The 907057-nt window shown below is 64.5% G+C and carries 844 protein-coding genes, 5 tRNA genes, 1 other RNA gene, 7 pseudogenes and 1 riboswitch (2 of these 858 only partly in view); of the genes and pseudogenes, 403 read left to right on the top strand and 454 right to left on the bottom strand.

The features are described 5' to 3' along the window. From DCG74_RS12665 to DCG74_RS12650, 4 genes are all read left to right on the top strand, one after another. Nucleotides 1-813, top strand: the 3' portion of a protein-coding gene (locus DCG74_RS12665) for an SDR family oxidoreductase (RefSeq protein WP_172784679.1). 462 nt of this gene lie to the left of the window's left edge; only the last 813 of its 1275 coding nucleotides appear in the window; its start codon lies off the left edge, out of view; its stop codon occupies nt 811-813. Beyond that, nucleotides 813-1292 (top strand): DUF2269 domain-containing protein, encoded by a 480-nt coding sequence (locus tag DCG74_RS12660; protein ID WP_172784680.1) that lies wholly within the window; start codon nt 813-815, stop codon nt 1290-1292. The genes DCG74_RS12665 and DCG74_RS12660 overlap by 1 nt, the downstream gene beginning before the upstream one ends. A 137-nt stretch (nt 1293-1429) precedes the next feature. Next, nucleotides 1430-1882, top strand: a complete 453-nt coding sequence (locus tag DCG74_RS12655; RefSeq protein ID WP_172784681.1) for a YidB family protein — start codon at nt 1430-1432, stop codon at nt 1880-1882. A gap of 40 nt (nt 1883-1922) precedes the next feature. Continuing rightward, nucleotides 1923-2186, top strand: coding sequence for a GlsB/YeaQ/YmgE family stress response membrane protein (locus DCG74_RS12650; RefSeq protein ID WP_172784682.1), 264 nt, complete (start codon nt 1923-1925; stop codon nt 2184-2186). Between the two features lie 187 nt (nt 2187-2373). On the opposite strand, the gene DCG74_RS12645 is transcribed toward DCG74_RS12650, so the two are convergent. After that, nucleotides 2374-3579: an LLM class flavin-dependent oxidoreductase gene (locus tag DCG74_RS12645; RefSeq protein ID WP_172784683.1), complete on the bottom strand. Its 1206-nt coding sequence runs from the start codon at nt 3577-3579 to the stop codon at nt 2374-2376. A gap of 268 nt (nt 3580-3847) precedes the next feature. Between DCG74_RS12645 and napE the strand changes: the two genes are divergently transcribed. From napE to DCG74_RS12615, 6 genes are all read left to right on the top strand, one after another. Beyond that, complete coding sequence (gene napE, locus DCG74_RS12640) at nt 3848-4033, top strand: periplasmic nitrate reductase, NapE protein (protein ID WP_018318384.1); 186 nt, start codon at nt 3848-3850, stop codon at nt 4031-4033. A 26-nt stretch (nt 4034-4059) separates the two neighbouring features. Then, nucleotides 4060-4389, top strand: a complete 330-nt coding sequence (locus tag DCG74_RS12635; RefSeq protein ID WP_172784684.1) for a chaperone NapD — start codon at nt 4060-4062, stop codon at nt 4387-4389. 16 nt (nt 4390-4405) lie between these two features. Then, on the top strand, nt 4406-6919 hold the full coding sequence (napA, locus tag DCG74_RS12630; protein ID WP_172784685.1) for a nitrate reductase catalytic subunit NapA: 2514 nt from the start codon (nt 4406-4408) through the stop codon (nt 6917-6919). Next, a complete protein-coding gene (locus DCG74_RS12625; protein ID WP_172784686.1) occupies nt 6916-7386 on the top strand; it encodes a nitrate reductase cytochrome c-type subunit in 471 nt (156 codons plus the stop codon). Before napA ends, DCG74_RS12625 begins: the two co-directional genes overlap by 4 nt. Continuing rightward, nucleotides 7383-8036, top strand: coding sequence for a NapC/NirT family cytochrome c (locus DCG74_RS12620; RefSeq protein ID WP_172784687.1), 654 nt, complete (start codon nt 7383-7385; stop codon nt 8034-8036). Before DCG74_RS12625 ends, DCG74_RS12620 begins: the two co-directional genes overlap by 4 nt. Nucleotides 8037-8294: 258 nt before the next feature. Then, nucleotides 8295-9410, top strand: a complete 1116-nt coding sequence (locus DCG74_RS12615; RefSeq protein WP_172784688.1) for an ATP-dependent RecD-like DNA helicase — start codon at nt 8295-8297, stop codon at nt 9408-9410. 130 nt (nt 9411-9540) lie between these two features. Here the strand turns inward: DCG74_RS12615 and DCG74_RS12610 are convergent, their stop codons facing one another. Then, nucleotides 9541-11229, bottom strand: a complete 1689-nt coding sequence (locus tag DCG74_RS12610; protein ID WP_172784689.1) for a caspase family protein — start codon at nt 11227-11229, stop codon at nt 9541-9543. A 266-nt stretch (nt 11230-11495) separates the two neighbouring features. Here DCG74_RS12610 and msrA point away from each other — a divergent pair, with 266 nt between their 5' ends. The 4 genes from msrA to DCG74_RS12590 all read left to right on the top strand — a co-directional run bounded on the left by msrA (nt 11496) and on the right by DCG74_RS12590 (nt 13432). After that, complete coding sequence (msrA, locus tag DCG74_RS12605; RefSeq protein WP_172784690.1) at nt 11496-12200, top strand: peptide-methionine (S)-S-oxide reductase MsrA; 705 nt, start codon at nt 11496-11498, stop codon at nt 12198-12200. A gap of 30 nt (nt 12201-12230) precedes the next feature. After that, the gene (gene msrB / locus DCG74_RS12600) at nt 12231-12650 is read left to right on the top strand and encodes a peptide-methionine (R)-S-oxide reductase MsrB (RefSeq protein ID WP_172784691.1); all 420 of its coding nucleotides are present in this window, start codon (nt 12231-12233) and stop codon (nt 12648-12650) included. Nucleotides 12651-12756: 106 nt separating this feature from the next. Then, on the top strand, nt 12757-12921 hold the full coding sequence (locus tag DCG74_RS12595) for a DUF3309 family protein (protein ID WP_172784692.1): 165 nt from the start codon (nt 12757-12759) through the stop codon (nt 12919-12921). Between the two features lie 223 nt (nt 12922-13144). After that, on the top strand, nt 13145-13432 hold the full coding sequence (locus tag DCG74_RS12590; protein WP_172784693.1) for a hypothetical protein: 288 nt from the start codon (nt 13145-13147) through the stop codon (nt 13430-13432). 224 nt (nt 13433-13656) lie between these two features. On the opposite strand, the gene DCG74_RS12585 is transcribed toward DCG74_RS12590, so the two are convergent. Both DCG74_RS12585 and DCG74_RS12580 read right to left on the bottom strand, forming a co-directional pair. Then, nucleotides 13657-14199 carry a DUF4112 domain-containing protein gene (locus DCG74_RS12585; protein WP_172784694.1) on the bottom strand — a complete coding sequence of 181 codons (543 nt, stop codon included), beginning with the start codon at nt 14197-14199 and terminating at the stop codon, nt 13657-13659. Between the two features lie 45 nt (nt 14200-14244). Then, nucleotides 14245-14670, bottom strand: coding sequence for a DUF5413 family protein (locus tag DCG74_RS12580; protein ID WP_172784695.1), 426 nt, complete (start codon nt 14668-14670; stop codon nt 14245-14247). Between the two features lie 143 nt (nt 14671-14813). On the opposite strand from DCG74_RS12580, the gene DCG74_RS12575 reads away from it, so the two are divergent. From DCG74_RS12575 to DCG74_RS12565, 3 genes are all read left to right on the top strand, one after another. Then, nucleotides 14814-15056 carry a cysteine rich repeat-containing protein gene (locus tag DCG74_RS12575; protein ID WP_172784696.1) on the top strand — a complete coding sequence of 81 codons (243 nt, stop codon included), beginning with the start codon at nt 14814-14816 and terminating at the stop codon, nt 15054-15056. 35 nt (nt 15057-15091) lie between these two features. After that, nucleotides 15092-15307, top strand: coding sequence for a hypothetical protein (locus DCG74_RS12570; protein WP_172784697.1), 216 nt, complete (start codon nt 15092-15094; stop codon nt 15305-15307). Nucleotides 15308-15566: 259 nt separating this feature from the next. Beyond that, entirely contained in the window at nt 15567-15839 is a 273-nt protein-coding gene (locus DCG74_RS12565) for a hypothetical protein (RefSeq protein WP_246570588.1), read from the top strand. A 127-nt stretch (nt 15840-15966) separates the two neighbouring features. Here the strand turns inward: DCG74_RS12565 and DCG74_RS12560 are convergent, their stop codons facing one another. Then, complete coding sequence (locus tag DCG74_RS12560) at nt 15967-17556, bottom strand: hypothetical protein (RefSeq protein ID WP_172784699.1); 1590 nt, start codon at nt 17554-17556, stop codon at nt 15967-15969. Nucleotides 17557-17593: 37 nt separating this feature from the next. Then, nucleotides 17594-18886, bottom strand: a complete 1293-nt coding sequence (locus DCG74_RS12555) for an adenylosuccinate synthase (RefSeq protein ID WP_172784700.1) — start codon at nt 18884-18886, stop codon at nt 17594-17596. 424 nt (nt 18887-19310) lie between these two features. Here DCG74_RS12555 and DCG74_RS12550 point away from each other — a divergent pair, with 424 nt between their 5' ends. Further along, nucleotides 19311-20243 carry a DMT family transporter gene (locus DCG74_RS12550; protein WP_172784701.1) on the top strand — a complete coding sequence of 311 codons (933 nt, stop codon included), beginning with the start codon at nt 19311-19313 and terminating at the stop codon, nt 20241-20243. A gap of 167 nt (nt 20244-20410) precedes the next feature. On the opposite strand, the gene DCG74_RS12545 is transcribed toward DCG74_RS12550, so the two are convergent. Beyond that, nucleotides 20411-20812 (bottom strand): DUF1330 domain-containing protein, encoded by a 402-nt coding sequence (locus DCG74_RS12545; protein ID WP_246708776.1) that lies wholly within the window; start codon nt 20810-20812, stop codon nt 20411-20413. Between the two features lie 93 nt (nt 20813-20905). Here DCG74_RS12545 and DCG74_RS12540 point away from each other — a divergent pair, with 93 nt between their 5' ends. Both DCG74_RS12540 and DCG74_RS12535 read left to right on the top strand, forming a co-directional pair. Then, nucleotides 20906-21841, top strand: a complete 936-nt coding sequence (locus DCG74_RS12540; protein ID WP_172784702.1) for a DMT family transporter — start codon at nt 20906-20908, stop codon at nt 21839-21841. A gap of 98 nt (nt 21842-21939) precedes the next feature. Further along, complete coding sequence (locus DCG74_RS12535; protein ID WP_172784703.1) at nt 21940-22917, top strand: tripartite tricarboxylate transporter substrate binding protein; 978 nt, start codon at nt 21940-21942, stop codon at nt 22915-22917. Between the two features lie 111 nt (nt 22918-23028). Here the strand turns inward: DCG74_RS12535 and DCG74_RS12530 are convergent, their stop codons facing one another. Further along, complete coding sequence (locus tag DCG74_RS12530; protein ID WP_172784704.1) at nt 23029-24714, bottom strand: methyl-accepting chemotaxis protein; 1686 nt, start codon at nt 24712-24714, stop codon at nt 23029-23031. 250 nt (nt 24715-24964) lie between these two features. Between DCG74_RS12530 and DCG74_RS12525 the strand changes: the two genes are divergently transcribed. The 5 genes from DCG74_RS12525 (at nt 24965) to DCG74_RS12505 (ending at nt 30859) form a co-directional block, all read left to right on the top strand. Next, a complete protein-coding gene (locus tag DCG74_RS12525) occupies nt 24965-26008 on the top strand; it encodes a C-terminal binding protein (protein WP_172784705.1) in 1044 nt (347 codons plus the stop codon). Between the two features lie 85 nt (nt 26009-26093). Continuing rightward, on the top strand, nt 26094-27434 hold the full coding sequence (locus DCG74_RS12520; RefSeq protein WP_172784706.1) for an ABC transporter substrate-binding protein: 1341 nt from the start codon (nt 26094-26096) through the stop codon (nt 27432-27434). 133 nt (nt 27435-27567) lie between these two features. Continuing rightward, nucleotides 27568-28524, top strand: a complete 957-nt coding sequence (locus tag DCG74_RS12515) for a carbohydrate ABC transporter permease (protein ID WP_172784707.1) — start codon at nt 27568-27570, stop codon at nt 28522-28524. A gap of 52 nt (nt 28525-28576) precedes the next feature. Continuing rightward, complete coding sequence (locus DCG74_RS12510; RefSeq protein WP_225112986.1) at nt 28577-29419, top strand: carbohydrate ABC transporter permease; 843 nt, start codon at nt 28577-28579, stop codon at nt 29417-29419. 84 nt (nt 29420-29503) lie between these two features. Then, complete coding sequence (locus tag DCG74_RS12505; protein ID WP_172784709.1) at nt 29504-30859, top strand: esterase-like activity of phytase family protein; 1356 nt, start codon at nt 29504-29506, stop codon at nt 30857-30859. Nucleotides 30860-30984: 125 nt separating this feature from the next. On the opposite strand, the gene DCG74_RS12500 is transcribed toward DCG74_RS12505, so the two are convergent. The 6 genes from DCG74_RS12500 to DCG74_RS12475 form a co-directional block, all read right to left on the bottom strand. Further along, nucleotides 30985-31815: an energy transducer TonB gene (locus tag DCG74_RS12500; RefSeq protein ID WP_172784710.1), complete on the bottom strand. Its 831-nt coding sequence runs from the start codon at nt 31813-31815 to the stop codon at nt 30985-30987. After that, nucleotides 31815-32255: a TonB system transport protein ExbD gene (gene exbD, locus DCG74_RS12495; RefSeq protein WP_172784711.1), complete on the bottom strand. Its 441-nt coding sequence runs from the start codon at nt 32253-32255 to the stop codon at nt 31815-31817. Before exbD ends, DCG74_RS12500 begins: the two co-directional genes overlap by 1 nt. A 3-nt stretch (nt 32256-32258) precedes the next feature. Beyond that, nucleotides 32259-33035: a tonB-system energizer ExbB gene (exbB, locus tag DCG74_RS12490; RefSeq protein ID WP_172784712.1), complete on the bottom strand. Its 777-nt coding sequence runs from the start codon at nt 33033-33035 to the stop codon at nt 32259-32261. Between the two features lie 25 nt (nt 33036-33060). Beyond that, a complete protein-coding gene (gene hutX, locus DCG74_RS12485) occupies nt 33061-33570 on the bottom strand; it encodes a heme utilization cystosolic carrier protein HutX (RefSeq protein WP_172784713.1) in 510 nt (169 codons plus the stop codon). A 29-nt stretch (nt 33571-33599) separates the two neighbouring features. Continuing rightward, complete coding sequence (locus tag DCG74_RS12480) at nt 33600-33935, bottom strand: antibiotic biosynthesis monooxygenase (RefSeq protein ID WP_172784714.1); 336 nt, start codon at nt 33933-33935, stop codon at nt 33600-33602. A gap of 136 nt (nt 33936-34071) precedes the next feature. Next, nucleotides 34072-36468, bottom strand: a complete 2397-nt coding sequence (locus DCG74_RS12475) for a TonB-dependent hemoglobin/transferrin/lactoferrin family receptor (protein WP_172784715.1) — start codon at nt 36466-36468, stop codon at nt 34072-34074. A 263-nt stretch (nt 36469-36731) separates the two neighbouring features. Here DCG74_RS12475 and DCG74_RS12470 point away from each other — a divergent pair, with 263 nt between their 5' ends. Genes DCG74_RS12470 through DCG74_RS12455 form a run of 4 tightly spaced genes read left to right on the top strand, consistent with a single transcriptional unit; the run spans nt 36732 to nt 39809 of the window. Further along, complete coding sequence (locus DCG74_RS12470; RefSeq protein ID WP_246504594.1) at nt 36732-36938, top strand: hemin uptake protein HemP; 207 nt, start codon at nt 36732-36734, stop codon at nt 36936-36938. Between the two features lie 5 nt (nt 36939-36943). Continuing rightward, nucleotides 36944-37894: a hemin ABC transporter substrate-binding protein gene (locus tag DCG74_RS12465; RefSeq protein ID WP_172784716.1), complete on the top strand. Its 951-nt coding sequence runs from the start codon at nt 36944-36946 to the stop codon at nt 37892-37894. After that, on the top strand, nt 37891-38976 hold the full coding sequence (locus DCG74_RS12460) for an iron ABC transporter permease (RefSeq protein WP_172784717.1): 1086 nt from the start codon (nt 37891-37893) through the stop codon (nt 38974-38976). Before DCG74_RS12465 ends, DCG74_RS12460 begins: the two co-directional genes overlap by 4 nt. Continuing rightward, nucleotides 38973-39809 (top strand): heme ABC transporter ATP-binding protein, encoded by an 837-nt coding sequence (locus DCG74_RS12455; RefSeq protein ID WP_172784718.1) that lies wholly within the window; start codon nt 38973-38975, stop codon nt 39807-39809. Before DCG74_RS12460 ends, DCG74_RS12455 begins: the two co-directional genes overlap by 4 nt. Nucleotides 39810-39905: 96 nt before the next feature. Here DCG74_RS12455 and DCG74_RS12450 read toward each other — a convergent pair. Beyond that, nucleotides 39906-41584 (bottom strand): annotated as a pseudogene (locus DCG74_RS12450) (mucoidy inhibitor MuiA family protein). A gap of 180 nt (nt 41585-41764) precedes the next feature. Beyond that, on the bottom strand, nt 41765-42373 hold the full coding sequence (locus tag DCG74_RS12445) for a response regulator transcription factor (protein ID WP_172784719.1): 609 nt from the start codon (nt 42371-42373) through the stop codon (nt 41765-41767). A gap of 201 nt (nt 42374-42574) precedes the next feature. On the opposite strand from DCG74_RS12445, the gene DCG74_RS12440 reads away from it, so the two are divergent. Then, nucleotides 42575-43603: an AraC family transcriptional regulator gene (locus tag DCG74_RS12440; RefSeq protein ID WP_172784720.1), complete on the top strand. Its 1029-nt coding sequence runs from the start codon at nt 42575-42577 to the stop codon at nt 43601-43603. A 2-nt stretch (nt 43604-43605) separates the two neighbouring features. Here DCG74_RS12440 and DCG74_RS12435 read toward each other — a convergent pair whose 3' ends face one another. Further along, the gene (locus DCG74_RS12435) at nt 43606-44817 is read right to left on the bottom strand and encodes an NnrS family protein (RefSeq protein ID WP_172784721.1); all 1212 of its coding nucleotides are present in this window, start codon (nt 44815-44817) and stop codon (nt 43606-43608) included. A gap of 129 nt (nt 44818-44946) precedes the next feature. Between DCG74_RS12435 and DCG74_RS12430 the strand changes: the two genes are divergently transcribed. After that, complete coding sequence (locus DCG74_RS12430; protein WP_172784722.1) at nt 44947-45657, top strand: Crp/Fnr family transcriptional regulator; 711 nt, start codon at nt 44947-44949, stop codon at nt 45655-45657. 107 nt (nt 45658-45764) lie between these two features. Here the strand turns inward: DCG74_RS12430 and DCG74_RS12425 are convergent, their stop codons facing one another. Together DCG74_RS12425 and hemN are read right to left on the bottom strand one after the other, a co-directional pair. Next, entirely contained in the window at nt 45765-45962 is a 198-nt protein-coding gene (locus tag DCG74_RS12425; protein ID WP_172784723.1) for a DUF1858 domain-containing protein, read from the bottom strand. 199 nt (nt 45963-46161) lie between these two features. Further along, a complete protein-coding gene (gene hemN, locus DCG74_RS12420) occupies nt 46162-47514 on the bottom strand; it encodes an oxygen-independent coproporphyrinogen III oxidase (RefSeq protein ID WP_172784724.1) in 1353 nt (450 codons plus the stop codon). Nucleotides 47515-47678: 164 nt separating this feature from the next. On the opposite strand from hemN, the gene DCG74_RS12415 reads away from it, so the two are divergent. The 5 genes from DCG74_RS12415 to DCG74_RS12395 all read left to right on the top strand — a co-directional run bounded on the left by DCG74_RS12415 (nt 47679) and on the right by DCG74_RS12395 (nt 53104). Beyond that, complete coding sequence (locus tag DCG74_RS12415; protein WP_172784725.1) at nt 47679-47879, top strand: hypothetical protein; 201 nt, start codon at nt 47679-47681, stop codon at nt 47877-47879. Between the two features lie 306 nt (nt 47880-48185). Further along, the gene (gene nirK, locus DCG74_RS12410) at nt 48186-49280 is read left to right on the top strand and encodes a copper-containing nitrite reductase (RefSeq protein WP_172784726.1); all 1095 of its coding nucleotides are present in this window, start codon (nt 48186-48188) and stop codon (nt 49278-49280) included. Between the two features lie 57 nt (nt 49281-49337). Next, nucleotides 49338-50216, top strand: coding sequence for an SUMF1/EgtB/PvdO family nonheme iron enzyme (locus DCG74_RS12405; protein ID WP_172784727.1), 879 nt, complete (start codon nt 49338-49340; stop codon nt 50214-50216). Nucleotides 50217-50376: 160 nt separating this feature from the next. Next, nucleotides 50377-51402, top strand: coding sequence for a Fe(3+) ABC transporter substrate-binding protein (locus DCG74_RS12400; RefSeq protein ID WP_172784728.1), 1026 nt, complete (start codon nt 50377-50379; stop codon nt 51400-51402). 115 nt (nt 51403-51517) lie between these two features. Then, nucleotides 51518-53104 carry an iron ABC transporter permease gene (locus DCG74_RS12395; protein ID WP_172784729.1) on the top strand — a complete coding sequence of 529 codons (1587 nt, stop codon included), beginning with the start codon at nt 51518-51520 and terminating at the stop codon, nt 53102-53104. 90 nt (nt 53105-53194) lie between these two features. Here the strand turns inward: DCG74_RS12395 and DCG74_RS12390 are convergent, their stop codons facing one another. Both DCG74_RS12390 and DCG74_RS12385 read right to left on the bottom strand, forming a co-directional pair. Further along, nucleotides 53195-53845 carry a 3-oxoacid CoA-transferase subunit B gene (locus DCG74_RS12390; protein ID WP_172784730.1) on the bottom strand — a complete coding sequence of 217 codons (651 nt, stop codon included), beginning with the start codon at nt 53843-53845 and terminating at the stop codon, nt 53195-53197. 18 nt (nt 53846-53863) lie between these two features. Continuing rightward, on the bottom strand, nt 53864-54571 hold the full coding sequence (locus tag DCG74_RS12385; RefSeq protein ID WP_172784731.1) for a CoA transferase subunit A: 708 nt from the start codon (nt 54569-54571) through the stop codon (nt 53864-53866). Nucleotides 54572-54859: 288 nt separating this feature from the next. Between DCG74_RS12385 and DCG74_RS12380 the strand changes: the two genes are divergently transcribed. The 6 genes from DCG74_RS12380 to DCG74_RS12355 all read left to right on the top strand — a co-directional run bounded on the left by DCG74_RS12380 (nt 54860) and on the right by DCG74_RS12355 (nt 61969). Beyond that, nucleotides 54860-56758, top strand: a complete 1899-nt coding sequence (locus DCG74_RS12380; RefSeq protein ID WP_172785219.1) for an AsmA family protein — start codon at nt 54860-54862, stop codon at nt 56756-56758. Between the two features lie 6 nt (nt 56759-56764). Then, on the top strand, nt 56765-57469 hold the full coding sequence (locus DCG74_RS12375) for a LysR substrate-binding domain-containing protein (protein ID WP_306558282.1): 705 nt from the start codon (nt 56765-56767) through the stop codon (nt 57467-57469). Nucleotides 57470-57663: 194 nt separating this feature from the next. Continuing rightward, nucleotides 57664-59049 (top strand): ABC transporter substrate-binding protein, encoded by a 1386-nt coding sequence (locus tag DCG74_RS12370; RefSeq protein ID WP_172784732.1) that lies wholly within the window; start codon nt 57664-57666, stop codon nt 59047-59049. 97 nt (nt 59050-59146) lie between these two features. Then, entirely contained in the window at nt 59147-60019 is an 873-nt protein-coding gene (locus DCG74_RS12365) for a carbohydrate ABC transporter permease (protein WP_172784733.1), read from the top strand. After that, entirely contained in the window at nt 60016-60867 is an 852-nt protein-coding gene (locus DCG74_RS12360; RefSeq protein ID WP_172784734.1) for a carbohydrate ABC transporter permease, read from the top strand. Before DCG74_RS12365 ends, DCG74_RS12360 begins: the two co-directional genes overlap by 4 nt. A 115-nt stretch (nt 60868-60982) precedes the next feature. Next, on the top strand, nt 60983-61969 hold the full coding sequence (locus tag DCG74_RS12355; RefSeq protein WP_172784735.1) for a hypothetical protein: 987 nt from the start codon (nt 60983-60985) through the stop codon (nt 61967-61969). Here the strand turns inward: DCG74_RS12355 and DCG74_RS12350 are convergent. From DCG74_RS12350 to DCG74_RS12330, 5 genes are read right to left on the bottom strand one after another with little or no spacing between them, the layout of a single operon-like run. Continuing rightward, a complete protein-coding gene (locus tag DCG74_RS12350; protein WP_172784736.1) occupies nt 61908-62720 on the bottom strand; it encodes an ABC transporter permease in 813 nt (270 codons plus the stop codon). The two genes, DCG74_RS12355 and DCG74_RS12350, sit on opposite strands and share 62 nt — an antisense overlap. Nucleotides 62721-62724: 4 nt before the next feature. After that, complete coding sequence (locus tag DCG74_RS12345; protein ID WP_172784737.1) at nt 62725-63639, bottom strand: ABC transporter permease; 915 nt, start codon at nt 63637-63639, stop codon at nt 62725-62727. Further along, entirely contained in the window at nt 63636-64808 is a 1173-nt protein-coding gene (locus DCG74_RS12340; RefSeq protein ID WP_172784738.1) for an ABC transporter ATP-binding protein, read from the bottom strand. Before DCG74_RS12340 ends, DCG74_RS12345 begins: the two co-directional genes overlap by 4 nt. Nucleotides 64809-64860: 52 nt before the next feature. After that, complete coding sequence (locus DCG74_RS12335) at nt 64861-66339, bottom strand: glycerol-3-phosphate dehydrogenase (protein WP_172784739.1); 1479 nt, start codon at nt 66337-66339, stop codon at nt 64861-64863. Nucleotides 66340-66373: 34 nt separating this feature from the next. Next, entirely contained in the window at nt 66374-69061 is a 2688-nt protein-coding gene (locus DCG74_RS12330) for an EAL domain-containing protein (RefSeq protein ID WP_172784740.1), read from the bottom strand. 214 nt (nt 69062-69275) lie between these two features. On the opposite strand from DCG74_RS12330, the gene DCG74_RS12325 reads away from it, so the two are divergent. Next, nucleotides 69276-70400: an NAD(P)/FAD-dependent oxidoreductase gene (locus DCG74_RS12325; protein WP_172784741.1), complete on the top strand. Its 1125-nt coding sequence runs from the start codon at nt 69276-69278 to the stop codon at nt 70398-70400. Nucleotides 70401-70545: 145 nt separating this feature from the next. On the opposite strand, the gene DCG74_RS12320 is transcribed toward DCG74_RS12325, so the two are convergent. Further along, nucleotides 70546-70725 (bottom strand): YdcH family protein, encoded by a 180-nt coding sequence (locus tag DCG74_RS12320; RefSeq protein ID WP_025034152.1) that lies wholly within the window; start codon nt 70723-70725, stop codon nt 70546-70548. 330 nt (nt 70726-71055) lie between these two features. On the opposite strand from DCG74_RS12320, the gene DCG74_RS12315 reads away from it, so the two are divergent. The 3 genes from DCG74_RS12315 to DCG74_RS12305 all read left to right on the top strand — a co-directional run bounded on the left by DCG74_RS12315 (nt 71056) and on the right by DCG74_RS12305 (nt 71953). Further along, nucleotides 71056-71262 (top strand): YdcH family protein, encoded by a 207-nt coding sequence (locus DCG74_RS12315; RefSeq protein ID WP_008546179.1) that lies wholly within the window; start codon nt 71056-71058, stop codon nt 71260-71262. 123 nt (nt 71263-71385) lie between these two features. Next, nucleotides 71386-71604 (top strand): hypothetical protein, encoded by a 219-nt coding sequence (locus DCG74_RS12310; protein ID WP_007596256.1) that lies wholly within the window; start codon nt 71386-71388, stop codon nt 71602-71604. 97 nt (nt 71605-71701) lie between these two features. After that, complete coding sequence (locus tag DCG74_RS12305; protein WP_172784742.1) at nt 71702-71953, top strand: hypothetical protein; 252 nt, start codon at nt 71702-71704, stop codon at nt 71951-71953. Here the strand turns inward: DCG74_RS12305 and DCG74_RS12300 are convergent. Beyond that, nucleotides 71950-72660: a GGDEF domain-containing protein gene (locus tag DCG74_RS12300; protein ID WP_172784743.1), complete on the bottom strand. Its 711-nt coding sequence runs from the start codon at nt 72658-72660 to the stop codon at nt 71950-71952. The genes DCG74_RS12305 and DCG74_RS12300 overlap by 4 nt on opposite strands. A 142-nt stretch (nt 72661-72802) precedes the next feature. On the opposite strand from DCG74_RS12300, the gene purE reads away from it, so the two are divergent. Next, nucleotides 72803-73291 (top strand): 5-(carboxyamino)imidazole ribonucleotide mutase, encoded by a 489-nt coding sequence (gene purE / locus DCG74_RS12295; protein ID WP_172784744.1) that lies wholly within the window; start codon nt 72803-72805, stop codon nt 73289-73291. Further along, on the top strand, nt 73288-74394 hold the full coding sequence (locus DCG74_RS12290) for a 5-(carboxyamino)imidazole ribonucleotide synthase (protein ID WP_172784745.1): 1107 nt from the start codon (nt 73288-73290) through the stop codon (nt 74392-74394). The genes purE and DCG74_RS12290 overlap by 4 nt, the downstream gene beginning before the upstream one ends. A 43-nt stretch (nt 74395-74437) precedes the next feature. On the opposite strand, the gene aqpZ is transcribed toward DCG74_RS12290, so the two are convergent. Further along, on the bottom strand, nt 74438-75160 hold the full coding sequence (gene aqpZ, locus DCG74_RS12285) for an aquaporin Z (RefSeq protein WP_172784746.1): 723 nt from the start codon (nt 75158-75160) through the stop codon (nt 74438-74440). Nucleotides 75161-75419: 259 nt separating this feature from the next. Here aqpZ and rpsU point away from each other — a divergent pair, with 259 nt between their 5' ends. Together rpsU and DCG74_RS12275 are read left to right on the top strand one after the other, a co-directional pair. Then, entirely contained in the window at nt 75420-75716 is a 297-nt protein-coding gene (gene rpsU / locus DCG74_RS12280) for a 30S ribosomal protein S21 (RefSeq protein ID WP_008546194.1), read from the top strand. Between the two features lie 101 nt (nt 75717-75817). Next, nucleotides 75818-76468, top strand: coding sequence for a tetratricopeptide repeat protein (locus DCG74_RS12275; RefSeq protein WP_172784747.1), 651 nt, complete (start codon nt 75818-75820; stop codon nt 76466-76468). A 26-nt stretch (nt 76469-76494) separates the two neighbouring features. Here the strand turns inward: DCG74_RS12275 and DCG74_RS12270 are convergent, their stop codons facing one another. From DCG74_RS12270 to DCG74_RS12215, 12 genes are all read right to left on the bottom strand, one after another. Next, the gene (locus DCG74_RS12270; protein WP_172784748.1) at nt 76495-77400 is read right to left on the bottom strand and encodes a hypothetical protein; all 906 of its coding nucleotides are present in this window, start codon (nt 77398-77400) and stop codon (nt 76495-76497) included. A 92-nt stretch (nt 77401-77492) separates the two neighbouring features. Beyond that, nucleotides 77493-77777: a cupin domain-containing protein gene (locus DCG74_RS12265; protein ID WP_172784749.1), complete on the bottom strand. Its 285-nt coding sequence runs from the start codon at nt 77775-77777 to the stop codon at nt 77493-77495. A gap of 12 nt (nt 77778-77789) precedes the next feature. Continuing rightward, the gene (locus DCG74_RS12260) at nt 77790-78887 is read right to left on the bottom strand and encodes a calcium:proton antiporter (protein ID WP_172784750.1); all 1098 of its coding nucleotides are present in this window, start codon (nt 78885-78887) and stop codon (nt 77790-77792) included. 134 nt (nt 78888-79021) lie between these two features. Further along, a complete protein-coding gene (locus DCG74_RS12255) occupies nt 79022-80491 on the bottom strand; it encodes a sodium:proton antiporter (RefSeq protein ID WP_373569518.1) in 1470 nt (489 codons plus the stop codon). Next, complete coding sequence (locus DCG74_RS12250) at nt 80451-81248, bottom strand: alpha/beta hydrolase (protein WP_172785221.1); 798 nt, start codon at nt 81246-81248, stop codon at nt 80451-80453. Before DCG74_RS12250 ends, DCG74_RS12255 begins: the two co-directional genes overlap by 41 nt. A gap of 211 nt (nt 81249-81459) precedes the next feature. Beyond that, entirely contained in the window at nt 81460-82857 is a 1398-nt protein-coding gene (locus DCG74_RS12245; RefSeq protein WP_172784751.1) for an NAD(P)(+) transhydrogenase (Re/Si-specific) subunit beta, read from the bottom strand. 39 nt (nt 82858-82896) lie between these two features. Further along, complete coding sequence (locus DCG74_RS12240; protein ID WP_014492434.1) at nt 82897-83214, bottom strand: proton-translocating transhydrogenase family protein; 318 nt, start codon at nt 83212-83214, stop codon at nt 82897-82899. A gap of 11 nt (nt 83215-83225) precedes the next feature. Next, a complete protein-coding gene (locus DCG74_RS12235; RefSeq protein WP_172784752.1) occupies nt 83226-84353 on the bottom strand; it encodes a Re/Si-specific NAD(P)(+) transhydrogenase subunit alpha in 1128 nt (375 codons plus the stop codon). Between the two features lie 137 nt (nt 84354-84490). Further along, nucleotides 84491-84643 carry an aa3-type cytochrome c oxidase subunit IV gene (locus tag DCG74_RS12230; protein WP_008136857.1) on the bottom strand — a complete coding sequence of 51 codons (153 nt, stop codon included), beginning with the start codon at nt 84641-84643 and terminating at the stop codon, nt 84491-84493. Between the two features lie 97 nt (nt 84644-84740). Next, nucleotides 84741-85136 carry a type II toxin-antitoxin system death-on-curing family toxin gene (locus DCG74_RS12225; RefSeq protein WP_172784753.1) on the bottom strand — a complete coding sequence of 132 codons (396 nt, stop codon included), beginning with the start codon at nt 85134-85136 and terminating at the stop codon, nt 84741-84743. A 13-nt stretch (nt 85137-85149) separates the two neighbouring features. Then, entirely contained in the window at nt 85150-85374 is a 225-nt protein-coding gene (locus tag DCG74_RS12220; protein ID WP_124162834.1) for an AbrB family transcriptional regulator, read from the bottom strand. Between the two features lie 99 nt (nt 85375-85473). Further along, nucleotides 85474-87396, bottom strand: a complete 1923-nt coding sequence (locus DCG74_RS12215; protein ID WP_172784754.1) for a M3 family oligoendopeptidase — start codon at nt 87394-87396, stop codon at nt 85474-85476. 127 nt (nt 87397-87523) lie between these two features. On the opposite strand from DCG74_RS12215, the gene DCG74_RS12210 reads away from it, so the two are divergent. From DCG74_RS12210 to DCG74_RS12200, 3 genes are all read left to right on the top strand, one after another. Further along, on the top strand, nt 87524-89020 hold the full coding sequence (locus tag DCG74_RS12210; protein ID WP_172784755.1) for a sigma-54 dependent transcriptional regulator: 1497 nt from the start codon (nt 87524-87526) through the stop codon (nt 89018-89020). Between the two features lie 351 nt (nt 89021-89371). Further along, a complete protein-coding gene (locus DCG74_RS12205) occupies nt 89372-91546 on the top strand; it encodes a murein L,D-transpeptidase (protein ID WP_172784756.1) in 2175 nt (724 codons plus the stop codon). Between the two features lie 287 nt (nt 91547-91833). Then, nucleotides 91834-93426, top strand: coding sequence for a DUF882 domain-containing protein (locus DCG74_RS12200; RefSeq protein ID WP_257187564.1), 1593 nt, complete (start codon nt 91834-91836; stop codon nt 93424-93426). A 78-nt stretch (nt 93427-93504) separates the two neighbouring features. Here the strand turns inward: DCG74_RS12200 and DCG74_RS12195 are convergent, their stop codons facing one another. From DCG74_RS12195 to DCG74_RS12185, 3 genes are all read right to left on the bottom strand, one after another. Further along, complete coding sequence (locus DCG74_RS12195; RefSeq protein ID WP_172784758.1) at nt 93505-95271, bottom strand: adenylate/guanylate cyclase domain-containing protein; 1767 nt, start codon at nt 95269-95271, stop codon at nt 93505-93507. Between the two features lie 86 nt (nt 95272-95357). Further along, a complete protein-coding gene (locus DCG74_RS12190; RefSeq protein ID WP_018641571.1) occupies nt 95358-95630 on the bottom strand; it encodes a DUF2312 domain-containing protein in 273 nt (90 codons plus the stop codon). A gap of 195 nt (nt 95631-95825) precedes the next feature. Then, nucleotides 95826-96131 carry a DUF1244 domain-containing protein gene (locus DCG74_RS12185; protein WP_172784759.1) on the bottom strand — a complete coding sequence of 102 codons (306 nt, stop codon included), beginning with the start codon at nt 96129-96131 and terminating at the stop codon, nt 95826-95828. Nucleotides 96132-96261: 130 nt separating this feature from the next. Here DCG74_RS12185 and DCG74_RS12180 point away from each other — a divergent pair, with 130 nt between their 5' ends. Both DCG74_RS12180 and pyk read left to right on the top strand, forming a co-directional pair. Beyond that, complete coding sequence (locus DCG74_RS12180; RefSeq protein ID WP_257187563.1) at nt 96262-96885, top strand: DUF1036 domain-containing protein; 624 nt, start codon at nt 96262-96264, stop codon at nt 96883-96885. After that, a complete protein-coding gene (gene pyk / locus DCG74_RS12175) occupies nt 96882-98318 on the top strand; it encodes a pyruvate kinase (RefSeq protein ID WP_172784761.1) in 1437 nt (478 codons plus the stop codon). The genes DCG74_RS12180 and pyk overlap by 4 nt, the downstream gene beginning before the upstream one ends. 152 nt (nt 98319-98470) lie before the next feature. Here pyk and DCG74_RS12170 read toward each other — a convergent pair whose 3' ends face one another. Continuing rightward, nucleotides 98471-99151 carry a TetR/AcrR family transcriptional regulator gene (locus tag DCG74_RS12170; protein WP_063694085.1) on the bottom strand — a complete coding sequence of 227 codons (681 nt, stop codon included), beginning with the start codon at nt 99149-99151 and terminating at the stop codon, nt 98471-98473. 524 nt (nt 99152-99675) lie between these two features. On the opposite strand from DCG74_RS12170, the gene DCG74_RS12165 reads away from it, so the two are divergent. The 9 genes from DCG74_RS12165 to DCG74_RS12130 all read left to right on the top strand — a co-directional run bounded on the left by DCG74_RS12165 (nt 99676) and on the right by DCG74_RS12130 (nt 106922). Then, on the top strand, nt 99676-100095 hold the full coding sequence (locus DCG74_RS12165) for a CopG family transcriptional regulator (protein WP_172784762.1): 420 nt from the start codon (nt 99676-99678) through the stop codon (nt 100093-100095). A 3-nt stretch (nt 100096-100098) separates the two neighbouring features. Next, entirely contained in the window at nt 100099-101283 is a 1185-nt protein-coding gene (locus DCG74_RS12160) for a PHB depolymerase family esterase (RefSeq protein ID WP_172784763.1), read from the top strand. A gap of 358 nt (nt 101284-101641) precedes the next feature. Further along, complete coding sequence (locus DCG74_RS12155; RefSeq protein ID WP_172784764.1) at nt 101642-102163, top strand: phasin family protein; 522 nt, start codon at nt 101642-101644, stop codon at nt 102161-102163. 76 nt (nt 102164-102239) lie between these two features. Then, a complete protein-coding gene (locus DCG74_RS12150; RefSeq protein ID WP_172784765.1) occupies nt 102240-103046 on the top strand; it encodes a transglutaminase family protein in 807 nt (268 codons plus the stop codon). A gap of 276 nt (nt 103047-103322) precedes the next feature. After that, nucleotides 103323-103499 (top strand): VOC family protein, encoded by a 177-nt coding sequence (locus DCG74_RS38990; protein ID WP_337993334.1) that lies wholly within the window; start codon nt 103323-103325, stop codon nt 103497-103499. After that, entirely contained in the window at nt 103484-103819 is a 336-nt protein-coding gene (locus tag DCG74_RS12145; RefSeq protein WP_246708778.1) for a hypothetical protein, read from the top strand. The genes DCG74_RS38990 and DCG74_RS12145 overlap by 16 nt, the downstream gene beginning before the upstream one ends. Nucleotides 103820-104092: 273 nt before the next feature. Then, on the top strand, nt 104093-104485 hold the full coding sequence (locus DCG74_RS12140) for a hypothetical protein (protein ID WP_172784766.1): 393 nt from the start codon (nt 104093-104095) through the stop codon (nt 104483-104485). A 111-nt stretch (nt 104486-104596) separates the two neighbouring features. Further along, nucleotides 104597-105226, top strand: coding sequence for a TerC family protein (locus DCG74_RS12135; RefSeq protein WP_172784767.1), 630 nt, complete (start codon nt 104597-104599; stop codon nt 105224-105226). Between the two features lie 229 nt (nt 105227-105455). Then, nucleotides 105456-106922, top strand: coding sequence for a CHASE3 domain-containing protein (locus DCG74_RS12130; protein ID WP_172784768.1), 1467 nt, complete (start codon nt 105456-105458; stop codon nt 106920-106922). A 127-nt stretch (nt 106923-107049) separates the two neighbouring features. Here DCG74_RS12130 and DCG74_RS12125 read toward each other — a convergent pair whose 3' ends face one another. Both DCG74_RS12125 and DCG74_RS12120 read right to left on the bottom strand, forming a co-directional pair. Then, the gene (locus tag DCG74_RS12125) at nt 107050-108279 is read right to left on the bottom strand and encodes a glycosyltransferase family 87 protein (RefSeq protein ID WP_172784769.1); all 1230 of its coding nucleotides are present in this window, start codon (nt 108277-108279) and stop codon (nt 107050-107052) included. Between the two features lie 160 nt (nt 108280-108439). Next, on the bottom strand, nt 108440-108604 hold the full coding sequence (locus DCG74_RS12120; RefSeq protein WP_172784770.1) for a Flp family type IVb pilin: 165 nt from the start codon (nt 108602-108604) through the stop codon (nt 108440-108442). 353 nt (nt 108605-108957) lie between these two features. Between DCG74_RS12120 and DCG74_RS12115 the strand changes: the two genes are divergently transcribed. The 4 genes from DCG74_RS12115 (at nt 108958) to DCG74_RS12100 (ending at nt 113907) form a co-directional block, all read left to right on the top strand. Further along, nucleotides 108958-110448, top strand: coding sequence for a hypothetical protein (locus tag DCG74_RS12115; RefSeq protein ID WP_172784771.1), 1491 nt, complete (start codon nt 108958-108960; stop codon nt 110446-110448). A 44-nt stretch (nt 110449-110492) separates the two neighbouring features. Continuing rightward, nucleotides 110493-112055, top strand: coding sequence for a hypothetical protein (locus DCG74_RS12110; protein WP_172784772.1), 1563 nt, complete (start codon nt 110493-110495; stop codon nt 112053-112055). A 164-nt stretch (nt 112056-112219) separates the two neighbouring features. After that, nucleotides 112220-113215, top strand: coding sequence for a glycosyltransferase family 2 protein (locus DCG74_RS12105; RefSeq protein WP_172784773.1), 996 nt, complete (start codon nt 112220-112222; stop codon nt 113213-113215). Nucleotides 113216-113223: 8 nt separating this feature from the next. Next, complete coding sequence (locus DCG74_RS12100; protein ID WP_172784774.1) at nt 113224-113907, top strand: class I SAM-dependent methyltransferase; 684 nt, start codon at nt 113224-113226, stop codon at nt 113905-113907. Nucleotide 113908: 1 nt separating this feature from the next. On the opposite strand, the gene DCG74_RS12095 is transcribed toward DCG74_RS12100, so the two are convergent. The 11 genes from DCG74_RS12095 to tolQ form a co-directional block, all read right to left on the bottom strand. Further along, entirely contained in the window at nt 113909-115345 is a 1437-nt protein-coding gene (locus tag DCG74_RS12095) for a hypothetical protein (RefSeq protein ID WP_172784775.1), read from the bottom strand. A gap of 182 nt (nt 115346-115527) precedes the next feature. Then, the gene (gene ftsH / locus DCG74_RS12090) at nt 115528-117450 is read right to left on the bottom strand and encodes an ATP-dependent zinc metalloprotease FtsH (protein ID WP_035998585.1); all 1923 of its coding nucleotides are present in this window, start codon (nt 117448-117450) and stop codon (nt 115528-115530) included. Nucleotides 117451-117729: 279 nt separating this feature from the next. After that, nucleotides 117730-118785, bottom strand: coding sequence for a tRNA lysidine(34) synthetase TilS (gene tilS / locus DCG74_RS12085; protein ID WP_172784776.1), 1056 nt, complete (start codon nt 118783-118785; stop codon nt 117730-117732). Between the two features lie 64 nt (nt 118786-118849). After that, nucleotides 118850-119932 (bottom strand): tol-pal system protein YbgF, encoded by a 1083-nt coding sequence (ybgF, locus tag DCG74_RS12080; RefSeq protein ID WP_172784777.1) that lies wholly within the window; start codon nt 119930-119932, stop codon nt 118850-118852. Nucleotides 119933-120139: 207 nt separating this feature from the next. Continuing rightward, entirely contained in the window at nt 120140-120628 is a 489-nt protein-coding gene (pal, locus tag DCG74_RS12075; protein ID WP_018641585.1) for a peptidoglycan-associated lipoprotein Pal, read from the bottom strand. 256 nt (nt 120629-120884) lie between these two features. Further along, nucleotides 120885-121616 (bottom strand): hypothetical protein, encoded by a 732-nt coding sequence (locus tag DCG74_RS12070; protein WP_172784778.1) that lies wholly within the window; start codon nt 121614-121616, stop codon nt 120885-120887. A gap of 151 nt (nt 121617-121767) precedes the next feature. Next, the gene (locus DCG74_RS12065) at nt 121768-124098 is read right to left on the bottom strand and encodes a bifunctional diguanylate cyclase/phosphodiesterase (RefSeq protein ID WP_172784779.1); all 2331 of its coding nucleotides are present in this window, start codon (nt 124096-124098) and stop codon (nt 121768-121770) included. 253 nt (nt 124099-124351) lie between these two features. Next, on the bottom strand, nt 124352-125698 hold the full coding sequence (gene tolB / locus DCG74_RS12060) for a Tol-Pal system beta propeller repeat protein TolB (RefSeq protein WP_172785222.1): 1347 nt from the start codon (nt 125696-125698) through the stop codon (nt 124352-124354). Nucleotides 125699-125739: 41 nt separating this feature from the next. After that, on the bottom strand, nt 125740-126699 hold the full coding sequence (locus DCG74_RS12055; protein WP_172784780.1) for a protein TolA: 960 nt from the start codon (nt 126697-126699) through the stop codon (nt 125740-125742). A 4-nt stretch (nt 126700-126703) separates the two neighbouring features. Further along, nucleotides 126704-127156 carry a protein TolR gene (gene tolR, locus DCG74_RS12050; RefSeq protein ID WP_172784781.1) on the bottom strand — a complete coding sequence of 151 codons (453 nt, stop codon included), beginning with the start codon at nt 127154-127156 and terminating at the stop codon, nt 126704-126706. A 43-nt stretch (nt 127157-127199) separates the two neighbouring features. After that, nucleotides 127200-127916: a protein TolQ gene (gene tolQ / locus DCG74_RS12045; RefSeq protein ID WP_172784782.1), complete on the bottom strand. Its 717-nt coding sequence runs from the start codon at nt 127914-127916 to the stop codon at nt 127200-127202. Nucleotides 127917-128344: 428 nt separating this feature from the next. On the opposite strand from tolQ, the gene DCG74_RS12040 reads away from it, so the two are divergent. After that, nucleotides 128345-128860 carry a DUF2231 domain-containing protein gene (locus DCG74_RS12040; RefSeq protein WP_172784783.1) on the top strand — a complete coding sequence of 172 codons (516 nt, stop codon included), beginning with the start codon at nt 128345-128347 and terminating at the stop codon, nt 128858-128860. An 11-nt stretch (nt 128861-128871) separates the two neighbouring features. Here DCG74_RS12040 and DCG74_RS12035 read toward each other — a convergent pair whose 3' ends face one another. Next, nucleotides 128872-129639, bottom strand: coding sequence for a serine acetyltransferase (locus DCG74_RS12035; protein ID WP_172784784.1), 768 nt, complete (start codon nt 129637-129639; stop codon nt 128872-128874). A gap of 311 nt (nt 129640-129950) precedes the next feature. Here DCG74_RS12035 and DCG74_RS12030 point away from each other — a divergent pair, with 311 nt between their 5' ends. Next, complete coding sequence (locus DCG74_RS12030) at nt 129951-131114, top strand: fatty acid desaturase (protein ID WP_172784785.1); 1164 nt, start codon at nt 129951-129953, stop codon at nt 131112-131114. Between the two features lie 160 nt (nt 131115-131274). Here DCG74_RS12030 and DCG74_RS12025 read toward each other — a convergent pair whose 3' ends face one another. The 4 genes from DCG74_RS12025 to DCG74_RS12010 all read right to left on the bottom strand — a co-directional run bounded on the left by DCG74_RS12025 (nt 131275) and on the right by DCG74_RS12010 (nt 133578). Further along, nucleotides 131275-131766, bottom strand: a complete 492-nt coding sequence (locus tag DCG74_RS12025; protein WP_172784786.1) for a DUF2852 domain-containing protein — start codon at nt 131764-131766, stop codon at nt 131275-131277. Nucleotides 131767-131887: 121 nt separating this feature from the next. Next, nucleotides 131888-132628 carry a TetR/AcrR family transcriptional regulator gene (locus tag DCG74_RS12020; RefSeq protein WP_172784787.1) on the bottom strand — a complete coding sequence of 247 codons (741 nt, stop codon included), beginning with the start codon at nt 132626-132628 and terminating at the stop codon, nt 131888-131890. A 127-nt stretch (nt 132629-132755) separates the two neighbouring features. After that, the gene (locus DCG74_RS12015) at nt 132756-133121 is read right to left on the bottom strand and encodes a YciI family protein (RefSeq protein WP_172784788.1); all 366 of its coding nucleotides are present in this window, start codon (nt 133119-133121) and stop codon (nt 132756-132758) included. Nucleotides 133122-133173: 52 nt separating this feature from the next. Continuing rightward, the gene (locus tag DCG74_RS12010; protein WP_172784789.1) at nt 133174-133578 is read right to left on the bottom strand and encodes a YciI family protein; all 405 of its coding nucleotides are present in this window, start codon (nt 133576-133578) and stop codon (nt 133174-133176) included. A gap of 265 nt (nt 133579-133843) precedes the next feature. Here DCG74_RS12010 and DCG74_RS12005 point away from each other — a divergent pair, with 265 nt between their 5' ends. The 3 genes from DCG74_RS12005 to DCG74_RS11995 all read left to right on the top strand — a co-directional run bounded on the left by DCG74_RS12005 (nt 133844) and on the right by DCG74_RS11995 (nt 135956). Next, nucleotides 133844-134632, top strand: coding sequence for an SDR family NAD(P)-dependent oxidoreductase (locus DCG74_RS12005; RefSeq protein WP_172784790.1), 789 nt, complete (start codon nt 133844-133846; stop codon nt 134630-134632). A 165-nt stretch (nt 134633-134797) separates the two neighbouring features. Beyond that, on the top strand, nt 134798-135235 hold the full coding sequence (locus DCG74_RS12000; protein WP_172784791.1) for a hypothetical protein: 438 nt from the start codon (nt 134798-134800) through the stop codon (nt 135233-135235). A 376-nt stretch (nt 135236-135611) separates the two neighbouring features. Beyond that, complete coding sequence (locus tag DCG74_RS11995) at nt 135612-135956, top strand: hypothetical protein (protein WP_172784792.1); 345 nt, start codon at nt 135612-135614, stop codon at nt 135954-135956. Between the two features lie 104 nt (nt 135957-136060). Here the strand turns inward: DCG74_RS11995 and DCG74_RS11990 are convergent, their stop codons facing one another. The 4 genes from DCG74_RS11990 to DCG74_RS11975 all read right to left on the bottom strand — a co-directional run bounded on the left by DCG74_RS11990 (nt 136061) and on the right by DCG74_RS11975 (nt 138864). After that, complete coding sequence (locus tag DCG74_RS11990; protein WP_172784793.1) at nt 136061-136474, bottom strand: VOC family protein; 414 nt, start codon at nt 136472-136474, stop codon at nt 136061-136063. Between the two features lie 25 nt (nt 136475-136499). Then, complete coding sequence (locus DCG74_RS11985) at nt 136500-137039, bottom strand: SRPBCC family protein (RefSeq protein WP_172784794.1); 540 nt, start codon at nt 137037-137039, stop codon at nt 136500-136502. Between the two features lie 173 nt (nt 137040-137212). Beyond that, nucleotides 137213-138499, bottom strand: a complete 1287-nt coding sequence (locus DCG74_RS11980) for an RNA polymerase sigma factor (RefSeq protein WP_172784795.1) — start codon at nt 138497-138499, stop codon at nt 137213-137215. Next, nucleotides 138496-138864 (bottom strand): YciI family protein, encoded by a 369-nt coding sequence (locus DCG74_RS11975; RefSeq protein WP_172784796.1) that lies wholly within the window; start codon nt 138862-138864, stop codon nt 138496-138498. The genes DCG74_RS11980 and DCG74_RS11975 overlap by 4 nt, the downstream gene beginning before the upstream one ends. A gap of 140 nt (nt 138865-139004) precedes the next feature. Here DCG74_RS11975 and DCG74_RS11970 point away from each other — a divergent pair, with 140 nt between their 5' ends. After that, nucleotides 139005-139970, top strand: coding sequence for a glyoxylate/hydroxypyruvate reductase A (locus DCG74_RS11970; RefSeq protein ID WP_172784797.1), 966 nt, complete (start codon nt 139005-139007; stop codon nt 139968-139970). A 108-nt stretch (nt 139971-140078) separates the two neighbouring features. After that, on the top strand, nt 140079-142046 hold the full coding sequence (locus tag DCG74_RS11965) for a methyl-accepting chemotaxis protein (protein WP_172784798.1): 1968 nt from the start codon (nt 140079-140081) through the stop codon (nt 142044-142046). A gap of 1 nt (nt 142047) precedes the next feature. Here the strand turns inward: DCG74_RS11965 and DCG74_RS11960 are convergent, their stop codons facing one another. Beyond that, nucleotides 142048-142734: a TetR/AcrR family transcriptional regulator gene (locus DCG74_RS11960; RefSeq protein WP_172784799.1), complete on the bottom strand. Its 687-nt coding sequence runs from the start codon at nt 142732-142734 to the stop codon at nt 142048-142050. 107 nt (nt 142735-142841) lie between these two features. On the opposite strand from DCG74_RS11960, the gene DCG74_RS11955 reads away from it, so the two are divergent. Further along, a complete protein-coding gene (locus tag DCG74_RS11955; RefSeq protein WP_172784800.1) occupies nt 142842-143486 on the top strand; it encodes a glutathione binding-like protein in 645 nt (214 codons plus the stop codon). A gap of 71 nt (nt 143487-143557) precedes the next feature. On the opposite strand, the gene DCG74_RS11950 is transcribed toward DCG74_RS11955, so the two are convergent. From DCG74_RS11950 to DCG74_RS11930, 5 genes are all read right to left on the bottom strand, one after another. Beyond that, nucleotides 143558-144322 carry an ABC transporter substrate-binding protein gene (locus DCG74_RS11950; RefSeq protein WP_172784801.1) on the bottom strand — a complete coding sequence of 255 codons (765 nt, stop codon included), beginning with the start codon at nt 144320-144322 and terminating at the stop codon, nt 143558-143560. A gap of 17 nt (nt 144323-144339) precedes the next feature. Then, complete coding sequence (locus tag DCG74_RS11945; protein ID WP_246708779.1) at nt 144340-144633, bottom strand: cytochrome c; 294 nt, start codon at nt 144631-144633, stop codon at nt 144340-144342. A 136-nt stretch (nt 144634-144769) separates the two neighbouring features. After that, complete coding sequence (locus DCG74_RS11940; protein WP_172784802.1) at nt 144770-146488, bottom strand: PQQ-binding-like beta-propeller repeat protein; 1719 nt, start codon at nt 146486-146488, stop codon at nt 144770-144772. 431 nt (nt 146489-146919) lie between these two features. Next, nucleotides 146920-148578, bottom strand: a complete 1659-nt coding sequence (locus DCG74_RS11935) for a hydantoinase B/oxoprolinase family protein (protein ID WP_172784803.1) — start codon at nt 148576-148578, stop codon at nt 146920-146922. A 2-nt stretch (nt 148579-148580) separates the two neighbouring features. Next, nucleotides 148581-150665, bottom strand: coding sequence for a hydantoinase/oxoprolinase family protein (locus DCG74_RS11930; protein WP_172784804.1), 2085 nt, complete (start codon nt 150663-150665; stop codon nt 148581-148583). On the opposite strand from DCG74_RS11930, the gene DCG74_RS11925 reads away from it, so the two are divergent. Continuing rightward, nucleotides 150588-152063, top strand: a complete 1476-nt coding sequence (locus tag DCG74_RS11925; RefSeq protein ID WP_172784805.1) for a hypothetical protein — start codon at nt 150588-150590, stop codon at nt 152061-152063. The two genes, DCG74_RS11930 and DCG74_RS11925, sit on opposite strands and share 78 nt — an antisense overlap. Before the next feature lie 60 nt (nt 152064-152123). Here DCG74_RS11925 and DCG74_RS11920 read toward each other — a convergent pair whose 3' ends face one another. From DCG74_RS11920 to DCG74_RS11905, 4 genes are all read right to left on the bottom strand, one after another. Continuing rightward, complete coding sequence (locus DCG74_RS11920; RefSeq protein WP_172784806.1) at nt 152124-152945, bottom strand: NAD-dependent protein deacetylase; 822 nt, start codon at nt 152943-152945, stop codon at nt 152124-152126. A 76-nt stretch (nt 152946-153021) separates the two neighbouring features. Continuing rightward, nucleotides 153022-154821 (bottom strand): cation:proton antiporter, encoded by a 1800-nt coding sequence (locus tag DCG74_RS11915; RefSeq protein WP_172784807.1) that lies wholly within the window; start codon nt 154819-154821, stop codon nt 153022-153024. Nucleotides 154822-154952: 131 nt separating this feature from the next. Next, nucleotides 154953-155789, bottom strand: a complete 837-nt coding sequence (locus DCG74_RS11910) for an SDR family oxidoreductase (protein ID WP_172784808.1) — start codon at nt 155787-155789, stop codon at nt 154953-154955. Between the two features lie 69 nt (nt 155790-155858). Then, complete coding sequence (locus tag DCG74_RS11905; protein WP_172784809.1) at nt 155859-157178, bottom strand: solute carrier family 23 protein; 1320 nt, start codon at nt 157176-157178, stop codon at nt 155859-155861. A gap of 127 nt (nt 157179-157305) precedes the next feature. On the opposite strand from DCG74_RS11905, the gene DCG74_RS11900 reads away from it, so the two are divergent. Further along, nucleotides 157306-158640, top strand: coding sequence for a dicarboxylate/amino acid:cation symporter (locus DCG74_RS11900; RefSeq protein ID WP_172784810.1), 1335 nt, complete (start codon nt 157306-157308; stop codon nt 158638-158640). 258 nt (nt 158641-158898) lie between these two features. Here DCG74_RS11900 and DCG74_RS11895 read toward each other — a convergent pair whose 3' ends face one another. Genes DCG74_RS11895 through DCG74_RS11855 form a run of 9 tightly spaced genes read right to left on the bottom strand, consistent with a single transcriptional unit; the run spans nt 158899 to nt 167037 of the window. Beyond that, nucleotides 158899-159246 (bottom strand): RidA family protein, encoded by a 348-nt coding sequence (locus DCG74_RS11895; RefSeq protein WP_025034068.1) that lies wholly within the window; start codon nt 159244-159246, stop codon nt 158899-158901. Nucleotides 159247-159261: 15 nt separating this feature from the next. Continuing rightward, nucleotides 159262-160383, bottom strand: a complete 1122-nt coding sequence (locus tag DCG74_RS11890) for an FAD-binding oxidoreductase (protein ID WP_172784811.1) — start codon at nt 160381-160383, stop codon at nt 159262-159264. After that, complete coding sequence (locus DCG74_RS11885; protein WP_172784812.1) at nt 160380-161798, bottom strand: NAD(P)/FAD-dependent oxidoreductase; 1419 nt, start codon at nt 161796-161798, stop codon at nt 160380-160382. Before DCG74_RS11885 ends, DCG74_RS11890 begins: the two co-directional genes overlap by 4 nt. After that, a complete protein-coding gene (locus DCG74_RS11880) occupies nt 161795-162091 on the bottom strand; it encodes a (2Fe-2S)-binding protein (RefSeq protein ID WP_172784813.1) in 297 nt (98 codons plus the stop codon). Before DCG74_RS11880 ends, DCG74_RS11885 begins: the two co-directional genes overlap by 4 nt. 27 nt (nt 162092-162118) lie before the next feature. Next, nucleotides 162119-163255 (bottom strand): FAD-binding oxidoreductase, encoded by a 1137-nt coding sequence (locus DCG74_RS11875; RefSeq protein ID WP_172784814.1) that lies wholly within the window; start codon nt 163253-163255, stop codon nt 162119-162121. A gap of 8 nt (nt 163256-163263) precedes the next feature. Beyond that, on the bottom strand, nt 163264-164070 hold the full coding sequence (locus DCG74_RS11870) for an ABC transporter permease (protein ID WP_172784815.1): 807 nt from the start codon (nt 164068-164070) through the stop codon (nt 163264-163266). Continuing rightward, nucleotides 164067-164942, bottom strand: a complete 876-nt coding sequence (locus DCG74_RS11865; protein ID WP_172784816.1) for an ABC transporter permease — start codon at nt 164940-164942, stop codon at nt 164067-164069. The genes DCG74_RS11870 and DCG74_RS11865 overlap by 4 nt, the downstream gene beginning before the upstream one ends. After that, nucleotides 164939-165979: an ABC transporter ATP-binding protein gene (locus DCG74_RS11860; RefSeq protein WP_172784817.1), complete on the bottom strand. Its 1041-nt coding sequence runs from the start codon at nt 165977-165979 to the stop codon at nt 164939-164941. Before DCG74_RS11860 ends, DCG74_RS11865 begins: the two co-directional genes overlap by 4 nt. Nucleotides 165980-166002: 23 nt before the next feature. Beyond that, a complete protein-coding gene (locus DCG74_RS11855; protein ID WP_172784818.1) occupies nt 166003-167037 on the bottom strand; it encodes an ABC transporter substrate-binding protein in 1035 nt (344 codons plus the stop codon). A gap of 275 nt (nt 167038-167312) precedes the next feature. On the opposite strand from DCG74_RS11855, the gene DCG74_RS11850 reads away from it, so the two are divergent. Beyond that, nucleotides 167313-168212 carry a LysR substrate-binding domain-containing protein gene (locus tag DCG74_RS11850; protein WP_172784819.1) on the top strand — a complete coding sequence of 300 codons (900 nt, stop codon included), beginning with the start codon at nt 167313-167315 and terminating at the stop codon, nt 168210-168212. Between the two features lie 187 nt (nt 168213-168399). Here DCG74_RS11850 and DCG74_RS11845 read toward each other — a convergent pair whose 3' ends face one another. Genes DCG74_RS11845 through DCG74_RS11810 form a run of 8 tightly spaced genes read right to left on the bottom strand, consistent with a single transcriptional unit; the run spans nt 168400 to nt 176496 of the window. Next, nucleotides 168400-169773, bottom strand: a complete 1374-nt coding sequence (locus tag DCG74_RS11845; protein ID WP_172784820.1) for an amidohydrolase family protein — start codon at nt 169771-169773, stop codon at nt 168400-168402. Then, nucleotides 169770-171353 (bottom strand): ABC transporter substrate-binding protein, encoded by a 1584-nt coding sequence (locus DCG74_RS11840; RefSeq protein ID WP_172784821.1) that lies wholly within the window; start codon nt 171351-171353, stop codon nt 169770-169772. The genes DCG74_RS11845 and DCG74_RS11840 overlap by 4 nt, the downstream gene beginning before the upstream one ends. Next, entirely contained in the window at nt 171353-172237 is an 885-nt protein-coding gene (locus DCG74_RS11835) for a polysaccharide deacetylase (RefSeq protein ID WP_172784822.1), read from the bottom strand. The genes DCG74_RS11840 and DCG74_RS11835 overlap by 1 nt, the downstream gene beginning before the upstream one ends. Next, the gene (locus DCG74_RS11830) at nt 172224-173039 is read right to left on the bottom strand and encodes an ABC transporter substrate-binding protein (RefSeq protein WP_172784823.1); all 816 of its coding nucleotides are present in this window, start codon (nt 173037-173039) and stop codon (nt 172224-172226) included. The genes DCG74_RS11835 and DCG74_RS11830 overlap by 14 nt, the downstream gene beginning before the upstream one ends. A gap of 16 nt (nt 173040-173055) precedes the next feature. Next, entirely contained in the window at nt 173056-173820 is a 765-nt protein-coding gene (locus DCG74_RS11825) for an amino acid ABC transporter ATP-binding protein (protein ID WP_172784824.1), read from the bottom strand. Then, entirely contained in the window at nt 173817-174674 is an 858-nt protein-coding gene (locus DCG74_RS11820) for an amino acid ABC transporter permease (protein WP_172784825.1), read from the bottom strand. Before DCG74_RS11820 ends, DCG74_RS11825 begins: the two co-directional genes overlap by 4 nt. Further along, complete coding sequence (locus tag DCG74_RS11815; RefSeq protein ID WP_172784826.1) at nt 174671-175498, bottom strand: ABC transporter substrate-binding protein; 828 nt, start codon at nt 175496-175498, stop codon at nt 174671-174673. The genes DCG74_RS11820 and DCG74_RS11815 overlap by 4 nt, the downstream gene beginning before the upstream one ends. Nucleotides 175499-175539: 41 nt before the next feature. Continuing rightward, nucleotides 175540-176496 carry an N-carbamoyl-D-amino-acid hydrolase gene (locus DCG74_RS11810; RefSeq protein WP_172784827.1) on the bottom strand — a complete coding sequence of 319 codons (957 nt, stop codon included), beginning with the start codon at nt 176494-176496 and terminating at the stop codon, nt 175540-175542. Nucleotides 176497-176648: 152 nt separating this feature from the next. Here DCG74_RS11810 and DCG74_RS11805 point away from each other — a divergent pair, with 152 nt between their 5' ends. Together DCG74_RS11805 and DCG74_RS11800 are read left to right on the top strand one after the other, a co-directional pair. Continuing rightward, nucleotides 176649-177575: a LysR family transcriptional regulator gene (locus tag DCG74_RS11805; protein ID WP_172784828.1), complete on the top strand. Its 927-nt coding sequence runs from the start codon at nt 176649-176651 to the stop codon at nt 177573-177575. A gap of 28 nt (nt 177576-177603) precedes the next feature. After that, nucleotides 177604-178317, top strand: coding sequence for a type 1 glutamine amidotransferase (locus DCG74_RS11800; protein WP_172784829.1), 714 nt, complete (start codon nt 177604-177606; stop codon nt 178315-178317). Nucleotides 178318-178511: 194 nt separating this feature from the next. On the opposite strand, the gene DCG74_RS11795 is transcribed toward DCG74_RS11800, so the two are convergent. The 7 genes from DCG74_RS11795 to DCG74_RS11765 all read right to left on the bottom strand — a co-directional run bounded on the left by DCG74_RS11795 (nt 178512) and on the right by DCG74_RS11765 (nt 183805). Next, nucleotides 178512-178979 carry a nuclear transport factor 2 family protein gene (locus DCG74_RS11795; protein WP_172784830.1) on the bottom strand — a complete coding sequence of 156 codons (468 nt, stop codon included), beginning with the start codon at nt 178977-178979 and terminating at the stop codon, nt 178512-178514. 78 nt (nt 178980-179057) lie between these two features. Beyond that, a complete protein-coding gene (gene ybgC / locus DCG74_RS11790; protein ID WP_172784831.1) occupies nt 179058-179507 on the bottom strand; it encodes a tol-pal system-associated acyl-CoA thioesterase in 450 nt (149 codons plus the stop codon). Nucleotides 179508-179575: 68 nt separating this feature from the next. Then, complete coding sequence (locus tag DCG74_RS11785; RefSeq protein WP_172784832.1) at nt 179576-180496, bottom strand: metallophosphoesterase; 921 nt, start codon at nt 180494-180496, stop codon at nt 179576-179578. A 129-nt stretch (nt 180497-180625) separates the two neighbouring features. Beyond that, nucleotides 180626-181660 carry a Holliday junction branch migration DNA helicase RuvB gene (gene ruvB / locus DCG74_RS11780; RefSeq protein ID WP_172785224.1) on the bottom strand — a complete coding sequence of 345 codons (1035 nt, stop codon included), beginning with the start codon at nt 181658-181660 and terminating at the stop codon, nt 180626-180628. 20 nt (nt 181661-181680) lie between these two features. Next, nucleotides 181681-182298, bottom strand: coding sequence for a Holliday junction branch migration protein RuvA (ruvA, locus tag DCG74_RS11775; RefSeq protein WP_172784833.1), 618 nt, complete (start codon nt 182296-182298; stop codon nt 181681-181683). After that, nucleotides 182295-182822, bottom strand: a complete 528-nt coding sequence (gene ruvC, locus DCG74_RS11770; RefSeq protein WP_172784834.1) for a crossover junction endodeoxyribonuclease RuvC — start codon at nt 182820-182822, stop codon at nt 182295-182297. Before ruvC ends, ruvA begins: the two co-directional genes overlap by 4 nt. A gap of 236 nt (nt 182823-183058) precedes the next feature. Beyond that, nucleotides 183059-183805, bottom strand: a complete 747-nt coding sequence (locus DCG74_RS11765; RefSeq protein WP_172784835.1) for a YebC/PmpR family DNA-binding transcriptional regulator — start codon at nt 183803-183805, stop codon at nt 183059-183061. A gap of 220 nt (nt 183806-184025) precedes the next feature. Here DCG74_RS11765 and DCG74_RS11760 point away from each other — a divergent pair, with 220 nt between their 5' ends. Then, on the top strand, nt 184026-185774 hold the full coding sequence (locus tag DCG74_RS11760; protein WP_172784836.1) for a methyl-accepting chemotaxis protein: 1749 nt from the start codon (nt 184026-184028) through the stop codon (nt 185772-185774). A 120-nt stretch (nt 185775-185894) separates the two neighbouring features. Next, entirely contained in the window at nt 185895-187319 is a 1425-nt protein-coding gene (locus DCG74_RS11755) for a methyl-accepting chemotaxis protein (RefSeq protein WP_172784837.1), read from the top strand. Nucleotides 187320-187524: 205 nt separating this feature from the next. On the opposite strand, the gene DCG74_RS11750 is transcribed toward DCG74_RS11755, so the two are convergent. From DCG74_RS11750 to DCG74_RS11730, 5 genes are all read right to left on the bottom strand, one after another. Then, nucleotides 187525-188349, bottom strand: a complete 825-nt coding sequence (locus tag DCG74_RS11750) for a TIGR00282 family metallophosphoesterase (RefSeq protein ID WP_172784838.1) — start codon at nt 188347-188349, stop codon at nt 187525-187527. Further along, the gene (locus tag DCG74_RS11745) at nt 188327-188923 is read right to left on the bottom strand and encodes a 5-formyltetrahydrofolate cyclo-ligase (RefSeq protein WP_172784839.1); all 597 of its coding nucleotides are present in this window, start codon (nt 188921-188923) and stop codon (nt 188327-188329) included. Before DCG74_RS11745 ends, DCG74_RS11750 begins: the two co-directional genes overlap by 23 nt. 181 nt (nt 188924-189104) lie before the next feature. Next, a non-coding RNA gene (gene ssrS, locus DCG74_RS11740) (6S RNA) lies at nt 189105-189265 on the bottom strand. 294 nt (nt 189266-189559) lie between these two features. Further along, nucleotides 189560-189943, bottom strand: coding sequence for a cell division protein ZapA (locus DCG74_RS11735; protein WP_035998340.1), 384 nt, complete (start codon nt 189941-189943; stop codon nt 189560-189562). After that, nucleotides 189940-190260: a DUF4164 domain-containing protein gene (locus DCG74_RS11730; protein WP_020608063.1), complete on the bottom strand. Its 321-nt coding sequence runs from the start codon at nt 190258-190260 to the stop codon at nt 189940-189942. The genes DCG74_RS11735 and DCG74_RS11730 overlap by 4 nt, the downstream gene beginning before the upstream one ends. A gap of 371 nt (nt 190261-190631) precedes the next feature. Here DCG74_RS11730 and tkt point away from each other — a divergent pair, with 371 nt between their 5' ends. The 8 genes from tkt (at nt 190632) to DCG74_RS11690 (ending at nt 200189) form a co-directional block, all read left to right on the top strand. Further along, nucleotides 190632-192617 (top strand): transketolase, encoded by a 1986-nt coding sequence (gene tkt / locus DCG74_RS11725; RefSeq protein ID WP_172784840.1) that lies wholly within the window; start codon nt 190632-190634, stop codon nt 192615-192617. A 148-nt stretch (nt 192618-192765) separates the two neighbouring features. Next, entirely contained in the window at nt 192766-193773 is a 1008-nt protein-coding gene (gap, locus tag DCG74_RS11720) for a type I glyceraldehyde-3-phosphate dehydrogenase (protein WP_172784841.1), read from the top strand. Nucleotides 193774-193920: 147 nt separating this feature from the next. Continuing rightward, nucleotides 193921-195117, top strand: a complete 1197-nt coding sequence (gene pgk / locus DCG74_RS11715; protein WP_172784842.1) for a phosphoglycerate kinase — start codon at nt 193921-193923, stop codon at nt 195115-195117. Between the two features lie 41 nt (nt 195118-195158). After that, a complete protein-coding gene (gene fba, locus DCG74_RS11710) occupies nt 195159-196226 on the top strand; it encodes a class II fructose-bisphosphate aldolase (RefSeq protein ID WP_172784843.1) in 1068 nt (355 codons plus the stop codon). Between the two features lie 261 nt (nt 196227-196487). Further along, nucleotides 196488-197513: a class I fructose-bisphosphate aldolase gene (locus DCG74_RS11705; RefSeq protein ID WP_172784844.1), complete on the top strand. Its 1026-nt coding sequence runs from the start codon at nt 196488-196490 to the stop codon at nt 197511-197513. Between the two features lie 3 nt (nt 197514-197516). Then, the gene (locus DCG74_RS11700; RefSeq protein WP_172784845.1) at nt 197517-198236 is read left to right on the top strand and encodes a thiamine phosphate synthase; all 720 of its coding nucleotides are present in this window, start codon (nt 197517-197519) and stop codon (nt 198234-198236) included. Between the two features lie 8 nt (nt 198237-198244). Further along, nucleotides 198245-199318, top strand: a complete 1074-nt coding sequence (locus DCG74_RS11695; RefSeq protein WP_172784846.1) for a tetratricopeptide repeat protein — start codon at nt 198245-198247, stop codon at nt 199316-199318. A gap of 85 nt (nt 199319-199403) precedes the next feature. Then, nucleotides 199404-200189: an inositol monophosphatase family protein gene (locus DCG74_RS11690; RefSeq protein WP_172784847.1), complete on the top strand. Its 786-nt coding sequence runs from the start codon at nt 199404-199406 to the stop codon at nt 200187-200189. 115 nt (nt 200190-200304) lie between these two features. On the opposite strand, the gene DCG74_RS11685 is transcribed toward DCG74_RS11690, so the two are convergent. The 3 genes from DCG74_RS11685 to DCG74_RS11675 form a co-directional block, all read right to left on the bottom strand. Beyond that, on the bottom strand, nt 200305-203466 hold the full coding sequence (locus DCG74_RS11685; protein ID WP_172784848.1) for a multidrug efflux RND transporter permease subunit: 3162 nt from the start codon (nt 203464-203466) through the stop codon (nt 200305-200307). A gap of 158 nt (nt 203467-203624) precedes the next feature. Next, the gene (locus DCG74_RS11680; RefSeq protein ID WP_172784849.1) at nt 203625-204818 is read right to left on the bottom strand and encodes an efflux RND transporter periplasmic adaptor subunit; all 1194 of its coding nucleotides are present in this window, start codon (nt 204816-204818) and stop codon (nt 203625-203627) included. A gap of 231 nt (nt 204819-205049) precedes the next feature. Further along, nucleotides 205050-206069 (bottom strand): cyclopropane-fatty-acyl-phospholipid synthase family protein, encoded by a 1020-nt coding sequence (locus DCG74_RS11675; protein ID WP_172784850.1) that lies wholly within the window; start codon nt 206067-206069, stop codon nt 205050-205052. A gap of 167 nt (nt 206070-206236) precedes the next feature. On the opposite strand from DCG74_RS11675, the gene DCG74_RS11670 reads away from it, so the two are divergent. The 4 genes from DCG74_RS11670 to DCG74_RS11655 all read left to right on the top strand — a co-directional run bounded on the left by DCG74_RS11670 (nt 206237) and on the right by DCG74_RS11655 (nt 209170). Next, nucleotides 206237-207253 (top strand): flagellar motor protein MotA, encoded by a 1017-nt coding sequence (locus tag DCG74_RS11670; RefSeq protein ID WP_172784851.1) that lies wholly within the window; start codon nt 206237-206239, stop codon nt 207251-207253. 155 nt (nt 207254-207408) lie between these two features. Continuing rightward, nucleotides 207409-208437, top strand: coding sequence for a peptidoglycan -binding protein (locus tag DCG74_RS11665; RefSeq protein WP_172784852.1), 1029 nt, complete (start codon nt 207409-207411; stop codon nt 208435-208437). Next, entirely contained in the window at nt 208437-208883 is a 447-nt protein-coding gene (locus DCG74_RS11660) for a GNAT family N-acetyltransferase (RefSeq protein ID WP_172784853.1), read from the top strand. Before DCG74_RS11665 ends, DCG74_RS11660 begins: the two co-directional genes overlap by 1 nt. 71 nt (nt 208884-208954) lie before the next feature. Next, the gene (locus tag DCG74_RS11655; RefSeq protein ID WP_172784854.1) at nt 208955-209170 is read left to right on the top strand and encodes a hypothetical protein; all 216 of its coding nucleotides are present in this window, start codon (nt 208955-208957) and stop codon (nt 209168-209170) included. Nucleotides 209171-209286: 116 nt separating this feature from the next. Here DCG74_RS11655 and DCG74_RS11650 read toward each other — a convergent pair whose 3' ends face one another. After that, nucleotides 209287-211137 carry an ABC transporter ATP-binding protein/permease gene (locus tag DCG74_RS11650; protein ID WP_172784855.1) on the bottom strand — a complete coding sequence of 617 codons (1851 nt, stop codon included), beginning with the start codon at nt 211135-211137 and terminating at the stop codon, nt 209287-209289. Nucleotides 211138-211335: 198 nt separating this feature from the next. Between DCG74_RS11650 and rpmE the strand changes: the two genes are divergently transcribed. Next, nucleotides 211336-211563 carry a 50S ribosomal protein L31 gene (gene rpmE, locus DCG74_RS11645; protein WP_027573780.1) on the top strand — a complete coding sequence of 76 codons (228 nt, stop codon included), beginning with the start codon at nt 211336-211338 and terminating at the stop codon, nt 211561-211563. Between the two features lie 199 nt (nt 211564-211762). On the opposite strand, the gene DCG74_RS11640 is transcribed toward rpmE, so the two are convergent. Further along, on the bottom strand, nt 211763-212272 hold the full coding sequence (locus DCG74_RS11640; protein WP_172784856.1) for a DUF1465 family protein: 510 nt from the start codon (nt 212270-212272) through the stop codon (nt 211763-211765). 591 nt (nt 212273-212863) lie between these two features. Next, on the bottom strand, nt 212864-213055 hold the full coding sequence (locus tag DCG74_RS11635; protein WP_172784857.1) for a DUF1192 domain-containing protein: 192 nt from the start codon (nt 213053-213055) through the stop codon (nt 212864-212866). A 118-nt stretch (nt 213056-213173) separates the two neighbouring features. Between DCG74_RS11635 and DCG74_RS11630 the strand changes: the two genes are divergently transcribed. Then, on the top strand, nt 213174-214172 hold the full coding sequence (locus tag DCG74_RS11630) for an NAD(P)H-quinone oxidoreductase (RefSeq protein WP_172784858.1): 999 nt from the start codon (nt 213174-213176) through the stop codon (nt 214170-214172). A 153-nt stretch (nt 214173-214325) separates the two neighbouring features. Beyond that, nucleotides 214326-217202 (top strand): EAL domain-containing protein, encoded by a 2877-nt coding sequence (locus DCG74_RS11625; RefSeq protein WP_172784859.1) that lies wholly within the window; start codon nt 214326-214328, stop codon nt 217200-217202. Nucleotides 217203-217327: 125 nt separating this feature from the next. Here the strand turns inward: DCG74_RS11625 and DCG74_RS11620 are convergent, their stop codons facing one another. Further along, nucleotides 217328-217591, bottom strand: a complete 264-nt coding sequence (locus DCG74_RS11620; protein ID WP_035998268.1) for a hypothetical protein — start codon at nt 217589-217591, stop codon at nt 217328-217330. A gap of 146 nt (nt 217592-217737) precedes the next feature. On the opposite strand from DCG74_RS11620, the gene DCG74_RS11615 reads away from it, so the two are divergent. Then, nucleotides 217738-219234, top strand: a complete 1497-nt coding sequence (locus tag DCG74_RS11615; protein ID WP_172784860.1) for a diguanylate cyclase — start codon at nt 217738-217740, stop codon at nt 219232-219234. A 121-nt stretch (nt 219235-219355) separates the two neighbouring features. On the opposite strand, the gene DCG74_RS11610 is transcribed toward DCG74_RS11615, so the two are convergent. Next, the gene (locus DCG74_RS11610; protein WP_172784861.1) at nt 219356-220231 is read right to left on the bottom strand and encodes a UTP--glucose-1-phosphate uridylyltransferase; all 876 of its coding nucleotides are present in this window, start codon (nt 220229-220231) and stop codon (nt 219356-219358) included. 207 nt (nt 220232-220438) lie between these two features. On the opposite strand from DCG74_RS11610, the gene DCG74_RS11605 reads away from it, so the two are divergent. Together DCG74_RS11605 and DCG74_RS11600 are read left to right on the top strand one after the other, a co-directional pair. Further along, entirely contained in the window at nt 220439-221821 is a 1383-nt protein-coding gene (locus tag DCG74_RS11605; RefSeq protein ID WP_246708780.1) for a lytic murein transglycosylase, read from the top strand. A gap of 170 nt (nt 221822-221991) precedes the next feature. Continuing rightward, a complete protein-coding gene (locus DCG74_RS11600) occupies nt 221992-223704 on the top strand; it encodes an SGNH family hydrolase (protein WP_172784863.1) in 1713 nt (570 codons plus the stop codon). Between the two features lie 134 nt (nt 223705-223838). On the opposite strand, the gene DCG74_RS11595 is transcribed toward DCG74_RS11600, so the two are convergent. Both DCG74_RS11595 and DCG74_RS11590 read right to left on the bottom strand, forming a co-directional pair. Further along, complete coding sequence (locus DCG74_RS11595) at nt 223839-224213, bottom strand: CsbD family protein (protein WP_172784864.1); 375 nt, start codon at nt 224211-224213, stop codon at nt 223839-223841. Between the two features lie 79 nt (nt 224214-224292). After that, nucleotides 224293-225030 carry an SDR family NAD(P)-dependent oxidoreductase gene (locus tag DCG74_RS11590; RefSeq protein WP_172784865.1) on the bottom strand — a complete coding sequence of 246 codons (738 nt, stop codon included), beginning with the start codon at nt 225028-225030 and terminating at the stop codon, nt 224293-224295. Nucleotides 225031-225130: 100 nt separating this feature from the next. Here DCG74_RS11590 and DCG74_RS11585 point away from each other — a divergent pair, with 100 nt between their 5' ends. Both DCG74_RS11585 and DCG74_RS11580 read left to right on the top strand, forming a co-directional pair. After that, nucleotides 225131-225910 (top strand): SDR family NAD(P)-dependent oxidoreductase, encoded by a 780-nt coding sequence (locus tag DCG74_RS11585; protein ID WP_172784866.1) that lies wholly within the window; start codon nt 225131-225133, stop codon nt 225908-225910. Nucleotides 225911-226006: 96 nt separating this feature from the next. Further along, nucleotides 226007-226894, top strand: a complete 888-nt coding sequence (locus DCG74_RS11580; RefSeq protein ID WP_172784867.1) for a TauD/TfdA family dioxygenase — start codon at nt 226007-226009, stop codon at nt 226892-226894. A gap of 188 nt (nt 226895-227082) precedes the next feature. On the opposite strand, the gene DCG74_RS11575 is transcribed toward DCG74_RS11580, so the two are convergent. Then, the gene (locus DCG74_RS11575) at nt 227083-227724 is read right to left on the bottom strand and encodes a YqgE/AlgH family protein (RefSeq protein WP_172784868.1); all 642 of its coding nucleotides are present in this window, start codon (nt 227722-227724) and stop codon (nt 227083-227085) included. A 142-nt stretch (nt 227725-227866) separates the two neighbouring features. Here DCG74_RS11575 and DCG74_RS11570 point away from each other — a divergent pair, with 142 nt between their 5' ends. Further along, on the top strand, nt 227867-228706 hold the full coding sequence (locus DCG74_RS11570) for a protein-disulfide reductase DsbD domain-containing protein (protein ID WP_172784869.1): 840 nt from the start codon (nt 227867-227869) through the stop codon (nt 228704-228706). A 145-nt stretch (nt 228707-228851) separates the two neighbouring features. Continuing rightward, nucleotides 228852-230210: a flippase gene (locus DCG74_RS11565; protein WP_172784870.1), complete on the top strand. Its 1359-nt coding sequence runs from the start codon at nt 228852-228854 to the stop codon at nt 230208-230210. Between the two features lie 114 nt (nt 230211-230324). Here the strand turns inward: DCG74_RS11565 and DCG74_RS11560 are convergent, their stop codons facing one another. From DCG74_RS11560 to cysG, 12 genes are all read right to left on the bottom strand, one after another. Then, complete coding sequence (locus tag DCG74_RS11560) at nt 230325-231113, bottom strand: 3-hydroxybutyrate dehydrogenase (protein ID WP_172784871.1); 789 nt, start codon at nt 231111-231113, stop codon at nt 230325-230327. Between the two features lies 1 nt (nt 231114). Continuing rightward, on the bottom strand, nt 231115-232290 hold the full coding sequence (locus DCG74_RS11555; RefSeq protein WP_172784872.1) for a patatin-like phospholipase family protein: 1176 nt from the start codon (nt 232288-232290) through the stop codon (nt 231115-231117). 78 nt (nt 232291-232368) lie between these two features. Further along, nucleotides 232369-232872 carry a CAP domain-containing protein gene (locus tag DCG74_RS11550; protein WP_172784873.1) on the bottom strand — a complete coding sequence of 168 codons (504 nt, stop codon included), beginning with the start codon at nt 232870-232872 and terminating at the stop codon, nt 232369-232371. A 107-nt stretch (nt 232873-232979) separates the two neighbouring features. After that, the gene (locus DCG74_RS11545; RefSeq protein ID WP_172784874.1) at nt 232980-234014 is read right to left on the bottom strand and encodes a sulfate/molybdate ABC transporter ATP-binding protein; all 1035 of its coding nucleotides are present in this window, start codon (nt 234012-234014) and stop codon (nt 232980-232982) included. Further along, the gene (gene cysW, locus DCG74_RS11540; RefSeq protein ID WP_172784875.1) at nt 234004-234915 is read right to left on the bottom strand and encodes a sulfate ABC transporter permease subunit CysW; all 912 of its coding nucleotides are present in this window, start codon (nt 234913-234915) and stop codon (nt 234004-234006) included. Before cysW ends, DCG74_RS11545 begins: the two co-directional genes overlap by 11 nt. A gap of 9 nt (nt 234916-234924) precedes the next feature. Next, on the bottom strand, nt 234925-235761 hold the full coding sequence (gene cysT, locus DCG74_RS11535) for a sulfate ABC transporter permease subunit CysT (protein ID WP_172784876.1): 837 nt from the start codon (nt 235759-235761) through the stop codon (nt 234925-234927). 36 nt (nt 235762-235797) lie between these two features. Continuing rightward, nucleotides 235798-236805, bottom strand: coding sequence for a sulfate ABC transporter substrate-binding protein (locus tag DCG74_RS11530; protein WP_373569517.1), 1008 nt, complete (start codon nt 236803-236805; stop codon nt 235798-235800). 114 nt (nt 236806-236919) lie between these two features. Further along, complete coding sequence (locus DCG74_RS11525) at nt 236920-237645, bottom strand: phosphoadenylyl-sulfate reductase (RefSeq protein WP_172784878.1); 726 nt, start codon at nt 237643-237645, stop codon at nt 236920-236922. Then, the gene (locus DCG74_RS11520) at nt 237642-238157 is read right to left on the bottom strand and encodes a DUF934 domain-containing protein (protein WP_172784879.1); all 516 of its coding nucleotides are present in this window, start codon (nt 238155-238157) and stop codon (nt 237642-237644) included. The genes DCG74_RS11525 and DCG74_RS11520 overlap by 4 nt, the downstream gene beginning before the upstream one ends. Then, nucleotides 238144-239799: a nitrite/sulfite reductase gene (locus DCG74_RS11515; RefSeq protein ID WP_172784880.1), complete on the bottom strand. Its 1656-nt coding sequence runs from the start codon at nt 239797-239799 to the stop codon at nt 238144-238146. Before DCG74_RS11515 ends, DCG74_RS11520 begins: the two co-directional genes overlap by 14 nt. Before the next feature lie 11 nt (nt 239800-239810). Further along, nucleotides 239811-240128 carry a DUF2849 domain-containing protein gene (locus DCG74_RS11510; protein ID WP_172784881.1) on the bottom strand — a complete coding sequence of 106 codons (318 nt, stop codon included), beginning with the start codon at nt 240126-240128 and terminating at the stop codon, nt 239811-239813. Then, nucleotides 240125-241549, bottom strand: a complete 1425-nt coding sequence (cysG, locus tag DCG74_RS11505; RefSeq protein WP_172784882.1) for a siroheme synthase CysG — start codon at nt 241547-241549, stop codon at nt 240125-240127. The genes DCG74_RS11510 and cysG overlap by 4 nt, the downstream gene beginning before the upstream one ends. Before the next feature lie 235 nt (nt 241550-241784). Between cysG and cysD the strand changes: the two genes are divergently transcribed. The 4 genes from cysD to DCG74_RS11485 all read left to right on the top strand — a co-directional run bounded on the left by cysD (nt 241785) and on the right by DCG74_RS11485 (nt 247341). After that, nucleotides 241785-242579 carry a sulfate adenylyltransferase subunit CysD gene (gene cysD, locus DCG74_RS11500; protein WP_172784883.1) on the top strand — a complete coding sequence of 265 codons (795 nt, stop codon included), beginning with the start codon at nt 241785-241787 and terminating at the stop codon, nt 242577-242579. A 19-nt stretch (nt 242580-242598) separates the two neighbouring features. Continuing rightward, the gene (gene cysC, locus DCG74_RS11495; protein ID WP_172784884.1) at nt 242599-244515 is read left to right on the top strand and encodes an adenylyl-sulfate kinase; all 1917 of its coding nucleotides are present in this window, start codon (nt 242599-242601) and stop codon (nt 244513-244515) included. A 297-nt stretch (nt 244516-244812) separates the two neighbouring features. After that, on the top strand, nt 244813-246978 hold the full coding sequence (locus tag DCG74_RS11490; RefSeq protein WP_172784885.1) for a malate synthase G: 2166 nt from the start codon (nt 244813-244815) through the stop codon (nt 246976-246978). Between the two features lie 162 nt (nt 246979-247140). After that, nucleotides 247141-247341: a CsbD family protein gene (locus DCG74_RS11485; protein WP_008546815.1), complete on the top strand. Its 201-nt coding sequence runs from the start codon at nt 247141-247143 to the stop codon at nt 247339-247341. Nucleotides 247342-247402: 61 nt separating this feature from the next. Here DCG74_RS11485 and DCG74_RS11480 read toward each other — a convergent pair whose 3' ends face one another. Beyond that, complete coding sequence (locus DCG74_RS11480; protein ID WP_130363252.1) at nt 247403-247558, bottom strand: Thivi_2564 family membrane protein; 156 nt, start codon at nt 247556-247558, stop codon at nt 247403-247405. A gap of 272 nt (nt 247559-247830) precedes the next feature. Between DCG74_RS11480 and DCG74_RS11475 the strand changes: the two genes are divergently transcribed. Continuing rightward, nucleotides 247831-249924: a methyl-accepting chemotaxis protein gene (locus DCG74_RS11475; protein WP_172784886.1), complete on the top strand. Its 2094-nt coding sequence runs from the start codon at nt 247831-247833 to the stop codon at nt 249922-249924. Between the two features lie 47 nt (nt 249925-249971). Here DCG74_RS11475 and DCG74_RS11470 read toward each other — a convergent pair whose 3' ends face one another. After that, complete coding sequence (locus DCG74_RS11470; RefSeq protein WP_172784887.1) at nt 249972-250622, bottom strand: DUF2865 domain-containing protein; 651 nt, start codon at nt 250620-250622, stop codon at nt 249972-249974. A gap of 16 nt (nt 250623-250638) precedes the next feature. Further along, nucleotides 250639-251451, bottom strand: coding sequence for a L,D-transpeptidase (locus tag DCG74_RS11465; RefSeq protein WP_172784888.1), 813 nt, complete (start codon nt 251449-251451; stop codon nt 250639-250641). Nucleotides 251452-251657: 206 nt separating this feature from the next. Here DCG74_RS11465 and DCG74_RS11460 point away from each other — a divergent pair, with 206 nt between their 5' ends. The 5 genes from DCG74_RS11460 to DCG74_RS11440 all read left to right on the top strand — a co-directional run bounded on the left by DCG74_RS11460 (nt 251658) and on the right by DCG74_RS11440 (nt 255788). Continuing rightward, complete coding sequence (locus tag DCG74_RS11460) at nt 251658-252770, top strand: AI-2E family transporter (protein ID WP_172784889.1); 1113 nt, start codon at nt 251658-251660, stop codon at nt 252768-252770. Between the two features lie 78 nt (nt 252771-252848). Beyond that, nucleotides 252849-253220, top strand: a complete 372-nt coding sequence (locus DCG74_RS11455) for a YqjD family protein (protein WP_172784890.1) — start codon at nt 252849-252851, stop codon at nt 253218-253220. A gap of 88 nt (nt 253221-253308) precedes the next feature. Beyond that, nucleotides 253309-253764, top strand: a complete 456-nt coding sequence (locus DCG74_RS11450) for a hypothetical protein (protein ID WP_172784891.1) — start codon at nt 253309-253311, stop codon at nt 253762-253764. Between the two features lie 188 nt (nt 253765-253952). Beyond that, entirely contained in the window at nt 253953-255095 is a 1143-nt protein-coding gene (locus tag DCG74_RS11445; RefSeq protein ID WP_172784892.1) for an OpgC domain-containing protein, read from the top strand. Between the two features lie 84 nt (nt 255096-255179). After that, nucleotides 255180-255788: a TetR/AcrR family transcriptional regulator gene (locus DCG74_RS11440; RefSeq protein WP_172785225.1), complete on the top strand. Its 609-nt coding sequence runs from the start codon at nt 255180-255182 to the stop codon at nt 255786-255788. A gap of 211 nt (nt 255789-255999) precedes the next feature. On the opposite strand, the gene DCG74_RS11435 is transcribed toward DCG74_RS11440, so the two are convergent. From DCG74_RS11435 to urtA, 16 genes are all read right to left on the bottom strand, one after another. Next, nucleotides 256000-257661: an HWE histidine kinase domain-containing protein gene (locus DCG74_RS11435; protein WP_172784893.1), complete on the bottom strand. Its 1662-nt coding sequence runs from the start codon at nt 257659-257661 to the stop codon at nt 256000-256002. Between the two features lie 300 nt (nt 257662-257961). Beyond that, nucleotides 257962-258585, bottom strand: coding sequence for an urease accessory protein UreG (ureG, locus tag DCG74_RS11430; RefSeq protein ID WP_172784894.1), 624 nt, complete (start codon nt 258583-258585; stop codon nt 257962-257964). 39 nt (nt 258586-258624) lie between these two features. After that, the gene (locus DCG74_RS11425) at nt 258625-259353 is read right to left on the bottom strand and encodes an urease accessory protein UreF (RefSeq protein ID WP_172785226.1); all 729 of its coding nucleotides are present in this window, start codon (nt 259351-259353) and stop codon (nt 258625-258627) included. Then, on the bottom strand, nt 259334-259945 hold the full coding sequence (locus DCG74_RS11420; protein ID WP_172784895.1) for an urease accessory protein UreE: 612 nt from the start codon (nt 259943-259945) through the stop codon (nt 259334-259336). The genes DCG74_RS11425 and DCG74_RS11420 overlap by 20 nt, the downstream gene beginning before the upstream one ends. A gap of 12 nt (nt 259946-259957) precedes the next feature. Next, on the bottom strand, nt 259958-260257 hold the full coding sequence (locus tag DCG74_RS11415) for a putative quinol monooxygenase (protein ID WP_035998129.1): 300 nt from the start codon (nt 260255-260257) through the stop codon (nt 259958-259960). A 130-nt stretch (nt 260258-260387) separates the two neighbouring features. Then, a complete protein-coding gene (gene ureC / locus DCG74_RS11410; RefSeq protein WP_172784896.1) occupies nt 260388-262103 on the bottom strand; it encodes an urease subunit alpha in 1716 nt (571 codons plus the stop codon). Nucleotides 262104-262137: 34 nt separating this feature from the next. Beyond that, the gene (locus DCG74_RS11405; protein ID WP_172784897.1) at nt 262138-262677 is read right to left on the bottom strand and encodes an HD domain-containing protein; all 540 of its coding nucleotides are present in this window, start codon (nt 262675-262677) and stop codon (nt 262138-262140) included. A 13-nt stretch (nt 262678-262690) separates the two neighbouring features. Beyond that, nucleotides 262691-263779 (bottom strand): patatin-like phospholipase family protein, encoded by a 1089-nt coding sequence (locus DCG74_RS11400; protein ID WP_172784898.1) that lies wholly within the window; start codon nt 263777-263779, stop codon nt 262691-262693. 51 nt (nt 263780-263830) lie between these two features. After that, entirely contained in the window at nt 263831-264136 is a 306-nt protein-coding gene (locus tag DCG74_RS11395) for an urease subunit beta (protein WP_026202067.1), read from the bottom strand. A 109-nt stretch (nt 264137-264245) separates the two neighbouring features. After that, a complete protein-coding gene (locus DCG74_RS11390) occupies nt 264246-264548 on the bottom strand; it encodes an urease subunit gamma (RefSeq protein ID WP_007605424.1) in 303 nt (100 codons plus the stop codon). Between the two features lie 38 nt (nt 264549-264586). After that, nucleotides 264587-265417: an urease accessory protein UreD gene (locus DCG74_RS11385; protein WP_172784899.1), complete on the bottom strand. Its 831-nt coding sequence runs from the start codon at nt 265415-265417 to the stop codon at nt 264587-264589. Between the two features lie 38 nt (nt 265418-265455). Beyond that, the gene (gene urtE / locus DCG74_RS11380) at nt 265456-266151 is read right to left on the bottom strand and encodes an urea ABC transporter ATP-binding subunit UrtE (RefSeq protein WP_172784900.1); all 696 of its coding nucleotides are present in this window, start codon (nt 266149-266151) and stop codon (nt 265456-265458) included. Nucleotides 266152-266154: 3 nt separating this feature from the next. After that, nucleotides 266155-266916, bottom strand: a complete 762-nt coding sequence (gene urtD / locus DCG74_RS11375) for an urea ABC transporter ATP-binding protein UrtD (protein WP_172784901.1) — start codon at nt 266914-266916, stop codon at nt 266155-266157. Between the two features lie 6 nt (nt 266917-266922). Beyond that, nucleotides 266923-268092: an urea ABC transporter permease subunit UrtC gene (gene urtC, locus DCG74_RS11370; RefSeq protein ID WP_172784902.1), complete on the bottom strand. Its 1170-nt coding sequence runs from the start codon at nt 268090-268092 to the stop codon at nt 266923-266925. Further along, nucleotides 268089-269696 (bottom strand): urea ABC transporter permease subunit UrtB, encoded by a 1608-nt coding sequence (gene urtB, locus DCG74_RS11365; protein ID WP_172784903.1) that lies wholly within the window; start codon nt 269694-269696, stop codon nt 268089-268091. The genes urtC and urtB overlap by 4 nt, the downstream gene beginning before the upstream one ends. A gap of 84 nt (nt 269697-269780) precedes the next feature. Further along, complete coding sequence (urtA, locus tag DCG74_RS11360) at nt 269781-271103, bottom strand: urea ABC transporter substrate-binding protein (protein WP_172784904.1); 1323 nt, start codon at nt 271101-271103, stop codon at nt 269781-269783. A 479-nt stretch (nt 271104-271582) separates the two neighbouring features. On the opposite strand from urtA, the gene DCG74_RS11355 reads away from it, so the two are divergent. From DCG74_RS11355 to DCG74_RS11345, 3 genes are all read left to right on the top strand, one after another. After that, a complete protein-coding gene (locus tag DCG74_RS11355; RefSeq protein WP_172784905.1) occupies nt 271583-273166 on the top strand; it encodes a DEAD/DEAH box helicase in 1584 nt (527 codons plus the stop codon). A gap of 23 nt (nt 273167-273189) precedes the next feature. Continuing rightward, nucleotides 273190-273477: a translation initiation factor IF-1 gene (gene infA, locus DCG74_RS11350; protein WP_035998101.1), complete on the top strand. Its 288-nt coding sequence runs from the start codon at nt 273190-273192 to the stop codon at nt 273475-273477. Nucleotides 273478-273732: 255 nt separating this feature from the next. Further along, complete coding sequence (locus tag DCG74_RS11345; RefSeq protein ID WP_014439634.1) at nt 273733-273945, top strand: cold-shock protein; 213 nt, start codon at nt 273733-273735, stop codon at nt 273943-273945. An 87-nt stretch (nt 273946-274032) separates the two neighbouring features. Here DCG74_RS11345 and DCG74_RS11340 read toward each other — a convergent pair whose 3' ends face one another. From DCG74_RS11340 to DCG74_RS11325, 4 genes are all read right to left on the bottom strand, one after another. After that, nucleotides 274033-274647, bottom strand: a complete 615-nt coding sequence (locus DCG74_RS11340) for a TadE/TadG family type IV pilus assembly protein (protein WP_172784906.1) — start codon at nt 274645-274647, stop codon at nt 274033-274035. 23 nt (nt 274648-274670) lie between these two features. Next, complete coding sequence (locus tag DCG74_RS11335; protein WP_172784907.1) at nt 274671-275252, bottom strand: TadE/TadG family type IV pilus assembly protein; 582 nt, start codon at nt 275250-275252, stop codon at nt 274671-274673. A gap of 208 nt (nt 275253-275460) precedes the next feature. Beyond that, nucleotides 275461-275964, bottom strand: a complete 504-nt coding sequence (locus tag DCG74_RS11330) for a pilus assembly protein N-terminal domain-containing protein (protein WP_172784908.1) — start codon at nt 275962-275964, stop codon at nt 275461-275463. A 150-nt stretch (nt 275965-276114) separates the two neighbouring features. Next, entirely contained in the window at nt 276115-276942 is an 828-nt protein-coding gene (locus tag DCG74_RS11325; RefSeq protein WP_172784909.1) for a sterol desaturase family protein, read from the bottom strand. Between the two features lie 271 nt (nt 276943-277213). On the opposite strand from DCG74_RS11325, the gene DCG74_RS11320 reads away from it, so the two are divergent. The 10 genes from DCG74_RS11320 to DCG74_RS11275 all read left to right on the top strand — a co-directional run bounded on the left by DCG74_RS11320 (nt 277214) and on the right by DCG74_RS11275 (nt 286145). After that, nucleotides 277214-277378 (top strand): Flp family type IVb pilin, encoded by a 165-nt coding sequence (locus DCG74_RS11320; RefSeq protein WP_106941836.1) that lies wholly within the window; start codon nt 277214-277216, stop codon nt 277376-277378. A 77-nt stretch (nt 277379-277455) separates the two neighbouring features. After that, complete coding sequence (locus DCG74_RS11315) at nt 277456-277596, top strand: hypothetical protein (protein WP_172784654.1); 141 nt, start codon at nt 277456-277458, stop codon at nt 277594-277596. Between the two features lie 121 nt (nt 277597-277717). Continuing rightward, nucleotides 277718-278242: a prepilin peptidase gene (locus DCG74_RS11310; RefSeq protein WP_172784910.1), complete on the top strand. Its 525-nt coding sequence runs from the start codon at nt 277718-277720 to the stop codon at nt 278240-278242. A gap of 129 nt (nt 278243-278371) precedes the next feature. After that, entirely contained in the window at nt 278372-279169 is a 798-nt protein-coding gene (gene cpaB / locus DCG74_RS11305; protein WP_172784911.1) for a Flp pilus assembly protein CpaB, read from the top strand. After that, nucleotides 279166-280656 carry a type II and III secretion system protein family protein gene (locus tag DCG74_RS11300; protein ID WP_172784912.1) on the top strand — a complete coding sequence of 497 codons (1491 nt, stop codon included), beginning with the start codon at nt 279166-279168 and terminating at the stop codon, nt 280654-280656. Before cpaB ends, DCG74_RS11300 begins: the two co-directional genes overlap by 4 nt. 20 nt (nt 280657-280676) lie before the next feature. After that, a complete protein-coding gene (locus DCG74_RS11295; RefSeq protein WP_172784913.1) occupies nt 280677-281411 on the top strand; it encodes a CpaD family pilus assembly protein in 735 nt (244 codons plus the stop codon). After that, the gene (locus tag DCG74_RS11290) at nt 281408-282676 is read left to right on the top strand and encodes an AAA family ATPase (protein ID WP_172784914.1); all 1269 of its coding nucleotides are present in this window, start codon (nt 281408-281410) and stop codon (nt 282674-282676) included. Before DCG74_RS11295 ends, DCG74_RS11290 begins: the two co-directional genes overlap by 4 nt. A 21-nt stretch (nt 282677-282697) precedes the next feature. Further along, nucleotides 282698-284167 carry a CpaF family protein gene (locus DCG74_RS11285; protein ID WP_172784915.1) on the top strand — a complete coding sequence of 490 codons (1470 nt, stop codon included), beginning with the start codon at nt 282698-282700 and terminating at the stop codon, nt 284165-284167. A 16-nt stretch (nt 284168-284183) separates the two neighbouring features. Continuing rightward, nucleotides 284184-285161: a type II secretion system F family protein gene (locus tag DCG74_RS11280; RefSeq protein ID WP_172784916.1), complete on the top strand. Its 978-nt coding sequence runs from the start codon at nt 284184-284186 to the stop codon at nt 285159-285161. Nucleotides 285162-285170: 9 nt separating this feature from the next. Next, nucleotides 285171-286145 (top strand): type II secretion system F family protein, encoded by a 975-nt coding sequence (locus tag DCG74_RS11275; RefSeq protein ID WP_172784917.1) that lies wholly within the window; start codon nt 285171-285173, stop codon nt 286143-286145. 49 nt (nt 286146-286194) lie between these two features. Here DCG74_RS11275 and DCG74_RS11270 read toward each other — a convergent pair whose 3' ends face one another. From DCG74_RS11270 to DCG74_RS11260, 3 genes are all read right to left on the bottom strand, one after another. Beyond that, a complete protein-coding gene (locus tag DCG74_RS11270; RefSeq protein WP_172784918.1) occupies nt 286195-287022 on the bottom strand; it encodes a tetratricopeptide repeat protein in 828 nt (275 codons plus the stop codon). Between the two features lie 80 nt (nt 287023-287102). Then, nucleotides 287103-288626, bottom strand: coding sequence for a metallophosphoesterase (locus DCG74_RS11265; RefSeq protein WP_172784919.1), 1524 nt, complete (start codon nt 288624-288626; stop codon nt 287103-287105). A gap of 269 nt (nt 288627-288895) precedes the next feature. Beyond that, the gene (locus DCG74_RS11260) at nt 288896-289099 is read right to left on the bottom strand and encodes a hypothetical protein (protein WP_172784920.1); all 204 of its coding nucleotides are present in this window, start codon (nt 289097-289099) and stop codon (nt 288896-288898) included. 199 nt (nt 289100-289298) lie between these two features. Between DCG74_RS11260 and DCG74_RS11255 the strand changes: the two genes are divergently transcribed. Continuing rightward, nucleotides 289299-290672 (top strand): M17 family metallopeptidase, encoded by a 1374-nt coding sequence (locus DCG74_RS11255; RefSeq protein WP_172784921.1) that lies wholly within the window; start codon nt 289299-289301, stop codon nt 290670-290672. Further along, nucleotides 290665-291507 (top strand): C40 family peptidase, encoded by an 843-nt coding sequence (locus tag DCG74_RS11250; RefSeq protein ID WP_172784922.1) that lies wholly within the window; start codon nt 290665-290667, stop codon nt 291505-291507. The genes DCG74_RS11255 and DCG74_RS11250 overlap by 8 nt, the downstream gene beginning before the upstream one ends. A gap of 102 nt (nt 291508-291609) precedes the next feature. Here the strand turns inward: DCG74_RS11250 and DCG74_RS11245 are convergent, their stop codons facing one another. From DCG74_RS11245 to DCG74_RS11220, 6 genes are all read right to left on the bottom strand, one after another. Beyond that, nucleotides 291610-293247, bottom strand: coding sequence for an ABC transporter ATP-binding protein (locus DCG74_RS11245; protein ID WP_172784923.1), 1638 nt, complete (start codon nt 293245-293247; stop codon nt 291610-291612). A gap of 5 nt (nt 293248-293252) precedes the next feature. Further along, nucleotides 293253-294431, bottom strand: a complete 1179-nt coding sequence (locus tag DCG74_RS11240; RefSeq protein WP_172784924.1) for an ABC transporter permease — start codon at nt 294429-294431, stop codon at nt 293253-293255. After that, the gene (locus DCG74_RS11235) at nt 294431-295540 is read right to left on the bottom strand and encodes a microcin C ABC transporter permease YejB (RefSeq protein WP_172784925.1); all 1110 of its coding nucleotides are present in this window, start codon (nt 295538-295540) and stop codon (nt 294431-294433) included. Before DCG74_RS11235 ends, DCG74_RS11240 begins: the two co-directional genes overlap by 1 nt. A 2-nt stretch (nt 295541-295542) precedes the next feature. Further along, nucleotides 295543-297429, bottom strand: coding sequence for an extracellular solute-binding protein (locus DCG74_RS11230; RefSeq protein WP_172784926.1), 1887 nt, complete (start codon nt 297427-297429; stop codon nt 295543-295545). Between the two features lie 14 nt (nt 297430-297443). Then, nucleotides 297444-299360 (bottom strand): extracellular solute-binding protein, encoded by a 1917-nt coding sequence (locus DCG74_RS11225; RefSeq protein WP_172784927.1) that lies wholly within the window; start codon nt 299358-299360, stop codon nt 297444-297446. Between the two features lie 210 nt (nt 299361-299570). Beyond that, on the bottom strand, nt 299571-300125 hold the full coding sequence (locus DCG74_RS11220) for a cytochrome c family protein (RefSeq protein ID WP_172784928.1): 555 nt from the start codon (nt 300123-300125) through the stop codon (nt 299571-299573). A gap of 233 nt (nt 300126-300358) precedes the next feature. Between DCG74_RS11220 and DCG74_RS11215 the strand changes: the two genes are divergently transcribed. Both DCG74_RS11215 and DCG74_RS11210 read left to right on the top strand, forming a co-directional pair. Further along, nucleotides 300359-301099 (top strand): 3-deoxy-manno-octulosonate cytidylyltransferase, encoded by a 741-nt coding sequence (locus DCG74_RS11215; protein ID WP_172784929.1) that lies wholly within the window; start codon nt 300359-300361, stop codon nt 301097-301099. 21 nt (nt 301100-301120) lie between these two features. Beyond that, complete coding sequence (locus tag DCG74_RS11210; RefSeq protein WP_172784930.1) at nt 301121-301978, top strand: prephenate dehydratase; 858 nt, start codon at nt 301121-301123, stop codon at nt 301976-301978. A gap of 154 nt (nt 301979-302132) precedes the next feature. Here the strand turns inward: DCG74_RS11210 and DCG74_RS11205 are convergent, their stop codons facing one another. Then, entirely contained in the window at nt 302133-303152 is a 1020-nt protein-coding gene (locus DCG74_RS11205) for an LLM class flavin-dependent oxidoreductase (RefSeq protein WP_172784931.1), read from the bottom strand. Between the two features lie 374 nt (nt 303153-303526). Here DCG74_RS11205 and metF point away from each other — a divergent pair, with 374 nt between their 5' ends. Both metF and metH read left to right on the top strand, forming a co-directional pair. After that, on the top strand, nt 303527-304447 hold the full coding sequence (gene metF / locus DCG74_RS11200) for a methylenetetrahydrofolate reductase [NAD(P)H] (RefSeq protein ID WP_172784932.1): 921 nt from the start codon (nt 303527-303529) through the stop codon (nt 304445-304447). A 6-nt stretch (nt 304448-304453) separates the two neighbouring features. After that, a complete protein-coding gene (metH, locus tag DCG74_RS11195; protein WP_172784933.1) occupies nt 304454-308296 on the top strand; it encodes a methionine synthase in 3843 nt (1280 codons plus the stop codon). Nucleotides 308297-308584: 288 nt separating this feature from the next. On the opposite strand, the gene DCG74_RS11190 is transcribed toward metH, so the two are convergent. Beyond that, complete coding sequence (locus tag DCG74_RS11190; protein ID WP_172784934.1) at nt 308585-309214, bottom strand: glutathione S-transferase family protein; 630 nt, start codon at nt 309212-309214, stop codon at nt 308585-308587. A gap of 133 nt (nt 309215-309347) precedes the next feature. Beyond that, nucleotides 309348-309650, bottom strand: a complete 303-nt coding sequence (locus DCG74_RS11185; RefSeq protein ID WP_057028173.1) for a helix-turn-helix transcriptional regulator — start codon at nt 309648-309650, stop codon at nt 309348-309350. Between the two features lie 27 nt (nt 309651-309677). Here DCG74_RS11185 and DCG74_RS11180 point away from each other — a divergent pair, with 27 nt between their 5' ends. Together DCG74_RS11180 and DCG74_RS11175 are read left to right on the top strand one after the other, a co-directional pair. After that, nucleotides 309678-310661: a threonine/serine dehydratase gene (locus DCG74_RS11180; protein ID WP_172784935.1), complete on the top strand. Its 984-nt coding sequence runs from the start codon at nt 309678-309680 to the stop codon at nt 310659-310661. Between the two features lie 11 nt (nt 310662-310672). Beyond that, nucleotides 310673-311107, top strand: a complete 435-nt coding sequence (locus tag DCG74_RS11175; protein ID WP_172784936.1) for a DUF6636 domain-containing protein — start codon at nt 310673-310675, stop codon at nt 311105-311107. A 222-nt stretch (nt 311108-311329) separates the two neighbouring features. Here the strand turns inward: DCG74_RS11175 and DCG74_RS11170 are convergent, their stop codons facing one another. The 3 genes from DCG74_RS11170 to DCG74_RS11160 all read right to left on the bottom strand — a co-directional run bounded on the left by DCG74_RS11170 (nt 311330) and on the right by DCG74_RS11160 (nt 314395). Continuing rightward, nucleotides 311330-311923, bottom strand: a complete 594-nt coding sequence (locus DCG74_RS11170; protein ID WP_172784937.1) for an N-acetyltransferase — start codon at nt 311921-311923, stop codon at nt 311330-311332. 221 nt (nt 311924-312144) lie between these two features. Continuing rightward, the gene (gene glpK / locus DCG74_RS11165) at nt 312145-313650 is read right to left on the bottom strand and encodes a glycerol kinase GlpK (RefSeq protein ID WP_172784938.1); all 1506 of its coding nucleotides are present in this window, start codon (nt 313648-313650) and stop codon (nt 312145-312147) included. 352 nt (nt 313651-314002) lie between these two features. Then, nucleotides 314003-314395: an endonuclease domain-containing protein gene (locus tag DCG74_RS11160; RefSeq protein WP_172784939.1), complete on the bottom strand. Its 393-nt coding sequence runs from the start codon at nt 314393-314395 to the stop codon at nt 314003-314005. 100 nt (nt 314396-314495) lie between these two features. Here DCG74_RS11160 and DCG74_RS11155 point away from each other — a divergent pair, with 100 nt between their 5' ends. Together DCG74_RS11155 and DCG74_RS11150 are read left to right on the top strand one after the other, a co-directional pair. Beyond that, complete coding sequence (locus DCG74_RS11155) at nt 314496-315905, top strand: MBOAT family protein (RefSeq protein WP_172784940.1); 1410 nt, start codon at nt 314496-314498, stop codon at nt 315903-315905. Between the two features lie 29 nt (nt 315906-315934). Continuing rightward, the gene (locus DCG74_RS11150) at nt 315935-316804 is read left to right on the top strand and encodes a hypothetical protein (RefSeq protein ID WP_172784941.1); all 870 of its coding nucleotides are present in this window, start codon (nt 315935-315937) and stop codon (nt 316802-316804) included. Here DCG74_RS11150 and DCG74_RS11145 read toward each other — a convergent pair. The 6 genes from DCG74_RS11145 to DCG74_RS11120 form a co-directional block, all read right to left on the bottom strand. Next, nucleotides 316785-317558: an SDR family NAD(P)-dependent oxidoreductase gene (locus DCG74_RS11145; RefSeq protein WP_172784942.1), complete on the bottom strand. Its 774-nt coding sequence runs from the start codon at nt 317556-317558 to the stop codon at nt 316785-316787. The two genes, DCG74_RS11150 and DCG74_RS11145, sit on opposite strands and share 20 nt — an antisense overlap. Nucleotides 317559-317728: 170 nt before the next feature. After that, the gene (gene pimD / locus DCG74_RS11140; RefSeq protein ID WP_172784943.1) at nt 317729-318871 is read right to left on the bottom strand and encodes a pimeloyl-CoA dehydrogenase small subunit; all 1143 of its coding nucleotides are present in this window, start codon (nt 318869-318871) and stop codon (nt 317729-317731) included. Between the two features lie 164 nt (nt 318872-319035). Beyond that, nucleotides 319036-320226, bottom strand: a complete 1191-nt coding sequence (gene pimC / locus DCG74_RS11135) for a pimeloyl-CoA dehydrogenase large subunit (RefSeq protein ID WP_172784944.1) — start codon at nt 320224-320226, stop codon at nt 319036-319038. Nucleotides 320227-320242: 16 nt separating this feature from the next. Continuing rightward, nucleotides 320243-321430, bottom strand: a complete 1188-nt coding sequence (locus DCG74_RS11130; protein WP_172784945.1) for an acetyl-CoA C-acyltransferase — start codon at nt 321428-321430, stop codon at nt 320243-320245. Next, nucleotides 321427-323109 (bottom strand): dicarboxylate--CoA ligase PimA, encoded by a 1683-nt coding sequence (gene pimA, locus DCG74_RS11125; protein WP_172784946.1) that lies wholly within the window; start codon nt 323107-323109, stop codon nt 321427-321429. The genes DCG74_RS11130 and pimA overlap by 4 nt, the downstream gene beginning before the upstream one ends. A 159-nt stretch (nt 323110-323268) precedes the next feature. Next, a complete protein-coding gene (locus DCG74_RS11120) occupies nt 323269-325365 on the bottom strand; it encodes a 3-hydroxyacyl-CoA dehydrogenase NAD-binding domain-containing protein (RefSeq protein ID WP_172784947.1) in 2097 nt (698 codons plus the stop codon). Nucleotides 325366-325495: 130 nt separating this feature from the next. On the opposite strand from DCG74_RS11120, the gene DCG74_RS11115 reads away from it, so the two are divergent. The 10 genes from DCG74_RS11115 to DCG74_RS11070 all read left to right on the top strand — a co-directional run bounded on the left by DCG74_RS11115 (nt 325496) and on the right by DCG74_RS11070 (nt 336827). Beyond that, nucleotides 325496-326362, top strand: a complete 867-nt coding sequence (locus DCG74_RS11115; protein ID WP_172784948.1) for an IclR family transcriptional regulator — start codon at nt 325496-325498, stop codon at nt 326360-326362. Between the two features lie 66 nt (nt 326363-326428). Continuing rightward, complete coding sequence (locus DCG74_RS11110; protein WP_172784949.1) at nt 326429-327226, top strand: ABC transporter ATP-binding protein; 798 nt, start codon at nt 326429-326431, stop codon at nt 327224-327226. Continuing rightward, nucleotides 327223-327936 carry an ABC transporter ATP-binding protein gene (locus DCG74_RS11105; protein WP_172784950.1) on the top strand — a complete coding sequence of 238 codons (714 nt, stop codon included), beginning with the start codon at nt 327223-327225 and terminating at the stop codon, nt 327934-327936. The genes DCG74_RS11110 and DCG74_RS11105 overlap by 4 nt, the downstream gene beginning before the upstream one ends. Before the next feature lie 13 nt (nt 327937-327949). Beyond that, nucleotides 327950-328828: a branched-chain amino acid ABC transporter permease gene (locus DCG74_RS11100; RefSeq protein ID WP_172784951.1), complete on the top strand. Its 879-nt coding sequence runs from the start codon at nt 327950-327952 to the stop codon at nt 328826-328828. Nucleotides 328829-328830: 2 nt separating this feature from the next. After that, nucleotides 328831-329850, top strand: coding sequence for a branched-chain amino acid ABC transporter permease (locus DCG74_RS11095; protein WP_172784952.1), 1020 nt, complete (start codon nt 328831-328833; stop codon nt 329848-329850). 30 nt (nt 329851-329880) lie between these two features. Further along, complete coding sequence (locus tag DCG74_RS11090; protein WP_172784953.1) at nt 329881-331116, top strand: ABC transporter substrate-binding protein; 1236 nt, start codon at nt 329881-329883, stop codon at nt 331114-331116. Between the two features lie 117 nt (nt 331117-331233). Beyond that, nucleotides 331234-332460: an ABC transporter substrate-binding protein gene (locus DCG74_RS11085; RefSeq protein ID WP_172784954.1), complete on the top strand. Its 1227-nt coding sequence runs from the start codon at nt 331234-331236 to the stop codon at nt 332458-332460. A 254-nt stretch (nt 332461-332714) separates the two neighbouring features. Beyond that, entirely contained in the window at nt 332715-333941 is a 1227-nt protein-coding gene (locus DCG74_RS11080) for an ABC transporter substrate-binding protein (RefSeq protein ID WP_172784955.1), read from the top strand. 182 nt (nt 333942-334123) lie between these two features. Next, entirely contained in the window at nt 334124-335353 is a 1230-nt protein-coding gene (locus DCG74_RS11075) for an ABC transporter substrate-binding protein (protein ID WP_172784956.1), read from the top strand. Between the two features lie 190 nt (nt 335354-335543). Continuing rightward, nucleotides 335544-336827, top strand: coding sequence for a glycerate kinase (locus DCG74_RS11070; RefSeq protein ID WP_172784957.1), 1284 nt, complete (start codon nt 335544-335546; stop codon nt 336825-336827). A 129-nt stretch (nt 336828-336956) separates the two neighbouring features. Here DCG74_RS11070 and DCG74_RS11065 read toward each other — a convergent pair whose 3' ends face one another. Beyond that, nucleotides 336957-337478 (bottom strand): MarR family winged helix-turn-helix transcriptional regulator, encoded by a 522-nt coding sequence (locus DCG74_RS11065; RefSeq protein WP_172784958.1) that lies wholly within the window; start codon nt 337476-337478, stop codon nt 336957-336959. Nucleotides 337479-337653: 175 nt separating this feature from the next. Here DCG74_RS11065 and DCG74_RS11060 point away from each other — a divergent pair, with 175 nt between their 5' ends. Genes DCG74_RS11060 through DCG74_RS11050 form a run of 3 tightly spaced genes read left to right on the top strand, consistent with a single transcriptional unit; the run spans nt 337654 to nt 341197 of the window. Further along, on the top strand, nt 337654-338694 hold the full coding sequence (locus tag DCG74_RS11060; RefSeq protein ID WP_172784959.1) for a branched-chain amino acid ABC transporter permease: 1041 nt from the start codon (nt 337654-337656) through the stop codon (nt 338692-338694). Between the two features lie 5 nt (nt 338695-338699). Beyond that, on the top strand, nt 338700-340469 hold the full coding sequence (locus DCG74_RS11055; protein WP_172784960.1) for an ATP-binding cassette domain-containing protein: 1770 nt from the start codon (nt 338700-338702) through the stop codon (nt 340467-340469). Continuing rightward, nucleotides 340466-341197: an ABC transporter ATP-binding protein gene (locus tag DCG74_RS11050; protein WP_172784961.1), complete on the top strand. Its 732-nt coding sequence runs from the start codon at nt 340466-340468 to the stop codon at nt 341195-341197. Before DCG74_RS11055 ends, DCG74_RS11050 begins: the two co-directional genes overlap by 4 nt. A gap of 178 nt (nt 341198-341375) precedes the next feature. Here DCG74_RS11050 and DCG74_RS11045 read toward each other — a convergent pair whose 3' ends face one another. Then, nucleotides 341376-342017 carry a pyridoxamine 5'-phosphate oxidase family protein gene (locus DCG74_RS11045; protein ID WP_172784962.1) on the bottom strand — a complete coding sequence of 214 codons (642 nt, stop codon included), beginning with the start codon at nt 342015-342017 and terminating at the stop codon, nt 341376-341378. 122 nt (nt 342018-342139) lie between these two features. Between DCG74_RS11045 and DCG74_RS11040 the strand changes: the two genes are divergently transcribed. Then, entirely contained in the window at nt 342140-343024 is an 885-nt protein-coding gene (locus DCG74_RS11040; RefSeq protein WP_172784963.1) for a LysR family transcriptional regulator, read from the top strand. Nucleotides 343025-343206: 182 nt separating this feature from the next. Here the strand turns inward: DCG74_RS11040 and DCG74_RS11035 are convergent, their stop codons facing one another. After that, complete coding sequence (locus DCG74_RS11035; protein WP_172784964.1) at nt 343207-343626, bottom strand: PaaI family thioesterase; 420 nt, start codon at nt 343624-343626, stop codon at nt 343207-343209. A 573-nt stretch (nt 343627-344199) separates the two neighbouring features. On the opposite strand from DCG74_RS11035, the gene DCG74_RS11030 reads away from it, so the two are divergent. The 4 genes from DCG74_RS11030 to DCG74_RS11015 all read left to right on the top strand — a co-directional run bounded on the left by DCG74_RS11030 (nt 344200) and on the right by DCG74_RS11015 (nt 347751). Then, entirely contained in the window at nt 344200-345216 is a 1017-nt protein-coding gene (locus tag DCG74_RS11030) for a TRAP transporter substrate-binding protein (RefSeq protein WP_172785227.1), read from the top strand. Nucleotides 345217-345420: 204 nt separating this feature from the next. After that, on the top strand, nt 345421-345957 hold the full coding sequence (locus tag DCG74_RS11025; RefSeq protein WP_210268232.1) for a TRAP transporter small permease: 537 nt from the start codon (nt 345421-345423) through the stop codon (nt 345955-345957). Nucleotides 345958-345959: 2 nt separating this feature from the next. Next, the gene (locus DCG74_RS11020) at nt 345960-347279 is read left to right on the top strand and encodes a TRAP transporter large permease (protein WP_172784965.1); all 1320 of its coding nucleotides are present in this window, start codon (nt 345960-345962) and stop codon (nt 347277-347279) included. Nucleotides 347280-347289: 10 nt separating this feature from the next. Beyond that, nucleotides 347290-347751, top strand: a complete 462-nt coding sequence (locus tag DCG74_RS11015; protein ID WP_172784966.1) for a DUF3237 domain-containing protein — start codon at nt 347290-347292, stop codon at nt 347749-347751. A gap of 83 nt (nt 347752-347834) precedes the next feature. Here the strand turns inward: DCG74_RS11015 and DCG74_RS11010 are convergent, their stop codons facing one another. From DCG74_RS11010 to DCG74_RS11000, 3 genes are all read right to left on the bottom strand, one after another. Next, entirely contained in the window at nt 347835-348041 is a 207-nt protein-coding gene (locus DCG74_RS11010; RefSeq protein WP_018648496.1) for a hypothetical protein, read from the bottom strand. Between the two features lie 118 nt (nt 348042-348159). Then, the gene (locus tag DCG74_RS11005) at nt 348160-348435 is read right to left on the bottom strand and encodes a YiaA/YiaB family inner membrane protein (RefSeq protein WP_172784967.1); all 276 of its coding nucleotides are present in this window, start codon (nt 348433-348435) and stop codon (nt 348160-348162) included. Nucleotides 348436-348487: 52 nt separating this feature from the next. Beyond that, nucleotides 348488-349183 (bottom strand): PspA/IM30 family protein, encoded by a 696-nt coding sequence (locus DCG74_RS11000; protein WP_172784968.1) that lies wholly within the window; start codon nt 349181-349183, stop codon nt 348488-348490. 103 nt (nt 349184-349286) lie between these two features. On the opposite strand from DCG74_RS11000, the gene DCG74_RS10995 reads away from it, so the two are divergent. From DCG74_RS10995 to DCG74_RS10980, 4 genes are all read left to right on the top strand, one after another. After that, nucleotides 349287-349919, top strand: a complete 633-nt coding sequence (locus DCG74_RS10995; RefSeq protein WP_172784969.1) for a TetR/AcrR family transcriptional regulator — start codon at nt 349287-349289, stop codon at nt 349917-349919. A 69-nt stretch (nt 349920-349988) separates the two neighbouring features. Next, the gene (gene hydA / locus DCG74_RS10990) at nt 349989-351443 is read left to right on the top strand and encodes a dihydropyrimidinase (protein WP_172784970.1); all 1455 of its coding nucleotides are present in this window, start codon (nt 349989-349991) and stop codon (nt 351441-351443) included. 120 nt (nt 351444-351563) lie between these two features. Beyond that, nucleotides 351564-352841: a DUF892 family protein gene (locus tag DCG74_RS10985; RefSeq protein ID WP_172784971.1), complete on the top strand. Its 1278-nt coding sequence runs from the start codon at nt 351564-351566 to the stop codon at nt 352839-352841. Between the two features lie 128 nt (nt 352842-352969). Next, nucleotides 352970-354592, top strand: coding sequence for an ABC transporter substrate-binding protein (locus DCG74_RS10980; RefSeq protein ID WP_172784972.1), 1623 nt, complete (start codon nt 352970-352972; stop codon nt 354590-354592). Here DCG74_RS10980 and DCG74_RS10975 read toward each other — a convergent pair. Continuing rightward, nucleotides 354589-355932, bottom strand: a complete 1344-nt coding sequence (locus tag DCG74_RS10975; protein WP_172784973.1) for a glycoside hydrolase family 3 protein — start codon at nt 355930-355932, stop codon at nt 354589-354591. The two genes, DCG74_RS10980 and DCG74_RS10975, sit on opposite strands and share 4 nt — an antisense overlap. Before the next feature lie 187 nt (nt 355933-356119). Between DCG74_RS10975 and DCG74_RS10970 the strand changes: the two genes are divergently transcribed. The 3 genes from DCG74_RS10970 to DCG74_RS10960 are packed head-to-tail and all read left to right on the top strand — an operon-like array spanning nt 356120 to nt 359922. Then, entirely contained in the window at nt 356120-357622 is a 1503-nt protein-coding gene (locus DCG74_RS10970; RefSeq protein WP_172784974.1) for a DUF4173 domain-containing protein, read from the top strand. Nucleotides 357623-357634: 12 nt separating this feature from the next. Continuing rightward, nucleotides 357635-358339 (top strand): response regulator transcription factor, encoded by a 705-nt coding sequence (locus tag DCG74_RS10965; RefSeq protein ID WP_172784975.1) that lies wholly within the window; start codon nt 357635-357637, stop codon nt 358337-358339. Continuing rightward, on the top strand, nt 358336-359922 hold the full coding sequence (locus tag DCG74_RS10960) for an ATP-binding protein (RefSeq protein WP_172784976.1): 1587 nt from the start codon (nt 358336-358338) through the stop codon (nt 359920-359922). The genes DCG74_RS10965 and DCG74_RS10960 overlap by 4 nt, the downstream gene beginning before the upstream one ends. On the opposite strand, the gene DCG74_RS10955 is transcribed toward DCG74_RS10960, so the two are convergent. After that, a complete protein-coding gene (locus tag DCG74_RS10955; protein ID WP_165935896.1) occupies nt 359919-360059 on the bottom strand; it encodes a hypothetical protein in 141 nt (46 codons plus the stop codon). The genes DCG74_RS10960 and DCG74_RS10955 overlap by 4 nt on opposite strands. A gap of 79 nt (nt 360060-360138) precedes the next feature. Here DCG74_RS10955 and DCG74_RS10950 point away from each other — a divergent pair, with 79 nt between their 5' ends. From DCG74_RS10950 to DCG74_RS10935, 4 genes are all read left to right on the top strand, one after another. Beyond that, on the top strand, nt 360139-360708 hold the full coding sequence (locus tag DCG74_RS10950; RefSeq protein ID WP_172784977.1) for an alpha-ketoglutarate-dependent dioxygenase AlkB: 570 nt from the start codon (nt 360139-360141) through the stop codon (nt 360706-360708). A gap of 236 nt (nt 360709-360944) precedes the next feature. After that, nucleotides 360945-361874: an alpha/beta hydrolase gene (locus tag DCG74_RS10945; protein WP_172784978.1), complete on the top strand. Its 930-nt coding sequence runs from the start codon at nt 360945-360947 to the stop codon at nt 361872-361874. 138 nt (nt 361875-362012) lie between these two features. Beyond that, on the top strand, nt 362013-363239 hold the full coding sequence (locus DCG74_RS10940; protein WP_172784979.1) for an ABC transporter substrate-binding protein: 1227 nt from the start codon (nt 362013-362015) through the stop codon (nt 363237-363239). A gap of 272 nt (nt 363240-363511) precedes the next feature. Then, nucleotides 363512-364603 carry an enolase C-terminal domain-like protein gene (locus tag DCG74_RS10935; RefSeq protein ID WP_172784980.1) on the top strand — a complete coding sequence of 364 codons (1092 nt, stop codon included), beginning with the start codon at nt 363512-363514 and terminating at the stop codon, nt 364601-364603. A gap of 9 nt (nt 364604-364612) precedes the next feature. Here the strand turns inward: DCG74_RS10935 and DCG74_RS10930 are convergent, their stop codons facing one another. From DCG74_RS10930 to cpdR, 5 genes are all read right to left on the bottom strand, one after another. Then, on the bottom strand, nt 364613-365035 hold the full coding sequence (locus DCG74_RS10930) for a RidA family protein (protein WP_172784981.1): 423 nt from the start codon (nt 365033-365035) through the stop codon (nt 364613-364615). Nucleotides 365036-365245: 210 nt separating this feature from the next. Then, the gene (locus DCG74_RS10925) at nt 365246-365572 is read right to left on the bottom strand and encodes a hypothetical protein (protein ID WP_172784982.1); all 327 of its coding nucleotides are present in this window, start codon (nt 365570-365572) and stop codon (nt 365246-365248) included. Further along, on the bottom strand, nt 365569-366042 hold the full coding sequence (locus DCG74_RS10920) for an L-2-amino-thiazoline-4-carboxylic acid hydrolase (RefSeq protein WP_172784983.1): 474 nt from the start codon (nt 366040-366042) through the stop codon (nt 365569-365571). The genes DCG74_RS10925 and DCG74_RS10920 overlap by 4 nt, the downstream gene beginning before the upstream one ends. A 286-nt stretch (nt 366043-366328) precedes the next feature. Then, nucleotides 366329-366403: transfer RNA gene (locus DCG74_RS10915), tRNA-Val, on the bottom strand. Nucleotides 366404-366475: 72 nt separating this feature from the next. Then, nucleotides 366476-366835, bottom strand: a complete 360-nt coding sequence (gene cpdR / locus DCG74_RS10910; protein ID WP_007597092.1) for a cell cycle two-component system response regulator CpdR — start codon at nt 366833-366835, stop codon at nt 366476-366478. A 333-nt stretch (nt 366836-367168) separates the two neighbouring features. Here cpdR and DCG74_RS10905 point away from each other — a divergent pair, with 333 nt between their 5' ends. The 3 genes from DCG74_RS10905 to DCG74_RS10895 all read left to right on the top strand — a co-directional run bounded on the left by DCG74_RS10905 (nt 367169) and on the right by DCG74_RS10895 (nt 370365). After that, nucleotides 367169-368059, top strand: coding sequence for an N-formylglutamate amidohydrolase (locus DCG74_RS10905; protein WP_172784984.1), 891 nt, complete (start codon nt 367169-367171; stop codon nt 368057-368059). Between the two features lie 524 nt (nt 368060-368583). Beyond that, entirely contained in the window at nt 368584-369366 is a 783-nt protein-coding gene (hisN, locus tag DCG74_RS10900; protein WP_172784985.1) for a histidinol-phosphatase, read from the top strand. A gap of 21 nt (nt 369367-369387) precedes the next feature. Beyond that, nucleotides 369388-370365, top strand: a complete 978-nt coding sequence (locus DCG74_RS10895) for a tripartite tricarboxylate transporter substrate binding protein (protein ID WP_172784986.1) — start codon at nt 369388-369390, stop codon at nt 370363-370365. 175 nt (nt 370366-370540) lie between these two features. On the opposite strand, the gene DCG74_RS10890 is transcribed toward DCG74_RS10895, so the two are convergent. After that, nucleotides 370541-371431 carry a LysR substrate-binding domain-containing protein gene (locus tag DCG74_RS10890; RefSeq protein ID WP_172784987.1) on the bottom strand — a complete coding sequence of 297 codons (891 nt, stop codon included), beginning with the start codon at nt 371429-371431 and terminating at the stop codon, nt 370541-370543. 148 nt (nt 371432-371579) lie between these two features. On the opposite strand from DCG74_RS10890, the gene DCG74_RS10885 reads away from it, so the two are divergent. After that, nucleotides 371580-372332, top strand: coding sequence for a sulfite exporter TauE/SafE family protein (locus DCG74_RS10885; RefSeq protein ID WP_172784988.1), 753 nt, complete (start codon nt 371580-371582; stop codon nt 372330-372332). 5 nt (nt 372333-372337) lie between these two features. Here the strand turns inward: DCG74_RS10885 and DCG74_RS10880 are convergent, their stop codons facing one another. Further along, nucleotides 372338-372970 (bottom strand): LysE family translocator, encoded by a 633-nt coding sequence (locus DCG74_RS10880; protein WP_172784989.1) that lies wholly within the window; start codon nt 372968-372970, stop codon nt 372338-372340. 235 nt (nt 372971-373205) lie between these two features. Between DCG74_RS10880 and DCG74_RS10875 the strand changes: the two genes are divergently transcribed. Together DCG74_RS10875 and DCG74_RS10870 are read left to right on the top strand one after the other, a co-directional pair. Continuing rightward, nucleotides 373206-375002, top strand: coding sequence for an adenylate/guanylate cyclase domain-containing protein (locus DCG74_RS10875; RefSeq protein ID WP_172784990.1), 1797 nt, complete (start codon nt 373206-373208; stop codon nt 375000-375002). 150 nt (nt 375003-375152) lie between these two features. Then, nucleotides 375153-377927, top strand: coding sequence for a di-heme-cytochrome C peroxidase (locus DCG74_RS10870; protein WP_172784991.1), 2775 nt, complete (start codon nt 375153-375155; stop codon nt 377925-377927). A 169-nt stretch (nt 377928-378096) separates the two neighbouring features. Here the strand turns inward: DCG74_RS10870 and DCG74_RS10865 are convergent, their stop codons facing one another. Then, complete coding sequence (locus DCG74_RS10865) at nt 378097-379044, bottom strand: alpha/beta fold hydrolase (RefSeq protein ID WP_172784992.1); 948 nt, start codon at nt 379042-379044, stop codon at nt 378097-378099. A 217-nt stretch (nt 379045-379261) separates the two neighbouring features. Between DCG74_RS10865 and DCG74_RS10860 the strand changes: the two genes are divergently transcribed. Together DCG74_RS10860 and DCG74_RS10855 are read left to right on the top strand one after the other, a co-directional pair. After that, nucleotides 379262-379726 (top strand): Hsp20 family protein, encoded by a 465-nt coding sequence (locus DCG74_RS10860; RefSeq protein WP_035997846.1) that lies wholly within the window; start codon nt 379262-379264, stop codon nt 379724-379726. Nucleotides 379727-379878: 152 nt separating this feature from the next. Then, nucleotides 379879-380649, top strand: coding sequence for an alpha/beta fold hydrolase (locus tag DCG74_RS10855; RefSeq protein WP_172784993.1), 771 nt, complete (start codon nt 379879-379881; stop codon nt 380647-380649). Between the two features lie 62 nt (nt 380650-380711). On the opposite strand, the gene DCG74_RS10850 is transcribed toward DCG74_RS10855, so the two are convergent. After that, nucleotides 380712-381470 (bottom strand): hypothetical protein, encoded by a 759-nt coding sequence (locus DCG74_RS10850; protein ID WP_172784994.1) that lies wholly within the window; start codon nt 381468-381470, stop codon nt 380712-380714. 490 nt (nt 381471-381960) lie between these two features. Between DCG74_RS10850 and gltB the strand changes: the two genes are divergently transcribed. Beyond that, nucleotides 381961-386706, top strand: coding sequence for a glutamate synthase large subunit (gene gltB / locus DCG74_RS10845; RefSeq protein WP_172784995.1), 4746 nt, complete (start codon nt 381961-381963; stop codon nt 386704-386706). Nucleotides 386707-386852: 146 nt separating this feature from the next. Then, on the top strand, nt 386853-388304 hold the full coding sequence (locus DCG74_RS10840) for a glutamate synthase subunit beta (RefSeq protein WP_172784996.1): 1452 nt from the start codon (nt 386853-386855) through the stop codon (nt 388302-388304). A 201-nt stretch (nt 388305-388505) separates the two neighbouring features. Here the strand turns inward: DCG74_RS10840 and DCG74_RS10835 are convergent, their stop codons facing one another. Further along, nucleotides 388506-390248, bottom strand: coding sequence for an outer membrane beta-barrel protein (locus tag DCG74_RS10835; protein WP_172784997.1), 1743 nt, complete (start codon nt 390246-390248; stop codon nt 388506-388508). A gap of 191 nt (nt 390249-390439) precedes the next feature. On the opposite strand from DCG74_RS10835, the gene DCG74_RS10830 reads away from it, so the two are divergent. Beyond that, a complete protein-coding gene (locus DCG74_RS10830) occupies nt 390440-391447 on the top strand; it encodes an SIS domain-containing protein (RefSeq protein ID WP_172784998.1) in 1008 nt (335 codons plus the stop codon). A 116-nt stretch (nt 391448-391563) separates the two neighbouring features. Here DCG74_RS10830 and DCG74_RS10825 read toward each other — a convergent pair whose 3' ends face one another. After that, entirely contained in the window at nt 391564-392115 is a 552-nt protein-coding gene (locus DCG74_RS10825) for a carboxymuconolactone decarboxylase family protein (protein ID WP_172784999.1), read from the bottom strand. 71 nt (nt 392116-392186) lie between these two features. Here DCG74_RS10825 and DCG74_RS10820 point away from each other — a divergent pair, with 71 nt between their 5' ends. Continuing rightward, nucleotides 392187-392525, top strand: a complete 339-nt coding sequence (locus tag DCG74_RS10820) for a helix-turn-helix domain-containing protein (RefSeq protein ID WP_172785000.1) — start codon at nt 392187-392189, stop codon at nt 392523-392525. Between the two features lie 117 nt (nt 392526-392642). On the opposite strand, the gene DCG74_RS10815 is transcribed toward DCG74_RS10820, so the two are convergent. From DCG74_RS10815 to hemH, 4 genes are all read right to left on the bottom strand, one after another. Further along, nucleotides 392643-393086 (bottom strand): NfeD family protein, encoded by a 444-nt coding sequence (locus DCG74_RS10815; RefSeq protein WP_172785001.1) that lies wholly within the window; start codon nt 393084-393086, stop codon nt 392643-392645. Nucleotides 393087-393111: 25 nt separating this feature from the next. Then, entirely contained in the window at nt 393112-394110 is a 999-nt protein-coding gene (locus DCG74_RS10810; protein WP_172785002.1) for an SPFH domain-containing protein, read from the bottom strand. A gap of 229 nt (nt 394111-394339) precedes the next feature. Next, nucleotides 394340-395317, bottom strand: coding sequence for an ABC transporter substrate-binding protein (locus DCG74_RS10805; protein ID WP_172785003.1), 978 nt, complete (start codon nt 395315-395317; stop codon nt 394340-394342). A 10-nt stretch (nt 395318-395327) separates the two neighbouring features. Continuing rightward, complete coding sequence (hemH, locus tag DCG74_RS10800; RefSeq protein WP_172785004.1) at nt 395328-396365, bottom strand: ferrochelatase; 1038 nt, start codon at nt 396363-396365, stop codon at nt 395328-395330. An 80-nt stretch (nt 396366-396445) separates the two neighbouring features. Between hemH and DCG74_RS10795 the strand changes: the two genes are divergently transcribed. Continuing rightward, complete coding sequence (locus DCG74_RS10795) at nt 396446-396844, top strand: MAPEG family protein (RefSeq protein WP_172785005.1); 399 nt, start codon at nt 396446-396448, stop codon at nt 396842-396844. Between the two features lie 7 nt (nt 396845-396851). Here DCG74_RS10795 and DCG74_RS10790 read toward each other — a convergent pair whose 3' ends face one another. From DCG74_RS10790 to DCG74_RS10775, 4 genes are all read right to left on the bottom strand, one after another. Next, a complete protein-coding gene (locus DCG74_RS10790) occupies nt 396852-397289 on the bottom strand; it encodes a thioesterase family protein (protein WP_172785006.1) in 438 nt (145 codons plus the stop codon). A 171-nt stretch (nt 397290-397460) separates the two neighbouring features. Next, a complete protein-coding gene (locus DCG74_RS10785) occupies nt 397461-398588 on the bottom strand; it encodes a nickel/cobalt transporter (protein ID WP_172785007.1) in 1128 nt (375 codons plus the stop codon). Next, complete coding sequence (locus tag DCG74_RS10780; RefSeq protein WP_172785008.1) at nt 398585-399223, bottom strand: DUF1007 family protein; 639 nt, start codon at nt 399221-399223, stop codon at nt 398585-398587. The genes DCG74_RS10785 and DCG74_RS10780 overlap by 4 nt, the downstream gene beginning before the upstream one ends. Next, a complete protein-coding gene (locus tag DCG74_RS10775; RefSeq protein WP_172785009.1) occupies nt 399223-401304 on the bottom strand; it encodes a M3 family metallopeptidase in 2082 nt (693 codons plus the stop codon). Before DCG74_RS10775 ends, DCG74_RS10780 begins: the two co-directional genes overlap by 1 nt. Nucleotides 401305-401440: 136 nt before the next feature. On the opposite strand from DCG74_RS10775, the gene DCG74_RS10770 reads away from it, so the two are divergent. From DCG74_RS10770 to DCG74_RS10750, 5 genes are all read left to right on the top strand, one after another. Beyond that, on the top strand, nt 401441-401695 hold the full coding sequence (locus DCG74_RS10770; protein WP_172785010.1) for a hypothetical protein: 255 nt from the start codon (nt 401441-401443) through the stop codon (nt 401693-401695). 688 nt (nt 401696-402383) lie between these two features. Next, nucleotides 402384-403526 (top strand): type III PLP-dependent enzyme, encoded by a 1143-nt coding sequence (locus DCG74_RS10765; RefSeq protein ID WP_172785011.1) that lies wholly within the window; start codon nt 402384-402386, stop codon nt 403524-403526. A gap of 134 nt (nt 403527-403660) precedes the next feature. Beyond that, nucleotides 403661-404248: a GNAT family N-acetyltransferase gene (locus DCG74_RS10760; RefSeq protein WP_172785012.1), complete on the top strand. Its 588-nt coding sequence runs from the start codon at nt 403661-403663 to the stop codon at nt 404246-404248. Between the two features lie 146 nt (nt 404249-404394). Continuing rightward, a complete protein-coding gene (locus tag DCG74_RS10755) occupies nt 404395-404784 on the top strand; it encodes a RidA family protein (protein WP_172785229.1) in 390 nt (129 codons plus the stop codon). A gap of 78 nt (nt 404785-404862) precedes the next feature. Further along, the gene (locus DCG74_RS10750; protein ID WP_172785013.1) at nt 404863-406305 is read left to right on the top strand and encodes a homospermidine synthase; all 1443 of its coding nucleotides are present in this window, start codon (nt 404863-404865) and stop codon (nt 406303-406305) included. Between the two features lie 151 nt (nt 406306-406456). Here DCG74_RS10750 and DCG74_RS10745 read toward each other — a convergent pair whose 3' ends face one another. The 11 genes from DCG74_RS10745 to DCG74_RS10695 all read right to left on the bottom strand — a co-directional run bounded on the left by DCG74_RS10745 (nt 406457) and on the right by DCG74_RS10695 (nt 414626). Continuing rightward, complete coding sequence (locus tag DCG74_RS10745) at nt 406457-406795, bottom strand: hypothetical protein (protein WP_172785014.1); 339 nt, start codon at nt 406793-406795, stop codon at nt 406457-406459. 94 nt (nt 406796-406889) lie between these two features. Then, nucleotides 406890-407606 carry an MgtC/SapB family protein gene (locus DCG74_RS10740; RefSeq protein WP_172785015.1) on the bottom strand — a complete coding sequence of 239 codons (717 nt, stop codon included), beginning with the start codon at nt 407604-407606 and terminating at the stop codon, nt 406890-406892. A 132-nt stretch (nt 407607-407738) separates the two neighbouring features. Continuing rightward, the gene (locus DCG74_RS10735; RefSeq protein ID WP_172785230.1) at nt 407739-408758 is read right to left on the bottom strand and encodes a WD40 repeat domain-containing protein; all 1020 of its coding nucleotides are present in this window, start codon (nt 408756-408758) and stop codon (nt 407739-407741) included. Further along, on the bottom strand, nt 408758-409807 hold the full coding sequence (locus DCG74_RS10730; RefSeq protein WP_172785016.1) for a GTP-binding protein: 1050 nt from the start codon (nt 409805-409807) through the stop codon (nt 408758-408760). The genes DCG74_RS10735 and DCG74_RS10730 overlap by 1 nt, the downstream gene beginning before the upstream one ends. Nucleotides 409808-409863: 56 nt before the next feature. Continuing rightward, nucleotides 409864-410727 carry a metal ABC transporter substrate-binding protein gene (locus DCG74_RS10725; protein ID WP_172785017.1) on the bottom strand — a complete coding sequence of 288 codons (864 nt, stop codon included), beginning with the start codon at nt 410725-410727 and terminating at the stop codon, nt 409864-409866. 2 nt (nt 410728-410729) lie between these two features. Beyond that, entirely contained in the window at nt 410730-411599 is an 870-nt protein-coding gene (locus tag DCG74_RS10720) for a metal ABC transporter permease (RefSeq protein ID WP_172785018.1), read from the bottom strand. Between the two features lie 6 nt (nt 411600-411605). After that, complete coding sequence (locus DCG74_RS10715) at nt 411606-412361, bottom strand: metal ABC transporter ATP-binding protein (protein WP_172785019.1); 756 nt, start codon at nt 412359-412361, stop codon at nt 411606-411608. Between the two features lie 2 nt (nt 412362-412363). Further along, a complete protein-coding gene (locus tag DCG74_RS10710) occupies nt 412364-412606 on the bottom strand; it encodes a hypothetical protein (RefSeq protein ID WP_172785020.1) in 243 nt (80 codons plus the stop codon). A gap of 56 nt (nt 412607-412662) precedes the next feature. Further along, nucleotides 412663-413163, bottom strand: coding sequence for a hypothetical protein (locus DCG74_RS10705; protein WP_172785021.1), 501 nt, complete (start codon nt 413161-413163; stop codon nt 412663-412665). Beyond that, nucleotides 413160-413771: a permease gene (locus DCG74_RS10700; RefSeq protein ID WP_172785022.1), complete on the bottom strand. Its 612-nt coding sequence runs from the start codon at nt 413769-413771 to the stop codon at nt 413160-413162. Before DCG74_RS10700 ends, DCG74_RS10705 begins: the two co-directional genes overlap by 4 nt. 258 nt (nt 413772-414029) lie before the next feature. Next, entirely contained in the window at nt 414030-414626 is a 597-nt protein-coding gene (locus DCG74_RS10695) for a superoxide dismutase (RefSeq protein WP_172785023.1), read from the bottom strand. A gap of 245 nt (nt 414627-414871) precedes the next feature. Between DCG74_RS10695 and DCG74_RS10690 the strand changes: the two genes are divergently transcribed. From DCG74_RS10690 to DCG74_RS10680, 3 genes are all read left to right on the top strand, one after another. Next, on the top strand, nt 414872-415399 hold the full coding sequence (locus tag DCG74_RS10690; RefSeq protein WP_172785024.1) for a GNAT family N-acetyltransferase: 528 nt from the start codon (nt 414872-414874) through the stop codon (nt 415397-415399). An 82-nt stretch (nt 415400-415481) separates the two neighbouring features. Beyond that, nucleotides 415482-416867, top strand: a complete 1386-nt coding sequence (locus tag DCG74_RS10685; RefSeq protein ID WP_172785025.1) for an MATE family efflux transporter — start codon at nt 415482-415484, stop codon at nt 416865-416867. Nucleotides 416868-416975: 108 nt separating this feature from the next. Next, a complete protein-coding gene (locus DCG74_RS10680) occupies nt 416976-417410 on the top strand; it encodes a DUF2147 domain-containing protein (RefSeq protein WP_172785026.1) in 435 nt (144 codons plus the stop codon). Here DCG74_RS10680 and DCG74_RS10675 read toward each other — a convergent pair. From DCG74_RS10675 to DCG74_RS10635, 9 genes are all read right to left on the bottom strand, one after another. Continuing rightward, entirely contained in the window at nt 417407-418558 is a 1152-nt protein-coding gene (locus DCG74_RS10675; protein ID WP_172785027.1) for a DUF3095 domain-containing protein, read from the bottom strand. The genes DCG74_RS10680 and DCG74_RS10675 overlap by 4 nt on opposite strands. Before the next feature lie 265 nt (nt 418559-418823). Next, nucleotides 418824-419033, bottom strand: coding sequence for a hypothetical protein (locus DCG74_RS10670; RefSeq protein ID WP_172785028.1), 210 nt, complete (start codon nt 419031-419033; stop codon nt 418824-418826). 126 nt (nt 419034-419159) lie between these two features. Continuing rightward, entirely contained in the window at nt 419160-419882 is a 723-nt protein-coding gene (locus tag DCG74_RS10665) for an SDR family NAD(P)-dependent oxidoreductase (protein ID WP_172785029.1), read from the bottom strand. After that, complete coding sequence (locus DCG74_RS10660) at nt 419875-421257, bottom strand: class I adenylate-forming enzyme family protein (protein WP_172785030.1); 1383 nt, start codon at nt 421255-421257, stop codon at nt 419875-419877. Before DCG74_RS10660 ends, DCG74_RS10665 begins: the two co-directional genes overlap by 8 nt. Next, complete coding sequence (locus DCG74_RS10655) at nt 421244-421489, bottom strand: acyl carrier protein (RefSeq protein WP_015688794.1); 246 nt, start codon at nt 421487-421489, stop codon at nt 421244-421246. The genes DCG74_RS10660 and DCG74_RS10655 overlap by 14 nt, the downstream gene beginning before the upstream one ends. Nucleotides 421490-421633: 144 nt before the next feature. Beyond that, a complete protein-coding gene (locus tag DCG74_RS10650; protein ID WP_172785031.1) occupies nt 421634-423448 on the bottom strand; it encodes a long-chain-acyl-CoA synthetase in 1815 nt (604 codons plus the stop codon). 210 nt (nt 423449-423658) lie between these two features. Then, on the bottom strand, nt 423659-423937 hold the full coding sequence (locus tag DCG74_RS10645) for a DUF3551 domain-containing protein (RefSeq protein WP_172785032.1): 279 nt from the start codon (nt 423935-423937) through the stop codon (nt 423659-423661). 176 nt (nt 423938-424113) lie between these two features. Beyond that, nucleotides 424114-425991 (bottom strand): molecular chaperone HtpG, encoded by a 1878-nt coding sequence (gene htpG / locus DCG74_RS10640; protein WP_172785033.1) that lies wholly within the window; start codon nt 425989-425991, stop codon nt 424114-424116. A 108-nt stretch (nt 425992-426099) separates the two neighbouring features. Then, nucleotides 426100-426522 carry a hypothetical protein gene (locus DCG74_RS10635; RefSeq protein WP_172785034.1) on the bottom strand — a complete coding sequence of 141 codons (423 nt, stop codon included), beginning with the start codon at nt 426520-426522 and terminating at the stop codon, nt 426100-426102. Between the two features lie 400 nt (nt 426523-426922). Here DCG74_RS10635 and DCG74_RS10630 point away from each other — a divergent pair, with 400 nt between their 5' ends. From DCG74_RS10630 to DCG74_RS10620, 4 genes are all read left to right on the top strand, one after another. Next, on the top strand, nt 426923-428131 hold the full coding sequence (locus DCG74_RS10630; RefSeq protein WP_172785035.1) for a site-specific integrase: 1209 nt from the start codon (nt 426923-426925) through the stop codon (nt 428129-428131). 199 nt (nt 428132-428330) lie between these two features. Continuing rightward, nucleotides 428331-428546 carry a helix-turn-helix domain-containing protein gene (locus DCG74_RS38985; RefSeq protein ID WP_172785036.1) on the top strand — a complete coding sequence of 72 codons (216 nt, stop codon included), beginning with the start codon at nt 428331-428333 and terminating at the stop codon, nt 428544-428546. 67 nt (nt 428547-428613) lie between these two features. Then, nucleotides 428614-428829 carry a hypothetical protein gene (locus tag DCG74_RS10625; protein ID WP_172785037.1) on the top strand — a complete coding sequence of 72 codons (216 nt, stop codon included), beginning with the start codon at nt 428614-428616 and terminating at the stop codon, nt 428827-428829. A gap of 39 nt (nt 428830-428868) precedes the next feature. Then, nucleotides 428869-431040 (top strand): AAA family ATPase, encoded by a 2172-nt coding sequence (locus DCG74_RS10620; RefSeq protein WP_172785038.1) that lies wholly within the window; start codon nt 428869-428871, stop codon nt 431038-431040. Between the two features lie 374 nt (nt 431041-431414). On the opposite strand, the pseudogene DCG74_RS10615 reads toward DCG74_RS10620, so the two are convergent. Then, nucleotides 431415-432570 (bottom strand): annotated as a pseudogene (locus DCG74_RS10615) (IS3 family transposase). A gap of 121 nt (nt 432571-432691) precedes the next feature. On the opposite strand from DCG74_RS10615, the gene DCG74_RS10610 reads away from it, so the two are divergent. Both DCG74_RS10610 and DCG74_RS10605 read left to right on the top strand, forming a co-directional pair. Beyond that, the gene (locus DCG74_RS10610) at nt 432692-432925 is read left to right on the top strand and encodes a hypothetical protein (protein ID WP_172785039.1); all 234 of its coding nucleotides are present in this window, start codon (nt 432692-432694) and stop codon (nt 432923-432925) included. Nucleotides 432926-434013: 1088 nt separating this feature from the next. Beyond that, a complete protein-coding gene (locus DCG74_RS10605; RefSeq protein ID WP_172785040.1) occupies nt 434014-434520 on the top strand; it encodes a cupin domain-containing protein in 507 nt (168 codons plus the stop codon). A gap of 243 nt (nt 434521-434763) precedes the next feature. Here DCG74_RS10605 and DCG74_RS10600 read toward each other — a convergent pair whose 3' ends face one another. Then, nucleotides 434764-436554, bottom strand: a complete 1791-nt coding sequence (locus DCG74_RS10600; RefSeq protein ID WP_172785041.1) for an adenylate/guanylate cyclase domain-containing protein — start codon at nt 436552-436554, stop codon at nt 434764-434766. A gap of 434 nt (nt 436555-436988) precedes the next feature. Here DCG74_RS10600 and DCG74_RS10595 point away from each other — a divergent pair, with 434 nt between their 5' ends. Both DCG74_RS10595 and DCG74_RS38980 read left to right on the top strand, forming a co-directional pair. Beyond that, the gene (locus DCG74_RS10595) at nt 436989-437231 is read left to right on the top strand and encodes a hypothetical protein (protein ID WP_172785042.1); all 243 of its coding nucleotides are present in this window, start codon (nt 436989-436991) and stop codon (nt 437229-437231) included. Continuing rightward, nucleotides 437140-437523, top strand: a complete 384-nt coding sequence (locus tag DCG74_RS38980) for an ABC transporter substrate binding protein (protein ID WP_373569516.1) — start codon at nt 437140-437142, stop codon at nt 437521-437523. Before DCG74_RS10595 ends, DCG74_RS38980 begins: the two co-directional genes overlap by 92 nt. A 796-nt stretch (nt 437524-438319) precedes the next feature. Here the strand turns inward: DCG74_RS38980 and DCG74_RS10585 are convergent. Continuing rightward, nucleotides 438320-438496 (bottom strand): hypothetical protein, encoded by a 177-nt coding sequence (locus tag DCG74_RS10585; protein WP_172785044.1) that lies wholly within the window; start codon nt 438494-438496, stop codon nt 438320-438322. Nucleotides 438497-439410: 914 nt separating this feature from the next. Next, nucleotides 439411-439596, bottom strand: coding sequence for a hypothetical protein (locus DCG74_RS10580; protein ID WP_172785045.1), 186 nt, complete (start codon nt 439594-439596; stop codon nt 439411-439413). Nucleotides 439597-440128: 532 nt separating this feature from the next. Here DCG74_RS10580 and DCG74_RS10575 point away from each other — a divergent pair. Beyond that, the gene (locus tag DCG74_RS10575; RefSeq protein ID WP_246708784.1) at nt 440129-441901 is read left to right on the top strand and encodes an adenylate/guanylate cyclase domain-containing protein; all 1773 of its coding nucleotides are present in this window, start codon (nt 440129-440131) and stop codon (nt 441899-441901) included. 997 nt (nt 441902-442898) lie between these two features. Here the strand turns inward: DCG74_RS10575 and DCG74_RS10570 are convergent. Next, nucleotides 442899-443819 carry a serine protease gene (locus tag DCG74_RS10570; RefSeq protein WP_172785046.1) on the bottom strand — a complete coding sequence of 307 codons (921 nt, stop codon included), beginning with the start codon at nt 443817-443819 and terminating at the stop codon, nt 442899-442901. Nucleotides 443820-443966: 147 nt separating this feature from the next. On the opposite strand from DCG74_RS10570, the gene DCG74_RS10565 reads away from it, so the two are divergent. The 3 genes from DCG74_RS10565 to DCG74_RS10555 all read left to right on the top strand — a co-directional run bounded on the left by DCG74_RS10565 (nt 443967) and on the right by DCG74_RS10555 (nt 449056). After that, nucleotides 443967-447311, top strand: a complete 3345-nt coding sequence (locus tag DCG74_RS10565) for an adenylate/guanylate cyclase domain-containing protein (protein ID WP_172785047.1) — start codon at nt 443967-443969, stop codon at nt 447309-447311. Nucleotides 447312-447390: 79 nt separating this feature from the next. After that, nucleotides 447391-447807: a hypothetical protein gene (locus DCG74_RS10560; protein ID WP_172785048.1), complete on the top strand. Its 417-nt coding sequence runs from the start codon at nt 447391-447393 to the stop codon at nt 447805-447807. A gap of 19 nt (nt 447808-447826) precedes the next feature. Beyond that, entirely contained in the window at nt 447827-449056 is a 1230-nt protein-coding gene (locus DCG74_RS10555) for a tetratricopeptide repeat protein (protein WP_172785049.1), read from the top strand. A gap of 1051 nt (nt 449057-450107) precedes the next feature. Here the strand turns inward: DCG74_RS10555 and DCG74_RS10550 are convergent. The 7 genes from DCG74_RS10550 to DCG74_RS10520 form a co-directional block, all read right to left on the bottom strand. After that, nucleotides 450108-451370: a S8 family serine peptidase gene (locus DCG74_RS10550; protein WP_172785050.1), complete on the bottom strand. Its 1263-nt coding sequence runs from the start codon at nt 451368-451370 to the stop codon at nt 450108-450110. A 39-nt stretch (nt 451371-451409) separates the two neighbouring features. Then, nucleotides 451410-454031: an ATP-binding protein gene (locus tag DCG74_RS10545; protein ID WP_172785051.1), complete on the bottom strand. Its 2622-nt coding sequence runs from the start codon at nt 454029-454031 to the stop codon at nt 451410-451412. Beyond that, nucleotides 454028-455782: a serine protease gene (locus DCG74_RS10540; protein WP_172785052.1), complete on the bottom strand. Its 1755-nt coding sequence runs from the start codon at nt 455780-455782 to the stop codon at nt 454028-454030. Before DCG74_RS10540 ends, DCG74_RS10545 begins: the two co-directional genes overlap by 4 nt. A 6-nt stretch (nt 455783-455788) precedes the next feature. Then, nucleotides 455789-458542 carry a phospholipase D-like domain-containing protein gene (locus tag DCG74_RS10535; RefSeq protein WP_172785053.1) on the bottom strand — a complete coding sequence of 918 codons (2754 nt, stop codon included), beginning with the start codon at nt 458540-458542 and terminating at the stop codon, nt 455789-455791. 84 nt (nt 458543-458626) lie between these two features. Further along, complete coding sequence (locus DCG74_RS10530; protein WP_172785054.1) at nt 458627-459730, bottom strand: patatin-like phospholipase family protein; 1104 nt, start codon at nt 459728-459730, stop codon at nt 458627-458629. A gap of 257 nt (nt 459731-459987) precedes the next feature. Then, the gene (locus DCG74_RS10525) at nt 459988-462108 is read right to left on the bottom strand and encodes a hypothetical protein (protein WP_172785055.1); all 2121 of its coding nucleotides are present in this window, start codon (nt 462106-462108) and stop codon (nt 459988-459990) included. A gap of 481 nt (nt 462109-462589) precedes the next feature. Then, the gene (locus DCG74_RS10520; RefSeq protein WP_172785056.1) at nt 462590-464161 is read right to left on the bottom strand and encodes an ATP-binding protein; all 1572 of its coding nucleotides are present in this window, start codon (nt 464159-464161) and stop codon (nt 462590-462592) included. A gap of 85 nt (nt 464162-464246) precedes the next feature. Between DCG74_RS10520 and DCG74_RS10515 the strand changes: the two genes are divergently transcribed. After that, entirely contained in the window at nt 464247-466535 is a 2289-nt protein-coding gene (locus tag DCG74_RS10515) for an AAA family ATPase (protein ID WP_172785057.1), read from the top strand. Nucleotides 466536-466653: 118 nt separating this feature from the next. Next, complete coding sequence (locus DCG74_RS10510) at nt 466654-467541, top strand: endonuclease (RefSeq protein ID WP_175421746.1); 888 nt, start codon at nt 466654-466656, stop codon at nt 467539-467541. Between the two features lie 187 nt (nt 467542-467728). Here the strand turns inward: DCG74_RS10510 and DCG74_RS10505 are convergent, their stop codons facing one another. The 5 genes and pseudogenes from DCG74_RS10505 to DCG74_RS10485 all read right to left on the bottom strand — a co-directional run bounded on the left by DCG74_RS10505 (nt 467729) and on the right by DCG74_RS10485 (nt 473230). Next, the gene (locus DCG74_RS10505) at nt 467729-468454 is read right to left on the bottom strand and encodes a hypothetical protein (RefSeq protein ID WP_172785059.1); all 726 of its coding nucleotides are present in this window, start codon (nt 468452-468454) and stop codon (nt 467729-467731) included. 646 nt (nt 468455-469100) lie between these two features. Beyond that, nucleotides 469101-469868 (bottom strand): IS21-like element IS1631 family helper ATPase IstB, encoded by a 768-nt coding sequence (istB, locus tag DCG74_RS10500; RefSeq protein WP_172785060.1) that lies wholly within the window; start codon nt 469866-469868, stop codon nt 469101-469103. After that, nucleotides 469846-471629, bottom strand: a pseudogene (gene istA, locus DCG74_RS10495) (IS21 family transposase). Before istA ends, istB begins: the two are co-directional and overlap by 23 nt. Before the next feature lie 66 nt (nt 471630-471695). Then, nucleotides 471696-472133, bottom strand: a complete 438-nt coding sequence (locus DCG74_RS10490) for a hypothetical protein (RefSeq protein ID WP_172785061.1) — start codon at nt 472131-472133, stop codon at nt 471696-471698. Nucleotides 472134-472990: 857 nt separating this feature from the next. Further along, complete coding sequence (locus DCG74_RS10485; protein ID WP_172784655.1) at nt 472991-473230, bottom strand: hypothetical protein; 240 nt, start codon at nt 473228-473230, stop codon at nt 472991-472993. A 5-nt stretch (nt 473231-473235) separates the two neighbouring features. Between DCG74_RS10485 and DCG74_RS10480 the strand changes: the two genes are divergently transcribed. The 4 genes from DCG74_RS10480 to DCG74_RS10465 all read left to right on the top strand — a co-directional run bounded on the left by DCG74_RS10480 (nt 473236) and on the right by DCG74_RS10465 (nt 479315). Next, complete coding sequence (locus tag DCG74_RS10480) at nt 473236-473874, top strand: helix-turn-helix domain-containing protein (protein WP_172785062.1); 639 nt, start codon at nt 473236-473238, stop codon at nt 473872-473874. A 301-nt stretch (nt 473875-474175) separates the two neighbouring features. Continuing rightward, a complete protein-coding gene (locus tag DCG74_RS10475) occupies nt 474176-477166 on the top strand; it encodes a DEAD/DEAH box helicase (protein ID WP_172785063.1) in 2991 nt (996 codons plus the stop codon). A 299-nt stretch (nt 477167-477465) separates the two neighbouring features. Beyond that, the gene (locus tag DCG74_RS10470) at nt 477466-478644 is read left to right on the top strand and encodes a hypothetical protein (RefSeq protein ID WP_172785064.1); all 1179 of its coding nucleotides are present in this window, start codon (nt 477466-477468) and stop codon (nt 478642-478644) included. A gap of 209 nt (nt 478645-478853) precedes the next feature. Continuing rightward, nucleotides 478854-479315, top strand: a complete 462-nt coding sequence (locus DCG74_RS10465; RefSeq protein ID WP_172785065.1) for a DUF4145 domain-containing protein — start codon at nt 478854-478856, stop codon at nt 479313-479315. Between the two features lie 564 nt (nt 479316-479879). On the opposite strand, the gene DCG74_RS10460 is transcribed toward DCG74_RS10465, so the two are convergent. After that, nucleotides 479880-480512: a nuclear transport factor 2 family protein gene (locus DCG74_RS10460; RefSeq protein WP_172785066.1), complete on the bottom strand. Its 633-nt coding sequence runs from the start codon at nt 480510-480512 to the stop codon at nt 479880-479882. Nucleotides 480513-480670: 158 nt separating this feature from the next. After that, nucleotides 480671-481477, bottom strand: a complete 807-nt coding sequence (locus DCG74_RS10455) for a response regulator (protein WP_172785067.1) — start codon at nt 481475-481477, stop codon at nt 480671-480673. 231 nt (nt 481478-481708) lie between these two features. Between DCG74_RS10455 and DCG74_RS10450 the strand changes: the two genes are divergently transcribed. Then, nucleotides 481709-481942 carry a NepR family anti-sigma factor gene (locus DCG74_RS10450; protein WP_025032292.1) on the top strand — a complete coding sequence of 78 codons (234 nt, stop codon included), beginning with the start codon at nt 481709-481711 and terminating at the stop codon, nt 481940-481942. Continuing rightward, nucleotides 481942-482490, top strand: a complete 549-nt coding sequence (locus DCG74_RS10445) for a sigma-70 family RNA polymerase sigma factor (protein WP_018316216.1) — start codon at nt 481942-481944, stop codon at nt 482488-482490. Before DCG74_RS10450 ends, DCG74_RS10445 begins: the two co-directional genes overlap by 1 nt. A gap of 102 nt (nt 482491-482592) precedes the next feature. Here DCG74_RS10445 and DCG74_RS10440 read toward each other — a convergent pair whose 3' ends face one another. The 3 genes from DCG74_RS10440 to DCG74_RS10430 all read right to left on the bottom strand — a co-directional run bounded on the left by DCG74_RS10440 (nt 482593) and on the right by DCG74_RS10430 (nt 494165). After that, complete coding sequence (locus DCG74_RS10440; RefSeq protein WP_172785068.1) at nt 482593-483291, bottom strand: nitroreductase; 699 nt, start codon at nt 483289-483291, stop codon at nt 482593-482595. Between the two features lie 139 nt (nt 483292-483430). Further along, nucleotides 483431-485662: a CHASE2 domain-containing protein gene (locus DCG74_RS10435; RefSeq protein WP_172785069.1), complete on the bottom strand. Its 2232-nt coding sequence runs from the start codon at nt 485660-485662 to the stop codon at nt 483431-483433. Nucleotides 485663-485810: 148 nt separating this feature from the next. Then, complete coding sequence (locus tag DCG74_RS10430; RefSeq protein ID WP_246708786.1) at nt 485811-494165, bottom strand: VCBS domain-containing protein; 8355 nt, start codon at nt 494163-494165, stop codon at nt 485811-485813. A 655-nt stretch (nt 494166-494820) separates the two neighbouring features. Here DCG74_RS10430 and DCG74_RS10425 point away from each other — a divergent pair. After that, nucleotides 494821-495552 (top strand): transglutaminase-like cysteine peptidase, encoded by a 732-nt coding sequence (locus DCG74_RS10425; protein ID WP_172785071.1) that lies wholly within the window; start codon nt 494821-494823, stop codon nt 495550-495552. Nucleotides 495553-495736: 184 nt separating this feature from the next. After that, nucleotides 495737-496852 carry a lysozyme inhibitor LprI family protein gene (locus DCG74_RS10420; protein ID WP_172785072.1) on the top strand — a complete coding sequence of 372 codons (1116 nt, stop codon included), beginning with the start codon at nt 495737-495739 and terminating at the stop codon, nt 496850-496852. Nucleotides 496853-497042: 190 nt separating this feature from the next. On the opposite strand, the gene DCG74_RS10415 is transcribed toward DCG74_RS10420, so the two are convergent. The 6 genes from DCG74_RS10415 to DCG74_RS10390 all read right to left on the bottom strand — a co-directional run bounded on the left by DCG74_RS10415 (nt 497043) and on the right by DCG74_RS10390 (nt 503810). After that, entirely contained in the window at nt 497043-498242 is a 1200-nt protein-coding gene (locus DCG74_RS10415; RefSeq protein ID WP_172785073.1) for an ABC transporter substrate-binding protein, read from the bottom strand. A 75-nt stretch (nt 498243-498317) separates the two neighbouring features. Continuing rightward, entirely contained in the window at nt 498318-500156 is a 1839-nt protein-coding gene (locus DCG74_RS10410) for a long-chain fatty acid--CoA ligase (protein WP_172785074.1), read from the bottom strand. A 74-nt stretch (nt 500157-500230) separates the two neighbouring features. Next, a complete protein-coding gene (locus DCG74_RS10405) occupies nt 500231-501019 on the bottom strand; it encodes an ABC transporter ATP-binding protein (RefSeq protein WP_172785075.1) in 789 nt (262 codons plus the stop codon). A 3-nt stretch (nt 501020-501022) separates the two neighbouring features. Then, complete coding sequence (locus DCG74_RS10400) at nt 501023-501781, bottom strand: ABC transporter ATP-binding protein (protein ID WP_172785076.1); 759 nt, start codon at nt 501779-501781, stop codon at nt 501023-501025. Further along, a complete protein-coding gene (locus tag DCG74_RS10395) occupies nt 501778-502929 on the bottom strand; it encodes a branched-chain amino acid ABC transporter permease (RefSeq protein WP_172785077.1) in 1152 nt (383 codons plus the stop codon). Before DCG74_RS10395 ends, DCG74_RS10400 begins: the two co-directional genes overlap by 4 nt. Nucleotides 502930-502934: 5 nt before the next feature. Continuing rightward, entirely contained in the window at nt 502935-503810 is an 876-nt protein-coding gene (locus DCG74_RS10390) for a branched-chain amino acid ABC transporter permease (protein WP_172785078.1), read from the bottom strand. Nucleotides 503811-504083: 273 nt separating this feature from the next. Between DCG74_RS10390 and DCG74_RS10385 the strand changes: the two genes are divergently transcribed. The 7 genes from DCG74_RS10385 (at nt 504084) to DCG74_RS10355 (ending at nt 509768) form a co-directional block, all read left to right on the top strand. Then, entirely contained in the window at nt 504084-504833 is a 750-nt protein-coding gene (locus DCG74_RS10385; protein WP_172785079.1) for an ABC transporter ATP-binding protein, read from the top strand. Continuing rightward, nucleotides 504830-506356, top strand: coding sequence for a permease (locus DCG74_RS10380; protein WP_172785080.1), 1527 nt, complete (start codon nt 504830-504832; stop codon nt 506354-506356). The genes DCG74_RS10385 and DCG74_RS10380 overlap by 4 nt, the downstream gene beginning before the upstream one ends. Before the next feature lie 67 nt (nt 506357-506423). Further along, the gene (locus DCG74_RS10375; RefSeq protein WP_172785081.1) at nt 506424-506678 is read left to right on the top strand and encodes an AbrB/MazE/SpoVT family DNA-binding domain-containing protein; all 255 of its coding nucleotides are present in this window, start codon (nt 506424-506426) and stop codon (nt 506676-506678) included. Beyond that, nucleotides 506675-507070 (top strand): type II toxin-antitoxin system VapC family toxin, encoded by a 396-nt coding sequence (locus tag DCG74_RS10370; RefSeq protein WP_172785082.1) that lies wholly within the window; start codon nt 506675-506677, stop codon nt 507068-507070. Before DCG74_RS10375 ends, DCG74_RS10370 begins: the two co-directional genes overlap by 4 nt. A 65-nt stretch (nt 507071-507135) precedes the next feature. Continuing rightward, on the top strand, nt 507136-507948 hold the full coding sequence (locus DCG74_RS10365; protein ID WP_172785083.1) for an MBL fold metallo-hydrolase: 813 nt from the start codon (nt 507136-507138) through the stop codon (nt 507946-507948). A 65-nt stretch (nt 507949-508013) separates the two neighbouring features. Then, entirely contained in the window at nt 508014-508535 is a 522-nt protein-coding gene (locus DCG74_RS10360; RefSeq protein ID WP_172785084.1) for a hypothetical protein, read from the top strand. Between the two features lie 180 nt (nt 508536-508715). After that, on the top strand, nt 508716-509768 hold the full coding sequence (locus DCG74_RS10355; protein WP_172785085.1) for an amidohydrolase: 1053 nt from the start codon (nt 508716-508718) through the stop codon (nt 509766-509768). Nucleotides 509769-509850: 82 nt separating this feature from the next. Here DCG74_RS10355 and DCG74_RS10350 read toward each other — a convergent pair whose 3' ends face one another. Then, complete coding sequence (locus tag DCG74_RS10350; RefSeq protein ID WP_172785086.1) at nt 509851-510306, bottom strand: cupin domain-containing protein; 456 nt, start codon at nt 510304-510306, stop codon at nt 509851-509853. Nucleotides 510307-510542: 236 nt separating this feature from the next. Between DCG74_RS10350 and DCG74_RS10345 the strand changes: the two genes are divergently transcribed. Continuing rightward, entirely contained in the window at nt 510543-511097 is a 555-nt protein-coding gene (locus DCG74_RS10345; protein ID WP_172785087.1) for a hypothetical protein, read from the top strand. 181 nt (nt 511098-511278) lie between these two features. Here the strand turns inward: DCG74_RS10345 and DCG74_RS10340 are convergent, their stop codons facing one another. Further along, entirely contained in the window at nt 511279-512535 is a 1257-nt protein-coding gene (locus DCG74_RS10340) for an aminopeptidase (protein ID WP_172785088.1), read from the bottom strand. A 113-nt stretch (nt 512536-512648) separates the two neighbouring features. Further along, nucleotides 512649-514010, bottom strand: a complete 1362-nt coding sequence (pcaB, locus tag DCG74_RS10335; protein ID WP_172785089.1) for a 3-carboxy-cis,cis-muconate cycloisomerase — start codon at nt 514008-514010, stop codon at nt 512649-512651. 322 nt (nt 514011-514332) lie between these two features. Between pcaB and DCG74_RS10330 the strand changes: the two genes are divergently transcribed. Then, on the top strand, nt 514333-515889 hold the full coding sequence (locus tag DCG74_RS10330) for a winged helix-turn-helix domain-containing protein (RefSeq protein WP_172785090.1): 1557 nt from the start codon (nt 514333-514335) through the stop codon (nt 515887-515889). Nucleotides 515890-516006: 117 nt separating this feature from the next. Continuing rightward, complete coding sequence (locus tag DCG74_RS10325; RefSeq protein ID WP_172785091.1) at nt 516007-517587, top strand: GMC family oxidoreductase; 1581 nt, start codon at nt 516007-516009, stop codon at nt 517585-517587. A 3-nt stretch (nt 517588-517590) separates the two neighbouring features. Here the strand turns inward: DCG74_RS10325 and DCG74_RS10320 are convergent, their stop codons facing one another. From DCG74_RS10320 to DCG74_RS10270, 11 genes are all read right to left on the bottom strand, one after another. Continuing rightward, nucleotides 517591-518289 carry a hypothetical protein gene (locus tag DCG74_RS10320; protein WP_172785092.1) on the bottom strand — a complete coding sequence of 233 codons (699 nt, stop codon included), beginning with the start codon at nt 518287-518289 and terminating at the stop codon, nt 517591-517593. 89 nt (nt 518290-518378) lie between these two features. After that, nucleotides 518379-519092 carry a hypothetical protein gene (locus DCG74_RS10315; protein ID WP_172785093.1) on the bottom strand — a complete coding sequence of 238 codons (714 nt, stop codon included), beginning with the start codon at nt 519090-519092 and terminating at the stop codon, nt 518379-518381. Nucleotides 519093-519224: 132 nt separating this feature from the next. Further along, nucleotides 519225-519473, bottom strand: a complete 249-nt coding sequence (locus tag DCG74_RS10310) for a hypothetical protein (protein WP_172785094.1) — start codon at nt 519471-519473, stop codon at nt 519225-519227. A gap of 134 nt (nt 519474-519607) precedes the next feature. Then, nucleotides 519608-520573, bottom strand: coding sequence for a nitronate monooxygenase family protein (locus DCG74_RS10305; protein ID WP_172785095.1), 966 nt, complete (start codon nt 520571-520573; stop codon nt 519608-519610). A 446-nt stretch (nt 520574-521019) separates the two neighbouring features. After that, the gene (locus DCG74_RS10300; protein ID WP_172785096.1) at nt 521020-521793 is read right to left on the bottom strand and encodes a thioesterase family protein; all 774 of its coding nucleotides are present in this window, start codon (nt 521791-521793) and stop codon (nt 521020-521022) included. Between the two features lie 22 nt (nt 521794-521815). Beyond that, entirely contained in the window at nt 521816-522784 is a 969-nt protein-coding gene (locus tag DCG74_RS10295; RefSeq protein WP_172785097.1) for a nitronate monooxygenase family protein, read from the bottom strand. 267 nt (nt 522785-523051) lie between these two features. Then, on the bottom strand, nt 523052-524452 hold the full coding sequence (locus DCG74_RS10290; protein ID WP_172785098.1) for an aspartate ammonia-lyase: 1401 nt from the start codon (nt 524450-524452) through the stop codon (nt 523052-523054). Between the two features lie 30 nt (nt 524453-524482). Then, complete coding sequence (locus tag DCG74_RS10285) at nt 524483-525022, bottom strand: hypothetical protein (RefSeq protein WP_172785099.1); 540 nt, start codon at nt 525020-525022, stop codon at nt 524483-524485. Between the two features lie 45 nt (nt 525023-525067). After that, nucleotides 525068-525649, bottom strand: a complete 582-nt coding sequence (locus DCG74_RS10280) for a YqaA family protein (protein WP_246570560.1) — start codon at nt 525647-525649, stop codon at nt 525068-525070. Between the two features lie 67 nt (nt 525650-525716). Further along, nucleotides 525717-526121, bottom strand: coding sequence for a phosphoribosyl-ATP diphosphatase (hisE, locus tag DCG74_RS10275; RefSeq protein WP_172785232.1), 405 nt, complete (start codon nt 526119-526121; stop codon nt 525717-525719). A 118-nt stretch (nt 526122-526239) separates the two neighbouring features. Next, nucleotides 526240-526599, bottom strand: a complete 360-nt coding sequence (locus DCG74_RS10270; protein WP_172785101.1) for a hypothetical protein — start codon at nt 526597-526599, stop codon at nt 526240-526242. Between the two features lie 226 nt (nt 526600-526825). Between DCG74_RS10270 and DCG74_RS10265 the strand changes: the two genes are divergently transcribed. From DCG74_RS10265 to DCG74_RS10245, 5 genes are all read left to right on the top strand, one after another. Continuing rightward, nucleotides 526826-527875, top strand: coding sequence for an ABC transporter substrate-binding protein (locus DCG74_RS10265; protein ID WP_172785102.1), 1050 nt, complete (start codon nt 526826-526828; stop codon nt 527873-527875). A gap of 82 nt (nt 527876-527957) precedes the next feature. Further along, nucleotides 527958-529754, top strand: coding sequence for a glucan ABC transporter ATP-binding protein/ permease (locus DCG74_RS10260; protein WP_172785103.1), 1797 nt, complete (start codon nt 527958-527960; stop codon nt 529752-529754). A gap of 192 nt (nt 529755-529946) precedes the next feature. Continuing rightward, nucleotides 529947-531434 (top strand): D-alanyl-D-alanine carboxypeptidase family protein, encoded by a 1488-nt coding sequence (locus DCG74_RS10255; protein ID WP_172785104.1) that lies wholly within the window; start codon nt 529947-529949, stop codon nt 531432-531434. A 190-nt stretch (nt 531435-531624) separates the two neighbouring features. Beyond that, nucleotides 531625-533310, top strand: coding sequence for a long-chain fatty acid--CoA ligase (locus tag DCG74_RS10250; RefSeq protein WP_172785105.1), 1686 nt, complete (start codon nt 531625-531627; stop codon nt 533308-533310). A gap of 235 nt (nt 533311-533545) precedes the next feature. Then, on the top strand, nt 533546-534031 hold the full coding sequence (locus DCG74_RS10245; protein WP_172785106.1) for a peroxiredoxin: 486 nt from the start codon (nt 533546-533548) through the stop codon (nt 534029-534031). A gap of 110 nt (nt 534032-534141) precedes the next feature. On the opposite strand, the gene rnhA is transcribed toward DCG74_RS10245, so the two are convergent. The 3 genes from rnhA to ispH are packed head-to-tail and all read right to left on the bottom strand — an operon-like array spanning nt 534142 to nt 536561. Then, nucleotides 534142-534606, bottom strand: coding sequence for a ribonuclease HI (rnhA, locus tag DCG74_RS10240; protein ID WP_172785107.1), 465 nt, complete (start codon nt 534604-534606; stop codon nt 534142-534144). After that, on the bottom strand, nt 534603-535586 hold the full coding sequence (locus DCG74_RS10235) for a homoserine kinase (RefSeq protein ID WP_172785108.1): 984 nt from the start codon (nt 535584-535586) through the stop codon (nt 534603-534605). The genes rnhA and DCG74_RS10235 overlap by 4 nt, the downstream gene beginning before the upstream one ends. 6 nt (nt 535587-535592) lie before the next feature. Further along, entirely contained in the window at nt 535593-536561 is a 969-nt protein-coding gene (gene ispH / locus DCG74_RS10230) for a 4-hydroxy-3-methylbut-2-enyl diphosphate reductase (protein ID WP_172785109.1), read from the bottom strand. Between the two features lie 265 nt (nt 536562-536826). On the opposite strand from ispH, the gene DCG74_RS10225 reads away from it, so the two are divergent. Next, nucleotides 536827-537522 carry a DUF1013 domain-containing protein gene (locus tag DCG74_RS10225; RefSeq protein ID WP_172785110.1) on the top strand — a complete coding sequence of 232 codons (696 nt, stop codon included), beginning with the start codon at nt 536827-536829 and terminating at the stop codon, nt 537520-537522. Between the two features lie 103 nt (nt 537523-537625). Here the strand turns inward: DCG74_RS10225 and DCG74_RS10220 are convergent, their stop codons facing one another. The 5 genes from DCG74_RS10220 to DCG74_RS10200 all read right to left on the bottom strand — a co-directional run bounded on the left by DCG74_RS10220 (nt 537626) and on the right by DCG74_RS10200 (nt 543432). Beyond that, entirely contained in the window at nt 537626-538372 is a 747-nt protein-coding gene (locus tag DCG74_RS10220; RefSeq protein ID WP_172785111.1) for an OmpW family protein, read from the bottom strand. 186 nt (nt 538373-538558) lie between these two features. Continuing rightward, nucleotides 538559-538828, bottom strand: a complete 270-nt coding sequence (locus DCG74_RS10215) for a hypothetical protein (protein ID WP_172785112.1) — start codon at nt 538826-538828, stop codon at nt 538559-538561. A 230-nt stretch (nt 538829-539058) separates the two neighbouring features. Beyond that, nucleotides 539059-540969: a propionyl-CoA synthetase gene (locus DCG74_RS10210; protein ID WP_172785113.1), complete on the bottom strand. Its 1911-nt coding sequence runs from the start codon at nt 540967-540969 to the stop codon at nt 539059-539061. A gap of 190 nt (nt 540970-541159) precedes the next feature. After that, nucleotides 541160-542545: a tetratricopeptide repeat protein gene (locus tag DCG74_RS10205; RefSeq protein ID WP_172785114.1), complete on the bottom strand. Its 1386-nt coding sequence runs from the start codon at nt 542543-542545 to the stop codon at nt 541160-541162. 128 nt (nt 542546-542673) lie between these two features. Continuing rightward, complete coding sequence (locus DCG74_RS10200) at nt 542674-543432, bottom strand: tetratricopeptide repeat protein (RefSeq protein WP_172785115.1); 759 nt, start codon at nt 543430-543432, stop codon at nt 542674-542676. A 107-nt stretch (nt 543433-543539) separates the two neighbouring features. Here DCG74_RS10200 and DCG74_RS10195 point away from each other — a divergent pair, with 107 nt between their 5' ends. Together DCG74_RS10195 and DCG74_RS10190 are read left to right on the top strand one after the other, a co-directional pair. Next, nucleotides 543540-545117: a sodium:proton antiporter gene (locus DCG74_RS10195; protein WP_172785116.1), complete on the top strand. Its 1578-nt coding sequence runs from the start codon at nt 543540-543542 to the stop codon at nt 545115-545117. 162 nt (nt 545118-545279) lie between these two features. After that, nucleotides 545280-546050, top strand: a complete 771-nt coding sequence (locus DCG74_RS10190; protein WP_172785117.1) for a hypothetical protein — start codon at nt 545280-545282, stop codon at nt 546048-546050. 60 nt (nt 546051-546110) lie between these two features. Here DCG74_RS10190 and DCG74_RS10185 read toward each other — a convergent pair whose 3' ends face one another. The 5 genes from DCG74_RS10185 to DCG74_RS10165 form a co-directional block, all read right to left on the bottom strand. After that, entirely contained in the window at nt 546111-546917 is an 807-nt protein-coding gene (locus tag DCG74_RS10185) for an SDR family NAD(P)-dependent oxidoreductase (RefSeq protein WP_172785118.1), read from the bottom strand. 11 nt (nt 546918-546928) lie between these two features. Beyond that, entirely contained in the window at nt 546929-547348 is a 420-nt protein-coding gene (locus DCG74_RS10180) for a DUF1850 domain-containing protein (protein ID WP_172785119.1), read from the bottom strand. Further along, entirely contained in the window at nt 547309-549417 is a 2109-nt protein-coding gene (locus DCG74_RS10175; RefSeq protein ID WP_172785120.1) for a TRAP transporter permease, read from the bottom strand. The genes DCG74_RS10180 and DCG74_RS10175 overlap by 40 nt, the downstream gene beginning before the upstream one ends. Nucleotides 549418-549572: 155 nt before the next feature. After that, nucleotides 549573-550520, bottom strand: coding sequence for a TAXI family TRAP transporter solute-binding subunit (locus DCG74_RS10170; RefSeq protein ID WP_172785121.1), 948 nt, complete (start codon nt 550518-550520; stop codon nt 549573-549575). A gap of 312 nt (nt 550521-550832) precedes the next feature. Further along, nucleotides 550833-551312, bottom strand: coding sequence for a hypothetical protein (locus DCG74_RS10165; protein WP_172785122.1), 480 nt, complete (start codon nt 551310-551312; stop codon nt 550833-550835). A 193-nt stretch (nt 551313-551505) separates the two neighbouring features. Here DCG74_RS10165 and DCG74_RS10160 point away from each other — a divergent pair, with 193 nt between their 5' ends. Next, on the top strand, nt 551506-551811 hold the full coding sequence (locus tag DCG74_RS10160; protein ID WP_172785123.1) for a hypothetical protein: 306 nt from the start codon (nt 551506-551508) through the stop codon (nt 551809-551811). Nucleotides 551812-551942: 131 nt separating this feature from the next. Here the strand turns inward: DCG74_RS10160 and DCG74_RS10155 are convergent, their stop codons facing one another. Then, nucleotides 551943-553160, bottom strand: a complete 1218-nt coding sequence (locus DCG74_RS10155) for a hypothetical protein (protein ID WP_172785124.1) — start codon at nt 553158-553160, stop codon at nt 551943-551945. A gap of 56 nt (nt 553161-553216) precedes the next feature. Continuing rightward, entirely contained in the window at nt 553217-553846 is a 630-nt protein-coding gene (locus DCG74_RS10150) for a CoA pyrophosphatase (RefSeq protein WP_373569526.1), read from the bottom strand. Nucleotides 553847-553913: 67 nt separating this feature from the next. Between DCG74_RS10150 and DCG74_RS10145 the strand changes: the two genes are divergently transcribed. The 6 genes from DCG74_RS10145 (at nt 553914) to DCG74_RS10120 (ending at nt 558680) form a co-directional block, all read left to right on the top strand. Then, on the top strand, nt 553914-554339 hold the full coding sequence (locus DCG74_RS10145) for a PaaI family thioesterase (RefSeq protein ID WP_172785126.1): 426 nt from the start codon (nt 553914-553916) through the stop codon (nt 554337-554339). Between the two features lie 179 nt (nt 554340-554518). Further along, nucleotides 554519-555541 carry an aldo/keto reductase gene (locus tag DCG74_RS10140; protein WP_172785127.1) on the top strand — a complete coding sequence of 341 codons (1023 nt, stop codon included), beginning with the start codon at nt 554519-554521 and terminating at the stop codon, nt 555539-555541. A gap of 14 nt (nt 555542-555555) precedes the next feature. After that, the gene (locus DCG74_RS10135) at nt 555556-556869 is read left to right on the top strand and encodes a tetratricopeptide repeat protein (RefSeq protein ID WP_172785128.1); all 1314 of its coding nucleotides are present in this window, start codon (nt 555556-555558) and stop codon (nt 556867-556869) included. Nucleotides 556870-557066: 197 nt separating this feature from the next. Continuing rightward, on the top strand, nt 557067-557645 hold the full coding sequence (locus DCG74_RS10130) for a hypothetical protein (protein WP_172785129.1): 579 nt from the start codon (nt 557067-557069) through the stop codon (nt 557643-557645). A gap of 55 nt (nt 557646-557700) precedes the next feature. Then, the gene (locus DCG74_RS10125) at nt 557701-558048 is read left to right on the top strand and encodes a DUF3088 domain-containing protein (RefSeq protein WP_172785130.1); all 348 of its coding nucleotides are present in this window, start codon (nt 557701-557703) and stop codon (nt 558046-558048) included. A gap of 338 nt (nt 558049-558386) precedes the next feature. Beyond that, nucleotides 558387-558680, top strand: coding sequence for a hypothetical protein (locus DCG74_RS10120; RefSeq protein WP_172785131.1), 294 nt, complete (start codon nt 558387-558389; stop codon nt 558678-558680). 44 nt (nt 558681-558724) lie between these two features. Here DCG74_RS10120 and DCG74_RS10115 read toward each other — a convergent pair whose 3' ends face one another. The 19 genes from DCG74_RS10115 to DCG74_RS10025 all read right to left on the bottom strand — a co-directional run bounded on the left by DCG74_RS10115 (nt 558725) and on the right by DCG74_RS10025 (nt 575378). After that, on the bottom strand, nt 558725-559996 hold the full coding sequence (locus DCG74_RS10115) for an NAD(P)/FAD-dependent oxidoreductase (RefSeq protein WP_172785132.1): 1272 nt from the start codon (nt 559994-559996) through the stop codon (nt 558725-558727). 9 nt (nt 559997-560005) lie between these two features. Further along, nucleotides 560006-560713: a RibD family protein gene (locus DCG74_RS10110; protein ID WP_172785133.1), complete on the bottom strand. Its 708-nt coding sequence runs from the start codon at nt 560711-560713 to the stop codon at nt 560006-560008. A 19-nt stretch (nt 560714-560732) separates the two neighbouring features. Next, nucleotides 560733-561395 carry an FABP family protein gene (locus DCG74_RS10105; RefSeq protein WP_172785134.1) on the bottom strand — a complete coding sequence of 221 codons (663 nt, stop codon included), beginning with the start codon at nt 561393-561395 and terminating at the stop codon, nt 560733-560735. 191 nt (nt 561396-561586) lie between these two features. Beyond that, a complete protein-coding gene (locus DCG74_RS10100) occupies nt 561587-561835 on the bottom strand; it encodes a hypothetical protein (RefSeq protein ID WP_172785135.1) in 249 nt (82 codons plus the stop codon). Nucleotides 561836-562004: 169 nt separating this feature from the next. Beyond that, a complete protein-coding gene (locus DCG74_RS10095; RefSeq protein WP_172785136.1) occupies nt 562005-564572 on the bottom strand; it encodes an EAL domain-containing protein in 2568 nt (855 codons plus the stop codon). Between the two features lie 354 nt (nt 564573-564926). After that, a complete protein-coding gene (locus DCG74_RS10090) occupies nt 564927-565706 on the bottom strand; it encodes a DUF2182 domain-containing protein (RefSeq protein WP_246708787.1) in 780 nt (259 codons plus the stop codon). 59 nt (nt 565707-565765) lie between these two features. Next, nucleotides 565766-566398, bottom strand: coding sequence for a DUF1326 domain-containing protein (locus DCG74_RS10085; protein WP_172785138.1), 633 nt, complete (start codon nt 566396-566398; stop codon nt 565766-565768). A gap of 249 nt (nt 566399-566647) precedes the next feature. After that, nucleotides 566648-566723 (bottom strand) — tRNA-Phe (locus DCG74_RS10080). A gap of 186 nt (nt 566724-566909) precedes the next feature. Further along, entirely contained in the window at nt 566910-567092 is a 183-nt protein-coding gene (gene yacG / locus DCG74_RS10075; protein ID WP_172785233.1) for a DNA gyrase inhibitor YacG, read from the bottom strand. Nucleotides 567093-567247: 155 nt separating this feature from the next. Beyond that, nucleotides 567248-567877 (bottom strand): Maf-like protein, encoded by a 630-nt coding sequence (locus DCG74_RS10070; protein ID WP_172785139.1) that lies wholly within the window; start codon nt 567875-567877, stop codon nt 567248-567250. A 273-nt stretch (nt 567878-568150) separates the two neighbouring features. After that, nucleotides 568151-568618, bottom strand: coding sequence for a low molecular weight phosphatase family protein (locus DCG74_RS10065; RefSeq protein ID WP_172785140.1), 468 nt, complete (start codon nt 568616-568618; stop codon nt 568151-568153). A 72-nt stretch (nt 568619-568690) separates the two neighbouring features. Then, a complete protein-coding gene (locus DCG74_RS10060) occupies nt 568691-569188 on the bottom strand; it encodes a UPF0262 family protein (protein ID WP_172785141.1) in 498 nt (165 codons plus the stop codon). Next, on the bottom strand, nt 569185-570480 hold the full coding sequence (gene hisD, locus DCG74_RS10055) for a histidinol dehydrogenase (protein ID WP_172785142.1): 1296 nt from the start codon (nt 570478-570480) through the stop codon (nt 569185-569187). The genes DCG74_RS10060 and hisD overlap by 4 nt, the downstream gene beginning before the upstream one ends. Before the next feature lie 145 nt (nt 570481-570625). Continuing rightward, nucleotides 570626-571069, bottom strand: coding sequence for a DUF2948 family protein (locus DCG74_RS10050; protein WP_172785143.1), 444 nt, complete (start codon nt 571067-571069; stop codon nt 570626-570628). A gap of 141 nt (nt 571070-571210) precedes the next feature. Further along, the gene (locus tag DCG74_RS10045) at nt 571211-572035 is read right to left on the bottom strand and encodes an alpha/beta fold hydrolase (RefSeq protein WP_172785144.1); all 825 of its coding nucleotides are present in this window, start codon (nt 572033-572035) and stop codon (nt 571211-571213) included. Nucleotides 572036-572193: 158 nt separating this feature from the next. Then, the gene (locus DCG74_RS10040; protein WP_172785145.1) at nt 572194-572703 is read right to left on the bottom strand and encodes a hypothetical protein; all 510 of its coding nucleotides are present in this window, start codon (nt 572701-572703) and stop codon (nt 572194-572196) included. A gap of 295 nt (nt 572704-572998) precedes the next feature. Beyond that, nucleotides 572999-573307: an EthD family reductase gene (locus DCG74_RS10035; protein ID WP_172785146.1), complete on the bottom strand. Its 309-nt coding sequence runs from the start codon at nt 573305-573307 to the stop codon at nt 572999-573001. A gap of 137 nt (nt 573308-573444) precedes the next feature. After that, entirely contained in the window at nt 573445-575151 is a 1707-nt protein-coding gene (locus DCG74_RS10030; protein ID WP_172785234.1) for an FAD-dependent oxidoreductase, read from the bottom strand. A 38-nt stretch (nt 575152-575189) separates the two neighbouring features. After that, nucleotides 575190-575378 (bottom strand): hypothetical protein, encoded by a 189-nt coding sequence (locus DCG74_RS10025; protein WP_172785147.1) that lies wholly within the window; start codon nt 575376-575378, stop codon nt 575190-575192. Between the two features lie 315 nt (nt 575379-575693). On the opposite strand from DCG74_RS10025, the gene DCG74_RS10020 reads away from it, so the two are divergent. The 4 genes from DCG74_RS10020 (at nt 575694) to DCG74_RS10005 (ending at nt 578768) form a co-directional block, all read left to right on the top strand. Further along, nucleotides 575694-575768 (top strand) — tRNA-Thr (locus DCG74_RS10020). A 63-nt stretch (nt 575769-575831) separates the two neighbouring features. Further along, a complete protein-coding gene (locus DCG74_RS10015; protein ID WP_172785148.1) occupies nt 575832-576182 on the top strand; it encodes a RidA family protein in 351 nt (116 codons plus the stop codon). Between the two features lie 848 nt (nt 576183-577030). Beyond that, nucleotides 577031-577459: a nuclear transport factor 2 family protein gene (locus DCG74_RS10010; RefSeq protein ID WP_246708788.1), complete on the top strand. Its 429-nt coding sequence runs from the start codon at nt 577031-577033 to the stop codon at nt 577457-577459. A gap of 331 nt (nt 577460-577790) precedes the next feature. Then, nucleotides 577791-578768, top strand: a complete 978-nt coding sequence (locus DCG74_RS10005) for an ABC transporter substrate-binding protein (RefSeq protein WP_172785149.1) — start codon at nt 577791-577793, stop codon at nt 578766-578768. Between the two features lie 515 nt (nt 578769-579283). Here the strand turns inward: DCG74_RS10005 and DCG74_RS10000 are convergent. From DCG74_RS10000 to DCG74_RS09965, 8 genes are all read right to left on the bottom strand, one after another. Then, nucleotides 579284-579760 carry a Crp/Fnr family transcriptional regulator gene (locus DCG74_RS10000; protein WP_172785150.1) on the bottom strand — a complete coding sequence of 159 codons (477 nt, stop codon included), beginning with the start codon at nt 579758-579760 and terminating at the stop codon, nt 579284-579286. A 304-nt stretch (nt 579761-580064) separates the two neighbouring features. Further along, nucleotides 580065-580853 carry a class I SAM-dependent methyltransferase gene (locus DCG74_RS09995; protein WP_172785151.1) on the bottom strand — a complete coding sequence of 263 codons (789 nt, stop codon included), beginning with the start codon at nt 580851-580853 and terminating at the stop codon, nt 580065-580067. A gap of 99 nt (nt 580854-580952) precedes the next feature. After that, nucleotides 580953-581591: a ferric reductase-like transmembrane domain-containing protein gene (locus DCG74_RS09990; protein WP_172785152.1), complete on the bottom strand. Its 639-nt coding sequence runs from the start codon at nt 581589-581591 to the stop codon at nt 580953-580955. A 13-nt stretch (nt 581592-581604) separates the two neighbouring features. Further along, on the bottom strand, nt 581605-582108 hold the full coding sequence (locus tag DCG74_RS09985; protein WP_172785153.1) for a Twin-arginine translocation pathway signal: 504 nt from the start codon (nt 582106-582108) through the stop codon (nt 581605-581607). A 127-nt stretch (nt 582109-582235) separates the two neighbouring features. Further along, nucleotides 582236-582997, bottom strand: coding sequence for a metalloprotease (locus DCG74_RS09980; RefSeq protein WP_172785154.1), 762 nt, complete (start codon nt 582995-582997; stop codon nt 582236-582238). A gap of 12 nt (nt 582998-583009) precedes the next feature. After that, on the bottom strand, nt 583010-583555 hold the full coding sequence (locus DCG74_RS09975) for a hypothetical protein (RefSeq protein WP_172785155.1): 546 nt from the start codon (nt 583553-583555) through the stop codon (nt 583010-583012). Between the two features lie 70 nt (nt 583556-583625). Beyond that, nucleotides 583626-583910, bottom strand: a complete 285-nt coding sequence (locus DCG74_RS09970) for a hypothetical protein (protein ID WP_172785156.1) — start codon at nt 583908-583910, stop codon at nt 583626-583628. A 3-nt stretch (nt 583911-583913) separates the two neighbouring features. Next, nucleotides 583914-585056, bottom strand: coding sequence for a hypothetical protein (locus DCG74_RS09965; RefSeq protein ID WP_172785157.1), 1143 nt, complete (start codon nt 585054-585056; stop codon nt 583914-583916). A gap of 541 nt (nt 585057-585597) precedes the next feature. Between DCG74_RS09965 and DCG74_RS09960 the strand changes: the two are divergent. Next, nucleotides 585598-586604: pseudogene (locus DCG74_RS09960) on the top strand (LLM class flavin-dependent oxidoreductase). Nucleotides 586605-586745: 141 nt separating this feature from the next. After that, nucleotides 586746-587474 (top strand): LuxR family transcriptional regulator, encoded by a 729-nt coding sequence (locus DCG74_RS09955; protein WP_172785158.1) that lies wholly within the window; start codon nt 586746-586748, stop codon nt 587472-587474. 30 nt (nt 587475-587504) lie between these two features. On the opposite strand, the gene DCG74_RS09950 is transcribed toward DCG74_RS09955, so the two are convergent. From DCG74_RS09950 to DCG74_RS09925, 6 genes are read right to left on the bottom strand one after another with little or no spacing between them, the layout of a single operon-like run. Further along, nucleotides 587505-588380: an amidohydrolase gene (locus DCG74_RS09950; protein WP_172785159.1), complete on the bottom strand. Its 876-nt coding sequence runs from the start codon at nt 588378-588380 to the stop codon at nt 587505-587507. Nucleotides 588381-588393: 13 nt separating this feature from the next. Continuing rightward, a complete protein-coding gene (locus tag DCG74_RS09945; RefSeq protein ID WP_172785160.1) occupies nt 588394-588789 on the bottom strand; it encodes a RidA family protein in 396 nt (131 codons plus the stop codon). Between the two features lie 25 nt (nt 588790-588814). Continuing rightward, nucleotides 588815-589618 carry a 2-oxo-hept-4-ene-1,7-dioate hydratase gene (gene hpaH, locus DCG74_RS09940; protein WP_172785235.1) on the bottom strand — a complete coding sequence of 268 codons (804 nt, stop codon included), beginning with the start codon at nt 589616-589618 and terminating at the stop codon, nt 588815-588817. Nucleotides 589619-589621: 3 nt separating this feature from the next. Next, nucleotides 589622-590482: a fumarylacetoacetate hydrolase family protein gene (locus DCG74_RS09935; protein WP_172785161.1), complete on the bottom strand. Its 861-nt coding sequence runs from the start codon at nt 590480-590482 to the stop codon at nt 589622-589624. A gap of 52 nt (nt 590483-590534) precedes the next feature. Continuing rightward, the gene (locus tag DCG74_RS09930) at nt 590535-591152 is read right to left on the bottom strand and encodes a flavin reductase family protein (RefSeq protein WP_172785162.1); all 618 of its coding nucleotides are present in this window, start codon (nt 591150-591152) and stop codon (nt 590535-590537) included. 3 nt (nt 591153-591155) lie between these two features. Beyond that, on the bottom strand, nt 591156-592121 hold the full coding sequence (locus tag DCG74_RS09925) for a tripartite tricarboxylate transporter substrate binding protein (protein ID WP_172785163.1): 966 nt from the start codon (nt 592119-592121) through the stop codon (nt 591156-591158). Nucleotides 592122-592253: 132 nt separating this feature from the next. Between DCG74_RS09925 and DCG74_RS09920 the strand changes: the two genes are divergently transcribed. The 4 genes from DCG74_RS09920 to DCG74_RS09905 all read left to right on the top strand — a co-directional run bounded on the left by DCG74_RS09920 (nt 592254) and on the right by DCG74_RS09905 (nt 595968). Further along, nucleotides 592254-593054: an IclR family transcriptional regulator gene (locus DCG74_RS09920; RefSeq protein ID WP_172785164.1), complete on the top strand. Its 801-nt coding sequence runs from the start codon at nt 592254-592256 to the stop codon at nt 593052-593054. A 259-nt stretch (nt 593055-593313) separates the two neighbouring features. Beyond that, nucleotides 593314-594609, top strand: a complete 1296-nt coding sequence (locus DCG74_RS09915; RefSeq protein ID WP_172785165.1) for an O-acetylhomoserine aminocarboxypropyltransferase — start codon at nt 593314-593316, stop codon at nt 594607-594609. A gap of 4 nt (nt 594610-594613) precedes the next feature. Continuing rightward, the gene (locus DCG74_RS09910) at nt 594614-595396 is read left to right on the top strand and encodes an alpha/beta fold hydrolase (protein WP_172785166.1); all 783 of its coding nucleotides are present in this window, start codon (nt 594614-594616) and stop codon (nt 595394-595396) included. Nucleotides 595397-595464: 68 nt separating this feature from the next. Then, nucleotides 595465-595968, top strand: coding sequence for a DUF6496 domain-containing protein (locus DCG74_RS09905; RefSeq protein ID WP_172785167.1), 504 nt, complete (start codon nt 595465-595467; stop codon nt 595966-595968). 14 nt (nt 595969-595982) lie between these two features. Here the strand turns inward: DCG74_RS09905 and DCG74_RS09900 are convergent, their stop codons facing one another. Beyond that, nucleotides 595983-596936, bottom strand: a complete 954-nt coding sequence (locus DCG74_RS09900) for an aliphatic sulfonate ABC transporter substrate-binding protein (protein ID WP_172785168.1) — start codon at nt 596934-596936, stop codon at nt 595983-595985. Between the two features lie 21 nt (nt 596937-596957). Beyond that, the gene (locus DCG74_RS09895) at nt 596958-597179 is read right to left on the bottom strand and encodes a hypothetical protein (RefSeq protein WP_172785169.1); all 222 of its coding nucleotides are present in this window, start codon (nt 597177-597179) and stop codon (nt 596958-596960) included. On the opposite strand from DCG74_RS09895, the gene DCG74_RS09890 reads away from it, so the two are divergent. Both DCG74_RS09890 and DCG74_RS09885 read left to right on the top strand, forming a co-directional pair. Beyond that, entirely contained in the window at nt 597178-597498 is a 321-nt protein-coding gene (locus DCG74_RS09890) for a hypothetical protein (protein ID WP_172785170.1), read from the top strand. The two genes, DCG74_RS09895 and DCG74_RS09890, sit on opposite strands and share 2 nt — an antisense overlap. Nucleotides 597499-597563: 65 nt before the next feature. After that, complete coding sequence (locus tag DCG74_RS09885; RefSeq protein WP_172785171.1) at nt 597564-598295, top strand: SDR family NAD(P)-dependent oxidoreductase; 732 nt, start codon at nt 597564-597566, stop codon at nt 598293-598295. A 175-nt stretch (nt 598296-598470) separates the two neighbouring features. On the opposite strand, the gene DCG74_RS09880 is transcribed toward DCG74_RS09885, so the two are convergent. The 9 genes from DCG74_RS09880 to phnG are packed head-to-tail and all read right to left on the bottom strand — an operon-like array spanning nt 598471 to nt 605477. Beyond that, nucleotides 598471-599082 carry a pyridoxamine 5'-phosphate oxidase family protein gene (locus tag DCG74_RS09880; RefSeq protein ID WP_172785172.1) on the bottom strand — a complete coding sequence of 204 codons (612 nt, stop codon included), beginning with the start codon at nt 599080-599082 and terminating at the stop codon, nt 598471-598473. A 12-nt stretch (nt 599083-599094) separates the two neighbouring features. Then, a complete protein-coding gene (gene phnN / locus DCG74_RS09875; protein ID WP_172785173.1) occupies nt 599095-599706 on the bottom strand; it encodes a phosphonate metabolism protein/1,5-bisphosphokinase (PRPP-forming) PhnN in 612 nt (203 codons plus the stop codon). After that, nucleotides 599703-600851, bottom strand: coding sequence for an alpha-D-ribose 1-methylphosphonate 5-triphosphate diphosphatase (locus DCG74_RS09870; protein ID WP_172785174.1), 1149 nt, complete (start codon nt 600849-600851; stop codon nt 599703-599705). The genes phnN and DCG74_RS09870 overlap by 4 nt, the downstream gene beginning before the upstream one ends. A 12-nt stretch (nt 600852-600863) precedes the next feature. Next, nucleotides 600864-601562: a phosphonate C-P lyase system protein PhnL gene (gene phnL / locus DCG74_RS09865; RefSeq protein ID WP_172785175.1), complete on the bottom strand. Its 699-nt coding sequence runs from the start codon at nt 601560-601562 to the stop codon at nt 600864-600866. A 22-nt stretch (nt 601563-601584) separates the two neighbouring features. Beyond that, nucleotides 601585-602382, bottom strand: coding sequence for a phosphonate C-P lyase system protein PhnK (phnK, locus tag DCG74_RS09860; protein ID WP_172785176.1), 798 nt, complete (start codon nt 602380-602382; stop codon nt 601585-601587). Next, on the bottom strand, nt 602375-603271 hold the full coding sequence (locus DCG74_RS09855) for an alpha-D-ribose 1-methylphosphonate 5-phosphate C-P-lyase PhnJ (protein ID WP_172785177.1): 897 nt from the start codon (nt 603269-603271) through the stop codon (nt 602375-602377). Before DCG74_RS09855 ends, phnK begins: the two co-directional genes overlap by 8 nt. Next, nucleotides 603268-604383 (bottom strand): carbon-phosphorus lyase complex subunit PhnI, encoded by a 1116-nt coding sequence (locus DCG74_RS09850; RefSeq protein ID WP_172785178.1) that lies wholly within the window; start codon nt 604381-604383, stop codon nt 603268-603270. The genes DCG74_RS09855 and DCG74_RS09850 overlap by 4 nt, the downstream gene beginning before the upstream one ends. A 4-nt stretch (nt 604384-604387) precedes the next feature. Then, nucleotides 604388-604996: a phosphonate C-P lyase system protein PhnH gene (gene phnH, locus DCG74_RS09845; RefSeq protein WP_172785179.1), complete on the bottom strand. Its 609-nt coding sequence runs from the start codon at nt 604994-604996 to the stop codon at nt 604388-604390. Between the two features lie 4 nt (nt 604997-605000). After that, on the bottom strand, nt 605001-605477 hold the full coding sequence (phnG, locus tag DCG74_RS09840) for a phosphonate C-P lyase system protein PhnG (protein WP_172785236.1): 477 nt from the start codon (nt 605475-605477) through the stop codon (nt 605001-605003). 119 nt (nt 605478-605596) lie between these two features. On the opposite strand from phnG, the gene phnF reads away from it, so the two are divergent. Then, a complete protein-coding gene (gene phnF, locus DCG74_RS09835; protein ID WP_172785180.1) occupies nt 605597-606325 on the top strand; it encodes a phosphonate metabolism transcriptional regulator PhnF in 729 nt (242 codons plus the stop codon). 122 nt (nt 606326-606447) lie between these two features. On the opposite strand, the gene phnE (DCG74_RS09830) is transcribed toward phnF, so the two are convergent. From phnE (DCG74_RS09830) to phnC, 4 genes are all read right to left on the bottom strand, one after another. Then, nucleotides 606448-607296 carry a phosphonate ABC transporter, permease protein PhnE gene (phnE, locus tag DCG74_RS09830; protein WP_172785181.1) on the bottom strand — a complete coding sequence of 283 codons (849 nt, stop codon included), beginning with the start codon at nt 607294-607296 and terminating at the stop codon, nt 606448-606450. Continuing rightward, entirely contained in the window at nt 607293-608177 is an 885-nt protein-coding gene (phnE, locus tag DCG74_RS09825; RefSeq protein ID WP_172785182.1) for a phosphonate ABC transporter, permease protein PhnE, read from the bottom strand. Before phnE (DCG74_RS09825) ends, phnE (DCG74_RS09830) begins: the two co-directional genes overlap by 4 nt. 77 nt (nt 608178-608254) lie before the next feature. Further along, a complete protein-coding gene (gene phnD, locus DCG74_RS09820; protein ID WP_172785183.1) occupies nt 608255-609190 on the bottom strand; it encodes a phosphonate ABC transporter substrate-binding protein in 936 nt (311 codons plus the stop codon). 66 nt (nt 609191-609256) lie between these two features. Continuing rightward, nucleotides 609257-610066 carry a phosphonate ABC transporter ATP-binding protein gene (gene phnC, locus DCG74_RS09815; protein WP_172785184.1) on the bottom strand — a complete coding sequence of 270 codons (810 nt, stop codon included), beginning with the start codon at nt 610064-610066 and terminating at the stop codon, nt 609257-609259. A 174-nt stretch (nt 610067-610240) separates the two neighbouring features. Here phnC and DCG74_RS09810 point away from each other — a divergent pair, with 174 nt between their 5' ends. The 3 genes from DCG74_RS09810 to DCG74_RS09800 are packed head-to-tail and all read left to right on the top strand — an operon-like array spanning nt 610241 to nt 612819. Continuing rightward, complete coding sequence (locus DCG74_RS09810; protein ID WP_172785185.1) at nt 610241-610912, top strand: chloramphenicol acetyltransferase; 672 nt, start codon at nt 610241-610243, stop codon at nt 610910-610912. Beyond that, nucleotides 610909-612102 carry an alpha-D-ribose 1-methylphosphonate 5-triphosphate diphosphatase gene (locus DCG74_RS09805; protein WP_172785186.1) on the top strand — a complete coding sequence of 398 codons (1194 nt, stop codon included), beginning with the start codon at nt 610909-610911 and terminating at the stop codon, nt 612100-612102. The genes DCG74_RS09810 and DCG74_RS09805 overlap by 4 nt, the downstream gene beginning before the upstream one ends. An 18-nt stretch (nt 612103-612120) precedes the next feature. Further along, the gene (locus DCG74_RS09800; protein ID WP_172785187.1) at nt 612121-612819 is read left to right on the top strand and encodes a DUF1045 domain-containing protein; all 699 of its coding nucleotides are present in this window, start codon (nt 612121-612123) and stop codon (nt 612817-612819) included. 129 nt (nt 612820-612948) lie between these two features. Here the strand turns inward: DCG74_RS09800 and DCG74_RS09795 are convergent, their stop codons facing one another. Together DCG74_RS09795 and DCG74_RS09790 are read right to left on the bottom strand one after the other, a co-directional pair. Beyond that, complete coding sequence (locus DCG74_RS09795) at nt 612949-613536, bottom strand: hypothetical protein (RefSeq protein WP_210268235.1); 588 nt, start codon at nt 613534-613536, stop codon at nt 612949-612951. A gap of 83 nt (nt 613537-613619) precedes the next feature. After that, nucleotides 613620-615020 (bottom strand): selenium-binding protein SBP56-related protein, encoded by a 1401-nt coding sequence (locus DCG74_RS09790; RefSeq protein ID WP_172785189.1) that lies wholly within the window; start codon nt 615018-615020, stop codon nt 613620-613622. 48 nt (nt 615021-615068) lie between these two features. Between DCG74_RS09790 and DCG74_RS09785 the strand changes: the two genes are divergently transcribed. Next, nucleotides 615069-615215, top strand: a complete 147-nt coding sequence (locus DCG74_RS09785; protein ID WP_172785190.1) for a hypothetical protein — start codon at nt 615069-615071, stop codon at nt 615213-615215. 236 nt (nt 615216-615451) lie between these two features. Here the strand turns inward: DCG74_RS09785 and DCG74_RS09780 are convergent, their stop codons facing one another. The 5 genes from DCG74_RS09780 to DCG74_RS09760 all read right to left on the bottom strand — a co-directional run bounded on the left by DCG74_RS09780 (nt 615452) and on the right by DCG74_RS09760 (nt 620609). Further along, complete coding sequence (locus DCG74_RS09780; RefSeq protein WP_172785191.1) at nt 615452-616390, bottom strand: dihydrodipicolinate synthase family protein; 939 nt, start codon at nt 616388-616390, stop codon at nt 615452-615454. A 127-nt stretch (nt 616391-616517) separates the two neighbouring features. After that, nucleotides 616518-618599, bottom strand: coding sequence for a methyl-accepting chemotaxis protein (locus tag DCG74_RS09775; protein ID WP_172785192.1), 2082 nt, complete (start codon nt 618597-618599; stop codon nt 616518-616520). A 121-nt stretch (nt 618600-618720) separates the two neighbouring features. Continuing rightward, on the bottom strand, nt 618721-619491 hold the full coding sequence (locus tag DCG74_RS09770; RefSeq protein ID WP_172785193.1) for an enoyl-CoA hydratase: 771 nt from the start codon (nt 619489-619491) through the stop codon (nt 618721-618723). Nucleotides 619492-619505: 14 nt separating this feature from the next. After that, the gene (locus DCG74_RS09765) at nt 619506-619955 is read right to left on the bottom strand and encodes a MarR family winged helix-turn-helix transcriptional regulator (RefSeq protein ID WP_172785194.1); all 450 of its coding nucleotides are present in this window, start codon (nt 619953-619955) and stop codon (nt 619506-619508) included. A 45-nt stretch (nt 619956-620000) separates the two neighbouring features. Then, the gene (locus DCG74_RS09760; RefSeq protein ID WP_322619105.1) at nt 620001-620609 is read right to left on the bottom strand and encodes a TetR/AcrR family transcriptional regulator; all 609 of its coding nucleotides are present in this window, start codon (nt 620607-620609) and stop codon (nt 620001-620003) included. A 141-nt stretch (nt 620610-620750) separates the two neighbouring features. Here DCG74_RS09760 and DCG74_RS09755 point away from each other — a divergent pair, with 141 nt between their 5' ends. From DCG74_RS09755 to DCG74_RS09745, 3 genes are all read left to right on the top strand, one after another. Beyond that, nucleotides 620751-622001 (top strand): HlyD family secretion protein, encoded by a 1251-nt coding sequence (locus DCG74_RS09755; RefSeq protein WP_172785196.1) that lies wholly within the window; start codon nt 620751-620753, stop codon nt 621999-622001. Then, nucleotides 621943-623568 (top strand): DHA2 family efflux MFS transporter permease subunit, encoded by a 1626-nt coding sequence (locus tag DCG74_RS09750; RefSeq protein WP_172785197.1) that lies wholly within the window; start codon nt 621943-621945, stop codon nt 623566-623568. Before DCG74_RS09755 ends, DCG74_RS09750 begins: the two co-directional genes overlap by 59 nt. 109 nt (nt 623569-623677) lie before the next feature. Next, on the top strand, nt 623678-625399 hold the full coding sequence (locus DCG74_RS09745) for an ATP-dependent Clp protease adaptor ClpS (protein WP_172785198.1): 1722 nt from the start codon (nt 623678-623680) through the stop codon (nt 625397-625399). Nucleotides 625400-625446: 47 nt separating this feature from the next. Here the strand turns inward: DCG74_RS09745 and DCG74_RS09740 are convergent. The 8 genes and pseudogenes from DCG74_RS09740 to DCG74_RS09705 all read right to left on the bottom strand — a co-directional run bounded on the left by DCG74_RS09740 (nt 625447) and on the right by DCG74_RS09705 (nt 636437). Then, nucleotides 625447-626432: pseudogene (locus DCG74_RS09740) on the bottom strand (tannase/feruloyl esterase family alpha/beta hydrolase). A gap of 87 nt (nt 626433-626519) precedes the next feature. Continuing rightward, the gene (locus tag DCG74_RS09735; protein WP_172785199.1) at nt 626520-627974 is read right to left on the bottom strand and encodes a GntP family permease; all 1455 of its coding nucleotides are present in this window, start codon (nt 627972-627974) and stop codon (nt 626520-626522) included. A 3-nt stretch (nt 627975-627977) separates the two neighbouring features. Continuing rightward, a complete protein-coding gene (locus DCG74_RS09730; protein ID WP_172785200.1) occupies nt 627978-628997 on the bottom strand; it encodes a patatin-like phospholipase family protein in 1020 nt (339 codons plus the stop codon). A 110-nt stretch (nt 628998-629107) separates the two neighbouring features. Further along, the gene (gene serA / locus DCG74_RS09725) at nt 629108-630352 is read right to left on the bottom strand and encodes a phosphoglycerate dehydrogenase (RefSeq protein ID WP_172785201.1); all 1245 of its coding nucleotides are present in this window, start codon (nt 630350-630352) and stop codon (nt 629108-629110) included. A 124-nt stretch (nt 630353-630476) separates the two neighbouring features. Then, the gene (locus DCG74_RS09720) at nt 630477-631709 is read right to left on the bottom strand and encodes a rhodanese-like domain-containing protein (RefSeq protein ID WP_172785202.1); all 1233 of its coding nucleotides are present in this window, start codon (nt 631707-631709) and stop codon (nt 630477-630479) included. A 76-nt stretch (nt 631710-631785) separates the two neighbouring features. Next, on the bottom strand, nt 631786-633006 hold the full coding sequence (locus tag DCG74_RS09715) for a PepSY domain-containing protein (protein WP_172785203.1): 1221 nt from the start codon (nt 633004-633006) through the stop codon (nt 631786-631788). Nucleotides 633007-633008: 2 nt separating this feature from the next. Beyond that, nucleotides 633009-635348 carry a TonB-dependent siderophore receptor gene (locus DCG74_RS09710; RefSeq protein WP_172785237.1) on the bottom strand — a complete coding sequence of 780 codons (2340 nt, stop codon included), beginning with the start codon at nt 635346-635348 and terminating at the stop codon, nt 633009-633011. 204 nt (nt 635349-635552) lie between these two features. Beyond that, complete coding sequence (locus DCG74_RS09705) at nt 635553-636437, bottom strand: dihydrodipicolinate synthase family protein (RefSeq protein ID WP_172785204.1); 885 nt, start codon at nt 636435-636437, stop codon at nt 635553-635555. 178 nt (nt 636438-636615) lie between these two features. On the opposite strand from DCG74_RS09705, the gene DCG74_RS09700 reads away from it, so the two are divergent. Together DCG74_RS09700 and DCG74_RS09695 are read left to right on the top strand one after the other, a co-directional pair. Further along, entirely contained in the window at nt 636616-638028 is a 1413-nt protein-coding gene (locus tag DCG74_RS09700; protein ID WP_172785205.1) for an FAD-binding oxidoreductase, read from the top strand. A gap of 7 nt (nt 638029-638035) precedes the next feature. Continuing rightward, a complete protein-coding gene (locus tag DCG74_RS09695; protein ID WP_172785206.1) occupies nt 638036-638710 on the top strand; it encodes a GntR family transcriptional regulator in 675 nt (224 codons plus the stop codon). Here the strand turns inward: DCG74_RS09695 and DCG74_RS09690 are convergent. Continuing rightward, a complete protein-coding gene (locus tag DCG74_RS09690; RefSeq protein ID WP_172784656.1) occupies nt 638707-638844 on the bottom strand; it encodes a hypothetical protein in 138 nt (45 codons plus the stop codon). The two genes, DCG74_RS09695 and DCG74_RS09690, sit on opposite strands and share 4 nt — an antisense overlap. 224 nt (nt 638845-639068) lie before the next feature. Between DCG74_RS09690 and DCG74_RS09685 the strand changes: the two genes are divergently transcribed. After that, entirely contained in the window at nt 639069-641090 is a 2022-nt protein-coding gene (locus DCG74_RS09685) for a YgiQ family radical SAM protein (RefSeq protein WP_172785207.1), read from the top strand. Between the two features lie 625 nt (nt 641091-641715). Next, the gene (locus tag DCG74_RS09680; protein ID WP_172785208.1) at nt 641716-642573 is read left to right on the top strand and encodes an HD domain-containing protein; all 858 of its coding nucleotides are present in this window, start codon (nt 641716-641718) and stop codon (nt 642571-642573) included. An 830-nt stretch (nt 642574-643403) separates the two neighbouring features. On the opposite strand, the gene DCG74_RS09675 is transcribed toward DCG74_RS09680, so the two are convergent. Further along, complete coding sequence (locus DCG74_RS09675; protein ID WP_246708789.1) at nt 643404-643661, bottom strand: hypothetical protein; 258 nt, start codon at nt 643659-643661, stop codon at nt 643404-643406. Between the two features lie 379 nt (nt 643662-644040). On the opposite strand from DCG74_RS09675, the gene DCG74_RS09670 reads away from it, so the two are divergent. After that, a complete protein-coding gene (locus DCG74_RS09670; protein WP_172785209.1) occupies nt 644041-644475 on the top strand; it encodes a hypothetical protein in 435 nt (144 codons plus the stop codon). An 80-nt stretch (nt 644476-644555) separates the two neighbouring features. Here the strand turns inward: DCG74_RS09670 and DCG74_RS09665 are convergent, their stop codons facing one another. Then, nucleotides 644556-644894 (bottom strand): hypothetical protein, encoded by a 339-nt coding sequence (locus DCG74_RS09665; protein ID WP_172785210.1) that lies wholly within the window; start codon nt 644892-644894, stop codon nt 644556-644558. Between the two features lie 269 nt (nt 644895-645163). On the opposite strand from DCG74_RS09665, the gene DCG74_RS09660 reads away from it, so the two are divergent. From DCG74_RS09660 to DCG74_RS09640, 5 genes are all read left to right on the top strand, one after another. After that, complete coding sequence (locus DCG74_RS09660) at nt 645164-645433, top strand: hypothetical protein (RefSeq protein ID WP_172785211.1); 270 nt, start codon at nt 645164-645166, stop codon at nt 645431-645433. A gap of 164 nt (nt 645434-645597) precedes the next feature. Next, nucleotides 645598-646353 (top strand): outer membrane protein, encoded by a 756-nt coding sequence (locus DCG74_RS09655; protein ID WP_172785212.1) that lies wholly within the window; start codon nt 645598-645600, stop codon nt 646351-646353. 268 nt (nt 646354-646621) lie between these two features. Then, nucleotides 646622-647137 carry a Spy/CpxP family protein refolding chaperone gene (locus DCG74_RS09650; RefSeq protein WP_172785213.1) on the top strand — a complete coding sequence of 172 codons (516 nt, stop codon included), beginning with the start codon at nt 646622-646624 and terminating at the stop codon, nt 647135-647137. Between the two features lie 275 nt (nt 647138-647412). Continuing rightward, a complete protein-coding gene (locus tag DCG74_RS09645; protein WP_246571939.1) occupies nt 647413-647931 on the top strand; it encodes a hypothetical protein in 519 nt (172 codons plus the stop codon). A gap of 177 nt (nt 647932-648108) precedes the next feature. Continuing rightward, nucleotides 648109-649494, top strand: coding sequence for a TAXI family TRAP transporter solute-binding subunit (locus DCG74_RS09640; protein WP_172785214.1), 1386 nt, complete (start codon nt 648109-648111; stop codon nt 649492-649494). 608 nt (nt 649495-650102) lie between these two features. Here the strand turns inward: DCG74_RS09640 and DCG74_RS09635 are convergent. Together DCG74_RS09635 and DCG74_RS09630 are read right to left on the bottom strand one after the other, a co-directional pair. Continuing rightward, the gene (locus tag DCG74_RS09635) at nt 650103-650624 is read right to left on the bottom strand and encodes a DUF4188 domain-containing protein (RefSeq protein WP_172785215.1); all 522 of its coding nucleotides are present in this window, start codon (nt 650622-650624) and stop codon (nt 650103-650105) included. Nucleotides 650625-651436: 812 nt separating this feature from the next. After that, nucleotides 651437-651718: a hypothetical protein gene (locus DCG74_RS09630; RefSeq protein ID WP_172785216.1), complete on the bottom strand. Its 282-nt coding sequence runs from the start codon at nt 651716-651718 to the stop codon at nt 651437-651439. Nucleotides 651719-652353: 635 nt separating this feature from the next. On the opposite strand from DCG74_RS09630, the pseudogene DCG74_RS09625 reads away from it, so the two are divergent. Beyond that, nucleotides 652354-652449, top strand: a pseudogene (locus DCG74_RS09625) (DUF599 domain-containing protein); the annotation flags it as partial. A 159-nt stretch (nt 652450-652608) separates the two neighbouring features. On the opposite strand, the gene DCG74_RS09620 reads toward DCG74_RS09625, so the two are convergent. Both DCG74_RS09620 and DCG74_RS09615 read right to left on the bottom strand, forming a co-directional pair. Then, nucleotides 652609-655788 carry an FG-GAP-like repeat-containing protein gene (locus DCG74_RS09620; RefSeq protein WP_257187560.1) on the bottom strand — a complete coding sequence of 1060 codons (3180 nt, stop codon included), beginning with the start codon at nt 655786-655788 and terminating at the stop codon, nt 652609-652611. A 387-nt stretch (nt 655789-656175) separates the two neighbouring features. Next, nucleotides 656176-657309 carry a helix-turn-helix transcriptional regulator gene (locus DCG74_RS09615; protein ID WP_172786748.1) on the bottom strand — a complete coding sequence of 378 codons (1134 nt, stop codon included), beginning with the start codon at nt 657307-657309 and terminating at the stop codon, nt 656176-656178. 863 nt (nt 657310-658172) lie between these two features. On the opposite strand from DCG74_RS09615, the gene DCG74_RS09610 reads away from it, so the two are divergent. The 4 genes from DCG74_RS09610 (at nt 658173) to DCG74_RS09595 (ending at nt 662599) form a co-directional block, all read left to right on the top strand. Then, nucleotides 658173-658559: a nuclear transport factor 2 family protein gene (locus DCG74_RS09610; protein WP_036035076.1), complete on the top strand. Its 387-nt coding sequence runs from the start codon at nt 658173-658175 to the stop codon at nt 658557-658559. Nucleotides 658560-658784: 225 nt separating this feature from the next. Beyond that, nucleotides 658785-660809, top strand: a complete 2025-nt coding sequence (locus tag DCG74_RS09605; RefSeq protein ID WP_172786747.1) for a GAF domain-containing protein — start codon at nt 658785-658787, stop codon at nt 660807-660809. 295 nt (nt 660810-661104) lie between these two features. After that, on the top strand, nt 661105-662148 hold the full coding sequence (locus DCG74_RS09600; RefSeq protein ID WP_172786746.1) for a transglycosylase: 1044 nt from the start codon (nt 661105-661107) through the stop codon (nt 662146-662148). 229 nt (nt 662149-662377) lie between these two features. After that, nucleotides 662378-662599, top strand: a complete 222-nt coding sequence (locus tag DCG74_RS09595; protein WP_172786745.1) for a hypothetical protein — start codon at nt 662378-662380, stop codon at nt 662597-662599. A gap of 433 nt (nt 662600-663032) precedes the next feature. Here the strand turns inward: DCG74_RS09595 and DCG74_RS09590 are convergent, their stop codons facing one another. Continuing rightward, nucleotides 663033-663272 carry a hypothetical protein gene (locus DCG74_RS09590; protein WP_172786744.1) on the bottom strand — a complete coding sequence of 80 codons (240 nt, stop codon included), beginning with the start codon at nt 663270-663272 and terminating at the stop codon, nt 663033-663035. Between the two features lie 215 nt (nt 663273-663487). Between DCG74_RS09590 and DCG74_RS09585 the strand changes: the two genes are divergently transcribed. Continuing rightward, nucleotides 663488-664090, top strand: coding sequence for a PAS domain-containing protein (locus DCG74_RS09585; RefSeq protein WP_172786743.1), 603 nt, complete (start codon nt 663488-663490; stop codon nt 664088-664090). 158 nt (nt 664091-664248) lie between these two features. Here DCG74_RS09585 and DCG74_RS09580 read toward each other — a convergent pair whose 3' ends face one another. Then, on the bottom strand, nt 664249-664542 hold the full coding sequence (locus tag DCG74_RS09580) for a DUF718 domain-containing protein (RefSeq protein WP_157283331.1): 294 nt from the start codon (nt 664540-664542) through the stop codon (nt 664249-664251). A gap of 20 nt (nt 664543-664562) precedes the next feature. Between DCG74_RS09580 and DCG74_RS09575 the strand changes: the two genes are divergently transcribed. The 4 genes from DCG74_RS09575 (at nt 664563) to DCG74_RS09560 (ending at nt 669710) form a co-directional block, all read left to right on the top strand. Then, the gene (locus tag DCG74_RS09575) at nt 664563-664754 is read left to right on the top strand and encodes a hypothetical protein (RefSeq protein ID WP_172786742.1); all 192 of its coding nucleotides are present in this window, start codon (nt 664563-664565) and stop codon (nt 664752-664754) included. A gap of 251 nt (nt 664755-665005) precedes the next feature. Continuing rightward, nucleotides 665006-666967, top strand: a complete 1962-nt coding sequence (locus DCG74_RS09570; protein ID WP_172786741.1) for a LuxR C-terminal-related transcriptional regulator — start codon at nt 665006-665008, stop codon at nt 666965-666967. A gap of 746 nt (nt 666968-667713) precedes the next feature. Next, complete coding sequence (locus tag DCG74_RS09565; RefSeq protein WP_172786740.1) at nt 667714-668577, top strand: L,D-transpeptidase; 864 nt, start codon at nt 667714-667716, stop codon at nt 668575-668577. 110 nt (nt 668578-668687) lie between these two features. Continuing rightward, on the top strand, nt 668688-669710 hold the full coding sequence (locus tag DCG74_RS09560) for an LLM class flavin-dependent oxidoreductase (RefSeq protein ID WP_172786739.1): 1023 nt from the start codon (nt 668688-668690) through the stop codon (nt 669708-669710). A 223-nt stretch (nt 669711-669933) separates the two neighbouring features. Here the strand turns inward: DCG74_RS09560 and DCG74_RS09555 are convergent, their stop codons facing one another. Both DCG74_RS09555 and DCG74_RS09550 read right to left on the bottom strand, forming a co-directional pair. Then, on the bottom strand, nt 669934-671253 hold the full coding sequence (locus tag DCG74_RS09555; protein ID WP_172786738.1) for an aminotransferase class V-fold PLP-dependent enzyme: 1320 nt from the start codon (nt 671251-671253) through the stop codon (nt 669934-669936). Between the two features lie 195 nt (nt 671254-671448). Further along, complete coding sequence (locus DCG74_RS09550; protein WP_172786737.1) at nt 671449-672702, bottom strand: diguanylate cyclase; 1254 nt, start codon at nt 672700-672702, stop codon at nt 671449-671451. Nucleotides 672703-673061: 359 nt separating this feature from the next. Here DCG74_RS09550 and DCG74_RS09545 point away from each other — a divergent pair, with 359 nt between their 5' ends. Next, nucleotides 673062-673565: a hypothetical protein gene (locus DCG74_RS09545; RefSeq protein ID WP_172786736.1), complete on the top strand. Its 504-nt coding sequence runs from the start codon at nt 673062-673064 to the stop codon at nt 673563-673565. 37 nt (nt 673566-673602) lie between these two features. Here the strand turns inward: DCG74_RS09545 and DCG74_RS09540 are convergent, their stop codons facing one another. Beyond that, complete coding sequence (locus tag DCG74_RS09540) at nt 673603-673980, bottom strand: hypothetical protein (protein ID WP_172786735.1); 378 nt, start codon at nt 673978-673980, stop codon at nt 673603-673605. 26 nt (nt 673981-674006) lie between these two features. Here DCG74_RS09540 and DCG74_RS09535 point away from each other — a divergent pair, with 26 nt between their 5' ends. Further along, nucleotides 674007-674435, top strand: a complete 429-nt coding sequence (locus DCG74_RS09535; protein WP_172786734.1) for a hypothetical protein — start codon at nt 674007-674009, stop codon at nt 674433-674435. 96 nt (nt 674436-674531) lie between these two features. Here the strand turns inward: DCG74_RS09535 and DCG74_RS09530 are convergent, their stop codons facing one another. The 7 genes from DCG74_RS09530 to DCG74_RS09500 all read right to left on the bottom strand — a co-directional run bounded on the left by DCG74_RS09530 (nt 674532) and on the right by DCG74_RS09500 (nt 683369). Then, nucleotides 674532-674990: a hypothetical protein gene (locus DCG74_RS09530; RefSeq protein ID WP_172786733.1), complete on the bottom strand. Its 459-nt coding sequence runs from the start codon at nt 674988-674990 to the stop codon at nt 674532-674534. A gap of 10 nt (nt 674991-675000) precedes the next feature. After that, nucleotides 675001-675219: a hypothetical protein gene (locus DCG74_RS09525; RefSeq protein WP_172786732.1), complete on the bottom strand. Its 219-nt coding sequence runs from the start codon at nt 675217-675219 to the stop codon at nt 675001-675003. A 113-nt stretch (nt 675220-675332) separates the two neighbouring features. Beyond that, the gene (locus DCG74_RS09520; RefSeq protein WP_172786731.1) at nt 675333-676892 is read right to left on the bottom strand and encodes a hypothetical protein; all 1560 of its coding nucleotides are present in this window, start codon (nt 676890-676892) and stop codon (nt 675333-675335) included. 57 nt (nt 676893-676949) lie between these two features. Continuing rightward, a complete protein-coding gene (locus DCG74_RS09515; RefSeq protein ID WP_172786730.1) occupies nt 676950-678113 on the bottom strand; it encodes a glycoside hydrolase family 5 protein in 1164 nt (387 codons plus the stop codon). A gap of 2 nt (nt 678114-678115) precedes the next feature. Further along, nucleotides 678116-680260, bottom strand: coding sequence for a GumC family protein (locus DCG74_RS09510; protein WP_172786729.1), 2145 nt, complete (start codon nt 680258-680260; stop codon nt 678116-678118). A 167-nt stretch (nt 680261-680427) separates the two neighbouring features. Continuing rightward, a complete protein-coding gene (locus DCG74_RS09505) occupies nt 680428-682038 on the bottom strand; it encodes a gamma-glutamyltransferase family protein (protein ID WP_172786728.1) in 1611 nt (536 codons plus the stop codon). Nucleotides 682039-682058: 20 nt separating this feature from the next. Continuing rightward, complete coding sequence (locus DCG74_RS09500) at nt 682059-683369, bottom strand: aspartate aminotransferase family protein (RefSeq protein ID WP_172786727.1); 1311 nt, start codon at nt 683367-683369, stop codon at nt 682059-682061. A 98-nt stretch (nt 683370-683467) separates the two neighbouring features. On the opposite strand from DCG74_RS09500, the gene DCG74_RS09495 reads away from it, so the two are divergent. Then, a complete protein-coding gene (locus DCG74_RS09495) occupies nt 683468-684331 on the top strand; it encodes a LysR family transcriptional regulator (protein ID WP_172786757.1) in 864 nt (287 codons plus the stop codon). A 30-nt stretch (nt 684332-684361) separates the two neighbouring features. Here DCG74_RS09495 and DCG74_RS09490 read toward each other — a convergent pair whose 3' ends face one another. Both DCG74_RS09490 and DCG74_RS09485 read right to left on the bottom strand, forming a co-directional pair. Beyond that, entirely contained in the window at nt 684362-685405 is a 1044-nt protein-coding gene (locus DCG74_RS09490; RefSeq protein ID WP_172786726.1) for a zinc-binding dehydrogenase, read from the bottom strand. 15 nt (nt 685406-685420) lie between these two features. Beyond that, nucleotides 685421-686086: a class I SAM-dependent methyltransferase gene (locus tag DCG74_RS09485; protein WP_172786725.1), complete on the bottom strand. Its 666-nt coding sequence runs from the start codon at nt 686084-686086 to the stop codon at nt 685421-685423. Nucleotides 686087-686362: 276 nt separating this feature from the next. Between DCG74_RS09485 and DCG74_RS09480 the strand changes: the two genes are divergently transcribed. Then, on the top strand, nt 686363-686689 hold the full coding sequence (locus DCG74_RS09480) for a hypothetical protein (RefSeq protein ID WP_172786724.1): 327 nt from the start codon (nt 686363-686365) through the stop codon (nt 686687-686689). A gap of 33 nt (nt 686690-686722) precedes the next feature. On the opposite strand, the gene DCG74_RS09475 is transcribed toward DCG74_RS09480, so the two are convergent. Further along, nucleotides 686723-687622 carry a hypothetical protein gene (locus DCG74_RS09475; RefSeq protein ID WP_172786723.1) on the bottom strand — a complete coding sequence of 300 codons (900 nt, stop codon included), beginning with the start codon at nt 687620-687622 and terminating at the stop codon, nt 686723-686725. Between the two features lie 300 nt (nt 687623-687922). Here DCG74_RS09475 and DCG74_RS09470 point away from each other — a divergent pair, with 300 nt between their 5' ends. From DCG74_RS09470 to DCG74_RS09460, 3 genes are all read left to right on the top strand, one after another. After that, nucleotides 687923-692746: an NAD-glutamate dehydrogenase gene (locus tag DCG74_RS09470; RefSeq protein ID WP_172786722.1), complete on the top strand. Its 4824-nt coding sequence runs from the start codon at nt 687923-687925 to the stop codon at nt 692744-692746. Nucleotides 692747-692783: 37 nt separating this feature from the next. Further along, a complete protein-coding gene (locus DCG74_RS09465; protein WP_172786721.1) occupies nt 692784-693104 on the top strand; it encodes a hypothetical protein in 321 nt (106 codons plus the stop codon). A 283-nt stretch (nt 693105-693387) separates the two neighbouring features. After that, nucleotides 693388-693723 carry a hypothetical protein gene (locus DCG74_RS09460; protein WP_172786720.1) on the top strand — a complete coding sequence of 112 codons (336 nt, stop codon included), beginning with the start codon at nt 693388-693390 and terminating at the stop codon, nt 693721-693723. A 36-nt stretch (nt 693724-693759) separates the two neighbouring features. Here the strand turns inward: DCG74_RS09460 and queD are convergent, their stop codons facing one another. The 3 genes from queD to DCG74_RS09445 form a co-directional block, all read right to left on the bottom strand. Further along, complete coding sequence (gene queD, locus DCG74_RS09455) at nt 693760-694116, bottom strand: 6-carboxytetrahydropterin synthase QueD (protein WP_172786719.1); 357 nt, start codon at nt 694114-694116, stop codon at nt 693760-693762. Between the two features lie 82 nt (nt 694117-694198). Next, nucleotides 694199-694275: transfer RNA gene (locus DCG74_RS09450), tRNA-Arg, on the bottom strand. Between the two features lie 269 nt (nt 694276-694544). Next, the gene (locus DCG74_RS09445; protein ID WP_172786718.1) at nt 694545-696044 is read right to left on the bottom strand and encodes a HAMP domain-containing sensor histidine kinase; all 1500 of its coding nucleotides are present in this window, start codon (nt 696042-696044) and stop codon (nt 694545-694547) included. A 349-nt stretch (nt 696045-696393) separates the two neighbouring features. Between DCG74_RS09445 and rpmH the strand changes: the two genes are divergently transcribed. The 10 genes and pseudogenes from rpmH to DCG74_RS09395 all read left to right on the top strand — a co-directional run. After that, nucleotides 696394-696528, top strand: coding sequence for a 50S ribosomal protein L34 (gene rpmH / locus DCG74_RS09440; protein ID WP_008542748.1), 135 nt, complete (start codon nt 696394-696396; stop codon nt 696526-696528). A 27-nt stretch (nt 696529-696555) separates the two neighbouring features. Next, on the top strand, nt 696556-696942 hold the full coding sequence (gene rnpA / locus DCG74_RS09435; protein WP_172786717.1) for a ribonuclease P protein component: 387 nt from the start codon (nt 696556-696558) through the stop codon (nt 696940-696942). A 16-nt stretch (nt 696943-696958) separates the two neighbouring features. Beyond that, complete coding sequence (gene yidC, locus DCG74_RS09430; RefSeq protein WP_172786716.1) at nt 696959-698830, top strand: membrane protein insertase YidC; 1872 nt, start codon at nt 696959-696961, stop codon at nt 698828-698830. Between the two features lie 140 nt (nt 698831-698970). Beyond that, complete coding sequence (gene yihA / locus DCG74_RS09425) at nt 698971-699624, top strand: ribosome biogenesis GTP-binding protein YihA/YsxC (protein ID WP_172786715.1); 654 nt, start codon at nt 698971-698973, stop codon at nt 699622-699624. Beyond that, nucleotides 699624-699989 carry a DUF423 domain-containing protein gene (locus DCG74_RS09420; RefSeq protein WP_172786756.1) on the top strand — a complete coding sequence of 122 codons (366 nt, stop codon included), beginning with the start codon at nt 699624-699626 and terminating at the stop codon, nt 699987-699989. The genes yihA and DCG74_RS09420 overlap by 1 nt, the downstream gene beginning before the upstream one ends. Before the next feature lie 241 nt (nt 699990-700230). Continuing rightward, nucleotides 700231-701118: an acetylglutamate kinase gene (gene argB / locus DCG74_RS09415; RefSeq protein ID WP_130363552.1), complete on the top strand. Its 888-nt coding sequence runs from the start codon at nt 700231-700233 to the stop codon at nt 701116-701118. Between the two features lie 185 nt (nt 701119-701303). Beyond that, nucleotides 701304-702290, top strand: a complete 987-nt coding sequence (locus DCG74_RS09410) for a DUF1036 domain-containing protein (RefSeq protein ID WP_172786714.1) — start codon at nt 701304-701306, stop codon at nt 702288-702290. 14 nt (nt 702291-702304) lie between these two features. Then, on the top strand, nt 702305-702997 hold the full coding sequence (locus tag DCG74_RS09405; RefSeq protein WP_172786713.1) for a pyrimidine 5'-nucleotidase: 693 nt from the start codon (nt 702305-702307) through the stop codon (nt 702995-702997). A gap of 234 nt (nt 702998-703231) precedes the next feature. Beyond that, nucleotides 703232-704077, top strand: coding sequence for a 2,3,4,5-tetrahydropyridine-2,6-dicarboxylate N-succinyltransferase (gene dapD, locus DCG74_RS09400; RefSeq protein ID WP_172786712.1), 846 nt, complete (start codon nt 703232-703234; stop codon nt 704075-704077). 146 nt (nt 704078-704223) lie between these two features. Continuing rightward, nucleotides 704224-704712: pseudogene (locus DCG74_RS09395) on the top strand (DUF805 domain-containing protein); the annotation flags it as partial. Between the two features lie 195 nt (nt 704713-704907). On the opposite strand, the gene DCG74_RS09390 reads toward DCG74_RS09395, so the two are convergent. Continuing rightward, a complete protein-coding gene (locus DCG74_RS09390; protein WP_100235986.1) occupies nt 704908-705168 on the bottom strand; it encodes an accessory factor UbiK family protein in 261 nt (86 codons plus the stop codon). Nucleotides 705169-705364: 196 nt separating this feature from the next. Between DCG74_RS09390 and lgt the strand changes: the two genes are divergently transcribed. From lgt to DCG74_RS09355, 7 genes are all read left to right on the top strand, one after another. Further along, complete coding sequence (lgt, locus tag DCG74_RS09385) at nt 705365-706210, top strand: prolipoprotein diacylglyceryl transferase (RefSeq protein ID WP_172788748.1); 846 nt, start codon at nt 705365-705367, stop codon at nt 706208-706210. A 20-nt stretch (nt 706211-706230) separates the two neighbouring features. Beyond that, entirely contained in the window at nt 706231-707349 is a 1119-nt protein-coding gene (locus DCG74_RS09380) for a class I SAM-dependent methyltransferase (RefSeq protein WP_172788749.1), read from the top strand. After that, nucleotides 707346-708113, top strand: a complete 768-nt coding sequence (gene pgeF / locus DCG74_RS09375) for a peptidoglycan editing factor PgeF (protein WP_172788750.1) — start codon at nt 707346-707348, stop codon at nt 708111-708113. The genes DCG74_RS09380 and pgeF overlap by 4 nt, the downstream gene beginning before the upstream one ends. A gap of 113 nt (nt 708114-708226) precedes the next feature. Next, nucleotides 708227-708844: a hypothetical protein gene (locus DCG74_RS09370; RefSeq protein WP_172788751.1), complete on the top strand. Its 618-nt coding sequence runs from the start codon at nt 708227-708229 to the stop codon at nt 708842-708844. A gap of 194 nt (nt 708845-709038) precedes the next feature. After that, entirely contained in the window at nt 709039-709992 is a 954-nt protein-coding gene (locus tag DCG74_RS09365; protein WP_172788752.1) for a ribose-phosphate pyrophosphokinase, read from the top strand. A gap of 222 nt (nt 709993-710214) precedes the next feature. After that, complete coding sequence (locus DCG74_RS09360; protein WP_172788753.1) at nt 710215-711243, top strand: putative zinc-binding metallopeptidase; 1029 nt, start codon at nt 710215-710217, stop codon at nt 711241-711243. Next, the gene (locus DCG74_RS09355) at nt 711240-712274 is read left to right on the top strand and encodes an ATP-grasp domain-containing protein (RefSeq protein ID WP_172788754.1); all 1035 of its coding nucleotides are present in this window, start codon (nt 711240-711242) and stop codon (nt 712272-712274) included. Before DCG74_RS09360 ends, DCG74_RS09355 begins: the two co-directional genes overlap by 4 nt. A gap of 113 nt (nt 712275-712387) precedes the next feature. Here the strand turns inward: DCG74_RS09355 and DCG74_RS09350 are convergent, their stop codons facing one another. Next, nucleotides 712388-712945 (bottom strand): 6,7-dimethyl-8-ribityllumazine synthase, encoded by a 558-nt coding sequence (locus DCG74_RS09350; RefSeq protein WP_036027167.1) that lies wholly within the window; start codon nt 712943-712945, stop codon nt 712388-712390. A gap of 78 nt (nt 712946-713023) precedes the next feature. After that, nucleotides 713024-713182, bottom strand: a riboswitch (FMN riboswitch). Nucleotides 713183-713616: 434 nt separating this feature from the next. On the opposite strand from DCG74_RS09350, the gene DCG74_RS09345 reads away from it, so the two are divergent. Both DCG74_RS09345 and proC read left to right on the top strand, forming a co-directional pair. Continuing rightward, nucleotides 713617-714117, top strand: coding sequence for a YbjN domain-containing protein (locus DCG74_RS09345; RefSeq protein ID WP_172788755.1), 501 nt, complete (start codon nt 713617-713619; stop codon nt 714115-714117). 188 nt (nt 714118-714305) lie between these two features. Beyond that, on the top strand, nt 714306-715130 hold the full coding sequence (gene proC / locus DCG74_RS09340; protein WP_172788756.1) for a pyrroline-5-carboxylate reductase: 825 nt from the start codon (nt 714306-714308) through the stop codon (nt 715128-715130). Between the two features lie 124 nt (nt 715131-715254). On the opposite strand, the gene DCG74_RS09335 is transcribed toward proC, so the two are convergent. The 5 genes from DCG74_RS09335 to DCG74_RS09315 form a co-directional block, all read right to left on the bottom strand. Next, complete coding sequence (locus DCG74_RS09335) at nt 715255-715647, bottom strand: thioesterase family protein (RefSeq protein ID WP_172788757.1); 393 nt, start codon at nt 715645-715647, stop codon at nt 715255-715257. Nucleotides 715648-715743: 96 nt separating this feature from the next. Next, a complete protein-coding gene (locus DCG74_RS09330; RefSeq protein ID WP_084299094.1) occupies nt 715744-715992 on the bottom strand; it encodes a tautomerase family protein in 249 nt (82 codons plus the stop codon). 55 nt (nt 715993-716047) lie between these two features. Next, nucleotides 716048-717562: a histidine--tRNA ligase gene (hisS, locus tag DCG74_RS09325; RefSeq protein WP_172788758.1), complete on the bottom strand. Its 1515-nt coding sequence runs from the start codon at nt 717560-717562 to the stop codon at nt 716048-716050. A gap of 201 nt (nt 717563-717763) precedes the next feature. Beyond that, nucleotides 717764-718288 carry a YegJ family protein gene (locus DCG74_RS09320; RefSeq protein WP_172788759.1) on the bottom strand — a complete coding sequence of 175 codons (525 nt, stop codon included), beginning with the start codon at nt 718286-718288 and terminating at the stop codon, nt 717764-717766. 264 nt (nt 718289-718552) lie between these two features. Further along, the gene (locus DCG74_RS09315) at nt 718553-719635 is read right to left on the bottom strand and encodes a branched-chain amino acid aminotransferase (protein WP_172788760.1); all 1083 of its coding nucleotides are present in this window, start codon (nt 719633-719635) and stop codon (nt 718553-718555) included. Between the two features lie 338 nt (nt 719636-719973). Here DCG74_RS09315 and DCG74_RS09310 point away from each other — a divergent pair, with 338 nt between their 5' ends. The 3 genes from DCG74_RS09310 to DCG74_RS09300 are packed head-to-tail and all read left to right on the top strand — an operon-like array spanning nt 719974 to nt 722651. After that, nucleotides 719974-720516 (top strand): MarR family winged helix-turn-helix transcriptional regulator, encoded by a 543-nt coding sequence (locus DCG74_RS09310; protein ID WP_172788761.1) that lies wholly within the window; start codon nt 719974-719976, stop codon nt 720514-720516. Then, nucleotides 720513-721244: a response regulator gene (locus DCG74_RS09305; RefSeq protein ID WP_172788762.1), complete on the top strand. Its 732-nt coding sequence runs from the start codon at nt 720513-720515 to the stop codon at nt 721242-721244. The genes DCG74_RS09310 and DCG74_RS09305 overlap by 4 nt, the downstream gene beginning before the upstream one ends. A gap of 18 nt (nt 721245-721262) precedes the next feature. Further along, nucleotides 721263-722651: an ATP-binding protein gene (locus tag DCG74_RS09300; RefSeq protein WP_172788763.1), complete on the top strand. Its 1389-nt coding sequence runs from the start codon at nt 721263-721265 to the stop codon at nt 722649-722651. Between the two features lie 176 nt (nt 722652-722827). Here DCG74_RS09300 and DCG74_RS09295 read toward each other — a convergent pair whose 3' ends face one another. Both DCG74_RS09295 and DCG74_RS09290 read right to left on the bottom strand, forming a co-directional pair. Beyond that, complete coding sequence (locus DCG74_RS09295; protein WP_172788764.1) at nt 722828-723358, bottom strand: DUF3617 family protein; 531 nt, start codon at nt 723356-723358, stop codon at nt 722828-722830. 45 nt (nt 723359-723403) lie between these two features. After that, on the bottom strand, nt 723404-723712 hold the full coding sequence (locus DCG74_RS09290) for a hypothetical protein (protein WP_172788765.1): 309 nt from the start codon (nt 723710-723712) through the stop codon (nt 723404-723406). Nucleotides 723713-723894: 182 nt separating this feature from the next. Here DCG74_RS09290 and DCG74_RS09285 point away from each other — a divergent pair, with 182 nt between their 5' ends. The 4 genes from DCG74_RS09285 to DCG74_RS09270 all read left to right on the top strand — a co-directional run bounded on the left by DCG74_RS09285 (nt 723895) and on the right by DCG74_RS09270 (nt 726637). After that, the gene (locus DCG74_RS09285) at nt 723895-724356 is read left to right on the top strand and encodes a hypothetical protein (RefSeq protein ID WP_172788766.1); all 462 of its coding nucleotides are present in this window, start codon (nt 723895-723897) and stop codon (nt 724354-724356) included. Nucleotides 724357-724472: 116 nt separating this feature from the next. Further along, nucleotides 724473-725165: a ribonuclease T2 gene (locus tag DCG74_RS09280; protein ID WP_172788767.1), complete on the top strand. Its 693-nt coding sequence runs from the start codon at nt 724473-724475 to the stop codon at nt 725163-725165. Between the two features lie 129 nt (nt 725166-725294). Further along, entirely contained in the window at nt 725295-726155 is an 861-nt protein-coding gene (locus DCG74_RS09275; RefSeq protein WP_172788768.1) for a 23S rRNA (adenine(2030)-N(6))-methyltransferase RlmJ, read from the top strand. A gap of 266 nt (nt 726156-726421) precedes the next feature. Further along, nucleotides 726422-726637, top strand: coding sequence for a cold-shock protein (locus DCG74_RS09270; protein ID WP_008544396.1), 216 nt, complete (start codon nt 726422-726424; stop codon nt 726635-726637). Nucleotides 726638-726708: 71 nt separating this feature from the next. Here the strand turns inward: DCG74_RS09270 and DCG74_RS09265 are convergent, their stop codons facing one another. Then, nucleotides 726709-727332: an outer membrane protein gene (locus tag DCG74_RS09265; RefSeq protein WP_172788769.1), complete on the bottom strand. Its 624-nt coding sequence runs from the start codon at nt 727330-727332 to the stop codon at nt 726709-726711. Between the two features lie 248 nt (nt 727333-727580). Between DCG74_RS09265 and uvrC the strand changes: the two genes are divergently transcribed. From uvrC to DCG74_RS09230, 7 genes are all read left to right on the top strand, one after another. Then, nucleotides 727581-729641 carry an excinuclease ABC subunit UvrC gene (uvrC, locus tag DCG74_RS09260; protein ID WP_172788770.1) on the top strand — a complete coding sequence of 687 codons (2061 nt, stop codon included), beginning with the start codon at nt 727581-727583 and terminating at the stop codon, nt 729639-729641. A gap of 96 nt (nt 729642-729737) precedes the next feature. Beyond that, nucleotides 729738-730355, top strand: a complete 618-nt coding sequence (gene pgsA, locus DCG74_RS09255) for a CDP-diacylglycerol--glycerol-3-phosphate 3-phosphatidyltransferase (protein WP_172788771.1) — start codon at nt 729738-729740, stop codon at nt 730353-730355. Next, entirely contained in the window at nt 730352-730603 is a 252-nt protein-coding gene (gene moaD / locus DCG74_RS09250; RefSeq protein ID WP_172788772.1) for a molybdopterin converting factor subunit 1, read from the top strand. The genes pgsA and moaD overlap by 4 nt, the downstream gene beginning before the upstream one ends. 4 nt (nt 730604-730607) lie before the next feature. Then, nucleotides 730608-731075, top strand: coding sequence for a molybdenum cofactor biosynthesis protein MoaE (locus DCG74_RS09245; protein WP_172788773.1), 468 nt, complete (start codon nt 730608-730610; stop codon nt 731073-731075). Further along, nucleotides 731075-732034: a 50S ribosomal protein L3 N(5)-glutamine methyltransferase gene (gene prmB, locus DCG74_RS09240; RefSeq protein ID WP_172788774.1), complete on the top strand. Its 960-nt coding sequence runs from the start codon at nt 731075-731077 to the stop codon at nt 732032-732034. Before DCG74_RS09245 ends, prmB begins: the two co-directional genes overlap by 1 nt. A 91-nt stretch (nt 732035-732125) precedes the next feature. Continuing rightward, nucleotides 732126-732710 carry a phage holin family protein gene (locus DCG74_RS09235; protein WP_172788775.1) on the top strand — a complete coding sequence of 195 codons (585 nt, stop codon included), beginning with the start codon at nt 732126-732128 and terminating at the stop codon, nt 732708-732710. Further along, nucleotides 732710-733840, top strand: coding sequence for a YihY/virulence factor BrkB family protein (locus tag DCG74_RS09230; RefSeq protein ID WP_172788776.1), 1131 nt, complete (start codon nt 732710-732712; stop codon nt 733838-733840). Before DCG74_RS09235 ends, DCG74_RS09230 begins: the two co-directional genes overlap by 1 nt. Before the next feature lie 47 nt (nt 733841-733887). On the opposite strand, the gene DCG74_RS09225 is transcribed toward DCG74_RS09230, so the two are convergent. Beyond that, on the bottom strand, nt 733888-734727 hold the full coding sequence (locus DCG74_RS09225) for a class I SAM-dependent methyltransferase (protein ID WP_172788777.1): 840 nt from the start codon (nt 734725-734727) through the stop codon (nt 733888-733890). A gap of 313 nt (nt 734728-735040) precedes the next feature. Between DCG74_RS09225 and DCG74_RS09220 the strand changes: the two genes are divergently transcribed. Both DCG74_RS09220 and DCG74_RS09215 read left to right on the top strand, forming a co-directional pair. Further along, entirely contained in the window at nt 735041-736519 is a 1479-nt protein-coding gene (locus tag DCG74_RS09220) for an EAL domain-containing protein (RefSeq protein ID WP_172788778.1), read from the top strand. Nucleotides 736520-736534: 15 nt separating this feature from the next. Then, on the top strand, nt 736535-737389 hold the full coding sequence (locus DCG74_RS09215) for a TIGR01459 family HAD-type hydrolase (protein ID WP_172788779.1): 855 nt from the start codon (nt 736535-736537) through the stop codon (nt 737387-737389). 140 nt (nt 737390-737529) lie between these two features. On the opposite strand, the gene DCG74_RS09210 is transcribed toward DCG74_RS09215, so the two are convergent. Continuing rightward, nucleotides 737530-737925, bottom strand: coding sequence for a response regulator (locus DCG74_RS09210; protein WP_008567674.1), 396 nt, complete (start codon nt 737923-737925; stop codon nt 737530-737532). Between the two features lie 230 nt (nt 737926-738155). Between DCG74_RS09210 and DCG74_RS09205 the strand changes: the two genes are divergently transcribed. The 7 genes from DCG74_RS09205 to arfB all read left to right on the top strand — a co-directional run bounded on the left by DCG74_RS09205 (nt 738156) and on the right by arfB (nt 747159). Further along, entirely contained in the window at nt 738156-739139 is a 984-nt protein-coding gene (locus tag DCG74_RS09205; RefSeq protein ID WP_172788780.1) for a bifunctional riboflavin kinase/FAD synthetase, read from the top strand. Nucleotides 739140-739341: 202 nt separating this feature from the next. Further along, the gene (gene ileS / locus DCG74_RS09200) at nt 739342-742350 is read left to right on the top strand and encodes an isoleucine--tRNA ligase (RefSeq protein ID WP_172788781.1); all 3009 of its coding nucleotides are present in this window, start codon (nt 739342-739344) and stop codon (nt 742348-742350) included. A 10-nt stretch (nt 742351-742360) separates the two neighbouring features. After that, on the top strand, nt 742361-742855 hold the full coding sequence (gene lspA, locus DCG74_RS09195) for a signal peptidase II (RefSeq protein ID WP_172788782.1): 495 nt from the start codon (nt 742361-742363) through the stop codon (nt 742853-742855). 97 nt (nt 742856-742952) lie between these two features. Further along, nucleotides 742953-743678 carry a hypothetical protein gene (locus DCG74_RS09190; protein ID WP_172788787.1) on the top strand — a complete coding sequence of 242 codons (726 nt, stop codon included), beginning with the start codon at nt 742953-742955 and terminating at the stop codon, nt 743676-743678. 188 nt (nt 743679-743866) lie between these two features. Next, on the top strand, nt 743867-745261 hold the full coding sequence (locus tag DCG74_RS09185) for a M16 family metallopeptidase (protein ID WP_373569515.1): 1395 nt from the start codon (nt 743867-743869) through the stop codon (nt 745259-745261). Further along, a complete protein-coding gene (locus tag DCG74_RS09180; RefSeq protein WP_172788783.1) occupies nt 745258-746622 on the top strand; it encodes a pitrilysin family protein in 1365 nt (454 codons plus the stop codon). The genes DCG74_RS09185 and DCG74_RS09180 overlap by 4 nt, the downstream gene beginning before the upstream one ends. A 120-nt stretch (nt 746623-746742) precedes the next feature. Further along, on the top strand, nt 746743-747159 hold the full coding sequence (gene arfB / locus DCG74_RS09175; protein ID WP_172788784.1) for an alternative ribosome rescue aminoacyl-tRNA hydrolase ArfB: 417 nt from the start codon (nt 746743-746745) through the stop codon (nt 747157-747159). 58 nt (nt 747160-747217) lie between these two features. On the opposite strand, the gene DCG74_RS09170 is transcribed toward arfB, so the two are convergent. Continuing rightward, the gene (locus tag DCG74_RS09170; protein WP_172788785.1) at nt 747218-747526 is read right to left on the bottom strand and encodes a hypothetical protein; all 309 of its coding nucleotides are present in this window, start codon (nt 747524-747526) and stop codon (nt 747218-747220) included. A 317-nt stretch (nt 747527-747843) separates the two neighbouring features. Here DCG74_RS09170 and mutL point away from each other — a divergent pair, with 317 nt between their 5' ends. Continuing rightward, nucleotides 747844-749658: a DNA mismatch repair endonuclease MutL gene (gene mutL / locus DCG74_RS09165; protein ID WP_172788786.1), complete on the top strand. Its 1815-nt coding sequence runs from the start codon at nt 747844-747846 to the stop codon at nt 749656-749658. Between the two features lie 326 nt (nt 749659-749984). Here mutL and rsmD read toward each other — a convergent pair whose 3' ends face one another. Further along, nucleotides 749985-750542, bottom strand: coding sequence for a 16S rRNA (guanine(966)-N(2))-methyltransferase RsmD (gene rsmD, locus DCG74_RS09160; protein ID WP_172789726.1), 558 nt, complete (start codon nt 750540-750542; stop codon nt 749985-749987). 1 nt (nt 750543) lies between these two features. After that, nucleotides 750544-752571, bottom strand: coding sequence for a pseudouridine synthase (locus tag DCG74_RS09155; RefSeq protein WP_172789727.1), 2028 nt, complete (start codon nt 752569-752571; stop codon nt 750544-750546). A 117-nt stretch (nt 752572-752688) separates the two neighbouring features. On the opposite strand from DCG74_RS09155, the gene DCG74_RS09150 reads away from it, so the two are divergent. Beyond that, complete coding sequence (locus tag DCG74_RS09150) at nt 752689-753147, top strand: nucleoside deaminase (RefSeq protein ID WP_172789728.1); 459 nt, start codon at nt 752689-752691, stop codon at nt 753145-753147. A 102-nt stretch (nt 753148-753249) separates the two neighbouring features. Here DCG74_RS09150 and DCG74_RS09145 read toward each other — a convergent pair whose 3' ends face one another. Together DCG74_RS09145 and purD are read right to left on the bottom strand one after the other, a co-directional pair. Continuing rightward, a complete protein-coding gene (locus tag DCG74_RS09145) occupies nt 753250-754152 on the bottom strand; it encodes an alpha/beta fold hydrolase (protein WP_172789729.1) in 903 nt (300 codons plus the stop codon). Nucleotides 754153-754352: 200 nt separating this feature from the next. Further along, nucleotides 754353-755636: a phosphoribosylamine--glycine ligase gene (gene purD / locus DCG74_RS09140; RefSeq protein WP_172789730.1), complete on the bottom strand. Its 1284-nt coding sequence runs from the start codon at nt 755634-755636 to the stop codon at nt 754353-754355. A 132-nt stretch (nt 755637-755768) separates the two neighbouring features. Here purD and DCG74_RS09135 point away from each other — a divergent pair, with 132 nt between their 5' ends. The 4 genes from DCG74_RS09135 to DCG74_RS09120 all read left to right on the top strand — a co-directional run bounded on the left by DCG74_RS09135 (nt 755769) and on the right by DCG74_RS09120 (nt 757996). Next, nucleotides 755769-756110 carry a hypothetical protein gene (locus DCG74_RS09135; protein ID WP_172787178.1) on the top strand — a complete coding sequence of 114 codons (342 nt, stop codon included), beginning with the start codon at nt 755769-755771 and terminating at the stop codon, nt 756108-756110. 146 nt (nt 756111-756256) lie between these two features. Then, nucleotides 756257-756625, top strand: coding sequence for a hypothetical protein (locus DCG74_RS09130; protein ID WP_172787177.1), 369 nt, complete (start codon nt 756257-756259; stop codon nt 756623-756625). An 8-nt stretch (nt 756626-756633) separates the two neighbouring features. After that, entirely contained in the window at nt 756634-757185 is a 552-nt protein-coding gene (locus DCG74_RS09125; protein WP_172787176.1) for a hypothetical protein, read from the top strand. Between the two features lie 4 nt (nt 757186-757189). Beyond that, entirely contained in the window at nt 757190-757996 is an 807-nt protein-coding gene (locus DCG74_RS09120) for a Swt1 family HEPN domain-containing protein (RefSeq protein WP_172787175.1), read from the top strand. A 135-nt stretch (nt 757997-758131) separates the two neighbouring features. On the opposite strand, the gene DCG74_RS09115 is transcribed toward DCG74_RS09120, so the two are convergent. Further along, nucleotides 758132-758335 (bottom strand): hypothetical protein, encoded by a 204-nt coding sequence (locus DCG74_RS09115; RefSeq protein ID WP_172787174.1) that lies wholly within the window; start codon nt 758333-758335, stop codon nt 758132-758134. 71 nt (nt 758336-758406) lie between these two features. On the opposite strand from DCG74_RS09115, the gene DCG74_RS09110 reads away from it, so the two are divergent. Next, nucleotides 758407-758649, top strand: a complete 243-nt coding sequence (locus DCG74_RS09110; protein WP_172787173.1) for a hypothetical protein — start codon at nt 758407-758409, stop codon at nt 758647-758649. Nucleotides 758650-758685: 36 nt separating this feature from the next. Here the strand turns inward: DCG74_RS09110 and DCG74_RS09105 are convergent, their stop codons facing one another. The 3 genes from DCG74_RS09105 to DCG74_RS09095 all read right to left on the bottom strand — a co-directional run bounded on the left by DCG74_RS09105 (nt 758686) and on the right by DCG74_RS09095 (nt 760900). After that, complete coding sequence (locus DCG74_RS09105; RefSeq protein WP_126259030.1) at nt 758686-758985, bottom strand: transcriptional regulator; 300 nt, start codon at nt 758983-758985, stop codon at nt 758686-758688. Between the two features lie 4 nt (nt 758986-758989). After that, nucleotides 758990-759544 (bottom strand): hypothetical protein, encoded by a 555-nt coding sequence (locus tag DCG74_RS09100; RefSeq protein ID WP_172787172.1) that lies wholly within the window; start codon nt 759542-759544, stop codon nt 758990-758992. 345 nt (nt 759545-759889) lie between these two features. Then, nucleotides 759890-760900, bottom strand: a complete 1011-nt coding sequence (locus DCG74_RS09095; RefSeq protein ID WP_172787171.1) for an alpha/beta hydrolase — start codon at nt 760898-760900, stop codon at nt 759890-759892. Between the two features lie 137 nt (nt 760901-761037). Between DCG74_RS09095 and xseA the strand changes: the two genes are divergently transcribed. Further along, the gene (gene xseA / locus DCG74_RS09090; protein ID WP_172787170.1) at nt 761038-762657 is read left to right on the top strand and encodes an exodeoxyribonuclease VII large subunit; all 1620 of its coding nucleotides are present in this window, start codon (nt 761038-761040) and stop codon (nt 762655-762657) included. Between the two features lie 272 nt (nt 762658-762929). Here xseA and DCG74_RS09085 read toward each other — a convergent pair whose 3' ends face one another. Next, nucleotides 762930-763073 (bottom strand): hypothetical protein, encoded by a 144-nt coding sequence (locus tag DCG74_RS09085; protein WP_172787169.1) that lies wholly within the window; start codon nt 763071-763073, stop codon nt 762930-762932. 61 nt (nt 763074-763134) lie between these two features. Beyond that, nucleotides 763135-763929 carry a dienelactone hydrolase family protein gene (locus tag DCG74_RS09080; protein ID WP_172787168.1) on the bottom strand — a complete coding sequence of 265 codons (795 nt, stop codon included), beginning with the start codon at nt 763927-763929 and terminating at the stop codon, nt 763135-763137. Between the two features lie 293 nt (nt 763930-764222). Between DCG74_RS09080 and DCG74_RS09075 the strand changes: the two genes are divergently transcribed. The 5 genes from DCG74_RS09075 (at nt 764223) to DCG74_RS09055 (ending at nt 767605) form a co-directional block, all read left to right on the top strand. Then, nucleotides 764223-764447, top strand: a complete 225-nt coding sequence (locus DCG74_RS09075) for a DUF2093 domain-containing protein (RefSeq protein WP_172787167.1) — start codon at nt 764223-764225, stop codon at nt 764445-764447. 437 nt (nt 764448-764884) lie between these two features. Further along, nucleotides 764885-766120 carry a TadE/TadG family type IV pilus assembly protein gene (locus DCG74_RS09070; RefSeq protein ID WP_257187559.1) on the top strand — a complete coding sequence of 412 codons (1236 nt, stop codon included), beginning with the start codon at nt 764885-764887 and terminating at the stop codon, nt 766118-766120. Nucleotides 766121-766194: 74 nt separating this feature from the next. Then, nucleotides 766195-766635 carry a TadE/TadG family type IV pilus assembly protein gene (locus tag DCG74_RS09065; RefSeq protein WP_257187558.1) on the top strand — a complete coding sequence of 147 codons (441 nt, stop codon included), beginning with the start codon at nt 766195-766197 and terminating at the stop codon, nt 766633-766635. After that, a complete protein-coding gene (locus DCG74_RS09060; RefSeq protein WP_257187557.1) occupies nt 766632-767009 on the top strand; it encodes a TadE/TadG family type IV pilus assembly protein in 378 nt (125 codons plus the stop codon). Before DCG74_RS09065 ends, DCG74_RS09060 begins: the two co-directional genes overlap by 4 nt. Nucleotides 767010-767419: 410 nt before the next feature. Beyond that, complete coding sequence (locus tag DCG74_RS09055) at nt 767420-767605, top strand: hypothetical protein (protein WP_246708894.1); 186 nt, start codon at nt 767420-767422, stop codon at nt 767603-767605. A 257-nt stretch (nt 767606-767862) separates the two neighbouring features. On the opposite strand, the gene DCG74_RS09050 is transcribed toward DCG74_RS09055, so the two are convergent. The 7 genes from DCG74_RS09050 to DCG74_RS09020 all read right to left on the bottom strand — a co-directional run bounded on the left by DCG74_RS09050 (nt 767863) and on the right by DCG74_RS09020 (nt 774167). After that, nucleotides 767863-768198, bottom strand: a complete 336-nt coding sequence (locus tag DCG74_RS09050; RefSeq protein WP_172787163.1) for a GYD domain-containing protein — start codon at nt 768196-768198, stop codon at nt 767863-767865. Nucleotides 768199-768459: 261 nt separating this feature from the next. Then, nucleotides 768460-769476, bottom strand: a complete 1017-nt coding sequence (lpxK, locus tag DCG74_RS09045; RefSeq protein ID WP_172787162.1) for a tetraacyldisaccharide 4'-kinase — start codon at nt 769474-769476, stop codon at nt 768460-768462. Next, nucleotides 769469-770815, bottom strand: a complete 1347-nt coding sequence (locus DCG74_RS09040; protein WP_172787161.1) for a 3-deoxy-D-manno-octulosonic acid transferase — start codon at nt 770813-770815, stop codon at nt 769469-769471. Before DCG74_RS09040 ends, lpxK begins: the two co-directional genes overlap by 8 nt. Beyond that, entirely contained in the window at nt 770778-771497 is a 720-nt protein-coding gene (locus DCG74_RS09035) for a lysophospholipid acyltransferase family protein (RefSeq protein ID WP_172787160.1), read from the bottom strand. The genes DCG74_RS09040 and DCG74_RS09035 overlap by 38 nt, the downstream gene beginning before the upstream one ends. After that, nucleotides 771494-771736 (bottom strand): DUF4170 domain-containing protein, encoded by a 243-nt coding sequence (locus DCG74_RS09030; protein WP_172787159.1) that lies wholly within the window; start codon nt 771734-771736, stop codon nt 771494-771496. The genes DCG74_RS09035 and DCG74_RS09030 overlap by 4 nt, the downstream gene beginning before the upstream one ends. Nucleotides 771737-771797: 61 nt before the next feature. Continuing rightward, nucleotides 771798-772604 (bottom strand): 3'(2'),5'-bisphosphate nucleotidase CysQ, encoded by an 807-nt coding sequence (locus DCG74_RS09025; protein WP_172787158.1) that lies wholly within the window; start codon nt 772602-772604, stop codon nt 771798-771800. Nucleotides 772605-772775: 171 nt separating this feature from the next. Beyond that, nucleotides 772776-774167, bottom strand: a complete 1392-nt coding sequence (locus DCG74_RS09020) for a TldD/PmbA family protein (protein WP_172787157.1) — start codon at nt 774165-774167, stop codon at nt 772776-772778. A gap of 263 nt (nt 774168-774430) precedes the next feature. Here DCG74_RS09020 and DCG74_RS09015 point away from each other — a divergent pair, with 263 nt between their 5' ends. Further along, nucleotides 774431-774949, top strand: a complete 519-nt coding sequence (locus DCG74_RS09015) for a DUF6101 family protein (RefSeq protein WP_172787156.1) — start codon at nt 774431-774433, stop codon at nt 774947-774949. A 123-nt stretch (nt 774950-775072) separates the two neighbouring features. Here the strand turns inward: DCG74_RS09015 and ubiA are convergent, their stop codons facing one another. Further along, nucleotides 775073-776035: a 4-hydroxybenzoate octaprenyltransferase gene (ubiA, locus tag DCG74_RS09010; RefSeq protein ID WP_172787155.1), complete on the bottom strand. Its 963-nt coding sequence runs from the start codon at nt 776033-776035 to the stop codon at nt 775073-775075. Nucleotides 776036-776177: 142 nt separating this feature from the next. Next, on the bottom strand, nt 776178-776843 hold the full coding sequence (locus DCG74_RS09005; RefSeq protein ID WP_172787154.1) for a hypothetical protein: 666 nt from the start codon (nt 776841-776843) through the stop codon (nt 776178-776180). A 210-nt stretch (nt 776844-777053) separates the two neighbouring features. On the opposite strand from DCG74_RS09005, the gene DCG74_RS09000 reads away from it, so the two are divergent. From DCG74_RS09000 to DCG74_RS08975, 6 genes are all read left to right on the top strand, one after another. Further along, nucleotides 777054-777809, top strand: a complete 756-nt coding sequence (locus DCG74_RS09000) for a 16S rRNA (uracil(1498)-N(3))-methyltransferase (protein ID WP_172787153.1) — start codon at nt 777054-777056, stop codon at nt 777807-777809. Nucleotides 777810-777940: 131 nt separating this feature from the next. Continuing rightward, complete coding sequence (locus DCG74_RS08995; RefSeq protein WP_172787152.1) at nt 777941-779092, top strand: ATP phosphoribosyltransferase regulatory subunit; 1152 nt, start codon at nt 777941-777943, stop codon at nt 779090-779092. Between the two features lie 3 nt (nt 779093-779095). Further along, complete coding sequence (gene hisG / locus DCG74_RS08990) at nt 779096-780073, top strand: ATP phosphoribosyltransferase (protein ID WP_172787151.1); 978 nt, start codon at nt 779096-779098, stop codon at nt 780071-780073. Between the two features lie 97 nt (nt 780074-780170). Next, a complete protein-coding gene (locus tag DCG74_RS08985) occupies nt 780171-781217 on the top strand; it encodes a glycosyltransferase family 2 protein (protein WP_172787150.1) in 1047 nt (348 codons plus the stop codon). Then, nucleotides 781214-782059, top strand: a complete 846-nt coding sequence (locus tag DCG74_RS08980) for a ChbG/HpnK family deacetylase (protein WP_172787149.1) — start codon at nt 781214-781216, stop codon at nt 782057-782059. Before DCG74_RS08985 ends, DCG74_RS08980 begins: the two co-directional genes overlap by 4 nt. A 124-nt stretch (nt 782060-782183) precedes the next feature. Beyond that, nucleotides 782184-782990, top strand: coding sequence for a DUF2076 domain-containing protein (locus tag DCG74_RS08975; RefSeq protein WP_172787148.1), 807 nt, complete (start codon nt 782184-782186; stop codon nt 782988-782990). A 648-nt stretch (nt 782991-783638) separates the two neighbouring features. On the opposite strand, the gene DCG74_RS08970 is transcribed toward DCG74_RS08975, so the two are convergent. Beyond that, nucleotides 783639-784454: a L,D-transpeptidase gene (locus tag DCG74_RS08970; RefSeq protein ID WP_172787147.1), complete on the bottom strand. Its 816-nt coding sequence runs from the start codon at nt 784452-784454 to the stop codon at nt 783639-783641. A 316-nt stretch (nt 784455-784770) separates the two neighbouring features. Between DCG74_RS08970 and DCG74_RS08965 the strand changes: the two genes are divergently transcribed. Beyond that, nucleotides 784771-785556 carry a protein phosphatase CheZ gene (locus tag DCG74_RS08965; protein ID WP_172787146.1) on the top strand — a complete coding sequence of 262 codons (786 nt, stop codon included), beginning with the start codon at nt 784771-784773 and terminating at the stop codon, nt 785554-785556. 166 nt (nt 785557-785722) lie between these two features. Here DCG74_RS08965 and DCG74_RS08960 read toward each other — a convergent pair whose 3' ends face one another. Beyond that, nucleotides 785723-786244, bottom strand: coding sequence for a hypothetical protein (locus DCG74_RS08960; RefSeq protein ID WP_172787145.1), 522 nt, complete (start codon nt 786242-786244; stop codon nt 785723-785725). Nucleotides 786245-786558: 314 nt separating this feature from the next. Here DCG74_RS08960 and groES point away from each other — a divergent pair, with 314 nt between their 5' ends. From groES to DCG74_RS08945, 3 genes are all read left to right on the top strand, one after another. Beyond that, a complete protein-coding gene (groES, locus tag DCG74_RS08955) occupies nt 786559-786855 on the top strand; it encodes a co-chaperone GroES (protein ID WP_025033779.1) in 297 nt (98 codons plus the stop codon). Nucleotides 786856-786969: 114 nt separating this feature from the next. Then, nucleotides 786970-788601, top strand: a complete 1632-nt coding sequence (gene groL, locus DCG74_RS08950) for a chaperonin GroEL (protein ID WP_172787144.1) — start codon at nt 786970-786972, stop codon at nt 788599-788601. 200 nt (nt 788602-788801) lie between these two features. After that, complete coding sequence (locus DCG74_RS08945) at nt 788802-790010, top strand: hypothetical protein (RefSeq protein WP_172787143.1); 1209 nt, start codon at nt 788802-788804, stop codon at nt 790008-790010. 127 nt (nt 790011-790137) lie between these two features. Here the strand turns inward: DCG74_RS08945 and DCG74_RS08940 are convergent, their stop codons facing one another. Both DCG74_RS08940 and DCG74_RS08935 read right to left on the bottom strand, forming a co-directional pair. After that, nucleotides 790138-790536, bottom strand: a complete 399-nt coding sequence (locus tag DCG74_RS08940) for an META domain-containing protein (protein ID WP_172787142.1) — start codon at nt 790534-790536, stop codon at nt 790138-790140. A 131-nt stretch (nt 790537-790667) separates the two neighbouring features. Continuing rightward, nucleotides 790668-792332 carry an L-lactate permease gene (locus tag DCG74_RS08935; protein ID WP_172787141.1) on the bottom strand — a complete coding sequence of 555 codons (1665 nt, stop codon included), beginning with the start codon at nt 792330-792332 and terminating at the stop codon, nt 790668-790670. Nucleotides 792333-792646: 314 nt separating this feature from the next. Here DCG74_RS08935 and DCG74_RS08930 point away from each other — a divergent pair, with 314 nt between their 5' ends. Continuing rightward, nucleotides 792647-794398 (top strand): ABC transporter ATP-binding protein/permease, encoded by a 1752-nt coding sequence (locus DCG74_RS08930; RefSeq protein WP_172787140.1) that lies wholly within the window; start codon nt 792647-792649, stop codon nt 794396-794398. Nucleotides 794399-794703: 305 nt separating this feature from the next. Here the strand turns inward: DCG74_RS08930 and DCG74_RS08925 are convergent, their stop codons facing one another. The 5 genes from DCG74_RS08925 to DCG74_RS08905 form a co-directional block, all read right to left on the bottom strand. Then, nucleotides 794704-795717: a TorF family putative porin gene (locus DCG74_RS08925; protein ID WP_172787139.1), complete on the bottom strand. Its 1014-nt coding sequence runs from the start codon at nt 795715-795717 to the stop codon at nt 794704-794706. A gap of 449 nt (nt 795718-796166) precedes the next feature. Next, nucleotides 796167-796514, bottom strand: coding sequence for a histone (locus DCG74_RS08920; RefSeq protein WP_172787138.1), 348 nt, complete (start codon nt 796512-796514; stop codon nt 796167-796169). An 85-nt stretch (nt 796515-796599) separates the two neighbouring features. Continuing rightward, nucleotides 796600-797922 carry a glycolate oxidase subunit GlcF gene (glcF, locus tag DCG74_RS08915; protein ID WP_172787137.1) on the bottom strand — a complete coding sequence of 441 codons (1323 nt, stop codon included), beginning with the start codon at nt 797920-797922 and terminating at the stop codon, nt 796600-796602. Next, the gene (locus DCG74_RS08910) at nt 797919-799157 is read right to left on the bottom strand and encodes an FAD-binding protein (RefSeq protein ID WP_172787185.1); all 1239 of its coding nucleotides are present in this window, start codon (nt 799155-799157) and stop codon (nt 797919-797921) included. Before DCG74_RS08910 ends, glcF begins: the two co-directional genes overlap by 4 nt. Before the next feature lie 52 nt (nt 799158-799209). Then, complete coding sequence (locus DCG74_RS08905; protein ID WP_172787136.1) at nt 799210-800703, bottom strand: FAD-linked oxidase C-terminal domain-containing protein; 1494 nt, start codon at nt 800701-800703, stop codon at nt 799210-799212. A gap of 229 nt (nt 800704-800932) precedes the next feature. On the opposite strand from DCG74_RS08905, the gene cycA reads away from it, so the two are divergent. After that, complete coding sequence (gene cycA, locus DCG74_RS08900; protein ID WP_172787135.1) at nt 800933-801328, top strand: cytochrome c-550 CycA; 396 nt, start codon at nt 800933-800935, stop codon at nt 801326-801328. A 119-nt stretch (nt 801329-801447) separates the two neighbouring features. On the opposite strand, the gene DCG74_RS08895 is transcribed toward cycA, so the two are convergent. Next, nucleotides 801448-802404, bottom strand: coding sequence for an alpha/beta fold hydrolase (locus tag DCG74_RS08895; RefSeq protein WP_172787134.1), 957 nt, complete (start codon nt 802402-802404; stop codon nt 801448-801450). 328 nt (nt 802405-802732) lie between these two features. Between DCG74_RS08895 and DCG74_RS08890 the strand changes: the two genes are divergently transcribed. Further along, nucleotides 802733-802915 carry a hypothetical protein gene (locus DCG74_RS08890; RefSeq protein ID WP_172787133.1) on the top strand — a complete coding sequence of 61 codons (183 nt, stop codon included), beginning with the start codon at nt 802733-802735 and terminating at the stop codon, nt 802913-802915. A gap of 7 nt (nt 802916-802922) precedes the next feature. Here the strand turns inward: DCG74_RS08890 and DCG74_RS08885 are convergent, their stop codons facing one another. The 3 genes from DCG74_RS08885 to ykgO form a co-directional block, all read right to left on the bottom strand. Continuing rightward, nucleotides 802923-803183 (bottom strand): hypothetical protein, encoded by a 261-nt coding sequence (locus DCG74_RS08885; RefSeq protein ID WP_172787132.1) that lies wholly within the window; start codon nt 803181-803183, stop codon nt 802923-802925. A 124-nt stretch (nt 803184-803307) separates the two neighbouring features. Further along, the gene (locus tag DCG74_RS08880; protein WP_172787131.1) at nt 803308-803943 is read right to left on the bottom strand and encodes a tetratricopeptide repeat protein; all 636 of its coding nucleotides are present in this window, start codon (nt 803941-803943) and stop codon (nt 803308-803310) included. Nucleotides 803944-804058: 115 nt separating this feature from the next. Beyond that, entirely contained in the window at nt 804059-804184 is a 126-nt protein-coding gene (ykgO, locus tag DCG74_RS08875) for a type B 50S ribosomal protein L36 (protein ID WP_006611362.1), read from the bottom strand. A gap of 338 nt (nt 804185-804522) precedes the next feature. Between ykgO and DCG74_RS08870 the strand changes: the two genes are divergently transcribed. After that, nucleotides 804523-805407, top strand: a complete 885-nt coding sequence (locus DCG74_RS08870) for an amidohydrolase family protein (RefSeq protein ID WP_172787130.1) — start codon at nt 804523-804525, stop codon at nt 805405-805407. Between the two features lie 167 nt (nt 805408-805574). Here the strand turns inward: DCG74_RS08870 and DCG74_RS08865 are convergent, their stop codons facing one another. Further along, on the bottom strand, nt 805575-806309 hold the full coding sequence (locus DCG74_RS08865; protein ID WP_172787129.1) for an SDR family NAD(P)-dependent oxidoreductase: 735 nt from the start codon (nt 806307-806309) through the stop codon (nt 805575-805577). Nucleotides 806310-806468: 159 nt separating this feature from the next. Here DCG74_RS08865 and DCG74_RS08860 point away from each other — a divergent pair, with 159 nt between their 5' ends. The 3 genes from DCG74_RS08860 (at nt 806469) to DCG74_RS08850 (ending at nt 814089) form a co-directional block, all read left to right on the top strand. Continuing rightward, complete coding sequence (locus DCG74_RS08860; protein WP_172787184.1) at nt 806469-806840, top strand: helix-turn-helix domain-containing protein; 372 nt, start codon at nt 806469-806471, stop codon at nt 806838-806840. Between the two features lie 189 nt (nt 806841-807029). After that, nucleotides 807030-810440, top strand: a complete 3411-nt coding sequence (locus tag DCG74_RS08855; protein ID WP_172787128.1) for an AAA family ATPase — start codon at nt 807030-807032, stop codon at nt 810438-810440. A 238-nt stretch (nt 810441-810678) separates the two neighbouring features. After that, nucleotides 810679-814089, top strand: coding sequence for an AAA family ATPase (locus DCG74_RS08850; protein ID WP_172787127.1), 3411 nt, complete (start codon nt 810679-810681; stop codon nt 814087-814089). A 164-nt stretch (nt 814090-814253) separates the two neighbouring features. Here DCG74_RS08850 and DCG74_RS08845 read toward each other — a convergent pair whose 3' ends face one another. Then, nucleotides 814254-814949, bottom strand: a complete 696-nt coding sequence (locus DCG74_RS08845) for an alpha/beta fold hydrolase (protein ID WP_172787126.1) — start codon at nt 814947-814949, stop codon at nt 814254-814256. 111 nt (nt 814950-815060) lie between these two features. Between DCG74_RS08845 and DCG74_RS08840 the strand changes: the two genes are divergently transcribed. Next, on the top strand, nt 815061-815984 hold the full coding sequence (locus tag DCG74_RS08840) for a LysR family transcriptional regulator (protein WP_172787125.1): 924 nt from the start codon (nt 815061-815063) through the stop codon (nt 815982-815984). A 53-nt stretch (nt 815985-816037) separates the two neighbouring features. On the opposite strand, the gene DCG74_RS08835 is transcribed toward DCG74_RS08840, so the two are convergent. The 3 genes from DCG74_RS08835 to DCG74_RS08825 are packed head-to-tail and all read right to left on the bottom strand — an operon-like array spanning nt 816038 to nt 817707. Beyond that, a complete protein-coding gene (locus DCG74_RS08835) occupies nt 816038-816739 on the bottom strand; it encodes an aquaporin (protein WP_172787183.1) in 702 nt (233 codons plus the stop codon). 1 nt (nt 816740) lies between these two features. Continuing rightward, on the bottom strand, nt 816741-817229 hold the full coding sequence (locus DCG74_RS08830; RefSeq protein ID WP_210268372.1) for a DUF3237 domain-containing protein: 489 nt from the start codon (nt 817227-817229) through the stop codon (nt 816741-816743). A 43-nt stretch (nt 817230-817272) separates the two neighbouring features. Then, entirely contained in the window at nt 817273-817707 is a 435-nt protein-coding gene (locus tag DCG74_RS08825) for an ester cyclase (RefSeq protein ID WP_172787123.1), read from the bottom strand. 115 nt (nt 817708-817822) lie between these two features. Between DCG74_RS08825 and DCG74_RS08820 the strand changes: the two genes are divergently transcribed. The 4 genes from DCG74_RS08820 to DCG74_RS08805 all read left to right on the top strand — a co-directional run bounded on the left by DCG74_RS08820 (nt 817823) and on the right by DCG74_RS08805 (nt 820708). After that, complete coding sequence (locus tag DCG74_RS08820; protein WP_172787122.1) at nt 817823-818434, top strand: TetR/AcrR family transcriptional regulator; 612 nt, start codon at nt 817823-817825, stop codon at nt 818432-818434. A 127-nt stretch (nt 818435-818561) separates the two neighbouring features. Further along, nucleotides 818562-819293: a haloacid dehalogenase type II gene (locus tag DCG74_RS08815; protein WP_172787121.1), complete on the top strand. Its 732-nt coding sequence runs from the start codon at nt 818562-818564 to the stop codon at nt 819291-819293. Between the two features lie 41 nt (nt 819294-819334). Further along, a complete protein-coding gene (locus tag DCG74_RS08810; protein ID WP_172787120.1) occupies nt 819335-819817 on the top strand; it encodes a YbaK/EbsC family protein in 483 nt (160 codons plus the stop codon). A gap of 45 nt (nt 819818-819862) precedes the next feature. Further along, complete coding sequence (locus tag DCG74_RS08805) at nt 819863-820708, top strand: adenylate/guanylate cyclase domain-containing protein (protein ID WP_172787182.1); 846 nt, start codon at nt 819863-819865, stop codon at nt 820706-820708. Nucleotides 820709-820761: 53 nt separating this feature from the next. On the opposite strand, the gene DCG74_RS08800 is transcribed toward DCG74_RS08805, so the two are convergent. After that, nucleotides 820762-821118, bottom strand: coding sequence for a hypothetical protein (locus DCG74_RS08800; RefSeq protein ID WP_172787119.1), 357 nt, complete (start codon nt 821116-821118; stop codon nt 820762-820764). A 96-nt stretch (nt 821119-821214) separates the two neighbouring features. Then, nucleotides 821215-822201, bottom strand: coding sequence for a tripartite tricarboxylate transporter substrate binding protein (locus DCG74_RS08795; protein WP_172787118.1), 987 nt, complete (start codon nt 822199-822201; stop codon nt 821215-821217). Nucleotides 822202-822346: 145 nt separating this feature from the next. Here DCG74_RS08795 and DCG74_RS08790 point away from each other — a divergent pair, with 145 nt between their 5' ends. Further along, nucleotides 822347-822604 carry a hypothetical protein gene (locus DCG74_RS08790; protein WP_172787117.1) on the top strand — a complete coding sequence of 86 codons (258 nt, stop codon included), beginning with the start codon at nt 822347-822349 and terminating at the stop codon, nt 822602-822604. Between the two features lie 104 nt (nt 822605-822708). Here DCG74_RS08790 and DCG74_RS08785 read toward each other — a convergent pair whose 3' ends face one another. Together DCG74_RS08785 and DCG74_RS08780 are read right to left on the bottom strand one after the other, a co-directional pair. Beyond that, the gene (locus tag DCG74_RS08785) at nt 822709-823200 is read right to left on the bottom strand and encodes a transposase (protein ID WP_210268371.1); all 492 of its coding nucleotides are present in this window, start codon (nt 823198-823200) and stop codon (nt 822709-822711) included. A 171-nt stretch (nt 823201-823371) separates the two neighbouring features. Beyond that, nucleotides 823372-824307, bottom strand: a complete 936-nt coding sequence (locus DCG74_RS08780; RefSeq protein ID WP_172787115.1) for a LysR family transcriptional regulator — start codon at nt 824305-824307, stop codon at nt 823372-823374. A 119-nt stretch (nt 824308-824426) separates the two neighbouring features. Between DCG74_RS08780 and DCG74_RS08775 the strand changes: the two genes are divergently transcribed. The 3 genes from DCG74_RS08775 (at nt 824427) to wrbA (ending at nt 826661) form a co-directional block, all read left to right on the top strand. Further along, entirely contained in the window at nt 824427-825179 is a 753-nt protein-coding gene (locus DCG74_RS08775; protein WP_172787114.1) for an SDR family NAD(P)-dependent oxidoreductase, read from the top strand. A gap of 33 nt (nt 825180-825212) precedes the next feature. Beyond that, entirely contained in the window at nt 825213-825911 is a 699-nt protein-coding gene (locus tag DCG74_RS08770) for a pirin family protein (protein ID WP_172787113.1), read from the top strand. 150 nt (nt 825912-826061) lie between these two features. After that, complete coding sequence (gene wrbA / locus DCG74_RS08765) at nt 826062-826661, top strand: NAD(P)H:quinone oxidoreductase (RefSeq protein WP_172787112.1); 600 nt, start codon at nt 826062-826064, stop codon at nt 826659-826661. A 37-nt stretch (nt 826662-826698) separates the two neighbouring features. On the opposite strand, the gene DCG74_RS08760 is transcribed toward wrbA, so the two are convergent. Then, the gene (locus tag DCG74_RS08760; protein ID WP_172787111.1) at nt 826699-827175 is read right to left on the bottom strand and encodes an Lrp/AsnC family transcriptional regulator; all 477 of its coding nucleotides are present in this window, start codon (nt 827173-827175) and stop codon (nt 826699-826701) included. A gap of 122 nt (nt 827176-827297) precedes the next feature. Here DCG74_RS08760 and DCG74_RS08755 point away from each other — a divergent pair, with 122 nt between their 5' ends. Beyond that, nucleotides 827298-827837, top strand: coding sequence for an alpha/beta hydrolase (locus DCG74_RS08755; RefSeq protein ID WP_172787110.1), 540 nt, complete (start codon nt 827298-827300; stop codon nt 827835-827837). A 21-nt stretch (nt 827838-827858) separates the two neighbouring features. On the opposite strand, the gene DCG74_RS08750 is transcribed toward DCG74_RS08755, so the two are convergent. From DCG74_RS08750 to DCG74_RS08740, 3 genes are read right to left on the bottom strand one after another with little or no spacing between them, the layout of a single operon-like run. Next, nucleotides 827859-829004 carry a GNAT family N-acetyltransferase gene (locus DCG74_RS08750; RefSeq protein WP_172787109.1) on the bottom strand — a complete coding sequence of 382 codons (1146 nt, stop codon included), beginning with the start codon at nt 829002-829004 and terminating at the stop codon, nt 827859-827861. Continuing rightward, entirely contained in the window at nt 829001-830353 is a 1353-nt protein-coding gene (locus DCG74_RS08745) for an O-antigen ligase (RefSeq protein ID WP_172787108.1), read from the bottom strand. The genes DCG74_RS08750 and DCG74_RS08745 overlap by 4 nt, the downstream gene beginning before the upstream one ends. A 3-nt stretch (nt 830354-830356) precedes the next feature. After that, the gene (locus tag DCG74_RS08740) at nt 830357-831460 is read right to left on the bottom strand and encodes a glycosyltransferase (protein WP_172787107.1); all 1104 of its coding nucleotides are present in this window, start codon (nt 831458-831460) and stop codon (nt 830357-830359) included. A 250-nt stretch (nt 831461-831710) separates the two neighbouring features. Here DCG74_RS08740 and DCG74_RS08735 point away from each other — a divergent pair, with 250 nt between their 5' ends. Further along, the gene (locus DCG74_RS08735) at nt 831711-832697 is read left to right on the top strand and encodes a glycosyltransferase (RefSeq protein WP_172787106.1); all 987 of its coding nucleotides are present in this window, start codon (nt 831711-831713) and stop codon (nt 832695-832697) included. Between the two features lie 11 nt (nt 832698-832708). Here DCG74_RS08735 and DCG74_RS08730 read toward each other — a convergent pair whose 3' ends face one another. Continuing rightward, nucleotides 832709-833737 (bottom strand): glycosyltransferase family 2 protein, encoded by a 1029-nt coding sequence (locus DCG74_RS08730; protein ID WP_172787105.1) that lies wholly within the window; start codon nt 833735-833737, stop codon nt 832709-832711. A gap of 322 nt (nt 833738-834059) precedes the next feature. Between DCG74_RS08730 and DCG74_RS08725 the strand changes: the two genes are divergently transcribed. The 5 genes from DCG74_RS08725 (at nt 834060) to DCG74_RS08705 (ending at nt 839895) form a co-directional block, all read left to right on the top strand. After that, nucleotides 834060-834854, top strand: a complete 795-nt coding sequence (locus DCG74_RS08725; RefSeq protein ID WP_172787104.1) for a bifunctional 2-polyprenyl-6-hydroxyphenol methylase/3-demethylubiquinol 3-O-methyltransferase UbiG — start codon at nt 834060-834062, stop codon at nt 834852-834854. Nucleotides 834855-835145: 291 nt separating this feature from the next. Beyond that, nucleotides 835146-837521, top strand: coding sequence for an exopolysaccharide transport family protein (locus DCG74_RS08720; protein ID WP_172787103.1), 2376 nt, complete (start codon nt 835146-835148; stop codon nt 837519-837521). Next, the gene (locus tag DCG74_RS08715) at nt 837514-838317 is read left to right on the top strand and encodes a WecB/TagA/CpsF family glycosyltransferase (RefSeq protein ID WP_172787102.1); all 804 of its coding nucleotides are present in this window, start codon (nt 837514-837516) and stop codon (nt 838315-838317) included. Before DCG74_RS08720 ends, DCG74_RS08715 begins: the two co-directional genes overlap by 8 nt. 19 nt (nt 838318-838336) lie before the next feature. Further along, complete coding sequence (galE, locus tag DCG74_RS08710) at nt 838337-839329, top strand: UDP-glucose 4-epimerase GalE (protein WP_172787101.1); 993 nt, start codon at nt 838337-838339, stop codon at nt 839327-839329. 224 nt (nt 839330-839553) lie between these two features. Then, a complete protein-coding gene (locus tag DCG74_RS08705; RefSeq protein ID WP_172787181.1) occupies nt 839554-839895 on the top strand; it encodes a hypothetical protein in 342 nt (113 codons plus the stop codon). On the opposite strand, the gene DCG74_RS08700 is transcribed toward DCG74_RS08705, so the two are convergent. After that, nucleotides 839869-843975: a GAF domain-containing protein gene (locus DCG74_RS08700; RefSeq protein WP_172787100.1), complete on the bottom strand. Its 4107-nt coding sequence runs from the start codon at nt 843973-843975 to the stop codon at nt 839869-839871. The two genes, DCG74_RS08705 and DCG74_RS08700, sit on opposite strands and share 27 nt — an antisense overlap. Nucleotides 843976-844315: 340 nt before the next feature. Further along, entirely contained in the window at nt 844316-844771 is a 456-nt protein-coding gene (locus DCG74_RS08695; protein WP_172787099.1) for an Lrp/AsnC family transcriptional regulator, read from the bottom strand. A 152-nt stretch (nt 844772-844923) separates the two neighbouring features. On the opposite strand from DCG74_RS08695, the gene DCG74_RS08690 reads away from it, so the two are divergent. Next, nucleotides 844924-848373: an indolepyruvate ferredoxin oxidoreductase family protein gene (locus DCG74_RS08690; protein WP_172787098.1), complete on the top strand. Its 3450-nt coding sequence runs from the start codon at nt 844924-844926 to the stop codon at nt 848371-848373. Nucleotides 848374-848560: 187 nt separating this feature from the next. On the opposite strand, the gene DCG74_RS08685 is transcribed toward DCG74_RS08690, so the two are convergent. Beyond that, complete coding sequence (locus DCG74_RS08685) at nt 848561-849472, bottom strand: LysR family transcriptional regulator (protein WP_172787097.1); 912 nt, start codon at nt 849470-849472, stop codon at nt 848561-848563. A 214-nt stretch (nt 849473-849686) separates the two neighbouring features. Here DCG74_RS08685 and DCG74_RS08680 point away from each other — a divergent pair, with 214 nt between their 5' ends. The 3 genes from DCG74_RS08680 to DCG74_RS08670 all read left to right on the top strand — a co-directional run bounded on the left by DCG74_RS08680 (nt 849687) and on the right by DCG74_RS08670 (nt 853086). Then, on the top strand, nt 849687-850868 hold the full coding sequence (locus DCG74_RS08680; protein ID WP_172787096.1) for an HlyD family secretion protein: 1182 nt from the start codon (nt 849687-849689) through the stop codon (nt 850866-850868). A 117-nt stretch (nt 850869-850985) separates the two neighbouring features. Further along, the gene (locus DCG74_RS08675; protein ID WP_172787095.1) at nt 850986-852599 is read left to right on the top strand and encodes an MDR family MFS transporter; all 1614 of its coding nucleotides are present in this window, start codon (nt 850986-850988) and stop codon (nt 852597-852599) included. 25 nt (nt 852600-852624) lie between these two features. After that, the gene (locus tag DCG74_RS08670; protein ID WP_172787094.1) at nt 852625-853086 is read left to right on the top strand and encodes a carboxymuconolactone decarboxylase family protein; all 462 of its coding nucleotides are present in this window, start codon (nt 852625-852627) and stop codon (nt 853084-853086) included. Between the two features lie 134 nt (nt 853087-853220). Here DCG74_RS08670 and DCG74_RS08665 read toward each other — a convergent pair whose 3' ends face one another. From DCG74_RS08665 to DCG74_RS08640, 6 genes are all read right to left on the bottom strand, one after another. Beyond that, nucleotides 853221-854081 carry a D-amino-acid transaminase gene (locus DCG74_RS08665; protein ID WP_172787093.1) on the bottom strand — a complete coding sequence of 287 codons (861 nt, stop codon included), beginning with the start codon at nt 854079-854081 and terminating at the stop codon, nt 853221-853223. Nucleotides 854082-854270: 189 nt separating this feature from the next. Further along, nucleotides 854271-855002, bottom strand: coding sequence for an amino acid ABC transporter ATP-binding protein (locus DCG74_RS08660; protein ID WP_172787092.1), 732 nt, complete (start codon nt 855000-855002; stop codon nt 854271-854273). Between the two features lie 12 nt (nt 855003-855014). After that, on the bottom strand, nt 855015-855707 hold the full coding sequence (locus DCG74_RS08655) for an amino acid ABC transporter permease (protein ID WP_172787091.1): 693 nt from the start codon (nt 855705-855707) through the stop codon (nt 855015-855017). Between the two features lie 3 nt (nt 855708-855710). Beyond that, nucleotides 855711-856442 (bottom strand): amino acid ABC transporter permease, encoded by a 732-nt coding sequence (locus DCG74_RS08650; RefSeq protein ID WP_172787090.1) that lies wholly within the window; start codon nt 856440-856442, stop codon nt 855711-855713. A gap of 129 nt (nt 856443-856571) precedes the next feature. Beyond that, the gene (locus DCG74_RS08645; RefSeq protein ID WP_172787089.1) at nt 856572-857483 is read right to left on the bottom strand and encodes an amino acid ABC transporter substrate-binding protein; all 912 of its coding nucleotides are present in this window, start codon (nt 857481-857483) and stop codon (nt 856572-856574) included. A gap of 87 nt (nt 857484-857570) precedes the next feature. After that, the gene (locus DCG74_RS08640) at nt 857571-858956 is read right to left on the bottom strand and encodes a M20 family metallopeptidase (RefSeq protein ID WP_172787088.1); all 1386 of its coding nucleotides are present in this window, start codon (nt 858954-858956) and stop codon (nt 857571-857573) included. 270 nt (nt 858957-859226) lie between these two features. Between DCG74_RS08640 and DCG74_RS08635 the strand changes: the two genes are divergently transcribed. After that, nucleotides 859227-860606 (top strand): LLM class flavin-dependent oxidoreductase, encoded by a 1380-nt coding sequence (locus tag DCG74_RS08635; RefSeq protein WP_172787087.1) that lies wholly within the window; start codon nt 859227-859229, stop codon nt 860604-860606. A 114-nt stretch (nt 860607-860720) separates the two neighbouring features. On the opposite strand, the gene DCG74_RS08630 is transcribed toward DCG74_RS08635, so the two are convergent. The 4 genes from DCG74_RS08630 to DCG74_RS08615 all read right to left on the bottom strand — a co-directional run bounded on the left by DCG74_RS08630 (nt 860721) and on the right by DCG74_RS08615 (nt 865976). Then, nucleotides 860721-862382, bottom strand: coding sequence for a thiamine pyrophosphate-binding protein (locus DCG74_RS08630; protein ID WP_172787086.1), 1662 nt, complete (start codon nt 862380-862382; stop codon nt 860721-860723). A gap of 106 nt (nt 862383-862488) precedes the next feature. Further along, nucleotides 862489-862992 carry a GFA family protein gene (locus DCG74_RS08625; RefSeq protein ID WP_172787085.1) on the bottom strand — a complete coding sequence of 168 codons (504 nt, stop codon included), beginning with the start codon at nt 862990-862992 and terminating at the stop codon, nt 862489-862491. 252 nt (nt 862993-863244) lie between these two features. Beyond that, the gene (locus tag DCG74_RS08620) at nt 863245-864360 is read right to left on the bottom strand and encodes an alkene reductase (RefSeq protein WP_172787084.1); all 1116 of its coding nucleotides are present in this window, start codon (nt 864358-864360) and stop codon (nt 863245-863247) included. A 119-nt stretch (nt 864361-864479) separates the two neighbouring features. After that, nucleotides 864480-865976 carry an aldehyde dehydrogenase family protein gene (locus DCG74_RS08615; RefSeq protein WP_172787083.1) on the bottom strand — a complete coding sequence of 499 codons (1497 nt, stop codon included), beginning with the start codon at nt 865974-865976 and terminating at the stop codon, nt 864480-864482. 180 nt (nt 865977-866156) lie between these two features. Here DCG74_RS08615 and DCG74_RS08610 point away from each other — a divergent pair, with 180 nt between their 5' ends. From DCG74_RS08610 to DCG74_RS08585, 6 genes are all read left to right on the top strand, one after another. Then, nucleotides 866157-867002 (top strand): SDR family NAD(P)-dependent oxidoreductase, encoded by an 846-nt coding sequence (locus DCG74_RS08610; protein ID WP_172787082.1) that lies wholly within the window; start codon nt 866157-866159, stop codon nt 867000-867002. A gap of 125 nt (nt 867003-867127) precedes the next feature. Beyond that, complete coding sequence (locus DCG74_RS08605) at nt 867128-867937, top strand: crotonase/enoyl-CoA hydratase family protein (protein WP_172787081.1); 810 nt, start codon at nt 867128-867130, stop codon at nt 867935-867937. A gap of 10 nt (nt 867938-867947) precedes the next feature. Beyond that, entirely contained in the window at nt 867948-869831 is a 1884-nt protein-coding gene (locus tag DCG74_RS08600) for a feruloyl-CoA synthase (protein ID WP_172787080.1), read from the top strand. A gap of 233 nt (nt 869832-870064) precedes the next feature. Then, nucleotides 870065-870826: an SDR family NAD(P)-dependent oxidoreductase gene (locus DCG74_RS08595; protein ID WP_172787079.1), complete on the top strand. Its 762-nt coding sequence runs from the start codon at nt 870065-870067 to the stop codon at nt 870824-870826. Between the two features lie 117 nt (nt 870827-870943). After that, entirely contained in the window at nt 870944-871363 is a 420-nt protein-coding gene (locus DCG74_RS08590) for a thioesterase family protein (RefSeq protein ID WP_172787078.1), read from the top strand. Between the two features lie 90 nt (nt 871364-871453). Next, the gene (locus DCG74_RS08585; protein WP_172787077.1) at nt 871454-872605 is read left to right on the top strand and encodes an ABC transporter substrate-binding protein; all 1152 of its coding nucleotides are present in this window, start codon (nt 871454-871456) and stop codon (nt 872603-872605) included. Nucleotides 872606-872861: 256 nt separating this feature from the next. Here the strand turns inward: DCG74_RS08585 and DCG74_RS08580 are convergent, their stop codons facing one another. Continuing rightward, nucleotides 872862-873590 carry a glutathione S-transferase family protein gene (locus DCG74_RS08580; RefSeq protein WP_172787076.1) on the bottom strand — a complete coding sequence of 243 codons (729 nt, stop codon included), beginning with the start codon at nt 873588-873590 and terminating at the stop codon, nt 872862-872864. A 38-nt stretch (nt 873591-873628) separates the two neighbouring features. Beyond that, nucleotides 873629-873922, bottom strand: coding sequence for a hypothetical protein (locus DCG74_RS08575; RefSeq protein WP_172787075.1), 294 nt, complete (start codon nt 873920-873922; stop codon nt 873629-873631). 127 nt (nt 873923-874049) lie between these two features. Here DCG74_RS08575 and DCG74_RS08570 point away from each other — a divergent pair, with 127 nt between their 5' ends. After that, on the top strand, nt 874050-874748 hold the full coding sequence (locus DCG74_RS08570) for a YafY family protein (RefSeq protein WP_025033709.1): 699 nt from the start codon (nt 874050-874052) through the stop codon (nt 874746-874748). 5 nt (nt 874749-874753) lie between these two features. Continuing rightward, nucleotides 874754-875068 (top strand): YkgJ family cysteine cluster protein, encoded by a 315-nt coding sequence (locus DCG74_RS08565; protein WP_172787074.1) that lies wholly within the window; start codon nt 874754-874756, stop codon nt 875066-875068. Here the strand turns inward: DCG74_RS08565 and DCG74_RS08560 are convergent. Together DCG74_RS08560 and DCG74_RS08555 are read right to left on the bottom strand one after the other, a co-directional pair. Beyond that, nucleotides 875065-875460: a hypothetical protein gene (locus DCG74_RS08560; RefSeq protein WP_172787073.1), complete on the bottom strand. Its 396-nt coding sequence runs from the start codon at nt 875458-875460 to the stop codon at nt 875065-875067. The two genes, DCG74_RS08565 and DCG74_RS08560, sit on opposite strands and share 4 nt — an antisense overlap. A 193-nt stretch (nt 875461-875653) precedes the next feature. Beyond that, on the bottom strand, nt 875654-876001 hold the full coding sequence (locus DCG74_RS08555; protein WP_172787180.1) for a DUF3307 domain-containing protein: 348 nt from the start codon (nt 875999-876001) through the stop codon (nt 875654-875656). Between the two features lie 398 nt (nt 876002-876399). Here DCG74_RS08555 and DCG74_RS08550 point away from each other — a divergent pair, with 398 nt between their 5' ends. The 4 genes from DCG74_RS08550 to DCG74_RS08535 all read left to right on the top strand — a co-directional run bounded on the left by DCG74_RS08550 (nt 876400) and on the right by DCG74_RS08535 (nt 880326). Then, entirely contained in the window at nt 876400-877845 is a 1446-nt protein-coding gene (locus DCG74_RS08550; RefSeq protein WP_172787072.1) for a TAXI family TRAP transporter solute-binding subunit, read from the top strand. A gap of 193 nt (nt 877846-878038) precedes the next feature. Next, nucleotides 878039-878257: a hypothetical protein gene (locus DCG74_RS08545; protein ID WP_035997220.1), complete on the top strand. Its 219-nt coding sequence runs from the start codon at nt 878039-878041 to the stop codon at nt 878255-878257. 161 nt (nt 878258-878418) lie between these two features. Continuing rightward, nucleotides 878419-879525, top strand: coding sequence for a cyclic nucleotide-gated ion channel (locus DCG74_RS08540; RefSeq protein WP_172787071.1), 1107 nt, complete (start codon nt 878419-878421; stop codon nt 879523-879525). A gap of 15 nt (nt 879526-879540) precedes the next feature. Beyond that, nucleotides 879541-880326 carry an enoyl-CoA hydratase/isomerase family protein gene (locus DCG74_RS08535; protein ID WP_172787070.1) on the top strand — a complete coding sequence of 262 codons (786 nt, stop codon included), beginning with the start codon at nt 879541-879543 and terminating at the stop codon, nt 880324-880326. Nucleotides 880327-880335: 9 nt separating this feature from the next. On the opposite strand, the gene DCG74_RS08530 is transcribed toward DCG74_RS08535, so the two are convergent. Next, nucleotides 880336-880980, bottom strand: a complete 645-nt coding sequence (locus DCG74_RS08530; protein WP_172787069.1) for a glutathione S-transferase family protein — start codon at nt 880978-880980, stop codon at nt 880336-880338. Nucleotides 880981-881066: 86 nt separating this feature from the next. Here DCG74_RS08530 and DCG74_RS08525 point away from each other — a divergent pair, with 86 nt between their 5' ends. Next, nucleotides 881067-882047, top strand: coding sequence for a YafY family protein (locus tag DCG74_RS08525; RefSeq protein WP_172787068.1), 981 nt, complete (start codon nt 881067-881069; stop codon nt 882045-882047). 136 nt (nt 882048-882183) lie between these two features. After that, the gene (locus tag DCG74_RS08520) at nt 882184-882432 is read left to right on the top strand and encodes a hypothetical protein (RefSeq protein WP_027574962.1); all 249 of its coding nucleotides are present in this window, start codon (nt 882184-882186) and stop codon (nt 882430-882432) included. Nucleotides 882433-882488: 56 nt separating this feature from the next. On the opposite strand, the gene DCG74_RS08515 is transcribed toward DCG74_RS08520, so the two are convergent. The 3 genes from DCG74_RS08515 to DCG74_RS08505 all read right to left on the bottom strand — a co-directional run bounded on the left by DCG74_RS08515 (nt 882489) and on the right by DCG74_RS08505 (nt 885414). Further along, nucleotides 882489-883436 (bottom strand): fatty acid desaturase, encoded by a 948-nt coding sequence (locus DCG74_RS08515; RefSeq protein ID WP_172787067.1) that lies wholly within the window; start codon nt 883434-883436, stop codon nt 882489-882491. 15 nt (nt 883437-883451) lie between these two features. After that, on the bottom strand, nt 883452-884468 hold the full coding sequence (locus DCG74_RS08510; protein WP_172787066.1) for an alpha/beta fold hydrolase: 1017 nt from the start codon (nt 884466-884468) through the stop codon (nt 883452-883454). Between the two features lie 142 nt (nt 884469-884610). Further along, nucleotides 884611-885414: an MBL fold metallo-hydrolase gene (locus DCG74_RS08505; RefSeq protein ID WP_172787065.1), complete on the bottom strand. Its 804-nt coding sequence runs from the start codon at nt 885412-885414 to the stop codon at nt 884611-884613. A 186-nt stretch (nt 885415-885600) separates the two neighbouring features. On the opposite strand from DCG74_RS08505, the gene DCG74_RS08500 reads away from it, so the two are divergent. Then, a complete protein-coding gene (locus DCG74_RS08500) occupies nt 885601-886800 on the top strand; it encodes an MFS transporter (protein ID WP_172787064.1) in 1200 nt (399 codons plus the stop codon). 203 nt (nt 886801-887003) lie between these two features. After that, entirely contained in the window at nt 887004-887954 is a 951-nt protein-coding gene (locus tag DCG74_RS08495; protein ID WP_172787063.1) for an AraC family transcriptional regulator, read from the top strand. A gap of 36 nt (nt 887955-887990) precedes the next feature. Here the strand turns inward: DCG74_RS08495 and DCG74_RS08490 are convergent, their stop codons facing one another. The 3 genes from DCG74_RS08490 to DCG74_RS08480 form a co-directional block, all read right to left on the bottom strand. After that, the gene (locus DCG74_RS08490; protein ID WP_172787062.1) at nt 887991-889604 is read right to left on the bottom strand and encodes an acyl-CoA synthetase; all 1614 of its coding nucleotides are present in this window, start codon (nt 889602-889604) and stop codon (nt 887991-887993) included. A gap of 122 nt (nt 889605-889726) precedes the next feature. Continuing rightward, nucleotides 889727-890215 carry a DUF2059 domain-containing protein gene (locus tag DCG74_RS08485; RefSeq protein ID WP_172787061.1) on the bottom strand — a complete coding sequence of 163 codons (489 nt, stop codon included), beginning with the start codon at nt 890213-890215 and terminating at the stop codon, nt 889727-889729. 41 nt (nt 890216-890256) lie between these two features. Continuing rightward, nucleotides 890257-891468 carry an OpgC domain-containing protein gene (locus DCG74_RS08480; protein WP_172787060.1) on the bottom strand — a complete coding sequence of 404 codons (1212 nt, stop codon included), beginning with the start codon at nt 891466-891468 and terminating at the stop codon, nt 890257-890259. A 542-nt stretch (nt 891469-892010) separates the two neighbouring features. Here DCG74_RS08480 and DCG74_RS08475 point away from each other — a divergent pair. Further along, nucleotides 892011-892430 carry a RidA family protein gene (locus tag DCG74_RS08475; RefSeq protein WP_172787059.1) on the top strand — a complete coding sequence of 140 codons (420 nt, stop codon included), beginning with the start codon at nt 892011-892013 and terminating at the stop codon, nt 892428-892430. Between the two features lie 100 nt (nt 892431-892530). On the opposite strand, the gene DCG74_RS08470 is transcribed toward DCG74_RS08475, so the two are convergent. After that, the gene (locus DCG74_RS08470) at nt 892531-893427 is read right to left on the bottom strand and encodes an alpha/beta fold hydrolase (protein WP_172787058.1); all 897 of its coding nucleotides are present in this window, start codon (nt 893425-893427) and stop codon (nt 892531-892533) included. Nucleotides 893428-893642: 215 nt separating this feature from the next. Here DCG74_RS08470 and DCG74_RS08465 point away from each other — a divergent pair, with 215 nt between their 5' ends. Together DCG74_RS08465 and DCG74_RS08460 are read left to right on the top strand one after the other, a co-directional pair. Continuing rightward, nucleotides 893643-894338: a DUF899 family protein gene (locus tag DCG74_RS08465; RefSeq protein ID WP_172787057.1), complete on the top strand. Its 696-nt coding sequence runs from the start codon at nt 893643-893645 to the stop codon at nt 894336-894338. A gap of 345 nt (nt 894339-894683) precedes the next feature. Then, nucleotides 894684-895595 (top strand): NmrA family NAD(P)-binding protein, encoded by a 912-nt coding sequence (locus DCG74_RS08460; RefSeq protein WP_172787056.1) that lies wholly within the window; start codon nt 894684-894686, stop codon nt 895593-895595. Nucleotides 895596-895951: 356 nt separating this feature from the next. On the opposite strand, the gene DCG74_RS08455 is transcribed toward DCG74_RS08460, so the two are convergent. Both DCG74_RS08455 and DCG74_RS08450 read right to left on the bottom strand, forming a co-directional pair. Continuing rightward, the gene (locus DCG74_RS08455; protein WP_172787055.1) at nt 895952-896728 is read right to left on the bottom strand and encodes a cyclase family protein; all 777 of its coding nucleotides are present in this window, start codon (nt 896726-896728) and stop codon (nt 895952-895954) included. Nucleotides 896729-896801: 73 nt separating this feature from the next. Beyond that, nucleotides 896802-897791: a fumarylacetoacetate hydrolase family protein gene (locus DCG74_RS08450; protein WP_172787179.1), complete on the bottom strand. Its 990-nt coding sequence runs from the start codon at nt 897789-897791 to the stop codon at nt 896802-896804. Between the two features lie 88 nt (nt 897792-897879). On the opposite strand from DCG74_RS08450, the gene DCG74_RS08445 reads away from it, so the two are divergent. From DCG74_RS08445 to DCG74_RS08425, 5 genes are read left to right on the top strand one after another with little or no spacing between them, the layout of a single operon-like run. Beyond that, the gene (locus DCG74_RS08445) at nt 897880-898830 is read left to right on the top strand and encodes an ABC transporter substrate-binding protein (RefSeq protein ID WP_172787054.1); all 951 of its coding nucleotides are present in this window, start codon (nt 897880-897882) and stop codon (nt 898828-898830) included. An 11-nt stretch (nt 898831-898841) separates the two neighbouring features. After that, nucleotides 898842-899546 (top strand): GntR family transcriptional regulator, encoded by a 705-nt coding sequence (locus DCG74_RS08440; RefSeq protein ID WP_172787053.1) that lies wholly within the window; start codon nt 898842-898844, stop codon nt 899544-899546. After that, complete coding sequence (locus tag DCG74_RS08435) at nt 899543-900349, top strand: ABC transporter ATP-binding protein (protein WP_172787052.1); 807 nt, start codon at nt 899543-899545, stop codon at nt 900347-900349. The genes DCG74_RS08440 and DCG74_RS08435 overlap by 4 nt, the downstream gene beginning before the upstream one ends. Continuing rightward, complete coding sequence (locus tag DCG74_RS08430; protein ID WP_172787051.1) at nt 900346-901110, top strand: ABC transporter permease; 765 nt, start codon at nt 900346-900348, stop codon at nt 901108-901110. The genes DCG74_RS08435 and DCG74_RS08430 overlap by 4 nt, the downstream gene beginning before the upstream one ends. Then, the gene (locus DCG74_RS08425; RefSeq protein WP_172787050.1) at nt 901107-901874 is read left to right on the top strand and encodes an ABC transporter permease; all 768 of its coding nucleotides are present in this window, start codon (nt 901107-901109) and stop codon (nt 901872-901874) included. Before DCG74_RS08430 ends, DCG74_RS08425 begins: the two co-directional genes overlap by 4 nt. Before the next feature lie 78 nt (nt 901875-901952). On the opposite strand, the gene DCG74_RS08420 is transcribed toward DCG74_RS08425, so the two are convergent. After that, nucleotides 901953-902029, bottom strand: a tRNA-Met gene (locus DCG74_RS08420). A 421-nt stretch (nt 902030-902450) separates the two neighbouring features. On the opposite strand from DCG74_RS08420, the gene DCG74_RS08415 reads away from it, so the two are divergent. Next, on the top strand, nt 902451-904043 hold the full coding sequence (locus DCG74_RS08415) for a GMC family oxidoreductase (protein ID WP_172787049.1): 1593 nt from the start codon (nt 902451-902453) through the stop codon (nt 904041-904043). A gap of 152 nt (nt 904044-904195) precedes the next feature. Here DCG74_RS08415 and DCG74_RS08410 read toward each other — a convergent pair whose 3' ends face one another. After that, nucleotides 904196-904957: an SDR family oxidoreductase gene (locus DCG74_RS08410; RefSeq protein WP_172787048.1), complete on the bottom strand. Its 762-nt coding sequence runs from the start codon at nt 904955-904957 to the stop codon at nt 904196-904198. A gap of 121 nt (nt 904958-905078) precedes the next feature. On the opposite strand from DCG74_RS08410, the gene DCG74_RS08405 reads away from it, so the two are divergent. Together DCG74_RS08405 and DCG74_RS08400 are read left to right on the top strand one after the other, a co-directional pair. Continuing rightward, complete coding sequence (locus tag DCG74_RS08405) at nt 905079-905591, top strand: CvpA family protein (protein WP_172787047.1); 513 nt, start codon at nt 905079-905081, stop codon at nt 905589-905591. A gap of 126 nt (nt 905592-905717) precedes the next feature. After that, entirely contained in the window at nt 905718-906500 is a 783-nt protein-coding gene (locus DCG74_RS08400; protein ID WP_122405833.1) for an SDR family oxidoreductase, read from the top strand. A 184-nt stretch (nt 906501-906684) separates the two neighbouring features. Here the strand turns inward: DCG74_RS08400 and DCG74_RS08395 are convergent, their stop codons facing one another. Beyond that, nucleotides 906685-907057 carry the 3' portion of a DUF3775 domain-containing protein gene (locus DCG74_RS08395; RefSeq protein ID WP_172787046.1) on the bottom strand. Its footprint extends 104 nt past the window's final position, so 373 of the gene's 477 nt are visible here — the last part of the coding sequence; the start codon falls outside the window, past its right edge; the stop codon is at nt 906685-906687.

Below are 907057 nucleotides of genomic sequence, written 5' to 3'. Positions count from 1 at the left end.
TTGCGAGGACTGGCGGCGCTGCCGATTCTACCGGTCGTGCCCGACACGGCGGCGATTCAACCGGTGCATCTCGACGACGTCGTTGAGACCGTGCTGTTCTTTCTGCAGCCGGGCGCGCCTTGCCGCATCGCCATCGATCTGGCCGGCCCACGGCAGATCGCCTTCAGCGACGCGGTCGGGCTGTTTCGGACCTGGCTGCGCTGGAGGCCGGCGTACCGCCTGCAGCTGCCATCCTGGGCAGCTTCGGTTGCTTTCCGCGCGGGGGACGTTGCGCAGATGCTGGGATGGCGAACGCCCATCAACACGACGGCACAGGCGGAAATGCGCCGCGGTGCGACCGGCGATCCCGAGCCCTGGCGTCGATTGACCGGCACTCCACCGCGCGATCTCGAAGTCGCGCTCGCACGCGAGCCTGCGTCGGTGCAAGAACGATGGTTTGCACGGCTGTATACGCTCAAGCCGCTGATCTTCGGCGTCTTCGGCGCGTTTTGGATCGCCACAGGCATCATCTCGCTGAGCGCGGGCTGGAATATCGGCATGTCGTTGCTGCTTGAAGGCGGGCTGCAAGGGAACGTCGCGGCGCTCGTCGTCACCGCGGGCGCGCTCGCCGACATCGTCATCGGCCTTGCCATTCTCTGGCGGCCTCTGAGCCGCTACGGACTCTGGGCAGCACTGATCATCTCGCTCACCTATGCCGTGATCGGCACCGTCCTGGTGCCGCGACTGTGGGCCGATCCGCTGGGACCGATGCTGAAGATCTGGCCGGTGATCATGCTCAACCTGGTCGCCATGGCGATCCGGGAGGATCGCTGATGCTCTACTTCCTCGTGAAGATGGCGCACATCATCGGCGCTGCCGTGCTGCTCGGCACCGGGGCCGGGATCGCCTTCTTCATGCTGGTGGCGCATCTGCGCGGCGACCCGCGCGAGATCGCCGGGGTTGCGCGGACGGTGGTGCTGGCCGACTTCCTGTTCACGGCGAGTGCCGTGATCCTGCAGCCAATCACCGGCACGTGGCTCGCCTGGTCGAGCGGGTATTCCCTCGGCGACGGCTGGGTGGCGGCGTCGATTGCACTGTATCTCGTGACCGGCGCCTTCTGGCTGCCGGTAGTGTGGATGCAGATGCAGATGCGCGATCTCGCCGTCGCAGCGGTCGCTAGCAACAGCGAGCTGCCCGCCCGCTATAACCATCTCTTCCGATGGTGGTTCGCCTTCGGCTTTCCGGCTTTCGCGGCCGTGCTGATCATCTTCTGGCTGATGATCGCCCGTCCGGCCATTCCATTCTGGGATTAGATCGGCGCCTTCCAGCTTGATTGGCTTCTCATTGCGCCTGCTTCCAAATGACCGGCGCCGGATTCGGCAAGCTTCAGGAACAGAACCGGACCGGCCGAGTTCGACCTGTTTGGCGCTACATACAATGGAGTTACACGATGAGCCGCGGAATGCCGTCGATGACCGCACTTCTCGGACTGCTCGCAATCGCGGGATATCAGAATCGGGACAAGCTGGCGGAGTTGCTCAGAGGTCCGGGGGCCGGATCCCTCGAACCGTCCAGCGGCCAACAACCGCTTGGCGGCCTGCTCGGAAACCTGACTGGCATGCTGAGCGGGGCCGGGGTTGGAGGACTATTGCAGGGAGGAATTGGCGAGCTGCTGGAGAGATTCAACCAAAACGGCCACGGTGATGCAGCCCAGTCGTGGGTCGGCACGGGGCCGAACAAGGACATCTCGCCCCCGCAATTGCGGGAAGCAATCGGGCCCGACGTGCTGGACAAACTCGAGAAGGAGACCGGGCTTTCGCAAGAGGAAATTCTCGCGAGGCTCTCGCGCGAGCTGCCGCAGGCGGTCGACAAGTACACGCCCGAGGGGCGTCTGCCGAGCTGACGGCCTCGTCATTGTCGCCATTGATCAGGAGGAGTGGAGAATGGGAATTATTTGGACGATCATCATCGGCTTTATCGCGGGCATTATCGCGAAATTCATCATGCCGGGTGACAATGAACCCTCCGGGTTCATTCTCACGACCATCCTGGGCATCGTTGGTGCCTTCGTTGCCACTTACCTTGGCCAGGCCCTAGGCTGGTACCGTCCTGGAGAGGGTGCCGGGCTGATCGGCGCGGTCGTCGGCGCCATCATCGTCCTCTTTGTGTATGGTCTCTTCGCCGGACGACAACGGCGCGCGATCTGAAGAGCAGCAGGCCGGCCCGGTCGGTGGCGACCTGCGTGCGAGCCGATGAGACCTGCCCAAATCCCAGCGGGCGAAGGGGCGCCATTGACCGCAGCCCCTTCGCTTTCTTCGTCTCAAGGAGACTGCACCCCGGCTCGGGCAGCTGCCGCAGCAGCGCCAGGAAGCAGGGCCTGTCGTTGCTTACACGCTACCCCGCCGCCGCCTTCGCGGGTGCCACGTTGATCGCCAGCTTGCCATAGCGGTCCGTAAAGGCCTCGGTGTCGATCTCTTCCAGCTCGATCTCGCCCCTCATCACGCCCTGCTTCCAAGCCGCCTGCGCCGGATCGTCCTGGAACTCCGGCATCACCTCGCGGCCGAACAGCTCGAGCGATTCGCAGATGTGCTCGTGGCTGTTCTTGCCGGCCTGGTTGAGCAGGATGACCTGGTCGATATGCGAGGATTGGAAGCGCTTCAGCTTCTTCCGGATCGTCTCGGGCGAGCCGATCAGGCCGCCGCGCAGCGCCGCCTCCTGGGCTTGCGGATTGTCGCGCTTCCACTTGTTGTACTCGTCCCACATGTTGACGGTGTAGGGCGCGGGACGCTGGCGGTTCTGCGCGGCGCCGTAGAAACGCAGCGCGAACTGGAAGAAGGTGGCGCCGTCGGCGCGCGCACGCGCCTCCTCGTCCGTCTTGGCGCACATGAAGAACGAGACCAGCGCCATGTTGGGATTGATCTCGTAGTCGGCGAGCCTGTGCAGACGCTTGGTGATGGCGTTGTAATAGGCGTGCACCCAGGCGTGCGCGGCATCGGCGCTGACGAACTGGAAGCCGAGCGCGCCGAAACCGTGGCGGCCGGCGCGCTCGATGGTCGGCAGCTGCGAGCAGGCCATCCATAGCGGCGGGTGTGGCTTCTGCACCGGCTTCGGCACCACATTGCGCAAGGGGATGTCGAAATATCTACCGTGATGCTCGCTGCCGGCGTCCTTGAACATCGGGAAGATCGCCGCGACCGCCTCCTCGAACACCTCCTTCTTGGTCTCCATGTCACGGCCGAACGGCTCCAGCTCGGTGATCGAGGCACTCTCGCCCATGCCGAACTCACAGCGGCCGTTCGAGAGCAGATCCAGCACCGCGACACGCTCGGCGACGCGCGCCGGATGATTGGTGGTGAGCTGGAGGATGCCGTGGCCGAGCCGGATGTTCTTGGTGCGCTGGCTTGCCGCAGCCAGGAACGATTCCGGCGAGGGCGAGTGCGAATATTCCTCGAGGAAGTGATGCTCGACCACCCAGGCATGGTCGTAGCCGAGCCTGTCGGCGAGCTCCATCTGCGAGAGCGCATTCTGATAGAGGGCGAGCTCGTCGCCGGCCACCCAGGGCCGCGGCAGCTGCAGCTCGTAGAAGATGCCGAACTTCATGGCGTTGCTCTCTCCCGCTTGTTCTTGTTGAGCTCATCTTAATGGGTGAGGCGAAGCTGTCTACGCAGTGGCAATTCCGCTGCGCGGGAGAATGATTTCGTCGCCCGGCCTGCGGGGCGGGGCTCGTCTTGCCCCGGGCGCTGCGACATCCGCGCAAGCGGCAGGTTGATCCAGATCAACGCCGTGGCGGCCCGGATGCATCAGAAGTGCAGCAAGGCAACGGCCCGGATGCCGTCCCGATTCCCATCCCATCCCGAAGAGACCGAATATGTCGGCCCCTGACGACACGACGTCGCGCGTGCGCCGTAAGCGCATGGAGATTTTTGCGTTCCTGTTCCTGACCGCGATCGTGATGCCCGTCCTCGCGGTCGGGACGGTCGGCTCCTATGGGCTCGGCGTCTGGATCTACCAGATGTTCGCCGGCCCTCCGGGCCCGCCACCTTCCCCGCATTGATCCGCTCAAAGCGAAAGACAGGCATCATGGCCCAAGCCACATTCAAAAGCGCCAAGCTCAACCGCCGCGCCCTGATCACCGGCCGCGCGCTCGCCGCCGACCGCATCGTGACGCCGCCGGGCGCCGAGATCGCCAGCATCATCGTGCAGGCGCGGCCCGAGCGCCTTGCCGAACTGGAAGCGGAGATCGCAGCGCTTCCCGGCTGCGAGATCCATGCCCGCGACGCGCGCGGAAAGCTCGTCGTCGTCGCCGAAGCGCCGGATGCCGGCAGCCTCGGCACCATGCTCAACACCATCCAGTCGCTGCAGCACGTCTATTCCGCGGCGCTGGTGTTCCATGCCATCGAAACGACTTAAGGGCCGGAGAGCCATCATGACATCGCCGAAGCTCGACCGCCGCCAGATGCTCAAGCTCGAAGCCGCCGCGATCGCCGCGGCTGCCGCCGGCCTTCCCGCACCGGCGCTCGCCGCCAACCTCGCCGCCGAGCGGGAGGTGAGCGAATTGAAATGGGACAAGGCCGCCTGCCGCTTCTGCGGTACCGGCTGCTCGGTGATGGTCGCGACCAAGGACAACCGCGTCGTCGCCACCCACGGCGACATCAAGGCCGAGGTCAATCGCGGCCTCAACTGCGTCAAGGGCTACTTCCTCTCCAAGATCATGTACGGCCACGACCGCCTGACGCAGCCGATGCTGCGTAAGACCAATGGCAAGTACGACAAGAACGGCGACTTCACGCCGGTGTCCTGGACCGAAGCCTTCGACATCATGGAGCTGAAGTGGAAGGAGGCGATCAAGAAGCGCGGGCCGAACGGCGTCGCCATGTTCGGCTCCGGCCAGTGGACGATCTGGGAGGGCTATGCGGCGTCAAAGCTGTTCAAGGCCGGCTTCCGAACCAACAACATCGACCCCAATGCGCGGCACTGCATGGCCTCGGCGGTCGCCGGCATGATGCGCACCTTCGGCATCGACGAGCCGGCCGGCTGCTATGACGACATCGAGGCCACCGACGCCTTCGTGCTGTGGGGCTCCAACATGGCGGAGATGCACCCGATCCTGTGGACGCGCGTCGCCGACCGCCGGCTGTCCGCGCCGCATGTCCGCGTCGCCGTGCTCTCCACCTTCGAGCACCGCTCGTTCGACCTTGCCGACATCGGCATGGTGTTCGTGCCGCAGACCGACCTCTACATCCTCAACGCCATCGCCAACCACATCATCAAGACCGGTCGCGTCAACAAGGATTTCGTCGCCGCGCATACCGTGTTCAAGCGCGGCCAGACCGACATCGGCTACGGATTGCGGCCGGAACACCCGCTGCAGAAGAAGGCGACGGGCGCCGCCAAGGCCAACGACTCCACCGACATGAGCTATGACGAGTTCGTCAAGTTCGTCTCGGAGTATACGCTGGAGAAGGCGGCGCAGATGTCGGGCGTGCCGCTGAACCGGCTCGAAGCACTGGCCGAGCTCTATGCCGATCCGAAGACGAAGGTGGTCTCGTTCTGGACCATGGGCTTCAACCAGCACACCCGCGGCGTCTGGTGCAACAACCTCGTCTACAACATCCATCTTCTGACCGGAAAGATCTCCGCGCCCGGCAACAGCCCGTTCTCGCTGACGGGCCAGCCCTCAGCCTGCGGCACCGCGCGCGAGGTCGGCACCTTCTCGCACCGCCTGCCCGCCGACATGGTGGTGACCAACAAGGCGCATCGCGACCACGCCGAACACATCTGGCAGCTGCCGGAAGGCACCATTCCGGACAAGCCCGGCGCCCACGCCGTGCTGCAAAGCCGGATGCTGAAGGACGGCCTGATCAACGCCTATTGGGTCCAGGTCAACAACAACCTTCAGGCCGGCCCCAACGTCAACGAAGAGACCTATCCGGGCTTCCGCAACCCCGACAATTTCATCGTGGTCTCGGATGCCTATCCGACCGTGACGGCGCTCGCCGCCGATCTGATCCTGCCGACCGCGATGTGGGTGGAGAAGGAAGGCGCCTACGGCAATGCCGAGCGGCGCACGCAGTTCTGGCACCAGCTCGTCACCGCGCCGGGCGAAGCCAAATCCGATCTCTGGCAGCTCATGGAATTTTCAAAACGCTTCAAGATCGAGGAGGTCTGGCCCGCGGAGCTGATCGCCAAGAAGCCGGAATATCGCGGCAAGACGCTGTTCGACGTCCTCTACAAGAACGGCCTGGTCGACAAATTCCCCGTGACGGAGGTCGAACAAGGCTACGCCAACGAGGAAGCCAAGGCGTTCGGCTTCTACGTGCAGAAGGGACTGTTCGAGGAATATGCCCAGTTCGGCCGCGGCCACGGCCACGACCTCGCGCCATTCGACACCTATCACAGGGAGCGCGGCCTGCGCTGGCCCGTCGTCAACGGCCAGGAGACGAAGTGGCGCTTCCGCGAAGGCAGCGACCCCTACGTCAAGCAGGGCACCAACGTGCAGTTCTACGGCTATCCCGACGGCAAGGCCCGCATCTTCGCGCTGCCCTACGAGCCGGCGGCGGAATCGCCCGACAACGAATATCCCTACTGGCTCTCGACCGGCCGCGTGCTGGAGCACTGGCATTCCGGCACCATGACGCGCCGCGTGCCCGAGCTGTTCAAGGCCTTTCCCGAAGCCGTCTGCTTCATGCATCCGGACGATGCGCAGGACATGAAGCTGCGACGCGGCGACGAGGTGAAGGTGGTCTCCCGCCGCGGCTTCATCCGCGCCCGCCTCGAGACGCGTGGCCGCGACCGGCCGCCGCGCGGCCTCGTGTTCGTGCCGTGGTTCGACGAATCCAAGCTGATCAACAAGGTGACACTCGACGCCACCGATCCGATCTCGCTGCAGACCGATTTCAAGAAATGCGCCGTGCGCATCGAGCGGGTGAACATGTCATGATGAAACGATCCGCAATCATCCTGCTCGCCTTCGCGATCGCAGCGGGCACGGGCTCGCTGACGGCGCAGACCGTGACCTCCGGCCTGCGCGGCCCGACCCCGCTCAACGACGAGGGCCCGGCGCCGCCGATGCTGCCGAACCGCAACACCTCCGAGAAGGAGGTGCGCAACTATCCGGAGCAGCCGCCCGTCATCCCGCACAATATCGACGGCTATCAGGTCGACCTCAACGGCAACAAATGCCTGTCCTGCCACGCGCGGGCGCGCACCGCCGAGTCGCAGGCGCCGATGGTCTCGATCACGCACTTCATGGATCGCGACGGCCAGTTCCTGGCCTCGGTCTCGCCGCGCCGCTTTTTCTGCACCGAATGCCACGTGCCGCAGAACACCGCCAATCCGCCGGTCAGCAACGATTTCACCGACATCGACACGCTGCTGTCGCGTGCAAGTCCGGGTGGCCGGCGATGACGACGACTGCTGACGAGCCCAATGCGGAGCTGAAGGCCAAGCGCGGCTTCATCGCGCGCAGCTGGGCATTTCTGCTCGAGCTCTGGCAGGTGCTGACCCGGCCGAGCTCGGTGTTCGCCCTCGGCACCCTGGTGCTGGCCGGTTTCGTCGCCGGCGTGATCTTCTGGGGCGGCTTCAACACCGCGCTGGAAATCACCAACACCGAAAAATTCTGCACCGGCTGCCACGAGATGAAGGACAACGTCTACGCGGAGCTGAAGTCGACCATCCACTTCTCCAACCGCTCCGGCGTGCGCGCGACCTGCCCGGACTGCCACGTGCCGCACAACTGGACCGACAAGATCGCGCGCAAGATGCAGGCCTCCAAGGAGGTCTGGGGCAAGATCTTCGGCACGATCGACACGAGAGAGAAATTTAGGGATCACCGGCTCGAGCTCGCCGCGCATGAATGGGCGCGCTTCAAGGCCAATGATTCCCTGGAATGCCGCAACTGCCACAGCGCCGATTCCATGGACATCACCAAGCAGTCGCCGCGGGCCTCGGTGGCGCACCAGCGCTTCCTGTTCACCAAGGAAAAGACCTGCATCGACTGCCACAAGGGCATCGCCCACCAGCTGCCCGACATGCGCGGCGTTCCCGGCTGGCAGTAGGGCTTGGCGAGGCCTGAGCAAGCGCCTCGTCCTTCGAGACGACCGCTTTCAGCGGTCTCCTCAGGATGAGGCTGAGCGGCATCTTCGCCTGCCGAAACTGCTGCCACACACTCCGCCCTCATCCTGAGGGCCCGCCAAAGGCGGGCGTCTCGAAGGATGGGCCGCGGGGAACGGCCTCCCTACGCTTGAACGGGCGGGCCGAATGGTTAGTTTTGGGGGAAGGCGAATCGCCTCATTCGCCGCTCCCTCAAGACAGACATGGCCACTTTCACCCCGCATCAGGATGCTGCGCTCAAAGCCGTCGGCGACTGGCTCAAGGCCAGGCCGGGACGGGGCGGCACGCCGCCGGTGTTCCGCCTGTTCGGCTTCGCCGGCACCGGCAAGACCACGCTGGCGCGGCACATCGCCGAGGGCGTCGACGGCGAGGTGAAGTTCGCCGCCTTCACCGGCAAGGCGGCCCTCGTCATGCGCAACAAGGGCTGCGACGGCGCCTCCACCATCCATTCGCTGATCTACCGCGCCCGCGAATCCGGCGAGGAGCAGCCGAGCTTCGAGTTGTGGGACGATGCGCCGGCCTCGAAAGCGAAGCTGATCGTGATCGACGAATGCTCGATGGTCGATGCCGAACTGGGTCGCGACCTGATGTCGTTCGACTGTCCTCTCCTCGTGCTGGGCGATCCCGCGCAGCTGCCGCCGATCCAGGGCGGCGGCTTCTTCACCAACACCACACCCGACGCGATGCTGACCGAGGTGCATCGCCAGGCCCAAGACGACCCGATCGTGCGGATGTCGATGGACGTGCGCGAGGGCCGCGAGCTCGACATCGGCCGCTACGGCGAGAGCGAAGTGGTGTCGCGGAAGGAGCTCGACCCCGATCGCGTCATGGGCGCCGACCAGATCCTGGTCGGCCGCAACAACACGCGCCGCGCCTACAACATGCGGGTGCGCCAGCGCCAGAACATCGAGGATCCGTTTCCGGTCGCCGGCGACAAGCTGGTGTGCCTGCGCAACAACCGCAAGAAGGGCCTGTTCAACGGCGGCCTGTGGCGCGTCAAGTCGCGCAACACCTCGCGCTCGAAATCGCGCATCCTCTCGATGCGGCTATCGCCGGACGAGGATTTCGGCCACAAGGTGACCAAGGTCTCGGTGCGCGCCGATTGCTTCGAGGGCGGCGTCGAGCAGATCGCCTGGGAGCAGCGCAAGCCCTATGACGAGTTCGACTACGGCTACGTGCTGACCGTGCACAAGTCGCAGGGCTCGCAATGGGACGATGTCGTGCTGTTCGACGAGAGCTTTGCGTTCCAGGATTCGCGGGCACGGTGGCTGTACACGGGGATCACGCGAGCGGCGAAGCGGTTGAGCATCGTCGTCTAGAGTCCGCTGCCGTAGGGTGGGCAAAGCGCAGCGTGCCCACGCACTATTGCTTGAGGAGAGAGATCGTGGGCACGGCGCGTTGCGCCTTTGCCCACCCTACGGCACCGCAGATGTGGCGCGAGTATTCCCCTCACTTCCCCGCGACGAAGTAAAAATCCTCGCGGCCTGGCGGCGACCCATATGTGAACGGCTGCTGCCCGTGCTTGGTCGCGGCCCAGACGTCGTCGCGGACGATGTCGAACAATTTTCGGATCTCGACGCGCGGCTGCTTGATCTCGCGGGCGAGCGCGGTGGCGAACGGGCTGTTGGCGGCACCGTCGCCGTCCATCGCGGTCTCGCCGTGCTTGGCGGCGTAGACCACCATGAAGCCGGCACCGGGCTCGATGTTGGAAAAGCCCTTCTCCACCAGCTTCAGCGACAGGGTGCGTTGCATGGCCGGCGCGAACGGATTGTCGCGGCAGGCATCGAGGACAACGAGGCGGACTTTCCGCGCGGCGCCGACCGCAGCGATCACCTGCTCGAGCGCGACGGCCTCGGTCTCGGCGTCCTTGTCGGCGGTGAGCCTGGCGTCGACCGGAACGAGATAGTTTACCCCGCCGATCTCAAAACCATGGCCGGCATAATAGACCACGGCCCAATCGGCTTTTTCCGCTTCCTCGGCGAAGGCCTTCAGGGTCTGAAAGAACGTATCGCGGGTGAGGTCCTTGGTGTCGAGCACGGTCTGAAAGCCGAGGTCGCGCAGCACGCCCGCGATCAGCTTCGAATCGCGCGGCGGATTGGGCAGCGGGTGGGCGTTCTTGTAGGCGCCGTTGCCGATCACAAGCGCGACGCGACGGCCGGTCGTCGCGCCCGCCGCTTCTTTCGGCGACAGGGCGGCGAGCCGCTCCTGCGCGATGGCGCGGGCGCGCGCAACCTCGGTGTCGTCGAACCTCGTCAGCGAATAGGCCGCGGCGCGATAATCGGCGCGGGCCTGCGCGAGATCCTTCCGCCGCTCGTAGATCTGGCCGCGGCCGGCATGGGCGCGGACGTTGTTCGGGTTGATCTGGATGGCCGTGTTGTAATCCTTCAGCGCGGCGTCGAGATCGCCCTTCATCATGTTGACGTCAGCGCGGTTGTTGATCGCGAACACGTTCCTGGGCTGCTTCTCGATCAGGCCGTTGCAATCGGCCAGGGCGCGGTCGAACTTGCCCATCATGCCGTAGGTGACGCAGCGATTGCCGGCGATCTGCGGCGCGGCCGCATCAATCTTCTCGGCCTCGGCGAAATCGGCGATGGCGCCGTCGAAATCCTTCATCAGCGTGCGCGCGCGGGCGCGATTGGTCCAGGCGAGCAGGAATTTGGGCGTGTACTTGATCGACAGGCTGAAATCGTCGATCGCGCTCTGCAGCGCGCCGCGGCGCGCGTGGATGACGCCGCGGTTGTTGTAGGGAACGCCATAGGCCGGGCGCTTCTGGAGCGCGAGGTTGTAGTCGGCCATCGCGAGATCCTCCTGTCCGCTGCGCTCATAGGCGAGGCCGCGCAGGTTGAGCGCGACGACGTTGTCCGGATCGAGGTCGATGGCCATGGACAGCGTCTCGATCGCGTGGACATGGTCGCGCTTGTTGAGCAGGATATTGCCGCGCACGGACAGGGCGATCGCCTTGTCCTTGCCGGTGAGACGATCGGCGTTCAGCAGGTTCTCGCAAACCGTGGCGCGGGCCTGCAGCTCGGCCTGACGGTCGCGGCACAAAGCGAGATCGTCGCCGGGTTGGGGATCGGCCGCGGCACTGCAAGTGCCGGCGGCGAGGACGGCGAGGATCAGGAATACGACGCGCAGCATGTTGTCAGGCCAGCTCCAGCCACCATTTGGTCGATCGTCGATCGCGCCGGTTCATCTAGCGCGGAGTTCCGCACCCCGCCAAGCGGGCCGGTTGCCGCGTCACCCCTGCGCGTCCTCACGGTCTCGTGTCCGCCCCGGCGTAACAATCGGCGGCTCGGCCCGTATCTCGGATGATGCGAAAACGCGGCGGGGCAGGCTGTTCGCCCGGTCCCGTCCACCCTAGACTGTCAGACCTCCCAAAAGAGGATTGCCGAAAGAGGATTGCCATGCGCCGAACCGCCCTCGCCACCCTGCTCGCCGCAACCACCGCCGTGACGCTGGCTTTCTTGATGCCGTCCCGGGCCGCGGAGGAGGCGGTCGTGATCCCAGCTCCCGCATTGGACGCTTCGCCCGCAAGCGGCATCCAGACCGCCGTGCTCGCCGGCGGCTGCTTCTGGGGCGTGCAAGGCGTCTTCCAGCACACGGCCGGCGTAGTCAACGCGGTGTCCGGCTATGCCGGCGGCACCAAGGCGACCGCAGACTACCAGGCGGTGTCGAGCGGCCGCACCGGCCATGCGGAATCGGTCGAGATCAAGTACGACCCGAAGAAGATCTCCTACGGCAAGATCCTCCAGATCTACTTCTCGGTGGTGCACGACCCGACCCAGCTCAACCGCCAGGGCCCCGACGTTGGCCCGCAATATCGCTCGGCCATCTTCACCACGTCGGACGAGCAGAAGAAGGTGGCGGAGGCCTATGTCGCCCAGCTCAACGGCGCGAAGGTGTTCAACAAGCCGATCGTGACCAAGATCGGCGCGCTGGAGGCGTTCTATCCGGCGGAGGCCTATCACCAGGACTATCTGACGCTGCACCCGAACCAGCCTTACATCGCCTATAACGACATCCCGAAGGTCGAGAACCTGAAAAAGCTGTTCGCGGATAACTACATTGAGAAGCCGACGCTGGTGAATGCCGGCAAGGCCACCAACTGATCGAAAGATCACCAAAGCAACGGGAGACCCATGCCCGACACCAAGACGAAAGCGACCGAGGACAAGGTCATCAAGAGCGAAGAGCAGTGGCGGCGCGAGCTATCGCCGATGCAATACGCCGTGCTGCGCGAGAAGGCGACCGAGCGTCCCTTCTCGGGCGAATATGAGCACGAGCACCGTGTCGGCACCTATGTCTGTGCCGGCTGCGGCAACGTGCTGTTCGAGTCGGATGCCAAGTTCGATTCCGGCTGCGGCTGGCCGAGCTTCACCCAGCCGGCGGCCGAGAGCCACATCGACGAGGAGCGGGACACCAGCCACGGCATGATCCGCACCGAGGTGCTCTGCTCCAAATGCAGTGGCCATCTCGGCCACGTCTTCCCCGACGGCCCCGGGCCGACCGGCCTGCGCTACTGCATCAATTCCGCGGCGCTGAAGCTCGAGCCCAAATAACGCGGCGCGCCGCCGGGTTCCCCCGTGGAACCCGGCGGCGCGATGTGCTTTTCTGCTCTGGCGGTGCGGCCGATGATCGCATTCGGCGGCCGCCAGGGAGGATGCCATGACGCTTGGGACCATCCTGATCATCCTGGTGATCATCTATCTCGTCGGCGGCCTGTCCGGACGGTTCGGCGGCTACGGCTATGGCCTTGGTCATTCCGGCATGGGGATCGGCGGGGTCGTGCTGGTCATCCTGGTCGTGCTGCTGCTTCTTGGCAAAGTTTAAACCATATAAGTTATTGAAATATAAAGATTTTATTGGTCAGCGGAGCTGCCATGCGCGGATTCATCATCTCGCATCGCGGGGGTCGCATTTTTGTCAAATCGGCCTATATTAGAGGGATATTAGAGGGCGACAATGACATGTGGCGGGCCCGCTCGATTGCGGCCCCTGCCCTCCCCAACCCCACGCGCTTAAAGCCCCAGAGAAGATCACGAGGTCTTTGACCATGCGTCCACTGCGTCCGTTCAACTTCAACACCTCCGCCGAGCTCTTCCCCGCCGCCATCCGCAAGAAGAAGCGCGCGGGCTTCACCTATCGCCGGTTCGGCACGGCGGCCGAGGCCGTGCAGTTCGCGATGGAGCAGTTGCCGACGGACTCGCTGAACGGCGCCTATCTCCAGGTCGAGGAAGCGCGCTTCGACCAGAACGGCATCCGCTCGCTGTACGAGAGCGATGCCTTCCCGCTGCCCCGCCGGCCCAAGCCGGCCGCGGAGACCGACGCCGACGCGGCGTAAGCTTTCGCAACAAAGTTCGATGTGCGCAGAAGGCGCGATGGCCGAAAGGTCGTCGCGCCTTTTGTGTTTTTGGGCTGTCCGGCCGTCATTGCGCGCGCAGCGAAGGAATCCAGAGTCCCTCCGCGGAGAGATTCTGGATTGCTTCGCTGCGCTCGCAATGACGACTCTGGGAGATCCGGCGCATTGTCGACCAGTCGGACTCGCGGCGAGCGCTCTCAGCCAGACTACATCCGCGGCTGCTTTTCCAGCCAGCGGCGCAAGAGGCGGACGTTGCGCATGTTGGCGCGGAACATGACGTCGAAGGCGTCGCCCGCGAACGGGACGAGGCCGACCACGCCGTCGACCGCGACATTGCCGAGCATGCGCGCCGTGATGTGCCAGGGCGCGCCCAGCGCGCGGGCCTCGCGCACCAGCCACAGCGAGATCGCGGTGGTGATGATGTCGCCGACGACGGGGATCAGGCCGATCAGCCCGTCGATGCCGTAGCGGATGTTGGTGCCGGGCAGGATGAAGGCGACGTCGAGCAGCTTGGCGATCGCCTCGAGCCGTGCGATCCGCTGCTCGCGGGTCAGATTGCCGAACGGGCCGCCTTGACCGAACTCGAAGCGGAACTCGCGAAATCCCTGCTCCAGCCTTTCGGGCCTGATCTCGTGGCCTTCCTGGTCGATGATCGGCCCGCGGGCCTCGTCGCGCGAGAAGCGCGCACGCGAGCTGCTCCCGGAACGGGATTTGCGCGGAGCGAGGATGTCGTCGTCGGGCATGCCCATGGCCTCGAGTGAACGCGCCAGCGCGGCGGAGGTTGCTGCCGCGCGTCAGGTCGGCGCCGGCGCGGCTTGCGGCTCCTCGACATAGCGATGCACGAGCCAGGACGAAATCACCGCCGGCACGAAACCCACGAGCCCGTACAGGATGAACTGCACCGCGCCCGAATCCGGCCCGCGCGAGCTGTAGGTGAGCGAGGCCAGGACGAAGGCGAACAGGCCGACCAGGAGCATCCGCAAGCCGGGACCGATCCGGCGGATGTGGAGCAGGATGTCGTCGACCGCGCCGATCATCAGCGAGGGGAGGAAGCCGAACAGGTAGCTGTATTGCAGAGTCTTGAAGAACACCGCGAAAAGCTTTCCGACCTCGGCGAGATTGGTCTGCGCCCAATAGCCGGACTGGTAGGTCGTCGTCAGCAGCAGCAGGAACCCGCCGACGAACGGGCCGACCAGCGCAAACACCAGATAGCGTTTCATCAAGCACCTCACACTTTGCCGGCGTTATAGCAGCGCAGCGGGAACCTTGAACAGCGGGCGCCGGGCGCCATAAGGGGAACAAGTGGCAAGGCGATGAGTTCATGCTGGACCTGAATTCAACCCCTGACAGACTGGAGCCGCCGATGGCCCGCAAGATTCTCCTGGCGACGATCGCGCTGGCGGCCCTCAGCGGGCTGTCGACGTCACCCACGTTCGCCCAAGGCCATATGGGCACGCCGCAGGAGCAGCAGGCCTGCTCGCGCGATGCCCAGCGCTTCTGCCGCAAGGACCTCGGCAATGACGGCGCGGTGCAGAGCTGCCTGCAAGCCAATCGGGCCAAGCTGTCGAAGCCCTGCAGCAAGGTGTTTCAGAGCCACGGCATGTGAGGACGAACCCATCCCCGCGAATGGAGCGCGAAGCCATGTTGCACGACGAAGAGCTCTCGATCCTGCGGGACATCAGCCAGTCCGTCGCCTTCGCCGACGACCGGCAGGGCAAGATGGGGCAATTGATCGCCGACGGCTACGTGATGAAGGACGGCGATCTGTTCGAGCTGACGCCCAAGGGCGTCACCGCCGTCGAGGAACACGCCGCGTCGCTCGGCGCGAGCGATGCGGAACAGGCACGGGCGTCGTAGGCTGGCTGATCTGATCGCGCACGAGTGACTGGCGTGCAACAATTGCGAATTCCTTTGTGCCGGCCATTGCGGGCGCGTGACATTGGCGCATACTTCGCTCGGGCGGCGCAGCACTTTCGATTCGAGCATCACGAAATCGAGCGACCACATGCGGGATTGAAGCTCCCGGCGTGAAGGCTGTGACATGCGGCAGATCAAGCCGCGTGCGGCGCCCCAAAACCAAGTGGCTCAACCCACGGAACTCGGGGACGCAACCTTCATGACGCGCTATCAGACCATCACCTCTCTCTTCGCCTTCGCCACTACCTTCGTACTCCAGACATCACCCAGTCTCGCCTTCTCGCAACAAGCCCAGCAGATGTGCTCGGGTGACGCGATGCGGCTGTGCTCCAGCGAGATTCCCGACATCCCGCGCATCACCGCCTGCATGGTCCGGAACAAGGCCCATGTCAGCCCCGGCTGCCGCGCCGTGATGGACCGCGAGCACGCCGCCGCGGCGGCATCGCGCAAGCGGGAAGCCGCGGCGCAGTAGTCGTTCCATCCAAGATGTCATTCCGGGGCGGTGCGCAGCACCGAGCCCGGAATCCATCGGGCGGCATGTGACACGGTGAAATGGATTCCGGGCTCGCGCTACGCGCGCCCCGGAATGACAGAAGGGCTCAATCGCCCCACTGCGCGAAGGCGTCGTTGAAGGCGCGCTCGCCGGGGGCGCCCTTCTCGATGGCGATGATGGCGCGGCGCTGGTTGGCGTAGACCAGCGGCACGTCGAACCAGGAGCGCTCCTTCAGGAGCTGGACGTTGCGGGCGCGGTCGGCGTCGACATTGGAGAGGCCGACCAGGAAGAAGCCGTCGGTGACCTTGACCGCGAGGCCTGCCAGCGGCGTGCCGCGGGCCTGCTCGTTCGACTTCATCAAGATGCCCGGCACGTTGGAGACGCTGCCGCCGGGGAAATCCTGCGGCAGGATGAAGGTCAATTCCGCGGTGTGGCTCGCCGGCAGCGAGGAGTCGGTGTTGCGGCGGAACGACATCGTCATCTTGAACTTGCGGTCGGGGATCTCGATGTCGGCGCGCACGGCGAGGTCGGCCTTCTGGTTGCCCGAGGCCTTGATCGGCTCGAGCCGCCACACCACCGAGCCGACATATTGCTTGCCCTTCGGGTCGGACGGATCCTCGTCGTAGAGCACGACCTTCTGCGCCACCGGCGCGACCGGCTGGTCGCTGGCCGAGGGCTGACCGACGCGATCGGGAATCTTGGGCTTGCTCTGCGGCTGCGCCGGGGTCGGCGTATCAGCCACTTGCGTCGCGGACGGCTTGAGAAAGCCGTTGACGATCTGGACCAGCTGCTTGCCCCAGAGGATGCCGGCGCCGACCAGGATGAGCACGATGCCGACGGCAATCGCGCTCTTGAACGGAAAGGCGGAGCGGGTGCGGGCGCGCTTCTTGACGTCGCGGTCGGGGGCAATGCGCGCACGCGGCGACGGCGGCTGCGGCGTGTAGCGCTCGGCCTCCTCGATCGACTCGTCGTAGGAATAGGGCGCCTCGGATTCGCCGGTGCGGTTTTCCAGGCTCGGCTCCAGCCGGTCGAATTCCGGCGAGGGCGAGGGCACGTTGGCGTAGGTGCGGCGCGCGGCGCGGCTGGCCTGCGCGGCGGCACCGCCGAGATCATTGGCATCGGCCGTGATGTCGCGGAAGCCGCGCACGCCGGGCGAGGACGGCAGCGGCGGCGGCGGTCCCACATCGGGCGGACGGCGCGCACCCTGGCGATCGCGCCCGGCCGGCGGCTCGGGCGGCGCGGGGGGAGGACCCGACGGGCGCGGGGCGTCGAAACGGGGCGCGCGCGGCGGACGCGGTGCCTCGCCCTGGTCGTCGACGTTGAAGGACGGGCGGTCGGCGCGCGGCGGCGTCGGGGCCGGACGCGTGCGCGGCGGCGCCGCAGCCGGGTTGCCCTCGGTGGCACGGGTGCTGGCGCGGCGGAAGGCATCGCCACTGCCGCCGCTACGGGCGCCGCCACCGGGACGCGAGGCCTCGCGGGCACGCTGGGCGGCCTCCGATTCGACCTTGCGGACGGCCTCCTCCAGCGACAGCCGTTCGCGGGTGATCTCGGATTCGGAGAGCGGCGGCTGCACGCTGCGCAGCTGCGCGATCAGGGCCGTGCGCGCCCGCTCATAGAGCGCGCGACGGCTTTCGCCGGGAGCGTTGGGGTCCAGGGCGGCAATAGCGCGGGCGATCAGCGGGTAGTAATCAGCCATTTCTACTCAACTATACGCGCGTCCCGGTAAGATATCGTTAAGCCTCAAACGGATTTTGCACCAGGATAGTATCTTCGCGTTCCGGGCTGGTGGAAAGCAGCGCAACCGGACATCCCACCAATTCCTCGATCCGCCGGACATATTTGATGGCCTGCGCCGGCAGGTCGGCCCAGGACCGCGCATTGGCGGTCGGCTCCTTCCAGCCCTCGATGGTCTCGTAGATCGGCTCGACGCGGGCCTGCGCGCCCTCGCCGGCCGGGAAATGGTCGATCTCCTTGCCGTCGAGCTTGTAGCCGGTGCAGACCTCGATCGAATCGAAGCCGTCGAGGATGTCGAGCTTGGTCAGCGCGAGGCCATTGATGCCGCAGGTCCGGACCGCCTGGCGGACCAGCACGGCGTCGAACCAGCCGCAGCGGCGCGGGCGGCCGGTATTGGTGCCGAACTCGCGGCCGCGCTCGCCGATCTTGCGGCCGATCTCGTTGTCCTGTTCGGTCGGGAACGGGCCCTGGCCGACGCGGGTCGTGTAGGCCTTGCACAGGCCGAGCACGTAGCCGACCGCGCCCGGTCCGAGGCCGGCGCCGGTCGCGGCCTGGGCCGCCACCGTGTTGGACGAGGTGACGTAGGGATAAGTGCCGTGGTCGACGTCGAGCAGCGCGCCTTGCGCGCCCTCGAACAGCATGCGCTTGCCGGCGCGCCGCTCGATATCGAGCAGCCGCCAGACCGTCTCGGCATAGGGCAGCAGCTGAGGCGCCATCGCCATCAGCTCCTTCAGGATCACGGCGCTGTCGAATTCCGGCAGGTTGAGGCCGCGGCGCAGCGCGTTGTGGTGCGCCAGCAGGCGGTCGATCTTGTGCGGCAGCGTCTGATGATCGGCGAGATCCATCAGGCGGATGGCGCGGCGGCCGACCTTGTCTTCATAGGCCGGGCCGATGCCGCGGCGCGTGGTGCCGATCGCGGTCGCGGCGCTGGCGGATTCGCGATGCGCGTCGAGCTCGCGGTGCAGCGGCAGGATCAACGTGACGTTTTCCGCTACACGCAGATTGTCGGGGCTGACATCGACCCCCTGCGACCTGAGCCTGGCGACCTCGTCGAGGAAGGCGGCGGGGTCGAACACCACGCCGTTGCCGATCACCGACAGCTTGCCTTCGCGCAGCACGCCGGAGGGCAGGAGCGCGAGCTTGTAGGTCTTGCCGTTGATCACCAGCGTGTGGCCGGCATTATGGCCGCCCTGGAAGCGGACGACGATATCCGCCTGCTCCGACAACCAGTCGACGATCTTGCCCTTCCCTTCGTCGCCCCATTGGGCGCCGACGACGACAACATTGGCCATTCGCGGGTAATCCTGTTCAATCTGTCTCTAGAAGGCATGATCCTCGCGGAAAACCGGTGCCCACTCTTCCGGGATCATGCCTGCGCCCAGCCCAATCGGCGGCCGGAGCCGCCCGCACGCAAGGCAGCCAACCGGATAAAGGAAGCAGCCCCTCTAGGCAAGCAAGAACGGGGCTTTTTCGGGGTCCAAAGCCCGGTCCAAGCCCTTGATATCCGCGGAAAATCCCGACCCTTGCGGGCCGGCGTAGGCGGCTTCGACCAAAGCGTGAGAGGCCGCCTTCGCCGCTGGCATGGTCGCGATGCGTCCGCCCCCCGTTGCTGCAACCTCGTTTTCCGTGTCTTTGGACCTGCCGGGTGGATCAGCCGGCCCGGACCTCGCCGGGCCGGAGGGCTCGGCGTACTCGACGCGGGGCCCAACCATCACAATGTCCGCCACCGGCCACACCACGCATGCGGAAACATCCGGCCACAGCTGGATCGCCAACCAGCCTTACCTGCTGCTCAGCATCACCGCGCTGTGCTGGGCCGGCAACGCCATCGTCGGGCGGCTCGCCGCCGGCCACATTCCGCCGGTCACGCTGTCGTTCCTGCGCTGGTTCTTCGCCTTCCTGCTGGTGCTGCCGTTCGCCTGGAAGCACCTCGTGCAGGACTGGCCGGCGATCCGCGGCAAGCTCGGCCTGATGATCACGCTCTCGATCACCGGCATCGGCGCCTTCAACACGCTGCAATATTGGGCGCTGGAGCATACCCAGGCGCTCAACACGCTGCTGCTGCAATCGGCCGCGCCGCTGCTGGTGGCGCTGTGGTCGCTGGTCATCCTCGGCATCCGTCTTACCGCGGCTCAAGCCTTCGGCGTTCTGCTGTCGATGTGCGGCGTGCTGACCATCCTGCTCCACGGCGATTTCACCACGCTGTCGAGCATCGACTTCAACAAGGGCGACCTGATCTTCCTGCTCGCGCTCCTGATCTTCGCGCTCTATTCGGTGCTGTCATTGAAGCGGCCGCCGATGCACGGCCTCTCGTTCCTCGCCTTCACCTTCGGCTGCGGCGCCGCCTGTCTCATTCCGCTGGAGATCTGGGAACTGTCGGCACGCCCGGTGATGAAGCTCGACGGGCCGAACCTCTTGACCCTGTTCTACGTCGCCGTCTTCCCCTCGGCGCTCGCCTATCTCTGCTTCAATCGCGGCGTGCGCCTGATCGGCGCCAACCGCACCGCGCCCTTCTTCCACGTCGTGCCGGTGTTCGGCTCGATCATGGCGATGGTGTTTCTGGGCGAGCACCCGCAGGCGTTCCACTTCATCGGCTTTGCATTGGTGCTGTCGGGCGTGTTCGCGGCGTCAAGGAAGCAGACGACGTAACTCGCCTCGTAGGGTGGGCAAAGCGAAGCGTGCCCACGGCTTCTGCTGTGCGGGGTCATGGTGGGCACGGCGCAAGTGCGCCTTTGCCCACCCTACGAGTCTGCCCGCCTTCAACTTCGATGTGCGAATGCCGTAGCCTCCAAGGGAGGGTAAGCAAGATCGCCCCGCTACTTCGTCCTGAACTTGCTGTAGGCCTCGCTCGTCGCGATGATCACGTGCTCGGCGCAGCCGTTGACGCGATGCGGATCGGCTTCGCGCTCGTAGGCTTCCGACGTCATCATGTCGAGAAAGGTCGAGACGGACGGGTAATGGACCAGCGCGACGAAGTCCCAGTCGTTGCCCGCGTGAGGACCAAGCGCGACCGCCTTGGCTTCACCGGTCCAGAGCAGCGTGCCGCCGCGCGCCTTGATCATCGGCACCGCGATCGCGCTGTAGCGCAAATATGCGTCCCAGCCCGACCCGTTGCCGTCGCGCGAGCGCGCGTGGAAGCGCATCAGGTTCAGCATCACCACCGGCGCATTCGGATCGAGCCGCTCCAGACCCTCGATGTTCAACATATTGACCGCCAATGGCACCTCCTTAAGGCTCGGCTGCATTGTAGCATTGCGGCGCTGTGACTTGTGCCACGACGCCGATCCGGCGCAAGCTTGCACAAAACGCCCATGACAATTGCTTCGCCCGCGCCACCGGCCACCAATCCGGCCAGCTGGCTCAACAACCAACCTTATCTGCTGCTCAGCCTGAGCTCGCTGTTCTGGGCCGGCAACATCGTGCTCGCGCGCCATGTCGGGGCGCATGTTCCGCCGCTGACGATCACCACCATCCGCTGGTTCGGCGTGTTCCTGATCCTGTTGCCGTTCGCCTGGCCGCATCTGAAGCGCGACTGGCCCGCCTTGCGCAGAAGCCTGGCCCTGATGCTGTTCCTGTCGCTCGTCGGCTTCGCCTTCAACAACGCGATCTCGTACTGGGCGCTGCAATACACCGAGGCGCTGAACGCGCTGCTGATCCAGTCGGCGGGTCCGCTGTTCGTGGCGCTGTGGTCGCTGGTGCTGTTCGGCGTGCGGCTCACCGGCGCGCAGCTCGGCGGCATCGCGATCTCGCTGCTCGGCGTGCTGATCATCATCCTGCGCGGCGATCTCGCGGCGCTGGCAAGCATCAGCTTCAACAGGGGCGACATCATGTTCGCCTCCTCGCTGGTGGCGTTCGGGCTCTACTCGGCCTTCATCCCGCGCCGGCCGAAGATCCACCAGCTCTCGTTCCTGTCCTTCACCACCTGCTGCGGCGCGACGATGCTGCTGCCGACCGCGATCTGGGAGGCGGCAAGCGGCAGCGTGCTACAATTCGACGCGATCACGCTGGCGACGCTGGGCTACATCCTGATCTTTCCCTCCACCCTCGCCTATCTCTTCTTCAACCGCGGCGTGGCGCTGATCGGGCCGAACCGGGCGGCGCCGTTCTTCCATCTGGTGCCAGTGTTCGGCTCGGCGCTGGCGATCCTGCTGCTGGGTGAGAAGCTCCAGCCGTTCCACCTGATCGGTTACGCCCTGGTGCTCGCCGGCGTCGTGCTTGCATCGCGCCGGGGCTCGGCGATGAAGTAATTCCGCGCGACGGACGCGGTCACGACCTATAGCCATCTTCCGATTCCCCTTTGGACAAGCTAGGTTCCCCGCCAACCAAAAAGAGGGAACGACCAGACATGATTTCAGGGCTGATCCGAAACCTGCGGACCGTCGCCGTGGCCGCGCTGTGCCTCACGGCAGCATCCACCGCTCACGCCGACACCTATCCCAGCCGCAACATCACGCTGGTGCTGCCGTTCGCGGCCGGCAGCGGCACCGACACCACGACGCGGCTGATCTCGCAGCATCTGTCGCAGGCGCTCGGCGTTCCCATCGTGATCGAGAACAAGGCGGGGGCCAACGGCATGCTGGCCGCGACCTATGTCGCGAAGGCTGCTCCCGACGGCTACACGCTGCTGGTGACGACCAACACCACGCATTCGGCCAATCCCTATCTGCTCAAGAGCCTCACTTACGATCCGGTCAAGGATTTCACCCCGATCGCCCGCACCGGCGATCTGCCCTTCATGCTGGTCATCAATCCCGATGTGCCGGCCAAGACGGTCGGAGAGCTGGTGGCCTACGGCAAGGCCAATCCGGGCAAGCTGAGCTACGCCTCCGGCTCGTCCTCGGCGATCGTGTCGGGCGCGACCTTCGCGCACAATGCCGGGCTCGACCTGCTGCACGTGCCCTACAAGAGCTCGCCGCCGGCGCTCAACGACGTCATGGGCGGCCGCGTCTCGATGATGTTCGTCGACATCCTGACCGGCCTGCCCCACGTCAACGGCAACGCCCTGCGCGCGCTCGCGGTCACCACCAAGGACCGCTCGCCGCTGGTGCCGCATTTGCCCTCGATGCAGGAGGCCGGCGTGCCGGACTTCGACATCTCGTCATGGCAGGGCTATTTCGGCCCCGCCGGCATGCCGAAGGAAATCGTGACGCGGCTCAACACCGAAATCCGCAAGATCATCGAGAATCCGGAGGTCAAGGCCAAGCTCGCCACGCTCGGCATGGACGCCTTCTCCGGCACGCCGGAGCAGCTCGGCACTTTCGTGAACGAGCAGCTGGTGCTGTGGGAGAAGCTGATCACCAACGCGAAGATCGAGAAGCAGTAGCGCGGTCTCGTAGGGTGGGCAAAGCGTAGCGTGCCCACCGACCGTCGCGAATCAAAAGAAAAGGTGGGCACGACGCTTCGCGTCTTTGCCCACCCTACGAATACAGCGCACTTACGCCGCGCGGACCTTGGCGAGGAAGCCATCCACGGCATTGCGCAGCGCGCCGGACTGATTGTCCAGCTCGCGGGCGTTGCTGAGCACGTCGGTGGCCGCGCTGCCGGTCGCTTCCGCGGCCGAGGTGACGCTGCCGATATGGGCGTTGATCTCGCTCGATCCGGCTGCGACCGACTGGATGTTGCGCGCGATCTCGCGCGTCGCTTCGCCCTGCTGCTCGATCGATGCGGAAATGCCGGCGGTGATCTCGCTCATCTCGGCGATCGTCTGGGTGATGCCGGAGATGGCCGCCACCGCGTCGCTGGTCGAAGTCTGCATCGCCGCGACCTGGGCGGAGATCTCTTCGGTCGCCTTCGCCGTCTGGTTGGCGAGCGCCTTGACCTCGGAGGCGACCACGGCGAAGCCGCGGCCGGACTCGCCGGCCCGCGCCGCCTCGATGGTGGCGTTGAGCGCGAGCAGGTTGGTCTGCGCCGCGATCGAGTGAATGAGCTTGACCACCTCGCCGATCTTCTCGGCTCCGGTGGAGAGCTCCTGCACCGTGGCGTTGGTGCGCTCGGCATCGGTGACGGCACGGCTCGCAACTTCAGTCGAGCGCGTGACCTGGCGAGAGATTTCCGCAACCGAGCTCGACAGCTCTTCGGCGGCGGCCGCAACGGTGCCGACATTGCCGGACGCCTTCTGCGAGGCGGCACCGACGGTCGCCGCGCGCGAAGAGGCGTCGCTGGCGGTCGCGGTCATCGATTGCGCCGTGGCCTGCATGCCGGCTGCGGCCGAAGAGACCGAGCGGACGATGCCGTTGACGCTGCGCTCGAAGTCGTCGGCGATGTCCTCCATGGCGCTGCGGCGTTCCGCCGCGGCGCGTTCCTTGGCGTCCGCCTCGGTCCTCTCGAGGTCGCGGATGCGGACCGCGTTGTCCTTGAAGATCTGGACGGTCGCCGCCATCGCGCCGACCTCGTCGCCGCGGCCGACGCCGGGGATATTACCCTCGAGCTTGCCGTCGGCGAGATCCTTCATGCGGGTGCCGAGCCGGGCGAGCGGAGCACTGATGCTGCGGCCGATCAGCCAGGCGACGCTGCCGGCAACGATGACGATGCCGAGCACCGCCAGTCCGAGCAGCCAGTAGACCGGGCCCATCTTGGCGTCGATGTCGTCGAGATAGGCGCCGGTGCCGAGATACATGTCGAAGCCGGGCACCGCGACGGCGTACCCGATCTTGCGGATCGGCGTTTCCTGGCCGGGCTTCACATACTCATAGTGAAGCAGAATCTCGCCGTTGGCCTTGACGCCGTTCATCAATTCCAGCGACAGCTTGCGGCCGTTGGTTACGACGTCCATTCGGTTGGTGCCGATCACCTTCGGATCGGGCGCGAGCTGGGTGAGACCGTCATAGGACGTGCCGAACAGGTAGCCGGCACCCTTGTCGTAGGTCATCGCGTTGCCGTAGCGGCGAAGCTCGGCCATCGCGGCGTCCTTCGTCATCTCGCCGGCATCGACGCGCTTCTTCAACGCGGCGGCATAGTTGCGCGCCAGCTCGACGATCGCCTTGGCCTGGTCGATGCGCGCATTCACCATCTCGCGCTTCATCAGGTAGCCGGCGAGAACTCCGGAGATGCAGAGGCCGAACAGCGTGACGCCGACGAGAATGCCAAGCTTCGGCGCGATCTTCAGATTGCTCAACTTCACGGGTTAGCTCCGGCAATAATGGTACGGGCGCACGACGAGATCGATCAAATTCGAATCAAGGTTTAGTGGCGGAGCCCTTAGCAAGTTACTTACGTACCTCCGTAAAAGCCCCGACCTTTGCTCGGAAAAGCGGAAAGATACCTCGCTCGCGACAACCATGAATTGTACGCGCCCGCCCCGATTTCGCGTAAAAGACGCAAAGGCCCGTCACGAAGGCGGGCCACGACAAGAAACCAATCGGGAGCAGAGAATGCCGAAATACAGGGTGGTGACGCCGAAGGGTGCGAGCTTCACGGTCGCGGGCAGCGATTATTCCTATGAGCGCGAGGCGCTCGATCCGATCGATGCCGAGATCATCGAGGCGCCGGCCGACGAGGCCGGGTTCATCGCCGCCGCGAAAAATGCCGACGCGATCTACGCCAAAGGCATCCCGATCACCAAGTCGATCATCGACGCGCTCGAGAGCTGCAAGGTCATCACGCTCGGCTCGGTCGGCGTCGACAGTGTCGACGTCAAGGCCGCCACCGCCCGCGGCATTCCGGTCACCAACATCCCCGACACGTTCATCGAGGAGGTCGCTGACCACGCCATGATGCTGCTGCTCGCGGGCTTCCGCCGCCTGGTCGAGCAGGACCGCATGGTGCGCGACGGCCGCTGGGCCGAGGGCCGGCCGGCCCTGCTCAAGATTCCGAGGCTGATGGGCCAGACGCTCGGCTTCATCTCATTCGGCCGGGTCGCGCGTGCGGTTGCAAAACGCGCCGCGCCCTTCGGCCTGCGCATGATGGCCTACGATCCCTTCATCCAGGAAACGCTGATGTACGACCACGGCGTCATCCCCGCGACGCTGGGCGAGGTGCTGTCGCAGTCCGACTTCGTCTCGATGCATGCCCCTGCAAGGCCCGAGGTGCACCACATGCTGACCGAGAAGCACTTCCGGCAGATGAAGAAGGGCTCGATCTTCATCAACACCGGTCGCGGCGCCACGGTGGACGAGGAGAGCCTGATCAAGGCATTGCAGGAGGGCTGGATCGCGCACGCCGCCCTCGACGTGCTGGAGAAGGAGCCGCCCTCGCACAACAATCCGCTGCTCGGCATGGAGAACGTGACCCTGACCGCCCATGTCGCCTCGGCCTCGGCACGGTTCGACGAGGCGCGCAAGCGCCGCGTGGGCTACGAATTGTCACTGGTGCTTCAGGGCATGTGGCCGGTAAGCTGCGTCAATCCGTCGGTGCTGCAGAACACCGCGCTCCGCCGCTGGCAGCCCGTCAGCATGGACCGCGGACCGAACAGCTAGGCGGCCGGCGCAACAGCGCCCACGACCGAAACGGCCCTTCACCGGCGATCAACGCCGGGAAGGGAGACATCATAGGGAGGAACTGATGAGGAACGACATCACACGTCGTGATGCCTTGGCGCTGGGCCTGTCCGCTGCAACGCTCGCGGCCACCGGTGCTGCAGCGCAAACATCCAATATCAAGGCTGCCGACGTCACGGCACCCAAGCTCGAGATCGAAAAGGGCGCGTCCTTGCGCATGCTGCGCCCGGTGCGTTTCGTCCAGGCGGACGAGGACGTGTTCCGCGCCAATGCCGCAAAGTTCACCAAGGACACCGGGGTCGAGGTCAAGGTCGACTTCGTCGGCTGGGAAGACATCAACCAGCAGACCGCGGTGACCTCGAATTCCGGCGCCGGCCCCGACATCATCATCGGCTTCTCCGACGCGCCCCATATCTACATCGACAAGCTGATCGAGCTCACCGACGTCGCCGACTATCTCGGCAAGAAGTATGGCGGCTGGCTGCCGCTGGCGCAACGCTACGGCAAGAAGAACAAGAGCGAATCCTGGATCGGACTGCCGTTCGGCGCCACCGCGGGTCCCCTGATCTACCGCAAGTCGGTCCTGCAATCGGTCGGCTTCGACAAGGTTCCGGAAGATCATGCCGGCGTGGTCGACCTCTGCCGCAAGCTGCACAAGGCCGGCAAGCCGGCCGGCTTCGCGCTCGGCAACGCCAAGGGCGACGGCAACGGCTTCGCCAACTGGGCGCTGTGGTCGCACAACGCCTCCCTGCTCGACGAGGAGGGCAACGTCACCATCAACAGCAAGGAGACGATCGCCGCGCTCAACTGGGTCAAGGAGCTGTATCCGACCTTCATCGCCGGCACGCCGTCCTGGAACGACGTCAGCAACAACCGGGCGTATTCCTCGCAGGAGATCGCGCTGACGGCCAACGGCGTCTCGCTGTACTTCTCGCTGAAGAACGATCCGGCCACCAAGGCCATCGCCGAGGACAGCGAGCATCAGCTGCTGCCGAAGGGCCTGGCCAAGGTCTCGCCGATGGCGGGCCTGACATTGAACGCCATGGTGTTCAAGCACAGCCCGTACCCCAACGCCGCCAAGGCCTTCCTGCAATACATGCTGGAGAAGGACCAATACGAGCCGTGGCTCAATGCCAATTCCGGCTACTGGTCCCAGCCGCTGGCCGCCTATGCCGAGGCTGCCGTGTGGTCGCAGGATCCGAAGGTGAGCCTGTTCAAGAACACGATGAACAGCACCTATTATGACGGCTACAAGGGGCCGATCTCGACGGCGACCGGCGCGGTCAGCGCCGATTACGTGCTGATTCAGATGTGCGCGTCCGTCGCCACCGGCGCTGCCACGCCGGAAGCCGCGGCCGCCGAAGCCGAGCAGCGCTGCAAGCGCTACTTCCGACGGCAGAAGTGACGGCCGATAGGCCGTCATTGCGAGGAGCCCTTGCGACGAAGCAATCCAGACTTTCACCGCGGAAGCAGACTGGATTGCTTCGCTTCGCTCGCAATGACGGCGTGTTGAATTTCAAGAACAGGACAACACACTAATGTCCGTGACCACCCTCTCCTCCGCCCCACTGGCACAACGGCAGCCGAACTGGATCGTGCGGCTGTTCGACTACAAGCCGTTCCTGATCGCGATGTGCCTTGCGCCCGCGCTCGGGCTGCTCACCGTGTTCCTGACCTATCCGCTCGGGCTCGGCGTCTGGCTCGCCTTCACCGACACCACGATCGGCCGGCGCGGCATCTTCGTCGGGCTCGAGAATTTCCAGTACCTGCTGACCGATCCCTTGTGGTGGAACGCGGTATTCTACAGCGTGTTCTACACGGGGGTGGCGACCGTCGGGAAATTCGCGCTCGGCTTCTGGCTCGCCCTGCTGCTCAACAACCATTTCCCGTTCAAGAGCCTACTGCGCGCCATCGTGCTGCTGCCCTGGATCGTCCCGACAGTGCTCTCGGCGCTGGCGTTCTGGTGGATCTACGATCCGCAGTTCTCGATCATCTCGTATCTCCTGGTCGACGTTCTGCACTGGAAGTCGAGCAATATCGACTTCCTCGGCTCGCCCTGGCCGGCGCGCTTCTCGCTGATCGCCGCCAACATCTGGCGCGGCATTCCCTTCGTCGCGATCTCGCTGCTGGCGGGCCTGCAGACCATCTCGCCCTCGCTCTACGAGGCCGCGATGCTCGACGGGGCCAGCGCCTGGCAGCGCTTCCGCTACATCACCTTCCCGATGATGATGCCGATCCTCGCCATCGTCATGACCTTCTCGATCATCTTCACCTTCACCGACTTCCAGCTGGTCTACGCCATCACCCGCGGCGGCCCGGTGAACTCGACCCACCTCTTGGCGACGCTGGCGTTCCAGCGAGGCATCGCCGGCGGCGAGCTTGGGGAAGGCGCGGCGATCGCAGTGTCGATGATCCCGTTCCTGGTGTTCGCGACGCTGTTCTCCTATTTCGGCCTGGCGCGCCGCAAATGGCAGCAAGGAGAGGCCAATGACTGACTCCGTCGCGCAAGGCTCCACCGTCGCCGACGCAAAAGCGCCGCCCGATACCATGGCCTGGGATTCCGGGCTGCGGCGGCTGATGATGATCTACCTGCCGCTCGGCTGCTTCGTGCTGATCCTGCTGTTTCCGTTCTACTGGATGGCGATCACCTCGTTCAAGCCGAACGCGGAGCTGATGAACTACCGGGACAACAACCCGTTCTGGATCTCCTCGCCGACGCTGGCGCACATCAAGCATCTGTTGTTTAACACCGCCTATCCGCAATGGCTGAAGACGACGATGCTGGTCGCGATCGGCTCGACCACGCTGTCGCTGATCGCGAGCACACTGGCGGCCTACGCGATCGAGCGCCTGCGCTTCCGCGGCAGTCCCTATGTCGGCCTCGGCATTTATCTCGCCTATCTGGTGCCGCCATCGATCCTGTTCATTCCGCTCGCGACCGTCGTGGTGCAATTCGGCCTGTTCGACTCGCCGCTGGCCCTGATTCTGGTCTATCCGACCTTCCTGGTGCCGTTCTGCACCTGGCTCCTGATCGGCTATTTCAAGTCGATTCCTTACGAGCTCGAGGAATGCGCGCTGGTCGACGGCGCGACGCGCCTGCAGATCCTGCGCCGGATCACGCTGCCGCTCGCGGTGCCCGGGCTGATCTCGGCCGGCATCTTCTCCTTCACGCTGTCCTGGAACGAGTTCATCTACGCGCTCGCCTTCATCCAAAGCGGCGCCAACAAGACGGTGCCGGTCGCGATCCTGACCGAGCTCGTGACCGGCGACGTCTATCAATGGGGCGCGCTGATGGCGGGATCGCTGCTCGGCTCGCTGCCGGTCGCGATCTTCTACTCGCTGTTCGTGGATTATTACGTGTCATCGCTGACGGGGGCGGTAAAGGAGTAGACGAAGCTGCGGCCTTTGGCCCGGCTTCACAATCCTGCAACATGCGATCCGCATAAGCGTTGCGTCCGCCAACAGGAGACGCACATGCGCGCAACTTTTCTTTGCACCGTCGCCACGATGATTCTCACCGCGAGCACCGCGCTCGCGCAGAGCGAGGGCGAATTCCCCGCCAAGCTCGCCGGCCACGTGGTGATGCCGGCTGAAACGTTCATCGAGGCGCCGGCCGATGCCCCCGCCGATCTCAAGGCGGGAGGCAAATATACCACCGGCAAGCGGGTCGACGCGCCCGGCACCGTCATGGGCAAGTCCTTTGAACGTCCGACCGGCGTGTCGCTGCCGTTCAAGGGCCAGCCTCTGCAGGGCCATTCCGGCATCAAGACCATGCCCGACGGCACGTTCTGGGTCCTCACCGACAACGGCATGGGCGCGCGCGCGAACTCGCCGGATTCGATGCTGTACCTCAACCGCTACAAGATGGATTGGGCCAGCGGCAAGATCGAGCGGCTGGAGACCATCTTCCTGCACGACCCCGACAGACGCGTGCCGTTCCGCATCGTGCATGAGGACACCCAGAAGCGCTATCTCACCGGCTCCGATTTCGACACCGAAGGCTTCCAGATCGTCGGCGACACCTTCTGGATCGGCGACGAATTCGGCCCCTATATCCTGAAGGCGGACAAATCCGGCAAAATCCTCGGCGTGTTCGACACGGTGGCCGACGGCAAGCCGGTGCGCTCGCCCGACAATTGGGCGGTGGGAACGCCAGCCGCGCCGGGCGCGACCTACACCAACGTCAATCTCCGCCGTTCCAAGGGCTACGAGGGCTTCGCCGCGTCGAAGGACGGCAAGTTCCTCTACGGCCTGCTCGAGGGACCGCTGTGGGATGCCGAGAAGAAGGATTGGGAGAAGGTCGACGGCAAGGAAGCCTCCCGCATCCTCGAATTCGACGTCGCCGCGGAGAAATTCACCGGCCGCTATTGGCAATATGTGTTCGAGCAGAACGGCAACGCGATCGGCGACTTCAACATGATCGACCAGGCCTCCGGCCTCGTCATCGAGCGCGACAACGGCGAAGGCACGGCCGACAAGGCCTGCCCGCAAGGCCAGCGCGGCGAGAACTGCTTCCCCGACCTCGCCAAGTTCAAGCGCGTCTACAAGATCGAGCTCTCCGACGCCAATGTCGGCAAGCCCGTGCGCAAGATCGGCTATGTCGACCTGATGAAGATCAGGGATCCCGACAAGAAGGCGCGCAAGTCGCTCAACGAGGGCGTCTACACCTTCCCGTTCTTCACCATCGAGAACGTCGATCGCGTCGACGACACCCACATCATCGTCGGCAACGACAACAACCTGCCGTTCTCCTCCAGCCGCGATCCCAACAAGGCCGACGACAACGAATTCGTGCTGCTCGAGGTCGCGGATTTCCTGAAGGCGAAGTGAGCGCCCCACCCTCATTGTCATCGCCCGGCTTGACCGGGCGATCCAGTACGCCGCAGCAGTCCTGATGAATCTCGCTGCCTCTGGAATACTGGATGCCCCGCCTTCGCGGGGCATGACACCGAGGGCTACCTCACCGTAAATGCCACCGGAATCGTGAAGCTCATCGCGCCGTTCTTGATCTCATCCGGGATCGGCGGGAACGGGGAGGCCTGGCGGAGCATGGACATCGCCTGGGCGTCGAAGGCGGCGATGCCGGACGCACCACTGAGGCGGCTCGACGTCACCTTCCCGCTGCGGCTGATGGTGAAGCTGAGCCTTGCAACGCCGCGCTGGCCGCCGCCGCCGGCCGGATAGGAATGGAAGCGCATCAGATGCGCGCGGACGCGTTGGTTGAAGGATGCGACCGCGGCGGCCGTCGCACCCGCACTCATGGCGGATGCCATGGGCGCCTCTCGCTCGGCGCGCGGCGGTGCGGTGGTGCGCGGCGCCGGAATTGCGTCCGACGGCCTCTTTGCCTCACGTCGAACCACCTTCGGCTTCTCCTGCGCGGGCTTTTCGACCGGCACGATTTTCGCCGGCGCGGACCTGGCGGGCGTCGGCTCGAGCTTCTGCTCCGGCGGCGCGACCACCTCCGGCCTTTCCTGCGGCGGCGTCGGCGCGATGGTCTCCTCGACGGCCTGCTGCTGCACCGGCTCCGGCGGCGAGGCATCCGCCTCCTGCATCAGCGGCCCCGGCGCGACGTCGTCCAGCGTCGGCTGCGGCGCCGATGTCACCGGCGACATGTCGACCATGATCGCAGGCAGGCTGACGCCCTGCTCGGGCTGCGTCCTGAGCCAGCTCATTGCAAGCAGCGCGGCAGCGACATGCAGCGCCACGATCACGCCCGCCGACAGGCCCCAGCGCGCGCCGTCGCGCTCGCCGAGCGGCTCGTGCAGGGCGAAGGCATTCGCGGCCATCAGCTGCGTCCGTCGAGGCCGACAAGGGCGACCTTGAGATAGCCGGCGTTGCGCAACGTGTTCATCACCTCCATCAGCTCGCCATAGGAGACGGCCTTGTCGGCGCGCAGATAGATGCGCTCGTCCTTGCGGCCCTTGGTGGCGGCATCGAGCGAGGTGCTGAGCACGTCGCGAGCGACGATATCCTCACCGACCGCGATCGAAAGGTCCGGCTTGACCGTGACGAAGACCGGCTTGTCGGGCCGCGGTGCCGGCTCGGCCGCCGTTGCCGGCAGATCGACGCCGATGTCGACGGTGGCAAGTGGCGCCGCCACCATGAAGATGATCAGGAGCACGAGCATCACGTCGATGAACGGCGTGACGTTGATCTCGTGCGTGACCTCGAGCTCGCCGGCATCGCCGCGCGAGCCGAGCTTCGATGTCCCGAGCCTGGCGGCCATGGCCTACTCCGCCGCTCGCGCCAGACGGAAATGGCCGTGGTCGCGCTGGCGGCTCACCAGCAGCATGAGCTGCGCCGAGGCGTCGCCGAGCAAAGCGCGGTAATTGGCGATGCCGCGGACGAGGTGATTGTAGATCACCACCGCCGGAATCGCGGCGACGAGACCGAGCGCGGTCGCGAGCAACGCTTCGGCGATGCCGGGCGCGACCACCGCAAGACTGGTGGTATGGCTCTCGGAGATGCCGATGAACGAATTCATGATGCCCCAGACGGTGCCGAACAGGCCGACGAACGGCGCGATGGCGCCGATGGTCGCGAGCACGCCGGTGCCGCGCGCGATCTGCCGGGCCATCGCCGCCTCGACCCGTTCCAGCCGCAACGCGATGCGCTCCTGCAGGCCGTCATCGACGATGCCGCCGGAGAGCTCGGCCTCCCTGGCGCAGGACTGGATCAGCTGCGCGACCGCATCGCGCGCGTCGCCGGTCCGTGCGCATGCTTCGGCCAGCGTCATGTTGCCCTCGAGGGCACGTGTCCGCTGCACGGCGAGCAAGGCCTTGCGGCGCAGCTCGACGGTCTTGGCGAGCCACACCGTCCATGTCACCAGCGAGGCGATGGCGAGGCCGACCATCACGACCTTCACGACGATGTCGGCACCGAGAAACATGCCCCAGGGCGACAGATTGCGCGGCAACAGCGCCGCGTCGATCGCGAAGGCCGGAGCCGGCGCGAGCGCCAGCGCGATTGCTGGGATCACATGCCGAAGCCTAGACTTGCTCTGCATCCTGATCTCCCCAGGTTGAAGCAAACTAGAGTGCGGGCGCGATCCGGTCCGCAAGCTGCCGGAACCGTGCCAGCTGATCCGCCCGCAGCGCCCTCGTCTCGTCGCGGCCGACGAAGACCTTGAACATGATGCCGCCGTCGGCGTTCACGAAGGCGACGAAGGCCGACACCTTGCCCATGAAGGGCCGCTCGACGAAGGCAATTCCTGCGCAGCGCTCGTGGCGGAGATGACCGTGCAGGCCCTTCGGCTGCATCAGGTTGAAATAGCCGCGGCCGACCTCGCCCGCAGAGATCGATCCCGTGAACTCGAAGATCGCGTCATCGGTGTGCACGATCAGCGTCACCTCGCCCCATTCCGAAATGTCCTGCATGGCGGCGGCGAAATGCTCGCCGCCTCCCATGCGCACCATGGACCGCGGCAGCGCCTCGATCACCGCGCGCGGGGTGACCTTGCGCTCGCGCGCAACGTCCTCGACCACCGCGCCGGGATTGTCGGCCATGTACGCCTTGAGATCGGCGAGTTCGGTGCTCAGCATGTCCGGCTTCCTTTCGTGATCGGCCGCGATCAGGCCGCCGCGCTCGCCTTGCGCTCGGTCATGATGACCTCGAAGCCTTCAAACTTCGGATGACCGAGATAGAGGCTCTCGCCGGTCTTGTTGTCGGCGCGCGCATGAGCGCGGCGGAATTCCTCCGAGCGCGTCCAGGCCTCGAAGGCCGCCTTGTCGACCCACACGGTATGCGAGGAATACAGCGTGTGGTCCTCGGCGACCGGCCCCTTGAGCAGATGGAATTCGACGAAGCCCGCCATGCTGCCGAGATAGGACTCGCGGGTCCGCCAGACGGTTTCGAACGCGGTTTCCGAGCCGGGCTTCACCTGGAAACGATTCATGGCGATGAACATTCGACTTTTCTCCTGTGACTTGTAGATCGGCAATTGCCGATCGGATCTTTCATGACGGATCGAAAGCCACGCTGACGCATCAGCGTGGCTTTCGAGATCAGCTCGGCATCCCTGGAGAGAACCTCCGGTGTCTCCCTCAGGTGCCGCCAAAGTGGTACTTGAGACCTCCCTTGATCACGAGCCCGGCACCGGCGCTCGCCCACTTCACGTCATTTTGCGTGTCACCCGTGCTACCGACCGGAATGGCGTACGGCCGATAGTAGCGGTTGAAGAGGTTCTCGACCGAGAAGTTGAGCGTGAGATCGCGCGTCGGGTGATACTGCGCGTAAAGATTGACGAGATCGTACGACGTCGCCGGCGTGTAGGTCCTGGGGATGTCGTAGTTGGCGATTGCCGACGTCCACATCATCGAAAGGATGAGGGTGCGGTCGAGCAGACGCACGCCGGCCGTCGTCGTGATCTTCTGCGGCGGAATGCTGTAGAGGCCGAAGCCGGTCTGGAGATTCTTTCCGCTCTGATAGGTCCCGGAGAGGCCGAAGAACCACAGGTTCGCGTCATACATCGCCTCGGCCTCGACGCCTTGAATAAGCGCGGACGCCACGTTCTGATACTGCAGGAACGGGAGCACCGTGATCGACGGTGCCGGTGGCGGCCCGGTCGGGACCACGAGCGGGTTTCCGTAAGCGACCTGATCGATGAAGTCGCTGATGTCGTTGCGGAACACGTTGATCTTGCCGCGCAGCGTGTCGCCCGCCGTGAAGAGATCGTTCTTCTTGATGTTGAAGCCGATCTCCTTGTTCTTGCCGATCTCGGGGCGCAGGTTTGGATTGGGCACGAAGCAGAAGGTCGAATCCGCGCCCGGTCCCGGCGTGCCCGACGGACAACGGAAGAACGAGTCGTTGACCGTCGCGCCGGCATGTGGCCCGCTCACCAGCGTCTCCGTGATCGAGGGCGCCCGATAGCCTTCCGCGTAGCTGGCATAGGGGGTCACCACAGCGGTCGGAACGAGAGCAACGGTGATCTTCGGCGACAGGCGATCGCCGCCCGACGACGAGGACGCCGAGGAAAGCTGATAATTGTCGTAACGGAGCGCACCGATCACCTCGAGCATCGAGGTGTAGTTCGCCCTCCACTGCACGAAGCCGCCCGATACTGTGCGCTGACCGCCGGGGGTCGTGACCTCGGATGTACCGGTCCTGTCTTGAGATGACACCTTGTCCTGGAACGCATCCAGACCGTAAGTCACCGCGTGGCGCCAGCTTCCCGTTTCGAAGCGCGTCGTGTTGTGCACATCGATGCCGATTGTATCGAGCAGGTATCCGCGATTGCTCCCGATGCATCCCGAGACGGCGTTGCCGGGCACGCCGCCGCAATAAACGGAGGGCGTCGCAGTGGTGTGCCGGGTCTTGATCTGGTCGTTCTCGGTGCGATTCCAGTAGATCTTGGCATCCCAGTCGAACCACTGATCGTCCGGCTGCGCGTATTTCCAACCGAGCGTCGTGGTGTAATTCTTCACGTTGGACGCGTAGATGGATGTGCCGCTCAGATTGTTCGTGCCGTTCGCATTGGTCGAATTGGGATCGCCCGCGCGCCGCGGTGGTTGGCCCACACTGAAGATGTCCTCCTGGAAGATGGCGCCGAGCTTGACTTCGTGGCCGTCGGCCGGACGAACCGTCAGCTTGGCGATGCCGCTACTCAGACGGTTGCCAGTGTTTGCGACTTCATAGCCAGTACCGTCCTTGTAGCTCTCCTGAGTCGAATAGGTCCCCCCTGCGAATACGTCGACATTGGGATTGACGTGAACACCGCCAAAGGCGGATCCGAGTGCGCGTCCGTAGTTGCTGCCGAGGATGGTTTTCACGTCGACGCCCCAGCGCTCTCCCACGCGGACAACGTCCTCGATGTCCTTGGTGCGGAACGAGGCCACGCCGCCGATCGCACCGGAGCCGTAGATGTTCGCGGTCGGCCCGCGCACGATGTCGATGCCGCTGATCAATTCCGGATTGAGGAAGAACGAACCATTGGCGAAGTGACCGGTGCGCTGGTAGTTCTGCCGCGCGCCGTCGACCACGACGGCAACGCGGCCGAAATCCTGGAGGCCGCGAATGTTGATCGAGGTGGCCGGATCATCGCCGCGATTCTGAACCCAGACGCCGGGCAAGTTGTATATGAGATCGCCGATGGTGCTGGCTTGGCGGGCTTCGATCTGCTCGGACGACACCACACTGACCGGCGCCAGCGCGTCGACGGCGCGCTCTTCCGTCTTGGTCGCCGCAGCCGTGATGGTGTCGAGCACCTGAACGGGTGCCGTGCTGCCAGCCTGGGCGCGCGCATTCAGGGCGTCAGGCGTCGGCTGCTGTGCGACTTGCGGCTTCGCAGGCTTGCGCTTGGCCTGTTTCGGTCGTTCGGAGGACGCGTTTTCACTCTGCGGCGATGCGGTCTGCGCGAGACTGCCTTCCGCCGTCATTGCCGCAATTGAAACCACCGACGCGCCCAAAATCAGGGCGCGCGCATACCTAGCCCCGTCAGCCATATCAGCCCCAGCCTGCACTTCACTTTGGTTTTTGATGTCGTCTGGCTGGCGTGCGCTCGCAACGCGAGCGACTGGCTGGCTGAGTGTCTCGAGAGGCGGGCGAGTTCCCCGCTGCCAGAAATGGTTACGTGGCAACACTCTGACGGTCAATGACATCAGGTTGCAGTTTATATCGATTGTAAACTGCGAACGTTGGAATGCGCTTGGCGCCGCCTGTACAAACGGGCGGTACTCCAAGTTTTCGAAAGCGCATCACACCGACTATGTCAGCAACATCAGGAGACAGCAGCGGCAGCGCGGCAGGGCCGGCACAAAGCCCTTCCGCAACAACGCGAACGCTCACCATGCGCGGGAGCCGCATCGACAGCCGCGAGCTGTTTGCCGCCGAGCGCGAGATCATCATTGCGCATGGCGAGGACAGTTATCGTCTCCGCCTGACCTCGCAGAACAAGCTGATCCTGACGAAGTAATTGCAATGACATCTTGCCGCACCCTCGCCAGTCTTCTGCTCTCCGGTGGAATCGCGTTCGCGTCTGCTGCGCACGCCGCGGGCATCACCGTGCATGACGCGCGCAATCGCGACGTCACTGTTGCCGATTTTGCCCGCACGGTGTCGATCGGCGGCGCCATCACCGAGATCCTCTATGCGCTGGGATTGGAAAGCCGGCTGGTCGGCGTCGACACCACGAGCCTTTATCCGGCGGCGGCGCTGCACGACAAACCCAATGTCGGCTATATGCGCCAGATCTCGGCCGAGGGCGTGCTCGGTCTCAACCCGACGCTGATCCTGGCGATCCAGGGCTCGGGCCCGCGCGAGACCATGGACATCCTGGAGACGGCGCAGGTGCCGCTGGTGCTGGTGCCCGAGACCTTCTCCGAGGAAGGCCTGATTGCGAAGATCAAGCTGGTCGGCCACGCCATGGGCGTCGATGCGCGTGCCGAATGTCTCAGCGCCGCGGTCGGCGCCGATCTTGCGCAGCTCCGCGCGCTGCGCGCCAAGGTGACGAAGCCGGTGCGCGTGATGTTCGTGATGTCGCTCCAGAACGGGCGGGCGATGGTGGCGGGCCACAAGACCGCGGCCGACGAGATCATCCAGCTGGCGGGCGCGGCCAACGCGGTCGACGATTACGACGGCTACAAGACCATCGGCGACGAGGCGATCGTGGCCGCAAAGCCCGATGTCGTGCTGTCGATCGAGCGCGGCAAGGAATCGCTGCAGGCCGATGCAGTCTACACGCACCCCGGCTTTGCGCTGACGCCGGTCGCGGCCAACAAAAGCTTCATCACCATGGATGGGCTCTATCTACTCGGCTTCGGGCCGCGCACCGCGGCGGCGGCGCGCGATCTCTCGGTCAAGCTCTACCCGGCCCTGGCTGCGGGCGGCGCGTTCACGTCGGCGCTGTCGACGGCGAATTGCCGGCAATGAGCGTGGCCGTCGGCATCGAAGCACGGAGGGCGCGACGCCGCGCGGGACGGCGGGCCGCATCGTTCGCGATTCCCCTTCTGCTCGTGGTGCTGGTGATCACCGCGATCGCCGCCCTGACGGTCGGCGCCGCCGGCATCCCGCTCTCCCGGCTGCCTGCCGCGCTGGGCTTGGCCGGCGAAAGCACGGCCATGACGGCACGCGACCAGCTCGTGCTGTTGTCGATCCGCATCCCCCGGATCGCGGCGGCTGCGATGATCGGCGGCCTGCTTGCCGCGGCCGGCGCGATCATGCAGGGGCTGTTCCGCAACCCGCTCGCCGATCCCGCCCTGGTCGGTGTCTCCAGCGGCGGCGCGCTCGCGGCCGCAAGCGCGATCGTCTTCACCGATTCCCGCTTCGGCGAGGCGCTGCGCTTTCTCCAGACCGAGCTGTTGCCGCTGGCGGCCTTCGCGGGCTCGCTGGCGACCACCGCAATCCTCTACGGCATCTCCAGTCGGTCGGGGCGCACCTCGATCGCGATCTTCCTGCTCGCCGGCGTCGCCATCACCGCGATCGCCAATGCGGGCATCGGGCTGCTGGTTTTCATGGCCGACGATCGCCAACTGCGCGACATCACGTTCTGGATGCTGGGCTCGATGAGCGGCGCGACCTGGACCAAGGCCGCCGTGCTCGCGCCGGTCCTCATTGCCGGACTCGCGGCCTGCGCCTTCATCGCCCGCGGTCTCGACCTGCTGGTGCTCGGCGAGGCCGATGCCTTTCACGGCGGCGTCGATGTCGAGCGCCTGAAGCGGATCTCGATCGTGATCGTCTCGGCCATGACCGGCGTCGCGGTGTCGATCAGCGGCGTCATCGGCTTCGTCGGCATCGTGGTGCCACACCTGCTCCGTCTCGTCATCGGCCCGGCGCATCGCCTGCTGCTGCCGGCCTCGGTGCTATCAGGCGCGATCCTGATGGTCGGCGCCGACACGCTGGCACGCACCATCGTGGCGCCGGCGGAGATGCCGATCGGCATCCTGACCGCGGCCGTCGGCGCACCCGTCTTTCTTTTCATCCTGCTGCGGCAGCGCGGGCTCGCAGCGCTATGACAGCGGTGCTCGAGGCACGACACTTGGGCAAGCGCGCCGGCCGCGCGACATTGCTCGACGGCGTCGACCTGACGGTCGCGGCCGGCGAGATGGTCGCCATCATCGGCCCGAACGGCGCCGGCAAGTCGACGCTGCTGCGGCTGCTCTCCGGCGATCTCCGTCCGAGCGCCGGCGAGGTGCGGCTCAAGCAGCGCGACATCGGCAGCTTCACGCCGCGCGAGCTCGCCGCGCGCCGTGCCATGCTGTCCCAGCACATCAACGTCACCTTTCCCTTCACCGTCGAGGAGATCGTGCTGATGGGCGCGGGAGAGCGCAGCTTGCGCGAGGCTGGCCCGCTCGTCGATGCCGCGCTGGACGAGGTCGGCCTGTCGCATTTCCGCGAGCGGCAATTGCCGACGTTGTCAGGCGGCGAGCAGCAGCGCGCTCATTTCGCCCGCGTGCTGGTGCAGCTCGCCTGCGGCGAGGCCGAGCACGGCCCCGGCCTCCTCCTGCTGGACGAGCCGACCTCGAGCCTCGATCTGCGTCACCAGATCGATCTCGTCGAAGCGGCGCGCCGCCGGGCGGCTGCGGGCACCGCCGTGATCGCGATCCTGCACGATCTCAACCTCGCGATCCGCTTTGCCGACCGACTGGTCGTGCTGGCCGGCGGCAGGCTCGCCGCGGACGGCCCCCGCGCCGATGTCGTCACACGCGAGAGGATCCGGGAGATTTTCGAGATCGACGCGCTCGTGCATCAGGCCGACGGCGTGCCGTATGTGCTGCCGCAGTCGATGCGGGCTGCCCCTCACCTCTCCCCAGCGGGGAGAGGTCGGATTGCGCAGCAATCCGGGTGAGGGGCCGCAGCGACACGTGAGGATGTAACCCCTCACCCGAAACGCATCTTCGATGCGTTTCGACCTCTCCCTATGGGAGAGGTGAAGGCACCACCTCTACCCCGCCGGCACGATCACCATGCTCTTGTCCTTCGGCCAGCGGACGCGCCAGGCGAAGTTGATGTCGCGGGCCTCGCCGGGCTTGGCGTCGAACGACCATTCCAGCACGCCGCGCTTGTCGCGGATGTTGGTCGCGGTCGGCTGGGTGCTCGAGGGCAGCAACTCGACGACGATGTCCTCGTTCTCGCTGACCGGCAGCTGATCCTCGATCGCGACGCGAATCGGGAAATCATGGCCGTTGCGGATCGTGGTCTTGAACGAACGCTCGTCGGTCTTCGACGTCGTGACCAAGAGGCCGGCCGAACCTTCGTTGCGCTTGAGCACGGCGCGCTCGATCTTGACCTTGTCGTCGGCGCCGAAACCGAGCCGCACAATGTCGTCCTTGGCGGACGCCGTGATCTTGCCGCGGCCGACGAAGGTACCGTCGCGGTAGATCGCGACCTTGCCCGGCAGCAGCGTCGTGTCGTCGGTCTGCTTGAAGCTGGCTTCGAGGAACGCGGTCGGATCCAGCACCGGCGCGGCGCGCACCGCGAGATCGGCGGGCACGTTCACCGAAGCGATGCGGAGGCTCTTGGCGCCCTCGGCGGCGCCGAGGCTGACGCGGCCGGGAATCCTGAAGGTCGCCTGGAAGTCGCCGATCTCGGCGATGGCCTGCTGTTCGTCCGCCCGCTCGCGCGACTCGGCCGCCTCTGCGATCTTGGCCATGGCGGGCGATTGCGCCTGGCGCGTCATTGGCGCGGGCCGCGCCAGATCGGAGACCGAACCTGCTGCCAGCGGCTTCGATACCTGCGGATATTGCGCGATCAGCGAATGCAGCTCCGGGGCACTGCCGCCGCGGCTGATGCGGGTCGTGAAGACGCCGAGCGTCACGTTCGACCAGTCCTCGCCGGTGGATTGCGTCACCTCGGCGCGACGAACCAGTTCGAGCTGCGGCTTGCGATCCCTGGCGCCGGTGTCGAGCCGGGCGTCGTAGAGCGGCACCCAGCGTGCGTTGCGCACGGCATAGGTCACCCGCAGCGTCGCCTTGGTCGCAGCGGCCGAGGCGACGTCGATCCGCACTTCCAGCTTGCTCGGCGGCTTGGCCGAGCGCTCGGCTTCCAATTCCGCGATCTGGCGGTCGAGCTCGCGCTGTTTTCGCGTCGCATCGCGAATTGCGCTGTCGGCGGTCGCGACCTCCTCGGCGACCGCGGCAAAGGCCGCGCGCCATTCGGCGATCGGGCGCGCCTCGCCCTTCTCGCCGAGGCCGGCCGGCGAAGCTTCTGCAAAATGCTGCGCGAACTTGCGCCGGGCATTGGCCGAGTCGATCGCACCCTGCAGGTCGGCCCGTTGATCCCTCAGCGCTTCGAGGCGCTTGTCGAGCTCGGGTGGTTGACCGGCGGCGCGGCCTTCGGCGGGCGCGCATCGATCGTGCCGATCGTGAGCTTGGCGCCCGCCTCGCCTTCGACGCGGAGGGACGACGGATCGAGCGAGAGTGGAAAATCCTTGGCGACCAGCGTCGAATCGCCGGAGGCCAGATCCAAGGAAATGACGCGGGTGATGGTGGCGCCGTCGGGATAGACGGTCACCGTGTCGATCGCCGACGTGGCGTCCACGTTGGCCGCCCATGACGGCGACGCGAGGGCCGTAGTCACCAGGACCAGGCCCGTGGTTGCCAAATATCTGGCGGTGATGCGCATGAAGTCCCTCCTGCCGGTATCGCCGCGCCGCCAGCCGGACGCGCGCGATGAAATGCCTCGCCATCGTGGTTGGACGCGGCAGGGAAGGAACTGGTTCGATTGAGGTATCCATGGGGCACGGCCGCGGCGGCACCATGGCCGCGGAACGCTCGGGTGATCCCGGCAGCTTCAGGCCTGGGTCTACGAGCCTTGGCCGAAGATGCGCCGGAGCAGATCGGTGACGTTCTTGGCGCCGGCTTTCTTCAGGATGCTGGCGCGGTAACCTTCGACCGTCCGCGCGCTCAGATGCATCCGCCGGGCGATCCCCTTGTTGGTGAGGCCGGCGGCAAGATGCTCGAGCACATCGGCTTCGCGCGCGGTCAGAGGTTCGCAGCCCGGCAGCCAGCGTTGCCGGATCGCGCCGGGTTGCGCGAATTCATCGATGGCGGCATCGATCCGGCCGACGATGTCGTGGGTCCGGAACGGCTTTGCGATGAAGTCGGTCGCGCCGCTCTTGATGGCGTCGACTGCCATGGCAATGCTGCCGTTCGCCGACGTCACCAGCACCGGCGCCATGCAATTCTCCTCGCGCAACCGCCTGAGCACGTCGAGAGCGGAGCGATCCGGCGGCATCTCCAGCAGCACACAGGCCGGCATCCGGGCCTTGGCTTCCGAGAGCAGAGACGCGCCATCGGCAAAGCAGATCACGTCATAGGCGCTCTGCTCAAGCGCGGCGGAAAGTTGTTCGCGGAAGGCGGCGTCAGTGTCGATGACGAAAACCTCGCCCTTGGAAAGCATGTTCCCCGGCATAGTCCCGATCCAGCAATGTCTTGGTCAAATGGCCCGAGACGGCCGGAGGCTCCGTCGCGCCCCGCCGTCGTGCGCACGGCATTCACGCCAGTGCTTCGGTTTCTCTTATGTATGCGCCACCCGGTTCCCGGATTTGACGGATTGAGACAGAAACTTTACATTTCGGGACATCTGCGGGAATGGCTGGCAGGAACGGGTCGCATGACCGACCTCATTCGCAGCGCAGGCTTGAGCTATTACCCCGAGGTCGCCCGGTCGGTCGGGCTCGACCCCAACCAGATGATGCGCAAGGTCAGGCTGCCGCTGGCCTGCCTCGACAAGCCGGACATCCCCATCGCCGTCACCGGCCTGCGCCGCCTGCTCGAATTATCGGCGGCGGCGTCCGGTGCCGAGGATTTCGGCCTGCGTCTCGCCGAGCGCGGCGGCCTCACCAATTTCGGCGCGGTCGGCCTGATCGTGCGCGAACAGGCGACCGTCGGCGAAGCGATCGAGGCGTTCTCGCGTTTCATCCACATCTATCATGACGGCATGCGGCTCGACGTCATGCGCGACAAACGGACCGTGACCATCACGCTGCATTTGCGCGGCCGGCAGCCGCGCGCGCCGAGGCAGTCGATCGACATGGCGCTCGGCAGCGTCCACCGCATCATCCAGTCGCTGTTCGGCGGCGATTGGCGGCCGCTGGAAGTGCATCTGCATTACCCGCCGCCGCACGACCGCAAGCGCTACCGCGACTTCTTCGGCTGCCGGGTGACCTTCAATGCGGATGATGATGCGATCCTGCTGTCGGCGCAGGACCTGGAGCGCCGGATTCCAAGCGCGCATCCCTTGATCGCGAATTACTTGCGCAAGCGGATCGAGGCGATCGAGACCAGGCCGGCAAGCTGGGAGGCGAAGGTCGACGAGGTGGTACGGACGCTGCTCGCCAGCGGCGATTGCACGGTCGAGCGCGTCGCCGAGCATCTGGCCTGCACCCGCCGCACCATCCACCGGCGCCTCGCCGCATCGGGCACAAGCTTCTCGGCCATCCTGGACGCGCAACGCGCCGATCTCGTGGTCCAGCTGATCGAGGATCCCGCCCGGCCGCTGGCCGACATCGCGGTGCAGCTCGGCTTCTCCGCGCAGAGCGCCATGGCGCGCTGGTTTCGCGGCCGCTTCGGCTGCACCATCACCGATTGGCGCAAGGGCGTGCGGCCTCCGTCAGCACAGCCCTCGGCGACTGCCGCCTGAATTCAGCGCGCGGGAGCGGGCACGCCCATCGTGGCGAGCGCCCGCCGCCCGCTGCCGGCGAGCAGCGGACCGAACGCGACGGCAAATCCGAGGAAGGCGATGATCCAGCCGCAGGCGGCAATGTGCAGCAGCACATCGTTATACGCGGGCGACACGACGGCACCGACGCGGGCCAGGGCCGCGATGATGATTGCAGCATAGATTCCCTGGATCGCAGGCGAAGCCGTCAGCGCCTGTCCGGTATGGCCGAGGCTCGCGCGGGTCATCATCGCGAGCGTCATCGTTCCCGCCGCACCTGCCATCCAGGCGTGGATCCCGGCGCTTGGCGGCAGCTCGCCCAAGGCGGCCACAGCATTCAGGATGAAGCCGAGCGGCACGAAGACGTAACCGACATGCAGGATCAGCAGCAGCCGCTCGCGCGTGGTGCGATCGCCGGCCCAGCGTGCAAGCCGAACCAGATGCAGCACGCCAACCACCGCCATCGCGACGCCGGCGATCATGTTCAGCGGCGCCACGATCCACGCGATCAGCGCCAGCGCGCTCAAGCCGATCACTGCGCCGTCAAATCGTCCGAACGGCACCGGCAGACGGCCGGGATTGAACTTGACTAGCCAGTTTCGGGTGAAGCTCGGAATGATGCGGCCGCCGATCAGGCCGATCAGCAGAATGACCACGCCGATGCCGACGCGGATGCTGACGTCGGCCGCGCCTTCGTAATGCGTTTCGACGTGGAAGGCGACGTTGCCGGCGAGCAGAACCAGCACCAGCCCCACCACGGGCAGGTTGCGCCAGTTGCCGCCCGCGATGATCTCGCGCGTCGCGGCCGCTACGACCAATGCCAGGAACGCCGCATCAACGACCAGCGCAAACGCCCAGCCGGTATTCGCCGACAGCGTCACCACGACGCGCCCGGCAAGCCAGACCGTCAGCAACGCCGCCAGCGGCCCGCCCTGGATCGGCAGGCGCCCGGTCCAGTTCGGGATTGCGGTGAACAGGAACCCGGTGATGACAGCCGGCAGGAAGCCGTAGAGCATCTCGTGGATGTGCCAGTCGCGCGGCGCGAACGCGGAGCTCACCGACAATTCGCCGTAGAACATCGGCAGCCAGGCCAGAATCGAGAGCGATGCCTGGATTGCGGCGAGCAGGAAAAACGGGCGAAAGCTGTTCGCAAACAGCGGCCAGCCCGCAAAGTTGCGGGATCGGGCGCCAGCCATGGGGTCAACTCCAATCGATTCAGACCGTTACCTTGAAAAATACTGCCGCCGGGCCGCCTCGTTTTGCGCTAACGCAAACTCGTTGACGATTGCAGGTGCCATCACACTCCCTGATGCCAAGGAGGCAGAATGGCCAAGGTCGACACATCGCTGGTTGCGCATTTGCCGCTGTTTGCGGGGATGACGCCGGAAGCTCTCGACGAGATCCTGCGTGAGGCCCGCTCGGCGCGCTATCCCAAGAACAGTGCGATCTTCGAGCAGGGGGCGGACGCGCAGTCCTTCTTCCTGCTGCTGCACGGCCATGTCCGCGCGGCTAAGACCACGCCGGCGGGCGAGCAGATCGTGGTGCGCTATGTCGCGCCCGGTGAGACGTTCGGGCTCGCGATGGCGATCGGAGCCGCGCGGTATCCGGCGACGGCGATGGCGGTCGACGACAGCGTGGTGCTGATCTGGCCAAATTCGGCCTGGCCACGCCTGGTCGAGCGTTTTCCGGCGCTTGCCGCCAACACGCTGCAGACCGTCGGCACGCGGCTACAGGAAAGTCACACCCGCATCCTGGAAATGTCGACGCAGCAGGTCGAGCAACGCATCGCGCACGCGCTGCTGCGCCTCGCCAAGCAGTCCGGCAAGAAGCTCGACCACGGCATCGAGATCGACTTCCCGATCAGCCGCCAGGACATCGCGCAGATGACCGGCACCACGCTGCACACCGTCAGCCGCATCCTGAGCGGCTGGGAGAGCCAGGGCCTCGTCGAGAGCGGCCGCCAGCGCATTATCCTGCGCGAGCCGCACAAGATCGTGGTGCTGGCGGAGCGGAGCGCCGACAGCGGCGCGGCGTGAGAACTGACACCTCTTCCCTGAAGATAGGGATGAGGCGCGCTTCCGCTTACGGCGAAAGCGCGCCCTCATCCGGGAATCAGCGCACACCTGCGCGATTCCTGACCGTTTCACGCCGGCACGCACTCGCTCAGCGCGGCGAGGAACTTCTCACGGTCGATGCCATGCTCGCGGCAGGCGTCATCGACCGTGTGGAAGGTCGCGATCGGACAGCCGACGCAAGCCATCCTGAAGGCGAGAAACACGCGGATCGTGTGCGGCGCCGATTGCATGATGTCGTCGACCAGATCGTTGGATCGGAAAGGCATGGACAACTCCATTCCGATTGACGATAGCGGCGTGGGCGGAAGTCTCTTTGTTGAAGCGCAAGCTGGTGCCAGTTCCTCCGCCGTCATTCCGGGGCGCGCCGCTTGGCGCGAGCCCGGAATCCATTGTGCAGCGGATTACGTGGAAGGATGGATTCCGGGCTCGCGCTTCGCGCGCCCCGGAATGACGGGAGGAGAGACCTCACACCGCCCGACTGTGCAGCTGCTTGCCCGGATCCAGATGCGCATCGAACGCGGCGGCGACGCTGCGGACCAGGAAGCGCGAATCCCCGGCGACGGCGAGCCGCTCGCCGTCCAGCCTCACGACGCCGTCGGAGATCAGCGGCTTCAGACGAGACGCCGCTTTCAGCATGGCGCCGGCCTCCGCGCCATGGCGCGCGCAGATGTCGCCGAGATCGGCACCGAACTCGCACATGATGCGTTCGATGATGTCGGCGCGCAGCCGGTCGTCATCGGTGAGGCCATAACCCTTCGCGGTGGCGAGGCGGCCGGCCGCGATGCTCTGCGCATAGCCGCCGATCTGCACCTCGTTCTGGACATAGCCCTGCGGCAGGTGCCCGATCGCGCTGGCGCCGAAGCCGAGCAGGACTTCACTCCGGTCGGTGGTGTAGCCCTGAAAGTTGCGCCGCAGCGTGCCCTGCTCGAACGCCACGGCCATGGCATCGTCGGGCCGGGCGAAATGGTCGAGCCCGATCTGCACGTAACCGGCTTCCTTCAGCGCATTGGCGATGGCGCAGGCCTGGTCGTGGCGCGCAAGGCCGTCGGGCAAGACGGCCTCGTTGATCATGCGCTGGTGCTTCTTGAACTGTGGCACGTGAGCATAGCCGAACACCGAGAAGCGGCTGGGCGCCAGCGCGAGGCTGCGCCGTACCGTCTCCAGGCACGAGGCCACTGTCTGGTGCGGCAGCCCGTAGATCAGGTCGAAATTGATGCCCTCGATTCCGGCGCCGCGGAGCATCTCGACCACGGACGACGTCTGCTCGAAGCTCTGCACGCGGTTGATCGCCCGCTGCACCACGGGATCAAAGCTCTGCACGCCGAGGCTCGCGCGGTTGACGCCCGAGAGCCGCATCGCCTCGACCATGTCTGCGGTCAACGTGCGGGGATCGATCTCAACCGCGATTTCCGCCGACGGCAGCACGAAGAATTCCTGGCGCATCGTCGCCATCAGTTCGGCAAAGGCGTCCGGCGCCATGATCGTCGGCGTACCGCCGCCGAAATGGATGTGCTCGACCTTGATGCGGTGGCCGATGGCTTCGGCGGTCAACGCGATCTCGCTGCGCAGCATCCGCTGGTAGCCGGCGACGAGATTGTCGCGGCGGACGATCTGGGTATGGCAGCCGCAATACCAGCACATCTCGCGGCAGAACGGCACGTGCAGATAAAGCGAGGCGCTGGCGGCCACCGGCAGCTCCGCCAGCCAGCGGGCATAGGTGTCCGGACCGATCGCGGGCGTGAAATGCGGTGCGGTCGGATAGCTGGTGTAGCGTGGCAGGCGTTCCTCGCCGTAGATGGCCGCAAGATCAGCTCTCATGAGTTACCCATTCGTAAACGTCCGCCGCGCAAGACAATCGCGGCAAATCACGGAATGAATTCAGATAACCCGGATCCGCGGCAGCGACTTTGCGCTCGCGCAAAGCGCGAGGGCCCCGTCTCGGCCATGGTGAGCGATATTCGCGGCCATCCGGAGCGTTTGCCATGGGGCTTTTCGCACTCGAACTCATTCTCTCCCTGCTCGACGTCCGCGGCCATATCCCGCGTTTCGACGACTTCCGGCCCGCGCCGGCCGCGCCTGCCCCGGTCGGCGTGGTGCGCGCCCTGGCTGCCGCAATCGCCGTCTTCGTCGCGCTGGCGCTGGCGATCTGGGGATTGGTCTGGCTCGCCGTGAATCTGCTCTGACCGGCCGTCCGCCAAACCTCCTTCGCGATCTCACCCACGCGCGCATGAGCCGGGGCGAGATCGCATCCAACTTGAACATGCAAACGAATTGCCGCTGACGTCGATGCGGTTGCGCTGACGCTCGGCCTGGATCGGCATCGCCCCTGCGGATGCGGTCAGCCGGTATCGCCGATTCGCTATTCGAGAACCCAAGTCCTGTTGCGGCGGTGAATCCGGCGGAAGCTTGTCGCAGCGCAAACACGCTTGCTGTAACAGGCGCACACTGCACTCCGTCATCAAAACCATTTCAGATGAAGGATGCTTCCGATGTTCACCCGCAGAGCCGCATTGATCAGCGCCGCCGCGACCGCCTTGATGTTGGCGACGCCGGCTTTCGCTGCCAGCGATCTCAAGCTGCCGCGTCAGAAGGTGGAGCTGGTCGCTCCGCCCTTCGTGCACGCGCACGAGCAGGCCACGACACAGGGCCCCAAGATCGTCGAGTTCAGGATGACGGTCGAGGAGAAGAAGGTCGTCATCGACGACAAGGGCACCACCTTCCAGGCCATGACGTTCAACGGCTCGATGCCGGGCCCGCTCATGGTCGTGCACGAGGGTGACTATGTCGAGCTGACGCTGGTCAATCCCGCGACCAACACCATGCCGCACAACATCGACTTCCATTCCGCGACCGGCGCGCTCGGCGGCGGCGAGCTGACGCTCATCAATCCCGGCGAGCAGGTCGTGCTGCGCTGGAAGGCGACCAAGACCGGCGTGTTCGTCTATCACTGCGCACCGGGCGGCCCGATGATCCCCTGGCACGTCGTCTCCGGCATGAACGGCGCCGTGATGGTGCTGCCGCGCGAGGGGCTGAACGACGGCAAGGGCCACGCGCTGAAGTACGACAAGGTCTACTATATCGGCGAGCAGGACATGTACGTGCCGCGCGACGAGAAGGGCAATTTCAAGTCCTACGAATCGCCGGGCGAAGCCTTCACCGACACCGAAGAGGTGATGAAGAAGCTGATCCCGACCCACGTCGTGTTCAACGGCAAGGTCGGCGCACTCACCGGCAAGAACGCGCTCACCGCCAAAGTCGGCGAGAACGTGCTGATCGTGCATTCGCAGGCCAATCGCGACAGCCGCCCGCATCTGATCGGCGGCCACGGCGACTATGTCTGGGAAACCGGCAAGTTCGGCAACGCGCCCGAGGTCGGGCTCGAGACCTGGTTCATCCGCGGCGGATCGGCGGGAGCTGCGCTGTACAAATTCCAGCAGCCCGGCATCTACGCCTATGTCACGCATAACCTGATCGAGGCGGCCGATCTCGGCGCCACCGCGCACTTCAAGGTCGAAGGCAAGTGGAACGACGATCTGATGATGCAAGTGAAAGCACCTGCGGAAATACCGGCCGCCACCAACTAGACGCGACAAGGGGCCGGTCATCACCGGCCCCTTTTTTCCTTCTGCGGAGGATGGACCGTGCTGATCGCGTTCAAGCTCAAACTGGCACTCGCCTGCGCGGCCGGGCTTGCGGGGCCGCTGGCCGTTACGCCTCTGGTCTCTGGAATGACGACGCGCCATGCGGGAGGTGAGCCGGCCTTGGTCGAGGTTGCCGCCGGCAGCTTCTCCTATCGCGAAGCCGGCGATTTCACCCGCGACGGACGGCAGGCGGAAGCGCCGCTGCGCCTCATGCGGATGAACCGGCCGCTGCGCATCATGCGAAATCAGGTCGCCTCATCCGACTATCAGCTCTGCGTGCTGGACGGCGCCTGCCGTTCGCTCGACCGCGACGTCGTGGTCGCGCCCGATCGTCCCGCAGTGCAGGTGAGCTTTCACGATGCCGAAGCCTATGCAGGCTGGCTGTCGCGCAAGACCGGCCACCATTACCGCCTGCCGAGCGACGACGAATGGGCCTTTGCCGCCGGCTCCAGATTCCGCGATGACGGTGTACCGGTCGATGCAAGCGACCCTTCGAAGCGTTGGATCAGCCGCTACGAGCGCGAATCCGAGCGCGACCTCTCCGACACCACGGCCTATCGCTTCGGCAAGTTCGGCCCGAACGAGCACGGCGTCGAAGACCTCGCCGGCAATGTCTGGGAGTGGACTTCGACCTGCTTCGTGCGCTCCCGCGTCGACGTTTCAGGCAATCCCGGCCGCGCGACCGTGAATTGCGGCGTGCGTGTCGCCGAGGGCGCGCACCGCGCCTATGTCACCGACTTCATCCGCGACGCCCGCGCCGGCGGCTGCGCCCAGGGCGTGCCACCCGCCAATCTCGGCTTCCGCCTGGTGCGCGAGGAAACGTCGTGGCTGGCGAGTGTCTCGCAGCGCGCGAGCAAGACGAGGCCGCCAAGATCGTAGGGCGCCAATCGTTTCCGATGACCTTCTGGTATTAGAATGAGTCTAAAAGGTACTTTGGAATTGCTCTAAGCTTATGCCGTCGCGACATCGCGTCGCTGACTTTGTTCCAACGCCTGCGCTACTCAATCGGCGTTCAATCGCGCGCCTGGGAGCAGCCCTTATGATCTATCTTCGCGTCCTCGCCGCGTCTGCGGCGGTGTTGAGCCTGACCACGTCTTTCGTGTCGGAGGCAGCCGCCAATGGCGAGGTCAACGTCTATACCTACCGCGAGACCAAGCTGATCCAGCCGCTGTTCGATGCGTTCACCAAGGACACGGGCATCAAGGTCAACGTCGTCTCCGCAAGCTCCGGTCTGGAGCAACGCATGAAGGCGGAAGGGGCCAACAGTCCGGCCGACGTGCTGCTGACGGTGGACATCGGCCGCATCGACGAGGCCGTGCAGGCCGGCGTCACCCAGCCGATCAAGTCGGAGGCGGTCGACAAGGTCGTCCCGGCGCAGTATCGCGATCCGGACGGACACTGGGCCGGCATCTCCATGCGCGCGCGCGTGATCTATGCCTCGAAGGATCGTGTCAAGCAGGACAAGATCACCTATGAGGAGCTCGCCGATCCCAAGTGGAAGGGCAAGATCTGCATTCGCTCGGGCCAGCACATCTATAACAACGCGCTGTTCGCGGCCTACACGGCCAAGTACGGCGAGGCCAAGGCCGAGGAATGGCTGCGCGGCGTGAAGGCCAACCTCGCGCAGAAGCCGTCGGGCGGCGATCGCGAAGCCGCGCGTGACGTCGCCGCTGGCAGATGCGACATCGGCATCGGCAACACCTATTACTGGGCGCTGATGATGAACAACGATCCCGAGAAGAAGCCGTGGGCGGAGGCGACCCGCGTCATCCTGCCGACCTTCGAGGGCGGCGGCACTCACGTCAACCTCTCCGGCGTGCTGCTCGCCAAGAACGCGCCCAACAAGGCAAACGGCATCAAGCTGATCGAGTGGCTCGTCAGTGAGCAGGCGCAGCAGATGTATGCCGACCAGAACTACGAATATCCGGTTCGGAGCGGTGTCGCCGTCAACGCGACCATCGCGGGCTACGGCAAGCTCGGCCCAGATCCGTTGCCGATCGCAAAGATCGCCGCCAACCGCAAGGCTGCGGCCTCGCTGGTGGACAAGGTCGGCTTTGACAACTGATCTCTGGCGGCCCACGTCTCTTACACTGGGAGAAACTTCGGACGCACGGCCTCGCTCGAGACGCCGTGCCCACGCCGGGCGCGCCGCAACCGCAATCGCGATCGCAACCGCGATCATGGTCGCGGCGCCCGTGATCTCGATCGTTTCGCTGGCTCTGCAGCCGGCGCCCGATGTGTGGCACGACCTGATCAGCTACGTGCTGCCGGCCGCCCTGCTGGATACCGCGCTTCTGCTCGTCGGGGTCGGCGCGGTCACATTACTGATCGGCGCCGGCACTGCATGGGTGATATCGCGCCACGATTTTGCCGGCCGGGGCATGCTCCTGTGGCTGATGCCGCTGCCGCTGGCGATTCCGACCTATCTTGCGGCTTACGTCTATGCCGACCTGTTCGAGCCGCTTGGCCTCGTGCATCGCACCCTGGCGATCTGGCTGCCGCTGCGCGATGCACTCGGCCATCTGCCCAACCTGCGCTCGCTGCCGGGCGCCATCTTCGTGATCGGGCTCGTGCTCTATCCTTACGTCTATCTGTCGGCCCGCGCGACGTTCCAGGTTCAGTCTGCCGAATTCGCCGAAGCGGCTAAGACGCTTGGCGCCGGCCGATGGACCGTTTTCTGGCGCGTTTCACTGCCAATGGCGCGACCGGCGCTCGCGGTCGGAGTGGCGCTGGTCGCGCTCGAAACGCTCAACGACATCGGAGCCAGCGAATATCTCGGCATCCGCACGCTGACGGTCTCGATCTTCACCACCTGGCTCAACCGCGGCAGCCTTGCCGGTGCGGCACAACTGGCATGCCTGATGCTTGCAATCGTCGCCGGCCTGATCGCGATGGAGCGTTACGGCCGTCGCAACGCCAGCACCGAGTTCTCGGCCGAAAGCCCGCATGTGAGGCAGCGAACCCCGCTGTCGGGTGCAAGAGCGTCGATCGCGTTCGCGGTCTGCGCGCTGCCGGTGCTGATCGGCTTCGTGGTACCGCTGCTCTATCTGGCGCATCAGGCTCTCGGTCGCGGACTGCTTGCAAATTTCGACCCGCTGCTGTGGCGCCACACCTTCCATTCGTTTGCCTTTGCAGGGCTCGCGACGCTCATGGCGCTGATGCTTGCGCTCGCTACGACGATCGCGCACCGCTTGCGGCCGGATCCTCTGCGATATGTCGCGCTGAGCATCGCGCAGGCCGGATACGCGCTGCCGGGTCTCGTCATCGCTCTCGGCCTGCTCACCCCGGTCCTGGCGGTCGACAATGCGCTGAGCGCGGTCGCGACCTGGACCGGACGTTCCCTTCCCGGGCTGGTCCTGGTCGGCTCCGGGATGGCCGTCGTGATCGCCTACACGATTCGTTTTCTGGCTGTGCCGGTCGGCATGATCAAGGCCGGGTTCGACAGCATTCCGAGCGACTATGACGAGAGCGCACGCGCGGTCGGCGCAGGCCAGGCAGTCATCTTGAGGCAGATCTATCTGCCGTTGCTCCGGCCCGCGATGCTGGGCGCCGTCATCATCATGTTCGTCGACTGTCTGAAGGAGCTCCCGGCAACGCTGCTCTTGCGGCCCCTCAACGTCGAAACACTGTCGACGTCGATCTACCAATACGCCAGCCGCGGCAATTTCGAGGACGGCGCGCTGGCGGCGCTCCTGATCATCGTCGCCAGCATCGGCCCGGTTGCCTGGCTGACCCGGTTCTCCGAAGTGCCGAGCGGCCCCGCTTGATGGGATGCCCCGTCGTCCGCGCATTCACGCCATCGCCCGCATTCAGGGGAGTTGGGACGCACGGACCGCAGTGATGCGCCCGTTTCTAGCTTAGGTGTTCTTCAGCGCGACGCGGAATTCGGCTTCGGTCTTGGCCTTGACCTCGTCGAGCGAAACGCCGTCGGCGAGCTCGATCAGCGCCATGCCACCGGTGCCATGCTTGTCGATGGTGAAGACGGCGAGATCGGTGACGACCATGTCGACCACGCGTTCGCCGGTCAGCGGCAGGTTGCATGTCTTCAGAAGCTTGGGGCCGTCCTTGGCCGAATGCTCCATCACCACGACGACGCGCTTGACGCCGGCGACGAGATCCATCGCGCCGCCCATGCCCTTGACCATCTTGCCGGGGATCATCCAGTTGGCGAGATCGCCGTTCTGGGCCACCTGCATGGCGCCGAGGATCGACAGATCCATGTGGCCGCCGCGGATCATGCCGAAGGAATCCGCGCTCGAGAAATACGAGGTCGAGGGCAACTCGCTCACGGTCTGCTTGCCGGCGTTGATGAGATCGGCGTCTTCCTCGCCCTCATAGGGGAACGGCCCCATGCCGAGCATGCCGTTCTCGCTCTGCAAGGAGACGTCCATGCCGTCGGGGATGTAGTTCGAGACCAGCGTCGGGATGCCGATGCCGAGATTGACGTAATAGCCGTCGCGCAATTCCTTCGCGGCGCGCGCGGCCATCTGTTCACGGGTCCAGGCCATGTGAGTCTCCTGTTGCGCTTAGGCGGCGGTACGCGGGCGGGTGTTGCGGAATTCGATGCGCTTCTTGGCCGTGCCGACCTCGACGATGCGCTTCACGAAGATACCGGGCGTGTGGATGTGGTCGGGATTGAGTTCACCGGCGGGAATCAGGTGCTCGACCTCGGCCACCGTGATCTTCGCGGCGGTCGCCATCATCGGGTTAAAGTTGCGCGCGGTCTTGCGGTAGATCAGGTTGCCGGCGGTGTCGCCCTTCCAGGCATGCACGATGGCGAGGTCGGCGAACAGGCCGCGCTCCATCAGATACTTCTCGCCATCGAATTCCTTCACTTCCTTGCCTTCGGCGATCAGGGTGCCGACGCCGGTCTTGGTGTAGAAGGCCGGGATGCCGGCGCCACCAGCGCGGATGCGCTCGGCCAGCGTGCCCTGCGGATTGAATTCGAGTTCCAGCTCGCCGGCGAGGTATTGCTGGGCGAACAGCTTGTTCTCGCCGACATAGGACGAGATCATCTTCTTGATCTGGCGGGTTTCGAGCAGGCGGCTGAGGCCGATCCCGTCGACGCCGGCATTGTTGGAGACCACGGTCAGGCCCTTGACGCCGGAGTCCCGGATCGCGTCCGACAGCTCCTCGGCGATGCCGCAGAGGCCGAAGCCGCCCGACATGATCATCATGTTGTCCTTGAGAATGCCTGACAGCGCCGACTTGGCGTCGGGATAGACCTTGTTCATGCAAAAAACCTCGACTGAACCTTCGGCTGGCGGGCGTCGCGCCTCATTGGCGGCGATTATTAGGCGAAATCGTCCGAAGCCGTCAATGATACGGGGTTCTCCGCTCCGCCCCCGGGTGATAGAAGCTGCCCATGCCGTGGGCATAACCGTGCAGCGGCCTTGAAAGCGTCAAGAAAACCCATCAAGTTGCGGCACTTAACACCATAGGATCTGGGCGTCGGCACGCAAGCTTTCGCGGCCCGCCCTTCTGGCTCCAACGACCAACCCGATCAGGACATGCCATTGACCATGGCCCAAGGAATGAAGCGCCTCGGGACGCCGATCGCGGCGCTGCTCGGCATCGCGCTGATCGCCCTGATCGCGACCTCCTGGCTCATCAACCGCGACGCGCTGCGCAAGGCGGTCGAGGCGCAGATCCGCGACGTCACCGGTCTCGAGCTCAATGTCGCCGGCAGCATCGACATCTCGGTGCTTCCGGCGAGCTACATCTCCTTCCGCGACGTCGGCCTCAAGGGCGGCGGCACCAGCGCTCCCGCGCTCCAGGTCGACGTGCTCACCGCGAATTTGCGGCTGCTGCCGCTCTTGCTGCAACGTTTCGAGATCGCCGACCTGACCCTGCTGCGGCCGCGTATCCACGTCAGCCTGCAGCCGGACGGCGAGAGCAACTGGACGCCCTTCATCCAGACCATCGCGCGCACCATGAAGCCCGGAGCCGAGAACCAGGTCTCGTTCTCCGAAATCCGGATCCAGGACGGCGTGCTCGATTACGAGGACGTTGCCACGCATGCCACCGAGAAGCTCGAGGACATCGACCTGTCGCTGGCCTGGCCTTCGATCTCGCGCTCCTTTGCCGCGACCGGACAGTTCGACTGGCGCGGCGAGCGCGTCGACGGCTCGATCAGCTTTTCCGACTTCGTCGCCGCCCTCTCCGGGGACCGCTCCGGCCTGAAGGCGCGCATCGCCAGCGCGCCGCTCAAGCTCGCCTTCGACGGCAGCGTCGCCAACCGCACCAGCCCGATGATGGAGGGCACGCTCACCGTGGACAGCCCGTCCTTGCGCAACGCGCTGCGCTGGACCGGACAGCCGCAGCCCGGCAGCGGCGGCTTCGGCCGCTTCGTGCTGAAGGCGCGCGCCAACGTCGTCGGCGCCTCGATCGCGCTCACCAATGTCAATGTCGAGCTCGACGGCAATGCCGCCGAGGGCGTCATGACCTACGCCAATAACGGCCGGCAGACGCTGCAGGCGACGCTCGCCGCCGACGCGCTCGACTTCACGCCTTATATCTCGACGTTCCGCCTGCTCGCGAGCGGCGCGCGCGACTGGAACAGGCAACTGTTCGATCTCAACGGGTTGTCGACCACCGACCTCGACATGCGCCTGTCGGCGGCAAAGCTGACGGTCGGGCCGACCAAGCTCGGCCGCACCGCGATCGGCGCCAATGTGCGCAATGGCACGCTGGCGCTCTCGGTCGGCGAGGCGCAGGTCTATGGCGGGATCGCAAAGGGATCGTTCGGCATCGCGCGGTCCGATACGGTCGCCGACATCAAGGCGCAATTCCAGTTCACCGACGTCGATCTGCAGGCCTGCGCCAACGAGCTGTTCGGCCTCAACAAGCTGTCCGGCCGCGGCAACATCAACGTCTCGCTCTTCGCCTCGGGCTCGAGCCCGTTCGGCCTCGTGCAGTCCCTCGACGGCAGCGCCACCGTGACCGGGCACAACGGCGCGATCTCGGGCTTCAATGCCGAGCAGCTGCTGAAGCGGCTGGAGCGACGGCCGCTGTCGGGTGGCGGCAATTTCCGCAACGGCTCGACGCCATACGACAATCTCACCATCTCAGTGAAATTCTCCGACGGCATCGCCACCGCCGAGGACATCCGCATCGAGGGTCCGGCGGCCAAGATCACGCTGACCGGCACCGCCTCGGTGCCGGCGCGCGAATACGACATGAAGGGTGTGGCGAGCCTCAACACGGCGTCCGGCTTTCAATTGCCCTTCATGGTGCAGGGCCCCTGGGACGACCCGCTGATCTTTCCCGATCCCGAAAGCCTGATCCGGCAGTCGCCTGCAGCGTCTCCCTTCCTCGATCTCCTCAAGCAGCGCATCACCGGGGGCGGAAAACGTCCCGACGGATCGCCGACGGCGGAGAATGCCAAGGAAAACGCCAAAGAAAACGCCAAGTCCAACTGAGGCAAGATCCGGCACGACCTCACGCGGCCGATTGGGTCGTCGAGATCCAGCTCTTCTCCCGCACCAGGGGCGCTGCAGCGATCGTCGGCGCGGCCGCGGTCGCGGGCGTGCTGCCCTGGCCGAGCTACCTCGCCTGCTCCGTGTTCGCGCGGCGAGGTCGATTTCGGCATCAATTTCATCGGGGCTTCGCATGCCGAGATCGAGTTCGAGAAACTGGTGGAGGACCCTTTCGTCCTCGCCTGCCGTCACGACCATTCGCTAGCGTCGCGCAAGCAGGTCAGCTGGCCGGAGATCGTGCCGCACCGGGTCATCACCGTCGGCCGCAACAGCGGCAATCGTGCGCTGATCGACAATGCGCTGGCGCGGCACGGCTTGCAGCTGAACTGGTCCTATGAAGTGGCTCACCTCTCCGGTTCGCTTGGCCTGGTCGAAGCGGGTCTTGGCATCGCCGTGCTACCGAAGCTCGCGACGCCCGCGGCCGGCCATCCGATCATTCAGACCATTCGCCTGATCGAGCCGGAAGTGTCGCGCACGATCGGCATCGTGCGCAGGCGCGGAGCGACTCTGTCCCCTCATGCCAGCCAGTTTCTCAAGATGTTGCTCGAGGCATGGCGCTCTCCTGCTCGCACGAGCGGGCAAGGCAAGCCGCGCGCGCGATCGGCTGACACGAGCCCGACTGCCGCTTCCGCCGGCATCAAGGGGAAGCGCTGACGAGGCCAGACACCGCGAGGCGAATTGATTGGCATGTATTGATGCGGCCTTTGGATCGATGCGCGAATTCGCGTCTCCAGAGCCTCGCTCCAACCGCGACATAGGTCTGACAAGAAGCCGCTAGATCGGATGACGGCCATGCGCTAGTGTTTTATACGACCGGTTAAAACACCGGCCGTTTGAGGGAGAAAAACGTGAAATCCAAGGTTATTCGCGCAGTTTCATTGGCGGTCGCTGCGGCTGGGCTATTTGCCGCCACCGCACCCGCCTTTGCGCAGCAAAAGACGATTACGGTTTGGTGGGTCAAGGGCTTTTACAAGTCCGAGGACGAAGCGCTCGCCGAGACGATCAAGAAGTTTGAAGCCAAGACCGGCATCAAGGTCGAATTGTCGCAGTACGCGATCCAGGACATGATCCCGAAGACCGTCGCGGCGCTCGATGCAGGCACCGTGCCCGACGTCGCCTATTCCGACAGCTACGACGTGCAGGTACAGGGCAAGTGGGCCTATGAGGGCAAGCTCGAGGACCTCTCCGGCGTCATGGAGCCGATCAAGGATCGGTTCGTGCAGAACACGCTCGACGCCTCGATTCTCTACAACGACGTCACCAAGAAGAAGGCCTATTACGGCTTTCCGCTGAAGCAGCAGAGCATGCACGTTCAGATCTGGAACGACCTGCTGGAGAAGGCCGGCTTCAAGCTGAGCGACATTCCGAACGATTGGGCGGGCTACTGGACCTTCTGGTGCGACAAGGTGCAGCCGGCGATCCGCAAGGCGACCGGCCAGCGCCTCTACGCCGTCGGCCAGCCGATGGGCGTGGAATCCACCGACGCCTTCCAGTCGTTCTACACCTTCATGGACGCCTATCACGTCAAGCTGGTCGACGACGACGGCAAGCTGCTGGTCGACGATCCCGCGGTTCGCGAGAACCTGATCAAGGCGATGAAGGACTACACCGACACCTACATCAAGGGCTGCACCCCGCCGTCCTCGACCACCTGGAAGGATCCCGACAATAACGTCGCGTTCCACAACAAGACCATCGTGATGACCCATAACTTCACGATCTCGATCGCGGCGAAATGGTTCGAGGATTCCCAGAACCAGAACCTCACGCCGGAACAGCGCGAGGCCGGCAAGAAGGCCTATGAACAGGACATCATCACGGCCTCGTTCCCGAAGGCGCCTGACGGTTCGACCATCCGCTACCGCTCCGACGTCAAGACCGGACTGATGTTCACCGCGGCCAAGAACAAGACCGAGGGCAAGCAGTTCATCAGCTTCCTGCTGCAGGAAGAGAACATCCGCCCCTACATCGAGGGCGCGCTCGGCCGCTGGTTCCCGGTGACGAAGGAAAGCCAGGAAAGCCCGTTCTGGCAGGCTGACAAGCACCGCAAGGCCGTCTACGCCCAGTTCAAGGGCGGCACCGCAGCGTTCGACTTCACCAAGAACTGGAAGTTCACGATTCTCAACAACGAGAACGTGTGGGCGAAGGCGATGAACCGCGTCGTCAGCGAGAAGGTTCCGGTCGACAAGGCCGTGGACGAGCTGATCGCCCGGATCAAGCAGGTCGCGGGCTAAGGTCCATCCCTCTCTCCCCGTGGCTCGCTGGGAGTGGTAAACGACAAACACCGGCCGCCTCGTGCGGCCGGAAGTCCTTTCAAAGAGTTTCGAAAGAATGGCGATCACGCTCTCTGGCGATCAGGCAATCCCCGGCCCGCCCCTGTCGTCGCGGCTGACCCCGGCGCAGGTCTGGGGCATCATCCTGCTCGCGCCCTATCTGCTCGTCTTCCTTGCCTTCGTCGTCTATCCCGTTTGCTATGGGCTCTGGCTGGCGCGGGCGCCGTCGAATTACGTGGCGCTGTACAACGACCCGATCTTCGCGCGCGCCGCGATCAACACGCTGATCTTCCTGGTCATCGGCATCAACATCAAGATGCTGATCGCGTTGTTCCTGTCCGGCTTCTTCGCGCAGCAGCGCCCCTGGATCAGATGGCTTTCGGTGATCTTCATCCTGCCCTGGGCGGTGCCGTCGATCCCGACCATCCTGTCGGTGCGCTTCATGCTCAATCCCGAATGGGGCGTGATCAATCACCTAATCTTCTCTTTCACCGGCGACGACGGTCCGAACTGGCTGAACGACCCGACCGTGGCGCTCAGCATGGCGATCGGCGTTCACATCTGGAAGTCGCTGCCGTTCTGGACCCTGATCCTGATCACCGGCCGTCTCGCGATCCCGCACGATCTGTTCGAGGCCGCGGAGGTCGACGGCGCGAGCTGGTGGCAGAAATTCCGCTACATCACTTGGCCGTCGATGCAGACGCTGTACGTCACCTGCACGCTGCTCTCGATGATCTGGACGCTGGGCGACTTCAACAGCGTCTACCTGCTCACCGGCGGTGGACCTGCCGACCTCACGCACGTGCTGGCGACGCTCGGTATCCGCTATCTCCGGCTCGACCAGCTCTCGCTCGCGATGGCATCCATCGTCTGCGCGATGCCGTTCGTCCTGCCGCTCGTTTACTTCATGATGAAACGGTTGTCGCGATGAAGCTCCCCTCTCTCCGTGACGTCGCGACGGAAGCGCGGCTGCTGCTGATCGGCATTCCCGTTTTCCTGTGGACGATGATCCCGATCTACCACATGTTCCTGTTCGCGATCTCCCCGAAGGAGGACGCGTTCTCGGGCAAGCTGTGGCCGGACCATCCGACGCTGCACAACTTCGAGATCGTGTTCAAGCAGCAGCATTATTTCCTGCGCGACTTCTACGTCCAGTTCTGGAATTCGACGCTGATCGCGGCTTCCGTCGGCGCGCTGACGCTGGTCATCGCGACCGCAGCCGCGTTCTCGATCTCGCGGCTGAAGGTGCCGGGCGGACGCGCGGTGCTGAACCTCGCGCTCTTCACCTATTTCATTCCGGCGGCGTTCCTCGCGGTGCCCATGTATCGCACCATGGGCAATTACGGTCTGCTCAACAATCACTGGTCGCTGATCCTGGCCATGGTGACGATCGCGAGCCCCTACGCCATCTGGGTGCTCAAGCAGGCCTCCGACAAGCTGCCGGTCGAGCTGGACGAGGCCGCGGTGATGGACGGCGCCACCACCCTGCAGATCTTCCGCCTGGTCTACGTGCCGCTGATGATGCCCTCGCTGGTCGCGATCGGCACCTATGCGGTGCTGCTGGCCTGGAACGAATATCTCTACGCGTTCCTGCTGCTGTCGAACGACCGCGAGATCACCCTCCCCGTCGCGCTCGGCAACTTCCTCGCCGCCGACGACTCGCCGTGGGAGCTGCTGATGACCACCGGCTTCATCTACGCGCTGCCGCCGGCCGCGGTCTATTACGCCTTCCGCCGCTACATGGTGGGCGGGCTCACGGCGGGCGCGGTGAAGTCCTGACGCAACACGACGCAAGGGGTCGCCGCAAGCAAAGCGGTCGAGCAACGGCGTGGGCAATTGAAGATTGTCCACGCCTCATCTAACCTCCGGGTTCCCAAAGGCGGGGCCCGGCATCATGCGAAGCAACGACGCGATCCATCTCGGCCTGATGCTGCTGGCGCTCGCGGCCGCCTATCTGGTGCCGTTCGAGCTGTTGCTGCTGGCCTATGTCGTGCTCGGCCCGGCGCATTATTTCACCGAGATCTCGTGGCTGCATGACCGCAGCTACTACCTGCCCCATCGCGGCATTGCGGCGGTCCTCGCCATCGTCGCCGTGGTCGCGGCGCTGATCGACAACGCCTCGTGGTTCGGTTTTGCGATGTGGGCCGCGCTGGTCGTCTGCGCCATGCTGGCGGCGACCGCCACCGCGATCGAGAGCATGCTGCTGTTCATGGTGGCGCTTGCGCTGTCCGCGATCATGTATTCGAGCGGCTCCTCGCTCGCCGTGATCGGCATCCTGATTCCGACACTGATCCACGTCTCGCTGTTCACGCTGATCTTCATGGTGCTCGGCGCCTACCGGTCCGGCAGCCGCGTGCAGGCCGCGCTGGTGGTGGTCTATCTCGCCGCAATCGCCGCGATCCTGCTGCTGCCGCCCGCCGCCGAAATCCGCATCGCAAGCTTTGCCCGGGTCGGGCAGGACTATTTCGGCAATGTCGGCCCGGCGCTCGGCCGGCTGTTCGGCGTGCCGGGGCTCGTCCTCGACACCAGGCTGACCAGCCTGCTCGCCTTCGTCTACACCTATCACTACCTCAACTGGTTCATCAAAGCCGACGTGATCCGCTGGGCCGAGGTGCCGAAGGCACGGCTCGCGGCAATGGCCGCGGCCAGCGCGGCGGCGACCGCGCTCTATTTTTACGACTATGCTTTCGGGTTCACTTTCCTGCTGGCGCTCAGCCTCATTCACATCCTGCTGGAGTTTCCGCTCAATGCGCTGGCGCTGCGCCAGCTCGGCGCGGCCATGCAGGACGCGGCCCGCGCGCGGTTCGCCGCACGACCGGCTACAGCGGCGCCGCGCTCTCGCCCTGCGAGCTCGACAGCTTCGAAGCGAGCGAGGCGATGACGATGACGACCGCGATCAGGGCGATCACCAGCGTGCAGATCGCGTTGATCTCGGGCTTCACGCCGAGCCGCACCTCCGCATAGATGCGGATCGGCAGCGTCGCCGAGCCCGGGCCGGTGGTGAAGCTCGCGATCACGAGGTCGTCGAGCGACAGCGTGAACGCCAGCATCCAGCCGGCGACGATCGCCGGCGCGATCAGCGGCAGTGTCACGGCGACGAACGCGCGCACCGGGTCGCAGCCGAGATCCATCGCCGCCTCCTCCAGCGAGCGATCGAGCGATCCGAGGCGCGACTGCACGACCACCGCGACGAAGCACATGGTCAGCGTGGTATGGGCGATCGTCACCGTCCAGAAGCCGCGCTCCGCGTTCAGCGCGACGAACAGCAAGAGCAGCGACAATCCGGTGATCACTTCCGGCATCACCAGCGGGGCATAGAGCATGCCGGAGAACAGGGTGCGGCCGCGGAACCTCTCGCCGCGCGACAGCGCCACCGCCGCCAGCGTGCCGAGCAGTGTCGCGACGGTCGCGGAGGCGACCGCAACCCGCAGGCTCATCCAGGCCGCCTCGATCATGGCGCGGTCGTTGAAGAACTCGTGATACCAGCGCAGCGACCAGCCGCCCCACACCGTCACCAGGCGCGAGGCGTTGAAGGAGTAGAGAACGAGGATGAGGATCGGCAGATAGAGGAAGGCCAGCCCGAGTGCCAGCGAGGCGATGTTGAAGCGGGACAGGCGGGCGACCTTGCGCATCGTCTCAACGCCCCTGTTCCAGCTGCCGCTTCTGCAGCCGCTCGTACAGCAAAAGCGGCAGCAGCAGCACGACCAGCAGCACGATCGCAGCAGCGGAGGCGACCGGCCAGTCCTTGTTGGTGAAGAATTCGAGCCACAGGGTTTGGCCGATCATCAGCGAATTGGATCCGGCCAGAAGATCGGGAATCACGAACTCGCCGACGATCGGGATGAAGCACAAGAGCACGCCGGCACCGACGCCGGGCAGCGACAGCGGGAAGGTGACGAGCCAGAACACCTGCCAGGGCGGCGCGCCGAGATCGGAGGCCGCCTCCTCCAGCGCCGGCTCCATCTTGGCGAGCGTGGCATAGAGCGGCAGGATCATGAACGGCAGATAGGAATAGACGATGCCGATATACATCGCAGTGTCGGTGGAGAGCCACACCACGGGCTGGCTGACCAGATGCAGCGCGAGCAGGACCTGGTTCAGCAGGCCGTCGTGCTGGAGGATGTTGATCCAGGCGTAGATGCGGATCAGGAACGAGGTCCAGAACGGCACGATCACCAGCACCATCGCCACCGCCTGCCAGCGTTTCGGCAGCCGCGCCATGCCGTAGGCGATGGGATAGCCGATCAGGAGCAGCAGCGCGGTGGCGGTGATGGCGACGGTGAGGCTGCGCACATAGGCGAAGACGTAGATGTCGTCGGAGCCGAGCAGCTTGAAATTGTCGACCGAGAGCGCTGCGAACGCCGCCTTGAGAGCGTCCCATCCCGCCGTCACGTCGAACACCGGCGCGTAAGGCGGCTGCGCGATCGCGGTCTGCGACAGGCTGATCTTGAGCACGAAGGCGAACGGCACCAGGAAGAACAGCACCATCCAGACATAGGGCGCGATCGCGGCGAAGCGCGCCGGCCTTGCGAAGATGCGGCGCGAGCTCATGATTGCAGCACCACGCAATCATCAGGCGTGAACCAGGCGACGACATGCTGGTTCAGGCTGTAGGCGTCGACGTCGAGCCGCGCGCTGTTGGCGACCGACGCCTGCAACATTCCGCCGGTGTCGAGCTTCACCTTGTAGGTGGTGGTGCCGCCGAGATAGCAGATGTCGGCGATCACGCCGTCGAGAGTGTTGATCGCCGTCTCACGACCGGCCTCGCTGACCGGGGCGCGGCGCGACAGCTTGACCTTCTCGGGACGGATCGCGACCGCCAGTTTTCCGGTGCCGACGGCTTCGCGTGGCTCGGCCACCACCAGCGCCCCCGCATCACGCGTGCCGATGACCAGACGATGACCGTCGCGCAACTTGGACTCGCCGTCGAACAGATTGATGTCGCCGACGAACTCGGCGATCCAGCGCGAACGCGGCGCCTCATAGAGCTCGCGGGGGCTCGCGACCTGGGCGAGCTTGCCTGATTTCATCACACCGATCCGGCTCGCCATCGTCATCGCCTCCTCCTGGTCGTGGGTGACGATGATGAAGGTCATGCCGAGCCGCCGCTGCAGCTCCATCAGCTCGGCTTGCGTGCTCTCGCGCAGCTTCTTGTCGAGGGCCGCGAGCGGCTCGTCGAGCAGCAGCAGTTGTGGGCGGCGCGCCAGGGCGCGGGCCAGCGCCACGCGCTGGCGCTGACCGCCGGACAGCTGGTCCGGCTTGCGCTTTTCCAACCCTTCGAGCTTGACCAGCGCGACCATCTCCGCCACGCGCGTGGCGATGTCGGCGCGCGGCATGCCGGCGCGCTTCAGGCCGAAGGCGATGTTGTCGCGCACCGACAGATGTGGGAACAGCGCATAGTTCTGGAACATCATGTTGATCGGCCGCTCATGCGGCAGCGCCTGCGCGATATCCTTGCCGCCGAGGAGGATGCGCCCCTCGTCCGGCGCCTCGAAGCCCGCGAGCATGCGCAAGAGCGTGGTCTTGCCGCAGCCGCTCGGGCCGAGCAGCGCGAAGAACTCGCCGGCGTTGATATCGAGCGACACCCCGTCGACGGCGCGGAATGTGCCGAAGGTCTTGGCAACGCCCTCGATGCGCAGCAGCGGCTGGCCGACCGCCGGAAATGATTCTCCGCCAGCCGGTTCAGCCGCAACGTTCGTTCCGGGCAATTCTTCCGCCATGGTCCCTGCCAACCCCGATTCCGCCGCACGCTAGCGGCCGATCGTGTTTAGCTCAACCGGTTCGGGATGAAACGCTCTCGCCCGCCATGAACGCCGCCAGCGCCTCACGGTCCGCGGCGGGCATGGTCAGGCCGAGCTTGGAACGGCGCCACAGAACGTCATCCGGAAAGCGCGCCCATTCACGGCTCATGAGATAGCGCACCTCGGCGCCGGTCAGTTCGGGTCCGAAGGCCGGGCCAAGCTCCTCGCGTGTCCTTGCTTCACCAAGCATGGCCGACAATCGCGAGCCATAGGCGGCAACCAGGCGCTGGGCTTCCGGCTCCGACAAGAAGCGCCAGCGCTCGCGTGCGAGGTCGACCTCGGTGTCGAAACGGTCCCAGGCGAAATCTCCGCCGGGCAGCGCTGCGCCGGCGGTCCAGGGCGGCGACATCGGGTAGAACGGCGTCAGCTTCGTCACCGCCCGCTCGGCGCGCCGGCGCGAGGTGGTGACGTCGCCGCCGAACATCGTGATCAGCGGCGCCTTGCGCCGACGCGCATGGAACAGGGTCGTGCCCTCGCGTTGCCGCGCGGACGCCGGCCTCAAATTGACGCCCGAGACGGTCCGGACCACGTCGGTCGGGACGATGCGCTCGCGAAAGTAGCGGCTCGCCGCTTCGCAGAGATAATCGACGTCGGCACCGCGCATCGCCACGATGGCGGGGTCGCCGGTGAAATCATGCGTGACCGTGCCGATCAGCGTGAACGCGCGCTCGAACGGGCTTGCGAAGATCAGCCGGCCGTCGCTGTTCTGGAACACGTAGACATTGTCTGAATCGAACAGCCTGGGCACGATGATCTGGCTCATCTGCATGGCCGTCACGGCGGGCTGCGGCTGGCGCAGGACCGTCTCCGCGACGATCGAGGTCCAGCCGCCACTGGTATTGGCCAGCGCCCTGGCTGTGATGGAGCGGCGGTGGCCGCGATCGACCACGGCGAGCCGCCAGATGTCGGTTCGGTCGGCACGCACGCAGCGTGCGCCGGTCCGGATCGCCGCACCACGCTCGGCGGCGTCCAGCGCCGTGAGCACGACAAGGCGCGAATCGTCGACGATGCAGTCCGAATATTCGAACGCCGTGCCGAACGGGCGCTTCAGCGCGTTGCCGACCGGGTGATGGGTGATGTCGAGGGTCGCCGACGCGGGCAGGCCGCTCCTGCCGGCGAGGCCGTCATAGAGAAACAGGCCGGCCCGCAGCAACCAGGGTGGACGCTCGTCTACATGCGCGGGAATCACGAAACGCATCGGCCGGACCAGATGCGGCGCGATCCGGAGCCAGATCCGGCGCTCGGCCAGAGCCCGGCGCACCCGCCAGAAGCCGCGGCGCTCCAGCACTGAGAGATCGCCGTGGATCAGCCGCGGTGTGGCCGACGACGCCGCGCCGCCGAGATCGCCCTGCTCGAACAGGATTACCCGCAGGCCGCGGCCCGCCGCATCGCGGGCGAGGCTGACGCCGTTCAGGCCGCCGCCGATGATCGCGAGATCGTAATCCGCCATGAAGCCGTCGAATGGGAGCGAAGCGCTCCCATCACTAGCCGGTCTTCAGCGCAAGCTCCATCGCTTCGTCGCGGCCGACGAGGCCGGCATATTTGCCGATCGGCAAGGGCTTGCCGAGCAGGTAGCCCTGCACGCCGTCGCAGCCCTCCTTGGCGAGGAAGGCGAGCTGGTCGACCGTCTCGACGCCCTCGGCGATGATCGACATTTCGAGGCCGTGGCCGAGGTCGATGACGGCGCGCACGATCGCCGCCGATTGCGGGTTGCGGCCGAGATTGATGATGAAGGCGCGGTCGATCTTGATCTTGTCGAACGGAAACGCCTGGAGATAGCTCAGCGAGGAATAGCCGCTGCCGAAATCGTCCATGGAGATGCGCACGCCGAGCGCCTTCAGGCGGCGCAGCAGCGCGAGACCGCGGTCGAAATCCTCGATCAGAACACCCTCGGTGATCTCGAGCTCGAGCCGGCCGGGTGCAAGGCCCGTCTCGAGCAGGATCGAATGGACGAGGCCGACCACGTCGCCGTGCATGAACTGCGCCGGGGATAGATTGACCGCGACCTGCAGCGGCTTCGGCCAGGACGCCGCCTCGCGGCAGGCCTCGCGCAGGATCCACTCGCCCATCTCGACGATGAGGCCGCTTTCCTCGGCGATGGGAATGAACTCGGCCGGCGAAACCTGGCCGCGCACCGGATGCTGCCAGCGCGCCAGCGCCTCGAAGCCGATGATCTCGCTCTCGGCGACGCTGTGGCCCGCGGCCCCTTGCGGCTGGAAGGCGAGCGCGAGCTCGCCGTTCTTGACCGCCATGGACAGGTCCTGGTGCAGCACGCGGCGGTCGCGAATCTGCTGGTCCATCTCGGGCTGGTAGAGGCTGATCGTGCCGCGCGACTTCTGCTTGGCGCGGAACAGCGTGGCACCGGCATTGGCGAGCAGCGAGGCGCCATCGGTGCCATTGTGGGGGAACACCGACATACCCGTGGTGATGCCGGCGCGGACCGGACGGCCGTCGATCTGAAAATCCTTCGCGACGGCTTCGGCGATCTGCTGCGCCAGCGCGAGGCCGGCCTCGGGCTGCTTGCCGTCGATGATCAGCCCGAACTCGTCCCCGGACAGGCGCGCCACCACGCCGCCGCGCGCGGAATCCTGGAGCCGATGGGCGACCTCGATCAGGAGCTTGTCGCCGAGCGCATGGCCGAAGACGTCGTTGACCTCCTTGAGGCCGTCGAGGTCGACGCAGAGCACGGCGAACTCCTCGCCGGTGCCCTCGCAGGCCTCGATCATCTGGGTCAGCGCCTGCAGGAAGGCGGCGCGGTTCGGCAGATCGGTGAGGCCGTCGTGATAGGCCATGTGCGCCATGCGCGACTCGGTCTGCCGGCGGTCGGTGACGTCCTCGTGGGTCTTGATCAGATATTGCGGCTCGCCGGCCTCGCTGAGCACGGTGGCGCGGCGGGTGAGGAACAGCCGCAGGCCGTCCTTGGTCGAGATCGGATGCTCCTCGGTGATCATCCCGCGTTTCTTGATCGCGGCCTCGTCGCGCGCGACGATCAGCTTGGCTTCCTTGGCGTTGAAGATGTCGGTCGCGGTCAGGCCGGTGGCTTCTTCGCGGCTGCGGTTGAGGATCGTCTCGGCGCTGCGGTTGGCGAGAAGATAGCGGCCGTCCTTGACCTGCTCCACGATCAGCGCAACCGGGATGTTGTCGACCACGAGCTCGAGGAACTTCTTGGTGCTCTCCAGCTCCTCCGACAGCGAGCGGCGGTCAGTGATGTCCTCGAACACGATGAGCAGAAATTCGGGCTTATTGCTCTCGTTGCGGACCACGATCCGGATCGAGGCGACCGTGCGCTGCGCGCCGGCACGATCCACGTCGAACTCGTTGCGGTACTGGCCATCCGGCGAATTGAGTGCCGCCTCGTCGGCCGCCTCGATGCTCGCGGCCGAGGCCGATGCAAACAGCTCCCGCGCATTCCTGCCGACGGCGAAGTCCCGCGACAATCCCCAGAACTTCTCATAGGCGCTGTTGGCGAAGATGTAGCAGCCGTCCTCGATGTTCTTGGCCGCCACGCAGGCCGGCACATGGTCCAGCACCGTCTCCAGGAACTGCTTGGTGGAGGCGAGCTGCCGCGACAGCCTGCGCTCCTCGCTGACGTCGAGATGGGTCGCCACCGAGCCACCGTTCGGCAGCACGAAATATTTCACCAGGATGGCCCGTCCGTCGGGCAGCTCCGTGATCAGGCCGTTGACGCTCGATGCCTTGTCGTAGAACTCGGCGTCGGAGGCGGCATTCAGCACCCCGCGCCTGCGACGAAGCTCGAGAAGGTCGTGGCCATTCATGCCAGGCCGGACTTCCGACCGCGTCAGGCCATAGATATCGAGATAGCGGTCGTTGCAGAAGATGATGCGGCGCTGCGCATCCGTCATCACCACGCCCTGGTTGAGATTGTTCATGGCGGAGGAGATGAAGGCGTTGCGCCGCAGCTGCAAACGCCTGGACCGGCGCAATGAGGAATGGATCCACAGCCCGATCGCGGCGAGGAACGCGCAGACCACGATGCCGGCGATCAGGGCTTCCCAGATCACGCCCGGATCAAGCCCGGTGAGATCTGCCGCCACGGCAAGGCTGTCCGATGCCGCAAAGGCGCGCGCAGGCGCGCCCGTGCCGGCCAGGCATAGGAGGGCCTGCACAGCAATCGAAAGCGTGCTGCCCACGTGCCAGTTCTTCTCAGCCATCAGCCACCCGCGATTTCAACGTCGGATTGTCTGGCCTCGCGGGTTTGGATCGGGTAAACGCCTGAGGGAACAACAGAATAATGTCACGTGAAATACGGCAATTGCCCTGACATGATAAACGCCTTCTTAACGGAAGCCTTAACGGAAGCCCCGCCTGCGCGCCCCTGCCCGGGCCATACGCCACCGGTGCTTCCAACTGGTATCCTGCACAACCATGGATAGGGTCGACTGCGTCGTCATCGGAGCCGGCGTGATCGGTCTCGCGGTGGCCCGAAAGCTCGCCCAGGCCGGGCGCGAGGTGATCGTGCTCGAGGAAGCCGAGGCGATCGGCACCGTCACCTCCTCGCGCAACAGCGAGGTGATCCATGCCGGCATCTACTACCGCGCCGGGAGCTGGATGGCGCGCATGTGCGTGGCCGGCAAGCACGCGCTCTACCGCTACTGCGACGAGCGCGGCATCCCGCACAAGAATTGCGGCAAGCTGATCGTCGCGACCAGCCCGAAAGAGACCGAGAAGCTGCAATCGATCAAGGCGCATGCCGAGGCCAACTGCGTACTCGACATGCAGCTGCTCTCGGGCGAGGCCGCACGCGCGCTGGAACCTGCGCTCGCCTGCGACGCCGCGCTGCTGTCACCGTCGACGGGCATCATCGACAGCCACGCCTACATGCTCTCGCTGCGCGGCGAAGCCGAGGACGCCGGCGCGGCTTTCGCGTTTCACACTCCACTGATCCGTGCCAAGGCGGCGGCCGGATTCATCGAGATCGATGCCGGCGGCGAGGCACCGATGACGCTGCAATGCAGCCTCCTCGTCAACGCCGCGGGGCTGTCGGCGACGCATGTGGCGCGCAGCATCGACGGCATGCCGCTGGACCGGATTCCAGCGGCCTATCTCGCCAAGGGAAACTATTTCAGCTGCAACGCCAAGGCGCCGTTCTCGCGCCTGATCTATCCGGTGCCCGAGCCCGGCGGATTGGGGGTGCACCTGACGCTGGACATGGCAGGACAGGCGCGCTTCGGGCCTGACGTCGAATGGATCGAGACGATCGATTACGAGGTCGACCCCTCACGCGCCGAGCGGTTCTATCCCGCGATCCGCAAATACTGGCCGACGCTGCCTGACGGCGCGCTGATGCCGAGCTATTCCGGCATCCGCCCGAAGATCGTGCCCCCGGCCGTGGCCACGCAGGATTTCTTGATGCAGGGCCCGCGCGATCACGGCGTTGCAGGCCTGATCAATCTGTTCGGCATCGAATCGCCGGGATTGACGTCCTCGCTCGCGATCGCCGATCACGTCGCCGAGCTCGCAGACATCGAGAGCGCTTCGAGAAGCGGATAAGTGTTGGTGTCGAGACCACGCGTCCAAACAAGAGTGGCCGCCGCGCAAACCTGTTGCACGGTGCACACCTTGCAGCAGGGATGAGCACGAATGCTCTCATCCCTGCGTGAAGGATGTGATCAACTCTACACTGTCACGGGGGTTACTAGTGGAGCGTGTCGCCTTGCTTCAGACGCTCGATCTGGTCCTTGACCATCAACTTCCGGCGCTTCAACTCAACAATTTGCAGGTCGTCTGTTGAAAGGTGCACGAGAGCTTCGTGCAATTCGTTTTCGAGAAGTTTGTGCTTCCGTTCCAATTCAACGAGATGTGCCTGAATTGTCATTCGAAACCTCCTCGGTAGGGTTGAACCTCAGGATTCGATCCGGACGCCTAAGTCTACATCACCGATTCGTCCTGTCGATGGGTAACCGTCGTCGCCGCGTCATTTTTGAAAGTTCATATGTAACGAAGCGTGACTAGGGGAACCACGCCGGAAAAATCCATGATTATCAATGCGCCGGCGCCACGCCGCAGCTCCTCGCAGAAATATCTTGCGGGAGATCGGCGATGCGGGATCGCAGATCGCTTGCGATCACGCGGCGCAAGGACGATAATTTCCACAGGGCATCCACAGCCCAGATCTCACGCCTATCGGTTTTCGGCCACCGCAGACATGACCAATGAAGATGAGCGTGAGCTCGAAGCCGAGCTCACCCGGTTGCAGCAGGAACACCGAGATCTCGATGCGGCGATCGATGCGTTGCATCAATCGCCTGCCCCCGACCTGTTGCGGCTACAGCGCCTGAAAAAGCGCAAGCTGTTGTTGCGCGACCGCATCGCTTTCATCGAAGACCAGATTACGCCCGACATCATCGCCTGAGCCGGTCTCGCGCGGCGCCCGCCGCTTCCGAATCCGCTTGACTCAATAAGAACAAAATAGGAACATTCGCGGGCGCCCCACCACCTCAGAGAACGCTCAAGACAACACACGAGGACAACGCAGATGTCGGCGACCGCCCTTCTCGACAACAGCCATTATGAGCAGGCCTGCGATCAGGCGATCGCGATGTGCGACGGCAATCTGCGCAGCACCATCAAGGCGCTGATCATGGCCAACGAATATCTGGAAGCCGAGCTGGAGGAATTGCAGGCGGCGATTTCCGCGGGCTGCATTCCGGAGACTTCGCGCAGCAAGATGCGGAGCAAGAGCAGCGCCGCCTGATTTTCAAAGCGCGAAGAGACCGCGCTTTGTTTTAAGCATGATCTTGTCGGAAAACCGCTTCACACTTTTCCGGATCATGCTCCATCGGAGCAACGCCATGTCGGATGTGACCTATTACGTTGCAATGCCCTTTTTGATCGATGATGACGGATCCCCCGTCGCAGGCGCGGCAGAGGAGTGTCAGTCCTCGACGGCGGCGCTGCGACGCGCAGAGATTCTGGCGCGCGGCGCCGGCCATATCGGCGCGGTCGCATTCAGCCGCAGCGGCGATCCCATGACCGGCGAGTTCGGGGATGCGACGCTGCTGCGCAAGTTCGGCAACGTGCCGGAAGATCTTGCAACCCTCTAGACTAGCGCTCGCTGCGGACCCTGATCCGCCGCCTCGTGCCGGCGGTGCGCCTTGCGCACGTACATGGCGGCATCCGCCTCCTCCAGGGCGCGAGCTGCCGCGGACTGCGGACCGAGCAGGGCGACGCCCGCCGAGGCGCCCGCGGTCACGTGCTGGCCGCGAAAGACGAAGGACAATTCGTCGATCGCCTGCTCCAGGGCGGCGGCCTTCGCCTTGGCATCGGTCTCGCTGAGATTCCAGAGGAGCAGCGCGAACTCATCGCCGCCGAGGCGGCCGACCACGTCGGAGGCGCGGACCTGTCGCGTCAGCGTGGCGACAATCGCCTTGAGCACCTCATCGCCAGCGGCGTGACCGAAGGAATCGTTGATCGGCTTCAGCCGATCGACGTCAAGCACGATCAGCGCCCCGCTGGCGCGGTAGCGCTTCATGTAGGCGATGGCGCGCACAAGCTCGCGCTCGAAACCGCGCCGGTTGGGGATATCGAGCAGGAAATCGGTGTCGGCGGCCGCCTCGAGTTCCGAGATCCGCAGCAGGGCTGCCTTGAGCTTGCTCCTGAGGCCGCGAATGGCCGCCTTGCTGTCGCCGGCAGCAGGCGCTCCGCGCAAGGCCGGTTTGGCCGCGCGGCTCGAAGCGGCTTTGGATCGGCCGGCGCTGCTGGTCCGGCCCTTTCTGGCCTTCGCAGAGCTCGCCCTTTTTGGTTTCTTCATGGGCATCCTGCTCAATGAAGGCTTGCGGGGATTCACCAAGACAGGATAGTGGATTCCCTTCTCCTTGCCACCGCCTTGCGAGCCGCCGGCCGGAAACGTTAATCTGGCCTATCTTTCTGTTTTTCTGGGCACAATTGACGTCATGACCGCGCCAATCGCCATCATCATGGGCAGCCAGTCGGACTGGGACACGATGCGCCACGCCGCCGACACGCTCGACGCGCTCGGCATTGCCGCCGACAGCCGCATCGTCTCGGCCCACCGCACACCCGACCGGTTGTTCGCCTTCGCCAAGGGCGCCAAGGCCGCGGGTTACAAAGTCATCATCGCCGGGGCCGGTGGCGCGGCACATCTGCCCGGCATGGCGGCAGCGCTGACGGAACTCCCAGTGTTCGGCGTTCCCGTCGAATCCAGGACGCTCAAGGGCGTCGATTCGCTCTATTCGATCGTCCAGATGCCCGCCGGCATCCCGGTCGGCACCCTCGCCATCGGCAAGGCCGGCGCGATCAATGCCGCGCTGCTGGCGGCCGCCGTGCTGGCGTTGTCCGACCCGGCCCTGTCGGATCGCCTCGCCGCCTGGCGCAAGGCGCAAACCGAGGCGGTCGCCGAGCGCCCGGAGGACCAGGCGTGACGGACAACAGGCACGTGAAGCTGAAGCCCGGAGACACCATCGGAATCCTCGGCGGCGGACAATTGGGCCGGATGCTGGCCATGGCCGCGGCGCGGCTCGGCCTGCGCTGCCAGGTGTTCTCGCCCGATCCGGATTCGCCGGCCTTCGACGTCGTGCTGAACGCGACCTGCGCCGAATATGCCGACGTCGAGGCGCTCGAGTTGTTCGCGCACGATGTCGACGTCATCACCTATGAATTCGAGAACGTGCCGGCGGCAGCCGCGCTGGTGCTGGACGCGCGCCGCCCGGTGCTGCCCAATCGCAAGATCCTCGAGACCACCCAGGACCGGCTCGCCGAGAAGGATTTCGTGACGCGGCTCGGCATCGGCACTGCCGCCTATGCCGACGTCACCTCCGTCTCCGCGCTGCGCGAGGCGATCGCCAGGATCGGCCTTCCGGCCGTGCTGAAAACTCGCCGCTTCGGCTATGACGGCAAGGGCCAGGCCATCATCCGCGAGGGCGACGACATCGCGAAAGTGTGGACCAGCCTCGCCACCAAATCGGCGATCCTGGAGGCCTTCGTGCCCTACGAGCGCGAGATCTCCGTGATCGCCGCGCGCTCCGCCACCGGCGAGGTCGAGTGCTTCGACGTCACCGAGAACGAGCACCGCGACCACATCCTGAAGATATCGCGCGCACCCGCGCCGATCCCGGATGCGCTCGCCGAGGAGGCGCGCAGCATCGCCGGCAAGATCGCAAGCGCGCTCGACTATGTCGGCGTGCTGGCGGTCGAGATGTTCGTGCTCGCCAACGGCACCGGGCCGAAGGTGCTGGTCAACGAGATCGCGCCGCGCGTGCACAATTCAGGACACTGGACGCTCGACGGCGCGTCCATCTCGCAGTTCGAGCAGCACATCCGCGCCATCGCCGGCTGGCCGCTCGGCAAGCCGGTACGCCACGGCGACGTCGTCACCATGACCAACCTGATCGGGGACGAGATCAACGACTACGAAAAGTGGCTGAGCGTGCCCGGCGCGACCGTGCACATCTACGGCAAGGGCACGCCGCGCCCCGGCCGCAAGATGGGCCACGTCACCGAAGTCAGGCCGCCCCGGGACGAGTGACGGGATCGCAGCAAAGGCTGCAATCCCGCCGGGTGCTTTTCGATTACGCCGTCTTCACGCCCGCAACGACGCCGGTGGGCTCCTCGCTGAGCCAGCGATAGATCACCCCGCCGAGCGCACCGCCGATCAGCGGCGCAACCCAGAACAGCCAGAGCTGCGACAGCGCCCAGCCGCCGACGAACAGCGCCGGGCCGGTGCTGCGCGCCGGGTTCACCGAGGTGTTGGTGACGGGAATGCTGACGAGATGGATCATCACCAGCGCGAGCCCGATCGCCAGCGGTGCGAAACCCGCCGGCGCGCGGCCATGGGTGGCCCCCATGATGATGAACAGGAACATCATGGTCATCACCACCTCGGTGAGGAAGCACACGATCATGCTGTACTGGCCGGGCGAATGCGCGTCATAGCCGTTGGAGGCAAAGCCCTTGCCGACGTCGAAGCCGGGCGCCCCGCTGGCAATGACATAGAGCAGCCAGGCGGCAATGATCGCCCCCGCCACCTGGGCGACGATGTAAGGCAGGACCTGCCCCGCCGGAAAACGGCCACCGGCGGTAAGACCGACCGTGACGGCCGGGTTGAGATGGCAGCCGGAGATGTGGCCGATCGCATAGGCCATGGTGACGACGCTCAATCCGAAGGCCAGGGACACGCCGACCAGCCCGATTCCCACCTGCGGGAAGCCGGCCGCAATCACCGCGCTTCCGCAGCCCGCGAATGTGAGCCAGAAGGTGCCGATGGCTTCGGCAGCATATTTTTTGATGTCCATTGTGGTCCCCTCATTGCAAGATTCCGGAACAAAGCTCCGGCGCGGCCCCGTCCTCGGCGCCAAACCGCCCAAATCGGGGCCGCATGGAGGTATTTTCGCCGCATTTAATGGCCGAACTTGGCCCGAAAACCCGCTTGGCCGGTGGACATCTGCTGTTTTGTCTGATACATCCGCGCGCTCAAGGTTAAGGGCTTGCGCGTTTCGCCATCCCCTTTGACTTACCAGAATTCAAATCCGATCCACTTGAAGAGGATGCCGCGTGCAGGTTCTCGTTCGCGATAACAATGTTGATCAAGCCCTCAAGGCGCTGAAGAAGAAGATGCAGCGCGAGGGAATTTTCCGCGAGATGAAGCTCCGCGGTCATTACGAGAAGCCCTCCGAGAAGAAGGCCCGCGAAAAGGCCGAAGCCGTGCGCCGTGCGCGCAAGCTCGCCCGCAAGAAGCTGCAGCGCGAAGGCCTGCTGCCGATGAAGCCGAAGCCGGTGTTCGGCGCCGGCCCGGGCGGCGATCGCGGCGGTCGTGGCGGCCCCGGTGCAGGTCCGCGCGGACCGCGCTGATCCGATTCAGCAAGACTTCAGTTTTCGATGACGCGGGCCCCAGGCCCGCGTTATTGTTTTGAGGACTTGTCGGATCAAGCTCTAGCGCGAGCGAACCGTAGATGGCCTCCCCTTTCCCTCAGCGCGGCTTTGCGCGACGGCGTCGGATCTGGCAGCCGCCGCTCGCGGTGGCGTTGACGGGAATCGCGCTGTGCGGCTGCTCGTTCGATCTGGGATCGCTGATGCCGGAGAAGGACAAGCCGCAGGAAGCGCCCAAGGCCGCCACGCCGGCCGAGAGCGCGGTAAGCGCCGGCAACGTCACCGAAGCCCAGGCCCATACCGCGAAGGCCCAGTCCCTGGCGAAGTCAGGCGAGACCACGGCAGCGCTCGACGAGTTCAACCGCGCGGTCGGCCTCGATCCCTATAATGCGCAGGCGCTCTATGGCCGCGCCCTGATCTACCAGGGCAACAACCAGCACGACTTCGCGATCGCCGATTTCAGCGCGGCCAGTGGCCTCAACCCGCAAAAGGCCGAGCCGCTGCTCGGCCGCGCCACCAGCTATCTCGCGCTCGGCAAGGTCAAGGAGGCCGCAGCCGATCTCGATGAAGCCTCCGAGGCGGATCCGCACAATGCCCAGGTCTGGACCGCGCGCGGTCAGGCCTATGAGCGGCTGGGTGACAAGGCCAAGGCGGCGGCGTCCTACACCAGGGCGGTCGCGCTTCGTCCACGCGACGAACCCGCCCGCAGCGGTCTCGCCCGCGTCGGCGGCTGACCGTTTGGTGTAGCCTGAGCGTAGTTCTAGTCGGGCGTAGCGCTCTTGGGCAGAACGGCGTTGAACATCGACTTCATGCCCGACAGCATCTCGTCGGCGACATTGGTCTTCTTCGGCCGCGGCATGGAGGCGCCCGCATCGGCACGCAGGTCGAGCGGTGGCGCGATCACCGGCACGGGAATGTCGGCCGGCGGCGTCACCCGATTCGGATCGTCGTTGCCGACCGAGGCCGTGTAGGGCGGATTGGAGCCCGCATTGCCATAGGCCTCGGGCGAAGGCGTCGAAACATTGATCGGCGGCGGCAGCGGACGGACCGGGGACGGCTCCACATTCACGACCCGCGGGGCCTCCGGCGTGCGGGCAGCATCCCGCACCGCAGGCTCGGCCGGCTTGGTCTCCGAAGCGCGAGCCTCGGCAGGCTTGGTTTCCGACGATTTGGCCTCGGCAGCCTTGCCCTCGGGCGATTTGCGCAGGCGCTCGATCGCAGCACGCGCCAGATCGTTGGCGTCGGGAGCCGGGGAAGCCGCCGTCGGGGCTGAATTGGCCTCAACCACCGGAGCAGCGGCAGCCGGTGCGGATTTCGCCGCGGCCTTGTCGCGGGTAGAGGGTCGGCCGCGCGGGGCGGCGTCAGCGGGAGCCACGTCTGCGGCCTTGGTCTCGGCGGCCGGCGGACGATCGGCCGGCTTCTCGGCTGCCGCCTTGTCCGTCACGCTCTTCTCGGGAATGCCCTTGGCCTTGACGCCAGGCGCGGGAAGGTTGGCGCTATCGGTCGGCTTGCCGTCGCCGCCGGTCTGGGCAGGCGCGGTCACGGCGGCTGGGGTGTCGGCGGCCGGCTTGGCGTTGATGTAATGATTGACGATGTAGGCCCCGATGATCGTCGCGAGCACCGAGGGGAAAATATCCATCGAAATTTTTGCGAGGTATTTCAGCATTCCGACCACTCCCCGCGCGACCTGATGCGGGAACTTTAGGGCATTGTGAGGGATCAACTGCGACGGATCGATGGCAAAGGGTGGCGCGCCCCCTAGCGTTTCAGCTCAATTTCAAGGAACACGATCTCAGTTGAGGTTTCGTTAAGTACGTCATGCTGGACGCCGGCCTTGCGGAAATAGGATTTGCCGGCGGAAAGCTGCGCCTTGGACCGTTCGCCATTGGGCGCCACGATGGTCATCTCGCCGGCGGCGACCGGAACGATCACATAGTCCATCCCATGGGTGTGATGGCCGGTGGCGCTGCCGGGGGCAAGCCGCCATTCGGTCACCCGGACCTCTTCGTTGTCGATCTGGACGTCGGACTTGGCGGCAAGCACCGGGAGCTCCTTCTAGGGCACGAAAACCATGAACACGTAGACGGCAAATACCACCATATGCACCAGGCCGAACAGGACGTTGGTCCTGCCCGTGCCGAAGGTCAGCATGCTCAGGAAGAAGGTCAGCAGCAAAAGGACGCTGCCCTGGGCGCTGAGGCCGAGCTCGAGCTCCTTGTCGAGCGCATAGGTCGCGACGCCGACGGCAGGAATGGTCAGGCCGATGGTCGCCAGCGAAGAGCCGAGGGCGAGATTGATGCTCTTCTGGAGGTCGTTCCTGCGCGCCGCCGCGACGGCCGCAACGCCCTCGGGCATCAGGATCAGCAGCGCGACCAGAAGGCCGGCGAAGGCCGGTGGCGCCCCGATCCTGGCGCCCACGGCATCGACCACCAGCGAGAATTTCTTGGCGAGCAGCACGACCGCCAGAAGCGAGACCAGGAGCAGCACCACCGTGAGCGCGAGTGCCCCTGCAGACACGTGCGCCGCCCCGCCCTCGCCGTCGGCACGTTCGTGCACGAAGTAATCCTTGTGCAGGACGGTCTGGGTATAGAGAAACACCGCATAGAGCGCCAGCGTGACCACGTCGACGAAGCCGAGCTGGACCGCCGAATAGACCGGCCCCGGCGTGGTGGTGGTGTAGTTCGGCATGATCAGCGTGATGGTCGCGAGCGCGAACAGGACGCTGAGATAGACGTTGGCGCCGGAGAGCTGAAAGCCCTGCTCGCGATAGCGCAGGCCGCCGATGAAGATGCAGAGCCCGACCAGGCCGTTGCAGACGATCATGACCACGGCGAACACGGTGTCGCGGGCCAGTGCCGGGGCAGGCTTGTCGCCCAGCATGATCGTGGTGATCAGCGCGACCTCGATGATGGTCACCGACAGCGTCAGCACCAGCGTGCCATAGGGTTCGCCGACCCGCTCCGCGATCACCTCGGCATGATGAACCGCAGCGAATACCGTGCCGAACAGGATGACCAGGAGGACGATTGCGAAGAGCAGTCCGCCAAACGACAGCGTGAACACGTAACCCGTCGCGCTGACGGCCGCGAACAACAGCACGGCCAGCGCCGGAAAGACCCAGGCCGACCGGGGCATCGGATCATGCGCGCTCATCCACCGGCTCCAATCTCAGCATGATCCGGAAAAGTGTGTTGCGGTTTTCCGATATGATCATGCGCAATCGAAAAACCGAGGTGCGATGAAATTCATCGCAGCTCGGCCGAGCAGTAGCAAATCGGCCGGCAGATTCAATGCCAGTGCAGGATCGGCGCGACCGGCAGGAACGTCAGCAACAGGAACAGCGGGATCAGCACGGCGCCCGCGCGCAGGAGATAACCGAAGAAGCTCGGCATCTCGATGCCGTTCTCGCGGGCGATGCTGCTCACCATGAAGTTCGGCGCGTTGCCGATATAGGTGAGCGCTCCCATGTAGACGGCTCCCATCGAGATCGAGGCGAGCGTGCCCGAGAGCTCATGCATCAGCACCTGCGGGTCGCCGCCGGCGAGCTCGAAGAACAACAGATAAGTCGGCGCATTGTCGAGGAAAGCCGACATCAGTCCGGTGAACCAGAAATAGGCGACCTCGCGCGGGGTGCCGTCCGGCGCCGTCACGGCCGACAGCAGCCAGGCGAACGCGCCGTGATGGCCGGCATTGAGCATGGCAATGACCGGGATGATGGCGACGAAGATGCCCGCGAACAGCTTTGCGACCTCGCGGATCGGCTCCCAGGTGAAGCCGTTGGCCTGCCTGTGCTCGTCGGGCGTCAGCCATACCGACAGCGCCGCGATGGCCAGCAGCGCCAGATTGCGAACGAGGTCCTCCAGGTCCAGCCTGGTGCCGAGAACATCGAACGCGATGCCGGGCCTCCACATCGCCGAGGCGAGCAGGCTGGCGACGATGGCTGCGATCAGCACCAGATTGACGAGGCCGCGGATGCGCAACGGCTCGCCACGGCCTGTGTCAGTGGGAGGCTCGCTACGAAAGCGCCAGACGTCGATGACGGCGAAGATCGCGAGCAACAGGCCGGCAACCAGCGCGGTCTGCAACCAGATGGTCCGCGTGGTCCAGAAGAAGTCGACACCGTGGAGGAAGCCGACGAAGAGCGGGGGATCGCCGAGCGGGCTCAGCGCGCCGCCGACATTGGCCACCAGGATGATGAAGAAGATGACGACATGGGCGTTGTGGCGCCGCAGCCGATTGGCGCGGATCAAGGGGCGGATCAGGATCATCGCGGCACCCGTGGTTCCGACGATGCTCGCCCCCAACGTGCCGAGCGCGAGGATGCCGACATTCGCCGCCGGCGTGCCCTTGATGTCGCCCGTGATGAGAATGCCGCCGGCCACGACATAGAGCGCGAACAGCAGCACGATGAAGCCGAGATATTCGGCGAGGATGGCATGGACCAGCGCCGCCAGCATCGCCATGCCGCCGGCGAAGACGACGAGCGCGGCGAGCGCCAGCAGCGACCAGGCAGCTGTGATCTTGCCGTAATGGTGATGCCAGATCTTCGGCAACAGCAGCGGCCCCAGTGCGATCGACAGCAACAAGCCGGCAAAGGGCAGCGCATGGGGCCAGCGCATCGCCGCGCCGTCGAGCCCGGTCGCGGCAAGCGCATTCTGCGGCAGAAACGTCAAGCAGGAGACGGCGAGCGCGGGAACGTAACGTTGAGCCAAGCCGTCAGTCGCCAATGAAGCCTCTCGCCGTTTCGATCGCGCCATATTGATCGAGATTGTCGTGCCCGCCGCCCTCCATGCGAACGAACCGCTTGGGCTCGCGGGCGAGTGCGAACAGACGCTCTCCGAAGATGATCGAAATGACAAGGTCATTGGTGCCATGCATCACCAGGAGCGGCACCGTGACGCGCGAGATGCGCTCGTCGGAGGGAAACGGGTCGCGCATCAGCAGGCGCACCGGCACGAACCGGAACGACGAAGCTGCAATGTCGGCCGTCGACGTATAGGGGGCTTCCAGGATGAGCTTTCCAATGCGCTGCTCCGAGGCGAGCGCGACCGCCACGCCGGTCCCGAGCGAAAAGCCCCAGGCGACGATTCGTTCCGCCGCGTAGCGCGCGGTCGTGAAGGCGTAGGCGGCCGCGGCATCGCGCAACAGGCCCTCCTCGCTGGGCGCGCCGCTGGAGCCGGCATAGCCGCGATAGGACAGCGCGACGAGGCCGGTACCGTCTGCGGTCATCGCCTTGAAGCGGCCGACAGGACCGGCGAGAAAATCACCATTGCCTGGAAAATACAGGATCACGGGACGACCGGGTTTCGCCGGCACGTGCCAGACGATGACCTTCTCGCCGTCCGAGGTAGTCAGGACATGCTCTTCCGCCTCGGGAAGGCCCGCAGCATCGGGTGCGGTGCGACCGACGGGCGGGATCGGAAACAGCATCTCGCGCTGGCGGAGATACAGCACGACGAGACCGGCAAGATAGACGGCCCCGAGCAGGATGACGGTCCATTTGACGATGGTGATCATTGCGCGGCCGGCCCCGATCCAGACTAGGGCTTGCGACGGCTCCGCAGCAATTTCATGACGTCGGGCCGGAGACTCGCCGGAACGTCGCGACAGCCGCACGCCGCCTTGTGGGCAGCGTGCCAGGCGATGCGCTGCTCGCGCGTCGCCTTGGGCGGCATGCGATGGGACCGGTGCCAATCCTTGTTGATGGCCAGGGGTCCCTCCCTCGCTACATCGCCTTGACGATGTTCTCGGTGACCTTCTTGGCGTCGCCGAGCAGCATCATCGTGTTGTCGCGGTAGAACAGCGGATTGTCGATACCGGCATAGCCCGAAGCCAGCGAGCGCTTGATGAACATCACCGTGCCGGCCTTCCAGACCTGGAGCACCGGCATGCCGTAGATCGGCGAGGACTTGTCCTCTTCTGCGGCCGGGTTGGTGACGTCGTTGGCGCCGATCACGAAGGCGATGTCGGCCTGCGCGAATTCGGAGTTGATGTCTTCGAGCTCGAACACCTCGTCATAGGGAACGTTGGCTTCGGCGAGCAACACGTTCATGTGGCCGGGCATGCGGCCGGCGACGGGGTGAATGGCGTACTTCACCTCGACGCCTTCCTTCTTCAGGATGTCGGCCATCTCGCGCAGCGCGTGCTGGGCCTGCGCCACCGCCATGCCGTAGCCGGGCACGATGATGACCTTGGAGGCGTTCTTCATGATGAAGGCCGCATCGTCGGCCGAGCCGAGCTTGGCGGGCTTCTGCTCGCCCGTACCGCCGCCGGCCGCAGCGGTCTCACCGCCGAAGCCGCCGAGGATGACCGAGATGAAGGACCGGTTCATCGCGTGGCACATGATGTAGGACAGGATCGCGCCTGAGGAGCCGACCAGCGCGCCGGTAATGATCAGCGCGGAATTGCCGAGCGTGAAGCCGATGCCGGCCGCGGCCCACCCCGAATAGGAGTTCAGCATCGAGATCACGACCGGCATGTCGGCGCCGCCGATCGGGATGATCATGAGCACGCCGAGCAGAAGCGCCAGGATGACGTTCAGCCAGAAGAACACGGGGCTGCCGGTGACGACGAGACCGACGATGCAGGCGACCAGCGCCACCGCGAGCGCGATGTTGATCACGTGGCGGGCCGGCAGGATGATCGGAGCGCCGCTCATCCGCGCCGAAAGCTTGAGGAAGGCGATCACCGAGCCGGTGAAGGTCAGCGCGCCGATGGCGACGCCGAGCGACATTTCGACCAGGCTCTGAGTGTGAATATTGCCCGGCGTGCCGATGTCGAACGCCTCGGGCGCATAGAACGCGCCGGCGGCGACCAGCACCGCGGCCATGCCGACCAGCGAGTGGAAGGCCGCGACGAGCTCCGGCATCGACGTCATGGGCACGCGCCGCGCGATCACCGCGCCGATCGCGGCGCCAATCGCGATGCCGACGATCACCAGCACCCACGCGAGACCGTCAGCCGGCGGATGGTTGGCAAGCGTGGTGGCGACCGCGATCGCCATGCCGATCATGCCGAACAGATTGCCCTGGCGCGACGAAGCCGGGCTGGATAGCCCACGCAGCGACAGGATGAACAGCACTCCCGCCACGAGATACAGAAATGCAGAGAGGTTGGCGCTCATCTCAGGTCCCCATTGATCCCATCAGCCCGAGGTGGCCGCTCACTTCGACTTCTTCTTGTACATCGCCAGCATGCGCTGGGTGACAAGGAAGCCGCCGAAGATGTTGATGCAGGCAAAGATCAGCGCGACGAAGCCGAAGGCGCGCGCCCAGCCGGAGCCGCTCGAAACATTGGCGACGCCGCCGGCAAGCAGCGCACCGACCACGATCACCGAGGAGATCGCGTTGGTCACGCTCATCAGCGGCGTGTGCAGCGCGGGTGTCACCGACCACACCACGAAATAGCCGACGAAGACGGCGAGGACGAAGATCGACAGCCGGAAGATGAAGGGGTCGACGACCTGTGCAGCGTGCTCCATAACGGGTCTCCTTAAGCCTTCGGCTGGAAGTTCGGGTGGATCACGGCGCCGTCCTTGGTGAGCGCGGTGGCCTTGACGAGCTCGTCGTCCCAGTTCACGGCGAGCTTCTTCTCGTTCTTGTCGACCATGGTCTCGATGAAGGAGAACAGATTGCGGGCATAGAGGCTGGAGGCCGAGGCTGCGACGCGGCCGGCGACGTTGGTGTAGCCCACGATCTTGATGCCATCGAGGTCGATGACCTCGCCGGCCTTGGCGCCCTCGACATTGCCGCCGCGCTCGACGGCGAGATCGACCAGCACCGAGCCGGGCTTCATCGATCTCACCATGTCGGCACTGACGAGCTTCGGCGCCGGCCGGCCCGGAATCAGCGCGGTGGTGATGACGATGTCCTGCTTCTTGATGTGCTCGGCAGTGAGCGCGGCCTGCTTGGCCTGGTACTCTTTGGACATTTCCTTGGCGTAGCCGCCGGCGGTCTGTGCGTTCTTGAACTCCTCGTCCTCGACGGCGAGGAACTTTGCGCCGAGCGACTCGACCTGTTCCTTGGTTGCGGGTCGGACGTCGGTCGCGGTCACCACGGCGCCGAGACGGCGGGCGGTCGCGATCGCCTGCAGGCCGGCGACGCCGACGCCCATCACGAACACCTTGGCGGCGGGTACGGTGCCGGCCGCGGTCATCATCATCGGAAAGGCGCGGCCGAAGGCCTCGGCGCCCTCGATCACGGCACGGTAGCCGGCGAGGTTGGCCTGCGAGGACAGCACGTCCATCACCTGCGCGCGGGTGATGCGCGGCATCAATTCCATCGCGAAGGCCGCGACGCCCGCATCCGCGATCGTCTTCAGCGCGGCCTCGTTGCCGTAAGGGTCCATGATGGCGATGACGAGGGCGCCGCGCTTGTACTGCGCAAGCTCGGATGCCTCGGGACGCTTCACCTTGATGATGATGTCGGCGTCCTTGAGCGCGTCTGCGCTCACGGTGGCGCCCACGGCGGTGAATTCGGAATCCGGAAGGCCCGACTTGATGCCGGCACCCGGCTCGACGGCGATCTCGGCGCCGAGCGCCTTGAATTTTTTCACCGTATCAGGCGAAGCGGCGACGCGCGGCTCCGACGGATCGATTTCCTTGGCAACGGCGATCTTCATAGGCCCTCCGGCGACGCGGGACAAAGCGCGCACGCGAACTTAGCGTTACTCCCGCAACGTTGGATACCGGTTTTAGAACCGGCTTGAATGCAAATTTTATGGGCACCGACAGCGCTGGCGGTGCGGCAACGGACGGATCAGGTGAGGAAGATCGCCATCAGGATCACGATGAGCGCGACCGAGGCCGTGCCGTATTTCACCAGTTTGATGAAACCCTCATAGGTCTGCTCGTGGGCAACGTAGTCGTTGCCGTCGGCAGTGGTGTACGCCACTTCGCTATGATCAGCCATGGATTGTCCCCAGTCGAACGTCGAATTCTCGGGCTGGGATACCTGAAAGATTTAGACAGGGCAACGGCACCGAAGCGGGGTTTTCCCGCAAATCGGGTCATTTGGAATTCCAATTGTCGCGAATCCAGCGCGTCAGGCTCTGCTCGCTGACTTCGCCGGCGGCGAGCGAGAGGATGATCGTCGTCGCCTCCGCAGGATCGGGACTGAAGGCCACGCCGTTCTTATGAAGGAAGACCATCATCACCATGAAGGCGATGCGCTTGTTTCCGTCGACGAATGCATGGTTCTTCGCGAGGCCGAATGCATAGGCTGCAGCGAGTTCGTCCATCGGCGCCCGTTCATAGCGCCGTTTATTGAGCGGGCGCTCCAGCGCGGAGCGCAGCATGCCCTCGTCGCGCAATCCCGGCGCACCACCGAAGCGCCGGAGTTGGCGGCCGTGAATTGCGACAGCCTGCTCGTAGGTCACCCAGAGCGGCTCCTGAGGATCGCTCATGCGCGTCGCCGACTTATTTTGCGAGAGCAGCGAGCGTGTCGCGATACTTGTCCATCACCTCGTCGGCGATTTCCATCGTCCGCTCGAAGTCGGGATCGTAGGGCAGCAATTGAAAACCACCGCCAGGCAATTCCACGACGTGCAATTGCTGCCCCCGCTTGAGATCGAGGCGCTGCATCAATTCACGGGGCAGCAGCAGGCCATCGGAATTGCCAATCTTCTTGATCTCGATTTTCATGACATGGGCTCCAGCACGTTATACATATGTATAACATCGCCGAAGCCCTAGTTCAACAGATGTTTTACGCGCGCCCCATCGCCAAAAGCGCCGCGCGCCTCAGCCCATCGCCTCGAGTTCGTCGATCATCCCCGCGATGACGCTGAGCCCGCGGTCCCAGAACTTCGGGTCCTTCGCATCGAGCCCGAACGGGCGCAGCAGCTCGGAATAGTGCTTGGTGCCGCCGGCGGCGAGCATGTCGAGATAGCGCTCGGCGAAACCCTCGGCCGCGTTCTCGTAGACCGCATAGAGCGAGTTCACGAGACAGTCGCCGAATGCGTAGGCGTAGACGTAGAACGGCGAGTGGATGAAGTGCGGGATGTACATCCAGTAGTTCTCGTAGCCCGCCTTGATCTCGATCGCCGGCCCCAGGCTCTCGCCCTGCACCGACAGCCAGATCTCGCCGAGCCGCGTCGCGGTGAGCTCGCCGTTCTTGCGCTCGGTGTGGACCGCGCGCTCGAAGGAATAGAACGCGATCTGCCGAACCACGGTGTTGATCATGTCCTCGACCTTGCCGGCGAGCAGCGCCTGGCGCTGCTTTGCGTTCTTGGTCTGGGCCAGCAGTCGCTTGAAGGTGAGCATTTCGCCAAACACGCTCGCGGTCTCCGCCAGCGTCAGCGGCGTCGGCGCCATCAGCGCACCGTTCTTTGCCGCGAGCACCTGATGGACGCCATGGCCAAGCTCATGCGCGAGGGTCATCACGTCGCGCGGCTTGCCCTGGTAGTTCATCAGCACGTAAGGATGAGCCGATGGCGTGGTCGGATGCGAGAACGCCCCCGGCACCTTGCCCGGCCGCACCGGCGCGTCGATCCAGCGGTCGGTGAAGAAGCGCTCGGCGATATCGGCCATTTTGGGCGAGAAGCCGCGATAGGCCGTCAGCACCATGCTGCGCGCTTCCGGCCAGGCGATGACGTCAGTCGCCGCAAAGGGCAGCGGCGCGTTGCGGTCCCAATAGGCCAACCGCTTCTTGCCGAACCATTTCGCCTTCAATGCGTAATAGCGATGCGACAGCTTCGGATAGGCTGCGCGCACCGAGGCGACCAGCGCGTCGACGACCTCGCGCTCGACGCGATTGTTCAGATGGCGGGAATCGGCAACGTCCTTGAAGCCGCGCCAGCGGTCGGAGATGTCCTTGTCCTTGGCGAGCGTGTTGGTGATCAGCGCAAAGGTGCGCTCATTGGCCTTGAAGGTCTTCGCCAGCGCCTCCGCCGCGCTCTTGCGCTTGGAGCCGTCGCGGTCTTGCAACAGGTTGAGCGTCGGCTCGATCGCGAGCTCCTTGGTGCCGAGCTTGAAGCGCAGGCTGGAGATGGTCTGGTCGAACAGACGGTTGAAGGCCGAATAGCCGGTTTGCGCCTTCTCCAGGAAAAGCTGCTCGAGCTTGTCGTCGAGCTGATACGGCTTCTCCTTGCGCAGATCCTCGATCCAGGGACGGTAGTGCGCGAGCTCGGCGGCCCGCATCGCGCGATTCAAAATATCGTCATCGATCCGGTTGAGCTCGAGCGCGAAGAACAACAGATGCGTGGACGCAGCCGTCAGCCGTTCGGACACATCGCCGTAAAACTTTGAAATCGCAGGGTCCACGCTGTCGCCGGCATGGACGAGGCCGGCATAGGAGCCGAGACGGCCGGCGAGATCGTCGATCGCCTCATAGCGTCGCACCGCTTCGGCGAGCCATTTTCCGCCATCTTCGTTTGCTGTCCCTGTCGCCAGCTTGCCCTTGTAGTCCGTCTCGAAGGCGACGCAGTCGGCATCCATCTTTTCGAGATCGCGCGCCACTTCCGGCGCGTCGATCCCGGAGTAGAGGTCGGCCAGGTTCCACTCGGGAAGCTTGCCGGTCTTGCTCGCAGCTTTGGAGGGTCTTGCCTTGGCGACGGATTGTTTGGTGCTTGGCTTACGGAGAGCGGGCTTGCTGAAAGCGGACTTCTTGAGAGCGGTCTTCTTAAGAGCGGGCTTGTTCGAGGCAGACTTGGAGCGCGAATTCATTGTGTGGGAAACCTGTGTTCAACAATCGCGGCGGCGGGCGGGGGCATCAAGGATTAAGCGTGCGTTAATCGGCTTCGGCCAGAGTGCCCCGATTCGAGACAGATAGTAGTAGCGTGCGGGGAACACCATGGCTGCCAGTATTTTGATCGCCGACGACGACGCTGTAGCCCGCCGGCTGGTCGAGAACATGGTGCAGAAATGCGGCTATGAGACGGTCGTCGTGGACTCCGGCGACGCCGCAATCGCCGCCCTCACCGCTCCCGACGGACCAGCCATCGACGCCGTCATCCTCGATCTCGTGATGCCCGGCCTCGACGGCATGGGCGTATTGGCCAAGATCCGCGAAGCCGGCCTGAGCGTCCCCGTCATCGTGCAGACCGCCCATGGCGGCATCGACAACGTGATCTCCGCGATGCGCGCGGGCGCGGCCGATTTCGTCGTCAAGCCGGTCGGCGTCGAGCGGCTCCAGGTCTCGCTGCGCAACGCGCTCAACACGTCCGCGCTCAAGGGCGAATTGCAGCGCATCCGTCACAGCCGCGAAGGACGGCTCACCTTCTCCGACATCATCACCCGCTCCGAAGCGATGGCGGGCGTGATGCGTGCCGCCCAGAAGGCGGCAAACTCCGCGATCCCCGTGCTGATCGAGGGCGAGTCCGGTGTCGGCAAGGAGATGTTCGCGCGCGCCATCCATGGCAGCGGCGAGCGCAAGGCCAAGCCGTTCGTCGCGGTCAATTGCGGCGCGATTCCAGACAACCTCGTCGAGTCCATCCTGTTCGGGCATGAGAAGGGCGCCTTCACCGGCGCCACCGAGCGGCACACCGGCAAGTTCGTCGAGGCTCATGGCGGCACGCTGTTTCTGGACGAGGTCAGCGAGCTGCCGCTGACGGCGCAAGTGAAGCTGCTGCGCGCGCTCCAGGAAGGCGCCGTGGAATCGGTCGGCGGCCGCAAGCCGCTCAAGGTCGACGTCCGCATCATCTCGGCCACCAATCGCAAGCTGCTGGAGCGGGTCAAGCAGGGACATTTCCGCGAAGACCTGTTCTATCGGCTGCACGTGTTGCCGCTAACGATCCCCTCGCTGCGCGCGCGGCGCGAGGATATCCCGCATCTGCTCAGGCATTTCATCGCGCGCTTCGCCGCCGAGGAGAACCGCCCGATCACCGGGATCAGCGGCGAGGCGGTGGCCCACCTTGCCCAGCTCGACTGGCCCGGCAACATCCGCCAGCTCGAGAACGCGGTCTACCGCGCCGTGGTGATGAGCGACGGAGACCAGCTCGCTCTCGGCGACTTCCCGCTGCTCGCCTCGCAGCCACATCCCGCCACGGAAATTCCGACCGCCCCGCTGATGCTCGAGCCGGCGGCGACGCCCTCCCTGGTGTCGGGTAACGAAATACCAATCGCTCCGCTCCCCCTGGTGGGAACGCTCTCCATGCTCACTGCGACCGGGGATGTCCGCCCGCTGGAAGACATGGAGAACGAGATCATCCGTTTCGCGATCTCGCACTATCGCGGCCAGATGTCCGAAGTGGCTCGCCGCCTCAAGATCGGCCGCTCGACGCTCTACCGCAAACTCGACGAGGCCGGGGTTCCCAGCCATGGCGGCAAAAGCGGTGAGGAGACGCACTGAGCCCAGCGTGAATGGGGGTTCGCGCCGCGGTGCGAGACCGCTCTAAGCCGTTCGCGTGCCGACGGAATTCGTCTGCGATTTGAACCGTGACTTGGAAGTGACAGACAGAGGGAAAAGCGCGTGGCAGAAGCGTACAATCCGTTGCCAAGAGGCTCCCTTGAAGTCAGTTTGTCGTGAGTCGTCCCGGGTAGCGCTGGCTGCAAAATCGGGGCCTGTATATCGTCTGCGTCAGAATCGTTGCGTGCAGGCGTGCAACTTTCGAGAGGCCGGCGCGGTTTTAGCCGTAACTCATCACTAGGCGATAACGAAGCTGTTCCACGAAGGAACAGCTCACCCGAGGGGTGCGACACAATGCGTGACTGTTTGAACCATCGTGTGGGCTTTGACCGTGTCTTGATGACGGTCGCGGCAACCTTCCTCACGGTGTCGGCCAGCTCGGCCCTGGCGCAGGATCAGGTGCGCAGCAGCGCCGCCGAGCTCGCGATCGAAGCTGCGATCCCGCGCCCCGAGCCCGCAAACGTCCCGCCCCCGACTGCAGCCGACATCAAGCTCGACACCACCGCCACGGTGCAGGATTCGACGAAGGACGCTGCGAGGGACTCCGCCAAGACGGACGTCGCACCAGCGCCGGACAAGGTCGAGACCAAGCCGTCCGACGTTGTCACCACACCCGCGCCAGAAGCGCCGAAGAGCGAGACTGCGAAGACCGAGCCGGCAAAGACCGAGCCTGCCAAGGCCGACACCGCGACCGCCACCCCGGCGGCTCCCGCAGCACCGGCCGCCGAGCCGGTGAAGGCCGCAAGCACCGTGCCCGCCGCCGACCAGCCGGTCGCGGACAGGCTCAAGGACATGATCGGCGCCAAGACCTCGCGCCATTTCGACCGCAAGAACGAGCGGGCGGCCGTCGAGAAGTTTTACGGCGCGCGCGACTTCGCGCCGGTCTGGACGCAAGGCGGCAGCCTGACTGCTGCGGCCAAGGGCGTGATCGCGCGGCTCAAGGACGCGGCCTCCGACGGTCTCAATCCCGCCGACTATCCGGTGCCGGATTTCGCCGCCGCCACGACGCCCGATGCGCTGGCCGATGCCGAGCTCAAGCTCACCGCCGGGATGTTCGACTACGCCCGCCACGCCCAGAGCGGCCGCATGCATTGGTCGCAGGTCAGCGGCGACATCCTCTATCCCGAGCACCCGGTCGAGCCCGGCGAGGTACTCGCCAAGGTCACGACCGCGAGCGACGCCTCCGCGGCGCTCGACAGCTACAACCCGCCGCACAAGCTCTACAAGGAGCTGAAGGCCAAGCTCGCCGAGCTGCGCGGCCAGGGCAGCGGTCCGGTGATCGAGATCGCCGACGGTCCGGCGCTGAAATATACCCCGGCCGGCAAGAAGCAGGCTGAGATCGTCGTGGAAGATCCGCGCGTGCCGCAACTGCGCGCCAAGCTCGGCCTCGCCGAGAATGCCAGCGACACCCGCTACGACGCTGCGGTGGCCGAAGCCGTGCGCAAATTCCAGACCAGCGTCGAGCTGAAGCCGACCGGCATCCTCGACGACAAGACGGTCAAGGCGCTCAACACTCCCAAGCGCGACAAGCAGATCGACGTGGTGCTGGTGAACATGGAGCGCTGGCGCTGGCTGCCGCGCGACCTCGGCACGCCGGCGCTGGGCGATGCCTATGTCATCCTCAACATTCCGGACTTCACGCTGAAGGTGATGCAGCGCGGCCAGCAGGTCTGGACCACCCGCGTCGTGACCGGCAAGCCGGGTTCGCATGCGACCCCGCTGCTCACCGAGACGATGAAGTACATCACGGTCAATCCGACCTGGAACGTGCCGCCGTCGATCGTCTACAACGAATACCTGCCGGCCCTGCAGCAGGACCCGACCGTGCTTCAGCGCATGGGCCTCAGGCTGGAGCAGAACCGTGACGGTTCGGTGCACATCTCGCAGCCACCCGGCGAGGCCAACGCGCTCGGACGCATCCGCTTCAACTTCCCGAACAAGTTCCTGGTCTATCAGCACGACACGCCGGACAAGCATTTGTTCGCCCGGGACGAGCGCGCCTTCAGCCATGGCTGCATGCGCGTGCAGAATCCGGATCAGTACGCCTCCGTGCTGCTCAACATCGCCATGCCGAACGAGAAGTACACGCCGGAGCGCGTGCGCAGCATGTACGGCAAGAGCGAGATCGACCTGAAATTTCCGACCCCGATCCCGGTCAACATCACCTATCAGACCGCGTTCGTGGACGACGCCGGCAAGTTGCAATTCCGCAAGGACGTCTATGGCCGCGACGCGACCATGATCAACATCCTGAAGAACAACCGCGGCAAGGACCTCGAGGCCGTCGTGGCGCATTCCCAGCCGAGCTATTCGCGTCCGGCGACGACGCTGCCCTCCGGGGTGGCCGTGGCTAACAGCGGCTTCGGCTCGTCCGGGCCCAATTTCTTCGAGCGGCTGTTCGGGGCGCCCACCCAGGCCGCGCCGCCGGCGCCGGTCGGCCGCCGTCCGCAGCGGGTGTTTACCCGCTGAGCCTCGCTCGGCACCCTTGGCTTACAGGAATTATGTAATGAAATCAGCGGCCTCATCCCTCGGATGGGGCCGCTTAACGTTAACCATGCTGCGACCCGCCCTGGGGCGGCGGGCGTTTTTTTGCCACAGTCAACGGCTTAGGATCGTATTCTGACTTGGTTTGGGGGCGGGAAGGTCAACGTCAAATTAACCTTCTCGCTTTAAGAAAGCGTTCATCCTCTTTCGCGCTGCTAACGGGGTTGGCGGGAGAGTCCATTTGAACGCTCGTCGACTGGGTGGGCTCATACGTGCTGACTGGTCTCGCACGCCAACTTGCTGTGCTGTCGTTGTCCCATGCGGGCGTGAAGGCCGGATCCCGGATCGGCCTCGCGGCTGCATTGCTGCTTGCGGCCGCCGGTTCGGTTCATGACGCCGCCGCGCTGAACGAGACCAAGACGCTCTCGTTCCACCACACCCATTCCGGCGAAGACCTCACCGTCACCTTCAAGCGTGACGGGCGCTATGACGAGGCGGCGCTGAAGCAGCTCAACCATTTCCTGCGCGACTGGCGCACCCAGGACGAGACGGTGATGGACCGCCGCCTGTTCGACATCCTCTGGGAAGTCTATCGGGACGTCGACGGCAAGCAGCCCATCCAGATCATCTCCTCCTATCGCTCTCCCGCCACCAACGCCATGCTCCGCCGCCGCTCCTCCGGCGTGGCGCGCGCCAGCCAGCACATGCTGGGACATGCGATGGACTTCTACATCCCCGGCGTGCCGCTGGAGCAGATCCGCTTCGCGGGCCTGCGCCTGCAGCGCGGCGGCGTCGGCTTCTATCCCACCTCCGGCTCGCCTTTCGTGCACCTCGACACCGGCAGCGTCCGGCACTGGCCGCGCATGACGCATGACCAGCTCGCGCGCGTGTTCCCGGACGGCAAGACGGTGCATCTGCCAACCGACGGCGTGCCGCTGAAGAACTATGAGCTCGCCAAGGCCGAGATCGAGCGCCGCGGCAGCGGCGACGATGCCGGCAGCAAGCCGAATTTCTTCGCCGCGCTGTTCAAGGGCAAGTCGGCAGCTCCGGCCGCCAGCGACGAGGATGACGAGGGCGCGCCCGCTCCGGCCGCGAGGCCGGCGGCACCGACCGTCGTCGCAGCCACCGCCAAGCCCGCAGAGCCGGTGCCGACGCCGCGCGCCAAGCCGCAGATCGCCACAGCGATCCAGCTCGCCTCGGCCGATGCGCAGATCGTCGCGCCGCCCAAGCCGAAGCCCGCGCCCGTGGCTGACAAGCCCGCTTCCGGCAAGCCGGAGACCCCGGCCGACATCATCAATGCGCGCGGCCTCTGGGATGACGTTCCTGCGACGCCGCAGCAGGCGACGCCGGCGCAGGTCGCAGCGCTGAAGGCGCGCCAGGCGCTGGCTGCGGCTACCGATCCGCAACCAACAGCGAGCGTGCCCAACGCGGCCCTCCAGGCCCTGGCTTTCGCGCCGGCGGCCTCGCCGGTCGACCGCGCCAATGTCGTCGCCGCTTCCGCGCCGATCCCGCGCACCGCCCGTCCCCGCAGCGTGGCCCAGGCAGCGGAGATCAACACGGTGGTCGGCAAGAGCATCGACGGCAGGATCGCAACCGCGACCCGCCTCTCCGCGGCCAAGGGCGAGAGCATCTGGCTCAAGATCGTGATGCTGTCGCCGAGCGCCAGCCGCGCGATGTCGGTGACGCTGATGGGCGAACTCGATACCGCGGCGCTGCGCGGCTATTTCGTCAAGCCGAAGGCCGTGATCGCGATGGGCTTCTCCGACGATCCGATGCTGGGCCTGTCCTGCGACAATTTCTCGGGCAGCGCGACCGCAAAGCTCGAGACGACGTCGTTCGTCGTGCGCACCGCCGCGCTGCGCTGAGGCGCATAGCGACCTCCACGAATTCAGTCTCGTAGCCCATCTTGCGATGATCGTAGGCAGTCTCCGCCGCGCGCCAGATCAAGCCGGCAGGCCTGCCCGAAGAAGGCCTGCCTCATAGCGCTGACGATCGACCTGCTGCTTGTAATGCTGGGTAGCAAGATGATTGGCCACCGAGAACGCCGGCTCACGCTTGAGAACTTCGGCCGCGTGCGCACCGGCAGCCACTGCATTGCCCATCTGCGCGAAGATCCCGGCAAGGAACGCATGATGGGTGTGATCGGGACGTGAGATCCGCGAGAAAGCTTCGGCGGCTTCGGCGTATTTCTCGGCACAGTAATAGGCACGCCCGAGATGGCTCCAGAATCGTTCCGGGTGATATGGGTTGAGCCGCATCGCCTTCTTGATCCAGTCGATGCCCTCCTCCGGCCTCCCCAGCCAAGTCAGCAGTTCGCCCTGCTGCACCACCACGAGATCATAGTTCGGGTTGAGCGCGAGCGCGCGTTCCTGATGGTAAGTGGCCTTATCATGGTCGTCGCGATTCAGATTGAGTGCCGCGAGGATGCGATGGACGTCGCTGTCATTGTCGTCGAGGACCAGCGCGGTTTCCAGCTCTGAAGCCACCTGCTCAAAGGTAGCGTCGCGATCCGCGCACCAATTATAGACCCAGGTCTGGCCCAGAACGCACGCCTTCCACGCATGCGCGTGCGCATAGCTGGCGTCGAGTTCGAGCGCCCGGTCGAGCAGAAGCTGCGCCCGTGCATTGTCTTCGCGATTGGAGCGATGGTGCAAGACCTTCGCGGCCAGCACGCATTCGTAGGCCGCCATATTGTCCGTCGGCTTGCGGTTCGCGCGATCGTGCGTCGCCGCCTCGACGCGGCCGGGCAACGTGGCAGCGATCGCCCGGGTCATCTCGTCCTGGATAGCGAAGATGTCCTTGAGCTCGCCGTCGTAACGCTCGGCCCAAATGTGCCGATCCGTCTCCGCATCGATCAGCTGCACGGTGACGCGGACGCGATCCCCGGCCTTTCGCACGCTTCCCTCGATGACGTAGTCGACACCGAATTCGCGGCCAACATCCTGTACCTTGACCGACTTTCCCTTGTACACGAAGGTCGAGTTGCGCGAGATCACCAGCAGGTCGTGGAAGCGGGAAAGCTCGGTGATGATGTCCTCGGTGAGACCGTCTGCAAAGAACTCCTGCTCCGGATCGCCGCTCATATTGGCGAACGGCAGCACTGCGATCGACGGCTTCTTCGACTTGCCCGTCGGCTTTGCGGCGGCCGTCGCACCGGCTGGCGTGCTTGCCGGCGCATCCTCCAATCGGATCCGGTAGACGCGGATGGCGCGCGCGATGTTCTTGACGTTCTGCTCGCCGATGTCCTCGAATGCGACGCCATCGAGCCGCTCGCCCAGCTGGTCGCGAACCGCGCTGGAGATGCAGATTCCTCCAGGCTCGGCCAGCGTCTCCAGCCGCGCCGCGACGTTGACGCCATCGCCGAAAATGTCGTTCTGATCGACGATGACGTCGCCGAGATTGATGCCGATGCGGAATTGGATCCACCGCGGCGGCGCGACATCGGCATTACGCCGCGCCATGCGGCGCTGAACCTCGGCCGCGCATAGCACCGCATCGACGACGCTGTGGAATTCGGCGAGCATGCCGTCGCCGGTCGTCTTGATGATACGGCCGCGATTCTTCGCAATGGCGGGATCAATGAGTTCGACACGATGGGTCTTGAGGCGCGCAAGGGTGCCGGCCTCGTCGACCTCCATCAGCCGGCTGAAGCCGACCATGTCGGCGGCAAGAACCGCGGCAAGCCTGCGCTCTGGTCCCGGCACATCCATCGCTCGGTCCCTTCACCGAGCAATCTAGCAGATGCCGAGATTTTGCCCAAGCTTGATGCGCTGCAACGCCGAGGGGGCGAGACGCCTCAGAGCATCCCCAGCGCCTGCATGTAGGTTTCAAGGATCGTCTCGGCCTCGGCACGCTCGTTGGGGTCCTGCTTGCGCAGGCGCACGATGGTGCGCAGCGCCTTGACGTCGTAGCCGTTGCCTTTGCTCTCGGCATAGACGTCGCGGATGTCGTCGGAGATCGCCTTCTTCTCTTCCTCCAGCCGCTCGATGCGCTCGATGATGGATTTGAGCTGGTCCTTGGCAAATTTCGTCGCGGGCTCGTCGTCGCGGACGGCGGCGGAGGTGGCCATCTTGGTACTCCCAATGGAACTGGCAAAACGAGGTGACGCCGGCATCCCTCACCGCGCGTGCTGGGTAGACCCTTAGGGTCGGCGCTCCCAGCGTTCAAGCAAGCATCACGCTCGTCCACAGCGCGCCCACACCTTCCTGCACTGATGCAAAGAAAGCTGTTGTGTGGTGCGACTCAGGGCACCGCGATGTTCCGTTCAATGCCCGTGGGGATGGACCTTCTTCATCGCCTCGATCTGCTCGGGCGTGGCCGTGCCCTGATGCTTCGCCTTCCAGGTCTCGTAGGGCATGCCGTAGACGGCCTCCCGGCTCTCGTCCTTGCTCAAGGCGACGCCCTGGGCATCCGCGGCGTCCTTCAGCCAGTTGGAGAGGCAGTTGCGGCAGAAACCGGCCAGATTCATCAAGTCGATGTTCTGGACGTCCGTCCGGCTCCGCAGATGCTCGACCAGGCGCCGGAAAGCGGCCGCCTCGAGCTCCGTTCTGGTTTTGTCGTCGATGGCCATGGCTGTCGTCCTTAACCGTGCCGGTGGAGGTTAGCGTTAGGGGATCAGGTGGGTGCTGTCACAGATTTTGCCATATCGCGGCGCAAAGGGGCCACGGCCGGGCTGGCCCCGGCCCAACGCCAAATCGTCAATGATCTGGTATAGCTTCCGCGACGACGAGCCCGCGACGAAATTTGCCAAGGACCAGCTCAAATCCATCATCTCCCTGCCCGCCCGGTTGGTCCCGGTGCTGGTGGTCGCCCTGCTGTGCCTTGCCGCCAGCCCCGCCTCCGCCGATTTCCGCCTCTGCAACAACACCTCGAGCCGGGTCGGGATTGCGCTCGGCTACAAGGATGCCGAGGGCTGGACCACCGAGGGCTGGTGGAACATCTCGTCCCGCTCCTGCGAGACGTTGCTGCGGGGCACGCTGGTCGCCCGCTATTACTACATCTACGCCATCGACTACGACCGCGGCGGCGAATGGTCGGGCCAGGCCTTCATGTGCTCGCGCGACAAGGAGTTCACCATCCGCGGCACCGAGGATTGCCTGGCGCGCGGCTACGACCGCACCGGCTATTTCGAGGTCGACACCGGCGAGCAGCGGGCCTGGACGGTGCAGCTGACCGACGCCAACGAACAGCCGGCGCAGCAACGCGTGCCTGGCCTGCCCGGTCCGGTGGGCCCGGGCGGGGTTCCGGGTTTGCCCAATAGCCCGCCCGGTGCTACGCCCCCGGGCTCGCCCGGCCTGCCACCCCCGCCTGGAAATAAGCCATGAGGCGTCTTCGCCGTATCAAGATTCTCGCGACCCTGGGACCGGCCTCTTCAGACCTCGCGATGATCCGCCGCCTGTTCGAGGCCGGCGCTGACCTGTTCCGCATCAACATGAGCCACACCCCGCATGACAAGATGCGGGAGCTGGTCGCGACGATCCGCAACGTCGAGTCTAGCTACGGTCGGCCGATCGGCATCCTGGTCGACCTGCAGGGCCCGAAGCTGAGACTGGGCTCCTTTGCCGAGGGGGCGATCCAGCTCCAGAACGGCCAGACCTTCACGCTGGATTCCGACAAGGCGCCGGGCGATGCCACGCGCGTCAATCTCCCGCATCCGGAGATCCTGGCCGCGCTGCGGCCCGGCCATGCGCTGCTGCTCGACGACGGCAAGGTGCGGCTGATCGCGGAGGAGACCTCGAAAGAGCATGCGGTGACCCGTGTCGTGGTCGGCGGCAAGATGAGCGACCGCAAGGGCGTCAGCCTGCCCGACACCGATTTGCCGGTCTCGGCGATGACGCCCAAGGACCGCGCCGACCTCGAGGCCGCCCTCGTCACCGGCGTCGATTGGATCGCGCTGTCCTTCGTGCAGCGCGCCGACGACGTGATCGAGGCCAAGAAGATGATCCGCGGCCGCGCCGCCGTGATGGCCAAGATCGAGAAGCCGCAGGCGATCGACCGCCTCGCCGACATCATCGAGGCTTCCGATGCGCTGATGGTGGCCCGCGGCGACCTCGGCGTCGAGCTGCCGCTGGAGCGGGTGCCGAGCCTGCAGAAGCAGATGACGCGGATGGCGCGCCGCGCCGGCAAGCCGGTGGTGATCGCGACCCAGATGCTGGAATCGATGATCCAGTCGCCGGTGCCGACCCGCGCCGAAGTCTCCGACGTCGCCACCGCGGTCTATGAGGGTGCCGACGCCATCATGCTGTCCGCGGAATCGGCCGCCGGCAAATTCCCGGTCGAGGCGGTCTCGACCATGAACCGCATCGGCGAGGAGGTCGAGCGCGACCCGACCTACCGTTCGGTGATCATGGCCCAGCGCCCGGCACCGGAATCCACCGCGGGCGATGCCATCGCCGACGCCGCCCGGCAGATCGCCGAGACGCTCGACCTGCCGGCCTTGATCTGCTGGACCTCGTCGGGCTCGACCGCCGTGCGCGTGGCGCGCGAGCGGCCGAAGCCGCCGATCGTGGCGATCACGCCGAACATCACCGCCGGCCGCCGGCTCGCGGTTGCCTGGGGCGTGCATTGCGTGGTGGCGGAAGACGCGCGCGACCAGGACGACATGGTCAGCCGCGCCGGCCAGATCGCGTTCCGGGACGGCTTCGTCCGCGCCGGCCAGCGCGTGATCATCGTCGCCGGCGTGCCGCTCGGCATCCCCGGCACCACCAACATGGTACGGATCGCCTCGGTCGGCCCCGAGGGCGACGCCAACCTGTAAGCCTCGCCAGAGGCCGCCAAACACAAAGTCGAAAAACAACCCCATGCACAGTAGCCGGCTGCTTGGCCGGATTTGCCGGGGTTTTGCGAAAAGGCATGCTCAGGCAAAGGCCTGAGCGCGATCACCTCGCCGCCGCACGCGCGGCACGATTTCTACGCGCCGACCAGCGCCTTGGTCGTCGGCAGCAGCGTCTGCTGGACCACGAGGCCGCGGGCGCGGGCGTCCATGACGCCGACGGCGCGCAGCGCCAGCAGCGTCACCGTCTGCACCGCATCGCGCATCTTGACGGGATCTTCGAGATTGTCGGGCGCGAGCGGCCCAACGAGAGCCTCATGCAGCGCCCCAAGCAGCGCGGTGGCGGCGAGCGCGGTGTCCTGCGCCGGCAGATGGCCGGCGCGCACCGCAGCGTCGATCCGGGAGGCGATCTCGCCGGCGATCTCGCGCCGGCTAGCGAGGCGGGAGGCGCTGACATCGACATCGACCGGCTCGGCCAGGATGCCCCAGGCCAGCCTACGCTGCGACAGCGTATGGACCGCCACTGTGGTGACCGCAGCCGCCAGCGCCGAGGACGGCCCCGGCGCGGCATCGGCCGCCCGGCGGATCGCCGCGAGCTCGTCGCGGGAGACCTCGGCAATGAGCTCGGAGATCAGCTCGGCCTTGGAGGGGAAATAGCGATAGACGGTGCCGGCTGCGACATTGGCCCGGACCGCGACCGGCGCGATCTGCACCGCCGCCATGCCCCCTTCCGCCGCTGCCTCCCGCGCTGCCGCCAAAATCGCGCTGCGCCGCGCCGCAAGGCGCTTCACCACTTGATGCGTCCGCCGATAAACCATGGCGCGCTTCCTGTCCCACACACGCCGGCCGCACGCCCTGCGGCCGAACGCTTCTCACGCAAAAGATGCAAATCGCCCCGCAAGGACTGAACAACTATTCAGGATGAATGACAAGATGAGAAATGCGTGAAGCGCCATGGTGAGCGGACGGGGGCGCCAAGCCTGCGTCGGCGCCATCCCTGTCGAGGCCGCCTTCCGAGGGTGGCAGTTTGCCAGGAGCAGAGCGGAATCAGCGTCACGTCTGCCGGTACGATCGATCTCCAGCGAACCTTCGCGAGGCCGAACGAGTAGGGTTGGAGGACCTGGACCGCCGTTCACAATGAGCTCGGTAGTCGCGGCAGAGGTCGTGCGGCATGCGCGCCATCCGGAGCTCCGCCGAGGTCATCGAGACGCCGGCCCGCTGCAGCATCCAGTCTCGTGCTCTTGGGCGCGGATCTATCCGCTCTATCCCTTGAAAGAAGCCTACGAGCATCTAGATAGCATCCATATGCCATCCATACGGATGGTAAGAATGGATGCTAGCCATGGCCGATAATGTGCGCGAGCTGCGCCCCAAGGTCCCCGACACCGAGAAGATCACGATCAACCTTGGCTATGTCGACCTCGGTCATGTCGATCTCATGGTGCAGGAAGGGTTCTATTCGAACCGGACCGATTTCATTCGGACAGCAATCCGGAACCAGCTCGAGCGCCACGCGGAGGTCGTCAGACAATCCACGGTCCGGAAGAACCTAGACCTCGGGCTGCGCAACTACGCGCGCGAGGATCTCGAAGCGGCGCGCCGCGCCGGCGAGATGCTGCAGATCAATGTTTTGGGCTTGGCCACTATCGCCCAAGACGTCACTCCCGAGTTGGCTCGCGCCACGATCGCGTCGGTCTCGGTGCTGGGGGCCCTCCACGCCACTCCCGCGGTCAAGGCCGCTCTCGCCGACAGAATGAGGTGAACGATGCTGAATCAAGACATAGTCCGCGAAGCAACCCGCCTTACGCGTGCCGGCCAACTGGTCGAGGCCACCGCGCTCCTGCAGCGCATGCTCCAGGGCGGTTACGCTCCAAGACCGGAGTCTCGTAGCGCCGCTCAGGCTCGGCTTCCGCTCGATCCGCTTACTATCGACGCCACTGCCGACGTCGTCGAGGAGCGGGAAGCTCCGCCGATCTCGCCGGCCCGCTCTGCTCAGGGACGCAGACGCGCTTTACCGCTCGACGGCATGCGGGATTTTCCCGGGGTCGGCCTGCGAAGTCCGATCACGCGCGCTCCCCTGTCCCCATCGGACATCGTGCCCGAGGGCACACAATTTATCGCCGGTACCTTCAGTAACGCCGCAGGAAGCCGGACCTACAAGCTGTTCATTCCAAGCCGCTTTCAGGGACAACGTCCCCTGATAGTCATGCTTCATGGCTGCACCCAGTCGCCGGACGATTTCGCGGCCGGCACCCGGATGAACTTCCTGGCGGAAGAGCAGAATTGCTATGTGGTCTATCCTGAGCAGCCGAGCGGAGCCAACCAGTCGAAGTGCTGGAACTGGTTTCGCACCGGCGACCAGCGTCGCGGCGGGGGCGAGCCGTCGATGATCGCCGGTATTACCCGCCAGATCATGCGCGAGCATCCGATCGATCCGAAGCGCGTATACGTCGCGGGTCTGTCGGCCGGCGGGGCCGCCGCCGCGATCATGGGCGCAACGTATAACGACCTGTACGCGGCCGTCGGTATTCATTCAGGCCTCGCGTGCGGGGCCGCGAGCGATCTTCCCTCCGCGTTCGTCGCCATGCGGCAGGGAGGCGGCTCCAAGGCAAATGCGGATGGCAAAACTTCTGTGCCGACCATCGTTTTCCATGGCAATCGCGACACTACGGTGCATCCAAAGAATGGCGATCAGATTATCGAGCAGTCCGCCAGGGCGACGAGGCCGACGACGAAGGTACTTCGCGGACGCGTACCCCACGGCCATGCCTATACTCGTACCGTCCTGATCGACGGGGCCGGTCGGGCGATCTCGGAACACTGGGACATCGATGGCGCCGGACACGCGTGGTCAGGCGGCAGCCCCGCCGGGTCTTACACTGATCCGCAAGGGCCGGATGCCACAAGGGAAATGCTGCGCTTCTTCCTCGAGCATTCGCTCGGCGGGTAACCCAGCTTCACAGGGCGCTCGGGTCCTCGAGCACGTCGCCGAGCTTCCGGATCAGCTTGCCGGCCTCTATCCGCCAGTCTCGCGATCAAGGCACGAATGCGAGCGTAGTCGCCGCAACTTAAAGCAGTCTCTGGAGAGCACAACGAGCGGAGAGCTGATTGTTCTCAGATCGACACCCGTTGAGTATAGGTCTGGAAGATCGCCAGCTATACGCTTGTTGGTTGGAGTTGCGACATCGCAGAGCGTGCGATTGATCTCGGGACTCCAACAATGCGCGGGTTGGAACGCCAGCTCACAAAGCCTGTTGTCCGTTCAGAAATGACCGTTGTGGTCGCACCCCATTTTATTGGAGCGTCAGATGAGCAAACGCAAACCGGCATCAGCCTCAAAGCGCGCCCGCAATCCGAAAATGGCCGTGCGGACCGAACGGAACAAACAGGCCGTTGTTAGAAGCCCGAAAGAGAATTTTCTTCGCTCGGTTGCGGCAGTTTCGATTGAACCGCCTCTTAAGCTTCAGGATGATCCTAACCACGAGGTTCCTACCATTGAGCCTCGGGTGGATGCCTTGCCAGATGACGTCAGTCAGAGAATGACGGAAAGCGATCAAACGAAGAGCTTTGTTTTAGCCACGGCAAACATGCAGGCATATCAAACGAAGCTTTTTGAGGTCGCCCGAGCCAACGTGCAATTTGCTTTTGAATTTGGCCTGAGATTTGCGACGATCGGGTCACCGACTGAATTTTTCGGCGTCCTTGCGGAGTTTACAAGCAGACAGGTCGATATGTTCGGGCAGCATTCGAAAGAATTGGCGGCATATCCATTCTGGCGCATCGAGCCGCCCCGTTCGCAAGTCACCAAGGAAGCCTCTAGTTTGAAGTAACGGACGCCGGCCGCCGTTGCCAACACGATCATCCCCGCAGCCATTCGAGTTGATGCAGTCGAGACAGGCCCGAAGGATGAAAATACGGGTTGGCTTCGAAATGATCTACGACTTCCAGCAAGTCACACCATTGATTGCTATCGTCGGTATGCATTTTACCCGGGCATCCGACATCATTGTGCCGGATTACCTCATCACCGAGCCTTCCGTCCCGATCTCGCCCTACCGCGACGGCTTCGGAAACTGGTGCAGTCGGTTCGTTGCGCCCGCCGGCCGCATGCGCCTTTCCGCCAACGGTACAGTGCGCGATAGCGGTTTGCCTGATGTGATCGCGCCTTCCGCCACGCAATACGCGGTCGAGGATCTTCCACCTGATACCATCGTTTATCTGCTTGGCAGCCGCTACTGCGAAACCGATCGGCTTTCCGACATCGCATGGAAGCTGTTCGAGAATGTGGCGCCGGGTTGGCCACGGGTCCAGGCGATCTGCGATTTCGTGCACAATCACATCGCGTTCGGCTACGAGCACGCGCGGGCCACCATGACGGCTTGGGAAGCATTCAACGAGGGCGAGGGCGTCTGCCGCGACTATGCGCATCTTGCCATTGCATTCTGCCGTTGCATGAACATTCCAGCACGCTATTGCACCGGCTATCTCGGCGACATCGGCATCCCGCCGCCCCACGCTCCCGGGGACTTTGCAGGCTGGTTCGAAGCCTATCTTGGCGGTCGCTGGTACACATTCGATGCACGCAACAACACTCCGCGAATCGGCCGCGTCCTGATCGCGCAAGGCCGCGATGCGGCGGATGTTCCGATCGCCCAAACTTTCGGACCCAACACGCTCGTCAGCTTCAAGGTGTGGGCTGATGAACTTGTATAAAGCGCTCGCCTTGGGCGATTGGGTACGAGGCGGCTGAGATTGATCTCGGCTGATTGCTTGGAAGACTGTTACACAGTTCGCATCACCGCCCGAAGTCCAGCTCGTACTTCTCGCAAAGAAGGGCCAACAGGTCGTTCGTGAGGAAATAGAATTCGAAGAAGATGATGGTTGGCAAGAGATACAGCCCCGTCTCAGAGCTCAGACTTTGCAACGTCCTGCTCTATTGCAGCCCAAGGATGCCAGCCAAGACGATGACCAGGAGCACTGCGGTGAAGATTGCTTCCAGCCAAGGACCTGGAGCGCGCTCGGGCTTTCTACTCCGAAAAACTCGGTCTCGACCCGGTCGAACAGCGCGAGGGTGGATTGCGCTACGTCTGCGCATCTGGCGAGTTTGCGATATTCATCTCGGCCGGGGTGCAATCCGGCAGCATACGCAGATGGGCTGGGAAGTAGAGGATATCGACGCAACAGTGCGCGAACTTCGCGCGCGGGGAGTCAAGTTCGAGGAATATGACCTTCCTGGTCTGAAGACTGCTAACGGGATCGCCGAGATCGCCGGCAACTACGCCAGCAAGGGTGTCGCTCAGCGAGGCGCTGGTTCCGCGACAGCGAAGGCAATCTTCCTGGTATCGGACAGCCAGTTCGATCCTGACGTTCCAGTAGAAGATCGATGCGCGTGCGGGCCGAACGGATCGTGGTCATGTTGCCGCGCGGCCAAAACGCGCGCGACCATCAGTAGCATTGTGCTTCTGACTGCAAGGGTCGTCTTTTAAGCGGTGAAATCTGTCGATCGTGGGTGCGCTCTCGAGAGAGGCCAGCACATGATTGAGCTTTGGAACAGATGGTATGAGACCTTGGCCTCCGTCGAGGGGCTGGCAGCCGTTGTCATTGTTGCCGTAACGACCGCTGGCGTTCTTACGTTGATTGAGGGTCGGCGGCATAGGACAACAAGACATTCATTTGAGAGGCGGAAAACGCCCAAGTAGACCGGATAGTTCAACGAGTAGATGGCTCCTACATAAAGCGCTCGTATGCAGGAGGATCAAATGATCGCTTCTCATGCAAGTTGGAACAGGAATGCGCCTTGGCGGGACACATTCTGCTTATTCGCGTTGTTGAGCATCCTGGTCGCGACTCCCGCCCTCTTTATGATCCTCCTGCTGGATTCCCAACTCGTCTTACCAGCGCTCAGTCTTCTATTTTTCTCAGACGCGATGATCACCGCGCTCTTGGCCTGGGCAAAGCCCGAAGATGTAACGCCAGAACATGTAACGCTCTGGGATATCGCAGGTGCATTCACCATGATGTGTTGCGCCGCAGCGATTTTTGGCGAACCAGATCAAGTCGCAATGCTTTTCGGGGCGCCGGTCGGACAGCATTCGGACGCCGTTTTGGGAGATCGTCACCTGGCGCCCGGATTGCCGGCGACGTCGGACTAGAGCTGAATTGGCCGCTCTGTTTTGGATGGTAACGCGCATCGGTCAATCCATAAGAACGTATGCGACCATCGCTCGGAGTTGCCATTTCCCTGGCATCGGGGACCATGATCCGTGTTAGATTCTCTCAATACGGACGTTCTTAGCGTACTCTTGCAGGTCGTTCTAATCGACCTTGTGCTCGCCGGCGATAATGCCATCGTCATCGGCCTTGCCGCGGCGGGACTTCCTCAGGCCCAACGAAGCAAGGCGATTTTGATCGGTATAGTCGCCGCGACGATACTGCGCCTTCTGTTAGCCGGGATAGCGACGCAGATCCTGCAGATCGTCGGCCTCCCGCTCGCCGGCGGGATCCTGCTATTGTGGGTATGCTGGAAAATGTGGCGAGAGTTGCGCACGTCCCCCTCGGGCCCCACCGATAGGAAAGGGGCAATTGAAGCAATCCCGGAAAGCAAACCTCGTAAAACACTCATCCAAGCGAGTTGGCAAATTATCGTTGCCGACGCTTCGATGTCCCTCGACAATGTTCTGGCCGTCGCAGGGGCTGCGCGGGAGCATCCATTGGTCCTGATCTTCGGCTTGGGCCTTTCCATCGCGATGATGGGAATGGCCGCTTCCTTCATTGCCCGCCTTCTGGAGACTCATCGCTGGATTGCTTACGTCGGTCTGGCCGTCATTCTCTACGTGGCACTTGAGATGATCTTTCGCGGAACATTGGATGTCATGAAGGTCGCGTCGATATGACGGCCCTGTTGTGTCCGACGGCACGGCAACATTTCCCCCTTGCCCGACGAGACACTGACTGCGCTCCACTCCGGAGGCTGCGCCGCTTTGCCCCGTCACGGTCCCATACCAATTCTTGCGAATGCCATCGCTTGGGAGCAATCTCGAGCTAACTGTCTGGTCGGTCGCGGACTTCGGCCTTGAGGGTCAGGTGCCCCAGTTTTCGAGTCTACTGATTTTGCACAAATTGATGGCGGCATTTGCAGCCGTGGTAGCGGTCATATTCGTGAGCGGCGCAATCGTCTACGACAGACTTAGCGTGATCGAAGAGGCCAAAAACCGGCGGGTCCACACCACTGACGTGTTGGACACGCTAGAGGCGGCAGTAGCCGCAGCGCTGGATCAACAAACTAGCCTACGCGGCTATTTGATCAGCGGCGACGAGAAATTCCTGGACCCGTACCGCAGAGGCAGCGCCGACTTCAGCGCGGCAATCCGAAAATTGAGAGAACAGACTTCGGATAACCCAGACCAGCAAAGTCGTCTCGATGAATTGAACAAGCTGGCGATGACGTGGCGCGTCGAGACCGCCGAGCGGGAGATCACGCTGATGGCGGATCCCACGACGCGGGAGCAGGCGCGCACGTTGGAGGGGGCGACCGGCAAAGCTGCCATGGACGCAATCCGCGCCAAGGCGCGCGAAATCGAGAAGGTTGAGCGCGATCTGTTGGCAAGGCGTGACGCCGTACAGAACTCGGCATATGCTACTGCATACACGGCAACCGTGATGGGCGCCGCAGCCTCACTCATGATCGCAGTGTTGATGGGCATACTACTCACACGCGCGATCGCGCGGCCGATCACACGCATGACCGGGGCTATGGCAGCACTTGCCAAGGGAGACACGAGCATCGACGTGCCCGGAATTGACCGGCGTGACGAAATCGGCGCAATGGCGGCCGCGGTCAATGTTTTCAAGAAAGGCATTGTCGAACGCCAAAGGACACAAGTCGAGCTCGCTCATGTCAGTCGCGTAGCGACAATGGGCCAGCTGACGGCCTCGATTGCCCATGAGATCAATCAGCCGATCTCGGCCGTGCTTAGTAACGCCGACGCCGCCTTGAACTGGCTCGCCGCGGACCCGCCAAACCTGGGCAAGGGCCGCGAGTCCCTCCACCACATTGTCACAGATTGCCAACGAGCTGGCGACATCGTCCACCGGATCCGCGATATGGTGAGGAAAGCGCCGGTGCCCAAAAGTCGGCTCGACGTCAACGCAGCCGTTCTGGACGTCATCGCCATGGTCCGGAGCGAGGCGGTGAGGCATGGAATCTCGGTACAGATGCAATTCGCTGAGGATCTGCCGCAAATCGAAGGTGAGCGCATTCAGCTGCAGCAAGTGCTCCTTAATCTGATCCTCAATGCCGTGGAAGCCATGAACAGCCTCGAGGACGGCAAGCGGGAGTTGCAGATCAGTACCGAAAGAGACGTTGCAGGCAGCGTGCTCGTCGCTGTACGGGATTCGGGCCCGGGGATCGAGCCGACGAGTGCGGAACGTGTTTTCGACGCGTTTTACACGACCAAGTCCGACGGCCTGGGCATGGGGCTTGCCATCTGTCGGTCGATCATTGCGGCTCATGGCGGACGGTTGTGGGTCACCGTGAATAAACCGCGGGGCGCCGTCTTCCAGTTTACCCTCGCTCCCCTCCAGGACTAGATGACGCCACTTGCCCTGCGCGGCTGCTGAGTTTTGCGGCCGATGCTCGGGTTGCGCGAGATGGGCCCGAGGGCTCACACGCCCCTCGCGTCTCACCCGGAGCCCGATCAAAGCGTAATCGAGCTTCTCAGCTCGTTCGCGCGATCGCGGGCTGCGCCGATGCGGCCTCGGCGGTCCGCCAGGCTGCACAGCGTCCGAGGATCAGCCCGAACACGATCAGGATTGCCGGGAAGCCGACCGGTTGCCCGAGAAACAGGAAGCTCGCAAGCAGCGCAAAGACGAGCGCCAGCGCCATCACCTCGTGGCGTGCGAAACCTTCATCGAGCCCGGCGCGGATGAGGAACGCCACCGCGATGCCCAGCACGACCAGATCGTACATGAAGAGATAGGGCGTCGTCAGCAGCGTCGCCGTCGCGAGCATCGCCGCCTTGAGGGCGTGGGGCAGCCGGCTCCTCCACACCACGGCCAGCACGACGGCAACGGCTGCGGTCAACACCCACTGGAAGACCCATCCGAGCTGCTCGGTGCCGCCGACATAGCGCACCAGCGCGAAGATGCTCTGCATCTTGAACCAGGGCGCCCTGCCTTCGGTCAGGAAGGCCTGGGAGAACATCGGGATCCAGTGGAAGAACGCCTGCCAGCTGTCGGTGCCGAAGGCGAACCAGGACACTACAGCGATCGCAGCGGTGACGATTGCGGCGGTGAACAGCACGGTCCATTCGGCGGCGGCGAGCAGTGCAAGCGGAAACAGGAGTCCGTATTGCGGCTTGTAGCTGAGCAGGCCGAGACAGATTCCGGCCAGCATCGGCCGTGTCGGCAACAAATAGAGCGTGCCGCCGATCAGCGATGCCGTGAGGAAGCCGTTCTGCCCGACCAGGATGTTGAGGAAGGCGGCCGGAAATCCAATGGCAATCACGAGGCCCGCATTGCGCCCGATGATCGCGCGCATCACGGCGAGATACGGCACCATGCTGAACGCGGCCCAGCCGATGAAGGCGATTGCATAGGGAAATTGCGCAAGGAACGACGCGACGAACAGGAAGGGCGGCGGATAGTGCCAAGCGAAATGGCCGACGAAATCCTGCTTGAGCAGCGCAAGCTCGACCTGCTTCTGAATGTCCCAATCCCAGGCCTGCGCGGGATGCCCCTCGAGCGCCAGTCTTCCGGCCGCCCAGACATTGACGAAATCAGTGGGGATGCCGCGTCCGTCGGCGTCGAAGATCCAGAGATGGGTGAGATAGGCCGTCGGAAAATACGCCAGCGTGACGATCGCCAGCACGAAGGAGATGTTGACGAGGATCGCAGGGACCGCATCGTGACGGCCGACGGCTGGCGGGACGGACGAAGCTTCGGCCATGCGGCTTCCTTACGCGATACGCTGACGCAGATGCGTTCAAGCCATACACCCGAGTGGCTTGAAGGAGGCTTAAGCCCGATCGTCGCGCCTCGCGCCGATACCGGCAAAGCAAAAGAGCCCCGTCGATGACGGGGCTCTTCGCTATTTCGCTTGTCGAGCCTTACTTGAGGCTGGTCGAGATCGAGGTGAACTTGGCGTTCAGCGTGGTGCCGAGGTTGTTGACGACGGTGATGATCGCCAGCGCGATGCCGGCAGCGATCAGGCCGTATTCAATGGCGGTGGCGCCCGATTCATCCTTCATGAAACGCGCAACGAGGTTCTTCATAGAGTGCTCCAAATGAGTACACGAGGCTACAACTGATCTGGTCTCTTCGGCTTCCCAGCGCCGCCCGACCATGGGAACGAAACGTAGAGGCAAAGAATTGCGCCGCAGTTAATTCGACTGCGTAAACACTGAGCGGATTGCGTGTATTGGCCCATGGTAAATCCAAGTTCGAAACAATCCGTTAAATTGTAAATATTTGACGCCGGTCTGGCGCGACCGGTTTACCCGAAGTTATGACCGGCGTGGTCCAATGCCGCCCGCTCGGACTGAAGCGCGGCGAGATGGTGCGCACGCAGCCCGCCGGGTCCGGATCATGGCCGGACCGGCAAGAACAACCAGGACGACGAGGCGGCATGTCCCTTTCCTTCGCCAACAGCATCGCGGTGCAGGGCCGCGCACGCGCCCTGGTGCCATTGTGCGTCGGCGCCGGCGCCTATCTGTTCTTCCTGTTCCTCGGCGACACGCTGCTTCAGGATTCCGACTCGTTCTGGCAGATCAAGATCGGGCAATGGATCCTCGATCACCGCGCCATGCCCATGATCGACTTCTATTCCTTCACGCGGACGGGCGCGCCGTGGATCTCGACGTCCTGGCTGTCGCAGGTCGCGTTCGCCTTCTCCCATGCGCAATGGGGCTGGGCGGGTCCCGTCATCCTCACCGCGGCCGCCGTCGCGCTCACCGTCGCAATCTTCGTCCATCTGCTCGAGGCGCATCTCGAAGCCCCGCGCGCGGTGCTGTTCGCGATGCTGGCGCTGCTGCTGTCGATCCATCACGTGCTGGCGCGCCCGCATATTCTGGCGCTGCCGGTGATGGTGGCGTGGGTCGGCTTGCTGATGGCGGCTGCAAGCCGCAGGAGCGCGCCGTCCTGGACCTGGCTGCCGCTGATGGCGCTCTGGGCGAACCTGCATGGCGGTTTCGTGCTGGGGCTCGCGCTGATCGGACCGATCTCGCTCGAAGCGGTCGAGCATGCCGAGAAGGGCCGGCGGCTTGCCCTGTTCATGCGCTGGGTGCTGTTCGGAATCGGGGCGCTGATCGCGAGCTGCTGCACGCCCTATGGCTGGCGAACGCTGCAGGGCGCGACCAACATCCTCAGCCTCGGCGAGCTGCTGACGTTGATCCTCGAATGGATGCCGGCCAACTTCGCCACCTTCACCCCGTTCGAAGGCGCCCTGCTCGCCCTGATCGCATTCGGCTATTATCGCGGCCTGGTGCTGTCGGCGCCCCGGATCTTCCTGATCCTGTTCCTGACCTGGAGCGCGCTGAGCCATGTCAGGAGCATCGAGGCATTTGCATTCCTGGTGCCGCTGGTGCTGGCAAAGCCGCTCGGCGAGATGTTCCCGCAGCCGGCGCCTGAGGCCGCCGGTTCCGAAAGCTGGCCGGGCCGCACCCTCACAGCACTCGGCGTGCTGATGATCATGGCGGCAAGCTGGACCTCGACCTCGCTCTACATGGGGCACCACCGTTTCACCTTCACCATGACGCAGACGCCGGTTGCGGCGGTCGATCTGCTCGAGCAACGCAAGGTGCAGCGCGTCTTCAACGCCTACCAGTTCGGCGGCTATCTGATCTCGCGCGACATCCCTGTTTTCGTCGACGGCCGTGCCGAGCTCTACGGCGAGAAGTTCATCATGGACTTCTTCAAGGCAACCGAAGGCAAGAAGCCCGAGCTGCTGCCGCGTCTACTGGAAGAATACAAGATCGATGCGACGCTGCTGGGCGCCGATGCGCCGGGCCCGCAGATCCTCGACCAGCTCAAGGGCTGGAAGCGGATCTATGCGGACGACATCGCCGTGATCCACGTGCGCGACACCGCAGACAGCACGATTGCGGCGCCTGCGAAGTGAGGACCGGCTCCAGCGCGCGTCGTCGGCCTCAGCGGCTCCATCACATGGTTCCTTTCAGCAAGCCGACCCTGACAGATCTGGCTCGTCCCGACCCGGACCGAGCCGTGGCGATCATCGTGCTTACGATGCTGGCGGCGGTCTCGTTTGTTCCGGTGCTGCTGACGCCCATTCCGGCGATGGTCGATTATCCCAATCACCTCGCCCGCATGTACATTCTGAGCCAGAACAGCACCCCGGGGGCCAATCCGTATTACGAGGTGAGGTGGGCCTTCTATCCCAACCTCGGAATGGACCTGCTGGTCCCGCAGCTGGCGCGGCTGATGAGCGTCGAGAACGCCACGCGGCTGTTTCTGCTGCTGAGCCAATTCCTGATCGTCACCGGTGCGCTGCTGATCGAATGGGTCAGGAAGGGGCGCATCCATCTCGCCGGCTTCGCCGCGCTGGCTTTCCTCTACTGCCTGCCGTTCAGCTGGGGCTTCGTGAATTTCGAGTTCGGGCTCGGCCTCGCGCTCTGGGGCATCGCCGTCTATCTGATGCTGGCCGAGGGCCCCTGGCCGCTGCGCTTCGCCGCCAATCTGATCTTCGTCGCCGTGCTCTATGTCGCGCATTTCTTTTCGCTCGGCATCTACGGCGCGACGCTTGGCCTCTTCGAACTGTCGCGCATCCGCCGAGGGCAAGTCGCGTATCCGATCGCGGCCGCGCGGCTTGGCGCGCTCGCCCTGCCGGCGCTTGCGCTGCTTGCGATCATGCATGTGACGGCAGGCTCGATCGGAAGCGAAGGCAACAGCTGGTTCGCCGCATTCAAGCCGGTCTGGCCGCTGCGTATCATGAACGGCTACAATCTGACGATCGCGGCGATAACCGGCCTGGCGCTGATGACCGGTTTGCTGTTCGCCGCAAGGCGCGGCGTTCTCCGACTCGAGCCGGCGGGGATCTGGCTCGCGATCGGCTTCGTGCTGCTTTACCTCGTCATTCCCTCAAAACTATTCGGAACCTCGTTCGTCGACCTTCGCATGATTCCCGCCGCGGCGCTGATCCTGCCGGCGTTCTGCTCGCTGTCATTGCCGAGCCGGGCCTGGAGAATGGCTGCGCTCGCTGCGATCAGTGGCATCATATTGCTCAATGTCGCCGTCGTTCTGGCGGTCTGGCTGCCTTACCGCGCCGACTATGCGGCGATGATCGCCTCGTTCCAGAAGATCGATCGCGGCTCGCGCGTTCTCGTCGGCAGCACGGACGACAAGGGAGATCCACCCTTCGCCGACCTCACCTCCTATCCTATGTATTATGCGCCGACGCTGGCGGTGCACTATGCCGACGCGTTCGTGCCCAACCTGTTCACCGAAACCGGCAAGCAGCCGGTGCGGCCGCGCGAGGCGGTGCGCAATATTGCCATTCCCTATGGCGGGCCGGTGCCGTCGGGCCTGCTTGCCGCGATCGCGGCGGGCCGGCCGCCGGCGGACGCTCCGCAATTCGTCCGCACCTGGCACCGGGATTTCGACTACCTCTATGTGCTGGGATCGCCGGCCGCAAATCCGCTGCCGGATCGGCTGGAGGTGCTGGAGACATCGAAGCGATTCGTCCTTTACAGGATTCGCCGCACGCCCTAGCGCGAAGCCGCGCCGGCAAAAGCGTGGTTAACCGCACTTCACCATTCCGGTCCGCCGCCCTCACCCATGTTCGGGGCGATAGACCCTTAACGGTTGCGGCAAGGCGGCCTTAACCACCTGCTCATAGACTTCCGCCCCTGCAACCCCAGCCGGACTCCTTTCGCATGGCGGCCAATTCCAGATCGATCCGCTACAGCCTCGTCATCCCCGTGTTCAACGAGGAAGCGGTGTTGCCGGTGCTGCTGCGCCGGCTCGACCAGGTCATGTCCAAGCTGGACGGGCCGGCCGAAGCGATCTTCGTCGACGACGGCAGCAGCGATTCCAGCTCGATCGTGCTGCGAGCGCTCGCCGCGCGTGACGAGCGCTTTCGCTATATCGGCCTGTCGCGCAATTTCGGCCACCAGATCGCCATCACCGCCGGCATGGACGCCACGCAGGGCGACGCTATCATCGTCATGGACGCCGATTTGCAGGATCCGCCCGAAGTGATCGAGCAATTGATCGCGAAGTGGAAGGAAGGCAACGACATCGTCCACGCCCGCCGCCTGTCGCGCGAGGGCGAAAGCCGTTTCAAGCGAGCGACCGCGCATCTGTTCTACCGGCTGCTCGGCAGGATGTCCTCCGTCGGCATCCCCGCCGATGTCGGCGACTTCCGCCTGATCGATCGCAAGGTGCTCGACGCGCTCATGCAAATGCCGGAGCAGGATCGCTTCGTGCGCGGCATGATCGCCTGGCTCGGCTTCCGCCAGGCCGAGGTCGCCTTCCATCGCCTCGAGCGCGCCGCGGGCGAAACCAAATACCCGCTGTTCAAGATGGTTCGGCTGGCGGTGAACGCCGCGCTCGGCTTTTCCGATCTGCCGTTGCGGCTGGCGATCTGGTGCGGATTGACGGTCTCCGGGCTCGCGCTGCTCTACGGCGGCTGGGTGGTCCTGTTGTGGCTCAGCAAGGACAGCCATCTCGTGACCGGCTGGTCCTCGACGATCGTCGTCGTGTCGCTGCTGTGCGGCATCAACATGCTGATGACGGGCATCGTGGGACTCTATGTCGGCCGCATCCATGCCGAGGTGAAACGCCGCCCGCTCTACGTGGTGCAGGCACGCATCGGATTCGATCGCGGCGAGACCGCGGTGACACCCGCGATCCACGCCGTCAACGAGTGACCCAGCGCATGGCCGAACTGTTCGACGGCTATCACGACAATTACCGTGATGTGGTCCAATCCTCGATCGACTTCTCAGGCCTGCCGCATGATTTCTTCATGCGCGCGAAGGCCGACCTGCTGCGCGATCTGATCGCGCAGCGGCTCGGCGCGGAAAGGCCCGACATGCTGGACGTCGGCTGCGGCGTCGGCAGCCTTCATCCGCTGCTGCACGGCATGGTCGGCCGCCTCAGCGGCATCGACGTCTCGTCCGCCAGCCTGATTCAGGCGCGCACTCACAACGCCGCGGTCGACTACCGGGAGTATGACGGCCGCACCTTTCCGTTCGCCGACGCCAGCTTCGACCTGGTCACGGCCATCTGCGTGATGCACCATATCGTGCCGGCCGAATGGGCGCAGTTCATGGCCGAGATGCTGCGGGTGACGCGCCCTGGCGGGCTCGTCTGCGTGATCGAGCACAATCCGTACAACCCGCTGACGCGCCTCGCCGTTGCGCGCTGCGAGTTCGACCGGGACGCCGTGTTGCTCGGCGCCGGCACGACCCGGAAGCTGATGGCGGCGAGCGGCCTGCGCGAGATCGGCGCGCGGCATTTCCTGCTGCTGCCCTGGGACACCAAACCGGCGCGGCGCCTCGAAGGCGCGCTGAGCGGGGTCTGGCTCGGCGGCCAATACGCCGCGTTCGGGACCGCTTGAATTATTGCGGCGTCGCCCGCCGCTTGTGCACGACCGCCACATCGTCGCCGTAGACACGCTGCCATTCGGGCAGCCGGTCGAGCAACGCGACGGCCGGTGTGCCAGGCGCAAGCAGCGTCGCGCCGATCTTGTACTCGTCGAGCAGCTTGAGAAGATCTCCGAGGTCGACCAGCGCCAGCGCACGGTTGTAGCGGTCGATGAACGGCCCGCCGTAGAGCTCACCGCGGCCATCGATGAAGGTGGGAATGCCGGCATAGATCAAATAGCCACCGAAGGAATAATCGTTGAGCACGCGCTCCGCCTTGGCAAGGCCAGCCCGGGCGATGGCGGCTTCCGGGGTAATGATGGGCGCGGGCCGGATGTCGCGCGCCAAAGCCAGGCCGCTGATCGCGGCCAAGACGCCGAACGCGGCCAGATTCAAGCCGCGCGCGGAGCCGTCGCTCTCGCTCGGCCCGCCGAACGTGCGGCCCAGCGGGGCCGCCAGATAGAGCGGCGCCAGCATGGCCAGCAGATCCGCATTGCGCATTTGCGCAAGCGCGAAATGAAGCAGGCCGATCACCACCAGGGTCCGCACCACCGGCAGCGTCACGCCGCGCGAGAGCGCGAAGATGCTCCCCAGCAGCAGCAGTTCGAAGCCGCCGACATGGCTGAAATCCTGCGGCCGCCATTCCGCGATCCAGGCGAGCGCGGAGCCGAGGCCGAGCGTGGTCAGCGGCATCAGCAGCGGTTCCGGGCCGTGCGGCGTCAGGCAGGACGCCGCCAGGGCAAGCGCCGAGAACGGCAGCCATCGCAGCAGCACGCGCGGCCATTCGCTTCGCTGTTCGCGCAGCAGCGCCTCGAGCACCGCCGGGCCAATCAGCCCGAGCGCCAGCACCACGCTGCCATGCAGGTTGGTCCACAGCACCAGCAGCGGCAGGGCCCAATAGGGCGGAGGCGTGCTGCGGTCCATGCAGCGAACCAGCGCGGCCGCCCAGGTCACCATCAGCGGCAGCACGAGGACATGGGGCCGCGCCAGCATGTGCGGCGCCAGCAGAACGATGGCCGCGATCACCATCAGCATGGTCAGGGCCGGCGAAAGCTCGCGCAGCAGGAAGAACGTGAGCAGGCCAAAGGCGAGTGCTATCGCCGCGGCGGCGATGGCGACGACGCCCGGCCAGCCGGCCAGCGCGTAGACGGCGGCATAGATGACCTCGGACAACCATTCGAAGGTGATCCAGGGCGCGCCGTGCTTCGAAAATGAAAACGGGTCGCTCGTCGGCAGGGTGCCATGCGCGATGATCCAGCGTCCGACCTCGATGTGGGAATAGCTGTCGGGATCCCCAAGCAGCCGCGGCCCGATGGCCAGCAGCACGGCATAGAGCAACAGCCCCACCGCCCAAGGGAGCGCTGCACGCGCCGAAAACGGTTGAACCGCGCTGTGGACGACCTGATCAGTCATGGCGGGCCAAGGTAGGCCGCAAGCGTTAAGTTCTTCTTTAGGGTTTCGCGCATTTGCCCCGGAGCGCAAATGCGCTTCTGCCGCCCGCTTCAGGCCGCGCGCGCTGGCTTGCGCCCCGGGGGCCAGCCAACAAAAAACGCGGCGTTGCCGCCGCGTTTTTCAATCTCAGTTGCCGCTTGGAATTACGCCTGCGGCTGCGGCTCGAGGCCGGGATCCGGATCCGGACGCGGGCGCGGCTTGCCGGCCGGGGGCACGGCGGAGGCGCGCGGGGTGGTCGGCTCGAGCACGGACTCGCGGTTCGGCTTCTTGCCCTTGAGCAGGTCGACGATCTCATCGCCGGTCAGCGTCTCGAACTCGAGCAGGCCCTTGGCCAGCGTCTCGAGATCGGCGCGCTTCTCGGTGAGGATGCGGGTCGCTTCCTTATAGCCTTCCTCGACCAGGCGCTTGATCTCGGAATCGATCTTCTGGACGGTGGCTTCGGAGGCGTTCTGCGTGCGCGACACCGACATACCGAGGAAGACCTCGTCCTGGTTCTCGCCATAGGAGACGGTGCCGAGCTCTTCCGACAGGCCCCAGCGCGTCACCATCATGCGGGCAAGGCGCGTGGCCTGCTCGATGTCGGAGGCCGCGCCCGAGGTCACCTTCTCGCGGCCGAAGATCAACTCTTCGGCGACGCGGCCGCCCATCATGATGGCGAGGCGCGAGGTCATCTGCTCCAGCGACATCGACAGCTTGTCGCGCTCGGGCAGCTGCATGACCATGCCGAGGGCACGGCCGCGCGGGATGATGGTCGCCTTGTGGATCGGATCGGTCGCGGGCACGTTGAGGCCGACGATGGCGTGGCCGCCCTCGTGATAGGCCGTCAGCAGCTTCTCTTCCTCGGTCATGACGAGCGACTTGCGCTCGGCGCCCATCATTACCTTGTCCTTGGCCTCCTCGAACTCGGCCTGCGTCACCATGCGCTTGTTGCGGCGGGCAGCGGTGAGTGCGGCCTCGTTGACGAGGTTCATCAGGTCGGCGCCGGAGAAGCCCGGGGTGCCGCGCGCGATGGTCTTGAGGTTGATATCGGGGGCCAGCGGAACTTTACGAACATGCACCTTCAGGATCTGCTCGCGGCCGACGACGTCGGGGTTCGGCACCACGACCTGACGGTCGAAGCGGCCCGGACGCAGCAGCGCGGGATCGAGCACGTCGGGACGGTTGGTCGCGGCGATCAGGATCACGCCCTCGTTCGCCTCGAAGCCGTCCATCTCGACCAGCAGCTGGTTCAGCGTCTGCTCGCGCTCGTCATTGCCACCGCCGAGGCCGGCGCCACGGTGACGACCGACGGCGTCGATTTCGTCGATGAAGATGATGCAGGGCGCGTTCTTCTTGGCCTGCTCGAACATGTCGCGGACGCGGCTGGCGCCGACGCCGACGAACATCTCGACAAAGTCCGAACCGGAGATGGTGAAGAACGGCACGTTGGCTTCGCCCGCGACCGCGCGCGCAATCAGGGTCTTACCGGTGCCGGGAGGGCCGACCAGCAGCACGCCGCGCGGAATGCGGCCGCCGAGGCGCTGGAACTTGCCGGGATCGCGCAGGAACTCGACGATCTCCTGCAGGTCCTGCTTGGCCTCATCCACGCCGGCGACGTCCTCGAAGGTGACGCGGCCATGGGCCTCCGTCAGCATCTTCGCACGCGACTTGCCGAAGCCCATCGCCTTGCCGGCGCCGCCCTGCATCTGCCGCGACAGGAAGATCCAGACGCCGATCAGCGCGATGAAGGGCAGCCAGGAGACCAGCAGCGAGACGAACCACGGCACGTTGTCGCCGGGCGGCTTCGCGGTGATCTGCACCTTGCTGTCATAGAGGCGCTTCACCAGCGTCGGGTCGTTCGGCGCGTAGGTCTGGAAGCTGGAACCGTTGGTGAAGGTGCCGTGAATATCCGGCCCCTGGATCACGACGTCGCGCACATTGCCGCGGTCAACCTCGCTCAGCAGCTGCGAGAAGGCGATGTCCTGCGAGGAAGCCCGCTGACCCGGATTCTGGAAGAGCGTGAACAACGCCAACAGCAGCAAAACAATGATGACCCAGAGGGCGAAATTGCGCAGATTGGCGTTCATCGATCTTCCTTCGTGGTCGCGCGGATCGCGGCCCTGATCCTTGGGTCGTTACTTCCGTCAATGCGAGGAAATCCCAAGGAATCCTCATCGTTGGACGCATACAATTTAGGTGCCGCCCCGGTCGCTGCCAAGGGAACGAGATGGGACTATTTATCCCATCTTACCGCGATTCCCGCTGAAATAATGGCGCCCAAACCGGGGTTTTTCCTGCCTGGTTAAGGTGGCCTGACGGGCACGGACGCGAATTGACCGGTGTCATGATCCGCTTCTCTGTCGCGCTCATTTGCCCTTGCGCCGCCGGGCCGGCGCCGGCGCGATCTGGATACGCCCGCCGGCAAGGCTGATCAAGGCTCCCGCAAGGGTTTGCTTCAGGACCGGCCGGCCATTTGCGGCTGCACGGGGGCTGGCGGCCGCCCGATCAAGCACGGACATCAGGGTTTCGACCTTGCCGAGTTCCGCCGGCCCTTCATGACCGAGCGCGTTGATGGCCCGCAGCAGCAGCCGCAGCCGCACCTCCTCCGGCAGGGCGGCAAAAGCCGAGGCCTCGAAGCTTCGGACGCCCACCTGCGGCGCATCGCCGCGATCCCGCACGCGGAGGAAGCGCTCGGCGCCGTCGGCGAGCACCTCGATCGCCGCGTTGGCCCGCGCCAGCCTTGCCGCGAGCCGCGCCAGATTTCTGGCATCGCCGCCCTCGGCTGCGAGAAGCGGCAGCAGCGCGCGCAGCCGCGGCCGGGTGAAGGCGGCGTCCCGGTTGCTGGGGTCCTCGGCAAAGCCGATCTTCGCCCGCCGCAAGGTCGCGATCAGCTGCGATTTGGGGACATCGAGCAACGGACGCGCCAGCACGATTCCCTCGCGCGCGGTGAAAGGAGCCATGGCCGAGAGCCCGGCAAGTCCGCTGCCGCGGAACAGGCGCATCAACAGGGTCTCGGCCTGATCGTCACGGGTGTGGGCCGTCAGGACATGGCTCGCGCCGGCGGCACGCGCGGCCTTTGCAAGCAGACGGTAGCGGGCCTCGCGCGCAGCGGCAGGCAACCCCGTCTTCGGCTTTTCACCGCGCCAGCGCAGAGTCCGGTGCGGCAATCCGAGCGCGGCGGCGAGCCGCTTGACCTCGCGCGCCTCGCGGGCGGCTTCCGGGCGCAGGCCGTGATCAATCGTCACGACCGTGATTTGCGGGGCTCGCGTGAGGCTGCGCTGCCAGCGCGCCGCAAGCCACATCAGCGCAACCGAATCGGGCCCGCCGGAGACCGCGAGCACCAGCGCCGGCGCATCTTTCAGGCCCGCGAAGAGCCGCCTCGCCTCGCGCGCCGAGATCGGTGAATTGTCGTCGTCTGACATGACGCTGCAATCGTCCGCGGATGGACCGAGTGTTTAGCGCAACGCCATCGGTTTTGTCAGCGGATCAGCACTTCACCCGCTTCTGCTCGCGATCGACGGTGGCTTTGACGCTCGCCGAGGCGCGCGGATATTTGCGGCCGATCTCGCCGAAGGCGGCGCAGGCGGCCTCCTTCTCCTTCAGCGCGGCGAGCGACTGGCCGAGCCGCAGCAGCGCATCCGGCGCCTTGGCCGATTTCTCGTATTTGGTGGTGACGGCGAGGAAGGCTTCCGCGGAATCGCGATATTGCTGGCGCTGGAAATAGCTCTCGCCGAGCCAGTATTGCGCGTCGCCGAGCAGCGGGTCACTCGGATATTTCTGAGTGAAGTTCTTCATGGTCTGCTCGGCCAGCGCGTAGTCCTTGCGCTGCATGTAGCCGATGCCGAGGTCGAACTCGTCGCGCGGCGTCGCCGAGGGCGGCAGGGTGGCCAAGGCAGCGCCCCCGGCCGGTGCGGGATAACCCGATTGCGCCGGCGGATAGCCGGGCTGCGCGGCTGGCGGCACACCTTGCTGGTAGCGGGGGCTGGTGTTGGCGAGATCGAGCGGCTCGCCGGCATTGCGGCCGCCGCCGGGCGTGACCGCCGGCATCGGCTGCTGCCCGCCGCCGAGTGCGCGCGGCGCACCGGGCGCGTTCGGGTTCTGGTTGGGGTCGAAGGCATCGCCGCGGCGGCGCGTGCCGGGTGCGCCGGGCGTCGGCTGCTCCTGAACGATCGGCGCGGGCGCGGCGATCTGCGGCTGCTCGTAAGCAGACTGAGCGGCCTGCTGTTGCGACGGCGGCTGGCGGTAGCCGGGCGCGGCCTGACCTGGTGCAATCTGGCTCGGGGCGATCTGCGCCGGCGGCATCGCCGCGACGTTGGGTGCCTGCCCGGGCGCGGCTTGCGCGCCGCCCTCGAGCGCCCGCAGCCGCTCTTCGAGCTGGCGGTTGCGATATTGCAGCTCTTCGTTCTGGCCGGTGAGCTGGCGCAGCCGGTTCTCCAGCCGCTCGATCCGCATCTCCGGGTCGGCATCTTCCGACTGCCCGTAGCCCGATTGCGCAAGTGCGGGCGAGCACAAGGAGAGCAGCGCGGCGGTCGCCACGGTGCCGGTAAAGACCTTAAATCTGGATGACATCTTGCCCTGACGACGAAAGCGAAATGGCCTGCGACGGAACCCTCGACGCGCCACACATTGAAGTGGAGTACGCCAAAAATGTGACTGATACCAAGGGGTTTTCAGTCACAGAATGCTGAAACGAAACCGGCGCCCGAGAGGGCGCCGGCATCATCCAATTCCCAAGCTGAACGGCACCTGACTGACCGCCCGCGACCTGACCGATCGTCAGGAGCTCGCGTTCAAGACAGTGACTGCGCGGCGGTTCTGCGACCAGCAGGAGATGTCGTTACAGACGGCGACCGGCCGCTCCTTGCCGTAGGAGATCGTGCGCATGCGGTTCGGGTCGATGCCGCGCGAGGCGAGGAACGAACGCACCGACTGGGCACGGCGGGCGCCGAGCGCGATGTTGTATTCGCGGGTACCGCGCTCGTCGGCATGACCTTCGATGGTGAAGGAGTAGCGCGGATAGGTCTGGAGCCACTGCGCCTGCTTCTCCAGGGTCACGATCGCCTGCGGGGTCAGATCGGTCTGGTCGCTTTCGAAGAACACGCGGTCGCCGACATTGACGACGAAGTCCTGCTGGCTGCCCGGCGTCGCCGCATTGGCCATCGCATCCGTCGCGGCATTCTTGTTGGCGCAGGCGCCCATCGACAGCGCGACGGCGAGCACCGCGGCCAGCTTCAATCCCTGGAGGATACGCATAGGATGTTTCATTCCGGAGCCTCCACGCTCACGTTAGTCCACTGCTGTCCGGTCTACAGGGGGTTGGTTAAGCGAACGTTCCGTCAACCTTGACGGAACCTTGCCACAGCCGGTCAAATGCCCCCAACCAGCGAAAAGCAAACGCCATGGTTAATGGGTTGTAAATGTGGCGCAAGGGTGAAGGCAAGCCGGTCGATGATCAAAACACCGTTCCGCCAGGATCGACCCCGGCGGCCGAGCGGCTGAAGCCGCTCACGGACTGAAGAGTTCAGGCCGGCGCAGCCGCGCCGGCAACGAGAACCGGCCGCGATGGGGCGATCCGGGGGGTGCTACGTTCGAACAGCATCCGCCGCTCGAACGCACTGGATCGCATGATGGGAAAACGCGTGAGGATCTTTTCCCGGACTCTAGGATAGTCCGAAGCCATCAGGACGGCTTTCTTGGTCGGCCAGCCCGGAAACGAACGCGGCTCGGTGAGAGTCTCGGACAGGAACACGCGGCGGTAGAACGCCTGATGATCGGTGCGCACCATCGAGAGTCCGACATCGGCGTTGAAGTGCTCGCAGGCGACGAAGGGAAGCCGCACCGTCAGATAAGGCAGTTCGGGGAACCGTTGCTGCATTTCCGGATCAGCGACGAATCGACAGGGGTCGATGAAGACCTCGCCCCGGTCCAGGCGCGGATGCAGCACGTCACCGAACACCTCTGTCGTGTAGGACATCCGCCATTCGAATGTCAGAACGTGGATGCGGACGGCACTGCAGAGTTCGTTGTCGACGTAGACTCCGAAATTCCAGACGTTGGGCGCGTCGTCGAAACGGTCGGTCACCCGCTGGGATTCCGACGGCGGAATCAGCCCGGCGTGCAAATAGGCATGGTAACGCATCCGATGGAGGCGATCCTTGTCCTCTTCCGTTTCGATGAGCCGATAATCCACACGCTCAAACAGCGCGGCTCCGCGTGGAACAAGCGCCGTTTGCGGTTCGGCCCCGGACTTCATCGATAACCCCTACGCTGCAAGCAACTTCTGCGAGTGAGCACAAGTTAATAGTTCCTTAAAGAAATTGCAAAGCGTTAGAAACGTTAGGGTTAACCTTTTGCGCCCCGTAAAAACACCGACAAGAAGAGCCTTTGTGAAGTCGGAAGGGAGGTCAGGCGATCGATCGCGCCGAAGCCGCGAGGGACTGATCGTTGCCGCCGCGAACGCCGTAGGAGGCATTGAGCAGCTGACGAATGCGCACGGCAGGGACTGGCCGGCTGAACAGGTATCCCTGCGCTTCGGTCACTGTCCCGTCGGCGTTGATGAGCTCGAGTTGCTCGTTGGATTCAATTCCTTCCACCACCACCGACATACCGAGGTCGGCGGATAGCCGCGCCACCCCCCGCAGCAGCGTCAGCGGACGGTCCGAGTCGATGCCTTCCAGGAAGGAGCGGTCGATCTTCACCTTCTGCATGGGGAAGTTGTGCAAATAGCTGAGGCTGGAATAGCCGGTGCCGAAATCGTCCAGCGAGATGCGCACGCCGAGCGCGTGCAATTGCGACAGGATGTCGTGCGTCAGCTGGGTGTTGCGCAACAGCGAAGACTCGGTGATCTCGATCTCGAGCCGATGCGCCGGCAGGCCCGACACTTCGAGGGCATAGCGGATTTCACTCAGGACGTCGCGCTGGTGGAATTGCTGCGGCGAGAAGTTGACGGCGACGCTGACGCCTTCCGGCCACTTCATGCATTCCACGCAGGCGCGGCGCAGGATCCAGCGGCCGAGATCGACGATCAGGCCCATGTCCTCCGCGACCGGGATGATGTCGATCGGCGACACCGTGCCGCGCACCGGGTGATTCCAGCGCAGCAGCGCTTCGCAGGTGGTGATCTTGCCGGACTTCAGATTGACCAGCGGCTGATAGAACAGCTCGAACTCCTCGTTGGCGAGCGCCTTGCGCAGGTCGAGCTCGAGGATGCGGCGGGCCTCGACGGTCGCCGCCATCTCGTCGCGGAAGAAGCAGAAGGTGCCGCGACCGTCGGCCTTGGCACGGTACAGCGCCATGTCGGCATTCTTGAGCAGCGTGTCGGCGCTGGTGCCATCCGGCGAGGTCAGCGCGATGCCGACACTGGCGCCGATCTCGACCAGGTGATTGTCAATGCGATAGCGCTCGCTCAGCCGCTCTACGATGCGGCGGGCGAGCGCCGCCGCGTCCTCCGGCGAAGCGAGGTTCTGCTGGAACACGACGAACTCGTCGCCGCCGAAGCGGGCGACGAAATCTTCGGGCCGCAGCATCTCGCGCAGGCGGTTGGCCACCGCACACAGGAGCTGGTCGCCGCAGGGATGGCCGAGCGTGTCGTTGACCTGCTTGAACTGGTCCAGATCGATGAACAGCAGTGCGGAGAGCCGCTCGGCATGATGCGTGCTCGCCAGCAGTCGCTCGATCTCGTCGCGGAAGCTGACGCGGTTCGGCAGCGCCGTGAGATCGTCGAAGCGGGCCAGATGGCTGATCCTGGCCTCCGCCGTGCGCCGCTCCGTAATGTCCTCGAGCAGCACCACCGCACCGCCGTCAGCCATCGGCTGTACGGTCCATGACAGCGAACGGTTCCTTTGTGAATCGGGGTCGGCGGTGATGATCTCTTTCGCATGCGCGTTTTCGATATCGGCAATGATCGCAGCGCCGCTCGCGGCCGAGATCGATCCCCCCTCGACACATGCGGCGACGATGTCGCGCGCTGTCATGCTGCTCTGGGTGAGATTGCCGGGCAGTTTCATCATGGCAGCAAAGCGGTGGTTCATCACCGCGAGCTGGCCGTCGATGCGAAACATGCAGAGCCCGTGCGGCATGTTGTTGAGCGCCGTGTCGAACTGGCCGGCGAGCGCAGCCTCGCGTTCGCGTGCGACAACCGCGCGCAAGAATATCTTGTGCAGATTGCCGGACAGCCGCATGACCGAAAGGAGGAACGCGGCGCAGACGACGGACATCGCGACGTAATAGGGCGTGCGGTGCAGCGCCAGCGCGATCACGGCCGGTCCGAAGATCAGAGTGGCTTGCAGACGAAATATCCACTGCCGTCCATAAGCTCTCCCGGCCCCTCCCGCCACGATTCCGGTGGTGACCGAGAGCGCAATCATGTGGGCGACGGCATCTTCATTGCTCAACAGCGTCGTGGAACACCAGAGACCGATTACGGCCGCCTGAATGAGCGCTCCAATCTGGTAGCGCTTCTGCCAACGCGCCGCTCGTTCGGCGCTCAGAACCGATTTTTGAGCCTGGTATCGACTGAGATCGAAAGCGCGTATAGCTCCCGCAAGAATGAGAAGCGGAACAAAGCCCCAGAGCAGCACCTGTCCGGTCTTGAGCGCCGTCAGCGAGGCCGAGAATGCCGAGAACACAATGCCGGTAAGCACCGTGCCGGGAGCTTCGAACAGCGAATCGGTCAGCGCCGCCGAGATCGTCGGCGAGGCCTGGTCCGGCTCTCTGCTCTGGCTTGCGAACTGCATTGGTGTTTGTACGCGCGTCCTGTTTGCCGCGTACTTTTACCCACTTCAGGTGAAGCCTTTCTGAGGGAACATCGTTAAAGTCGAGTTGTTTTCGGCAACGACGAAATGGCTTTCGCCTGATATATCAGGCAGGTAGGAAACTCTTGCCGGGGCCCAAGGTGAAGGAAGTGTTGCCCTTCGTAGAGAACGCGGAAAAATCGGCGCGTTTTTTCGAAAACATCGCGCGTCTGAACGCGCGATGTTTCAGATGTCGTCAGCCCGAGGTCGAGGACAAGAGCGGCGACCATGCCGGGTCCGAGGCGAAGCCCGGCGTCGGCACCTTCAATTCGTTGCGGCCGGAGATGTCGACCGAGTACAGCGACGGCCCGCCGTTGCCGCCGGGATCGCGGAAGAACATCAGCACGCGGCCGTTCGGCGAGAAGGTCGGGCCTTCATTGTGGAAGCCGGAGGTGAGCAGCCGCTCGCCCGAGCCGTCGGGCTTCATGACGCCGATCGCGAACTGACCGCCGCCCTGCCGGGTGAAGGCGATGTAATCGCCCTTCGGCGACCACACCGGGGTGGAGTAGCTGGCGTTGGTGTCGTCCTTGGAGAAGGAGATGCGCTGCGCCTGTCCGCCACCCGCACTCATCACGTAGATCTGCGACCTGCCGCCACGATCGGACTCGAAGCAGATCCGGCTGCCATCGGGCGAATAGGACGGCGAGGTGTCGATCGCCGGCGTGTCGGTGAGACGCGTGGTCGAGCGCGAGCGCAGATCCATCACGAACAGGTTGGAATTGCCGCCCTGCTGCAGGCTCATGATGACGCGCTGGCCGTCCGGCGAGAAGCGCGGCGCAAAGGTCATGCCGGGGAAATTGCCGACGATCTCGCGCTGGCCGGTCTCGATGTTGTAGAGATAGACCTTCGGATCACCCTGGCCGAACTCCATGTAGGTGATCTCTTGCGAGTTCGGCGAGAAGCGCGGCGTCAGCACGAGGTCGGAGCCGCGGGTCAGATAGCGCACATTGGCGCCGTCCTGGTCCATGATCGCGAGCCGCTTGACGCGGCGCTCCTTCGGCCCGGTCTCGTCCACGAACACGACGCGGCTGTCGAAATAGCCCTTCTCGCCGGTCATGCGCTCGTAGATCTGGTCGGAGATGATGTGCGCGATGCGGCGCCAATATTCCGGCGAGGTGAAATATTGCTGGCCGGCGAGCTGCTGGCCGGAGATGACGTCCCACAGACGGAATTCGGCCTTGAGACGGCCGTCCGGCTGCCGCGTCATGCGGCCGGTGACGAGCGCCTGCGCGTTGAGGGTCTTCCAGTTCTGGAATTGCGGCGCGACGTCCATGTTGCTGATGCGCTCGATGAAGGCGGCCTGGTCGATCGGCGCGAACAGGCCCGAGCGCTTCAGATTGTTGGTGATGACCTGCGTGACGCCGTTGCCGACGTCGCCGTCGGACGGCGAGCCCGGCAGGAAGCTGGTGATCGCGATCGGGATCGGCTGGAATGCCGTGGGATCGATGCGCAGGCGCCCCTCCTGCCCTTGAGCGAAGGCGCGTCCGCTCCCGAGCATCGCGAGCGTCGATCCGGTCAGGGTCATGAAGCGGCGGCGGTTCATCGAGCTCACGTCATTCATCGCAGAATTCTTTTGTTCGGATGTCACAACATATCTTTCAGGCCGAAAGTCATCGGAATGAGCTTCCAGCTCTCGTACTGCTGCTTCGGCATGAAGGAATAGACCTGGCACTGCACGATGGCACGCTTGGCGCTCTCCGCCACCGCCTGTGCGATCGACCGCGACGGTCCACGCACTGCGACGACGATCGGCTCGGAGGCGAGCGATCCGTCGATCTTCATGGGAATGTCGATGTCAGCCTCGTACTGATCGGCATCCTGCCCGTTATAGGTGGGGGTGAAGCAGCGCTTGACGGCGCCCTGGAATGCACCGCGCCAGGTCGCGACATTGTTGGCGGCCGTCCCGGTCGCCGCCCCCAGCGATGCCGACGCGTTCAGCGTCGACCCGGCGAGCTCGTGCCGGGTCGCGGCGCGCTTGTCGAGGTCGCGCTGGATCTGCGCGGGATCGAAGGTGCGCTCCTTGGGCTTGGGCTGCTGCTGCGGCTGCACCGCGGCGACCTTCTGCTCCACGGGCTTCGGCGGCGGCTTCTTGGTCTCCATCTTCTTCTGCAGCTCGGCGATCGGATCTTCCTTGGCCGGATCAGGCTTCTTGTCCTGCGGCTTCGGCTCTTCCTTCGGCTTGGCCTCGGCGACGGGCTTGGGCGGCTCCGGCTTCTTCTCGACCGGCTTCTCGACGGGCTTCGGCGGCGGCTCCGGCTGCGAGTTGGTCTTGATCAGCTCTTTTTTCTCGGTGACCTTGCCGACGGCGTCTTCCTCGGGCTTCGGTTCGGCGATCTTCTCGACCTTGGGTTTCGGTTCTTCCTTCTTGCCGGTCTTCTGCCCCGCCATCATCTTGGCGAGCTGATCGGTGGAGATGATGTCGACCGGAAGCGACTCCTCCGGCGCGATGTAGGCCTTGCTGCTGAAGGTGACGAGCCCCCATCCCAGCACGAGGACATGCAGGGCAATCGACGCAACGAGTGTCTTGTCGACGTTCACCTTCACGGCCTCAAGACCCCTGATCCGCTTCCGTGACGAGCGCCAGCTTCTTGAATCCGGCGCCCGAGAGCTGGCCCATCACCTTGGCGACGGTGCCGTAATCCGCCTTCTTGTCGGCGCGCAGATAGATGCGCTCCTCGAGGCCGCCGCGCGCATCGGTGATCGCCTTCAGCTTCGGGATCAGCTCATTCAGCGCAATCTCGGTATCGTTGATGAACACCTTGCCCTTGATGTCGACCGACATCTGGATCGGCTTCTGGTCGTTGTTTTCGAGGCTCTTGGCATTGGTCTGGGGCAGGTCGAGCGGCACGCCGACCGTCAACATCGGCGCCGACACCATGAAGATGATGAGCAGCACCAGCATGACGTCGACCATCGGCGTGACGTTGATCTCGGCCACGACCGGCTTGCGCCGGCCGCGGCGCCCGCCGCCGCCGGACGAACTCGCAACGTTCATGGCCATGATCGCGTGCCCAAATTGCCCTTCACACTATACATGCCGTCGTTCAGCCCCGCTCGTCGATCTGACGGGACAAGATGGCTGAAAATTCATCAGCAAAGCCCTCGAGCCGCTGGGCCTGCCGGTTCACCTCGGAGGTGAACTTATTGTAGAAAATAGTGGCAGGAATGGCGGCGATGAGGCCGACGGCGGTCGCAAACAGCGCCTCGGCGATGCCGGGGGCAACCACCGCCAGAGAGGTATTTTTCGACGCCGCGATCGACTGGAAGCTCGACATGATGCCCCAGACCGTGCCGAACAGGCCGACGAAGGGGCCGGCGGAGCCGACGGTCGCGAGCACCAAGAGGCGCCGTTCCAGCCGCTCCACCTCGCGCGCGATCGAGACGTTCATCACCTTGTCGATGCGCATCTGAAGCCCTGCGACCGAGCGGGCATGGCTCTCGAACGAGCGCTTCCACTCGCGCATCGCCGCCACGAAGCAGGCCGCCATGGAATGCGTCGGCTTGGCCGACAGCGTGCGATAGAGCTCCTCGATCGACTCGCCGGACCAGAACGCCTGCTCGAACCGGTCCATCGAGCGGCGGGTGCGCGCGTAGAGAAAGATCTTGTCGATGGCGATCGCCCAGACCCAGACCGAGCAGGACAGAAGTCCCAGCATCACCGCTTTCACGATCCAGTGAGCCTGCCAGAACAGCGCAATCAGCGACACGTCGGCGGAGGCAGCAACCGGAAGGGCTGACTGAGCCAATTCGGCCGGATTCATAAGCAGTATCCTCTCAAGGCGATCGTTACCTAATGTCCTTCGGCCAGCAAATCTCAGCCGGTATTCCCCAACAGCCGCGCTGGACCCGCGCGGCCGGCAAGCCCGCTCAAAGCCTTGTCTTTCTGGGGTGCAGGGCTAGTCCAAAGCCGGCCGCCTGCATTCCCCGCCAAGATGTCAAAACTAAGGGGCCTCGACCCCAGGCCTTGACGTCGGGCTCCGGGCACGCCTGTCCAGCCTTACCAGAGCCCGCCGATGGTTAATGCGGGGTTACCGGCGGCGCATCTGGCTGCGGGAAAGGCAGTTCGCACAGGGGGATGAAGGACGCTGCGTCGCGCCCGGAGCACGGGTTCCGCGTCCATGGTACGGCCGGAGGAACCAGCTTTCGCCCCAAAAATTGTCCGGAAAATCACTTTCAGCGAGGTCTTGCCATGTCCATCAACCCCAAGACGACCGCCGCCATCGGCGATCACCCGCTCCACCCCATGCTGATCCCGTTCCCGGTCGCGTTCCTGGTCGGCGCGCCCATTGCCGATCTGGCGTTCATCGGAACCGGTGACAGTTTCTGGGCGCGCGCCGCGATGTGGCTGATCGGCGCCGGCGTCGTCATGGCGCTGGTTGCCGCCGCAGCCGGCTTCACCGACTTCTTCAGCGAGCCCCGCATCCGTCGCCTGAACGATGCCTGGTATCACATGGTCGGCAATCTCGCCGCGGTCGTGCTGGCCCTGGTCAATTTCTATCTCCGCTACGCCCAAGGCGCGGAGGCGTCGATCAAGCCGTGGGGCGTCGTGCTCTCCCTGGTCGTGGTCGGCATCCTCCTGTTCACCGGATGGAAGGGCTGGGAGATGGTCTACCGCCACCACGTCGCGGTGCTGGATGCGCCGGGCCAGACCAGCTCGGAGCCGGTCAACCCGCATCACGGCGGCGAACATCGCCGCGCCGCGTAAGCGAGGGCCCTTCAGGCGGCCGATGCTGCCTCGGGGCAGTTGGTCAGCCGCGCGGGATTGCCGACCGCCGTGCAGCCAGCGGGGATGTCGCGCGTCACGACCGTGTCGGCGCCGATCTTGGCAAAATCGCCAATAGCGATGTCGCCGAGAATGGTCGCGCCCGATCCGATGAAGACGCCGCGGCCGACCCGCGGCGAGCGTGTCGGCAGCTCGCTGCGACGGCCGATGCTGACGTTCTGCAGGATGGTGACCTCGTCGCCGATGACGACGTTGGCGCCGATCACGATGCCCGTGGCGTGGTCGAGATAGACAGCCGATCCGATGCTGGCGGCCGGATGAATGCTCACCTGCAAGACATTCGACGCCTCGTTCTGAAACAGCAGCGCCGCATCGATTTGGCCACGATGCCACAGCCAGTGCGAGACGCGCCAGGCTTGCAGCGCGACGTAGCCCTTGTAGTGCAGCAAGGGCGGCAGCAGCTCGGCGATGGCGGGATCGCGAGATGCGATGGCCTGCAAGTCGCGGCTGGCGGTCTCGATCAGGTCCGGCTCGCCGTGAAAGGCGTCGCGGGCAAAGGATGCGAAGCGCGCGCGTTCGGCGGCATTGCTGCCGAGGCGCTGGCCGATCAGATCGGATAAGGCTGCGGCAAAATTATCATGAGCGAGAATGGCGCCGGCGAGCGCCTTGCCGAACACGGGATCGGCAGCGGCCGCGCGCTGCGCCTCGCTGCGAAGTCTCCGCCAGAGGCTGTCGCCCGCCATTGTCGCAGCTTCCGCCATTGCCGCCTCCGGTATTCTTGCGCGTCCTACTCAGGTGCCGAATATAGGACGTGGCTGGCCCCCGCGCCACGGCGCACGCGTGGCCCCCAAACAGCATGCCGCAGCTCCCCGTGAGGCTACGAGCTTGCATGCCAGGCACCCCCGACCATATAGTTCGCTTGCTATTCGGCCGGCGCTGCGTTGGCCGGGGATGTACACGCAGAGCATCTCAAGCCCCCGCGGTGGTCCGCCATCCGCGGGTTTTTCGCACCCGACGTCCTGCGCGGCCGATGCGAATACCCGATCCCCCTCACCCAAGGTCACGCCAAGACATGTCGCCCAACGCGCTCGCCGACGACCACCATGACGACGTCATGTACCCCTCCGCCATACCGTTCGTGCTGGTCCATCTCGGCTGCTTCGCGGCCATCTGGTCGGGCGTCACCTGGCAGGCCGTCGCGATCTGCGGTTCGTTGTACGTCGTGCGCATGTTCGCAATCGGGGCAGGTTACCACCGCTATTTCTCTCATCGGGCCTTTGCGACAGGGCGCGCGTTTCAATTCATCCTGGCCTGTCTCGCGCAGAGCAGCGCACAGAAGAGCGTTCTGTGGTGGGCGGCCAAGCATCGGCACCATCATCTCCATTCCGATACCGAATTGGACGTGCACTCACCGCGCCAACGCGGCTTCCTGTACAGCCATGTCGGCTGGATTTTTTACCGGCAGCACGACGCGACCGACCTCGTGAAGGTCGGCGATCTCACGGTCTATCCGGAGCTGATGTGGCTGCATCGGCTGGAGCTTCTGCCGGCCGTCGTGCTTGCAGCGCTCTGCTTCCTGGTTGCGGGCTGGTCAGGTTTGATCGTCGGCTTCCTCTGGAGCACGGTGCTGGTCTATCACGCGACCTTCTGCATCAACTCGCTGGCCCATGTCCATGGACGCAAGCGCTACGTGACAGGCGACGATTCCCGCAACAACTGGCTGCTGGCCTTACTCACCCTGGGAGAGGGCTGGCATAACAATCACCACGCCTACCAGAGCAGCGTGCGACAAGGCTTTCGCTGGTGGGAGGTCGACGTGACCTATTACATCCTGAAGGTCCTGTCCTGGTTCGGCATCGTCTGGAACATGAAGGCGCCGCCCGAACTGGTGCTGCGCAACGAGCAGCAGCTCGGCGCACGGGTCATCAACAGGGCAGCCCGCCAGCTCGCCGGACAGTTCGACGCTCACGCGCTGGCGCACGCGATCTCGTCGGCGCTGCACAGGGCCGACATGGCCCAGCTGCAACTGCCGACGCTGCACGACATCTTTAATCGCGCCCACGAGAGCGTCGATGCGCTGACGCATCTGCATCTGCCGAAGATCCCGACCCGCGACGAGTTTCTCGCCGAAGCCAGGGCGATGTTCGCGCGAACGCGATCGCTCAACGAGATTGTGGACCACGCCTACGAGCATTTCCTGACGTCGGTTCGCGCGCAGCTCGCCACCGCGCGCTGACCAGGGTGACCTGCAAGGCCATCTGAACGTCGCGGCTGCCCAGCCGCACTCCCCCCAAGAACCAAACCGCCCGCCTGCGGGTTGCGCAGGCGGGCGGCTCGGGGCCATCAGGACTTTGGGGGCATGCGCCTGAAGGCTTTGAGAGGTGGACTTCTTCGGATCAACCCTGCTGCTGGTCGGTCGGCGGCGGGGTCGGACGCGTCTTGTGCTGCGCCATGAACTGGTCGAACTCTTCCTTGTCCTTGGCGTGACGCAGGCGGGTCAGGAAATCCTTGAACTCGCGCTGCTCTTCCTCGAGGCGCTGCAGCGTCTCGGCGCGATATTCGTCGAAGGCGCGGTTGCCGGAGGACGGCGGGCCGAAGCCAAAGCCGAAGCCGCGGCGATCCATGCGGTCGCGCATGCGATCCATCTTGTACTGCATCTTTTCCATCTTGTTCTGCCAGCGATCCTGGTGGCTCCAGCACGACATTCTTCTGCTCCCGAGTGTGAAAAAGAGAAGGGCAAGTCCGATCGGCCACCAGATGATGAAGCCGAGAATGGTCACGGCGATCCAGCCGGGATGCCAGGGCGTATCGAGCATGCGGGGGCGCTCGTACTGTTGGTATTGGTCCGAAGGGCCGCGCCATCGATTGACATCAGCGGTGTAGGCCATTTCCCATCTCCATCACGGCAACTGCGCCGTTGTGAATGTAAATAACATTTACATAGCTAGACTATCCCGCGATTTTGTCAAGCTGGCCGCCAGACACGCCCGCGTGATTATTCGCGCAATCTTATTTCGGCTTGCCCCAGGGACCGCCGGGCGGGACGCCCGAACCGGAGGGAGCCTCCGGCGGCACCGGCGGCGGCGCGGCGCCCTTGCCCGCAGGACGGCGGTCGGTCGGGAAACCGAGGCCGCGCAGATAGATCAGCACTTCGGCCTCCAGCAGCTCGTCCGGCGACATCGGCAGCTTGCGTCGCGCGGCATCGCCCCGCGAGAACAGCGAGGCCACGCCATGCGCCATCGACCAGATGTGCAGCGCCATCATCATGGCCGGCGGTCGGGGCGTGCCGGGCGGCGTTAGCGCGGCGAGCCGCTCGGCTGCGGCTCGGATGATGTTGAAGGCGCGTTCGCTGGCCGCCTGAAGTGCGGCATTGGCATCGACCGGCACGCCAGATTCGAACATCGCATTGTAGAAGGCCGGCTCCTCGCGGGCGAAGGCGAGATAGGCCTTGCCGACGCGCTCGAACGCGGTGACCGTATCGGGCCGCCCGTCGTCCCAGGCCGCGGACAGGCGCGCCTCGAACTGCTCGAAGCCGCGCTGCGCGATCGAGGACAACAGCTCCTCACGATCGCGGAAATGCCGATAGGGCGCCGCCGCACTGACGCCGGCCATGCGCGCGGCATCGGCGAAGGTGAAGCCGGCAGCCCCCTTCTCGGCGATCAGCCCGAGGGCCGCCTGCAACAGGGCTTCCTTCAGATTGCCGTGGTGATAGCCGCGCTCGGCGCGGCGCTGCTCCTTGCGCCAGCTCATGTGAACGACCTTTACATGAGCCGGGCGCGAAGGTCACTAGCGGCGATGGGGCGTGATTAACCCCGTAGTCTCCGCAGTCGTTCCGAAGTGGCTCGAAGAGCCGCCCCGGAATGACGATCGCCGGAAGCTACATCTGCGGAATCGGCAGCACGGGCATGACCTCGATGGCCTCGCCCGGGAAGATCGCAAAATGCGGGTGGTTCTCGAACAGCTTTGCAGCGTCCTCCTGCGAGGCGGCGCGCACCACCGTGAAACCGGTCAGCGCGTTGCTGATCTCGGTGATGCCATTGGCGTCGATCCTACGGGTCTTGCCGAGCGGGCCGCCCATCTCGACGATCACGGCTTTGTGCTTCTCGACCCAGCCTTGCCAGGCCGCCATGCCCTCCTGCTCCTTCGCCTTCCGTTCGGCCTCGGGCAGTGCTCGCCACGCCGCCATTTTCGATCCCGTCGTGCTGCCGAGATAGATGGCGAGGAATTTGTGTTCGGTGCTCATGGTTTTCTCCTGGGGTTGAAAGATTGGGGACATCACGCAGCGGCTGTGTCGTCTACGTCTTCAGGTCGCCAAACCCGGCGAGGATCTCCTGCACCTCGGGCGAGTAATCGGCGATCTCGTGCACCTGCCGGATTTCGACGATCTCGTTCGGCGAAGCCGGGCACTTCCTGGCCCACGCGATCGCTTCCTCGCGCGAGGCGACCTCGATCATCCAATAGCCGCCCAGGACTTCCTTGGCTTCCGCGAAGGGCCCGTCGGTCACCACAGGCTTGCCGGTCGCGAACGAGACGCGCGCGCCGGTCGACGGCGGGTGCAGTCCGTCCAGCGTGATCAGCACGCCCGCATCCTTCAGCGCCTCGTTGTAGCGCATCATCGCCGCAACGCGCTCGGGATCGAGCTGCACCTCCGGCGGCGCATTCTCGTAGCCGAGCGGGATCATCAGCATCATGAATCGCATGGGGCTCCTCGCTGTCAGTCCATTCCGATATGTCCTGCGGGCGGAAACGGCTGGCCCGCGCTCCCCTCCAAGACGAACGACCTTCTGCCGGGCCGACAGCGGGACAGAAATTATTTGGAGGCCGCGGGCGCAGCCGCGTCTGGCGCATTCTGGGCCACACCGGGCTCGATCGGCACGGCGCGAGGCCTTTCATGCCGAAACGAAAGCGCAGTAAAAGGGGCCGGCGCTCTCGCACGCCCCTCCCCGACACAGGACAGATCAGCCGATGCCGCAAGCCACGCAAAAAGTCGCCCTCGTCACCGGAGCCGCCCGCGGCATCGGGCTTGCGACCGCGAAGAAGTTCCTCGCAGAAGGCTGGCGCGTGGCGCTGCTCGACATCGAGGGCGAGCTGCTCGGCCGCGCGGTTGCCGAGATCGGCCAGAGTGAGGCGACGCTGGCGCTCACCTGCGACGTTTCCGACGCGGCCGCAGTCAGCCATGCGATGACGGGGATCGAGCGGCGGTTCGGCCGGTTGGATGCGCTGGTCAACAATGCCGGCATCGCCGTGTTCGCGCCGCTGATGGAGACGTCGGAGGCCGACTGGCGCCGCGTGCTCGAGGTCAACCTCACCGGTCCGTTCCTCTGCACCAAGGCGGCCGTGCCCTTGATGCGCGACGGCAATGGCGGGGCCATCGTCAACATCACCTCGATCTCGGCCGTGCGCGCCTCGACGCTGCGCTCGGCCTACGGCACCAGCAAGGCAGGCCTTGCGCACCTCACCAAGCAGCTCGCAGTCGAGCTCGCCTCGCTCAACATCCGTGTCAACGCGGTCGCGCCGGGACCGGTCGACACCGCCATGGCCAAGCAGGTGCACACCAAGGAAATCCGCGCCGACTATCACGACGCCATTCCGCTCAACCGCTACGGCCTGGAGGAGGAACTCGCGGAAGCGATCTATTTCCTGTGCTCGGGCAGCGCGAGCTACATCACCGGCCAAATTTTGGCCGTGGACGGCGGCTTCGATGCGGCGGGTATCGGCCTGCCGACGCTGCGCGGGCAGAGGCGCAACGGGTAGAATTTGTAGGGGTGGGTTAGCGCTGCGGCTGCGCGAAGCGCGGTCGCGGCGCGTAACCCACCACTTCTCACGCGGTCAGAAAGATGGTGGGTTACGCCAACGGACTGCGCTTCGCGCATCCGTCGGCTAACCCACCCTTACGGAATCGAGTTCGTGGAGAGTACCATGCAACGCATCACCTTCCTCAAAACCCTGATGCTTGCATCCGCGCTGCTCGTCGCCGCGCCGGCGGCGGCCGAGATCCGCATCATCCAATCCCCGGGTGGACAGGTCGGGCCGTTCCTCGATCTGTTCGAGAAAGTGCGCGAGAGCGGCGAGCGCGTCGTGATCGACGGCCCCTGCCTGTCCGCCTGCACGCTGGTGCTGAGCATCGTGCCGGGCGAGCGCATCTGCGTCACCAAGCGCGCCGTGCTCGGCTTCCACGCCGCGCGATCGGTGGACCGGCGCGGCCGCTTCTATGCCGAACCGGAAGCATCGGTCGCGGTGCTTGCCGCCTATCCAGGCCCGGTGCGCGACTGGATCAGCCGCCGTGGCGGTCTTAGCTCGCGGCTGCTCCTGTTGAAGGGGCGCGATCTCGCCGCGATCTATCCGCGTTGCCGCTGATACAGCCGGCAGCCGCCAACCGCTTTCAAAAGAGCGTCTGGATCACCGGCGCCAGCTTCGCGCTGGCGCAAATGAGCATTCCCCAGAGAGCAAAGTTGATCTGTAGCGCCGCCGCCATCGGTCGCTCCCCTTCCACGTGACGTCCATCCCAGTTTGTAGCTTTTATGACTCACCAATAGCGATTCTGACGTGCATATCACAGCCCAATATTGCGCCAATTGTTGTGCGATGCAGCCGGCGCCTCACTGCGTCCGCAAAGTGATGCGAAAGCACGACTCATATTCGGCCATGCCGGCAAGCTTGTTTTGCCTTGAGTTCCATTGAACCGATGAGGCGCGTGTCTCTCGCGCGCCGCTTATGGAGGCAAAAGCCCGGCATGATTCGACACGGCTTCATCGTGCTTACTTTTTGCACAGCGCTGATCGGCTGCGCAGAGGCGCAGGAGCGCCGCGCCATCGCATGGGATGGTCTCGGCAAGGATCCGAACCGTCCGCATGTCGCCAAGCGGCGCGTCACGACCGGCGCGCCGGCCCCAAGTGATCCCAATCAGGAGCGGGAAAAGGTGCTCGGCACATTGCGCCCATATTCCGAGGCGTGGTGGGCGGTCCAGGACGAGATACAGGCGGAGAACGACAAGAAGCTCGGCGCCAAGCTCGTGATCTGTCCTCGCTGCGTGGAATCGTCGCCGCCGCGCGAGGACGTCACCGGATCAATCCGGTGAGAGGAGACACGGCCGATCGACTCGTGACGTAACGAAGCGTACGTCCCCTCTCCCGCAGCATTGGAGAGAGGGGATCGCAACGCGACGGATCGCGCTCGCGCCCGTCACATGCCTTCGGCCGGGCAATTCACCATCCAGGGAATGCCGAACTTGTCGACGCACATGCCAAAGCCCTTGGCCCAGAACGTCTTGCTGAAGGGCATGGTGACGCTGCCGCCGTCGGCGAGCGCGTTGAACTTGCGCTCGCCATCTGCAGGATCCTTGACCGTGAGCGAGATCGAGAAGCCCTGCGGCTTGTGAAAGTGCTCGGCCGGCGCGTCGGAAGCCATCAGCACGCTGCCGTCGGGGAGCGACATGCGCGCATGCATAATCATCTTCTCGCGGCCGGGCGCGGCCGGCATCTCCGGCGGAGCATCCGATGCGCGCATCATTGCGTCGATCTTGCCGCCGAGAACCTTGGCGTAATAGTTGAACGCCGCTTCGCAATTGTCCTGGTAGAACAGATAGGGATTGAGCATCGTTTCTCTCCTCTTCGTTGCAGTCCTATTGCTTCTCGGTGAGCTTCTTCAGGCCGGCGAGGCCCGCCTCGAAATCCTTGCCGATCATGCCGTCCATGTTGATGAACACCTGCATGACCTTGGACAGGAACGGGGCCGGACCGTACATCGCCCATGTGACGAGTGTGGCATCGCCTTGCGGCACAAAGGTGAACTCGGCGGTGTTGTGGCTTTCGAACGGCCGCTCGAAATCGAGCTTGATGCGGAGCTTGGAGGGCCCGTTCGCCTCCAGGATCTCCATATGGCCGGCGCCGACATTGTTGTTGCCGTCCCAGGCATAGGTCGCACCCTTGCCTTCAGCGGTTCCGCCGAACGTCCGCTTCATGGCGGGATCGCGGGTCTCATAGGGCGACCAGGCGGTCCAGCGATGGAAGTCGGCAACCAGCGGATAGATCGCAGCGGCCGGCGCCTTCACGGCGAGCGCGCGCTCGACACGGAGCGTATCGGGTTTGGTCAGGGCAAAGACGAGGACCGCGGCAATGCCGACGGCGAGAACGATGGCGATGACGGCAATGGCTTTCAGCATGAGGGCTCTCCTGGATACGGGATTAAGACGAAGGAGAACGGCTGGGGCCGACAAGACGGAAACGGAATTATTTCAGCGTCATTCCGGGGCACCCGAAGGGTGAACCCGGAATCTCGAGATTCCGGGTTCGATGCTTCGCATCGCCCCGGAATGACGGTTTAGGGGCACCTGCCCTACTTCGTCTTCGCGCTTTCCTTTGCCCTCGGCTGGCTGTCCCGGATCAGGCGATCGAGATGCATGCGGATGTGGGCGGCTTCGGCCGAGGTGTTGGCGAGCGCAATGGCGCGGTCGAAGGCGATTCGGGCTTCGTCGTTGCGGCCGAGCTGCATCAGGAAGGCGCCGCGCACGCCGTAGAAATGGAAATAGTTGGCGAGCTTCGGCGCCAGCGGCTCGATCAGTTCGAGCGCGGCCTGCGGCCCGCGCACCTTGGAGACCGCGACCGCCCGGTTGAGCGTGACCACCGGCGAGGGCTGCACCACTTCGAGCGCGCCGTAGAGCAGGTCGATCTCCGTCCAGTCGGTCTCCTCCGGCGTCGCTGCGCGCGCATGCAGCGCGGCGATCGCGGCCTGGATCTGGTAGGGCCCGCTGCGGCGGTGGCGCATCGCCTTGTCGATCAGCGCGAGGCCCTCCGCAATCATGGTGCCGTTCCACAAGGACCGATCCTGATCGTCCAGCAGGATCAGCGAACCGTCCGCGGCAAAGCGCGCGGCGCTGCGCGCGTGCTGCAACAGGATCAGCGCGGTCAGACCCATGATCTCCGGCTCGCTCGGAAACAGCCGCAGCAGCAGCCGCGCCAGCCGGGTCGCCTCCTCGCACAGCGGCTTCCTGATTTCAGCCGTGTCGCCGCTCGCCGAATAGCCTTCGTTGAAGATCAGGTAGATCATCGCCGCGACGCCGGCGAGCCGTTCGGAGCGCTCGACCGCGCCGGGCGCCTCGAACGGTGTCCCGGCCTCGGCGACCTTTGCCTTGGCGCGCGTGATGCGCTGCTCCATCGCCGCTTCCGAGACCAGGAACGCGCGTGCGATCTGCTTTACCGTGAGGCCCGAGACGATGCGCAACGCCAGCGCGATCTGCTGCGTCGCCGGCAGTCCTGGATGGCAGCAGATGAACATCAGCCGCAAGATGTCGTCGCGATAGTGCGAGCCGTCGAGCCGCTCGGCCAGCGCGCCTTCGGCGTCGTCGAGATCGGAGATCGCCTGGTCGTCCTCCGGCAGCGGCTGCTGCCTGCGCGCGCGTCGCACTTCGTCGATCGCAACGTTGCGGCCGACCATGATCAGCCAGGCCGCGGGATCGCGCGGAGGCCCGTTCTGCGGCCAGGTCTTCAGCGCGCGCAGGCAGGCGTTCTGAAAGGCCTCCTCTGCGGTGTCGAGATCACGGAAATAGCGCAGCAGCGCGCCGACCGCCTGGGGTCGCGCCGAGGTCAGCGCAGTCTCGATCCAGGCGGTATCGGCCTCGCTCACGTCAGGTTTCCTCCGGGCCGGAACACGCCGACGGGACGCACCTCGTAGGCGCCGCCGGGGTTGGCGGCAGCCAGCTCGCGTGCGACGTCGAGGGCGTCGTCGAGGTTCTTGCAGTCGACGATGTAGAAGCCGAGCAGCTGCTCCTTGGTCTCGGCATAGGGGCCGTCGAGCACCAGCGGCGGGTCCTCCTTGCGCAGGGTCGCCGCCGCAGTCGTCGGCAACAGCCGCGCCACCGGCCCGAGCCGGCCCTGCTTGGTGAGCTTCTCCTGCACGACGGAGAGCTTCTTCATCACGGCCTCGTCCTGGTCCTTGCTCCAGGAGCCGACGAAATCCTCATCGTGATAGCAAAGAATGGCGTAAAGCATGGCCGGCACTTCCCTCGTCTGTTCTGAAGACGCGCCAATATGCCCCGCGCCGACAGCGCTGCGGAAAAAAATTGCAAGAAAAATCCGGCAGATCGTGCCAAGGAGGGCTTTCTCGAGCGGAACCTGAAGAGGCACTTCGAATGACCATGGGCACACTGGCCGTCCTGATCAACAGCACGCAGCAGAACTGGCTGCCGGAGCGCTGGAAAGCCCGGTTTGACGCCGTCTGCGGGGACCGCCGCGTGGTGCTGCTACCGGACGCCGGGCTCGATCCGGCGGAGGTGCATTATGCGGCGGTGTGGAAGCCGGTGCCGGGCGATCTCGGTGCGTTCCCAAATCTGCGGGCGATCTTCAACCTCGGGGCGGGCGTCGACGCGCTGATGGCCGACAAGAGCCTGCCCGAGGTGCCACTAGTGCGCGTCGCCGTGCCCGATCTCACCAACCGCATGACCGAATATGTCGTGCTGCACGTTCTGATGCATCACCGCCAGGAGCTTTACCTCCGACAATCGCAGCGCGAGAAGCGCTGGGAGCCCAGATATCAGTGGCCGGCCAGCGCGATCACGGTCGGCGTCATGGGACTGGGCACGTTGGGCGCCGACGCGGCCGACGTGCTGCGGCGGCTCGGCTTCCGGGTCGCCGGCTGGAGCCGCAGCCCGCGCACGATCGACGGCGTCGAATGCTTCCATGGCACGGCCGGCATTGACGCATTCCTGCGCGCGACCAATATCCTGGTCTGCCTGCTGCCGCTGACATCAGACACGCACGGCATCCTCAACCGTGACGTCTTCGCAAAGCTCAACCGCAGCAGTCCGCTCGGCGCGCCGGTGCTGATCAATGCCGGGCGCGGCGGCCTGCAGAACGAGGCCGATATTCTCGCCTGCCTCGACGACGGCACGCTCGGCGCGGCCTCGCTCGACGTCTTCGTGCAGGAGCCGCAGCCAAAGGACAGCCGGTTCTGGACCCACCCCAAGGTGGTGCTGACGCCGCACAATGCCGCCGACACCGACGCGGATGCGATCTCGGCCTATGTTGCCGAGCAGATCGCGCGGTTCGAGGCGGGCGGCGCGCTGGAGAACGTGGTGGACCGCGCAAGGGGCTATTGAGACCGCCTGAGAGGCGCACGACCGCGCGCTCCGCCGGTATCCCATTCACGCTCTCTTAGCGAGAAGTTGATAGGCGTTGTTAATCAACGCTCAAACAACGAGTCGGACATGCGGGCGAGTCTCGGTCTCAGGATGCGGATCACGGTTGCGCTGGCGGTGACGGCCGCAGCGACCACCCTGTTTGCCGTGCTCGGCGCGATGTGGATCATCGGCGGGATCATCGACCGCGCCGACCAGCGCGAGCTGCGCAGCCATTATGATGCCCTGTTGTCGCGCATCGCCGAGGAATCCCGCCGCGCCGCCGCCATGAGCACCGTAGTTGCCGCGATGCCGGCGACGCAGGATGCAATGGCGAAACAGGACCGCAACGCGCTCGTCACCCTGTTCGGCCCGGTGTTCACCGCGACCAAATCGGAGTACGGCGTCGAGCAGTTCCAGTTTCATGTGGCGCCGGCAACCTCGTTCCTGCGCGTGCACCAACCCGCCAAGTTCGGCGACGACCTCTCCGGCTTTCGCAAGACGGTCGTCGCCTCCAACCAGGACCGCAAGGTCGTGGTCGGTCTCGAGGGCGGCGTCGCCGGTCTCGGCATCCGCGGCGTGGTGCCGATCGCGCAAACCGGCAAGCATCTCGGCAGCGTCGAATTCGGCCTGAGCTTCGGCCAGTCCTTCCTCGACGACTTCAAAGCCAACCGCCATGTCGACATCGCCTTCCATCTCGCCGATGGTTCGGGCTTCAAGCTCTTTGGCGGCACGCTGAAGGGCAAGAGCTTCTTCGATGCGACCGATTACGGCCGGGCCACCGGCGGCGACTTCACGGTGCGGCAGGGCAAGCTCGACAGCACGCCGGTCGCCGCCCTGCTGGGACCGGTCAAGGACTTTTCCGGCAAGCCGCTCGGCGCCGTCGAGCTGGTGATGGACAATGCCGACTATGTCGCTTCCGCCGATCGCGCGTGGTGGCTTTCGCTCGGGATCGCCGCGCTCGGGCTCGTGCTGGCCGCGATCGTCGGCTATCTGATCGCTCGCAGCATTTCGCGTCCGATCCTGTCGATCACATCAGTGATGCGCGAGCTCGCCGACGGCCGGCTCGACGTCGAAGTTCCCGTCAGCACGGCGAATGACGAAGTCGGCGCGATGGTGAAGGCGGTCGGGGTGTTCCGCGACAATGCCGTGAGCTTCGGCAAGCTTCAGGCCGAGCAATTCGAGGCCAAGGCCCAGTCCGAGGCGGAGAAGCGGCGGACTTTCGCGGCGCTCGCCGACAATTTCGAAGCCAGCATCCGCGACGTCGTCACCACGGTGTCCTCGGCCGCGGTCGAGATGGAGCATACGGCGCGATCGATGTCGGCCATCGTCGAACAGTCGCGGCAGCAGACCCGGATGGTGTCGTCGGCCTCGGCGCTGGCCTCCGAGAACGTGCAGACGGTTGCGGCAGCCGCCGAAGAGCTATCCTCGTCCATGACCGAGATCAGCCGCCGCCTCGCCCATGCGACCGAGGTGGTCGGCAAGGCGGCCAGCGACGGTCAGCGATCGAACGCGCGTGTGCAGAGCCTCGCCGACGCCGCGCAGAAGATCGGCGACGTCGTCTCCTTCATCAACGGCATCGCCGGTCAGACCAACCTGCTGGCGCTGAACGCGACGATCGAAGCGGCGCGCGCGGGCGAAGCCGGCCGCGGCTTCGCCGTGGTGGCGTCCGAGGTGAAGGCGCTGGCAACCCAGACCGCGAAGGCGACCGAGGAGATCGGCGCACAGGTCACCGCCGTGCAGGGCGAGACGTCAGGCGCGGTTGACGGCATCCAGTCGATATGCGCAACCATCCAGCAGGTCGACGAGATCTCGGCCGCGATCGCCGCCGCCGTCGGCCAGCAGGGCACGGCAACGCAGGAGATTGCGCAAAACGTCCAGCAGGCCGCGGCCCGCACCGGCGAAGTCTCGCAAAACATTGCGGGCGTCACCGACGGCATCGCAGCGACGGGTACCGCCGCCGAAGAGGTGCTGGGCTCGGCGGTCGAGCTTGCCAAGCAATCGCAGCGGCTGCGCGAAGAGGTGGATCGTTTCCTCGCGCAGATTCGCGCGGCGTAGCTCAGGCCCTGGTCCCAGCTCCCACCATCACGTCGATTGCGCCCTTCACGATCGCCTCCAGCTCCTTGCGCGGCACGCGGGCGCGCGAGCGGATGGCAATGGTGTGGACGGTGGCCGATGCGATCTGCGCCAGCGCGAACGGATCGGCACTCTCCGGCAGCTCGCCTTTCTCCTTGGCGCGGCGGAAGCAACTGGCAAACGCCTTGTCGAGCCCGGTGAGGCCGTCCAGCACCATGGCGCGGATCTCGGGATCGCCGACCGCCTCGGAGGCCGCGGTCACCACCGTGAAGCAACCGCGCGGTCCGGTGTCGCCGGACAGATAGATGTCCAGCGCGGAAGCGTAGATGCGCTCCAGCCGCTGCCGCAGCGGCATCTCCTCGCGGAAGATCGCGACCATCGCCGCGCCCGCCTCGTCGCGATAGCGCTGGTAGCTCTTGATGTAGAGCTCGCGCTTGTCGCCGAAGGCGCCGTAGAGGCTCGGCCGGTTCATGCCGGTGGCTGCGCTGAGATCGTCCAGCGAGGTGGCCGCGAGACCCTGCTTGCGGAACAGATCGAGCGCCTTGCCGAGCGCGACATCGGGCTCGTAGGCGCGCGGGCGCCCGCGGCGCTTAGGCTGGCCGCGGCGCTCGGGTTGACCGCGGGATTCGGGCTGATTGGCAGCAGCTGGCGGCTTCGATTTTTGTACCATTTCGCAAAATAATCCTTGACCGCATCCATATTATGCAAGATGGTACAAAAATCAATCTGGCCAGGTTGAGCGACACCCAAAGAGGAATTGCCCAAGGAGGCTACCAGATGGATCTCTATTTCTCGCCGCTTGCCTGCTCGATGGCGACGCGCGTCGCATTGTATGAAGCCGGCGCAGAGGCGAATTATCTCGAAGTCGATCCGCCGACCAAGAAGGTGCTGAACGACGGCTACGACTTCCGCACCGTGAATCCGATCGGCCTCGTGCCGACGCTGCGCACCGACGAGGGCGTGGTGCTGACCGAGAACGCCGCCATCCTGCAATATGTCGCGGACCGTTTTCCGCAATCCGGTCTCGGCGCCACAGTTGGCATCGAGCGCACAAGGTTGCATCAGTGGCTCTGCTTCATCGGCACCGAGCTGCACAAGGGTCTCTTCATTCCCCTGCTCGACCGCAAGGCGCCGCAGGAAGCCAAGGCGTATGCGCTGGAGAAGAACCTGTCGCGGCTCGACTATCTCGACAAATACCTCGAGGGACGCGAGTTCCTGCTCGACCATTTCAGCGTGGCCGATGCCTATCTCGCCACGGTCATCAACTGGACCATGGCGACGCCGCCGATCGAGCTTGCGAAATGGCCGAACGCGAAGGCGTATTACGAGCGCCTGCGTCAGCGGCCGTCATTCGCGAGGGCGGTCGCCGAGGAGTTCGAGCTGTACAAGGCCGAGCTCGCGCGGAAGAAGGCGGCGGCCTGAGGCTCCGTATTCGCGCGGCAGCGATGCTATCCCGGCTCAGTCGGGACAGCGTCGCTTCGTCGTGCAGCGCGCTATCTCGGCGCCTGCAGCGTGATGCCGTAGCGGCGATAGATCCGGTCGATCGTGCCGTCGCTGCGCAGCCGTTCCATCGCTGCGTCGACGGCATCGCGCAATGCATCGTCCGGGCGGACCATGCCGACGCCGACGTTCCAGTTCAGATCGGCCGTGCTCTCATCGCGATCCAGGATCCGGAGCGGATTGTCCGGATGGGTCAGATTGAAATAGCTCGCCGCAGTGGGCGTGACCGCGGCGGCATCGATCTCGCGGTTCGATACGGCCTCCAGGCTGTCGCTCTCGAAGCCGAAGGTCGATATCGGCACGCGCCGCTGACCGATGATCATGGCTGCGATCGATCCAACCTGCACGCCCACCTTGGTCGACCCGTTGAGGCTCGCGAAGGACGTGAGCGTGCTGGATGAAGGCACGGCAAGCGCGACGCCCGTGCGATAATATGGTTTGGAGATTCTCAGGCGGGTTTCGCCTTGCGCTTCGCGATCGGCGATGACGTCCAGAAGAATGTCGCAGCCGGCGCTGCGCATCTGGTACTGCGTGATGATCCAGTCGAGCCTCAGGGAGACACCGAGCTCGCGTGCCAGAACCCGGCCGAGCTCGATCTGGAAGCCGGGCGGATCGCCGGTCTTGTGCGCGAAGGGAAGCGAATTGGGATGTGCGCAGAGCCCGATCACGCCGCTGGAGCGGATCGCCTCCAGGGTTCGCGCCGACGCCGGCCCCGACAGCACGATGGCGGCGACGATAACAGGGACAAATGCCTTCATGCCGCGCTCTCTGCGGTTCAACCCTCGCGCGGTTTCAGGGCGCGGATGTATTTGACCATCTGGTCGATCTGGGCGTCGGTGAAGGCGCCGTCGAAGGCCGGCATCGCCCCCTGCTTGCCCTGCTTGATGCGATTGCGAATGAAGTCGTCGTCGCGCGGCGAATTCATCAGTTGCGGCCCTTTGCCGGCGGCACGGCCACCGTCAGAGTGACAAAAGCCGCACGTCCCCGCGAACACCTGCTCGACCTCGAACGCCGCGTTCTCCGGCGCGGGCGTGGCGGATTGTGCCTGGGCCAGCGCAGCCCACAGCAACGAGGCGCCCAGCCCCGCCGGAATCGTTTTGCAAGGCAGTCTCAACAGCTACGCTCCATTCCTGATCCACGCACGGCCGCGACGTCGATCGAGGAGCGGGCTTGCGCCCGCTCCATGACCGAACATCTGCGGCAGACTATTTCAGGCTGAAGACGACCAAGGCGCCGTCGTCACGCGGCATGCTCTTGTAGACGCCGCCGAAGTTCGGCGCATATTCGTCTGCCAGCATCCCGCCGAAGCCCGCCGTCACGGCGATATATTGCTTGCCGCCGACGGAGTAGCTGACGATGCCGCCCTGATGGCCGGTTCCGTTGTTGTGCTTCCACAGCTCAGCGCCGGTTTCGGCATCATAGGCGTGCAGCACGCCGCGGGAATCAGGCACGAAGACGAGGTTGCCCGCGGTCGACAGCACGCTTCCGAGCGGAGGCTCGGGATAGCGAACTTCCCATTTCTTCGCGCCCGTGATGGGATCGCGCGCGTCGAGGTGTCCGTAGATCTCACCGCCCGGAGGCGGCACCATCTTGAAATCGGCACCGATGTTGAGCTGGGCCTGCGGCGCTGTGACCGGGGTCGTCTTCTGGATATCCAGCGTCATGCACCATTCCTGTCCGATCTTGTAATAGAGACCGGTCTTGGGGCTGTACGAGCCGGCGTTCCAGCTGATGCCGCCGCCGATGAACGGACACAGCGGTGGTTCGGTGACCTTCCCGACCGGGAAGTCGCGACGGCCGATCAGCGCGCCGGTCTTGGGATCGATGTCCTTCACGAAGTTGATGTTCTCGACCAGCCGCCAGACGTTCTTCACGGCGAGATTGCGGTCGTAGACGAAGACGAAGCCGCCCTTGTTCGGATGGACCACGTATTTCTGGCCGTCACGCTCGAGCATCACGAACTCGCCGACGGAGCTGTCGAAGTCCCAGGCATCGTGCGGCAGTTCCTGATGGTAGAATTTCAGCTTGCCGCTATCGATGTCGAGCCCGATCACCGAGCTGGTGTAGAGATTGTCGCCGGGACGCGCGCCCTGCGCCTTGTAGTCTGCGCCCGACCAATCGTAGAGCGGCGCCGGGTTCGCAGTGCCCCACAGGATGGTGTTGGTCTCGGAATCGTAGGTGCCCGGCATCCAGCCGCCACCACCGCCGGTGCGCCAGGACTCGTTGCCCCAAGTCTTCATGGCCTCGTCGGTGCCTGCGACCGTCAGGAACTCCCACTTCTTCTTTCCCGTCGCGGCATCGAGCGCGAAGATCGGGCCGCGGCCCGGCCATTCGCCGCCTTGCGCGCCGATGATCACGCTGCCCTTGGCGTAAAGCGGCGCGCCGGTGAAGCCGACCGTGAGCTTCTGCGAGTCGAGCAGCCTGGTCTCCCAGAGAACCTTTCCGGTCTTGGCGTCCAGCCCGAAGGCACGTCCATCCATCGTGCCGACGAAGACCTTGCCTTCGCCGAGAGCGACGCCGCGGTTGTAGGGCGAGTGGGTCTGCCGGCTGATCAGCGCTTCATCCAGCTCCGGAAAGAACGACCAGATGACTTCGCCGGTCGCGCCGTTCAGCGCGAAGACGCGGCTGTAAGAGCCCGAATAGTACAGCACGCCGTCGGCTACGAGCGGCATCGACTGCAGCCCGCGCGTCGAGCGTCCGGGAATGTGCATCCACGCCACGCCCAGATTGCCGACATTGCTCGCATTGATCTGCGCAAGCGGGCTGTAGTGATGAGATTTGTACGAGCCGTGATAGGTGAGCCAATCGTTCTGCCCGGCGCTCTCGATACGGGCCGTATCCACGGACTGAGCCAATGCCGCCGTCGCTGCAAACGTCGCAACGACAACGACAGGCAAGACCGAGCTGAGCCACTGTTTCCTCATTTGCACTTCCTCCCGCTCTTGTGTTTGTTGATTGCGTCTCGTGAACGCCGCCGCGAGGGATTATTTGCAGTTCAGTGAGCGTCGATCGTCCTCCATTGGACCGAATCGTCAACAGACGTCCCCTCGCTCGGCGCATCGCGCCGAGGAGCCACGTTCACCGGAGTGGTTGCTATTGTACTTCTGCTTGCCGCTACAGTGTACGACGGATCAAAGAACGTGCAAACACGGAATGCGCGCTGAAGGCGATTTGATGCAGGGCAACTTGAAACGGCAGCGGCGCTGACCGTTTTTGGTTTTGAGCGGCCAAGTTTCTCGGAACGAGCCGCCTTATCCGTAGAGCACCTTCGGCAGGATCGTGACGATGCCGGGCCATAGCGTGAGCAGCAGCACGAAGGCGATCATGATCTCCGTTTACCAAGCGCGTCGATGCATCAACGCGCGTACCCATAAACCTTGACGGCGTTCTCCGACGACACGAGACCGCTCGCGATGTCGTCGTTGACGGCCGCGCGATCGCGCTCCCGGGGATCGCCGATGCCGGCGCCGCCGGGCGTCATCACAACCAGTCGATCGTCCGGCGGCACCTGCTGGAAGCCCTTGCCGCGCAGTTTCTTGCCGGACTTGAGGCCGACATAGCCGGCCTCGCCGTTCCGGCCGCCGTCGCGCCCGCGCGGCGGATGGTCGATGCGGTCGAACGCGGCGAGGATGTCGAACGGCGCATCGACGCCGCTGCCGACCTCGATGATCTGGCCGAGGCCACCGCGGGTGCGCCCTGCCCCGCCGGAATCCGGACGCAGCTCCTTGCGCCAGAAGATCAGCGGCGTCTGTGTTTCCGCGATCTCCACCGGCGTGCCGCGCACGCCGCTCGGGTAAGCGGTGGCCGACAATCCATCCTTGCCGAAGCGCGCGCCGGTGCCGCCATTCGAGGTGACCGCCATCGAGAACCCGTAATTGCCGCCGGCGCCGCTTCGCGTCTGGCCGCGGACGTTGAGATTCCACAGGCACGAGGTGCCTTCCGCGGGCACGCGCTCGGGAATGATCTGGCGTAGGCAGCCGAACACGACGTCAGGCAGCATCTGGCCGATGACGTGACGCGAAGCGACCGGCGCGGGCTTCGGGGCATTGAGGATGGCACCAGCCGGCGCCGACACGGTCAGCGGCGAGAGCGAGCCGGCATTGTTCGGGATCTGCGAGGCCACGACGCAGCCGAGGCCGAACACGGTGTAAGCCGTGGTGTAGGACAGCGGCACGTTGATGCCGAACTTCGAGGCGGCGGATGTGCCGTCGAAATCGACGTGGATGCCGGTCTCCGAGATCGTCAGCGTCGCGGCCAGCGTCACTGGCGCATCATAGCCGTCGACCACCATGGTGTTGCGCCAGCTGCCCTTCGGCAGCTTTGCGATCTCGGCCAGCACGGCCTCGCGCGAGCGCTCGCAGATGTAATCGCCGAGCTCGTCGAGCGTGTCGATGCCGAACTCCGTCATCATCTCGACCAGGCGCTCGCAGCCGACGTCGTTGCAGCCGGCGAGCGAATAAGTGTCGCCCTCGGTATCGATCGGCAGGCGTGTGTTGGTGCGGATCATCGCCATCAGCGTCTCGTTGACGACGCCCTGATCGATCAGCTTCAGCATGGGGATGTAGAGCCCCTCCATGAACACGTCGGTGGCGTCTGGCCCGAAGCCGATGCCGCCGATGTCCATGAGATGGCTGGTGCAGGAGAACAGCGCGACGACCTTGCCGTCCTTGAAGCAGGGCGTGGTGACGACGAAATCGTTGAGATGACCGGTCCCCATCCAGGGATCGTTGGTGATGTAGGCGTCGCCCTCCTTCATCGTCTCGATCGGGAAGTGAGCGATGAAGTGCTTGACCGATTCCGCCATCGAGTTGACGTGGCCGGGCGTGCCGGTCACCGCCTGCGCCAGCATCCGGCCCCTGAGGTCGAACAGGCCGGCCGAGAGGTCGCCGCATTCGCGCACGATCGGGCTGAAGGCGGTGCGCAGAAGCACCTGCGCCTGCTCCTCCACCACGGCGATCAGCCGGTGCCACATGATCTGAAGGTCGATCAGGCTCGCGCCATTTGCCTTGCTCATGATCAGGCCGCCTTTCGTTCCATGACGATGCTGCCTGCACCGTCGATATGGGCGTCGAAACTGGTGGAGACGAAGGTCGAGGTCTCGTCTTCCGCGATCACGGCGGGACCCGCGATGGTCGCCCCCGGCGCCATGTCCTCGCGCCGATAGAGCGGGATCTCGATCACTTCTCCGGCCCGGCCGTCGAAGAATTTTCGACTGCCCGACGCCTTGGCCGTGGCCTTGCGCTCGACAGCCGCAACGGCAGGCGGATTGCGCGCCTCCGTGGTCGCCAGGACCGACCAGCTCAACACCTCGATCGCCGCGCCCGGAATCGGACGTTCGAACATCGCCGAATAGTCGGTTTCGAACTGCTGACGCAGGGAGGCGAGATCGGCCGAGGTGAGCCGCCGGTTCGGCAGCTCGACCGAGATCTCGTGACCCTGGCCAACATAGCGCATGAAGGCGGCGCGGCGCTCGCGCACCGGTGCGCCGGCAGCTCCCGGCTCGACCAGCGCACGTGCTTCGGTTGCCATCTCCTGCAAGAGGTCGGAGACCGCCTCGGTGTCGAAATCATCGAGGCGGACGTGCCGGCTGCGCACCAGCTCATAGGCGATCGGCGCCGCCAGAAAGCCGACCGCCGAGCCGACGCCGGCATTCGACGGCACGATCACGCGGGAGACGCCGATCTTCTCGGCGACGCGCGCCGCATGCAGCGGCGCAGCGCCGCCGAAGGCGATCAGCGTGTGCTGGCCGACCACCGCGCCGCGCTCGACGGCGTGCACGCGCGCCGCGCTCGCCATGTTCTCGCAGACGACCTCGTGCACGGCATAGGCCGCAGTTTCCGCCGACAGGCCGAGCGGCGCACCGACATCGCGCAGCAGCGCCTGTTTCGACAGCTCCGGATCGAGCTTGATCGTGCCGGCCGCAAAGGCGTCAGGGTCGATCATGCCGAGCGCAACGTCGGCATCCGTCACCGCCGGACGCTGGCCGCCGCGGCCATAGCAGGCCGGGCCCGGCTCCGACGAGGCGCTCTCCGGGCCGACGGTGACGCGCTTCATCGCGTCGACATGGGCGATCGAGCCGCCTCCGGCGCCGATCTCGACCATCTCGATCACGGGGATGCGCACCGGCAGGCCGGAGCCCTTGAGGAAGCGCGCGGCACGATCGACCTCGAACACGCGTGAGGTCTCGGGCTGGTATTTCTCGATCAGGCAGATCTTCGCCGTGGTCCCGCCCATGTCGAAGGAGAGCACCCTGCTCTCCCCGAGCCGCGCCGCGATTTGCGCCGCGAAGATCGCGCCGCCGGCAGGACCGGATTCGACGAGACGCACCGGAAAGCGTCGCGCCGTCTCGATCGAGGTGACGCCGCCACCCGACGTGACGAGATAGATCGCGCCGCGAAACTGCTCGACCTGCAGGGCGTCGGCCATGCGGGCGAGATAACCGTCGATCAATGGCTGCACATAGGCGTTCGCAACGGCTGTGGAGGTGCGCTCGTATTCGCGGATCTCGGGACACACCGCCGACGACACCGTCACCGAAATGCCGGGCATCTCTTCCGCGATGATTGCGGCCGCGCGCCGCTCGTGCTCGGGATTGGCGTAGGAGTGCAGGAAGGCGATCGCGACGCTCTCGACGCCGAGCTCACGCAATTTCGGCGCCAGCGCGCGCACGGCCGTCTCGTCGAGCGGGAGGCGGACGCCGCCATGGGCGTCGATGCGCTCGGGCACCGTGAAGCGGAGGCTGCGCGGGGCCAGCGGCTTCGGCTTGTCGATGCCGAGATCGTACTGGTCGTAGCGGCTCTCGGTGCCGATATCGAGCACGTCGCGAAAGCCTTCGGTTGCGACCAGCGCCGTCTTGGCGCCGCGCCGCTCGATGATGGCATTGGTCGCGAGCGTCGTGCCGTGGATGAAGACGTCGATATCGCTGATATGGGCGCGTGCATCGGCAAGGATGAGCCGCATGCCGTCCAGCACCGCCTGCTCGGGCCGCTGCGGCGTCGTCAGCACCTTGCGGGTTTTGCGATCTTGTCCCACGTCCAGCACGATGTCGGTGAACGTGCCACCGATATCGACGGCAAGCCGCACCTCGGCTCCCTCAAGCATTCCAATTTCTCCGTGCTGGTCGTCAAGACTAGGTCCAAAAAGCGCAGCAATTCCCGTGCCATGAGGCATGCAGGCAGCGCTGTGCCCGGCTATTTTGCGCGGCACCTATGCAATAGGCAAGGCGTGTTCGCGCCTGAGCGATCAGAGCAGGAATGCAAGCGCCGCTTCGCAGCGCTCCTCGACCTGACGCGCGAGGAGATCGCCGGCGCGGCGCGACCAAGCAGCGGATGCGTTCTGCCTTTACCAAAGATTGCATCCGTGATTATTTTCCCGCAGCAGCCATTCCCAGGAGTGACTTGCATGGCCGACGATACTCCGCTCGAGGAGCGCAAATTCCTTTTCGAACAACAGCGATGGCGCGACGAGCTCCCGCTCAAGCGGTTGGAACTCGAACAGAAGCTTCGCGAGAACGGCTGGCTTGCCCGGGCATTCTCGCCGCTGACGACGGCCCTGATGGCGGGGGTTCTGACCATCTTCGGATCCGTGGTCGCGACCACGATGCAGAGCCGCAATTCACTCGAGCTGGAAACCAGGAAATTCGAAAGCACCAAGCAGTTGGAAAGCCAGAAGCAGGAGCACGAATTGATCCTGAAGATGGCCAGCGTCGGTGACGTCGAGCAATCCCGGAAGAACATTCGATACCTTGCTGAAACCGGACTCATTACAGACAAGGCGCTGGTCACGAGAATCCTTGCAAGAACGGATGCGCCCGTTCTCCCAGCGCCGGCCGGGGCAGCCAACTTCCCTGTTCCCGACTCGCTATCCCGGAGGCTTTCGCCGAGAGCACTTGAAATGATAGCGAGCTTTGAGGTTCTCGGCCGCGAGAACTACGAAAAGACTTATGCGCATCCAACTTGGACAGGCATGGGCGGCGTCACCATCGGGATCGGTTATGATCTGGGTTCGGTGTCTCCAGGCCAGATGAATCAGGACTGGGGCGGCCTGATTGCCTCGGCCGACCTGAACCGGCTGACAACAGCTGTCTCGATCAGAGGGCAAGCCGCGCGCGATCTCGCAAACAGCTTGCAGGACATCGTGATCGATTGGGATGACGCGGTCATTGTATTCGGCAAGCAGATCGAACGCTGGTCGAGCCTGGTTGACGGGCGCCTGCCAAATGCCCGCGAGCTTCCTCCCGATTGCTACGGAGCGATCCTGTCGATCGCATACAACAGGGGCCTGTCCTTCGACTCGCAAGGCGATCGCTACATCGAAATGCGAGCCATCAAGGAGCTGATCGAGAAACGGGAGTTTGACAAGATTGCCGATCAGATTCGGGCGATGAAGAGACTATGGCCGACCGTCTCCGGACTACAGCAGCGCCGCGACAAGGAGGCAAAACTTTTCGAAGATGGGCTCGCGCGTGCCGGCAACAAGGCCGCAATTGCTCCAAACTAGACTTGCTACGGTGCCGGGCCGAGCCTGATCAACAGCCAGGCCACCCTGCTGGCCATGCGCTCAGAGCAAAAACGCCAGCGCCGCTTCGCAGCGCTCCTCGACCTTCAGCGTCAAGAGATCGTCGGCGCGGGTGCGGCCGAGATTGACCGCGGCGATCGGAATCTGCCGTTTCGCGGCGGCCTGGACGAAGCGAAAGCCGGAATAGACCATCAATGACGAGCCGACGATCAGCATGGCATCGGCCTGCGCCAGATGATCCTGCGCCGTGGCCACCACCTCGCGCGGCACGTTCTCGCCGAAGAACACCACGTCGGGCTTGAGGATGCCGCCGCAGGCCTCGCAAGGCGGCACCTCGAAGGAGGAAAAATCCTCGTGCTCGAGATCGGCGTCGCCATCGGGTGCGTCCGCGGCATCCAGCGTCAGCCATGCCGCATTGGCGCGGCCGAGAGCGTGCTGGAACGCGTCGCGAGGGGTCTTGCGACCGCAGCCCATGCAGCGGACCAGATCGAGCCGGCCGTGCAGGTCGATCACCTGCCGGTGGCCGGCCGACTGATGCAGCCGGTCGACATTCTGCGTCAGCAACATTCCGCATCGCCCATTCGCCTCGAGCCGGGCCAATGCGCGATGCGCATCGTTCGGCCTCGCCTGACCGAACCGCCGCCAGCCGATCAGGCTGCGCGCCCAATAGCGCCGGCGCGTAGGCGCGTCCGACATGAAGGCCTGGAAGTTGACGGGCTGGGTCCGCTTCCAATTGCCCTGGCTATCGCGATAATCGGGAATGCCCGAATTGGTGCTGCAGCCGGCGCCGGTCAGCACGAACAGGTTCTCGTGCCCCTCGATAAAATCCTGGAGCGATCTGTTTCCCGGCGCAGCATTCGTCATGGCGCAGATGTAGTTCGCGCAAGTGCATTTTGCCAGATCACGAGCGTCGGCGGCGCACAGCCGTCCGGACGAGTGGCTATCGTGAGGACCGGCGCCCTGTGAGATCGGGCGGAGGAGCCTTCTCTTGTCCGGCGATGCGGGCGGCCTGCTGCAGCGTGCGCCGGAATTCGTCCCGCTTCTCGTGCACCGAGGCGATCGCATGACCGACCGCAACGCCGAGGCCGACCAGCGCGGCTTCGGAGAGCTGCAGGCTCGCCTCGATCGTTTCCGGCACCGCATCGGTTGCGCCGATCGCATAAAGGTGGCGGGCATGATCGGCGTCCCGCGCGCGTGAAACGATCAGCACATCCGGCCGCACCGCCCGGATCCGCTCGACGACGGCGTCGATCGCCGGCCGTGATTGGACGGTGATGATCACGCCGGTCGTCTGCATCAGGCCGCAGGCTTCGAGGAATCCCGGTTCTGTCGCATCGCCGAAATAGACTCTGTGGCCGTCGCGGCGGTCGCGCGCCACGCTGGCGGCCTCGTGATCGACGGCGATGTAGTTCAGGCCGTGGCTTGTCAGCAGCGAGCAGACGACTTTTCCAACACGGCCGTAGCCGACCACGATGGCTTGCGCCTGATCGCCGGGCGGCCGAACCGCAAGCTCGGGATCGGGCGCGCGTTCGCTGCCCAGCTTCGCGGCCAATTTTCGTCCGAGAATACTCAGAAGCGGTGTCAACGCCATCGTCACGGCGGTGACGGCCACGGCAAAGCTCGATACGCGGGGCTCGATCAGGTTGCCGGCCGCCGCCATTCCGATGCTGACGAAGGCGAATTCGCCGACGGGGCCCAGCAGAAAGCCGATCTCGATCGCCGCCGGCCATGACAGCCTGAAGAGGCGGCCTAAGATGATGAGCACGATCGCCTTGCCGACGACAATGCCGATAACGGCCGCCAGCAGCCAACCGGGCTCCCGCGCGAACACGCGGAAGTCGATGGCCATGCCGACGGTGAAGAAGAAGATGCCGAGCAGCAGGCCCTTGAACGGCTCGACGGTGGCCTCGATGGCCTTGCCATACTCGGTCTCCGCCAGCATCAGTCCTGCAACGAATGCTCCGAGCGCCATCGATAGGCCGGCCTGGTGGGCGGCAAGCCCTGCGCCGACAATGACGAACAGGGTCGCGGCAACGAACAACTCCGTCGAATGGGTGCCTGCAACCATCTGGAAGAGCGGACGCATCAGCAGCCGTCCAATCAGAATCAGGAAAACGACTGCCAGCACGGCCTTCAGGATCGCCGTGGAGATGTGCGCCACGACCGAGCCGCCGCTGCCCGCGCCGAGCACCGCGACAAGGACGAGGACGGGGACCACGGCAAGGTCCTGAGCCAGCAGCACCGCGAAGCTGGCGCGCCCGGCTGTGGTCGCAAGCCGCCTCTCGGTGGATAGAAGCTCGAGCACGATCGCAGTCGAGGACAGCGCAAGGCTCGCCCCGAGGATAACGGCCGTATCGGAGCTCTGCCCAAAGAGAAGTGCCACGCCGAAAATCATGGCCGAGGTCGCAAGGACTTGCAGGCCGCCAAGCCCGAACACGAAGCGTCGCATCGTGACGAGCCGGCGCAACGACAGCTCGAGCCCGATCAGGAACAGCAGGAACACGATGCCGAGATTGGCGATACCCTCGACGTTCTGCGCGTCCGTCACCGTGAACCAATACAGGAATGGGATGTCGCGAACGAGCGAGCCGAGCCCGAGCGGACCGAGAATGGCGCCGGCGCCAAGATAGCCCAGCACGGGATTGATGCCCCAATGCCGGACCATTGGCACCACCACGCCGGCGGTCCCGAGCACCACCAGCGCGTCGCTATAGGCATTGATGTTGATGGTTGTGGTCACGAGCCCGTCATGTGTCGGCGTCTGCCAATAGCGGCAGCATCGTCCACGGTCGATAGCACACGGCGCCGCAGACCCCCAACCGGACCTGCCCCTCCATCCCGCGCGAGGGACGCGTCATCCCAAGCCGATTCTCAGCTTGCCCAGTTCTCCCTAAACTCTGGAAACAGCGTGAGACCCCCGCAGGCATAGATGGTCTGCCCGGTGATATAACTGGCATCGTCGGAGGCGAGGAAGGCGAACACGGCGGCGATCTCTTCGGGCGCGCCGACGCGCCCCATGGGAATATGGGAGGTGACGACGCCGCGCTTTGCGGGATCTCCCGTCCAGGCGGCGTTGATCGGCGTGTCGATAGCGCCGGGACCGACCGCATTGACGCGGATGCCGTGCCGCGCGAATTCGAGCGCCAGCGTGCGGGTGAGACCGGCCATACCGCTCTTGCTGATGGAATAGGCGAGATAGCCGGGCTTCGGGATGATCTGGTGGACGCTGGAGCAGTTGATGATGCTGCCGCCTGCCCCGCGCGCGACGAAATGCGCCAGCGCCTTCTGCGCACACAGCACGGCACCGTTGAGATTGACGTCGATGATGCGGCGGTAGGTTTCGACGTCGAGCGCCTCGCTCGGCGATTCCCGCTGGAAGCCGGCATTGTTGACGAGGCAGTCGAGGCGCTTGAAGCGCGCCAGGACCGTCTCGAACATCGCGGCGATGTCCTGCTCATTGCCGATATCGGCCTTGACGACGATGTGGTCGAGCCTGCCGTGGCCGCGATCGCTCGACGCGCTTCGTGCAAGGGCAAGGGTCTCCTCGGCATTGCCGGCGTGATCGAAGTAGTTGATGGCGACAGTCGCGCCTTCCTGCGCCAGCCGGATGGCAACGGCGCGGCCGATGCCTTGCGAGGCGCCGGTCACCAGCCCGTATTGGCCGACGAGGCGCGAGGGAAACGAGGTCGAGCGTTCGGTTTGCGGCATGTGTTCTCTCCGGGATGCACCATCATGGATGGAACCGGCGATTTGTTCCATCCCTTGCAGTGCTGGGATCTAGTCGGCTCGCTGCGCGAGCGGCGAGGTCAGGATCTGATAGAGGATGATCGCGCCGAAAGTCGCGGTGCCGATGCCGCCGATCGTGAACGCACCGAATTTGAGCGTGAGATCGCCGGCACCTGCGGTCAGCGCCACCGCGACGGTGATCAGGTTCGCAGGGTTGGCGAAGTCGACCTTGTTCTCGACCCAGATCCGCCCCGCCATCGCGGCGATCAAGCCGAACAACACGATTGAGAGGCCGCCGATGACGGGACCCGGGATCGACAGGATCAGCGCGCCGAATTTCGGCGAGAAGCCGAGCAGGATCGACACCAAGGCTGCGAACGCAAACAGCAGGGTCGAATAGACCTTGGTCGCCGCCATCACGCCGATGTTCTCGGCATAGGTGGTGACGCCGGTGCCGCCGCCGCAGGCCGCCACGATGGTCGCGAGGCTGTCGGCGAACAAAGCGCGGCCGAGATAGGCATCGAGGCTGCGGCCCGTCATGGCGGCGACGGCCTTGATGTGCCCAAGGTTCTCGGCAACGAGAATGACCGCAACCGGCGCGATGAGGAAGATCGCATCGGCATGGAAGCTCGGCGTGGTGAAGTTCGGCAGGCCGAGCCACGGCGCGGCCGAGAGCTGGGTGAAGTCGATCGGCTTACCGAAGCCGAGGCCGTTTGCGAACAGCAGATACAACAGATAGCCGCCGGCCGCGCCGAGGATGATCGGCAGGCGGCGCCACAGGCCTGGCGCTGCAACGGCCACCACGCCGATGATCAGCACGGTGGCGAGCCCGATTCCCGTGTCGAAGGCACTCGCGCTCACCGCCTTGACCGCCACCGGCGCGAGATTGAGGCCGATCGCGGCGACGACAGCGCCGGTGACGGCCGGCGGCAGCAGCCGCTCGATCCAGCCGACGCCGGACCACATCACGACCAGCGAAATCAGGCCATACAGCACCCCGGCGCCGACGATGCCGCCCAGCGCGACCGACAGGTTTGGGTTCGGCCCCTGCCCGGCATAGCCGGTGGCGGCGATGACGACGGCGATAAAGGCGAAGCTCGAGCCGAGATAGCTCGGCACGCGCCCGGCAACGACGAAGAAGAAGATCAGCGTGCCGACGCCCGAGAACAGAACTGCAACGTTGGGATCGAACCCCATCAGCAGCGGCGCGATGATCGTCGCGCCGGACATCGCGACGCAATGTTGAAGACCCGAGACGATGGTCTGCCCCCAGGACAGCCGCTCCTCCGGCATGATCACGCCCGAGGTCTTGAGCTTCCAACGTGGAAAATAGCCTTGCCCCTGCTCGCCCGAGCCTGTTGCGATCGTCATGTTCCCACCCAAGTTGCGGCGCAACGATCGATGGTCGTGCCAACAGACAAAAATGTGATTATCGCTTCTGCGGCGCCCATCACATGATGCAAATCGTGCACGATCAATCCGTTCCCGAGCCTGCATTATGACACAGATCGCAATTCCGTCAGCCATCCAGCGCCGGCACCAGCCCTGGTACAAGATCCTCTACGTCCAGGTGCTGATCGCGATCGTGCTCGGCGTGCTCATCGGCTATGTCTATCCCGATCTCGGCAAGGCCTTGAAACCGCTCGGCGACGGCTTCATCGCGCTGATCAAGATGATGATCGCGCCCGTGATCTTCTGCACCGTGGTGCACGGCATCTCCTCGATGGGCGATCTGAAGCGGGTCGGTCGGGTCGGGCTGAAATCGCTGATCTATTTCGAGACGGTCTCGACCGTGGCCCTCGCGGTCGGCCTTTTGGTCGGCGAGATTCTCCAGCCCGGGCACGGCTTCAATATCGATCCGGCCACGATCGACCCGAATTCGGTGGCGACCTACGTCACCAAGGCCAAGGAGGAGGGCATCGTCGCCCATCTGATGGCGATCATTCCCGACAGCTATCTGGGCGCGATTGCGCGCGGCGACCTGCTCCAGGTGCTGCTGATCTCGATCCTCTCCGGCTTCGCCATCGCCTTTCTCGGCAAGGCCGGCGAGCCCATTGCGGACGCGATCGACAAGGCGGCGAAGATGTTCTTCGGCATCATCCGCATCATCGTGCGCGTCGCGCCGATCGGCGCCTTCGGCGCCATGGCGTTCACCGTCGGCGCTTATGGTCTCGGCTCACTGCTCAATCTCGCCGCCCTGATCGGCACGTTCTATCTGACCAGCATCCTGTTCGTGCTGATCGTGCTGGGCTCGATCGCCCGGCTCGCCGGCTTCTCGATCCTGCGCTTCATCGCCTATATCAAGGACGAGCTCCTGATCGTGCTCGGCACCTCGTCCTCCGAGACCGTGCTGCCGCAGATGATCCAGAAGATGGAGCATCTCGGCGCCTCACGCTCCGTGGTCGGCCTCGTCATCCCCACCGGCTACAGCTTCAATCTCGATGGGACCAACATCTACATGACGCTGGCGACGCTGTTCCTGGCGCAGGCAACCAACACCCATCTGACCATCTGGCAGGAGCTCGGCATTTTGGGCATCGCCATGATCACCTCCAAGGGGGCCTCGGGCGTGACCGGCGCTGGCTTCATCACACTCGCCGCGACGCTGTCGATCGTGCCTGATATCCCGATCCAGTCGATCGCGATCCTTGTCGGCATCGACAAGTTCATGAGCGAATGCCGCGCGCTCACCAATCTGATCGGCAATGGCGTCGCCTGCGTCGTCATCAGCATCTCCGAAGGCGAGCTCGACCGCGACGCGCTGCACGAGACCATGGCGCATCCGCTGGAGATCGGCGAGGCGCTGGAGCCGGGCGGAGGCGCGGCGTCGTAGTCCGCGCAGTCGGTGAGCAGACGACGCCTAGTTCCAATGCGGTAGTTTCCCGGAGTAGAAAATCGATGCGGTCCGCGTCACAACAATGGCGTTGGGATCACGGATTGATACTCATTCTTTCCGCCCGACGCGCTGGGGGCAGGGCGTCGGGCTTTTGAAAATCATTACCGCATGCGATCTGGCGGCGGGTCGAATTCCCTCTCATGAATGCGCTGACAAGATCGGGCGATCGCCCGATCTCGGTCCCGCCGATCGCGATCAGCCCTTCAGCGCGGTCACCACCACCTCGATCAGCGCGCCGCCGCCAAGATCGGCGACGCCGACGGTGGCGCGGGTCGGCAGGTTGTCGCCGAAGAATTCGGTCCAGGCCGCGTCCATCTCCTTCTTCTTGGAGAGATCGGTGACAAAGATCGAGGCGCTGACCACGCGCGACTTGTCGGTTCCCGCTTCCTTCAGATAGCCGGCGATCTTGCCGAGGATGTTGCGGGTCTGGTCCCCCATCGAGACCGAGGTGTCGTCGGCGATGGTGCCGCCGAGGAAGACGAAGCCATTGGCTTCGACGGCGCGGTGCATGATGGGCGTGCGGATGCTGCGGGTGATGCTCATGATGTCCTCTTCTTTTTAGAGCGTGGAGCGGTGAAAGCGGTCGATGCCGAGATCGCTGACGCGGGTCTGGGTGCCGCCGTTGACGATCAGCTCCGCCATCACGGCGCCGGCGCCGGGGCCGAGCTGGAAACCGTGCAGCGAGAAGCCGAACTGGTGATAGAGGCCCTTGTGACGGGAGCTCGGCCCGAACACGGGGATGTCGTCCTTCATCTTTGCTTCGATGCCGGCCCAGGCGCGGACGATGGTGGCGCTGCGCATCACCGGGAACAGCTCGAACACCGTTTGCGCGCTGGTCGCAAGGCTCTTCCAGTCCAGCACCGTCTCGTTGCGATCCTGATAGGGCGTCGCCAGATGGCCGCCGCCGATCAGCACGGTGCCGTTCTTGAACTGCTTGAACGACAGTTTTCGCCCGCGCAGGATCACGACGGGATCGATGAAGTGCGGCACGCGCGAGGTGATCATCAGCATCGGCGCCACGGTCTCGACCGGCACGGGTTCGCCGAGATCAGCCGCGATCTTGCCGGCCCAGGCGCCGGCGGCGTTGACCAGCACCGGCGCGGCAAAGCTCTCCGAACCGACATCGACGTGCCAGAGGCCGTCGCTATAGCGGATGTTGCCGGCGGCCACGCCTTCGCGCACGGTTGCACCGAGCTGCTCGGCCTTGCGGCGGAACGCCGTTGTCGTCTGCGCCGGATTGGCTGCTCCGTCGCGGCGGGAGACCACGCCACCGGGACAGGTCTCGGCCACCGCCGGCACGAGCCGGCGCAATTCCGCGGCGTCGATCAGTTCTTCGTGGGTAAAGCCCAGCGCATTGAGCTCGGTGACACGCGCACGGCAGACGGCGAGCTCGTCCTCGTTTTCGGCGACCAGCACCTGACCGTAGCTCTCGAAGCTGCAATCGTCGTCGAGGAGGTCCGAAATCTTCTCCCAGATGCCCATGGAGCGGATCGAGAGTGGGATTTCTGGAATGTGCCGGGCGAGCTGGCGAACGCCACCGGCGTTGACGCCCGAGGCGTGACGGCCGGCATAGTCCTTTTCGATCAGCAGCGGCTTCAGGCCGGCGAGACACAAATGCAGCGTGGTCGAGCACCCGTGGATGCCGCCGCCAATGACGATCGCATCCACGTTTCGTGTCATCCGCGCACCACGGCCTTGACGTCGGCCTCGCTCTTGGGAACAGCGGCGAGCTCGGCCAGCGTGATCGGCTTCACCGGCGCGCGCAGCCGGTAGTAACCGATCTCCTGCGGGGTCTTGCCGCGCGCCTGCGCCATCAGTTCGGTGACGGTGAGGCCGCAGAGCCGGCCCTGGCACGGGCCCATGCCGGTGCGGCGATAGGCCTTGAGCTGGTTCGGCCCGGTCGCACCGATTGCGACGGAATCCAGAACGTCCTTGGCGGTCACCTCCTCGCAGCGGCAGACGATGGTATCGCCCGCGGGAATGCGGAACTGCGGCGCCGGGCGGAACAGCGTGTCGAGGAAGACGCGGCCGCGCTCGGCCCTGGCGAGGTCGGAACGGAGCGTCGCCATTGCGGGAAGTCTTGCGGCAGAAGCGGGCGCCAGTGCTTCCACCGCGGCGCGCGCGGCAATGAGACCGCGCACCACAGCGGCATTCGCGCCGCCGATGCCGGCGCCATCGCCCGCGATCGCAATGCCCGCGACCGACGAATTGCCGCTTGCATCGAGCACCGGCGACCAGCACAGCTGCAAATCATCCCAGCGATGCTCGATGCCGGCCGACATCGCCAGATTGACGTTGGGCACGACGCCCTGATGCAGCAGCAACAGATCGGCCGGAATGGTCTCGCGCTTGCCGCCGGCGACATAGCTGACGCTCGCGAGCTGGCCGTCGCCAGCCGCGGCGAGCTCGGTGACGCCCGAGACGACCTGCACCTTCGCCTTCACCTCGCGCATCATCGAGAGGCCCTTGGCGAAATAGGGCGACGTCAGGAATGCAAAGGCGTGCGGCAGCGCCGCGAGATAATTGCCGCGCTCGGTGGTGTCGAGGATGCGATCGATGCGGCCGCCGAGCCGCAAAATCTGCGCGGCGAGCAGCCAGAGCAGCGGCCCCTGCCCTGCGATCACCGTGCGTCCGTCGGGCACCAGGGCCGACGATTTCAGCATGGTCTGGGCCGCGCCTGCGGTCATCACGCCCGGCAGCGTCCAGCCGGGAATCGGGAACGGCCGCTCAAGCGCGCCGGTCGAAAGGATCACGCGCTTGGCCTTGACGAAGGCCGAGGCGCCGCCGATCGAGACGGCGATGTCGAGATTGCGGTCGAGACTCCAGACCGTGGCACGCTGGATCATTTCGGCATTGCTCGCGCGCAGCGACTGCACGAGATCGGCCCCGACCCAATAGTCCGGGCCGAGCTGGTTGCGGTCCGTCACGGGTGTCGAGGCGATCGCCCGAAACACCTGACCGCCAGGGCCGATGTTCTCATCGAGCAGCAGCGTCGACAGGCCGGCCTCGGCAGATGTGGCCGCAGCGGCGAGGCCGGCGGGCCCGGCGCCGATCACCACGACGTCGTAATTTTCGCGCTTGGGAGCCACACTCATCTTCCGATCTCCCGCTTGCCCTTCTGAATCTCGATCTGCATGCCCTCGGCGACGGGCACGAGACAGCCTTGCCGATTGCCGACGCCGTCGATGGTGACGAGGCAGTCGAAACAGACGCCCATCATGCAGTAGGGCAGACGCGGTGCGCCGCTGACTGCGGTGGAACGCCGTGCGTCAACGCCGGAGGCCAGCAGCGCGGCCGAGACGGTGTCGCCCTGGCGCGCCGCAACGGCAACGCCGTCGACGAAGATCTGCACCTGTGGGCGCTTGTCCTGTTCGGATCGTCTAAACATGGGATGCCCCTTGGCTCCTTGTGATCTCTAGTAGCCGCTGCTGTTGGCAGCGCCTGCGCCACCAAAGCGGCTGGCGGAGAACGCACCAACCAGCTCCGGCTCGAGCGCGCCCTGCGCCACCATGCGCGCAATCTCGAAGGCATGGTTGGAAGCCAGCGTCACGCCGGAATGGCAACAGGCGACGAAGGCGCCGGGATGCGTCTCCGACTGGTCGTAGATCGGAAAGCCGTCCTGCGGCATGACGCGAATGCCCGACCAGCTCCGGACCACGTTGAGCCGCGACAGATGCGGGAACATCCGCTGCGCGCGATCAGCCATCACGCCGCTGATCGAAGGCTTCAGCGTGCGATCGTCGAGCTCGTCCTCCTTGCTGTCGCCGATCATCACCGTACCCTCGTCGGTCTGACGGATCGTGGTCAGCGGATGCGGCAGGAACGGCATGGTGCGCTCGGTCACCACGACTTGGCCACGGGTCGGGCCCATCGGAGCAAAGAGGCCGACCATCGGCGCGAGCGTCTGGTTGACATTGCCGGCGGCGAGCACGATCTTGGCGGCACGCAGCTCGCCCTTAGGCGTCGTCAGGCGAAATTCGCCGCCGCTCTTGCTGATCGCCGAGACCGGACGCTCCGGAAAATAGTCGATGCCGAACGCAACGAAGCCGGTGTGGAAGGCGCGGAACGTGCGCAGCGAATTGACATGGCCGTCGAGCGGACAGTAACTGCCGCCGGAGACCTCGGGCCCGATCAGCGGCAGCGCCTTCTTCAGCTCGGACGGCCGCAGCATTTCCATCTTGTAGTCGGCCGCGCCGGCCTGGTTGTGCATGCGCTTGACGAGCTCGGTGCGCTGGCCGAATTCGTCCTCGCCGAGGGTGAGGTGAAAACCGCCATTCTGCTGAAGGGCAACGTCGAGGCCAGTCTGCTGCTTCAACTCGGAGGCAAGCCGGCCCCATGCCTGCGAGGCCTGCACGGTCCACACCGTATAGGCGGGCATGCCGAGCCCCTTGCTCTGCACCCACACCAGCGCGAAGTTCGCGCGCGAGGCGCGCTTGGTGATGTCGCCTTCGTCGAGCACGGCGACCTTCTTGCCGAGCCGGCCGAGGCCCCAGGCAATGGCGGAGCCGAGCAGTCCGCCGCCGACGACGGCGACGTCGTAATCCGTTCGCATAGGTTCTCCTATCGTCCCGTATCGCCCTTGCCGGCGAGCACACGGTCGAGCCCGTAGAAGCGGTCGAGCAGAATGAGGGCGGTCATGGTGATCGCGATCACGCAGGCCGAGACCGACGTCACCAGCGGATCGATGTTGTCCTGGATGTAAAGGAACATCCGCACCGGCAACGTCTCGGTGCCCGGCGCGGCGAGGAAGACGGTCATGGTGAGATCGTCGAAAGACTGGATGAAGGCGAGCGCCCAGCCACTGATGACGCCGGGCAGGATCAGCGGCAAGGTCACGCGGCGGAACAGCGTCCAGCCGCCCGCACCGAGCGAGACGGCAGCCATTTCGACCGAGCGATCCATGCCGGTCGCAGCCGCCAAGGTCAGCCGCAGCGCGAACGGAAACACGATGATGACATGGGCGATGATCAGCGCTGCAAAGCTGCCGCCGAGGCCCGCCGAGGTGAAGAAGCGCAGGAAGGCGATGCCGAGCACGACATGCGGGATCATCAGGGGCGACAGGAACAACGCCGCCAGCGCATCGCGGCCGCGAAAGCGATAGCGCGCGATTGCCAGCGCCGCCGGTACCGCGAACAGGAGCGCCACGAGCGAGGACAGCGCGCCGAGGCCGAGGCTGACCCAGAACGCGTGGATGAATTCGGGATAGTTCAGGATGGTCCTGAACCAGCGCAGCGAAAACCCGTTGGTCGGTAGCGACAGAAACCCTTCGGGGGTGAAGGCGACGAGGCAGACCACTAGGATCGGCGCCACCATGACGATGACGAAGATGGTGTGGAAGATCAACGCGAGCGGACCGTTCTGCCTCATCGGAACACCTCGGCATAGCGGCGCTCGATCAGCGCATTGCTGCCGACCACGATCAGCACCAGCGCGACCAGCAGCAGCGTTGCGACCGCAGCTCCCAGCGGCCAGTTCAGGGTGTTGAGGAACTCGTCATAGGCAAGCGTCGCGGCGACCTTGAGCCGGCGGCCGCCGATGATCGCCGGTGTGGCGAAAGCGCTGGCAGAGAGCGAGAACACAATGATGGCACCCGACAGCACGCCCGGCATGATCTGCGGCATGATGATTCGGCGGATGATGGTCGCGGGGCCCGCGCCGAGCGACATCGCGGCATTCTCGATCTGCGGGTCGAGCCGCTGCAGCGCCGCCCAGACCGAGAGCACCATGAACGGCATCATCACATGCGCGAGCGCGACCACCATGCCGGTTTCGGTGAACATGAACGGAATGGGCGAACGGATCGCGCCGAGCGACATCAGGAGCTTGTTGACGAGACCGTTGTTGCCGCCGAACAGCAGCGCCCAGCCGAGCGTGCGCGCCACGACGGAGATCAACAGCGGTCCGAGAATGACCAGCAGGAAAAAGCTCTTCCAGCGGCCGCTCATGCGGTTGAGGATGTAGGCTTCGGGCGCGCCGAGCAGCGCGGTGAGCAGCGTGGTCAGGATCGCGATGCGGAACGTCCGCCAGAACATCTCGGCGTAATAGGGATCGGTCGCCATCTCGTGCCAGTTCTTCAGGATGAAGACCGGCTCGATGCCCTTGTACTGGCCCCAATCGTGGAACGACAGCATCACCGTCATCGCCAGCGGAATCAGCAGCACGCCGGCGAACAGCATCAGGGCGGGCGCGGTCAGCGCCCACGGCGCGCGTAGGCTGCGCTCCTCGGCGGCCATGCTCATGTGCCGGCCCTCGCGCGCACGCTCATGTCCTCGGCCCGCCAGGTGAGGCGAACCGCGTCGCCTTCGTCCGGCTGCGCCTGCCCATCGTTCTGACGGATGACGATCGCCGGGCCGCATTCGCTGTCGCACTGGAACAGCCAGTGATTGCCCTGGAAGATTCGCGTGATGATTTTTGCGCTGAGGCCGGTATCGCCAAAGCCGATTCTTTCGGGCCGAACGCTGACGGTCACGGGCCCGCCAAGCGCGGCCGGCGCCGGTGCGCGCCAGGAGCCCGCCACCAGTTGCGTCGGCGAGACGGTCCGGTCGATGGTTCCGGCAAAATCGTTGGTCTTGCCGAGGAATTGCGAGACGAAGGCGGAGGCCGGCTTCTCGTAAGTCTCTTGCGGCGTGCCGATCTGCTCGATCTTGCCCTGGCTCATCACCACGATGCGGTCGGACAGCGACATCGCCTCGTTCTGGTCGTGGGTGACCAGGATCGTGGTGGTGCCGACGGTGCGCTGGATCTGGCGCAGCTCGATCTGCATCTCCTCGCGCAGCTTGGCGTCGAGGTTCGACAGCGGCTCGTCGAGCAACAGAACGCTCGGCTTGATCACCAGCGCACGCGCCAGCGCCACGCGCTGCTGCTGGCCCCCGGACATGCGGCGCGGATGACGGTCCTCATATCCGGCGAGCCCCACCATCGCGAGCGCGGCGCGCACGCGCTCGGCCCGTTCGGTGCGCGGCACGCCACGCATCTCCAGGCCAAAGGCGACGTTCTCCGCCGCGGTCATGTGCGGAAACAGAGCGTAGCTCTGGAACACGATGCCGAGGCCGCGCTTGGCCGGATGGATCGCGGTCAGGTCCTTGCCCTCGAGGCGGATCGCGCCGCGCGTGGGATCGAGGAAGCCCGCGATCATCTGCAAGGTCGTGGTCTTGCCGCAGCCGGACGGGCCGAGGAAGGAGATGAACTCCCCCTTCCCCACCGACAGGCTGAAGTCGTCAACCACAGTCTGCGTGCCGAACTGCTTGGCGACCCGATCGAGCTCGAGATAGGCCATGGCGCTGTCTCCGCGGCGACCGATCAGCGCTCGACCTCGCGATTCCAGCGCTTGGTCCACTCCTCGCGCTTCTCGTTAATCACGGTCCAGTCCGGATTGTAGAGCTTCGCCGCGCGCTCCCCGATCGGCGCCATCTTGCCGAGCTCCGGGGGGATCACCAGCGATTTCAGCACCGGGCCGTAGCCGTAATCCTTCAGCATCACGAGCTGGATCTTTGGATCGAGCAGCATCTTGACGAAGCTCGCCGCCAGCGGCGAAGCATTGGGCTTGTTGATCGGACACGCCGTGGTCAGCAGCGTCGCCGCGCCTTCCTTGGGGTAGACGAAGTCGACGGGAAAGCCGGTATTGGCAAAGCTCTGCACGCGGCCGGTGCCCCACACCGCGATCACGGCCTGGCCGGACTGGAACAGCTCGGTCATCTTGCCCGGCGACGGCTCATAGGCCAGCACGTTCGGGTTGATCTGCTCCTTGAAGATCTTGAAGCCGGAATCGACGTTGGTCTCGCCGCCGCCGTTCATCTTCGACAGCATCACCAGCGCTTCGAGACCGTAGGTGTTGTTGATCGGCGGGATCACGAGCTGTTTTGCGTATTTCGTGTCCTTCAGGTCGTTCCACGAGGTCGGCGGCGCCCAGCCCTTCTCCTTGAACACCTTGGTGTTGTACATCAGGCCGGTGGCGACGATGCCGATCGCGACCGCGCGATCATCCTTGAAACGCGCGGTGTCGTAGAGATCGGCGGGCAGGCCGTCGAGCTTGCCGCAGAAGCCGAGCTGGATCGCCTGGTACATCGGGCCGTCATCGACGATGGCGACGTCGATCTGCTGGTTGCCCTTCTGCGCCTGGAGTTTGGCCAGCGTGTCGGTGGAGTTGCCGGCGACGTATTCGACCTTGACGCCGTTCTCCTTCTCGAAGGCCGGGATCACCTCGTCGCGGATGGTCTTCTCGAACGAGCCGCCATAGCCGGCGACATAGAGCGTTTTCTGCTGGGCCCAGGCGACTGATGGGGAGGCAATGAGCGCTGCGATGCTGACCGCGGTCAGAAGGCGAAAAGTCTTCATGTGGACCGATCTCCAATACCGGAATGAGGTGACGTGCCGACGAGTCTCGCTGGCTGAAGCACCTTCCGCATTCCCTTCCGCGCAAACCCTCTCCGATCAGGGCTCCGGCCCCTGTTCGGCGGGTTTTTGGCGCGATCTGGAGGTTTGAACCCCTCCAATCTGCCGAAAAAGCGGGCTGTCTCCAGTCCTGATGAAAAAGATCGCAACCTATACTTCCATCGTCCAATGAATAATGGCACCCTCTGCATGCCAAAATGTTATGATTGGAATCGGGAATGGCGCGGATCAATTCGCGGCAGGTGGAGGCCTTCCGCGCGACAATGCTGACGGGCAGCGTGACCGAGGCCGCGGCGCTGATGAAGGTGACGCAGCCGGCCGTCAGCCGGTTGCTGCGCGACCTCCAGGCCCTGCTGAAAATGGAGCTGTTCGAACGGCGCGGCACCGGCCTGGTGCCGACCGCGGCGGCGATGGCGCTCTATACCGAGGTCGAGCGCTCCTTCGTCGGCCTGGAGCGCATCACTGCGGCAGCAGAAGAAATCCGCGGCCGCCGCACCGGCTCGCTACGCATCGCAGCACTGCCGGCGCTGTCGAACGGCTATCTGCCGCGGCTCACCGGTCACTTTCTGAAGGAGCGGCCCAACCTCAACCTGGCCTTCTTCGGTGTCATCTCGCCGATCGTGGTCGACTGGGTGCTGAACAATCAATGTGACGTCGGCTTTGCCGAGGTGCCGATCGCGCATTCCGGCCTGCCGAGCCAGCGGCTGCCAGCGCCAGCGCGCGTTGCAGTGCTCCCGACCGGCCATCGCCTCGCGGAGAAGGAAGTGCTGGAGCCGCGCGATTTCGAGGGCGAGACCTTCATCTCGCTGTCCGCGGGATCGTCGAGCCGTCATCTCGTCGACCAGGTCTTCCATCGCCATGATGTCCGCCGGGTGCTCAGGGTCGAAACCACGCTGTCGGAGATCATGTGCGGCATGGTGTCGTCGGGGCTCGGCGTCGCGATCTGCGATCCCTTCACGGCGCAGGAATTCGCAACGCGCGGCGTCGTCGCGCGCCGCTTCCTGCCGCGCATCGACTTCGAATTCTCCGCGGTCTTTCCGGCGCAGCGCAGTCCGTCGCCGGTCGCGCTGGATCTGGTCGAGACCATGCGCAAGGCGCTGGTGGAGTTTGAGGATTAGGGCTTGGATTTGAACAGTGCAGCTACAGGCTCGCTGCAACCTCTCCCGCTTGCGGGAGAGGTCGGCGCGTAGCGCCGGTAGAGGGCTCTCTCCACACTGAGAGTGTCCTATGAGGAGAGAGCCCTCTCCCCCGCCCTCTCCCGCAAGCGGGAGAGGGAGCGCACCGTCGTCGTGGCGTCAGCAGCGCTCAGCCGTTGAACGCCGCCTGTGCCTCCGGCAGATCCCAGATCTTGCCGATTGCGGCGGTGCCGGCCGCAATGATCGCCGCTTCATCCGCGCCGAGATAGCGTCCCTCATCGACCAGCACGCGGCCGTCGACCACGACCTGATCGATATTGGCGCGGTTGGCGAGCGCGATCAGCGCGCGGCGCGGATCGAACAGCGGCTGCAGATGCGGATGGGTGAGATCGACGACGGTGAGATCGGCGGTCGCGCCCGGCTCGATGCGGCCGAGATCGGGCCGCTTGATGACGTCGGCGGCCACCGCCGTGTTCGCCTCGATCAGCTCCGGCGAGTTCGCGACATCTGGGCGCGCCGAAGTGATCTTGGAGATCAGCGAGGCCGCATTGAGCTCGCCGAGCAGGTCCATGTTGTAGCCGTCGGTGCCGACCACGGTGCGCACGCCGTGCTCGGCGAAGCGGCTGAACGCCGCGGTGATGCCGGCACGCGCGAACACGCGCGGGCAGTTCAAGACGGTCACGCCGCGCGCAGCCATGAGCTTGAGATCGTCGTCGCTCGAGAACATGCAATGCGCCGCCATCAGATCGGGCGCGAGCAGGCCGAGCCAATCCAGATATTCTGCCGGGGTGCGGCCGCCATAGCGCTTGCCGATGGTCTCGACCTCGGCGCGGCTCTGCGCCATGTGCGTGGTGATGGGAACGCCGAGCTCGCGCGCCCGCGTGGCGCAAGCCTTCAGGAGATCGGGACCGCAGGTGTCGGTGGCGTGCGGGCTCATGGCAAGGCTGATGCGGCCGTCGCCGCGATTGTTCCAGCGCTGATAGAGCGCATCCCATGTCGCCATGTCCGCGGCACCGTCATCGCCGGAATATTGCACCACGCCGTCCGGGCCAGCCTTGGCATCGGAGGTCGAGAACAGATAGGGCGCGCCGTAGAAGCGGATGCCCATCTCCTCCGCCGCGTCGAACATTTCGGGGATCGAGTTGCGGAACGGCTCCATCACGGTGGTGGCGCCGCCCTTGAGCAGCTGGAGGATGCCGAGCCGCGCCACCGCGAGCCGTTCCTCCGCCGACAGGATGTCGGCGCCGCGCTTGGTCAGCGGCAGCAGCACCGTGTAGACGATGCTCTGGTTGTTCTTGCGGCCGTTGCCGTCCTCGGTGTGACTGCGCGCCACTGCTTCCGAAAAGCAGTGATTGTGCAGGTTGAGCAGACCGGGCAGCACGAAGCGGCCCGGGCGGTCATAGACCTGATCCGCGCTCGGTCTGTCGCGCGTGACTGCCGCGATCTTCTTGCCTTCGACCAGAACCCAGTGGTCGCGCAGCACGTCCTGCACGCCGTCTTTCCGTGACAGCACGTAGCTGCCGAAGATCGCTGTTGTGCTCATGCGGGGCGCACGTTCCAGAACACGGCGGTGCCGTCGAGAACGCCGGTGATCGCCTTGCGATAGGCGGTCGGCTGCTTGTACAGGCCGATCGGAATATAGGGGATTTCCTCGAACGCCACCGCCTGGATCTCGCGGCAGATGCGCTGCTGCTCGGCGAGCTCGGAGGCCGCCAGCCATTGGCTGCGCAACGCGCCCATCTTCGTGCTCGCATACCAGCCGGCGACCTTGCCTTCGCCGCGGATGTTGGTGTTGCCGGCCGGGTTGAGCCAGTCGATGCCCTGCCAGTTGCCGACCGCGGCGCTCCAGCCGCCCTGCGGAAGCGGATCCTTCTTCAGCTGGCGCTGCAGTACCACGGCGAAATCGAGGCCGGCATATTCGACGTTCATGCCGGCCTTGCGCAACGAGTCCACCGCGATCTCGCCGAGCGGCTTTTGCGCCAGCGAGTTGGTGGGCACGAGCAGCACGATCTTCTCGCCGTTATAGCCGGCGGCCTTGAGGTCAGCCTTGACCTTGTCGTAGTTGCGCGGGCCGCGGAACACGTCGAGGCCGACGTCGTTTGCCATCGGCGTGCCGGGTGCGAAATAGCCGATCGGCGAGACCTGGAACGCCGGATCGGTGCCGGCGACGGCCGTCATGAACGCGGACTGGTCGATCGCCCCCAACAGCGCGCGGCGGATGGCGGGATTGTCGAACGGCGGCTGCAGGTGATTGAGGCGCAGCATGCAGGCGTAGCCTCTGGGATCGAGGATTCGCGTCTCGATATCGCCGGCCGCCTTGATCACCGGGAGCAGATCGTGCGGCGTGGTTTCCTGCCAATCCTGCTCGCCGGTCTGGAGCGCGGCGACGCCGGTGCCGGCATCAGGCGTGGTTGTCCAGACCACGCGGTCGTAGTGCACGATCTTCGGCCCGGCGGTCCAATCCGGCTTGCCGTCGGTGCGCGGCTGGTAGCGCTCGAACTTGGCATAGGCGTTGCGCGCGCCCTGCACGCGCTCGTCGGCGAGATAGCGGAACGGGCCGCTGCCGATCACCTCGGTCAGCGGCTTGAACGGATCCTGGCTCGCCAGCCGCTCCGGCATCATGAAGCAGGCATTGATCGCGGCCTTGCCGAGCGCCTGCGGCAGCAGCGGGAACGGGCGCTTGAGACGGAAGCGGATGGTGCGGTCGTCGACGGCCGAGAGCTCGGCGGTCGCCTCCATCAGCTCGCCGCCAAAGCCGTCACGCGCGGCCCAGCGGCGAATGCTGGCGACGCAATCGCGTGCCAGCACGCGCTCGCCATCATGCCAGAACAGACCATCACGAAGCGTGAGGTCCCACTGCAGCTGGTCGCCAGAGATGGCTTGGCCCGACAGCATCTGCGGCGAAACCTGGAGCGAGGAGCTCATGCCGTAGAGCGTGTCGTAGACCATGAAGCCATGGTTTCGCGATACCTGCGCGGTCGAATAGATGGGGTCGACGAAAGCGAGGTCGATGACCGGGATGAAGCGCAGCGTGGACCGCGATTCAGCGCGGACAATGCCGGGCAGCGACAGCGCCGGCAGCGCCGCGCCAGCCTTCAGGAGCGAACGGCGGGAAATGGACATTAGCGGTTACCGGCCTCGTGGCGCAGGAAGTTCTCCGCGATTTTCTCGCCGGTGGTGATCCAGACATCCGGGCACGATTTTGCGTAAGTGAGGAACTCGCGCAGCAGGCGCAGCCGCATCGGACGGCCGCTGCATTGCGGATGCAGCACGGTCGTCACCATCGCACCCCAGTCGCGGACCTCATCGAGCTCGTCCTTCCACATCGAGAGCACGTGCTCCTTGGGGAAGATCGAGCGCGGGCTGAAGCGGGCGGACAGGCCGTGCATCCAATCATCGTAGCTCGCGGTCACCGGCAGCTCGATCGTGCCGGGCTTGCCGTCGGCGAGGCGATGGCGATAGGGCCTGACGTCGTCGCGGAACGAAGACGTATAGACGATGCCGTGGCGCACCAGCGCGACGCGCAGCTCCTCCGTGAACTCGCCATAGGGCGCGCGATAGCCGGTCGGCTTGACGCCGAGCCGGCGCTTCAGCGCCTCGAAGCCGCGCTCCAGCTCCTCCTCGATCCAGGGATCGCCGGGATCCGGCAACAGATGGTGATAGCCGTGATGGCCGATCTCGTGGCCGGCCTTCAGGATCGATTCCGCCATCGCCGGATGCGCGTCGACCGACCAGCCCGTGACGAAGAACGTCGCCTTGAGATCGAGCTGGTCGAGCAGCTCCAAGAGCTTCGGCGTGCCAACGCGCGCCTCGTAGCCGCCATAGCTCATGGTGATCAGCCGCTGCGCATGCACCGCATCCTTGCTGGTCCAGGCGCTCTCGGCGTCCACGTCGAACGACAGGAACATCGCCGAATTGTACGGCTTCGGCCAGGGATATTCGGGCGCGGGATCCGCGGTGTTGGCCGGAACGAGCGGAATGCTCTGGAGTGCCTTACTGTCCAGCATTGATGGTCGCCTTCTCGATTGCGTTGTCGCTCAATTTCCACTTCGCCAGCAGCGTCTTGTAGGTGCCGTCCGCAATCAGCGCGTCGACCGCCTCCAGCATTGCCTGCTGCAATGCCTTCTCCTTCACCGGCAGAGCAATGCCGGTGAATTGCTGCGCGATGGGCTCGCCCACCGTCGCATAGGTGTTGGGCTCGAGGTCTATGATGTAGGGCAGCGTCTCGTTGCCCTGGGCGGCGGCATCGATGCGGCCTTGCCGCAGCTGGGTGCGCGCGTCGGCCGAGCCGTCGGTGCCGACGACCTGGATCGGATTGCTGCCGCAATTCTTCTCGCTCCACGCCGCGATCTGGGCCGGGAACATGGTGCGGCGGCTGGAGCCGACCTTCTTGCCGCACAGTGACGTCGCATCCTTGAATTCCGCCTTGCGTGACGCCTGCACGAAGAACTGCGGGCCGCTGCGCAAATAGTCGACAAAAGAGGCGGTCTCATGCCGGCTCGCATAGTCGGTGAAGCCGGACAGGATGGCATCCACCCGCCCCGTCGAAATCGACGGCATGAATTCGGCAAAGCTGGTCTCGGTCCATTCGATCTTGAGGCCGAGCTTGCGGCCGATCGCCTCGCCAAGATCGACGTCGAAACCGGAGAGCGCGTTGGTGGCGGGATCGCGGAACTCCATCGGCGGATAGTTCGGCACGATCGCCACTTTGAGGCTGCCTCGCTTGGCGATGTCAGGCGGCAATTCGGCCGCCATCGCCGACGCGCTCATGCCGCCCAGGAACGCCGCCGCAAGCAAAAGTCTCTTCATCACCACGCTCCCAGTTTCAGATCACTGCCGAAAGAAATGCCTTGGTGCGCTCCTCGCGCGGCGCGCCCAACACGTCGGAGGCGCGACCCTGCTCGACGATCGCGCCCTGATCCATGTAGACGACGCGGTCGGCGACCTCGCGGGCGAAGCCGAGCTCGTGCGTCACCACCATCATGGTCATGCCGCTTCGCGCCAGCTCCTTCATGACCGCGAGTACCTCGCCGACCAGCTCGGGATCGAGCGCGCTGGTGGGCTCGTCGAACAGCATCAGCATCGGCTTCATGGCGAGCGCCCGCGCGATCGCGACGCGCTGCTGCTGGCCGCCAGAGAGCTGCGCCGGATAGGAATCCGCCTTCGCCGCCAGCCCGACGCGACGAAGCAGCTCGGTCGCCTCGGCGCGCACCTCGTCCAGCTTGCGCCCCTGAACCTGGGTGGGGCCTTCGGTGATGTTCTCCAGCGCGGTCTTGTGCGGAAACAGGTTGAAACGCTGGAACACCATGCCAGTCTTCAGCCGCTGCCGTCCGATCTCGCGCTCGCTGAGGCGATGGAGCCGTCCGCCGTGCTCGCGCACGCCCAGAAGCTCGCCGTCGAGCCAGATGCCGCCGGCATCGATGGTGGTAAGCTGGTTGATGCAGCGGAGCAGCGTGGTCTTGCCCGAGCCGGAGGCGCCGATCAGGCACATCACCTCGCCGGGCCAGACGTCGAGCGAGACGTTGTTGAGAGCCTGAAACTCTCCAAAGTTTTTGCTGACGGAGCGGATGGCGACGAGGGGTTTTGTCATCGCGCCAGCCGCAATGTGCCGCGTGCAAAGCGGCGTTCGAGCAGCATCTGCAGCGGCGTCAGGATCGAGACCACGAGCAGATACCAGAGCCCGGCGACGATCAGGAGCTCGATCACGCGCGAATTGGCGTAGTAGATGTTCTCGGCATTGTGCAGCAGCTCCGGATACTGGATCACGCTGGCGAGCGAGGTCGCCTTCACCATGCTGATGAACTCGTTCCCGAGCGGCGGGATCACCACGCGCATCGCCTGCGGCAGCACGATCCGCCGCAGCGCGCGCAGCCGTCCCATGCCGATCGCCTGCGCCGCCTCATACTGCCCGATATCGACCGACAGCATGCCGGCGCGCATGACTTCGGAGGTGTAGGCGCCCTGGTTGATGCCGAGCCCAAGCAGCGCGGCAAGGAACGGCGTCATGACGTCGACCGCGCGCGCGGACCACAGGCCGGGAATGCCGATGGTCGGAAACACCAGCGCGAGGTTGAACCACAGCAGCAGCTGCAGGATCAGCGGCGTGCCGCGGAACAGCCAGGTGTAGCCGGCGGCGACCGACTTCAGCACCGGATTGGGCGACAGCCGCATGATCGCGACGACGATGCCAAGAAAGATGCCGAGCATCATGGCCAGCACCGCCATCACCATGGTGTTGACGATGCCTTCGAGGATGACCTTTGCGGTCAGGAAGCGGCTGACATAGGACCATTCGATCTGGCCGTTCGCAAAGGCGCGCGCGATCGCCGCCAGCACGAGGACGATCAGGGCCGCGCTGATCCAGCGAAACCAGTGCGGCTCGCGCGCGATCCGCATGCCCGACAGATCGGGAAAGCCTTGCGCGAGTGCTGGCGCCGGCCTCATTGCGGCGCCGCATTCAGCATGGGCTTTTCGACCGCATTGGCCCCCAGGCCCCATTTGTCGAGAATGGCCTTGTAGGAGCCGTCGCCGATCATGGCGGCGAGCTTCTCGGTCACCACCTCGCGCAGGACCGCGTCGTCCTTGCGGAACATGATGCCCTGATATCCCCTAGCGAAGGCCTCGCCGACGATGCGGTATTTGCCGGGCTCCTGGGATTGCGCATAGGGCAGCGTCTCGCTGCCCTGCACGGCGGCGTCGATGCGGCCCTGCTTGAGCTGGTTGCGGACGTCGATCGAGTTCTCGCCCGGCACGTACTGGATCGCCGGCTTGCCGGCCGCCTCGCAATTCTGCTTGCTCCACTTCTCGATCTCGACCGGAAAGCTGGTGCTGCGGGTGGTACCGACTTTCTTGCCGCAAAGATCGGTCGCGTCCTTGGCGGCGTTGTCGGCCATCACGAAGAACTGCGGACCGGTTGCGAGGTAATCGACGAAATCGGCGGTCTCGCGCCGCGAGGCCCGATCCGAGATGCCGGAAATGATGAAATCGGCGCGCTTGGTCTGGAGCGAGGGGATCAGCTCGGCGAACGGCGTCTCGCTCCAGACGATCTTCAGCCCGCCGAGCCGCTTGGCGAGTTCATTGGCGAGATCGATGTCGAGCCCGACCAGCTCATTGGTCGCGGGATCGCGATACTCCATCGGCGCGTAAGTCGAGTTGACAGTGAGCTTCAACGTGCCCGCCTGCTTGATCTCCGCCGGAAGCTCGGCTGCCTGCGCCGATGTCGCGGCAGCCAGGGCTGCCAGGCTGAGGAAATACGAGAGGCGTGTCATGTCAGCTCCTTTGGCTGGCGCCGCGACCGGCCGGCTGAAAATCAATCCGCGTCGAGAACGGCCGGCTCGATGACGCCGGCACGCTCGGTGATCACCCTGTATTGCTCGGGCCGCCGGTGGGCGGCGAAGTTGAACATCTTGTCCTTGCCCTGGCGGCAGAGGTCGAGATCGATGTCGGCGACGATCACCTCGTCGGCCAGCGTCTGCGCCTGCGCCACGATGCGGCCATTGGGATCGACGATGCAGGAGCCGCCGATCAGCCCGGAGCCGTCCTCCTCGCCCGCCTTCGCCACCGAGATCGCCCAGGTCGCGTTCATGTAGGCGTTGGCCTGCGTCACCAGCGTCGAGTGGAAGGTGCGCAAGGCGCCGTCTTCCGTCGTGCCGCCGTTGGGATCGTAGGCCGCCGAATTGTAGCCGATGCAGACGAGCTCGACGCCTTGCAGACCGAGCACGCGCCAGGATTCCGGCCAGCGGCGGTCGTTGCAGATCATCATGCCCATGATGGCGTGGGCCCAGGACGAGCCGGCGCGGAAGGCGGGAAAGCCGAGGTCGCCATAGTCGAAGTAGCGCTTCTCGAGTTGCTGGTAGCGCGCGCCCGGACGTGGCTCGACCGAGCCCGGCAGGTGCACCTTGCGATAGCGGCCGAGAACCTCGCCGTCGCGATCGACCAGGATGGAGCAATTGTAGCGCCGGCCCTCCGGCGTCAGCTCGGCGTAGCCGACATAGAAGCCGACGCGCAGCGCACGGGCGCGGTCGAACAGCTTTGCCACCGCGGGGTTCGGCATGCCGCGCTCGAAATACCGGTCGAGCGCCTCGCCCTCGAGCAGCCAGCGCGGGAAGAAGGTGGTGAAGGCGAGCTCCGGAAACACCACAAGGCTCGCACCCCGACCGGCCGCCTCCTCCAGCATGTCGAGCATCCGCGACAACGTATGCTCGCGGCGGTCTGCTTTTTGCGTCGGCCCCATCTGAGCGGCGGCGGCGCGAAGGACACGAACCAAGATTGCCTCCAATCTGTGCGCAAGTGCCGCCTCAATGGGCGAGCGAACCCTTTGATGCGACGTGCATATCTGCTGCCATTACGGGGAAGCGCTGCTGCAAAATCAATTCGCTTTGCTATGATGTTTTGGCTCAGACTATAATCGGTAGTGATATGAACCTGCGTCAGCTCGAGATCCTGCGCGCCGTCATCCGGCACCGCACCACGGTGGCGGCGGCGGACGAGCTTGCGCTGTCGCAGCCCGCGGTCAGCAATGCGCTGAAGACGATGGAGACGCAGGCCGGCTTTGCGCTGTTCGAGCGCGTCAACAACCGGCTGTTTCCAACCGCCGAAGCGATGGCGCTCTACAAGGAGAGCGAGGCGATCTTTGCGCTGCACGCCAAGCTCGAGAACCGCGTGCGCGATCTGCGCGAGAACCGCTCCGGTCATCTCGCCATCGTGGCGACGCCGCCGCTCGCCTACAGCATCATTCCGTCCGCGCTGTCGGGCTTCCTGCGCCGCCGACCGGAGACGCGGGTGTTCTTCGACGTGCGGCGCTATGAGGGGATCATCGAGGGCGTACTGAGCCGTGTCGCCGAGCTCGGCTTCGCGCTCGGACTGACGCACCATCCCGGCATCGCGCATGAGGTGGTGCACACCGGCGAGATGGTGTGCGTGCTGCCGCCGCAGCATCCCCTCGCGGAACGACCGGTGATCACGGCCGCTGATCTCTCCGGCCTTCCCTTCATCGGGCTCGAACGCGGCACGCGGCTCGGCGAAGCCGTGCGCGACAGCTTTGCACGGGCCGGCGCGCCGTTCCGGCCGACGGTCGAGGTGCGCTACTGCAACACGGCTTGCGTGCTCGCCGCCGCCGGCGTCGGCGCCGCGGTGGTCGATCCCTTCTCGCCGCGGCAGAACGGCGGCAGCGGCCTCGTCGTCCGTCCGTTCACGCCGACGACGCAGGCGGTCGCCTACATGCTATGGTCGGAAGCCGAGCCGCTGTCGCGTCTGGCCAAGGCCTTTCTCAACGAGATCCGCAAGGAGAGCGCTCTGCTCGAGCGCACAGCGCCGCACCAGCAACATGGGGCAGAAGGCGGCTGAGCTTCGCAACCTTTTGCCTGGGAGGCCCATGGCACGCATCACCATCATCGAGACCGGAGAGGTCCCACAAAAATACCGCGAGCGCCACGGTTCATTTCCGGACATGTTCGCGCGCATGATCCGCGCCGAAGATCCGGCCGCGACAGTCGAGGTCGTCAGCATCCCCAACGGCCATGCGCTTCCCGATCCGGGCAACCTCGAGGCCGTCCTGATCACCGGCGCGGCTGCCGGCGTCTATGACGGGCTCGACTGGATCGCGCCGCTGGAAGATTTCGTGCGGACGGCCTACGCCAACAAGACTCCGATGGTCGGTGTCTGCTTCGGCCACCAGCTGATCGCGCAGGCGCTCGGCGGCACCGTGCGCAAGTCGGAGAAGGGCTGGGGCATCGGCCGGCACGTCTATCAGGTGCTGCCGGAGAACGGAGTGGTCGACGGCGAAGCGGTCGCCATCGCCGCCTCGCATCAGGACCAGGTGATCGAGCCGCCGAACGACGCGCTGACGATCCTCTCGTCCGACTTCACCCCGCATGCCGGCCTGCTCTATGCCAACGGCGCAACGCTGACCGTGCAGCCGCACCCGGAATTCGACGTGGGGTTTGCGCAAGTGTGCTGCGACCTGCGCGACGGCAAGGCGCCGGAGGAAGTCGTTGCCACGGCGCGGGCGTCGCTGGCGGAGCCGATGGACAGCGCCAAGCTCGGCGGAGCGATTACGCGGTTTCTGGCGAGGCGCGCGGCGCCTTAGTTCGCAACCATCACCACGCCGACCTTCCCTTCTCCCCTTGCGGGAGAAGGTGGCGCGAAGCGCCGGATGAGGGGTCTCCCTCCACCAACAAGATGTTCACGAGCAGAGAGATACCCCTCACCCGTCTCGCCGCTGCGCGGCGAGCCACCCTCTCCCGCAAGGGGAGAGGGTGAAGCAGCGCCGCTGGTGAAAATTCAGAACGGGTCGCGTCCCAACCCCGGCACATCGGCCGGCCGCGGGCCCGGCGCCGCCCAGTGAAAGCGGCGGTCTTTCTCTGCAATCGCGATGTCGTTGATCGACGCCTCGCGGCGCTTCATCAGGCCGTGCTCGTCGAACTCCCACTGCTCGTTGCCGTAGGAGCGGTACCACTGCCCGCTTGCATCGTGCCATTCGTACTGGAAGCGCACCGCGATGCGGTTCTCGTCGAAGGCCCAGAGGTCCTTGATCAGGCGGTAGTCCTGCTCCTTCTCCCATTTGCGGGTGAGGAAGGCGACGATGGCCTCGCGGCCCTGAAACACTTCCGAACGGTTACGCCAGCGGCTGTCCTCAGTATAGGCGAGCGAGACCCGCACCGGATCGCGTGAATTCCAGGCGTCCTCGGCCATGCGGGCCTTTTGCGCGGCGGTCTCGCGGGTGAAGGGTGGAAACGGCGGGCGCGACATGATGGCCTCATCGGTTGATCGGACCGCGAATGTATCGTCGCAATCGGCAGAGTCGATAGGCCATCGCCGATCGAGCGATCACGAAACCAGATCGGCCTTCATCAGCTGGCGGATCGACTTCGGAATCGGCTGGGCGCGGCCGCCGCTGATGAAGGCAACGCGGACCTCGGCTTTCACCAGCACATCGTCGCCGCGTCGCACCTCCTGCGCCAGCATGATGGACGCCCCCTTCACAGCAACCGGCCAGGTCACGACATCGAGCACGTCGTCCATTCGCGCGGGCTTCAAGAAGTCCAGATGCATCGAGCGCACCACGAAGGCAAAGCCCGTGCCTTCCGTCTCGGTCTGCTCGAACAGCGCCTGCTGCTCGGCGCCCATCAGCCTGAGATGATTGGTGCGTCCGCGCTCCATGTAGCGCAGGTAATTGGCGTGATAGACGATGCCGGAAAAATCCGTGTCTTCGTAGTAGACGCGGACCTGCATGTGGTGGCGGCCGTCGCGGATCTCGCCGTCGAGATGAGCTGTCACGTCGCGAGCCTCTTCGCTTGTCGGTAACCGGCTCGTTTTGCGCAAAAACGGCCGGAGGCGCAAGCGTGTTAGGACACAACCAGCCCTGACCGTCCCAGCGTCACCTCGACGATCTCGGGCGGCACGCCGAACCGGAGCGGCATGATGCTGCAACCAAGGCCGCCCGAGACGATGAGGTCGCATTTCAGGCGGAAGTGGCCATAGGCGAGCCGCAGGCCGTTCTTGGGCGAAACCGCAGGCGACCAGCCGAGCAGGCGGACCTGGCCGCCATGGGTATGGCCGGACAGTTGCAGCGCGACGCGCGCGGGTACCAGCGGCGCGATGTTGGGCTCGTGCGCGAGCAGGATGACCGGCGCATCGTCGGTGATCTTCGCCAGCGTGGCGCCGAGATCGTCGGCGCCGAGCCTGTGTACGCGGCCAAAGCGCCTGGCTGGATAATAGGCCAATTGGTCGCCGAGCCCCGCGAGCCAGAACGGACGGCCATTCTTGGTCAAGCGCACGACGTCGTTCTCGTAGACGGGGATGCCGGCCGCCTCCAGCGCACGATGCGCGATGGTCGGCCCGTGCCCTGCCTGCTGCACGGTCCTGTCGTCCCAATAGTCGTGATTGCCCATGACGGCATGGACGCCGAGAGGCGCCTTCAGGCGCGCCAGCACCCTCGCCCATTCGCTCGACGGAATGAAGCGCGTGACGTGGTGAAGGCCGGCGACATAGTCGCCGAGCAGCACGATGAGATCGGCGTTGAGCGCATTGGTCCGGTCGACGATGCCCTCGATACGCTCCAGCGACATCCAGGGATCGCAGGCATGGATGTCGGCGATGGCCGCAATCTTCAGCGGAAAATCCGCCGGCCACTGCCGCGGCGTGGGATGATAGCGCGTGACGCGCAGCCGCAGCACCGGCTCGACGCCGACGCCATAGGCTGCAGTCGAGACGCCGAGGGCGGACAGGCCGCCGATGGAACGAATGAGATGACGGCGCGTGATCATGGAAGCCCGATGATGATGCGACGTCTTGATGATATCCGATTGGAGCGGAATTGGGGTGCGTTCGTGCAGATCGTTTGCACGAGATTAACGGAAATTCATCAAAGCCGGAACGGCGCGCGGTTCAGCAGATCACTCGTCGCTGTCATCCGTGCCGAACAGACCGAACTGCGCCGCCGCATCGCGCGAGGGTTCGGCGATGCCGAGATGACGGAAGGCGTGCGAGGTCAGCAGGCGGCCGCGCGGGGTGCGCTGCAGATAGCCGCACTGGATCAGATAAGGCTCGATGATGTCCTCGATGGCATCGCGCGGCTCCGACAAGGCCGCGGCCATGGTTTCGACGCCGACCGGGCCGCCGCCATAGTTGAGCGCGATGGTCGTGAGATAGCGGCGATCCATGGCGTCCAAGCCGGCGGCATCGACCTCGAGCGCGCTCAGCGCGTGGTCGGCGATCTTGCGGTCGATCTTGTCGGCATCGGCCGCGGAGGCGAAGTCGCGCACACGGCGGAGCAGGCGGCCAGCGATGCGCGGTGTGCCGCGGGCGCGGCGCGCGATCTCGTTGGCGCCGTCCACGCTCATGCCGACGTTGAGCACGCGTGCGCCGCGGCTGACGATGCTCTCCAATTCCTCGATCGTATAGAAATTCAGCCGCACCGGAATGCCGAAGCGGTCGCGCAAGGGATTGGTGAGAAGGCCGGCGCGCGTGGTGGCGCCGACCAGGGTGAATTTCGACAGCTCGATCTTCACCGATCGCGCTGCCGGGCCCTCGCCGATGATGAGGTCGAGCTGAAAGTCCTCCATCGCGGGATAGAGCACCTCTTCCACCGCCGGGCTGAGGCGATGGATCTCGTCGATGAAGAGCACGTCGCGCTCTTCGAGATTGGTGAGGAGCGCGGCGAGGTCGCCGGCCTTGGCGATCACCGGTCCCGATGTGGCGCGAAAGCCGACGCCGAGCTCTTTCGCCACGATCTGCGCCAGCGTGGTCTTGCCGAGGCCGGGGGGACCGACGAACAGCACGTGATCCAGCGCCTCGCCGCGCTTGCGCGCGGCCTCGATGAAGATCGAGAGATTCTTGCGCGCCTGCTGCTGGCCGACGAAATCGGACAGCGATTGCGGCCGCAGCGCGGTGTCGCCGACATCGTCGCTGCGGCGCTCGGGCGAGACCATGCGGTTGGCTTTGGGGTCGCTCACTTCGCGAGCTCCTTCAGCCCGAGCCGGATCAGCTGCGCCGTCTCGGCGCCCTCACCCGCACTGCGCGAGGCCGAGGCAATCGCCGCGGCGGCTTGCGGCTGGCCATAGCCGAGATTGATCAGGGCGGAGATCGCATCCGCGACGGGGCGCGGCGCGCGCTGGTCGTCGACGGCACCGGCGAGATGCACGACGGCGGGATCGACATTGGCGAAGGCCGGCGCCTTGTCCTTCAATTCGGTGACGATGCGCTCGGCGACCTTGGGGCCGACGCCGGGCGTGCGCGCCACCGCGGCCTTGTCGCGCAGCGCGATGACGTTGGCGAGATCGGCCGGCGACAGCGTGCCGAGCACGGCGAGCGCGACCTTGGCACCGACACCCTGCACGGTCTGCAGCAGGCGAAACCATTCGCGCTCCTGATCGGTACGGAAGCCGAACAGCTTTATCTGGTCCTCGCGGACATAGGTCTCGATCGACAGCACCGCCGCTTCGCCCGGCGAAGGCAGATGCTGCAAAGTGCGCGACGAGCAATGCACCTGATAGCCGACGCCGCCGACGTCGAGGATGACGAAGTCCTCGCCGTAAGAATCGATCAGCCCCTTCAGCTTGCCGATCATATCCCCACCACCTTCAGCCGCAGCGCGGTGCTCTGGCGGTGATGGGCGTGGGTGATGGCGATGGCGAGCGCGTCGGCGGCGTCCGCGGACGGCGGCTCGGCCTTCGGCAGCAGGATCTTCAGCATCATCGCGATCTGTTGCTTGTCGGCGTGGCCGGCGCCGACCACGGTCTTCTTGATCTGGTTCGGCGCGTATTCGGCGACAGAAATGCCGAACATTGCGGGCGCAAGCATGGCGACGCCGCGGGCCTGGCCGAGCTTCAGCGTAGCAACGCCGTCCTTGTTGACAAAAGTCTGCTCGACCGCGGCTTCCATCGGCTGGTGGCTGGAGAGGACGGAAGCAAGCCCCTCATGGATCGCGAGCAGCCGGCTCGCCAGCGGCAGATCGTCCGGCGGTTCCACCGAGCCGCAGGCGACGTAAATCAGGCGATTGCCCTCGGCCTCGATCACGCCCCAGCCGGTGCGGCGCAGGCCGGGGTCGATGCCGATGATGCGAACGGGGCCGCGAATCGGGAGCGCAGTCATGGGCCAGTGATAGCGGCTGGCCGCGGGATGCGAAACAGAAACAGAACGGAAGTAACAGGGGAAAGGCGGTCTCGTGCCCCGGGCGCGACGCAGCGCGAAGCGGTGCGCCGCTGAACCGGGGCCCATTTCGCGACGGATGCTGAGAGAACCATGGGTCCCGGCTCTGCGCAGCAGCGTACCGGACGATGCTGCGCAGAGCCGGGACGCTGCTGCGCGTCCGGGACACGACAGCGGCGTCAGCCGCCCATCTTCGCAACAAGTGCGTCCGACACCTCGAAATTGGCGTAGACGTTCTGGACGTCGTCGTGCTCGTGGAGCAGGTCCATCAGCTTCAAGAGCTTCTCGCCGGTCTCGTCGTCGACCGCAACCGTGTTCTGCGGCTTCCAGATCAGCGCGGCCTTGCGCGGCTCGCCGAACTTGGCTTCCAGCGCCTTGGCAACATCGCGATAGCCTTCGGTCGAGGCGTAGATCTCGTGGCCGCCCTCGCCGGAAACGACGTCGTCTGCGCCGGCCTCGATCGCAGCGTCCAGCACCGCATCGTCGGATGCGACGCTGCGGTCGTATTCGATGACGCCGGTGCGGTCGAACATGAACGAGACCGAGCCGGTTTCGCCGAGATTGCCGCCGGACTTGGTGAAGAAGGAGCGGATGTCGGAGGCGGCGCGGTTGCGGTTGTCGGTCAGCGCCTCGACGATGACGGCGACGCCGCCCGGGCCATAGCCCTCGTAGCGGATCTCGTCATAGTTCTCGCCATCGCTGCCGAGCGCCTTCTTGATGGCGCGCTCGATATTGTCCTTCGGCATGTTCTCCTGGCGCGCCGCGATCACGGCGGCGCGCAGGCGCGGGTTCATGGCAGGGTCGGGCGTGCCCAGCTTGGCGGCGACGGTGATTTCCCGCGCCAGCTTGCCGAACAGCTTCGACTTCTGGGCATCCTGCCGCCCCTTGCGGTGCATGATGTTCTTGAATTGGGAATGTCCGGCCATGCTTGGTCTCGTGAGGGAAGCGTGCGTCAAGGTGAGTGCGGGAAGCGCGGCCTTATAGGCCGCCCACCCACCGGAATCAAAGGGCTCGGCTGCTCCTAAGGTAGCCCCTGTAAAGGTAGCCGCCGTAATGGCGCCTGCCTAGACGTCGGGCACCGTTAACCCTGATTTCATTCCGACTTGCGAAAATAGCGCCCGACCGTTCCCCGACAAGAGAGAGCTGATGGCGTTCGGACTATTTCGGAAGCGTCTGCCGGACACGGCCGCGCCTGCGGCAGCCCCGGAGGCTGCGCAGCCGGCGGCCCCTGCCGCACCCGCCCCGACCGCCGAAAGTGATTCGGCCCGGGAAATCCTGGAATTGCTGGAACTCGAGCTCGGCGCCATGATCCGCCAGCTCGAGCGCGCCGCCAATTCCGTCGCCGGCGGAGCCGATGCAACCGCCGCGACGCTCGCCGCCATTCGCGACCGCACCGACGCCCTGACCGGCCGGACCAACGCGGCGCAATCGACCGCCTCTACCTTCGCCCATGCCGCCGACAAGTTCACCCAATCCGCGCAAGGCATCGGCGCGCAGGTCCGCGAGGCCGGCAAGCTCGCCGACGAGGCCAGCGCCGCCGCGCAGGAAGCCCGCGCCAATGTCGACCGCCTGCGCGAATCCTCCGCCGCCATCGGCAACGTCGTCAACCTGATCGCGCAGATCGCGCGGCAAACCACGCTGCTCGCGCTCAACTCGACCATCGAGGCCGCGCGCGCGGGCGCCGCGGGAAAAGGCTTTGCCGTCGTCGCCACCGAGGTCAAGGCGCTCGCGGTGCAGACCCAGAGCGCGACGGAGGAGATCACAAAGAAGATCGACGCGCTGCAGCGCGACGCCGCCGGCTCGGCGGATGCGGTGCACCGCATCTCGCAGGCGATCGAGGCGATCCGCCCGGTGTTCGACACCGTCAACGGCGCGGTCGCCGAGCAGAACGCCACCACCAGCGAAGTCTCCGGCAATGCCGCCAGCGCCTCCGAGTTCATCATCTCGGTCGGCGAGAGCGCGGCCGAGATCGACGCGGCGACCAAGGCTGCCGAGACCCATGGCGAGAGCGTCGCCAGCGCCGGCAAGGCCGTCACCACCTTCGCCCAGAAGCTGAAATCGCGCTGCGCCGTGCTGCTGCGCCAGAGCGAGCACGACGACCGCCGCAAGACCGAGCGGCTGCCCTGCCATCTCAGATTCGAGACGGCGCGCGGCGTGATGCCGGTCTATGAAATTGCAATGGAGGGCGTGCTGATCGGCGGCGCGGACGCAAGCCGGCTCGCGACGCAAGCCACGGTCGAAGGCAGCCTAGAGGACATCGGCGCCTGCCGCCTGCGCGTGGTCGAGCAATCCAAGGCCGGCGCCCGCGCGCAATTCGTCGGCGCCACCGCCGCGCTCAACGAGAAGATCGAGGACAAGCTCTGGTCGATCCATGAGGAGAACACCGAGCTCGTCACCCGTGCCATGGAAGCAGGCAATGCGCTGACGAAGATATTCGAGCAGGCGGTTGCGCGCGGCGAGGTCGGAATCGAGGACCTCTTCGACACCGACTACGTGGAGATTGCCGGCACCAACCCGCAGCAATACCGCACCAAATATCTCGACTGGGCCGACCGCGCCCTGCCGCCGTTCCAGGAAGCCTTTCTGGCGAGGGAGTCGCGGATGGCGTTCTGCGCCATGGTCGACCGCAACGGCTTTTTGCCGGTGCACAACAAGATCTATTCGCATCCGCAGCGGCCGGGCGACGTCGCCTGGAACACGGCCAACAGCCGCAACCGGCGCATCTTCAACGATCCGGCGGGGTTAGCTGCCGCACGCAACCTGCGATCGTACCTGGTCCAGAGCTATGCGCGCGACATGGGCAACGGCAACACGGTGATGATGCGCGAGATCGACGTGCCGATCCGCGTGCAGGGCCGGCACTGGGGCGGCTTCCGCACGGCCTACAAGCTATAACACCCCGCGCCTGCACTCCTGGGCAAGACGCCGGGCGCGAATCATCCTCTAAGGTCGGAGCTAGGAATCGGAATGCCGCCAAGGAGCCGATCAACGGCTCCGACTGGAGAGAGCCCGTACATGTCCTTTGCCCAACTTGCCGTGTTGGACACTGCGTCCAACCGGACGCTCGCCGAACGCCTGATCGACCAGCTCGCCGACCGCATCGGCGGTCTCGGCGTCGAGCTCGCCGATATCGCCGGCAACGTCCAGGAAGTCGCCAACCGCGTCGCGAGCCAGTCGGAACGGTTTCACCATCTGCAGAAGACGGCCGAGACGATGGTCTCGGCCAACCACGACATCGCCAACGCCTCGCAGGCGGTGCAAAGCACGACGTCGGCTGCAGTCGGCGAGATCGCGCAGTCGCGCGGCGCCGTCGACACCGCGGTCAGCCACATCTCCGAGCTCGTCGCCGCGGTGGAGCGGATCGAGGCCCGCCTCAGCGCCGTCGGCGCGGCGCTGGCGCAAGTTGCGAAGGTCTCCGGCTCGATCGAGGCGATCGCGAAGCAGACCAATCTGCTTGCGCTCAACGCCACCATCGAGGCGGCGCGCGCCGGCACTGCCGGCCGCGGCTTCGCGGTGGTCGCAAGCGAGGTCAAGAGCCTCGCGGAGGCCACGCGCCAGGCCACGCATGAGATCTCCGACACCGTGCGCGATCTCGACGGCCAGATCGAAGGCCTGATCGGCGAGAGCAGCGACGCCTCGCAGCGCGCCAAGACCGCCGGCGAAGGCGCGCAAGCGATCTCCGGCATCATTTCGCGCGTGCAGCAGGGCTTCGCCTCCGTCGAAGCCGAGATCGACGGCGTCGCGCGCGCGGCAACCTCCAACCTCGGCCATTGCGACACCGTGATCAGCGAGCTCAACGAACTCGCCAAGGGCGTCGACCTCTCCTCGCGCGACCTTCGAAGCGCCGACGAGCGCGTGGCGAAGCTGCTCGATACCTCCGAAGGCCTGATCGCGCTGATCGCCGACAGCGGCGTCGAGACATCGGATGCGCCGCTGATCCGCGTCGTCATCGACACCGCGAAGCGGATCTCCGCCGAGTTCGAGGCTGCGATCGACCGCGGCGAGATCACGCTCGACCAGCTCATGGACGAGAATTACCGCGAGATCCCCGGCACCGATCCGAAGCAGTACAACACCGCCTATGTCGACTTCACCGATCGCATGCTGCCCGCGATCCAGGACCCGATCCAGACATCCGACCCGCGCATCGTGTTCTGCGTCGCCTGGGCAAAAGGCGGGTACCTGCCGACCCACAATCCGAACTACCGCCTGCCGCAGGGCAAGGACCCGGTCTGGAACAACGCCAATTGCCGCAACCGCCGCCTGTTCACCGACCGCGCGGTGAAGAAGGTCGCGGCCAACACAAAACCCTTCCTGCTGCAAACCTATCGCCGCGACATGGGCGGCGGGCAGTTCGTGCTGATGAAGGACCTGTCCTCGCCGATCATGATCCGCGGCAAGCACTGGGGCGCCTTCCGGATGGGCTTTCGGCAGGGCTGACGAGGGCGCTCCAGCGTCCTCAAAACAAAAAGCTCGAAAACAACCCCATGCACAGTAGGCGGGGTGTGCGGAATCAACGGCTTACGCTGGCGGGCCCTGGCGCGCGTTGACTCGTCGGGCAAAACAGGGGTAGAATGCTAATATTCCGAAATTTCCGCGCCTGCCTTCTCCCGCAAGGAAAGTGCAGCGGAATTCATCGCGCCAGCTAGCTCAACCAGAACTTCGGCGTTGTCGGCTCCAGCCTTCCACCGACGCGCACCGGGGCGACCTTCAGCGCGAGCCCCGTCGCATCATCCGTCTCCACCGCAACGCCGCTGAGCGTCGCGGCGCCTGCGGCGGGCTCGAAGCGGCTCGACGGAATTCCTGATGTGAACCGGCGCAGCGGTTCTTCCTTCTGCATGCCGATGATGGAATCGTAATCGCCGGTCATGCCGGCGTCGGTCATGTAGGCGGTGCCGCCTGCGAGGATCTGGTGGTCGGCGGTCGGCACGTGCGTGTGGGTGCCGACGACGAGGCTGGCGCGGCCGTCGCAGAAGAAGCCGATGCCCTGCTTCTCGCTGCTCGCCTCGCAATGGAAATCGACGACGATGGCGTCGGCGGCCACACCGAGCGGACAGGCCCCCAACTCGCGCTCGAGTGCGGCGAATGGATCGTCGAACGGGGTCATGAAAACGCGGCCCAGCGCGTTGACGACGAGGGCGTGCTTGCCGTTCTTGGTCTCGACCAAGGCGGCGCCGCGGCCGGGCGTGCCGCGCGGATAGTTGGCGGGGCGCACGAGGCGGTCGGCGCGCTCGATGAAGACGAGGGCCTCGCGCTGGTCCCAGGAGTGATTGCCGAGCGTCACCGCATCGGCGCCGGCCTCGAGAAACTCCTGGTAGATCGCTTCCGTGATGCCGAAGCCGCCGGCCGAATTCTCGCCGTTGACGACGACGAGATCGAGCGACCAGTCCTTGACCATGCCGGGCAGATATTCGGAGACGGCCTCGCGCCCGCTACGGCCGACGACATCACCCACGAAGAGAATTCGCAACTTCAGAACTCCGGAAATCGAACACGTCCGATTCCGTTAGCACATAATCCAGCGCCACGTCGTGGGATAGTGCCGGAACCGCCTCGATCTCCTGCGCTGCAAACGCAAGGCCGATGCCGACGATGTGCTTGGCTTTGCGCAAATGCGCGAAGGTGAAATCGTAATGGCCCGCGCCATAACCGATGCGATGGCCGAGGCGGTCGAAGGCGGCGAGCGGCGTCAGCATGATGTCGGGGATCACTTCGGCGGCGGCCGGCGACGGCTCGGGAATGCCGAGCGGGCCGAGCATCAGGCGGTCGTTCGGATGGAAGAGACGGAAGATCAGCGACTGGCCGCGCGCGGTGACGCAGGGCAGCGCCAGCCTGGCGCCCTCTTCCGCGAGCTTCGTGAGCAGCGGCATCGGATCGATCTCGCTGCGGATCGGCGAATAGCCGGAGACGATGCTGCCCGGCAGCAGCGTGAACGGCAGCCCGCGCTTGGCGAGCTTTGTGGCGGCAGTGGCGCGCTTCTTCTCGCTCAGCGCATCGCGCTTGGCGAGGGCCTTGGCTCGGAGCTCGGCTTTGGAGTTCGACATGCGCTTTGGTCCCCCACGTCATCACCCGCGAATGCGGGTGATCCAGTATTCCAGAGGCAGTGGTGATTCACACAAAGGCCGCGGCATACTGGATGCCCCGCCTGCGCGGGGCATGACACCTACTGATTTGCCGCAGTCATTTCGACAGGCACGAATCGACAGGCAACCAAGCAAACAAAAGTGCGAAGCCGCGGACGCCGTTGAAGCACTCGATCCCGGAGTTCCCTACGAAAGTAGGTGGGCACCATATGTCCGAGCCCACGGGCCCGGCCAGGGACAGTTCCCTAAAGGATCGATAAGGCCCCGGGGATATATGGCTCCTGACGCACGTCGCAGCCTCGCGCGGCCAATGTAACAACGATACTGACGAATCGCCAGTGCGACGAGCGGGGCGCTTTCTTACCCTCCCCTGGAGGGGTCCGGGACGAGCGAAGCTCGCCCGTGGGTCGGCTCACATGGAGCGCAGCGAAATGTGAGACGGGGTGGGGGTGACGGTCTCTCCACTCGAACAGTGCCCGTGGGGAGAGATCACCCCACCCCGCTCGCGCTGCGCGCGATCGACCCTCCCCCTCCAGGGGAGGGTAAGGCGCGCGGCCCCGTCGAGCCTAACAATTTGGTCGAGTCTTCCGAAGAGCTTCAGCCGATCGCGATGCCGTTGCCTACCGTCCGGTTCAGCACCTGCGTCGACTTTTCGATGCGCTCGGCGGCGGCATTGAGCGCGTTGACGACCGCGGTCTGCGTCATGCGGGCGCGCTCGACGGCGGCGTTGCGGAAATCCCTGAGCTCGGTCAATTCCTGCTCGAGGGTGCGGACGCGGTTGGTGGTGTCGATCAGCTCGTCGCAGACGGTCAGCGCGGCCATCACGGTGAGCCGCGCATCGCCGATCTCGCCGAATTTTCCGCGCAGCGACTGGATACGCGTCTCCAGCGTTTCGGCGAGCTTGAGCAGCCGCACCTCCTGGCCCTCCTCGCAGGCCATGCGGTATTGCCGGCCATTGATGGTGACGTTGATGTGGCTCATCCGTCCTCTCCGGTATCGAGCACCGAGCGTATCGTGACGATCGCGGAATCCAGCCGGTCGGAGATCTCGCGATTGGTGCGCTCGAGCTTGCGTGCCTTCACCAGCGCACCGTCGAGCTCGTCGGCAAGACGCGAGCGATCCGCGCCGAGCGCCTGGATTCGCGCCGCAAGCTCGTTCTCGTCGCGATCGGCGTCGCGCCGCCGCTCCACCGCACTTTCGAGCGCGTCGAGCGCCGCCATCAGTCTGCGGGTCGCAATCTCGATCTCGACGGCGGAAGACTCCGTCATGGCGGAACTGTTGGATACGCGATCGTTCATGCAGCTAGCGGCGGAACCTGGCGGCCTTTGCCCAGTGGCCTTTCCCTGGAGCTTGCCGTCCGGCAAAAGACTCGGTTCGGCAAGCGGTTAGAAGCAGAAATTTACGTGGCAAGCTAGCCAAGCGCAACGCCGCCGCAAAACTATGCACCGATCTATCGGGATGACGTCGTGCTGATTCGTCCATTCCGCCCGGCGCGATCCGAGCGGAAACCGATGTCCACACGGGCAACTTTTGCGGCCAAACCGGCGTTTGATTGCCTTGGACTCCCGGAACCGAGGTGCTATCCCAGCCCCGACCTTCAGTGGCCGCCAGGCTCCTCCCCGCGCGGGCAACCACCGCCAAGCGCCTCTTTTCAGACGGATTTTCAGACATGACGCAGGTCGATCACACCCGTATGGCCAACGCGATCCGCGGCCTTTCGATGGACGCTGTCGAGAAGGCGAAATCGGGCCATCCCGGCCTGCCGATGGGCGCCGCCGACATCGCCACCGTGCTGTTCACGCAGTTCCTGAAATTCGATGCCGCCGCGCCCGCCTGGCCGGACCGCGACCGCTTCGTGCTCTCGGCCGGACACGGCTCGATGCTGCTCTATTCGCTGCTGTATCTCACCGGCAATGCCGAGATGACGCTGGACCAGATCAAGCAGTTCCGCCAGGTCGACTCGCTGACCCCCGGCCACCCCGAGAACTTCCGCACCAACGGCATCGAGACCACCACCGGCCCGCTCGGCCAGGGCATCTCGACCGCGGTCGGCATGGCGCTGGCCGAGAAGATGCTGGCGGCCGAGTTCGGCAAGAAGATCGTCGACCACCACACCTATGTGCTCGCCTCCGACGGCGACCTGATGGAAGGCGTATCGCAGGAAGCGATCGCGATGGCCGGGCACTGGAAGCTCAACAAGCTGATCGTGCTCTACGACGACAACGGCATCTCGATCGACGGCCCGACCTCGATCGCCGATTCCGTCGACCAGGTGAAGCGCTTCAAGTCGGCGGGCTGGGCCGCCGAGAAGATCGACGGCCAGGACCAGGCCGCGATCGCCGACGCCATCACGCGCGCGAAGAAATCCAGCAAGCCGACGCTGATCGCCTGCCGCACCACGATCGGCTTCGGCGCGCCGAACAAGGCCGGCACCTCGAAGGTGCATGGCGAGGCGCTCGGGGCCGACGAGCTCAAGGCCGCCAAGGAAAATCTCGGCATCGCGCTCGAGCCGTTCGCGGTCGCCGACGACGTGCTGAAGGCCTGGCGCGCAGCCGGCGACCGCGGCGCCGCGGCGCGGCAGGAATGGGAAGCACGCCTCGGCGAACTCGGCAGCCGCAAGCGCGCCGAGTTCGAGCGCCGCCTGCGTCATGAGCGTCCGGCCTCGCTGGCAAAGGCCGTGCGCGCTTACAAGAAGGAGCTGCTGGAAAAGCCGATGATTGCGGCAACCCGCAAATCCTCGGAAGCCGTGATCGAAGTCATCGCCGGCGCCATGCCGATGGAATTCCTCGCCGGCTCGGCCGACCTCACCGGCTCCAACAACAACAAGGCGAAGTCCGCGACCGCCTTCTCGGCCAAGACGCCGAAGGGCCGCTTCATCCATTACGGCATCCGCGAGCACGGCATGGCCGCCGCGATGAACGGAATTTTCCTGCATGGCGGCTTCGCGCCGAATGGCGCGACCTTCCTGGTGTTCACCGATTACGCGCGGCCTGCAATGCGCCTTGCCGCCTTGATGGGCTCCGGCGTCGTTTACGTCATGACCCATGACTCGATCGGCCTCGGCGAAGACGGCCCGACCCATCAGCCGGTCGAGCATCTCGCTGCGCTCAGAGCCATTCCCAACATGCGCGTGTTCCGTCCCTGCGATGCGATGGAAGTCGCCGAGTGCTGGGAGCTCGCGCTCAACCGCGTCGACGGCCCGACCGTGCTGGCGCTCACACGGCAGAACCTGCCGCAGCTGCGGACCACCGCACCGAACGATAACCCTTGCGCGGCCGGTGCCTATGAACTGGTCGCCGCCCAGGGCGAAGCCAAGGCGACGCTGTTCGCCTCCGGCTCCGAGGTCGAGATCGCGGTTGCGGCCCAGAAGCAGCTGGCGGAACGCGGCGTCGCCTCGCGCGTTGTCTCCGTTCCCTCGCTCGAGCTGTTGTTAGCGCAACCAGAGGCGAAGCGCGCCGCCATCATCGGCGACGCGCCGGTGAAGATTGCGATCGAGGCCGCGGTGCGCTGGGGCTGGGATGCCGTGATCGGCCAGGATGGCGAATTCATCGGCATGCATTCGTTCGGCGAAAGCGGCCCCGCAAAGGAGCTTTACAAGCATTTCGGCATTACCGCCGAGGCCGCGGTTAACGCTGTGCTGAAGCGCGTTTCCTGAGAGTTGAGCTTGCCGCAAAAAAGGACTACCTAATCTCCCATATGATCAAGCACCGCCCGGCCGAACCGGGCGTCCGCCCCTAAAAAACCCTCGCAGGCGCGTATAGCGCGTTGTGCGGGATGACAACGGTCATTGAAGGAGACGAAACATGGTAGTCCGCGTCGGAATTAACGGTTTTGGCCGCATCGGCCGCAACGTCCTGCGGGCTATCGCCGAGTCAGGCCGCAAGGATATCGAGGTCGTCGGCATCAACGACCTCGGCCCGGTCGAGACCAACGCCCATCTCCTCCGCTTCGACAGCGTCCATGGCCGCTTCCCCGGCACCGTCACCGTCGATGGCGATTCCATCAGCCTCGGCAACGGCAAGATCAAGGTGACCGCCGAGCGCGATCCCTCGAAGCTGCCCTGGAAGGATCTCGGCGTCGACATCGCGCTGGAATGCACCGGCATCTTCACCTCGAAGGACAAGGCTAGCGCGCATCTGACCGCCGGCGCCAAGCGCGTGCTGGTCTCCGCCCCCGCCGACGGCGCCGACGCCACCATCGTATACGGCGTCAACCACGACACGCTGACCAAGGATCATCTGGTCGTCTCCAACGGCAGCTGCACCACCAACTGCCTTGCGCCGGTTGCCAAGGTGCTGAACGATCTCGTCGGCATCGAGACCGGCTTCATGACCACGATCCACGCCTATACCGGCGACCAGCCGACGCTGGACACGCTGCACAAGGATCTCTACCGCGGCCGCGCCGCTGCGATGTCGATGATCCCGACCTCGACCGGTGCCGCGAAAGCGATCGGCCTCGTGCTGCCCGAGCTGAAGGGCAAGCTCGACGGCGTCGCGATCCGCGTGCCGACCCCGAACGTCTCGGTCGTCGACCTCAAGATCGTCGCCAAGCGCTCAACCGACGCCAAGGAAGTCAACGCGGCGATGAAGCGCGCCAGCGAGCAGCAGCTCAAGGGCATCCTCGGCTACACCAGCGCGCCCAACGTCTCGATCGACTTCAACCACGACCCGCACTCCTCGACCTTCCACGAGGACCAGACCAAGGTGCAGAACGGCACGTTGGTGCGCGTGATGTCCTGGTACGACAACGAGTGGGGCTTCTCGAACCGCATGGCGGACACCGCCGTCGCGCTGGCGAAGGTGATCTGATCGGGGTCTCGTGTCCCGGACGCGGTGCAGCGCCTCAGCGCTGCTCCGCAGAGCCGGGACCCATTCAACCGCGGGACTCGCTGTCATGTGGGTCCCGGTTCTGCAGCGCATCGCTCCGCTGCTATCGCAGCGCCGGGGACAAGAGAGATGACCAACAAATTCCGTACCCTCGATGACGTCGACGTGAAGGGCAAGCGCGTGCTGCTGCGCGTCGACCTCAACGTGCCCATGGAGAACGGGCGCGTCACCGACGCCACCCGGCTCGAGCGCGTTGCGCCGACCATCACCGAGATCGCGGACAAGGGCGGCAAGGTCATCCTGCTCGCGCATTTCGGCCGGCCGAAGGGCCGCGACGCCAAGGACTCGCTGAGGGCCGTCGCCGAGGCGCTGGCGAAGGTGGTGAAGAAGCCCGTTGCGTTTGCCGAGGATTGCATCGGCGAGCCCGCGGCCAAGGCGGTTGCCGACCTGAAGGACGGCGACATCCTGTGTCTGGAAAACACCCGCTTCCACAAAGAGGAAGAAAAGAACGATCCCGGCTTCGTCGCGGAGCTCGCTAAGCTCGGCGACATCTGGGTCAATGACGCGTTCTCGGCCGCGCACCGCGCCCACGCCTCGACCGAAGGCCTCGGCCACAAGCTGCCGGCCTATGCCGGCCGCACCATGCAGGCCGAGCTGGACGCGCTGGAGAAGGCGCTGGGCTCGCCGACCAAGCCTGTCATCGCCATCATCGGCGGCGCCAAGGTCTCGACCAAGATCGACCTCTTGGAAAACCTCGTGACCAAGGTCGACGCGCTCGTGATCGGCGGCGGCATGGCCAACACCTTCCTGCACGCGCAGGGCGTTGCGGTCGGCAAGTCGCTGGCCGAGAAGGATCTCGCACCGACCGCGCTGCGCATCATGGAGAAGGCTGACGCCGCCAATTGCGCCATCATCCTCCCTGTCGACGCCACCGTCGCCTACCACTTCGCCGCCAACGCGCCGTCGCATGCCTATGGGCTCGACGCGATCCCGACCGACGGCATGATCCTCGACGTCGGCCCGCAATCGATTGCGCGCGTCCACGCCGCGATCGACGATGCGGCGACGCTGGTCTGGAACGGACCGCTGGGCGCGTTCGAGATGCAGCCGTTCGACCGCGGCACGGTCGCGGCCGCCAAGCACGCCGCCGAGCGCACCAAGGCCAAGAAGCTGATCTCGATCGCGGGCGGCGGCGACACCGTCGCCGCGCTCAACCAGGCCCACGTGGCCAGTGACTTCACCTATGTGTCGACGGCCGGTGGCGCGTTCCTTGAATGGATGGAAGGCAAGCCCCTGCCCGGCGTTGAAGTTCTGCGTAGCAAGTAATCAAGCGGCCCTTGCAGGCCCCCAACGGGAGACAAAGACAGATGGCTCGGATCACGTTACGTCAATTGCTCGACCACGCGGCGGAGAACGATTACGGCGTACCGGCCTTCAACATCAACAATATGGAGCAGGCGCTGGCGATCATGGACGCGGCCAACCAGGTCGACGCGCCCGTCATCATCCAGGCCTCGCGCGGCGCGCGCTCCTACGCCAACGACGTCATGCTCAAGCACATGATGGACGCGGTGACCGAAATCTATCCGCACATCCCGGTCTGCGTGCATCTCGACCACGGCAACGAGCCGGCGACCTGCATGACCGCGATCCAGGCCGGCTTCACCTCCGTCATGATGGACGGCTCGCTCAAGGCCGACGGCAAGACCCCCGGCGACTGGGGCTACAATGTCGGCGTCACCAAGACGGTGACCGACATGGCCCATCTCGGCGGCATCTCGGTCGAGGGTGAGCTCGGGGTGCTCGGCTCGCTCGAAACCGGCATGGGCGACAAGGAAGACGGCCACGGCGCCGAAGGCAAGCTCAGCCACGACCAGCTCCTGACCAATCCGGACGAGGCCGTGAAGTTCGTCCAGGAGACCAAGGTCGACGCGCTCGCGATCGCGATGGGCACCTCGCACGGTGCTTACAAATTCACCCGCAAGCCCGACGGCGACATCCTCGCCATGAACGTGATCGAGGAGATCCACCGCAAGCTGCCGAACATGCATCTCGTCATGCACGGCTCCTCCTCGGTGCCGCAGGACCTGCAGGACATCATCAACGCCTATGGCGGCAAGATGAAGCCGACCTGGGGCGTGCCGGTGGCCGAGATCCAGCGCGGCATCAAGAACGGCGTGCGCAAGATCAACATCGACACCGACAACCGCATGGCCATGACCGGCCAGATCCGCAAAGTGCTGAAGGACAACCCGGAAGAGTTCGATCCGCGCAAGTACCTGAAGCCGGCGATGGAGGCGATGACCAAGCTGTGCAAGCAGCGCCTGCAGGAGTTCAACACCGCAGGCCAGGCCTCCAAGATCAAGAAGGTGCTGACCACCGCCGAGATGGCCAAGCGCTACGCCAAGGGCGAGCTGGACCCCCGCGTCGCGTAAGCGATCGCGAGGTGGCGTAAACCAGTGCACCTCTCTCCGTCATTCCGGGGCGCCGCAGAGCGGCGAGCCCGGAATCCATAACCACAGCCTGGGGTTATGGATTCCGGGCCTGCGCCTTCCGGCGCATCCCGGAATGACAGTCTTTTTGTGGCACGACATTCCCTCCCCCCCTTTACCCTGCGACGAACGATAACTCGGCAATTGCCCGAGAACGGTCTATTTTCACGGGCAAGGGCAGAATCGTTTTGGGAGGACCTCTCGATGAATCTGACTGAGCTCAACAGAATCGCGACCGCCATGGTCGCGCCGGGCAAGGGCATCCTTGCCGCCGACGAATCCTCCGGCACCATCAAGAAGCGCTTTGACGCAATCGGCGTGGAATCGACGGAAGAGAACCGCCGCGACTATCGCGAGATGCTGTTTCGCTCCAAGGACGCCATGAGCCAATACATCTCGGGCGTGATCCTCTATGACGAGACGATCTGGCAGAATGCCAAGGACGGCACGCCGCTGGTCAAGCTGATCGAGCAGGCTGGCGCCATTCCCGGCATCAAGGTCGACGAAGGCACGCAAGGCTTACCGATGTGCCCGGGTGAGCTCGTCACCGTCGGGCTCGACAAGCTCGCCGAGCGCCTGAAGAAATATCACGAGCGCGGCGCGCGCTTCGCCAAATGGCGCGCGGTGATCGACATCGGCAGCGGCATCCCCTCGATGACCGCGATCAGCGTCAATGCCCACGCGCTGGGCCGTTATGCCGCGCTGTGCCAGGCCGCGCAGATCGTGCCGATCGTCGAGCCGGAGGTGCTGATGGACGGCGACCACGACATCGACCGCTGCTATGAGGTGACGCAACGCGTGCTCAACAAGACCTTCCAGGAATTGCGCGTCCAGCGCGTCGCGCTCGAAGGCATGGTGCTGAAGCCGAACATGGCGATCTCTGGCAAGAAATGCGCAAAGCAGGCCTCCGTCGAGGAGGTCGCGGAGAAGACGATCCGGCTGCTGAAGGCCTGCGTGCCGGCGGCGGTGCCAGGCATCGCCTTCCTCTCCGGCGGCCAGTCGGACGAGGAGGCAACCGCGCATCTCAACGCCATGCACAAGCTCGGTCCGCTGCCCTGGGGCCTGACCTTCTCCTATGGCCGCGCGCTGCAGGCCGCGCCGCAGAAGGCCTGGTCCGGGAGGCCTGAGAACGTCGCGGCCGGCCAGCGCGCCTTCAGCCATCGCGCGCGCATGAACGGCCTCGCCTCCAAGGGCGAATGGCAAAGCAGCCTGGAACAGAAGGCAGCCTAGACCTTGTCGAACAAACCGCTTCCGCCGCGCCCGGCGCCGCGTCTCTATCTCGCGACGCCCGTCGTCGATGATCCCGCGACGCTGGTCGCCGCGCTGCCCGAGCTGATCGCGTCCGCCGACGTCGCCGCCGTGCTGCTGCGGCTGAAGGAAACCGATCAGCGCAGCATGACCTCGCGCGTCAAGGCATTGGCGCCGCCGGTGCAGAAGGCGGGCGCGGCACTCCTCGTCGACGGCCACCCTGATATCGTCGCGCGCGGCGGCGCCGACGGCGCGCACCTGCCCGGCATCGCCGCGCTGAAGGAGGCGCTGCCGTCGCTCAAGCCAGATCGCATCGCCGGTGTCGGCGGGCTGACGACGCGGCACCATTCCATGGATGCGGGCGAGATGGGCGCGGATTATTTGCTGTTCGGCGAGCCCGATGCGAAAGGCCAGCGTCCCTCGGCGCAGGCGATCGCCGAGCGGCTGGACTGGTGGGCCGAGCTGTTCGAGCCGCCCTGCGTCGGCTTTGCCATTTCGCTGGACGAAGCCCACGACTTCGCCCTCAGCGGCGCCGATTTCGTGCTGGTCGGCGACTTCATCTGGGCCGATCCGCGCGGCCCCAAGGCCGCGTTGATCGAGGTCGATGCCGCGATCAAGAAGGCCCATGCGACGGCGCTGGCCGGCCAAGATCCTGCGAGCCAAGATCCTGCGAGCCAAGATCCTGCGCGCCAGGAGCACGGCTAGCGCCCGACATGAAGCTCCCGTGCATCACCATGCTGGCCACGCTGCTGCTGACCGTCCCTGCGGCCGCGCAGCTGCAGATCAACCCGCCGGCGACGACGCCGAGCGCACCGGCAGAGAAGCAGAAGCCGAAGCCGCCCGCGCCGGCCAAGAAGAAGGAGGCCGCGCCGGCGCCGAAGCCCTCTTCATCTCCAAAGCCGTCCGCCTCGCCCAAGCCGGCAACCGTGATCCCCGCGCCGCCGTCCGACGATCCCAACGTCGATCTGGTGTTCGGCGCCTATCAGCGCGGCCAGTACAAGACGGCGTTCGAGCTCGCCACCGCGCGGGCGCAAGGGGGCGATGCCAAGGCGATGACCATGCTCGGCGAGCTCTATTCCAACGCCATGGGCATAAGGCGCGATTACGCGAAAGCGGCCGAATGGTACAAGCGCGCCGCCGATTCCGGCGATCGCGAGGCGATGTTCGCGCTCGCCATGCTGCGCATTTCCGGCCGCGGCGGCCCGGTCGACAAAAACGAGGCAGTCAAGCTGATGGCCTCCGCCGCCAAGCTCGGCGAGCCCAAGGCGGCCTATAACCTCGCTCTGCTCTATCTGGACGGCCAGACGCTGCCGCAGGACATCAGGCGTTCGGCGGAGCTGCTGCGCCAGGCCGCCGATGCAGGCCTGCCCGAAGCGCAATACGCGCTCGCGACCTTCTACAAGGAAGGCACCGGCGTGCCGAAGGACCCCGAGCGCGCGGTGCGGCTGCTGCAGGCCGCCTCGCTCGCCGACAATGTCGATGCCGAGGTCGAATACGCCATCGCGATGTTCAACGGCACCGGCACGCCGAAGAACCAGCCGGCCGCCGTCGCCCTGCTCCGCAAGGCCTCCCGCCAAGGCAGCGCGATCGCGCAGAACCGCCTCGCATGGGTGCTGATCAACGGCGTGGGCACGCCCGTGGACAAGATCGAGGGCTTCAAATGGCACCTGGTGGCCAAGACATCAGGCAAGGGCGACCCCGAGCTCGACAAGCAGCTCTCCGATCTGCCGGCCGATGACCGCGCCAAGGCCGAGGCCGCCGCCAGGAAGTGGCTCGGGTCCAAATGACTTGACGCGGGGCCCCTCACGGGGCACCCAGTCCCCCAAACAGGCGTGTTTCCGCGCCCCTCTCCCCGATCAAGACCAGAAGCACATGCTGTATTCCGCCACTATCAACGTCATGGTCAAGGCCGCGCGCCGCGCCGGCCGCAGCCTCAAGCGCGATCTCGGCGAGATCGAGCATCTCCAGGTCTCGCTGAAGGGGCCGGCCAATTTCGTCTCGCTCGCCGACAAGCGCGCCGAGGAGATCCTCTACCAGGACCTCGCCAAGGCCCGCCCCGGCTACGGCTTCATCGGCGAGGAAGGGGGACAGCGCGAGGGCACCGACAAGAGCCACACCTGGATCGTCGATCCCTTGGACGGCACCACCAACTTCCTGCACGGCATCCCGCAATTCGCCATCTCGATCGGCCTCGCCCGCGAAGGCACCGTGATCGCGGGCGTGATCTACAACCCCGCCAATGACGAGCTCTACATCGCCGAGCGCGGCAAGGGCGCCTTCCTCAACGACCAGCGCCTGCGCGTCGCCGGCCGCCGCCAGCTGAGCGAATGCGTGGTGGCCTGCGGCCTGCCCCATATCGGCCGCGGCGATCACGAGGAATTCCGCCGCGAGATGACCGCGATCCAGGACCGCGTCGCCGGCCTCCGCCGCTTCGGCGCCGCCTCGCTCGATCTCGCCTTCGTCGCCGCCGGCCGCCTCGACGGCTATTGGGAGCGCGATTTGCAATCCTGGGATATCGCCGCCGGTATGCTGATGGTGCGCGAAGCCGGCGGCACCGTGAGCGATATCGCCACGCCGGGCGACCCTCTGGTCACGGGGCACGTCGTGTGCGGCAATGAGTACGTGCACGGGGAGCTGGTGAAGATTTTGCGGAGGTAATCTCCGCTCGTCATTCCGGGACGCGCCTCTCGGCGGGCCCGGAATCCATTCATCGACTGTGATTGCGGCTTGATGGATTCCGGGCTCGCGCTACGCGCGCCCCGGAATGACAGCTTCAGTGGCCCTGCGACGCTGGCGCCGGCCGGCCGTGCGCTTCGGCTTCCCGCGCCGGCGCTGGCTCGCGATCCCCCGCCAGCACGCGCTGCACGGAGACGAAGAACACCGGCACCATCAACAGCGCCAGGATCACCACGGCGATCATGCCGCCCATCACGACTGAGCCGAGCGCCTGCTGGCTGGCGCCGCCGGCGCCGTGGGCGATGGCCATCGGCAGCACGCCGCAGATGAAGGCGAGGCCGGTCATCAGGATCGGGCGGAAGCGCAGGCGGCAGGCCTCGATGGTGGCTTCGACCAGCGGCTTGCCTTCCTTCCGCAGGTCCTTCGCGAACTCGATGATCAGGATCGCGTCCTTGGCCGCAAGGCCGATGATGGTGATCAGGCCGACGGTGAAATAGACGTCGTTGGGCAGGCTCCGCAGCGTCGCAGCCGCGACCGCGCCGACGATGCCGAGCGGCACGGTGAGCAGCACCGCGAGCGGAATGGTCCAGCTCTCGTAGAGCGCGGCGAGGCACAGGAACACCACGAACACCGACAGCGCCAGCAGGAACGGCGCCTGCGAGCCCGACAGCTTTTCCTGCAGCGACTGTCCGGTCCATTCGTAGCCGAAGCCGCGCGGCAGTCTGCCGGCGAGCCGCTCCATTTCCGAAATGGCGTCGCCCGAGGTGAAGCCGGGCCTGGCTTCGCCGGAGATGCGCACCGCCGGATAATAGTTGAAGCCGGCGATCTGCGTCGGGCCGCGCGCCCATTCCACCGTGGCAAAGGACGAGAACGGCACCAGCTGGCCGCGGCTGTTCTTGACGTTGTAATTGAGGATGTCCTCGGTCCGCATGCGGTCGCGCGCGTCTGCCTGCACCACGACGCGCTGCATGCGGCCGCGGTTCGGGAAGTCGTTGATGTAGTTCGAGCCGAGATTGGTCGAGATGGTGTTGTTGATGTCCTCGAAAGTGACCCCGAAGGCGCCGGCCTTCTCGCGGTCGATCATGAGATTGACCACCCCCGCCTCGGGCAGGCCTTCGATATAGACCTTCTGCAGCACCGGGCTGGCATTGGCCTCCGCGATCAGCTGGTCGGCGGCGCGCATCAATTGCTGATAGCCCTTCTGGCCGCGGTCCTGCAGGCGGAACGAGAAGCCGGACGAGTTGCCGAGATTGTCGATCGGCGGCGGCTGCAACGCCGAGATCTTTGCGTCGCGGATCGACGAGCCCAGGTCGCGGTTGATGTCGTTGACGATCGCAGCAGCGGAATCTTTAGGCCCGCGCTCCGACCAGTCCTTCAGCGTGATGAAGGCCTGCGCGGTGTTCATGCCCTGGCCGGAGAAGCTGAAGCCGGTGAGGAAGGTGACGTTGTCGACGCCCGGCCGCTGCGCCAGATATTTCTCCACCTTCTCGATCACGGCTTCCGTGCGGGCGTAGGACGAATCCGACGGCGTCTGCACGTCGGTGGTGACGAAGCCCTGGTCGTCGACCGGCAGGAAGCCGCCGGGCAGGTTGACGAAGGCCCAGGACAGGCCGACCAGCAGCGCGGCATAGACCAGCATCAGGCGGCCGGTGCGGTTCAGCGAGAAGCCGACGGTGCGCGAATAGCGCTCCTTGCCGCCTTCGAGCATGCGGTTGAACCAGCCGAACACGCCTCTCTTCGCATGACCGTGGCCGGCCTCGACGGGCTTGAGCAGGGTCGCACACAGCGCCGGCGTCAACGACAGCGCCAGGAAGGCGGAGAAGCCGATCGCGGCGACCATGGTGACCGAGAACTGGCGGTAGATGATGCCGACCGAGCCCGGGAAGAACGCCATCGGCACGAACACCGCCATCAGCACCAGGGTGATGCCGATGATGGCGCCGGTGATCTGCGACATGGCTTTCCGCGTCGCTTCCTTCGGCGGCAGGCCCTCCTCGGCCATGATGCGTTCGACGTTCTCGACCACCACGATGGCGTCGTCGACGAGGATGCCGACCGCGAGCACCATGCCGAACATCGAGAGCATGTTGATGGAGTAGCCGGCGAGCAGCAGCGTGGAGCAGGCGCCGAGCAACGCCACCGGCACCACGATGGTCGGAATGATGGTGTAACGGATGTTCTGGAGAAATAAGAACATCACCACGAACACCAGCACCACGGCCTCGACCAGCGTCGACAGCACCTTCTTGATCGAGGCCTCGACTACGGGCGTGATGTTGTAGGGGATCTCGTAGCTGATGTTGGCCGGGAAGAAGCGCGACAGCTCCTTCATCTTGGCTTCGACCGCGCTCGCGGTGGCCAGCGCGTTGCCGGTCGGCGACATCAGCACCGAAAGACCGGCGGTCGGCTTGCCATCGAGGCGGGTGTTGAACTGATAGCTGAGGCCGCCGACCTCGACGCGCGCGACGTCGCGCAGGCGCACGGTCGAGCCGTCGGCATTGGCGCGCAGGATGATGGCGCCGAACTCGTCCGGCGACGACAGCTGGCCCTTGACCAGCACCAACGCCGAGGTGCGCTGGTTCGACGTCGACGGTTCGGCGCCGATGCTGCCGGAGGCGACCTGCGCGTTCTGCGCGGTGATGGCCTTGTTGACATCGTCGGCGGTCAGCCCGTAGCCGACGAGTTTTGCGGGATCGACCCAGACACGAAGACTGCGCTCGGTCGAATAGAGCGTGGCGCGGCCGACGCCGGGAATGCGGCGGATCTCGCCGAGCACGTTGCGGATCATGAAGTCGCCGAGGCCGACTTCATCCAGGCTGCCGTCGGTCGAGTTCAGCGTGATGATCTGCAGCACCGCGCTGGAGGCTTCCTCGATCAGGATGCCCTGCTGCATCACCGCGCGCGGCAGGCGAGCCTCGACCCGCTTGATCCGGTTCTGGACCTCGACCGAGGCGGCGCTGGTATCGGTGCCCGGCTGGAAGTTGGCGATGATCTCGACCTGGCCGAGCGAGTCGCTGGTCGATTCGAAATTGAGGATATTGGCGGCGCCGTTGAGCTCCTCCTCGATCAGCCGCGTGACGCTGTTGTAGAGGTTTTCCGGCGAGGCGCCGGGATAGCTGGTCGAGACCGAGATCGAAGGCGGCGCGATGATCGGATATTGCGCGATCGGCAGCAGCGGCACCGCGATGGCACCGATCAAGCAGATGAACAGCGCAACCACCCAGGCGAAGATCGGCCTGTCGATGAAGAAACTCGGCATTGGCCGTTTATCCTCGTTGTTTCGTTAGATCCTCATGGCGAGGAGCGCGGAACGCGCGTCTCGAACCATGAAGGCCCGGCTCTCTCCCGGCCATCCTTCGAGACGCCCGCTTCCAGCGGGCTCCTCAGGATGAGGACGACACTTGCAAAGCCGTCCGGTTACCGCGTGAGCTTAAGGGCGTGCCGGTTGTCCGCGGTCGCGTCCGCCTCGGACCAGGATTGCGGCTGGACCTTGTCGCCGGCCGCGAATTTCTGGAAGCCTTCGACCACGACCTTGTCGCCGGCCTTCAGGCCTTCGGTGACGAACCAGAGGCCGTCCTGCACCGATCCGGTGCGCACCGGCTGCACCGCGATGTGGTTGTCGTCCTTGACCACGAACACCTCGCTGCCGCCGCCGCCGTTGCGCTGGATCGCCTGCTGCGGCACCGCGATCGCGTCGGAATCGAGACCCTGGTCGATCCGGACCCGCACATACATGCCCGGCAGCAGCTCGCGCTTGGGATTGCGGAACTCGCCGCGCAACGTCACCTGGCCGGTGTGGGCGTCGACCTTGGCGTCGGAGAACAGCAGCTTGCCGTCGAGCGAATAGATGGTGTTGTCGTCGAGCACGAGGCGCACCTTGGCGGCATCGGCGGCGATGCGCTCGAGGTCGCCGGTCTCGAAGGCACGGCGGAGCTGGTTGAGCTCGGTCACCGACTGGGTGAAGTCGGCATAGATCGGATCGAGCTGCTGGATGGTGGCGAGATTGGTCTCGTTCTGCACGGCGAGCGCGCCCTCGCTGACGAGGGCCGCACCGACCACGCCGTCGATCGGCGCGCGAACGGTGGCATAGTCGAGATTGAGCTTGGCCCGCGCGAGCTCGGCCTTGCGGCCTTCGACCTCGGCATGGGCCTGGCGTTCGGCCGCGATCGCCTTCTCGTTCTCGGCTTCAGGGGCGGCGCGATCCCTGGTCAGGGTGGCGATACGATGCGCCTGTTGCCTGGCCTGCATCAAAGCCGCTTCGGACTTGGCCAGCGCGGCCTCATTCGCCATCACCTCGACCTCGAACGGGCGCGGATCGATGCGGTAGAGCGGATCGCCGGCCTTCACCTCGCTGCCCTGGCGGAACAGGCGCTCGACCACGATGCCGGACACGCGCGGCCGCACGTCGGAGACCCGCGTCGGCGCGATCCGGCCCGGCAGCTCGCGCACCACGGCGCGGGACTGCGGCTTGACGACGACGATGCTGACGTCAGGAGCGGGCGGCTGGGCGGCGGACACCGCGGAGCTGGATTCGTCGCAGCCTGCCAGAAGCGGCGCAAGGGCCGCGAGCATCATTGCAACGCATGCCGATCGCGCGCGAAGTCCGGACATGAAGTGGGGTGCCCCGATGTTGTTGAAACTGATCGTGCTCGCGCACGGCCCGTTCTGGACCTTTTACACGCGACTGATGCCGCCAAAATAGAATGCATCTGCTGCGATGCAACGCATGGCGCGGGCGGCTCATTGTCACACAGCTTATGCTGCTGAGATCAGAAGGCTTTTACGGTGTCACTTGATTGTGAGTCGGGGTCCACCGGCGCGTGCTGCGACGGAACATCGCAATTACTCGGCGGCCTTCATCCGGTAGTGGCTGACGCCCCATTCGGTTCCATCGGCGTAGCCGAACAGGCCCGAGGTCGCGAGCAGGAACCAGCGCCAGCGACGGATCCAGAGAGCGGCCTCCTCGCTATAGACCCTGCGCAAGGATGCCTCGATGGCCTCGCGATGCGCATCGAAATTGGCGAGCCAGTCGTTGGCGGTGCGCTGGTAATGCGTCCCGCTCCAGCACCATTCCTTCTCGACCGCGAAGATATCGTCGAACTGCCTGACCAGGTGATGGCTCGGCATCAACCCGCTTGTATAGAGGTGCTGCGCGATCCAGTCGTCGCGATCGGCGGGGTCAAGCAGATGCGAGCCGGAACGGTGGGTGACGACGTGCATGAAGAACCGCCCCTCCGGCGTGAGCCATGACCGCGCGCGCGTCATCAGCTTGCGCCAGTTGCGCATCTGCTCGAACATCTCGACCGAGACGATGCGGTCGAACTGCCCCTCGGGCGCGAACACGTTCATGTCGGCCGTGACCACGCGCAGATTGAGCAATCCGCGCAGCCGCGCCTCCTCCTCGACATAGGCGCGTTGCGCCTGTGAAGTCGCGACCGCCGTCACCCTGGCGTGCGGAAACTGCCGCGCCATCCACAGGGACAGCGAGCCCCAGCCGCAGCCGAGCTCGAGGATGGTCTGGCCGTCGGCCAGGCCGGCATGCTCGACGGTCTGGCGCAGCGCCTCCTCCTCCGCCTCCCGCAAGGTGGTCGCGCCGGTCTTGTAGAAGCAGGAGGAGAATTTACGGTTGGGACCGAGCAAATCGGCGAAGAAGGCGGCAGGCACCTGGTCATGCCCGGCATCTGTACCCTCGGCGATCGGCCGCAGCATCATCCGGCCGGCAAAGGCGGCATCGTCGCCGGCGCCCAGGGCGGACAGGCGCGTCGCCATGCGGGAGCACAGGCGCTGGATCGCGGCGCGGATCACCACGTCCGGCAGCGGCACACGCTCGGCAGTCCCGATGATCGCGGAAACGACGCTCATGCGCCCCCCGAATGGCGAAATTCTGCAGAGACCTGCTTATCAAAGCGCCGCTTCCGGTCCGGGTTCCCCGAGCTGTCCCCGAAATCGGCGCATCCGGCGCTTTTTTTGGGCCGGCGCTGTGCCATAGTGCGCGCCGCAAGCAAGCTTACGTAACGGATGATACTGGCATGCGGTCTGGCACTTCCCGATCAACCATGGACATCGAGTACACGAAACTGTCCTCGCCCAGCGTCTTCCTGGTGCGGATGCTGGTCTTCCTGGTGCTGTGCACGCTGGTGGGCGTGGTGCTCTACAAGCAGATCATCCAGGCCTTCTTCGCCAATCCCGGGCTCAATGCCCTGATCGGCGGCGTGCTGTTCATCGGCATCATCCTCGCCTTCCGCCAGGTCATCCGGCTCTATCCCGAGGTCTCCTGGGTCAACAATTTCCGCGTCGCCGATCCCGGCCTGGCGCCGTCCCGTCACCCCAAGCTGCTGGCGCCGATGGCGGCGATCCTGGGTGGGGAGCGCTCGGGGCGGATGACCATCACCCAGACCACCATGCGGCACCTGCTCGATTCGATCGCGACCCGCCTGGACGAGGCCCGCGACATCTCCCGCTACATGACCGGCCTGCTGGTGTTCCTCGGCCTGCTCGGCACCTTCTGGGGCCTGATCGAGACGGTCGGCTCGGTCGGCAAGGTGATCGACGGGCTCAAGGTGGGGGGCGATTCCGGGGCGCTGTTCGACACGCTGAAGGAGGGCCTCGCCGCCCCGCTCGGAGGCATGGGCATCTCGTTCTCCAGCTCGCTGTTCGGCCTCGCCGGCTCGCTGATCCTCGGCTTCCTCGATCTGCAATCGAGCCAGGCGCAGAACCGCTTCTACACCGACCTCGAAGACTGGCTCGCCACCACCGTGCGCGAATACGGCAATGGCGATGTGCCCGCCGCCGCCTCCGGCGGCGGTGTCGCCAGCGGGGAGCTTCAGGCCGCGGTCGAACGCCTGCGTTCCGTGTTCGAGGAAGGCAGCGCCGGCCGCGGCACCACGGCGGCGATGGCGAGCCTTGCCGAAGCGATCCAGGCGCTGGTCTCACACATGCGCACCGAGCAGCAGATGATCCGCGAATGGGCCGACGGCCAGGGCGAGCAGAACCGCGAGATCCGCCGCCTGTTGGAGCGGATCGCGCGCCAGCCCGAGAAGAGTTGAGGGCTGGCTGAACCATCGTGCCCCGGACGCAGCGCAGCACGCAGTGATGCGCTGCTGAGCCGGGGCCCATTTGACGAGTGAATCTGGGTCCCGGCTCTGCGAAGCAGCGTTGCACGCTGCATCGCGTCCGGGACACGAAAGAAACGGAGACGTTAATGGCTCTAGCGCGCGGCCGCCGCAGCGAAGGCGCCTTCAATTATTGGCCCGGCTTCGTCGATGCGCTGTCGACGCTGGTGCTGTCCATCGTCTTCCTGCTGTCGGTGTTCCTCGTCGTGCAGTTCTTCCTGTCGCAGGAGGTCACCGGCAAGGACAAGGCGCTGGAGCAGCTCAACGCCAAGATCGCCCAGCTCAACGAGCTGTTGTCGCTGGAGAAGCTCGGCAAGCTCACGCTCGACGACCAGGTCTCGCAATTGAAGGCCGGGCTCGCCTCGGCCGAGACCGAGCGCGACCGCATCAAGGGGCTCTATGACGGCCTCGCCGCCGCCGGCAACGACGCGCAAGGCAAGACCGCCGAGCTCGGCAAGGCGCTGGATTCCGAGAAGGCGGTCTCGGCGCGGGCGCTGGCGCAGATCGAGGTGTTGAACCAGCAGATCAGCGCGCTGCGCCGGCAATTGGCGGCGCTGGAAGAGGCGCTCGATGCCTCCGAGAAGCGCGACAAGGAATCGCAGAACCGCATCGCCGACCTTGGCTCGCGCCTGAACGTCGCCCTGGCGCAGCGCGTGCAGGAATTGTCGCGCTACCGCTCGGAATTCTTCGGCCGGCTGCGCGCAATCCTCGGCAACCGCCCCGACATCCGCATCGTCGGCGACCGCTTCGTATTCCAGTCCGAAGTGTTCTTCGACACCGGCCAGGCGGTGCTGCTGCCCGAGGGCCGCGCCGAGCTCGACACCTTGGCAGCGGCGCTGATCGAACTCGACAAGAAGATCCCGAGCGACATCCCCTGGGTGCTGCGCGTCGACGGCCATACCGACGTGCGCCCCGTCAACGGTCCGAACTTCAAGTCGAACTGGGACCTGTCCGCGGCGCGCTCGATCTCGGTGGTGCAATATCTGGTCTCGCTCGGCGTGCCCGCCCAGCGCCTCGTCGCCGCCGGCTTCGGCGAGTTCCAGCCGCTCGATACCGGCAACACGGAAGAGGCCTACAAGCGCAACCGCCGCATCGAGCTGAAACTGACGGAGCGGTAGTGAGCGCGCTCCACCTCCGCCCCTACGCGGCCTCCGACGAGGCCGCCGCGATCGATCTCTGGCATCGCACCTGGCAGCAGGCCTATCCGCAGATCGACTTCGCGGCTCGGCTGGACTGGTGGCGCGAGCGCTGGCTGAGGGATCTGGTGCCGAAGGCCCAAATCGTGGTGGCGGAACAGAACGGCGCGCTGACCGGTTTCGTCACCATCGACGGCGAGGGCTATCTCGACCAGCTCGTGGTCGATCCCGCGCATTGGGGCTCGGATGCGGCACGGCTGCTGGTGGATGAAGCCAAGCGGCTGTCGCCTTCGGGCGTCACGCTGCTCGTCAATAAGGACAATGCCCGCGCCATCCGCTTCTACGAGCGCAACGGCTTTGCCCATGCCGGTGACGACGTGAATCCGACCTCGGGCCGGCCGGTGTTGAAGATGGTGTGGCGGGCGTGAGGCCTGTCACATCGGGGATCCCAAGGCGCCGGTTATTCGTTGTCTCAAGGCATGGCCGATGGAGACGATCGATGAAGCTGAGCGAGCTGGCCAAGGGGTCCTCGGTGATGCTGGGCGTCATCGTCGCCGGCTATGTGTCGACGACCTATGTCGACCAGCGCTTTGCGACATCGAGCGCCCCTGCGCAGACGAACAGCCCTGAGGGATCAGCCTGCGTCGAAGCAGACGGCAGCTGGAAGAACTGGCCCTGGCCGAACGTGCCGGCGCTGTCACCGAAGTGCCGGTAACGTGCGAAGCTCCCTCCACACGTCATTGCGAGCGCAGCGAAGCAATCCAGAGTCTTTCCGCGGAAACAGTCTGGATTGCTTCGCTGCGCTCGCAATGACGAGAGTGAGGCGACGCCTCACGCCCCCTCGAACTGCAGCCGCGCCAGCCTGGCGTAGAGCCCGTTCGCGGCCACGAGCTCGGCATGCGTGCCCTGCTCGACGATCTTGCCCTGGTCCATCACCAGGATGCGGTCGCAGGAGAGCACGGTGGCGAGGCGATGGGCGATCACCAGCGTAGTGCGGTGGCGCATCAGCTCTTCCAGCGCGGTCTGCACCAGCGTCTCGCTTTCGGCGTCGAGCGCGGAGGTGGCTTCGTCCAGCAGCAGCAGCGGCGCATCGCGCAGGATGGCGCGCGCGATCGCGATGCGCTGGCGCTGGCCGCCGGAGAGCGTCACGCCGCGCTCGCCGAGCGCCGTCTCGAAACCCTCGGGCAGGCGGCGGATGAATTCGGCGGCATGGGCGAGCTCGGCGGCGCGCTCGACCTCGGCATCGGTCGCATCGGGCCGGCCGAAGCGAATGTTCTCGCGGGCGCTCGCGGCGAACACCACGGAGTCCTGCGGCACCAGTGCGATGCGCGCGCGGAAATCCCCGGGGTCGGCGGACTTGACCGGCACGCCGTCGAGCGAGATCGACCCGCTGCGCGGATCGTAGAAGCGCAGCAGCAGATGAAAGATGGTGCTCTTGCCGGCGCCGGAGGGACCGACGATCGCGACCTTCTCGCCGGGGCGCACGGTGAACGACACCGCGTCGAGCACCTTGACGTCGGACCGTGCCGGATAGGCGAAGCTGACCCGATCGAAGCCGACCTCGCCGCGCGCCGGCACCGGCAGCGCAAGCGGCGCCGCAGGCGCGGCGATCTCGGGCTGGACGTGGAGGATCTCGAACAGGCGCTCGGCTGCGCCCGATGCGGCCGAGACCTCGCCCCAGACCTCGCTGAGCTGGCCGAGGCCGGCTGCGGCAAACACCGCATACAGCACGAACTGGCCGAGCCGGCCCGGCGTGATCGCGCCGGTGAGCACGTCATGCGAGCCGATCCAGAGAATGGCGACCACGCTTGCGAACACGATGAAGATGATGATTGCCGTCAGCACGGCGCGGGCCTGGGTCGAGGTGCGCGCGGCTTCATAGGCCTGCTCGACCTCGCCGCCGAAACGCTTCTCGGCAAATTGCTCGCTGGTATAGGCCTGCACAGTGCGGATCGCGCCGACCAATTCGCCCGCATAGGCGGAGGCATCGGCGAGCGTGTCCTGCGCGTTGCGCGACAGGCGCCGCACCCAGCGCCCGAACGCCACAAGCGGCAGCACGATCAGGGGAATGGCGAGCAGCACGAAGCCGGAGAGCTTCGGGCTCGTGATCACCATCATCGCCGTCGCGCCCAGGAACATCATCAGGTTGCGCAGCGCGATCGAGACGGAGGCACCGACGGCCGATTTCAGCTGGGTGGTGTCGGCGGTGAGGCGCGAGATCAGTTCGCCGCTGCGCGCGGAATCGAAGAAGGCGGGGGACAGCGACAGCAGATGGGCGAAGACGTCGCGCCGGAGATCGGCGACGATGCGTTCGCCGATCGTCATCACGAGGTAGTAGCGCGCGGCACTGGCGATCGCGAGCACGGCAACGACCGCGAGCATGACCGAGAAGTAGCTGTTGATCAGCTCGATGCCCTCGGGCGTCAGGCCGAAATCGATCATCCTGCGCACCGCGACCGGCACCAGCAGCGTCGTCAGCGCGGCGATCGTGAGCGCGACGAAGGCCAGCGCCGCGCGGCCGCGATAGCGGATCACATAGGGCGCGAGCGCCAGCAGCGGCCGCAGCTTGGCGCGGCCCTTGGCCGGCGCTTCGATCAGCTCGGCCTCGATCGAGGGGGTGTCCGCGGCGTTCATTGCGGGCTGATCGACATATTGGTCATCAAGCCGTTCCACTGCGCTCATGAGATCCGACCCATTGCATTCGTTTGCTCCCAATAGGCCGGTGCATCAGTAGTGGCAAATCCGGGAAGTCCCTTAGGGCAAACCCCCGGTTCACCGCGGCAGCATGGCTTGTTTTGCCGGGTTTCGTGAGGTATAGAGCCGCCCAAATCCGTCATTCGCGAGCCACCCAAGAAGGCGCCGGAGCGCCGAGGAATTGCCATGAAAGCCGAAATTCATCCGAATTATCATACGATTAAGGTCGTCATGACCGACGGAACCGAGTACCTGACCCGCTCCACCTGGGGCAAGGAAGGCGACACGCTGAACCTCGACATCGACCCGAAGTCGCACCCGGCCTGGACCGGCGGCTCCGCCCAGATCATGGACCGCGGCGGCCGCGTCTCGCGCTTCCAGAAGAAGTTTTCGGGCTTCCTCAAGAAGGATTGAGCCGGCCGCAGGGCTGGACACGAAAACGCCCCCGGGGAGACCGGGGGCGTTTTTGTTTTGGGGCCGGTCGTCGGCCAAGGCCGAGGACTCGCAGGGTGGGCAAAGCGAAGCGTGCCCACGACCTCTATTGTGATCCCAAGAGAGAGATGGTGGGCACGGCGCTTTGCGCCTTTGCCCACCCTTACGGCACCGGTGCGACCTACCGCTCGAACGCGGCCTTCAGCGCGTTGAGGTGCGGCACCAGCGGATTGCCGATCGCGGCCTGCTCGGCCGGCGGGGTATGGATCGTGCTGTCGAGGCGGCGGACACGGGTCTGCAGGCTCATCGAGCGATGGATCAGGTCCTGAAGCTGTGCGGGCAACTTCTCGATGGTGTCGGCCGGGCCGGGATCGGCGGCGGTGAGCTTGACCTTGGTCTTCTCACGGTTGGCCTGGCTCAGCGTCATCTCGCCTTCCTTCACCGCGCGGTGCAGCAGCAGCCAGGAGGCGAGCTGCATCAGACGCGTGGTGAGGCGCATGCTCTCGGTCGCGTAGGTGAGGCTGACGGCGCGGTCGAGCGCCTTGGCCTCGACGCGGCCAGCGCCGTCGAGATAGGCGGCGGTTTCCTCGACGAGGTCCATGCCCTCCCGGAACAGGCTGCCGAACGCCGCAGAATTGGTGAATCGCTCGCTGAGCTGAACGAGAGCGCCTTCGGCCTGCAAACGTTCCATGGTTAACGCCTCTTACGCAACTGTTTGACTGCCCGGCTTTGGCGCCGGCTTATGATGAACAAATCATTGCGCGGGCGAGAGGCGGAGTCCAGTGACAAGCGCGGATATGGTTTCCGCGGGTCAATCCTTCGGAATGCAACCGGACGGGGATGCTAGACAGCGGGAGCGGAAGCAAAAAAAGAGCCGCCGGAGACCGGCGGCTTTGAAAGTTGATAACAGGGAGGCGTCAAACAGAGTGGACAGGAGCCACTCGGTGTCCAAACGAGGACAGTTCCAGTCATAAACCCGAAAGCTTAATCCGAAGTAAACGAGCTAATTTTTTGGGATTTCGTTAGCCATGTCGGCCAGTGGCCGAATGAAGCGCGGAACAATCTTCAGCCGTCATTCCGGGGCGCGACGACGTCGCGAGCTACGATGCGCAATTGCGCATCTGAGAATCCATAGCCCCAGGAAGATGGATTGGCCCGCCTGCCAGTTTCAACGGCTTGTGGTTATGGATTCCGGGCTCGGCGCTGACGCGCCGCCCCGGAATGACGAGGCGGAGAAAGTTCGGCCCACGCGTCCGGGACGACAGTCGTTGTGGGGCGACTGCTACGACTTGAAAATGCTGTTCGCCGCATCGCGCGAGGCGCGCTTCTTGGTGGCGGCTTCTTCCAGTCTTGCGATCTCGGTCTTGAGCAGCGCGACACGCTCGGTCAGTTCCTCCACTGACAAGAGTGAGAGGTCCTGTCCAATCTCATGGCTGATCTTCTTGCGCGGGCGGTCGTCGTCTTCCATCGGCATCGTCGTTCCTCCTCTCGTCCGCGGACCGGACCACATGGCCTAAGGCGGTTGCCAGCCTGCACCGCGCTGGCTAAGCAAGGGCCTCGTTTCCTCCCGCACCTTTGCTCAAGGACACATCATGGACAAGCTGCCCGCGCAAATGACCGTGGTCGCCATCTCCAAGCCCGGCGGGCCGGAGGTGCTGGTGCCGGAGCAACGCAGCGTTCCGCAGCCCGGTCCCGACGAGATCCTGGTCAAGGTGATGGCAGCCGGAGTCAACCGGCCCGACGTGGCGCAGCGCTCCGGCGCCTATCCGCCGCCGCCCGGCGCCAGCGACCTGCCCGGCCTCGAGATCGCGGGCGAAGTCGTCGCGGTCGGCAGCAATGCCAAGCGGCACAAGGTCGGCGACAAGGTGATGTCGCTCGTCGCCGGCGGCGGCTATGCACAGTACTGCATTGCGCAGGATGCCCAGGCGATGAGCGTGCCGCCGGCGCTGTCGATCAAGGAAGCCGGCGCGCTGCCGGAAACCCTGATGACGGTCTGGCACAACGTGTTCGAGCGCGGCGGCCTCAAGGCCGGCGAGACGCTGCTGATCCATGGCGGCTCCTCCGGCATCGGCACCATGGCCATTCAGCTCGCCAAAGCCTTCGGTGCGAAGGTGTTCGTCACCGTGGGATCGCAGGACAAGATCGATGCCTGCCTCAAGCTGGGGGCCGACCGCGCCATCAACTACAAGAGCGAAGACTTCGTCGCCGTGATCAAGGCGGAGACCAACAACGTCGGCGTCAACCTGATCCTCGACATGGTCGCCGGCGACTATGTCGACCGCAACTATGATGCCGCCGCGGTCGACGGGCGCATCGTCCAGATCGCGACCCTCAACGGCCCCAAGGTCAGCGTCAACATCGCCAAGGTCATGGTCAAGCGCCTGACCCATACCGGCTCGACGTTGCGCCCCCGTAGTAGTGCGGACAAGGCGGCGATGGTGGCCGCGATCGAGCAGAAAGTGATGCCGCTTTTGCGCGAAGGCCGCATCAAGCCGGTGATGGACAGCACTTTCCCGCTGGAAAAGGCGGCAGACGCCCACCGGCGCATGGAAACCAGCGCACATATTGGCAAAATTGTGTTGGAGGCCTAGGCCACCGGCCCACAGGGCAAGCCGGAAACCCTTTGATTTTCCTCGCTTTCGTGGCATCTATCGCGACGCACCGAACCACATCGGTTCGGTCTGAAATCGCCTTCTAGATTCGCCTTGCACTGACGAGTTTGCGTCGAACGCGGAGAACTGACCTTGCGTCTGATCAGGTGCCTCGCGCCCATCGCGCTGGGCCTCATGATTCTCGTCGCCGCGTATCCCGCGCGCGCGCTCGACGCCGTCAGCGTCCGTGGCGACGCGCCCGCGATCGACCTCACCAGCGTGCTCGAGCATCAGCGCAGCGATGCCGATCGCATCCAGGTTTCCACCGCGCCCGGCACCGACGGCATCGTCCGCCGCATCGAGGTGCGCGCCCGGGAGGGCGGCCAGAACTGGGTGGTGTTCGCGCTCGCCAACAACACCGACGACCAGCTCGACCGCCTGATCGTCGCCCCGCATTACCGCATCGTCTCTTCGGGATTGCTGTGGCCCGACCTCGGCCTGTCGCGCATCGCGACCATCACGCCCTCGATCGGCGACCGGCCGGAACGGCAGGAAAGCGCCACCGCCGACGTGTTCCGCATCACGCTCGACCCCGGCGCCGTCGTCACCTTCGTCGCGGAGCTGCGCACCGACAAGCTGCCGCAGCTCTATCTGTGGGAGCCGGAAGCCTACAAGGACAAGGTCAACTCGTTCACGCTGTACCAGGGCATCGTGATCGGCATCTCCGGCTTGCTCGCACTGGTGCTGACCATCCTGTTCGTGGTGAAGGGCAGCATCATGTTCCCGGCCGCGGCAGCGCTGGCCTGGGCGGTGCTGGTCTATATCGGCGTCGATTTCGGCTTCTGGGGCAAGGTGCTCGACATGTCGAACAACGCCGAGCGCATCTGGCGCGCGGCGGGTGAGGCGATCCTGGCGGCGACGCTCTTGGTGTTCCTGTTCGCCTATCTCAATCTCAGCCGCTGGCACGTGCGCTATTCGCACATCACGGTCGGCTGGCTCGCCTTCCTCGGCTCGCTGGTGGCGCTCGCCCTGTTCGATCCGGCAGTGGCCTCCGGCATCGCGCGCATCTCGCTGGTGCTGATCGCCTTCGCCGGCTTCGCGCTGATCGTCTATCTCTCCACCCACGGCTTCGACCGCGCCGTGCTCTTGATCCCGACCTGGTTCCTCCTGGTGGTCTGGGTGGTGGCGGCCGGCATGACGGTCGCGGGCTCCGTCACCAACGACATCGTCGGCCCTGCCCTGCTCGGCGGCCTCGTGCTGATCGTGATGCTGATCGGCTTCACGGTGATGCAGCACGCCTTTGCCGGCGGCGGCGCCAGCACCGGCGTCGTCTCCGACATCGAGCGGCGCGCCCTGGCGCTGGCCGGCTCCGGCGACCTGATCTGGGACTGGGACGTCTCGGCCGACAAGGTGTTCACCAGCCCCGAGACCGAAGCCCTGCTGGGACTGAAGCGGGGCACGCTGGAAGGGCCCGCCGCCTCCTGGCTCGAGGTGCTGCATCCGCTCGACCAGGACCGTTTCCGCGCCGCGCTCGACAGCGTGCTCGACCAGCGCCGCGGCCGCCTGGTGCAGGATTTCCGCCTGCGCACCCCGGACGGCCACTTCATGTGGTTCGCGCTGAAAGCGCGCCCGGTGGTCGGCTCGGACGGCGAGGTCTCGCGCGTGGTCGGCACGCTCACCGACGTCACCGAGCTGCGCAATGCCGAGGAACGCCTGCTGCACGATTCCGTGCATGACAATCTCACCGGCCTGCCCAACCGCAAGCTATTCATGGACCGGCTGAATGCGGTCGCGCATTTCGCCAAGACCATGCCGACGCTGCGGCCGACGCTGATGGTGATCGACCTCGACCGCTTCAAGCAGGTCAACGATTCCGTCGGGATTGCGGTCGGCGATTCCATCCTGCTCACTTTGGCGCGCCGCCTCACCCGCATCCTGAAGCCGCAGGACACGCTGGCCCGGATGGCCGGCGACCAGTTCGGCCTGATCCTGCTGTCGGAGCAGGACCCGGCGCGCATCACCGCTTTTGCCGAAACCATCCGCAAGACCATCCGCGCGCCGATCGCCTTCAACGACCGCGAGATCTTCCTCACCGCGTCGATCGGCCTCGCGCTGTCCGATCCGCAAACCCAGCTCACGGACGAGATCATCAAGGATGCCGAGCTGGCGATGTATCATTCCAAGCGCATCGGCGGCGACCGCATCGACGTCTACAAGCCGGCGATGCGCGCGCGGAAGACCGACCGCCTGACGCTGGAGAGCGAATTGCGGCGCGCCATCGAGCGCCAGGAGATCACGATCCTGTACCAGCCGATCGTGCGGCTCGAGGATCGATCCGTCGCCGGCTTCGAGGCGCTGGCGCGCTGGGATCATCCGAAGCTCGGACGCATGGCGCCCTCGGAGTTCATCTCGATTGCGGAAGAGACCGGCCTGATCGTCGACCTCGGCATGTTCGTGCTCGACCAGACCGCCAAGCAGCTTTCGGTGTGGCAACGCGCGATGCGCTCGCGCGAGCCGATCTTCGCCTCCGTCAACGTCTCGTCACGGCAGCTGCTGCGCCACGATTTGATCCACGACATCCGCACCGTGCTGTCGCGCTCCTCGGTGGCGCGCGGCACGCTCAAGCTCGAGCTGACGGAATCGCTGGTGATGGAGAATCCGGAGCACGCAGCCCAGATGCTGACCCGGATCCGCGAGCTCGGCACCGGGCTGTCGCTCGACGATTTCGGCACCGGCCATTCCTCGCTGGCCTATCTGCAGCGCTTCCCGTTCGACACCATCAAGATCGACCAGTCCTTCGTGCGCACCACCAGCCGCGGCACCCGCCCCGTGATCCTGAAGTCGATCATCGCGCTCGCCCACGATCTCGGCATGGACGTCGTCGCCGAAGGCGCCGAGACGGATTCGGACGCCGTCGAGCTCTACCAGATGGGCTGCGAATACGCGCAAGGCTTTGCCTTCGGCGAGCCGATGGACGCGGACGCGGCGATGCGGCTGCTTACGGAAGTGCGGCTGGAAGCGGCGAGCTGATTGCTCTCTTACCCTCCCCTGGAGATATCGTAGGGTGGGCAAAGGCGCACTTGCGCCGTGCCCACCATCCTTGCACCACGGCAGCAGCAGTGGTGAGCACGCTTCGCTTTGCCCACCCTACGATACTATCGCCGCCGCTCACCCTTCTGCTTCCTGAACCTTACGCTCTGGCCGTCCGGCATGCGCGTTGCCACGAAGCCGGCGGCGAGGCAGGCTTCGCGTTGCGGCATCTGGATGTCGGGGCTGCGCAGGCTGTCCCACCATGAGGCACGCTGGGCCGCGCGCGGCAGCGCCGCGCCGATGATCTCCTCGATCTGCTCGAAGCTCAGCACGAGCTCCTCCTGCTTCTGCCGCAGCAGATAATCGCGCAACGCATCGTAGTCGTTCACACTCGTCCTCTCGTCCGGGGCCGAAGATCAGGCCTGCTCAAAACCGTCAGCCGCATAAACCGATTCTTAACTCATTGCAGCAGCGCCGTCGCGGCTTAAACACTACGCAAGCTTTCGGGCGCATCCACTATGGACAGGAGCGAACAATGTTCTCTGGATGGCGCGACGTTGCGGCCCGCCGGCCGTGGCGGATTTCGGCGAAGCTGCTGATCATCTCGTCCGTGGTGACGGTGATCGGCTTTTCCGCCATTTGCGTCAACGTCATGCTCGACATGCGCCGCGGCGAGGAGGCGCTCGCCCGCCAGACGCTGGAAAACCTTGCGACCACGATCGAGTCCGACGTCAGCCGCAACGTCGAGATCTACGATTTGTCGCTGAAGGCGGTCGCCAGCAACATGCTGCTGCCCGAGCTGGCGACGGTCTCGAAGCCGATTCGTCACCTGATCCTGTTCGACCACGCAACCACCGCCAGGCATTTCGGCGCCATCCAGGTGTTCGACGCCGAGGGCCGGCTGACCATCGACGCCTCCACGCTCGATCCGCTGCCGGAGGACCGCAGCGAGGAAGACTATTTCAGGGTTCACCGGGACAATCCCGGCGCGGAGCTGTTCATCAGCCGTCCCATGCTGTTTCGCGGCGCCTACTCGATCGTGCTGAGCCGGCGCATCAGCGACGCGGACGGCGGCTTCATGGGCGTCGTCGCCGGCTCGATCCGCTTCAGCTATTTCCACGAATTGTTCGATCGGCTCAACCTCGACCCCGACGACACCATCACCGTGCTCAAGCGCGACCGCACCATCATCATGCGGCGGCCATTCGATCTCGACGTCATCGGCACGAACCTGAACGACCGCCAGAACTGGAAGGCCGACAATCTCAGGGTCGGCGCCTCCTATTCGGGACAGGGCCCGGTCGATCCGACGCCGCGACTCTATGTCCGCAGCAAGAACAATGGTCCGCTGTTCGTGGTCGCCGGCAAGCCTTTGGCCGCGGTGTTCGCGCTCTGGCAGAAGGAGGCGATCCGCATCGGCGCCGTGGTGCTGGCGCTCGCACTGTTCGTGCTGGGATCGACGCTCGTGCTCGCGCGCGAAATCGGCCGGCGCGCCGAGGCCGAGCGCAAGCTCGAGGAGTTGGCGACGACGGACGCGCTCACGGGCCTGAAGAACCGCCGCAAGTTCGATTCCGTCATCGACGTCGAATGGCGGCGCGCCATGCGCCAGAAGGCGCCGATCGCGCTGCTCATGATCGATGCCGATCATTTCAAGGCCTACAACGACACCTTCGGCCATCAGGCCGGCGACCAGGTGCTGGTCGGCATCGCCATCTGCATTTCCGATTCGGTGAGCCGCGCCGGCGACTGCGCGGCGCGCTATGGCGGCGAGGAATTCGCCGTGCTGCTGCCGAACACCTCGGCCGCCGATGCCTTCAAGGTGGCGGAGACGATCCGCCTCAAGGTGCAGGGCTGGTCCGACGATCAGGCGATGTCGACGGTGTCCTGCGGCATCGCCAGCCTCGTCCCCGCCGCCGGCATGGACTGGGCGCTGCTGGTTGCCGCCGCCGACAAGGCGCTCTACGCCGCCAAGGCCGGCGGGCGCAACCAGTCGGTGGTGGCGAGCCTGCCGCAGCTGTCGCTGGTGGCGTGAGGCGCTGTTCTCTCGCAGTCATTGCGAGCGAAGCGAAGCAATCCAGATCGTCTCCGCGGAGGTAGCCTGGATTGCTTCGTCGCTTCGCTCCTCGCAATGACGAGCAGAGAGATTGCGGCGGCTACTGCCCCAGATACTTCTTCATCTCGGCGATCAGGCCGTCGCGCAATTCCGGGCGCTTCAAGCCGTAGGCGATGTTGGCGCGCAGGAAGCCGGGCTTGGAGCCGCAATCATGGCGCTCGCCCTCGAACTCGACGCCGTAGAATTTCTGCGTCTTGGCAAGCCCGATCATGGCGTCGGTGAGCTGGATCTCGCCGCCGGCGCCGCGCTCCTGGGTCTCCAGGATCTTGAAGATCTCCGGCTGCAGGATGTAGCGGCCGGTGATCGAGAGGTTGGACGGCGCCGTGCCCTTGGCCGGCTTCTCGACCATGCCGTCGACCTCGAACATTTTGCCGTTGCGCTTGCCGACGCCGCAGATGCCGTATTGGTGGGTCAGATGATCGGGCACCGCCTCGACCGCGACCAGATTGGATTTTTCGCCGAGCGAGGACGCCATCTCGATCATCTGCTTCAGGCAGCCCGGCGTATTGAGCACGAGCTCGTCCGGCAGCACCACGGCGAACGGCTCGTTGCCGACGATGTCGCGCGCGCACCAGACCGCGTGGCCGAGGCCGAGCGGCGCCTGCTGCCGGGTGAAGCTGACCGCGCCGGCTTCCGGCTGGTTCTGCGCCAGGATGTCCTGCTCGGCTTTCTTGCCGCGTGCGGCCAGCGTCGCGTCGAGCTCGAACATCCGGTCGAAATGATCCTCGATGACAGCCTTGTTGCGGCCGGTGACGAAGACGAAGTGCTCGATGCCGGCTTCCTTCGCCTCGTCATAGACGTACTGGATCAGGGGCTTGTCGACGATGGTCAGCATTTCCTTCGGCATTGCCTTGGTGGCAGGCAGAACGCGGGTGCCGAGGCCGGCGACGGGGAATACAGCTTTGCGAATCTTCATGGGATCGATCGAATACCTTGGGGCACATGGGACGGGAGCAATGGCATTCTTGCTAGCCTGTTTGCAGCCGCCAACAAAGGCGGATGTGGGGCCTCGCCCCGACAGAGTTAAGAAAAAGGCCGTCACCAAAATTTCACCTTTGTTAAGCTATTGGCAACGCTAACCAGGCCTCCTGTGGCGGGTTTTCAGGCCGACGGGTGGGATATGATGCAATCAATGGCAGGACTGGCGAGACGTGCTGGCGGCGCAGTCGTTGCGGCCGCTTTGCTGCTGCCGGCCGGCGCGCAAGCGCAGGCACAGAACGGCCTGTCGAACCTGTTCGGCGGCATCTTCTCGGGATCGAACCCGGCACCGGCGCAACCCACACCTGGCCCGAGCGGCGCGCCGACGGGAGCATTGCCCTGGAGCGGCGAGGACGGCGCCTCCGGCCATCCCTTGATGACGGCCGCCGCGATCCGCGAGGCTGCCGGCAACTTCAACAATTGCGTCGCTGCGATGTGGCCCGATGCTGCACGGCGCGGCGTCACGCAGGAGAACTTTCAGCGCTTCACCGCCGGACTCTCGCCCGACCTGCGCATCATGGACCTCATGGACTCGCAGCCGGAATTCACCAAGTCGATCTGGGACTATCTCGACATCCTGGTGAACGACAACCGCCTCGCCAAGGGCCGCGAGGTCCTCGCCAAATACAAGGCGCAGTTCGACGCGACTGAGAAGGCCACCGGTGTCGACCGCACCATCATCGCCTCGATCTGGGGCATCGAGTCCAATTACTCGACGCAGATGGGCGACCGCAGCGTGCTGCAATCGACCGCGACGCTCGCCTGCATCGGCCGTCGCCAGGCCTATTTCAAGGACGAATTCCTCTCCGCGCTGGAGATCCTCAACCGCGGCGATCTGCGTCCGGAGCAGCTGCGCGGCTCCTGGGCCGGCGCCTTCGGCCCGACCCAGTTCATGCCGACCGCGTTCAAGCGCTTCGCGGTGGACGGAGACGGCGACGGCCGGCGCGACGTCGTCGACAATCCGACCGACCTGATTGCCTCGACCGCCAACAATCTGAAGAAGGACGGCTGGCAGCCCGGCCAGACCTGGGGCTACGAGGTCGTGGTGCCGCAAGGCTTCAACTACATGCTGGCCGACCGCGCCAAGGCGATGCCGATCGCGCAATGGGAGAAGCTCGGGCTCAAGCGTCCGAACAACCAGCCCTTCCCGCAGCCGGCGGAGAAAGCTTACCTGCTGGCGCCGGCCGGCGCGCAGGGACCGGGCTTTCTGATGCTGCAGAATTACCGCGTCATCATGAAGTACAATCCGGCCGAGGCCTATGCGCTGGCGATCGGCCATTTCGCCGACCGGCTGCGCGGGGGACAGCCTTTCGTGCAGCCCTGGCCGCGCCAGGAGCGCGAGCTATCGCGGACCGAGCGGCTGGAGCTGCAGCAACTGCTGGCCCAGCGCGGCTTCTACAAGGGCACCCCGGACGGCCAGTTCGGTGGCATGACCAGGGAGGCCTTGCGCAACTTCCAGGCCTCGATCGGGGCCCCCGCCGACGGTTTTGCCTCGTCCGACGTGCTGGACCGGCTGCGCGGGCGGTAAAATCGCGCCTGAAGTAACCTTGAAGGCGGATTTTGCCTGAAAACCTTGACCGGGACTGGTGTTCCCCGGTCTATGGACAAGAATCTGCGATGGAATTTGCCCGTTTGGCGCCTGATTCCGTTATTATATGAAGCTAACTCCGATCCTCCATTGCGCGCGCCCGAGATCGCATGTCGAAGAAGTCCCTGTTCAAGGCGCTGACCGAGACCGGCCCGTTGATCGCGCTGGGGACGGCGCTTGCGATCCTGGTGTCGGTGGCGGCACCGGCTTCGGCACAGTTCTTCAACTTCCCCGGCTTCGGCGGGCCGCCGCAGCGTTCGGCCCCACCACCGCCACCCCGGGGCGGCGGAGGTGGCGGCTGGTTCGGCGGCGACTTCTTCGCACCATTCCAGCAGCAGCCGCAGCAAGCGCCGCGCCAGGATTTTTCGCGCGCGCCGGCACCGGCCAAGCGCGACACCATTCCTGAGAAGAACGTGCTGGTGATTGGCGATGCCATGGCCGACTGGCTCGCCTATGGCCTCGAAGACGCCTACGCCGAGCAGCCCGACATGGGAGTTATCCGCAAGCACAAGACCACGTCCGGCCTGATCAAGTACCAGCCCAAGGGCGAGCCCGCGGACTGGGCCGCGGCGGCCAAGGGCATTCTCGAGACCGAGAAGCCCGACGTGATCGTCGTCATGCTCGGCCTCAACGACCGCGTCGCGATCCGCGAGCCGGCCGCCGACAAATCCGACAAGGCAGCCGCGGAAAAAGACAAGGACAAGAAGAACGACAAGGGTGGGCGCGCCAAGCCACCGGCGAAGCCCGGCGATGCCAAGCCCGACACCGCCGCCAAGCCGGACGACAAGCCTGCCGATGCCGACCTGCCGCAGGACGACGCCGACAACGCCGACACGCCGGCGGCCGCGCCGGAAAAGACTGCGCGCAACCCGAACGGCCTCTATGAATTCCGCGACGAGCGCTGGGTCGAGCTCTACGGCAAGAAGATCGAGGAGCTCGCGGGTGTGCTCAAGGCCAAGGGCGTGCCCGTGCTCTGGGTCGGCCTGCCCGCAGTTCGCGGACCGAAGGGCACCGCGGACACGCTGTTCCTGGATTCGCTGTATCGTGAGGGTGCGGCCAAGGCCGGCATCACCTATGTCGACGTGTGGGACGGCTTCGTCGACGAGGCCGGCCGCTTCCTGCAGAAGGGCCCGGACTTCGAAGGCCAGATCCGCCAGCTCCGCAGCTCCGACGGCGTCTACTTCACAAAGCCGGGCGCGCGAAAACTCGCGCACTATGTCGAGCGCGAGATCACGCGCCTGCTTGCAGGACGCTCCGGCCCGATCGCGCTGCCGAGCGAGCCTGCGACCCCCGACACCAGCGCCGAGCCGGGCAAGCCCGCGCCGCGGCCGCTGGCCGGGCCAATCGTGCCGCTGGTTGCAGCCTCGATCTCGACCGATCAATTGCTGGGCGGACCAGGCACGCGTCCCGCCGCCGTCGATGCGCTCGCGGCAAAGACCATGGTGAAGGGTGAGCCGCTGGCAGCTCCCGCCGGCCGTGCCGACGATTATGCCTGGCCGCGCCGGGAAGTCGGCCGCGAGCAGGCCAAGGGCGATACGCCGATGGCGGCAACGATGCCGGACGGCGGGGCGGCTCAGGGCGCACCGGGCGCGGCCGCCGCGATCGCGCCGCCAAAGCTCGCGCCGAAGAAGCCGCCGCTCCCGCCACAGCAGCCGGCCCAGGCAACGCCCTCGTTCAGGGATTTCTTCGGCTTCGGCTCGCCGCAGCCCCCGCCGGCCCCGCGCCAGCTGGCGCCGGCACCCGGACCGCGCAATCCGAATCCCAATCCTGGGGTCCCGCGTCCGCCGGGCAACGTTGGCCGCTCGGCCGAGATGTTCCGGTAATCGTCTCTGACGATTTCAGATGTCATTCCGGGGCGCGCATAGCGCGAACCCGGAATCCATCGTGCCACCGGCAATGTTGATGAATGGATTCCGGGCTCGCGCCAAGAGGCGCGCCCCGGAATGACGCACGACAATCAGCCGTAATAGCGCCAGCGTGACGGCGGGCGACGGGCGGGACGCGACATCAGAAGCGCCAGCGCGAAGCCGATGCCGCCGGCAACCAGCAGCGCGCCGAGCGGGTTGTCCTGCACCTTCTGCGCGATGGCCTTCGAGCCGTCGCGGAAAGTCTCGCCACTGTTCTCATAGGCATCCTTGGCATAGCCCGCGGCCGTGTCCGTGGCCTCGCGCACGGCATCCTTGGCCTGGCCGTAGAGATTTTGCACCGTGCCCGCAGCTTCCCGCGCCTTGCCCGACGCCTGCGTCTTGGCATCGCCTGCCATGTCGCCGATCGCGCCTTCCGCGCGCCCGGCATATTCCTTCGCCGATCCAACAATCCGATCCGTGTCCATGATGATCCTCCTCGGTGGTCAGCCGAAGTAACCGATCAGACGCAGCGCGGTTCCTTGGCTTGGCCTACAGAATCTTGGCCTACAGAATCAGGCCGCCATCGACGACCAGCGTCTGGCCGATGATGTAGGACGACAGCGGCGAAGCCAGGAACAGCGCCGCGCCCGCCATGTCGGCCGGCGTGCCCAATCGCCGCAGCGGGATGCGTGCGAGTGCGCCTTCCAGCCGCTTCGGATTGTCGGTCGTCACCTTCGTCATCTTGGTATCGACGAGCCCTGGCGCGATGCCGTTGACGCGGATGCCGTCCTCGGCCCAGGCCTCGCCCAGCGTGCGCGTCAATCCGACCGCACCGGTCTTCGAGGCATTGTAGGCGGGATTGCCCATGGTGGAATGATAGGCCGCAGTCGAGGACACGATGATCAGGGCGCCCTTCGCATCCCGCAACATGGAATGAAAGCGCGTCGCGCAGGCCATCAGACTCATCAGATTGACCTCGACGACCTTGCGGAAACCCGCCATCTCGAATTCGCCGCGGCGGTAGATCACCGCGCCCTGCGCGAGCACCAGGACGTCGAGACGTTCGAACGACGGCTTGAACGCTTCGATGGCATTGGGATTGCTGACGTCGAGCTGCGCGTAAGCAAGACCTTCGAGATCGGAGCCTTCCTCGGCCGAATATTCCGTTGCGTGAGCACGCGTGCCGCAGACCGCAATTGTTGCGCCCTTGGCGCGAAAGGCCTGCGCGATGCCGTTGCCGATGCCGCTGGAACCGCCGACCACCAGCACCTGCTTGCCTGAGAAATCGAGCTCGTTTGCCATTCGCGGCCTCCCCTGTTGTTTTCTGCTTGTTTGACCTGTCTGCGGATCGATGCCAGCCTTGTCAATCATAACAAGAACCAGCTCGGCGCGAGGAAGCAGCATGTCCGACTTCAGGGAGCTCAGCCGGTCCGTGAAGGGCCTCACCGTGCTCGTCACCGGCGCGGCCAGCGGCATGGGGCGCGCCATCGCGCGCATATTCGCTAGCGAAGGTGCGAATGTCGCCGTCACGGATTTCGACGAGCATGGCGCGCAGGACGTCGCCAAGGAGATTGCGGCGAGCGGTGGCACGGCAAGGGCGTGGAAGCTCGACGTCGCCGAAAGCGGCGAGATCAAGCGCGTGGTCGGCGATGTCGCCGCGCATTTCAGCGGTCTCGACATCGTCGTCAACAATGCCGGAATCTCGGTGCGTGTCGCAATCGACGATGAGGCCTATGAGGACGCCTGGGCAAAGGGCATCGCCGTGATGCTGACGGCGCATCCGCGCATCATCCGCGCCGCGCTGCCGCATCTGCGCAAGTCGAAGAGCCCGCGCATCGTCAACATCGCCTCGACCGAGGCGCTCGGCGCCACCGCCTTGCACAGTCCGTATTCGGCTGCGAAGGGTGGCGTTGTGAGCCTCACCCGCTCGCTCGCGGTGGAGCTCGGCCGCGAGGGCATCACCGTCAACTGCATCTGTCCCGGACCGATCCGCACGGGAATCACGGACCGCATCCCGGAGGAGCACAAGACCATCTACGCCAAGCGCCGCACCGCACTCGGCCGTTACGGCGACCCTGAAGAGGTCGCGCATATGACGCTGAGCCTGTGCCTGCCCGCGGCGTCCTTCCTCACCGGCGCGGTGATCCCGGTCGACGGCGGGCTGATGGCGCGGAACGCGTGAGAGCCATGCGCGCAGCGCGTTGACATCGCCGGATGCGGGAGTCATTTTTTCCACAAACAGAGCGGGGAAACCGCTCGTCAATGCGGGAGGAACGCCATGACCATCGCCATCCGGCAGCTTCAGAAACATTTCGTCGGCGAGGTATCCGGCCTCGATCTGCGCAAGCCGCTCACGCCGGATCAGGCGCGCGAGATCGAGGCCGCCATGGACAAGTACGCCGTGCTCGTCTTCCACGATCAGGACATCACCGACGAGCAGCAGATGGCGTTCGCGCTGAACTTCGGCCAGCGCGAGGAAGCGCGCGGCGGCAACATCACCAAGGCGGATGAACACCGCCTCACCTCGGGCCTGAACGACGTCTCCAACCTCGGCAAGGACGGCAAGCCGCTGCCGAAGGACAGCCGCGCCAATCTGTTCAACCTCGGCAATTGCCTGTGGCACTCGGACAGCTCGTTCCGCCCCATTCCCGCAAAGTTCTCGCTGCTGTCGGCGCGCGTGGTGAACCCGAAGGGCGGCAACACCGAATTCGCCGACATGCGCGCGGCCTATGACGCGCTCGACGACGAGACCAAGGCGGAGATCGAGGACCTCGTCTGCGAGCATTCGCTGATGTATTCGCGGGGATCGCTCGGCTTCACCGAATACACCGACGAAGAGAAGGAGATGTTCAAGCCGGTGCTGCAACGGCTGGTGCGCACGCATCCCGTGCATCGCCGCAAGTCGCTGTATCTGTCATCGCATGCCGGCAAGATCGTCGGCATGAGCGTGCCCGAGGGGCGGCTGTTGCTGCGCGATCTGAACGAGCACGCCACGCAGCCTGAGTTCGTCTACGTGCACAAATGGAAGCTGCATGACCTCGTGATGTGGGACAACCGCCAGACCATGCACCGGGTCCGCCGCTACGACCAGTCCCAGCCCCGCGACATGCGCCGCGCGACGGTGGCGGGGACGGAGCCGACGGTGCAGCAGCAGGCGGCGGAGTAAGGCGCTGTCGTCGTGGTGAAGGCAGCAACGACAGAGTTGCAGACGACAGGGCGCGGGCGTTTCAACACACTCCGTCATTGCGAGCGAAGCGAAGCAATCCAGAATCCCTCCGCGTCGGGCTTCTGGATTGCTTCGTCGCTTCGCTCCTCGCAATGACGTGGTGGGAGGCCAGCTACACTCAGCGCCAGCTACGCGTGCCCGGCCTCGTTCGAGAGCATGCCGGGATCGATGCCGATCTTCTGCAAGGCGCGGTTGTACTTGTCGTCGACGTCGTCGCCGAAGATCAGATCCGCATCCGCGTCGCAATGCAGCCAGCCGTTGCTCTGGATCTCCGTCTCGAGCTGGCCCGGCGCCCAGCCGGCATAGCCGAGCGCGAGGATGGCGTGCTTGGGGCCGGAGCCGTTGGCGATCGCGCGCAGAATGTCGACCGTCGCAGTCAGGCAGACGCCGTCATCGATCCGCAGCGTCGCGTTCTCGATGTAGAAGTCGCTGGAATGCAGCACGAAGCCGCGCCCGGTGTCGACCGGGCCGCCGCGCAGCACCTTCATGCTTTCGGCGTTCTCCGGCAGCTTGATGTGCTCGCCCTTCTTGATGATGCCGAGCTGCTGCAAGAGCTCGGGGAAATCGATGCTGCCGGCGGGATGGTTCACGATGATGCCCATCGCACCTTCCGCCGAATGGGCGCAGAGATAGATCACCGAGCGCTCGAAGCGGGAATCGCCCATCACGGGCATTGCGATCAGGAGCCGGCCGTCGAGATAGCCGGAACTGGGCAACGCGGCGCCCGAGCTGCGGGTGCTTTCGCCCGTCCTCTTGCCTGTGGGAGCCATCGCTCAAGCACTCCGGTTTCAATTCCTATCCTGATGTCGGGCCGGTCGGCTGTCAAATCAAGGCTTGCGGCGACTTGATTCAAGTGCATCCATCACACGCAATTCAATGGTTTGGCCCGGGGCCACCCTGTAAAGACGTGCTATGCTTACGAGAGTTCCCCTGCGTGCGGCGATTGGCGTCGCAACAACCCTGCTCGCGTCGGCGCTGGCCATCGCCGCCCGTGCCGATGACGCCTCGCCTTGGCAGCGCGACGGACATTCCGCGGTGCGGCTGCTGGCGGGATCGCGCAGCGGCGCGGTTTTGCTCGGCGGTATTGCCTTCCAGCTCCAGCCCGGCTGGAAGACCTACTGGCGGTCGCCCGGCGATTCCGGCGTTCCACCCCGGTTCGACTTCTCGAAGTCCGATAATGTCGAAGCGGTGACGGTGATGTGGCCGGCACCGCTGAAATTCGACGACGGCGCGGGCGGCCATTCGATCGGCTATCGCGACCAGGTCGTGCTGCCCCTGCGCATCGTCGCCAAGGCCGCGGACAAGCCGGTGACCTTGCGCGCGGAGATCAACTACGCGGTGTGCGAGAAGCTCTGCATTCCCGTGGAGGCCAGCGCCGAGCTCGGCTTCAACAGCGTCGCCTCGACCGAGGATGCGAACTTGCGTGCCGCGCTCGACACCGTGCCGAAGCCCGCCAATGTCGGCGACCCCAATCCGCTCACCATTCGCGACGTCAAGCGTGACGGGCCCAAGAACGTGGTGGTCGACGTGGTGACGCCGGACGGCCGCAAGGTCAATCTGTTCGTGGAAGGCCCGACACCCGATTGGGCGCTGCCGATTCCGGCGCCGGTGCAGCACGGCCCGCCGGGGGTGATGCGCTTCTCGTTCGAGCTCGACGGATTGCCGCCGGGCGCCAAGCCCGAGGGCGCCGCGCTGAAGTTCACGCTGGTCGGGCCGGAGAAGGCGTACGAGTTCAATACGAATTTGGAGTGAGCCAGGTCAACGCGAGTGAGTTGCCGGGCTCCCGCTCCAGCCGAGAGTGGGCCACGGCACCCCGCCCAACCGAATCTTAACGAATCGTTGCTAGTCCCTCACCTGCCGCTGCAGGTCGCCCTGGGGATTCTTCGAATTGGCCGTGATGGATGCACCACCCGCAACGACCGGACCGGCCGGCCTGATTGCGCGGCTGCGCGCCAAGCTCGCGGGCGGATCGAGCGAGGCGTCGCTGACGCGGCGGCTCGCCGGCACCATCTTCGTCATCCGCGTCATCAGCGCCGGCCTCGCTTATGTCTCGCAGGTGCTGCTCGCGCGCTGGATGGGTACGTCCGATTACGGCATCTACGTCTATGTCTGGACCTGGGTGCTGCTGCTCGGCAGCATGATGGATTTCGGCATCTCGGCCTCGGCGCAAAAAATCATTCCGGAGTACCGCGCCAGCGGCGCGCAAGCGCTGCTGCGCGGCTTTCTCTCCGGCAGCCGCTGGCTGACCTTTGCCGTGTCCACGCTGGTGTCGCTCGGCCTTGCCGGCATCGTCAAATTGCTGTCGCCCTGGATCGATCCGGCCGAGGTGCTGCCGCTCTATATCGGCTGCATGACGCTGCCCGCCTTCGTCGTCGCCAACACCCAGGACGGCATCGCGCGCTCGCACGACTGGATGCAGCTCGGCCTGATGCCGCAATTCATCATCCGCCAAGCGCTGATCATCGCCATCACGGCGCTCGCCTTCCTGCTCGGCTATCACCTCGGCGCGGTCGCCGCGATGGTGGCGAGCCTGGGCGCGGTGTGGATCGCGATGGCCGGGCAGATGGTGGTGCTAAACCGCAAGCTCGCCGATCACGTCACACCGGGACCGAAGGTCTATGACGTCAAGGGCTGGCTCGCCGTCTCGCTGCCGATCCTGCTGGTCGAGAGCTTCTACCTGCTATTGTCCTACACCGACGTGCTGGTGCTGCAGCAATTCCGTCCCTCCGACGAGGTCGGCGTCTATTTCGCCGTGGTGAAGACGCTGGCGCTGGTCTCGTTCATCCATTACGCGATGTCGGCGACGACGGCGCATCGCTTCGCCCAATACAATGCCAGCGGCGACAAGGCGCGCCTGTCGGCTTACGTCGCGCACGCCATCAACTGGACGTTCTGGCCGTCGCTGGCCGCGACCATCGTGCTGCTCGCGCTCGGCAAGCCGCTGCTGTGGCTGTTCGGACCGCAATTCATGATCGGCTACGACATCATGTTCGTGGCCGCGATCGGCCTCGTGGTCCGCGCCGCCATCGGCCCGGTGGAGCGGCTGCTCAACATGCTCGGCCAGCAGAAGATCTGCGCGCTGGCCTACGCGCTGGCCTTCGTGATGAATGTCGTGCTCTGCATCGCGCTGGTGCCGCGCTACGGCGGCCACGGCGCGGCGGCTGCGACCTCGATCTCACTGAGCTTCGAGACCGTGCTGCTGTTCTGGATCGTGCGGCAGCGGCTGGGGCTGCACGTGCTGGCGTTCGGGAAATAGCGATAGCAATTCGTAGGGTGGGCAAAGCGAAGCGTGCCCACCGCTCTTTCTCAATCGCGGAAAAATGGTGGGCACGGCGCTTACGCGCCTTTGCCCACCCTACGGCCTCGCCTCTTACTCCGCGGTCCAGCCGCCGTCGATCGAGAGGTTGGTGCCGGTGATCTGGGCGGCGTCGTCGCTGCACAGGAACAGCGCGAGCGCGGCGACCTGCTCGGAGGTGACGAACTCCTTGGTCGGCTGCGCATCGAGCAGGACATCGTTGATGACCTGCTCGCGCGTCAGGCCGCGCGCCTTCATGGTGTCGGGGATCTGCTTCTCCACCAGCGGGGTCCAGACATACCCGGGGCTGATGCAGTTGCAGGTGATCTTGTGGGTCGCGACTTCCAGCGCCACGGTCTTGGTGAGACCGGCGATGCCGTGCTTGGCCGAGACGTAGGCCGACTTGAAGGGCGAGGCCACCAGCGAATGCGCCGACGCCGTGTTGATGATGCGGCCCCACCCCTTCTTCTTCATGCCGGGCACCGCGGCGCGGATGGCGTGGAACGCCGAGGACAAATTGATTGCGATGATCTGGTCCCATTTCTCCGGCGGGAATTCCTCGATCGGCGAGACGAACTGGATTCCGGCGTTGTTGACGAGGACGTCGACCGATCCGAACGACTTCTCGCCGAGCGCGATCATGCCGGCGATCTCGGCGGGCTTGGTCATGTCGGCGGGGGAGTAGACCGCCTTCACGCCGAAATCGTTCTCGATCTTGGTGCGCTCCTTCTCGATGTCCTCCGGCGCGCCGAAACCGTTTATGACGACATTGGCACCGGCGGCGGCGAAGGCGCGTGCGTAAGCGAGCCCAATGCCGCTGGTCGATCCGGTCACGACGGCGTTCTTGCCTGACAGAGTACCCATTCTATTCACTCCTTTTTGCCGGGGGCGCGGTGACGTCCCCCGTGAGATCGTAGGTCACCATGGTCTCGCCGGACTGCGGCCGCTCCAGCCAATCCTTGTGGCGCATCGACAGGTGCACGTCGCGCACGCCGGCTTCCCAATGCTCGACCATGGCGACGTGCGAGAAATCGTAATCCTTGGACGAGGATTCGTAGTTCTTGCTGCGGTAGATCAGATGCACCACGGTGACGGTGCTTTCGCGCGACACTTTCGCCAGGAATTCGACGGAAGGATCGTTCCTGAGGTAGTCCGGCAATTTGCCGATCAGATCGCGCACCGCCCTGCGGGCGTTGTGCAGCTGCTTGTTCTTGTCGGTGTTCATCCGCGTGCGGCTGGAATAGCGGATGTCCTTCTCGCGCTCGGCGGCCTCCAGCAGCGAATTCGGCAGGTCGCCACGCGCGGAAAACAGATCGACCTGGAAGATCAGCATGTCGCGTGCGACCTCGGCATCGAGCACGTAGTCGAGCGGGGTGTTGGAGGCGATGCCGCCGTCCCAATAATGCTCGCCATCGATGACGACGGAAGGAAATCCCGGCGGCAGCGCGCCGGAGGCCATGATGTGTTCGGGGCCGATCTTCTTGCCGCGCTTCTTGAACTCGTAATTGTCGAAATATTTGAAATTGCCCGAGGTGACGCCGACCGCGCCGACCGACAGGCGTGTCTTCAGATCGTTGATGCGGTCGAAATCGACGAGACGCTCCAGCGTCTTCTTCAGCGGCGCGGTGTCGTAATAGCTTTCCGCTTCGGGATGCCCCGGCGGCCACAGCGGCGCCGGCGGAATGCGCGGCGTGAAGAAGCCGGGCACGCCGAAGGTCGCGATCAGCGCAGCACTGGTGGAATTGAACAGCTCGCGGCTGTGGTCGCTCTTGCCGACCGGCTTCCACGGCACCGGGGCCGACACCATTTCCCAGAATTCCTTGAGCCGCTCGACGCGGGCGCGCCCCTCGTTGCCGGCGATGATGGCGGCATTGACCGCGCCGATCGAGATGCCGGCGACCCATTCCGGATCGAAGCCGTAGCCGCACAGCGCCTGAAAGGCGCCGGCCTGGTAGGAGCCGAGCGCGCCGCCGCCCTGGAGGACCAGAACGCGTTGCGCATTCGCGGGGACGCTGGCGGATTCCGGGCTATGATCGGTCATATGGGAACAATAGCAAAAGGCTGGCCACCGTGGCGACACTCCGCCGCGGCGTCAATGCATCCCGGGATCAAGTCTGGCTTATCGCGGCTCCGTCGAGGCCAGGATCATGGCCCAGAACACCTTGTATTTGGTGCCTGGAGCATAGCTCGCCGCGATGCCTAATTTTGTGACACCGCCCTTGAGCATGTTGGCGCGGTGCGGAGGCGAGTCGCGCCAGCCGGAAAACGCTTCCGCCAGCGTATGATAGCCGGCCGAAATGTTCTCGACCGCCACGGTGGCAGGATAACCGCCAGAGGCCAGACGCTTGGCCAGCGGCGCGCGGACGTCGTGGTCCATCTTGTTGGCCGCCGCCATCGCGCCCGACTGGGATTCGGCGAGCCTGGTCAAATCCGGATCGACCACGACCGTGCCGAGCCCGTTGTTCTGGCGGTATTGCGAGATCATGATCGCAGCCGCCTGGACGTCGAGCTTCGAGCCCGGGACCGCCATGTCGGCATACATCGACGGCTGCTGGACCGGTGCTTCGTTGCCGGCGCAGCCGGCGAGCAGCAACATGATGAGAATTGCGGCCGCAGCGCGCATGAATCGGGGCCCCCAAATGAGGGGCCGTTGTTGCATACCAACAATGGCTGAAAGGTGAATATTGAAGAGAATTTGAGCCGTCATTCCGGGGCGGAATGACGGTAGACTTAGCCCGCAAATATCCGGTAGCGACGCGGATTGAGACCGATCGTGTCGCCGGCGCGCAGTTCCTTGTCGCGGGGGGCGTCGATCTCGATGGTCTCGCCGCCGGACAGGGCCACCTCCGCCCGCTGCACCGGGCCGAAATTGCGGACATGCTGGACCGCACCCTCGAAGGCCCCGCTGCCGGGCGGGCCGACCAGCATGTCATGTCGCCGTACGAACAGCTTTGACGCGCCAGGCGTCAGGCCCTCCGCGGCGAGCTGAAGCGGCCGGTCGCCGAGCCTGATCACGCCGCCTTCGACCTGGACCGGCAACTCGATGGACTCGCCGATAAAGCCGTGAACGAAGGCGCTCGCCGGCATTTCGTAGACATCGTCAGGCGAGCCGACCTGCTCGATCCGGCCCTTGTCCATCACCACGACGCGATTGGCGACTTCCAGCGCCTCCTCCTGGTCGTGGGTGACGAAGATCGAGGTGACGTTGATCTCGTGATGCAGCGAGCGCAACCATTTGCGCAGCTCTTTCCGGACCTTGGCATCCAGCGCGCCGAAGGGCTCGTCGAGCAGGAGGATGCGCGGTTCGATCGCGAGCGCGCGGGCGAGCGCGATGCGCTGACGCTGGCCGCCGGAGAGCTGGCTGGGATAGCGGTCGGCGAGCCAATCGAGCTGCACCAGATCGAGCAGCTCCTTGACGCGCGAGCGGATCGCGGCCTCGTCCTTTCGGACCGCGCGCGGCTGCACGCGGAGGCCGAAGGCAACGTTCTCGAACACCGACATGTGGCGGAACAGCGCATAGTGCTGGAAGACGAAGCCGACGTGGCGCTCGCGGGCGCCTTGCGCCAGCGCGTCCTCACCGTTGAAGAAGACTTCGCCCGAGTCCGGCCAGTCGAGGCCGGCGATGATCCGCAGCAAGGTGGTCTTGCCGGATCCGGAGGGGCCGAGCAGCGCCAGCAGTTCGCCGTTGTCGACCTTGAGGTCGACGCCGTCGAGAGCGGCAAAGCTGCCGAATTTCTTGACGAGATTCCTGACTTCAATCGTCACTGGCGTCTTGTCCTTCGTCGAGATGACGTTCGAGAATTGTTTTTGCGATGAGCGTGATCAGCGCAAGCATTGCGAGCAGCGAGGCGATCGCGAAAGCGGCGACGAACTGGTATTCGTTGTATAGGATCTCGACCAGAAGCGGCATGGTGTTGGTCTCGCCGCGGATGTGGCCGGAGACGACGGAGACCGCACCGAACTCGCCCATTGCGCGCGCGTTGCAGAGCAGGACGCCGTAGAGCACGCCCCATTTGATGTTGGGCAGGGTGACGCGGAAGAAGGTCTGCAGCCCGGAGGCGCCGAGCGAGATCGCGGCCTCCTCCTCCTGCGTGCCCTGCTCCTGCATCAGGGGAATCAGCGCGCGCGCCACGAACGGGAAGGTCACGAAGGTGGTGGCGAGCGCGATGCCGGGAACCGCGAACAGGATCTGGATGTCGTGCTCGCGCAGCCAGCTGCCGAAAAAGCCTTGCGCGCCGAACAGCAGCACGAAGACGAGGCCCGAGATCACCGGGCTGACCGAGAACGGCAGGTCGATCAGCGTGATCAGGAAGGTCTTGCCAGGGAACTCGAATTTCGCAATCGCCCAGGCGGCGACGAGACCGAACACCAGATTGAGTCCGACGGAAATCGCCGCGACGATCAACGTCAGCTTGATCGCCGCCATCGCCTCCGGCTCGGCGAGCGCGGCGAAATAGGCGAGGATGCCCCGGGAAAACGCCTGCGCGAACACGACGACGAGCGGCAGCACGACGAAAACGGTGAGAAACAGCACCGCCAGCGTGATGATGGCGATGCGGACGGCGCGCGGCTCGGTGCGCAAATTGTTCCGCGCTGCCGCCGCGTGAGCGCGTGCCTTCGAGTCGGAGGCCGAGAGCGACACGGAATCTGCGATCTGCATCGTCATGATCCGCCCTCAGCGCGCCGGAATCCGGCTCCGCGCCCAGCGCTGGAGCCGATTGACCGTGAAGATGATGACGAAGGAGACGACCAGCATGACCACCGCAATCGCGGTCGCATCGGCGTAGCGGAATTCGGACAGGCGTATCACGATCAAGAGCGGCGCGATCTCGGAGACGTTGGGCAGATTGCCGGCGATGAAGATCACCGAGCCGTATTCACCGACCGCGCGGGCGAAGGCGAGCGCGAGGCCCGTGAGCAGCGCCGGGGCGAGCGAGGGCAGGATCACGCGGACGATGGTCTGCCAGCGGCTGGCCCCCAAGCTGCCGGCTGCCTCCTCGATCTCAGGGTCGAGATCCTGGAGCACCGGCTGCACGGTGCGGACAACAAAGGGAATGCCGATGAAGATCATGGCGACGAAGATGCCGACCGGCGTGAACGCCACCTTGATGCCGAGCGCGGCGAGCGGCGCTCCCAGCCAACCTTTCTCGGCGAACAGCGCCGTCAGCGCGACGCCGGCCACCGCCGTCGGCAGCGCAAACGGCACGTCGACGATGGCATCGAAGATGCGACGGCCGGGGAAGCGGTAGCGCACCAGCGCCCAGACGATGATGCTGCCCATCACCAGGTTGACGCAGGCCGCCGCAAAGGCGAGGCCGAACGAGACGCGGAGCGCGTTCAGGGTGCGGCGGCTGGAGAGGATATTCCAGAACTGCTCGGGGCTGAGCTCGAGCGATCTCAGGAACAGGCCCGCGAGCGGAATCAGGATGATCACGGACAGCCAGGAAAGCGTCAGTCCCATGGTGAGACCGAAGCCCGGCAATGTCCGGCGTCGTGCTGCGAGTGCGCTCACCAGGCCCCCTGCTAAAGCCTCTACGACAGCGCCCGATCAGTTCTTGTAAATCTGATCGAAAACGCCGCCGTCTGCAAAATGTTCCTTCTGTGCCTTGGTCCAGCCGCCGAAGACGTCGTCGATCGTGAACAGCTCGACCTTGGCGAAGGAATTTTCGTACTTTTTGGCGGTCTCGGCATCGCGCGGACGGTAGAAATTGCGCGCGGCGATCTCCTGCCCTTCCTTGGTGTACCAGTATTGAAGGTAGGCGTCGGCCGCGTTGCGGGTGCCCTTTTTGTCGGCAACCTTGTCCACGATCGCGACCGGCGGCTCGGCGAGGATCGACTGCGGCGGTGCGATGATCTGGAATTTTTCGGGACCAAACTCCTTGAGCGCAAGATAAGCCTCGTTCTCCCAGGCGAGCAGCACGTCGCCGACGCCGCGCTCGACAAAGGTCACAGTGGCGCCCCGCGCGCCGGTATCCAGCACCGGCACCTGCTGGTAGAGCTTTCCAATGAAGTCCTTGGCCTTGTCGGTCGAGCCGTACTTCTTCTGCGCAAAGCCCCAGGCGGCCAGATAATTCCAGCGCGCGCCGCCCGATGTCTTCGGGTTCGGCGTGATGACGGCAACGCCCGGCTTGAGCAGATCGTCCCAGTCCTTGATGCCCTTGGGATTGCCCTTGCGCACCAGGAAGACGATGGTCGAGGTATAGGGTGATGAATTCTGCGGCAGCCGCTTCTGCCAATCCGCCGCGGTGAGACCCTTGTTCGCGATCGCGTCGATGTCATAGGCCAGCGCAAGCGTCACCACATCGGCCTGCAAGCCGTCGATCACCGCGCGTGCCTGCGAGCCGCTGCCGCCGTGCGACTGCTTGATCTCGACGCTCTTGCCGGTTTCCTTCTGATAGGCGGTCGCGAACGCCTTGTTGAACTCGACATAGAGCTCACGCGTCGGATCGTACGACACGTTCAGCAAATTGATGTCAGCGGCCAGAGCCGAGCCTGCCCAGAACCCCGTCGCGAGCAATCCCGCGGCGAGCGGAACGATACGGCGCATCATGTCCATCTCCATTCACCTCGACGACATCGGCGTCATCGACGGCAGGCATAACTCGCGGCGAAACGCTCTTGTGTCAACGGAACCTGATTTTCTTGTTCGCAGCGTGGCAGCGCGACTGTGCTACGAAGTCTTCATCGTGTGGATGCCGCATTCTGTCTTGGCTCTGCCACGCCAGCGGCCGGCGCGTGCATCCTCGCCCTCAGCCGTTCGGCTGGTGCAAGGCATACACCCAACCGACAGGAATCCTGACGCAGCCAGAGGGTGTCGCGGCAATTTGGCGCGGGAGAAGATCGCCTCGATCTCCTCGCGCGAGACGTTGGCGAAGGGATTGAACTTCAGCCGCGCGCCATCGTCCTCGACGACCGGAATGTCGGCGCGCGCATTGCCCTGGAAACGCTTGCGGCCGTTGAGCCAGGCGTCGAATGGTTTCAGCGCACGCGCCAGCGGCTCGACCTTGCGGATGCGGCAGCAGGCGTCGGGATCGGAGAACCAGAGGTCGCGGTCGGGATCTTCGCGCAACAGCGTCTCCTCGGCGGGCTTGATCGAGCGGACGTCCTTCAGGCCCAGCGTCGCAATGAGGGTATCGCGATAGGCCAGCGTCTCCTCGAACAGCCAGCCGGTGTCGAGAAAGATCACGGGGATCGCCGGATCGACGTCCGCCATCACCTTCAACAGCGTCGCCGATTCCGTGCCGAAGGAGGACACCAGCGCAAGCTTCTCGCGCCCGACCGTTTTCAGCGCCGCGGCAATGACCTCCGCGGGCGAGGCATCGCGCAGGGCGCGATCGAGCTCGTCCGCCGAAGGCAGCGCAGACACGGGCGAAACATGTGGCGCGATCGCGTTCACGTGCCGACCCCTTCGGAGTGGCGCAGCTGCATGCGCCGGTGCAGCGCGGTGATGCGGCCATCGCCGGTCGGCTGGTAGAACACCGAATAGCGCTTGGCGGTCTGCATGAAGGCTTCGGCGTCGGCCTGCTTCTTGACCTCGAAGGCATCGAAGCCGGCCCGCAGCATGAACACGAACTGGTCGCGCAGCACCTGACCGGTCGCGCGCAATTCGCCGCGGTAATTGTAGCGTTCGCGCAGCAGCCGCGCCTGGCTGTAGGCCCGTCCGTCACGGAAGGTCGGGAACACCAGCGCGACGGCGGCGATCTTGCCGAGATACGGCACGAGCTCGCTGATGTCGCGACTGTTGGGCCAGATCACGCCGACCTTGCCCGAACGCTTGAGCAAGCCCTCGGCCTCGCCGAGGAAGCGCTCGGCGGGCACCAGGATGTCGCCGCCCTCGGGCAGCGGCGTGTCGACGGCGAGCTTGACAAAGCTGTCATCGACGATCTTTCCGCCGTTAACGAGTGGCATAGACGCGCTCCTTGAAGGGTTCGACGCCGAGGCGCTTCACCGTGTCCATGAACAGCTCTTCCGGCCGCTCGCGCAGCGCGAGATAAGCTTCCACGATGTCCTCGACGACGTCGGCGACCTCGTCGAACTTCACGCCGGGACCGATCAGGGTGCCGAGCGCCGCATTCTCGTCCGCACGGCCGCCGATGGTGATCTGGTAAACCTCCTCGCCGTTCTTCTCGACGCCGAGAATGCCGATATGGCCGACATGGTGATGGCCGCAGGCATTGATGCAGCCGGAGATGTTGATGTGGAGACGGCCGATCAGGTTGGCCAGCTCGTGGTTGGCGAAGCGCCGCGTCAGCTCCTGCGCGATCGGAATCGAGCGCGCATTCGCCAGCGAGCAATAATCGAGCCCCGGGCACGCGATGATGTCGGTGATCAGATTGACGTTGGGCGTCGCGAGCCCGAGCTTGTCGAGCGCCTTCCACAGCGCCGGCAAATCGCGCTTGGCGACGTGCGGCAGCGCCAGGTTCTGCTCATGGCCGACGCGGATCTCGCCGAAGGAATATTTGTCGGCGAGATCGGCCAGCGCATCCATCTGCTCGGCCGTGGCGTCGCCCGGAGGCCCGCCGGTCGGCTTCAGCGAGATCGTGACGATCGAATAGCCCTGCACCTTGTGCGGCGCCACCGAGTTCTTGCGCCACGCCTCGAAGTCCGGATCGGCCGCGGCCTGGCGCAGCTCGTCCGGCATGTGCGGCAGCTTCTCGTAAGGAGGATAGGTGAAGCGCGAGCGGATGTCCTCGATCACCTCGTCGTCGATCTGGAGCGAGGAGTTACGAATGTGCTGCCACTCGTCCTCGACCTCGCGCGAAAACTTCTCGATCCCGAGCTCGTGCACCAGGATCTTAATGCGCGCCTTGTAGATGTTGTCGCGGCGGCCGTACTGGTTGTAGACGCGCAAGATAGCCTCGATGTAGCTGAGGATGTCGCGTCCGTGCACGAAGTGCTTGATGGTCTTGGCGATGAACGGCGTGCGGCCGAGACCGCCGCCGACGAGAACCTCGAAGCCGGTCTCGTTCTTCTCGTTCTTGATCAGGCGCAGGCCGATGTCGTGGATCTTGATCGCGGCGCGGTCGTGGTCCGAGGCGGTGATCGCGATCTTGAACTTGCGCGGCAGGAACGAGAATTCCGGATGCAGCGTGGTGTGCTGACGGATCAGCTCAGACCAGATGCGCGGATCCTCGATCTCGCCCGGCGCGACGCCGGCCCATTGATCCGAGGTGACGTTGCGCATGTTGTTGCCGGAGGTCTGCATCGCGTGGATGCCGACCTTGGCGAGGTCTTCGAGCGCATCCGGCAGCTCGGCGAGCTTGATCCAGTTGAACTGGATGTTCTGCCGCGTGGTGAAGTGGCCATAGCCGCGGTCGTATTTGCGCGCGACATGGGCAAGCGCCCGCATCTGGTTCGTCGCCAGCGTGCCGTAGGGAATCGCGACGCGGAACATGTAAGCGTGCAGCTGCAGATAGACGCCATTCTGCAGACGCAGAATCTTGAACTCGTCCTCGGTGAGCTCTCCGGACAGGCGCCGCTTCACCTGGTCGCGGAACTCCGAGACGCGCTCGTTGACGAGCGTGCGGTCGATTTCGTCGTAAGCGTACATAAGTGCGTGCCTTAAACCTGGGCCGGCTGTCCGATTGTGACGCCGGTGCGGCGAATCTGTTCGCGCAGATTGCCGGGCAGGACCTTGCCATCGTCGCCGATCTCCACCGGCGCGATATAGGGGCCGATGGCGCCGACGTCATCGGCCACGGCTTCCGCAAGCAACGCCTTGGCCTCGTCGGAGTTGCGCACGATGGCGGCTTCCGATAGCTCGGCGGACCAGCTTTTGGCGGCGGTGCGGTAGACCACGATGCCGTCCCAGGTGCGGTTGGCCGTCACGACCGAGGGGCCGGCGATCTTGATCTTCTTCTGTTCGAGCGGAGAGGTCATTCGGCTGCATCCAATAGGTCAGAGATGATTTGCTTGGGAGTCTGGCGGCGATGCGAACCGGCATGCCGGACCACGTCGCCGATGATGAGGATGGCGGGACCGCCATGGATCCGCCGCACCAGTTCCGGCAGGTCGCGCAGCGTGCCGATCGCGCCTTGGGCCTCGGGTCGCGTGACGCGGGCGAACACGCCGACCGGCGTCTCCGGCGAGCGACCGGCCGCGAACAGGCCGGCGCGCACGGCGGGCGCTGCGGTCACGCCCATGTAGACCACGACGGTCATCTTCGTGTCGGTCAGCGTCGACCAATCCACGTTCTCGGCATCGCGCGACTTGTGCGCGGTGAGAAAGGTGATGCGGGTCGCTTCGTGACGATAAGTGAGCGGCACCTCGAAATCGGCAGCGGCGCCTAGGCCTGCAGTGATGCCGGGAATGATCGAATAGGCGACGCCGGCGGCGCGCAGCGCTTCCACTTCTTCGCCGCCGCGGCCGAATACGAAGGGATCGCCGCCCTTCAGCCGCACGACGCGCTGGCCCGATTGCGCGGCCTCGATCATGCGCTTGTTGATGGCGTCCTGGCCGATGCCGGGCTTGCCGACGCGGCGGCCGACCGCAACGCGCGCGGTGTCGCGGCGAATGCGATCCAGAATCTCGGGCGAGACCAGTTCGTCATGGAAGACGATGTCGGCGTCCTGCAGCGCGCGCAGCGCCTTGATGGTGAGCAGATCCGGATCGCCGGGGCCGGCGCCGACCAGCGCGACCGAGCCTTCCGGCTTGTCGGCGCGCGCGAAGGCGGAGGGATCGGAGATTGCCTTGAGCGATGCGTCCGCTTCGCTCTTGCGGCCGGCGAGCACGGCGGCGCCGATCGGACCGTCGATGACGCGCTCCCAGAAGCGGCGGCGCAGCGGAAACTCGGCGATGCGCTCGTTGATGGACTTGCGGAAGGTGCCGATGAACTCGGCGAGTTCGCCGATGCGCGCCGGCAGCAGCGCCTCGATCTTCTCGCGCACGCGCCGCGCCACCACCGGGGAGGTGCCGCCGGTGCCGACCGCGACCACGACGTCGCCGCGATCGACGATGGCCGGAAAGATGAAGCTGGAATGCTCGAGGTCGTCCATGACGTTGACGGGAAGGCCGAGCGACTTGGCGCGAGCCGACATGGCCACACCGACATCGCCTGCGCCCGCGCAGACGACAGCGATGACCCCTGAAAGATCGGCCGTGAGCGGATCGCTCGCCGCGATCTCGATGCGGGCCGCATCTTCGGAGCCCAGGCCGAGGTCATGATTGCCGTCGATCGCATGCACGCGCAGCCGCGCGCCGGCAGCGGCGAGCACGCGCAGCTTGGCGCGCAAAAGCTCGCCCGCGCCGATGAGAATCACCGGGCCGGCCTTGAGATCGAGAAACACCGGCAAGAACCGCATGCGATACTCGCTTCCCCACAAACGGGGTTGACTGGAATTATTTTCTATATATGTCTCGTTTCGAGCGCGCAAAGAGAAATTTTTTTCTTCTCTTCTGCACCGCAACTATAGAATTTTCGCCTCCAAACGCAAAGTGGCAGAGATGCATCTTCTCAGGACGGATTCCGGTGCAGATGGGCAGAACTTTCGCGCGCCCATTTACGAGCAAATTCCAGTCGGGCTGACCGCCCCGAGCATGGATCATCTCGATCAGCTCGAAGCGCAGAGCATCTACATCTTCCGTGAGGCCTTTGCCCGGCTGAAGAAGATTGCCCTGTTGTGGTCGCTCGGCAAGGACTCCAACGTCATGATCTGGCTGGCGCGGAAAGCCTTCTTCGGCAAGATGCCGTTCCCGGCCCTTCACGTCGACACCGGCAAGAAGTTTCCGGAGATGTATCGCTTCCGCGATCATTACGGCAAGGAATGGGATCTCGATCTGCGCGTCGAGCCCTGCCCGCCGATCGATGCGGTCGACCCGACGCTGCCGCCGGCCGCCCGTTCCGCCGCGCGCAAGACCGAGGGCCTCAAGATGGCGCTCGCAAAGTATGGCTTCGACGGCCTGATCGCCGGCATTCGCCGCGACGAGGAAGCGACCCGCGCCAAGGAGCGCGTGTTCTCGCCGCGCGGGCTCGAAGGCAATTGGGACGTGCGCGACCAGCCGCCGGAGTTCTGGGACCATTTCAACGCCTCGCCGCCGCAAGGCGCGCATTTGCGCATCCATCCGATCCTGCATTGGACCGAGGCCGATATCTGGGCCTACACCAAGCGCGAGAACATTCCGATCATCCCCCTGTACCTCGCCAAGGACGGCAAGCGCTATCGCTCGCTCGGCGATCAGGACATCACCAACCCCGTGAATTCGACGGCGTCCAGCATCGACGAGATCCTGATCGAGCTCGAGCAGACCAAGGTGCCGGAGCGCTCGGGGCGCGCGCTCGACCACGAGACCGAGGACGCCTTCGAGCGTCTGCGCGTCGCCGGCTATCTCTGATCAAGGACGCTTTGCGGCTATGAACATGATCGTCACTCCCGCTTCGCCTGCGACCCCGAACGGCACCACGCGTCCGCAAGTGCGCATCGTCATCGTCGGCCATGTCGACCACGGCAAGTCGACGCTGGTCGGCCGCCTCTTGCATGAAACCGGCAGCCTGCCCGACGGCAAGCTCGAAATGCTGAAAGCTGTCAGCGCGCGGCGCGGCATGCCGTTCGAATGGTCGTTCCTGCTCGACGCGCTGCAGACCGAGCGCGACCAGGGCATCACCATCGACACCACGCAGATCCGCTTCCGCACCAATTCGCGCGACATCGTGCTGATCGACGCGCCCGGCCACGCCGAATTCCTGCGCAACATGATCACCGGCGCCTCGCAGGCCGACGGTGCGGTGCTGATCATCGATGCGCTGGAGGGCGTGCGCGACCAGACCAGGCGGCATGGCTATCTCCTGCATCTGCTCGGCGTGAAGCAGGTCGCCGTCGTCGTCAACAAGATGGACCGCGTCGATTTCTCCGCCGCACGCTTCAAGGACATCAGCGACGAGATTTCCGCGCATCTGAACGGCCTCGGCGTGACGCCCACGGCCGTGATCCCGATTTCCGCGCGCGACGGCGACGGCGTCGCCGAGCGTACCGACCGCATCGGCTGGTACAAGGGGCCGACCGTGGTCGAGGCGCTCGATCGCCTCGAGCCGGCGCGTCCGCTGGAAGCGCTGGCGCTGCGGCTGCCGGTGCAGGCGATCTACAAGTTCGACGACCGTCGCATCGTTGCCGGCCGCATCGAATCCGGCAGCCTGATTGCCGGCGACGAGATCGTGATCATGCCCGCGGGCAAGATCGCGAAGATCAAGACGGTCGAGAGCTGGCCGGTGACGCCGGTCGCCAGCCGGCAGGGCGCGGGCCGCTCGGTCGGCATCACGCTCGACCGCGAATTGTTCATCGAGCGCGGCGACATCATCGCGCATGTGGGCAGCGCCCCGCGCGAGACGCGGCGGCTGCGCGCGCGGATCTTCTGGCTGCACGACAAGCCGCTCGCCAAGGGCGACCAGCTTCTGGTGCGCTGCGGGCCAAAGGAAAGCCGCGCCACCGTTGTCGCGATCGAGAAGGCGGTCGATCCCGGTGAGCTCTCGAGCAGCGAGAACAAGGCGATCGGCCGCAACCATGTCGGCGAGATCGACATCTCCCTGTCCAATCCGATCGCGACCGATCCCTACACCGAAAATCCGCGCACCGGCCGCCTCGTCATAGAGGTGTCCGGACGCATCGCCGGCGGCGGCCTGGTGCTGTCGGTCGATGCCGGCCAGCGTGCCGTGCCGGTCGACATCGTGCCGGTGGAATCGGCGCTGCGCAGCGACGAGCGCTCGGCGCGCTATCGCCATAACGGTGCCGTGGTCTGGCTCACCGGCCTGCCCGCCTCCGGCAAGTCGACGCTGGCGCGGGCGCTGGAGCGGCGTCTCTTCACCAATGGCGGCTCGCCGATCCTGCTCGACGGCGACACGCTGCGTGCCGGGCTCAACAGCGATCTCGGCTTCTCCGCCACCGATCGCAGCGAGAACATCCGCCGCCTCGCCGAGGTCGCGACACATCTCGCCCGCAACGGCCACATCGCCATCGTCGCGGCGGTCTCGCCCGCGCGCGAAGATCGCGCCGCCGCGCGCCGCATCGCCGATACCGCGTTCCGCGAGATCCATGTCGCGACCCCGGCCGAAGTGTGCGAGGAGCGCGATCCCAAGGGCCATTACAAGAAAGCCCGCGCCGGCGCGCTCGCCTCGTTCACCGGCATCGGCAACGATTACGAGAAGCCTGAGGCTGCCGAGCTCGTGATCGACACGTCGAAGCGGACCGTGGCCGAGGCGGCTGACGAGATCGAGCAGATGCTGAAGACATCAGGCGTGCTGTTCGACGAGCTCGTGGACCTCGCTGCGAACATTTGAGGTCGCCCCAGTCTCCGCTGTCGTCGCCCGGTGTGAACCGGGCGACCCAATATTCCAGAGACAGCGTTGGGATACGGAGAAGCCGCGGCGTACTGGATTCCCCGCTTTCGCGGGGAATGACACCGGTGCGTGGGGCTTCTCCCACCTTCTCTTGACATTTTGACAAGCCCCCGGGGGTCTTCTCACCGCCCTGATTTTGGGGCTAATAGGTCCGGAAAGCCGCCCCGCGTGGGCGCATTTTGCTGCTGTCGGGTCAAAAGCAGCCAAAAACAGCCATTTCCAACAAGAAAGCCCATCATGAAACGCGTCGACGCCCACGGATTGAAGATCGCCCCTGTTCTGTTTGACTTCATCGCCAAGGAAGCCGCCCCGAAAACGGGAATCGCGCCGGATGCGTTCTGGGCCGGGCTTGCCGGCATCATCAAGGAGCTGGGACCGAAGAATCGCGAGCTGCTCGCGTTTCGCGACAATCTGCAGGCCAAGATCGACGACTGGCACCGCGCCAACAAGGGCAAGGCGTTCGACCTCGATGCCTATACCGCCTTCCTGAAGGAGATCGGCTATCTCGTGCCGGAGCCGGCGACGCAGAAGGTCGAGACCGCCAATGTCGACGAGGAGATCGGCAAGATCTGCGGCCCGCAGCTCGTCGTGCCGCTCACCAATGCGCGCTACGCGCTGAACGCGGCGAATGCGCGCTGGGGCTCGCTCTATGACGCCTTCTACGGCACCGACGCGATCCCGCATGATCCTTCCGAGAGCGGCAAGGGCTACAACAAAGCGCGCGGCGACAAGGTGATCGCCAAGGCCAAGGCGTTCCTCGACAACGCCGTGCCGCTCGCGACCGGCAGCCACACCGACGTCACCGCCTACAGCGTCGTCGCGGGCCAGCTCGCAGTGAAGCTGAAGAGCGGCAACGCCACCGCGCTGAAGCACGCCGCACAGTTCGCCGGCTTCCAGGGCGATGCCGCCGCGCCGAGCGCCGTGCTGCTCGTCAACAACGGCCTGCATATCGAGGTCAAGATCGACCGCAGCAGCGCGATCGGCAAGGACGATCCGGCCGGTGTCGCCGACATGATCATGGAGGCCGCGGTCTCGACCATCCTCGACATGGAGGACTCGGTCGCCGCGGTCGATGCCGAGGACAAGGTGCTGGTCTACCGCAACACACTCGGCCTGATGAACGGCACGCTGTCGGCCGATTTCGAGAAGGGCGGCAAGACGCTGACGCGTTCGCTCAATTCCGACCGCCTCTACAAGACGCCTGACGGCAAGGGCGAGGTCAAGCTGCACGGCCGCAGCCTGCTGTTGATGCGCAATTGCGGTCACCACATGTTCACCGACGCGGTGCTGGACGAGAAGGGCGAAGAGGTTCCGGAAGGCCTGCTCGATGCCGCCGTCTCGGGCCTGCTCGCGATCCACGACCTCAAGGGCCATTCGAAGGTCAAGAACAGCCGCACGGGATCGGCCTATATCGTCAAGCCGAAGATGCACGGCCCGGACGAGGTCTCGCTGACCTGCGAGATCTTCGACCGCGTCGAGAAGATGCTGGGCCTGCCCGAGAACACGCTCAAGGTCGGCATCATGGACGAGGAGCGGCGCACCACCGTCAACCTCAAGGCCTGCATCCAGCGCGCCTCCAAGCGCATCATGTTCATCAACACCGGCTTCCTCGACCGCACCGGCGACGAGATCCACACCTCGATGGAAGCGGGCCCGATGATCCGCAAGAACGAGATGAAGGCGCAGGCCTGGATCAAGGCCTACGAGGACTGGAACGTCGACATGGGCCTGACCTGTGGCCTGCCGGGCCACGCCCAGATCGGCAAGGGCATGTGGGCCGCCCCCGACAAGATGGCGGACATGCTGGCGCAGAAGCTCGGCCATCCGCAGGCCGGCGCTACCACCGCCTGGGTGCCCTCGCCCACAGCGGCGACGCTGCACGCGCTGCACTACCACCAGGTCAACGTGATCGCGCGCCAGGAAGAACTCGCCAAGGGCGGACCGCGGGCAAAACTGTCCGACATCCTGACCATTCCGGTGTCGAAGTCGAACTGGGCGCCCGATGACGTCAGGCAGGAGATCGACAACAATTGCCAGGGCATTCTGGGCTATGTCGTGCGCTGGATCGACCAGGGCGTCGGCTGTTCCAAGGTGCCCGACATCCACGATGTCGGCCTGATGGAAGACCGCGCCACCTTGCGCATCTCCAGCCAGCACCTCGCCAACTGGCTGCACCAGGGCGTCATCACCGAGGCGCAGGTGATGGAATCGCTCAAGCGCATGGCGGTCGTCGTCGACAAGCAGAACGCCGGCGATCCGATCTACAAGCCGATGGCGCCCGCCTTCGACGGCGTCGCCTTCAAGGCGGCCTGCGAACTCGTCTTCAAGGGGCGCGAGCAGCCGAACGGCTACACCGAATACATCCTCACCGCGCGCCGCCGCGAAGCCAAGGCTCTTGGATAAGAGGCTCTTGGATAAAGAGGCGCTGGGCTGAACGAAGTCACGGAACCGTCAAAAGCCCCGGCCCGCGCCGGGGCTTTTTTCTTGCGCGAAACGTCGCGGCTTGGCGCGGAACAGGCTGCGTGCGCCTCGCGTTGTCGGGCCATCAACCCATGGGAGATGGTCATGGACTGGAATCGGATCGAAGGAAACTGGAAGCAGTTCAAGGGATCGGCCAAGGAGAAATGGGGCAAGCTCACCGATGACGACCTCCAACTGATCGAGGGCCGCCGCGAGCAGCTCGAGGGCCGGCTGCAGGAACGCTACGGCAAGGCCAAGGACCAGGTTCGTCAGGACGTCGACGACTGGCTGAAGTCGCTGCACTAGCGCAGCATGAACGAAGCCCCGGCTCAGGCCGGGGCTTTTTGTTTGGGAGCAGTAGCCCCCGCTAGAATACTGTCAGATATTTCAGCAGCGACACGACGCCGATGATGATGACGATCACGCGCGCGATCTGCTTGGCGCGGCCGTCCATCGGCAGCATGTTGATCAGATAAAGCACGAGAATGACGACGAGAAAGGTGACGAGGACGCCGATCAGCATTGCAGGGACCCCCCTTCTGGCAAATTGCTAACGATGTCCTAACGCTGGCCTCGCGCGCTGGTTCCATCAACGCAACCCATTGCAACTTCTAGTAAATGCGTATTTTTACCGGTAGCTTGGCTGCCTAAAACTTTACCCTTTTCCTCTCACATGCAGAAACCGTCTGGCCATGAGGCGCCAACGGCATGTGATTGCCGATGCCACAGGGCTCCTCCTTTTCGATTGTTGCCGGGCGCCCTCCGCGAACTCGACATGGAAATTGGGGGACCTCGATGCTGAATCGTCTGACCGTATCCGCGCTGCTCAAGGCCGTGATCGCGATCACGTCGGTCTGCGTGGTCGTTGCGCTCTCGCTCACCGCCTACGCATCCTGGGATCGTGTGAGGACCGCCAGCCGGATCTCGCAGATCGCGGACGCGTCCGCCGACCTGTTCAAGGCGATGCACAATCTGCGGACCGATCGCTCCACCAGCAACAGGCTGCTGAACGCGACCACGCCAATGGACGCGGACATCGAGAAATATCTGCGCGCGATCCGCGACGCCGAGATGCCGGCGATGGCGCATGCGCTGGAGCTGTTGCCGGCCATCGACTTTCCGCAATCCGGCACGCTGGTGCCGGAGCTCGCGCGCCTCTACAAATCCGCGAGCGAGCAGCAGAAGCAGTTCTGGGAGGACGTCGCCAAGCCCAAGGATCAGCGCCGCGCCGGCCTGCCGAAGGAATACATGGAGACGACGCAAGGCCTGCTCGACACGCTCGACAAGCTCTCGAGCGTCCTGGCCGGGACCGTCAATCACCAGGACGCGGCGATCGATCAGCTGCTGTCGATCAAGCAGAACGCATGGCTCTTGCGCAACACTGCCGGCGAAGCCTCGCTCATCGTCTCGACTGGCCTTAACGCCGGCAAGATCACACCCGAGGCTCACCAGTCCTACACCCAATATGTCGGCGGCACGGCCGCGATGTGGAAGGCGCTGGAATTGTCGGCATCGGGCATGCAGCTGCCGTCCGCACTGTCATCCGCCATGACCGCGGTCAAGTCCGCCTATTTCGATCCGCAATATCTCGCCCTGCGCGACCGCCTCGCGGAGACGCTGGTGAAGGGCGACAAGGCCGAGATGACAGCCAATCAATGGACCCCGGTCACGGTCGGTCGCCTGTCCAATGCCGTCGCAGTGGCAGAAGCCGCCCTCGACGCCGCCAAGGTCCATACGCTGGAGCAACACGGCGCCGCGCAGCGCGCGCTGATCGTGCAGCTTGGGCTCCTGGCGCTCGCCATTGGGCTTGCCGTCGGCGCGACCATGCTGGTCAGCCGCCGCGTCATCACCCCGCTCAACACCATCCGCGACGCCATGCTCGAGGTCGCCGGCGGCGACCTCGCCGTCGACAGCGGCTATCTCGACCGTCATGACGAGATCGGCGCACTGGCCGGCGCACTGGAGACCTTCAAGCAGCAGGCGGCCGAGAAGCTCAAGATCGAAGAGCAGGAGCGTGAACGCAATGCGGGCGCCGCCGCCCGCCAGCGCGTGGTCGAGGCCCATGTCGGCGAGTTCGAGAGCGCCGTGCGCAAGTCGTTGGGCGAGCTGAGCGAGGCCTCCGGCGAGATGCGCAAGACCTCGGGCGACCTGTCGGCCGTCTCGCGCCAGAGCAATGAACGCGTCGAGATTGCCGGCAAGGCCTCGAACGAGGCCTCCACGAGTGTCGAAAGCGTCGCGGCAGCGGCCGAGGAGCTCTCGGCCTCCATCAACGACATCAGCCAGCAGGCCGCGCATGCCGCGGGCATCGCCAGCCGCGCCGTCACCCAGGCGCGCGAAACCGACGGCACCGTGCAGGGCTTGGCGCAGTCGGCGGGGCGCATCGGCGAGGTCGTCGGCCTCATCAACACCATCGCGGCGCAGACCAACCTGCTCGCGCTCAACGCCACGATCGAGGCGGCGCGCGCCGGTGATGCCGGCCGCGGCTTTGCCGTGGTCGCCTCCGAGGTGAAGTCACTCGCGAGTCAGACCGCGAAGGCGACCGAGGAGATTTCCGAGCAGATCGCCGACATCCAGAAGGTTGCGGGCGATGCCATCAACGCGATCCAGGCGATCGGCGGCATCATCGGCGAGGTCAACGAAGTTGCGACCGCCATCGCGGCCGCAGTGCAGGAGCAAGGCGCCGCTACGCAGGAGATCACCCGCAGCACGCAATACGCGGCGCAGGGAACCAAGAATGTCTCGGACAACATCACCGGCGTGAAGGCCGATGCCGACACCGCAGCCGGTGCCGCGGAGAACGTGAAGCAGGCCTCCGAGATGCTGGAGACGCAAAGCCGCCAGCTCGGTCAGCAGGTCAGCGATTTCCTGGGCAAGATCCGCGCGGCGTAGGGCACGCCGGCTCCGCGCGTCGCGAGGACGCCGTTCGGAAGCCGAAGCTACTCCTTCGCCACCACGGGGACCTGGCGGAATCTGGCGCGCACCGATTCCGGCAGCGGCGAGAAATTCATCGCGACACCGCGGCGGTCATTGGCGTTGCGGCTGGCGACCACGAGGCCGCCGGCTCCGGCGACGATGTCGCCCTTGCGCAGGGTCGGATCGTCCTCGACCTTGACCGATGCGAGCCCGACCGGGTCCTTGCCGTTGCAGGTACAGCCCGCGACGATCTCGTTGCGAAAGCGGAACGCGTTCGGCAGGTCGGAATAGGACTTTCCGTTCTCCGTAGAGGCGTCGTCGATATTGCTGCCATAGACCAGCGAGGTTTCCGCGGCTGGGCAGAAGCTCTTGCAGGATTGCGCCTTGCTCTCGGAATCGCTGCCCTGCGCCGGGAAATAGCGGCCGTCACAGCCGCGCACGCAATAGGCCGCGCCGCCGCCATAGGAGGCCCGCTGACGCGGCCCATCGTAGCGCGGCCCATCGTCATTGGGGAACGGCATGCGGATTTCCGGCGGCGGCCGCATCCGGAAGCCGCCGAACAATGCCGAGAAGAAATCCTCCGCATGCGCCGACGGCGCCGATGCAAGACCGGCGGAGATCGCGATCAGGATCACCGTTCCGCCAGTCCATTTGCCAATCAGGCGTCTGCTCATATGACCTCGCTCACGCTTAATTCACGGCCGACGACGTGATGTTCAACGCCTGCCGACCCGAGGGCAGCGTCGTCACGGCCGGCCGCCTGCGCACGGGCTCGCCGGCCTTGTCGCCTCCTCTGGCCATCAAGGGCGCGTTCTTCGGCAGCACCACGACCTTGGCGCCGACATTAACGCGATTGAACAGGTCGATGACGTCCTCGTTGGTCATGCGGATGCAGCCCGAGGAGACGAACTTTCCGATGGTGGAGGGATCATTGGTCCCGTGGATGCGGTATTGGCTCGAGCCGAGATACATCGCACGCGCACCGAGCGGGTTGCCGGGGCCGCCGGCGACGAAGCGCGGCAGATAGGGCTGGCGCGCGATCATCTCGGCCGGCGGATGCCAGTCCGGCCACTCGGCCTTGCGACTGACGCTCTGCACGCCCGACCAGGTAAAGCCCTGGCGGCCGACGCCGACGCCGTAGCGGATCGCGCGGCCGCCTCCGAGCACGTAATAGAGATAGGTGCTGTTGGTATCGATGACGATGGTACCGGCCGGCTCGCTCCTGTCGAAGCTGACGATCTGCCTGCGCAGCCGGTCGGGCAACTGAGCATCTTCGTCGGCGAGCTGCGGCGCCTCGTTGAGGTCATCCTGCGAATAGGCTTGGCCCTGCGAGTACTGGCCCTGCGAGTACAGGTCCTGCGGGTACACCCGCTGCATCGGCGCATAGCCGAAGGTTTGCGCGCTCGCGGTGCCCATGGGCGCCATGAGCAGAGCGGTTGCGAAAGCGAATGCGCCGACGGCGCGCGGCGAGAAGCTGCGACGGACTGCAAACAACTTTGTCATGAGCTGCCCCGTTGGATATGCATCAGGTGATGCGCTGCCCAACAAACTCCGCCGGCTGGATCGAAGTTCCGTTGCCGCGTGCGGCAGCGACGTCACAGTCAAGCGAGCCATCGTTCACGAAGCCGCGATGGAACCGGCATACCGCCCACGCGTTGTGAGGTCATCAATGGGCGCGCGGATCGCGGATTCCGTGCGGGAGAGATATTGTGCGCGTCCTACCCAGTGACCGTTTGATTTCCGGCAACGGCGAAGGCGAACCGCTCCCCGAGAGCCATGTCGAGCTGCCGCCGGTGATCCGCCGCACTGAATTCGTCGCGTTCGCGCTGGCCGGCCTGTTGCTGATTGCCATCGTCGCCGTGCTTTATGTCGGCAAGGCGTTCTTCCTGCCGGTCGTGATGGCGTTCGTCACCGGGACCATGCTGTCTCCGGCGGCCACCTTCCTGGAGCGGAGCAAGGTCCCACGCAGCCTTGGCGCCGTCCTGATCGTGGTCGCGGTGACCGCGGTGGTCGCCTTCGTCGTGGCGCTGATCGCTTCGCCGGTCATGGCATGGAGCACGCGCCTGCCGGAGCTCGGCGCGCAACTGCGGGACAAGCTGCACGTGTTCGATCGGCCGCTTGCGCTCTGGCGGGAGATGCAAGCCATGCTCGGCGGCTCGGAGGGATTGCCGAGCATCCACATGCCCAAGGTGGAGTGGGTGCAGCCGACGCTGGAATTCCTGTCACCGACCTTTACCGAATTTCTGCTGTTCTTCGTCACCCTGATCCTGTTCATCGCAAGCTGGCGCGACCTGCGGCGAGCCATGATCATGACCTTCAGCGATCGCGACGCGCGGCTGCGCACGCTCCGGATCCTCAACGAGATCGAGGTCCATCTCGGCAATTATCTGCTGACCGTCACCCTCATCAATGTCGGCGTCGGCGTCGCCACCGGCCTGATCTGCGCGCTTACCGGAATGCCCAATCCGGCCGGGCTCGGCGCGCTGGCGGCCACGCTCAACTTCATCCCCATCATCGGGCCCGTGGCGATGTTCGCCGTGCTGGTCGTGGTGGGGCTGATCGCCTTTCCCACCATCGGCGGCGGCCTGATGGCCGCGCTCGCCTTCGGCGGCCTCACCTTTCTGGAGGGGCACTTCATCACACCGACGATCATTGGCCGGCGGCTCGCCCTGAACGCGCTCGCCGTGCTGCTCGCGCTCGCATTCTGGACCTGGCTGTGGGGGCCGATGGGCGCGTTCCTGTCGTCGCCGCTCCTGATCGTCGCGCTGATCCTGAAGGACCACCTGTTGCCGGAGAATTCGCCGCAGCTTCCGCAAGCCTGACCGGTTTCAGCGAACGGAACTTACCCGGCGACGAAACGTTCTCCGCCCATCTCAGCCGTCAACAGTTCGGAGCTCCCGATGTCCACGCCCAATGCCGAAACCGGGATGAGAGACTGGACCGACAAAGCCACCCGAGACCGCCTCGAAAAGGATGTAGCAGCCGTGAAAAGCGATATCGCCGCCCTCACCGACCAGATCACCGACGCGCTCAATACTTTCGCCAACTCCACCAGCAAGCAGGCTCGCCGCGGCTATCGCCAGGCGCGCGAGAACATGGATTCCGCGATGGACGACATGTCCGAGCGCGGCAGCGCGATGATGGAAGCCGCACAAGACGCCTACGGCTCGATCGAAGAGACGCTGGAAGATGCGATCACGCAGCGGCCGCTGGCGACCGTCGGGCTGGCGCTCGGCATCGGCTTCCTGATCGGCGCCGCCTGGCGCCGCTAAGGATGCCGGCGTTCATTTGAGACGGCAGCGACACGCGGCCGCTGTCGGCCCGTGACGATTCGGCTGGCGGGGATTGAGGAGCAAGGCCATGTTTCAGCGCATCATCGACAGCATCAGTGCATCCACCGGCACGACTGTTCGGCTGACCTCCCTGGCCGCGGGCGCTGCCTTCGCGCTGCTCGTGACGACGGGCTTCCTCTGTGCCGCCGTCTTCATCTGGGTGCTGCAGAAATATGGCCCGGTGCAGGCTTGTCTTGCCGGCGCCGGCATCTTCTTTCTGCTGACGTTGGCCGCGGCAGGCTCCTATTGGGGCTACAAGCGCGAGGTGCAGAAGCGCGCCCAGATCGCGGCCGAGCGCGCGGCGAAATCGGCCGCGCAGAGCATGCTTGCAGATCCGATGCTCCTCGCCACCGGGCTTCAGATCGTTCGCGCCATCGGGGTGAAACGATTGTTGCCGATCCTGGCCATCGGGGGCGTCGCCCTCGGCATCCTGGCGAGCCGCGCCGGCGTGGCCGACGAGGTGTCGGCGGAGCCTGCCGAGTAGCGATCGGAGCGGGTTAGAAAATTTCGTCCTAAGTCCTTTGGGCGCATCTATCCCAATTCGATAGAGGGCGAGGGCCGCATTTCTGCGCGGTTCGGCGCGATTGTCTTGCCGCTCACGCAAACGCTACTCGGATGGGCAGGCGATTGCCGCTAAAAGCATCGTCCTGATTCCCAAAGCTATTTTACTTAATGAAACCGTCCGTCAAGGCGAACCTCGCCGCATTCCAGCACGACGCCAGGCTCTATCTGACGCTCGGCATCGCCAATTGGTCCATCTTCGTCGACCATATTCCGAACAACGTCGTCAACCTGCTGACGCTGCGCAATTTCGGCTTCAGCGGCGCGGCGGACCTGTTCGTGTTCGTGGTAGGCTACGGCGTTGCCATCATCCACGGCAGGATGGCGCTGGAGCGCGGCTATGTGGTCGCAGCGACGCGCATCTTTCGCCGGGTCTGGCGGCTCTATGCCGCCTATGTCGTGCTGTTCGTGATCTATATCGACGCCATCGCCTATGTCGCCTCGCAATCGATGGCGCCGGAGATCATCCACGAATACAACATCTCCGGAATTCTCGAGCACCCGCTGCGCATCCTGGTCCGCGGTCTCGTGCTCCAGGAAGAGCCGCTGAATCTCGACCTGCTGCAGCTGATGATCCCGCTGATGGCGTTCTTTCCGCTCGTGCTGTGGGGCCTGTTGCGGGGGCCGAACCTGACGCTGGCGACATCGGTCGCGCTGTATCTTGCTGCGCGCTGGTTCGGCTGGAATTTTCGGATCTATCCGGACGGGGAATGGACCTTCAATCCGCTGTGCTGGCAGCTGCTGATGGTGCTGGGCGGCTGGTTCGCCGTGACGGGTGCGCCGGGGCGGGCGCTGCGCGGCATGTCCTGGCTGCGGATCCTCGCAGGCGCCTATTTGATCTTCGCGATGGCCGTCACCTTGATGCGCCATTCGCCGACGCTGTCCGCTTACCTGCCGGATCTCCTCCTCAACAGCATCGCGCCGGCCGACAAGGAAAACCTCGCGCCCTATCGCGTGGTCCACTTCCTGGCCCTCGCGTTCATTGCGACCCATCTCATTCCGGCCGATCACCCCGGCCTGAGATGGAGACCGCTGCAAGCGGTGATCGCATGCGGTGAGGAATGGCTTGCGGTATTCTGTGTCGCCGTGTTCCTGTCCTTCGCCGGCCACCTCATCCTGATCACCGGGCCGAACTTGGTGGTGATGCAGGTGGCGGTGAGCATCACCGGCTTCGCCGCGATGACCGGGCTCGCCTACTACATCGCCTGGTCGAAACGGCAGGATCTGCCGGCAGCCCTGCGGCGGCAGGCGTAGAGCCAAAAAAGCGTGCGATTCTGCTAGGCCGAAAGCCGCCCCTGCGGTATGCCGGGACTCTGCGTGAGGAGACCGGGCGTGGCGATGGCGAAAGACGGGCGTGAAGAGGCGGAGAGCGCGCCCCGGCGCGGCCGGCCAAGGTCGATCGAGACCACCAACGCCATCCTCGAAAGCGCCTATGCACTGATGGCGACCACCGGCCTTGCCGCCACCACCATCGATGCGATCGCGCGCCACTCCAGCGTGTCGAAGATGACGATCTACAAATGGTGGCCGTCGCGGGAAGCGCTGCTGATCGACGCATTCCTCCACCATGCCGCGCAGATGCTGCCGCTGCCGCCTGCGAGCGCCGGCACGCCCGCGGCGCGCGCGCGGCGCCACGCCACCGCCTATGCCGAGGCGCTCCAGGGCGAATTCGGCAAGGTGCAGCTCGCCGTGATCTCAGAATGCATTTCCAAGACCGGCTCGGCCGAGCTGTTCTACGCCCGCTACTTGCAATTCCGCCGCGACGCGCTGGTGGACATGATCGCCGCCGGCCAGAAGGACGGCAGCATTCAGGCCGAGGGTCCCCCTGAGAATCTCTACGACGCGATCTATGGCAGCCTGTTCTACCGCTACATCTTCGGCATCGCGCCGATCACACCTGGCTACGCCCGCAACCTCGTCGAGCTGGTGTTGCGACCGAAGAGCTAAAGCGCGATGCGATGAGGCTTGATCGCTCCAACGACGGAGCTGGGCTCCCTCTCCCGCTTGCTTGCGGGAGAGGGTTGGGGAGAGGGTGTTTCCGCAATGGGACAGTCCCCTAGAGGAGAAAGCCCTCACCCGCGTCTACGGCGCGACCTCTCCCGCAAGCGGGAGAGGTGAACGAGCCGCGGCAATCGATTCGACCTAAAGCCATTCCGCTCTAACTTCGCGCCGGCCTGACCGGCGCCGAGATCTTGTCCGTGCGGTCGCGCTCGGTCATGTCGACCACCGTCTCCATCGGCGCGGTCAATTCATAGACGTAGGAGACGTCCGTGAAGAAGCGCTTGGCGGTCCCCCCCAGCGCCTCGGGCGCGACGCGGTCGAGCAGGATCAGGCCGAAATCGGAATCGGGCCGCCGCGTCGCCTCGCTGGTGTTGAACTCCTCCCAGCGAAAATGGAAGACCTCGTGGCCATCTTCGCCCGTCACCGTCCAGTTGGCTGTGATGTGGGGGTGCTTGCCGACCAATGACAGGCCCTCGTCGGAATGCGAGGCGAGCTCGAAGAACAGCAGCGACAGGCTCTGCGCCGCTCGCGCGCTGACCGCGATGTCGGGGCCGGTGACCGCGATGCGATCGGCATGCGGAATCGCGCGCGCCTCGAACAGGCCCTTCAACTTGACGCCCTGCCACTGGCTCTCGCTAAGCAGCGACACCACGTTGGACATGGCGTGGATGCGTCCGATCAGGAGCTCGCGCGCGCTGTCGATGTCCGAACCGTGGCGCAAGGTGCGCGTCACGATCGACTGGATCACCGCCAGGATGTTCTTGACGCGGTGGTTGAGCTCGTCGATGACCGCGGTCAGCCGGCGCTCGAAGCCGATCCTGACCTGGATCTCCCGGCTAAGCCGCAGATTGTTGTAGGCGACATAACCGAACAGGCCGCACACCATTGCGGTGATGGCAAAGCCGATCGCCGCCACGATGATCGCGGTCTGCTCGGCGCGGCGCACCGAATTGGTCTTCGCGTAGTAGCCGAGCTGCCAATCGCGGCCGCCGAAGCTCACCGTGCGCGTCGCCGACGGCGCCGGCCCGTCCGCCGCCGCCATCCGCGTCGAGACCACGCCCTGATCGTTGGCGATCAGCTCGCCGCCGTCCTTGCGCGGATCCCTGAGCGCCACCGCGAACAGCGACATGTCGTCATTGGCCAGCATCAGCGAGGCGAGCTCGTAGGAAAACGTCACGAACCCGGCGGGCTCGGTCGCTCCCTCGGGAATGACGGGCGCAGCCACGATGATGCCGATCGCTCCGTTTCCGCGGATCAACGGCACCGGGTCCGAGGCAACCGACCTCTTCTCGGTGCGCGCGCGCGTCAGCATCGCGCTGCGAACCGGATCCTGATCGTAGCTGCGGCCGGGCAACATCCTGGTCTCGTTGCTGCGCGGCTCGAGATCCAACAGTACGTCGATCGGCTGGGTGACATCGGCAGGGTTGATCGGCTTGTCGTCATACGAGCGGATCTGCGGAGTCGGGAAGCCGGCGCCAGCGAGGGCGGCCTGCGCCGCCGCAAGCTCGTCCGGCTTCAACCGGGCGACCCACCCAGCCACCACGAAGTCGGTCTTGAAGGCGTAGATCGCCGAGCGCAGCGGCTCCAGCATGTTCGGCTTGATCACCGACGGCGCGCGGAACAGGCCTGAGGCGACACGCGCGAGCAGCTCCCGCTCGGTCAGGCGGTCCTGGACCAGGCTCGCATGCACATCGATCGCACGCGCCAGCGCGATCCGGTCCAGCGCCAGCTCCTGGTCGTGGACGCGATAAGCCGCAAGCCCGGAGAGCAAGGCCCCGAGCAGAGCGATGAAGCCGATGATGAAACCCAGCCTGACCACGCGATTACTCAGGCGAAAGCAGGAGGTCGGCAATGAACACGGAGCACATGAACGCCGCTCGAACGGCCATGGGCCGAAGCAGGGTAAACCCCAGTGCCGGAGATAATGAAGGAGGAGGCATCAGTACGCAACTTGGGTCGCCTGAAAAGCTTAATCCGTCCGGCCGATGGTCTGGCCGGGATGAATTCGCCCCGGGCGCCGGAGGTAGTTAATCCCCGTGTCCCAAATTTGTTCCGCGGGTTGCGGCGTGGCCCAGCTCGTTAACGGCGAAAAACACCTGCGCCAACTGGTCGCGTCCGGTCAGCCCGCCCGTTTCAGGCCGCCTTTGGCCTCGATGAAGCCGACGATGTGGTCGAGCCCCTCGCTTTTCTTGAGGTTGGTCATGACGAAGGGCCGCTCGCCGCGCATGCGCCTGGCGTCCGTCTCCATCTTCTCGAGGGAGGCGCCGACATGGGGCGCGAGGTCGGTCTTGTTGATGACCAGGAGGTCGGACCGGGTGATGCCGGGGCCGCCCTTGGACGGGATCTTGTCGCCGGCGGCGACGTCGATGACGTAGATGGTGAGGTCGGCCAGCTCCGGGGAAAAAGTGGCAGCAAGATTGTCGCCGCCGGATTCGATCAGCACGAGGTCAAGTCCGGGAAACTTGGCGCGCATGTCCGCGACCGCGGCGAGATTCATCGAGGCATCCTCGCGGATCGCCGTGTGCGGGCAGCCGCCGGTCTCGACGCCCGCGATGCGATCCGGCGTCAACGATCCCGAACGCACCAGGAACTCCGCATCCCATTTGGTGTAGATGTCGTTGGTGATCGCCGCAATGTCGTAGCGCTCGCGCATGGTCTTGCAGAGCAGGTCCATCAGCGCGGTCTTGCCCGATCCGACCGGACCGCCGACGCCGACACGCAAGGGACCGTGAGATTTCGCCATGTGACTTGTTCTCTCCTGATGACTTGAAGGCCGCACCGCTCACGACCGAAACAACCGGGTATATTGCGTCTCGTGCCGCAAGCTGGCGAGGTCGGCGCGGAACGTCGCGCTGCCGAGATCGTCCAAGTTTGCAGCCAGCGCGCGATTGGCGGTGGCGGCGACGGCGGCTTCCAGCCTCACCAGCACACGCTGGCTATCGGTCTGGCCGAGCGGAATGAGCCGGCTGGCCGCGGAAATCCAGTTCGAGACCAGCGCATGCAGGAAGGCGTGCAGCGTCGGCGCCAACGGCACGGCGTGCATCGCGGCAACGACGCCGACCGCGACCGGATAGATCAGTGGCGCGCTGCATGCCGCGACCGTGGCATCCAGTCCGTCGGCATCCCACGCGGCGCGGGCAATGTCGATGAAGGCGCGGCCCTGCGAGGTCGTCTCCAGCTGCCGCTCGCGCGACGGCACGAAGGCGCTCGCAAGCTCGGCGATCTCGTTCAAAGCGGCCGTCTCGCCCGATTCCGTGGCGCGATAGGCGTGGACCAGAAACGTCGCGTCACAGAAGCCCGAGCCGTCGGCGAGCATCGCATCGAGCCAATCCGCCAGCGTCGTCGTGTCGGTGACGTCGCCGGTTTCGACCGCCCATTCGATGCCGCTGGAATAGGAGAAACCACCGACCGGGAACGCCGGCGAGAGCCAGGTCATCAGCCGGTACAGCGCCGCCGCCTCGCCCTCGGCAAGATCACCGGCGCCGACCGGCTCATTTGTGGTCATGAGCATGCTTGTGGCCGTGGTGATGATCGGGATGATCGCAATGCTCGTCGTGGTGATGGTGGTGCTCATGGCCATGGTCGTGCGCGGCATGATCATGGTGGTGGCCATGGTCATGGTGATGATGGCCGTGATCGTGATGCGCATGGTCGTGTCCATGCGCATGGCCGGCATCGGCATAGGCGCCGCCTTCGGGATCGAACGGCGCTTCGATCTCGATCACACGCGCGCCGAGGCCCTTCACCATCGCCTCGATGACGTGATCGCGGCGAATACGCAGGGCCTTGGCCAAGATCTGCGTCGGCAGGTGACGGTTGCCGAGATGCCAGCCGACGCGGACGAGGTGGTGCGGATCGCGGCCGCGGATTTCCAGCAGCGGCTCGGGCGCCGCGACCACCTCGATCAGCCTTCCATCCTCAAGCACCAGCGCATCGCCGCCGCGGAGCGCGACGGCATGCTCCAGGTCGAGCAGGAATTCGAGGCCCCGCGTTCCCGTCATCGCCATGCGACGACGGTGCCGGTCGTCGAAATCGAGCACGACCGTGTCCACTGGTGCTTCCGTGAAGCGGTGCTGTCCCCTGACCTGCGTCGCCCGGATCATTCGTCGTCCCTCTTACCGTGTCTCGACCTTCTCGGGCGTGATGTATTCGATCTTCGGCGGCGCCGTGAAGCATTTCACCGCAACGCGGCCGAACGTCTTCATGTGCTCGGCAGCGCGATGCGGCCCCAGCGCCTCCATATTCTCCCACTGCTCGACGAACACCATCTTGGCAGGGTCCGTGACGCTCTCATGCAGATCATAGGCGATATTGCCGGGCTCCTTCCGCGTCTCCTTGATGCAGGCGGTGGCGGCCGCGATGAACTCGGCGCGCGTCTCGGGCTTGATGGTCAGGGTGGCAACGACGTAGATCACGAGAAATCCTCCCGGCTTTTCTTCTAAAGGGTTACGATACCGGGCGGGACATTAGACCAGGCGGGACCGAACGCAAAACCGCAAAAAGCCATCCCCGGACACCGCCGGGGACATGCGTTGAGGCGCTATTTCAGTACATGAAATATCGCTGCGCCATCGGCAGCACCTCCGCCGGAGCGCAGGTCAGGAGTTCGCCGTCGGCCCGCACTTCATAGGTCTCAGGATCGACCTCGATCTTGGGCGTCGCGTCGTTGTGGATCATGCTCTTCTTGGAGATCCTGCCGCGGGTATTCTGGACGGCATAGAGCTTCTTCTCGATGCCGAGCTTTCGCGCGAGGCCAGCTGTGATAGCGGCCTTGGAGGTGAACACCACCGAGGATGCCGTACGCGCCTTGCCGAACGCGCCGAACATCGGCTGGTAGTGCACCGGCTGCGGCGTCGGGATCGAGGCGTTGGGATCGCCCATCGGCGCCGCGACGATGGTGCCGCCCTTGACGATGCAGTCCGGCTTGACGCCGAAGAAGGCCGGCGACCACAGCACGAGATCGGCGAGCTTGCCCTTCTCCACCGAGCCGATCAGCTTCGACACGCCATGCGCGATCGCGGGGTTGATGGTGTATTTGGCGATGTAGCGCTTGACGCGGAAATTGTCGTTGTCCTTGCCGTTGTCCTGCGGCAAGGCTCCGCGCTGCTTCTTCATCTTGTCGGCGGTCTGCCAGGTCCGGATGATGACCTCGCCGAGCCGGCCCATGGCCTGCGAGTCCGAGGACATCATCGAGAGCGCGCCGAGGTCGTGCAGGATGTCTTCGGCCGCGATGGTCTCCTTGCGAATGCGGCTTTCGGCGAACGCCAGATCTTCCGCGATCGAGGGATCGAGGTGGTGGCACACCATCAGCATGTCCAGATGCTCGTCGATGGTGTTGCGGGTGAAGGGGCGCGTCGGATTGGTCGAGGACGGCAGCACGTTCTTCAGGCCGGCGACCTTGATGATGTCAGGAGCGTGGCCGCCGCCGGCGCCTTCGGTGTGGAAGGCGTGGACGGTGCGGCCCTTGAAGGCCTTGATCGTGTCCTCGACGAAGCCGGATTCGTTCAGCGTGTCGGTGTGGATCATCACCTGGATATCGTGATCGTCCGCCACCGACAGGCAATTGTCGATCGCGGCCGGCGTGGTGCCCCAATCCTCGTGCAGCTTCAGCGCACAGGCGCCGGCCTTGATCATCTCGACCAGCGCGGCGGGCCGTGAGGCGTTGCCCTTGCCGGAAATGCCGAGATTGACCGGGAAGGCGTCGAACGACTGGATCATCCGCGCGATGTGCCAGGGCCCCGGCGTGCAGGTGGTCGCGAACGTCCCGTGCGAGGGGCCAGTGCCGCCGCCCAGCATCGAGGTGACGCCTGACATCAGCGCGTGCTCGATCTGCTGCGGACAGATGAAATGGATGTGGCTGTCGAAGCCGCCGGCCGTGAGGATCTTGCCTTCGCCCGCGATCACGTCGGTGCCGGGTCCGATGATGATGGTGACGCCGGGCTGGATGTCGGGATTGCCGGCCTTGCCTATGCCTGCGATCAGGCCGTCCTTGATGGCAACGTCGGCCTTCACGATGCCCCAATGGTCGACGATCAGCGCGTTGGTGATGACCGTGTCGGCCGCGCCCTGCTTGTTGGTGACCTGCGACTGCCCCATGCCGTCGCGGATCACCTTGCCGCCGCCGAACTTCACCTCCTCGCCATAGGTGGTGAAATCCTTCTCGACCTCGATGACGAGGTCGGTGTCGGCCAGCCGCACCTTGTCGCCGGTGGTCGGGCCGAACATGTCGGCATAGACGGAACGCTTCATCTTGACGGACATCACAAGCCCCGTTTGCGATTGAATGTCTGGTTGGTCACAGCAAGGCCTTTGCTGCTTTCACGGCATCGTCGAATTTTTCGTCGAGCCATGCATTGCCGCCGCGGCACCCCGCCACGACCTGCGTGGCCCAGCCGATATAGTCGGCGAGTTCCTCGCGCTCCTCGGCGCTCGGATCGGTTTGAATGCGCGCGCCCGTATTGCTGATCTTGTCGGCGATCTTGATCAGCTTGGCGCCCGGCGATTTGTGGGGCGCGTCGTCGATCTGCTTCTGCCGCCGCTTTGCCTTCGGCAAGCTCATGTCGTCGGTGCACTCGGCAACCAGCGAGGCGACACGCTCGGAAAATCTCTGCGCGAGCTCCTCGCGCGTGGTGTCAGTGTCCTCGATCGAATCGTGCAGCCAGCCGGCCGCAACGAGCTCGGCATCGGCACCGTCGGTCGCGGTGGCGAGCAGGTTCGCGACCTCGGCGAGATGATTGATATAGGGCTCATTGCCGCGGCCCTTGCGCGCCATGCCGTTATGACGATGCGCAGCGAGCTCGGCAGCTTCTGAGACGAGGCGGATCGGGGAAATCACTGGAGCCTCCTGGTCAATGAAGCACCGGCAGCAGACCGCGCGTCCTGAATACGTCCTGCAGCTTCAATCGCGCAAGCTTGTATCCGGCCTCGCGACGCCGCTGAATTCCCGCGGCCGAAAAATCGCGAAAAGCGCCGGAGTCCCGGGACTCCGCGGAAAGACCGGCTTTCTTCATGAGACCCGCATCGGCCAGGTCGATGTTGGTGATGGCGCCCAGGGTCTTGAAACGCTGCGCACGCGAGACCTTGTCAACGAGCTGCGGATCCCGCGCCTCTACGGGAACGGCGGCGTAGAGCGCCTCCACGGTCTGCAACAATTCATTGATGACCGCTGCGTTCGCACCGTCCTGGCGCAGGCGGTTGCCATAACGCAGCTCGCTCAAGCGATCATTGACCTCGATCATGTTCTTTGGCGCCGCACGCTTGCTTCGAAACAAGTTCATCACGACCAGGATGCGATCGACGTCGTCCGATCCGGAAAACGCATCAATCGCATCGCCGAGCGGCGTGTTGTCGACTATGCCGCCGTCCCAGAAATTCGCGTCGCCGATTGGCGTCGCCGGAAATCCGGGCGGAAGGCTGCCGCTTGCCAGCACATGGCGAGGACCGATCTCGGTCCGCTTCTCGCCCTTGTGCGGATGGTTGCAGAAACGCACCAACTCGCCGGACGACACGTCCACTGCGGTGACGACGAAGGTGGTCGGGCTGTTGTTCAGCGCCGTGAAATTCACGTGTCTCGCCAACGTCCCGAGCATGGGCTCGGTGTTGTAGAAATTGGTCCAGCGGAAGACATTCCAGTAGTCATAACGAGGCTTGTAGAAACCGTGCACGCGGAACAAAGCGAAATCCTGGCTGGCGATACCCCACCAATAATTCCGCGACTCCAGCGAAAGCTCCGACCACAGCAATTGCAGGCGCCTTTTGGCATCGGCCCGATCGGTCGCGCCAACCACGCAGGCCGCATTTATCGCGCCAATGGAAACCCCGGTGACCGCGGCCAGCGTAACGGTCCTGCCCTCGGCATGGATCGCATCCATCAATTCCAGAAGCGCCTCGATCGCGCCGAACTCATAGGCCCCAAGCGCACCGCCGCCCTGGAGCACGAGTCCAATCTCGACCTTGTCCTTGAGGACGGTATTCATGGCAGGCCTGCCCTACAGCTTCCCCATCACATCCCCGCGGAAACCGTAGATCGTCTTCTTCCCCGCCATGGCGACGAGTTGCACGTCGCGGGTCTGACCGGGCTCGAAGCGGACGGCGGTCCCGGCGGCGATGTCGAGGCGCATGCCGCGGGCCTTCTTGCGGTCGAACTTCAGCGCCGGGTTGGTCTCGAAGAAATGATAGTGCGAGCCGACCTGAATCGGGCGGTCGCCGGTATTGGCCACAGTCAACGTCACGGTCTTGCGGCCGGCATTGAGCTCGATCTCGCCGTCTTGGATGAAGAGTTCACCGGGGATCATGTTTTGCATTCCTCTGTCATTCCGGGGCGGCCCGAAGGGCCGAAACCCGGAATCTCGGTCAACAATCTCTGGATTCCGGGTTCGCCCTGCGGGCGCCCCGGAATGACACTTAGCGGATCGGCTCGTGCACCGTGACGAGCTTGGTGCCGTCAGGAAAGGTCGCCTCGACCTGGATGTCGTGGATCATCTCGGGGATGCCCGGCATCACCTGGTCGCGGGTCAGCACCTGCGCGCCGGACTGCATCAGCTCGGCGACGGTGCGGCCGTCGCGGGCGCCTTCGAGGATGAAATCGGAGATGATCGCGATCGCCTCGGGATGGTTGAGCTTGACGCCGCGGTCCAGCCGGCGCCGGGCCACGATTGCCGCCATCGAGATCAAAAGCTTGTCCTTTTCGCGGGGAGACAGGTTCATGCGACATCTCTTCCGTTCAGCACGTCAATTCAACCAGTCTAGTTCAACCAGAGCCGCGGCAGGGCCGCACCGGTGCGTGCCAGCACCGTCATCATGTCGGCGCGCAAGCGCGCCGCATCTTGGGCACAGAACCGCGCCATTGCAAAGCCATTCCAGGCCGAGATTCCGACCTCGCCGGAGAACGATTCCGACGCCTCCCGGATGCGCTCGACCAGGGCCTCGTCGCCGGGCACGATCAGGGCTGTGCCGATCGCCGCGCCACCCTTGGCGACCGCGGGCCGTGCAAGCTTGCCGCCGATGTCGCCGTCGAGCCGGACCGTCTCTGCGAACACCAGCCGGCCGCCACGGCGCAGCCGCCAACGGTCGATGAACTCGCCCTGCTCCATCCGCTCGCCCATGGCGGTGCGGCCGAACACCACGATTTCGCAGAGCAGGAGCGAGGCTGCCTCGTCGAGATCGATGTCGAAGCGGCGCTGCACGCGGGCGCGGTCGAACAGAATCGTCTCCTGAGGCAGCCAGGCAAGATGCGCGCCCGCGCCGACCTTCAGGGCGATGTTGAGCTGCGCCGCAGCTCCGGGCGTGCGATAGACCTTTTCGGCGGCCGCTGTGGTCAGCGTCAGCCGCGCTCCATCCGCCGCCGCTATCTCGACATCGAAGCGATCGCCACCAGCAACTCCGCCGGCCGTATTGACGAACACGCCGGACAGACCCTGATCTTCCGGCGAGGGAAAGCGGACGCGGAGCGAACCGGATTCATGCAAGGCGCCGCGACGCGTCACGCCGGCGCGCGCATGCACGTCGAAGCGCACCGCGCCACGGGCGCGGTTGGCCTCGAACAGCGTGGATGTGGCTGACAATTCGCTGCGCATCCGTCTCCCCCAGCCGGTCGCGGCAGGTCTTTGCCGGCTTACAGCGCCATCTGGCGGCTAATCTCGCCCGGATCGAGATTGGAGCGGTCGCAGGTGAACTTCACCGCACCGCGATCCATCACCGCGAAACTGTCGCCGAGTTCGCAGGCAAAGTCGAGATATTGTTCGACCAGCACGATGGCGATGTTGCCGAGATTGCGCAAGTAAGAGATGGCGCGGCCGATGTCCTTGATGATCGAGGGCTGGATGCCTTCGGTGGGCTCGTCGAGCAGCAGCAGCTTCGGCCGCATCACCAGCGCGCGGCCGATCGCGAGCTGCTGCTGCTGGCCGCCGGAGAGGTCGCCGCCACGCCGGCCGAGCATGGATTGCAGCACGGGAAACAGCGAGAACACGTCGTCCGGAATGTGCTTGTCCTCGCGCTTGAGCGGACCGAAGCCGGTCTTGAGGTTCTCCTCGACACTCAGCAGCGGAAAGATCTCGCGGCCCTGCGGCACGAAGCCAATACCCTTGCGCGCCCGCTCATACGGCTTGAGGCCGGTGATATCGCTGCCGTCGAACACGATTGCGCCCGAGGAGATCGGATATTGCCCGACCATGGCGCGCAAGAGCGAGGTCTTGCCGACGCCGTTGCGCCCGAGCACGCACGTGACCTTGCCGGGCTCGGCCAAGATCGAGACGCCGCGCAGCGCCTGCGCCGCGCCGTAGAACAGGTTGATGTCCTTGACCTCAAGCATCGCTCAGCGTCCCAGATAGACTTCGATGACCCGCTCGTTGGACGAGACCTGGTCGATGGTCCCTTCCGCGAGCACCGTGCCTTCGTGCAGGCAGGTGACCTTGACGCCGAGCTCGCGCACGAAGGTCATGTCGTGCTCGACCACCATGACGGTGTGGGTCTTGTTGATTTCCTTCAGCAGCTCGGCGGTGAGGTGCGTCTCGACGTCGGTCATCCCCGCGACGGGCTCGTCGACCAGCAGCAGTTTCGGATCCTGCGCCAGCAGCATGCCGATCTCGAGCCATTGCTTCTGGCCATGGCTGAGGCTGCCGGCGAGGCGGTTGCGCGCCTCGGTGAGACGGATCGTCTCCAGCACCTTGTCGATGCGCTCGGACTCCGCCTTGCTGCCGCGCCAGAACAGCGTGCCGCGGACCGAGTAATCGACATTGAGCGCCAGCAGCAGATTGTCCTGCACGGTCTGGCTCTCGAACACCGTCGGCTTCTGGAATTTGCGGCCGATGCCGAGCTCGGCGATACGGGTCTCGTCGAGGCGCGTCAGGTCGGTGATGCCGTCGAACAGCACGGTACCTTCGTCCGGCTTGGTCTTGCCGGTGATGATGTCCATCATCGTGGTCTTGCCGGCGCCGTTCGGCCCGATGATGGCGCGCATCTCGCCGGGCTCGAGCGTCAGCGACAGATTGTTGATGGCGTGGAAGCCGTCGAAGGAGACGTGCACGCCGTCCAGATAGAGCATCGCGGAGGTCGCGCGGGTGTCCATGACGTTCATGACCGCTTACTCCGCCATCTTGGGTTCGGTGACGCCGTCTTCGGCCGCGGCGCTCGCGGTGGTCGCGGCGGTGCGTTTTTCCTTCGACTGATCCCACCAGGCGTTGAAGGTGCCAACGATGCCCTTGGGCAGCAGCAGCGTCACCAGGATGAACAGCGCACCCAGCATGAACAGCCAGTACGGCGCCAGCACGCCGGAGGTGAAGAACGTCTTGGCGTAGTTGACGACGACGGCGCCGAGCGCGGCGCCGACCAGCGTGCCGCGGCCGCCGACCGCGACCCAGATCACCGCCTCGATCGAATTGCCCGGCGCGAATTCGCTGGGGTTGATGATGCCGACCTGCGGCACATAGAGCGCGCCGGCGACGCCGGCCATGCAGGCCGACACCGTGAACACGAACAGCTTGTAGGATTCGACGCGGTAGCCGAGGAAGCGCGTGCGCGATTCCGCGTCACGCACCGCGATCAAGACCTTGCCGAGCTTGGAGGAGACGATGGCACGGCAGATCAGGAAACCGACGATCAGTGCCAGGCAGCTCAGCGCGAACAGCGCGGCGCGCGTTCCCTCCGCCTGCACGTTGAAGCCCAGGATGTCCTTGAAGTCGGTCAGGCCGTTGTTGCCGCCGAAGCCGAAATCGTTGCGGAAGAAGGCGAGCAGCAGCGCATAGGTCATCGCCTGCGTGATGATCGACAGATAGACGCCGGTGACGCGGGAGCGGAAGGCGAGCCAGCCGAAGCAGAAGGCGAGCAGGCCTGGCACGACCAGCACCATCAGCGCGGCGAACCAGAACATGTCGAAGCCGTACCAGTACCAGGGCAGCTTCTGCCAGTTCAGGAACACCATGAAGTCGGGCAGGATCGGGTTGCCGTAGACGCCGCGGGTGCCGATCTGCCGCATCAGGTACATGCCCATGGCGTAGCCGCCGAGCGCGAAGAAGGCGCCGTGGCCGAGCGAGAGGATGCCGCAATAGCCCCAGATCAGATCGATCGCGAGCGCCAGGATGGCGTAGCAGACATATTTGCCCCAGAGCGCCACGAGATAGGTCGGCACTTGCAGGAACGAGCCGGCGGGCAGCAGCAGGTTGGACAGCGGTATCAGCACGCCCAGCCCGGCGACAACCAAGAGGAAGATCGTCGCGCCGCGGTCCAGCGATCGCGTCAGCATGTGAGGGGTCATGCTTCCACCGCACGGCCCTTGAGCGCGAACAGGCCGCGCGGCCGCTTTTGAATGAACAGGATGATGAGAACCAGGATCGCGATCTTGCCGAGCACTGCGCCGGCGACCGGCTCCAGGAACTTGTTCGCGATGCCGAGCGTGAAGGCGCCGACCAGCGTGCCCCAGAGATTGCCGACGCCGCCGAACACCACGACCATGAAGCTGTCGATGATGTAGCTCTGGCCGAGATTGGGGCTGACATTGTCGATCTGCGACAGCGCCACGCCGGCGATGCCGGCAATGCCCGAGCCGAGGCCGAATGTGAGCGCGTCGACGCGCGAGGTGGCGATGCCCATCGAGGCCGCCATGCGGCGGTTCTGCGTCACCGCACGCATTTCGAGGCCCAGCGCGGTGTAGCGCAACATCGCGAGCAGGATCGCGAACACGGCGAGCGTGAAGACAAGGATCCAGAGCCGGTTGTAGGTGATGGTGATCTGGCCGAGCTCGAACGCGCCGCTCATCCAGGAGGGGTTGCCGACCTCGCGGTTGGTCGGGCCGAACATGGTGCGCACCGCCTGTTGCAGCACCAGCGACAGGCCCCAGGTCGCGAGCAGCGTCTCGAGCGGGCGCCCGTAGAGGAAGCGGATGATGCTGCGCTCGATCAAGACGCCGATCGCGCCTGCGACGAGGAAGGCAAGCGGCACGGCGATCAAGAGCGAATAGTCGAACAGGCCGGGATAGCGGGTGCGGATCACCTCCTGCACCACGAAGGTGGTGTAGGCCCCGATCATCACCATCTCGCCATGCGCCATGTTGATGACGCCCATCACGCCGAAGGTGATGGCGAGCCCGATCGCGGCGAGCAGCAAGACCGAGCCGAGCGAGAGGCCGTACCAGGCATTCTGCACCATCGACCAGACTGCGAGCGAATTCTGGATCGAGCCGATCGCGCTCGCGGCGGCCTTGGTCACCGAGGCGGGCTGCTCGCCCATGCCGGTGAGCAGCGCCAGCGCATCCTGGTCGCCACGCGCCTTGATGGTTGCGACCGCTTCGAGCTTCTCGACCTCGGTGGCGTCGGACTTGAACAGCAGGATCGCAGCGCGGGCCTCGCCGAGCGCCGCCTTGACGGATTTGTTGGTTTCCTTGGCAAGCGCGGCATCGACCGCCTCAAGCGCGGTCTCCTCGTGCGACTTGAAGACGGACTGCGCCGCCTGCAGGCGCGCTCCCAGATCCGGCGACTGCAGCGTCAGGCTGCCGAGCGCGGCATCGACGCTGCGGCGCAGGCGGTTGTTGAGGCGAACCGCGCTCGCACTGTCGGGAACGCTGGCGACGGCCTCGCCGGTCGCAGCGTCGATCGACTTGCCGTCGGCACCGGTGACGTAGACCTTCTTGCTGTCGGGATCGGCCATGAGACGGCCGTCCTGGAGCGCACTGATGATCGGAAAAGCCAGCTTGCTGCCGCTGCCCGCGATCGCACCGATCGCCTCTTCCGTGTCGGAAAAATCATCATTGGCGAATTTGGCGACCGCGTCCTCGAACGGACCGGCGAAGGCCGGCAGCGCGAACGCAATCAGAAACAACGAGAGTGCAAGCGAACAGAGACGGGCGGACAAATGGGCTGGCACTGTGAATGACCCCGGCAGAAATGAGTGGAGAAGGCGGCGGGATCGCCGCCCTCTCCGGTCTTGCAATGGAGCGTCAGATCGGGATCAGGAGCCCGAGCCGAGGCACTTGTTGGTCTTGGTGTTGAAGTTGCCGCACTTCTTGCCGACCCAATCGCCGATCAGGTCCTTGGAGCCGTCGAGCTCCTTCGACCAGGCATCGCCGGGGACGAGGCTCGGGGTCTTCCAGACCACGTCGAACTGGCCGTTGCCCTTGATCTCGCCGATGAACACCGGCTTGGTGATATGGTGGTTCGGGAGCATCTTGGAGGTGCCGCCGGTCAGGTTCTTGGCTTCGATGCCCGGGAGAGCGTCGATCACCTTGTCGGGATCGGTCGACTTCGCCTTCTCGACCGCCTTGACCCACATGTCGAAGCCGATCACGTGCGCTTCCATCGGATCGTTGGTCACGCGCTTCGGATTCTTGGTGTAGGTCTGCCACGCCTTGATGAACTTCTCGTTCTCCGGCGACTTGATCGACTGGAAGTAGTTCCAGGCGGCGAGGTGACCGACCAGCGGCTTGGTGTCGATGCCGGCGAGCTCTTCCTCACCCACCGAGAACGCGACCACCGGGATGTCCTTCGCCTTGATGCCCTGGTTGCCGAGCTCCTTGTAGAAGGGAACGTTGGCGTCGCCGTTGATGGTCGAGACCACCGCGGTCTTCTTGCCGGCCGAGCCGAACTTCTTGATGTCGGCCACGATCGTCTGCCAGTCGGAATGACCGAACGGCGTGTAGTTGATCATGATGTCTTCCTGGGCGACACCCTTCGACTTCAGATAGGCTTCCAGGATCTTGTTGGTGGTGCGCGGATAGACGTAGTCGGTGCCCGCGAGCACCCAGCGCTTCACCTTCTCTTCCTTCATCAGATAGTCGACGGCGGGGATCGCCTGCTGGTTCGGCGCAGCACCCGTGTAGAAGACGTTGCGCTCGCTCTCCTCACCCTCGTACTGCACGGGGTAGAACAGGATGCTGTTCAGCTCCTTGAAGACGGGGAGCACCGACTTGCGCGACACCGAGGTCCAGCAGCCGAACACGACCGAGACCTTGTCCTTGGTGATCAGCTCGCGCGCCTTTTCGGCGAACAGCGGCCAGTTCGAAGCGGGGTCGACGACGACGGCTTCCAGCTTCTTGCCGAGCACGCCGCCCTTCTTGTTCTGCTCGTCGATCAGGAAGAGGATGGTGTCCTTCAGCGTGGTTTCGCTGATCGCCATGGTGCCGGACAGGGAGTGCAGCACACCGACCTTGATGGTGCCGTCCGCGGCCTTCGCGCCAGTCAATGAAGCCAGACCGAGCATCAGTCCGGCGGTCGCGGCGAGCACGCCGCGGCGGCTAAATGACGCCGCTATATCGTGAGTGGATTTGTTAAACATGAGTGCCTCATCTCCCTGACGCAGACGTGAAAACGCTGCGAAACGGCCCCACGGCCGCCTGCGATTAACGGAATCGCAAGAACCATGCCATGGGCTGAGCACCCATCAACCCATTGAATCTATTGACTTAATCGTCATAATTCAAAGTTTCGCCGCAGTCAGACAGCCCAAATCTTAGGCAATCTGAATGTATGCGAAAGCGGCAGTCGGACTATTTTCTAAGCAAATCGCCAGTTCTGGCTAAATTTCCGGCAACAGTATTTTTGCACCGCACCCGCTGTTTCGGGCGCACCTGCCTTGAAAGCGCCCCGTCGATGTTCCATATGAACGTCCGAGACCTCTTGCGAATCAAGGGGTCGTTGCGAGCCGCGTGTTCTTAAGCCCTCTACGGGCCTCTGGCTTGCCCCATATCATCCAAGCCATCCGACACCCCAAACACGCAGGTGTCTTCTCGACACCCTTTTGCGCGCGCCGCGCTGATGCGCCGGGCGTTCGCTTTTGACATGGAAAGAACCCCTCTTTTGACTTCGTTTCAGGACTTCGGCCTCGCCGAACCCATCGCGCGCGCTCTTCGTGAAGAGAATTACGTCACCCCAACCCCGATCCAGGCCCAAACCATCCCGCTGGCATTGACCGGCCGCGACGTCGTCGGCATCGCCCAGACCGGTACCGGCAAGACCGCGTCCTTCGCGCTGCCGATCCTGCATCGTCTGCTCGATAACCGCATCAAGCCGCAGCCCAAGACCGCCCGCGTGCTGGTGCTGTCGCCGACCCGCGAGCTGTCCGGCCAGATCCTCGACAGCTTCAACGCCTATGGCCGCCACATCCGCCTGTCCTCGACGCTTGCGATCGGCGGCGTGCCGATGGGCCGTCAGGTCCGCGCGCTGATGCCGGGCGTCGACGTGCTCGTCGCCACCCCCGGCCGCCTGCTCGACCTCGTGCAGAGCAACGGCTTGAAGCTTTCAAGCGTCGAGTTCCTCGTGCTCGACGAAGCCGACCGCATGCTCGACATGGGCTTCATCAACGACATCCGCAAAATCGTCGCCAAGCTGCCGATCAAGCGGCAGACGCTGTTCTTCTCGGCCACCATGCCGAAGGACATCGCCGAGCTCGCCGATTCCATGCTGCGCGACCCCGCCCGCGTCGCGGTGACGCCGGTGTCCTCGACCGCCGAGCGGATCAACCAGCGCATCCTCCAGGTCGATTTCGCGGCCAAGCCCGCCTTCCTGACCAAGCTGCTGCAGGACGAGGCGATCAACCGCGCGCTGGTCTTCACCCGCACCAAGCACGGCGCCGACAAGGTGGTGAAGACGCTGGCCAAGGCCGGCATCGCTGCCAACGCCATCCACGGCAACAAGTCGCAGAACCATCGCGAGCGCACGCTCGCCCAGTTCCGCTCGGGCGAGATCCGCACACTGGTCGCCACCGACATCGCCGCCCGCGGCATCGACGTCGATGGCATCAGTCACGTCATCAACTTCGACCTGCCGAACGTGCCGGAAACCTACGTCCATCGCATCGGCCGCACCGCGCGTGCCGGCGCCGACGGCACCGCGATCTCGCTGGTCGCGGGCGGCGAGGAACTCGGCTATCTGCGCGACATCGAGCGGCTGATTCGCGTCGCCCTGGCGCGGGAGGACCACCGCACCGACGCCGGCCGCCGCGATCCCGGTCCCGCTCCGTCGCAGCAACGACAGGGCCGGCCAGGCGGCCGCCCCGGCCAGCGCCCGCAAGGCGCACGGCACGGTGACGGGCGTCGTGCCGACGAACGGCATGCCGACGGGCGCCACCATGGTGCCGGCAAGCACGGCGACGGAAGGCACGGTGAAGGACGGCATGCGGAGGCAAGGCATGCCGACGGACGGCCCGGCAGTGGGCAGAATGCCTCCAAGGGTTCTCGCCGCCGCCGCTCCGGTGGTAAGATGCATTCATCGCCTGTCGACCGTCCGGAACAGCGTTCCGCGCATAGCGCCGGGACCGCTGATGGGATACAAGGCGTTGCCTTTTTGCGCCGCCAGAGTCGGCCAAACGGCCAACCGAACCGCAAACCCTATTCGCACTAGCCGTCCACGACCTGGAGACATTCATGGCTAAGGAAGAGCTGATCCAGTTCGAAGGACTGGTCACCGAAATCCTCCCCGATGCCCGCTACCGCGTGCAGCTCGACGCCGGACACGAGATCGTTGCCTATACCGCCGGCAAGATGAAGAAGAACCGCATCAAGACGCTCGCGGGCGACCGCGTGACGGTGGAGATGTCGCCCTATGACCTTGAGAAGGGCCGGCTGATTTTCCGCCACAAGGACGAACGTCCCAGCACGCCGGGCGGACCGCCCCGTCCCGGACAACGCGGCGGCCAGTTCCGCCGCCGCTAGTCGGCTGCGTCGAGTTCGAATTCCGATCTGTAGATTGATCCGCCGTTGGCATCACGGCGGATCAAAAATCGTGCGCGTCCGGATTGTTTCGGACCCTCGTTTCCGATAAAATGAATTAATCGATTTTCGGCCGGACGACATTGGCATCCACCGGTACAGCCGGTTCAGACACGCTGACGACCCTTCCAGAAATTCGATCTAACCCTGCCCGCGCGAGCGGGCTCCGACATTGTGTTATCTGAGAAGGACTACCCCATGAGCATGGGAACCGTGAAGTGGTTTAACGCGACCAAGGGTTTCGGCTTCATTCAGCCCGACGACGGCGGCCAGGACGTGTTCGTTCACATCAGCGCCGTCGAGCGCGCCGGCCTCGGCTCGCTGCGCGAGGGCCAGAAGATCTCCTACGAGATCGTGGCCGACCGCCGTTCCGGCAAGTCGGCAGCCGACAACCTGCGCGCTGCGGGCTGAGCCCACCGGGCCGGTGGCCCGATCGAGCCAAAGCAAAAAGGCCGTGCGTGACGCACGGCCTTTTTCATCACGGGCGGCTGGCAAGTCTCAACAGGTCGAGGGCACGTTGTTGTAGGGCACGCAGACGACCTGACGCGGCCGCGTGTAGGAGAGATCGCTCAGCGTCACGCTCGACTTCAACACGTAGCCGATGGTCGGCGTGTAAGTGTACTTGACCTCGCTCAGAATGAGATAACTCGACGGAATCAGGAGCGTCGGGGGAATCATCGTGGTGACCGTGTCGCCGGCGGTCCGAGTCGAGGTCGCAAGCGTGGCTTGCGTCGCGCCGCTCGCAATCGTGCCGGCCTTGCTCCACTGGACCTTGGCGACGCTGTTGGCGTCGATGTAGATCTGCGAGATCGTGCCCTTCACGAGCGTCGCGTCGTAGGGCATGACGACCGAGATGCTTGCCGTGAACGAATCCTTCATGCTGGCATCGTCGAGCGTCGTCGACTGCGACGTCAGATCGGACAATGTCCGCGCGATCAACGTGATTTTGCGGTCGATCGCCACGGCCGACGAAAATTCGACGGTGCCGAAGAACATCACCAGCATCAGCGGTACGATGATCGCGAATTCGGTCGCCGCCAGCGCGCGCTTGTCGGCGACGAAGCCGCGCACGGAGCCGCGTGCATTCCTCCAGATGTTCGCAATCGCCCGCATCGGTCCGCCCAGGTCCATCTGCCTCAGAAGGGTTCGTTCTTGAACGCCGCCGTCGCCACCATCAGCCGCTTGTTGTTGCATCCCATGTTGTAGCCGAGACCGGTGACGATGAGCGGCCACTGATAGAACAGGCGCACCACGACGACCTGTCCGGAGCTTCCGGCACTGTACTGCATGCCGGAGGGATTGAAGGTGCAGGAAGTGCCGAAGTTGGTGAGGCTGAGCGTCCCGAAGGAGCTGGTGCTGACAACGTCGACATAAAGCTTGCTGCAATCGAACAGCGCCGGGATCTTGGTGCAGACAAAGGCCTTGAACGTCGTCTGATCGCACGCGGAGACGGTGTTGGGCGCGGTCTGACAGGCCGCCACCGAGCCGCCTTGTGCCTGGGCCTGGCCGGTCAAAATCGCGCGCGCGGAGTCCTGCGCGATGGTCTCAAGCACCTGGCTCGAGAAGAACATGAGCGCCGTCTCGATGATGGCGAACAGCAGCGCGAAGAACATCGGTGCGACCAGCGCAAACTCGACGGCTGCGGAGCCGCGGCGGTTGCCGCGAAACCGGAGCAGCGCCTTCCGCAGCGTGAACCTCGTAGGTGCAGGCGATGGCATCTCGTCAAATTCCCCAGCGACCGGCGATCATCTGCCCGTTCAATAGCGGAAACTGATTGTCTAAGTGTTTCAGACGATCCGCAGCCGGCGGACCGCGCCGTTAAGACTGCGTTAACCAGGCGCGTCCCGAAGCGCGCTGAAATACGGCGCGCGGAGAGACGCCGGCGAAGCGGCGAGCGGCCTCGCGGGGTGCAGGCCGGCCGGTCGGCTAGTTTGGCTTGGCAGCCGCGCCGGCACCCGCACCGCCGCTGGCGCTGCTGCTCAGCGTACCGGCCTGGCTCATCGCGTTGTTGAAGTAGGCATCGCTGTCGCCGAGCGTCACGCGGCGCTGGCAAAGCGGTACGCAGCTGTAGGACTCGCGCTCGATGCCGCGATAGACGGTGACGAGCCGGTCGCTCGGACCTTCGACCTGGATCTGGCGGTCCACCAGAATCTCGCCGCCGCGGTCGAGCGCGATGAAGTTGGTGGCCCCGTAGCCCTTTCCGGTCACGACGATCATGCCGCCGGGCTGGAGCGTGACGTCGGCGATCAGGGGATTGCCGACCACGATGGTCGCCACCTTGCCGGGCAGTCGCACCAGCTTGGCCTGGTCGACATTGACCGCGATGGTATCGGCGACGGGCTCGGCGAGGCCTGCGGCCGGCGTTGCCAGCATCGCAGCGGCAACCAGAAGACAGACGCGCACATGACGGCGCAGCATTTCTTTACGCATACTCTTACCCCCGGGACGTCACAAACCGGCAGAAACGACCGAATACAGCGGAGCCGGTGCCCGACCCGGCTAACCTGCCTTTAATTCGTGAACGTTCCGCAAACTCGCCGCGTATTGTTTGAACGGACGGATATTTGCGGGGCCCGCCCCCTAGTGCCGAAACGGATAGGCGAGCTGGCCTCCGATCTCCTTGGGCATGCTCGCTTCGTCCTTGCCGTAATCCTGCGGCAGCCTGCCCGCCGGCATGCGGAAGGTGCCGAACAGCACGTCCCAGATCGGGAACGTTCCGGCGAAATTGGTGTCCCCGCCCTCTTCGAGCGAGGTGTGGTGCCAGCGATGGAAGACCGGCGTCGCCAGCACGTATTTGAACGGTCCGAAGGTCCAGTTCAGGTTGGCGTGCACGAAGGCCGAATGGAAGGTGGTGAACGGGCCAACCCAGACCATGACGTTCGGGGAGATGCCTGCCATCAGCAGCAGGACGTCGACGCTGATCGTCCCGAGCAAGAGATTGACCGGATGAAAACGGGCCGCGGAGATCCAGCCGATCTCCTCCGACGAATGATGGACCGCGTGATATTTCCAGAAGCCGCCGTCGTGGAATAGCCGGTGCAGCCAGTACAGCATGAAATCGGACAGCACCAGGAACAGCAGGGCCTGCAGCCACAGCGGCAGCTGCGCCAGCGGACCGTGGCCGTTGTCGTAGAAGGCGATGAGCTCGTCGGCATCGTGGATGTTGAAGACGACGCTGGCGCCGACGACCAGCAGCCCGATCCGCATGGTGCGGGCGAACACCGGGACGAAGAACCAGTAGCAGATGTCGGTGACGATCTCCCGCTTGCGCCACCACGGCGCGCCGGGATTGCAGGCCCAGAAATGCTCCAGCACGGTGAAGACCGCCGCGAGCAGGAAGGTGACCGGGATCACCTTCACGATGGTCTCGCCGAGCATCAAGGCGACTTGCATGGGCAGGCTCGACATCGTCGCCTCTCTCCGCGAATTCCGCTGTAGCCTTACGCCTACTCCGCGAAATTTAAGGGAGGGTGAAGCAGGCGCCGCGTTGGCGAGGCATCCGGAACCGGAACGAATTGCAGAGGCCGTCTTAAGGCGAAATTCACTCTGGGCAAAAGCATCGCGCCGGAGCTGGGTTTACCCGATCGAATTAACTCCCCCGAAAGAGCTCGGCTCTCATGGTCGTCACGTCAACGACAGCGCCGAACGAGGCGGTCCCCACCCAGACGGAGTTTTGTTCATGAAGAACTTGATTGCGCGTTTCGCGAAGGATGAATCCGGCGCCACCGCCATCGAATACGGCCTGATCGCCGCCGGCATCGCGCTGGCCATCATCACCGTCGTCAACAATCTCGGCACCACGCTGAACGCCAAGTTCACCTCGATCAGCACCTCGCTGAAGTAAGCGGGTCCACGAACGACGACAAAAGCCCCGGACCTCCGGGGCGTTTGTTTTTCTGAAGACGGCGAGTTCCAGTGGCGTTGCACAAGGTAAGAACCGATGCCGCGGTTGCGGCGCGCGAGGCGGAAGCGGCGCAGGCCGGCTCGCCGGTCTATTGGATCTGCCTTGCGCTGCTGGTTGCGACGGTCGCGCTCGCCGCACGCATCGCCAGCTTCTGGTGAAGGCGCGTTCGGCGGCCGAGGGCCCGCGCGCCCGTGCCCCGTTGTCGGTTTGTTTAGCATCGCGCGCTAGCATCGCCCGACGCCAGCTCCCGCGACAAACCCAGGCCCCAAGACGCAGCCCATGATCCTCGACCTTGCGCGCCTTCTGCTCTTCCCGGCCCTGATGGCGTTCGCCGCGGCGAGCGATCTCTTCACGATGACGATCTCGAACCGCGTGTCGCTGGCGCTGGTGGCAGGCTTCTTCGCGCTCGCCCTCGCCGGTGGCATGGCACCTTACGAGATGCTGAGCCATGTCGGCGCCGGTGCGCTTCTCCTGGTCGTGGCCTTCACCTGCTTCGCCATGGGCTGGGTGGGCGGCGGCGACGCCAAGGTCGCGGCTTCCGTCGCGCTCTGGTTCGGCTTCCCACATCTGATGAACTTCCTGCTCTACGCCTCGCTGTTCGGCGGTGCGCTGACGCTGCTTCTGCTCCAGTTCCGGCAGTGGCCGCTGCCGTACGGGCTGGCAGGACAGGCCTGGCTCGCTCGGCTGCACGCCAAGGAGAGCGGCATTCCCTACGGCATCGCGCTCGCGCTGAGCGCGCTGATGGTCTACCCGGAGACCGAATGGGTGAAGGCGATCGACCTCGCTCACCTCGCACTGCGCTGAACGCCCAGGGTAAACCCGGCGTTAAGGCGATTTAGATACGCCTCATTAACCATGCTTTGACGAATAGCTGGTCAACTGCCGATGACGGCGGCGGCAGCGTCGCGGCGTATTGTTGGAAAGTTGAAGCGTATGAATAGGGCACGCATTGTCGTCCTGACGGCCGCGATCTGCGCCGGCGGCGTCGCCGCGTACCTGGCGAGCGGCACCGACAATTCTGCGCCGCCTCCGGTTCCGGTCGCGCAGCTGCCGACGGTCGACGTCCTCGTCGCGAAGAACGACATCGGCCTCGGCCAGACCGTGAAGCCCGAAGACGTGCAATGGCAGACCTGGCCGACCGCGACCGCCAGCGCCACCTTCATCCGACGCAACGAGCGCCCCGATGGCGCGACCCAGGTGACCGGCTCGATCGCGCGCGCGCCTTTCATTCAGGGTGAGCCGATCCGGGACCAGAAGCTGGTCAAGGCCGAAGGTTCCGGCTTCATGGCGGCAATCCTGCCCACCGGCATGCGGGCGATCTCGACCGAGATCTCGCCGGAGACCGGCGCAGGCGGCTTCATCCTGCCCAACGACCGCGTCGACGTCCTGCTCACGCGCCGGCTCAAGAACCCGGACCAGAGCAGCGGCGCTCCCGACATCGTCACCTCCGAGATCATCCTGGCCAATATCCGCGTCCTCGCCATCGACCAGGCGCCCAAGGAAAAAGACGGGCAGAACGCGGTGGTCGGCAAGACCGTCACCCTCGAGCTCAATCCCGCGCAGACCGCAACGCTCTCCGCGGCGCGTCAGAGCGGCACGCTGTCGCTGGCGCTGCGCAGCATCGTCGACGTCAAGATGAGCGAGATCACGCTCGATGACTCCGCGCAGAAGCGCGAGGGGGTCTCGATCATTCGCTACGGCATTCCAAGTCAGACGGCTAAGGCACGATGAAGACAGTCGACATCAATTGCAGGGCAGATTCGGCGACGATGCGGACCTCACTGGTCCGCGCCCTGTCGTTTTCGGCCGCCCTCGCGCTGGGGGTCAATCCGGCGATCGCCCCGGCGGTCGCAGCCGATTACCGCCCCGTGGCGCCGGCCGCGGCGGACGGCCAGATCAATGCGCGTTTCCTTTCGCTCGGCGTCGGCAAGTCCATCGTCATCGACCTGCCGCGCGACATCAAGGACGTGCTGGTCGCCGATCCCAAGATCGCCAACGCGGTGGTCCGTTCGGCGCAGCGCGCCTATATCATCGGCGCCGCGGTCGGCCAGACCAACATCGTGTTCTTCGATTCCGCCGGGCAGCAGATTGCGGCCTATGACATCGCGGTGAAGCGCGACCTCAACGGCGTGCGGGCCGCGCTGAAGCAGGTCCTGCCCAATTCGGACATCCAGATCGACGGCCTCGGCGACGGCATCGTCCTGACCGGCACCGCTGCCAATCCGCTGGAAGCGCAGCAGGCCAACGACCTCGCCGCGCGCCTGGCTGGCGGCGCCGACAAGGTGGTGAACTCGATCGTGGTACGCGGCCGCGACCAGATCATGCTCAAGGTGACGGTGGCCGAGGTCCAGCGCAACATCGTCAAGCAGCTCGGCATCGACCTCACCGCCAACCTGAACTACGGCACGTCGGTGGTGAGCTTCACCAATTCGAACCCGTTCACGGCGCTCGGCAAGAACCTCGTGGACGGCAACAACCTGACCACGAAGTTCGGCGCCGCCCCGTCGGTGCAGGCCACGCTGCGCGCGATGGAAACCGCCGGCGTGATCCGCACGCTGGCCGAACCGAATTTGACTGCGATCTCCGGTGAATCGGCGACGTTCATCGCCGGCGGTGAATTCCCGGTTCCGGCAGGCTATGCCTGCGATCCCACCACGCATGTCTGTACCACCCAGATCAGCTTCAAGAAGTTCGGCATCTCGCTGAACTTCACCCCCGTCGTGCTGAGCGAGGGCAAGATCAGCCTGCGGGTGATGACCGAGGTCTCGGAGCTGTCGAACGAGAATGCGATCACGCTGTCGCAGGCGGTGACCACGAACACGGTGAACTCGCTGACGGTCCCCTCGATCAGGACCCGCCGCGCCGAGACCTCGCTGGAAATTCCCTCCGGCGGCGCGATGGCGATGGCCGGCCTGATCCAGCAGCAGACCAAGCAGGCAATCAGCGGATTGCCGGGGCTGATGCAGCTGCCGATCCTGGGCACGCTGTTCCGCAGCCGCGACTTCGTCAACAACGCGACCGAGCTGGTCGTGATCGTGACGCCCTATGTTGTCCGCGCGGTGGCGCCGAAGGACCTGTCGCGGCCGGATGACGGCTTCGCCCCGCCTGCCGATCCGCAAGCCCAGCTGATCGGCAACATCAACCGGCTCTACGGCGTGCCCGGACGCACCGAACCGGCCAAGAACTACCGCGGCACCTACGGCTTCATCACCGACTGAGGCGGAACGGGGACTCTACGATGACCACAAGACCACCCCAGCTTCGCAAACGCGCCGTCCGCCTCGGCGGCGCGCTTGTCGGCCTGACGCTCGCGCTCGGCGGCTGCCAGCACAACGAGGTCGTTACCGCCTCCATTCCCGACGACTACAAGCAGCGCCATCCGATCGCGATCGAGGAGCAGAACCGCTCGATCGTCGTCTTCGTCGGTCATGCCCGCGGCGGATTGACCGCCGCCCAACGCGCGGACGTGATGGGCGTCGCATCGGCATGGTTGCACGAAGGTACCGGTGCCATTCACATCGACGTGCCGTCCGGCACGCCCAATGCGCGTCCGGTCGCGGATACGATGCGCGAGATCCAGGCCATGCTGGCAGGGGCAGGCGTTCCGCCGCGCGGGGTCACCATTCGTCCCTATCAGCCCGAGGACAAGCGGTTCCTGCCGCCGATCCGGCTCACTTATTCCAAGATCGCCGCGGTCGCGGGTCCCTGCGGCCTGTGGCCGGACGACATCGGGCCTTCGATGAAGAACAAGAGCTGGTTCGAGAACAAGGACTATTACAATTACGGCTGCGCCTATCAGCGCAACCTCGCGGCCATGGTCGACAATCCATCCGACCTCGAGCAGCCGCGGCCCGAGACACCTTCCTACACGATACGGCGCACCGCCGCCTTCGAGAAGTATCGTAAGGGAATGCCGACGGGTGTCGCCTATCCCGATGCCGACAAGGCCAAACTCAGCGACACAGGCAAATGATCAGTTACGCGCGCCAGACACACGAAGAGCAGCCGGCAGCAGCTCCTCCGCCGGTCGAGGAGCATATTGCGCCCGCGCCGCGCGTCTCGGTCCAGGCCTTCTGCGAAACCGTGGAGACGGCCGCCGCGGTACAGTCGGCCGGCGAGGATCGCCGTCTCGGCAAGGCTCACCTGAAGATCCAGATGGGCGGCATGGCGGCCGCGATCGAAGCCTACCGCTCGGCTCCCACGCCGAACGTGATCGTGCTCGAGAGCGATGGCCGCAACGACCTGCTGGGCGGGCTCGACCAGCTCGCCACCGTCTGCGATGCCGGCACCCGCGTGGTCGTGATCGGCCGCATCAACGACGTCACGCTCTACCGCGAGCTGGTGCGCCGCGGCGTCAGCGATTACGTGCTCGCGCCGGTCGGCGCGATCGACGTCGTGCGCTCGATCTGCAACCTGTTCTCGGCGCCGGAAGCCAAGGCGGTCGGCCGCATCATCGCCGTGGTCGGCGCCAAGGGGGGCGTCGGCGCCTCCACCATCTCCCATAACGTCGCCTGGGCGATCGCGCGCGACCTCGCAATGGATGCCGTCGTCGCCGACCTCGATCTCGCCTTCGGCACCGCTGGCCTCGACTACAACCAGGATCCGCCGCAGGGCATCGCCGACGCCGTGTTCTCGCCCGACCGCGTCGACACCGCCTTCATCGACCGCCTGCTGTCGAAGTGCACCGACCATCTCAGCCTGCTGGCGGCGCCTGCGACGCTCGACCGGGTCTATGATTTCGGCACCGACGCCTTCGATGCCGTGTTCGACACGCTGCGCTCCACCATGCCCTGCATCGTGCTCGACATTCCGCATCAATGGTCGGGCTGGACCAAGCGCGCCCTGATCGGTGCGGACGACATCCTGATCGTGGCCGCCCCGGACCTTGCCAATCTGCGCAATACCAAGAACCTGTTCGACCTGTTGAAGGCCGCCCGTCCCAACGACCGGCCGCCGCTGTACTGCCTGAACCAGGTCGGCGTGCCGAAACGGCCCGAAATCGCCGCCGCGGAGTTCGCCAAGGCGATCGAGAGCCAGCCGGTCGTCTCGATCCCGTTCGAGCCGCAGATCTTCGGCTCGGCCGCCAACAACGGCCAGATGATCGCGGAGATCTCCGCCAACCACAGGTCGATCGAGATGTTCCTGCAGATCGCCCAGCGCCTGACCGGCCGCAGCGAGACCAAGAAGCAAAAGTCGTCCCTGCTTTCACCTCTGATTGAGAAGTTGCGGGGAAGATAAGCCGCCGCATGGAGTTGTTAAGTGTTCGGTAAGCGTAGCGGAACAGACACCGACTTTCGGGCGCCCAAGCCCGGCGCCGTGTCGCTCGAGCCTGCCCCGGCTCAGGCGCCGACGGTGTCGCGCGCCCCGCCTCCGCCGGCCGTCGCCTCGCCGCCGCTTGCGCCCGCCAAAGCTCCGCCGCCTCCGGCCATGGAGAGCCGGCGTTCGGACAATTATTACGAGGTCAAGGCGACCATCTTCGGCGCGCTGATCGAGGCCATCGACCTCGCCCAGCTCGCCAAGCTCGATTCGGAGTCCGCGCGCGAGGAAATCCGCGACATCGTCAACGAGATCATCGCGATCAAGAACATCGTGATGTCGATCGCCGAGCAGGAGGAGCTGCTCGACGACATCTGCAACGACGTCCTCGGCTACGGCCCGCTCGAGCCGCTGCTATCGCGCGACGACATCGCCGACATCATGGTCAACGGCGCCAACACCGTCTACATCGAGGTCGGCGGCAAGATCCAGCGCACCGGCATCCGCTTCCGCGACAACCAACAGCTTCTCAACATCTGCCAGCGCATCGTCAGCCAGGTCGGCCGGCGCGTCGACGAATCCTCGCCGATCTGCGACGCGCGCCTCGCCGATGGCTCCCGCGTCAACGCCATCGTGCCGCCGCTGTCGATCGACGGTCCCGCGCTCACCATCCGCAAATTCAAGAAGGACAAGCTGACGCTTGATCAGCTCGTCAAGTTCGGCGCGATCACGCCGGAAGGTGCCGAGATCCTCCAGATCATCGGTCGCGTCCGCTGCAACGTGCTGATTTCCGGCGGTACCGGCTCGGGCAAGACCACCCTGCTCAACTGCCTCACCAACTACATCGAGCACGACGAGCGCGTCATCACCTGCGAGGACGCCGCCGAGCTCCAGCTGCAGCAGCCCCACGTGGTGCGGCTGGAAACCCGCCCGCCCAACATCGAGGGCGAGGGCCAGGTCACGATGCGCGAACTGGTGCGCAACTGCCTGCGTATGCGCCCCGAACGCATCATCGTCGGCGAGGTCCGCGGACCCGAAGCCTTCGACCTGCTGCAGGCCATGAACACCGGCCACGACGGCTCGATGGGCACGCTGCACGCCAACAACCCGCGCGAGGCACTGTCGCGCTGCGAATCCATGATCACGATGGGCGGGTTCTCGCTGCCCTCGCGTACCATCCGCGAGATGATCTGCGCCTCGATCGACGTCATCATCCAGGCCGCGCGCCTGCGCGACGGTTCCCGCCGCATCACCCACATCACGGAGGTGATGGGCATGGAAGGCGACACCATCATCACCCAGGACATCTTCCTCTACGACATGGTCGGCGAGGACGCCAACGGCAAGATCATCGGCCAGCACCGCTCGACCGGCATTGGCCGTCCGAAGTTCTGGGAACGCGCCCGCTACTACGGCGAAGAGAAGCGCCTCGCTGCGGCGCTCGACGCGGCGGAAGTCGCGCCGAAGACGTGAGCAGGTCAGCAGCGCCATGAACATTCAGGTCCTCGCCCTCGCCTTCCTCGCCACCGCAGCGGTCGGTGGCATCGCCTGGGTCTTTCTCTATCCGCTGCTGTCCGGGGAGCGAAAGGCGGAAAGCCGCCGCGCCTCGGTCGCGCGCGCCGAGGCGCCCACGGCCCGTCAGGCCGAGAAGACCCAGCGCTCGCGCCGCGAGCAGGTCGAGACCACGCTCAAGGACCTCGAGGCGCGGCGCGCCCAGGAGAAGAGCGTCCCGCTCAGCGTCCGCCTGTCGCAGGCCGGGCTCGACTGGACGCCCCAGAAATTCTGGATCGTGTCCGCCGTCGTGGCGGGCGTATTTTTCGCGGCCGCTGTGTTCGCGGGCGGCGGACTGATCGGCGCCGCCGGTCTTGCCTTTGCCGGCGGCTTCGGCCTGCCGCGCTGGGCACTCGGCTTCCTCAAGAAACGCCGCGAAACCAAGTTCCTGGCTGCACTGCCCGATGCGGTCGACGTGATCGTCCGCGGCATCAAGGCGGGCCTGCCCTTGTTCGAATCGATCAAGGTCGTGGCCGCCGATGCGCCCGAGCCGCTGCGCAGCGAGTTCCTGGCCATCATCGAGACGCAGGCGATCGGCATGCCGCTGGGCGAGGCCTGCGCGCGGCTCTACGAGCGCATGCCGCTGCCGGAGGCCAATTTCTTCGGCATCGTGGTGTCGATCCAGCAGAAGTCGGGCGGCAACCTCTCCGAAGCGCTCGGTAACCTCTCCAAGGTGCTGCGCGACCGCAAGAAGATGAAGGAAAAGATCCAGGCGATGTCGATGGAGGCCAAGGCCTCGGCCGGCATCATCGGATCGCTGCCGCCGATCGTGATGTTCCTGGTCTATCTCACGACGCCGCAATACATCTCGGTGCTTTGGACTCATCCCACCGGCCAGCTGATGCTGGTCGGCTGCGTCGTCTGGATGTCGGTCGGCATCCTGGTGATGAAGAAGATGATCAACTTCGATTTCTGACGGTGGCGTATGGTCGAATTCCTCGTCTCGAAACTGCACGACGTCCGTTTCATGACCATGCTGCTCGCGGCCATCGCCGCGAGTGCCACGGTCTATACGCTGGTGATGCCGTTGTTCGCCGGCGAGGGCCTCTCCAAGCGCATGAAGGCGGTGGCGAGCGAGCGTGAGCGCATCCGGCAGCGCGAGCGTGAGCGTCTCAACAAGAGCGAGAAGGTTTCGCTGCGCCAGACACCGAAGCAACTCGTCTCCAGGGTGGTCGAGGACTTCAACCTGACGAAATGGCTCGCGCAGGAAGCTGCGCGGGACAAGCTCATCATGGCAGGTTACCGCGGCCAGGCACCCTATATCACCTTCCTGTTTGCCCGCATGGTCGCCCCGATCGTGTTCCTGATCGGCTCGGCCCTCTACGTGTTCGTGATCGGAAACATGCAACAGGCGCTGCCGATCAAGATCGGCATCTGCCTCGGCGCCGCCTATCTCGGCCTCCAGGCGCCGATGCTGTTCCTCAGGAATGCGATCTCCAAGCGCCAACTCTCGATCAAGCGTGCGTTTCCCGACGCGCTCGACCTGCTCCTGATCTGCATCGAATCCGGCATGTCGGTCGAGATGGCATTCCGGAAGGTTGCGAACGAAATCGTGGGCCAGTCGATCGCGCTGTCGGAGGAGTTCACCCTGACCACCGCCGAGCTGTCCTATTTGCAGGATCGCAAGGTCGCCTACGAGAACCTGGCACGGCGTACCGGGCTCGAGGGCGTCAAGTCGGTGTGTCTGGCGCTGCAGCAGGCGGAACGTTACGGCACCCCGCTCGGCCATTCCTTGCGCGTCATGGCGCAGGAGAATCGCGACATGCGCATGAACGAGGCCGAGAAGAAGGCGGCCGCGCTGCCGCCGAAGCTCACGGTGCCGATGATCCTGTTCTTCCTGCCGGTGCTGTTCGTGGTCATTCTCGGACCCACCGCCATCAAGGTCACCGAGATGCAGTGAGCCGGGCTGGACCCATACGGTCCGCCACCAAGGCCAGGAAGTCAGATGATCAGTCGGGCTGGCTCAGCGAAGCGATCGGCGTCCGCTTCGGCGCGCCGCGCGGGGCGTCGCTGCGGCTCAGCATTTCCTTGAGATAGGCGACATTGGCCGCAGCCTGGTCCGGCGGCAGGTCCGCCTTGACGATGGCCTCCGCTTCCGCGAAGCGGCCCTGCAGACCGACGACCAAGCCGAGGTTCTGCCGCACCCGGGCGCCGGCACGCGGCGAGGCATGGGCCTGCCGTAGCGCCTCTTCCGCCTTCGGCAGCTCTTTCGACAGCATGTAGGACAGGCCGAGGTTTGAGAGCACGCCGGGATCACCCGGTGCGATCTTCAGCGCGCTCGCGTAATAGGATCGCGCCTCCTCATGACGGCCCATCTGGTCCAGCGCGGTGCCCTGCACAGAGAGCAGGCGCCAGTCCGGATTGTCGGGCGAATGCGCCTTCGACAGCACATCGAAGGCCTGCTGGAAATTGCCGTTGTCGGCGAGGGCGCGGCCGTATTGAGCGAGCAGCGCCTTGTTGCCGGGGTTGGCGATGGTCGCCTGCTCGAGCACGGCGGCCGCCTGGGCGCGTTGGCCGTTGGCGCGCAAGGCCTGGCCATAGGCGAGTGCGGCGTCGGCATCCCGGGGATTGGCGCGGTAGCGCTCGCCATAGGCTTCGACCGCACGCGCCGGATCGGTCGGCGCGCGATCGGCGGAGGCCGCATCCGCCCGGGGGCCGACCGAGCCCGTCACCTCGGAGAGCTTCGACATGGCCGTGCAGCCGCCGAGGCCCATCGCAACCGTCGCGACCAGCGACGTGGAAGCAAGTAGCCGGGTAAGCCTGATCCGTTGACGCATGACGCTTTGACTCTCGAGCTGCTCGATCGAGCCGAACGCGTCAGCAATAGAATGTTAACCCTAACGGCCGGTTAACGGCGCTATCCAACGTGCTCCTCTCGCGCCGGCGGTTGTTGCGGAGGCGCGCCTCCGCCGAGGCCGAGATCGAGGCCGAGCGCCTTCACCTGCTGGTCCAGCTCCCGCAGCAATTGCAGTCTCTGCCGCGCCCGCCGTCGAACGTCGATCCCCTCGCGAGGCAGCCGCGGCACCTGGCGCAGGAAGTCGTGACGGTTGATCAGGCCTCTCCCGTAGAGCTCATCGAGCTGAGCGCGATCGATGCCGAGCACGTCGGCGGATTGCTCGATCAATCGACCGAGCAGCGTTCTCACCGCGGCGAGCACGTCGACATCGAATCCCGGCCCGGATCTCGCGGCCTTGCGCGCGAGCTCCGCCCAGGCATGGGCCGAGACGACGTAGGCGTAGAGCGCATTCGCCCAGTTCGGCTCCGCCTCATCGTAGAAGCTGCCACGCACGAACAGCCGGCGGACGATCGCCGCGACCTGGTCGCGTGTCAGCGCGCCGGATGAGGCGGCCGCGATCGCCGACTGGAGGGCCGGATCACGGGAAAAGTCGCGTCCCGCGGGCAGCCTGATGACCCCGCCCGGCAGGTTGGAATCGAGTGGCCTGAAGGCCGCATCGTTGCGGAGCCTCGAATAGCGGGTGATCGCGAAGCGGTGCTCCGTGCGGCCGGCATGGGACGCGGGGCCGAAATGGACGAGGTTGAAGCCGGCATCGTCGCCGGCCTGCCCGGTCGAGGACGGACAGGAGAGCACGTAGATCGTGCGCCAGAACGCCTCACCGCTGTCGCTCGACGTCGCACGCGGATCGGGGATGGAATAACGGGTCAGCCCCTCGACATGGCGATGACCGTGCAGAACCAGATCGACGTTGAGCGAGGTGGCAGCCTCGAGGAAGGTCGCGGGTGCGGCGAGATACATCAGCGGCTCGTCGGGCACGCCGAGAAAGCGCTTTCCTTCGCCGGTCGCCTGCGGCAGCGGATGATGGTGCAGGGCCAGCACGCGGACCAGGTTGTCCACGGGCTCGGCATAGTCGGTGCGCCCGGAAGAACCGATGCTCCCCGCGAGCTCGGCGCTCAGCCGGGCGGAATCGGCGACCATCGCCTTGTAGGCGCTCTCGCCGATCTTGCCGCTCGCGAGCGCCATAAGGCTTGCGCGATTGGAATCGAGCAGCACCAGGTCGAGGCCGGCCTGACGGTAATAGACGCTCTTCGCGGTCCGCGGCAGGTGCAGGTAATCGTAGGCGTCGTGACGGCCCGCACGCTGGCTCGGCCGCTTGACGTCGTGATTGCCGGCTACGGCCTGGATGTCGGTGAACAGCCCGGTCTGCCGGAAGGATGCGATGACGGCGAGCGCCTCGTCGAGTGCGCGCGGCGTCGGATCGTCCACCAGGTCGCCCGTGATCAGCAGGATGCGATCGGGAACATTCGCGACAGCCGCCATCTTCTCGCAAATCGCGGCCCTGAGCGTCTCGATGGCCGGAAGCAGCCGGCCCGACCCGTCCAGATGCAGGTCGGAAATCTGCGCAACAACGAACGATCTATCCATTTTGCGCCGCTCATCTACAATGCTGCGCCGCCCAAACAGTAAGAAAAATGCTTCGACGAACGGATTCAGCCGTATCGACCTAACCTCGGCAGGCACCGTGCTGCTGCGTGTCTGCGTTCGGGTCACGCAGAGCGAGCGGCACAATCTAGAATATTCTCAGATAATGCCACAACCAAAACGCTAGTAAAGCCCTGCGGCCGCGGCGTCGCGAACGGCAGCTCTCGGCGTCAGATACGAGATTTGTCCGAGGAGGGTTTCGTCTCGTCCGCTCAATATTCGATGGCAATCCGCTTGCGGATCTCGTCGACGCGCCTGTCGAGCGCATCGAAGCGCGCGTGGACGGAGCGGTCGTGGAGATAGAAGAGGTAGCCGCCGGCAAGGAACGCGAAGATCCAATGGTGGTGCTCGACATAACCGAAGATCACCTCGATAGCCTGGCCGATGAACGTAACCACGCTCCACACAAACTCCATTGCATGTCCTCCCGGCGCGTTTGTCGTCGGTCGCCCCCGATTTCATTCTGGCGACCGTTGCCGGAACCTACCATGGCCCCCTTGAGGCGAGTAGCGGCTCGCCGACCGGTGACGGCAAAGCCGATTGCAGCCGCGGCCAAACTCTGCGAAGTCTCGTCCGTTCGCATGATCCGCCTGAACTGACGATCCGGACCCGCCAATGCCTTCTGTCTTCGAGACGTCATCCACCGCCACCCCGATCACCTTCGTCACCAAATCGAGCTGGGATCAGGTCGCCGAGACGCTGCCGCCGGCGCAACGCCAGTTCGCGCGCGCCAGCGCCTTTGCCGCAAAGCCGGGCGGCTATCTTGCCCTGCCCGCGACCGACGGCGCCATTGCACAGGTGCTGTTCGGGCTCGAGGAGGAGAGCGCAAGATCGCGCGACCTGTTTCGGCCCGGCGCCCTGCCCGGCCTTTTGCCGCCGGGCACCTATCGGTTTGCCAATGCACCGCACGACGCACGGCTCGCGGCGCTCGCGTTCGCGCTGGGATGCTATCGCTTCGCCCGCTACCGTAAGGCTGATCGCCCCGAGGTCCGGCTGGTGCCGCCTGACGGTGTCGATGCGGCCGAGATCGAGCGGATTGCCGATGCCGCAATGCTCGCGCGCGACCTCATCAACACGCCCTCCAACGACATGGGCCCGGACGAGCTCGCCGCAGAGGCGCAAGCGCTCGCCGCCGAGTTCGGCGCGAGCTTCGCCTGCACCATCGGCGAAGAGCTGGCGAAGAGCTTTCCGCTGATCCACGCCGTCGGCATGGCCTCCAGCCGCGCGCCGCGGCTGATCGACATCGTCTGGGGCGATCCTGATCATCCCAAGGTGACGCTGGTCGGCAAAGGCGTGTGCTTCGACACCGGCGGCCTGGACCTGAAGCCGTCGAGCGGCATGCTGATCATGAAGAAGGACATGGGCGGCGCCGCCAACGTGCTGGCGCTGGCGCGCATGGTGATGGATGCGAAGCTGAAGGTGCGGCTGCGCGTGCTGATCCCGGCGGTCGAGAACGCCGTCGCCGGCAATGCCTTCCGCCCGCTCGATATCTTCACCTCGCGCAAGGGGATCACGGTCGAGATCGGAAACACCGACGCCGAAGGCCGCCTCGTGCTCGCCGACGCGCTGGCGCTGGCCGACGAGGAGACGCCCGATCTGCTGATCGACCTGGGTACGCTGACCGGCGCGGCCCGCGTCGCGCTGGGACCGGATCTGCCGCCCTTCTACACCAATGATGAGACGCTGGCCTCCGACGTCGCGCGCTGCGCGGTGAAGGAGAACGATCCGTTGTGGCGCATGCCGCTGTGGCCGCATTACGATGCCTGGCTGGACTCCAAGACCGCCACCATCACCAATGCACCATCGGGCGGTTTTGCCGGCTCGATCACCTGCGCCCTGTTCCTGCAACGCTTCGTCGAGCGCGCCAAGAGCTGGCTGCATGTCGATATCTTTGGCTGGACGCCGTCGGCGAAGCCGGCACGGCCCGAAGGCGGCGAGTGCCAGGCCGCGCGCGCCATCTACGCACTGCTGAGCGAGCGCTATGCATGACCCGCGGCTGACACCGGCGCGCGGCGACCTCGCCGCCAAATATCTCGAAGGCAAGGTGCAGGCGGATCGCTACGTCGCCGGCGAGGAATTCGAGGTGGTCGAAGCGATCGCGCCGTTGCGCGAGCAGCCGTCCTCGAACGCGATGCTGAGGACGGAGGCCCTGCGCGGCGAACGTGTCACGGTCTACGACCGCAACGGCGAGGGTTGGGCGTGGGGCCAGCTCAATGGCGATGGCTATGTCGGCTGGCTGCCGGATGCTGCGCTCGCAAAGCCGTCGGCCGCCGCAACTCACTTGGTCAGCGCGCTGCGGACGTTTGCGTTCCCCGGACCCTCGATCAAGCTCCCGCCGGCCGACACGCTCGTGATGGGATCGAAGCTCGCCGTGGCGCGCCAGGACGGCGGCTTCGCCGTGACGCACGACGGCAGGTATCTGCCGAGATCGCATCTCGCTCCGCTCGATCATCGCGAAGCGGATTTCGTCGCGGTCGCCGAGCGCTTCCTTGGCACGCCCTATCTCTGGGGCGGCAAGAGCAGCTTTGGCATCGATTGCTCCGGCCTCGTCCAGGTCTCGCTGGCATCGACCGGGATCGGCTGCCCGCGCGACAGCGACATGCAGCTCGCCGGTCTCGGCCGTGCGCTGGAGCCGCATGAATGGAGCAGCTTGCAGCGCGGCGATCTGATCTTCTGGAAAGGTCATGTCGCGATCGTGCGCGATGCCGCCACCATGGTTCACGCCAATGCGCATCACATGGCAACGGTAATCGAGCCGATCGAGCCGGCGATCGCGCGGATCAAGGCGGCCGGCAGCGAGGTCGTTGCGATCAAGCGGCTGTAGCCGCGCACCGTGTAGATGGGTAGAGCGCAGCGAAACCCATCGCTTCAAGGCCCGCGTCGTTAGGATGATGGGTTTCGCTGCGCTCTACCCATCCTACCGGAGCTACGTCGCCACCGCCCCATTCCCGGCCGTTTCCAGCCGGAACGCGGCCGCGAACAGCGCGCGGGTGTAGTCCGTCTTCGGATTCCTGAACAGCTCGGCGGCCTGGCCTTCCTCGACCACCTTGCCGCCGCGCATCACGATGAGGTGGCTGGCGAGCGAGGCGACGACGCGCAAATCGTGCGAGATGAACATGTAGGTGAGCTCGCGCTTGCGCTGGAGCTCGCGCAACAGGTCGACCATCTGCGCCTGGAACAGCATGTCGAGTGCGCTGGTCGGCTCGTCGAGCACGACAAAATCCGGCTCCAGCACGATCGCGCGCGCGATCGAGATGCGCTGACGCTGGCCGCCGGAGAATTCATGCGGATAGCGGAAGCGCGTCTCCGGATTGAGCCCGACATCCTCGAGCGCCTTGACGACGCGCGCCTCGCGTTCTTCGCGCGAGAGCTTCGGCTGATGCACGGACAGGCCTTCGGCGATGATGTCGGCGACCGACATACGCGGTGAGAGCGAGCCGAACGGATCCTGGAACACGATCTGCATGTCGCGCCGGAAGGGACGCATCTCCTGGAAACGCAGGCCCTGGATGTCTTTCCCTAAGAACACGATGCGCCCGTTCGAGGAGATCAGCCGCAGCAGCGCAAGCCCCAGCGTGGTCTTGCCCGAGCCGGATTCGCCGACCACGCCGAGCGTCTCGCCCTTGCGTACGGCGACACTGACGCCGTCGACCGCCTTGATGTGGCCGACCGTCTTGCGCATCAGGCCGCGCTTGATCGGGAACCAGACTTTGAGATCATTGGCCGACATCACCACCGGCGCATCCGGCTGCGGCGGCGCCGGATCGGGCTTGGGCTCGGCCGCGAGCAGGTCGCGCGTATAGGGATGTTTCGGGCTCTTGAAGACCTGCTCGACCGGCCCCTGCTCGACGATCGCGCCGCCCTTCATGACGCAGACGGTGTCGGCGATGCGGCGCACGATGCCGAGATCGTGGGTGATGAACAACAGGCTCATGCCCAGCCGCGAGCGGATCTCGGCGAGCAGCGCCAGGATCTGCGCCTGCACGGTAACGTCGAGCGCGGTGGTCGGCTCGTCCGCGATCAGAAGGTCCGGCTCGTTGGCGAGCGCCATCGCGATCATCACGCGCTGGCGCTGGCCGCCGGAGAGCTGGTGCGGATAGCTGTTCAGCCGGGTCTCCGGATCGGGAATACCGACCTGGGTCAGCAGCTCCAGCGTCCGCTTGCGCGCCTGCGCATTGCTGGTCGGATTGTGCAGCTGGATGATCTCGCCGATCTGCGCCTCGATCGTGTGCAGCGGATTGAGCGAGGTCATCGGCTCCTGGAAGATGATGGAGATGTCGCTGCCCCTGAGCTCGCGCATCTGCTGCTCGGATTGGTCGATCAGCTCCTGCCCCTTGAAGCGGATGCTGCCGGAGGGGTGGGAGGCGTTCGGATAGGGCAGCAGCTTCAGGATCGAGAGCGCGCTGACCGACTTGCCGGAACCGGATTCGCCGACCAGCGCGACGCATTCGCCGCGCTTGATCTGGAACGAGACCTTATCGACCGCGAGCGTGGTGGCGCCCCCCTGGTGGAAGGCCACCGAAAGATCGCGCACGCTGAGCAGAGGCTGGTTGATCGCGTCCATGTGCCTTACCTGAACGTCTTGCGCGGATCGAAGGCGTCGCGCACGGCTTCGCCGATGAAGATCAGGAGCGACAGCATGATCGCGACCGAGAAGAAGCCGGAGAAGCCGAGCCACGGCGCCTGCACATTGGCCTTGGCCTGCGACAGCAGCTCGCCAAGGGAAGGCGACCCCGGTGGCAGGCCAAAGCCGAGGAAATCGAGCGCCGTCAGCGTCATCACCGAGCTCGACACGATGAACGGCAGGAACGTCATGGTCGCGACCATCGCGTTCGGCAGCAGGTGACGGAACATGATCACGGGATTGGAGACGCCGAGCGCCCGCGCCGCCTGGATGTATTCGAAATTGCGCCCGCGCAGGAACTCGGCTCGCACGAGACCGACCAGCGAGACCCAGGAGAACAGCAGCAGGATGCCGAGCAGCACGAAGAAGCCGGGTACGAGCACCGAGGACAGGATCAGGAGTAGATAGAGCGATGGAATCGCGGTCCAGATCTCGATGAAGCGCTGGAAGATCAGATCGACCCACCCGCCGAAATAGCCCTGCACCGCGCCCGCCGCGATGCCGATGACGGACGAGACGATGGTGAGACAAAGGCCGAACAGCACGGAGATGCGGAAGCCGTAGATCAGCCGCGCCACCACGTCGCGACCCTGATCGTCGGTCCCGAGCCAGTTGTATTCGAGATCGCGGCAGCTCTTCAGCCCCTTCTTCTCGACCACCGGCTTGCACTGCTTCTCCGTCAGCATCCAGGTCGGCGGCGACGGCGCCGGCGTCGGCAAATCGAGATTATGGGTGTCGTAGGAGTAGCGGATCAGCGGCCAGACGATGCTGCCGCCCTTTTCCTTGATCAGCTTCTGCAAGTACGGGTCGCGATAATCGGCCGCCGTCTCGAAATCGCCGCCGAACGTCGTCTCCGAATAGGTGACGAAGGCCGGCCAATAGAGACGGCCATCGAACTTGATCAGGAAGGGCCGATCATTGGCAATCAGCTCGGCGAACAGCGAAATCACGAACAGGCCGATGAAGATCCAGAAGGACCAGTAGCCGCGGCGGTTCGCCTTGAAGTTCTGCCAGCGCCGCCGGTTGAGCGGCGACGGAGCGAACGGCTTGCGCGTGATCGGAACGACATCGCCGAGCGGCGACTTCGCTGTGGTCTCGATCGGCGTCGGCGCGGTGATCGTCATCAGACCTCCCGCGCTTCGAAATCGATCCGGGGGTCGATCCACATATAGGTCAGGTCGGAGATCAGGTTGATGACGAGGCCGACCAGCGAAAAGATGTAGAGCGTGCCGAACACCACGGGGTAGTCGCGGTTGAGCACGCTCTCGAAGCTGAGCAGCCCGAGCCCGTCCAGCGAGAAGATGGTCTCGATCAGCAGCGAGCCGGAAAAGAAGGCGTGGATGAAAGTGCCGGGGAAGCCGGCGATCACGATCAGCATCGCGTTGCGGAAGACGTGGCCGTAGAGCACCCGGTTCTCGCTGCAGCCCTTGGCGCGGGCGGTCATGACGTATTGCTTGCGAATCTCGTCCAGGAACGAGTTCTTGGTCAGGAACGTCATGGTGGTGAAGGCACCCAGCCCCATGGCGATCAGCGGCAGCGTCAGATGCCAGAAATAATCGATGATCTTCCAATACCAGGGAAACTGCGACCAGCCGTCCGAGGTGAGTCCGCGCAACGGGAACCAGTTGAAGAAGGAGCCGCCGGCAAACAGGATGATGAGGAGGATGGCGAACAGAAAACCGGGGATGGCGTAGCCGAGCACGAGTACCGTCGAGGTCCAGGTGTCGAAGCGCGCCCCGTCGTTCACGGCCTTGCGAATGCCGAGCGGGATCGAGATCAGATACGTCACAAGCGTCAGCCAGAGGCCAAGCGAGATCGAGACGGGCAGCTTCTCCTTGATGAGCTGGAGCACGCTGACGTCGCGAAAATAGCTCTTGCCGAAATCGAAGCGGGCGAAGTTCCACACCATCAGCAGGAAGCGTTCCGGCGCGGGCTTGTCGAAGCCGAACTGCACCTCCAGCTTCTTGATGAAATCAGGGTCGAGGCCCTGCGCGCCGCGATATTTCGAGTTGATGGCATCGCCGCCAGCACCGACCTGTCCCGGCGCGCGCTGCGCAAAATCGCTGCCGCCGGAAATACGCGAGGTCCCGCCGGTATCGGCACCCGAGAGCTGCGCGATTACGCGCTCGACCGGGCCGCCCGGCGCGAACTGCACGACGACAAAGGACACGAAGAGGATTCCGAGCAGCGTCGGAATCATCAGCAGGATGCGGCGGGCGATATAGGCGCTCATGGCTATTTTGCCTGCTCGAGCTTGGCCGCCTTGGCGGGCTCATACCACCAGATCTCCGGCGCGCCGACGCCATTGGCATAGCGCGGCAGCTTCTGCGGATGGCCGAACTGATCCCAATAGGCCAGCCGGTGCGTCTTGTTGTACCATTGCGGTATCCAATAGCGACCGGCGCGGAACAGGCGATCGAACGCGCGGCAAGCGACGGTCAGCTCTTCGCGGCTGTCGGCCGCCATGATCTTCTCGATCATGGCATCGATCGCCGGACTGGCGACGCCGGCGAGATTGTACGAGCCCTTGGTGTTTGCGACCTGCGAGGAAAAGAATGCGCGCATGGCATCGCCTGGTGTCGCCGACATGCTGAAGCGCTGGATCGTCAGGTCGAAATCAAAATCTTCCTGCCGGGCTTTGTGCTGTACGGCATCGACGAGGCGCACGCTCGCTTCGATGCCGAGCGTCGCGAGATTCTTGATGTAAGGCGCGTGGTGCGGCTGGAACGAGGGCTCATCCAGCAGGAACTCGATCTTGAATACCTCGCCGTTCGGCAGTACCCGCTTGCCGTCCTTGATGGGCACGCCGGCCTCGGTCAGCAATTGCTGCGCCTTGCGGAGAAGGCTGCGATCCTGACCGGAGCCGTCAGAGGTCGGCGGCGTGAACGGCGCCGCAAACACCTCGTCGGGAACCTGGCCGCGAAACGGCTCCAGCAGCTTCAGCTCTTCCGGCGAAGGCGGCGCATTGCCCGCCATGAGGTCCGAGTTCTGGAACGGCGACACCGTACGGGCATAAGCGCCGTACATGATGGTCTTGTTGGTCCATTCGAAATCGAAAGCGTTGATCAGCGCCTCGCGCACGCGGGGGTCTTTGAATTTGTCGCGCCGCGTATTGATGAACCAACCTTGCGCACCGGAGGGCGTATCGTCGGGCACGACCTCCATCTTGACACGGCCGTCCTTGACCGCGGGGAAGTCATAGCGCGTCGCCCAGATGCGCGAAGTGAACTCCTCGCGGTAGAGATAGCTCTTGCCGGTAAAGCCCTCGAAGGCGACGTCGCGGTCGCGGTAGAATTCGTAGCGGACGACATCGAAGTTGTAGCTGCCGCGGCAGGGCGGGAGATCAGCGGCCCACCAGTCCTTCACGCGCTCGAACTCGATGTAGCGATTGACCTCGAACCTGCCGACCCTGTACGGGCCCGAGCCGAGCGGAATCTCCAGCGACGATTCATCGAACGGGCGGGACGCGTAGTACGCCTTCGAGAAGATCGGCAGGCTGGCGACATAGAGCGGCACGTCGCGCGCACGCCCCTTGGCAAAGGTGACCACGAGCGTCGCATCGTCGAGGGCTTCCGCGCTGACCATGTCGCGCATCTGCACGATGATCAGCGGATGCCCCTTGGTCTTCAGCGTCGTCAGCGAAAAAGCTGCATCGTGGGCCGTGAGCCTGGTCCCGTCGTGGAACTTCGCTTCCGGCCGCATCATGAAGCGATAGACCAGCTTGTCCGGCGATATTTGCACGGATTTGGCGGCCAGCCCGTACATTGCGTCAGGCTCGTCACTTGCCCGGACCATCAGCGGCGAAAACGTCATGTCCATACCTTGTGCGCCGTCGCCTTTCAGGATGAAGGCGTTGAGCGAGTTGAAGGTCTGGTAGGACTGATTGTAGGCGCGCACCGACGGGATCAGCGAGAACGTGCCGCCTTTCGGCGCATCGACATTGACATAGTCGAAATGATGGAAGTCGGCGGGATATTTGAGATCGCCGAACGCCGACATGCCGTGCGCCTCGATCGCCGCTTCCGATGCTCGTGCGCCGCGCAACGGCTGCGCACCCAGCGACGCCCCGAGGGCGCCGCCAACACCCAAGACCAGCACATGGCGGCGTGACATCTGCGTCATGCGGGAATTGTCCTTCACGACTTCTTTGCGATCCGCGCCGCCTTGTCTGCGTCGTACCACCAGATGAACGGGAAGCCCGACTGACCGTATTTGGGCAGTTCCGCCGGCCGGCCAAAGCGATCCCAGCGTGCGGTGCGGACCTTGTTGTAGGTCCATTGCGGAACGACGTAGTGATTCCACAACAGCACGCGGTCGAGTGCCTTGGTGGCCGCGACGAGATCGTCGCGATCAGTGGCGTAGATCACCCGCTCGATCAGCTTGTCGACGGCCGGATTCTTGATGCCGGCGATGTTGCGCGAGCCGGCGATGTCGGCCGACTTGGACGACCAGAACTCGCGCTGCTCGTTGCCCGGCGATTGCGATTCGCCCCACGAGTTCGTGACGATGTCGAAGTCCCACTCGCGCGTCCTGTTCTCATATTGAGTCGGATCGACCGTCCGCACGCTCACGGCAATGCCGAGCCGCTCCAGCGACGGCTTGTAGAACAGCGTAATTCGTTCGAAGCTGGGATCCGAGTTGAGCAGTTCCAGCGAGAACTGGGCGCCGGTCTTGACGTCGATCAGCTTGCGGTCGCGCACCTCGTAGCCGGCCTCCTTGAACAGGCGCAGCGCCTCACGCAGATTGTCACGCACCGCTTCCGGGTTGCCTCCTACCGGATTGGTATAGGCCGTCGTGAAGACTTCGGGCGGCACCTCGGCGCGAATCGTCTCGAGGATCTCCAGCTCTTTTCCCTGCGGCAATCCGGTTGCCATCAGCTCGTCGATGCCGTCGAAATAGCTGCTGATGCGCTTGTACTGACCGAAGAAGATCTGCTTGTTCATCTCCTCGAAATCGAACGCGTAGTTGAGCGCACGACGAACACGCGGATCGCTGAACTTGGCGCGGCGCAGGTTCGGCACGAAGGCCTGCATCACGCCCGAGCTGCGATTGGCGAATTCCTCGAGGATTACCCGCTTTTCGGTCACGGCCGGGAAATCGTAGGCGGTCGCCCAGCTCTTCGCGCTGTTCTCGGTACGCCAATCCACCTGGTCGGCCTTGAAGGCCTCGATCGCAACGGTGCCGTCGCGAAAATATTCGTAGCGCAGCTCGTCGAAATTGTTGCGGCCCACATTTATGGGAAGATCGCGACCCCAATAGTCCTTGACGCGCTCCAGCGCGATCGACCGTCCTGCAACGAAATCCTTGATCTTGTAGGGACCGGACCCGAGCGGCACTTCGAGCGTGGTGGTGGACACATCGCGCTTGCGGCCCTGCGCATCGGTCCCCTCCCACCAATGCTTCGGCAGCACGATGAGCTGCCCGACGATCTGCGGCAGCTCGCGGTTACCCGGCGCGTCGAACACGAACTTCACCTCGCGCTCGCCGACCTTCTCGGCCTTCACCACATGGCTGTAATAGGCCGAGTACATCGGATGGTGCTTCTTGAAGGAATCGAGCGAGAAGATCACGTCCTCCGGCGTGACGGGCTTGCCGTCGTGCCATTTCGCCTGCGGCCGCAGGCGATAGGTGACGAAGGAAAAATCGTCGGGATGGCTGACCGCTTCGGCCAGCGCGCCGTATTCGGTCGAGACCTCGTCAAGCGACTGGGTCAGGAGCGATTCGTAGATGAATGCGACGGCGCCGGCGACCTGGCCCTTCACGCCCGAGACGACGATGTTGAAATTGTCGAACGTGCCGACGGCGATCTGGCGCGCCACGCCGCCTTTGGGCGCGTCCGGATTGACGTAGTCGAAGCGCTTGAAGTCGGCGGGATACTTGACCTTTCCGAACAGGGACAGCGCGTGGCGCCAAGGCAACCCATTAGAAGGCAGCTCGCTTGCCGATTGCGCCTGTGCCGTGCCGGCGACGGGAACGCCCGCGACGGAACCAAGGGCTGGAAGCGCTGCCGCAGCAGTGCCGGTGAGCAGGAGATCGCGTCGGGTAATGGCCAAATCAACATCCCTGTCTTGAAGGAGGCTACTCCTTTAAGTTCCCAATATAGGCGAGGTTTCGACGGAATATGTTGCTTTTTCCTCATCTTGGAAGCCCGGCCGGCCTATCGGATGCGGCCAAACGCCCCGATAACGTCGTTGCGAGGCCCGGATAAGGAAACGGCCAGGCTTTTCAGCCTGGCCGCATATCCGAAAAATGCTCTGGAAGTCTTACTTCGACGCGGTCGGCAGCGGCTGCGGATGCTCCGACAGCGAGTTCAGATAGGCAATGACGTCGGCGCGCTCGGAATCCTTCGGAATGCCGGCGAAGCCCATGGCAGTGCCCGGGATGAAGCCCTTCGGGTTGGCAATGAACTTGTTGAGGTCGTCGAAGGTCCACGTGCCGCCCTTGGCCTTCATGGCAGCCGAGAAGTTGAAGCCGCCACGGCCCTCACCCCGCTTCTCGCCGACCACGCCATAGAGGTTCGGACCGACACGATTGGGGCCACCCTTCTCGAAGGTGTGGCAGGCGCCGCACTTCTTGGCGGCGGCAGCGCCCTTCTCGACGGAGGCAGTCTGGAGCAGCTTTTCGATCGGCTCGGAGGAGGCTGCGGCGGCGCCACCTTCCTTGCCATGGCCAGCGTCTTCCTTCACCGCGATCTCGAAGCCCGGCTTTTCCGGCATCTTGGGGGAGAACAGTGCACTCGCGGTGAAGCTCGTCACCAGTAGGAAGAGACAGGTGCCGAGCACGGCACCGAGAATCTTATTGAGTTCGAAAGAGTCCATTTCCGGCCAGGCCCCACCGCAAGAAGGAAACAGCGGCCCAAGCGGCCGCCAGGACGAGCCTCGGGAGAATCAAACGTTCCTTATTGTTTCCCCGAGTTTTGCCATTGAGATATCGGTTTGCCCGGGGTCTGGCAACCCGTATAAGCGAGCCGGCTTCAGGCCCGTCCCCATCCCATTTCCCGGTGCGGAAAACGCTCCGTTTTCAGGCTCTTGACCCTAGACCTTTGAACCCAATGATCGATCCCCGCATCCTGGTTCTGATCCCGGCCCGCATGGCGGCCACCCGCCTGCCCGGCAAGCCGCTCGCCGATATCGCGGGACTGCCGATGATCGTGCATGTGCTGCGCCGTGCAGAGGCCGCTGCAATCGGCCGGGTTGCGGTCGCGACCGACACCGACGAAATCGCCTCGGTCGTGACCGCCCATGGCGGTGAGGCAGTGATGACCCGCGCCGACCACCCCTCCGGCTCCGACCGCATCCACGAAGCCATGCAGAAGCTCGATCCCGAGGGCAAGGCCGAGATCGTGATCAATCTCCAGGGCGATTTCCCGACCATCACGCCGCAGACCATCCGCGAGGTGCTGCCCCCCTTCGACGATCCCGCGGTCGACATCGTCACATTGGCCTCGCAGATCCACACCGAGGAGGAGGACCTCGCGCCGAGCGTGGTGAAGGCGATCGGTTCGCCGATCGGGCCGAAGCGGTTGCGGGCACTTTATTTCACTCGCGCCACAGCCCCTTACGGCAACGGACCGCGATACCATCACATCGGGCTTTATGCCTATCGCCGCGCGGCGCTGGAGCGGTTCGTATCGCTGCCGCCGTCGCCCCTGGAACGTCAGGAGAGCCTGGAGCAGCTCCGGGCGGTGGAGGCCGGCATGCGGATCGACATCATGATCGTCGATAGCGTGCCTCGCGGCGTCGACACGCCGCCCGATCTCGAAACCGCGCGCAGCATCCTTTCCAAATCCTGAGCCGCTGCTACAAGGCCGAGCATGAGCAAGATGAAGATCGCATTCCAGGGCGAACCCGGAGCCAATTCCCACATCGCCATCGTCGAGGCCTATCCCGGCGCCGAGCCGATGCCCTGCGCCACGTTTGAGGACGCGCTGTCGGCGATCTCGTCGGGCGAGGCCGACCTCGGCATGATCCCGATCGAGAATTCGGTCGCCGGCCGCGTCGCCGACATCCATCATTTGCTGCCGGCGTCCGGCCTCTTCATCGTCGGCGAATGGTTTCTGCCGGTGCGGCATCAGCTGATGGCGGTGAAGGGGACCAAGCTCGAGGACATCAAGAGCGTCGAGAGCCACGTGCACGCGCTCGGCCAGTGCCGGCGCATCATCCGCAAGCTCGGCATCAAGCCGATCGTGCACGCCGACACCGCCGGCAGCGCCCGCGACATCTCGGAGCGCAAGGACAAGACGGTGGCCGCGATCGCCTCGCGCCTGGCGGCAAAGATCTACGGCCTAGACATCCTCGCCGAGGACATCGAGGACGAGGCCCACAACACCACGCGCTTCGTGGTGCTGGCGCGCGAACCGAAATGGGCCGCGCAGGGCTCCGGCCCGCTGGTCACGACTTTTGTTTTCCGCGTGCGCAATTTGCCCGCGGCGCTCTACAAGGCACTCGGCGGCTTCGCCACCAACGGGGTCAACATGACCAAGCTCGAGAGCTACATGGTGGACGGCAATTTCTTCGCCACGCAGTTTTATGCCGACGTCGACGGCCACCCCGACGACAAGGGCCTCGCCTTCGCCATCGACGAGCTGAAATTCTTCTCGCGCGAATTCCGCATTGTCGGCGTGTATCCGGGCCATCCGTTCCGCGCGACATTCAGCGAGGCGCAGGATTGATAGCGTGTCCCGGACGCGCGAAGCGCGAGCCGGGACCCAGGGACAGAATACCCAGTCGCGAGATGGGCCCCGGCTCTGCAGCGCACCGCTGCACCGGACGATACTTCGCATCGCCGGGGAAGCGCTGCGCTGCGTCCGGGGCACGAGAGCGGGTTTACGCGCTTTCTCTTTTCGCCAGCCCGAACGCCTCCGCCAGCAGCGAATACGACTTCTTTCGCGCCTCGTGGTCATACACCGCCGTGATTACCATCAGTTCGTCCGGTTTGCTCGCGTAGATCAAGGGCTGCAGCTTCTTCTGCACCGTCGCGGGGCTGCCGACGAACAGGCGCGAACGGTTGCGCAGAATCGAGGTGCGCTCGGCATCCGTATACGGATAGGCCATGGCCTCCTCGACGCTCGGCAGCGGCAGATATTGACCACGGTCGCGGCGAAGGCGGTTGAGGTCGAAGGACGAGGCGAGCCTTTCGGCCTCCTCGTCGGTATCGGTCGCAATGACGGCGACCGCGAGAATGGCATGCGGGCTCGCGCGCCACGCCGAGGGCTGAAATCGATTGCGGTAATGCACCATCGCATCGATCGCGTCGTGGGATGCGAAATGATGGGCGAAGGCGAAGCCCATGCCGACCTGGGCGGCCAATTCCGAGGAATAATCGCTGGAGCCAAGCAGCCAGATCGGCGGTAGCCTGGTGTCGTCGGGCATGGCGACGACGTTGTTGTATGGGTGCCCTGCGGGGAATTCGCGCGTCTCCCACAGGATCAATTCGTGCAGGCGCTCCAGGAAATCGTCGCCCTCGCGACGGTCGAGCCGGCTTCTGAGCGCGTAGGCCGTGGCGCCGTCGGTGCCCGGCGCGCGGCCGAGACCGAGATCGATCCGGCCGGGAAACAGCGCCTCCAGCATCTTGAAGCGCTCGGCGACGACCAGCGGCGCGTGGTTGGGCAGCATCACGCCGCCGGAGCCGACGCGGAGATGCTTCGTCACCGCCGCGATCTGCCCGATCATGACATCGGGTGCCGGGCTCGCGACAGAGGCGAGGTTGTGATGCTCGGCGAGCCAGTAGCGGACATAGCCGAGGCCATCGACGTGACGCGCCAGATCGATGCTGTTGCGTAGCGCCGCGGCGGGCTTGGTGCCTGTTGTGACGACGGAGAGGTCGAGGACGGAGAGCGGGATCATGGCCGGTTAACGTAATGGAGGCCGTCGCGGCGGCAATGGGCGGGCTGCGCAGGCCTGACGTGTACGGACGGGCGGGCCCGCCAGCGGCTCAGGTTGGGCCAATTGCTGCTCGTTTGTAGACAGTTTTTATCCTGCCCACCACGAAATCAGGCCCGCGAAACGACGCCAAAGAACAATAATTCTTTTTAAATCAGTATATTATGCCGGCCATCCTCTTTCCCACCAGATGCGCGATTCAAACGAAGAAACTGCACATTGGCCCCTAAATGGGCAACTTCCCATCAATGATGGGCTGTCGACCCGGGGGCCTTTGCCGTATTTTAGGTCTCCGAAGCTAGATCCGATCGCCGGCCTACATTGGAGTGAGTGGCGCCATGACTGACCTGACGACGCCTGCGACAGCCGACCGGCAAGATGGGCACCTGAAACGGCCTGCGATCTCCTTCGAATTCTTTCCGCCCAAGACGGAAGAGATGGAGCGCAATCTCTGGGAGACTATCAACCGGCTCGCCCCGCTCGAGCCGAAATTCGTCTCGGTGACCTATGGCGCCGGCGGCTCGACCCGCGAGCGCACCCATTCGACCATCGCGCGCATCCTGCAAGAGACCGCGCTGCTGCCGGCGGCGCATCTGACCTGCGTCGGTGCTTCGCGCGGCGAGATCGACGAGATCGTCGACCGCTATCACGAGGTCGGCGTCCGCCACATCGTGGCCTTGCGCGGCGATCCCGTCGGCGGCATCGGCACGCCCTATTCGAGCCATCCCGAGGGTTATCAGAGCTCGGCCGCGCTCGTCGCCGGGATCAAGAAGCGGCACGGCGATATCGAAGTCTCGGTCTCGGCCTATCCCGAGAAGCATCCTGAATCGCGCGACTTCGACGCCGATATCGACACGCTCAAGGCCAAGGTCGATGCGGGTGCGACGCGCGCGATCACCCAGGTGTTCTTCGACAACGACCTCTACTTCCGCTATCTCGACCGCGTGCGTGCGCGCGGCATCGATATCCCGATCGTGCCCGGCATCATGCCCATGCACAATTTCAAGCAGGCGCGCAATTTCGTCACCCGGAACGGCACCTCCGTGCCCGACTGGCTCGCCGCGAAATTCGAGGGCCTCGATGACGATGCCGAAACGCGCAAGCTGGTGGCCGCGACCGTCGCCGCCGGCCAGGTGCAGAAGCTCGCCAAGCACGGCGTCGACACCTTCCATTTCTACACCATGAACCGCGCCGATCTCGTGTTCGCGATCAGCCATTTGCTCGGCATTCGCGCCAAGAGCGCGCAGAAGGCGGCATAAGAGAAAATGACCGTGACCGTCTCTCCGAAGCGAACTGCTCTCCTTGCTGCCGCGCGCGAGCGCATCCTCGTGCTCGACGGCGCCATGGGCACGATGATCCAGAACCTGCAGCTCGACGAGAAAGCCTTCCGCGGCGAACGCTTCAAGAACTTCCATCGCGACCTGCGCGGCAACAACGACCTGTTGATCCTGACGCAGCCGCGGGCGATCGAGGACATCCACGCGGCCTACTTGCGTGCCGGCGCCGACATCGTCGCGACCAACACCTTCTCGACGACCTCGATCGCGCAGGCCGATTACGACCTCACCGACATCGTCTACGAGATGGCGCGTGAGGGCGCCCGCCTAGCCGGCAATGCCGCCCGCCGCGTCGCGGCCGAGGACGGCAAGCCGCGCTTCGTCGCCGGCGCAATCGGTCCCACCAACCGCACGGCCTCGATCTCGCCCGACGTTTCCAATCCCGGCTATCGCGCCGTCACCTTCGACGATCTGCGCGAGTCCTATGGCGAGCAGATCCGCGGCCTGATCGACGGCGGCGTCGACCTGTTGCTGGTCGAGACCATCTTCGACACGCTTAACGCCAAGGCGGCGCTCTATGCGATCGCGGAGATCACCGAAGAGCGCGGCATCGACATGCCCGTGATGGTGTCAGGCACCATCACCGACAAGTCCGGCCGCCTGCTGTCGGGGCAGATGCCGGAAGCGTTCTGGAATTCGGTGCGGCATGCAAAGCCCGTGACCATCGGCTTCAACTGCGCGCTCGGCGCCGAAGATCTGCGCGCGCACATCGCCGACATCGGCCGCGTCGCCGACACGCTCGTGTGCGCCTATCCCAATGCCGGCCTGCCCAACGAGTTCGGCCAGTATGACGAGACGCCGGAGTACATGGCCCGCCTCGTCGGCGAGTTCGCGCGCGACGGCCTCGTCAACATCGTCGGCGGCTGCTGCGGCACGACGCCGGACCATATCGCCGCGATCGCGGCCGCGGTCGCCCCGCACAAGCCGCGCATCGTGCCGGAGATCAACCCGCGCCTGCGGCTCTCCGGCCTCGAGCCTTTCGTGCTGACCGACGCGATTCCCTTCGTCAATGTCGGCGAGCGCACCAACGTCACGGGATCGGCGCGTTTCCGCAAGCTGATCACCGCCGGCGACTACACCGCCGCGCTCCAGGTCGCGCGCGACCAGGTCGAAAACGGCGCGCAAATTATCGACGTCAACATGGACGAGGGCCTGCTCGATTCAGAAGCGGCGATGGTGACCTTCCTCAACCTCGTCGCCGCCGAGCCCGACATCGCCCGCGTGCCGGTCATGGTCGATTCCTCGAAATTCTCGGTGATCGAGGCCGGCCTGAAATGCGTGCAGGGCAAGCCGGTCGTGAACTCGATCTCGATGAAGGAAGGCGAGGAGAAGTTCATTCACGAGGCGAAGATCGCCCGCCGTCATGGCGCGGCCGTCGTCGTCATGGCGTTCGACGAGGTCGGCCAGGCCGATACGTTCGCGCGCAAGACCGAGATCTGCAAGCGCGCCTACGACATCCTGGTGAACAAGGTCGGCTTCCCGCCCGAGGACATCATCTTCGATCCGAACATCTTCGCGATCGCGACCGGCATCGAGGAGCACAACAATTACGGCGTCGACTTCATTGAGGCGACGCGCTGGATCCGCCAGAACCTGCCGGGCGCGCATGTCTCGGGCGGCGTCTCCAATCTGTCGTTCTCGTTCCGCGGCAACGAGCCGGTGCGCGAAGCCATGCACTCGGTGTTCCTGTATCACGCCATCAAGGCCGGCATGGACATGGGCATCGTCAATGCCGGTCAGATGATCGTCTATGACGACATCGATCCGGAGCTGCGCCAGACCTGCGAGGACGTCGTCCTCAATCGCGACCCCGGCGCGAGCGAACGCCTGCTGGCGCTCGCCGAGAAATTCCGCGGCAAGAAGACGGAAAGCAAGGAAGCCGATCTCGCCTGGCGCGAATGGCCGGTGGAGAAGCGGCTGTCGCATTCGCTGGTGCATGGCAACACCGAGTTCATCGAGCAGGACACCGAGGAAGCCCGCAAGAAGTCCTCGCGCCCACTCGATGTCATCGAAGGCCCGCTGATGGCCGGCATGAACGTGGTCGGCGACCTCTTCGGCGACGGCAAGATGTTTTTGCCGCAGGTGGTGAAGTCCGCGCGCGTCATGAAGCAGGCCGTTGCCTACCTCATGCCGTTCATGGAGGAGGAGAAGGCGCGCAACCTTGCGAGCGGCATCGGCACCGAGGGCTCCTCGTCCGCCGGCAAGATCGTCCTCGCGACGGTGAAGGGCGACGTCCACGACATCGGCAAGAACATCGTCGGCATCGTGCTCCAGTGCAACAATTTCGAGGTGATCGACCTCGGCGTGATGGTGCCGGCGGCGAAGATCGTCGAGACCGTGAAGGCGGAGAAGGCCGACATCGTCGGGCTCTCGGGCCTGATCACGCCCTCGCTCGACGAGATGGCGTTCTTCGCCGGCGAATTGCAGCGTGAAGGCTTGAGGCTGCCGCTCTTGATCGGCGGCGCCACCACCAGCCGCGTGCATACCGCCGTGAAAATCGACCCGAGCTATCGCGCCGGTCCCGTCGTGCACGTCAACGATGCCAGCCGCGCCGTCGGGGTCGCCTCCGCACTGCTCTCCCCGGAGAAACGCGAGACCTATGCGGCCGAGGTGCGCGCCGAATACGCCAAGATCTCGGAGGCGCATCTGCGCGCGCAGGCCGACAAGAAGCGGCTGAAGCTCGCTGATGCCCGCGCCAACCGCGTGCCGGTCGACTTTGCCGCGAACAAGCCGGTGAAGCCGACCTTCTTGGGCATCCGCAGCTTCGACGAATATGATCTCGCCGAGCTCGTGCCCTATATCGACTGGACGCCATTCTTCCAGACCTGGGAGCTCGCCGGACGCTTCCCTGCCATTCTCGACGACGCCAAGGTCGGCGAGGTCGCGCGCTCGCTCTATGACGATGCGCGCAAGATGCTCGACACCATCGTCAAGGAAAAGTGGTTCCGGGCGCGCGCGACGATCGGCTTCTGGCCGGCGAATGCGCAAGGCGATGACATCGTGCTCTATGCCGACGAAAGCCGGACCAAGAGCATCGCGACGCTGCACACGCTGCGCCAGCAGCTGGAGAAGCGCGAGGGCCGCTTCAACGCGGCGCTGTCCGACTTCATCGCCCCGGCCGGCGTGCCCGATTACATCGGCGGCTTCGTCGTCACCGCTGGGATCGGCGAGGACGCCGTTGCCGACCGCTTCAAGATGGCCAACGACGACTATTCCTCGATCCTGTGCAAGGCGCTGGCCGACCGCCTCGCCGAGGCCTTTGCCGAACGCATGCATGCCCGCGTGCGCCGCGAGTTCTGGGCCTATGCACCTGACGAGGCGCTCTCCAACGATGAGCTGATCCTGGAGAAATACCAGGGCATCCGCCCCGCGCCCGGCTATCCCGCGCAGCCCGATCACACCGAGAAGGCGATACTGTTCGAGCTGCTCGATGCGGAGGCGACCGCCGGCGTGAAGCTGACCGAGAGCTTTGCGATGTGGCCGGGCTCCAGCGTGTCCGGGCTCTATTTCGCCAGTCCCGAGAGCTATTATTTCGGCGTCGGCAAGATCGAGCGCGATCAGGTCGAGGACTACGCGGCGCGCAAGGGCATGACGGTAGCGGAAGCCGAGCGCTGGCTCGCGCCGGTGCTGAACTACATCCCGTCGCAGGACAAGGCCTTCGCCGCCACGCCGGCGAACGACGAGATGCCGAAAGATCTCGCCTCGCATCCGCCGGGCTGCACCTGCGCGGTGCACCTCGTCTGGCAGAAAAAGCGCGCCGGCGCGGGGTAAGCGGGCCTGCAAAACAAAAGTTGAGAAAACAACCCCATGCACAGTAGCGATGGGGTTGAAAGACTTGAACAATTTCGGCCTTGCCGAAAAACGCGTTGCGACGTCGGGCAAAACAGGGGTAGTGTTGCATCATCGGGCTGCTGTAGCGGTCCGACACTCTCGCCAGGCCCAGCGCCGTCATTCCGGGGCGCGCCTCTTGGCGCGAACCCGGAATCCATTTGTCCTCATCTCCCGCTGCACGATGGATTCCGGGCTCGCGCTTCGCGCGCCCCGGAATGACAGACGGCCTCAGCCCTTCGGCGGGGACAGCGGTTGTACGATCTCCTGGAAGGGGGCCAGTGCCTCGCAACGCTCGCCATGCGCCGCGAGCGCCGGATAGCGCGACGCATCGAACAGCTGCGGATGCGCTTCGCGGGTGAAGCGAACGACGCAGGCTACCGCAATGTCGGCATGGCCGATGCGTGTCCCCAGCCAGTACGGCGTCGTCACCTTGGCGCGCTCGGCCTCGAGCACCTCCAGCACGTCCGCGATCTGTGCCTGGCAGCGCTCGACCCACAGCGCGAGCTGCTCCTTCCGCAGCACGCGCTCGTAGAGCAGGCTGACCGCCTTGTCGCCGAGGCCGGAGGCGAGCGCGCAGATGCGCAAATACTTGCGCCGCTCGGTGCCGCCGCGCGGCAGCATGGCCTTCTCGGGCCCGACGAGGTCGTCGAGATAATCCAGGATGATCATGCTCTCGATCAGCGCCTCGCCGTCGTCGAGCACCAGGGTCGGCACGCGGCGCAACGGATTGTAGGGCGCGATCTTGTCGGCATCGCCGAAGGTCGACCACGGCTTGTGCTCGAAGGCGAGCCCGTAGAGCCGCAGCGCAATCGCGACGCGGCGGACGAAGGGGGAATCATATTGGCCGATCAGGAACATGGTTCTCGCTCTTCTCGATCATTGAACAAGGCAGGGCCGATCAGTCTCCACGACGGGCTCGGCGCGGCGCAACAAAAATCTCGGAAAGGGAGCATTGCGCCGGCTGCAACGAGGTCCGCGGGCGGCCTTGCGCTCAAAGGCCGTCCTGGATCGAGCGCTTGATCGCGGCGATGGCCGTCTCGTTGCGCTTGTACATCGTCCATTGCTTGATGCGCTTGGCGCGCACCAGCTTGGCTGCCGTCAGCACCCGCATGTGCTCGCTCAATGTCGGCGCGCTGACCCCGAGCTTTTCGGCGATCAGCAATCCGCAGACGCCGTCCTCGACCAAGTCGCCATCTTCCTGCTCGCGAAAATGCCGCCGCGGATCCCGCAGCCATTCCAGGATCTGCAGGCGGCGTTCGTTGGCGAGCGCGCGCAAGGCGACGGCAAATTTCATTTAGCCATTTTGCTAATTAGCTAATTGATGTCAACGCTCCCTTGGGCTATCCTGGACGGTATCATGACAGCGACAATGGACATCAATCGGGAGCGGATTGCGGCGACCGAGCCGGTCATCCGTCCGCATATCAGGCGCACGCCGCTTGTTCAGGCCGATCTCGCCGATTTCGGCCTGCCGGCAGCGCCCGTCACCTTCAAGCTCGAGATGCTGCAGCATTCCGGATCGTTCAAGGCGCGCGGCGCCTTCGCCAATCTGTTGCTGCGGCAGGTGCCGCAGGCCGGTGTCGTCGCCGCATCCGGCGGCAATCACGGCGCGGCCGTCGCCTATGCGGCGCGGCGGCTCGGCATTGCCGCCACGATCTTCGTGCCCGACATCACCTCGCCGGCCAAGGCCGAGCGGATCAGGACTTACGGCGCAAAGCTCGTGATCGCGGGCAGCCGCTACGCCGATGCGCTCGCCGCGAGCGAGGCGCATGTCGCCCAGACCGGCGCGCTGGCCGTCCATGCCTACGATCAGGCCGAGACCCTGCTCGGCCAGGGCAGTGTCGGACTGGAATTGGAGCAGGATGCGCCCGGCATCGACACGCTGCTGGTGGCGGTCGGCGGCGGCGGGCTGATCGGCGGCATTGCGGCGTGGTACGCCGGCCGGACGCGCATCGTCGCGGTCGAGCCGGAACAATCGCCCACCCTGCACGCCGCGTTCGAGGCGGGCGCGCCGGTCGATGCGCCGGGCGGCGGCATCGCCGCCGACAGCCTTGCGCCGCGGCGCGTCGGCGAGCTGATGTTTCCGGTCGCGCGGGCCCATGTCGAGCGCGTCGTCCTGGTCAGCGACGATGCGATCCGGCAGGCCCAGGCGGCGCTGTGGTCGCACTTGCGCCTCGTGGCCGAGCCCGGCGGCGCCGCCGCCTTTGCCGCGGTGCTCTCCGGCCGCTATCGTCCTTCGCCTGCCGAGCGTCTCGCGATTTTGGTCTGCGGCGCCAACACGACGGCGGTGAATTTCGATAGCTGAGTGGGAATGACATGACGGCACCGCGCGGACTGATCCTGATAGCGATCCTGCTGCCGATAATCGGTGCCACCCACGCCCAGAACCGCCAGATCGACGACCGCCCGACCGGCTTTCTGACACCGTCGAGGAACATCGCCTGCCAGTTCTTCACCGACAATGGACAAGGCGTGCTCCGCTGCGACATCATGAACATGGACGCGCGCCCGCGTCGGCCCGCCGATTGCGAGCTCGACTGGGGCCACGCCTTCGAGATGAGCGCGAAGGGCGCCGCAAGCCGCATCTGCGCCGGCGACACCGTGATGGATCCCTCGCTGCCGGTGCTGGCCTATGGCGAGGTGTGGCAGCGCGGGGGATTCACGTGCCGGTCGGAGGAGAGCGGGCTGACGTGCTTCAATGCGATGCAGCGGGGGTTTTCGCTGGCGCGGGGGAAGCAGGAGGTGTTTTGAGATCGTAGGCCCATTGCATGCGGAAAAGCAGGTCCCGGACTTTGCTGTGCGCCATCCAGTACGGCGCCGCCGCCCTTTGATGTGCTAATCAGAAGATTGACGTCAGCGCAGCACTTCGTCATTGCGAGCGCAGCGAAGCAATCCAGAAACTCTTCGTGCAGACATTCTGGATTGCTTCGTCGCAAGGGCTCCTCGCAATGACGGTGAGGAGGCAGCCGCACACTACTCGATGATCGGCACGTGCTTCGCCGCATCTCGCGGCGATCTCCCGTCGAGGCGTGGGTCGTCGTCGATTTCGATCTGGCGGCGGAAGGGGTGGAAGCCGGTGCGCTGATAGAAGGCCACCGCCCCGGGATGATCGAAAGTGCAGGTGTGCAGCCAGAGGCGGCAGAGGTCGCGTGACCATGCGATCTCCAGCGCGCGGTTCATCAGGAAGCGGGCGGCACCCGTTCCGATCAGGCCGGCGGTGACGCCGAAATAGACCACCTCGCACTGGCCGGGTTCGCGGAAATCCAGCTCCAGAAAGCCTTCATCGCGCCCATCCTCGACGAGGGCATAGACCTCGACGCCGGGCGCATGGATGATTGCGGCGAGTTCGGTGTCGGTCAGATGCGGCCGCGCCAGCCACAGCCAGTTCTCGCCGACGCGGCGATAGAGATCGCGGTACCAGGGAAGCCCGGGCGCATCGACCTTACGCAGGGACCAGTTTCCCGGCGGATCGTCGCGGCGCGCGGGAGGTGCGGTCATCTCCAGATGGGTGACGATTGCGGCGATCTTGCCGTTCGGGACGTCGGAATAGCCGTCGGGAACGATCATGATTCTTGCTTCTTTCGTTGTGGGCGAGCGGGCGGCGCCGTTTGAGGCACCAGAGCAGCGCCACACTCCGTCATTGCGAGCGTAGCGAAGCAATCCAGAATCTTTCCGCGGAGGCAGTCTGGATTGCTTCGTCGCAAGAGCTCCTCGCAATGACGACGTGAAGGCAGTTGAGCACGCCTCGCGGCATCGAGCTGCGACGCTGTGCCTACCTACGCCTACGCCTATCCCTCCCCCTCGTCGCTCGCCAGCACGCCCTTCACCGCGCGTGCCCAGCCGGCGAGTTTCCGCTCGCGCGTCGCCTGGCTCATGTTCGGCTTGAAGCGGTGCTCGAGGCGCCAATTGTCGGCGAATTTGGTCGGCTCGGGATAGACGCCCGCATTGAGGCCGGCGAGATAGGCGGCCCCTAACGCCGTGGTCTCCTGGATCACGGGGCGATCGACCGGTGCATCCAGGAGATCGGCGAGGCGCTGCATGGTCCAGTCGGAGGCGGTCATGCCGCCGTCGACGCGGAGCACGACGCTGGCGGTTTCCGAGCTCGGCCAGTCCGCGCGCATCGCGGCCCAGAGGTCGAAGGTCTGATAACAGACGCTCTCCAGCGCCGCATGGGCGAGCTCGGCGGGGCCGGTGTTGCGGGTGAGTCCGAACAGCGCGCCGCGGACGCGCGGATTCCAATAGGGCGCGCCCATGCCGACGAAGGCGGGGACGAGATAAACGCTCTGCATGGAATCCGATTGATCGGCAAGAGGTCCGGTCTCGGCGGCATGCTTGATGATGCCGACGCCGTCGCGTAGCCATTGCACCGCGGAGCCGGCGACGAAGATCGAGCCTTCGAGCGCGTAGGTGCGTTTGCCATCGAGCTGATAGGCAACGGTGGTGAGCAGCTTGTTCTTGGACATGACCGGCGTGGTGCCGGTGTTGAGCAGCGCAAAGCAGCCGGTGCCGTAGGTGGACTTCATCATGCCCGGGCGGAAGCAGGCCTGGCCGATGGTGGCGGCCTGCTGGTCGCCGGCGATGCCGGAGATCGCGATGGGGCCGCCGAACAGGTCCGGCGTGCTCTCGCCGAAGCGGGCAGAGGAATCCTTCACCTCGGGCAGCATCGAGCGCGGCACGCCGATGATCGCCAAGAGCTCGTCGTCCCATTCGCCGGTGTGGATGTTGAACAGCAGCGTGCGCGAGGCATTAGTGGCGTCGGTGGCGTGCACCTTGCCGCCAGTGAGGCGCCAGAGCAGGTAGCAATCGATGGTGCCGAACATCAATTCGCCGCGCGCGGCGCGCGCCCGGGCGCCCGGGACGTGGTCGAGGATCCAGGCGACCTTGGTGCCGGAAAAATAGGGGTCGATGATCAGGCCGGTCTTCTGCGAGATCACCGGCTCGCGGCCTTCTGCTTTCAATTTTGCGCAGATGTCGGCGGTGCGGCGGTCCTGCCAGACGATGGCGCGGTGCACGGCCTGGCCGGTGGCGCGGTCCCACACCACGGTGGTCTCGCGCTGGTTGGTGATGCCGATCGCGGCGATGTCCTTTGCGGTGATGCCGGCGTGCTCGATCGCCTCGCGGCAGACCATCACGGTCGAGGTCCAGATGTCCTCGGGCTCGTGCTCGACCCAGCCCGAGGCCGGAAAATGCTGCGGAAACTCGGCCTGCGCCTTGGCGGCGATGGAAATATCGCCGCGAAACACGATCGCGCGCGAAGAGGTGGTGCCCTGGTCGATGGCGAGGACGAAAGACATGGCGGCTTACCTTGATGTTTTCTTGGATGTGTTCTTGGCGTTTCCCGGAGGGGTCGTTGTGTCGGGCCAAAGGGAGCGGATTGGAGGCAGAAGGTCAAGATTGGATGCGTCGGGTGCCACGCTTACTTACCCTCCCCTGGAGGGGGAGGGTCGCTCGCGCGCAGCGCGAGCGGGGTGGGGTGAAGCCACAAAGGCGGTCTCACATTTGTTCCGCCGAAGGCTTTTCCGTTCATTCAGGAGCACTGCGCTCGCGGATGGTCTGTCACCCCACCCCGGTTCGCATTCCGCTTCGCTGCATGCGAACCGACCCTCCCCCCTCCGGGGGAGGGTAAGAGAAGGGTCGCGCGAGCCGCTAGGTTCGGCGGTGCTTTAAGGGTGTCGCTTCTGCCTCGCGCGATCCGTACAGCTCGACATAGATACGCTCCATCACCGCGGTCAGATCGGTCGTGATCTCCGAATTCCAAAACCGGATGACGCGGTAGCCTTCGTGTTCGAGCCAGCGTTGGCGTTCGAGATCGCGTGTGTCCGTATGGTCTTCATTGTGGTGGCCGCCATCGAGCTCGATGATGAGACGCTTGGCGGGGCAGAAGAAGTCCACGACGTACGGACCGATCGGCGCTTGCCGGCGGAAGTGTGAGCCATCCATCGGTAATTCTTTGAGGGCTCGCCACAAGATGCGCTCATGTGGGGTTGTATTCGCCCTCAGCTCTTTCGCGGCGTTACGTCGGATTGATGTTGAGACCATTGCCTTGGCTTCACCCCACCCCGTCCCCCTCCAGGGGAGGGTAAGCGACGCCCGTCACGCCGGCAACCAGAAGTCGCGTCCCGGCAGAGCCGACAAGGCTATGACCATCTCGACCAAAATGCTAAATGCCATGTCGGGCCAATGGGGCGGCATGACTTTCACCTCCTTTCAGTTCGGCGTCTTCGTGGCGGCCGTGTTCGGCGCTTATTACCTGCCGCCGCTGCGCGGCTTCCAGGTGCAGCTGCTGGTGGCCGCGAGCGTGTTCTTCTACGGGTTCGGCCAGCCCGAGCTGCTGCCGCTGCTGCTGGTCGCGGTGATCGGAACCCATGTCTGCCTGGTGCTGGCGTTCGAGAACCGGGCCGTGTGGATGCCGGCCGGCATCGTCTTCAACCTCGGCCTGCTGGCGTTCTTCAAATACAAGTTCCTGTTCGTCGATGCCACCGCAAGCCACCTGACCGGCGTCGCGCCGCTCGACTTCCTGCTGCGGCTGCCGCTGCCGATCGGCATCTCGTTCTTCGTGTTTCACAACATCAGCCTGCTGGTCGACCTGACGCGCGAGAAACGCACCGCAAGCCTGCGCGAGGTCTTCCTCTACATCATCTTCTTCCCGCAGCTGGTGTCCGGCCCGATCACCCGCGCGGCCCAGTTCATGCCGCAGATCGTGCCGAAGCGGATCAGTGACGTCGCCTTCATCGAGGCCGCAAAATGGATTCTCGTCGGCTATTTCTTCAAGCTGTATGTGGCGAACAATCTCAACGAGATGACGTCCTACATGGACTTCCCGCTCCACGAGACGCTGCGCACGCAGGACCGCTGGCTGCTCGTGTTCCTCTACAGCTACCAGATCTACGCCGACTTCTTCGGCTATTCCGGGATCGCGCTCGGCCTCGGCCTCTTGTTCGGCTATCGGCTGCCCGTGAACTTCAACCTGCCCTACATCTCGACATCGTTCTCGGAGTTCTGGACGCGCTGGCACATCTCGCTGTCGAGCTGGCTCAGGACCTATCTCTACATTCCCCTTGGCGGCAACCGGCACGGGGGCTTGCGCACCTATCTCAACCTGATGATCGTGATGACGCTCGGCGGGCTCTGGCATGGCGCGAGCCTGAGCTACGCGCTGTGGGGCATGGCGCACGGGCTGCTGCTCGCCATCGAGCGGCCGTTCCTGAAGCTTCTCGGAGATAGCAGTCCTGCGTTGCGCGTCGTCCGGATGGGCGTCGTGTTCTTCTGCGTCACGATGCTCTGGATCTTCTTCAAGCTGCCGAATTTCGACCACGCGATCAGCTACCTCAAGGGCATGTTCATCGCGACGGACGCGCCCAATCCGCCGAAGCTGTTCTATAATCTCGCCCTGCTCTACGCGCTGCCGGTGATCATCCAGCATGCCGGCATCGGCGCGCTCGTCGACGGCCGGTTGCGGCGATGGGAGCCGTATCTCTATGGTGCGCTGGCGGCGCTGGCCTATCTCGAAGCCGGGCCCGACAGCGCCTTCATCTACTTCCAGTTCTGACCATGCGGCAGGATACGACACTTTCGTGGATGATCAGGTGCGCCGGCGGCGCCGCGATGCTGCTGCTCGCCTGCGGCCTCGCCACCGCGCGCTTCGGCTCGGCCCTGCAGCAGCCGGCCGTCACCACGCGCGACGGCAGCCTCGTCACCCTCAACCGCTATGTCCGGGAGCCCACGCCTGACATCGTGCTGGTCGGCAGCTCGGTCGCGTGGCGCCTGAAGGAGGAATATTTCTCGTTGCCCCGCATCCGCAACCTGGCGCTGGCCGGCGGCTCGCCGGTGACGAGCCTGGAGATCATCGCAAGGCAGAAAAGCCTGCCGAAGATCGTCCTGATCGAGGCCAATGTGCTCACGCGCCTGCCGGACGACGCGCTGATCGAAAAATTCTCCGGCGGCGCGGACAACGATGCGCGGTTCCTGCGCCCGGTGCGAACGGCGGTGGCCGCCTACGAGACCTGGAATCACACCCCGCCAAGCCCCGCGGAGGCGCGCGCGGCGCGGGATCGCCTGCTCGGCGAGCCACCGAGCACTTTCGACAACAAGATCCATCTCGACCGCGCTGTGCAACAGATGAACGACGAGGACCCAACGGTTGCGGCGCGGGTGAATGTGGCGCGCATCAAGGCGCTCATCGACGAGATCGAGCGGCGGGGATCGCGCGCCTTGCTGCTCGAGATTCCCTTCGCGGCGGAGATCGAGGAGTCCCGCATGGTCAGGATGAGCAAGGCGATCGTCCACACGGCCTTCCCGGATGGCGGGCGCTGGCTGCCGATCCATCCGCCGATCGGCGAGCTGCGCTGGGCCGACGGCGTGCATCTCGACGAGCGGTCCGCCCTGATCGTGGTGCGCGCCATCGAGGGCGCGCTGGCGGCGCGCGGGGCTACACCGCCGCGGTCGTGACTCCGCCATCGATGACGATGGTCTGGCCGGTCATGAAGCTCGAGGCGTCGGAGGCGAGGTAGGCGACGGCGCCGGCGATCTCGTCGGGCTCGCCGATGCGGCGCAGCGGCGTGGTGGCGGTGCGGCGCTTCAAATTGGCTTCGTCTTCCCAGAGCGCGCGGGCGAAGTCGGTCTTGACGAGGCCGGGCGCGATGCAGTTGACGCGGACGCCTTTCGGGCCCCATTCGCCGGCGAGCGAACGGCACAGCGCGAAGTCGGCGGCCTTGGAGATGCCGTAGGCGCCGATCACGGTGGAGCCGCGCAGGCCGCCGATCGAGGAGATGATGATCACCGAGCCCTTGCCGCGCTCGGCCATCTCAGGGATCGCGAGCGCGGCGAGCCAGATGTTGCTCTTGACGTTGCTTCCCATGATCTTGTCGAAGGCTTCGTCGGTGATGTCGAGCAGCGGGCCGTAATACGGGTTGACCGCGGCGTTGCAGACCAGGATGTCGATCTTGCCGTAATGCTTCGTGGCGCCTGCGATCAGCGCCTCGACCTCGGCCTTGCGCGCGATGTTGCAGGGGATGACGATGGCGTCACCGCCGGCCGCATTGATGCCGTCGGCGACCTCCTTGCAGGCCTCCGCCTTGCGCGAGGAGACCACGACCTTGGCCCCGAGCCTGGCGAGCAGCTCGGCGGAGGAGCGGCCGATGCCGCGGCTGGAGCCGGTGACCACGGCGACCTTGCCGGTGAGATCGAACGGGGTGTTTTGCATTTGGTGTTCTCGATGCTTCAACGGCTTCCGTCATTGCGAGGAGCGAAGCGACGAAGCAATCCAGACTGCCTCAACGGAAGGATCCTGGATTGCTTTGCTTCGCTCGCAATGACGATGTGGAGAGATCACGGGACCATCGCCTCTTGATGCCCCGGGATGACGCCAAGGCGTCAGATCAACCCGCCCGCATCGGCGACGCGGCGCTGGTGGTAGTCGGTGTCGCCAAAGGTGTTTTCGATCATGGTGAGGCGCTTGAAGTAGTGGCCGATCTTCGCCTCCATGGTCATGCCGATGCCGCCGTGGAGCTGGATCGATTGCTGGCCGACGAACTTCAGCGACTTGCCGATCTGCACCTTGGCCGCGGCGATCGCGTTGCTGCGCTCCTTGGCGTCCTCGAAATCACCAGCCATGGTCGCGAACATCGACATCGAGCGCGCCTGCTCGGTGGCGACGAACATGTCGGAGGCGCGGTGCTGCAGCGACTGGAACGAGCCGATCGCGACGCCGAACTGCTTGCGCGTCTTGATGTACTCGACCGTGGTCTTGAGCGATTCGTCCATCAGGCCGACCGCTTCGGCGCAGAGCGCGACGCGGGCCTCGTCCACGACACGCTCGATCAGCGCGAGCGAATCCTCGGGGTTGCCGAGCACGGCATCAGGTGCGACCTCGACACCGGTGAAGGTGATGTCGGCGGCGTGCAGGCCGTCTTGCGTGGGATAGGACTTCCTGGCGACGCCCTTGGCATTGGCCGGGACCAGGAACACGCCGATGCCTGATTTGTCGCGGCGGTCGCCCTTGGTGCGTGCGGTGACGATCAGGGTGTCGGCGTTCTCGCCGTTGAGCACGACGAACTTTTCGCCGTCGATCACGTAGCCGTCGCCCTTCTTCTTCGCGGTCGTGGTGACGTCGAACAGATCATAGCGCGAGTTCTTCTCGAGCTGGGCGAAGGCGAGCGTCTTGCTGCCGTCGATGATCCCCGGCACGTGCGCGGCCTTCTGCGCATCGGTGCCGGCATGACGCAGGAAGCCGCCGCCGATCACGACCGTGGCCAGATACGGCTCCAGCACCAGCGCCTTGCCGAGCGCCTCCATCACGATCATGGTCTCGACGCCGCCGCCGCCGAAGCCGCCGTCGGCCTCGCTGAAGGGCAGGCCCAAAAGACCCTGCTCGGCGAGCTTGAGCCAGACCGTTTTGCTCCAGCCGCCCTTCTCCGCCATGTACTTCTTGCGCTGCTCGAAATCGTAGGAATCGGTCAGCAGGCCGTCGATGCTTTCCTTGAGAAGCCGCTGCTCCTCGGACAGATCAAAATCCATGTTTTTCTCCAAATCGGCGGGAATTGTCCTGCCGTCGTCCTCACCCTCAGACGTCATCCCCGCGAAGGCGGGGATCCAGTAAACGCAGCCGCCGGCTGTACTCACGACCGCCGCGGCGTACTGGGTCCCCCGCCTTCGCGGGGGACGACAGCGTCATTGTTGATTCACAGCCCCAGCACCGCCTTGGCGATGATGTTGCGCTGGATCTCGTTGGAGCCGCCGTAGATCGAGACCTTGCGGTTGTTGAAGTAGCTCGGCGCGATCTGGGCGGTCCAGTCCATGGCTTCGTTCGAGCCGTCGTCGCCGTGCACGTCGTAGGGCGCGGCGAACGGGCCGATCACTTCCATCAAGAGCTCGGTGGTGGTCTGCTGGATCTCGGAGCCCTTGATCTTCAGCACCGACGAGGCCGGATTGGGCTTGCCCTTGCCGTGCTTGCCTTCATCGGCGACGACGCGCAGCTGGGTCAGCTCGAGCGCCTTCAGCTCGATCTCGCAGGCCGCCAGCTTCTCGCGGAAGGCGGGATCCTGGATGATCGGCTTGCCGGCGGATTCGACCTTCGACGCCAGATCCTTGATGCGGCGGATGCGCTCCTTGGAGACGCCGACGCGGGCGATGCCGGTGCGCTCGTTGCCGAGCAGGAATTTGGCGTAGTCCCAGCCCTTGTTCTCCTCGCCGATCAGGTTCTCGTAGGGCACCTCGACGTCGTCGAAGAAGACCTCGTTGACCTCACGGCCGCCGTCGATGGTCTGGATCGGGCGCACGGTGACGCCCTTCGACTTCATCGAGAACACGATGAAGGAGATGCCCATCTGCTTCTTGGCGTTGTTGTCGGTGCGGCAGAGGCAGAAGATCATGTCGGCGTGCTGGGCGAGCGTGGTCCAGGTCTTCTGGCCGTTGATGATCCACTTGTCGCCACGGCGCTCGGCCTTCGTCTTCAGCGAAGCGAGGTCGGAGCCGGAGCCGGGCTCCGAAAAACCCTGGCACCACCAATCGTCGACATTGGCGATGCGCGGCAGGTACTTCTTCTTCTGCTCCTCGTTGCCGAAGGTGTAGATGACGGGGCCGACCATGCTGACGCCGAAGGCGAGCGGCTGCGGCGCCGGATAGGACTGCAGCTCCTCGTTGAAGATGTAGTGCTGCACGGAGGTCCACCCCGTTCCGCCATATTCCTTCGGCCAATGGCTGACGCCCCAGCCCTTCTTGTTGAGGATGCGCCACCACGTCACCATCTCGTCCTTGGAGAGATGACGGCCCTCGACCAGCTTGCGCCGCGTATCCGGCGGCACGTTGTCGCGGAAGAACTGCCGCACTTCGTCGCGAAACGCCTGCTCTTCTTTCGTGAATGCGAGATCCATCGGATCCTCCTGTGAATTACTGCAAAACTTCGAACAGCCCGGCCGCGCCCATGCCGCCGCCGACGCACATGGTGACGACCGCGTACCTGGCCTTGCGGCGGCGGCCTTCGATCAGAGCGTGGCCGGTGAGGCGCGCGCCGGACATGCCGTAGGGATGGCCGACCGAGATCGCGCCGCCGTTGACGTTGATCTTCTCGGGGTCGATGCCGAGCTTGTCGCGGCAATACAGCACCTGCACCGCGAAGGCTTCGTTCAGCTCCCAGAGGCCGATGTCGTCGACGGTGAGGCCGTGGCGCTTCAAGAGGCGCGGCACGGCGAAGACCGGACCGATGCCCATCTCGTCCGGCTCGCAGCCGGCCGAGACGAAGCCGCGGAAAATGCCGAGCGGCGCAAGGCCGCGCTTGGCGGCTTCCTTGTCGCTCATGATCACGGAGGCGCTGGCGCCGTCGGAAAGCTGGCTGGCATTGCCGGCGGTGATGGTGAAACCCTCCCCGCGCACGGCCTTCAGGCCGGCAAGGCCTTCGATCGTGGTCTCGGGGCGCGGGCCCTCGTCCTGCGACAGCGTGACTTCCTTCATCGAGACGGCGCCCGTCGCCTTGTCGGTGACCGCCATCTGCGTCGTGATCGGGGCGAGCTCGTCCTTGAACTTGCCGCCCTGCTGCGCGGCCGCGGTGCGGCGCTGGCTCTCCAGCGAATATTCGTCCTGGCGTTCGCGCGAGATGCCGTAGCGCTTGGCGACGACTTCCGCCGTGTCGATCATGGGCATGTAGACCTCGCCCTTGATCTTGAGCAGCGCCGGATCCTGGGCGTGGAAGCCGTTCATCTTGTCGTTCTGCACGAGGCTGATCGACTCGCCGCCGCCACCGACCGCGATCTCGACGCCGTCGAAGATCACCGAGCGCGCCGCGAGCGCGATCGCCTGCAGGCCCGAGGCGCACTGCCGGTCGATCGTGGTGCCGGCGACGGTGACGGGAAGGCCGGCGCGCAGCAGCGCCTTGCGCGCGATGTTGCCGCCGGTCGCGCCCTGCTGCAGCGCTGCGCCCATCACGACGTCCTCGACCTCCCTCGGATCGATCTTGGCGCGGGCGACCGCTTCGCCGATGGCGTGGCCGAGCAGCGTTGCGCCCTCGGTGGCGTTGAGCGCGCCGCGATAGGCCTTGCCGATCGGGGTGCGGGCGGTGGAAACGATGACGGCGTCGGTCAAGAGCGACCTCCTGATGCGGTTGTCGTGGATTGTGACGGTTTCTGCTGCTGGCGCAATTCGTGGCGCGACAATTTCCCGACCGGCGTGCGCGGCAGGTCATCGACGAATTCGACCGCGGCCGGCAGCTCGTGCCTGCCGAGCTTGCCGGCGAGCTGCGCGCGCAATTCGTCGAGCGAGAACGGCTTTGCGTCCGGCCTCAGCTTGATGAAGGCCTTTGCGGCCTCGCCCCGATACGGGTCGGGAATGCCGAGCACGATCACCTCGTGCACGCCCGGAATGGTGTAGATCGCCTGCTCGATCATCTGCGGATAGACGTTGAAGCCGCCGGAGATGATCATGTCCTTCTTGCGGTCGACCAGGAAGAAGTAGCCGTCGGTGTCGACATAGCCGATGTCGCCGGTGAGGAAGCGGCCGTCGACGAAGGCCTCGGTCGATCCTGCCGGCTTGTTCCAGTAGCCTTTGGTGACGTTCGGGCCCTTGATGCGGATCTCCCCGATCTCGCCCGGCGGCAGCACGCGTCTGGGATCGTCGAGCGCGACGACGTCGAGCTCGATGCCGGGCAGCATCAGGCCGATCGAGCCGGGCTTCTCGGGACCCGTGGGCGGATGGCCGGTGCCGGGCGAGCAGGTCTCGGTCATGCCCCAGCCGCTGCGCAGCTTCTTGCCGACCTTGCGCTCGAAGAAGCTCGCGATCTCCACCGGCAGCGGCGCGCCGCCGGAGCCGATGGTGACGAGCGAGGAGAAGTCGCGCTTGTCGAGATCGGGCAGCGCGGCGATCGCGATCCACATCGTCGGAACGCCCGGGAAATAGGTCGCACGCTTCACCTCGATGTCGCGCATCACGGCTTCGACGTCGAAGCGCTGATGCAGCGAGATCAGATTGCCGCGCCGAAGCGAGGACAACAGCACCACGGTCAGCGCGTAGATGTGGAACAGCGGCAGCACGCAGATCACGCGCTCGATCACGTCGCCGCGGGCGGCGCGCGCCGGCTTGCCCCAGACGTCGTAGATCGACACCGCCGAGGTGAGATTGCCGTGGGTGAGCATCGCGCCCTTGGGCAGGCCGGTGGTGCCGCCGGTATATTGCAGCAGCGCGACGTCATCGGCCGCGACAACAGGCCATTGCGCAGGCGCGGCGGCGCCCTCGACGAAGGTCTTGAAGGTGACGATGCGGGGATCGTCGGGGATCGCCGCCTGCGGCGTGCCGACCTTGCCCCAATGATCGTCCTCGCAGACGACGAGCTTGTCGATCAGGCCCTTCTCCAGGAATTTCAGCGCGGTCGGCAGCAGGGCCTGGAGGTTGGAGGTGACGAGCACACGCGAGCCGGAATCGGTGATCTTGTGCGTCAGCGCGATCTCGCCGTCGAGCGGCGACAGATGCGCGACGCGGCCGCCGGCCTTCAGCGCGCCGAAGAAGTTGACGGGGTGATCGGGCGTGTTGCCGAGGAACAGCGCGACCGAGCTGTTCTTGCCGCACCCGGCGCGCAGGAACGCCGCGGCGGCGCGATCGGCCTGAGCTGCGAGTTCGGTGTAGCTGATCGGTCGGTCGCGGAACTCCAGCGCGGTGCGCGTGCCATAATCGGCGGCGGCCTTCGAGAGGAGATCCGGCAGGGTGCCCTGGACGATGGTGTCGTCCCACCGCACGCCCTCGGGATAAAACTGTTCGCCGGGATGGGTCATTTTCTTGATTGCTTGAGCGAGCAAACTAACACAGACCGTCATTCCGGGGCGCGACGAAGTCGCGAGCCCGGAATCCATAGCCACCAGCTGGGGTTATGGATTCCGGGCCTGCGCCTTGCGGCGCATCCCGGAATGACAAAGGTTGAGACGAAGCGGCCATCACGCCGCTTTCGACTCGGCCGCGAGCGAGGCGAACGTCTTGCCCTCCGCCGCGAGCTTCTTCAGCAGCGGGGCGGGCTCGAGGCTGGGGTCGTTGGTCTCCTTGGCGTAGAAGGCCAGGCGATCGGCGATGTGCTTCAGGCCGACGCTGTCGGCCCAGAACATCGGGCCGCCGCGATAGATCGGCCAGCCGTAGCCGTAGAGCCAGACCACGTCGATGTCGCTGGGACGCGCGGCGATGCCCTCTTCGAGGATCTTCGCGCCCTCGTTGATCATCGGATACATCATGCGCTCGAGGATCTCCTCGTCGCTGACGACGCGCTTCTTGCGGCCGAGACGCAGCAAGGTCTCGTCGATCAGCTTCTCGACATCGGGGTCAGGGAGCGGCGCGCGAGAACCCTGCTCGTACTTGTAGTAACCCTTGCCGGTCTTCTGGCCGAAGCGGCCGGCTTCGCAGAGCGCGTCCGCGATCTCCGACTTGATGCCGCGGTCCTTGCGCGAGCGCCAGCCGATGTCGAGACCGGCGAGGTCGCCCATTGCGAACGGCCCCATCGGCATGCCGAACTTCGTCACGACGGCGTCGACCTGCTGCGGCAACGCGCCTTCGAACAGGAGCTTCTCGGACTGCTTGCCGCGCTGCGCCAGCATGCGGTTGCCGACGAAGCCGTCGCAGACGCCGACCACGGCCGGCACCTTCGCGATCTTGCGCGCGATCGACACCGCAGTCACCAGCGCATCCGGCGCAGTCTTGTCGGCGCGCACGATCTCGCACAGCTTCATGACGTTTGCCGGCGAGAAGAAATGCATGCCGAGCACGTCCTGCGGACGCTTGGTCGCCTTGGCGATCTCGTCGATGTTCAGATAGGAGGTGTTGGAGGCGAGCACGGCGCCGGGCTTGGCGTACTGGTCGAGCTTGCCGAACACCTCCTTCTTCACCGCCATGGTCTCGAATACGGCCTCGATGACGAGGTCGGCATCGCCGACATTCTCGATGCCGACCTTGCCGTCGATCAGCGCCATGCGCTTGGCGGGCGCATCGGCCGGGATGCCGCCGCGCGCGGCGGTCGCTTCCCAGTTCTTCTGCATGATGCCCATGCCGCGCTTGAGCTGCTCTTCGCCGGTCTCGATCAGGGTGACGGGCACGCCGGCATTGGCAAAGGACATCGCGATGCCGCCGCCCATGGTGCCGGCGCCGAGAATGGCGACGCGGTTGACGGGCCGCGGCTTGGTGCCTTCAGGAACGCCCGCGATCTTGTTGGCCTCGCGCTCGGCGAAGAAGGCGTAGCGCTGCGCCTTGGACTGGTCGCTGGCGACGAGCTTGAGGAAGCCCTCGCGCTCCTTCTTCAGGCCTTCGTCGAAGGGCAGGTCAATGGCGTAGCCGACGGCATCGGCCGCCGCGAACGGCGCCTCCAGGCCGCGCGACTTCTTGGTCATTGCCGCAACCGCATTGGTGAAGATGGAGCGGTCGGCCTTGGCCGCCGCGAGCTTGGAATCGTCGTCGCGCAGACGGCGCAGCGGGCGCTTCTCCGCCAGCAGCTTGCGCACGAAGGCTTCGCCGCCGGAGGCCGGCCCCTCGATGATCTCCTCGATCAGGCCGTTCTTCAGCGCTTCCGCCGCCCCGATCGGGTCGCCGCCGACGATCATCTTGACCGCAAGCTCGGGCCCGACCGCACGCGGCAGGCGCTGCGTGCCGCCGGCGCCGGGCAACAGGCCGAGCTTGACCTCGGGCAGGCCGAGCTTGGCCTCTTTCACCGCGACGCGGAAATGGCAGGCCAGCGCGACCTCGAGGCCGCCGCCGAGCGCGGTGCCGTGGATGGCGGCAACGACCGGCTTGGGCGAATTTTCGATCTCGGACAGCACGTCGTTGAGGGCGGGCGGCTTCGGCGGCTTGCCGAACTCGGTGATGTCGGCCCCGGCGATGAAGGTGCGGCCGGCGCAGGTCAGCACGATGCCCTTGATGGCGGGATCGGCGATCGCCGCCTTGATGCACTCGAGGATCCCACCGCGGACTGCGGCACTCAGCGCGTTGACCGGCGGGCTGTTGACCGTGACGATCCCGACTTCGTCATGATGCTCAAGCTTGACCACTTCGCTCACGGTGTCCCTCCTTGGTGGGGATTTACTTTTGTTCGATTTCGCGGTGCGGAATTTAATTCCGCATCTTGACGGCAGGGTTATTTTGAAGCACGGACGTTGTCAACGACTCCGCGCAAGAAGCAGATCAGGGATGAAGCGTACAGGAAAGAAGACCGCGACCGATCGGAATTTCGTCGTCGCGCTTTCCCGCGGACTGGAAGTATTGCGCGCGTTCCACCCCAATGACGGCCTGCTCGGCAATCAGGAGATTGCCTCGCGCACCAATCTGCCCAAGCCCACCGTGTCGCGCCTGACCTACACGCTGACCAAGCTCGGCTATCTGACGCCGGTTCCCCGGTTCGAGAAGTACCAGCTCGCACCTGCAGCGATGTCGCTCGGCTACGCGGCGCTGGCCAATCTGGGCGTTCGGCATTTGTCCGAGCCGTTCCGCGAGGAAGTGATGCGCGCGACCGGCGGCGCCGTCGCCGTCGGCGGCCGTGACCGCCACAGCATGATCTATTTCGGGCAGAGCCGCGGCAGCGAGACCGTCGGCGTTCAACTCGACGTCGGCTCGCGCGTGCCGATTGCAACCAGCGCGATGGGCCGCGCCTATTTCTGGGCGCTCGACGACGAAGGTCGCGCTGACGTGTCGCGCATCCTGCGCGAACATTACGGCAGCCGCTGGCCGAAGATGCGCGAGGGATTGGAACGTTCCGGCGAGACCGTCGCGAAATACGGCTTTGCGATTTCGGTCGGCGACTGGCACGACGACATCGGCGCGGCCGGTGTCGCGCTCAAGCTCAACGACGGAACCGGACCATACGCATTCAATTGCGGCGCGCCCGCATTCCGTTTCACGGAAGAGCGCTTGATCAACGACATTGGACCGCGTCTCCTAGCGATGGTAAGGAACATCGAAGCGGCGCTCGGGGGTCTGATGCCGCATTCAAAAAAAGACATCGGCAAAAAGCTGAAATCAGGAGGAAAAGTTGCGCGTGTGGCCGAGGGATTCAGATAGCCTTTGTCATCACCGGGAGCGGCTCGGATCGCCCCATCGCTCACTGAATGACGTGAGCGAGACGAGATGACGCAGGCACAGCTCGCGCAGGGTACATCGCCCCTGCTCGCGGTTCGCGACGTCAGCGTCGTGTTCGGCGGCATCGTCGCGCTCAACGGCGTGTCCTTCGACATGCACAAGGGCCAGATCCTCGGCTTGATCGGCCCGAACGGCGCCGGCAAGACCACGCTGTTCAACTGTCTGTCGCGGCTGTACCAGCCGTCGTCCGGCGACATCCTGATGGAGGGCGTGAGCATCCTGTCGCGGCCGCCGCACCGGATCGCCGAGATCGGCATCGGCCGCACCTTCCAGAACGTGGCTCTGTTCCCGAACTTGTCGGTGATGGACAACGTCCGCGTCGGCGCGCATGCCCGCACCTCCAGCGACATCATCAGCGACTCCTTGAAGCTTGCCTGGGTCCGCCGCAGCGAGACCGCGGTCAACAAGAAGGTCCACGAGATCCTCGCCTATCTCGACCTCGAGGACGTCGCGCACACCATCGTCTCCGGCCTGCCCTTCGGCACGCAGAAGCGGGTCGAGCTGGCGCGCGCGCTGGCGGCGGACCCGAAGATCCTGCTGCTCGACGAGCCCGCCGGCGGCCTCAATCACGAGGAAGTCCACGTGCTCGGCGACCTCATCCGCCGCATCCGCAACGAGCGCCACATGACCGTGCTGCTAGTCGAGCACCATATGGGCCTCGTGATGTCGATCGCCGACCACGTCGTCGCGCTGAATTTCGGCAAGAAGCTCGCGGAAGGTACGCCCGCTCAGGTGCAAGCCGACCCGGACGTCATCAAGGCCTATCTCGGGAGCAAGGACCAATGACGACGCTGCTCAACGTCAAGGACCTGCGTGCCTATTACGGTCAGGTCCAGGCGCTCCACGGGCTGTCCTTCTCGCTCAACGAGGGCTCGCTCGTGACGCTGCTCGGCGCCAACGGCGCCGGCAAGACCACGACGCTGCGCGCGATCTGCAACATGGTGCGCTCCACCGGTGCGATCGAGTTCGACGGCAAGCCGCTGAATAACCGCTCGACCGAGAACATCGTGCGGTTCGGCATCGCCCATGTGCCGCAGGGCCGCGGCACCTTCACCACCATGACGGTGGAGGAGAATCTCCAGCTCGGGGCCATCACCCGCAAGGACAGCGCCGGCATCGTCTCCGACATCGAGCGCATGTACGCGCATTTCCCGGTCTTGAAGCAGCGCCACACCCAGCAGGCCGGCACGCTCTCCGGCGGCGAACAGCAGATGCTCGCGGTCGCCCGCGCCCTGATGCTGCGGCCGCGGCTGATGCTGCTCGACGAGCCCTCCTTCGGCCTCGCGCCGCTGGTGGTGCGCGATCTGTTCGGCATCCTCGGCAAGATCAACCGCGAGGACAAGGTGTCGATCCTGGTGGTCGAGCAGAACGCCCAGCTGGCGCTCGAGCTCGCCGACCAGGCCTATGTGATCGAGACCGGCCGCATCGTGATGTCCGGCAAGGCCAAGGACATCGCGAACAACGAAGAAATCCGCAAATCCTATCTGGGTTACTGAGGGAGCCGGGACAATGGAGCTGTTCACCAACCAGGTCCTGGCCGGCATCGCCACGGGCGCGATCTACGCCTGCATGGCGCTTGCCGTGGTCATGATCTACCAGGCCATCGACCATCTCAACTTCGCGCAGGGCGAGATGGCGATGTTCTCGACCTTCATCTCGTGGCAGCTGATGCAGTGGGGCGTGTCCTATTGGGCCGCCTTCCTGATCACGCTGGCATTTTCCTTCGTTGCCGGCATCGCGATCGAGCGCATCCTGTTCAAGCCGCTCGCCAAGGCACCGGTGCTGACCAACGTCGCCGGCTTCATCGCGCTGTTTGCGATCATCAACTCGTCGGCCGGCCTGATCTGGGACTTCACCATCAAACAATATCCGACGCCGTTCGGCTCCGCGCCGTTCCTCGGCAGCCAGCTGATCTCGACCCACCAGGCCGGCATGATCGGCGTCACCGTGCTGCTGTTGCTCGGGCTCTATTTCTTCTTCCAGTACACCCGCATCGGTCTCGCCATGCGCGCGGCCGCGTCGGTGCCTGAATCGGCCCGCCTCGTCGGCATCAACACCAGCTGGATGATCGCGCTCGGCTGGGGCATGGCGACCGCGATCGGCTCGATCGCCGGCATGCTGATCGCCCCTGTCGTGTTCCTCGAGCCCAACATGATGGGCGGCGTCCTGATCTACGGCTTCGCCGCGGCGGTGCTCGGCGGACTGTCGAGCCCGTTGGGCGCCGTGGTCGGCGGCTTCCTGGTCGGCGTCTTCGAGAATCTCGCCGGCACCTACATCCCGGGCGTCGGCAACGAGCTGAAGCTCCCGATCGCGCTCGCGCTGATCATCTCCGTCCTGGTCGTCAAACCCGCTGGTCTGTTAGGCCGGCACATCGTCAAGCGAGTTTGATCATGAGCGCAGCAGAAGAAGTCGTCGCCGAAGGCCACGAGGCGGTCGAGGCGGTTCCGAAGCGGGCCATGACGCTGGGCACCGGCACCTCGCTGGTGGTGCTGGCGGCGCTGTTGATCGTGCCGATGTTCGTCAAGAACTTCATCATCTTCCAGATGACGATGCTCCTGATCTACGGGCTCGCGGTGCTGGCGCTGAACATCCTGACCGGCGGAAGCGGCCAGTTCTCGCTCGGCCAGAGCGCGTTCTACGCCGTCGGCGCCTATACCTCGGCCGTGCTGATGGAGCACGCCAACATCAACTACGCGCTGACCATTCCGATCTCCGCTGCGGTCTGCTTCGCGTTCGGCTATTTGTTCGGCAAGCCGGCGCTGCGGCTGTCCGGCGTCTATCTCGCGCTCGCGACCTTCGCGCTCGCGACCGCGATGCCGCAGCTGCTCAAGCTGAACTTCCTCGAGCACTGGACCGGCGGCGTGCAGGGCCTCGTCGTCACCAAGCCGGACGCGCCGTTCGGCCTGCCGATGTCGCAGGACATGTGGCTCTATTATTTCACGCTCATCGTGACGGTCTTGATCTACATCTTCTCGGTGAACCTGTTGCGCTCCCGCTCCGGCCGCGCCTTCATGGCGATCCGCGACAACGAGATCGCGGCCTCCTCGATGGGCGTCAACGTCGCGCTGTACAAGACGCTGGCGTTCGGCGTGTCCGCCGGCATCACCGGCGTTGCCGGCTCGCTCGGCGCCATCGCGGTGCAGTTCGTCGCACCCGACAGCTACACCATCACGCTCGCGATCTCGCTGTTCCTCGGCATGGTCGTCGGCGGCGTCGGCTGGCTGCCCGGCTCGTTCGTCGGTGCGGCCTTCATCATCTTCGTGCCGAACATGGCCGAGAGCATCTCCAAGGGCCTCTCCGGCGCGGTGTTCGGCGTGCTGTTGTTCCTCGTCATCTACCTCGTGCCGCATGGTGCAAGGCAGGTCGCGATCCTGGGCCAGCAACTCGTCGGCAAGCTCAGGAAGAACTGAAGACCCGTTGAATTAACCAAGGAGACCGAATTGTATTTTGGAAGAACACTGCGAGCCGCCGCGCTGGTCACGGCAACGGCGGCCATCACTCTCACCTCCGGCGCTGCACTCGCCCAAAAGAAATACGACACCGGCGCGTCCGATACCGAGATCAAGATCGGCAACATCATGCCGTACAGCGGTCCGGCGTCGGCCTATGGCATCATCGGCAAGACCGAAGAAGCCTATTTCAAGATGATCAACGACAAGGGCGGCATCAACGGCCGCAAGATCAACTTCGTGACCTATGACGACGGCTATTCGCCGCCGAAGGCCGTCGAGCAGGTCCGCAAGCTGGTCGAGAGCGACGAGGTGCTGGCCGTCTTCAACCCGCTCGGCACGCCCTCGAACAGTGCGATCCAGAAATATCTCAACGCCAAGAAGATCCCGCAGCTGTTCGTCGCCACCGGCGCCACCAAGTGGAACGATCCGAAGAACTTCCCCTGGACCATCGGCTGGCAGCCCTCCTACCAGAGCGAAGCCCACATCTACGCGAAATGGCTGATGAAGGAGAAGCCGGACGCCAAGATCGCGATCCTCTATCAGAACGACGATTTCGGCAAAGACTACCTCAAGGGCACCAAGGACGGTCTCGGCGCCAAGGCCTCGTCCATGGTCATCCTGGAGGAGAGCTACGAGGTGTCCGAGCCGTCGATCGACGGCCACATCGTCAAGATCAAGGCCGCCAATCCCGACGTGCTGCTGATCTACGCGACGCCGAAATTCGCCGCCCAGACCATCAAGAAGACCGCCGAGCTCAGCTGGAAGCCGCTCCAGATCCTCACCAACGTGTCGATCTCGGTCGGCAGCGTGATGAAGCCGGCCGGCTTCGAGAACGCACAGGGCGTGCTGTCGGCCGCCTATGCCAAGGACTCGACGGACCCGCAATGGGCCAACGATCCCGGCATGAAGAGGTGGAACGAGTTCGTCGACAAGTACATGCCGGGCGCCGACAAGTCGGACACCAGCATGGTCTATGGCTATGGCGCCGCCTCGACCCTGGCCAAGGTGCTGGAAATGTGCGGTGACGATCTCACCCGCGCCAACCTCATGAAGCAGGCCGCGAGCCTGAAGGACTTCGCGCCGGATACGCTGCTGCCCGGCGTCAAGATCAACACCGGCGCCACCGACTTCGCCCCGATCGCGCAGCTCCAGATGATGCGCTTCAAGGGCGAGAAGTGGGAACTGTTCGGCGAAATCATCAGCGGTGACGTCGCCTCCGAGTGACGGGCTGACGCTATCATCCAAGACGAGGAGCCCCCGCGGACAGCCGCGGGGGCTTTTTGTTGACGACAGGCGTCAATCTTGTTCAATGCGATCGATCCATCCCGGAGTAGGAGAACAATGGCCGCCGCTCGTTCCCAGGTTGCACTCCTCTGGGCCGCGCTCGCCTTGTGCACCGCAACGAGCAGCGGAGCGCTGGCGCAAAAGAAATACGACAGCGGCGCATCAGATACCGAGATCAAGATCGGTAACATCATGCCCTATAGCGGTCCGGCCTCCGCCTATGCCGCGATCGGCAAGATCGAGGAAGCCTATTTCAACAAGATCAATGCCGAGGGCGGCATCAATGGCCGCAAGATCAAATTCATCTCCTATGACGACGGCTATTCGCCGCCGAAGACGGTGGAACAGGCACGCAAGCTGGTCGAGAGCGACAATGTGCTGCTGATCTTCGGCTCGCTCGGCACCTCCACCAACAGCGCCATCCGCAAATACATGAACGAGAAGAAGGTGCCGCAATTGTTCGTGGCGAGCGGCGCCTCGAAATGGAACGATCCCATGCAATATCCCTGGACCATGGGCTGGCAGCCGAGCTACGCGAGCGAGGCGCGCATCTACGCCAAATACGTCATGAAGGAGAAGCCGGAGGCGAAAATCGGCGTGCTCTACCAGAACGACGATTTCGGCAAGGACTATCTAAAGGGGCTGAAACAGGGCCTCGGGCCCAAGGCCTCGATGATCGTGCTGGAAGAAGCCTATGACAGCTCCGAGCCGGCGATCGACGAGCACGTCGTCAAGTTGAAAGCCTCCGGCGCCGACGTCTTCATCAGCATCACCAGCCCGAAATTCGCCGTGCAGGGGATCAAGAAGGCGGCGGAGATCAACTGGCATCCGATGCAGATCATCTCCAACGTCTCGGCTTCGATCAGCGGCGTCTTGGAGCCGGCGGGCATCGAAATCTCGCAAGGCGTCCTGTCGGCGACCTACACCAAGGACGGCTCCGACCCGCAGTGGAATGCCGATGACGGCATGAAGAAATTCTACAACTTCCTCGCCCAATACCAGCCCAAGGCCAACAAGCTCGATGCCGGCGTCGTGTTCGGCTACGCCGCCGCGCAGACCATGGTGAAGGTGCTGCAGATGTGCGGCGACGATCTCACCCGCGAGAACGTCATGAAGCAGGCCGCCAGCCTGAAGGACTTCGAACCCGACACGCTGCTGCCCGGCATCAAGATCAACACCGCGCCGGACAATTTCGCTCCGATCGAGCAGCTGCAGATGATGCGCTTCAAGGGCAAGAAATGGGAGCTGTTCGGCGACATCATCTCGAGCGAGATGAGCCACTGAGCGCCGCGGCGGCACAATTCAAGATAGCTGCTTCCTTACAAAGCAACTCAAGCGGTGAGTTTGCCCCGCAAAAATCTCACGCGCCGGAATATTCCGAGTCGGCGTCGAAAAGATCTCCGCTCCCGCGATGCTCGTGCGGGGCGTTTGTCTTGCTGACGGCCGTGGATAGGTATTGAATACACGACGGAGCGACGAGCAACGATCGCTCCCAACAAGAACAATCGACACAATCAAACCCACCTAGGGAGAGCAAGATGCCTGCAATGCATGTGCGATTGGGGGCCGTCTCGGCTGCCCTCGTGCTGGCCGCCACACTTTCCACGGCAGCGTCCGCGCAGAAGAAATACGACACCGGCGCATCCGACACCGAAATCAAGATCGGCAACATCATGCCCTACAGCGGTCCCGCGTCCGCCTACGGCGTGATCGGCAAGACCGAAGAGGCCTATTTCCGCAAGATCAACGCGGAAGGCGGCATCAACGGCCGCAAGATCAACTTCGTCACCTACGACGACGCCTATTCGCCGCCGAAGACGGTGGAGCAGGCGCGCAAGCTGGTCGAGAGCGACGAGGTGCTGCTGATCTTCAACTCGCTCGGCACGCCGCCGAACTCGGCGATCCAGAAGTACATGAACCAGAAGAAGGTGCCGCAGCTGTTCGTCGCCACCGGCGCAACGAAGTGGAACGATCCGCAGAACTTCCCGTGGACGATGGGCTGGCAGCCGAACTACCAGAGCGAGTCGATCATCTACGCCAAGTACATCCTGAAGAACCATCCGAACGCCAAGATCGCCGTGCTCTACCAGAACGACGATTACGGCAAGGACTATCTGAAGGGCTTCAAGGACGGGCTCGGCGGCAAGACCTCGATGATCGTGATGGAGGAAAGCTACGAGGTCTCGGAGCCGACCATCGACTCCCACATCGTCAAGCTCAAGGCGACCGGCGCCGACGTGTTCTTCAACATCACGACGCCGAAATTCGCGGCGCAGGCGATCAAGAAGAACGCGGAGATCGGCTGGAAGCCGCTCCACTTCCTCAACAACGTCTCGGGCTCGATCGGCAGCGTGATCAAGCCGGCCGGCTTCGAGAACGCGCAGGACATCATCTCGTCGCAATACTTCAAGGATCCGACCGACGCACAGTGGAAGGACGACAAGGCGATGATCGCCTGGAACGAATTCCTGGACAAGTACTATCCGGAAGCGAACCGCGCCGATGCCTCGGTGATGTATGGCTATATCGTGAGCCAAGGCCTCGTTCACGTGCTCAAGGCCTGCGGCGACAATCTGACCCGCGAAAACATCATGAAGCAGGCCGCCAACATCAAGGACTTCGAGCCGGCGGGCCTGTTGCCGGGCGTCAAGGTCAACACCTCGGCCGCCGATTTCGCGCCGATTTCGCAGCTGCAACTGATCCGGTTCAAGGGCGAGCATTGGGAGCGATTTGGCGAGGTCTTGAGCGGCGACGTCGGCGGCTGACCATTAACCAGTCGCTAAAGACGTAAGTCCCAATCGACTAAAGACGCAGCCCCTGCGGCCCTGCCGCAGGGGCTTTTCCTTGAAGCTTCTGGGCAAATCGTATTGAATTGCGGTTGCGTCGCCAAAAACAATCAAGCCAAGAAAAGGGACGCGCACACCAAGAAAAAAACAGGGAGATTGGAATGCCTGCTGTCACCGGCAAATTTGCGGCCGCGTCACTGGCGCTCGCGCTCATTGCAGCTGCGACCTCCACTGCATCGGCCCAGAAGAAATACGATACCGGCGCGACCGACACCGAGATCAAGATCGGCAACATCATGCCCTACAGCGGACCGGCCTCCGCCTACGGCATCATCGGCCGCACCGAAGCCGCCTATTTCAAGAAGATCAACGAAGAGGGCGGCATCAACGGCCGCAAGATCAATTTCGTCTCCTACGACGACGCCTATTCGCCGCCGAAGACGGTGGAGCAGGCGCGCAAGCTGGTCGAGAGCGACGAGGTGCTGCTCGTCTTCAACTCGCTCGGCACGCCGCCGAACACGGCGATCCAGAAATACATGAATTCGAAGAAGGTGCCGCAGCTGTTCGTCGCCACCGGCGCTACCAAGTGGAACGATCCGCAGAACTTCCCGTGGACGATGGGCTGGCAGCCCAACTACCAGAGCGAGACGCAGATCTACGCCAAGTACATCCTCAAGGCCATGCCGAACGCCAAGATCGGCGTCCTCTACCAGAACGACGATTACGGCAAGGACTATTTGAAGGGCCTGAAGGACGGCCTGGGCGCCAAGGCCGCGAGCATGATCGTGCTGGAGGAAAGCTACGAGACGTCGGAGCCGACCATCGACAATCACATCGTCAAGCTGAAAGCCACCGGCGCCGACGTCTTCATCAACATCACCACGCCGAAATTCGCGGCACAGGCGATCAAGAAGATCTCCGAGATCGGCTGGAAGCCGACGCACTTCCTCAACAACGTCTCGGCCTCGGTCGGCAGCGTGATCAAGCCCGCCGGCTTCGAGAATTCGCAGGACATCATCTCGGCCGCCTATCTGAAGGACGTCTCCGATCCGCAGTGGAAGGACGACGCCGGCATGAAGGCGTTCCTGGAGTTCATGACCAAGTACTTCCCCGAAGGCGACAAGCTCGACGGCGGCACCATCGTCGGCTACGGCGTGGCACAGACGCTGGTCGAAGTGCTGAAGAAGTGCGGCGACAATCTCACGCGCGAGAACGTCATGAAGCAGGCCGCGAGCCTGAAGGACTTCCGCACCGAAGTGCTGCTGCCCGGCATCAAGATCAATACCGGGCCGAACGACTTCGCGCCGATCAGCTCGCTCCAGCTCATGAAGTTCAAGGGCGACAAGTGGGATCTGTTCGGTGACGTGATCAGCGCCGACGCCGGCGGCTAGAAGCTGCAAAGCGCGGACAACGAGCTCCCTGCGCCGATCACGCAGGGGGCTTTTCTTTGCGCGGCAATTTTGATCACGCGATTGCACAATCGAATGATGGCAAAGGCCGCTTACGCTTTGGCGCACGATGCGGTAGGCAGATGGCGGCGACCTCGTCGCCGCCACTCCCGTCTGCTCAAGGCCATCGTCCATGACCGACCGACGCCCCCTGCTCCGCGCGCTTTACGACGCCGCCGTCGCCGCCGCCCATCCCAACGTGGTGCTGGCCCCTCACCTGCGGCCTGCGCCCAGGGGGCGCGTGATCTGCCTCGCCGCCGGCAAGGGCGCCGGCGCGATGGCCGCGGCCGCGGAGCGGCATTATCTCGACGCGCTGGGATTGGCGCCGGAGCGCCTCGTCGGCATCGCCACCACGCGCCACGGCTACGGCGTGCCGACGCGCCGCATTCGTGTGGTCGAAGCCGGTCATCCCGTGCCCGACGAAGCCGGCCTGAAGGGCGCGGCCGACACCCTCGCACTCGCGGGCGAGGCCGGGCCGGACGATCTCTTGCTGGTGCTGCTCACCGGCGGCGGCTCGGCCAACTGGATCGCGCCGGTGGAGGGCATCAGCTTCGCGCAGAAGCAGGCGGTCAACAAGGCGCTGCTGCGCTCGGGCGCGCCGATCGGCGAGATGAACGTCGTGCGCAAGCACCTGTCGCGGATCAAGGGCGGCCGTCTCGCCCGCGCCGGCAGGAACGCCGCGGAGATCGTGACGCTCGCGATCTCCGACGTGCCGCACGACGATCCTTCCGCGATCGCCTCCGGCCCCACCGTGCCTGATCCGACCACGCTGGCCGATGCGCGCGCGATCGTGGCGAAATACAAGCTCGACATCGACGATGCGGTGCGCCGCGCGCTCGACGAGCCCGCCAATGAAAGCGCCAAGCCCGATGACGCCGCCTTCGCGCGCGCGTCGTTCGAGCTGATCGCGCGGCCCAAGCAATCGCTGGACGCGGCGGTGAAGCTCGCACGCGAGTCCGGTTACGAGACCATCGATCTCGGCGCCGATCTCGAAGGCGAGGCGCGCGAGGTCGCCGCCGACCACGCCAGGCTGGCACTTCAGGCCCGCGCGCAGGGCAAGCGCGTCGCGATCCTGTCCGGCGGCGAGCTCACGGTCACCGTGCGCGGCAATGGCCGCGGCGGGCCGAACCAGGAATACGCGCTGGCGCTGGCCTCGCTCTTGAAGGACACGGCCGGCATCGCGGCGCTGGCCGGCGACACCGACGGCGCCGATGGCGGCGCCGGCCACCCGACCGACCCCGCCGGCGCGCTGATCGACGCTGCGACGTTCGCGAAGATGAAGGCCTTGGGGCTCGAGCCGCAGGCCTATCTCGACAACAACGACGCGACCACGTTCTTCGAGGCGACCGCCGACCTGCTGCAGCCCGGCCCGACCCTGACCAACGTCAACGATATCCGGGTGATTTTGGTGGATTGAGGCGCCTGCCCCAACAACGGTGTCATTCCCCGCGAAAGCGGGGAATCCAGTACGCCGGGCCTTCTCCGCATCTCACTACGGCCTCTGGAATACTGGATCGCCCGCCTTTGCGGGCGATGACGGAGTAACTCAAAACTCGTTGGCGATCTTCGCGAGCATTCCGATCAGGGCTTCGCGGTTGGCCTGACCGAGCAGATCGTTCAACCGGGCCTCGTGCTTGGTGGCGACGAGCTTCTTCGCCCGCGCCAGCACGGCCTTGCCCTTGTCGGTCAAGACCAGGATGTGCGAGCGGCGGTCGTTGGTGGAGCGGATCCGCGCGCAAAGGTCGCGGCTCTCCAGATTGTCGAGCATGGCCACGAAGTTCGGCCGGAGGATGCCGAGCGTGGAGGCGATCTCGGTCTGGTTACGGCCGGGGTTCTTCTCGACCAGCAGCAGCACCGAGAACTGCGCCGGCGTCAGCTGGAGCGAGGCCATGCAGCGCAAGAAATTCTCGAACACCTTGAGCTGTGCACGTTTCAGGACATAGCCCAGCTGCTCGGAAAGCTCGCCGAGCTGGAGGGCTTCAGCCTGCGGCTCGCCCGCGTCCTTGCGGCCCTTGGCCGCCTCGGCAGGCTTTTCGGAAGACTTTTCAGCGGTTTTGGAAACGGTCATCGCCTCGTGCTCGTAATCCCGCTAAATTCGGGACGGGTTCGTTCCCCGCCCTTGAAGTTATATTTGATAATTGTTATGGACCATATCAAATATCGCATGCGTTTTTCAATGGCTGTGAGCGGACCGTCCACCACAATCAGGAGGACCGGTCCGGATTAAGGGGGAGCGTCCGGTCTTGAATACCACCATCATGCTGTTCCTGCTGCAGGACGGCATCACCAATGGCGCAATCTACGCGCTGCTCGGCCTGGCGCTGGTGCTGGTGTTCGCCGTCACCCGCGTCATCCTCATTCCCCAGGGCGAATTCGTCACCTATGGCGCGCTGACCTATGCCTCGCTGGCCGCCAGCCAGATGCCGGGCACGGCTAAGCTCGCGCTGGCGCTCGGCATCGGCGCCTTCGCCTTCGATCTGTTCGTCGCGCGCAAGGCGCTGCATGGGCGGCTGATCGCGCGCAGCTTCACCGCCAATGTCGTGCTGCCGGGCATCGTGCTGGCGCTGACGCTGTATTTCGCCGCCCAGAAGCCGCCGGTCGCGGTCTGCATCGCGCTGTCGCTGGTGATCGTGGCGATGATCGGCGTCTATCTCTACCGCATCGCGTTCCAGCCGCTGGCGCACACCTCGGTGCTGGTGCTGCTGATCGCCTCCGTCGGCGTCCACCTCGCGCTGCAGGGCCTCGGCCTGTTGTTCTTCGGCGCCGAAGGCCAGCGCGGGCCTGCCGTGCTGTCCGGCGCCTTCACCGCCGGCGCGCTGCGCTTCACCGGCCAGAGCATCACCGTCTACGCGATCACCATCGCCTTCATCGTCGGGCTCTGGCTGTTCTTCGGCCTGACGCTCTATGGCAAGGCGTTGCGCGCCACTGCCGTGAACCGGCTCGGGGCACGGCTCGCCGGCATCCGCACCACGCTGTCGGGCCAGATCGCTTTCCTGCTGGCCTCCGTGATCGGCGCGCTCTCCGGCATTCTGATCGTGCCGATCACGACGCTGTATTATGACTCCGGCTTCCTGATCGGGCTGAAGGGCTTCGTCGCCGCGATCATCGGCGGCCTCGTCAGCTATCCCCTCACCGCCGTCGCGGCGCTGGTGGTCGGCATCGTCGAGGCGTTCTCATCCTTCTATGCCTCCAATTACAAGGAGGTGATCGTCTTCATGCTGCTGATCCCCGTGCTGCTGCTGCGCTCGCTCGCCGCGCCCGCGGTAGAGGAAGAGAAGGACTGAGCCCGATGCAGAGCCGGCTTCCCATCCTCGTCTTTGCACTTGTCATGGCGGCGATCCCGTTCATCCCGGGCGTGCCCCCGTTCTGGATCGTGCTGCTCGACAATATCGGCCTTGCGGCCCTGGTCGCGATGGGCCTCGTGCTGCTGACCGGCGTCGGCGGCCTCACCTCGTTCGGCCAGGCCGCCTTCGTCGGCTTCGGCGCCTATACCACCGCGGTGCTGTCGACGGCCTACGGCCTGTCGCCCTGGCTGACGCTGCCGCTGTCGCTCCTGGTCAGCGGCTCGCTCGCGGTGCTGCTCGGGCTGATCACCGTGCGCCTCTCGGGGCACTATCTGCCGCTCGGCACCCTCGCCTGGGGGCTTGGGCTGTTCTACCTGTTCAGCAAGCTGGAGTTTCTGGGCCGCAACGACGGCATCTCAGCGATCCCGCCGCTGTCGATCGGCACGTTCAAGATGCTCTCGCCCGGCTCGATCTATTACGCGATCTGGGTCGCCGTGATCCTCTCGGCCCTGCTGACGATGAACCTGCTGGACTCCCGCACCGGCCGCGCCATCCGTGCGCTACGCCGCGGCCATGTCGCGGCCGAGGCGTTCGGCGTCCACACGCCGCGGGCCAAACTGCTGGTGTTCATCCATGCCGCGGTGCTCGCCGGCCTGTCCGGGTGGCTCTACGCCCATCTCCAGCGCGCGGTGAACCCGACGCCGTTCGGTGCGCATATGGGCATCGAATATCTCTTCATCGCCGTGGTCGGCGGCGCCGGCTATGTCTGGGGCGGCGTGCTGGGGGCGGCAATCGTCGTGATCCTGAAAGAGGTGCTGCAGAGCTATCTGCCGTTGATCCTGCCCGGCTCAGGCCAGGTCGAGACCATCGTGTTCGGCATCATGCTGGTGGCGCTGCTGCAACTTGCGCCCGGCGGACTCTGGCCCTGGCTGATGTCGTTCTTCCCCGAGCGCACCGATGGCGAGAAGCCGGACACCTCGCTGAAGCTGGAGCATCGCGCCCGCGCGCCCACCGAGGCCGGTGTCCTGCTTCAGGTCGAGAAGGCGCGAAAACAGTTCGGCGGCGTGGTCGCGGTGAACAACGTCTCCTTCGACGTCCAGGCCCGCGAGATCGTCGCGCTGATCGGCCCGAACGGCGCCGGCAAGAGCACGACCTTCAACCTGATCACCGGCGTATTGTCGGCGACCTCGGGCTCGATCTCGGTGCTCGGCAGGAAGGTCGACAACGCACCGCCGCAGGAGATCGTCAAGCTCGGCATCAGCAGGACCTTCCAGCACGTCAAGCTCGTCCCCGACATGACCGTGCTGGAGAATGTCGCGATCGGCGCACATCTGCGCGGTCATTCCGGACCCGTTTCCTCGATGCTGCGGCTCGACCGCGCCGATGAAGCCAAGCTGCTCGCCGAGGCCGCGCGCCAGATCGAGCGCGTCGGCCTCACCGAACAGATGCACCAGCTGGCAGGCTCGCTCTCGCTCGGCCAGCAGCGCATCGTCGAGATCGCCCGCGCGCTCTGCGTCGACCCGATGCTGCTGCTGCTCGACGAGCCGGCGGCGGGCCTGCGCCACATGGAGAAGCAGCGGCTCGCCGCGCTGCTCCGCGAGCTGCGCGACGGCGGCATGAGCGTGCTGCTGGTCGAGCACGACATGGGCTTCGTCATGAATCTCGCCGACCGCATCGTGGTGCTCGATTTCGGCACCAAGATCGCCGAAGGCACGCCGGCGACGATCAAGACCAATCCCGAAGTGATCAAGGCCTATCTCGGAGTGGCGGCATGAGCACGCTGTTGTCCGTCACCGACGCGCATGTCGCCTATGGCAAGGTCGAGGCAGTGCGTTCGGTCTCGCTCGAGGTCGGCACCAACGAGATCGTCACCATCGTCGGCGCCAACGGTGCCGGCAAGACCACGCTGCTTTCGGCCATCATGGGCATCCTGCCGCTGAAAGGCCGCGTCGCCTTTGCCGGGCAGGATCTCGCCCGGCTCGACATCGAGGACCGCGTCGCGATGGGGCTCGGTCTCGTTCCCGAGCACCGCGAATTGTTCGTGACCATGAATGTCGAGGACAATCTCGAGCTGGGCGCGTTCCGGATCGAGCGCAGCAAGGCGAAAGCCTCGATCGAGCGGGTCTATGCGCTGTTTCCGCGGCTGAAGGAGCGGCGCAAGCAGCTCGCCGGCACGCTCTCCGGCGGCGAGCAGCAGATGCTCGCGATGGGCCGCGCGCTGATGGGCGAGCCGAAGCTCTTGATGCTGGACGAGCCGAGCCTGGGCCTTGCCCCGATCATCGTCGCCGACATCTTCCGCATCGTCACCGAGCTCCGCGCCGCCGGCGTCTCCGTGCTGCTGGTCGAGCAGAACGCGCAGGCCGCGCTGAAGATCGCGGACCAGGCCTATGTGATGGAGCTCGGCGAGTTCGTGCTCAGCGGCAAGGCCAGCGACATCGCGGCCAACGAGCGGGTCGCGGCAAGCTATCTCGGCTTCCAGCACGAAGGCGCGAGCGTGATTTAGCGATGTAGCGCTGTTCTTCCCTTCTCCCCTTGTGGGAGAAGGTGGCGCGAAGCGCCGGATGAGGGGTTCTCTCCACCCGCAAGATTGCTCGTGAGGATAGAGACCCCTCACCCGTCTCGCCGCTCCGCGGCGGTGCACCCTCTCCCACAAGGGGAGAGGGTGTACCGCGCAGGCTGCTTTAGCTTTCGTTGGAGGCTAAGCTCGCCTTCTCCCCCTTCAGCGCCGCAACCTCCGCCTCCAGCTCCGCGATCCTCGCATCCCTCGCCGCCAGCGCGGCCGCGACGTCGGACGCGTCGAATTTCTGCGGGATGTGCTGCGGGCAGTTGGTGTCCCAGGCCGCGATCTTGAACAGAATCACCTGCTCGGGGCGGGCACGATAACCTTTCGGCATCAGTGACGTGGTCAGGGCTTCGTCGTCCTCGACCACGCGCGCCTCGCCCCAGATCTTCACACGGCGGCCGTGGGCGTAGTCCATCACGAAGATGTAGGCTTTGGGATTCTCCGAGAGGTTCCCTTGCGTGATGAACTGCTGGTTGCCGGCGTAGTCGGCGAAGGCGAGCGTCTGCTTGTCCAGCACCTTGAGAAATCCCTTCGGGCCGCCGCGGTGCTGGATGTAGGGCTGGCCGTCGGCTGAAGCGGTGGCGAAGTAGAAGCTATTGGCGTCGGCGAGGAAGGCGGCGAGATTGTCGTCGACCTCGGTGCGCCAGCCGCGCTGCTCGCTGCGTGCATAGGCCTCGCGCGAACCCTTGCGGGCCTGGATCGTCTTCACCGCCGGCGAGAAGGCCACGTCGCTGGCATAGGTGTGGACTGCGGTCGTCATCGGAACATCTCCTGAAATTCCGGCGCATGCTTGCGTCTTTCGCGCCTAATCTGGACCTTTCGGCGCCTAAAACAATTGAGCACCTTGACACTTCATCATTGCGATATATGCAATAATGTCCCATGGACCGCCTGGAAGCCATGCACGTCTTCGTCACGGTCGCTGATCTCAGCGGCTTTGCGCCGGCCGCGCGAAAGCTGCAGCTGTCGCCATCGGCGGTGACGCGGCTGATCGCGGCGCTCGAGGAGCATCTCGGCGCGCGGCTGCTGCAGCGGACCACCCGGCAGGTGACGCTGACCGACGTCGGCACGCGCTATCTGGAGCGAGCTCGGCGCATCCTCGCCGATGTCGAGGAGGCTGACGGCTCGGCGCGGGAGGAGCGCAACCGGCCGAGCGGGCGCCTCGTCGTGTCGGCGCCGGTCGGCTTCGGCCGGCTGCATGTCGGGCCGGTCATGACCGCCTATCTCAAGCGCTATCCCGAGGTCACGGCCGAGCTCCGGCTGTCGGACCACCTCGTCAACCTCGTGGAGGACGCCGTCGATGCAGCGGTGCGGATCGGCCGCCTCGCCGATTCCTCGCTGGTGGCACGCCAGGTCGGCGAGATGCGGCGGATCGTGGTGGCTGCGCCCGGCTATTTGAAGCGGCATGGTGAGCCGAAGACGCCGGAAGCGCTCGCCACGCACCAGACCATCCAGTTCGGCCCCTGGTCCGAATGGCGCTTCCTGCGCGACGGCCGCGATATCGGGCTGCCGCTGTCCCCTCGCTTCATCAGCAACAGCGCCGACGCCGCCCTGCAATATGCCGAGGCCGGCGGCGGCGTGACGCGGGTGCTGGCCTATCAGGCCGCCGAGGGCCTGAAGCGCGGACGCCTGAAGATCGTGCTGGCGAAGTACCAGCAGCCGGCGCTGCCGATCCACATCGTCTATCCGACCTCGCGTCTGCTCTCGGCCAAAGTGCGCGCGTTCATCGATCTCGTGGTGGAGACGGCGGAGTGGAGGTTTGGGTAAGTGCGTGTCCCGCCCCGCTATCTCCACATCGTCATTGCGAGCCAACGGGTCCGCGCGTAGCGCGGCCCGATGACAGGCTCCGCGAAGCAATCCAGAGTCTTTCCGCAGTGGCAGTCTGGATTTGCTTCGCTACGCTCGCAATGACGGTACAAGGGGCGACATCGCGGCCCACCTCACGAGTGTCATCCCTTCTTCGGCACCACCCGGAACGTACCGCTGGCCCGCGCGATCACGGCGTCGTCCGCCTTCACCAGGCACTGCGCGAAGCAGATCGTGTTTCCGGCCTTGATCGCCTCGCCCTCGACCGCGAGCCATTGGCCGATCTCGGCGGCGCCGACATAGTCGACCGACAGCGAGATGGTGACGAACGACGTCGTCCAGCCCGTCGCCTGGGCGCAGCTGTAGCCCATGGCGGCGTCAGCGAGCGCCGCGATCAGCCCGCCGTGAATCAGCCCGCGGGCGTTGGTGTGCGGCGTCGCCAGGCGGAGTCCGACGGTGACGCCCTTGTCGGTCTTCTTCGAGTAGAGCGGCTCCCAGGGATCGGTCAGCGGCGCTTTGCGGAAATGCGGCTCGTAGCCGGCGGGGATGTCGGTGAAGGTCATGGCAATCTCGCTTCATTGCTTTGGCCGCATTGGAAGCGAATGAAGCGGCGAATGCATCACCTACAAAGCTTTAAACGGAATTTGTGCAGGTGTTTGAAACGAGCTCCGCCGTCGCCTCACCAAGACTGTCATCACCCGCCTTGTGCGCAATGGCGCACCGGGGCGGGTGATCCAGTATTCCAGAGACGACAGTGATTGAAATCGAAAGGCCGCGGCGTACTGGATGCCCCGCCTTCGCGGGGCATGACAGTTGCCCCAGCAACGATCCGGTCGGCCCCGGGTCGATGATTGCGACCTTTGCCCGCAATACTTGCTCCGCCCGATCCTGTAGGCTTGGGTCCGGGGCCTGCTTGTCGCACGGGCTCGCAGACGATAATTATAAGATATAACGTTTGCGCAAAGGGGAGAGCGGTCGTCGCCCGAGCAGCGACAAATCCATGCAACATGGCTGACGTAGATGGCGCGACACCCCGCGCCTCAGTTCCGGCTTGAACGCGCCGGCCAATTAGATAACATGTTAATTAACGAGACCGGGCCAACGAAGCCCGCCGTCGCAAAAGGGAGAGACGCGTGATGAGGAAAGCCTGTCTGGCCTTGCTGCTGGCAGCAAGCGTGAGCCCAGCGCTCGCGCAGGACAAGACCTTCGATCTGAAGATCTCGCATTGGGTGCCGGCCTCGCACCCCCTGCAGAAATCGCTGGAAGACTGGGCCGCCGCGGTCGAGAAGGATTCCGGCGGCACCATCAAGGGCAAGGTGTTCCCGGCCCAGCAGCTCGGCAAGGCCTTCGACCATTACGACATGGCGCGCGACGGCATCGCCGACGTCACCTATGTCAATCCCGGCTACCAGCCCGGCCGCTTCCCGATCATCGGCGCCGGGGAATTGCCGTTCCTGATCTCGGACGCCAAGGGCGGCTCGATGGGGCTCGACGCCTGGTACCGCAAATTTGCCGAGAAGGAGATGAAGGACGTCAAATATTGCCTCGCCTTCGTCCACTCGCCCTCCTCGTTCCATTCCCGCACCAAGAAGATCGTCAACCCTGAGGACGTCAAGGGCCTGAAGATCCGCCCGGCCCACGCCACGATGGCGAATTTCGTCACCTCGCTCGGCGGCACCAACGTGCAGTCCTCGGCGCCGGAAGTGCGCGACATCATCGAGCGCGGCGTCGCCGACGGCGTCACCTTCCCCTGGGGCTCCCTGGTGCTGTTCGGCATCGACAAGGTGACCAAGTACGACATGGAGGCGCCGCTCTACACCACGACCTTCGTGTTCGTGATCAACAAGGACAAGTACAATGCGATGTCCGACAAGCAGAAAGCCGCGATCGACAAGAACTGCACGGTCGAGACGGCGGGCGCGGTCGGCGAGCACTGGGGCAAGTTCGAGGACGCCGGCATCGACAAGGTGAAGGCGGAATCCAACCATGAGGTCTACAAGCTGACGCCCGAGCAGATCGCGGCCTGGAAGAAGGCCGCCGAACCGCTGGTCAAGACCTGGGGCGACGGCGCCAAGAAGGCCGGCGCCGATCCCGATGCGACGCTCGCGGAGCTCAAGGCCTCGCTGAAGAAGTACAACGCGCTGGCGGAGTGAAGCGGCGCCGGCGCGGCGACTTTCTCTTCCCCCTCGCCCCGTTCTTACGGGGAGAGGGTCGGGGTGAGGGGCTGCCTCCGCAAAAACAGTGAGAGATGGACTCGCGGAAAGTCCCCCTCACCCGCATCACATCTCCGATGCGATGCGGCCTCTCCCCGCGCGCGGGGAGAGACGAAGAGCCGCCGCTGGAGTCGAGATCAAGCAATGACAGCACACGACGGAACACACCCCGCAAGGCGCTCCTGGATGGATCGCGTGATCGACTCGATCGAATGGATCGCGGCCGGCTTCGTCGGCATCGTCGCGCTCGACATCTTCCTGTCGGTGCTCTTGCGCAACACGCTGAACTATTCGATCCCTGATTCCTTCGACATCGGCCGCATGCTGCTCGGCATCCTCATTTTCTGGGGCATCGCCGCGACCTCCTATCGCGGCACCCACATCACGGTCGACCTCGTCTGGGGCAATGTCGGGCCGCGCCATCAGCGCTGGATCGACGTGTTCGCGACGCTGGTGCTGCTGTTCGTCGTCACCGTGCAGACCTGGACGCTGTTCGACAAGGTGCGCGGCACCTACAACGACAACGTCCAGACCTTCGACCTGCACATGCCGACCTGGCCGTTCTTCGCGGTCGCCTGGATCGGCGACGTCTGCGCCGTGCTGCTGATCGCGATCCGCACCTACCGGCTGATCTTCCATCCCGAAGAGATGCACGACCCCAAGATCAAGGCGACGGAGTAACCATGAGCACCGATGCCGTCGCCGTAATCGGCTTTGTTTCCCTCTTCGTCCTGATGCTGCTGCGCGTGCCGGTCGGCATGGCCATGGGCCTCGTCGGCGTGTCCGGCTTCGCCTATCTCGTCAACGGGACGGCCGCGCTGAAGCTGGTCGGACAGACCTCGATGCGCACGGTCACCGACTACACGTTCGGCGTCATCCCGATGTTCCTGCTGATGGGCTCGTTCGTGTCCCATTCCGGCATGAGCCGCGAGCTGTTCCGCGCCGCCAACGGCTTCGTCGGACATTTGCGCGGCGGGCTCGGCATTGCCACCGTCGGAGCCTGCGGCGGCTTTGCCGCGATCTGCGGCTCGTCGGTGGCGACCGCCGCAACCTTCTCCGCCGTCGCCTATCCCGAGATGCGCCGGTTCGGCTATCCGCAGTCCTTCGCCACCGGCGTGATCGCGGCCGGCGGCACGCTGGGGGCGATGCTGCCGCCCTCCACCGTGCTCGCGGTCTACGGCATCATCACCGAGCAGGATATCGGCAAGCTGTTCATCGCCGGCATCATCCCGGGCCTGCTCGCGATGACCATGTACATGATCACGATCTTCCTGATCGGCTATTTCCGCCCAGACTTCCTGCCGAAAGGCAAGGTGACGCCGTGGCGCGAGCGCTTTGCCGGGCTGAAGGAGATCTGGGCACCGGTGCTGCTGTTCATCTTCGTCATCGGCGGCCTCTACGGCCTGCCCTTCCTGCCGCGCTTCACGCCGACCGAGGCCGGCGGCGTCGGCGCGACCGGGGCCTTCATCATCGGCGTGCTGACCGGCCGGCTCGACCGCGAGAAGGTGCTGGCCTCGCTGCTGCAGGCCACGCGCACCGCGGCTGCGGTGTTCACGGTGCTGATCGGCGCGCTGATCTTCGGCTATTTCCTCACGGTGACCCAGACGCCGCAGAAGGTGACGGAATTCCTCACCGGGCTCGGCCTCGGTCCCTACGGCGTGCTGGCCCTGATCATGGTGATGTATCTCGTGCTCGGCTGCCTGATGGACGCCATGGCGATGATCATCCTGACCGTGCCGATCATCTTCCCGGTGATCATGCATCTCGGCTTCGACCCGATCTGGTTCGGCGTCATCATCGTCATGACCGTCGAGCTCGGCCTGATCCATCCGCCGGTCGGCATGAACGTCTTCGTCATCAAAAGCGTGGTGAAGGACGTGTCATTCTCCACGATCTTCAAGGGCGTGATCCCGTTCGTGGCGACGGACCTGGTGCGGCTGGTGATCCTGATCGCCTTCCCGCTGCTGGCGACCTGGCTGCCGACGCGGATGATGGCGCATTGAAGGTGAAGCGATGACCACACCAACGCTGGAAACCAAATACCTCTTCACCATCACTGCGCGAATCGGCGATGTCGTGACCGCCGGCGAGACCGGGATCGGCGTCCGCCGCATCATTCCGATCATCGGCGGCGAGGTGACGGGCGCGATCACCGGAAAGGTGCTCCCCTTCGGCGCCGACTTCCAGACCATCCGGCCCAACGAGTTGATCGATCTCGAAGCGAAATACGCCTTCGAGACCGACGACGGTGCGACCGTCTACGTCGAGAACAAGGGTATGCGCTTCGGCCCGGTCGCGCTCCTGCAAAAGCTCAAGCGCGGCGAGCCGGTCGATCCGAAGCTGATCTATTTCCGCACCGTGCCGAAATTCGAGACCGGACACGAGAAGTACCGCTGGCTGATGGAGCACATCTTCGTGGCGTCAGCGGCGCGCCATGCGGATCGCGTTGTGATCGACGTGCATCAGGTGATGTGAGGGCCAGGCTGTAGGGCCTCTACCCGGATCGCGCCGGACGATGCTGCGCATGGCCGGAGGCAATCGGGGTGAGGCGAAGACGCCTACAACGTCTCTTGCTTATGCCCGCAGTTCTTGCAGGCGAACTTGACGCGGGTCTGGCCTTTCTCCGCCTGCACCCGGTTCGGCGCTCCGCACTTGCCGCAGACGGCCTCGATACGGGTCGAGCCCTGCTTGACCACGATGGTCTTCTTTTCCATCGATTCGCGGATCAGGCGCTCGGCCTCCTCGCGCAGGGATTGTTTCGACAAAGCTCGTCTCCGCCTCTGGAAAGCGCGAGAGCCATATCGCACCTGCACGCGAAGCACAATGCGCCCGTCCTGCCGCAGGGGCCCCGCCGCCCCACATTGCGGCGGGACCGTTCGCTCCTCACGCCGCCTTGGAGACCTCCATCAGCAGCCGCTCGGCCTTGGCATCCTCGATGCGGTTCACGAGGCGGCTGCTCTCATGATTGTCGCGCACGGTCTTGGTCAGGGTGACGCAGGTCTGGATCATCATCACGATGCCCATGGTGAGATAACCCTTCATCCAGAGGTCGATCGGCAGGAAGAAGATGCCGATGGCGACGAGGAAGGCGGACGCTGCGAAGGACGCGTAGGTAAAGCTCACCCAGGCGCCGCTGTGGAGCTGGCCGGTTTGATTCATGATCGTCTCCTGTTGTTTCGAATGATGATTGCGTTCGGCTTCAGGCGTGAGTTCAGGCCGCCGGCATGCGCTTGGACTTCAACCGCGCCAGCACGTCGTCTGCGGTCGTCTTGAGCCGGGGGCCAAAGCCCTGCTCGGCGAGTTTTTCGGCGGTGGCGAGCGGGCCGGTGGCCGCGTCGAGCTCGACCAGGGCATCGTCGGCCGCCTGAGCCTCCATCTGCCGCTCGCGCAGACGCCTCAGCGTGCCCTCCGCCTCCGGCAATGTCGATTCATAGGGGCGCGCGGCCTCGATGCCGCTGCGGCGAAGCGAGCGCACCGCGTCAGAGGCACGCGCGATCCGGCGACCGCGATCGAGCTCGGTGATACGGGCCTGCGCGTTGGCGACGTGGCGCTTCAACCGGGCGATCTCGGTCGCGAACAGCGCGCGCGCCGTCATGGCCGCATCGCGGTCGGCCTCCAGGGCCGCAATGGCTTCGGCGGCCTCCTTGGCGAGGTCCTCGCGGCCGCCATCCAGCGCCGCAACGGCGCGGGTCTCGAGATCGGCGATGCGCGCATTCGTGGCCTCGAGCTTCCGGCCTTCCTGCTGGTCCTGCGCGATCGCCAGCGCCAGCGTGCGCTTGCTGCGCTCGACGGCTGCGGCCGCATCGCGCATCTGTTGGTCCAGGATCAGAAGGGCGGTGCGGTCTTCCAGTTCCTCGCCCGCAGCGGCGACGCTACCGCGGAAGAGGGTCACGACGGTCTTGAACATTGGTTGCTCCCTGTCTATGAGCGTTGCTCACACATGCTTTGTAGCAGGAATCTTGAACATCGTTCAATAAATATTTGAGCGACGCTCACAAATTTGGTTAAAGATGACTAAAGCTCTGGAACGGCGAGAGAAATTGCGTGTCGCCCTGATCCAGGCGGCCGAGCGGATGATCGCTGAGAGGGGGTTGGCGGGCCTGAAAACCCGCGATTTGGCCCGCGAGATCGGCTGCGCCAATGGCGCGGTCTATAATCTCGTGGCTGATGTCGATGAGCTGATCCTGCGCGTCGGGTCGCGCACACTGCTCCGGCTCGACGAGGCGCTGACTTCCGCGACGCGTGCGGGCGAGCCATCGCCACGGGAATCCCTGGTCCGCATCGCCCTCGCCTATTGCGATTTCGCCGCCGAAAATCTCCAGCTCTGGCGCGCGCTGTTCGAGCACCGCATGGAGACGGGCAAGCTGGTGCCGGATTGGTCGGTGCACGACCAGATGCAGCTGTTCCGTCATATCTACCAGCCGCTGGCCGCGCTGTTTCCCGGGCGCAGCCCAGAGGAACTCGGCATCACCGCCCGCAGCCTGTTCTCGGCCGTGCATGGCATGGTGGCGCTCGGGCTGGAGCAGAAGCTGGTGGCGGTGCCGTTGCCGGCGCTGCGCAAGGAGATCGCGGGCCTTGTGCGCGCGATGATCGACGGGCTGGTCGCGCGCGATGTGAAAAAAGGACCGGCGGCGGCTGACTAAAATTTCACCTGTCGCATCGTGAGCGGTGCACTTAGCCTTCGAGCGGTCCCTCACCTCTCGGAGTCACTCATGCCCCTTCTCATCCGCGGCGGCACTGTCGTCAATCACGATCATTCGCGCCGCGCGGACGTGCTGATCGACGGCGAGACCATCGTCGCGATCGACGCATCGCTCGATGCGCCGACCGGTAGCCAGATCATGGATGCAGGGGGCGCCTACGTCCTCCCGGGCGGGATCGATCCGCACACCCATCTCGAAATGCCGTTCATGGGCACCGTCACCGCCGACGATTTCGAATCCGGAACCAAGGCGGCGCTGAGCGGCGGCACCACCATGGTGGTGGATTTCTGCCTGCCCGATCCCGGCCAATCCATGCTCGCGGCGTATCAGGAGTGGCGGCACAAATCCGAGAAGGCGGCCAGCGACTACGGCTTCCACATGGCGGTGACGTCGTGGTCGAAGCAGATCCACGACGAGATGGAGACCGTGGTCAAAACCTACGGCATCAACACCTTCAAGCACTTCATGGCCTACAAGGGCGCGCTGATGGTGAACGATGACGAGCTCTACAACTCGTTCGCGCGCTGCGCCCATCTCGGCGCCATGCCGGTTGTCCATGCGGAGAATGGCGACGTCGTCGCCTTGATGCAAGAGGCGCTGATCGCGCGCGGCGTCAACGGCCCCGAGGGCCACGCCTATTCACGGCCGCCGGAGGTCGAGGGCGAAGCCACCAACCGCGCCATCATGATCGCCGATATGACGGGCACGCCGGTCTATATCGTGCACACCAGCTGCCGCGAGGCGCATGAGGCCATCGCTCGCGCGCGGGCCAGTGGAAAGCGGGTCTATGGCGAGCCGCTGATCCAGCATCTGCTGCTCGATTCCGGCGAATACCAGAACAAGGACTGGGATCATTCCGCCCAGCGCGTGATGTCGCCGCCGTTCCGCGACAAATCGCATCAGGACAGCCTCTGGGCTGGCCTGCAAGCCGGCTCGCTCCAGGTGGTTGCGACCGACCATTGCGCCTTCACCACCGAGCAGAAGCGGTTCGGGCGCGGCGATTTCAGGAGGATCCCAAACGGCACCGGCGGCCTCGAAGATCGCCTGGCGCTGCTCTGGACCGCGGGCGTCGCCACCGGGCGGCTGACGAAAGAGGAATTCGTCGCGGTGACCTCGGCGAACATCGCGCGCATCCTCAACATCTATCCGCGCAAGGGCGCGATCGCCGTGGGCTCGGATGCCGACATCGTGGTGTGGGATCCCAAGCAGAGCAAGTCCATCAGTGCCAAGCGGCAGATGAGCCGGATCGATTACAACGTGTTCGAGGGTTTTGCCTGCACCGGCGCTGCGGCCGCAACGCTGTCGCGCGGCCGTATCGTCTGGAAGGATGGCGATCTGCGCGCCGAGGCCGGCGACGGGCGCTACGTCGAACGTCCCGCCTTCTCGCCGGTGCATGTGGCAAATTCGACCTGGAAGGAACTGACGGCTCCGCGCGCCGTCGCACGCAGCGCGGTAACACCATAAGCCATCGCGCTCGCTGGCAGACGTCCGGGCAACGACAGCCTCAAGCTCGGAGAGACTTAGGAACGAACGGCTGGAGGCCTCGTTGTCGCGCATATTTCCCTCCAGCACGCGAGTCCCTCCATGTATCACCACGTCAAGAAGCTGATGTTCACCGTGCGCGTCGACGAACCCGATCCGCGCTTCGGCAATATGCTCCTCGAGCAGTTCGGCGGCGCCAACGGCGAACTTGCGGCTGCGATGCAATATTCGATTCAGGGACTGAATTGCGAGGATCCAGACCGCAAGGACCTCTTGATGGATATCGGCACCGAAGAGCTCAGCCATCTCGAGGTCGTCGGTTGCCTCGCCCGGATGCATCTTGCGCCCTCGCGGAACGACCGCCAGGCCGCGGAGGCCGATCCGCTGATTGCGATCGCCGGCGGAGGCGGCGTCAATCTGTTTAACTCGCAAGGCAATCCCTGGACCGCCGACTATCTCAAGATCACCGGCGAGCTCGACGTCGATCTCCGCAGCAACATCGCCGCCGAAGCGCGTGCCAAGATCGTCTACGAGCGCCTGATCAATTTCTGCGACGACGCCGGCAGCAAGGACGCACTGCAATTCCTGATGACGCGCGAGATCACGCATATGAAGGCGTTCGCGCGCGCGCTCGAGAGCCTGTCGAAGCCGGCCTTCAGCATCGGCCGGATCGCCCCGACGCCGGGCCTCGTGAACCAGTATTTCAATGATTCCACCGGCAGCGGTGATCACGGCGAGATCGACACCCGCGGTCCTTGGAACGAAGGCGAGGACTGGGTGTTCACGGAATCGCCTGCGCTTCAGTCCGCCGATCCCGGCGCTGCCCCGTCGATCGTCGCGGAGAGTTCGCCGCCCGTCGACGAGGCCGGACTGACCGACCTTCTGCTTCACGAGCTGCGCGACATCCTCCATGCCGAGAAGCAGCTGACAAAGGCGCTCCCGAAAATGGCGCAGTCCGCCCGATTCGATCAGCTGCGTGAACTGTTCGAGCAGCATCTGGCCGAGACCGAAAATCAGGTCGAGCGCATCAACGAGTGCTTCGAGCTGCTCGGCGAGAACGCTCGCGCCAAGCCGTGCAAGGGCATGATGGGCCTGATCGAGGAAGGCCAGGAGGTCATGAAGGAAGGCGAAGAGAAGGAGGATGCGGCCGCGGACCTCGCGCTGATCTCTGCGGCGCAACGCGTCGAGCATTACGAGATGGCCGGCTATACCACCGCACGCAACCTCGCGCAGCAGCTGCGCCACAGCGCCATCGTCGCCCTGCTCTCCAAATCCCTCGCCGAGGAAGAGAATGCCGATCTCCTGCTCAACCAGGTCGCGCGATCGCTGATGTCGGTCGCGAAAATGCCCGCCGCGCTGGAGCAGGCCGAACAGACCTAAGCCGATCGCGCAGCGCGTATCCGGTCGAACCCAAGCCGTCTCGCGCCTTTGCGGTGCGGCTTGGCACGTCCTGCCTGTGGCATACACCTTGCCTCTCGATGCCGGACAATTCCGGACAGGAGGTACCCTTGAGCGTTTCACCCCTCGATTTGAACCGCCGCAGCGTCGTGCTCGGAGGCCTCGGTGTCGCCGGTATGACAGCATTTGCTCCATGCCTCGCCTGGGCACAGGGGCGAGCTGAGACGCTGCTGGTGGTGCAGGAGCTCGGGCCGAACTCGCTGGACATGCAGGGCGTCGGCTCCAACCAGACCGTGAACGGCCTGTCCTGGAATTGCTACGACCGTCTGCTCACCTACGCCTCCAAGACGCTGCCGGACGGCACGCTGTCGTATGACCGCGAGAAGCTCGCGCCCGAGCTCGCCGAGAGCTGGGAGGTCGCGGCCGACGGCATGTCCTGCACCTTCAAACTTCGCAAGGATGCCAAATTCCACGACGGTTCGCCTGTCACCGCCAAGGACGTCAAATGGTCGTTCGACCGCGCCGTGAAGGTCGGTGGCTTTCCGACCTTCCAGATGTCGGCGGGGTCGCTGGAGAAGCCGGAACAGTTCGTGGTGGTCGACGACCACACTTTCCGCATCGACTATGTCCGCAAGGACAAGATGCTGCTGTTCAACGTCGCCGTCGTCGTGCCCTTCATCATCAATTCCGAGCTCGCCAAGAAGAACGCGACTCCGGAAGACCCGTGGGCGCTGGCCTGGCTGAAGAACAACGAGGCCGGCGGCGGCGCTTACAAGATCGAGAGCTGGAAGCCGGGCAGCGAGACCGTGCTGACGCGCTTCGACGACTGGAAGAGCGGGCCGCTGCCGAAGGTGAAGCGCGTGATCGCACGCGACGTTCCTTCCGCCGGCACCCGCCGCGCCATGCTGGAGCGTGGCGATGCGGATATCTCCAGCGGCTTTGCGCCGCGCGATTTCGAGCAGATCATCAGGGAGGGCAAGGTCAAGGTCTCGGGCGTGCCGATCCCGAACGCGCTCTGGTACGTCGCGCTGAACACCGCCAAGCCGCCGTTCGACAATGTCAAGCTGCGCCAGGCCATCGCCTGGGCCATGCCCTACGAGCAGATCCAAACCAGCGCCTTCTTCGGGCGCGCCGTTCCCATGTATGGCGGCGCGGCCGAGGTCTCAAAGCCGGTCTGGCCGCAGCCATTTCCTTACGTCACCGATCTCGACAAGGCCAAGGCTCTGCTGAAGGAAGCAGGCTTCGAATCCGGCCTGGAGACCACGCTGTCGCTCGACACCGGCACCGCCACCGTCGGCGAGCCGGCCGCGATCCTGATCCAGGAGAGCCTCGCCAAGATCGGCATCAAGGCTTCGATCGAGAAAATTCCCGGCGCGAACTGGCGCACGACGCTGAACAAGAAGGAACTGCCTCTCGCGCTCAACCGCTTCAGCGGCTGGCTCGATTATCCCGAATATTACTTCTACTGGAATTTCCACGGCAACAACTCGATCTTCAACATCTCCTCCTACAAGAACAAGGAGATGGACGCCCTGATCGACAAGGCGCGCTTCACCACCGATACCGCGGAATACGACAGGTGCGTGAAGGATTTCATCGCGCTCTGCATGCGCGACGTTCCCGTCGTTCCGCTTAACCAGCCGATCCACGACGTTGCCATGCAAAAGGGTGTCTCCGGCTACGAATTCTGGTTTCACCGCGAGCCGGACTACCGCCAGTTCGCAAAAGGCTAGTTCCGCCGGGCGACGCTGACGGTGCGTGAGGCAGCTCGCGCCTGCGCGGTCGAAAAGCCGCGCTCCAGGCGCGCCGCGCTCGCATGCAGCATCGCCGCATCGAGCCTGCCCTGTCGCGATCCTTGCAGGGCGCAGGCAAAGACCCGGTAGAACTGCGCGCCGTCATAGGCGACCAGCAACAGATCGACGCCGGCATTGACCGCCTCGACCACGGCCTTGCAGACGTCGTTCTGGTAGATCGCGCCCATCACGAGGTCGTCGGTCATCACCACGCCCTGGTAGCCCCACGTCCCGCGAATGATCCCATCGACGACGCGCTTCGAATGCGAGGCGGCGCGATCGGGATCGACGGCGGTGAGCGTGACGTGGCCGACCATGAGCGCGCTGCGCGAATGCGACAGCACCTCGCGGAACGGGCGCCAGTCGGCTGCCTCCAGCTCCTTCACCGGCGTGTCGAGATTGGCGCTGAAATGATGCGTGTCGGTGCGGACGCGGCCGATGCCGGGAAAATGCTTGAGCGTGGCGCCGACGCCAGACTCCTCCAGCCCGCGCACATAGGCGCTCGCGATGGTGCTGACGACGGCGGGATCGGTCGCAATCGCGCGCTGGCCGATCAGGGTGTGGAAATCGAGACGGTTGCGCCGCGCCGGCGGCTTGAGGTCGAGCACCGGGGCGAGATTGAGGTTGACGCCGACTTGCGCGAGCTCGCGGCCGTGAATGCGGCCGAACTCTTCGGCTTTGGCCTGCTGATCGTCGGGGGCGAGCCCCGTCAGCGTCGCCAGCGCCGGCACCTTCGTCAGCGGCGGTGCAAGATGCCCGACGATGCCGCCTTCCTGATCGGCGGCGACGACCAGCGGCGGCAGGCCGGCTGCCCGTCTGAGATCCTGGAGCGCCGCGATCTCGGCCCGCAGCGCCTCGATGGTGCGGCCGCGGATATTGTGCCGGGTGACGTAGACGCCGCCGATCAGGCCCTGCCCGGCAAGACGCGCCACCTCGGAAAAAGAGGAATAGCCGACCATGAAGTGGGGCCCGAGCTGCCGCGCCTCGACGGCGCTGGCGCCGAGAACGTCGTGCTTGCGCAGCTCGAACTTCAGATGCGCGGCGGACATCAAGACAGGCGGCAAGCACCAGAGCATGACGAGCGCCTTGCCGGCCAAGGTGCGCCAGCGGCCTCTGCGCAGCAAGAGAACGACGATTGCGATGCTTGCGACGACAAGAGCGACGTTTCCGGCGCCGCGCAGCACGAGCAGATACGGATCGTTCTTGTTCGCGGCCAGAAATGCAACGAACGGCGCGGCGAGCCAGAGCAGGATGAGACCGATGCGGTTGAGCAATTGCATGATGCGTCACTTGCGAAAAGCGATGATGCTTCGCACCTATCAAAGCACTTCGCGCCGCGCGAGGGCCAAAATCGCGCCTGCACGAAAACTGCAAAAGACTCCTGAAACCGTGCAGACGATGGCCGCGGCTTCTGCGCAAACGCCGTTCAGAGTTCGTGATGCCACCATTCACGGAGACTTTCTGGACATGACGAGCCTGGCTTCGACATCGACGACGGACATCCAGCCTATCAGGCCTTCTGCGCTGTCGGCCAAGCTTGCAATGGCGCTGCTGCTGGCCGCGCTCGCCGACTGGCTGTTCTACGGCCAGCGGATCGGGCTGTCGCTGACGCTGTTTGCGATCGCGACCGCCTGCGTGTCGGTGCTGTTCAATCATGCGGCCCTGGACTTCAGGCGTGCGGCGATCGGCGGCGCGATCCTCACGCTCGGCGTCGTCCCCGCCGTGGAGGAGCTCAACACGCTGTCCTTCCTGATCCTCGTCGCGTCGCTGACGATCGCGCTGTTGCTTGCGACCAATCCTGATACGACCGAGCTCACCGACCGCGCCCGCGCGCTGCGCAATCTTCTCCTGCTTGGCCCCTTCAGGTTCTTCCTCGACGCGCCCCAGGTCTTCAACATGTCGGCGTTCACCCGCGGCGTCGCGCTCTGGCTGATGCCGGCGGCACTCGGCACCGTCTTCGTCGCACTGTTCGCCGCGGCCAATCCGGTGATCGAGCAATGGGTGTCCCTGCTTAATCCCAAAGTCATCCTCGAATATGTCAACACGTGGCGCGTTCTGTTCTGGACCATGATGCTGGCCCTGGTCTGGCCCTTCATCCATGTGCGCTGGCGGCGCAAGACGATGGTCACCACCACCGGGGTCGACGGCCCTGTGCCACCGCCGCTGCCGCCCATGGTCTCGGCAGAGTTTCTCGGCCCCTCCACCATCCTGCGCTCGCTGATCCTGTTCAACCTGCTGTTTGCGGCGCAGTCCATTCTCGACGGCATCTATCTCTGGGGGCACGTGGCGCTGCCCGACAACATGACTTATGCGACTTACGCCCATCGCGGTGCCTATCCGCTGATCGTAACCGCCCTGCTCGCTGCTGCCTTCGTGCTGGTGGCAATGCGCCCGGGCGGGCCGGCGGAGAAATCGACGGAGATCCGGCCGCTGGTCTATGTCTGGGTCGGGCAGAACGTGCTGCTGGTCGCGTCCTCCATTCTGCGGCTCGATCTCTACGTCGGCATCTACATGCTGACCTACTGGCGCATCGCGGCCTTCATCTGGATGGGCCTGGTGGCGCTAGGACTGATCCTGATCGTCGCCCGCATCGCGCTCAACCGGTCCAACCGGTGGCTCGTCTGCGCCAACCTGATCGCATTAACGATCGTGCTCTATAGTGTCTCGCTGGTGAACTTCGATGCATTCATTGCCGACTATAATCTGAAGCACAGCAGCGAAATGGGAGGGAACGGCGTGAAGATCGATGCCAACTACCTCCTCACGCTCGGGCCGCAGGCGCTGCCTGCGATCGACAAGGTCATTGCGCTTCGCGGCGGCGACTACTGTCTTGCGGGACGTCGAGATCGGCTTGTAGAAAGTCAACGGCAGGACCTCGCCTGGCGGGCCTGGGGTTTCCGGAGCTGGCGGCTGCAGCGCCGGCTCGACGCTCAGGTCAAGGTGCAGCCCGGCAATCAGCCGGCGGGGTGAGCGGAGAGTTTCTTGGCGCATCGCATTCTCATCGTCGACGACGAGGGCCATATCCGCGAGGTCATCCGCGTCGCCCTGAAGAAGGCCGGCATGGACGTGATCGAGGCGCGCGACGGCAAGGAGGCGCTTCTCCGCTTTGCCGCCGACAGACCCGACCTCATCGTGCTCGACATCGGCATGCCCGAGTTCGACGGCCTCGACGTCTGCCGCGAGATCCGCAAGGGCTCCGACGTGCCGATCCTGTTCCTGTCGGCGCGCGATGAGGAGATCGACCGCATCCTCGGCCTCGAGATCGGCGGCGACGATTACGTGACGAAGCCATTCAGCCCGCGCGAGCTGGTGGCGCGGGTCAATGTCATCCTGCGCCGCCTCAGCCCACGCAATGGCGAGGCCAAGGCCGGGCCCACCGCGCTGGCGCAAGGCGGCCTGCTGATCGATCCCGAGCAGCACGTCGCAACCTTCGCCGGCACGCCGCTGAAGCTGACCGCGATCGAGTTCGGCATCCTGCGCGCATTCCTGACCCGGCCGACATCGGTGTTCAACCGCGAGCAGCTGATGCGCGCGGCCTATCAGCTCAACATCCAGGTCTCCGACCGCACCATCGACAGCCACATCCGCAACATCCGCGCCAAGCTGGCGGCGCTTTCCTGCGACAACGTGATCGAGACGATCCACGGCGTCGGCTTCAAGCTCGGCCGCTGCGAGAAAGAGGCATGAGCGCTGCGCCCGACAAATGGCGGCCCTCGCTCACCCTCGTGATCTTCACGGTGCTGGCGACGGTCGGGATATTGCCGCTGGTCGGCCTGTTCTTCTTCCGTCTCTACGACAACCAGCTGATCCGCCAGACCCAGGCCGAGCTGATCGCCCAGAGCCGCGTGCTGGCGACGATCTATGCGCAGGAGGTCGCGGCAAGGCTCGACGGCGGCCTCATGCTGGGCGCCGAGGTGCCGCCGGGCGTGCTGCCCGATCCCGGCGACCAGGTCACGCCGATCCGCCCCGCGCTCGACCTCACCGCGAACGACCTCCTGCGGCGGCGGCCCGATGCGCTGCCCGCGCCCAAGCCGGCGCAAGCAGCCTATGTCGAGATCGGCGCCAGGCTGACGCCGATCATCCGCGAGACCCAGAAGGTGACGCTGGCCGGCTTTCGCATCCTCGATCCCCAGGGCGTGGTGATTGCCGGGCGGCAGGAGGTCGGCCAGTCGCTCGCCCATATCGAGGAAGTCTCGGACGCCCTGCACGGGCAATACCGCGCGACTTTACGCAACCGCGTGCCGGACAAGCCGCCGCCGCCGATCTATTCCTTCAGCCGCGGCCTCGGCGTGCACGTGTTCTCGGCGATGCCCGTGATCGTCAACAACCGCGTCGCCGGGGTGATCTACACGACGCGGACGCCGAGCAACATCTTCGACCATCTCTACCAGGAGCGGGCCAAGTTCGTGCTGGCCGGCCTTGCCGTCATCCTCGGCACGATCGCGATCGGCCTCGTGTTCTCGCGCACCATCACGCTGCCGATGCGCGAGCTGATCGACCGCGCCGCCAGAATCGGCCGCGGCGACCGCGAGGCATTCCAGCCGCTGAAACATTACGGCACGCGCGAGTTCGCCCAGCTCTCGCACAGCTTTCTCGGCATGGCCGAGCAGCTGGCGCGGCGCTCCGACTATATCGCGACCTTCTCGGCCCATCTCACCCACGAGCTGAAATCGCCGCTGACCTCGATCAAGGGCGCGGCCGAGCTGTTGCAGGATTCGGTTCAAGGCAAGGCCGAGGGCCTGACGCCGGCCGAGCAGAAGACCTTCATCGCCAACATCCTGTCGGATACCCAACGGCTGGAGGCGATGGCACAGCGATTGCGCGAGCTCGCCCGCGCCGAGAGCCTGCCGCAGAACGAGCGCACCGAGCTGGCGCCCGTGATCGCCGATCTCAGGAACCGGTTTCCGGCAAGCGCGATCGAGGCCAGCGGCAGCCTCGACCGGGCGATCGGCATGTCCTCGGAGAAGGCGCTGATCGTGCTGTCACACATCGCCGACAATGCGGTGCGGCACAAGGCCGGGACGATCAGGCTGGAGGCGGTCGACGCGCGGACGACCGTGCTCGTGACGGTCAGCAATGACGGCGAGCCGATCTCGGCGCCGAACCGCGACAGGATCTTTGATGCGTTCTTCACCACCCGCCGCGACCAGGGCGGCACCGGCATGGGGCTGGCGATCGCGCGCGCGGTAATGGCGAGCCATGGCGGCTCGATCAGGCTGAAGCCGACCGACGAAGGGGCCGCCTTCGAACTCCAGTTTCCGGTTGCCTAGATTGCAAAGACCCAGGCGGCGACGATGGTGCCGATGGTGACGAGACCGGCGATGGTCCAGCCGGCCGCGTATTCCAGCTCAGGATGACCGGTCGCCCGCATGATCTCAACCGGATCGGCGGTATGCTTCTCTGCCATGACAGCCTCGCACGTTTCTTCCCGCGTCATAGATAAGTCGCATCAGCCGCAAAGAGGTTCCATCACGGAAATGCGAGGCATGACGCAGCTAGGTTTGTTCGCCGACCCGCAGGAAGGCCCGGCCGGCCTTCGCTACACGGACGATTTTATCGATCGTGTCACCGAGCAGGATCTGATCGGCCGCATCGCAGCATTGCCGCTCCAGCGCTTTCAGTTCGGCGCGTTCGAGGGCAACCGCCGGGTGGCGTCGTTCGGCTATCGCTACGACTACACGCTGCAGCTTCTAGCCGAGGCCGATCCGATCCCGGACTGGGTGCGGCCGGTCGCGCGCCAGGTCGAGGCCTGGGCGGGGCTGCCGGAGGGCAGCGTCCGGCAGGTGCTGTGCACCGAATACGAGGTCGGCGTCGGCATCGGCTGGCATCGCGACAAGCCGCATTTCGACAAGGTGCTCGGCCTGTCGCTGGGCTCGCCTTGCGCTTTCCGCTTCCGCCGGCGCAGGGGCAAGAAGTGGGAGCGCCACACGCTCGCGACCCTGCCGCGCTCGCTCTACATGATGGACGGCGAGGCGCGGTCGCAATGGGAGCACAGCATCCCGCCGGTCGCGGCGCCTCGCTACTCCATCACCTTCCGGACGATGAAGCGGGCCTGACGGGCCGTCCAAAACAAAAACTGCGAAAACAACCCCATGCACAGTAGAACGCCAGATCCGGCGCGAGCCTCGGCGGCGCCGGACAACGGCTTGACGGATCGGGATAAAACGGCGGCTGCGCGCGGTGTCGGCCAAGGCGCCGCGAATTCGCCTCAAGGCCGGCGGACTAATGAGACGAATTGAAAAGACGGGCCATATCTGCGAGCCAAGACGAGTCCCGCAAGGCCGCCACACCCATGAAGAACTATCTGACATTTTTCCTGTTTCTGACCATGACCGCGGCCTCCGCGCACGCACCGGTGCCGGGCCGGCTCCCGCCGCCCTCCGATCTCGTGCAAGTGGGCCTCACCGATTCCGACACCACCGCCGGCGGCACCGCGCGGCTGTGCGAGCAGGTGACCTTCTCGCGCGGCCTGCGCTATGGCGAGAGCGAGGCCAACGTGCTCGATGTCGCGGCCAGCGCGACCAAGGCCGATACGCCGCGGCCGGTGCTGGTGTTCGTGGCGGGTGACACCTTCACCGGCGACCGCGGAGCGCCGGAGCTGTCGCGCCAGATCCAGGATCAGGCCATGTGCTTTGCCGCGCGCAACGGCATGATCGGGGTCCGGGTCAATTATCGCCTGGCACCCGCGGCGACCTGGCCGGCCGGCGCGTCCGATGTGGCGGCGGCGCTGTCCTGGGTCCACGGCAATATCGATCTCTTCAACGGCGATGCCCGCGAAATCGTCGCGGTCGGCTACGGCGCCGGCGCCTTCCACGTCGCCACCCTGCTGGCGCATCCGGAGCTGCAGACCGCCGGCGCCGACGTCGCCGGCGTGGTGCTGGTGTCCGGGGTCTACCGCGCCGGCAAGGACGCCAGCGACAGCGAGAAGGCCTATCTCGGCGGTGATGCCACCCAGTACGATAAACGCTCGGTGTTCCCCGGCATCCTCAATGTCGACGTGCCGATCGTGCTGGCCTGGGCCGCGGACGATTCCGCCGGTCTCGTGGCGCAGGGCGAGACCCTGAAGAAGACGCTGTGCGGCGCCGGCCATTGCCCGCGCAGCACGCTGCTGCGCAGCCGCGACGGCATCGCGAGCGCCTTCGGCCTCGATGGCTCCGGCGACAGTCTCGCGGAGCCGACGCTGCTGCTGGTGCATCAGCTCGAGGCGCGGGGGTTGCCGTAACGCGTTGCGGCAACACGCCTGCCGCTTTCATCGAAGCGCGCTCCCAGCCACACGATTGCCAAACGCTTGACCTAGATCAAGCGGCCTTGGTGGGGATTGAGCCGACCTCGTTTGGGGGCCAACCACAGGGCATCGAACATGCGCGTCATCGGCAGGATGCTGTTCGTTTCCGCGATTGCCGTCGCATCGCTGGGCGCGATGTCGCAGCAGCAACACTCGGTTCAACCCGCAAGCGACCAGGAGATCCGCATCGGCAATGTCATGCCGTATTCGGGGCCGCTGTCGGAGTTCGGCGCGATCGGCCAGGCGGAAGCGGCCTATTTCGACATGGTCAACGCGCGCGGCGGGATCAACGGCCGCAAGATCCGGTTCATCACCCGCGACGACAATTCCGATCCGGCGACCGCGCTGGAGCTGACGCGCAAGCTGGTCGAGACGGACGGCGTGCACCTGATGTTCGGCTCGTTCGGCACGCCGGGCAATCTCGCCACGCGCCGGTACCTGAACGAGAAGAAGATCCCGCAGCTGTTCGTTGCCACCGGCGACGAGGAGCTGAGCCAGCCGAACGCGTTTCCCTGGACCATGGGCTGGCAGCCGTCGTTCCGGTCGGAGGGGCGCATCTATGCCAACTACATCCAGGCCTATTACCCCAGAAAGAAGATCGTCGTGCTCTGGCAGAACGACCAGTTCGGACGCATGCTGTACAAGGGCATCCAGGAGGGCCTTGGCGATCTCAACCGTCACGTTCTCGTCGACATCGCCTTCGACCTTGCCGACGAACATCTCGACGGGCACGTCTCGATCCTCAAGCGCGCCGGCGCCGATATCTTCGTCTTCCTCGGCGTGCCCTCGACCGCATCCAAGGTGATCAAGCTGGCAGCGTCTATGAATTGGCGCCCGGTCTTCATCGTCAACGATGCCTCCGCCTCGATCGCCAATGCGATGGCGCCCGCGGGGCTGGAGAATTCCGCCGGCGTGATCTCGGCGGCCTTCCTGAAGGATCCGAGCGATCCGGCCTGGAAGAACGATCCCGCCATGAAGGACTGGTTCGCCTTCATGGACAAATACCATCAGGTCGAAAGCACCAACAATAGCGCAGCCGTCTATGGCTACGCCGCGGCCGAGGCGCTGGCGCAGGTGCTGAAGCAATGCGGCGACGATTTTTCGCGCGAGAACATCATGCGCCAGGCGGCCTCGCTCAGGGACGTCAATCCCTCCCTGGCGTTGCCCAACATCCGGATGAGCACCTCGCCGAACAATTATCTGCCGATCAGGCAGATGCGGCTGGTGCAGTTCGACGGCCGGTCGTGGCAGCAGTTCGGGGACGTGATCGAGACGGCGTTCACGGAAGGTGCGGCAAGGTGAGGTGACTCTGACCTCCCCTGGAGGGGCAGTGCTGTCGCATTTGAGAGCTTTTCCGTGCGGCCATCCTTCGAGACGCCTGCTTTAGGCGGGCTCCTCAGGATGAGGACGGAGTGCGCGGAAGCAGTTTCAACTCGCACTGACGCCAAATAGCCTCATTCCGGCTTAAGCGAGGCCAGCGCGTCTCCAGCAGCGAGCGCACGCGGAGCCTTTTCGTTTGATCACGGATGCTTAAGATCGGCACCGACCTGCAGCCGCTCCGCCGGGAGAGACCCATGACCGAGACCATCCGCATCAAGCGCTTTGTCGCGCGCCCCGTGATCGTGCCGATGAATCTGCCGCTCCAGACTTCGACCGGGGCGGTCGCCAAGGCGCCGCTGGTGCTGATCGACTGCGAGACCGACCACGGCGCGACAGGCCATGCCTATCTGTTCTCGATCACGCCCTCGGCCCTGAAGCCGCTGACGGCGATGGTCACGGAAATGTCAGACCTCGTCGCCGGCGACGAGCTGCTGCCGTTCGAGATCGAGCGCAAGCTGAGCCGGCGCTTCACGCTGCTGGGCCTCGCCGGCCTGCAGCGGCTGGCGCAATCCGGCATCGACATGGCGGCATGGGACGCGTTGGCGCGCACACGCGGCCTGCCGCTGGCCCGCCTGCTCGGCGGCGCACCGAAGCCGGTGCGCGCCTACAATTCGAAGGGCCTCGGCATCATGCCGGCGGGCGCCGCGGTGGAGGAAGCGCACAAGCTGCTGGCCGAGGGGTTTCACGCCGCCAAGATCCGCGTCGGCCGGAGCGATGCGCGGGAGGACCTCGCCGTCGTGCGCGCGGTGCGCAAGGCCGTCGGCGACGAGGTCACGCTGATGTGCGACTACAACCAGGCGCTGACGGTCACCGAAGCGATCCGCCGCGGCGAGATGCTCGACGACGAGGGCCTCACCTGGATCGAGGAGCCGATCCGCCATGACGATTATGAGGGCAATGCCCGCATCGCCGACGCGCTGCAGACGCCGGTCCAGATCGGCGAGAACTTTGACAGCGCGTTTTCCATGCAGAGCGCCCTCGCCGCGGAGGCCTGCGACTACGTGATGCCTGATGTTCAGCGCATCGGCGGCGTCACCGGCTGGCTGCGGGCCGCATCGCTCGCCCATGCGGCCGGCATCGAGATGTCGTCGCACCTGTTCTCGGAGATCAGCGCGCATCTGCTCTGCGTGACGCCATCAGCGCATTGGCTGGAATATGTCGACTGGGCCGATGCGGTGCTGGCAACGCGGCTGCAGATCAAGGACGGCTTTGCGCTGCCGAGCGAGGAGCCCGGCAACGGGATCGCGTGGGACGAGGCGGCGGTCGCCAAATATCTCGTCAAATAGAACGACCTCCTACGGCCGAACGGCGGCAATCATGCTCAGCTCGACCGGCGCTCCCCGCGGCAACTCGGCGACGCCGACGGACGTCCGCGTGTGACGGCCGCGATCGCCGAGACGTTCGATCAGCCGGTCGGAGGCACCGTTCATGACTTGCGACTGCTGGGTAAATCCGGGCGCTGAAGCAACATATCCAGCGACTTGCAAGACCTGGACGATCCTGTCCTCGCCGCCCGTTGCGTGGTTGATCGCCGCAATGCAGAGATCGGCGCAGAGCGCCGCAGCCTCCTGCGCGGCCGCGATATCGACGCCAGCGCCGACCTTGCCCGCATACAGCAGGTCCTCGCCGCGACGGGGCAGCTGACCGCTGACATAGGCAATTCCATCATGGATGATCACCGGCAGATAGTTGCCGCCGGGCTTGTTGATGCTGCTCATCTTGAAAGCCTGCCTTCTTTTCATCTCCGGCACAGCGACGCATTTCGCCGAACGCCGTAACCCGATCGCACCAGGCTCGTTGCCGTGGTGGCCGACCGGACAATGGCAGGCGGCGAGTCGTGGATCAAGGCGGTGCAGATCCAGCTCCGACAAGACCTCGCCTGCACGCATTGCACGGCGGCGGTGCGCGGGAGCAAACGCGACGTTCCGTCATCCTGAGGCGCGAGTGGCGCGATGCAAATGCATCCCGCCGAGATCCTCGAAGGACGAACGGCCCGGATCCGGCGAGGCCGTCGCCATTCGAGGGCCGCTGAAGAAGCGGCCACGTCCAGCGACAACGGCTTCGCCGTTGCGCGGGGGTGACGGTCCGCATGTATCTGCCGGCTGCATCAGCATCGTCAATTGCGAGCGCAGCGAAGCAATCCAGACTGCTGCCTGCGGAAAGACTCTGGATTGCTTCGCTGCGCTCGCAATGACCGGCCCCATCAGCACCAGCATTGCCACGGCGCGACAGATCGTCCGCATCGTTGCCGTCATCGTGACCCGCCCACATCGCGCTTGTAGCGGAAGTCGCAATGGGAGGCGCCTTGCATGATCGTCTGCGTGCGCGTGAGCTTGACGTCGGGACCAAAACCTTCCGCGGTGGCAAAGTCGGCGGTGCAGATCAGGAGGAAACCGAGCTCCGGCTCGCCCAGGGCCTTGTAGAACTCGGCATAGGCGCAGCGCGTCACGTCGATAGCGAACGCGTCATGCGTCTGCTCCACGAGGTCATAGGCGAGCGCATCGTCGCGGGCATAGGTGCGGAAGGCCGAGGACACGGCCTTGCCGAGATCGCGCTCGTTCTTGGCCTTCCAGAATTCCTCGCCGAAGCGGCGATAGAGATCGCCGAGCGCCTTGCGCACCAGCGCGTTGGCGCGCGCCTCGCCGAGCTCGGCCTGCAATGCCTTGACCAGCGGCACCAGCACCTGCGCCTGGATCTTTGCCTGTTCGATGACGGATACGGTCATGGCGGCCTCGCATGGAAGGCTGCATCGTAGCCAGTATGGAGTGAAAGCGTAATCCGAGGCGGTGCCCAAGGGGACAGAGCCCTGGATTGCGCTGCGCTCCATCCAAGCTACGGATGTTCCAATGATACCGAGGAGGCCGCACCAGTCCGTCTACGCTCTTCGAGCTACGCCGGACACGCTTCGCAATGAGATTCGCGGCTTGCCGAGCCGAGCTCGCGGCGGCAGCCCGCCTGCGCCCGTTGGGCTTCGGCGCGGCATCCTTCACTCTGCTATCGCGAGCGAAGGATGGTGGGCACGACAGGGATCGAACCTGTGACCCCTACCATGTCAAGGTAGTGCTCTCCCGCTGAGCTACGTGCCCTAGAGGTCATTTCATCGGTGGGGTCCCTATAACGGCTCAGGGGACCCGGCGCAAGGACGGAACGGGGCCGATTTAGGCCGCCAGCATCTTGTTCACTTCGCTGACCAATTCGCGCAAATGCACGGGCTTGGACAGCACCTTGGCGTTCTTGGGGGCGTCCGAATCCGAGTTCAGGGCGACCGCGGCAAAGCCGGTGATGAACATGATTTTGATGTCGGGATCGAGTTCCGAGGCCCGGCGGGCCAGCTCGATGCCGTCCATTTCCGGCATCACGATGTCGGTCAGCAGCATCTCGAACGGCTCTTCCCGCAGCCGCTGATAGGCGGCCATGCCGTTGTCGTGGGACGAGACCTGAAAACCGGCGTTTTCCAGCGCCTTGACCAGGAAACGGCGCATGTCGTTGTCGTCTTCGGCGAGCAGGATCTTTGGCATGGCAGGAAACGTCGAATCCCCAGAGGATATCAGCAGAGGTCACTAAGCCCGACGGAGGGTAAATTTGGGGTGAAAATCTTAACCCTGCGGCGGCCCCGCTGCCGGCTCTTTGTGGACCGTAACGAACTCCGAATCAATCGAGCCGGATCTGCGGGTCCACATCCCGATGCCCGCACGGTTAAGACCTGTTCCAATCGGCCAATACATCTTTTCGCTTGGCAGAATGGTTGCGATTCCGGACAATGACGTCACATAAGAGCCGCGTGATCGGCCGAATCATTGAATCCGGAGCTTGTCCGGATCGTGCGGCACGAAGGGACGAAGCCTGAGAAGATGACCCGGTTTGACGGCGACATGTCGCCAGCCTTCGAGATCTTCGAGCCCGCCGAATGGCGTGCGCCTGTCATCTTCAACTCGCCGCATTCCGGCTCGACCTATCCTGAGGAATTCCTGGCGGCCTCGCGGATCGACCTGCCGACGCTGCGGCGGTCGGAAGATTCGTTCATGGACGAGCTGATCGGCCATCTGAGCGCGCGCGGCTTTCCGACGGTGCGGGTCAACTTTCCCCGCTCCTATGTCGACGTCAACCGCGAGCCCTATGAGCTCGACCCGCGCATGTTCACGGGCCGTCTGCCGAGCTTCGCCAACACCCGCTCGATGCGGGTCGCCGGCGGCCTCGGCACCATTCCGCGCGTGGTTGGCGACGGCCAGGAAATCTATCGCGACCGCATCCTGGTTGATGATGCGCTGGGGCGCATCGAGACGCTGTACAAGCCCTACCATCGCGCGCTGCGCCGGCTGATCAACAAGGTGCACCAGATGTTCGGCACGGTGGTGCTGGTGGACTGCCATTCGATGCCCTCGGTCGGCGTCAGCAGGGACGAGCCGCGCCGGCCCGACGTCGTGATCGGCGATCGCTACGGCACCAGCTGTACGCCGCTCTTGCCCGATCGCGTCGAGGAGACCATGAGCGGGCTCGGCTATTCGATCGGCCGCAACAAGCCCTATGCCGGCGGCTTCATCACCGAGCATTACGGCAATCCCGCAAGCGGCCTGCACGCCGTGCAGCTCGAGCTCAACCGCGCGATCTACATGGACGAGCGGCGGCGCGAGCGCAGTGCTCGCTTTGCGCAAGTGGCCTCCGACTTCGGCGTTCTCGCCGACGTGCTGGCGACCACGATTCCGTTCGCCGACCTCGGCCCGTTCCAGGCCGCGGCGGAATAGGACTCAGCTTCTCTCCAACGACGAGACCTTGCGCGCGAGTGCGCTTTCACTTCGCAAGCTTGCGCGCCCCAAAATGAAAACGGCGGGGCTAAGAAAAAAGGGCCGCTCGCGAATGACGCAAGCGGCCCAAGTCTAGGGAGGAAACGCCCAAGGAGGGCAGCGGTAACGCAGAGCGCTACCGCACCGCAACAATATGCGGCCGCGCCGCACAAAGTGCAAGGGCTTTTGCGCCGTTTCCCATGCAAATCGCACATGGCTCAGTTGCTTCCATGGAAACCCAGATTCAGTTTCTTTGATAAGGAAATTCAATGGGTTGATAGTCATTTGCATACGAACAAGGCAACCTCGGAACTAAGTTTTCAACTCCGTGATCGATATTTGGCCAGCAGATGACTGGAATGGGGCAGCCGTGCTCGGCATCCAAAATACCAGGGCGCAACATCAAGACAGCGCTGCACGCGGCAGGCGAATTGAGCTAGGCAGGAGGCAAGCTTCATCCAACCTTCGCTTCGAGGATTTCGCCTGTGACGGTGATCGACTTCTCCGCCTTCATCGGTCGGCTTGCCACCGCCTCCGGCGAAACCATCCTGCCGTTCTTCCGCACCTCGCTGTCGATCGACGACAAGAGCAAGACCAAGGATTTCGACCCGGTCACCGAGGCCGACCGCGCCGCCGAGGCGGTGATGCGGCGGCTGATCAAGGCCAACTTCCCCCAGCACGGCATCGTCGGCGAGGAATTCGGCAGCGAGCGCGAGGACGCCGACTACGTCTGGGTGCTCGATCCCATCGACGGTACCAAATCCTTCATCGGCGGCTTTCCGATCTGGGGCACGCTGATCGCGCTTTTGCACAAGGGCACGCCGGTTTTCGGCATGATGCACCAGCCCTTCATCGGCGAGCGCTTTTCCGGCGACAACGGTTCGGCCAATTATAAGGGGCCGTCGGGCGAGCGCCGGCTCCAGGTCCGCCGCTGCGCTTCACTGTCGGAGGCCACGACCTACACCACCAGCCCGCTGCTGATGAACGAGAGCGACCGCGCCATCTTCGGCCGCATCGAGAGGAGCGCGCGGCTGTCGCGTTATGGCGGCGACTGCTACTCCTATTGCATGCTTGCCGCCGGCCACGTCGACCTCGTGGTCGAGACCGAGCTGAAGCCCTACGACATCGCGGCGCTGATCCCGATCGTAACCGGCGCCGGGGGCGTCGTCACCACCTGGGAAGGGAAGCCGGCCCAGGGCGGCGGCCGCATCATCGCGGCCGGCGACGCGCGGGTTCACGAGGAAGCGTTGAAGCTTTTGAACCAATAGCAAGGGAAGCGGAGGGCTTGCATGATTCTCTCAAGCAGGCTGCTCGTTACATTGTTCTTGGGATTGTTCCTGCTGCTGCCATCGCTGGCATCGGCGCAGAACTTTCCGACCAAGCCGATCAAGCTGATCGTGCCGTTTTCCGCCGGCGGGCCCAACGACATCATCGCCCGGGTCATCGGCCAGCGCATGTCGGAACTGTGCGGTCAGCCGGTGCTGATCGACAATCGCGGCGGACAGGGCGGCGTGCTCGGCACCGACGCCGTCGCGAAGAGCCCGCCCGACGGCTATACCATCGCGATCACTTCGGCCGGCGCCCTCGCGATCAGCTCGAGCATGGAGAAGGTCGCCTACGACACCCTCACCGACCTCACCCCGGTGACGCTGGTCGCGATCGTGCCGGAAATGCTCGTCGTCGCCGCCAACGTCCCCACAAAGGACGCCGGCGAATTGATCGCGCTGGCCAGGGCGCAGCCGGGCAAGCTCAACTTCGCCTCAACCGGCGCCGGCAGCCTGCCGCATCTCGCCGGTGAATTGTTCAAGCTGACGGCCAGGATCGACATCGTCCACGTGCCCTATCGCGGCGCCGCGCCTGCGGTGAACGACCTCCTGGGGCAGCAGGTGCAGATGGCGTTCCTCGATCTCCCGGCGCTGCTGCCGCAGGTCAAGACGGGCGCCCTGCGCCCCATTGCCGTCGGCTCGGCCGAACGTGCGCCGACCGCGCCTGACGTCCCGACCACCGCGGAAGCGGGCTTTCCCGATCTGCGCATCGAGAACTGGTACGGCATGGTCGCGCCCAAGGGCACGCCGAAGGAGATCATCGCCGCGCTGCATGGCCTCGTCACGAAGGCAATGGCGGATCCCGCGGTGAAGGAAAAGCTGAGCCAGCAAGGCGCGACGCTGATCGGCGATGAGCCGGAGCATTTTCGTCAATTCATCGCCGACGAAACCAAGAAGTGGGCGAAGGTGATCAAGGACGCCGGCGTGGAGACGGCGAAGTAGCTCTTACCCTCCCCTGGAGGGGGAGGGTCGATCGCGCGAAGCGCGAGCGGGGTGGGGTGATCTCTCCACTCGGACAGCGTTCGTCGCGGAGAGACCGTCACCCCACCCCGTCTCACATTTTCGCTTCGCTCAATGTGAGCCGACCCTCCCCCTCCAGGGGAGGGTAAGAGTCCTCTCACACCGCCTCGGCCCTGAGATGCTCCACCAGCATCTTGGCTGGCCGCGGCAGCGTCTTGAAGCTGCGCGCGCAGATCACGAGGCGGCGGTTGGCCCAGGCATCGCGCAGGCGGACCATGGCAAGCGGCATAGTCTTGGCGCAGCGGCGGGCGGCGGCTTCGGGCACGAGTGCGACGCCGACATCGGCGGCGACCATCTGGCAGATCGCGTCGAAATCGCGCAGGCGGGCGCGGACATGCTGGCGGATGCCGAGCCGCGCCGCGTGCCTGGAAATATGCATCTGGAGCGCGGTGGCGCTGGTCAGGCCGACGAAGTCGCAAGCCCCCGCCTCCTGAAAGTCGATCTGGCGGCGGCCGGCGAACGGACCGCGTTTCGAGGTCACCAGCGTCAGGCGATCCTCGCTGAAGGGGAAGCGCTCGATATGCTCGGGCAGCGCGTGCTCGGCGGCGAAGCCGAGGTCGGCAGCGCCTGCGGCGATCGCCGCCGCGATATCGGTGCTCTCGCGTTCCTCGATGTCGACGGCGACGTCGCGATGCTCGCGCAGGAAGCCGGCGAGCGCCTTCGGCAAATGCTCCGACAGGCCCGACGTGTTGGCGAGGAAATGCACGCTGGCGCGCACGCCGCTGGCAAAGCCGGCGAGATCGCCGCGCATGGCGTCGATCTGATGGATCACGAGCCTGGCATGATCGAGCAGGCTCTCGCCGGCCGCGGTCAACTCGATGCCGCGGCGCCCGCGCTTGAGCAGTACGACGCCGAGCGCATCCTCCAGGCCCTTGATGCGCGCGCTGGCCGAGGCCAGCGCCAGATGCGAGCGCTCCGCACCGCGCGTGATGCTGCGCTGGTCGGCGACCGCGATGAAGAGCTGGAGATCGACGAGGTCGAAGCGCATGAGATGTCTCTTCTTTGTTGTTGGGTATGATCTTGTCGGAAAACCGCTTGGCACTTTTCCGGATCATGCTCCAGCCTTCGTTGATAGCGAAGGCTGTCTCCGTAACCTCCAGATTGTGCGCCCGCGCGGCTTCGGTCAATGTATTGAGATGATCGACCCGCTGCTCATTCTCATCGCCGTCGTCTTCCTGCTCGCCGGATTCGTCAAAGGCGTGGTCGGGCTCGGCCTGCCGACGGTGTCCATGGGCCTGCTCGCCGTGAGCATGGCGCCGGGCCGCGCCATCGCCATCGTCATCGTTCCCGCCATCGTCACCAACATCTGGCAGACCTTCGTCGGTCCGTATTTGCGCGACATCCTGCGGCGGCTGTGGCCGCTGATGATCGGCACCGTGATCGGCTGCTGGCTCAATGCCGGCGCGCTGACCGGACCTCACGCGCGCTACGGCACGATCGTGCTCGGCGCCCTGCTGGTCGTCTACGCCGTGATCGGGCTGAACAAGTTCCACTTCCGCGTCGCGCCCGAGAACGAGAAATGGGTCGGCGGCGTGGTCGGCGTCATCACCGGCGTGATCTCGGCCTCGACCGGCGTGCAAGTGATCCCGTCGATGCCGTTCATGCAGGCGATCGGCATGGAGAAGGACGAGCTGGTGCAGGCGCTCGGCGTGTTCTTCACTACCGCCACGCTGGCGCTCGCCTTCAACCTGACCGCGGTCGGATTGCTGACGCCGGCCAATGCCGTGCCGGGCGCGATCGGCCTCGCCATGGCCTTTGCCGGCATGTTCATCGGCCAATCGGTGCGGGCGCGGATGCCGGCCGAAGCGTTTCGCCACTGGTTCCTGATCGCGATGATCCTGCTCGGCCTGTATCTCGCCGGCAGCGCGCTGGTGAAGGAGTTTGCCTGAAGGAGTTACCGGCTCTCCAGCATGGCGACACGGATGCCGAGATAGATGAAGAGGCCGCCGAGCGCGCGGTTGACCCAGGCAATCGCCGCCTCGGACTGACGCAGCCGGTGCGCGGCCCTGGCGGCGAAGGCGGCGAGCACCAGGCACCACAGCGTCCCCGTAAAGATGAAGATCAGGCCGAGCGTCAGGAAGGCGAGCGGCTTGTGCGGCGCATCGGCCGCGACGAATTGCGGCAGGAAGGCCAGGAAGAACAGCGCGACCTTGGGATTGAGCGCATTGGTGAAGACGCCCTGGAGGAAGACCCGCGAGAGCGAGCTGCGCACCGGCTCATCGATGCTTGAAGCCAGCACAGGGCGCGACCACAGCATCTGGAGGCCGGCGACGACCAGATAGGCCGCGCCGACCAGCTTCAGGATCGAGAAGGCCGTGGACGAGGCCACCAACAGAGCAGAAAGCCCGATCGCCGCGCCCGCGACATGGACGAAGCAGCCGCAACTGATGCCCAGGGCGGCAGCGGCGCCGCCGCGCCAGCCCATCTGCATGCTGCGGCCGATCACATAGACCGAATCCGGTCCCGGCGTGATGTTGAGCAGCACGCCCGAGAGGATGAAAAGCCCGATTTCGTGAATATCCAGCATGAAAGGTGCCCCGCTGCCGTCCTGGCGGTCCCAGTTCCGCTTAGTCGGTTCGCCCGTCCCCGTCCACCGCCGGGATTGCGTAGGATTTACCTCGAATTTGCAATGCGGATCATGCTTCCGCTCCGGCGCATCTGCTCTATAAAGGCGGGGTTCTTGAAATGCGGGATTCGCGGCAACCGCCACGCTGTGGCCGGTCCCGGATTCCTCACCCAAGTCCCCTTGGAGCTTTGCGGATATGGAAAGACGTCTGGCCGCCATCGTCTGCGCCGATGTCGCCGGCTATTCGCGCATGATGGGCAGCGACGAGGCCGGCACTCATGCCGCCTTCAAGGCCCATCGCGCCGCGATCCATCCCATCATCCTCAATCACGGCGGCCGCGTCGTGAAGAACACCGGCGACGGCTTCCTGCTGGAATTCCCCTCGATCGTCGGCGCCACCGAGGCGGCGATCGCGATGCAGACGCTGATGGCCGAGCGCAACCACCATCTGCCGGCCGATCGCGCCATGCAGTTCCGGCTCGGCATCCACATGGGCGACGTGATCGCCGACGAGGACGAGGTGTTCGGCGACGACGTCAACATCGCCGTCCGCCTCGAATCGGTGGCGAGCCCCGGCGGATTCGCGATCTCGGCCAAGGCCTATCGGGAGGCCAGCAAGCATCTCACCGTGCCGCTGACCGATGCCGGCAACCATCGCTTCAAGAACATCAAGGATGCGATCGAGGTCTTTACCTGGACACCCGAAGGCGCGCCGGCGCTTGCTCCCGAGCTCCGGGAGGCCTCGGTTCTCTCGCAGCAGTACCGTACCGCGATCGTCGGCGTGCTGCCCTTTGCCAATCTCAGCGACGCCCAGGACGAATATTTCTCCGATGGCCTCACCGAGGACCTGATCCATGCGCTGTCGCTGCAATCCTTCTATCGGGTGCTGAGCCGCAACTCGACATTCGCCTTCAAGGGCAAGAACGTCGGCACGCGGCTGATCGCGCGCGAGATCGATGCGACTTACCTGATCCAGGGCTCGGTGCGGCGCGCCGGCGCCAAGATCCGCGTCACCGCCGAACTGATCGCGCCGGAGACCGGCGAGCAGCTCTGGACCGGCCGCTACGACCGCGACATCGGCGACCTGTTCGCGATGCAGGACGAGATCACGACCAACCTGTCCGCCGCCATCGCCACCGAGATCGTCCGTGCCGAGGCTTCGGCGCCGGCGCGGCTCTCGACCGACGTCTCCGCCTGGGACCGCTTCCTCAAGGGGCTGTCGCATTACTACCGGCAGACCAAGGAGGATCTGGCGGCCGCCGTCGAGCTGTTCCGCGAGGCCATCGGGCTCGATCCCAAACTGTCGATCGCGCACGCCTATCTCGCCACGATCCAGATCCAGAGCATCCAGTTCGGCTGGGTCAAGGGCACGCGCGAGATGTGGGCCGAGGCGATGAACCTCGCCGAAACCAGCGTGCGGCTCGACCCGCGCTCCTCCTTCGCGTTCTCGATCCTGTCCTGGGCGCATGCGATGGAGGGGCATCACGAGGCGGCGATGGACGCCGCCAAGCGCGCCGTCGCGCTCAATCCCTACGACAATGGCGCACGCGGCGTGCTCGGCATCTGCCATTTCATGATCGGCGAGCATCGCGAGGCGATCGAGCTGTTCTCGATGGCCGCGCAACGCGACAACAGCGACCCGCGCTACCAATGGGCGGCGCTGAACGCATTCAGCCATTATCTGTTGCGCCAATATGACGCGACGCTGTCATGGGCGCGCGAGCAGCTCTACATCAACCCGAATCACATGCAGGCGCTGGCGATCCGGGCCGCGGCGTTGGCGCAGCTGGGGCGAAACGACGAGGCCAGCGAAGCCGCCCGCGTGCTGATGGCAAATTATCCAACGCTGAACGTCGACAGGCACTTGCGCAACTTCCACTGGAAGCGGCCCGAAGACCTCGCCCATTATCGCGAGGGGCTGCTGAAGGCCGGCGTGCCGCTCGGCAAGCTGACGCTGGTTCAGAGCGACGTGAAGCGGGCCGCCGAATCCTGAGCGAAAGCCCGCTGTTGTTGACAGGACAGTGAAATCCGCCACACTTCGTCACACGCTGAAGTAGTATATCGTGCTGTCGGTTTGTTAGGACTTTCCGCGCTCTAACGGCGCGCCTGCTTTCCTCGATTCGCTGTTTTCAGGATTTGGGCCATGCACGACCCCGCTTCGAAACCGCCCTTCGACCCCTCGATTCAAGTCTCGCCGAACAATCCCTGTCCGTTCCTGCGCGGCCTCGTCGGCGAAGGCTTCGTCGAGGGCGGCACCGTCCCGCTCAACACGCTGTCGCAGACCATCGCCAATGCGAGCGGCGAGACCGGGCTGAAGAAGGTCTCGGCCCGCATCCAGGTCCGCGGCGTTGCGATGATCGCCAACGGCATCAAGCACATCCTCAAGAGCATCGTTTCGGGCGCGCAGCTCGACGCGCTGCGCGGCGGGCCGCTGGACAAGCGCGGCGCCGGCTCGCGCATCCTCGGCGTCGACGGCAAGGTCAACGAGGACGAGATCGCGCGCCTTGCGAGCTTCGGCCGGACCTACACCGACCCGAACACCGGCAACAGCGAGCCCGGCCTCAACGCCGCGGAAATCAAGACCTTCATGCGCGACAACCTCAAGCGCGCCGGCAGCGCCGCACGCTGGTACTACCCGCTGCTGATGAAGTTCGAATGGCCCGTCCTCTTGAAGATCCTCGGCAAGGGCAAGCCGGGCGAAGAGCGCTATCTCAGCGTGGCCGACGTGCGCACGCTGTTCGAACAGCGCCAATTCCCCGACCGTATCAACCAGCGGATCGTGTCGCAGCCGCTGCTGTCGTCCTGTCAGCTCCGCTTTCGCTGGGCGGTCGCGCTCACGGCCGTTGTCATCGGCCTTGGCCTCATCGCCTTGGTCGCCGTCGCCGAATTTCCCAATCAGGTTCGCGCCATGCTGCCCCAGAAGGGCGTGCTGGTGAATCTCCTGCCGCCGCCCCTGCCCGCGATGCCCGAAACCAAGGCTGCCTATTGGCTCGAGCAGAACTGGTCGCTGAAGGACCGGCACTGGTTCCACCACGCCAGCCAGGGCACCGCGACGTTCCCGGTGCCCTATGAGTGGTTCGTGGCGCTGGAGCAGCCGCAGCTTCACCTGTTCTCGAAGCCCGGCATGATCAAGGACAGCGCTTATCTCGAGCGCTTCGGCTTCATCCCGAGCCCGCAATCGGTCCAGGTCGACACGGCGACGCTGCGCCGGTTCGGCTACGCCAATGTCTACGAGACCACGCAAGCGTCGGATTGGTCGACGCGGTGGACGCCGGTGGAGAACGTCGACGGCCTGCCGGTCGGCTTCGCGCGCATGACCGGCGTCGTCGATCCCGCGACGGGTCGGCGCGAAGAGGACAAGATCGGACTGACCTGCGCCGCCTGTCATACCGGCCAGATCCACTATCAGGGCGTCGACGTCCGCTTCGACGGCGGCCCGGCGATGACCGACCTGAAGAAGCTCGAGCTCGCAACCGGCCTGTCGATCGCCTACACGCTGTACGTCCCGTTCCGCTTCCAGCGTTTTGCCGATCGCGTGCTCGGCCCCGACGCCAGCAAGACGGAACGCGCGGCTCTGAAGCAAAGACTCAGCGCGATCGGCAGCTTCCTGATCGACTGGGCCAAGAACTACGAAAAGACGATCGAGGCCAAGAAGAGCTGGGACGGCAAGCAGCAGCAGGACACCGAGGAAGGGTTCGGCCGCCTCGATGCCCTCAACCGCATCGGCAACCAGGTGTTTTCGCAGGATCTCGCGCTGAGCGGCGTCAAGGGATTCGAGAAGAACCTGCACGCCCAGGACGCGCCCGTCAGCTACCCCGCGATCTGGACGGTGCCGTGGTTCAAGTTCGCCCAATACGACGCCTCGATCGAGCAGCCGCTGATCCGCAACGCCGGCGAAGCCCTCGGCGTGACCGCCCTGCTCAACCTGTCCGACGCCTATCCGGAGGACAGGCTGTGGCGCTCCTCGGTCAACATCAGGACACTCGGCTGGATCGAGGACATGCTGAGAGGCCCCGATCCATTCAAGGCGGCTGATACCACAACGGGTCCGAAGTTCGGCGGCCTGCTCGCACCGAAATGGCCCTCGCACATCCTCGGCGACGCCTGGAAGCTGAAGTCAGATCGGGTCGAGCGCGGCCGCGCCATTTACGCGGAGATGTGCTCCGGATGCCATCTGCCTGATATCAACAGTCCGGCCTTCTGGTCGTCGAAGCGCTGGGAGCCGAGCGGCGACAGCAAGGTGCTGAATGCCGTGACGATCCCGCTCGACGAGATCAAGACCGATCCCGAGCAGTCCCTCGTTCTCAGCAAGCGGACCGTCGACGTTCCCGGCTTCCTGAAGGTCAACACGGCCGACCTGCAGACATGGTGGCAGTGCCAGATCCCGACCGCGAGCGCTTCGCCCAACGAGATGGTCTACGCGCTCGGCCTGATGACGGTGGTCGATCTGGTCGCCCGCAAATGGATGGACGACGAGGACATCCCGGAGGCCGAGCGGGCGCACATCTGGAATCTCGCGCGCAAGAACTGCCTCAATCCGGCGCCCGATCCGCGCTATCGCGCGCGGCCCTTGAACGGCATCTGGGCCACCGCGCCTTACCTGCACAACGGCTCGGTGCCGTCGCTGTACTGGCTGCTGAAGCCGCAGAACGAGCGCCCGCAGAAGTTCTGCATGGGCCGCCGCGACTATGACCCCGACACCGTCGGTTTCGCAGTCACCGCCAACGAGCGCTGCAAGACCGGTGAAACGGAGTTCTCTACGACGGGCTCCGACGGCAAGCCTATCCAGGGCAACAGCGTGCTCGGCCATTCCTTCGAGCGCAAGGACGGCGAGCCGAAGCGCCCCGGCGTCATCGGCCGCATCTTCAAGGACGACGCCGAGCGCTACGACCTAATCGAGTATCTGAAGACGCTGTAACGCGACCCGTACTTCGTCATTGCGAGCCGACGGGTCCGCGCGAAGCGCGGCCCGATGACAGGCTCCGCGAAGCAATCCACACTGTCTCCGCGGAAACAGTCTGGATTGCTTCGTCGCAAGAGCTCCTCGCAATGACGGAGAACGAGGATTCTCCCCCTCGTCGCCGCCCTCACTTGAACAGCGGCGTGCCCGGCACGAAGGCGTCGAAGGCGGCCCAGAACTGGGCGCGGTAGCGGTCCTGCTCCTGGAGGATCTCGTGCTTGGCGCCGGCGATCACGAGATGGGAGCCGGCGCGCAAGTGATAGGCGAATTCCTCGATCGCCGCGGTCGAGACCACGGCGTCGTTGGAGGCCGCCAGCATCAGGATCGGCTGGCGGATCTGCGAGGGGTAGTTCACGCGCTTGAAGGTGTGCATGGCCCGGAAGGCGGTATCGGCCCAGGCGACGGTCGGCGAGGCCAGTCCGAGCGTCGGGTCTTCCTCCAGGATCGCGGCATTGCGCGCATAGCGGACGGGATCGCTGGTCAAGGGGTTGTTGATGAAGGGTTCGAGCCCGGTGAGGCGGTCGCTGCCGCCGGGAACGTAGCGGCCGCCCTGCCCGAGCAGGCGCATCGTCTTGAGCAGCGCACGCACCGGCAGCGAGGTGGTGCGCCCGGGCAGGTCGATCATCGGCGCGGACAGCACCATGCGGTCGAACCAGCGCTTGCCGGCATGTGCCACCCGCAGCAGCACAGTGCCGCCCATGGAGTGGGCGAGCGCGAAGAACGGCGGCGGGCAATCCGGCAGCACCACCTGCTGCACGAAGGTCTCGACGTCGATCTCGAAATCGGCGAAGTCGCGCACATAACCCTTGCGCGGATCGCGCAGGCGGCGCGACGAGTGGCCCTGACCGCGCCAGTCGATCATCGCCACCGCAAAGCCGCGGTCGCGCAGGTCGCGCACGGTCTCGAAATATTTCTCGATCTGCTCGCTGCGCCCGGTGAAGACGCAGACCGTACCCTTGCGGTTCGCCGGCGGCGCCCAGCGCGCAAAGCGCAGCTCGACGCCATCAGGGGTCTTGATGGTGCCGCTGACGACGTTTTCGGGGACGGGATTGGCGGGAATCGAGACCAGCGTCATTTGGGCGTGCTTGGGCGGGAAGTGCTGCAATTCAAGGGGCCAAAGCGCCGAAAAGGCGCCTGTCCCGCCCTCTTGAACGCCGTCTCGTTCCACCCATATCACCTTCGTGCAGGCCGCTACCAGTGTTTCGGAACCGGAACATCAGGCTGCACACAGACTAAAGCCCGGCCCGATTGGCGGGCGGGTTACCAACAGTCGCTCAATGGAGGACTTGACCATGCGTAGCTACGATCTCACTCCGTTCTATCGTTCCACCGTCGGCTTCGACCGCCTCTTCAACCTGCTCGATCAGGCCAGCTCCGACGGCAGCCCCGGTTATCCCCCCTACAACATCGAGCGCACCGGCGAGAATGCCTACCGCATCACCGTTGCGGTCTCGGGCTTTGCCAAGGATGAGCTCTCCATCGTCGCGAAGGAAAACACGCTGACGATCAAGGGCGAGAAGGTCGCGAACGAGAACTCGAAATCCGAAGTGCTCTACCGCGGCATCGCCGCGCGTGCCTTCGAGCGCGCCTTCCAGCTTGCCGACTTCGTGCAGGTGAAGGACGCCTCGCTCGAGAACGGGCTGCTTCACGTCGACCTCGTCCGCGAGATTCCCGAGGCCAAGAAGCCGCGCCAGATCGCGATCAACGCCGGCGCAAAGGCGCAGGTGATCGAGAACTCGGCCGCGCAGGCCGCCTAACCAGGCAACAACCGAAACGACTTCCAGGTTGCGAAAACGCCCCGGTGCCCGGGGCGTTTTTTTGCACTGCATCACAGAACGGTGAAGGCGTAACGCTGCGGCCTCGCGCGCCGTCCTTTGGGCATCGACCCCAAACAAGACGGAGAAAGATCATGTCACTCTGGCGCAGCCTTTTCGTCGCCGCGAGCCTTTTGGCGGCTCCCCTCAGCCTTGCTCATGCGCAGACCCCGCAGACGGTGAAGGCGAAGAACGTCGTGCTGGTGCACGGTGCCTGGGCCGACGGCTCGAGCTGGTCGGAGGTGATCCCGATCCTGCAGGCTGCAGGCCTGCATGTGACGGCCGTGCAGAATCCGCTGTCCTCGCTCGCGGACTCCGTCGAAGCGACCAAGCGGGCGCTGGCCGAGCAGGACGGGCCGACCGTGCTGGTCGCGCATTCCTGGGGCGGCACCGTGATCAGCCAAGTCGGCACGGACCCGAAGGTCACCGGCCTCGTTTACGTCGCCGCACGCGCGCCTGATGCGAACGAGGATTTCGTCGCGCTGTCGAAGCAGTTTCCGGCCGGGCCGGCGCGCGCCGGCATCGTCGAGCGCGACGGCTACACCAAGCTCTCGGAAGAGGCCTTCCTGAAGTACTTCGCCAACGGCGTGAAGCCGGAGCAGGCCAAGGAGCTCTACGCCGTGCAATGGCCGACCGCGGCCTCGATCTTCGCCGGCCGCACCTCGGAGGCGGCCTGGCGCTCCAAGCCGAGCTGGTACGCGGTGTCGAAGAACGACTACACCATCAACCCCGATCTCGAGCGCTTCCTCGCCAAGCGCATCAACGCCACCACGATCGAGCTCAATGCCGGCCACCTCTCGCTGGTGTCGCACCCGAAGGAGGTGGCGAATCTGATCCTGGATGCGGCGGGGTATCCGCGGAGCTGACACGCAGTCATTTCATGCAAAAGCGCCCGAGGGGTTCTCGGGCGCTTTCCGTTTGCTGACGCCTAGTCCAGCCCCTGCGCGGCGGGCATGTCCTGCGTCGGCAGGATCGTTGGGGCCAGCCTGGCCTGACCCACGGTCGGCGCGGCAGCTTGCGGTGCGGCCTCGGCCGGCTTGGCTTGCACCACGGCAGCTTGCTGCGCGGGCTGGGCCTGCACTGCCTGCACCTGCTGCGCAGCGGGCTCGGCCGGCTTCGCAGCGATCGGCGTCTCGGCGCGCCGCGGGGCGGGCTTGGGCAGCGGCACGGCGCGGCTTGCCACATGCGGGATCGACGCCGGCGGGCGCGGCGGACCGCTGCGGATCACGGTCGGCGGCGGCAGCGCGGTTTGTGGGCCGTACGGCGCGACCGCGCGGTCGTCATAGGCCGGCGCCATGCCATAGGCATCAGTGGCCGGCATGAAGCGGATGATCCGCCCGTCGCGGGCGTCGATCACCAGCCGGCCATCGTCGCCGCTTCTGTCGATTACCGCGATGGTGTAGACGCTGCCGCGCAGGCGCGGAATGCCGAGCGGCGAGAAGCCGTTTTCGCGCAGCACGGCGTAGACCTCGGTCGGCGGCAACACGGCCAGCGCCGGGCCGCGTTCCTCGTAGCCGTAACCGTAGCGCGGCGGCGGGGCGGCCTCCGGCGGGGCGTAGGGCCCGTCGAAATCCGACACCGCGATGACGGCCCCTCTCGCAATACCGCTCGGGGGAACCTGGGCATGCCCCGCACCGGCAGCCAGCGCCAGCGCGGCGGCCGCCACACATCTTGTGAAAAACTTCATGATCGAGACGCTCCTGTCAGGCCCTCCGGTGGCCGCCCTCTTTCGCTTCTCGCGGCGTGGCGCGCCTTCCGAAGGGTTGATCCGAAGCTTCATTTGGGATTTCGGCGCCGCGGGGGCCGGATCAGGGCGCGTTTGTCTCAAAACCGGGGCCGCGCAACTTTTGGAAAGCGATTGATTGACTTCTGCGGAATCGGGACTTCCGCGCGCTTGTGTGCTAGACAAAAATTTGGCAAGGTGATGGTTAGGACAGGAAGACTGTCTCATTTTGCCTGCGGTTCCGGCATAGGGATTGCAGCGAGAACTGGTGCTCTCGAGCGCCGGCAAGGTACCAGGCAAAGCCGTTCTCGGGGACGAAGAACGCCTAGGCCTGAATTTAAGAAAATGCGGCTCGCAGAGGACGAGCGGTGGCCCAGGATCGGGTGCCGCGGGACGCCGAAGGTGCGCCGAAGATGGCGGTGAGGCAGCTTGCCGCATGGAGAGGACAGGAACAATGAACGGGTCGCAATTCGAGCGCGCAAACATCGTGGCAGAAGAGCTGTCGGCGACGGTCGCCTCGAAAACGACCGATCCGATCACCTCACCGATTCAAGAGCACAATTCGCGCCCCCAAGCCGAAGGCCTGTATGATCCGAGCCTGGAGAAGGATTCTTGCGGCGTCGGCTTCATCGCCAACATCAAGGGCAAGAAGTCGCACGAGATCGTCTCGGACGCGCTGAGCATCCTCTGCAACCTCGAGCATCGCGGCGCCGTCGGCGCCGACCCGCGCGCCGGTGACGGCGCCGGCATTCTGGTGCAGATCCCGCACGCCTTCTTCAGCCGCAAGGCTGGGGAGCTCGGCTTCACGCTGCCGCAGCCCGGCGAATACGCCATCGGCGCGCTGTTCATGCCGCGCGACACCGCCTGGCGCAACGTCATCAAGAGCATCATCGCCGACCAGATCAAGGAAGAGGGCCTCACCCTGCTCGGCTGGCGCGACGTGCCGACCGACAATTCCTCGCTCGGCGTCACCGTGAAGCCGACCGAGCCCGCCTGCATGCAAGTGTTCATCGGCCGCAACGGCACCGCCAAGACCGAGGACGAGTTCGAGCGCCGGCTCTACATCCTGCGCAAGTCGATCTCGCAGGCGATCTACCAGCGCCGCGACCGCGGCCTCGCCGGCTATTACCCGTGCTCGATGTCCTGCCGCACCGTGATCTACAAGGGCATGTTCCTCGCCGACCAGCTCGGCAAGTACTATCCCGATCTGCACGAAAAGGATTTCGAGAGCGCGCTGGCGCTGGTGCATCAGCGCTTCTCGACCAACACCTTCCCGGCGTGGTCGCTGGCGCATCCCTACCGCATGATCGCGCATAACGGCGAGATCAACACGCTGCGCGGCAACGTCAACTGGATGGCGGCGCGCCAGGCCTCGGTGAGCTCCGAGCTCTACGGCAAGGACATCAACCGGCTGTGGCCGATCTCCTACGAGGGACAGTCGGACACCGCCTGCTTCGACAACGCGCTCGAATTCCTGGTGCAGGGCGGCTACTCGCTGCCGCATGCCGTGATGATGATGATTCCGGAGGCGTGGGCCGGCAATCCCTTGATGGATGAGAAGCGCCGCGCCTTCTACGAATATCATGCCGCGCTGATGGAGCCGTGGGACGGCCCCGCCGCGATCGCCTTCACCGACGGCCGTCAGATCGGCGCCACGCTCGACCGCAACGGCCTCAGGCCCGCGCGCTATCTCGTCACCAAGGACGATCGCATCGTCATGGCGTCCGAGATGGGCGTGCTGACGATCCCCGAGGACCAGATCATCACCAAGTGGCGGCTGCAGCCCGGCAAGATGCTGCTGGTCGACCTCGAGCAGGGCCGCCTGATCCCGGACGACGAGATCAAGGCCGAGCTCGCCAAGAGCCATCCCTACAAGGAGTGGCTGGAGCGGACCCAGATCGTGCTGGAAGAGCTGCCGAAGGTGCCGACCACCGGCGTGCGCTCGAACCTGTCGCTGCTCGATCGCCAGCAGGCATTCGGCTACAGCCAGGAAGACATCACCATCCTGATGACGCCGATGGCGGCCACCGGCGAGGAAGCCGCGGGCTCGATGGGCAACGACACGCCGATCTCGGCGCTGTCGGACAAGGCCAAGCCGCTGTTCACCTACTTCAAGCAGAACTTCGCGCAGGTCACCAACCCGCCGATCGACCCGATCCGCGAGGAGCTGGTGATGAGCCTCGTCTCGATCATCGGGCCGCGGCCGAACCTGTTCGACCTGCAGGGTATGGCCACCACCAAGCGCCTCGAAGTGCGCCAGCCGATCCTGACCGACGCAGACCTGGAAAAGATCCGCTCGATCTCGGAGGTGGCGGAGTCGCACTTCAAGTCGCGCACGCTGGACACCACCTTCCACGCCGGTCTCGGCGCGGCCGGCATGGACCAGGTGCTCGACGAGCTCTGCGCGCGCGCCGAAAGCGCGGTGCGCGAGGGAGTTAACATCATCATCCTGTCCGACCGCATGGCGGGCACCGACCGGGTGCCGATCCCGGCACTGCTCGCCTGCGCCGCCGTGCATCATCACCTAATCCGCGTCGGACTGCGCACCTCGGTGGGCCTCGTCGTCGAATCCGGCGAGCCGCGCGAAGTGCATCACTTCGCCTGCCTTGCCGGCTACGGTGCCGAAGCGATCAATCCGTACCTGGCGTTCGAAACCATCATCGCGATGAAGGACCGCCTGCCCGGCTCGCTCGACGACTATGAGATCGTCAAGCGCTACATCAAGTCGATCGGCAAGGGCCTTTTGAAGGTGATGTCCAAGATGGGCATCTCGACCTACCAATCCTATTGCGGCGCGCAGATCTTCGACGCCGTCGGCCTCAAGGCCGACTTCGTGTCGAAGTTCTTCGCCGGCACGCATACCCGCGTCGAAGGCGTCGGCCTCGCCGAGATCGCCGAGGAAGCCGTGCGCCGTCATGCCGACGCGTTCGGTGAGGCGCAGGTCTACAAGACCGCGCTCGACGTCGGCGGCGAATATGCCTATCGCAGCCGTGGCGAAGACCATGCCTGGACCGCGGAGTCGGTGTCGCTGCTGCAGCACGCCGCGCGCGGCAATTCGCAGGAGCGCTACCGCGCCTTCGCCAAGATCCTGAACGAGCAGTCGGAGCGCCTGCTGACGCTGCGCGGCCTGTTCCGGATCAAGAGCGCGGAGGAGGAGAAGCGCAAGCCTGTACCGCTCGACCAGGTCGAGCCGGCCAAGGACATCGTCAAGCGCTTCGCCACGGGTGCGATGAGCTTCGGCTCGATCTCGCGCGAGGCGCACACCACGCTCGCGATCGCAATGAACCGGATCGGCGGCAAGTCGAACACCGGCGAAGGCGGCGAGGAAGCCGACCGCTTCAAGCCGATGCCGAACGGCGATTCCATGCGCTCGGCGATCAAGCAGGTCGCCTCGGGCCGGTTCGGCGTCACCACGGAGTATCTCGTCAACTCCGACATGATGCAGATCAAGATGGCGCAGGGTGCCAAGCCCGGCGAAGGCGGCCAGCTGCCCGGCCACAAGGTCGATGCCACCATCGCCAGGGTGCGACACTCGACGCCGGGCGTTGGCCTGATCTCGCCGCCGCCGCACCACGACATCTACTCGATCGAGGACCTGGCGCAGCTCATCTACGACCTCAAGAATGTCAACCCGACGGGCGACGTTTCGGTCAAGCTGGTCTCCGAGATCGGCGTCGGCACGGTCGCCGCGGGTGTCGCCAAGGCGCGCGCCGACCATGTCACCATCGCGGGCTTCGAGGGCGGCACTGGCGCTTCGCCGCTGACCTCGATCAAGCATGCCGGATCGCCGTGGGAAATCGGGCTCGCCGAAACCCACCAGACCCTGGTGCGCGAGCGGCTGCGCAGCCGCATCGTGGTCCAGGTCGACGGCGGCTTCCGCACCGGCCGTGACGTCGTGATCGGCGCGCTGCTGGGCGCCGACGAGTTCGGCTTCGCCACCGCGCCGCTGATTGCGGCCGGCTGCATCATGATGCGCAAGTGCCACCTCAACACCTGCCCGGTCGGCGTCGCGACCCAGGATCCGGTGCTGCGCAAGCGCTTCACCGGCCAACCCGAGCACGTGATCAACTACTTCTTCTTCGTCGCCGAAGAAGTCCGCGAGATCATGGCGAGCCTCGGCTTCCGCACCTTCAACGAGATGGTCGGCCAGGTTCAGCTGCTCGACCAGACCAAGCTGGTTGCGCATTGGAAGGCCAAGGGCCTCGATTTCTCCAAGCTGTTCGTCAAGCAGAAGGAAGAGAAGGGCCAGAAGATCTATCACTCCGAGCGCCAGAACCATCATCTGGAGGCGGTGCTCGACCGCTCGCTGATCGAGCAGGCAACGCCTGCGCTCGACCGCGGCGCGCCGGTGAAGATCGAGGCCGCGATCAACAGCACCAACCGCTCCGCCGGCGCGATGCTGTCCGGCGCGGTCGCCAAGATCTACGGCCATGCCGGCCTGCCGCACGACACCATCCATGTCAGCCTCAAGGGCACCGCCGGCCAGGCCTTCGGTGCCTGGCTCGCCCACGGCGTCACCTTCGAGCTCGAAGGTGAAGGCAACGACTATGTCGGCAAGGGCCTCTCGGGCGGCAAGATCATCGTCAAGCCGCCGAGGAACTCGGCCATCGTGCCGGAAGAGAGCATCATCGTCGGCAACACCGTGATGTACGGCGCGATCGAGGGCGAGTGCTACTTCCGCGGCATCGCCGGCGAGCGTTTTGCCGTGCGCAACTCGGGCGCGGTCGCCGTGGTCGAGGGCGCGGGCGATCATTGCTGCGAATACATGACCGGCGGCATCGTCGTCGTGCTCGGCAAGACCGGGCGCAACTTCGCGGCCGGCATGTCCGGCGGCATCGCCTACGTGCTCGACGAGGCCGGCGACTTCGACAAGCTGTGCAACCTCAGCATGGTCGAGCTCGAGCCGGTGCTGTCGGAGGAGCTGATCAACGCCGGCACCTACAACCATGCCGGCGACCTCGAGGCGCATGGCCGGGTCGACGTGTTCAAGAACCTGCTCGCCTCCGACGTCGAGCGGCTGCACGTCTTGATCTCGCGCCACGCCAAGGCAACCGGCTCCAAGCGCGCCGCCGAGATCCTCGCCAATTGGAAGGATTGGCTGCCCAAATTCCGCAAGGTGATGCCGGTCGAGTACCGGCGCGCGCTGCGCGAAATGGCGGCCAACGCGGACGCCGAGCCGAAAATCGCGATCGGGGCGTAGGGCATCACATCCCGTCATTGCGAGCGCAGCGAAGCAATCCAGAAACTCTCCGCGGAAACAGACTGGATTGCTTCGTCGCAAGAGCTCCTCGCAATGACGACGAGAAAGAAACGGAACGAACTTAAGCGGCAGGGACTTCGGGTTTAATGGGCAAGATCACGGGTTTTCTGGAAATCGAACGGCACGACCGCAAGTACAGCCCGGTCGCCGAGCGCGTGAAGCATTACAAGGAATTCGTCGTTCCGCTCTCCGAGAAGGAGGTGCGCGACCAGGCCGCGCGCTGCATGAACTGCGGCATTCCCTATTGCCACGGCACCGGCTCGGTCGCGCCGGGCACGCCGGGCTGCCCGGTCAACAACCAGATTCCCGACTGGAACGATCTCGTCTACCAGGGCAATTGGGAAGAGGCCTCGCGCAACCTGCACTCGACCAACAATTTCCCGGAGTTCACGGGCCGCATTTGTCCGGCGCCGTGCGAAGCCTCCTGCACGCTCAACATCGACGACAACCCCGTCACCATCAAGACCATCGAATGCGCGATCGTCGACCGCGCCTGGGACAATGGCTGGCTGAAGCCTGAAGTGGCCGCGGAGAAGACCGGCAAGAAGGTCGCGGTGATCGGCTCGGGTCCGGCCGGCATGGCGTGCGCGCAGCAGCTGGCGCGCGCCGGCCACGACGTCCACCTCTACGAGAAGTACGCCAAGGCCGGCGGCCTGCTGCGCTACGGCATCCCCGACTTCAAGATGGAGAAGGGTGTCATCGACCGCCGCGTCAAGCAGATGGAAGCCGAAGGCGTCACCTTCCATTACAACAGCCATGTCGGCGCTGAAGGCAATGTCGATCCGCGCGAGCTGCTCAACGAGTACGACGCGGTCGCGCTGACCGGCGGCGCGGAGGCTCCGCGCGACCTGCCGATCCCCGGCCGCGAGCTCGCCGGCATCCACTACGCCATGGACTTCCTGCCGCAGCAGAACCGCCGCGTCTCCGAGGAGCCGCTCGGCGGCGTCCAGGAGATTTTGGCGGGCGGCAGGCACGTCGTCGTCATCGGCGGCGGCGACACCGGTTCGGACTGCATCGGCACCTCGCTGCGCCAGGGCGCGCTCTCGGTGACCCAGCTCGAGATCATGCCCGCTCCCCCTGAGCGCGAGAACAAGGGCCTGACCTGGCCGAACTGGCCGCTGAAGATGCGGACGTCCTCAAGCCAGGCCGAAGGAGCGGTGCGCGAATACGCCGTGCTGACCCAGAAATTCTCGGGCGAGAACGGCGAGGTCAAGAAGCTGCACTGCGTGCGCGTCGACGACAAGTTCAAGCCGGTCGCCGGCACCGAGTTCGAGCTCGACGCCGAGCTCGTCCTGCTCGCAATGGGCTTCGTCCACCCCGTGCACGAGGGCCTCTTGAAGCTGCTCGCGGTCGACCTCGACCCGCGCGGCAACGTCAAGGCCAACACGCTGGACTACCAGACCTCGCGCCCCAACGTGTTCACCGCCGGCGACATGCGCCGCGGCCAGTCGCTGGTGGTCTGGGCGATCCGCGAGGGCCGGCTGTGCGCGCGGTCGATCGATACGTTTTTGATGGGGAAGACGGATCTGCCGCGCTGAGCTTTTGCTCCGCCGTTAGATCAGCAAACGGTGTCATCGCCCGGCTTGACCGGGCGATCCAGTATTCCAGAGACAGTTGTAGTTGAATCGATAGGCCGCGGCGTACTGGATGCCCCGGTCAAGCCGGGGCATGACAGCGGAGTAGGTGGCGAGAGCGGCCCACACCGGCGCCGATGCGGTCAAGCAGGCCTTGCCACTCCGCTAATTCTGCAACCTCACCCCCAGCATCACCACCGTCCCCTGCGAGCTCGATCCCGGCTGGTTCGAATCCAGGATGTCGTGGCGCAGCGTGCCCCTCACCCAGATGTTGCGGTTGAGCTTGTAGATCAGGCTGCTTTCGAGCGAGTAGGTCTTGTCGTTGCGGTTCTGGCCCTGGTAGTCGAGCGTGCCGTAGGTGAACTTGCCGACCGCGGTGAGCCAGCGGCGGAAGTCGTGGTCGACTTCGGCTGAGTAAGTGCGCACCAAGACGCCGGAGGAGCCGGGGACCGTGGTCTCCGAGATCTGCGTGTCGGTGAAGAACTTCACCGTGGTGAGGCCGCTCGCGCTCCAGATCAGGGAGCCCGTGGTGAGGAAGCCCGAGAGCTGGCTGAGGCGCGGGTCGGTGTAGCTGCGCGCGGAATAGCCGACCGAGATCTCGCCGGTGAGGATGCGCGAGAACTCGAACGACGAGCCGACCTTGGCATAGCCGCCGTTCGAATCGCGCAGATAGCCGTTGCGGTCGGCGGCCTGGTCGTGGACGCGCCTGTCGCCCTGGACCTCGACGAAGGGTTTCAGGCCGGGCTTGAGGTCGTAGGAGAAGCGGCCGACGCCGCCGTACTGGTTGAAGTTGCGGTCGTCGTTGCTGAAGGTCGAACCGTCAGTGAGCTTGGAATCGGTGTAGGCGGTGCGATCGATGGTGGCACCGGCGGCGACCTGGAAGCGGTTGAAGGTCTGGTCGAAGCCGAGCGTCGTGCCGTAAGCAGCGTAGACAGGATATTTCTGCAGGCCGGCCTGCACGTTGGGGCTGCCGGGATTGTCGGTGGCGAGCCGCAGGCGCAGCTGCGAGGTCAGCTTGAAATCGCGGGTGACGTCGAGCCGGCCGTCGACATGGCCGTTGAAATCGGGACGGTTGGCCTCAACCGGCGACGGCGAGGCGAAGCCGTTGATCGTCGCCGGCATGTCGTTGGTGTAGCCCGAGAACGAGCCGCGCAGATCGGCGACCAGCGCGTGGCGCTCCCAATCGGACACCACGAGCAGATCGGGCGCGACCACATAGGCGGGCGAGCCGACCGGCTTGTTGAGGCGCGTCGGATTGCTGTCGTAGCCGGCGGAGAGCTCGAGCCCGCCCTTGATCAGGAAGCTGCCGGCATAATCGCCGACCGCGCCGAACGGATCGTCATCGGCCCTGAGACGGCGGCGCAGCGGCTGGCCGGGCGCGTTGCCCGCCATCGCTGCCGGCACCGGCACCTTGTGCGCGGTCTCGGACGGCGGCGGCGCGATGCGCGGTGGGCCGAGCGTCGTGACCGGCGTTGTTGCGGGTGGCGGCGGCGAACCGGGACCGGCGCGCTTCGGCTTCGGCTGGCCCGGATAGAGCTTGGGCTGCTGCCGCTTGCGGTTGAGCGAATCGTAGCCGGAGCCGCTCGCGCCGGTGGCAGCGGGCAGGCCATAGGTCGGGACCTGACCGACACGCGAGCTCGCCGGCGTCTGCGGGCGCTGACGCGGGTCGGCATTGGGATCGGGCAGTTTCGGCAACGCGTCGGAGGGCGCCTGCAGAACGCCGGCGGTGCGGCGGGTCGGCAGTGTATCGGGCGAGGCGAAGCCGCCGCGGTTGGGATTGAACAGGTCGGGCGTCAGGCTCTGGGCGGCCGCCGGGCCGCTTGCGAGGGTGGTCAGCGCGAGGCACGGCAAAGCGGCGCGCAGGAAAAGCGCGACAGTGCTCCGGCCCCTGCCTGGAGACGACCCCACGATGGAATTACCCCAACGAAATCAAATACTTTCTCGATCATCCCCGCCGGCCGGCCGGAACCATCGTTAATGGAGTTAAAACAATTATGGTTAATGACCCGTTGAGGGCGCTCGGGCGCTCGTCGCCTCGCTGATCGGGGCGTGCTAAGCAGGCGCCAATGGGCGAACGCCCCTCCTCCCTGGACCACACCATGCCGAGCTCGAAACCGCTGATGACCCAATCATCCGGCACCATTCCTGACAGCGTCGAATCCGCGCTCCGCACCCTGGAGACGGAGAGCGGCGGCATCAACGCGCTCGCCGCCGCGCTGCGCGGCCCGCTGGGCGAGCCCTTCGCCAAGGCGGTCGAGCTGATCCGCAACGCCAAGGGCCGCGTCATCGTCACCGGCCTCGGCAAGTCGGGCCATATGGGCCGCAAGATCGCGGCGACCCTGGCCTCGACCGGCACGCCCGCCTTCTTCGTGCACGCCGCCGAAGCCGGTCATGGCGACCTCGGCATGATCACGTCCGACGACGTCATCATGGCGCTGTCCTGGTCCGGCGAGCAGCCGGAGATGAAGAACCTCGTGAACTATTCGGCGCGCTTCGCGATCCCCATGATCGCGGTGACTTCGAACGCTTCGTCGTCGCTCGGCCAGGCCGCCGATCTCGTCATCGAGCTGCCGAAGGCGCGCGAGGCCTGCCCGCACAATCTGGCGCCGACCACGTCGACGCTGATGCAGGCCGCGATCGGCGACGCGCTAGCGATCGCGCTGCTCGAGGGACGCGGCTTCACGGCGCTGGAATTCGCGCATTTCCACCCGGGCGGCAAGCTCGGCGCGATGTTGAAATTCGTCCGCGACTACATGCGCACCGGCGCGGAGATTCCGCTCAAGCCACTCGGCACCGAGATGTCGGAAGCCGTGGTCGAGATGTCGGCCAAGGGGCTCGGCTGCGTCTGCATCGTCAACGATGCGGGCGAGGCCGTCGGCATCATCACCGACGGCGATCTGCGCCGCCACATGCGGCCCGATCTTTTGACGGTGACCGTCGACGAGATCATGACCAAGCAGCCCAAGTCCGTTCCGCCCTCGATGCTCGCGACCGAGATGATCGAGGTGCTGAACACGCGCAAGATCACCACGCTGCTGGTGACGGAAGCGAACAAGGTGGTGGGGATCGTGCACCTGCACGATCTGCTGCGCGCGGGCGTGGCGTAGGGTTTGCGCCCTCTCACCTCGTCATTGCGAGCGCAGCGAAGCAATCCAGACTGCCTCCGCGGAGACAGTCTGGATTGCTTCGTCGCAAGGGCTCCTCGCAATGACGGTGGAGAGACCTACGCCGGAAACCGCGCCGCGTTCTCCTCCAGCGGCAAGCGCAGCCCGTTCGCCAGATACGACACCGTGCGATAGAAGCCGCACAACAGCATGATCTCCAGGATCTGCGCCTCGTCGTAATGCGCGGAGAGCGCCGCGAACTCCTCGTCCGTAAGTGTCGCGCGATGATGCAGCGCGTCCACGGCTGCGATCAGCGCCCGCTCGGCCGGCGACCAGCAGGCCGACGCCGCATCACCCAGCACCGTCGCATGCACCTCCTCCGCGGTGAGCTTCGCCGGCCCTGCAAAGATCGCGACATGCACGCCCCATTCGTATTCGCATCCGTTCAGCGCACAGGTGCGGTCGATGACGATCTCGCGCTGGCGCAGCGAGAGCGGCCCCGGATCAAGCAGCCCGCCGGCGCGAAACTTGTCCCAGGGCCGGCCATGGCCCGCCATCACCCGGAACAGCACCAGCGGCGGCGCACCGCGCATGATGCGGTCGAACTGCGCCTGGATTTCCGGGGGATAAGGCGGCGAGAGCGGGGCGATGCGCGGTGAGGCCTGGGACATGAGCGATTTCCATTGCTACATTTATCGTAGCAATACGCTACATTATTTGTAGCACAACGCAAGAGGCGACGATGGCGAAACAGGCCGGCTCGACGACACGCAGCGTCCGCGGCTCGCGCACCGGGCGGCCGATCATGGCTTTGCTCGACCTGCTCGGCCGCCGCTGGGCCTTGCGGATCCTGTGGGAGTTGCGCGAAGAGCCCCTCACCTCGCGCGCCCTGCGCAGCGCCTGCGACGAGGCCTCGCCCACGGTGCTGCAGGCACGGCTGACCGAGCTGCGCGAGGCGGGCTTCGTAGAGCTGGGTGCCGGTGGAGGTTACGGACTGACGCCGCTGGGCCGGGAGTTGTGCGAGACGTTCATGCCGCTGCACAGGTTTGCGGAGAAATGGCGCAACAAGAACGGCGCCTAAGTCCGGCGACGCCGTCTCAACAAACTCGTCATTGCGAGCGAAGCGAAGCAATCCAGACTGCCGCCGCGGAAAGATTCTGGATTGCTTCGTCGCAAGGGCTCCTCGCAATGACGGCGGTTAAGCCGCCGCCACGGTCAGATTCGCGCCGTCGACCTGCACCACTTTCACCCGCGTGCCGGCGGGCGTATCCGGCCCTGCGACACGCCAGACGGTGTCGCCGATCCGCACCGTGCCCGAACCGTCGATGATCGGCTTCTCCAGCGTGAACTCACGGCCGAGCAAGGCTTCGGTGCGCTTGTTGAGGAACGGGCTGGCGCTCGCATCCGGCTTCGGCTTGGCGAGGTGGCGCCAGACCGGCACGGCAGCGGCGGCAAAGATCGCGAACATCACGAGCTGGATCTGCCAGGAGATGGCAGCCGCGAACGAGATCAGGCCGACCAGCAGCGCAGCCAGCCCGAGCCAGAACAGGAAGATGCCCGGCGCCAGCACCTCCAGCGCCATCAGGATGAAGCCGAAAATCAGCCAATTCCAGTTGCCGAGCGATACGAACATGTCGGTCATGACACGACCTCTGTAAAATACCCCGTTACTGCGGCGGCACTGCGGGCGGGGTCGGGCCCGACGACGGGACCGATCCGCCGCGGCGCGCGGCAGCGGCTGCGGATGCGGCACTCTCGCCGAACGTCGCCTTGGCGATCTCGCCGATACCGGCGAGCGAGCCAAGCATGCTCACGGCTTCCACCGGCAGCATGATGATCTTCTGGTTCGGTGCGTCGGCGAACTGGCCGAACGCCTTGATATATTTGTCGGCGATGAAATAGTTCAACGCGGCGACGTCGCCCTTGGAGATGGCTTCCGACACCACTTGAGTCGCCTTGGCTTCGGCCTCGGCGAGACGCTCGCGCGCCTCGGCGTCGCGGAAGGCGGCCTCGCGGCGGCCTTCGGCCTGGAGGATCTGGCCCTGCTTGGCGCCCTCGGCGCGCAGGATCTCGGACTGGCGCTGGCCTTCGGCGGCGAGAATGTCGGCGCGCTTGACGCGCTCGGCCTTCATCTGCCGACCCATGGCTTCGACGAGGTCAGCGGGCGGCACGATGTCCTTGATCTCGATGCGGTTGACCTTGACGCCCCAGGGCGAGACCGCGGCATCGACCACGCGGAGCAGGCGCTCGTTGATCTCATCGCGGTGCGACAGCACCTGGTCGAGGTCCATCGAGCCCATCACCGAGCGAATGTTGGTCATTGTGAGCACCGTGATCGCCTGGTTCAGGTTGGCGACCTCGTAGCTCGCCTTGGCGGCATCGAACACCTGGAAGAAGGCGACGCCGTCCACCGTCACGGTGGCGTTGTCCTTGGTGATCACCTCCTGCTCGGGAATGTCGATCACCTGCTCCATCATGTTGATCTTGCGCCCGACGCGATCGAAATAGGGCACGATCAGATTGAGCCCGGGGCTCAGCGTCTGGGTGTATTTGCCGAACCGCTCGATGGTCCAGTCATAGCCCTGCGGCACCGTCTTCACGCCGGCGACCAGCGTGACGATGACGAGCAACACCAGAACGATCGCGAAAATGTCGAAGCCGCTCATTTCTCCTCCAAGGCGGGCAAGACGCCGGGAAAGCCCTTTCCCGCGCTGTCATTGGTCGGGATCACGATCCTACCGGTTCAGCGGTCGCAAGTAACGTCGGTACCGGCGCAATTCCACACAAGACGCACAGCAAGAGAACGGTCACGATATGTATTTGCGACAGGTTCTTGAAAGAGCGCGGGCGCAGACCTAGCGGCGAACGTTAGGACCTGCGCCGTCACGACGGGCTCTATTCGATGACGTCGTTCGCGATTGCGAGCAGGCCCGGGGCAAGCGTGACGCCAAGCGCCTTGGCCGTCTTCAGGTTGACCGCAAGCTCGAACTTGGTGGGATTTTGCACCGGGAGATCGGCCGGCCGTGCGCCCTTCAGGATCCGATCGATGTAGCCCGCAGCGCGGCGGAGCTGCTCGGCGCTGTCGGTGCTGTAGGACATCAGCCCACCTTCGTCGACGAAGGTGCGGCTCCAGAACACCGCGGGCACGCGCGCCTGTGCAACGGCGGCCAGAAGCTGCGCGCGGTTGGCCATGGTGAAGAAATCCGGCAGGACCAGCAGCCCATCGGCCTTGCGCGAGGCCAGCGCCGCGATCGAGGCCGTGTCATGTACCGGCGCGGGCTCGATCGTCATATGAAGCGCGCGGCCGGCGTCCTCGATGGTGCGCAGCATCAGGGGCGCGAACGGCGCGGTGGCGGGATTGTAGACGATCGCAACGCGAGACACCTTTGGCGTGACCTGCGTCAGCATCTCCAGCCATTTGCCGGCGAGCGGACCGTCGTAGTCGGTAAAGCCGGTGAGGTTGCCGCCGGGATGCGCGAGGTTTTCGACAAAGCCCTGGCTGACGGGATCGGTGACGACGGCGAACACGATCGGGATCGTCGTGGTGCGCCGGCGCAGCTCTTCGACCGAGGGTGTGCCGACCGCAAGCAGGATGTCGGGCTTGAGCGCGATCAGCTCGTCGGCGAGCTGCGCGATGCGGTCACGATTGCCGCCGCCGCTGCGCCAATCAACCTTGAGATTGTCGCGCTCCTTCCAGCCCTGGCCGGCGAGCGCTTCGACCAGGACCATGCTGCGCGTCCGGCCGATCGCATCATCGGCAGCCGTGACCGAGAGCACGCCGAGCCGCCGTATCGCGTTCGGCTGCTGCGCCAGGGTCGGGCCCGGCAGCGCTGTGAGCATTCCAAGAAGCGCCAGGCACCGGCGGCGGTTCATGGGACACCCATCAGATCCAGCCCTGAAGCTCGCGCAGCACCAGGGTGCGGATCACGTCCATGCCCGGTCCGCTGTCGTTGAGGCAGGGGATCGCGGAAAACTGCTCGCCGCCATTGTGCTTGAAGATCTCGGCGTTCTCCTGCGCGATCTCCTCCAGCGTCTCCAGGCAGTCGGCGGAAAAGCCCGGCGTCACCACCGCGATGCGGCGCACGCCTTCCTTGGCGAGCCGCTCCATGGTCTTGTCAGTATAGGGCTGCAGCCACTCGTCGTTGCCGAAGCGCGACTGGAAGGTCAGCAGCAGCTTCGTCTCGTCCATGCCGAGCCGGCGGCGCAGCGCCTCGGTCGTCGCGATGCAGTGCTGCTGATAGGGATCGCCCTTGTCGACATAGGCTTTCGGCATGCCGTGGAATGACGCCACGATCAGCTCCGGCTTGAACGACAGCGTCGCCAGATGCCCCTCGATCGAGACGGCGAGCGCCTCGATATAGGCTTCGTCCACGTAATAGGGCGGCGTGATCCGCAGCGTCGGCTGGTTGCGCAGCTGCGCGAGCACCCGGAACACTTCGTCGCAGACCGTCGCCGAGGTCGAGGCCGAATATTGCGGATAGAGGGGGACGGCCAGGATGCGCTCGCAGCCTTTCGCGATCAGCGCGTCGATGCCCGACTTGATCGACGGATTGCCGTAGCGCATCGCCCAATCGACAACGACGTTGTCGCGGTCGGACAAGGCGGCTGCGAGCTTGTCGCGTTGCGACCGCGTGATGGTTTTCAGCGGCGACTCGTTCCGATCATTGTTCCAGATCTTCTGGTAGTCGAGCGCCTTGGTACGGGGACGGCTGCGCAGGATGATCCCGTTCAGCACCAGCTTCCAGATCAGGCCCTGGTCCTCGATGACGCGGGCGTCGCTGAGGAACTCCTTGAGGTAGACCCGCACGCCGGGGGCATCGGCCGTATCAGGCGTTCCGAGATTGATCAGGAGCACGCCGACCCTCGGCAGGGCGGATCGGGTGGCCGGTTTCGCAGTCTCGAGGGGGACGACGCTGTTCATGGCTGGTTGGGTCGCGCGTTGGTCCGAACTTGTCAAGATGAGCCGGGGTTCGCTAGGGTCGCACCCAAGGGGGAGGGACGATGACGCTCGCGGAATGGTGTGTCTTCGGGGCGCTGCTGCTCTATCTGTCTACGATCGCCTCGGTCAAATGGATCAGGTTTCGCCGCTTCGACAATTCCCGGCCGCGCGATCCCGCCTTCTACGAGGACGCCCTCTCGCAACGCGCGCTCGGCGCGCACCAGAACGGCATCGAGACGTTTCCGTTCTTCGCGTTCGCGGTGCTGCTCGCCGAATACAGGGAATCGCCGCAGCGGCTGATCGACGAGCTCGCGGCGCTGTTCCTGATCGTCCGGATCGCCTATGTGCTGACCTATCTCGGCAATCGCCCGACGCTGCGCTCGATCCTCTGGAGCATCGGCTTTGCGATCAATCTCGGGATCTTCTTCATGCCGGCGTTGAAGCGGTTTCTGCCAGTGTGAGGCGGCTTCACGTCGAGAGGTGCCGCTCGCGCGTCGCGATCAGCGCCCGCATCGATGCGGGGATCGTGACCGGACGATGGGTCTTCTGGTCCGTGTAGACCCACACGATCTCGCCGGTCACCAGCGCGTCGGCGCCACCCTTCCGGAAGATGGCGAGCTCGAAGACGAGGCTCGAATTGCCGATCCGCGCCACGCGCGAGCCGACGTCGAGCTCCCAGTCGAACCGCACCGGCGCCTTGTACTCGATCAGCGATTTGACGACGTGGAAATCGATGCCGCTCGTCTGCGCATCCGCATATTGGTCAAAGCCCAGCGCACGGAAATATTCGGTGATGGTGGTATCGAAATAGGTCAAATAATGCGCGTTGAAGACGACGCCCTGGCCGTCGATCTCGGAATAGCGCACCCGGAACGGATGGAAGAACCAGAATTGCTCGCGCGACATGGAGTCTCCCGACCAAGATATTTCAGGCTCGTCATGGCGAGGAGCCCTTGCGACGAAGCAATCCAGATTGCCGCCGCGGAGACATTCTGGATTGCTTCGCTGCGCTCGCAATGACGGAGCTGGCGCTCGACCGTCTTTGCCCAATTAGCGCCGAGAAGTGCAGATGCACCCTCAAAAACACGTGGTCCGTTCGGCGGCGATGTAGCCGAACAGGAGGCCGACGCCGAACAGCAGGACCAGGCCCGCGGCGCCGAACTCGATGCCGCGCATGAACAGCGCGCCACCGCCGTCGCGGCCGGCGCTGAGACGGGCGGCGATGTCCTTGGCGGAGACGGCGATAACAGCGATGGCCGCCACCGTGATCGCGGTGCCCAATCCCATCAGGAAGGTGGCGGCGATGCCGGCCCAGAACAGGCCCTGGGCGAGCGCGAACACCAGGACCAGGATCGCGCCCGAGCAGGGGCGGATGCCGACGGTCAGGATCGCCGCGAGGCCGCGCCGCCAGCCGCCGGGGCCGGCGAGTTCGCTCGGGGTGGGGCCGTGGGAATGCCCGCAGTGCTCGTCATGGACGTGATCGTGCCCGTGATGGACATGGGCATGGGGATGGGCATGGGCATGACCGTCGTGATGATGATCGTGCTCATGATGGTCATGCGCATCGTGATGATGGTGATGGCCGTGACCATGGTCGTGCGGCACGCCCGCCATCACCGGCACCGGTTGGGCGGCCTGAAGTGCGCGGATGAACGCGCCGCCCTTGACCCAGACCAGGCGCAGGCCGAACAGCGCGATCAGGGCGTAGCTCCCGATCTCGATCACGCCTTCCGCCTTGCACATGGTCTTGGCCGTCGCATTCAGCACCCAGGCCGAAATGCCGACGATGAGGATCGCGACCAGCGACTGCATCAGGGCCGAGGCAAAGGACAGCGCGATCCCGCGCCGCGCCGTCTCGCGGTTGGCGACCAGATAGGAGGCGATCACCGCCTTGCCATGGCCGGGACCGGCGGCATGGAAGATGCCGTAGGCGAACGAGATGAAGAGCAGCGTCCACACCGCCGAGCCGTCGGATTTTGCGGCACGGATGGTCACCGACATCTGGCGATAGAATTCCGACTGTTTTGCCAAGAGCCAGCCGATGACCCCGCTGGCCTCGGGCTCGGGTGCTTGCGCCGGCTTCGGCGCGCCGAACGGATTTTGCGCGAGGACATCATGAAGCGCGGCATCGGCCACACCGACGACGAGAAGAACTGCGCTGCAGGCGAGCAGCCCGCGCGCGAGCGGGGAGAGCTTTGGCTTCAAGGGCAATCCACCGTGATCTTGTTGGCGAACATCATGCCGAAATTCGAGTTCTCGCCGTTCAGGAAGGTCTGCTCGTTCAGCTTCTGGGCGCTCGCGGTGCCGTCGTTCGGCCGCTCCAGCTTCATCTGGCAGCCCGCGGGCGCACCGACCAGCTTGACCGGACTGTCCTTGGCCATCTGGAAGTCGATGAAGAAGGAGCGGTCGAACACTTCGAGCACCAGCTGCCTGGGCTTGACCGGGTTCTTCAGCGGCAAGGTGAAGTGCAGGGTCAGCACCGTGTCCTTGTAGTCGAGGAAATAGTCGACCGGCTCCTGGAATCGCTCCTTCTTGCCGTCGGCTCGCGCAAAGGTGAAGTAGGCGTATTCCTTCAGCGACTCGACATTGGTCTGCGCCAGCGGCTTGAGCTCCTCGCGCGTGTAGGCGCCCTTGGTCTTGCTCTCGAGCCCCTGCACGGCATAGGCCGAGAACATGTCGTCGAAGGTCCAGGCGTGGCGCACGCCGGTGATGCTGCCGTCAGCGGCATAGAGCAATTCGCTGGTCGCGGTGATCCAAACATGTGGATGCGCATTTGCTGCCCCCGCCGCGAGCGTCATCGCGGCGGCGAACAGCATTCCGAACAGGGCCCGCATGCTCATCAGGCCGCCCTGGCGTCGTCGAGCAGGCCGCGGCGGCGGAGCAGCGCATCCGGCTCCGGCGGACGGCCGCGGAACGCCTCGTAGGCGGCTTCCGGATCGACCGACCCGCCCGACGAATAGATGTCGTCGTGCAGACGCTTGGCCACGGCAGGATCGAAGATGTCCCCGGCCTCCTCGAACGCGCCGAAGGCGTCGGCGTCCATCACCTCCGACCACATGTAGCTGTAATAGCCGGCAGCGTAGTGGTCGCCGGTGAAGATGTGGCCGAACTGCGTCGGACGGTGACGCAGCGCGATCTCCTCGGGCATGCCGATCTTCTCCAGCTCGCGTCTTTCGAAGGCGCGGACATCCTCCGCGGCGGCTGCCGGCTGGGTGTGGAATTCCAGGTCCACCAGCGCCGACGAGACGAACTCGACCGTGGCAAAGCCCTGGTTGAATTTCCGCGCGGCGAGGAAGCGTTGCAGCAGGTCGTCCGGCAGCGGCTCGCCGGTCTGGTAGTGGCGGGCGAACTTCTGCAGCACCTCGGGCCGCTCCTGCCAGTGCTCGTAGAGCTGCGAGGGCAGCTCGACGAAATCGGTGAACACCGAGGTGCCCGACAGCGAGGGATAGGTCACGTTGGAGAGCATGCCGTGCAGGCCGTGGCCGAACTCGTGGAACAGGGTGCGGGCATCGTCGGGCGACAACAGCGACGGCTCGCCGCCCGCGCCCTTGGCGAAATTGCAGATGTTGAGAACCAGCGGCGCGACGTCGCCGTCGAGCTTCTGCTGGTCGCGCAGCGAGGTCATCCAGGCGCCGGAGCGCTTCGATGGCCGGGCGAAGTAGTCGCCATAGAACAGCGCCTTGTGCTTGCCGTCCGGCCCCTTCATCTCCCAGACCCGGACGTCCGGGTGCCAGACCGGAATGTCCTTGCGCTCCTCGAAGGTGACGCCGAACAGGCGCGTGGCACAGTCGAAGGCGGCGGCGATCATGTTGTCGAGGCCGAGATACGGCTTGATCGCGGAATCGTCGAAATTGGCGCGCTGCAGACGGAGCTTCTCGGCGTAGAAGCGCCAGTCCCAGGGGGCGAGCCTGAAATTGCCGCCCTCTTCCGTGATCAGCGCCTGCATCTCGTCGCGGTCGGCAAGCGCGCGGGCCCGGGCCGGCTTCCAGACCCGCTCCAACAGGTTGCGCACCGCGTCCGGCGTCTTGGCCATGGAATCCTCGAGCCGGTAGGCGGCGTAGGTCGGATAGCCCAGGAGCCTGGCGCTCTCCTCGCGCAGCTTCAGGATCTCGACAATGGTCGCGTTGTTGTCATTGGCGTTGCCGTTGTCGCCGCGCGCGATGAAGGCCTTGTAGACCTTCTCGCGGAGGTCACGCCGGGCGGAGCTCTTCAGGAACGTCTCGACCGAGGAGCGCGAGAGCGTGACGATGGCCTTGCCCGCCATGCCGCGCTCTTCCGCCGCAGCCTTGGCGGCGGCGACAAAGCTCTCCGGCAGGCCCTGGCGATCGGTCTCCCCGAGCTCCATGAACCAGTCCTGCTCGTCGCCGAGCAGATGATGGCTGAAGCCGGTGCCGAGCTGGGCCAGCCGCTCGTTGATCTCGGCCATCCGGGTCTTGGCCTCCTCGGAGAGGCCGGCGCCGGCGCGGTGGAAGCGGGTGTAGGTGCGCTCCAAGAGGCGGAGCTGCTCGGGCGTGAGACCGAGACCCGCGCGGTTCTCGTGCAGATGGGCGATGCGGCCGAACAGCACGGCGTTCATCATGATCGGATTCCAGTGCCGCGCCATCCGCAAGGAGACCTCCTTGTCGATCTCCAGGATGGCCGGGTTGGAATGCGCCGAGACGAGGTCGTAGAAGACCGCCGCGACCTTGCTCAAGAGCTTGCCCGAGCGCTCCAGCGCCGTGATGGTGTTGGCGAAGTCGGGCGCCGCGGGATCGTTGGTGATCGCCGCAATCTCGGCGGAATGGTCGGCGAAGGCCTGCTCGAAGGCCGGCAGGAAATGCTCCGGCTTGATCTCGTCGAAAGGCGGGGTCGCGAACGGCGTCACCCAGGCCTTCAGCAGCGGATTGGTCTCGGGGTCCGTAAATTGGCGGGGTTCTGACATCACAAGTCCCGGATTTCGTGGCTCTATTGCTGCGGCCAGCTATAGCACGCGTGGGGCTTTTTTGGGCCGTTTGCCCTTGCTCCCGGCCGCCTTTTCGGGGAGATTGCGGCCCTCGAAGCCAGGACCCTCTGAAACCATGAACGCGCCTTCCTCATCGTCCCGCCGGATCGTCTGGCCCAGCGTCATCACCGTCATCAGCGCCGCCATCCTGATCGGCGCGGAGGTGTTCGGCGCGGCCTTTGCGGGCGGCTGGGCGCTCGCGATCCTGTTCGGGCTCGGCGACCAGGGCGCCCATATCCTGCAGGCCGTGCTGTTCGCACTCGGCGTGCTCGTGATGACCGCCTTCATCCGCGGCGCTCAGCGCATCGAGCCCTTCACCAAGCGCGGCTGACGCGTCTCGCGCGTGGGCAACACGCGCAGCGCAGCGAAAACTTAACGCGCGTTCATCTCCCGCGTCGCTCGCGCAACAGCGCGCAAGCAGATGTTAGGCAATTCTGTCCGCAGCCTAAAAAAATTCTTGCGAAGCAGAGTCAAAACGCTTATGTGCGGACTTGCCCAATTTCGCACGTGCCTGTGGTCGTGTGTCAGTCGGTAGGTATCCGGACAAGAGGCCGGACAGCCGCCAAGGGGTGAAGAAGCCGAGGGGCTCTTCGGAAGTGCGGAAGTCGGAAGACCGAGGTCGCAAGACCAGAAAGTCGGAAGACGAAGCAAACCCGGAGCGCCCAGCATCTCTCTCAAAGAGATGCCATGTCGAAGGTGACTTCGCTCTTTGCAACCGTGACTGGCAGCCGGAGGCGAACCGGCGCACCCCGCTCTCAACGGGGGACGCGACTTAAAGCAACGACGGATCGGGCTTTTTTGGTCTCTACCGGCATTCCAACGCCGGCGCGGGCTACTGAAAAGGCTTGTCCTTCATTGCCAGGTGAGCGGGCGGGAAACTCTCCCAACCAATCCACGGCAGCACAGTCTGGTTTGAGTTTTTTGGCCTCGACGCGCCTCCATCGCGCGATGCGGCCGAAGCACTCTCATCAGACGTCATGTTGATACGGCTCCCGTCGCTGGGGCCGTTGGAGAGTGCCATGACCGAACGTATCCAGGAATTCCTGCGCAACCGCCGCAACGAAGGCCTCGACATCGAGCCGTGCCTCGTCGTCGACCTCGAGGTCGTGCGCGACAATTACCAGAGCTTCGCCAAGGCGCTGCCCGACAGCCGCGTGTTCTATGCCGTCAAGGCGAACCCGGCGCCGGAAGTGCTGTCCCTGCTCGCCTCCATGGGCTCCTGCTTCGACACCGCCACGGTCGCCGAGATCGAGATGGCGCTGGCCGCGGGTGCGACGCCCGACCGCGTCTCCTTCGGCAACACGATCAAGAAGGAGCGCGACATCGCGCGCGCCTTCGCGCTCGGCATTCGGCTGTTCGCGGTCGATTGCGCCGCCGAGGTCGAGAAGGTCGCCCGTGCCGCCCCCGGAGCGAAGGTGTTCTGCCGCATCCTCTATGACTGCGCCGGCGCCGAGTGGCCGCTGTCGCGCAAGTTCGGCTGCGACCCGGAAATGGCGGTCGAGGTGCTCGACCTCGCCAAGCGCCTGGGCCTGGAGCCGTGCGGCATCTCCTTCCATGTCGGCTCGCAGCAGCGCAAGGTGAAGGCGTGGGACCGTGCGCTGGCGATGGCCTCGCAAGTGTTCCGCGACTGCGCCGAGCGCGGCATCAACCTGTCCATGGTCAACATGGGCGGCGGCTTCCCGACCAAGTACCTGAAGGACGTGCCGCCGGTCGTGACCTACGGCCGCTCGATCTTCCGCGCGCTGCGCAAGCACTTCGGCAACCAGATCCCGGAGACCATCATCGAGCCGGGCCGCGGCATGGTGGGCAACGCCGGCATCATCGAATCCGAGGTCGTGCTCATCTCGAAGAAGAGCGACGAGGACGAGGTGCGCTGGGTGTACCTGGACATCGGCAAGTTCGGCGGTCTCGCCGAGACCATGGACGAGTCGATCCGTTACGCCATCCGCACCCGTCATGACGGTGCGGACATGACGCCGTGCGTGCTCGCGGGTCCGACCTGCGACAGCGCCGACGTGCTGTACGAGAAGAACCCGTATCCGCTTCCCGTCACGCTCGAGATCGGCGACAAGGTGCTGATCGAAGGCACCGGGGCCTATACGTCGACCTACTCGTCGGTGGCGTTCAACGGCATCCCGCCGCTGAAGACGTATCACATCTGATCCGCCTCTTGGTTCTAGAGGCCTGACGAACCCGGGAGCCGGTCCGCCGGCTCCTCATCCACCATTTAGATTTCTGACGACGTCTTGGACAGGCGTGCTGCGCGCACGCCGGTTCAAGCGGGGACTGACGTGCCATGACTGCTCCTCGGAAGCCGCAAGTTGCCCTCACCTCGAAAGCCGCTCCGTTCGTGATCCGCGCGGAACGTGCTACCGACGTCGCGACGCGCGAAACGCTGCTCGATGCCTGCTTTGGCGAGACCCGCCATGGCCGCACCTGCCAGCGCCTGCGCGACGGACGCGCGCCCGCTGCAGGCCTTGCCCTGTCGGCGATGCGCGAGGGCAAGCTCGTGGGAACCGTGCGGCTGTGGCATGTCAGCGCCGGAGGCAGGCCCGCTCTGGTCCTCGGACCGCTGGCGGTCGACCCTGCCTGCCGCGAGCTCGGGATCGGCGCCGCGCTGATGCATCAAGCGCTGGCCGCCGCCCGGGCGCGCGGGCATGACGCCGTGATCCTGCTCGGCGATGCCCCCTATTACGCCCGGTTCGGCTTCTCGACCGAGAAGACCGCGGAGCTGTCGCTGCCCGGCCCGTTCGAGCGCGACCGCCTGCTGGCGATCGAGTTCACCGATGGTGCGCTCGATGGCGCCGCCGGGATGATTGTCCCGACCGGCGCGGCCCTGCCCAAACGGAGGTCGGTTCGCGCGCCTGAGGCGCACGCGGCCTGAGGGATCGCTCCTGTAGCGACGACCTAGGCCGCATCGAGCGGCAACGCCCTGCCGCGCCTGCGCGAGGCCCTTCCTTTGGGGTTGCGCAGGCCCCCGAAACGCCCTTTAAACCCCGCGAAACACCCCTTCAGTCGAGGCCCATGACCATGTCCCGTCGCCTGATCTCCACCGGCTCCCCGCTCGAGAAGACCGTCGGCTACAGCCGTGCCGTGATCGACGGCGAGTTCGCCTTCGTCGCGGGAACCACCGGCTATGACTACACCACGATGACGATGCCATCAGATGTCACGAGCCAGTCACGCAACTGCTTCAAGACCATCGCCGCCGCACTGACGGAGGGCGGCTTCGAGATGGCCGATATCGTCCGTGCGACCTACTACGTGACCGACGCCAGCTACATCGACGCCCACTTCGCCGTCTGCGGCGAGGTCCTCGCCGACATCAGGCCGGCGGCGACGTTGCTGGTCGTCAGCGCCCTCGCCAGGCCCGAGATGAAGGTCGAGATCGAAGTCACCGCCAAGCGCCGCGGCACCTAAAAAGCGCCGCAGCATCTGACAAGCGCCGCAGCGCCTGATCCATCCCTCACTGCCAGCACTTTCCGGAGAACCCATCCCATGAGCCCTCCCTCGCAGATCTACGCGAAGATCACCGGCCCCATCGTCATGGTCGGATTCGGCTCCATCGGCAAAGGCACGCTGCCGTTGATCGAGCGGCATCTCGACTACGACAAGTCGCGCATCACCGTGCTCGATCCCAAGGACGAGGGCCGCAAGGCACTTTGCGAGAAGCACAATGTCCGCTTCATCCAGAAGGGCCTGACCAGGGACAATTACCGCGAGGTGTTGACCCCGCTGCTCACCGAGGGCGGCGGCCAGGGCTTTTGCGTCAATCTCTCGGTCGATACCGGCTCGACCGACATCATGGAGCTCTGCAACGAGCTCGGCGCGCTCTACATCGACACCGTCAACGAGCCCTGGCTCGGGTTCTATTTCGATCCCTCGAAGGGCCCGGAAGCGCGCTCCAACTACGCGCTGCGCGAAACGACGCTGGCCGCCAAGAAGGCCCGTCCAGCCGGCTCGACCACGGCCGTCTCCTGCTGCGGCGCCAATCCGGGCATGGTCTCCTTCTTCGTCAAGCAGGCGCTGCTCAATGTCGCCGCCGATCTGAAGCTCAATGCCCCCAGGCCGAAGACCAAGGGCGAATGGGCGGATTTGATGCGGCAGGCCGGCATCAAGGGCATCCACATCGCCGAGCGCGACACCCAGCGCTCGAAGAAGCCGAAGGAGCCTGACGTCTTCGTCAACACCTGGTCGGTGGAAGGCTTCCTGTCGGAAGGCATGCAGCCATCCGAGCTCGGCTGGGGCACCCATGAGAAATGGATGCCCGAGAATGCGCACACCCATGAAGCCGGCTGCGGCGCCGCCATCTACCTGATGCAGCCCGGCGCCAACACGCGCGTGCGCACCTGGTGCCCGACCCGCGGCGCCCAGTATGGCTTCCTGGTCACCCACAACGAGTCGATCTCGATCGCCGATTATTTCACCGTGCGCGATGCGTCGGGCAAGGCGATCTACCGGCCGACCTGCCACTATGCCTATCATCCGGCTGACGATGCCGTGCTGTCGCTGCATGAAATGTTCGGCCGGGCCGGGAAGATGCAGGAGAAGCACCACATCCTCGACGAGAACGAGATCGTCGACGGCATCGACGAGCTCGGCGTGCTGCTGTTCGGCCATGACAAGAATGCCTATTGGTTCGGCTCGCAGCTCTCCATCGAAGAGACGCGCGAGCTCGCGCCCTACCAGAACGCCACCGGCCTGCAGGTGACCTCCGCCGTGCTCGGCGGCATGGCCTGGGCGCTGGAGAACCCCAATGAAGGCATCGTCGAAGCCGACGAGATGGATTTCGAGCGCCTGCTCGAAATTCAGCTGCCCTATCTCGGCCCGGTGAAGGGTTTTTATACCGACTGGACTCCGCTGACGGATCGTCCCGGACTGTTCCCGGAAGATATCGACAGCAGCGACCCCTGGCAGTTCCGGAATATTCTGGTGCGGTAAGGGGGCAAGCGCTCGACTGTCATGCCCCGGCTTGACCGGGGCATCCAGTACGCCGCGGCTTCTCCGCATTCCATAGCTGTCTCTGGAATACTGGATCGCCCGGTCAAGCCGGGCGATGACACCGTCTCGGTATAGAGAGCTCGTTCCCCGCCTACTTCTTCTCAATCGGCGGCGCGATCTTCTCGGCCGGGGCCGGCGGCAGTGCTGGTTTGGCCGCGCCTGCCGCGCCCTGCGTCTGCGGCTCGGGCCGTGCCGGCTCAGGGGCCGGCGTGGTCGGCCGGTCGCCGCCGGGCTTCGCCTCCGCGGGCACTTTGCTCTGTTCGTCGGACGGGGTGCCCTGGAGCGGGGGCGTCGCCTGTGCCAGCTGCATCCGGCTTTCGGCGCGGATTTGCGCCAGCGACATCACCGACACCACAACGCCTGCTGCGAACAGCGCACCGGCGATTGTCAGGTTGAGCTTCAGTCTGTGCTTGTCATCTCGGCCGGGCATGTCGATCACCGCCTTTGTCCTGGGGATCAACGAGTTTGGGGCGCGCCGGTTCCGGAACCGAAGACGCGGGGAACCCACGCGCCAAAACGCCGCGCTACTCCGTTGTGCTGACTTGCCAGGTCGCATGCCGCACGCCTGGGAGATGCTGCAGATCGGTCGCGACCGCGTTCAGCTCGTTCGGGTCGACCGCGCTCGCAACCAGCCTGGCGGCGATCTCCAGAATGTCCTCGCTGATCTCGGCGACTTCGATATCGGCCACCGCATATTTCGCCGCCTCGAGCTTGTCGACGAGGCGGTCGCGCATGTCGGGCAATGCGTCGGCCGCCACCGCGAGCTTGAAATAGTAGGTCGCCTCCAGCGCCTTCTCATTCAGCGGGATGCGGTTGATGGCGTTGACCAGCGGGCGCAGCATGGTGTTGCCGGCGATGACGAACACGGTCAGCGCGGCCGCCTGCGCGACCATGTCGGCGCCGGCGCAGGAGCCGACCGCGGCCGAGGCCCATAGCGTCGCTGCCGTATTGAGGCCGCGCACGTCCATGCCCTGCTTCATGATGACACCGGCGCCGAGGAAGCCGATGCCGGAGACGACGTAGGAGATCACTCGCACCGCGCCGTCGGCGCCGGTCAGGTGCATGGCGAGATCGACGAAGGCGGCCGCTCCCACCGCAACCAGCACGTTGGTGCGCAGCCCCGCGGTGCGTTGGCGGTACTGCCGCTCGGCGCCGATCAAGGTGCCCAGCACGAAGGCCGTGGTCAGGCTGATCAGCGTGTCGGCGAAATCGGCAAGCTGGAAGGTCGTCAGAAAGCGCATGAATTGAGCTGCCGTAGCGTGGGCAAAGGCGCGCTCTTCGCGCGACGTGCCCACCACTTTTGCTTTGCGGAGAGAGATGTGGGCACGGCGCAAGAGCGCCTTTGCCCACCCTACGGCCTGAAGGATGACAGTTTAAAGCTCGAGCAGACCGCCGTCCCCATTTTCGTCGGCAAACGCCAGCAGCGTGCCTTTGGCGTTCCAGGCGAGCGCGGCCACGGGAGGCGTGCCGTTGCGACGGACCAGGATCTCCGCGCCGTCCTCCATGCGGACCATCAGCACGGTGCCGTCGCTATAGCCGGCGGCGAGGATGTCGTTCTTGGGATGACAGGCGACCACGGAGACGCGCGCCTGCAGCGGCGCGAGCATGGCAGGCTCCTTCCCCATCGGACCCTCCTTGCTGCCGAACGGCCAGATGATCACGGTGTCGGCGCCCGAGGTCGCGAGCCCCTTGCCGCCGGCGCTCCAGGACATCGAGCGGACGCGGCCGGGATAGCCGGTCATGCGCATGTGCCTGTTGTCGGCAAGCCGCCAGCCGTGCAGCGCCGGCTCGTGCATCGCTGTCACGAGAAACTTGTTGTCGGGGCTGAAGGTGACCGCGTGGTGCGAGCCGGCCCAGGGCAGGAATTCGGCCGATCCCGCCATGTTCGGAAACCACAGCGTCACGCCGTTGTAATGCGCGATTGCGACCCGCAGACCCTTCGGCGCGAAGGCAAGGCCGCCGACGGTCGAGGGCACGTCGAGCGACTTCTCCTCGGCCTTGCCGCTCTTGACGGTCGCGGTCTTGCCGGCGGACCAGGCGAAGGCGCCGTCGGCCTGCAGCGCCACCGCGTCGATCCAGCGCCGCTTGGGATCGGTGGCGAGCAGCGTCACCTCGCCCTTGGCGTCGAGCGAGACCACCTTGCCGTCGTCGCCGCCCATCACGATGCGCTTGCCGTCGGAGGCGGTCGAGAGAATGCCGCCGCCATGCACGGCGACCGTGGTGATCTCGCAATTGGCATCGACGAATGCGACGTTCTCCTCGCCGCCGACAAAGACGGCGCGATCCCTCAGGAAATGCACCGAGGTCACGGCCATGCCGAGCGCAACAGGCTTGACGCGGTCGGTGACGGAAACGATCGAAGCGGAATCGGGAGCCGGCGTAAACTCTTTCATCACGAGACGATGCAGCTCTCAAAGCCCTTGCGGATTGCCTCTTCGGGCAATTCGCGGCCGATGAAGACGAGGCGGCTCTCGCGCGGCTCGCCATCCTTCCACTTCCGCTGGTGGTTGCCCTCCAGCATCATGTGGACGCCCTGGAAGACGTAGCGGTCGTCGTCGTCGTGGAAGGCGAGGATGCCCTTGGAGCGCAGGATCTTGCCGCCCTCGACCTGCACCAGGTTCTGCAGCCAGGGCATGAACACGTTGGGATCGAGCGGCTTGTCGGTCTTCAGCGAGAGCGACTGCATGTCCTCGTCGTGATAGTGCTTCAGGCCGTGACCGTGATGATGGTGATGATGGTCGTGGTCGTGATGGTGGTGATGATCATGGTCGTGATCATGATCGTCGGCCTCGAGGAAATCCGGCTCGATGTCGAGGATGCGGTCGAGATCGAACGCACCGCGATCGAGCACGTCGGCCAGCGCCACCGAGCAGCGCTCGGTGCGGTGCAGCTTCGCATAGGGGTTGATGCCGCGGATGCGCGCCTCGACCTCGGCGAGCTCGCCCTTGTTGACGAGATCGGTCTTGTTCAGCACGATGACGTCGGCAAAAGCGATCTGGTTCTTCGCCTCGGGCGCGTCCTTGAGCCGGTCGGACAGCCATTTGGCGTCGGCGACCGTCACGACCGCATCGAGCCGCGCGTTCTTCTGCACGTCCTCGTCGACGAAGAAGGTCTGCGCGACCGGCGCCGGATCGGCAAGACCGGTGGTCTCGACGATGATGGCGTCGAACTTGCCCTTGCGCTTCATCAGGCCGTCCATGATGCGGACGAGGTCGCCGCGCACGGTGCAGCAGATGCAGCCGTTGTTCATCTCGAACACTTCCTCGTCGGCGCCGATGATGAGATCGTTGTCGATGCCGATCTCACCGAACTCGTTGACGATGACGGCGTATTTCTTGCCGTGGTTTTCGGACAGGATGCGGTTCAGCAGCGTGGTCTTGCCGGCTCCGAGATAGCCGGTCAGCACGGTCACGGGAATCTTCTGGGAGGTCGCTTCAGACATAACAACTCCGGACGTCAAGGCTTTTTCGCGCGACGCGAGGCGGGGTGGCCCCTGCCCTAATGGTCAAGCGCGCTGGTCAGGGCCTTTATATTGTGCCTGACCATGTCAATGTAAGTGGGTGCGGGCCCCTTTTCGCCGGTCAAACCGTCCGAAATCAGGGTCCCGCCGACCTTGGCACCGGTCTCGGCCGCGATCCGCCGGATCAGGCGATCGTCGGTGATATTTTCCAGGAACACAGCCGGGATTTTCTGGGCCTTGATCTGGCCGATGATGGCCGCAATGTCCCGCGCGCTGGGCTCGGTTTCCGTGGAGACGCCCAGGGGGGCGATGAACTGGATACCGTATTCGGCAGCGAAATAGCCGAAGGCGTCGTGGGTGGAGATCACCTTGCGACGATCGGCCGGGATTTTGGCAACGGCGTCGCGGACCTCGCGATCGAGCGTTTCGAGATTTTCCAGATAGGCCTTAGCCCGGGCGCGGAAGATCTCCGCGTCATCCGGGACGGCGGCGGCCAATGCATTGGCGATGTCGGTCACGTAGACCTTGGCATTGGGGACCGACTGCCAGGCATGAGGATCCGCGGCCGAGCCGAGTTTCAGCGGCGCAATGCCCGCGCTCGCGGTGACCACCTGCGCCTTGCTGCCTGCGGATTGCACGAGGCGCGGCAGCCAGCCCTCCAGGCCGAGCCCGTTGACGATGACGAGCTTCGCCGCCGCGACCCGCTTCGCATCGCTAGGAGCCGGCGCATAGACGTGGACGTCGCTGTCGGGCCCGACCAGCGTCGTCAGGTTGATGCGGTCACCACCGACATTGCGAACGAAATCGCCGAGGATCGAGAAGCTCGCAACGACGTTGAGCCGCTCCGCGGCCTCAAGCGGCGAGGCGATCAGCAACAGTGCACAAAGCAGGATGAGCCGCATCGTCATGCTTCCAGATGCCGGCCGGGAAATAGATGCCGGACGATGCCGCCGACGCGGCCGAACAGGACGGAGACGATGTAGAGCACCGTCGCCACCAGAATGATCGCGGGGCCTGAAGGCACGCGGGTCTGGAACGAAAGCACGAGGCCGGCATAGCCGGAGACGGCAGCGGCCACCACGGCGATGCAGATCATCGCGGTGAGATCGCGCGACCAGAACCTTGCGATGCCCGCGGGAAGGATCATCAGCCCCACCGCCAGCAGCGTGCCCAGCGCCTGAAAGCCGTTGACGAGGTTGATGACGACCAGCGCGAGGAAGGCGAGATGGGCCGGGCCGCCGGCCCGGCTCACGGTGCGCAGGAACAGGGGATCGACGCTCTCGATCACCAGCGGGCGGTAGATCACCGCGAGCACCAGCAGCGTCACCGTGGCGTTGAAGGCGACCACCAGCAGGGTCTGGTCGTCCATCGCGAGGATGTTGCCGAACAGCACGTGCAGCAAGTCGATATTGGTGCCCTTGATCGAGACGATGGTGACGCCGAGCGCCAGCGAAGCGAGATAGAAGGTCGCGAGCGAGGCGTCCTCCTTCAGCCCGGTCGAGCGTGCGACCACACCGGCGAGGATCGCGACGGCAAAGCCGGCGATCAGGCCGCCGGCCGTCATCGCGAACAGATTGAGGCCGGAGAGCAGGAAACCGACGGCCGCGCCGGGCAGGATCGCATGCGCCATGGCGTCGCCGACGAGGCTCATCCGGCGCAGCATCAGGAACACCCCGATCGGCGCGCCCGCCAGCGCCAGCGCGATCACGGCGGCCAGCGCCCGCCGCATGAACTCGAATTCGGTGAACGGACCGATCAGCGCGTCATAGAGCATCGGAGTTCAGGCCGCCCGCGAGCTGATATCATCGGCCGCGCAGGCCGCCGCGCTGTCGTCGAATGCCTCGCACATCCGCATCGCGACCAGCAGGTTTTCCGGCGTCAGCACCTCCGCCGTCGGTCCCCACGCGACCGGGCCGCGCGCCAGCACCAGTGTTTCGGCGAAATGGTTGCGCACCATCTCCATGTCGTGCAGCGCGGCGAGCACGGTGCGGCCCTCGCCGTGCCAGCGCTTCACCAGCGCAAGCAGGTCGGTGGTGGTCTTGCTGTCGATGGCGTTGAAGGGCTCATCCAACACGATCAGGCTGGCATCCTGGAGCAGCACCCGCGCGAACAGCACGCGCTGCATCTGGCCGCCGGAGAGCGTGCCGATCGGGCGGTTCTCGAACCCGCTGAGGCCAACGGCTCCGATTGCGCGGAGTATCTTGTCGCGCGCGGCCTTGCCGATGCCGCCGAACAGGCCCGTGCCACGCCACAGCCCGGTGCCGACGAAATCGAACACCGAAATCGGGAAGCTGCGGTCGATCTCCGCACTCTGCGGCAGATAGGCGATGTCCCTGCTGTCGAGCCCGCCGAGATGGATGCTGCCGTCGAGCGGCCTCAGGATGCCGACGATGCCGCGCAGCAGCGTCGACTTGCCGGCGCCGTTCGGACCGATCACCGCAACCAGCGCACCCGGCGCGACCTCGCCGCTGAGATGATGCACGGCGGGGTGCCGGTCGTAGCCGAGCGTGACATTGTGGAAATGCAGCGCTGCCATCCTCACCTCATCGCCAGCAAGACGATGCCCCACAGCACGGCACAGACGGCGAGCGCGGCCGCGAGACGGCCCGCCATGGTCATGCGCAGGATCGACCAGGGCGCGGCCTGGGCGGGGTGCGGCGAAGCCGCATCGTGGACATGGGCGTGGGTGTGATCGTGCCCGTGCGAATGCTCGTCGCCGTGACCGTGGGAGTGGCCATGAGCATGGTCGTGCTGGTGGGCGTGGGACGCGGCGGGAGCCATTTGCAGACGTTATATTATAACATTACGCCTGTCCACGGCTGGACCGACATCCCGGCTCAGGGCTTGCCGATCACCATGGCGATCGCCGCTGCCACGAACGGGAACGGCACCGAGACGGCGCAGCGGAACCAGACGAAACGGGCGGGCATGAACGGGATCTCCCACAAGATCACCCGCTGGAAGGCAAACAACGCCCAAGCGACGACATAGGCGACCACCTGCGGCATCCCACCGCCCGACTTCAGCGCCACGGTGCCGATGGAGAAGCCGACCACGGGGCCGCCGGGCGTGGCTGCGCCGGCGACCACGGCGGTGGCAACCCCGAGCCAGCCGCTATCCGGGCCGAGCCAGCCGGTGATCACCTCCTGCGGGATGATGGCGGCGATGTAGCCGGAGCCGATCACGCCGAGCGCAATCCGCGGCACGATGTTGACGAAGTCCATCGTGCCTTCGCGCAAGGATGCCTTGAACACCGGCGCGCCGCGGCGAAAGGCGATCAGCCCGACGCCGAGCACCGAACCCCACAGCAGAACGTCGATCAGAAGCGCTGCGCTCAACTCTCGTCGTCCTTCGCGAGGGGCTTCGGATAGAGCCTGATGTAGACGAAGCGGCCGAGCGCGCCGGCGAGCACGGGCAGCGGCAGCGAGATCAAAATCCGCCACAGCGTGAAATCGGTGCCCATGATCGGGATTTCCCAGGCGACCGCCCGGCCATAGCCGATCAGCGTCCAGCTCACGACCATGGCGATGGTTGCGCCGAAATCGGCGCCGACCGCGAGGAGTGCGCTGGCGACCGGATAGGCGGTGAAGGGACCGCCGGGCAGGATTGCGCCGAAGGCGGTGCCGATCAGCAGGCCCATCAGCCCGGATTTCGGCCCGAGCGAGCGCGAGACTTTCTCGTGCGGCAGGATTTCCGAGATGAAGGCGCCGAGCAGGCAGCCGGCGAGCACGCGCGGCAGGATGCCCGAGAACAGCGAGAGATCGTGGGTGAGTATGTCCAGAACGCCGTCGGTGCCGTCGCGCCGCCAGACCAGTGCCGCACTCACCGCCACCAGAGCTGCGATGATGATGGTCGACCAGCCGATCGGCTTGCGGACCCGGCCCGGCCGCGGCTCGGATTCCGCGTCGCCGCCAGGCGCCGGATTGTTCGGGGAAGGTTCTGACAACGGGGCTGGGTCGCTCGAGGATGATGCCCGCCCTGATTAAGGGCCGTGTTCCCCCGATGCAAACGGTACGATGACAGACCCGTGCGCGCTCGGCGCAGGGCAATTCCGCACAGCAAAAAAGGCGGTCGCGCCTGCGACCGCCTTTGTTTCTGTCATTCCGGGGCGGCGCGTCAGCGCCGAGCCCGGAATCCATCGGGCGTCACCCGAACGGACAATGGATTCCGGGCTCGCGCTTTCGCGCGCCCCGGAATGACATCGTCACGCCTTCTCGAACAGGGACTCCACGTATTCCCAGTTCACGAGGTTCTCGACGAACGCCTTGAGATAATCAGGGCGGCGGTTGCGATAGTCGATGTAGTAGGAGTGCTCCCAGACGTCGCAGCCGAGGATCGGGGTGGCGCCGTGCACCAGCGGATTCTCGCCGTTCGGGGTCTTGGAGATCTCGAGCTTGCCGTTCTTGACCTGGAGCCAGCACCAGCCGGAGCCGAACTGGCCGACGCCGGCCGCCTGGAAGTCCGTCTTGAACTTCTCGAAACCGCCGAGGTCCTCGTTGATCTTCTTCTCGATCTTGCCCGGCAGCTTGGTGCCGCCGCCATTGGGCTTCATCCAGCTCCAGAAATGGATGTGGTTGTAGTGCTGGCCGGCGTTGTTGAACACCGCAGGGTTCTTGCCGAACGAGCCCTTGACGATCTCTTCAAGGGACTTGCCTTCCCATTCGGTCCCCTTGAGCGCGTTGTTGCCGTTGGTGACGTAGGCCTGATGATGCTTGTCGTGGTGATATTCCAGCGTCTCCTTCGACATGTACTGGCCGAGGGCGTCATAGGCGTAAGGAAGTGGGGGCAGCGTAAAGGTCATGGCTTCTTGTCCGCAACTGGTGGGGAACGAGTTCTAACGGTCACCCCTTATAGAAGGTTCCGCCGCCATTAAATACCTTAGAATTTGCGAAAGGGCGTGACCGGGCGCGCCGTGCCCGAATGCACAAATTGATCGCAATCGGCCACCGTCGATCAGGCCTGCGGGCCGTGGTAAAATATCATTGCCTTTGAAGCGCTTAAGACAGAACAAGCGCGCCATGAAACGGAGCTGTGGAGGACCACGCCATGAGCATCGAAATCGACATATTGAACGGCGACGCCTCGTGGCCGATCGCGGAGCCGCTGCTTCAGGCGGTCTGGGCACCGCAGTTGGTCGCAGGCAAGCCCTGGGCTCACGTCAAATGGGCCAATGCCGATCTCCGCGTGCTGCTCGAGACGCCCGAGGACGGTCTCGTCTGCCACGTCGGCATCTACTTCCGCACCATCACCTGGAACGGACAGAAGGTTCATGTCGGCGGCATCGGCGGCGTCTCCACGCGCGAGGACCAGCGCGGCCGTGGCTATGCAACCACGGCTATCGAGGCAGCGGTGCATACGATCCGCGCCAACGAGGCGGTCCGTTTCGCCCTGCTGGTCTGCGAGCCGCACAACGCGACCTTCTACCAGGCCCGGAGCTGGCTGCCCTTCAACGGCGAGGTCTATTGCGAGCAGCCGGAAGGGCGGATCCGGTTCACCTACATGGCGCCCTATGTCTTCCACATCGTGCGCGCGCCGACGCTGGGCACGATCGACCTATGCGGCCTGCCGTGGTGAGCCCTGCATGAGCCAGGGCTGCGCCGGCCGCCTCATTCTCTTATAATATGTCGATCATCATTTAATATTCCGCCCGGTGAACATGACGATCGACGCCCCCGCAGATGCCGTCCCGCCGGTTGCGCCGGTCGCCTCCCCCATCGCAAGCCTCCTGACCGCGCCGATCCTGCCGACATTGCTGCGGCTCGCGATCCCCAACATGATCGCGATGGTCGGCAGCACGCTGGTTGCGGTGGCCGAGACCTCCTATATCGGCCGGCTCGGCACCATCCCGCTCGCCGCGATCGCGCTGGTGTTTCCGTTCGCGATGCTGACGCAGATGATGAGCGCCGGCGCGATGGGCGGCGGCGTCTCCTCTGCGATCAGCCGCGCGCTCGGCGCAGGGGATCGCGACCGCGCCGCGACGCTGGCGCTGCATGCCGCCATCATCGGCCTTTGCGGCGGGCTGTTCTTCACGGTGATGATGCTCGCCTTCGGTCGCTCCTTCTTCGCGCTGCTCGGCGGACGCGAGCGCGTCCTCGAGGAGGCCAGCGGCTATTCACAGGTGCTGTTCTCCGGCGCGGTCGCGATCTGGCTCGTCAACACGCTGGCCTCGGTGATCCGCGGCACCGGCGACATGCGCCTGCCTTCGATGACGCTGATCGGAGCGAGCGTGCTCCAGATCGTGCTCGGCGGCACGCTGGGACTCGGCCTGTTCGGCATGCCGCAACTCGGCATGCCGGGGGTGGCCAGCGGCCAGCTGATCGCGTTCAGCTGCGCCGCGCTGTTCTTCCTCTGGTATCTCCTGTCCGGCCGCAGCCGGCTGCCGCTCAATCTCCGCGCCTTCCATTTCGAGCGCGCGATGTTCCTGGACATTCTCAAAGTCGGCGCGGTGGCCTGCCTGTCGCCGCTTCAGACCGTGCTCACCATCCTGATCTTCACAAAGATCCTCGCGACCTTCGGCACCGAGATGCTGGCCGGCTACGGCATCGGTTCGCGGCTGGAATTTCTGCTGATCCCGATCACCTTCGCCTTCGGCATCGCCTCGGTGCCGATGGTCGGCATGGCGATCGGCGCCGGACATGTGAAGCGCGCGCGGCGTGTGGCCTGGACCGCGGCTGCGGCCTCAGGACTCACGGTGGGCCTGATCGGCCTCGCCGTTGCGCTCGCGCCGTCGCTGTGGGTGGGGCTGTTCACGCGCGATCCCGGCGTCACCGCCGCCGCGCACAGCTATTTCCACTGGGCCGGTCCAGCCTTCGTGTTCTTCGGCATGGGCGTGTCGCTCTACTTCTCCTCGCAAGGCGCGGCACGCGTCGGCGGGCCCGTGCTCGCTTCCACGGCACGGCTTCTGATCGTCGCGATCGGCGGCATCGGACTGATGACCGCGCAGGCTCCGGCCTGGACCCTGTTCGCGCTGGTCGGCGGCGCCATGGTCGTGTTCGGGCTCTCGACCGCTGCCTCGGTCGCTTTCGCGCGCTGGGGCAAATGATCGCAGGCAAAATGTTCGGGCAACTGAACGCAGGAATGTGATTCCATCAGGCGTTGCGCGCGCTCGATTTGCTGCTATGGAGGCGCCTCCATTCCAGGGCTCCTCTCCATGACATTCAGATTCGCCGCTCTCACCGTCATTCTGGCTGCGCTGATCGGTGCGCCTTCCGCTTATGCGCAGAACGCCGAAGGGACCTGGCTCACCCAGGCGGGCGATGCGCGCGTCAAGATCAGCAAATGCGGCGGCGGCATCTGCGGCCACATCGTCTGGCTGCGCGAGCCCATGGACACCGCGACCGGCCAGCCCGCCACCGACAGCAAGAATCCCAATCCCGCGCTCGCCAGGCGTCCGATGATCGGCCTGCCCTTGTTCAGCGGCATGGAGCCGGCGGGACCGAACAAATGGTCGGGCCAGATCTACAATGCCGACGACGGCGGCACCTATGCGAGCAACATCAGCCTGACTGGCGCGGACGCGCTGCGGGTCGAAGGCTGCGTCGGCGCGCTCTGCGGCGGCGAGACCTGGACGCGCACGGGCCGCTAACCCGCTGCCATCATCGCCTTCAACGCCGTCGCCGCCGAGGCATAGCCGCCGCGCGCGCCGTCGATGAAATGGACGTGATCGCTGCGCAGTGCCGACGGCGTGAAGCAGGTCATCATCGCGGCGTCCTGCCGATGCAGGCCGTAGCGCACAATGCCTTCGCGCGCGGCGGCTTTGAGACGATCGTTCAACGCGCGCTCGAGCTGCGGCGTGCAGTCCAGTATCATGCGCAGGCCGTCGTCATATTTGCGGAAGTCCGAGTTCTCGACGACCTGGCGCTTGTAGAGGCTGGGCACGAAGCCGCCGATCTTGATGTCGAAGCGCATGATGAGATAGGCGAACAGCGTATAGGCCAGCACGCTGGCTCTGCGCGCGAGCAGCGGCCCCCCGCGCCTGGTGCGGGCCTCGAATTCCACGCCCTGCGGCGGCCATTTCAGCGGCGGCCCCTGCGGCGGCACCGGGCGGCCGCCCTCCGGGCTGCGCTCGACGAGATGGATGATGTCCTCGATCACCTTGCGGAAGGCCGGCGGATCGACGCCGCGCGCCGGCATCACCAGCACCGACAGGATCAGGCCGCGCGCAGCCGGCATCACCTCGAAACGACACGACAGGCCCGAGAGGTCCGGCTGCGTGCCGGCGGGCGCCTCCTCGACGGCAAACTCGCCGCGCTTCATCGCGGCGTCGGCCCAGGCGAGCCCGCCGCCCGAGAACATCGCATAGGACAGATTGGGCGACGGCCCGAACCGGGCGACGCGCACGTCGAGGCCCTGTGCGCGAATGACGCTGACCGGCACCAATGCGACGCGCATGGTCAGATCGAGGTCCTCCCGCACCCAGGTCGCGGTCGCCGCCAGCGCCTCGCGGGCAAGTTCGGCATCGTCAGGCGCCACCGCGAAGCTGGCGCCGTCGCCGCCGAACACGAAGGGGAATTCCCGCCCCTGCAGCGCATTGGTCACCGCCGCGATCACGGCGGCGCCCGCCATGTTCACGGCCTTGTAGCGCAGCGCCGCGATCGCCTTGGTCGAATCGACGATATCGGCCACACCGATGCTCCAGTCGTCCGGCAGCGGCGCATAGAGCGCGGGATCCATCAGGCTGGTGAAGCCTCGGAAGACGGGAATGCCGCCATAGAAGGACTCGCCTGAGCTCATCGGGATTACCGGATGGTTGGAACGCGAAACAAAATACGTGGCAGGATCGATCCGGGTTCGCTGGCCGGCACCCGCTTTCGATCATTGGCCGAAACCGGCCCCGACAACAAGATGCGGCCGCGTTGCAATGGCGCGGCGGGATCATTGATCGGCATCAAACGACCGCGCGGGGAGAGCGGCTATCGACGGTCGGCTCCAAGAGGTTGAGGGCCGCCGGAATTTTCACACGAACGAATCGACTTGCCGAAGCAGCGGCCGTGAGCGGCTAGTGCAGCTGCTCGTCCTCGCGCTTGCGCAGCCGGGATGCAGGGACGTCGTGGCAGCCGACGAGACGCACGAATTGCTGCGGATACATCTCGTGACCGTGAGCGCCGGAATTCTGATGCGACATCGGCGGACAGCGAACCTCATCCGGCTTTACACGGACTGGCTCCGTCAGGGCCCGATTTGAAGCGGTCATGTTTGAAGTGGCCATCGACTGCTCCTCTTCGACTAGGGCAGATCGATTGACGTAACCCAATCGATTGCGGGGCATCTTACGACCAAATCCGGCTGGCTGTCATTGCGCCCGATCAACGCAATTGTGGCAGCCGGGTTCCGCTTACGCCGTGTTCCCGGCATCGATGGTGAACACGGTGCCGGTGACGTTACGGCCGCCGTCGCCCAGAAGGTATTCCACCATGCGCGCGACGTCGTCCGTCTCCGGCAACCGGCGCAGCGCGCTGCGGCCGGCGATGCGCTTGCGGCCTTCGTCGGAGAGAGTGTGCGTCAGCTCGGTGTCGATGAAGCCCGGCGCGATCGCGTTCACGGTGATGCCGAGCTTGCCGACCTCGCGTGCGAGCGAGCGGGTGAAGCCGGTCGCGGCGGCCTTGGTCGCGCCGTAGACGGACAGGCCGTTATAGCCTGTCGTCGCGATGATCGAGGAGATGTTGATGATGCGCCCGGCGCCGTCAGCCATCATCTGCCGGGCCACATATTTGGTGAGGATGATCGGCGACAGCACGTTGAGCTGCACCAGCGCCTCGATCTCGGAATTGTGCATGGTGGCGAGCAGGCCTTCGGTGCCGAGACCGGCATTGTTGACGAGGCCGTAGATCGGGCCGAATTCGTCGCGCACGAGCTTCGCGAAAGCCGGGATCGCATCGATTACGGCAAGATCGCAGGCGCGGAAATGCAGGCGGCCGTCGGCGGCAGCGATGGCCGCGTTGAGCTCGTTGCTTTCGCGCCGCGCCGCCGCGATGACGTTGAAGCCGGCCGCGATCAGGCGCTTGCCGATCGCAAGCCCGATGCCGCGGCTGCCGCCGGTGACCAGAACGTTATGCATCGGTGCGCGCCAGTTTTCCGGCCGGGGTGACGTCGAGCGCCTCGACGAAGCGGAGCACCGCCGGCACCTTGTGGGATGCGAGCTGGGCGCGGCACAGCGCGAGGATCTGGTCGCGGATCTCTTTCGCGCGCGCCGGATCGGTGCCCTCAGCGAGGATCACGTCCGCGACGACGATGCCGCCGGTGATCGGGCTCTTGCGCGACTTCGCGCGGGACATCCGCACGTCGGGATGGCGGTTGATCACCGCCTCGATCTCCTCGGGGTGGACCTTCAGCCCGCCGATATTGATGATGCCGCCGCGGCGGCCGACGAAATAATAGCGGTCGCCGCGCAGCTCGACGATGTCACCGCTGTCGACGAACCCGTCGTCGTCGGTGAGCGCGGCGGCATTGCGGCCGATATAGGCATGGGCCGTGCGCGCCGAGCGGATGCGCAGCGAGCCGTCGACGACCTTCATCTCGACGCCGTTGCGGTTGCCGAGATAGTCGGCCGGAAAGCCTTCCAGCCCGTCATTGACGGCGAAACCAACGCCGGCCTCGGTCGAGGCATAGGCATGGCCGACGGACGCATTGGGAAATCCCGCCTTCAGGCCGTCGAGCACGGCCTGGTCGGCGATCTCGCCGGAGAGGCGGACGTAAGCCGGGGCGAATTGCGCGGCCGAGCCGCTCATCAGGAGCTTGCGCCAGTGCGAGGGCGTGCCGGAGATATGCGAGACATTGCGCGCCTTCAGCCGCGCGACGTGATCGGCGAGCGCCTCATGGGGATCGGATAGCACTAACGAGCCGCCGGAGAGGATGGCGCGGAGAAAGATTTGCAGGCCACCATAGCGGCGGATGTCGTAGAACGTCGCCCAGACCGGTGCAGGTCCGCGTGCGGGGGCTTCGGCGACGATCGCGCCGGTCAGCGCTTCCAGCGTATGGCCGGCGATCTTTGGCACGCCCGAGGTGCCCGAAGTCAGCATCAGCCACTCGGTGGCGCGCTCGGTCCTGGCCGGCGCGGCGGCTTGAAGCGGCAATTGCGCGGTGACGATCAGCGGCACGTCGGACGCAGCCCAGCGATCGGGCTCATCGGTGACGACAGCATCGATCCCGGCGTCCGCAATCAATGCATCGAGATACGCCGGATTGAGGTCCGGCGGACACAGCAGCATGCGGCGGGCGATGCCGTCGAGCTCGATCATGGCAAGGCCGGACCGGAGCTGGTCCGACAGCCTGAGCAGCACGGCGCGGCCTGACAATTCGTGCCGCCGGCCGCCCAGAACCGTGTGCGACAGGATGTCGGTCAGCGACACGACATCGTGCGCATCGGAGATGGTGCGGCCTTTCAGCTCAGCGCCGAGATGGTCGCGAAGCGCAAAGATCTCACGCGGGGACATTTTCGTAGGCCCGCACGAAATCGCCCACCGTGGCGGGGAACGCAGCGTCCTCGGAAATGGTAAAGGGGTCGACGCCGGTTTCGTCCTCGAGGCGCGCGACCAGGATGGCGAAGGCGAGCGAGTCGAAACCCGTCTCATGCAGGGACAGATCGTCCGAGAGGGCGGGAAGCGTGACGTGCTGCTCCTTGGCGATCTGCTGGATCGCTTCAATGACCTTTGACCTTACCGACATGGCTGGCTCGCTTTTGTTATCGATCTCGTTGTTGCGGCGGCTCTTGATGACCGCCTCCCCATGGCGGTCTGTTTACCCGACAGAAGTAAATGGCTTCTTGGACAATTCAGATAAAATTGGACCTATCTCTCGATTTCGGTTGCTCTACAGCCTGATCGTGCCGCCCGAGATTGCCGCATACGCCTTCTCGTCCAGCGAAACGTAGCCGCCGGATGTCGGATCGAGCATGAACAACGGATCGGAGACCGCGGCCGGGTCAAACCCCTCGCGGGCCAGCTCGCCCTTCTTCTGCTTGAAGGTCTCGGTGGCATCGAGCTCGCGCGAGATGCGGATGAAAAGCGGGCGGGCGTAAACCGGCAGGCGCTGCGCCAGATGAGCGGGCAGCGCGCCGATGTCAAAGCCCTCGTTCACGACGATCGCGCTCATGCCGGCCCGGCCGTCGGCGCCGGGAACGCTGACGCCATAGGTGGTGGCATCGACCACGCCGCTGAAATCGCGCACCGCGTCGTTCACCTCGGAGGTCGCGACATTCTCGCCCTTCCAGCGGAACGTGTCGCCGATACGATCGACGAAATGGAAGAATCCCTTGTCGTCCATCCGCATCAGATCGCCGGTGCGGAACCAGGCATCGCCCTTGGCGAAGACGTCGCGCAGGATCTTCTTCTCGGTCTCACCCTCGTCGGTGTAGCCCTCGAACCGTCCCCCGCCCTCGTCCGCGGTGCCGATGCGGCCGATGGCTTCGCCGGCCTCGCCGCGGCTGCAGGCGATGCAGAAGCCCTCGTCATTGCGCAGCGGCGCGCCGCTATCGGGGTCGAGCTTGACGAGACTGGCAGGAAAGCGGTGCGCGAGCAGCGGCGGGATACGGCCGATCGCGCCTGGCTGGCCCTCGACGTTGAACAGCGAGAAATTGCCTTCGGTCGCGGCGTAGAATTCGAGGACGCGCGGAATGGCGAAGCGCGCCTGGAAATCCTCCCAGATGTCGCCGCGCAGGCCGTTGCCGCAGGCGAGCCGCAGGCGGTGCCGGTTCTCGTATTCCGAGGGCGCGGCCTTGAGCAGATAGCGGCAGAGCTCGCCGATATATTGAAACAGCGTGCAGTCGTGCTGGACGATGTCGGACCAGAAATGCGAGGCCGAGAATTTTTCCGCAATCACCACCGAGCCGCCGGCGGCCAGCATGCTGCACGGCGCCACGATGCCGCCGACCGAATGGAACAGCGGCAGACAATCGTACAGCCGATCCTGCGGCGTCGCGCCGGTGAGGCCGGCGAACCAGAAGCCCCAATTGAGGATACGGCGGTGGCTGATGCTGGCTGCTTTCGGCAGGCCGGTGGTGCCCGAGGTGTAGATCAGCAACGCACGGTCGTCGATGGTGACGTCGCCATGCTCCTCCGTAGCGAGCGGGCCGTCATCAAGAACGGCAAGCGCGTCATCGATCGCGCGCTCGCCGCGGCCATCGCCGTGCGTCCAGATTTTGGCCTGCGTCTTCAGATGAGGCGCCGCGCTGTCCAGCATCCCCGTCAGCGCATGCGCAACGATGAGATGCGACGGCTTTGCCACGTCGAGGCAGTGCGCGAGCGATGGCCCGACGAGCTTGGTGTTGATCAGCGCGACCACGCCGCCGACACGGCTGATGCCGAGCCAGGCCGCGACATAGTCGATGCCGTTCGGCATGATCAGCGCGACGGTGTCGCCCTTGGCAAGGCCGACCGAGCGCGCCCAGCGGGCGTAGCGGTTGATCCTCCTCGACAGGCCTTCGTAATCGAGGCTTGCCTCGTCCGCCACCAGCGCAACGCGGTTCGGTTGGCGCTGCGCCCAATCGTCGATGACATCAGCGAACAGTCGGCCCGGCAGCGTTTCGATCCGCGCGGTGAGCTCGATCGCCCTCAACCAGATCTTGGAAGCCGACGGTGCGCGCGCGGCTTTCGGCTGCTCGATGACGCCGGTGGTCATATTGTTCACTCTTTCGGGCGGTCTGCGGTTTCCGGCAGCTTAGCCCGCACGCCCTGACCCAGGCGTTAAGAGACAAGGTAAAACCCGGTTAGGGCGCGATTAACCGTCGTCGGCAGCGCGCAGCCAAGGTCGCGCCCGCCGGCAGCGCGCCGACGCGTGTGACCAGGTCGAAAGAGCAAAGAATGCAGAATGTCGCGGGCTTGGGCCCGGCTCACTTACCTAGTGCACCTTCTTGGGACGCCGGCGCGGCGGCGGCGATTCGTTGAAGGCGTAATAGGGATTGAGGTCGCAGGTCGCGGCAAGGCCCGAGGCCGTGGCGCGGCACTGTTCCAACGAGGTGAACGAGCAGTCGAAATAGTCACTGCCTCCGCCACCAGGGCCGCCACCGACGTAGCGGTGCATGCAGACGGGATAGGCCGGATCGTATCGCTGCGCGCTGGCATCCGCTGCGCCCAGCAGCGTGAAGATCGCGGTAAGAGTGAGGAATGACAAGCGCATGGGGAAATCCTCGAATAGTGACGTCGCTTCATATGACACATCATCTCGTCGTTCGCGACTGTTCCTCGGGCCAATTGACGTCAAGTTGAGTGGGACGCGCAGCGCCAGAGCCGATGCGCGCCGAACGGTTTGACGACCCGGGCGGCCCCCGGTCGGAACGATGCTGCGAAGCGGCGCTAGCCGCCGAGTCCCTGCAAGACGAGCCGGTTCAGCCGCGCCGCGAACGCTGCCAGGTCTTCCGGCAATTCGCCGTCCAGGATCTGCGCCTGTTCGAACAGGAGCAGACTGAGATCGTCGACGACCGTCGAGCCAGCCTGCGCCTTGGTGACCGCGGTGACCAGCGGATGGCGCAGATTGATCTCGAGGATCGGCTTGGTCTTCATGCCGCGATTCTGCTGCGACAAGATGCGCTCGAGCTCGCGGCTCGGGCCCTGGCTGTCGGCGACGAGGCAGGAGGCCGAGCTGGTGAGGCGCGTCGAGGCCTTGACGTCGCTGACGCGCTCGCCGAGCGCGGCCTTGATCACGGCGATGGTGGTGGCTTCGTCCGCAGCCGGCTCGTCCTTCTTCGGCTCGTCCTTTTCGTCGATACGCGGGATCAGGTCGAGGTTGAGATCGCCCTGGCTCAGCGACTTCAGCGGCTTGCCCTCGAACTCCGAGGGCATCGAGGTCCAGAACGCATCGACGGGATCCGACAGCAACAGCACCTCGATGCCGCGCGCGGTGGCAGCTTCCAGCCGCGGATTGGACTTCAGCCGCTCGATGCTGTCGCCGACGAGATAATAGATCTCGGTCTGGTTCGGCTTGAAATCGCCGATCACCTGCTTCAGCGACCGCTTCTCGCCCGACGTGGTGGTGAAGCGCGACAGCGCGAGCAGCTTTTCGCGGCGCTCGAAATCCTCGTAGATGCCTTCCTTCAGCACCGCGCCGAAGGCGTCCCAGATCTTGGCAAAATTCTCCGGATCCTTCTCGGCGAGGCTTTCCAACTCGGACACCACCCGGGTTGCCACGGCTTTGCGGATCTGCGCCAGCTGCGGATTGTTCTGCAGCATCTCGCGCGAAATGTTGAGCGGGAGATCCTCGCTGTCGACGACGCCGCGGATGAAGCGCAGGTATCCCGGCAACAGGTCGGCATCGTCGGTGATGAAGACGCGCCGGACGTAGAGCTTTACCCGCCCCTTTCGGTTCGGCTCGAACAGGTCGAACGGCTTGGTCGAGGGCGCAAACAGCAGCACGGCGTAGGAGTAGCGCCCTTCCGCGCGATAGTGGAGCGTCATCGCGGGATCGTCAAAGGCGGAGGCGATCTGCTGATAGGCCTTCTTGTAGTCGTCAGCCGTCAGCTCGGATTTGGAGCGCTGCCACAACGCGCTCGCCGAATTGATCTGGCGCGGCTCGCCGTCTTCGGGCACCAGCTCGATCGGAAACAGGATGTTGTCGGAATAGGCCGTGACGATGCGCTCGATCTCGTAGGTCTCGAGATATTTCTTGGCGTCGTCCTTCAGGTGCAGGACGATCTCGGTGCCGCGCGTCACGCGCGCCGCCTCCTCGTCGCTGGCACGGGCGATCTCGAAGCCGGAGCCGCCCTGGGAGCTCCAGGTCCAGACATCGCTCTCGCCGGCGCGGCGGCTGATCACGACGATCTTGTCGGCGACCATGAAGGCGGAATAGAAGCCGACGCCGAACTGGCCGATCAGGCCGAGCCCGTCCTTGGCCTCTTTCAGCTTGGACACGAACGCCTTGGTGCCGGAGCGGGCGATGGTGCCGAGGTGGTCGATCAGCTCCTGCCGCTCCATGCCGATGCCGTTGTCGGCGATCGTGAGCGTCTTGGCCGTCTTGTTTGGAATGATGCGGATCTTGAGCGCGTCGCCTTCGCCCAGCAGGGCGGGACTTGCGATGGCCTCGTAGCGGAGCTTGTCGCAGGCATCGGAGGCGTTGGAGACGAGCTCGCGGAGGAAGATGTCGGTTTCCGAATAGACGGAGTGCACCATCAGGTGCAGCAGTTCGGAAACTTCGGCCTGGAAAGGCTGCGTATGCACAGCCGTATCTGACGTCGTCATGCGCTTACCCGGTCAAACAAAAGGGAGGGAACCCGGATATAGCGCGAGGCAACGGCGGATCAAGAGGATGTGAAGTCTGGGTCCGCCAAGCCACCCTGGCGGCGCGGGTCAGGTCACGCAGCGACCGGGCTGGAGCAGCCTTGCGACCTCGGTCAGGGAGCTGACCATCGGCTCACAGGCGATCGTCGGCTTGTTGCGGGGCTTCTTCTGGTTCTGGAGCAGCACCGGCGACTTGGCATTGCCGGTCTCGATGACGGCGGGGACCCGCAGCAGCACCGACGTATCGGCGAGGTCGTTCAGGCGCATCGACACCGTCCGGGTGGGCACAGCTGCCGGCTTGATCTCGGCGAGCCGGTCTGCCTTGGCGACACGATTGACGTTGTGCCCCGGGGCGATGCTGGAGCTGTGGCTGGAGATGTCGGCGACCGCCTGCCAGCGGTCGGCGAGATCGTGGCCGGAGGCCAATTGCACGGCACCGAGCGTCGCGGCGATCGCGATGGCGCTCAAAAAAACCTTTTGAATCTGTGACATGGCTGTCGATCCCTCGCCCCATGGCGATCGCGGGAACAACTCCGCCGAAGGACCGGGGGTTCTTGGCCGTTACGATCACTTAACCGTGTGCGAAAAATGCAGCAGACCGGCAAAATATTTCGCGACGTGTGGAACGACTTCCGCGCACGGGAGTCGTCTCAGCAGCCGGCTATTCCCCCCTGCCCCATAAGCCGGCGACGTAGGGCGCGACTGTGGTGATGCCAGTCGCGCCTTACTTTTTTCTCGCAGCCATTTCAGGCGGTTAGACGCCAATTTGCTGCGGATATAGGGCTTTCCGGCAAATTTACCCTCCGAGCAAGTCCGGCCTCGTCCGGCTATATCCGACGTCCGCCTTGGGGCATATAGGGGGGCGCGACTGTTGAAACGGAGTTCGGCCGCCGTGGCCCTGCACACCCTCAAACCGACCGATGTGATGAAACGCCTTGAGCCCGGCCGCTATAGCGATGGCGGCGGGCTGTTCCTGCACGTGCGTAGCGCCACGGCGCGCTCTTGGATCGTCATCCTCCACGACAAAGGTAAACGCCACGAAATCAGCATCGGCCCGGCCGTCGGTCCGGGCAAGGCCGGCATGTCGTTAGTCGAAGCTCGCGACGCGGCCGAGGCCAAACGGCGGCTTCGCACCGCCGGGCAGTTGGGGGCGCCGCGGGTCGCCGCTCCTATCGAAGGCCGGCCTTTCGAAAGGGTCATGACAGAGTGGTTCCAAGACGTCTACGAGAAGGAAGTCACTCCGAAGACCGCCAAGGACGCTAGGAGCAGCATCGAACGCCATGCCGCGAAGCTCCTAAAGATGGACGTCCGGGCGATCACGAAAACCAATGTCCTCGCCGTGCTGGAACCCATCTGGCATGACAAAAACCGCACCGCGAACGACCTGCGCTTCCGGATCGAAACCATCTTCAACTACGCGCGCGCAAAGGACTATATCACCGCGGATGCTCCAAATCCCGCGGATTGGCGTGTGCTTCGACATCTCTTGCCTAACGTCACGCCAACGGTCAGACACCACGAATCTGTGCCCTACGTCGAACTGCCTGAAGTTATGCGGGCTCTGCGTACGAAAAACCGAGTGGCAGCCCGCGCACTGGAATTGGCGACGCTGTGCGCTGTCCGCCCCACCGAATGCCGAGCCGCCCGCGTGCGTGAAATCGACTTCGCGAAGAAAACGTGGACGATTCCCGTTGCACGCCTCAAGGTGAAAGAAACTATCGATAAGAACGGCAAAACGCTGAAAGCACCGGACCACGTTGTCCCGCTGTCGCATCAAGCAATCAGGCTCTTGAAGAACATTATCCCGCCCGACGCAGAGCCCGATGACCTGATCTTCGAAGGCGAGAAAGCCGGGCAGATGATCGGCCACAACGCAATGACCCACACGCTACAGCGGATTGCAGAGGGTACAGCGCACGGAATGCGCGCCTGCTTCAGCACGTGGCGCGCTGAGCAGACGAAGTATGACTATCGATTGTCGGAAGCCGCCTTGGCGCACGTCTTCAAGTCCGAATCGGAAGCGGCATATGACAGAAGCCCATATATCGAACAGCGCCGCCCACTGATGCAGGACTGGGCTGACTATTTGGACACGGTGTAATGTTCCTTGGACTCCGGCTTCGTCCAGTTCTATTGTGCCCCCGCTGATCGACGCCCAACGTGAGGCGCGGCTAACGGACCGCTTCACCGAGTTGATTGGACTATAGCGAGACCGTGCGGTCGGGCCACCCTCTCATTGGTGGCGCAGAACCCGAACCGCGAACCACGCGACGCCCACAGGGGCGCGATGGCGGTTTCCTATGCGTAAGCCCCTTAAACGAAAGATTGTCCTCGCCGAAATTCCGGATGGGCGTCGTTGCTACACTCCCGAACAGTGCGCCGAGATGCTTGGCGTCGCCATGTCAACGCTGTGGCTGATTCTAAAGTCTGGCACACTAAAGAGCTTCAAGGCGGGACGTAGCCGCCGCATCACTGCCGATGCCTTCCACACCTATCAAGACAGGGGCGCGTCATGAACCCGCCCCGCACATTTGGAGACGCTCGCACCGCCTACGTCATTGAGGTTGGACAAAAGGCGACGCCATGACACCCGCATTCGTCTCCGCGATGCTTCGCCGTATGAGCGCAGCCTATGACGAGGGCTCCGAGACCGAGCAAAAGGTGTGGCGAGCGTCACCGCGACTAGCTGCGACGTATCTAATCGAGCAGACCGCGACGTGGCCGTTTGAGGTCGATGACGGTGATCGACATGCGCTCGCTGAGCGGTTCCTGCGGGCGCTTGTGAATGATGAAATTTGACGCGACGCTGGTCGGGCTGAAAGCAGGTGGGGTAAAGCCGTGAGTAGAAGTGATAGCGCCGGAACACTCACGGCGGGATTGGAGCTAATCGAAACACTGCGCGGCGACGCCAGCGCGGTCATGGACTTCAGAGCCATCCCCGAAACGGGCGCCGCGAAGAAGATGCTCGCCAGTGGCCCTATCCGCTTGCGTTACCGTGGTGCGCTTCCAAACCTGTTGGACAAGCTGAAGCGCCTCAACAATGAAGGCTTCGCCGTCTATTACGCTCTGAATCTCTCGGATGGCAAAGGCACTAAGTGCGCGAACTTCAGGAAGGTCTTGGCGCTGCCGCTTGATCTTGACACCGCACCACTGCCCAAAAAGTGGTTCCGGGGCTTAGAGCCTCACCTGATCATCGAAACTTCGCCGGGTAAGCACCAATGCATTTTCGTGATTGAACCTACCAACGACTTCGCCGCAACGAAGCACATGGTTCAGCGCCTCGCGAGAGCCTATGGCGGCGACCCCAGCGTTTGCGACGTGCCGCGCGTGTTGCGCATGCCCGGCTTCAAGCATCAGAAGGGCAATCCGTTCGTCAGCCGAATCATTTCTTCGCGGCAATTCGAGGCGCCGTATACGATGGTAGAGCTAGACAAGGCATTGCCGCGGCTACCCAGAAACGAGTCGGCGCCGAGCGATGAGCCGCCCGAAGGGTTCGACACTATCGGGCTTGAAGACGTTGAATTGATGCTCAAGGATGCAGATCCCGCGCAGGTCGTCCCCGGCAATACCGAATGGGAAGAAGTCGCGATGGCACTGCACACGCTCAGCAACAACGATCACGACGTCAAAGAATTCTTTCTAGATTGGTGTCAGGAAGACCCGAGCTATGCGGGCCAGGAACATCGCGACACGAACGAATTCAGATGGGATTCGTTCACCGCCGACAAGCCCGGCGGCCGTGGCGCCGGCACCCTGCGGCGACGACTGTTGGACAACGGAATCAGTGCCGAGAACCTGAAGGTCATCTTCGGTCGCGCAACGCCTGAGGACGACTTCGACGTTGACCCAGCGCTTAAATGGGATTTCGAATCGGTCGAAGACTGCCGGAAGAATGCGAGAGTCTATAAGACCAATAGCGGGGTTCAGTATCAGCTCGCAAGCGAGGTCGAACCGGAGCCCATTAACTGGCTGTGGCCGAACCGAATCGCGCGCGGGAAGTTGAACTTCCTCGCCGGGCCGCCTGATCAGGGCAAGTCGCAGATTACCTGCGATCTTATCGCTCGCGTCACGACCGGCAGCGCATGGCCAGACGAGTCCGGAAAACCGGCTCCGGGCTCAGTCATCGTATTGGCCGCAGAGGACGACGCCGGCGATACCATCGTTCCGCGCCTTAAGGCCGCAGGTGCCGAAGTTTCGAAGGTGATGATTGTGCAGATGATGGTCAAACCCTTGAAGGCCCGGCCCGAGCGCATGTTCAACCTTGCCAACGATCTGCCCGGTTTGGCGGAGCTTATTCGGACCTGCAACGACGTTGCACTTGTCGTAATCGACCCAATCAACAGCTACATGGGCGCGGGCGGGCGCAATGGGACCGACACATTCAAGGCGTCGGAAGTCCGCTCCGTCCTGAGTCCTCTCGGCAACCTCGCCGAACGCCATGACGTCGCTGTGCTATTCTTATCTCATCTTACTAAGAACAGCGGCGGCAACGCTCCGCTCGCCCGTATGCTCGATTCGCAGGCGTTCACTGCAATCGCGCGGTGTGGATGGTTTGTCGCGCCGGAGATGCAGGACAGGAAGGAAACCGCTCGCAAGTTTTTCGTTAAGGGCAAGAGCAACATTGGCGCCCCGGTGCCCGGACTCACCTATGAAATTGAAGAGACGACCGTCACGACCGCAGCCGGGCTTGTGCTGAAGGTGCCGCGCATCAAGTGGACCGGCGAAACGGACATGTCGGCCGGGCAGGTCTTCCGGCAGATGGACAACGGCGGCGAGCAGGAAAAGGGTTCGGCCCTCGAAGCGGCGATCACGTTCGTAGAGGACGAGCTAGCAAGCGGGCCCAAGCCGTCTGACAAATTGAAGGACCGGGCCGAAGAACGTGGCCATAGTTGGCGCACTGTCCGCCGCGCTGCCTTCGAAGGCATTGGCGTTAGGAGCGAGCGCAGCGGTTTTGGTAAGGGTTCCGCCTACGTTTGGTCCCTTCCGGGCCCCGATATCGACTTCGGCTAGACCGTCAAAGCAGACATTCGCTGCACTGCGACCGGCGGCGCCTTTTGGACCCATAGCGGACGCCGCCCCTCGTCGCCTATTCAACAGTGTAAGGGTTGAGCTTCGGAACGCCCTGCTTCCATTGTACCCATTCTTCCGCATCACGGAGCGACACAAAATCGGCAACAGGGATGTCCGTGAGATCAGGGCGACGCTCTGTTACCCGCCAACCGCCCGCGTCTAAGCGCTCTATGATAAAGCTCTCGACAGGCAAGCCAAGGTTGGCCATTTCAAGCTAGTCATTCTGCTGGAATGAATGGAAGCATAAGCTGACTGAGGTGGTCCCGGTTGTCTGAACAGCAATTCCGCGTCGATTAGTGGAGCTTCCGCCAAAATTAAGCTGCCGCGCGGAACGGCAGCGGGTTGAAGTAAGCTTGATCCGGGGTGCCGCCGTCAAGGCTCGAGTGAGGACGCCGGCCATTGTAAAAGCCGAGGTATCGGCCGATCGAGGCGCGGGCGTCGGACACGGTGTCGTAGGCCCGCAGATAGACCTCCTCATATTTGACGCTGCGCCACAGCCGCTCGACGAACACGTTGTCGCGCCAGGCGCCCCGGCCGTCCATGCTGATGGCGATGCCGTGACTGGCGAGCACGCCAGTGAACGCCGCGCCGGTGAACTGCGAGCCCTGGTCGGTGTTGAAGATGTCCGGCTTGCCGTGGCGAGCGAGAGCATCCTCCAGCGTCTCGACGCAGAATGCGGCTTCCATCGTGATCGAGACGCGCCACGACAGCACCCGACGGGTCGCCCAGTCGAGGACAACAGCCAGGTACACGAAGCCCCGCGCCATCGGGATGTAGGTGATGTCCATCGCCCAGACCTGGTTCGGACGCGTGATCTCCATGCCGCGCAGCAGATATGGATAGATCTTATGTCCAGGCTCGGGCTTGGTGGTGCGCGGCCGGCGGTAGAGCGCCTCTATCCCCATCCGCCGCATCAGCGTTTTGACATGCCGGCGGCCGATCTTGCTGCCCTCGGCAGCCAGCAGCTCTCGCAACATTCGCGAACCGGCGAAAGGAAACTCCAGATGCAGCCGGTCGAGCCGTTGCATGATTGCGAGGTCGGCGGGCGGCACGGCACGTGGTAGATAATAGACACTGCCACGGCTGATCTTCAAAACTTCCGCCTGCCTGGTGATCGGCAGATTGTGCTCACGATCGATCATCGCTTTGCGCTCAGCAGGCCCGCTTTGCTGAGCGCGCCTTCTAAAAAACTGAGCGCGGCGCTGCGCGCCTCCTGTGGGATATCAGCTCCCCGATCTTGGCGTGCAGCGCTTTCACGTCCACCGCGGGCTCGCTCATCCGGTTGCCTCCGCCAGGACCGAACACATCGGCCGCCGCTTCCTGAAGCTGGGCCTTCCACTGCGTGATCTGGTTCGGGTGCACGTCGAAATGCTCAGCCAGCTGGGCCAGCGTCATCTCGCCCTTAATCGCGGCTAACGCCACCTTCGCCTTGAATGCCGGTGCGTGGTGCCGACGGGTTCGTCTGCTCATCGTCTCTCCTGATTCGCGGGTCAATCTTGCCCGCCATCAGGCAGAAACTCCACTTATCGCCCTGTCCAGATTTCCGGAGCCAGCTCTAACTTCGTCGGCCTTTACAAGGAGGCACGCCAAAATGCGTACGGTTTTTCTGCTCTGGCACAGCTATCCGCGCGAAGACGGTCTCGATGAGAATGATACCGAAGATAAGCTCGTCGGGGTCTACAGCAGCGCTGCCGAGGCAGAAGCAGCAAAAATGCGCAAGCTTCAATTTGAGGGCTTCCGCGACTACCCTGACTGCTTCCAAGTTAGCGAGATGGAAGTCGATAAGGACGAGTGGAGCGAAGGATTCGTCACCGTGAAGACGTGAAGTGACGTCCGCCGATGTCTCCTGTTGGCCCTGGCTGTGTAAAAACGCGAAAGATCGAAACACGGCTAGAATGACATTCTTCAGTTTGTTCTCTAAGTTTAATGCGCTTGTGAGGTTGACCGCTAAGACGGTCTTGAACGAATGACTTATTCTATCGCCGTCAAGCGCCCTGGCGTTTTCACACGGCCAAGACCCTTAGCAGAAGCGCCGAGAACGACTTCGAACGTCTGCTCCCGCACTTAGCTGACCTATATACACGGGGAATTTTGGTCAGCATGGACGAAAGACTATAAAACAAGGGGGGAGTGCTGACCAAGCCTTGGTCAGCATGGCGCATGCTGACCATCTCCATGCTGACCAAACGCTCCATGCTGACCAAAGGTTGGTCGGCACTATTACTATTATATATCAACTACTTAATACATGCTGACCAAACGTCACCGTGTATATAGGGGATGGTGATGGTGGCCCGCGGCCATTTCCGCCTTTTGTTTCTCTTATCAATCACATGAACACGCAAACGGTAGCCGCGGCTCGCGCGCTGAGAGCGTTCGGTGTGCATCTGTATTGCTCAACAACGCCGCATTAGGTTGGTGCGCTTATCGACCGATCGGAATTTATTCGTGCGATGAAGAAGAGAAATATTTGCCGCTTGCGTGCTTAAGCAATTTTTCTGCGGGTCCTTTCGATCGCGAAAGCGCTATGAGGGCAAGAACGGAGCGCAAGGCCCCCGTGGAAATGGCTTCTCAACTTTTCGCCTACGAAATGGAAAAGGAAGCTCCCGCGTTATCCTCTTCCATGCGTCCGCTCTTTGATCCTCAGCGGACATCTAAACGGCTCTGCTCAAAGACTGCTTGTGACCCTGGCTGTGTGAAAACGCGAAAGATCGAAACGACGCTAGAATTACATTCTTCAGTTCGCTCTCTAAGTTGAATGCGCTTGCGAGTCTGACCGCCAAGACGGTCGTGAACGAATAACTTCTTCTATCGCCGTCAAGCGTCCTAGCGCTTTCACAGCCAAGACCCACAACAGACATTATTCAGGAAATGCTCTAACGTGAATACCTCACACACGGTAAGGGAGATAACATGGAACGAGAGTTCTCGGATCGGTCCCCATTTCCATCCGGTCCACTATTGATCCCGTTTGCGGCCGGCGAGAAATTTCACTCCGGCCGCCTTGGCACACAATGGAAGATCGATGGCCCTCAAACCGGCGGCCGCTTCTCCGTAATCCATCATCAGTTGTCGCCCCGCACGTTAGCGGCGCCCTTGCACCGGCACCATCGCGAAGACGAGCATTCGTATGTGTTGACCGGCACCTTCGGGGCGTTGCTGGGCGACGATGTCGTCACAGCCGAACCAGGGACATGGGTGTTCAAGCCGCGAGGGCAGTGGCATACGTTCTGGAACGCAGGCGACGCGCCGTGCGAAATAATCGAAGTGATTTCACCCGGCGGTTTCGAAAATTACTTTCGCGAATTGCGCGAGATTTGGCCCGACAGAGCAAAAGCTGGGCCGCTTCTTCAAAAATATGAACTGGATATGGATTTCGAGAGCGTCCCTGATTTGTGCGCGCGCTTTGGTTTGGTTTGATGCGACATGGCGGATAGTGGCGCATTGCGGACTCGATTTGCTCAAGTTGAGTTCTTCGCATTTTGACCCTGGCTGTGTGAAAACGCGAAAGATCGAAGCGACGCTAGAATTAAATTCTTCAGTTCGCTCTCTAAGTTGAATGCGCTTGCGAGTCTGACCGCCAAGACGGTCACGAACGAATAAGTTCTTCTATCGCGGTCAAGCGTCCTAGCGTTTTCACACAGCCAAGAACCAGAGCCGACATCACTCCTTCGGCACTCCGGCCAAGTGAAACCCTTTTACAGCGCGCTTGGCACCTGCGAGAAACGCCAGATTGTCGCTTACTGAAAAGCTCTTGAAGCGTTTGATAGTGAACGTCGGATTCAGCGCAAGCCCCGCTTGCACGGCAGCCCACGCCTCCTCCTGCTCACCGAGAAGCGCGAGCGCAGCAGCCAGCCCAAAATGCGAGGTGGGATGATTACGGTTGGTCTCGATGCTGCGACGGAACCAGCCGAGTGCTTCGTCGTCCGCGCTAACCTGCAACTTGGCGAAGCCGACCATCATCGACCATTGGAAGCTGAGGATATCGCGAGGAGAGAGACGAAATGCTTCACTGACATGCGTCTCGGTCTCTGCTCCACGCCCCATAAAATACTTGGCCCAGCCGATCAGCGCGTGCGCCTCAGCTATGTTTCGATCGAGCGCCAATGCTCGTTCGCACTCAGCAAGGCCCTGAGCGGCTCGGCAACTACACATAAGCACGCCGCCCAAAGCTAAATGGGCAAACGGGTGATTAGGCGCGAGGGACAGCACCCTTCCCAGCGCGGCCTCGGCCGCCACAAGATGCGCGGTTCGTTCGTCGGTAAAGAAACTACTTCCAACCACAAGATCGACAAACGCAATGCCCACCATCGCTTCGATATTTCCAGGATCCAGGAATAGCGCCCGTTCAAAAAACGCCCGCGCTTGTTCCATATGTTCAGGCGTCCACCCCTTGTTCCACGAAGCTTTACCTTGGAAACACAGATCCATTGAACCGCGATGCACAGATCGTTCTGATCGCTGGGCCTCGAATTCCGTCAGCTGAGCATTTAGCGCATTGGCGAGATGGGACACGATCTCGTCCTGCATATCGAAGAAATCAGTGATCGGTTTGTCAAAACGATCGGCCCAAAGATGTGCCCCGGTCTCTGCGTCCACGAGCTGCACGTTCACTCGAAGTCGTTTGCCGCTTCGCTGCACCGAGCCTTCAAGCACATAGCGAACGTTCAACTCACGACCGATCTGCCTGAGGTCGATTATCTTACCTTTGTAGGTGAATGCAGTATGTCGGCCGATAACAAATGAGCCGCTGATACGCGACAAATCCGTTGTCAGGCTCTCGGTCACACCATCGACGAAGTAGTCCTGCTCTGGATCGCCACTGAGGTTGGCGAAAGGCAAGACAACGATAGAAAGATGAGGTTGTCCAAGTGCGATCGATACCGCGCGCGGAGAACTCGTCGTTCGGCTGGGGTCATCGGGTGCGACGGCATAGGCCCGAACCGGACGGCCGATGTTCTTAAGGTTCTGCTCTCCCAAATCGGTGAAGCTATACCGGAACTTGCCTTGCACTTGATCGTAGACCGCTAAGGAGATGCAAACGCCGCCGGGTGCTGCGATGCTCTCGAGCCGTGCCGCTATATTGACCCCATCGCCAAAGATGTCGTTGGATTCGACGATTACATCACCAATGTTGACGCCCACCCGAAAAGTGATACGTCTGTCCTCCGTGTCGCCGCTGGTCAGTTCCCGCACGCGCGCTTGGAATTGCATCGCTGCCCGAACCGCTTCGACGGCACTTGGAAACTCTGCCAATAACCCGTCGCCGGTGTTCTTCACGACGCGACCACCGTATTCTGCGATTGCGGGCTCGACACCGTCGGCGAAGAGCGTCATGAGTTTGGCGTGCGTAGCCTCTTCGTCTTCGTGCATTAGTCGCGAATAGCCGGACACGTCAGCCGCCAGTATTGCCGATAACCTGCGCTCGATCCGAGCTGGCCCCTGTGGCGCCATGGTCAACAACTCCTGTCCGGCACACTTGTACGCTTGGTCTTCCGGCAGTACCAACGTCCAACATCCGTGATTTCGCCCTCGCTCGCTCGAAACGACAGTTGGACTGACTTATTTGCGGAGAGCATTCCGAGAGCACTGCGGATTTCGCCTCGTGGCCCTTAGCTGCCCCTCGCCGAAGGCGCCGCCTAAGTTAACGACTCGCCGTTCTTGTACCACGTCTGCTGTTGGCCCATCCGCGAAGTTGCGCCTCGGCGGTCGGTAGTCCGCTCGTTGAGACAGAGCGGACCAGATTTGCTCAACCTGAGTTCTTCGCGTTTTGCCCCGGAGCGGTCCTAGTTGTTGTATTTGCGCTGCAACAATTCGCGGCATGAGACAATCTGCGTCGCGCGAAGCATTCCACTAATCGTCTGCTCTCTCGTGTTATTGAGGGTCCGATGAAGCTGCGATTTCTGATCACGCTTTTCATGTTGGCGGAAATCACCTCACCCTGTATTGCATCCGCAGAGAAGGCCGACTTCCCAACGATCGGCTATCTTGGCTTCGACTCAGGCGACAAGAGCAAGGAACTGCTCGCCGCCTTTCGGGATGGCCTTCGTACTAAAGGTTTCATTGAAGGCCAGAACGTTGCGATCGAGTACCGGTTTGCCGAAGGAAAGTACATCGGTTTCCCGAGTTGATCGCAAGCCTCATTCGAAGTCGTGTTCGAGTAATTGTCGCCGCCACCGGTACCAATGGTGTTTTGGCGACGACGGCCGCGCGACGAAGACGATCCCAATTCTGTTTGCAATTGCCATGGATCCTGTGTCCGTGGGCGTTGTTTCCAGCTTGAACAGACCAGGAGGAAACGCGACCGGCGTGAGCATGTACACGCCGCAAGTGACAGCCAAGCGACTTGAGTTCTTGGCTGAGTTGACGCCTGGTGGCGGTACAATTGCCATAATGATCAATCCGACGAACCCTAATGCATAAGCTGTCGTTTCGGATGCTGAAGCAGCGGCCGGGGCACTTCGGCGGACGATCGATATTCTAAGGGCGAGCACGGACGAGCAAATTGCTACGGCCTTCGAGGAGATCACAGACCGGAAGCATGTTGCCCTTTTGGTTAGCCCAGACGCATTTTACATTGCGCGGCGAGAGAAGCTTGCCGCCCTGTCCGAGCAGAAGCGAGTCCCTGCGGTTTACGAGTGGTCTCTCTTTGTTAAAGATGGGGGGCTTATGAGTTACTCGCCTCGCATTACAGATGTTTCTCGTCAGCTTGGCATATGCAGGAAAGATCTTGAACGGCGCGGCCCCTGCAGATCTTCCCGAGCAACCGATCAAATTTGAGTTGGCCGGGCAGGCTGGTCTGAGGGGGGCGCAGCGCATCAAAGCGGGCTGCCCGCCACCCTTGCATTGCCGGTCAGCTCAATGGCTGAATTCGACACGGCTCTTCACTTAACCGAGGCTTCTGTTTGCCCCGGTAGCCGCACATACGTGCCGCTCTCATGCACCTCCAGCCAGCCGCGCTCCTGCGCCAACGCGACTGCGGCGCTGAATGGTTCGCCCATATGCCGCCCTGTTTCAGGAAGGGTACATGGTTGATCACCTCGATGAAGACGCGTCCGTCCTGCACGGGTTGAATGCCGTTGGCGATCTCGACCAGCTTTCGGGCGGCGGTTCCCGGGTCGGCCAAGGGGCGAGCAGATGTGTATTTCATAGTGGCGAGGGATACATTGAGTCGCGGTAGCTGACCAACCAAGTGGACGCCTTGGCCTTCGCTTTGAAGTTACTTCGGGTCTTGCCTGCCATCGAATTCGCGAGCGGCCAAGCTAAGCTCCAGCTCTTTGAGCTGTTCGACCAACTGTTCTACGATCTCCTCGTAATCAGATGGCGTGAGGGAATGCACGCCACGCAAAGTCAGCTGGCTCTCAAGGATCGTCGCCATCATGGCTTTAACGCTCATGACCTCTCGCTAAAAAAGCTGATCGTCATAAAAACAATCGGAAGTAGGCGCCAAACACTACGGGTGCGCAAGTCGTAGGATTACGGCCATGACGGACCTTTGCAGTGCAAATACGGCATGCTCGATAGAACGCTTTGCCCGCGGGGTCCGATCATTGATCGCCGAATGAATGTACTGGATTGCGCCGATTGTGATCGAGGCGCGATTTGCAGGCACACGAAAGCCGAATCGCGCTTCGTGGAGTTAAATTTGGTTCTGAGTCATAACTATGATGACTCCGACGCAAAAATAGAAAATAGGGTGCAAAAAACAAAAAAGAGTGGGAGGAGTAGATGGATACTGTATGTCGCCTGCGCGCGATGGCATCGCTGTGCCGTCAGACCGCCGCGCATCATCCCGTAGAAGTTGGAAACTGCTCGCCGAAGCTGAGTATTGGGAGCATTTAGCGAACGATGCGGTGCGCGATCACTTCCAACCGTGCACATCTGGCTTCTCGCTCCCAGCAAGAGATGATGCGAGCACCACGCAGTCCGCGCACGGTATGGCGGCATGAGCGCTTTCGGTTACTCAAGTCCCCTCGACGAAACACAGCTCTCACTTTTAAAAGGGTCCTGTTCTGGACGGAGGCGGTCTCAACTTTCTCGTGGGGTACGAGCGAGTCAGCGGTTGGAATAGCAGAGTAGATCACGAAAAAAGCTGAACTATTTTTTTTGGCCGGGGTTGCGTTCATGGATAGCGTAGAGCGGTGCTTCGCCGCAGTGACGGCAATCGGTTTCTTTGTGACGGTCGTCGGAATGATATTGTTGCAAACTATGTGAGTTCTGCATCCGCGAGTTGCAATGGCCAACTCGCGGCGGGAGATTGGCCGAGGCTTTGGGCTGTAGGTCAGCGCCGCGCTCAAAATCGCTCGGGGACTACTTCTTCAACAGCAGTCCCAAGGTTCGCGCCATGCGCGTCACCGATCCGGCGTGGCGGCCAAGTTCGGCGGCTATCTTCGATGTGCCAAATCCCTGCCTGGCCAGCGTGATCAATCGTCGGACCTCCTGCTCGGCCCACTGCTTTGGCTTTGGTGTTTTCATGATGCGGCGCTCGATCCGCACCAGAACCCGTGAGCGAAATTGCCGACACTTGGGAAATTTACGGGTGGACTTCCTGCCTGAGGCCGGCCCTCGCCGTTGAACGGCAATTTCGATGCTTGTGGGCTATCGGCTGTAAACCGGGCGTAGGGCTGCGCTTGCCACGACCGCCGCTTGTGACCCGGAGCGGAGTGCGCCAGTTTTGCTGACAAAGAATAGAAGGTGAAAGTCCCCCACGGGGAGGCCTAGCCAACCACCCCGCCCCCGGACGCGCGGGTAGTGAATTTTTAGAAGCTCGCGGTGGCAAGCATCGGGTAAAGGTGAAGAACCGCAGGCATCCGGCGATGGTGCGGGTGCGGGATTCGTTTGGCCCGGCCCCCGGCACCGGGTGCTCTTGGGGCACAGCGGAAGTTGACGGACAGCCGCCTAATGTAGAGGGCGACGCTCCTGACCCGAAATGGACACTGTGACGTTGTGGAAGAGGGTTCCAGGCCAGCTGCGATCTGCTATGTTTGTGTATCTGCTACGCTTGGGTAATGTTGATTGAGGGGGCGTCTTGGCCAGCGAGCGCGTGCAACGGCGACTAGCGGCCATTCTGGCGGCGGATGTCGCCGGCTATAGCCGGCTCATGCATCATGACGAAGAGTCTGTCTACGTCAAGCTGACAACACTCCTAGCGGAGAGTGTCACGCCCGCGATCACGGAACACGGCGGCCGCATCGTCAAGAACACCGGCGACGGATTCCTGGCGGAGTTTCCGAGCGCGGTGGAAGCGGTCCGAGCTGGCACGCGGTTTCAGACCCGCATTCATGAACTCACAATAGGCGATGCGGAAGACGAGCGCATTCTCTTCCGCGTGGGAATCAATATCGGCGACGTGATCATCGAACCCCATGACATCTTTGGAGATGGCGTGAATATCGCAGCACGGCTGGAAGGGATTGCGGAGCCCGGTGGCATCTGCGTGTCCGATGACGTTTACCGACAAGTTTCGGGCAAGCTCGGCGTTGCGTTCGACGACATGGGGATCCAGCCGCTGAAAAATATAGCTCGTCCAGTGCATGCTTATCGGGCACGGATTCTCGATGTCCCTCAAGGCCGGACGTGCACTTTCGTGCTGCCGCTGCCCGACAAGCCGTCCATTGCTGTTCTGCCGTTCACCAACATGAGCGGTGATCCGGAACAGGACTACTTTGCCGATGGAATGGTCGAGGACATCATCACCGCGCTGTCTCATTTCAAGGCGCTGTTCGTCATCGCCCGCAATTCGAGCTTCACCTACAAGGGGCGCGCCGTCGACGTGAAGCAGGTTGGACGCGAACTTGGGGTGCGCTATGTGCTGGAAGGGAGCGTTCGCAAGGCGGCCAACCGAGTGCGGATCACGGCTCAACTCGCCGATGCCGCTACTGGGGCACATCTTTGGGCGGAACGATTTGATGGTAGTCTCGGCGACGTCTTCGATTTGCAAGACCAGGTGACGGAAAGCGTAGTTGGGGCGATCGCGCCGGCGGTGGAAAAGGCCGAGATCGAGCGTGCCAAGCGCAAGCCGACCGAGAGTCTCGATGCCTATACTCTTTATTTGCGGGGTTTGCCTCGATTTTATCAGTTTGCAGGCCGACAAGCGAACGATGAGGCGTTGCGCTTGTTCAATAGCGCGATCGAACTCAACCCGGATTTTGCGTCCGCCTACGGACGTGCCGCCGCCTGCTACAGCTATGCCTTGATCTATGGCTGGATTTCAGGCACGGCGAACGAGATTGCCGAAGCGACGAGGATCGCTCAGCGGGCGGTTGAGTTGGGCAAGGATGACGCGATCGTGCTCGGCGTCGGCGGGTTTGCATTAGCGCATGTTGTTCGCGATCTTCGGGCAGGCGCCGCCTTGATCGATCGCGCGCTAGTGCTCAATTCCAATTTGGCCGAGGCCTGGTATTACGGCGGCTGGATAAAGAACTGGCTCGGCGAGGCGGAATTGGCGATCGAGCGCTTCGCGCGCGCCATGCGCCTGAGTCCACTTGATCCGCGGGTGATGCTTAGCCAAAGCGGGACCGCTCACGCACATTTCTTCCTGGGCCACTATGACGAAGCAACATCGTGGGCTGCGATGGCATTGCAGGACAATCCGGACTTTCAAACCGGATTGCGCATCGATGCCGCGAGCAATGCAATGGCCGGACGGCCCGAGCAAGCACACAAATCGTTGGCGCGGCTGCGGCAACTGTATCCCGCGCTGCGGGTTTCCAATCTCAAAGACGTGCTGGGCCCCTATCGACATGCCGAACACATCAAACGATACGAGGAGGGATTGCAGCGAGCCGGGTTGCCCGAATGACCATCGGGCGAAGTTGTTGGCGGGTGCCGACGAGGTGGTCAAATGAGTGCGACTTCCGCTAATGGCCCTGGCTGTGTGAAAACGCGAAAGATCGAAACGACGCTAGAATTACATTCTTCAGTTCGCTCTCTAAGTTGAATGCGCTTGCGAGTCTGACCGCCAAGACGGTCGTGAACGAATAACTTCTTCTATCGCCGTCAAGCGTCCTAGCGTTTTCACACAGCCAAGGCCCTTAGCAGACCAAGACGGGTGACGCGCCGAGCGTCCGCTTTTGGATCATGAGCTGACGCTTCTCCGACAGATGTACTCTTCCTCAAGCTGACGGGTCCTTCCCAGCCACCTCCCCCTACGGCGCAAGCGCGCTCCAAAATACCGCCGCCAGTTCAGGTGATTCTTGGGTTGACACGGTTGACAGGTTGATACGCAGGCACCTCGCCACAGCTACTCGTTGGAAAAGGCTTTGCCGAAGCTGTCCACGCGGAGGTTTGCGGTTCTCTTGGCGGAGGGAGAGAATCTCGAAAGAAAGTTTCTCGCCCGCCGCGGCTCAGGTTCTCTCGCTCGGGGAAGATATATTGAAAAACTTAAGAGCCTTCGGGCGCTGGATCGTTGGAAACATCCCGCTTGCCTTTCGGCTGCGAATGCAGCGCTAGCAACTCCTTCTTCGGTCGGCTGCCCAAGGAAGAAAGCACTTTTTCCGGCCAAGACAGCTCTCTAGCTCGTCAAATTGCTATTTGGCGTCCGACGAACGGGCCGCTGTTGCCGTTAGCGCCCTAACCTGTGCCAAGACTGACGCTGCTCGCACATGCGCCGTTGCGCTCGACCTGATCTCGATCGGAAAGCTTAGAAGCTCACCCCGGCGAGCGACATTGAGGAGCGAGCAGCTTGGCTCCTCCGCCTCAACCGCATGTTATTCGTCAGCAAACGCACCGAGTACGCTCGGCCCCGCGCCTGCAGCTCTACTTAATCACATCAGGTCAGCTGTCGCACCATTGCAAGCTCATTTATCGCTTCTCGCTGTATTTGACCTCCCCAGTTCCCCGCGGGTAACTAGATCTAGCCAAGGGCGCACCGAGATAAGCCTGCCGTACACCCCATATTTCTTGGGCAATGCGCAACCTTCTCCCCAGCTCGTCGTGCCGAATAGAACATTCGCACCACCTCGCGCGCGAGCGAGCGCCGGCCCCCCGCTATCGCCTTGACATGCGTCCTTGCCACCTGCCTTCAGACCGAGGCAGATCATTCTCCCCGTAATTTTCCCGTCATAAGAGTCCGCATCGTTGCAATCCGTTCGCTCTATCACTTTGACATCGGCTTTCTTCAGAATTCGTTGAATGGCTCCAGAGGCATCGACGCCCCAGCCTGTGATGACTGCAACATCGCCAACGTTGATGAGCTGGTCGTCCGCGCGCGAAACCACGGGAATTTCGCGTTCTGCAAACGACGACCGAATTTTGAGCAAAGCAAAATCGTAGTCCATGGAGCTCGCGTTGTATTTTGGATGTACCCAGATCTCGTCTAGGTCGAACTCCTCGAGCTCGTTGAGATCAATGCTTCCGGCCCCAACCGAGATGTATTGCTGAACTCCTATCATGGTTGCTACGCAGTGTGCCGCAGTAACGACCCACTGATCAGAGATGATGGAGCCTCCACAAAAATGACGCTCTACGCCAGGGGTCCCGCCGTCGTTCTTAAACATCAGGCTGACCTGGTGCGGAAACTCCCCCGGCTTAGCGTCGATCCCGCCGATGATCTTCGGAAGCAGATTACGTTGATCGGAGACAAACTTCTTCGCGGCATTTTTGGAAGGCGCAGATTCTTCGAGGTGTCGCGGCGGGAACCCCTCCGCACTAGCCACGATTACCCATAAAGAGTGAAGAAGCCCTGCAAGCAGGATCTGAAAGCACCGAGGACGGGCCATCGAATACTCCTATTAGCAGCAAGTCATAGATCGACTATTATAAGTTGCGGAACAAAGAGAGGCGGAGCGAATACCAGACCGATAACGGGCTTGTTGAACGTCTGCTACCGGGAGTAGATTATCACTTTCGATCGCCACGCGCAGCCGATGGCACACATGAAGTGTTTGAGGTGTCAATACGACAACCGGCTTGGAGCGAGATTCTGCGGGGAGTGCGCCGCTCCGTTAGCACGCCCTTGTCCTAATTGCAGAAGCTTGATTTTGCCCGAAGCCAAGTTCTGCTCCCAATGCGCACATCCGATCGGCTTAGACGGCGAAGGCCGCAGAACGAACCGGTTCTTATCACCGGAGAGCTATACCCCAAAGCATCTTGCTGACCGAATATTGACTTCGAAGGACGATCTTGAAGGTGAACGCAAGCAAGTCACTGTTCTTTTTGCGGACATCGTCGGGTCGTTGGGGATAATTGCAGACCGCGATCCTGAAGAAGCGCAAAGACTTCTCGACCCAGTCCTCGATCACATGTTGGAAGCCGTCCACCACTATGAGGGCCTGGTCAACAGAGTCATGGGAGACGGGATTATGGCTCTGTTTGGAGCACCCCTCGCTCACGAAGATCATGCCGTGCGAGCCTGCTATTCTGCACTCAGGATGCAACAACGTATCAAGCATTACGCTGAAGACGTACGTCGCAGTCAGGGCCTCCCGATAACAACTCGCGTTGGCGTGAACTCGGGCGAGATCGTTGTCTCGTCGATTAACAATGATCTCTACATGGATTACACCGTAGTCGGACAGACCGCACATCTGGCATCCCGAATGGAACAGATGGCAATGCCAGGCTCGATACTAACCACTGCAGAGACCGCGAAACTCGTTCAAGGACACGTCAAAGCAAAATCCCTTGGCGCCTTGCCAGTAAAGGGACTGGAGCACCTCGTCGAGGTCTACGAGATTACCGATGGCGGCTCGGAGCGGACAAGATTCCAAGCGTCTGCTTGGCGCGGATTCACACCATTCGTTGGACGCGAACTGGAAATCCGGCAGCTTGGTCAGGCCCTCGATCAAGCTCGAGCGGGTCGAGGTCAAGTCTTGGCCGTGGTGGGCGAACCAGGCATGGGAAAGTCTCGCCTGATTCACGAATTTGTTCATTCCCCGCAGACCGAGGGCTGCTTGATCCTAGAGACCAACTCGGCTTCCTATGGGCACGCTGCGTCCTATTTGCCGGTTATCGAATTGCTCCGTCGGTACTATTTCAAGATTAATCTCGGCGACAACGCGCGATCAATCCGTGAAAAAGTGACGGGAAAGGTTCTCGCGCTTGATCCTTCGTTACAGGATGTCATAGCGCCTTTGCTTGACCTGTTAGACGCCCTGGATGCCGACCATCCATTCCAATCACTCGATCCTCTTCAGCACCGACAGTACACTTACCAGGCGATCACGCGACTGCTGCTGAGTGAGAACCGGGTGCAGCCCGTGGTCGCAGTTTTTGAGGACTTGCATTGGAACGATTCCCTTACTTTGGGGCTGCTCCACGAGCTCGTCGTAAGCGCCCGCGACGCACGCTTATTGCTGTTAACAACCTATCGCCCCGAGTTTCAGGATGAATGGAGAGGCCGGCCGAATTATCGCAACGTGCGCCTTGAACCTCTCGGAAAGGAAGACCTATCAGCGCTCCTGCAGTCGTTGCTGGGATCAGACCCGGTTCTTGCAGATGTTAAGAATTTCGTTCGAGACCGAGCCGGTGGCAACCCGTTCTTTATTGAAGAGCTTGTTCGCACACTAGTCGACCGCGGCGTCCTCGATGGAACGCGTGAACATTACACCGTCAAGAAGCCGTTTTCAGGAAACGAAATACCACCGACCGTGCAGGCTGTACTAGCCGCGCGCATCGACGCCCTCCCAGCGATCGAAAGGAGAGTGCTCCGGGAAGCATCAGTTATCGGACATGATGTCCCTCTATCCCTACTTCAGGAGGTGTCTGGCTTGGCGAAGGACGAACTTCGCGGCATCCTTAGCTATTTGCAGACAGCCGAATTTCTCTACATCACACAGCTTTACCCCGATCTGCAATTCTCATTTAAGCACGCGCTCACTCACGATGTCGCATACGCTGGCTTACGGAGCGAACGACGGTGCAAAACCCACCAAAGCGTGGTGCAGGCGATAGAAAGCCAGTACGCGGGCCGTCTTGATGAACAGGTTGAGCGGCTAGCCGATCACGCTTTACGTGGCCAGCTTCCGGAAAAGGCGGTGACCTACCTGCGACAGGCAGGCATTAAGGCTGCAGATCGAGAGGCTTATCCGGAAGCAGTGATACTTTTCGAAAAGGCCTTGGAAGCACTTTCTCAACTGCCGCATAGCATCGACACTGTGCGAAGGGCAATCGACGTCCGCTTTGAGATTCGCAATGTTCTTCAACCGCTGGGAGATCGGGCGCGCATCGCATCCTATCTACGCGAGGCGGAGCAACTCGCCGAGCAGATCGGCGACGACCACCGAATGGGTTGGGTGCAGTCTTATTTGACCGAACAGTTCTGGATGCTTGGACGATACAAGGAGTCTATCGTCGCGGGAGAACGAGCACTCGCTGTCGCGGAGCATCTTTCAGACCTACCGTTGCAAGTCGTAACAAATTTGCCCTTGGGATTGGCGCATCACACTCAGGGGAACTACGTCAAAGCACGCGAGCGCTTCGGCTGGAATGCCAATTATTTGGTGGGTGATCTAGTTGGTGAACGTTTCGGGATGTTTGTCTTACCAGCGGCGTTTGCTCGCAGTTTCATTGCATGGGGCCTCGCCGAAACTGGAGAATTTTCGGAAGCGTACAATATTGCCGAAGATGCACTTCGCATTGCTGAAGGTGTCAATCATCCCTTCAGCTGCGGTTACGCGCATCTAGGTCTCGGAGTTGTCGCTTTGCGGCAAGGACAGTTGCGCAGGGCCTTGCGCTCATTCGAGCGAGCTTTGGCTGCCGGCGCGTTCGCTGATAGTCCGGTTGGATTTGCCTTCGTCGCGCTTCATCTCGGATATGCGCTTTCTCTTGACGGTCGAGCTAACGAAGGAATCCCTATACTTGAACGCAGTATTCAGGTCGCAGAATCTCGCGGGTTTGTCGCCCGTCATTCCTTGCGGCTTACTTATGCCAGCGAGGCTTACCTAGTTTCGGACAGAGTAGTGGATGCCCTAGTGGCCTCTAATCGCGCCCTCGATCTTGCCCGCACGCACGAAGAACGGGCTAACGAAGCTTATGCACTACGGATGCTCGGAGAGGTTGAGTTGCGCCGGGGAAATCTAAGAGATGCAAAAGATAGATTCGCCAAGGCCATAGCTGTCGCTCGTGAATTGACGATGCTCCCGCTTGAAGCGCACTGCCACAAAGGCCTCGCCAGCATTTTCGAGGAAGAAGGCCTTACCTCTGACGCGGAACTTCACCGTGGCGCGTCTAACTCATTAGTCCGTGCCATGGGGATGCGCTTTTGGGTCTGACCTTGTAGGCCTGGTTCTGCCGAGATAGCCTCGATGGCGTACGATAGAATTAAGTACTTTTTATTGATGGGAGTAATTCATGAACGAGAATGAGCTCTTTGTTAGAATCTATAGCATGCGAAGTGACATCAACTACCATAGAGCAGAACTACTTCGTAGAAACACAGAAGGAGGATCAGCGGCGATGGCCGCTGCCGCTCCTGGCAGCGATGAGAATGCGGCGGTTCACGTTCTGATCGAAACATGGAATGTGATTGCGATCCTGCTGCGCGGAGTTAAGACCAAAGACAAGATTTACGAGCACAATCCAATTTGCCACATGTATACAGTTCTTGAACCTGGCATTACGTATCTTAGAAATAAGAGCACACCAGAGTTTGCGTCGGAGTTCGAAAAATTGAACGAAGACTACCATGCGTGGCTAAAGAAGAAGAAGAAGAGTGCCAGTTATGTGAGCGCTGCCTGTGGCGGTCTCATGAATGCGCGATTCGGTTAGCCCCCCGTCCAAAACGAGCTTGGAATCACGGTTCTCGACGTGGCTACTTCGGCCCTATCTAGACCTTGGTCCGCTGCAGATTGGACCGGCACATGCCGGTTCGATCGAAGCTGGTTGGCAAGCAATTGTCAATCCAAACAGCCCTCCATTCGCTCCTCAACGTGCACTGGCACCGGGCTTTCGTAGTCAGCTGACTGAGCAGGCAAATGAGCATTACGCGCTTACCGATCCTCGCGAACTAGCTGGCAATCTTCGGACCGATCGTTGGCAGGTCCTTTGTAATCAGCTTGAACAGTGGCGCGATCTCTCGATCGCACGTAAATGTCGGCTGGCCTCGCTACTCCATTCGATGTGCTTTTATCAGCCACTGCTCAAGCTAATTCGAGAGGATGAGTTCGTCGCAGGAGATACTGATCTCGGCAGCGCGCAACTCGCCTTCTCTCGGGCTTCGGCACAATTCATGATCGATCTTTCGAACCGAACCTCCGGCTATGACTCTAGAGTGATGTCTGTCTTCGAAAGTATTGCAGTCAACGATCGAACCCCCGGGGACGTGAAGTTCAACGCATCTGCAATGGTCTTTGTCCAGAAGGCAAAGACGAATGCGTCGCTGCTCGAGCTCATCGATTGGAGCAAGCGGCTCGAAAGAGCCTTTGGCGCTGTGGCAGATGGAGATGATAGATTTGAAACGCAGCTGTTCAAAAGCAGATTCTATCGGGGTATGGGTTTTCTTCCCCAACATGCCGGCGACAAAAGCAAGCTTGTCCATACGATGGATCTTGCGGAATGCTACGCACGCGACCTGAAGCCCGCCACGACGGCACAGGAGGTTCTTTACGTAGAAAACCTGCATGCTGTGATGGAAAGCCGAACCAAGGAAGCGCTATGGCTGAAGGATCTTGAGCTGGCTGAATCTAGAGCCGGCGAAGTAACAAGAGTCGATCCCTATGACTCCAAAGGTTGGGCCGAGCTTGGGCAGGTGCGTTACTTTCGAGAAGATTGGCAAGGCGCAGCTCAAGCTTATATCACTGCGGCTCTGTTGGGACCTCCAGCGAGCTCGATTGGACGCCATATGTCGGCGGTATGCCTTCGGCAATTGGGCCTCGATCTTGTGGCTGCATTCCTGTTCAAAGAAACCTTAGAGATCGACCCGCTCGGCATATCACCTCGTCAGGAGATATTCGATTTGCCAAACGTCCAAATCTTGAGCGCTCTCAAGGAATGGGCTCGCTCGAACATCGAACTCTAACCTGGATGGTCAGGGAACTATCGCCTGTTAGTGTCCATCAGGCCGGGGCGCTTGCACACAGTGGAAATGGGACCCCACCGACCGTGGCGGCGCCCCAAGCGGTCTGCTGAAGGCCTCGGATACTCGCATTGAGGTCGATAAGAATTTGCCTGACCCGCTACCCCGTCTCTTACGTTTCCATATACCGGTATCAGCTTCAACGTTACCCCCTCCGCAAAACTATCCCGGCAGGATCAAATCAATTACACGTTAATTTACTCGCTGCTTGATCTCTACTTTGATTGGAAAGCCAACCCGAACAAATATAACTGTCCAGATCCAAATACGAAGCTAGCCGGTAATCTCGGCATACAGCGCTCGCCTTCACGACGGAAGCCAGTCCCACGAGCGGTCAATTCAGCGGTATCATAAACTTCACGGCAACGAAGGCCATCAATCAAGCGGGCCCAACTTGGACGCTCGTGCACTTCAGTGGCCCTGGTGCGTTCTTAGCCGCTTCCGAAGTTAACACCGGCAAATTGGCTTTCGGTTTGGCGGCCGGACCGAAAGTGAAGGTTCTTCCGCTAAAGCGGCCTACGCTGCCACGTATTTCGACCGCGGTGCGGGCTGACGATGCTCTCGGCCAAGCTCTAACGAATGATCTCGGCACGCAGTTGAATGGAATCCGCGATAATCAAAGGTAGTTCTGACGAACAACGCACGAACGAGACGTCGTCCTGCCTAGTGTCTCTGACGGTGCATTTCCATGCTTCGCATTCGAGAAACCCGATCGACGTCCGACGCTAGAGCTTAACGTCGCGGATCACCCCGTGTCGATCTTCGCGTATGCACTGTTATGGAACGGCTAATTCACTTACCCATTCAGCAGCTTGAGCCAAAGAGGCGTAGCGTGGCAGGTCATAGCAAATTTTCGCCAGACACAGGCACGCTGTTTCATTAATGTCTTGGAGCTTTTCATGCTTCAGGCGTATCCGTTGATAGGAGTTCGGTCACCGACTTAGAGGGGCCGGATGCGTCTAGTCATGCCCTTCGCAGGCTGCTTACATTGCCCTCACGGCGCCGGTGCAACGGGCAACCCTCTACCCTGGTCGGTAACACGAAGTCCCACGTTTTCGGCGAGTGCCCGGAGGCTTGCCTTGACGTCGTCGGCCGACGTTTGCCCGTTCTGAACGAGTTGCTTATCCCACCATAGCGCGGCAAGGCCGGCTACATGGGGGCAGGCCATGCTGGTCCCGCTCATTGCGATCAGCCCGCCACTGACGTTTGCACCCACAATATCGACGCCCGGCGCGGAAAGCATTGGATTGATATTAGAGAATGGTGCAACGGAGAACTCAGTATCAATCCTACTTAGAGCGCCCACCGAAATAACGTTTTCCGTCGCAGCAGGCATGCTGACGTCGATCAATTGATCCGGCACGCCTACCACGCCCCGCTGGCTGTCATTTCCTGCTGCAGCGATTAGAAGACGGCCTTCAAAGCTCAAGAAATCGACCAACTTATCGAAGTAGCGAACGTTGTCGCGATAAGACTGAAGTGCTTTTGACACTGCGCCCCGCTCCGACCAGGAAGCCTCCTTGAGACGCTCCACAATGGCCGGAAAATCGAACCCGATCGACATCGAAATAATCCGCGCGTCCTTTAATCTTGCCCATTGGAGCGCATTCGAAATTGCCTCGTTTGAGCCGCGGCCGTTATCATCTAATACTTTGGCGACAATGGCGGTCGTCACTCCGGGTGCGACGCCAATACGGACACCGTCTACATCGCGCCCAAAGATCGTGCTAGCACAATGAGTCCCGTGTCCCTTCACGTCGGTCACGTTTGTGTTTACGGTATCGCCTTGCCCCGGCGCGATGAAGTTCTGCGTGTGCCAAGTTTTTATTCCAACAAACGCGGAGTGGTTTTTATTAATGCCGGTATCGAGGATAGCTACTGGAACATCTCTTTCCTTAGGCCGAGCAGCACTTATAGTGTAATTCGCGGCTCGGACCGCCCCAATGCCCCAAGAGGCACCTGCCTCCTTGGCCGCCCTTAATGCCCTTTCTATCCGGGCCGCAGTGCAGTCGACAGGAGCAATCAACGCCATCGGTATTGGCGGGGCCGCCTCTTGCCTTGGATCACGTAACACTTCTGCCCTCTGCTTATCTGACAGGGTAGTGGCTTCTAAAGTCAGCCTGGGCGGGGAAGCGCGGATTGCTTCAACGACCTCCGGCCGTAAGGAATCCATACTCTGTAGCTTGCTTAGGCCAGTCGGCATTGGACCGTCGATGCGGAGCACCAGGTAACGGTCGGGATCGTATGGGATGGTCATAACGCCCTCCATTCGACAGACGCACACACTTCCGCGGCTTCACTTTTTTACAGGCAAAGGCGGGGGAGAAAGGTCAACCCAGGCTTCCAGTGAGCCAGGAACCAGTGGTTTGGTTCCGACATAGCTTAGAAGCGGACGCAGGGTGACCGGCTTATTGCCGTTTACTTCCTTAACTTTGTCCGCGACAGCACGCGCCAAATCGCCATCTTCCTTGAAGAAATATCGAATCTCCGAAAGTCCGGCGGCGCCAGTTAGCTTCTCCGGCGCGTAAGTGAGCTGGAAACTAGCGGCCATCAGGCTCTTACGAAGCTGGTTGGAAGCTTCGTCAGGTCCCCAGTATTGAATATTAACCTTTGCGCAGCTCTTACGGGGAGCAGCAACCTTGGCCCAATACTGCGTCCCTGAATCGCGCAGGAAGGGCTTGATTTGAAGAATCGAAATCGGGGCGGAATTAGGAACAACTCCGTATGGAACAGCCATCGCATATTCCGGAGGGTTCGTCGGGAAATCGGAACGCAGATAGATGTCGTCATTCGTGACGGCAGGTCCCTGTTTGAGTTTTTCTGGTCCGTCGGGTGTCTTGAGCTTCCAGTTTTTTGCTGATCCAACCCACATGAAGCCAATGCAGTCACCCGTTGCCGAATCGAACACAGGTTGTGGTAGCGCCGGCTGTTTGTCCGCGAGACCCGTTTCAGGTGGCTTGGGCGACGGAGGCGCCAGTTGCTCGATGGCGGTCTGGGCCGCAGAGTCAGAAATCAGCGTCGACGTAAGGCTTGCTTTGAAATCCACCGACTTGCCCTGGGCCGCAGCTTTCTGAAGCGCCTCCAATTTATCGGTGAGTTCCTGGATTTTTGATTGGAGCGCCTCCTTTACGAGGCGCTCTTCCTCCTGTTTTTGGTTGTATTTAGTCCATCCGAACAACAAGACTATCAGGACGAATGAAAGGACTGCCAGGATCCTTATTTTCCAATCCCAATTACGCTTCTTGAGCGCCGCGGCTTCGCGATCGGCCTTTGCCTTGAAGCTGGCTTCCAGCAATTGCCGGACATCTACGGAATCGCTTCGATAATCCCTGAACATCTCCAGGGCGTCTCCCGTGATGAGATACCCGTCGGCACGCCCGCCATCGAGCCAGAGCCGCGCGGTCGCGATCAACTTGGATTCGGTCTCCCTGCCCTGCCGTGCGTCCGCAAGCCAGGCGGCAAGTGTCGGCCAATAAGCGATCAAAGTCTCATGTGCGACCTCGAAGCGATCCTCACCGCCAACGTCGGCGGTGGGTATCCTGCGCAGCAGCTTGGCTTGTTCGAAGGCATCGAGAATTCTGCCGACCGCGCCGGAATCCTCGCCAAGCAAAAGCGTATCAAGGCCGATCCTGTTGCGAACGAAGTCCTTGTCTCCCGCCGGCACCACCAGCTTGAGAAATATCCGCCGCGCCAGATCCTTCTCGTATGCGGAGAACTGCTGCAGCACAGTTTCGGCCGTGCTGGTCAACGCGTCGCGCGGCGAACCAATCTTCCGGTAAACCGCCTGCGTGATTTCGCCGCGGTCTTTGTTGTCCCATAATTTGTTCAACGTGAATTGCAGGAGCGGCAGCGCATCCGGATTGCCGGCCACTGAACGGACGAGGTCTTCAACTACACCATCGCCAAATCGCAGCCCAACGCGCTCCGCCGGCCCCTCGATCATGCTGCGCAGTTCATAGACAGACGGTGGCGGCAGGCTGAAGCAATTTGCCGGTGAGCGCGCCGCCTGCCCGATCCCTGCGATCTTCTCGAACTGAAGCCGTTGGCTTTCCCGAATGCTGATCAGTAATTTGTGGTGCCCGGCCAGCGATGCCAGCGCCTGACCGACGATATCCAGCGAAGGCTGCACATCGGTTCTGGCCAGCGCCTCGCCAAACTGATCGACGACCAGAACGGCCTTCGGGTCTACCGCGGTGAGCACTTCGTTCAACTTCTTTGGGCTTTTGACGATATCGCGCTCGTCCGCGCGTATCGTCGACATGTCGGCTCCGGGCTTGATCGCGCGCAGAATGGCGGCTAGCGGTTCCCGTCCGGGGGCACTGACCACCACTACTTTGAAGCCCCTGTCTCTCAGACGCGGGAGCAAACCGGCATTGATCAGTGAAGACTTTCCGCTTCCGGACGGGCCAAGCAGTAGGATGACGGATTGGTCTCCCTCGACCCGCTTCTGGAGTTCTTCGGCGGCGTCTTCGCGGCCGAAGTAGTCGCCTGCGTCACCTTGCGTGAATGGGTCGAGCCCCTTGTACGGAGAGATTTTGCTCTCGGTGTCGGTGGGCCCGGAAGCCCTGTCGGGATCGAAATTGGCCAGGATAGGGACGGTCGGCGGCGCCGTGGCGTCGGCCATCGCTCCCTTTGGCGTCTCTGGCTCGGCCCGGGAATACTCCCGCGACAGGATTTGCGTTGTGGTCCAGTAGTCAATCGCAGCCTGCGCCGCCTTCCGCTCAGAGGAACGCTTCAGAATAGTGCCCGTCGCAACCGCACGTCTGATGAACCGCCGCACTTTTCCGGATTGCGATTCTGCGCCGGCAGTACCGCCGGCCGATCCCGCTTTTTCTTCTAGCAAAGCCAGATTTGCTTGCTGGAGTTCGACGAAGGAACCAAACGCAATGTCGGCAGCGGCTTCCTCAACGATTGTCACAGGCTTGCCTCCACCAGTGCGGAAAGCGGGTTACCCAACTGAATAATCCGTTCGCATCCGGACAAAAGTGATTTGTCTACCTGGCTGAAACGATTGCTCATATCACTTCGGAAAATGGCGAAATGCTCCGCGACCAGATCCCATTGCTTGTTTGAGATATGTCCGACAACGACCGCAGCGTGACGCTTCATTTCGGTCGACCAGTCCTCGGCTGGATGCGCGTCGCACAGGGCCAGCGTCTTCGGTAACGCCCTTCCCCACCCGGCTTGAAACCAACGCGGATCGCTTTCCCAGCCGGGCGGCAGCGCTTCGAGCATCGACAATTCGTTATCGATATCCTGCCAGGAATTGTGGTCGGCGACGCTTTCCCGCAGCCGCTCCCAATGGCCGCGAAGCAAGTCGGGACCGGAACTGACGATCGCCTTAACCGCATTGTCTCCAAGATTCATTGCATTGATCATGGCCTGGAATACGTTCAGCAGTTCGTCGACAGGAAGATCTCTCAAGATCAGCCGAATCTTGCCGTTCAACTCGGACGGCTGAAAGCGGAGGTGCTTCTCGATGATGGTGGTCGCGTCGAGCTTGTCTAAAATTTCATCCGCTTCCACCAGCGTGACCAGAGCATTGGAGAATTCGTCGATCCACTCCATCTCGCGCAGTCCGCGCGCCTCGCCGGCCTCCTTGAGTTCGTTCGCCTCGGTCGCATAGGTGCGCCAAGAATTTCGCATTGTCAGCGCAGCCATGCGGATGCCGTCTCGGGATTTCTTCTGGTCAGTCTCGTTCAGCGCGTTCTTCAGTATCGGAATATTGCCCTGAATAGTCTGCAGAACGTCATGAATGGCTTTGTGTCGACGCAAATCAGCGGTGAGATCCGTAATCGTCTTGATGGTGGTTTGGCTACTACGGATCGCGGCCTTCGCCAGCGGGTACTGCCCCAGAACCTGGAATAGCCCACTCCATGGCGCCTGTTGCCTAGCATCGGTGAGCACGTCGTATCTAGGAATGGACACCGAATGTTCTTTGGCGATGTGCTGTCTGATCAGCTTGATCGGAACACCTTGCGAGGATCTAACTGCATTCCAGCTGGAATCCCCCAAATGATGCAAGGCGAACAGCTTATATTCTTCAGTCAGACACGGTGATCCCGAGGATCCGACGTCGGTAACTAAATCGTAGCGCATCCGCGTCCGCAACGCGTTCTCGCCGATAAACTGGCTCGCTCGGTATACCTGCGGCGCGCCGAGCGTATGCTGGATGACAAAGACCCTGCTGTTTTTTGCCAGCACCGCGGCGCCATCTGCCGCGGGTGGCTCGGAATCCCAAGGCGTATCCCAGAGGTCGATCCAGCCCCGGCGCTGCAGCACCAACCCGGGCGGCTGCATCTGGCCGACGGCCTGATTGAGACGGAGGAGCGCATAGTCGAGCTGTTCGTCAGTCGGCATCGGATCGTTGATATGATCGGTAACCTCAGCCGGTCCATAGGTGCTCCACTGCAAACATTGCGTTATTGCGTAAGGCGTGCCTGCCTGTACCGCTCCGTCCGGCAGTTTCTGATAATCGAACACGCAAACTGCCGGCCTGACGAATTGACCGCCGGCGTCGATGAGCCTTTCGACCACATGATAATTGGTCAACACCGTGTCTGGCCCGACGAGGAAGCCGGTCCCGAGCGGATTGCCACCGGTTTGAATGCTGCAAACGCTGCTCAGCACCCGTCCAAACCGTTCCGAGACCTCGTTCGGGGTCGGCATGCCTCCTTAGTCCTCCGTCGGCAGATCCCACAGGCTAACGCGCTTAAACATCGCCTCCGTAACCAATTCAGCGCCAGGTATCGCCACGCCTTCGGCCTTGACGAACCGCTTCGGCGTGATCGGATTTGAGCGCGCCCAATCAATCTCGAAGGCTTCAGCATAATATGCCGCGAGCTCTTCATCGTTGAAGATCAGCGAAGCGTCCCGGTTGAGCGTCACACCGGGCTTGCTCCAGTTGTGGCTTCCAATCAGCAGCCGCTTGCCATCGACGATCATCCCTTTGGTGTGGCTGTCGTCGATCCGTCGCAGCTGTTCGTCGATGTTCACCCCCTTCGATTTAAAGTACCAGGCGACGTGGGTAGGATTGGAGAACTTCGCGCCGCCAGTGCGCAGGATGACGCGGGCGTCATCGAGCGTCTTGAGCTTTTTCGTCAATGCCTTGATTAGTTCATCGATGTAGCCGCGATCCTCCCGCGGATTCGATGGCATTCCAATATAGGGAATCTGGAACAGCAGGCTCTTGCGTGCCGACACGATTAGCTCGAGGACGGCGTCGCTGTATACCGCACCCTCCTGGTCGGGCGTCAGCAGGGGCTTCACCTTCACCTTGCGTTTTATTTCCAGCGGCTTGAGCACCCTGCCCGGTGCACGGCGCTCAAGCACCACGGTCTCCTCGAGAGGAACTTCGACCTCCTTCTTCATCTTGCTCCTCGGCAACACGTCGCCGCCGAGGTCGATGGAGCGCTTGAAGTCCTGCAGGATGTGATTGCGAAAGCGTTCCGCCAACTTTGCATGATGGATGACGACGTGCCATTCGCGGTTTCCGGGCAAATCCTCATCCCCCGCATCGTCGCGTTCCTGCTGGGTAACGATCGGCTGGCTCGACTCGGGCTTCCAATTGCCCGAGGAAAGCCAGAACGCTCTGTCGTCACGCACAGTGACCTTGATATGGTAAGCGTCCGAAATGAGGCCCGACGTTCCTTCCGGCGCAACGATACGCTCGAAGTCAAACTTCTCCCATGCCTTGAATGTCGGTATGCGGTCGAACTCCTCGGTCGGGAGCTTCATCTTCGAGAAGGTTGCGTTATCCAGCACCAGCTTGAGCGAAACCCCCTTTTTGAGCTGCTCCTGAAGTGCGTCCTTGATGTGAAGCGCGTGGAATTCATACATCGCTGACACCAGCGAACGCTCGGTCGCCGACAGGAACGCGTGCAGTTCGTCCCAGGAATATTCGGGGCCGACATGAACGCGAACGGTCATTTCCTCGTTCACCTCGGCGAACGAAAACTCCTTGCCGGTCCGCGCGTCGTCGTCATAGGCGATGGAATCGACGGATTCCACGTCGGGCGCGGCCTCGATCTGCTCGGCAACGCTGGCGGGGAAATACCTGATTGGAACGCCGAGAAACTGCGATGGGCCCGCCGCCGCAACTTGCGGCAACCGGGACGGAAGGACGGAGGCCGCGATACACGGTGCGTCGCCGATCGCATCTCCGTCATCCATGAACCCGACCCGTACAGCCAGTACGCCATCCGGACGGCTGTCCCAGAATTGACACACAGCGCTCTCGGTATCCAAAGCGTCGGCAGTTTTCGATGGTGGCGCAACGGCCGTAGCCGGCGTCACCGGCTGGCCCAGAGATATCCTGATGGTCAAGGGAATGGTAACTTCGACCTCGGATGACGCGGTCGGGATCGCCGTTGGCGGCTTTGGCGCGGTTGACGGAATTGCGGTCCGGGTTTCCACAATCCGTGGCTCGCGCCAGCGCTCACCCTTGATATAGCTGTTGAGCACCGAAGCCGGCACCGCGTAGTTGGCCTGCTTGTAAAGCCCAGCGAAATGCAACCCGGCCGCCTTGCCGGTCTTCGGATCGATGATTACAGAACCCGAATTGCCGCCCAACGTAGTACAGTCGTGCTCAGCCGAGTTGCCGCGTTCCGCGACCATGATCATCCCAGGCGCCGCGCGCTTGACATCGTATTGGTTACGATAGAGCTCCTCCATCAAACTCTGATCGGGGATGATGCGCTTTGGGGCCTTAGCCGGATAGCCGATGGTCACCACCGAAGCATTCATGGCCAGATTGGCCTCACTGATGGCGATGAAGCTCTGCTTGGCACCGTCTGTCCTCCTATCGACCCTGATGAATGCGATGTCGTTTGAACCGGTGGTCTTCTCGATGTAGAGCACTTCCTTGACGCCGAAGATACGTTCCTGGCCCGCCGCCAGGTCGTCAAGTTCGTGCACGGTGTTGAGCGAGACGGAAATCGGCTTTCCCGCAACACCGCGCGAAAAGACAAATCTGGCGCCTTCCTGCTGGGCGATAAGTTGGGCGACATGGCGGTTCGTGACCACGATGTCAGCAGCGACAAACCACCCGGTGCCGACGAAATTCAAATTTCCTGGAAATCCGAACACATCGATGCGACCGACCAGCGGAATGACCGGCTTGACGACGGCTTCGGCCCTGCTGAGCTCGGCGACGAGGTCCCTCGCCTCGTCGCCATCGAGGGAAACATTGACCATATCGATCCAGTCGTTGTTGATGAACAAGACCGGGCGTTCTTCCTTAACGATCGTCTCATTGACGACGTCGACCGGTGAATCGGCGATACCGCCGCCGACCGCCTCCGCTCTAACGCGTGGCGTGAGCGCCTCCGTTTCAATCGCTTTCTGATATTTCTCTTTCAGGGCAGGTCGTCGCGCGAGTAACCGCTCAACGAATTTCCGGTTGTATTCGCGCTGTTCGTCGCGTTCCATAAGAGATTCCAATCTCCAAGACTTTGGCCCGAAGCTTCATTATCCGATAGGACGTGACAACGCCGGTGCTGGATATCCAATCTGCTAAAGCGACCACTCCGGCAATGGCCACGCTTGAGGAGCGCTCTGATCGGACAGAACATAGCTCCGCATTGCGAGATCCATGACGTACCAGCCCCAGTTGATCAGGCGGCCCTGCTCCTCGTCGGAAAATGGATTTAGACGGGTTCGCATGCGGGCGAGCGGGTCTGTCACGGCGGCGTTGCTGTTGAGTAGTCGCGACGCCGGATAAGCCCGCGGATCGGAGTCGATGCCGGCATAGGCATACTTCCTGCCGGTCGCTTGGCATTCTGCGTGGAGCAGGCGCTTACGGAGGGCGCGGGACTGATCGGTCGCAATATCGAGCGCGCGCATAGCCTGCTTTGGCCAAAGTGAGCTGGCTTCTTCGGTGGTCGAGAATGGAGCGCCGGCGTCACTCACTACGATCGTCGAAAAAGAGTCGACCGTTTCAAGACCAAGATTATCGTAGGCCCCACCATCTGTCAGGGACAATTGGGCCATGTAGCGAAGGTCCCCGAAATGCGAGGTCCCCGCCCGATCCATCCAATTTGCCTCCGACAAGTCTATGATAATGGGCGACAGCACGGGCGGAAAGGCGCTAGAGGCCGCGACCGCGACCGCTAGCCGCATTTTGGGGTTAGGCACCTCCCCGATAGAATAGTCCGCCAGCCGTGCTTTCTGAATTCTCACCAGACGTCCGGTCTGTAGATTAGTGGCGTTAAAAACGAACTGAGGCTTGTCAGGCAAGTTCTCAACGCCCGCGCCTGCGAACAGCGCGTCATAGACGTCCGTCAGGACATCGCCGATCGACTTGCCGGGCAGGATTGCGCCCCAGCCTATGGATTGGACATCGATTTCACGTCGGCAAAACGTACGCAGCGGTTGGATGATTTCGGCTTCAAGGTTTGAACAGTGTCCGTCAACAAATTTCAGCCGTGGCCATGCGGCCGCTAGCATCCCTGCTGCGATCGACCCGCCAGAGACGTTTGAAATCCGCTCAAACCTGGAGAGATATCTGAGTTCGTTTAAGCGCTTCAGGGAGCCCAAGTGAAAGAGGGTTGCGCGAAACCCGCCACCTGATAGTGCCAGGGCTGGCTTTCCGCGATCAGCGGTCTCCGAAAGAGCCATCTAGCGCGTCCACTGCAATAAAATGACGCCCTGGGAAAATCCGGCGGGCCAATACGAACCAAAGTTAAAGTGACCACATTTCACATCTATCTGTAGTTGAACATTAGTTGAAAGTTGACGCAAGCAAAATGCAGGGCACGATCAAACTTCCAATCGTGTGGCTGCGCTGCGGCGCACACCCTAGGCTGCTGAGACGATCGGTCGCATATCCATTGTTATGGAAGAAGTCGACCAATGGCTGAGCTCTAAGAGGTGATTTACTTGGACGTCCGGGTCACGCTCTTTTGCTCCATTTCTAGTATCCCTTGAGCCAGAGGCTCGATACCGAGCATCCTTGCCTTCCTTAAGAAGGCCTGCTCGCCACGCCTTTCGATAAACCCACCGAATATAAAGTTCGGAACTATGTGAAATCCGAGCGCGCCGCACAGGACACCAATAATGGCAGTCACCCAAAATGGTAGTCCACCAGAGCTTCCGACCTGACCAGCCACAAATCCCAGAAGTCCGGTAAGCGTTGCGAACGTCATCGACCAAGCAAACTCCACCTTTCGCCTGTATTGCCTACACAATCCAACTAGCGTGTTCTGCGCCGATTCCCTCTGATTCGAGACTACCTTTACTTCTTGCTCAAGTCCCTCGAACTTGGTTTCCAGTCTTGAGAACGCAGCTTGAGCGGTCTCGAACGCTGAGCGGGCCCTGTCCCGCTCTTCGGCAAACTCTGCGGACAGCTGATCGATTCTGAGAGCATGCTCTTGGTCCTTCTCGGCTAGTTCCTTGGCATATTTCTCAGCGGCGATCTTTTCTGCATCAAGAACGACGCGCCTCCGCAGCTCCTCGAATACTTGCAGGCCGGTCTCCTTCGTTAAGAGAACCGGACCGCCGATAGTGAGCTTTGTGAGGTAATAAGCACACCGATCGTTCGCAATAATTCCCTCGAATTCTCTAGCCTCCTCTTCTCCAAGAGACGATACGATTTCTCGCATCTTCTCGACGATCGCATTATTGGTTGCCAACGCGGATACGCAATTCGCGAGAAGTATTTTCATGGGCAGATCAACGCCGCCCGCGCCGATAGCAATCCACAAAATTCCCGAGAACTGCGCCATCGTCAGCGCGTAGCTGATTTCACCACCAAGCAATAATCCCGATTCTCGCAGCTCATGCTCGGAAACATGGATCAAGGACGCGTTTGGAGACACGAAAATCGCAAAGGCCTTTAGAAAATCAGACGCTCTATTGTCTTGCCTCTGGCGAACTGTGTCGCAAATAGCGCTTGCGTCAACTTCACGAGAAGCGACTTTTCCCATCGGGCGAATCCTTTCCGTAAGCCGCAGCTCGAACCGGCTAGGCACTGCCGACTTTACCTTCTCGCTGAACCCGCTCGGATCCACGATCCTTAGTCCCGCCTTCTTTATCGATCCATCCGGATTTTGTAGGATCTCCCGGGCTCTCGTCCGAAGAAGCGAAGACGCGGTTATTCGTCTTCCGATTTCCATCTCGGCGTAGCCGCGAGCGTCTATCGAATCGACCACAGCCCTGAGAAGGGTCTGCATTTCGTCTATATTCTTCCTATACACTCCGTATTGAGCATTGATTTGCTTCAGAGAGTCGATGATTTGGGAGACCGCCGCTTGCTTCTCAACACCATCAAATCCCAAGTATTGAAGAACCATCGGGGTGTCGAAGAAGACCGTAAGTTGCCTCGCAACCGCCCCTCTTGGAGGAGGATTTTTTATGGTTGTCACGACTTGAGCGAGAAGGGCGCCGCTCGCTATCGACAATAGAGCGCTGAACCGGCTGGCATCCGCTGCCTTTGCCTCGAAAATGTATTCCGCTACAATGATACGAATGGCTTGAGCTTCTTTTCCATCCTTTTCGATTTCGGCTGGCTCCGGTTCACTGTTTCGACTCTCACCAAGCTCCTTCGAAAAGTTCAGATTTGCTAATGCACTGAGAATTTGTTCCTCGATCCCGTACTCTTCCTGCTCTGGAAACACTCGACGAAACTCGTTGCGCACGTGCCTAATTAGGGCGTCAACTTCCACTTCAACCGCCGATACGTCAGGCGTCGTCGATCTTTGAATATCGTTGTAGTCGTCTTTGTAGAAGAACATTTGCACATGCGGACCGGCAGCTTCGGCACGCAGATAGCCCGCCTTGTGAAGACGAACGGCTAGCTCTTCAGCAACCGGCTCCGGCATCGAGATGCCATAGAAGCTTTGAACCTCACGGACGAACTCGGATGGCTCAAACTCCTTTCCCTGGAGCTTGAGGGCGATAGGAAGGAACAGCGGAGCAAGACCTAGCATAAGATCTCCGCTCTTATCGAACGCATCCTTGACGTAGCAGAACGTGAGAAGCGTCGGCGTCAGGTTCATTTTCGGGGGCCCTCCTGTACTCCGAAATTGAATAGAGCCACACCTCAACCCGGAGTGGAAGACGAAAATCTACCGCTTCGGCCATTTTACGCTGCATCGCAAATGTCATAGAGGCTCTGTACAGCACAGACTGCCAGCCGAACTCTCTCGACCCAAGTATTGAGCCTCCCGCGTCTTACGACACAGCTCCTTGACGGCCCGTTGATCTAATTGGCGGCTCCTGAATTCTCCCATGAAGGCCCTTCGCAAGTTCAGCAAGGAGTGCCAAGTGAAGCGGAAATACTAATTTGCCGTAGTTGCCGCGCATTCGCCTATCAGTTGTTGTGGAAGAAGCCGGCCAAAGGGCCCCGTTCGAAGTGTGGTAGCGGTTTGCTGTGGCGCACTTGCACAGTCAACTGATCACATTGATCGTAACATATGGGACGCTGGAGTGCTGTGACAGCATGGCATCGGGGGGCTTGGGCGTACCGAAGCCCCTCACTTACTCGTCCAAATGAATGCGGTGAAGCTTTATCAGCACTGACTTTACCAAATCTTCTGCCTCCCGAAGTTCGGTATCGCTAATCATCGGGTCCGCCCGCCCGTAGGTGAGATCTTCCCTCCTTCTTGCTATGTTCTCAATCTGCACCCAGACTTCGTCAGGCAGTGCGACAGCGGTTTTAAGGCCCGCGGGGACCCGCGGTGCGCGCGGCAAAAGTGTCTTCAACTCCCTTTCTTTAGCGCCGGGCTCCAATTCATTCACTAAGTACGCGCGTAACGCCGCCGTCAGGGTAAGATCAAGTAAGTTGAATGCGAACCAGTTTGCGTTTTCGAGCGGTTGTTTGGCGACAGTCGTCGCAGCAACCATGCCTTCGTAGAGTCCCTTCACCCACGGCTTGCGCTTGGCCAGCCGTTGGTTCTTGGCGGCCATACGCTCGGCAAGTCTCGGCCGAGACTTCGGCGCATCAGGAAGGAAGGACTTCCGCGCCGTGAGAAAATCGGCGATCGGCACGTCCACGATCTTGCCTGTGCCGTATGCAAATACCTTGTCGGGCCATTCCCCCATCCAAGTGCGGGATATACGGGCGTAGTCTGCCACTACTGTGACCAGCCAATCGTGCAGCGCTGTAAAGACATGGTGTTTCGTGCTGACGTCCGACTTGCTGCTGTTCCAAGGCATTTCACTGGCGTCGCCACGAAGCGATACGATTACCTTTGTCAGCGACACCTTGGGGTGCGGAAGACCGGCTTGGCCGCGCGTAAACCCAACGTCAAAGCTCTTCATAGCGGGAGCTACGAGTCGGTCATTGCAATAGAAATAGACCCCATACTCGCCCGCTGCCGGACTAGACTCACTGCTGAGTCCTGCAAGAACCTCGACCTCCACAAGCCGCTTCTTCGGAGTTTTCAACTTACCGGTATAGCGTCGCGGGCCATAGTGGGGCGGGAACGACCAGTCATCGAAAAAGCGCGGCCCTACCGGCTTGCCATTCAATTGAAGCGATACGCCAGGAAGTATAAGAAACTTCCCGTACGTCGCGCCGAGATGGCTCCGAAGGAGTTCGATAGACTCGTTCGTGAGTTTCACACGCAATTTCTGAAGCTCGACCTGAGTTGTTCTTGCTGCAATACTATCGCTGCTGAAGAGCGGCAGCTCCCAGTCATCGTCATTAAGCCATGTCTCGTCGAACTCAACCTGGTATGTATCGCCTGAGCCGTGCCGGGTTCGAATAGTGATGTCTTCTGCCAGTGCCACCACGGCACGCTTGGTGCCGACACCGAATATCCCGATGGTCTCATCGGTTGATGAGGATCCGGATTGCCCCGGCCCGACAATGAAACGCAGTTCACTTCGAGGCAGACCACCGGCATCATCTTCAACACGGATGGTACCTTGCTCCTCATTAAGCCAAAGCCGTATGTTGATGGGATTTTTCCGGCCGGCGCGAGTCCAAACATCAAACCCGTTGTCGACGAGTTCGCAGATCGACTTGTTTAGATCATAGTCAGCAATGATTGAGAGAAAGAGCCGCTTAGACGGCACCGCGTCCAACTTTCCCACTTGGCGCTTCATCACAAGCCCCCCAAGACCAATTCCTTGCTTGTATAGCGGGTATGGAAGATAATTGCTCGCGAGAGTTAAAATTGGATGGGGAAACGTGCAGTATATTGACCGGGGCCTGATGCCCCCGCCGCCACCTTTCCAAAGCAAGGCCGCGCAGGCCGAACGGAACGAACTCCTGCGACACATGCGAGAGAGTTCGCAGCGGCTCTCGCAGACCAAGCCGCCTTCTTGGCAGTTTCATCTCGCGCAAGAGGAGATCCTTTCGGCACTCGACCGGCTCTTCAAGGGCAAATGCGCCTTCTGCGAGAGCCGTGCCCCTCTTAATGCCCGACTTTTCAGGCCAGCAGAGGAGGCCGAACCCCTGGCCAAGTCAGAGTTTGCGCACCTTTATTATGCATGGCTCAGGACGGACTGGGGGAACGTCTATGCTGTTTGTAGCGCATGCGCGATGGCCGCCCGTAACCAGTTTCCCGTAGACAGACTGGATCGCGGTCCACTGCCAACCACGGCAGAACTTGAGGCCTTCACGAATGAGAACTATGGCCTCTGGAGATGGCCTCATCGCGACCGTCGACAGCTTCTCGACCCTTGCAAGGATCGGAGCTTTGCTAACCACCTAAGCTTTAGTCGTTCTGGCGACGTTCAGGCGTTCTCCCGATTGGGTGCCCAGACGATCGCGGTCTTCAATCTTGATCGACCAGAACTTGTCGCTTCCAGGGGGACGACCTTTGAGTCTCATGTTCAATTGCTTCTGAGCGAATTGGAACGTGGGATACCTCCCAACGTCTTCGACTTCCCGTCTCTTGAATACGGCGGCGCCTGGAATCTGTTGCTCCGGAGGGTTCTAGACAGAATTGGACGCCGGCTCGACCAGTCATTTCGCTTCCGGTCCGATCAGATCGCAATCGTGATAGAGCGCATCTGGAGCACACCCATTGGACGGCTAGCGATCCGAGACGCGCTGCAGGATGTCCGAGGACCTGTAGAGCGAGCTACAGTGCCTCGCCCTCCTGCCCGGGGCGAACCACGGAGACTAGTTGGCGTTCATGTCAAGAACTTCAAGGCACTCGAGAATTTGGAATTGACGCTCCCGGCGCCGATTACTCAAGACGCCAGCGTGGGACGGGAGGCAGAGGCATCAGCGCTCCTCATCCTCGGCGAGAATGCGGCCGGCAAGAGCTCGATCTTAGAGGCCGTTGCATTAGCGCTGACCGATGACCGTACGCGAAGTTCGGTCGCGCGCTCACCAATCAGCTTCATCCTGGACCCGACACTAATGGGATCAGAGGGCTTAGGCTCGCCAGGAACGGCCAGTGTGCGTCTTAACTTCGAAGATGGCAGCGAACTTACCTTGGCAATCAGCGGTCACTTTGCAGAGCTTGGCGCCACTGACAATCTGCCACCTGTTTTCGCTTACGGCGCGTTTAGGCAGTATGCAAGCCGTTCGCCGAAGAAGCCCCCAAAGGGCCACATCGTTACGCTCTTTAAATCAGATTCCTTGCTAGCTAACCCTGAGGAATGGTTGCTCGGCTTGCCCGATGATCAATTCGCAATGGTCGTTCGCGCTCTCCAGCGCATTCTGATTATCGAGGGCGACTTCGAAGTCGTGAAGCGCGATGTTGATAATCGGCGGTGCCTGATCATCACCAAGTTCGGGAGCGGTCCGGAAGAACGACTGATCAGCACACCCCTGAAAGTCGTTTCGTCCGGCTTTCGCTCCGTACTTGCGATGGTCTGCGACGTTCTAGCCGGGCTGATCGCCCTTCAACCTCGCTCAGAACGAAAGAGCTTTGGAGAGATGGAGGCCGTCCTTCTTATCGATGAAGTCGAGGCTCATCTTCACCCGCGGTGGAAGATGCAAATCATGGCAGCACTGCGGAGAGTGCTTCCGAAGGCCACGATAATTGCGACGACCCACGATCCGCTGTGTCTACGAGGTATGCACGATCAAGAGGTAGCGGTCTTCAATCGCACCCTAAAGGCGGAGGCAGCAGAAGCAGACGATCTCCCAGTCTTTGTCGAGCCCGTGCTATCGCTTCCAAATGTTGAGAACCTCACAGTAGAGCAACTCTTAACTTCGGACTTCTTTTCTATGTTCAGCACCGACTCGCCGGCGGCCGAACTCAATCTTGCTAAACTCGGAGACTTGATTGCACGTGAAGCGAATGGTGAAAGGCTCACCGATTCTGAACAGATTACGCTCACGAGTCTCCGCAGAGAGGTTGCCGATGCGCTTCCGCTGGGTTCGTCAGAGGTGCAACGTTTGGTCGAGGAGGCGGTCTTTACCTACATTAAACGGCGACGCACTCTCCGATCTTCTCAGCTCGAAACTCTCAAAGCCGAAACGAGGGAGTTTATCGTGAAAGCTTTGGAGTCCTATTAGCTTGCGCAAGGTCCCGAGAGGAAACAAGCCACCGCCAGCAGCTCTAAGCGCGCGGAACAAAAAAGGGACGGAGCTTGAACGTGTTCGCGCTCATATCGCGGAGGTACTTCCTCCAAATGTGAAACGAAAGCCATTCCCATTTCAGGCGTACAAAGCCGAAAACGTAAAGAAACGACTGGAAGAGCTGTTTCACGGCAAATGTGCGTATTGCGAATCGCGCTACGCTTTTCAAGCGCCCGTTGACGTCGAACATTATCGACCGAAGGGCCGAGTGGAGGGCGAACCGAACCATCCAGGTTACTGGTGGCTAGCAGCCGACTGGGCCAACCTTCTTCCAAGCTGCCTTGATTGCAATCGCCGCCGGAAGCAAGTCGCGCCAGTCGTCTCCGCAACCCTGACCGTGCTCTATGAGGCAATGCAAACTGGGAAACAGGACAGCTTCCCGGTGCTCGGCGCTCGAGCCTTGCATGAGCCAGACGATTTGGTTACCGAGCAGCCGCTGCTTCTAGATCCTACACGTGATGAACCGGACGAGCACCTTGCCTATTGGGTGCACGGGGACAGTTCGGCGGGGCTCGTCTATCCAGCTTCGGTTCTCAGGGCAACCCAAGCGGCCCCCGTTTTGCCAGCAGCGGATGAGGACACTACTGCTGTTGTCAACCACGCCGCGGCTGCAGGGGTAAGTATCCGTGGAGCCGTTTCGATTCAGGTCTACGGCCTGAATCGTTTGCGCCTCGTTCAGGAACGTGCGCGCCTGCTGCAGCAGCTTCGATTCCTCGAAAGCGTATTTCTGGACATCAGCGAGGTGTCTCGCGATCTCGCGGCGGTTAACGTTACGGTTGCGCGACCGGAACTTGCTGGAGCAACAGATCGTCTCGAGCGACTTCAGCGTCGCATACTGGATCAGATGCAATCACTGGCCGCGCCAACTTCGCCTCATTCAGCAGTCGCCAGGGCCTATCTGCGCGATTTTCGGAAGCGGATTAGTTTGTTACCTCCAACATAGGAGCTAAAGGGCTCCTGCTCTCAATAAAACCGCAAAGCCTGCTCGCACGATTTGTCGATCGCGGAGTATGGGCATACAGTAATAAACGAGGCCACTTTTCCCAAATGAGATGTTATGGAAGAACTCTGCCAGCGGCCGAGTTTCGCCGCACTCATATGCTGATCATGGAGAAGCGACTGGCCGGCAACTACCATTCACCCCGCTGCTTCATCTCCTTGATCATGGCATTTAGTTCCCTTGCATCATCGACCTCCTCAGACTCGTCGCGAAACGGCCAACGTATGATCATTTCCTCATCGTCCAGGACCCAGAAGTGTATCTGGCAAATCAGGTCCGCCGCGTAAGAGAATAGAACATCGAAATTTGCGCTCGAACGTCCCTCATGTGCGAACTCATTCCTGACGCGCTTCAGTTCAATAACCTCTGCAACGGTAAACATTGGAATATCGTCTACCTCCATACGGAACGGGGCGGCCAATGCGCTCCGCATTCGCAACAATTTTGCCGCGTCTCTAATGTCCGTATCGCCGTGAATTCTGCTATGCCAATTCTTTGGAGAATTCCTTGCAGCAAAGAAGCTTTTGTTGATCACTGACACTACAAAGTCTCCATAGAGCTCCAACTGCGTGAACACATAGCTGATGGCAGCCGGCTCTAGCGGCATATCGCTCAACGACGAAAATACCGTGTCAGAGCCAACGCGGCTTCGAATTTCAAACCGCCTATGTGATTCTTCCTGAAGGCTATCGCGGTTGGCAACTATCCCGGTAGCTTCAGTTGGAGCACCCGCCTCGAACTCATTTTCTACACTCGCCCAAGAAGCTTTTGCTCGTTGAAGGAGGAAGCTGGTCGTTTCATACGCGAGCTTGAATTGCACAAGGCGATCAAGAAGAATTTCGGTCGCTTGGTGCACGCTCTCTCGCTGCCTGCTTCCGAGCTTCCTGCCGAGCAACGGACAACTCCAATCGGAGACCGAAAAGACATGGGGACGACGTACCGCAACCGGCGCCGTCCTCTATTTACACGGACCTCGTCAACAAAGCTAATGCGAAAGAGTTGAAACGCTCTTTCTCAACCCCAAGATCCACGACAGAGAATCCGTGGTAGGAAAGCTTACAGCGTTCTCACCAATTGTACCCCGCCGGACTTATCGCGCAATGATTATGGATTTTTTCTTGGGGGCGGTATCGCCAGCGAGCGCCTTCCGGCGAACAATCAAACGGATGGCAGAATCATCGTTGTAGATCCGGTTTCGACGAAAGTTGGCTTTTTGGTCTAATCCCAGCTTTTTGCATGTGAATCAGGGAGACTGGTCCTGAGAAGGCCTCACCTAAACTTTCGAACACCTCCTCCCTGTCAACCTGACTGTCAACCTCGTCAACCTTGTCAACCTAACTTTTCAGCGCTTTCAGCTACCGTGGTGCCGGGGTGTGAATTACCCGCGAGCGATCTAAAGGCCGGAAGGACCCGTGGCTTACCCCTCCCCCGCGGGTCACTTCAAATTCCTCCGGGTATGGTCAGTCAAATTCCTCCACCCGCGAGGCAGGACATGGTGATTGTTAGTTTGCCTTTGTTTCCCGGGCAAGAGTTTCAGCGGCCTCTTTGAGCCGATAGCTGCGTCCGTCGAACTCAAGCAGATGGCAATGATGCATCAGGCGATCGAGGATCGTCGTGCTCATGGTGTTGTCCCCCAGGTATGTCCCCCAGTCCTGCACGACGCGATTGGAGGTAACGATGACGCTGCGGCGCAGTTTGTAGCGCTGATGGATCAGGGTCTGCAGCAATGCGCCGGCGTCGTCAGGGATGGCGCGTGCGAGGAACAGATCGTCCAGCACGAGGAGATCGTAGTCGATAATGGTTCGCAGCCGGACCTCGCGTTGTGCCGGGGAGTTCATGGCGTAGCGGTGGAAGAAGTCGTCGGTCTCAAGATACTGGACCTTGTGGCTTTGCAGGATCGCCTGATAGGCAATCGCCTTGGCGATGTAGGACTTCCCGGTGCCAGGTTTGCCGACAAGCAGCGCGTTTTCGCCGGCGGCAATGAACGCCAGGGTGTGGAGCTGGAAGCAAGTCTGGCGCGGCAATCTGGGATTGAAGGTCCAGTCGAACTCGGCGAGCGTCAGTTTTTCGTCGAGCCCGGATTGCTGGTATCGTCGCTCGATAAGGCGGGACTGACGACGGTCCAGTTCGTCCTGCAGGATCAGCGAGAAGGTCTCGAGGAATGGCTGGTTGGCGCCCTGCGCCTGCAGCACGCGCGTCTGCAGCGTGTCGCGAACGCCCGACAGGCGCAGCTGTCGCAGGCAACGCTCAATTTCCGGCATGGTCATCATGTGGTTTGGTCTCCAGTGTGAGGTGAGAAGCCGCGGGAGCGCTCGTGGCGCCGGAGCTGGCCGGGGTTGCGCAGGCGCCACGAGCGCGGGTTGCAGGGGTGCGGTCGCCGTGAGCCTCGGCCTGCCGGCCATTGTCGCCGGCATCGTGCCGCACGGCACGGCTGAAGAGATCGCCGTATTCGGCTGGAGCGCGGATCAGCGGATGATCCTGGGTGAGCGACGATGCCGGCTGTGGCGTCGCTCCAACCTGCGCGATCGCCTGTTCGAACAACCGCTCGACGGTCGCACGCACGTGCTTGTAGCGGTAGATGCGGTTCTCGACGGCGTGCGCGCAGGCTTGCTCGACCAGCCGTGCCGGATACTTCCGGCCCAGCCCGACAATGCCCCACATCGCGCGCTGTCCGGGGCGCCCCTCGGTGTCGAACACTTGCTGGCACAGCGCCCTGGTCTGCGGCCCGATGCGCTCGGCGCTCGCCAGCAGCACGGCGGTTTGCCGCGACGGATTGAACGGCCGTTCGCTGGTCGGCAGGACGACAGAACCGGAGTGCGTCATCCGGGGATGAACACGCAGCAGCGCATGGGTGTGGCGATCACGGATCTCGATCGTGGAGGCGTAGATCCGCACCACGACCTGACTGCCGATGGGCGCAGGCCGCGCGGCGTAATAGCTGCTATCAACACGCACGGTGGTATCGTCGCAGACGGTCCGAACGACCTCGGTGAAGATGCGGAAGGCAGCCACTGGCAACGGCCGCAGGTGTGGCTTCTCCTCCTGGAACATCGCCTCGACCTGACGACGCGTGCTGCCGTGGATGCGCTTGGAGGCCCAATTCTCCTCCCAGTGCCTCAAGAACTCGTTCTGGGCTTCCAGTGTCTCGAAGCGCCGTCCGGCCAGCGCGGTGCCCTGGGTATGTTGAATCGCACTCTCGACGCATCCTTTCCGATTGGGATCGGCCACACGCGCGGGATCGGCGACCACGGCGTAATGAGCCAGCATCGCGCTGTAAATCGGGTTGAGCTCGGGCTCGTACAAATCCGGCTTGAGGACGCCTTCCTTCAGATTGTCGAGCACGACATAGCTGGGGACCCCGCCAAAAAATACCGGAACGCCTCTTCGTGGAGCTGCGCCCAGACGTGTTGGCTGGACTTCCAGACCACCCGCCGGAAGCTGCGCCGCGAGTAGCGCAGCGTCATCACGAACAGGCGGGGACGGCGGTACCGGCCGCTCCTGGGATCAATCGTCAGAGCGCCCTCGCCGTAGTCGACCTGGGCCTCCTCGCCGGGCAGGAACTCAAGTCGATCAAACTGCTCGGGATCGCTGTGTCGCAACGTGCGCACAAACCGCTTGACGCTCTGGTAGCTGGACGGAAAGCCAAAATGATCGACAAGGTCCTGGTAAATCGCCTGCGCATTCCGCTTCAGGCGGACCTGTTCTTCGATCCACGTCCGATGCGGTTCGCAAGCCGAACGGGCCAGGCTGCTGGTGACCGTCGCTCCTGATGCCCCAGAAGCCGGTGGTCGGGGTGGAGGAATTTGGCCGTCCATGCTCACCGGGCCGGTGGTCGCTTCCCCGGGGGAATTTGCCTCCGCACCGGCCCGCAGCGCCCGGTAACGCCGGATCGTCTTGCGATCGATCCCCGTCAGCCTGTGGATCTCGCGCTGGCTGGCGTTGCGATCGAGTAGCGTAAATACCGTGCTTTGCAGGTGTGGCTTCAAGACGTTCAACTCCCCGGCCCCTTGCTGGCTAAAGGGACCGAAAATAAACGTCCTGCCTGACCGGCTACCGCTGTTCAGCGGCGCTGACGGTGAACATCAGGTGGGGGAGTTTCAAGTGACCATACCCGGGGGATTTTGACCGACCCACGGGGTACCCCTCGACCTAGACGCGTCGCAACACTCCCCGAGCGAACAGTTCTCCAACAATGTAAGAACGGCCGCCTCAAAGAAGCCGCCTTTTGCGACACTGAAATCTAGACAGGCAGCATAGTCGCTAGCGAGAGCTGGCGTGCCTTGCAGCCAATAGTGACCGAAGAAAACCGGCTTGTTTTTCCAGTAGTGATACGCGGTCGGTATCGGCAGTTCAGGCAGACTCGCCTCTTCACCCTCCATCCCAAGTGCGGCGTCCCGAAACGTTAAAGCCTTACGATCCCACCAGCGAATGCGAACTTCACGGCGCTCGTGACCATCCTTGTCGAAGAACGAACGTCCATCTGGAAGAAGCAATTCTGGCCCCTTCAACAGAACCTCCGCAGCGCTGTAGGCCATCGAGCCGCGTCGACTAGCTTCTTGCAGGCCCTCCGGAGTAAACCGATTGGCGGCGTCCAGACAGCTAGACAGCTTTTCTTGGGCGGATTCGCTCCAACAAGCATGGACGACTCGCAATCCCGGAAGATCGATCCATACTGGGAGGGTTCTAAACCACTCGAGCGCTTGCGCGTGAGCTGTTGAGCCCTCTTCGATCTGCCTCAGGAATTCCTTGTGCTGGTGAGCGTTCTTTTCCGTGTGAGGCCGGAGAAAGCCTCCGCTCCCATCTGGCTCGGCCCATCCTAGTGCGTTGAACTCGTGGTTACCCATGACCGCAAGCGCTGAGCCAGCGTCGCACATCCCTTTTGCGATTTGGAGAGCCGCAATCTGCTGGGGTCCGCGGTCAGGGCAAGAATCTATTCCGGGTCGGCTGACGGCCTCTCGTGGCCAGCGCTGGTCCTTGTGCCACCGTGCTCGGAGCCGTCAAGGACGGCCTTTGGGCCGCCGCCTCCGGCGGTCTTCGATCCTTGACCGCTCCTACGCGCGGGGGCGCGCCGGAAGGCGTCGGGACGAAGGGCGTCCCGACCATCGACCGCGCCTCCGGCGGGTCGAACAAAGGGCGATCAGCCGAGCCTGGCTACCTCTCACCGATGACATTTCTAATGAGCGGAACCTGCGACTTGTCTATCGGGCGCCGACACGGCAGATTCGCAAATCGAGTGTTATGGAATAGTCGACGAAAATACAGGGCTTGATGGATTTCATCAGACAGTGCGTCCCGCGACGGATCGACCTTCGAGGATGATATCACACGCGCGGCGGTGAGGGATGCAGAAGCGCTTCGCCTTACTCGTCCATTAAGCGGGCCGAGCGGCCCACTAGAATGGGAGGTCATCGTCCATGTGTCCGAACTCCCGCGGCTGGAGCGCGCCCCTGGGCAGCGGCAGGCTGTTGATTATGAACAGATTCAGGATGTCGTCTCGGTCCATGAACATAACCTGAGACCGCTTGGTCGCGTCCAGCCGTTCGCCGAGCCAGTTCTTCGCCTGCCGGACCGTGGAGAAGCCGAGCGTCGTGAAAGTTCTGTTGTTGTTCTCCTCGGCCGTCCTTATGGTCACACGCCATGAAATCACCGAGTCCCGATGAACGCCGCCTGGCTGACTTGCTGGTCGAGCCCAGAGAAACGCTGAATGTCGAGCTTAAGTCTTGGTTCGACATCACCAACAACAACGAACACAAAGCCCTTCTCGCGAAGGCAATCATCGCCCTTGCCAATCGTGGCGGCGGCTTTGTCCTAATCGGATTTGAGAAAACCGACACAGGATCAGGACCGGCCAGCGGGCGACCCGCCAGCCTGAGCGCATTCAATACTGACGCGGTGAACTCCATCGTCAGCAAATTCTGCGATCCCAAAATTCATTGCGACATTTCAATTCAGGTGGGGCCGGACGGCCTCAGCTACCCGATCATAGTCGTTCCAGGCGGACATCGAGTCCCCATCCGATCGACAAGGGACGGGCCGAACGGCGGTGTCATTAAACAGAACTCATACTACATCCGACGCATCGGGCCTGCGAGCGAGGTCCCCCAAGACGGACAGGAGTGGGATGCGCTTACCGCAGGGTCGTCGCCAATGCGCGCGAAGACCTGTTGGATCAGTTCCGCGCGATCATGGCGGGCGGGAGCGAGATGCGCCTTGAGCCCGCCCAGGCCGAGCAATTGGACGCGTGGTTCGACGCCTCGTGCCCGCTGGCAAGACTAGCTTCCACCTTGCCGCCCCAGGATATGTCCAGGTTGGCGACGGGTTGGCCCGCTACCTGGGCGATCACGCCTCATTCAAGAGCGCTTGTTGCCCTTGCTGATGTTCTCTGTCGCCGTGATCACGCGAAGATTCCACGGCACGTGAAGCCCGCGTAGCTGTTGCCCCCCTGCTGCGCATGGTATGAACGAATCTGGAACGAGTCGGGTAGACTGGAATACGGAGAGTGCCGTTTTCGTCCGACTAGGTCTTTAAAACCGGAGGCGTAGCAGCCTCCACAGGCCACATCGGGCGAGGTACGGCCATGATCCGCGCGGCGTTTATTGGCATTGATCGACACCGCGACCCTCTTGTTGGTGACCTGAACGGCGCGGTTCGCGACGCGCAGGCGTTATGGGCCGTCCTGACGGACTCGATTGACGACATGCAAGCGGCGCTCATCGTCGATGACGGCGCGACACATGCCGAGGTGACGAGGGCGTTGGACTCCACGCTCGATGCGGCCGGGCCGGACGATGTGGTGCTGATCAGTTTCGCCGGCCACGGGACACCCGATCACAGGCTGGTCGTAACCGACACGAGCGCGAGCGACATCCCCGCCACCACGATCAGCATGGAGATAATCGCGGAGCGGTTTCGGCAGACTCGTGCGCGGGCGGTGGTGATGCTTCTCGACTGCTGCTTCAGCGGCGGCGCGCCGGCACGCGTGCTTGACCTCGGGGTTGTGCCGCGGGCCGTTGGCATGCCGCTCGCCGAAGTCGCGGGCCAGGGGCGTGTTCTCTTCGCTGCATCCGCGCCCGATCAGCCCGCGCTAGAAGACCACCAGACGCGGCATGGCCTCTTCACCAAGGCGATCCTCGACAAGCTCCTGGCGGGCGGTCCTGTGAGCGTTGTCGGCATGGTCGACGACGTGGTGCGGGCCGTGCGCGCAAACGCTGGACGGATGGGCTACGAGCAGACGCCGGTCATGTTCGGCTTTGTCGAGGGCGAACTGTCACTGCCCGGGTGTCGACGCGGCCCAAACTACCTCGCGGCCTTCCCCGAGTACGCGCCCATCCGCACAACGGGGGACTTCGGCGAGCTTGCGGGCTACGGGATTCCGGCCGCCACGTTGCACGCATGGCATCAGCGCTATCCCGGCGGCCTCAACTCCCTTCAGATCGCAGCCATCAACGACCACAATGTGCTTGGCGGCAATTCCCTGCTGACTGTCGCGCCAACCAGCGCCGGCAAGACGTTCATCGGCGAGATCGCGGCTATCAAGGCTATCAGCGAGGGCCGCAAGGCCGTCTTCCTGCTGCCCTACAAGGCGCTGGTGAACGAGAAATACGAGGACTTCTCCGCGCTCTATGGCGAGCAACTGCACCTGCGCATTGCCCGGTGCAGCGGCGACTGGCAGGACCAAGTCGTCGAGGTGATGCGGGGCAAGTACGACCTCGCCTTCTTCACCTATGAGAAGTTTCTCGGGATGGCGCTGGCCGCGCCCCACATCCTCAATCAGATCGGCCTCGTTGTGATTGACGAGGCGCAGTTCATCACCGAGCCCGGCCGCGGCATGGTCGTGGAGCTTCTCCTGACGTACCTCTTGAGCGCGCGAGCGCGCGGGGTCGCGCCGCAAGTGATCGCGTTGAGCGCCGTGATCGGCGACATCAACGGCTTCGAGCGCTGGCTGGGCTGCAATCTGCTCGTGACCACGCAGCGGCCGATTCCGCTGATTGAAGGGGCCATTGACCGCACAGGCGCTTGGACCTTCCGACGCGAAGCGGAGAGCCTGAGAACCGAACAACTCCTGCGGCACGGCGCGATCCAGCAACGCCGCGACAGGCCTTCAGATCAGGATGTGATCGTGCCGCTCGTGCGCCATCTAGTCCAACAGGGCGAGAAGGTCATCGTATTCCGGAATCAACGCGGATCATCGGCGGGAGCCGCAAACTACCTTGCCGCCGAACTCGGGCTGCCGCCCGCGGCAAATGTGATCGCCAATTTGCCCGAAGGCGATCCCTCGGCGATGTCGCGAAATCTGCGGCAGGCCTTGCAAGGGGGCGTCGCCTTCCACCATGGCGATCTCAATCGCGAGGAACGGGTGGCGGTGGAGCGCGGCTTTCGGCAGGCCGATGGCGGGATTCAGGTGCTTGTTGCAACCAGCACTGTCGCCGCGGGCGTGAACACGCCGGCCTCAACGGTGATCATTGTGGAGACGGCCTTCCAAAGTGCAAACGGGCCGCAGCCCTACACGGTAGCGCAATACAAGAACATGGCGGGCCGCGCCGGCCGCCTCGGTTACGAAACTGAAGGCAAAGCGATCCTGGTCGCCGACAACGCGATGGAGAGGAATCAGCTAGTGCTGAACTATGTGGAGGGCCGCCCCGAGCCGCTGCGCTCGTCCTTCGATGAAGGAGCCCCCGGCACTTGGGTCGTTCGCTTGCTGGCGCAAGTTCGTGAAGCGCCCCGCGCCGCGGTCATCGACATGGTCGCGAACACATATGGCGGCTACCTCGCGAACCTTCGTGACCCACGCTTTCGCGATCGGATGACAGACACGCTCGCGCGCCTGCTTGACCGCATGATTGCGGATGGCCTGGTCGATCAGGATGGCGACAGGATTCGCCTCAACATGCTCGGACGCGCATGCGGCGAGTCTCCGCTGAGCCTCGAATCCGCGATGCGCCTAGTGGAGGTATTGCGCCGAGTGCGCCCGGAGGAGCCAACCCCGGAAGCGCTGGCCGTGATGCTTGAGGTGCTTCCCGAGCGTGACGAGGACTACACGCCGCAAATCAGGCAAGGCGAGCCGCGGTGGCAGCAAGCCGCCAGTCAGCGGTTCGGCTACAACCTTGCCAACGTGCTGCGGACGCGAGCCGGCAGCGACAAAGAATACTATGCGCGATGCAAGCGCGCCCTGATTGTCGCCGATTGGATCGATGGCATCCCAAGCGCCGACATCGAGGCGCGGTTCACGGTCAACCCGTTCTCCTCAGTCGGCCATGGCGACATCCGCGGTTTTGCTGATGGCAGCCGGTTCCTTCTGGAGTCGGCCATGCGGATCACCTCAATCGTGCTGCAAGTCGGCATGAACGAAGAGGCCAACGCGGCCTTCTTTAAGCGCCTGGAATTCGGCATCCCGGCCGGTGCGCTTCCGCTGCTGGAGTTGGGTGTTGAACTTAACCGGGGCGAACTGCTGCTCCTTTGGCAGCGGGGCATTCGCACGCGGGAGGATGTCGCCAGGCTGGCGCAGCAGGAGTTGCAAGACCTGATCGGGGCCAAGGGTCGACGGCTGCTTCAGGCCGTCGCCGCCTAGGCCCGAGACGCCGAACCAGTGGCCCGCAACCACCGGGCGGGCTGTCCGGTGACCAAGCCTGACGGCAGACATAGGCTACCAGATACGAGAGGCGGCCCGATGTGAGTAAAGGTAGAGACGAGTTTCCGCAGAAGGTCAAAACCGCCCTCGCCCTTCGTGCAGCCTATAGGTGCTCGGTGGAAGGGTGTGGCAAGTCGACCGTCGGCCCAAGCGACGAAGCCCCTGACGCGGTAGCCAACATAGGAATTGCCGCTCACATCTGCGCCGCCTCGCCCGGAGGGAGGCGTTACGACGCGTCCATGACTCCGGAGCAGCGGGCCGGCATCGATAACGGCATATGGACCTGTGCGGATCACGGGGCGCTGATCGATCGGGACGACGCGACATACACTGTCGAGCGGCTGCGCGCGATGAAGCGCGCCCATGAAGACCGCTGCGCCGCCGAAATCGGCAACGCCTCTCGATCATCGTTCGGAACCGGAGAACTCATAGCCCTTGGCCCTGACCTCGTATTCGCAGGTGAGATGGTAGGGGCGACTGAGCAGAGTTGGCGGCTGCGGGTTGATCACTTCGTGATCGGCGACCTTGCTACCCTGATTGGCTACATAAGCGAGTTCTCTAAGGCTGCGCCCGGTGACCGCTATCTCTTGATCAACTCCATCGGTGACGGCCGCGTATTGAACGGCGCGCCGACCTGGGCCAAGGATGGAGGCCGGTACTCGATCGAGTGCCCCGTTCAATCACGCTTTCCGACGATCCCGGCGCAGCAGCTCCCCAAGGACTTGGCGCTGGCGGGCGGAGACCTGTACGCCGAGAACGGCGACCTGGCTACGGTCGCGGGCCTAGCTGCCCTGCCTCAAAAGGTCTGGATGAACCTCTCGCATCAGCAGGGAGAAAGCCTCTTTAACCCGGACTTCGGAACTCGGATCGGCGAATACTACGAGGTCTTGGGAGCGTCCCCGTGGTTCGGCCAGCTTCTCAAGCTCGAAGCCATTCGCTTGGCTGCCATCCCGCACAACGACTCCCTCGACAACCGACAGTACACGCCATTCCGGTGCGTCCAACGTGTGCACGCCGTGGATGTCAGGGGCGAGCCCATGAACAATCGTCTGCCCATCCGGGTCGTGTTCGAGGTAAACGGCGTCGGTCGCTGGAGCCACGACCTTGATATCTTCCTGCCGCCGAAGTCGGCGGGGTCGAGCTGGCGAACGCCGAAGCGGCTGGGACCTGCGTGTTTTCCAAGGCCAGCCGTAAGCGCTCTTCTTTCCGGCCTGCGCGATCATCCACGAGTCACGAACGCCCCGATCTGCGCGCCGGGTCCTTCGGCGCTGTCGACCTCCGTCGTGTCGGCGGCGCCCGCCGGCAGGACGGCGGCGACCACCTCCTGCCTCCACCATCACCCCGCCGATCGCGACCGATTTCACAGCGCTCGGCTTGACAGGACGACTGTCTTCAGGTCGTCAGAACCATTGAAATGAAGACGGGGCGGTCCGTGGCTGAAGGCGAAAGCAAAGAAACACTGTTGGCCAACTGCGAGTACTGCGAGGCGACTGTGGCTGGTGTCGTGGAAGGAAGTTACCAGCGCTACATTGATGGGCCAGACTGTTCCTATAAATGGTCACTTTTAAGGTGCCCGTCTTGCCAATCACCAATCCTTGTCGCTCAAGACGACGAAGACGCTCGGTACATGGAAGAACCTGATGAGCCGTGGAGCAAGCCGAAGAGGCTCTATCCTCTGATGAGCGATCGCCAACTCGGATTTGCAGTGCCCGAGCCGATCCGCGCGGCCTTTGCCGAAGCGCGCGCCTGCTACACCGAGGCCAGGGCACATACCGCTTGCGCAATCATGTGTCGGAAGGTTTTGGAGGGCATCTGCGAGTCGCACGGTGCGACCGGTGGGAACTTGGCCCAGCGCCTGAAGCAACTTTCGGAATCGGGCCAGCTAGACAAACGCCTCTTCGAGTGGACCGATGCAGTGCGTCTTGTCGGGAATGAAGCCGCTCACGACGTGAGCATAACAGTGTCCCGAGAAGACGCGGGCGACTTGTTGGATTTAGCCGAGGCGGTTGCCGAATATCTTTACACAATCAAAGAGAAGTTCGAAGCCTTCAACAAAAGGCGGTCGGCGAAGGCGAGCGGCAAGTCATAAGCCACGACCGCCCCTCGCGAGACAGGGGCGACGCCTTGTGCCTTCAGCCCAGCGCACGAGTAGCCGCCAACACAGTTCCTGCCGTTCACCACGTCGCTCAGACCTTCTACGCATCGAGGTGCGGCTCAATGCGAACGTTGCACCCAATCAGGCCGATGTTTTCGAGCCGATCCCGCGGCCTTGCGCTTCCGGCGCACGATCATGACCTTTCCACCCGTCCCGATCCTAGACGGTTTTGCAGGGCGACCGCGACTATGCAGCGGATTTGGTCGTGGCTACTCTGCTTGGCGAAGCGGCGTGGCGACTCGGTGGCGATTCCGGGAAGTGAAAAAGCCGCCCTGTCAGAGCGGCTTTTCTATTTTTGCTGCTATTACAGCACCTTACTTGGTTGCGGGGATAGGATTTGAACCTATGACCTTCAGGTTATGAGCACTGAAAAGCGATGTCACCATCTTCTGGTTGTTCTTCGAGCATTTGTTGGGGCACAACGCTTAATTTTTAAAAATATTAAATAATTTCAATTATATATGCGAAAAGCGCGACTGTGGTGATGCCAGTCGCGCCTTACTTTTGTCTGGCGTCTACTTCGCCTTTGCCGGCGAGCCACTCGCGCCCTTCCCTATAGAGCTTCTCGACCTCGGCGCCGGCGAGGCCCGGCATGTCGCGCTTGACCTTGTAGCCGATCAGCTCCTGCATGTAGGCGAGGTGGCGGTAGCCTTCGGGGAGTGCAGCGAGCGCTGTCTGGTCGAGGCGGAGCGTCGCGGCGGGATCGACCGGATCGATCCGGTCCTTCTCATAGATCGGCTGGCGGCGGACGATGCCCCATTTGCCGGTACCTGATTTGTCATGCCGCTTCTCAAGGAAATCGTAGAAGCGTCCGGTGCAAACGACGTCGCAGAGCACGTCGTGCACGAGTCCGCGCTGCGAGATCGTCATCTTGGTCTGCGCGATGGCCCGCTCGCCGGCGAGATCGATGCTGGTGCCACCGAGGAAATGCAGGATGCGCACCCCCTTGGCAAACCCCTCCTGGCTGACGCGCATGAAATCCCGCGCCGGCCCCTGAAACCAGGTCGCGGACATCCAGCCCTCTTCGTGCCAGACCGTGGCAAAGCGCTCCCAATCGCCGGCATCGCGCCACACCGCCCAGTTCTCGACGAGGTCGCGGATGGCGAGACGGTCGAGGAGTTGCTGATCCATGGGCCCGTCTCCGATTGGCGTGGTCGCACGCGCAGCTGCTGCATCAGCTATGGGCGGCGAATTCAGCGCCCGTCAAGCGGGCGGGCGGCATGAAAAATCCGGCGTGCCTCGCGGCACGCCGGACCAAACTCGCCAATAGGCAAGCCGCTAGCGCCTTGTTACGCCGCCGGCGCCTTCGGCGTACGGTTGCGCGAGTTGCGCTGGAAGAACAGGGCCTGGCTCGCCACCGCAGACACCATCGCGGGCTGGAACGGCTTTGAGATCAGGAACGCCGGCTCGGGACGCTCGCCGGTGAGGAAGCGCTCCGGGTAGGCGGTGATGAACACCACCGGCACTTCGAAGGTGCGCAGCAGCTCGTTGACGGCGTCCAGGCCCGACGAGCCGTCGGCAAGCTGGATATCGGCGAGGATCAGGCCAGGTCGCCTGTTCTTGGCAAGCGCCACCGCATCGGCATGGGTGCGGGCGACGCCGACGACGTTATGGCCGAGATTCTTAACGAGGCTCTCGAGATCCATGGCGATGAAGGTCTCGTCCTCGATGATCAGCACGTCGGTGGCGATCTCGGCGGCCATCTCGCGTCCGGCTGCGTCGGCAAGACGGCGCGTCTCGGCGACGTCGGTGCCGAGAATGAAGGCGACTTCCTCTTCGGAAAAGCCCTCGAGCGAGAGCAGCAGGAAGGCCTGTCGCGGCAGCGGGGTGATGTTCGACAGCCGCCGTTCCGGAGGCATCGGCAGGGTCGTCACCTCGGCATCGTCATTGATGGAGACCGAATTCCAGATCTGGGTGAACAGCCGGAACAGGCCGGCCCGGGGCCCATGGCTCTCGTCGAGCACCGAGGGATCGCCCAGCATGGCTTCCAACATGGCGGCGACATAGGCGTCACCGGAGGCCTGGCTGCCTGTCAGAGCCCGCGCGTACCGGCGCAACAGCGGCAAGTGTTCAGCAACTACCTGTGAACGGGACATCCCCACTCCATTCGTCTTCGGGCCAACCTTGAGGTCCAATCCTGAGGTCAGGCATCACGCGGGGGGCCCAGGTTCCCCTGCTGGGCTGTCTACGCCTCACCTCAACAAAAGTTCCGCCAAGCTGGGAACTTTTTGGCGCAGCTGGAATTGTGCCTATCCAGGGAACGGCTCCCGGTTGAGAAAACTTCTCGATTTTACAGTCACTTAACTCGGGGAAACGTGGAACAGGTCATGAAAGATCTCAAGTCTCAAGCCAGCAGAAGCACGACCCCCGGCAAGGGAGGCCTCACTCCGGAAATTCAATCCCGGATTGGGCACCAGTTGCGCGCCATGTACGACGATGTCGTACGACAGGGGGTTCCAGATCGGTTCGCAGAACTGATCAAGAAGCTTGATGCGCCGGGAGCGTCACCCCACGTGGAAAATGAGGGCGGATCCAACGACAACAACAATGGGAGGGATTAATGCCTCTCACGGACTCCCTGCGTAACGACATCTTGGCGGCCGTGCCCAGTCTGCGCGCCTTCGCCATCTCGCTCAGCGGCAATGCGGACCGCGCCGACGATTTGGTCCAGGAGACGCTGCTGCGCGCGCTCGCCAACATCGACTCGTTCCAGCCCGGCTCCAACCTGCCGGCCTGGCTGTTCACGATCCTGCGCAACCTGTTCCGGTCCGACTACCGCAAGCGTCGGCGCGAGGTCGAGGATGCCGAAGGCAACTATGCCAAGACGCTGAAGACCCAGCCTTCGCAGAATGCGCATCTCGAATTCGAGGAGTTTCGCACCGCGCTCGACAAGCTTCCGCAGGATCAGCGTGAAGCCCTGATCCTGGTCGGCGCGTCCGGCTTCTCCTATGAGGACGCCGCCTCGATCTGCGGCTGCGCGGTCGGCACCATCAAGAGCCGCGTCAACCGCGCCCGCTCGAAGCTCGCCGCGCTGCTCTATGTCGACGGCGCCGAGGATTTCGGCCCAGACGAGACCGTGCGAGCCGTGATCGGCGGCAGCGGCGGCTGACCGCCGGCGTCAATCGAACCGGGACGAGAGGAAGACGGCCGTTTCCACGGCCGTCTTCGCGCGCGCGTCCGACGCTGATGGCATCGGGCTAACGGCGCGCGATCACACATCCACGAAGGTCGCGGTCTCGGCCACGCTCGCCCGCGAGGTGCGGTAGCTGTTGACCTTGTGCGCATGGTCCGCATAGCCGAACGAGATGCCGCAGACGACGCGGCGGTCGCCGGGTAGATTGAAATGGCGGCGGATCAGGCCGGAATGCCGCGCCAGCGCGGCCTGCGGAATGGTGCCGAGCCCGAGCGCCTGCGCCGCCAGCATGAAGTTGGAGACATAGGCGCCGCAATCGATCGCACCATAGATGCCGAGCGGCTCGTTGGTGTGGATGATGGCGACATGCGGCGCGCCGAAGAAATTGTAGTTCTCCAGCGCCTGCTTGGCGTAGGCCGCCTTGTCGCCGCGGGCGATGCCGAGCGTGTTGTAGAGCTGGAAGCCGCTCTCGCGGCGGCGATCGAGATAGACGCCGGCATATTCGCGCGGTGGCGTGAAGTCGTAATCATCGCCGAGACCCTTCGAGGCTTCGGCGTAAATCGCCTTGCGAAAGCGCTCCTTGGCCTCGCCGCTGGCGATGATGATCTGCCAGGGCTGGCTGTTGCACCAGGACGCCGTGCGCTGCGCGGTCGCCAGCACGTGCTCGATGATGGCGCGATCGACCTCCTTAGGGAGAAAGGCGCGAACGGAGTAGCGCTCGTTGAGGAGCTCTTCGAGCACACCGATGCGGTCGTTTTGTTTCACTTGTGCGTCCATCACTCAGCTCGCCCTTTTTTCTTCTGGTTGGGCAATGGCGCCAGGCGCCGTACCCCTCGGCCATACTTACCTCGATGCACCTGCATATGGTAGGCGTGCTTCGCTTTGCCCACCCTGCGGGAGGCGGTGACGGCGACCATTACTTGGTCAGCAGGGCATAGGCGCCGGTCCAGCCCTCCGGCGGCGGCTCGATCTGGAAATCCTTGATCCGCGCCTCGTAAAGCCTGAACAGCTTCTCCAGCGTGTCGGCGTCCTCGCTCTTGCGGCCGCGCTCGATCGCGTCCAGCGCGCCCTGCCAGTCGCGGCTACGGTAGCAACCGAGCATCTCGATGGTGATGTTGCGCAGGCGCTGGAACGCGGCCGAATGCATCACGTCCTCGCGGCCGGCGATGGCGTAGATCACTTCCGGCTCGGACTTGCCCTTGACCATGATGAAGTCGAGCTCGAGGATCGCGAACTTTTCCTTGGCGGCGAGCGCGGTGCGCGAGCCCACGATGATCGGGAAGCCGTATGCCTTCGACTGGCCCTCGAGGCGCGAGGCCAGGTTCACACTGTCGCCGAGCACCGAATAGTTCTTCTTCAGGTCGGAGCCCATGTTGCCGACCACGCCGATGCCGGTGTTGAGACCGATCCCGACATTGAGCGGGATGTAGACGTGGCCGCCGTCGGCGGCTTCCTGCTCGCGCTCCTTGTTGACCTCGTCGATCTGCTCCAGCATCTGGATCGCGGCTTCGCAGGCGTTGATCTCGTGCTCGGCATCGTCGAGCGGCGCGTTCCAGAACGCCATGATGGCGTCGCCCATGTACTTGTCGATGTAACCCTTGCGCTCGATGATCACGTCGGTCAGCGGCGTCAGGAAGCGGTTCATCAGCGCGATCAGCCCTTGTGGATCGTGCTTGTAGCTCTCCGAGATCGTGGTGAAGCCGCGCACGTCGGAGAACATGATCGTCATCTCGCGCTCCTCGCCGCCGAGCACGAGCTTTTCCGGCGATTGCGCCAGCTGCTCGACCAGCACCGGCGACATGTATTGCGCGAACTGCCCGCGGATCTGCACGCGCTGGCGCTGCTCGCGCACGAAGCTAGCGAAGATCAGCGTCAGATAGACCGCGGTGGTCGACAGCAGCGGATAGGTGAAGTCGATGAGCTGGCGGTGCTGCACGTAGAAGAACCAGGACACGCCGACCAGGATGGCGGCGAAGGCCCCACCCGCAAGCACCAGGCGGACGGGGCCGAGATTCGGCGTGAAGATGATGACGAGCAGGCCGATCACCAGCGCCGTGATCAGCTCGATCCCGAGCGCGTAGTTCGGCTGCGAGATCACTGCGCCGCTGAGCACGCTCTCCAGCACCTGGGCATGGATCTCGACACCCGGCATGGTCGCGGACACCGGCGTCGTCTTGATGTCGTTGAGCCCGGCCGCGGAGGTCCCGACCAGCACCAGCTTGCCGGCGAACTTGCTCGGCGACGCGCTGTTGTCGAGCACGTCGGCCGCGGAGACGTAAATCGAAGGATCCCTGCGGGCGTAGTGCACCCAGAACTGGCCGTTCTTGTCAGTGGGGATCTCGACGCCCTTGAGGCGCACGGCCCGCACGCCGGTCTTGTCGGTCCTGATCAGCAGCGTCGGTGTCCCCGTGACGACGCGCAGGATCTCGAGGCTGAGCGATGGCATGATGTTGCCTTGGGCACGCATGACCATCGGCACGCGGCGGATGAACCCGTCGCGCTCCTTTCTGATCGAGAACAGGCCGCGGCCGGCGGCCGCCATTTCGATCACCGGCACGTTGCGCAGCAGGCCTGGAAATTCGAACAGGAAGCGGTCGGCGCCCTCCTCCCCGACCGTCGCCACGCCCGTGAGCGGAAGTGACTTGTCGGGCTCGGCCAGGATATCGGGCAGACCCGTCTCGCCCAGCACCACCCGCGAGCGCTTGATCGCCTCGGCGAGGATCTGGTCGTTGGTCGGCAGCCCGCGCAGCTTGGCGCGCGTGGCGTCGTCGAGATAGCGCATCTGGCCCGCGACCAGATCCGGATTGAGTCGGTCGGGCTCCGAAAACACCACGTCGAAGCCGATCGCCACCGCGCCGTTGTTGGTGAGGCTCTGGATCAGATCGGCGATCCGCGTCCGCGGCCACGGCCATTGCCCGAGCTTGGCGAGGCTCTTGTCGTCGATGTCGACGATGGTGACCGGCCGCGCCGTCTTGTGCCTGGGATCGATCAGCTGGAACATGTCGAAGGTGCGCAGCCGCAATTCCTGGATCGGCGGCGGATCCCAGAGGCGCGCAACGGCGAATAGAACCAGCAGCGCAAGGCACATCAGCCGCGCAAAGCCGAGCTTCCGCGCAAACCACCGCCGCAGGATCCTCAGACGTTTCATGCCAGCCGAACTTCCCGCCCCGCACCACGCCGGGCGGACCGATCATGGAGCCTCGGCCCGCGATTGGCTATTCCCTGACGGTGGTAGACGGTGAATTTTTTGCCGCGGTCAAGCTACGCGCCTGTTGGCCGATAGGACCCGCACGTCCTCACGTGACATGCGTGCCGAAGATGAAATCGCTGGCCTGGAGATTTGCGGCGACCACGTTCTTGAGCAGGAGCGACTCGTGCTCCTGTATCAGTCCGGATTGCTGCGAGACCTCCTGATTCCAGGTGATCAGGGTGTCGCCATTTTGCTGCTGGGCGATGGCGAGGTCGCCCTTGCAGCCGACGTCGGAGAACTGCCGCAGATCGATCTTGTCGAGCCCTACCTTGAAATCGGTGATCGTGTGGGAGAAATCGGTGACGGGTTGCCCGTTGTCGTCATACAACAAGCCCGGCGCGAACACGAACTGATCCTTGCCCTCCCCGCCTGTCAGCGTGCTGTTCGTATCGGTCGCGAAGATGACGTCCTTGCCGCTGGTGCCTTCCAGGGCAACGGCCTGGCTGGTGTCGCCGGCCTCGTGGAAGATGAAATGGACGGTGTCGAACAGCCCCGTGGCCTGGTCCGTCACAGTCAGCGTGATCTGCTCGATGTCCGGCGGCTGGGCTTGAGGATCGGAGCTGGCCGCTGTCGGATTGTAGGTGGCGCCGGTCTCGAAACCGAGGTTGATCTCCTCGAGCGAGCCCGAGGCCGGATAGAAGTCCACCTGACTAAGACCTGGATGCGCCGTCGACATGGTGACGGTGAAGTCGTGGTCCGCCGAGCCGGTGACCATGAGATCGGTGATGATGTCGGAGTTGTTCTCGATGATATGCTCGACCTGGAAGCTCTCGGTGTTGATCACCGGGCCGTCGGCGGGAGCAGTCACTTCCGTGCCGATGGTGGTGAGATCCTGCGAGACCGGAGTCTCACCGCCGGTGCCGGTCACTGAAAGATCGATTGTCGCGGTCGACAGATCAGTCGTGATGGCACCGGTATAGGTGTCGTCGAGCGCGTGGACTCCCAGCGCGCCCGGCGTCCCGGAAAAGCCGTTGGCGGGCACGAACCGGATCAGCGTATCGGGGCCCAGCACCAGCGCGTTCGTGTTGCTGACCGACCCGATATCGGCCCATTGATCCGTGCCGGCGAGCTCGTACTGCCAGACGCCCTGCGCCGTGGTGGCGGCGTCGGAGGTCACCGCGAGGGCTTTGAATGTCGCACCGGTGTCGGCGTCGTGGAACTTGTCCGTGAACAGGCTGCTGATCGCAGCTCCGCTCGGATCGCTGTCGTTGCCGGCGACGGACGCCAGCGTCGCATCATCGAGCGTCGGCGCGTCGTTGCTGCCCACGATGTCGATCGTGACGGTGCTGCTGGTGCCGGCGCCATCGGCATCCGACGGGACGATCGTGTATTGCAGCGACAGGGTCTGGCCGGCGGCGAGGAAATCGAAGTCCTCCCCCTGCGAGTTGAAGGTCCAGGTGAACTGCGCGTGGGTGGCGGTGCCGTTCAGGATATCGGCAGCCGGAACGGTCAGATAGTTCAGTAGATCGGTGTTCGACAGCCCGCCGACGTCGTCGGTCTGCAACACACCGTCAAGATAGACCGAGAGGTGATCGCGCGCGACGCTCACATGATCGGTGGCGTCCGCGTCGGACAGGGTCAGCGTGCCGGTCTTGTCCAGCCCCGCATTGGCCTCGTCCAGAGTCGCGCCGGCGCTGTCGCCGCTTGCGACCGTGATCACCGGCGCGTCGTTTTTGCCGGTGATGGTGACCGTCACCGCGGCCGTATCGGTCTTGCCCTGATGGTCCGCCAGCGTGATGGTGGAGACCACCGTCACGGTCTGGCCTTCGCCGAGGAAATCCAGCGCGCTATCGGCGATGGAATAGCTCCAGCCGATCGCGCCGTTGTTCTTGTTGCCGGGCGCAGAGAGCGTCAGCGCCTGCTCCAACGCGGTGATTTCGTCCGGCGACAGCGTCAGCTGCGTGGTGTGGTCGGCGTCGAGCCAAGTCAAGGCATACGCGACGTTCGTCACCGTCGGACGATCGGTGAGGTCGATGTCGGTGAAATGGATCGCGCCCGTCCCACCCGAGACCGGATCGAGCGTCGGATCGCCGGTGGTGCTCTCGAGCTCGGAGAAGCTCACGCTCGGCGAGGCCTCTGCCGCGGTGAAGACCGGTGCATCATCATCCGCATTGAACGTGATCAGGGTGCCGCCATGGCCGTCGCTGCTGCCGGCGAAATGGGCGTTGCTGTAGTCGGCACCGGTCAGATTCAGATCGATGTGGTTGCCATCGGCGTCGGTGACCGTCAGCACGCCTCCGGTCGCAGGGTCGGCATTGGCGACATAGACCGCACTGGTGCCGAGACCGTACTTGATCGTGGACAGGTCGATCGTGTCGCCCGCGGACAGCCCCGCGATCGATCCGCCGAAGGACGACGTATCGATCTGAAGCGCGGCGCCATCACCGGCGAGCGTGACCGTTTGCGTGACCGTGCCTTCGAGCTTCAGGAGCGCGCCGGCATCGACGGTAACCGACCCCGCGCCGGACAGCGAGCCGAACAGCGTCAGGGTCCCGGCGTTGACCTCGATCGTACCGGCGTTGGTGATGGCGCCGGAGATCGTCGCCGTGCCCCAGCTGTCGATCTCATGATAGTTCGCAATGCTCAGGCCGGTCCCGGCAATCGAGGCCCCATCGAGCAGGTCGATATCGCCGTCGTTGACGATCGACGACAGGCTGCCGAACACGCTGGTGCCGGAGACGGTCCAGATGCCGCCCGCGTTGTTGTTGAAGGTGGCCGTGGCGACGGAGATGTTGCCATTGATGTCGCCAGAGTTGTTGATCGTGATGGCGCCGCCGGTCTCGACGATCGCATAGGTCGTCGAGGTCACGCCGGATGCGTCCGCAGCACCGATCGTGCCGGAATTGTCGATCGTCGCCGTGCCGGTCGCGTTCTCCTGGATGTAGATCGCCGCGTGACCGGTGGGAGCCGAGATCGAGCCGGAATTGGTGATGTGCGTCGAGCCGGTCGCGCCGGCCCCATTCTGCGTGACGCTGATGCCGGCGAAGCTCGTGCTGCCGATGTCGCCATGATTGACGATGGTGACGTCGCCGGCGCCGGTGGCGAGGGCAGCCACGCCGACCGCCCCGGAGGCCGAACCGTCATTGGTGATGCTGACGTCGCCGCCGCCATGATCGAACGCCGCGATCGCGGTGCCTGCGGCGGAGATCTGTGAATTCTGGCCGGTCGTGACGGTGATGTCGCCAACACCCCAGGTGAACGCCTCGATGCCATAGCCGGCAGCCGCGGTGATGTTCGCATCGCTGTTGACGACCACGTCGCCGTTGACCGCGTTCGAGAATGTGCCGTTTCCGCCGGGCTTGTAGCCGGCGATGATCGCGCCCGGCGTGGTGCCGTCGTTGTTGAGCGTGGTGCCGGAATGAATCGTGCCGTGTGCTTCGACCGAGATCGTGCTCGCAACGCCGGCGGCAATGGCCGTCGCAAAATTGACGGCCACGATGCCGGAGCTGCCGGAGGTGATGCTGTCGCCTTTCGCCAGGGTGACGCTGATGTCGCCCTGGTCGATGCTGTGGGCCCTGATGCCATAGCTGGCCGCACCCGAGATCGTGACATTCTCGCCGAGCGTGACCGTGACGTCACCGGTGCCGCCGCTCAATGCTGCGGCGTTGATTCCCATGCTCTGCGCCCCGGACACCGAGATCGTGGTGCCGGCGAAGCTGGTCACCGAGACGTCGCCGCTCCCGTAATTATAGGCGTTGATGCCGTAACCGGCCGCGGCGGTGATGTTGCCATGGTTGTTGACGACCACCGAGCCGTTGACGCCGGTATTGGCGTGGGTGCCACTGGTGGCGCCGGTGTAGCCGGCTTCGATGCCGGCCGGAACATTGCCGGCCAGGTTCGGGCTGCTTCCCGAATTGATCGTGCCGTAGCTGGTGACCGTGACGCTGCTATCGGCCGCAGCGTTGATCGATGTCGCGCGATTGACGGCGACGATGCCCGAGCTGGCCGACGTAACGATGCTGCCGGCCTCCGTCGTGACGGTCTGGCTGCCGCTGCCATAGCTGCGCGTCCGGATGCCGTAGATGAAGCCGCCGGTGATCGAGCCACCGGCGTCAATGTCGATGTCGCCGTGGCCCAGCGTCGCTGCATCGATGCCATACGCGCCGCCCGCCGCGCCGCCGAGCTGAGTGATCGAGATGTCGCCGCTATTGGCAGCGTTCAAATTCTCGACGAGAACGCCGACCGAATTCGTGCCGGTGCCGGTCGCCTTGCCGGTGAGATTGTTGACGGTGATGTCGCCGGAGCCGGTCGCACTGTCGCGCAGCGTGATGCCGTTGCCGGCGAGGCCCGTGATGTCCTTGGTTGCGGTCAACGAGACGTCGCCGGCGCCGTTCTGGGTGACGACGAGCCCGTTGGCCGCGCCGGTCAGTGCGCCGGTTGGCGTCAGAATGACGTCGCCATGGTTGCCGCTGGTTCCGCCGGATGCAGCGAGCGTGAGCGCGTCGCCGCTCGCGCTGGCGATATCGGCATCACCGGTGACGGTGAAGGTACCGCCGGTCGAGGCCCCGGCCGAAATAGTGCCGGTGAAGTCATGGCTCGTGGCATCGAGCCGGAGCGTGTTGGCACCGCCGGCAAAAGTGACGGTCTGCGCATCCGCGCCGCCCAGCGCGAGTGTCGCGCCGTCGTCGACGAGCAGCGTCCCGACGCCGGTGATGCCGCCAGCGAGGTTCAGCGTGCCGGCCTGCACCTCGATCGTGCCGGTGTTGGTGACCGCGCCCGTGATCGTGCTGCTGCCGGAGACGCCGTAGAGATGACCGGCATTGCTCAGGGTGCCGCCGTTGATCGAGACGTCGGTCAGATAGAGCTTCGAGGCGCCGTCGACCGCGATCGTACCGCCGGCATTGCTGACGGTCGCGGTCGCGAGCTTGAGGATGCCCCCGCCCGCCGCCTCGATCAGCCCGAGATTGGTGATGGCATGAAGCAGGCCGGGATCGATCGTCAGCGTGCCGCTGGTCACGGAGATCGTGCCGGTGTTGTTGAGGTCGGCGCCGTCGACTGCGCTCGTGCCGGTCGATTCCAGCGTGCCCGCGATCGTCACCGTGCCGCCGCTGATGGTCGAACCGGCGAGATCGAGCGACGAGCCCGATGCGACCGACACGGTGCCGCCGGTGTTGGTCACCGTCATCGCAGTCAGCTTCAGTGTGCCGCCGTTGATCGCGGCCAGCGTGCCGGTGTTGGTGACGGCCTGGTGGTCGATATCGAGCTCGGCGCCGTTGGCGCGGAGGGTGCCGGCATTGGCAATGGCGGCCGAGGTCGTGGCGGCGAGCGTCAACACGCCGCCGATCGCCTCGATCAGGCCGTTGTTGGTGATGGACGCATTGGTGACGGTGCTGGCGCCGGACGAGGCCAGCGTACCGAGCACGTTGAGCTGGCCGCCGCTGACGCTCGCGCCCGAGAGCGTCAGTTTCTTGCTCGCATCGATCTTGACGGTGCCGCCATTTGCGATCGCGGTCCCCGCAACGGTGACATCGTCGAGCGTCAGCGTCACCCCGCTTCCGACCGTGACGGCGCTCGTGCTCAATGTCGCCCCGCCGTCGATCCTGCTGGCGCCGGTGACGTCTATGTTGCCGCCACCGTCGATCATGCCGCCGCTGATGGTTGCGCCGCTGATCGACAGCTTGCCCGAGGCATCGACCGTGACGTGGCCGGCGTTGGCGACGCTGGATCCCTGGTCGATCGTCAACCAGCCATTCGCCAGTACCCTGATCGTGCCGGCGGAGGTGTTGGAGACCGTCTCGTTGGCAAATTCGACCGTGCCCTCGACGTTGACCGTACCGGAATTGGTCAATGAGCCGTTCTCGATCAAGCTGGCGCCGTTGAGTTCCAGTGTCCCGAGAATCGTGACCGTGCCGCCGTGGACGGCCGCATTGTCCACGATCAGCGTCGTGCCCGCGTCAGCCTTCAGCGTGCCGCCGGCATTGGCGATGTCGGCCAGCATCTTCAAGGTGCCGCCCGACAGCTCCAGCGTGCCGGAATTGGTGATCGTGGTACCGGCAGCGAAATCGCCGCCGCCGGCGAGCGTCAGGTGGCCCGCATTGGTGAGCACGCTCGTGTCCAATATCTCGGCCTTGCCGCCGACCGACATCGTGCCGGTCGCGGCGTTGGTGAGGATCGAGTCCGCGCTCATGTTGAGCGCACCGGCAATGGTCAGCGAGCTCTGGTTGATCAGCTTCGGCGGCGGGCCGCCGAAATCGTTCATCGTCAGCGATTTCGCATAGGCGGCCGCATCGATCGTCACCGGATAGGACGGCGTCAGACCGTGCAGCTGATCGGTGATGACAATGACGTCGTCATCGATGGTCGGGACGGTCCCGGTCTCCCAATTGGCCGCGTCCTTCCAGAAGCCGCCGGAGGGCGCGCCCGCCTTGTCGGTCGCGATCCAGACCACGGCGGGCGCGTCGGTGCCGGTGATCGTGACCGTGATCGTCTGCTGGGCCGTCGCGCCTTGCGAGTCCGTGACGGTGACGGTGTAGACCAGCGTCAGCACCACGCCCTTCGGAATGAAGTCGGCGAGATAGACCGGGAGATCGGCCAGTGACCAGTTGATGGTGCCGGTGCCGTCACCGGTGCTGTCGGCGCCCGCAGCGATCGCGACCGACATCGCGCTCTGGAATGCCGCGAGCGGACCGGGCGGAACGGTGCCGCCGGGCAGGGTCGCGCTGGTCAGCGCCACCGACACCGTATGCTTGTCGGTGAGATCGACGTCATCGAAGCTCAGCGTGCCCGAGGTCGGAACGTCGCTGGTGAGCGGGCCACCCGGCACGCTGGTGCCGCCTTCGAAAGTGATGACGGGAACGTCGGTGGTGACCACCGGCTTGTCGTTCGTTCCCGTGATCGTGATCGTGATCGGGATGAACTTGGACTCGGGGTTCACCGAGAAATTGGTGTCGACGCGGACCATGTAGGTCAGCGTCAGGGTCTCGCCGGCCGCGAGGAAATCGAAGACCTTGTCCGGGATCGTGTAGGTCCAGACCGCCGAGCCGTTATTGTTGTTGGCGGGGTCGGCGACGACACTGATCTGAATCTGCGTCGCCGCGATGTCCTGCTTCTGCAGCGCGGTGAGCGAGCCGGTGACATCCTGCTGGCCGGCGCTCTTGTAGACGTAGTTCGGCGCCTCGGCGAGGCTCACGCTCACCGTCGGCAGGTCGCCGAGGTTTTGATCGAGGAATCTGATCAATCCGGAAATCGTGTCGGCGTGCGTATCGCCGGTGGTGTCCGCCCGTTCGGTCAGCGCGAACGCCGTCCTCACGTTGCCGCCGAGGTCGAAGCTTTGCGCGATCGGCTGACCGGGAATGCGGCCGGGCGTCGGCGTCGACGTGGTTGGGCCTTCCTGCGTCTGCGGATTGAGATTGACGAAGGTCGCGGTGACGATCGGACCGGACCCCGACTTGAGCACCACCTCATGGCCGAACGGCGTGATCGTGTCGGTGTAGTTCGTGGTCAGCTTGGTGTTGGTGTTGTTGTCGGTGAACTTCAGCGTGAACACGTCCGTGATCAGCTTCTGCACATCGGGCGACATCAGTGCGTTGGTGACCGAGACGTTGCCGCCGCTGATCTGGATCATCTGGCCGGCCTGGTTGACCGTCGCGATCGGCAGCAGCGTGACCTTGTCGAACAGGATATAGGAGCCGGTCGTGCCGTTCGGCTCGACCAGCACCTGGAAGCTCGCCTGCGGCTGCGGATCGCCGCCGCCGGCGGGAACGACGAAGTTGATCTGTGTCAGCACCGCCGTGCCGCGGATGCCCATGGTGGCGACCGGCGTGTCGACCTTCATGTCGCCGTGCTTGGCGGTTTCGCCGGCGACGAAGGTGATGGTGCCCGCGACCAGGCTGAGCAGCGAGGAATTGTTCGACCCGTTGGGGTCGTAGACCATCTCGTTCAGCACCATCCGCGCATTGGAGGACAAGCCGAACACGGTGCCGTCGATGAAGGTGATGCCGAGCGTCGAATCGGCGCCGGTCGAGACCACGTCGCCCTTCTCGACGTTGTCGCCGTTGTTCAGGATCACCGAGACGCCGTTGCGGATGGCGGTCGCGCTGCCCACGAGCTTGGTGACGTGACCGATGACCTGGGCCGCACCGGCGCCGGGCGCGGCCTGGGCGACCTGGACGTGGCCGGTGAGGGCGTTGACGACGTCGCCGCCGAGGTGGGCGCCGTCGGGCGAAGCGATCGCGGCGCGCTTGTCGCCCCTGAAATAATCGTGAACGACGAACTCGTGACCGTCGTGCGACAGCACGAGGTCGAGCCCGGCACGCTTGAACTCGCCGTTGAAGATCAGATTGGCGTCGGGAACGACGAATGCACCGTCGGGCACATGGCCATGCGCCTTGGCAATGAAGGGCTTGGCGGCAAAGGAATCGACGTGGACAAAGACGGGCGAGTTGGAACTCTGGCCGTCCAAAGACGTCGCGGCGTCAAATTTGCCAGCGTAATTCAACCGGGCACCGTAAAAAGGGTTAAAATTTATGTAAGTATCGACGACCTAAGCTTGCTTAGCATTACCAAGTCCTTAGCGAAACCATCTATTGCTTGTGTGATTTCGCGTCACTTGACCGTAAGAACCTGCGCCGGGCGGTGCATTCCCAGAGGAGCGGAAGTCATATTCCAAGAATTCGGAAGTCGAAACAGGGTTAGATGCACGCATTTCCCGCCGCCCCAAGTCATTCGAAGTAAAACTGGTAGAACAGATACTTGCGTCATCTTTTGTTCGTGATGCCCTGCAACATCCTGCGGCAAATACGGCGTTAAATCTGTGACCTAACTAACAGAACCCGTGAAATAGCGGGTCGTTAGCCATAGGTGAGATTCGGCGCCCGTCGCAACTTCTGCCTGCAATTGGTTCCATTTCGCGGCAGCGAGGCTCTCCTAGCCGTCGAATCGTAAAATTTTACGCAATTCGGGCGGGTCCGATTCAGCCTGCCACCCGGTTTTGAGACCCCTGCCGGGCGCGTTAAGCAGAACAAAACGGCCCGTCTCGCACTATCTCCGCGAAAGCAACAAAGCCCGGCACGACGAGATCGAGGGGGATCTCGCGAAGCCTGGGAAGGGGATGTCAGATGGAGACCGCTGCTCGCTCGCGCGCCTTTCGCGCAATCCTTGTCATGTGCGGCTTGATCCTGCTCGGCTCGGCCGCCGAGCTTCGCGCCGGCACGCTGCTCTCGCCGGGCGCCGGCGTCCTCGTGCGCAAATCCGCCGAACCGTTTGGCGTGTTCGCCTTCGCCATCTCATCCGGCAGCCTGCAGCAGAAATGGTCCGCGCTGAAGGACAAGCTCGACGACGACATGGTGCAGCTCGCGCTGTGCGACGGCGACCGGGACAATTGCGCTTCACCCGCGGCGCTCGAGCTGCTCGCCATCGTCGATCAGGCCCGCGCCCGCGACGGCCGTGCGCGGCTCGGCGAGATCAACCGCGCCATCAATCTCGCCATCCATGCCGCCAACGACGGCAGCGCCGACCTCTGGAGCTCGCCGCTTGCGACCTTCGCGCGCGGCGCCGGCGATTGCGAGGACTATGCCATCGCCAAGCTGGCCGCGCTGCGGCTGGCGGGAATTGCCTCTGAAGACCTCCGCATGGTCGTGGTGCGCGACGTCAGGGCCGGCGAGGCGCACGCCATTGCCGCAGCAAAGCTCGACGGCCAATGGCTCATGCTCGACAATCGCCGCATGGCGATGGTCAGGGACGACGCAACGCGGAGCTATCAGCCGCTGTTCGTGCTCCACCAATCGGCCGTGCTGAAATATGTCGACGAGCCGGTACAGGTCTCGATGGCGGCCGCCGAGGCGCGTTGATCGAATCGGCCTCCTAGCCCGGCTAGAGCGCAGCGAAATCCGGGACTCTTGCCACTCGCACCGGCCCCGGATTACGCTTGCGCACCATGCGGGCTACAGACCTCCCGCTGCTCTTCCGCACAAACCCATTTCACCGCGCAAGACCAGACGCTAGCATGGCGCCTTCCGTGCGGGGGCGACTGGAATGCGATTCATCGTGCTGTCTGTGCTTGCGCTGCTGGCATTGCCGGCGGCGTCCGCGTCGGCGCAATCCGACCGCGCGATCGCCGACAGGCTGCCGCTGTTCTCCAGGAACAACTGCCAGCAGATTCGCGACCCCGGCAATCAATTGTTCTGCGGTGATGCGACCCTTGCCGCCGCCGCCGAGAAGCTGAGCGTCGCGATCGAGGCGCGGCTCGCCCGCCTGCCGGATCGCCTGCCTGGAATCGAGGAGAATGCGATCTGGGTCCGCCAACGCAACCTCAGCTGCGGCATCGTCGGCCAGACCGCGATCCGCCCGGACGAATTCGACCAGGTCAAGGCGTGCCTGCTCAAGGTCACCGAGGAGCGCGCCGCGATCGTTCGCGATCCGGATTTCGACTGCCTTGCGGCCAACACCGCTGCGGGCGCGGTGATCTGCGCCGACCCCACGCTGGCGCTTGCCGAAACCGAGCTCAATGGCCTGGTGCTCGGCCTGATCGGCAAATTGGACCCGACCGCGGCACGCTTTGCCTTCGCCGAATATGGACGATGGACACGCGAGCGCGACCGCAAATGCAATCTGGTCGGCAAGGAGAACGTGCCGCTGCATGAGCTGGAATCCGCGGAGGACTGTCTCGCCGAACATTTGAAGCGCAAGACCGATGAAATCCGCGCCGCGAAAGGCGATCCCAAGAAGGTGTTCGGCCGGCAGGTCGCGGCCCGATCACCCGACACCGACGCGGTCGATTTCTGCGCCGCGCGGATTCATGCGGCCAATTCCTGCGGCAATTTCCTGCGCATCAACCGCGTCTATGCGCTCGACAGCCAGGTGAGCGACCAGGAGGCGCAGGTCACCGGCGAAATCGAGATGGCCGTGCTGGCCCCCTTCACCGTGTGCAGCAAGATCGCCTCCATCTGCACCGGCACCTGCTGGGACCCCACGACGGGTCGTCCGCAGACGGGAGCCGGCAACAAGGAGCGCGCCGCAGACGCCTTCAACGTCACGCGCCGGCTGAGAATCCAGCGAACCTTCGCCTTCGTCAAAGCCGACGATGGCTGGCGCTGCCGGGAAGACGAGCTCGCCCCGGTGAGCTCGGGCACCGCAGGCGGGGGATCGTAGGGTTCTTACCGCGGCACATCTTCCTTCTCCCCTTGTGGGAGAAGGTGGCGCGCGCAAGCGCGCCGGATGAGGGGTTCTCTCCACACGCAAGACCTTCGCGAGGATAGAGACCCCTCACCCGGCTCGCCGCTTCGCGGCGATCCACCCTCTCCCGCAAGGGGAGAGGGTGCACCGTCCGCGCCGCAAGAGATCAAAACATCAGATTGTCCTTCACCAGCACCCAGCGGCCGTTCTTGACCTGTTGGACCTGGGTGACGGTGGTCGCGAGATGGTTGGTCTTCGAGAACACCGTCGGCGGCGAATTGAAGATGTCCTGGAACTTGTCGCCGGACTCCAGCGCGTCGAGCATCTTCTGGCCAGTCAGATCCTTGCCAGCCTTGTTGGCATAATGCGCGAACGTCATCACTGCATTGTAGCCGATGATGGCCTGGGTGTTGGCGTCGGCGCCAAACATCTTCTTGTAGTTGACGAGCCAGTCCTTCACCTTTCCCTTTGCGGTGTCTTCATAGGGAATTTCGAAGTTCGAAGCAGCATACAAGCCTTCCACCGTTTCCTTGCCGAGCGCCGGCACCTCGAGCACGTTGACGGGCGTGGCGCCGAGGAAGGTGACGTCCCAACCGAGCTTCTTCGCTTCACTCATCGTGCCGATCGGCTCACGGAGCACCGCGCCGAGCACGACGAGGTCACAGCCGTCGGACTTCATCTTGGCGACTTGCGCCGAAAAGTCGGAGGCGCCGCGCTTGTAGCTCGTGATCGAGGCCGGCTGCACCTTCATGGCGGCGAGCTGCTGGTTAAAACCATCGAGCACGTTTTTTCCGTACTCGTCGTCCTGATGCATGATGCAGGGCTTCTTGAAATTCTTTGCCTCAATCATGTATTTGAGCGCCGCGCGCGTGCTCTCGACGTAAGGAAGCAGGTTGTTGAACTTCAGCCGCTCCTGCGGCTTGGCGGGATCGAACTTGAAGGTGAACTCGGCCGCCGTCAGCGGGAAGAGCTGCATGACCCCGGCGTCGAGCAGGATATCCTGCGCGGCGAGCACGGTGGGCGATCCCATCGGTCCCACCATCGCGAAGATCTTGTCGCGCTCGATCAGCTTCTGCGAAGCCAGCACGGCCTTCTTCGGATCGTAGCCGCTGTCCTCGACCACCAGGCGGATCTTGCGGCCGTTGATGCCGCCGGCGGCGTTGACCTCCTCGACGGCCATCTTCATGCCGTTGGAGACCGGCACGCCCCAGCCCTTGATCGGACCCGACAGGTCCTGATGGGTGCCGATGACGATCTCGGTTGCCGAAATGCCTTCATTGGTGATCTTGGTTTGCGCGACGGCCGGCAGACAAGTGAGCGCGATAGCGCCCATAGCTAGGCCGAACGCGTGGAACGACTTCGACATTGAGGTCTCCTCTCCTTTTGGGCCCATATTGTGCGAAGGGCGGGGCCATCGCTCCCTCGCTTTTTCGAAAGGTATTCACGCCACCGCACGCTCGCGATACATCGCCTCGATCTCGGCGGCGTAGCGCTTGTTCACGAAGCCGCGCTTCAGCTTCATGGTCGGCGTCAGCTCCTCGTCCTCGGGGGTGAGCTGGCGCTCGATCAGGTAGAACCTCTTGATGGTCTCGACGCGGGCAAAATTGCCGTTGACCTGTTCGATCTCGCGCCCGATCAGGTCCTGGATCTCCCTCGCCCGGCACAGGCTGGCATAATTGGTGAAGGGGATGTCGTGATCCTGGGCGAACTTCTCGACGTTCTCCTGGTCGATCATCACGAGGCAGGTGAGATAGGGCCGCTTGTCGCCGATCACGACGGCGTCCGAGATGTAGGGCGAAAACTTGAGCTGGTTCTCGATCTCGGACGGCGTGATGTTCTTGCCGCCGGCGGTGATGATGATGTCCTTCATCCGGTCGGTGATGCGGACGAAGCCCTCGTTGTCGATGGTGCCAACGTCGCCGGTGTGCAGCCAGCCGCGGGGATCGATCGTCTCTGCGGTTTTCTCCGGCTGGTTCAGGTAGCCCATGAACAGGAAGTCGCCCTTGATCAGGATCTCGCCGTCGGGCGACAGCGCGACCTCGCCCCACGGCACCGCGGTGCCGACCGAGCCGAGCTTGATCCTGTCCGCGGGCATCATGGTGGCGACCCCGCAATTCTCGGTCTGGCCGTAGACCTCGTGCATGTCGATGCCGAGTGCCAGATACCAGCGGATCAGCTCCGGCGCGATCGGCGCTGCGCCGGTGAATGCGATGCGGCAGCGGTCGAGCCCGATCATGCGGCGGATGTTGCGGAACGCGACCACATAGGCGATGCGGTTGGCGATGCGCAGCGACAGCGGCGGCGCCCTGCCCTCGAGCCGGCAATCGACCATGCGGTAGCCGATGCCGATGGCGCGGCGATAGACCCATTGCTGCAGCGGCGTCGCATCCTTCAGCGCGATGGTGATGGCGGAATAGAATTTTTCCCAGACGCGCGGCACCGCCAGAAAGGCGGTGGGCTGCACCTCGCGCAGATTGTCCGGCACGGTTTCCGGGCTTTCGGCAAAATTCATCACGGAGCCGAGCGCGACCGAGATGTAATAGCCGCCGACGCGCTCGGCAACATGGCACAGCGGCAGGAACACCAGGCGATCCTCGTCCTCCCGCGCCGGGATGAAGTCGTTGGCGTGCCGCATCTGGTGGGTCACGCTGCGATTGGCGTGCATCGCGCCCTTGGGCGGACCGGTGGTGCCGGACGTATAGACGAGGATCGCGAGATCGCCGGCGACACGGCTGTCGATTATCTCCTGCCACAACGCCTCGCGGCCGACCATGTGGTTGCGGCCAAGCGCGCGAAACTCGTCGAGCGACATCACCATGTCGTCGGAGAAGCCGCTGAGGCCCTCCATGTCGAACACGATGATCCTCTGCAAGCTCGGGCAGCGCGCGCGGCAGGTGAGAATCTTGTCGAGCTGCTCCTCGTCCTCGGCGAAGATCACCCGGGTCGCGGAATCGTTGACGAGATACTCGACCTGGGACGCAGAATCGGTCGGATAGATTCCGGAGGAGACGCCGCCGGCGCACAATATGCCCATGTCAGCGTAGACCCATTCGGGGACGGCATTGGCGATGATGGAGGCGACGTCGCCGGGCATGAAACCGACGGCGCGAAGCGCGTAGGCGATCTCTTTCGAGATCGCGAGCCACTCTCGCCAGCTCGTCGGCTGCCAGATGCCGAACTTCTTCTCGCGGATCGCCGGCCTGTCGCCCCGCGTCTCGGCGGCGCGCAAGAAGCTCTTCGCGATCGTATCAGCGACCGTCAGCACCGCCGGTCCGGCCATGCACCTCTCCTCCTTGTCGCCTACCCCCCGCTGCCTGCCTTGCCGGCGGTCTTTGCGCTGGAGGGGTTATCCATCTAACGCCACGTTTTCTTCTTTTTCCAGCGCCGTTCGCCTCTAGCGCCCGCTTCCTTGGCGCCAAGGTAGAATTCCTGGATGTCCTGGGAATGCATCAAGCGGTCGCAGCTGTCGTTCATCACGATACGGCCGATCTCGAGCACATAGCCGTAATGGGCGGTTTCCAGCGCCACCTTGGCGTTCTGCTCGACCAGCAGGATCGACATGCCCTGTTCCTCGTTGACCCGGCGGATGATGGTGAAGATCTCCTTCACCAGCAGCGGCGACAAGCCCAGCGAGGGCTCGTCGAGCAAGAGCAGCGTCGGCCGGTTCATCAGGGCGCGGCCGATCGCGAGCATCTGCTGCTCGCCGCCGGAGAGCTGGCCGGCCGGCTGATTGATGCGCTCCTTCAGGCGAGGGAAATAGCCGTAGACACGCTCCAGATCCTCGGCGACGCCGTCCCGGTCCTTGCGCGGATAGGCGCCCATCATCAGGTTCTCGCGCACCGAGAGGAACGGGAACACCTCGCGTCCCTCCGGCACGTGGCTGAGGCCGAGCCGCACGATGCGGTCGGCCTCCATGCGCTGGATCGGCTTGCCCATGAACTCGATCGCGCCCTTCTGCGAATCGAGGATGCCGGAGATCGTCTTCAGCACCGTGGTCTTGCCGGCGCCGTTGGCCCCGAGAAGTGTGACGATGCGGCCGCGCGGCACTTCCAGCGAAATGCCGCGGATCGCCATGATCGGCCCGTAATAGCTCTCGATGTTGGAGAGTTTTAAGATGATTTCCGGAGTCACGGCGGCGTCCATGCGTCAGGCTCCGAGATACGCGGCGACGACGTCGGGGTGCTGCTGCACCTCGGCGGGCGAGCCCATCGCCAGCACCCGTCCGTAATTCAGCGCAATGACGCGATCGGAGACCCGGTTGACCAGCGACATGTCGTGCTCGACCATCAGCACGGTGACGCCGAGCTCGCTCTTCATGTCGCGGATCCAGAACGACATGTCGTCGGTCTCCTCGACATTGAGGCCGGAGGACGGCTCGTCGAGCAGGATCAGCTTCGGCTCCGAGCACAGCGCGCGCGCCAGCTCGATCACCTTGCGCACGCCGTAAGGAAGGCCCGAGATCAGCTTGTCGCGATAGGGTTCTAGGTCGAGGAATTCGATGACCTGCTCGACCCTGCGCCGGTGCACCTTCTCGTTGGCCCGCACGCTCGGCAGGAACAAGAGCTCCTGCCAGAGCTGCGTGGTCGAATGGCGGTGGCGGCCGACCAGAAGGTTCGATAGCACGCTCGCATTCTCGAACAGCTCGATGTTCTGGAAGGTGCGGGCGATGCCGAGCTTTGCGATGTCGTAGGGCGGCTGCTCCGTGATGTCCTGGTCCTCGAAGAAGATGCGGCCCGAGGTCGGCCGGTAGATGCGCGAGATCAGGTTGAAGATCGAGCTCTTGCCCGCGCCGTTGGGCCCGATGATCGAGAGAATCTCGCCCTTCTCGACCGCGAACGAGACTGCATCGACCGCCTTGAGGCCGCCGAAATGCAGCGACAGGTTCTCGGCGCGGAAATAGCTCATCGATTGCGCTCCGACTTCACGTAGATCTTCTGCCGCTTGAAGGTGGCGCGCTTGTAGAGCGGGAACAGCTGGAAGAAGAGCTTGATCTTCAGCCAGCGGCCGTAGAGGCCGAGCGGCTCGAACAGCACGAACAACACGATGATGACGCCGTAGATCGCGCCCTTCAGGCCGTTGAGCGAGGCGAAGGCCGCGACCTTCGCCTGGATGTTGCCCGCCATCGCCGTGCCCGCCCCGAATGTCGCGGCAATGCCGGCGATGATGCCGGGCATGTCGTCCTTCAGATAGGTCAGGAACGGATCGATCATCACGATGAAGATCGCCCCCAGCACGGCGCCGTGCAGGCTGAAGGTGCCGCCGATCAGGATCACGATGATGAACTCGATCGAGAGCTGCAGCGTGAACATCTCCGGCGAGATGAAGGAGAGCTTGTGCGCGAACAGCACGCCGGCAAAGCCGGTGATCGCGGCCGAGATCGCGAACGACTTCACCTTGTAGAGCGCAACATTGACGCCCATGCTGCGCGCCGCCGTCTCGGAATCGCGGATCGCGACGAAGGCACGCCCCGTCGGCGAGCGCAGCAGATTGAGCGTGCCGACGATGGTCAGCACCAGCACGGCAAGGCAGAGGTAATAGAAGGTCGGGCTGTCGCGCGGCACGGCGACGCCGAGCAGCGACAGCGTCTTGACCCGCATGCCTTCGTTGCCGTGGGTGACGCTCTCCCATCGCGCCAGGATCTCCTCCACGATCAGGGCAAAGGAGATGGTGGCGATGACGAGGTAGATGCCGGTAAGGCGCAGGGCGGGAAAGCCGACCATCGCGCCGATGATGCCGGTCAGGAGCCCGGCGGCGAGGAAATAAACCGGGAACGGCACATTGTACTTCTGCAAGTAGGCCGCGGTGTAGGCCCCGATGGCGAGGAAGGCGGCATGGCCGAGCGAGGCCTGGCCGGTGAAGCCGGTCAGGATCAACAGCGCCACGCCGACGGTCGCATAGATACAGACGAAGACCAGCTGGCTCATCAGATAGCTGGAGAGCACGTAAGGCGCGATCAGCAGCAGCGCGAGCAGGACGCCGTAAGTGGCGACGTAGCCCGAATGCGGGAACAGCTTGATGTCGTCCTCGTAGTCGGTCTTGAACAGGAAGCGCATGGCGTTCAGACCTTCTTGCGGACGTGCAGGCCGAACAGGCCCTCGGGCTTCAGCAGCAGCACGGCGAGCAGCACGATGTAGGGCGCAACGTCCTTCCAGCCCTCGGGCAGGTAAAAGCCGGCCATGCTCTCGATCACGCCGATCAGAACGCCGCCGACCACGGCGCCCGGGATCGAGCCGAAACCGCCGAGCACCGCGGCGGGAAACGCCTTCAGACCGAGCACGAGGCCGACATTGGAATGGATGAAGGTGATCGGCGCCAGCAGCACGCCGGCGCAGGTCGCGACCGCCGCGCTGATCGCCCAGACGACCGACACCACGCGCTTGACCGGAATGCCCATGTAATAGGCTGCCAGCATGTTCTCGGAGCTGGCGCGCATCGCGGTGCCGAGCGTGGTCTTGTTGAAGAACAGCCAGAGCAGCGTGCACAGGATCATCGTCGCCGCGATCACCGAGAGCTTGTCGTAGGCGAGCACCAGCGAACCCATGCGCAGCACGCCCTGGCTGAACGGCGTCTCGATCTTCAGGTCGTCGGTGCCCCAGATCATGCCGGCAATCGAGCGCAGGAAATAGCCGAGGCCGATCGTGGCCATGATGATGGAGAATTGCGGATAGCCGAGGATCGGCCGCACCACCACGCGCTCGGCCAGCATGCCGAACAGCGCCATCGCCGCCACCGCACCAGCAAAGCCGATCCAGTAGTTCAGGCCCATCATGCCGATGAAGGTAAAGGCGAAGAAGCCGCCCAGCATCATCAGGTCGCCCTGGGCGAAATTGACGACCTCGGTGGCCTTGTAGACGAGCACGAAGCCGAGCGCGATCAGGCCGTAGACGCAGCCGAGCGCAACACCGCTGACCAGCTGCTGAACGAAATCCAGCATTGACGCGCGTCCTCCCGATGCATCCGGCGGTTCTTTTGGCCGCCTTGCCGCATCTTGTGTCCAGTCGCTACGCAGTCGTTTCGCCGCGTTCGCGCCATTTGTCCGGAATCAATTCAGCCTGAACGCCCGCGCGCTGTCAACAAACGGTGACTTGTCCGGATGCCTTGTCTTTAGTCCAATCCGGTTGACGGAATTTGCGGCAGTGCGATTCACGGTGCCGAAATATCTTCGGGTCATGGTCGCGGGCGATGCAAACCGGATGGTATGGCCGTCATGAAGCCGGACAACTCGGCGCTGGAAGTGGTGGGGTTAACGAAGCGTTTTGACCGTCTGGCGGTCGACAGCCTCGATCTCACCATCCACGCCGGCGAATTCTACGCGCTGGTCGGCCCCAACGGTGCCGGCAAGACCACCACCCTGCGCATGGTTGCGGGCCTGCTCAGGCCCGATGCCGGCGCCGTCTCCATCTTCGGCATCGATGCGCTGCAGGATCCCGTCGCCGCCAAGCAGGTGATGGCGTGGGTCTCCGATGAGCCCATGATCTACGACAAGCTCACCCCGCTCGAATATCTCGAATTCGTCGCCGGCCTCTGGGGCATCGCGCCGTCGATCGCGCAACCGGTCGCCGAGGACCTGCTCGATTCGCTCGGGCTGGAGGCGCACCGGCACGAGCGCTGCGAGGGCTTTTCCAAGGGCATGCGCCAGAAGGTCGCTCTCGCAGGGGCGCTGGTGCACGACCCCCGCCTCATCATCCTCGATGAACCCTTGACCGGGCTCGATGCCGTCTCCGCTCGCCATGTGAAGGGCCTGCTCAGCGCGCGTGTCCGCGCCGGCTGCACGGTCATCATGACCACGCATATCCTCGAGGTCGCCGAGCGCATGGCCGACCGCATCGGCGTGATCGCCTCCGGCCGCCTGGTCGCCGAAGGCACGCTTACCGAGCTGCGCCAGCAGAACGGCCATGCCGACACCAGCCTGGAAGATCTCTTCATCGCGCTGGTGACGCTTCAGGAAGCGGCATGAGCTCGGCCACCGCGCTGTCCTGGTTTGCCCGCCACGAGCTGCGGCTCGCCTGGCGCGAATGGCTCGCCATGATGACGGGCGGGCGGCGCAAACGGGCGCGCGCGGCAATGATCGGCCTCGTCTGCTTCGCCGCGCTGCTGCACCTGCCGGCCTGGGCGGTGATCGGCCGTTTCGCCGACCTGCAGCTGCCGCTCGACAAATCCTCGCTGATCGTGATTTCGGCGACTATCTTTCTCGCCTGGACCTTGATGCTGTCGCAGGCGATCGAATCGGTGACACGGGTATTTTACGCCCGCGCCGATCTCGACCTGATCATGTCCTCGCCGGCGCGGCTCGCCAATCTGTTCTCGGTCCGCATCGCCGCGATTGCGCTGACCGTCACCGTGCTCGCGCTGCTGTTCTCGACACCCTTCATCGACGTGCTGGTGATCGGCGGCGGCGCGCGCTGGCTCGCGGCCTTCGGCGTCGTCATTGCGATGGGCCTGTCGGCGGCGGCGATCGCGATCGCCGTCACCATTCTCCTGTTCCGGCTGATCGGCCCGGCGCGGACGCGCCTGATCGCCCAGATCCTCGCAGCGATCATCGGCGCGGGCTTCGTGATCGCGCTTCAGGTCGCGGCGATCATGTCCTACGGCACGCTTTCGCGCTTCACCATCCTGACCTCAGGCAGCGTGGCCGCCTACGCCCCCGACGTCGACAGCATCTGGTGGTGGCCGGCGCGGGCAGCGATGGGCGACAACGAGGCGCTGTCGCTGATTCTCGCGCTCGCGCTCGTGATGCTCGGCAGCGTGATGGCGATCTTCTCGCACCGCTTTGCCGACACGGCGATCGATGCGGCGGCCTACGCCACGTCGGGCCGCGTCCATACCGAGGAGCGCGCGTTCCGCGGCGGATCGCGCCAGCAGGCGCTGCGCCGCAAGGAATTCATGCTGCTGTGGCGCGATCCATGGCTGATCTCGCAGACCTTGATGCAGCTGCTCTATCTTGTGCCGCCGGCGCTTCTGCTCTGGCGCAACTTTGCCGACAGTTCGGCGGCGCTGACGCTGATCACACCTGTCATCGTGATGGCGGCCGGACAGCTCGCCGGCGGGCTCGCCTGGCTGACGATCTCGGGCGAGGACGCCCCCGACCTGGTCGCGACCGCGCCCTTGATGCCGTCCGCCGTCATTCGCGCCAAGATCGAGGTAGTGCTGATCGCGATCGCCGTGATCTTCGGTCCGCTGCTGGCGGCACTGGCCTTTGCCTCGCCATTCCAGGCCGCGGTCAGTGCCGGCGCGATCATCGTCAGCGCGGCCTCGGCGACCGCGATCCAGCTCTGGTTCCGGGTGCAGGCAAGGCGCAGCCAATTCCGCCGCCGGCAGACCTCATCGCGGCTCGCGACCTTCGCCGAGGCCTTCTCCTCGATCGGCTGGGCAGCCAGCGCCGCACTGCTGCTCGCCCTGCCGCTCGCCGGCCTCATCAGCGGCCTGATCACCGCAAGCCTCGTTGCCATCACTTGGAAGTTCAGCCCGCGCCGGGAGTGAGCGGCGCCCCTTGAAAGTAAGGAGAAATTTCCTTACTTATCGAAGATCTCAAGGATTGAGGAATCCCATGAGCACGCTCACCGTCACGGCGAAGGGGCAGGTTACGCTCCGGAAAGACCTTTTGGAGCACCTTGGTGTGCATCCCGGCGACAAGATTTCGATAGAAAAGCTCCCTGGGGGTCGAGTTGAGGTGAGGGCAGTTCGGCCCACCGGAAAGATTTCGGATGCGTTCGGCTTCCTGAAAGGGAAAACGAACGGTCGATCGCTTTCGATCGAAGAGATGAACGAGATCATAGCTGACGGCTGGTCCGGCAAGCGATGAAGATCACACCAGACACCAATGTCCTGGTACGGGTTCTGGTCGGGGATAATGCCGAACAGAGCAAAGCAGCCGAAGCCGTTCTCAAAAAGGCGGACGTAGTAGCCATCTCGATCTCGGCACTGTGCGAGTTGGCCTGGGTCCTCTCGCGAGGCTACAAAACTTCCGCTGTGAATATTGCGGCGTCTATCCGGCACTTCATCAGCGCCTCCAATGTGGTCGTCAACCGGCCTCTGGCTGAGGCTGGGTTGGCACTCCTCGATGCTGGCGGCGATTTTGTCGATGGGATCATTGCTCATGAAGGCTATTGGCTTGGGGCCGAGACCTTCATTTCATTCGATAAGAAGGCCGTAAAGCTGGTAGAGGCAAGCGGCGGATTGGCGCGGCTGCCGTAGCGGCGCATGACGTCGCACAAATTCGACGATACACTCTCGCCGAATGCGCAACGGGTGATCGCGTTATGCCTCGACTGGTCCTGACGATCTTTGCCTTCTTCGGCTTGCTCCTCTCGCCTGCCCTCGCCCAGCAGCCACAGCGCAGCGAATGTCTGGCGATGGCCCATGCTGCTCCGCGGGCCATGCCGGTCGCGTTCCGGCCGGCCGCCGGCTCTGCCGAGGTCGAGATCACCTATGCGGGCCATTCCACCTACTACATCGACACGCCCGGCGGCTTGCGCATCGCCACCGATTATAGCGGCGCCTATCAGGTCGGCCGCCTGCCCGACGTCGTCACCATGAATCGGGCGCACAGCACCCATTACTCCTTATACCCGGACAAGCGCATTCCCCACGTGCTGCACGGCTGGAGCGACGACGGCAAGCCGGCCATCGTGTCGCAGCGCATCGGCGATACCTTTGTCCGCAACGTCACGACCGACATCCGCCGCTATTACGGCGACGATGTCGGCGCGGACATGATCCGCGACGGCAATTCCATCTTCATCTTCGAGGCGGCCGGCCTCTGCATCGGCCATCTCGGCCATCTCCACCACAAGCTCGACGACAGCCATTTCGCCCAGATCGGACGGCTCGACATCGTGATGGTGCCGATTGACGGCACTTACACCATGTCGCTCGAAGGGATCTCGGACATCACCAAGCGCTTGCGCGCCTCGGTGGTGTTGCCGATGCACCGCTTCGCCACCCCGCTCGACGACTTCATGCGCCGGATCGGCCAGCAGTTCGAGATCGACCGGCGCATCGAGCGCTCGTTCCGGATGTCGCGGGATACGCTGCCGACGAAGCCGACGGTGATCATCCTCGACGGGGTCTGAAGCGCAATTTTCTCCAAGCCGGCCATTGGCGGGTCATGCTGATCTCCCTGCAACAGGAGAGCGATATGACCGACTTTGCGCGACTATTGCACGCGAACGGACCCAACCCCGAACACGCCGCGGCGCTCCAGCTCTATGGCCGCTTCGTCGGCGACTGGGACGCCGAGATCACCGCCCATGGGCCGGACGGAACGAGCCACACCGCGCCGGGCGAGATCCATTTCGGCTGGGTGCTCGAAGGCCGCGCGGTGCAGGACGTCTGGATCATTCCCCGGCCGGCGGGCGGTGCGGCCTTTCCGATCGCCGGCAATTGGTATGGCACGACACTGCGCGTTTACGATCCCGGCATCGATGCGTGGCGGATTTCCTGGTTCGATCCGGGCCGCCGCGTGTTCAGGCAACAGATCGGCCGTCCCCGTGGCGACGACATCGTGCAGGAAGGCACGACCGAAGCCGGCGACCTGACGCGCTGGAGCTTTACGGAGATCACCGGCGACTCCTTCCTTTGGCGTGGGGAGGTCAAGCCAGCCACGGCAGCGGAATGGCGGTTGATGGTCGAGGTCAGAGCAAGACGGCGCAAGGCCTAAGGCAAACAGATATTGATTGGATCGATCGGGCGGCAAACAACCTCTCCGGCTGGCGGGCCCCGCAAGCGGGAGGGAGCGCACCTCCTCCGCCGCCGCCATGGTGCTCTGAACAACGCGCGCTGCTGTGCGTCAGAATGAGGTGCTAAGCTCCGGGTACAAAAAATCAGGGAGCGAAGGCCGATGGCAGCAAGCGGTGTGCCCGCCAACACGAGCGGGCTGTTTGTCGATCCGCGCGAGGACTGGCTCGCGCTGCATCGGGAGGAGATCATCGATCCCTTGCGGCCGATCGTCGATCCCCATCACCATCTGTGGAATCGCGGGCACCGCTATCTGATCGAGGAGATGGCCGCCGATATCGCCTCCGGTCACAACGTCATCGCCACCGTCTATGTCGACTGCCGTTCGATGTATCGCGCGCATGGGCCGGAAGCATTCCGCCCCGTGGGCGAGGTCGAGTTCGCCAACGGCGTCGCCGCCATGAGCGCGAGCGGTGGCTACGGCAAGGCCGCGATCTGCGCCGGCATCGTCAGCCACGCCAATCTGCTGCTCGGCGACGCCGCAAAGGGCGTGCTGGAAGCCGAGATCGCCGCCGGCAACGGCCGCTTTCGCGGCATCCGGCATTCCTCGGCCTGGGACGAAGATCCTGTCGTCGCCGGCATGTATGCGAACAGGCCGAAGGGATTGTTGCAGGACTCGACCTTCCGCAAAGGCTTTGCCTGCCTCGCGCCCCTCAAACTCAGCTTCGATGCCTGGCTGTTCCATCCGCAGATCGGCGAGCTCACGGCGCTGGCGCGCGCCTTCCCCGACACCAGGATCGTGCTCGACCATTGCGGCGGCCCGGCCGGAACCGGCCGCTTCGCAGGGCGGCGCGAGGAGGTGTTTGCGCAATGGCGCGCCTCGATCCGGGAGATCGCGAGATGCGAGAACGTGGTGGTGAAGCTCGGTGGTCTCGCGATGTGCCTGCTTGGTTACGACTTCCATTTGCGCGAGAGGCCGCCGACATCCGAGCAGCTTGCCACGGCCTGGCAGCCCTATGTCGAGACCTGCATCGAGGCGTTCGGCCCGAAGCGCGCGATGTTCGAAAGCAATTTCCCCCCGGACAAGGGCCAGTGCAGCTACCAGGTGATCTTCAACGCCTTCAAGCGTATCACCTCAAAGCTGAGCGAGGCCGAAAAGACGGCGTTGTTCTCGCAGACCGCGATCGACGTCTATCGGCTCGAGCTGCCGTCATGACGAAAAGAGGGGCCGGGACATTGATCCCGACCCCTCTTCGTCGTGGCCGCTGGGAAGCGTCCTTGAAACGCGCTTGCGAGCTCTAGCCGGCGCCCATCAACGAGGCCGGGCGGCGCTCGCCGGTGGGGGTGAAGATCTTCTTCAGCTTGTTGACGACGCGGATCAGGAAACCGATCATCACCGGATTGGTCTTGCGGCAGAAGGCGATCTTCTTGACGTGGCCTTCGACATGCCATTTGGCATGCGCGCCATCGCGGAAGAAAATGACGTCGCCGGGGCCGTAGCGCTTGGGCGGCATGCCGTCGCTTTCGAGCACGATCGATCCTTCCATGATCATGATCGTCTCGTCGATGTCGTAGTACCAGTTGAAGCGGCCTTCGGTGCAATGCCAGATGATCGTCTGCGCGGTGCCGTCGGCGCTGGTCGACAGGACGCGCGAGCGGGATACCGGATTGCCCTCGATGATCCAGGACGGCTCGATCGGCCGCAGCTCGAGGTCGACATTGCAACTACCAATTTCAATCAATGCGCGCGACATCTGCGTCCCCAGGAGATATAATATGAATGACCGGGTCTCGGCCCGGATTGTTTTCGAAAGAAGCTGGGACGCTAGTTGCCGGTTTTTAATTCTTTCTTACGCGGGGCTCGACAATCAGCCCTGAGTTGCAGCTGCGAAACGGTTAACGTCACGATTTCCTCTGCGAATTCGCACACATGAACCGATCCTGTCCGGGGTGCGACAAAGTGCGCAAAGTATTGGAAGGAGCCGCACCGATGCCCCTCACGCCCGAGATTCTGACAGCCAACAGCGAGGTCGTCGCCAGGCTCCGCAGTCTCGATGTCTTCTTCGCGCCGGACGAGGAGCCCTGGTTCACCATCGACGGCGTCGAAGGCCCACGGCACGTCGGCAGTGACGGCTCCGGCAGCGCGTTCGTGCTGCTGCCGTCGCAAACTGTGCTCTATGTGTCATCGGAGGGCCGCGCGGGCATCATCGCGAAGAGCTTCGAAGCATTCATCCAGCTCGTCCTCGCCCGCCCCGACTGGCGCGACATCCTCAAATTCTCCGGGGGCGGTGACCTTGCCGAAATGCGGCGCGCGGCGGATGCGCTGGAGGCGACGCTCGACGACGAGGACGAGGTCAACGAGGCCCGCGAAGACATCCGCGGCGCGCTCGCACTGCCGGGCGCGGACGATCCGATCGGCGCGCTCTACGAGGCGGTGGCGGCGTCCGACGCGATCGTGCGAGCCACCGACGGCAGCCCGTTCACGACGCTGTTCAACCGCTTCAGCATCGACAACAACCCTACCCTGCGCAACGCGGCGGCGTGAGAGCGCGCTTCACGTGAGTCTCCTGAAGTCTATAGGCCGATCCTTACCTCTCCCCAGCAGGGAGAGGTCGGATTGCGCAGCAATCCGGGTGAGGGGCCGCGGCGTTCGGTGAGACCGTAACCCCTCACCCGGATCGCATCTATCGATGCGATCCGACCTCTCCCTACGGGAGACGTGAAGGCTACTTCGCCCATTCGCCCTTGCGGAAGACGGGCACCTTGCTGCCGTCGGCCAAGATGCCGTCGATGTCGGTCTCGGCCGAGCCGATCATCCAGTCGATATGGATCAGGCTCTGGTTGCCGCCTTGCGCCGCGATCTGCTGCGGCGTCAGCTGGGCGCCGTTGACGAAGCATTTCGAATAGCACTGGCCGAGCGCGATGTGCGAGGCCGCGTTCTCGTCGAACAGCGTGTTGTAGAACAACAGCCCGCTCTGCGAGATCGGCGAGGAATGCGGCACCAAGGCCACTTCGCCGAGGCGCCGCGCACCTTCGTCGGTATCGAGCACCTTGTTCAGCACTTCGGCGCCGCGCGAGGCCTTGGCGTCCACGATCTTGCCGTCCTCGAACCGCACCGCGATGTTGTCGATCAGCGTGCCCTGGTAGGACAGCGGCTTCGAGCTCACGACATGGCCGTAGACGCGGCGGCAATGCGGCGTGGTGAAGACCTCTTCGGTCGGGATATTGGCGTTGCAGCTGATGCCGTTCTTGGAGAGCGAGGCGCCGCCTTCCCATTCGTGTCCGTCGGCAAGGCCGATGGTGAGATCGGTGCCGGGACCCGAGTACTGAAGCGCGCGGAAGCGCTGGCCGTTGAGCCAGTTGGTGCGCTCGCGCAGCACCGCATTGTGGCTCGCCCAATTGCTGATCGCGTCCTCGCGATCGACCCGGGACGCTGCGAAGATCGCATCCGCGAGCTTGCCGATGGCGATATCTTCCGGATCGTTCGGGAACACCTGCTTGGCCCAGGACGGACTCGGATAGGCAATGATGTTCCAGTTGGTGTCGAAATTGACGATCTTTTCCAGCGCGGGCTGGTAGGCCATTGAATTGGCCTTGCTGGCGCGCGCGACCTTGGAAGGATCTTCGCCCGACAGCAACATCGGGTTGTCGCCGACGATGGCGAGCCGTGCGGTGTTGTCCGAGAACGCCTTGGCCATGCCCTCGTAGAGCCAGCTGGCGGCACGATCGAAACTGTTGTCGTGGCCATGACGGTAGCGCGCCAGCGTCATCTCCTCGTCCGACAGGATCGGCGTCACGAGGCCGGCGCCGGCCTTGTAGGCATGCACGGCGATCCGCCGCACCAGCGGCAGCGCGATTGCGGGCGCCGTCAGAAGCAGATCCTGTCCCGGCCGCAAGCCCAGGCCCACCTTCACCGCCACCTCGGCCAACCGGTCGAGCTTCGCGGGATCGATGGGAGTGGAAGTATTGCGTTGGTCAGTCATACCGGGCCCTCTGCCGAAAGTCGCTCACTCAATTTAAACCTAGCACCGCGAGACACAAGTATGCGAGCGTCTTGCGGCCTTGGAAAGATACGCGGTTTCACGCATTTTGGTTTTCAACGCGTTGCCGATGCCAGCACCCGGTCGACCATGGCAGGCGCGAGCCCGAGGTAATTTTTCGGTGAGGTGAGCGCCTCGATTGTGGCGCGATCGATGCGGCTCGATATCCGTGAATCTGCGGATAACGCATCAGCAAGGCTCATTCCCTTCTCGTTGGCCTGACGGCAGGCGTCATAGACGACGTCATGCGCCTCCTGCCGGCCGATCTGCGGGGCGAGGCCCATCATGACCGCTTCGGCCACAATCAGGCCGCGGCTGATGGCGAGATTGTCGTTCATCTTCGCCTCGTCCACGATGAGGCCTGCGAGCGCGAACTTCGCCTGGTGCAGCGCGCCGGCGGTCAGCACGAAGCTTTCCGGGATAGCCATCCATTCCGCGTGCCAGGGGCCGGTGGCACGCTCGAAATCCTGCACCATGGCGTCGAGCATCAGGCCGGCGTGCTGGCGCACCGCCTTGGACGCCGCAAGCATCAGCTCCGAGGAGATCGGGTTGCGCTTCTGCGGCATGGTCGAGGAGGCGCCGCGCCCCTTGACGAAGGGCTCGTAGACCTCGGCGAACTCGGTCGAGGCCATGATCATGATGTCGAGCGCGATTTTGCCGAGCGAGCCGGTGACGAGCGCGAGGAAATTCACGGCCTCGGCAAAGCCGTCGCGCGCGACGTGCCAGGTCGAGGCGGGAACGCCGAGCTTCAGCTCGGCACAGAGCGCCTTCTGCACGTCGAACCCTTTGTCGCCGAGCGAAGCCAGCGTACCGGCCGCGCCGGCAAACTGGCCGACCAGCACGCGCGGCTTCAGCTGCGCCAGCCGCTCGGCGTGGCGGTCGAACATCGCAAGCCAGATCGCGGTCTTGTAGCCGAAGGTCACCGGCAGCGCCTGCTGCAGATGGGTACGGCCCGCCATCGCCGTGTCGCGATGGCGCTTCGACAGATCGGCGAGGATCTTGCGCAGCTCGGCGATGTCGCGCTCCACGATCTCGAGCGCGGCACGCAGTTGCAGCACCGCGGCGGTGTCCATGATGTCCTGCGTGGTGGCGCCCCAATGCACGTAGCGGCCCGCCTCGCCGCATTGCTTCACCATCTGATGCACCAAGGGCAGGATCGGATAGCCGACGACATCCGTCTCCTGCCTGAGCAGATCGAAATCCAGCGCGGCGACGTCGGTCCGCGCCGCGATCGCCGCGGCCGCCTCCTGTGGGATCACACCGCACTTCGCCTCCGCCTTCGCCAGCGCCACCTCGACCTCGGCATAGCGCGCGACCGTCGCGACGTCGGAGAACACCTCGCGCATCTCGGGCGTGCCGAAGGCGTCGCGAAACAGCAGGGAGTCGAGCACGGTGGTGGCGGCGGGAAAAGCAGGCATGGGGTTTCTTCGTGGTTGGTGTTTTCTGTAAGCGGTAACTTACGCAGGCCACTCAATTCGGCAAAGGGCGTTCACCCTTCGCCACATCTATTGTGGGGGCATTGTGCCGAGGCGCCTTAGGATGACGGTGTTCGGCGAAGCAGATTTCGGCGGCCCGCGGCCGCAACATTCCAGTTGCGGTTGTATTCCCGTCTGAAAACGGCATGGCAGCCATCACGCGATTGCGATGAACCAAGCGCCCCCTTCGGCAGACACACGGTTTTCGACCCAAATTTCATTTTGTTTGTTTGCCCGATTTCGCAATGAGGCCTGAGTTTTCGACGTGCAGTTTCTGTTCCAGGACCACCTTCTCGACACCGACCGGCGCGAGCTGAGCCGCGAGCAGGTTCCCATTGCCGTGGAACCGCAGGTTTTCGACCTCGTCGTCCATCTCATGCAGAACCGCGACCGGGTCGTCAGCAAGGACGAGCTGATCGACAAGATCTGGCACGGGCGCAGCGTCTCCGAATCCACCCTGACCAGCCGGATCAACGCGGCGCGCAAGGCGATCGGCGACAATGGCGTGAGCCAGTCGCTGATCCGCACCATCACGCGCAAGGGTTTTCGCTTCGTCGGCGATGTCCAGACACAAATCGGCGCGGTCGCGCCGGGGCCGGTCCGTATCAGCCCGCCCCAGGCGGCCTTCGCGCTGCCCGAGCGGCCCGCGATCGCCGTGCTGCCCTTCACCAATATGAGCGGCGAGGCCGAGCAGGATTATTTCTCCGACGGCATCAGCGAGGACATCATCACCGCGCTGTCGAAGCTGCGCTGGTTCTTCGTCGTCGCGCGCAACTCCTCCTTCGTCTACAAGGGCCGCGCCGTGCACATCCACGAGGTCGCGCGGGAGCTCGGGGTGCGCTACGTGGTCGAAGGCAGCGTGCGGCGGAGTGGCGAGCGGGTGCGCATCTCGGCCCAGCTCAACGACGTCTCGACCGGCAGCCATCTCTGGGCCGAACGCTACGACCGCGAGCTCGCCGACATCTTCGCCGTGCAGGACGAGATTACGGAAGCGATCGTCGCCGCGATCGAGCCGCAGCTCTACGCCGCCGAAAGCTTCCGGGCCCAGCAGAAACCGCCGGGCAGCCTGGATGCATGGGACCTCGTGATGCGCGCGCTGTCACATTATTGGCGCATCACCCGCGAAGACAATGCAGCCGCCCAAAAGCTGCTGGAAGAAGCCGTCGCGGTCGATCCCGCCTATGGCAAGGCGCTGGGCCTGCTCGCGACCAGCCATATATTCGGCGCGCATATGGGCTGGGCCGACATGGCTGCCACCGTGCCGGTCGCCGAGCGTGCGGCGCTCGCGGCGGTGGAGGCCGATCGCGAGGATGCCTGGGCCCATCACGGCCTTGCTTACACATACCTGTTCCGCCGCCGCTTCGACGACGCGCTGGCTGAATTCGAATTGGCCTTGCGGCTCAATCCGAATTTCGCGATGGCGCATGCCTTCCACGGCGTGACGCTGTGCTATGCCGGGCGTTGGCAGGACGGCGATGCCGCCGCCCGCCGCGCGCTGCGGCTGAGCCCGCGCGATCCGCTCGCGGCGATCTATTGCGGGGTTGCGGCCTATGCCCGGTTCGTCGGCCATGACTACGGGGGCGCCGTGCAGATGGCTCGGGAATCGATGCGCCAGCGCGGAGATTTCGTCGGTGCGCACCGCGTGCTGACGGCGGCCGCCGGCATGCTCGACGATCCGGCCCTGGCGGCATCCGCCCTGGAAGGCCTGCGCCGCACCCAGCCCGAGGTTTCGCTTGCCTGGATCACGCGCGAGCTGCCGATGCTGCGGGAAGAGGATCGCGCGCATTACCTCCAAGGCTTGCGCCGTGCAGGCATGACGTAGGGCACAATGCTGACGGCATCCCCCCTTTGTGGATGGGGAGGAATTGCACTGTGCCGATCCGCAAAGCACGAAACTTGCAAGCACTCCGCGACGTGAATGATCGCGGAGCGCTCGTCTATGTACGACACCATCATCGTGGGCGCCGGCTCGGCCGGCTGTGTGCTGGCCAATCGGTTGTCGGCCGATCCAAATCGCAAGGTTCTGGTGCTGGAGGCCGGTCGCGCTGCCCCGCCCGCCTCGGACATTCCGTCCGACTGGCCGACGATGTTCAATACGGCGGTTGATTGGGGGTTTCATACCGAGCCGCAAGCAGGCTGCCGCGGACGGCGCATCTTCTGGCCGCGCGGCAAGATGGTCGGCGGCTCCGGCGCGATGAATGCGATGATTTATATCCGCGGCCTGCCGTCGGATTACGATGCGTGGGCGCGGGCGGGCTGCGCAGGCTGGGCTTGGGGCGACGTGCTGCCGAAATTCATCGCCTTCGAGAACAATGCCCGCTTCGCCGACGATCCCTTCCACGGCACCAGCGGGCCGCTGCACGTTGCCGACGTCCCTTTCGTCGATCCCAACGAATTGAAATGGCTGGAGGCAGCCCAGGCCGCGGGGCTTCCGCACAACCCCGATTTCAACGGCGCCACCCAGGAAGGCGCCGGCTTCTTCCAGTTCGTCATCAAGGACGGCGAGCGCTTCGGCACCGGCAAGGCCTATCTGCACCCGGCGCTGGCGCGTCCCAATCTCGTCCTGAAGACCGGCGCACGCGTCACGCGCATCATCATCGAGCGCGGCCGCGCGATCGGCGTGGCCTTTCTCGACAATGGTGAACTGAAGAGCGCCTTCGCCACCACCGAGATCGTGCTCGCCTCCGGCGCCATCGGCTCGGCACAACAGCTCCTGCTATCAGGCGTCGGCCCGGCTGACGAATTGAGGGCGGTCGGCGTCGACGTCCTGCATGAGCTGCCCGGCGTCGGCAAGGATCTCCAGGACCACATCAACATTCCCATCACCTTCTACACCAAGGAGAGGATCGGCGTCGGCGCCTGGACCGACGAAAGTCTCGCGGCGAGCCTTGCAGAGTGGCAGGCGCATCGCACCGGACCGCGCACCTCGCCCTGGGTCGCCGCCGGCGCCCATGTGCGCAGCCGCCCCGACGTCGAGCCCGATCTCCAGCTCTATGGCGCGATCAGCCCGCACCGCGACTATGTCCGCTTCCTGTCGTCCAGGCCGGGCATCACCCTGCATGCAACCTTGCAGCGACCGAAGAGCCGCGGCGAGATCACGCTGCGCTCGTCCGATCCGATCGAAGACCCCGCGATCGACCCCGGCTATTTCGCGTCGGACCCGAACGGCAGCGACATCGCGACCATGATCGAAGGCGTGCGCATCAACCGACGCATCGCCGCGCAATCACCGCTCAAGGAGATGATCGAAACCGAGGTCACGCCAAGCGCGGAGGCGATCAGCGATGCCGAGATCGCCGATTATATCCGCGGCCATTGCACGACGCTCTATCATGCCGCCTCGACCTGCCGGATGGGCATGGACGACCTCGCCGTCGTCGATCCCAAACGATTGCAGGTGCGCGGCATCGACGGTCTGCATGTCGCCGATGCCTCGGTGATCCCGATCATGATCTCAGGCAATATCCAGACGCCGACGATCTTGATTGCCGAATGCGCCGCGGCGGCGATCCTGGCTTAGACGCTAATCGTCGTCAGGCCCGAACAGCTTGATCTGGGGGAAGCCGCCGCGCGGCCGGCTCGCGACATCGCGCGCATCCGAATCCTCGCGGATGTTGCGTGCGACGTCATCCCAATCGGTGCGGTCGCGCATGCCGCGCGGCTCGCGGGACTCGTAATAATAGCGGCGCTCGGCCCAGCGCTCGCGACGCTCGGCTCGGCGCCGTTCGGACGCGGCGCGCTTCACGTCGGAATCCCTCGCCTTGGCATAGGCGTTGTTCGAGGAGGACGACGGCTCGGTCGAAGCTTGCTGCTCGGCAGGCTTTGCAGCCAGTGGCGACGATGCAGCGGCGGGCTTGGGCGGCTCCTTGGGCGGCTCGACGGCGGCGGCTTGCGAGGGCTGCGGCGCCGCCGGCGCAGCATTTGCCTGCGTGGCTTGCGTGTCGGGCTTTGCGGCTTCAGGCTTTGCTTCGGCCTGCGCCGGCGCTGCGATCATCGTGCCGAAGGCTTGCGAGCCGGTGAGATAGTTCACGCGCTCGGAAGGAGCGTTCGTCGTCGCCGCAGCTGATGTCGCCGTGCGCTGCGCCACCTTGCTGGTGTCCGGCCCCTGCTTGGACGCCACGGGATTCATGATGTTGCCGGCCACGATACCGCCACCGAGACCAATGGCGATGGCCCCGATGATGGTTCCGGCACCGACAAAATAGGCTGTCGAGGCGCGCATTCATCCACTCCCTCTTTTGGAGCGGGCAACGCGTGGGGATTGCCAGATGTTCCTGATGGCCGCGGCTCCTCGATGAGGAACCGCGCGTATCAGATCTGCTGTGCGACCTTCTCGAGCCCGATCAGGCGGGCGAGCTTGCGCACTTCTTCCTTCTGGTCGTCGCGAAGCTGGAACAACAATGGCATCGCGGCCGACTTCAGCTGCTGCACCTCGTCGCAATTCGGATCGATCTGCGCGCTGGGCGGCGCATTCGGATTCGACAGCCTGTTCGCCTGCATCTTGCGGGCAACGTTGCGCAGTGCGGTCTCGACCGAGGGCCAGTAATATTCCTGCGACGAGGAGAGTTTCAGGCGATCCCTGATGCCCGCGATCTGCACGTCGGACAGCAGCGAATAGGATTTTTGCGGCTGCGGCTTGGCGACGACCTTCGGCTTGGCCGGAACTTCGACGGCCGGAACCTCGGCAGTAGCAGGGGCCTCGTGCGCGCTCGCCTTCGGCATCGGGAAATCGGAGGGGGTGGCGGCGGCGAAGGCCTGACGCAGCGGCTCGGTCAGGACCGGTGCCTGCGCCAACTTGTCGGCGGCGACCTGGACCGGCTCGATCGCGGCCGAGGCCAGTGCGAGCGTCGGAACCAGGCGGTCGGCCTTGGCGGCGCGGTTGGTCGCGAGCGGCTTGGGCGGGGGCGTCTCGGCGATCATCTCGGCGCTGACGCTGGGAACGCTGTCGCGGCCGAGGATGGCGGCTGTGGCGGCGCCGAGGACGAGGAAACAGGTCAGCGCGACGATGGTGATGGCTTTGGACAAACGTCTCTCCGCGTCCGACTTCAAGTCCACGTGATCACTGCCCGGTAACTGGGCGATAATTAAGGCTGAACCGTGCCAATGCGGCGGCAATCGCGCGGACTACGGCGACATCCCCCGGAAATCCCAGCGAAATCAGGCCGCCGCCGCAAGATCATAGGCGTCCTGGATGTCGGCCACGATCTCCGAGGCCTCCCAGACTGCGCGCGGCTCGACCGATTGCAGCGTCACCGTCCAATTTCCGCCGCGGCGGGTCTGGGGGACGCTGACGATGTCGAAGCGGACGTTGCGGCACAGCGGGTGGCGGGCCAGTGCGTGGGCGACGCGGACGCGGATCTCGTCCATGGTCGCAGCCGTCTTGCTGTTGAGATAATTGAAGTCCATCGCCTGTCCTCTCGTCCTGATTGGCGGCCACGAGGGGATTCTTGGCTGGCGATGGTTAATCCGCCGTTAAGTGGGGCGGACTGGAGGCATGCGGGATTAACCGTGTGCGATGCACCGTGGGAGAGGCGACGACGCTACCGCCCACCCGCCCGGTGATATTCCGCGACGGTCCGCGCGACGAGATCGTCGACCGCGAGCACCTCGGTGACACCAGAGGTCGAATGCCCGCCGCTCCAGACGTCGCGCCAGCGCTTGGGACGGCTTTCGCGCGCGGCGACGTCGATATCCTCGGCGATGTCGATCGCGCCGCGCGCCGGCAGATCGTCGGGATCGAGCCCGGCGGCCACGATCGACGGCCGCAGCATGCTGGTCTGAAGTCCCGTGAACGCGGTGGTGAGCAAGATGTCGTCGGCGCTGCTCTCGACCAGCATCTGCTTGTGACGTTCGTCCGCCATGCTCTCGCGCGTTGCGATGAACTTCGTGCCCATATAGGCGAGATCGCAGCCGAGCACTTCTGCCGCGTGCAGCGCGCAGCCGTCGCCGATGCCGCCCGCGAGCACGATGATGCCGTCATAGAACGCGCGCACCGCGCGGACGAAGGCGAACGGGTTGAGCCAGCCGGTCTGCCCGCCCGCGCCCGCGGCGAGCAGCACCAACCCGTCGGCGCCTGCTTGTGCCGCGCGTTCGGCATGGCGGATGGAAGCGACGTCCGCCAGCACCAGCGCCCCGGCGTCGTGCAGCGGCTTCAACACGGGCGCGGGCGAGCCGACCGATGTGATGACGATCTCCGGCCTGTGCCGCAGCAGCACGGCAAGATCCTGCTCCAGCCGCGCATTGGAGCGGTGCACGATCAGATTCGGACAAAGCGGCGCGGCCCTGCGGCCGGCCTGATCTTCGTACCGGCGCAAGCGCGTCTCGATCGCGGTCAGCCATTCATCGAGCTGGTCCGCGCCACGGCAATTCGCCGTGGGAAAGCTGCCGATCACCCCGTTGCGGCAGGCCGCGACCATGAGCTCGACGCCTGAGACCAGAAACATCGGCGCCGCGATCAGCGGCAGCGCGAGACGATCGCGGAAGCGTTGCAGTCGATCCGATGGCATGCGTGCCTCCCTCTCGCGGGCGTTTCGTGTCCTCCCGCAGTCTCTGTGCCAGCGTCGTCCCCGGCTTGTGACAAGGTGCTGCGCGCGGGCTTCGGGAGCGGCGGGACCGGATGGTAGAGCAAATACTCCGGGATTCTACGGTGTCGTTGTTGCTTCCGCACCACAGCGCACAACGGAGTCTACGGCGACGATGCCCGCGCAATTGCCGGCGAATCAGGGAATCAACTAGACCGCTGACGGGGCTGGGGAAGCGGAGAGTGAAATGAGAGTCGCTTCCCTGGAAAGTGCGGTCGCCGCGATTACGTTGATCACGGCTATCATCGTGGTGCTGTGGGGGATCAAGATCTTCTACGGTGTGTGAACTGGCAGGATGCCGAGCATCCCTTCCGCGGCGGCGGAAGCCTGCCGTTCATTCGGAAGGAGCAATCGCGGCCCCGCCGTGACGCTCACCGCTTCTCGATCACCAGACTCTGCACCGCGCGGCCGAAATAGCCCTGACGGTCGGCGAGGCGCGACATCGCAAGGCCCGCGCCGTCGGGGCCGATCCAAGAATCGCCGTCGAGCAGGATCCACTCGCCGACCGGCTGGCGCGCAAAGCTCACGGTGAGGTCGGCGTTGATGTAGGTCCAGGCGCGAAAGTCGAGCGTCGAGGCGGTGCCGTTGGAAAAGTCGGCAGCGACCACGGCGCGCATCGCCTGCGAGATGGCCTCGCCTTCGATCAGCGGATGATCGACGCGAAACCAGATCGCACCGGCGCCGGCCTGGCCGAAGCGGCCGCGCGCGGCGCGCATCGAGACCGATCGCACGAACGGGCTGGTGGCGGCGTGACCGTCCTCGACCAATGAATCCTCCGGCGCGGGCAACGTGACCGGCAGCTCCTCGACCTCGTCCGGCAGCGTCAGCTCCTGGCGCCTGATCTTCAGCACGGTGGCGCCGACCACCTGCACGCCATCGGCGAGCAGCTTGATTCCGCAGAGCTGGATCTTGCGGCCCTCGCGCAAGACCTCGGTCGCGATCGTGAGCGGCGCCACCGGCACCGGGCGCATCAGATCGATGGTCACGCGCGCGACGTCCATCGGCGCCGCCGTCGGGATGCGCTCAGCCGCCCACGTCACCAGCGATGCCGGTGCCGAGCCGTGCTGCATGCGCCGGTCCCAGGGGCCGGCCGCATCGGGGCTGGTGACGACGTTGTTGCCGTCGACGCGGTAGATGGCGGTCATGCTGCACTCGATCCGGGAGCGATCACAGCGGCGGATCGATCGCTTCGTCGTATTCCTTCTTGAAGCGCGCGATCAGCTCGGCGGCGGGCACGATGCCCTCGACGCTGCCGATGCCCTGGCCGCTTCCCCAGATCTCCTTCCAGGCCTTCGGCTTGGCGCGCTCGCCTGAGGCGTCGGTGCCGAAGTTCATCTTGGAGGGATCGGACGTCGGCAGGTTTTCCGGGTCCATGCCTGCGGCCAGGATCGAGGGCTTCAGATAATTGCCGTGCACGCCGGTGAAGAGATTGGAATAGACGATGTCGTCGGCGCTCGAGCCCGCGATCATCTCCTTGTACTTCTCGACCGCATTGGCCTCCTTGGTCGCGATGAAGGCCGAGCCGATATAGGCGAAGTCGGCCCCCAAGATGCGCGCGGCGCGGATCGCCTTGCCGTTGCCGATCGCACCCGACAGCGCGATCGGTCCGTCGAACCACTTGCGCGTCTCGGCCACGAAGGCCAGCGGCGAGATGGTGCCGGCATGGCCGCCGGCGCCGGCCGCGACCAGGATCAGGCCGTCGGCCCCCTTCTCGATCGCCTTGTGCGCGAATTTCTGGTTGATCACGTCGTGGAAGACGATGCCGCCCCAGCCGTGCACGGCCTGGTTCAGCTCCTCGCGGGCGCCGAGCGAGGAGATGATCATCGGCACCTTGTACTTGGCGCAGAGCTGCATGTCGTGATCGAGCCGGTTGTTCGACTTGTGCACGATCTGGTTGACCGCGAACGGCGCCGACGGCTTGTCGGGATGGGCGCGGTCGTAGGCCGCGAGCTCTTCGGTGATCCGCGCCAGCCATTCGTCGAGCAGCTCCGGCGGCCGCGCGTTCAGCGACGGAAACGAGCCGACCACCCCCGCCTTGCACTGCGCGATCACCAGATCGGGCACCGAGATGATGAAGAGCGGCGAGCCGATCACGGGGATCGACAGGCGCCCCTTGAACAAGGCAGGCATGGACATTGCGGAACGATCCTTTGTTGGCCGGTCGAATTGAAAGCTGGGAGCCATACCAACAAGGCAATCTTTCCACTGTCAAGTATTGCGTTTTGGCGCCGTGTCCGATGCGGCCACCGCAATTCCAAGCAGCGGAATTCGAGCCTTCCAGGTCTACCCGCCCGTCATTGCGAGCGAAGCGAAGCAATTCAGAAATGTATCCGCGGAGACGGTCTGGATTGCTTCGTCGCAAGGGCTCCTCGCAATGACGCGGCGAGAGCTGCAGATGACACCCTACCCGATCAGATCCGGATTGATCAGCCGCTCGAACGAGAACATCTCGTCCCACTTCTCCTGCGTCAGCAGCTTGCGCTCGACCACCACGATCTGGTGCAGCGACTTGCCGCTCTTGTAGCCCTCGCGCGCGATCTCGGCGCATTGCTTGTAGCCGAGCAGCGGCTTCAGCACCGTGACGATGCCGAGCGAGTTGAGCACCATGTTGCGGGTGTGCTCCTCGTTGGCGGTGATGCCGACGACGCAGTTCTCGCGCAGGCTGTTGACCGCACGCTCCATGGTGCGGATCGAGAAGAACAGCGCGAACGAGATCACCGGCTCCATCACGTTGAGCTGGAGCTGGCCGGCGGATGCCGCGAGCGTCACCGTGGTGTCGAGCCCGATGACGAGGAAGCTGGTCTGATTGACGACCTCGGGGATCACAGGGTTGACTTTGCCCGGCATGATCGAGGAGCCCGGCTGCAGCTGCGGCAGGTTGATCTCGTTGAAGCCGGCGCGCGGGCCCGAGGCGAGCAGGCGCATGTCGTTGCAGATCTTGGTCAGCTTGCTCGCGGTGCGCTTCAACACGCCGGAGAGCTGCACATAGGCGCCGGTGTCGGAGGTCGCCTCCACGAGATCGCCGGCGAGGATGAAATCGACGCCCGTGAGCGCGCTGAGGTGGCGGACGGCGAGCTTGGGATAACCGACCGCCGCAGTGACGGAGGTGCCGATCGCGGTGGCGCCGAGATTGATCTCGCGCAGCAGCGCGCGCGCTTCCGAGATGCGGTCGACCTCCTCGCCGATCGTGGTGCCCCAGCCCCGGAATTCCGCGCCGAGCGACATCGGCACCGCATCCTGCAGATGCGTGCGGCCCATCTTCAGCACCCGGTCGAACTCGCACCCCTTGGCGAAAAAGGCTTCCTGGAGCTGGCGCAACGCCGTCATGTAGCTCTCGAGCCGCAGGATCAGGGCGAGGCGAAAGGCGGTCGGATAGGTGTCGTTGGTGGACTGGCCGTAATTGACGTGATCGTTCGGACTGACGTGCTGGTAGTCGCCCTTGGCAAAGCCGAGCGATTCCAGCGCGAGGTTCGCGATCACCTCGTTGGCGTTCATGTTGGTCGACGTGCCGGCGCCGCCCTGGATGAAATCGGTGACGAACTGATCCATCATGTCGCCGGCGATGACGCGGTCGCAGCCGAGGATGATGGCGTCTGCGACCTTGGCGTCGATCGCGCCGAGGTCGCGATTGGCCATCGCGGCGGCCTTCTTGACGTAACCGAGCGCCTTCACGAAGTAAGGCTCCTGGTTCATCGGAATGCCGGTGATGTGGAAGTTCTCCTTACCCCGGATGGTCTGGACGCCGTAATAGATGTCGTCGGCGATCTCGCGCTGTCCGAGGAAGTCCTGCTCCGTACGGCTCATGGGCGCTCCTTGGTTCTCGCGCGAGGGCCTTCAGTTCTGGCACAGCGCGCTGGTCACGAAAGTGTCGGTGCGGCAGTCGTCCGGTTTGCGTTGCCGGCCGGGGATCAGGACCTTGACGGAGCATTTTTCCGCGGAATCGGCGTTCAGGCTCTTGCCTTCCTTGTAGCCCTTGCCCTGGCAGAGCTGGTCGGCCGCCTGCTTGCAGTCGGGTGCGCCGTTCGCAGAGACCGGGCAGATCACGCGCCCCGACACCATGGTCGAGGGCTTGGCCAGCCGCGACAGGTCGTCCATGGTTTCGCTAGGGCTTTTGATCGGCGGCAGGATCGAGGGCAGCTTGTCGAACAGCTTGCCCATTTCGTTGATCAGCCCGGGATTCTCCTCAGCTGCCGCCGGCGCCGATGGAGCGGGCGTCGACGGCGGCGGGGCGGCCTGCGCCCCCTGCTCCCGAAGGCCGAGCGTCGGCGGGGCGGATTGCGGCCGGGCTGTTCCGCCGGCAGCGAGAAGGAGCAGCAGCGCTGCTGACATCAGCGTCCCAGACCGTGCGGCCGGATTGCCGGATCGAACCATCATGACGGCAACCGTAACCGAAGCCGGCGCGGCGGCAAAGCCGCCGGCCTAGATCAGCTTGACCGCGATGACGAAGCCGAGCACCAGCACCGCGGCCCCGATCGCAACCCAGAGACCGAGATGCTTCTCGATCCGAACCCGGATCCAGTCGCCATAGCGGTTGAGCAGGATCGCGACGACGAAGAAGCGCCCGCCGCGCGCGACGATCGAGCACAGGATGAACAGGATGATGTTGTAGCCGGCAAAGCCCGAGGTGATAGTGACGAGCTTGTAGGGGATCGGCGTCAACCCCTTGAGCAGGATGATCACCGCCCCCCATTCGGCATAGGAGGCCCTGAAGGCGTCGACCTTGTCACCGAGGCCGTAGACCTGGATCAGCCACTGGCCGACCGAGTCGAACAGCAGCGCGCCGATGGCATAGCCGACGACGCCGCCGATCACCGAGGTGATGGTACAGACCGTTGCATACACCCAGGCGCGCTGCGGGCGCGCCAGCGACATCGGGATCAGCATCACATCCGGCGGGACCGGAAAGAAGGAGCTTTCGGCGAAAGACACGATGCCCATGATCCAGAGCGCGTAGGGCTTGTGGGCGGCGTCGATGCACCAGTCGTAGATACGTTTCAGCATGGCGCCGCGATGAAGCACCATGGGACGGATTTGTCCATCGCCAGTTTTTGGGCGATTTGTGACGTTTTCAGTGGCGCTTGCGCGCGGCGCGGCCGTCGAGCGCGACAATAGGCCGCCGCGAGGCCATGCGCGGTGACGCGACTTTGGGCAATTTCGCCGGCGTCTTCGGCAGTTTCTCGGCAATACCGAGCATGTCCTCCCGCCGCGTCATTTCCCGCCAGACGTCCTCGGGGCGGACTCCGGCCGAAGCCCACAGCACGGTGAGATTGTAGAGCAGGTCGGCGCTTTCCCGGATCACGGCCTCACTATCGCCATTGACCGCATCGATGACGACCTCGATCGCTTCTTCGGCCAGTTTCTTCGCCATTTTTGAGGGCCCACGCTGAAACAGCCGGGCTGTGCGCGATGTTGCCGGATCAAGATCTCTGGCCGCGAGCACAGCCAGATATAGCCGCTCAAGCGAATCACTCATGGTACTCAAAACTACTCGAAACAAATGGCCGGCGTGTTAACACGCGGCAATATAAGCAAAAAACAAGCCGCCGCGGCAAGCGCGACGGCCTGTTCGCCGATGACGTATGGCCGATCGGTTAATAGCAGCTATAGCCGGAATAGCCGTGGGCGCAGGGGTTTTTGTAGCCGCCATAGGTGTAGCGGTTGCCCGAGTCGTAATAATAGGGACCATAGCCGGGGCTGCTGTAATAGACCGGGCCGCCCTCGTAATAGTAACCCGGACCCGGATCATAGGCGTAGGCATTGCGGCTGGCTGCGATCGCGAGGCCGGTCGCGGCCAGGCCGAACATCGCGGCAGCGGCGGCGCCGCCACCACCGCCATGCCAATGACGGCCGCCCGCGTAGGAGGCGCTGGGTGCAGCGGCAGTCAGGGCCACCACGGCGGCCGTGGCAAGAACGGCCTTGCGGCCGACGAACTTCGAAAAGCTGTCAAACATGATCTGGACCCTCCTTGGGACCTCGGATTGTGCCTGACGACAGGCTGATGTCTGTCAAACACTCGCCCCCTAAGTAGGTTCCCCAACCCCAACACAAGCTGAACGGGGTTGCGTAACGATGCCGCAAGCCCGCTCATCCACCGTTCATGTTCGCGCGCGCACGCTCGTCGCGGGCCGGCGCTGCAAGCCGTCGCGAAACCATAACAATGCGGGGCCGGCGCGACCGATGTCCGGATTCAAGACGATCGCCCTTCAGTGCCTGCTGGCCCTTGCAATCTCGTTCGCCGCATTGAGTGTGCGCAAGGCCATTGCGGCCGAGAGCGGCGCCCCCTCGACTGCCATCCACTTCACCTTCGACCGTCCGATCGATGCGAGCATGGCGCCGTTCTTCCTTGCGGCGAAGGACGGCAGGTTCGGCGCCGAGCATCTGAACGTGTCCTTCAACAGCGCGAGCGGATCGCCGGAGGCGCTCGCACGCATCGCCAAAGGCGACAGCGAGCTTGCGCTCGTCGACATCAACGAGCTGATCCGGTTTCGTGACAAGGACGATGCGCCGCCGGTCAAGGCCGTGTTCGTGCTGTTCGACCGCGCGCCTTACGCGATCGTCGCGCGCAGGAGCCGTGGTGTCCGCGTCCTGCCCGATCTCGACGGCAAGACCGTCGGCGTTGCCGACGGCGATCTATCGATGCGGCTGTGGCCGGCACTGGCGCAGCAGAACGGCATCAAGGCATCGCACGTCAAATTCCACAAGATCGGCGCCGCGGTGCGCGAACCGATCCTGTCCGCAGGACAGGTCGATGCCGTCGCCGGCTTCAGCTACCTCTCGGCGGTGAACCTGCGCGATCGCGGCGTGCCCGAAGCCGATCTCGTCGTGCTGCGCTACGCCGACTACGGCTGCGAAGCCTACGGCTTTGCCGTGGTGGCCAACACCGCCTTCGCCGCGTTGAAGCCGGATGCGGTGAAGGGCTTCGTCCGCGCCTTGATCGCGGGCATCAAAGCGACGGCCAGGGAGCCGGCGCGGGCGGCGGAGGAGGCCGCGAGCCGCATCGACGACGGCGACCGCAATCTGGAGCTGGAGCGCCTGCGCGCCGTCCTTGCCGACAACATCCTGACCGAGGAGGTCAAGCGCAACGGCGTTGGCGGCATCGATCCGGCGCGCCTGGAGCGCTCGATCGATCAGATCGCGCAGGACTTCAAATTCCGCAAACGGCCGGCTTTTCGCGACGTCTTCGACGACCAGTTCCTGCCGCCGCTGGCAGAGCGGCTGATCAACTGAGCAAAACTGCAAGCTTGCGCTGTATCTCGCGGCGGTCCCTGCTTAGAATGTGGGCTCCCTCGTCGCCGAGTCCCTCGCCCACATGTCCATTCTCCGTCTCTACACCCGCGTTCTCGAGCTGCTCGGCAAGGAGGCGCGGCTCGGCTGGGTGCTCGCGGTCGCCAACCTCCTGCTGGCGGGATCGCAGTTCGCCGAGCCGGTGCTGTTCGGCCGGATCGTCGACGTGCTCTCGGGCAAGGCCGTGGCCGGCTCGAGCTCGGCCTGGCCGTTCCTGGCCGCCTGGGTCGCGTTCGGGCTGTTCACCATCGTCTGCAGCGCGCTGGTGGCCTTGCAGGCCGACCGGCTCTCGCATCGCCAGCGCCAGGCGGTGCTGACCGATTATTTCGAGCACATCCTGCAGCTGCCGTTGACCTTCCACTCCGGCACCCATTCCGGCCGGCTGATGAAGGTCATGCTCAACGGCACGGACGCGCTGTGGCGGCTGTGGCTCGGCTTCTTCCGTGAGCATTTTGCCGCGATCCTTTCGGTCCTGGTGCTGCTGCCGCTGTCGCTCTACCTGAACTGGCGGCTGGCGATCCTCTTGTTCGTGCTCTGCATCGTCTTCACTGGCCTGACCACCTTCGTTGTGCGCAAGACCTTCGGCATGCAGATGGAGGTCGAGGAGCATTACAGCGAGCTCTCCGCGCGCGCGTCGGACGCGCTCGGCAACGTCGCGCTGGTGCAGAGCTTCGTGCGCGTCGAATCCGAGGTCAAAGGACTGCGCTCGGTCGCCGACGAGCTGCTGGCCGCGCAGATGCCGGTGCTGTCGTGGTGGGCGCTGGTCACGGTGATCACGCGCGCGTCCACCACCATCACGGTGCTGGCGATCTTCACCCTCGGCATCGCGCTGCACGACCAGGGCCTGACCTCGGTCGGCGAGATCGTGATGTTCGTGAGCTTCGCGACGCTGCTGATCCAGAAGCTCGAGCAGGTGGTGAGCTTCATCAACAGCGTGTTCATGGAGGCCCCGCGCCTGCGCGAGTTCTTCAATGTGCTCGACGCCGTGCCCGCGGTGCACGACCGGCCCGACGCAATCGATGCCGGCAGGCTGTCGGGCCTCGTCGAGTTCAACGACGTCACGTTCTCCTATGACGGCAAGCGGCCGGCGATCGAGGACCTCACCTTCACCGCGCTGCCGGGCCAGACCATCGCGCTGGTCGGCCCGACAGGGGCAGGCAAGTCGACCGCGATTGCGCTCCTGCATCGCGCCTTCGATCCGCAATCCGGCGTCATCAAGATCGACGGCATGGACGTGCGCGGCGTCACGCTGACCTCGCTGCGGCGGAACATCGGCGTGGTGTTCCAGGAAGCACTGCTGTTCAACCGCTCGATCGCGGAGAATTTGCGCGTCGGCAAGCCGGATGCGACCGAGGCCGAGATGCGCAAGGCGGCGGAGCGCGCGCAGGCGCTGGAATTCATCGAGCGCAGCGGCGGTTTCGAGACCAATGCCGGCGAGCGCGGCCGCATGCTCTCCGGCGGCGAACGGCAGCGGCTGTCGATCGCCCGCGCCCTGCTGAAGGACCCGCCGATCCTGATCCTGGACGAGGCGACCTCCGCGCTCGACGCCGTCACCGAGGTCAAGGTGAATGCCGCTCTCGACGAAGTGATGAGGGGCCGCACCACCTTCGTGATCGCCCATCGCCTCTCCACCATCCGCAACGCCACCCGGATCCTGGTGTTCGAGAATGGACGCGTGATCGAAACCGGAACTTTCGAGGAACTCGTGGCCAAAGGCGGCCATTTTGCCGAGATGGCCAAGGCCCAGTTCATGGTGCAGGAGAACGCACGGGCCAGCGTGACGGCCGCCGAGGCTGCCGCGACAGCTGCCAAATCCCCCTAGCAAGTCCCGAGAGGACCCGTCGAAATTCGGCCTACTTCGTTGCGGAATACCCGCCCGAAGCCCCTATTCTCGACGCACCAGCCGGTATAGGTTTGCGACGCCGCAAGCGGCGGCGCTGGATTTCAGAACCGACAATCAGATCACGAGAACCGACCCTCTCGGGCGCGGATCTCCAAGGACCGGAATCGGATAGTGCACGCCCTTCGCCCGCTGCTTCGCAAATCCCTGTTCAACCTGTTCGCTGCGACGCTCGCCTGTGCCGCGTTGCTCGCACCGCGCGCGGCGGACGCCGAAGCGCTCCTGCTGATCGAGGCCGACAGCGGCAAGGTGTTGCAGGCCGAAAACGCGACCATTCCGTGGTATCCGGCCTCCGTCACCAAGATCATGACAGCCTATGTGACGCTGAAGGCGGTCAAGGACGGCAGGCTGACGCTCGACACGCTGCTCACGGTGTCGCCAACCGCGGCCTCGCAATCGCCCTCGAAGATGGGGTTCCGCCCGGGAACGCAGGTCACCGTCGACAACGCGCTGAAGATGATGATGGTCAAGTCGGCGAACGACATGGCCGTGGTGCTCGCCGAAGGCGTCGGCGGCTCGGTCGACGGCTTCTCCGCGGTGATGAACGACACCGCGAGGAAGCTCGGCATGACCCAGACGAGCTACGTCAACCCGAACGGCCTGCCCGCCGAAGGCCAGGTCACCTCGGCGCGCGACCTCGGCATCTTGGCGCGCTCGTTCCTGCGCGACCTGCCGGAGTACGAGTACTTCGTGCACATCCCGGCGATCCGCTTCGGCAAGCGCGTCACCGGCAATTTCAACAAGCTGATCGGCCGCTATCCCGGCGCCGACGGGTTCAAGACCGGCTTCATCTGCGCCTCCGGCTACAACCTCGTCGCCTCGGCCACGCGCAACGGCCGCCGGCTGATCGCGGTGGTGCTCGGCGCCAATTCCGGCACGGCGCGCGCGGTGAAGGCGGCGCAGCTGTTGGAGCGCGGCTTCGCTCAGGACAACCTCACCTGGCTGCGCCCCTCGCTCGGCACCGTCGACAATCTCGTGCCGGTCGATGCCACGCCGCCGAACCTGCGCGACGAGATGTGCGGACCCAACCGCAAGCGGCCGGCCAGCGACGACGACGATGCGCTGATTGCTGCCAATGGCGGCGCGACCGGATCCGCCTCCGCCACCGGCGGCGCCGCCCAGTTCACCTTCTTCACGGCCGGCCTGCAGCCGCCGCTGATGAAGGCTTCCGAGCTGATGGCCTCGGCCCCCGCGGCCACAGAGCCCGTGCAGGTCTATACCGGCCCGACCCGCACCGGCACGGCCCTGATCGCCGCGGTCGCGGCCGATGCCGACCAGCAGGCCGCGTCCAAGCCGCGTGGCAAGAAGTCGCGCGTCGCCAAGAAGCCAGACGCCGCCGACAAGCACAAGGAGGGAAACAAGGAGGCTGGCACGAAGACCGCGGCGGTGAAGCCCGACGCCAAGCAGGCTGACGGCAAGGGCGACGGCAAGACCGCAGCCAAACCGGCCGCTGCCAAGCCGGCGGGCGCCAAGCATGCTGCTGCCAAGCCCGATGCGGCCAAACCTGCCGAGAAGCCTGCAAGCGGCGACCAGGCCTCCAAGCCAGCCAAGCCCAAGGCTGCGAAGCCGGCCGCTGCCGCGAAGCCGGCGAACAACAGTTAACGCCTTCTCGGAATTGAGCCAGCCCGCGCTTCGCACCTGCGGCAGCGCGGTTTTGCGACGATTCCAGTAGCGACACCCCGACCTTTGCCCTAAGCCACGATGGCTTGCCACCCGTTCCGGCAAGCTGGATACTGGCGGCAACGAGGCAAGCCCGAGGACAACGGGCCCTGGTCAATGAGGGGAGTCTTCCATGGAGCGCATCTGGCTCAAGCAATATCCGCCCGGCGTGCCCGCCGATATCGAGCCGACGCAATACGCATCGCTGGTCGACCTGCTGGAGGAGAGCTTCACCAAGTTCGCCGACCGCAAGGCGTTCATCTGCATGGACAAGTCGCTCAGCTATCGCGACCTCGACCAAATGTCGGTCGCGCTCGCCGCGTACTTGCAAGGCCGCGGGCTGCAGCGCGGCGCGCGTGTCGCCATCATGATGCCGAACGTGCTGCAATATCCGGTCGCAACCGCCGCCGTGCTGCGCGCCGGTTTCGCGGTGGTCAACGTCAACCCGCTCTATACCCCGCGCGAGCTCGAGCACCAGCTCAAGGATTCCGGCGCCGAAGCCATCATCGTGTTGGAGAACTTCGCTCACACCGTCGAGCAGGTGATCGCGAGAACGCAGGTGAAGCACGTCATCGTCGCCAGCATGGGCGACCTGCTCGGCTTCAAGGGCGTGATCGTCAACCTCGTCGTCCGCCGGGTCAAGAAGATGGTCCCGGCCTGGTCGCTGCCAGGCTCGGTCTCCTTCAACGACGCGCTATCCGCCGGCCGCGGCATGACGTTCAACACGCCGAAGCTGTCGCCGGGTGACGTCGCCTTCCTGCAATATACCGGCGGCACCACCGGCGTCTCCAAGGGCGCCACGCTGCTTCATCGCAACATCGTCGCGAACGTCCTGCAGAACGACGCCTGGCTGCAGCCGGCGCTCAATGCGCCGCCGCATGTCGAGCAGCTCATGATCGTCTGCGCGCTGCCGCTCTATCACATCTTCGCGCTGACGGCCTGTTATCTGCTGGCGGTGCGCGCCGGCGGCTGCAACCTGCTGATCCCGAACCCGCGCGATATCGCCGGCTTCGTCAAGGAGCTGGCGAAATACCAGGTCAACAGCTTCCCGGCCGTGAACACGCTCTACAACGGCTTGATGCACCATCCCGATTTCAAGAAGCTCGACTTCTCCAAGCTGAAGATCTCCAACGGCGGCGGCATGGCGGTGCAGCGCCCCGTGGCCGATCAATGGAAGGCGATCACCGGCTGCTTCATTGCCGAAGGCTACGGCCTGTCGGAGACCTCGCCGACGCTGACCTGCAACCCGGCGACGGCAACCGAGTTCACCGGGACGATCGGCATCCCGGTGCCCTCGACCTACATCTCGATCCGCGACGATGACGGCAACGAAGTCCCGCTCGGCCAGGCCGGCGAGATCTGCGCCAAGGGCCCGCAGGTGATGTCCGGCTACTGGAACAGGCCGGAAGAGACCGCCAAGGTGATGACCGCGGACGGCTTTTTCCGCACCGGCGACATCGGCGTGATGGACGAGAAGGGCTACACCAAGATCGTCGACCGCAAGAAGGACATGATCCTGGTCTCGGGCTTCAACGTCTATCCGAACGAGATCGAGGAAGTGATCGCGAGCCATCCGGGCGTGCTCGAATGCGCCGTGATCGGCATCCCCGATTCCAAGTCCGGGGAAGCGGTGAAGGCCTTCGTGGTGAAGAAGGACCCGAACCTCACCGCCGAAGCCGTGATCAAGTTCTGTCACGAGCAGCTCACCGGCTACAAGGTGCCCAAGCACATCGAATTCCGCAACGACCTGCCGAAGACCAATGTCGGCAAGATCCTGCGCCGGCAGCTCCGCGACGAGAAGAAGGCGGAAGCGGCTTAAAGGCACGCCTCTCGGCTCGATGGGGCGCGCCCACGCGCCCCATCGTCATTGCGAGCGTAGCGAAACAATCCAGAGTTATTTCCGCAGAGACAGTCTGGATTGCTTCGTCGCAAGAGCTCCTCGCAATGACGAGAAAATTGCGACCGTCGCCTCATCACAGCGCGGTGAAGCCGTTTCCCTCCGGCGGTAAAATGCTCTAGAACAGCCCCCGGCCCATTTCCATGGAGAAACGACGATGGCGATCCAGATTGGCGACAAGCTGCCCGAGGCGAAATTCCGCGTGATGACGGCGGAAGGCCCGCAGGTGAAGACCACCGACGACGTCTTCAAGGGCAAGAAGGTGGCGCTGTTCGCGGTGCCCGGCGCCTATACCGGCACCTGCCACAAGATGCATCTGCCGAGCATCTTCCTCAACGCCTATGCCATGAAGGACAAGGGCGTCGACACCATCGCCATCGTCTCGGTCAACGACGCCTTCGTCATGAACGCCTGGAAGCGCGACACCGACCAGCGCGACGAGGCGATCTTCCTCGCCGACGGCAATGCCGACTTCACCAAGGCGATCGGCATGGAGCTGGACGCCTCCGCCAACGGCCTCGGCATCCGCTCCAAGCGCTATTCGATGCTGATTGAGGACGGCGTGGTCAAGAAGCTGAACCTCGAGGCGATGCCCGGCAAAGTCGAGGTGTCGGGCGGAGATACGTTGCTCGGGCAGCTGTGAGACTCTGGTCATTCCGGGGCGCGCGCAGCGCCAGCCCGGAATCCATCTTACGTCACAACGCGTAGAGGAATGGATTCCGGGCTCGCCCTCCGGGCGCCCCGGAATGACACCTACTTCCTCACCCGCTGCTGCAACCGCGCCACGGCGATGCCGTCGCGCGCGAGCTGATCGGCGCGCTCGTTCTCGGGGTGGCCAGCGTGGCCCTTGACCCAATGCCAGCGGACTTCGTGCTGCTTCAGCGCGGCGTCGAGGCGTTGCCATAGCTCGACGTTCTTCACCGGCTTCTTGTCGGCGGTACGCCAGCCGTTGCGCTTCCAGCCGAAGATCCAGCCGGTGATGCCCTGCCGGACATACTGGCTGTCGGTATAGAGATCGACCGTGCACGGCCTCTTCAACGCTTCGAGCGCCGAGATCGCCGCCATCAATTCCATCTGGTTGTTGGTGGTGTGCGGCTGGCCGCCGTTCAGCTCCTTCTCCTTGTCGCCGAACTTCAGGATCGCGCCCCAGCCGCCCGGCCCGGGATTTCCCGAGCAGGCGCCGTCGGTATAGATCGTGACATTGGGAAGCTCGCTCACGCCACCAGCCCCGACGGCGTCAACCCGTAGTCGCGCACGCTCGTCACACTCTGGTGGAAGCGCAGCTTGCGAACATATTCCAGCGGGTCCTTCGGCTTGACCAGCGCGCCCGGCGGCACGTTGAGCCAGTCGACCAGCCGCGTCAGCAGGAAGCGGATGGCGGCGCCGCGCGCCAACAGCGGCAGCGCGGCCTCTTCGGCTTCGCTCAGCTGGCGCACGCGGCCATAGGCGTTGAGGAAGGCGCGCGCCTTTGTGACGTTGAAGGAATGATCAGGCTCGAAGCACCAGGCGTTGAGGCAGATCGCGACGTCATAGGCCAGCATGTCGTAGCAGGCGAAGGTGAAATCGATGATCCCCGAGAGCTTGTCGCCGAGGAAGAAGACGTTGTCGTTGAAGAGGTCGGCATGGATCACGCCTTCGGGCAGGTTGCTCGGCCAGATCCCGCTCGAGAGATGGTCGAGCTCGGCGGCGAGGAAGGCGCGCAGCCCCGGCTGCACCTCGTCGGCCCGGTTCGAAGCCGCATCGAACAGCGGCCGCCAGCCGGCGACCGAGAGTGCGTTGGCGCGCCGAACCGCGAAATTGGCGCCGGCCAGATGCATCCGGGCCAGCCCCTCGCCGACCCCGGCGCAATGGGTCGCGTTCGGCTTGCGCGGCCAGACGCCTTCGAGAAAGGTGATGATCGCGGCGGGCCGGCCTGCGAGCTCGCGCAACGCCTCGCCGTCGCGTCCCCGCACGGGCAGCGGACAATTGACGCCGTGCTCGGCGAGGTGCGTCATCAGTCCGAGGAAGAACGGCAGATCGTTCTTCGCCACGCGCTTTTCGTAGAGCGTGAGGATGAACGAGCCTTTGCTCGTGTGCAGCAGGAAGTTGGAGTTTTCGACGCCCTCGGCGATGCCCTTGTAGGAGAGCAATTCGCCGAGATCGTATTGCTTCAGGAAATCCGCAAGCTCGTCGGCGGCGACGTCGGTGTAGACCGCCATAAAGGTCTACTCGGCGGCAGCTTCGGGGCGCACCTGACGCGGCAGCGGGAAGAACTCATTCTCCTCCGCGGCCGAGACCGTCTCCACGTGCAGCGTGTAGCGCTCGGCGAAGGCGTCCATGATCTCCTCGACGATCACCTCCGGCGCCGACGCGCCCGCCGTGATGCCGAGACTCTTGATGTTGCCGAACCTGCCCCAGTCGAGGTCGGCGGCGCGCTGCGCCAGCACCGCGATCTTGCAGCCCTCGCGCTCGGCAACCTCGCGCAGGCGCTGCGAGTTCGACGAATTGGGGGCACCGACGACGATGAGCGCGTCCACCACCGGCGCCACCTTCTTCACCGCGAGCTGGCGGTTAGTGGTGGCGTAGCAGATGTCTTCCTTGTGCGGCCCGTTGATGTTCGGGAAGCGCTCCTTGAGCAGCGCGACGATCTCCGCGGTGTCGTCGATCGACAGCGTGGTCTGGGTCACGAAGGCGAGGTTGTTGGGATCCTTCGGCGTGATGGTCTTGGCATCCTCGGCGGTCTCGATCAGGGTCACGGCGCCGGGCGGCAGCTGGCCGAGCGTGCCGACCACCTCGGGATGGTGGGAATGGCCGATCAGGAAGATCTCGCGGCCGCGCTTGAAGTGGATCGCGGCCTCGCGATGCACCTTGGTCACGAGCGGGCAGGTCGCATCCAGCGAGAACAGGTTGCGGGACTGGGCGTCGGCCGGAACCGACTTCGGCACGCCGTGGGCCGAGAACACCACCGGGGCGGTGGTGTTTTCGGGGATTTCGGCGAGCTCCTCGACGAAGATGGCGCCCTTCTTCTTCAACCCATCGACGACGTACTTGTTGTGCACAATCTCGTGGCGAACATAGACGGGGGCACCGTACTTATCGAGCGCCCGTTCCACGGTGTCGATCGCCCGGACCACCCCGGCACAAAAGCCGCGGGGAGAACAAAGCACGATCTTGAGGTCTGGTTTGGCTGACATTGAGCGATCTCGGGACCGAATCACCCGTTTCGCCTTCTGGCGGGGGCGGTCGATGGATGGGAATTAGGCTTAAAACTGTCGGCTTGAACCCTACAGCGGTTCAAAGGGAATTGGGCCCCCTTTCGGGCGGTGTCAAGGCACTATCTATAGCAGAACCATTGCATGGCTACCCCCTCCGGGCTTATATAGCGCGAATTCCCTGTCATCGCTGATGACCACCGGTTTCGCCTCCAGAGGGGTGGGCGAAGCACAAAGGAGATTTGCCATGAGCAACGCACCTCTGATGCCCAAGGCGACCGCCGTTTGGCTGCTCGACAACACCGCGCTGACCTTCGATCAGGTCGCCGATTTCACCAAGATGCATCCCCTCGAGGTGCGCGCCATCGCCGACGGCGACGCCGCCCAGGGCATCAAGGGCATGGATCCCCTCTCCAACGGCCAGCTGACCCGCGAGGAGATCGAGAAGGGCGAGAAGAACCCGGACTACCGGCTCCGCCTCCAGGAGAGCAAGGTGGTGCTGCCGCCCCAGCCCAAGCGCAAGGGCCCGCGTTACACCCCGGTCTCGCGCCGCCATGAGCGCCCGAGCGCCATCCTCTGGCTGCTGCGCAACCATCCGGAGCTCAAGGACGCCCAGATCATGCGCCTGGTCGGCACCACCAAGAGCACGATCGCCAGCGTGCGCGACCGTACCCACTGGAACACCTCGTCGCTGACCCCGATCGACCCGGTCACCCTCGGCCTGTGCTCGCAGATCGAGCTCGATTTCGAGGTGCAGCGCGCGGCGAAGGAAAAGCCGATCGACGCAGCCTATGGCGGCGCCACCCTGCTGCCGGCGTCCGAGACCACCAAGAAAGACGAGTTCGAGCCTGCCGAGCGATCGAGCGACGACCTCAACGTCGACGCCGTGTTCGCCAAGCTGAAGACGCTCGGCGGAAAGAAGCAGGACCAAGAGGAGGAGTAGCCCCCTCCTCGACGATCGAACGCACGAAAAACGCGGCAAGGAAACCTGCCGCGTTTTTTTTGCGTGTGAGAGCGCGAGCGTCGAGACGGACGCCGCAAACGCCTCAGAACTTGTACGTCACGCCGGCGCCGACCAGCCAGGGATCGATATGCGCTGTGCCGGTGACCGGCAGGCCGGAGACGGTCGCGCTGTAGTTCGGGCGCAGCCAGAGCTTCTTGACGTCGACGTTGAGACCCCAGTGCCGGTCGATCATGTAGTCGAAGCCGAACTGGACGGCACCGCCCCAGGCATTGCTGACGTGCAGGTTCGTTGCGGTGGCGACGATCGCGGGCGGTCCGACGATGGCCGCCGGCACGTTGGCGGCGGAATTGTTGAAGAACACGGTGTAGTTCACGCCCGCGCCGACATACGGCTTGAACGCGCCGAACTGGTCGAAGTGATATTGCAGCGTCAGCGTCGGCGGCAGCAGCGTGGTCTTGCCGATCGGCAGGTTCGCGAGCGAGCCGGTGCCGCTGATCGAATGTCTGGTCACGCCCAGGATCAGCTCGGCCGCGATGTTCTTGGTGAAGAAATAGCTGATGTCGAGCTCGGGGACGACCTGGTCGCTGATCGACAGACCTGAATTCGGCGACGACAGCGAAGGCACGCCCGCGACATTGACGGTGCTCCCGCCCGCATCCGGCAACACGCCGAGCACCCGCAGGCGCACCATCCACGGATTGAACGCCTCCACCGGCGGCGGCGCCTTCTTGTAGGCCGGCAGATCTGCGGCCTGCACTGATGCAAGCGTGCCCACGAGCAGCGCGCCGAGTGTCGCGATCCGCGCCAAGTTTCTTATCGTTCCATCCATAGCAATCCCCTTCAACCATGTCCGCGCATCGTTGCGCGACATCAGCGTCAGAGCAGAAAGAGGACGGTGAAGGATTTGATGCCGATCAAACCAGGACCATCGCGACGCGATTTGACCCCGGCGTTGCAGATGTGTCACGGAAGGCGCGAATCCGAAGCGGGCGGCAACGTAGTGCCGCAGCTCACATCATGGGCGCACGGGGTTGTTCAACATGTACTCGCCGAGATCGCGCTGGCGGCGATCGGCGCGCGCGGTGGCGGCGTTGCGCTGGACGTCGCGGTCCTTGCGGCAGGCCACGTATTCCGGCGAGCCTTGCGCATAGCCTCGGCTCTGGCACACCGCGTCGTCATCATCGCCGCCCATCGCCACCGGATTCTGGTAGCGCGCCGAGCAGGCGGAGAGAGCGATGGCGAGAGCTAAGGCGGTCAGCAGGCGTGGCGCGGCGGCAAGTGGCATCGAGGGTCCCTTGTTGACCGCCCCTGTTTAGCGCGGAATGAGGAGATTGTAAGTCCCCGGGCGCCGTTCCACGCTCGCTGTCATTCCCCGCGCAGGCGGGGAATCCAGTACGCCGCGGCGGTCATTGGCTCACACAATCGCCGCGGGGTACTGGATCACCCGCTTCCGCGGGTGATGACAGTTGAGTTGGGGACGACCTCGCGCCTCGCCCGTATGACCGCAGAACTTCCTCACACCCTTCCCTTCAGCGCCTCGCCGATCTCGTCGAGCGCCTTGGGATCCTCGATCGTCGCCGGCATGGTCCAGGATTCGCCGTCGGCGATCTTCTTGATGGTGCCGCGCAGGATCTTTCCGGAGCGCGTCTTGGGCAGGCGGCCGACGGTGATGGCGAGCTTGAACGCGGCGACCGGGCCGAGCTTGTCGCGCACCAGCGCGATGATCTCCTTCTCGATCTCGGCGGGCGGGCGCTTCACGCCCGCCTTCAGCACCAGGAAGCCGCACGGCACCTCGCCCTTGATTGCGTCCTTGACGCCGAGCACGGCGCATTCGGCGACATCGGGATGCGAGGCCAGGATCTCCTCCATGCCGCCGGTGGAGAGACGATGGCCGGCGACGTTGATGATGTCGTCGGTGCGGCCCATCACGAAGACATAGCCGTCCTCGTCCTTGTAGCCGGCGTCGGAGGTTTTGTAATAGCCGGGGAATTCGCTCAAGTAGGCTTCCTTGAAGCGCGCGTCCTGATTCCACAGCGTGGGCAGGCAGCCCGGCGGCATCGGCAGCTTGATGACGATCGAGCCCATGGTGTTGGGGCCGACCGGCTTTGCCGCTTCATCGACGACATCGACCTGGTAGCCCGGCATCGGCACCGTCGGCGAGCCGTGCTTCACCGGCAGCATGCCGAGGCCGACCGGATTGCCGGCGATGCACCAGCCGGTCTCGGTCTGCCACCAATGGTCGATCACCGGCACCTTCAGCTGCTGCTCCGCCCATTCCACGGTCGGCGGATCGGCACGCTCGCCGGCGAGGAACAGGGTGCGGAATTTCGAGAGATCGTACTGCCGAATGAATTTCCCTTCCGGGTCGTCCTTGCGGATGGCGCGGAAGGCCGTCGGAGCGGTGAAGAAGGCGACCGCCTTGTGCTCGGAGATCACGCGCCAGAACGCGCCGGCGTCGGGCGTGCCGACCGGCTTGCCCTCGTACATGATCGTGGTCGCGCCGTGCAGCAGCGGGCCGTAGACGATGTAGCTGTGGCCGACCACCCAGCCGATGTCGGAGCCGCACCACCAGACCTCGCCCGGCTTGACGCCATAGAGGTTGAACATCGACCATTTCACCGCGACGAGATGCCCGCCATTGTCGCGCACGACGCCCTTCGGCACGCCGGTCGTGCCCGACGTGTAGAGGATGTAGAGCGGGTCGGTCGCGGCGACGGGCACGCAAGCCGCGCGCTTGCCGTCGTTCAGCGCCTTGCGGCGCAGGCTGGCCCAGTCGTAATCGCGGCTCGGCGTCATCTCGCAGGTGAGCTGCGGGCGTTGCAATACGATGCAGGCCTTCGGCTTGCTGCCGGCAAGCCTGATCGCCTCGTCGAGCAGCGGCTTGTACTGCACGATGCGGCCGGGCTCGATGCCGCAGCTGGCGGACAGGATCAGCTTGGGCTGCGCATCGTCGATGCGGGTGGCAAGCTCCTTTGCGGCAAAGCCGCCGAACACCACCGAGTGCACCGCACCGAGCCGCGCGCAGGCGAGCATCGCGACCACCGCCTCCGGCACCATCGGCATATAGAGGATGACGCGGTCGCCCTTGGCGACGCCGAAATCCTGCATGATTGCGGCGAGCGCCTGGACCTCGTTCAGCAGTTCGGCATAGGTGAGCTTGGTGACCGAACCCGTCAGCGGCGAATCATGGATCAGCGCGACCTGGTCGGCACGTCCGCGTTCGACGTGGCGGTCGAGGGCGTTGTAGCAGGTGTTGACGACGCCTCCGGCAAACCAGCGGCCGTAGGTTCCTTGCGAGGGATCGAAGATCTGTTTCGCCGGCTCGATCCAGTCGATGTCCTTGGCTGCCTCGGCCCAGAACCCTTCCGGATCCGCCAGCGAACGCGCGTGGACCTCGTGATAGCTGCTTTTGCCCTGGACGTTCATGCCCGCGCTCCCGTTCCCTTTGTTCGCCTGGCCCTGACCTGACGACAGGACGAGCGTCCCGCCATGACCAGGATCAATTGCCGGCCTTGTTTGACGGGTATTTTCCCGGGAACGGGCCGCGGTTCAAGCCGAAAAGAACGCGTCTTCTCCCTGTCCCCGTTCTTGCAGGGCAAGGGCGAAGAACGGGCTTTCAGCTCTCCATCGCGTTCAGCCGCTGCAAGCGGTCCTGCATGATCTTCTTCAGATCGTAGCCGGGGCGGCGGAAGCTTGCATTGCGCGTGGTGAGGAACTCGCGCTGGGTCTTGCGCAGGTCGCTGGCGGAACGTCCCTTGGAGGCCCTCAGCACGCGTTCATAGGTCTCGGCAATCTGGCGATCGAGCACGCCGAGCTGAGCATCGGCGCAGATCACCTTCTCGACCTCGCGCTTGGCAGTGGCGCAATCGAAGGACGGGCCGTTGCCCGCTTCTGCATTCAGGGCACGCGGGGGCTCGGCGCCGAACTTCGCGATCTCGGCGATCATGACCCGGCGGCCGTTCGCCGCATTCTCGTTGCCCGGGTCCAGCTTCAGCGCCGTCTCATAATCGGCCAGCGCCTTCTTCCGCTCGCCCATCTTCTTGTAGAGCACGGCGCGGTTGTTGTAGGTCTTCGCGAAATTCGGATCGAGCTTGAGCGCAGCCTCGTAGTCGCTCAGCGCCGCCCCGAGCTCGCCCTTGAACTGGTAGGAATCGCCGCGGTTGGTCAGGAAATTGGCGCGCTGCTCCCGTCGTATCGCCTGGTCGTAATCGGCGATCGCCTTGTCGTACTCGCCCATCGCAGCATAAGTCAGGCCGCGATTGTCGTAATATTCCGGCACCTTCGGGTCGAGCCTGATCGCCTCGCCGTCGTCGGCGACCGCCTTGTCGAGCTGGCCGAGCTTCTTGTAGGCCGCGCCGCGATTGGTGTAGGTGCGCGCGCGGTTTGGATCGAGCCGCAGCGCCTCGTCGAAATTCCTGATCGCCTTCTCGTTGTCGCCGCCGAGATAATAGGCCACGCCGCGGTCGGACCAGGCTTGCGCATCGTCCGGCTTCAGCTTGATCGCCTGGTCGTAATCGGCGAGCGCGCGGTCGAGCCGGCGCTGATTGGTGTAGACGACGCCGCGCAGCTCGTAAGCTTCGGCATCCCGAGGGTCGAGCTCGATCGCCTTGGTCAGATCCGCCGCGGCGCGGTTGAGATCGCCGCCGGCCTCGCGCAGGAGGTCGCCGCGCACGCGCCAGGCCTTCGCGTTCTTGCCGTCGAGCGCGATGGCGCGGTCCAGATCCCGCAGCGCCTGGGACTGGCCGCCGGAGGTCCGTGCATTGGCGTCGGCGCGCGCAACGAGCGCCGCGCTGCGTTCGGCGGCCGGATTGGCGGTCTGGTCGATGATGGCGCTGCATGCCGGGATCAGCTCGGCCGGGTCAGCCTTGCTCCCCAGCACGCACTCGGTGCTCGCCGCGGCGGGGGCCGCGAGAGCGAAACTGATTGCCGCGCCGAGGAATAGGGCGCGAAGCGAGATCTTGGCAGGCGAAAGCGCTTGCGCGGAGGCGTGAGTGCCGCACATGACATAGGGCTCCGTGACGTCGGGTTCTCACCGTTGTCGCAGCTGGCAAGGGATGGGTTCAAACCGGGCCTGGCAGGACGGCCAGTGCCTGCTCTCCCTCGCCCCGCACGCGGGGAGAGGCGAAGGACTCAATACCCATCCACCCCGTTCAGCCGCTGCAAGCGCTCCTGCATCGCCTTCTTCAGGTCGTACCCCGGGCGGCCGAAATCGGCGTTGCGGCGCGCGATGAACGCGTCCTGCTCACGTTGGAGCGCTTTGGCCTCGGCCGCATTGCGCGCTTCACGGATCGCACGGGCATTGGAGGCAAAGACCTCGCGATCGAGATCGGCGAGCTCGCGATTGCCGCAGATCGCCCTTTCCACCGCCAGACGCGCTCGCGCGCAATTGAAGCTGGGCTTGCCCGCGACCGCCATCTGCGCGCCGATCCGCTCGATCTCGCGCGCCATCGCCTTGTGATTGGCCTTGGCCTTCTCGTGGTTCGGATCGATCCTGAGCGCTGCGCCGAAATCCTGCACCGCCTTCGGCTTGTCGCCCTTCTTCAGCCAAAGCTCGCCACGCGCGTTCAAGATGTCCGCAAGGCCGGGGTCGAGCAGAAGAGCGCGGCTGTCGTCGGCGATGGCGCGGTCGACCTGATCGTGCCGCGCATGGAGCGCGCCGCGCGCGATCAGCGCCTTGATCAGGTCGCCCTTCACCGTCTTCTCGTTGTCGATCACGGCGTCGCAGGCCGTGGCCGCCTTGTCCATGTCGTCGGCTGCGGCCGCCGCGAGGCAGGGCGCGACATCGACCGGCGTCACGGCCACCGGCTCGCCGCCGGTCGCGGCATCGGCCGGGGCGAGCGAGAGCGCATAGAGCAGCCCGGCGCCGAACAGGTGGATGAGAAAACGCATGCTCGTTGCGGTCGAAACCTTGCCGTCCATCCTCTTAAGATGTTGTCTTGAAGAGGTCTTGCCTTGAAGCCGTACTATCCATCATACGGCAAGATTAGTGCTAGCTTGTGGCACCGCTCAGATCGGCTTCGGGGATCATCGTGTCGACATTCGAATGGATCATCGCGCTGCTGCTCGGCGCCGTTGGCTTATCGGCGCTGGCGCGGCGGATCAAGGTGCCCTACCCGACCTTTCTCGCCATCGGCGGCGCGCTGATCGCCTTTGTGCCCTCGAGCCCGTCCTGGGCGCTGGAGCCGGACCTGGCCTTGGCGCTTTTTGTCGCACCGGTCCTACTCGATGCCGCTTTCGACACGTCGTTGCGCGACCTTCGCAACAACTGGGTTCCGGTCTCGACTCTGGTCGTCGCCGCGGTCGGCTTGACCACGGCGGGCGTCGCCTATGTCGCGCATCGGCTGATGCCCGACATGCCCTGGGCCGCCGCGGTCGCGCTCGGCGCCATCGTGGCGCCGCCGGATGCGGCCGCTGCGGTCGCGATCCTGAGCCAGGTCAAGTTGCCCCATCGCATGGTCAAAGTGCTGGAAGGCGAAAGCCTGCTCAACGACGCCAGCGCGCTGCTGATCTATCGCATCGCCGTCGGCGCGGTCGCCACAGAGCATCTGACCTGGAGCCAGGTCGCGCCGACCATGGCGCTGGCGCTGGTTGGCAGCGTCATCGCGGGTCTGGCCGCAGGCCGCATCATTCCGCTGTTCATGGAGCGGGTGACGGAGGCGCCGAGCGCCATCATCGTGCAGTTCGCCACCACTTTCCTGGTGTGGATCGCCGCCGAGCATCTCGGCCTCTCCGGCATCCTCACGATCGTGGTCTATGCCATCACGGTCGCACGGACCGCGCCGGCACGCATCCCGGCGCGGCTGCGGGTACCGTCCTATGCCGTGTGGGACACGACCGTGTTCGTGCTCAACGTGCTCGCCTTCATGCTGATCGGCATGCAGATGCGGCCGATCTGGACGCGGCTGGACGCGGACGTGCGCTGGGAATATTGCGTAGCCGCCGCCTGGATCCTGTTGACGGTGATCCTGGTGCGCCTGTTCTGGGTGACGTTCTATCGCACAAGTCTCCGGGTGCTGATCGCGCAGGGACTCTATCGCCCTAAAGATCCGAAGCAGATGGCCTCGCCCAAGGGCGGGCTCATCATCTCCTGGTGCGGCATGCGCGGTCTCGTCACGCTCGCCACCGCCTTTGCCCTGCCGGAAAACTTTCCCTATCGCGACTTCATTGTCTTCATCGCCTTTGCGGTGGTGCTGGGCTCGCTGGTGATCCAGGGCCTGACGCTGCGGCCGCTGATCCTCGCTTTCAACCTCAAGGACGACGATCCCGTTGGTATCGAGGTCGCCCGCGGCCGCGCGGTCGCCTATCGCGCCGCGCTCGATGCGATCGAGAGCGATCCGTCGGAGGAGGCGGAAATCCTGCGGCTCGAATATCGCGCCATCCTGATGCAGACCGAGACCGATCCGAACGGCGGCATCAGCAACGGCGAACTTCCCGCCGATCCCCTCCGCCGCCGCGCCATCGAGGCCGCGCGCAAGGCGATCTTCGATCTGCGCGCCACCGAGGTGATCGGCGACGATGCGTTTCACCGGCTCGAGGAGGAGCTCGATCGCGCAGAATTGAGCGCGGGCGGATGAGGCAGCTCCGCGACACAAACTCGGGGTCGTCCCGGACGAGCGAGCCCTAGGGGCGCGCAGATCCGGGGCGACGGCGAGTTTGGTGCGTTCAGCAACGTGCGCCTCGTCACACACAGCGTCCCGGAGTTTGAACCGGACCCCGCTTTCCCAGACTCACTCCTGATGACGACCTTGATCGACGATCGTCGTGTACGCGCGCGTGATGCGTCGCCCGCACGATACTTTTATTTCCACATGGCGCTGGCCTGCGCCGCCACCGCCTTTCTCGGCTTCGCACCGACCTATTGGGTGCCGCTTGCTCACCGGACATTCTCCGCAAGCCCGGTGATTCATTTTCATGGACTCTTGTTCTTCACCTGGTCGCTGTATTTCGTGCTCCAGACCTGGCTCGCGGCCTCCGGCCGCGTGGTCAACCACCGCTCGCTCGGCATTGCCGGCGTGTCGCTCGCGACCGCGATGACGATTTTCGGTTTCCTCGCCTCGGTCCACGTGATGCAGCATTCCGCCGCGCTCGGGCAGAAGGACGCCGGCATCGCCTTCTCGATCGTGCCGATGAGCGGAATCGCGTTCTTCGCCGTGGTGTTCGTGCTGGCGATCATGAATACGCGCAGGCCCGAGGTTCACAAGCGCCTGATGCTGCTCGCGGCGGTCTCGATCCTCGACGCCGCGATCGCGCGCTGGTTCCTGACCTTCCTCGCGCCTCCCGGACCGCCCGGCCCGCCGCCGGTGCCCGTGACGATCGCGCCGGCTGTCGTCGCCTCCCTTCTGCTCGTCGTCGCCATGGTGCGCGACTGGCGCACCGAAGGGCGCGTGCATCCGGTCTACATCACCGGCACGCTCGCGCTTTTGGCGGTGAAGGTGCTGAACTGGCCGGTCAGCGAAACGGCGGCGTGGCATTCGTTCGCCGGCGGCATCCTGGCGCTGGCGCGGTAGCTCTCGGCGTCGTCCCGGACAAGTGGAGCGCCAATCCGGGACGGCGACGAAGACTGAAAGCTACGCCCCCGCCTTGCACGTGATCCCGCCGTCGACCACGAGCTCGATGCCCGTCACGTATTTCGACTCGTCCGACGCCAAAAACAGCGCGGCGTTGGCGACGTCCCATGCATCGCCCATGTGGCCCATCGGCACCTGCGCGTCGCGCGCGCGCCACATCGCTTCGACATCGCCCTTGGCGTAGCTGGCGGCGAGGCCGGCGGAGTGCTCGACCATCGGCGTCTTCATCAGGCCGGGCAGGATCGCGTTGACGCGCACATGATGACGCGCGAACTCGATCGCCGTGGTGCGCGTCATCTGGTTCATCGCCGCTTTCGAGGTGCCGTAGGTAACGTAGGAGATGCCCATGTGGCGGATCGAGGCGATCGAGGAGATGTTGATGATCGAGCCGCCGCCCTGCTTCACCATGATCGGGATGACGTGCTTCATGGCGAGATAGGCGCTCTTGAGGTTGACGCTGAAGACGCGGTCCCAGCTGTCCTCGCTCACCTCGACCACGCTGCCCATCTCGGCGATGCCGACATTGTTGTCGAGCACGTCGATGCGGCCATAGGCCTTCAGGCACGCCGCGACCATCGCCTCGATCTCACTGGCGCGCGACACGTCGGCCGTGAATGCCGTCGCCTTGCCGCCTTCGCCCGTGATGATCTTCGCGGTCTCCTCGGCCGCGGCAGCATTGCGATCGACGCAAAACACCTGCGCGCCCTCGCGCGCAAAGGTCACCGCGGTCGCCTTGCCGTTGCCCCAGCCGGGTCCGATCGAGCCGGCCCCCACCACCATCGCAACCTTGCCCTTGAGCCGATCCATCGTGATCTCCCTTATTTCTCTTGTTGTTCGCAGATGCTCATTTTGGTCACGTTAGCACCAACGGGATGCCCGACAATCTCCGACAACGTCCGGCACTTCCCGCCATGGCACAGTCGCCATTCCCCGGCCGCGCCGGAATTGCCGAGCACCACCTCCGGCATCGGCGCCCGGTGCGGTCGCCATTGAAACCAGCCATCGACCAGCCGCGCCTCGGGCGGCGGCTCCATGCCGGGGCCGGTGCCCTTGACGCGGGCCTGCACCAGTTCGAGGCCGGCGGGCGTGAGGCGCCAGTCTTCCTGCCATTCGACCTTCGCGATCGAATGCGTCCAGACAAGCGTGAACGCGGACAGGGCGAGCGCCTTCACGCCGCCAACTGTCGCAAGACAGAGACTCACACCGCCTCGACCGTTGCCGGCGGACGCTGCCGCCATTGCCACAGCACGAGCGCGGCGGCGAGCACGAAGCCGGCGGTGTCGCTGAACGGGAATTCGCCGAGCAGACAGAGTGCGCCGCCGAGCGCGACCACGCGCTCGATCAGCGTCAGCCGCTTGAACAGGAAGCCGATCGCGACCATGCCGAACAGGCCGATCGCCACCAGCGCCTTCAAGCTCGCCAGCGCCACCGCGCCGTAGAAGCCGAGCTTGGCCGCCATGGGATCGCCGGCCTGCAGCATCAAGGCCGGCGAATAGACGAAGATGAAGGGAATGACGTAGCCGGCGAGCGCGATGCGCATCGCCTCCCAGCCGATCTTGTCCGGGTTCTCCTTGGCGATCGGCGCGGCCGCAAGCGCGGCGAGCGCCACCGGCGGCGAGAGGTCGGCCATGATGCCGTAGTAGAATGCGAACATGTGGCTCGCGATCAAGGGCACGCCGAGCTTGGCCAGCGCAGGCGCTGCAAGCGCCGCGGTGATGATGTAGGTCGGGATGGTCGGGATGCCGGTACCGAGCAGGATCGACAGCAACATGGTCATGACCAGCGCCAGGAACAGGCTCTTCTCGCCGAGACCGATCACCCAGCCGCCGAAGATGGTGCCGACGCCGGTCTGCGACATCATGCCGATGATGACGCCGACGATGGCGCAGGCCATGCCGACGGTGATGGCGGATTTCGCGCTCTCGGCGAGCGCATCGCGGCAGGCGCGCAACGCCGCAAAGCCGCCGCGCACGAAGGCCGTGATCACGATCAGCCCGACCACGACGGTAGCGACCGGCACGATCTGGAGGCCGTCGCGCGACAGTGCCGCGACGACGAGCGCGAGCCCGACCCAGAAGATGGTGCGGATCACGTTCGAGGAGGCGCCCGTCGTGATGGCGGTGCCGAGGATCAGCGTCACGGTCAGCGCAAGGCCCATGCTGCCGGCGTAGAGCGGCGTAAAACCCTCGAACAGCATGTAGACCAGCGCCGCGAGCGGCAGCACGAGGTACCAGCGCGTCACCAGCGCCTTCCAGGCGCTCGGGATCTCCGAACGCTTCATGCCGACGAGGCCGTGCTTGCCGGCTTCCAGATGCACCATCCAGAACGCGGAGGCGAAATAGAGGATCGCAGGGATAGCGGCCGCTTTCACGATCTCCGAATATTGCACGCCGAGCGTCTCGGCCATGATGAAGGCAACCGCACCCATCACCGGCGGCATGATCTGTCCACCCATCGAGGCCGTAGCCTCGACGCCGGCGGCGAAGGCGCGGCGGTAGCCGAACTTGATCATCAAGGGGATCGTGAACTGGCCGACGGTGACGACGTTGGCGACGCCCGAGCCGGAGATGGTGCCCATCATGCCCGAGGCGAACACCGCGACCTTGGCAGGTCCGCCGCGGGTGCGGCCGAACAGGCCGAGCGAGACATCGGTGAACAGCTGGATCATGCCGGCGCGCTCCAGGAACGAGCCGAACAGGATGAACAGGAAGATGTAGGTCGCCGAGACGTAGACCGGCACGCCGTAGAAGCCTTCGGTGCCGAACGACAGATGCGTGACGATCTGGTCGAAATCATAGCCGCGATGGTTCAGCGGCGACGGCAGGTACTGCCCGAAAAACCAATAGAGGAGACACGCGCCGCACATCAGCGGCAGCGCCGCGCCCATCAGTCGCCTCGTGCCCTCGAAGATCAGCACCGCGAGCAGCGTGCCGACGGCGAGATCGAGCCTGGTCGGATCGCCGTCGCGCGCGACCAGGTCGGCATAGAAGATCCATTGGTAGAGACCGCAGAAGAAGCCGGCGCCGCCGATCACCCAGCCGAGCGCACGGCCGAAATCGCTCTTCGCAGTGAAGTTGGCGATCAGGCCGAAGGTGAGCAGGAGCAGGAAGCCGACATGGACGCCGCGTACCACCTGGCTCGGCAGATAGTTGAACGCGGCGACATAGAGCTGGAAGGTCGCGAACGCGATGCCGATCCAGTAGGCGAGCTGGCCCCACCAGCCCGGGCCGAACCCTTCCGGAAAACCGTGCTCGAAATTGTCGAACTCGACCTTGATAGGGCCCTCGGTGGCCTCTGCCTGCGACATCGATATTCCCCGCGCCCTGATGGAGGTCGTTATAGCAAAGGCCCGTCCCCGCACACGTCATGGCCGGGCTTGTCCCGGCCATCCACGGTTACGCTGCCTCTAAGAACGTGGATGCCCGGGACAGCCCGGGCATGACGATACGGAGAGAGCCGATCCTACTTGATCAGCCCCTTTTCCTTGTAATAGCGGATCGCGCCAGGGTGCAGTGGAACCGGGCTGCCGGTGGCTGCCGTCTCGAGCTTGATTTCCTTGCCGGCCGCATGCGCATTCTGCAATTCCGGCAGGGACTCGTAGATCAGTTTTGTCATTTGATAGGCGAGATCGTCCGACACCGCGGAACTCGTGACGAGATAATTGATCACGGCCGCGGTCGGCACGTCCTTGTCCTGGCCGGTGTAGGTGTTGGCCGGAATGATCGCAGAAACGAAGGGCGGGCCGATCTTGTCGACCGTCTCCTTCGGCACCGACACCACGGTGATCGGGCTCGAGGTCGAGAGGTCTTTCAGCGAGGCGACGCCGAGCCCGGCCGATTGCAGCGTGGCGTTGAGCTGCCGGTTCTTCATGAGATCGACCGATTCGGCAAAGGGCAGATATTCGACCTTGCCGAGATCCTTGTAGCTCATGCCGGCAGCAGCCAGGATCGCGCGCGAGTTCAGCTCGGTGCCCGACTTCGGCGCGCCGACCGACAGGCTCTTGCCCTTGAGGTCGGCCAGCGTCTTGATGCCGGATTCAGCGGTCGCAACGATCTGGATGTAGTTCGGATAGATCGCGCCGATCGTGCGCAGCTTGTCGAGCTTGGTCTTGAAGCCCGCCTCCTCCTCGCCGTTCCATGCGGCCTTCAGCGAATCGCCCAGCGTGAACGCCAATTCGCCGCGGCCCTGCTGCAACAGGATCAGGTTCTCGACCGACGCCTTGGTGGCTTGCACCTGCGTCTTCACGTTGGGAATCTTGTCGCCGTAGATCTTTCCGATCGCGACCCCGAGCGGGTAATAGACGCCCGAGGTGCCGCCGGTCAGCACGTTGACGAAGGATTGCGCCTGCGCGCAAGGTGCCGACGCCGCCAGAGCAAGAGCCGCGGCCGCGCCGAAAATGGTCCGTTTCATGGTTGTTGTTCTCCCCAAACCGGCGGCGAAATTGGCCGGATGAGGGATGCGGGTCAACCCATCCAAAAGGCAAAACAGGACTGCGGCAAAGGGCCGTTCCCGCTGATTTTTTTGGAACCCGACGGTGCGGTGAGGTGGCGCACTTCAGCTCTCCCGCTTGCGGGAGAGGTCGCGCCGAAGGCCCGGGTGAGGGCTATCTCCTCTAGGGGAGGGTCCCATTGCGGAGACACCCTCTCCCCAGCCCTCCCCCGCAAGCGGGGAGGGAGCGCACCTTCTACGAGGCGATGGTCGAGCACACCCTCAGCAGCAATGCTACTGGAACGTCATGTCCAGGCATTTGGAGATGTCGGAGCCGAGGCCGGTGGAGATGATGATGCAGCCGCGCACCTTCTGCGCGCCGACGTCGGCCGCCCAGACCGAATAGCCGCCGGGGCCGAAGAACGAATTGGTGTTCGGCGGCTCGGTCTCGGTGGCGTCGAAATCATACTTGCCGTCGGTCTCGAAAATGCGCGGCTTCCTGGTGCAGCCGCCGTCGGTCTGGACGTTGATGACTTCCTTGTTGTCGCGGGTCAGCGCCAAGGAGACCTGGCAGCGGAAATATTCCGACGTCTTGGTGTTGAAGAGATAGGTGTAGGACTTGCAGGTCGCCGTGTTCAGCTTGCCCGGGGCAAGGCCGCGGCTGCACGAAATCCGCTGGTTGTGGCTGAGCTGGTAGTCATCGGCTTGGGCGGCCGGCGCCAGCGCGGTAAGCAGCACCGCGGCAGCCGAGCAGGCTTTAACGACAAGGTTCATTCGAATCACCCCCACCAATATTTTTGTCGAGTTGCGTTCTAGACGGAAAGCGGAACATAGTCGCGAGGGGACGAAGGGAAAATCACAAACTGCTGGGCAAGACGTGATGCGCTGCGGCGCTTTCGCAAATTGACCGGGACGCATCGTTCGTGATTTGTTCAAGCCTGGAATGTCCCGACCTTGGGAGGATGGGATGACGGCATTTTCAATCAAGACATTTGCAATCGCAGCCGCGCTCGGCGCATTGGCTGGGCCCGCATTGGCGCAAACCGCAGCGATGCCCTGGGAGCTCAAGCCCGACACCGGCTACGCCTATGACAAGGACGGCAAGACCTATTCCTATAAAATGGGTACCAGCAATGCCGGCGAGCTCTTGAAGGGCGCCAAGAAGGTGCCCAGGGGCACGCTGTTCTTCCTCGGCCACAACGGCCAGCTCTACATGCGCAGCGGCCCGTATCTGGAGGGTGACGGCAAGTTCAAGTTCGGGCCGGATCAGTAAACTAAGTGCCGTAGGGTGGGCAAAGGCGCGCTAGCGCCGTGCCCACCACCTCTCAGCACACTCTGGTCGAAGGCCGTGGGCACGCTTCGCTTTGCCCACCCTACGCAGCTTCGCCGGGATGACACCGAGCCCTAAAACGCCCCTGCCAGCTCCCTTGCGCCGGCTTTGCTGCTGTTGAAGTCCATGCGCTCGTCCGTCACGGCCAGCAGCTTCGCCACCGTGTTGTGGCGGATCGCGACCGGGTTGCGCTCGTAGCCGCCACGCTGGAAGAAATTCGAGGTCGGCACCTGCTCGCGCATCGCCTGCGGCATCGTCACCATGTCGAGGCCGGTGCCGTCGCCGGTGAGGTTCATCATCTCGAGCTCGGCCGCCGACAGCGGGCGGGTGAAGCCCTTGGCGCGGGCGAACAGCACGGATGTCAGCAGCTTGTGGGTCTGCAGCATCGGGCCGATGTCGATGTCCAGCACCATGGCATGCATGGCCCAGCCCTGCGTCGTGTTGCCGATCTTCTCGTGCTCCGACCAGGTGTCGGGCACCGACTTCGCATGCGCCACCATCTTCTTGAGCACGGCGAGCTTGTGCTCGAGCGCCTGGCGGGCCGGCCCCGAGCTCCGCGCCACCTTCTCGGACAGCGCGCGAATGAATTCATGGCCCTGCTCGGCGAGCAGCTCCACACTGTTGGTGGTGAGCAGCTGGTTGTAGCCCATCGCGGTCGAGATCGCGCGCTTGCCGCCATGCTCGATGCCCGCCTGCACGTCGTAACTGCCGGTGCCGCCGGTCTCGAACGAATAGACCCGCACCGCCTGCTCGCGCGTCAACCCGGAGGCCAGCGCGTAGCGCGCATAGGCGCGCTTGAACTCGAGCTCGCTGGAGGGGCGCTGCGGCGTGAACTGGTAGTGCTCCTGCGCCGCGCGCAGCAGATCGGCGACCACGGGGATGGGCTTCTTGGGCGGCCGGTCCGGGGTTTCCTCCGGCTCCGGGTTCACCGGCTTCTTCGGCCCGGTATAGAGCGGCGGATGCTCCAGAACGTAATCATCGAGCGTGATCTGCTGCCCGCTGCGCCGCTTGGCGTTCCGCGTCTTCCGCTTCTCGGAGATCTGGCTCCAGTAAGCGCCGGCCTCGGCATCGAAGGCCGCGCGCGCAGCCTGATATTCCGCGAACTTGCGGCGATATTCGAGCACGGCGGGCGAGGCCCCCGCGCCTTGCGCGAAAAACTGCGACAGCAGCTGGGCGTTGGCATTGCGAACGGCGGGCGGCAGCGCGTCGGCCTCGGCGCCGCGCGCTGCGGGCGAGATCAGGACGAGCGCGAGCGGAACCAGCGCCAATTTGTTTCGAATCGAATGATGCATGCTGCCTTCTTAGCAGGCATCCGGTAACCGTCACGTTAACGCGCCGTTTACCATCGTCACCTCCAGGCAAATACCGGCTGTTCCAGGTCGGTGACGCGGGTGTGCCGCCCCGCCAGCACCTCGCGGAACTGGTAGATCAGCGCCGCGGTCGGGGCGTGGATCAGGCTCATCTGGTGATGGAAGCGGATCACGCGGCGGCGGCTCTCGGGGATCGCGGTGAAATCGAAGGCATCGTCGCGCTCGATCGTGTCGAGCGCAATGCGATGGACGGAGGCGACCTCGTCCGGGTTCGGGCGGATCGCAGCACTGTCGGCCGCCCAGACCACGACCGGCGTGATCAGATAGCCCGAGCGCGTCGGATAGTCGTCGAGCAGGCCGAGCACCGCATCGGCTGAAAGCTCGAGCGCGAGCTCTTCGTCGAGCTCGCGCAGCGCGGCCTCGACCGGCGTCTCGCCGGCATCGCAGCGTCCGCCGGGCAGCGCCCATTGGCCGCGATGGGCGCGCAGGTGCGAGGCGCGCCTGGTGAGCAGGAAGGCGGTGTCGCCACCGTCGTCGGATTCAGTCAGCGCCAGCACCACCGCGGCGCGCTTCAGCGCCGACGGCGCGGCTATCTCGGGCAGCCGCGCGAAGGCCGCGCAGGCCTCTGCGATATTCCGTCTCGTGGCATCGTCGAACGCTCTCATGATGCTTGACTACACCAGGACCGCATCTGATGAAACGAGGAGAGATCGCGTTGCAAGGATGGACGACGACATGACCAGCAAGGCCGCCGCAAGGCTGAAATCAGAGGGCTGGAGCATCCTGGAGACCACGGGCTTCCTGCACCTGATCGGCCCCTTGTGGGAGCGCAAGGTCGACGGCCATTACGAGTTCGCGCTCGCGACCGAAGACAAGCACCACAATCGCCGCGGCATGGTCCAGGGCGGCGTGATGATGACGTTCGCCGATCGCACCTGCGGCATGACGGCCCGCCACGTCTCCGGCAAGGAGTACTTGGCGACGGTGCAGCTCGACACCCATTTCGTCGAGGCCGGCCAGATCGGCGACATCCTGATCTCCCGCCCCCGCGTGGTGCGCTCGACCCGCAGCCTGATCTTCATGAGCACCGAGTTGACGGTGGACGATCGCTGCATCGTGATGGCGAACGGCGTGTTCAAGATCCTGAAGGGGCCGGGGTAGCTGTTCGGTCAGCAAGGCCGCCAACGCTGCACACCGCACCCCCGCCGTCATTGCGAGGAGCTCTTGCGACGACGCAATCCAGCACCTCTCCGCGGAGGCATCTCTGGATTGCTTCGCTGCGCTCGCAATGACGCAACCCGGCGGCTATGCTGCGCCCATAACATATCGAGGACCCGCTCATGCAATACCGTCAGCTCGGCCGCAGCGGCCTGAAAGTGTCGCCGATTTGCCTGGGCACCATGATGTTCGGCGGGCCGACCGACGAAGCCACGTCAACGCGGATCATCGATAAGGCCCACGACGCCGGCATCAATTTCATCGATACCGCGGACGCCTATTCGAAAGGCGGCTCGGAGGAGGTCGTCGGCCGCGCCATCGCGCGCAACCGCCAAGCCTGGGTGCTTGCCACAAAGCTCGCAAACCCCATGAATAGCGAATTGGGCGATGATCCCAATCGCGGCGGGCTGTCGCGGCGCTGGGTGCTGCAGGCGGCGGACGAGAGCTTGATGCGGCTCGGCACCGATCACATCGACATCTACTATCTGCACAAGGAAGATCATGCCACGCCGCTGGAGGAGACCGTGCGCGCGATGGGTGACCTGATTCGATCAGGCAAGGTGCGCTATTTCGGCGTCTCCAACTACCGTGCCTGGCGCGTCGCCGAGATCTGCAACATCTGCGACCGCCTCGGCATCGACCGGCCCGCGGTGAGCCAGCCATATTACAACGCCATGAACCGCATGCCGGAGGTCGAGCACTTTCCGGCCTGCGCCTATTACGGCCTCGGCATCGTGCCCTACAGCCCGCTGGCGCGCGGCGTGCTCACCGGCAAGTACAAGGTGGATGCGGCGCCCGACAAGGAGACGCGCGCCGGCCGCAACGACACCCGCATGATGCAGACGGAATGGCGGCCGGAATCGCTCCAGCTCGCCCAGGAGATCAAGGCTCACGCCGAGAAGAAAGGCATCACCGCCGGCCAATTCGCGGTCGGCTGGGTGCTCAACTCCGCCTTCGTCTCGTCGGTGATCGCCGGTCCCCGCACCGAGGAGCAATGGGACGGCTACATCAGCGCGCTCGACTATCGTTTCACCGCGGAGGACGAGGCGCTGATCGACCGCCTGGTGACATCAGGCCATCCCTCGACGCCGGGCTATAACGACCCGGCCTATCCGATCGAAGGCCGCCGCGCGCGGACGGCGTGAGGACGGCGACCTCGATGACGCTTGAAGACCGCTACGGCTTGCCGCTCTCCACCTCATCGCACGAGGCAGCAAGCGCCTATCGTGACGGCGTCGACCTCATGCTCGCGGGCTGGACCGGCACGGCGGAGATGCTGGAGCGCGCGATCGCGGCCGACCCTGATTTCGCGCTGGCCCATATCGCCCGCGGCCGCGTGCATGCCTTCTACCAGCAGGGCGATCTCGCGCGACAGAAGGCGGCACGCGCGCGTGAGCTCGTGGCGAAGCGCGGCAGCGAGCGCGAGCGCTCGCATGTCGAGACGCTGGCGCTCGCGATCGAGGGCCGGCTGCCGGAGGCGATCGCATCGACGCTGAAGCACATCGACGCATGGCCCCGCGACGCCGTGGTGCTGTCGCTGCCGCTCGGCGCGTTCGGCCTGTTCGCCTTCTCCGGCATGGCCGATCACGACCGCGCCCGGCACGAGCTCTGCGAGAGGGTCGCGCAGCATTACGGCGAGGACTGGTGGTTCCTCACGATGTCCGGCTGGGCGATGACGGAGAATGGCGACGTCGCGCGGGGACGCATCGTCACCGAGCGCGGCTTCAATCTGCGTCGGGCGAATGCCCATGCCGCGCATGCGGTGCTGCATGCGATGTTCGAGGATGGATCGATCGAGGAAGCCGATCGCCTGGTCGAGGAATGGATCCCGGCTTACGGCCGCGCCGGACTCCTCCACGGCCATATCCGTTGGCATCAGGCGCTCGGCGCGCTCGAGCATGGCGATGCGGCGCGGGCGCTCGCGATCTATGCCGACGTGCTTCAGCCCACTGCCACGCAGGCGCCGCCGCTCAACGTCATCACCGACAGTGCCTCGCTGCTGTGGCGCCTGTCGATGTACGGCCATGCGGTGCCGAAGGCGCTGTGGCTGGAAGCCGACGCCGCCGCGCAAAAACTGTTTCCGAAATCGAGCCTGTCCTTTGCCGACGTCCACATGGCGCTGTTCGCGGCCGCGATGCAGAATCGCGAAGCGCTCGCCGTCCGCCTTGCGGCGATCGAGCAGCGGCTGGCTGACGGCAAGCTGCCGGCCGGCCCGGTGGTGCCAGCGATCTTCCGGGCGCTCGCGGCTTTCGCCGATGAGGATTACCGGACCTGCGTGCAGATGCTCGCGCCGGTGCTCGGCGAGGTCGTGCGCATCGGCGGCAGCCACGCCCAGCGCGAGCTGATCGAGGACACCTATATCGTTGCGCTCATGCGCAGCGGCGAGCTGCCCCGCGCCCGCGCCGCGCTGGACGCCCGCCTCCACCGCCGCCCCTCCTTCCGCGATCAGCGCTGGCAGGCGGCGGTGGGCTAGCTCCGCCACGAAAAAAACACCGGCCTGATGGCATGTGCCCGCTGGGATGGATCGGGCGATTTGAACGAATCGCCGTCGGGGTTGACGCGGTGGTATTCCAGTCGGGACTCGCAGCACAAACGGGATCGCAACCAATTTGCGATTCGATAGTTATGGTGCGGAATTGTTCCGCCGCCATGGCCCCCGTGAGCCCGACGATGCGCCTTCGCCGATTGGTTCTCGCCGCGTTGCTCGTGGTCTCGGCAAGTCCTTGTTTTGCTGAGACTTCCAAGCCCATTCCGGTCAACAATCCGCCGGCGCAGCCGAACGCCTTCATCGATCTCCTGGCGCTGATGTCGGGCCACTGCAAGACGTTCAGGGTCGCAGGCCGCACCTTGCCCTGCAAGACGGTGGCCTATGCCCATGGCGACACGGGCCGGGTCAATTTCGCGGTCGCAGTCGACGATCCCTCCGATGACAGTCATGTGGTGTCGTTCTCCGGCGAGAACGGCAAGCGCGCCGACGACAATTCCTATGAACTCCCAATCGACCGCGTGCTGCTCAACTCCAAGGACCGCCCCAAGGTCGATGGCCTGCCGGTGCCGGCCGAGCAGACCTCGACCGGGATCTGCCGCCAGACCGGCAACTTCGCCGCCAGGAAGGTGAACGACGTCACCTGCTCGGCGACCGACAGCCAGGGCCGCAAATACGAGCTCCTGTTCGTCTCCGACGGCACCCCGGTCAGCGTGCGCCGCATCCGTCAATCGTCGCCGTCGATCCAGGATCCGTTCAAATAGCTCCGTGTCCGCTGGCGTCAACGCGTACGATGGCGATGCCGCCACGGAGCGACCCATGAAACGTGATCACCTGTTTCTGCTGCGTCCCGGCTTCGAGGATCCGGCCTTTCCGGGCCAACGCTTCTATTGCTGGCACTGCGCGCTGATCGAGGGTGTGCTGGCCTCGTTTCCACAGCTGGCCGAAAAGCTCGACGTCGAGCGGATCCCCTGGCCACGGCCGCGGCAAGAGGTGATCGCGCTGGTCGGCGAGGAGAATCAATCGCTGCCGCTGCTCGTGCTCGCGACTGGGGCGACTTCGCCGCACCAGACCGGCAGTCATCATGACCGCGCCTTCATCGCAGACAAGGACGCGATCCTCGCCGCGCTCTCCGAGCGGCACGGCTTTCCCGATCCTCATCCGTGATAGTGTGTGCGAGAATCTGTATGCCCCACTCTCGTGTCCCGGACGCGCTGCAACGCTCCTTGCGCTTCTGCGCAGAGCCGGGACCCATGCAGCGGGCCCACCAGGAAAATCGGCCCCGGCTCAGCAGCGCATCGTCGAAGAGACGCTGCGCTGCGTCCGGGGCACCAATCGGCAGGCGAGGCCTCGTCATGCGACGATAGAACGCGCCCCCTTCGATCGTTCACAAACGTTAACGAGCGTTCATCGGAACTGATATCTGCGTCGTTTCGACGCCCGCACCGGCCGGAACGCGCGGGATGCTCATGTGTTGTCACACGACATTCAACTGGAGTGATGACATGAAATATCTCATTGCCGCGATCGCCCTCGGTGCTGCGGCGTTGGCCGGCGGATCGGCGAACGCGGCCGGCAGCGTAAGCGCCAAGCAAACCGCGCAGGAAAGCCAATCCACCGACATCAGCGCGCACCGCAGGCACTACCGCTGGCACGGTCACCACCATCACGGCTATTATCGGCCCTATTACAGAAGCTACGGCTACTACCCGCGCCATAGCTATTACGGCGGTGGCCCCTATGGGTACTACGGCGGAGGCCCCGGCGTGACGTTCAGCTTCGGCGGCGGTCGCTGGTAAGAGGGACACAGACGAGAGGCCCGCAGAGATGCGGGCCTCTTTTGTTATTTCTGCAGGATCGCGGCCACCGTCTCCAGGCCACTCGCCAGGGCCGCCTCGACTGTGCCCATGTCGCGGCCGCGATAGAGCGCTTCACCCGAAAACAGCACCAAGCCGTCGGCACGCGCGAGGATCGCCTGTGCCTCGCGGGTGCGCGGCGTCGCCCACGAATAGGCGCCGCGCGCGAAGCGATCATGCGCCCAATTGGTCGCAGCAGACGCCACCAGCTCGCGCGCGATGTGATCGCGCGGCAGGCCGAAGACGGTGGCCAGCGAGCCGAGCCCGGCATCGATCAGGGCTTGCGCGTCGAGGCTTTCCAGCTCCGCCGTGCGCGGTCCGCCGAACCAGCCCGTGAGCACGGGATGCTGGTCCGGGTAGCGCGTCCACCACACCGGGATCACCTCATCCGACAGCAGGAAGGTCATGTCGGCAAGGTCTGCCATGCGCTCGCGCCACCATGGCCGCGCGAAGCGCAGCAGGATCTTGATGACGTTGCCGAAGCCGATGTCGTCGGCAGCCGCAAGCTTGGCCCGCGCGCCGGCCGGCAGCGCGATGTCGCGCAGCAGCGGCAGCGGCACGGTGATGATCGCGCGGTCGCAGGTCTGCACATCGCCGCCGGCGCAGCGAACGGTCACCGGGCCGCCCTCCTCCGCAATGGCCGACGCGACGCAGCCGAGGCGGATGGTGACGCCGTGCCTGCGGCAGTCGGCCGCCATCCATTCGATCATCGCACCGTAGCCGCCGGCGATGCGCGCCTGCGGAGCGTGTCCGCCGTCCATCCATTCCGCGCGTAGCGCCAGCGTGGAGGCGCGTTCGGGATCGGCTGCGTCATAGCCTTCGACCATCCGCTCGATCGAATGGCGCATCGGCGCGTAGTTATCGCCTGCAAAATGCAGGCGCAGGAAGTCGGCGACCGTCAGGTCGTCCTTCAAGTCGACCAGCACGGCCTGAAGCTCCGCCTCATGGGGATCGTCGCGCGCCTCGCGCGTGAGCTTCGTCCCGTCAAAGCTCCACCGCTCGCCTTCGATCTCCTGAAGCGACAGGCCGGCCTCGCGCAGCAATGCGCGCGTGACCGGCGCCTCGCCATGAACGAACTCGGCGCCGCCATCGGCAGCATAGCCGAACTCCGCGGCCGGCAGCGGATGAATGCGGCCGCCACAGCGCTGGCGCGCCTCCAGGATCGTCACCTTGCGGCCGGCACGCGCCAGCTCGCGCGCCGCCATCAGGCCGGCCGCGCCGGCACCGACGATGACGATGTGCTCGGATGGATCGGACATGGCCGCGCCTTACCGGCTCGCGGCTTGCGGATCGTTCTGGATCAGATAGCGCAGCAGCAGAACGCCGCCGCCGAGCTCGCGCGTGCTCTCCAGCGTCATCGCGGTGAGCGGCGCGCGCCGGTCGCCGTCCGCCTCCGTCGAATCGAACACGAAGGGGGCGCCTTTTGCGCCGTCGATCGCGGGGCTGAGGATCAGATTGAATTCGTCGATGAGGCCGGCGCGCAGGAACGCGCCGTTGGCGACGCCACCACCCTCGACCAGCAGACGCTTCACGCCGAGCTCGCGGCTGAGAATGTCCAGCGTCAGGGCGAGGTCGATCTCAGATTTGCCGGCAAAGATGTAGGACACGCCCTCGCCGCGGAGGCCGGCGAGATGCGAATCCGGGACGTTCTCGGTCAGCACGACGACGATCGGATCACCGCCGATCTCCGTGCGCCCCCAGCCGATCTTGCCCTCTGCATCGAGCACGACACCGTAGGTCTTCGCATCGCGCCGGGCGAACCAGCTCTCGCGTGGGAATTTCGCGTCCGTCGCGGGATAGGGCTTGCCCTTGGCGAATTCCGATCCGGTGACGCGGCCGATCACCCAGGCATCACCGCCGAGCTCTTCATGGATCTTCTCGAACCAGTCCGTGCCCGCGCCTTTCGGACGCCAGCGGCTCGGATGCGTGCGGCCGTCGAGGCTGGAGTGCATCAGGCAGATGACATACGGCTTCATGCAATCCTCCGGGCAGCGCTCAGGCCGCGGGTCCATCGCCTGCAGCACGACCATGCACGATCGCCGCCAGCGGATTGAGCCTGGGCGGCGCCACCAGCTGGAGCGTGTTGGTGTCGTGGTGATTGAACGGCGCGCCGCGCACGAACAACTCGGTCTGGATCAGATAGGTCCAGCTGCCGTCGTCGTTGAAAGTGATGTCGCAGCGATAAGCGTCGGTGCGGAAGGCCTGCTCCAGAAAATCGGTCGAGCAGATCCCGTAGGCGGTGTCGCCGCGCTTGGCGGTGACCGAGATCGCCCTGTCATCCGGCCCGGCCTTGCCCGAGGCCAGCAGCACCTGCCCGCGCGGGATCGCCAGCGTCTGCATGATCAGCCCGGTCGCCGGCTCCCACAGCCAGTAGCCGACCTGGTCGTGGAAGGTGATGGCTTCCTCGGGCGTGTTGATGTGAATGTGATAGCGCAGCCCGTACAACAGCTGCGGCCCATTGGCCTGCGGATCGATCGGGTCCATGCGGATGCGCTCGATGAAGGTCCGGCGCTCTGGCCCTTCCGCCTTCGGATTGATGTCGATGCCCTTGTCCGCCTGCCAGGTGCCGGCAAGACGCCGAAGCGGGCCGAGATTGGCCAGGCCGTCGGGCGAGACGTCCTCGGGTTCGGTGAAGATATCGGCGGGAATGGGGAGCATGGAGGCCTCGCGGAGTTGCAGAGACCAGCAATAACACGGGCCGGCGGCGGTCTGAATTCAACTGTTACCGGCAAAGCGCCGGAGGCATTCGAGCCATGCGATGATGCGTATTGCATCCCGCGCCCGCCTCGGGCGCTGCAGCGCGCAGGTTGACCAGGTCGTTGAGCTGCCGGCGCGCCCGCGAGCCGTCGTCAGGCCGCTTCGGACGCCGATTTCGCGCGCAGCTCGAGCACGCCGATCGTCGCGACCAGATTGTCGCGCCGCGCGCGAAGGTTGAGCGCGAGAAGCGGATAGGTCGGTTGAACCGGGTCGAACACCCCGGCGCGCGCTTCCTCCTCGAGAATGTCGGTATTAATCAGCCGAACGCGCCACCATAAATCGGCGATCAACGCGTCGAGCCGGAGTTCATCAGCAGCACCAGAACGGGACACTTCCTGCATCACTTGCCTCAACCTGAAACGGCCTCTCCGCCGAGGCCTGGGGTTGGGTCATGACTGAGCAAGTGGAGTGCCAGGACGACGGAGGCGCCGGACCAACAGTTGAGCAGCTCTCTTGGGCCCAAGGGGCTGCAGTGGCCGGCCATGATGACAAACGCCGGAGGAATTCAGCTCACGCCACCCGCCGTTTCCGGCGCGCCGTCGGGGCTTGCCAGGAGAGGTTTGCAACCGGCACGGGCTTGCTGAAGTGAAATCCCTGGCCGAGCGGGATGCCTAGTGATTGGAGCAGCCTGACCTGTTCGGAGGACTCGACCCCCTCGGCGACGATCGACAGCTTCAGCGTCTTTGCGAGCTGCACGATGGATTTCAGCACGGCGACGGTCTCGCAGCGATCGATCCTGTCGATGAAGGATTTGTCGATCTTGACCTTGTCGAAAGGAAAGGCCGTCAAATAGGACAAGGACGAGTATCCGACGCCGAAATCGTCGAGGGCGATGGAGACGCCGAGCGCCTTGAGGCGCTGGAGCGTCCTGAGGTTCTCCTCGGTGTCGGCGAGAAATACGCTCTCGGTGATCTCGAGCTCGAGCCGGGTTTGCGGAAGCCCGCTCTGCGTCAACGCAAACGTCACGGTGTCGACGAGATTGGCGCTGGCAAATTGCAGGGCGGAGAGATTGACGGCGACCTTGACGTCGGCCGGCATGCTCATCGCATCGCGACAGGCTCTGGCGAGCACCTGTTGGCCGAGCTCGACGATCAATCCCCCCGCCTCCGCAACCGCAATGAACTCTGCCGGAGGGATGTAGCCCCTGGTGGCGTGATGCCAGCGCGCCAGGGCCTCGACCGATTTGACCTGACCGGTGCCAAGCTCGATCACAGGCTGATAATATAGCTCGATTTCCTCGCGCCAGATCGCTTCACGCAGCTCGATCTCGAGCACGTTGCGCTGATCCGCTTCCGCCTTGAGCTCCGCTGAATAGACGTGGAAGCAACTTCGGCCGGCATTCTTCGACCTGTAGAGCGCAAGATCGGCATTGCGAAGGATCTCGTCGACCCGCGTGCCGTGCTCGGGCACGAGCGCAACGCCAATGCTGCAGCCGATCACGACGGGATGGCCGTCGATGTGATAGGGCTCGGCAATGGCCTGGACCAGCCGCGCGGCCAGGCTTGCAGCGCCGTCGCGCATCGCCGCCCGGCCCGCTGCCACGATCACGGCAAACTCGTCGCCGCCGATTCGCGCCGCCGTATCGGCATCACGGATCTGCGCCTTGATCCGGTCGGCGACCTGCTTCAGCAACGCGTCGCCGCATTGATGGCCGAGCGCATCATTGACCGACTTGAACTTGTCGAGATCGAGCAGGAGTACGGCGAACGCGGGCTCGATCCGGCGCGAGCGGGCCAACGCCTCGTCGAGGCGCTCCTTGAACAGGTTGCGATTGGCAAGGCCGGTCAGGCTGTCGTAATGCGCGAGCCGCTCGATGCGGTCCGCCGACGCCTTGCGCTCGGTGATGTCCTCATGCGTGGCAACCCAGCCACCGCCCTCGCGCCGGCCGTAGGAGATGTAGACGACCCGCCCGTCCGGAAACTGCACGGTGTTCGAGATCTGCTCCGACTGAGCGAGCCGGTTCTTCAAATCGACGAGGTACGTCTCGACGTCGAGCACGGCGGTCTGCTTCGCGAACACCTCCCGGAAGTCCATGCCGATCCGAATGTCTTCCGGCACGAGGCCATAGAGTTCGAGCCATTGCCCGTTGAACGCGATCAGGCGATCCCGGCCGTCGAACATGCTCAAGCCCTGGGGAAGGTTCCTGAGCGCATCCTCGAACTTGCTGGCGAAATCGCGCCGCTCGCGGTGAGCGCGATCCAGCGCCTGCTGCCGTCGCCAATGGAAGGTCGTCGCGGCGAGGATGATGAACGTAAGCAGCAGCGCGCCACCGAGGTAGACCTTCTGCCTGAAGGCGGAGCGGGAATAAATCTCCTGCTCCGAAACGCCGACGGTGAAGATGAGCGGAAACGCGCGCGACCTGCGCGCCGTGATCAGCCGGTCGCTGCGGTTCGGCCGGTTCTCGTTCCAATATTGCGCATAGAAGCCGTCGCCCAGTTCGCTCTCGACGCGGCTCGGCGCGCTTTGTCCCAGCACGGAGCCCTGGTCCACGCCCCGGGCAGCGAGCACGACGTGGTTCGCATTCCTGAGCATCAGCGTTCCTCCGACGCCGAGTTTTGCGGTGTCGTAGAACCTGCCGACGACGTCGACGCTGATCGAGCCGACAACCACGCCGACCGGCTTCCCGGCGAGGTCGAACAGCTTTCTCGCGAGCTGTATCGTCCATTTTTTGGACGCGCGGCCCAGCACCGGCTTCGCCACGTAAAGGCGATCGTCGGCCTGCGACATGGTATGAACGAAGTGCTCGCGATCACCGAGATAGAGCGGCGGACCGGAATAGCCCGCCGTCGTCTCGATCATGTATCCGTCCGATCCGATCAGAGCGAGCTGGACCACGTCGCCGGTGGCGATGCGGGCCTTTTCGGACCAGAACTTCAGGCGGAAGGTCAGCGGATCCTCGGCATAGAGTGCCCGTACCACCAGCAACGACTGATCCACGCGCTCGAAGATGCGCTCGGTGTTCTCCTCGAACAATTCGGCGACGCTGTTGCCGTGCGACCGCGCTTGCTGGATCGCATCCATCCGCTCAGACGCGGTGATTGCGAAATAGCCGATCCAGACCAGGGGCAGAAAGAACAATGCGATCTGCAGCGGACCATTCCGCAGGATCGTTCTTCCGGCTTTGTGGACTGTTCCTGCGGGAATCACGACGCGCGCCTCCGCTCCGGCCGCCAGGGCAGAACTGCGCTCGCTCGCAGTATTGGCATCGCCTTGTCTCCGCCTCGACTGCACAGGGACACCCGCGGCCGAAGGCGGCGCGCGGGTGCCGTTCATGGCGCAAAGGTAGCTGAAACAGCCTTAAGTTTCTGTTTGGACGTAGCTCAATTCTTCAGCTCAAATCATCCGTATCATCACGGAGGTCGGCCGGTTTTGAGCAATCAGGCACATGGGCATGTCAAAAGCGGCGCATTTTAACCGTCTTTGGACCGCTCTTCACATCGCGCGCGCAACGACGATCGTGCCGGACAGGACGAGGAGCACGCCTGCCGCATAACTCAGTCGTTGGCCGAACGGCAGCAGTTTCTCGCCGGCGACATAGAGTGCGATGCCGATGATCCAGACGAGGTTCATCACGCCGCCGACGAACAGCAATACCATCAGAAACCAGCAGCAGCCGACGCAGTAGCTGCCGTGGCGAAGTCCCATCAGGAATGCGCCGCGCGTGCCGGGCCGCCAATGTCGGCTGAGAAACAACAGTGGGCTCTCGCAATAGCGCAGGCAGGCCTGTTTGAGCGGCGTGAACTGATAGATCCCTGCTGCAATCAGAACGCCGCCCCCCAGGATCGCGCTGGTGCTCGCCATCGCCATCGACAGCAACCCGAAGCGTTCGAACGCTCCTTGCACCAGGACGGCAGCGAGACTGAACCCGGCCCAGGTCACGAGATAGCCGGCGAGGAAGGTCCAGCTATCGGTTGCGGCGCGGGAGGCAGTCTCTTGCCTGCGCTTGACGGTCGCATACAAGAGAACGGTGGGCACCGCGCTCGGCGCCATCATCGCGACCATCATCACCCACCACATCACGAACAGCAGCACGCCATAGAATGGCGTCCACGGCATCGGCGCCATGTCCGGCATGTCGGCCATCATCTCGGTGTCCATGCCGGCGCCCGCAGCGAGGTAGGCCCAGGCGAGCGCCACCACCGCGGCGGTCCCGATCGCGACGATCAGCCGGTCGCGGTGGAGCAAATGTTCCAGTATCGAGCGCCCCTGCATCGACTTGTCCATAGCGATGAGGAGCTGACACCGAGGTTTGTGTCGGTGTCAGCGCCGCATCATGCCGCAACGCCCTCCGGCGTCTGCACGACATTGGCGAGCGAGCTATGCGTACCGCGGGTCTCGAACGGGATCGCGCCGGTCGAGCGGATGTTGGCGGATGCGACCTCGGCCGCCCGATGTTCGAACCCCTCGGGCATGACCACCTGGATGCGATGCGGATCACCGGTCACCGGATTCTTGATCGGCTCGACATCGGTCTCGAGCACGCCCCTGGCGAGGAGTCTTGCGATGCGTCCGTCCTTGTCGAAGGAGAACTCGAACGGCACAAACACCGGATCGTGGATCTTGGTGACGATCATGCTGACGATCTGGAAAAGCGTGCCTTCGGCCGAATGCTTGCCGGAAAAGATATCGAACAACGCCTGACGCTGCTCCGCCGTGGCGCGTTCGTCGATGATGGGCTGGATTGTCCCGTTGCCCTCATGCAGCGGCCCAGGGAAATCGACCGTGATCGCAAAGCAGAGACCATCGAGCCTGGTCCCTTCGAAATGTCCCTTGGCGATCCGCATGGCGACCAATCCCTTGCAATAGCCTTGGGTCGGCCGTGCGTTGAAATCGCAGGGGCAGCCAAACGCGCAGCTGCAGTTCTTCATCCATTCGCCTTCGAGACGCCAGTCCGATGCAGCCATGGCACATCTCCTGATGTGAGCGGGGACGCGGCAGCCGTTGACGAATTTGTTCAGCGTTCTTGTTGAGGCAAGGCGAAAGGCGCGAGCGGGATCGAGATCCGATCAGAAGGCCGGCATCGCAGAAAAAGTATGGTGGCGAGCTGCCGTTTACCGTCCGAGGATCATATCAGCGGCCACCGGCCACGTATACCGAATGAGGGTAGTGCCTCAGGGGCAGCCACATCTCGGGGATATGCGACGTCAGAGCCATGGTGCCCAGGGGCGGAATCGAACCACCGACACTGCGATTTTCAGTCGCATGCTCTACCAACTGAGCTACCTGGGCGTGCTCCAAGAGAGGGGCCAAAGCCCATCGAGCGGGCGGTTTATAGTGGGCCGAGAGCGGCCTGTCCACCCGGCTTCGCCAAGTGGCTGCGCCGGGCGCGGCCCTTCTGTGCACAAGATCGGGCGGGATTGCTGCGGCGGGTGCGGGGCGCCTCAGTGAGGCCATTAAGGCATTGATATAGATTGATTATTCGACATCGTCCGCCTCGTCGTCGCGGCCGGGGATGACGTAGGAGCCCTTCAGCCAGCGGTTCAGATCGACGTCGCGGCAGCGCGAGGAGCAGAACGGGCGGGTGGCCTGCGTCTGCGGCTTGCCGCAGATCGGGCAGGTTCTGAGCGAGCCCGTGGGCTTGGTGACCTGGTTGTCCATGGGTGTCGGCAGCTTATTCGAGGTGGCGGAGTTCAAGAGTCTGTCGGGAAACGGGTTCCTGGCGCAGCCGCACATACGCCGCTGCGCGGACCGGCCGGGCCATTCTACTGTGCATGGGGTTGTTTTCGAGGTTTTTGTCGGCGCCTCACCGGGGCTCACACCGCGGTGGAGTTGAGCCAGCCGAAACGGATCGGGAAACCCTCGCCGCCGAGCAACGTGGTGGTTTCGTAGAGCGGCAGGCCGACCACGTTGGTGTAGGACCCCACCATCTTGACCACGAAGGATCCGGCGATGCCCTGCACGGCGTAGCCGCCGGCTTTGCCGCGCCATTCGCCGGAGCCGATATAGGCCTGGATGTCGTCCTCGGAGAGACGCTTGAAGCGCACGCGGGTCTCGACCAGGCGCTGGCGGAACGCTTCGCGCGGCGTGACCAGGCAGATCGCGGTGTAGACGCGATGGTTGCGGCCCGAGAGGAGACGGAGGCACTGCGCGGCTTCGTCGACCAGATTGGCTTTGGGCAGGATGCGGCGGCCGACCGCCACCACCGTGTCGGCGGCGAGGATGAAGGCGCCGCGCAGCTCGTCGTCGAGCTGCACCGACTTCAGCGCGGCGTCGGCCTTGGCCCTGGCCAGCCGGTTGGCGCAGGCGCGCGGCAGCTCACCCCGCTTCGGCGTCTCGTCGACGTCGGCCGGGCGGAGCGCATCCGGCTCGATGCCGGCCTGGTTGAGCAGCGACAGCCGACGCGGCGAACCGGAGGCAAGTACGAATTTGGGGCGGCCGAGCATCAGGTGATTTGGGGGATGAGGCAGGGGTGAAATTGCGCGCGGAACCTATCGGAAGGGGGCTGATTTCACAACCCGGGAACCCGGACTTTGCTGATTCGAGGTTTCCGACAAGCGTGTGCCCTCGGTCTGTGACGCTCTCGTGTCCCGGACGCTGGCGCGGCATGAAATGCTGCGACGCTGAGCCGGGACCCACGGTCTTGCACATGCGGTGAGATGGGCCCCGGCTCTGCAGCGCATCGCGAAGGCGCGCTGCACTGCGTCCGGGGCACGAGATCACCCGCTCGCCGCGCCGACCTTGGCGAAGCGCCGGCGGATGCGCATCAGGAGCTGATCGCAGACCTCGCGATAGGCAGCTAACTTCTGGTCGCGGCTGCCTTCGATGGTGGTGGGATCCTGCGTCGGCCAGTATTCGACCTCGGCCGCGAGCGTTCGCGTCAGCTCCAGCGCCTTGTGATGCGCCTCGGGCGAGAGCGTGATGATGAGGTCGAAATTCAACCCCTCCCAATCCTCCAGCTCCTCGAAGGTCTGCGGCTTGTGGGCCGAGATGTCCTGGCCGAGCTCGCCCATCACGGCGACCGCGAAGGGATCGAGATCGCCCTTCCTGGCGCCGGCCGACTTCACGTAGAGGCCTTGCGGAAACATGTGCTGCAACAGGCTCTCGGCCATCGGCGAGCGCACGCTGTTCATCGCACATGCGAACAGCACCGATTGCGGATCGCGTGCGCGTGGGGGCGCAGCCATCGCTTACGCTCTTTTGTTTTTGCGCATGATCCGATCCGAAAACCGGTTCCCACTTTTCGGGATCATGCGCGCTCACCCCTTCCAATGAAGGACGGTAATGAGCGTGAACAGCCGGCGCGAGGTCTCGAAGTCGACCCGCACCTTGCCTTTCAGCCGCTCCTGCAGCGTGCGCGATCCCTCGTCATGGATGCCGCGGCGGCCCATGTCGATGGCCTCGATCTTGTCCGGCGTCGCGGTGCGGATCGCCTGGTAGTAACTGTCGCAGATCATGAAATAGTCTTTCACGATCCGCCGGAACGGCGTCAGCGACAACAGATGCGCGACGACAGGCGTGCCGTCCTCGCGGCGGATGTCGAACATCAGCCGGTTGCCGGTGATGCCGATATGCAGCGTGAACGGGCCCTTGCCCTCCGCACCCTCGGGCGCGAACAGGTTCTGCTCGATCAGATCATAGATCGCGATCGCGCGCTCGTGCTCGATGTCGGGCCCGGAACGGCCGATCGAGTCCTCGTCGAGCGTGACGCCGACGATGCGATTGGTCGAGTCGTCCTGTTCGGGCGGCTTTGTCATGACAGATTGAGGCGCAATCCAATCGAGCGCGAATGGGCGTCCAGCCCCTCCGCCTTGCCGAGCGTCATCGCGGCCGGACCCAGCGCACGCAATTGATCGGGTCCGCATTTCAGGATCGAGGTGCGCTTCATGAAGTCGTGCACCGAGAGGCCGGAGGAAAATCGCGCCGAGCGCGCCGTCGGCAGCACATGATTGGAGCCGCCGACATAATCGCCGATCGCCTCGGGCGTGTGCGGTCCGAGGAACACCGCGCCGGCATTGCGGATCTTCGCGGCGAGCGCGTCGGGATCGACGGTCATGATCTCGAGATGCTCGGCCGCGATGGCGTCAGCGATCGGGATGGCGTCGGTGAGGTTCTTCACCATGATGACGGCGCCGAAATCGGCCCAGGACGCGCTGGCAATTGCGGCACGCGGCAGCGTCTTCAGCTGCGCTTCCACCGCCTTTCCGACGTCGGCGGCGAGGCGCGCCGAGTCCGTGATCAGGATCGACTGCGCGCTGGCGTCGTGCTCGGCCTGCGCCAGCAGGTCGGCGGCGATCCAGTCGGCATTGCCGGTGTCGTCGGCGATGACGAGCACCTCCGAGGGGCCGGCGATCATGTCGATGCCGACCTTGCCGAACACCAGCCGTTTGGCGGCAGCGACATAGGCATTGCCCGGGCCGACGATCTTGGCGACCGGCGCGATGGTCGCGGTGCCATGCGCGAGCGCAGCGACGGCCTGCGCACCGCCGACACGGTAGATCTCGGTGACGCCGCCGAGATGGGCGGCCGCCAGGACCAGCGGATTGAGCTTGCCGTCCGGCGAGGGCACCACCATCACGAGGCGCGACACGCCGGCGACTTTCGCCGGCACTGCGTTCATCAGCACCGATGACGGATAGGCGGCCGTGCCGCCCGGCACATAAAGGCCGGCGGATTCGATCGCGGTGTAGCGCCAGCCGAGCTCGACGCCGAGCGGATCGGTGAAGCGCTCGTCTTTCGGCAACTGGCGGCGGTGATAGGTCTCGATGCGGTCGCGCGCGAGCTTGAGCGCATCCAGCGTCGCAGGCTCGCAGGCCTTCACGGCGGCCTCGATCTCGGCGGCGGAGACGCGCAACGAGGACGCATCCAGCCTCAAGCGGTCGAACTTGGCTGTCGCTTCGAGCAGGGCGGCATCGCCGCGCCTGGCCACATCGTCGACGATCGCGCGCGCGGCGGCCTCCACATCGGCCGAAGCCTCGCGCTTGGCGGCGAGGAAGGCGGCGAATCGCTGGTCAAAATCGGCGCTGCTGCGGTCGAGGCGAACGGGCATGTTTCGCTTGGCTTCCGGCTGGTCTTGAGGGGCGGGTCGGCGCACCAGGTCCCTGCTCAATGGCGCGGCGGGGAAGCTGCGTCAACCCTCGGGAGGTGCCGTTCGGGCCAGGGCCGGAGCCCATTCGGCTGGTATACCGGCCGCTTCACCCCTCCCCCTCGACTCCCGTGCCCAGCGTGTCGGCGCCGAGGTCGGTCAGCTCGCATTCCAGGCACTCGACGTCCAGGCGAATGGCGCCGCCCTGGGCGAACAAAAGCAGGGCGCTGCCGCCGGGCTCCTCGGCGCGGCCATCCTGGGGGTGAAATTCAATGCCGACGAGATCCAGCACCTTGTCCGGCGCGGCGAGGTCGATGTTGCGCGACTTGCAGGCGAGCACACGGTCGAAACGCAGTGCGGCGACCAGCCGGCGCGGCTCGGTCTCGCCCTCCAATGTCTGCTCCCAGTCCAGCCGGCTCATTCCGACCACAAGCCGCTTTTCGCCCTGACGCCAGATGATGTCGGACGCCTGGACACGGGCGTCCTGGACATGGGTCGAGATCACGGCGAGATCGTCGGCGTCGAGCGCAATCAGTTTGAGCTGGGGCGACATCGCCGGCGCTTCTCCTGAAGTGGACGGGGCTCAACGCGCGCGAGCCCCGAAATTTCCACTCAAGTTAAGCCCTCGCCCGTCTCGCCGCTACGCAGCGAGCCACCCTTTCCCCACAACAAGGGGGAGAGGGTCCGTGAAGCCTCACTCCTTGAAAAACGCCAGGAGATCCGCGTTGATCGTCTCGGCATGCGTGGTCGGCATACCATGCGGAAAACCCTTGTACGTCTTCAGGATGCCTTTCTTCAGCAGCTTGGCCGAGAGCGGCGCCGAGTCCGCATAAGGCACGATCTGGTCGTCGTCGCCGTGCATCACCAGCACGGGGACGTTGATCTTTTTCAGATCCTCGGTGAAATCGGTCTGCGAGAACGCGACGATGCCGTCGTAATGCGCTTTCGCGCCGCCCATCATGCCCTGGCGCCACCAGTTTTCGATTACGGCTTCCAGCGGTTTTGCGCCGGGGCGGTTGTAGCCGTAGAACGGGCCGGCGGCGATGTCGCGGTAGAACGCCGAGCGTCCGGCGGCGAGCTGGGCCTGGAAATCGTCGAACACGCTCTTCGGCAGGCCGCCGGGATTGGCCGCGGTCTGCACCATCAGCGGCGGCACCGCCGAGAGGATCGCGGCCTTCGCGACGCGGCTCTCGCCGTGGCGGGCGATGTAGTGCACGACCTCGCCGCCGCCGGTGGAATGGCCGACATGGAGGGCGTTCTTGAGGTCGAGATGCGCGGTGAGCGCGGCGAGATCGTCGGCATAATGATCCATGTCGTGGCCGTCGGCGACCTGCGCCGAGCGGCCGTGGCCGCGGCGGTCGTGCGCGATGACGCGATAGCCGCGTGTGACGAAATACATCATCTGCGCGTCCCAATCGTCCGACGACAGCGGCCAGCCATGGCTGAACACGATCGGCTGGCCCGAACCCCAATCCTTGTAGAAAATCTCGACGCCGTCCTTGGTGGTGATGGTGGGCATGGTGGGGGCTCCTTTTAAGCTCGAGTCATTCCGGGACGCGCGTTTAGCGCGGACCCGGATTCTGGAGATTGTCAAATCGAGATTCTCATGTGCGCGATTGCGCACCTGAGTTCATCGCTGCGCGATGCCCCGGAATGACGAATGGCGCGCACAAACGGTCAGGCAAGCGCCATGGGCTTGTAGCGGCGCCAGGCGCCGATGGTCAGCACGACGAAAAACACCAGCACGATGCCCTGGACGACGGCGAACACCGGACCCGATGGCGGCGCCGGCGGCACGGCGGGCGCCAGCGCGGCAAGCGCGGGCACCTTCAGGAACGACTGGATCACCAGCACGAAGACGTTGAAATAGAGCGAGATCATCGCGGTCACGATGTAGACCGGGCGCCAGACGCCGGCGAGCTTCATGCCGTAGAGCGCAAAGCAGGCGACGGCGAGCAGCAGCAGCGAGATGATGCCGATGATGTGCGAGGGCAGCAGCTCCTTGAACGGAAACAGGAAGCCGGTGGCGCTGGTGAGGATCGTGAACAGCAGGAAGATCGCGGTCAGGCCCGGCATCGGCTTCGAGCCGAGCAGGCCGAACATCACGACGAGCCCGGCGATGATGGCAATCAGGCTGATGATGACATGGATCAGCGTGAGGGCGGGCAGACTCAACCCAAAGATCATGACATCTCTCCTACTCTCCGTTGAGGTGACGAGAGTAGTATTACGATCCTCATGGGATTGCCACCTGCGTTGTCGTCACATGCATGCGCGCAGCCATGCGTCATCGCGCGAAATCGAAAAACGCATGGCTGAACTTTTTGCAGCGCTGTCACAAACGACGGCAGTTTGGTTTTGTGGCCCGTATGGAGCGAAGCGAAATCCGACAATCGTGCCACAAGCAATCGCGGCCCCGGATCGCGCTTCGCGCCATCCGGGCTACGAACTTGCAGGATTCAACGAAAGTTGAATCGATCCCTCACACGTCCTTGGTGTCGAAGATCAGGATGTCGGCGCCGCCGCTGGCGAATTTCGGCACATCAGCGCCGGTCGCCTTGCCTTCCGGGCTGGCGAAGGCCGCCTGAACGTCGGCCACGCTGTCGAACGTGAGGATGGCGACGAGATGGATTCCGGAAGGACCCGCGGGAGAGGCGACCGGCCCCTTGCTGACGGCGTAGTTCTTCAGGCCGGGAAGCTTCTTGGCGAGCGGAATGTGGGTCTCGGCATAGTACTTGTCGAAGGCGGCAGCATCCTTGGGGGTCTTGTAGAGCACAACGACTTCAGCCATTTAGTCCTCCCGTTGAATCCTTGTTTTTTCCGCGCGCGATTGGCCTCGCGACGAGGGGATAGTCTGTAGTTGTCGGCAAGATGGCAAGCCGGATTCGGCTTGCCATTCCCTTGTATTGTCCTTGCTCTTGTCCTTGCCTAAAGCGCCGGTTTTGCGGCGTCGCCGAGATAGCCGTGCAGGGAGGCGACGACCTGCGCACCCTCGCCGATGGCGCCGCCGACGCGCTTGACCGAGCCGGAGCGGACGTCGCCGACGGCGTAGACGCCGGGCACGGAGGTCTCCAGCGGCGCCACCAGCTTGCCCTGGTTCTGCTCGGACTGCGCGCCGGTCACGACGAAACCGCCGCGATCGAGCGTCACGCCGCAACCGTCGAGCCAGGACGTGGCGGGATCGGCGCCGACGAACAGGAAGAGATTGCGGATGTCGGCGGAATCCTCGTCATCCGACAGCCGGCTCTTCCAGCGGATGCGCCGCAGCAGCGACGCCTCGTCGCCCTCGAGTGCGGTGATCTCGGTGTTGAACATCAATTCGATGTTCGGCGTCGCTTCGATGCGCTCGATGAGATAGCGCGACATGCTGGCACCCAAGCCTCCGCCGCGGATGATCATCAGCACGCGTTTGGCGTGGCCCGACAGGAACACGGCCGCTTGGCCTGCCGAATTGCCCGCACCGACCAGGGCGACTTCCTCGCCCGCGCACAGCCGCGCCTCCACGGGCGATGCCCAGTACCAGACGCCGCGGCCCTCGAACGTGTCGAGGTTGGCGATGTCGGGGCGGCGATAGCGTGCGCCGCTCGCGACCACCACCGAACGTGAGCGCAAGGGATCGCTGCCCTCCAACGCCACCGAAAATGCGCCGTCCTTGCGCGTGCAGTCGAGCGACTTCACCGTGACGGGAATCATGATGTCGGCGCCGAACTTCTGCGCCTGGGTAAAGGCACGCGCGGTCAAGGCCTGGCCGGAAATGCCGGTCGGAAAGCCCAGATAGTTCTCGATGCGCGCGCTGGCGCCGGCCTGGCCGCCGAAGGCGCGGGTATCGAGCACGGCGACCGACAGCCCTTCGGACGCTGCATAGACGGCGGTGGCGAGCCCGGCCGGTCCGCAGCCGACGACGGCCACGTCGTAGATGCGGTCGCCCTTGGCGCCGCCGATCATGCCGATGGCGCGCGCAAGCTCGGTCTCATTGGGGTTGCGCAGCACCGCGCCATCGGCGGTGACGACCAGCGGCCAGTCTTCGGGCTTGGGCGAATAACGCGCGATCAATTCGGCGCCGCCGCGTTCGCGATCGGGATCGAGCAGATGATGCGGCTGGCCGTTGCGGGTGAGAAAGCCCTGCAGCCGCACCAGGCCGACGGAGTTCGACGGTCCGATCAGCACGGGACCGCCGACGCCGCCCTGGATCAGATTGACCCGGCGCAGGATCAGCGCCCGCATGATGCGCTCGCCGAGGTCGGCCTCGGCGACCAAGAGCGCGCGCAGCCGGTCCGGCGGCAGCAGCAGCGTCTCGACCTCGCCCTCGGCGCGGCCGTCGACCAGCGCCGGCTGTCCCGAGAGCTGGCTGAGCTCGGCCAGGAATTGCCCCGGCCCCTGGTCGATCACCGGGATGACGTGACCAAGGCCGTCGCGCTGGCTGATGGCGACATGGCCCTTGAGCACGACGAACATGCCGGGCCCGGGCTTGCCGGTCTCGAACAGCAACTCGCCGTCCACATAGGTGCGGATTTCGCCGAAGTGTCTGATCCGTTCGATCTCGGCAGGCGTCAGCGCCGGAAAGGTCTGCTCGGGGCGGGTGAACCGCACCAGCTGCGCTTCACGGTCGGTTCGTTGTGTCTCGTCCTGCCCCATGGTCACTGCATGCACTCCAAATTTCCAGCCGCCGGCTTTCAACGACGGATCTTGCCGGCGGCCCCCTCATTTAGGGAACCATCCTCATTCTGCGAGGGGTCGGTGCTTGCGGCGCGTTCGCGCGCCTGCACCTTCCGCCGCTTCAGGTTTTCGCGGAGCGCCGATTTCAGCCGGTCGTCCCGGGACGCCCTCGCCTGCCTCGCGCTCTTGTCAGTCTCGTCAGCCATCGCGGCTCCATCACAGCAACCGGCAGCAGGATGCCATCGAAGTGTGGCAGCTCAAGAGGCAACGCGATACGCCCTTTGCGAAACGCGAGATGGATCGAATCCGCCCCCAGGCCAACTGACCTCTTGGGCAGGGATACCAGACCCCGAATCGGCGTGAAGTCGGTCAGTTCAGGCGAAACCGGGCATTTTGGCGCCGATATCGGCCCGATTTTCTCGTATTGGCGCGGCTAGCAAGCTTGCGCAGGAGGGGGGCTTGTGGCAGATATCGGCCCGCTTGGTAGGCCCCTCGGGCGGCCGATTCTTGTCCCAGCACATGCTGCCGTAGCTCAGTGGTAGAGCACTCCATTGGTAATGGAGAGGTCGACAGTTCAATCCTGTCTGGCAGCACCAGCTTTCCTCATCGACGCGAGCCCTCCGCCCGGCAGCGAGCCCGCAACAGCCACGGATGCCATCGTGATCACACGTTCCCTGCCCTATGAAGGACTGCTCCACGAGATCGTCGAGCATAATGGCGTGCTCTATCTCGGCGGCATCGTCCCTGAAGATGCCGGGCTCGACATGGCGGGCCAGGCCGACGATGTGCTGCGCCAGTTGAAGACCCTGCTCGAGGGGGCCGGCTCCGATCTGTCCTGCGTTCTGCAGGTGACGATCTACGTGGCCGACCTCACTGAGAAGGCCGCGTTCAACCAGGCTTGGAAGCGCTATTTCACCGCGGAGCATCTGCCGGCGCGTGCCGCGATCGGCGTTGCGGATCTCGGCCCGGGCGTCAAGCTGGAGCTGACGGCGATCGCCGCCCGCCGCTGACCCACGACCGACGGCGAAGCGAGCAAGCCCGATCATTCCTGCGTTCGCACATGAAGCCGCGCTCTCGCGACGCAAGCGTCCGAGTTTTGCTGTTTTCCTTGACCCTCCTCTGTGAAGAGGGCGCAGGGAAGGCCGGGTGCCGGCTGGCACCCATGATCCGCCGCGCGAAAAAATTTGCACACGCAAATGCGCAGGCGGGACGACAGGTGGGCCGGAAAACACCCGGCCTTCCCTGCGCGATGGTTTGACGGCTTATGCCTGCTCTCCCCGGAGCCGAGTTCCTTCTGGCCTCCGTCACCTCGCGAATTGATGCTTCCAGGCCCGGTTGAGCCCAAAACCATCTCCGCAAGGCTTGACCGTAGCAACGACGGTCAGGACCACACGGTTTTGCCGTACGCAGCTTCCGGCTCCGCCAAGAGGCTTCGCCGGATGTTGGCGCCGTCCGTTCCGCACACCGGCCAGGACCTCACGAGGTTCATCTCGCCCTGGTCCCGCCACGCGTGCCCGACGCAGCCGCGTCCACCGCACCCTGGCCCTCGTTCGTGACGACGTACGATCGCCCCTCTCCTTGGACCGGGATGCGCGATGAATACCGCAATTCCGAATTTCGGTAAAGTGGAATATTTTTGCGGGAGGGGATTGACGGGGGTTTGCGCGGAGGGGTGGTGTTTTGCCCGACGGGTTAGAAGCGTTGCGGTTGATCTCGGGTTTTGACCGGATGGGGAAATCCTACCACCGGCCATGCCGCCTGAAATCACGTGGTCTTTCGACCCTCGTTGGGGTAATTTTCTGTTGCAACTGATAATCGCGAGCGGATCATTTCGCCGCGGCATCAAGGGAGGACGATCATGACCTTCCGTGCACGAAGTCATCTTGCTTTCTTCGCTTCATTCTTGCTCCTGACTACGGCTGACGCGGTTCGCGCGGGCAGCGAGGACGAAGTGAAGGCTCTTTTCACAAGATTTGTTGCCGCACAAAACGCTCATGACCTCAAGGCGGTTGGTGAGCTTCTGCAAGACTCGGCTCAGTTCCTGTGGATCACGCGTGGCGCCCCTGTCTGGGGTCACGCTGCAGCAATCAAGCGCTTCGAGACCCTGTATCAAGGCACTTGGTCCCTCGACCCGAAATTGGACGAACTGAAGGTCATCGAATTGCAGACGGGGGTGGCGCAACTCTATGTGCCAGTAACCTTCATGATTTCACCGCCTGGACAGACTACGCAGCCGACACGGTTCCTGATGAATCAAGTGCTGGTGAAAACAGGCGACGGAAGATAACAAGCATCCTTCCAATTCCTGCGCCTCAGCCATAGACCAGATTTATTCGTCGCATGCAGCTCGTAGGATGGGTAGAGCGCGAAACCCATCAATGCCCTGCTCGGAGACGAAAGATGATGGGTTTCGCAAGTGCTCTACCCATCCTACGCACTGATGGTTCTATGTTCGATGGAGCGCGCCCGCCCTTGGTGAACGACCGGGCGGCTTGCGTCGTCCCTTGGCCGTTGGTGGGCATCACTTGAAGTCGGCTCGAGCCCCGAATCGAGCGTTGAGCAACCCTGTGGCACGACGTAAGCTCTCGCCCAGTTCGCTGGCTGAGGAGAAGGCGCTTATGAAGAGGCGCGACTTCATGGCAGGGTTGGGACTTGCGACTGCGCTCCCTGCTGCTTCACGAGCCCAACAGACACTCCCGACCATCGGTTTTCTCAGCACGCGTTCGCCCGATGAAGCCGCAACGCACACCAATGCTTTCAGGCGCGGCCTCGAAGAGATGGGTTACGTCGAGAACCGTAATATCAAGATCGAGTATCGCTGGGCGAAGGGTGACTACGGCAGCTTGCCGTCCTTCGCCGCTGAATTGGTCCGCCATCCTCTTTCGTTGATTGTAGGAGCGGGTGATCCCGCTGCCCGCGCGGCCAAATCGGCGACCTCGGCGATCCCCCTTGTCTTTCTCGTTGGCGACGATCCCGTTCGCGCGGGCTTGGTGACGAGCATGAACCGCCCGGGCGTAGCAACTGGCGTGAACTTCTTCACAGGCGATTTGGGCGGCAAACGCCTGGAACTCATCTGCGCGATGGTCCCCACTGCCGGCGTCATCGGCTTGCTTGTCAATCCACGCTTTGGGAGTGAGGTCGTCGAGCAGCACCGGCAGGCGGTCGCCAACGCGGCCAAGTCCCTTGGGCGCGAACTTGTCGTGCAGGCCGGGACGACGGATGCCGAACTTGACGCGGCTTTCGGCGTGCTTGGCAAGGCTGGCGTCAAGGCTTTGGTCGTGCAGAACGATCCATTCTTCGACTCCCGGCGAAGCCAGATATTGGCACTCTCATCGGAGCATCAATTGCCAGGCATCTTCCACATTCGAGAGTTTCCGGCCGATGGCGGCCTGATGAGCTACGGCGCCAGTCTTTCCGATACGTATCGCCTGCTCGGCGTCTATGCCGGCAAGATCCTGCACGGCGCGAAGCCCGACAATCTTCCGGTCTTGCGGCCAACGAAATTCGAGCTCGTGATCAACATGAAGTCGGCCAAGGCGTTTGGGCTTGCAGTGCCACAGTCCGTCCTTGTCGCATCCGATGAATTGATCGAATGACTTGACTGGCCCCATGCCCAAGCTTCGCCTCTAGGCGGGCCAAGGGATGCTGGCCAGTCCAAAGATCGCACCTTCGCGGACGTCCGAGGTGCCGGATGTTTGACCTGTGTCGCTCAAGCCTGCGGCGGTTGCAAACTGTGCTGGCGCGCCTTTTTGAAAAGCTGCGGTCACACGGCACGTTGACCCCTCATTTCATGGTGATAGTCTTTCAGCTCGCGGCCTGTCCGGGAGGACACAATGGGATGGTTCGACCGCCTGTTTGGAAGATTGTCGGAGCCGACGACCCCTCTCTTTGCGAGATTTCGGCGGAAATCGAAGGCACCGACCGACCCTGATCTTCTGAAAATTGCCAAAGACCGGAAGGGGCATGTTTCCCGAAGGGCCGTCAGGGACGAATATAATCGGCTGGTCCTGGAGAAGTACGCGCACGACAAGTCGTGATGCGAGGACCCGTCGAGGCCGATCTCGGTGGCGAAACGTGATGGTTTCCCGACGGCTCTCTCTCTTGCGCACCATCAATCGTCGCCATTCACCTGCAGTGCCGCGAAGCGATCATCGGCCCGGCGCAGCCGCCGGCACAGCTCGCGATTGACGTTCTGCAGGACGATCACGTAGGCGTGGATGTCGGCCTTGTAGCAGGCATAGAGCTTTTGGGCCGTCAGCTCGTACAGCACCGTCGGTGCCTCCGCGACCACCGTAGCGGAGCGGTTCTGCATTTCGATCAGCGTCATCTCGCCGAAGAAATCCCCAGGCTCCAAACGCGATATCGGGATGACGCCGCCCGCATGGGTCCGCTTGCTCACCGCGAGCCGGCCGGACTTGACGATGAACATCGAGCGCCCCGGCTCGCCCTCGGCCACGACGGTCGCGCCCACCTCGAAGTCGCGCTCGACCAGCATCGAGATCAAGAGGTCAAGGCTTTCGTCCGAAAGGCCACCGAAGAACGGCGTCGCCAGCAGGAACGCTTTCAGATCGGGGGACGTGACGAGCATTGCGCGAGGTTACGCCCGGTCGATGGCTGCGGCAAGCTAAGCGGCGCAGCCAGGTTCCGTCATTGCGAGCCAACGGGTCCGCGCGAAGCGCGGCCCGATGACAGGCTCCGCGAAACAATCCAGGAATGTGCCCGCGGAAACAGTCTGGATTGCTTCGTCGCAAGGGCTCCTCGCAATGACGCGGCGAGAGATTTTCGCCTCTCGACTCTGGTCCACTGCCGCGCGAAGCGAAACCCATCAGGCTCGTTCGGTGGCGGAGATGATGCGTTTCGAGAAGTGCTCTACCCGTCCTGCACAATGCGGGCTATTTGGGCCGGCGCCCCCTGATCGCGTGTGCGCGCGCACTGCAGGTGATGCGACCGTCCGCATGCGCCGGCAGGGCCGCACGCATTCGCGAGATGAGCGTCTCGACGTCTGCGGGCCTCATCGCGGCAACGGCAGGCCGGAGCGCGGGGGACTTCAGACTGATTGCCCAGAAGTCGTCGAAACCCGAAAACGTCCGTTGCACCGTGATCTCTCGCGTTTGCACGTCCTCGAGACCTGCTCCTCGCCACAGGTCCCGCAACGCTTCCATGCGAGAGGCGTCCATCCGTGGCGGGCGGGTTGCCGGAATGCCCATCGCCTTCATCTCGTCGTAGATCGGGTCGAGCGGAAAGCCGCCACCCAACATGTCCCACATATACGTCATGACCGTACCGCCGGGGACGACGACCCGCACCATTTCGCTGACGCCCCTGGCGGGATCCGGAACGAACACGAGAACCAACGCCATCACAGCCGCATCGAAGCTGCCATCCGCGAAAGGAAGTGCCATCGCATCGCCCTGGTGAAACTTTGCCACGCGCGCCGCAGGTCGCGTGCGCGCAAAGGCAAGCTGCTCTGCCGAGGGGTCAATGCCCTGGACCTCGACGGGGCTGCAGCGCTCGACCAGGAGTTCGGTGAAGGCGCCGTTGCCGCAACCGATGTCGATCCACCGCAAGCCGAGAGGAGGTGCCAGCCAATCAAGGAATATCTCGCCGGCGAACCGGCTCCAGATTCCCATCATCTGCTCGTAGGCAGCACCGTCGTCGAAGTGAATGGTCTGCTCTGCCATGTCGAGATCCTCCCGGCCCGATGACGATGCTTGGCGCGCGCCATTCTGCTCACAAGAGATGGGACGGGGGAAGTCCCGAAGCTGACCTGATCCGCCGGATTACTGTCGCGCAATGCCCTCGCTGCGCAGCAGCCGCCGCTTTCGCCACACCTTCAGGTCAATCATGACTTTCACCGTTGCCGCGAGGACGAGCGCACACAGCGCCGCCTTGGAGATCGTCTCCATCGTTCCCTCGATCAGGAGACAATGGATCACGCTGCCCGTGACGATGACGATGGCTAGGGGAATATGGATGATGCGCCAGGTTCGCGGCCGCAAGCCCAATGGCCTTCGCAACAGAGCCAGGAGCGCAACGATGAAGATGGCCCACATCGCGGTCACGCCAAAGGGGGAGAACGGCGTCGGCGACGAGAATGTCAGCGCGTCGATCATATCGGGCGGGCTGGTGACCCAGAGGCCGGCGACGTGGATCACAATCGCCAGGGCAAGCGCGCCGCCGATCCAGTGATGGGCGCGCCTGTTGCGATAGGCCGACAATCCCGGCAGGTAGCCGCCGATCAGCAAAGGCTGCACGAGCACGAGACCGAGGGCGATGATCCCGGCGAAACCGGCGAGGATGTAGACAGGACCGCGCCAGGCGAGCTGCTCGCTGGCTGCGGCAGCGGCGACCGGCACGCCGATCGCCAAGGCGAGGGCGGCCCAGATCAGGGGCGCCCGGGCCGATCTCCATCCCTTCATCTGCAAATCGGGTTCAAGCCGGCTGCAGCACGAAGTGCGCCTCGAGGCTGGTCTCCTTGGCGCTCCGCATCACCGGCCGCAGGAAGACCGTCTTGAACTCGCCGCTGTCATAGGCGAGATGACCGTGCGGCTGGCCGAAGATCGGAATGATCTGCGGCATCTCCAGCCGGAACTTGCCGTCCTTGTCGGTGAGCGTGGCGCCGTGGCTCTGCGGCTCATGCTCCTGCCCTTCGACCGTGTGCGCCCAGATCTGGATGCGCTGCCCGGCCAGCGGAGCTCCGTCCCCGGCGCGGCGCACGGTGCCGCTCATCCAGAAACCGCCCTTGCCGATGCGATCCACGATCGCCGCGCCCTTGCGGTAATTGTTCGCGCCGCCCGACATCGACTCGGTCGGCGCGAGGCCGCTGGCACGGGCCGGCAGCAGGAGGCCGGAAGCGCCGGTTGCCAAGACACCGGTCGTCAGGACGGAGGCGCCAGCGACGAGGAGATTGCGGCGGGTGAGTGCGACCGTGGTCATGTCGGTTCCTCCGGGCGAGCAGTGCAGTGGCACCAAAGAGACTACAGCAACAGACGCCAGACGCCCAGTTGCGATGAAGGGCGCCCCGGGTCGCAATAACGCTGTTGTGAAAGCAAATGGAGCCGCGTCAGAAGTTGTTCTTGACGAACTTCTCGCCGATATTGAGGGCGTCCAACAGCGACTTCCTGTCGTCGTGTCCGGTCTGATAACCCTTGACGATCGCTTTGCCGCGTTCCTCTGGGGTGCCGTGGTGTTTCGGGTGCTTGAGCATGTTGTCGCCCGCGTTGAATTGCGTCAGCGCAATCGCGGCGGCATTGAAGCTCGATTGCTGCAACTTGCGAACGCCTGCGAAGTAGCCGGCCAGGAAATCCGCATGCAGTTCCACCCGTTTGACGGTGGGCTGCCCCTCGAGGAGAATTTCGTCCACCCCCACCTTCCACTGCAGCACGTGTCCAAACTCGTGGGCGCAGATGCCGGCGACCGCGGCATCTCCCGCCTCGGGGTCGGCCATCAATTGCTTCAGGAGCCGTTGGCCGAACAGCACCGTGCCATCGGTCTCGGCCACGCGTTTCTCGCGCAATGCAAACGCATTCGGTGAGTCAAAGTCGTCGAAATAGGCGAAGCTCGGCGTGACGTTCAGACAGTCGGAAATCCGGACCAGCGTCTCTGCGAGCGCACGGTCGAATTCCTTGTCGCCCGATTTGGGAATTGACGGCCTCTCGCGCACGCTGCCGCCCTGCCCCTCAGGCTTGTTGCCGAGAATGTTGCCGGCTTCGCTCGCGGTCAGACTGCAGCCATAGGCCGGATTGTGGCGAGCGTCGGCGGCCACTGCGCCGATGCCGCCGAAGAGAAGAAGGCCGCAGCCGATGCAACATCTTCTTGTCAGCATCTGCATGTCTCCCTAGCAGAGATTTGGAAATCTTCGGCAGGCCTCCGAGGTGCCGCTTGTCTGGGGCGGGGCATTCGCCGGCGGATTTGGCACGCTTCCGGGAGTTGGAGCCGCGGTTTGCGGGAGCGGCACGGGTGGAGCCGGCAGGGACTGGGGCGTGGAGCCGATGTTGAAGTTCGCGTATTCGATCCGGTTGGTATAGAGGCTGATGCCCAAGAGCCAGGTCGACACGCCCTGCTGATGCTGCGCGACCAAGGAATAGACCGGTCCCGCAGGGAGCTGGGTCTGCCCGTTCAGGACGACGTTGGTCACCTGCCCGAGTTGGACCAGTTGCGGGTAGACGCCGCTGTTGCCCGTCTGCATCGCGATCGTCTGCCAGAGCTGCGGGCCGTACCAGGTCCAATTCGGCGTGCCTGTCTGCAATTGCTGGATCACCGCCGTCAGGATTTGCCGCGGGTCCGCCTGCGCCGCCGCGGTCCGCGTCCCCTGCGTCTGAAGCAGGCAGGCCAACACGGCCGCGATCAAAAACCGGGTCGATCCCTTCGACATCATCTGCATTCCCCTGCACCCCAAACTACGAAGCCAAAGCCGCCAGTTGCACCGGCATCTCGATCGGTCAGTCAGCCGATCACCTGTTGATCTGCCCGGTCGAACTCCTGATATCCGGCATCGTCGAGGGCACGACGATCGGCCGCTCCGGGACTGGACGATCGACATCAGGAGCAATCCTGAACGTACTCGACCCGCCGCCCGTGCCGGATCCCGACCCAATGTCGGAGCATTGGATCCTGCACGCCATCTTGCTTCGGTCGCAGGTGCAGCCTTCGGCGATCCGGCTGAACAACTCAGCGCGAGGCAGCTGAAACGCGATCAGCGCCAGACTGGCCAGCATCAGTGTCTTGCGTGTGCTCATCCTTCACTCCACAGGCCTCAATCGAACGCTCTTGAAACCGACCACGACCGGGCGCGGCAGCAGCGTATCCGGCAACAGCACGTTCGACGTCGCGCGGCGCTCGAACGCGATCGCCCCGCCCGGCGCACCGTTCGGGCCAGCCTGCGGCGTCGGAGCGGGGGATTGCGGCTTGCCGTCGCCGCTCGCGCCTGCAGCCACGGGGGCCGCCTGCGCGGCCGCCGCCGGCAATACAGCCTGCTGGTTCACCCCCACGTTCCCCCGCGTACCGCCATCCTCGCCCATGCTGGTTTGAATCGAGCGTGCCAGGAACACGCGGCTGACAAGCGCGAGCTCGACCGAGAAGCGCGGCCGCTCAACGCCAGTCTTGCGATCCTTCACCTTGTCGTCGATCCTCTTGCCGATCAGGATCGAAAGCTGTTTGCGCAACCCTTGCTGCGTGCAGAACCCTTTCGTCGCGTCATCTTCGCAGAAGTCGAGCAGCCGAAGCTCCGCCGGCACCGCCGGAACACCATAGGTTTCGGTGGCTGAAAACCTGACCTCGACAGTTTCGGTCGAGCTTGCATCGGCACCAAATCCGCCGCCCAACAACTGGGACGTCGCGCTGGCGCTGCCGCTTGCCCGTTTCACATTGGTGATGGTGAAGCGCGGAAACAGCACGAGCGGAAGGGTGGTCCGGGTCGCGGGCGGCTTAAACAGCGAGTCGGTGGCGACCGTCTGCGGCCAGACCTGTCCGTCATGGTCGGGGCGGGCATTCGTGGCGGGGAATTGATAGACGGCCCGATAAGCATCCTCGATTTCCGAGGTCATATCGAGATGCAGCAATTTGATGGAGCGACCCGCGAACGGCTCGTCCGTCGCCGAATCGCTGACCGCGTCGTCGGAGATCATCGCAAAGACATCGCCGACCTGGATGTCCTCGATGGGTGGATAGACCGGCTCGAAACCGAGTTTCTGGATCGCCTCGTTCCATTGCTTTGCGACCGAGAGCTTGGGCTGCTCGCCAGTCTCGGCCCAACGCACCAAAGCGAATGTCGCGGCTGCCACAACGATGAAGCCCGCCCCCACAATCCAGGTCTTGAAACCGTTCCTTGCCGGGGCAGGCGTGCCGCTCGCCGGAGAAGCCACTTCGCCCGGAGGACCACCCATGATCCAACTCTCTATTGTGCGGCGCAGCCCTGCGGCCAGGACGCCTTGCCAAAACATTTTCCGCGAACCCAGCTTTACTGGTGCTCACTCACGATGGCCGCTCCATCGACAATCAATCGCGTCTCAGGATGCGGCTTCGTTCACAAAACAGGCCTTCAAACAATACGTGTCACTAAACATGAAACTCGCGCTGGTTGCCACTGGCAATTCGCACAATTCCGGAGTTGGCGGTCCTGCCGCGCGGCTGGGAGCCGGGTCGTAATGACGCACGCAGGCCCAACCGCCGTCGTGCCGTAGCTGGCCTGCAGGTTCCTGCTCCGCGAGAGGGAGCTGAGGCTCCACACCGATGCCCTGCCAGCGCGCATCAGCGGCAACGCCAGGGACGCTTGCCAGACGCCTGAAAACGCCAGCTATTTCAATACGATCCATATCCATCCATGCTTGACCGACATGGTCGACCATTGCGCGGCGGCGCTAACATTCCCATCGACGGGCACTACATGTGAAGCCCAATGCGCATCCACTCACCGGTCCCCTCCCCATGATCCCCTTCTCCGTGCTCGACCTCGCCCCCATTCGCCAAGGCGGCGACGCGGCGCAGGCCTTCCGCAATTCGCTCGATCTGGCCCAGCACGCGGAGAGGTGGGGGTTCAAGCGGTTCTGGCTGGCCGAGCATCACAACATGACGGGCATCGCCAGCGCGGCGACGTCGGTGGTGATCGGACACGTCGCGGGGGGCACGAAGACGATCCGCGTCGGCTCCGGCGGGATCATGCTGCCGAACCACTCGCCGCTGGTCATCGCCGAGCAGTTCGGCACGCTGGAATCGCTCTATCCCGGACGGATCGATCTCGGGCTCGGGCGGGCGCCGGGCACCGACCAGTTCACCGCGCGGGCGCTGCGGCGCGACCTCGCCACCACGTCCGAGAACTTTCCGCATGACGTGCTGGAGCTGCAGGCGCTGCTCGGCGACGTGCAGCCGAACCAGGCGATCCGCGCCGTGCCCGGCATGGGGACCAAGGTGCCGCCGTGGATTTTGGGATCGAGCACGTTTGGCGCGCAGCTTGCCGCGATGCTCGGCCTGCCCTTCGCCTTTGCCTCGCATTTCGCGCCGCAGATGATGATGCCGGCGCTGCGCGAATATCGCGCGCGCTTCGAGCCCTCGGCACAGCTCGACAAGCCCTATGCGATGGTCGGCGTAACGTCTTCGCGGCCGAGAGCGACGCGGAGGCGCAGCGGATGTTCTCCTCGCTGCAGCAGCAGTTCATCAACCTGCGCCGCGGCACGCCCGGCCCGTTGCCGCCGCCGGTCGACGACATGGAGGCGCTGTGGTCGCCGGCTGAGAAGGCCATGGTCGGCCAGTCGCTGTCGTGCTCCGCGGTCGGCTCGCCCGATATGGTCGAAGCGAAGCTGAAGGCGCTGATCGCCGAGACCGGCGCGGACGAATTGATGACGACGGGGCAGATCTACGACCACGCCGCGCGGCTGCGCTCGTTCGAGATCGCAGCAGAGATTCGCGACCGCCTGGCGGCGCAGCCGGCCCGGTGATCACACCGGGGCCGGACGTCGGCGATGCCCTCCGAGCGTGGCAAATTCGCGCAGATTGCAGTTGCGGCCTTGGCGTCCTACACTCGGTGCCTGGAAGGGTAGCGTAGCGCCGATCCCTCAAAGCCTGATCGTAGGCCGCCGATGGACGTGGTCCGCAGTCGCGCATTCGATTTCGTCGAGACGGTGCGGCAGCTTCCGGACGCCGCGAGCATTCTGGATGCGATGAGCCGCACGCTCGGCCAGCACGGCTTCGACTATTTCTGTACTTCATATGTCGCCCCGCTGTCGACCGAACAGCCGCGCGAGGCGGTTCTCGCCGAACGGTTGCCGGCCGGCTTTCTCGATATGTATTCCGAGGCGCAGTATGTGTGGCACGATCCTGCGCTGCGTCATTGCAGGACAACGCTTCAGCCGTTCCGCTGGTTCAGGGAAGCGCCGTACGATCCGGAACGGGAGCCGCGCGCCGTCGAGCTCGTGCGACGCGCCCGCGACTTTGGCATGGTGGATGGCGTGGTGATCCCGGTCATCTCGCCAGCGGGCCGCACCGGCCAGGTGTGGTTCGGCGGCGCCGAGATCGACCTGCCGGAGCGCGATCTCCCCGCGCTCCACCTCATGGCGCTTTACGCCTTCGACCGGGTGCTGGCGCTGCGCGGCCGGCCCGAGGCTCCGCAGCTCGTACTGTCCTCGCGTGAGCGCGAGGTGCTGACGCTCGCGGCCGTCGGGCGATCCAGCGACGAGATCGCCGACGCCTTGACCATTACGGTACGCACCGTGAAGGCGCACATCAGCAGCTGCTGCAAGAAGCTCGGCGCAGCCACCCGCACGCAGGCCGTGATGATCGCCATGCGCGACCGGATCATCTCGCCCTGAGCGTGAATGGCCGATCGCGACCGGAGCCGATCAGTCGGCAAAGCCGAACAGCTTGGCCGGATTGTGCACCAGAATCTTTTCCAGCTCGGCCTGATCCAGCGCGTAGCGGTACATCAGCTCGAGCAGATCGGCATCGTTCGGCGGCTGCTTCACCGAGACCGGATGCGGCCAGTCGCTGGCCCAGACGCAGCGATCGGGGGCGGCCTCGATATAGGCGCGCGCGATCGGGATCACGTCGTCGTAGGGCGCACCGGCCTTCGAGGTCTTCTCGCCGAGCGAAAGCATCACCCAGAAATTGCCCTTGGCCAGCAGCTCCAGCATCTTGCGCAGGTTCGGATCGTTCCTGCCGGCCTCAGGGTCAGGCCGCGCCATGTGGTCGATCAGCACGGGCACGTCGAGGTTCTCGTATTTGGCGACGCTGGAGACGATGCCGTCCTTCTCCGGCTGGATCTTGACGTACCAGCCGAACTCGCGGATGCGGGCGATGGCGCGGGCGAAATCGGCGTCCGACAGCACCGCGCCGAGTTCCTGGCGGAAGCTGAAGCGGGCGCCGCGCACGCCGGCGTCGTGCAGCTTGGCGAGATAGGAGTCGCTGGCTTCCGCGAACACCAGCGCATTGGCGCAGCCGCGATAGTTCGGGCCCATCGCTTTGAGCCCGTCGAGCACGACGGCATGGTCGGCGCCGTAGGTCGTGGTCTGCACGATGATGCCGCGCTCGATGCCGAGCGCCTTGTGCATGCGCAGCGCCGCTTCCCACGTCGCGGTCGGCATCCGATAGGCGGCGCCGGGACGTTCCGGATATTTCTCGATCGGCCCCAGCACGTGGAACTGGCTGTCGATGGTCTTGGGCGGCGGCGCCTTGATCGGACGGCGCGGGTTGGGGTCGAACGGCAGATAGGTCGGCATGCGCTAGAACTCCTCAGTCGATCACGGCGGTGAAGTCGCACTGCACCAGCGCGCCGCCATCCATGTTGTCCATCGGCAGCGCGTGGCGTGCCGGGCGCGAATGCTCGTCCGGAAACATTTTTAGCCATTCGACATTGAGGGGTCCGCGCTGCGCGCGGTCCTTCAGCCACACCGTCATCTTGATGATGTCGTCGGCGGTGCCGCCGGCGGCCTCCACCGTCGCCTTCATATGCGCGAACATGTTGGCGCATTGGGCATCCAGGCTTTCCGGCATCGCATTGGTCGCGGGATCGCGGCCGAGGATGACGCCCGACATCACGAGATTGCCGATGCGGCAGGCGTTCGGAATCGGGTTGACGTGCTTGAAGCCTCCGATGTGGATGCTCTTGCGCCGCGTTTGGCCACTCATGGTGCGCTCCCTGCTTGTTATTGTTTCAGACGAACTGGCATGACACGGAGCCGAAGGCGCCGTAGTCGGCATGGAAGGTGTCGCCGCGGCGGATGTCGACCGGACGCGTGAACGATCCCGCCAGCACCACCTCGCCGGCTTTGAGATGTTCGTCATGGGGCGCGAGGCGGTTGGCGAGCCAGGCGATACCGTTGGCGGGGTGATTGAGCACGCCGGCTGCAAGGCCGGTCTCCTCGACCTCGCCATTGCGGAACAGTAATGCGCCGATCCAGCGCAGATCCGCATCCATCGGGCGGATCGGCCGGCCGCCGAGCACGAGTGCGGCATTGGCGGCGTTGTCCGAGATCGTGTCCATGACCTTGCGCGTCTTGCCCGTTTCCGGGTCGACGCGGTGCATGCGCGTCTCCAAAATCTCCAGCGCAGGCATGACGTAGTCGGTGGCGTTGAGCACGTCGAAGATGGTGCAATCGGGTCCGCGCAGCGGCGCCTTCAGCACGAAGGCGAGCTCGACCTCGATTCTTGGCGCGTGAAAGCGGTCGAACGGAACAGGCGTGGCATCGGCGTAAAACATGTCGGCGAACAGCACGCCGTAGTCGGGCTCGTTGATGCCGACCGCGTTCTGCATCGCCTTCGAGGTCAGGCCGATCTTGTGGCCCTTGATGATGCGGCCGCGGCCGAGCTGGAGCTTGGTCCAGGCGCGCTGGACGGCGTAGGCGTCCTCGATGCTGAAATCGGGATAGTCCTTGGTGAACATCGGGATCAGCGATTTGGTGCGCTCGGCTTCATCGAGGCGCGCGGCGAGGCGTTCGATGGTGGCGGTATCCAGCATCATCTATTGCTCCGTGGCAACCGTGTTGCGCAGCACGCCGATGCGGCTCGACTCGACCTCGACGACGTCGCCCTCCTTGAGCCAGCGCGGCGGATCGAAGCGCGCGCCCGCGCCCGTCGGCGTGCCCGTCACGATCATGTCGCCGGGCTTGAGGGTCGCGAAGGTCGAGAGATAGGAGATCAGGAAGTCGAACGGGAACATCAGCCGCTCGGTGGTGTCCTGCTGCCTCACCTCGCCGTTGACGCGCGTTGTGATGTCGTGGGGACCACGCGGGTCGAGCTCGTCCGCGGTGACGATCCACGGGCCGATGCTGCCGGAGCGGTCGAAGTTCTTGCCCTGCGTGACGTTGAACTTGCCGTGGCGCAGCCAGTCGCGGATCGTGCCCTCGTTACACAGCGTCATGCCGAAGATGTGCGACCACGCTTTTTCGCGCGGAATGTGGCGACCGCCCTGCCCGATCACGATGACCAGCTCGCCTTCATAGTCGAGCTGGTCCGAGACCTTGGGCTTCTCGATCGGCTGGCCGGAGCCTGATATCGAGGACATGCTGCGCACGAACAGGCTAGGGTATTTGGGCAGGTCCGAATTGTCTTTGTATTCCGCATTGCGCTCGGCGTAGTTGACGCCGATGCACCAGAGCTTCTCCGGCGCCAGCACCGGCGGCAGCAGGACGAGCTGGTCCAGCGCATGGTCCGGCTGCTGTCCCGCGACGGCATCCTGCGCGTCGGCGCGTGCGTTGGCCGCGATCAGCGCCTTCACGTCCGAATAGTCGCGGCCGATGCGCCTGGTCAGATCGACCACGCCGCCGTCCACGGCCGCGCCATAGCGCGCCTCGCCGTCCAGGAGATAGCTCAGCAGTCGCATTGGATGTCCTCCGATGATCTTGGGGCGGCGGCCGGCGATGAGGCGCGCGCGCTCAGTCTTTCGATTTGGGAGTCTGGAACACGGTGTTCAGCGTCACGATCTCGCCAAGCCGGGCGTAACGCGGGCCGCCGATGCGCGCGATCGGGTCGAGCGCCCTGGTCTCGACCTTGCCGTCGTTGACGAGGCCATCGCGCAAATGGAACAGCACGACCTCGCCGACGATGAGCCGGCTCTTGGCGTCACCGAATTCGAGACACTGCCGGAACCGGCACTCCATCGCGACCGGCGCGGCGGCGAGCCGCGGCACCTTGATGCGCTCGCTAGCGAGCGTTTCGAGCCCGAGATGCTCGACCTCGCTGACCTCAGGTGGATGCTCGACGGAGCTGTCGTGCAAGGCCTGCATCAGCGGGGTGTCGGCGATGTGGATCACATATTCCTCGGTATCGAGGATGTTGTGCGCGGTGTCCTTGTAGTCGGCGCCCTTGCGGCCGACGCTGATGGCGAGCATCGGCGGCTTCTGCGAGACGAAGGTGAAGGCGCTGAACGGGGCGAGATTGAGCACGCCCGTGGCTGACAGGCTCGTCACCCACGCGATCGGGCGCGGCACCACGATGCCGGTCATCAAGCGGTAGATGCGCTCGGCGCCGAGCTCGGTGGGGTCGATCCGCATCGATCAATCCGCCCTGATATTGGCCTTGCGCACCACCGGAATCCACTTGGCGTCCTCGCGCTCGAGATAGGCCTTGAATTCGTCCGGCGTCATCGGCGTGGCTTCGCCGCCGAGTTTTTCGAACTTGTCGATCACGGCGGGGTCCTTGAGAATCGCGACCAGCGTCTCGTGCAGCTTCTCGACGATGGGCGCCGGCGTGCCTGCTGGCGCGAACAGGCCGGTGAAGGTCTGGCCGTCGAAGTCCTTGTAGCCGAGCTCTGCGAAGGTCGGCACATCTGGCAGCGACTTCAATCGGTGCGGGCTGGTGACGGCGAGCGGACGGAACAGGCCGGCCTTGATGTGCTGGAGACTGACCGTGAGCTGGTCGAACGCGAACTGCACCTGGCCGCCCAGGAGATCGTTGATCGCCGGCGCGTTGCCGCGGTAATGCGCCGTGACCCATTGCAGCCCGAGGCTGGACTGCATCAGCTCGCTGAGCAGATGGTTGGTGGTGCCGGGGCCGGGCGAAGCCATGGTCAGCTTGCCGGGCTCGCGCCTGGTGAGATCGAGAAACTCCTTGAGCGTGGTCGCCTGCACCGACGGATGGACCTCGAGCACCAGCGGCGTCATCGAGATCGTCGAGATCGGGAGAAAGTCCTTCTTCCAATTATAGGCGTCGCGCTTGTTGATCTCGGTTGCAAACAGCACCGGGCCGTTGGCGCCGACGAACAGCGTGTAGCCGTCGGGCGCCGACTTGGCGAAGGCTTCGCCCGCGATCATGCCGCCGGCGCCGGCCTTGTTCTCGATGACGAAGGGTTGGCCGAGCTTTTCCTGGAGCTTGTCGGCGACGATGCGCGCGGCGCTGTCGACGTTGCCGCCGGCGGGATAGGGCACGATCAGCTTGACGTTGCGCGCCGGCCATTGCTGGCCCAACGCGGGCCCGGCCAGCATCGCAGTAACGGCAGCTATGGCAATCCAGATTAATCGCATGTTAACCTCCCGGCGGCGCTTCCAATTCCATATCGGGCGCCGATGACTTTCGTGCATGGCATCCCGATCGGAGGGCAATCTCCAGATGCGCGCTTGCCCTGTCGAGGGAATTGTGGCGTTCTTGTCCATATTATGGACAAGAGACGTGCAACGAAACTCGCCCGCAGCGCCGTGGAACCGCGACAAGGCGCGCAGGCGATCCGGCGCGCGCTCGCGGTGCTGCGCATTCTTGCCGCGGGGCGCGAGGACGGTGTGCCATTGGCCGAGGTGGTCCGCACCACGGGCCTCACCCGCCCGACCGTGCATCGCATCGTCCACGTGCTGATCGAGGAAGGCATCGTCGAGCGGCATGGCAGGAGCGGCCGCTACGCGATCGGCAACCAGGTGCCGGAGCTGGCGCTGGCACGCCCGCGGCCCTCGCGGCTCTTGGTCGCCGCAACGCCATCGCTGCAGCGCGCGTCTGCCGAGATCGGCGACACGCTGTTCCTGACCGTGCGCACCGGCAACGACACGCTGTGCGTCGATCGCCGGATCGGGGTCTATCCGATCCAGGTGCTGTCGATCGAGGTCGGCGCGCGGCGGCCGCTCGGCGTCTCCAGCGCGGGCGTTGTCATCCTCGCCGCGATGCCGGCGCAGGAGGCACGAAGGATCGTCGCGGCGAACGAGAAGCGGTTCGAGGCCTACCGGACCGACGTCGCGACCGTGCTCGGCGAGGTCACCGCCGCACGGCGCCTCGGATACGGCCTGAGAGAGACCGGCCTGGTGCAGGGGACGAAATCGATATCGACCTGGATCAAGACGCCGGACGGCCAACCGGCCGCGGCGATGACAGTCTCCGCCGTTCGCACGCGGCTCGGCCCCCGCCGCGAGCAGGAGGTCGCGGAGATCTTGCTGCGGGAAGCCCGGATCATCGAGCAGGCGATCGGGGACTAGCGCTGCGAGCCGCTTCTTCGCCTCTCCCCGCTTGCGGGGAGAGGCCGGAATTCGAGCGAAGCTTGAATTCCGGGTGAGGGGGACTCTCCGCGAGTCTAACTGCCACCGTTTTCGAGGAGAGAGCCCCTCACCCCAACCCTCTCCCCGTAAGAACGGGGCGAGGGGGCGCACTGCCGCTGTCGCGCTGTCAATGGGCTGACTTGGCACACACTTTTATGGCACAACGGCCGCCATCACCGACCGACCAACGAGGCCACGCATGCCCGCGCCGAAACCGCCTGCCTTCGAGACCCTGAGCCTGCATGCGGGCCAGCATCCGGATCCCACGACCGGCGCTCGGGCGGTGCCGATCTACCAGACCACGTCCTACGTGTTCCAAGATTCCGACCACGCCGCGGCGCTGTTCAATCTCGAACGCGCCGGCCACATCTATACCCGCATCTCCAATCCGACCACCGGCGTGCTGGAGGAACGGCTCGCCGCGCTCGAAGGCGGCGTCGGCGCGATCTGCACGGCCAGCGGCCAGGCGGCGCTGCATCTGGCGATCGCGACGCTGCTCAATGCCGGCGACCACATCGTGGCGTCGAGCTCGCTCTATGGCGGCACCATCAACCTGCTGGCGCACACGCTGCCGCGCTTCGGCATCACCACGACGTTCGTGAAACCGCGCGATCACGACGCATTCCGGTCGGCGATCAAGCCGAACACGAAGCTCGTGATCGGCGAGACCATCGGCAATCCCGGGCTCGAGGTGCTCGACATTCCCAAGGTTGCGGCGATCGCGCATGAGGCAAAGATTCCGCTTCTGATCGACAACACCTTCGCCACGCCCTATCTCAGCCGCCCGATCGAGCTGGGTGCCGACATCGTCATGCATTCGGCGACCAAATGGATCGGCGGCCATGGCATCGCGATCGGCGGCGCCATCGTCGACGGCGGCCGCTTCGACTGGCGCGCATCGGGCAAGTTCGGCGTGCTGACGGAACCCTATGGCGGTTATCACGGCATCGTCTTCGACGAGCAGTTCGGCACGGCCGCCTTCATCATGCGCGCCCGCACCGAGGGCCTGCGCGATTTCGGGGCCTGCCTATCGCCGACCAACGCGTTCCAGCTGCTCCAAGGCGTCGAGACCCTCGGCGTGCGCATGGACCGGCATATACACAACACGCATCTGGTGCTGGAAGCGCTGAAGGCCAACAAGGCAGTGGACTGGGTGCTGCATCCCTCGCTCGAAGATCACACGGACTATCAACTGGCAAAGACGCTGCTGCCGCGCGGCGCCGGCTCGATCGTGTCCTTCGGCATCAAGGGCGGGCGCCCCGCCGGGCGCAAATTCATCGAGAGCTTGCGCATGATCAGCCATCTCGCCAATGTCGGCGATGCCAAGACGCTGGTGATCCATCCGGCCTCGACCACGCATCAACAGATGGACGCCGAGCAGCTCAAGGCCGCCGGCATCGGCGAGGAGCTGGTGCGGCTCTCGGTCGGCATCGAGACCGCAAGCGACATCATCGACGACCTCAATCAAGCGCTGCGCATCTCGCAAAAGGCCTGACATCATGAAGCTCTCCGTCAACGGCACCGATGTGTTTGTCGCAACCGGCGGCCGCGACTTCGACAAATCCCTGCCCGCGGTCGTCTTCATCCACGGCGCCGGCTTCGACCATTCGACCTGGGCGCTGCATACGCGCTGGTTCGCCCATCACGGTTTTTCCGTTCTGGCGCCCGACCTGCCCGGCCACGGCCGCTCTACTGGGCCTTCACTCGGCAGCATCGCGGAGATGGCCGACTGGACAGCAGCGCTGCTCGAAGCGGCGGGAGCTGCGAAGGCGCATCTGATCGGCCACTCCATGGGATCGCTGATCTCGCTGGAAACGGTGGCGCGGCATCCGGACAAGGTCTCCGCGCTGAGCCTGATCGGCACCGCCGCGACCATGACGGTGGGCCCGGAGCTCCTGAAGGCCGCCGAAGCCAACTCGCAGGATGCCAACGACATGGTCTCGATCTGGGGCCTCGGCTTCAACGCCGAGCTCGGCGGCAGCCTGGCGCCGGGCCTGTGGATGCATGGCGGCGCGCAGGCGGTGCTCAGGGCATGCGAGCCGGGCGTTCTGTTCAGGGATCTGTCGGCTTGCAACTCCTATACGAATGCGCTTGCTGCTGCAGCGAGCGTGAAGGTGCCGACAACGCTGATCCTGGGCGAAAAGGACATGATGACGCCGGCCAAGGCGGGCAAGGCGCTCGCCGCCGCGATCCCGCATGCAAAGACCGTCGTGGTGCCCGGCGCCGGCCACATGATCATGGCCGAGCGGCCGGACGAGTTGCTGGCGGCGCTGCGGAACTAAACGGATCGATCTTCCGTCTTGCGCGTTGCGGTCAGACATCCCTCTCACTCTAGAAGGGGAACTAGACCATGCCGAGACAGGAAGTCATTCGCAAAGCGAGGCAAGACAAGCGCGCCGGCAAGTCGGCCAGCACGCAGGCCGGCGAATTCGTCAAGGACGAGATCGACAGGATCCGCAAGGGCAAGCACGGCGCGCGCTCGACCAAGCAGGCGATCGCGATCGGCCTGTCCGAGGCGCGCCGGGCCGGCGTCGATCTGCCGCCACCGAGCAAGGGACGCACCAAGAAGGCGACGCGGCGCAGCGCCAAATATGCCTATGAGGTCGGCCAGGGCAAACGCACGCCGAAGCGGAGGCCGAAAGTATCGCGCGCCGTCACGAACGTCCTGAAGAAGGAGCCGCGCTCCACGGCATCGCGCGGCGCACTGTCGAAACAGGCCAAACGTGCCGCAAGCCGCCGAACCGCAGCGTCCCGCTCTGCCACGGCGCGGAAGGCGAGCCGCACCAAAGGCGCCAAGGTCCGCTCCGCTGCCGCCAAGAAGGCGGCGCGCACCAGGGCGCGCCGCCGGAGCTGATCAGTCGCGCCGGTTCAAGAACCCGGCGTCCATTTCCAGACGATGTCGGAGACGTTGACCGGCTTCGGGATCAGGCCCAGCTTTGCGAAGCAATCGGCGACCGCTTGCTGGCTCCTGACCACCTCGGCGTCGAGCGGCACTACGCGGAAGTTGGAGCGATCCACGAAACGCCTGACGGCCTCGATGTCAACGCCGGTCGCGTCTGCCTGGGCTTTGGCGACGTCCTCGTGGTGTTCGTTGGCCCAGACGCCTTCGGACGCGAAGGTGGTGTTGAGCTTGGCGACCAGCGAAGGAAATTTATCGACGAAATCCGTGTTGGCGATGTAGAACGCATTCGGCTTGTGCACGTCCTTGTCGAAGGCGATCACGCGCGCGCTCTCCTTCAATTCGGCGAGCGCCAGATAGGGATCCCAGATCGACCAGGCATCGACCGAGCCCTTGACGAAGGCTGCCGTCGCATCGGCCGGGGCGAGCGGCGCCGGCGTGATATCGGACCAGGACAGGCCGGCCTTTTCGAGCGCAGCGACCAGCAGATTATGCGCGCTCGATCCCTTGCCGAAGGCGACGCGCTTGCCCTTGAGATCGGCGAGCGAGCGAATCGGCGAATCCTTCGGCACGATGATCGCCTGGGTGTTGCCGTCGGATTTCACCGCAGCGACGTAGCGGATCTTGGCGCCGCCGGCCTGCGCGAAGATCGGCGGGGAGTCGCCGACATAGCCGAAATCGACGCTGCCGACATTGATGGCCTCCAGCAGCGGCGGACCGAACTGGAAGTCGATCCACTTGATCTCGATGCCGAGCGGCTTGAAGGCGTTTTCCAGAGTCTGGCGCTGGCGCACCGCCGGGAAGAAACCACCCTTCTGCGTGCCGATGCGGATTTCCGCCGGCTTGTCCTCGGCGTGGGCGGGTACAGCCAGGGCCGTCGCAAGCAACAGCGTCGTAGCCAGAATGTGTCGTCGATTGATCATAACGCGGTCCTTTCGGTGGGATCAGTTGGCGAAAAGTTGCGAGCTCGCGCGACGGCCACGCTCGGAGAACACCGCACGGGCGGCGCGCTCGGCCTCGCGGGCCGAACGGAACTGGCGGCCTTCGAGGCTGTCGAACAGGCGCTCGGAGGAGAAGAAGCGGAAGCCGCGCTCATCACGCGTGATGATGCCGGCGGCGCGGTCGTGGATTTCGATGATGTAGGCGTTCGACTGGATCTGGGACATGACTGCTCGTTCGCCGAAGTTCGGCGTTTCTGTCTTGGGATTTTCGGTGGAAGGTGCTGCTAGGAAACGGTCAGCAGCAACAACAGGCGCCCGTGGCCGCAGAGAAACAGCGCCGCGTCATGCACGCATGCATGTCGTTCTGATTGCGCTGGCGATCGGTTTTCATAATGCGGCTTCAGGCTCGATGAGCAGTTTCGGTGCCTCGAATATCGAGCGATCGGCAGGATTGGTCAATGAAATGGCTATCCATATTTACGGCGCGCGCGCTGGGCGGGTTCTCCCGCCGCAAGCACGGACAGACGGATTCATCTCGCGATGAGTTCAACGCGCGCGGGCAGCGGGCATGATACGCTCCCAACGCCAATGATATGGGAGGTTCCAGGCATGGCGGATGCTCTGAAGGGGCGCACGGCGCTCGTGACCGGCGGCTCGCGCGGAATTGGCGCGGCCGTCTGTCGCGTGCTGGCCGAAACAGGTGCAGCGGTTGCGATCAACTGCCGCGAGAGAATCGGGCAAGCCGAGCAGCTGGCGGGCGAGATCGGCAAGCAGGGCGGCCGCGCCATCGTGGTCGCCGCCGACGTCTCGCAGCGCGAAGCCGTGGCTGATATGGTCGAGCGAGTCACGGCCGGGCTCGGGCCGATCGACATCCTCGTCAACAATGCCGGCATTGCGATCACGCGCGGCGTCGACGATCTCACCGAGGATGATTTCGACCGCACCATCCTGGTCAACCTGAAATCCGCTTTCCTGTGCACGCAAGCGGTGCTGCCATCGATGCGCGCGCGGGCATGGGGCCGCATCGTCAACATCTCCTCGGGTGCCGCGCGCGGTGCGGGCTCGATCGGCCCGCACTACAATGCGTCAAAGGCAGGCATGGAGGGCCTGACGCGCGGCTATGCGGCGCGGCTGGTGAAGGAGGGCATCACCGTGAACGCCGTGGCGCCATCGCTGATCGAGACCGACATGATGAGCGGCCAGCTCCAGCTCGTCGGCCGCATCCCCCTCGGCCGCTTCGGCACGGCGGATGAGGTGGCGAAGGCCGTGATGCTGCTGATCGACAATGCCTACATGACCGGACAGACCATCGCGCTGAGCGGCGGGATGGCGTTTAATTGAAGCGGAGCGGCGGGCTCTTCTTCCTTCTCCCCTTGTGGGAGAAGGTGGCGCGAAGCGCCGGATGAGGGGTATCTATCCGCGCGCAACACTCTTCGTGAGGATGGAGACCCCTCACCCGTCTCGCCGCTTCGCGGCGAGCCACCCTCTCCCACAAGGGGAGAGGGGAAGAAGGAACTCACCACATCGTTGCCGCCGCCCGTTCCGGCCAGATCCGGTCGTACTCCGCACCGCCGACCTTGTTGTCACTCATCTCCGCAAGAATCTGCCCCGGCGTCGGCAGCGTCTTCGGATCGACGCGCTTGTCGGGATTCCAGAGGTCGGCGCGGACGATGGCGCGGGCGCATTGGAAGTAGATCTCGTCCACGTTCATCACCATGACGCTGCGCGGCGCCTTGCCCTCGACCTTGAACGAGGCCAGCAGCTCCGGATCGATCGACAGATGCGCGCGGCCGTTGGCCCGCACCGCATTGCCGGAGCCGGGAATCAGGAACATCAACGACACGCGCGGGTCGCGCACGATATTGCGCAAGGAATCGACCCGGTTGTTGCCGCGGCGGTCGGGGAGCATCAAGGTCTTGGGGTCGTGGATGCGGACGAAGCCGGGCAGATCGCCGCGCGGAGAGCAGTCGATTCCCTCGGGCCCGATGGTGGCGAGCGCGGCGAACGGCGCCTTCTCGATGAAGATGCGGTAGAGCGGGGTGACGTGGTCGGCGACTTTCACGGTCGAGGCGTCATTGGTGGCGCCGTAGATGGCTTCCAGCTGTTCGATCGTTTCGATCACCGTCATCCCACACTCTCTCTATCGCGCCGACAACTCGTCTTGCCAGCCTTGATTCCTGATCACGCGCACCAGCTGGCGGCTGTGATAATCCGCGCTGCCGGCATTGAGAATGGTGACATCCGCCTGCGCCGACGCGTCGTCGACGCTGCGCGACAGCCGCTCGCCGATGTCGCCGTCGCTTTTCCGGGCGCGCGCGGCAAGCCGCTGCGCCAATACGTCCGGCGGCGCTGTGATCGCGACCACCACGACCTCGGCATAGGCCCGGCGCAAGGCTTCGATCACGGTGCGCGAGACGTTGACGACGATGGTGCGGCCCGCGCGGATGTCATCGTTGATCTCGAGCGGCAGTGCATAGGAATGCCCATGCGCCTCCCAGTGCACGGCGAAGTCGCCGTGCTCGCGCGCGCGGCGGAATTCGTCGGGGCTGACCGCGATATTGTCTTCATCGGCCGAGGACGCACGCGTCACGATGCGGCGCGGGAAGACGATGTCGGGATCGTCGCTGCAGACTGCTTGCGCCAGCCGCAGCAAAGTATCCTTGCCGGCGCCGCTGGGGCCGACCACGAGCACGAGCCGGCCGGGGCCGATTGCACCGGTCTCGCCCTCGGCCGTGGTCATGGCCTCGCTCATGCCACGCGGTGTCCTTCGCGCCAGACGCTGCGGACCACGGGAACGTGGCCTGCGACATGGACGCGGATCAAATCGGCGCGCTTGCCGGTCGCGACCTCGCCGCGGTCGGTGAGGCCGACCGCCTCGGCGGGCGCCTTCGTCACCGTGCGAACCGCTGCCGGAAGGCTGATCGCGGGCACATGCTCGGGCAATTGCAGCGCGGCCATCAAAAGGCTCGACGGGATGTAATCCGACGACAGGATGTCGAGCAGGCCTTCGCGCGCGAGATCGACCGCGGCGATGTTGCCGGAGTGCGAGCCGCCGCGCACCACGTTCGGCGCGCCCATCAGGATGTCGATGCCGGCCTGATGCAGGCCGCGTGCGGCCTCCAGCGTAGTCGGGAATTCCGCGACCGAGACGCGGTCGCGCACGGCGTCCGCGACGTTCTCCTCGGTGGTATCGTCGTGGCTCGCCAGCGGAATGTTGTACTCATGCGCCAGCGCCACGATCTCGCGCATGTTCGCCGCGGCATAGAGCCTCTGATATTCGAAACGCTTTGCGAACAATTCGTCGAGCTCGGCATCGGTCTTGCCGCCGCCCTTGCCGCGGTAATAGTCGCGCAGCTTGATTTCGTCGCGGAACTGGCGCTGACCGGGCGTGTGGTCCATCAGCGACATCAGCTTGACGTCCGGACGGTCGATCAGCTCCTTGGCCTCCTCGACCACGCTCGGCATCGGGATCTCGCAGCGCAGATGCAGGAAGTGATCGGCGCGCAGCAGGTTGGCCTCGCGCGCATTGGTGATCGCGGCGGCGAGCACGCCGGCGCGGCCATCGACCTCCTCGGCGCCGTCCTCGCGCCAGACCCGGAGCGAATCGAATACGGTGGTGATGCCCGAGGTCGCAAGCTGGCCGTCATAGGAGATGACGGCGGCGACCGGATTCCAGAACACCTTTGGCCGCGGCACGTAATGCGCTTCGAGATGGTCGGTGTGGAGCTCGATCAGGCCGGGCATGATCAAGTCGCCGCCGGCATCCTCGGCGCCCGCGGGCGCCCTGCCCTCGCCGATCTCCGCAATGCGGCCGTCGGCAAGCGCGAGCCAGCCCTGCTCGATCACCCGGTCAGCCAGCACGATCCTGGCATTGGCGATCATGGATTCCTTCTTCATTTCCCCGTTCCTTCAGGCCGCGGCGGCAAAGCTGGTGACGTCAACGATGCGGTCGGCAATCAGATGACGGATTTCGTCGTCATGGACAATGGCGACCATGGCGACGCCCTGATGTTTCTTTTCAGCGACCAGCTCGACCACCACGGCGCGATTGGCGGCATCCAGCGAGGCGGTCGGCTCGTCCAGCAGCAGGATCGGCAGATCCGAGATGAAGCCGCGCGCGATGTTGACGCGCTGCTGCTCGCCGCCGGAGAAGGTCGCGGGCGGCAGCTGCCAAAGTCGCTCGGGGATGTTGAGGCGATGCAGCAATTCGCCGGCGCGCGCCTGTGCGTCGGCCCGGCTCATGCCGTTCACGATCAGCGGCTCCGCGACGACGTCGATGGTCGCAACCCGCGGCACGGCCCGCAGGAACTGGCTGACATAGCCGATGGTGGAACGGCGGATATTGAGCACCTGACGCGGCTCGGCGGTGGCGAGATCGACCACCTTGCCGCGATGGCGGATGCCGATCCGGCCGCTGTCGCAGCGGTAATTGCCGAAGATCATCTTCAGGATCGACGACTTGCCGGCGCCGGATGGGCCCGACAGCACGACGCACTCGCCGGGATTGACCTGGAAGGTCACGCCGCGCACCACCGGCAGCTCGATGCCGCCCTGCAGGTGCATCGTGAAGGTCTTGCCGGCGTCGGTGATGTCGATCATGGCGGTCATTGGAGGGCTCATATCGTAAAGTTCATGGCGGCAGGATCGAGGAGACGAGGAGCTGGGTATAGGGCTCGCGCGGATCGTCGAGCACCTGATCGGTCAGGCCGGTCTCGATGACGCGGCCGCCTTTCATCACCATCACGCGGTGCGACAGGAGGCGCGCCACCGCGAGATCGTGGGTGACGATGATTACGGCGAGGTTCAGCTCGGCGACGAGGCTGCGCAACAGGTCGAGCAGGCGGGCCTGCACGGAGACATCGAGACCGCCGGTCGGCTCGTCCATGAACACGAGCCGCGGCTCGGTGACGAGGTTGCGGGCGATCTGGAGGCGCTGGCGCATGCCGCCGGAATAGGTGCGCGGCGCATCGTCGATGCGCGCTGTGTCGATCTCGACGCGGGTGAGCCAGTCGGAGGCGGTGTCGCGGATGCGGCCGTAATGATTCCAGCCCACCGCCATCAGCCGCTCGCCGACATTAGCGCCGGCGGAGACCGCCATGCGCAGGCCCTGCGCGGGATCCTGGTGCACGAAACCCCAGTCGGTGCGGAACAGGAAGCGCCGTTCGGCTTCGCCCAGCGTGGCGAGATCGCGGGTGACGCCGTCGCGCATCCGGTACGACACGTGGCCCGCGGTCGGCGTGAGCTGGCCCGACAGCATCTGCAGCAGCGTCGACTTGCCCGAGCCGGATTCGCCGACGATCGCCAGCACCTCGCCGGGATAGAGCGAGAACGACACGTCGCGGCAGGCATTGATGCGGCCGAACGACTTGCTGAGGGATGTTGCGACCAGCAGCGGCTCGTCGTTGTCGAGCAAATTCTGATCAGCCATGCGCGGCCTCCTGCGCCTTTTCCTTGTACGGCGCGGCACTGAGGCTGCCGTGATGGCCGGCGGCCTGGCGGCCCTCGCAATAATCGGTGTCCGAGCAGACGAACATGCGCCCGCCCTTGTCGTCGGTCACGATCTCGTCGAGATACGAATTCTCCGCCCCGCAGAGCGCGCAGGGCGCATTGAAGCGGTAGGGCTCGAACGGGTGATCCTCGAAATCGAGCGACACCACCTGCGTATAGGGCGGGATCGCGTAGATGCGTTTCTCGCGGCCGGCGCCGAACAATTGCAGTGCCGGGCTATTGTCCATCTTGGGATTGTCGAATTTCGGCGTCGGCGACGGGTCCATCACGTAGCGCGCGTTCACCTTCACCGGATAGGCATAGGCGGTGGCGATATGGCCGAAGCGGGCGATGTCCTCGTAGAGCTTCACATGCATCAGGCCGTATTCGGCGAGCGCGTGCATGCGCCGCGTCTCGGTCTCGCGCGGCTCGAGGAAGCGCAACGGCTCGGGGATCGGCACCTGATAGACCAGCACCTGGTTCGCACATAGCGCCGTCTCCGGGATGCGGTGGCGGGTCTGGATCACGGTTGCCTCGTCCGTCGCCGTCGTCGTCGCAACGCCCGCGGTCTTGGCGAAGAATTTGCGGATCGAGATCGCGTTGGTGGTGTCGTCGGAACCCTGGTCGATCACCTTCAGCACGTCCTGGGGCCCGAGGATCGCGGCGGTGACCTGCACGCCGCCGGTGCCCCAGCCGTAGGGCATCGGCATTTCGCGGCTGGCGAACGGCACCTGATAGCCGGGGATCGCGATCGCCTTCAGGATCGCGCGGCGGATCATGCGCTTGGTCTGCTCGTCGAGATAGGCAAAGTTGTAGGCGGGCGCGTTCATTCCGCGGCCTCCTTCATGGCATCGGGCGTGTTGGCATCGGCGAACGCTTTAGAGAACTCTTGGCGCAGCTTGCGCAAGAGGCCGAGCTCGGACTGGAAATCGACATAATGCGGCAGCTTCAGGTGCTCGACGAAGCCGGTTGCCTGGACATTGTCCGAATGCGACATCACGAACTCTTCGTCCTGCGCGGGGGCAAGCGCCTCCTCGCCGAGCTCACGCGCGCGCAGCGCGCGATCGACCAGCGCCATCGACATGGTCTTGCGCTCGCTCTGGCCGAACGCGAGGCCATAGCCGCGGGTGAAGCACGGCGCCTCGGTCGCGGAGCCCTTGAACTGGTTGACCATCTGGCACTCGGTGAGCTCGATCGCGCCGAGCGGCACGGCGAAGCCGACGTCTTCCGCGACAAATTCGACCTCGACCTCACCGAAGCGGATCTCGCCGACAAAGGGATGGTTGCGGCCGTAGCCGCGCTGGGTGGAATAGCCCATCGCGAGCAGAAAGCCTTCGTCACCGCGCGCAAGGTTTTGCAGACGCAAATCGCGGTCCGCGGGGAAATTCAGCGGCTCGCGGGTGAGATCGCCGACGCTGGCGCCGTCCGCGGCCTCGGGCGATGATTCGATCAGCCCGTCGCGGCCGAGAATGTCGGTCACGCGCGGCGTCGGCGCAGTCGAGGCTTCGGCCGCAGCCGGCCTCTCCGGCACAAAGCCTTCGGCGAGCGAAGGGTCGAGCAGGCGGTGCGTGTAGTCGAAGGTCGGCCCCAGGATCTGGCCGCCGGGGATGTCCTTGAAGGTCGCCGACACCCGCCGCTGCACCCGCATCGCGCCGGTGTCGACCGGCTCGCTGGCGCCGAAACGCGGCAGCGTGGCGCGGAAGGCGCGAACCAGAAAGATCGCCTCGATCAAATCGCCGCGCGCCTGCTTGATCGCAAGCGCCGCGAGCTCGCGGTCATAGAGCGAGCCTTCGCTCATGACGCGATCGACGGCAAGGCCGAGCTGCTCCGAGATCTGATCGAGGGCGATTTCCGCAACGCTTTCGTCGCCACGCCGCTTATGCGCGAGCAAGCGATGGGCGTTCTCGATGGCGCGTTCGCCGCCTTTGACTGCGACATACATGCTTTCAGCTTCCCTTGCTTACGACGCGCGTGGTGCGGGGGATCGCGACCACGGCGTCATCGGCGACCAGCACCACATCGATACCGCGCGGAAACAGCGCTTCGTTCATATGCAGGCGCTCGAACAGGTCGAAAGGCTTGATCGACGCCCGCAGCGTGGCGACACCATCGATGCCGGGGCCGCGCAGCTCGAAGCTGCGCCCGGAGGCGAGGCTGTCGACCTGGATGATCACGGTCGTCGACCGGTCCGGATACTCGCTCGTGCCGAGCGCGAAGCGCTCGAGCGAAGGCAGCGCACCGCCGTCGCCGATGAGCGCGAACGAGGCGATGGACGAATCCTGCACGACCGGCGCGCCGGTGTGGAACTTGAGCCACTTCGTCACGTCCGCGCTCTCCGCCATCCGCGCATCGAGCCAGAGCGGCGTGTCGTGATCGAACAGCGTCAGCGCGATCGCGGCGGTGCCGCGCATCATCGTATCAGGCGCCCCCGCCATCGGCACGATGCGCTGAACCGAGCCCGGCCGCGCCATGGCATCCATGACCGAGCGAAAGGTCGATTGCGCCGACAGCACCTTGTCGGCGAAACCCGGCGGCAGTTCCGCAATCGTGGTCATGATCTCACCCCTCACCGCGCACCATGGTGTAGAAATCAACCTTCGTCGCGGCGGTCGCTTCCGCCGCCTGCTTGCGCCTGACCATAAGCTGCTCGCGCAACGGCGCGATAACGTCGCGCTCCACCGCTCCGCCGAAATCGCGGGACTGCACCAGCGCATCGCAGAGCGCGATCAGCCGCGCCTTCTCACCGTCGCGGCCGAGCGTGTAGCCGAACCCGACCTCGCCGCTCGCAAGCCGCACCGCGGCGCGCGACACCGTGGCTTCGCCGAGATTGAACGGCGCGCCGTCGCCGCCGACCCGCCCGCGCAGCATGACGAGGCCGTTCTCCGGCGTGCGCAGGTCCTGATGGTCCGGCAAGGCCCGGTCCGAGGCCAAGTTGCGGAGGCGAGCGGCGATCTCGCCCGCCTCCGCGTGCGCCAGCACCGCCATTGCGGCCTTGCGCTGGGCTTGCTGATTGTTGTGCTGGGTCACCTGGTCCACCGAACCTTTTGACAGAACTTGCCGCATCGAAGTTGTCTATGATAATAGACAACTTCATAAGGACGCGCCATGACTGTTTCGTGACAATGCTGTGATTTCTGGAGTAGGTTTCCCGCGACATGAGCATGCAGGACACAGCCTCGTCGGGCGTCGCGCTATGGCGCCTCGTTGCCGACGGCATCGAGCGCGGCATCGCCGACGGCCGCTTTGCGGCCGGCGACAAATTGCCGGGCGAGATGGAGATCGCCGAAACCTATCGCGTCAACCGCCACACCGTACGGCGCGCGCTCGCGGCACTTGCCGAGCGCGGCCTGGTGCGCGCGGAGCGCGGCAGCGGAACCTATGTCGAGGCACAGAAGCTCGCTTATCCCTTGCGCTCGCGCACGCGCTTCTCCGAGATCGTCGGCGCGGATGGCCGCGAGCCGCATGGCCGGCTGATCGAGGCGACCGATGACGTCGCGACGCGCGAGCTCGCGCGGGAGCTGGGACTAAAGACCGGCGCGCCCCTGGTGCGGATCGAGGCGATCCGCCTTGCCGACCGTACGCCGATTTGCGTTTCCACGACCTGGCTGTCGGCGGACCTGTTCCCGGGTGCCGGCGCCGTGTTCGCGGCGACGCGCTCGATGACGAAGCTGCTGGAGCATTTTGGCGTCCGCGACTATCGCCGCGGCGCAACCCGAATCACCGCGGGCATCGTGGACGCGACCGATGCGGCACGTCTCGATCTAGCGCTGGGGCGGCCGATCCTGGTGGTGGACGCCACCGACCACGATCTCACGGGCAGGCCGCTGGTGACCAAGCACTCGCGGTTTGCGGCAGAGCGGGTGGAGTTTTTGGTGGAGTCGTAGCTCTCTCCACGACACCGGACCTGTAGGGTGGGCAAAGGCGCCCTTGCGCCGTGCCCACGATCTTTCTCGATCGTGAGAGGTGGTGGGCACGCTTCGCTTTGCCCACCCTACGGCACCTTTGCTCAGGCCACAGCCCTTCGCCCAATGATCGCAAAGCGCAGCTTGCCCGAGATGAAATCGATCGCGGCGACCGCGACCAGGATCATCAGGATCAGGAACGACACTTTCTGCCATTCCAGCACGCGGATCTGCTCGGCGAGCTGGAGGCCGATGCCGCCGGCGCCGACGATGCCGATGATGGTCGCCGAGCGCGTGTTGGATTCGATGAAATAGAGCACCTGTCCGGCAATCACGGGCAGCACCTGCGGCAGCAGGCCGAAGCGGATCTCGTGCAGCGCGCTGCCGCCGGAGGCGCGGATGCCTTCGACCTGCTTCTGGTCGGCGCCCTCGATCGCCTCCGAGAACAGCTTGCCGAAGGCGCCGAAATCCGACACCGCGATGGCGAGCACGCCGGCGAACGGGCCGAGGCCGACGACGTTGATCCACACCAGCGCCCAGATCAGGGTGTCGACGCCGCGGATCGAATCCAGGAAACGACGGACCGGGAAGCGCAGGATGTTCGACGGCACGATGTTGCGCGCGGCCAGCAAGCTCACCGGCAGCGCGAACACCGCTGCCAGCGTGGTGCCGAGCAGCGCGATCGAGAGCGTCTCCCCGAGCGCCTTCAGATAGACCGGCAGCGAGGAGCCGGGATCCGGCGGGATCATCATCAGGCTAATCCAGCCGAGCTGGTTGAGGCCGGCGAAGAAGCGCGACGGCGAGAAATCGAGATCGACGAGGGCGTAGATGAGAATCGCGAACGCCGCGACGATCATCGCGGGCGTCGCGAGCCGCGCCGAGGCCGGCCGATCGAACACATCGGGGTAGCGTGCACGCATCTCGCGCGTATCGACCTCCTGCGGCCTCGTCACGTCCGCGCCTCCTTGCCGAACAGGCGGCCGCGCAGCCAGCCGGTGGTGATGTCGATGATGAAGACCGTGACGATGATGGTGAGCAGGATGGCGCTGACGTCCGAATAGTAGAACTTGCGGATCGCGACGACGAGCTCCTGGCCGATGCCGCCGGCGCCGACGAAGCCCATGACGGAGGCTTCGCGGACATTGATCTCGAAGCGCAGTAGCGCGTAGCTGGCGTAGCCGGCGGTGACCTGCGGCACGATGGCGAAGCGCATGCAGGAGAGCCAGCTCGCCCCGGTCGAGCGGATGCCCTCGACCGGCTTCATGTCGGCATTCTCGACGATCTCCGAGAACAGTTTTCCGAGCGCGCCGGTGGAGTGGATCGCAATCGCCAGCACGCCCGCCATCGGCCCGAGCCCGAAGGCGATGACGAAGACCAGCGCGAAGACGATGCCGGGAACGGTGCGGGCGAATTCGAGCAGGCGCCGCACGGTAAAGCGCAGCCAGGGCGCGGGCGAGGTGTTCTCGGCCGCGAAGAAATTGAGGGCGAAGGCGAAGGTCGCGCCGATCAGCGTGCCGACATAGGAGATCAGCAGCGTCTCACCCAGCATCTTCAGCCATTTGCGCCAGCCCCAGAACCACTCGCCGACATCGGTCCAGACCCGCTGGCCGCTGTCGAGCGTGAGGATGCGGTCGAAATAGCTGACGAAGTTGCCGAAATAGGTGAACAGCGTGCGCAAATTCACTTCGGCGCCGATCGCGGCGAGAGCCAGCGCGGCGGCAAACACGCCCGCTCCCAACAGGAGACGAAGCCGCCTGCGTGAAACCGCCTGGCGATAGGCAGCGTTGAGCGCGGCGAGCTGCTGCTCGGGGAGGATGGAAACCGCTGTCGTCATGGGGTCGAAACAGGTCCCGTCAAAGAAAGAGCCGGGTCTTTGGGACCCGGCTCAGTCAGGTGCATCGTCCCGAAGACTCAGGACGCCTTCTTCTTACGCAGTGCGTCGACGAACTTGATCAGCTCGATCGTGCCATCCCAGTCCTTGGTGGTGGCGGGATGAAAGCCCTTCTTCTGGCCGTCGGAGAGACGGTCGAACGCGGCCTTGTCCTTGGCCGGCGCGTCGAAGAACGCCTTGGCAATGGCGGTCTTGGCGTCTTCCGGCAGGTCGGAATTGTAGGCATAGGGGCCGTTGATGATCGGCGCCGATTTGTGGATGATGCGGAAATCGTCCTTCTTCATCGCCGAGCCGTCGGCGTTCTTCAGCATCCCCTTGGTCAGCATCTGCGCCAGCGTGGAATCGTCGTCGCTGGTCCACTGGTTGGCAGCGACTTCGACCGTGCCCTGCGCCAGCGCCAGCATCGCGTTCTCGTGGCTGCCGGTGAAGACGACCTTGCCGAAATAGGCGTCGGCATCGTGGATGCCCATCTTGTCGAGCTCGAAGCGCGGCACGTTGTTGCCGGAGGTCGAGTTCGGGTCGACGAGGCCGAGGTTCTTGCCCTTCAGGTCGTCGATCTTCTTGTAGGCGCTGCTTGCCTTGACGAAGAACACCGAATAGTAGCCGGTCGAGCCGTCGGCGTTGATGTCGTTGGCGAAGGCCTCGGACTTGACGCCGGTCAGGCGGGCACGCGCGAACGCGGCCGAGCCGTAGCTGGCGATGTGGATATTGCCGGCGCGCTGGCCTTCGATCACCGCGGCATAGTCGTTGGCGATGCGCAGCGTGACCTTTACGCCGAGTTCTTTCGATAGATAAGTCATGAACGGTGCCCAGCGCTCGGTGACGCCCGACGCGTTCTCGGCCGGGACGACGGCGAAGGTCAGCTCGGGATACTTGGCCTTCCAGTCGTCGGCCGAGGCGGAGGCGGTGAAAGCGAGCGCAGCGGCGCCGGCCAGGATTAATCTGCGAGTGATCATGATACCCTCTTCATCGGTTGGGGGTCGGTTGACGCAAACTGGCAATTGAACAGGTGCGATGCGGCTTTAGGCGGCTGCGGCGGTTCCGAGCGCCGGCACGCCCTCGGGCGCCGGGACAGGCAGGCCACCCACGACGTCGGCAGCTTCGAGATCGTAGAGCTCGCGCGCGACGTGATCGGTCAGCGCGGCCGGCGCGCCGTCGAATACCACGCGCCCGGCGGCCATGCCGATCAGGCGGTCGCAGTAGGTGCGGGCCAAATCGAGCGAATGCAGGTTGCAGAGCACCGTGATACCGAAATGCTTGTTGATGCGCAAAAGCGCATCCATCACGATCTTGGTGTTGCGCGGATCGAGCGAGGCGATCGGCTCGTCGGCGAGGATGATGTCGGGCTGCTGCACCAGCGCGCGAGCGATCGCGACGCGCTGCTGCTGGCCGCCGGAGAGCTGGTCGGCCCGCTGGGCAGCGAGCGAAGCGATGTCGAACTGCTCGAGGGCCGACATCGCCAGCGCCTTGTCCTGCTCGGGCCAGGCCTGCGACAGCGAGCGCCAGGCGGGCATCGTGGCGAGACGGCCCATCAGGACATTGGTGAGCACGTCGAGCCGACCGACCAGGTTGAACTGCTGGAAGATCATCGCCGAGCGGGCGCGCCACTGCCGCAGCTCCTTGCCGCGCAGCAAGGTGACGTCGACGCCGTCGAACAGGATGCGTCCCCCGGTCGGCGTCACGAGGCGATTGATGGTCCGCAGCAATGTCGACTTGCCGGCGCCGGATCGCCCGATCACACCGACGAAGCCGCCGGGGGAAACTTGAAACGAAGCGTCGTCCACCGCGGCTTTCGCGCCGAAGCGACACGTCAGGCCTTCAACCACCAGCATACAGGGGCTCCAGAGTAGCTGGAGCCAACCGCTAACGCCCGTGCTTAACACTTGTGTGACACACGCGCTGCGATGCGGCGATCCTACGCACGTCATCCCCTGTCATCTCGTTGTCATGACATCGTCATCCAGCCGCTCGAAGAAAAACGCCCGCCCTCGCACTTCGGATGCAACATGGCCGCCAAAGCTCTTTCGGTTCAGCCGACCGTCGATCCCTCGGCCAAGCTGCACGAGACCAGGCTCGGCGCCTATACCGAGGTCGGCGCCCGCACCATCCTGCATGAAGTGGCGATGGGCGATTACTCCTATGTCGTGAACGACGCGCAGATCACCTACACCACCATCGGAAAATTCTGTTCGATCGCGGCGATGACCCGGATCAATCCCGGCAACCATCCGATGCATCGCGCCACGCAGGCGCACTTCACCTACCGCTCCAGCGCCTATTTCGAGGGTGCGAGCGACGATTTCGAGTTCTTCGACTGGCGGCGCCAGCATCACGTTCATATCGGCCATGACGTCTGGATCGGCCATGGCGCGATCGTGCTGCCGGGCCGCAACATCGGCACCGGCGCGGTGATCGCCGCCGGCGCGATCGTCACCAAGGACGTGCCGGCCTACACCATCGTCGCCGGCAACCCAGCCCGTATCGTACGGCGGCGGTTCTCGGAGGAGATCGCCGGACGCCTTGCAAAGCTTGCCTGGTGGGACTGGGATCACGACAAATTGCGCGCGACGCTGCCCGATTTCCGCAAGCTCGGGATTGAAGATTTCCTCTCGACATACGAAGCACGGGCAAGCTCACTCGCCAATTCCCCTGCCAGCAAACGAAGCGCGGTCGCGTGACAGACATATTCATCGAAGGCGGCCGGGCCTTGATCGGCGCCGAGCTCGCCGAAACCTCTCTTCTCGTCTCCGGAACGGACATTGCAGCGATCGATGCCTCTCGCGGCCGGGCGCGGCTGACGCTCGACGCGCGTGACCTGCTGGTGCTGCCCGGCATCGTCGATCTGCATGGCGATGCCTTCGAGCGGCAGATGATGCCGCGCGCCGGCGTCGACTTTCCGATCGACGTTGCGCTCGCCGACAGCGACCGCCAGGCGATCAGCAATGGCATCACCACCGTGTTTCACGCCACGACCTGCTCCTGGGAGCCGGGCCTGCGCAGCGCCGACAATGCGCGCGGCCTGATGGAGGCGATCGAGCGGCAGCGCCCGCAATTCGCCGCCGACACCCGCTTCCACCTGCGGCACGAGACCTACAATCTCGATGCCGAGGCCGAGATCGCACAATGGCTCAGCGAGGGCCGCGTCGACCTGTTCGCTTTCAATGATCACATGGACGGCACGGTCGCCGACATGGCCAAGCCGCGCAAGCGCAACCGCATGGTGGAGCGCACCGGGCTGTCGAGCGAGGATTTTGACAAGCTGGTCGAGCGTGTGGTCTCGCGCGCCGCCGAGGTGCCGGCTTCGGTATCACGGCTGGCCGCTTTTGCCCGCGCAGCCGAGGTGCGGATGCTCTCGCATGACGACGCGAGCCCAACGATGCGCCGGGACTTTCGCGAGCTCGGCGCCTTGATCGCGGAATTTCCGATCAACGAGGAAACGGCGCGGGCTGCGGCCAGCCACGGCGATGCCATCGTCTATGGCGCGCCGAACGTCGTGCGGGGCGGCAGCCACACCGGCTGGACCAGGGCCTCCGACATGATCGCCAAAGGGCTCTGCTCGGTGCTGGCGTCGGACTATTACTATCCCGCGCAGCTGCTCGCCGCGTTCCGCCTGGCCGCCGATGGCGTGGTGCCGCTGGCTCAGGCCTGGGATCTGGTCTCCGCCGGCCCGGCGCGCGCGACCGGCCTCACCGATCGCGGCCTGCTCGCGGAGGGGCGCCGCGCTGACATTCTCCTCGTCGACGACAGCGTGGAGCTGCGGCCGCGGCTGATCGCGGTGATCTCAGGCGGCAAGCTCGTGCATCTCACCGACGCGACGCGGCTGCTCACCACGGCAGCAACGCCGCGCGAGGCTATCGTTGCGGCATGAATTGGTTATGCTGAGGTAATGACAGGTTTCCCCCGCTACGCGATCTATTTTGCCGCCGGCAGCGACAGCGCCCTCTCCCGCTTCGGCGCCGAGCTGCTCGGCTATGACGCCTATACCGGAGACGAGCTGCCGTTTCCGCAACAAGCGCTGCATGTCGCGCCGGACTGGCGCGAGGTCAGCGCCGATCCCCGCAAATACGGCTTTCACGCCACGCTGAAGGCGCCGATGGCGCTGTCGCCTGGCAAGACCGAAGCCGATCTGAAGGCTGCCTGCGCGGCCTTCGCCGCCGAGGCGCGGCCGCATCCCGTGATCTCGCCAATTGTGGATTCCATCAGCGGCTTCATTGCCGTGATTCCGGCCGCGCCGGTCGAAGCTCTGCAGCAGCTTGCCGCCGATTGCGTTCGCGAGTTCGACCCATTTCGCGCCGCGCTGACGGCGGAAGATCGCGCCCGGCGCAAGCCGGAGAAGCTCAGCGAGCGGCAGCGCGACTATCTCGACCGCTGGGGCTATCCCTACGTGATGGAAGAATTCCGCTTCCACATGACGCTGACGGGGCGCCTGGATGCGGAACGGCGCGGGCCGATCCTGGCGATGCTGCGGGAGCGTTTTGCGGCGCTGAAGCTCGACGCGCTAGCGGTCGACCGCATCGCGCTGTTCAAGCAGGATGATGCCAAGGCGCGCTTCCGCATCATCGGCGAGTGGGCTCTGGCAAGATAGTCACCACGTCCTCCGTCATTGCGAGCAGCGAAGCGACGAAGCAATCCAGACTTTCTCCAGAGGGAAAGTCTGGATTGCCTCGCTTCGCTCGCAATGACGTTGGGGAGACATACTCAGCCTAATTTAGCGCTAGCTCGCAAGATTGAAAGCGAGCGCCACCGCGCCAACCACAACGAGGCTGGTCGCCCAGACTGCATCCAGGTTGAACCAGCTTCGCGAGACGAACCTCAATCCCAGATGGCGGTAGACCAGCCACGCCAGACATCCGCCGGCGCCGACCATGGCGGCAACGTGCACCAGGGACACCAGCACCGCCATCCCGAGATTTGCCTTCATCAGCGCGCCCGCCGCCTCATGGCCGGCATCGAGATCGAAGGCCTTGCAGAGCCCGAGATAGATCGGCACGAGCATCAGGGCGGCGCCGTGAGCGATGGCGACGGCAAATGACCAGAGCGCCAATTGCGTCGGCGGAATTCGTGCCAGCGTGCGCGGATGACGCCGGTCGATCAGCCGATAGACGCCAAAGCCGATGACGAGAAGGCTCGCACCGATCTGGATCGGACGCTGCCACGCGGCCAGCACGAGCAGGAAGGCGAACGGCAGCAACACGAGAAGTGTTGCCAGGAGATGCCCGGCCGCCAGAGCCCACAATGCACGGAAGAGCGCGCGCGGGCTCTTGTCCATGAGCCCGGCCGAAACGGCGAGCGGCCATCCCATTCCCGGATTGACCCCGTGGTAGAGGCCGCTCGCAACAAGCGCGAGCCACAGCCAGCCAAGGGCCGGGCTCGCATGCGTCCCATCTAGACCGACGGGTAGCAAAAGGAGTCCGTCGAACAGTCGCCGCCCTCGAGCCTGATCTGGTGCGCACGATATCCGTCGGGGAAACTCACGAAATAGTTCTTGTCGAGCTCGAGGCCACCGTTGCGACCGACATTCGCCATGACTTCCACGCCCGGAACCCCGTCGGGATAGAACTGGTCATCCCAGGTGGAATAGAGCGAATTGGTCCAGTACACGCGCCGGCCGTCGCGGCTGATCTCGACCATCTGCGGACCTGCCGCAAAGGCCTTGCCGTTCGGATGGGGCGTGCGCCGCGCGATGCCGCCGATGTGGACTGAGCCCGCAAGCTTCGGCTTTCTGGGATCGCTGACGTCGTACTGGCGCATCTCACCCGTCCCCCAGCACGAGACATAGAGAAACCGGTCATCCATCGACAGGTCGATGTCCGTCACCAGCGGCGGCACGGCGCCAAATCCCTGCAGCAGCGGCGGCAGCTGCTCCTTGGGCGCGGGTTCAGGAGGAATCGTCGCCGTCTTCTCGGCATGGAATTTTCCATCCTCGCGCCACCAGGTCCAGATCGATGCTTCGAGGTTGGTGGTGTCGACCACCACACCGACGAACCCGTACTCGCGAACCGGATCGTGCGCCGGCCGCACCTCCAGCGCCATCTGATGATTGGCGCCGAGGTCGATGGTCTGGACGTTGCGGCGGGCGCGAAGGTCCCAGAAGTGGAGACGATGGCCATATTTGTTCGCAAGCAGATCTTCCGGGACGATCCCGTTCTCGAACTGCGGCGGCAACGCCCATTCGCTCGTCACCATGTAGTCGCGCGGCAGATTCCACCAGAAATCATAATGCAGCGTCTGCGGGCCACGGTCGATCTCCCATCGTCCAAGCACTTCGAACGTCTCGCAATCCATGATGAAGACGCCCGGAGGTCCGTTGGTGCCGTCCTTGCCGCCGCCGCCCAGCGTGCTCACGTAAATGCCGTCCGGCCCGCAATGGATCGTGTGCGGCCGTGAGTAGCCGGTCTTCCTGAAGACCTCCTCTGGCTCGATGATCTTGTGGATCTTGGCTTGGGTCGGATCGGGCTTGGTATCGATGACGTAGATCCGCGACGAACGCAGCCCTGGGATGATGAGATAGCGCCGCTCGATGAAGGCGTGTCCGGCGAGCGGCGACAGAGCGGAGGAGCAGGCATTCCAGCCGAAGTGATGAAACTCATCGCCCTTGTTGGGCATCGTGACGGTGTGGACGATCTGGCTATAGGTCGGCGATCCCGGCTTGACGTCGATGACCGCGAGAGCGTCCGGCTTTGAGAAATCCGGACTGAGCAGCAAGGTGTAAGCAAAGTTCTCCGCAGGCGCTTCCATCGCAAGCTTGGGCGATGCGTGAAAGGTGGGATCCGGCCTCATCGTCATGGCACTGCCTCCCTGTTCTGTCGGTTTGCACCAACCTGGCTCGGGATCGTGGCAAAAGAAGAGCTGTTGCGCGATGTCTTGTTGCGCGATGCCTGGGATTCTCCGCAGGGCCGGTTGGCGGGCGTACAATATGCCATCGCCGGGCCGGCGGAAACTGGCGGAATTGCGTTAATTCGACGCCTTCAGGCGAAATGAGCGCCCCCGTCATTGCGAGGAGCGAAGCGAAGCAATCCAGACTGTCTCCGCGGAAACAGTCTGGATTGCTTCGTCGCTTCGCTCCTCGCAATGACGGGGAGAGACCTATTTCCCCCAGCGCAGCCTTCGTAGGGTGGGCAAAGGCGCGCTTGCGCCCTGCCCACCAACTTTCGCGATGGCAACAGGTGGTGGGCACGCTTCGCTTTGCCCACCCCACGGCCGCGGGGTATGTGGCTCTACTTCCCCCACCTGAGCGCCAGTGCGTCGCGCTCCTTGGCCAGTTCCAGCAGACCCGCCCGCGTTGCCGGATGCAGCGGCTGCAGCGGATGGCGCACCGCCTCCGACTTGATCACGCCGCCGGCCTGCATCATGGCCTTGCAGGCGATCAGGCCGCATTGGCGGTTCTCGTAGTTGATCAGCGGCAGCCAGCGCTCGTAGGCGGCCTTCGCCTTCTCGCGATCGCCGGCGAAATAGGGATCGATGATCTGGCGGATGCCGTCGGGATAACCGCCGCCGGTCATGGCGCCGGTGGCGCCGGCGTCGAGATCGGCGAGCAGCGTGATTGCCTCCTCGCCGTCCCAGGGACCTTCGATGTCCTTGCCGCCCGCCTCGATCAGGCTGCGGAGTTTCGAGGCCGCGCCCGGCACCTCGATCTTGAAATAGCGGATGTTGGCAAACTCGCGCGACAGCCGCGCCAGCAACTCGACCGACAGCGGCGTGCCGGCCACCGGCGCGTCCTGGATCATGATCGGGATATTGATCGCCCCGGAGAGCACCTTGAAGAATTCGACGATGCCTTTCTCGGGGACGCGGAAGGTCGCGCCGTGATAGGGCGGCATCACCATCACCATGGCGGCGCCGGCCGCCTCGGCCTGTTTGCTGCGCGCCGCGCACACGGCCGAGCTGAAATGCGTGGTGGTGACGATCACGGGAACCCGGCCGGCCACATGCTCCAGCACCGTGTGCATCACCGTCTCGCGCTCGGCATCGGTAAGCACGAACTGCTCGGAGAAATTGGCGAGGATGCAAATGCCGTGCGAGCCGGCATCGATCATGAAGTCGATGCAACGGCGCTGGCCCTCGAGGTCGAGCTCGCCGCGCTCGTCGAAGATGGTGGGCGCGACCGGGAACACGCCGCGATAAGGGCGTTGGGCCTTGTGTGGGGTGACCGGCATCGAACTCTCCATCCCTGATGTGTCTTGCGTCTGTCGCTGCGCTCGCGGGAGCGAGGCGGCACAGATGTACCCGCAGTGCCGGGCTGCGGCAATGCCCGCGCGACGCCCGATGGAAAGAGGACGAAAATCAGGCGCTCTTCACGGCGCCGAGGAAGCCCTCGACGGCGACGCGAAGACGATCGGCATCCGCCGACATCTTCTTGACGGACTCAGACAGCACGGTCCCGGCATTGCCGGTCTCCTGGTTGAGCCTGGCGACGCTGCCGATCGTGTCGGTGACCTCGCGGGTGCCCTGGGCCGCCTGCTGGAAGTTGCGCGAGATTTCCGTCGTCGCCGCGCGCTGCTCTTCGACCGCGGCGGCAATCGCCGTCATCTTCTCGTCGATACCACCGATGGCCCCGCCAATCGACCGGATCGCGGCGACCGCCTGGCCGGTCGCGCCCTGGATCTCCTCGACCTGGCGCGAGATCTCTTCCGTCGCGGTCGCGGTTTGCGTCGCGAGGCTCTTGACCTCGCCCGCGACCACGGCGAAGCCGCGGCCGGCCTCGCCCGCGCGCGCGGCCTCGATGGTGGCGTTCAATGCCAGCAGATTGGTCTGGGCGGCGATCGCGTTGATCATCTTCACGACCTCGCCGATGCGGCTGGCCGTCTGATCGAGGATCTCGACCGTCGCATTGGTCTGCTCGGCCTGGGCCACGGCCTCGCGGGCCTCGCGCGCGCTCGACTGCACCTGCGCGGAGATCTCTCCCACGGAAGCGGAGAGCTCCTCGGTCGCGGCGGCAATGGTCTCGAGATTGTTGGTGGCCTGCTCGGCGGCGGAGGAGACCGCCGCGGTCTGGTTGCTCGATTCCGAGACCAGCGAGCGCACGCCGCTGGCGGTGGCGTCGAGCTCGCGCGTCGAGGCCGCAACGCTCTGGATAACGGCCTGCACCGTATCGTCGAAGCTGCGGCAGGCGGCATCGACGGTGCCGGAGCGGGCGAGCTGAAGCGCCTGCTGCGATTCGCGTTCGCGGCCGAGCCGCTCCGCGGTCGCCGCGCTCTCGCGCAGGCTTTCGAGCGCAGCCGCCATGGTGCCGAACTCGTCGGGATGCCGCGATTGCGGCACCGGCGTCGCATAGTCGCGGGCGCTGATGCGGGCGATGGCGTCGAGGATGGCGCGCACCGGCCGCATCAGGCGATTGCGCACCACGAACACGCCGGCGAGGGTCACGGCCAGCGCGAGCAGGAACGCGAAGGATTGCACGATGAGATTGGTCAACGCTTTGGCCTGGACCGCCTCAGCGCGCGCGATCGACAGGTCGAGCGCCTTGCTCGCGACCGCGACGATGGACGCGAAGGGGGACTGGCACAATGCGTTCCATTCCGAGGCGGGCATCGCGGGCCGGCCGCTGCCGTCGAAGCCCTTGGTGAGCTCGCCGATCTGCTTGAGGGCGCCGTCAGTCTTGGCCCTCGCATCCTTGGCCGTGTTGACGAGTTCGGCCGGCACGTCAGGCGCAGCCAGGAGCTCCTCCATGCCGGTCCACCCGGCGGTCACGACGCCGTTCCATCCGGCCACGGTCTGCTTCTGGGTGTCGTCGAGCGGCTTGCTGGCGTTGACGTTCGGCCGCAGGGTCGAGCACTGGATGCCGTAGCGGTCGCGCACCTGCCAGGCGAGGCGGCGGGCCTGGATCATGCGGGCGATGTAAGGATCGTTCATCCAGGCGCGGTTCGACACCGCGGTGGAGGCGAGATTGGCGGTCTCGATCACCTTGGTGACCGCATCGTACCAGGGTGCGGTGCGCTCCAGCTTGCGCTCGGCGCGCGGCAGCTTGGCCTCGTCGTAGAACAACTGGAATTTTGGTGCGGCCTCACTCCAGCGCTGCTTCAGCGTGCTGGCGAGCTCGTCGCGCGCCGCGAATTCGACGGTGGAGAGCGCAGCGCTGATGGCGTCAAAACCGGCCTGCTCGGCTTTCTCGGCGGCGCCGAGCTTGGCGCGCGGATCGTCCTCGCCGAGCAGCGCGCTCTGGGCATCGCCGCGATTGCTGCGCAGGGCAACCACGCCGTGGAAGATCGACTTGTCGGCATTCGCGAGCCGCTCGGTCTCCAGACTGTCGCTATAGCGGCCGAGAGCCCCGACCATCTGGATGGCCGTGCTGGTCAGCGCGCCGGCCGCCAGCAGCGTCATCAGAACCAGGAGAAGCGTGCTTACCGATTTCTTAAAAATGGACATGGACCCAAAGACCCGCTCGCCGAGAGCGGTCACCTTGCACGGCCACATGCCAAAGTTTCGTTAAGGTTTATATCAAATGATAAGCGCCCCGGAGTTGCCGGCCCTGTCCGGGGCAGCCGGCTCACGCCACCTTCGTGAAATCCGGCGGGCGGCGCTCCGCAAACGCCGTAAACGCCTCGCGTGCTTCGGCGGTACGCAGGCGCTGCGCGAACTGCTCGCCTTCGGCCTGCATCTGCGCGACCAGCGCCTCGCCGTTGCGCATCAGCCGCTTGGTGGCGATGAGGGCGCCGGCCGGCTGGCGGGCGAGACGCTGCGCCAGCGCAAGCGCACCGGCATCGAGCTTGTCCAGCGGCAACACGCGGTTGGCGAGGCCCCATTCCAGCGCGGACTTGGCCGGCACGGTCTCGCCGAGCGCGAACATCTCATAGGCGCGGGCATAGCCGATGCGCGCCGGCATCAACAGGCTGGAGGCGGCTTCCGGCACCAGCGCGAGGCTGACGAAGGGCGTCGACAATTGCGCGTTGTCGGCGAGCACGACGAGGTCGCAATGCAGCAGCATCGTGGTGCCGACGCCGACGGCGCGGCCCTGCACGGCCGCGACCAGCGGCCGGGTGCAGCGCGCCAGCGACTGGATGAAGCGCACCACGTTGCGGCTGCCTTCGGACTTGCCGGCCGCGACGGCCGCGAACTCGCCGACGTCGTTGCCGGCGGTGAACATGTCGCCCTCGCCGCGGATCAGGATCACGCGGGCGGACGGGTCGAGCTCGGCGGATTCGATCGTGTCGGCCAGCTTGCCGTACATCGCATCGGTCAGCGCGTTCTTCTTGTCGGGACGCGCCAGGGTGAGGGTGAGAATTCCGTTGTTTTTCTCGATCCGGACGTGCTCGGTCATTGGTCTGCTCCGTGTTAGTCGTCTGAACTTCTTGGAAACTTGTCCTGAATGCTCGTCAGCCAGCGCGCGACGATGTCGATCTCCGCGGCCGTGAATCCCTCCGTCAGCGCCGCATTGATCTCGGCCGCGCCAGTCTTCGCCTGCGCCAGCGCGGTGCGCCCCTTCGGCGTCAACCAGATGCGAAAGGCGCGGCCATCCTCGCGGTCGGCCCGCCGCTCGACCAGCCGCGCCGCTGCGCTGCGATCGACGAGACCGGAAATCCCGGCCGGCCCGAGATCGAGTGCCGCACCCGCCTCGCCCATCAGAATGCCGTCCTGCCGGCCGAGGATGAACAACAACCCCGCCTGCGCCGGCGTCACCTCGCTCGAAGGCTGCGCGGCCATCCAGCGCTGCAAACGGCGTTGCGCGACGTTCAACAAATAGATCAGCCGATGGTGCTTCGCTGCAGCTCCATTATTTCGCATGCGAAATATCTAGCCCAACGGATCCCGATTGTCAAATCAGGGCCGTTAGGCCGACGCGGCGCGACAACCGTCGAGCAGAATTGCGGCGCATGTCTGCGCCCGCCTCTCGATCTCCTTGCGCGAGGGCAGTGCCAGGCTGGCGTAGATCGCCGCGCGCTGCGGCGCCGACACCATCATGCCTATCATCATTCCGGCGGCTTCATCGACGTTATCGAGCGCGATGCGCTTCTTCCTGACTTGATCGCGAAGCCAGCCCGCGAGCGCCGCCACGGTACGGGAGATGCCATCCCTGTAGAAATTCGCGGCAAGGTCGGGGAACGTGGCCGATTGCTGCAGTACCATACGCTGGAGTGCCACGACCTCCGGATCGAGCGCGAGATCGGCACAGGCGACAAGCACGGCAGCCAGACTCGTCTCGACGTCGGCCTGATTGTCGGCCTGAAGATTGACGTCGGAGAGCAACCGATCGAGCCGGTCCGCGCACATCGCTTCGAACAGCGCTGCCTTGCTCGGAAACAGCCGATAGAGAGTCTTGGTGGAGATGCCGGCGCCACGCGCCAGTTCTTCGGTGCTGGTTGCTGCGTAGCCATCGACTGCGAAGGCGTGCCGTGCCGCCTCGATGACGATGCGCTTCGTCTCGTCGTCGGTGCGCACTGGTGGCCGCCCACGCGGGCGGCCTTCTGATGACGATTTTGCCTGAGCCATGTTTTTAGATGATGCCTGTCATTCCATTGACAGTCCTCAAGCTAGCCCTATTTTGGAAATCGTCAAGTTTCCTAATTCAGGGAGCCGGCCATGACCGTGCATGCCAATCCATCGAAGAGCGAAACCATCGTGGCGCCAACCAGCCCGCCCGAAGGCATTCTGCCCGCCGCGCCGGTCCCCGCCCCGCGCCGAAAGCTGAACTTTCGCAAGCTGTTGCTGGCGGGAGTGGCCGTCGCCGCGCTCGCCGGCGCGAGCTGGTACGGCTACGATTACTGGACGGTCGGGCGCTTCCTGGTCTCCACCGATGACGCCTATGTGAAGGCCGACAACACCACCATCGCGCCGAAGGTCAGCGGCTATCTCGACCGCGTCCTGGTCGGCGATAACGAGCATGTGAAGGCCGGCCAGGTGCTGGCCCGGATCGACGATCGCGACTTCCGCGTCGCGCTCGATCAGGCCAGGGCCGACGTCGCCGCCGCGAACGCGACGGTGACGAGCAAGCAGGCCCAGCTCGAGGTTCAGGAGGCGGTAATCGCAGCCGCGAAAGCGACCATCGATGTCGACACGGCCGCGAAGACCTTCGCCCAGCAGGAGAACAAGCGCTACACGGATCTCGCCAGGACCGGTTATGGCAGCGTGCAGAATGCGCAGCAGGCGCAGGCGCGCGATGCCGGCGCGGACGCCGCGATCGCGCGCGACAACGCCAACCTCATCTCCGCACAGAAGCAGGTCGATCTTCTCAAGGCCGAGATCGTGCAGGCCAGGGCCGCCGCCGCCCGCGCAACCGCGGTCCAGCACCAGGCCGAGCTCAATCTCGGCTACACCACGATCGTCTCGCCGATCGACGGCGTCGTCGGCAACCGCACCTTGCGCGTCGGCCAGTATGTGCAGGCGGGCACGCAGTTGATGTCGATCGTGCCGGCCACGGGCACCTATGTCGTCGCCAATTTCAAGGAGACCCAGCTCACGCATGTCCGCGCCGGTCAGAGCGTCGAGATCGAGATCGACACCTTCCCGGGCCAAGTCGTGCATGGTCACGTCGATTCCATCGCGCCGGCCAGCGGCCAGGAGTTCGCGCTGCTGCCGCCCGACAACGCCACCGGCAATTTCACCAAGATCGTGCAGCGCATTCCCGTGAAGATCGCGCTGGACGCCGGGACCGCGCCGCCAATCGCGCTGCGGCCCGGCATGTCCGTGATCCCGACGATCGCAACGCGTTCAGCGCCGGCCGCTCAGACGGCAGCGACGCCCAAAGCAAAACCTGTTTCCGGAGGGTCGTGCCATGTCAAACAGCCTCTCAATATCGACGCCAGCACAAGCAATTCCGGCCGCGACGCCTGAGCGCGTCGCCGCCGACCCCAATCGGGCCAGCGCCACGATCTGGATCGCCGTGTTCGCGGCGATGATCGGCGCCTTCATGGCGATCCTGAACATCCAGATCACCAACGCCTCGCTGCTCAACATCGAGGGCGGCATCGGTACCGGCGCCGACAACGGATCCTGGATCTCGACGTCCTATCTGATCGGCGAGATCATCGTCATCCCGCTGACCGACTATCTGTCGCGGGTATTCTCGTTCCGCAACATCATCCTGAGCTTCGCGAGCCTGTTCGCGGCCTTCTCGGTCGCTTGCGCTTTCACCCATGATCTGCCGTCGATGATCGCGATGCGCGGCCTGCAGGGTTTCTTCGGCGGCGTGCTGATCCCGATGGCGTTCACGCTGGTCTTCACCAAGCTGCCGAAGGGCCAGCAGCCGATCGGCCTTGCCATGTTCTCGCTCGCCGTGACCTTCGCACCGGCGATCGGGCCGACCATCGGCGGCTATCTCACCGAGAATTACGGCTGGCAGACCATTTTCTTCGTCAACGTGCTGCCCACGGCGGTGATGGTGACCACGCTGTTCTTCACGCTGGAGCGCCAACCGCTGAACCTCGCTTTGCTGCGCGAAGGCGACTGGTTCGGCATCGCGACCATGGCGATCGGCCTCGCTTCGCTGCAAGCCGTGCTGGAAGAAGGCAACAAGGACGACTGGTTCGGCTCTCCCTTCATCGTGCGGCTCGCGGTCATCGCCGTGATCAGCCTGTCGCTGTTCATCGCCAACGAGCTGATGGTGGAGAAGCCGCTGCTGCGCCTGCGCCTGTTGACGCAGTGGAATTTCGGCATCGGCACCATCGCGGCGGTGTTCCTCGGCTTCGCACTGTTCGGCTCGGTCTATCTCCTGCCCGCCTATCTCGGCCAAGTGCAGGGCTACAATGCCGAGCAGATCGGCAACGTGCTGGCCTGGACCGGGCTGCCGCAGCTTCTGCTGATTCCGCTGGTGCCGAAGCTGATGCAGCGTTTCGACGGCCGCTATGTCGCGACCGTGGGCCTGCTGCTGTTCGCCGCGAGCTCCTTCATGAACATCCAGATGTCGCTCGATTATTCTGGCGATCAGTTCCTGATGCCCAACATCGTGCGTGCGGTCGGCCAGGCGCTGACGCTCGCGCCGCTCTCGGCACTCAGCCTCGGCAGCGTCGCGGCGCAGGATGCGGCGGCTGCCTCCGGCATCTCCAACATGATGCGCAACCTCGGCGGCGCCATCGGCACCGCGGTGCTCGCCACCATCGTCACCAAGCGCGAGCAGTTCCACTCCAACATCATCGGCCATTCGGTCACGCTCGGCCGCGAGGAGGTCCGCGCCCGCATCGCGCAGATGACGGACTATTTCATGGCCCACGGCGTCCCCGACCCCAACGCCGCACGCGAGCAGGCCATCATCGCGCTCGGCAAGACCGTGAAGCGCCAGGCGCTGGTGATGGGCTATTCCGACACCTTTGCCGTGATCGGCGTGGTGCTGGTCCTCGCCGCGATCGCGGTGCTGCTGACGCGAAGGGTGAAGGCGCCGGGTGGCGGAGGTGGCGCGCATTAGAGCTCGAAAACGAACGACCAAATCGACGCGGCCGTCACGCTTGACGGCCGCGTCCTTTTATGTTCCCTATTTGTTCATATCAATTATAGGTTGCTCAAGGGGACACTTCATGAGCGATACTCAGGTCGAGGCCGTGCCGGCTCAGCTCGTGCTGCATGCTGACGAAGATACTCCGCGTGAATTCATCGTTGACCTGTTGCGTCGCGTCTTCGGCAAGTCGAAAAGTGAAGCCGTCTCCGTGATTGCCGACATGGAGAGGCATGGCGCGGCAGCCTGCGGTCCCTACCCACCACCGGTCGCAGGAGCCCTGCTGGAATCTGCAAGGCGTCGTGTCGCTGCCGCCGGCCACCCACTCCTGATCACAAGCGAAACGGCGAAGCCCTGCTGCGAGCTTTGCGGCCGACCGATCGCGCAGTCGGAAGCACAATTGGTGGACCGCACGGTGTGGCTGTGCGCCGATTGCGTACTCGCAGCAGCAAGCGCATCGCGGGACCTCCCCTCGGAGGAGTTCAATTACACGTTCGGTGTCTTGAATTGGCACTTCGCCGATGTGCCGCGGAGTCAGCTGGTGACCACGGTACGCCAATTTCCTGGCCACATGCGGGCAGACGTCCAGGCCGCCATCGACCGATTATTTGCGTCTCCGGTCCGGCTATTCGGTATCGCCGAGGACCGCCGCTACGAGACGCTATCCATGTCGAGATTGATGCAGAACGACGGTTTCGCGGCGACGATCGCACCGCTTCAGTACAACGACGTCGATATCGGCGAACCGACACCAGCCAAGTGCCTCGACAATGGTCTTTGGCTTTGCGCAACCGCTGGTCTCCGCTACGCGGTGCTTCTGGCCATTCATCGTGAATACAGCCGCGAGGTCGGCGTGCGGATCGAAATCATGGCGCCGGCCGGGGCCGCAGGCTCAGCGCTTGTCCAGCAGTGCTTCAGCGCGCTGGAGGACGCCGTTCAGGCCGCGCGCACCTACCGTGGCAAGATTCTCTCTCTCGATGCCGATTCCGACTACCGTGGGCGCTCGCGCGGGATCACAGTGCACCGGCTTCCTTCCGTCAGTCGTGACGAGGTGATCCTGCCTGAACAGACGTTACGGCTACTTGATCGTAACGTCCTGAACTTCGTGGGCACGCGGGACGTGCTGCGCCGCCTCGGACAGTCGACCCGGAAGGGTATCTTACTCTACGGCCCACCCGGCACGGGCAAGACTCACACCATCCGCTATCTCGCGGCCCATCTGCCCGGTCATACGACGCTGATCATCACAGCGGAGCAAATCGGCCTGCTCGGCGCCTATATGAATCTCGCTCGCCTCCTGCAACCGGCCATGGTTGTGATCGAAGACGTCGATCTCATCGCGCGGCAGCGCGAGAACATGAGCGGCTGCGAAGAACCGCTGCTCAACCGATTACTTAACGAGATGGATGGCTTGAAGCAGGACGCTGACATCCTGTTCGTGCTGACAACAAATCGGCCTCAGCAACTCGAAGGCGCCCTAGCGGGCCGCCCCGGTCGCATAGATCAGGCCATCGAAGTGCCGCTTCCCGACGAGACCGGCCGCAACAAACTGGTCCGGCTCTATGGCAAGGGACTGCCACTCGACGACGCCGTCGTCGCCGAAGCCGCCAGGCGCAGCGAAGGCACGAGTTGCGCATTCATCAAGGAATTGATGCGGCGCCTGGCACAAGCGAGCCTCGCGCGCGATGGCGGCAATTCCGTCATTTCCGCCGATATCGACGAAGCCCTCGATGACATGCTGTTCTCCGGCGGCCGGCTCAATGCGCGACTGCTCGGCGGCGCGCAGGCGATGGCGGCGGGATGAGCGGAGCATGTCTCCCTCTCCGCGTCTTCGCGGGGAGAGGTGAAGGGTCACTGCGCGCAGAAATAGCTCGACGCCTCCGTCACCGGTCCCGACTTGTAGTGCGGCCAAGCCGGCCAGCGGCACAGTGGCAGCGCGCGGACGACAGGGAACGCGGGGGCTTCGACCTTCTGCTCGGTCACTTCGAGATCGCCCGGCGCCTTGTCCTTCTCGACCTTGTAGGTGGTGACGTCGAGCTTGGGATCGCGCGCGAACACATATTGGATGCCGCCCGCACCATAAATCCAGGCGATGCCGTTGTTGGGCGCGGGCGGCTGCGCGGGCGGCGCGGTGCCGAGCCACCACGCGGTCCAACCGCCGGTCGGGCCGGCCGCCGGCGTGTCCTCGCCGGAGACGCCCCAGCCCGGATAATCGTCGAGGCCGTTGGCGAGCACGAACGGAAATTTGTAAGGCGCGTGCAGCGTGTTGACCGCCTTGGCCGCGTCGCGCACCTTCCTGTAGGCGCGATGGGCACAATTCTCGAAGGCTTCGTCGTTCAATGCGAACAGCTGCGGCAGCTCGCCCGGCTTTGTCTCGTGACCCGAATCGGTGCCGTATGTCACAAAACCGCGCGCGAGCGGCGACGGCTTGTCGAACGGATAGGCCGGCGGCAGCGCGAGGCCGGTGATCAGCACGCCGTTGAAGCCGCCGCCGCCATATTGCACTGAGCGCCCGTTCCATTCGATCGGCAGATTACCTGGAATTTGATCGGCGGGGCCTTGGGATCGACAGCGTCGATATGGCCGAGCACCTTGCAGAAGCCGGGATTGGCGGGCGTGATCTGCCCCGATGGCGTCGGGCCGCGCTCGGCAACAGCAAGAGGCGAAGGCGACTGAAACGTCGCGACATCGATCTTCACGGCATTAGTGCCGCCGACCAGCCCCTTGCAGACCGTCTCGGCATCCTCCGCCAGCGTCAGCGCCGACGCGCTGTGTCCGCTCAACGCAGCCACGGTCCCCACGAGCAACGCACATTGCTTCGCCCTGTTTCGCCTCATCGTTTCCAACCGGCTTCTTCTGTTGCGCTCGAAAGTTGGCTGCATGCAACCTTCGCCCGTCCGTCAATCGCTGACGCCGGCTTTCCGTCAGAACGACCCCAGCGCACTGCCCAGAGCAATCACGGCCACCAGCGCCAGGAGCGAGGTCACGATGCCCACCATGACGATGTCGAAATAGCTGTCGCGGTGAGTCAGGCCGCAGATCGCGAGCAGGCTGACCACCGCACCATTGTGCGGCAGGATGTCCAGCGTTCCCGCGCCGATCACCGCCACGCGATGCATCAACGCAAGGTCGATGCCGTTGCGAGCGGCAAGTTCGACATAGGTCGGGCCGAGAGCGTCGAGGGCGATGGTGAGGCCGCCCGACGCCGACCCGGTCAGCGCGGCCAGGATGTTGGTCGCGACGGCGAGCGAGACCAGCGGTCCGCCCTCGATCGCCAGCACCCAGTCGCGCACGATCGTGAATGCCGGCAGCGAGGCGACGACGGCGCCGAACCCGACGAGGCTGGCGACGCTGAACGCGGGCAGGACCGACGCATTGGCCCCGGCGTCCATGGTCCGGCGCAGCGCCGGCAGGCGCGCCCAGTTCAGCGCGATGGTGGCGGCGATGGCGGCAGCCAGCGCAACCGCGACCGACCAGACGCCTGCAACAGCTGCAAGCGTGGTATCTCCAAAGCGTTGCTCGGCGAGATAGCTGACATCGAGCCGCGGCAACACCAGGAGCGACATCAAGAGATTGACAGTCACGACGACGACCAGCGGCGCGATGGCGTTCAGCACCGGCGAAGGACGCTTGCTGCGATGACCGTGCTGCAGTTCCGCCGGGTCGAACTCCCGCGCCGTCGTCGCGCGCTCGCGCACGAGCTCGTCGGCGGCTGCGCGCTCGGCCGAGTCCTCAACGTCATCGCCGTAGCCTTCTCCGGTGCGGCGCGCCGACGCTTCGGCGCGATGCAGCCACCACAATCCCGCGCCGAGCATGATGAGGGAGGCGACGATGCCGAGACCTGGTGCCGCAAACGGCGTCGTGCCGAAGAACGGCATCGGGATCGCGTTCTGGATCGACGGCGTGCCCGGCAGGGCCGACATCGTGAAGGTCGACGTTCCCAGCACGATCGCTGCCGGGATCAGGCGACGCGGAATCGAAGCGGCGCGAAACAGCGAACGGGCCATGGGAACGAGGACGAAGAACGCGACGAACAGGCTGACGCCGCCATAGGTGACCAGCGCGCCGGCAAGCACGACCGCCAGGATCACGCGCCGTTCGCCGAGGCGCTCCGCCATGAAGCCGGCGACGGACGTCACCGCCCCGCTGTCGTCCATCAACTTGCCGAAGACGGCGCCAAGCAGAAAGATCGGGAAGAACTGCGCCAGAAATCCCGCTGCGTTGACCATGAACACCTGGGTCAGGTGCGCGAGCAGCGGCTCACCGCCGAACAGCGCGGCAACGAGTGCGGCGAACGGCGCGAGCAGCAGGACGCTCCAGCCGCGGAAGGCGAACAGGACGAGCAGGCCGAGCCCGACGAGAAGGCCGAGGAGACCCATGCCTCAACACTCCGACAGGAGGACGTCGAGATCGGCGGTCGAACGACGGCCGATGTCGGCACCATGCTCGGCGAGGAAGGCGTCTGCGGCCATGCGCCCTTCGGCGCGCAGCATCGAGACGAATTCCCACTCCGCGTTGAGCTTCGAGGACGCCCCGAACTTCGCCAGCATGTCGCTCTTGACCCGGTGCGTCCGCATCTTGGCCCAGCGCGCGCCCTCGCCGCTGCCGGGATCGGCCGCCTGCCGCAGCAGCGCGATCATGCGCAGCTCCTTCATCAGCGGCGAGTTGAAGGAGATTTCGTTGAGCCGGTTGAGGATCTCCGCGGCCGTCCGCGGCGCCTCCAGCCGTTCGGTCGGATTGATCTGGACGAGGATGGTGTCGTGCGCGTCGCTTTCGCGGACCAGCGGCGTGATCGTCGGGTTGCCGGCGAAGCCGCCGTCCCAATAGGGCTCGCCGTCGATCTCGATGGCGCGGAACATGGTCGGCAGGCAGGCCGATGCCAGCAGCACATCCGCCGTGATCTCCGCGTTGCGGAAGATACGGCCGCGCCCTGTGCGCACCCGCGTCGCGGTGATGAACAGCTGGATCGGCGAGCGCACGAGGCGTTCGAAATCGACGCTCTCGGCCAGCACCGCACGCAGCGGATTGTAGCCGGTCGGATTGAGATCGTAGGGCGACAGCACGCGCGACATCAAATCGGTGAGGATGTAGAAGGGCGACGTGTCGAGGGTCCAGCGCCCCATCAAGCGGTCGAGCGGCGAGCGTTGCAGCGGGCTGAAGGCCGCGGCCTTCGAAACACGGCGCCAGTATTGGTCGAGCGCCTCACGCGCGCCCTCGGCGCCGCCGGCGGTCCAGCCGTCCGCCAGCACCGCCGCATTCATCGCGCCTGCGGAGGTTCCGGAGATTGCGGCGATGCTGAGCCAGTTTTCCTCCAGCAGGCGGTCAAGCACCCCCCAGGAGAAGGCGCCGTGCGAACCGCCGCCCTGAAGCGCGAGATCAATCAGTACGGCGTCCCGTTCCATGGCGGACACTCACGCAACTGAAGCTCAAATTCGACCTGATTGGAACACGTCGAATTCGACCGCAGTGTGGGAGCAGTGGCCGCACAATGCAACCGGAACGTGGTGGCAGTCTAGTGCTCGAATACCAGCCGCGCGCCGACCGTGCCGTCGAGCGCGCGGATCTGCTGGAGCAGCGCCGCCGAGTCCTGACCACCGAGATCGGCGTCGAGCACCACGTAGCCGAGATCGCCGGCGGTCTCCAGATATTGCGCGGCGATGTTGATGTCGCGCTGGAGGAAGACCTCGTTCAGCCGCCGCAGCATGCCCGGCACGTTGCGATGGACATGACTGAAGCGCGCGCCGGAGGGACGCAAGTGCAACTGCACTTCCGGGAAATTCACCGCGCCCATGGTCGAGCCGGTGATGAAATAGTCGACCAGCTTGCGCGCGACCTCGCCGCCGATCCGCTCCTGCGCCTCCTCGGTCGAGCCGCCGATATGAGGGGTGAGGATGACGTTCTCGATGCCCTGAATGGGGCTGTTGAAACGATCGGCGTTCGACGAGGGCTCGACGGGAAAGACGTCGACGGCGGCACCGGCGAGATGGCCATCGCGCAAGGCACGCGCCAGCGCATCGAGATCGACGACGGTGCCGCGGCTGTTGTTGATCAGGAACGAGCCTGATTTCATCGCCCGGAGCTCCTTCTCGCCGATCATGCCCGCGGTCTCCGGCGTCTCCGGCACGTGCAGGCTGACGACATCGCTCTGCGCCAGCAGCTCTTCCAGCTTCTCGACCGGCTCGGTGTTGCCATGGCGAAGCTTGTCGGTGCGGTCGAAATAGATCACGCGCATGCCCATGGCTTCGGCCAAGGTTGAAAGCTGCGAGCCGATATTGCCGTAGCCGACGATACCGAGCGTGCGGCCGCGCACCTCGCGGCTGCCTGCCGCCGACTTGTCCCAGCCCCCGGCATGGGCCGACACCGAGCGCGGAAAGATCCGCCGCAGCAGCATCACGATCTCGCCGATGACGAGCTCGGCGACGCTGCGCGTATTGGAGAACGGCGCGTTGAAGACGGGAATACCGCGCTTGCGCGCCGCCGAAAGATCGACCTGGTTGGTGCCGACGCTGAAGCAGCCGACAGCGAGAAGCTGGTCGGCCGCCCCCAGCACCTCATCGGTGATCTGGGTGCGCGAACGGATGCCGAGCAGCGACACGCCCTCGAGCGCGCGCCGCAGATCCGCGCCGTCCAGCGCTTTGGTCAGCCTTTCGACGTTGGTGAAGCCCGCGCTCCTGAAAAGATCGACAGCGCTATCATTGACGCCTTCGAGCAGCAGCGCCTTGGCGCTTCGCTCAGGGCTTTGGCCGGGGGCGGACATGGAATCTCCGTAAATGGCAGCTTTGCCGCAGCTCATAGACCGCGGGCGATACGCAGCACAATAGGGCTTGGATACGGGGAGAAGATGGCGAGGCGATGGGTGCGCTTGGCATCCCAGATCTCGGTCAAATCACATAGAACCCGTGCGTGCCGTCGCGGCGGAGCTGCTCGACGAGGCCGTATTCCCAATCGAGATAGGCCTGCATCGCAGCTTCGGCCACATCGGTGCCTTCATAAGGACGGCGGTAGCGGTGGGCCGGGTCGGGCTTCGGCATCACCAGCGGTGGACCGATTTCCAGCGCTCCGTCATAGCCGCCCTCGAGCACATAGACCTCCCAGCCCATCTGCGCCAGCCAGGACGCCGTCATGTCAGCGCGGACGCATCTGTCGTCGGTCAGGACGATGCGCGCGCCGCGCACCGGTGCGGCCATGTCGGTTTCCTGCACGAGCTGGCCGCCGGGATAGTGGCGGAAGCCCTGGAGATGCCCGGCCGCATAGTCCTCGGCATCGCGCACGTCGAAGCGATACAGCGTGCGATCGGTCTCTGCGACCAGCGCCGCCATCTCGTTCGCGCCGATATGACGGACACCGGCGCGATAGGCGACGTCGCGGGCTTTGGCCCGCCCGCCCTCGAACGGGCCGATCGCGCCGCGCCTGTCGGCGCCGTGATCGAGCGCGTGCCGCGCCAGCGTCCAGCCGATCGTGCCGTTGCGCAGTGCCCGCACCTTGTTGGGCACGCCGGCATTGATCAGCGACTGGGTGCCGATGATGGAGCGGGTGCGGCCGGCGCAATTGACGATGATGGTGGTGTCGGGATCGGGCGCGGCCTGCCCTGCCCGCAGCACCAGCTCCGCGCCGGGGACGCTGACCGAGCCCGGGATGTTCATGGTCGCGTATTCGTCGAAGCGGCGGACGTCGAGAATGGCGATGTTGGCCTTGTCGGCGATCAGCTTTGCCACCTCGTCGGCGCTGAGCGAGGGCGTGTGACGACGCGACTCGACCAGTTCGCCGAAGGCCTTGGCATAGGAATTGACGTCCTCGAACACCTCGAAGCCCGCATCGCGCCACGCCGTCAGCCCTCCGTCGAGTGCGCTGACATTCGTGTAGCCGAGTGCAGCCAGACGCTCGGCACCGGTCACGACCAGCCCCTCGCCGTCATCATAGAGCACGATCGCAACGTCCTTGCGCGGCAGCCGCATCTCGGCCTCAACTGCAATCCGGTCCGCAGCCATGTTTGCGGCGAACAGCGGATGGCCGGTGGCAAAGGCCGCCTCGTATCGGAGATCGAGCAGCGCGATCTCTTTGCGCAAGAGCAAGGCGCGGCGGATATCGGCGGGGGTAACGGTGGGAAGCTTCATGGCGTGAACCTGACAAGGACGTGCCACGGGCTTTTGAACGATTGTCGAGGTGTTGGCTAGCCTCTTCGGCAGCAGCTCACTCGCCCGGAACGAGCCGGCCCTGCGGCGCCTGCGCCGGGCGCCGCAGCCTGGGGCGCGACAGATAGAGCAAAATGCCGGTGACCGAGAACAGCGGCATCAGGGCCGCGGCAATCATGAAGGCGAGCTTGCCGGGCCAGCCCAGGACAGCGCCGCGATGGATATCGAGCACGTTGGCGATGATCTTCTCGCCGAACGTCTTGTCGGAATAACGTTCGGCGGAGGCGACCTGACCGGTGACGGCATCGATCCGGAACTCGTCGCGCGTGGTGTCGAGCGCCGAATCCCTTCCCCACGACCGGATCCGTATCACCGTGCCGGGGCTGGGCGGCAGCGTCAGCAGAGCCCTGGCAAAGTGGTCGCCCTCCTCACGCCGGAACGTCGTCCATGCCAGGTCGAACCCGATCGGCCGGGTCGGCTCGGAACGGGCCGCCGCACGCGGCGCCTTCGCAGACATTTTTGGCTGCATCTTCGCAGCAGAGACTTCTGGACGCGACAGCAGCCAGACGACGCCGTCCTTGTACCAGTCGAACGAGTACCACAGGCCCGTCAGCGTCATCACCAGATAGACCGGAAGCACCCAGGTGCCGATGACCGCATGCAGCGAGCGATGCAGCCCGCGCCCGCTGAGACCGAGATTGGGCTTGAGCCACATCTTCACGCTGCGCGCGCGACGTGGCCAGCGCAGCACGAGACCCGAGACCAGCATGACGATCAGGCCGAGCGCGGCCACACCGGTGATCTGGCGGCCCCAGCCCTTGGCATCGCCGGGGATCAGCAGCCAGCGATGCAGCTTCCGAACCGTCGCGAAAAACGCCTCGCCACGCGGCGCACCCAGCACGCGCGCATCATAGGGATCGACATAGAGCGAGTTCGGCCGCGCGCCCTGCTCGTCGCGCGCGAAGCGGATGCGCACGGCGGCGGCCGGATCGCTCGACAGCATGACGGCCGAGACCTGACCCGAGACTTGACCCGAGACTTGGCCGAAATCCTGCCCCGCCATCAGCCGCGCGACCAGCTCGTCCGGCATCAGCGCCGGCATCTCGCGCGGTGCTACGTGCATGATGCCGGCGTTGAGATGATCGACGATCTCGTCCTCGAAACTCATGATCGCGCCAGTTAGCGCGATCAGGGCGAGCAGCAGCGCGAGCACCAGGCCCGCGATGGAATGGACCTGGAGCAGGACAGCTTTGATCATGTGCCCCGGCCGCACTGCCATCGCTAGAACTTCACCGTTGCCGAGAGCGAGAAGCGCCGCGCGTCGCCGATAGCAACATTGAGCGCGTTTCCGGTGCTGGAGGTATAGTAGACCTTGTCGAACAAGTTCTTGACGTTGAACTGGTAGGTCACCGGCAGATTGTCGATCTCAGTGTCGTAAGTCGCAAAGACATCTGCGACGGTATAAGCCGGCAAGAAGAACTTGTTGGCGGAGTCGCCCGGCCGGTCACCGACATAGTGCGCGCCGCCGCCGAGCCGCAGGCGTCCGGGGAGCTTGTCGCCGAAATCGTAGACGAGATAGAGCGAAGCCGTGTTCATCGCAGCATTCAGCAACTTGGCGTTGCCGTTGATGGGATCGTTCTCCAGGCGGGCATCGGTATAGCCGTAGCTTCCGATCATGCTCCACTGATCGCTCAGCTTGCCGGTCACGTCCAACTCGACGCCGCGCGACCGCGCCTTCGCGGACGTTCGTACCAAGACCGTACCGCTAGAAAAAGGGTCGGAGACCAGCACGTTCTTCTTCTCGATGTCGTAAACCGCAAGAGTGCCGGACAGCCGCTTGTTGACATCGAACTTGACGCCAGTCTCCCATTGGGTGCCCTCTTCGGGCAGAATGGTGGAGTCGACGACGAAGCCGATGGGAGCACCGGTGAAGGGCGCGATGGTCGAGGTCGGTTTCAGCGACTGCGTGTAGCTCACATAGTAGGACAGCTGATCGTTCAGCTTGAAGATGACGCCGCCGAGCGGCAGCACCTTGTCGCCCGACAGATTGGTGTTGGTGACGAACACAGGCCGGCCTCTTCCTGCGAGCTGCTCGTATTCCATCCAGCGCACGCCGCCGACCACCGACAGCCAGCTGGTCACGTGGAACGTGTCCTGGGCGAAGAAGCCACGGGTGCCGAGCTTGTCGGTCTGCTCGCTGTCCGTTGCCGAAACGGTCGTTCCCGGTGTGATCAATCCGTAAACGGGGTTGTAAAAATTGAAGCTCGGGGTCGCCTGGCGGATCAAATCGTGGCGGTCGATCGTGCGATACAGCGCCTCGCCCCCGAACAGGATCTCGTTGCGGAAGCCACCCACCCAGACGTCACCCTGCAGATAGGAGGTGCCGTAGCTGGCGTTGCTCAGCGAGTTCCTGGTGCCGTCGTTGCTGCGGGTCTCGACGCCGGTCTTGGCGTTGACGCCGGTGATGCGAAGCTGATTGGCGCTGTAGGTCTCGGTGTTGTAGCTGTAGGCCGCCGTGACCTTCCAATTGTCGTCCAGCTTCTGCTCGACCGAGCCCTGGATCAGGTCGGAGGTGCCCCACATGTTGTTGAAGGGCTCGTCGAGCCGGCGAGTCTTCGGGATCGCCAGCGGCGCGCCGTTGACGAAAGCGGTGCCGCGGTCGAACGGATAGATGAACTCGCGGTGCTCATAGGTGAGCTGGACCGTCGTGGTGTCGCCGTACCAGGCCAGCGAGGGATTCACCAGCATCTCGCGGTGACGGCCGAAATTGCGCCAATAATCTTCGCTGACGCCGTAACCGATGAAACGATAGGCGAGACCGCCGTCGCCGATCGGACCGGTGATGTCGAGCGTACCGTCGGCTCCGTTCCGGTTGTTGGCGTATGTCGAGCCGAGCAGCGTGACCGAGCCGTGCTGATAAAGCTCGGGCCGCTTGCTGATGGTGTTGACGATGCCGCCGGGATCCATGATGCCGTAGAGCAGCGAGGCCGGGCCCTTCAGCACTTCGACGCTCTCGACCGCGGCATTGAGGCTGCGGCCCTGCACCAGCGGCATGCCGTTGCGCATGATCGAGCCGTCGCGGTTGTCGCCGAAGCCGCGGCGGATCACGGCGTCCTGTGTGCCGGCGAGCGTGTTGGTCTGGGTGATGCCGGATATATTGACGAGAGCGTCGTCGATGTTGCGCGGCAGCTGGTCCTTCAACACTTGCGCCGGAACGACGTTGACGGACTGCGAGGTGTCGAGCGGCGAGGCGCTGCTGCGCAGCGTGGTCGCGCTCGGCATTGCACGATAGCCGAGCTTGGCCGCCTGTTGCGCGGCGGCTTCGGCGGCGGCGCGCTCCGACAATGTCGGCACCGCGGGTGCGGGATTGCGGCTGGGTTGGCGGCGCGCGACGGCTTGGTTGCGGCGCGACGACTGATCCGATGCACGGGCCGGCTTCGGCCGCGGCGCCGGCGCTTCAACCGTCACCGGCGGCAGAGCCGATTGCGCCTGAGCGCTCGTGGTGTTGGAGGGGCTTTCGGCAAGCAGCACGGCCACACCGATGAGAAGACCTGCTCGGCTCTTGCCGGCACGGGTTCGATGGCCGCTGACGCAGCCATCCACGAAGGCACGCACTTTGATTCCACTTCAAGTCAAGAACGTTGAAGTGTGCGCCTGTAACAGTCGCCGCAATCGAAGAGAACCGTAGCCGAGCTTGAATCGCTCTAGTGTTGAATCGTTCTAAGCACCGTGAGGCGCGGGGCAACAATCACCGATTGACCCCGCAACGATGGCGACACGCTGCACGCGAATTTCGCGGCAACGTGTCGGGACGCCAGCGCGATCTCACGCGATGGCGGGCGCCACCATTTCGTCGAGCTTCTGCTTGAGCGCGGTGCCGTCGGCCAAGGCGCGGAGCGGCGGTCGCACGCGCAGCCAGCTTGCATCGCCGGTCTGCGCCGCAAGGATCGCCTTCAGCGTGGTGAGGAAGGACGGCGACTTCACCACGATGTCGATCGCCGCCTGCATGCGCGCTTCGACGTCCTTGCCGTCAACCATCGCCTTGACCAGCTCCGGCGCAATGTTGGCCATGCCGCAGATGGTGCCGGCGCCGCCGGCGGCGATCGCGCGGGTGATATCGGCTTCGTTGCCGACGGTGATGGCAAGCTCCGGCGCGGCGGCACGGAACGCCTGGAACTGCTTGAAGTCGCCGCTGGAGTCTTTCAGACCGGCGACCACCCTGCCGTAACGTTTGCGCAAGTTCGCAGCGACATGGGTCGGGATCGCAACGCCCGAGATCTGCGGGATGTGATAAAGATAGGCGCGCAGGCGATCGTCGCCGACGCCGTCAATGATCGCAGCGAAGGCGTCCTCGATGCCTTCGGCTGTGACGCTGCGGTCGAAATAGGGCGGCAGCAACAGAACGTGGCGCAGGCCGAGCCCGAGCGCGGCGCGCGTCAGCGCGATGCTGTCGCTGATGGCGGGAAAGCCGCCGCCGATTCCGATGCGCTCCGGCGCCACACCGGCCTTGAGGACGGCTTCAACGGTCGCGATGCGTTCGGCGGCATTGAACGAGGTGCCCTCGCCGGTGGTGCCGAACAGCACGACGCCGTCAACGCCCTTGCTGAACAGCTGCTTGGCGTGTGCTGCCAGCTTTGCGGCGTCCACGCTGCCGTCCGCTGCCAGCGGCGTCGCCGACGCCACCCAGAACCCGCGAATCGCCTCCGTCATCACACCACCCTTTGTTGCGGCCGCCAGCTAAGCCTCTGATCCCAAACGATCTTCTCTGCGAGGCGAAGCCTCGTTTTTGCTTTACTTTCCATCTTGTACCTTACATACAAGACGGGTGCAAACCCTTTCCACGTCGCGGCGCGCATGCGGCGCAGTCGAATCCTAAAGGAGGTCTCGCATGAACATGGTGAGCCCCATTGAGCATCCCGACCAATTGCTGGGCGCGTTGCGCGACAGGCTCGGCGCGGCCGCGGTGCTCGTTGGCACCGATGTGCCGGCGCGCAATTGCAACGACTGGAGCGCGAGCCTGCCGCAGACGCCGCTGGCGGTGATCCGCCCCGTCGATGCGCAGGGCGTTGCCGATGCGATTGCGACCTGCCGGCAGGCGCATCTGCCGTTCGTGCCGCAGGGCGGCTTGACCGGCCTGTGCCGCGGCGCTTCGCCGGAAGCGGGCTGGGTCGCGATCTCGCTGGAGCGCATGACCGGCATCGAGGAGATCGATCGCGCCTCCGCGACGATGACGGTGAAGGCGGGCACGCCGCTGGAGACGATCCAGAAGGCGGCGGACGAGGCCGGCTTCTTCTTTCCGCTCGATCTCGGCTCGCGCGGCTCCTGCGCGATCGGCGGCAATCTCTCGACCAATGCCGGCGGCAACCGCGTGATCCGCTACGGCATGACGCGCGAGCTGGTGCTTGGCCTCGAAGTGGTGCTGCCCGACGGCACCATCATCACCAGCCTCAACAAGCTGATGAAGAACAATGCCGGCTACGATCTGAAGCATCTGTTCATCGGCTCGGAAGGCACGCTCGGCATCATAACCCGCGTCGTGCTGAAGCTGTTCCCGAAGCCGCGCTCGACCATGGCCGCGCTGTGCGCGCTGAAGGATTACCCGGCCGTGATCGCGCTGCTCGATGCGGCACGTTCGGGGCTCGGCCCGCTGCTGTCCGCCTTCGAGGTGATGTGGCCGGATTATTGGGACGTGATCACGGCGCGCGCCGGCGTGAAGCCGCCGGTCGCCGCAGGCCAGGGCCTCTACGTGCTGGTGGAAGCGCAGGGCACCGACGAGAGTGTCGATGCGCCGCGCTTTGAGAGCTGGCTCGAGGAGCTGATGGAGCGCGGGCTGCTGGCGGATGCCGCGGTGGCGCAGTCGCTGGCGCAGACGCAAGCCTTCTGGCGCGTGCGCGACATCTGCGCCGAGTTCGGCCAGGTGCTCGGCCCGCACATCTCCTACGACATCGGCCTTGCGGTGGCGCGCATGGACGAGTTCGTCACACGCTGCAAGGCGGCGCTCGCTTCCGGCATCAATGGCTGCGAGAGCGTCTATTACGGCCATATCGGCGACGGCAATCTGCATCTCGTCTCCTGGGTCGCGGGCCTTGCCGTCGCGCAGCAGCCGAAGGAGGAGATGGACGCGATCATCTACGGTCTCGTCCGCGAGCTCGGCGGCAGCGTCTCCGCCGAGCACGGCATCGGCACCTTGAAGAAGCAATGGTTGGGCCATGCCAGGAGCGAGGCCGAGATCGCGCTGATGCGGACGCTCAAGGCGGCGCTCGACCCCGATCACCTGCTCAATCCCGGCAAGGTGATCTGAGCGCACCATGCGATCGCTCAAGCTCGATACGCCGAAATCGCTGTCGCAGCGGGTGATGCAGCGGCTGCGCCAGGCCATCATCGACGGAGAGTTTGCGCTTGGAGCGGCCATCTCCGAGGAGATGGTGGCCAATTCCTTCGGCGTCAGCCGCACGCCGGTGCGCGAGGCGATGGGACAGTTGCAGGCGCAGGGGCTCGTCGTGATCCGGCCGCAGGTCGGCAGCTTCGTCTTCACGCCGAGTGCGGACGACATCAACGCGCTCTGCACCTTCCGCATCGCGCTGGAGCCCAAGGCCGCCGAGCTCGCCTTCCGCCACGACCGCGACGGCACACTTGCGACCATGAGCGCCGCGATCGCGGCGATGGAGCCGGCCGTCGCGGCAAAGGACAACATCGCCTATGGCCGCGCCGACACCGCTTTTCACGAGGCGCTGTTCGCCCATTGCGGCAACCGCTATCTCGCCGAATCCTATCAGCTCGTCTCCGGCCGCGTCGCCGCGCTCCGCACCAGCTTGACCTCGCCGATCGACGTGCGCACCCGCACCTCCTTCGACGAGCACCGCAAGCTGCTCGATCTGTTCGCACGCGGCGACTTCGCCGCCTTCGGCGAATTGATGACCACGCACATCACGAATTCGGGAATCGTCTACGCCAAGGCGCTGAAGGTGGATGAGCGCGTCTAGCGCTCCTCCTTCGACCCCGGCCTGTCCAGAAAATCCAGCGCGGTGTTGATCTGCTCGAGCTGATGCTCGATTCTGTCGCGATCCTCCACCGACGGCGCCGCTTCCAGCTGCTCCACCAGCTTCTGCTTCCGCATCAGCAAGTTCTCTATGACCGTACCCACGATTCCCCCATCGCCAGAGGCGACGTCACGGACGCCGAAACGATGGAGGCGCGCGCAACCCGGGCCCGCGTCGAACCCGTAACCAGAATGCGCGCGGGCACGGTTGGTTCCTGCGGCCGGTTTAACCGGCGCCGGAACCGCATCATCGGACAGCGAGCGGTTGAATTCGCCCGCCCCTCGCCCTATGCGTAGGCGCCATGGACACCCAGATGATCACCGCCGAAAAGCCGCTGATGGCCCAGGCCCGCCCGCGCAAGCCGGCGCCGTTCCTCCCGATGAGCCGCGCCGAGATGGATGCGCTCGGCTGGGACGCCTGCGACATCGTGCTGGTGACCGGGGATGCCTATGTCGACCATCCCAGCTTCGGCATGGCCATCATCGGCCGCCTGCTGGAGGCGCAGGGTTTTCGGGTCGGCATCATCGCGCAGCCCGACTGGCATTCGGCCGAGCCGTTCAGGGCGCTCGGCAAGCCAAGGGTGTTCTTCGGCGTCACCGGCGGCAACATGGATTCCATGGTGAACCGCTACACTGCGGACCGGCGCATCCGCAGCGATGATGCCTATACGGCGGGCGGCGAAGGCGGCAAGCGGCCGGACCGGTCGACCGTCGTCTACGCCCAACGCTGCCGCGAGGCGTTCAAGGACGTGCCGATCGTGCTCGGCGGCATCGAGGCCTCGCTGCGCCGGATCGCGCATTACGATTACTGGTCCGACAAGGTGCGCCGCTCGGTGCTGGCGGACGCCAAGGCGGACTTGCTGCTCTACGGCAATGCCGAGCGTGCCGTGGTCGAGGTGGCGCATCGGCTCGCCGCCGGCGAAGCGCCGCGCGCGCTCGACGACATCAGGGGCGTGGCGCTGTTCCGCAAGGTCCCGGACGGCTACACCGAGCTGCACGCCGACGATCTCGATTCCGCCGACGAGGGCGCATCGCGCCAGAAGGGCTTAACCGTGATCCGCCTGCCGGCGCTGGAGCAGGTCGAGCAGGACAAGGAAGCCTATGCGCGCGCCTCGCGCGTGCTGCACCGAGAGAGCAATCCCGGCAATGCGCGCCCGCTGGTGCAGCGCCATGGCGACCGCGATCTCTGGCTCAATCCGCCGCCGATCCCGCTCACCACGGAAGAGATGGACGCGGTCTACGATCTGCCCTACGCGCGCGCGCCGCATCCGTCCTATGGCGAGGCACGTATCCCCGCCTGGGAGATGATCAAATTCTCGGTGACGATCATGCGCGGCTGCTTCGGCGGCTGCACCTTCTGCTCGATCACCGAGCACGAGGGCCGCATCATCCAGAACCGCTCGGAGGGCTCGATCCTGCGCGAGATCGAGCGCATCCGCGACAAGACGCCCGGCTTCACCGGCGTCATCTCCGACATCGGCGGCCCCACCGCCAACATGTATCGGATGGCGTGCAAGGACCCGAAGGTCGAGGCGGCCTGCCGCCGGCCGTCTTGCGTCTTCCCGGAGATCTGCCCGAACCTCAACACCTCGCATGACGATCTGATCCGGCTCTATCGCAAGGTGCGCGAGACCCGTGGCATCAAGAAGGTGATGGTGGCCTCCGGCGTGCGCTACGACCTCGCGGTCGAGAGCCCCGAATACATCAAGGAGCTCGTCACCCATCACGTCGGCGGTTACTTGAAGATCGCGCCTGAACATACCGAGCGCGGTCCGCTCGACAAGATGATGAAGCCGGGCATCGGCGCCTACAACGAGTTCAAGCGGATGTTCGATGAAGCGGCCGAACGCGCCGGCAAGAAATATTACCTGATCCCCTATTTCATCGCGGCGCATCCGGGCACGACCGACGAGGACATGATGAACCTCGCGCTGTGGCTGAAGAAGAACCGCTATCGCGCCGACCAGGTGCAGACCTTCCTGCCCTCGCCGATGGCGACCGCGACCGCGATGTACCACACCGGCGTCAACCCCTTGCGCGGCGTGCGCCACGGCGGCAGCGACAAGGTCGAGGCGATCAAGGGCCTGCGCCAGCGCCGCCTGCACAAGGCGTTCCTGCGCTACCACGACCCCGACAATTGGCCGCTGCTGCGCGAGGCCCTGATCGAGATGGGCCGCCGCGATCTGATCGGCTCGCAGCCGCACCAGCTCGTGCCTGCGCACCAGCCGCCCGGCACCGGCAAGGCCGCCGGCACGAAGCGTCCCGTTCGACCCAGCGGCAAGACGCAGAAGTTCACGACCAAGGGCCTGCGGGTGATGAAGTAGCGCGCGAGGCCGGATCAGGCGCGGTTCGGTTGCGCTTTCGTGCGCTCGCAAACAAAAAGTTCGAAAACAACCCCATGCACAGTAGGCGGGGACAGCAAAATCAACGGCTTAGCGCGGCACACGATCGAATGAGGCGTGACCTCGCCTTAGCCTGTTGATTGAGCACGATCTTTTCGAACAACCGCTGCGCATTCTGCTGATTTTACGAAACGGTTGCTTCGTCGGGCAAAACAGGAGCAGAATGACAGCATCGGAAGGACCGGGATCGGATGCCACGTCCGTTGCTCAGTGCCAGCGTCTTCGAGCTCACGACCGCGTCGTCCGCGCAATCCGTTCCAGCGGCCGCGCTCCGCTTGATCATCGGCAGCCCAGCAAGAGCCTGTGATACCCGCTGCCGGCTTTGCCCTGGCCGGACCGCGCACGAGGTGCTCGCGGCTTGTGGCCCATCTACGAAGTCGCGTGGGGCCGGAAGGCGCTACTGGGCAGACGCGTAGTCCGGCGTCGCTGCTGTTGATCCAAGTCAACTATCACCCATCCTTTGGCTTCACACTACTTCGGTCGTCCTCTCCCTCCCGAACCTGCAGAAGGCCTTCTGAAGGTTCGGCATCAAAGTGAGAGATTGCTCATGATAACAATCCCAGAACTGACGTCTCAGGCGCTCGGTGCGTTCCTGATCTCGGAGACAAGTGGTCGCTTCGGCTCGTCCCACGCCAGCTTGCCGGAATTGCTCCCCTATGCAGCAAAGCTGGCCCTGGAATGTATTGGTAACAGCGACGCACTCTACCACAACGTCGAACACACCTTGTTGGTCACGCTGGTGGGACACGACATCCTGATCGGGCGCTCCCTTCTTAGGCCAACGACGGCTAGCGACTATGCTCACTTCATCCTGGCGTGCCTGCTTCACGACATCGGCTACGTTCGGGGAATAGTTCACGGAGACCAGGACGGTGCCTATGTGGTTGATGGTACTGGCCGAACGGTTGAATTACCAGTCGGCTCCTCCGATGCAGCGCTTGCGCCCTATCATGTCGACCGCTCAAAATTATTCACCGTGGAGCGTCTTGACGCAGTTGACGAAATTGACGCCGCTCGCGTCGCTCGAGCCATCGAATACACTCGTTTTCCTTATGCAGACGCATCAGCGAATGAACTCAAGGATGATCTTGACGAAGAGGAGGGTTTGTTGCTTCGCGCCGCCGACCTGATCGGTCAGCTCGGCGATCCGAACTACATGAAGAAATCAAATGCGCTGTTCTACGAGTTCGAGGAGATAGGACTCAACAAATCGCTCGGATACACCACGCCCGCGGACGTGGTGTACAAATATCCTCAGTTCTACTGGACCAAGGTCGCTCCGCACATCCAAACTGCCGTCCGCTATTTGAATGTAACCTCGAGCGGAAGACAATGGATCGGCAGTCTCTATGGGAATGTCCTGCGTGCTGAGCGAGAGGTCGGACTTTCTGGTCCGGAACTGTAGGCGTTCCAATAGCGTGATTTCGAGTGGATCCCGATCAATTCTCCGACGCTCAGAACCGACAATAGCTGACTTAGACGGTGGCTCCAGTCGGGTCCCGGTGTTCGGCGCGTTTGCTCCTGGCCCATCGGCGAAGTTGCACCTCGGCGGTCGGTAGTCCGCTCATTGAACCAGAGCGGACCAGATTAGCTCAACCTGAGTTCTTCACGTTTGACCCAAAGCGGACCGGACTCGGCGACAGATCGTCACCAATATCTAAAGCCAAACCAAGCAGCCGGTCCTTGCCGCGCCGCCAGAAGGATCGGCGGCTCCGCATGCCGTCTTCCAGCATATTTCCTGCTCGGTTGTCGCTTCCGCTGTTCAAGCGATGCTGCGCGATGCGACCCGGGCAGAGGCAGCCGCGCAAATGCGTCGCGCACTCTGGCATCATTATTAGGACCGGCCGGTACAGTGCCAGGCGGCGCCGGAGGGTTCGTGTCCCATGGCGCAGGTGTCGGCGCCGCAAGACTCGCCTGTGTTGTGTCGAAGACGACGAGCGCGGGTAATTTCCGCTCCGAGTGGATGTGTATGACAGGCGGACTAGCTGCCGCTCTTTGGGCGACGGGCGAGGTTGGCAGATAGAAACCCGCGATCAACAGCAGCGCGAGCAACACGGCGCCGACGTTGCGGAAATAGGCCAACAAAGGCATCTGTCGCTCCGTACCCTCAAACTACTCGGGCTCAATGCGCGACACGTTGACAAAGGCCGGGCCCTTCCGGGAGCAGGTTGCTCGTCGTAAGACCCTGCCATCTTCGGCCTGAGCGCGAGTTGCGCTCAACCATCCTGCTTCACCTTAGCGACCAGCCCCAATGCGATTGACGCCGCCATTTGCATTGCCACCGACATTATGACGGACCGCAGCGCGAGCCGCCGGTCGGGGCCTCAGCACCACTCCCGCGCGCGCAACGCAACCGGCGGGATAGCCGACGTACGTGCAGTACACGACCGCACCTGCCGGCTTGCTGCTGAACGTTGCGCCCGCAATTCCCAGGAACGCGCTGCATGCGAGACCCGCGAATGTAAGTTTTGTAAGAGGGGGAAACTGCAGCATCGGCGCCTCCTGATCTCACGAGGCTTGATCGCATGCCGTCGGCTGCGATCAGCGCCTGACATTGTGAGGCTGCTGACGCATAGCGGCCTTTGATCCAGGTCAAGCCCTGAGGCCGATTTGCGATGTCGGCGACTTGCGAAAGGACAGACACAAATATTGTCCCATCGGTGCACACCGGGCAGCCGAGGCTACTTCCACTACGAAGACCGCGCGGCGCTGTCCTGCTCCTCGGCAGGCCAAGCGACAATGCCGGATGCTGGAAATGGCCCGCGGGGAAGGTGGGGATTTGTCGAAAATGGCGAGGCCTTCCGACTCCGATATCTTCCTGTCGCTGGGCGTGACAGGCTACATTGTTGCATTCTGATCCTGGGGGCGCGGAATGCTGCGACGGGATTTTCTTGGCTTGATCTGCGGCGCGGCAGCATGGTCGCACTCGGCCCGGGCGCAGCGGTCGAACCCGCTAGGTTCTCTCGAACTAACCGAGCTTAGTGGAAAGCCGGTTCACATCAACATTGCGCTGGTGACCTTCGTCCGATCTGACACGCATATTTCAGGTGCTAACGCCGAACTAGGTCTCGCAAGCGGGAAATCTCAAGGCGTCCGGGAGAATGTCGATGAGGTCATGCAGTTGATCATGACATTACATCGCGGCGAAATGTCCTGGATCAAACTGACTGAACCGAACGGCAAGCTCATCCACATCAACGTGTCACAAGTAACGACCGTCGAATTCCGGGCGCAAATGCCGAACTTGGTTTCGCGAGTGGAAAGCTTCAGGGCGTGCGGGAAAGTGTCGATGATGTCATGCGACTGATCACGGTCGTCGCAGGGCAGAAAGGGAAATCGCCATGACCCTGCGCGACGTCTCTACTCTGGGACCGATTTGCGATCGAACTAATCGCAGCCCGTGATGCGCTTCACCGCCTTCGCGTACTTCATGTGAAGCGAACCGAGAGGCTCATCCGAAGGTGCATTGCGAACGAGGAGACGATCTGAATCGATGCATGTCTGGAGGTCGAGCTGAATGTGCGAGCAGGATCCCAGGGCGTTCTTCTCGGCCTCCTCCCTTGATGCTCCAAATCCAACGAAAGTCTGCACACGCCCGGCCTCGGTGTCGATCGCCGATACAACCGTGACTTCCGAAATGTAGTAAGACGAGCACGGGGCGGCGAGCACCTCAGCGGAAAGCCCAAGCATTCCAAGACCGAGTAGGCCTAACGAAGCTGCTTTCATGTTGGCTCCGTCGCCTAGTCGCATCATTCTCCTTCTCCTTGCGACTGAAGTACCGACTTCCAATCGAACGATTCAGTGCGGGGTAACCGTTGACCTAAATCAAAGCGGCAGCGGGCACACGGGATTGGCGTAGGCCGGAATCAGTCGCGTGAGGGCGCAAGTCCACGTGAGCGCGTTCGCCGGTAAGTGCGCGTCCACGGCAGCACGCCGCAAACCAAGTGCGCTCGTTGGCCAGTTTCGCGAGACTGCGCGTTCGGAGTTCCCGTGAGATGACGCCAACCTGGTATGTCACTTTTGAGAGTCGTCCGCGCATCCTGCGCGCAAGAAGGCGAAGCCCACGCCAAACCAGAACATTCGCAACCGAAGACGAAGCCAAGATCTTTGCGCGCTCAAAGGTCGAGGAAGGACTGATTGTATCAACGGGAACGATCAATCCGCATCTGCCGCGGCGGCATATCCCGTCCAGTCAAGTTCACCAGTGGCTTTCCGAAGGGCAGGAGGATTCCGTCGAATCCGCGCCGCTTCCTGACAACGAATGAGCGCTGTGACCCGCACGCGCCGTGTCGGATATCGCTTGGTGTTGCCATTTTATTACATGGGCATGAGGCGGTCACGACTAAACTCGCGATTGTTATGAAGTACTTATGCACGATTACGTGCACAAGCGTTATCAATCAACAACAAGGGATACGGAGACAATCTCATGAGGAAACTCCTGGTAGCCGCTGTCAGCGTGGCATCCATGGGCCTGGCTGCCCCTGCATCGGCTGCCGACATGGCCGTCAAGGCCCCGCCACCAGCACCGGTCGTGACGATCTACAACTGGAGCGGGTTCTACATCGGCGCTAACGGCGGTTGGGGACGAGCCGAAAGCTGCGTGGATTTCGTGACGCTCGCCGGGACAGTGGCGGCCGGTTGTGCTGATCGCAACGGTGGTCTGATCGGTGGTCAGATCGGCTATCGCTGGCAGACCAATCAATTCGTCTTCGGCCTCGAAGCACAGGGCGATTGGGCCGACATTGAGAGAACGCGTGTGAGCCTGGTCGATCCGCTCATTTCGACCACGGGCAAAACCGATGGCATCGGCCTTTTCACGGGCCAACTCGGTTGGGCATGGAATGCGTCGCTGTTCTACGTGAAGGGTGGCGCGGCCGTCACTCACAATCGCTTTGACATCTTCAACAACGTCACCGGTGTCGGCCTCGCCTCGGCTGGCCACACGCGCTGGGGCGGTGCCCTTGGTGTCGGCTGGGAATATGGCTTTGCACCGAACTGGTCGTTCGGCGTGGAATACGACCATCTCTGGATGGGGCGCGACAACGGTAGCTTCGCCGGCGTGGTCACGCCCGGAGGCTTGACGCTTACGGGCAGCGGGGTCAGCCAGGACGTCGATATGATCACCCTACGGCTCAACTATCGCTTCGGCGGTTACACGGCCCCGGTCGCAGCACGTTACTAGTCCACGAGCGGTACCCGGCAGCTGGCCCCGGGGTTTCCCCCGGGGCCTTCTGTTGTTCGTATGACGAACGCCGCGTCGCGCTGTGCTGCGATGAAAGGTTGAGGGCCGCGCGTCCGAATGGGGGCGCAAGAACGGACATGTCGGAGTTCGCGCCTGACCTGTGCGCCACAATTCTTTCTCCAGATCTCTTGATTTGAATCAACGCGGCATCGTCCTGCCGACGATTGTTTGCGCGGTGCCTGGGGGCCACTTACCAAGGAGGTCGCCGATGATGAAGATCGTAGTGATCGGAACAGTTGCACTCCTTCTTGCCGCACCGTCGATTGCCAGGGCGCAAGCTACCTCCGCTACAACGCCAGAACGGCTCAACGCAGTAGACCGAAATACACTGATGGATATGCGGATCGATTTGACCAAGGCCGCGTTGCAGCTGACACCTGACCAGGAAAAACTCTGGCCGCCTGTCGAGAGCGCCATTCGTGCCAGGGCGGAGGATCGGAAGGCCCGGGTTGCAAAGATTTCGGAAACAGTGGGTCGACGGACCGACCAAAATGCCGTCGAAACCATCCGCAATCGTGACCCCATCGCCTTCTTGCAACGACGCTCGGAGGCATTGGCGCAACGATCAGCCGATTTGGATAAGCTCGCCGAGGCGTGGCAGCCACTTTACAAGACCCTCAATCCCGAACAGAGGCAGCGCATGGGGGCTATCGCGGTCCTTGTACTTCACGACATGAGTGATGTCGTGGAGCGACGTCGTGCGCAGGCCGACGACGAAGACTGAATTTGATTCAGACCTGCCGCGTGATGGTCTGAACATGCGCGGCTAACTGACTTTAGGCCTGGGCGATGTCCGCTTTGCCAAAGCCGACACCCCCGGGCCAACGTCTACGGTCATGGGTCTCTTGAAAAGCCAATGATTGGAAGTCCCCCTGGTGCGTCAGCGTTGGTGCCTCGTTGAGACACAACAAGCGGAGGAACCGTTGATCTAGCGCAACGCACGCTTCGAAGAGGAGGTTGAATCATCGGACCGGGGCAGGAAACGGTGGAGTAAGGTCCATGATGCAGATGAATGTACGAAACGTTGCATTAGCAGCTTCGACGTTCACTTGTGCGATGCTGCTCTCCTTCAGTTGGTCCGAGCAAGGCGGCGCTTCGCTTTCTACCGATAGCGCACAAGCACGGGTCGGTCGTCCCCTGACACCCGTGAGCGTTGCGGGTGTTGCACGCCGACAAAACCGGCGGGCTGCATATGGATACGGGGCGGGCGTCGTCGGCGCCGGCGTAGGCGCTGCAGCGGTTGGCACCGCCGCCGCAGTTGCGGCCACCCAACCCTGGAACTGGGGTGGTACCGGATACTATGGCAGGCCATACGTGGGCAGCGGCGCATTGGCGGCCAACGCCTATTATGGCGGTCCGATTGAAACCAGTCCCTACTATCTCCAAAAGGCCTACCCGGCGAATGGCCCCTGGTATGGCTTTAGCGGATGGGCCGACTACAAGGCTCGCGGCGGCATTGTCTGCGATCCCGGCACCATGATCAAAGGCCCTGATGGCCTGATGCATGTCTGTCAGTAAAACTCGAGCGCGAATGAGGCTGGAGGGGGCGGCTCAAGAGCCGCCTCCTGGTGGCAGAAATGCAACTCGGGTGGGCGTGGAGAGTCGTCCCGCTGTTCGGGTAGCTAACCTTGACCAATCGGCGGTGCTCGGAAGTCTGCAAGGCCTGCCGTTGGGACGAAAGGCCAGCCGGGTACTATGGATGATCTGTCGAGAATTCGCATTGACGGTGCCAAACTGCCGATCTGGCTTCGCATCGTCGTCGTCCTGGCGCTAGCACTGCTGGCCGCGGGCGCAAGCCTGTTCGCGTATCGCTGGTACGTCCAACCGGTGACGCTGTCGATCGCGGTTGGGTCATTGGACGGCGACGCCCCCAAAATCGTGTCGGCGCTGGCGAGCAGGCTTGTCCTCAACAACGCGCCGGTCCGGCTGAAGGTGGTGGAGACGACCGGCCCAATTGAATCCGCGGAAGCGTTTTCCTCCGGCAAGACGGACCTTGCTGTGGTCCGCGGTGATGTCGGCGACCTTTCACAAGCGCAAGCCATCGTCGTCCTCGCCGAGGCCGTTGCGCTGCTGTTTGCACCGCCGGGATCCACGATCAAGGACATGGCTGGCCTAAAGCGCACAACAATAGGGGTGGTTGCGGGCGAGACTAATGAGAAGATCGTCAGCGTATTGACAAAGGCATATGACCTCGACCGCGCCAACGTTGCTTTCAAAAGTGTCGCGCTCGACCAGGTTCGCCGCACCCTCGACACAAAGGAAATACGTGCCGTCCTTCTCGTAGCGCCGCTGAGCGAGAAGTACGTATCATTGGTGCGAGGTCTATTCCCGCAGACTCCGAAGAGCGCACCGGTCCTGATTCCGATCGAGAATGCCGGTGCAATTGCCGAGAAGGAGCGCGCTTACGAGAGCTTCGACATCCCAAGGGGAACACTACGCGGATCTCCTCCCGTTCCTGAGGACGACGTGACCACTTTGAAGGCTTCTTTCTACATCGTCGGCAAGAAGAGCCTGGACAACGATATGATCGCCGACTTCACGCAAGCCATTGCACGCGCTCGCAGAGACGTTTTGGCCGAACTGCCGGTTCTCGCGCAGTTCAAGGCGCCCGATACTGACGCCGGCGCCTACCTCCCCGTTCACCCCGGCGCTGCAGAGTTCTACAACGGTAGTCAACTGACTTTCCTGGACAAGTGGAGCAACGCCATCTTCCTGGCGCCAATGGCGCTCGGCGCGCTTGCCACGATCCTTGCGGCGGCATGGCAGTTTCTTAGATCCGGCGATCTCAAGCCGAGAGAACCCGCGCTGGATTTGCTCTATGCATTGGGGAGACGAATAAGGCACGCCGAGAACGAAGCGAATTTGTTGGAGATCGAGACTGAGATCGACCAAGTACTGAGCGCGCAACGCGCCAGAGCAGATGCGGACGTATCCACCCTCGATACGGCCACGCTAAACGTTGCCGCACATCGGCTCGAGAACCTCATACAAGATCGTCGCGCGGCACTCGGTGCGCGACCTCCCGGGGAAGCGCACAATGCGAAGCGGGCAGCGCTCGGGCCAGTATCGAAGGACAGTTAGCGCACGGGGACAGGTGAGTGATCTGGGCAGGCTGGGCGAGTACCCCGGAGCAATGGTCCCCCCGAGCCACGCGCACCGCGACGCGAACCTTGACTTATCTCAAGCCTCTCAGCGACCCATGCTGCCAGCTTTTCGAGCGGGGCCAGTGCCAAGGGAGGATCGAATGATCCGATTGATCGCTGTTCTCGGCTTCACCTTGTCGGTTCTAACATCGGCGCACGCCATGGGGCCTGCACCGCTCCCTTCGATCGAAAATGATGAGATTACGCAAATCGCGGCCGCCTGTGGTCCGGGCAGGACGCGAGTCAACGGTGTATGTGTGGCAAGGACGACCATCCGTCAAACCCGCCGAGCGGTTCGCAGGTGTGTGCGTTGGCAGGGTGGCGTTTGCGCTCTGTACGAGTGAAGGTCGCCAGTGTGTTTCGCCGGACCCCAACATAGCGAGCACCTCGAGCGCGGTGTGGCTAGGGTCAAGCGGGCAGCGGGTATCGCAGGCCTTTGCAAGGCTGGCGGGTCATCCGCCATCGGATCTGACCGGAAGCCATCGCGGCCGGACTAAACCGACGCGCTTGCCTCAAACGAGACATCACTGGAATCGAGAGCGAAAACTACGCGGGTCCGTCCCCACCATAAAATTGGGCCTCTTCGATCACTGAGGGAAGCAACTGGCCGGATAATTTGGCCCTGTGGCGGGCGGCGAACATTGGCCCACGGGCGGGCCGCAGCGGCGCGAACTGTGCGAGGCCAATGGGCGTCGGCAGGTCATCGTAGATGGCCTCCATACCGCCCCGCATGAAGTAAGTTTCATGCCAGAAGCCAGTGCCGCGCGATGACTTCAAAAAATCCTGCCACCATTGGCGGTGCGGCATCGAACGGGACCACGCCTCCAGCGCATCAAAGTCGCGCCAATATTGTCGCATGCCAAGGTGCAATGGAAACAAGGACATGATGAAATTCTCATGCAGGAGAAGCCCTTCAGGCCGCTTGTCGACTGCGTCCTGAATCTGCGGACCCAAGCCGAGCAAAGTTCTTATCCCGGTCCACGCATTGACGCGCATCCCGAGATAAATCACGACCAGATCGGGAAACGACGAAAGGTCGATAGTTTGTCGTTGGACTGCGCCCTTCATTCTGACCTCCTGACGCATAATGGGTCCGCCATGGATGGCCGCGAGCTCCGCCTATAACGACGGTGGTCGTGTTGCGCCCGAAGAGTTCCTGCAAGCCATCGCGTGCACCTTGCAAACCGCCGACGAATTTGGATCAGGAGCGGCACCGTGTGCTGACGGAGCATAAGGGCCATCCGGCTCGAACGCATGTCAGGCAGATCACATCACGCAAGGTAAGCGAGTTGCGCGATGTCAGCAAGGTCGGCTTCCCGCCCATCTGCGAAGTTACGTGGGGTCTGACGGAGGTCCGCTCCTCGCGGCAGAGCAATCCCCGCGCGTGCGGGAGCGCGAGAGCCGGCGGACGCATGACTTATTATCACCACGCTTTTGCGTGCTCGCGGAGACTGGGTCTTGTTCTCCAAAGGAGTTGGGAGCGAAGGTCAGCTTGCAGTGAGACAGATCGCTCGACCTAAAGATAAGGCTCGGCGTTCTCTCGCCGAGCCTTCTTTCTATTTGTCTATCCGTCGACTCCAATCTCGAAAAGACAAAGGAATCTTTACTTCACTTGGCGGCTATCACACGGCAAACGGCCCGTGTTTCTCGGTCGTAGTGATCCGGCTGTTTCAGGACAGCTGCACAGCGACGCAACACCCGCTGCTGCTCTGCGACCTCCAATGTCGCGAAGGCTGTGCCGACGTTGGCAGGATTGAGGCCTGCCAATCCAGAGCTGTTGTTTCCATTGGCAACGCCATTATTTGAAATGCCCACGGCTCCCGCGGCACCAGGACCAATGCCAACAGTGCCAAGCCCGCCGGTGCCGAGGCCCCCAGTACCTACGCTGCTAGAACCGACACCAACTCCCGCGCCTGCCCCACCAACTCCTGCAACACTCGCACCTGCGCCAGCTCCTGCCGCGCCTCCGCCGACACCCACGCCCCCCGTAGCGCCAATTCCGCCAGCTCCGGCGCCAACGCCGGCACCCACGCCACCATCGCCCACTCCGGCGCCGGCACCCGCGCCAACGCCCCCAACTCCGGCACCAACACCGGCGCCGACGCCACCGCTACCCACTCCCGCACCAGCACCTGCACCGACACCTCCAACACCGGCGCCAACACCCGCGCCCACCTGGGCTTGCGCGAGTGGTGCTGCTGCGGACAATGCAACGCAGACCGTGGCTGCATAGAAAAGCTTCATTCGCATACACGCCTCCATGAATTCCCGGCGCCCGCAAAGGGACGCTCTGCAACAAGATTCTTGTCCAAGAGGAAGCGACGATTTGTGGGTCCGTTCCTCAACCGGCTGCAAGTAGGTTAACGGGACGAAAAGAGCAGTCTGAGAATTTTGCGATTGCGGAACCAGCGCGCGGTCGCGAGGCTGTCGAGTTCGCAATTCATCTCGTCGCTTTTGGGGAAGCGTTTGGTGGCTCACGCGCGGTTTCGTAAGCTCCGCTTTATGGGCCGTGCTAGCTCGGAGGATGGGTAGAGCGCCAGCGAAACCCATCAATTCCCCGCTTATGCCAAGCATGATGGATTTCGCAACGGGCTCAATGGAAACAAGGACATGATGAAATTCTCATGCAGGAGAAGCCCTTCAGGCCTGTTGTCGACTGCGTCCTGAATCTGCGGACCCAAGCCGAACAAGGTTCTTATCCCGGTCCACGCATTGACGCGCATGCCGAGATACACCACGACCAAATCGGGAAACGACGAAAGGTCGACAGTTTGTCGTTGGACCGCGCCCTTCGTGAGCCCCCTGGGTGCTGTTCGTCACGACCGCAGCGGTGGTCATCGTAACGTGGCGGCGGCAATTTGCGTCGAGCGCGTGGGCGGAGATGGTACCGGAAGGCGCCTCCCCTGTCGGCAAGAGCACTCGGGCCGGCGGACAATATAGTGGCGGCGTGCATCCGCGGCCTGTGGATCCTGAATGGCCCCGACACGCCTTTGTGCCGGGGTCAAACAGCGGTAGAGCGCATCCTGCTTGCTCAACGCGCACGAAGCCGACATCAAAGGATGTAAAAGTCGCTCGCGTGGTTCACTAGATCAGACTTCGTGATACCGACAAGAGTTATCGTATCGGCACTATCGTAAGTGATCACGGCATTGCCCTTTACGTCCGCGGTTGCTTTCAGAATCGCGTCGACATTCGCAAACAAGTTATGATCGAATGCCAAAACGTCCTTCGTGAGATCGAAGCTGGTGATCGTATCCTTTCCGAAGCCGGCGTGAAAAACGAACGTGTCCGCCGTTCCAGCTCCTCCCGTGAGCTGATCTGCGCCGCCGAGGCCCTCGATGAGATCAGCAGCACCCGCGCCCGTGATCTTGTCGCCGCTCGAGCTGCCGAGCACTGCGACTGAGCTCAATCCGCCCTGATTACCCGCCACGTCCACTGCGCGTGCCAAAAACGTATGAACCACATCCGACAATTTTGAAATCGTGAAATTCCAATGTCCGTTGCCGTCCACTTTGATGGGGGTGGTACTACTTACGGAAGTGCCGTCCTTAAAGAGCGTTATCGTGCTCCCTGCTTCCGACGTGCCGCTGATTGTCGCGTTTGTTCCCTTTGAAGTCGTGACCAATATATCGCCGATGGCGGTCACGGGCGGGGCCGTGTCGAGCGTGAAGGCGAACGCCGTTGAATTGCTCGACGTGTTACCCGCCACGTCGGTTTGGTGGACGATCACGCTCTTGAGGTCATCACCCGTGAGCGTCAGGCTCGTGCCGGTGCCGTTGAGCCAGTGCGCGCCGTTGTCGGTGCTGTATTGCCAATTCGCTCCTGTCTCGAGGCCAGTTACGTCGACGAGGCCCGAGTTGGTGATCTTGTCGGTGCTCGAGCTGCCGCTGTCCGTGTGCAGCTTGAGCGAAGGCGCAACCGGCGCGATGGTGTCAAGCCTGAACGTCAGGCTCGCAGCCGCACTGACGTTGCCCGCACTGTCCTGCTCTTGGACAAAGACGGTGTGTGGACCATCGGCCGTGCCGTTGGTCAAAAACACCGGCGCGATTGTCGAGAAGCTCGTCGCACCGTCGGCCTTGTACAACAGCGTGTCGCCCGCGGCCGAGGCCGTATAGGTGATGGAAGGATCCCTGGTGACCTTGTCGCTGTTCAAGCTGCCGGAATCGTTCGTCAGGGCCAGAGTCGGCGTTCCCGGGGCCGTCGTGTCCTTCGTGGAGGTGTCGCCGGTGCCAGCAGCCGTATTGCCAGCCGTGTCGGTCACAGAGATCGACGCCGTGATTGGGCCGTCAGTCAGCCCGGACAGATCAACCGCGCTAGAGCCATCGCCGCCAGGTCCACGAACAACATCGTGAAGAGGATTGCCATCCGAGAACCTCACCATCGCAACCGCATCAGGATCAACGCCCACAATCGTGAAACCAACTGCCGACCTCTCGCCAGCGTTGATGAAGCCGTCGCCGTCGTTGATCGTCACAGACGCTGTTGGCGATGCATCCGCCGTCGTGTCCTTCGTGGAGGTGTCGCCGGTGCCAGCAGCCGTATTACCAGCCGTGTCGGTCACAGAGATCGACGCCATGATTGGGCCGTCAGTCAGCCCGGACAGATCAACCGCGCTAGAGCCATCGCCGCCAGGTCCACGAACAACATCGTGGAGAGGATTGCCATCCGAGAACCTCACCATCGCAACCGCATCAGGATCAACGCCCACAATCGTGAAACCAACTGCCGACCTCTCGCCAGCGTTGATGAAGCCGTCGCCGTCGTTGATCGTCACAGACGCTGTTGGTGGTTCATCCGCCGTCGTGTCCTCGTCGTAGAGGGTTGCTGTTGCGGTACCGGGATCACCAACCGTGTAGCCGTAGTTGCTGACAAGATAGACCCCGAGGGACTCGGATCCCTCGGTCATCCCGTCGCTGAAAGTCGTGAGGCGGTGCTCGTAGGTGTCCGAGCCGGCCTCAAATCGGGGCGGAAGACCATTGTTGCCGGCCCACGTAAAATCGACCTCGTTGGTGGCCGAACCATTGTAGCCGAAGTCCAACTGCATCGAGCTGCTGAGACTCCCGGTGCGATGGAACGTGAACACCACGTCATTACCTTCGGTCGCGGTGCTGGTGGTGGCGGTCACCGTCACGACGGGCGGATCGTTGTTGGTCGTGTTCAGCAGCACAGATACGGTATTGTCGCCGAAATTTGAAGCGATGATGTCAAGCTTGCCGTCGCCGTTCACATCGCCGAGCACATCGGAGGAAGTTCCAGAGCCCGCCGCAAAGGTGGTCACCGGCTGGAAGGTGCCGTCACCATTGCCGGGCAGCACCGCCACTCCATTTGCGACCGCGACGATATCCGGCTTGCCGTCCCCACTCACATCGCCGACCTGAACGAAACCTTGACCGGCTCCGACATCATAGTTGGTCTGCGGCAGAAAGGTGCCGTCGCCATTGCCGAGCAGCACCGAGAGGTCATTGGAGGTTTGACTTGCGACCACGATATCCTGTCGACCGTCCCCATTCAGGTCGGCGACTTGTACTAGACCAGGCTGGCTTCCCGCCGCATAGCTGGCCGCCGCTTGGAAAGTGCCGTCGCCGTTGCCGAGTAGCACCGACGCCGTATTCACACTGTAGTCTGCGGTGGCGAGGTCCAGCTTGCCGTCACCATTCACGTCGCCGATCGCAACCGAAATAGGCCCGGGAGCAGACGCTACCGCTTCAGTGGTCCGGAATTGAAATGTCCCGTTGCCGTTGCCGAGCGATATCGAAACCGTACCGGAGTTGCTGTTGGCGTTGACGAGATCCAGATTCCCGTCCCCGTTCAAGTCGCCAATGACCACCTGGTGAGATTCCCCGACCTCGACACTTGTCTGGGGTTGGAAGGTACCGTCGCCATTGCCGAGCAGGATACTGTCCGAGCTAAACGAATTACCATTCGCAACAGCAAGGTCCAGCTTGCTGTCACCATTCAGGTCGCCGATCGCAACGGAGATAGGTCCAGGTCCCGTTCCATACGTCGTCTGTGTCAGGAAGCTGCCGCTGCCATTGTTGAGCAGCACCGACAGGGTGTTATTGTTGGCATTTGCGGTGACGATGTCCAGGTTGCCGTCCCCATTCAAGTCTCCACTTGCAACCGAATAGGGTCCAGATCCGGTCGCGTAGGTCGCCTGCTGGAATTCGGTTGGCATCTTCGCCTCCTTTGGTTTGGCAATGCAGGGCATTGCGCATTCGATGAAGGCCAGCACCGCGGTTTCAGCTAATAAAGCTGTGGGTCTCGCCTTCTCCGTGTGAGACTGCGCGAAGCGATCAATGCCGCGCGTCCAAGATCCAATTTGTCGCCCCATTGAGGTCTGCGACCGGAACGAATATGGAGCCGCCGGTAAGGCGGAAGTGAAAGGGCCTGCCGATGGCACTAGCGCTGCCGCTTACAAGAAACGGTGAGTTCGGCACGTCGCCGATTTACGGGCAGCAGGTGGCAATATTGCCTGCGTTGGTAGCTGTGCTCTCTCCCGCAGTCATGATGCAAATGTACTATGCGTTGCAAAATTTCCTCAGCAGCCCACACGTTCTGCGCAACGCCTCCGTTTGAAGCAAATCAAAGCGGGAAAAATTCTGTGCGCAGTCCTTTGAAGCTAAGCCTCTCCGCCGTCCATGGCGTGAGGGCCAGCGCAGTGTAAGCGCGCGAACAGCGCCACGATTTCCGCCTGCCGGTGCGTGTCCGTTTTCGCGAAGATCGCCTGCATCTGATTGCGCGCCGTTTGGTAGGCAACACCGATTTCATCGGCAACGTGCTCGAGGTGTTCGCCCGATGCCACGCGCGTCGCAAGTTTGGCTTCGGCAGAAGTCAGGCCGAACAAGTTCCTTAGATGCGCTTCGGGCGGCATGGAGCATTCTTCCAGATCTCGGATAACCACAATTGCACGCACGACGGCCAACACGTCGCGGACCACGCCGCCGCTCGTTGGCACCGCGTAGACCGCCATCGGCCGGCGGCCGGGCCGCGCAATGGCAACGGGCGGCATGATGGTCGCGCCCGCGTCGGCGTTTTCCAGCGCGCGCTCGATCAGCCGCTTGAGCGCGCTCGCGGCATTCCGATCATCTGTGATCAGGTGCCCGTCGACGATACGCAGGTGATCGCCGAGTTTGCTGTCGGCCACCTTGTTCGTCCTGACGACGCGTCCGTATTGGTTGATCAGCAACGCGGCCGTTTCCATCATGTCGAAAGCGTCGGAGATCGCGAGCGCCCGCACGAACCCCAGTTCGCGTGCTACAGTGGCGGCGCTGGTCAAGGGGGCGCGAAGAGCGACAAGCCGTCGTTGCTCAGCTGGGCTAAACGGCCCCTGTTTGGGACTGCGCTGAATTGCAAGACACCAATTGTCCTCACCCGCATCTAACGCCACGCCGGCGAACCATCGAAAACCACATCTGCCGAGAAGGTCGTTGTAGAATGGTGAGCGACGCATTTCCTCCGGCGAGGTATGATCCTGATCCACCATGATCCCGGTGCAGAGCAGTTTGGGAATGCCTCGACTCCGCTCGTCGTGCTCGTACCAGCCTTCCTTGATGTACCGGTCCATCAATTCCGCGACGCCGGCCGTGAAGGTAAGGCCGAGGGGCCTGTCGCTTGTTTTGATCGGAATCAGCGCCGCGCCGACAGCGCCGGCAGCCGCCGCAATTTTATCCATTGCCGGCGTCCAGCAGGACGGGTCGAGCGCCGCCTGGGTGATCGCTGCATGTATTGCGGTTAGGTCCCACGAGGTACGCATGCCTGCCTCGCGTCCGGTCGTGTTGGCTGCTAGCCTGTTCAAAACTGCATCAAACTATCCGCGGAACAACAACCCCGCATTAATACTGTGAGAAACGGTGACCTTTCTCGGGCAGACGTCCTTTGTGCGCGAAGCCCTACTCAACATCAATGGACGTTATTTGACGCACGGCAGGCAGGGAGAACAACTCCCGCTTTTTCTCCCGAAAGCTAGCGCGGACAGCAGCTCTACGACCCGCTCCCGCGGGGGGAACGACAGGTCGAGCACCTTCCATTCCTCATAATTCTCCGCCGGCAGCATCTTGTAGGGCTGGCAGGCTTCCAGCGCGCTCTTGGCTGACATGGCGAGAAGTAGGAGGCGGGCTAATGCGATGCTAATGGATTCCCCCAATGCCAATACAGTCTTTCGGAACATCTCATCGTTGATTGTTCCGTACAGCCTAGAGCCGATCCATATGCCAGCGACCATGAACGGAAGACCGATGCATGGCTTCGAGCGTGTACGATCCTGCGATCAACTGCGAGATCGAGATGATCACAAGGCTGCAAACAGCACCGGCTGAAAAACGGCGCGCTGCTCAACCGTCCCGACACCTGCCCTCCAGTTCCTTTCAGGGCATCTGCGAGCGCTTCCGCTGAATGCCTTGGCGCCACCCACTTCTCACAGGATGTCTCCTCCTGGCCCACCGCTTCCAAGTAGCGGCGAGTTGTCCGAAGTCGGGGATAAACCGGATGCGCCCGACCGCTGGTAAAACGGCGCTTTCGACCCGAAGGCGACATCGACCAGACGTCTAATCGGCCCTTCAACTCACCTGTGTGCCCTTGTGTTATTGTATCCCTTCCGAGAACTCGATGGAGGGAAGGATGGACATTCGATCGAAATTGACGGCGCTGTGTGAAGCGTTCAACGCGCACGACTTGGATTCCATCATGGAGTTCTTTGCCGACGATTGTGTCTTGGAGATGCCGAGGGGAAGCAAGCCTTGGGGCTCCCGCTTCGAGGGCAAACGCAACGTACGAGACGGGCTCGCCACGCGCTTTGAAGGCTTACCGGATGTTCACTACGGCGACGCCGAGCATTTTGTGGATACGATGGCAAACACGGGCATTTCAAAATGGACGCTGACGGGCACGACAGGCGAAGGAAAAAAGATCGAGGTCCGAGGATGTGACTTTTATACTTTTCGCGCGGACGAGGTGATCCGAAAGGACTCGTATTGGAAGATTGTTGAAGGACCTTCGTCAGCCTGACGACGCACATGTCCGAATGTGGCCCATCGCTTCCATTAGGGCGTAGCCGCGAGTTGTCCGGAGTCGGAGGTAAACCGGAAGCGCTCGACCGCTGGTCAAAACGGCGCTCATGACCCTTCTCGGACATCAGCCCGGCCCGGTGACATGCGATTCAGGCTATCCCGGCCCTTCCTGAATGATGGTTTGGACCGATAAGATACCCTTCTTGACCCTTTGGGGACGGATATGGCGCGGCCATCAAGAACGGGCAGCAAGACGAGCCAGGCGAAGACCCGCAAGGGCAGCAAGATCACCAAGAGCAAGCGCCGCATTGCGCCAGCGGCCAGCCGAGCGAATCGTCGTTCGGTCGCCGGTCTGAGCAAAGACCTGAAGGAGGCCCGCGAGCAGCAGGCGGCGACGGCCCAAATATTGAAGGTCATCGCAAGTTCGCCCGACGATGTACAACCGGTATTCGAGGCGATTGCGATCAGCGCCAACAGGCTTATTGGCGGTTTCTCTACGGCAGTGTTTCGATATATCGACGGCATGCAACACCTAGAGGCGTTCACGCCGACAAATCCGGTCGCTGACGAAGCATTGCGAGCTTCGTTCCCGCGGCATCTCACAACGTCTTCGGCGCCCTTCGAGTTGCTGCGTAATGCCAAACCAATGCAGATTGTCGATACCGAATCCTCGCCAAACATACTGGCCAGGGATTTGGCGCGATTGCGCGGCTTTCGCAGCATGTTGTTCACGCCGCTGATGAGCAATGGGGTGCCTATCGGCTTGATCACCGTGACGCGAGTCGAGACCGGTTCATTCGCCGACCATCACGTGCAATTGCTACAGACCTTCGCCGACCAGGCGGTGATTGCGATCGAGAACGCGCGATTGTCCAATGAAACGAGGGAAGCGCTGGAGCGGCAAACCGCGACGTCGGAAGTGCTACAAGTCATATCCAGTTCGCCTGGCGGACTTGGGCCGGTGTTCGAGGCCATGCTGGAAAATGCCGTGCGCATCTGCCGTGCCAGTTTTGGGACGCTGCTCCTATACGAAGGCGACAGGTTGCGGCGGGTGGCGCGAATGGCCGCGCAAAACGTGCCGCAATTGTACGCGCCCGACCAGGAAACGCCGCCACACTTCATCGCGCCGTTTAATGGGGCGCCTTCGCTGGGGCGCCTCGTCGAGACCAAGGCGCTGGTTCACATTGCCGATATCGCCACAGAGCATCCCGACGATCTGATCTACAAGGTCGCCGCAGCCCGCACCGTTCTGATTGTGCCGATGCTGAAGGAGAGCGAGCTTGTCGGTGGCTTTGCTGTCTACCGCAAGGAAGTGCAAGAGTTCAGCGACAAGCAGGTCGAGTTGCTGGAACATTTTGCGGCACAAGCGGTGATCGCCATCGAAAACACACGACTGCTCAAGGAGCTGCGGCAGCGAACCGACGATCTCTCGCAATCCCTCGACGACCTCCGCACCGCACAGGACCGCCTGGTGCAGACCGAAAAGCTTGCCTCGCTCGGCCAGCTCACCGCGGGCATTGCGCACGAGATCAAGAACCCGCTCAACTTCGTCAATAATTTCGCAGCCCTTTCAGCGGCGTTGACCGAGGAGTTGAACGAGGCCCTCAAGCCCGCCGAACTCGTCGACAAGATCCGCACCGAAGTCGACGAGCTGACGGCGCTTTTGAAGAGCAACCTCGAAAAGGTCGTGCAGCACGGCAAGCGGGCCGATTCCATCGTCAAGAACATGCTGCTGCACTCACGCGAGGGACCGGGCGAGCGCCGCCTCGTCGACATCAATGCCCTGGTCCAGGAGAGTCTCAATCTCGCCTACCATGGCGCGCGCGCAGAGAAGTCCGACTTCAACATCACGCTCACGCAGAACCTCGATCCCGACGCAGGCGAAATCGAGGTATATCCGCAGGAGATCACGCGCGCGCTGCTCAACGTGATCTCCAACGGCTTCTATGCCGCGACCAGGCGCAAGTCCGAGGCGGGAGACGAGACCTTTGAGCCTGTGCTGAGTGCGACCACGAACAACCTTGACGATAAGGTCGAAATTCGCATCCGCGACAACGGCACCGGGATTCCGATCGAGGTGAAGAAAAAAATGTTCAATCCCTTCTTTACTACCAAGCCAGCTGGCGAAGGCACGGGGCTCGGTCTGTCGATGACCCATGACATCATTGTCAAACAACACGGCGGAACCATCGATGTCCAGAGCGAGCTGGGTGTGTTTACCGAGCTCATCATCGCGCTGCCGCGATGACCTCTTTTGGCCCGAAGGCGACGACCGCGGTCTCGGCCGGAACGTCCGCACTTGAAGCCAGACTGGAAATGCTTGAGGCCCGCCCGAAACGACACGCTTGACCCCTAGCCGACCCCACGAGCCTCTCCCCCCAGCGGCCGCTGGTGACCCAAAGGGGGACAGATCGAGTTGCGAGGCGAAAGCCTGCCCTCGTTCACCACATTTAAACCTTAAGATTCTACCAAGAGTACTCACCCACAGGCCGCAGGACCATGCCAACAGCCTTCATACGGAAGCCATCATTGGACTTCGGGCAATGAAGGTCTGGCAGACCAGCTGCATCGTGGCTGTTGTCGCATCCGCGGGACTCTATCTGGCCGCCGGTAACAGACCGGCCGCGACTTTGCCGGATGTCGTGCCGGAAGCGGCAGCGAGCATACCGGCTGCGCGCATGGCGGCTCCCGCGAACATGGTGACGCCTGCGGTGTACGCTGAGGCATCCGCCAGACTTGCGGCAGCGCTTCGGGCAGAAAGCGCAGAGCTGGGCGCGGTGACGTCAGCAGATTCCGGGCCGCCACGCACCGAAGCCGAGATCGTCGACGAACCCGTCGCACCGAAATTGGCGTCGTTGGGACAGGATGTCGTCCAACCGCTGCCGCCGGAACGCGAAGCGTCCAACGATGCTCCGAAAGCGGCGTCGACGCCAGATTTCCGTTATCTGGTCTACTACGTCTGGTCCGAACTGCCGCCCGCCGAGAAACCGGCGGAGATCGTCTTGCGTGCGTTCAAGGACATTCCGGTCGGAACGCCGACTGAGGAGATCAAGCGCGCTGCCGACGCGCTTGGTCTCGATTTCAATTTCATGATGGCGGTTGCCAAGATCGAATCCGGTTTCAACCCCAATCAACGCACCGGGTCGTATATCGGGCTGTTTCAGCTGAGCCATTATGAGTTCGGCAAGTTCGGCTTCGGGCAGATTCGCAGTCCGCGGGATAACGCCGTCGCAGCCGCCTACAAGATCATTACCGAGGGCATCCAGTTCGAGTGGATCACGCGCCGCAAGCCGGACATGAGTGATCTCTACCTGATCCATCAGCAGGGCTGGGAAGGCGCCGCCGAGCACATCAGCAAGCCCGCTCGCCTCGCCTGGAAATCCATGTGCGCCAGCAGCGAAGGCAAGGAGAAGGGTGAGAGGTGGTGCAAACGCGCGATCTGGGGCAATGCACTCCCGGCCTTCAAGCGCACCTGGAAATCGGTCGACAACGTGACGTCAGAGGCGTTCGTCGGCATGTGGCGCGGCCGGGTCGCCGAATTCTACACGAAATACGTGGCGACTGCTGCGGCGGCGGCACCCCAATAATTTGAAGCTTCACTAACTTGACGGGTTGCAGACCCCGCGCTGACGGTGGCAACAAGTCTGCCGCGCACATCGCGAAGGCGGGTCGCTTTGAGTGCCTATGAGGCTGCGCCGCCTCGGCGATGCCAACTGTTCCGTTTGATGGAACCATCGGCTGCTTCGGACATTACGCGAAACATTTTTCATTCCACTAACTTAAGTTAATCGTGGGGCCTAATCGAAAGGTCTCGATATGGAACCAGCCAATCGAATATCGGACCACATCGACCGTAAGACGGCCCGGTCGATCTGCGACGAGGTGGGCGACAGGTTGCAACAGCATTTACTTCACGAAGCCTCGCCACTGCCGTCCTACCTCGAACGTCTCGTCGATGAATTGCGTGAACGGGAGCGTCATCAAATCGATGGCGTCGGCGCGCCCGCTGACCGTTTCCTTCACGCCGCGCGGCGATAGTCGCGGGCTGACCGCCGCAGAACTTTGGCACGGCCCTAAGTTTCGTTTCTTGGCTTTCGCGCGGACTGTTCTGCAGAACAAGCCCAGGTCGTGCGTCGTTATAGTCCGATGCAGGACGAACTTCTTCAGCGGGCGGACACGGCGATTGCAGCGAGCGAACGGCTCGTCGATGAGCTGTACGCAGCGATGGAAAAGGCAAGGAAGCTAGACGAGCAGCTTCATTGTATCCACCAGCGCAGGATTGCGGACGAGCTGTCCAGGAAGCAAGGCAGGCCGCCTCAATTGGTGGCCTCCTTCGCTGGCAGGCAAGTGGAAAGTTGCAAGCGTCGCGATCCGAGCGGTCGAACCTCATTACACTGGCTCGGGAACACCTGAAACGCCGCTTGGCTCCGGATAGGTTCCCGGCGCGTATTCCTGGGATTACCTGCAGAACCTAGAGCTCTCCAGCGTCGATACCCTCAATGGTCCTGATGATGTGCTTCCTGTACTCCTGCATCTCTTGGAGAGTACGGCGGAAAGTTTCCAGCATTTGCTCCGCCAACTCCGTGTTGTGACCACCTTCGCGTAGCCGCTCTATCTCGATCAGCTGATGTCCGATGGACCGTTCTGCGACGGCGACGTGACGATCAGCCTCTGCAAGATGCTGAACCTCGGCGTTGCGGTCCAAGGACATGCCATTCTCCCAATCTGTTAGGAAAGTGAAATCGAACGGCCGAAGTTCCCGAAGCGACCATTTCCCCCTAGAAGAGAGGTCGCCCGCGCCAGGCCGGGAGAAGCGTCGCAATCGGTTCCATGTTCCAAAAGGGCTTGCGAACGCCTATTTTCGATACAAACAAGGTTGCCGGCACCGAGCCAAGCGGCAAGACGCGCTGAATAACGGGTCGAGACATGACGATCGCCACTCGCCAACCGAACTTCCGGTCGCCCGCTGCTGTGATGGCCGAAGCACAGAACGTGTGGCGGCGGCTGTTCGAGCATTCGCCTCTTCCGATATTGGTCCTTGCGCCGGACTTGAGAATAGTCGACGCCAACGAGAGCTACCTTCGCGAGGTCTCGCGCTCGCGGGAGACGCTGGCAGGTCTGGACATGTTCGAGGCGTTTCCGGACAACCCACTTTGTGCGGGGGCGGATGGCGTTCGCAATCTGAGCGCGTCGTTCGAGACCGTGCTGCACACAGGGCGGGGACACGTTATGCCTCTGCAGCGCTATGACATCCAACCCGATGGACGACCATGGCAGGTACGTTATTGGTACCCGAAGAATTGGTCGGTCCTCGATGACAAGGGATCAACAGTCGCGCTGGTTCATCATGTTGCCGACGCGACCGCTTCCGTCTTGCGCAGAAAGAAATTGCCGCTGCCTTCGTCATCCCGCTCGTCAGAGGATGTCTTGCAACGGGCCGACGAGGCGATTTGGGAAGCGCGAGAACTGGTGAGGCAGACTCACGAGAGCATTCTGGCATGCCGCGCAGGCATGAAAGCCAGAAGCTAAAACCCCCCGGCTCGCAGTCCCACCAGTTGGTCCCTGCGCACCAGCGCCCGGCACCGGCAAGGCCGCTGGCACCAGGCGTCCGATTCGCCCCGGCGGCAAGACGCAGCGGTTCACGACCAAGGGTTTGCGGGTGATGACGTCGCGGGGCTGCTCGCCGGCTACAGCGCGAGCACGACCTCGCCCGACACCGCGTCCGTCACACCGCGTCCATTGCCCTGGTCCTCGAGCACGGACCTGAAGCTGTCGAGGGTCTTGATCATCGCGGAGCGTGCCGCCACCAGCGCATCCTGGCTGGACCACGTGCCGATGAGGCAGAAGGTCTGATCACCGGTCCTGATGATGACGCCGTGCTCCAGCCCCGGCCATTTGGCCTTGCCGTCCCGGTGCGCATCGAGGAAGGCGCCTTCCTCGCCGGGCTTCACCTTGAACTTGACCACATTGTAAACCTGCATGATGCGTCTCCGAAAAATGAATGGATGAAAATGCGAGCGCCGGACCAGATCGGGTTCGGACAGATACTTTTGCACCCCCGTTACAAAAAGTCGAAAACACCCTCTGCACAGGAGCCGGATGCAGCAAAATCAACGGCTTAGTGCGCGACGAGATGGGATGGCTTCCCGCCGCGGCCCTGGCCGCTCGCGCGAAGCACGATCTGATCGAATGATTGCTGCGCGTCCTGCTCATTTTACGAAACCGTTGCACCGTCGGGCAGAACAGGGGCAAGATGGCAGCATTGGAAGTAGCAGGATGGACGAGCCCCTTCCGCTGCTTCCGGTGCCAGCATCCCTGGGCTTCACACCTTGCGGAACCAAGCGACGTGCTCCGCGTTGCTGCGCTGCTCTTGAAGGTGACGCCGCCAAGACCCGGTCGCCTTGCTGAGCCAATCAAGGCGGGAAGCCAGGCGAGCTAGACAAGATGCGTCGTATCCGACTCGTGATCGCAGATCGCCGTCCGATCGTCTTGCAGGGTTTTGAGTCGCTATTTGCGACGGAGCGTGACTTCGAGATCGTTGCATCCTGCACCAATGGAGCCGATTGCCTCGAAGCCGTCCGGACGTTGACGCCGGATGTCGCGCTCGTCGAGGACGGATTTTCCGACGTGACGGCGTCTGGAATGCTCGCCGCCGTCAATGCCGAAAGCCTTGCCACACGGCTGGTCTTCTACACCGCATCGATCGCCCGTGGCGATCTCGCGGCGGCCATCGCTGCCGGTGCCTGCGCTGCTATACCGATGCGCGAAGAGCCGGAGAACCTGTTGCAGTCGTTGAGGCTGGTGGCGCCGGCCGCAGCCCGCAGAACCGGTCATGGCGCCTTGGGCGAAGCACTGACGGACCAGGAGCACAAGATCATCCGCCTGGCCGCCAGCGGCATGTCGAACAAGCAGATTGCGCGCCAGATCAAGGTCGCTCCAGCCAGAGTTGAGGCGCGTATCGAAGAGATATCTGCGCAGCTTGGCATAAAGAACCGGACGGAACTCGCAAGGTTCGCCCTGTCGCGCCTTTACGGCGGCGTCGGCGTGCTTGCAGCTCTGATTTGGGCCGTGCTCGACGACATTCAATCCGCAAACGCGACCGCAGTCGACCATGCGGATGCCGATAACGTCACGATCATGACCGCCGACGGCACCGGCGCGGTCGTGACCATCAAGATCAGCCCCCAAAAAACGCCTGCTGCTTCGGAGAAAACGGCCAAAGCCGTCGGCAAAGTCCTCCGGTTGGAGCATTCGTCGGCTGACATGCCGATGCGGGCGAGCAAGCTCATCGAATCCCGAGCCGATATTGCTGGCAGCACGATCACAGTGCCGACACTCAACCCTTCAAGGCCGGGCTTGAGCAGCGCCGGCGCGTTCATGATGACGGCGGTCGGCCTCTCGATCTACGAGCTCCTCAGCCGTCACGCCCAGGCGTCCACCGTTTGGGACAGCCCGAGCGATGTCTTTGCGTGGGCTGACGCAAACGCCCGCAGCGAGTTGGTCGCCCTCAATGATCGCGGCAGTCCAGAGCTCAACGGCTTCGACAACCTGCCCTGGTTCGATCCCGACCTACACCATGGATCATTCGCCTTCGAGGCCGCGCGCGGCGATGTCATGGCCAGAGGCGACGAGGCCCAGACCATCGATGCGGCCGCTCGCGAGGACAGCTTCCGCGGCAGCGATAACCCTCACATCGGATCCGGTGCCGTCGACGCACTGAGTGATCATGGCGGCGTCGAGCAGGCGGCCGCAGCAGACTCACGCGATCATGAACAATCGCAACGCGAGCTGCACGTTTCGGAAGACGGCGCAGCAGCAGGCAAGCCGCATGCCGAGCACGAGCCACCGGGTCACGATCCAAGTCACAGGCAATCGCAGAGTGACCTGCACGCTTCAGAGAACGGCGCAGCAGCCGACAAGCAGGATCCAACCGGACACGACTCCAATCCTGGGCAACTGCGTCACGCTTCGAAGGACGGTTCCGCAGCTGCCGAGCAGCATGTCAAGAATGATGGACCGGGAAGCCACGCCAATCCCGGCCAGTCGCAACGTGACTCGCAACAGACCCATTCAGACGCTTCCACGAAGCTGCATGCCGAGCCGAGCCAAAAGGCTCGCGGCAACGATCAAGCGGAGCATGACGCCGGTCCGGCACAAGCGGCTGCATCGCCCAGGGCCGGAGATTCCTTCCATTTCAAGAACGATATGCCATGGGCCAAGGATTCGGATCATCGTGCGAATGGCTACGGCGCCGACACGGCCGAACATGGTCCGCACCGAGGCGGATATGCTGATCTGGCGCTGATCCCGGATGCAGACCTGATTGGCCCGTCGCGCGCGGAGCAAAGCGCAGTCGATCACACACCAGGCGTCGAGCACCATCCGACGCATGATTTCTTTGTGTAGCTGGTTCGACGCCTCGCGCACCGGCATCGGTGCGGACATTCAACAGAAGCCTCGAAGTTCCATTCACGAAATTCCGGCCCCGCGCGCGGAGCGCGAGCCCGGAGGATGGGTAGAGCGCCAGCGAAACCTGTCAATTCCTCCGCCTGTCGCGAGGCTTGATGGGTTTCGTAAGGGCTCAACCCACCCGACGTGCGTACTGTGCCTCGCCGAGGGACGGCGCTTGACCCGGACCTCGGCTGCATTTCCGTGCACGCGCCTGATGCAATCCGAAGCAAACTTTGGGCTAAAACAACATACGATTCACATATGTTGATGCTGGAACAACGTCGGCGGATTTCAGTCGCGATTGCATCATTTTCCCGATTGGTCCACCGCCGGGCCATGATCCAAGCCCGTTCGAAAGCTTGGTTTGGGGGTTACACGACATGCATGAAGATCGTGACCTAGCGGCTGACGCCGCTGTGCTGCTGCATGAGCGTGTGGAACAGCTCACGTCTCTGTTGTCCGAATTGGAAAGTCTTCGCGCCCGCGTGCTTGCGGCGGAGCGTACCACCACGACCGAAATCGCTCCGGTCCGAGCGCGGGCGCCATCGCGGCACGCGCCTTCTTCAACTTCTCCGGCCGCTACATCGGCTTGGAGTTGTGCTAATTCCCGATGATGGCGTTAACCATCGTCAACGGGTGCTTCGAAGTTTCTTAAATCTTGCCGGGTACCTCTCCTGGGGCATGGTGACCTGGGAAGAGACATGAGCAAGCGGGCCAAACGCCGGAAGGTCGAGACGATCGCACTGCCGATGGCCGCGCGCGTTGGAATTGGCGCCGTGGCCGTCGCCGCGTTGGGGTACGGCCTGCTGGCTCCCCCGGCGAGCGTGCAACCGGTGCGGAAGCCGTCGGCGCCGCAGGCGATGGCATCGTCAAGTCCGGTCTACGTGGCACCTCCGGCTCCTGCAGCAGCGCCCGCGCCGGCTGCGATTCCGGCTCCGGCGCCGCTGGTCGAGCCGCCCAAGGCCGACGCCGACGTTCCCGGCGCCTTGGTCCGGCAGGTGGTCGACTATTCCAGCCACCAGATGCCGGGCACGGTGATCATCGATACCAAGAACACGTTCCTTTATCTCGTCCTGAACGACACGCAGGCGATGCGCTATGGCATCGGTGTGGGCCGCGAAGGTTTCGCGTGGTCCGGCGAGCAGACCGTGGCGCGCAAGGCAGAATGGCCGGATTGGCGCCCGCCTGCGGAGATGGTCTCGCGTCAGCCTTATCTGCCGCGGTTCATGGCGGGCGGGCCCGGCAATCCGCTCGGTGCCCGGGCGATGTATCTCGGCGAGACCGAATATCGAATTCACGGCACCAACAAGCCCGATACGATCGGCAAGCGGGTGTCGTCCGGCTGTATCCGGCTGACCAACGAGGACGTCGTCGACCTCTACGAGCGGGTGAAAGTCGGCGCGAAGGTGATCGTGCTTCCGACGAATGCGGCCCGTCGACCATCGCAAGGAGCGCCGCCCGACGCCGCGTCCCGATCGCCGGACCCGGCCTCGCCGTCGAACCGGCCGTCGGCAACCAACGCGCAGATGCCGTCACCTGGACCGAAGATCGCCGAGGTGCAGTAGTTCGCGATCGCCGCGCTCTTGACCGGAGCTGGGTGGCCTGCGCTTGAGGAGTCACGGCTTCGTCAACACGCAGGGCACCAGTCCGGCGCTACATGCGCTAGGGTGAAGCCATGAAAAAAATCGGATTCCTCTCCTTCGGGCACTGGACGCCCTCGCCGCAATCCCGGACGCGCTCGGCGGCGGATACGCTGCTGCAATCGATCGAGCTGGCGGTCGCGGCCGAACAGCTCGGGGCCGACGGCGCCTATTTCCGCGTCCACCATTTCGCGCGGCAGCTGGCCTCGCCGTTTCCGCTGCTTGCGGCGGTCGGCGCCCGGACGAGCCAAATCGAGATCGGCACGGCCGTGATCGACATGCGCTACGAGAACCCGCTCTACATGGTGGAGGACGCCGGCAGCGCCGATCTCATCGCCGGCGGGCGGCTGCAGCTCGGCATCAGCCGCGGCTCGCCCGAGCAGGTGATCGACGGCTGGCGCTATTTCGGCTATCGGCCGGCCGAGGGCCAGAGCGATGCCGACATGGGGCGGCGCCATGCCGAGGTCTTCCTCGACCTCCTGCGCGGCGAAGGTTTTGCCGAGCCCAACCCGCAGCCGATGTTTCCCAATCCGCCGGGGCTGCTGCGCCTGGAGCCGCATGCGCAGGGCTTGCGCGAGCGGATCTGGTGGGGCGCCGGCTCGAACGCGACCGCAATGTGGGCGGCGAAGCTCGGCATGAACCTGCAGAGCTCGACGCTGAAGAACGACGAGACCGGCGAGGCCTTTCACGTGCAGCAGGCGGCGCAGATCCGAGCCTACCGCGCGGCGTGGAAGGAAGCCGGCCACAACCGCGAGCCCCGCGTCTCCGTCAGCCGCAGCATCTTCGCGCTGATCGACGATCGCGACCGCGCCTATTTCGGCGGCGAGCGCGGCAGCGAGGACCAGATCGGCTTCATCGACCCGCACACCCGCGCGATCTTCGGCCGCAGTTATGCGGCCGAGCCGGACATGCTGATCGAACAGCTGCGGCAGGACGAGGCGATCACCGAAGCCGATACGCTGCTGCTGACGATCCCGAACCAGCTCGGCGTGGACTATTGCGCGCATGCGATCGAGGCGATCCTGAAGCATGTCGCGCCGGCCCTGGGATGGCGGTGACTGCGGTCGGCGAGCCAGGCAGTCGCACATAACATCGTTGAGCGGCCTGAGCGCGCGCCTCGTCCTTCGAGACGACCGCTTTCAGCGGCCTCCTCAGGATGAGGCTAAGCAGCATCGGCGTCCATTGAAACTGTTGCCACGTACTCAGTCCTCATCCTGAGGAGCCCGCATCAGCGGGCGTCTCGAAGGATGGCCGAGAGAGATTGCCAATCGTCCGCCCGCCTTACCCCGTCTTCGTCCCCGTGATGACGGCCAGTGCCTCGACGAGGCGGTCGAGATCGGCCTCGTCGGTGAAGAGCGCCGGCGTCACACGGATGCACTGGCCTTTGGCGACGCCGGCGCGGCGCACCGTCATGATCTTGTAGCTGTCCCGAAGCTTCGCAACGATGGCCTCGTTGTCGGCCTTGCCGGTCTTGCCGGCGAGGCGGAAGGACGTGATCGCGCCATATGAGCCGGCTTCATCCGGCGTCAGGATCTCGATGTCCTTGAAGCCGCGGACGCGGCTCACCCAATAATCGCGCAAGTGGCGCAGGCGCGCCTGCTTGGCCGCCGGGCCGATCTCTTGATGCAGCGCCAGCGCCGTCGGCACGGTCAGCACCGTGGCGAAATTGACCGTGCCGGTATGCACCCGCGAGCGGATGTCGCTTTCCGGAAAATCCTCGTCACCCATGTCGCGATCGATGGCCGAAAGGCGGTCCTTCCTGATGTAGAGGAAGCCGACGCCGAGCGGCGCGCCGATCCATTTGTGCAGATTGAAGCCGACGAAATCGGTCTCGAGCTCGCTCACCCGGACATCGAGCTGCCCCCAGGAATGGGCGGCATCGACGATGGTGTCGATGCCCTTGGCCCTGGCCATGCGGGCGATCTCGGCGACCGGCATGACGAAGCCGGTACGATGGCTGACATGGGTCAGGAGCAGAAGCCGCGTCCTCGGGTTCGCCTCGATGGCGCGGGCATAGGCGTCGAGCACCGCCTGGCGGGTGGCGGGCTCCGGCACGTCGAACTTGACCACGTCGACGCCGCGGCGCGCCTTCAGCGCGTTCATCGCGTATTGCATCGAATCATAGTCGAGGTCGGCATAGAGCACGCCGTCGCCCGGCTTCAACCTGTTGTAGCCGCCGATGAGGAGCTGAAGCGCTTCGGTCGCGCCGCGTGTGAGCGCGATCTCCTCCGGGAGCGCGCCGACCGCCTCCGCCACCTTGGTGCGCACCGACTCGAAATCCGTGCCCGCACGCAGCCGCGCGTAATAGGTGTTCTGATAATTGACCATGTCGGACTGGCGGATGAACTCGCGCCTGACGGGCTCGGCCATGATGCCCCAATAGCCGTTCTCGAAATTGACAATTTCAGGCGTGACGGCATAGAGCCCCTTCACGGCCGCCCAATAGGACTTGTCGGTGGCGATCGCGGCCGCCGAGCCGGTCGGCTGCGGCGGAAGGCTCGCGGCGGCAAAGGCCGGCGCCGCAAGCGGCGCCATTGCCGCGGCCGCAAGGCCCTTGAGCATCGCGCGGCGGTCCGCCGAAATCGTCTTGATCAGTTGCATGTCAGCTCTCCCCAGAGCGTCTTCGGGCGAAGCGGCGTCGGGCTCGCGTCAAGAAAACGCATCAACAACAATCCGGAGCTCGGTCCCGATGTCATCGGAACGGAGCCCTGGCGCGCCGGGAAAAGAGCAACGGACGATGCAGCTAAGATGACCGGAGCATGACAATGCGATGATCGCGCAAAGGAGATTGCAGGATCAGGCTGCCGTCCGCTTTGTTGCCGCTCGCGCATGCTCCGTGGACCGGATCAGACGGTCTGCAGAAACGACGGGCACGAGCGGAACGAGCTCGTCCACCGCGCTCTCGACCCGATTGCGGCCGAGCGACTTCGCCGTGTAGAGCGCCTTGTCGGCGCGCTCGCACAGCGCCTCGATGCCGCCGGGCGCGCTGTCCGCATGTGCGAGGCCGACGCTGACCGTGGCTGCGATCACGACATCGTCCACGACGCGCGCGATCGCCGCGAAGCTCTCGCGGACGCGCTCGGCGACCGCGATCGCCGCCTGCCGGTCGGGTCCGCTGACGATCGCGGCGAACTCCTCGCCGCCGAGCCGGCCCGCAACGCCGCCTCGCGGCAGATTGGCGGACAGCGTCTGTGCGAACAAGCGCAGCACCCGGTCGCCCGTCGCATGCCCATGGGTGTCGTTGATCGCTTTGAACAGGTCGAGATCGAACAGCAGGAACGCGATCGTCCCGTTTGCAGGTGACTTCAGGCTCTGCTCGCCGGATTCCAGGAAGGCGCGGCGGTTGGCGAGACCGGTCAGCGCGTCCGTCATCGAGGCGCGCTTGTGCGCGAGCTCGCTCCGCTCCTTGGTGAGCGCAAGAAACAGATAGTTGATGGCGATGAAGAAGAGCACGGTGAACGTGCTCACGATCGCGAACCAGAACGATTGCAGCGCCTCGAAGCGCGTGACCGGCACCGCGGCGAGCGGATGCGCCACGTGGAGCGGAATACGCACGAGAAACAGGCCGCCGCCGAGCGCGGTCAGCACGATCAGCGGCCAGCGCGACAGCAGCGGCTCGGCGCGGCCGGTCCACAGCACGTAGGCGCAGCCGAGCGAATAAAAGCCGAGGGCGACCGAAACGATGATGACACGCGCCGTCGCGGACTCGTACATTGCCGGGATCTGACAGGTCACAATCCACATCGCCGCGCCCGCGAGCAGGAGAAGCGGGCTCGTCCGCCGCCCCTCGAAGCAGCGCGCCCCCTCCAGCATCAGAGCGCAGGCCGTGAACAGGACGGCGTAGGCGAGATCGAGCGAACAGACGTCCGGGATCACGCCGCGCAGGCAGAGCAGGCCGAGCGCGGCTGCCATGACCAGCACGGCGCCGCCCCACCAGGCAAGAGCGCGAACTGCGCGATTTTGCAGCCACGCGAAAAGCGTCAGCGCGCCGAGCAGCACCATGACTGCCAGCAGCAGCACGTAGATCGTGGGGACATGGAGCAGCGGCATGATTCTCACCTGTCACCGGTGGCTATACCAAGCCGCCGCTACGATTTGCTTGCGATGATTGGTAAACGTGGTCGTAACGGCCGAGGAAATCAGGTCTTCGCGCAGGCCAGGGAGGCGGACGCGCCGAGCATTCCGCAATCCATTGAGTCTGACGCTCGCGGCGAACAGACAGACGACGACGTCCTCTCCAGGCAGATGAACGGCGGATGAATGAACGCGATGGCTTTGCGCGTCGCGGAACTGACTCAAGGCCACACCAACACGTCAACGTGTCTGGCACAAGGAACGTTTGCGCGATTGCCAATTTATCCCGTGCCTGATTGGCGATTTGATTTTGGAAACCCTGGAGGAAAATGGACATGAGGATCCTGAAGCTCTCTGCGGCTGCGGCCGCGCTGCTGGCCGGCACGGCGCTCGCTGTTGCGCAATCGAGCTCGACGGTCGGCACCGGCGGCTCATCGGCCGGCGGCGGCACCAGCTCTTCGACGGTGGGCACCGGTGGCTCTTCGGCTGGCGGCAGCGGGTCGGGCTCTGCTTCGACGCTCGGCACCGGCGGCTCGTCCGCGGGCGGCGGCACCAGCTCTTCGACCGTTGGCACCGGTGGTTCGGCGGCCGGCAGTGGCTCGGGCAGCGGCTCGGCCTCGACGCTCGGCACCGGTGGCTCATCGGCCGGCGGCGGCAAGAGCTCGTCCAGCGTCGGCACCGGCGGTTCTGCGGCGGGCAGCGGCTCCACCGTTGGCCAGTCCGGCGCATCGAAATCGCCCGGCATGAGCGACGGCAAGTCCGGCAGCCACGCCAGCGACACGGGCCTCGAGAAGGGCAAGGGCCACAACAAGGACGAATGGAAGAAGGACAAGAACTAGTCCGACCCGGGGAGCGGCACGCGCCGCTCCCTTTCGTCTATGGAGGAGGAGCCGCAATGAACAAGGCAATCGTTGCGATCACGGTGCTCGCCCTGACGGCGAGCGCTGCATCGGCAGAGACCATGGAAAAGACCGGAAAGACGAGCTCTGGCGAGACCTGCAAGGTCAAAGTGGAGAAGCACGCAGACGGCAGCATCACCGCCGCCGGCGCATCGAGCTCGGGCACGACGGGCTCGACCGCATCGAGCGGTTCACTGTCGAGCTCGAGCTCGGCCGGCGGATCGTCGGTCCACGTGCAAGCGGGCGGCGGCCACGTCTCGAGCTCCTCGTCGACGGCGGGAGGACCTGGCTCCACCAGCGCCAGCACCATCACCGTCAACGGCTGCACGATCTCGACCTCGTCGCCTTGAGACAAGTTGCCATCGAACAGAGGATTGAAACATGAGAACACTCGTTACGACCTCGGCGGTCGCGCTTCTGCTTGCCGCCACTTCACCAGTGCTGGCGCAGACCAGCATCACCGGCGGCAGCGGCGGCTCGGCCGCAGCGGGCGGCACCTCCGCCTCCACCGTCGGCACCGGCGGCACGTCCACCTCGGCGACGGGCCGCACCGGCTCCTCGATCGCCGCCGGCGGAAGCGCGGCTGCCGCCAGCGGCAAGACGCAGACCGGCGTCAGCATGAACAAGGGCAACGGCCCGGTGCTCAACTCCAACGCCCGCGCCCAGGCTCATGAAGGCGGCACGTTCAGCCGCTCGCACACCCGCACCAAGGTCAAGGCCGGCGAGCAAGTCGGCTCGACCACCAAGACGATGTCGCATACGCCGGGTTCGAAGCCGACCATGTCGACCACATCGACGACCGCGCGCTAGACGCAAATACGCGCGGCTCTATTCCTCACGACCTGCTGCCCGGCGTGCCCGGGCAGCTCTTTTTCGTCTTGTGACTTTTCCGTCTTGTGAGCCGGCTCAACCAGCACGCAGGCTGCGGCTGATGCGGGTCACGACGGCATCCCATCGCTGCTTCTGGGCGGCTGGATAATTGATCAGCACGCAGTGCACATAGCCCCGCGAGAAATTGCACCGGTCGTACCAAATCTTGTCGCGCTTGATGCTCGAGACCACGAAGAAGTTCGACGTGATCCGCTTGTAAATGATCCCTGTCGGCGGATTCTTCCGCGCCAGGAATTCGGCCGGCGACAGGCCTTGCTGGTTCTCGACGGCCTGAACGGTGAGGTCCGCACTGCCGTCGTGGCTGCGAAACTGCTGCCCATATCCGTCGGGCTTCCCGGCCGGCTCGGTAAAGATCGAGGTGGGAATGTCGACCGAGGTTGCGGATTCCGGGATGCGGTACGCCCTCCAGCCGTTTGCCGAGGCAAATGATGATGTCGCACAAAGCGCGATGATTGCGGCAATCAGTGTCTTCATGTTCGCCTCGTCACATGCGCGGCGCCAGCTGCAGCTCCATCAGGGCGATCCTTTGCAGGTCGGCAACGTTCCGCTCGCCTGCGCTGGCGGTGCGCAGGATGGATTCGGCGAGCGCGTTGACGTGCGAGGAATGCACGGGGTCCGGCAGGGTCGCAACGGCAGCTTCCAGCGCGGTCGTCATGATCTCGATCACCTCGGGAGAAAATTCGGCGTTGGAAAAATTCTTCATCGCGTGCTTCGGCCGCTTGTGCGGGTCCTGTTCAACGCCGGGAAAAAATGGAAGTTCCTGGATAACGCGCGGTCCCAGCACGGGGCGAGCAGAACCGTTGGCGCGCCGGCGGCCTACGTGACGGGCTGGTAGCCGGTGAGCCGAGCGGGCTCGGCATCCTCGTTTGCAACTGTCTGCACCCTCACATGGCTGCCGATGACGAGGCCGACGAGCGAGAGCATCAGGCCCAGCGCGAGCGGCGCGAACAGGGCCTCTTCCTGAAACAATCCGTTGAGTACAACGACCAGGACGCCGAAACCGGCAAGGCCCTGCGTCAGATATCCGGACGAGGCGTACAGGCGCCAGGCCTTGAGGGCCATCGCGAAATAGAAGGCCAGCGGCACGAAAGCCGCGATTCCCATCTGGTACAAGAGAACGCCGATCGCGCTTTCGACCGCGCCGTCGATCGTGCCGGCGGCCTGCGCAGCGCTCCAGTCGATGGAAAAATAGCTCTCCGACAGATTGCCGCCGATGCCGAGGCCACGGCCGTAAGGTCTCTGCACGAATCCGTCGAGACCGCCCATCAAGCCGATGACGTGATAGTCGCCGATCTGCAGCCCGAGGCGAATCGCCAGGATCGCAAAGGCGATCATGCCGGCGAACCCCAGCAACAACGTCGCCACGGCACCGATGAGGCGAGTCCCGATCCAGCCCGCAGCCACGAAGACGACGGTGATGAGCGCTCCCTTCACGCTGCAAAAGACCAGCAGCGGCAGGGCTGCCAGGGCGAGCAGCGGGCGTCCGACCGAGAACAGGAACAGGGCGAGAAAGCCGATCCCGTAGGCGAAGCTGATCGGGTGCATGTTCGGACCGTTGATGCGCAGCATCTTCGACAGGCCGAAGCCTTCGAGCAAAGGCGTGTTCAGGAAGTCGAAGCTGAAACGATCCTTGAGCGTGACCGGCACGTTGCCGGTCTGCCGCATCTGGGCCTCCCAGACGCCGGAATGGGTCGCCTTGAGCTCGTCGAAGCCCCAGAACGTATGGCCGTTGGTGACGGCCAGCCAGACATCGCGCAAGACGAGCTCGACATAGCCGCACAGCATGAGGATGACCGCGAGCGCGACCAGGAACGGCGTGATGCGCACCTCAAAGGTTGCCGCGGTCAGGAGCGACAGCTGAAACAGAAACAGCGGCAGAACGATGTTGCGCAAATAGACCGCCGCCGGCTGTCCATCCTGGACGAACCCAATCGCGAAATAGAGCGAGACGACTGCGAGGGTGAAGACGCCCCAGCGCATGATCTGATTGATTTCCCTCGACTGACCCCTCCGGCCGAGCACGTAAAGCGCGAACGTCGCCAGCCACATCACGGAGCAGACCAGGAAATTGTAGCCCTTGATGAAATCGAGATCGGACGGCAGCGGGACCAGCGGCGACAGCACGGAGACGAACAGGTTCTGGAAGAACAGGACGAAGATCGCGACGGCCGGCGCGGAGGTCGGGACCGCAACGACGATGGCGATGCCGATCAGGACCTCGACGGCGATGGCCAGAGCCGGATTGGCGAGGTGCAGAACCGGCGCAGAGCCGATCGTCGCGATGGCGACGCAGAAGGTCACGGCCAGCTCGCGCCAGGCCGGAGGCGACGGCGCGGCCTGCACGCTGTGGCGTTGCGGTGAGTACCCGGCGCTCATCAATGGTCCTTTGGCATCGCGCCGGGACACGATAGCCGCGCGAGGGGTAAGGATCCGTTAACGATCACCGCGCGCGGCGGGAGACCTTTCAAGCCGGCCGGGCGCGCCGAGCAGCGCCCGCATCACGTCGGGATCGGGCTTGCCGGTTCTGGCATCGACGAGACCAAAGCCCTGCGCCAGTTCCCAATGCGCCCAGCCCCAGCAATGTGCGCGGGCATAGGCGGTGACCTCCGCCAGCCAGCGCAACCGGCTCTGCCTGGGGGCGCCGGCTTTCAACACGCCGAACTCGTTGACGATGATCGGCCGCGAAAATTGCTGCTGCCATGCGAGCGCGGGCGCGAGCCAGCGATCGGCCCCCGGCTTGTCCTTGGCGGCGGCAATCGCGGTATCGAGCATGGCGAGCGCCTTGACCGCGCCCCTCGCCTGCAAATCCTGCCGAAGCGCCTGAACCTTGGGATCGCCCGCATTGATCGGGTAAGGCAGATCCATGATGTCGTGCAGCGGATCGCGCGCGTCCCAGTGGCCCTGATGGCTGAACACCATCGGATCGTAGAAATGGATGGCGTAGACGACGTCAGGGTCCGCCAGCGGACGAAACCGCGGCAGCGAGTCCGCGCGCTGCCAGTTGACCGGACCGACGATGAGCGTGGTGGCAGGCAGCAACCCGCGAACGAAGGCGGCGAGCGCCTCGACCTCCTTCTGCCATCTGTCCGCTTCGATATCGGGCTCGTTGAGCAGCTCGGCGAAGATTCGATCGGCAGGATGGGATCGAATGACCTCTGCAAGCGCGCGCCAGGCCTCCTGCATCTCACCCATCGCCGCATCCGGATCATCCTTGTGCAGGCGATTGAAGCGCTCGCCCGGATGAAGATCGACAGAGCTGGCATAGCCGAGCGAGGTCAGCTGCTTCAACGCGCTGTCGAGCACGCGCAGGGTCTCCGCGCGCTCGTCCGTTGCGGCAAAGCGCGGCATCACGCGCTCCGCCGGCACCGGCAGGCGGACATGGCTCATGCCGGCCTTGCGCAGCTGCTGCAGCAGCGCGCGGCTCGGCGGCGCAGCGTTGATCCAGCCGTCGGCGTTGAAGCCGCGCGAGAGCGCGGCAAGCCGCTCGGGGGAAACCGTCGACGGCAGGGGCACGCAATCCTCGGCGAACACCGGCCGGCCGGCCGCGATCGACACCAGCATCGCCGCAGCCAGCAGACGGCGGCGCAAGGCTGTCATCGTCACACCGCAAGGCCCAGAGCGCCACCGTCGGGCTGAGGTGCCATTGAACCGGCGGGCACGTGATTGACGACGAGGCCGGTTGGCACGGCCGCGTATCTCGACAGCGCCGCGGTCACCCTGCGCATCGCGGACGAACCAAGCTCGCCGGCGCGCGCCACCAGGACGATCAGGTCGGCGTGGGCGGCCAGGGCAATGGCGTCGGGCTGCAAGGCGAGATTGCCGGCGTGGACGACGATCAGGTCGAACTCCGAGCGGATATCGTCCTCGGGCCGCGCATCGCCCTTCCGCCCGGCACTGAGCAGCTCGTCGATCGACTGAAGTCCCGCCGTGGTCGAGCCGTCCTGCCATTCGGTCACGGGCGGCTGGGCGCCTGCAAATTCCGCCTGGAGGCGGATCAGCACGCTCATCATGCCCAGGTTCACGGCGGCGCGATTGAGCGAGCGCGCCACGGTGTTGCCACCGGCGCTCTTGCCGACCGACAAGACCAGCGCGACCTTGCAGCCGCGCACCGGCAGACGGTCGATGCGTTCGAGCAGTGGCCGCAGATGAGGGCCGAGATCGAGCTCGGCCGACGCGCTGACCGGTCTCTGCCAGACCGTGTTGATTCCGGCGCCTGGCGCCAGCTCGGGGATGCGCGCCCAGACAGGAAGGCGGGGCATCGCCTCGGCTGGGCGCGCAGCGGCGGCCGAAGGGGAAACTTGCGGGCCGGGCGCCTCCTCCGCTTCACGTGAGGCAGAGGCCTGAACGGATTCGGGCTTGTCGGCGGACAGGCTCGTCGTCACCGCAACGGCGGCGGTCGAGGTCAGCAGCGAGCCGATCGCCAGCGCCGCAAGCAGCAAGGCGAGCGGCGGACGCGTCGAGCGCAACGGCGGAATCGCAACCGAGGCGATCTTGGTTTGCGAGGCCTGCAGCTGACGCTGCTCATTGGTGGTCTTGAACCGCGACAGGAACTGCTCGTAGATGTTGCGGTTGGCATCGGCGTCGCGCTGCAGCTCCTGCAGCTTCACCAGCGCCTGGCCGTCGACCAGCATCTTGGTCTCGACCGCCTTGAGTTGCTTTTCCAGCGCGTTCTGCTGCTCCAGCTGGGCCTCGTATTCGGACTTGGCCGTGTCGATGTTCTTCTTCCGCTCGATCTCGATCTGCCGGTTGATGTCCGCCAGCTGGCTGTAGGAGATCGCAAGGTCGGGATGGCGGTCGCCATAGACCGCCTTCTTCTGCGCGATCTGGTCGTTCAGGGCCGAGCGCTGCGCGCGCAGCATGCTGAGGAGATCCTGCTTCACCGGCCCTTCGACATTGGCCTTGACGTCGCGTTGCACCTGCTCGTAGCGCGCCTTGGCCTCCTCGGTGCGCGCGCGGGCGGCGGAGACCTGCTGGGTCAGGTCGGTCACCCGCAATTGCTGCGTGGTGGATTCCTTGCCGGCATTGACGATGTTGTGCTCGAGCCGGAAGGCGGCGACGGCGTCTTCCGAGGCGCGCAGGCGCTCGCTCAGCGTCTTCAGCCGGTCCTGGAGCCAGCCGGCCGCCTCGTCCGTCGCCTCGGTGCGGACGCGGCCCTGGCTGGCGACGAAGGCCTCGGCGATGGCATTGGCATAGTAAGCCGCGCGATCCGGCCGGTTCGAGGTGAAGGAAATCGCAATGACGTAGGTGAGCCCGCGCCGGGTGATCTCGAGGCGGTTGCGGAATTTCTCGAGCAGGCGCGTCATGTCGGTATAGCCGCCCGCGACGTCCTCGTCGTCCGCGATCTTGAGCTGCTCGATCAATGGACGGAGGAAGCCGTCGGACTTGGCGATCTCGATCTGGCTCTGCAGCGCCGCGGCATCCTGGCCGATGCCGGGCAGCACGTCCTGATCCGAGGTCACGCGCAGCTCGCGCGGATCGAGCACGACCAGCGCCGTCGCGGCATAGCGGACCGGAAGGATCATCAGAGCGACGACGCCGAGGGCGAACAGCGCCAGGGCCAGCGTCAGAATGCGCCGGCCATTCTCGCGCAGGAAGGACAGCGTGCCGGAGACGGTCAGCGATCCCTTGGTCAGGTCCGGCGCGGCGCCGTCAGGCTTCGCCTTCGCAGCCCGCGGCGCTTCCCACGAAGCCGCTTGCTCCGTCGGGGCGATGCTTCGCGGAGATGGCCGGCTACCGAACGCCATGGGTTGGACTCGAAATCAACTGACAGTCATAGCTCAGAGGCTTGCTACACCGTAAATATCCATGGTTAACCGGCGGTTACGGCTGGGCTGGCCTTGGGCGGTGAACGATTCGTTAACGAGACGCGGCCAGCCACGCGCTGTCTGCGCTCGCCGCGATGTGCGACCGCTCACAAGCCGATGACATACCCGTCCCGCCTCGGATCGGCGGCACCCGTCATCACGCCGGTCACCGGATCGAGCGCGACGGCCTGCATGCCTCCGCAGAGCATGGTCCATCCGGTGTCCAAAATCTCGATCTCGTGGCCGCGGCGCTTCAGTTCGGCGATGGTCTCCGGCGCGATGCGGTTCTCTGCCTGAATGAAGCGGCCGTCCCACAGCCGTGAACGCGGCGCCTCGATCGCTTGCTGCAGCGGAAGGCCGAACTCGATGTGCTGCACATAAGCCTGGGCCTGGGTTTGCGGGATGCCGTAGCTGCCGGGCGTCCCCAGCGCAAGCACCGGACGGCTGCCGCGCGTCGCAATCGACGGTGCCATCGTCACCGGCAACGCGTCGCCCGGCCTGGCGAGGTTCGGGCTTCCCGGCTGCACGTCGGCCCAATGCAGATGATTGTTGAGGCAAACGCCGGTCCCCGGCACCACGACGCCGCTGCCGAACGGGCTGCCGAGACTTTGCGTCATGCAGACCAGATTGCCTTCGGCGTCGGCGATCGAGAACGAGGTGGTGTGACCGGGATCGGCACGATCCTGCGGCATCCATTGCTCTGTCGGGCCCGTGATCGGCCGGCCGTCGCTCACACGCTGGCGAAGCCGCGCGATCGTCGCGTCGGACATTGCTCCAGCGGCTTGATCCGGTCCCAGATTGCCGTGGGCGATGCGCTCGCCGGCGGCGAGGCGGATCGCGCGATAGACCGTATCGAGATGATCGGCGCCGTCCTTCGGCAGACGCCCGAGGTCAAAGCCTTCAAGGATCTTGAGGGTCAGGGCGAACTGGAAGCCGCCGCATTGCTGCGCCGGGACGTGAAGCTCGAGCCCGCGATAGGACACGGTCAGGGGATCGAACCAATGCGGCTTGACGGCGATGACATCGTCCAGCGTCAGGCTGCCGCCGAGCGTGGCGAGATAGTCCACGATCCGCCGGCCGAGCTTGCCGCCATACAGATACTCGGGCCCCAATTCGGAGATCTCGGCAAGAGTCTGCGCGAGATCAGGCTGCGCGACGATGCTGCCAAGCTTCACCGGCATTCCATCCGGGAGATAGTTCCTGACCAGGGCGGCGTGCAGCTCCGGCCAGGGTTCGAGCAGCGGCACCTGCTCGTTGATCTCATCAACACCGAAGTCCGAGAGCGCAAAGCCGTCACGCGCCAGCGTGATCGCCGGCGCAAAGACGTCTGGAAGCGATTTGCGTCCATAGCGCGAGAGCAGCTCGCACCAGCCCGCGAGATTGCCGGGCGTCGAGGCCGCCTGCGGACCGCGCTCGAGCTCGAATCTGCTGGTGTATCTGCCGACCGGGAAGCTTGCGGGCACCGGCGGAGCGAAGTCGAGCACGCGAATGCGCTGCTCGATCGCCACCCAGATCGTGGCCAGTCCAAACCCGGCAAGCCCCGACATGAACGGCTCGACCACGTTGAGGGCGGCCGCCGTGGCGACGGCCGCATCGAACGCATTGCCGCCCTGCATCAGGATTCGTGCACCGGCCTGTGCCGCGAGCGGATGCGCGGCGGCGACCATGCCGTGCCGCGAGAACAGCGTCGGACGCCCATATGTCTTGGCGATCTGCATCCGGTCAGGCCTTTCGCCGATCAGTGCGTCGTCGCAGCAGCCTGGATCGCCTCCGACATGATCTCGAGACCGCGATCGATTTCGGCCTCGGACACCGTGAGCGGCGGCGCGATGCGGAATACGCCGCCCATGCTGGGCAACTTGACGATGTTCATGCTGAGACCGCGACGCATGGTCTCCTCCATGATCCGCGCGCCGAGTTCAAACCCCGGCGTCTTAGACTGCCGGTCGACGACGATTTCGAGACCGAGCAGAAGCCCGCGGCCCCTGACGTCACCGATGCATTCGAACTTTTGCTGCAGCGACAGCAATCCATCCCGGAGCCTGTTGCCCCTGGCGGTTGCCTGCGCCACCAACCCGTCGCGCGCGACCACGTCGAGCACCGTGACGCCGATCGCGGCGGGCAAGGGATCGGAGACATGCGTGGTGTAGAACAGGAAGCCGCGCTCGAACGCGGTCTGCTCGATGGCCTTTGTCGTCATGACGGCGGCGAGCGGCAGACCGGCGCCGAGCGTCTTCGACAGCGTGAGAATATCAGGCACCACGCCGTCACGCTCGAAGGCAAACATGTGCCCGGTGCGGCCGATTCCGGTCTGAGCTTCGTCGAGGATCAGCAGCATGCCGCGCTGCTGGCATTTTTGCTTCAAGGCCGCGAGATAGCCGAGCGGCGGTTCCAGAATGCCGCCGCTGGAGAGGATCGGCTCGGCGATGAAGGCCGCCAGATTACCGGTCGACTGGCTGTCGATCAGTGCGAACGCATCGTCCAGCTCGGTCTGCCAGTCGTTGCTGCCGTCGACGTTCCTGAAGCGCGGCCGATAGGCGTTCGGCGCGGGAATGACGAACGATCCGACCGCGGCCGGCCCATAACCGCGCCGGCCCGCGCTGTAGGTCGCCGACGCCGCCGCGCCGGTCATGCCGTGCCAGCTTTGCGCGAAGGCGACGATTTCGTGCCTGCCGGTGACGAGCTTGGCCATCCGGATCGCCGCTTCATTGGCTTCCGCGCCTGTCGTCAGCAGCTGCACGCGGTCGAGACCGGGCGCAAGCGCAGCGAGACGCTCGGCCAGCGTCACCACCGGACGCGAGAGCATGCCGCTGAAGAGATGAGCGACCGCCCCCATTTGCCGTGCGACAGTGGCGACGATGTCGGGATGCGTGTGCCCCAGCACGGCGCTCATCTGACCCGAGGTGAAGTCGAGGATGGCGCGTCCGTCGGCGTCGTAGACGAAACTGCCGGCCGCACGCTCGATGATGACGGGTTCGAAACTCGGCCCATAGCGGGTCAGATGCGTGTTGGCGGACGCCCAGAAATCGGGATCGGCATTCAAGGTCATGACAGCCACCTGCGCTTGGGACGTCTGACCTCTAGTCAAGAATTTGACTTCAGGCTAATTGATATAATTCAATCTGGATATCAATCTTCCTGATGTCGATGCTGGATCTCACGCTTCTGAGGAATTTCGTCGTCGTGGCCCGCACCGGCTCGATCAGCCTGGCGGCCTCGCAGATTGGCCGGACACAGTCCGCGCTCAGCATGCAGATGCAACGGCTGGAACAGACGATCACGCAGCCGCTGTTTCACCGCAGCGGATCCGGCATGAGGCTGACCGCGGCCGGCGAGAAACTGCTCGCCCACGCCGAGACGCTGCTGGCGCAGCACGACGAGATTCTCGCCGACATGAGCGGCGCGAGTCTCAAGGGGACGCTGAGCCTCGGCTGCCCGGAGGACTATTCGATCGCTTTCCTGCCGGCGCTGCTGAAGGGGTTCTGCGCGCTGCATCCCCATGTCGAGCTGCGCATGGTCTGCGCACCGACCTCCGAGCTGCGCCCGATGCTGGTGCGGCGCCAGATCGACATGGCGCTGGTCTCGCTGTCCGATGCCGGAGCGCGCGAGGTGATCCGCGAGGAGCGCTTCGTCTGGGTCGCGAACGAGGCCGAACCGAAAATACTGACGCAGGATGTGCTGCCGCTGGCGCTGGCGGCGCCGATGAGCCTGGACTACCGGGCCGCCTGCGCCGCGATGGACGCGGTCAATCGGCGCTACAGGGTCGCCTACGCGAGCAACAGCCTCGCCGGCCTGATCGCGATCGCGCGGTCCGGTCATGCGATCAGCGTCCTGACACGAACCGCCGTTCCGTTCGATCTTCACGTCGTCTCGGCCGGACTGCCCCTGCTTCCGACCATCGGCATCGCGCTCGAATTCTCGGAGGCGAGGCCCTCGCTGTTGGCGACGACGCTGGCCGAGCACGTCCGCACCGTGTTGCCCGGACTGAAGACCAAGGCGGAGATCGATTAGTGACCCGCGCGTGCGCGGCGAGCGCAGCGCTCAGCTGATGTTCAGGAGGATCCGTCCCGACGTGCCGCTGCGCATCAGATCCAGGGCGGCATTGATGTCGTCGAGCGCGAATTCGTGGGTCACGATGCCGCGGTAGCTCACCTTGCCGGCGTCGCTGAGACGCACCAGGCGCGGGATATCGCGCGCAGGCTGGCATTGCCCGCCTTCCGAGCCCTTCAGCACCTTCTCGAAGTGCAACGGCAGGGTATAGATCTCGGCCTTCTCGCGGGGCACGCCGACGAGGATGCAGCGGCCTTTCTTGGCGGTGATCTCGTAGGCGAGCTCAATCAGGTTCTTGACGCCGGTGGTCTCGACGACCTTGTCGGGTCCGTCGGCCCCCGTGATGGACCGGACCTCGGCGGCCACATCCTTCACGGTCTCGGAATTGATGAGGTGGGTGGCGCCGAAATCCTTCGCCATGGCCAGCTTGTTGTCGAGGCGGTCGATCGCAATGACCGGCCAGGCGCCGACCATCGCGGCGAATTGCACGATGTTCAAGCCGACCCCGCCGACGCCGAACACGACGACGGCTTCGCCGATCGCGATCTGCGCATCGTTGTTGACGACGCCGAGCGCGGTCGTCACCGCGCAGCCGAGCAGCGGCGCGCTGGTGCGATCGATCGTATCAGGAACGGGGGTGACGCGGTTTTCCGACACCACGGCGTATTCGTTGAAGGTGGTGACCCAGCCGGCGTTGAGGCGCTTGCCGCGCCAGGCATAGACCGGCGTGTTGGACTGGATGCCCTTGCCCGGGCGCCAATGCATGACGACGGTGTCGCCCTGCTGGCAGGAGACGACGCCAGGCCCGGTTTCGACGATGGTCGCCAGCGCCTCGTGCCCCAACAGGTGCGGCAGGAACTTGTCGACGCCTTTGACGGCGTCGATCTCGTTGATCTGTGCGCCGCAAATGCTCGACGTGTGCACATGGGCGAGCACCTGACCGTGCTCGAGCCTGTCAGGCAGATCGAACTCGTCGACGATCAGCGGCTTGCCGGATTCGACGAGGATCGCGGCCTTTGCGGTCTTGATGTCCATGGATCGCGCGCCCGGTCACTCGAAATAGATGAATTCGTAATCGCCGGTGTAGCCGAGCTTGCCGTAAAGCCAGATCCATTCCGAGGTGTGCAGGATGGATTCCGCCGTCAGCGCCCAGCATTCGAGATTGTGCAGCTCGGCGACGTTCCGGTAGCCCTCGACCATGACGTATTTGTTCTTGCCGACCCGCTCGATCTCCTTGAGCGCGGCATCGAGCTCGTAGAGCCTGAGATTGTGCAGGGTGCCGAGCGAGATGACGAGGTCGAAACTGTCGTCACCATAGGGATAGACGTCCTGGGCGCGATAGTTGAACAGATGCGGCTTCACCTGCTCGTGCGCATTGGCAAGACCATGCTTGGAGATATCGAAGCCGGTGACCTTCAGGCCCGGCAGGATCTTCTGCATCTCGTACAGCAGAAATCCCTTGCCGCAGCCGACGTCGAGCACGCTGGACCCGTCCTTCAGGCCGTAGGTCTCGATCAGCGCCTTGGCGACCGGGGCCCAGCGCCCCTCGATGAAGCGGTAGCCGCCATAACCGAAGCGGCGGTCGCCGTCCCAGTAATCGGCCTCGTATTCCCGCGCCTTCAGCGAGCAGCCGATCTTGTCGTCGTTCATGCGGCCCATGTAGTCGCGCTTGGTCGCAGTGTGCAGCGGCGTCACGATATTCAGCAGTCGTCCCATTGAGCCCTCGGATTTGCATCACGCGCGGAGAGTATCTTGACCGGCCTGGGGAGCCTCGCACGCGACCTCGCGACTCGCCCTAGCATTTGTGGCGAAGACCATCATTGTTTCAGATCAATGATGTGGGAATGCTGCGGCGGCGCCGGTCAAGAACCGGCCGCCGATTCGCCAGACCGGCCAGCGCCAGGTTCCAGCTGCGGCCGCCGCTGGCCGTGACATGGAGACGCTGGAACGAGACCACGCCACGCGGCGTTCGGCAGCAAGGAGAGTCATGCCATGCCGACCCAGCCGACCATCGCCCGCATCTGGCGCGGCCGTACCCGCCGCGACATCGCCGACGCCTACCAGGCCTATCTGCAAGCCGAAGGCATCCCGCCGCTGCTCAAGACCGCGCTCGGCGTGCAGCAATTGCGCGAGGACCGCGACGAGGAGACGTGGTTCACGACCATCTCCTACTGGGCCGACATCGCGGCCATGACCGCCTTCACCAAGGGCGAGCCGACCAAGGTCCATCATCTCGCCCGCGACGCGGAGTTCCTGATCGAGCTGCCCGAGCGCATCGAGATCCATCGCATCCTGATCGACGAGCAGGGCCTGCGGTGAAAGCCGGGGCCGCTGGGCGGTCACCCAGCCCCGTCACATTTTCCCATAGACCCGCGCGGCGACCGCCTTCAGGCGCTCGACCGAGCCAGACTCCGGATGCGGCTTGACGGGGGCGAACAGGATCGAGGCCTGCCGGTCGTTCTTCCAGACATAGATGGTGACGGCGTTGCCGTTGCCCTTGGTGCAGGAATGCTCGCCGAAGGCTTCGCGGCCGAGCTCGGGGATCGCCACATGCGTGCAAGGGCCCGCGCGCTTCATCATGCCGACGACGGTGTCGCGCGACATCGCGATCACCGCGACCGTCATTGTGTTGGCCTCGCGATCGAACATCATGCAGCTGCCCGCGCCGGTCCGCTGCACCGTCAGCGTGCCGTTGTCGAGAAAGCCGTCGGCATCGGCGGCCGTGAGCCACTCGCAATTGCCGAACCGCTCGCTGCTCTTGCCCACATTGGCAATGGCAACGCGCGCAGCTTCGGTGATCGGTCCGAGCAGCGCATCGTCGGCGCGCCGGCCGATCGGATAGACGCTGATCTGCAGAATGTAGTCGCCGGACAGAACGAGGACCGAGGCCTCCTGGCGCTCGGCGCCGGCGGCGCTCGTTCCGCCCTGGCCTTCGTCGCCGATCCCGGCCACAGCGCTCAGCGGCATTCGCTCACCGAGCGTCTTGACGAAGGTCGCGTACAATTCCCTGGCGCGGTCCTTGTCGGGATTGCGGAACACGCTCAGCATCATCGTGTCGCCGCGCCCGGCCTGGTAGATGCAGCCGCGGCCGTCCTGATTCGAGATCAGAGACCATTTCAGCGCCGGCATCGCGGCAGCGAGCTCTTTTGCGCTGATGAACGGGCAGGTCTCAGCCGCGCGCGCGGGAAGCACCGGCGCGGCGACAGCAAGAAACAGAGCGAGGCAGGAGAACAGACGATCGATTGTGCGCATGCGACTCCTTTATCGCAAATGCGCGCCATTCAGAATAAAATCACGAACTCATACACAATTGAAATTCCTCGTCATTTTGCAGAGCACCAAATGACGCGATGGTCATCGGTCACCGGTTTTCCGCCCCCAAATCGCGGATCACAACTCCCCGCGCCATGACGGCTGCGGAATGCTAATATCGTCGAGGCCGCAAGACCGAAGATTTCGCCGAAGCGATTGAATCGCGGTCAAGAAGATGCGCTCGAAGAGGCGCACTCCAAGAACGATGCCCGACCGTAATTGCGGCTCGTCGGCTGGGAGATGGAGGACGCTATGGCTTGGCGTGACGACAAGGCCCGGGCAACTCTGATCCACGAGGCAGCAGGAAGCGTGCAGCCGGGCAAGGCCCCCCGGGCATTTGCCGAGCTTCTGTTCGCCTTCACCAATGTCGAGGACCTCGCCAGTTGCGATGCCTCCTCGCTTGCCTTCCTCGCGGAGCAAGCCTGGGAGCATGTGCAGCGGCGCACGGCGGGGCGTGCCGATATCCGCGTCGTCAATCCGCTGATGCCGGACGGGCGCGAGATCTCCGTGCTCGAAATCCTCAACGACAACATGCCCTTCCTGTTCGATTCCACCATGGCGGAGCTCACCGAGCAGGGCATCGAAGTCACTCTCGTCGCTCACCCCATCATCGCGGTGGAGCGCGATGATGGGGGCAAGCTCCTGCGCTTCTACGGCGAGGCACTGCCGGAAGGGGCAAAGGGCGCGCGAGAGAGCCTGATTCACCTCCACATCACCCGCCTGGACGCCGACGCGGACCGCGAGAGGCTGATTGACGGCCTCACCAGGACGTTGAGCGACGTGCGCGCTTGCGTCGCGGACTGGCGCGCCATGCGCGACCGCGTCGAGGACGCGGTCAAGACATTCTCGTCCAATCCGCCGCCGCTTCCGATCGACGACGTCGCCGAGGCCAACCAGTTCCTGCAATGGCTGTGCGCCGACAATTTCACCTTTCTCGGCGTGCGCGAATATCGCTTCTCGCCCGGCCGCGACGCGTCGGACGACATCACGACCGCCGAGGGCCTCGGCATCCTCCGCGATCCCGATGTGAAGGTCCTGCGCCGCGGCAGCGAGATGGTCGTGATGACGCCCGAGATTCGCGAGTTCATGCGCGAGCCGACCCTGCTCATCGTCATCAAGGCCAATGTGAGCAGCCGCGTTCATCGCCGCATCCGGATGGATTATGTCGGCATCAAGCTCTATACGCCCGACGGCCGGCTCGAGGGTGAATTGCGAGTCGTCGGCCTGTTCACCTCGGGTGCCTATACGCGCTCGGCACGACAGATCCCCTATGTTCGCCACAAGGTATCGCGGGTGCTCCAGCGCGCCGGCTTCGACCCGAACAGCCATTCCGGCAAGGCTCTCCAGCATATTCTCGAGGAATATCCGCGCGACGAGCTATTCCAGATCGACGTCGATACCCTCTTCGATTTCGTCATGGAGATCCTGATCCTCTATGAGCGCCCGCGGATCCGGGCGCTGGCGCGGGTCGACAAGTTCGATCGCTTCGTTTCCATCCTCGTATTCATTCCGCGCGATAAATACGACACCGACGTGCGCATGCGCGTCGGCGCCTTCCTGTCGCAGAGCTACAAGGGGACACTGTCGGCCTCCTATGTATCCTTCCCCGAAGGAGCATTGGCGCGCGTCCACTATATCATCGGACGCTATGAAGGTAAGACTCCCGCCGTCGAGCGCGCCACGCTGGAAGCCGGGATCAGCGCCATCGCCGCGACCTGGGCCGACAAGCTGAAGGCCGCGCTGGCTGCGTCGACCGACGGCATGCGGGCGCGCATGCTCGCAAATCGATACGCTCGGGCCTTCAGCGGCGGCTATGCCGAGGCTTCCACGGCAGACCAGGCAATCGCCGATATCGCCACCATCGAGAAGCTCACACCGGCCCGCCCGGTGACGATTTCGGTTCACCGCTTCGAGGATGACGATCCCAGGCGCTTCGGCCTGAAGGTGTTTTCGGACGCCGCGCCGCTGTCGCTGTCCTACCGCGTGCCGGTGATCGAAAATCACGGCCTGCGCGTGGTCAACGAACGCACCTATCAGATCGTGCCCGGCAACAGGCCCGAGCCGGTCTGGCTGCACGACATGACGATCGAGACCAGCGACGGCCAGCCGATCGAGATCAGCCGGGACTTCAGCCATCGCCTGGAGGCCTCGATCATGGCGGTGGTCACCGATCGCGCCGAATCCGACGGGTACAATGCCTTGATCTTGCGCACGGCCCTGGGCTGGCGGGAAGTCTCGACCATCCGGGCGCTGTCGCGCTATTTGCACCAGATCCGCGCACCGTTCACCCAGGACTATATGTGGGAGACCTTGCGCAAGAACGCCGCGATCACAGCCAACCTCGTCGCGCTGTTCCAGGCCCGCCGCGATCCACGCCTCGTCCTGACCGATCGCGAGCGTTCGGCGCGCGAGATAACTCTCCTTGCCGAGATCGAGGAGCAGCTCAAATCCGTCGCCTCGCTCGATGAAGACCGCATCCTGCGCCGTTTCACCAATCTGGTGCAGTCGACCATCCGCACCAATTTGTGGCAGCTCGGCCCGGACGGACATCCGCGTCCGGTAATCTCCTTCAAGTTCGACGCGCGCAAGATCGAGGATCTGCCCCCTCCCCGACCGCTCTACGAGATCTTCGTCTATTCACCGCGTGTCGAAGGCATTCACCTGCGCTTCGGCAAGGTTGCGCGCGGTGGCTTGCGCTGGTCCGATCGGCCACAGGATTTCCGCACCGAGATCCTCGGCCTCGTGAAAGCGCAGCAAGTCAAGAACGCCGTGATCGTGCCGGTCGGCGCCAAGGGCGGCTTCGTGCCCAAGCGCTTGCCGCCGCCTTCCGATCGCGAGGCGTGGCTCGCGGAGGGCACCGAGGCCTATCGAATCTTCGTGCGCTCGCTGCTCGAACTCACCGACAATCTCGACGGCGACATCGTGGTGCCGCCCGACTTGACCGTGCGGAATGACGGCGACGATCCTTATCTAGTCGTCGCCGCCGACAAGGGCACCGCCACCTTCTCCGACGTCGCCAACGCGATCTCGGCCGAGAAGAACCATTGGCTCGGCGACGCCTTCGCCTCCGGCGGCAGCCAGGGCTACGACCACAAGAAGATGGGGATCACGGCGCGCGGCGCCTGGGAGGCGGTCAAGCGCCACTTCCGCGAGCTCGGCACCGACATTCAGACCGCGCCTTTCACCGTGGTCGGCGTCGGCGACATGTCCGGCGACGTCTTCGGCAACGGAATGCTGCTCTCGCCGGCGACGAAGCTCGTTGCGGCGTTCGATCACCGCGACATCTTCATCGATCCCTCCCCCGACCCGGCGATCAGCTTCACTGAGCGCAAGCGCCTGTTCGACCTGCCGCGATCGAGCTGGCAGGATTATGACAAATCGCTGATCTCGCAGGGCGGCGGCGTGTTCTCGCGCTCGCTCAAGGCGATCCCGCTCGCGCCGGAAGTGCGCACCCTGCTCGATCTCGACAAGGAGCAGGCAACGCCGTTCGAGGTGATGACGGCGATCCTGAAGGCGCGCGCGGACCTCCTGTGGTTCGGCGGCATCGGCACCTATGTGCGGTCGTCGGCGGAGAGCGACGATCAAGCCGGCGACCGCGCCAACGATGCGATCCGCATCACCGGTGCCGACGTTCGCGCCAGGGTGATCGGCGAAGGCGCTAATCTCGGCGTAACCCAACGCGGGCGCATCGAAGCGGCGCAGAAGGGCGTCAAGCTCAACACCGACGCGATCGACAATTCGGCCGGCGTGAATACGTCAGACCTCGAGGTCAACATCAAGATCGCATTGGCGCGCCCCGAGCGCGAGGGACGCCTCAGCCCGGCTGACCGCAACACCCTGCTTGCCGCGATGACCGACGAAGTCGGTACGCTGGTGCTGCGCAACAACTATCTGCAGACGCTGGCGCTCTCGCTCGCCGAACGCAAGGGCATGGCCGAGACCGGCTTCCTCACCCGCCTGATGCAGTCGCTCGAGCAACGCAGCCTGCTCAGCCGCGCCGTCGAATTCCTGCCTGACGATGCTGCGATCGCCGAGCGCACACGACGCGGCCAAGCCCTGACACGGCCGGAGCTTGCCGTGCTGCTCGCCTATGCCAAGCTGACGCTTTACAGTGACCTGCTCGAAACCGGCGTGCCTGACGATCCATATCTCGCCCGCAGACTGTCCCTGTATTTTCCGCACGAGATTCTCGACAAATTCCCGGCCGCGGTCGAGCACCATCGCCTCCGACGCGAGATCATCGCAACCAGTCTCGTCAATGCCGTGATCAACCGCGGGGGTCCGGCCTGCATCGTACGCCTGACCGACGAGACCGACGCCGATATCTCGACCATCGTCATGGCCCAGGTGGCGGTGGACGCGATCTATGAGCTCAGGCGGCTCAATGACGGGATCGACGCGCTCGACACCCTCATCGACGGACAGTTGCAGCTCGGCCTCTACGCTGCGATCCAGGATCTCCTGCTCTCTCGCATGGTCTGGTATGTCCGCAATGTCGATTTCAAGGACGGTCTCAGTGCAGTGATCGCTCGGTTTGGTCCTGCCGTCCGTGAGGTCGCAGCCTCGCTCGACAGCGCCCTGCCACCGGACTTGCAAGCCGCGCGCAGCAAGCGCCGGCAGGACCTGATCGATGCCGGCGTCCCGACCGGACTCGCCGGCGATCTGGCCGACCTCGACGCCCTGGTCTCGGCGCCTGATATCGTGACGGTCGCCGAGCGCACCGGCCGCAGCATCGGTGATGCGGCCGCGACGTTCTTTGCCGCCGAGGCCAATTTCCGTCTCGACCGCATCACCGCCGCTGCGCGCAACGTGCCGGCCAGCGATCATTTCGAGCGCCTCGCCATCGACCGCGCCGTCGACCTGATCGCAGCTGCCGAAAGACGCCTGGCCGCGGACATGCTGACCATCGGCCAATCAGGTCAGCAGGCCGCGGAGACCTGGCTTGCAGCTCATCCCGAGGCGACGCGCATCCGCCGTACGGTGGAGGAGATTGCCGCCGGCGGCCTGACGCTCGCGAAGCTCATGGTGGCGGCGAACTTGCTGGGAGACCTGGTCAAAGTCTGAGGGCGTGCAAGACATGCAATGCTAGCGGAAGAATCCAATGATCCACGCCACTTGCCATACCGCCGACAATGTCCGCTGCATCGAGTTCGATGCCACGCCGTGGTTCAGCGAGGCTGAGGCTCCGAGCATCATCGATTTGGCCCAACGAGGATGGACCAGCACGGCGATTGCAGAGTCCCTCGAGCATCGACGAGGATACGAAGGCTTGCACGACCTCGTCGAGTATGCGGCGAAGCGACTGCAAGCGGAATCCCTGGAGGACCCGACCTGGGAAACCTTCGAGTGCGTCGTCGATGGACCCGAGGCCGTCGCCTGGCTCAAGCAAAACCGGCCCAACGTCGCGGCAAGGATCCGGTAAGCCACAGGAAGCGCAGCAAAGGCCACCATTAGCATCTCCTGAAGGACGAGCTCGATCGAGCGCGATTGCGGCTTCCTCGCCCTCGAATGGCAGTGTCCGATCCTACAAAGCGCGATCCGCGCGTCATCATACTTTGGTCCTGATCGTACTTTGGTCCTGATGCGGGACCGTAGTGGCCCGTGTACATAGCATTGCGCTTGATCAATTCAGGCGGGTCCCGTCCGGACAAATTACCGGCTCTATTGCATTGGAGACGCGTATGGCTGGAAATGGATTGACGTCGATGGCCGCCCCATGCGCGGCTCATCAGAATGCGGCAGATCGGATCGTCTATCTGATCTTCGACAACATTGCCGGACGGCCCGGCAGAGCCGGCCGGAAAACCGAGGTCGAGCGGACTGACATCGAAACCGTCATCTCGAACCTGATCGCCGGCCGTTTCAACGACCCCGTCCGCATCGTCGCCTTCGATCCGCTAGGTCATTGGTCGAAGGACGTGTCGAGAGAGCTTGCGGAAGAAATCCAGACGCGTTGCGACATCGACACCACGCCCGTGCCGGAGCACATCCGGGACTTCGTCAGGAGCCATTGGGCCGCCCCGGCAGCGGTCGCTTTTTGATCTGGTCGTGCTGAACGGGTCAGCTTGCGGTTGTCGTCACCGCCCTTGATATTCGGCCCAACAGTCCGCCGTTTCGTAAACTCGTATTGCGGAAAGCTGGTGGAGACGCGAGCCCAACCGGTCCCATATCCAGATCGCGATATTTTCAGCGGTTGGGTTCCCGAGTCCTTCGACGTCGTTCAGGCATCTGTGGTCCAGGGCCTCCAGGACGCCGGCAAAGCATTCTTCAATATCGAAGAAGTCCGCGACGAAACCCGTGTGCGGGTCCACGGGTCCCTCCAACTGAACCTCGACCCGATAGGAATGACCGTGCAGCCGGCTGCACCGGTGCGTTTCCGGCACGTTCGGCAGGCGATGTGCCGCCTCGAATTTGAATGCCTGCGATACCTTCATCTGATTTCCAAGGGCGCGCCCCATCCGCGATCTCGGACGAGCGACCGGACACTGCATTGCTTTTGCCGGCATCGGAAGAAGCTGGCGCGCCCGGAACGATTCGAACGTCCGACCCTCAGATTCGTAGTCTGATGCTCTATCCAGCTGAGCTACGGGCGCGTTTTTCGCGACAGTGCGGGCGGGGCCCGCAAGCAGCCCCCCGGCGGAGCCGAAGGGGGTGCGAAAGAGCGCTCTGACTAACCGCTCTTGTCCCGATTGGCAAGGTCCGGGATGGGGAGATTTTTGCGCATCTCGACTTCACGGTCGTCATTCCGGAATGGCCCGGAGGGCCAGGCCCGGAATCCATAACCCCAGCTGGTGGTTATGGATTCCGGGCTCGCGACTTCGTCGCGCCCCGGAATGACGGCTTCAGTCGGCCGCCGGCCGACTTAAGCCCTCTGCCGCTCGTTGCGGATGGAGAGCAGTTCCACGGGACGGTCGGGGATGACGATGCGGAAGGTGGCGCCGATGGTGCCTTCGACCAGGTGGATGTCGCCGCCGTGGGCGCGGACCAGCTCGGCGGCGATGGCAAGGCCAAGGCCGCTGCCGCCGGGGCGACCCGAGGTCTGGAAGGCCTCGAACAGGCGCTCCCGGGTCTTCGGGGGGACGCCGGGCCCGGTGTCGGAAACCTCGAGAATCGCGACGGCGCCTTCGCGCTTCCCGGTGATCCGGATCTGCTGCACACGCCCCTCGCCCGCCGCATGGCTTTCGAGCGCCTGGGCGGCGTTGCGGACGAGGTTGAGCAAGACGCGGAACAGCTGGTCGGGGTCGGCATCGACCGCGAGCCCGCGCTCGATCGCAGCGACCCAGGCGATCGAGGCCTCGTTGGCGAGCCCCGCGGTCTCCCGCACCTCCATCACCACAGGCTCGATCAGGATCATGCGGCGGTCGGGCGCGGCCTCCTGGGCCCGGCCGTAGGACAATGTCGACTGGCAGAAGGCGATGGCGCGCTCGAGCGAGCGCACGAGCTTAGGCGCAAAGCGCTGCACGCGTGGATCCGGCACGCTGGCGAGCTGGTCCGACAGCAGCTGGGCCGAGGCGAGCAGGTTGCGCAGATCGTGGTTGATCTTGGAGACGGCAAGGCCGAGGGCGGCGAGCCGGCTCTTCTGATGCAGCATCGACATCAGGTCGCGCTGCATGTCCGACAATTCGCGCTCGGCGACCCCGATCTCGTCGCTGCGCTGGCTCGGCACGATGATGCCGGCCGAGCTTTCGGGATTTTCGTGGAAGCCGACCAGGCTCGCGGTCAGCCGCCGCATCGGCCGCACGAAGAGATAATGGAGCGCGAGATAGACGAGGCCCGCGGTCAGCACCGCGATGATCAGCGCAACCACGACGACGTTGCGGGAGAAGCGGTACATCTGCTGCCGCAGCGGCAGCTCGTCGGTGACGATCTCGATGAACTGGGCATTGCCGACGCCGGGGCCGACGATGCGGATGGCCTGGTTGCCGGTCTCCAGCATCATGCGGAACGAGCCGGTGATCGCCTCCCAGGCGGTCACGTCGCGCAGGTCGATGTCATGCTCGATGGCGGCGGGAATGTTGTCGCTCGCGAGCAGCCGGCGCTGCTGGCCCATCTTGATGGCGACCGCACGGGCGTTGATGCTTTTCAGAATCTGGCGCGACAGCGAATCGGGGACCATGCCGAGCGGCGCCGCATCCAGCACCAGCGCCGCGGTGTTGGCGGCCGCAACGCGGTCGTTGAGCCGGTTGACCCAGAAATTGGCGATGGCGGGCACGTAAAGCAGGCTGGCGGCGATCATCACCAGGGGCACGGTGAGCAGCAGCAGCTTGCCGGACAGCCCCAGCCCGCGCGAGCCGCGGGGCCGCATCGCCGGCTGGTCCGGCTGATCCAGATCCTGGATCTGCTGGCGATCTGTGGCTGCCACGAAACTCGCCCCTCTTGACCTTGGCTGATGGAGGATGCGACCCGGCCGATGTCCGGTCAAATTACGGATCGCTAATCTGCCAAGGTGGGATGTAAGCGCTGTTAGCGCGAGTCGCTACCTCAAGGGTTAAAAACCTCGCACAAACAGCGATATTCACCAAAATCGCGCGCTTGTGCGGCGTTGACGAAAACAAGGCGCTCCCTTATAAGCCGCGCGAATTGTCCGCGATGACCCGGTGCGACACCGGGAGCGGCTCTCTTGGGGCCGAAAAGGGCCCGTTTTGGGCCGCATCTTCCGGACTTTACCATCAATTCTACAGGCAAATTGCCCGGTCAGCGGAGAAAAACCCGTGAAGCGGACTTATCAACCCAGCAAACTGGTGCGCAAGCGCCGTCACGGCTTCCGCGCCCGTCTCGCCACTGCCGGCGGCCGCAAGGTTCTCGCCGCCCGCCGCGCCCGCGGCCGCAAGCGTCTGAGCGCCTGAGCCGGACCCCCTTTTTGGGATTTCATCATGGATCGGCTGAGGCAGCGGGCGGATTTCCTCGCCGTTGCCAATGGCGCGCGGGTGAATAGTCCCGCGTTCGTCCTGCAAAGTCGCCGCCGCGATGATTCCGGCCCTGTCAGGATCGGCTTCACCGTCACCAAAAAGAACGGCAACGCCCCCGAGCGCAATCGCATCCGGCGCCGGCTGCGCGAATTGGTGAAGCGGCTCGATCCGACATCGATGCAGCCCCACCACGATTATGTCCTGGTCGGACGAAGAGACGCGCTCTCGCGCGACTTCGCCACCATGCTCGACGATCTGCGCATAGCGTTCACGAAGCCCGCGCGGCATACGGCCAAGGCGCGCGGCCAGAGGCCGGGTCACGCCGCAGCGACCAGCCGCAAACCGGATTGATGACGAGACAAACGAGATGACCGACAATCGCAATACCATCCTCGCCGTCATTCTGTCCGGCCTGGTGCTGATCGCCTGGCAGTATTTCTACAACGTGCCGCAGATGGAGAAGCAGCGCGCCCAGCAGCAGGCGCAGACCGAGCTCCAGAAGACGACGCCGCAGCCGACCGCCTCGGCGACGCCAGGCGGCGCGCCGGCGACGCCGGGCTCCGCGCCGCAGCCGGGCGGTACGGCCCAGCCGGCAACGCCGGCCGCGAGCCAGCCCCAAGCGGTCGTTCCGCGCGAGACCGCCATTGCAGCGAGCCCGCGCGTCAAGATCGAGACGCCGCGGATCGCCGGCAGCATCTCATTGAAGGGCGGCCGTATCGACGACATCGCGCTGGTGCAATATCGCGAGACGGTCGATCCGAAATCGCCGCCGATCGTCCTCTATTCGCCGTCGGGCACGGCGGAGCCCTATTACGCCGAGTTCGGCTGGGTTGCGGCGACGGGCGTGACGGCAAAGATGCCGGATGCCCAGACCGTCTGGCAGCAGGAGGGCAGCGGCAGCCTGACGCCGTCGACACCGGTGGTGCTGAAATGGGAGAACGGCGACGGCCTGACCTTCCGCCGCACCATCACCGTCGACGACCATTATCTCTTCACCATCAAGGACGAGGTGAGCAATGTCGGCAACGCCCCCGTCACGCTCTATCCGTTCGCGCTGATCTCGCGCCACGGCGCGCCGCATGTCTCCGGCTACTATATCCTGCATGAGGGCCTGATCGGCTATCTCGGCGAACACAGGCTGCAGGAATATGCCTACAGCAAGATCGACGAAGCCAAGCAGGTGAACTTCAAGGCCACCAATGGCTGGCTCGGCATCACCGACAAATACTGGGCCTCCGCGCTGCTGCCCGACACCAACGCCCAGCTCCAGGCACGTTTCTCGTCGAACCCGGTCGGCAAGGTCCATACCTACCAGACCGACTATCTGCTCGACCCCGTCACCGTCGCGATCGGCGGCACCGCGACGGCCAACGCGCGGCTGTTCGCAGGCGCCAAGGAAGCCGGCGTGGTCGGCATCAACTTCCCGCTCGCTGGCCTCGGCGGCTACAACAAGGCGCTCGGCCTCAACCAGTTCGACCTGCTGATCGACTGGGGCTGGTTTTACTTCCTCACCAAGCCGATGTTCCTCGGCCTCGACTTCTTCTACCGCTTCTTCGGCAATTTCGGCATCTCGATCCTGCTGGTGACGGTGATCGTGAAGCTGTTGTTCTTCCCGCTGGCGAACAAGTCCTACGCCTCGATGGCGAAGATGAAGTCGATCCAGCCGCAGCTGCAGGCGCTCAAGGAGCGCTATCCCGACGACAAGGTGAAGCAGCAGCAGGAGATGATGGAGATCTACCGCAAGGAGAAGATCAATCCGGTCGCCGGCTGTCTTCCCGTGCTGATCCAGATCCCGGTGTTCTTCTCGCTCTACAAGGTGCTGTTCGTCACCATCGAGATGCGGCACGCGCCGTTCTACGGCTGGATCAAGGACCTCTCGGCGCCGGACCCGACCAACCTGTTCAACCTGTTCGGGCTGATCCCGTTCGACCCGACCACGATTCCGGTGTTCGGCTATTACCTCGCGCTCGGCATCTGGCCGATCATCATGGGCATCACGATGTGGTTCCAGATGAAGCTGAATCCGACGCCGCCGGATCCGACGCAGCAGATCATCTTCAACTGGATGCCGCTGATCTTCACCTTCATGCTGGCGGGCTTCCCGGCAGGTCTCGTGATCTACTGGGCCTGGAACAACCTGCTCTCGGTGGTCCAGCAGAGCTACATCATGCGCCGCAACGGCGTGAAGGTGGAGTTATTCGACAATCTCAAGGCGACGTTCGCGAGGAAGGCGACGTAAGCGCCGTCATTGCGGGCGCAAATGCCTCCACACCGTCATGCCCGGGCTCGTCCCGGGCATCCACGTTTAGGAGGGTGCTGGACAGCCAGACGTGGATGGCCGGGACAAGCCCGGCCATGACGAGAGGATAGACCGCTCGCATGAACGACAAGACCGACGAGCGACTGATCGAGGCCGGGCGAAAACTGTTCGCTCGCGACTGGCAGTTCATCTGGGCCTCGCCTTCGATCCAATCGCTGCCGCCGATGGCGGGGCTGGAGATCGCCTTTGCCGGACGCTCCAATGTCGGCAAGTCGAGCCTGATCAACGCGCTCACCGGGCGCAACGCGCTGGCACGCACCTCGCATACGCCGGGCCGCACCCAGGAGCTGATCTTCTTCGAGGTCCCCGGCAAGAACGACCTGCGCCTCGTCGACATGCCCGGCTACGGCTATGCCAAGGCGCCGAAGAGCCAGGTCGCGTCCTGGACCGAGCTGATCCACAAATTCCTGCTGGGCCGCGCCAGCCTCGCCCGCGTCTACGTGCTGATCGACGCGCGGCATGGGATCAAGGACGTCGATCTCGAAGTGCTCAAGACGCTCGATCGCTCCGCCGTCAGCTACCAGATCGTGCTGACCAAGGCCGACCAGGTGAAGGCCGCCGAGCTGCAGGCGCGCATCGCCGAGACCGAGGCCGCACTCGCCAAGCATCCGGCCGCGTTCCCGACCGTGCTCGCGACCTCGTCACGCAGCTCGACCGGCATGGAGAGCTTGCGCGCCGCGATGGCGAAGCTCCTGGAAGAGCGGGCCGCGTGATGCTGGCGTACCGCCTGCTGATCGGGCTTGCCGGCTTGATGGGTGCCGCCGGCGTCGCGCTGGCCGCCGCCGCCGCCCATGGCGCGGACGCTAATCGTCTTGCCTCCGCCAGCACCATGCTGCTGTTTCATGCAACGGCCATACTCGCGACGATCGCCTTGCTCACGCGCGGCCTTCTGCACGGCGGAATTGGGCTCGTGGCGGCGTTCGGCTTCGCGATCGGTGCCGCGCTGTTCGCAGGCGACCTCACCTTGCGGCAATATGCCGGGCACACGTTGTTTCCGATGGCGGCGCCGACGGGCGGAACGGTGATGATTTTGGGCTGGCTGGCGGTGAGCGCGGCGGCGGTGGCGGCAAGGAAGTGACGCTCTTTCTTACCCTCCCCTGGAGGGGAAGGGTCGCTACGCATGAAGCAAAGCGAAATACGTAGCGGAGTGGGGTGACAGTCTCTCCATAGGAGTAGTGCCCGTGTGGAGAGATCACCCCACCCCGCTCGCGCTACGCGCGATCGACCCTCCCCCTCCAGGGGAGGGTAAGACCACTTTGCGCTGTCCCCGCCAATCGGATAGAACGCGCAGCATTCGACCCGCCAGCGAGACCCGCGACATGACCGACATCTCTCCGCTCGACCAGGCCCGCATCCTGTCCGAAGCGCTGCCGCACATGCAGCAGTATGACGAGGAAACCATCGTCATCAAATATGGCGGCCATGCCATGGGCGACGAGGAGACCGCGAAGAACTTTGCCCGCGACATCGTGCTGCTCGAGCAGACCGCGATCAACCCGGTGGTGGTGCATGGCGGCGGGCCGCAGATCGCGACCATGCTCAAGCGCCTCGGCATCGTCTCGGAATTCGCAGCGGGCCTGCGCATCACCGATGCCGCGACCATCGAGATCGTCGAGATGGTGCTGGCCGGCTCGGTCAACAAGCAGATCGTCGGCTACATCAACGAGGCCGGCGGCAAGGCGGTGGGGCTATCCGGCAAGGACGGCAACATGGTGAAGGCGACCAAGACGACGCGCACCATCGTCGATCCGGACTCGCATATCGAGAAGGCGGTCGACCTCGGCTTCGTCGGCGACCCCGAAAAGGTCGACCTCACTTTGCTCAACCAGCTGATCGGCTACGAGCTGATCCCGGTGCTGGCCCCGCTCGCGACCTCCAAGGAGGGCCAGACGCTCAACATCAACGCCGACACCTTTGCCGGTGCCGTCGCAGGCGCGCTCAAGGCAAAACGCCTGCTGCTGCTCACCGACGTGCCCGGCGTGCTCGACAAGTCGAAGAAGCTGATCCCGCAATTGTCGGTGAAGGACGCGCGAAAACTGATCGCCGACGGCACCATCTCCGGCGGCATGATCCCGAAGGTCGAGACCTGCATCTACGCCCTGGAGCAGGGCGTCGAGGGCGTCGTCATCATCGACGGCAAGATGCAGCACGCGGTGCTGCTCGAGCTCTTCACCAACCAGGGCACGGGCACGCTGATCCACAAGTGAGACGAGAGACGCCACGCACGAGAGCCGTCATGCCCGGGCCAAAGCGCGAAGCGCGTCTTCGCACAGATGGCCCGGGCATCCACGACCTTTCTTCTCGTGGCAAAGACGTGGATGGCCGGGTCAAGCCCAGCCATGACGAACCGACAGAGCGTCGCCCGCGCCGCCCCCCCCTCACCCGCTTCCTGATGACGCTGCCCGCGGCCGTCGTCTCCTTCTTCTTCTCCTCCGCGCCGGCGATCGCCGACCTCAAGATCTGCAACCGCATGTCCTATGTCGTCGAGGCCGCGATCGGCATCGACGACAAGGCCGCCACCGCGACGCGCGGCTGGTTCAGGATCGATCCCGCCGCCTGCCGCGTCGTGGTGCAGGGCACGCTGACCGCCGACCGCATCCTGCTCAACGCCCGCGCGCTCGGCGTCTACGGCGCGTCCCCGATCCCGCAAAGCGGCAACGACATGCTCTGCGTCGCGCAGGACAATTTCGTCATCGCGGCGGCGCGGCAGTGCCGCAGCGGCCAGACGCAGGTTCCCTTCACGCAGGTGACGCCGACGCAAGGTGCGGACGGCAACCTGGTCGCTTATCTCGCCGAGGATTCCGAATATGACGACGAGCAGGCGCGCCTCGCCGGCATCCAGCGGCTCCTGGTGATCGCCGGTTACGACGCCGCGCCGATCGACGGCGTCGACGGGCCGAAGACGCAGAGCGCGCTGGCCGCCTTCCTGAAGAGCCGCGGATTGTCGGCCGACATCGTGGGCTCGCAAAACTTCTTCAAGACCATGGTCGATGCGGTGCAGACGCCGTCCGCGACCGGCCTGACCTGGTGCAACGACACGCCGCACAAGGTGATGGCGGCGATCGCGACCGACGACGGCAAGGCCGTGACGAGCCGCGGCTGGTATCGCATCGATCCCAAGACCTGCCTGCACCCCGATGTGAGCGGCCAGCCGAAGCAGATCTTCAGCTTCGCCGAAGCGGTCGACGCCGACAACCGCGTCGTGAAGCTGAAGGACAAGCCGCTGAACTGGGGCGGCGACAGGCAGCTCTGCACGCGCGAGACCAAGTTCGAAACCAGCGAGCAGACTGATTGCGGCGCGCGCGGCTTTGCGCCGACCGGCTTCGGCGCCGTGGACATGTCAAGCGGCGGCAAGACGCTGCGCTTTGCCGTCCCGTGAGCGAGAGACTTGTGATGAGCCCACCCCGCAGCTTCAGCCATGTCGACACCTGGGTGTTCGACCTCGACAACACGCTCTATCCGCATCACGTCAATCTGTGGCAGCAGGTCGATGCGCGGATCGGGGAGTTCGTCTGCAATTGGCTGAATGTCGGGCCGGAGCAAGCGCGGGCGATCCAGAAAGACTATTACCGGCGCTTCGGCACCACGATGCGCGGCATGATGACTCTGCATGGCGTTCGCGCCGACGACTATCTCGCCTATGTCCACAAGATCGACCACTCGCCGCTGGAGCCGAACCCCGCGCTCGGTACGGCCATCGCAAAGCTGCCGGGGCGAAAACTGATCCTGACCAACGGATCGGTCGACCATGTCGATGCCGTGCTGGCGCGGCTCGGCTTCGCCGGCCATTTCGACGGCGTGTTCGACATCATCGCCGCCGAGTTCGAGCCGAAACCGGCGGAGCAGACCTACCGCAAGTTCCTGAGGGATCATGCGGTCGATCCGACCCGCGCCGCCATGTTCGAGGATCTCGCCCGCAACCTCACCGTCCCCTACCGGCTCGGCATGACCACCGTGCTGGTCGTCCCTGACGGGACCAAGGAGGTGGTGCGCGAGGATTGGGAGCTGGAAGGCCGCGACGCCGCCCATGTCGACCACGTCACGGATGATCTGGCGGGGTTTTTGGCGGGGTTGTCACCACAATAACCGCTGTCGTCCCGGGGCGCGAAGCGAGCCCGGGACCCATAGCCACAGGAGTGATTGTGGCCCGAGATCGATAACTCCGAGTCCTCGCCAAACGAATTCCTGTGGTTATGGGTCCCGGGCTCGCGCTTCGCGCGCCCCGGGACGACGGTGGAGTATGCCTTGACTCTGCCCCTTCAAATCCCGAAAAAGCGCTCCAATTCCCGCGAAACCACGCGCTCCCCAGAGGAAATCACGATGTCCCTTGTAGCCCTCGAATCCACCATCAACAGCGCCTTCGAGGCGCGTGACGGCATCTCGACCTCGACCAAGGGCGAGGTGCGCGAAGCCGTGGACCAGGCGCTGGAGACCCTGGACAAGGGCGAGGCGCGTGTCGCCGAGCGCGGCACTGACGGCAAGTGGAAGGTCAATCAATGGTTGAAGAAGGCCGTGCTGCTGTCGTTCCGCCTCAACGACATGGACGTCATTGGCGGCGGCCCCGGCAAGGCAAGCTGGTGGGACAAGGTGCCCTCGAAGTTCGAAGGCTGGGGCCCGAACCGCTTTCGCGATGCCGGTTTTCGCGCGGTGCCGGGCGCGGTGGTGCGCCGCTCGGCCTTCATCGCCAAGAACGTCGTCTTGATGCCGTCCTTCGTCAATCTCGGCGCCTATGTCGATGAGAGCACGATGGTCGACACCTGGGCCACTGTCGGCTCCTGCGCCCAGATCGGCAAGCGCGTGCACATCTCCGGCGGCGCCGGGATCGGCGGCGTGCTCGAGCCGCTGCAGGCCGAGCCCGTCATCATCGAGGACGATTGCTTCATCGGCGCGCGCTCGGAGGTCGCCGAAGGCGTGATCGTGCGCAAGGGCGCGGTGCTGGCGATGGGTGTGTTCCTGGGTGCCTCGACCAAGATCGTCGACCGCGAGACCGGCGAGGTCTTCATGGGCGAAGTGCCCGAGTACTCCGTGGTGGTGCCCGGCGCATTGCCCGGCAAGCCGATGAAGAACGGCCAGATCGGCCCGAGCACCGCCTGCGCCGTCATCGTCAAGCGCGTCGACGAGCGCACGCGCTCCAAGACCAGCATCAACGAGTTGCTGCGGGATTGATGCAAGGCGAGTAGCGAATGGCCAGTGGCGAATAGGGCGCGCGCCCTACGCGATTGGCTATTCACCATCCGCTGCCAGGATCGAACCCACCCTCCCTCCATCGCGACCAATTTCCGGGCGGTCCCGTTCCGCCCGGAGCCGTTCGCATGAACTGGACCTGGTACCTCTTCCGCTTCGACGGCCGCATTGGCCGCGCCGAGTTCTGGTACAGCCTGATCTTTGTCCTGTCCGGCATGATCCTGCTGCTCTTGCTCTGCCTGAGCGTCATGTCCGCGCTCGGCAGCGAGGTCAAATCCTTCAATCTGAATGCTGAGGACGTCTTCAAGATCGTCGATCCCGCGGCCTATCGATGGTCGCTGCTGGACAATTTGCCGCTGCTGCTGCTCAAGCTGGCCGCAACCGGATTGATGCTCTGGATCGATCTCGCGATCATGGTGAAGCGCCTGCATGACCGCAACAAGAGCGCATGGTGGCTACTTGCCTATTTCGTGCTGCCGGGCCTCTACAAGCAGTTCGAGGACCGCCTTCCGGACAGCTATTGGATGCTGCCGCTCGCGTTGGCGAGCGTCATCCTCCCCCTCGCCGCTTTCATCGAGACCGGCTTCCTGCGCGGCACCGTAGGGCCCAATCGGTTCGGTCCTGATCCGGCAGCCGAGGGCGATTCCACATCCGCCGCGCCTTCTGCGAAACGCTGGGACCAGAGCCGCGAGATCGAATTTGTCCCGCCCAGCGCTAGCCTCTCTCGATCGAGGCGGTGCCCGAGTGGAGAGATCACCCCACCCGGCGCTGCGCGCCGACCCTCCCCCTCCAGGGGAGGGTTAAGAGAGACCTTACGTCGGGGTACCGCCCAGCTTTGCCTCCAGCGCCGCGATCCGCGCCTTCAGGGCTTCGTTCTCCTCGCGCGCCAGGCGCGCCATGTCCTTGACCGCCTCGAACTCCTCGCGCTTGACGAGGTCCATGTCGCGCAGGAATTTTTCGGCCTGGCTGCGCATCACCGTATCGAACTCGCGCTTGACGCCCTGGGCAGCACCGGCGGCGTCGTTCATCAGGCGGCCGATCTCGTCGAAAAACCGGTTGCTGGTCTGGGTCATGTTGGCCTCCGATAAACTTTGCGCGAACTCACGGGAGACAATGGCAATCCGACGAGGCCGGTTCAAGGGCGAAGCGGCGGTATCCTTGTCATGCGCCGGTTTCCTTGCAATCGTATTCAACGTCCCTGCATAAGAGGAATCACGGGGCGTCTGCGGCGCCCAACCGCCGCGATCCCGCTTGGACATAGAAGGCGCGATGCCGTTTCTGCTGATCGACTTTCCCGCCTTCAAGCCGATCGCGATCGAGATCGGCCCGTTCGCGATCCGCTGGTATGCCCTCGCCTATATCTGCGGCATCGTGTTCGGCTGGCTCTATGCGCGCTCGCTGCTGAAGAAGGAGCACCTGTGGGGCGGACCGGCGCCGATGTCGCTGGTGCAGATCGACGACTTCATCCTGTGGGTCACGCTCGGCATCATCCTCGGCGGCCGCACCGGCTACGTGCTGTTCTACAACCTGCCCTTCTTCATCGATCATCCCGCCGCGATCTTCAAATTGTGGGAGGGCGGGATGTCGTTCCACGGCGGCTTCCTCGGCTGCGTCGTCGCGGTGATGTGGTTCGCCTATCGGGGCGGCATCTCGATCCTGTCGCTCGGCGACATCACCACCGCGGTCGCCCCGGTCGGGCTCTTGCTCGGACGCATCGCCAATTTCATCAACGGCGAATTGTGGGGCCGCGCCACGGACCCGAGCCTGCCCTGGGCGATGATCTTCCCCAACGATCCGACACAGCTGCCGCGCCATCCGAGCCAGCTCTACGAAGCGGGCATGGAGGGCATCCTGCTGTTCACCGTGCTCGCGATCATGATCCGCTTCGGCGCCTTGAAGCGCCCCGGCATGATCCTCGGCAGCTTCATCCTGATCTACGGCCTGACCCGCATCGCCGGCGAGCATTTCCGCGAGCCGGACGCGCAGCTCGGTTTTCTCTGGGGCGGATTAACCATGGGCATGCTGTTGTCGATCCCGATGCTTATCGTCGGCGCCATACTTATTGTATGGGCTGTTAGGCGCGGTGCGCCGACGCCCGTCCAGGCCATTCGTTAATTGATTTCGAGAAGACCGCCGTGACCGACCAGCCGCTCCTCAACGAGATCAAGGCGCTGATCAAATCCTCTGGACCGATGCCGGTCTGGCGGTACATGGAACTGTGCCTGATGCATCCGCGCTACGGCTATTACGTCTCGCGCGATCCGCTCGGGCGCGAGGGCGATTTCACCACGGCGCCCGAAGTCAGCCAGATGTTCGGCGAGCTGTTGGGGTTGTGGACCGCCTCGGTGTGGAAGCAGATGGGCTCGCCGCAATTCTTGCGGCTGATCGAGCTCGGCCCCGGCCGCGGCACCATGATGGCGGATGCGCTGCGCGCTCTCCGCGTGCTGCCGCCGCTCTACCAGGCGCTCCACATCCACATGGTCGAGGTCAATCCCGTGTTGCGCGACCGGCAGAGCGCGACGCTCGCCAACGTGCGCAACATCGCCTGGCACGACAGCATCGACGAGGTGCCGGAAGGACCGAGCATCATCCTCGCCAACGAATATTTCGACGTGCTGCCGATTCACCAGATGGTCCGGCTCGAGAACGGCTGGCACGAGCGCGTGATCGAGATCGATCCCAACGGCAAGCTTCAGTTCGGCGCGGCGCCGGAGCCGACGCCCCGCTTCGACGTGCTGCTGCCGCCCCTGGTGCGCGCCGCCCCCATCGGTGCCGTGTTCGAGTGGCGCCCCGACGGCGAGATCATGAAGCTCGCCACGCGCGTGCGCGATCAGGACGGCGCGGCGCTGATCATCGATTACGGCCATCTGCGCAGCGACGCCGGCGATACCTTCCAGGCCATCGCACGCCACACCTTCGCCGATCCCTTGAAGGCGCCGGGCCAGGCCGACGTCACCGCCCATGTCGATTTCCAGGCGCTGGCTCGCGCGGCCGAGGATGTCGGCGCGCGCGTGCATGGGCCGGTGACGCAAGGTGACTTCCTCAAGCGGATCGGCATCGACACCCGCGCCGCCGCCCTGATGCAGAAAGCTGCGCCCGACGTCGCCACCGACATTTCAGTGGCGCTCAAGCGCCTGACCGATACCGGGCGTGGCGGCATGGGCTCGATGTTCAAGGTGCTCGGCATCTCCGAGCCGCGGCTGACGGGCCTTGCCGGCCTCAGCGATCTCGAACAGGCAGGAGAGGCCTCATGACGATCGCTTCGTCGCTGCTGTCGGCAGTGCCCGGCCTCCGCCATGCCTTCTTCACCCGCGAAGGCGGCGTCTCCGGCGGGATCTATTCCGCGCTGAACGGCGGGCTCGGCTCCAACGACGATCAGGCCCTGGTCGCCGAGAACCGGCGGCGCATGGCCGAGCATGTCGGCGTCGCGCCGGAGCGCTTCCTCAGCCTGCACCAGATCCATTCGCCCGACGTGCTCGTTGCCGAGGCACCGTGGCCGAGCGGGCCGCGGCCGAAGGGCGACGCGCTGGTGACGAAGACGCCCGGCATCGCGCTCGGCGTCTCCACCGCCGATTGCGGGCCGGTGCTGTTCGTCGATCCCCAGGCGCGCGTCATCGGCGGCGCGCATGCGGGGTGGAAGGGCGCACTGACAGGCGTGCTGGAAGCGACCATCGCGGCGATGGAGAAGCTCGGCGCCACGCGCGGCGGCATCATCGCCGCGATCGGCCCCTTGATCCGCCAGGACAGCTACGAGGTCGGCAACGAGTTCGTCGCGCGCTTCATCGAGGCGGATGCGGAGAACGCTGTGTTCTTCATCCCCTCGGTACGCGAGGGCCACGCGATGTTCGACCTCGCCGGCTTCATCCGCAAGCGGCTGGAGGCCGCCGGCATCCTGATGATCGACGACCTCGGTCTCGACACCTATTCCGACGAGCGCTTCTTCAGCTATCGCCGCTCGGTGCACCGCAAGGAGCCGGATTACGGCCGCCACGTTCACGCCATTGCGCTGGAAGCGTGAACACACGGGCAACAGCGTGTTTTTCCGGGGCGATGCCCCGGCACGATGACAGTGGCCTGTGTCGCGCCTGCCCTAGACCTTAATCGATTTTAACGATATCGCTGCCCTCCATAATGAGGGACGCGTCATTCATCTTCCGCCGTGCGGGTTCGCGCGTGCTGGCGGTCATGCTGCTGGCGGCAGCGGCTGCGCTTGGCGGCTGCGCCGGGGGTGGCGGCAGTGCCGCCAATTCCTATGCGATGGCGCCGAGCGCCGGCAGCGGGGCTACGGTCGCCTTCGAATCGATCGACGGCCCACCGCCGCAAGTGTTCGACCGCATGGTCGGCGTGCTCGACAGCGAATCCAAGCTGCGCAGCCTGTCCGTGGTCTCCCGCGAGGGCACGGCTGCCTATCGCGTGCGCAGTTACCTCTCCGCCCAGGTGGTGCGCGGCAAGACCGTGATCGCCTGGGTCTGGGACGTCTACGACGCCAACCAGCAGCGCGCGCTGCGCCTCTCCGGCGAGGAACCGACCTCGGCCAAGGCTGGTCGCGACGCCTGGGCTGCTGCCGACGACCTCGTGCTGCGGAAGATCGCCCAGGCCGGATTCAGCGGACTTTCCAACATGATCAACGGCGCGCCGGATGCACCAGGCGCGGCTCCGGCGTTGCGGGGACCGGCAGTGGCAAGCGTCGTCAAGGACGCTCCCGAGCCTGACATGCCGGCCTCTGCGCTCGGCTATGCCGAGCAATAACCCCCGCTAAACCACGGCCGCAACTTGCGGCCAAGCCGTTGGCCCGACTCAGGATTTTCAAAGGGAAAACGTATCATCCCGGGTTGCCATTGCGGCCTTCCGCCTGATATTTCCTCGCCCGTCGTAACCGTGCTGCCAGCGGGTATTTTCTGATGTTGAAGGTCGTATCCAGCAAAGCGCGGGAGGAAGCGTCCATGTCGGCCAAAAACGGCTCCATCAAGCTCGTCGCCGGCAACTCCAATCCGGCCCTCGCCCAGGCGATCGCGCAAGGGCTCGACCTGCCGCTGACCAAGGCGGTGGTGCGGCGCTTCGCCGACATGGAGATCTTCGTCGAGATCCAGGAGAACGTCCGCGGCTCGGATGCCTTCGTCATCCAGTCGACCTCGTACCCCGCCAACGACCATCTGATGGAATTGCTCATCATCACCGACGCGCTGCGCCGCTCCTCGGCGCGCCGCATCACCGCGGTGCTGCCCTATTTCGGCTACGCCAGGCAGGACCGTAAGTCCGGTTCGCGCACGCCGATCTCGGCCAAACTCGTCGCCAACATGATCACGCAGGCCGGCGTCGACCGAGTCATGACGCTCGACCTGCATGCCGGCCAGATCCAGGGCTTCTTCGACATCCCGACCGACAACCTGTTCGCCGCGCCGCTGATGGTGCGCGACATCAAGGACAAGTTCGACCTGACCAAGACGATGGTGGTCTCGCCCGACGTCGGCGGCGTCGCCCGGGCGCGCGGCCTCGCCAAGCGCATCAACACCCCGCTCGCGATCGTCGACAAGCGCCGCGAGCGCCCGGGTGAATCCGAGGTCATGAACGTGATCGGCGACGTCTCCGGCCACACCTGCATCCTCGTCGACGACATCGTCGATTCCGGCGGCACGCTGGTGAATGCGGCCGATGCGCTGCTCGCCAAGGGCGCCAAGGACGTCTACGCCTACATCACCCACGGCGTGCTCTCCGGCGGCGCCGCCGCCCGCATCGCCGGCTCCAGGCTGAAGGAGCTGGTGATCACCGACTCCATCCTGCCGACCGAGGCGGTGACCAAGGCGCCGAACATCCGCACGCTGCCGATCGCCAGCTTGATCTCGGACGCGATCGCGCGCACGGCGGCGGAAGAATCGGTGTCGAGCCTGTTCGACTGATTTTTTTGCGGCCGTCATTCCGGACGCCTGGAGGGAGGCCAACCGGGAATCCATCTTGCGGTCCGCGTAGATCGATGGGTCCCGGCACGTGCTACGCACGCCCCGGAACGACGACCATCCCGCAACGCCACGGTCCCCGCCTCACAGCCCCCGCGGGTTGTTGCCGTCGGCGACCCATGACATCATCCAGATACCGAGTCATCTCTGCCCTCTGGATGCCTGATGCCACGCCGGAAATTTGCTTGGGAGAAGCTGTCGGATGACGAGTTGCTCAAGCAACGCCTCCGCAGCCTGAGGGTTACAGTCGAAGGCACCTGGCTCGAGGACTGCGTCGGCACGCTCTACGAGGAACTCGAAGAGCGCGGCATCCGGCTGCGGCCGCACACATGGATCTCGAGCGAATGGTTCAGTCCGGGCGACGTGCCCGGCATCGCCATCCCCTTCTATCTCGCCCATCCGCGCCTGATGAAGCTCGAGAAGAAGATGATGTTCGACGTCGAGGGCGGAACCTGGCGCGAGTGCATGGCCATCCTCCGTCACGAGGCCGGGCATGCCTTGCAGCATGGTTACCAGCTGCAGCGGCGGCGGCGCTGGCAGCAGCTGTTCGGCCCATCGTCGAAGCACTACCCGCGCTACTACCGGCCCAATCCCGCCAGCCGGCGTTACGTTCAACACCTTCGGCTCTGGTACGCACAGAGCCATCCGGACGAAGATTTCGCCGAAACCTTTGCGGTGTGGCTACGGCCGCGCTCGAACTGGCGAACGCGATATGCCGGCTGGCCGGCGCTGAAGAAGCTCGAATATGTCGACGAGCTGATGAGCGAGATCGCTGGAAAGCGGCCGTCGATCACGACGCGGGAGCGCGTCGATCCGCTGGGTCGGCTCAGCCAGACACTTGAAGAGCACTACAAGAAAAAGCAGGCGTTCTACGCGTTCACGCCACCAAAGACCTACGACCGCGACCTCTCCCGGCTGTTTTCAGCCGATCCGCGGCACCATCGGTCAACGCCGGCCTCGACCCTGATCAGGCGGCACCGCGCCCAGATCAGGCAATTGGTCGCGCGCTGGACAGGCGAGAACCAGCTCACGCTCGATGCCGTGCTTGACGAGATGATCTCCCGCTGCCGCGATCTCGATTTGCGTGCCGTGGGTCCCGAACAGAAGCTCGTTCTCGATTTCATCGTCCTCGTGACCGCAAAGACGATGCACGCGCTGTTTGGCCCGTCTCGGCGCAAATGGATCGCGCTATGAGACGTCTCCGTATTCTGGTGCTGATGCATCCGGACTTCCTGCCGCCGGACTCCTCCGACGGATACACGCCGCAGGAGATCAACATCTGGAAAACGGAATACGACGTCGTCAGCACCTTGCGTGCGGCCGGCCACGAGGTGCGCCCGCTCGGTGCGCAGGAGGAAATCAGACCGATCCGCGAAGCGATCGAGGAGTTCAAGCCGCACGTGGTTTTCACGCTGCTGGAGGAGTTCCACTACAACGTCGCCTACGACCAGCACATCGCCAGCTATCTCGAGCTGATGAAGGTGCCCTACACCGGTTGCAACCCGCGCGGCCTGATCCTGGCGCGCGGCAAGGATCTGTCCAAGACGCTCGCGCATCACCGCCGTATCGCGGCGCCGGCCTTCGCCGTCTTTCCGATGCGCCGCAAGGTGAAACGGCCAAAACATCTTGCGCTGCCGCTGATCGTCAAGGCGCTGAACATGGACGGGTCCCTTGGCATATCGCAGGCCTCGATCGTCGATACCGACGAGAAGCTGGCGGAACGGGTCGCCTTCATCCACGAGCGCGTGGAGACCGCCGCCATCGCCGAGCAGTTCATCGAGGGTCGTGAGCTCTATGTCGGCGTGCTCGGCAACAACCGGCTGCGCGTCCTGCCGGTCTGGGAATTGAAGTTCGGCAGCATGGGCGGGCGCAGGTCACGCCACATCGCCACCGAAAAAGCCAAGCACGACACCGAGTACCAGGAACGCGTCGGCATCGTCGACGGGCCGGCGAACGATCTTGCGCCCGAGGTCACCGCACGCATCCAGCGTGCCGCGAAACGCATCTACCGGGCGCTCGGCCTCGACGGTTACGCGCGCATCGATTTTCGTCTCGCCGCCGACGGCACGCCGTATTTCATCGAAGCGAATCCCAACCCGGAGATCGCCAAGAGCCAGGAATTCGCCACCGCGGCTCAGCACGACGGGCTGAAATACAAAGATCTCCTGCATCGCATCCTGACGCTCGGGATCACCCGCGCCAAGGCGGGTGTGTCGCTGGGGTGACGAGAGGCGATCGCATCGCAGGGTGGGCAAAGGCTCAAAGCGTTGTGCCCACCCTTTTGTCTCGCGAGAAGAGGTGGGCACGCTTGCGCTTTGCCCACCCTACGGCAGTGTGCCTACCCCACGATCCCCGCGGCGACCTGGCCGCGCAGGCGCTCCAGGCCGTGCAACGTCTCCGCGCAGGCGGTCGCGACCTCGACACCCTTAATCGCAAAGTGCTTGCGGAAGAAGTCGTAATGCACCTCGGTCTCGTGGAATTGCTGCGGCGTCAGCACGGCCGAGAACACCGGCACCTCGGTGCGCAGCTGCACGTCCATCAGCGCCTTGATCACGGTGTCGGCGACGAATTCGTGCCGGTAGATGCCGCCATCGACGACGAGGCCGGCCGCGACGATCGCGGTGTAGCGCCGCGTCTTGGCGAGGACCTGCGCGTGCAGCGGGATCTCGAACGAGCCCGGCACCTCGAACACGTCGACATGGGTGAGGTGACGGGCTTCCGCCTCCTTCATGAAGGCGATGCGGGCTTCCGCGACCACGTCGCGGTGCCAGCAGGCCTGCACGAAGGCCACCCGCTGCGGTTTGGCGAAGCGCGGATGCGCAGGTGCCGGGTCCACGGGAACCGGCGGCGGCGTTTGGGACGTTTCGGTTTGGGGATCTTGCAACATCTGATTCATGGCTTTCCTCGGTTTAAGGACCAGAATCAGGGCACACGGAACGACAAACAGCCGCATCGTCTCGATGCGTCTGCCAGCGACCGTTCTCTTTCATCCGGACTTTAACCGTCGGCTTCGGAGTTGCACCGAATCTGCTGACCCTTCCCTTCGGGATAACCCTCACGGAAGGCGCTCGCGGGCTTGGGCCTTTCGGCCCTTACCGCCGGTGGGGACTTTCACCCCGCCCTGAGAACATCGGCCGTCCGGGATGAACGGCCTAGTCGGAAATATGCCGCCGGCGGGCAGTCGCGGCAAGCGTGTTCCGCATGGGCAAAGCGCATGGTCCCATGCCCGGACGGCGGCCCAGCCCTCGCCCGGCGGAATTTGCGGCGAGCGCTTTTGCGGAATCCGATTCCGGTTTGTTCTCGTCCGTTAAGAATTGTGGCGGAGATGAGCTGTGGACGAACGAGTCCTGGCTTGTGGACGGACTCGCGACCCCGTTGCGCAGATTCCGCAAATCACATCACTTGATCCGCGACAGGCCCGCGCTTGATCCGAGGGATCGCAACAGCGACTCCGAGGAGATTGCATAGGCTAATCCGAGGGGACGCCGTAGCGACGTTTAGGGAGCGCGTGCCGGGCCCAACCGCGTGCGTATCAAAGACAACAAGAAGGCAAGAGGTCGAGACGGCATGTCCCTGCTCGAAGGCACTATCGATTCCAGAAACCATCCGCTCGCGGTGGTCGAGGACATCGCCGCCAGCAACAACTGGCCGTTCGAACGCTCCGGCGAGGACGAACTCACGATTGTCTCCAAGGGACAATGGACCGACTACCAGCTCTCCTTCACCTGGATGGGCGAGATCGAGGCGCTGCATCTGGCCTGCGCCTTCGACATGAAGATTCCACCCGCGCGCCGCGGCGAGGTGCAGCGGCTCGTCGCCGCCGTGAACGAGCAGCTGTGGGTCGGCCATTTCGACCTGTGGACCAACACCGGCATGGTGATGCACCGCCAGGCCCTGGTGCTGCCGGGCGGGCTCATCGCCTCGCCCGCGCAATGCGAAGTGATGCTTGCCGGCGCCATCCATGCCTGCGAGCGCTACTTCCCCGCGTTCCAGTTCGTGGTGTGGGCCGGCAAGACGACGGCGCAGGCCATGGACGCGGCGATGTTCGACACGGTCGGGGAGGCGTAGGGCTCGCCTCGCTCCCAAACGTCGTCCCGGACAAGCGCGCCTAAAGCGCGCGCAGATCCGGGATCCATACCGCGTGATTTTCGCCGTATCGCACGATGCTTGTTGCTCTGCTCTCCATCCATTAGAACCGCCTGTGGTTATGGGTCCCGGCCTTCGCCGGGACGACACCTTTGTTTGTGGTGACCACAGTGGCGAACAGCACCCTCCAAAACATCACCGGCACCATCCTGCTCGCCGGCGCGGGCAAGATGGGCGGCGCGATGCTGACCGGATGGCTGGCAGGCGGGCTCGATCCGCGCCGCGTCGCGGTGATCGAGCCGCACATTGCGCCCGATATCTCCGCGCTGGCCGCCAAGGGCGTCGTGCTCAATCCTGAAGTGACGACCGCAGGCGCTGTCGAGACGCTGGTCGTGGCGGTGAAGCCGCAGATGTTCCGCGAGGCCGGCGCCAAGCTGAAGCCGTTCGTCTCGGACAAGACCTCGCTGGTCTCGATCATGGCGGGCACCACGATCGCCTCGCTCCAAGCGGTCTGCGGCGGCGCCGTGGTGCGCGCGATGCCGAACACGCCGGCCGCTATCGGCCGCGGCATCACCGTCGCGGTCGCGGCGAACGACGTCAGCGCCGCGCAGCGCGCGGTAGCGGATGCGTTGCTGCGCGCCACCGGCTCGGTCGAATGGGTCGAGGACGAAGAATTGATGGATGCGGTCACCGCCGTGTCCGGCTCAGGCCCGGCCTACGTGTTCCTGCTCGCCGAAGAGCTCGCCCGCGCCGGCGTTGAAGCGGGATTGCCCGAAGCGCTGGCGACCAAGCTCGCCCGCGAGACCGTCGCCGGCTCCGGCGAGCTGCTGCACCAGTCGGAGCAGCCCGCGAGCACGCTGCGCCAGAACGTCACCTCGCCCGGCGGCACGACGGCCGCAGCGCTCGGCGTGCTGATGGGCGAGCCGGGCCTGCGCGATCTCATGATCCGCGCCATCGCCGCGGCGACGCAGCGGTCGAAGGAATTGGCGAAGTAATCAGGTGCCGTAGGTGCCGTAGGGTGGGCAAAGGCGCGAAGCGCCGTGCCCACCATCTTTCAATTGTCCCTCTGAAGTGGTGGGCACGCTCCGCTTTGCCCACCCTACGGCACAGCGCTCGCCGCTACGCCCCTAATCGCTTGTTGAACATCTCGACATTCACGAGCCCGCGGGCGTGGCGGCCTTCGCCGAGCTTGCGCGTGCCCTCGAACGCCTCGACCTCGAAGCGGATGACGCGGCGCTCGACCGCGACCACCTTTGCGGTGGTCCGCACGGTCGCGCCGACCAGCGCGGCGGCAAGATGGCGGATGTCGACCTCGGTACCGACAGTGACCCAGCCCGGCTGAAGCGCGGCGCGGATCGCATCGCCCGACGTCATCTCCATCTCCAGGATCATCATCGGGGTCGCGTAGACAAAAGGCATGCCGGCCACGAAATGCCCGACAGTGCGCTCCACCGGGACCACCAGCGTGCGCTCGGCGCTCATGCCTGTCGTGATGAAGTCGCGTGCGTCCATGGTGCTTGCTCGATGTCGTCCCGGACAAGCGCGCCTTAAGCGCGCGCTGATCCGGGACCCATGGCGAACGGCTGTGGCTACCCGCTCCAGCCGAAACTACTTCTTCGCCGCCGCCGCGCGCTCCACGAACGTCTTGCCGCCCTTCATCTTGTGGCGGAGCGGGGCTTCGTTGATCTGAATGACGACGGCATCGGCGTCGACGCCGAGATTCTTCACCAGCGCCTGGGTGATGTCGCGCATCATGCCGGCCTTCTGCTCGTCGGTACGGCCTTCGGCCATGCTGATGGTGATCTCAGGCATTTTTCTCTCCCTTGCGGCCGAACACCGGCCATTGACGGTCGCCATCAAACAAGACGTGGATGCCAGGGACAAGCCCGGGCATGACGGCGTCAGCGAATAGCTAGCCCCAGCTCACGTCATGGCGGGCCAGGACCTCGCGCACCTTGACGACGAGATCGGCTTCGCTGCACGAGAACTGCGCCGGCCGGGTCTCGCGCCATTCCTGGTTGGAGGCGATCGCGGCGGCCGCCTTGGCGCCCTCGATCAGATCCTTGACCTGCACCTCGCCGCGCGCCTTTTCATCCGAGCCCTGGATGATGACGCAAGGTGAGTTGCGACGATCGGCATATTTGAGCTGGTTGCCCATGTTCTTGGGGTTACCCAGATAAAGCTCGGCGCGGATGCCGGCGGTGCGCAGGCTCGCGACCATTTTCTGATAGTCGGCGACGCGGTCGCGGTCGAACACGGTAACGACGACGGGTCCGAATTCGGGCCGCGTGTCGAGCTTGCCGAGCAGCGTCAGCGCGGCCTGCAGCCGCGACACGCCGATCGAGAAACCGGTCGCCGGCACCGGCTCGCCGCGGAAGCGCGAGACGAGGCCGTCATAACGCCCGCCGCCGCCGACCGAGCCGAAGCGCACCGGGCGGCCCTTCTCGTCCTTGGTGTCGAGCAGCAATTCAACCTCGTAGACGGGGCCGGTGTAATATTCGAGGCCGCGGACGACGGAGGGATCGATCTTGATGCGATCCGCGCCATAGCCCGACGCCGTGACCAGCTTTGCAATCTCTTCCAGCTCGCTGACACCGGCCTGACCGACTTCGCTCTTGGCGAGATAGGTTTCTGCCGCGGCAATTGCTTCTTTCCAATCCTCGCGCGGCTTGGTGATGGCGAGAACGACGTCGGCTTCCGCCGCGCTCAAATTGGCGCCCTTGGTGAAGTCGCCCTTGCCTTCCTCGCCACCGTCCCAGCGTCCGGGACCAAGCAGCTTGCGCACTTCGTCCGCGGAAAACTTGTCGAGCTTGTCGATCGCGCGCAGCACGGTCAGTCTGCGCGCCGCATTTTCCTCACCCGCCAGGCCAATGGCTTCCAGAACGCCGTCGAGCACCTTGCGGTTGTTCACCTTCACCACGTACTGGCCGCGCGCGATGCCGAGCGCCTCCATCGTATCCGCCGCCATCATGCAGATCTCGGCATCCGCCGCCGGCGTCGCCGAACCGACCGTATCGGCATCGAACTGCATGAACTGGCGGAAGCGGCCGGGGCCGGGCTTTTCGTTGCGGAAGACATAGCCGACGCGGTAACTGCGATAGGGCTTCGGCAGCGTATCGAAATTCTCGGCGACGTAGCGGGCGAGCGGCGCGGTGAGGTCGTAGCGCAGGCTGATCCACTGCTCGTCGTCGTCCTGGAACGAGAACACGCCCTCGTTCGGGCGATCCTGGTCGGGCAGGAATTTGCCGAGCGCGTCGGTGTATTCCATCGCCGGCGTCTCCACCGGCTCGAAACCGTAGAGCTCGTAGACGGCGCGGATCTTCTCGACCATCTCGCGCGTCGCCCGGATCGCTGAGGGATCGCGATCCTCGAGCCCGCGCGGCAGACGCGCCTTCAGTTTCTGGGGTTTTTTGGGTTTCTCGGCCATGCGCGGCGTTTACCAGCCGCGGCGCGGGGCGGCAACCGGGGGCTTTTACCCTCCCCTTGCGGGAGAGGGTGGCTCGCCGCGAAGCGGCGAGACGGGTGAGGGGTCTCTATCCACAAACGCCATGCTGAGTTCGCGGAAACAACCCCTCATCCGGCGCTTCGCGCCACCTTCTCCCGCAAGGGGAGAAGGAAGAAGGTCATTCTACGGCTGCTCCATCCGCGCCCGGAGCGCGTCGGCGTCGGCTTTCGGCATGGATTTGAGCAGCGGCTTGATGGTTTCGCCCCCGACGATCTTGCCGTTGCGCATGAACATCCAGTCCGAGATGTCGGCCTCGGTGAACTTGACCGGATCGCCTGCGTGTTTGCCCGGCAGATCGCGCGGCTCGTTGGCGAACAGGCCCGAATATGTCCCGCCGGGCTGCTTCTTCAGTTCGCCGATCCAGACGTGCTCGCCGCCCCTGCGGGTCGTAAAGTGTACCTTCAGAGCATGTCCGGTCTCGGACGGCTTTGGCGATTCATAGGAAGTCCAGAAGGTGGGGAGCGTGGCGCGGGCTCGCGCGATCGCCGCATTCATCTCGGGATCGCCGGTGCGCACGTCGACGATCGGCGAGCGGTCCTGCGCTGCGACCTCGTGCGTGGGGCCGATGGTCAGGATGCCGAAAACGCAAACGCCGGTGATGGCGGCGAGTACGACCCATTTCATGGGTTGGGAGAGCTTTTTTGCCATGATTGCGATGTCCAGGATGCTTGTTGTGTCCTGGCTTTGTCGCCTGTCGGCAGCAGCACGTTCACTGCGCAAGAGTCCACAAACATTGCGCTTCTTACCCTCCCCTGGAGGGGGAGGGTCGGCTCGCATCTGAGCGTAGCGAAGATGAGAGACGGGGTGGGGTGACGGTCTCTCCACATCGAACACTGCCCGAGTTGAGAGATCACCCCACCCCGCTCGCGCTGCGCGCGATCGACCCTCCCCCTTCAGGGGAGGGTGACGAGATCAAAACACCTTGCGGATCCAGTTGTGCGGATCGTTGGTGCGGCCGTACTGGATGTCGACGAGCTGCTTGCGCAAGCCCATGGCGACGGGGCCGGCCGCACCGCCCGAGATCTCGAAGTCGCCGCTGACCGAACGCACCTTGCCGATCGGCGAGATCACGGCGGCGGTGCCGCAGGCGAACGCTTCCTTGAGCCTGCCTGCGGCCGCATCCTTGCGCCACTGATCGAGCGAATAAGGCTCCTCGCGCACCGTCTTGCCCGCATCCCGGGCGAGCGCGATGATGGAGTCGCGGGTGATGCCGGGCAGGATGGTGCCGAGCGGCGGCGTCGAGAGCGAGCCGTCGTCGAACACGAAGAACACGTTCATGCCGCCGAGCTCCTCGATGTAGCGGCGCTCCACCGCATCGAGGAAGACAACCTGGTCACAGCCATGCTGGATCGCCTCGGCCTGGGCGCGCAGGCTCGCGGCATAATTGCCGCCGCATTTCACTGCGCCGGTGCCGCCGATCGCGGCGCGCGTGTAGTTCTCCGACACCCAGATCGAGACCGGCGCAGGCCCACCCTTGAAGTAGGAGCCGACCGGCGAGGCGATCACCGCGAAAATGTATTCGGACGACGGCTTGACGCCGAGGAAGGTCTCGCTCGCGATCATGAACGGGCGCAAGTAAAGGCTGCCCTCGCCGCCCGGCATCCAGGCGCGGTCGATGCGCACGATCTGCTCGACCGCCTCGATGAAGACGTCTTCCGGCAGCTGCGCCATCGCCATGCGATCGGCCGAGTCCTTGAAGCGCCGCGCATTGGCGTCGGGGCGGAACAGGTTCACGCCGCCGTCGTCGCGCTTGTAGGCCTTCAGGCCTTCGAAGATCTCCTGGGCGTAGTGCAGGACCGCGCCGGCGGGATCGAGCTGGAAGTTGGCGCGCGCCTCGATCTTCGCCTCGTACCAGCCGCCCTTGGCCTGGTTGTAGCGGACGATGGCCATGTGATCGGTGAACACCCGCCCGAAGCCGGGATCCACCAGCTTGGCGACACGGTCCTTCTCAGGCGTCGGATTGGATGCGGGCTGGATGTCGAATGTCATGCTCATGTCCTTGCCTCCCGCTGCCGGTGGCGGCGCTGTTTCTCGCGCCCGCCTGCCCGTTCGGGCCCGGCTGGCTTGATTGGGTTTCTGGCCGGACCGCCACCAGCCATGTTACGGCCGGTTTCCGCGGCCAGCATGTCCCCGAGGACATGCTTTTGCGGAAGGCGGAAGTCCAGTATGTTTTGCCGAAATGCCGCTCGACAATCGCACGGTAGATCTGCTTCGGCCGTCGCCGCCTGTCCGGCTCTCTCCGGCCGTCCTGCTCCGATGCCACCCGGCGCGAAACGATCTAAAGTTTCGTGTGGGTCGATCCTTTTGTAACATTGAACCCAAGATACGTCAATATGCCTGACATAAATTTCGCGACTCCCCCTCAAGATGCCGCCGGGACCAAGCCGGCCGCAGGCGACGGAGGCAATTTGCGCTGGGATATCATCGAGCTGCTGTTCTTCGCCTATCGCGATTTCGTCGGCGATCCCGACCAGGAGCTGGAGGCATTCGGCTTCGGCCGGGCCCATCACCGGGTCATGCACTTCGTCTACCGCTATCCCGGGCTGAAGGTCGCCGATCTGCTCGACGTCCTGCGCATCACAAAGCAGTCGCTCGGCCGGGTGCTGAAGCAGCTCCTGGACGAGGGCTATATCGTGCAGAAGACCGGCGACAATGACCGTCGCCAGCGCCTGCTCTACGCGACACCGAAGGGCGAGGCGCTGGTGCAGAAGCTCGCCGGACTGCAGACCACGCGGATCACCAGGGCGCTCGCCGAGATGGGGCCCCAGGATGCCGAGACGGTCAAGCGCTTCCTGCGCGCGATGATCGACCGCGACGATCCGGACAAGGTGCTCGAGACGATCTTCGCTTCCGTCAACCAAGACGCCAAGGAGTGACCGTGCCGCTCACTGCCACGATCGCCCGCCCGCCGGTGCAACCGGCCGATGATGCCCCGCATCTCTTGCTGGTCGATGACGACCGCCGCATCCGCGACCTGCTCTCGCGCTTTCTTGCGAGTGAGGGCTACCGCGTCACCACCGCGGCGAGCGCCGGCGATGCGCGCTCGAAGCTCATGGGCCTGCATTTCGATCTCCTGATCCTCGACGTCATGATGCCCGGCGAGACCGGCTTCGACCTCGCCCGCTTCATTCGCACCTCATCGTCGGTGCCGATCGTGATGCTTACGGCGCGCCACGAGGCGGAAGCCCGCATCGAGGGCTTGCAGATCGGTGCCGACGATTACGTGGCAAAGCCGTTCGAGCCGCGCGAGCTGGCGCTGCGCATCAACAACATCCTCAAGCGCGCCGCGCCGCCGCCGCAGGCCACGGCGGTCGAGAAGATCGCGTTCGGTCCCTATGTCTACCATCTCGAGCGCGGCGAATTGCGCCAGGGCGAGGAGGTCATCCACCTCACCGACCGCGAGCGCGAGATGCTGCGGATTCTCGCGGAGACGCCGGGCGAGACCGTGCCGCGCAGCGCGCTGACCGGCAACGGCAGCGTCAATGAGCGCGCCGTCGACGTGCAGATCAACCGCCTCCGGCGCAAGATCGAGACCGATCCTGCCAATCCGCTGTTCCTGCAGGCGGTGCGCGGCATCGGCTACCGGCTGGTGGCCTCGCCATAAACCAGTGAAGCGCGCCAGATGAGCACGATCGATACCGGCCTGACGCTTCTGAAGAGCGCCGCCGGCCGCGTCTCCGCCGCCAATGGCTGGATGGGCAACGCGTTCAAGGGCTGGATGCCGACCGGCCTCTACGCCCGCGCGCTCCTCATCATGATCGTGCCGATGGTGGTGCTGCAATCCGTCGTCGCCTTCGTGTTCATGGAGCGGCACTGGAACACGGTGACGCGCCGCCTGTCGGCCGCGGTGGTGCAGGACATCGCCGCACTCATCGACGTCTACAAGGGCTATCCGCAGGACAAGGACCGCAACGAGATCCGCCGCATCGCGCAGCAGCGGCTCGGTCTGGTCGTCGATTTCCTGCCCGCCGGCGACATGCCGCCGCCGGGACCAAAACCGTTCTTCTCGCTGCTCGACCAGACGCTGTCGGTGCAGCTCGGCCGCCAGATCGGGCGATCGTTCTGGATCGATACGGTCGGCCGCTCCAACTTGGTCGAGATCCGCATCCAGCTCGACGATGCCGTGATGCGCGTGTTCGCGCAGCGCAGCGCCGCCTATGCCTCGAACTCGGAGATTTTCCTGTTCTGGATGGTCGGCACGTCCTCGATCCTGTTGATCGTGGCGGTGCTGTTCCTGCGCAACCAGATCAAGCCGATCCTGCGCCTTGCCGATGCCGCCGAGAGTTTCGGCAAGGGCCGCGAGGCGCCGAACTTCAGACCGCGCGGCGCGCGCGAGGTGCGGCGCGCGGCGGTCGCCTTCCTCGAAATGAAGTCGCGCATCGAGCGCACGATGGAGCAGCGCACCGCGATGCTCGCCGGGGTCAGCCACGATCTGCGCACCATCCTGACCCGCTTCAAGCTCGAGCTGGCACTGATCGGCGACAATCCCGAGCTCGAGGGCATGCGCAAGGACGTCGACGAGATGTCGATGATGCTGGAGGATTACCTCGCGTTTGCGCGCGGCGATTCCGGCGAGCAGTCGCAGCCGACCGACATGGCACAGGCGCTCGAGGAGCTGCGCAGCGATGCCGAGCGCCACGGCCATACCGCGACCGTCGCCTTCAACGGTCTGCCCGTGGTGACGGTGAAGCCGGCCTCGTTCAAGCGCTGCCTCGCCAACCTCGTCACCAACGCAGCGCGCTACGGCAAGAACATCGCCATCACCGGCCAGCGCGATCACCGTTATTTGACCGTCACCGTCGATGACGACGGCCCGGGCATTCCCGCGCACTTGCGCGAAGAGGTGTTCAAGCCGTTCCTGCGGCTGGACAACGCCCGCAACCAGGACGAAGGCGGCACCGGCCTGGGGCTCGCGATCGCCCGCGACATCGCCCGCTCGCATGGCGGCGACATCACGCTGGGGGACAGCCCGATGGGGGGATTGAGGGCGAGCGTGCGGATACCGGTGTAGGCTTTCTTACCTCTCCCCGCTTGCGGGGAGAGGTCGAATGCGATCGCAGATCGAATTCGGGTGAGGGGGTTACCGGTCTCACAAAAATCTCGTTCGCGGAGAGAGGCCCCTCACCCCAACCCTCTCTCCGTAAGAACGGGGCGAGGGAGCGCACCGTCCGCGCGCGCCGAGCACGCCTACTTCGGCAGCAGCGCCTTCAGCTTGTCCATGTCGCGCGTGTTCATCTTGAAGCCGCCGGGCATGACGATGTCGCCGGGTTTCTGATCCGGCTTGCAGGCCCCGAGCCACTTGGCTTGCAGCGTCGTGGTGCTATCGCGCCCGGCCGTGCCGGCGACGCCGCCTTGCGCATGCGAGGTCGTCTTCACCGTGTAGGCCGAGTTGAAATCGCCGGTGATCTCCGCATGCGAGGTCGTGCTGACGCCGGCGACGCTGCACTCGGAATCGCTGACATAGCCGGTCGCAGTCTTCTTGATCTCCTGCTTGGCGCAGATCTGCTTGGCCATCGGGGAGACGTTGTTGCTCATCTCCTTGTCGACGGTCTCGTCGGTGCAGTGCCGCATGGTCATTTCGGGCACCGGCGAGCCTGATGTGACCAGCTTCATCTCCCAAAGACCGGGTTTGCGTACCGGCAGGTCGTCGGCGCTGGCGCCGCCTGCCGACAACGCGAGGCAGAGCGTCGAGCCGAGCAAAGCGAATTTGCGCGTCATGTCGAAGGCTCCCGGCTGAGAGAAGTGCGGCGCTACGACAGCGCCTCAGTAGAGCGTGCGGATCGGCCGATCGGCGGCGCCATAGGGCACCCAGCGGCAGGCGAACGAGATGTAGCCGCCCTCATAGGCCTGCACGCCCAGGAATTTCGCGACCTTGCCGTAGCGGGCGCAGTGATCGACCGCGACCTGACGCGCATCGACCTGGGTCGCCATCGAATAGGCGATGATGCCGCCGGTGTCGTTGCCCTTGAACGGCGGCACCGGAGCAAAGATGTCGGCGCGCGCCGACTGGCTCGCCATCATGCCCGAGACAACCAGGCTGGCAAGAAGGCCCGCGGCCGCAATGATTCGCATTCCCGTCACTCCAATTGGCTGGCGCCAGTTTACGGTGCCGGGAGGGGCGTGAAAAGAACCGAACCCTGTTGGCCGCGACATCTTGGTCAAGTCCTGGCGAAGTGTTGCCGCGCTGCACTTGACCTCCCCTAACCTTCGCGGCACCGTCCGACCTTCGCAAGAGCCAGCTGTCCGGATTGACCATGCGCGCCCCCTCCCAGAAATCGCTCCGCTTTGCCGCCGTGCTCGGCCTCATGTTGGGAGCGCTGTCGCTCGGCGAGGCCAGGGCCGCCAATCCGCTCGAGCTGAATTTCTGGCTGAGCGGGCCGCGCTATGACGGCGCCGTGGCCGATTGCGACAGGGCGCTGCCGACGATCGCCACCCAATTCTGGGAAAAGGAAAGCGGGTTCTGGAATTCCCCGTTGAAGATCACCGGCTTCTCCGCCGTTCGCGAGGTCGCGTTCCGCCCCTGGCAGTCCGACAACATTCCGCGCCGCTATTGCACCGCTGACGCCATGCTCACCGACGGCAAGGTACGCAAGGTGCATTTCTCGCTCATTGAGGATGGCGGCTTCGCCGGCTACGGCAACGGCGTCGAGTGGTGCGTGGTCGGCGTCGACCGCAACTGGGCCTACAATCCGGCCTGCCGCGCCGCCAAGCCCTGACCGAAGCGGCTGATTCGGGCTGATCAGGCGGCCGACGACTGCCGCCCCAATTTTGTTCTTGAAATGTTCCCATCGCCTGCTAGGCTGTGTGCACAGTCTAGTTGAGGGGCGTCGCCATGTTTCACTCCAGATTGCGTTCGTTGTCCCGTCTGATGATCTCGCTGATCCTCGCCGCGGGGTTGGCCACCCTCGCCGGCGGTGCGAAGGCGCAGGACAAGCGGCAGAACGCACCCGGCGAGTTCGATTTCTATGTGCTGTCGCTGTCGTGGTCGCCCTCGTTCTGCGAGGAAGCAGCCGAACGCGGCGGCCGGTCTCAGATGCAGTGCGGCGGCCGGCCCTACGCGTTCGTGGTGCATGGGCTGTGGCCGCAATACGAGAACGGTTTTCCGGAATACTGCCAGCGGCCGGCGCCGCGCCTGAACCGCAACATCGTCTCCTCGATGCTCGACCTGATGCCGGCGCCGGGCCTGATCTTCAACGAGTGGGACAAGCACGGCACCTGTTCCGGACTCGAGGGCCGCAGCTATTTCGAGATGATCCGCAAGGCGCGCGCCGCGATCAAGATTCCGGCCGAGTATCTCGATCTGTCGCAGCCCAAGACCGTCGCGCCGGCGGAGGTCGAGGAGGCCTTCATCAAGGCCAATCCGGGTCTCAGCAATGCCGCCGTCTCGGTCACCTGCAACCGGACACGGCTGTCCGAGGTCCGCATCTGCCTCAGCAAGGACCTGCAATTCCGCGCCTGCGACGAGATCGAGCGCCGCGCCTGCCGCCGCGACCAGGTGACGATGCCGCCGATCAGGGGCGGCTAGGCCCCGTCATTGCGAGGAGCCCTTGCGACGAAGCAATCCAGACTGCCTTCGCGGAAAGATTCTGGATTGCTTCGCTGCGCTCGCAATGACAAGGGGATGGGATCGCGCCAGACAACGTAGTCCTATCCCATGAACTACCGCCACGCCTTCCACGCCGGCAGCTTCGCCGATGTCATCAAGCACATCGTGCTGGCGCGCATCCTCACTTATCTGCAGGACAAGCCGGCAGCGTTCCGCGTCATCGACACCCATGCCGGCGCCGGCCTCTATGATCTCGACAGCGACGAGGCGCGCCGCGGCGGCGAATGGCTGACCGGCATTGCCCGGCTGCTGCAGGCGCGCCTGTCGAACGAGAGCGCGGCGCTGACGAAGCCCTATCTCGACATCGTCCGCGCCTTCAATCCGAAGGGCGAGCTGAAGGTCTATCCAGGCTCGCCGTTGATCGCGCGCGGCCTGCTCAGGCCGCAGGACCGGCTCGTCGCCTGCGAGCTCGAGCCGAAGGCACGGAAAGCGCTGATCGACGCGCTGCGCCGCGACGAGCAGGCCCGCGTGGTCGATCTCGACGGCTGGGTGGCGCTGCCGGCTTTCGTGCCGCCGAAGGAGCGGCGCGGCCTCGTGTTGATCGATCCGCCCTTCGAGGCCAAGGACGAGTTCGAGCGGCTGGGCGAAGTCTTCTCGGCGGCGTTCGCGAAATGGCCGACCGGTATCTACGTAATCTGGTATCCCGCCAAGAACCGGCGCGCCACCGACACGCTGGCGCAAACCGTGGCGCGGCTCGCAGCTGCAGCAAAGCCGACCGGAAAATGCCTGCGCCTCGAATTCAGCGTCGCGCCGCAAGCCGACAGCGCCGCCCTCACTTCCACCGGGCTCCTGATCGTCAACCCGCCCTACACGCTGCACGGCGAGCTCAAGACCATTCTGCCGGAGCTGGAAATACCGCTCGGCCAGGGCGGGGCTGCCAGATTCCGACTGGAGGCGCCCAAGCCTTAACGTCAGGCCGTAACACTCCGGCATTCTTGGGAAAAATATGCAGGACCGGTAGTCAATCTGCGAAGAACCGTATTATGCTATTTCCGTGACTGGCTTTACGTTCCGCTTCCGCGAATGGTTGCGGCGGAGTGAAGGCCCTAAGAAAGATCCCGCCGGACCGATCAGGTCCGTCCAAGGGATGGCCAGCTCCCGGGCTCCGTATGGCCCGGTCATGTCGCGACGTGAGTCTGCGTCGCGGCGGAGGAGCAATGAGGGGGAGTTTCCCGATGGCCATGACGGGAACGGTCAAGTTCTTCAACGGCGAGCGCGGCTACGGCTTCATCAAGCCTGACGACGGCGGTCGCGATGTCTTCGTTCACATCACCGCTGTGGAGCGGGCGGGACTGAAGGACCTTGCCGAAGGACAGCGTATTACTTTCGAAGTCGAACCGGACAAGAAGGGGAAGGGACCAAAGGCGGTCAATCTTGTGATCCTCTCCTAGCGAGCCTGGCGCGAAAAAAATCCCGGCCGCGAGCGGCCGGGAGGCTGGTCCGGTATTTTCTTCTTTGGATGTCAGAAGCGATAGTTCACGCCTGCGCGGACAACGCTGGCGCTATAGCCGTTTGATACGCCCGTAATTGCGAACTGGCTGGTCGACAGATCGATGTAGAGATATTCGAGCTTGGCGCTCCAGTTCGGCGTGAGGCCGACTTCCGCACCGGCACCGATGGTCCAGCCGGCGGTGGTGTGCGACTCCGTCCAGCCGAAGGTCTGCGCCCGCAGCTCGCCGAAGGCGAGGCCGGCGGTGCCGTAGAACAGCACGTTGTTGAACGCATAGCCGGCGCGGCCGCGCAGGGTGCCGAACCATGGGTTGGAGAATTTCCACGGCGCAAAGGTGTCGTCGGCGCCGGCGGCCTGGATGTCGCCCTCGACACCGAACACCCACGGGCCGTTCTGGAAATTGTAGCCGGCCTGCACACCGCCGACGAAGCCGGACGGCTTGGTGGGGTTGTTGTCGACCGAGCCCCATTGATAGCCGATGTTGCCGCCGAGATAGGGACCTGCCCAGCTATAGGCATTGAGCGGCTGATTGACGGTATAGGGCGCACGCTGCCCGTAATTGAGATCGGCGGCCTCTGCCGAAGCTGTCCAGCCGGCTGCAACCAACGCGGCTGCGCCCACAACGAGCCTCTTCATCACTCACTCCAACGCAACTGTCGCAACCGAGCGATGTCCGCGCCGCCGCGCGAGCAAAACCGGACGGTTACGGAACCAAGAACTTTTCGCGTAGGATTTATCGAGAGTTTTAAGTTAAAGGGCTGTTAAGTCGGGTTACCGCCCGCTTAACAGACTTAAGGAAGCGTTACCGGAAACTGGCCGCCATCCTCTTGCGTGCGGCATGGCCGGAACTTCAAATCGGCACCCCCAGCGCCTAAATTCGCCCCATGGTTCACGATTCCTCCGACAATCCGAACGACCGCGCGCGCAAGCCGCCGCAGGCTGCTGCGAGCGAGGCCCCGCCCGAGCGGCTGGCCGCGCCGGACGTCGATCCCGCGGCGGCAGGCGGCGACGACGAGGACGATGCGCTGCTGCCGGACATCCTGGAAGAGAGCGGCGCCGTCGGCGAAGGCCCGCTCGCGACCGGTCACGAGGCGATCGAGCGCGCGGTCCGCCTCGCGCCGACCTCGCCCGGCGTCTATCGCATGCTCAATGCGAACGCCGACGTGCTCTATGTCGGCAAGGCCAAGAACGTCAAAAAGCGCCTGTCCAGTTATGCGCGCCAGAGTGCGCCACTGCCGGCCCGCATCCTGCGCATGATCGCGGCCACCGTCACCGTGGAGATCGTCTCGACCACGACCGAGACCGAGGCGCTGCTGCTGGAAGCCAACCTCATCAAGCAGCTGCGGCCGCGCTTCAACGTGCAGCTGCGCGACGACAAATCGTTTCCCTACATCCTGATCACCGGCGACCATTGGGCGCCGCAGATCCTCAAGCATCGCGGTGCGCAGACCCGGCCCGGACGCTATTTCGGCCCGTTCGCCTCTGCCGGCGCGGTCAACCGCACCATCACGGCGCTGCAGCGGGCGTTCCTGATCCGCTCCTGCACCGATTCCTTCTTCGAGAGCCGCACCCGGCCCTGCCTGCTCCACCAGATCCGCCGCTGCGCCGGACCCTGCACCCGCGAGATCGATTTCGGCGGCTATTCAACGCTGGTGCGCGAGGCGAGCGACTTCCTATCCGGCAAGAGCCATGCGGTGAAGCAGGAGCTCGCCGGCGAGATGGAGAAGGCCTCGAACGAGCTCGAATTCGAGCGCGCCGCACTCTACCGCGACCGCCTCGCCGCGCTGTCGGCGATCCAGTCGCAGCAGGGCATCAACCCACGCACGGTGGAGGAAGCCGACGTGTTCGCCATCCACCAGGAGGGCGGCTTCTCCTGCGTCGAGGTGTTCTTCTTCCGCACCGGACAGAACTGGGGCAACCGCGCCTATTTTCCGCGCGCGGAGAAGAGCTTTACGCCCGAGGAAGTGCTGGGGTCCTTCCTGGCCCAGTTCTACGACGACAAGCCGCCGCCGAAGAACATCCTGCTCTCGCACGAGATCGAGGAGAGCGAGCTGCTCGCCAATGCGCTGTCGATCAAGGCCGGCCACAAGGTCGAGGTCACCGCGCCCAAGCGCGGCGAGAAGAAGGAGCTGGTCGCCCACGCACTGACCAATGCGCGCGAGGCGCTCGGCCGCAAGCTCGCGGACACGGCGACGCAAAGCCGCCTGCTCGAGGCCATGGCCGCGACGCTGAGCCTGCCGTACGTGCCCAAGCGCATCGAGGTCTACGACAACAGCCACATCCAGGGCACCAACGCGGTCGGTGCCATGATCGTCGCGGGCCCTGACGGCTTCGTGAAGAACCAGTACCGCAAGTTCAACATCAAGTCGGAAGGGATCACGCCCGGCGACGACTTCGCCATGATGCGCGAGGTGCTGGAGCGCCGCTTCAAGCGCCTGATCAACCCGCCCGAGGACGCCGCCACCAAGGCCAAGGACGACGATTTCCCGCAATGGCCCGACCTCGTCATCATCGACGGCGGCCGCGGCCAGCTCAACGCGGTGCGCGAGATCTTCGCCAATCTCGGCCTCACCCAGGTGTCGCTGATGTCGGTGGCCAAGGGGCCGGACCGGGATGCCGGCCGCGAGACCCTGTTCATGCCGGAACGCGAGGCGATCAAGCTGGAGCCGCGCGATCCCGTGCTCTATTTCATCCAGCGCCTGCGCGACGAGGCCCACCGTTTCGTCATCGGCTCGCACCGCAAGCTGCGCAAGAAGGACATCCGCGAGGCCGGCTTGCAGGAGATTCCGGGCATCGGCCCGTCACGCAAACGTGCCTTGCTGCATCATTTCGGCACCCTGAAAGAGATCGAGCGGGCCTCGATCGCCGATCTCGGCAAGGTTCCCGGGGTCAGCGCCGAGAGCGCCCGCAGGATTTTCGAGTATTTCCATCCCCAGCCGGGGTGAACTAAAGGAGGCGACGGTCATATGGTCGTCGCATCCTGCATCCCATTTGGGAGTGGAACGGTTGACCTTCAGGCTTGAGCGGTATTGGTAGGACGGATGAACATCGCCACGACACGAGGGACCACCAGCCGCGCGATGTCCCTCCCCAACATCCTGACCTACGGCCGGATCGCCGCGATCCCGGTCGTGGTCGGATGCATCTATGCGCAGTCGATTCTGGATCAGCCGCTCTGGCTGCGCTGGCTCGCGGTCGCCATTTTCATCGCCGCAGGGGTGACCGATTACCTCGACGGCTATTACGCGCGGATCTGGAATCAGCAATCGGCATTCGGCCGCATGCTCGATCCGATCGCCGACAAGCTGCTGGTCGCCTCCTGCCTGTTGATGCTCGCCGCGGACGGCATCATTCACGGCTGGTCGCTATGGGCCGCGATCGTGATCCTGTGCCGCGAGATCCTGGTCTCGGGCCTGCGCGAGTATCTGGCTGCGCTCCGCGTCAGCGTGCCCGTGACCAAGCTTGCGAAATGGAAGACCACGGTCCAGCTGGTAGCGATCGGGTTCCTGCTCGCGGGACCGGCCGGCGACGAGGTCGTGCCTGTGGTCTCGATGATTGGCCTCGCACTGCTGTGGGCCTCGGCGATCCTCACCATGTACACCGGTTACGACTATTTCCGCGCCGGCATCCATCACCTCATCAAGGAGGACGAGGGATGAAGGTGAAGTATTTCGCCTGGGTGCGCGAGCGCGTCGGCAAGGCCGAAGAGACGATCGAGCCGCCCGCGAGCGTGCGCACCGTCGAGGAGCTGATCGCCTGGCTCTCCGGCCAAAGCGAGGCTTATGCGCATGCGTTCGAGAAGCCGAAGGTGATCCGCGCCGCGATCGACCGCGCTCACGTCAAGCAGGACGCCGCCATTGCAGGCGCCCGCGAGGTCGCGTTCTTCCCGCCCATGACCGGCGGCTAGGCTCATGACCTGCCCCGTCACCATCCGTATCCAGGAAGACGATTTCGACATCGCGCGCGAGATCTCGGTTCTGACCGGCAGCCGGACCGATATCGGCGCTGTCGTGAGCTTCTCCGGGATCTGCCGCGCCGACGAGGACAGCGCCAACGTCGCGGCGCTGACGCTCGAACATTATCCCGGCATGGCGGAGGAAGAGATCAGGCGCCATGCCGACGAGGCCATTTCGCGCTGGCCGCTCAACGGCGTCACGGTGATCCACCGCGTCGGCCGCTTCATGCCGGGCCAGAACATCGTGCTGGTCGTGACCGCCTCGCAGCACCGGCAGGCGGCGTTCCAGGCGGCCGAGTTCCTGATGGACTATCTCAAGACCAGCGCGCCGTTCTGGAAGAAGGAAGAGAGCGCCACCGGCACCGGCTGGGTCGAGGCCCATGCCCGTGACGACGAAGCCGCCGCACGCTGGACGAAATCCTGATGGCTAAAGTTACGAAGAAGACCGCGCGCGGCCGCGCCGCGCCGAAGCTCGCGAAGGTGGGACCCGGCGAGCTTCTCACGCTGCTCGACTTCGTCCGTTACGCGGTGAGCCGCTTCGTCGAGGCGAAGCTCGCCTTCGCCCATGGCACGACCGATCCCGTCGCGGAAGCCGCGTTCCTGGTCTGCGAGGCGCTGCATCTCACTCCCGACCAGTTCGAGATCTTCGCCAACGCGCGCGTCACCGCCGCGGAAGGCAAGACCCTCCTCGATCTCATCCATCAGCGCGTCACGACGCGCAAACCGGCCGCCTATCTCGTCAACAAGATCTACATGCGCAGCCTGCCCTTCTATGTCGACGAGCGCGTCATTGTTCCGCGCTCCTTCATCGGCGAGCTCCTGGAGTCGCATTTCGGCGCCGACGGCGAGGCCGGATCGCTGATCGACGATGCGACGGCGGTCGAGCGCGTGCTCGATCTCTGCACGGGCTCGGGATGCCTTGCGATCCTCGCCGCGCATCATTTCCCGAACGCCACCGTCGACGCCGTCGACATCTCCAAGGGCGCGCTCGAGGTCGCTGCGCGCAATGTCGGCGAATACGGGCTCGAGGACCGGATCAGCCTCTATCGCGGCGACCTGTTCGCCCCGCTCGGCGCCAACAGATACGACCTGATCATCACCAACCCGCCCTACGTCGATGCCGAGGGCATGGCGGCATTGCCGCCGGAGTGCCGGGCCGAGCCGAAGCTCGCCTTCGATGGCGGCGCCGACGGTCTCGACGTGGTGCGCCGGATCCTGCGCGATGCGCCCGATCACCTGACGCCGCAGGGCGGGCTGATCTGCGAGATCGGCCGCGGCCGCGAGCTGGTCGACGAGGCCTTTCCGGAACTGCCGCTGCTCTGGCTCGACACCGAAGATTCCGAGGGCGAGGTGTTCTGGATCGCAGCCGCCGATCTCGCCTGATTCATCACGGCCGGTCACGCTCAATCGGAACAAGTCAAATATCGCCACGTTCATCCCCCGACGAATTTTCTAGTCCTTGGAGGATGTCCGCATGCTCGCGCCATCGGGCGAATTGCTGCGCGCCGGGATGGCGCTCAAGCTCAATCACGTCAAACGCGCTGCTCAATCCTATCTGCGTGACCAGACCAGCCAGGCCACGGGCAAGGTGACGTCTTACGCGGTGGCCGGCGGACTGTTCGCAGTCGCGGGCCTGTTCGTTGTCGCGGCGTTTTTCGTCGGACTGATCGCCTTGTACCGCTGGGTCGCGATCACCTACGGGCAATTCTGGGGATTTGGCGCGGTCGCCGCAGTGCTGCTGGTGCTGGCTGCGGTCTGTGCCGGCGTGGCCATGGCGCAGATGAAACGCAAGGCCAAGCCGGTGGTGCCGCTCGCGAGCCGTCTGCGCGTGGCGGTCGCCACGCCCCGGATCCCGCGTGGAACGGTCAAGGAGGCCGTGAAGGAGGTCGCAACGACGATTCCCCTCGCGCCGCTCGCACCGGGCGAGCGCGGCGGCATCAAGACCTGGCCGGCCCGCGCCAACCATCCCGTGCAGCTCGGCCTGATGCTCGCGGCGGTCGGCCTGGTCGGGCTGACGGCCGCCCGGCGGCGACGCAACAGGCGCAGTCTGGAGGCGTGATGCTGGCGCGGCGCTCCGAACAGATCGACTCCTGGCTGCTGGTGGCGGCGACGGCCGTGTTCGTGCTGACCGCGGAGCGCTACTTTCAGGATTCCGGCTTGGCGAGGCCCGGGCCTCCGCCAGACCACCGCAAGGGCGAAGCGAATTCCCCGGAAACGCACCCGGCCGGCGCGGCGATGCAGCCGGGCCGCGGCCGCCGGGCGAAAAGCCCGTTCGAGATCCCCTGGGCGGGCTGGAAGGATATTTTCTGGCGGACCTATCAGCGCATCGACGAGGATCGCCTGCTCGCGACGGCGGGCGGCGTCGTCTTCTTCGGCCTGCTCGCGCTCTTCCCCGCCGTCACCGCACTCGTCTCCTCCTATGCCCTGTTTGCCGATCCCGCGACGATCAGCGCCAACCTCCAGACGCTTGCGACCATGCTGCCCGAGGGCTCGTTCCAGATCGTCGAGGACCAGGTCGCGCGCGTGGTGTCGAACGGCAATACGACGCTCGGTGTCACCTTCCTGGTCGGCCTGCTGCTTGCGATCTGGAGCGCCAATGCCGGCGTCAAGGCGATCTTCGACGCCCTCAACGTCGCCTATGAGGAACGCGAGAAGCGCAGCTTCATCCAGCTGAACATGATCTCGCTGGCCTTCACCGTCGGCGGCATCGTGGCGCTGCTGTTGATGGTGGGAGCCGTCGTCGCCTTCCCGCTTGCGCTCAATCATCTCGGCATGGCGCCGGAAAGCAAGCTGATCGTGGCGCTGGCACGATGGCCGCTGCTGTTCGTCATCCTGCTGGTCGCACTCGCCATTCTCTACCGCTTCGCGCCCAGCCGTGACGCGCCGCGCTGGCAATGGCTGAGCCTCGGCGCCGTGATGGCCGCGATCCTCTGGATCGCAGGCTCTGCCCTGCTGTCCTGGTATCTCTCGGAATTCGCCAATTACAACGCGACCTACGGCTCTCTGGGCGCGGCGATCGGCCTGATGATGTGGATGTGGATGTCGGCGATCGTCATCATGTTCGGCGCCGAGCTGAATTCGGAGATCGAGCGGCAGACGCTCAAGGACACCACCGAGGGGTCTCCCAAGCCGCTCGGCACCCGCGACGCCGTCTCCGCCGACACGGTCGGCGCCACCGCGCCATTTTGATCGGTGGCGGTCGGGCCGGAGCTGGCCCGACCGCATCTCGGGCGCGGTCAGCGCTTGGTGATCACGGCTTCCAGATATTCGCTGTGCACCACGATCGTGCCGTCATCGGCGTGGTTGAACTCCCCGAGCAGCGCCAGCAGATCGCGCGTCAGCGCGGCCTGGCCGCTCGCGTCGAGCGCAGCAAACGCCTTCAGCGTGGGCCCGTAGAACGTCTTGAAGATGTCGAGCCAATGGTCCGGCGAGCGATAGCGGAACACGAACATGCGCGGCTCGGCGGCGATCTCCGCGGCCACGCCGCCGAACATTTCCTCGAGCCGTGCCGTCGTGCCCCACATGGCGGGCGATTTCACGCCCGCCGGCGGCGGCAAATGCTTGCCGATGGTCTTGAACAGCTGGCCGATGAAGCCTTGCGGCGTCCAGTTGGCAAGACCGATCTTGCCGCCGGATTTGCAGACCCGCGCGAGCTCGGACGCGGCCTTGTCCTGATCCGGGGTGAACATCACGCCGAAAGTGGAGAGCACGACGTCGAAGCTGGCGTCGGCAAACGGCAGCGCTTCGGCATCCGCCTCGCGGAACTCGACGGTGAGATGTTCGGCCATCGCGCGCTCGCGCCCGCGCTTGAGCAGCGCCGGCACGTAGTCGGTGGATGTGACGTCGCACCAGCGCCGCGCCGCTGCCAGCGTCGCATTGCCGTTGCCGGCGGCGACGTCCAGCACCTTGCTGCCGGCGCGCAAGTCGATGGCCTCGCAGAGCTGTTCCCCGACGATCTGCAAGGTGGTGCCGACCACGGCATAGTCGCCCGACGACCAGGCGCCGTGCTGGCGCTGCTTGACGGCGGCAAGATCGGGTTGGGGGGCAGCTGGCTTGAGGGCGGCGGATGTCGACATGGCAATCTCCTGCGGTTGAACGCCGGGACGATAGAGCGCATGCGGCTCGCTGGCCTTGAGGGCGGCATGATTTTCCGCTGAGAGCGTCTTGATTTCCGCACCGGAGCCGCAGAGGCCGTGCGAGGTTTCGCAGCCGCTGCCTCGAAAGCTTTCGGCCGCGGACCGACCGGGCTGCGAAACAGCCACTATCCCCTCGAATCAACAATGATGTTAGGCTCATGGATGCTTGGGGGAGCATGAGGCGTGACGGAGTCGAGCGCGACCCGTGTTTTCCCGGGTGAAGCAGTCAGCTCTTAAAGGCATAACGCGCGGCATGATTCGCATTTCGACGATCTTCATCGCCATCTGCATGGTCCTGGTCGCGGCCTCGCTCGGGCTCGTGCTCTATTCGGTCGCCGGCATCAGCGGAACGGAATCGGCGATTGTGGCGCTGACCGCGCTGACCTTCCTGATCCTCTACAACGCGGTGTCGATGCGACTGCGCGACCGCAGCGACGTCGGCGGCCAGATCGCCGACCTGTCGCGCGGCACCGCCGACCTCGCCCGCCAGGTGGCCGAGTTCGGCCGCCGGCTGGCTGCCATCGAGAGCCGCATCGCCTCGTCGAATTCGACCAATTCCGACCGAATCCAGTCGGTCATCGGCGAGATCAACGAACTGGGCGGATTGGTCAGGCAGCTCGCCACCACCGTCGCGGCCCATGAGGATCTGCTCGCCGGCCACGCGCCGGCGCCCGCACCCGCCCCGGTCACGCGGCCCGAGCCGGAAACGCCGATCGATCTGGCTGCCCCCTTCGAGGAGAAGCCGTTCGCTCCTCCTCCGCTTCCGGAGCCCCCGCCACGGCCGGCGCCGCCGCCGGTCCAGGTCCAAGCGGCCAGCCCGGTTCAGGCCGCCAATGGACGCAACCAGACCCAGTTGCTGGCGACGCTGCGCAATGCGGTCGACGAGAATCGCATCGATATCTTCCTGCAGCCGATGGTGACGCTGCCGCAGCGCAAGGTGCGGTTCTACGAGGCGGTGACGCGCCTGCGCGACGAGCGCGACCAGTTGATCGCGGCCGAGGAGTTCATCAGCATCGCAGAAGCCTCGGGCCTGATCGGGCGCATCGACAACATGGTGATGCTGCGCTGCGTGCAGGTGCTGCGGCGCCTGATGGTGCGCAACAAGGACGTCGGCGTGTTCTGCAACGTCGCCGCCTCCACGCTCGGCAACTCCACCACGTTTGCCCAATGCCTCGATTTCCTCGAAGCCAACCGCGCGCTGGCGCCCGCGCTGGTGCTGGAGTTCAAGCAGTCGACCTTCCGCAATCTCGGTCCGGCCGAGACCGAGAACCTCGCGGCACTGGCCCAGCGCGGCTTCCGTTTCTCGATCGACCATGTCACGGATTTGCGCATCGAGCCGCGCGAGCTGGCCGATCGTGGGGTCCGCTTCATCAAGGTGCCGGCCGCGCTGCTGCTCGATCCCAAGCAGGCTTCCGCCTCCGACATCCACCCCTCCGACCTCTCCGACCTGCTGGGCCGCTTCGGCATCGACCTGATCGCCGAACGGATCGAAGGCGAGCGCGCGGTGGTCGACCTGCTCGACTATGACGTGCGGTTCGGCCAAGGGTTCCTGTTCGCACCGCCCCGGCCATTGCGGCCCGAAGGGGCATCTGCTACCGGCGGGGCCTCGCCGAACCAGGCGCAGGACATTCAGGGATCCAATGGCTCCGCCACACCCAGCTCAGGCGCAACTTCTGCTGCGCCTCCGTCCCAACGCATCACAGGCAACGCGGCGCTCGCGCGCCGCATCTGATCGGCCGCGCACGTCATGACCGCGCTGCATTATGCCGAAGGCCTGCGCGAGCTCGTGGGCGGTGTGGAGGTCGTGCTCAGCGACATCTGGGGCGTGGTCCATAACGGGCTGGAATCCTTCCCCGAGGCCTGCGAGGCGCTGCACACCTATCGCAGCCGCGGCGGTACGGTGATCCTGATCACCAACGCGCCGCGCCCGGCCGACTCCGTGCAGCGGCAATTGCGCAAGCTCGGCGTCCCCGATGAGACCTATGACGCGATCGTCTCTTCAGGCGATCTGACCCGGCTCTACGTCGCCGAGCATCCCGGCCGCAAGATGTTCTGGCTCGGCCCCGAGCGCGACAACTCGATCTACCGCGGCCTCGATGCGGCGACCGCACCGCTGGAGGAGGCCGATTACATCGTCTGCACCGGCCTCTACGACGACGAGACCGAGACGGCGGAAGACTATCGCGGCATGATGCTGAAGGCGCGCGAGCGCAAGCTGACGCTGGTCTGCGCCAACCCCGACATCGTGGTGGAGCGCGGCGACCGGCTGATCTACTGCGCCGGCGCGATCGCCGAGCTCTACCGCGAGCTCGGCGGCGAGGTGATCTTCTATGGCAAGCCGCACCGGCCGATCTACGAGCGCGCCATGGCGCTCGCCGGGGAGCGACAAGGCTACCAGATCGACCGGAAGAAGGTGCTGGCGATCGGCGATTCCGTCCGCACCGACTTAACCGGCGCCCGCGAATTCGGCATCGACTGCCTGTTCGTCACCCGTGGCATCCATGCCGAGGAGTTCGAGGGCCTCGACCAGCTCGACCCGAATTCGGTGATGGAGCTGTTCGGCCACCCGCCGAAGGCGCTGATGCGCGAATTGAAGTGGTAGAAAATATCGTGCCCCGGACGCAGCTCGAAGAGCTGCAGAGCCGGGGCCTAGAAGCCGTAAGCGATGTCGTGGGATAGACTGGGTCCCGGCTCAGCGTCGCGTCACTAACGTGCCGCGCCTTGTCCGGGACACGATCGCGCTTACGCGCTCGCCATGTCCGGGAAGACCGCCTCGATCTTGGTCTTCAGCGTCGCCGCGTTGAACGGCTTGACGATGTAATTGTTCACGCCGGCCTTCTTGGCCGCGATCACGTTCTCGGTCTTCGATTCCGCGGTGATCATGATGAAGGGCGTGGTGGCGAGGTTCGGATCCGCGCGGACTTCGCGCAAGAGGTCGTAGCCCGTCATCGGCTCCATGTTCCAGTCGGAGATCACGAGCCCGTACTTCTTGCCGCGCATCTTGTTCAGCGCTGCCGAACCGTCGCTGGCATCATCGATGTTCTCAAAGCCAAGCTGCTTCAGCAGATTCCGGATGATACGGATCATGGTGCTGTAGTCATCCACCACCAGAACCGGCATCGACAAATCAACCGCCATCTCGACTCCCCCAACGCAAACCAAGGAATATTACGATCGGACCTGCCAGGCCGGCGCCCGGCAGTTCCACGCCTCAAGCACTAGCACCAAGGCCTTAAACAGCGCGTTAACTGCGGGCAGCTCCGAAGGACTGAAATCGTGTTCAATGTCTGCCCGCCCCGCCGCTTGACTTCGCACGGCCGGTCGCGCCACGGTCCGGGCCGGTCCTGCCCGGTTCGAGAATTCCCCTGATGGCTCCGCCTTTTACCGTCATCCGCGATACAACGCCGGATTCCGCGATTCCAAGGGGCGCCGTGGTCGCCATGGGCAATTTCGACGGCGTTCACCTCGGCCATCGCGCCGTCATCGCGGCTGCCCTGGAGATGGGCAGGGCGCATGGCCGCCCTGCGCTGGCATTGACCTTCGAGCCGCATCCGCGGCGGTTTTTCAGTCCCAACACCCCGCAATTCCGCCTGACGGACGAGCGGGCCAAGCTGCGGCTTCTGGCTGGCACCGGGCTTGCCGGCGCCGTGGTCATGACCTTCGACAAGGCCCGTGCCGGAACCAGCGCGCAAGATTTCATTCACCATGACCTGATCGGGCGTCTCGGGGTCAGCGGCATTGCCGTCGGCTACGACTTCCATTTCGGCAAGGGTCGGGTCGGCTCGCCCAGCCTTCTCGTCAACGAGGCGCCCCGGCTCGGCATCGAGGTCGACGTGCAGGCGCATGTCGATATCGACGAACGGCCGGTCTCCTCCAGCGCGATCCGGATCGCCCTTGCCGAGGGCCAGCTCGACGAGGCCACGACCATGCTGGGCGCGCCCTGGTTCATCACCGGCGAGGTGATCCACGGTGAAAAGCGCGGCCGCGATCTCGGCTATCCCACCGCCAACATCCGCCTGGACGCCAATTGCGGCCTCAAGCATGGCATCTACGCGGTGCGGGTCGGCCGCGGCCAGGGAAAGGATCAGGAGCGTCTGGACGGGGTGGCCAGCTTCGGCCGCCGCCCGACCTTCGACAATGGCGCTCCGCTCCTCGAAATCTTCCTGTTCGACTTCAAGGGCGACCTCTACGGACTGGCGCTCGACTGCGCCTTCATCGGCTTCATCCGCGAGGAGCTGAAATTCGATGGTGTAGAGGCCCTGATCCGGCAGATGGACGACGATTCCGCCCGCGCCCGCGCCATGCTCGCCGCCGCGCCGGACGCGTTTCCGCGGCTGGGCGCGATCGATTGAGCCGAAACCGGACTCGCCGGCCCTTTGCGCTTCCTCCGCCCCCCTGCTATGGAGAGCCCATGTTTGCGCGGCGCATCATAGGGATTAGCGGCCCGGCTTCCGCCTGAGCCTGAAGGCTCGGCGCAAGACCGGGATTTCGTCGTTTCACCCGCGATTCCGCATCGCCATCCGTTCCCGCGCCCTTTCCGAGCCAGTCAGCCTCATGTCCGAAAAGCCGCAAAAGTCCCAAAAGTCTGAAGCCAAAGACTATTCGAAGACCCTGTTCCTGCCGCAGACCGAATTCCCGATGCGCGCCGGCCTGCCGCAGCGCGAGCCGGAGATACTCAAGCGCTGGTACGAGATCGGCCTCTACGAGAAGCTGCGCCAGAATGGGAAAGGCCGCGCCAAGTTCGTGCTGCATGACGGCCCGCCCTACGCCAACGGCAACATCCATATCGGCACGGCGCTGAACAAGATCCTGAAGGATCTCGTCACCAAGAGTCAGCAGATGCTCGGCTTCGATTCCAACTACGTGCCGGGCTGGGACTGCCACGGCCTGCCGATCGAGTGGAAGGTCGAGGAGGAGCATTATCGCAAGAAGGGCAAGCAGAAGCCCGACTTCCGCGACTCCGCCGCGATGATCGATTTCCGCAAGGAGTGCCGCGCCTATGCCACGCACTGGCTCGGCGTGCAGCGCGAGGAGTTCAAGCGCCTCGGCGTCATCGGCGATTGGGACCATCCCTACGCCACCATGAGCTATCCGGCCGAAGCCCAGATCGCGCGCGAGCTGATGAAGTTCGCCGCCAACGGCACGCTGTATCGCGGCTCCAAGCCGGTGATGTGGAGCGTGGTCGAGAAGACAGCGCTGGCCGAAGCCGAGGTGGAGTACGAGGACCACACCTCCGATACGGTGTGGGTGAAGTTCCCGGTGACCTCGCCCGCGCACGGTGCGCTCGCCTCCGCAAGCGTCGTGATCTGGACCACGACGCCCTGGACGCTGCCCGGCAACCGCGCCATCTCGTTCTCGCCGAAGATCGCCTATGGCCTCTACAAGGTGACGGACGCCCCCGCCGACAATTGGGCCAAGATTGGTGACCTCCTGATCCTCGCCGATGCGCTCGCGGAAGACGTCTTCAAGCAGGCGCGGGTGACGGCTTACGAGAAAGTCCGCGACGTCCCCGGCGACACCATGGACGCGATCGAGTGTGCCCATCCGCTGAGGGGCGTTGGCGGTGGCTACGACTTCGTCGTGCCGCTGCTGCCCGGCGACCATGTCACCGACGACACCGGCACCGGCTTCGTGCACACCGCGCCCGGCCATGGCCGCGAGGACTTCGATGCCTGGATGGCACAGGCGCGCGATCTCGATGCGCGCGGCATCAACACCGCGATCCCCTACACCGTCGACGAGAACGGCGCCTACACCGATCATGCGCCGGGCTTTGCCGGCAAGCGCGTCATCACCGACAAGGGCGAGAAGGGCGATGCCAACGAGGCCGTGATCAAGGCGCTCGTCGACAGAGGCATGCTGCTCGCGCGCGGTCGGCTCAAGCATCAATATCCGCACTCCTGGCGCTCCAAGAAACCGGTGATCTTCCGCAACACACCGCAATGGTTCATCGCGATGGATAAGGACATTGCGCAGGGCGGCAAGGCCAAGAGCGGCGACACGCTGCGCGCCCGCGCGCTGCATGCGATCTCGGTGACGCAATGGGTGCCGCCGTCGGGCGAGAACCGCATCAACGGCATGATCGAGGCGCGCCCGGACTGGGTGATCTCGCGCCAGCGCGCCTGGGGCGTGCCGATCGCCGTGTTCGTGCGCGAGAAGGGTGACGGCTCCGCTGAGATCCTCCAGGACGAGGCCGTCAATGCGCGCATTGGCGAAGCCTTCGAGAAGGAAGGCGCCGACGCCTGGTACGCGACGGGCGCGCGCGAGCGCTTCCTCGGGCCCCGCGCGAACGAGGACTGGCAGAAGGTCGACGACATTCTCGACGTCTGGTTCGATTCCGGCTCGACCCACGCTTTCGTGCTCGAAGATCCCGTGCAGTTTCCCGGGCTCGCCGGCATCAAGCGCAAGGTCGACGGCGGCGCCGACACGGTGATGTATCTGGAAGGCTCGGACCAGCATCGCGGCTGGTTCCATTCCTCGCTATTGGAAAGCTGCGGCACGCGCGGCCGCGCGCCTTACGACATCGTGCTGACCCACGGCTTCACCCAGGCCGAGGACGGCCGCAAGATGTCGAAGTCGCTCGGCAACACCATCGAGCCGCAGGCCGTCATCAAGGAATCCGGCGCCGACATCCTGAGGCTCTGGGTCGCGTCCTGCGACTACACCGACGACCAGCGCATCGGCCCCGAGATCCTCAAGAACACCGTCGAGACCTACCGCAAGCTGCGCAACACCGTGCGCTGGATGCTCGGCACGCTGCATCATTACAAGCCGGCCGACGCCGTCGCGCCCGCCGAGATGCCGGAGCTCGAGCGCTTGATGCTGCACGAGCTCGCGGTGCGCGCCGCTGCGATCGGCAAGGCCTATCGGGAGTTCGACTACAAGACCGTGGTCGCGATCCTGTCCGCCTTCCTGAACAGCGAGCTCTCCGCATTCTATTTCGACATCCGCAAGGATACGCTCTATTGCGATCCGCCGTCGTCGCTGACGCGCAAGGCGGCGCTGACGACGATCGACCTGTTGTGTGCCTCGATCCTGAAATGGCTGGCGCCGATCCTCAGCTTCACTGCCGAGGAGGCGTGGCGCATGTACCGGCCCGACGCCGAGCCGTCCGTGCACCTGACGCAGTTCCCCGCCGATCTCGAAGCCTTGCGCGACGACAAGCTCGCCGCGAAATGGGAGGCGATCCGCGACGTGCGTCGCGTCGTCACCGGCGCGCTCGAGCTGGAACGCGCCGCCAAGAACATCGGCTCCTCGCTCGAGGCATCGCCGGTGATCTATGTCGCCGATCGCGGCATGCTGGCGACCTTGTTCGACATCGATCTGGCTGAAGTCTGCATCACTTCGAGTTACGAGGTGCGGGAGGGCGAGGCGCCGGCCTCGGCATTCCGCCTCGATGCCGTCCCGGGCGTCGCGGTCGTGGTGGAGAAGGCGGTCGGCACCAAATGCGCCCGCTCCTGGAAGATCTCGCCGATGGTCGGCGAGGACGCCGAATATCCCGATGTCACCCCGCGCGACGCCAAGGCGCTGCGCGAATGGAAGGCATTGGGGGTCGCGGTCTGACCGGTCGGCCATGACCCCGCTCCGCGCCGGCATCCTCGCGGCCTTGGTCACGCTCGTGGCCGACCAGGCCTCGAAGCTCTGGCTCCTGAACGTGTTCGACCTCGCCCGTCGGGGCGCGGTGCGGGTGACGCCGTTCTTCGACCTGGTGCTGGCCTGGAACATCGGCATCAGCTTCGGCTGGCTCCAGAACGACAGCCAGGCCGCGCAGCTCGCGCTGATGGCGGTCAAGGCCATTGCCGTGGTTGCGCTGGCGATCTGGATGGCGCGCTCGCACACCGTGCTCGCGACCGTCGCGCTCGGCCTGATCATCGGCGGCGCCATCGGCAATGGCATCGACCGCCTGGCCTATGGCGCGGTGGTGGATTTCGCCCTGTTCCACATCGAGATCGCCGGAAATACCTATAATTGGTATGTGTTTAACCTCGCGGACGTGGCCATCGTTGCTGGGGTGGCAGCGCTATTGTATGATTCCTTCCTGGGGGTACCCGCCGCAAAAGCGCCCTGATCCCGGCCGATACGGACCGGCAGGTGGAACCCTGCTTTTGCAAGGGTTTGAGCCGCGTGCGAGCGGCAATCTGCTACAATTTGAAACAGGTACGGTCATGCGCAGCTCGAAGACCAGCGGTTCGATGGTTCGAGACCCCCAATCGGGGGTCTGGCGGGCACTGAAATTGTCCGCCGTCGCGCTCGGTATCGGCCTCGTCATGTCGACCGGCGCCGCCCGTGCTGCTGACGATGACGACGACGACATGACCTTCGAAGAGAAGCTCATCGACGGCCTGATGTCCGGCCTTGGCGCCAAGAGCATGGGGAAACCCGGCATCGAATACCGCGAGCGTTCGCCGCTGGTCGTGCCGCCCAAGCTCGACCTGCCGCCGCCCGCCGCAGCCGAGGCCGCGGCTGCGCCAAACTGGCCGAAGGACCCCGACGAGAAGCGCCGCAAGGAGGCTGTCGCCGAGCGGAAGAAGTCCGGCAACAAGGCAACGGAGTACTGGAAAAATGCCCAGCCGCTGTCGCCCGCCGAGATGAACGCCCACAAGACGGCCGCCGCCGAAAAGACCGGCAATGATCCGGCCCAACCAGGCACCAACATCGCCAATCCGACGATGAGCCCAGCCGAACTCGGATATACCGGCGGGCTGTTTAAACTGTTCAAAGGGAACGCGCCCGAGTCGAAGCAGTTTACGTCGGAGCCGCCACGCCAATCGCTGGTGGAGCCGCCGCCCGGATATCAGACGCCGTCGCCGAACTACGCCTACGGCTCCGGCCCGGATGATTCGAAGCGAACCTATTTCGACGTCCTATCCGGCAAGGAGAAGGAGCGATAACGCTCCTGCCCCGCCCCGACATTTGGGCAGCCGCGCAATTGCTGCCGGCACTGCACGCAGCTTCAGCTGCTGGCTGCTCCCGAGTTGACTAGCGTTCTCTGCTTCGTGACGCGAAGCCTCCGCCGCACGGTGTAGCATGCCGTGCCTTCCGAGCCGGAGATCCGGGCTCGGCACCTCAACCAGGGATCATGATGTCCTCTTACCGATCGGCTGCCTGCCTCCTTGCCGCGCTGCTTTCGACGAGTGTCCTCTCGGTCGGCGCCGCCCTTGCCCAGACCACCGTGACATCGGCTCCACCCGCCAGCTTCACGCTTCCCAACGGCATGCAGGTCGTGGTGATCCCGGATCACCGCACCCCCGTCGTCACCGAGATGATCTGGTACAAGGTCGGCTCGGCCGACGAGACGCCCGGCAAGTCAGGCCTCGCCCACTTCCTCGAGCACCTGATGTTCAAGGGCACCTCGAAGCATCCGGCCGGTGAATTCTCCCAGACCGTGCTGCGCGTCGGCGGCAACGAGAACGCTTCGACCTCGGTCGACTACACCAACTACTATCAGCGCGTGCCGAAAGAGCAGCTGCCGACCATGATGGAGTTCGAGGCCGACCGCATGACGGGCCTCATCCTCAAGGACGAGAACGTGCTGCCCGAGCGCGACGTCGTGCTCGAAGAGTACAACATGCGCGTCGCCAACAATCCGGATGCGCGATTGAACGAGCAGATCATGGCCGCGCTCTATCTCAACCATCCCTACGGGCGTCCGGTGATCGGCTGGCATCAGGAGATCGAGAAGCTCGATCGCGAAGATGCGCTCGCCTTCTATCGTCGCTTCTATGCGCCGAACAACGCGATCCTGGTGATCGCCGGCGACGTCGATGCCGCCGAAATCCGACCGCTGGTCGAGCGCAATTTCGGCTCGATTCCCGCCCAGCCCGCGATCCCGGCGCGGCGGGTGCGTCCGCAGGAGCCGGAGCCCGCCGCCCCGCGCACCGTCACGCTGGCCGACCCGCGCGTCGAGCAGCCGAACATGCGGCGCTATTATCTGGTGCCCTCGGCGACCACGGCCGCGGCCGGCGAGAGCGCGGCCCTCGACGTGCTGGCGCAGCTGATGGGCAGCGGCAGCAATTCCTATCTCTACCGCGCCCTCGTCGTCGACAAGCCGCTCGCGGTCTCCGCCAACGCGAGCTATTCGAGTATCTCGCTCGACCCGACCCAATTCGCGATCTCGGCTGCGCCGAAACCCGGCGTCAGCTTTGCCGAAGTGGAACAGGCGGTCGACGGCGTCATTGCCAACGTGGCGCAGAACCCGATCCGTGCGGAGGATCTCGAACGCGTCAAGACCCAGCTCATCGCCGAAGCGATCTACGCCCAGGACAACCAGGCTGTGCTGGCGCGCTGGTACGGCGGCGCGCTGACCACGGGCCTGTCGATCGAGGACATCAGGAGCTGGCCCGATCGCATCCGCGCCGTCACCGCCGAGCAGGTCCGCGCCGTTGCGCAGAAATGGCTCGAGAAGAAGCGCTCGGTGACGGGCTACCTGATCAAGGACACTGCAACCGCCAAGCGCGAGGAGAAGCGCTCGTGACCTATTCCTTCCTTCGACGCGTTGCATTCTCCGTTGCCGCCGGCGCGGTCCTCGCATTCTCTGCGGCCTCGCCGTCGCAGGCCGCCGCGAAGATCCAGCACCTGATCTCGCCGGGCGGCATCGAAGCCTGGTTCGTGCAGGACGCAACCGTGCCGCTGATCGCGATGGAATATTCCTTCGCCGGCGGCTCGGCGCAGGATCCCAAGGACAAGCCCGGTGTCGCCAACCTGGTCGGCGATCTCCTCGACGAAGGTTCCGGCGATCTCGATTCCAAGACGTTCCATGAACGGCTCGACCGCCGCGCCATCGAACTCTCCTTCAGCGCCACCCGCGACACCTTCCGCGGCAGCCTGCGCATGCTGCGCGACAACAAGGACGAAGCCTTCGACCTGCTCAGGATGGCGCTGACCTCGCCGCATTTCGACACGGCCGACGTCGAACGCATCCGCTCGCAGGTCATCTCGGGCCTGCGCCGCGAGACCACCAATCCGACCTCGCTGGCGAGCCGCAAATTCCTGGAGGTCGCGTTCGGCGATCACCCCTACAGCCGGCAGAGCAACGGCAATCTCGACAGCGTGCCGACCATCACGGTCGCGGACATGAGGGATTATGTCGGCCGTGTCCTCGCCAAGGATGGACTCAAAGTAGCGGTCGTCGGCGACGTCGATCCGACCACGCTCGGAAAGCTGCTCGACCACACCTTCGGCAGCCTGCCGGCCAAGGCCAATCTGACGCCGGTCCCCGACGTCGAGGCCGCGAAGCCGCCGCAACGCGCCTTCGTGACGCTCGACGTGCCGCAGACCGTGATCACCTTCGGCGGCCCGGGCGTGAAGCGCAGTGACCCCAGCTTCATGGCGGCCTATGTCGTCAACCACATCCTCGGCGGCGGCGGACTGTCCTCCCGGCTCTATCGCGAGGTGCGCGAGAAGCGTGGGCTGGCCTATTCGGTGTACGAGTCGCTGCTCTGGATGCAGCACTCCGCGGTTTTCATCGGTAATACCGGCACCCGCGCCGATCGTGCCGGTGACACCATCGAGGCCATCGAACAGGAGGTGCGCCGCATCGCCCAGGAGGGCCCGACGCAGAAGGAGCTCGATGAGGCCAAGTCCTACCTCAAGGGCTCGCAGATGCTGGCGCTCGACACCTCGTCCAAGCTGGCGCAGGCGCTGCTGCAATACCAGCAGGACAAGCTGCCGATCGACTATATCGAGAAGCGCAACGCCATCGTCGACGCCGTGACCCTGGACGATGCCAAGGCGGCCGCCAGGCGGCTCTGGGGCCAGGGGCTGCTGACTGTCGTGGTCGGCCGGGCCCCCCAGGCCGCTGCGCAACCGGCGGCTGCGACACCGAAGTCGAACTGATCTCTTTTCTGGACGTTTTTCTGAATGGCCGGGCTCGCCCCGGCCATTTGCGTGTCGCGGCAGCGCCATTGCTGAAGGCAGATGTCCGCGGTATGTCCTGACATCACGAATGGTGCCAGCATGCTGCGGATATCCCGCGATCTCGTCATCGACGAGGACGACATCGAGATCGGCTTTGTCCGCGCCTCCGGCCCGGGCGGGCAGAACGTCAACAAGGTCGCGACCTCCGCGCAGCTGCGCTTCGACACCCGCAAGCTGACCTTGCCCGAGGACGCGGCGCTGCGCCTCGCCCGCATTGCCGGCCAGCGCATGACCAAGGACGGCGTGATCGTGATCCACGCCCAGCGCTTCCGCACCCAGGAGCGCAACCGTCAGGATGCCATCGACCGTCTCGTCGAGATCCTCAAGGAGGCCATGGTGCGACCGACGCCTCGCCGCGCGACGCGGCCGACCTTCGCCTCCAAGCAGCGCCGGCTCGAGGGCAAGAAACGCCGCAGCGATATCAAGGCGAAGCGCGGGCGCGGTTTCGACGACTAGGCAATGAAAAACCTCCGGCCGCGAAGCGACCGGAGGTTTGCCAATTCGCACGCTGGCGTCAGTAGCGCTTGCCGGTGGCAGCACCACCCGCCGCCGAATCGTCGGCCGTGCCCTTGCGCGTCGCACTGCCGGTGGTTCCGACGGACCCCTTCGTGCCCTTGCTCGACTTCATGCCGACCTTCTCGCCGGCAGCGCCCTGCTGGGCACCGAGATCCTCATCCTCGCTGCCTGACGCACCGCCTTGCATGGGCTTGCTTTGTATGGTGCCGCCGGGCCTCGCCCCAGACGAGGTGCCTTGGGCGAGAACGGGCGTTGCAACGAGGGCCGCGAGAGCGCAAGCGATCGCAGAGGTCTTCACCAACTTCATCCATGTCTCCTGGAATGTCGCGATGAACCGTTCGGCTGCGTTCTGCACCGTTCGCCTGCACCGGACCGGTTCATCGCGAAAGAGAGTTCGAACGGCGCGGTGTGATGCAAGCTGCGCCGTGTGGTGATCGTTTAGGATTTTCGCGGCGCTTTCGCGGAATTGTGCTCCTCATATGCGGCGGCGCGGAACATGCCACGCATTCCCGACGGGCGGTGCGCGCCGAAAATGTCCCCATTTCGGGTGTGGGAAGCTCGACCTCCCCCATGCATTTGTTGCTGCGCGGCATTAGACTTGAGAATATTCGCCGAGTGAGCCTCATGCCCGTCCGCCAACTGCCAGAACAGGTCGTCAACCGCATCGCCGCCGGCGAGGTGGTGGAACGTCCGGCGAGCGTGGTCAAGGAGCTGGTCGAGAACGCCATCGATGCCGGCGCGAGCCGGATCGACGTCTTCACCGACGGCGGCGGGCGGCGGCGGATCGGCATCACCGACGACGGCAGCGGCATGACCGCGAAAGATCTTGGGCTCGCGGTCGAGCGTCACGCCACCTCCAAGCTCGACGACGAGGACCTGCTTCATATCCGCACCCTCGGGTTTCGCGGCGAGGCCCTGCCCTCGATCGGCTCGGTGGCGCGCCTCTCCATCACCACGCGGCATACCAGCGAGCCCCACGCCTGGGCGCTGTCGGTCGAGGGCGGCGAAAAGTCCGAGATCATGCCGGCGGCGCTGGCGCATGGCACGCGCGTCGAGGTTGGCGACCTCTTCTACGCGACGCCGGCGCGGCTCAAGTTTCTGAAGACCGACCGCACCGAGGCGGAGGCGATCCGCGAAGTGGTGCGGCGCCTCGCGATGGCACGGCCCGACATCGCCTTCACGCTCGCCGGCGAGGAGCGCGCGCCGGTGACCTGGGCTGCGGCGCTGCCCGGCGCGGCCGGACGGTTGACCCGGCTCGGCGACATCCTCGGCGCCGAGTTCCGCAGCCACGCCATCGAGGTCCATGCCGAGCGCGAGGGCGTCGTGGTCGCCGGCTATGCTGCAGCTCCCGCGCTAACCAAGGCCAACGCGCTCGGGCAATATCTCTTCGTCAATGGCCGGCCGGTGCGCGACAAGCTCATTCTCGGCGCCGTGCGCGCGGCCTATTCCGACTATCTGCCGCGCGACCGCCATCCGGTGCTGGCGCTGTTCGTCACGCTCGATCCGCGCGAGGTCGATGCCAACGTGCATCCGGCCAAGACCGAGGTGCGCTTCCGCAATGCCGGCCTCGTCCGCGCGTTGATCGTGCACGGTTTGAAGGAGGCGCTGGCGCGCGAGGGCCGACGCACCGCCGCCAACAGCGGCGAAAGTGCGCTGTCCTCGTTCCGGCCCGCGTTCACGCCACAGCGTCCGGCCAGCTGGGATTGGCGGACCTCGCCATCCGCTCCCGTGGCGCCAATGCCGTCGTTCGATGGCGCTGCCGCACCGGCTTTCGCGGAGCGCGCGCAGGCCGCCTTCGATGTCGGCGCGCCCAGCGCGGACGTGCGGATCGAGACCCAGCCCGTCAGCGACCTCGTCGATCGCCCACTCGGCGCGGCACGCACCCAGATCCATGAGACCTATATCGTCTCGCAGACGCGCGACGGCCTGATCATTGTCGATCAGCACGCCGCGCATGAGCGCATCGTCTATGAGCGGCTGAAGGCCTCGCTGGCGGCGAACGGCGTGCAGCGGCAGATTCTCCTCATTCCCGAGATCGTCGAGATGGACGAAGCCACGGTCGAGCGCCTCCTGGAGCGCAGCGAGGAGCTGGCATCGTTCGGCCTTTCCATCGAATCCTTCGGCCCCGGCGCGGTCGCGGTGCGCGAGACGCCGTCGCTGCTCGGCAAGACCAATGCGGGCGGCCTCTTGCGCGATCTTTCCGAGCACATGGCCGAATGGGACGAGGCGCTGCCGCTCGAACGTCGCCTGATGCACGTCGCGGCGACCATGGCCTGCCACGGCTCGGTGCGCGCCGGCCGCCGCTTACGGCCGGAGGAGATGAACGCCCTGCTGCGCGAGATGGAGGAGACGCCGAACTCCGGCCAGTGCAATCACGGCCGGCCGACCTATGTCGAGCTGAAGCTGAGCGACGTGGAGAAGCTGTTCGGGAGGCGGTGACGGTGCCGTAGGACCTCCTACCCTTGGTCAAGGGGAACGTCCTTATAGGGCAATATGGTAGCGCCGTGCTCGATGCAGTCCAGGACGCTGCGCGCCGGCTTTGCCGGTGCCTTCGGCATCCTGGACAGCATCTTCCGCCGGGGCGCGGTTCCTACGTCGGTGCTCGAGGCACAGGTGGACAAGGCTGCTCCCGGCGGATCGGCCCGGACGGCCAGTCTACATCCGAAGGCCGCCACGAACCCCACAAGGGTACAGGGTGGATTAGCCGAAGGCGTAATCCACCTCTTCTGCGTCCGCGGTGAGAGACAGTGGCGGATTACGCTTCGCTAATCCGCCCTACGCAAAAACACAAACTCCGTGTCGTCATAAGTCCGCCGCTCCAGCTCCTCAAAACCTTCCGGCGTCGCGAACTGCGCGGCCTTGGCCTCTTCCACCACCAGCAGCGCGCCCGGCGTCAGCCACCCGCCGTCGCGCAAGGATGCGAGCGCCTTCTCGGCAAATCCCTTGCCATAGGGCGGATCGAGGAACGCCAGCGAGAACGGCTCGACGGGATGCGCGGGGCCGAGATCGGTGGCATCGCGGCGGTACACCTTGGTGACGCCGCCGAGGCCGAGGGCCTCGACATTGTTGCGGAGCAGCGCACGCGCCTCCGCGCCGTTGTCGACGAACAGCGTGAACTTGGCGCCGCGTGACGCGGCTTCGATGCCGAGCGCGCCGGTGCCGGCGAAGAGATCGAGCACGCGTGCATCCTGGATCGGATCGTCATAGGCGTGCACGAGGATGTTGAACACGGACTCGCGCAGGCGGTCCGCCGTCGGGCGGATGTCGCGCGAGGACGGTGAGGCGAGATTGCGCCCCTTCAACCTGCCGCCGACGACGCGCAAGCTAGTCCTCCCGCGGCGTCAGGTCGCGCTTGCCGTGATAGCCGCGCTTGGGACGCCGCGGCGGGCCGTAGCCGTTCGCCTCCATCTCGTTGCGCTCGCGGGCCTCCTCGCTGCCGGTGCGCTGAACCAGCACGCGACGGCCCTTGCGGTCGTTGATGACGGCGCGCTTGCTGGTCGGCTTCTTCTCGCTCGGTGCGTCGTCGGCGCGCGAGGATGACTTCGAGGGCGCGTCGAACTGCGCACCCGACTTCTCGATCACCTTGTCGCCGAGCTGCTCGCGCAGCACGCGCGCGCGGATCTCCTCGACCTGGCCTTCCAGAATCTCGCCGAGCTGGAACGGGCCGTAGGAGACGCGGATCAGCCGATTCACTTCGAGCCCGAGATGGGCGCAGACATTGCGCACCTCGCGGTTCTTGCCCTCGCGGATCGCGAACACCAGCCAGACATTGGCGCCCTGGTCGCGCTCCAGCGTGGCCTCGATCGGACCATACTTGACGCCCTCGACCTCGATGCCGTTCTTGAGCTCGTCGAGCTGCGCCTGGGTGACGTCGCCATGGGCGCGGACGCGGTAGCGGCGCAGCCAGCCGGTGTCGGGCAGCTCGAGCGTGCGCGCAAGGCCACCGTCATTGGTGAGCAGCAAGAGGCCCTCGGTGTTGAAGTCGAGCCGGCCGACGCTGATCAGCCGCGGCAGGCCTTCGGGCAGATTGTCGAACACGGTCGGACGGCCCTCGGGATCGTCATGCGTCGTCATCAGCCCACGCGGCTTGTGGTAGAGGAACAGGCGCGTGCGCTCGCGCTCCGGCAATGGCTTGCCGTCGACCATGACGACGTCGTTCTTGGTGACGTCGAGCGCGGGCGAGTTGATCACGCGGCCATTCACGGTCACGCGGCCCTGCGTGACCATCTCCTCGGCGTCGCGGCGCGAGGCAAGCCCGGCGCGGGCCAGCACTTTGGCGATGCGCTCGCCGGCCTTCTTCGGCTTCGGCGCGTCGTCGCGGCGCGGCCGGCCTTCGAAATCACGATCGCGCTCGCGGTAGGCACCGCGGCCGCCGAAGGCGGGACGCTTCTCGAAAATTCTGCTGTCGTCCTCATTGTCGCGGCGCGGCCGGTCGCGGAAGCGGCCCTCGCTGCGCGGATGCTCCTGCCAGTCCATGCGGCCTTCGGGGCGCTTCTCGCGCGAGCGGTTGAAGCGCGGACGATCGTCACCGGAGCGCTCCTCCCGCGGACGCGAGAAACGCGGGCGATCGTCACCCTCGTCCCGGCGCCGGGAGAAACGTGGACGGTCGTCGCCACGGCCACCCTCATGGCGGTCGTCACGCTGACGCCAGGGCTTCTCCTCGCCGCGATCGCGGCCGCCGAAATCCTTGTCGAAGCTCTTGCGCGGGCGATCACCGCGAGGTGCGCGATCACCGCGATCGAAATTCGGGCGGTCTCCGCGCGGCTTGAAGCTGCGTTCGCCACGATCCTCGCGCGGCCCGCGATCCCCACGGTCGCGTTCGCGATCCGGCCCACCCCGAGAAAATTTCCGTTCGCCGTCGAACTTGCGCTCTGGACGGTCGCCGCGCGGCGCGTAGGGCTTCTTGTCGCCGAACTTCTTGTCGCTGAACCGGCCGGCGGGACGGGCATCGTCGCGATCCCTGCGCGGCGGACGGTCGTCACGGCCATAGGACGGGCGATCACCACGCGGCTTGAAGGGCCGCTTCTCACCATCGCGCGAAGAGCGATCGGAAAACGGACGATCGCCGCGCGGCTTGAAGCCGCGATCGCCGCGCCCCTCACTGCCGCGGTCGTCGCGCTTGAAGCGGGGACGGTCACTGAAATCGCGGCGCGGCGCATCGCCCTCCTCGCGGCGGCGGAATGGACGGCTGTCACGGTCGCCACGGGGCGGGCGGCTGTCGCGCGCGCCCTTGCCCTCGAAGCCGCGCTTGGCGAATTTCTTCTCAGGGCCGCGCGGCTTGCCGCTGCGGCCGCCTTTGGCCGGGCCTCGCCGGCCGCGGGAATCGTTGTCTTTGTCGCTGTCGCGAGGCATGACTAATCTCACTTAAGGGGTGGCGCGAGCAGTGTGCGCGCTCGTTCCGAGCCGCATGCTCAGGCAAAATCGGTATCCACTCTTGCTGAAGGCGGAGCTAGTAGCAGGTTTCTGGCGATGATACGAGGCATGAAAGCCCCTTCTTTCATGGATTTGGCGCTTCTGGCGGCCGAAAATGCCGGAAAATCGGGCGAAGTTCCGATCGGCTGCGTGGTGGTTCGCGATCACGAGGTGATCGCCACCGGCGCCAACCGGACGCTGACCGACCGTGATCCGACCGCCCATGCCGAGATCGTCGCGCTGCGCGCGGCCGCCGCGAAGATCGGCAGCGAGCGCCTGGTCGACTGCGACCTCTACGTGACGCTGGAGCCCTGCACCATGTGTGCGGGCGCGATCTCGTTTGCAAGGGTGAGGCGGCTCTATTACGGCGCGGCCGACCCCAAGGGCGGCGCGGTGGAGTCGGGCGTGCGGTTCTTTGCCTCGCCGACCTGCCACCACGCGCCGGACGTCTATTCCGGCGTCGGCGAGAGCGAGGCGGCGCGGCTGCTCAAGGAGTTCTTTCGGGAGCGGCGGTAGGCCCTTCCCCGTCATTGCGAGGAGCGAAGCGACGAAGCAATCCAGAGTCTTTCCGCGGAGACATCCTGGATTGCTTCGCTGCGCTCGCAATGACGCGGTGGCTCAGGCCAGGAAGAACTCGCGCAACGCCTTCGCGGTCACATCCGGATTCTCCTCCGTCAGGAAGTGCCCCGAATCCACCGGCATGCCGTCGACGTCCGTGGCCCATTGCTTCCACGTGTCGAGCGGCGTTGCGGCGGCCTGGGCGATGCCGGCGTTGCCCCACAGGATAAGCATCGGCACGGTGATCTTCTTGCCGGCTTCGAAATCGGCCTTGTCGAGGTCGTAGTCGAAATAGGCGCCGGCGCGGTAATCCTCGCACATCGCGTGCACGCGGGCGGGATCGCGGAACGGGGCGAGGTAGTGCTCGAGCGCGCGCTCGTCGATCGCGTCGAGCGTCTTCGACTTGGTCTGGCTCGCCATCTTGAAGCGCAGGAAGAACTCGCCGTTGCCGGAGATCAGCGTCTCCGGCAGCGGATAGGGCTGCGCCAGGAAGGTCCAGTGATAGATCTTCAGAGCGTAGGCGCGGTTCATCCGCTCCCAGTAATCATAGGTCGGCAGGATATCGAGCACGGCGAGCTTCGACAGCCGGCCGGGATGGTCGAGCGCGAGGCGATAGGAGACGCGGCCGCCGCGGTCGTGGCCGGCGAGCGCGAAATGCACGTGGCCGAGGCGCTCCATCACTTCGACCATCGCCTTGGCCATGGCGCGCTTGCTGTAGGGGATGTGCAGCGCATCGCTCGCGGGCATGTCGGACCAGCCGTAGCCCGGCAGGTCGGCGATGATCAGCGTGAAGTGCTCGGCCAGTTCAGGCGCCACCTGGTGCCACATCACGTGCGTCTCGGAGAAGCCGTGCAGGAGCAGCAGCGGCGGACCCTTGCCGCCGACGCGGGCGAAGATGCGGCCGAACGAGGTATCGATCCATTCGGCGGCAAAGTCCGGATAGAGGTCGGCGAGATCGGACATCTTCTTGCATCCTTATGGTCGTGGGGGCGCTCGACAAACAAAAGTTCGAAAACAACCCCATGCACAGTACCGGTATTATGGTCGGGGCGACTAACCCCAACATTCGATTGCACATTCTGGATTGTAGATGTGGCGGCGCGGTGACGCGAACGTCGAGATTCCGGATCGACGCGTCGGCGCGTTTGCGCGCCGTCGAGGCGCTAATTTTTGGCCTTCTCCGCCTCCACCGCCTGCCAGCCGATGTCGCGGCGGCAGAAGCCGTCCGGCCAGTCGATGCGGTCGACGGCCTGATAGGCGCGGCGCTGCGCTTCCGTCACGGTCGCCCCCAGCGCGCAGACATTGAGCACGCGGCCGCCATTGGCGAGGATCGCGCCGTCCTTCTCAACCGTGCCGGCGTGGAAGATCTCGACGGTGTCGACCTTGGCGGCCTCCTCCAGCCCGCCGATGCGCGTGCCCTTCTGGTAGTCGCCGGGATAGCCCTTCGCGGCCATGACCACGGTCAGCGCGGATTCCTTGTGCCAGCGCAGATCGAAATGCTTCAGCTCCCCATCGCAGGCCGCCAGGAAGGCCGGCACGATGTCGCTCATCATGCGCAGCATCAGCACCTGGCACTCGGGATCGCCGAAGCGCACATTGAACTCGAACAGCTTTGGCCCCTGCGTCGTCAGCATGATGCCGGCATAGAGCACGCCGCGGAACGGCGTGCCGCGCTGCTTCATGCCTGCCACCGTCGGCAGGATGATCCTGGCCATGATCGCGTCGTGGACGGCAGGCGTCACCAGCGGCGTCGGCGAATAGGCGCCCATGCCGCCGGTGTTCGGGCCGACGTCGTGGTCGAACACGCGCTTGTGGTCCTGGGCGGAGGCCAGCGGGATCGCCGTCTCGCCGTCGCACAGCGCAAAGAAGCTGATCTCGCGGCCCGGCAGAAACTCCTCGATCACGACCTCAGCGCCGGCCTCGCCGAAGGCGCCCTCGAACATCATGGCGATGGCGTCCTCGGCTTCGCGCACGGTCTTGGCGACCACGACGCCCTTGCCGGCGGCAAGGCCATCGGCCTTGACCACGATCGGCGCGCCCTGGCTCTGCACATAGGCGCGCGCGTCATCGGCGTTGGTGAAGCGCTTGTAGGCACCGGTCGGAATCCCGAACTCGGTGCACAGCGCCTTGGTGAACCCCTTGGAGCTTTCGAGCTGGGCCGCCGCCTTGCTCGGGCCGAACGCCTTGATGCCGGCTTTGGTGAGATCATCGACGATGCCGGCCGCCAGCGGCGTCTCCGGCCCGACCACCACGAGCTCGACCGCATTCTTTTTGCAGAAGTCGATCACGGCGGCATGGTCGGCGACATCGAGGCCTACGCATTCCGCCTCCCTGGCGATGCCGGCATTGCCGGGCGCGCACCAGAATTTGGTCACCAGGGGAGAGGCCGCGATCTTCCACGCCAGGGCATGTTCGCGACCGCCGGAACCGAGCAGGAGAATGTGCATCGAAGGCTCAGGATGAGGGGTTTTGCTGGGGGCGGAGGTCGCACGAATCGGGGCTCAAGGGGGGCGGCGGCGAACTCCCCCGGCATTCCGGGGGCGCGCGCCTTGGTGCCGGGATTGCAATAGCAATGGGATGTGTTCGGCCATTCAACAGATGCGCCATCACTGTTCTGCGGTATCGCCGCCTTCGGCTGTCATTTGCGCTCGTCCTTATTCAGATTGAATAACTTTTATAAGATGAACAAGTCCAATGAGTTATATAGTGATAAGTCAATATTGACTTACACAAGCGAGCAAAATCGGAAAGAAAAAGAGAGTTTCTGGTTGCTGGGAAGCGGATCGATGCAAAGCGCGCTGAAGACGCGAGAGAGCTCTTTTGCCCGAAATCCCCCAGAATATTCGTCCACGATCTACAATCTGTTCGGCCATTCAACAGATGCGCCATCACTGTTCTGCGGTATCGCCGTCCTCGGCTGACAGTTGTACTCGACAATAGTCAATCTGACTAACTTAGATCGATGCCAATTTTGGCATTCTGGCCGAGAATTGCAGTTCAAATGAGAACATTGACCGGATGGAACTTATGGTTTATTGTACTAATTAACAACTCGGATGACTGACAGATGCCCAAAGCCGTGATCACTACCAAACATGGGGCTACCGTGGCGATTGAAGGATCGCACGAGGAGGTACTCGCTCTCGTTGCGCTGTTCGATCAAGGCACAGCCCAGTCGGTCAGTCAGACCACTGCCCGCACCGGCAAGAGCGCGCCTAACTCGAAGGGAAAGCCCACTCTCGCACTATTGCTGTCTGATTTGATCGGCGGGGGTTTCTTCTCAACACCAAAGAAGCTGAGCGCAGTGCGCGATGCTCTGGAAGAACGTGGTCACTTCTACCCAGTTACAACGCTGTCTCCGGTGTTGTTGCGTCTCGTGCGAAAGAGGGAACTGCGTCGCCTCAAAGACAAGGGGCAATGGACCTACGTCGGGTAAGGGGCCGGATGATGACGAAGAGCGTAACGGAAGTAGTCGCGGCAATCGTTAAGGAGCTCACCCCTCTCGGAGCCGAAGAGCGTCGAAGGGTCATTCAGGCTTCGCTCGTGCTTTTGGGAGACGCGCCAGCAATGGCGGCTGTACCCACCTCAGAAGGTCAGACGGAGGTTAGCGATCCGGGCCTCTCGCCGCGCGCGCGTGCTTGGACAAGACAAAATGGGCTGTCGTTGGAGGAGCTTCAGCAAACCTTTCACCTCGAAGGGAATGACTGTCAGCTGATCGTCTCTGAGATCCCCGGAAAGGCAAACCGAGATCGTGTCAGAAACGCCTACCTTCTCGCGGGTGCGGCGCGGCTTATCGTGACTGGGGAGCCGAAGTTTGATGACAGAGAGGCGCGGGATTTGTGCGAGCGCTTCGGGTTCTTTGATCCCACCAATCACTCGAAATACGTGAAGGGCGGCAACGAGTTTACCGGCTCGAAGGATAAGGGGTGGACCCTTACCGCGCCGGGGCTCAAGCAAGCGGCGCAGCTCATCTCGGAACTTACCAGAGCAACTTGATCCGATGGCAGATTTCTTCAATCTCTTCGCAAAAGCAGTGGTGAGGGCCAACCTGGATAAGGTTGAGCAAGCTGCCGCTTTCCTTTGGTGGGCGGAGCAAAGAGACCGAAAGCCGTCGGCTTCAATTCCAGAGGTTTGTGCCTATTTCGCCGAAGCTCGTCTGCCGAAGCCAAACAGCACGAGGCTGGACAACGATTTTCGCAAATCGAAGTTGGTAAGTCGCGCGAATGGTACTCGGTTTCGTCTCTCCCACAAGGGCCTTGAATGGGGAGCTGAACTGTTCGGCGTCTTTGCGACGGACGAGACTGTCGAGGCCGAAAGGACCGCTAACAGCGTTGTTTCCGACATTGATTTGACGCGGTGCCCCTACATCAGTGACGGTGACCTTGCCGATGCCCGAAAAATGGCTGAGCTGCATGTCGCGCTGTTCTCGTTGGAGAACTCAGTCCGACGCCACATTGAGAAGATTTTGACGGCGAGTCTCGGTGATACTTGGTGGGATCAGGCAGCTTCCGCGCCAATGAAGCGTAAAGAGCAAGAGCGTCGCGCAAACGAGGCTCAAAACAAATGGATACCTTCTCGATCAACCTACGGTCCGCTGTATTCGTTGGATTGGCCAGACCTCGCCACGTTGATCCGGAAGTACGAGGACCTGTTTCGCGCGTCCATTGGAGACATCAACTTTCTCCACCGGTTCATTGATCTTGGCAATCTACGCAACGTGGTCGCTCATAACGGCGTCATCGACGAGCCCATGCAATTCCGTCGAGTGGAGCTCGCAATCCACGACTGGATTAAGCAGGTGGGCTGACCCTCTCTTCGGGGGTCGAGTTCGTCAAAGCTAAAGCGCGCCGCAGCCGGTATCTACCAACTGTACGAATATTGCCGATAGGGCTCCACTTGCTTCCGCGCAATGATCTCCTGCAATGTCGCCACATGCAGGGCCTTAGGTCCTCAGGGCAGTTAGCTGCTTTCGAATGTAGACATTGGCCCAGAGCAGGCTTGAATTGGCCTGTTGCCACATGCCGATTGTGCTGCCGGTGGCGTCCACTCTACCATTCATGATGCTGCGCGGATGCCGTTGAAGCACGGCAATCGATCTGCGGTTCAGAAGCAGGCGACGCTGGTTGGCCTTAAGAATCATGCGCATGGGAAGTCCCATTCGAGTTCGGCCCCGTAATATGGTAATGTTTAGCGGTATGCTTCGCAAGGAAGAGAGCGATGCCGAAGACTGATTACGACGACCCAGAAATCCCATTTCCTCGTCTGCAAGTGCGCATCCAGCGAATGGATGGCAATTCGCATTGGCTCCATGTTTGGATTTGGGATCAGGTTGGTGGTCCGCGCCGCGTTCTATTCAATGGCAAGCGGGATGGAAGCTGGCGCGACGCTCATGAAAAGATCGAGGAACTAGCAGCAGCAAACAATGCCGATGTCGGGGCGGATGACATTCAGGTCGACTGAATTTCAAACTGAGACACTACCGGTCTTGCCAATGGCCTAAACCTGCTTCCCCGCAATAATCTCCTGCAGCGTCGCCACATGCCGCGCAAACGCCCCGCGCCCCGCAGCCGTGGCAGTCACCGTCGTCTGCGGCTTCTTCCCCACGAACGCCTTCTCCACCGAGACGTATCCCGCCTTCGCCAGCGTCTCGATATGCGCCCCAAGATTACCGTCGGTCGCGCCGGTGAGCTTCTTCAGGCGGGCGAACTCCAGGCCGGCCGACACGGGCAGCGCGTTCAGCGCGGCCATGATCTTCAGGCGCAGCGGCTGGTGGATGATGTCGTCGAGCTCGGCCATCCCGCTAGATCCGCCGCATCCAGAGGCCGCCGAGGATCAGGCCGCCGCCGTTCACGAAGGCCATCCAGAGCGGGAAGGCTTCACCGATGAAGAAGAAGCCGATCAATGTCAGCGCGGAAATGCCGAGGCCGATTGCCACGAAGGCAGAGCCGAACCACAAGCCCGCCAGCGTGTAGAACAGCATGAAATAGAGCGGCCAGAATGTCCCCAGCTGGCGCGGGCCGAAATGGCCGATCACGTTGGTGCAGAGATAGCCGAAGGCGAAGAACAGCACGAGCACCAGGAGCATCCTGATGCTGGCCGCGGTGCTCTTGGTGTGTTGCGGCGGGTTCAGCAAGCGGAGCACCACCAGCCCGCCGACGCCGACGACATCCGTGGCGGTCCACGCATAGACCGCATAGACCGGCCACAGCCAGGTCACGAGATTGGCCGCGAACACCAGCACGCCCCACCACACCGCTGCGAGACTCGCGAGCTCATAGAGCTGCGATTGCCTCACGCGCTTGACGATGTCGTCGATGTCGGCCAGCGCTGCGGATGCCTCTCTGCTGTCGATCATGTCGTCCTCTTTATGCCCGTTATCGCAAATGACTCGCGGTGGGATCTGAGCAAGCGCCTCGTCCTTCGAGACGACCGCTTCGCGGTCTCCTCAGGATGAGGCTTTCGAGACGACCGCGGAGCCTGTCATCGGGCCGCGCTTTGCGCGGACCCGGTGGCGGTCTCCTCAGGATGAGGCTCGGTGGCAGCTTTGCCTTTGGATGAGGCTCAGTGGCACCAATGCCCGTTGAGGCGACTGCCGCAAGCTCGGTCCTCATCCTGAGGGCCCGCCGCAGGCGGGCGTCTCGAAGGATGGCCGCGGGGACGCCGCTTCCATCTGCGATTGCCTTGCGGCAGGCGGGTCGCATCATGACTGGCCTGCCCCGCGGCTCGCCACGTCCTCGGCAATGGCATTCACTGCCTTGGGCACGGTGACCATGCCCATGTGGTTGACACCGTCGATGATCTTCACGTCGACCGACGGCTTCACCGCGTGGACGGTGTCCGCATATTTGTCCGAGATCATCATCTCGTCCTCGGCGCCACTGATGATCGTGATCGGACGCGTCGTCGCCGGAAGATCGATGCGATAGCCGTGCGTGGCAAAGTTGCGCATCAGGCGATCGGAATAGGTGGAGGTGAGATACTTCGCCGAACTCACCGGCACCGCGAAGGCGAGCACCGGAAGCTGCGAGCAGCAGTCGATCCCAAGCTTGCGCAGCGCCGCCAGTCCCAGGAAACGTGGAATGTCGGCACTGACCCAACCACCGTTGCTCGGCCGGTTGGTCGGCGCGTCATAGCCGAGATAGGGCGCGAGCAGCACGGTGCGCACGAACATGTCCTGCATGATCGGTGTCGCGGCGACCCGCAGCGAGAAACCGGCGCCGGCGGAATGGCCGATCAGGGTCAGCGGCAGATCGGGCGCGGTCTTGCGCAGGTGCGCGACGAAATCGACGAGATCGTCCTCGAGCTGGCCTTCATAGCCGATGTCGCCGCGCGTGCCGGAGCCGCCATGGCCGCGAATGTCGAGGGCCCAGGTCTCGACCCCGCGCGTGGCGATCGCATGCGTCAGGGCGTGGTTGACGGCGCCGCTGGACCCGGAGGAGCCGTGGATGAAGACCGCCCCGCCGCCGGTCGCGGAGCCGCTCGGCGAATAGTGGCGATAGCCGATCCAGGTCCCGTCACGGGCCTGAAAGCGCTCGAGCGGGGGCAGCGTGGACCAGTCGATGCCCTTGGTGGAGTCGGAGACCGACCGCATCTCAGGCGGCCGCTGCAGTGGCGTTGCGATCATCGCAGCCAGGATCAGCGCCACCGCGCCGACCGCACACAGAGCCCATTTCAGGCCGTTCAAGACGCCGCGCAGCAACCGGATCGCCATGGCTCACTCCTCAAACTCATCAATCAATAGAGAACTCTATACTACAGAGTACTCTTCCGATCAACCCGGGGATTGGCGCTGGCCTGCGAAAATCCTTAACGTCGGGCCTGACCCCAAAATGCCGAATCGTTTTTGAGATGCCGCCTGCGGAACAACTGCTCAACGCGCCTGAATTCACCGTCTCCGAACTGTCCCTGTCGCTGAAGCGGACGGTCGAGGACGCCTTCGGCCATGTCCGCGTCCGCGGCGAGATCTCCGGCTTTCGCGGGGCCCATTCCTCCGGCCATTGCTATTTCGCGCTCAAGGACGAGAGCGCCAAGATCGAGGCGGTGATCTGGAAGGGCGTGCATGGCCGGATGCGCTTCAAGCCCCAGGAGGGGCTCGAGGTGATCGCCACCGGCAAGCTGACGACCTATCCGGGCTCCTCGAAATACCAGATCGTGATCGAGGCGCTGGAGCCGGCCGGCATCGGCGCGCTCATGGCGCTGATGGAGGAGCGCAAGAAGAAGCTCGCGGCCGAGGGCCTGTTCGACGAGGCGCGCAAGCAGCTCCTGCCCTGGCTGCCGGAGGTGATCGGCGTCGTGACCTCGCCGACCGGCGCCGTCATCCGCGACATCCTGCATCGGCTGGAGGACCGCTTCCCCCGCCGCGTGCTGGTGTGGCCGGTCAAGGTGCAGGGCGACGGCTCGGCCGAGCAGGTCGCGGCCGCGATCCGCGGCTTCAACGCGCTGCCCGAGGGCGGCCGGATTCCGCGGCCCGACGTCTTGATCGTCGCGCGCGGCGGCGGCTCGCTGGAGGATCTCTGGTCGTTCAACGAGGAGATCGTGGTGCGCGCCGCGGCCGAGAGCATGATCCCGCTGATCTCGGCGGTCGGGCACGAGACCGACATCACGCTGATCGACTTCGTCGCCGACAAGCGCGCGCCGACGCCGACGGCGGCGGCCGAGATGGCCGTTCCCGTGCGCAGCGACTTGTTCGTCGAGGTCGGCGATCTCGGGCGGCGCACCCGCGCCTATTGGCAACGCGCCCAGGAGAGCCGCCGCAGCGAGCTGCGCGCCGCCGCGCGCGCGCTGCCGGCGGCCGGCGATCTCTTGGCGATCCCGCGGCAGCGGCTGGATTCGGCGGGCGCCTCCCTGCCCCGCTGCCTCAAGGCCAACACGCACGCGCATTTCCGCAGGTTCACCGCTGCAAGCTCGAAACTGACCCTGCGCGTGCTGCACGGTCAGATATCGCAGGCCGATCATCGCCTCACCGTGTGCGGCGAGCGGCTTGGTCTGTCCGCGCGCTCGCTGCTGCGGCAGCGGCGCGACCGCTTTGCGGGATTGGAGGTGCGCCTGCGCGCCTCAAAGCTTGCGAATGCGCAGGCCCAGCGCAATGCGATTCTCCGCCAGCGAGAGCGCACGCATCGTCTGGCCGAGCGGGCAGAGCGCGCGCTCGTCACGCTGCTGCACCGGCTCGAGGCGCGGGTCGAGAACAGCGGCAAGCTGCTCTCCGCGCTGTCCTATCGCAGCGTGCTCGCGCGCGGCTTTGCGCTGGTGCGCGACGAGGCCGGCCATCCCCTGCATGCGGCTGATACGATCGGCCCCGGCGCGCGGCTCGAGATCGAGTTCGCCGACGGCCGCGTCGGCGCGACCGCGGATGCGGATCGTGTGGCGCCCGCGGCCAAGCCCGCCCCGGCGCAGCCGAAGCCGGCGGCGGAGACGAAGCCGGCACCGAGGCGCGTGGCCAAGCCGGTGGACCAGGGCAGCTTGTTCTGAGGAGGGAGGACGGTGCTCCGCCCTCGCTGTCATTCCCCGCGAAAGCGGGGAATCCAGTACGCCGCGGCTTCTCGATGACCCACAGCCGCCCCGGCGTACTGGATCGCCCGGTCAAGCCGGGCGATGACACCGAGTGTGTGGAACGCGCCTTGCCACAAACGCGTCATTGCGAGCGCAGCGAAGCAATCCAGAGTCTTTCCGCGGAGGGACTCTGGATTGCTTCGTCGCAAGTGCTCCTCGCATGACGGGTGTGGCGAGAGCGCCGGCCGCCCCTACCGACACGACAAGCCCGCGTCGATCGTGGTCCAGAAACCGCAATGTTCCGGCTGCGGGGCGCCGGCCTCTGCTTCGAACAGCAGGATCGCGACGGTGAAGACGATCAGGGCGGAGGCGAAGAGCGTGATGCGGCTGCGCATGTGAGATGCGTTGAATCGACATCGTGGTCGAATGATGGCGCGGCGACGCGATGGCACGCCGTCACCGCGCCAGCCATTGCGCGACGTCCTTCTGCGAGGCGGCGCGGGCCTCGGCATCCTCGTGCTCGGGCGCGGCGGCGGCGTGCAGCGGCGGGGTGGCGCGGTCGAAATCGTGATCGGCGCCGGGATAGACCACGATGCGCGCCAGCGCGCTGCGGCCGCGCGCGCCGTCCACCATCTGACGGCAGGCCGGCGGCGACGACACCTCGTCATCGGCGCCGATCAAGACCAGCGTCGGCACCCGCGTGCTCCAGCCGAGGCCCGCCGAGATCCGGCAATCCGGATAGAACGCGATCGCGGCGCGGAAGTCCGGACCAAGATCGCGCCCCGCGCTCTGCGGACGCACGGCCCAGAGCAGCGCGCTCGCACCATTGGCCCAGCCGATCAGGCTGACACGGTCCTGCGCCACGAAAGGCTGCTGCATCAGCCAGGCGCGCGAGGCCGCGATATCGGCGACGCGCTCGCGCCGTGCCTTGACGTGCATCTCCTTGACGCGGCATTGCGGGCCGAGCTCGCGCGAGCCGTAGCTATCGGGCAGCAGCACGGCATTGCCGGCCTTGAGCAGGCGCTCGGCCCAATCGCGATAGCGCGGCAGCACCGGATCGGAATGGCCACTGAGCCCGCCGCAGCCGTGCAGCGCGATCACGGCCGGAAACGGCCCCGCGCCCTCGGGCTTGTAGAGCTGCGCATGGAGCACCCCGGAGGGAAGCGGAATCTCGACCGGCTGCGGCGCCGGGGCGGCGTGCGCGGCCGACATCATGAGCGTCAGGAACAGAGCGGTCAGTCGCAGGCGCATCGGATTCTGCCGCAGGAGCTGCCGGAACCAGTGGCCCTCGGATCGAAGTCTCTCTTTCGTCGTCATTCCGGGATGGTCCGAAGGACCAGACCCGGAATCTCGAGATTCCGGGTTCGATGCTGCGCATCGCCCCGGAATGACGGTGAGCTCCATTGTGCGAAAACGGTGGCAAATCATCACAAACCGGTGGGTTTAACGGGCGGACAAGCCACCCCATCTATGCTACATCCCGTCCAACACATCGTGCCTTCCACGGGTTTCCATGGAGAGGCCTTCCGCGGAGACTTTCGACCGTGCTGAACAAGTTCGGCCCCTCGGGCCATGGCGAAGCGCAGGTGCAATATCTCGACGGCGATTTCCGCGTGATCTCGCCGGGCACCTTCGTGCGCTGCGCGATCACCGACGTCCGAATCCCGCTCGACGAGCTGAAGTACTGGAGCGTGGACCTGCAGGAAGCCTATTCCACGCCCGCCGCGGTGCTGCAGCGGCATTTTCCCGGCGCGCTGAAGCAGCCGTGATCCCTCGGCTCTCATGACTCTTGTAGGGTGGGCAAAGCGAAGCGTGCCCACCTTGGGCGTCGCGATTGCGAAGAGATGGTGGGCACGGCGCTTTGCGCCTTTGCCCACCCTACGAGACTTCGCCTTGCCCACCGCACGGCATCGCACTGTCACTGCTCCGTGGCGGGCAAAACCGGCAGACCTATGAGGCTGGGGTTAAGAATTGCAGACCGCAATTTCATCTGGCTCTCCTGGACGCGGCTACATCGATAGAATTGCGGCCATGAATGCCGGCTGAATGTTCGCCGATGTTTAAAATTGTCCGGCTTCCATTGGGGCGCATTTAAGCCGCCTCGCACCACATTGCCTCGGGATAAAGTGGCAACGGGCAGGAACGCATGGACCTCCGGAGAACTTTCAGCCGTTCGTTCGGTGCACCTTCGAGCTCAAAGCATCATGTGCTCGAACGGTTCATCCGCGACGAGTCGGGCAGCTACGTGCTGATTTCTGCGGTGCTCATGCCGGTCCTGGTCGGCACCGCCGGCCTCGGAACGGAAGTGGGCTGGTGGTACTACAAGCACAAGAACATGCAGAGCGTTGCAGATTCCGGCGCGGTCAGCGCTGCGACGGCTGCCAGTGTCGGCGGCGACCCCTCGTCCGAAGCCAAGGCGGTTGCGGCAAATTATGGTTACACCGACGGGGCGAACGACGTCACGGTCACGGTGAACCAGCCGCCAAAAACAGGCAATCAAGCGTCGAACGCGCAGGCCATCGAAGTCATCGTCAGTCAACCGCAGCGCCGGCTGCTGTCGGCCTTGTTCGGCTCGGATCGCGTGCCAATCACCGCGCGCTCGGTCGCGCTGCCCAATTCCGGGACGGGCTGCGTGCTTGCGCTGAACGCGAGCGCAAGCCCCGCCGTCAACGTCAGCGGCGGCAACCAGCTCAACCTGATCAAGTGCAATCTCTACAGCAATTCGAGCGCAAGCCCCTCGCTCAATGTCGCCGGCAGCGCCTCGGTCGCGGCAAACCAGGTCGGCGTGGTCGGCGACGTCTCCGGCGCAAGCAGCATCACGGCGACCAACGGGGTCAAGACGCACATCACGCCTGTCGCCGATCCCTATGCCGACGTCTCTCCGCCGGCGCGGCCGAGCTGCAGCAATGCCAAGATCACGGTCAACGCCAACGGAAAGACGAACTCGCTCGACCCCGGCTGCTACATGGGCAGCATCACGGTCAATGCCGGCGCAGTCCTGAACCTCAATCCGGGCATCTACTATCTGGACGGGGCCAGCTTGAGCGTCGCCGGAAATGCCACCATCACCGGCAGCGGCGTCACCCTGGTGTTCACGGGCTCCGGAAGCGACTGGGGCACCGCCTCGATCGGCAGCAACGCGACCGTCGATCTGACCGGGCCGACCAGCGGCCCCACGAAGGGCATCGTCATGTACGGCGACCGCAACATGCCGGCCGGGACCAATTTCAATCTCACCGGCGGCAGCACGCAGAATTTCGGCGGCGCCATCTACCTGCCAAAGGCCAATCTCAGCTTCAGCGGCGGCAACGGCACCAGCACATCCTGCACCAAGATCATCGCGGATACGCTGACGTTCAGCGGCACGTCGAACCTGCAGGTCAATTGCACCGCGCTCGGCACCGCGACGATCGGATCGCAAACCGCGCAGCTCGTCGAATGAGGTTTGAAGCGATGCAAATCCAGAATTCTTCATCCAGGTTCGGCCGTCGATGGCTTGGTTCTCTGGCGCGGCACGTGCGCAATGCTGCCGGCGATCAACGGGGCGTCGCGGCAGCCGAATTCGCCATCCTGATTCCCCTGCTGTCTCTGATGGTCGTCTCGGTCACGGACATCGGGCTTGCCCTCTATCGCAAGATGCAGCTCGAAAATGCCGCGCAAGCGGGAGCCCAGTACGCCATCGCGCGCGGCTTCGACACGAACGGCATCGCGAACGCGGTCGCAAGCGCCACCAGCGCGACCAACATCACCGCTTCACCTCCGCCGGTCCAATTCTGCGGATGTCCAACGAGTGCGGGAGTCAGCGCCACCAGCTGCGGAACGGTCTGCACCGGCGGTGCGCCGGCCGGAACATACACGACGGTCTCGGCGCGGGCGACGTATTATACGATCATCGATTATCAGATCGTGGCGGCCACATACACCTACACCGCGCAGTCCACCACGAGGCTGCAGTGAAGCTCACCGCACTCTGGCGAGACACGCGCGGCGCCTCGGCGCTGGAATTTGCGCTGACCGCTCCCGTGTTCTTCCTGTTCATATTCGGGATCATCGAATGCGGACTGCTGTTCTGGACCCAGCTGGGAATCCAGCATGGCAGCGAAATGGCGGCGCGCTGCGCGACCGTCAACAACACGCTCTGCCCGAGCAGCAGTGCGATCACGACCTACGCTGCCCAGCAGGCCTTCGGCCTCACGCTCCCTCCGGGGACATTCACCTTTGCCACGGCCGCGTGCGGCAACCAGGTCAGCGCGACCTATTCATTCGAGTTTCCGCAGATCATCAACCTGTCCCCGGTGACGCTGACCGCGCGTGCATGTTTTCCGAGTTGAGGCCACCGGCAGGCGGTTTTGCCGCGCGAAGGAAAAGGGCGATGTGCCCGCGCCGCATTGCCGACAACTCGGCAAAATGGTCTCTGCCGTGCGGGTCGATTGCGTTCTACATTCGTTGCAGCCGTTGGTGAGTCGTTTCGCGTTGTGGTTGGATTTTTTGTTGCGGTTCGGCGCCTTAGAGTTGTTCGATGAAGTTCTGCTGAAACAAAGCGCTGCTATAGTGCATGTTAGGTAATTGGCCCTGTTCTTTTATCGCACGGACGATCAGGTCAACCAAACAGCCATCGAGCATTGGAATTGGCGCGGTCTGTGAACGGGCTCATATCGAAGAGCCACCCGACGGGCTACCGATCACCTTGAAAATTCGCGGTGGAATATCTGTAATCCAAAGTCAATCGATGGGGGTGATCATGCCCGCCATTTTCGAACTGCTCTATCGTGAATATTGCCGCGCCCGTCTCGCTGAAATGCGCAAACAGCTTCTGATCGCAGCTGAGCGCGCAGAAGCTATCGCAGCAGATTATCATCCTGCGACGCAAGTGGACGACGAGACGACGGACGCATACAGCAAGTCCGGTCACGGCCTGCCGAATTGAAGCGGCTGCAAGACCGGCGATCACTCCCGCGTAGCAGTGACCAAGCAATTGGCAACAGTTTGGGAGACGGCAATGAATACACCCGAATGCTACACCGTCGTCGTGGCCTGCATGTCGTGCCTGACCATCATCGGATTGATGGCCGCCGGCGCGTGGTGAGCATGCCCCTTCGGCGCGTCGCAGACATGATTTCGGCTTTAACATGAGTACAGCCGCCGCGTCGTCCGACAACGGCGGCTGCGCCTTGGGTCCGGAGATCAGCTGCCCGGCGGCGAATACGACGGACGCAGCTTTGCCGCGTTCTGGCGGACCTGCTTGATCTCGTCCTGCGTGAACAACCGAACCAGCTTCACGTTCTGCAGCGTACCGGCCGTCACGGTCAGGCCGGAAATGGCCGGAGCCGCGCTGGGATCAGGCACATCGAAAATCACGAGCACGCCGGGGCCGTCGGCCGCGACGCTGTACATCGAGACCAATTTTCCACCGGCCGCTTCGATGAGCTTTCGAGCTGCCTCCTGGCGATTGGTCGTGGGATTCTCCAAAATGGCATTGAGAGCGCGTGGCGTGTATTGTCCGGTGAGGCAAAAATGCATGGCAAGTTCTCCTCTGAATTGTTGGCAATAATTCTCCGTGCCGTTGCGAACTGGTCGTTACGGCCGCTGCACCTGACATGATGAAGATTCATTGCCCGCCGTGGGCATCAACGCCGTCGATGATTCCCGGGACTTCGGCACGTCCCGGTGACGGCTCTCATGCAAGGCTACATCAACTGCCGAACGCGCGGAAGAAGATTCGCCAGCCACGACACTTCGCGTTTTGCGACTAGGGCAGAGACGTTGCCTCACGTTGCGAGATCAGCGCGCGCTGAACCTTCGCTCGCGCGCTCTGTACAGATGATCGCTGATCAATTGCCGCAGCTTTGCCGGGTCATCGAACTCGAGCTGGACGGCGAACGGCACGATGCCGTCAGGCACGCCTTCGCGGCCGCGCAAGCGTGCAAGATCCTTCTCCGTGGTCACCAGCGTGAGCTGCTCGCGCTGAGCGTCGGCTGCGAGCGCTGCGATCTCGTCCTGCGAAAACATGTGGTGGTCGGCGAAGGCGCGCGTGCGCGCGACCTCGACGCCGCTCGCACGCAGGGTGCGGAAGAAGCGCTCGGGATCGCCGATGCCGGCGAAGGCGAACACCCGCTTGCCGGAGAGCTGCGCGAGCGAGGCCGCATCCGGCTTCAGGCGCGCACGCAGCTCGGGCTTGTTCCGCTTCGCGATCTCCGCCGCGACATCGTTGGCGGCATTGCCGTCGCCGATCAGCACCAGCGCGTCGGTGCGCGCGAGCTGCACCTCGAGCGGTGCGCGCAGGGGGCCCGCGGGAAACACCTTGCCGTTGCCGAGGCCGCGCTCGCCGTCGATCACGATCAGCGAGGCGTCCTTGAACAGAGCAGGGTTCTGGAAGCCGTCATCCATCAGGATCACGGTCGCGCCTTGCGACTTCGCCAGCGCGACGCCGTCGAGGCGGTCGCGCGCGACCGCCACCGGCACGTCGCGCGACATCATCAAGGGCTCGTCGCCGACGTCGGACGCATCGTGGCGCGCGCGGTCGACCATGACAGGACCCTTCAGGCGCCCGCCATAGCCGCGGCTGAGCACGACAGGCGTCTCGCCGAGCTCGCGCAGGAGCTTCGTCAGCGCCAGCACGGTCGGCGTCTTGCCGGCACCGCCGACATGGTAGTTGCCGACGCAGATCACGGGGATCCCGGCGTCAAAGTCCTGGCGCAGCATGCGCCGTGCGGTGATCGCGCCGTAGAGCGCACCGAGCGGCCATAGCGCATACGATTGAAGGGAGCGTGGCCGGTACCAAAAGGCCGGCTCACGCATTGGCGGCCCCCATCTCGATCCGCAACTGCAACAGATAGGGCTCGAGCGCGGTCATGGTGCGATCGAGGGCACCGCCAAGCTGCTCGACCACGCCCGTGCCTGCGCGCTGCATCTTGTCGCGCGTGGTGGGATCGGCCAGCAGCTGGCCGAGCTGCTTGACCAGCGCTTCCTGCGTGTCGGCCTGCCGCGCCCCACCGCTCGTATCGAGCGCCTCATAGACGTCGGCAAAGTTGAACACGTGCGGACCGTGGACGATCGCGGCGCCCAACTTGATCGCCTCGATCGGATTCTGCCCGCCATGGTGGATCAGCGATCCGCCCATGAAGACAATTTCCGAGAGCCGATAGAACAGGCCGAGTTCGCCCATCGTGTCGGCGACATAGACGTCGGTCGTCGCCGTCGGCAGCTCCTCGCGCGAGCGCAAGCTGGGCTTCAGCCCGGACGCGGTGACCAGGCCTGCGATCGAGGAGCCGCGATCCGGATGCCGCGGCACGATCACGGTGAGAAGCTGCGGAAAGAAGCCGACCAGGCTGCGATGCGCCGCGATCAGCATCTCGTCCTCGCCCGGATGGGTCGAGGCCGCAACGATGATCGGACGCCCACGCGTCATGGCCATCAGCCGTTCGAGCTTGGCGGGATCGGCCGGCGGCGCCGGCACGTCGAGCTTGAGATTCCCCGTCGTGACGACGTCGCGGCCGCCGAGCGCGGCAAAGCGCTCGGCGTCGGTCTTCGACTGCGCAAGACAGATGTCGAACCGCGACAGCAGCGCCGAGATGGTGCCGTGCATGCGCCGCCAGCGCGGGAACGAACGCGGCGACATCCGTCCGTTGATCAGCACCATCGGCACCCGCCGCGCCGCGCCGGCGAGGATCAGGTTCGGCCACAGATCGGATTCGATGAACAGCGCCAGCGACGGCTTCCAATGATCCAGGAAGCGCGCGACGTAGCGCGGCGAGTCATACGGCACGTATTGATGGATGACGTCGGGCGGAAAGCGTTTGGCGACGACCGCCGCCGAGGTGACCGTGCCCGAGGTGAGCAGGATGCGCAGATTGAGCTCGCGCAGGCGCTCGATCAGCGCGGCCGAGGCCAGCACCTCGCCGACGCTGGCGCCGTGAATCCAGACCAGCGGGCCATGCGGCCGCACGTCGCGGGACAGGCCGCGCCGCTCGCCGACGCGCGCGGGATCCTCCTTGCCCTGCTTCAGCCGCCGCTTGATCAGCGCAGGCGCAAGCGGCACCAGGCCGGCGGCTAGGCGCCGGTACATCCGCAGCGTGATCGGCAGCGCAACGGGCAGCGACTTAGGCATCTTCCGGTCCCGGACGGCCGAGCTGCGCATAGGCGCGCCGGGTCGCCTCGTTCAACGTGTCCTCCAGCTCCTGCCGCAACGTCTCCATCGTGGCGGCGTCGGCATCTGCGGGAACGTGGATTTCCTTGATGCCGACCAATGCGCCCCGCCCGAATGGCAAATTGATGGTGGTGCGGTCCCAGTTCTTGAGCCGAACGAAGCGGCTGGTCGCCATCGCGAAAGGCATGATCGGCCGTCCCGATTCCCGTGCCAGCATGATAATGCCGAGCCCCGCCACGCGCGAGCGCTTGGGGACGTCGGCGGTCAGCGCGACATTACAACCGGCTTGGAGCGTCCGCACCATTTCCTTGAAGGCGCCGACACCACCTTTACGGTGAAACGCGCCGCCATGGTCGCCGGAACCGCGGATCGTGCCGATCCCGAGCCGCTCGGCGGCGATCGCATTGAACTCGCCGTCGCGGTGCCGGGAGATCAGTACCTTGGCCCGATAAGAGGCCTTGTTCTGGTTCTTGATGAAGGGCGTCAGGAAATGCTGGCCGTGCCAGAACGCGAAGATCGCAGGGAGCTGCGGCTCGACGCGTTCATAGATGTCGGGCGGATCGATCGTGAAGGTGTTGGTCCGCCAGACCAGACGCAGATATTCGGCCGCCAGGACCCCGACGGCACGCTGAAACCAGCTGCTTCGCAGCGTATTGCGAAGCAGTTTTTTCAACGCGCCGGTTCTTGATTCGGATCGAGCAGCCGATGCAGGTGGACGATGAAGTAGCGCATCTGCGCGTTGTCGACCGTGCTCTGCGCCTTGGCCCGCCAGGCGGCGTGGGCGCTGGCATAGTTCGGATAGAGGCCGACGATGTCGACCTCGTCCAGGTTCTTGAAGGTGTTGTGCTCGAGATCGACGAGCTCGCCGCCGATGACGAGATGGAGCAGTTGTTGCGGGGCATTATCTGGCATGAGTTCTGTTCCTAACGGGCTGCCCGGCAAAGCAGTGTTCGAGAAGCACGACGAAAGCGCCTTAGGCTAAGGGACGGTTGCGAAAATGCGCGACAATGCCCGCATGACGATCGCGTCCCGCTGCCACCAGCACTCCGTGCGCCACTTCCCGGCGGTTATAGAGGATGGGTTCTCCGGAGAGGTCGCTCATCCTACCATCCGCTTCCTGCACGATCAAATCGGCCGCCGCAAGGTCCCAATCATGGCTGTTGCCGCCCGCAAAGGCCGCATCCAGCGCGCCATGGGCGACCCTGCACAGCCGCAGAGCCAGCGAGCCGATCCGCCGATGCAGCTTGATCTCGCCGAGGGACGGCTTCAGCCGCTCGACCAGCGGCTTCGGGCCGGCGACGCGGGCGAAGTCGAGCTCGGATCCGCGCGTCGCGCGCACCGGCTTGTCGTTGAGCGTCGTGCCCTGGCCGCGTGTTGCGAAGAAGAACTCGTCGGTAGCAGGGGCGAACACGGCGGCAAGCACCGGCGAAGCGTCCTCAACCAGCGCCACGCTGACGCACCATTCGTCGTGGCCGCCGAGATAATTGCGGGTGCCGTCGATGGGATCGACGATCCAGGTCAGCCGCCGCGACAGCCGCGCCGCATCGTCGGCGCTCTCCTCGGACAGCCAGCCATAATCGGGCGTCGCAGCGCGCAGGCGCGCTTCGAGCAGATCGTTGACGGCGATATCGGCCTCCGAGACCGGCGAGGACGCGCCCTTGGTCCACTTCCGCAGCTCGGTGCGGAACATCGACTGCGCCAGCGCGCCCGCCTCCCGCACCGTGTCCTTCAGCAGCGCCGCGTCGCGGGTCAGGATGGTGTCGTCGAGAGCAGCTGCCATCGGGTTCAATCGCGCGGCGCGGCGAGAACACCTCTCCCCATCGGGGAGAGGTCGATTTGCGCAGCAAATCGGGTGAGGGGGCTCAGATCACACGAGAGAGCGGTCCCCTCACCCGCGCCTCCGGCGCGACCTCTCCCTACGGGAGAGGTGAGCCAAGCAGCAACAGCTCGATCAGCGTCCGCCAAGCGTCAAACCCTCGATGCGCACCGTCGGCGCATTGACACCGTAGCGGAATTCGAGATTGTTCGCCGGCTGCATCGACTTGAAGATTTCGAACAGGTGCCCGGCGATCGTCACTTCGCTGACGGGATAGGTGATCTCGCCGTTCTCGATCCAGAAGCCGGAGGCGCCGCGGCTGTAATCGCCGGTGACGCCGTTGACCCCGGAGCCGATCAGATCGGTGACGTAGAAGCCTTGCTTGATGTCGGCGATCAGCTCGGCCGGCGTTGGCGTGCCGGGCTCGAGATGCAGATTGTACGGCCCGGGCGAGGGCGAGGAAGACACGCCGCGATGGGCGTGACCGGTGGTGGTGAGGCCGAGCTCGCGCGCGGTGGCGCAATCGAGCAGCCAGGTCGTCAGCACGCCGTCGTCGACCAGCGCGGTCCGTTTCACCGCGACGCCTTCGGCGTCGAAGGTCTGCGAGCGCAGACCGCGCTTGCGCAAGGGATCGTCGATGATGCGGATGTTTTTCGCGAACAGCTGCTGGCCGAGCTTGTCCTTCAGGAAGCTGGTCTTGCGCGCGATCGAGGCGCCGTTGATGGCGCCGACGAGATGGCCGACCAGCGAGCCGGCGACGCGCGGATCGAACACCACCGGCACCTTGCAGGTCTCGACCTTGCGCGGATTGTAGCGCGCCACGGTGCGCTCACCGGCGGAACGGCCGACGACCTCCGGCGACAGCAGATCGGCGCCATGCGGCGCCGAGGTGAAGTCGTAGTCGCGCTCCATGCTGGTGCCATCGCCCGAGATGGCGGTGGCGGAAATGCCCTGGCTGGAGCGCAGGTAGGAGCCGTGGAAGCCGGTCGAGGTGACGAGCACCATGCCGCCGATGCCGGCGGAGGCCGAGGCGCCGCCGGACTTGGTCACGCCCTTGACGCCGAGTGCCGCAGCTTCGGCCGCGAGCGCGCGACGCTCGAGCTCGGCGGTCGTGGGCACGGCGGGATCGAGCAGGTCGAGATCGGGGAAGTCGCGCGCGAGCAGCGCGGGATCGGCGAGGCCGACATATTTGTCGTCGGGCGCGACGCGCGCCATCGCGACCGCGCGCTCCGCGAGCTTGGTGACGGCATCGCCGCTGACATCGTTGGTCGAGACCACCGCCTGGCGCTGGCCGACCAGCACGCGCAGGCCTACATCGTCGCCCTCCGACCGCTCGGATTCCTCCACGCGCCCGTCGCGGACCTCGACGCCTTGCGAGACGCCGCGCACCGCGACCGCATCGGCCGCATCGGCGCCGGCGCGCCTGGCTGCCTCGACCAGCCGCTGCGCGAGATCGGAGAGTGCGGACTGATCGAGCAGGTCGCGATTGGCGGTAGTCGAAAGCGTCGAGCTTGGTGAAGAGTTCACGAACGAAATCCTGTTGGGGCGGGGTTCGGGACCGGAACCCACAGATGTGCCCTGATAGCGCGGACTTCAAGCATTTTCAGCCCGCCAAAAGCTCAGATTCGCGACGTCGGCGCAACGTCTCGTCAATCATGCGCGCCAAGGTCTTGTCAATCATGAGGTGCAGTGACGGTGGGTTAACCAGCCTTTTTAAGCGGTTTCGGACCGCCGCGCGCTAAGGTCCTCGCATCGACCGGGAACATAATCCCGGCGGGGAGAACGAAGCCGTGAGGCGTCAAACAGCAACATGCGGGGTCCACCCCGCCGGGTCGAGCCGCTCGTTGCGGCTCGACCCTCTTTCCCTTCCGGTCCGCTTCGATGCGCATGACCCGCGCGCCGACGGACATGTCAGGCAGATCGAGCTTCATCGCGAGCGCGTCGTGCTGCGCCGTGCCGTGCGCGGCATGCAGATGGCGATCAACGTGCGCGTCGCCGACTTCACCGGCGTTGCCTTGCGCGGCAATGACGAGGCGCAGACGCTCGTTCTCGTGCACCGCGATCCCTCGCTGTCCATCCCGCTGCTGATCGGCACTGACGCGGACGAGATCGCGCAGGCCTGGACGATCTGGAGCGAGATCTTCGCGCTGCCGCAGCTCGACGAGGGCGCCCGCAAGCCCGCACCGCGCCGCCGCCGCGCCAACGCGATCCGCGCCCGCCGCCCGAAATTCTTGATGCGCCGGCGCACCGCCATGGCGCGCGAGCTGCCGGTTCATCAGGGCGAGCGCGAGATCATCGCGAGGAACTAATGGTGCCGTAGGGTGGGCAAAGCGACTTGTCCGCCGTAGCTCGAAGAGCGAAGGCGGAAGCGTGCCCACCGCTTTGTCAATCATTGAGAGATCGTGGGCACAGCGCAAGCGCCTTTGCCCACCCTACGAGAGCTGCGCTCGCATCATCGCGTCCGCGAGCAATCCTGCGAACAGCAGCAGACCCGCATGCTTGTTCGACTTGAACAGGCGAAGGCACAGCCCGGGATCGTCGATCCTCAGCCGCACGATCTGCAAGGCCAGATGCGCCGCGAAGGCGGCAAGCCCGAGCCAGGCCGGCCAGCGCGCTTCGCCAGATGCCAGCGCGACGCCGATCAACATCACCGCGAGCCCGTAGAACAGCACCAGCGCCTGGCGCGTATGCGCACCGAACAGGCGCGCAGTCGACTTGATGCCGATCAGCGCATCGTCCTCGGCGTCCTGATGCGCATAGATCGTGTCATAGCCGATCACCCAGGAAATCGCGCCGGCATAGAGCACGAGCGCGGTGACATCGATGCGGCCGAAGGTGACGGCAAAGCCCATCAGCGCGCCCCAGGAGAAGGCGAGCCCGAGCACGATCTGCGGCCACCAGGTGATGCGCTTCATGAAGGGATAGATCGCAACGATCAGGAGCGAGGCGATGCCCGTTGCGATCGCGAAGCGGTTGAACTGCAGCAGCACCACGAGACCGACCAGCGCCTGCGCGACCATGAAGACCAGCGCCTGCCTGGTGGTCACCTGCCCCGACGGCAGCGGCCGCGAGCGCGTACGCTCGACCTTGTCGTCGAGGTCGCGGTCGGTGATGTCGTTCCAGGTGCAGCCGGCCCCGCGCATCACGAAGGCGCCGATGAAGAACAGCACGATGGTGAGCGGCAGGCCATGCACGTCATGCGCCATGCCGGCGGCCAGCGCCGCCGACCACCAGCATGGCATCAAGAGAAGCCAGGAGCCGATCGGGCGATCGAAGCGGGACAGGCGCAGGTAAGGCCGCGCCCAATGCGGCGCGAGCGTATCGACCCAGTTGCCGGTGGAATCGGCAACGCGGGCGGATGTGCTAGTGCCCAGTTTTCGAAGTTCGTATTCCATCGCGGCGTATTCCGGTACGAACTTCGAAAACTACAAGGGCACAAGCCAGAAAATTATAATTCACGTGCCGCTTATCGATTTGAAGTTCCTATGAGGATCTCGCGGCGAGCACCGTAGGAACTTCAAATCGGCGGCACGTGTATCATCGGGTCAGGACGTTGCCGTTGAGCGTATCGAAGGTGCTGCCGCCCTTCTTGCCGGCATTCGCCTCGGGCGCCGAGCCCGAGCCCAGCACCTCGCTCAGCGACGGACCGGCCGGACCGCGCGGCTGATTCTGCATCTGCTGCGCGACGTTGCAGACCTTGGTCTGCATGGCCTCGGTGTTCTTGTGGCCGTCCTTCATTTGCGCGCCGATCTGCGGCGGGATTCCGCACTTCGAGGCATTGGCCTCGATGTACTTGATCATCTTCAACTCGGCCTGGCTGAAGTTGCGGATCAGCTTGCAGGCCTCGTCCGGCTGCGCATGACGGTCGCTCGCGGCCTTGATCAGCTTGCCGCGCTTCTCGGCCTCTTCGCGCAGGGGCATGAACGCCTTCATGCAGTCCTCACCGGGACCGGCCTGCGTTGGCGGAGCCGCGCTGAAGCCGCCGGCGCCGCCGCCGACCGGGGCAGCGCCGTTGACGGGAAAGGACGATTGCGGCGCGCTCCCCATCGACGCGGTGGGCGCCGAGCCGTTCACGGGCGGAAACGGCGAGCTGTTCGAAGCCTGGTTGGGCAGTGGCGCCGGGAAGGCGCTTTGCGCACAAGCGCCGGCGGCACTCATGGCGACCATGGCGGCAGCGAGCGGAACCATCAAATGACGGATCATCAAGACAGTCTCTCCGGCAGGAGCTTACGGGGTTCAGGGCTTCCCAATTGAAGCGTGACCAGCGTGTTCGCGTTTTTACGATTCCCGCCGGCGCTTAACAACCCGTGGAATAGGGCGAGAGCGCGGCGCTGGGACGCACCAGATTGGCAATATTTACCCCGGAATGGCGCCTTTCGGTTAAGAACAGCCGGTAACCGGACCCCCAAGGCGATGCCTTCCCACGATTTTCGCGCCCCGCGCCTGTTCGTCGATGCCCCCCTGGCCCAGGACGCCAGGGTGCCGCTCGACCGCGACCAGAGCAACTATCTCGGCAATGTGCTGCGGCTCGGCGCCGGAGCCGAGGTCCTGGCCTTCAACGGCCGGGATGGCGAGTGGCAGGCCGCCATCGAAGGCCGCAAGCGGCCGGACGGCCTCGTGATCCTCCAGCAGACCCGGCCCCAGGACCGGCTCGCCGACCTCACCTACGTGTTCGCCCCGCTGAAGCATGCCCGGCTGGATTACATGGTGCAGAAGGCCATCGAGATGGGCGCCGCGGCGCTGCAGCCCGTCCTGACCCGGTTCACCCAGGCCTCACGGGTCCATACCGAGCGGATGCGCGCCAATGTGGTCGAGGCGGCCGAGCAATGCGGCATCCTCAGCATCGCCAGCGTGGCCGAGCCGGTGCCGCTGGAGCGCTTCTTGAGCCAGCGTCCCGCCGATCGCCTGCTGATCTTCTGCGACGAGGCAGCGGAGGTCCAGGATCCGCTGCAGAGCCTGCAAGGCGCGCGCGAGGCCAGGCACGGGATCGACCTGCTGATCGGCCCGGAGGGCGGTTTTGCCGAGGAAGAGCGGGCGCTGCTGCTGCGCCAGCCCAAGATCCTGCGGCTGGCGCTTGGCCCCCGCATCATGCGGGCGGACACCGCCGCCGTCGCCGCCCTGGCGCTGGTGCAGGCGGTGCTGGGCGATTGGGGCGGCAAGAGCACCTGATCCTGCGCATTGCCCACCCGTTAAGCGATTGATCCTTTGGAGGTCGAAACCGCTGTCGGGCCATGCTAAGGCCTGCGCCAATTCGCCTCCCCTTGCCCTGCCCGGTTCCGCCGGGACGATGGACTCCTGAGATGACCGCGACTGCCACCTCAAATGCTGCCGGCTCCGCCGCCTGGGCGGATACGCTGCTCTTGTCGTTCGCGCAGGCCGGCTATGTCAGGGCCGAGCCCGCCATCCTGCAGCCGGCCGAGCCGTTCCTGGACCTCTCCGGCGAGGACATCCGCAAGAGCCTGTACCTGACCACAGACCTCTCCGGCGAGGAGCTCTGCCTGCGCCCGGACCTGACCATTCCTGTCGCGCGCGACTATCTCGCCTCAGGCCGGGCCGGCCAGCCAGCGGGGTTCAGCTATCTCGGTCCGGTGTTCCGCTACCGCAGCGGCCAGGCCAGCGAATTCCTCCAGGCCGGCATCGAATCATTCGCCCGTCAGGACCGCGCCGCGGCCGATGCCGAGATGCTGGCGCTGGCGCTGGAGGCGACGGCCGCCTTCGGCGTCCGCGATGTCGAGATCCGCACCGGCGATGTTGCCTTGTTCAATGCGCTGCTCGACGCGCTCAATCTCTATCCGGTCTGGCGCCGCCGCCTGGTCAAGGATTTCAACCGCAAGATCAGCCTGGAGCAGGATCTGGAGCGGCTGGCGGCCGCGACCACCGCGACGCGCAGCGAATATGAGGGCGTGCTGGCGGCCCTTGCCGGCTCCGACCGCAAGGCGGCGCTCGCCTTCGTCACCGATCTGATGTCGATCGCCGGCACCACCAATGTCGGCGGCCGCACCACGGCCGAGATCGCCGATCGCTTCCTCGAGCAATCGACGCTGAAGGGCGGCGCGCTGCCGCGCGAGGCGATCGCCGTGCTCAAGCGCTTCCTGTCGATTTCGGGCAACCCCGACGATGCCATCGCCGAGCTGCGCGCACTCACGACGGACGCGAAGCTCGATCTCGCTTCCGCGATCGATCAGTTCGAGAGCCGGGTCGGCTTCATGGCCGCGCGCGGCATCGATGTGAAGCAGACCCGCTTCTCGACCGCGTTCGGACGCGGGCTCGACTATTACACCGGCTTCGAATTCGAGCTGCACCACAGGGGCAACGGCGCCGAGCCGCTGGTCGCCGGCGGCCGCTACGACGGGCTGATGACCCAGCTCGGCTCGACCGAGCCGATCCCCGCGGTCGGCTTCTCGGTCTGGGTAGACGCGCTGAACCGGATCGGCCGCAAGGTGGAAGCTTAAGTCATGAGCGCGCCATTCGTTCTGGCCGTTCCGTCCAAGGGCCGCCTGCAGGAAAACACCGAGGCCTTCTTTGCCCGTGCCGGCCTCAAGCTGTCGAAAGCCGGCGGCGCCCGCGACTATCGCGGCACCATCGCAGGGCTCGACAATGTCGAGGTCGCCTATCTCTCGGCGAGCGAGATCGCCTCGCAATTGTCCCGCGGTTTTGCCCATCTCGGCGTCACCGGCGAAGATCTCGTGCGCGAGAACATCGCCGATGCCGACAAGCGCGTGTCGCTGATCGAGGGGCTCGGCTTCGGCTATGCCGACGTCGTCGTCGCGGTGCCGCAGGCCTGGATCGACGTCCGCACCATGGCCGACCTCGACGACGTCACCACCGGCTTCCGCGAGCAGCATCACATGCGGATGCGGGTCGCGACCAAGTTCGTCAACCTCACCCGCGGCTTCTTCCAGGCTCACGGCATCACCGATTACCGCATCGTCGAAAGCGCAGGCGCCACCGAGGGCGCGCCGGCGGCCGGCAGCGCCGAGCTGATCGTCGACATCACCACGACCGGCGCGACGCTCGCCGCCAACGGCCTGCGGGTGCTCGACGACGGCGTGATCCTGCGCAGCCAGGCCAATCTGGTGGCCGCCAAGGAGGCCGACTGGTCGCCGCAGGCGCGCGAGACGGCGCGTGTCATCCTCGACCACATCGCAGCCCGAGCGCGGGCCAACAAGTACCGCGAGGTCCGCACCCGCTTCCGGCAATGCGATGCCGCCCTGCTCGGCGAAGCCCACGGCCGGTTCGGCGTGGAAGCGCCGTTCGGCGGCCCGACCTCGTCAGGCATGCTGACGCTGCACTGCCCACCGGGGCAGCTCTACGCGCTGGCGAGCTTCCTGCGCGAGCATGGCGCCGAGACCGTCTCGGTGGTCTCGCTCGACTACGTGTTCGACCGGGAGAACCCGCTGTTCGCCAAGCTCGAAGCTTTCTTGCGGCGGTGAGCCCGACGTTTTGAGCAGCTCCGTTCAGCGTAGCGACAGCAAACGGCTGCTACCATATGCTGTTGAGAAGACCTAAACGCCTCTGGAACCTTGATCGATGACGCTGGGCTCTGACGTTTCCGGCATGACGACCACCGCAGCCAACGCCGCAGCGAAGGGGCTGTCGATCGTCATCCCCGTCTATAACGAGGCGGCGGGCCTATCGGCCCTGCACCAGCGCATCTGCGATCTCGCCAGGACCCTGCGGCAGCGCTATCGGCTGTCTTGCGAGGTCGTTTATGTCGACGACGGCAGCAAGGATGCGACGCTGTCGATCGCGCGGTCATTGCCGGCCGACGCAATCGACGTTCAGGTGGTGTCGCTGTCGCGCAATTTCGGCAAGGAGGCCGCGTTGATGGCGGGCCTGGACCATGCCCGCCTCGGCGCCGTCATGTTCATGGACGGCGACGGCCAGCATCCGCCGGCGCTCGTCGAACAGCTGGTGCGGCACTGGATCGATGACGGCTATGACGTCGTCTACACCGCGAAAGCGCATCGCGACAACGAGCCATTCCTGCGCCGGGTCGCGGTGCACGGCTTTTACGCGCTGATCAATTGGGGTGCCCGCCAGAAGATTCCGGAGGACGCCGGGGATTTCCGCCTGCTGTCGCCGCGCGCGGTCGCTGCGCTGAGGCAGCTGCCGGAACGCAACCGGTTCTTCAAGGGCCTCGCCAGCTGGATCGGCTTCCGCCAGATCCGCGTCGACTACGAGCCCGCAGCGCGCGCCCATGGCGTCACCACCTTCAACGCCGCGAGCCTGCTCGGCCTCTCGATCGAGGGCCTGACGTCGTTCTCGGTGGCGCCGTTGCGCTTCGCCAGCCTGTTCGGCGTCATTCTCGCCGGCGGTGCCTTCCTGTTCGGCCTGTCCATCCTCTGGGAGGTCTGGACCACAGGCAAGCAGGTCCCGGGCTATCCCTCGCTCGTGGTCGGCCTGATGACGATCGGCGGCGTGCAGCTCATCATGATCGGCATCGTCGGCGAATACATCGGAAAGATCCTTTCCGAGCTGAAGGCCCGTCCGATCTACTTCGTCGCCGAGCACAGCGAGAAGCATTTCGAAGCCGGCAAGGCCGATGAGGCCGCGAGCAGGACGGCAGCCGAATGAGCGTGGCCGCGAGGGCGCGGCGGATCTGGCTCTGCGCCGACGATTACGGCATCAGCCCGGGGGTCAACCGCGCCATCCGCGACCTGATCGAACGCGGCCGCCTCAACGCCACCTCGGTGATGATGGTGGGGCCCGCGATCTCGCGCGGCGACGTCGAAGCGCTTCAGGCTTCGGCAACGCAAAGCCCGCGATGCGCGATCGGATTGCACGTGACGCTGTCGGCGCCGTTCCGGCCGCTCACCATGCATTTCCGCCCCCTGGACGGCGACATGTTCTTCGCCTTTCCCAAGCTGCTGCGCGCCGGACTGATGCGGCGGCTCGACCGTGAATTCATCCGCAACGAAGTGAAGGCGCAGCTGGCCGCCTTCATGGACGCGTTCGGACGCGCCCCTGACTTCGTCGACGGTCACCAGCATGTGCAGCTCTTCCCGCAGGTGCGCGACGGCTTCGTCGATGCGGTGGCCGAGGCTGCGCCAAAGGCCTGGGTGCGCCAGGGCGGCCGCGACCTGCCGCTTCGGCAGCGGCTGGCCTCACCGAAAGCCCTGGTGCTCGATGGTCTCAGCGCGCAATTCCGCCGCCGCGCCGGCCATGCGGGCCTCAGCTTCAACCCCGGTTTCGCCGGCGCCTATGATTTCACGCGCGCCGCCGATTTCGGCGCGCTGATGCGGCAATTCCTGGAAGGCCTTCCCGACGGCGGCCTCGTGATGTGCCATCCCGGCTTCGTCGATGATGTCCTCACCGGCCTCGATCCGATGACCGACGTCCGCGAGCGCGAGCACGCCTATCTCGCGGGCGACGCCTTCGCGCGCCTGCTGGCGGACAGCAACGTGACACTGGGATGAACGGCGAAAAGCGCGCCAGAGGCAGCTTGTCGCATACCGAAATTTAATCCGGCCGGCACTGTTGGGGCCATATTGGAACCCTACATCTCCTTTCGCGCTTGGTTTTGCGCGAAGGAGACAGATCATGACGCCGCAGGAACGCCAGCTCGTCGACGACCTTTTCGACCGGCTTTCAAAGCTGGAAAATGCACCGCGCGATCCCGATGCGATCGCCGCGATCTCCGACGGCCTGCGCAAGGCGCCCGGCGCCATCTACGCGCTGGTGCAGACCACGCTGGTCCAGGACGAAGCGCTGAAGCGCGCCAATGCCCGCATCCAGGAGCTGGAAGCGGCCCATGCGCCCGAGCAGGCGCAGTCCGGCGGCTTCCTCGACACCATGCGCGACACCCTGTTCGGCTCGAGCCCCTCGCGCGGCTCGGTTCCGAATGTGCCGCCGCGTGAGCAGCGGCCGACGTGGAACAGCGGCCAGGCGATGCAGCAGGCCCAACCTGGCTACGGCGCTCCTCCGCCTTACGGACAGGCCTATGGCCAGGGTCAGGGCTATGGCGCTCCGCCGGTCGGCGGTGGGGGCGGCTCGTTCCTGGGCACCGCGGCGGCGGCCGCGGCGGGCGTCGTCGGCGGCTCCCTGCTGCTCTCGAGCATCCGCGGCATGATGGGCGGATCGCACCAGCAGGCTTTTGGCGACACCAACGCGCTCGGCGACCGCAGCCCCTGGAGCGGCGGCGATCAGTCCGGCGGCTCGCTCGCGCGCGATGCCGGCCTCGACGACGTCGGCTCGAACCGGGAGTCCCGCCACGGCTTCTTCGACCAGGCGTCGAACGACCGCGACAACAACGACCAGAACTACGGCGACGATCGCGACGATAGCTTCGACACGGCCGACAACAGCGACTTCGGCGGCGACGACGACGGCGGCAGCGATTACGCGTAGGCCATTCGACCGACAGATGTGAAACGGCCGCCTCCGGGCGGCCGATTTCTTTTCGAGCAGGGCTCAACGCGCGCTGCTCTGCACCACAGGCGCCAAGACGCCATTCGATATAATATGACTAGTGCATGCGTTCTCGGACAGCACCATGCAGAACGTCACGACGTGCGCCTGACTTCACCATACAGAGCGAAATCGTCCTCCGACACACGCTGCCGTAGACTCCCGGATTTCCAAATTTGGACATGGGTGTTCAACTGGAAGAACACGTTGCTTATGCCACACGCCGTGGCTGCCTCTCTTGGCTACAGTCGGGAGTTTTGAGAATGAGCCCACTTCAACAGCGCATCGCGAACCTGAGCGACGTCACAACCCATCTCATCACCGAATTGTACGAGTTGGAGGGACTGCACGAGCGCCTCAGGAAGGCCGAGCTGTCGGTGCGGCGGTTGAAGCGCTTTGCTCGCGCACCGCATTCGGCTACATCAACTCGCCGTCGCCGCTCCGCTGTCCCTCGTCCTGGATCGAGGCAACGTCAGTAGACGTGACCATTCAGGCAGGCGTTCGGCGGCAGCAGCGCCCCCTTCGATGCCCCGCAGGTCGAGCCGACGCGGCACGCGGATCCGATCGCTCCATCGATCGCATGACCCTTCACATCACGACGACCTTGGTGCCGACATTGACGCGGCCGTAGAGGTCGATGACGTCCTCGTTGCGCATGCGGATGCAGCCGGAGGAGACGTTGGTGCCGATGGTCCAGGGCTCATTGGAGCCGTGGATGCGATAGAGCGTCGATCCCAGATACATCGCGCGGGCACCGAGCGGATTTTCCGGGCCGCCTTCCATGTGCCTGGGCAGATCGGGCCGGCGCGCGAGCATTTCCGCCGGCGGCGTCCAGTCCGGCCATTCGCGCTTGGCGGTGATCGATTTCACGCCGGACCAGGTGAAGCCGGGACGACCGACGCCGATGCCGTAGCGCAGTGCCCGGCCGTTGCCCTCGACGAGATAGAGGAACTTGTTCGGCGTATCGACCACGATCGTGCCGGCACTTTCCTTGCCGCTATAGTCAACGAGCTGTTTCTCGAATCTCGGATCGAACGGACGCTGCCGCGGATCGACCGCCTCCTGCTGGAGAGACGCGCCCTGCTGATAGCCGCCCTGCATCTGCGGCTCGCCCATCGGCGGCAGGCGCCGCTGGTCGTAATAGCCGGGCTGCTGCTGATACACCGGCTGCTCCGGCGCGTAGGCCGGGCCGCGGCCGGGGCCATCGCCGAACAGGAATTCGATGAAGCCGCCGCCCATGTTGGAATTGGACGCGACGCGCACCGGCGCCGGCGGCACGCGCGGCTGGTAGAGCACCGCAGGCGGATCGTTCGGCACGCTGTTGTCGAAGGCGCTGGCATCGTTCGCGCCGGCCATGAAGGTGCAAGCGCTGCCGAGCAGCGCGACAGACATTTTCTTGAACATCGACGTACTCTGTACTGTTTCGTCTAGATCACATGCGTCGTGGAGAGCCGGTGGCTGATCCGCGCCCTTCGACGTGGTCAATAAAAAGCAAAAGCCGTTTTGTTTGGTAAACGGAAAGCGCGTTTCGATTCACCACGTCGCGAGCGCGCCGGCAATTTGGCGATCAGCGTTTATTTTCGATGAACGCAGCGCGGCCATGGTTAATCGCTTCTTTGCACCGCGTCGCGCGACACCGCACAACAGTTCCGGTTGTGAACTTCGTGTTAAATCGCTTCTGCCTACAAAGACGCGTGAGTGAGGTGGGGGGAGTATCCTGATGGCTGTTCACCGCAAGCGTTTTCGCGTCGAGGATATCGCCGGTGGCGAGATGCCGATTTTGGACGTAACCGAAGAGGCAATCCCGATGCATAGCGAGATCATGGCCGAGCTGCGCGCGATCCGCGCCCAGATGGCGAAGGGCATCGTCGCGGCCCCGCTGTCCGGCAGCGCCGCCATGGCGGCGATCGACGCGTCGACGGCGCACGAGCTTTCCGAAGCGCGCACCATGCTCGAGACCTACCGAGCGCAGATCGAGCAGTGCGAGAAGCTGAAGGTGGAGCTCGACCTCATCCACGACGCCATCGACCGCACCAAGCGCGAGATCGCGACGCTGCACGGCAAGAGCTTCGACGGCGGCGAGATGGCCAAGGTCAATGGCGAGCTCGGCGCGGTGGTCGGCGGCACCGAGCAGGCGACCCAGCAGATCCTCGAAGCCGCGGAATCGATCGACCAGGCCGCCAGCGCGATGTCCAAGGTGGACTCGGTCGATCAGCAGAAGCGCCTTGCCGACGACATCCAGGAACGCGTCATCTCGATCTTCGAAGCCTGCAACTTCCAGGACCTGACCGGCCAGCGCATCAGCAAGGTCATGACCACGATGAAGTTCATCGAGCAGCACATCAATGCGATGATGGAGATCTGGGGCGGCGTCGACGCGATCAAGTCCCATGTGCCGGCGCCGGTCGACAGCCGCAGCGAGGACGAGAAGCTCCTCAACGGCCCCAAGCTCGCCGGCGACGTCGGCCACGCCTCGCAGGACGACATCGACGCGCTGTTCGACTGAACGGGGGCGATATAGAAATAACAAAGCGCCGGCCTTGGGGCCGGCGTTTTTTGTTTTTCGTCATTGCGAGGAGCGAAGCGACGAAGCAATCCAGGCTGTCTCCCAGGAGGCAGTCTGGATTGCTTCGCTCCGCTCGCAATGACGAGACGTTAGGCCAAAGGCTGCCTCACGCCCTCGGCGCGCAGCGGACGTAGACCATGTTGCCGTAGCGGGTAGCGGCGTCCTTGTCGATGAAGCGGGTGATCATGACGCGACCGTCGAAGGAGACGATCTCGCGATCCTGCTCGCCGGGGGTCGGGCCGGCCGGTCCGATGTAGTTCTTGCCGCTCGGCGAGCCCTTCAGCCGCAGCTCCTGCGGCGTCGCCTGGTCGGCGAGATGCATGATCACGCCGCCGGAGGAGCCGGCGGTGATCACGTAGGGATTCTTGCATTGCTCGCGCGCCATCTTCTCGGTACGGGCGCGGTCGGCCGGGTTCTGGAACGAGGCGAGGCCCCAGCGGCCGACGATCTCGTCGCCGCGGATGGTGGCCGGCATTTCGGGCGCAACGCCCGGTTCGGCCTCGGGCGGCGGCGAGGACGACGTGAGGGACGGCAGGCTGAAGCCGCCGCCGCAGGCGCCCAGCAGCAGCGCCAGACAAGAGGCGGCCGCCAGATTGGCAACCGCGCGCGCGTGAGCCGAACTGATCATGGCATTCCCCCGAACAAGACCATGGCCGCACCCCTCGAGCAGCCAAGCGCAAAATCGCTGCCGGAGCAATGACGTCGTTCTCTAAGCCGGCGCCCCGAGCGAGTTTCCAATGCCACCATCCTATATCCGCCTCAACAACCGCTTAACCACCTTTGCTTGACAGGATCGCGGCCAAGCCATATTTCCGGACCCACTATTAGCACTCGGAAAGCCCGATTGCTAAGCGCGCCGTTCGATCCTCGACGAGAGGGTGGACGGAAGCGCCGCCCCACCGACCCCACTACTTCCGAAGCGAGCCTCCAAAGGGAAACGTCATGGCTAAATCCAAATTTCGTCCGCTGCATGACCGTGTCGTGGTCAAACGTATCGACGCCGAGGAAAAGACCAAGGGCGGCATCATCATTCCGGACACCGCCAAGGAAAAGCCGTCCCAGGGCGAGGTCGTCGCCGTCGGCCCCGGCGGCCGCGACGAGACCGGCAAGCTGATCCCGATCGACCTCAAGGTCGGCGACCGCGTGCTGTTCGGCAAGTGGTCGGGCACTGAGGTCAAGATCGACAACGAAGAGCTCCTGATCATGAAGGAGTCGGACATCATGGGCGTGCTGGCCTAAGGCCATCCGCCTGAACGGCCGCTGAATGTCATGCCCGGATCCAGGCGATCCGGGCATCCATCGTTCCGCCGCGACTAGACAAGACACATCACGTAACACGAGGGATTGCAGACCATGGCTGCCAAAGACGTCAAGTTTTCCGGAGACGCGCGCGATCGCATGCTGCGCGGCGTCGACGTTCTCGCCAACGCCGTCAAGGTGACGCTCGGCCCGAAGGGCCGCAACGTCGTCATCGAGAAGAGCTTCGGCGCCCCCCGCATCACCAAGGACGGCGTCACCGTCGCCAAGGAGATCGAGCTCGAGGACAAGTTCGAGAACATGGGCGCCCAGATGGTGCGTGAGGTCGCCTCCAAGACCAACGACCTCGCCGGCGACGGCACCACCACCGCGACCGTGCTGGCCCAGGCGATCGTGCGCGAAGGCGCCAAGGCCGTCGCCGCCGGCATGAACCCGATGGACCTCAAGCGCGGCATCGACACCGCGGTGGCCGCCGTCATCAAGGACATCGAGAAGCGCGCCAAGCCGGTCGCCGCCTCCTCCGAGGTCGCCCAGGTCGGCACCATCTCCGCCAACGGCGATGCCGCCATCGGCAAGATGATCGCCCAGGCGATGCAGAAGGTCGGCAACGAGGGCGTCATCACCGTCGAGGAGAACAAGTCGCTCGAGACCGAGGTTGACATCGTCGAGGGCATGAAGTTCGACCGCGGCTATCTCAGCCCCTACTTCGTCACCAACGCCGAGAAGATGACCGCCGAGCTCGAGGACGCCTACATCCTCCTGCACGAGAAGAAGCTCTCGGGCCTGCAGGCCATGCTGCCGGTGCTGGAAGCCGTGGTGCAGTCGGGCAAGCCGCTCGTCATCATCGCCGAGGACGTCGAGGGCGAGGCGCTGGCCACCCTGGTCGTCAACCGCCTGCGCGGTGGCCTCAAGGTCGCTGCCGTCAAGGCGCCGGGCTTCGGCGACCGCCGCAAGGCCATGCTGGAGGACATCGCGATCCTGACCGGCGGCCAGCTGATCTCCGAGGAGCTCGGCATCAAGCTCGAGAACGTCACGGTGAAGATGCTCGGCCGTGCCAAGAAGGTGGTGATCGACAAGGAGAACACCACGATCGTCAACGGCGCCGGCAAGAAGCCCGACATCGAGGCCCGCGTCGGCCAGATCAAGGCCCAGATCGAGGAGACCACCTCGGACTACGACCGCGAGAAGCTGCAGGAGCGCCTCGCCAAGCTCGCCGGCGGCGTCGCGGTGATCCGCGTCGGCGGCGCCACCGAGATCGAGGTCAAGGAGAAGAAGGACCGGGTCGAGGACGCGCTCAACGCCACCCGCGCCGCGGTGCAGGAAGGCATCGTCCCCGGCGGCGGCGTCGCGCTGCTCCGCGCCAAGAAGGCGGTCGGCCGTCTCACCAACGCCAATGACGACGTCCAGGCCGGCATCAACATCGTGCTGAAGGCGCTGGAAGCCCCGATCCGCCAGATCTCCGAGAACGCCGGCGTGGAAGGCTCGATCGTGGTCGGCAGGATCCTGGAGAACAAGTCCGAGACCTTCGGCTTCGACGCCCAGAACGAGGACTATGTCGACATGGTCGAGAAGGGCATCATCGATCCCGCCAAGGTGGTGCGCACCGCGCTGCAGGACGCCTCCTCCGTGGCCGGCCTCTTGGTGACCACCGAAGCCATGGTCGCCGAGCTGCCGAAGAAGGAAGCTTCGCCCGCCATGCCCCCCGGCGGCGGCATGGGCGGCTTCTAAGCCTCCGTTCCGTGACAGGGTTGCGAAGGCCGCCTCCGGGCGGCCTTCTTTTTTGCCGATCCTGCCTGTTTCGCTTTCCGATTCAACCAGCGGCCAAAACCCACTACGGTGGCGCGCCGATTCGATTGTTTGGGCATGATCCTCTCGGAAAACCGCTTCACACTTTTCCGGATCATGCCCGTTGCGCGAGGATGTCATCAATGCGTGCGCTTCTGGTCTGTTCGACGGCCGTTCTGGCGGCCCTGCTCGCCGTTCCGCCGCAGGCGTCCGCCCAGATGAAGCTGTCACCGAAGGCGACCGCGCCGGGCGGAACCGAGACGCGCTATTTCACCTCGATCGACGGGCTGATGGACGGCAATGCCGACGTGATCCTGAAGGAGACGCGCCAGGGCAAGACGGTGACCGCAGCGGTGCTCGACGTCTGCTACCCCATCGCGAAGAACTCCGACCGCAAGGACCGCTTCGTCGTCAACCTCCAGGTCGCGGGCCAGACGCTGACGGGAACGACGCAAAGCGTCGGCGAGAAGTCGCCGGTCAGCGTCAAGCTGACGCGCAAGCAGTCCGGCGACATGTTCGAATTCCGCGGCCAGATCGCGATCGGCCAGGCGGTGACCGAGGTCACCTCGCAGGACAATTCCGATCTCAGCGAAAAGGAATTCCTGGACAGTCAGACCTCAGACGACGGCATCACGCCGCAGCCGAAGGATTTCACCGACGTCTCGCCGGAAGCGATCGCGGTCAAGGTCAAGCTCGACGCGGCGACCGACTTCCTGAAGAGCCTGAAGGGCCAGGAGGTCGAGGTGACGCTGGCGAGCCTCAATGTCGGTTGCGACGCGCTGCGCGCGGGCGAGCAGACCATCACCATGTCGGTCGACCCGGAGCGCGCCGGCGCGCTGCTGGCGAAATTCAAGGCGATGCCCGGCGTCACCGCCGCAGGCTGGACCGCGGGCATGACCGAGATGGACCGCACCATCCGCTTCGCCGCGGCGGACTGGCGCGAGGGCGACAAGATCAACAAGGGCAAGCTGGCAACGGCGGTCGCGAACGTGCTGAGCAGGACGCTCGCGGCAAAGCCGGTCTCGCAGAACTTCAACCCCGCCACCGGCAAGCTCAAGCTGGTGTTCAAGCGGCCGAACCAGGATTTCCCGGCGCTCGAGCTCACCGACACGATCGAAGTCGCAGGGCTGGTCTCGCCCGACAAGCCGGGCACCACCGACAAGCTCATGCTCTGGATCGGCAGCCCGGCGACGACGACGGCCGACGAGGGCAGCGGGGCCAGGCTCAATCTGTCGGACGACGCTTCGGCCGACGAGGAAGGCGATCTGCCCGACGACAACGGCTCGATCGAGGCGCTCGTCAAGGAGCTGAAGGGCCAGCGCTGGGATGCCGACAAGTCGGTGTGGAAGTGAGCTAGTCACGAACTCCGCTGTCATCGCCCGCGAAGGCGGGCGATCCAGTACTCCGAGACTAATTGAATCGATAGGTCGCGGCGTACTGGATTCCCCGCCTTCGCGGGGAATGACAGTGAGTGTGCGGTCAGTTCCCCGTCGTCCGGAAGCGCAGCGGCTTCGGGCCGATCAGCGTCAGCACGTCGCCCTGGCGCTTCCAGGTCTCGATGCTGGCGAGGGCGGCGACGAGCTCGTCATCGGCCTGCGCTCTCGCCGGCGGGCAGTTGCGGTCCTGGATCTGGCCGGGGACGAAGATCACGGTGTTGCCGGCGACCGAGAACTGGCCCTTGCCGCCCTTGCACCAGAGCTCCAGCACGACCTCGCCATTGTCCCCGATCTCGATGTTCGGAATCCGCTTCGAGCCCGCTTGCGGCAACGCCTCCAGCGTCATCTCGGTGCCGAAAGGAAACCCCTCCTCGGCACGCGCGAGCGTGGACATCGCGAGCATTGCAACCGCCGCACACAGCAAGCGCAGAAGCGAAACCATGAGACCTCTCGACCGACCTGATTTGCGGCACCTTCTATAGGACAGCCGTGCCGTTGAGAAGGTTCGCGGAAGGTGCAAAAAATCCCCGCGGGGACGAACCTCGCGGGGATTTGTGGACGCGGCGCAGTCCGCTACTTCAGAACCAGCGCCGTGAACGGCCAGACATAGGCCTGCAACGTCACGAGCACGCCGACGAGGCACGCCAGCACGATCGAGTGCCAGAACACGAAGCGCAGGATGGTGCCCTCATGGCCGTACCAGTTGGTGGCCGTGGAGGCGACCACGATCGACTGCGCGTCGATCATCTTGCCCATCACGCCGCCGGAGGAGTTCGCTGCGCCCATCAGGATCGGCGACAGGCCGAGCTGCTCGGAGGTGATCTTCTGCAGGTTGCCGAACAGCACGTTGGAGGCGGTGTCCGATCCGGTCAGCGCGACGCCCAGCCAGCCGAGCAGCGTGCCGAAGAAGGGATAGAGCACGCCGGTGGCGGCGAACGCCAAACCAAGCGTGGCGTCGACGCCGGACAGGCGCGTCAAGGTGCCGATCGCGAGCATCGCCGAGATCGTGATCAGCGAGATCGCGCAGAGCCGGATGGTGCGGCCATATTCGGTCAAAAGCTTGCCGGGACCGACGCCCATCAACAGGCCGGAGATGATCGCGGCGATCAGCATGCCGGTGCCGGTGAAGGACAGGTAGGTGAAGGCGAACACCGCGCTCTCTTTCGTCGGCCCTGGCGCGACCGGCGGCATCTTGTTGATCATCTGGTGCAGCTCGGGAACGGGATAGTTCCAGACGAAAATCGCGTTCGCCCAGGCCTTGAAGGCGCCGTTGCCCCAGACCAGCATCACGATGCAGACGATGATCCACGGCAGCAGCGCATTGAAAAGCTCACTCTGCGTCAGCGGGGTTTTGTCGAGCGGTTTCGCCGCCGCCATCGTGGCGGCCGATTCGTCGCGGCCGCGCAGCGCCGGCGACAGCCAGAGCTGCCTCGGCTGCCACACCTTCAGGAACAGGATCAGCGCGCCCATCGAGATCAGCGAGGCGCCGATGTCGACGATCCAGGGATTGATGTGGTTCGAGATCACGTATTGCGGGATCGCGAACGACACGCCGGTGACGAGGATCGCCGGCCAGACGTCCTTCATGCCCCGCCAGCCCGCGAAGGCCCACACCACCCAGAACGGCACGATCAGCGAGAAGAAGGGCAATTGCCGTCCGACCATCGCGCCGAGGATGTAGGGATCGAGGCCGGTGACCGAGGCGAGGCCCTGGATCGGCGTGCCCAGCGCGCCATAGGCGACCGGCGCGGTGTTGGCGATCAGCGACAGGCCGGAGGCCGCGAGCGGCGAGAAGCCGAGCCCGATCAGCACCGCGCCCGTGATCGCGACCGGCGTGCCGAAGCCCGAGGCGCCTTCGAAGAACGCGCCGAACGAGAACGCGATCAGCAGCAATTGCAGCCGCCGGTCCTCGGTGACCCCGCCGACCGCGCGCTTGAGCAGCTCGAAGCGCCCGGTGGTCACCGTGACCTGGTAGAGGAAGATGACGTTGAGAACGATCCAGCCGATCGGGAAGAACCCGGTGACGATCCCCAGCATCGAAGCGCGGATCGACATGTTCGCCGGCATGGTGAAGACGAAGATCGTGATCAGGTTGGTCACGATCACGGCGATGACGGCGGCGATATGCGCCTGGACGCGACCGCTTGCGATCAAAACCAGCAGCGTGACGACGGGCACCGCCGCCGCGATCGTCGACAGCACCGGGCTGTGCAGCGGGTCATAGATTTGATTCCACATGGTCTTCCTCTCCCACGCATGTTTGCGGCAGGCGGCCCGCGTGGAGAGCCGGTCCTGCTTGACGCTGGGAGCGATAACCCCCGCGTTGGACGTGAATTCCTCGTGAATGCAGCGGTTCCCGGCCGCTCACAAGGTCGCGAAATCCCGGAGCACCCCACCCCGCGGCATCGAAGCCCATGCTAGGGTTGCAAGCTGCGACAAGCCAACGCAAATTGCAGATCTTGCGACTTTAGTCTAAGTGCGCCCATTTTCGCCGTTGCCTCAGGTCTTTGGCTCCGGGCATTTGTGCACATCCCCCGAGGAGACCCTGCTCTGTGAAGAACATCAGCGCCACGCTCGCGATCGTCTGGCGAATCGCCGCCCCCTATTTCCGATCCGAGGACAAATGGGCCGGCCGCGGCCTGCTCGCGGCGGTGGTCGCGATGGAGCTGGCGCTGGTCGCGATCGACGTGCTGGTGAACCAGTGGCAGAACCGGTTCTACAGCGCGCTCCAGAACAGCGACTGGGACGCTTTCGTCACGCAGATCTGGATCTTCGTCGCGCTGGCCTCGACCTATATCGCGCTGGCTGTCTACAAGCTGTACCTGAACCAATGGCTCCAGATCCGCTGGCGGCAATGGCTGACGCGACATTACCTCGGCGAGTGGCTGGCGGGCTCGACGCACTATCGCATGCAGCTCAAGGGCGATGCGGCCGACAACCCGGACCAGCGCATCACCGAGGACGTCAAGAATTTCGTCGAGCAGACGCTGACCATCGGGCTCGGCCTGCTCTCGTCGATCGTGACGCTGTTTTCCTTCGTGATCATCCTTTGGGGCCTTTCCAACGCCGCGCCGCTGCGCCTGTTCGGCACCGATGTCATGATCCCCGGCTATCTGTGCTGGGGCGCGCTGATCTACGCGATCTTCGGCACCGCGCTGACGCACTGGATCGGCTCGCCGCTGGTCAACCTCAATTTCGAGCAGCAGCGTTATGAAGCCGACTTCCGCTTCAACCTCGTCCGCGTGCGCGAGAATTCCGAGCAGATCGCGCTGCTCAGGGGTGAAGGCGCCGAACGTGCCCGCCTGCTCGATCGCTTCGGCTTCGTGATCGCCAATTGGTACGGCATCATGAGCCGGACCAAGCGCCTCACCGCGTTCACGGCCAGCTACCAGCAGGCCGCCGTGCTGTTTCCCTACGTGCTGGTGGCGCCGGCGTTCTTCGCCAAGAAGATCCAGCTCGGCGACATGATGCAGACCGCATCCGCCTTCTCCAGCGTCCAAGGTGCGCTGTCGTTCTTCGTCACGGCTTACCGGTCGCTGGCGGAATGGCGCTCGATCGTTGCCCGTCTCGATGGCTTCGAGATGTCGGTCGCCTCGGCCGTCAATTTGCCGGCGCATGAGCCGGCCATCACGCTGGAGGTCGCCGGGCGCCATGTCGATCTCGCGCAGCTCTGCGTGAACCTGCCCAACGGCACCCCGCTGGTGGCCGCCAAGGCCTTCACCATTCAGGCCTCGGAGCGCGTGCTGGTGACCGGGCCGTCCGGCTCCGGCAAGTCCACGCTGTTCCGGGCCATCGCCGGCATCTGGCCGTTCGGCACCGGCACGGTTGTCATCCCGGAGAAGGCCAAGCTGATGATGCTGCCACAGCGGCCCTATTTCCCGCTCGGCATGTTGCGCGATGCCGTGGTCTATCCGGCAGCGTCCGGCGCGTTCGAGGCCACGCAGGTCCGCGACGCCCTGATCGCGGTCGGGCTGCCCGATCTCGCCGAACGGCTCGCGGAGGACGGCCACTGGAACCGGATGCTCTCGCTGGGCGAGCAGCAGCGTCTCGGGCTTGCGCGCGCGCTGCTGCATGCGCCGGACTATCTGTTCCTGGACGAGGCTACCGCCTCGCTCGACGAGCCGTCGGAAGCCCGGCTCTACCGGCTGCTGGCGGAGAAGCTGCCGCAAGCCACCATCGTCTCGATCGGCCACCGCTCGACGCTCGACGCCTTCCACACCCGCAAGGTGACGCTGGTGAAGGACGGCGCGATCCACGTGGTCGGCGGCGAGCGGGCGGCGGCGGAGCCGAGCGCGGCGCGCTGAGGCGCAGGCGGCCTCGCCCGCTGTCCTTACGGTCTGAGGGACGGCCCCAACTTGGGCCTCGTCATTGCGAGGAGCCTTTGCGACGAAGCAATCCAGACTGCCTAGGCGGAAAGACTCTGGATTGCTTCGCTGCGCTCGCAATGACGGAGTGTGAGGCAGCGGCGGCGTCCTGCCGGTTCGCAAGCCCCTAACGCAGCTTAGTAGTATCTTGGCCGGCCCGCCCCGTCTCTTCCTACCTCCGCCGCCCAAAGCAAAAGGGCGGCAGGTTGCCCTGCCGCCCTCGCGAAGTCGTTTCGGAAAGAAACTTACTTCAGGTTGGTCATCGCCGTCAGGTCGAACGAGAGCTTGGCGACGCCAGCCGCGCTGCACCAGTTGGAGCCGAAGCCGCCCGGGTTGATGGGGGTGAAGCTGCTGCTGAACTTCGCGGTGTGATCGCTGGTGAAGGCGTTGCAGTCGCCCTTGTTCAGATCGGTGTCGTAGTAGCGCAGATCGAGCGTGAACACCTTGTAGGTGAAGCCGACGCCAACGTTCCAGGTGTTGTAGCTCGGCTCCTTGATGCCGTTCGCATACACCGGATCGCCCGCGATGCCGTAGAAGATGTCCGAAGTGCCGAGCCACTGCCGGCCGAACTCACCCGACACGTACATGCCGACGCCACTGGCGCCGAAGATTGTGCTTGGCGCGGTCCACTTGGCGGTGACCGAGGCGTAATTGCCCCAGGCACCGAGGTTCAGGAAGTTCGGCGAGTAGTACTCGTTGAAGCCGACCGTCCACTGATCGTTGAGGGTGACGTTCAGCTTGGCATAGGCCTCGAAGAAGCTCGCGTCCTTCTTGGCGAAGTTGCCGTTGATGGGAAGGCCGATGGCGCCCTGCGAGTAATCGATGTCGCTGCCGCAATTGCCCTGCGCCAAGGTCCCCTGCGAGCCGAAGCAGCTTCCGCCCGGATAGAGGTAGCCCCAGACACCGAAGTCGAAGGCGAACATGCCGAAGGTCGGGCGGATACCGCCGTAGATGTCGACTTCGGCCGCAGCACGGTTCGGGAACGAGATGCTCGAGGCAGACGTACCGATGTAGAGCTGGAGGTCCTTGTTGACGTTGTAGCGCGGCTCGAAATAGGCCGTGACCGACGGATTATGGTTGGACTGGGTGATGCCGCGGAAGATGTAATCGCTCATGATGCCGGCGCCGAAGGCGATATCCCACGGATCGAAGGCCGGCGGCGGCGGGGCTTTCAGTGCCTTTACGCGCAAGTCTGCCGCGAAAGCCGAGCCCGTCGTCACAATTGCCAGCGCCGTTGCCAACAAAGCCACTTTTTTCATTTCGGTCCCCATTTACCCGTTCTTACTCAGCAGTCGCCCCCGGAAGCCCCCCGGGACATGCGGCCTACCTGCAAAATTGCGTTACTGCGGCAATTTGGATCGGTGGATCGGAACGGTGAAGCAAAAAGCGCGGGCATCTGCCGACTTTTTGGGCGTTTTGACGATTCTAAGAAAGGTTGTCAGCCGGTGTGGCTTCTCGATCACATCATTTGCCCTCTAGAGGGCACGGCAGACCCGTGTAAGCCCGGGGACAAGCCGGCGGCGTGACATCTGCGCTTACGAATCAGGCTGGGCCGGGCACGGCGGCCGAGGCTGGCTTGCGGCGATGCAAAAAGGCCGCAGCATCAGGATGCCGCGGCCTTCTTGTTACAGTCCCAAGCTGTAGTCCAAGTGACAGTCTGAAGCGACAGTCTGAAGTGACAGTCCGAAGGCGATGAAAGGTCGCCTTCCTACCCCTGTCCCTCGGCAGGCGCCGCTTCCGCAGAAGACGAAGGCATCGCCCAGCTTGTCTCGGCGGGCGCCGGGGTTTCCGTCGGTGCCGACGGCTTCGGAGCAGGCGCTGCCTTCGCCTTCTTCGGTGCCGCCTTCTTCGCGGCCTTCTTCGGAGCAGCCTTCTTGGCCGCCGCCTTCTTTGCTGTCTTCTTGGCAGCCTTCTTCGGGGCGGCCTTCTTGGCAGACTTCTTCGCGGTCTTCTTGGCTGCCTTCTTCTTCGTCGCCTTCTTCGCGGTCTTCTTCGCCGCTACGGCCTTTTTGGCCTTCTTGGCCTTCTTGCTTTTCTTCTTCTTCGCTTTCGCCATCGTGGTCCTCCTGTTGCCGCCGAACAATGATCGATCGGGCGTCTTCAGTCGTCACCTCGGGAGGACAGTTCAGGCTCCTGAAAGCTCAAACCTGCGCGTTCAGTGCCGGCCGCGCCCCGCCCGTCGCCCAATCGAGAAGCTCAATCGTGTGTACGACCGGAACTGACGTGCCACTGGCAATCTGCACCATGCAGCCGATATTGCCCGCGGCAATCATGTCCGGCTTGACGCTCGCGATGTTGGCGACCTTGCGATCGCGCAACCGGCCCGCAAGCTCGGGCTGGAGAATGTTGTAGGTCCCCGCCGAACCGCAACACAAATGGCTCTCGGGCACATCTTTCACCACGAATCCATTCTTGGAAAGCAATTCTTTCGGAAGAGCTGTGATTTTCTGTCCATGCTGCAACGAACACGCGGAGTGATAGGCGACGACGATGTCGTCCGCTCTCGCCGCCGTCGCGAGCTCGAGGCCGGCGACGTATTCGGTGATGTCCTTGGCGAGCGCCGACACCTTCGCCGCATCGGCCGCGAACGCAGTGTCCTCGCGCAGGAGATAGCCGTAATCCTTGATCACCGTGCCGCAGCCGGAGGTCGTCACCAGGATGGCATCGAGCCCCTCGCCGGCCATTTCCTTGCGCCACGCCGCGACGTTGGCGCGAGCCCGCGCCAGCGCATCCTGGTCGTTGCCGAGGTGATGGGTCAGCGCGCCACAGCACTGCTCGTCCCTGACAAGGACGACCTCGATGCCGTGGCGGGTCAGGAGACTGATGGCGGCCTGGTTGATGCGGGGCGCCAGCACCTGCTGGGCGCAGCCCTGGAGCAGCGCCACGCGCCCGCGCTTCTTGCCGAGCGCCGCGAACACGCTGCCCGCGGCGGGTCCGGCGGGCGGCAGCCGGTTCGGCGCCAGCGCCAGCATCGCCTTGATGCGCTGGATCAAGCCGGGCGTCGCCGCAGGCCGGGGCGTCGGCAGCAAGTCGCCCAGCGGACGGGCGAGCCGCGCCAGCCACATGCTGATGCGAAAGCGCTGCGGGTCCGGCAGGACGAAGGCCAGCACCTGGCGCAGCAGCCGCTCTGCCAGCGGCCGCTGGTAGCGCTGCTCGATCCGGACCCGGGCCTGGTCGACGAGGTGCATGTAGTTCACGCCCGAGGGGCAGGTCGTCATGCAGGCAAGGCACGACAGGCAGCGGTCGATATGCTTGACGACATCGGCGGTCGGCGCCTGGTCCTTCTCCAGCATCTCCTTGATCAGATAGATGCGGCCGCGCGGGCTATCGAGCTCGTCGCCGAGCAGCACATAGGTCGGGCAGGTTGCGGTGCAGAAGCCGCAATGGACGCAAGCGCGCAGGATTTTGTCGGCTTCCGCGATATCGGGGTCGGCGAGCTGCGCGAGTGAGAATTCGGTCTTCATCGGCCAGCGCTCCGCGTGAGCCGCCCCCGGTTGAGAATGGTCTTCGGATCGAAGCTGGCGCGCACCCGCTCGCTCAGCGCGGCAATACCCGGTGCCTGCGGATGAAACACATCGACGTCGCGCCTGACATCATCAGTCGCCCGGATCAGCGTGGCATGCCCACCGACCGCGTTCGCGCGCGCCCGCACGAGCGCGGCATGCGCGTCCGGCTTCGGCGGGAGCGCCGCCCAGATCAGGCCGCCGCCCCAATCGTAGATCACATCGCCGCCCGTCTCGCGCGCCAATTGAGTGCCGAGCGCCGCGCCCGAGGCCGGCGGGCAGACGATCCGCCAGACTGGCCAGGCGCCGAGCGAACCACTGGCCGCGAACGGCAGCACGTCGCGGATGGCGGTCCACAGCGCCGCGGATGCCGCGTCCTCGATCAGCGTCGCGGTTCCAAACGGCGCCAGCAATTCGCGCAGCGAGCCGGCGCGGTGCGCAGCAGATGCGGTGATGCCCTCGAGCCGCAGCACCGTCAGCGCCTCGCCCTCCCCTGCGAGATCGCCGAGCCGCTCGGTCCTGGCCCGGAGCGCCGATTTCGGCAGATGCGCGGCGGCCGAGACGTCAAAGGGCGAGCCGAGCGCCGCGGTCATGGCCTTGTTGGCGGCGGCATCGTCGAGCCCGCGCAGCAGCAGCGTCCGCTCGGCCTCGGGCTTGGGCATCACCTTCAGCGTCACTTCCGTCATCACCGACAGCGTGCCCCAGGACCCCGCCAGCAGCTTGCAGAGGTCGTAGCCGGTGACGTTCTTCACCACCTTGCCGCCGGTCTTGAAACTGTCGCCGAAGCCGGAGACGGCATGCGCGCCGAGCAGGTGGTCGCGCGCCCCGCCCGCCCGGATGCGCCGCGGCCCGGCAAGCCCGGCCGCGATCATGCCGCCGATGGTGCCTGACACCGGCGTGCCGAGCAGCGGCGCGGTATCCATCGGCTCGAAGGCGAATTGCTGGTTCTTGGCATCGATCAGCGCCAGCACGTCGGCAAGCGGCGCGCCGGCCTGGAGCGTGATGATGAGCTCGTTCGGCTCGTAGGAGGTGACGGCATTGAGCGCGGAGACGTCGAGCACGGCGTTGGTCGCCATCGCGTGGCCGATGCCGCGCTTGCCGCCATGGCCGATGATCTCGAGCGGCTGCTCATTGGCAATCGCCGCGCGCACCACCTCTTCGACGTCTTTGGCGTCTCTGACCTTGAGCGTATCCACCACTGAGCCGGTATCGAAGTTCACAAAGGAAAGCAATTCGTTCATCGCGGATCTAAAACCGCGGCAAATCCGGGAACGCCAGCTTGCCCGCGTGGACGTGCATGCGGCCGAGCTCGGCGCAGCGGTGCAGGGTCGGAAACACTTTTCCGGGATTGAGCAGGCCCTGCGCGTCGAAGGCGCATTTCAGGCGCTGCTGCTGGTTGAGGTCGATCTCGCTGAACATGTCGGGCATCAGGTCGCGCTTCTCGATGCCGACGCCGTGCTCGCCGGTGAGCACGCCGCCGAACTCGACGCAGGCGCGCAGGATGTCGGCGCCGAAGGCTTCGGCGCGCTCGATCTCGCCGGGCTTGTTGGCATCGTAGAGGATCAAGGGGTGCAGATTGCCGTCGCCGGCGTGGAACACGTTGGCGCAGCCGAGCTGGTATTTTTCGCCGAGCTCGCGGATACGCGCGAGCGCCTTCGGCAGCGCGCCGCGCGGGATCGTACCGTCCATGCAGAGATAATCGGGCGAGATGCGGCCCACCGCGGGGAACGCGGCCTTGCGGCCGGCCCAGAACAGGTTGCGCTCGGCCTCGGAATTGGAAATCTGCAGCGTCACCGAGCCGCAGCCTCTTGCGATGCTCTCGACCCGGGTGATCAGCTCGTCGACCTCGATCTTGGGCCCGTCGAGCTCGATGATGAGCAGCGCCTCGACATCGAGCGGATAGCCGGCATGGACGAAGGCCTCCGCGGCATGGATCGCGGGCTTGTCCATCATCTCCATGCCGCCGGGGATGATGCCGGCGCCGATGATGCGCGCCACGCATTCGCCGGCCGCCTCGACTTGCGCGAAGCCGACCATCAGCGCGCGCGCCGTCTCCGGCTTCTGCAGGATGCGCACCGTGATCTCGGTGATGACGCCGAGCAGGCCTTCCGAGCCGGTGATGACGCCCATCAGGTCATAGCCGGGATTCTCGCACCCCTTGCCCCCGATGCGCAGGATCTCGCCGCTCATCAGCACGATCTCGCAGCCGAGCACGTTGTTGGTGGTCATGCCGTATTTCAGGCAGTGCACGCCGCCGGAATTTTCCGCCACGTTGCCGCCGATCGAGCAGGCGATCTGGGAGGACGGATCCGGCGCGTAATAGAAGCCGGCATGCGCGACCGCCTGGCTGATGGCGAGATTGGTGACGCCTGGCTCGGTGACGACGACGCGGTTGTCGAAATCGATCTCGCGGATGCGCTTGAACTTGCCGAGGCCGAGCAGCACGCCGTCCTCGAGCGGCAGCGCGCCGCCGGACAGCGAGGTGCCGGAGCCGCGCGGCACCACCTTGATGCCCTGCGCGGCGCAATATTTCAGGATGAGCGAGACCTGCTCGGTCGTATCCGGCAACACCACGACCATCGGCGGCTGCCGATAGGCGGTCAGCCCGTCGGATTCATAGGCCCGCATTTCGGCAGGCGTATCAATCACGCCCTCGCCCGGCACGATGGCGCGCAAGGCGGCGACGATTTCGCTGCGACGCGCCAGCACGGCCTGGTCGCTGGCGGGCATCATGATGGCCATTTTAAGAAGCCCTCGTCCGACGGATGGAATTATCTCGGCAAATCAATCATGTCTTGCCGTCCTTGGGTAGGTCCTCCGAAGGTCCCATTGCTTTGTTGCAGCGCAAGTTCTCTCTGGGGCAAGTCTGCTAGCAGGAAACCTGTCAAAGTTTCGCGGCTTGTCCCCTTGCAATGGACCTGCCAAAACCACGACCCTCCATCTGACCCGGGAAGAGACGAAGAGCACACTTATGACAAAACTGACTTTCGGCGCGCTGACGATCCTCACCGTCATTGCCACCGCACCCGCCGCGATGGCGCAGGATGTCGCGGCCGGCAAGACTTCGTTCAACAAGTGCCTGGCCTGCCACGCGATCGGCGAAGGCGCCAAGAACAAGGTCGGCCCCGAGCTCAACGGCCTCAACGGCCGCAAGTCGGGCACGGTAGAGGGCTATAGCTACTCGGACGCGAACAAGAATTCCGGCATCACCTGGGACGAGGCCACGTTCAAGGAATACATCAAGGACCCCAAGGCCAAGATCCCCGGCACCAAGATGGCGTTCGCCGGCATCAAGAACGAGACCGAGATCAACAATCTCTGGGCCTTCCTTGCCCAATACGACAAGGACGGAAAGACCAAGCAGTAAGCGCGCAAGAGGCGGCCGCTAGAGCTTCGGTTCTGATTGGATCAGAGCCGAAAGCTCTAGCTTTCTTATTTAGACGCGTTTTCTTCCCGCGAAGCGGTTTCCACTTCGCTCGAAACGCTTTAGTCGGCGGCCGCCTGCGCCGGGGCGATGTTTCCGATCATCGTCTCGATCTCCGCCTTCACGAGATCCGGCACGGCGTTCTGCACCATGTGGCCGAGATCGGGCAGCACGATCAGCTTTGCATTTGGCACCGCCGCGGCGAACGGGCGCGCGTGGATGCTGGTTCTCACCGTCTTGTCGGGCTCGCCGGCGATGATCGTGACCGGCGCATTGATCTCGCCATAGCGCGCGACTTGCGCGGCAACCGACTCTTTCAGCGTCACCAGATCATAGGCATTGGCGATGAACTCGCGCGGGCGCAGCAAGAGCGGCGTCGCCGAGTCCTGCACGAATCCGTCCGGCATCGTCTGCGGCAGGAACACGTTGCGCGCCCCGGCTTCGGTGACGAAATAGCCGAGCGGCAGCGTGATCGTGTAGGCGAGCAGCGGGCCGATGACTGGCGTTGCGATGATCTCGTTGTAGCGCCCGACGCCCCCGCGCCAGGGATGCGTGACGGGCGCGAGCATCACGAGACCCGCAACGCGGTGCGGATGATCGAGCGCGATCCGCGCGCCGAGCGCGCCGCTCCAGGAATGCACCACGAAGACCGCGCGATCGATCCCGAGCTTGCCAAGCGCCTCGTCGATCATGCGCGCCTGGATCTGCGGCGTCGAATCCTGCCGGCTCGCGCGCGGGCTCCAGCCATGGCCGGGACGGTCGATCAGAATCACGCGGTGATCCCTGGCGAGGAGATCGCCGAGCGGCCGCCGCATCGCTTCGAGATTGGAGCTCGCGCCGTGCAGCATCACGATCGGAGGACCGGAATCGCGTGGGCCGATGTCGACGAGATGAAGCCTCGCGCCATCGACCTCGATCATGCGGCCCTGCGGCGGAAAGGCACGCTGCACGGCGACGACCCCGGCCTGCGTGAGCAGCGCCAGCAGAACCAGCGCCGTCACGACTGACATCACGATCATGGAGAGAATCCGGGTGATCCTGGGCACGGGGCAGTTACGGGTCTGATCGGGCGGCAGTTTCGCCGCCGGCAGTCAGCGCTTCCACTGAAAATGCAGGGGCTGTGGATATGTGCATAATTGTCGATCGAGAAAACTCAACGAAATCAGAGCTATTCCAAGCGGCACGCAAGCTTCGGACCAGCTTCATGCAGGCGTCATCGCGGCTTCCATATAATCGCCACGGTCGGTTCCGCCATCTAGGCGCGGATGGGCGCCGATCCTCCTCGCAGCTTAGGGGATGCGGGAAAGACCGGCAGGATATGTCCTGGTTTGAACCGGAGAATTTTTGATGAGCTTCAGATCGAACGACACTGCAATCGACGAAATCGTCGCGAGCTGCAACGGCGACCTGCGCGGTGCCGTGCGGGCGCTGCTGCTGATCAACGAGCATCTCGAGGCGGAGCTTGCAAGAGCTTACGCCGCAGCCGCCGACCGCGGCCTGGTCGAGCGCGGCAGCAGCGTCCTGCATTGAGGACCGGCTAGTTCGCCCCGTCCTCTTCTTTTTCCTGCTCGGGCGTGACCGGGGGGCAGACGCGGATCGTCGACCGGGCAAGCTTGGCATCGGCCCTGGACTTGTAGGGACCGTCGCCGAACCAGATGTCGCCGATGATGACCGGATTGCTGGTCACGATGGCGCATTTGCCGGTGGCGCGGTTGCCGACCACCCAGAACAGTCCGTCGGCGAGGCTCACCGTTCCCGACGCGAGCAGCAATACAGCTGCAACCACCAAACGCTTCATGGCTTTCGCTCCTGCCATGCAGGTAGGCCTGCAACAGGCCCCGCAATAGTCCTTGCGACGCCTTGGCTCGGGTCGTGGTTAATCCGCGCCGGCCGCGATCGCTCGAGAAATCATCGACTTATAGCTAGATGTCGCGGCCTTCGACCTTCTCGGTCAGCGCCTTGACCTGATCGGGGATCTTTTCCAGGTGCGGATTGACGGCGAGCGCCTTGCGATAGGCCTCGAGCGCGCGCTTCTCGTCCCCGACCTCCTGCATGATCATGCCAAGGCCGGCGAGCGCGCCGAAATGGCGCGGTTCCCGGATCAGCACTTGCTGGATGTCCGCGAGCGATCGGCCATAGTCGTTCTGCATGTAATAGAGCGTCGCCCGCCGGTTCCAGGCCTCGATGTAATCGGGCCTGAGCTTGATGACGGAATCCAGCAGCTTGATCGCGACGTCGATCTTCTTGGCATCGACCGCGGTCTTGGCGCGCGACATCAGGAGCGCGGCGGTGTCGCTCGGGGTCTGCAGCCAGATCGCCCAGATCCGCGCCTCGACATGCTTGGCGCTGGCCTCGTCGGGCGCCGCCTTCAGCGCGCCGAACAGGAAATCGAGATTCTTGCTGCGGTCGACCTTCGGCAGCTTTGACGGCGCCTCAGGCAGCTTCTTCTGCTTGCCGGGCGGCTCGACCTGCTGGGCCAGGGCGGCCGGCGCAAGGCCGGCGGTTCCCAGCACGAGGGCCAGACACAGGGTGCGCGCGAAACGGAATCTCACTGCCATGTTGAAAGTCTAAACGCGCAAAGCCGCCCTTGCAAAGCAAAGGCGGCGTCAAACTCGTGTGAGACCGTGGTCTTGCGGGCGCGCAGCGGCGCCCAGCGGGGATCGGCCGCTCAGGTCAGCCCTGGCGCGCCTTGAAGCGGCGCTGCACCTTGTTGATCACATAGACCCGGCCCTTGCGGCGGACCAGGCGATTGGCGCGATGGCGACCGCGCAGCGATTTCAGCGAGTTACGGACCTTCATGGCAGAATCCTGAACGTTCGAAAGGCCGTGTTCGGCACTACCGTTTCGGCACGCGCGAATGTGGCAAAATGAGATTTTCCCCGCCGGCGGACCAGCCGCCCGGGACGGGGCGGTTCTTAAGGCATGGCGGGAGGTGATGTCAATGTTAACTGCCCCACGCTCCCGCAAATCCGTGAAAACAACCCCATGCACAGTAGAAGCGGCCAGATCGGCCCGATCCGGCGCATGGGAGGTCAGGCCCGGCAAAGACTTTCGCCGCCAGAGCTTTCGCCGCCACCAGCGCCTTGCCAAATTCGTTATATACTATAATCAATTCGGCAACCCGTCGGGAGGACACCATGCCAAAGCTGCAGCTGCCTGATATCGACAAAGTCGTCGCGATCGACATCCACACCCATGCCGAGGAGCCCTGCGGCACCCATCCCGACGACGGCTATGACGATTTCCAGGCGCAGATGGCGGAGTATTTCAAGTCGCCGCACAAGCATCCGCCGACGGTGCCGGAGACCGCGGCCTATTACCGCTCCAAGAACATCGCCGCGGTGATCTTCCCGGTCGATGCCGAGCGCGAGACCGGCTTCCGCCGCTACAAGAACGAGGAGATGCTGGAGATCGCCTCCGACCATCTCGACGTGCTCATCCCCTTCGTCTCGATCGACCCGCACAAGGGCAAGCTCGGCGCGCGCGAGGCGCGCAAGCTGATCGAGGAATACGGCGTGCGCGGCTTCAAATTCCACCCGACCATGCAGGGCTTCTACGCCAACGACCGCATGGCCTATCCGCTCTACGAAGAGATCAACAATGGCGGCGCGATCGCGCTGTTCCACACCGGCCAGACCGGCGTCGGCTCCGGCATGCCCGGCGGCATGGGCATGCGGCTGAAATATTCCAACCCGATGTACATGGACGATGTCGCGGCCGATTTCCCCGACCTCAAGATCATCCTCGCCCACCCCTCTTTCCCCTGGCAGGAAGAGGCGCTCTCGGTCGCGACCCACAAGCCGAACGTCTACATCGACCTCTCCGGCTGGTCGCCGAAATATTTCCCGCCGATCCTGGTGCGCTACATCAACTCGATTCTGCAGGACAAGATGCTGTTCGGCTCGGACTGGCCGGTGATCACGCCGGACCGCTGGCTGTCGGATTTTGCCAAGATCGAGATCCGCGACGAGATCCGGCCGAAGGTGCTGAAGGCGAACGCAAGGAAACTGCTGGGGATCTAGTCCAGCGTGATGAGATTAGGCTGACTCCTACAACGGAGGCGCACTCCCTCTCCCGCTTGCTTGCGGGCGCTTGCGGGAGAGGAGATGGGACAGTCACCAAGAGGAGAAAGCCCTCACCCGGCGCTTCGCGCCGACCTCTCCCGCAAGCGGGAGAGGTGAACGAGACCTCAGACCTGCGCCAAGCCGCCGTCGACGAAGACCTCGCCGCCGGTCATGTAGCTGCTGTCCGCGGACGCCAGGAATGCGGCCACTGCTCCGGTCTCGCTGGGGTCACCGACGCGCCCGATGGGCGTCGTGTTGCCGAGTGCATCGAATGCTTCCTCGCCCACGACCTCCAGCGCCAGCTCCGTCTTGGTCGGCCCTGGCGACAGCACGTTGACGCGGATGCCCGTGCCGCGCAGGTCCTGCGCCCAGCTGCGCGCGAGATTGCGGATCGCCGCCTTGGTCGCGCTGTAGATGCTGAACTGCGGCGTCCCCATCACGCCCGTGCTCGATCCGGTCAGGATGATCGACGATCCCCTGCGCATCAGCGGCAGGGCTTTCTGCACGGTGAACACCAACCCTTTCACGTTGACGTCGAAGATCTGGTCGTAATGCTCGACCGTGATCTGGCCGAGCGGCGCAAACGCGCCGGTCCCGGCATTGGCGAACAGGACGTCGACGTTGCCGCGTTCGGCTTTCACCGTCGCATACAGCCGGTCGAGGTCGGACAAGTCGGTGACCGATCCCCTGACGGCGCGCGCCGAAGACCCCAGCTGCGCGAGCGCAGCATCGAGCGGCTCCTGCCGCCGCCCGAACAGATAGACGAATGCGCCCTCATCGACGAACCGTTTGGCGGCTCCGAGCCCGATGCCAGTCCCGCCGCCCGTCACCACCGCCGTCTTGCCTTGTAGTCTGCTCATGATGTGCTCCCTTCATTGAGGTTGCACTGAGCTGGCGGCGTACCCACCTATCGACAAGTATGCACCTTTTGGTAAGTACCCAAAAAAATGTCAGATCGTTCAGACCCCATCTCCCCGCCGGCGCAAGCTGAAGCAGACGTCCAACTTTGCACGCCGACTTTGCCCGGCTTCACCTGCGGCCTCGACGCGACCCTGCGGGTCGTCTCGGGCAAGTGGAAGCCGCTGATCCTGTACTTCGTTGCTCAGGACGGACCGACCCGTTACGGCGAGCTCCGGCGCGCCATACGCGACGTCAGCGACAAGGTGCTGATCCAGCAGCTGAAGGAGCTGGAGGCCGATGGCCTCGTGAAGCGGACCGACTACAAGGAGGTGCCTCCGCGGGTGGATTATAGCCTCACGCCCTTGGGTCACAGCCTCGCCCAGGCTCTCGTGCCGCTTTGCACATGGGGCACCGAGCACATGGCGGAGGTCAGCCGGGTATTCGCCGAGCGGGAGGGCTGGACGCGGCCAGGACGTCGGCCGACCGTGTAGCTTGCGCGGCTTCGTCCGTGGTGCTCCGCCCCCGATCGCAGCGCTTTGGCGCAACTCGCCTCGAGTCCGGCCTGGGCCAGAAGTTGTTCTTGCTCGGAGTTCGTATCTTGGCGTTTCATCGCGCAGCGCGCGCGATCTTGAGCTAGACTGGAGCACCTTAGCGCTGAAGACGAGAGCCGGGAGGAGCCCATGGATATCGGGGCCTGGCTGTGCGGTCTGGGGCTGGGACAGTACGAGCAGGCGTTCCGGGAGAACGACATCGATGCCGAGGTCCTCATGGACCTCACGGCGGAGGATCTGATCGGTCTTGGGGTCGTCTCGATCGGCCATCGCCGCAAGCTGCTCGCCGCCATTGCCGCTCTGCCCGCCGGTTCAATGTCGGCTACTACCATTGCGCCCCTCCCTACCATCACCCCCGGAAACGCTTCGCTTGCACCCGAGGCCGAGCGCCGCCAACTCACCGTGATGTTTGTCGACCTGGTCGACTCGACCGCGCTCGCGGCACGGCTCGATCCGGAGGAAATGGCCGAAGTCCTGCGGACCTATCAGAACGCGGTGACGGGCGCGATCGGAAGGTTCGAAGGGCATGTCGCGAAGTACATGGGCGACGGTGTCCTGGCCTATTTTGGCTATCCGCGCGCCCACGAAGATGAGGCCGAACGCGCGGTGCGGGCCGGCCTCGCCGCGGTCGCGGCGGTCCATAGTCTGGCATCGGCGCATGGTGAGATGCTGGCGGTCCGCATCGGCATCGCGACCGGCCCGGTCGTTGTCGGTGAGCTGATCGGCGAAGGCGCGGCGCGCGAGGAGACGGTGGTCGGCGACACGCCGAACCTTGCCGCGCGCCTGCAAACCCTGGCCGAGCCCGACACCGTGGTGATCTCCACACGCACCCGAGAGCTCATTGGCGGCCTGTTCGAGCTCGCCGAGCTCGGCCTGCAGATCTTAAAGGGATTTCCCGATCCCCTGCGCGCGTGGCGTGTGGTCGGCGAAGGCGCCGCCGAGAGCCGGTTCGAGGCGTTGCACGGCGCAGGCCTGACGCCGCTGGTCGGTCGCGACCATGAGATCGGTCTCCTGCTCGAGCAGTGGGAGCGCGCCAAAGAGGGGGAGGGCCAGGTGGTGCTGCTGGCGGGCGAGCCTGGTATCGGCAAGTCGCGCCTCGTGCGGGCGCTGCGCGAGCGACTTGAAAACGAGCCGCATACGGCCCTGAGCCACTACTGCTCATCGCACCATCAGACCAGTCCGCTGCATCCGGTGATCGGCCTGTTGGAGCGGGCGGCAGGATTTGCCGCGGACGATCTCGTCGCGACGCGGCTCGACAAGCTCGAGGCGCTGCTTGCGCTATCGAGCGATGATGTTCCCGTGGTGGCCCCGCTGCTCGCGGCATTGCTGTCGCTCGAGGCCGGTGCGCGCTACCCGCCGCTCGACCTGAGCCCGCATCGGCAGAAGGAGCGGACGCTCGAGGTGTTAGTCGATCAGGTCTTGGGCCTCGCAACACGCCGTCCCGTCCTTGCCCTGTACGAGGACGTGCACTGGGCAGATCCGACCTCGCTCGAGCTGCTCGATCTCCTGATCGACCGGGTGCAAGGCGCCCCCGTGCTCGTCCTCATCACCTTCCGGCCCCAGTTCGAGCCCTCCTGGACACGCTATGCCCATGTCACCGCGCTGACCCTCAGCCGATTGAGCCGCCGTCAGGGAGCGGCCATCGTTGGTCGGCTGAGCGGTGGCAAGGCGCTACCTCCTGCGGTGCTCGATCAGATCGTCGCCAAGACGGACGGCGTGCCGCTGTTCGTCGAAGAGCTGACGCGGACGGTGCTGGAGACCAACCTGCTCCGCGATGAGGGCGACCACTACGCGCTCGCAGGACCGCTGCCGCCGATGGCGATTCCGGCCACGCTCCAGGAGTCGCTGCTGGCCCGCCTCGAACGGCTGGCTCCGGCCCGTGAGGTCGCCCAGGTCGCGGCCGCGATTAGCCGGGAATTCTCTCATGAACTGCTCGCGAGGACGACGGCGCTTCCAGAGAGCGAACTACAGGCTGCGTTGGACGACCTCGTCGGCTCGGGCCTGGTGTTCCGGCGCGGGACGCCGCCCCTGGCGACCTACAGCTTCAAGCACGCGCTCGTGCAGGACGCCGCCTATGCGACGCTGGTGCGCGCGAAGCGGCAGCGCTTGCACGCCCGGATCGCCGCCGCGCTCGAGCAGCATTTTCCGGAGACAGTGCAGGCGCAGCCCGAGCTGCTGGCCCATCATTATTCGGAAGCAGGCCTGGCCGAACCGGCGATCGACTATTGGCTGAGGGCGGGGCAACGAGCGATCGCTCGCTCGGCGATGACCGAAGCGGTGGCGCAGTTGCGAAACGGCTTGAATCTGCTCAAGGGTGTCCCCGAGGCCGATCGGAGCCGGCGCGAGCTTGACCTCCAGATAACCTTGGGCGTGGCGCTGATGGCCACGCAGGGCTGGGCAGCACCCGAAGCGGGACGCGCCAACGCCCGGGCTCGCGAACTCTGCGAGCAGATCGGGGCCACTTCCCAACTCTGGCCCGTGCTCTACGGTCAATGGGTATTTCACGGCGTACGCGCCGAGCACACAGCGGCGCGCGAAGTGGCAGACGAGTTTCTGCGCCGGGTGCAGGACCATCAAGAGACCTCCGCAACCCTCGTGGCTCACCGCGTCAGCGGGACCGGTTCCTTCTGGCGCGGCGAGGTGGCTGCTGCCCGCAGCCATTTGGAGCAGGCGCTCGCTCTCTATGACCCGGAGCGGCATCGCTCCCTCGCCTTTCTCTACGTGCAGGATCCGCGCGTTGCGGCCTTGTCGGGGATCTCATGGACATTGTTTGCGCTAGGCTATCCGGAGCAGGCCCGGGCGCGGAGCCACGAGGCGCTCGACTCCGCCCGCGAACTCGCTCACCTCAACACGCTGGGATACGCCCTGTTGTTCTCGTGCTTCTTCGAGCAGTACCGCGGCGCGTGGCGAGAGGCACAGGAACGAGCCGAGACACTCGTCGAGCTCTCGACGGAGCAGAACTTTCCGCATTTTCTCGCGGCAGCCACGGTGATCCGGGGATGGGCCTTGACTCAGTCGGGTGAGCTGGAGACAGGGCTCGCGCAACTTCTGCGGGGCCTTCCCGCGTGGCGCGCCACCGGAGCTGGGCTCTATGAGCCTTATTTCCTCGGTCTTCAGGCCGAGGTGCTCGGCCGTTCCGGCGCGGCGGAAGAAGGCTTGGATCTGGTCGCACAGGCGCTGCACCGAGTGGAAGAAACCGGTGAGCGATGGTTCGAGGCCGAGCTGCATCGGATGACAGGCGAGCTGATGCTGCGGCTGCCTAACGCCGATGCGAGGGCCGCGGGAGCACGGTTCGGCATTGCGGCTGCAACCGCGCGCCAGCAGGGCGCCAAGCTGTGGGAGTTGCGTGCGGCGACACGCCTCGCTCAATCGTGGAAAGAACAGGGTCGGTGCGGTGAGGCGCACGACCTGCTGAGTCCACTCTACAGCCAGTTCACCGAGGGCTTTGGGACGCCGGATCTGCAGGCTGCCAGCGCAGTGCTTCGGGAGACCATTGCCAGCTCCGAGCCGAAGAAGCCGATCCCACGTTCCGGCAGTTAATTCCGCATTCGGGCATGGGGATCTCTTGGCCAGATCGTCTGTGGATCTCGTCGGTTTTGCTCCCATAGGGCCGGACCGGACCTGGAGAGCGTTGCACCGCGCGGTTATCTATTCGAGTGCCTGCTCCCAGGAATTGCCGTTTTCCCGCAGTCGTTCGTGACGTTTTATCGCGCTTCGCTCAGACCGTTTTGCGGTAGGCTGATGTACCTGGTGCTGAGACAAGAGCCGGGAGGCCCCCATGGACGTCATGGCTTGGCTGTGCAGTCTGGGGCTGGGACAGTATGAACAGGCGTTCCGCGAGCATGACATCGATGCCGAGGTCCTCATGGACCTCACGGCTGAGGATTTGATCGGGATCGGCGTCGTCTCGATCGGTCATCGCCGCAAGCTGCTCGCCGCCATTGCCGCTCTGCGCGACGGCTCAATTTCGGCGAGGACTCCCGCCAACGCCGCGAGCGCTGCTATCTCCTGGAAGGCCTCGCTTGCATCCGAGGCCGAGCGCCGCCAACTCACCGTGATGTTTGTCGACCTGGTCGACTCGACCGCGCTCGCGGCACGGCTCGATCCGGAGGAAATGGCCGAAGTCCTGCGGACCTATCAGAACGCGGTGGCCGGCGCGATCGGAAGGTTCGAAGGGCATGTCGCGAAGTACATGGGCGACGGTGTCCTAGCCTATTTTGGCTATCCGCGCGCCCACGAAGATGAGGCCGAACGCGCGGTGCGGGCCGGCCTCGCCGCGGTCGCGGCGGTCCATAGTCTGGCATCGGCGCATGGTGAGACGCTGGCGGTCCGCATCGGCATCGCGACCGGCCCGGTCGTTGTCGGTGAGCTGATCGGCGAAGGCGCGGCGCGCGAGGAGACGGTGGTCGGCGACACGCCGAACCTTGCCGCGCGCCTGCAAACCCTGGCCGAGCCCGACACCGTGGTGATCTCCACACGCACCCGAGAGCTCATTGGCGGCCTGTTCGAGCTCGCCGAGCTCGGCCTGCAGATCTTAAAGGGATTTCCCGATCCCCTGCGCGCGTGGCGTGTGGTCGGCGAAGGCGCCGCCGAGAGCCGGTTCGAGGCGTTGCACGGCGCAGGCCTGACGCCGCTGGTCGGTCGCGACCACGAGATCGGTCTCCTGCTCGAGCACTGGGAGCGAGCCAAAGAGGGCGAGGGCCAGGTGATCCTGCTCGGAGGCGAGCCTGGCATCGGTAAGTCACGCCTCGTGCGGGCGCTGCGCGGGCGACTGGAACATGAGCCGCATACGCCTCTGAGTCACTACTGCTCACCGCACCATCAGACCAGCCCACTCTATCCGGTGATCGGGCTTTTGGAGCGGGCAGCGGGCTTTGCTGCGGACGATCCCGCTGCAACCCGGCTCGACAAACTCGAGGCGCTGCTTGCGCTATCGACCGAACACGTCATCGCGGTGGCTTCGCTGCTCGCGGCGTTGTTATCGCTGGAGACAGATGCGCGTTACCCGCTGCTCGACATGAGCCCGCATCGGCAGAAGGAGCGGACGCTCGAAGTTCTGGTCGATCAGGTGCTCGGTCTCGCAACGCGCCGGCCCGTGCTGGCGCTGTACGAGGACGTGCACTGGGCAGATCCAACCTCCCTTGAGCTGCTCGATCTTCTGATCGACCGGGTGCAGCGCGCCCCGGTGCTGGTCCTCATCACCTTCCGGCCCGAGTTCGTGCCGCGCTGGACGCGCTATGCCCACGTCACCTCGCTGACCCTCAGTCGGTTGAGCCGCCGGCAGGGCGCAGCAATGGTCGCGCGGCTGAGCGGTGGTAAGGCTCTGCCGCCTGCGGTGCTCGATCAGATCGTCGCCAAGACGGACGGCGTGCCGCTGTTCGTCGAGGAGCTGACGCGGACGGTGCTGGAGACCAACCTGCTCCGCGATGAGGGCGACCATTACGCGCTCGCCGGGCCGCTGCCGCCCATGGCCATCCCAACCACGCTCCAGGAGTCGCTGTTGGCCCGGCTCGACCGGCTGGCCCCCGCTCGTGAGGTCGCCCAGGTCGCGGCTGCGATTGGCCGGGAATTCTCTCATGAACTGCTCGCGAGGACGACGGCGCTGCCGGAGAGCGACCTGCAGGCGGGGTTGGATGACCTCGTCGGTTCGGGCCTCGTGTTCCGGCGCGGCACGCCGCCTCAAGCGACCTACAGCTTCAAGCATGCACTCGTGCGGGACGCCGCCTATGCGACCCTGGTGCGGGCGAAGCGGCAGCGCTTGCACGCCCGGATCGCCGCCGCGCTCGAGCAGCATTTTCCGGAGACAGTGCAGACGCAGCCCGAGCTTCTGGCCCATCACTACACGGAGGCAGGATTGGCCGAACCGGCGATCGACTATTGGCTGAAGGCGGGACAAGCAGAGATCGCGCGGTCGGCCACAGCAGAGGCGATCACGCAATTGACCAAAGGGCTCGACTTGATTCCTGCTCTCCCCGACGACGCCCCACGATGGAGGCGGGAGCTCGAGCTGCAAATCGCGCTCGGCGTCGCCTTGATGGCGGCAAAGGGCTGGGCCGCACCGGAGGTCGGCCGGACCAACGCACGGGCCCGAGACCTGTGCGAGCGCCTCGGCGAGACGTCGCGGCTCTTTCCCGTTCTCTATGGGAAGTGGGTTTTTCACGTCGTACGGGCGGAGCTCGAGGCCGGTCGAACTGCAGGCGAGGATTTGCTCCGCCGCGCCCAGGCACAGAACGATGCTGCCGCCGAAACCATCGGCAATCGCATCGTCGGAACCGCTGAATTGCTTCGCGGCGAGTTGACAGCTGCGCGCGCCCATTTGGAGCGGACGCTCGCCCTCTACGATCCGACCGCTCACGGGTCGCTTGCCTTCCTGTTCGCGCAGGATCCCAGTGTGGCGGGACTTTCCGTTCTATCCTGGGCACTGTTTGCCCTCGGCTATCCTGAGCAGGCTCAGGCGAGGAGCCGAGAGGCACTGAGCGGCGCGAAGGAGTTGTCCCACCGCAACACCCTCGGCTATGCCCTACTGTACGGCTGCATCCTGTCGCAGCTTTGCCAGAATCACGACGAGGCGGGCGATCGGGCGAATGCGCTGATCGCACTGGCAGCCGAGCAGGATTCCCCACACTTCCTCGGAGCCGGTATCATCATTCGCGGTTGGACGCTGGCCGAGGCTGGAGATCTTCGGGCCGGTCTCGCGCAGATCCGAGACGGGCTTTCGATGTGGCAGGCCACCGGAGCAGGCTTCCTCGTGCCCTATTTCCGAAGTCTGTTTGCCGAGGTCCACGGCCGGTCCGGTGCAGTGAACGAGGGCCTGGATATTATTAGCGAGGCGCTGCACCGCGTGGAAGAAACCGGCGAGCGATGGTTCGAGGCCGAGCTGCACCGGATGATGGGCGAGCTGATACTACGGCTGCCGAACGCCGATGCGAGCGCCGCGCAAGCTCGGTTAAGCCATGCCGCGGCAATTGCGCGCCAGCAGGGCGCCAAGCTCTGGGAGTTGCGCGCAGCAACACGCCTCGCAGGATTGTGGAGAGAACAGGATCGGTATGCCAAGGCACAAGACCTGCTCGCACCACTCTATCGCCAGTTCACGGAGGGTTTTGCGACCCCGGACCTACAGGCGGCCAGGGTAGTACTTCGAGAGATCACCGCCCGCTCCGAGACGACGACGGATTCCAAATACCCGTAGGGATGCAAGCGCCTGGCCGATCCGACCTCGACCTCGTGTGTTGAGCAGTGGCGCGCTGCCGTTCATGCGCACGCCTCCAAGCGGAGTTCTTGTGACCACAACGGCCTGGCCGCCGGGGCGAAGCCGCCCCATGGCGGCTTCGTCCATGCCAACACCTGGTTCGATCAGCCTTTTTGAACGGCGGCTGCGGCCTTGCGGATGACGTCGATGACGAGGTCGGGCTGCGACAGCATGGTGACATGGCTGCTGTCGGTCTCGATCGTGGTGGCGTTGATGCGCTTGGCCAGAAAGCGCTGAAGATCGGGATGCACGGTCTGGTCCTTGCGGGCGAGGATGTACCAACTCGGCTTCGTCTTCCAGGCGACCTCATCGAGATCTTGCTGCTCGAGCAGGTCGGCGGCGGGCGGGTAGTGGGTCGCCCACACCAGCTTCTGCTCCTGCTCGGGAAGATCTCCAGCAAAGTACTTGACACCTTCCGGCCTGATCCAGACGCGTCCGCCTGCGACCTCGATCTGGGAGAATATCTCCGTGGGGTATTTGTTGAGCTCGCTCTGTACGGTCTCGTGAACATCCGGAACGACGGCGGCGATGTAAACAAGGCCAGCGACGCGCTCGTCGGTCCCCGCGCCGGTGATGGTGGCGCCTCCGTACGAATGACCGACGAGGATTGCGGGGCTGTTGACCCGCCCCAGCGTGCGCTTCACGGTCGCGACGTCATCGGTATAGCTATTGAGCCCGTACTGGACGGCGATCACTTGGTGACCGTCGGCCTGCAGGGTGGGGATGACCTTGCTGAAGCATGAGCCGTCGGCCCAGAGGCCGTGACAGAACACGATACTGGGCTTGGAGGTTGTCGACATTTTCTTTCTTGTCCCTTGGTGGTTGGAAACTGCGCGAAGCTAAATCCTCCTTCTGTTGATGACTAAGACCTTGTAGGCTCGGAGCTATGCCTTGGAGATATACGAGGGCAAATGGAACTTCGGCACTTGCGCTACTTCGTTGCCGTCGCGGAGGAAGGCAGCTTGTTGACCGCTGCCCAGCGGCGACTGAACACCTCGCAGCCGTCCTTGAGCCGGCAGATTCGCGATCTGGAAAACGAAGTTGGCGTACAATTATTCGAGCGCCAGGCGCGCGGCGTGACGCTGACGGCCGCAGGAAAAGTGTTTCTCGATCACGCACGGCTGGCGCTGTTGCAGGTCGAGGCGGCGATGGATGGCGCTCGGCGGACGGCCGAGCCGCAAAGACCCGTGCTGTCGATGGGCTTCCTGGTCGGATTGGAGGTGACTTGGCTGCCTCATCTATTGCGGATCCTCCGCGAGGACGCACCCGAGGTCGAAGTCACGCTGTGTACTCTATCTTCGCCAGAAATCGCCCTCGCATTGATGCGGGGAAAGTTGGACGTCGGTTTCCTACGGCCTGAAAAGGAAAGCGCCGGTCTGGTCTTCAAGACGCTGGCGAAGGAGCCCTTGATCGCCGTGCTGCCGGCCGACCACCGTTTGGCATCGCGCAAGAAGATTCGGCCGCAGGATCTCGCTCGGGAAGTCTACGTCAGCTCGGCAAGAACCTCTCCGGTGCTCCAAGCCGTCATTCAAGACTACGCAACAAGGGCGGGAATCACGCTCAAGGCAAAGTACGAAGGCGAAAACATATCTTCGGCCATGTCGCTGGTCGCGTCCACGGGCGGAGTTAGCCTGGTTCCCCTCTATGCGCAGAACATGCTGGCACCCAACGTTGTCGCCAGAGCGCTCGACGGGGGAACGCCAACGGTCGATTTAGCCTTGGGATACAACCAGGCAAATTCCTCACCGTTGCTGCATCGGCTGTTGTCTCGCGCAGACGAATTGATCGCAAACGTTCAGAACCAGAGCATCATCCGCTATGTCGAGGTTCAATAATTTGGGATGCGGAAAGTCCGATGAAGTCGACTAGGCGGTGTTCGCTTCAAACCTCAAACACCAGTTCGTGCCGGCAACAACCAGCGAAACACAACGATCGCGGCACCCGCGCCGATGACCTCTGCCGCGATGAAGCCGATGACATCCTGGGGCCTTATGCCTGCGAATGAGTCGGTAAAAGCGCGTGCGATGGTCACCGCTGGATTGGCAAAGTCGGTCGCTGTGAACCAGAAGGCACCGCCGATGTAAGCGGCGACAACGCCAGCAACTGATGCCGGACGAAGCCGTGAGCAAACCCACACCGCTCCGAGCAGTCCGAATGTCGAGACGAACTCGCTCAACAAATTGGAAAAGCCGCTTCGGTCGTTGACCGAGAAGGAAAAGACCGGCGCTGCAAACATTGCATTCGCCACACCCACTCCCAACAAGGCGCCGACGAGTTGAACGGGAACGTATGAAATTCCCGTTCGAAGCGGCAAATCGCCTCTGATGACGAGCGTGGCGGTCACCAGGGGATTAAAATGAGCCCCGGACACAGGACCCAACCATTCAATCAGCGCATATAGCGCCGCCGCCGTCGCAAGTGCATTGGCAATGAGCGCGACAGCCGTGTTGCCGCTGGCCAGCCGGGCCCCGAGAATGCCGGAGCCCACCACGGCCATCAGCAGAAAGCAGGTCCCGAGTCCCTCCGCCGCGAGTCTTTGCGACAAATTGAAGTCGGGAGAAGGGGATTCCGAGCCCTCGCTTGCTGTCACGTCAGACAACCTGAAAGATCTTGTAGGCCACCGCGCCCTCGACGAGATATCCGGTTCCGACGCACACGATGTCGTTCATCCAGGCGTAGGCGGAAGAGCCTGTCTCGAACAACGGCTGCGTTCGGAAATAGTAGCGTGAGGGATCGACCGTGTAGCGCTTGGCCGGATCGGCCATGTCGGCCTTCAGTTCGGGCGGGGTGATCCAGCGTCCGCCATAGGTCATGTAGATCAGTTCGTTGTCGTCAGTACGCAAGGTCAGACGCACGTCGAGAGCCATCTCTCCGTGGGGCCGGAAGAGGGCCCAGTCGCCGCCGCCAGCAAGAACTTCGCCGCGCACGCGCTCTCCGGCGAACGATCCCCCCGCGGCGCCGAATAGAACCCGCCGGCCGACGGGCGTCTCGCCAAAGGAAAGACGTGGATCGAGATCAACGACGATGTCGAACAGCGGCACCGTTTTGATATCGGCAACAGGTTTTATGCGCGGATCCATCGTGCCATTCTCCATTGCGTAAACGTGTGATGCCCCCAGACGACTAGAGAACTTCGCCAAAGAGCTTCCGACGGACCTGATCGGTCGAGACGCCTGACTGCGCGCACAGGGCCGAGAGATCGAAGAAGAAGTATTCGCTTGCAATCAGGTCATTGCGGAAGGTGAAGCGGATAAAGACCGGAAGTTCGGCGCGCTTTCCGTTGGGAGTGACCCCAAAGCGGTCTCCCGTCATGGTCATTCGCACCTCTCCCCAGCAGACCAGCGTCTCGGCGTCGTTGGCGTGGCCGGACAGCACGACGTTGTAATCCGGGAAAGACTTGAAAAACCGCGCCAGCGCCGCCTCGTTTTCCGCAAGTCCCTTTGCGCGGGTGCCGAACGCGGGTCCTTCGAGCACCATGTCCCTGTCGAGAAAGGCAAGTGCAGAGGCGACGTCTTGCCTGCTCTTGGCAACAGCCAGACCCTGCGCCAGCTCGAACATCCGGTCTCCATTCACGGCAACCTCCTCCAGGATGACATACCATCAGCATTTCACATACCATTAGTATGTAATATTCAACTTGCATGTTTCATGTCAAGCGGTATGTAAGTGACCCATGAACAAGGCTGCTAGTGACCAGCGGACGCGCCGTGAGGAATATGCGGAAGCCACCCGGCAAGCGCTGCTTGCTGCGGGGCGGGAAATATTCGCCCGTGAGGGCTATCAGGCCGCGGGCATCGAGGCGATTTCAAGAGCTGCGAGAGTGACGCGCGGTGCGTTCTATCACCACTTCGAGGATAAGAAGGCTCTGTTCGACGCCGTCGTCGTTTCGCTGCAATCGGATGCCGCTGCACGCGTGCAGGAGCTCTCCAAGCGGAAGTCGAAAATTTGGGAGCGGCTCTACACCGGCATCGATGCGTATCTGGATGTTTCGATCGAGCCTGATTACGCGCGAATTGTGGTTCAAGAAGCGCCGGTCGTTCTCGGCCATGCCCGCTTCGCAGAGATCGAAGAGCAGTACCCAATGGCACTCTTGAAGGCGACGCTGAGGGCGCTCAAGCGCGAAGGTGAGCTGGTCTTCGATGATATAGATCTGCTTGGACACATGCTTGACGCGGTCATTTGCGAGCTGTCGATCAAGCTTCCAACGGCGTCCGACCCCAAGAAAACCCGCATTCACGGTCGCAAGATCATAGAGGGGTTGCTGGACGCGTTTCGCCGTAAATAGCGGGCTGCGAGCACTTGGGTCCGTCACGGTTGCAGTGGCAGACGTCCGTTGTTCCTTGGTAGGCTGGGGATGAGGTACCCTGCCGATCAAAGTTGCCCGTGACCGCAACGGCCCGGAAGGACAGCTGATGAGCATCAAAGCCGTCGTCTTCGACGCCTATGGCACGCTCTACGACATCCAGTCGGTCGCTGACGTGACCGAGGATGCGTTTCCCGGCTATGGCGAGATCATCACGCAGGTCTGGCGCATCAAGCAGCTCGAATACACCTGGCTGCGCTCGCTGATGCAGCGCTACCAGGATTTTGACGCGGTCACGCGCGACTCGCTCGCCTATACGCTGCGCGTGCTCGGGCTGGCCTACGAGAACGAGACGTTCGAGCGCGTGATCGGGAAGTATCTGCATCTCGATCTCTATCCGGATGCGGCGGATACGCTTGCGGCCCTGAGACCGCGCAAGCTCGCCATCCTCTCCAACGGCAGCCCGGACATGCTCGATGCGCTGGTGCGCAATTCCGGCCTCGATGCCCTACTCGATGCCACCATCAGCGTGGACGCGAAGAAAATCTTCAAGCCGAGCCCACAGGCCTATGAGTTGATCGGCGAGGTGCTCGGCACCGCGCCTGATGAGGTTCTGTTCGTCTCCTCAAATCCCTGGGACGCCGCCGGGGCGAAATCGTTCGGATTGAAGGTCGCCTGGATCGAGCGGGTGACGCCGGAAGCCATGGCGCTGGCTTGCGTCGAGACCGAACTCGTGGCACCGCTCACCATGTTCAGGGCGATCCGGACCCAGATGGATGAGCTCGGCTTTGCACCGGATCATCGTGTCCGCGCGCTCTCCGAGCTGCCAGGAGTCGCTTAGGGGTCGTCGCCCGCCTGTGAGATTGGAATGAGCTGCCCGGAATGAGCCTGCAATCCGTTCGCGCCTTCTTCGCCGAGAAAGCCCCCGATATTTCCGTCATCGAATCCCCGATCAGCTCCGCGACCGTGGCGCTGGCGGCCGAGGCCTATGGCGTCGAGCCCGGAATGATCGCCAAGACGCTGAGCTTGCGCGTCGGCGAGCGCGTGATCCTGATCGTCGCGAGCGGCACCTCGCGCATGGACAACAAGAAGGTGAAGGCGCAGTTCGGCGGCAAGCCGAAGATGCTGGGCCTGGAGGAAGTCGCCGAGATCACCGGGCACGAGGTCGGCGGCGTCTGCCCATTCGGGCTGAAGTCGCCGCTGCCGGTCTATTGCGACGTCTCGCTGAAGGCGTTCGATGTCGTGGTGCCGGCGGCGGGCTCGACCCACAGTGCGGTGCGCATCACCCCCGATCGCATGGCCGAGCTGACCGCCGCCGAATGGGTGGACGTCTGCGAGGTCAGGCCGCAGGACGGCGCCGGATAACGATGCCTGGTTGCATTGCCGGTCAGGCGGGCTAGCATGGCGGCGATGACCGACGACAAGGTGAAACGACGACTGACCACCGTGCTGTGCGCTGACGTGTACGGCTATTCTCGTCTCATGGAAGCGGACGAGACCGGAACGCTGGAGACCCTCCGCCGCTACCGCGCGGCCATCGCGCGCCTGGTCGAGCGCCATGACGGCCGGATCGTGAACACCTGGGGCGATGCCGTGATCGCCGAGTTCGCCAGCGTCGTCGAGGCCGTGCAATGCGCGGTCGAGATTCAGCAGGAGATCTCCAGCCAGGCTTCGGATGCGTCCCAGGCCAACCCCATGCGGTTTCGCATCGGCATCAACCTCGGCGACGTGATGGTGGACGGCTCCGACATCTATGGCGACGGGGTCAATATCGCATCGCGCCTGCAGGAGCTCGCCGAGCCCGGCGGCGTCGTGATCTCGAGCTCCGTCTACGATCAGGTGCACAACAAACTAGCCGTTGGCTTCGACTGCCTCGGCCAGCGCCCGATGAAGAACATTGCTCCGCTGACCAGTTACCGGCTGACCCTGGGTGGCCAAGTGAGCGGTCAAGTGGGAGGTCAAGCCGCCGGGCCAGGGAGCTTCCCGTTCGAGGAGCGTGCAACGCCCTCAGAGCGAGCGCGGGCTCCGCGGATGGACGACAGGCGCGTGCCGTCGAATGTCGTCTCGGATTGGCTCGCAAGGCTGCCCCGCCCGGTTGCAGCGGCTCTCACGGTGTCGGCCTTCCTGATCCTGATCAATCTGTTCACCAGCAACAGGATCTGGTTTCACTGGCCGGTCGCAGCCATTCTGTTCGGTGTCGTCTTGCGGATGGTGCTCGGACCGCGTCCTCAATCGGGCAGCAGGCCGGAGCGCTGAACGAGGCGGCACGATCGCATGCCGGCGCGCATCTCTCATGCGCTCCTCAGAGCCTAATCGTCATATTCGTAATAAGGACGCGGTTGCCCGTACGGAGGTGGCGGCGGCGCATTGTTAAAGCGCGGCGGCGGCGCGGCACGATTGCGCGGGACCGGCTGCTGCGGTTGAGCCTGGTTGTTCGACTGGAACACGGCACGGCAGCCGCTGGAGAGCTGCGGGGTGTTCTGTTGCAGACACGCCACGATACGGTTCACATCGGGAATCTGATCGCTGCACAGCCGCCACACATCGGGCGTGCAAGCCATCTGCTGTTCCATCGTGCCGCGGTATTCCTGCGCGGACGCAGCGCTCTGCGCCACGATGCCGCCGACCGCAAGCGCCACACCCAGCGCAATCCGCTCTGCTCGCATGTCCAGATCCTTCCCAAGTCTTTCGAATTATCTTCAATCAATGAGACGAGGGCTTGTTCTGGACCAACAACAAAATGTGAAAAGCGCGGCTGGAACCTACTCCACCTTGCCGATCTTCCTCACCGCCGCGATCAGACGCGCGCTGTCGGCGGCGATGAACTGCGCGAAGGCCGGCGCGTCCTGATAGGCGACGAGGCTGCCCGAGGTCTCGAACGCCTTGAGCACATCAGGACTCGTCATCACCTGCGCCATCGCCTCACGCAGGCGGGTCGCGATCGGCGCAGGAAGAGAACTCTGTGCGAAGAGCCCGGCCCAGATGTAAAACTCGACGTCCTTGTAGCCGAGCTCCTGGAAGGTCGGCACGTCCGGGAAGCTCGCGATGCGCTGCGCGCCGCAATTGCCGAGCACGCGCAGCCTGCCGTCGTCGACCTGCGGTTTCAGCGTGCCCGGTGCGGCGGCGATCGCCTGCACGGTGCCGCCGAGGATCGCGGTCAGCGCAGGGCCCGCGCCGCGGAACGGCACGTGCAGCAGCTTGATGCCCGCGCTGCTCGCGAACATCTCCATCGCGACATGCAGCGTGCCGTACGGCCCGGACGAGCCATAGGCGATCTGGCCCGGCCGCGTCTTCGCATCCTCGACGAAATCCTGCGCGGTCTTCCACGGCGCCGAGGCCGGCACCGCGAGCAGCGTCGGATCGGCGAGCACGCGCGCGATCGGCATGAACTGCGAGACCTCGTACGCGACAGGCCGGTCGAACAGCCGGTCGGCCTCGGGGAGCACCGCGAGCGAGGACAGCGTCATCAGCAGTGTGTAACCGTCGGGCTCGGCACGCGCGGCCGCGGCATTGCCGACCGATCCGCCGCCGCCTCCCGCCCGGTTGTCGACGATCACGGGCTTGCCGAGGATCCGCTCCAGGGCCTGTGCCACGGGACGCGCCGCGAGGTCGGCCTGTCCGCCGGCCGGGAACGGCACGATCATGGTGATGTTGCGCGCCGGATAGGCTTGCGCGAACGCGCTCTCCGGTAGGGCTGCCCGCACCAACGGCAATGCCGCAGCGGCGCGCAAGAGATCGCGGCGATCCATGGCGGGCCTCCCCTGATTTTCTTTGTTCACGGGCCAGCCTAACGTAGGGACGGCCAGGAACAAGACGTTTACCGAGCGTTAGCCATGTCCAGGGTGGCCAGGAACGCCGGCCTGCAGCCATTGTTGGCCTTCCAGGGAGTGAGTGATGCACAATCTTGGAACCATCGACGTCGCCTTGGACGAGATGCTGGTGAATCTCGCAGCGATCGTGTTGCGGCTTTCGACGCCCGAATTGACGCGAACGCCGGAAGCGCGGCGCGCGCTGGCGCAATCCGTCCATCAATACGGGGTGTGCGCGGCGCGGTCGAGCGACCCACGCGTTCACGAATTGAAGGCGCAATTGGAGGGGACGCTGAAGCCGAGCCTGCGCGTTGTCGCGAGCCATGGCGTGAAGGTGTCGTAGCGAGATGGTGGGCACGCTTCGCTTTGCCCACGCTACGATGGCTGCGCTTGCGATAGATCTCGTAGGGTGGGCAAAGGCGCGCTCTTCGCGCGCCGTGCCCACCGTCATTCGCCAAACTGGCCTGCGATGTCCCGCATATCCCCTCCCCAATCCACTGGCAGGATGCCCTGGTCGACGTAGCGATGGAAGCTGCTGAGAGACCAATCGCGCACGCGCTTGACGAGGCCGTGCTTCACTGGATTGAAATGAATGTAGTCAACGTGGCGCTCCAGATCGGCATCGTCGCGAATGGCATGCTCCCAGTAGCGGCGCTGCCAGATTCCCTTCTCGCGCTTGAGCAGCTTGCTTGCCGAGCGCTCCTGCGGTTCTATCCCGCGCGAAAAGCCGCCCTTGATCAGATTCCACCGCGACGAAAAATTGACGTCGCGGTCCGGAAGCGACCAAATTGCATGGAGATGATCGGGCAGGATACAGATCGCGATCGTTTCGAACGGGCGGCGTTGCTGGACCGTCTGATAAATTCGCCTCAGGCGATCAACGTGATCCACGAGCAACGTGTTTGAACGATCGGCGAGCACGACTGTGAAGAAGAACATGCTGCCCTGCGCGCGCCGATATCGAGACACTTGTGATCCCCTCGTGTGATCCCCTCGGGCAAAGACGTGGGCACGCTTCGCTTTGCCCACCCTACGATAGTTGGGTTTAGGATAGACTAGCGAGATTCCATAGGCAAAGGCGCGCCTTTCGCGCCCTGCCCCGACCAAACATCAAGGCACTCTCACACCGTTCTTCGGCCGCCGCTTGCACGTGCCGGGCAGCTTCGCTGCGAGGAAATCGGCGAGCGCTTCGACGCGCGCCGGGCGCGGGCCGCCGGGCGGGGTCACGAGGTGCACGGCGCCTTCGGCCTGCTTCCAGTCCTTCAGGATCACTTCGACCTCGCCTGACAAGATCGCTTCACCGACGATGAATTCCGGCAGCTCGGCGATGCCGAGGCCCGCGACCAGCGCCGGCATCACGGCTTCGCCGTTGTTGACGCGAAGCTGGCCGCCCGGGCGCACGCTGGCCTGCTCGCCGGCCGAATTGGTGTAGTGCCAGACGTTGGGCGTGGAGAGATAGGCGTAGCTGAAGCATTTGTGCTCGGCGAGATGCATCGGGTGCGTCGGCCGGCCGTGTTGCTTGAGATAGGACGGCGCGGCGACCGTGTAGCGCGGCATGGTGAAGAGCCGCCGCGCGATCAGCGACGAGTCGGGCAGCCGCGCGATTCGTACCGCCATGTCGAAACCTTCGCCGATCAGATCCACGGTCGCATCGCTCAAATGCAGGTCGACCGAGACCTCCGGATAGGCCTCGAAAAATTCCGGCAGCAGCGGCGCCACCGCCTTGATGCCGAACGTCATGGGGACGGCGAGCCGCACCAGGCCGCGCGGCGCCACCGACTGCGCCAGCGCCTCGTTCTCGGCGGCCTCGCCGTCGGCCAAGAGGCGCGTCGCACGCTCGGCCAGCTTGTGGCCGGCATCGGTCAGCGCGAGCCGGCGCGAGGTCCGGTTGAACAGGCGGGCGCCCAGCCGCTCCTCGAGCCGCGTGACCGCCTTGGACACCGTGGCCTTGGACATCCCAAGCTCGCTCGCGGCCCCGGCAAAGGACCGCAGCTCCACGACTTTTGCGAAGATCGCGAGTGCTTCGAAGTCGGGGAGTTTTGCCATGGCAGCCGGTCCTAGTGGTCCATTTTGGGAAACAATACGTTTCAACAGTTTCTATTTCTATACCACAGGCGAGAGCTTATCCAAGAGCCATCAGACATTCGGAACATGGAGAAAATCCAATGACCAAGAAGCTCTCCGGCAAGGTTGCCCTCGTCACCGGCGGCTCGCGCGGCATCGGCGCGGCCTCTGCCCGCGCACTCGCCGATCAAGGCGCTGATGTCGCCATCAGCTACGTCGCCTCGCCCGACAAGGCGGAGGCCGTCGTCACCGAGCTGAAGGCGAAGGGCGTCAGGGCGCGTGCGTTCAAGTCCGACCAGGCTTCGGCCAAGGACGTGACCAGGCTCGTCAACGACGTCGCAAAGGAATTCGGCCATCTCGACATCCTCGTCAACAATGCCGGCGTCGCAGCCGGCGGCGCAACCGACGATGCCAAGGCCGACACTGAAGCGCTGGAGCGGCAGGACCAAGTCAACGTTCACGGCGTGATCGCGGCGATCCGCGCCGCCTCGCAGCTGATGGGTGAAGGCGGCCGCATCGTCACCGTCGGCTCGATGCTGGCCGACCGCGCCACGTTCCCTGGCCTTGCCGACTACGTCGCCACCAAGGCGGCCGTGGTCGGCTACACCAAGGGCGCGGCGCGCGACCTCGGCCCGCGCGGCATCACCGTGAACGTGGTGCAGCCCGGCTCGATCGACACCGACATGAATCCGAAGGACGGCGGCGAGTTCGCCGAAGCGCAGCGCAAGCAGCACGCGCTGCAGCGCTTCGGCCGCCCCGAGGAAGTCGCCGCCGGAATCGTGTTCCTCGCAAGCCCGGAAGCCTCCTTCGTCACCGGCACCGTGCTCAACGTCGATGGCGGGTTCGGCGCCTGAAGCGCCGCTCGTCCAACCCAGGGAATTACGAAGATGATCGAACTCAGACCTTTCAATAAACTCGGCGGAGCCGATCACGGCTGGCTAAAAGCAAAACATCATTTCTCGTTCGCCAGTCACTATGATCCGAACAACATGGGCCACGGCGCCTTGCGGGTGTGGAACGACGACGAGATCGCGCCGAACACCGGCTTTCCCGCCCATCCCCACGCCAACATGGAGATCATCACCTATGTGCGCGAGGGCGCGATCACCCATCAGGACAGCCTGGGCAACCAGGGCCGCACTGAAGCGGGCGACGTGCAGGTGATGAGCGCCGGCAGCGGCATCCGCCACTCCGAGTACAATCTCGAGCCGACCAGGACGCGGATCTTCCAGATCTGGATCGAGCCGACCGAGCGCGGCGGGCAGCCGACCTGGGGCTCAAAACCTTTCCCGAAAGCCGATCGCTCCGGCAAGCTCGTCACCATCGCGAGCGGCTTCGAGGATGACACGGATGCGCTCCCGATCCGCGCCGATGCGCGGGTGCTCGCCACCACGCTGAAAGCGGGCGAGAGCGCCGAGTATGAGCCGCAGACGTCGCGGCATCTCTATCTGGTGCCGGCGGCAGGCTCCGTCGAGATCAACGGTGTCCGGGTCAACGCCCGCGACGGCGCTGCGATCCGCGACGAAGCCAAGCTGAAGATCACGGCGCTGGAAGATTCCGAGCTCGTGCTCGTCGACGCCGCGTAAACCGCATCCACATGAACTCGTCATGCCCGGCCTTGAGCCGGGCATCCATCGCCCTTCGCAAGGAGCTGTTCAAAGAACGATGGGTTGCCGGGTGAAGCCCGGCAACGACACCGAACCGAACGACTCATTTCTTCCCCAACGGAGACCACCATGACTAAAGTTCTCGTCCTCTATTATTCCGCCTATGGCCACATCGAGGCGATGGCCAATGCCGTCGCCGAAGGCGCGCGCGAGGCCGGCGCGACCGTCGACATCAAGCGGGTGCCCGAGCTGGTGCCGGCCGAGGTCGCCAAAGCCTCCTATTACAAGCTCGACCAGGCAGCCCCCGTTGCGAAGATCGAGGACCTCGCCAATTACGATGCGATCGTCATCGGCACCGGCACCCGCTTCGGCCGCATGGCCTCGCAGATGGCGAACTTCCTCGACCAGGCCGGCGGCCTCTGGGCCAAGGGCGCGCTGCACGGCAAGGTCGGCGGCGCCTTCACGTCGAGCGCGACCCAGCATGGCGGGCAGGAGACCACGCTGTTCTCGATCATCACCAACCTGCTGCATTTCGGCATGGTCGTGGTCGGCATGAACTACGGCTTTGCCGGCCAGATGAAGCTCGACGAGGTCACGGGCGGCGCGCCCTATGGCGCCACCACGATCACCGGCGGCGACGGCAGCCGCCAGCCCAGCGCCAACGAGCTCGCCGGCGCGCGCTATCAGGGCCGCCAGATCGCGGAGACCGCCAAAAAGCTGCATGGCTGATGCGACCCGGGCGGCATTCCCATTCGGGAATGCCGCTTCAGCTCCGCTCGATCTTCCTCCTGACGAGGTCCTTGCCGATCGGCCGCATGGGTTCGCTCCGTAGCACCAGCGAGGTCGTCACAGCGCCAAAGCCGGCAATGCGATCCACGATGGTCTCGAGATCCTCCGGCGCCGGAACGAGCACCTTGAGCACGAAACAGTCATCGCCCGTGACGCGATGGACTTCGATGATGTGAGGGATTTCGCTGAAGCGTTTGAGGCAGGTCTTGATGTGCTCGTGCGAGGTGCGCAGGCGCACCAGCGCCATCAGGCCGAGCCCGAGGGCGCGCGGGTTGATGCGGGCGCCGTAGCCCTCGATGATGCCGGCTTCCTCGAGCCGCTTGACGCGTTCGGACACGGCCGGCTGGGACAGCCCGACGGACCGGCCGAGCTCGGACAACGGCACGCGCGCATTGGCTTGCAGCGCCTCGAGGATCTTCAAATCCTTGGCATCGATGCTCCCGAAGCGATCCAACTCAATTCTCCGTTCCACCTTGAGATCATCGGCAGATTGTCGATTTCGCCGATGACTTGCCATGTGATGCAGGACCGCAATCGGTCACACTGCGGCGTCACCTCAGATATCACGGGACGTACATGCACGACATCATCACATTGCCTGGGCTCGGCGGCTCCGGAGATAATCACTGGCAGACGCTATGGGAGCGCGCTGATGCGCGCTTCACGCGCTTCCGGCCGGCGAGCTGGGACCAGCCGGAGCTCGACGACTGGGAGCAGGCCCTGGAGCACGCGGTCGCGCGCTGCGCCAGGCCGCCCGTCCTGGTCGCACACAGCCTCGCCTGCCTATTGGTGGCGCACTGGGCCGTGCGCTTCCCTTCCGCGATTGCGGGCGCCTTGCTGGTCGCCGTGCCCGATCCGGATGGCAGCCATTTTCCTGCCGAGGCCGCGGCGTTCAAGCCGGTCCCCCGCCGCGCGTTGCGCTTTCCCGCGCTGATCATCGCGAGCACGAATGATCCATATGGAGCGTTCGAGGTGACACGGCGGCGGGCCCAGGACTGGCAGTCCGGCCTGATCGTGCCGGGCGCACTCGGCCACATCAATGCCGGCAGCGGGCTCGGCGACTGGCCGCAAGGACGCGCGTTGCTGGATGCCTTCCGCGCGGGTCTTCCGAGGTGATGGCGAAACAGACGGCGCGCGTCAGCGCGCGCCCTTGCCCATCGCCCGCGCGGCGAAGGCAGCGAGCCTGGGGTGACGGCGCAGGCCCTGCGCGGCGTGATCGCGCCAGGCATAGGGCAGACCGCGCCAGGACAGCGCGACGCTGACGTCGGTCAGCGGCACCCTCTCGGCAAGGAAACGGCGCTTGTAGGCTTGATTGCCGATGCTGAGGTCGAAACGGCGCACGCCTTGTGCATGCAGTGCGGCCATGGTGCGCTCGGTGACGAGCAGGCCCGGCGAGCAGTTCGACCATGGATTGCCGGCATGGCTGATGCGCAGCAGGAAATAGGTCGCGCCATGCTTGACGCCGAGCGCGGTGGCGACGACGCCTTCGTCGCACACCAGCGCCGAGACCATGGCATAACCGTCCGCCACGCCGCGGCGGACGACCTCGCGATAGAATCGCGCATGGGTCTCGTCGTTGAGAACGAACGGCGAGCCGAGCTTTCGCATGCGCGCCTGCTGCTGGACATCCATCACGTCCAATAGCTCGTGCGCACGCCCGACATCGGCGGCGATCTCGAACCGCGCGCCGGCATGACGGCTGAAGACCCGCCAGCAGCGCCGCATCTGCAGGCGCTTGATCGAGGCCTGATAGTGGTCATAGGCGTCGTCCATCGACACGAGATTGCCGTTGAGCGAGGAGGATCCGATCCGGCCGAGCGCGACCAGCGGGTTGGGCTTACCGCCGATTTGGGCCGGCATCTTCTTCAGGCGCAGCAGATCGAGACGGTCGGGCAGCGCGCGCAACGCGCCGATCAGCGCCGTGTTGATCGCGTCCGCCTTTCCCGCGTCCAACGTGGCATCGAGCGCCAGGATCGGTGCGTTGTTGTCGGAGACGCCGAGGTCCGCGAACTCGACGATACGGATGCCGCGCCTGACATGGCTGATCATCGGCACGACCGCGATGTCCTTGCCGGTGGCATCATCGGAAATCAATGCGATCAGCGGAGCGACGTCGTGAAACGCCGCGTACCAGGCGCCGAGCCAGTCGACATGCTGAAACGCGGTGCGGTGCCCCGCGCTCAGGCGCAAGGCCGCGTGCCGCCAATCCCGCAGGACGGCGACGGCGACGGCCGACGCGTGGGACGCAACATCAGCGGGCTGATCGAGGCTGAGGAAGGTCATCCGCGGGGCTCGATCTGCTTGACGCATTGAAACCTGGCCAGGAAATGCAGGCCGGCCACCGACAGCGCGAACATGAACCAGATCGGATTCTGCCGTTCGAGCAGGAAGGTCTCGGTGGCGCCGTAATACAGGCCGAACAACCAGACCGTCAGGAACAGCTTGGCCAGTGCGCCACTGCGGCTGTGAGCCTGCGCCGTCTGGAAATTGCCGAGCGGGGCGAGCACGAAGATGAGAATCACGAGCGCCAGCCCCGGCAAGCCGATGGTGACCGCGAGATCGAGATAGCTGTTGTGGCTGTGCGCCGCCGACGTCGCCCATTCGGCGCCCTGGGCGGTGGCCCGCGCACTGACGTCGTCCCAGAACGCCGCATAGCCGTGGCCGATGATCGGCTTCTCGGCGACGGCCGCGATCGCGAAGTCCCAGATCGCGGAGCGTCCGGTGAAGGTGGGATCGAGCGGAAGCAGCCGCGTCATCGACGCGAGCACAGGGCTGAGGACACTGCCGACGGTCAACAGGTTCATCGCAACCAGCGGCACGAAGCAGATGATCCGCTTCAGCCAGAGGCCTGGGGTGACATAGACCAGTGATGCGAGCGCGTAGATCGCGAGGCACAGCACCGACGACGTCTTGCCGCCGGTGAAGATCAGGAAGGTGCCGGCCAGCACGGCGATCACGGGCCCCATCACGAACGAGCCGACGGCGGACAGGTAGAAGCCGACATAGACCAGGATCGTCATCACGGCCGAGGCGATGTTCTTGTGGCCGAAGCTGCCGCGCCAGTCGCCGGCGAGCTGCGGCTCGGTGACGTCGCGCGCCGTGTGGATCGCATATTGCGGGGCGAGGAAGACGCCGAGATAGCACAGCGTGAGCAGCACGAGTGCGGCGGCACCGAGGCATAAATTGAAGCTGCGCTGCGTCGGCGGCAGCAACGGCAACACGATGGCGAGCGACGTCACGCTGACCGTGAGCACGAATCGCTGCATCGAGACGCCGCGGCTCTCGGAAAAGGCGATATTGATCGCGAGCCAGCCCAGCAGGCAAAGATGCAACGGTGTCACCAGGCTCTTCAGCGCGGGCGCATCCGTGGCTGCGACACACAGCATTGCCACCGCCGCCAGGAGGCCCCAGGCGACATAGGTCAGCGCCATTCGTCCGCCGACGATGATGGTGACGTCGGGATTGCGCAGGTCCGGGAACGGATTGAGCGTCACCAGCACCAGCAGCAGCGCCCCGACCGCGACGAGGCAGCGCGCCAGCGGCACGGCATCGAGACCTGCAAGGCGATCGCGCAGGGTCTGGCCGAACGATTGGGCCTCGACGTCGGTCATGTCGGCGGCGCTGCGGTCCATGGCTCAAGACATCTGATGACGCCGGTGAAGCTTCCGGTCCTGGCTCGACACTTCTGACGCTCCGTCAACGGGCGTTGCGGAGGTCTGCGACACCGCGGGCTGCCGCATGATGCCCAGCGCGATCTCGTAGTATTGCAGCGCCCGTTGCTCCAGCGTGAGATTGTCCAGGATGTAGCCGCGGGGATCGAACGCGCCTGCGTTGCACCCGGCCCAGAACTTGTCCCAGCCGGCCTCGAAGCCCGCGACGTCGGTGAACTTGACGCCGCAGCGTTCGTCCCAATAGGGCACCGAGGACACCGGCGCGAACTGCACCCGGTGCGGATAATAATCGGGGTCGCGCCACGGTCCGCCCGGATCCCAGGCAAACACCGGCACGCCGCAGGACAAGGCCTGTTGATAGGCAATGCCCTGGCTCTCGCTCTGGCACAGGAAGATCATCGCGCGCGAATGCCCGAGCGCGTCCTGATAATCCGCTTCCTTATAGCTGCCGTAGCGCAGCTCCGTGAACGAGCGGCCTTCCTTGACGAGCCGGGCGCGAACGGGCTCGATCATCTCCGGCGCGTAGCGCTCGCGGTCCCAGTGCACCTTGTCGTAGATCAGGACATCGACGGTCTTTTGCGCTCGAGCCGACGGCGCCCAGAGATTCGTGTCGATGCCGACAGGCCAGGCCTCGGTCTCGGGCCAATATGGCCGGTACATGTCGACGTACCAGGGACCGGGCACCACGACCTTCTTCACCGGCAGACGCTTGAACAAGTCGGGGTCGTCGAGCGGATGATTGTGGGCGGCAACGCCGAGCAGGATCGGGTTCTTCCACGCGAACTTGTCGAGCAGGAAGGTGCGACCGACGATGCAGGCGAGCTCGTCGGGATGTTGCGCGATATAACCGTAGTCGTTGACGCGGTAGCGAATGCCGAGCCGGTCGAGCCCCGCACAGAGATTGAGGAACACGCGCAGCTGGCCGCTCATGCGTGGCTCGCCGAGCAGCAACCGGCGGGCCATGCGCCGCAGATGCCGGTCGCCGGGAAACCAGCGGTCGTCCTTGTCCTCATAGAAGAGGTTCAGGATCATCGCATCGGGGTCGTGTTCGAACGTGTTTGCGGGCACTGGATTCCATCCGCGGCAGTCCGATGCGCATTCTCGCACGGGCCGTCTGCCGCACTCTTTGAAATTTGCCACAGGCTTAATGCCAGCGACTTAACGTTATTCTACGAAACCGGCGAGACGCGGGCCTTCTCGGCAACGGGTTCGAGCGCAATGCGGGTATCATCCGAGGCCGCCGGACTTGGCGATCGTCAGCGTTTCTCGGCGCGGCACACGGGTCCTGGTTAACAGATCATTAAAGGCGAGCCGTAGCGTGATCACCGCCGAAGAGGTTCTCGAACTGCCAGCCGCCTCACGCGCGACAGTGCCGGCGCGCTTGCCGCTTCAGGTCGGCTCGACCACATCGGTATCGGTCGTCATTCCCGCCAAGAACGCTGCGGCCTATGTCGGCGAAACCCTCGCCAGCGCACTGGCGCAACGCGAGGTGACCGAGGTGATCGTCGTCGACGATGGCTCGGCCGACCAAACCGTTGCGATCGTGCGCGGCGTGCGTGACCCGCGGCTGCGCTTGATCCGCAACGATTCCGCCGGCGTATCGGCCGCGCGCAATCTCGGCGCGCGACAGGCCAGCGGCGAGTGGCTGCTCTTTCTCGATGCCGACGATCGCCTGCGTCCTGGTGCGGTGGCGGCGCTGCTCGCTGCGGCGCGCGGCGCGCCGCGCGCCGTTCTCGTCTATGGCGACTACAACACGATCGACAGCGAAGGTCGCCAGATCGGTCGGCGCGGCCTCTTGAAGGGGCGCCGGAAGCCGTCCGGCGACGTACTGACGCGGCTCGCCGCCGGCAATTTCATTGTCAATGGCGGCATCGCGCTCGCACGCGCCGAAGCTTTCCGTGCCATCGGCGGCTTCGATACGTCCCTTAGATACTGCGAGGACTGGCATTGCTGGTGCCGCCTCGCTGCGATCGGCGAGTTCGAATTCGCGCCGGAGCTGCTGCTCGATTATCGTCTTCACACGGCCAACACCATGAACGCCGCAGTCCGGACGCCGAAGGACTTCTTCCCAGCCATTGCGCGGGTGTTCGATGACGGGTTGATCCTGGCGCGACTGCCCGGGCGGATGACGGCCGGGCTGCGTCTCGCCGCCGAGATTCATCTCGTCACCTACTCGGCGATGCAGGCGGTCCGCTTCGGCAGGTATCGCCAGGCGTTCGCTTATCTCGCGATGATCGGCCGGCGGTCGCTCAGATCGCTGCCACGCTCGGCCATCCGGGTCGCCCTCGCCCGCTTCGGCATCTAGTCCCCGCCGCGTCAAGACGCGATCTTCGAGGCCTCGTAAGGCTTCGGCTCGAGGCCGAGGGCCGCCAGGGCGGCGCCAAACGCAACCATCACCGGATGCATCGCGACGACGGCTTTCGACGACGTCGACAAGGCGGCAGCGCGAAGCAGCGACAGCGGCAACCGTCCAAGCATCTGCGCGAACACCCGCACCCGCCCCGATGCGCTTCGCGCGGCCTTGTACTGCACACGATAATTGATCGCACCGATGCGCAGGCCGCGTTTTGCGATCCAGCCGAGGCTGGTGCGGTTGTGCGGCACGGTCTCGGTGATGACGGCCTCCGCCGTCCAGTGGAACAGCATGCCGGCGTCACGGCACCGCACGAAGAAATCGCAATCACCGCCGCCGAGAAAATTGAAGCGCAGGTCGAACGCGGGACGGTCGAACCGTTCGAATGCGGCACGCGTGATCAGGCAATTGCCGCAGCCGTAGATCAGCGGCACCGCACCGCTGTACTCGTAGGCTGGACAGAAGGCGGGATGACGCGACAGCCAGGGCTTGCTGTCGTCGTCGAACACAGGCAGCACCGGCCCGCCGACCACATCGGCGCCGGTCGCCTCCGCGGTGCGCACCATCAGCTCGAGCCAGTCGCTTGATGCGATCTCGTCGTCGTCGACCATCAGGAAACGGGTTGCAGCGGGAAACAGCTCCTGCGCGGTCTCGAAGGCAGCATTGATCGCCTGGCAATTGCCCTGCCGCTTCTCGATGAGGCAAACGCCCTGGAGCCTCCCAGCGGCCAGGAACTCCGCGGCAACCGGCGTGCTTTCGCGCCGCATCGCGTCGTTCTCGACCATGACGACGGCAAAGGAACGCGGGGTGCGCTGGTTCGCCAGCGATTCCAGCGTCAGGCGCAGGTGTTGCGGACGACGGAAGCAGGGAACGCAGACGACGATGCCGACCGACAGGTCGATGACGCGAGAGCTCGCCACGATCTCCCGGTTGGGATCGCCCACGGCATCCGAGATGCGCGCCACAGACAGGTCTGTCGGGATCAATGTCATGAGGTCTAGATGTCCGAGATGTATTGAAAAAGCCCTGCTTCGATCGCGCGTCCCACGACGGCACATCGCCGCGGGACAGATGCGTCCCAAAATGGACGGCTGCCGCGCGGCACATGACCACCAAGTTCGCCGCGCGTCATGCTGCAATTGGCGGTCCACGCGCCGACAACGCTCCAACATGAACAATGCTGTAGTTAATGCGCATGCGCATTAACCGGGCCGTAAGCACTGCGACCGGTGAGACGATGCGGCATCGGATTTGCTCTTCGGGCAGGCGCGTTTTTTCCTGTAAATTTGAATAGAACAAGCGCGGTCAGAATCCATGAACAAGCCAGCCACGATCGATTTCGCGACAACCACGGCGATCCCCGCGGCCGTGCCCTATGCCGAGGCGCTTCATGATCTCGTCCCCGGCGAAGCCCGCGACAGCCTGCTCGCCGTCCATGACGTGCTGTGCCGCGAGCTGCCGCGGGGCCAGCTCGCGATCTATGAAGCAGGCGGCGGCTCGTGCAGCGTTCTGCCGCCGGACTTGCTGAGCCGCAGCAAGGTCACCGTCGTCGACATCGACGAGGACCAGGTCCGCAACAACACCTACGCCGACGAGGCGATCCTCGGCGACGTCCAGGCTTACCGCTTCGCCCGCGAGACCTTCGATCTCGTGATCTGCTACAACGTGATCGAGCATCTGCCTGATGTCGACGCCGCGCTGCTGAATTTCCGTGACGCGCTCAAGCGCGGCGGGATGATCCTGATCGGCGCGCCCAATCCGCGCTCGCTCTCCGGGGTCGTCACCAAATATTCGCCGCACTGGTTTCACGTCTGGTTCTATCGGCACATCCGCGGCATCAAAGACGCCGGCCTGCCCGGCGAGCCTCCGTTCCCGACCTTCTTTCATCCGCTGGTGACGCTGCCCCGGCTCCAAGCATTCGCGGCCGCCAACGGCCTCGAGATGATCTACCGCCGTGAGGTCGAAAGTCCGCGCTATCCCGAGATGCGCCGGCGCAAGCCGCTGGTTGCGGCGCTGGTCGACGCCGGCGCCGCGGTGCTGAACGCCGTGCTGCCGCGCGGCACCGACGTCCGCCGCGGCGACTATCACGTCATTCTTCGGAGGATCTGACGGCGATGGCACGTGCGCGGCCCATCACCGGACGAACGGCGGCTCGCGGCCATGCTGCGCGCGGTAACGAACCGTTAATTGCTGGAAGAGGCGGGTATCGCGGGCGTCATAAGGACGCGCCGAGGGATGGCATGCGCTTAAACGCTTTGTTTGCCATTTCGGTGAATAGTCCCTCAATGAGTATGGTTAATTTTCCCTGTTGCGTTGATTGGGCACCTATATCCCGGGTGCGTGGCGTAAAGCGAAGAGTAACCCCTCAGCCCGCGGCACTTGGAATGAAAGCTGGGGATCATGCTTGATTATAACCAGCCGATCGATCGAGCCAGACCGGAGGCCTCTGAGCGGAAGCCTCAGGCCGGCTTCAACGTGCTGGAGCTCGCCACTCTGCTCTGGCGGCGGAAGGTCGCGATCGCCGCGGCCGCCCTGCTCGGCGCGGCGCTTGCCGTCACCATCGGCAAGAGCGTGACGCCCCGCTACACCGCCACCGCTCAGCTCTATGTCGACCCGCGCGAGCTCCAGCTCGTCGACCGCGAGCTCACGCCGCGCGCCCAGGACGTTTCCGGCATGTCCATGGTGGTGGAGAGCCAGGCGCGCCTGATCACCTCCAACAGCGTGCTGCTCCAGGTGATCCAGCAGGCGGGTCTCGACAAGGACCCGGAATTCGGAGGCGGTGACGCTGCGAGCCTGATGTCGTCGCTGCTCGGCCTGATCGGCCTGCAGCCCCGCGCGCCGTCCGCCGCAGAGACGAAGGAGGTGCAGCTTGCGGCGCTCGAGGCGCTGAACAGGCACATCGCCGTTCGCAAGACCGAGAAGAGCTTCATCGTCGACGTCGAGGTCTGGTCGACGAATCCAGCGAAGGCGGCGATGCTCGCCAACACGCTGACCAATGCCTATCTCGCCGAATCCCGCAATTCGCAGGCTTCGGCGGCACGGCGGGCCACCAACGATCTCTCCAGCCGCCTGAAGGAGCTGCGCGACCGGCTGCGCAACGCCGAGACCGCGCTGGCGACCTACAAGGCCCAGAACAATTTCGTCGGCACCCAGGATGCGCTGATCAGCGATCAGCAGCTCTCCGCCAGCAACCAGCGGCTTTCCGCGGCCCGCGCGGCGACGATGGATGCGCAGGCGCGGCTCGACCAGATCGAGGCGAGCCGGCGTACAGCTGCCGACGCGGGCGCGATTCCGGAGGCGCTGCAATCGCCGACCATTGCGAATTTGCGCGCGCAATATGCCGATGCGCGGAAGAAATATGCGGAGCAGGCCGGCGAGCTCGGCCCGCGCCATCCGGCACTGCGCCAGACCGAGAAGCAGGTCGAGGACCTCAAGCGCACCATCAACGAGGAGATCGACCGCTTCGCCCAGTCCGCCAAGAACGACCTGACGCGCGCCCGCGATTTCGAGGCCTCGCTCAACCGCGCGCTGGAAGCACAGAAGCGGCAAAGCGTCCAGCTCAGCCAGGCCGCCGTGCGGCTGCGCGAGCTCGAGCGCGAAGCCGATGCCAGCCGCGAGGTCTATCAGTCCTTTCTCAAGCGCTCCCGCGAGACCGAGGAGCAGGAGAGCCTGAACACCTCGGCCGCCCGCGTTATCGGCGAGGCGACGGTGCCGCAGCGGCGCTCGTTCCCGCCGGCGATGAGCCTGTTCGCGATGATCGGCTTCATTTTCGGGGCGATCGCTGCATCGAGCTGGTTCGTTGTGGCAGATTTGCTGTTCGCTGGCGCAACCGCGCCCGCGACGCCGACGCCCGCCCGACATGAGCGCTCGCCGATGCCACAGGCATCCCGAGCACCGGAGCTCCCGCGGCCTGCGGAAGTTGCCCAGCCGCGGCAGATCCCGCGCGCATCTGAAGCTGCGTCGGCTCCGCCGGAACTTGCCGCGCCTCCGCTGCAGCCTTCGATGGTCGAGCAGCCCTTGATCGAGAAGCCGCTGATCGCACGCTTCCAGGAGGCCGACGTCATCCACACGCTCGGCGCCATACTTCCCACCGGCGGCGGCGTCGATCTCACACGGCTGGGTTGGCCGACGCTGCGCCCGGGCTTTCCCCTGACGAGCCTGCTCAACGCCTGGCGCGACCTGCGCGCGGCGGTGGCGCGGCGCGCCGGCGGCAAGGCGATGCCGGTCGTTGCGCTGGTCGGTGCTGGCAGGACCAGCGGCCGCAGCGTGACCGCGCTGAATTTCGCGCTGGCGGCCGCACGCGACGGCGCCCGCGTGCTGATGATCGATGCTGACCATCAGGCGCGCTCGCTCTCGAACAAGGTCATCCGTCCCGGCAAGAGCGAGCCGAGCAGGCTCGGCTGGCTCTCGATCGGCAGCAAGGACGCACGCGAGATCAGGACGGTCAACGGCATCTCGGTGCTGCCCGCCGCGGAGGGCGACGCCGGCAAGGCCGCCGACGCCATCCGCAAGGCGATTGCGCAGGCCCGTTCCGCCGGCGGCTATGATCTCGTGGTCCTCGACGGCCCGGCCTTGCCGCTCGCTTCCGGCGGCCGCAAGCTGTTCGACGACATCGACGCGCTGGTGGCCGTGCTGCCGACCAGCCTCGACGTCAACGACAGCCTGGAAGAGATCCTGACCGCGCTCGGCCAGGCCGAGCGCAAGCTCGTCGGCGTCGTGCTCGACGAGCTGACCCCTGCAATGCAAACGCGCCAGCGAGGCAAACAATATGCTTGAGCGCCGCGTCAACTTCGACGGACGGGCAGCAACTGCCGAGGTGCCGAGAATCACCGTTGGCGGACTTCGCATGGCCGCGCTCGACCTGGAAGAGACCGCCGATTTCATGATCGAGGCGACCAATCCCGACCATCGCATCGGCCGTCCGCTGTTCCTGACCTCGGCCAATGGCGAGGTGCTGGCGCGCTGCTCGACCGAGCCGCAGACCGAGCGCCTGTTCCGTGCCGCTGATTTGATCAACGCCGACGGTCAGCCGCTGGTCGCAGCTTCGAAGCTGCAATCCTGGTTCCCGCTGCCGGAGCGCGTCGCAACCACGGACCTGTTCCACGTCGTCGCGCGCAAGGCCGAAGCCGCAGGCCGCACCTTCTACATGTTCGGCGCAAGCGAGCCCGAGAACGCCGCTGCGGTCGCAAACGTCCAGAAGATGTATCCACGTCTCAAGATCGTCGGGCGCAGCCACGGCTATCTGCGCGGCGACGCGCTGCGTGCCAAGGTCAAGGAGATCAATGCCCTGGCGCCGGATTATCTGTGGGTCGCGCTCGGTGTGCCCAACGAACAGGCATTCGTGAAGGAGTTCACGCCGCATCTGACCAATGTTGGCGTCATCAAGACATCCGGCGGACTATTCAACTTCTTGTCAGGGAGCCGTTCCCGCGCGCCGCAATGGATGCAGAAGATCGGGCTCGAATGGGCCTGGCGCACCTTGCTCGAGCCGCGCCGTCTGCTCTGGCGTTATTTGACCACCAACCCCCGCGCGCTCTATCTTCTCTTCAGCCGCAACCGCCCCCTCCGCTAAGAGAAGAGCAGAATACGATATGACTGACCGACCGACCGTCCTCGTCACCGGGGGCGCTGGCTATATTGGCTCGCATGCTTGCCGCGCATTGACCGCCGCCGGCTATCAGCCCGTCGTTTATGACAATCTCTCGACGGGTCATCGCAGCTTCGTATCCGGCCCGCTGGTGACGGGCGACCTGCTCGACGGCGCGGCGCTGGCGCGCGCCTTCGCCGACCACAAGATCACGGCGGTGATGCATTTCGCGGCGGCGAGCCTCGTCGGGGAGTCCATGACCGACCCGCAGAAATATTACATCAACAACGTCCAGGGCACGCTGTCGCTGTTGCAGGCGATGCGCAACGCGGGCTGCCATCGTATCGTGTTCTCCTCGACCGGCGCCGTCTACGGCAACGCCGATTCCAAGGCGCTGCCGGAAGACTTTCCTTGCGCGCCGATCAATCCTTACGGCGCATCGAAATTGATGATCGAGCGCATGCTCGCCGATTACCGCACGGCCTATGGCTTCGGTGCGTTCTGCCTGCGCTATTTCAACGCCAGCGGCGCCGATCCGGCCGGCGGCATCGGCGAGCTGCGCGACAACGAGACCCACCTCATTCCGCGCGCAATGATGGCGCTTCAGGGCCATGTCGACTTCGCGGTGTTCGGCGACGATTACGACACGCCGGACGGCACCGCGATCCGCGACTACATCCACGTCACGGACCTTGCGGCCGCGCATGTCGCGGCCTTGAAGCTTCTGGAACAAGGCCATGCCGGCGGCAGCTTCAATCTCGGCACCGGCTCCGGTTTTTCCGTGCGCGAGATCCTCGACGCGATCAAGAAGGAGACCGGGCGCGAGGTGCCGCACACGGTCAAGCCGCGCCGCGCCGGCGATCCCACCTTTCTGGTCGCCGATCCCTCTGCTGCGAGAAAGGTGCTGAACTTCGTGCCGCGTCACTCCGACCTGCCGACGGTCGTCCGCACGGCCTGGGCCTGGCACCAGAAGGCGCATCCGTTCAGGCCGCGTTAGGCAATCGCGGCTGCAATCGCTTGCTTGCCGTGCCCTCGAGCGGCTAGAATGAATTGTCGCGGCCGCGCCGGCGCATCGCCGACAGCCGCGCGTTCCGCATTGTCGACGACGACGTCGACCTGCATGGTTCGGCCCAGTTGCACGAACCGAATTTTCCGAGCGAAGCGACGATCAAGTCGGCGTGTCGGCCCGTCGTCGGACGCGATTCTGGGAGCATCGACCACATGCATCAGGCTGCCCGCCTGGAATTCGAGCGCGTGATGGAGGAGTTCGTCCGCTGGCATGTCGTGCCGGAGGACGAGCGTTCGCCCGCGCCTGCCTGGTGGTGGGGGCCTGCCATGGCCGTGGTCGACGACCAGGAGCCGATGAGCGCAGCATGCTGCTGCGCATTGGACGTAAGCAAAGGGACGAGCTTCGCCGACGGCGCGCGTGCCATTCTTGCACTGTTCAACGAGCAGACGTCACTGACGGCCCCCCAGGATTTTCCGAGCAAGGCCGAGGGGGAAGAGCACGAGGTCCGCGAGCTGCACCCGCAGCCGTCAGACGACAGCGCGTTTCAGCCCTGAGGCTGCGTCTTCATCGGCCGCTTCCGGCTGGAGCGGCGGCGCGACGGGCAGCACCATCGGCCGCAGCAGCTCAGCCATCTGCCGCGCCGGCAGCGGCTTGGAGATCAGGAAGCCCTGCATCTCGTCGCAGCCATGGCTGCGCAGGAACGCCTCCTGCTCGGCATTCTCGACGCCTTCGGCGACGACGGTCATGCCGAGGGCCTTACCCATGCTGATGATCGCCTGCGCGATCGCCTGATCCTCCGAATCCTGCGGCAGGTCGCGCACGAAGGAGCGGTCAATCTTGATCGTGTCGATCGGGAAGTGCTTCATCAGCGACATCGACGAATAGCCGGTGCCGAAATCGTCGATGGCGAGACGGATGCCGCGGCTCTGGATGGAGTCGAGCACCTTGAGCGCGCGGCCGACATTGCGCATCATCATGCTCTCGGTGACCTCGAGCTGGAGCAGCACCGGCGACATGCCGGAGGCCGCCAACGCCTCGTCGACGTCCTGCAACAGATGCTCGTCGGCAAACTGCCGCGGCGACAGGTTGACTGCCATCGACAGCGGCAGCAGGCCGCGGCGCTGCCAGGCCATGGCTTGCGCGCAGGCCTCTTTCAGCACCCAGCGGCCGATCGGCACGATCAGCCCGGTTTCCTCCGCGAGCGGAATGAATTGTGCGGGCGAGACGTTGCCGAGCTCGGGATGGGTCCAGCGCAGCAGCGCCTCGACACCCGTGATCTGACCAGTCGCCATGTCCACCTTGGGCTGGTAGTTGAGCGAGAACTGCTCGCGTTCCAGCGCGCGGCGCAGCGCGCTCTCCAGCGACAGCCGCTCGATCGACTGCGTCTTCACCTCGTTGGAGAAGAATCGATAGCCGTTCTTGCCGTCCTCCTTGGCGAGGTACATCGCCATGTCGGCGTTCTTGGTCAGCGTCTGCGCATCGGAGCCGTTGGCCGGATACATCGCGATGCCGATCGAGGCCGTGGTGTGGCACTCGTGGCCGGCGAGCTCCATGGGCTCGGCGAGCGCAGCGAGCAATTCAGTCGCGATGCGCTGAACGTCGTCGATCTCGCCGCACTGGTCGAGGATCACCACGAACTCGTCGCCGCCGAGGCGCGCGACCACGTCGCTCGCCCGCAAGCTGCCGCGCAAGCGGTTCGCGACTTGGAGCAGGAGCAGGTCGCCGGCCTCGTGGCCGAGCGAATCGTTGATGACCTTGAAGCGGTCGAGGTCGATGAACAGCACCGCAAAGCGGTGATCATGGCGCTGCGCCGCATCGATCGCCTCGCGCAAGAGCCCGTTGAAGGTCTCGCGGTTCGGCAGGTCGGTCAGGCTGTCGTGCGAGGCGAGGTATTCGATGCGCTCGTCGGCCTTGTTCTTCTCGTCGGTGCGATCGAAATTCTCCATCGCGAAGGAGACGTTGTCGGCGAGACGCTGCAACAGCTCGACGAATTCTGGCGTGAAGGTCGCCGGCTCGGTCGACATGTAGATCATGACGCCGACGGCCTCATCGTGCGTGACGAGCGGAAACGCGGCGCCCGACCGCGCGCCATCCCCGCGCACAATGGGGTGGAAGACGCGGACGCGGTCGTCGTTGAGATAATCGTTGCTGATGCAGGGCTGGCGCGTGCGGAACGCCGTGCCGCTCATGCCGCGCCCCTCCGGCCGCTCGGGATCGATCGAGAGACGGACATTGCGCGTGGTGCCGGCCGACGGACCGGCGGCGGCGACGATCTCGAGCAGGTCGGTACCAGGCCTGGCCAGGGCAATCGTGGTCGAGGTGAACTTGGCGCCGTTCGATGCCGCAAGGCAGACGAGGTCGAACAGCTCGGCACGCGACTTCGCGCGCATGATCGCCTCGTTGGTCGCGCTCAAGGCCGCGAACATGCGGGTGAGGCGCTCCTTCTGCGCTTCGGTGCGTGCCTTCTCCTCGGCGCGCTCGAAATTGTCGAGTGCGAAGGAGACGTTCTCCGCGAGGCGCCCGAGCAGCTCGACCAGATCGGGCGTGAACGTATTCTCTTCCGGTGCGAGGAAGAGCAGAATGCCGACCGGTTCCCGTCCCGCTCTCAGCAGCGGGAAGCACGCCGCAGCCCGCGTTCCGTCCTCGATGGCCCTCGCGCGCCAATAGGCGGACCGCGGCTCGCTCAGATAATCGTTCATGACGCTGGGCCGGCGCGTGCGCAGCGAGAGGCCGATGATGCCCTGGCCCTCGGGATGGTCGGCGGAAATGACGGAGGTCCGTCCGGCTATGCGCTCCTGCAGGCGCCCCTTGACCGCAACGACGCGGACGAGCTCGCCTGCTTCGTCGATGATGCCGATCGTCGCCGCGGCGAACAGGTCGCCCAGCACGGCCGCTTGGCAAGCCACCTCGAACAGCTCCTCGCGCGTCTTGGCGCGCATGATGGCTTCGTTGGTTGCGCTCAGCGCCTCGAACATGCCGCTGAGACGATTGCGCTGCTTGTCCGCCCGCGCCTTCTCTTCGGCGCGGTCGAAGCTTTCGAGCGCGAAGGCGACGTTGGCCTGAAGCCTGCACAGCAGCTCGACGAGCTCCGGCGTGAAGGTGCCGCGCTCCGGGGAGTTGAACAGAAAGATGCCCTCGACCCGGTCGCCGTTGAGCAGCGGCAATGCCGCCGAGGATGCGATGCCGGTACGGCGGGCGCTGGCGTGCCAGGGCGCGATACGGTCGTCGGCGAGCACGTCGTTGCTGACGGCGGGCTGGCGCGTGCGAAACGCGGTGCCGGTCAGGCCGCGCCCTTCGGGCACCTGGTCGGAGGTGGAGAACGTGAACTCGCGAACCTCATCGGCGTTCGGGCCATAGCAGGCGGCGACGCGCAGCAGCCCGGTGCGATGGTCGACCAGCGCGATGGTGGCCAAGGTGAACTTGGCCCCCTTGGCGGTCGCCTCGCAGACGAGATCGAACAGCTCGGCCCGCGACCGCGCCCGCAGGATCGCCTCGTTGGTGGCGCTGAGCGCCGCATACATGCGCGCCAGGCACTCTTCTTCTGCGGCGATGCGGGCTTTCTCGGCCTCGCGGCCGAAATTCTCGATCGCGAACGAGACGTTCTCGGCCATGCGCAGCATCAGCGCGACGATCTCCTCGTCCTTGGCCCAGGAGCGGCTGATGAAGAACAGCAGCACGCCGACGCTCTCGCCGTGCCTGATCAACGGCGCGACGACGCAGGCGGCGACGCCGGTGTTGACGTTGGCCTGCTCCCACGGCGTGCCCCTGGTGCGGCTGGCGAGATCGTCCTCGACGATGGCCTTCTGCGTCCGGAATACCTCGCCCGAGATGCCCTTGCCGTAGGGATTCTCCGGATCGACCGAATAGCGCGCCTGGGTGACCAGCTCGAGGTTCTGGCCGGTGGCGGCGACGGGCTTCATCCAGTGCGAATCCGGCTCGCGAAGCAGCACGATGGTCGCCAGCGACTTGCCGCTGTGGACCGAGGCGTCGCATACCAGTTGATACAGCTCCTGCTCGGTCTTGGCGTGCAGGATGGCTTCGTTGGTGGCGCTGATGGCGCCGAACATGCGGTTGAGCCGCCGTGTCGCCCGTTCACTGGCCTGCCGCGCGGTCTCACGCGCGAAATTGTCCAGCGCGTAGGAAATGTTCGCCGACATGCGCTCGAACAGCGACACCATCTGCTCGTTCAGCGAGTTGGGCTCGCTCCGCGTCACATACAACACGCCGACACTCTTGCCGTTGCAGAGCAGCGGCAGCGCCGCGGCCGCACCGATGTGGGCCTGGGCGGCGCCCTCGCGCCAGGCCAGCGAGCGCGGATCGTTCAGATAATCGTTGCTGACGCACAGCTTCTGATGGCGAAACGCCTCGCCGCCGACGCCGGATCCTTCGGGCGTGCCGGTTTCCGTCGTGATCACGATCGAGCGGAGCCGCGCAATGTCATCGCCACAGCCGGCCGCGAAGCACAACCTTCGGCCGTCCGGCTCGACCAGGAACACGGCAACGGCCAGAAAGTCCCCGCTCGAAAACCCGGCATCGCAGACCTTCTGGTACAGCTCCTCCGGCGATCTCGCGTAGAGAATCGCTTCATTGATGGCGCTCAACGCCGCAAAGGTGCGCGCGAGTGTCGTCGACACGATCTCAGCTCCCGGGCATTTCTGCCTATTTCTCCCGGTGCCTTTATGGGTGGCGACCGCCTAAGTGGTCGTTATTGCGCGGCGCAAACCGTCGATCAAAGTGAACGAGCTGCGAACGAGCGCGACAAAACTGACGGGAATACCGCTGCGAGGCCGAACCGTCGACGAAAGGCATGTTCCGTTTACCAATTTGCCGCCCTGTGTTGGTTTACGGGAGATTGATATCGCGGTGCCCTGGGGTGGGCAAAGCGAAGCGCGCCTACCGACCTTCGCAAGGTCGAGCGAGATCGTGGGCACGGCGCAAGTGCGCCTTTGCCCACCCCACAGGACTTTCCGCATCTCAAAACGGCAGCGCCACGCTGGTCTTGATCTCCTTCAGCACGACGTTGCTGCGGACGTAGCGGATGCCGGGGATGCGGAACATGAACTCGTCGAGGAAGCGGTTATAGGCCGCCATGTCCTGGACGACGACGCGCAAATGATAATCGGCGTCCCCGGTGGTCGCAAAACACTCCAGCACCTCGCGGCGCTTGGTGACCCTCGCCACGAATTCGTCGACGAACTTCGCATCGTGCCGCTCCAGCGAGACGTGGAGGATGGCCGACATCGCAAAGCCCGCCTGCTCGCGCGCCACCAGCGCCGCATAGCCCTGGATGACGCCGCTTTCCTCCAGCGCCCGCACCCGCCGCCAGCAGGCGGAAGTGGACATGCCGACCTCGTCGGCGAGTTGCTGGTTGGTGGCGCGGCCATCTCTCTGGAGATGGGCGAGAATGCGGCTGTCCTGCTCTTCGATCATGGGAGGCTCCAGTTCGAGCAGATCTACCAGATTGAACGCCCACTTGCAAAATCCTACCGAATTTCTGCAACAGAAGGGATAAATAGGTAAGACCTACCAACGCCTCGGGCATAACCTTCCATCACTGGGCAGGATGCCGCGCGAGGTCCGCCATGGACGCCATTTCCTCACTCGACACGTACGAGCTCTCCGATCGCTACGAGCGCGAGGAGGGCCGCGTCTTCCTCACGGGCACGCAGGCCATCGTCCGTATCGCGCTCGACCAGGCGCGACGCGATCGTGCGGCCGGGCTCAACACCGCCGGCTTCATCTCCGGCTATCGCGGCTCGCCGCTCGGCGGCGTTGATCTCGAACTGTGGCGCATCCAGCAGCAGCTCAAGCGCGACCGCATCGAATTCCTCCCCGCCGTGAACGAGGACCTCGCGGCAACCGCGGTGCTGGGCTCGCAGCAGGTCGAGACGCAAGCCGACCGCGAGGTCGATGGCGTGTTCGGGCTCTGGTACGGCAAGGGCCCGGGCGTCGATCGTTCCGGCGATGCGCTCAAGCACGGCAACGCCTATGGCTCCTCGCCGCACGGCGGCGTGCTGGTGGTCGCCGGCGACGACCATGGCTGCGTCTCCTCCTCGATGCCGCATCAGTCCGACGTCGCCTTCATGAGCTGGTTCATGCCGACGCTGCATCCGGCCGACGTCGACGAATATCTGGCGTTCGGCGAATATGGCTACGCACTGAGCCGCTTCTCCGGCATGTGGGTCGGCTTCAAGGCGATCTCAGAAATCGTGGAATCAGGCGCCTCCGTCGCGCTGCGCCCGCCGCGCCTCTTCCGCACGCCCGACTTCACGCCGCCGCCGGGCGGCCTGCATTATCGCTGGCCCGATCTGCCGGGTCCGCAGATCGAGGAACGGCTGGAAGCCAAGAAGCACGCGGTCTACGCCTTCGCCAAGGCCAATCCGATCGATCGTCACATCTACGACATCCCCAGCGCCACCTACGGCATCGTCACGACCGGCAAGGCGCATCTCGATTTGATGGAGGCGCTGCGGCTGATGGGCCTCGATGAAGCCGCCTGCCGCCGCATCGGCATCGACGTCTACAAGGTCGGCATGGTCTGGCCGCTGGCGCTGCACGACGCCATGGATTTCGTGAAGGGCAAGCGCGAGATCCTGGTGGTCGAGGAGAAGCGCGGCATCATCGAGAGCCAGTTCAAGGAGTACTTCTACGACTATCCCGGCAGCAAGCCCGAGCGCATGGTCGGCAAGCACGACGAAACCGGCGCACGGCTGATCTCCTGGATCGGCGAATTGTCGCCCCGCGCGCTCGCGAACGTGCTCGCGCGCCGGCTCGATCCGATGTTTCCGGGCCTCAATCTCGCCGCGCGCGCCGCCGCCTTGATGCCGGAGGCCGCGCGCACGATCAATGTCAGCGGCGCGACACGCACGCCCTATTTCTGCTCGGGATGTCCGCACAACACCTCGACCAAAGTGCCGGATGGATCGAAGGCGCTCGCCGGCATCGGCTGTCATTTCATGGCGAGCTGGATGGACCGCGAAACCTCCTCGCTGATCCAGATGGGCGGCGAGGGCGTGAACTGGGCGGCTTCATCGCGATTCACCGGGCACAAGCACGTGTTCCAGAATCTCGGCGAAGGCACCTACTACCATTCCGGCTCGATGGCGATTCGCCAGGCGATCGCGGCCAAGGCCAACATCACCTACAAGATCCTGTTCAACGACGCGGTCGCCATGACCGGCGGCCAGCCGGTCGACGGGCCCGTCAGCGTCCATGCCATCGCCCACAGCGTCCGCGCCGAAGGTGTTGAGCGCATCGCCCTGGTGTCGGATAATCCCGCGCAGTTCTCGCCGTCCGACCTGCCGGCCGGCGTCACCATCCATCCGCGCGAGGAGATGGATGCCGTGCAGCGCGAGCTGCGCAATATTCCCCGCGTCTCGGTCCTGATCTACCAGCAGACCTGCGCCACCGAGAAGCGGCGCCGGCGCAAGCGCGGGCAGATGGCCGATCCCAAGCGGTTCGCCTACGTCAACGATCTCGTCTGCGAAGGCTGCGGCGACTGCTCGGTCGAATCCAACTGCCTCAGCGTCGAGCCGAAGGAGACGCCGTTCGGCCGTAAGCGGCAGATCAATCTGTCGGCCTGCAACAAGGATTTTTCCTGTCTCAACGGCTTCTGCCCGAGCTTTGTCACGGTCGAAGGCGCGACGCGCCGCAAGAAGAGCGCGAGCCGGATCGATGCGACCGAGCGCGCCGCAACGCTTCCCCTGCCCGCGCCCGCAACGCTCGACCGGCCCTACGACCTCATGGTGACCGGCGTCGGCGGCACCGGCGTGATCACCGTCGGCGCGCTGATCGGCATGGCCGCGCATCTGGAACGCCGCGGCGTTTCGGTGCTCGACTTCACCGGCTTTGCGCAGAAATTCGGGCCTGTGCTGAGCTACATTCGCCTGGCCGCGAGCCCCGAGGCGCTGCACCAGGTCCGCATCGACCAGGGCGCGGCCGATGCGCTGATCGGCTGCGATCTCGTCGTCAGCTCCTCGCCAAAGGCCTCAGGCACCTATCGCCGCGGCACCCGTGCCGCAGTCAACACCGCGGAAATGCCGACCGGCGACGTGGTCCGCTTCCGCGACGCCGATCTCGCTGCGCCAGCCCGCCTGCGCGCAATCGATCAGGTCATCGGCGAGCACAATCTCGACACGATCAATGCCAACGTACTGGCCGAGCGCCTGCTTGGCGATTCCGTCTACGCCAACATCATCATGCTGGGCTTTGCCTGGCAGCACGGTCTTGTCCCTGTTTCGCTGCAGGCTTTGTTGCGGGCGATTGAGCTCAACGGCGTCGCGGTCGAACGCAACAAGCAAGCCTTTGCCTGGGGCCGGATCGCCGCTGCCGATCCGGATTTTCTGCCGAAGGCGGAGGATGCGCCAAAGGCCGAGACGCTCGATGCGACCATTGCCCGGCGCATCGAGTTCCTCACGGCCTATCAGAACGAAGCCTACGCGGCGCACTACCGAGCGATGGTCGCAAAGGTGCGCAATGTCGAGGCCAAGCTGAACAGCGAGGCGCTGACCGATGCGGTCGCGCGCGCGCTGTTCAAGCTGATGGCCTACAAGGACGAGTACGAGGTGGCGCGGCTGCACATGCAAAGTGGCTTTCTCGATGAATTGAAGCGCGAGTTCGAGGACGGCTTCAGCGTCCAGTATCACCTCGCCCCGCCGTTCCTGACGTCCCGGCGCGACGCCCGGGGCCGGCCGCGCAAGCGCGCCTTCGGCCAGTGGATCCAGGTGCCTCTGGCCATGCTCGCGCGCCTGAAAGGGTTGCGCGGAACGCCGTTCGATCCGTTCGGCTACGCCGCGGAACGGCGCGCCGAGCGTGAACTGATCGCCTGGTATGAAGGCCTGATCGAGCGGATGCTGGGCGAGCTCGACGCGGCGCGCCTGCCAAATCTCGTGGCGATTGCCAAAGGCCCAATGGAGATCCGTGGCTACGGGCCGGTGAAGGACGTCGCGATCGTGAAAGTGAAGACCGAGGTCGAACGGCAGCTCGTTGAACTTGACACACCACCGCCGGCAAGGATGCAGGCCTACGGTTGACGCAGCGCTGCCGGAATCGTGCCCTACCCTTCGCCCTCTCGTCATTGCGAGGAGCGCTTGCGACGAAGCAATCCAGAATCTTTCCGCGGAGGGATTCTGGATTGCTTCGCTTCGCTCGCAATGACGAAGAGATGGTGGGCACGGCGCTAACGCGCCTTTGCCCACCCTACGGCTCTGCCGCCATCGCTTACGAATACGGGTTGATCAGCTTCTGCTGCTCGGCGCTGTGATGCACGAGCAGGTCGATGAAGGTCCTCACCTTCGCCGATAGATGATGACGATGCGGGTAGACCGCATTCATGGAGAGCTCGACCGTCCGATATTCCGGCAACAGGCGCACGAGGCGGCCGGCTTCGAGATCATCCTGAATGAGGAACCCCGCCATCAGGCAGATTGCGGCGCCCTCCAGCGCGACCTTCCGCAATGCTTCCCCGCTGTTGGTGACGAAGCTGCCAGAGATGCGCACCGAGGCCGGCGAGCCCTTGCGATCGAGGAAACGCCACTCGTCGCCGAACGGATAGTTCAAGTGCCGACCACAATTGTGCGCGGCGAGTTCGTCGAGCTTCTGCACCCGGCCGTGCTTCTCGATGTAATCGTGGGAGCAGCACAGCACGTGACGCCAGGTGGCAAGGCTCCGCACGATCAGGCTCGAATCCGGCGGCTGTATCATGCGCAGGGCCACGTCATAGCCTTCCTCGATGAGGTCGACCTCGGCCTCGCCCATGCGCAGATCGATCTTGAGCTCCGGATAGGTCGACAGCAGTTTCGCCGCAATCGGCGCGACGAACGGCACCATGTGCGTGGCGACGTGAATGCGCAACGTGCCACGCGGCACCGACTGCAATTCGCTTGCGATGTCGTCGGCCTGTTCGATGTCGGCGAGAATCTGGACGCAGCGGTCGTAATAGGCCTTGCCGATCTCGGTCAGATTGACCTTGCGCGTGGTGCGGTGAAGCAGCCGCACCCCGAGCCGGTCTTCCAGGGCCTGCACGTGATTGCTCACCATGGTGGTCGACATGTTGAGCTTGCGGGCTGCGGCAGAGAAGCCGCCGGCCTCGACCACCCGGCTGAACACTTCGAGGCTGGTCAATCGATCCATGGCTTTCCTTGCACTGGGATGTGCGCCTCGGCAGCAATCGCGCGACAGAGACGGCAATCGCGCTGGCGCAGTCGCGCCCCTGACCCGGTAGACATCACGAACCCAGGTGACGGCTCAGATTATCCACTCTCAATGGATAATCCTTCCAGAATCTAGCTGATTATCACCTGAGCCAGCAAGACCGATAGTCTCAGCGAGACGACAGGAGACGCAAATGTCCGAAATGCCCCGCACTGAGACCTTCCAGCAAGCAACTGAAATCGCGCACGAATATGCCAAGACGCCACCCGCTATCCCGGCCCGGAACATGGTTCGGCGCGCGGCCTTGGCGCTCGCGCTCCTCGCAGGCACGGCAACCATGGCCTACTACGGACACGATTACTGGACCAACGGCCGGTACCTCGAATCCACCGACGACGCCTATGTGAAGGCGGACTCCACGATCGTCGCGCCGAAGGTCTCCGGCTACATCGCCCAGGTGCTGGTCGGCGACAACGAGAAGGTTCGGTCGGGCCAGCTGCTGGCCAAGATCGACGACCGCGACTTCAAGGCGGCGCTCGACCAGGCGAAAGCCGACGTCGCTGCCGGCGAAGCCTCGGTCCGCAACATTGATGCCCAACTCGAACTGCAACAGCCGATTATCGCGCAGAGCACGGCTGATGTGGCGGCTGCGGACGCCAATTTGAAATTCGCGCAGGAGGAGCGCGCCCGTTACGACGACCTCATGAAGTCGGGCTCCGGCACGATCCAGCGCGCGCAGCAGACCGATGCGGCGCTGCGCGCCAGCGGCGCGCAATTGCAGCATGCCAAGTCCGGCCTCGTCGCCGCGCAGCGCAAGGTCGACGTGCTCACCACCCAGCGCGCCCAGGCTGCCGCCCAGCTCGAACGCGCTCGTGCAGTCGCGCAGCAAGCCGCGCTGAACCTGTCCTATACGGAAATCACAGCTCCCGTGGACGGCACGGTCGGCGCCCGCAGCTTGCGTGTCGGCCAATACGTGCAGGCCGGCACGCAATTGATGGCAGTGGTGCCGCTCGATGCCGTCTATGTCGTCGCCAATTTCAAGGAGACCCAGCTCACCCATGTGCGGCCGGGCCAGCCGGTCGAGCTGCACGTCGATAGCTTCCGCGACACCATTCTGCGCGGCCATGTCGACAGCCTGTCGCCGGCAAGCGGGCTCGAATTCGCGCTGTTGCCGCCCGACAACGCCACCGGCAACTTCACCAAGATCGTGCAGCGCGTTCCCGTGAAGATCGTGCTCGACGATCACAGCCTCACCGGCCTGCTGCGGCCGGGCATGTCCGCGGTGCCGACCGTCGACACCAAACAGGCGGTGCTGGCCGAGCGCGACAGCGCGAAACGTCTGGCTGACAACGCACCCCACGCAAGCGGAGACTGAAGCCGGAAGGCTCCGGCCGGACCGTCAAATCCGCCCGGATGATCCTTCCAAAGCTTCCACGATGATCGAAACCAACCGCATAACGCATCCAGTCTCAGTACCCGAGACGAGGCTTCCATGAGCACGCTCCAACCGGCCCTCAACGCCACCTCCGCCAATCTCCCCGTCGGTGCTGAGCCCACGATGCCGGTTGTATCCACAAGGACCTGGATCGCGGTGATCGGCGCCACCCTCGGCGCCTTCATGGCGGTTTTGAACATCCAGATCGTCAACGCCTCGCTCGCGGACATCCAGGGCGCGATCGGCGCCGGCATCGATGACGGCGGCTGGATCTCGACCTCCTACCTGATCGCCGAGATCGTGGTGATCCCGCTGTCCGGCTGGCTCGCCCAGGTGTTCTCGATCCGCATCTATCTGCTCACCAACGCGATCCTGTTCCTGGTTCTGTCCGCGGCCTGCGCGCTGGCGCAGGATCTGTCGCAGATGATCGTGCTGCGCGCCATCCAGGGCTTCACCGGCGGCGTGCTGATCCCGATGGCCTTCACGCTGATCATCATGCTGCTGCCGCGCGGCAAGCAGCCGGTCGGCCTTGCGCTGTTCGCGCTGTCGGCGACGTTCGCGCCGGCGATCGGCCCGACCATCGGCGGCTATCTCACCGAGAATTTCGGCTGGCAATACATCTTCTATGTCAACCTCGTGCCCGGCGCGATCATGGTCGGCATGCTCTGGTATGCGCTCGAGGCGAAGCCCATGAAGCTGGCGCTGCTCCGCGAGGGCGACTGGGCCGGCATCATCACCATGGCGATCGGCCTGTCCGCACTGCAGACCGTGCTGGAGGAAGGCAACAAGGACGACTGGTTCGGCTCGCCGTTCATCGTCAAGCTCTCGGTCGTCGCCGCCGTTGCGCTGACCGCCTTCCTGATCATCGAGCTCACGGTGAAGAAGCCGCTGCTCAATCTGCGCCTGCTCGTGCGCCGCAATTTCGGCTTCGGCATGCTCGCGAACTTCCTGCTCGGCATCGCGCTCTACGGCTCCGTGTTCATCCTGCCGCAATACCTGTCGCGCATCCAGGGCTACAACGCCGAGCAGATCGGCACGGTGCTGGCCTGGACCGGGCTGCCGCAGCTCGTGCTGATCCCGCTGGTGCCGCGCCTGATGCAAAAATTCGATGCGCGGATTATCATCGGCATCGGCTTCGTTCTGTTCGCAGCATCCAACTTCATGAACATCGACATGACCAACGACTATGCCGCCGACCAGCTGCTGTGGCCCAATGTCGTTCGCGCCATCGGCCAGGCGCTGGTGATGGCGCCGCTGTCGGCGGTCGCAACCGCAGGCATCGAAGCGGAGAATGCGGGCTCGGCCTCCGGCCTGTTCAACATGATGCGCAATCTCGGCGGCGCCGTCGGCATCGCGCTGCTGCAGACCGTTCTGACCAAGCGCGAGCAATATCATTCCAACGTGCTGATGCAGTCGGTCTCTGTGTTCGAAGAAGCCACACGCACGCGGATCGAGCAGCTCACACAATATTTCGTGAATCACGGTGTTCTCGACCGTGCGGACGCCGCGCATCGCGCCTATGTGGCGATCGGCCATACCGTGCAGAAGCAGGCCTTTATCTTCGCCTTCAGCGACACGTTCTATCTGCTCGGCATGGCGCTGATCGTTGCCCTGGTTGCCGTCCTCTTCCTGAAGACGCCCGGCCAAGTCTCGGCCGGCGGAGCCCACTGACCCAGCCAAAAAAAGGAGAACGACCATGAAGCCCCGCATGAACTACTACCAGGCCGCGCCTGACACGATCAAAGCGCTGATGGCGCTGGAAGCGCAGATCCAGTCGACGGGCCTCGAGAAATCGCTGATCGAGCTGGTCAAGATCCGGGCCTCGCAGATCAACGGCTGCGCCTTCTGCATCAACATGCATACCGAGGACGCCCGCAAACGCGGCGAGACCGAGCAGCGCATTTATCTACTCAATGCCTGGCGCGAATCCCCGCTTTATTCCGACCGCGAGCGCGCGGCGCTGGCCTGGACGGAAGCGGTGACGCTGATCTCAGAGACGCACGCGCCGGATGACGTCTACGAACAGGTTCGCGCGCAATTCTCCGAGGCGGACACGGTGAACTTGACCATGCTGATCGGCGCCATCAATGCCTGGAACCGGATTGCGATCGCGTTCCGCGCCGTTCATCCGGTGAAGGTGAAGGCGTCGGTGGCGTGAGCCGGCCGTAACAGACGGTCTCGTAGGGTGGGCAAAGCGTAAGCGTGCCCACAATTCTTTCAGCGAAAACGAGAGAAGACGTGGGCACCGCGCAAGGGCGCCTTTGCCCACCCTACGGCAGCTGAGCGTGTGGCCTAAACCGCCGTCGCCTTGGCGAACTCAACGTAGATCTCGCGAAGGCGCGTCGCCGTCGGACCGGGCTTGCCGTCGCCGATCGTCTTGCCGTCGATGGCGACGACCGGCTGCACGAAGGAGGATGCGCTGGTGATGAACGCTTCCTTGGCGGCGAGCGCTTCGGCGACCGTGAAGGAACGTTCCTCGACGCGGAGCTGGCGCTCTTCGGCAAGCGCGATCACGGCCTTGCGGGTGCAGCCGGGCAGGATGGCGTTGGAGTTCTTGCGGGTGACGATGACGTCGTCCTTGGTCAGGATGAACGCAGTGGACGAGCCGCCCTCGGTCACATAGCCCTCCTGCAGCATCCAGGCTTCGCCGGCGCCGGCTTCGGCCGCGGCCTGCTTCGCCAGCACTTGCGCCAGCAGCGCCACGCTCTTGATGTCGCGGCGCTCCCAGCGGATGTCGGGCACCGTGATGACTTTGATGCCGGTCTTGGCCACCGGGGTGTTGATGATGTCCTTCTCCGAGGTGAACATCACCAGGCTCGACTTGACGTCAGCCTTGGGAAACGGGAAGTCGCGCCCCTTGTCGGCGCCGCGCGTCACCTGGAGATAGACGAGGCCGTTCACGAGCTTGTTGCGCGCGATCAGCTCCTTCTGCAGCTCTGTGATGCGCTCGATGGTCTCCGGCAGCCTCAAGCTGATCTCGCCGACGGACCGCTCCAGTCGCGCCAGATGCGAAGCATTGTCGACCAGCTTGCCGTCGAGCACGGCCGAGACCTCGTAAATGCCGTCGGCGAACAGGAAGCCGCGATCGAGCACCGAGATCCTGGCTTCCGAGAGCGGGACGAATGAGCCGTTGACGTAGGCGATCGAGTCCAAGGCAGGTCTCCTGGGAGGGAAAAGGGGGGAATTGGCTATCGGTATAGGAGATTTGGCGAGCCCGATAAACCCTCGATCAGTCATTCCGGGGCATTCGCAAAGCGAATGAGCCCGGAATCCATCTCACCCCGGTACTGGCGCCCGATGGATCCCGGGCTCGCGCTAAGCGCGCCCCGGGATGACGACCGGTTAATGCGACAGAATCTTCGACAAGAACTTCTGCGCGCGGTCGCTGCGGGGCTTGCCGAAGAAATCGTCCTTCGCCGCGTCCTCGACGATCTCGCCGCGGTCCATGAAGATCACGCGGTTGGCGACCTTGCGGGCAAAACCCATCTCGTGGGTCACGACCATCATGGTCATGCCCTCGCGGGCGAGATCGATCATGACGTCGAGCACCTCGCTGACCATTTCCGGATCGAGCGCCGAGGTCGGCTCGTCGAACAGCATCACGATCGGATCCATGGCGAGCGCGCGCGCGATGGCGACGCGCTGCTGCTGGCCGCCGGAGAGCTGCGCCGGGAATTTCTGCGCCTGCTCCTTCAAGCCGACGCGCTCGAGCAGCTGCATCCCCTTGGTCAGCGCCTTGTCATGCCCCCTGCCCAGTACCTTCTCCTGCGCGAGGCAGAGATTGTCGATGATCTTGAGGTGCGGAAACAGCTCGAAATGCTGGAACACCATGCCGACGCGCGAGCGCAGCTTCGGCAGATTGGTCTTGGGATCGTTGACCTTGGTGCCGTCGACCAGGATGTCGCCGCTCTGGAACGGCTCCAGCGCATTGACGCATTTGATCAGCGTCGACTTGCCCGAGCCCGAGGGGCCGCAGACCACGACCACCTCGCCCTTGGTGACATTGGTGGTGCAGTCGGTCAGCACCTGGAAGGTGGGGCTGTACCATTTGTTGACATGGCTGATTTCGATCATGATCGACACGCTCTATCGAATGATGGCGATGCGCGTCTGCAGGCGACGGACGCCGTAGGACGCGATACAGGAAATGGTGAAGTAGACGATCGCTGCGAACAGATACATCTCGACCAGGCGGCCGTCGCGCTGCGCCACCTTGCTCGCCGCGCCCAGGAAGTCGGTGATCGACAGGACGTAGACCAGCGAAGTGTCCTGGAACAGCACGATGGTCTGCGTGATCAGCACCGGCAACATGTTGCGGAAGGCCTGCGGCAGCACGACGTAGCGCATGGTCTGCGCGTAGGTCAGCCCCAGCGCGCTGGCCGCGGCCGGCTGGCCGCGCGAGATCGACTGGATGCCGGCGCGCATGATCTCGGAGAAATACGCGGCCTCGAACATGATGAAAGTAATCAGCGAGGATGCGAAGGCGCCGACGCTGATCGGCCGCGAGGCTCCGGTCAGCCACTGGCCGATATAGGGCACCAGGAAGTAGAACCAGAAGATCACCAGCACCAGCGGCAGCGAGCGCATGAAGTCGACATAGATGCCGGCGATGCGGCCGAGAATCTTGAAGCCGGACAGGCGCATCAGGGCGAGCGCCGTACCGAAGACCAGGCCGCCGAGGGCAGCAAGAGCCGTCAGCGTCAGTGTGAACGTCATGCCCTCGTAAAACAGATAGGGCAGCGCGCGGCGGATGACATCGAAATCGAGATTGCCGAGCATCGCTTATTTCCCCGTGATGTAGCCGGGGATCGCCACCCAGCGCTCGAGGAGGCGCATGGCGGTGACGACGACGGCGTTGACGAGGAGATAGAGGATGGTCGCGGCGGTGAAGGCCTCGAACACCTGGAACGAGAATTCCTGCATCGAGCGCGCCTGTCCGGTCAACTCGAGCAGGCCGATGGTGATGGCGACCGCGGTGTTCTTGATGGTGTTGAGGAATTCGGACGTCAGCGGCGGCAGGATGATGCGGAAGGCCATCGGCAGCAGCACGTAGCGATAGCCCTGCACGGTGGTCAGGCCGAGCGCCGTCGCCGCCATCTTCTGCCCGCGCGGCAACGAGGAGATGCCGGCCTGCAGCTGCACGGCCACGCGCGCCGACATGAAGAAGCCGACCCCGATCGCAGCCGTCCAGAACGGCGCGTTCGGCAATTGCTTCAGCCACAGGCCCGCGGCCCTCGGCAGGATCTCCGGCAGCACGAAGAACCACAGGAAGAGCTGCACCAGCAGCGGCATGTTGCGGAAGAATTCGACGTAGGCGAAGCCGAACCAATTGGCGCCTTTCGACGGCAGCGTGCGCATGACGCCGACGATCGATCCTGTGATCAGCGCGATCACCCAGGCCAACGCCGCGGTCTTGAGGGTCAGCGCCAAACCCGACAGCAGCATGTCGAGATAGGTGCCGGTCCCCATCGGATTCGGCTGGAGGAAAATTCCCCAGTTCCAGTTGTAGTTCACGTGTCCCCCGCGCGAACGCGCCCGTCATGGATGTCCTGGGCGCCTATGCAAATGTCCGGCCATTCTCCCTCCAGAAAAGGCCGAATGTACCGCCTCCCCCCGCAAACGGGGAGAGGCGGATGATGCATCTTACTTGTAATCGTCCGGGTTCGGCGAGTCCGTCGGCTTGGCGAACTCGTTCTTCAGCTCGGCCGAGATCGGCGTGTTGAGGTTCAGGCCCTTCGGCGGGATCTTCTGGGTGAACCACTTGTTGTAGATCTTCTCGGCCTCGCCCGAGGTGTAGAGCGCGGCGGTCGCAGCATCGACCACCTTCTTGAAGGGCGCGTCGTCCTTGCGCAGCATGATGCCGTAGGGCTCGGGCTTGGAGAACGCGTCCTTGGAGACCTCATAATCGCCCGGCGACTTCGAGCCGGCGACGAGGCTCGCGAGCAGGATGTCGTCCATGACGAAGGCGATCGCGCGATCGGTCTCGACCATCAGGAAGGCCTCGGCGTGATCCTTGGCGGGAATGATGTTGGCGCCGAGGCCCTTGGCGACGTTGGCCTCGGTGAGCTGCTTGATATTGGTGGTGCCGGCGGTCGAGACCACGGTCTTGCCCTTGAGGTCCTCGATCGACTTCAGGCCGCTCGACTTCTTGAAGACGTAGCGGCTCGCGGTCAGGAAGTGGGTGTTGGTGAAGGCAACCTGCTTCTGGCGCTCGGCATTGTTGGTGGTCGAGCCGCATTCGAGATCGATGGTGCCGTTAGCCATCAGCGGGATACGGGTCGCCGACGTCACCGGGTTGAGCTTGACCTCGAGCTTGTCGAGCTTGAGCTCCTTCTTCACGGCGTCGACGATCTTGTAGCAGATGTCCATCGCGAACCCGACCGGCTTCTGGTTGTCGTCGAGATAGGAGAACGGGATCGAGGAGTCGCGGAAACCGAGCGTGATCGCGCCGGTGTCCTTGATGTTCTTCAGCGTGCCGGTCAGCTCCTGGGCCCCGGCCTGGCTGACGACGAAGGTCGCGGCGAGCGCGAGCCCGATGTGACGGAAATGTTTCACGTTTTACTTCCCCTTTCGGATGGTGCGGCCCGGATGCAAGCACAAATCGGGCCGGATTAGAATGTAACTTTCGGCTGGATTAACGGCTCAGGTTAACGGCGCCGGCAACTCGCCGAGATCCCAGAACAGCCCGGCCATCACCGTCAAGGCCTCTTCGGTCAATGGCAGCAGGATGTGCTCATTGGGCGCATGCTGGGAGCAGCCGGGATAGGAGTGCGGCACCCAGATCGTCGGGAGGCCGAGGATCTCGGAGAACACGTCATTGGGCAGCGAACCGCCGAAATTCGGCAGCACGGCCGGCGCCTTGCCGGTGGTCTCCTGCACCGAATCCGCGGCCCATTTGATCCACGGGCTGTCGAAATCGGTGCGCGATGCAGCAAAACTCTGCGCCGCGCGCACCTCGACCATCGGAAAACCGCGTCCGACCAGGTGGGCACTGATCGCCTCGATCAGCCCCTCGACCTTCGTCCCGACCACGAAACGCAGTTGCAGCACGGCGTTGGCCTGGCCCGGAATAGCGTTGGCCGGCTTCTCGATATTGCCTGAGGACATCGCCAGCACCTCCAGCGTGTTCCAGGCGTAGAGCCGTTCGGCGGCCGAAAGCCCCTCCTCGCCCCAGTTCTCCGCGAGTGCGGGCTCGTCCGCGGTCGGGACCACCTCGACGTCGGCAAGATAGCTGCGGATCTGGTTGGTGAGGCGCGGCGGCTTCAGCGCATCGAGCTGGAGACGGCCATGGCCGTCGACCAGGGTGGAGATCGCGTTGACCAGGATGGTCGCGGGGTTGGCGAGCACGCCGCCCCAATTGCCGGAATGGTGGCCGCCGTCGCGCAAGTTCACGTCGAGATGGATGCGGATGCCGCCACGGCAGCCGAGAAAGAGCGTCGGCCGATCGGCCGAGAGGCGCGGCCCGTCCGAGGCCATGAACAAATCGGCCTTGAGCGCGTCGCGATGGAGATCGCAGACCTTGCCGAGATCGGGCGAGCCGATCTCCTCGCCCATCTCGATGATGAATTTGGCGTTGAAGCCGAGCTTGCCGCCGCGCGCGTCGCGCACTGCGCGGAGCGCCGCCATATTGATGCTGTGCTGGCCCTTGTTGTCGGCGGTGCCGCGGCCGTAAAGGCGCGTCCCCGCAACATTGGTGCGCCAGGGATCGCGGCCATCGCGCCACTCGCCTTCCATGCCGTCGACGACGTCGCCATGGCCGTAGACCAGCACGGTCGGCGCAGACGCGCTCTCGTGGTGCTCGGCGAACAGGAACGGCGCCTTGCCGCTCGGGGATTCGACGATGCGGCTGGAAAAATCGAGCGCGGCGAAGGCCGGCTGCATCTCCTGCTCCAGATAGGCGCGCAGCTCGGGGCCGCGCTGCGGATTCTGGCTCTCGGTCTTGTAGGCGACGCGGCGGTCGAGTTCAGCGAGGAACGCGCCGGACTTGAAATCCTCACGGGCGCGGGCGATGGCGTCGGCTCTGGTCATACTTGCTTTTCGAGGCTGTGAGACGAAGGACCTTACCGACATGGGTTGGCCTTCGAAAGTGGCGGGGACTTGGATTGCTCTTGTAGTTCTCTTGTCTTCTTATAGCTCTCTTGGGATTTCGTTCTTGCTTCACTAGGATTGGCCTGCCAAGCGCAGCTGCGACGCCGACTTTGGCCTTGCCAAGCGCAAGCGATATGCAAGAAGTTCGCCAAGTTCGGGCGCACATCTATCATTCGAAGAGCGCTCAGTACAGGGCGTCGAGGGACCAGCATGGCCAAAGAGATCAGGCTCAACGCCTTTGCGATGAATTGCGTCGCGCACCAGTCGCCGGGCCTGTGGACCCATCCGCGCGACCGCACCGCCGACTATAATCGCCTGCCCTATTGGATCGATCTGGCCAAGACGCTGGAGCGCGGCCGCTTCGACGGGCTGTTCCTGGCGGACGTGCTCGGCGTCTATGACGTCTATGGCAACAGCCCTGACGCAGCTTTGCGCAATGCAGCGCAGACGCCGTCAAACGAGCCGCTGCTGCTGCTGTCGGCGATGGCCGCAGTGACGCAAAATCTCGGCTTCGGCGTCACCAGCAATCTGTCGTTCGAGCCGCCCTACCCGTTCGCGCGGCGGATGTCGACGCTCGATCACCTCACCGAGGGGCGGATCGGCTGGAATGTCGTGACCGGCTATCTCGACAGCGCCGCGCGCGGCGCGGGCAAGGACAAGCAGACCGGGCATGACGACCGCTACGACATCGCCGACGAATATATGGATGTGGTCTACAAGCTCTGGGAGGGCAGCTGGGAGGACGATGCCGTGCTGCGCGACCGCAAGCGCGGCATCTTCACCGATCCGGCAAAGGTTCATCGCGTCAATCACGAGGGCGCGAATTACCGCATCAACAACACCATTCATCTCAGCGAGCCCTCGCCGCAGCGTACGCCGGTGCTGTACCAGGCCGGCACCTCGCCACGGGGCCGGCAGTTCGCGGCCAGGCATGCCGAGTGCGTGTTCATGTCGGGACCGTCGGCCAAGGTGATTGCGCCGCGCGTCTCTGCGATCCGGCAGGAGGCCGCCGCGCTCGGCCGCAACCCGGCCGAGATCCTGATGTTCTCGATGATGACGATCATCCTCGGACGGACGGAAGCTGAGGCAAAGGAAAAATACGCCGATTATCGCCGCCACATCAGCCCCGAAGGCGCGCTGGCGCTGATGTCGGGATGGACCGGCGTCGACTTCTCCGGCTACGACCTCGATCAGCAGGTGCGGCACGTCCAGAACGATGCCGGCCGCAGCGCCATGGACAACGTCACCCGCGCCGATCCCGACCGCGTCTGGACCGTGCGCGACGTCATCGAGCATGTCGGCATCGGCGGCGCCGGCCCGGTCGTGGTCGGCACGCCCGAGATGGTCGCGGACAAGATCGAGGACTGGTTCGAGAAGACCGACGTCGACGGGCTCAACGTCGCGTTCGCGATCTCGCCCGGCGACTTCGAGGACATCGCCGACATGCTGGTGCCGGAGCTGACGCGACGGGGACGGTACAAGAGCGAGTATGCCAAGGGCACGTTGCGGGAGAAGCTATTCGGTGGCGGGCGTGCAAGGCTCGATGCGCCACACCCGGCGGCGGGCTATCGCGTGGGGAGGAAGGGCTAGCTGCCTCCTCCTCGTCATTGCGAGCGCAGCGACGCAATCCAGACTGTCACCGCGGAGAGATTCTGGATTGCTTCGTCGCTGCGCTCCTCGCAATGACGGGGGACAGAGCCTGCCCTACACCTTCCCGTCCACCATCACCTCGATCAGCTTCGTCCCCGGCCGATTGAACGCCGACGTCAGCGTCGCCCTCAGCTCGCGGGGATCGCTGACCTTGATCGCCTCGCAGCCGAGCGCTTTCGCCATGCCAGCGAAATCCACCGGCGGATCGACGAAATCCATGCCGACGTAATTGTCGTCGCCGTGGAAGGCGAGCAGGCGCTGCTTGATGATGCGATAGCCGCCATTGTTGGCGATGACGACGTTGAGCGGCAGCTTGTGGTGGGCGGCAGTCCAGAGCGACTGAATCGAGTACATCGCGCTGCCATCGCCGGAGAAGCACACGACGGGTCGATCCGGATTGGCAATGCTGGCCCCGACCGAGGCCGGCAGGCCCCAGCCGATGCCGCCGGAGGCGAGGCCGTGATAGCCGTAGCGATCGCGATGCGGCCGCAGGGCCGTGACCTGGCGGCTGGAGGTGAGGCCTTCATCGACCAGGATGGCGTTGTCAGGCATGGCCTCGATCATTTGCAGCACGAGGAAGTCCGGATCGATCGGCGTGCGGCCGGCGCTCTTGCCGATCTGCTCGACCAAAGCGGCGCGGCGCGCGGTCCAGTTCTTCGGCGCGAGCTCGGCGAGACGCTGCCTTGCGCGGCTCGCGAGGGTCGCGCCGCCCATCTCCTTCAGCACCGGGATCAGCGCGCGCAGCGTTTCCTTCAAATCGGCCTTCAGCGCGATCTCGGCACCGTAGTTCTTGGCGATCTCCCAATCGACGAGGCCGATCTGCACGATGCCGAGGCCGTCAGGCAGCGCGTCGACCTCGCTGTAGACCGACATCCGCAAGGGATCGCCGCCGAGCGCGATCAGCAGATCGTACGGCGCGAGGGTATCGCGCGCGGTCTTCTGCACGCGCGCGAGCGTGCCGACGAAGCTCGGGCTTTCCGAGAGGAAGTGCGAGCCGTACGGTGTCGAGGACTGATAGGCCGCAGCGCCGAGCAGCTCCGCCAGTTCGGCGGCTTCCTTCAGCGCATCGCTCTTGACCACCTCGTCCATGGTGACGATCACAGGACGCTCGGCCTTGAGCAGGCGTGCGGCAAAGGCCTTCAGCGCCTCGTCGGATGGTTTCGTGCGCGCATCGATGCGGGTGGAGCGGCCGAGATCGATGCCGGCTTCGCTGTTGAGGATGTCGCCGGGCAGCGAGATGAACACAGGCCCGGTCGGTGGCGTCATCGCCACCTTGGCGGCACGGCGCACGATGCGCGGCAGGTCCTCCAGCCGCGTCACCTCGACCGCCCATTTCACCAGCGGCTCCGCCATGCGCACCAGCGGACCATAGAGCACCGGCTCCATCAGGCCGTGGCCCTGCTCCTGCTGGCCCGCGGTCAAGATCATCGGCGTGCCCGTGAACTGGGCGTTGTAGAGCGAGCCCATCGCATTGCCGAGGCCGGGCGCGACATGGACGTTGCAGGCGACGAGCTTACCCGAAGCGCGGCTGTAGCCGTCGGCGATCGCGACCACGAGGCTCTCCTGCATCGCCATCACATAGGTGAGATCGGGATGGTCCTTCAGCGCATGCATGATCGACAGCTCGGTGGTGCCGGGATTGCCGAACAGATGCGTGATGCCCTCGTCCTTGAGCAGCGCGAGAAAGGCGGAGCGGCCGGTGATCTTGTTCTTCATGTTTCCTCCAGGAGCGGACCGTTGCCGCAAGGACGAGGCATGATGGCCGAGATGTCGGCAGACGCGCAAGGAAGCGCTGTCATGGCTGCGTTGCGCGGGAGAGGCGCTACATCTCCTCGCGACCGAGTTCGAACGGATCCTCGCCGCCCGGGCGCTTCTTCTTTTTCGAGCGCTGCCATACGACGCCGGGAAAGCCCTTCAGCGGCACCAGGGGCTCGCCGGTATAGGCCCATTCCTGCAGCTCCTCGATGGCGATGTGATAGAGCGGCTGGCGGCCGGTGCGCTCATTGAACAGCGCACGCGGGATGTTGACCATGTGCGGGCCGCGCGGACGTTCGTACATGATCGGCGTGCCGCAATGCGAGCAGAAGCTGCGCGCGGTCTTCGTCGCCTTGTCCTCGTAGCGGGTCAGCGCGGACTTGCCGGCGGTGATGCGAAAGCGCTTCTTCCAGCTTCCGACATAGGTTGCGTAGGCCGCGCCGTGGGCGCGGCGGCTGGCGGCGGAATGATCATGCCAGGCCCAGCGCGCAGGCACGTCGATCTCGAAGGTGACCTTGCCGCAGAGGCATTGGCCGGTGGCGATCCCTGCGGCGGCTGCGGCTTTGGCCATCGTCTCTCTCCGTCGTCATTGCGAGCGCAGCGAAGCAATCCAGAATCTTTCCGTGGAGGCAGTCTGGATTGCTTCGCTGCGCTCGCAATGACGGAATTGTGGTGGCGGTCGCGCAGAAATCAAGATCGTCATTCCGGGGCGCGACGAAGTCGCGAGCCCGGAATCCATCGAGCCACAAGTTCAGGCGGAGGAATGGATTCCGGGCTCGATGCTGCGCATCGCCCCGGAATGACGGAAGAGATTACGCCCGCGTCAGCTCACGTGCTCCGGATAATCCGTGTACCCCTTCTCCTCGCCGCCGTAGAACGTCGCGCGGTTGTACGGCGTGATCGGATAATCATGCTCGAGGCGCCGCGGCAGATCCGGATTGGAGATGAAGATGCGACCGAAGGCGATGATGTCGGCGTGGCCTTCCGCGATCGCCGCGTTGGCGGTCTCGCCGGTGAAGCCGCCGGCCGTCATCAAGATGCCGCTGTAGAGCGGGCGGAACAGCATCATGGCGGAGGGCACGTTCTCCCAGTGGACATCGGCGCGGCCGGTGCCGCTGGAGCGCGGCTCGATGAAATGCAGATAGGCGAGACCCAGCTTGTCGAGCGCCTTTACCACATGCGTGTACAGCGGCATCGGGTCGGGTTCGCCGGAATCATTGGCGATGCCGTGGGGCGACAGCCGCACGGCGACGCGGTTCGCGCCCCAGACGTCGATCGCGGCCTGCGTGACCTCGAGCAGCAGGCGCGCGCGGTTCTCGATTCCGCCGCCATACTGATCGGTGCGGTGGTTGCTGCGCGATTGCAGGAATTGCTCGAGCAGATAACCGTTGGCGCCGTGGATCTCGACGCCGTCGAAGCCGGCGGCGAGCGCATTCGTGGCGCCCTGCCGGAACGCCTCGACGATGCCCTTGACCTCCTCGGTCTCCAGCGCGCGCGGCGTCTCGTACTCGGCGATCTTGCCGTCCGCCGTCATCGCCTTCATGCCTTCGGCCTTGATCGGGATTGCCGAGGCCGAAACCGGAAGTTCACCGCCGTGGAAGGAGGAATGCGAGACGCGGCCGACATGCCAGAGCTGGAGGAAGATGATGCCGCCCTTGGCATGCACGGCATCCACCACCTTGCGCCAGCCGGCGATCTGCGCGTCCGAATAGATGCCGGGTGTCGCCGGGTTGCCGCGGCCGTGCGAGAGCACCGGCGAAGCTTCGGCGACCAGCAAACCGCCCTTCGTTGCGCGCTGACCGTAATATTCGGCGTTGAGCGAGCGCGGCGAAAAGCTCTCGCGCTCGGCCCGCATACGCGTCAACGGCGCCATCGCGACGCGATGGGCGAGCTTGTACGGACCGACCTGCAACGGCTTGAACAACGCCTCGAATTTCATGCTGACACCGACTTTCTATGGAAGGATGCGGATCATATAGCGAGGGGCGGCCCTTCGAAAAGGCGCCGCCCCTGCAAAAATAGATATTCCCCCTCGTGGAACGCGGGAAGGAATGGATGCTACGCCGTCTTGATCCAGACGGCCTTCACGTTGAGATATTCCTCGACGTGCTGCTTGCCGGACTCGCGGCCATAGCCGCTCATCTTGTAGCCGCCGAACGGCACGGCCGGATCCATCGCCTGGTAGCAGTTGACCCACACCGAGCCGGCACGCAAGCGTTTCGCCACCGCATGGGCCTTGCTGACGTCGCGCGTCCAGAGGCCGGAGCCGAGGCCGAACGTGGTGTTGTTGGCGCGCTTGACCAGCTCGTCCATGTCCTTGAACGCGATCGCGGAGATGACGGGGCCAAAAATCTCCTCCTGCGCGATGCGCATGTTGTCCTGGACGCCCGCGAACACCGTCGGCGAGACGAAGAAGCCCTTCGACAATGCGCCTTCGGTGACGCGGCCGCCGCCGGCGAGCGCCTGGGCGCCTTCCTTCTGACCGATATCGAGATAGCCGGTGACGCGCTCGAGCTGCTGCTCGGAGACCAGCGGGCCGATCTGCACGTTGGGATCGAGGCCGTTGCCGACCTGCAGCTTCTTGCCGAACTCGGCGACGCGGCCGACGAACTCCTCGTAGATCGACTGCTCGACGAACAGGCGCGTGCCGGCGCTGCAGATCTGCCCCGAATTGGCGAACACCGCCATCGCCGCGCCCGGCACGGCGGCGTCGAGATCGGCATCGGCGAACACGATGTCCGGCGACTTGCCGCCGAGCTCGAGCGAGACGCGCTTGAGGTTGCCGGCCGAGGCACGGATGATCGACTGGCCCGTGACATGCGAGCCGGTGAAGGCGACCTTGTCGACGTCGTGATGCGAAGCGAGCGCCGCGCCCGCGGTCTCGCCATAGCCGGGAACGACGTTGATGACGCCGGGCGGCACGCCCGCTTCCATCGCAAGCTCGGCGATGCGCAGCGAGGTCAGCGGTGCTTCTTCGGCCGGCTTGAGCACCACGGTGCAGCCGGTCGCGATCGCAGGACCGATCTTCCAGATCGTCGCCGTGAGCGGGCCATTCCAGGGGATGATCGCGCCGACGACGCCGACCGGTTCCTTCAGCGTGTAGGAGAAGATTTCGCCGGGCAGCGAGTTCTCGATGGTCTCGCCGTGAATCGCGGTGGTCTGGCCGGCGTAATAGCGCAGCATGCCGACGGCGCGCAGGCGGTAGGCACGGGTGCGGCTCAGCGGCGCGCCCATGTCGAGCGTATCGAGCTGCGACAATTCGTCGAAATTCTTCTCGACGAGGTCGGCGAGCCTCAGAAGCAAGTTCTGCCGCTCGAACGGCTTGACCTTGCTCCACGGACCTTCGAAGGCGCGGCGGGCGGCCGCGACCGCACGATCGATGTCTTCCTTGTCGCCCTCGGCGACGGTTGCGAGCAGCTCGCCGGTGGCGGGATTGCGGGTCTCGAAGCGCTTGCCCGAGGCTGCATCGACCCACTTCCCGTCGATCAGCATCTGCTTGTAGGACCCGTTTGCGAACGGATGGCGCGCGATCGGAATAGCCTGCGACACAGCCATGGCTGCACTCCCTGTCGGTTATTGGTTGGTTCGATCTGGGCGGGATCGTTCTGCAAAGGATACAGCCGTGCCTGATCAGCGTAAAGGCAGCGCGGAACGAAGACCTCCCATGCCGACTTGTGCAGGGTCGCATCGCTGCCATGCTATAGCTCGACTGAAGGCTTTCCACGGAGACGATCCATGTCACATCCCGCCATCGTCAAAGACAATGTTGCCGTGATCACGGGTGGCGCAGCAGGCATCGGATTTGCCGCCGCTGCGGCCTTTGCGCGCGCTGGAATGAAAGTGTGTATCGCGGATGTCGACGAGGCACGCCTGGCAGAAGCTGCAACAAAACTGTCATCCGTTACGTCGGCCGCGAACGTGATGACCTCGGCCGTCGATGTCAGCAAGATTGAGAGCGTGACGGAACTCGAGCGCGCAGTCCATGAGCGGTTCGGCGGCACCGACGTCCTCATGAACAATGCCGGCATTCAGCCCGGCAGCACGTTGTTCGACGCGCCGGACAATTGGCAGCGCATCATCGCCGTCAACATGTGGGGCATCATCAACGGCTCGCGCATCTTCGCGCCGAACATGATCGCGCGCGGCAAATGCGGCCTCATCATCAACACCGGCTCCAAGCAGGGCATCACCACGCCGCCGGGCGACCCCGCCTACAATGTCTCGAAGGCCGGCGTGAAGGCGTTCACCGAGGCGCTCCAGCACGAGTTGCGCAACACGAAGGACTGTCGCGTCACGGCACACCTGCTGATCCCAGGCTTCGTCTTCACCGGCCTGACCGCGAAGGGCCGCACCGAGAAGCCGGCCGGCGCCTGGACGCCGGAGCAGACGGTCGATTTCATGCTGGCGCGGCTGGAGGCCGGCGATTTCTACATTCTCTGCCCGGACAATGACGTGCCGCGGGCGCTCGACGAGAAGCGCATGCTGTGGGCCGCCGGCGACATCGTCGAGAACCGCCCGCCATTGTCGCGATGGCACCCGGATTACGGCGACGCGTTCGCCAAGTTTGTGGCGCAAGAGTAGGCCCGCACCGCTCTGTCGCTGGCCCCGGTGCTCGCGGAGAGGGTGGGCCCCGCCACCTGGCTGTGCCCCCACCTTGACTCCCTCAAAATTCGTTATACAACATAACTATTCTGACAAGGACGCAAATGACACAGGGAAACGCCGAGACCGCGGACGCGGGCGCCTCCGGGCTTTTGAGGATCGAGCGGGCGGACCGGGTTCTGACCGTGGGTCTGAACCGGCCGGCCAAGCGCAATGCGCTCAATGACGGCATCATCCTGGAAATCGGCGAGTGCTTTGCGAACCTGCCCGAGGACATCGGCGCGGTCGTCATCCATGGCATCGGCGACCATTTCTCCTCAGGCCTCGACCTCTCCGAGCTGACCGAGCACGACGCCACCGGCGGGCTGCTGCATTCCCAGATGTGGCACCGGGTGTTCGACCGCATCCAGTACAGCCGCGTGCCCGTGATCGCAGCGCTCAGGGGCGCCGTGATCGGCGGCGGGCTGGAGCTGGCCTGCGCGGCCCATATCCGCGTCGCCGAGCCCTCGACCTATTTCGCGCTGCCAGAGGGGCAGCGCGGCATTTTCGTCGGCGGTGGCGGCTCGGTGCGGCTGCCGCGGCTGATCGGCGTTGCCCGGATGATGGACATGATGCTGACGGGACGCGTCTACAGCGCGACCGAGGGCGCGTCCTACGGCTTCGCGCAATATCTGACGGAGGCCGGCAACGGGCTCGGGAAGGCGCTTGAGCTTGCGACCAAGGTGGCGTCCAATGCCCCGCTGACGAATTTTGCCGTGCTCCAGGCGCTGCCGATGATCGCAGAGGCCAATCCGCAGACCGGCCTGTTGATGGAGTCGCTGATGGCCACCGTCGCGCAGAGCGACAAGGAGGCCAAACGGCGGATCCGCGAATTCCTCGAGCACAAGACCGCGAAGGTGAAGCCCAAATCATGAGCGTAAAGTCATGAGCGCGGAGCCATCCTCTTCCGGCATGGAGCGCGGCGCGAGCGATTTCCCGCTGCGGCCCATCTCGTTCGGCGATCCCGTCGTCAACATCGAGCGGCGCAACGACGGCACGATTTACTTGCGGCCAAAGCAGCCGCTCGGCGACTACCCGGTCCGCATCACCGACCGCCTGCATCATTGGGCCACGACGACGCCGGACCGCGTCTTCATGGCCGAGCGCGAAGGTGGTCGCGGCTGGCGCAAGATCACCTATGCCGAGCTGCTCACCGCGAGCCGGCACATCGCTTCAAGCCTGATTGCGCGCGGCCTGTCGGCGGAGCGGCCGGTCGTCATCCTCTCGGGCAATTCGATCGACCACGCGCTCCTCGCCTTTGGCGCGTTCTACGCCGGCGTTCCGTTCTGCCCGGTGTCGCCAGCCTATTCGCTGGTGTCGAAGGACTACGGCAAGCTGTCCTATCTGATGAAGCTGCTGACGCCGGGCCTGGTCTTCGCCGACGATGCCGACAAGTTCGCCGATGCGCTCGCCGCCAACGTCTCGCTCGGCACCGAGATCGCCGCGTCCTATGGGCACGTGCCGGGCCGCGACGTCACCCTGCTCGCCGATCTCATGGCGACGCCGATCCGTGGCGATCTCGACGACGTCCACGCCAGGATCGGCCCCGACACGATCGCAAAATTCCTGCTGACCTCGGGTTCGACCGGCCATCCCAAGGCCGTCATCAACACCCAGCGCATGATCTGCGCCAACCAGGTGATGCTGCGCGAGACGCTCGCCTTCCTCAAGGACGAGCCGCCGGTCATCATCGATTGGCTGCCGTGGAATCACACCTTTGGCGGTAATCACAATATCGGCCTGACGCTCTACAACGGCGGCTCGATGTATCTGGACGCCGGCAAGCCGGTGCCTGGCGGCATCGAGGAGACCGTGCGCAATCTCCGGGAAATTTCGCCGACGGTCTATTTCAACGTGCCCAAGGGCTACGAATCACTGCTGCCCTATTTGCGCGACGACCAGGGCTTGCGCGCCAAGTTCTTCGACCGGCTGCATGCGATGTTCTTCTCCGGCGCGGCGCTGTCGCCGTTCGTCTGGAACAGCCTCGACGAGCTCGCGGCGAAGGAGAAGGGCTATCGCGTGCCGATGCTGACCGGTCTCGGTGCGACCGAGACCGCGCCGTTCTTCATGTCGGTCAATCCGCGCACCAGCCGTTCCGGCCATGTCGGCCTGCCCGTCTCCGGCAACGACGCCAAGCTGGTGCCGAACAACGGCAAGCTGGAAGTGCGCGCCAAGGGGCCGAACGTGATGCCCGGCTATTGGCGCCAAGGCGACATCACCGCAAAATCCTTCGACGAGGAAGGATTTTACAAGATGGGCGACGCGCTCAAGCCCGCCGATCCCGATGATTTCAATGCCGGCTTCGATTTCGACGGCCGCGTCAGCGAGGACTTCAAGCTCGCGAGCGGCACCTGGGTCAGCGTCGGCCCGCTGCGCGCGCGCCTCACCGCGGCCTGCGCGCCGCTGGTGCGCGACGTCGTCATCGCCGGCATCAACCGCGACGAGGTCTCCGCGCTGGTCGTGCTCGATCTCGACGGCTGCCGCCTGATCAACCCGACGCTGCCGCCCGACGATCTCGTCGTCGCGACACGCGACCGCCTGGTGCGCGAGGCTTTCCGCGAGCGCCTGACCCGTTTCCTCGGCCAGGCCACGGGTTCCTCGACGCGGATCACGCGCGCGATCCTGATGGACACGCCGCTCTCGATCGACAAGGGCGAAGTCACCGACAAGGGCTCGATCAACCAGCGCGCGGTGCTTGAGCATCGCGGCGAGCTGATCGAGGAGCTCTACGCTGCCAATCCGTCGAACCGTGTGATATCGGTCGGCTAAGATGACAATTAGGATGAACCAGTCGGCTCTTTCTTCACCTCTCCCCGCTTGCGGGGAGAGGTCGAATTTGCGCAAAGCGCAAATTCGGGTGACGGGGAGCCGCCGCGAGTCCCACTGCCACCGCATTCGCGGAAGCAAGCTCCTCACCCCAACCCTCTCCCCGTAAGAACGGGGAGAGGGAGCAGACCGGCCGATCCGGTCGCACCTAATAAGAACGATCAAAGGAGAACGCCATGTTGTTGAAGGATCAGGCAGCCATCGTCACCGGCGGCGCATCAGGACTTGGCGCGGCCACCGCAAGAAAGCTGGCCGCGCAGGGCGCCAAGGTCGCGGTGTGCGACCTCAACACCAAGCTTGCGGAATCCGTTGCCGCCGAGATCAAGGGCGTTGCCGTCACCTGCGACGTCTCGGATGCCGCCTCCGCTGAAGCCGCGATCGCGCAGGCGACCAAGGCCCATGGCCCGGCGCGCGTGCTGGTCAATTGCGCCGGCATCGGCGTTGCCAAGCGCGTGGTCGGCCGCGACGGTCCGATGGCGCTTGCCGATTTCGACAAGGTGATCAAGGTCAACCTGATCGGCACCTTCAACATGCTGCGTCTGGCCGCCACCGAAATGTCCAAGCTGGAGCCGCAGGCGACCGGCGAGCGCGGCGTCATCATCAACACCGCCTCCGTTGCCGCCTATGACGGCCAGATCGGCCAATCCGCCTATTCGGCCTCCAAGGGCGGCATCGTCGGCATGACGCTGCCGATCGCGCGCGAGCTCGCGCAGTTCGGCGTCCGCGTGCTGACGATTGCGCCCGGCCTGTTCCTGACGCCGCTGCTCGCGAACCTGCCGCAGGAGGCCCAGGACTCGCTCGCCGCCGCCATCCCCTTCCCGCGCCGGCTCGGCCAGGCCGACGAGTTCGCCGCGCTCGCGCTGCACATGGTCGAGAACGCCTATCTGAACGGCGAAGTGGTGCGCCTCGACGGCTCGCTGCGCATGGCGCCGAAGTAAACTGATGAGCGGGATTGCAGCAGCGACTTCGACCTTACCTCTCCCATTGGGAGAGGTCGGCGCGCAGCGCCGGGTGAGGGGCCCTGCCCTATCACAGCGCTAGTGGATGCATAAGCCATGTTCGTGAACCGGCGCGAGGTCCAGATCCAGTGGGGCGATTGCGACCCCGCCAACATCGTCTATTACCCGCGCTATTTCGCGATGTTCGACGATTCGACCTCGACCCTGTTCGAGGCCGCCGGCTTCTCCAAGCAGGACCTGGTCCGCAAATACGGCCTGGTGGGCATTCCCATGGTCGACACGCGGGCCAAGTTCTACATCCCCTCGACCTATGGCGACTGGATCACCATCGAGACCAGAATCGAGAGCATCAAGCGCTCGAGCTTCGAGGTGAAGCACAACGTCTACAAGGGCGAGGCGCTCGCGATCGAGGGTTTCGAGACCCGCGTCCTGGTCGGCCGCGATCCCGATAATCCCGACAAGCTGAAATCCGCACCATTCCCGGCGGAAATGGTCACCAAATTCACGGGGAGTTAAGTCCGGAGCTAAATCGCCGCATCACCAAAAGAGGGGGCTGAATTACCCCGCGATTTCTGCTTTCAAATAAACACGTCAAGGGAGGAATAGATGAAACGCTTTTATTTGACCGCTGCCATCACTGCGGCTGCGCTGGCCCTGCCGGCATTGCCTGCGCTGGCCCAGACCAGCGAAGTCACCATCGGCATCACCACCACCACGACCGGCCCGGGCGCCGCACTCGGCATTCCCGAGCGCAACGCGCTGGAATTCGTGCCGAAGGAGATCGGCGGCGTGCCGCTGAAGGTGATCGTGCTCGACGACGGCGGCGATCCCACCACCGCCACCACCAACGCCCGCCGCTTCGTAACCGAATCCAAGGCCGACATCATCATGGGCTCGGCGCTGACGCCGCCGACCATTGCTGTCTCCAACGTCGCCAATGAAGCCGGTATCCCGCACTTTGGTCTGGCGCCGTTCCCGATCACGCCCGAGCGCATGAAGTGGTCGGTGGCGATGCCGCAGCCGATTCCGATCGTCGGCAAGGTGCTGTACGACCACATGAAGGCCAAGGGCGTGAAGACGCTCGGTTACATCGGCTATTCCGATTCCTACGGCGACCTCTGGTTCAACGATTTGAAGGCGCAGGCCGTGCCGATGGGCATGACCATCGTCGACGAAGAGCGCTTCGCCCGTCCCGACACCTCCGTGACCGGTCAGGTGCTCAAGCTCGTCGCCGCCAATCCCGATGCCATCCTGGTCGGCGCCTCCGGCACCGCGGCCGCGCTGCCGCAGACCGAGCTGCGCGAACGCGGCTACAAGGGCCTGATCTACCAGACCCACGGCGCCGCCAGCATGGACTTCATCCGCATCGCCGGCAAAGCGGCCGAGGGCGTGCTGATGGCCTCCGGTCCCGTCATGGATCCCGAGGACCAGCCGGATGAAGCCGCCACCAAGAAGCCGGGTCTCGCGCTCAACTCGGCGTATGAGGCCAAATATGGCCCGAACAGCCGCAGCCAGTTCGCAGGTCACTCCTACGATGCCTTCGAGATCCTCAAGCGCATCATCCCGACCGCGCTGAAGACCGCAAAACCCGGCACGCCGGAATTCCGCGAAGCCATCCGCCAGGCCTTGCTGACGGAGAAGGAACTCGCGGCGAGCCAGGGCGTCTACAACTTCACCGAAAAGGACCGCTACGGCCTCGACGAGCGCTCGCGCATCCTGCTCACCGTGAAGGACGGCAAGTACACGCTGGTGAAGTAGGCGTAGCGAGATTTGAGACAACGAGAGCCGGCCCGACGGGCCGGCTCTTTTCATGTGTGGATCGAGCTACGGCTACGAGCGTTGCTGCGCCCCCTCTCCCGCTTGCGGGAGAGGGTTGGGGAGAGGGTGCCTCCGCGTTGGGACCGTCCGAGGCCTGCAGAGACAATCCCCAGAGGAGAAAGCCCTCACCCGGCGCTTCGCGCCGACCTCTCCCGAAAGCGGGAGAGGTTACACCGGGTCTGCCGATGCACCGGGGCTACGCCGCCTGCCGCAGCGGGGTCCAGGCGAACTCCGGATAATAATCGTCCATCATGCGGTCGACATAGGCGGTGAGGTTCGGAAATCCCTCTGTGCGCTCGCGCAAGGCGGATTCGAAGAACGGCGTCAGGATTCCGGCCAGCGCGCCGAAGGCGGTCGCGTCGACGCCGCAGGGCCTGTTGCCCATCAGGTACGCCTTGTCGCCGAGCTGCACCGACAGCGCGAACAGCGAACGCACGGCAAGATCGACGTCGTCATCCGGCGCGTGACGGCCGAGACCGGAGAGCAGATAGTTCTCGGCGACGCGGAACTGCGCATCCTCGCGCAGCTTCTCGCGATTGTGCTCGGGCGCGCCGTCGAAGAAATGCGCAGGACCCTTGGCGAAATTGACCGGATCGACCCAGCGCGCGCCGACCAGTGCCCAATAGACGTGATGCTCGATCATGCGCTCGAACGCCCAGGCCTGCGCGCGCTCAGCCAGGGAGAGGCCGGCGTCGAAATCGAAGCCGTAGCGGCGCTCGATATGGGCCCGGATGAACGTGGAATCGGCCACAGCCTCGCCGCCGTCGTCGATGAAGGGCAGCTGCCCCTTGGGCGAAGCCGGCGGCATCGCCCGCTCTTTCCGGTAAGGTAGTCCTGCCATCTTGAGCTGCACCTCGGTCTTGGTAACGAAGGGGCTGATTTCCGGCAGGCCGAAGCCGGCGCCAAAGCCGTAAAGCGTGATCATGCAAGCTCTCCTGAACCTGTCGAACGAGTGGAAGGAACCTAGCGGCCGGCTGCTGCCACCATGGTGGCAGCAGCCGTGATATCTTCTGCGAAGCGGGCCCCTCGCCAGGCGCGGCCCATCACATGGCGGACCAGCGCGTCCGCAGCATGGACCAGCGATCGCGTCGCGGCGGTCGCGAGCGCAAGGCGGAGGTCGACAATTGTTGTGACGTCGAGCGAGACGAGGCGGCTGAAGGCCCAAGCCTGCCGTGCCTGGACCTGGAAAGGCTGGACCTGGAAAGGCTGGCTCCGCCACAACGGGCCGGCCTGGCCGAAATGGTTTGGAATGATCATGGACAAATCCTCTTCAGTCGATGTGTTGTCCCGGTATAGAACTCCCCTGCTGCCAACATCCTGTCAGCAGCCGCGCGCCGCCTTCTGAAAACACCACCTTAGAAAAAGCAGCGACAAGAGACCTGTCATGAGACGCGCCGACCGGCTGTTTCAAATCATCCAGGTGCTGAGACGCACGCGTAAGCCGTTGACGGCGGACGCGATCGCGGCCGAGCTCGAGACTTCGAAGCGCACCATCTATCGCGACATCGCAACCCTGATCGGCCAGCGCGTGCCGATCCGCGGCGAAGCCGGCATGGGTTACATCCTGGAAAAGGGTTTCGACCTGCCGCCCTTGATGCTGACGCCCGACGAGATCGAGGCGGCCGTGCTGGGCGCGCAATGGGTCGCCGGGCACGCCGATTCCGCGCTGGCGCGCGCGGCCGAAGACTTGATGGCCAAGATTGCCGACACCGTGCCGGAGCGCCTGCGCCCCTTCGTGCTGGAGCCGGCGAGCCGGGCGCGGCCGAGCTGGAACCGGGAACCCGACCGCCTGGACATGGCGCGCACCCGCACCCAGATCCACGAAGGCAAGAAGATCATGCTGCGTTATCGTGACGAGCAGGGCCGCCCCAGCGAGCGCATGATCTGGCCGATCTCGGTCGGCTATCTCGAAGCGGTGCGGCTGCTGGCGGCCTGGTGCGAGCTGCGCGGCGACTTCCGCAGCTTCCGCACCGACCGCGTGGTCGAGGCGACCTATCTCGACGAGAAATATCCGGAGCGGCGCGACGTGCTGCGCGCGAGATGGCGGCAGAGCCTGGTCTGGGGTCCGCCGAAGGACACGTGAGGACGATGGACGAGACCGAGCTGTCGAGCTGTTGCCAGGGCTGCGGTGCCTGCTGCGGCTATTCGCAGAACTGGCCGCGCTTCTCGATCGAGAGCGACGAGGAGCTTGCGCTGATCCCGGCGGCGCTCGTCAACGACCGGCAATCGGGCATGCGCTGCGAGGGCGATCGCTGCGCGGCGTTGCAAGGCGAGATCGGAAAGACGACGGCCTGCGGTATCTATGACGTGCGGCCGGAGGTGTGCCGCACCTGCATGCCGGGCGACGCCGAATGCGCGATGGCGCGGCGGAAGTTCGGCCTGCCCGTTATCGAGATCTCTTAGGCCGGAACCGCTTCGATCTCGTCGTCGAGCTCGTCATCGAGCGGTGCAAGCACCGAGAGCGGCTTGGTCGACAGCGTGATCGGCTTGCGCCCTCCCGACAGCGACGTTGAAGCTTTCGCCGTGCGTTCGCGCGACAGCGCGAAGAGCGTCGAGCCGACGCGGCCGCCATTCTCGATCAGGTCGCGCTCGCTGCAGCTCGCTGCGATCGCGACCGCCAGCGAGTGCAAATGGCTGCGGTGGTAGCAGAACAGCGCCAGCCTGGCGCGCACGTCAGGGGAAACACTCTCAACCAGCCTCGGCAGGCCACTCTCGCTGGCGCGATACATCTCGCCAAGGAGCTCGTCGCGGACCGGGCAGAAATCGCTTTCAAAGGCATCGCGGCTTGAAAACATTGCAGTTCTCCCTCGTGTGGGGAAGATGCAGCGCAATTCTCTAACGAAAGGTTAACCACGCTGCCCGGTAGTCACCCGGGGTGCTTGCGCCCTTGCCGTGAATCAGAGTGGCGCAGTGAAGCGCAAACGCCACCACAGCGTCATGGCCGGGGCTTGTCCCGGCCATCCACGTCTGGCCACTGGGCCGCAGGCCTCAGTTCGCCGCCATGAAGATGGAGAGGCCGAAGCCGGTCAGGTGATGCAGCGCCTGGTCGACGCCGATCAGGGTCCAGAACCAGGGATGGGCGAGGTCGACGCCGAAATTGGCGGAGACGAATCCCTTGGCGCGGTCGATCGTGATGTGGATCGCGAAGTCGATGAAGGCGACGAACCAGAATCTCGGCGCCACGATCACGATCAGCGGCAGCGCGACGGCAAGGTGGACCAGGCAGTGCACCAGGAGCGGCAGGGCCCAGCCATGCTTCTGGTCCTTGCCGTGCGCCATCCAGGCGGTTTGAAGAACGAAATCGGCGATGACGTGCTTGAAGGTGAGCAGCGACATCCAGCCAATGAGCGCTTCAACCGGAATCGCCGATGACATGGGTGGAAACGACAAGCTGACGCCTCATTGACGTGACGAGAAGAATTGGAGCGTTCAGCGCAACTTCTTCTTGGACCGGTCAAATCGCCGGGACGCGTGATTTATGACATCTCCCGCGGCGGAATGCAGCCGGGTGGAACTGGAAAATCGCCAAGTGTGGCTAACTGGTGATAGGATGACCAATCGCCGCGGACATCTCGAGTAAGGTTACCTCCGGCTCGAAATTTGCATTCCGCTCCCTTCGCGCTATCATCGGCGATCGGGAATATCGTTCTTTTTTCAGGCGTTTACGAATTACCGGGCCGGCTGCGCTTCCAAGCCAGGCGCCGTCAGCCAAACGATAAGGCCAGAGTGCTGCCATGAGTACTGAAGGCCCCACTGCATCGCCGACCGTGCCACCGCCCCGGCGTCCCAAGGTGATCAAGACCAACCAGCAGCAGGTTTTCCTCTACGTCGTGCTGACCCTGCTGCTGTCGCTTGCCACCGTCTGGGCCGGCCGCACGCTGGTGCACAATTCGGAGACGCTGACCTTCGCCGTCGGCGGTCCCAACAGCGACGAGGCGCTGTTCGCAGCCAAGCTCGCCGCCCTCCTGAAGAACAACGCATCGCGCTTCCGGATCAACATCGTCAGCAACGCCGACAATGCCAAGGCGCTCGCGCAGTTCGACCGCAGGCAGGCCGACCTCGCCGTGCTGCGCACGGACGCAAAGGTGCCGCTGCGGGCGCGTACACTCGCGATCCTCGAGCACGATCTCGTGCTCCTGCTCGGTCCCGGCAACAAGAAGATCAAGTCGCTCGCCGAATTGAAGAAGAAGAAAGTCGCCGTCGTCGCCGAGAACGAATCCTCGCTCGCCTTCGTGCGCAGCATCCTCGACGTCCCCGATGGTCCCGAGGCTACGAAAATCCAGATGGCGCCGCAGGGCGCGACGCTCGACAAGCTGTTTGCCCCGGCAAACGGCTTCAGCGCAGTGATCGCCATCGTCCATGCCTCGAAGGCGATCCGGGACAAATCCTACGAGCAAGCCGCCAAGCGCGGCGGCTTCACGCTGAACGCCATCGACGAAGCCAAGACGCTGGCGCGCAAATTCCCCGGCATTTCCGACGAGACCGTGACAGCGGGCTCGGTGTCGACGTCCCCGCAGATTCCCGACGACGATCTCGACACGATCGGGCTCGAATGGCTGCTGGTCGCGCAATCCAGGATGTCCCCGACCACGGCCGGCGAGCTCGCGCGCATCGTCTACGAGAACAAGTCGGCGCTCGGGCTCGACAACGGCTTTGCCACCAGGATCGAGCCGGCCTCGGTCGAGAAGGACGCCTTCGTGATCGCGCATCGGGGCGCCGCCGACTACATCAACGACGATACCAAGTCGTTCATGGATAAATACAGCGACCTGATGTATCTGGGCGCCGCAGCGCTCAGCATCATCGGCTCGATCTTCGCCGCGATCTACGCCAAGATCACCCGTATCGCGCCGGAGAAGGCCAGCGAGCTCTCGACCGCCATCCTCGACATCGGCGAGCGGATCGAGCACGCCCACTCGCTGGATCAGCTCGAATGTCTCCAGGATGAGCTCGAGACCATCTTGCGCGGTGCCGTCATCGGCCTCAGGGACGGCACGATCAGTACCGACGGGCTCGACACCTTCAAGCTCGGCTACGAGTTCGTCCGCGACGAGATCGGCATGCGCCGCGACTATCTGAAACGTCATGCCGGCGAGGCTGACAAGACGGGGCGCGATGCCGGGCCGGCTCCGCTGGACGACAGCAACGTCGTGGTGGTGAAGACCGCCCAGAGCGCCTGATACCGCCGGATTGGACGACCCGCCTTTCTCGTGTCCCGGACAAGCTGCAATGCCGAAGGCAGTGCAGCGTTGAGCCGGGACCCAGGAACTTCCACGATTTGCGTTGCCACAGGGTCCCCGACTCTGCGGCACGCCGTCTGGAACCCTGCCCATTCGCAACCGTTGGTTTCCGGTTGCAACCGGAGAACGCGGCATGCGTGCACTCCTCATCATCCTCCTTCTGGCAATGCTGGCGGCGGCCGGCTACTTCGCCTATTCCGCAATGGCGGTCGAAGGTGAGCCGATCCCGACGGAAGGCTATGTGGCACTGGCGCTGGGCGCGGGGTTTTCCGTCATCGTCGGCGTCGGGCTGATGGTGCTGCTGTTCTTCAGCAGTCGCCGCGGCTACGACGAGCCGCCACATTTCAGGTAGCACCCCGCCGGCGATGGCGGCACCGACGGCGGGCCCGGCGCAGCGACGCCGGCAAAACGACCTGCACCGTCGTTGACGGCCTCCGCCCGGGCAGGCACTTTGGCGCCGACGTCCCATTCGGGGCCTCGAGACCTGCCCCGAGACCGAATAGCCTTCTTCGCATGTCCAAGCCGCTGATCTCCGCTCTGGCCCAGTTCGCGGCCGCCACGGCCGGCCGCAACATGACCAAGGCGGCCTATGTCGCGGTGACCGTCGGCGTGCTCGGCATGGTGCTGCTGACGGACAACCGGGCCAAAGAGGCGTGGGGCTGGGTCGGCGCCCTGCTCTGGACCTGCCTCGCCTATTTCGTGTTCGAATGGCTGGTGCGACTGCGCCATATGGCGCGGCACGGGCGGCTTTCGCTCTACGTCTCCTCCTCCGCCGGCATCGTCGATGCGATCGGGGCGCTGGCCGTACCGGCCGCGCTTCTCCTCGGCGTCGAGCCGAAGACGGCCTGGTTGCTCAGCGTGCTCTGGGTGCTGAAGGTGGTGCCGGGCATTCCCGGTCTGCGGCAGCTGCGCCGCGTTCTGGTGCTGGAATCGGGGCCGTTGGTCAGCGTGCTCGTGATCTTCCTGATGGTGGTCTTCCTCGCCTCCGTCGCTGAATATTTCCTGGAGCGGGACGTGCAGCCGCAGACATTCGGCAGCGTCCCGAGCGCATTGTGGTGGGCGGTGGTGACCCTGACCACGACCGGCTATGGCGACGTCGTGCCGGTCACCCCGCTTGGCCGCTTGGTGGCAGCGCTGGTGATGATCTCGGGCCTCGGCGTGTTCGGCCTCTGGACCGGTATCCTGGCGACCGGCTTTGCCGCGGAGACACGGCGCGACAATTTCCTCAAGACCTGGGAATCCGTCAGCAAGGTGCCGTTCTTCGCAACCCTGGGACCGGCGGCGATCGCCGACGTCACCCACATGCTGCGCACCATCGAGCTGCCGGCGCGCACCACGATCATCCGCAAAGGTGCGCAGGGCGACTGCATGTATTTCATCGCTGCCGGCGAGGTCGAGGTCGATCTGCCCGGCAAGAAGGTGCAGCTCGGCGAAGGCGCCTTCTTCGGCGAGATGGCGCTGCTCGGCAACAACAAGCGCGGGGCCAACGTCTCGACCACGAAGGTGTCGCAGCTGCTGGTGCTCGACCTCGTCGATTTCCGCGTGCTGATGGCACGGCATCCGGATCTCGCCGAAACCATCGATGCGGAAGCAAAGCGGCGCGCGCGCGAAAACAAGTAAGTAATGGAGACAAGAATGTCGGACACAGCCGACGCAGCCACCGGCCCGCTGCTCGAAGTCACCGGCGCCCGCGCCACCATCCGCCTCAACCGGCCGAAACATCTCAACCGGCTGCAGGCGGAGGATCTCGACGAGCTCGTCAGACTGTTCGACCGGATCGAGGCCGATCCCGATATTCGCGTGCTGGTGCTGACCGGAACCGGGCGCGCCTTCTCCGCCGGCTACGATCTCAATTCAGTGGCGGAACGCGCGGTCAGCGCGAGCGAGCAGCAGAGCGCGGGCTCCGCCTTCGAGGCGGTGGTCAACCGGCTCGAGGATCTCGGCGTGCCGACGATCTGCCGGCTCAATGGCGGCGTCTATGGCGGCTCGACCGACCTCGCGCTCGCTTGCGATTTCCGCATCGGCGTCGATACCGCGGAAATGTTCATGCCGGCGGCGCGGCTCGGGCTGCACTATTACCCGAGCGGGATCAAACGCTACGTGACCCGCCTCGGCGTCGACAATGCGAAGAAGCTGTTCCTGACCGCGCAGAAGATCAGCGCGCCGGAGATGCTGCGCATCGGCTATCTCACGGCGATGGTGCCGGTGGAATTCCTGGACGAGGAGGTCGACAAGCTCGCTGCGATCCTCGCCGGCAACGCGCCGCAGGCGATGCGCGGCATGAAGCGCGCGATCAACGAGTTCGCCCGCGGCGAGCTCGACGAAGCCGCCGCCGACCGGCGCCACCGCGACAGCATGCGCGGCGACGAGATCAAGGAAGGCATCAAGGCATTCGCCGAGAAGCGGGCACCGCGGTTTTGAAGCGCCCTCTCATCCGCCCGCCACAGCGGCATGCTGCGCCGCCATCTCGGCGTCGGCGGCATTGATGCGCTGGAACGCCGGCCGGGCCGTCATGCGCTCGGCATAACGGACGAAGACGTCCTTCTTCGGCACGATGCCGAACATCATGGTCCAGCTGAAGGCGACGCCCCACAATACGTCCGCCGCCGTCATGCGCTCGCCGAGCAGATAGGGTCCTTTCGCCAGCTGGGCCTCGAGCGCACCCAGCATCGTATCGTAATCGGCATAAGGCGATTGCGTGATCGGCGCTGGCTCACGCTGCATGAACTTGTCGATCAAGGCCGGCTCGAACGACGACCCGTAATAGGCGATCCAGCGCAGATAAGGCCCGCGCAGCGGATCGTTCAGAGCGGGCGTCAACCCCGCCTGCGGGAACAGATCGGCGAGATAGATGGTGATCGCAACCTGCTCGGTCACCAGCGCCTCGCCGTGGCGAACCGCAGGCACCTTGCCGAGCGGGTTGATGGCGAGATAGGCGGGCTTGCGCTGCTCGCCGGCCTTCATGTTGAGGACATCGAGATCGTAGGGCGCACCCAGCTCCTCCAGCAGCACCCGCGTGCCGGTGGCACGCGTCTGGGGCGAATAGAATAGGGTGATACGGTTCGGATCGGTCATGGCAGTCTCCATCTGGCCGGCGGGCGTTGGCGCAGCTTGTAGCGAACCATACCTGACATCCTGTGTCAGGTATGGTTTAAGGGATCATGCGCGCGAGCCGGATGCTGTCGATCCTCACCACCCTCCAGGCCAGGGGACTGGTCACCGCGCCCGAACTCGCGGAGGCCTGCGAAGTGTCGGTGCGCACGATCTATCGCGACATCGACGCGCTCGCGGCGTCCGGCGTTCCCGTTTACGCCGACCGTGGCGCGGAAGGCGGCTATCGCCTGCTCGACGGCTATCGCGTGCGGCTGAACGGGCTGTCGCAGAGCGAGGCCGGCGCACTGTTCCTGGCGGGGTTGCCAGGCCCGGCCGCGGCGCTCGGGCTCGATGCCGCGATGATCGCCGCCCAAAACAAGCTGATGGCGGCCCTGCCTGCGAATTTGCGCGAGGATGCCGGGCGGATGCAGGAGCGTTTCCACCTGGACGCGCCCGGCTGGTTCGGCGAAGCGGAAGACCCGAAGCACCTGCGCACCATCGCCGGCGCGGTGCTGCGCGGGACGCTTATCAGGATTCGGTACCAGAGCTGGCGTGCGGAGAAGCAGCGCCGTGTCGCACCGCTCGGCCTCGTGCTGAAGGGCGGCAGCTGGTATCTCGCAGGACAAGTCGACGGCAGCGTGCGCACCTATCGCGTCGCACGCGTGCTCGACTGCGCGGCGCTCGATGACCGCTTCGACCGCCCCGCCGATTTCGATCTCGCTGCTTACTGGCGCGCTGCGACACTTCGTCTCGAAGCCGAGATGCATCCCAATGTCGCGATTGTCCGGCTGTCGCCGTTCGGCGTCAAGCTGCTCGACGCGCTGAGCCAGCCCTACGTCAAGGCGCGCACGCAGCTCGAGGAGACGACCGACGCAGACGGCTGGCGCATTGCGCGCGTGCCGGTCGGAAAGACGTCGTGGCACGCAGCGGCCGAACTGCTGCGGCTTGGCCCGGAGGCCGAAGTGCTGGAACCCGCCGATCTCCGCGACAAGATGGCCGAGATGACGCAAGCGATGGCCGCGCGCTATCCCGCGGCGCGCAAAGCCTGATCGCGGCACATTTTGCTGCAGCCGACGAAACATTCCTGAAACACGATTCTTCGCGCCTGCCATGAACGCGATCGCGTCTCGTCTCGACCGAAAGCCAGGGACGCAACACTGGCCTAGCGCCGAATGGAGAATGAAGATGTTTCGTAAGCTTGCACTTGGTCTGATCGCCGCCGGTTCGCTCGGCGTTGCCGCTCTCGCGCCCACCGCCGCTTCGGCCGGTGGCTTCCATCATCACCACTGGGGTCATCACTGGGGTCCCGGCTGGGGCTTCGGCGGCGTCTATGTCAACACCGGCGTCAGCAATTGCTACCAGGAGCGCCTGGTCCAGACCCGTCACGGCCTGCGCGTGCGCGTCGTGAATGTCTGCGCCTACGGGATCTACTGATATCTCGCCTTCACGACAAAGCTCCGGTCGCATCGCGGCCGGAGTTTTGCCTTGAGCTAGCCCGCCTGCCGCTGCCGGCGAAACCAGGCCCAGGTCTCGCGCGTCGTTCTGATGTAGCCGCGGCCGCGATGGACGATCTCGCCATCGACGATCGCGTTGAGCTTCGGCAGCGCGTGAAAGGGGATCGAGGGATAAGCGTGGTGCTCGACATGATAGGGCATGTTCCACGCGAACCATTTGACGATGGCACCGGTATAGGTGGTGCGGGTGTTCTGAAAGGCGCTGCGGGTGCGGTCGCAGCCGGTATGCTCGGCATAGAGATAGGGCCGCAGGAAGCACTGCCCGATGATCAGCGGCACGATCCAGACCCAGAGCAGCAGCGCTGAAGAGAACCACAGCGAGAGCGCGAGCAGCAGGGCGTAGAGCGCGACATAGACGCGCGCCTCGGCCACGATGGTGCTGCGCTTGCTCTCGGGTATCCATGGCACGACGACCTTGCCGGTGATCGCATGGCCCAGCATCAGCCGCAGACGGCCGGCGACCTGCAGCAGGCCGCCATAGGCGAGCACAAGCTGGGTGTCGGACGTCGGCTTCACGCCAACGATCAGCTCGGGATCCCTTTCCGGATCCTGCGTGTAGCGATGATGGTCCCAGTGAAACAGGCAGTAATATTCGTAAGGCAGCCCGATGATGAATGCCGAGAGATAACCGACGCCGAGATTGAGGCCGCGGCTCCTGAACGCGGTCTTGTGCGCGGTCTCGTGCACCGCCATGAACAGGAAGGCGACGACATAGCCCTGCACCACCATCAGCGGCAGCGCCCAGAGCACGCCCCAGCTCGACGAAACGAAAAAGATCAGTGCGCCCATCAGCATAATCACGCCGTAATGACTGATGCTCTGCACCGAACCTCTGACGTTGGAGCGAACCGACAATTCGCGCAGCGTGGCCGGCGTTAGCGGCTTCAGGCGATGGCCGGCGTCCGAAATAGCTGCGTCGCTCATGATCGGTTGCCTACCCTACTTGCGGAGAAGCTCGGCGATCTCGGCCTTGATGAAGGCCTGGTCGCGTGGATTGTTGATGGGGTTGCCGGCGCGATGGCCATGCAGCGATGGGATCGGATGCAGCACGGCTGACTTTGCATTGACGAGCTTGCCGAGCTCGTCCTCGTTATCGCGGAGGTCGAAATAGCGGTCGGTCGCGCCAGGCAACAGGAGCATGTGGGCCTTGATCGCCGCCAGCGCGCGGTCGAGATCGCCGGCGAAGGCCGCACAGCGGCTGATGTCGCCACGCTGCCAGATGCCGATTTGCGCCAGAAGATCGTTGGCATCGCGCCGCGCGAAGGTCGCATCCCAGGCGCGGGTGAGATAATCCTCGAGTGAGGTGAAGCCAGCTTCGCGCCAGACTTCGTCGCGATAGAAGCCGTGCGACATCGCCCAGCCGGCATAGACGCGCCCCATGGCACGATAGCCGGCGACAGGTCTTTCCACGAAACGGCCGTCGCGGAAGGCGGGATCGGTCGAGAGCGCGGCCTTCACGCTTTCGAGGAAGACGTGGTTGTAGGGGGCACAGCGGGCGCTGCCGCAGACGACCGCGGCGCGCGCGACCATGTCCGGATGCAGCGCCGACCAGTGATAGGCCTGCATGCCACCCATCGACCAGCCATAGACCAGCGCAAGCTTCGAGATGCCGAAGCGTTCGGTGAGCAGGCGGTGCTGGACCGCGATGGCATCGTGATAGCTCACCTCGGGGAAGGACCCGGGCGTATTCGAGGGCGAGGACGACAGGCCGTTGCCGAACAGGTTCGGAATGATGACGAAGTAACGCGTGGGATCGAGCACGTCATCGGGACCGATCAGCCATTCAATGTCGGTGTGCTGCGCGCTGAACGAGGTCGGATAGAGGATGACGTTGTCCCTGGCGGCGCTCAGCGTGCCATAGGTCTTGTAGGCGAGCTTCAGCGCGGGAAACACGGTCCCGGACTGGAGCGTGACGTCGCCGGCCTCGAACATCTCGTAATCGCGTTGCGCCGTCATGCACCCAGCTCCCGCTCACCGGCCTTCTCGGCGTCGCTATGCATCGATCATGCCGGCTTTTGCGGATGCGCTGCTCGCCTTATAATGTACCATTAGTACAGTTATTTGAGAGCGGCAAGATAAATCCGATCCGCAGCCCGGCTCAGGCGATGGCTGCGAGATAGCGCGCGACCGACGCGGCAAACGCCGCCTTGGCACCGCTGGCGATATTGCGGCCCCACCAGGCGCCGTAGATCCGGTCGAAGGCGAGCGGCTCGACGGCTGACGCAATCCCCCGCACGGCGGCGGCATTGAGCGGCATGTAGTTCGGATAGGAATACATGAAGCTGACGAAGCGCCGGTCCATCGTCACCTGCGCGATATCCCCCGTGAGCAGCGCGCCCTTGCCGTCCGCACCACGCGCATAGTGCAGCACTGTGGCGCCGGCGAAGTGGCCGCCGGTGCGCAGCAGCAGCACATCGTCGCAGAGGCGATGGCTTTCGCCGGTCCAGTGCACGATCGACGGATGCGGGCGCGTCACCCATTGACGATCGTCGGCGTGCAGATAGACCGGCACGCCGCCGAACGTGTCGCTCCAGTCGGCGGCCGCGCCATAGTAATGCGGATGCGAGATCGCGATGGCCTTGAGGCCGCCGAGTGCTGCGACGTGCTGGATGGCCTCGTCGGTCACGAGCGGAAGGCAATCCCACATCACGCAGCCGTCACCGTCGGGCACCAGCAGCGCGCGCTGGCCAATGGCAAAGCTCGGCTCCATCCCGATCCCGGTCAGGCCGAGATCGTCGCGCACCACCAGTCGGTGCTCGCGCGCGAGCTCCTCGCGCGTGAGGAAGGCCTGACCGCTCCAGCCGACGAACTGGCGCTCGTCCTCGCAGATCGGACAGGCCGCAGGGGGATTTCTGCTATCCGGGAATTGAGCGCCGCAGGTTGCGCAGGTCCAGAGGGCCATTGCAGTGATCCATCATGAATTCATCGTTGCAAGACATGACGTCGCAGTCGCCGGATCGCAAGAGCAACCGGAACCAATGCGATGACAGCAGGTTAAGTTCTGGTCCGCCTCGGGCACCCGCAGCGCCCGCCGACCCCGCCTCATGCGAGATCCGATTCGATCGGCAGCATCAAGTTCAGCGTCTCGATGACATCGCGCCCTTCAACGTCTCGCATCTGGCCCCTGTTCGCGCTCAACTTCTTCATGGCCGACATGCAGTCGGGCATCGGGCCGTTCGTCGGGGTGTTCCTCCAGGAGCGCGGCTGGGCCAGCGGGCTGATCGGCACCGCCATGACCATCGGCAATGTCGCCGGCATGCTGATCACCACGCCGATCGGCGGCTTCATCGATTCCAGCCGCAACAAGCGGCTCTGGGTCGTCATTCCCGGCATCTGCGTCGTCCTCGCATCCGCGATCATCCTGATCTCGCAAAATTTCTGGGCGGTGACGTTCTCGCAAGTCGCGCAATCGCTGGCGAGCGCCGCAATCGTGCCGGCGGTCACGGGCATCACGCTCGGCATCGCCAAGCAGAAGGGCTTCAATGCGCTCAACGGCCGCAACCAAGCCTTCAACCATGCCGGCAACATGGTTGGCGCCGCATTGTCGGGCTATCTCGGCTACAAGTTCGGCTATGTCGCCGTGTTCGCGTTGGCGGCCGTGTTCGGTGCCATCGCCATCGCCTGCGTCATGATGATTCCAGCCGAGGCGATCGACGACCGTGCCGCGCGCGGCAGCAAGGAAGACGATTCCAAGGCGCCGCCGGATGCGATGGCGATGCTGCTGAAGCACAAGGCGCTGCTCGTGCTGGCTCTCGCCCTCGCGCTGTTCCATCTCGGCAATGCCGCGATCGTGCCGCTGTACGGACTTGCCGCGGTCGCCGAGGGACAAGCCAACGGGCCGAGCTTCGTCGCAACCACCGTGGTGATCGCACAAGGCGTGATGACCGTGACGTCGCTGATCGCGATGAAGGCCGCGAGCAAGCGCAATTACTGGCCGGTGATCCTGGTGTCTTTCATGTTCTTGCCGGTCCGCGGCGTGCTCGCCTTCTTCGTCACGGGATGGTGGGGCGTGGTGCCGATGCAGGTGCTCGACGGCATCGGCACCGGACTGCAGACCGTCGCCGTCCCCGGCATGGTCGCGCGCTCGCTCAACGGCACCGGCCGCATCAATCTCGGCCAGGGCGCCGTGATCACCGTGCAGGGCGTCGGCGCCAGCCTCAGTCCCGCCCTTGGCGGCTGGATCGCGCAATGGATCGGCTATGGGCCGACCTTCCTGCTGCTCGGCAGCTTCGGCCTCGCGTCGATCGCGCTATGGCTGACTTTCGGCGCGGCGGTGAAGAAGTATTGAGCCACAGCGCCGCACGGCGGGCGCGGCGCAAACTGCCCGCCTTCGATCTGCCTAATAAGCAGGCTGCGGCACCTGGTCGCTGGCTCGGCGCGTAGTTGCGAGTGGTTTTTCGCGCAATCCGGTGCTTTTTGAGTTGCCGCATCCCCGGCGCGCCGACGAAAGTGCGAACCGCAATGAATCGGCAATAGGCGTTCCGGCGATCGATGACCCAGCCGCAGCTCTCATTCGATGGCGACCCGAACGGTGCAGCCTATGAACAATGGCGCGAGCAGTTCTGTCGGCAGGTGGCGAACGTCGATTTCGTGCCGGTGGGCGAAGGACGGGTTCACCGGACCATTGCGCCGGCCATTCTTCCCCGCCTCAGACTCTCGGCCTCGTTCGGCACGCCGATGTCTTTCGTGTCATTGGGGACGAACGATGAGTTGATCGTTACGATGTCGCCCAATTCGGCCTTGAGCGGGGCGATGGGCAAGCGCCCGCTGGAGATCGCCGCGGGCGACGTCACGATTGGCGATCCCTCGATCAAGGGCGCCCGCATCACGCAGATAACGCATGGCAATTTCCAGACCGCGCTGCTGCCGCGCAAGGCGCTGCTGCGCGCGTGCCCGAACGCCGAGGACCTGATTGCACGCGCGATTCCTGGCGCCAACCCGATCACGTCGATGTTCCTGCGGTATTACGACCTTGCACACGCGCATGCCGACAAGCTCGCCCCCGCGGAGCTCGATGCGGTCTCGCAGCACCTGTTCGACCTCGCCGTGCTGATGATCGGAGCGCGCGGCGATGTCGCCGAGGAGGCGCGACTGCGCGGCCTTGCGGCGGCGCGTTTCGAAGCCATCAAGGCCGACATCCTGGCGCAGCTGGACAGCGCCGCGCTGTCGCTGTCCGACATTGCGGCCACGCACCGCATCAGCGCGCGCACGATCCAGCTGCTGTTCGAGAAGGCCGGCATCACCTATAGCGGCTTCGTGCTCGAGCAACGTCTGCTGCGCGCCGAGCGGCTGCTTCGGAACCCGGGCCTGCGCTCGCGCAAGATCATCGAGATCGCGCACCTCGCTGGATTTCACGACGTCTCCTACTTCCATCGCGCGTTTCGCCGCCGTTTCGGGGCGACGCCCGACGATGTCAGGAAGCTGGCCAGCGAGGCCGAATAGGCCGCTTCCGCCGCGACGGCGCCGGAACGATGCCTGCTAGGTCCCGACGCTCTTCTGCACCGCCTTGTCGAGCGTCTCGCCGCCGACGAAGCGCTGGCGCAGCTCGCGCTTAAGCAGCTTGCCGCTCGGATTCTTCGGCAAGCTATCCACGAAGATCACACGCTTGGGGACTTTGAAATGCGCCATCTGGCCGGCGCAATGCTTGATGACGGTGTCTTCGTCGAGTTTTTCCCCGGTCTTGACCACGACAATCGCGGTCACCGCCTCGATCCAGCGCGGATCGGGCAGGCCGACCACGGCAACTTCGGAGACTGCCGGAATCTTGTAGACCATCTCCTCGACTTCGCGGCTCGCGACATTCTCGCCGCCGGTCTTGATCATGTCCTTGACGCGGTCGACCACGGTGATGTGGCCTTCCTCGTCGACGGTGGCGAGATCGCCGGAGTGAAACCAGCCGCCGGCGAATGCCGCCGCGGTCTTGACCGGATCGTTGTAATAGCCGGAGAGCAGATGCGGCGAGCGATGCACGATCTCGCCAACTTCGCCGACCTTAACGTCCTCCATCGCCGTATTCACGACCCGCGTCTCGACATTGATCACGGGCTTGCCGGCCGACCCGGCCTTGCGGAGCTGATCCTCCGGCCGCAGCACGGTCGCGAGCGGCGCGATCTCGGTCTGGCCGTAGAAATTCCAGAATTTCACGGCGGGCAGACGGCGCTGAAGCTCGAGCAGGACTTCCACCGGCATGATCGAGGCGCCGTAATAGCCCTTCTGCAAGGTCGACAGATCAGTCTTGTCGAAGTTCGGCGAGCGCAGCATCGCGATCCAGATCGTCGGCGGCGCGAAGAACGAGCTGATCCTGTGCGCCTGGATCAGCGCCAGGATGTTGTCGGCGGTCGGCTTGCCCGTGATGACGCCGGAGGCGCCGAGATAAACCTGCGGGCCCAGGAACACATCCAGCTGGGCGCAGTGATAGAGCGGCAGGGCGTGCAGGAACTTGTCGTCCGCACTCATGCCGCCGTCGATGATGCAGCTGACATACTGCCACATCACGGCTTCATGGGTCAGCATCGCGCCCTTGGGCAGCGATTCCGTGCCTGAGGTGTAGACGATCTGCGCGAGATCGCGGCTGTCGACCGACGCGTCCAGGAACGAGCCGTCGGCATGCAAGAGATCGCCGAAGGTGGTGAGGCCCGCCGGCGCGGTGGCGGGATCCTCGCCCGGCAGCCAGATCATCTTCTCAACCGCGCAATCCTTCGCGCTCGCCGCGCGTGCCGGCTCGACGAAGTCGGGACCGGTCGCGAGCAGCTTTGCGCCGGAGCTCTTCAGGATGAAATTGATCTCGTCCGGATTGAGCATGAAGTTGATCGGCACCAGCACGGCGCCGATCCGCGCCACGGCGAAGCGCAGCGCCGCGAAGGCGTGCGAGTTGCGCGAGAGCACGGCGAGGCGGTCGCCCTTCTTCACGCCGAGCCCGAGCAGGCCGCGGCCGAGCCGGTTGCAGATCGCGTCCATCTCGGCAAAGCTCCAGCTCACGTCGCCGCAGCTCACCGCGAGCTTGTTCGGCTCGCGGCCTGCGGAGCGGCGCAGCAGATCGCCGATGGAATGCTCGCGCGCTTTCGAGATGGTGGCTGCGGTGTCGACGGTCATTTCTTCCCCGTGGAATTTTCGCTCAGCACAAGTGCCGCGAGCTTTCGTGTTCGATGGAAGCGTAGTCGGCGCTGTCAGCGAGGTCAAATTGCACGCGGGCGAATGCCGCACATCGCTAAGGCTCAGGGCTTGCGCCCTTTCTGCCGGAGCGTCTCGATCAGACGCAGCTTCAGGTCGTCGGCGACCTTCTGGCTGACGTCCTGGCCGACCTGCGCGCTCGCCTGCGCCAGCGCATCCGACTTGGCCAGGAACTTCTGCCCCACGGGCTGGGCATAGAACGCCTCGATCTGGCGCAGCTCGTCGACGCTGAAACTCGCAGCATAGAGCGCGGCGATCTGGTCGGTGATCGCCGCAAGGGCCGGAGCGTAGATCTCGGAGCCGGCGGCCGTCATCGCGTCATAGTCGCGCTCGATCTCCGGTCGGTCCTGCGCAACCACCGGGCGGAGCTTGAGCAACAGCTGCGGCAATAGCGCGCGATAGGGCTCCGCGATCTTCAAGGTGACCACGAGCTTGCGCGCCGCGTCCATCGCCTCCGGCGAGGGCGTCTGTGCCGATGCAGCGCAGGTGAAGAGCAGCAGGACGCCGGCGATGGTCAACACACGTCTCGACATGAATCTCTCCTTCGCCCCATGGAAGCCGGGTGCGCGATGTTTCAACGAGCCGCAGGCATTGCCGCGGCCGTCGCCGCCGGCGTGCTTTGCAATGCCGTCTCCTCGACCTCCGTCACCTTCACGAACAGGTTCGGCACCCGCTTGGCCCGGTCGAGCAGCCAGGCCGCGCCAATCATGATGACGATGCCGGCGATGGAGACGGCAAGCTGCTCCCAGATGCCCTTGTTGTACTGAGTGAGGATCCAGTGCGCCGAGAACGACAAGAACACGCCCAGGCAGAAGATCGGCAGCGAATGCTGGCCGCAGAGGATCACGGGGCGCAGCCAGCCGCGGTACAGCGGCCGCCATTTGCGCGAAATGAAATAGGTCACCCAGATCGCCAGCGCCAGGAAGTGAGTGAAGCGCAGCATGTCGAGGTCGGTCTTGTCGATCGGGTAGATCGCCTTGATCATCCATTTCGGGATCAGGGCTTCCAGCGCGTGGACGTGCCAGGTCATCACGATCAGCAGCGCAAAGACGAGCCAGGCCGCAGCCAGCGCCATCGCCGGCTTCGACCACACCCAGCGGGCGATCTTGTCGATCTGGCCGATGCCGCACCAGGCCGCGAACACGAACATCAGCTGCCAGCAGAACGGATTGAAGTACCAGTGGCTGCCGGGCGGATAGGACGCCACGTTCCAGTCGAACCAGCGCGACAGAATGTAGAGCACGACCGAGCCGGCGAGCGTCAGGTTCGGCCGCCGCACCAGGCCCCACACGATGAAGGGCGCGGCCAACACCAGCGTGATGTAGAGCGGCAGCACGTCGAGATTGACCGGCTTGTATTTCAACAGGATCGCCTGCCCGATCAGCTCGTCCGGATGCGCCAGGAAATTGAACACGTTGAACTCGTGCTCGTACATCGGATTGTCGAAGCGGCGCGCGGTGCGGGCGATCTGCGCGGTGAACAGCAGGAACAGCATGATGTGGGCGACGTACATCTCCGCCGCGCGGCGCCACAGCCGCTTGAGCGCGGCGAGGAACCAGCCGCCGGCGACGATCGGCCCGTAGATCCAGCCGACGAGATAGCCGGAGATGAAGACGAAGAACTCGGCGGCATCGCTGAAGCCGAAATTGCGCAGCGTCAGCCAGGCCACGACATCGTGCGGGATGTGGTCGAGGAAGATCATCCACAAGCCGATGCCGCGGAAGAGATCGAGCCGCAAATCGCGCTCGACCGGCGCCAACAAAGCCGACTGGTCCCGTGTGATCATGGCCCCGCCTCGTTCGCTGGGCGTCGCGCCAAGAGCGGCGCCGAACAATCGGATGCTAAAAAACGTGAATCAAAAGGTCGACTGCCGCATTGGCTAGCCCGGCAACGGTAGCCGACCCCGGGAGCCACGCAAGGGACTTGTGGGGCAGCCAGCTCTTGCGCTGCAACAGGCGAGCCCGACCTCAAAACTGCGAAAACAACCCCATGCACAGTAGACGATGGTTGCAAGATCAATGGGTTAGGTGGGGAGCGGGATTGGGTGTGGGTCGGGCAGGAATTCAGGAGCGAAAAAGCCAAGGGATCGTGGTTTGACTCGCCCTGTCCGGTTTGCCCAAGCGAGCCGAGGAGAATTGGCCGCGATCGTTGCCGCCCATTCCGAATGACGTCTCCCGCGATTTGCTTCGTCGGGCAAAACAGGAGCATAGTGGCATCATCGCAGGAGGTCGGACAGGCCGGGGGTCGGGCTGCTGCGTTTCACCGCTTGCTGGCATTCTGCGCTACTGATGGCGCGGCCGATTGGCGCTCTGGCCAGGGGAAGCGTCCATGAGCCGGTCGGTGCATGCTCCTGTCGGAATTTTCGATAGCCTGCGCTACGGGTTTGCGCAGGTTGCGACTGTCGCCACGCCGTTTGGCGACGTTGTGTATGTGTCCGGCCAGGTTGCCTGGGACGCAGAACAGAACATCGTCGGCGCTGGCGACATCGGCCGTCAACTCAGCAAGAGCTTGGAAAACCTTGGCGCTGCGTTGGCATCCGTTGGTGCGAAACTCGACCACGTGGGTGCGTTGCGGCTCTACATCAAGCAGAGTCACCTCCACGAAGGCAAAGCCATCAGCTGCGCCCTCAAAGCGGCGTTCGGCGATCATCCGCCGTGTACAACCTGGATTGGCGTGCCAAGCCTTGCCAGACAGGAGTTCCTCATCGAGGTGGAGCCTTCCGCGGTTTTCGTGGCGCGAAACGGCTGATTCAGCTCTGGCGTGATGCTCGACCGTAAGCGAACCGACCGTGGCAGGAGCATTGCGTTTGGCCGCAAGGAATCACGGTGGCAGCATGTCGGCCGCGCCGTTAGCGCATGCCGCAGAATCGGTTCAACTCGTCGGCGGTCTGCTGCGGAAGCTCCTCCGGGAAGAAATGTCCTCCATCGAGCGGCTTTCCTTGCACGTCGCCGGCCCAGTTTCGCCATAACCCCAAGGGGCCACCCGCGCCCGCATACCATGAATTCAACGGTCCGCGGCCGCTCCAGAGGACGAGAACAGGGCAATCGATCCGACGGCCGGAATTGCGATCGGCCAGATCGTGCTCGTGATCAATTGTCGCCGCCGCGCGATATTCCTCGCAGATCGCATGAACATGCGCCTCATCGCGCAACGCCTCGACGTAGGCCGCCCGTACGGCTGAACTGAAACTGTCTGCGCTCGACCCCCAACCATGGAGCGCATTGTCGACGACGGCATCGGGTGCTGCGGACAAGAGCCGCTCGGGGAGCGGCTCAGGCTGCGCGAGCAATGACCAAGGCCAATAGCCGACTGCCAGTTTCTTGTCGGCGCGTTCCCAGGCATCGGCGATCGGAACGACGTCGAGGACGGCGAGCCGTTCCACGCGCTCGCCATGGTCGAGCGCAAGCCGATAAGCGACGCGGCCGCCGCGATCATGGCCCGCTACCGAGAAACGGGTGAAGCCAAGCTTTGTCATGACGGACACCATGTCTTTTGCCATCGCCCGTTTCGAATATGGCGCGTGGTCCGGGCTGGAGGGCGGACAAGCGCTGCGACCATATCCACGAAGATCGGCACAAACGACGGTGAAGTCTTGCGCGAGCAACGGCGCAACGTCTCGCCACATCAGATGCGTCTGGGGAAATCCGTGCAGTAGGAGAATGGCCGGTCCAGAACCGCCCCGACGTATGAAAATCCGCGCGTCCTCGGCCTGAACATCGGCGGCTTCAAAATCCTCAAACTTCATGGGACGAGCCCTTTCCGAACGACGGCGAACCAAGAAGCAATCCTATCCCGCCATCTGACATCGACGCCGCGGATGCAGGTTGGGTTCCGCCGCGATATCGTGTCGTTCGAACGATGTTGCGATCGCGAAAACATTCCGAATAGGTGAGTGGAGGTGTCGGAACGAGGCGTCGCCGAACGTCTTCAGAGATATCGGCCCTAACCAGAGGTTAAGCCATGGATAGTTCCATCCTGAGGCCTGCTTCCGAACTCGCTCGCACGAACAAGGCCCATTTTCCCAACGAAAGCGCCGACTACCGCCGCGCCCGGCAAAGCCTGCTGGCCGAGGAGATCGAGCTGCGTCGCCAAATCGAGCGTGTGGCTAAACTGCGCCGGGCGCTGCCGCCCGGCGGCGAGGTGGCGAAAAACTACGTGTTCGAGGGCGAGAACGGCAAAGCGAATTTCTCCGACTTGTTCGACGGCAAGCAGACGCTTGCGATCTACAGCTACATGTTCGGGCCGCAGCGGCAGACGCCATGCCCGATGTGCACCTCATTCATGAGCACGTGGGAGCACAAATTGCCCGACGTCGAGCAGCGTATTGCCTTCGTCTTCATCGCGCGGTCGCCGATCGCGCGTTTGATCGAGGCAAAGAAGGCGCGTGACTGGTCACGACACAAGATCTTCTCCGACATCTCCGGCGATTACACCCGCGATTACGTCAGCGCCGAAGACGCCGACGTGCCCGGTTACAGCGTGTTCACGCAGCGCGACGGCACAATCCGGCATTTCTGGTCCGGCGAGATGGGGGCCACGATGGCCGACCCACAACAGGACCCACGCGGCGCGCCCGACATCGATCCGCTCTGGACCATCCTCGACACCACGCCAGAGGGGCGCGGCACCGACTGGTATCCAAAGCTCGCGTACTGAGCGCCTTCTGCTGTCATTGGCCGCGCGCGCCGCGCAATCCGATCTACAAGGGTCGTTGGCGGACGATGATCTCTATAAGGTCACAAAACCCGAAACAAAAATGGCCCCGGCTCATGCGAGCCATTTCGTCTCGCGTCCGGATAAATCCAAACTTGGTTGCGGGGATGCGCAACCACCGAGGGGCCGCACCACTGCCGCGAACGGTCGCCGAATCATTGAGAGGAGGTGTCGGAACGAGGTGCCTCCGGCAATTGTGATTTACGCCCTTCCTATGATCCGCTTGCTCGATGACGGAACCATGGGCGACTGGAATACTTACCCGGTTCAGCCTGATGGAGAGCAGAAATGTTCATCGTGATCGGAGCAAACGGCCGTGTCGGCTCGGCAGTGGCGTCGACGTTGCTGAATGCAGGTCGGCCAGTCACGGCCGTGCTTCATAGCAGCAACAACGAAGCCGATTGGCGCAAACGCGGCGCCCAGACCGTGGTCGTCGATGTGCGCAACACCGACGCCCTGCGTGCGGTGTTCAGAACGGGCACCCGCGCTTTCCTGCTAAACCCGAACGCCGATGTCTCGGCCGACACCGATCGTGAGGAACATGCTACTGTTCGGAGCATCGTCGCGGCCGTCGACGGATCCGGTCTCGAGAAAGTCGTCGCGGCATCCACCTATGGCGCCCAGCCGGGCGAGCGCTGCGGCGATCTCAATATCCTCTACGATTTCGAGCAGGCGCTTGCCGCGCGATCGATACCGGCGACCATACAGCGAGGCGCCTACTACATGAGCAACTGGGACGAAATGCTCAGTGCCGCGACGGGAGGCGTGTTGCCGACAATGATTCCGGGAGACATGAAGATCCCGATGGTCGCGCCCGCCTATCTCGGCAAAGCGGCCGCGCGCCGTCTACTGGAGCCACCTTGCGATCATGATGTACATTATGTCGAAGGGCCCGAGCGATATTCGCCGCAGGACGTAGCGGACGTCTTCGCGGCGGCGCTCGGCAGTCCGGTGAAGGTCGAGGTCCTACCGCGCGATCAATGGATTGCGGCTTATCGAAAGCTGGGCTTCTCTGCCGCAGCGGCCGAATCTTATGCGCGAATGACCGCAGTCAGCGTCGATAGCGGCTTTGCCATGTCAGAGCCCTTCGAACGCGGGACGACCACTCTCGAAGACTATATTGGCACGCTTGTCGCCAAGTCGCGCGACTCGCACGCTCTGCCAGCGGGGCACGGCGCGCCTCGAGAGAGTTGGCATTGAGGAAGGCGCAACCACCGCGGTGACAACCGCCTATTCAGGCAAACCCGCCTTGCTCAACCCCCTCGCGCAAGCGCTCCGAGCCTCCGGCTGATGCGAGCTGGATCGTGCTCAGGAAGCGGGCGATCGTCAAATCGGGACAAGGCACATTGGCGCAGCCGCGGCCGTTCTGGCTTCATCTTCCAGTCCTACCTGTGACGCCGCGACCGCGTGCCAGACGCGCGAATGTTGCATCGCGGGCAAATGGTCCATCGCTGTCCGGCTTGGTTCCAACGCCTCTCGATATCGCCGGGCAGGACATAGCCGTTGCTGATGACGGCCATTTGAAGCGTTACGGACGCGTACAGGCGCCCGAGAACTTACCCCTCCAAAATCGCGACCGCTCTTGTCCATCCTGCCGAGGCTCGTTCGATCTTCACGGGGAAGCATGACACCTTGAAGCCGGTTGGCGGCAGCGATTCGAGATTGTGCAGCTTCTCGAGATGGCAATAGCCGATATGACGGCCGGCCTTGTGCCCTTCCCAGATCAGGCTGGCGTCTTTCGTCTCGGCGTATTTCTTCGCGGTGTGAACGAACGGCGCGTCCCAGCTCCAGCCGTCGGTGCCGGTCAGGCGCACGCCGCGCTCGAGCAGGTACATGGTGGCTTCATAGCCCATGCCGCAGCCCGACGTGACGTAGTCCTGCCGGCCATATTTGGCGCCGGCGCTGGTGTTGACCACGACGATCTCGAGCGGCTTCAGCTCATGGCCGATGCGCTTGAGCTCGGCCTCGACATCCTTGGCCGTTGCGACGTAGCCGTCCGGCAAGTGCCGGAAGTCGAGCTTCACCCCGGGCTGGAAGCACCATTCCAGCGGCACCTCGTCGATGGTCCAGGACCGCTCGCCGCGATTCATGGTCGGGTGAAAATGCCAGGGCGCATCGAGATGCGTGCCGTTGTGGGTGGAGAGGCTGACCTGCTCCACCGCCCAGCCCTGGCCATCAGGCAGATCCTCGGCCTTCAGTCCGTCGAAGAACTGCAGCATGCGCGGCAGGCCCTGCTGGTGATTGATATACTGGATCGTCGGATGATTGCCGGGCGGATCGGCCGGCACGTCGTTCTGGAGGGGGACGGAGATGTCGATCAGCTTGCTCGTCATGGCGCTTCCTCGTTGATTGTTCTCGTTGGCGGCCGTCAGGCGGTCGCTTCAGACGCGCCTTCAGACGTCTTCTTCAGGTTTCTTGCCGCTCGACGCGGTTCTTCAAAATGCCGATCTTCTCGACCTCGAGCTCGATCGTATCGCCATGCTCGAGAAACCAGCCGAGCTCGAGGCCGCAGCCATTGCCGACCGTGCCGGAGCCGATGAATTCACCGGGCATCAGCGTCTCGTCCTGGGTGACGTGGGCAATGATCTCCTCGAAGGAAAACAGCATGCCCTCGGAGACGCCTTTGGAGCGGGTCTCGCCGTTGACGCGCGCTTCCATCTTCAAACGATAGGGATCGCCGATCTCGTCCGGCGTCACGATCCAGGGACCCATCACGTTGCCGCCGTCAAAACTCTTGCCCTTGGCCGGGCCGAGCCGCCCCTCCATCTCGATGCGCTGGGCGTCGCGCGCGGAGAAATCGTTGAAGATGGTGTAGCCGAAGATGTGATCCCCAGCCTTCGCAGGCGTGATGTTCGCGCCCTTGTTCCTGGTGATGATCCCGAACTCGAGCTCGTAGTCCATGACCTTGCTGTAGCGCGGCCATTTCACCGTGGTGTTGGTGCCGCGGACGCTGAAGCGGTTGGTGATGTAGTAGATCGGCTGCTTGCGATAGACCTCGGGCAGCTCGCCGAGTGGCTCGGCGTCGATGCGCGCCAACTCCGCCATGTCGCCCCTGGCGCGTGCGGCGAGCTTCCGCTGCCCGCGCGGCGCCTGCAGGATGTGCAGGGCGAACGACATGCCGTCGCGCATCTGCCGGGGCTCCGGCACCGGCGCGAGGATGTCGACGGCGCTGACTGCCGCCGACAGCGTCGCGTCCTGGCCGTGCTTGTCCAGCAGGGCCCGGGCAGAGTCGAGCGCGCGAGGCCCGGCGTCGATCAGCGCCAGCATCGAGGCGAAGGCCGGATCGGCCCCGCCGTCCCGCGCGGCGGCGGCGGCGAGGTCGAACACCTGGCTGTCATTGGCGTGGACGGCGCCGATCTTCTCCTGACCGGCCGATCTGAACGTTGCGAGCTTCACCTTGGGCACCCCTTGCTATCGTTCATAATATATGATCAGATAAAATATCGATAAACAAGCCTGAAAAATACAAACTGGGGAGAGCGCGGTGAGGCGAACGCAGATAAGCAGCATTTTGGCAGGTCTCACGCTCGGCGTCGGGGTGTCGGTTGCCTTGACGGCGACAGCGCTGGCGCAGGCCAAGATCCAGATCGGCTGCACCGCGACCTCCGACTGCGCCTCGGCCATGGTCGCGGTCGACGAAGGCATTTTTAGAAAGCACGGGCTGGACGTCGAGATGACGCCGATCGCGATCAACTCCAACATCCCGGCGGCGATCCTGTCGAACTCGATTCAGGTCGGCGGCCCCACCTCCACCGTCTTCCTGCAGGCCGTCGACGGCGGCCTCGACCTGGTCGCGATCGCCGGCGCCTCGGTCATGAACCCGACCTCGAACACCGCGATCGCGGCGTTCGTCCGCAACGGCATCACGATCAAGGATCCCAAGGACTTCACCGGCAAAAAGGTCGGCGCGCCCGGCCTGAACGCCTTCCTGCACGTGCTGTTCGTGAAATGGCTGGTCGAGAAAGGCGTCGATCCCCGAAGCGTCAATTTCGTCGAAGTCACCTTCCCGACCATGGCCGACATCATCAAATCAGGCGGCGTCGATGCCGTGCTCACGGCCGAGCCGTTCGTCACGCGCATGAGCAATGCGGGGCTCGGCTCGGTCGGCGCGCGCTACGGCGCCGAGCTCGGCCGTACCGATCCGATCATCTTCTATGCCGCATCGCGCGACTGGGCGGAGAAGAATGCGGCGAATGTGAAGAAATTCCGCGAAGCCATCGCGGAGGCCGCAATCATCGTCAACAGCGACCCCGAGAAGGCCTCGGCCTCGATCGCCAAATTCACCAAGCAGCCGCTCGATCTCGTCAAGGCGACGCCGCCGAACCAGTCCGAGCCGAACCTCAAGCCGCAAAACCTCAGCTGGTGGATCGAGGTGATGTCGTCGCAGAAGATGCTGCAATCAAAGCTCGACACCGCGAAACTGGTGCTGAACTAGGGATATCGACGATGCCTGCTCCCGAGCGCACTCTCGAACGCCCGCCGGCTGAGACCGGAACCCTGAGCGAGCGCGCCGCAAGCCTGATCGAACAGGACATCCTGGCCGGAGATCTCGCGCCGGGATCGCGGCTCGGCATCATCGACCTCGTGCAGCGCTACGAGATCGGCGCCACCCCCTTGCGCGAAGGCCTGTCGCGGCTGATGTCCCGCGGCCTGATCGTCGGCATCGGCCAGCGCGGCTTTCGCGTCGCCGAGGTCAGCCGCGAGGATCTCGCCGACATCACCTGCATGCGAACGGCGATCGAGATCGAGGCGGTCAGGCTCGCCATCCTCCACGGTGATGTCGCCTGGGAGGCCGGCATCGTCAGCGCGCTGCATCAGATGCGCCGGCACATCGAGCGCACCGGCAACGAATTCCGCGAGGGCGCGGCCGATTTCGACCGGCTGCACAAGGGCTTTCACACCGCGCTGCTCGCCGCCTGCGGCTCGCGGCGCATGCTGGCCGCCCATTCGGACCTCTACGACCAGGCCTACCGCTACCGCCGCGTGATGATGAGCGCCATCGACAGCGGCGAGGGCTTCATCCGCAGTCACCAGATGCTCGCCGACCACGTGCTCGCCCGCGACGTGGCCGCCGCGCGAAACATGCTCGCGGCGCATCTGCACGCGACCATCGAGTTCGTCTATCCGCAGGCGGGCGGGGAGCAATCATGAGCGTCGTTGCCAAGCTCATTGAGGCGCGCGCCGCGCGGCGGCAAGAAGCGCTGATCGCGTTCAATGCCGCGACGCTGCGGCTCGGCGGCAAGACCATCATCGAGAATCTCGATCTTCAGGTCCGGCCGGGCGAATTCCTCTGCATCGTCGGCGCCTCCGGCTGCGGCAAGACCACGGCGCTGCGGCTCGCCGCAGGCCTCTATCGCCCGACGAGCGGCGCGGTGACGTTCGACGGCGAAGAGATCACCGCGCCGCGGCGCGAGGTCGCGATCGTGTTCCAGGATTACGGCAAGGCGCTGTTGCCGTGGCGGACCGCAGCCGGAAACATCTCGCTGGCGCTGGAAGCCTCGCACGTGCCGGCGCGCGAACGCGGCGCGCGCATCGATGCGCTGCTGCGCAAGGTCGGATTGCCCGGCCATGCCGACAAATATCCGACGGAAATGTCGGGGGGCATGCAGCAACGCCTGCAGATCGCGCGCTGCCTTGCGCAGGAGCCGACCACGCTGCTGATGGACGAGCCGTTCGGCGCGCTGGATGCGATGACGCGGCAGGGCTTGCAGGACGAGGTGCTGTCGCTGACGCAGGCGAGCCAGACTACCGTGATCTTCGTGACCCACGATCTCGACGAGGCGATCTATCTCGGCGACCGCGTCATCGGCCTGTTGCCGCATCCGGGCCGGATCGGGATCGAGCTCGACGTCGACCTGCCGCGTCCGCGCGACCAGCTCGCCACCCGCGAGCATCCGGAATTCCTGCGGCTGCGCCGGCAATTGTTCGACTTCATCAAGGCGACCGAACATTGAGCCTCGACCGCACGAAGCCTTTGTTGCTGCCGCTGGCGCTGATGCTGGCGTTCGAGCTGTGGGCACGCCTCGCCCATCTGCAAAGCGACAGCCTGGCGCCGCCGAGCGCAATCCTCGCGGCGCTGGCCAATGCGCTTGCCGATCTCTCGATTCCGATCGCGACCCGCGACACGTTGTTCGCCGCCTTTGCAGGCCTTGCGATCGGCAGCGCCATCGGGCTTGCGCTCGGCATCGCCTTCGGCATTTCGCGTCCCCTCGACCGGCTGATGGAGGTGACGGTCGAGGCGATCCGCCCGATTCCCTCGATCGCGCTGCTGCCTATTGCGTTGATCGCGCTCGGCTTCGGCTACCGCATGGAGATCGTGATCGTGGCGTTCGCCTGCGTCTGGCCGATGCTGATCCTGACGCGCAGCGCGGTGCGCAGCATCGAGCCGCGATTGATGGAAGTGTCGCGGGCCTTGCGGCTGAGCGCGCCGCAACGGATCGCGAAGATCGTGATCCCGGCCGCACTGCCGCGAATCTTCGTCGCCTTCCGCCTGTCGGCCGGCATCGCCCTGATCGTCGCCGTCACCGTCGAGATCGCGATCAATCCGATTGGCCTCGGTGCCGGCATCATGCTGGCGCAGCAGGCGCTGCGCGCCGACCTGATGCTGGCCTACCTGGTCTGGATCGGCGTGATCGGCTACGCGCTGAACATCCTGTTGATCGCGGCGCAGCGCCGCCTGTTCGGCCGCGCCGCGCTCGCCGGAGACAATCCATGAACCGCGCTGCGATCCTCTGGCGTGTCGCAAGCGTCCTCGTCGCAGGCAGCTTCATTGCGGCGTGGCAGCTCGTCGCCAATCTGAAGCTGGTGTCGCCGGTGTTCCTGCCCGGTCCGGACCGCGCCTGGGCCGCGTTGGTGCGCGGCTTTTCGAGTGGCGATCTCGCCGGCAAGCTGATCGGCACGCTGGAGCACATGGCCTATGGCTGGCTCGCCGCCTCGATCGCCGGCATTGCGCTTGGCGCGCTGATCGGTTCGTCCAGGACGATGCGCGCCTATGTGGCGCCGTCGCTGGAATTCTTAAGGCCCCTGCCGGTCTCGGCGATCATCCCGGTCGCGATCGCGATGCTCGGGCTGACGCAAGGCATGGCGCTGTTCGTGATCGCGTTCGGCGCGATCTGGCCGATCATTCTCGCAACCATTCACGGCTTTGCCGCCGTCGAGCCGCGGCTCTATGAGGTCGCCCGCTCGCTGCAGATGTCGCGCGCCGCCATCATCGGCAAGATCGCCCTGCCTTCGGCATTGCCGGATATCCTCGCCGGCATGCGGCTCAGCCTGACCGTCGCGCTGATCCTCTCGGTGGTCTGCGAGATCCTTGCCGGCCTCGACGGTCTTGGTCATTGGGTCCTGCTCTCGGCACGCGCGTTCCGATCCGCCGACCTCTTCGCCGGCGTCATCCTGCTCGGTGCGACCGGATATGTGACGTCGATTGCGATGTCGCTGGTCGAGCAGCGGCTGCTCGCCTGGCAGACCGCGGCGAGATAGCGCGGTGATCCCATCGCCAAACAAAAACGGCCCGCATCAAGCGGGCCGTTGTCGTCTCGGATCCGGTCAATCCGAATTTGGTTGCGGGGATAGGATTTGAACCTATGACCTTCAGGTTATGAGCCTGACGAGCTACCGGGCTGCTCCACCCCGCGTTAAACCTTTGCGCGCCTTCGGTTAAATCCTGGGGACGGTCGGTTGAGGCCGGCGCTGGTCGCGCTGGCTTGCCGCTTCCGTCCCAAAGGCTTCCTTGGAAGGCGACCCCCGGGCAATGCCCGTCGGGTGCGGGGGGTATGTATCAAGGCGGGCTGCCTTTGGAAAGGGCTGCGGGAACGTTTTTTTCGACTTTGTGACAGGGGGATGAGCGAATTTCCGCCCCGTTCCGCGCGCTCTTGCCAGAAGTTCCACAAAGGACCAGCTTGCGGCAACAAGATGAGGGGCGAAAACGCCTTGGGTCATTCCGGGGCGATGCGCAGCATCGAACCCGGAATCCATTTCGCAGCACGTTATGCGGCTCAATGGATTCCGGGTTCGCGCTTCGCGCGCCCCGGAATGACGAGAAATGGGGGGCTAATATTGACCGACACATTCGATTTCGTCGTCGTGGGCGCGGGCTCGGGCGGCTGCACAATTGCGGGGCGGCTGTCGGAGGATGCGGGCACATCCGTCGCGCTGCTCGATGCGGGCGGACGCAACGACACCTGGCGGATCACCACGCCATTCGGGCTCGCTTTGCCCTACGCCGCGGCCAACTGGGCCTTCGATACCGTGCCGCAGAAGGGCTTGAACGGCCGCATCGGCTATCAACCGCGCGGCAAGGGCCTCGGCGGATCCTCGGCCATCAACGCGATGGTCTACATCCGCGGCCACAAATGGGATTACGACCATTGGGCCGCGCTCGGCAATGCCGGCTGGTCGTATGCGGACGTGCTGCCCTATTTCAAGCGGTCGGAGAACAACGCCGATTTCGACGGCGAATATCACGGCAAGGGTGGCCCGCTGCACGTCAACAGGCTGCGCTCGGACAACCCGATCCATGACGTCTTCCATCAGGCCGCGCGCGAGGCGCAGTTCCGCATCCGCGAGGACTTCAATGAAGAGGACCATGAAGGGCTCGGCAGCTACCAGGTGACCCAGCGCCACGGCGAGCGCTGGAGCGCGGCGCGCGCTTATCTGGCTCCCCACATCGACAAGCGGCCGAATCTGCGGGTCGAGACCGGAGCGCAGGCAACGAAGATCCTGTTCGAAGGCGGGCGCGCGGTCGGCATCGAATATGTGCAGGGCAGACAAAAGAAGCAGCTGCGCGCCCGCCGCGAGGTGATCCTCGCCGCCGGCGCCTTCCAGTCGCCGCAGCTGTTGATGCTGTCGGGCATCGGCGACGGCGATGCGCTTGCCGCGCACGGCATCGGCGTGGTGCATCACCTGCCCGGCGTCGGGCGTAATCTGCAGGACCATCCGGACTTCGTGTTCGTCTACGCCTCCGACTATCCGCACTTCGTTCACGCCTCGATCAGTCGGCTGCCATCGCTGCTGCGCGGCATCCAACGCTATCGCCGCCAGCGGCGCGGCGTGATGACCACCAATTTCGCCGAGTGCGGCGGCTTCCTGAAGACCCGGCCCGATCTCGACGTGCCGGACATCCAGCTCCACTTCGTCATCGCGATGCTCGACGACCACGGCCGCAAGAAGCACAAGGAGGCGGGCTTCTCATGCCATGTCTGCCTGCTCAGGCCGAAGAGCCGCGGCAGCATCTGGCTGAGAAGCGCCGATCCACTGGCAGCACCGATGATCGATCCGAATTTCCTCGGCGAGGAAGAGGATGTCGAGAGGATGGTCGCCGGCTTCAAGACGACGCGGCGTCTGATGGAGACGCCGGCGCTGCGGGCGCTACAGAAGAAGGACATGTTCACGTCCGACGTGAGAACGGACGACGACATCCGCGCCATTCTGCGCGCGCGGGTCGATACCGTCTATCACCCCGTCGGCACCTGCAAGATGGGCATGGACGCGATGGCCGTGGTCGACCCGACGCTAAAGGTCCATGGCGTCGGAGGATTGCGCGTCGTCGACGCCTCGATCATGCCGACGCTGATCGGCGGCAACACCAATGCGCCGACCATCATGATCGGGGAGAAGGCGGCGGATATGATCAAGGGTGAGATGCGGTAGCATCGCCTCCCGTCATTGCGAGCGCAGCGAAGCAATCCAGAATCCCTCCGCGGAAAGACTCTGGATTGCTTCGCGGAGCCTGTCATCGGGCCGCGCTTCGCGCGGACCCGTTGGCTCGCAATGACGATGTGGATAGGGCGGCGAATACACGTTCAACTCAGCAAAAACCCGCCGTCCACGGTCACCACGCTCCCCGTCATGTAGCGCGACGCATTCGACGCCAGCAGCAGAATCGCGCCGTCGAGATCGGATTCGGCGCCGACGCGGCGTTGCGGGATGCGTTTGGCGAGGCGCTCGCCTGATGGCGTCGACCAGAAGGCGTGGTTCATCTCGGTATCGATGTAGCCGGGCGCGAGCGCGTTGATGCGGATGTTCTGGCCCGCGAGCTCCAGCGCCATCGCTCTCGTCGCCTGGATGATGCCGGCCTTGGAGATCGCGTAAGGCGAGAGCGCCTTCAAGACGCCGGTGCCGAGCACGGAGGCGATGTTGACGATGTTGCCCGGCTGCTTGCGCGCGATCATGCGGCGCGCCACTTCGGTCGCGAGGAAATAGGCGCCCTTGAGATTGGCGCCGATCACCGCATCCCAATCCGCCTCGGTCTGCTCGGTCGCGAGCTTCTCGATGGCGATGCCGGCATTGTTGATCAGCACGGTGACGGGACCGAGCGCGGCTTCGGCGGCATCGACCGCCTTGGCGATCGAGGCGGTGTCGGTGACGTCGAGCGCGACCGCCGCAGCGCGGCCGCCCTTGCCGCGGATTTCCTCTTCCAGGCTCTTCAACTTGTCGGTCTGCCGTGCGGCCAGCGCGACGGCCGCGCCATGCGCCGCCAGCACGCGGGCAAATTGCCGGCCCAGCCCCTGGCTCGCACCGGTGACGAGGATGGTTTCTTTACTGACGTCGAACAGGTCTGACATGACGCGTTCCTTGCGCGGTTCCCTTGGGCTTTGGAGCCACCAATACAGACGATTTTAGCGATCTGAAACCGGAATGATCGGCTCGGCGTTCATTCGTTCCGTCGAGGCAGGGCTTTCGCGTATGAACAGTTTCGATCTCGCCGTTTACGCCGCGCTTGCCGTCGCGGTCGGCTTGGGGTTCAGGACCGGGCTGCTGCGCAGCGCCATGACCATCCTCGCCTATCTGCTCGCGGCGCCGATCGCGGTGGCGCTGATGCCGCTGATCGCACCGCAGATCGCCGGCAATCCGAACTCCCCGCTGCTGCAAAACTGGATCTGGTTCTTCGCCATCTTCGTGGTCGTCGGCATGCTGTTCGGCCAGATCGGCCGCGTTGCGTTGAACGACACGATCGGCGAGACCGGCATCGGCGACCGGCTCGGCGGCGCCGCGCTCGGCGCCGCCAGGGTCGGCCTCGTCGCCACCACCTTGGTGCTGGTGTTCGACCAGATCGTGCCGACGAACCGCCAGCCGCCCTTCCTCGCCGGCTCGCATCTGCGGCCGCTGTTCTCGACCGTGGGCCAGATGGGCTTCAAGTCGCTGCCGCCAGAAGCCGCCGCCGCGATCGATCGCCTCAAGCAGGAGCGGCGGATCTAGTCCGCTTTTGCATCACCCGATCGCGCGCCATGCATTTTGGTGCGAGCCCCTCCCTTATCAGCGGCGTCGCACTTGGCTAGAGTGCGGCCCGTCCAAAACCTGCCTGATAGTTACGGGAGTGAAACAGTGGATCTTGGGATCAAAGGTCGCCGCGCCATCGTCTGCGCATCCAGCAAGGGCCTCGGCCGCGCCTGCGCCATCTCGCTGGCGGAGGCCGGCGTTCACGTCACGCTGACCGCGCGTGGCGCCGAAGCCCTGAAGAAGACGGCCGATGAGATCCGCAAGGCCTATCCCGACGTGACGGTCACCGAGATCGTCGGCGACATCACGACGCCGGCGGGCCGCGAGGCGGTGCTGAAGGCCTGCCCCGAGCCCGACATCCTGATCAACAATGCCGGCGGCCCGCCGCCCGGCGATTTCCGCAACTGGACCCGCGACGACTGGATCAAGGCGATCGACGCCAACATGCTCACCCCGATCGAGCTGATCAAGGCGACCGTGGACGGCATGATGGCGCGCAAGTTCGGCCGCATCGTCAACATCACCTCGGCGGCGGTGAAGGCGCCGATCGACATCCTCGGCCTCTCCAACGGCGCACGCGCCGGCCTCACCGGCTTCATCGCCGGCCTGTCGCGCAAGACTGTCATCAACAACGTCACCATCAATGGCTTGTTGCCGGGCCCGTTCGAGACCGATCGACTCACCGGCACCGCGAAAGCCGAGGCCGACAAGCGCGGCGTCAGCCCTGAGCAGATCCTGGCGGAGCGCGCCAAGCTCAACCCCGCCGGCCGCTTCGGCCAGCCCGACGAGTTCGGCTATGCCTGCGCCTTCCTGTGCGGCGCCAAGGCCGGCTTCATCACCGGACAGAACATCCTGCTGGATGGTGGTGCTTTCCCGGGGACGCTGTAACGCATCATCGCAGGTGTACTCCCTCGCCCCGTTCTTACGGGGCCGCGACGAGCTTCGCTCGCGCTGAGAGGGTTGGGGTGAGGGGCTGCTGCAGCAAACACGGTGACAGTCGGACTCGCGGAGAGTCCCCCTCACCCGGCGCTTCGCGCCGACCTCTCCCCGCAAGCGGGGCGAGGTAAGATCATCACCGCTGCTTGGTCGGCTCGTCCTCATCCTGCTGGCTCGGAGCGGAGGAATCGGCGGTGGTGCGCTCATCGGTCCAATCGACGCCGAATTCGTCGAGGCCGTTCGCAAGCAGGTCGCCCAGCATCGGCTCGCCGAGCAGATAGTGCACGGTTTCGCGGCGCGGGCTGCCATACTCGCGCCGCGCCTCCACCGCGCGGGCGCGCAGATCGTCCCATTCATCGATCGAGCCGTCGCCGCGGCCGAGCCAGGTCAGCGCGACGAGATCGAGTTGCTCGTCCTCGTTCAAGGCGATCATGAAGCTTCCGAGCTCCTGGACGACAGGATCGGAGCCGTCGTCGTCGAGGACGTCCATCATATCGTCATCGGCCGCG

The sequence above is a fragment of the Bradyrhizobium sp. WBAH42 genome (assembly GCF_024585265.1).
In the GTDB taxonomy this organism is placed as follows: Bacteria; Pseudomonadota; Alphaproteobacteria; order Rhizobiales; family Xanthobacteraceae; genus Bradyrhizobium.
Note: the sequence above shows the minus strand (reverse complement) of the source record. Positions and strands in the feature narration are given on the sequence as shown.

What these genes read in the sequence shown, in the direction of transcription:
- DCG74_RS12660 (WP_172784680.1), top strand. Translation starts at nt 813, where the DNA reads ATGCTCTACTTCCTCGTGAAGATGGCGCACATCATCGGCGCTGCCGTG.
- DCG74_RS12655 (WP_172784681.1), top strand. Translation starts at nt 1,430, where the DNA reads ATGAGCCGCGGAATGCCGTCGATGACCGCACTTCTCGGACTGCTCGCA.
- DCG74_RS12650 (WP_172784682.1), top strand. Translation starts at nt 1,923, where the DNA reads ATGGGAATTATTTGGACGATCATCATCGGCTTTATCGCGGGCATTATC.
- DCG74_RS12645 (WP_172784683.1), bottom strand. Translation starts at nt 3,579, where the DNA reads ATGAAGTTCGGCATCTTCTACGAGCTGCAGCTGCCGCGGCCCTGGGTG.
- napE (WP_018318384.1), top strand. Translation starts at nt 3,848, where the DNA reads ATGTCGGCCCCTGACGACACGACGTCGCGCGTGCGCCGTAAGCGCATG.
- DCG74_RS12635 (WP_172784684.1), top strand. Translation starts at nt 4,060, where the DNA reads ATGGCCCAAGCCACATTCAAAAGCGCCAAGCTCAACCGCCGCGCCCTG.
- napA (WP_172784685.1), top strand. Translation starts at nt 4,406, where the DNA reads ATGACATCGCCGAAGCTCGACCGCCGCCAGATGCTCAAGCTCGAAGCC.
- DCG74_RS12625 (WP_172784686.1), top strand. Translation starts at nt 6,916, where the DNA reads ATGATGAAACGATCCGCAATCATCCTGCTCGCCTTCGCGATCGCAGCG.
- DCG74_RS12620 (WP_172784687.1), top strand. Translation starts at nt 7,383, where the DNA reads ATGACGACGACTGCTGACGAGCCCAATGCGGAGCTGAAGGCCAAGCGC.
- DCG74_RS12615 (WP_172784688.1), top strand. Translation starts at nt 8,295, where the DNA reads ATGGCCACTTTCACCCCGCATCAGGATGCTGCGCTCAAAGCCGTCGGC.
- DCG74_RS12610 (WP_172784689.1), bottom strand. Translation starts at nt 11,229, where the DNA reads ATGCTGCGCGTCGTATTCCTGATCCTCGCCGTCCTCGCCGCCGGCACT.
- msrA (WP_172784690.1), top strand. Translation starts at nt 11,496, where the DNA reads ATGCGCCGAACCGCCCTCGCCACCCTGCTCGCCGCAACCACCGCCGTG.
- msrB (WP_172784691.1), top strand. Translation starts at nt 12,231, where the DNA reads ATGCCCGACACCAAGACGAAAGCGACCGAGGACAAGGTCATCAAGAGC.
- DCG74_RS12595 (WP_172784692.1), top strand. Translation starts at nt 12,757, where the DNA reads ATGACGCTTGGGACCATCCTGATCATCCTGGTGATCATCTATCTCGTC.
- DCG74_RS12590 (WP_172784693.1), top strand. Translation starts at nt 13,145, where the DNA reads ATGCGTCCACTGCGTCCGTTCAACTTCAACACCTCCGCCGAGCTCTTC.
- DCG74_RS12585 (WP_172784694.1), bottom strand. Translation starts at nt 14,199, where the DNA reads ATGGGCATGCCCGACGACGACATCCTCGCTCCGCGCAAATCCCGTTCC.
- DCG74_RS12580 (WP_172784695.1), bottom strand. Translation starts at nt 14,670, where the DNA reads ATGAAACGCTATCTGGTGTTTGCGCTGGTCGGCCCGTTCGTCGGCGGG.
- DCG74_RS12575 (WP_172784696.1), top strand. Translation starts at nt 14,814, where the DNA reads ATGGCCCGCAAGATTCTCCTGGCGACGATCGCGCTGGCGGCCCTCAGC.
- DCG74_RS12570 (WP_172784697.1), top strand. Translation starts at nt 15,092, where the DNA reads ATGTTGCACGACGAAGAGCTCTCGATCCTGCGGGACATCAGCCAGTCC.
- DCG74_RS12565 (WP_246570588.1), top strand. Translation starts at nt 15,567, where the DNA reads ATGACGCGCTATCAGACCATCACCTCTCTCTTCGCCTTCGCCACTACC.
- DCG74_RS12560 (WP_172784699.1), bottom strand. Translation starts at nt 17,556, where the DNA reads ATGGCTGATTACTACCCGCTGATCGCCCGCGCTATTGCCGCCCTGGAC.
- DCG74_RS12555 (WP_172784700.1), bottom strand. Translation starts at nt 18,886, where the DNA reads ATGGCCAATGTTGTCGTCGTCGGCGCCCAATGGGGCGACGAAGGGAAG.
- DCG74_RS12550 (WP_172784701.1), top strand. Translation starts at nt 19,311, where the DNA reads ATGTCCGCCACCGGCCACACCACGCATGCGGAAACATCCGGCCACAGC.
- DCG74_RS12540 (WP_172784702.1), top strand. Translation starts at nt 20,906, where the DNA reads ATGACAATTGCTTCGCCCGCGCCACCGGCCACCAATCCGGCCAGCTGG.
- DCG74_RS12535 (WP_172784703.1), top strand. Translation starts at nt 21,940, where the DNA reads ATGATTTCAGGGCTGATCCGAAACCTGCGGACCGTCGCCGTGGCCGCG.
- DCG74_RS12525 (WP_172784705.1), top strand. Translation starts at nt 24,965, where the DNA reads ATGCCGAAATACAGGGTGGTGACGCCGAAGGGTGCGAGCTTCACGGTC.
- DCG74_RS12520 (WP_172784706.1), top strand. Translation starts at nt 26,094, where the DNA reads ATGAGGAACGACATCACACGTCGTGATGCCTTGGCGCTGGGCCTGTCC.
- DCG74_RS12515 (WP_172784707.1), top strand. Translation starts at nt 27,568, where the DNA reads ATGTCCGTGACCACCCTCTCCTCCGCCCCACTGGCACAACGGCAGCCG.
- DCG74_RS12510 (WP_225112986.1), top strand. Translation starts at nt 28,577, where the DNA reads ATGGCCTGGGATTCCGGGCTGCGGCGGCTGATGATGATCTACCTGCCG.
- DCG74_RS12505 (WP_172784709.1), top strand. Translation starts at nt 29,504, where the DNA reads ATGCGCGCAACTTTTCTTTGCACCGTCGCCACGATGATTCTCACCGCG.
- DCG74_RS12500 (WP_172784710.1), bottom strand. Translation starts at nt 31,815, where the DNA reads ATGGCCGCGAATGCCTTCGCCCTGCACGAGCCGCTCGGCGAGCGCGAC.
- exbD (WP_172784711.1), bottom strand. Translation starts at nt 32,255, where the DNA reads ATGGCCGCCAGGCTCGGGACATCGAAGCTCGGCTCGCGCGGCGATGCC.
- exbB (WP_172784712.1), bottom strand. Translation starts at nt 33,035, where the DNA reads ATGCAGAGCAAGTCTAGGCTTCGGCATGTGATCCCAGCAATCGCGCTG.
- hutX (WP_172784713.1), bottom strand. Translation starts at nt 33,570, where the DNA reads ATGCTGAGCACCGAACTCGCCGATCTCAAGGCGTACATGGCCGACAAT.
- DCG74_RS12480 (WP_172784714.1), bottom strand. Translation starts at nt 33,935, where the DNA reads ATGTTCATCGCCATGAATCGTTTCCAGGTGAAGCCCGGCTCGGAAACC.
- DCG74_RS12475 (WP_172784715.1), bottom strand. Translation starts at nt 36,468, where the DNA reads ATGGCTGACGGGGCTAGGTATGCGCGCGCCCTGATTTTGGGCGCGTCG.
- DCG74_RS12470 (WP_246504594.1), top strand. Translation starts at nt 36,732, where the DNA reads ATGTCAGCAACATCAGGAGACAGCAGCGGCAGCGCGGCAGGGCCGGCA.
- DCG74_RS12465 (WP_172784716.1), top strand. Translation starts at nt 36,944, where the DNA reads ATGACATCTTGCCGCACCCTCGCCAGTCTTCTGCTCTCCGGTGGAATC.
- DCG74_RS12460 (WP_172784717.1), top strand. Translation starts at nt 37,891, where the DNA reads ATGAGCGTGGCCGTCGGCATCGAAGCACGGAGGGCGCGACGCCGCGCG.
- DCG74_RS12455 (WP_172784718.1), top strand. Translation starts at nt 38,973, where the DNA reads ATGACAGCGGTGCTCGAGGCACGACACTTGGGCAAGCGCGCCGGCCGC.
- DCG74_RS12445 (WP_172784719.1), bottom strand. Translation starts at nt 42,373, where the DNA reads ATGCCGGGGAACATGCTTTCCAAGGGCGAGGTTTTCGTCATCGACACT.
- DCG74_RS12440 (WP_172784720.1), top strand. Translation starts at nt 42,575, where the DNA reads ATGACCGACCTCATTCGCAGCGCAGGCTTGAGCTATTACCCCGAGGTC.
- DCG74_RS12435 (WP_172784721.1), bottom strand. Translation starts at nt 44,817, where the DNA reads ATGGCTGGCGCCCGATCCCGCAACTTTGCGGGCTGGCCGCTGTTTGCG.
- DCG74_RS12430 (WP_172784722.1), top strand. Translation starts at nt 44,947, where the DNA reads ATGGCCAAGGTCGACACATCGCTGGTTGCGCATTTGCCGCTGTTTGCG.
- DCG74_RS12425 (WP_172784723.1), bottom strand. Translation starts at nt 45,962, where the DNA reads ATGCCTTTCCGATCCAACGATCTGGTCGACGACATCATGCAATCGGCG.
- hemN (WP_172784724.1), bottom strand. Translation starts at nt 47,514, where the DNA reads ATGAGAGCTGATCTTGCGGCCATCTACGGCGAGGAACGCCTGCCACGC.
- DCG74_RS12415 (WP_172784725.1), top strand. Translation starts at nt 47,679, where the DNA reads ATGGGGCTTTTCGCACTCGAACTCATTCTCTCCCTGCTCGACGTCCGC.
- nirK (WP_172784726.1), top strand. Translation starts at nt 48,186, where the DNA reads ATGTTCACCCGCAGAGCCGCATTGATCAGCGCCGCCGCGACCGCCTTG.
- DCG74_RS12400 (WP_172784728.1), top strand. Translation starts at nt 50,377, where the DNA reads ATGATCTATCTTCGCGTCCTCGCCGCGTCTGCGGCGGTGTTGAGCCTG.
- DCG74_RS12395 (WP_172784729.1), top strand. Translation starts at nt 51,518, where the DNA reads ATGGTCGCGGCGCCCGTGATCTCGATCGTTTCGCTGGCTCTGCAGCCG.
- DCG74_RS12390 (WP_172784730.1), bottom strand. Translation starts at nt 53,845, where the DNA reads ATGGCCTGGACCCGTGAACAGATGGCCGCGCGCGCCGCGAAGGAATTG.
- DCG74_RS12385 (WP_172784731.1), bottom strand. Translation starts at nt 54,571, where the DNA reads ATGAACAAGGTCTATCCCGACGCCAAGTCGGCGCTGTCAGGCATTCTC.
- DCG74_RS12380 (WP_172785219.1), top strand. Translation starts at nt 54,860, where the DNA reads ATGGCCCAAGGAATGAAGCGCCTCGGGACGCCGATCGCGGCGCTGCTC.
- DCG74_RS12365 (WP_172784733.1), top strand. Translation starts at nt 59,147, where the DNA reads ATGGCGATCACGCTCTCTGGCGATCAGGCAATCCCCGGCCCGCCCCTG.
- DCG74_RS12360 (WP_172784734.1), top strand. Translation starts at nt 60,016, where the DNA reads ATGAAGCTCCCCTCTCTCCGTGACGTCGCGACGGAAGCGCGGCTGCTG.
- DCG74_RS12355 (WP_172784735.1), top strand. Translation starts at nt 60,983, where the DNA reads ATGCGAAGCAACGACGCGATCCATCTCGGCCTGATGCTGCTGGCGCTC.
- DCG74_RS12350 (WP_172784736.1), bottom strand. Translation starts at nt 62,720, where the DNA reads ATGCGCAAGGTCGCCCGCCTGTCCCGCTTCAACATCGCCTCGCTGGCA.
- DCG74_RS12345 (WP_172784737.1), bottom strand. Translation starts at nt 63,639, where the DNA reads ATGAGCTCGCGCCGCATCTTCGCAAGGCCGGCGCGCTTCGCCGCGATC.
- DCG74_RS12340 (WP_172784738.1), bottom strand. Translation starts at nt 64,808, where the DNA reads ATGGCGGAAGAATTGCCCGGAACGAACGTTGCGGCTGAACCGGCTGGC.
- DCG74_RS12335 (WP_172784739.1), bottom strand. Translation starts at nt 66,339, where the DNA reads ATGGCGGATTACGATCTCGCGATCATCGGCGGCGGCCTGAACGGCGTC.
- DCG74_RS12330 (WP_172784740.1), bottom strand. Translation starts at nt 69,061, where the DNA reads ATGGCTGAGAAGAACTGGCACGTGGGCAGCACGCTTTCGATTGCTGTG.
- DCG74_RS12325 (WP_172784741.1), top strand. Translation starts at nt 69,276, where the DNA reads ATGGATAGGGTCGACTGCGTCGTCATCGGAGCCGGCGTGATCGGTCTC.
- DCG74_RS12320 (WP_025034152.1), bottom strand. Translation starts at nt 70,725, where the DNA reads ATGACAATTCAGGCACATCTCGTTGAATTGGAACGGAAGCACAAACTT.
- DCG74_RS12315 (WP_008546179.1), top strand. Translation starts at nt 71,056, where the DNA reads ATGACCAATGAAGATGAGCGTGAGCTCGAAGCCGAGCTCACCCGGTTG.
- DCG74_RS12310 (WP_007596256.1), top strand. Translation starts at nt 71,386, where the DNA reads ATGTCGGCGACCGCCCTTCTCGACAACAGCCATTATGAGCAGGCCTGC.
- DCG74_RS12305 (WP_172784742.1), top strand. Translation starts at nt 71,702, where the DNA reads ATGTCGGATGTGACCTATTACGTTGCAATGCCCTTTTTGATCGATGAT.
- DCG74_RS12300 (WP_172784743.1), bottom strand. Translation starts at nt 72,660, where the DNA reads ATGAAGAAACCAAAAAGGGCGAGCTCTGCGAAGGCCAGAAAGGGCCGG.
- purE (WP_172784744.1), top strand. Translation starts at nt 72,803, where the DNA reads ATGACCGCGCCAATCGCCATCATCATGGGCAGCCAGTCGGACTGGGAC.
- aqpZ (WP_172784746.1), bottom strand. Translation starts at nt 75,160, where the DNA reads ATGGACATCAAAAAATATGCTGCCGAAGCCATCGGCACCTTCTGGCTC.
- DCG74_RS12275 (WP_172784747.1), top strand. Translation starts at nt 75,818, where the DNA reads ATGGCCTCCCCTTTCCCTCAGCGCGGCTTTGCGCGACGGCGTCGGATC.
- DCG74_RS12270 (WP_172784748.1), bottom strand. Translation starts at nt 77,400, where the DNA reads ATGCTGAAATACCTCGCAAAAATTTCGATGGATATTTTCCCCTCGGTG.
- DCG74_RS12260 (WP_172784750.1), bottom strand. Translation starts at nt 78,887, where the DNA reads ATGAGCGCGCATGATCCGATGCCCCGGTCGGCCTGGGTCTTTCCGGCG.
- DCG74_RS12255 (WP_373569518.1), bottom strand. Translation starts at nt 80,491, where the DNA reads ATGGCGCGATCGAAACGGCGAGAGGCTTCATTGGCGACTGACGGCTTG.
- DCG74_RS12245 (WP_172784751.1), bottom strand. Translation starts at nt 82,857, where the DNA reads ATGAGCGCCAACCTCTCTGCATTTCTGTATCTCGTGGCGGGAGTGCTG.
- DCG74_RS12240 (WP_014492434.1), bottom strand. Translation starts at nt 83,214, where the DNA reads ATGGAGCACGCTGCACAGGTCGTCGACCCCTTCATCTTCCGGCTGTCG.
- DCG74_RS12235 (WP_172784752.1), bottom strand. Translation starts at nt 84,353, where the DNA reads ATGAAGATCGCCGTTGCCAAGGAAATCGATCCGTCGGAGCCGCGCGTC.
- DCG74_RS12230 (WP_008136857.1), bottom strand. Translation starts at nt 84,643, where the DNA reads ATGGCTGATCATAGCGAAGTGGCGTACACCACTGCCGACGGCAACGAC.
- DCG74_RS12225 (WP_172784753.1), bottom strand. Translation starts at nt 85,136, where the DNA reads ATGAGCGATCCTCAGGAGCCGCTCTGGGTGACCTACGAGCAGGCTGTC.
- DCG74_RS12220 (WP_124162834.1), bottom strand. Translation starts at nt 85,374, where the DNA reads ATGAAAATCGAGATCAAGAAGATTGGCAATTCCGATGGCCTGCTGCTG.
- DCG74_RS12215 (WP_172784754.1), bottom strand. Translation starts at nt 87,396, where the DNA reads ATGAATTCGCGCTCCAAGTCTGCCTCGAACAAGCCCGCTCTTAAGAAG.
- DCG74_RS12210 (WP_172784755.1), top strand. Translation starts at nt 87,524, where the DNA reads ATGGCTGCCAGTATTTTGATCGCCGACGACGACGCTGTAGCCCGCCGG.
- DCG74_RS12205 (WP_172784756.1), top strand. Translation starts at nt 89,372, where the DNA reads ATGCGTGACTGTTTGAACCATCGTGTGGGCTTTGACCGTGTCTTGATG.
- DCG74_RS12195 (WP_172784758.1), bottom strand. Translation starts at nt 95,271, where the DNA reads ATGGATGTGCCGGGACCAGAGCGCAGGCTTGCCGCGGTTCTTGCCGCC.
- DCG74_RS12190 (WP_018641571.1), bottom strand. Translation starts at nt 95,630, where the DNA reads ATGGCCACCTCCGCCGCCGTCCGCGACGACGAGCCCGCGACGAAATTT.
- DCG74_RS12185 (WP_172784759.1), bottom strand. Translation starts at nt 96,131, where the DNA reads ATGGCCATCGACGACAAAACCAGAACGGAGCTCGAGGCGGCCGCTTTC.
- DCG74_RS12180 (WP_257187563.1), top strand. Translation starts at nt 96,262, where the DNA reads ATGATCTGGTATAGCTTCCGCGACGACGAGCCCGCGACGAAATTTGCC.
- pyk (WP_172784761.1), top strand. Translation starts at nt 96,882, where the DNA reads ATGAGGCGTCTTCGCCGTATCAAGATTCTCGCGACCCTGGGACCGGCC.
- DCG74_RS12170 (WP_063694085.1), bottom strand. Translation starts at nt 99,151, where the DNA reads ATGGTTTATCGGCGGACGCATCAAGTGGTGAAGCGCCTTGCGGCGCGG.
- DCG74_RS12165 (WP_172784762.1), top strand. Translation starts at nt 99,676, where the DNA reads ATGGCCGATAATGTGCGCGAGCTGCGCCCCAAGGTCCCCGACACCGAG.
- DCG74_RS12160 (WP_172784763.1), top strand. Translation starts at nt 100,099, where the DNA reads ATGCTGAATCAAGACATAGTCCGCGAAGCAACCCGCCTTACGCGTGCC.
- DCG74_RS12155 (WP_172784764.1), top strand. Translation starts at nt 101,642, where the DNA reads ATGAGCAAACGCAAACCGGCATCAGCCTCAAAGCGCGCCCGCAATCCG.
- DCG74_RS12150 (WP_172784765.1), top strand. Translation starts at nt 102,240, where the DNA reads ATGAAAATACGGGTTGGCTTCGAAATGATCTACGACTTCCAGCAAGTC.
- DCG74_RS12145 (WP_246708778.1), top strand. Translation starts at nt 103,484, where the DNA reads ATGGGCTGGGAAGTAGAGGATATCGACGCAACAGTGCGCGAACTTCGC.
- DCG74_RS12140 (WP_172784766.1), top strand. Translation starts at nt 104,093, where the DNA reads ATGATCGCTTCTCATGCAAGTTGGAACAGGAATGCGCCTTGGCGGGAC.
- DCG74_RS12130 (WP_172784768.1), top strand. Translation starts at nt 105,456, where the DNA reads ATGGCGGCATTTGCAGCCGTGGTAGCGGTCATATTCGTGAGCGGCGCA.
- DCG74_RS12125 (WP_172784769.1), bottom strand. Translation starts at nt 108,279, where the DNA reads ATGGCCGAAGCTTCGTCCGTCCCGCCAGCCGTCGGCCGTCACGATGCG.
- DCG74_RS12120 (WP_172784770.1), bottom strand. Translation starts at nt 108,604, where the DNA reads ATGAAGAACCTCGTTGCGCGTTTCATGAAGGATGAATCGGGCGCCACC.
- DCG74_RS12115 (WP_172784771.1), top strand. Translation starts at nt 108,958, where the DNA reads ATGTCCCTTTCCTTCGCCAACAGCATCGCGGTGCAGGGCCGCGCACGC.
- DCG74_RS12110 (WP_172784772.1), top strand. Translation starts at nt 110,493, where the DNA reads ATGGTTCCTTTCAGCAAGCCGACCCTGACAGATCTGGCTCGTCCCGAC.
- DCG74_RS12105 (WP_172784773.1), top strand. Translation starts at nt 112,220, where the DNA reads ATGGCGGCCAATTCCAGATCGATCCGCTACAGCCTCGTCATCCCCGTG.
- DCG74_RS12100 (WP_172784774.1), top strand. Translation starts at nt 113,224, where the DNA reads ATGGCCGAACTGTTCGACGGCTATCACGACAATTACCGTGATGTGGTC.
- DCG74_RS12095 (WP_172784775.1), bottom strand. Translation starts at nt 115,345, where the DNA reads ATGACTGATCAGGTCGTCCACAGCGCGGTTCAACCGTTTTCGGCGCGT.
- ftsH (WP_035998585.1), bottom strand. Translation starts at nt 117,450, where the DNA reads ATGAACGCCAATCTGCGCAATTTCGCCCTCTGGGTCATCATTGTTTTG.
- tilS (WP_172784776.1), bottom strand. Translation starts at nt 118,785, where the DNA reads ATGTCAGACGACGACAATTCACCGATCTCGGCGCGCGAGGCGAGGCGG.
- ybgF (WP_172784777.1), bottom strand. Translation starts at nt 119,932, where the DNA reads ATGTCATCCAGATTTAAGGTCTTTACCGGCACCGTGGCGACCGCCGCG.
- pal (WP_018641585.1), bottom strand. Translation starts at nt 120,628, where the DNA reads ATGAAACATCCTATGCGTATCCTCCAGGGATTGAAGCTGGCCGCGGTG.
- DCG74_RS12070 (WP_172784778.1), bottom strand. Translation starts at nt 121,616, where the DNA reads ATGAAGTCCGGGGCCGAACCGCAAACGGCGCTTGTTCCACGCGGAGCC.
- DCG74_RS12065 (WP_172784779.1), bottom strand. Translation starts at nt 124,098, where the DNA reads ATGCAGTTCGCAAGCCAGAGCAGAGAGCCGGACCAGGCCTCGCCGACG.
- tolB (WP_172785222.1), bottom strand. Translation starts at nt 125,698, where the DNA reads ATGAACCGCCGCCGCTTCATGACCCTGACCGGATCGACGCTCGCGATG.
- tolR (WP_172784781.1), bottom strand. Translation starts at nt 127,156, where the DNA reads ATGGCCATGAACGTTGCGAGTTCGTCCGGCGGCGGCGGGCGCCGCGGC.
- tolQ (WP_172784782.1), bottom strand. Translation starts at nt 127,916, where the DNA reads ATGAATCCGGCCGAATTGGCTCAGTCAGCCCTTCCGGTTGCTGCCTCC.
- DCG74_RS12040 (WP_172784783.1), top strand. Translation starts at nt 128,345, where the DNA reads ATGTCCATCAACCCCAAGACGACCGCCGCCATCGGCGATCACCCGCTC.
- DCG74_RS12035 (WP_172784784.1), bottom strand. Translation starts at nt 129,639, where the DNA reads ATGGCGGAAGCTGCGACAATGGCGGGCGACAGCCTCTGGCGGAGACTT.
- DCG74_RS12030 (WP_172784785.1), top strand. Translation starts at nt 129,951, where the DNA reads ATGTCGCCCAACGCGCTCGCCGACGACCACCATGACGACGTCATGTAC.
- DCG74_RS12025 (WP_172784786.1), bottom strand. Translation starts at nt 131,766, where the DNA reads ATGGCCTACACCGCTGATGTCAATCGATGGCGCGGCCCTTCGGACCAA.
- DCG74_RS12020 (WP_172784787.1), bottom strand. Translation starts at nt 132,628, where the DNA reads ATGAGCTGGCGCAAGGAGCAGCGCCGCGCCGAGCGCGGCTATCACCAC.
- DCG74_RS12015 (WP_172784788.1), bottom strand. Translation starts at nt 133,121, where the DNA reads ATGAGCACCGAACACAAATTCCTCGCCATCTATCTCGGCAGCACGACG.
- DCG74_RS12010 (WP_172784789.1), bottom strand. Translation starts at nt 133,578, where the DNA reads ATGCGATTCATGATGCTGATGATCCCGCTCGGCTACGAGAATGCGCCG.
- DCG74_RS12005 (WP_172784790.1), top strand. Translation starts at nt 133,844, where the DNA reads ATGCCGCAAGCCACGCAAAAAGTCGCCCTCGTCACCGGAGCCGCCCGC.
- DCG74_RS12000 (WP_172784791.1), top strand. Translation starts at nt 134,798, where the DNA reads ATGCAACGCATCACCTTCCTCAAAACCCTGATGCTTGCATCCGCGCTG.
- DCG74_RS11995 (WP_172784792.1), top strand. Translation starts at nt 135,612, where the DNA reads ATGATTCGACACGGCTTCATCGTGCTTACTTTTTGCACAGCGCTGATC.
- DCG74_RS11990 (WP_172784793.1), bottom strand. Translation starts at nt 136,474, where the DNA reads ATGCTCAATCCCTATCTGTTCTACCAGGACAATTGCGAAGCGGCGTTC.
- DCG74_RS11985 (WP_172784794.1), bottom strand. Translation starts at nt 137,039, where the DNA reads ATGCTGAAAGCCATTGCCGTCATCGCCATCGTTCTCGCCGTCGGCATT.
- DCG74_RS11975 (WP_172784796.1), bottom strand. Translation starts at nt 138,864, where the DNA reads ATGCTTTACGCCATTCTTTGCTATCACGATGAGGATTTCGTCGGCTCC.
- DCG74_RS11970 (WP_172784797.1), top strand. Translation starts at nt 139,005, where the DNA reads ATGACCATGGGCACACTGGCCGTCCTGATCAACAGCACGCAGCAGAAC.
- DCG74_RS11965 (WP_172784798.1), top strand. Translation starts at nt 140,079, where the DNA reads ATGCGGGCGAGTCTCGGTCTCAGGATGCGGATCACGGTTGCGCTGGCG.
- DCG74_RS11960 (WP_172784799.1), bottom strand. Translation starts at nt 142,734, where the DNA reads ATGGTACAAAAATCGAAGCCGCCAGCTGCTGCCAATCAGCCCGAATCC.
- DCG74_RS11955 (WP_172784800.1), top strand. Translation starts at nt 142,842, where the DNA reads ATGGATCTCTATTTCTCGCCGCTTGCCTGCTCGATGGCGACGCGCGTC.
- DCG74_RS11950 (WP_172784801.1), bottom strand. Translation starts at nt 144,322, where the DNA reads ATGAAGGCATTTGTCCCTGTTATCGTCGCCGCCATCGTGCTGTCGGGG.
- DCG74_RS11940 (WP_172784802.1), bottom strand. Translation starts at nt 146,488, where the DNA reads ATGAGGAAACAGTGGCTCAGCTCGGTCTTGCCTGTCGTTGTCGTTGCG.
- DCG74_RS11935 (WP_172784803.1), bottom strand. Translation starts at nt 148,578, where the DNA reads ATGAGCAAGGCAAATGGCGCGAGCCTGATCGACCTTCAGATCATGTGG.
- DCG74_RS11930 (WP_172784804.1), bottom strand. Translation starts at nt 150,665, where the DNA reads ATGCTTGAGGGAGCCGAGGTGCGGCTTGCCGTCGATATCGGTGGCACG.
- DCG74_RS11920 (WP_172784806.1), bottom strand. Translation starts at nt 152,945, where the DNA reads ATGACGAATGCTGCGCCGGGAAACAGATCGCTCCAGGATTTTATCGAG.
- DCG74_RS11910 (WP_172784808.1), bottom strand. Translation starts at nt 155,789, where the DNA reads ATGCCGCAAACCGAACGCTCGACCTCGTTTCCCTCGCGCCTCGTCGGC.
- DCG74_RS11905 (WP_172784809.1), bottom strand. Translation starts at nt 157,178, where the DNA reads ATGACGATCGCAACAGGCTCGGGCGAGCAGGGGCAAGGCTATTTTCCA.
- DCG74_RS11900 (WP_172784810.1), top strand. Translation starts at nt 157,306, where the DNA reads ATGACACAGATCGCAATTCCGTCAGCCATCCAGCGCCGGCACCAGCCC.
- DCG74_RS11895 (WP_025034068.1), bottom strand. Translation starts at nt 159,246, where the DNA reads ATGAGCATCACCCGCAGCATCCGCACGCCCATCATGCACCGCGCCGTC.
- DCG74_RS11890 (WP_172784811.1), bottom strand. Translation starts at nt 160,383, where the DNA reads ATGACACGAAACGTGGATGCGATCGTCATTGGCGGCGGCATCCACGGG.
- DCG74_RS11885 (WP_172784812.1), bottom strand. Translation starts at nt 161,798, where the DNA reads ATGAGTGTGGCTCCCAAGCGCGAAAATTACGACGTCGTGGTGATCGGC.
- DCG74_RS11880 (WP_172784813.1), bottom strand. Translation starts at nt 162,091, where the DNA reads ATGTTTAGACGATCCGAACAGGACAAGCGCCCACAGGTGCAGATCTTC.
- DCG74_RS11875 (WP_172784814.1), bottom strand. Translation starts at nt 163,255, where the DNA reads ATGCGAACGGATTACGACGTCGCCGTCGTCGGCGGCGGACTGCTCGGC.
- DCG74_RS11870 (WP_172784815.1), bottom strand. Translation starts at nt 164,070, where the DNA reads ATGAGGCAGAACGGTCCGCTCGCGTTGATCTTCCACACCATCTTCGTC.
- DCG74_RS11865 (WP_172784816.1), bottom strand. Translation starts at nt 164,942, where the DNA reads ATGAGCATGGCCGCCGAGGAGCGCAGCCTACGCGCGCCGTGGGCGCTG.
- DCG74_RS11860 (WP_172784817.1), bottom strand. Translation starts at nt 165,979, where the DNA reads ATGGCCTATCTCGAGCTCGATCGGGTCGCCAAGCAGTTCGGCACGCAG.
- DCG74_RS11855 (WP_172784818.1), bottom strand. Translation starts at nt 167,037, where the DNA reads ATGAAGACTTTTCGCCTTCTGACCGCGGTCAGCATCGCAGCGCTCATT.
- DCG74_RS11850 (WP_172784819.1), top strand. Translation starts at nt 167,313, where the DNA reads ATGGCGCGGATCAATTCGCGGCAGGTGGAGGCCTTCCGCGCGACAATG.
- DCG74_RS11845 (WP_172784820.1), bottom strand. Translation starts at nt 169,773, where the DNA reads ATGAGCACAACAGCGATCTTCGGCAGCTACGTGCTGTCACGGAAAGAC.
- DCG74_RS11840 (WP_172784821.1), bottom strand. Translation starts at nt 171,353, where the DNA reads ATGTCCATTTCCCGCCGTTCGCTCCTGAAGGCTGGCGCGGCGCTGCCG.
- DCG74_RS11835 (WP_172784822.1), bottom strand. Translation starts at nt 172,237, where the DNA reads ATGCTGGACAGTAAGGCACTCCAGAGCATTCCGCTCGTTCCGGCCAAC.
- DCG74_RS11830 (WP_172784823.1), bottom strand. Translation starts at nt 173,039, where the DNA reads ATGAAGAGACTTTTGCTTGCGGCGGCGTTCCTGGGCGGCATGAGCGCG.
- DCG74_RS11825 (WP_172784824.1), bottom strand. Translation starts at nt 173,820, where the DNA reads ATGACAAAACCCCTCGTCGCCATCCGCTCCGTCAGCAAAAACTTTGGA.
- DCG74_RS11820 (WP_172784825.1), bottom strand. Translation starts at nt 174,674, where the DNA reads ATGAGGCCGGCGCCAGCACTCGCGCAAGGCTTTCCCGATCTGTCGGGC.
- DCG74_RS11815 (WP_172784826.1), bottom strand. Translation starts at nt 175,498, where the DNA reads ATGACACGCCTCTCGTATTTCCTCAGCCTGGCAGCCCTGGCTGCCGCG.
- DCG74_RS11805 (WP_172784828.1), top strand. Translation starts at nt 176,649, where the DNA reads ATGAACCTGCGTCAGCTCGAGATCCTGCGCGCCGTCATCCGGCACCGC.
- DCG74_RS11800 (WP_172784829.1), top strand. Translation starts at nt 177,604, where the DNA reads ATGGCACGCATCACCATCATCGAGACCGGAGAGGTCCCACAAAAATAC.
- DCG74_RS11795 (WP_172784830.1), bottom strand. Translation starts at nt 178,979, where the DNA reads ATGTCGCGCCCGCCGTTTCCACCCTTCACCCGCGAGACCGCCGCGCAA.
- DCG74_RS11785 (WP_172784832.1), bottom strand. Translation starts at nt 180,496, where the DNA reads ATGATCACGCGCCGTCATCTCATTCGTTCCATCGGCGGCCTGTCCGCC.
- ruvB (WP_172785224.1), bottom strand. Translation starts at nt 181,660, where the DNA reads ATGGTCTCGCCCGAGCGCCGCAGCGACGATGTCGGCGACACCGCGCTG.
- ruvA (WP_172784833.1), bottom strand. Translation starts at nt 182,298, where the DNA reads ATGATCGGCAAGCTGAAGGGGCTGATCGATTCTTACGGCGAGGACTTC.
- ruvC (WP_172784834.1), bottom strand. Translation starts at nt 182,822, where the DNA reads ATGACTGCGCTCCCGATTCGCGGCCCCGTTCGCATCATCGGCATCGAC.
- DCG74_RS11765 (WP_172784835.1), bottom strand. Translation starts at nt 183,805, where the DNA reads ATGGCCGGACATTCCCAATTCAAGAACATCATGCACCGCAAGGGGCGG.
- DCG74_RS11760 (WP_172784836.1), top strand. Translation starts at nt 184,026, where the DNA reads ATGGCGTTCGGACTATTTCGGAAGCGTCTGCCGGACACGGCCGCGCCT.
- DCG74_RS11755 (WP_172784837.1), top strand. Translation starts at nt 185,895, where the DNA reads ATGTCCTTTGCCCAACTTGCCGTGTTGGACACTGCGTCCAACCGGACG.
- DCG74_RS11745 (WP_172784839.1), bottom strand. Translation starts at nt 188,923, where the DNA reads ATGTCGAACTCCAAAGCCGAGCTCCGAGCCAAGGCCCTCGCCAAGCGC.
- DCG74_RS11735 (WP_035998340.1), bottom strand. Translation starts at nt 189,943, where the DNA reads ATGAGCCACATCAACGTCACCATCAATGGCCGGCAATACCGCATGGCC.
- DCG74_RS11730 (WP_020608063.1), bottom strand. Translation starts at nt 190,260, where the DNA reads ATGAACGATCGCGTATCCAACAGTTCCGCCATGACGGAGTCTTCCGCC.
- tkt (WP_172784840.1), top strand. Translation starts at nt 190,632, where the DNA reads ATGACGCAGGTCGATCACACCCGTATGGCCAACGCGATCCGCGGCCTT.
- gap (WP_172784841.1), top strand. Translation starts at nt 192,766, where the DNA reads ATGGTAGTCCGCGTCGGAATTAACGGTTTTGGCCGCATCGGCCGCAAC.
- pgk (WP_172784842.1), top strand. Translation starts at nt 193,921, where the DNA reads ATGACCAACAAATTCCGTACCCTCGATGACGTCGACGTGAAGGGCAAG.
- fba (WP_172784843.1), top strand. Translation starts at nt 195,159, where the DNA reads ATGGCTCGGATCACGTTACGTCAATTGCTCGACCACGCGGCGGAGAAC.
- DCG74_RS11705 (WP_172784844.1), top strand. Translation starts at nt 196,488, where the DNA reads ATGAATCTGACTGAGCTCAACAGAATCGCGACCGCCATGGTCGCGCCG.
- DCG74_RS11695 (WP_172784846.1), top strand. Translation starts at nt 198,245, where the DNA reads ATGAAGCTCCCGTGCATCACCATGCTGGCCACGCTGCTGCTGACCGTC.
- DCG74_RS11690 (WP_172784847.1), top strand. Translation starts at nt 199,404, where the DNA reads ATGCTGTATTCCGCCACTATCAACGTCATGGTCAAGGCCGCGCGCCGC.
- DCG74_RS11685 (WP_172784848.1), bottom strand. Translation starts at nt 203,466, where the DNA reads ATGCCGAGTTTCTTCATCGACAGGCCGATCTTCGCCTGGGTGGTTGCG.
- DCG74_RS11680 (WP_172784849.1), bottom strand. Translation starts at nt 204,818, where the DNA reads ATGTCCGGACTTCGCGCGCGATCGGCATGCGTTGCAATGATGCTCGCG.
- DCG74_RS11675 (WP_172784850.1), bottom strand. Translation starts at nt 206,069, where the DNA reads ATGAGCGTCGTTTCCGCGATCATCGGGACTGCCGAGCGTGTGCCGCTG.
- DCG74_RS11670 (WP_172784851.1), top strand. Translation starts at nt 206,237, where the DNA reads ATGCGGTCTGGCACTTCCCGATCAACCATGGACATCGAGTACACGAAA.
- DCG74_RS11665 (WP_172784852.1), top strand. Translation starts at nt 207,409, where the DNA reads ATGGCTCTAGCGCGCGGCCGCCGCAGCGAAGGCGCCTTCAATTATTGG.
- DCG74_RS11655 (WP_172784854.1), top strand. Translation starts at nt 208,955, where the DNA reads ATGAAGCTGAGCGAGCTGGCCAAGGGGTCCTCGGTGATGCTGGGCGTC.
- DCG74_RS11650 (WP_172784855.1), bottom strand. Translation starts at nt 211,137, where the DNA reads ATGAGCGCAGTGGAACGGCTTGATGACCAATATGTCGATCAGCCCGCA.
- rpmE (WP_027573780.1), top strand. Translation starts at nt 211,336, where the DNA reads ATGAAAGCCGAAATTCATCCGAATTATCATACGATTAAGGTCGTCATG.
- DCG74_RS11640 (WP_172784856.1), bottom strand. Translation starts at nt 212,272, where the DNA reads ATGGAACGTTTGCAGGCCGAAGGCGCTCTCGTTCAGCTCAGCGAGCGA.
- DCG74_RS11635 (WP_172784857.1), bottom strand. Translation starts at nt 213,055, where the DNA reads ATGCCGATGGAAGACGACGACCGCCCGCGCAAGAAGATCAGCCATGAG.
- DCG74_RS11630 (WP_172784858.1), top strand. Translation starts at nt 213,174, where the DNA reads ATGGACAAGCTGCCCGCGCAAATGACCGTGGTCGCCATCTCCAAGCCC.
- DCG74_RS11615 (WP_172784860.1), top strand. Translation starts at nt 217,738, where the DNA reads ATGTTCTCTGGATGGCGCGACGTTGCGGCCCGCCGGCCGTGGCGGATT.
- DCG74_RS11610 (WP_172784861.1), bottom strand. Translation starts at nt 220,231, where the DNA reads ATGAAGATTCGCAAAGCTGTATTCCCCGTCGCCGGCCTCGGCACCCGC.
- DCG74_RS11605 (WP_246708780.1), top strand. Translation starts at nt 220,439, where the DNA reads ATGCAATCAATGGCAGGACTGGCGAGACGTGCTGGCGGCGCAGTCGTT.
- DCG74_RS11600 (WP_172784863.1), top strand. Translation starts at nt 221,992, where the DNA reads ATGTCGAAGAAGTCCCTGTTCAAGGCGCTGACCGAGACCGGCCCGTTG.
- DCG74_RS11595 (WP_172784864.1), bottom strand. Translation starts at nt 224,213, where the DNA reads ATGGACACGGATCGGATTGTTGGATCGGCGAAGGAATATGCCGGGCGC.
- DCG74_RS11590 (WP_172784865.1), bottom strand. Translation starts at nt 225,030, where the DNA reads ATGGCAAACGAGCTCGATTTCTCAGGCAAGCAGGTGCTGGTGGTCGGC.
- DCG74_RS11585 (WP_172784866.1), top strand. Translation starts at nt 225,131, where the DNA reads ATGTCCGACTTCAGGGAGCTCAGCCGGTCCGTGAAGGGCCTCACCGTG.
- DCG74_RS11580 (WP_172784867.1), top strand. Translation starts at nt 226,007, where the DNA reads ATGACCATCGCCATCCGGCAGCTTCAGAAACATTTCGTCGGCGAGGTA.
- DCG74_RS11575 (WP_172784868.1), bottom strand. Translation starts at nt 227,724, where the DNA reads ATGGCTCCCACAGGCAAGAGGACGGGCGAAAGCACCCGCAGCTCGGGC.
- DCG74_RS11570 (WP_172784869.1), top strand. Translation starts at nt 227,867, where the DNA reads ATGCTTACGAGAGTTCCCCTGCGTGCGGCGATTGGCGTCGCAACAACC.
- DCG74_RS11565 (WP_172784870.1), top strand. Translation starts at nt 228,852, where the DNA reads ATGGATGCACCACCCGCAACGACCGGACCGGCCGGCCTGATTGCGCGG.
- DCG74_RS11560 (WP_172784871.1), bottom strand. Translation starts at nt 231,113, where the DNA reads ATGGGTACTCTGTCAGGCAAGAACGCCGTCGTGACCGGATCGACCAGC.
- DCG74_RS11555 (WP_172784872.1), bottom strand. Translation starts at nt 232,290, where the DNA reads ATGACCGATCATAGCCCGGAATCCGCCAGCGTCCCCGCGAATGCGCAA.
- DCG74_RS11550 (WP_172784873.1), bottom strand. Translation starts at nt 232,872, where the DNA reads ATGCGCGCTGCGGCCGCAATTCTCATCATGTTGCTGCTCGCCGGCTGC.
- cysW (WP_172784875.1), bottom strand. Translation starts at nt 234,915, where the DNA reads ATGACGATGCAGATCGCAGATTCCGTGTCGCTCTCGGCCTCCGACTCG.
- DCG74_RS11530 (WP_373569517.1), bottom strand. Translation starts at nt 236,805, where the DNA reads ATGGACATGATGCGCCGTATCGTTCCGCTCGCCGCGGGATTGCTCGCG.
- DCG74_RS11520 (WP_172784879.1), bottom strand. Translation starts at nt 238,157, where the DNA reads ATGCCACTCGTTAACGGCGGAAAGATCGTCGATGACAGCTTTGTCAAG.
- DCG74_RS11515 (WP_172784880.1), bottom strand. Translation starts at nt 239,799, where the DNA reads ATGTACGCTTACGACGAAATCGACCGCACGCTCGTCAACGAGCGCGTC.
- DCG74_RS11510 (WP_172784881.1), bottom strand. Translation starts at nt 240,128, where the DNA reads ATGACCTCTCCGCTCGAACAGAAGAAGATCAAGATCGCCGGCCCCTCG.
- cysG (WP_172784882.1), bottom strand. Translation starts at nt 241,549, where the DNA reads ATGCGGTTCTTGCCGGTGTTTCTCGATCTCAAGGCCGGCCCGGTGATT.
- cysD (WP_172784883.1), top strand. Translation starts at nt 241,785, where the DNA reads ATGGATCATCTCGATCAGCTCGAAGCGCAGAGCATCTACATCTTCCGT.
- cysC (WP_172784884.1), top strand. Translation starts at nt 242,599, where the DNA reads ATGAACATGATCGTCACTCCCGCTTCGCCTGCGACCCCGAACGGCACC.
- DCG74_RS11490 (WP_172784885.1), top strand. Translation starts at nt 244,813, where the DNA reads ATGAAACGCGTCGACGCCCACGGATTGAAGATCGCCCCTGTTCTGTTT.
- DCG74_RS11485 (WP_008546815.1), top strand. Translation starts at nt 247,141, where the DNA reads ATGGACTGGAATCGGATCGAAGGAAACTGGAAGCAGTTCAAGGGATCG.
- DCG74_RS11480 (WP_130363252.1), bottom strand. Translation starts at nt 247,558, where the DNA reads ATGCTGATCGGCGTCCTCGTCACCTTTCTCGTCGTCATTCTCGTGCTT.
- DCG74_RS11475 (WP_172784886.1), top strand. Translation starts at nt 247,831, where the DNA reads ATGCTGAATCGTCTGACCGTATCCGCGCTGCTCAAGGCCGTGATCGCG.
- DCG74_RS11470 (WP_172784887.1), bottom strand. Translation starts at nt 250,622, where the DNA reads ATGAGCAGACGCCTGATTGGCAAATGGACTGGCGGAACGGTGATCCTG.
- DCG74_RS11465 (WP_172784888.1), bottom strand. Translation starts at nt 251,451, where the DNA reads ATGACAAAGTTGTTTGCAGTCCGTCGCAGCTTCTCGCCGCGCGCCGTC.
- DCG74_RS11455 (WP_172784890.1), top strand. Translation starts at nt 252,849, where the DNA reads ATGTCCACGCCCAATGCCGAAACCGGGATGAGAGACTGGACCGACAAA.
- DCG74_RS11450 (WP_172784891.1), top strand. Translation starts at nt 253,309, where the DNA reads ATGTTTCAGCGCATCATCGACAGCATCAGTGCATCCACCGGCACGACT.
- DCG74_RS11445 (WP_172784892.1), top strand. Translation starts at nt 253,953, where the DNA reads ATGAAACCGTCCGTCAAGGCGAACCTCGCCGCATTCCAGCACGACGCC.
- DCG74_RS11440 (WP_172785225.1), top strand. Translation starts at nt 255,180, where the DNA reads ATGGCGAAAGACGGGCGTGAAGAGGCGGAGAGCGCGCCCCGGCGCGGC.
- ureG (WP_172784894.1), bottom strand. Translation starts at nt 258,585, where the DNA reads ATGGCGAAATCTCACGGTCCCTTGCGTGTCGGCGTCGGCGGTCCGGTC.
- DCG74_RS11425 (WP_172785226.1), bottom strand. Translation starts at nt 259,353, where the DNA reads ATGCTCATGACCACAAATGAGCCGGTCGGCGCCGGTGATCTTGCCGAG.
- DCG74_RS11420 (WP_172784895.1), bottom strand. Translation starts at nt 259,945, where the DNA reads ATGATCCGGGCGACGCAGGTCAGGGGACAGCACCGCTTCACGGAAGCA.
- ureC (WP_172784896.1), bottom strand. Translation starts at nt 262,103, where the DNA reads ATGTCCGTCAAGATGAAGCGTTCCGTCTATGCCGACATGTTCGGCCCG.
- DCG74_RS11395 (WP_026202067.1), bottom strand. Translation starts at nt 264,136, where the DNA reads ATGATCCCCGGTGAACTCTTCATCCAAGACGGCGAGATCGAGCTCAAT.
- DCG74_RS11390 (WP_007605424.1), bottom strand. Translation starts at nt 264,548, where the DNA reads ATGAACCTGTCTCCCCGCGAAAAGGACAAGCTTTTGATCTCGATGGCG.
- DCG74_RS11385 (WP_172784899.1), bottom strand. Translation starts at nt 265,417, where the DNA reads ATGCGCAGCGAATTGTCAGCCACATCCACGCTGTTCGAGGCCAACCGC.
- urtE (WP_172784900.1), bottom strand. Translation starts at nt 266,151, where the DNA reads ATGCTTGAGGTCAAGGACATCAACCTGTTCTACGGCGCGGCGCAGGCG.
- urtD (WP_172784901.1), bottom strand. Translation starts at nt 266,916, where the DNA reads ATGAACGTCATGGACACCCGCGCGACCTCCGCGATGCTCTATCTGGAC.
- urtC (WP_172784902.1), bottom strand. Translation starts at nt 268,092, where the DNA reads ATGACCCCTCACATGCTGACGCGATCGCTGGACCGCGGCGCGACGATC.
- urtA (WP_172784904.1), bottom strand. Translation starts at nt 271,103, where the DNA reads ATGTTTAACAAATCCACTCACGATATAGCGGCGTCATTTAGCCGCCGC.
- DCG74_RS11355 (WP_172784905.1), top strand. Translation starts at nt 271,583, where the DNA reads ATGCGCCGGGCGTTCGCTTTTGACATGGAAAGAACCCCTCTTTTGACT.
- infA (WP_035998101.1), top strand. Translation starts at nt 273,190, where the DNA reads ATGGCTAAGGAAGAGCTGATCCAGTTCGAAGGACTGGTCACCGAAATC.
- DCG74_RS11345 (WP_014439634.1), top strand. Translation starts at nt 273,733, where the DNA reads ATGAGCATGGGAACCGTGAAGTGGTTTAACGCGACCAAGGGTTTCGGC.
- DCG74_RS11340 (WP_172784906.1), bottom strand. Translation starts at nt 274,647, where the DNA reads ATGCGGGCGATTGCGAACATCTGGAGGAATGCACGCGGCTCCGTGCGC.
- DCG74_RS11335 (WP_172784907.1), bottom strand. Translation starts at nt 275,252, where the DNA reads ATGCCATCGCCTGCACCTACGAGGTTCACGCTGCGGAAGGCGCTGCTC.
- DCG74_RS11330 (WP_172784908.1), bottom strand. Translation starts at nt 275,964, where the DNA reads ATGCGTAAAGAAATGCTGCGCCGTCATGTGCGCGTCTGTCTTCTGGTT.
- DCG74_RS11325 (WP_172784909.1), bottom strand. Translation starts at nt 276,942, where the DNA reads ATGTCGAGCCTGCCCATGCAAGTCGCCTTGATGCTCGGCGAGACCATC.
- DCG74_RS11320 (WP_106941836.1), top strand. Translation starts at nt 277,214, where the DNA reads ATGAAGAACTTGATTGCGCGTTTCGCGAAGGATGAATCCGGCGCCACC.
- DCG74_RS11310 (WP_172784910.1), top strand. Translation starts at nt 277,718, where the DNA reads ATGATCCTCGACCTTGCGCGCCTTCTGCTCTTCCCGGCCCTGATGGCG.
- cpaB (WP_172784911.1), top strand. Translation starts at nt 278,372, where the DNA reads ATGAATAGGGCACGCATTGTCGTCCTGACGGCCGCGATCTGCGCCGGC.
- DCG74_RS11300 (WP_172784912.1), top strand. Translation starts at nt 279,166, where the DNA reads ATGAAGACAGTCGACATCAATTGCAGGGCAGATTCGGCGACGATGCGG.
- DCG74_RS11295 (WP_172784913.1), top strand. Translation starts at nt 280,677, where the DNA reads ATGACCACAAGACCACCCCAGCTTCGCAAACGCGCCGTCCGCCTCGGC.
- DCG74_RS11290 (WP_172784914.1), top strand. Translation starts at nt 281,408, where the DNA reads ATGATCAGTTACGCGCGCCAGACACACGAAGAGCAGCCGGCAGCAGCT.
- DCG74_RS11280 (WP_172784916.1), top strand. Translation starts at nt 284,184, where the DNA reads ATGAACATTCAGGTCCTCGCCCTCGCCTTCCTCGCCACCGCAGCGGTC.
- DCG74_RS11275 (WP_172784917.1), top strand. Translation starts at nt 285,171, where the DNA reads ATGGTCGAATTCCTCGTCTCGAAACTGCACGACGTCCGTTTCATGACC.
- DCG74_RS11270 (WP_172784918.1), bottom strand. Translation starts at nt 287,022, where the DNA reads ATGCGTCAACGGATCAGGCTTACCCGGCTACTTGCTTCCACGTCGCTG.
- DCG74_RS11265 (WP_172784919.1), bottom strand. Translation starts at nt 288,626, where the DNA reads ATGGATAGATCGTTCGTTGTTGCGCAGATTTCCGACCTGCATCTGGAC.
- DCG74_RS11260 (WP_172784920.1), bottom strand. Translation starts at nt 289,099, where the DNA reads ATGGAGTTTGTGTGGAGCGTGGTTACGTTCATCGGCCAGGCTATCGAG.
- DCG74_RS11255 (WP_172784921.1), top strand. Translation starts at nt 289,299, where the DNA reads ATGCCTTCTGTCTTCGAGACGTCATCCACCGCCACCCCGATCACCTTC.
- DCG74_RS11250 (WP_172784922.1), top strand. Translation starts at nt 290,665, where the DNA reads ATGCATGACCCGCGGCTGACACCGGCGCGCGGCGACCTCGCCGCCAAA.
- DCG74_RS11245 (WP_172784923.1), bottom strand. Translation starts at nt 293,247, where the DNA reads ATGGACGCGATCAACCAGCCTCTGCTCAGCGTGCGCGATCTTTCGGTG.
- DCG74_RS11240 (WP_172784924.1), bottom strand. Translation starts at nt 294,431, where the DNA reads ATGACGATCACCGCGCCGACGCCGATCGAGACCACAGCGAAGTCGCCG.
- DCG74_RS11235 (WP_172784925.1), bottom strand. Translation starts at nt 295,540, where the DNA reads ATGAGCGCCTATATCGCCCGCCGCATCCTGCTGATGATTCCGACGCTG.
- DCG74_RS11230 (WP_172784926.1), bottom strand. Translation starts at nt 297,429, where the DNA reads ATGACGCAGATGTCACGCCGCCATGTGCTGGTCTTGGGTGTTGGCGGC.
- DCG74_RS11220 (WP_172784928.1), bottom strand. Translation starts at nt 300,125, where the DNA reads ATGGACTCTTTCGAACTCAATAAGATTCTCGGTGCCGTGCTCGGCACC.
- DCG74_RS11215 (WP_172784929.1), top strand. Translation starts at nt 300,359, where the DNA reads ATGATCGATCCCCGCATCCTGGTTCTGATCCCGGCCCGCATGGCGGCC.
- DCG74_RS11210 (WP_172784930.1), top strand. Translation starts at nt 301,121, where the DNA reads ATGAGCAAGATGAAGATCGCATTCCAGGGCGAACCCGGAGCCAATTCC.
- DCG74_RS11205 (WP_172784931.1), bottom strand. Translation starts at nt 303,152, where the DNA reads ATGATCCCGCTCTCCGTCCTCGACCTCTCCGTCGTCACAACAGGCACC.
- metF (WP_172784932.1), top strand. Translation starts at nt 303,527, where the DNA reads ATGACTGACCTGACGACGCCTGCGACAGCCGACCGGCAAGATGGGCAC.
- metH (WP_172784933.1), top strand. Translation starts at nt 304,454, where the DNA reads ATGACCGTGACCGTCTCTCCGAAGCGAACTGCTCTCCTTGCTGCCGCG.
- DCG74_RS11190 (WP_172784934.1), bottom strand. Translation starts at nt 309,214, where the DNA reads ATGTTCCTGATCGGCCAATATGATTCCCCCTTCGTCCGCCGCGTCGCG.
- DCG74_RS11185 (WP_057028173.1), bottom strand. Translation starts at nt 309,650, where the DNA reads ATGAAATTTGCCGTCGCCTTGCGCGCGCTCGCCAACGAACGCCGCCTG.
- DCG74_RS11180 (WP_172784935.1), top strand. Translation starts at nt 309,678, where the DNA reads ATGTCAACGCTCCCTTGGGCTATCCTGGACGGTATCATGACAGCGACA.
- DCG74_RS11175 (WP_172784936.1), top strand. Translation starts at nt 310,673, where the DNA reads ATGACGGCACCGCGCGGACTGATCCTGATAGCGATCCTGCTGCCGATA.
- DCG74_RS11170 (WP_172784937.1), bottom strand. Translation starts at nt 311,923, where the DNA reads ATGATCGTTCCCGACGGCTATTCCGACGTCCCGAACGGCAAGATCGCC.
- glpK (WP_172784938.1), bottom strand. Translation starts at nt 313,650, where the DNA reads ATGTCTTTCGTCCTCGCCATCGACCAGGGCACCACCTCTTCGCGCGCG.
- DCG74_RS11160 (WP_172784939.1), bottom strand. Translation starts at nt 314,395, where the DNA reads ATGGTCTCAACATCAATCCGACGTAACGCCGCGAAAGAGCTGAGGGCG.
- DCG74_RS11155 (WP_172784940.1), top strand. Translation starts at nt 314,496, where the DNA reads ATGACCATCTCGACCAAAATGCTAAATGCCATGTCGGGCCAATGGGGC.
- DCG74_RS11150 (WP_172784941.1), top strand. Translation starts at nt 315,935, where the DNA reads ATGATCAGGTGCGCCGGCGGCGCCGCGATGCTGCTGCTCGCCTGCGGC.
- DCG74_RS11145 (WP_172784942.1), bottom strand. Translation starts at nt 317,558, where the DNA reads ATGCAAAACACCCCGTTCGATCTCACCGGCAAGGTCGCCGTGGTCACC.
- pimD (WP_172784943.1), bottom strand. Translation starts at nt 318,871, where the DNA reads ATGGATTTTGATCTGTCCGAGGAGCAGCGGCTTCTCAAGGAAAGCATC.
- pimC (WP_172784944.1), bottom strand. Translation starts at nt 320,226, where the DNA reads ATGGATCTCGCATTCACGAAAGAAGAGCAGGCGTTTCGCGACGAAGTG.
- pimA (WP_172784946.1), bottom strand. Translation starts at nt 323,109, where the DNA reads ATGACCCATCCCGGCGAACAGTTTTATCCCGAGGGCGTGCGGTGGGAC.
- DCG74_RS11115 (WP_172784948.1), top strand. Translation starts at nt 325,496, where the DNA reads ATGAAGCGTACAGGAAAGAAGACCGCGACCGATCGGAATTTCGTCGTC.
- DCG74_RS11110 (WP_172784949.1), top strand. Translation starts at nt 326,429, where the DNA reads ATGACGCAGGCACAGCTCGCGCAGGGTACATCGCCCCTGCTCGCGGTT.
- DCG74_RS11105 (WP_172784950.1), top strand. Translation starts at nt 327,223, where the DNA reads ATGACGACGCTGCTCAACGTCAAGGACCTGCGTGCCTATTACGGTCAG.
- DCG74_RS11100 (WP_172784951.1), top strand. Translation starts at nt 327,950, where the DNA reads ATGGAGCTGTTCACCAACCAGGTCCTGGCCGGCATCGCCACGGGCGCG.
- DCG74_RS11095 (WP_172784952.1), top strand. Translation starts at nt 328,831, where the DNA reads ATGAGCGCAGCAGAAGAAGTCGTCGCCGAAGGCCACGAGGCGGTCGAG.
- DCG74_RS11085 (WP_172784954.1), top strand. Translation starts at nt 331,234, where the DNA reads ATGGCCGCCGCTCGTTCCCAGGTTGCACTCCTCTGGGCCGCGCTCGCC.
- DCG74_RS11080 (WP_172784955.1), top strand. Translation starts at nt 332,715, where the DNA reads ATGCCTGCAATGCATGTGCGATTGGGGGCCGTCTCGGCTGCCCTCGTG.
- DCG74_RS11075 (WP_172784956.1), top strand. Translation starts at nt 334,124, where the DNA reads ATGCCTGCTGTCACCGGCAAATTTGCGGCCGCGTCACTGGCGCTCGCG.
- DCG74_RS11070 (WP_172784957.1), top strand. Translation starts at nt 335,544, where the DNA reads ATGACCGACCGACGCCCCCTGCTCCGCGCGCTTTACGACGCCGCCGTC.
- DCG74_RS11065 (WP_172784958.1), bottom strand. Translation starts at nt 337,478, where the DNA reads ATGACCGTTTCCAAAACCGCTGAAAAGTCTTCCGAAAAGCCTGCCGAG.
- DCG74_RS11055 (WP_172784960.1), top strand. Translation starts at nt 338,700, where the DNA reads ATGCAGAGCCGGCTTCCCATCCTCGTCTTTGCACTTGTCATGGCGGCG.
- DCG74_RS11050 (WP_172784961.1), top strand. Translation starts at nt 340,466, where the DNA reads ATGAGCACGCTGTTGTCCGTCACCGACGCGCATGTCGCCTATGGCAAG.
- DCG74_RS11045 (WP_172784962.1), bottom strand. Translation starts at nt 342,017, where the DNA reads ATGACGACCGCAGTCCACACCTATGCCAGCGACGTGGCCTTCTCGCCG.
- DCG74_RS11040 (WP_172784963.1), top strand. Translation starts at nt 342,140, where the DNA reads ATGGACCGCCTGGAAGCCATGCACGTCTTCGTCACGGTCGCTGATCTC.
- DCG74_RS11035 (WP_172784964.1), bottom strand. Translation starts at nt 343,626, where the DNA reads ATGACCTTCACCGACATCCCCGCCGGCTACGAGCCGCATTTCCGCAAA.
- DCG74_RS11030 (WP_172785227.1), top strand. Translation starts at nt 344,200, where the DNA reads ATGAGGAAAGCCTGTCTGGCCTTGCTGCTGGCAGCAAGCGTGAGCCCA.
- DCG74_RS11025 (WP_210268232.1), top strand. Translation starts at nt 345,421, where the DNA reads ATGACAGCACACGACGGAACACACCCCGCAAGGCGCTCCTGGATGGAT.
- DCG74_RS11020 (WP_172784965.1), top strand. Translation starts at nt 345,960, where the DNA reads ATGAGCACCGATGCCGTCGCCGTAATCGGCTTTGTTTCCCTCTTCGTC.
- DCG74_RS11015 (WP_172784966.1), top strand. Translation starts at nt 347,290, where the DNA reads ATGACCACACCAACGCTGGAAACCAAATACCTCTTCACCATCACTGCG.
- DCG74_RS11005 (WP_172784967.1), bottom strand. Translation starts at nt 348,435, where the DNA reads ATGAATCAAACCGGCCAGCTCCACAGCGGCGCCTGGGTGAGCTTTACC.
- DCG74_RS11000 (WP_172784968.1), bottom strand. Translation starts at nt 349,183, where the DNA reads ATGTTCAAGACCGTCGTGACCCTCTTCCGCGGTAGCGTCGCCGCTGCG.
- DCG74_RS10995 (WP_172784969.1), top strand. Translation starts at nt 349,287, where the DNA reads ATGACTAAAGCTCTGGAACGGCGAGAGAAATTGCGTGTCGCCCTGATC.
- hydA (WP_172784970.1), top strand. Translation starts at nt 349,989, where the DNA reads ATGCCCCTTCTCATCCGCGGCGGCACTGTCGTCAATCACGATCATTCG.
- DCG74_RS10985 (WP_172784971.1), top strand. Translation starts at nt 351,564, where the DNA reads ATGTATCACCACGTCAAGAAGCTGATGTTCACCGTGCGCGTCGACGAA.
- DCG74_RS10975 (WP_172784973.1), bottom strand. Translation starts at nt 355,932, where the DNA reads ATGCAATTGCTCAACCGCATCGGTCTCATCCTGCTCTGGCTCGCCGCG.
- DCG74_RS10970 (WP_172784974.1), top strand. Translation starts at nt 356,120, where the DNA reads ATGACGAGCCTGGCTTCGACATCGACGACGGACATCCAGCCTATCAGG.
- DCG74_RS10960 (WP_172784976.1), top strand. Translation starts at nt 358,336, where the DNA reads ATGAGCGCTGCGCCCGACAAATGGCGGCCCTCGCTCACCCTCGTGATC.
- DCG74_RS10955 (WP_165935896.1), bottom strand. Translation starts at nt 360,059, where the DNA reads ATGGCAGAGAAGCATACCGCCGATCCGGTTGAGATCATGCGGGCGACC.
- DCG74_RS10950 (WP_172784977.1), top strand. Translation starts at nt 360,139, where the DNA reads ATGACGCAGCTAGGTTTGTTCGCCGACCCGCAGGAAGGCCCGGCCGGC.
- DCG74_RS10945 (WP_172784978.1), top strand. Translation starts at nt 360,945, where the DNA reads ATGAAGAACTATCTGACATTTTTCCTGTTTCTGACCATGACCGCGGCC.
- DCG74_RS10940 (WP_172784979.1), top strand. Translation starts at nt 362,013, where the DNA reads ATGCGCGTCATCGGCAGGATGCTGTTCGTTTCCGCGATTGCCGTCGCA.
- DCG74_RS10935 (WP_172784980.1), top strand. Translation starts at nt 363,512, where the DNA reads ATGACCGAGACCATCCGCATCAAGCGCTTTGTCGCGCGCCCCGTGATC.
- DCG74_RS10930 (WP_172784981.1), bottom strand. Translation starts at nt 365,035, where the DNA reads ATGAGCAGCATCAACAAGCCCGGCGGCAACTATCTGCCGGTGATCATC.
- DCG74_RS10925 (WP_172784982.1), bottom strand. Translation starts at nt 365,572, where the DNA reads ATGACGGCAACGATGCGGACGATCTGTCGCGCCGTGGCAATGCTGGTG.
- DCG74_RS10920 (WP_172784983.1), bottom strand. Translation starts at nt 366,042, where the DNA reads ATGACCGTATCCGTCATCGAACAGGCAAAGATCCAGGCGCAGGTGCTG.
- cpdR (WP_007597092.1), bottom strand. Translation starts at nt 366,835, where the DNA reads ATGCCAAAGATCCTGCTCGCCGAAGACGACAACGACATGCGCCGTTTC.
- DCG74_RS10905 (WP_172784984.1), top strand. Translation starts at nt 367,169, where the DNA reads ATGACCCGGTTTGACGGCGACATGTCGCCAGCCTTCGAGATCTTCGAG.
- DCG74_RS10895 (WP_172784986.1), top strand. Translation starts at nt 369,388, where the DNA reads ATGATTCTCTCAAGCAGGCTGCTCGTTACATTGTTCTTGGGATTGTTC.
- DCG74_RS10890 (WP_172784987.1), bottom strand. Translation starts at nt 371,431, where the DNA reads ATGCGCTTCGACCTCGTCGATCTCCAGCTCTTCATCGCGGTCGCCGAC.
- DCG74_RS10885 (WP_172784988.1), top strand. Translation starts at nt 371,580, where the DNA reads ATGATCGACCCGCTGCTCATTCTCATCGCCGTCGTCTTCCTGCTCGCC.
- DCG74_RS10880 (WP_172784989.1), bottom strand. Translation starts at nt 372,970, where the DNA reads ATGCTGGATATTCACGAAATCGGGCTTTTCATCCTCTCGGGCGTGCTG.
- DCG74_RS10875 (WP_172784990.1), top strand. Translation starts at nt 373,206, where the DNA reads ATGGAAAGACGTCTGGCCGCCATCGTCTGCGCCGATGTCGCCGGCTAT.
- DCG74_RS10870 (WP_172784991.1), top strand. Translation starts at nt 375,153, where the DNA reads ATGCACGACCCCGCTTCGAAACCGCCCTTCGACCCCTCGATTCAAGTC.
- DCG74_RS10865 (WP_172784992.1), bottom strand. Translation starts at nt 379,044, where the DNA reads ATGACGCTGGTCTCGATTCCCGCCAATCCCGTCCCCGAAAACGTCGTC.
- DCG74_RS10860 (WP_035997846.1), top strand. Translation starts at nt 379,262, where the DNA reads ATGCGTAGCTACGATCTCACTCCGTTCTATCGTTCCACCGTCGGCTTC.
- DCG74_RS10855 (WP_172784993.1), top strand. Translation starts at nt 379,879, where the DNA reads ATGTCACTCTGGCGCAGCCTTTTCGTCGCCGCGAGCCTTTTGGCGGCT.
- DCG74_RS10850 (WP_172784994.1), bottom strand. Translation starts at nt 381,470, where the DNA reads ATGAAGTTTTTCACAAGATGTGTGGCGGCCGCCGCGCTGGCGCTGGCT.
- gltB (WP_172784995.1), top strand. Translation starts at nt 381,961, where the DNA reads ATGAACGGGTCGCAATTCGAGCGCGCAAACATCGTGGCAGAAGAGCTG.
- DCG74_RS10840 (WP_172784996.1), top strand. Translation starts at nt 386,853, where the DNA reads ATGGGCAAGATCACGGGTTTTCTGGAAATCGAACGGCACGACCGCAAG.
- DCG74_RS10830 (WP_172784998.1), top strand. Translation starts at nt 390,440, where the DNA reads ATGCCGAGCTCGAAACCGCTGATGACCCAATCATCCGGCACCATTCCT.
- DCG74_RS10825 (WP_172784999.1), bottom strand. Translation starts at nt 392,115, where the DNA reads ATGTCCCAGGCCTCACCGCGCATCGCCCCGCTCTCGCCGCCTTATCCC.
- DCG74_RS10820 (WP_172785000.1), top strand. Translation starts at nt 392,187, where the DNA reads ATGGCGAAACAGGCCGGCTCGACGACACGCAGCGTCCGCGGCTCGCGC.
- DCG74_RS10815 (WP_172785001.1), bottom strand. Translation starts at nt 393,086, where the DNA reads ATGACCGACATGTTCGTATCGCTCGGCAACTGGAATTGGCTGATTTTC.
- DCG74_RS10810 (WP_172785002.1), bottom strand. Translation starts at nt 394,110, where the DNA reads ATGAGCGGCTTCGACATTTTCGCGATCGTTCTGGTGTTGCTCGTCATC.
- DCG74_RS10805 (WP_172785003.1), bottom strand. Translation starts at nt 395,317, where the DNA reads ATGAACCGCCGCCGGTGCCTGGCGCTTCTTGGAATGCTCACAGCGCTG.
- hemH (WP_172785004.1), bottom strand. Translation starts at nt 396,365, where the DNA reads ATGAACAGCGTCGTCCCCCTCGAGACTGCGAAACCGGCCACCCGATCC.
- DCG74_RS10795 (WP_172785005.1), top strand. Translation starts at nt 396,446, where the DNA reads ATGACGCTCGCGGAATGGTGTGTCTTCGGGGCGCTGCTGCTCTATCTG.
- DCG74_RS10790 (WP_172785006.1), bottom strand. Translation starts at nt 397,289, where the DNA reads ATGTCGCGCGAGCAATTCTGGTTCTTCCATCCGTTCCGGGTGCGCTAT.
- DCG74_RS10780 (WP_172785008.1), bottom strand. Translation starts at nt 399,223, where the DNA reads ATGAGCATGCGGGCCCTGTTCGGAATGCTGTTCGCCGCCGCGATGACG.
- DCG74_RS10775 (WP_172785009.1), bottom strand. Translation starts at nt 401,304, where the DNA reads ATGTCAGAACCCCGCCAATTTACGGACCCCGAGACCAATCCGCTGCTG.
- DCG74_RS10770 (WP_172785010.1), top strand. Translation starts at nt 401,441, where the DNA reads ATGAACGCGCCTTCCTCATCGTCCCGCCGGATCGTCTGGCCCAGCGTC.
- DCG74_RS10765 (WP_172785011.1), top strand. Translation starts at nt 402,384, where the DNA reads ATGACCGAACGTATCCAGGAATTCCTGCGCAACCGCCGCAACGAAGGC.
- DCG74_RS10760 (WP_172785012.1), top strand. Translation starts at nt 403,661, where the DNA reads ATGACTGCTCCTCGGAAGCCGCAAGTTGCCCTCACCTCGAAAGCCGCT.
- DCG74_RS10755 (WP_172785229.1), top strand. Translation starts at nt 404,395, where the DNA reads ATGTCCCGTCGCCTGATCTCCACCGGCTCCCCGCTCGAGAAGACCGTC.
- DCG74_RS10750 (WP_172785013.1), top strand. Translation starts at nt 404,863, where the DNA reads ATGAGCCCTCCCTCGCAGATCTACGCGAAGATCACCGGCCCCATCGTC.
- DCG74_RS10745 (WP_172785014.1), bottom strand. Translation starts at nt 406,795, where the DNA reads ATGCCCGGCCGAGATGACAAGCACAGACTGAAGCTCAACCTGACAATC.
- DCG74_RS10740 (WP_172785015.1), bottom strand. Translation starts at nt 407,606, where the DNA reads ATGCGCTTTCTGACGACCTTCCAGCTTGCCGATTTCGCCGACACGCTG.
- DCG74_RS10735 (WP_172785230.1), bottom strand. Translation starts at nt 408,758, where the DNA reads ATGAAAGAGTTTACGCCGGCTCCCGATTCCGCTTCGATCGTTTCCGTC.
- DCG74_RS10730 (WP_172785016.1), bottom strand. Translation starts at nt 409,807, where the DNA reads ATGTCTGAAGCGACCTCCCAGAAGATTCCCGTGACCGTGCTGACCGGC.
- DCG74_RS10725 (WP_172785017.1), bottom strand. Translation starts at nt 410,727, where the DNA reads ATGCGGCTCATCCTGCTTTGTGCACTGTTGCTGATCGCCTCGCCGCTT.
- DCG74_RS10720 (WP_172785018.1), bottom strand. Translation starts at nt 411,599, where the DNA reads ATGCTCTATGACGCGCTGATCGGTCCGTTCACCGAATTCGAGTTCATG.
- DCG74_RS10715 (WP_172785019.1), bottom strand. Translation starts at nt 412,361, where the DNA reads ATGGCAGCGCTGCATTTCCACAATGTCACGCTCGGCTACGACCGGCAC.
- DCG74_RS10710 (WP_172785020.1), bottom strand. Translation starts at nt 412,606, where the DNA reads ATGGCTCCCGCCGCGTCCCACGCCCACCAGCACGACCATGCTCATGGC.
- DCG74_RS10695 (WP_172785023.1), bottom strand. Translation starts at nt 414,626, where the DNA reads ATGACCTTTACGCTGCCCCCACTTCCTTACGCCTATGACGCCCTCGGC.
- DCG74_RS10690 (WP_172785024.1), top strand. Translation starts at nt 414,872, where the DNA reads ATGAGCATCGAAATCGACATATTGAACGGCGACGCCTCGTGGCCGATC.
- DCG74_RS10685 (WP_172785025.1), top strand. Translation starts at nt 415,482, where the DNA reads ATGACGATCGACGCCCCCGCAGATGCCGTCCCGCCGGTTGCGCCGGTC.
- DCG74_RS10680 (WP_172785026.1), top strand. Translation starts at nt 416,976, where the DNA reads ATGACATTCAGATTCGCCGCTCTCACCGTCATTCTGGCTGCGCTGATC.
- DCG74_RS10675 (WP_172785027.1), bottom strand. Translation starts at nt 418,558, where the DNA reads ATGAGCTCAGGCGAGTCCTTCTATGGCGGCATTCCCGTCTTCCGAGGC.
- DCG74_RS10670 (WP_172785028.1), bottom strand. Translation starts at nt 419,033, where the DNA reads ATGGCCACTTCAAACATGACCGCTTCAAATCGGGCCCTGACGGAGCCA.
- DCG74_RS10665 (WP_172785029.1), bottom strand. Translation starts at nt 419,882, where the DNA reads ATGCATAACGTTCTGGTCACCGGCGGCAGCCGCGGCATCGGGCTTGCG.
- DCG74_RS10660 (WP_172785030.1), bottom strand. Translation starts at nt 421,257, where the DNA reads ATGTCCCCGCGTGAGATCTTTGCGCTTCGCGACCATCTCGGCGCTGAG.
- DCG74_RS10655 (WP_015688794.1), bottom strand. Translation starts at nt 421,489, where the DNA reads ATGTCGGTAAGGTCAAAGGTCATTGAAGCGATCCAGCAGATCGCCAAG.
- DCG74_RS10645 (WP_172785032.1), bottom strand. Translation starts at nt 423,937, where the DNA reads ATGCGCTTGTCATTCCTCACTCTTACCGCGATCTTCACGCTGCTGGGC.
- htpG (WP_172785033.1), bottom strand. Translation starts at nt 425,991, where the DNA reads ATGACGACGTCAGATACGGCTGTGCATACGCAGCCTTTCCAGGCCGAA.
- DCG74_RS10635 (WP_172785034.1), bottom strand. Translation starts at nt 426,522, where the DNA reads ATGTCACAGATTCAAAAGGTTTTTTTGAGCGCCATCGCGATCGCCGCG.
- DCG74_RS38985 (WP_172785036.1), top strand. Translation starts at nt 428,331, where the DNA reads ATGCGTAAGCCCCTTAAACGAAAGATTGTCCTCGCCGAAATTCCGGAT.
- DCG74_RS10625 (WP_172785037.1), top strand. Translation starts at nt 428,614, where the DNA reads ATGACACCCGCATTCGTCTCCGCGATGCTTCGCCGTATGAGCGCAGCC.
- DCG74_RS10610 (WP_172785039.1), top strand. Translation starts at nt 432,692, where the DNA reads ATGCGTACGGTTTTTCTGCTCTGGCACAGCTATCCGCGCGAAGACGGT.
- DCG74_RS10605 (WP_172785040.1), top strand. Translation starts at nt 434,014, where the DNA reads ATGGAACGAGAGTTCTCGGATCGGTCCCCATTTCCATCCGGTCCACTA.
- DCG74_RS10600 (WP_172785041.1), bottom strand. Translation starts at nt 436,554, where the DNA reads ATGGCGCCACAGGGGCCAGCTCGGATCGAGCGCAGGTTATCGGCAATA.
- DCG74_RS10595 (WP_172785042.1), top strand. Translation starts at nt 436,989, where the DNA reads ATGAAGCTGCGATTTCTGATCACGCTTTTCATGTTGGCGGAAATCACC.
- DCG74_RS38980 (WP_373569516.1), top strand. Translation starts at nt 437,140, where the DNA reads ATGGCCTTCGTACTAAAGGTTTCATTGAAGGCCAGAACGTTGCGATCG.
- DCG74_RS10585 (WP_172785044.1), bottom strand. Translation starts at nt 438,496, where the DNA reads ATGAGCGTTAAAGCCATGATGGCGACGATCCTTGAGAGCCAGCTGACT.
- DCG74_RS10570 (WP_172785046.1), bottom strand. Translation starts at nt 443,819, where the DNA reads ATGGCCCGTCCTCGGTGCTTTCAGATCCTGCTTGCAGGGCTTCTTCAC.
- DCG74_RS10565 (WP_172785047.1), top strand. Translation starts at nt 443,967, where the DNA reads ATGGCACACATGAAGTGTTTGAGGTGTCAATACGACAACCGGCTTGGA.
- DCG74_RS10560 (WP_172785048.1), top strand. Translation starts at nt 447,391, where the DNA reads ATGAACGAGAATGAGCTCTTTGTTAGAATCTATAGCATGCGAAGTGAC.
- DCG74_RS10550 (WP_172785050.1), bottom strand. Translation starts at nt 451,370, where the DNA reads ATGACCATCCCATACGATCCCGACCGTTACCTGGTGCTCCGCATCGAC.
- DCG74_RS10540 (WP_172785052.1), bottom strand. Translation starts at nt 455,782, where the DNA reads ATGCCGACCCCGAACGAGGTCTCGGAACGGTTTGGACGGGTGCTGAGC.
- DCG74_RS10535 (WP_172785053.1), bottom strand. Translation starts at nt 458,542, where the DNA reads ATGGAACGCGACGAACAGCGCGAATACAACCGGAAATTCGTTGAGCGG.
- DCG74_RS10530 (WP_172785054.1), bottom strand. Translation starts at nt 459,730, where the DNA reads ATGGCTCTTTCGGAGACCGCTGATCGCGGAAAGCCAGCCCTGGCACTA.
- DCG74_RS10525 (WP_172785055.1), bottom strand. Translation starts at nt 462,108, where the DNA reads ATGAACCTGACGCCGACGCTTCTCACGTTCTGCTACGTCAAGGATGCG.
- DCG74_RS10520 (WP_172785056.1), bottom strand. Translation starts at nt 464,161, where the DNA reads ATGAAGCGCCAAGTGGGAAAGTTGGACGCGGTGCCGTCTAAGCGGCTC.
- istB (WP_172785060.1), bottom strand. Translation starts at nt 469,868, where the DNA reads ATGATGACCATGCCGGAAATTGAGCGTTGCCTGCGACAGCTGCGCCTG.
- DCG74_RS10490 (WP_172785061.1), bottom strand. Translation starts at nt 472,133, where the DNA reads ATGGCCTACAGCGCTGCGGAGGTTCTGTTGAAGGGGCCAGAATTGCTT.
- DCG74_RS10480 (WP_172785062.1), top strand. Translation starts at nt 473,236, where the DNA reads ATGAAATCACCGAGTCCCGATGAACGCCGCCTGGCTGACTTGCTGGTC.
- DCG74_RS10475 (WP_172785063.1), top strand. Translation starts at nt 474,176, where the DNA reads ATGATCCGCGCGGCGTTTATTGGCATTGATCGACACCGCGACCCTCTT.
- DCG74_RS10470 (WP_172785064.1), top strand. Translation starts at nt 477,466, where the DNA reads ATGACTCCGGAGCAGCGGGCCGGCATCGATAACGGCATATGGACCTGT.
- DCG74_RS10465 (WP_172785065.1), top strand. Translation starts at nt 478,854, where the DNA reads ATGGAAGAACCTGATGAGCCGTGGAGCAAGCCGAAGAGGCTCTATCCT.
- DCG74_RS10460 (WP_172785066.1), bottom strand. Translation starts at nt 480,512, where the DNA reads ATGGATCAGCAACTCCTCGACCGTCTCGCCATCCGCGACCTCGTCGAG.
- DCG74_RS10455 (WP_172785067.1), bottom strand. Translation starts at nt 481,477, where the DNA reads ATGTCCCGTTCACAGGTAGTTGCTGAACACTTGCCGCTGTTGCGCCGG.
- DCG74_RS10450 (WP_025032292.1), top strand. Translation starts at nt 481,709, where the DNA reads ATGAAAGATCTCAAGTCTCAAGCCAGCAGAAGCACGACCCCCGGCAAG.
- DCG74_RS10445 (WP_018316216.1), top strand. Translation starts at nt 481,942, where the DNA reads ATGCCTCTCACGGACTCCCTGCGTAACGACATCTTGGCGGCCGTGCCC.
- DCG74_RS10440 (WP_172785068.1), bottom strand. Translation starts at nt 483,291, where the DNA reads ATGGACGCACAAGTGAAACAAAACGACCGCATCGGTGTGCTCGAAGAG.
- DCG74_RS10435 (WP_172785069.1), bottom strand. Translation starts at nt 485,662, where the DNA reads ATGAAACGTCTGAGGATCCTGCGGCGGTGGTTTGCGCGGAAGCTCGGC.
- DCG74_RS10425 (WP_172785071.1), top strand. Translation starts at nt 494,821, where the DNA reads ATGGAGACCGCTGCTCGCTCGCGCGCCTTTCGCGCAATCCTTGTCATG.
- DCG74_RS10420 (WP_172785072.1), top strand. Translation starts at nt 495,737, where the DNA reads ATGCGATTCATCGTGCTGTCTGTGCTTGCGCTGCTGGCATTGCCGGCG.
- DCG74_RS10415 (WP_172785073.1), bottom strand. Translation starts at nt 498,242, where the DNA reads ATGTCGAAGTCGTTCCACGCGTTCGGCCTAGCTATGGGCGCTATCGCG.
- DCG74_RS10410 (WP_172785074.1), bottom strand. Translation starts at nt 500,156, where the DNA reads ATGGCCGGACCGGCGGTGCTGACGGTCGCTGATACGATCGCGAAGAGC.
- DCG74_RS10405 (WP_172785075.1), bottom strand. Translation starts at nt 501,019, where the DNA reads ATGGACGCCGCCGTGACTCCGGAAATCATCTTAAAACTCTCCAACATC.
- DCG74_RS10400 (WP_172785076.1), bottom strand. Translation starts at nt 501,781, where the DNA reads ATGAGCTATTTCCGCGCCGAGAACCTGTCGCTGCATTTCGGCGGCCTC.
- DCG74_RS10395 (WP_172785077.1), bottom strand. Translation starts at nt 502,929, where the DNA reads ATGCGCTTCCTGTTCAAGACCGACTACGAGGACGACATCAAGCTGTTC.
- DCG74_RS10390 (WP_172785078.1), bottom strand. Translation starts at nt 503,810, where the DNA reads ATGCTGGATTTCGTTCAGCAGCTGGTCAGCGGTGTTGCGCTCGGCTGC.
- DCG74_RS10385 (WP_172785079.1), top strand. Translation starts at nt 504,084, where the DNA reads ATGAAGCCGGACAACTCGGCGCTGGAAGTGGTGGGGTTAACGAAGCGT.
- DCG74_RS10380 (WP_172785080.1), top strand. Translation starts at nt 504,830, where the DNA reads ATGAGCTCGGCCACCGCGCTGTCCTGGTTTGCCCGCCACGAGCTGCGG.
- DCG74_RS10375 (WP_172785081.1), top strand. Translation starts at nt 506,424, where the DNA reads ATGAGCACGCTCACCGTCACGGCGAAGGGGCAGGTTACGCTCCGGAAA.
- DCG74_RS10370 (WP_172785082.1), top strand. Translation starts at nt 506,675, where the DNA reads ATGAAGATCACACCAGACACCAATGTCCTGGTACGGGTTCTGGTCGGG.
- DCG74_RS10365 (WP_172785083.1), top strand. Translation starts at nt 507,136, where the DNA reads ATGCCTCGACTGGTCCTGACGATCTTTGCCTTCTTCGGCTTGCTCCTC.
- DCG74_RS10360 (WP_172785084.1), top strand. Translation starts at nt 508,014, where the DNA reads ATGACCGACTTTGCGCGACTATTGCACGCGAACGGACCCAACCCCGAA.
- DCG74_RS10355 (WP_172785085.1), top strand. Translation starts at nt 508,716, where the DNA reads ATGGCAGCAAGCGGTGTGCCCGCCAACACGAGCGGGCTGTTTGTCGAT.
- DCG74_RS10350 (WP_172785086.1), bottom strand. Translation starts at nt 510,306, where the DNA reads ATGTCGCGCGCATTGATTGAAATTGGTAGTTGCAATGTCGACCTCGAG.
- DCG74_RS10345 (WP_172785087.1), top strand. Translation starts at nt 510,543, where the DNA reads ATGCCCCTCACGCCCGAGATTCTGACAGCCAACAGCGAGGTCGTCGCC.
- DCG74_RS10340 (WP_172785088.1), bottom strand. Translation starts at nt 512,535, where the DNA reads ATGACTGACCAACGCAATACTTCCACTCCCATCGATCCCGCGAAGCTC.
- pcaB (WP_172785089.1), bottom strand. Translation starts at nt 514,010, where the DNA reads ATGCCTGCTTTTCCCGCCGCCACCACCGTGCTCGACTCCCTGCTGTTT.
- DCG74_RS10325 (WP_172785091.1), top strand. Translation starts at nt 516,007, where the DNA reads ATGTACGACACCATCATCGTGGGCGCCGGCTCGGCCGGCTGTGTGCTG.
- DCG74_RS10320 (WP_172785092.1), bottom strand. Translation starts at nt 518,289, where the DNA reads ATGCGCGCCTCGACAGCCTATTTTGTCGGTGCCGGAACCATCATCGGG.
- DCG74_RS10310 (WP_172785094.1), bottom strand. Translation starts at nt 519,473, where the DNA reads ATGGACTTCAATTATCTCAACAGCAAGACGGCTGCGACCATGGACGAG.
- DCG74_RS10305 (WP_172785095.1), bottom strand. Translation starts at nt 520,573, where the DNA reads ATGCCATCGGATCGACTGCAACGCTTCCGCGATCGTCTCGCGCTGCCG.
- DCG74_RS10300 (WP_172785096.1), bottom strand. Translation starts at nt 521,793, where the DNA reads ATGACCGCCATCTACCGCGTCGACGGCAACAACGTCGTCACCAGCCCC.
- DCG74_RS10295 (WP_172785097.1), bottom strand. Translation starts at nt 522,784, where the DNA reads ATGTCCATGCCTGCCTTGTTCAAGGGGCGCCTGTCGATCCCCGTGATC.
- DCG74_RS10290 (WP_172785098.1), bottom strand. Translation starts at nt 524,452, where the DNA reads ATGAGCCGTACGGAGCAGGACTTCCTCGGACAGCGCGAGATCGCCGAC.
- DCG74_RS10285 (WP_172785099.1), bottom strand. Translation starts at nt 525,022, where the DNA reads ATGATGGTTCGATCCGGCAATCCGGCCGCACGGTCTGGGACGCTGATG.
- DCG74_RS10280 (WP_246570560.1), bottom strand. Translation starts at nt 525,649, where the DNA reads ATGCTGAAACGTATCTACGACTGGTGCATCGACGCCGCCCACAAGCCC.
- hisE (WP_172785232.1), bottom strand. Translation starts at nt 526,121, where the DNA reads ATGAGTGATTCGCTTGAGCGGCTATATCTGGCTGTGCTCGCGGCCAGA.
- DCG74_RS10270 (WP_172785101.1), bottom strand. Translation starts at nt 526,599, where the DNA reads ATGTTTGACAGCTTTTCGAAGTTCGTCGGCCGCAAGGCCGTTCTTGCC.
- DCG74_RS10265 (WP_172785102.1), top strand. Translation starts at nt 526,826, where the DNA reads ATGTCCGGATTCAAGACGATCGCCCTTCAGTGCCTGCTGGCCCTTGCA.
- DCG74_RS10260 (WP_172785103.1), top strand. Translation starts at nt 527,958, where the DNA reads ATGTCCATTCTCCGTCTCTACACCCGCGTTCTCGAGCTGCTCGGCAAG.
- DCG74_RS10250 (WP_172785105.1), top strand. Translation starts at nt 531,625, where the DNA reads ATGGAGCGCATCTGGCTCAAGCAATATCCGCCCGGCGTGCCCGCCGAT.
- DCG74_RS10245 (WP_172785106.1), top strand. Translation starts at nt 533,546, where the DNA reads ATGGCGATCCAGATTGGCGACAAGCTGCCCGAGGCGAAATTCCGCGTG.
- DCG74_RS10235 (WP_172785108.1), bottom strand. Translation starts at nt 535,586, where the DNA reads ATGGCGGTCTACACCGACGTCGCCGCCGACGAGCTTGCGGATTTCCTG.
- ispH (WP_172785109.1), bottom strand. Translation starts at nt 536,561, where the DNA reads ATGTCAGCCAAACCAGACCTCAAGATCGTGCTTTGTTCTCCCCGCGGC.
- DCG74_RS10225 (WP_172785110.1), top strand. Translation starts at nt 536,827, where the DNA reads ATGAGCAACGCACCTCTGATGCCCAAGGCGACCGCCGTTTGGCTGCTC.
- DCG74_RS10220 (WP_172785111.1), bottom strand. Translation starts at nt 538,372, where the DNA reads ATGGATGGAACGATAAGAAACTTGGCGCGGATCGCGACACTCGGCGCG.
- DCG74_RS10215 (WP_172785112.1), bottom strand. Translation starts at nt 538,828, where the DNA reads ATGCCACTTGCCGCCGCGCCACGCCTGCTGACCGCCTTAGCTCTCGCC.
- DCG74_RS10210 (WP_172785113.1), bottom strand. Translation starts at nt 540,969, where the DNA reads ATGAACGTCCAGGGCAAAAGCAGCTATCACGAGGTCCACGCGCGTTCG.
- DCG74_RS10205 (WP_172785114.1), bottom strand. Translation starts at nt 542,545, where the DNA reads ATGTGCGGCACTCACGCCTCCGCGCAAGCGCTTTCGCCTGCCAAGATC.
- DCG74_RS10200 (WP_172785115.1), bottom strand. Translation starts at nt 543,432, where the DNA reads ATGCGTTTTCTCATCCACCTGTTCGGCGCCGGGCTGCTCTATGCGCTC.
- DCG74_RS10190 (WP_172785117.1), top strand. Translation starts at nt 545,280, where the DNA reads ATGACGACCTTGATCGACGATCGTCGTGTACGCGCGCGTGATGCGTCG.
- DCG74_RS10185 (WP_172785118.1), bottom strand. Translation starts at nt 546,917, where the DNA reads ATGGATCGGCTCAAGGGCAAGGTTGCGATGGTGGTGGGGGCCGGCTCG.
- DCG74_RS10180 (WP_172785119.1), bottom strand. Translation starts at nt 547,348, where the DNA reads ATGGCGGCAGCGTCCGCCGGCAACGGTCGAGGCGGTGTGAGTCTCTGT.
- DCG74_RS10175 (WP_172785120.1), bottom strand. Translation starts at nt 549,417, where the DNA reads ATGTCGCAGGCAGAGGCCACCGAGGGCCCTATCAAGGTCGAGTTCGAC.
- DCG74_RS10170 (WP_172785121.1), bottom strand. Translation starts at nt 550,520, where the DNA reads ATGAAACGGACCATTTTCGGCGCGGCCGCGGCTCTTGCTCTGGCGGCG.
- DCG74_RS10165 (WP_172785122.1), bottom strand. Translation starts at nt 551,312, where the DNA reads ATGAACCTTGTCGTTAAAGCCTGCTCGGCTGCCGCGGTGCTGCTTACC.
- DCG74_RS10160 (WP_172785123.1), top strand. Translation starts at nt 551,506, where the DNA reads ATGACGGCATTTTCAATCAAGACATTTGCAATCGCAGCCGCGCTCGGC.
- DCG74_RS10155 (WP_172785124.1), bottom strand. Translation starts at nt 553,160, where the DNA reads ATGCATCATTCGATTCGAAACAAATTGGCGCTGGTTCCGCTCGCGCTC.
- DCG74_RS10145 (WP_172785126.1), top strand. Translation starts at nt 553,914, where the DNA reads ATGACCAGCAAGGCCGCCGCAAGGCTGAAATCAGAGGGCTGGAGCATC.
- DCG74_RS10140 (WP_172785127.1), top strand. Translation starts at nt 554,519, where the DNA reads ATGCAATACCGTCAGCTCGGCCGCAGCGGCCTGAAAGTGTCGCCGATT.
- DCG74_RS10135 (WP_172785128.1), top strand. Translation starts at nt 555,556, where the DNA reads ATGACGCTTGAAGACCGCTACGGCTTGCCGCTCTCCACCTCATCGCAC.
- DCG74_RS10130 (WP_172785129.1), top strand. Translation starts at nt 557,067, where the DNA reads ATGCGCCTTCGCCGATTGGTTCTCGCCGCGTTGCTCGTGGTCTCGGCA.
- DCG74_RS10125 (WP_172785130.1), top strand. Translation starts at nt 557,701, where the DNA reads ATGAAACGTGATCACCTGTTTCTGCTGCGTCCCGGCTTCGAGGATCCG.
- DCG74_RS10120 (WP_172785131.1), top strand. Translation starts at nt 558,387, where the DNA reads ATGAAATATCTCATTGCCGCGATCGCCCTCGGTGCTGCGGCGTTGGCC.
- DCG74_RS10115 (WP_172785132.1), bottom strand. Translation starts at nt 559,996, where the DNA reads ATGTCCGATCCATCCGAGCACATCGTCATCGTCGGTGCCGGCGCGGCC.
- DCG74_RS10110 (WP_172785133.1), bottom strand. Translation starts at nt 560,713, where the DNA reads ATGAAGCCGTATGTCATCTGCCTGATGCACTCCAGCCTCGACGGCCGC.
- DCG74_RS10105 (WP_172785134.1), bottom strand. Translation starts at nt 561,395, where the DNA reads ATGCTCCCCATTCCCGCCGATATCTTCACCGAACCCGAGGACGTCTCG.
- DCG74_RS10100 (WP_172785135.1), bottom strand. Translation starts at nt 561,835, where the DNA reads ATGCAGGAAGTGTCCCGTTCTGGTGCTGCTGATGAACTCCGGCTCGAC.
- DCG74_RS10090 (WP_246708787.1), bottom strand. Translation starts at nt 565,706, where the DNA reads ATGCAGGGGCGCTCGATACTGGAACATTTGCTCCACCGCGACCGGCTG.
- DCG74_RS10085 (WP_172785138.1), bottom strand. Translation starts at nt 566,398, where the DNA reads ATGGCTGCATCGGACTGGCGTCTCGAAGGCGAATGGATGAAGAACTGC.
- yacG (WP_172785233.1), bottom strand. Translation starts at nt 567,092, where the DNA reads ATGGACAACCAGGTCACCAAGCCCACGGGCTCGCTCAGAACCTGCCCG.
- DCG74_RS10070 (WP_172785139.1), bottom strand. Translation starts at nt 567,877, where the DNA reads ATGCTCGGCCGCCCCAAATTCGTACTTGCCTCCGGTTCGCCGCGTCGG.
- DCG74_RS10065 (WP_172785140.1), bottom strand. Translation starts at nt 568,618, where the DNA reads ATGGCTGCGCCCCCACGCGCACGCGATCCGCAATCGGTGCTGTTCGCA.
- DCG74_RS10060 (WP_172785141.1), bottom strand. Translation starts at nt 569,188, where the DNA reads ATGACAAAGCCGCCCGAACAGGACGACTCGACCAATCGCATCGTCGGC.
- hisD (WP_172785142.1), bottom strand. Translation starts at nt 570,480, where the DNA reads ATGCCCGTTCGCCTCGACCGCAGCAGCGCCGATTTTGACCAGCGATTC.
- DCG74_RS10050 (WP_172785143.1), bottom strand. Translation starts at nt 571,069, where the DNA reads ATGTCGCCCCAGCTCAAACTGATTGCGCTCGACGCCGACGATCTCGCC.
- DCG74_RS10045 (WP_172785144.1), bottom strand. Translation starts at nt 572,035, where the DNA reads ATGCCCACCATCACCACCAAGGACGGCGTCGAGATTTTCTACAAGGAT.
- DCG74_RS10040 (WP_172785145.1), bottom strand. Translation starts at nt 572,703, where the DNA reads ATGATCTTTGGGTTGAGTCTGCCCGCCCTCACGCTGATCCATGTCATC.
- DCG74_RS10035 (WP_172785146.1), bottom strand. Translation starts at nt 573,307, where the DNA reads ATGGCTGAAGTCGTTGTGCTCTACAAGACCCCCAAGGATGCTGCCGCC.
- DCG74_RS10030 (WP_172785234.1), bottom strand. Translation starts at nt 575,151, where the DNA reads ATGGGGCAGGACGAGACACAACGAACCGACCGTGAAGCGCAGCTGGTG.
- DCG74_RS10025 (WP_172785147.1), bottom strand. Translation starts at nt 575,378, where the DNA reads ATGGCTGACGAGACTGACAAGAGCGCGAGGCAGGCGAGGGCGTCCCGG.
- DCG74_RS10010 (WP_246708788.1), top strand. Translation starts at nt 577,031, where the DNA reads ATGACCTTCCGTGCACGAAGTCATCTTGCTTTCTTCGCTTCATTCTTG.
- DCG74_RS10005 (WP_172785149.1), top strand. Translation starts at nt 577,791, where the DNA reads ATGAAGAGGCGCGACTTCATGGCAGGGTTGGGACTTGCGACTGCGCTC.
- DCG74_RS10000 (WP_172785150.1), bottom strand. Translation starts at nt 579,760, where the DNA reads ATGCTCGTCACGTCCCCCGATCTGAAAGCGTTCCTGCTGGCGACGCCG.
- DCG74_RS09995 (WP_172785151.1), bottom strand. Translation starts at nt 580,853, where the DNA reads ATGGCAGAGCAGACCATTCACTTCGACGACGGTGCTGCCTACGAGCAG.
- DCG74_RS09990 (WP_172785152.1), bottom strand. Translation starts at nt 581,591, where the DNA reads ATGAAGGGATGGAGATCGGCCCGGGCGCCCCTGATCTGGGCCGCCCTC.
- DCG74_RS09985 (WP_172785153.1), bottom strand. Translation starts at nt 582,108, where the DNA reads ATGACCACGGTCGCACTCACCCGCCGCAATCTCCTCGTCGCTGGCGCC.
- DCG74_RS09980 (WP_172785154.1), bottom strand. Translation starts at nt 582,997, where the DNA reads ATGCTGACAAGAAGATGTTGCATCGGCTGCGGCCTTCTTCTCTTCGGC.
- DCG74_RS09975 (WP_172785155.1), bottom strand. Translation starts at nt 583,555, where the DNA reads ATGCAGATGATGTCGAAGGGATCGACCCGGTTTTTGATCGCGGCCGTG.
- DCG74_RS09970 (WP_172785156.1), bottom strand. Translation starts at nt 583,910, where the DNA reads ATGAGCACACGCAAGACACTGATGCTGGCCAGTCTGGCGCTGATCGCG.
- DCG74_RS09965 (WP_172785157.1), bottom strand. Translation starts at nt 585,056, where the DNA reads ATGGGTGGTCCTCCGGGCGAAGTGGCTTCTCCGGCGAGCGGCACGCCT.
- DCG74_RS09955 (WP_172785158.1), top strand. Translation starts at nt 586,746, where the DNA reads ATGGACGTGGTCCGCAGTCGCGCATTCGATTTCGTCGAGACGGTGCGG.
- DCG74_RS09950 (WP_172785159.1), bottom strand. Translation starts at nt 588,380, where the DNA reads ATGCCGACCTATCTGCCGTTCGACCCCAACCCGCGCCGTCCGATCAAG.
- DCG74_RS09945 (WP_172785160.1), bottom strand. Translation starts at nt 588,789, where the DNA reads ATGAGTGGCCAAACGCGGCGCAAGAGCATCCACATCGGAGGCTTCAAG.
- hpaH (WP_172785235.1), bottom strand. Translation starts at nt 589,618, where the DNA reads ATGCTGGATACCGCCACCATCGAACGCCTCGCCGCGCGCCTCGATGAA.
- DCG74_RS09935 (WP_172785161.1), bottom strand. Translation starts at nt 590,482, where the DNA reads ATGCGACTGCTGAGCTATCTCCTGGACGGCGAGGCGCGCTATGGCGCG.
- DCG74_RS09930 (WP_172785162.1), bottom strand. Translation starts at nt 591,152, where the DNA reads ATGCGGATCGACCCCACCGAGCTCGGCGCCGAGCGCATCTACCGCTTG.
- DCG74_RS09925 (WP_172785163.1), bottom strand. Translation starts at nt 592,121, where the DNA reads ATGCGATTAATCTGGATTGCCATAGCTGCCGTTACTGCGATGCTGGCC.
- DCG74_RS09920 (WP_172785164.1), top strand. Translation starts at nt 592,254, where the DNA reads ATGGACAAGAGACGTGCAACGAAACTCGCCCGCAGCGCCGTGGAACCG.
- DCG74_RS09915 (WP_172785165.1), top strand. Translation starts at nt 593,314, where the DNA reads ATGCCCGCGCCGAAACCGCCTGCCTTCGAGACCCTGAGCCTGCATGCG.
- DCG74_RS09910 (WP_172785166.1), top strand. Translation starts at nt 594,614, where the DNA reads ATGAAGCTCTCCGTCAACGGCACCGATGTGTTTGTCGCAACCGGCGGC.
- DCG74_RS09905 (WP_172785167.1), top strand. Translation starts at nt 595,465, where the DNA reads ATGCCGAGACAGGAAGTCATTCGCAAAGCGAGGCAAGACAAGCGCGCC.
- DCG74_RS09900 (WP_172785168.1), bottom strand. Translation starts at nt 596,936, where the DNA reads ATGATCAATCGACGACACATTCTGGCTACGACGCTGTTGCTTGCGACG.
- DCG74_RS09890 (WP_172785170.1), top strand. Translation starts at nt 597,178, where the DNA reads ATGACTGCTCGTTCGCCGAAGTTCGGCGTTTCTGTCTTGGGATTTTCG.
- DCG74_RS09895 (WP_172785169.1), bottom strand. Translation starts at nt 597,179, where the DNA reads ATGTCCCAGATCCAGTCGAACGCCTACATCATCGAAATCCACGACCGC.
- DCG74_RS09885 (WP_172785171.1), top strand. Translation starts at nt 597,564, where the DNA reads ATGGCGGATGCTCTGAAGGGGCGCACGGCGCTCGTGACCGGCGGCTCG.
- DCG74_RS09880 (WP_172785172.1), bottom strand. Translation starts at nt 599,082, where the DNA reads ATGACGGTGATCGAAACGATCGAACAGCTGGAAGCCATCTACGGCGCC.
- phnN (WP_172785173.1), bottom strand. Translation starts at nt 599,706, where the DNA reads ATGAGCGAGGCCATGACCACGGCCGAGGGCGAGACCGGTGCAATCGGC.
- DCG74_RS09870 (WP_172785174.1), bottom strand. Translation starts at nt 600,851, where the DNA reads ATGAAGAAGGAATCCATGATCGCCAATGCCAGGATCGTGCTGGCTGAC.
- phnL (WP_172785175.1), bottom strand. Translation starts at nt 601,562, where the DNA reads ATGACCGCCATGATCGACATCACCGACGCCGGCAAGACCTTCACGATG.
- phnK (WP_172785176.1), bottom strand. Translation starts at nt 602,382, where the DNA reads ATGGCTGATCAGAATTTGCTCGACAACGACGAGCCGCTGCTGGTCGCA.
- DCG74_RS09855 (WP_172785177.1), bottom strand. Translation starts at nt 603,271, where the DNA reads ATGAACGCGCCCGCCTACAACTTTGCCTATCTCGACGAGCAGACCAAG.
- DCG74_RS09850 (WP_172785178.1), bottom strand. Translation starts at nt 604,383, where the DNA reads ATGTATGTCGCAGTCAAAGGCGGCGAACGCGCCATCGAGAACGCCCAT.
- phnH (WP_172785179.1), bottom strand. Translation starts at nt 604,996, where the DNA reads ATGACCACGATTGCGGAACTGCCGCCGGGTTTCGCCGACAAGGTGCTG.
- phnF (WP_172785180.1), top strand. Translation starts at nt 605,597, where the DNA reads ATGAGCATGCAGGACACAGCCTCGTCGGGCGTCGCGCTATGGCGCCTC.
- phnE (WP_172785182.1), bottom strand. Translation starts at nt 608,177, where the DNA reads ATGACGACAGCGGTTTCCATCCTCCCCGAGCAGCAGCTCGCCGCGCTC.
- phnD (WP_172785183.1), bottom strand. Translation starts at nt 609,190, where the DNA reads ATGATCACTCGCAGATTAATCCTGGCCGGCGCCGCTGCGCTCGCTTTC.
- phnC (WP_172785184.1), bottom strand. Translation starts at nt 610,066, where the DNA reads ATGCTGGTGGTTGAAGGCCTGACGTGTCGCTTCGGCGCGAAAGCCGCG.
- DCG74_RS09810 (WP_172785185.1), top strand. Translation starts at nt 610,241, where the DNA reads ATGGCCGCCAAAGCTCTTTCGGTTCAGCCGACCGTCGATCCCTCGGCC.
- DCG74_RS09800 (WP_172785187.1), top strand. Translation starts at nt 612,121, where the DNA reads ATGACAGGTTTCCCCCGCTACGCGATCTATTTTGCCGCCGGCAGCGAC.
- DCG74_RS09795 (WP_210268235.1), bottom strand. Translation starts at nt 613,536, where the DNA reads ATGGGATGGCCGCTCGCCGTTTCGGCCGGGCTCATGGACAAGAGCCCG.
- DCG74_RS09790 (WP_172785189.1), bottom strand. Translation starts at nt 615,020, where the DNA reads ATGACGATGAGGCCGGATCCCACCTTTCACGCATCGCCCAAGCTTGCG.
- DCG74_RS09780 (WP_172785191.1), bottom strand. Translation starts at nt 616,390, where the DNA reads ATGCCGGTCACCCCACACAAGGCCCAACGCCCTTATCGCGGCGTGTTC.
- DCG74_RS09775 (WP_172785192.1), bottom strand. Translation starts at nt 618,599, where the DNA reads ATGTCCATTTTTAAGAAATCGGTAAGCACGCTTCTCCTGGTTCTGATG.
- DCG74_RS09770 (WP_172785193.1), bottom strand. Translation starts at nt 619,491, where the DNA reads ATGACCGAGCACGTCCGGATCGAGAAAAACAACGGAATTCTCACCCTC.
- DCG74_RS09765 (WP_172785194.1), bottom strand. Translation starts at nt 619,955, where the DNA reads ATGCGAAATAATGGAGCTGCAGCGAAGCACCATCGGCTGATCTATTTG.
- DCG74_RS09755 (WP_172785196.1), top strand. Translation starts at nt 620,751, where the DNA reads ATGACCGTGCATGCCAATCCATCGAAGAGCGAAACCATCGTGGCGCCA.
- DCG74_RS09750 (WP_172785197.1), top strand. Translation starts at nt 621,943, where the DNA reads ATGTCAAACAGCCTCTCAATATCGACGCCAGCACAAGCAATTCCGGCC.
- DCG74_RS09745 (WP_172785198.1), top strand. Translation starts at nt 623,678, where the DNA reads ATGAGCGATACTCAGGTCGAGGCCGTGCCGGCTCAGCTCGTGCTGCAT.
- DCG74_RS09735 (WP_172785199.1), bottom strand. Translation starts at nt 627,974, where the DNA reads ATGGGTCTCCTCGGCCTTCTCGTCGGGCTCGGCCTGCTCGTCCTGTTC.
- DCG74_RS09730 (WP_172785200.1), bottom strand. Translation starts at nt 628,997, where the DNA reads ATGGAACGGGACGCCGTACTGATTGATCTCGCGCTTCAGGGCGGCGGT.
- serA (WP_172785201.1), bottom strand. Translation starts at nt 630,352, where the DNA reads ATGTCCGCCCCCGGCCAAAGCCCTGAGCGAAGCGCCAAGGCGCTGCTG.
- DCG74_RS09720 (WP_172785202.1), bottom strand. Translation starts at nt 631,709, where the DNA reads ATGAAGCTTCCCACCGTTACCCCCGCCGATATCCGCCGCGCCTTGCTC.
- DCG74_RS09715 (WP_172785203.1), bottom strand. Translation starts at nt 633,006, where the DNA reads ATGGCAGTGCGGCCGGGGCACATGATCAAAGCTGTCCTGCTCCAGGTC.
- DCG74_RS09705 (WP_172785204.1), bottom strand. Translation starts at nt 636,437, where the DNA reads ATGACGGAGGCGATTCGCGGGTTCTGGGTGGCGTCGGCGACGCCGCTG.
- DCG74_RS09700 (WP_172785205.1), top strand. Translation starts at nt 636,616, where the DNA reads ATGAACATGGTGAGCCCCATTGAGCATCCCGACCAATTGCTGGGCGCG.
- DCG74_RS09695 (WP_172785206.1), top strand. Translation starts at nt 638,036, where the DNA reads ATGCGATCGCTCAAGCTCGATACGCCGAAATCGCTGTCGCAGCGGGTG.
- DCG74_RS09690 (WP_172784656.1), bottom strand. Translation starts at nt 638,844, where the DNA reads ATGCGGAAGCAGAAGCTGGTGGAGCAGCTGGAAGCGGCGCCGTCGGTG.
- DCG74_RS09685 (WP_172785207.1), top strand. Translation starts at nt 639,069, where the DNA reads ATGGACACCCAGATGATCACCGCCGAAAAGCCGCTGATGGCCCAGGCC.
- DCG74_RS09680 (WP_172785208.1), top strand. Translation starts at nt 641,716, where the DNA reads ATGATAACAATCCCAGAACTGACGTCTCAGGCGCTCGGTGCGTTCCTG.
- DCG74_RS09675 (WP_246708789.1), bottom strand. Translation starts at nt 643,661, where the DNA reads ATGCTGCAGTTTCCCCCTCTTACAAAACTTACATTCGCGGGTCTCGCA.
- DCG74_RS09670 (WP_172785209.1), top strand. Translation starts at nt 644,041, where the DNA reads ATGCTGCGACGGGATTTTCTTGGCTTGATCTGCGGCGCGGCAGCATGG.
- DCG74_RS09665 (WP_172785210.1), bottom strand. Translation starts at nt 644,894, where the DNA reads ATGAAAGCAGCTTCGTTAGGCCTACTCGGTCTTGGAATGCTTGGGCTT.
- DCG74_RS09660 (WP_172785211.1), top strand. Translation starts at nt 645,164, where the DNA reads ATGACGCCAACCTGGTATGTCACTTTTGAGAGTCGTCCGCGCATCCTG.
- DCG74_RS09655 (WP_172785212.1), top strand. Translation starts at nt 645,598, where the DNA reads ATGAGGAAACTCCTGGTAGCCGCTGTCAGCGTGGCATCCATGGGCCTG.
- DCG74_RS09650 (WP_172785213.1), top strand. Translation starts at nt 646,622, where the DNA reads ATGATGAAGATCGTAGTGATCGGAACAGTTGCACTCCTTCTTGCCGCA.
- DCG74_RS09645 (WP_246571939.1), top strand. Translation starts at nt 647,413, where the DNA reads ATGATGCAGATGAATGTACGAAACGTTGCATTAGCAGCTTCGACGTTC.
- DCG74_RS09640 (WP_172785214.1), top strand. Translation starts at nt 648,109, where the DNA reads ATGGATGATCTGTCGAGAATTCGCATTGACGGTGCCAAACTGCCGATC.
- DCG74_RS09635 (WP_172785215.1), bottom strand. Translation starts at nt 650,624, where the DNA reads ATGAAGGGCGCAGTCCAACGACAAACTATCGACCTTTCGTCGTTTCCC.
- DCG74_RS09615 (WP_172786748.1), bottom strand. Translation starts at nt 657,309, where the DNA reads ATGCGTACCTCGTGGGACCTAACCGCAATACATGCAGCGATCACCCAG.
- DCG74_RS09610 (WP_036035076.1), top strand. Translation starts at nt 658,173, where the DNA reads ATGGACATTCGATCGAAATTGACGGCGCTGTGTGAAGCGTTCAACGCG.
- DCG74_RS09605 (WP_172786747.1), top strand. Translation starts at nt 658,785, where the DNA reads ATGGCGCGGCCATCAAGAACGGGCAGCAAGACGAGCCAGGCGAAGACC.
- DCG74_RS09600 (WP_172786746.1), top strand. Translation starts at nt 661,105, where the DNA reads ATGAAGGTCTGGCAGACCAGCTGCATCGTGGCTGTTGTCGCATCCGCG.
- DCG74_RS09595 (WP_172786745.1), top strand. Translation starts at nt 662,378, where the DNA reads ATGGAACCAGCCAATCGAATATCGGACCACATCGACCGTAAGACGGCC.
- DCG74_RS09590 (WP_172786744.1), bottom strand. Translation starts at nt 663,272, where the DNA reads ATGTCCTTGGACCGCAACGCCGAGGTTCAGCATCTTGCAGAGGCTGAT.
- DCG74_RS09585 (WP_172786743.1), top strand. Translation starts at nt 663,488, where the DNA reads ATGACGATCGCCACTCGCCAACCGAACTTCCGGTCGCCCGCTGCTGTG.
- DCG74_RS09580 (WP_157283331.1), bottom strand. Translation starts at nt 664,542, where the DNA reads ATGCAGGTTTACAATGTGGTCAAGTTCAAGGTGAAGCCCGGCGAGGAA.
- DCG74_RS09575 (WP_172786742.1), top strand. Translation starts at nt 664,563, where the DNA reads ATGGATGAAAATGCGAGCGCCGGACCAGATCGGGTTCGGACAGATACT.
- DCG74_RS09570 (WP_172786741.1), top strand. Translation starts at nt 665,006, where the DNA reads ATGCGTCGTATCCGACTCGTGATCGCAGATCGCCGTCCGATCGTCTTG.
- DCG74_RS09565 (WP_172786740.1), top strand. Translation starts at nt 667,714, where the DNA reads ATGAGCAAGCGGGCCAAACGCCGGAAGGTCGAGACGATCGCACTGCCG.
- DCG74_RS09560 (WP_172786739.1), top strand. Translation starts at nt 668,688, where the DNA reads ATGAAAAAAATCGGATTCCTCTCCTTCGGGCACTGGACGCCCTCGCCG.
- DCG74_RS09555 (WP_172786738.1), bottom strand. Translation starts at nt 671,253, where the DNA reads ATGCAACTGATCAAGACGATTTCGGCGGACCGCCGCGCGATGCTCAAG.
- DCG74_RS09550 (WP_172786737.1), bottom strand. Translation starts at nt 672,702, where the DNA reads ATGCCGCTGCTCCATGTCCCCACGATCTACGTGCTGCTGCTGGCAGTC.
- DCG74_RS09545 (WP_172786736.1), top strand. Translation starts at nt 673,062, where the DNA reads ATGAGGATCCTGAAGCTCTCTGCGGCTGCGGCCGCGCTGCTGGCCGGC.
- DCG74_RS09535 (WP_172786734.1), top strand. Translation starts at nt 674,007, where the DNA reads ATGAGAACACTCGTTACGACCTCGGCGGTCGCGCTTCTGCTTGCCGCC.
- DCG74_RS09530 (WP_172786733.1), bottom strand. Translation starts at nt 674,990, where the DNA reads ATGAAGACACTGATTGCCGCAATCATCGCGCTTTGTGCGACATCATCA.
- DCG74_RS09525 (WP_172786732.1), bottom strand. Translation starts at nt 675,219, where the DNA reads ATGAAGAATTTTTCCAACGCCGAATTTTCTCCCGAGGTGATCGAGATC.
- DCG74_RS09520 (WP_172786731.1), bottom strand. Translation starts at nt 676,892, where the DNA reads ATGAGCGCCGGGTACTCACCGCAACGCCACAGCGTGCAGGCCGCGCCG.
- DCG74_RS09515 (WP_172786730.1), bottom strand. Translation starts at nt 678,113, where the DNA reads ATGACAGCCTTGCGCCGCCGTCTGCTGGCTGCGGCGATGCTGGTGTCG.
- DCG74_RS09510 (WP_172786729.1), bottom strand. Translation starts at nt 680,260, where the DNA reads ATGGCGTTCGGTAGCCGGCCATCTCCGCGAAGCATCGCCCCGACGGAG.
- DCG74_RS09505 (WP_172786728.1), bottom strand. Translation starts at nt 682,038, where the DNA reads ATGCAGATCGCCAAGACATATGGGCGTCCGACGCTGTTCTCGCGGCAC.
- DCG74_RS09500 (WP_172786727.1), bottom strand. Translation starts at nt 683,369, where the DNA reads ATGACCTTGAATGCCGATCCCGATTTCTGGGCGTCCGCCAACACGCAT.
- DCG74_RS09495 (WP_172786757.1), top strand. Translation starts at nt 683,468, where the DNA reads ATGCTGGATCTCACGCTTCTGAGGAATTTCGTCGTCGTGGCCCGCACC.
- DCG74_RS09490 (WP_172786726.1), bottom strand. Translation starts at nt 685,405, where the DNA reads ATGGACATCAAGACCGCAAAGGCCGCGATCCTCGTCGAATCCGGCAAG.
- DCG74_RS09485 (WP_172786725.1), bottom strand. Translation starts at nt 686,086, where the DNA reads ATGGGACGACTGCTGAATATCGTGACGCCGCTGCACACTGCGACCAAG.
- DCG74_RS09480 (WP_172786724.1), top strand. Translation starts at nt 686,363, where the DNA reads ATGCCGACCCAGCCGACCATCGCCCGCATCTGGCGCGGCCGTACCCGC.
- DCG74_RS09475 (WP_172786723.1), bottom strand. Translation starts at nt 687,622, where the DNA reads ATGCGCACAATCGATCGTCTGTTCTCCTGCCTCGCTCTGTTTCTTGCT.
- DCG74_RS09470 (WP_172786722.1), top strand. Translation starts at nt 687,923, where the DNA reads ATGGAGGACGCTATGGCTTGGCGTGACGACAAGGCCCGGGCAACTCTG.
- DCG74_RS09465 (WP_172786721.1), top strand. Translation starts at nt 692,784, where the DNA reads ATGATCCACGCCACTTGCCATACCGCCGACAATGTCCGCTGCATCGAG.
- DCG74_RS09460 (WP_172786720.1), top strand. Translation starts at nt 693,388, where the DNA reads ATGGCCGCCCCATGCGCGGCTCATCAGAATGCGGCAGATCGGATCGTC.
- queD (WP_172786719.1), bottom strand. Translation starts at nt 694,116, where the DNA reads ATGAAGGTATCGCAGGCATTCAAATTCGAGGCGGCACATCGCCTGCCG.
- rnpA (WP_172786717.1), top strand. Translation starts at nt 696,556, where the DNA reads ATGGATCGGCTGAGGCAGCGGGCGGATTTCCTCGCCGTTGCCAATGGC.
- yidC (WP_172786716.1), top strand. Translation starts at nt 696,959, where the DNA reads ATGACCGACAATCGCAATACCATCCTCGCCGTCATTCTGTCCGGCCTG.
- yihA (WP_172786715.1), top strand. Translation starts at nt 698,971, where the DNA reads ATGAACGACAAGACCGACGAGCGACTGATCGAGGCCGGGCGAAAACTG.
- DCG74_RS09420 (WP_172786756.1), top strand. Translation starts at nt 699,624, where the DNA reads ATGCTGGCGTACCGCCTGCTGATCGGGCTTGCCGGCTTGATGGGTGCC.
- argB (WP_130363552.1), top strand. Translation starts at nt 700,231, where the DNA reads ATGACCGACATCTCTCCGCTCGACCAGGCCCGCATCCTGTCCGAAGCG.
- DCG74_RS09410 (WP_172786714.1), top strand. Translation starts at nt 701,304, where the DNA reads ATGACGCTGCCCGCGGCCGTCGTCTCCTTCTTCTTCTCCTCCGCGCCG.
- DCG74_RS09405 (WP_172786713.1), top strand. Translation starts at nt 702,305, where the DNA reads ATGAGCCCACCCCGCAGCTTCAGCCATGTCGACACCTGGGTGTTCGAC.
- dapD (WP_172786712.1), top strand. Translation starts at nt 703,232, where the DNA reads ATGTCCCTTGTAGCCCTCGAATCCACCATCAACAGCGCCTTCGAGGCG.
- DCG74_RS09390 (WP_100235986.1), bottom strand. Translation starts at nt 705,168, where the DNA reads ATGACCCAGACCAGCAACCGGTTTTTCGACGAGATCGGCCGCCTGATG.
- lgt (WP_172788748.1), top strand. Translation starts at nt 705,365, where the DNA reads ATGCCGTTTCTGCTGATCGACTTTCCCGCCTTCAAGCCGATCGCGATC.
- pgeF (WP_172788750.1), top strand. Translation starts at nt 707,346, where the DNA reads ATGACGATCGCTTCGTCGCTGCTGTCGGCAGTGCCCGGCCTCCGCCAT.
- DCG74_RS09370 (WP_172788751.1), top strand. Translation starts at nt 708,227, where the DNA reads ATGAGGGACGCGTCATTCATCTTCCGCCGTGCGGGTTCGCGCGTGCTG.
- DCG74_RS09365 (WP_172788752.1), top strand. Translation starts at nt 709,039, where the DNA reads ATGTCGGCCAAAAACGGCTCCATCAAGCTCGTCGCCGGCAACTCCAAT.
- DCG74_RS09360 (WP_172788753.1), top strand. Translation starts at nt 710,215, where the DNA reads ATGCCACGCCGGAAATTTGCTTGGGAGAAGCTGTCGGATGACGAGTTG.
- DCG74_RS09355 (WP_172788754.1), top strand. Translation starts at nt 711,240, where the DNA reads ATGAGACGTCTCCGTATTCTGGTGCTGATGCATCCGGACTTCCTGCCG.
- DCG74_RS09350 (WP_036027167.1), bottom strand. Translation starts at nt 712,945, where the DNA reads ATGAATCAGATGTTGCAAGATCCCCAAACCGAAACGTCCCAAACGCCG.
- DCG74_RS09345 (WP_172788755.1), top strand. Translation starts at nt 713,617, where the DNA reads ATGTCCCTGCTCGAAGGCACTATCGATTCCAGAAACCATCCGCTCGCG.
- DCG74_RS09335 (WP_172788757.1), bottom strand. Translation starts at nt 715,647, where the DNA reads ATGGACGCACGCGACTTCATCACGACAGGCATGAGCGCCGAGCGCACG.
- DCG74_RS09330 (WP_084299094.1), bottom strand. Translation starts at nt 715,992, where the DNA reads ATGGCGACCGTCAATGGCCGGTGTTCGGCCGCAAGGGAGAGAAAAATG.
- hisS (WP_172788758.1), bottom strand. Translation starts at nt 717,562, where the DNA reads ATGGCCGAGAAACCCAAAAAACCCCAGAAACTGAAGGCGCGTCTGCCG.
- DCG74_RS09320 (WP_172788759.1), bottom strand. Translation starts at nt 718,288, where the DNA reads ATGGCAAAAAAGCTCTCCCAACCCATGAAATGGGTCGTACTCGCCGCC.
- DCG74_RS09315 (WP_172788760.1), bottom strand. Translation starts at nt 719,635, where the DNA reads ATGAGCATGACATTCGACATCCAGCCCGCATCCAATCCGACGCCTGAG.
- DCG74_RS09310 (WP_172788761.1), top strand. Translation starts at nt 719,974, where the DNA reads ATGCCTGACATAAATTTCGCGACTCCCCCTCAAGATGCCGCCGGGACC.
- DCG74_RS09300 (WP_172788763.1), top strand. Translation starts at nt 721,263, where the DNA reads ATGAGCACGATCGATACCGGCCTGACGCTTCTGAAGAGCGCCGCCGGC.
- DCG74_RS09295 (WP_172788764.1), bottom strand. Translation starts at nt 723,358, where the DNA reads ATGACGCGCAAATTCGCTTTGCTCGGCTCGACGCTCTGCCTCGCGTTG.
- DCG74_RS09290 (WP_172788765.1), bottom strand. Translation starts at nt 723,712, where the DNA reads ATGCGAATCATTGCGGCCGCGGGCCTTCTTGCCAGCCTGGTTGTCTCG.
- DCG74_RS09285 (WP_172788766.1), top strand. Translation starts at nt 723,895, where the DNA reads ATGCGCGCCCCCTCCCAGAAATCGCTCCGCTTTGCCGCCGTGCTCGGC.
- DCG74_RS09280 (WP_172788767.1), top strand. Translation starts at nt 724,473, where the DNA reads ATGTTTCACTCCAGATTGCGTTCGTTGTCCCGTCTGATGATCTCGCTG.
- DCG74_RS09275 (WP_172788768.1), top strand. Translation starts at nt 725,295, where the DNA reads ATGAACTACCGCCACGCCTTCCACGCCGGCAGCTTCGCCGATGTCATC.
- DCG74_RS09270 (WP_008544396.1), top strand. Translation starts at nt 726,422, where the DNA reads ATGGCCATGACGGGAACGGTCAAGTTCTTCAACGGCGAGCGCGGCTAC.
- DCG74_RS09265 (WP_172788769.1), bottom strand. Translation starts at nt 727,332, where the DNA reads ATGAAGAGGCTCGTTGTGGGCGCAGCCGCGTTGGTTGCAGCCGGCTGG.
- uvrC (WP_172788770.1), top strand. Translation starts at nt 727,581, where the DNA reads ATGGTTCACGATTCCTCCGACAATCCGAACGACCGCGCGCGCAAGCCG.
- pgsA (WP_172788771.1), top strand. Translation starts at nt 729,738, where the DNA reads ATGAACATCGCCACGACACGAGGGACCACCAGCCGCGCGATGTCCCTC.
- moaD (WP_172788772.1), top strand. Translation starts at nt 730,352, where the DNA reads ATGAAGGTGAAGTATTTCGCCTGGGTGCGCGAGCGCGTCGGCAAGGCC.
- DCG74_RS09245 (WP_172788773.1), top strand. Translation starts at nt 730,608, where the DNA reads ATGACCTGCCCCGTCACCATCCGTATCCAGGAAGACGATTTCGACATC.
- prmB (WP_172788774.1), top strand. Translation starts at nt 731,075, where the DNA reads ATGGCTAAAGTTACGAAGAAGACCGCGCGCGGCCGCGCCGCGCCGAAG.
- DCG74_RS09235 (WP_172788775.1), top strand. Translation starts at nt 732,126, where the DNA reads ATGCTCGCGCCATCGGGCGAATTGCTGCGCGCCGGGATGGCGCTCAAG.
- DCG74_RS09230 (WP_172788776.1), top strand. Translation starts at nt 732,710, where the DNA reads ATGCTGGCGCGGCGCTCCGAACAGATCGACTCCTGGCTGCTGGTGGCG.
- DCG74_RS09225 (WP_172788777.1), bottom strand. Translation starts at nt 734,727, where the DNA reads ATGTCGACATCCGCCGCCCTCAAGCCAGCTGCCCCCCAACCCGATCTT.
- DCG74_RS09220 (WP_172788778.1), top strand. Translation starts at nt 735,041, where the DNA reads ATGATTCGCATTTCGACGATCTTCATCGCCATCTGCATGGTCCTGGTC.
- DCG74_RS09215 (WP_172788779.1), top strand. Translation starts at nt 736,535, where the DNA reads ATGACCGCGCTGCATTATGCCGAAGGCCTGCGCGAGCTCGTGGGCGGT.
- DCG74_RS09210 (WP_008567674.1), bottom strand. Translation starts at nt 737,925, where the DNA reads ATGGCGGTTGATTTGTCGATGCCGGTTCTGGTGGTGGATGACTACAGC.
- DCG74_RS09205 (WP_172788780.1), top strand. Translation starts at nt 738,156, where the DNA reads ATGGCTCCGCCTTTTACCGTCATCCGCGATACAACGCCGGATTCCGCG.
- ileS (WP_172788781.1), top strand. Translation starts at nt 739,342, where the DNA reads ATGTCCGAAAAGCCGCAAAAGTCCCAAAAGTCTGAAGCCAAAGACTAT.
- lspA (WP_172788782.1), top strand. Translation starts at nt 742,361, where the DNA reads ATGACCCCGCTCCGCGCCGGCATCCTCGCGGCCTTGGTCACGCTCGTG.
- DCG74_RS09190 (WP_172788787.1), top strand. Translation starts at nt 742,953, where the DNA reads ATGCGCAGCTCGAAGACCAGCGGTTCGATGGTTCGAGACCCCCAATCG.
- DCG74_RS09185 (WP_373569515.1), top strand. Translation starts at nt 743,867, where the DNA reads ATGATGTCCTCTTACCGATCGGCTGCCTGCCTCCTTGCCGCGCTGCTT.
- arfB (WP_172788784.1), top strand. Translation starts at nt 746,743, where the DNA reads ATGCTGCGGATATCCCGCGATCTCGTCATCGACGAGGACGACATCGAG.
- DCG74_RS09170 (WP_172788785.1), bottom strand. Translation starts at nt 747,526, where the DNA reads ATGAAGTTGGTGAAGACCTCTGCGATCGCTTGCGCTCTCGCGGCCCTC.
- mutL (WP_172788786.1), top strand. Translation starts at nt 747,844, where the DNA reads ATGCCCGTCCGCCAACTGCCAGAACAGGTCGTCAACCGCATCGCCGCC.
- DCG74_RS09155 (WP_172789727.1), bottom strand. Translation starts at nt 752,571, where the DNA reads ATGCCTCGCGACAGCGACAAAGACAACGATTCCCGCGGCCGGCGAGGC.
- DCG74_RS09150 (WP_172789728.1), top strand. Translation starts at nt 752,689, where the DNA reads ATGATACGAGGCATGAAAGCCCCTTCTTTCATGGATTTGGCGCTTCTG.
- DCG74_RS09145 (WP_172789729.1), bottom strand. Translation starts at nt 754,152, where the DNA reads ATGTCCGATCTCGCCGACCTCTATCCGGACTTTGCCGCCGAATGGATC.
- purD (WP_172789730.1), bottom strand. Translation starts at nt 755,636, where the DNA reads ATGCACATTCTCCTGCTCGGTTCCGGCGGTCGCGAACATGCCCTGGCG.
- DCG74_RS09130 (WP_172787177.1), top strand. Translation starts at nt 756,257, where the DNA reads ATGCCCAAAGCCGTGATCACTACCAAACATGGGGCTACCGTGGCGATT.
- DCG74_RS09125 (WP_172787176.1), top strand. Translation starts at nt 756,634, where the DNA reads ATGATGACGAAGAGCGTAACGGAAGTAGTCGCGGCAATCGTTAAGGAG.
- DCG74_RS09120 (WP_172787175.1), top strand. Translation starts at nt 757,190, where the DNA reads ATGGCAGATTTCTTCAATCTCTTCGCAAAAGCAGTGGTGAGGGCCAAC.
- DCG74_RS09115 (WP_172787174.1), bottom strand. Translation starts at nt 758,335, where the DNA reads ATGCGCATGATTCTTAAGGCCAACCAGCGTCGCCTGCTTCTGAACCGC.
- DCG74_RS09110 (WP_172787173.1), top strand. Translation starts at nt 758,407, where the DNA reads ATGCCGAAGACTGATTACGACGACCCAGAAATCCCATTTCCTCGTCTG.
- DCG74_RS09105 (WP_126259030.1), bottom strand. Translation starts at nt 758,985, where the DNA reads ATGGCCGAGCTCGACGACATCATCCACCAGCCGCTGCGCCTGAAGATC.
- DCG74_RS09100 (WP_172787172.1), bottom strand. Translation starts at nt 759,544, where the DNA reads ATGATCGACAGCAGAGAGGCATCCGCAGCGCTGGCCGACATCGACGAC.
- DCG74_RS09095 (WP_172787171.1), bottom strand. Translation starts at nt 760,900, where the DNA reads ATGGCGATCCGGTTGCTGCGCGGCGTCTTGAACGGCCTGAAATGGGCT.
- xseA (WP_172787170.1), top strand. Translation starts at nt 761,038, where the DNA reads ATGCCGCCTGCGGAACAACTGCTCAACGCGCCTGAATTCACCGTCTCC.
- DCG74_RS09085 (WP_172787169.1), bottom strand. Translation starts at nt 763,073, where the DNA reads ATGCGCAGCCGCATCACGCTCTTCGCCTCCGCCCTGATCGTCTTCACC.
- DCG74_RS09080 (WP_172787168.1), bottom strand. Translation starts at nt 763,929, where the DNA reads ATGCGCCTGCGACTGACCGCTCTGTTCCTGACGCTCATGATGTCGGCC.
- DCG74_RS09055 (WP_246708894.1), top strand. Translation starts at nt 767,420, where the DNA reads ATGCCCGCCATTTTCGAACTGCTCTATCGTGAATATTGCCGCGCCCGT.
- DCG74_RS09050 (WP_172787163.1), bottom strand. Translation starts at nt 768,198, where the DNA reads ATGCATTTTTGCCTCACCGGACAATACACGCCACGCGCTCTCAATGCC.
- lpxK (WP_172787162.1), bottom strand. Translation starts at nt 769,476, where the DNA reads ATGCGTGAGCCGGCCTTTTGGTACCGGCCACGCTCCCTTCAATCGTAT.
- DCG74_RS09040 (WP_172787161.1), bottom strand. Translation starts at nt 770,815, where the DNA reads ATGCGCAGCTCGGCCGTCCGGGACCGGAAGATGCCTAAGTCGCTGCCC.
- DCG74_RS09030 (WP_172787159.1), bottom strand. Translation starts at nt 771,736, where the DNA reads ATGCCAGATAATGCCCCGCAACAACTGCTCCATCTCGTCATCGGCGGC.
- DCG74_RS09025 (WP_172787158.1), bottom strand. Translation starts at nt 772,604, where the DNA reads ATGGCAGCTGCTCTCGACGACACCATCCTGACCCGCGACGCGGCGCTG.
- ubiA (WP_172787155.1), bottom strand. Translation starts at nt 776,035, where the DNA reads ATGGAATACGAACTTCGAAAACTGGGCACTAGCACATCCGCCCGCGTT.
- DCG74_RS09005 (WP_172787154.1), bottom strand. Translation starts at nt 776,843, where the DNA reads ATGATCCGTCATTTGATGGTTCCGCTCGCTGCCGCCATGGTCGCCATG.
- DCG74_RS09000 (WP_172787153.1), top strand. Translation starts at nt 777,054, where the DNA reads ATGCCTTCCCACGATTTTCGCGCCCCGCGCCTGTTCGTCGATGCCCCC.
- DCG74_RS08995 (WP_172787152.1), top strand. Translation starts at nt 777,941, where the DNA reads ATGACCGCGACTGCCACCTCAAATGCTGCCGGCTCCGCCGCCTGGGCG.
- hisG (WP_172787151.1), top strand. Translation starts at nt 779,096, where the DNA reads ATGAGCGCGCCATTCGTTCTGGCCGTTCCGTCCAAGGGCCGCCTGCAG.
- DCG74_RS08985 (WP_172787150.1), top strand. Translation starts at nt 780,171, where the DNA reads ATGACGCTGGGCTCTGACGTTTCCGGCATGACGACCACCGCAGCCAAC.
- DCG74_RS08980 (WP_172787149.1), top strand. Translation starts at nt 781,214, where the DNA reads ATGAGCGTGGCCGCGAGGGCGCGGCGGATCTGGCTCTGCGCCGACGAT.
- DCG74_RS08975 (WP_172787148.1), top strand. Translation starts at nt 782,184, where the DNA reads ATGACGCCGCAGGAACGCCAGCTCGTCGACGACCTTTTCGACCGGCTT.
- DCG74_RS08970 (WP_172787147.1), bottom strand. Translation starts at nt 784,454, where the DNA reads ATGTTCAAGAAAATGTCTGTCGCGCTGCTCGGCAGCGCTTGCACCTTC.
- DCG74_RS08965 (WP_172787146.1), top strand. Translation starts at nt 784,771, where the DNA reads ATGGCTGTTCACCGCAAGCGTTTTCGCGTCGAGGATATCGCCGGTGGC.
- DCG74_RS08960 (WP_172787145.1), bottom strand. Translation starts at nt 786,244, where the DNA reads ATGATCAGTTCGGCTCACGCGCGCGCGGTTGCCAATCTGGCGGCCGCC.
- groES (WP_025033779.1), top strand. Translation starts at nt 786,559, where the DNA reads ATGGCTAAATCCAAATTTCGTCCGCTGCATGACCGTGTCGTGGTCAAA.
- groL (WP_172787144.1), top strand. Translation starts at nt 786,970, where the DNA reads ATGGCTGCCAAAGACGTCAAGTTTTCCGGAGACGCGCGCGATCGCATG.
- DCG74_RS08945 (WP_172787143.1), top strand. Translation starts at nt 788,802, where the DNA reads ATGCGTGCGCTTCTGGTCTGTTCGACGGCCGTTCTGGCGGCCCTGCTC.
- DCG74_RS08940 (WP_172787142.1), bottom strand. Translation starts at nt 790,536, where the DNA reads ATGGTTTCGCTTCTGCGCTTGCTGTGTGCGGCGGTTGCAATGCTCGCG.
- DCG74_RS08935 (WP_172787141.1), bottom strand. Translation starts at nt 792,332, where the DNA reads ATGTGGAATCAAATCTATGACCCGCTGCACAGCCCGGTGCTGTCGACG.
- DCG74_RS08925 (WP_172787139.1), bottom strand. Translation starts at nt 795,717, where the DNA reads ATGAAAAAAGTGGCTTTGTTGGCAACGGCGCTGGCAATTGTGACGACG.
- DCG74_RS08920 (WP_172787138.1), bottom strand. Translation starts at nt 796,514, where the DNA reads ATGGCGAAAGCGAAGAAGAAGAAAAGCAAGAAGGCCAAGAAGGCCAAA.
- glcF (WP_172787137.1), bottom strand. Translation starts at nt 797,922, where the DNA reads ATGAAGACCGAATTCTCACTCGCGCAGCTCGCCGACCCCGATATCGCG.
- DCG74_RS08905 (WP_172787136.1), bottom strand. Translation starts at nt 800,703, where the DNA reads ATGGCCATCATGATGCCCGCCAGCGACCAGGCCGTGCTGGCGCGTCGC.
- cycA (WP_172787135.1), top strand. Translation starts at nt 800,933, where the DNA reads ATGACAAAACTGACTTTCGGCGCGCTGACGATCCTCACCGTCATTGCC.
- DCG74_RS08895 (WP_172787134.1), bottom strand. Translation starts at nt 802,404, where the DNA reads ATGATCGTGATGTCAGTCGTGACGGCGCTGGTTCTGCTGGCGCTGCTC.
- DCG74_RS08890 (WP_172787133.1), top strand. Translation starts at nt 802,733, where the DNA reads ATGAGCTTCAGATCGAACGACACTGCAATCGACGAAATCGTCGCGAGC.
- DCG74_RS08885 (WP_172787132.1), bottom strand. Translation starts at nt 803,183, where the DNA reads ATGAAGCGTTTGGTGGTTGCAGCTGTATTGCTGCTCGCGTCGGGAACG.
- DCG74_RS08880 (WP_172787131.1), bottom strand. Translation starts at nt 803,943, where the DNA reads ATGGCAGTGAGATTCCGTTTCGCGCGCACCCTGTGTCTGGCCCTCGTG.
- ykgO (WP_006611362.1), bottom strand. Translation starts at nt 804,184, where the DNA reads ATGAAGGTCCGTAACTCGCTGAAATCGCTGCGCGGTCGCCATCGCGCC.
- DCG74_RS08870 (WP_172787130.1), top strand. Translation starts at nt 804,523, where the DNA reads ATGCCAAAGCTGCAGCTGCCTGATATCGACAAAGTCGTCGCGATCGAC.
- DCG74_RS08865 (WP_172787129.1), bottom strand. Translation starts at nt 806,309, where the DNA reads ATGAGCAGACTACAAGGCAAGACGGCGGTGGTGACGGGCGGCGGGACT.
- DCG74_RS08855 (WP_172787128.1), top strand. Translation starts at nt 807,030, where the DNA reads ATGGATATCGGGGCCTGGCTGTGCGGTCTGGGGCTGGGACAGTACGAG.
- DCG74_RS08850 (WP_172787127.1), top strand. Translation starts at nt 810,679, where the DNA reads ATGGACGTCATGGCTTGGCTGTGCAGTCTGGGGCTGGGACAGTATGAA.
- DCG74_RS08845 (WP_172787126.1), bottom strand. Translation starts at nt 814,949, where the DNA reads ATGTCGACAACCTCCAAGCCCAGTATCGTGTTCTGTCACGGCCTCTGG.
- DCG74_RS08840 (WP_172787125.1), top strand. Translation starts at nt 815,061, where the DNA reads ATGGAACTTCGGCACTTGCGCTACTTCGTTGCCGTCGCGGAGGAAGGC.
- DCG74_RS08830 (WP_210268372.1), bottom strand. Translation starts at nt 817,229, where the DNA reads ATGGATCCGCGCATAAAACCTGTTGCCGATATCAAAACGGTGCCGCTG.
- DCG74_RS08825 (WP_172787123.1), bottom strand. Translation starts at nt 817,707, where the DNA reads ATGTTCGAGCTGGCGCAGGGTCTGGCTGTTGCCAAGAGCAGGCAAGAC.
- DCG74_RS08820 (WP_172787122.1), top strand. Translation starts at nt 817,823, where the DNA reads ATGAACAAGGCTGCTAGTGACCAGCGGACGCGCCGTGAGGAATATGCG.
- DCG74_RS08815 (WP_172787121.1), top strand. Translation starts at nt 818,562, where the DNA reads ATGAGCATCAAAGCCGTCGTCTTCGACGCCTATGGCACGCTCTACGAC.
- DCG74_RS08810 (WP_172787120.1), top strand. Translation starts at nt 819,335, where the DNA reads ATGAGCCTGCAATCCGTTCGCGCCTTCTTCGCCGAGAAAGCCCCCGAT.
- DCG74_RS08805 (WP_172787182.1), top strand. Translation starts at nt 819,863, where the DNA reads ATGACCGACGACAAGGTGAAACGACGACTGACCACCGTGCTGTGCGCT.
- DCG74_RS08800 (WP_172787119.1), bottom strand. Translation starts at nt 821,118, where the DNA reads ATGCGAGCAGAGCGGATTGCGCTGGGTGTGGCGCTTGCGGTCGGCGGC.
- DCG74_RS08795 (WP_172787118.1), bottom strand. Translation starts at nt 822,201, where the DNA reads ATGGATCGCCGCGATCTCTTGCGCGCCGCTGCGGCATTGCCGTTGGTG.
- DCG74_RS08790 (WP_172787117.1), top strand. Translation starts at nt 822,347, where the DNA reads ATGCACAATCTTGGAACCATCGACGTCGCCTTGGACGAGATGCTGGTG.
- DCG74_RS08785 (WP_210268371.1), bottom strand. Translation starts at nt 823,200, where the DNA reads ATGTTCTTCTTCACAGTCGTGCTCGCCGATCGTTCAAACACGTTGCTC.
- DCG74_RS08780 (WP_172787115.1), bottom strand. Translation starts at nt 824,307, where the DNA reads ATGGCAAAACTCCCCGACTTCGAAGCACTCGCGATCTTCGCAAAAGTC.
- DCG74_RS08775 (WP_172787114.1), top strand. Translation starts at nt 824,427, where the DNA reads ATGACCAAGAAGCTCTCCGGCAAGGTTGCCCTCGTCACCGGCGGCTCG.
- DCG74_RS08770 (WP_172787113.1), top strand. Translation starts at nt 825,213, where the DNA reads ATGATCGAACTCAGACCTTTCAATAAACTCGGCGGAGCCGATCACGGC.
- wrbA (WP_172787112.1), top strand. Translation starts at nt 826,062, where the DNA reads ATGACTAAAGTTCTCGTCCTCTATTATTCCGCCTATGGCCACATCGAG.
- DCG74_RS08755 (WP_172787110.1), top strand. Translation starts at nt 827,298, where the DNA reads ATGCACGACATCATCACATTGCCTGGGCTCGGCGGCTCCGGAGATAAT.
- DCG74_RS08750 (WP_172787109.1), bottom strand. Translation starts at nt 829,004, where the DNA reads ATGACCTTCCTCAGCCTCGATCAGCCCGCTGATGTTGCGTCCCACGCG.
- DCG74_RS08745 (WP_172787108.1), bottom strand. Translation starts at nt 830,353, where the DNA reads ATGGACCGCAGCGCCGCCGACATGACCGACGTCGAGGCCCAATCGTTC.
- DCG74_RS08730 (WP_172787105.1), bottom strand. Translation starts at nt 833,737, where the DNA reads ATGACATTGATCCCGACAGACCTGTCTGTGGCGCGCATCTCGGATGCC.
- DCG74_RS08725 (WP_172787104.1), top strand. Translation starts at nt 834,060, where the DNA reads ATGAACAAGCCAGCCACGATCGATTTCGCGACAACCACGGCGATCCCC.
- DCG74_RS08720 (WP_172787103.1), top strand. Translation starts at nt 835,146, where the DNA reads ATGCTTGATTATAACCAGCCGATCGATCGAGCCAGACCGGAGGCCTCT.
- DCG74_RS08715 (WP_172787102.1), top strand. Translation starts at nt 837,514, where the DNA reads ATGCTTGAGCGCCGCGTCAACTTCGACGGACGGGCAGCAACTGCCGAG.
- galE (WP_172787101.1), top strand. Translation starts at nt 838,337, where the DNA reads ATGACTGACCGACCGACCGTCCTCGTCACCGGGGGCGCTGGCTATATT.
- DCG74_RS08705 (WP_172787181.1), top strand. Translation starts at nt 839,554, where the DNA reads ATGCATCAGGCTGCCCGCCTGGAATTCGAGCGCGTGATGGAGGAGTTC.
- DCG74_RS08695 (WP_172787099.1), bottom strand. Translation starts at nt 844,771, where the DNA reads ATGATCGAAGAGCAGGACAGCCGCATTCTCGCCCATCTCCAGAGAGAT.
- DCG74_RS08690 (WP_172787098.1), top strand. Translation starts at nt 844,924, where the DNA reads ATGGACGCCATTTCCTCACTCGACACGTACGAGCTCTCCGATCGCTAC.
- DCG74_RS08685 (WP_172787097.1), bottom strand. Translation starts at nt 849,472, where the DNA reads ATGGATCGATTGACCAGCCTCGAAGTGTTCAGCCGGGTGGTCGAGGCC.
- DCG74_RS08680 (WP_172787096.1), top strand. Translation starts at nt 849,687, where the DNA reads ATGTCCGAAATGCCCCGCACTGAGACCTTCCAGCAAGCAACTGAAATC.
- DCG74_RS08675 (WP_172787095.1), top strand. Translation starts at nt 850,986, where the DNA reads ATGAGCACGCTCCAACCGGCCCTCAACGCCACCTCCGCCAATCTCCCC.
- DCG74_RS08670 (WP_172787094.1), top strand. Translation starts at nt 852,625, where the DNA reads ATGAAGCCCCGCATGAACTACTACCAGGCCGCGCCTGACACGATCAAA.
- DCG74_RS08660 (WP_172787092.1), bottom strand. Translation starts at nt 855,002, where the DNA reads ATGATCGAAATCAGCCATGTCAACAAATGGTACAGCCCCACCTTCCAG.
- DCG74_RS08655 (WP_172787091.1), bottom strand. Translation starts at nt 855,707, where the DNA reads ATGCTCGGCAATCTCGATTTCGATGTCATCCGCCGCGCGCTGCCCTAT.
- DCG74_RS08640 (WP_172787088.1), bottom strand. Translation starts at nt 858,956, where the DNA reads ATGACCAGAGCCGACGCCATCGCCCGCGCCCGTGAGGATTTCAAGTCC.
- DCG74_RS08635 (WP_172787087.1), top strand. Translation starts at nt 859,227, where the DNA reads ATGGCCAAAGAGATCAGGCTCAACGCCTTTGCGATGAATTGCGTCGCG.
- DCG74_RS08630 (WP_172787086.1), bottom strand. Translation starts at nt 862,382, where the DNA reads ATGAAGAACAAGATCACCGGCCGCTCCGCCTTTCTCGCGCTGCTCAAG.
- DCG74_RS08625 (WP_172787085.1), bottom strand. Translation starts at nt 862,992, where the DNA reads ATGGCCAAAGCCGCAGCCGCCGCAGGGATCGCCACCGGCCAATGCCTC.
- DCG74_RS08620 (WP_172787084.1), bottom strand. Translation starts at nt 864,360, where the DNA reads ATGAAATTCGAGGCGTTGTTCAAGCCGTTGCAGGTCGGTCCGTACAAG.
- DCG74_RS08615 (WP_172787083.1), bottom strand. Translation starts at nt 865,976, where the DNA reads ATGGCTGTGTCGCAGGCTATTCCGATCGCGCGCCATCCGTTCGCAAAC.
- DCG74_RS08610 (WP_172787082.1), top strand. Translation starts at nt 866,157, where the DNA reads ATGTCACATCCCGCCATCGTCAAAGACAATGTTGCCGTGATCACGGGT.
- DCG74_RS08605 (WP_172787081.1), top strand. Translation starts at nt 867,128, where the DNA reads ATGACACAGGGAAACGCCGAGACCGCGGACGCGGGCGCCTCCGGGCTT.
- DCG74_RS08600 (WP_172787080.1), top strand. Translation starts at nt 867,948, where the DNA reads ATGAGCGCGGAGCCATCCTCTTCCGGCATGGAGCGCGGCGCGAGCGAT.
- DCG74_RS08595 (WP_172787079.1), top strand. Translation starts at nt 870,065, where the DNA reads ATGTTGTTGAAGGATCAGGCAGCCATCGTCACCGGCGGCGCATCAGGA.
- DCG74_RS08590 (WP_172787078.1), top strand. Translation starts at nt 870,944, where the DNA reads ATGTTCGTGAACCGGCGCGAGGTCCAGATCCAGTGGGGCGATTGCGAC.
- DCG74_RS08585 (WP_172787077.1), top strand. Translation starts at nt 871,454, where the DNA reads ATGAAACGCTTTTATTTGACCGCTGCCATCACTGCGGCTGCGCTGGCC.
- DCG74_RS08580 (WP_172787076.1), bottom strand. Translation starts at nt 873,590, where the DNA reads ATGATCACGCTTTACGGCTTTGGCGCCGGCTTCGGCCTGCCGGAAATC.
- DCG74_RS08575 (WP_172787075.1), bottom strand. Translation starts at nt 873,922, where the DNA reads ATGATCATTCCAAACCATTTCGGCCAGGCCGGCCCGTTGTGGCGGAGC.
- DCG74_RS08570 (WP_025033709.1), top strand. Translation starts at nt 874,050, where the DNA reads ATGAGACGCGCCGACCGGCTGTTTCAAATCATCCAGGTGCTGAGACGC.
- DCG74_RS08565 (WP_172787074.1), top strand. Translation starts at nt 874,754, where the DNA reads ATGGACGAGACCGAGCTGTCGAGCTGTTGCCAGGGCTGCGGTGCCTGC.
- DCG74_RS08560 (WP_172787073.1), bottom strand. Translation starts at nt 875,460, where the DNA reads ATGTTTTCAAGCCGCGATGCCTTTGAAAGCGATTTCTGCCCGGTCCGC.
- DCG74_RS08555 (WP_172787180.1), bottom strand. Translation starts at nt 876,001, where the DNA reads ATGTCGCTGCTCACCTTCAAGCACGTCATCGCCGATTTCGTTCTTCAA.
- DCG74_RS08550 (WP_172787072.1), top strand. Translation starts at nt 876,400, where the DNA reads ATGAGTACTGAAGGCCCCACTGCATCGCCGACCGTGCCACCGCCCCGG.
- DCG74_RS08545 (WP_035997220.1), top strand. Translation starts at nt 878,039, where the DNA reads ATGCGTGCACTCCTCATCATCCTCCTTCTGGCAATGCTGGCGGCGGCC.
- DCG74_RS08540 (WP_172787071.1), top strand. Translation starts at nt 878,419, where the DNA reads ATGTCCAAGCCGCTGATCTCCGCTCTGGCCCAGTTCGCGGCCGCCACG.
- DCG74_RS08535 (WP_172787070.1), top strand. Translation starts at nt 879,541, where the DNA reads ATGTCGGACACAGCCGACGCAGCCACCGGCCCGCTGCTCGAAGTCACC.
- DCG74_RS08530 (WP_172787069.1), bottom strand. Translation starts at nt 880,980, where the DNA reads ATGACCGATCCGAACCGTATCACCCTATTCTATTCGCCCCAGACGCGT.
- DCG74_RS08525 (WP_172787068.1), top strand. Translation starts at nt 881,067, where the DNA reads ATGCGCGCGAGCCGGATGCTGTCGATCCTCACCACCCTCCAGGCCAGG.
- DCG74_RS08520 (WP_027574962.1), top strand. Translation starts at nt 882,184, where the DNA reads ATGTTTCGTAAGCTTGCACTTGGTCTGATCGCCGCCGGTTCGCTCGGC.
- DCG74_RS08515 (WP_172787067.1), bottom strand. Translation starts at nt 883,436, where the DNA reads ATGAGCGACGCAGCTATTTCGGACGCCGGCCATCGCCTGAAGCCGCTA.
- DCG74_RS08510 (WP_172787066.1), bottom strand. Translation starts at nt 884,468, where the DNA reads ATGACGGCGCAACGCGATTACGAGATGTTCGAGGCCGGCGACGTCACG.
- DCG74_RS08505 (WP_172787065.1), bottom strand. Translation starts at nt 885,414, where the DNA reads ATGGCCCTCTGGACCTGCGCAACCTGCGGCGCTCAATTCCCGGATAGC.
- DCG74_RS08500 (WP_172787064.1), top strand. Translation starts at nt 885,601, where the DNA reads ATGACATCGCGCCCTTCAACGTCTCGCATCTGGCCCCTGTTCGCGCTC.
- DCG74_RS08495 (WP_172787063.1), top strand. Translation starts at nt 887,004, where the DNA reads ATGACCCAGCCGCAGCTCTCATTCGATGGCGACCCGAACGGTGCAGCC.
- DCG74_RS08490 (WP_172787062.1), bottom strand. Translation starts at nt 889,604, where the DNA reads ATGACCGTCGACACCGCAGCCACCATCTCGAAAGCGCGCGAGCATTCC.
- DCG74_RS08485 (WP_172787061.1), bottom strand. Translation starts at nt 890,215, where the DNA reads ATGTCGAGACGTGTGTTGACCATCGCCGGCGTCCTGCTGCTCTTCACC.
- DCG74_RS08480 (WP_172787060.1), bottom strand. Translation starts at nt 891,468, where the DNA reads ATGATCACACGGGACCAGTCGGCTTTGTTGGCGCCGGTCGAGCGCGAT.
- DCG74_RS08475 (WP_172787059.1), top strand. Translation starts at nt 892,011, where the DNA reads ATGAGCCGGTCGGTGCATGCTCCTGTCGGAATTTTCGATAGCCTGCGC.
- DCG74_RS08470 (WP_172787058.1), bottom strand. Translation starts at nt 893,427, where the DNA reads ATGAAGTTTGAGGATTTTGAAGCCGCCGATGTTCAGGCCGAGGACGCG.
- DCG74_RS08465 (WP_172787057.1), top strand. Translation starts at nt 893,643, where the DNA reads ATGGATAGTTCCATCCTGAGGCCTGCTTCCGAACTCGCTCGCACGAAC.
- DCG74_RS08460 (WP_172787056.1), top strand. Translation starts at nt 894,684, where the DNA reads ATGTTCATCGTGATCGGAGCAAACGGCCGTGTCGGCTCGGCAGTGGCG.
- DCG74_RS08455 (WP_172787055.1), bottom strand. Translation starts at nt 896,728, where the DNA reads ATGACGAGCAAGCTGATCGACATCTCCGTCCCCCTCCAGAACGACGTG.
- DCG74_RS08440 (WP_172787053.1), top strand. Translation starts at nt 898,842, where the DNA reads ATGCCTGCTCCCGAGCGCACTCTCGAACGCCCGCCGGCTGAGACCGGA.
- DCG74_RS08435 (WP_172787052.1), top strand. Translation starts at nt 899,543, where the DNA reads ATGAGCGTCGTTGCCAAGCTCATTGAGGCGCGCGCCGCGCGGCGGCAA.
- DCG74_RS08425 (WP_172787050.1), top strand. Translation starts at nt 901,107, where the DNA reads ATGAACCGCGCTGCGATCCTCTGGCGTGTCGCAAGCGTCCTCGTCGCA.
- DCG74_RS08410 (WP_172787048.1), bottom strand. Translation starts at nt 904,957, where the DNA reads ATGTCAGACCTGTTCGACGTCAGTAAAGAAACCATCCTCGTCACCGGT.
- DCG74_RS08405 (WP_172787047.1), top strand. Translation starts at nt 905,079, where the DNA reads ATGAACAGTTTCGATCTCGCCGTTTACGCCGCGCTTGCCGTCGCGGTC.